Source organism: Spiroplasma melliferum KC3, from assembly GCF_000236085.2.
Classification (GTDB): Bacteria; Bacillota_I; Bacilli_A; order Mycoplasmatales; family Mycoplasmataceae; genus Spiroplasma; species Spiroplasma melliferum.
Window position 1 is genome coordinate 1 of record NZ_AGBZ02000001.1, and the last position, 741,187, is coordinate 741,187.

Genomic DNA, 741,187 nt, shown 5'->3' on the forward strand with positions numbered 1-741,187 from the left:
ATAAAAGAAAAAATTCAACAATTACGGAAAGAATTAGCAAATAATCAGCCTGTTGATTCACTGTCAGAATCATCAAAAACAGCAACAGCGCCGACAGCTGAAGCAAATAATTTGGCGATTATGCAAGATTTAGAACATGAAATTGATTTATTGTTAAAAGACAATTTACGATTGCGAGAAGAAAAATTATTAGCTTTAGCTGATGGTGAAAATTTAAAGAAAAGAATTCATGAAGAAGTTGCTGATATTAAACGTTATCGGGCAGCAGGAATAATCCACCATTATTAATTTCTTGTCAGTTATAGATTCCAAAATTAAAATCATAATAACGATACATATCATTTTCTTTTTGAGCTTGTAATTCAAAAACATTATAACCAATTTTTTGTTCTTCAATTTTTTTATATTTTAAACCATATTTGTCTTTTAAAGCACCTTCAAAAACATAACCCTCATTTTGATTAATATTATAATCATTTGCAACGGAAAAATCATAATTAAATACATTACCATAATTAGTACTATAAAAACGATTTTTATAAGCAGAATACAACTTGATATCTAATTGATTATATTTATCTGAAAAATAAAAGTAACGTGGATAAATTTTAAAACCATTATTCGCTAATAAACCATATTTTTTATTATAACCTTGAACATAAGTATTATTTTCTAAGTCAAAAATGGTTCGTAAATAATCCTTATAAAAATTTTGCGAAACTGTAAACATACTATTTAATAACTTTTCAAATTGATTTTTATTGGCATTATTTTTATCAATTAAAACATCTCTAAAATTAACTAATTTTAAACCAAAAAAGTTAATTAAAATCGTATCATATTGTAAATTATTAACATATCCACTTTCAATAAAATTACTACGATTTTGAAATACTGGAACTAAAGCATGAGCAAAAAAAGCTTTTAAAAATTTATTAATATCAATTTGTCCTTTCATATGTTCAAAAACAACTTTACCAGTATTAGGAGAATTACCCTGATAATAATTATATGTTTCAGCACTAAAATTAAATGTATTTTCTTTATCTTTCATAAAAGAAAATAAAAAACCTAAATCATCAGTATACCGATAATTATTATAATCATATCCATTTCAATATTGTTTAAAATGTGTTAACTCTAAACTCCCAGCAATAATATTTTTTCGTTCATCAATCGTTAAAATCATTCGATAAATTGACTTTTTAGTTAAAATTGTACCAGTACTAGTTTTATCTAAATTATTAATAATTTCAAAATCAAAAATAATTCTTTGACTACCTAAATTTGGATCATCATAATCAGGGTTACCACCTTGTTGAACTCGAATATTTTCTTGCACAATAACATTAATATATTTTAATAAAAAAGAACGAGTATTTTGATATTGATTATCAGTTCAAAAAATAGGATTGCCATTATTGTCAACTGTTGGTATTTGGGGTTCACTGTTTCCATCTCAACGGTATAATCAATTAAATCAATATCATTCACCTTTTAAAGAAATATTAAAACTACCTTCATCACCAAGACTTCATGGTTTATTAATATCATCATTTTTAAATTTAATAAAATTAAAATTATTAGTATTTCGTTTTTTGGCAAACATTATATATCATTTATTTTTATTATTACGAAATTCATTATTAGATATTCAATCAGAACTATGTATATCAATTAACTTTCAATCTTGAAATTTTAAATTAACTATCTGTAAATTATCAACACCCTTTTCTAATTTATTAATAACTTCAATAGTATTAAAATATTTTGCAAAAGAATAAGAAAAATTAGTTAATTCTTTTAAAAATTGTTTTTTATCAACATCATAAAATTTATCAATGTTATATTGTTTAGCATAAGTATCTCAATTTTTATATAAATCCATAAACTCATCACTAGGCTTGTCGAATGAAATTCCAGTTGAATAACTATCTTTTAAAAAATCTAAGTATCATTTATCATTATAAATTAATTATTGTGATGTTTTTAATGTTGGGTTAATAAAATAATTTGTTTCTGACCAGTTTTCAAAAAAAAGTACTACGTAAAAACATTGTATTAATAAAATCTGTTTCATTCATTCCTGTTGCTTGCTGTTTAACAGTATAATTTTGCTGATTTAATGGTTTAAAAGCAGTTAAAGTAATCAAAGGAATAATTAAACCTAAAATTCCTAAAATACCAACTGCAAATAAAGATAAAGATTTTTTCATATAAAATACTCCTAACTATCAATTACTTTTGCTGTTAACTGGCCATATTAAATACCATATCACCTCCACAACAAAATACAACATTGTTTATTACACTTTAATTTTTAAAAATATGGCCAGTTAACAACAAAAGTAACTTAAAAAATATTATTTATCACATAAAATTAAAATTTCTATATTCCCGATAACGTCTTGGCAATTTAAATTTTCTAACAGCATTATAAACAATTATAACATTGGGTAAATTTAATTTTTCAATAATTTCACTAATTTTAAATCCTTTTAAATACATTTCTTTAATCTCATCATAAGGATATTTACTTCGATATTTAGGAATAGTAATAATTTTATCCAGCTGATCACAAATTCCATTTTCACAATCAAAACGATAACCTTTACGAAATTTAAAAGAAGAATTTCATAAATAAACCATACGAATTGGAACATTATATTTCTTACTAATTTCAGAACATGACAACAAATTAAGAAAAAAATCTTTCAAACAACTAATAACTAACTCATCAGAATACTTTTGATTTCAATTCTTTTTTCTAAGTCCTGTTGCATCATAATATAAAGACCCATATGTTCCAAATAATGAATTATTAATTTTATTTAACATAATTAAAAACTCCTTACTGTAATAAACATTGGTATACTAATGTAACTTAATTCTTGTTAAATAAACATTGGTAATAACAATGTTAAATATATAAAATCAAAAATTAAGGCACACTGAAAATAACTACTTAGTTTTAACTAATAGCTATTAAAATATAAAATTATATGTTTATAATTAAGTTGATATTTTTACACTATATACTGCCTACAAGTTTTTGAAAAAAGAAATACTTTTTACAACATTATTTCTATTAAATCCTACTAAAAAATATTTCATAATAGACTCAATATTATGAACAATAAACAATATAAATGTAACTACTATTGGCGATATAGTCATATTTATTTCCACAACAGGATTTTTCATCTTGTTAACATTATCAATAATAACCAAAATAATTAAATTTATTTAAAAATAAATTTGTAGACAGTGTATAGTGCAAAAATAAACAACAAAATTATTTATTCAATTCACATAAAAGCTAGTGTGCCATAGCTAAAATATATGATCAGTTGTAATAAATATTAAAATCCTTTAACCATAACACGGAAAAAGTTTAAAATCTTAATAATTACAAAAATTCCAAATGGAATCAAAATAATTCACGCATCACCTAAAAAGGTCATTAATTGTGGTAACACAGCATAAACAGCGTCTTTAACTTTTGTCATAGCTTGTCCTAAACCACTTCAAATAGAATCCATTCCACCTGAAATAGTAGGAGTATCTGCAGCTAGAAAATTAACAGCTGTTGTTAAATACATACCTAACATTATTTATTTTCCTCCTTATTTTTAATCTCTTTCTTATCTTTTTTCTTTCCTCGAATTTGGCGAATTTTTTGATAAATTGATAAACCAATTCAAGCAAAAATACCTAATATAATAACAACACTAAATATTGTCGTTAATCAAACTGGCATAACTTAATTCCTCCTAAAAATTTAACTTGCGCGGCACGCTCCGCGTGTTCGCTACGCTCAAAATAAACAATATTGAATAAATTACCGCTAATAAATTACGCGGATAATTTATTCATTTTCTTTTACATTATTAGTTACTATCTTATTAACAGTAATAATAACATTATCTTTTCCATACTTAGTTACTAAGGACCGCAAAATAAAATAATGTTTTCTTTCCATTAAAAAAATCAACTCCTTTCAAAGTTGATTTTTTTCTGCTTCATATTACAATTTACAAAATAAAATAAAATATGATTTTATTTTTAATATAGATATATTTGAATATTTATTTTTTCCTATTGTTTCCAATCAAAGTTATAGACATTTTGATTTGAATTATTTAATTTTTAATTCTAATTATAAAAATTTAATTAATATGGATATTATTAAAAATTCTAATTCTCAATATTTTATTAATGATGTTAAGCAAGATAATTTTTCTTTGGAAAGTTTTTTTCAAATTTTAGATTATTTTTATTCTAATATTTTAAGAGTTATATTTGATATTTCTAATTTTAAAGAATTTATTTATTTTAATTCTTCTAACGAGAATACTGGTTTTGCTTTTTTTGTAAAAAATGGTTTTTTATTATATCCAAAATCAATGCTTTTTAATATTTTAAGATTCCCTGATTTATCAGCAACTTATTTAAACCCAATAGTTAATTTATATAATGCTTATAATATAAATGTTAATCAAAATTATTATTCTTTTTTTTCAAATTGACAATATCAAACTGATATTTTGCCTTCTAATAATGATAAGTATACTCAATCAATAAAATTATTAGATATGACAGATAAATCAAAATATCAAGGTTTTAATTTGATTACTTTTAATGCTATTAATATTGGTAAAGATAGTTCTATTTCAGTTAATGGTTTTAATTTTAGCCTTTATAATGCTACTGATTGAAATAATGAAATTAATAATGGTAATATTTGACGAATACCATATAAAAGTTGTAGTTGATATAATTTAGCGTGTCATATACAAAATGCGGCGATTTGATTGGTAAATAATTTGCCTGGTATGAAAGATGTATATAATTTTATTAATGGGATAGTACATGTATTTAGCAATGTGTCTGAGTTGTTTAATAATATTGGTAATTTATTTGCCTTTGATATTACATTTAAGATTATGTTAAGTTCTATTTTAGTGTTAGCGATGGTTAATGGACTTTTACGCTATTTTTAGTAGTAAAAATAATGTTGTTAAGAAAAAAAGTAAGGTGGTGCGATGGTTTATCACGCACCACCTTACTTAAAGGGGTAAAAGTCGCGGAGCGACTTAGGGGCAACGCCCCTTTACTTGATAAGGCCATTCGTATAAAAACCCCATTTGCCATTTGTTCAAATATTTTTGCTTGTTGACATTCAACAACATCATCATCAATTTCAATACCACGATTAAAAGGTGCTGGATGCATAATAATTGCTGTTGGTTTCATTGTTGCAACTAATTCAGATGTTAACTTATAATTTCGTAAATAATCTAAATGATATTTTTCATCAGCATGAAATCGTTCAAACTGATAGCGTAATAACATTACAACATCCATTTTCGGCAAAGTTGCTTTAAAATCAACAGGTGTTACACCAGGTAATTGTAATTCATTAATTCATGTTGTATAAACATTCATTCCTAATTTTTGCATAATTTGAATATTAGTTTTTGCAACTCGTGAATATTTAATATCTCCAACAATTATAATATTTAATCCTTTAAATTCACCAAAATGTTCTTTAATTGTTAACAAATCTAATAAACTTTGGGTTGGATGATTTCCTGACCCATCACCACCATTTAAGATTGGGATTTTAATTTTATTAGCAAGTTGATGATAATAATTATTTTCTGGATGACGAATAACTAAAGCATCAACCCCTAACGCTTCAAATGTTTTAACTGTATCATATAAAGTTTCTCCTTTTTTTGTTGCACTAAATAATTCATTAAAATTTAATGTTTTACAACCTAATTTATGTGCTGCAACATCAAACGAATAATGTGTTCTTGTTGATGGTTCGAAAAAAAGATTTGCCACAATTTTTGTTTGTTGATAGTTTACTTTTTTTTCATTATTTTTAAATTGTAATGCTGTCGTCAATATTCCATGAACATCATATTCAGTTCAATTTTCTAAATTAAATAAACTTTTATTTTTCATTAAAAATAACCTCACTTTCCTGATTTCTAATAAACATAAAAAAAACTTACTTAATTAATAAGATAATTTCCAATTAATTAAGTAAGTTTTAAAATTATGGGGAGAGAATAAAATTAAGCACAAATAAGAAATAAAAACAATGGCTTTTTGTAACAAAAGTCTAATGTTATTTTTCACATAATTGTTCTGATTTGTCATTTGCATTTATTATCACCTTAATAATACATATTACCATAATTATTATATTTGTAAAGATAAAAACAAAAAAAATATTAGAATTTTAAGATTAAAATTCTGATTGTGTCATTGAATTAATGCCCCCACCACCAATAATTATTTCGCGTGCATAAATAGGAATTACTTTCCGCTTTGGAAAACATTTTCGTAATACCATAATTGCTTTTTGATCATACACTGGGTCACCAAAAATTGGACAAATTAACGCTTTATTGACAAAATGAAAATTAAGATAACTAGCGGGAAGGCGGAAACCTGGCATTCGGTGTTTAAAACGTAAACTACATTCACGATCAATTGCTTCTCGTTGTGTTAAAAATAATGGAATTGGTTGATAAATTTTAGTAATTTTTAGTTTTCGTCCTTTGGCATCAGTTGTTGATTCTAACAATGACAAAGCTTCTACACTTCGTTCATACTGTGGATCATCTTTATTGTCTGTTCATGCTAATAATACATGTCCTGGCTCAACAATTTGAAGTAAATTGTTAATATGACCACACGCTTCATCATTATATAGTCCGCGCGGAATTCAAATAATTTTTTTAACATTTAAATATTGCTTTAAATATTGTTCAATTTCAAGTTTTGTTAAAGTCGGATTTCGATTAGGGTTTAATAAACATTCTTCTGTTGTATATAATGTTCCTTCTCCATCAACATTAATACTCCCACTTTCCAACACCAATGGACAAACATAATAATCAACACCACTAGTATTGGCCATTGTAATAGCCACTTTATTGTCCACATTATAGTCTCATTTAAAATTTTTTGCTTTTAACATTAAACTATTTTGCATTCCTCAGCCATTGAATTCAAAACTAACCGCACGGTGTTCTCCATTTTCATTTACTAAATAAAGTGCTCCTATATCACGCGCCCAACTATCATAATAATGTGTTTTTATTAAGTTAATATTACTATTTGCTAGCATTTTTTTAACTCGTAAGTAATTCTGTTCATTAACAATCATTTGGACTGGTTCATAATTACTAATAATTTTAGCAACTAATGCAAAAATTTTTTGCGCGGGAAAAGCGTCTTTCTGTCAATTGTCCTTCATATGCGGTCATATCATTCAAGTTTGGATGTGATTGCTTGTTTCTCCTGGTAAATAAAACCCATCTTCTTGCGGAGTTGTTGTTAATAATTTACTCATTTATAGTTCCTCCGTTCTAAATAGCACCGACTATTTTATTAATAAAGAAAAATATAATTAAAAATATTATTTGTTATTTAAAACAAATAATATATAAATGATTATTATTAAAAATCATTTTTAAGCAAAAATTTTCAATATAGATATTTTTTTAATACGTTTGATTTAAAATATTAATTTCAAAAGAAACTGGCGAAGATGGCACAATTTGACTAATACTTGCAATACAACGGATAATCATTTTTCCCTGAGGTTTTAATTTACAAAGAACCTTAATTTTGTTTGTTAGAGCAAAATTTAATTTTAAACAAGTATTAAAAACTTCTGTTGCCACAGTTGGATTAACAATTTTAAGCTTAAATGAATCTCATTCTTTTTCTAAATGCCTTTGATGATAATTAACTCGTAATTTATCAACTTGGATTTCATTTTGATATAAAATAATATCTGTCATTTCTGATTGTTTAATATAATTTGAACCTAAATCAGAAAAACATAATTGTAAATAATCAATTTCAAAAAGATTAACTGCCATTTCTTCACCAATTTTCCTCATATTATTCTAACCTTACCATAAATACAATAAACTAGCAAATATCTTGTGTTAAAAATAAAGTTAAAGCTGTGATGTCAAAGAGAGGGTAATTGTTTTTCTTAAAATTAATTAATACGACAAAATACTTGTTTTTGATTAATTGTAAATTTATAACAATTTTAGTTGTTGATGCAGACAGCAACTAAAGTAACAATCCTTTTCAGTTAAACGATTTAACATTATAATTCTAGTTTTGCTTTATAATATTTATTATAAAAACTAAATATAAATATTAGCAAATATTTATCCATTAAAAAGTTTTTTCCACTTTTAGTTTATCATAATTTTGGGGTGCGAAAAAAAAAAAAAAAAAGGAAATAAAATTTTCCTGAAAAAAATATTTTTTTTAAATTTTATTAATAATTTGCTCATTAATTAAAATAATAAATTTATCAAAAGTAGTAGTAATTTGATCTTCTTGCCCGTAAATTCGATAAGTAATCATTTTTTTATCCCGTTCTTGATCACCAATAACGATTTGATATGGAATTTTAGCAACTTGTGCTTCTCGGATTTTATAACTTAAACGTTCATCACGATCATCAATTGTTGTACGTAATTTTAACTTTTTAAATTGCCGGTGTAATTCATTAACATATTCCAAATGATGCTCATTATTAACTGGAATTATGACAATTTGTTTTGGAGCTAATCAAAATGGTAAAACTCCTTTTGTTTGTTCTAATAAAATTGCTATAAAACGCTCATAAGTCCCAATTAAACCACGATGTAACATTACTGGCATTGCTTTTGCCCCTGTTGCATCAATATAACTTAAATTAAATTTTTTTGGTAATAAAAAATCAAATTGTAAGGTTGAAACAGTAATTTCATGGTTTAATGCTGTCTTAATTTGAATATCCAACTTTGGTCCATAAAATGCTGCTTCTCCAATCATTGGCACATATGGAATTTTTAAATCATCTAATGCTTCTTGCAACATTTGTTCAGCATGATTTCACATTTGATTATCATCATAATATTTTTCCTTATTTGCTGGATCACGTAATGACAATGAGTAATAATCAACAGTAATTTTTAAATCTGTTAAAACTTCATTAATTAATTTAAAACAACGTTTAAACTCTTCTTTCAACTGGTCATGACGTAAAAAGATATGCGAATCAGTTAATTGCATCATTCGTACTCGTTCTAGACCTGTTAAACTTCCTGATGTCTCATATCGATGTAAAATAGCATGCTCAGCAATTCGTAATGGTAACTCACGATAACTACGTTGTTTATAATTATAAACAGCAATATGATGAGGGCAAGCCATTGGGCGTAAAACACTAATTTCATTATCTTGTGCCATCGGGGCAAACATATTTTCTTGGTAATGATCCCAGTGACCAGAAATTTTATACATTTCACTAGTTCCAATAACTGGTGTATCAACCTCAATAAAATCATATTCTCATTCTTTTTCTCGGATATATTCTTGGAGCACTTTTTTTAATGCCATCCCATTTGGTAACCAAATCGGTAAACCGGGTCCAACTAATTTATCAAAAGTAAAAATTTCTAAATCCTTCCCAATTTTACGATGATCACGCTCTCTTCGTTCTTCATATGCGAATAATACTTGTTCAAATAATTCACGTGAAAAATGTGAACTTCCAGTTAATCGTTGCAACATTTTATTTTTAGCATCATCTTGTCAATATGCTCCTGCTAAGCTTCAAAGTTTCAGGACTTTAATATGTTTCAAACTTGTAACTGGATAAGTATTTGGCAAATACAATTCATTCCCAAGTAAATATCCACCTTGTTCTGCCCCTGTTTCTGCACAAAAAGTTAATAAATAGGGATTGTTATTATATCATTTTTTTGCATCGGCTAGTGCCCCTAAAACAGGCTTAATAGCAAGATTATTATTAATTAACTTTGTTACTTCCTGTTCTAAAGCACTAAGATCAGTTTCTTTTAAATGTGGTTCCACATCAAAGTCAACTAAAAAGGTATCATCTTGTACGGCAATTTTAGCAATTTTAGCGGTTGGATGTAAATTAGTAATTGCCTTTGCTGTTATTAATGCTGTTGTATAATGCAAAATTGCTAAAGCTAGCGGTGATTTATCAGTAATAATTTCTAATGTTCCATCAGTTGTTACTAAATAGTCTAAACCACGAACTTGACCAGCAAAAACTCCACCAAAGGCAGCTTTTCCTAAACTTGATGCAATACTACTTGCTATAGCATGAATTGTTTGTGGTGTCTTAAATTCACGAACTTGACCATCCGGTAATGTAATTTTAATCATTTGTCATCTTCCTTTCCAAAAAGTAAAACTCGCTCCCAATATTACTTAAAGCAATAATACTAGGAGCGAGTTCTTCGCGGTACCATCCTAATTAAATTAGGATTTAACCTAATTTATCTTTCACACTTAATAACGAAAAGTGCTTAAACGTAAACTAATTGCTGTTACTAGTAATCTAATCATTCTTTTATTAAGCTTCCATCACCCTTAACTTGCTGAGAAAAGAGGAAGATTAGACCATGGGTAACTAGTTTAATTATTTAATTGTAATTTCTTTAATTTCTTCATTGCGAGCAAATAGAATTGTTGAACCAATTTTTGCCCCTCATTTTTTTGCCACTTCACAAATTGCTTTTTCATCTGTTTTAAATGCTTCATAATTATCAACTTTATTCATAAAAATTGAATGTCATGATCCAAAGGCAGTATATAATTCTGGTAATGGACTAACTCCTAAAATTACCACATTTGGGCGGAATTTTGAAATTGTTTTTAATAATTCCCCTGTATTTGAGACAACAACGGCATACTCATATTTTCCATCTTTACATTTATTTGCTAATTTTTTAGCAATATCAGCGCGTGGGCCTGTTGTTGAATTCATAGCGTCTTCTAATTGCTTTTCATAGTACAATTTTGAATAAAATTCATGCTCTGCTCGTTTGTTAATCATTGCCATTGTATGAACAGCAATAAACGGATAATCACCATTTGCTGATTCACCTGATAACATCGTTGCATCAGAACCTAATTCTGTTGCAAAATAAACATCAGTTACTTCTGCTCGCGTTGGCGATGGATTTTCTGTCATTGTTTCTAACATTTGTGTTGCAACAATAACAATTTTCCCTGCTTCACGACATTTACTAATAATAATTTTTTCTCAATATGGAACATCATAATAAGGAATTTCTAAACCTAAATCTCCCCGTGCAACCATAATTCCATCAGCAGCGGCAATAATTTCATCAATATTATTAATTCCAATTTGTGATTCAATTTTGGCAATAATTTGAACATGTTCAGCTTTACACTCTTTTAATAATTTGCGAATTTCTTTGATATTACCAGCTGTGTTAACAAATGATGCTGCAATATAGTCAATCCCTTGTTCAACTCCAAATTTAATATCATTAATATCTTTTTCAGCTAAAAATGGTAATGTAAAGTCAACCCCTGGTAAATTAATTCGTTTGTTTGTTTTAACAATATGATGGTTGAAAGCTTTTGTTTCAATAATGCCTGGTTTAATACCAGTAACATTTAACTGTAATTTTCCATCATCAACTAGCACCACATCACCAACTTTTAAATCTTGTGACATATCATATGAAACAGTGATTTCTGTTCCAGTTCCTTCACGGTTTTGATATTCCGTTGGTAATGAATAAATCGTAACTGTTGCTCCAGCAACAATTTCTTGTTTCCCACCTTTCATTATTCCAACACGAATTTCTGGTCCTTTCGTATCTAATAACACTGAAATTGGTTTTCCAATTTTAGCACTAACTTCTCGTGCTCATACAATTCGTGCTCCTTGTTCAGCATGATCTCCATGTGAAAAGTTTAAGCGAATTGTTGTCATTCCTGTTTTAAACAATTCTTCAATGGCTCCCGCTGAATGTGTACTTGGCCCAATTGTTGTAATAATTTTCGTTCTTTTCATTTTCTCGTTAATATTAAATTTATCCATTCTTTTGACAATCTCCTTCTAAAAATATCTTACCACCTTATTTTATCGCAAAATTATGATTTTTGATAAATATTCTGATTTAATTGATCAAATTTAGCTCAAATTTCTTTCCGTGATGAACGCGGAATACTTAATGCTTCCATAATTGGACGAGCAATAATTTGATCACCTTGATTGCCAATTGCTAAACCACCTACGCCTGCAATAATTTGTTCAACAGCAAATTGTGCCATTTGAAAAGCACGATAACGGTCCATGGCCGTTGGATTACCACCCCGTTGAGTGTGTCCTAAAACTGTTGCACGAGTAATGTAACCACTTTTACTTTCAACTAATTTTGCTAATTTATGCACATCGGGATAAATCATTTCACTAACAACAACAATGACACTTCGCTTTTGTGCTTGATGTAACATCGCAACCCGATTAGCAATTTCTGTTTCAGATAAAGCAGCTTCATTAATTGAAATAATATCTGCTCCACCAGCAATCCCAGCGTATAAAGCAATATCACCGCAAGCATGACCCATTACTTCAACAATTGAACAACGATTATGTGATTGCATTGTATCACGCAAGCGGTCAATTGCTTCAACAACAATATTAATTGCAGTATCAAACCCAATCGTATAATCTGATGAAGTGATATCATTATCAATTGTTCCCGGTAAAGCAATACAATTAATTCCCAACTCTGTTAACCGTTGAGCACCTTGATAACTACCATCACCACCAATAACTACTAATGCCGCAATTTCTTGCTTTTTTAAAATATCAACAGCTTTTTTTTGTACTTCTGGGTCTTTAAATTCCGGTAAGCGTGCACTTCCAATCACAGTTCCCCCTAAACGCATAATACTATCCGCAAAATTATTATCAACAACTTCCATTCAATTATTAATTAATCCTAAATAACCATCACGAATAATATATGTTTCTAGTCCTTTTGCATGTGCTGTTTTAATAACTCCCGCAATTGCAGCATTCATTCCTTGTGAATCACCACCAGATGTTAAAATTCCAATTTTTTTAAGCATGCTTTTTCTCCTTCTCTTTTGCTTGTTTCATCTTGTTTATATTAATTTTAGTTGATATTCTAAGATTGTAAAGATTTTTTTAACTAAAAAACAGAAAAAACACTTATTAAAGTGTTTTTTATTTTGTTCTAAATAAGAAAAAGTTAATTCTTATTCTGTTGGTGCTGTAGCTGTTACTTTTGCTTTAAATTTAAATTGACCAGAAATGTTTGCTGAATCATTTTTTGCTTTAACTGTTACTTCAACTTCTTTTGCAGCTTCATAGTCTCCCTCAGCACCATTATTTGTAATTTCAAAATCACTTGCTCCTGCATTTGGTGCTATCTTTTGTATAGCATCTAAAACAGCTTTTGCAAGAGTTGTATCAGTATTAACTGCATTTAACTCATCTTTTTTAACTGCTTTTGGGGTTGATGCTTTAATTCCTACAGTTTGCTCAGTTACTGTTACATCTTTAATATCTACTTTTGTTACTTCTCCATGTTTTGGTAAAGTTACTTTAATGTATCCTGATTTACCAATAACAACAGTTTTATCTTTTGCTGGAGTAATTTGAACATAAACATCAACTTTACCTGCTTCTAAATCAATTGTTTCTAATGCTGTACCTTTGCTGTTTTTATAAACGTCAAATTGAAAATCAGCTGCTGTTGCTGTTTTTACAACTCCTTGCACTGCTTTTAAAACATTAGCTTCTAACGCTGTTTTAATTTCAGGCTTTGTAACTGCTTTTGGGGTTGATGCTGCTACAGTTGCAGGTGCTGCAATTGTTTTAACTCTTGATAAATTATTACTTTCAGTTTTATTACATGCAACCACTGATGTTGTTCCGACAGCTGATACACCAAAAACTGCTAAAATCGATAAAAGTTTCTTCATTTCTTATATTTCCTTTCTCTATTAAGTAGTGTTTTTATTAAAAGCAAATGTAATTAAAATTACATTGAATATATAAGAGAAAAATAACATTAATAATAATTATTAATTGCTTCTAACCCTACTTTATACAATTTATATCTTTCTTTTTTTCTTTCCCTTATAGGAGCAATTGTACAATAATTTTTTTAAAAAAACAATAAATATTTCTTAAAAAAAAAAAAAAAAAAGATTTTCCAAATAAAATGCTTAATCTTTTTTTGTTTTTTCGTCTTCTTTTGGTTCAGAAACTGGTGCGTCACTGTTTTCTTGTTCACTAACTTTTAATTCTGGCTCGGCTTGACCAGCAACAAATGGCATAATTTCTTGATTTAATAAATCAACATTATTAACCATAAATTGTCCCGCTTGACTTGCTAAAGAAAAACGACATTTCTTTTTACTACGGCTTCCTTCAGTATGATAAATTACTAATTGATTTGTTTTATCATTGCGTTCAACACGAGTAATTTTTCGAATTAAAATGCGTTCTCCTAAAAAAGCAATTTCTTTTTCATCAATTCCAACGGCAATTAGTTGTAAAAATAAGAAAATATAAATTCCTACCCCAACTGTTAAACCAAAAGCCAATACAATCATAATAATTAACGGTGCAGTTGATGATAAATTAATAACAAATTGGAATAAAAATCCAAGAATAACAATTGGTAAATTAATTCCTAACACTGTAAATAAAATAATTAAAATTTTTTTATTAATAAAACGTGCTTTAAATTCTCGTTTTGTAAAACTAATTAAATAACCAATAATTGATAAACTAACTGCAACAAATAAGAATGCTGCCATTGAGATTGCAATTATTGTTCCTTTTTCAGTATTTTCCACTTTTAGGCTTTCCTTTCTATCACAATTATTCTTACTTGCGAACTTGTGCCATTACTTCTGAAGCAAAATCAACTTCTTCTTTTTCAATTCCTTCGCCAACTTCATAACGAATCATATCAACGACATTAACATTATTTGCTTTTATAACATCACTAATTTTTTGATCAGGATTAACAACAAAAACCTGGTCTAAAAATGATATTTCTGCTAATTGTTTATTTAAACGCCCTTCAACCATTTTTTCTAAAATATTATCTGGTTTTCCAGCATTTTTTGGATCATTTTTTGCTTCAGCAGTTAAAATTGCTTTTTCACTATTTAAAAAATCTACTGAAATGTCATCTCGTGAAATAAATTGTGGTCGCATTGCAGAAACATGCATTGCTAGTTGTTTTCCAATTGTTTCGTCAATCTTACCACTAAAAATTAAAACAGTTGCAATACGATTATTAGAATGTAAATAAACTCCTAGTGATTGATCTGCTTTTAAATGCACTGTTTTAAAACGGCGTAAAGTAATCTTTTCACCAATTGTTGCAATAGCATGAACAATAACAGTTTCTAATGGTTCACCATTAACTGACACTTTTAATGCATCTTCCACAGTTTTTGGGTCATTATTAATTAAGGTTTCTCCTACGGTTGCCATTAAATCTAAAAATTGTTTATTTTTTGCAACAAAATCAGTTTCTGAATTAACTTCAAAAATAACTGTTTTATCACCTTTAGTTACTAAACCTACTAATCCTTCTGCAGCAACTCGATCAGATTTTTTCGCCGCTTTGGTAATGCCTTTTTCACGTAACCATGTAATTGCTTCTTCAATATTCCCGTCAGTAGCTTCTAATGCTTTTTTGCAATCTAGCATTCCGGCCCCTGTTCTATCTCTTAATTCTTTTACTAATTGTGCAGTAACTGCCATACTAATTCTCCTTTCAAATTTAAGGTGCTTGTATTGAAACTAACCAGTTAATACAATCTAATTTTTATGTTATTTTTTTACTATTTTATTATCAACAATTGTTAAATGCTTGCTTAATTCACTAACCATTTCAGCTTTTTTTGCTTTTGGTAAAGCAAATCCTTCACTAAGAATTTCTAACTCATCAACTTTTAATTTTGATAATGTTTTCTCTAAATCATTATCAACTACATTAATTGTATCGAAATTAAAACTTGGTGCTGGTGTTGTTGTAACAGGTTCTGCTTTGGTTGCAACAGGTTCTGCTCCAACAGGTGCCTCTTCTTTTCCTGAAGTTGGTGCTTTATGTGAATAATGTGTGTCTCTTCCACGTTCATTTCTTCCGCTCATTCTTCGATTATCGTATTGTCCACCACGTGAATTACGATTCTCATCACCATCACGGCGAGTAAATTCACTTGGTTTAAATTGAGGTTCTGGCATTTTAATTCCCATTGCATCACCATATAAATCAGCAATATGATGAGTAATAATTGCAATTGAACGTGAAGTATCATCATTTGCTGGAATAATATAGTCAATTGGGTCTGGGTCAACATTTGTATCACAAATAGCAATGACTGGAATTCGTAATTTGCGTGCTTCTCGAACAGCAATATGTTCTTCTTTTGGATCAACCACAAATAATGCTTGTGGTAATTCCTTCATCCCTTTAATTCCACCTAAGAATTTTTCTAATTTATCTTTTTCTTTTTTAATTAACATTTGCTCTTTTTTTGGTAACAATTTTAATTCACCATTTTTTTCTTGGCGTTCAATATTTCATAATCGTTTAACACGTAAATGAATTGTTTTTAAGTTTGTTAATGTTCCTCCTAATCAACGTTGATTAACATAAAAACATTCGCAACGTTCTGCTGCATCCTTAACAATTCATTTTGCTTGTTTTTTTGTTCCAACAAATAAGATTTTTCCTTTGCGGGCAGCAATATTTGCCATTAATTTTTTAACATCTTCTAATCTTCATAATGTTTGTTGTAAATCAATAATGTGAATCTTATTCTTTTCACCATAAATATATGGTTTCATTTTTGGATTTCATCGTTTTTTTTGATGCCCAAACTGAGCACCAGCTTCTCATAACATTTCTCTTGTTAATTCTTTTGCCATATTTCTATTTAATTCTCCTTTTCGTTAAAACATCCATTTATTTCTAACATTTACCACTATCTTATTAAAACAAATAGCACTGGGCAAATGAATCCATAAATGTGTATTGTATATCATTAATTTTATTGAATACAAGCAATAAAATTATAACATATTTTGTTTTAAACAAACAAATAAAAATGTTATTTATCAAAGATAAATAACATTTTTGGCTGTTCATTTGGTTTCTGTTCATTTTTTTATTATTGTGTTTTAATTAAAAATTGTTTGTTTTTCAAGGTTTTATAATTTTTAAATAAATAAAAATAAGTAAATCAAAAAATAACAAATATTTTTAATTCAACATTTTTAATGTCCAATCATTAGGATTAATTTCTTCCTTTGAAAAATTAATTAATGGCAAATTCGGATTAAGCTGCTGCAATGTTAAAATTTTAATTGAATCTAAATTTTCAAGTTGATAAATCTCATTTTTTGAACGAGTTAACAACTGCTGCAAATACAATACTAAAATAAATAAAGCAAATAAATCCACAATTAATGTTGCAATAGAATAAATTTGTTGGAACAATTGACGCAATTTAATATTTTCTTCTAACATCATTGGAATTGATAATTTTGAAGTATTATTAATAATATTAAAAAGAATTAAAATAATAACAAAACGAATAACATTGCTTTTTTCATCTTGGCGAGTTAAAAGACCACATAATTGTAAACTAGCAATAAAAATAGTTATTACTAAAATGGTTAATAAAATAAATAATTCTTTATCATAGCGAAGATTCACATCATTAAAATTATTAAGAATAACTGGGCCAATAATAACAAACGGTGAAGCATAAACAATATATAACAAAAGCGAAACTAAACGCCGACTATTGAAAATCATAGCCATGGTAATCGTTAATTGTACATATGAATATCCTGTTAATAATATTCGATAATAACTTGGATCAATTGAATAGTCTGGTACTAACACTAAATTTCAAATTAATTTACTAAAGAAAAAAGTACTAATTCCACCAATAATTGAAACAAAATTTAGTAAACTACGCGAAGCACTAATTTTTTTACTTTTATAATGTAAAAAAGTTCATGATGAAAGAATTGTAAATAAAAAAAAGGCAGCAAAAATAAAGATTCATAAAAAGAACTTCAAGACACCATCACTGATATATCTATTTTCAAGAATTCATTGACGAATAAAAGGGTTGCTACAAAAGTCTTTAAATAATATATCATCAAATGAATAATTCATTAATGTTTTCTCCCCCTTTTTGTAAATTTCTCCACTATCATTATACTCTACTTTTGCCAAAAAAAACAAAAAAAACAATTATTAAAAATTGTTAAAAAGTTGAAAAAATTGCAAAGCCAACACTATAATCTCGCTCATGGCTAAGGGAAACATGAACAAGTTCATTTTGTTTTAACGAAAGACCTTCAACATGAAGATTATTATCATCTTTTAAACAAATTGTTACTTCGTTTAAAATTACCTTAGTTTCTAAGGCTTTAATTAAAGCTTCTTTTACTGCTCATCGGCCTGCTAAAAATTGTCGTTGAGCATTTTTATTAAAAAAAGCTGCATATTGTTTTATTTCAACTGGACTTAATACTTTTTGAATGAATGCTGTCGATAGTTTAATTCGTTTATTTTGAATAATATCAATACCAACATTTTTAATCATAATTTTTTCCTCCGTTTGATAACTTATTAATATTTTAACAAAAAAGGATGAAAAACGATATAATAATTTTATAAAAGAAAACAATGAGGGCCATCATATGAATAATATCAGTTTTAAAAAAGTTGATTCTACAATTATTAAAGCGATTAGTACTGCTTATCAACCTTATGCAATTAATAATACAGATCCCAATAAAGTTAGTGTTTTTAATAAAAATGGAATTATTATTACAATTTATAAAACAAAAAGTGTTTTGTTCCAAGGCTATCAAGCTGAAAAAGAAGCACAGCGTTTTTTTCCAGCCTTAACCAGTTCTTTACCAAATAAAAATGTCTCTGCTCCAGTTACATATTTTCAAAAAGATGTTATTGGTAATGACGAAGTTGGTGTTGGCGATATTTTTGGTCCGCTAGTTGTTACCGCTTCTTATCTTCCTATTGCAACTTTTAATGAATTAGCAAAGTTACCAATCAAAGATAGTAAAAAGATGACAAAACAACAAATTTTAAGTTTAGCCCCAAAAATTAAAAAAATGGTCAAAAGTATCACTATTATTATTAATAATGAACTTTATAATAAATGATATACTAAATACCAAAACGCCCATATTATTAAAACCTTAGCCCATAATCAAGCTTTAGTCCAATTATTAGCAAAACATCAGTTAACTAATAAAACAATTTTTATTGACCAATTTGTTAATGAAACAAAATATTTTGAATATTTACAACAAACTAAAATGAGTTCAATTATAAAAGATAACCTTGTTTTTATCACTAAAGGAGAAGAAAAATCATTAGCCATTGCTTGTAGCGCTATTTTAAGTCGTGCAGTCTTTCTAATTAAAATTAATGAACTTGAAACAAAATATCATTTATCATTCCCCTTAGGAGCCAGTGAAGATGTTAAAGCACTAGCCCGTAAATATAAAGAAATAATGCCAACAACTACTTATACTCAATTTTTAAAAGAGCATTTTAATTTAACAAAAAAATAATCTTCTAGAAAGATTATTTTTCATCTTCATCAAAAGAAATTATTTCATTAGGAATTATTTTTGCTTTATATTTTAATGGTTGTTGATGTGTTGCTAAATAAGCATCTAAATCTGCTTTTGAATATTTGTGATTATTTAACCAAGAATTCAAATTCAATTAAAACATACTAACGCAATTGAACAAAAACCAACAACAATTCGAGCTCAATAAAAATTTTTTAATCCTAAAATGGCAAAAACTAATGTAATAATGCTAAAAATGCTAATAATACTGAAAGCTAAAACAAGTTCTTTTTGATAAGGATAATTTAAGATTTTTGACCACATATCACGATAAACATAATATAGAACCGAAAAAATAATGTTAAAAATAGCAACTAAAATTGCTAGAATCATGGCAATTTTACCTTTTTGATCTAATTGGCGATGTTGTTTAATATTTATCATAATTTTAATTTGGTCAACTTTTGTAATATTATTTTCTTTAATTTGCTTACGAAAATAAAATAAGTTATTAATTCAAATATAAAAATATTGAAATGAAGTACATAGCGTAAAAATTAACACTGATCCAACAGCTAACAAAGCAAAGCCATTTGTTGCATAAAAATTTAAGAAAAAATAAGGAAATAAAGTATTGTCTGGTTGGTGATCACTGTGCCGAATATAACCACGAATTAAAATACAAATTAAATATAGGGTTGGATATAAACAAATTAATCAATAATTTGTTTTATGATGGATTTCAAATTTGTAAAATGTATCACCAGCTGTGACAATGTAACTTAAAATCATCGCAATTGGAATAATGGTATGCAAAATAAATGTTGAAATTCATTCATAAACACTCATGTTTGTTACTATATCACCTTGAACTGCTAACCCTAATCAAAATACTAGCATTGTCATTGTAATATAAACTGTTACCATTAATCGAATAATAAAATCTGGTTTTGTATTTTTAAATTTTTTTTGAAATAAATAAAAAACAAAATAAACAAAAACTAAATAATTTGTTTGCGGCGTAAAATATGAATAATAATGGCTTAAGCGCTCCCCATAAGTTGGTAACTGCCCATAAATGCCACTGTTTGTTTTTAAAGCTAAAATAAAATCACAAACTAAAAAAACAAAAATTAACATAATACCAATAATCCGATAAATTAATAATTTCCGATCCGTAAAAAAATGCTTCATCTAAAAAAACCTTTCTGCCTCTAATATTTGATAAATATTTGATAAATAAAATAAGTTACTAAAGTATTTTGTTAATATTTGATAATTGATAGTTTTATTTGTAAATTAATTATTTTTCCTTTTGTCGTTCTACTATAACATTAATAATTGGTAAACAACGATAACGAACTTGTGCTTGGTCAAACATCCGTTTTGCTGCTTGATTATCATCGCTACCTTCGTATTTGTCATCATCATAAATAACTTCTTTAATTCCAGCTTGAATAATAATTTTTGTACATTCTGCACAAGGAAATAAAGTTGTATAAATCCGACAGTTTTCTAAATTTGTTCGTGCACTTAAAATGGCATTCAATTCAGCATGCGCAACATAAGGATATTTTGTTTCTAAATATTTCCCTTCTCGCGCTCATGGAAAATCATCATCATTTAAGCCACGGGGTAAACCATTATAACCTGTCGCAATAATTTGTCCAATTTGATTAACAACACAACTGCCAACTTGGGTATGGGGGTCTTTGCTTCGCATTGCACAAACATGCGCAACGCTTAAGAAGAAATCATCTCATGATAAATAATCATTACGTTTTTTCTCTGCTACTGTTGTCATAAATTAGATATTCCTTCCTTCAAGTTAGAAAAAATATCATTAAGATTAGCTTGACTTTGTAACAAAAAGATTGGTCAATTTGCTTTTGGATAAAAATAATAATTATTTAACATTTCTTCAATTGCGCTCCGTTCCAATAAGCCTGCGCGGTAATAACTCAATAATGCATTAATAACAGCGCTATTAAAAGGTGGAACATAACGGATTCATAATAATGCAATTGTACTAACCACTATCATTGTTACAATAATAAAAACCGGATATAATATTGTTCAATTAACACGATGTGAACGGTTAAATTCTAAGGCATAACCAAGAGCACTACCAACAAAAAAGCCAACAAAATTAATTAAATAAAATGAATAACCTAAAAAGATTGGCATTATTAATAACCAAAGCATAATAATTAAAGTTCGTTGGTTTGCAATTAGAGCCCCTAAATCTTCTTTACCATAATTATAGCTAAATAAACTTCCTCATAAAATTGCTAATAAAATTGTTGACCCACCAAAAATTCAATTTGGTAATACGGCTGCTAAAAAGACTCCCGCTAACGGAATTCCAACCACTAAAATGATTGATAAGCGTCAACGTCCTAAAAGAGCTTCCGCATAACGAGCAACACTAAAAATCATAAATAAATTTAAAACTACTAACAATGGATTGCTTGAAAATAAAACATATGTTCATAATCGTCATCATTGATTATTTCAAATTAATAAATCACGCGTAACCCCACCATAAACAAGTTGGGTCGCTCCTTCACTTAAACCTTGGGTATTAAAAATTTGAGCACCAAAAAAGATTCCAACAATTGGAATAATTAATAACAAAGCAATTAAAACTCAAGTAACACCAAGGTTATTGACACTTAATTTATCACTTAGTTGTTTTAAATTTTTTGTTAATTTACTATTAGGATCTTTAATCCCATCTAAAATTTCCTCAGTTGTCATTCCAGCCATTGAAGTATCATTTTCGTTATTTTCTTGCAACATTGTAATGTTAGGATAATAAGTACTTAAACGATCAAGATAATTATTTTTATCAACAAATAATGTTACATCGCCATTATCATCTTTATAAATTTGCGAACGATTTTCAATTAAAACAATTGATAAAATAGTAAGTTTTGCGCGTTGAAATTTCTTATTTAAAAAAGTCCTTAACGTTTGCACAACTTCATCATTAATGATGAAGTCATTAAATTCACCACTAAAATCATCAATAATTTTAATAATTTGAAATTCTTTACTATCAACTTTATATAAATAAACATTATTATTATTGCGTGGTTTATTTTTATAAACATTGTATTTTTCTTGTTTTAAAAAATAATCAACTAGAGATAACTTATCTTTATCAAAACTCATTGTTTTCTATCCTTTCGCGCGTAATATTGCTAATCTTTGTTCAAACTCTTGTGGTAAGGCTGCTGTAATGGTCAGAGATTCTTTAGTAACTGGATGAATAAACCTTAATTGATATGCATGCAGATATTGTCCAAAGCTTTCTTTTTTATCAGCGACTGTGCCATATAACGGATCACCAACAATAGGATGATTAATGTATTTTAGATGGGCTCGAATTTGATGAGTTCGTCCGCTTTCTAATTCACACTCTATATAAGTATAATCATTAAAGCGTTCAATTACAACAATATTAGTTACTGCTTTTTTAGAATTTTTTGCTGTAACTAGCATTTTCTTACGGTTATTAGGGTCACGCCCAATCGGCGCGTCAATTTTTGCCCGATTTTCAATGATTTGACCATGAACAAGAGCTAAATAGCGGCGTTGTAACTGCTTTGTTTGAATTTGTTGCTGTAGTTGATGATGAACAACATCATTTTTAGCAATAATTAAAGTTCCCGTTGTTTGGCGATCAATCCGGTGCACAATTCCAGGCCGTTGTTCACCACTAGCAGTTGACCACTGCACCCCTCGTGCTAATAAAGCATTAACTAAAGTATCATTCTGGTGCCCTGGGGCTGGATGAACAACTAAATTATTTGGTTTATCAATAACCATTAAATAACTATCTTCATACAAAATTGTTAATGGGATTGCCAAGGGTGTTAATTCACTTGCTTTAGCACTTGGAAATTCAATGATAACATGGTCTCCAATTTGACTAACATAATTTGCCCGTACAACTTGCCCATTAACTTGAACTTTCTCTTGCTTAATTAATTCTTGTATTTTAGTTCGTGAAAAAGGAGTGGTATTTGTTTTAAAATAATCAGTTAAAATTTTATCAATTCGAGCTGATGATGAAACAATTAACGTAAACTTAGCCATTTGAATTCGAATGCTCCTCACGTTTGTTTCGTGCTCGTTCACGATAAAACTGAATAATTTCAATAATAATAGCAAGAATTAAGACAATAACACCAAATGTTACTCAATTATCAGCTAAATTAAACACACTATAAGGTGGAAATAAAATTCATGCTAGAAAATCAACAACACCACCATGATTTCACATTCGGTCAATTAAATTCCCAAAGCCACCCGTCGTAATCATAATTAAACCAACGGCGGCAATTTTATTATTAATATATAAAAAAATACTAAATGCAAGCAAAGTAATGAAAACTGCACCAACAATGACAAGTGGAAGATTATCAGCGTTTGTCCCAAAAGCAATTCCTTTATTAACCATAAATTTAAAATTAATAAATCCATCAAGAAATTTAACTTCGGGAGCCGCTGGGTCATGTGACAATAAATGAAAAGCTAATTGCTTCGTAATAATATCTAAAATTAATAACGAAATAAAAATTGGTAGGCAAACTTGGAGTTTATATTTTCAAATATAATTCCGATTTTTAAAATGGTCTTTAAAATCATATCAAAATTGTTTTGTTCGTTCTTTCATTTGCTTTTGACTCCTTTTTCGTTTTATACATTATCGCACATTTTTTGCCGATAAAACATTAAAACAACGATTACAAATTTCATTATTTTGTCCATTTAACTGATTATAAATCATTCAACAACGTTGGCATTTTAGACCATCTTTTTCTTGAACTTTTAAATAACTAGTTTCATATTCCGTTAAGTTCTGATGGTCAGTAGTAAAAATAATTTCACTAACAATAAAAATTTGATATAAATCTTTAATTGTTGCTAAACTTGCATAGGCTGGTTTTAAAGCAATCGTTACTTGACACTCTAATGATTTTTTAATTTCTTTTTGTTCACGACGACGTTCTAATTCTTTGTTAACATCATCTCGTAACTTTAATACTTGGTCTCATTTTGCAACTAACTTATCATTAATCGACATTGTTAAAACAAAATTTTCTTCTAAATGAACCGAGCTTTGTTGGTGGGGATATGTAATAAAGCGGTGGCTTTCTTCAACGGTATGCGGAATAATTGGTTTTAAAACATCAACTAAAATCCGATATAAATAATATAATGTTGTTTGGACCGCACGACGACGTGGTGATTTCATTTCCTCAATATATAAAATATCTTTTGTAAAATCCAAATAAAATTTTGATAATGTTGTTGTAACAAAATTATTAATTAAAGTATAAACATTATTAAAATTAAATTCTTCATAATTTTTATTTACTTTTTGTTGAAATTCACGAGCTAAATGTAAGACATAATAATCAACTTCCGCTAATTTTGGTTGTAAATCTGTTAGTGGATTAAAATCATTTAAATTTGCTAACAAAAACCGCAATGTATTACGAATTTTTCGATAAGCTTCAGCAATTTGTTTTAAAATTTCTGAACCAATTTTAACATCATCACGATAATCAACCGAAGCTACTAACATTCGCAAAATATCAGCCCCATACTGGTCAGTAATCGATAATGGGGAGATAACATTGCCCAATGATTTACTCATTTTTCGCCCTTTTTCATCATTAGCAAACCCATGTGATAAAACAACTTGATACGGAGCATGTCCTGTTGCCACAACTGAAGTAATTAGCGATGAATTGAATCACCCTCGAAATTGATCAATTCCTTCCAAATAAACATTAACGGGATGGGGCAAATGATATTCTTTGGTTACTGCTAAATTACTAACTCCACTATCAAATCAAACATCCATAATATCTTGTTCTTTTCGTCAATTGCGATTTTGATAAGCTGGTGGTAACAGTTGATCAGCACTTCATTCAAATCAAATGTCCGTTGTTTTTGCTTTTGCAAATAAATTAATAACATGTTCAATTAATTCTGGTGTAAATTGTGGTTGATTGTTTTCATCATAAAAGGCAATAATTGGCACACCCCATAATCTTTGTCGAGAAATACATCAATCCTGACGATTTTCAATCATTGTTTCCATTCTTTTTGCTGCTCATTGTGGATTCCATTGTACTTGTTTAATTTCACTTAATAATTCTGGTTTAATTTTTTCAATTGAAACAAATCATTGTGCTGTTGCTCGGTAAATAACTGGTTTTTTTGTTCGTCAATCAATTGGATAACGATGCTTTGTAAACTTTAATTTTAACAAAGCGCCATTTTGTTCTAATCGTTGTCCAATCATTTTATTAGCATCTTCATAATAAACACCAACTAAACTATTATCTGCTACTTCAGCGGTATATTTTCCAGCATCATCTAACGGGGCAAAGATTGGAATATTATTAGCCCGCGCAATTAAATAATCATCTTCACCAAATCCGGATGCTGTATGAACAATTCCTGTTCCAGCTTCAACAGTAACATGGTGGCCAAGCACAACAAGACTATCACGTTCATATAAAGGATGTTTTGTAATAATGCCAACTAATTTGGCACCAACCACTTCTTGCACAATTTTAACTTTTTTTCAATTTAATAATGTTTGCAGTTGGTCTAATAAAGCCTTAGCAAATAAATATTTTTCACCCTCAACAAGTACTTCAACATAAACAATATCTTTGCCGACCGCTAATAATTGATTCATTGGAATTGTTCACGGTGTTGTTGTTCAAATCAAAAATTTTGTTCCTGGGTTAATTGTCTTATTCCCTGTTGTCACCGTAAAAGTTACATAAATTGATGGTGATGTTAAATCAGCATATTCAATTTCTGCCTCTGCTAAAGCTGACTCACTTGAAGGTGATCAATAAATTGGTTTTAATTGCCGATAAACTAATTTTTTTTGGACCATTGTTTGAAATAAACGTAATTGTTCTAATTCATATGCCAAATCTAATGTCACATATTTTTGCTGAAAATCACTAAATAATCCTAACCGACTAAATTGCGTAATTTGTTTTTTAATTTGGTCTAAAGCATATTGGCGACAAATTTGGCGAAATGCGACTGGTGGGGTTGTTTTCCGATCAACTCCACTTTTAACAACAGCAGTTTCAATTGGCAAACCATGCGTATCTCAGCCACAAATTCACGGACTATAAAATCCTTTTTGGTTATAATAACGAACAATAAAATCTTTTAAGATTTTATTTAAGGCGTGACCAACATGTAAATCTCCGTTTGCATACGGAGGCCCATCATGTAAAATAAAGGCTTGGTTGCTAACATTATGTTGGTAGCGTGCTGAAACAACATTTGTTTTAAGTCATTCTAACTGAATTTGTGGTTCTTTTTCCGCCAAGTTAGCTTTCATTTCAAATAAAGTATTGGGAGTTAATAATGTATCTTTATAATTCATTCGTGTTTTTTCCTTTCTGTCATAAAAAAAGTAAGACTATAAGAGCGCCAATGCGCGGTACCATCTTACTTTATAAATATTGCAATAATATTTACCTTTTTTTCTTAATTTTAAATTGTAAAAACAAGAGATAATTATTTGTCTTTTATGATTAGCTCACATCATCCTAATCTTGCTGTAATAAAACGAGCAAATAACCGTGGTTTGTTTTCCTATAAGTAAATCTTACACTATTTATTTAATTTTGTTAATAATTTCTTTTTTAATCAATTCTGTAATTCGTTCACCATCGTTAATGGAAAAGGCATAAATTCGTTTATTTCGTTCTAAAAAATCATCAATTACTTTTAACACATTTTGGGGATTATGCCGATTATGATCAATGTCATCAAGTAATACCGCAATTTCTTCTTTAAAAGCATAAGAAAAATCAACTGCTTTCATAATAATGCGTCCTGCATTATTACTTGCAACTTCAAATGCTTCGCGTGACTTTTCAATATTATAACGTGAAATATGCTCTAAATGTTGCAATTCTTGTAAACGCAACATTAATTGTCGATTATCGTATGTTAATTTTTCAATAATTTCATTTTGTTCATAAATAACTGTCCGTAAATCTTTCTCTTGTTCTGCCATATTTTCCCCTACTTTTATGCAAATTTTGCAATTGTAATTCGATAATGTTGATTTTTTGATGGTAAAATTGCATTAATTTTAAAACGACCATACCGTTTTATTGATATTATAATATCACAAGCAACTTGAAAAGTCTTATTATTTACCACGGAAAAATTAACATAAACATAATTTTGATCAACATATTTTTGTGCTTGTTGTCGTGAAACATTGCAAAGTGCACTTACTACCGCATCTAGTCGTAAACTTTTTACTGTCTTTGTAAAAATAGTAAATTGGTATTCAATAACAACCGGGGCAGGATTAATCGTTCAAATTAATAAATTCTTTTGAACAATTAATGGGGCATCAACAAACACGGGAGTAATTTTCTTTAAAACACTTAAATATAAATCATTTGCTGTGATATATAAATCGCCAATGACTCGTAATTCTAATTGTAATTGGTTTAAAATAAAACCAAGCACCTGCTGATGTTGAAAAAAATGCGATGTTGGTTGTTTCGCATGTAAAATAACCGTATTATCGTGGCTAGTATTAAAGCTAACTGTTGCACGAAAACCATTTGTTAATGGTTTATGAATAACATAATTAGAAATGTTTTCTTGTGCCAAGATTGCTTGTAAAATTGCAATTTTCCGTAAATCAAGAAAATCTGTGTGAATAACTTGACCGCGGCGTGCTTGTTCACATCACCCTTTAATCTTATTAATTAATTCATAATCTTGCTGATAATGTTGCAATAATTGGGTTTTATTAAGCATCTTTTTGAATTGTAAATTGGTAGGTTTTATACTCAATTTTTTGAACATCACCATCAAAAGCATACATAACACCACTAATAAAGTCCAATAACCGTATTCGTTCTGCCTTTGGTAATTTTTCTAAATGAACAATTAATTGCCCTTTTGTCAATAATAAATCCGCCATTTTTGGAGCATCATTATAACTATCAGCAATGAAGCCAGTTGTCAAGACACTTGTATCACTACTAGTCTCCGAAGAATTTTGAATTTCGTTTTCACGCTCAAAATTCACCTTTTGAAAGGGTGTTTCTGGAGCAAGAACAGGTTTTGCTAATGGTTGATCACTATGGACGATTGGTTCGGTTGGGCTATCATTAAAATCAATTCGTGGTTGAGCGTCGTAAATACTTCGTTGTTTTTTCTTAAAAATGCTCATTATTATCAACTACGACGAACAAATGGTGGTAAATCATCATCTTCATCGTCATGTTCAACTACTTGATTATTATTAACATGCTCTCGTCACGCATTAATTCGACGGTTTGCATTTGCTGTTTCACGTTCAGAATTTTCTGATAAATTAGTGAAATAACTTGGTCGTTTACGAGCAATATCTTGATCATTGTTGTCATCATTAATCTCAGCGTCACGAGTTGGACGCGGTGCTGGTGCTTCATATTCTTCCATTGAAGCACGATAAGTATTATCCGGATTAGTAAAATTTTGTTCTTCATCAAACCCAGTCGCAATTACAGTTACAATCATTTCATCATCTAAATGCTCATTAACTGCTGTTCCAAAAATAATATTAACTTCGCCGCCAATTGCTTGTTTAACAATATCAACAGCGTCATTAGCATCATTTAAGGTTAAGGTATTTCCACCAGTAACATTAATAATAGCATCACGTGCACCACGGATCGACGCTTCTAATAATGGAGAAATAATTGCTTTATTAGCAGCTTCAATTGCTTTATCTTTACCTGAACCAATACCGATCCCAAATAAAGCGTTCCCTTTATTTTTCATAACAGTCTTAATATCTGCAAAGTCTAAATTAATTAAGGATGGTACTGCAATTAAATCAGTAATGGTTTGAACTCCTTGGCGTAAAATATTATCGGCTTCTTTGAACGAATCTTTTAATGGGACACCCCCAATGACTTCTAATAAGCGATCATTTGAAATAATAATTAATGAATCAACATGCTTACGTAGTTCTTCCGTTCCTTGGATGGCATAACTATTGCGCGCACGACCTTCAAATGAAAATGGCGTTGTAATAATTCCAACGGTTAAAGCGCCTTGTTCTCTAGCAAGTTTGGCAATAATAGGAGCAGCCCCAGTTCCAGTTCCACCACCCATTCCAGCGGCAACAAAAACCATATCTGCCCCTTTTAAAGCATCTTTAATTTCTTCTGCTGATTCAATTGCTGCTTGGCGACCAACATCAGGATTAGCACCTGCTCCTAGCCCCTTCGATGTTTCTTTACCCAATACAATTTTATTTTTTGACTTTGAAACACTAATAATCTGGGCATCAGTATTAGCAACAATAAATTCAACCCCTTGCACGCCTGCTTCAATCATACGATTAACTGCATTATTACCAGCACCACCAATACCGATCACTTTTATTGACGCGACTTGTTCATAATTATCAAAATTGTCCATAACCTTAATTCCTCCATTTTTTATATATTATACTATTTATTTAATATTTTGGTAGTATTTTTGTTGATATTGTTGTGAACCATTTAAATGCTGTTTACTTAGCGGCATAACCCCTTGTGCTGGATTAACATTGCCGCCTGGTTGGTAATGCTCACCATTTTTGTCACTTCGTGGTCCTTTTTTATCACCATTATTATTTAAGTAACGAATATAACGATGATCAACCGATTGAATATTTGTTGCACTAACTTTATTTGCTAAATGTTGATAATAAATATTTCCCAATAAGCCAGTACATCATGTTTCTTTTGCTCCTAATGTTGAAGCAATATAAACAGTAACATTTTTATCTTTATTTAACGCCAACAGATTTTCTTTAAACCCACTAATTCGTAAAATTTCACCAACAACAACCGCTGGATAGTTATAGCGCCCTAAGCTATTAGCTAACTTTTCACTTAATGTTTCCATTTCTTCTGTTAAAACATGATTAACAATTCGTTTTAAATCATAATGGGTAAAATTTAATTGTGTTTGGTGTTGATGATCATATTTGCTGTAAATAATTAAATTATCTTTACTATTATTATTTAAATTAATAATTTTGTATAAATATTTTAGTGCTTGCTTATTATCACAACTTAAGACATTACGTAACCGCGTAATTATTTTTTTAATCCCACCCGGAATAATAATTTGATCGCATAAAGTTTCACGAACAAAGACATAAGCGGTAATATTATCATAATCTCAATTAATAATTGTAATCCCATTTTGCAAATCAACTGGTGATGCAATATTTCACGCAAGACTAAACCCTTCTGGAAGGATACCCATAACTTCAATTTTGGCATATTTAAGGGTAGCAAAAATACTTTGAATAATTCGTTTTTTTGTTACATAAACAATTGCCTTAATACTTACTTTGTGCGCCGCCTGCCCTATTGGTGGCGCTGATAATGCTTTTTGTTCATTCAGAATGTAACGATATGGTCTAATAAAAAAAGTAGTTTCATCATCTAATAAAGGAACTTCTTTTGCTAATGTAATTAATGAATCAATATCATTTTTTGTAATTAGACGATCATGTGTTAAATTTAGCATTTTGGTTGAAGTTTTAATTGTCATATTATTAGCTGGAATACTAATTGCCACTCGTTCAATCACAATTCCTAATTGTCGATTTGCATCTTTAATTAAATTAACTAATTCTTTAGCCACATTTTTTTCATCAATAATGATACCATTATCACAAAAATGATATTCAAGATGTCTTTTATAAAGCACTTTAATTTGTGATTCAGTATAAACACCAACCATAAAACTAAAACTATAATTTTTAATTTCTAACACAGCATATACTTCTTTTAACTTATAATCCACTTCGTTCACCTCCTCCTTTTAAAATTTTAGAATATTATTTCACCCGTTCTAATATTCTTAATTTAGCACTTGTACTCCGATGATTTCTTGCTTGTTCAGTTCCCGAAGGTACGATTGCTTTTTTGGTAATAATCTGATAATCACTTTCAAAATGTGATATTACTGGTAATTGTTGATTTATTTCATAATTAGGATCTTTTGTTAAACTCTGAAAATATTTTTTAACAATACGATCTTCTAATGAATGAAATGAAATAACAACTAAGCGACCATGCACTGCTAATAAAGTTGTTGCTTGTCGTAATGATTCTTGTAAAACAAATAACTCTTGATTTACTTCAATCCGTAATGCTTGAAAAACTCGTTTTGCCGGATGTTTCGCTTTTTTTAAAATCTTTTGTGGCAAGCTTTTTTTAATGATTTCAACAAGATGGAAAGTAGTAACAATTTCTTGTGTATTACGATCAATAACAATGTTTTTTGCAATTACTTTTGCAAATGGTTCTTCACCATAATCCTGAAAAAGTTTTGCTAAAGCTTCTTGTGAATAAGTATTAACAATGATTTTTGCGGTTAATTCTTGCTTTTGATTCATCCGCATGTCTAATAGACTATCATAACGATAACTAAAACCACGGTTATCATCATCTAATTGTGGTGATGATACTCCGAGGTCATATAAAATCCCATTAACTGCTTTAACTTGTCGTACTTGTAATTCAGCAGCTAAATTAACAAAATTATTTTTAATAATTTCATAATTATGATATTTACTTTCCTGCAAAATTTGTTTAGAAGCAATAATTGCTGCTTCATCTTGTTCAAAACAATATAGCTTTCCATTTGGAAGATGTTTTAAAATTTCAAGACTATGTCCAGCTCGCCCTAAGGTACAATCAACATAAATCCCATTGTTTAGAATATTTAAACCGGCAATTGCTTCTTGTAATAAGACTGTTTGATGTTTAAATTCCATACATTAAATTTTTTCCTCAAAATTTTTTGCCGCTTCTTCGATTCCTGGTGCTTGTTCAATATATACTTCTCAAACTTTTGGATCTCATAATTCTAAGTGGTCATTGTTTCCAATAATAACAACATCTTTTACAATATTTGTTTTATTTTGTAAAATGGACGAGATTTTAATTCGTCCAGCATTATCGAAAGTAGTTTCATCCGACATTGACATAATTTTTCGTGTCAAAGCCCGTCCTTCGGCTGTGGCTTGTCCAGTTGAAGCAACTTTTTCTGTTCACTTTAACCATTCAGCTTCATTACGAACATCAATACAACCATCAAAACCAAGAGAAATAAAGACTTTATCATCTTTAAACTGTTCTCTCATTTTAGAAGGAATTGTTAATCGTCCTTTATCATCTAATGTATGATTGTAAGTTCCTAATAATGCCATTTTGCCCCATTCTCCCCCACTTTCATACATATTGTATTATACTATTTCCCATATTGCAACACTTTTCCTAAAAAATTTTTTACAAAAAAAATAATCCTACTAATAAGTCAATAATTAAAGGATTTTTTAAAATGTAAATTGTAAAGAGAACAAAAATAATGGTCCACAACTAAGATATATAATCAAAAAAAAAAAAAAAAAAAGAATCTCCTGATCCCTTCCCATAATTAGTTATTATAACCTAATCAACTCTAATAACTTCTTTATCCTTATAATATCCACATTCACGACAAACTCTATGTGGCTTAATTAATGCTCCACAATTTTTACATGCTATCAAAGTTGCTCCAACTAATTTAAAATGTGTTCGGCGTTTTCTTTTTGCCTGCTTGGATGTTTTTCGAAATGGTACCGCCATTATTTCTCCTCCTTTGTTGTTTTAACTAATTTTTCGTGTAACTGTTCTCATCGTGAATCCGCTTGAGCTGCTTGATACGCTGCAAATTCTTCTTCCGAAAAAACTTGCCAAGTTGAATCACCACTAATTATTTTATCACTATTTTTAGATAAATTAATAGGAATATTCATAATTATTTCATCTCACGCATACTTTATTATATCAAAATTTTGCTCATTTAAGTAATTAATATCACTTTTTTTAAAAAATTTAAAACTATATTCATCATTTCATTCTAAATTAACTGGAACAGAAAAATGTTCTAATGTCTGAGCATCCTCAACAACAATTTCACCAATAATTGTTGCAATAATATTAATCGCATTAAGATCTGGATGATAATTAATAATTCCCTTAATGGTAATATCTTTGATTCCTCTAATATTAACCGAATAATCTAGTAATTCTGGACTAATATGTAATGGTATATCAACGATAACTTGCGGTTGTTTAATAAAATCTGTTTCTGTATAAATCATTTTGTTCCCTCATTATTGACTTTTTCTGTCAAATTTGAATAATCTTGCCATAATAAAACTTTTGTTAAATTATTCATTAATATAATATAATATGATTATACATTTATTTTTATAAAATATAAATGTGCTGTAAAAATGAGGAGCCAAAATGAAAATTATAACATATGACAAAGAAAACCAATTAACTGATTTACAGATTCAATTAATTGAAAAATTAAATAATGACATTCAGAGTGTTCTAGAATTAACTATTAACGAATTAGCAGATAGCCTTTTCATCAATACTTCTACCTTAAGTCGGTTAATTAAAAAATTGGGGTTTGAAAATTATAGTAAATTTAAAGTATGAGTTGCTGGAAAGTATAATAATATCAAAGAATTCGATATTCAAGAAAATGAGACAACTCTCCATAATATTATTGATAATATTTATAAACTGCATACTTATGCCTTAGATGAAACTTACCGAAATTTAAAAGTTAATCAATTAGAAAAAATCATTGATACAATTCATAATAGTGAACGAATTGTTATTTGGGGAATTAGTCGCCACACTTTAATTTGCGAAAATTTAAATTTACACTTAAATGTTTTAAAATATAATTCAACTTATCTTGTTAATTATTATGCCACAATTCAATTAATTGAAACTCTTAGTGAAAATGATTTATTAATTTTAATTTCAAAAAGTTTACAAGATGCTGAATATCATTTTCTAATTGAAATTGCAACAAAACGAAATGTTAAAATTATTTTATTAACTATTAACAAAGAATATAAAGGACCACCTAATTTGCAAAAACTAACCTTAGAAAATACTGAAATTTTAAATTTTTATGTTGATAATCCCCGTTATGTTTCGCGGTTAATGCTAATTAATATTGTCTTTGGGATGTTAATTGCAAAATATCATCCTACTCATAATGAAGAATACCAAGATTATTATACAGCCATTGATGAATGACATGAATATGTTAAAAAACTAAAATAACTAGTGAACATCTACTTCAAAAGATGTTCTTTTTTATATGATAAATAAAATGCTACCTAATTAAAAGGATTAAGCTTGTTTACGATAAATTATTAACTTAATCCTCAATAAATGTTCTTTTCTAACGAATTTGTAATTGTAATTTCTTCAAATTCATTTTAATTTGTTCAAATTGTTGGTTAATATCTGCTTCAGTTAACTGTTTTGTCATATCATTAAACGTAAAACTAATTGTTAAAGCAACATAGTTAGGCATTTCGTTATGATCAAAATACTGGTCAATAACTTCTATCGCAACAACATTTTTTACACCAGTTAAAATCTTTTTCTTAATTTGCTCATAGGTTACTGTGGCGGGTACCCAAATTGAGATGTCACGATTACTTGCGCTAAATTTAGAAAGCGGTGTAAAAAATGTTTGTTTTTTCTGCGGATAATTAAAAATTACCTCAAAATTAATTTCGCCAAAATAAGTTGCACTTTTTAGATTAACTTCTTTCTGATATGCAGGATGAATCAGACCAATAATTGCTAATAATTGTTTTCCTAAAAAAACATGACTAGTTTGATAAGGATGGTAAACTTTATTTTTTGGTGCTTGTTGATATGATAATTCATTAATATCAATTTGTTCACTTTGTACATAAGCTTCCAATAAGCTTTTAATATAATAATATGAATTAGAAAGATTATCTCCTGTTATTTTATTTTGAACAATTTCGATTTGGCTTACAAAGGCCCCATGATAATAACTTTTCTCATTTGCATAAATTTTTTCAACAGTAAATAATTTAACATTTTTTTGATTTCGAGCATTATTATATCCGACACTATTTAATAAACTATTTGTTAAACTTAAGCGCATTACCGCATGTTCTTCTGATAAGGGAGATAATAATTGATATGGTTTTTGATAATTAAAAAAATTAAAATTAGTAATTTCCTCTTGTTTAACTAATGCATATGTTTTTGCCTGATAAAAACCATTATTTAAAAAGAAAGTTTCAAAATTTTTAATTGTTTTTTCAGCGGGACGTTTAGCTTTAACTAGATTTGGTAAAACTGGCGGTTTAGCAATAATGTTATTATAACCAAATAACCGCACAATTTCTTCAATTAAATCAACTTTTTGGAAAATATCAGTACGGGTTACTGGTGGTGTCACAAACAATTGTTCGCCTTCTTCTTTAAATTGGAAAGCTAATGGTTCTAATAAAGCTTTAATTTCTAATAAGGTAAAAGAATGACCAATAAATTGATTAATCTCAAGTAAGGTAAGGCTAATTGGTTCAACTGTTTTCTTATATTCTTTAATAAAATTTAAAACTGATAACTCTGCCAAAAAACCATTAATTTTTAATAAGTACAAATAACGTGATAATCCTAACCCAACAGTAGCATAACTAAGTGGTTTAATATAACGTTGCAAATTAATATTACTAGTGCCAACTTTTCGTTGTTGTTGACGCATTACAATATGATTTAAATGGAGTGCTAACACTGTTATTTCCGTTGTTGTAGCACTAATAGCATAAGCCGGATTAACACGAATCCCAATTAATTCAACAAATTCATTCCCATCAACAACAACTAAATCACCTTTTTTAATATTAAAAGTTTTATTTTCATAATCATCAGTAATTTTTAAAGGGTTTTTAATTTTATTAAAATCATAAAGCAATAATGGTTGGCCTGTCTCAAGCGTTGCTTTAATTGCTAAATCGCCAAATGGATCTGCTACATTTGATTGATATTCATTAATTTTTAACCAAATTCGATCTGATAATTTTAACGGACTTTTTTCTGGTGTTAATTTAACATTAACGCTAATTGCTGATTCAACTGCTGATGTTGCAATTACTACTTTTAATGGATTTTGATATTCTTTTAAATTTTCTGTTGATTCTAACTCTAACGGAAATAATTCTCGTTTAAAATAGCGAGCTAATTCACGAGCTAACTCGTAAGCACTTAAACAATCACTTCGATTTAATGTTAAATCAATCTCAAATAAATAATCAGTTAAACCAATTTTAGTTAAAATATCCTCAGCACCAATCATATCATATGAAACTTCTTTTTCATTAAAAGTTAAAATAATTTCATCTTGTTCGGCTGCTGTTAAATATTTTTCACCAATTCCTAATTCACTTAATGAACACATCATTCCTTCCGAAGCATATCCTTTAATTTCGCGTTTTGCAATTTTTGTTCCATTTGCTAAGACTGCTCCTGGACGAGCAACAACAACATATCCGTTTTCAGCTGGGTTACTAGCTCCGCAAACAATTGGGTCAACTAATTCTTGGCCTGTATCAACGAGACAAAACTTTAAATGCGTATCAGGAATTTCATTAACCACTTGAATTCGGCCACAAACAATATTGCTATTACAATCAAAATTATGCGTACGTTCTACTTCAAAACCTAAACTATTTAAAGCAGCAGCAATATCAGCATTACTAATATCAGTAAAATCAATATATTTATTTAATCATCTTCTTGTAATAATCATTTTAAACCTCCTAATCAAATTTCTTAAATTGTTCTAAAAAGCGGATGTCATTCGTATAAAAACGACGAATATCATCAATTCCATATTTTAACATCGCAATTCGTTCAATTCCAATCCCAAAAGCAAAGCCAGTTAATGTTGGATCTTGACCACATGCTTCATAAACAAGCGGATTAATCATCCCAGACCCCATAATCTCAATTCATCCAGTTTGCTTGCAAATTGAACAACCTTTACCTTGACAATTAACACAAGTAACATCAACTTCAACTGACGGTTCTGTAAATGGAAAAAAACTTGGCCGTAAACGGATTTGCGTTGCTTCACCAAACATTCTTTGACAAAAGTATTGAATTGTTCATTTTAAATTAGCAAAAGTAATATTTGGAGCAACTAAAAATCCATCAATTTGCATAAATTGGTGTGAATGCGTAGCATCATCATCATCCCGACGATAAGTATTTCCGGCTGAAATCATCGCAATAATTTCGTTTTTACTTTTCATCTGCGAAATTGCACGGGCTGTCATGTTGGTACAATGTGTTCGTAATAATGTATTTTTAGACAAATAAAATGTATCTTGCATATCACGAGCGGGATGCCCTAATGGTAAATTTAAGCGTTGAAAATTATATTCATCATCATCAACTTCAGTTCCAAACACAATATCATATCCTAATTCTTGGAATAATTGAGAAATTTCATCAATAACTTGGTTTAAAGGATGCTTTGTTGCTAACACTAAATTATATCCTGGTAACGACAAATCAATTTTTTCTTGTTCAATTGTTGCTAATAATAAAGCATTTTCTAATTCTGTCTTTTTAGTTTGACATAATACGGTTAATTCCCCTTTAATTTGATTTGCTTTTTGTCCAATTGTTAAACGTTCTTGATGCGTTAAATCTTTCATTTTTTTCAATAAATCATTCAACATTGCTTTTTTTCCCAAATATTTTAATTGAAGCGTATTAACTTCCGCTACTGTTTTTGCTGCTTTAATTTTTTTTGTTGCTTGATTAAATAATAATTCTAATTCTTTTTCCATTGCTTGATCCTTTCTTGTTGAAGTCTAATTAAGTTAGAAAAATCCTTGTCTATATTAAAAAATATAAACAAGGAGCAATTTCTTACGGTACCATCCTTTTTTTACTAATAAATAGTCTTAATTACAGTTAACGAATCATTAATATCAATAATCCGGCTGGGATTAGCAGCTCTCATTAGGTGAATTCCTTAATATCTCACCAGTTATTTGCACCATCCATAACCTCTCTGACGATAAGCGTATTAATTACTATTCCTAAATCAACGATTTAATCTGAAATTTTATAATTTTATTATAACCTATTTTACTCAGTTAATTCATTTAGTTTCTGTTTTTTTACTAAATGCATAGATAATAGTCATGCTAAAACTAAAATAATCCCAATAATAGTTCCAACTTTTAATGGTGTTTGTCAATTTAATGGCAAATTAATAACAAATCTAAACTGTTCTAAAATAATATTAACAGCAAAATGCCAAATTAGTAAGGAAATAACATATGCAAAAAAGAAGGTAAATAAAACACCAAGAACATAATTACCAATCACAATAAAGTTTACTTGCCGTGGTTTATATCCTAAGGCTCGCATTGTTAAAATAACTTGGCTAGCTTCATCAATTACTGAAGAAGTAATAACTGATAAAATAATGAAAATAATAATTCCATTTAATATTTGTAAAATCAACAATGAATCATTTAACATCCCTAAGCCTGCTGATGCTAATAATTTTTGCAAGGTAATTAATTCAACATTATTTGGACCAGTAAAAATACTAATATCACTACCATCACTAGTTATTGTCGTCATAATTTTTCCTAAATTATCGGTAATATTATGATTAAAAATGTTAATTGTTAAGTTTTGCAACGAAATTTTATAATCCTGTTTCCCCATTAGTAAATCTTTTGGATTAATCTTATCATAAATTATTTTTTCCTTCGAAATTACACCATCATAAAAATCACCTGGTACTGGTTTTCCGTTAAAATCATAAAATAAAAATCGAATAGTATTAGCATTAATAAAAACATTACTTCGTGTTGTATCATTTTTATTAATTCCTTTAACAACAATTGATAAATTATAAGTAGATCTTACATTTTTAACTGTAAATTCAAACGTGTCATTAATTTTTAAATTATTTAATTTAGCTATTTTTTCTGAAATAATTGCAGGAATTTGTGTTCTTGTTAATGGTGCCGCAAACAATTCAGTCATGACGGTCTCACTAACACCTTTCATTTGGTAAAACTCTGCTCAAGTATCTGGTTCAATCCCTTTTAAATTAAGATCACTAATGACTGCTGCTTCACGATTACTTGGAGTTACAGCTAAATTAAGAACTGGCAATTCTGTTTGAGGATTGTAATACAATGTATTAAAACTAACAACTGTCTTAACATGGGTTTGGTCAATTAGATTACTTAAATTAATAATGTTTTTCCCTCAATCTGGTAAATTTTTTCCTGTAATATTTTTTATATCTTTAACAACTTGAATTAAATCAGTTAAATAAACTGATTGATAAATTGGCTGATAAAGGAGGAGTTTTCTTCATAATTCTATATCCATCGGATTTTGATGAATAGCCGTTGCTAATTCATTAAATTTTGCTAATGAAACCGCTTGTGTTTGTTCAACATCACTTGTTGGTAACACTTGAAAATGATTATTATTTATTAATTTTAATTTTTCTTCTCCTGTTGGAGTTCTATAACTTGTTGCCATTGTTAATAAACTTGGAAATTGGAATCGATGGTCAACATCTTTTTGATAAACATTACTAAACGAATAAACAATTTGACTAAAAATATCAGATGCATTAAATTGAATGATAAAGAGTAATGAAGAAATAAAGAAAATAAACATTACAATTATTCATTTTCAAAATCCTTTTAAAGTAAATGCCAATTTAATTCGAAACAAGAAACTTGTTTTACTAAAAATTTTTTTAATGCCAATTATTAAACCATAAAAATGCATTTTTCCTGCACCATTAATTAATACTAAACTTGGTTTTTTTAAATAACTCATTGTAAATAAAAATGATAAAGTAGTAAAAAAGACTGGAATAACTAAAAACAAAATTAGCATAAATCATCAAGAAACATAAATTAGTTTAAATGGAATTAATAATCCTGTTGTATATAATGTATTAACATATAACTGAATAGGAATACTGACACAATATCCTAATATAATACCAAATAGCATCGTAACAAAAAACTTTGTTGAAAAAATTCATGATAATTCAGTTGTTTGATAACCAAAAGCTTTAAAAATTCCAATTTGCCGACGAGTTTTATTCATCTCTTTTTTCATTGTATAATTAATAAAAATAAAACCTAAAAATAAAAGCACAAAACCAATGGCACTATATAAAATAATTTGAATGTTAATATTTTGCGTTTGCATTGCAATATAATTATTTTCATATGGAATTAAAGTTGCTGTTGGATTAATATATCCTTGCGCTAAATTTTCTTTTAAAGTTAAAATTGCATTTGATGAATTTAACTTAATTAAAATTTTTTGACTTGGTTTTAAAGTAATAGTTCCTAACTCACCACGGACATTTGCATCCTGAAATTGAGTGTAAAATCGCTCAGTTGTAAATAAAACACCATATTTCCGAATATCATTACTATTATTAATTTTTAAATTTGTCTGCTTAATAAAATTATCTAAATTATTTCCAATTCCAACAATTTTTAAATTAAATTTTGGGTTATTTGGAATGACTGAAAAAATATCTCCAATCTTTAACTTATTTTGCTCCGCAAATAAACTACTAACAACTGCTTCATCATCTGTTATTGGTAACCGTCCTTGATATAACTTCAATTGGTTAAAATTAACTGGTGCTGTTTGTTCTAAATTTTGTACTACTGCAGGAGTAATCTTTAAAGTATAATTTGAACTAGTTTCTTGTTTAAATGAAATCGCTTCAAAAACACCAACAGAATATTCTGGCAAAGTTTTTTGTGCTAATAACCGTGTCACCATTTCTTTTGGTTGATTTCAATTATATTTTTGAAAATAAAGATAGGCAATTGGATTAACACCATCAATGTTTTGATACATTCCTCGGTATTGAGCAACTTCAAATAACTTAGCCATAATTTGACTTGTTGAGCAAATTTGTTGTAATGCTGGACTTGCAAGACTATCACAAACACTTTTTGTTGTTGTTCACCAACTACTGTTTTCATTTAAAATTGCTTGATCAATAAACTTATTATGCAAATAATAATCTTCCATAAAATTAGGTTTATAATCTTCAACACTAAAACCATAATCTCATTGCTCAGAGGTATAAATTAAATCATTATATTTTATTTTATATTGTAACGCCCCTGATAAAATTCCGGCAATTGTTGCAATAATAATGATAATAAAAAGAATTAAGCCTCCTGCTTCAATTCAATTTTTAAAATATGCTTTTAAATAACTTTTTAAAATTTGGCGCATTCTTATTCTCCATCTTTCATTTTAAACAATTATATCAAATTCAAAAGTTATAAAAATAACCAAAAGAACTACTTTTTAAAATTAATAGAATCTTCATTTCCAATAAGTTCTGCTAAAACAAAACCAATTTGGTCAATAATGTCTGTTGGCAAAACTGGTTTTTTGTATTGTGAAATTTCATCCCCAGCTAGCCCATGTAAATATGTTCCAACGATTGCTGCTTCAAATAATTCATAACCCTGACCAACTAAACTGGCAATTAAACCAGTTAAAGTATCACCCATTCCAGCAACTGCCATATAGGGATTACCTGTCCCATTAATATACACGCGATTACCATCAGTAATAATTGATTGATATCCTTTTAAAACAACAATAATTTTATACTTGTTCGCAAATTCTTTTGCAATATTAATTCGACTATTTAAAATTTCTGGCACACTTTTATTAATCAAGCGTGATAATTCTAAGGCATGGGGTGTTAAAATTGCCCGTCCACGTAGTTTTCGTAATAAAGGGGCATCTAGGACATTAATTCCATCAGCATCAACAACAATTGATCCTTTATAATTATCTAAAATATAATTTAAAGTATTATATGTCCGTTCTGTTTTTTCTTTTCCCATTCCATAGGCTACCACATTAACTTTGTTTGTTAATAAATCTAAAATTCGGGCTCGGTCAGAAGCATCACAGAATGTGATTTCTGGAGCGGTATTATTTGTTTTTCCTAATAATTCTGGTGATAAAGCTCAAATTACTAATCCAATTCCAGCATTTAATGCCATATTAGCAACTAAGGTTCCAGCATTTAAATATTCTAAACTTGAAGCAAAAATAAGTAAATTGCCATAGATGCCTTTGTGTGAAATTAGCGAACGAGAATGTAATTGGACACTATCCGTATAAAATAAGTTGTTATCAATTAATTTTGCACAAATACTATTAATCTCTTGCTGATGAAAACCCAATTGTCATACAACAACTTTTCCTAAGTAAGGAATAATATCATAATTAATAAAAGCTGATTTGTAAGTAAAAAAAGTGACAGTTTTATTTGCTTTAATTGCAATTGTTGGAATTGTTGCACTATCATTTTCAATTCCGCTTGGAATATCACATGCTAAAACATATTTTTGACTTTCATTAACTTTTTTAATAATTTCAGCAATAGCCGGTGGCATTTTTCCATGATAACTAATACCAAAAATGCAATCAATAATAATATCAGTTCATAAAATTACTGCTTCAATATTATCATCAAGAAAAGTCATTGTTACATTCCGCAACTTTTTAACTAATGAATAATAATATGCAACTTCTGGGGTTTTAGCATTATCAAAGGTTTTTTTATCCGTGCAAATATGAATATGAATCTTTTTTGTTCCATCATAATCATTAATTAATTTCGCTAAACAAAAGCCATCCCCACCATTATTACCAACATTAGTTAAAATTAAAAAACTATGAACTGCTAAATTCAAATGATGAAATAAGCCTTCTGCTGCTTTTGCCATTAATTTAACTGGAGGAATATCAAATTGATTAAAAATAAAATTTTCAAGATTTTTTGTGTCTTGTTGATTACTAATATAAAGCATATTTCTTAACTCCTTACTTGATTATATTAAATTAAAAAGAAAACCATTTTAAATTCCTGGTTTTTTTAAAATTTCAACTTTTTCACGATAATTTGGCATATATTTTTCAACATAATATCAAAACAACTTAGAATGATTATGATGAACTAAATGTGATAATTCATGAATAATTACATATTCCAATACTGTTGGATCAAAATGAATTAATTTTGTATTTAAAACAATTTTTTCCGTTTGAGGATAACAAACACCTCATTTGCGAACCATTGCTTTAATTGTTAAATTTTTATAAGATAAATTCATTATTGTTGCTCATTTATTTAATAATTGCTCAAATTTATAACTAAATTTTTGCTTTAAAAAATGATGTAACTTCTTAACATTTTCATCATAACTACCAGCATCTTTTAATAAAAAATATTGTCGATTAACAATTTTAGTATGAATATTCTCATTCGTTAGTTGCAATGGATATTTTTCATTAAAAACATAAACATAACCTGTTCCATTTGGATTAATAACAATCTTTCGATAATTATCGTGAACATCAATTACAGTAATAATTTTCTTAATATTTTTATAAATTAGAGCTTCAATTTCTCAATCATGGGCATAACTAGGGGCTGATACTTTAATTTTGCCATTATTAACATTTAACACAATATTCTTTTGTTCTTTAATAATTAAATCATATTTAATTAAATTACCCTGATATGGTAGCACTTTTTCCAATGCCATGCTGTTCCTCCCCCTATCATAAATATGGATTAATTAATGATTATCATCTATTTTATCATCATTTTCATTTTCATTCTCAAAATTATGGTGTAACTCTGATGATTGCAAAGAATTATTAGTTGCTGGTTTTTTTGTAATATCTTCACGGTATTTTTTCCCAGCTGTTCAAATTTTATCAATATCACCTAAAAAAACTTTACCATCATAAGAACTATCAACGCGAGCATTGGGATTAATGCGTTGTTTACCACTTGGTTTTGGCACTGAACCAATTCGTTCAGCTAATTCTGTTTTATCTAATGACATATGTTGTTTTGATTTTGGAATAATAATTGAATCATATGAATTTAATTTTCCTTTTGAAGGCGAACTTTCCGTACTAAAAATAGGTGCTGAATAATCACGATGTTTAATAATATCACCTTTTTGTACAAAGTCACCTTCTTGTTCAATAAGTAGTCCTACGGGTGATTCATCAACAATTCCTTCGTTCTCTTTAATTGTACGTAAATATTGCCCTTCTGCACCAACACGAATTGTTGGCTTTGAATTAGTAGCATTATTATCTTCTTCTGCTGGGAGAAGATGTGCTTCACCTTGTTCATGTAAAAGAGCATTCCGAGCCATCTTCGCTTTCAATAAGGCCATCTTCGCTTTTAAATCATTTGTTGTTGAAACTGATTTGTTGTTAATAGGATTTTTTGTTTCTTCAAGAGGAGTAAGTTCACTTTGACTTACCATTTCTTTTTGGGGTGTTAAACCACGAGCACCAATTTTACCAGTTTCAAAATTAATCGCTGTTAAACGATTTTTTTGATCTTGTGTTAATGATTTTGTTTTTCGTGTTTTACTATAATAAGTTATTGCAAATCAACTACCAAAGAAAGTTAATCCTGGACCAATAAATAACAAAATAAATCCTGAATTAATCGGTAAATTTAATTTAAAAATATTTAAACCAGCATTAAGACTTCTTGGTTGACTAGCAAGCGCAACAGCCATTGTTAATAAAATGCAAGATATTAATCCAATAATAAAAGCTCAACTTATTCCAAAGACTTTATAACGATTATTTTTTGATAAATAATTTGGAATTAAATACATTAATACTAAAAAACTAGAAATTCCAATTAAAATACCACCAACTAATTCTGGTTTTGTAATTATATTATTATATACTGTCATATTTGAGAACTGTAAAACCAAAAGGGCAATATCTTGTAATAGCATGTATGCAGCATTATAAAGGAACATTTGACTATTAATTTTATTTGCTACCATAATTAATATCCCGAACAGTAACGCACTAAAAATTCCGCCAATTGTTAAGAAAGTTAATGACACTCCACGTAATTTCTCCATTTTTTTCACCTATCTTTTAACCATAACAAACCATACATATTATTTAAGTATATATCGTAATTATACCCTATTTCTATAAAAACCAATAATAAAATGTAAAAATCGTTTGTTATTTACCATTTTAATTAAACCAAAATTTAAAATAAAAAACAATTTAAAAATTTAAAATAAAAAAGATACTAGTTTTAAATTTAAAACTAGTATCACTTCACATAATCGTAACATAACTTTGACTCAGGGTAATGCTTATTATGTTGATAATTATATTTTTTCAGCAATAATTAAATAATTCAGGGTATATATATTATGTTTATTAAAAATCGATTTGCTACTTAGTTTAAAGGATTAAAAAGAATGGACATATTTGTATAACAAATCATTTTACAGACCAGTTTGTTTTTTTTTTTTTTTTTTATAAAATAGACAAGGGAATTATTTTTAATTATTATTCTGAAACAACTAAAAGTTAATATGTTTTGCTAATTGATATTTGATATTTGATATTTGATATTTAATACATTAAAAAATATCTATATCCTTTCGCTTAACATCCCAACCACCCTACCAGATTCAAGAAGATTGATAAATTTAAAAATAAAATGAATTAGCCGCTAATTGCTAACTAACCATTAAATGAATGTTAAACTTTATAATCCTGCATCATAATAACGTATATCCAAATACATTATATAATATATTATTTTATTTTCAACAAGATAATGCACTTTAAAAATTAAAAAATAACTTTTTTGAACTTGTAAAAAACTATGTTTATTTAAGCAATAAAAAACTAGTTTTATTTAAAACTAGTTTTACTCTAACATTTTTTCAATCATAATTACTTCATTTTATTTTTTATTGTAATGTTGCAATAATTTGATAAAATGGCTGTTTTGTTAAAATTGATGCCATTTTATCAGAAGATGCCAAAATTTTTGAACCTGGTTTTGCGCGAAAAACAGTTGTTTAACACTAAAAGCTCATCATATCAAAGGTCTTTATACTGTTCTGCAAAAGATTGTCCCAACAATTTCTTTTTTATCTGGATTATATGGTTTGTCAAACAGCATAGCGAATGTCATTTAAATTATTTCCAGTATATGTTTCATTTAGTGTAACTTTAATTTGTGCCATATTTTTTGGTTTTTCATTGTTATAATTTAAATATTTACGGTGATCTAAAATAACATGAAATTTAAAAGTAACATTAGAATCATTAAAAATATTAGGTACACTACCACTTAAGTAAAAAGTACCATTTAATTGATCATCAATATTAATATCTAAAATCCCACCTTGCATAAAGGCTTGCATAATAGCTTGACTATAAAAAGCAGAAAAACGATTACGATCACCACTAAATTCCATTAGAGCTGCCGCTATAATTAATGTACTTCCTGTTGGGTCTTTCTTTCAATTATTATAAATATCACTAGCTAAATAAACATTCCCTAAATTAACAACTGGATACACTTGGTCAAACGTAACAGCTTCTGAGATAATTTCTAATTCACCAGTAAAATTACCTCCTTCTTTCGCAATAATTTTATAATTATTATCTTCCACAATAACTTCAACATCATCACTTGTAAAATTTGTGCCATTTAAAACATTCATCACTGCTAAAACACGAGCAGGATCTGCTGGTTTACCAACTGCTTCTTCTGAATATGGTAATGAAGTCAAAGTAATAATTTTTGTTAAATCATTTGTTGCTCAATCCAAATTAATTTTTTTTTGCTAAAAATGGTTGATTCGAAACATCTGGCATTGAGCGAATTGTTGCTGTTTTCATTCCTGAATCAAGATCAACAGCAAAGTTATCTGGATTATGATTTAACTTTTGAATAGCTGCTTTGATACTAGCAACATTTGGAATGACATGATAATTGGTTTTCTTTGCAATATCAGCAACATTAGTGCAACTAACAACTGAAGTAATAGAAGCCGAAGTAAATGTTAGTGATGCTAAAATCATCATTAATTTTTTCATACTTAAAAACTCCTTTATCACAAAAATAAATTATTCATAAATATTATTTTTAAAAATATTTATTATAAACCAAATAAGGGTGGACAATTTTCCTTTTTAAACTGAATTAATAATTTTGTTTTTCGTAATTGTGCTTTTAAAAATGTTCGACAAATTAGTGATTTAATAATCACTACAATATTCATTTGTTGGAGAAATCGAATCATTGCAGCAAATAGATCAACTGTAAAGTTATTTATAAATAATTCATTATAAATTTCCGTATTAGTTCAAATAACAAAACAAGTAATTTTTTTAAGATAAAACCCATAAATAATAACTAAAGCAATTGTTAATAGCAATGATAAACCAATAATAAGATAAAAAATATAAAATAAATTTAATAAAATTAAATATGGAATTCGTGCTAAATGTTGATTTTGAACTAAAACAATATAGCGTTGAAAATTATAAGCTAATGTTATTGTTAATAAAATTAAATTTAATAGTCATGTTAAAAGAACAAATCAATTAGTTTTAAGCAATAATTTATAATGGTCAAATGATTGTTGATAAAAACGAAAATTAATTAAAATTTGCGTTAAAATTCCTACCACAAAAATAGAAGCAAAGGAAATTAACACTACATAAGCTAAATTAAAAAGAACATTATCAAAAACAAAATTATTTACTGGATAAATAATTCCAATTCCTCAAAAGAAAAAAACATAAAATAATAATGCTAATAAAAAGAAACTAAGAAACTTATGATAAAAATTATTATATTTTAGATTCATTGTTATCACCTTTTATTAATTATATCACTTTTTATTAATAAAAAATTGCTAACAATAGCAATTAATCATCTAACTTTAAAACAGCCATAAAAGCTTCTTGAGGTACTTCAACAGAACCAATTGCTTTCATTCGTTTTTTTCCTTCTTTTTGTTTTTCTAACAATTTCTTTTTCCGGGTAATATCGCCACCATAACATTTTGCTAATACATTTTTCCGCATAGCTTTAATATCTTCTCGCGCAATAACTTTATGATTAATGGCTGCTTGAATTGGAACTTCAAAATTTTGACGGGGAATAATTTCTTTTAACTTTGCACAGAGAGCTTTACCACGGCCATAAGCAAAATCACGGTGAACAATAATTGATAATGCATCAATAATTTCATTGTTTAGTAAAATATCCATTTTAACTAATTTATTAGGACGATAACCAATAAACTCATAATCTAACGAAGCATAACCTTTACTAATTGATTTTAACCGATCAAAAAAATCAAAAACAATTTCATTTAATGGCATCTCATAAGTCAAAATTCGTCGCGTATCATCAATATACTCTAAATTAACATATGTCCCACGTTTATTTTGACATAATTCCATTAATGAACCAATATATTGTTCGGGAGTCATAATTGTTGCTTTGACAAATGGTTCTTCGATGCGATCAATTTTTTGCACAGCGGGTAATTCACTTGGATTATCAATGCTAATCATTTCCTTATTTGTTAAATAAACATGATAAATTACCGATGGTGCAGTTGCAATTAACTCTAAATTATATTCTCGTTCTAATCGTTCTTGGATTACATCCATATGTAATAATCCTAAAAAGCCACAACGAAAACCAAAACCTAATGCTTGCGATGTCTCTGGCTCATAAACAAGGGAAGCATCCGATAACTGAATTTTTTCCAAGGCTTCTTTTAAATCTTTATATTTAGCAGAATCAATTGGGTATAGGCCACAAAACACCATTGGGTTCATTTTTTTATATCCTGGCAATGGCTGTTGCGCTGGATTAGCAACAGTTGTAATCGTATCACCAACCCGAACATCACGCACCATTTTAATACTTGCTGCTAATCACCCTACTTCACCGGCTCCTAATTGGTTTTTTTTAACTTCTTTTGGGGTTTTAACTCCTAATTCGGTAACTTCATAAACAGCACCGGTATTCATTAATTTAATTTTTTCACCAACGCGAACAATTCCTTGCTTAACTCGAATTGAGACCATTACGCCTCGGTATTTATCATAATATGAATCAAAAATTAATGCTTGCAACGGATTATTATCATCGCCGTCTAATGGGGCAGGAATATCCTTGACAATTGCTTCTAATACCTGTTCAATATTTAATCCTGTTTTAGCACTAATTAATGGTGCATTTGTTGTTGGAATTCCAATTAAATTTTCAATTTCTTCTTTAACGCGGTCTGGATCGGCTGATGGTAAATCAATTTTATTAATAACGGGAATAATTGCTAAATTATTATCAATTGCTAAATAAACATTAGCTAATGTTTGAGCTTCAATTCCTTGTGCTGCATCAACAACTAAAATTGCTCCTTCACAAGCTGCTAAACTACGTGATACTTCATAAGTAAAATCAACATGTCCTGGAGTATCAATTAAATGAAAAATATACTCTTGTTGATCTTGAGCCCGATACTTTAACTGAACAGAATTTAATTTAATTGTTATTCCTCGTTCACGTTCTAAATCCATTGAATCCAATAATTGTTCTTGCATTTCTCGTTTTTCAACTGTTCCTGTTAACTCTAAAATCCGGTCTGCTAAGGTTGACTTTCCATGGTCAATATGAGCAATAATTGAAAAATTACGAATTAATTTTTTATCCATTTAAAATTGAAACCCTTTCTATTAGCAGTTATATCTCTGATATTATTATACATAATTTTAGTAAAATAACCTGAAATAGCTGGTTTTAATAATAAATAATTACAACCACATTGAATTTTTAAAATAAATACGATATAATATAAAGTACAATTTAAAAAATGAAACTATGGAACAATTATTTTAAAAATTTTATTAGCATTTTTTTATATCACGGAATGGGGAATACTTGTGAATACTAACTTTACAGAATATTATAATCAGTTAATGGCTGAAGTAACTTTAATTACGAATGTTGAAAAAATTTCTGATACAAAAAAAGATTGGTTGTATACATTATTAAAAAATTTAAAAACTTTTAACACGAAACAAATTAACTTGCAACAACATGAAGGGTTAATTTATCAAATTATGCGTGTTATTAATCAAAGCACTGAATTTATTCATAACCGCATTAGTAATGCTCTTAACGAATATCGCAAATTATATCGACAACATTTTAAAGTCAATTTAAACATGCGGCAAGAAAATTTACGAATTTTTGATTATTGTGAAAAACAACTACAATCTAATTATGACAAAAAACTTAAAATTTTACGAGAATCAATCATTAACTATTATTACTTAAATTATTTAAAAGATAAAATTGAAGAAACATTAAAAATTATTAGTTTGTCAGCACGAACATTATAATAAAAAGAGTAATTATGGCCTAATTACTCTTTTTATAATGTCAAAATTGTTCATCATCTCAAATTTTATTTGTACTATGCTCATTAATTCGAACAAAAACAATTGATAAACTAATTCCCATTATTGTTGCAACAGCAATTTGAATTGCATCAGTAGTTAATTCAACAATTGCAACATCAGGTTCAAACATAATATAACTATATAAAACATATAATAATAACATTAAGCTACTAACAAAAATAGCACCATAACGACTTAAAATCCGAGCCCCATAATAAGTAATAAAAAACATTAAAATTCTAATCAAAATTGAAATTGGAATAAAAATAAAACCCCCTGTAATAAGGTCAATAATTGTTACATACAAAATACCACTAATTAATAACATTGGTCCTTTGATTAAAGTTATTAAAGCTAAAAATAAACCATCTGCTAACTGAATAATCCCTTTACCAACGCCAAAATCAATCCGAATAAATTGTGAAATATAGGCAATAGCTACTAACAAGGCTGTAATTAACCCTGTTGTTGCTAAATATTTTAATGATTTTAAACGATACATTTTAAATAAAAATATTTCCAACTATGATTTCTGACGATGCATTATGATAATAATTTTTAGCATCAGTTGCTTTTTTACCTTCGCGTTGTAAACGCGTAATTAATAAATAACCATCTTCAACTTTAACTTTAATCCCTAATTTTGAAATATCAATAATTGTTCCATTTACAAAATCAGCGTCTTTTTCAGCTAATGGTTCTAAGGTAATCACTGCTTGATGCAATTTATAATGAATATTATTAACAGTTGTGTAAGCAATTGGTCATGCATATAAACCACGAATTTGATCAACAATTTTTTGTTTTGGTAAAAATCAATTCACTTTTTCTTCATCGCGGGTAATGTTATAAGCAAATGTTGCTTGACTATCATCTTGTGGTGTTCCCTTAATTTTGCCAGTAATAATATCTAATAAATGCTTTTCAATCATTGTTCCTGCTAAAACCATTAAACGGTCATGCAAAGATGAAGCTGTTTCCGTTGGACTAATTGGAATTGCTGTTTGAACATACATTTCGCCCGCATCCATTTTTTTAATCATTTGCATTAGCGTAATCCCAGTTTCTTGTTCACCATAAATAATAGCTTTATGAATGGGAGCACCACCACGTAATTTTGGTAATAACGAAGCATGAACATTAATACAATTAATCCGGGCTAATTTTAAAATTCGCTCTGGAATAAACTGCCCATAAGCACATGTCACAATAACATCTGGTTGCAAAGTGACTAACTCTGCATAAAGATCATTAATTTTTTCTGGTTGAAAAACAGGAATTTGATTTGTTAAAGCAAATTCTTTTACTGGGGAAAATTGAACAAGTTGTTGCCGTCCAATTTTTCGATCAGGTTGGGTAACAATCCCAATTATTTCAATTGTTGGACTTAACTTTTGCAAAGCCTTTAAAACAGCTGTCGCAAAGATTGGTGTTCCCATAAAAATCACTCTATATTTTTGCATCTTTTTTCCCTCCCTTAATTGGTGTCAAAGGTGCCATTAAACGAACAATGTGTTGATAAATTACGACCATTGCTAATGTATCCCGATTACAATACTTTAACATTTCTGCTCGAAATGATTTTTGTCAAATGGTGATTGGAATATTATTTTCCGCGCGACGACGAAAGATTTCACTCGCCATATCACCTTTTTGCACCTTTAATGCTTGATAAGTAAATTGATTATCAAATGCTGGTTGCGTTTTTTTAATTGAAGCTGAACCATAAAATTCTTTTTTATAAATCATAAAATCCTGAAAAAAATCCATTAAATCAATTGTTTTATTTCGAATAATACTTAATTTTTTTTGTCAATCTTGATAAGTTGTAATACGTTCCTCATTTCGGCTTTGATTAATTAAGATTGTTAAATAACTAATTAATTCCGCTAAAACCTTACATTCAAAACTCTTATAATAAGCAACATAAACTCCTCCACCATGACTAAATAAATCAGTAACTAAATGTTCAATTAGGGCTAAGCGTGGATCACCATCACCATCTGCTAAAAAAGCATGATGTTCCATTGTTGTTTCATCTTGATAATCAAAGTGATTATCTTTAATAATATGGACTGAATATTGAAATGGAATTTGTTGATAAGAATATGAATAATCAAAACGAGGAACCGCTGCTTTCATTGTTTCAAAATCATACATATATAATGGATACTGATAATGCTCTAAAATTTGTTTAATGATAGCAACCTTTTTTGGGTCAACAACTGGGGCATTATCTTGAACAGCAAGAATTTGACGTTGTTGTTTTTCTGAAAATAAAATTGGTTTTTTTTGTCGAGTTAATTGTTTAAAGGTAAATGGTAACACAATATCTTTTAATAAATCAATGTGTTCTTGATATTTTAATAATGTCTTTTTTTCCCTTCCCCGGGTTAATTCAAAGACACTATGATGCGGTGGTAAATAACTAGTAACATGCTGACAATAACCATAACGATCACCTTTTCCATTTAAACATTGTTCCTTACTAAATAACGGAAAAATTGTTTCAACTGATTGCATAAAGTAATGTTTAATTAAAGCTAAATCATCAGTAATAATACGATTCTTTGCAACGCGTTTGGCAAACTGTCCAGTCATCATTTGCTGACAAAATTCTAATAAACTAACAGCCGGTAAGGTTTTTGTTGGCAATTTATAAAGATCTTGAAACATAAACAACTGGTCATCATCAATATCACCAACACGCTGATACTCCGAATTTAACAACATCAAAGAAATTCGACTAATTGTTAACCCTGCCCCAGTTAAAACATAATACTGATAGGCAACGTCATAACCATATTCATCCTTGACATCCTTATTAACATACATTTGTGCCTCTTTGTCATATTTCCGACCAGTTGAGGCTTTAACCTCAATTAAATGATAAGTTCCATCTGGAAGTTTTTTTAAAATATCACACTTTGTAATACAATTGTTATAAACAAAAGATGGTTCAAAATAAACATCATAGTTTGAATTTGCTAATACTTCCGTTGTTTTTGCAAAAGCAATTTTCTTACTGTAATGTTCTAAATTAAAATAATTATGATCACGCATAAAATATTCCCGCGCACGTTGACCAACTTCATTTCCATCAGCAATTGTTTCACCAGGATAAAAATCAATTTTAACATCTGCCATTGTTGTTTGGACATCATCTGGTAAAGTTCGTACATCATTATTATCGGCGCCTTCATCTGCTGGTCAATAAGTTTCTAGCGCTAAATCATATAAATGCGGTTGAAATAAACCTTTTCCTCCTTCATTTTCATCATCAAGAAAAATGGCTTCATCAATTTTGGCACTGTTAATATTATCTTGCAAATCAAAAAAGACCGAAATTTTTTGAGCTGTCACTCATTCTTGAACTGTTTTTAAATTACTTCGCGAGGCTAATGTTCAAGCAATTTTAAAACATTTTTTAAATCGTTTAAAATCTTCTTTTTTTAAAGTGATTCCTAAATCCATTGTTGCACTTCACTTTCGTTATTTGGAATTTGCTTTATAAAGACAAAGAAAATAAGATAGCACTTATTTTCTAGGGACAAATTTCTCTGGTTTTGGTTTTGGGCGTTCATCAACAGGAAGTTGTCCAGCTTTGCGCAATTTCCGTTCTTCTTCACGCTTTTTAAGCATTTCAGCACGATGTGCCTCATATTCTTTTTTTGCAGCAATTTTCGCTGCTTTCTTTTCCTCTTTTGTTAACTTAACTTTTTTTTCACTAATTTCAATGCGGTGTTTTGTTTCTTCTAAATCAATTTCTTGGTTAACAATTCAAGTTGTTTCATATTGTTTTTTACTAATTTTTTTTGAAATACCTTCAATTTCAAACGCTTTTTGTTCTAAAAAAGTATTTGTCTTTGCTTCATAAATATCAACAATAACATCAAAAATATCGCGATACTTAAATTCTTTTCCTTTTCGAGCAATAACTTTTTCATATTCTAATCTTAAATTTTTCCGATTATCAGTATCTTTAATATATTGTTTAATTTTATCTTTAACTTGTTTTTTTCGTTTTTCCCGTTCAATGCGCTGTGCTTTTCGTCCCATAATTGAAGAAACAATTGCAAAAATAATAACTGCAACTACAATTACGACTAAAATCACATTCATTGTCATACTACCACCCAAAAAATTTGACATTGTTATCTAAACTCCTTTTTTACTTTACTATTATTATGCACTATTAACGATAATTTTTCAATTGTTTCTAGTTTTCCAAACTATTTTCCTACTTTTCATTCCTATCTAAGCAAGCAAAACATTATGATAAACATCTTGCACATCATCAATGTCATCTAACATATTTAACATTTTTTCAAATTGTTCAGCGTCATCTCCTTGCAAAGTAATGCGGTCATGGGGTAACATTGTAATTTCTGCCATTTGAAATGTGGTAATCCCTGCTTGGTCTAATGCGGTTTTAACATTATTAAATGCTGTTACTGGGGCATAAACAACAATTTGTCCATCTTCAGCAACAACATCATTAATATCACAATCTGCTAGTAATAATAATTCTAATACTGCTTCAACAGTTTTATCGGTAAAAGCAAAAACTGCTAAATGATCAAATAAATGCACTACAGCTCCGTTAACTCCTAGTTTCCCTCCCGTTTTAGTAAAACAATTACGTACTTCTGCAACGGCACGGTTAACATTATCTGTTAATGTATCAACAATAATTGCACTACCCCCTGGTCCATAACCTTCATAACGAATTGCTTGATAATTTTTATTATCATTTCCGCTTGCTTTTTTAATTGCACGTTCAATAACATCTCGTGGAACTTGTTTTGCTTTTGCTTTATCAATTGCATTCCGTAATGCTAAGTTAGCATTGGGGTCAACACTTCCTTCACGCGCTGCTAAATAAATTTCCCGAGCAACACGATTATATAATACTGCTTTTTTAGCAGCTGTTGCTGCCATTGATTGCTTACGAACTTCAAATGCTCTTCCCATCTTTTCTCTCCTTTACCACCTAATTTTTTCTTATATATTATACCGTAAAATTAAATAAAGTTATTTATGATAAACCATTAAGTACCCATTTTCTGCATCATAATATTGGGAAATTGTTCGAATAATCTTAAATCCATGCTTTAAATATAATTGTTGAGCAGCAAGATTATGTTCATTTACTTCTAAAAAAATTTGTTGATACGAAAAATGTGTTAAAATATAGTTTAGCATTTGACAACCATATCCTTGATGATGATAACGTTTTTTAACTGTTAACCGAATTAATTCAAAATCATCACCACTATGCATTAAAATAAAATAACCATAGAGATTATTTTTGACAATTAATTTATAAACAAGATAATTTGTGTTATTAATCATTTGAATTAAATTACGATATTTATAACAATGGCGCGAATAATTTTCTTGTTCTAATAAAAATAATAATAAAGCATCACTATTATTTACTGGTTTTAAAACAACCATTTAACTTCAATCCTTTTTTAAATATTGTGGTTCTAAAGCAAAAATATCTGCAACTAATTTAAAATGATCTTTTAAAACAAGATAATTTTGAACAAAATCAATTTCTTGTAAATTATAACGAAACTCATAACCTGGAAATTGCTTTGTAATTTCAATACAAGTTTCATAATCAAGAACTTGTCCGGGAATCACTTCTGTGCCATTACTAATTACCGCAAAATATCGTTTTCCGCCCCGCGCATCAAGCATTGAAACAACATTATCTAACCCAGCTTGGTAAAGCAATGTGTTAATTGTATAAACATTAATCGCCGGATTAATTACCTTAATTGTTTTCACAATCGTCATTGGAATGCGAACACCAGTATAACTACCTGGACCAGTTGTTAAATAAAAATTATTAATATCTTTTAATTTTAATTGATACGCACTTAGTAATTGTTTAATCACTGGCAATGTTGCTTCAGTATGACGGCGAGTATGGTTTTCGTGAACTTGCCCAATGATTTTTTGCTTTTGTTCTAAAATTAAAATTAAAAAATCAGTACTAGTATCAATAAATAGATTTAACATCTTATCCCTCTTTTCCTAATGCGCTTTGTAAATGCTTATTGGTAGTTTTAATAGTAAAAATTCGTTCGTGTTCATTAATTATTTTAATGGTAATTTTAATTACCTCATATTTTGAACTTAACTGGTTGCTAATCCCTGCTGGTCATTCAATAATATTAATACTATCCGGAAAATGTTCAAAATACATTTCTCACTCTTCTTCTTGTTCTAATCCTAACAATCGATAGCAGTCCATATGGTTAACAATAATTTGTTGATTTGTCGTATATTGTTGCATAATTAAAAAAGTTGGTGAAGTAACTGGAACAGTTACCCCTAACGCTTTTAATAAATATTTTGTAAAAGTTGTTTTTCCAGCGGCTAACGGTCCTTCTAATAATAAACATAAATTAGGATGTAAAAACGGAGCAATTTTTTCAGCTAAAAGTTTTGTTGCTATCTCATTTTTAACAATTATTTTCATCAATATCCCACTCTCTTTTATAATTATATCTAGGAATTAATTATTGTGCTAGACTTTTAGAAAAATATGTAATAATTAAAGTGCAGAAAAATTAGAAAGGTTGTTATAAATAAATGAAAGATATTTTAATTATTGGGGCTGGTCCGGTTGGTTTATATGCCTGAAGTTGTGCTGGTATGTTAGGGTTAAGCGGTTATATAATTGAAGGAAATGATACCCCTGGTGGACAACCATGAGAATTATATCCAGAAAAACCATTATATGATATGCCCGGGTTTGAAGAAATTAAAACTAAAACATTTATTGAAAATTTAATTAAACAAGCTGAAAAAAATACAGGACAAATAACATATATTGGGAAAACGAACATTAGTAATGTTCTTGAAACAACGGATGGATTTACTATTACTTTAACAACTAACGAAACACTTACGGTTAAAACAATTTTAATTACGAGTGGCAATGGTGTTTTTACTCCTATTCGTTTAGAACATCTTGATCCTCATCAAGAATATGAAAACTTATGATATGCTGTTAAAAATCCAACCCTTTTAACACACAAGAAAATTGTTATTCTTGGTGGTGGTGATAGTGCTGTTGATTGGGCAAATCATTTAATTGAAGATAACATTAGCAAAGATGTTACAATTATCCATCGTCGTAGTTTGTACCGAGCTAAAGAAAGTAATGTCCAAAAATTACAGCAAAATAAAGTCACGGAATTAAAACCTTATCATGTTAAAGCAGTTGATACGATTAATAATAAAATTACCGCTTTAACATTAGTGCACGAAACAACGCATGCAACATTAACCATTCCAGCTGATCATTTTATTGTTCAATATGGTGCAAAAGTTGCACCAACAATCTTACAACAATTAACTTTAACAACAACCCCAATGCGAAAAATAATTATTGAACCAACTGGTCAAACAAATCATCCCCATATCTTTGCCGCTGGAAATAGTGCTTATTATGCAGGAAAATATTATAATATGGTAACTGGGTTTGGAGAAGCTATTAATGCGCTTTATAATATTACAAAAATTATTCATGGTCAAAAATACCACCCTGGTTATTTAAGTGACATTAAAAAATAAGTTATTGCTAACTTATTTTTTTAACCTGTTAGTTTATAAATTTCTTTATTTGGTTCATCTTTGTCTATTTTCTTCGTATTTTTACGTAAGGTTTCTTCTCGTTCTCACATTTTTTGATATGGCATTTCTGGTTCAGTTAAGGTAATAAAATCATCTTCATATTTTTTACGACGCAGAATTCGCATTTTATCTTGGCGTTTGGTTCAAATTTTGTACACAAGTGGTAAACGTAAGAAGAGTCCACGCACTGAACTAGGAGTTCAAAAGATTGAATTAGCAAAAATAACGAACAAGGAAGCGAAGATTAAACCAAAGAAGAAATTTAATAATTTTTGTCATCCTCAAACTGGCTGTAAATCAATATTATAAATTTGACTAGCATTGTATGTTTTTGATAAAAATAAATAATTAACTAAAATAGCAATAATCATTGGCACTAACAAAATCATCCAATTTCGGAAAACACCTTTAAAGTTACTATTATAAGTTAAAAATATTCAGTTATAACATCATAAGTATAAAAACCGCAAAAAACTCATCAAACAAGTAATAATTAAAATACTATATAATGCGGCTGCTAAATTGTTAAAACCAAAACGTCAAAGTAAAGCACTGAAAAAACAAAAGACAATATTAAGACAACCAATAATAAAAGTTGGGATTGCTGTTTGTTTATAATTTGCTTTGGCATATACCAAGACATTTGCTGGCTCAGCTAAAACAATAAAAACAGAACTTAAAGCAACTAACAAGGAAAAGGTTGGCTGATAAAAGATACTTTTAAAAATTTCACGTTCTTGTGATGTTCATGGATTTAATGTTGAATCACTAGTTCGAATTTGCTCAATAATTTGTGGCGCATACAATGTTGTCACAAAATATGGTGATAAAATAAACTGGTTAACAAACAAGAAACCAGCTATCATAAAAGCGTATGTTTCAAATTTCATATAACTTTTTCAATCAACACGACCATTTTTCGCCGTTCATGCTGCAAAAAATTCACGGAAGGAATTAATTAAAATCATCATAATGCTACGAACTCCAACCGTAATTGTCATATATAATGACAAGGTTGATGATATTCGTAAGCCTAATAATAACGCCGTAATAATAACATCACCATTAATTAATAATGTTTCACCAATATTTTTAAACACAACAATGTTACTTGATTTAACTAGTTGCATATTATCACGTTGACGAACAATGCGCATTCAAGGATAATGTAACTTAATAAATAAATAAATTAAACTTCCTTTCATTATCGAATAAAGTAAGAAAATTAAAAAAACAAAAATAGGGTCAATTGCAATTGAAATTAAGTAGAAAACAATTGAATATGAGATTAAATCACAAATTATTAAAATTAAGCGCCGTAAATGATTATTTTGATCAGCTTGCATTAAATTCTCATACGCTGCTGTTCAAAATAACGCAATTAAGTTTTTTGATCCAATAGTAAATACAATTAAAATTATTTTTCATAACGGATAATTAATTGTTTTATTATTTTGTAAAATATTAAAATTATTTTCAAATAAATAAATATAGGCACTATAACCAACAGCAATGGCAATTAATAAAATAATACCAATGTAACCTGATATTTTATATTGATGTTTTGCCGTATTAACCATTTCATTTGCTTTAATTCAATCTTTTTGTAATAGTGGTTTTACTAAAAAAATAACAGTAATGGTCCCTAAACCACCTTCCACTGTTCCTAAAAAAGCAACAATCGCAACGCTGTTCTTGACAAACCCGTTAAATTGGGAACCATAACTACGAATTAATAAATACATTAACGTAAATTGAAAACATGTACCAATTAACGAAGTAAAAGCCCCGATTAAAATACTGAAAATTCCTCTTCTTGTTGACAATTACTCCACCTCGTTCCTAATATTTTTATTTTATAATATTTTCTGGAATTTTAATAATCTTTTCATTTAAATAACTTAAATGGTCTGGCAATTGATGAAAAATTAAGGTTGTCGCATATAAAGCAATCATATACTCCTTTGTTTCTTGTTTAGCTCCATATTTAATATCATTAACAATGGGATGATGTAAATAACTTAATGAGGCACGAATCTGATGCTTACGGCCAGTTATTAGTGTCACTTCCAATCATGTTGCATTTGTTAACTGGTGCTGAACTCTAAAATGTGTTTTAACTACTTTAGCATGTGGTTGCACTGTTTTAGTAAAAACCATTTTTTGTTTATCTTCATTTTTATATAAATAACCCGTAAGGGTAAAATCAGTTTCTTTAATAATTCCTTCACACTTTGCTAAATATTTTTTTTCGATAGATTCTTTTTGGTTAATTTTAGCTAATAATAAATCTAAGGTAATTTTATTTTTAGCATATAAAACTAATCCTCGCGTTAATTTATCTAATCGATGAACATGGGAAATAACAAATGACTGTTCATCCTCGGGATGATATTCATGCTTTTGAATTAAATAATGTTGCACCATCGCATCTAATGAAGTATGAAACTTTGAGTGCATTTCTACCCCATGTGGTTTATCAACAACAAGAATATTGTCATCTTCATAAACAACTTGTAATGGTAATGTTTCAACATTATTATAAGTTACTGCCTGGTTTCGTTCTGTTACAACTAAATTTTTATCAAAAATAATAATTTGATCTCCTAATTGAAGTTTATAATTTCGTTCTTTCATTACTTTGTTATTTACTTTAATTTTTTTATTGCGAAATAACTTATAAATAACTGATAACGGAGTTGTTTGAAACATCTTTTTAATAAAATTAAAAATTGTTTGATTAACATCATTTGCTTTAACTGTTAAAGTAACAACTGTTTTTGGTTCCATACTTCCCCCGTTTTCCTAGTATTAATTATATAATGAAAGTTAACCATTATCCGAAGAAAAAACATTCTAAGCTATTATTTTAGAATGTTTATCATTTTTTGCTTTCTGTTTTTCCTCAACTTTTAAGATATTTGCTTTAATTTCTGCAATTTCAGCCGCATCTGTAATTTGATTAAATAAATGATATAACATATAATTTTTTTCTTTTTCTTTCAAAAGATGCTTATCAAAGAAAGCCACTGTCTCATCAATTGTTTTCATTAACTCATAAGCTTGCTCACGAGTAATACTATTATTTGATAATGGTTTTTTTACCAAGGTTGGTAATTGGGTTACAAAAGCATAATCTTCCAATGCTTTTTCTTTTTCGGTATAATAGAAAATTCGAAAAGCACTCACTTTTTCACTAATTTTCTTAATAGCATTACGAACAGCAGTAACTTTTGTTGATAACATATTTTTAATAAAGACAGCAATAATAACAGTAATTGTCCCAATTGGAATAATAATTGAAACGATTAAGTCTAAATCAACACCAAATTTTGTTGCAAACATTGCTTTAATTAATGTATAACCATTTTGAATTAGTAAAACAGTAATAAAGAAACTAAAGTTAGTTGCTTTTCATCATTTATGTGGAACTAAAATTTCTGTCTGACGATTTAACACATATCAGAAGAAATATGACACTAATACTAATAAAATGCCATATACTAAAGTAATTAAGGTTGTTAAAAAGTTAAAAAAACTAAAAATTACTGTTAAATTTGTTAAAAAGTTTAAATACATGCGAGGATTAAAAATAACATAATCATTTGGAAAAGTTGTTGATAATCCATAACGAACTTCAAAACGATGACGTTGTGCTATTTTAATAATAATTACAATATAATAGCATAATGCAATCAAGGCAATCATCCCCGTAATAAATAAATATGAATAAGCCATATTAATATTTGTTGCACGTTGATTTCATGCTGCACTTCAATCTGTTACATTATTGTTTTCTCCAAAAAAATTAAATGATAATAATGAGAAATCAATTAATGGATATGTAATACTCATTAAATTTTTATATGTTTCTTGCACTTGTTCGGCTGATTTTTTCCCAGCTGCAATTTCTGCTAAAGTCTTTGAAACATCGTTTTCACTATTAATCCGATCACGTTCATTAATAAATAAAATTAAAAATGTAATAATTACGGCAGTATAAATAATTCAAAAAAGCAAAGTCCTTGTAAAATTACCATTTTATTTAATTATTACTTATATAAGGTTAATAAATCACTAATAGTAAAAACAACCCCAGGGTATTCAATCACTTGTTTATTTGCTAAAATAACATCAAAACTAACCTGAATAAAAAATTGGCGTTTAGTTGGATCAAACGTTTTATTGGTTTGCTCAGCAATACTATTATAAAAATTTAAATTACCCATTCCAATCCCTAAAAAGAGATTATCTTTGTTAACAATTGCTTTTTTCCGCACTGAACAATTAATGCCCAAACCATTTAACCGTTTTTCAATAATATTAAATATTTCATTAAAATAACCGCGATTATGACTAAACAATGATTGCATTTTAATAAAATTAGAACCATTTGGTCCTGAAACATTTCAGGTCGGAATAACATTATATTCTGGTCATGCCCCAATAACAGTTATTTCTTCTCCTCATCATCCAGCAAAAAAACAACTTCAATAATTTGTGGCAATTGCTTCTATGGCAATTTTAACTGGTAAATATTCTTCGGCTAGTAATCATGGTAATGGTATAACTTGCATTGTATCCTGCCCAACTTTACTAAATGTTGTCTCGCTATCAATTAATATGTCATATTTCCCAGTTGCATGACTATTTCATAATCCATCAGGAATCGCTGGGCGTAATGTATCATTTAATAATTTTAATTGCATTTTTTCATCATATTGATATTCTACTTGAAACTCAAAGGTGAGAATTGCTTTTACTGTCTTATTTTCAAAAATTTCAACTTCAACCTTTAAATCCTGCCCCTCTAATAAATCAGTATCTTTTAAATTATTAATCTTAATACGACAATCTCTTTCAAAATTAATGTTAGAATTAGGAAAATGATTGTCTATTTGTTCAACAATTAAATCACGTAAAGTGTTATTAATAAAATCTTTAACAAGAATAATTTCATCTTGTTTGAATATTAAATTATTTAATTGCTCCAATTTTTCCTTATGACTTTCTAATTCAGTTTTCTCATCTCGTAACGCTTTTTCTTTCCGTTCTAATTCCACTAATTTTTCTTTCGTACCTTCTAATTCTGTCTCCTTATCTTGTAACACCTTTTTATTATGCTCCAGCTCTTTCACTTTCGCCTTAGTACTTTCTAATTCAGTTTCCTTATCTCGCAATGCTTTTTCCTTCCGTTCTAATTCTTTTTTAGTTTGTTCTAAGGTTTCTTGAAATTTAATATGATGATTTAAATTATTTAAAGAATCACTAATTTTTTGAAATTCTAATGTTAAGTTATCTTCAAAAGTATTACGAGTTTCTTCTAATTTTGCTAAAATAGCACTTATTTTAATTAATTTATCTTCATTAGTTTTTAAATTATTTGCTGTAACAGCTAATGTTGTTTTAAAGTCAATTAAATTAAAACTTTCATTTAAATTATTTAAGGTTTCTTGAATTTGTTTTAATTCTAAATTATCTTTATTATTTTCTAAATTTTCTAAGATTTGTATAATATAGATTAATTTAACTTCATTTGTTTTTAAATTACTTGTTGCAACTTTTAATTCATTGGTAATGACCGAGAAATCAATATTATTTAAATTATTATTGTTAGCATTATTAGACGAATTAATTATTTCTGCTTTAATATTTTGTAAAAGAGTGAGAATTTCTTGATTTAAAATAGTCTCTTGTTTAACTTGAAAGGTGTCAATTTTGCCTTCTTGTAATGCGGCTACTAAAAGATTTAATTGCTCTATTAATATTTCATTCTCTTGTTTTTCCTTTAACAATTTTAAAATATCACTTATTACCTCTTTACTTTTGTCTCTTACATCAGTATCTTTAATATCCATTCAATCGGCATGATTAAAATCAAAATTTTTAATCTTATTATTAATAATTTTATATAATAATTCTATCAGTTTTTCTCAATCCCCTATTCCATCCAATAAGTTATTAATTCTTTTTTCTGATTCCTCAAGTTCCTTATTTGAATCAGCAGGTAATTTTGTAGCATTTATTTTTTCTTTATTCATATCTTTTTCCTCCAAAATATTTAATTTTAATTATATAACATTAATAAATCACTAATCACAAAAACAACACCTGGATACTCAATAACTTTTTTATCCGCTAAAATAACATCAAAATTAACTTGTATAAAAAATTGACGTTTTGTTGGATCAAATGTTTTCTTCCTTTCACCATCAATTGTATTATTATAAAAGTGTAAGTTTCCTACCCCATAACCAAAGGTTATCGCATTTCTATCTAAAATTGTTTTTTTCTTAACAGAACAAATAATCCCTTAATCATTTAAATATCGTTCAATAATCTTAAATATTTCATTAAAATAAGTTTCATTAACTTGAAATATCTTTGCTACATTAAAAATATTTTTCGTATTCTTAATTGTTTTTCAATTATTTCAATTTGGAATAACATTATAATTTTCTCATACGCCATTATCGTGTCCTGCTCAAAGGCCAAATCATTTTGTATGAAAACTAGTTCAATAACTTGTGGCAAATAATTCAACAACAATTTTAACTAATAAATCCTTTTCCGATAATAACCATGATAAAGGGATAACTTTTTCTATATCTTCTTCACTTAATTCTCTTAAAGTTTTATTAACCATCACTCCTAAAGATTCACAATTTAACATTAAAACATTATTACTTTTTTTATTTTTATTTAAAATTCAAATACAAGCTGAAATTCCAGTTGTGTAAAATAATTTATCGGGTAAAGCAATAATACATTCAACTAAATTATTTTTTAAAAAGTTTTTTCTAATTTCTAACTCATTTTTTAATGAAGATGATAATGAACCATTTGCTAAAATAACAGCTGCTTTCCCAATTTTATTTAATTTATCAATGATTAGTGAGAGTCATGCATAATTTGCGTTTCCTTTTGGGGGAATTCCTCATTGTCAACGACTATCATCTAATAAGTTTTCTTGATTTCATTTTTTTATATTAAATGGTGGATTTGCTAAGATGTAATCAAATGTTCCACTTTTATCTTTAAACAAATCTTCAGTAAAGGTATCCGCTGATTTATGACCTAAATGAATTTCTAATTCATTAAACCCATGAATTAATAAATTAATTTTTGCTAACTGTCAAGTTTTTGCTTGGGATTCTTGGCCATAAATAACTAGACTATTAGCATCTTTATTATCTTGTTCTAGTTTTTTCCTCGCTTGAACAAACATCCCACCTGTTCCACAACAAGGATCATATAGGGTTCCATTTGTGGGATTTAAAATATTAACCATTAATTCAACAACAGATTTTGGAGTGTAAAATTCTCCCCCTTTTTGACCTTGTTTTTTAAAAAAGTGACCTAAAAAATATTCATAAGTCCGGCCAATAATGTCTTCACCAAATTCTTTTAAATCAATGTTTGAAAAAATTGAAACAACTTTTCCTAATTTAATTTGATCTAATTCAGAACGATTATAGTTTTTATTAAAAAGACCTTTTAATGATGGATTAACATTTTCAATTTCCGATAAGGCATTATCAATTACTTCACCAATTGTTGGTTTTGAAGCAAATTCTTCAATATAATTTCAATTAGCTTTTTCGGGAATAATAAAAGAAACATTATATTCTGTAATTAAAAAATCTTTATCTTTTATTCAATCTTCAAAATGCTCTGGAAATGCTTTTTTAATTTGCTTAATTGCAATATTAAACTTATCAGACATATGTTTTAAAAACATAATGCCAATAATTACATGCATATATTCTTCTGAAGATACACGCCCTCTTAATTCATCACAAGCTTCTCATAATTTATTTTCAAACTCTACATTCATATTTTTTAACATTTATAATTCTCCTATTCAAATTTGAAATCATTTTCTACTAGTTCTTCAATTTGCCGAGTTAATTGACTTCTTAAACTATTTTCATCTTCAGAGTAACTTTCTTTGGGAAACTTATGACGAATTAAAATTTTTTTAATTTCAGTTCTAACTTTACTTTTTTCCACCGGTCTAATTCGTCATAATTCAGTTACAGTCCCTTTAACCTTGTCATATATTTCATGTGTTATTTCCAGTAGTTCTTGATTATTAACATATTGTTTTGTATAAACTTCTTGTGAAATTAATTCATAAAATGAATATTCACCCTCAGTTAAATTTAATTTTTCAGCTTCGGAATTATCCATTATTTCTTGTGATATATTAATTAACATTTCTTTAAATTCTTGTAATGAAATATGCCCCTCTTTTAATTGGTCAATTAATTGGTCAATCTTATCTGATAATTTTTTTGCTCTAATAAAACTATGTTTCTTAAGTTCTTCAACCATTTTTTCTGCTGTCATTTTAATCAATTCAGTCGTATATTCTGGATTAACAGTTTTTTCTTTCAAATGAATAAGATAATTCATTAAAGTTTGTAAGGATACTGGTTTATAGTCTCTTTGCTCAATATTACCTTGACATATAATTGCGTTATTAATTTTAGTAGAAAGTTTCGTAACATCTGTTTCAATATCCAATCGGCCTAATTCAAAATTTATAATTTCTTTTCGTAGCACAATTAAAATGGCACTAACATTGATTTCTAGTTCATTTAAAATCCCAATTGAAATTGCTAACATTTTTGCTAGACCTTTTGTGTCATCAATAAATGATTTAAGCATATTATTTTTAATTAACAAATTATGTAATTCTTCAACTAACCTATAAACTTTAATTTGCTGTTTTTCTTTCTTTCATAAGGTTTTTTTATATTCTTTAAAATATTTATCTAATATTTCATCAATTGTTGTTAACAATCGTTCTTTTACTTCTTCACTAGTTTTCCCCGTAATTGATACTTTATCACCATTATCATTATAAAAATCTAGGGCCTTATTTAGGTTTTTCCAAATTCCAATGTAATCAACTATTAAACCCGATAATTTAACCTTACTTGTTTTTTCATCTTCATATACTCGATTAACTCTTGCAATTGCTTGCATTAAATTATGCATTTTTAATCACTTATCAAGATAAATTACATCCAAACAAGGAACATCAAAGCCAGTTAATCACATATCCACTACTATCGCAATTTTAAAATTTGATTCTGAATCTTTAAATTCTTTTGCAAAAATTTTTTTATCTTCATCTCGACCAATTAATTTTAATGTTTCATCTGAGTCAACTTGTTTATTAGAAGTCATAATAACTCTAATATTTTCTTTTAATTCTGGTGCTTGGTTAATAATTTCATGATAATACTTAATTGCACATTTGCGATTAAAAGCAACAAATAGTGCTTTGCCTTTTAAAATATTAATTCTAGTCTTATAATGTTCAATAAAATCAGCACTAATCGCTGCAATTCGATCATCATTTTCAATTAATTTTTCAAAAGTATTTAATTTAAACCCTAATGTTTTAATTGCCTCATCAAACATAAATGTTTCATTTTTATATCTTTCTTTAATAATTTCATATTCTTGATCAATTTTTTCAAATTCATCAACATTCCGATGTAATTCTTTTTTTCGCGGCTCATAAAAAATATCAACAATGGTCCCATCATTTATAGCATCGCCCATTAAATACTTTGAAACATAATCACCAAAAATATTTTTAGTACTTCGATCTTCTCGTTCAATTGGCGTTCCAGTAAAACCAATAAAAGTTGCATTTGCAAAAGCTTTTCTTAATCGGCATCGTGTAAGTGAAGTGCAACAAATCAACTCAGAAAGGGGTTGATTTTTTATTGAAAAGAAACATTATTTTATTTTGCGGTCCTTAGTAATTAAGTATGGAAAAGATAATGTTATTAATACGGTAAATAATATTGTAATTAATAATGAAAAAGAAGATGAATAAATTATCCGTGTAATTTATTAGCGGTAATTTATTCAATATAGTTTATTTTGAGCGTAGCGAACACGCGAAGCGTGCCGCGAAAATTAGATTTTTAGGAGGAATAAGTTATGCCAGTTTGATTAACGACAATATTTAGTGTTGTTATTATATTAGGTATTTTTGCTTGAATTGGTTTGTTAATTTATCAAAAAATTCGCCAAATTCGAGGTAAGAAAAAAGATAAAAAAGAAATTGAAAACAAGGAGGATAAAAAATAATGTTAGGGATGTATTTAACAACAGCGATTAATTTTTTAGCAGTAGATACACCTACTATTTCAGATGGGATGGGTTCGATTTGAAGTGGTTTAGGACAAGCAATGATGAAAGTTAAAGAAGCAATTTATGCTGTATTACCACAATTAATGACCTTTTTAGGTGATGCGTGAATTATTTTAATTCCATTTGGTATTTTTGTTATTGTTAAGATATTAAACTTTTTCCGTGTTATGGTTAAAGGATTTTAATAGAATATAACATTATATTCTAAGTTATTTTAAACAAAACTAAGGCACACTAGTTTATTTATTTTTTATTAATTTATTTTATATAACTATTACTTTAAAACTTAATAGTATTTTTCAGTGTGCCAATTTTTTAATATTTTATATATTTAACAATGTTTATTAACAGTGTTTATTTAGCAATATATAAACAATATTTTAACAATATTTATAACATTGTTAATTAGAAACAATGTTTATTAAGGAGTTGATAAAATTGAGTAATTTTGTTAAGAAAAATCAAAATGTAGAAAATTATTTTATTCGTAAAGAGTTGATAGTTTTTGAAACAAATAAAGCAAGTTTTATAAATTTACCTAATCATAATCGCTATATTGGTTTTTGATTGAGTAATAAGTTTATTTATCTTAGTAAAAAACATTCTGATCAAGTAGCTATTGGTTTAATTTATGATAATTCTTATCCTATTGTAAAATATGATGAAAATTTGAAACGCCATATTTGAAAATATTTAACTGGAACAGAATTAATTAATTTGTATAATCAATATAAACAAAATTATTTTAAAAGTATGCACAAAGCATTATTTTCAAATGAGCCTAAAAAAGTAAAAACAAATAACAACAATAATTTAATAAATTGAAATGACGAAAAAGTAGAACAATTAATTAATGACTTAGAAAGTTTAAATTAAATGAGTTTATACGATTATTGAGTTCAATTTGTAAGTTATATTATTGGTTCAAATGCCCCTGAATTTTTATATGTGATATCGTTTGTATTATTTATCGTTTTATTTTTTGGAATTTTTTTTAAACTTATTCAAAAAATGTGGAGTTTTTAAAGATGCAAAATGATTGAGAAAAATTAAAAGAGTTTTTTATTCATGTCTTTTTGTTTATAAATAAAACAAATGTTGAAGCTATTACAACTTGAAATTTAACGCAAAATGAATATTTAACTCTGATGGTCGGTGTTTGGATTGTTATTTTATTTTTAACTTGGTTTTTATTATGAATGGTTTTTAAAATAGTTGGGTATTTTAAGTAATGAAAAAGTTTATATTTTTGTTAAAAAATTATTGTTATATTAGTGGTTCAATGATTTTGTTTAGTTTAATTGATTTATTATTTTGGATAATTTCATTAAATTATACTGGTTTAGTATTCTGATTATTGTTTGCTTTGCAATGTGTTTATTTTGTATGATGAGTTTGAAAAAACATATTTTATCAGTTAAATGCGTTTAGGTTAGTAAATTTTGTTTGAGATAATCCATTATCAGTTATTATTGGTAAATTAGGAACTGGAAAAACTTTACTTTTAACTTATTTATCACAAACTATGAAATTATTAACAGATAAAATTTATAGTAATTATCCGTTAGAAGATGAAAAAGTTAAAGTTTTAACATTTAAAAATTTAGATTTTACCGATAGAACAAAACCAGTTCCCCCTGATGATAGTTTAATTTTGTTTGATGAAAGTTATTTATATATTGACGGAACTAGTCCGCACGATGAGAAAAAGGTTCATAGTGGTAAAATTCCGTGAATTGTTTTAGCAAGACATTTTGGTAATCGTGCTTTGTTTACAGCTCAACGTGAGGGTATGATTTGAAATAATATCCGACAATTAGCAAGTGGTATTATTATTCCAATTTCACTGAAAAAACCTATTGCTAAAAAAGGATTTAATTTTTTTAATCGATTCTTTATTATGCGAATTGGTATTTTTCAAGATATTACGGATTATGAAATTTGAAAAACAAAATTAGTAGAACGAACAGCAGAAGGTAAACGAGCAAAACATAAATCGGATGTTGGGTTAGGAATTCGGTTTTTTAAAATAATTATTCCGTTAGAATTTGCACAGAAATATGATAGTCAATGATTAAAGTTTGTGCGTGATTTAAAAAATGATGAAATAGTTAATTATAAAGAATATTATTGGTCAGAAATTATTAAATTGAGTGTTAAAGAGCGTTTAGAATTGTTTGATATTGATATTTTGAAAAAGAATTTAAAACTTAAAAAAGAAAAAGGAAGTGGTAAAAATGATTAATTTATTATCAGAAAATAGTAATTGAGATAAGATTTTTAGTTTTATTTTTGATGTATTTTTGTTTATTTTTGATGTGATTTGAAATACTAAATTGCCAATGACAAATACGACAATTGCTTATTTTATTATCTTTTTTATGGTTGTTAAGTTATCTATTTATGCAATTCACGGTACAAGAACTCAATACAACGAATTAGGTTCAACAGTACAAACAGGTGTATCAAATATTTATTCTGCAACTGTTCGTGGAGTTTCAGATACTAAACAAGGTATGCAAAAACATATTAAAGAGCGTAAACAGTTTAAAATTAATCGTAATAAACAACAATTATCAAGTTTAGCAAAACAAGCAAAAACAAGAGAACAAGGATATCGGAGAGTGCATAAATAATGATTAGATTAGTTTTATTAGTTGCGGCAATCGCTATTTTTGGAACAGGATTTATTACAGTCATTATAAATCAATTAACATCAGCAAAAAATATTATTATGGATTTATATAATTCAGATACTTTTTTACTTTCTTTATTTGGTAAGATGGCAATTTTGTTTAGTCATCCGTTAATGTTAACGATATCAAGTTTATATATAGTTGGGTTTATTGTTTCAAAAACATTGTATAGTTAGGAGTTGAATTTATGAAAAGTAATGTAGAAAATAAAAAACAAAAGAAACAAAATGGTTTATTTATTTCTTGGGTTGATTTAATTTTGTATTTTATTATAAGTTTTTCATTAACACTTGTATGTATTTTAGATACAGTTTCAACTATTGATGAATTAAAAGAAAAATATGCTGGTATAAATGGTTATATAATTTATGGTTTATGATTTGATATATTATGATATATCTTAGTAATTCATTATTTTTATGGTTATTTATTTAATCAAATTATTAAATTAATAAAAGAAAATAAAAAAGATAAGGTGGTAAAGAATAATGCGTAAGTCATTATCTTTATTTGCGATATCTATTTTAGGAATTTTAGGTTTAATTATTCCATTTATTACTTTAACAGCATTTAAACCATTACATCAGCAGAATTATACTGTTAATCAACAAACAACGGGAATGGATGAAACCGATTTTATTAATACAATGTTTTTACGTAGTAGTTTTTTTGAAAATTGATCAGAAACAAATTACTTTATTAACCCTACTTTAAAAACATCACAATCATTAATTTATAATGATAAATGATATTTAGATTTTTTAAAGGATAGTTATTCAACGGGAATTTCATTTGATAAGTCGAGTGATGAATTTATGGATTTATATAAAAATTGAGATACTTATATTAAACAATATAACATTGATAAATTTTATGATGTTGATAGAAAACAATTTTTAAAAGAACTAACAAATTTTTCTTATTCATTTGCTAATTATTTTAATACTGTTGAAGTTATTAATAAATTAGAAAAAGGTGTTGATAATTTACAATTAGTTAATTTATATACATAATCTGTCATATCTTTGTTATTTTCTTCTCAATTCTTATCATCTTGTTTTCAGCCATTAAAAGAAATTGGAAGTACATGTTCAACTTCAATTTGATTTAATGATTCATCTTCAATTTGATTTTCTGCATAGTTAATAGTAAAAATATTATATAAAAATCATTTAACTACTTCATTTGCTTCATAATCTTTATTTGCAATCTTAGTATAATTTATATTATTAAAATAATTATCTATTTCATTTTGAATCTGTATAATTTCTTGATACAACTCTTCAGAAGAAAAATTATTATTTTTATTTTGATTTAAGAAATCTAACTTGTATTTTAAAGAACCAACCATAATTTTCTTAAGGTTATTTTCAAGAAAATTTGCTTGTTTTTCTTCTACATTTAATTGTAACAAATAATATTTATATAATTTATCAATAAAATTAGCTATATTATTTTCATTTCTATTATTATTTTTTTTATCAATTAATAACATAGAAACTAAAATAGGTTTTATTGTTTTATAATTTAAAATATTTAATCCATAAACTATTTTTTTGATTTTATTGTTTTGAAAATTATTTGTTTTAAATAACTCATGATACAAATCTAAATATTCTTTGGACAAATCAATAAATTCCTTTGTCTTATTATAGTTATTAATAGAATTATCGGATTTAAAAATTTCATCAAAATTACTTATTAAATTTGTTTTTTTTAATTTTTCGTAGTTTTCAATTTTATCAAAATAACATGCTTTAAAAAAATCAAAAATAAAAGAATCAGCATGCTTCAAATCTATATAACATGATTTTATTCTATCTTCAATATGCTCAAAATTATTTTCAAAAATTTCTAAATTATCCTTATCAAAATTTTTATATAAGTTGTTTTTTATGATATCAAAGGCAGAAAGTTGCATTCCCCCAGCATTAATAGTTTCAAAAATTTCTGGAGCACTTTTTTCATCATCTAATTCAAAAATAGAAAATCTAAATCCTGAAAAAGTAATAAAAATTAAAAAATATAAAGTAATAAATACATAATGACTATCCATGTCATATTCTTCTGCTTCTTTTTTACCCATATATGTATAATGTTTATTTACAACTTCCTGGCTTTTTGCTTTTTCTATAGTTTTATAAATATAGTTTTCTATTTCCTCATAATTTTTAAAAATACTTGACTTAAACACTTCTCTTAAAAAACTTATTCCACTTCTTCCTTTTTTTTCAATCAAAATTTTCTTCATTCTTTCTGTAGTTGTTAAATCTAAAAAATTTTTGTTTTCAAACAACAAACTAAATAACTCTTCAAAATACTTCTTATCATCTTTTTGAGTTGTGTGAAGTTTAAAATTTTTATACTTAGGTTGAAAACTCGTAGTTGTTGAAGATTTAATAAATAACCATTTTTCTAATGTATCAAAAAATAGACTATAACATAAATGCATCTTTTTTTTAGTATTTTTATAATCTGTAGCATACTTTCTAGCAATTACATATGATGCAAGTAAAAATAAAAACCAAGTTGTAATTCGTTGTTGGCCATCTATTATATCTATTATCTTATTTTGATGTTTATTATTACTTAAATAAATTACACCAAAAAATTTTTGATAACTAATAGGTCTTGAATAAACAAATTGACTATCTTTACATTCTGGCATATTTAAATCTTTAATTAAGAAAAAATTTTTATTTATACCTTCATCTATTTCTGATAAAAAATCATTTAATTTATCTATTGTCCATGAATATTTTCTTTGATATATTGGAATACGAAAAGAAGCATTATATGCTGCATTCAAATCATTAAAAGAAAATAATTTGTCCTCAATTGGAACCTCTAAACATATTTCATTTACTCTATCTAATTCTGTTTTTACTGTAATTTTACTCATTATTTAAAACTCCATTTACTTCATTTTATATTTAAATCATATATTAAAATCTTTTTAGGTATTAAAAAACTAATTTTTTTCTTAGATCATTATTTTATTTAAATTTATTTTGTTAAATAATATTGAGAAAGAAATTTATTTTCTTAATTATTGATTCTTTAAAATAAATAGCATTCATATTTTTTGCATGACATAGTTTTTGTATAATAATTATAACATTCTAAAATATAATGTTAATAGATATTTAAAAAGTTAATGAAAAGGTGTTATTTTATAACACCTTTTCATTAACTTAAATAATAATATATTTGTTATTCCTTAATGATTCCACATATCATGATAATTCTTGTGAGTAATTCGTGGTAAAATCGTTTCTCTTCGGCCAATAAAAGGATAATCAAAATAAATAATTGCTTTCCAAAAGATTGGGGTCATAATAACAAATCAAATCATAGTAAAGATTGGTACTCAGAAGAAATTAGTTCCTTTGGCCACCGGAATAACTCCTTTGTAAATAAAATCAACTAAACCATCGGTAAAGGATACTCAAATATGAACATCAAGCATTGACATAAATAAACCATTTAAGCCAGCAAGAGGAGTATAAACACAAAAGTATAATAATGGTGAAACAAAGAAGGTAAATAAATTAATAATTACATTGTTTCCCGTTAAAATGGTAACCGCCACAATCATTGTCATTAAAATTGCTGTTGGCACACGATTTTCTTTTTTACTAGTTAAAATAATAGCTGTACTAATTGCTAATGAACCACCAAAGGTAAAAGCATATTTTGGTGGTAATTTTAGTTGTAATAAATGACCAAAATTACTAGATAAAAATCAATCATAAACTTGGGCTGAAAAACCATTTGCTTGTGGTAAACGGTTGATTGGCAGCGAATTAATTCATCCTAAAATACTGATCTGCTGGTCTCGGAACAATGGTTGTCTTATAAAATTCCAGGCAACTTGAATCGTACTATTATCTCAAGTATCATCAAAAATATTATGCTCTCAGCCATAATGAAGAGCAATATTTCTAAATAAAGCTTCAAACTCTGTTTGGCTTAGTGTCTCAACAGTTGTTGGAATAAATAAATTAGCAACAATATCCTTAAAACCAAGTGGAATTAATAAAATATTTAATAATTCATAAACAAAAGCTGCTCCTAAGAAATTATTTGCACTTTGTTGTCACATTCAATTATAAATATGATTTAAAACAATTGCCAACACAATCCATAAAAGTAAGAAAATAATTGCTAAAAACATATTTGCTAAAACAACAATTAAAGTAACAAACGGAAAACCATTTAATAATCCGAAGGATTTTGGTAAACGCAAATCAATACATTTATAATAAATGTATGATGAAACAATTCCAACGATTACTCCCCCTAAAATTGAAGTATTTAAAGTAACAAGACCAAAAGTTGTTCCTAAAACCATTGATAAATTATTCCCATGGTAAAAGAAAAGAATGCTAGTAACATAAGTCGTTCCTTCAGGAGTGACTTTATACTGAATTAAGGCATATTGCATCACAACAAAAACTAAAAAGCCAGTAACAGCAATTGCTACGGCTTTCACATTATTAGTAATACTAATAACTGTTACTAAACAAATGATAAGTGATAAATTATCAAAAACTGTTTTTCCGATTTTAGTACAAACATCCCCGATTGTTACTATCACAAGATTATTAGCATATTCTTTTAAAATCATTCCAATTCCATAAATTAAAACAATTAATAATAATGGAATAATTATTAAAGTAATAATTTTAATAAAACGTTCATAAATATTTCTAATCTTAATTTTATTACTACGATTATTACTATAGCTTTTTCCGTTTTTCCTGATTTGATATAACCTATCAATTTTCAAAATTATTTTCCTTTCTTCAAAAACAATTTAATTTCTTTAATCTGCAAAAAATTGAATTGTTTCAGCTTCTGAACTATAAAATGGATAAGGTGAACCATATTGTTGTGAAATATTTAAATCATATTGCACATAAAACTTAATTTGACCCAATGCTTCTTTTAGCAACCCAACGACTGTTAAGCGAACAAAATCAGTTTGATTTTTAGCTATAGTTCTCTTAATAATAAACTGACCATTTTTCATTTGCAATTTAAAATCAGCAGTTTTAAAAGGGATATTTGATAAATCAAATCCATCTTGATTACCCGCAATATAAGTTTTAATCATTAATTTAGTAAACTTAAACTTTGGATATTTATTCACAAAACTATCTCAAGTATTTGCATGTTCCGAATAGTTAAAATCAATTGGCTGGTGATTATTTACAACACCATAATCAGTTGTTCGAACAGGGAATTCCTTCTTTCCACTCATACCGCTAATGTTATACTCTACAACATTATTATTTTTTGCTAGTTCAACAAGTCGTGCTGTTGAAATAGAATTAAATGTTGGAGCAGCTATTGATGAAGTTACTGCCATACTAGCTGATGATACTAAAAATAAATTTTTCATTCTTAAAAACTCCTTTTAATATATTTAATTAATATTGTTGATAATTGATACACGATTAATACATGTTTGATATAAAAAATAGGTAAATCCTATGTGATAATGATATCACATTTTTCTTCCAAAAAATAAAAAATATTAGAAATTTAACCAAAAAAAAAAAAAAAAAAGACTTAAAAAGTCCTCTTAAATATTACTTATTTTAGCGCTGCAAGAGCAACATTTAAAGCTTCATGTAATTGTGTCGCTGATTTTTCAAATTGAACTTGCTCTTCTTTTGCTAATTTTCATTCAATAATTTCTTCAATTCCATTCGCCCCAATAACGGCTGGGACACCAATGTATGTTCCCTTAACATTATATTCGCCTTCACATTTTGCACCAACTAAGAACGTTGATCTTTCATCATTTAAAATTGCTTTTGCAATTGATGATAAACATACCCCAATTCCATAAAAAGTTGCTTTCTTTAAATCAATGATTGTATAAGCCATTTTCATCATTTGTTGATGCATATCTTCTAAATCTTTTTCTGTTAATTTTCCTTCTGCAACAAAATCAGCAATTGATTTTTGCATAATTGAAGCTTTTGATCAAGCAGAAACTGATGAATCACCATGTTCACCCAAAACATAGGCATTAACACTAGCTGGAGCAATATTTAATTTATTACCAACTAAGCGTCTTAAACGTGCTGAATCTAAAGTTGTTCCTGAAGAAATAACTTTATTTTTTGCATAACCAGTCACTTTTTGATAAACTGACGCCAAAACATCGACCGGATTTGAAGCAATTAGAGTAACCCCTTTAAAACCTGACGCTTTAATTTTTAAAGCAATATCTTGCATAATTCTTGCATTATCAGCAACCATATCTAAACGTGTTTCACCATCTCGTTGTGGTCTGCCAGCTGTAACAACAATTAAATCAGCATCTTTACATTCACTATAATCACCAGCTTTAATTGTACTAAAACGATTTTCTAAAACAGCAACAGCATCTGATAAATCAATAGCGTTCCCTTCTGCTGCTTGTCGAAAGGCATCAATTAACACATAATGTTGTGCAATCCCTCTATTCATCGCTGAATATAAAAAGCTGTTTCCAACCATTCCACATCCAACTAAAACTACTTTTCTCGTTGAATTTTCCATATTTCTTCTCCTTTTAAAAATCTCTTATTTTATTATAGCAAAAAATAAAAAAATTTTTTTAAAAGACTCAAAATATATGGGTTTTTTACAATTAAAATTGTAAAAAATGATAAGTTTATTACTCAAATGTATTCTACAATAAAATGACAGCGGACTAAAACGTGGCAGTGGTGGTCGTTATGATAACCAGTGGTTTGATATCAACATTAGTAAAAGAATACATTACACTATCATCCAAAGCGCAAGTTTATATTAAAATTAATCAAAAAACTAAACATTTAAACCAACTTTAAAAATATGGCAAATGTTTAGACTTTATTTTAATTTATTTCCTTAAGTTGCAATAATCATTCAAATAAATCATGAATGCAGAAATAGTTTAATCCTCTTGCTTTCTAATGTGTCAATAAGATATAATTATGTATGTGTAAAAATTACACACAATAGAAAAAACTTTAAAAACTTTTGTCAAAGGCAACAGATAAAACTTTTAAAGCTTTGGATCCCAAAAACTTAAAATTAATAAATAATATCTCAGTATGTTAATTTTAAGTTTTGGTAATAGTTTTAATTATTACAACACCTTTCTGTCAAAGGTGTTTTTTATTTGTTTAACCTAAATTTTAAAATTTTAAATTACACTTAAGCGAACGACAATGTTTTTTCTCAATATGCTTGTTGATTAGCAATTAAGGCTCCGGTATGAGATGCTTTTTGAACAAGAAAAATTTCACTTTTCGGATTCCTATTCTGTTGTAAATAATACATTACAACAGAATTATGATATTTTACAAAATTATCTTTTGTTCCATGAATAAATAAAATTGGTAAATCTTGTAACCGGTTATTTTCTTTTAATAAATTCATTTGTTTTAAATTTGTTTTTGAATGTCGACGAAAATTTTTATTAATTCCTAATGACATTAATCACCACGGTAATTTCATATATTTATGTAAAAAAGCTCGAATTTGTTGTACTGGTTGTGAAAACGGACAATCAACAATTAATCAATCAATTTTATTTTCTAAATAAAACTGATGGGCATATCATAATGCTGTTGATGCTCCCATACTAATGCCAAAGACACCAATAGTAGTTGGCGCTTTATGCTTTTTTAACCATATAATTAAAAAATTTAAAATAATTGCATTAGTAACACCTAAATCTGATTTTTGACCATAAGTAGCTCCGTGGGCATAGGCATCAAAAGTTAAAATATTATAACCAGCTTGATAAAAATGATATATGTTTCGTAACCCCAAATATTTATTTCGTTTAAAACCATGTAAACCAACAACTCATTTTGTTGCGTGTGGGTGTTCTAACATTAAGGTACTAATCTTATTATTATTAAATTCAATAAAAGTTTCTTGGCAATCATCTGGTTTAATTGTAAAATTATTTAATTTTTTTGCCTTAACATCTGCTTCTAATTGCTGTAATGAATTTAATTCAATATTATTTTCATCAAGTCCACTTCGTTTATATTTAAACAAATATGGAATAAAAACTTTTGAACAAATAAAAGATAATAATAAAACAACTGGAAAAAAAATAATGACCAAAAAAATCCGTCAAAAATTATAATTATATTTTTTTAATTTTCGTAAACTTTTTTTATAATTTGTTATCATCATCTCACCACCAATAGGTTATTAATATGTAATTTATAATATATCTATCCCATAATTCTATTATAATTTTATTATAAAAAACATTTTTTACTATCCTTTAACCAAGTATACCACTTTTTTAACATATTCTTTGGATTATTTAATAATTTATAAATTAATCTTATTCGTTTATAATACTTTTACCAACATTTATCAAAAATAACGCATAATTTGTCAATTTGCTAAAGAACATTAGCAAATTATTACCCTAATATTTTATTTAATGTTTGTATAGGAAGAAGGGATTTATCAATGCTAGTCGCACACCGTGGATTTCGTAGCCCTGCTGGTGAAAACCGTATGGTTGATTTTATTAATGCTTTACAAATTTGTCGTGGAGTTGAATTTGATATTCGTATGACAAAAGATCAAAAAATTATTATTTTTCATGACCATAATTTTAAACGAATTGGAAATGTTAACAAAACAGTTCGTAGTTTTACTTATCAAGAAATTAAAACAATTGATTTTTTTGTAAAAAATCCAGCAATGTTACCTCCATTATTTATTGAAGATTTTGGAAATAAAATTGCTGAACAATATCAATTAATTAATGTTGAAATCAAACCTGACCGTTATACGCCTGAAGAATTTGAAATGTTAAAAAATGCCCTATTAACTCTAAGAACAAAAACAACAGCAGAAATTATTGTTTCTTCATTTGGGCATTCTGCTTTAACATTTATTACAACCCTTGATAAGGAATTTAAAAAAGGTTATTTAGTTGAAAGTTTAAAAGATATTGATGAAGATTTAATTCAGCATTTTGATTATTTACATCCTTCAATTGATACTGCAAAACAAAAAAAGAATGTACCAGTTATTAAAAAACTTAATCTTCCCTTAAATCTTTGAACTTTTAAAAATAATAAAGATGTCAAAGCAATTAATAATTTATATGATAAAACTTTTATTCATGGTTATATTAGCGACATTGCTACTTTAAATCCTAATTTAAGATAACATTTGTTATTTTAGAAAGGAAACAAAAAAATGAAAAATAGCAGTCAAAAAAAGGTTTAGTCGTAAAACAATTAATATTATTGCTATCTTAGCTTTAGCTGATGTTTTAGTGATGGCTGTACCATTTTATTTAAAAAATGTTATTTCTTCGGTTAAAATTGCTGATGGATTAGGAATCACTGCTTCTGAATTTTCACAAGCAAATGCCATTTATGGCTATGTTGCTTTACTAAGTTATTTTGTTGGTGGTTATTTTGCTGATCGGTTTAATTTAAAAAAATTAACATTGCTTGGATTAAGTGGAATTGAAATTGTTAGTATTTGATACGGATTAATCCCCTTTATTAATAGTGGAAAAATCATTCAAGTATATATTATATTTTCTTTATGAAGTTTTATTACCTGCTTTATTTTTTGAAGCGCCTTATGAAAACTACTTTCAGAACAAGGAACACCAGCTGAAAATGGCAAATTAAATGGTATTCATGGGAGTTTAAACGGGCTAATCGGAACAATTTTAATTGCTTTTGCTTATTTAGTCTTTTGATTATTTGAAAATATTTGAACAGCATCATTAGGTAATTGAGCGTTTAGTACATTAGTTTTTATTTTTACAGGTTTAATTTTTATTAATTGTTTATTATTATGAAAATTTGTTCCTGATTTAAATCACAATTCTAATCAAACTAATACTTTTGATATTAAAGATCTTGGTAAAACACTAAAGAATTTTAAATTGTGAATTGTAACTTTATTAATTATGGGTGTGTATATGTATCAATCCGGATTAAGTGTTTTTGTTACTTTTATGCAAGATGCTTTAAAAATTATTCCAATTATTGTTGTTGTTGTTGGAATTTTACGAACATATTTTTTCCGCTTTTTATTTAGTGCTCCCGCTGGTAAACTAGCTGATCGGACTCAAAAATACATTTTATTTATTGTCATTGGTTTAACACTTGCTTCAATTATTACAATCACTGCGATTAGTTTACCTGGATATACCGAAACTTCTTTTGCAACATTAAGTAAGACCTGAAAAATAGTTATTCAAAGTATTATTATTATTCTATACTTAATGCTAGGAATTATTTGTTGAGCCTTAGTTACTAATCGATGAGCAACAATTTATGAAATTAATATTAGTCAAAAAGAATATGCTGCCTCAGTTGGTTTAATCTCATTTATTGCTTTTTCTCCTGATGCTTGATTTTGACAAATTGATTCTCTCTTGTTAAAAAATTATGGAACCGAAGCTGGCTATCTTTCTAATAAACTAGCTAACCAAATTAGTTTAGCAATTATTACTGTCATTGGTTTATTAGCAGCAATTAGTGGTTTTGTTTTATTACTAGTTTTACAAAAAGAAAAAAAAGTAATGAATTATAGTGTTGCTTAATTCTTAAATTAAAAATGGTGTTGTGAGTAACAACACCATTTTTAATTTAACTTATTTATTAGTTTTCTTTTGCGCTCTCGCTGCTTTTTTTAGTTGACGGAGATTATGAGCTTCAACTAGAGTAATATCGGTTACTTTTTCACGACCATTAAATAAGATTAAGCCAACAGTTAAACAAAAGACCGGACCAATAATTCAAATTCAAGTAAAGAACATTAAAGTAATCATTAATAAAGCACCCGCTAATCGCGCTCCAATTTTACCTTTTAAAGCAAAAACAAAACAAAAAATAAAACCAATTAAAGCAAAAACTGCAATACAAATAAAAGCAATTAAAACACGACTATCAATTTTATATTGGACAATAAAATCATATCCTATCATAGAATCAATATTAGAACTTTGTTCAGTAATACCAGTACTAACAATAAGCGCCATATTAAGAACAATAATATCAATGATAATATTCAAGACTAAAACAATGATTCCAATAACAAACCCAGTGATTGTAACCTTATTCGTTTTCATTACATATTGGATTGGAACAATTTTAACATTTTTGTTACGATAATAACGGAAATACAATAAATTATTAATGAAAATATAAAAATATTGTAACGAAACTGCAACAACACAAATTACGACTAATGCTGTAGCAACCATAAATTCACCACCAGGTTCAAAATAATTTAAGAAAAAGTATGGAAAAAGTGTTCTAGGATCTTTACCATCTAAATGACGATAAGTCCCTCGCACTAAAATAACTGTTAAATATGCCACCATATATAACATAATTAATCATAAATATTTTTTATGATGATCTTCATAATGATAATAACGATCACCAGCTGTTAAAACATAACTTGTAATCATTATAACTGGCATCACTAAATGTAAAATAACTGTTGCTACCCAGTGATAAGGACGATATTGTGCCGCTTGGTCTTTTTGACCAACAATACCAACTCAAAAAACTAACATTGTAATTGTAATGTATGTTGTAACTGCTAATTGAATAATATAATGTGGCTTTGTATTTTTAAATTTTGATTCAAACAAATATAAGAAAAAATATAGAGCAACAATATAATTAGTTTGCGTTGTAAAAAAAGAATAATAGTTAGAAATTCTTTCACAATAACCTAAATGCGCAAACTTTGGTTGCGGATAATAAATTGCCATAATTAAATCAAGCAATAAAAATAAACTTAAAATAATTAAAGCCCCCAAACGTAAATAAAAATGGACGCGAGGATTTCATCTAAACATTGCATAACTCCTTTAACATCAAATCATATAATACATATTCTAGTCATTTTTTAAATAAAGTACAAGTAGGTATTATTATTTTACTAAATTTAAAGCTATTTTTTAAATTTTTTTTCTTCTAACACCAAAAAGTGATAAAATTATAACTAATAAAAGGAGGATTCAAAATGTTTAATTTTAATAGTGAAAAATTAAACCAGTTGGTTGTAAATTATATTAACTATAGTGTTGACCCAAAGCATGATAATGAGCAACAAAAAAATAAACTTGATAGTAGCAATTTCTTTTATCAAATTGATACTCGTCAATTAAAGAATAGTATTAACGGTGTCATTAGTTCCCATCTAGCAACATCAGAGCAATTTGCAAAAGCTGGTGAAATTATTGATGAATATTATTCAGAAAAAACACCATTTATTTGATGTACAATCACAGTTGATAATAACCAAGCGGAACGATCATTTTTTGAAAAAAATGGTTTAGCATATTTACAAACTGGAATTGGGATGATGATTGATTTAAAAAAATTTACCACAAAAAGTGAATTATTAAAAAACGAAAAATTTAATCCGATAACTGATCTAACAATGTTTTGCGAAGAAAAAAAACCAAAATTAGTAACTACAGCAAATCTTAAAATTATTAGTGATGCTGATTTACCATTAAAAGATTTACCAACTTCACAACCTAATCCTACATTAGAGCAAGTTACCAATCTTTGCTATGCTGTAACCTTAACTAAAGATGAAACGCCAATTACAACTGGGATTCTCTTTTTTGAAGCAACAATTGCTGTAATTAGAATTACTGACACGGACGATAATTCGGAAAATAAACAGAAAATGTTAATTCATTTATTAAACCAAGCAAAAAAAGCAAATTATCAAACTGTTGGTATTGTGGTACCAGATAACCAAGTTGCTTGGTATCAAAAACTAGGTTTTGAACCACAAGATTTATATTTTAACACTTATGTAATGCATTACTCGCAAGAATAATGCCTTCTTAATAAATAAAGGGGAAAAAGAAAAAGTAGAATTATTCTACTTTTTCTTTTCCCCCTTTTATGCATCTTCTTCTAATGTAATTACTTTTTCAGCAAGAGCGTGTGCCATTCGAAATGGTTTATTATGCCCAGGTAATACATGTCATTTTGCATCTAAATTAGTAATACGACGTAATTCAGTAATAAAATAATTATCATTACACATAGCTCCTGTATAACCAGGACTTGTTTTATCAGGCATTAAACTAGCACCAGTTGTTACTAAATTTAGAGCTTTAATTCGTAACATTTGGGTTCCCGCTGTATGACCGGGAATATGAAAAATTTCAATATGATAACCTATTTCTTCAACAACAGTATCACCGTTTAAAGCAACAATATTTGTTAATGGATAATTAATTCCTGGACCTAAAATTTCGCCTGTTTCATCATCAACTTTATGTTGTGACAATAATCGTAAATCAATTTTTTGAATATAAATTTTTAAATCTGGATATTCTTTTAAAACATTATCAAGACCATCGTAATGGTCAATATGTCCATGTGTAATAAATAATGCTTTTAAAGTTAATTTTTTTTGTTTAATATATTCAATTGCTCTTTTTGTTGCATTTGATGCATCAATCATAATGGCCTCATTTTGATTATTAATAATTAAATAAACATTTTGGTTATCATATGTTGCATCTACAAAGTTTTTCATTTTTGCCATAAGTTTTTCTCCCTTGTGAAACAATTCTATTTATCTGCTTCGGTAAACTCTTCAATAAAATAAGAGTTTTTTTCAATATAATTTAATAAATCTTCAATTAAAAATAAAATGTCATTAATATTATCATGGTCAAATCCCTTAATTTTATCAATATTCATCATATATAATTTTTGAATTAATTCATGTCCATCATCTTGATGAAGAATTCGATAGCCAAATCAACGAGCAATTCCCAATGCTGCCCCTCCTAAAATATGACTTAAAAAAGGATTAATATTAGAATTAGCAATATGTTCATCATGGAAAGTTGTTCGAATATAATTGGTTTTAGTTACTTCTGAAATAATTGTTAATAATAAATTAGCATAATCAGTAATAGCAATAATATTTTCCCCATAAGTTTGGATTTCATCATCAATTTTAACAAAAACATTCATAATTCCTTTATATAAAGCTTTGAAAGAAACAACATCTTTTAACGCAATATTAGGAATTAAATCTTGATAACGTTCAAAAGCAATTTTTGTTCCTCATACAGCAGTGGAATAAATACTTTCAAAAACTTCTTGCGATGGGCGATATCATTTAAAACGCAAAATAATTTTAGGATCATCAACCCCAGTTTCATCTGCTAAAACCTTTTGGGTTAAAGCCATTGCTGCTTTATAATTTAAAGTTGCATCCTTTTTCGCTAATATTTTAATTAAATATGTTTTCTCCATAAATTTTATATCATCCTTTTGCTTTCAATTAATATTATTATAACATTTTTCCCTAAAAAAGTCTTATTAACTAAATAAATCACAACTTAAATTCCTTTAATATTAGACTTTTTATTAATAACGGCAAAGAAAAAACCCTTTAAAAAGGGTTTTTATTGTTTTACTTTAAAATCAAAGAATGAATTAATTAGTAAAAGCAAAATCACGAACACTATAACGAGTTTTACCAGTAAAATCATTAAAATTCTTTTTATAAGTAATAGTAATTGCTGTAAAGTTTTCAAGATTAAATTCAGCAATTAATTTTTGTGCTAAATCATTTCATACTACACATTGCACTTCTTCACCATTATCTAAAACTCAAAATTCACATAAATCTCTTATTTGTCCATCTTTACTAGTCACTGTTTTTAATTGTGGTTGTTTTGACGCTAATAAAAACTTTTCATCGTTAATAAATTGTTCATTTTTTTTATTAAATCTGTGTTGTGGTTTATTATTATACATTCCTACTGCCCTCCTTTCTTATTCAAATGAATATCTAAAATCATACTTTAAATTTTAAAAAGAAAAAAAAGGAAGATTTATTATATTGTCATATGAACAACAATATTATATCATTAAATTTTTTTTAAAGAGATTATTTTGTAAAAGATTCTCCATTTTCTTTGTTATTAATACCAACATTATTTTTTTGTTTTCTAGTATTAAATGTTTGAACACATCATTTTTTTGCATAATAAAGTGGATAACCACTTAACATTCCGCTTAATACAATTAAACAATTCCATAATTCTCACATATTACCGGTATTTTTTGCATAATAATACATTGCTAAGATTGAACCAATAAAAGTAATGAAACAAGAACTTAATGCTAAAATAACTAAGATAATAAAAAGTGGTTTTCGATATAATGGCTCATACTTTGGGTCATTAATCCGTAAATAAATTAAACTAAGCATTGTAATAAATTTTAAAACACTAACTGCTAAAATAAAATAATTTGTAACATTAAATAATGATGTTCATAAAATATAAATAACTGCTAACAGAACTAAAAATAACATTGCTAAATATGGCATATTAGTTCGTTTTGTTGTTTTTTGAAAAAAAGCAAAAAAATCTTTTTCTTCACTCATTTTAAAAATTAATCGTGAATGATACACTAAAAATGAATTTAATGAACCCATAAAAATAAAGATTGCTAAAATAGAAAACAAATAATTTAAGACTGGTGGAATTGCCGGATTATTCATAATAGCATAATATCAAACATTATTAAATCCATTTGGTCCTATTCATGCTTGTGGTTTATTAATTGTTAATAAACCAATTGCTAAAATGATATAAAGAATTACAATCATAATTGTCGCAATAATCATTGCCCAAGGAATATTTTTACGTGGATTAATAACTTCGCCACTAACATAGGTAATTGCTTCCATTCCAGAATAAGCAAACATTGTCATAGCTGTTGCTGGTAGCAATAAAAACGAAGACAAATAAATTTGACTTAAATTTTGGTTAATTGTATCATCAGTGAAACTACCTGTATTACCATACATCATTGCAATAATTAATACGAATACAATTGGTAAGCCTTTTAGTAAGGCAAAAATAATTTGTGAATAACCACTACTTTTTTTAATTAATACTTGCATTAAAACTAAAGCAAATAAAATCAAAATCCCAAACATTTTTCCATATCATTGATTTTCTAATTTTAGTAATGTCATAACAATATTACCAAAAGCTAAGCAAGCAGTAGCAACTGCTGTTGCACTAACAAACAAAACCATAATTCATCCAAATCAAAATGAACAGGCATTTCATTTTGCTCGTTTAATTCAATAATAACTTGTTCCATTTTCAGGATAAGACGTCGCACCTTCTGATAATAACATTTCTGGTAAAACTAATAAACCACCTAAAATTCAAGCAATAATAATTAAAATTGGATTAAATTGTGCTTGAAAAGCAACTTGTCCAAACGAAACTAAAATTGAAGAACCTAATGTGGCTGAAATAGCCAAAGCTAGAATTTGCCAAAATCCATATTTTTTTTGTAATTTCATTATTGTTTCCTTTCTTGTTGTGCTAAAAATGTTTTAATTGCCGCTAAATAACTTTTATGACCTTTTGAAATTGCTTCAACATGTCCTAAATTTAATAACGAGACCAACTGACTTTGCCCCAATGGTTCTGATGTAATTTTTTGAAGATAAAATTCTTTGCTCATAAAGTAAGGAACAAAATCATCATTAGTACCATGAAAAATTAACATTGGTAAATTTTTTAATCGTTTTGGATGTTTTAATAAATTATAATGGCGAAGATTAAAACCAAGTTCTTGCTTAAATTTCTTTCTTAAACCAAAACTAATTAATCATCAACACCGTTGATAACGATATTCCATCACATACCGAAATTGAACTAATAAGTTACTAAACCCACAATCACTAATCGCTCATTTAACTAAAGGATTTTGGTATCCTTGATCTAGTAAATATTTGGTTAAACAAGCTGCACCCATACTATTTCCAATTAACCCAATTGCATTGACTGTAAAATTATTTATTAATCATGCAATAACAGCACTTAAATTTTGCACGTTTAAATAACCAATACCACTATATTTTCCAGCACTTAAACCATGTGCAATACTATCAAAAGTTAAAACATTATAACCTTGTTGATAAAAATAATAAACTTGTCGTAAAGCTAAATACTTGTTTTCTGTTCACCCATGTAAACCAATTACTCACTTTTGAGAATGTGGATATTGCAAATAAAGGGCACTAATGGATTCTTGTTGCTGGTTTAAAATCGTTATTGTTTGCATTTGTGTTTCTTCTATTGTATTAAAACAAAAATTTAATTGCTTTAATTCTTTTGCAATAAGATCTTGATGATATGCCTCAAAACTATTAAAATCAAAATTTTTTGAATTCATTGTCATCATACCAGTTCGTTGATAAGTTTGAGTAAAATTAAAAAAATCCCGCACATATTTTTTTGAGCAAAAAATAATAATTGGAAATAATAAAACGGTTAATAATGTTCGTCATCAATTAAAACAAAATTGCCGATAACCATCAATAATAATTTTTTTACTTGGTTTTTTTGTAACTACCTTCATTTTTTCCTTTCATTAATGAAACAAGATAATTTATTTAATATATGCTTTTTAATTAAAATTTGTTATTGTATTAATAATCTTAATATTTGAGGCATTACGATAAGAACATTTGTTCAATTACATTAGCAATTCCATCATGGTCATTATCATCAGTCACTAAATCAGCAATTGTTTTAACATCAGCAGGAGCATTTCCCATTGCGACACCAAGGCCTGCTCATTGTAACATTGCAACTAGTAATTTCTAATGATGAACGATCCCCGCGGATTTCTTGGGAAATTTCAATCTTTCCTTGTCATTTTGTTACAAACCGATTAACATCGGGGGTATAACTGCTAATATAAATCTTATTAACATTAATATTAAAATCAGTAGAATATAAACATGCCGTTACTTCATCTTTAACTGTAGAGAAACTTGCTAAATAACCTTTTGTTATTTTATCTTCAAATCCTTTACAATGTAAAAGCATTTTATTAAACGAAGAATGATCAGCATCAAACATAATTAATGTTTCTAAATCAAGTTCAATAACATCTAAATAAATATCTCGTAATAATTGGTGATTTAAAAAATCACAAAACAAAATTTCTTTCGTGACATTATTTGTTACAACAGACCCATTTAAACTAACAATAAAATCATTGCTATCAGTTAAACCTAACTTTGCGGCAATATCCTTACATTGATATAATGGGCGACCAGTTGCAATTACTAATTTAATATCTTTGCTAGCTAATCCTTTTAAAACTTGCAAAGTACGCGGGGACATTTCTCCGTTGGAATTTAAAGCTGTTCCATCTAAATCAACAGCAATTAACTTAATATCTGACATAATCTTTTCTCTCCTATATAACATAATTCTAATATATTTTATAAAAGTTCCAACATTTATTTTTAAAATTGATAAAGATTAAAAAAATAAATACCTTAAAAAATAAATTTTTATAATATTTTAGTTTATAATTACTAGGTAAAGCATCCTGCTTTCATTTGAATTAATGGTAAACATTAAAAATGTTTTGAAAAGGGAATTGAGTGTAAATCTTGAGCTGTCCCAGCAACTGTAATGATGATGAACATTGTATTTACTCACTGAAAAAATTTTTTTGGGAAGAGACAATTAGTAAAACGATTCTAAGCCAGTAGACCTGCCGTTAACTCCTGACGAAATAAATATCCCTGGGATTGTGATATTTGTGAGTAAATAATTTATTATTCTTAAATAATAGTTTACCCTCATAAATAAAATAATTTTTCCGCTAGAATGGGTTTTTATTGCAGTTATTTTTGAAAGGAATTATCGCAATGAAAAATTTCTCATGAAAAAAATATTTATATTATCTTTTGCCAGCTTTAATTCTATTAACAGCAATTGTTTTAAATATCTATTATATTCCTAAGTATTATGAGGTACAACGCCAAAATCGTTATGAAGGAACTTATACTGTAACAATTCTTGGTCAAGATGAAAACTATAATGTTTTTTTTACTAAAGGGTTAAATGTTAAACATGCTAATAATCTCGGTGCTGTTTTAAGTAAATACCCGGATGATTTTGGTTTAAATAACAGTACTTGAGGAAATTTCCTTAGCCGTGTTGGAAATATCACCTTATCCAATCCAAAAGAAGCATATTTTAGTATTCAAAGTGGTGACAATAATCAAAAAAATGCTGCTCATATTCATCCTGAGTGTCGTGAATATGAAAATAATGCATGTTCATCGGGGATTGATTATCTTAAATTAATGCCTAATGTTGACAATGTTTTTCGTTTTGTCATTACTAAAATTAATCAATAAGAATTAATTAAGAATAAAATTTTTCTAATGAAAAAAATAAGAAAAGAAGATATCTGACCCGCAACTTTAAAAATAACCCTAAAAATGACCGTTATTGCTCTTTTTAGCAGTTTAGCATTAGCACTTAAAATTGCTTTTGCATTCTTACCAAACTTTGAATTTGTCACCTTTATTTTAATGTTTAGTATTGTTTTTTTTACAATTACAGTAGGTTTTGGCATTATTAATGTTTATTGTACTTTAAACATGGTGTACTTTGGCATTGCCGATTGAAGCATTATGTATTTTATTATTTTTAACTTATATGGAGTTATTATGTTACTCTGTAAGCAAATAATATACTGATGATGATGAATGATGATTATTATCTGTGCCCTAATGGGCTATATCTTTGGTTCGCTATATGCTATTCAAACTGCTATTTTATATGGCCCTAATGTTGGTTTAACATATTGAATTAAAGGTTTAGTTTTTGATGCTATTCACGGCACAGGAAATGCTGTTATTTGTGCAGTTTTATATCCAATTATTTATAAATTAATGCAAGTGTTATATCCAAATTGACCATATTTATTTAATAATAAATTTATTAAATATTTACAAAAAATTATTAACAAGAAAAATGAGTTACTAACATTAAGTAATGAGCAAAATGAAAATGAAAAAATACCAGGTAAATAACTGGTATTTTTTCATATCAGATAGTTTCTATGTAAAATTTTAAATTAGGATACTTTATTTTACCTATTTAAAAATATATTTAAATAAATGCGCAAGCCAAGAATAAGAAGTTTATTAATTAATAAAAAATCACGATAAATTACCGTGATTTTTTAAATGAATACAAATTCTATAACCCACATTTTAATTGTACATTACAATTATTACATGTAACACAGCCACCAGCATCAACCATTGTTCCCTCTTTGCAAATTGGACAAACATCTCCAACTTCAGCACCAATGTTTCGATCTTGATTAATTCCACGGAATTGCCCAATTGCTTTCGCATTTTCTGTTACATTTTTATTTGGGCGATTATCAACTTCAATTCCCAATGTATCTAAATTTAATTGTTCTAATGCAGGATGATTTTCATCAGTTGTTAGCGATAACACTTGTGAATCACGTGAACCATCAACATAAACAGTTCCACCTTTAGCCCCACCTTTATACAATCGTGTATAAATTTTTTCAACATCTTTGACTGAATAACCACGTGGAGCATTAACAGTTTTTGAAATTGATGAATCAACTCAACGTTGAATAACACATTGTGTATCAGCATGATCTTCTGGGGCTAAATCCATTGCCGCAACAAAAATATCTGGTAATGTTTCTGGCGTATAAGCAGGATTATATTTTAATCATTCATCAACAATCTTAGCATTAACTTCAATATTTTTTCCTAATCGGCCAGAACGATAAAATTTAAACCCAAAGTATGGTTCTAATCCTGTTGAAACACCAACCATTGTTCCAGTTGAACCAGTTGGAGCAATTGTTAATAAGTGTGAATTACGGATTCCATTTTTTAAAATTGCTTGGCGAATATCTTCTGGCATTTTTTTCATATATCCTGTCTCAATAAACTTTTCTCGTGATTTTAAAAATGGAAATGATCCCTTTTCTTTTCCTAATGCAATTGAAGCACGATATGCTTCTGTTGCAATTACCTCAAAGATTTTATCAACAACTTTGTTTCCTTCTTTGCTTCCATAACGAACACCATGAAAAATTAATAAATCATGCAGACCCATAACGCCTAACCCAACTCGGCGTTCTCCTAATGCTTGTTTTTGGTTAGCTTCTAAAAAATATGGTGTTGTATCAATCACATCATCTTGCATTCGAACACAAGTATGAACAGTTGTTTTTAATTTATCATATAAAATTTCTTTGCTAGTTTTATCAACAAAATTAGCTAAATTAATTGCAGCTAAGTTACATACAGAATAAGGTGCTAATGGTTGTTCCCCACAAGGATTTGTCGCAACTACTTTCATTCCATATGCTTTTGCATTTGTCATATCATTTGCTGTATCTAAAAAGAAAATACCCGGTTCTGCTGAATAATTAGCACAAAAATTAATTAAATCTCATAAATCACGAGCACGCATTGTATAATATGTTTTAACTTTATAACCCATTGCTTGTCATTCATTAATATCACCAATTTCTGCTCATTTTTCATCATAAAAAGCTTTTTCCGCTTTTGTATAATTATCTAAATCAGGGAATTGTAGTTTTCATTCATTATCTTGTTCAACTGCTTGCATAAATTTATGTGTCAACGTAACTGAAATATTTGCCCCTGATAAAAATGACGGATTATTTACTTCTCAACTACCTCCTTCTTCTAACTTTATTCGTGCTTCATTGATAACACGATTATTATCAATTTGATTTTCATTATTTAAAGCATATTCATAAAGATTACGATCTAATTCTGATAATGGCACAAATTTAATTTTGCGACTTGCTTCATCACGAATTAATTTATCTTTTGAATTTTCTTTTAATCATCGTAAAATTTTAGAATTCTGCATTTTTGAAATAATAAATTCAATTATGTCCGGATGTCAATCAGCCATCATAATCATCTGAGCGCCACGACGTGAACCACCTTGCTCAACTAAATGAGTTAAAGTTGATAAATCATTTAACCATGATACTGCGCCGGATGAACGTCCCCCAACACTTTTTGCTACTGTTCCTCGTGGACGTAAAGTTGAACCGTTTGTACCAACACCACCACCATGCGACATAATTTCCATGACTTCTTTTCGATGAATTGAAATTCCCTCTCGTGAATCTTGAATGAATGGCATGACAAAACAATTAAAGAAAGTTACATCACTATTACTACCAGCACCATATAATACTCGTCCAGCAGGAATAATATTTAAAGCTTTTAATTCATTAAAAAAATGCTCACGATAAAGTGTCTGTTCTTTTTCATTTTTACTAAGAGCATTACCAACTCTTCATGCAATTTGTTCATAAAAGATTTCTAATGGTTTTTCAACCATATGAAGATTTTTACGAATTATATTATTTGAATTATTAATTAATAAGGCTTGATCAATACTATGAGTATAATCATCTTCAATTTGAATATCAACTAAATCATTTTTACGATCAACAGCAACAACATAACCAATTCCCCGTGTTGGGAATCACCCATCATCTTTAATTACTGTTAATACCAAATCATTAACTTTTAATGTTTTTAATTCATTATCTTTTTGTGCATAGCGATCAAGCACAACCATTCGTGAAACTCCATCAAAAACCATCTTATAATTTTCTTCAATTTCTTTTAAATGGGGAAAATGTTCTCTAATATCTTTATTTAAATTATTAATTAATTCTTTCGAGTACATTTTGTTTTTTCTCCTTATGTATTCATTTTTGTTCACAGCTTAAAAATAAATATACTAATTTTTTAAAATACATTAATATTTCCTAACTTTTTAATAATTAAAAACAATTAATTTTTTATTTTTAAAAAAAAAAAAAAAAGACGCCAACAACATTGTGTTTTGTCTTCTTATACCATCTTTAAATTTAATTACTTTTAAAAGTACTAATATTTTAATTTATTTATTAGTACCCCCTGCATTTTAAAATTATAATTAAATTTATTCTTTGCAACTAAAAACTATCCTTTTGGTAAATAATGTATTATCGCCACAATATAATTATTTTATTTTTTTTAATTACAAAACAGTATTATTATTTTTAAATTTTAACTTAATAAAAAATCATAAAATGTTATATTAATAACATTTTAAATATGCTAGACATTATCTTTCAATAAAGTAATAATTTATTTCCTAAATTATTGTAGTCTAAGCTTATGCTCAATTCTGGACTATTATCAATTTCTACTAAAAACTTTAAGTCAGAATCATTAATCATTGTATCATTAAAAATACATTTTTCAAGTCCTAATAAAAATATAAGTAGAAACCATAGACATTTAAGAATTTACCTTATACCGTTAATAAAATTAAAACATAATAAAAAATTAAAGTTAAAAACTAACTTTAATTTTAAAATATTGCTGGTTTATCTACATAAGTTACTTTTATTAAAAAGTAATTTTTGTTTTCATCCTTATATTTTCTTTATATTTTTCTTAATATATGCTTTAACTAATCAACATAATATCATAAAAACTTAAGTTCACTGTTCATATTGATAAATTTTACTAATAACACTTTCAACATCATTGTCGTAAAAAACAAAGGGAACAAGTTCTTTTGATTGTGTTGTATAACTATATAAATATACTGATTTTTCTAATTTATTAACCATATAATTAAGTCTTGCTGTTGTTTTAATAGCTGCTAATGCTAAGTCTTGTGCTGGAAAGTAAATAAATTTTCCGGTTTGATTTGGATCTACAATCCGATAGACAACATAACGACCATCAGAAATTATTAAATCTCATGACCGTTTTACCTTCGCATTTCAAGTTTTGATTTCATTTTTATGAACAAATTTTGATGTTAATTGGATTTTATTTGTTAACTGTTGAATTGCTTCTTCCGCACTACTTGTTGTTACTTCTTTATTACCAAACACATCATAAGCAAGGTATTGTTTTCGTAATGTCCGGTCTTTATTAATTAATTCTTTTTCCTTTGCTCCTTCTAATGTTGATGCTAACATACGACCATTACGATCAGAAATATCAGGGTCTGGGGAATATGAATACATTAATTTTGTTTGAAAGTTTCCTTCTAAATATAAGAATTTATCTAATTGTTCTGCAGTTGCTAAAAAATCTGGTCGTAATTGGTAGTATTGTTGACCATCACGAACAACTGGCTTCTCTAATAACTTTGCTTTAATTGGCATTCAATTTAAATAACTTCGAATTAATGATTGACTATATCCCTTGCTATTATTAACATCATAAGCTTTATCTTTATAGATAAATCCCTTACCTTTCGTATTATTAAAAATCGGATTTGTAATATAATTACCATTCTTAATATCATGGTATGTTACTTGGCGGTTATTATTTGAACCAAAGTTAGTTAAAACACTATTAAAATAATGGTCATATCAAATGTCATAAAATTGGTTTTTTTCTGTTGTTGTAATATTGCTATTTGAAAAAACACCTTTTTTCTCGTGTGTAACATCTAAAAACTGGGCATGATTTTGTTGCGGATTAGCATATAACTTAATTTTTCCTACTGATTGATCAATAATATTGTATTCATTGATACTTGGTGCTTGGGTTTTTCCACCACCATAACTTCATCGTGGCACTAAATTAAGGCGAATTTTTACATTTTGACCTTTATAACTTCCGGTAAAATCACGTGTTTTATAATAACGCCCAATTGAAGGCGGACCTTCCCATTCTTCGTTTCAAGTATCATTTTTAAAATAGTCAATTAATTCTTGTCCACTTTTAACGTTCAGACCAGTTAATTCAATTGTTAAACTACTACCAGCATTATAATCAATAGCCTTTATTAACTTATTATTTTGATCATAATATTGGGCAGTTATTCGATTAGTCCCCGTTGCCGCAAGGGCTAGCTGATATTTTGTTTCTGTTTTAGTAACAGCATTATAATAATCACCATTAAAATCCTTTTGTAAATCTTTTTTTAATAAATCATAAATTAACTTACTATTTCCTTGGTGAATGATTGGATTTACTAATGGTTTTCCTAATAATGATTGGTTAAGATTAGTATAATAACCTTCTTCCATTAACGAAACAAGCGTATTAATATCTTGGTCATTAAAAGCATTATAATATTGATTATTATAAATATAATATAATGACTTATTAATTTTCATCTTATATTTTTCATTAATTTTTGCTTCTTCAGGAGTATCAAATCAATAAAAGCCATCATAACTATATTGTGCTTTTACTAATCCGGCATTAGTATACGTATTTAAAGCATCTTGGCGACTATATGCTACATTGCCAAAAGCATCACGATATAATTGTTGAAAATTATTTAAATCAACATCATAAATTTTCTTGCTATCCAAGGTCATATGTTCATAGTTCTTAATAATTTGATTTGGATTTGATGATGTTAAAACAGTTGTTACTTTATTATTTTTTAATAAATATTCATTTAATGCTTCATCAGAATGAAAAGTTTGGCCATCATATTCATGATAATTAATTTGCCCACCATAAACTCGTTTTGCTAAAATATCTTGGCGAAGAACATCACGAGGAATTATATAATTATTTGTTGGTTCAACCACAGTATAATAAATACTGGTGATTACCATTGGATTTATTGTTAAAAACGATGTTGATAATAAGAAAACTTTTAGCATGTTAATCCACAACCTTTCGATCATCTTTTTTACCTTTAACAGAAATAATCTTTGCATTAACTCATGTTATAAAATCATTTTTGCTGAAAAAGGTTTGTGTCCCAAATTTAAAACTTTGCATTGTTGAATCAAAATTTAGTGTTTGATAATTAATGTGCGTTCACAAATAATTTCAAGTTTGTTCTTCTGACATAAAGTATTTTTGATCACCATAATAATCAATCATATAAACATTAAAATCAACTCCTAGATAATCAGATAAAGTATTATTCAAGAATTGGTAATTTAAAGGTTGGAGTAACATAGTATATTGAAGTACTATTATCAATTTTATATTCCATTGTTTTTAATGAAATAAAACTAAAAGTTTTACTTAATTCTCATATTCCACTAAAAATATTCATAATTGGTAGTGATTTGATAGTTAACTTTAATTTACTTAAAATTTTACCTGTTGAACTACTAATTGCTCTTTTTAAGTTCTCGTTTAGTTGATTACGACCACTTTGAATTTGTTTATCAGTAGTGTTATTACTCTGATACAAACTTTGAAATCCATCAGCAATTTTATTTGCTCCATCAACAACACTCATTAGGTTATCAACAGATGATTGAATTTTTTGGACAATGTTTCACATTTTTTGATTACTACCACCATCTTCGAAAAAGGCACCTTGGTTTAAAAACATATTATAAACATCATCAAAATAAATACCATTGTCAAGAAGCGCATTGGCTCCATCATCAGAATTCATTAAAACACTCATTGTATCTTTATTATTGTTTAAAATCTCCACAATAATTTCCTTAAAAGCATCACCTAATTTTGTTGCAGCATTATCAACGGTTGAAGCATATACTTTAGTATAAGTTATCATTCGTTTCATTCCTACTAATAACTTATGAAAATCAGTAAAACTGTCATCATTAATATCATTTAAATTAATTGTTGCATCCTTTAAAGTATCTTTTGAAATATTTAGAATTTTAATTATATTTTTTATATTATCAACTTTTTCTTCTAACACAATATTTTTCTCATTTAAATTTTCTAAATACTCTATAATGTTAAACTTCTCTCAATTAAATTTTTCAACTTTTTCTTCAAAGAGAATAGTATTAATACTATCAATTGTTCTAAATGCTAATGGAGCAAAGAAAATGGATGGTGTAAAAGAACTAACTTCTTTAAATTTTAAACTTCCTGGTAAGGTTTGACTTGTTTCAACATATTTTGGACCAATAAAATAACTATTTAAAGTATTATTCCCCTTATCTTGGGAAATTCAATAAGAGTTTTTATCTGGATTAATAACTTCTTTTACATATTTATTAACAGTATATTCATCAATATTATTCATTACTGTTAAAAATTCTGAAAAGTTATAATCAGAAAAATATTGACCACGATATTCAAACCCATTTTTAAGATTACTACGTAATCAATTTTTAATTTCTTGTTCTGTTTGACAAATTGTTCCTTGTAAATAACAAGTTGTTTTCCCAACTGACGAATCTTCTAGTTTTTTCTTAATAGAATTTTCATATAATTCTCTGGCTTCATATTCATTATAGCGAATTTGCCCTTCGATATTATATACTTTTTGATAATTATGAAATGTCCTTAATGCTTCATCTTTTGTTAAATATGCACTACCATCTTTCCCACGATAAACAGTAGTTGGGGTTTCATATGAGGCACTTAAAACGTCACGTGATAATTCACCGCTACTATTAATTGTATATTCGCCTGGATTACGAATTGTTTTAACTTTTCTAATTGGAAAGCGTTGTTGAATATAATCATGTAATTTTGATTGGGTACTAAAAACTTGTCCTTCAAAAAGATAATTATTAGTGTTATAACCAAAACTTCGTTTTTGGGCACTACTCATTGCATACGCAACAGCTGCTTCTTTGGTACTAAAATACTTATCATCAAATTGATAATAATTTTGTACATTGTTATTTTGGAATCCTAAAAAACATCCTATTATAATTCCAGTTGTACTTAATAATATAACACTAGAAATTAAACTGATAAAACGTTTCGTTTTTCAAAGTGAATTTTGTCCTACACCAAAAATTTTATCAACAATTTCTGGTGCCGATAATTTCTTTTTTGCCATAATACATTTTTTTCCTTTTCTTACTCAACGTATTTAATTTTTAAAACTAATTGTTCATCAATTGTCATATCTGAAGTAATATTTCCCATTTTTAATGTTGTTTTAACATTAATAATCAACATATCCTTGTCATATGTTCGATCTAACCCATAAACATAATTCATCGCTGTATTATCTTGTATTTCCGAAGTTAAAACCGCTTTAACTAATAATATATCAATATCAAGGTCATCAAAAACTGTTGGCATCGATTTAAAAAGATGTTGAATTTTATAATCTTCTAAAATATTTTTCTTTAAGTTTTTTAATATTTTATCTTTATTTAAATTAAAAATATTAGAATTATCACGAATTTCTTTTACTAAATTTTCCGACGGAAAATCTAATTTACTAAAGTCAACATAAGGAAGTCATTGAGACATAATTAAAAACTTACGATAGTCGGCATCAAAAACTTTGATTACAGAAGGATCATTTAACATTTTTGATAAATAATTTAACCTTCTCTTATCATATTGAATAAAGTTTTTTTGATTAAATGACAGTTGATTCTGACTATTGTTTCCCAAAATTTTATATTGGCCAAATATGTCTCTACCATAAAACCTAATCATTCCCGTCCTATTATAAGGAAGTAAAATATTGTTATCAAATAAATCTTGAAATGGAATATCTTGTAACTGCTGTAAATTATAACTCACATCATAATTAAATATTACATTTTGTTGACTTCTAATAGCTTTTCTAATATTCATTGAATCCTCTAAAATAAAAGATGCAAAAAGTGAGAAATTAGGATAATGTTTCATTAAATTAGGAATATCCTTTAATAATTGTTGAAATACTAAATAAGTAATTAATTTATTTAAAAAATTTCAAGTAGAATACATAAAAGTTTTAGTTCATGTTTCAATATTTTCCTTTGACTGCGAATAATCCGTAATTCAACCATTATCAAAAATAATTCTATTCTGTAATGATTTTTTAATTTCATCATGAATTGTTAATTCCTTTTGTTTTGGTATGACACAACTAATAACTGGCAATGCACTTGTACTTGTTAACATTACCATCCCTAAAATCCGTAAGAATTTCTTCATTAATTAATATATCCTTTCATATAATTATTAATTATTTAATTGACATTATTTAACTTTAAATTTTAATACGTTAATATTACAATAAAAATATTTTTAATACAGATTGATATTTTGATATTTTATTTAAATCTAATCTTTATTTTTTTATTTTCCATTAAAGATTATTTTTTAAAAGTATCAAATGGACCAATGCCATTATAACATAGTTTTTAAAATTGTAAAAAATATTTAAGTAATAATCAACCAAAAAAATTTTAAAACTCACTTTATTTTTTCATACATTTTAAGCATACTTATAATTTCCTCACAAACAAATATAACTATTTTTTACTAATTACCATCAGTTTACATATTTCCATAATTAGCACATTTTGCTAACTTATGTTATGCACCACTATTATCTTTGATAAAAAACATAGCATGTATTTTTAATAATCTACAATAAAATATTACACTAATGAATAATTCATCAATATCTAATAAGTAATTATTAGCGAAAAATTATTCTTTTTCAATTGCAAAATAACTACCAATTGTATTTGTTATTATTGTTCATCCATGACTATAATTATCTTCAAAATGACTATTTATACTTCAAAAATTATTAAAGACAGTTTTAATTAATACATTAATATCTTCATCTGTAATTGCTCCCCTTCAACCACTATGGTCTTCTTTATGAAAATTAGCAATTTTAATTTTTACTTGTCTTTGAAATTCTTTATAGTTATTTGAATTTGCTTTATAAATTTGTTTAATTTTATTTCATTTATAATAACTAATGTCTAATTTTAATTGATCATGTGCTAAAAATTTATAGTATTTTTCAATTTCATCATATTGATTATGTGATTCATGCTTAGTTGGTGCTGTATTATTAGGACTTAATCATCAAACTAAAAATGATGTTCCAGCCATTATTAAGCCACCAATAACAATTGAAAGTCCTAATGTTTCTGGTGCTAAACTAGCACTAACTGCTGCTTCTGTCCCTAGTATTGTTCCTTCTCCAAGTGCAGTTGCTGCTGCTTCTGTCCCCAGTATTGTTCCTTCTCCAAGTGCAGTTGCTGCTGCTTCTGTCCCCAGTATTGTTCCTTCTCCAAGTGCAGTCGCTCCTCCCTCTGTTTCTATTTCTGCTGTTAAAGTTTCAACAGCTGTTAATTCACCTGTTGATGATGACAATAATGATGTTAACTCCATTGAATCAGCAGTTTCGGTTATAGTACTAATTTGTCTTGAGAAAATATTACTAAAACCATTGCTAAGAAAAGATTGGATATTTTTAATAGCACTTCCGAAAGCATTCATTGGTGATACTCCAACCATTTTGGAAATTCCTAACATTCCAGCACCAGATATTCCACTAGAAGTAAGACCTAACCCAATATTTTTTAATTTATTTTTAAAATTGGCTTTATCATTTTCAGATAATGTTTGATAATAATCATTTATCTCATCTAACTTATTTTGCTTAGATTGTTTTGAAAGATTATTAAACTTGTTAATCATATCTTTAACTTTACGATTAGCATTTGCATTGGAATCATTATCTGGTTCATTTTCATCAGTCTTATTAGAATTTTGTTTATCTTTAGCATTTAAAGTAAATGTTACTTGTAAACTCCCAGTATATCTTGAATTTTGATTAGATGTTATCATTGCTGAACTTAATGTTATATCTGTAATAGAAATTTGATTCAAATCTAATGTTGGATTTAATTCACGTAAATGATTTGAAATTGTTGTTGGTAAATTATCTGGTAATTCTCCTAAAACTGTCTGTACCAAAAAATTACTTAAATTTCGCGGTTTTTGAACTGGCGATAAAAGTTTATTTTGTTTCCTTCTTTCACTTTTAGGTAAAACTGTTGCATAAATTGGTTCTTTAGATTGGTTTTTACTATTTTCTTTTTCATTATTTGATCTTATTGTTGAATTTGGAATTTCATTTGATGTAATTTCTCCACCAGGAATCTCATTTGATGTAATTTCTATTGTTGGAATTGTTGGAGCAGGTCGATGAGGTTCTAATCTTGTATGAGAATTATAAAAGATTGAATTACCAATTCTTCCTTCTGAAGAAATATTAAAACTTACAACAACAAAATTATTATTAGTAGTATTATCGGGAGCATCTGCAAAAATAATTCGAGCTCATCTATTATTATAGACTTGTGCAACTCTTAGTTCATTGACTCTTAATCCCGGATTTAAAGCAACAATTGCATGCAAAATGTCATCTTCAGCACTACTAATAATATTACCTAAATCAACAACTTTGATTAAATCACTTAAATTTTTTGTTTTTTGTGATTGATATGGATTAACAGCAAGGACATTTGGAAAACTTATACCACTAATTGTTAATACAGTTAATAAACTAAATAATTTTTTCATATTGTTTCTCCTTTTTTATATAAAATTTTAATCAAAATTTTTTACTCAATTAACGTAATACCTCATAATTTGAGTATAAAATACTTAAATTATTTTAAAAGCAAAAAAATAAAAGAAGTGATTTTATCAAATTATTTGTAAATTACTAAAAATAATTTACAAATAATTTGATAATAAAAAAAAAAACTTCAAATAAATATTTTATTTGAAGTTTTTTTAAAAATTATTTAATAACTTTTATTATTCATTAATTATTTTACTAACTAAATTATCATATTTAGTTAGTAATGTCTGACTTTCAACATAAGAAACATTTTTTAAAATCATTACAATTGCATTTTTACAAGCATAATTCGCTGCTGTTAATGCCTGCGCAATAACCTCATCACTAGCATTTGTAACAGCTTTAACAATTTCTGCTGTTCGTACTTTTAATTTTTCATTAGTTGCAACTAAATCAACCATTAAATTTTGATATACTTTTCCTAATTTAACCATTAATGTTGTTGAAATCATATTGCATACTAATTTTGTTGCTGTTCCCGCTTTCATTCTAGTACTGCCAGTAATAACTTCTGGTCCTGTTTCAATTGCAATTACTTCATCAGCAATTGCTATCATTTCCGAGTTTTTTGTCATACACAAACCAACTGATAATGCACCAATTGTTTTAGCATATTTTAATCCTGCTAAAACATAGGGTGTTCGCCCAGAAGCACCAATCCCAATTACAGTATCTAATAACGGTTGTAAATTTAATTTCTTTAAGTCATTTACCGCTAAATCTTGGTCATCTTCCGCACCTTCCGCTGGTGTGCGAATAGCACTATCACCACCGGCAATAATCCCAACAATACGGTCAGCATCAAGTCCATACGTTGGTAACATCTCTGATGCATCAAGAATCCCAATTCGTCCCGATGATCCTGCTCCCATATAAATTAATCGACCCCCTTGGTTAAAACGCGGAAAAATTAAATCAATTACTTTAGTAATAACGGGTATTTTTGCTTGCACTGCTTGCGCAATTTTTGCATCTTCATTATTAATAATTGTTAAAATACCCTTTGTATCTGTTTGATCAATATGAGTACTATTTGGATTACGTTGTTCTGTGTCTATTTTTGACAAATTAATTTTATTCATAACATCCTTCTTTCTTTTAAAATAATTTTATTCAACTTTAACATGGGCAATTTTTTGCCGTTTGGCTTTTGGTAATTTATAATATGCAACTGTTCAATAAATAAAAATACCAATGATTGTAAGAAATGCCAATGTTCATAAGATTTTTTGATATAGTTTATATTTACCATTTTTTTGGTATAACTCTTTCATATCATTTCCACCCGCTTTAACAATTCGCGAGTATCCAAACATTGTAACAAGTCATCCTGCTAAAACTGCAATGACACATCCTATAAGATAAATCCCCACTGCTAATGGAACATTACCAGTATCAGTTGTCATCATAAAGGTTGCTAAAATCCCTGAAGGACCAAACATTGCATTTAAACCAAAAGTAACATGTCCTCACATGTACACTGCGCCAATAAATAAGCCACCAAAACCTGCTCCAATTGAACTAGTAACAAATGGACGAATTCGTGGTAAAGTTACCCCATAAATCATTGGTTCTCCAATGCCAAAAATTGCTGGAATTAAGGCCCCTTGAATTTGCCGACGCAATAAGCTGCCTTTTGCTGCCATAATTCATAAAGCAATCCCAGTACCAACTTGTGCCATTCCTGCCATTCCTAAAATTGGGAATAAACCATTAACTCCTGTTTGTTCAATTAAAATTCCGTAAATTGGAACAAATCCTTGGTGAATTCCAAAAGCAACTGCCATTAAGAAAATTGCGGCTAAAACAAAGGCACCAAAAGGATTAGTGTATAAATGAGCAAAGAATCATGCTACCGCTTGATATAAATAACCTGAAATAGGAATTAATAAAAAGATATTTAATAATAATAGGCCAAATAATACTAATGTTGGAGTGCCAATTGTATCTAACACTCCTGGCATAAATTTACGAACACCACGTTCCATTCATAAAGCAGCTGTTGCCGTTAATAAGGCCCCTAAAATATTTCCTGACGGATATCCAAATACTAATTTACCACTTGCATCTAATGCTGGACGAAAACCAACTGTTAACCAATTTGTTAGTGGATTAGTAATATTAATCCCTAAATAATTAACATGATTAGCATCACCAACAACTAGCATTGGAATTACACTACTTACAAAAACTGGAGAATAAATTGCTGCAGTCATTGCCCCTAAGACACCACTGCCTCCTCAAACTTCACAAGTTCGTCATCCAACAATAATGATAAAAGCATTTTTTCAAATTTCTAGAATTAAATTTAATGCCTTAAATCAAGATACGGCAGCAGCTGGAGCATGACTAGTGTCCATTGTTCCACCATATGCAGATTGCATAATCCCAGCAATCCCGGATAAAATCCCCGCCCCAATGAAACCAATAATCATTGGTGAAAAGATTTTTGAGAATTTAGTAAAAAAAGTTTGTACTCTATTTTGCTTTCCTTTCATTTCGCCTTTTACAGCTTGGGCTGCTTGTGCAGCACTAACAAATTCATCCGTACCACCATTTTCATTATACGCAGTTTTATCAACATTAACTAATTTTCCAAAAGCTTGTGTGACATTTGCAACAAAGCCTGGTCCCAACACAATTTGTAATTCTGTTGGTGATGGTCTTAAAACACCCATTACATTTGGTGTTGCTTTTAATTTTTCCAAATCTATCTCTGCTGTTGGTTTTAAATTAAGACGCAGTCTCGTTAAACAATTGGTATATGATACAACATTATCCGCTTTGACAATTTCAACAATATCTTTTGCTGTCTGTTTCGGATCTTTTGCCATTTCATTTTCCTCACTTTCAATAAACATATATCTATTTTTTTGCTACCTATGTATATGATAAAAGAAAGTGCAATAATTACAAGGTAAAATACTTAATCTGTAATTTCATCTCAAAATTTGGAAATTTTAAAATTTTGGTACTAATGTTTTTTCTAACATAACACGATAATACTCTAAATCAGTTGCTAACAAAGAAAAATAAATCATATCTAACGCAAATAATAATGCAAAGCGACTAGTTGTTGAAATTAAACGTTCAATTGATTCATTACTACTAATTGTAATTTCATAATCTGCTAGATTAGATAAAGTATTATTTGATTGTCGACAAACAATTGCAATTGGAGTATGATTTTGATGACAAATTTTTGCTAATTTAATTAAATCTAATGTTTCACCTGAATACGAAACAAAAAAGGCTAAATCACCTTCATTTAATTGTTGCGCTAAAAAATACCCGTTATGAAAATCATTAATTGCAATAATATTAAACCCAATTCGTAATAATTTTTCTTGAAAATCCTTCGCAACATTATAAGTTCCTACAATTGCAAAAACAACAATCCGACGTGCTGCTTTAAAATGTTTAATAACATTAGCAATAATACCCTTCTGATTTAATGTTAACCGAAATGTATCATGTAAACTACGAATAATATTATTATATGTATTGAACATTAAACTATTATTAGTTTCACCAACCATAATACTTTCTTCACCAGCAAGGTTATGGTTAAAATATTTAATAATATGAATTAATTCTTTATATCCGTCTAAATTTAAATATTTAGTAAAACGATTAATAGTAGCAATTGATGTATAAGTACATTCAGCCATTTCTTTAATAGTAATTTCAGGAACAATCATTAAATTTTGTAAAATATATTTTGCAATAAAAGAAAAGCGGTGGTCAGGATCTATACTAATCTCTTTAATTTTACGAATAATTTCATTTTCAGTCATATTACATCAACTCCTTATTTTTTTTCTTATTATGTCGTTCCATAACAAGTCACATAATCATTATCACAAAAAAGCCCAGACCAGCAATTTATAATAAAACAATGGCTGGAATTAACAATTTTAAAAAATAACATAATAAACCAATTAAAGCTAATAAAGTCATTCCTAATAAACTACCATTAATTATTCACTTTTGTTTTGTTGTAAAATTAAACATTTCAAACCCTCGTTAAAAAGAAAACATCTTATTTAAAATAAGTTCTTTCTATTAACTATACGCTATTTTTACTGTTTTTAAAACCTATTAATGGATTAAAATAAAACTATGGTTTTAAACCATAGTTTTTTAAATAATGTTAACTTTCCATCATAACAATTTCTTGAATATTTAATTGATTAATTTTTTTCATTTAAATAAAGTATGAGATAACATATAAAATAATAATTCCTCCCAAGATAATTGGTAATGTAATTAGTCCCGTTCCAATTGGAACATAGAAATTAAAGAACATTAAAATTTTTTGAGTAATTGTTCATGCCAAACCTCAAGTGATAAAATATCCAAGTAATCAACCAACAACGGCAAAGGGAATAAAAATTCCTAAAGTTAAATTATTAATTTCTCAGCGACTATAACCTTGTACTTTCATTGTTGCAATAATTTTAATAAATTTTTTAATAAAGAGGTCAATTGCAAAATATATTGTAATAACTGAAACCATAATGATAATAACAATAAAAATTAAAGCAACTGATAAAGCAACGATAATAACCCGACTCATAATTTTGGCTTTAATCCCAACATAATCAGCTGTTAAAACAGATGAACTATAAGAAGTCGTAAAATTATTTAATGATAAATCACCATTTGTTGATGATAACGCATAACGATTAATTTGATCAGATGGTTGGAATTCTGTTGTATATTTTCCATTGTATCATTGCATTATATTTAAGTTACCATCAATGTTATTTGTTGGAAATGAACTAATTTGATTAGCATTATTGATACTAATAAAAAGGCGCGGTGTATCATAAGTTGCAACACTTTTAGCAATTTTAACTTTAACTGGTTTTTGGGTTAAAGATGGCGCAGCTTTAATAAAGTTGTTATCAACAGCAGCTTGATATCACGTTGTTGGAATTCCATCAACAAAATCACCACTATATGCTCCACCAAAACTAAAATCATATGGTTTAATAACTCAGTATTCTTTATCATCAATTTGTTCTTTTCGAATAATTTTATTTTTTCCAACTGTTAATTCTTTTAATAAAGTCCGTTGGACACCATTACTCAATGTAATTGTTTTTTTACTTCAAATTGCTTCCATCGCCGAATTCCTTGGAATTCATAATTCAACATTATTTAAATTATGATATTCACTCTTTCGATCAGCAGTAACATAATATTTCGTTTGTGAACTTGTATTATAAGTAAAATAACTTTTATCTAATGAATACAAACTTTGATAATTATTTAGATCTCATCCAGCAGAATTACCATTTAAATTATATTTTCAGTTTTGATATTTTAAATCTGTATTATTGTTAGTAAATTCTGTTCATTCATTCTGACCAGTATTGTATTGTAATGTTGTTACTTTAGGGGTTAATTCAATTTCTTGCCCAACATTAAGATTTAATTGATGTAATGCGGTAACATTAGCAATTGCGTTAATTACTTTGCTATCATTATTTGCTAAAATAGCACGCTCTGCGGATGATAATTTTAGCATTTTTGTATTTGGATTAATTCCATAAACAGGAAATTGATTATCATTATACTTCCCATCAAAACTAGTAAAAACATCATCAGTTACTGGATTATAACTCATTGTTCCAATTCCCAATGCAAAATGATTTGCTCGATCAGGATTTTTATTTCAATCTTCTTTAACTGCAGCTGGGATAATACCATTTGTTGCTTTACTAAAACATGTTCTTCATAATGAAGGATAATCTTCCTGGTCAGTAAATGGTGGATATGGAATTGCTCCAATTCCCAATGCTTTTGGTAATACGGTACATAAAATTTCTGATACTAAAGCTCGAACACTATCACCAGTCGGAGAATTTTTTACTAAGTTATTTAAATAATTAAAAATTCCCAATGATAAATTAGTTCCTGATAAAGTAACAAAATTATAAGATAACATATCTTTTAAGATGCCAGCTACAGTTGGTTCTTGTTTTACCGCTTTTAATGGTTTAATTGTTGCTCCCCCATCAATACTATAGTAATTTGCTAATGGCGTCATACCACCAATTGGATATAAATCTTGTTCAATCGGATCAGCTGTCTTAGGTACATTATCAATTCCATTTCATGCATAAGTTTTATAATAAGAAAATGGATTATTACTTATGACATTACTATATTTAACTTCACTACCATATTTAATGTTTTTATAATAATTTGTATTAAAATTTTTTGCATAGACTGGCGCTAATAATGAGACAGTCAAAGTAAATGTAACTAAGGCAAAAATTCCTAAATAAGTAAATGCTTGTTTTAATGACGTTGATAAAACAACCATCCGGAAACGTCCAACAAAGGTTTTAAAATGAAAACTACGGACAGTGCGGGCTAAACTATTATCAACTTTTAACTCACGCATTGGATGAATTAAGCTTAAAACTTCTGTTTTATTAATTGAAAAATAACAAGTAATAAAAGTAATAAATGATAAGAAAATAACGAAGAATCCAATTAAGAAAAGCAAAATCATTCAGTTTCAAGTAAAACTTCAATTTATTATAAAAAACATATTAAATAATTTCACTACAAATAATTGGACGGTAATTCCAACTAATCAACCGGTTGGTACAGCAATTAAAATACTAACCATTAAAATGCTTCAATATGAGAGAGCAATTTCACGTAGATAATAACCAGCAGCTTTTAACATTCCAATTTGTGGTGACTCACGTTTAATCATTTCTTTAATAATAATATATGAAACAGCAAATAGTGTTATGGCAAAAATAATAATGAAGAATAAACCAATATAAATATAAACATTAATTGTTTTCGCTAGTAAATCATAGCGCCGTGTTAATGAACTTGTTGCTTCTTTTGGCTCAAAAACACCAATTGAAGGATCATTTCCATGGGCCTTTGAACTTTTGGTTAACATTTGAGTATAAAAATCTAATTGATTGGGATTATTTGCATAATATTTTTTAAAAATTGCTAAATTTGCGGCTGGGTTATTTGTTAAACTTTTTAAAAATACTCGTGAATTATCCTTTAAACTAATTAAACCTTTATTATTATCTTCTGCTAATAAAGACATTCCATAAGACGATAGATAAATAAGAACATCCGTTTTAAAATCAGGAATAAAATCAGTTTCATAAATAGTTGGATAAATATTTAAGGTATCACCACCAGTTGCTCCAATTGTAAATGTTCGTTCACCAATTTGGATGTTATCATGCAAATTTTTATGATGTGCTTTTAGATAATTAGGGCTAACAACAGCATAATAATTACTAATTGTTGATTCATTCAATGATGGTCCTGCCCACTCATTAACCTTATCAAAAAGATTTAATTGTTTTTCTTTTAATAAATCATGCCATCCAATTACTTTATATTTTAAATTATTAGTAATATCCCAAGTTGTAACTTCTTGTCGCATTGCAACATCAAAATTGCTAACAACTCCTAACATTGTGTAATAAGTTTGAACAAAATTAAGAAAAGAACTTCGTTCACTATAATTACCAAAAAAAGGAACTTTATTGAATAAATTACCAATAACCATTCGTGCTTCATTAATTCCAGTTTGATTTAATTTATCAATATATTGCCATGGTGATTGTGCTAAATATTGAATTCGTGTTTCCTTGTTTCCGCTTGCATCAGTTACATTAAAACGAGTAGCAACCCCAAAACTACCTCGAAGTCCTTCTTCAAATAAAGTATTTTGTGAAATATTGGTTACCACTGTTTTATTGTCTTGTTTCCCCAATGTTAAACTAATATCCGGAATATTAAATTTAGTAAAATCATTATCAACTGTTTTTAAATTTCAATCTCAGCGTTCAATTGCTTGCTGGTCGGCATCTGCTTTACCATTAATAAAATTAGCAATTTTTGCTTTAATTTCTTCAATCGTTGCATTAGTCTGTTTTTTTAAAAAACTAGTATTAATATAGTCAGTAACAATTCCTAAAAAGTTTTTATATATTTGCGTTGTATAAAATAGTTTAAAATATTGGTCAGCTAAAGCATTATAACCCATTGCTCGTAATTTTGCTATTAATGAGTTTTGATAATTTGGAGCAGTTGTTCGTAATGTTAAATTTAATGTTAAATTAGTAATTGTACCATCAGTTAATTCAAAATTAATATCAGATGGTGATAATGCAGTAAAAACATCTGTTGCTGCTGCACCAATTGTAATTTTTGGATATGTCAATTTATTATCATTGTTTTCTACTAAAACATATTCTGTATCAAAAGCAAAACTCGGAGTAATTGTTTGCATATTTGAATTTTCAAAATCCATCGCTGAATAATGAAATGAATAATCATAATCAAAGCTACCATAACCCATTTGTCGATTTGCTGATTGTAAACTAGTGACCGTTGTAAATAGACAAGAAGTAATAATTGAACAAATGAAAATCAAAAGGAGCAATGAAATAAATTGCCCTTTTGCTCTAATTATTCCTAAAATTCCTTGCTTCATTAACAATGTTTTTTTCATGTTTAGCCCTTATATTCTCATTTTAATCATTTTCAATTGCATCATAATAACGTTTTCATTGCCCGCTACTATCTTTTGCAAATCATTGAATATTAGAAATTACTCAATATTGATGACTATCATCACCAGGATTAATGTTCATTCAAGTTACTTTATATTTATAGTGCACTTTTTGATAATTATTTCCTAGACCATCATATTTCATAAATCAATCCAAATCCCGATTACCTAATGCTTTTAAATAAGCTGCATTTAAATCTTGATAAGTCTTAATTTCTGATTTTGGAATATATCAGTTTTGATGTAAATATAAATTAGCAGCAACATCAGCATCACCTGTACCTTTATATTCAATGTCATAAGATAATTTATTTTCTTCTAATTGACCATTGCTAATATTTCAATTTGCTCCTAATAATAAATTATTTGAATATTCATATAAAGCATTATTAATTGCTAATAAATCTTTCCGTGTTTCTGAATCTGGATCAAAATATAATTTGTTTAATAATGCTCTTACTGGTTGCGTACTATCATTAAACCATGTGAATGCTAAATCCATAAATGAATCTTTTGCTGGTGTAGATGGATCATCACTACCTGTTAATAATTGTGTAATTTTTGTTTGATTTTGTTCTTGGTCAGTTGCTTCTGATCATGGTAACTTACTAACTTCTGTTAATGCATTGGCACTTTGTAAAATTCCTTTTGATAAGGCAACAACAAAACGATTAATATCATTAACATTTAAGGTTCCTAAACCACCTTCTGATTTTGATAACATCATTTTTGACATTGACTGTAATACTACTTTAAACCCAGGAGTAACTACATTAGCAGCAAGTTTTAAAAAACTACTAATTGAATTATTTGCTTCTTCTTGGCGTTCGACATCTGCTTTAGTATATAAATCATCAAGATATTCACCAAAATCAGTAAATAATTCAGCTAACGATTTTGTTGAAGCATCTTTTTTAAACAATAAGTCAACTAATCGTAAGTTTGGTGTTTTACCATTTCACATTGCATCACGATTTTTATATTGACCTTCTGGTTTATTTAAGTCCAATCCCGGTTGCATTGGTCTTACTGCCAATAAATCACTAAAGACTTGTGATTGCGCATCAAAAAAAACATCAATTTTTTGCTTAATTGCTTGTCTTTCGGTACTATCTTTCCCTAAAAGTTGCAACGCCTTTGTCACTCCAAATTTTGCAAAAGTATAATTTGCATTTTCTTTCGTTGGATCATTTGGTAATTTAGGAGAAGCAAAAATCTGATAATAAATAGCTCCTAAAATACTTCCCATAAAAGTTCCATCACTATCTCCTGATAATGCTAAAAATTTATTCAACTGATTAATATATGCTTTTGATTGTGAACGGTCTGTAAACATATCAGCCATTGAAATTAACTGTAAAATTATCGCTAATTTATCTTGTTCTTCTGATTTTTGTGCTGTTTTAAATGGTCCTCCCGCCGCAAATTTTTGATTATTAATAATGAAGTTTTGATTTGTGTCAGTATCAAATTTAATATCTTTTGTCGCCATTGGATTATAATCCATATTAAAATTATAAAAATATGTTGTTCGTGGCATCTCAAATATTGCTTTATTACATGCATCAACAATGTTTTGATTAATTCTTTTATCATCACACTTAGTTGGTAAAATTTCCTTTACAATTGAATAATTTGACAATGGTCCTCCATCATATCAATAGTTTAACATATTACTATTTTTTGCTAAATTAGGAATTGATGGTAAAGGATCTTTATCAGAATAGTCAGAAATTTTTTTCTTAGTTTGTTTTTCCGTATTATATAATTCATTATCCAATAAATTCATATAATCATAATTTGATGATAAGGTTGTTAATGGCATCCCATCGTTTTTATTTAAATATTTGTCACGATAATAATCAATATCAACAATATTACCATCTTTATCTTTATATGAATCAGGTAGGCGCATTAACATTTGTAACATTGAAGGTGTATATGTATTTAAGTTTTCATGTCGATTTGCAATTGTTGCTTTTGTAAATAAAGTTGTTTGTAAAATTTTTGATTTTAATGGGCCATTAGGTAAATTTTCAACTGATGAATCTTTATATTTATCTTCCGCTGATTTTGCTTTAGTTTTACAACTAGCAGTAAGAGCTGGTGTTGCTACTAAAGTTGCCGCTGCTAAAATATTAAGTAACTTTCGCATTATTATTCTCTCTTTTCTTTTTAATTAATAAATAATTTTAAATCATTGAATTAGTGAAATAAATTAATTCTTATTTTATTCTTGAAGAATCCCTCTTCAACCATTAATTTCATTTCTTAAGAATTTATTTGGTAAATTTTCTAAACCATTTTTTTCACTAATATTAAAAAAGCGAATATTATTTAACAATAATAAAAGTGCAACAAGATCAATTGAATTATCATCATTAATTTGTCATAAATTTTTCATTGTTTTTTTAACAGTTTTTATTAAGAAAAATAAATCTAATAAACATAAAACTTTAATTATTTTTAAAATAATTTTAAAAAACAATGAACGATCTAAAATTTTTAAATCGGCAGACCCATTTTCAAAATTACTAATTAAAATTAAAAAAGTTAAAATTCGGAAAGCAAAATCATGTAAAAATGTTGTTTTTAAATCAAATAAATAAAAAAATGTGATAATAAAAATAATTGAAATATTTTTTATTAACCATAATACTAAAATATGATTATTATTAACATAATAAATTCAGTTTCATAATTGTTTTGTTATTAAAAATGAAAACAACAATGAAAACAAAACTGACATAACTAATTTTAAAATATAGTTTAAAAATTGTTTGTTTATTAAAATAATAATTGTAATAAAAAATTGTAAAACTAAAACAATGCTAAGATAAATACTAGTATCTGTTTTACTTGCATAAATTTGTAAAAGAATAATTTGTAAAATTAAAAGCACAATAAACTCACTAACAGCAAAAGTCGCCATAAAGAAATATCTTGTTGCTAAAGATTTTGTTTCATTCTTTCTAGTGTGAATAGCAAAAAAATATTTTACAATCTTTAAAACAAGATAGCATAAAACAAAATTAGTAAGAAAAATTATTGCAATACATTCCAATAACGGATTAAAGAAAAATGAAGTTGAATTTACGATCTTAAAATTTGATCATTCGTGTAATAAATTCATTTTTCTCTCCTCACAAATTTCAATATAATCCGATATTGCTTATTAATTATATTAAAGCAAAAAGATAGAAAAAACAAGATACTAACTCTTGTTTTTAAAAAAATAAGTTGCTGTTATTTAAACAAAAAGACTCTTATTATAAAAATTTAAAATATCTTGATAAATCTCTTTTTTAATTGGTTCATTCAAAATCTCATGACGAGCATTTGGATATAATTTAACTTTAACTTTTTTTCCTGCCTTTTTATATAAATCAACAGTTTTCATAACCATCTTCCCATATTTTCCAACTGGATCATCAGCACCCGCAATAAATAGTAATGGCAAGTTATCTGGTGTATTTTTAATATTTTTCTTATTTGTAATAAACAACAATCCTGTAAACATATCTTTAAAAGCACTTGTTGAAAAAACTTGTCCTGTTAACGGGTCATTTGCAAAAGCTTCTTGAACTGTTTTATCTGTTGATAATCACTCAGTTCCTAAATTACCTTCCTTTTTATAGCGAGAATTTAATGGTGCATAAGAAAATTTATAAATAAAATTATCCTTTGATTTTGGTCCTTTCATTTTTTGCCCAATTTTAGCCATTTTAACTGAAAATTTTAATAATCGTTTTGAGTAATGAACTGTTCCACAAATAACTAATGCTGCAATATTTGTGCCATATTTTATTGCATAATGACGGACCATAAAAGACCCCATTGAATGACCAAACATTACAATTGGTTGGTTCGGATAACTTTTTTTAATATAAGTTGTTACTTCATATAAGTCATCAATAATTTTTTCTCAACCTTCTTCTTCAGCAAAAAATCCAAGATCCTCTGAAGACAGCGCTGTTTTCCCATGTCCGCGATGATCGTCTGCAATTACAACATAATTGTTTGCTACTAAAAATTTGGCAAAATTATCATAACGAAAAGCATGTTCTGCACTACCATGAACTAGTTGAACGATCCCCTTAATATTTTTATCATCATCAGGTTTTCATTCATACATATGTAATTCAATGCCATCCCGTAAGGTATGTTTTCATTCTCTAAATTTCATTTTCATCATCCCATCAATTTAATGTAAAAGCAATTTTTTACCCTTACAATATTATCCTTCCTAATTAATGTATAGATAAATTATACAATAAATTTCCATAAACATTAGAATAACTCAATTCTCATCCTAAAAATATAAGTTAAATTTATTATTTGCAAATAAAAAAGTGTTAAAATAAACACTTTTTTATTTGCCCTGGTTACCAGCACGATGAAGGTCACGGAATGGACCATCAATCGCAATTAACTCATCGTACTTACCATTTTGAATAATTCCTTGCCCTTTTCCTAAGACAAAAATTTGATCAACATTTTTAATTGTACTTAATCTGTGCGCAATTGAAATCGTTGTTTTACCAACCATAATTTTTTCTAATTCAGCTTGAATTTCTTTTTCCACAATATTATCTAAAGCACTTGTTGCTTCATCTAAAATTAAAACTTGTGGATTTTTTAAAATCATTCGGGCAATAACTAGCCGTTGTTTTTGACCACCTGATAGCATAAACCCTCGTTCTCCTAAAATAGTATTATAACCATCTTTTCAACCCATTACTAAATCATGTAAGTTCGCTTTTTTACAAGCTTCAACTACTTCTTCATCTGTTGCATTAAACATTCCATATTTTACATTATAAATAACATCCCCAAATAAAATTTTTGGTTCTTGCTCAACATAACCAACATGTGTTAAATAACTTGCTAAGTTTAATTTTTTTAAATTAGTGTTATTAACAATAACTTCCCCACTAGTTGGATCATAGAAACGTAATAATAATTTTGAAATTGTTGATTTACCACTTCCAGTTTCTCCAACAAAGGCATAACTTTTTCCTTTTTCAAAAGTCACTGTTGTTTTAGGTAAAATAATAACACCTGGTTTTTCAGGATATTCAAAAACAATATCTTTTAAAATAATATCTCCTTTAACTTCTTTTACCTCTGGAGCATTACGGTTTGGTTCAATTGTTGTATCAACACGAATTAATTGAATAATTCGTTTTGTTGAAGCTGTTGCACGTGCTAATCCTGGCACTAATCCAGTTAATGTTCAAATTGGAAATGCCAAAGTATTAACACCTGTAATAAAGGCTGGTAAAATTTTCATAATACGATTAGTATGTTCTGCGCCTTTATTACCATATAAAATGATACTTGCTAAGACAACAATCACTGTTAAACTTAATGCACATAAAATAATAATTGTTGTCATTCGTGCTTGAATACGATTTAAACGACGATTAACACGGTAATATTCTTTGTGAATTTGTTCAAAACGAACACGTTCATATTCTTCTGTTCCGGTTGCTTTAATTAGGGCGATTGATGCAATTCGATCGGTCACATCTCCATTAACATCTGTAATTTTTGCACGAACATTTTCTGTTTCTGATGCTTGTGAACGGAAAGTTACTGCAACAGCAACCATAAATAATGATGTTGAGCCTAAACAAATCAATGCTAATTTTCAATCAATATTTAATAATGAAACTGCACTACCAATAAATATAATTGGAATACTAATTAAGTTAGCTGGGGTTAACTGTGATTCATCCCCAATAACTTGTGTATCATTAATTAATTTAGTCATTGTTTCTCCAATTTTTTTATCAGAATAATAACCTATGTTTAAATTAACTAAGTTATTTAATACCGCATTACGGACATCGATTTCAATATTCCGTCCTAGCATGCCTCCTACTCGTTCACGAATATTTGTTGTAATTACGGCAATTAATAAGTCCACACCAATGATAATTAATCATATATATCATCGTAATCCTGTTGTTACTGAAGTTGGATCATCACCAAATTCATATAAAATTTCACTCATTAATTGGTTAATTAAAAAAGTCATTATGACAATTGAAGTCGAACTTAATACTAACGCTCATAAAATTGTAAACGAACGTAATAAATAACGACGGTAATAAATTGCAACTAACTTAAAAAAACCAATTCGAGGTGCCTTGATTCTTTTCATCATTTCTAATGGCGTTTCTTGCTTACGAGCTTGATTTTTTTCATGTAATTCATTGTAATCTAAATTCTTTTCAATTTTATTAATATCAATTAATTCTTTAATTTTCCCCATAACCTCACCTCATTTCTTAAAAAATGCGAGCCTAATATTTGCTCTCTTATCAATGTATTATATCAAAAAAATAAAACTTTTTTAAAATTTTAAAAAAGTTTTTTATACATATATTCCATATCGATCAACTAATTGTCTTGTCCGTTGCTCTAGTAACAAAAATAAAGTCGCATTTACAATATACTTAGCCGTAAAAATTCCAAAGAAAATTCCGATAAAAATTAAAGTATGTTGTCATGACTCAAAAATAGATGCCATACCACTATTATCGTGGTCATGATCATGCCCAGCATGCGCAACAGTAATTTGGTTAGATCAATCAATTTGATTACTTGTTATATTCCCTGTCGGAACTAGCACATTCAAACTATCGTGTAGAACATGCGCATGGTCAACATCCGGATGCGTATGACCCATATTTACTAAAATTTTTGCAACAATTAAAAATGAAATTGCTTCAATTAAAGCACATATTGGTACTATAATAACAAATGCCAAGATTTTTTTTCCTCATTTAATATTAGCAATTTTATGATGATGATCATGTGCTTTTTTAACATGATGATATTCATGAATAGTATGGTCTTCGACATTTTCTGGAACCGTAATTTTATGACAAGCATTAAATAAAATATAATAAACAAATCAAGTTACAAACACAACTAAGATATTAGAAATCATAAAGAATGCCATTTCAAGTCAAGTATGATGCCCATCAATTAAATTATGAATTCAGGGTAATGCAATTCCTTCTAATAAAGCAAATCCTAATCCAACAATTGCAATTGAATAAATAATTACTAAAGTATCAAAAAATCGTAAACCAAACGTTGCCCCTCAAGGAGTCGGAACACTAAAAACCTCTAGTAAACTTAATCCAACAGCCATAGCTAAAAAAATCGCAGAAGCAGCAATTTTAAACGTAATTGATCTTTGATTATATAATTCCTTATGAAAAACTGATTTTTTAATCCTAGTTCAAATCTTATCATTTTGTACTGTTAAAACATCGGTAGTATTTTTTTTCATTATCTTTTTCCTTTCTTATTTATAAAAATTATAATTTATTTTTATAAAAAGTCAAGTTTAAATTATGAGTTTTTATAAAAAAAAATTATAACTATCTAAACAAAAATAAAAATAGATTAATATCTATTTTTATTAGTAAAGTTACAACATCATAACCCACGTTCTGTTTTTATTTCTTAAAATAAAATACTAGTTATTTATCTATCAATTATTAAATTGATCCCCTTGTTTTTTCTGCTTCAAAACAAGAAGTTCCCTTACCAAAATTTAGGTTTCTCGCTTGTGGGGTTTACCCGTTCCATTTTTTAAATTTCTTTAAAAACTCGTTTCTGTGGCACTTTTATAGAAAAAACTCCATATTATTTAATAATAACGTAGGATTTTTTTCAGCCGTCATAAGTAACCTTATGCCTAATTTTATGAATTAAATTAGCACAAACACTACAATCATCACAGATTGTGCGAGCGTGGAGTTTCCTCTATTAACAAGATGTTAATAGCAACTAGTTCTGTTATAACTCATATCTATTATACTATATCTTAGAGATTAATTAAATAAATCTAATCGTTATTTATTTTTCCTTCTAAGTTATGAATCCGTTTTATTAAATCCGCTTTTGAAAATCCTTCTTCTTCTAAACGAGCTTTTTGGGCTTTTGTTTCATCAAGTTGAGCTCTTAAAACATCATTTTTATCTTGCAAATCATTTAATTGTTGACGCAAATACTTAATTTCTTTATTAAAGTCATTCGTAATTCCTTCAAAAACGCGATAATCTGTCGCAACCATATCTAAGAATGTATCAACTTCATTTGGATCATAACCTTGATAATCAACTTGGAATTCCTTATTAATAATATCCGTTGCTCGTAATTTAATTGTTTTCATTTTTTACACCTCATTTACAAGGAACAAAGTTCCTTTTTTGATAATTAATTATTAAAGGAGGAAACAAAATGTATCTACCCAATAATCGTGGCATGTTTCTAGAATCTTTACTTAATTATACTATTCAAAAATATTTTGATAATAATACTAGTCTTTTTTTTAAACGGCCAGTAAATATTATTCCACTTGAAAAATACCAGCATTTAATCACAAAAAGTTATTTTAAAACAAAAACTGGATGTGATTATTATGGACTTTATCAAGGTCATTATATTGAATTTGAAGCAAAAGAAACCAATCAACAAAAATTTAATTTAAACAATATTAAGACACATCAATTACAACAATTAGCATTAGTTCATAATCATCATGGCATTAGTTTTATTATTATTTACTTTCATTCCTATGACCGTTATTTTATTTTATCATATCAAAAATTAACAGAATGAATAAAATTAATGCCAACAAAACAAATACCACTTTCATATTTTATTGAAAATGGCCATGAGCTTTTTTTAGTTTTTCCTAATTTCCTTGATTTTGAACCAATTCTTAATCAATTAATCAATTATATTTAGTTAATGATTTTGGTTTATTTTTAAGATAATTATCAATAAACTTCAGCAATTCTTTAAAAGTTAGTTTTGCATTTTGATGATTATTAATAATTAAGGTTAATTGAAAATCAGAAATTTTATTTTCTAAATAAGTATTTAAAGTTGCTTTTTCGTGTTCATTTAAAGGTTGATGTAAAATTTGATTCACTTGTTCAAATAAAATCTTTTTTTCAACATTTAATTCTAAGTTTTCAATTGCAATAATAATCTTATTAAAAATTGGTGATAAATCCATTTTTAAAACATCTTTTTTCATTTTAATATCAATAAAGCCAGCTTGCTTCAAATGATCTAACATCTTTTTTGCTTGGGCTTCACTAAAGTTAGAATGATTTGCAATTTCTAATGGCGTGATAAACCTTTTATCAGAAGAAGAACAGTTCATAATCAACATAATTAATACTAACTGTTCTTCTGACAAATTTATTAATTTATAATGACTTAACAAAAAACGCCACTTATTAATACTTCCTTTGTTAAATAAACTATTTAACATAACAATTAAATCTTTCGTAATTGTTAATTATTGTTTAAATCAGTTTTTAATTGTTTACCTGCTTTAAATTTAGCTGATTTAGAAGCTGGAATTTTAATTGTTTCTCCTGTTGACGGATTTCTTCCATCTCTTGCTGCTCTTTCGGTTACAGCAAATTTCCCAAATCCTGCAATTGAGACTTCTTTTCCAGCAACTAAAGCTTTTTTAATATGATCAAAAACAAAATTTGTAATTTCTTCTGCATGTGTTTTTGATAACACATCAGTAAATTTTTCGGCAATTTGCGCTGCTAGTTCTTTTTTTGACATAATTACACCTCTTCTAATAAACCTTGTATAAATTTAGGTTTATATTATCTTACCCAATTTTTATAAAAATGTATACCTTTTTAAACAAAAACATTACTTTCATAAAGTTTTCTGCTTTGATAAATCACTTTTAAAATAATCAATGCTACAATATTATAGTAGTAATGCAGGATATTAAATTACTACAAAAACTAAAAAACAAGGAGAAATAATTATCAATGATTTTAAAAATAAAATTAGCTTGAAAGCAAATTTATAAACTATTTTTTGCAATAGTTGTCCTTGTTATTTTAGGATGAGCATTTATTAATGGGATTTTAAATCAAAATGATATTATAAACCATTATAATGGCGATTACACCGTATACACATTAGATTTTTTTACAACTTTTACATGCTTATCAAATCTAGGAATCTTATTCTGATTCTTAATTAGTGGAATTCGCCATCATCAAGAAAATAAAAATAAAATTCAATCATACCCAGTTGCATTAGCAGCAGCTTGTTATATTACAATTACTTTTATTATTTACAATTGTTTATTATTGCCAACACAACCTTTACCAGGCAGTCCAATAGGATGGATTACAACAGTTATTGACCATATGACAAATCCGATTGCATTTGTTATTTACATCTTATTTTTTATGGAAAATAAACAAGAAATTAACTTAAAACAATTTTTTAGAAAAAACTTTTGAAAATATTTACTTGTCCTATTAGGATATTGCGCATATGCAATGATTAGAGGAGAATTACGTCGTCTTTCTGGTAATCATTTTACTTGACCAGGGAATGAACCAGGAATTATTGAAAATCGATGATATCCTTATTTCTTTTTAAATATCCATACTCCTTTTTTAGGAATTCCAGGATATGTTTGATTCTTCATTGCTTTTTTTGCCATTTTAGGAATCCTAATTGGTAGTATGTATTTATATAATTATTGTAATAATAAAATTATTAAAACAAAATTTTACCAAACATTGCAAGAAATAACTATTAATAAAAACTATCATAATAAAAATTATTATGATGATGAACTATAAACTATGTTTATAGTTTTTTCTTTGTATTTTATTTTGTAACATTTTTTAAATCGTTAATTATTTTTTATTTATAATTGATTTTCAGAAACTATAATCTTAAAATAAAATGTTGCTTGAGTTTTAACTCAACAAAAAAGATCTGGATTTGTTACAATAGCTTTAGCTGTAAATTTTGCTTTAATAGTATTATTAGAATATGTTAAATTTAAAATTAACTTTAAATTTGCTACTTCAGATTCAGCTATAATGTAACCATACTCATAATAAGTTTCTGCTATTTTAGTTTCAGATTGAGTATTATTTATTAATAAAATATTGGTTTTGTCTTTTATTAAAGGTGAATTAATATGATAATATTTAGAACTATTGTGTCCTTCAACTCAGCTTTGACGACGGTTTTTAAACTCTATAATACTAAAATATTTATAATTTGTTTCTATTGGTAATGTTTTTGTTCAAGTAAATGTATTTTCATCAGAATTTCATCAATAAAAAGCTGTTACTTTAGTAATTGGTGTTTTTAATTCAAATTCTTCTGTAATATTATTTAATTTTGCAGCAATTGTTAATGGTGCACTAGCAACGACAAAATTAATAATTCCTAAAAATCCTAAAATTTTTTTCATCTTTGGCCTTTTTTCCTTTCCTTAAGATTCGTTAATATATGGATTTTTCATAGTTAATTCTTGGTTATAATATATCATATTTTAAAGTATAGTATAAATTAATAAATGGTTATCTTTCTGTTTAGAACTTACCTAAAACAGACAAAAAAAAAAAAAAAAAAGAAAATCATTTGTCAAATTTTTACGAGATAATATTTTTGGTGTTCACAGCATTATTATTTAAACTACTTGTGAAATAACTTTTTATGAAAAACAAAAATCTGCTGTGTTTTTGTTTACCATATGTTACCATAATACAAACCTTAAATTATTCAAAACTATAAAATACTTGTTAAATAATAATGTGGCACCTATTCATTTTTATGATGCTAAGGAATGAAGAAAAAATGGTTAGTACTTTAGTTAACAAAATTAATACTGCTGAAATTATAAAACTAATACATAAGAATGAAAAACCTCTTACAATAAGAATCTAAGATTATATGGAACAGCTTAATATCCTCTTTAGACACCAAGCAAATCCCCCTGCTAACTTATTGTATTTTTTACATAATATTCATTTTTGATGAAAACCTCTTACTTGTTAAGAGGTTTTATTTTTTAAATTCTACTTCTAAACAATATATTTTTGTTTGTTGTGATTGTAACTTATTAATTCATGGTTTTTGGTCAAATGGAATTGTTTGATAATTAATGTCATCTTGATGACCATCTCATGGTTCAACACAAATATATTTTGCATCATTTTGACATTTTCAAATTAATACATTTGGATAACCTTTTGTCGTTAAACTAATTTCTCGGGATGAATCAACAATTAAAACTTTGTTTGTTGTTTGTTTTAGTAATGCATAGCATTGGCCAGTTGTAAAATCATATTGATTTATTAAAAACTGTGAATTTGTTTCTGTTTTCATTTCTGAACCCAAAAAAGCACCGCCAGGAATATGCGTAATTACTTGTGGGCGATCAAAAATAACTCTGCCGGAATAATCATCACAAATAAAGGCTGGATGTCAGCCAAAATTATATGGTAATGGTTTTTGGTCAAGATTAATAATTTTAATCTTATTAACTAATTTTTTTGCTACTAATTGATATGTTATTTCTAATTTAAATAAGAATGGATACTGATTATAAAAATCTTTTGTTGCTATATATTCAACGACCAATGTATCTGTTGTATAAGTAAGAACTTTTCAAGCAGTAATTGCACGAAAAAATCCGTGTCCCATCATCATATAAGTCTTATCTGCTAATTGATATTGATTATTAATTAACTTTCCTGTGATTGGAAAACAAATTGGTCATGATTTTTTTCATGTACTATCTTGTTGATAAATATATTCTTTGCCCGCGTTTTTTAACGAAATTAATTCAAATGGATGAGAACTAAGAGTTGCTTCTAAATTTTCATTTTTTAAAAAATACATTATTTTTTATTTTCCTTTGTTATTTTATGATAATTAATAACCTGTTCGATGTGGTTTATTTTCCATAATATTAACCCCACCACTTGTTCCAATCCGCGTTGCCCCTGCTGTAATCATTGCTAAAACATCAGCTTTAGTACGAACTCCCCCAGCTGCCTTAACTTGCATATCCTTACCAACTGTTGTTTTCATTAGTTTAACATTGGCAATAGTTGCACCTGCTTTACTAAAACCTGTTGAAGTTTTAACAAAATCAAGGCCTGCTGCTTTTGCTAACTGACACGCTTTAATAATTTCTGTTTCAGATAATAAGCATGTTTCTAAAATTACTTTTACAATATTCTGTCCAGCTGCTTTTTTACATGCTGCCATATCTGCACGCACTAAATCATAATTATTTGATTTAAATTGACTAATATTCATTACCATATCAATTTCTGTTGCCCCATCAGCTAATGCTGTTGTAATTTCTGTCACTTTTGTTATAGTAGCATTTGCACCTAATGGAAAACCAACCACCACACAAACATTAACTGTACTATCTTGTAATAAATTATGAGCTAATTGAACATAAGTTGGATTAATACAAACCGATGCAAAATCATATTCTTTTGCTTCAGCACATAATTTTTTAATCTCTATTATAGTTGCATCTGGTTTCAATAAAGTATGATCAATATATTTATTTAATTTCATTTAATAATTCTCCCTGTTGTTCTTGATTAATTTGAACTGCTTCTAAAACACGAATCGCCGCAATTGAGTAATCTAATAACCGCTTCATTTCCGAATAGTTCTCAGTATTTATTATATTAATAAAATACTGTAATTCATAGTACATTTTATTATTATGTTCTGACCTTAATGGTAGAACTATTGTTTGGTTTGTAAGACGATTATATTTTGTAATTGCTTCTAATTTTGTTAAATTAGTAACATTAATTGTTGTATCATAACTTAAAATTTCACTAGGACTAATGCCTGTCGATGCTTTTGAACAAACAATACTAGTTAAAATATTATTACTATGTTGTAAAAGAACAACATTATTAATATCAACGCCATTCTTTAACTTATGACTCATTGCTTTAACATCTTTGACTGGTCCAAATAAAGCAACTGCTAATTCAACGGGATAAATTAACATATCATATAAAGAACCTTTCCCTAAGGTTTCATCAAAAACAGAATTATATTGGTCTAATAAGACTTCTTTCATTCGGCTTGAATATTGATTACAATGAAAACAAGCTAAAAAAGGTTTAATTTTATTCACATTTGTTTGCAAAATTTGATAAGCTGGCAAATGTAAGGGCTTGAAAGCTTCCATCAAAAAAAACATTATTAATTTCTGCTATTTGTTTTAATTCAATTAATTCACGCGCAAAAAAAGTTGCCGGTTTTTCAACTAAAACATGCTTCTGTTGTTGCAAAAAATACTTTGCTTGTTGATAATGTAAACCATTTGGTGAAGCAATATAAATAATATCGATATAATCTAACATATCTTCAAAATTATCTACAATATGGACTAATAAATTATTTTTTGAAGCAAAAAATTTAGCTTTTTCTAAACTACGTGAATAAAGGGAAGTAATTTTAACTCCTTGTACATCACGACAAGCATCAATAAATTCACTAACAATATTGCCTGTACCAATGGTTCCAATCTTTAACATAAAAGCACCTCACTATGTACCTTTCATTTTTGTTAATTGTTGGTAAATTAGTTATTCATATCAACATTAAAAATAATTTCACTTGCTTGAAAAAAGTTACTTTTACCGCTTATAACTGAAACTGTATAACGTTTTTGTTGTGCATCATATGTTCCTTCTAAGCCAAGGCCATTCAAATTAGTTTGTTTAAAAGCAGGACCACCTAAAACATTAGTAGCCGCAGCGTCTAATTCATTTTGATCTTTAACGGTTAATTTGGGGGATGTTGATGATAATCAATTTTTTAAAGTTGGTCGAAGATCAACATAAGATTTTGTTTCTAAATTACCTCACATTACTGAACCTTTTACTGATTTTGCATTTGGTTTCGCTTCCATTTTCACATAAACTTGATTAAAAGTAAGTGTGTCATTTAAACATTTAACCGTAATATTAACTTCATCCCAAGGTAAATATACTGAGGATAAATTTTGAATGCCTTTTGTAATTGCTGAAGTTAAATTAACTTCATCATTAACAATTGCATTAACTTTTTTTAAACTAAATAATTTTTCAATTTTATCATAAGAAAATAAATTTAAGTCTAATTTGTCTCCAATAATATTATTGTTTCCATCATTTTTGGGGGGCATACATGCAACAACATTTGTTGCAACAGTTCCTACAATTAACATTGCACCTAATCAACTTAACATTTTTTTCATTTTTTCATCCTCCGTTATTAATTACTCTTTTTTTAATTATAAACTAATTATTATTTTTATCATCATCAAAGAAAGGATTTCCGCTCTTTTTTGTTTGTTGCTCATTTGTTAAAACAGCATTATTTCTTTCCTGTTCTTTTGCTCATTGTTCTGAATCTTGTCAATTTTTTTTAACAATAAAAATTCGTTCTTCAACGCGAACAATTGATTCTAATACTGAACAAGCAATTGTTCCAACAAAGACCATTGGAAATCATACATATCAAAAAATACAAATTTGGGCTGGATCTAAAACCTTAGTATTAGCTAAAATTAAAAAAAATAAACTAATTGCAAAAATTAAATATTGACCGATATAAAAAAACTGCATAAAAATAATATGTTTTCGCAATAATTGAAATGGTGTCTTTTTTAACTCATGAATACGAACTAAATGATAAATAATAAAAATAATAATAGCAAAGCCAATTAAAACATAGCCAATTTTGTACCCTGTTACTGCTGCAATGTCTCATTTTTGTAATCCTAAAATTAAAAAAATTAATACTAAAGCTGTATATAATATTATATTTGCAACACTAACTAGTGCTTTAATCGATACTACTTTTGTCATCTTTGCCTTCTCCTATAATTCCTTTTCATACATAATCATTGCTAAAAGTGCAACTGGTGCGGTTTCGGCCCGTAAAATTCGTTGTCCTAATGAAACAGGATGATAATGATATGAAGATAAAACCGCAATTTCATTTGGAGTAAATCCACCTTCAGGGCCAATTACAATTGTAATTGTTTTAAAATCTTGTTGTAAAAACTGTTTTATTGATAATGTTTCTACAACTTTTTCATAACAAACAAGATTAACATCACTTTGATATTTTTGTAAAACTTTTAAATCACTTTCAACATCATGCACCAATGGTACTTGATTACGATAAGATTGTTCCGTTGCTTCCTTACAAATTTTTGTTCAACGTTCAATCTTTTTAAAATTATTTTCACCTTTTAATTGTACCACACAACGACTAAACTGAAAGGGAATGATTTCATTAACTCCTAATTCTGTTGCTTTTTGTAATAAATAGTCTCATTTTGTATTTCGAATTAGTCCTGCAATTAATCGTACTGTAATTGGACTTTCATGATTTTGTTCTAATTTTTTAATTAATTTAAATGCGTACTTTTGTGGTGATTGTACTTCTAATGTTGTTAAATAATGTTCACCATTATAAATACAAATAATTTGGGTTTGATTTCTTAACCGTAAAACTTGTTTAATTTGTTTAACATCATCTTCAGCTAAAATAAAGTAATTCTCTTCTAATTGGTTGGCAACAAAACGATGCATTATTGATCATCTCCTAATATTTCTTCCATTATTTTATCTAATTTTTGATATAGTTCTGGCAGTGATTTGTTAGTAATTATTTTATAATCAGGTTTTATCTGTTTAAAAAAAGTTTCTTGAATTTTTAAAAGCTGTTCTGTTTGGTCTGATGGTTGTTGATCACGAGCATTAATTTGTGCAATAATGTTTTCTTTACTAGCAGTAATAAATATTTTTGCAGTAAAAGAAAGCGCTAATGTGCTTAAACCAATTGCTTCAATTAAAAAATTTTGGTTTGGGTTATTATTAATAATTGTGATAATTTGTTGATTAACTTTTGGCCATAAATAATTATTCAACTTATTATTAGCAACAGGATTAGTAAAAATAATTGTTCGCAAACAATCACGGTTAAGAACACCATCAATAATTATCCTCGGAAAAGTTTGCTCTAAAAAACACAAAACAGTTGGATCTTGCATAATTTCTTTTGCAATTTTATCTGCGTTTAAATAAGTGAAATGATATTTATTTTGTAAGTATTCACAGGCACTTGTTTTTCCTGCTCCAATATAACCATAAACACCAATTATCATTTATGTTTGATTCCTTTCTAACAATTGCTTGTTACTAAAATTAATTTAAGTTTAATAAATTTTCTGCAACAATAACATCAAAAATAGCTTGTGCAACAGCCATTGTTTCCATTGATGTATAGTGAATACCATCATATTTACTTTGATCTTCAGGATGTGGATTTGCTGCTAATTGTAAATTAACAACAGGAATATTTAACTTTGCAAAATATTTTTGATAAGCATCTGGTAATGATGTCAACAACTCACCATCATGTAAAGTTAATACTTTTGGTGGACACACCACTAAAACTTGATAATTAACTTTTTCCTTATTATCTTTATGCAACGATTCCATTTTATTAACCAATTCCCCTAATGAATCAACAATCTTTGTTTCAATTGGATAATCTGGAATTTCTTTTAATTTTGCATAAGCATCATAACCAAAATAATCATTTGTTCCTAAAAAAATCATAAACAAATCAATTGGATGTGCTTTTTGATATAAAACTGATAAATTATCCATTCCATTATCTTGGGGAAAACCAAAATCAATTAATGGTTTAATAATTGTTCGTCCTGGCTGAGCATCAGTTTGAATTTCAATTTCTCTTGTTTGGTAATATTTTGTTAATAAATTTTCTAATTTTACTGGTCAATTATCTGCATCTGTCATTTTGCCAGTTCCCATAGGTAAGTAACCAAAAGTTAGTGAATCTCCTAAAATTGCAATGTTCTTTTTCATCCATCTCATCCTCTCTGTTATACCATTATTTTATCTTACTTCATTATAATTAAGATTTAATTTTTAAAACTTTCTGGAAAAATAAAATGATTCATGCTAACCCAAATAAACCACGTAATGCATTAGGCAATGTTTGATAAACACGTAAGTATTGTGCTAAAGAATAAAATAAAAATAAAAATGCAATAATAAATGAACAAAAAATTCATAACAAAATAATTACAATAATATTTAGTCATTCATTATCATTATTTTGCAATTGCGCGGTAAATTCAGTTGATGAACGAAAGCGAGTAAAAAAATAAGCTAATGGTCACAATAATAAATATCAAAAATATAAAATTGGAGATAATAACAAAAATAAAATAACTTTTATAAAAATAAGGCCCGTTGATTGTTTCACTGTTTTTTCGCTTCTTTCTTTTTTAATTTTATAATTTTCTATTAAATAATGCAATTCAAATTGAATGTGCAATCAATATATTAATTATTATTATAAAGTTTTTTTAATGCATATGCAACAGGGGGAAAAATAGCAACAGCTAGCAACATTTCTGGTAAATAATTAGTTGCTAAAATAATTCAAGTAAAAGTGTGAAAAAAACGTTGTTGATCTGGATTAGTATAAATTAAAGGACCAATAAAATACATAAAAACTAAAACAAAAATAGTATTTAAAGTAGCTGCAGTAAAAGCAATGATAATATTATAAATTTTTAAATAATGTCGTTGGTATCAAGTCAATTCTATAATTTGATTAGTATAAATTTTTGCTTCAATTTTAACAGAAGTTTTTGTTAAAAAATAAGCTAAAATACCAACACAAAGTCCCATTAAAACACGTGGCACAACAGAAAACAATGGATTAAGAAAAATAAAACTAGTTGGACCTGGTGAAATTAGTGTTTGAATTAATGAAGATAAACCAAAAATAAGACCATAAATTAAACCCGCTCAAATTAAATTTAAATTCATTGTAATATATAAAGCATACATTCCAATTAAAAACAAAATATGCATTAAGGTTAAACTAACTGGGCCAACAGTAATATATCCTAATGATGGAACTAACGCAAACAATAAAAAAATTGCAATAATAATACTATTAATTGTAATCATTCTTGTCGTTACTTTTTTCATTTATTCCTCCAATGATAACTAAAATCATTTAATTGTGTATTACTTCTTTATATCTCATTTTCATGTTGCTAATTTTTCCTGATCAGCAATCGCAATATATGGCAAATTGCGTAAACGTTCTTGATAATCTAAACCAAAGCCAATTAAAAAAGCAGGTGGAACATCAAATCCATATCAATCAGCAACTAAATCGACTTTACGACCAGCTTTTTTATCTAATAAAGTAACAACTTTCACACTACGTGCTCCTTTTAGATATAAATAGTCTTTAATCATTTTAATTGTTTTACCACTATCAATAATATCTTCGACTAATAAAATATCTCGATTTGTTATTGGCATTGGTAAATCAAGTAAAATTTGTGGAGTATCTTTACTCTTAACACCACCAAAATAAGATGAAACAACCATATATTCAGTTTCACATTCAACACCAACTAAATGAGCAATAAATTTTGCCATAAAAGGAATACATCCTTTTAATAATCCTAAGCATAAAATTGTATTATCTTTTGCTGGATATTCATTAAGATAATAATGACTAATTTGTTGTCCTAATTCAAAACATTTTTCATCAATTTCTTCAGTAGTAATTAAAATTTCTTTTACAAGGGGATGTATCTTCATTTTTCTGCCTCACTAAATATTAATAATTTATTTTAATAATATAATTATAGTATATTATAATATAATTAATGTTTAATTAAAAGATACTTAATCTTAAAAAATAATGCGAAAATCTAAAATTAAATATAACTTATTTTATTAACTTTGGTAAATATAATGTTAAAAATTCATGTCATAATTCCCATGCTTTTATTTTCAGAGCATCACTTGCTAAAAACCAATATACAAATCCTTCTGCAACAAAATCACCAAGATTATTAAAAGAGTAACTACTTAAATGAAATAAATTTAAAATTTGTTCTGGGGTTAAATCTTGTCCATTTTCAATTTTATTTGCTAAAAACACTTTAATTTCTTCAATAACATTAACTTGGCGACTAAAATTAATATCAATGGTATGCCCTAATTCATGAAAAATAACATTAAAAATTTCCCCAGAACTTCACCAACCATTTCGTCAAGAGTTAAATCCGTTTATTTTATGACTACAAAGCAAAATGTTTCGTTCAAGAGCAATAACTTGTTTAAATCCTTCACGATATGTAGAACCAACAACCGGACCACCATTATTATTAATTCTTAATATTCTAACAAATTCTTTAACAATATCTTTTGATCAAATATTACTAATAAAATTATAAAATTTTACTAATAGTGTTTTTAATTCTGCTTGATAATCTGGGCAAAAAGTATTAATAACTTGTTGTCATCCTTGTTTTGTTTCAGCATATCAAAAATTTGATAATTCTTCATACGAATTAAAAACTTCTTGCTCATAAAATGGCAAATCAACATCTTGTGCTTGCATCAAAAATGCATTTGTTAGATTTTTTTCAAGATATGTTGCTTGATGCTTATTAATTCATAATCCATTATAATCACGTTGATAAAATCAAGTTGAATTTGGAGCATAGTTATATTCTAAATTAATGTTGTTTTTCCCTGGCTTAGGTGGAACTTTTGGAATTACTTTAACTGGTGGTTTTGGTATTAATTGTATAAATTAGTTTTTTTCATTTTTTCATTAATAATAATTCCTTAAATTTAATATTTTTAATACTTTAACCTTATTCTTTACATACTATAAATAAAAATAAAAACATCACAAATAAATTTTGAATTTATCAAATTATTTGTAAAATTATAATAATAATTTACAAATAATTTGATAAAAAAAGTTTTTTAGCAATACTCTTGCTTTATTTACATATATGCTTTATTTTTGCTTTACCACTTGAATTAATAATTATTTTTTATCTTAAAATCACATCTTTACTATTTTTAAAAATTTTTTACAAAAAAAAAAAAAAAAAACTTGGTTAAAATAATTATATATTAAACTTATAGGAGAATTAAAATATGAAAACTGAAATTTATCACAGCATTGTTAATTGCTTAGAAAATATTAGAATCCATTTAAAATTAAGTCAATTAAAATTTGCAGCTTTTTTTGCTCTTACTCGTGAAGGCTATAGGTTAGCTATTGCTAAAGATACTAATAAAAATAAAAACTATGTTAAAATTGATTTATTAACTAACACAACTGCACATCATTAAAATAAATATTGCAAAATTTAAAATAATATATTACAATCAAATTAACTTTCAAATATAAACACTTAATTATATTGAAAGTTTCAAACTATTTATAGTTTCCTTGGACGGAACTTTTAAATGTAATTTAGTGTTTTTTTATTTGGAAGGAGTTTATAAAAATGAATAATGTTTTTATTCAAGATAATTTAACAAATAAACGTCATAATGTATTTATGAATGCTTTAAATTATGTTAAAAAAGAATATTATTTAAAAAAAGTGTTTTATGGTAATTATGTTAAAAATATTGTTTTACCACTAGAATTAGTTAATAATAATCCTCGTAATAAAATGGGAGTTAAAAATACTGGAAAAAATGATAAAAAATTGTGGAATAGTCGTATTCGCTCGCAAGGAAATTGTATTCGGAAAGCATATGAAAATTTTTGAAATTGTAAAAATTTAAGTTTTTTGACTTTAACTTATGCCGTTAATGAGAAAGATGTTAAAAAATGTAAAAATGATTTAAAGTTATTTTTTAATAATATAAATCGTTGATGAAACAATCCTATTCGTTCTAAAAATCATAAAGGAATTTTAAAATATATGTATACTTATGAGTATCAAAAACGCGGAGCAGTTCACTTTCATATCATATTAAACCAAAAAATACCTAACAGTGTTGTACAACAATACTGAAAACACGGTATTAATAAAAATATTAAAGTTCGTGCAGGTTCTAATGAAGATGTTGTTAAATATCTTGCTAAATATATTGTTAAAACTGCTAATAATGATAAGTCCCAAAATCATTATGATTTAAACATTAAAGCGTATCAATTTAGTAAAAATTGTAAAAATCCAAAGGTTAAAGTCGGTGTTATTGAATTATCTGAACAAGATTTAATTTATTCAGTTAAAGATAACTTAAATTATTTTTCTTTTTGTGATAAAAATGGTTATAAAATTGGTTTTAGTTGTGATAGTTATTATGGTTTAGATAAATTTAGAGAATTTAAAAAATATGTTTCTGCTGATAGAAAAATATTTAGAAATTTAGTTAAAAATACTAATTTTACTGTTAATAAAAATACCAATTTAAGGTGTTAAAAATAGTTTATTCGTTCAATTTCGAAATTGAATGTACAAACTTGTTAATTCAAATACGTATTTGAAGGGAGATTAATTTTATGGCAGATAGAGATGTTAAATGTAAAGAATGTGGCAAAATTTGAACTTTTACTACTAAAAATACAACTTATAATAGTTTTAGGGGTTTAGCAAAAGATACTATGATATCTTATGGTCATTATTATTTTTGCCCTGATAATAATTGTTTAGGTATGTATAAACATCGAAGACAGGATAATTGTTGTATTCATAAAAAATAAAAAAATGAGTTAAAAACTCATTAAAAAATGTGGCAATTGCCTTGGACAACAATTACCACAAATTAATTAAAACAAAAAAAACAAGTTTAGATTTATATTTTATTTGACAATTTCAATTTTTGTTGTATTATTGAATTAACTTAAACATTTAATTATGTTTGAGTTTCAAATCTTAAAAGGTTTCCTTGGACGGAACTTAAATATAATTAAATGTTTTTTTATGCTTATTTATAAACTTTATTTAAACAAAAAACACTAATTTTTTATTATAATTTTTAATTAATCATTTTTTATATTTAAGTTTCAAACCTGAAATCTTTTAAGAATCTATATAGATTTTTAAAAGAAAGGAGAAATCTTATGAATGGATTTCTAGTACAGTTGATAGATATTGCAACGGGTAAAATTATTAAAGATGACAAAGGTAATGAAAGTAAATGAGATAGTTATACATTTACACCAGTTTATTAAATTAGAAAATGGTACTGTTAAAGGTACAAAAGATTTGTCAAAATCAAAATGATTTAAAATAACTGATGAAAATTATTTAGAATTAAAACCTTATTTAATTGATGGTAATTTATTTTATGTTTCGCTTAAATGGGATGGAAAAATTAATATTGTTGAACCATATACAGAAAATTATAACGAGCAAGATTACATTAACAAATATTCTAATAATTCATCAATAACAGAAAGCAATAGTTAATATGAAACAACAATTATGTATTGTTTGTATTAATGATACTGTTTGAGAAAATGGATCTCGTTATTGTTGAAATTGTGTTAATGAAAATGTTATTTTAATTAATCAATATTATTCTAGGTTAGAAAATGACTAAGAAAAAAACAGATTGTTAAGGTTATAAATGGCAAAGAATAAAGATAAATTGATTATTAAATTAGAAAAATTAATGTTAAGGTCATATCCAGTTTCAGCAGATGAAATTACTAATGAACATTGAGCAATAGTAAAGAAAAATTAGAATGAAAAAGCAAACTAAGTTATATAAACAACGATTAAAATATTTGGTTAATGTTATACATCAATGTTTACCTACTAAAATACCATTATTTATGTTAAGAAAAGTAATTAAGTTATATCTTAATCATAATGTTATTGATATTGGTGTTATGGAAGAACAACATTTTAAGTTATTAGTAGAACAAGTAAAAAATTATATGTTAAAAATAGAAAGTGAGAATCAAAAATAATGGATATAGTTGCTATGATTTTATTAGTTTCCATAATTATTTTATTGGATATTTATGTTATTTCCTCTATGTTTTTTGATAAAAGAAAAATTAAAAAAGATAAATTACAAAATGAAAAATTAGAACTTGAAAATGAGAAATTAAAGTTAGAAATTAAAGATTTAAAAAATAAGGAGAGTGATAATTAATGACTGTTTTTGCAACAATTATTTTAATACTATCAATGTTTATGTTATTAATATTTTTAACAGTAAGTACAGTATTTAAGATTAAAAATAAATATTTAATTTGTCCGCATTGTTCTAAAAAAGTAGAATTTAAAGAATGGGGAAAACGAAAAATTAAAAAAGCAGATAAATCTGTTGAATAAGTTAATATCAATAAAATACCTTGGCAAGTATAAAAATTGATTTTAGTTTTTAGTGTTAATTACTAAAATCAAGGTTAGAGATTGCCAAGGTTTTATTATTAATAGAAAGTATTTTAAGTGAGGTGTTGTTAATGAATGCAAATTTTTTAGCAGAAGGTACTAGTCCTGACGCAAGTGTTATTAAGCAAATAGCAGATTTTGCTGGTGTTCTTGCTGATTGGGCGATTGCTTTTACTAACTGATTTATCGGTTTTTTAGGGTCACATATGTTATTAATTATTCCGTTAGTTTTAATGTTTGTGGTTTTAGGAATTGAAACAATCAGAAAGTTAATTCACGGATATTAATATTTAATAATAAACTCTAACCTTGATTTTAGTAGTTAACATTTAGGAAAGGAATAAGAAAAATGCAAAGTGTATGAGATTTATATTATGAATTTATGACTATTATTTTTGGAGTTAATCACCCTATTATTTTAGATATTGTTATATTTGTTGTATTTTTAATACTTGTTTTTGGTTTATTATTTTTAATTTTAAGCTGTATTTTTAGGTGGATAAAATAATGGACTGAAATATTTTTTTGCAACGAGTATATCGAGGTCTTTTACAAATTTTTTATTTTATTCCAAAAACTGAAATTGATAATTTTGTCGGTAGTTCTATTGATAATATTACTTATTCAGTAATTATGATAGGTATTTGATTAGTTGTTTTTTTCCTAATTTGGTTATCAATATTTATTTTATATAAAACAATTAGATTGGTGGTGTAGACATGTTTAAAATTTATTTTAATTTATTTAGAAGACAAAAGAATATTAAATTTTCTTATTGATTTGTAAATTGATTTATAGCAAATATTTTATTTTATCTTTTTATTGTTTGTTTTAATTTACAGTTTATATATTTTAGTTCTACATCAGTTACTGATATTATCCTTTTTATTTTTTTAGTAATTTTTGATATTATCTTTTTTTGGTCTTTTTTTAGTAATCTTTTTCAAACACGAAAATTGATTAAAATTATTAAAAGTAGTCCAATATCAATTATTAATGGTGCTTTGGGTACTGGTAAAACTTTATTGATGACTTATTTATCGCAAATTGCTAAGTTTGACAATGTTTATTCTAATTATTTTATTAATGATGAAAAAATAGGAGTTTTAGGTTTAAATCATTTAGATTTTAAAAATAAAAATTATAAAATACCGCCAAATGATAGTTTAATTTTGTTTGATGAAATATTTTTGTATATGAATGGTGCTAAACCGGAAGAAAATAATAAAAAGTTTAGCGGTTTAATTCCATATTTTTTGTTATGTCGTCAGTTTGATAATAATATTGTTTTTGCTGGACAACGAATTAATCAAAATTGAGTGGAATATAGAGAGATTGCTAATATGATTATTGTTCCTATGCAGTGTATTAAACCTAGTATATTTTTTCCTTATTTTAAAATGAAAATAGGTTTTTTTGATGACTTAGATGATTATTTAGTATGAAAAACAGAAACAGTTAAACGAACAGCAAACGGTAAAAGAGTTCGTAAAAAGTCTAATAAAGATATTGGTATTAATTTTGTTAAGATAACAATTCCTTTGTCTATTGCTATGCAATATGATAGTAAATATTTAAAATTTGTGCGTGATTTAAAAAATGATAAAGTACCAAGTTATATTAAACAAAATTGACCTAGTATTGTTAAAAAAGATATTACAATTAATGAATTACGAGAAATGGGTATGGAACATTTATTAAAGAATTTGGGGGAATTAGAAAATGATTAATTTACTTGCTAATGATGTATGAAATGGTGCCATTAATGTTGTAGTCGATATTTTTATGAAAATTATGGATTGAATGTGAGCATTAAAATTGCCTGGTACAAATATTCCTTTATTTGTAATTTGAGTAATTGGTGGTGTTATAAATGTTATTTTGTTATTAGTTAATAGTTCTCGTGGTTTAAGTTCAGTTTCTCGTTCATCTTTACAAGCAAGTAAGCAAATATCTAAGGGGGTTAAAAATATAAGTAATGATTCTAAAAGTGATAATAAGGAGAGTAATAAATAATGATTAAGTTAATATTTTTCTTTGTTATTGGTTTAACTGTTGGTTTTGGTTTTATTGCTAATATTGTTATGGCAACAGATTTAGGTTTTTCAACTGTTAAACATTATTTAGAATCTGCTAACGATTTTTATAAATTGGTAGCACATTTATTTATTATTGCGACACATCCTATTTTTCAGTTATATATTGCGTTTGGAATTATCATTATGGGAATTAGACTTATTTTTATTGCATAGGAGGTTAAAACAATGCGAAAACGATTATTAGATGTATTTATTGTTTTTTATTTAATATTTGGTTGAATATTTCTTTTTTGTGGTACTGTAACAACTAATAATTTTAGCAATACCTATAAATTGTATTTAAAAAATAATGATACTTTTAAAGAATTAACTTATGACAAAGCAAATGAATATGATTTTCAGTCTACTTTAATGCTACGACAAGACTATTTTATGCAAGGTTTAGATCCTAGTAATTATGCATTTAGTTTTGGTATTAAATTGGGTGGTTGAGATGGTTTAAGTGCTGATAAAAATGATAATAATTATTGATTTAAACTTTTTACAACAAATTATAGGAGTTATGAAATTACTTGAAATTCACAAGATATTTCAAAGGGATGACAAGGAAAATTAATTTTAGATAATGATAGTACTGGTAGATTTTTAAAAATTATTGTTTATAAAAATAAAATAAAATATGATTTTATTTTTAATATAGATATATTTGAATATTTATTTTTTCCTATTGTTTCCAATCAAAGTTATAGACATTTTGATTTGAATTATTTAATTTTTAATTCTAATTATAAAAATTTAATTAATATGGATATTATTAAAAATTCTAATTCTCAATATTTTATTAATGATGTTAAGCAAGATACTTTTTCTTTGGAAAGTTTTTTTCAAATTTTAGATTATTTTTATTCTAATATTTTAAGAGTTATATTTGATATTTCTAATTTTAAAGAATTTATTTATTTTAATTCTTCTAACGAGAATACTGGTTTTGCTTTTTTTGTAAAAAATGGTTTTTTATTATATCCAAAATCAATGCTTTTTAATATTTTAAGATTCCCTGATTTATCAGCAACTTATTTAAACCCAATAGTTAATTTATATAATGCTTATAATATAAATGTTAATCAAAATTATTATTCTTTTTTTTCAAATTGACAATATCAAACTGATATTTTGCCTTCTAATAATGATAAGTATACTCAATCAATAAAATTATTAGATATGACAGATAAATCAAAATATCAAGGTTTTAATTTGATTACTTTTAATGCTATTAATATTGGTAAAGATAGTTCTATTTCAGTTAATGGTTTTAATTTTAGCCTTTATAATGCTACTGATTGAAATAATGAAATTAATAATGGTAATATTTGACGAATACCATATAAAAGTTGTAGTTGATATAATTTAGCGTGTCATATACAAAATGCGGCGATTTGATTGGTAAATAATTTGCCTGGTATGAAAGATGTATATAATTTTATTAATGGGATAGTACATGTATTTAGCAATGTGTCTGAGTTGTTTAATAATATTGGTAATTTATTTGCCTTTGATATTACATTTAAGATTATGTTAAGTTCTATTTTAGTGTTAGCGATGGTTAATGGACTTTTACGCTATTTTTAGTAGTAAAAATAATGTTGTTAAGAAAAAAAGTAAGGTGGTGCGATGGTTTATCACGCACCACCTTACTTAAAGGGGTAAAAGTCGCGGAGCGACTTAGGGGCAACGCCCCTTTACTTGATTCATATTTTATCAACAATTTTATACAACTTAGAAAATTATGATTTATGAAAAAAAAAATCAACTTTAATTATTGAGGAAATTAATTCCTGTTTTACCAAATATTACCAAAAATTAATTTCTTTCCAGTAGTTTGCTAAAAATATTTAGCAAATTTTTAGTTAAACTTTTTATTAAATTACTACAGAAAGGAGAAATTTATCATTAATTACAAAAATAATAGAAACTTGTTAAAGAAAAACAATAGAAAGGAGGTTCATTATGACAAATACCCAATTATTTTTTCAACACTTTGGTCTAGAATTATTTGGTACAATGATATTAATAATTTTAGGTAATGGTGTTGTTGCCAATATTTTGTTAAAAAAGACTAAAGGAAATGGCCAAGGGTTTTTTGCAATTACGGCTGGTTGAGGATTTGCTGTTTTAATTGGAGCAATGATTAGTAGTGCTTTGCATGGCGTTGCTCATTTAAACCCAGCTGTTACTATCGCCATGGTTGTTCAACGAACTTTTTTTGTTGACAATGGTTGATTTTTATTGCCTGCCTTATTACTAGGGCAAATTGTTGGAGCAGTTATTGGTCAAATTATTGTTGATGTATTTTATTGAAAACACATTAAAGATACAGTAACTGATAATCCTGACTTTATTCTTGCAATGCATGCGACAGGGCCAACTCATCGTAACCCATTTTTTAACTTTTTTGCAGAATTTATTGGAACTTTTGTCTTAATTGCCGCAATATTAGCAATTGGAAAATATAGTAGTGGCAACTTAGGACCATTTGCACCATTTTTTGTTGGTCTAACAGTCTTTGGAATTGGTTTATCATTAGGGGGAACAACCGGCTATGCAATTAATCCAGTGCGTGATTTAATTCCAAGAATTGTTCATTTTGTATTACCGCTTAAAAACAAAGGGACATCAGATTGAAGTTATAGTTGAATTCCAGTTATCGCTCCAATCACAGCAGGAGTTGTAACTAGCGGAATCTTTTTATTATTTTAGTATTATTCAATGGAAAGGATACCTCTTATTATGGGAAATAAACCAACTTATGATGTTTGTATCATTGGTGGTGGTGTCATTGGAGCTGCGATTAGTCGCGAATTAAGTCGTTATCAATTAAAAACCATTACCATTGAAAAAAATAAAAAGGTAGCAATGGAAACATCAGCTGGAAATTCTGGAGTTATTCACGGTGGATTTGATCCAACTCCGGGAAAATTAACAGCAAAATTAAATATTGAAGGACACAAACTTTATCAAACTATTTTTAAGGAATTAAATATTCCCCACCAACAAGTTAATTCATTAGTAATTGCTTTTACTGCGGAGGAACAAGAACACTTACAAATGCTATATGAACGAGGAATAACGAATCATGTTAATCCAAAAGATTTACGCTTAATCGACCAAGCAGAAGTTAAAACATTAGAACCAAATATTAGTAATCAGGTTCTTAGTGCTTTACTATGTACTTCATCTTGGGTTGTTGATCCAGTTATTTTAACAAAAAGTTTTTTTTCAAATAGTATTAAAAATCATCAAGAATTAGTGTTGGACCATCTTGTTACAAATATTAAATATCATCCAGAACAAAGTCACTTTGAAATTACAAGTTTACATCATAATCAAACAATAACTTATTTTGCAAAATACTTAATTAATGCTGCTGGTCACTATTGTGATATTTTAGCAGCCCAAGCAGGTTATCCTGATTATGAATTAGTAACAAAGCGAGGAGAATACCGTGTTTTGGAAAAAAGTGAAGGAAATTTAGTTAATAATATTATCTTTATGGTTCCAACTATTCACGGAAAAGGTGTCATTGTCGCACCAATGTTAGATGGCCATCTGCTAGTCGGACCAACAGCAGAAGATAATGTTCCAAAAGCAGAAACACGCTTAGTAACAACAGCAATGTATGAAAAAATTGGACAAATTGGAGTTAAAATTATTCCTAACCTTAAAATGGAAAAAACTTGTCAAACCTTTGCTGGATCGCGTCCAATTGAACCACTTTCAAAAGATTTTTATTTAAAACCAGCACATGATAATCCAAAATTTATTAATGTTGCTGGAACAAAATCACCTGGTTTAAGCAGTGCTCCAGCCATTGCTAAATATATTTGTCATTTACTATCTGATGCTGGTTGTCAATTAGTAAAAAACCCGGATTTTGATCCAATTCAATTAGAAATTATTCCAACAATTTAAAAAAGGAGCAAACTATAATGTCAAAATATATTATCAGTCTTGATGAAGGAACCACAAGCTGTCGTACTCTTGTTATTAATCAACAAGGTGAAATCATTTCTAGTGATGCCTTAGAATTTAGCCAAATTTTTCCTAGAGCTGGTTGAGTTGAACATGATGCTGTTGAAATTTGAAACTCGCAACGAACAACTCTTGTTCAATCGTTAAATAAAGCAAAAATAAAACCAAGTGAAATTGCCGGAATTGGTATTACCAATCAACGTGAAACAGTAGTTATGTGAGATAAACGCTCAGGATTACCAATTTATAATGCTATTGTCTGACAAGATCGTAGAACAGCCGCTTATTGTGATGAATTAATTGCGGAAGGAAAAAGTGATCTTATTCAAGCAAAAACTGGTTTAGTAATTAACCCATATTTTTCAGCAACAAAAATCAAATGAATTTTAGACAATGTTGAAGGTGCACGCCAATTAGCAAAAGAAAATAATCTTTTATTTGGGACAATTGATACTTGACTAATTTATCGTCTAACAGGAGGTAAAATTCATATCACTGACTCAACTAATGCTAGTCGGACAATGCTATTCAATATTCATACTAAACAATGAGATGATGAACTATTAACTTTACTAGATATTCCAAAAAATATTTTACCAATGGTAAAATCATCATCAGAAATTTATGGTTATACTTTCCCCGGTTTATTAAGTAAAGAAACTGATATCCAAATTCCAATTGCAAGTGCTATTGGTGACCAACAAGCTGCTTTATTTGGTCAATTATGTTTAGAACCAGGGGAAGTTAAAAACACTTATGGAACGGGATGTTTTATTTTAATGAATACTGGTGAAAAACCAGTTACATCAAAAAATGGTTTATTAACAACCATTGCGCTAGATTATCAAAACAAAATTACTTATGCCTTAGAAGGGTCAGTCTTTGTTGCTGGCGCTGCTATTCAATGACTTCGTGATCAAATTAAAATTGTTTATCATGCTAGTGAAACAGATTGATATACTAATCTTGTTCAAGATGACCAGCAAGTTTATGTGGTTCCTTCCTTTACCGGGTTAGGATCACCTTACTGAGATTCTTATTCACGGGGAGCAATTTTTGGATTAGAACGAGGAACAAAGCGCGAACATTTAGTTAAAGCAACATTAGAATCACTAGCTTACCAATCATATGATGTTATTACTGCAATGGCTGAAGATTTACAACAACCAATTAAACGAATTAAAGTTGATGGTGGCGCTAGTCGGAATGAATATTTAATGCAATTCCAAGCTGATATTTCACAAGTAGAAGTAATTCGACCTCAAAATATTGAAACAACAGCTATGGGAGCTGCTTTTCTAGCCGGATTAGCTGTTGGATTCTGAACATCACCAACAGAAATTAAAAAAATATTAGTAGTTGGAAAAAAATATCATGCTAAATTAAAACAAGAAATTGTTACAAAATTATTAAAAGGGTGAAAAGTTGCTGTTAAGCGTACTTTAAACTGATTAAAAGATATTGAATAAATTAATACATTTATTTATTGTAAGTAAGTTAAAATATTTTTAATCTTAAATTAAACACATATGATATAAAATTTTATAGAACATTTACAAGTCTAAGGTAAATAATTCTTTAAAAATAGGGTTGTTTTTAACTTCATTTATGAATACAACAACTTTATCATAATTAATTTCCAAATTTTTCTTTTCATTATTTAAATTAATATCCATAATTTTAATTTTACTATTAATTTGTTTTTTTAAATTATTATTCTCCAGTTTCATTTTTATTACCCCTTTTCAATAAAAATTGTGTTTGTGATAATCGTGTTAAAACATCAGTAGCCATACCAATTAAATCTATGTTTTTTATATTTTCATATCACTTATAATAAACTAAACTATGTATAACTGACTCAATTTTTTTAGGTAATATTTTTGGCCAAGTCTTTCTATTAAGTTCATATCCATACCTATTTTTAAATAGTGAGTAAATAATCGTAAATTCTTTTTTGAAAAAAAACAAAAATAATGTCTTCTCAAATTTTAGTTTATTCATAGACCATTCCTTTCATTTTTTTGTAAAGCGATTATATCATCTTTTTCCTAACCAAAAGATTAATTATTTACAATTTACATATTTAATTAAATTTTTCCTAAAAACTTAAATAAGTTTAAATTCTATTTTTTTTAATAAAAATCATTTGCCATCACTGTCATAACCACTGTTTTTCTCATTATCCTTGGGGAAAAATCAGAAACTATACCCTAAACCATAATAACCAAATTTCAAAACATTGTTATATATGCTGTCATAATATTTTATTTCCATCATTAAAGATTTTTGATTTTTAATTCAATTAATGCTGTACTTCGAACTATTGGATGATATATAATTGTATCAAGGTGTTGGATTTTGTAATGACCTTTGATAACGATTAAAAATATAATTTTCGAACATTGGACCATAATGGAAATATTTGCTTGATTTACTATAATAATTTGACAGTATTGAATTAAATATATCTTGGTCTATCTTAAAAACAAGTTTACTATTATATTTTTCTAATTGATAATAATGTCAAAAATCCATTGTTACTTTCACAAATTCTTCCAATTGTTGATCAAATTGCGTTTTTAATATCGTGAAATAACTTTTTTCTTTCAAGTTTATGTAAGAGAAATTATTTTTAAATAGTAAATTTTCAATCATAAAATTTTTTGGAATAAACCATCCTATTTCGTTTAAAACATAATAACCATCTTCAATTTGAATATTTTCAAAATCAATCATTTTCTCTTTATAAAATGAAAGAAAATTTTGTCACGTTAATTGCTGTGGGTCATAACCCTCACCGGCCCACGTTAAAACAGAATTATGCTTATAAAAATATGAATATTTGTGCAAGGCAGAAGCATTATCTCTTATCCTTGGTAAAGTGAAACTAATATGATGCTGAAACAAAATATTCCTGTCCTTTAATTCTTTGCTAATTATTGATCAAACAATATCCTTGTTTATACTAGATTGCTCAGATATAATTCGATAGTTTTTGACTTTAAAAATAGTATCAAGAAAATTAACAAAATAATTTTCAACTTTATCCTGAATATTATTTAGAACTTCAGAATCATTTGTTGTAGTTATTGAAACTTGAATGTTATCCTGCGATGATATTCCTTTAAAACGCACTTCATAAGGAATATTAACCTGGACTGTAATTCCTAATACTGCTTGGGGAGTATCTGCTAATAGTTTTGCTATCTTATCAAAATTGATATTATATAAATCAAATGAAATGTCATTTTCTCCTAAGAATAATGGCATTGTATCAACGTAATAATTTGAATATCGATCTCGTAAATGTTGATTCAAATTATTAAACTCTGCTTTAAAACCAACAAGCAACTGATTTAAAAAACCATATTCACTAATTGCTGTGCTCGTTAAAGTTAAGAAGCCATCATTTTTTGCTTTTACCTCTGCGACTAGTTCTTCAAATGATGATATTTGCTCTGGATAATCCTTAATAATATCAATCATTGCCTTTGTTTGCCATCATGGTAATAAAGTTTCCTTTGTTTCCTTTTTTATTTGATTTAAAATTTCAAGATCTTGATTGCGATCTAACTCATCGTTATCATCAAGCTCATGTTTTGCTCGCGCTGTACAACTAACAACACCTAAACTACTACCGAAACCTAAAACAAAAACACTAAAAAGTGTTAATAACCGTTTCATCTAATTGTCACCTTCCTTTTGTGTGATACTCATAATTATACTTAAAAAAAAAGTACCCTAGTACCTTTGAGCAAATCAAGTTGCACTTGCATTTACAATTTACAAATAAAAAGAATTATATAGTCTATAATTCCTAATTAATTTTTAACTAATTTATTTGATATTTATTTATTATTTCATTTGTAAAAAATCTATTTAATATTTTTCAATTATCTGTTTGTTTTTCTTCTTGTGTCGCTAAAATTCAATAAGCAAAAGCTTCGGCAAAAAATTCACAATTATCATTTCCTTTATCACGATAATAAGGAGTTTTAAATAAAACATCAAATGTATTATTTATTAATTCACTCAATAAATTTGGTTCTTCTATTTCACCATTAAATTGGGCATATTGCGATTTTAGAAAAGAATAAGCAAGTTCTTTTTTATTTTCTCAAGATTCATCTTTTTTGTTCTTTTCTTTTGCTAAATATGTAATTAAATAATCACTTGGTCAAATATCATAATACATTTTATCTTCATTTAAAAATAAAGTGCTTCAACTAATACCATTTTTAATTAAATTTCGTTGTTCATTTTTAAACGAAATATAAAATTCAAGTGCATGTCCAAATTCATGGACAATCATATGTATATTATCATTACTTGAAAACATATTCATTGGTTTTATTTGTTCTATAATTTTATCATCAAGATAAATTACATCTTTTAAAAAACACATTGAATTATAATATAAAATATCATTTCCTGTCCAAACAAAATGTTTATAATTAGATCCAGAAGCACCATTAAAATCAAGTGTTCTAATTATACTTTTAATTAAATTAAATATACTTTGTGAAAATAAATTTTCATAAATAAAATAATTATCTGTTTCACCATCAACAACATTTATTCGATCAAATAAACTATTTAAAGTATTTAAGTGATAAATATTAACAAATTTATTAATAAAATTAACAAATTTAGCTTCAAACTTTTCTTTTTTATCCTTATCTAAATTTAATACTGCTGCTTTAAATTCCGAAATCTTTACTTGATTTTTTTCAAAAATTTCAAAAATTTCTTCTATATTTTTAAAACCATTGTTCTGTAAAATATTTTTATCATTATTAATAAGTTCTTGTTTATGATATATACTAGCGGCACTAACAGTTGGTATTGCACTACCTGCAATTGTTACTATTCCAATTAAACTTAAAATTTTTTTCATTTTATAATTTCCTTTCATTCATTTTCATAGTTAATTCTAAAAATAATTGTAGCAAATTTTTATTTTATGTTATTATTAAATTAATAGATTTGTTGCACTTGCATTTACAGTTTACATTTATAATAAAAAAATAACCTTGTAAGGTTATTTTTTTAAATCCGCAACATGTTTTTTTAAATTATAAAATGTTTTAATTCCATCATATTCAGCTACTTTTCCCAGTTCATCTTCAATTGCTAATAAACGATTATATTTTGCAATTCTATCACTTCGTGACATACTTCCTGTTTTAATTTGACCAGTATTTAAAGCGACTGCTAAATCAGCAATTGTTGAATCTTCGGTTTCTCCTGAACGATGTGAAACAACTGCCGTTCAACCTGCTTTTTGTGCTAATTGAATTGTATCAATTGTTTCAGTTACTGTTCCAATTTGGTTTAATTTAATTAAAACAGAATTTGCGGCATTACGAGCAATTCCTTCTGCTGTAATTTTTGGATTTGTAACAAATAAGTCATCACCAACAATTTGAATTTTATGCCCCATTGTTTTTACTTGCAATTCAAAACCAGCTCAATCACCTTCTGCTAAACCATCTTCAATTGAAATAATTGGGTATTTATCAACTAACTTGTCTAAATATTTAATTAATTCTTCTGTTGTCATTGCATATTCTTTACCTGTAACTTTTTCAATTTTCTTAAAGTGATATTTTTTATCATCAAAATATAATTCTGATGAAGCACAATCCATTGCAATCATAACACCATCTTTGCCTGGTTTATATCCTGCTGCTTCAATTGCTTCAACAATTAAATCTAATGCAACTTCGGCTGGTGTTTTTGCTTGAAATGAAGTTAAAGTTTGATCTTTATATGCTCAATTAAAATGCGGAGCAAAACCACCTTCATCACCAACAGCTGTAATATCACCTTTATCGTGTAAGATTTTCTTTAAAGTATGGAAAATTTCTGATGACCATCTTAAAGCTTCTTTAAAAGTTTCAGCCCCAACTGGCATAATCATAAATTCTTGGAAATCAATTGCACTATCAGCATGCTCTCCTCCATTAATAATATTTAACATTGGAACTGGCAGTTTTTTCCCATTAACACCACCCAAATATTTATATAATGGCATTTCTAATTCAGAAGCTGCTGCTTTGGCAACAGCCATTGACACTCCTAACATTGCATTAGCACCTAAATTCTTTTTAAAATCAGTTCCATCTAACGCAATCATGGCATGATCAATTTCAACTTGGTTTGTTACTTCCATTCCAACAAGTTGTTCTGCAATTTTTGTATTAACATTCCCAACTGCTTTTAAAACACCTTTCCCTTGGTAACGTCCTTTATCACCATCTCTTAATTCTAATGCTTCACGACTTCCAGTTGAAGCTCCTGATGGTACCATTGCTGAACCATATCCGCCAAATTCTGTTCAAACTTCAACTTGAACAGTTGGATTTCCTCGTGAATCAATTACTTCACGAGCATTAATTTTCTCAATTCTCGACATAATTTTGTACTCTCCTTCTAAGTATATAATGTTATTATATTATTTGTTCAAAAAATAGTAAACAAAATCGGTTGAAAATCCATGAAAAAATACTACTTTTATTGTTTTTCTTTTGGAAAAACTAAAATATTTGCTATGATATTACTAAATACATTATCAAATTTGAACAAGAAAGGAAAACATATGGAACAAAAAAAACCAACAATTGTTTCAGGCATTACTGCCACAGGGCAATTAACATTAGGGAATTATATTGGAGCGATAAAAAATTTTATTGAATTACAAGAAGATAATAATTTAATTATTTTTGTGGCAAACTTACATGCAATTACAATTCCAATTAGTAAAGAAGAATTACGAAATAACATTAAAAATATGATTGCATTATATTATGCATGTGGTTTAGACCCACAAAAAGCAATTATTTTTGTTCAATCAGATGTCTTAGAAGTTACCTTATTGGCACATATTTTATTGTGTAACACAACTGTCGGGGAATTATCACGAATGACACAATTTAAAGACAAATCAAGCAAAATGAAAGCAGAAAATGGAACCGAATTTATTCCAACTGGATTATTAACTTATCCGACTTTAATGGCCGCAGATATTTTATTATATGATGCTGATTTAGTTCCAGTTGGAAAGGACCAAAAACAACACATTGAATTAACACGAAATATTGCCGAACGAATGAATAATCGTTATCAACAAAATTTATTTAAAATTCCAACCGACTTCATTCCACCAATTGGTGGCAAAATTATGGATTTACAAAATCCAACCAAAAAAATGAGTAAGTCTTCAAACGACCCCAAGTCCTTTATCAGTTTATTAGATTCACCTGAATTAATTCGAAAAAAAATCCGTAGTGCAGTAACTGATTCAGAAGGAAAAATTGCTTATAATCCTGACCAAAAACCAGGGGTGAGTAATCTTTTAACAATCTATGCTGTTTTAAAAAAAATAACAATTGAAGCAGCTGTTAAGGAATTTGTTCAACAAGATTATGGGCAATTAAAAGAACAAGTTGCCAATGCAATTATTGAAACTTTAGAACCAATTCAAAAAAAATACCACAAATTAATGCAGGACCAAACAATTGATGAATTAATTAATTTGGGAGCAACAAAAGCACGAGTAATTGCTAATAAAAAAATAACAAAAGTTAAAAATGTTGTTGGATTAAATTATCAAAAGAAGTAGCATTTAAATAAAAATAGACACATAAAGTATAAAACTTATGTGTCTATTTTTTGTCATATTTAATTCTGAATTTGATATTTTAATTCATTTAATTCTCAAATATAATTCCCATTTTGGTCAGTGACTTTAAAATTAAATTTTCCACTTTGATTAACTTTACTAGTATCTAACTGATCAAAATGAAAAGCAATTTTATTTTTTAAATAAGAATATAACTTATCAATATTTTCAATTGTTTTAATATTACTAATTTTAAAATTATTTGAATCACTATAAACATTTGTTAACCATAATTTAATAATTTCTTCTGTTGTCATATTTTGTTTAAAAGTAAAAGTTGGATGATTCTGAATATAATTAATTAAGTATTCTTGCAAGTCTTTGTTAAGTTCATAACTTCAAAAAACATTTGAATTTAAATTAATTGTTAAATAATAAATTGTTGTTAAAAAATGGTTACCATCTAAAGTATATTCTTCCATTGTTGTTTGCCCCGTAGTATAAGTATACTCGGTTGTATCATGAATTAACGAAAACAAAATAAAATCACGATATAACTGGTCAGGTGTTGGTAAATATGTTGGCATAGCTGCAATATATGTTTTAAATAAAACATTAGCCGTTGGTAACTCAAATGCTGGAACATTTGAAGGATTATTAAAATTATAATTAATAATTGGTCATAAAGTATGAGCTTCTCTTTCTTTTGTAAAAGTTGTAAAAATTGTATCATCATCTTGATGTTTTACCAAATACTCGCCTTCGTCATTAATGGGTTGCAACATAAAATTTGCTAAAAACTTACTAACTGCTGGTTGCAATGTTGAATCTTGTGATGGAATATAATATTGTTTTGGATAAGTACAACTAATAGTTAAGAGACTTGGAGTTATAAACATTATTATAGTTCCAAGAAGACTAAGTATTTTTTTCATCGAATCATTCCTTTTGATAAACTTTCTTTTAAATTATAACAAAAAATAGCAATTAAAAATTAAAATTATTTGGATCAGCTCCTAGTCTTACCTGTGGTAAAGCAAATAATGCTGTCATATCTTCATCATCTAACATAAAATCATCTAGCTCAGTATTAGCAATAATACGTTCCTTATGTGTTGATTTTGGAATAACAACAATATTTTGTTGAATTGCTCATTTTAAACAGATTTGGGCAGGATTTTTCTGGTGTTTTTCTGCAATTTTAAGAACAGTTGAATTTGTCATACATTGTCCTTGCATTAAAGTTGCTCATGATTCAATAATAATGTTGTTTTCTTGACAAAACTTAACAACATCGGTGTTATTTAAACCAGGATGAAGTTCAACTTGATTAACCATTGGTTTTATTTCACTAATTGCCATTAACTCTTGTAAATGAGAAACTTCAAAGTTGCTAACCCCAATTGCTCGAATTTTTTTTGCTCCATAAGCTGTTTCTAACGCACGGAAACATTCATTTCGATCGGCAGTTGGTCAATGAACTAAACATAAATCTAAATAATCAGTATCTAACCGTTTTAGTATGTTATCGATTTCTTGTAATGCCGCATCATACTTATGATTAGCATTTCAAATTTTACTTGTTAAAAAGATTTCTTTTCGTGGAACACCACTATCTTTGATTGCCTTGCTAATTAATTCTTCATTTCCATAGATTTGAGCGGTATCAATATGACGATAACCATTTTGTAATGCTGTAATAATAGCTTGATAAACTTCATGCTCATCAGTCATTTTATACGTTCCTAAACCAATTAATGGGATTTCAACACCATTGAAAAGTTTTAATTTTGTTGTCAGTGCTTTCATTTTTATACTTCCTTTCCTTTTGTTGGCCTTTGTATAATTATAACTTTAATTAAAATCAATAACAAGAAAAACAAACCTAAAGTGCTTTCAATGGTTAATTCAAAATTTATTAAAAATATCTTATTTCTAAGATATTTTTCTTTCATAGTTATTTGTTTTAATCTACTGGTTGTTCTAATTGTTGTTCATTTAAAATTTTTTGATATTGAATATGAATCTTATTATGTGTGGTATTTAATTGTTCAATACTAGTATTAAATTTTACAAAATTTTTCGTAAACTCTTGTCAACGTTCAACCCAACGCTCAAATTCGCCTTTTATTTTTAATAAATTAGTTTTAATAGCCTCAATATTTTGGTTAAAAGCAACTTCCCGCATATGTTTTTCTAAAACAAATAAAATTGCTGATAATGTTGTTGGTGAAGTAACTCATACACGTTTTTTAAATGCAAAAGTAATAATATCGTCTGGAAATTGGCCATAAATAAATGCAAATAAATCTTCGGAAGGAACAAACATAATTGCACTTGAAATTTCATTTTCAAGATTAATATATTTAGCAACTTCATTAATTCGGTCTTTTAAATCTTGTTTAAAAAGATTTAAATATTTATTTTTAATTGTTGTATCACTTACTTCTAAGTATTTGTTATAGTTTGATAATGGAAATTTTGCATCAATAGCAATATTTTCTTTTGCTCCCCCAGTTTTAACTAATGCATCAACAACAGTTCCTGTTGGCAATTTATATTGGCGCTCTCATCCTTGATGTCCTTCTCCATACATATCACTTAAAACTTTTTCTAATAAATATTCACCTAAATTACCACGTTTCTTATTATTTAAGAAGATATCATTTAAAGTCTTAACTTTTGTTTCAACTTCTTTTAATGTTGTCGTTGATTCTTTTAAAACTTTTAAATTTGATAAAACATCAGTAAAAGACTTTGAAATAATTTCACCTTGATGGCTTAAATTATTTTTTAAATCCGTATCTTGCTTTGACAAGTTATTTTTAAAATTATTTAATCCTTCGTTTAAAATCGCTAAGTTTCGATTAAATTCAGTATCATTTTTAACTGAATTTGTTTGAAATTCACTAATTAAAGTTAATAATTCCCTTTTTTGTTCAGAAAGTTGATTTTGCAATCCTAATCCTTGTTTCTCTAATAATTCTTTTGATGCTTGAATGTCTTTCTGTAATAATGCTGAATCATTATTTACAAGTGGTTTTTTATGTGTTTTTACTAAATAAATTATTAGAAAACTAACTAAAATAACTAAGATAATTCCTAGTAAAACATATGAAATTGTTGTCATTGTATTCCCCCTAAATATTTTAATGTTCTATTTTATTCCGCAATAATTTTAATTATAGCCTGTTCAAACAAAAAAATAAACTCATTAATCTTATGAGTTTATTTTCTTTTATTCAAATGTAACATCTAATTTATAAGCTGGGATTTTTGTCATTATAGAAGCTAACATATCAGAAGCAGCTAGAATTTTTGACCCTGGTTTAGCTTCAACAATTGCTCCTTTGCCATCTTCATTAAAAGTTACTCAAAGTTCATTATATCAAATTTCATTATACTGATCAGCAAATTCTTTTCCTAACAACTTGGCAACAAGATCATAACGAAGTTTGTTTTCAGTTTCTTTTGTATAAGTTTCATTTAATTTAACCGGGATTAGATTTTTCGTTGGTTTAATATTATCTTGCGTTAAAAACTTCCGTGGTGTTGTTGTATTAACTTTAAAGTTGGCAGTTAGTGTTGAACGATTAATAACATGCTCAACCTTAGTTGTAATTTTTAAAGTACCTTCCCCATTTTCTTGATTAATTGATAAGTCAATGCCACCGTCTAATGCTCCCATCATCGCTTTTAACATTGCATCTTTATATAAACTTGCAAACCGATTACGATCTCCAACAAACTCCATAATGGCTGCTGTCATATTCATAGTTGTACCTTCAGGATTTTTCTTATAATCTGCTCAGACTGCAGCATCAATATAAATATCACCAATATTTTCCAATGGAAATGCCTGCGAAAATGTAATTGGTTCATTAATAATTTCAACTGGTGAACCAGTAAAATTACCACCTGGTTTTGGTGCAATTACTCATTGACTAATTTCTTGATCAAAGTTTACTTCAACATCTGAAAAAGTAAAATTTGTTCCATTTAAACTATTAATAACAGTTAATACTTCATCTACGGTTAATTTTTTCCCAGAACCATTATCATATGGCAATGAAGTAACAGTAATCATTTTATTAATATCATTTGTTGTTCATTTTAAATCAACTTTTTTTGTTAAAAATGGGCGATTTGGAGCATCTGGCATAAAACGAATAGTTGCTGTTTTCATCCCTGGTGCTAAATCAACATCTAAGTTATCAACATCATAACCTGCTTTTTTTAAATTTGCCTTAATACTACCAACAGTTGGTACTCCTGTCGTATCAATTTCACCCCCAGTTTGAGGACTACGACATGCAACTGCCGTACCAATAATTGGGGTTGATACTGATATTGATGCTAAAATCATCATTAATTTTTTCATTATTTTCTTCTCCTTTATTTTTTTCAATAATTTTTATTACATAGTTAATATTAATTAATTTTAAAAAGATCACTTTATTAAAATTTTAACAATAATAAATTTTTTGCTTGTGGTGGTGTCGTTTCCTTTTTGAAAAGTATTAACCGATATGTTTTAATAATATTTGCAATAATAAATGAAATAATAATTAGTTTTTTTAATAAAAAAATAACTAAAATATTAATTCGATACCGCATAAAAAGATACGGTTCTAAAATATTTAAAAATAACGTTAAATTAAGAAACGGATTAAAATAAATTAAATCATTAATCTTATACCAATAAATTAAATAAATCCGCAATGTAACTAAAGCAACAAAAAAGGTAATAATAAATAATCCATAAAAGAAATAAAACGAAATTAAAATTGCTTGATAAAGTTGAAAATAAAATTGTGTAAAACGACTAAGTAACCCTGTTATCGCAATATTTCAATAAATAGTATATGATAATCAAAAAATATTTGCTAATCATAATAAAATTACAATAACATTAACTTTTCAAATACTATCTCATTGCAAGATGATCCGTTTATAATGCTTAAAATCACTTAAAATTTGGATTAAAACAGCTAAGAAAAATAAAAAAGCTCCCGTTATTAAAACAATATAAGTTAAATTTAATGAGATACTAACAAATGCCCAATTTGTATAATGTGAAACAAAATAAGGTAAAAATAACGAGATTCCGAAATATAAAATAAACAAAATAAAATATATATTAAAAAATACTTGAAAATACTTTTTGAAATCTGTTCTCATTTTAATCACCCACATATATTTGCTTTTTATTTTGATTATATCCCTCGCTATATTTAATTAAAAACCCTATTGTGAACCAATAATTAAAGCAATTATAATTATCATCTTAATTATTAATAACATGTTCTGAATAATTATACCGTGAAAAGTTTTAAAATTAAAATTAAAATTTTATTTTTTAATGTAAACTGTAATATGAAGTGCAACAAATCAACTCAGAAAGGAGTTGATTTTTTAATGGAAAGAAAACATTATTTTATTTTGCGGTCCTTAGTAACTAAGTATGGAAAAGATAATGTTATTAATACTGTTAATAAGATAGTAACTAATAATGTAAAAGAAGATGAATAAATTATCCGCGTAATTTATTAGCGGTAATTTATTCAATATTGTTTATTTTGAGCGTAGCGAACACGCGAAGCGTGTCGCGCGAGCTAAATTTCTAGGAGGAATTAAGTTATGCCAGTATGGTTAACATGAATATTTAGTATTGTTATTATTTTAGGAATTCTTGCTTGAATTGGTTTATCAATTTATCAAAAAATTCGTCAAATTCAAGGAAAGAAAAAAGATAAAAAACAAATTAAAAATAAGGAGGATAAAGAATAATGTTAGGTATGTATTTAACAACAGCTATTAATTTTCTAGCTGCAGATACTCCTACTATTTCAGGTGGAATGGATTCTATTTGAACTGGATTGGGTAATGCGATGATGAAAGTTAAAGACGCTGTTTATGCTGTGTTACCACAATTAATGACCTTTTTAGGTGATGCGTGAATTATTTTGATTCCGTTTGGAATTTGAGTAATTATTAAAATATTAAACTTTTTCCGTGTTATGGTTAAAGGATTTTAATATTTATTATAATCGATCATATATCTTAGCTATGGCACACTAGCTTTTATGTGAATTGAATAAATAATTTTGTTGTTTATTTTTGCACTATACACTGTCTACAAATTTATTTTTAAATAAATTTAATTATTTTGGTTATTATTGATAATGTTAACAAGATGAAAAATCCTGTTGTGGAAATAAATATGACTATATCGCCAATAGTAGTTACATTTATATTGTTTATTGTTCATAATATTGAGTCTATTATGAAAAATATTTTTTTAGTAGGATTTAATAGAAATAAGAATATTTCTATTAAAGGTCATAATAATAACAGTTTTGAACCAAAAATTTTTATAATATTTTTTATAAATACACCTATTTTCTTTTAAAAACTTGTAGGCAGTATATAGTGTAAAAATATCAACTTAATTATAAACATATAATTTTATATTTTAATAGCTATTAGTTAAAACTAAGTAGTATTTTTCAGTGTGCCAATTTGTATTTTTGTTTTTTATTACATTGTTTATTAACATTGTTTATTTAACAATACTAAGTTACATTAATACAACATTGGTTATTACAGTAAATGTTAAGGAGTATTTATATGAAAAAAATTATAGATAGTATCGAACAAGTAATTTCATTTTGTGGTCAAGATTTTGCAAAGTGGCCTAATAATATGGCACCTGATGTTTTAAAAGCAACTTATGAAATGTTAAAAGAATATCAAGAACGATTAAATCATCATGAAGTGGATGAAATATTTTCTGAAAGTGATCGTGAACAAATTTTAGAAAAAGTAAAAAGTTTTTATGAAAATAAACTTGATGAAAAAGATAATCATATAACTTTTTTAGAAAATACTATATCAAGTGAAATTGTATTAAGAGATGAATTAATTGAAAAATTAAAACAAAATCAATTAAAGAAAAGTGATTTTGTATATATTCAAGGGAAATCATTAATTATTGGAACAGAAGGTGCTTATGTTATAAAATCTGAATTCAAAGAAAAAATAGAAAGTTTAGAGGATTAAACATGGATAAAATAAATGATATTGAAAAATGTATGACACCAGGTGGAAATGTAAAAGAAATTGAAATTAATTCCAAATGTTTACATCATACACGAATTATTACAAAGGATTATCAAAAGAAACAAATTTTAGATCGATGTGCTAATTGCAATCATCGTAATGGAATATGAACACCTAGTTCAGTAGGATGAGAATCACTTTGTCAATTAATGATGTGGCAACCGGAGGAATAATTATGCAAGATTTATTAGATGTAATTAAAATGAAGATTAAGACAATGCAAGCTACTTTAGTTCAGTTGAATGAATATGAAATTCATCATGAATCAATAAATATTATTCGAAAAGAAATGAGTTTTTATCAGCATGTTGCAGAACAGTTAGAAAGTAATATTACGCAATAGTTTATGCAATTTTTAAGCCCTTTATCATGAGTGGGCGGAAAAACTAAAGCCGATAAATTTATATCTTCTTTTTTTCCCAATAAAATAAAAAGATATGTAGAATTATTTGCTGGTTCAGCTGCGATTGGTTTACGTTTAATGTTTAATGACAAAGTAGATGAAGTAATATTAAATGATATTAATTCTGATTTAATGACTTTTTGAAATGATGTAAAAACGAATAATATTGTTAATAAATATCCTAAATTTAATTCTGTTGAAGAAGCTAAAAATATTTATAATTTACTACCTAAATTTGGTAAAAAAGGTTGAGAAACTTTGTTTCAAAATCGTTTAGGTTGAAGTGGTCGTGAAAATACTACTTTTTCAATTACACGTTATGAATTAAAATATTATGATTGTTTAGAACGTGTTAAATTATGTGAATATTTACTAAATAAATATAATGCAATTTTAGAAAATAAAAATTATTTTGAAATTATTAAAATTTATGATGATAAGAATACTGTTTTTTATTTAGATCCGCCTTATTATATTGCAAATATTTCTGCCATGTATAAACATTATAAATTTGATTATGAAGAATTATTATATTGTTTGAAAAATATAAAAGGAAAATTTATTTTAAGTTTAAATAATTGTGAATATATTAAAAATTTGTTTAGTAATTTTTTTCAAATTGAATGAGAAAAAATTTATGATATGAAACATAAAAATAAATTAATTGAATTAGGCCAAGAATTATTAATTATGAATTTTAAACCAAATATTTCTGAACAACTTAAACTTTTTAAGGAGTGTGATTAATTATGTTAGGAATTTGAATATTTTTTATTAAACGTAAATGTCAAATTTGTCATTCTATTTTGAATAAAAAATTTGTTGGTAGTTTGTATTTTAAGTTAAATGTTTGTTCTATGCAGTGTAACCGAAAGCGAGTTGATTTGAATAATGTATCAGAAACCAAGTTATAAAAGTGGTCCTAATCCGCCATTGTGTAAATATAATACTATAAAAGTTATTGATATAGAATGATTTATTGGTTATAACGGTTTTCAATCTTTTCGTAGAATAATTGAAAGTAAATGGTTTGCTGGTATTGATACTAGTAAAAATGAGTTATATATGTGAAAGTAAGGTGTTTTTATGAGTTTTTATAAGAAGAATATTAACGTAAAAAATTATTTTATTCGAAGAGAATTTATAGTTTTTCAGACTGATAAAGCTTCATTTATAAATTTGCCTAATCACAATAAACATATTGGTTTTTGATTGAATAATAAATTTATTTATTTTAGTGAAAAACATTCTGATCAAGTAGCTATTGGTTTAATTTATGATAATTCTTATCCTATTGTGAAATATAATAAAAATTTAAAACGTCATGTATGAAAATATTTAACCGGAACAGAATTAATCAATTTGTATAATCAATATAAACAAAATTATTTTATACAAATGAAAAAAGCATTATTCCCTGGTGAACCTCAAAAAGTAAAAACAAATAACAATAATAATTTAACAAATTGAAGCACTGAAAAAGAACAAGAATTAATTAATGATTTGAAAGATTTAAATTAAATGAGTTTATATGATTATTGAGTTCAATTTGTTAGTTATATTTTTGGTTCAAATGCTCCCGAAGTTTTATATGTTATATCGTTTGTATTATTTATAGTCTTATTTTTTGGTATGTTTTTTAAAATCATTCAAAAAATGTGAAGCTTTTAAATTATGGCAAAAGATTGAGAAAAATTAAAAGAGTTTTTTATTCATGTATTTTTATTTATTGATAAATCTAACGTTGAAAGTATTACAACTTGGAATTTAACTCAAAATGAATATTTAACTCTTATGATTGGCATTTGAATTGTTATTTTATTTTTAACTTGGTTTTTATTGTGGATGGTTTTCAAAATAGTTAGTTGTTTTAAATAATGAAAAAGTTTATATTTTTTCTAAAAAATTATTGTTATATTAGCGGTTCAATGCTTTTGTTTAGTTTAGTTGATTTATTATTTTGAATTATTTCGTTAAATTATACCGGCTTAGTTTTTTGATTATTATTTGCTTTGCAATGTGTTTATTTTCTTTGGTGATTATGAAAAAATATTTTTTATCAGTTAAATGCTTTTCGTTTAGTAAATTTTGTTTGAGATAACCCTTTGTCAGTTATTATTGGTAAATTAGGAACAGGGAAAACATTACTTTTAACTTATTTGTCAGAAACAATAAAATTATTAACAGATAAGATTTATAGTAATTATCCATTAGAAGATGATAAAGTTAAAGTTTTAACATTTAAAAATTTAGACTTTACTGATCGAACAAAACCAGTTCCTCCAGATGACAGTTTAATTTTGTTTGATGAAAGTTTTTTATATATTGACGGAACTAGTCCGCATGACGAAAAAGTAACTCATCGTGGTAAAATTCCTTGAATAGTCTTGGCAAGACATTTTGGGCATCGTGCTTTGTTTACGGCTCAGCGTGAAGGAATGCTTTGAAACAATATTCGTCAATTAGCTAGTGGAATTATTATTCCTATTTCATTAAAAAAACCAATTGTTAAAAAAGGATTTAATTTTTTTAATAGATTCTTTATTATGCGAATTGGTATTTTTCAAGATATTACTGATTATGAAATTTGAAAAACCGAGTCTGTCAAACGTACAGCCGAAGGTAAACGTGCAAAACATAGATCTGATGTTGGATTAGGAATTCGGTTTTTTAAAATAATTATCCCATTAGAAATCGCCCAAAAGTATGAAAGTAAATGATTATCATTTGTTCGTGAACTAAAAAATGATGATGTGCCTGTTACTAAAGAGTACTATTGAACACAACTTAAAGATTTAACAATAAAAGAACGTTTAGAATTATTATACATTGATATTTTAAAGAAAAATTTAAAACCTAAAAAAGAAAAAGGAAGTGGTAAAGATGATTAATTTATTTGCTGAGAATAATAGTAATTGAGACAAAATTTTTAGTTTTATTTTTGATGTATTTTTGTTTATTTTTGATGTGATTTGAAATACTAAATTGCCAATGACAAATACAACGATTGCATATTTTATAATCTTTTTTATGGTTATTAAATTATCAATTTATGCTATTCATGGTACATCAACACAATATAATGAATTAGGTTCAACTGTTCAAAATAGTACATCAAAATTATATTCTGCAACAGCTCGTGGAGTTTCAGATACCAAACAAGGTATACAAAAACATGTTAAAGAACGTAAACAATTTAAAATTAATCGTAATAAACAACAATTATCAAGTTTAGCTAAACAAGCAAAAACGAGAGAACAAGCATATAGAAGGATACATAAATAATGATTAGATTAGTTTTATTAGTTGCAGCAATCGCTATTTTTGGTACAGGTTTTATAACAGTTATTATAAATCAATTAACATCAGCAAAAAATATTATTATGGATTTATACAATTCAGATACCTGGTTACTTTCGCTGTTTGGCAAAATGGCAATTTTATTTTCTCACCCGTTAATGCTTACGATTTCAAGTTTATATATTCTTGCCTTTATTTGTTTCAAAAACATTGTATAGTTAGGAGTTGTATTTATGAAAAATAAAATTTTAAAATTTTTAAAAGACAAATGATGAAAAATATTATTATATTTTTTAATATTTAGTTTGGGAATGTTTGTACCTTTTCTTTATATTGATATTAAAGAATTTCAATTGTTTTTAAATAAATTTGGTTTAGTTTCTTCAATTATGTGTATTGGATATATAATTTTTTGAATTTTAACAGCTGCGGGAATTATTGACTTAATATTATGAATTAAGAAAAAAATTAATAAAAATATAACTAAAGTAGGTAAAGAATAATGCGTAAGTCATTTTCTTTATTTGCAGTTGGTATTTTAGGCATTTTAAGTTTAGTAATTCCTTTTATTACTTTAACCGCGTTTAAACCTTTAAATCAACAAAGCTATAATGTGAAGCAACAAGCGACAGGTATTAATGAAACAGATTTTATTAATACAATGTTTTTACGAAGTAGTTTTTTTGAGAACTGGTCGGAAACAAATTATTTTATTAACCCAACATTAAAAACATCGCAGTTATTAACTTACAATGATAAATGATATTTAGATTTTTTAAAAGATAGTTATTCTACCGGAATTTCATTTGATAAGCCTAGTGATGAGTTCATGGATTTATATAAAAATTGAGATACTTATGCTAAACAATATAACATTGATAAGTTTTATGATGTTGATAAAAAGCAATTTTTAAAAGAATTAACTAATTTTTCTTATTCTTTTGCAAAATATTTTAATACTGTGGAAGTTATTAATAAATTAGAAAAAAGTGTTGATAATTTACAATTAGTTAATTTAAAGTTTCAAAATTGAAAATTAGTTGATGTTAATTCTAAAGAAAAGTTAAAAAATGAATTATCAAATCTTAGTGATAAATGATATACAGTAATTTGAAAACCAAAAAATACTTATTTTATTGCAAAATTTAATTCAAAATGAGATGTTTTAACCCCAGGTGGTAATATATCTTTTCAAAATTATTATATTAATTTTGAATATATTAAATCTCTTTATCGTTTTGATAATAATACTAATGAACCTGAATTACCTGAAATTGATAATAGCGGTAATCCTATTTTTTGAACTAATAATGAATATCAAAATACTCGTTCTTTTTTATTAAAATATATTAATGCTATTGTTCAAGAAAATATTCGAATACAACAAGGGGGTAACCCAGACTATAATGATCCAAATTTGGGAAGTCAAAGAATAATTTTTGATTTTGAAATTATTAATAATTTAGATAGGTCTAATATTAGTACTATTTTAACTAAAAAATCAATTTACAGAATGATTTTAACGATTGATGAAAATAAAAATATTATTGCTGGTAGTTTAGAACTCACACATCTTAAGCAATATTGAAATGGTAGTGATTATAATAATTATAGGTATACTGATGATTTAGGTTTTTTGTTTTCTTTTATAAAAGAAAAAGAAAATATATTTAATTTTAATGCTGAAACTTATAATTATTACCAGGGTAATACTCCTAATACTGGTAAAGAGGTTTTTGAACAGATGAAAGGTCAAATTGATATTAATAGATTTTTAAAAGCATTTTTTGCACACGCTTTGGTGCCTGTATTTCAAAATCGTAGTAATTTTATTGAAAGTGGTTATATTGATAATTTACAATATAATACTGTTTTAATTAACTTTTTTGGTTTAAAATTAATTAATTTTAAAGATGTTTTAATTGATGAAAATAATACTAATAAAAGTCAATTTGACAAATTACTAAATAGTATGTTTACGGTTTCTCAAAATTTTTATAAAGATTATTTACGAACAATTTTTGATTTAGAAAATAATACTTATGTGCAGGGATATAATAAAAAATATGGTTTATTAGCTAATAATGGTTTTAAAATTTATCCACGTTACTTTTATTTTTCTGATAATTATAAACAGTTAGATATTAAATTGTATTCAGCATTTAAAAATCGTTTTTATAATACAAATTATGGTAATGTATTTAACTATGATTTTTCAGTTGCAAATGATTATAATATTAATCAAAATGAAGGCTATGTTTTTGAAGGTGCATTAAAAGATAAATATGGTTTAAAATATAAAAAAATTGAAGAACAAAAAATCGGTTATAATGTATTTGAATTACAAGCCCAAAAAGAAAATGATATGTATCGATATTATGATTTTAATTTTGGTATTTATAATTGACAAGAAATAAATAATGGTGGATTATTCCCCGATGGTCAATGGTGACAAGCACAATATGAAAGTTGTAGTTGATATAATTTAGCATGTCATATTCGTAATGCAGCAATTTGAATTGTTAATAATATTCCTGGTGTGAAACAAGTTAATGAATTAGCAAGTGGAGTTGGAAAAATTTTTCAAACAATATATAGTTTTTTTAGTCAAACATTTGAGGTATGAAAATTTAGTCCAGCATTATATAACACAATAACAAATATATTCCTATTAATTATATTTATGAAATTTGTTCGATTAATATAAAAAGGACTTGTTAGTCCTTTTATGCTTTTCAATCAATAATTTTACCTGTTTTATTATCAATTTCAGGTAATTCAGGTTCATTAGTATTATTATCAAAACGATAAAGAGATTTAATATATTCAAAATTAATATAATAATTTTGAAAAGATATATTACCACCTGGGGTTAAAACATCTCATTTTGAATTAAATTTTGCAATAAAATAAGTATTTTTTGGTTTTCAAATTACTGTATATCATTTATCACTAAGATTTGATAATTCATTTTTTAACTTTTCTTTAGAATTAACATCAACTAATTTTCATTTACTATTTTCTGGTGGTTGTTGTGGAATTCAAGGTTCATCAGGTTTATTATTCCCTACATTTTTATTATTTGGGTTTTCACAGCTAATTAAACTTGCTGCACTTGTTGTTGTTAATCCAATTACTCCTAAAATACTTAGTAATTTTTTAATTTTCAACTTATTCCTTCCTTTATTAAAATATGTAATAATTATAACAAAAAAATTTAGAAAGGTATTTAATAATGAATTATAAGCATTTCAGTGTTGATGAACGTGTTATATTAAGTCAGTTATTAGTATCAAAATTGTTTCAAAAGAAAAATGGTAAACCAAATTTAGCTAAAATAGCAAAAGTAATGAATAAACATCGAAGTACTATTTCACGGGAAATTAGTCGGTTTTGTAGTGTGAAATATTATAATGCTATTGAAGAACATAAAAAGTATCTTAAAAAACGTAAAAAGTGCATTAAACATATTATATTTTCATTTAACGCTTTGAATTTTTTAAATGAAAAATATAATTATAAACATTGATCGCCTCAACAGATTTGTTATGAGTATAAAAAAATATATAAAATTAAATTTCCTATTTGCTTTAAAACGTTATATAAATATATTTATAATGGTATTTTTAGTTTGTGTAAAACGAAATTATATTTTAAAGGTAAAAAATATAAAACTAAAAATAACATAGATAAGCGTGGTCAATTAAATAATTTTAAAACATTTTTAGAATCTAAGCATGATAAGAATGAATTTGGTTGATTTGAAATGGACACGATTGTTGGTAAAGATTTTAAATCAGCTTGTTTGGTATTAACTGAACAATTAACTAAATTTTCAATTTGTAAAAAACTTAGATCAAAAACAGCAGGTGAAGTTTTAAAAACAGTTAAAAATATATTTAAAACAGATATTTTAAAAAAGTTAGTTAAAGGGATTATTACGGATAATGGCAAAGAATTTAGTGAATGAAAAGAAATAGAAAAAATAATTAAATCAAACGTGTATTTTTGTGATCCAGGAACACCAACTCAAAAACCATTGGTAGAACGAATTAACCGGGATTTAAGGCATTGATTTCCTAAAGGTGTTGATTTAGATGCTTATTCTCAGCAATATTACGATGAAATAGTTAATATAATTAATGAACGTCCAAGACAGTGTTTAAATTGGAATTCAGCTAAAAGTTTGTTTGTAAATATTATTCAAAAAAACTTAGAATATATTTAAATTAAAATTTTTTTAATTTCTTTATTTAAATATTCATAATAAATAGGTTGCATATGAGGAGAAGTTAAACATTTAATTAATATTTGTTTTCTATAAACTGTATTTATTTTTGAACAAATTATTATTTTATATTGTGAAATTCTATCTTTTTTTAATTTAATAATTTCATTTTCTTTTCTATCTAATCTAGCATAACATTTTTTATTTAATTCAGTTTCTGGTTTTGATGGGATTTCAATGTAATTTTTTTCATCTTTGTTAGGAATTTGTGTAGTTAATCTTATAAGGTGGTAATAATAACCATCAAAAAATAAAGGTATATATAAAGATTTTTTAGGTTCATTTGTAATATAATCAACAGATGTGTCATAATTATCAATAAAAACAGAAACTAAATTACCATTATAATCCATTTTTTTGTTTTCCTGATATTTTATATATTTTTTGTATATGATCATATTCTTCATCTGTTTTTGAAATTCCTATTTCATAACTAAAATCAAAAAATTCATTTTTTTTATTTTCTGAAACAGCTTTATTTCAAGCTAGTTCTCATGATTTCATTTTTTTATGCGAATCGTTACTTAATTCTTTAGTTGTTTTAAAACTTAATATTCATTCTGTTGCTTTATATAATAATTTTTTTTCTTTGTCAGAAAAATATTTTCAGTTAAAATAATCTTTAAAATAAGTAGGCGATGTACTTTTAAAACTAAATAGTGTTTTTAATGGATCATTTTCATTTTCTTTGTTTAATTTTTTATATGTAAAATAAGAAAAAGTTCCATTATTTTCGTCAATATATTTCATAAAACTATAAGGAACTGGTCCATTTTCTCATGCTGTAAAATCTAATAAAAAAAAGTGATTTGAAAATTCTTTAGCTGCTGTTCATTCTAAAAATGAAAGAAATTTGAAAATATGCATTTTATAAATTTGTTTATTTTTTTCAAATGCAGCATTTAATAAAAATAAAATTGCCATTTCAATTTTATTAGCTTCTATTGGTGAAATTTCTAAATATTTAGAAAATTTTGTTGAATTCATATATTTATCACCTCACTAATTTGTTTAATTATATCATATTTAATAACAAAAAAATCTTGTGGATTTAGAAGTTTTTTATTATTTAAGATTTTGGTTTTATTTGTAATTTTATTTTTTTAGTTATTATTTTATGTTATTATTTAATTAATAGATTTGTTGCACTTGCATTTACAATTTACATTTTTAAATTATATATTTTATTATTTTTTCTTGTTTTCTTGCAATCTCCAAAATGTGTGTGGTATACTACACAATCCATAAATTTTTTATTCCTTTCTAATTAAAATTCATTTTAATTATATATTTTTATATAAAATATGCTATCATTTAATTAATAGATTTGTTGCACTTGCATTTACAATTTACATAACATATAATTAAAAAGAAAATAGTCTATATTTTTTACTAACCTCTTACTTAATTAACAACGATGAAAGAAAAAAGGAGGAAACTATATGCACCAAAAAAATAACATCTTTTTTATTAAAAAAAAATGAAATATTTATTTTTTTGCAATTCCGTTATTCGTAATTTCTCTTATTAGTTTAGGAGTTCTAATTGCAACAGGATGATATCAAATTGATTACCAAATTGCTGCTGAACTTGCAAAACCTTTATCAAATGAATTTGTTAAATATTGAGTACGTTTTTATGATCAATTAGGAAATACTGAAATATTCATTGTAATTATCATTTATTTAGCAATTTTGTTAGAAACATGGTTTTTACTTAAAATAAAACAAAAAAAGCAAAAATTTGTAAAAAATTATTGGCTTACTCTAGGTTATTATTTTCTAGCCATAGGAGCATGGCTTATTGGTAATATTGTTAATTTATCTTTAATTCCAAGTCTTGACGAGGGATTTGGTCCTGGAATTGACTATCTTTTATTTGATAATTATAAGTATAAGTTAACAAGTTCTATTTTAGTTTTTCTTTATCAATCAATCTTATTAGGAATTGGCCTTTATTATGTTCGCTATCGGTTAGTTAAAACCAACCGTTTGTTAACAGAACAAACATGGTTAAAAGCAACTAAAGGATTAAGTTTTTTAATTAGTACATATATTATTATTGTGATTTTAAAAGGAGCAACACATCGAATTTATTATTATAATGCTATTTTTGGTGATTTAATTAATGCTCATCCTGAATTCTTAGATGCCTATCTTAAATCAGGTTTTCATTTTGGATATAACTTAAATAATGGTTATCTTAATAATATTCCCTGAGAATGGCAATATCCTTGGTGAAAACCACCAATTGGTTTATTTAGTAATGTTAATATGCCAACATTTAAAACCCCATGAGAGTATGCTTTTCCAAGTGGTCATATTAATGCTACATATTGTACTGGTTCAATTATTCTTTTATTTTTAAAAAACAAACAAAACACTAAAATTAACTGAAAAATAAAACTTTGTTTTATTATTTGATTAATTCATGTTTTAACAATGAATTTTGCTCTTGTAATTGAACGCTTTCACTGAATTTCTGACACTGCATTTACCTTTATTTTTTCAAGTGCCATGATTTTAGTTGTTCATTTTAGTGTTAATAAAATTTTTGCAAAACGCTTAATTTAAAGATATTTTAATATGAAAAGGTTTAGGTGTTATCAAACACCTAAACCTTTTTTATCGTGAATAATTAAATTTTAAGTAGTAATAAAATTATCTTATGAATTAATTAAATGATAAGTATCTTCACAAATCATTACTTCTTCATTTGTTCGCATCGCATAAATAAGAACATCTGATTTTGATGTTGAAATTAGATTTTCTGTGTCATATGAACTTTGATTTGCTGAAGGAGATAATTCTAAGTTCAATAAAGTAACTTCATTAACGACTAATTGGCGCATTTCATCAGAATTTTCACCAATCCCAGCGGTAAAAACAATTGCATCTGGTTTTATTTTTAAATCATTAGCATAACTAACAATATATTTTGCAATTCTTTTTGCACTCATTAGCAACGCTAATTTACTACGTTGATTATCCTTGCTACTTTTAAAAACATCACGTAAATCAGATGATACTCCCGAAATTCCTAATAAACCAGATTCTTTATTTAAAGTATTAGTTATTTCATCTAATGTTGTTCCAATTTGATTTGCAATAAATTGGTGAATTGAGGGGTCAATATCACCACTTCGTGTTCCCATAATTAATCCTTCTAATGGCGTTAAGCCCATTGAAGTATTAAAACTTTTTCCATTTTTAACTGCACAAATTGAAGCACCATTGCCTAAATGACAAATAATTGCATTAAGTTCAGTTGCTGGTTTTTGTAAAACTTCAGCTAATCGTTTTGTAATATAACGATAAGAAATGCCATGAAAACCATAACGGCGAACTTGATAATTACTATATCATTCATAAGGAACTGAATATAAATAATTTTCCTCAGGAATTGTTGTATGGAATGAAGTATCAAATACTGCAACATTTGGTACATCAACAATCTTACGAAAAGCTTCAATTGCGGCAATTGAAGGCGGATTATGCAGCGGAGCTAATGTTACCATTCGTTTAATTTCGGCAAATACTTCATCGTTAATAACTATTGATTGTGTAAACTTTTCACCACCATGCACAATTCGATGGCCAATTCCTTGAATATCAGCAAAATCTTGAATAATATGATGTTCTTTTAATTTAGCGATTAAAACCTTTGCTGCTGCTTTATGATCTGGAAAATCTTCTTTTGTTTGAAACTCCTGACCATTAAATTTAAGGGTAAAAATTCCATCAATGTTAATTCGTTCAGCAAGTCCTTTACAAATTACTTCATAATTTTTTGCTGAATTAACTTTATATAATTGAAATTTCATCGAGCTACTACCAGCATTTATTACTAAAATCATTTTTCTTTTTTTCCTTTCTAATCATTTGATTTATGTATACATAAATACGCTGTTACTAAAACAGTATTGTAAATATCATTAATAGTGGCACCACGTGATAAATCATTAACTGGGCGGTCTAATCCAATCACAATTGGACCAATTGCTTCAAATCCTCCCAATCGTTGTGCAATTTTATATCCGATGTTTCCCGCATCTAAATTTGGAAAAACAAAAATATCAACAGGAGCTTTTAAAGATGATGATGGTGCTTTTTTATTACGAATAGTATCATCTCATGCGGCATCAAATTGAAATTCACCATCAACATAACAATTTTTTAAATTCTTTGCTCGTACAAGGTCATAAGCAGTACGAACTTTATCAACAGAAGCCCCACGTCCTGAACCTTTTGTTGAAAATGATAATAAAGCCATGTTTGGATTTTGAAAGGCAAAAACTTGACTAGCCTCATATCCTAAATAAGCAATATCTGCTAATTCCTCGGCCGTTGGATCAATATTTAAAGCACAATCAGTAAAAATATAGCGCTCAGTATTACGAACCATTAAAAAAAATGATGAAACTAATTTTACATTTGGTTTTGCTTTAATAATTCGTAACGCTGGACCAATGATATCTTTTGTATCATAAGTAATCCCCCCAACCATTCCATCAGCTAATCCTTTTTTAACTCATAAAATTGCCAAATAATTGCATTCACGAACTAACTGTTTAGCTTCTGATAATGAAACTTTTCCTTTACGTAATTCAACTAAATATTCTGCTAATTCTATTTCATTTTGTTCTTCTGCAACAAGGACTTCACTTTGTAATTCGTCAATTGTTGAAGGAACTTCTGCTCGTGTTGCAAAAACAAGAATTGGCGTAATATTTGTGCCAATTAATTGTTTAGCTACTGTTTGAATTCGTTCAGAATTTCCTTCTGGAAAAATAATTTTTATTTTTTGAGAAAAGGTATTAATTTTTTCAAGTATGTTTTCTAATATGTTCATTTTTTATTCCTTTCTGCTATTAATCATTACCAAATAATTATATTACTTTTTTTAAAGTTTTTAGAAAAAGTAATAAATTAATTATAATTAATTAAAAATTTTCCTATTTTAATTGTTGAAGTTTTGTCACATCAAGTTCAGTGTTTCATGTTCCATCATAGTGAACAGCACTGCCAAGATGAATTGCATCACAATAATGACTAACTTCCTGATAATTAGTCAAATTAATACCACTACCCCCTTGAATTTGAACGCCATAATTTCGAAGGTTTTGTAAAGTTACTAAATTTTCCATAATTGGAGTTATCCCACCTTGTGTTAAAATTGTGCTAACTCCTAACTGTGCTAATTGTTGAATAGCAGTAACTTTATCTTTAATCAAATCAAAAGCCCGGTGAAAAGTAACTGCTAGTGGATATGCTAAGGTAATTAATTCTTGCATCCGTAATAAATCAATTTGGTGATTAGGTGTTAAAATGCCAACAACAATTCCTTCTGCCTTTGTTGTTTTAATATAAGCAATATCTTTTTTAAGTTGAAAATATTCATCAGAAGGACAATAAAAATCAGTGTCACGATGACGAACCATTACCCGAATGGGAACTTTAATTTGCTCAGTACATTCCCTAATAACTGCATAGGGTGGTGTAAACCCTCCCTGTGATAAGTTAGTACATAATTCAATTCGGTCAATATTCCCAGCTTGTTCAATAATTTGGCATTCTTGATAGTTTCTTGCAATAACTTCAATAAACATTTATTCTTGCTCCCCACTAATAAACTTAATACGGTTAATAATCCCATTAATTTTATTATTATATGTTCCTAACTTAATATTTAATAATAATACATTATTAACTTTTAATAAATTAGCATAATCCTTATAGATACCAGCAAAAGCAGTAATACTAATTTCGCCACTTTCATCATAACAATCTAAAAATGCCATTTTATTATTGTTTTTATCAGTAATTATTTTTAATCGCTTCACTAGAATTAAAACATTTGTTGATCCTAAACTTAAACGTAAATTACTAATTAATGTTGTTTTATCTTGATATCCTGCTTTTTCACGAATATATTTTAACGGATGATTTGATAAATAAAACCCTAAAAATTCATATTCTTTTTCTAAACAAATAACTTCATCGTTTGGTTCAATTACTAATTCTGGTTTTTCAGCTAATGAAAAATCAACAACTAAATTTTCATTCTCTTCTTGAGTTTTAATTAACTCAATGTAAGTAAGAATCCGTTGATAATTATTAAACAAAGTAATCCGGTTCAACTTAAAAACATCTAATGCTCCGGAAAAACATAATGCTTCATAAGTTTTTCGATTTAAACCTTTTTTATACAGGCGAATAAACAAATCGTATAAATCCGTAAACATTCCATTAGTTTGATACTCTTGGGCAATTTTATTAAAAAAAGCGAAACCAATTTGTTTAATAATTAATAATGGAACACAAATTTGATTATCAATAGTATGATATTGTCGATATGGAGCATTAATATTTGGTGGGACAATTGTTAAATGATTCTTTTTTGCTAAAGCAATATAATCATTTGTTTTATGTTCATCACCAATAACATGTGTTAATAAACTAGCTAAAAACTGGGAAGGATAATTTGCTTTTAAATAGGCCATTTGATAACCTAATAATGAATATGCAACTGCATGGCTCCGATTAAACCCATAGGCAGCAAATTTATAAATTAATTCTCAAATTTCTTGTGCTATTTTTTCAACATAATGATTTTTAACTGCTTCTTCAATAAATTCAGTTTTCATTTGACTCATAATTGATGCATCTTTTTTTCCCATTGCACGACGAAGCACATCAGCTTTAGCTAATGAAAAATTAGCAACTTTTTGAGCAATTAACATAACTTGCTCTTGATAAACAATAATGCCATAAGTTGGTGCTAAAATTTCAGCTAACCGTTCATCAATATAAGTAACTTTTGCTAAATTTTTTTTCCGTTTAATAAACAAGGGAATGTTATCTTGGGGACCAGGACGATATAACGAAGAAGTTGCAACAATATCCTCTAATTGGTCCGGAACCATATCAACTAAAACTTTCGTCATCCCTGGTGATTCTAATTGAAAAATCCCTTTTGTATCTCCTTGAGCTAATAATTGATAAGTTTTTTGATCATTTAATGGTAAAGTGTTAACATCTAATTTTACTTTTGTTTCTTGGTAAATATTATCAATCACATCATGTAAAATTGTTAAATTTCGTAATCCTAATAAATCCATTTTTAAAATTCCCAATTCTTCTAAATAATTCATTGAATATTGCGTTTGATAAATTCCATTATAGCCTTCTTTAACTGGGATAATTGTTTGTAACCGTTGTTGCGTTAAAACAACACCAGCCGCATGGGTTCCTGTTTGGCGTGGTAAACCAATAATTTTTTTTAAATGTAAAAATACTTGGGGGTATTTTTTTTGATAAATTTCAAAAAGAGGATTTGAATTAATTGCTTCTTCATAATGATAATTATATTCTAATGGAACTGCTTTGCTCATCTTGTCTGCTTCTTCAATTGCAATATCAAAAATTCGGCAAATATCTCGAATTGCCATTTTCATTCCAATCGTTTGAAAAGTGATAATATGTGCAACATGTTCACTCCCATATTTTTCAAATAAATATTCAACAACCATTTCTCGTTTATCATCTTCAAAATCAATATCAATATCTGGTAAACTTTTTCGCTCTGGATTTAAAAAGCGTTCAAACAGTAAATTATAGGTAATTGGATCAATTGTCGTAATATCTAATAAGTAACTAACTAAACTACCAGCAGCACTGCCTCGACCAGGCCCAACAAAAATATTTTGTTGTTTTGCATAACGAACATAATCTCATACAATTAAAAAATAATCATTAAAACCCATTTTATTAATCACTGTTAATTCATAATTTAACCGCTCAAGATATGTTGTTTTAGAACTACTAATTCTTTTTTGTTTTAAAGCTGTTTGACAAATTTCTTGTAAAAACTGTTGTGCTGTTTGACCTTCTGGGGTTGGATAACGTAATAAATTATCAAAAATAGTCCCTTTGTGTAAAGGAAAAACATTAATTCCAGTAATAAATGTTTTAATATTGTCAAAATATTGTTGATAATGGGGTGGTGGTGATACTCAACCATATAAATCTTTCATTTTACTTTCTTTAAATAAAGTTTGTGTTTTAATTGTATCAACAACTTTATAAGCAATAAAATCTTCACTTGTAAAATATTGTACTTTATTATTTCAAATAATTTGTTCACTTGCAAGTAATGTTTGCAGTGACTCTAACAATGATAGATTGCCATTATTAATACCTAGATATAAATCTGTTTCAACTTTTAAAAGGTTCTTTAGCGTTTGATATAATTCAGGCTGATAATCATCTGTTGTATAATTAATAATAATCTTAACATCTGTTGTTAAAAACTTGCTAATTTCATCTAATGTTACATTTTTTTTATGTTCAGTATTAATCATTACTAAAGATGAAATTTCAACTAAATTAAAATAACCCTTTTGATTACGGGCAAATAAATTCATATTATAAGGAATATCATTAAATCAAATAATAACATTTAAGCCAATAATTGGTTTAATTTTATTTTTTTGACAAAGTTGGTGAAATTCATAAACCCCAAACATATTATTATCACAAATTGCCAATGATGATAAACCCGTTGTCATAGCATAAGTAAAATATTTATCAAAAGTAATTAAAGATGATAATAAACTATAACTTGTTCGAACATTTAAATGGGGAATTGTCATTGTTGCTACCTCACTCTCCTTTCATTTTAACGAAAAAGAAAATAAAAACCACACTTGTGGCCTAATTTTATAATTTAATTGCAATAATAATAATCATAATAACAATTAAAAGTGCTAAGATCCCAAAAACTAAATAACGTCATAAACGGGCTTTTTTCTTTGGAACCATTTCTTTTAATAATTCTTTTTCTAAATCAATTGCATTTTCATTATAAAAAGAATTTTGTTCTTTGTTCATATTTATTACTTTAATATCTTCATCTTTAACATCACGAATAATTGAAAATTCTTCATCAATTAAAATTGTTTCTTCTAATAAATTTGTTCGTGATTGTTCTGCTTTTTGTAATTCAGATTCATTAACTAATTGTTTTGTTACTTCTTTCTTTTTTTGAAAAAAACTAGTTTTCTTCTTCATAAATCACATCCTTACCAACGACATATGTTTTTATATTTTTTTTAATTATAACATCAATAATTTCTGCTCACATTAAATTTTTTTCTTGAAATTCTGCTTGTTTTATCCGTGGTTTTGTAACCGGATTCTTTGGAACAAATAAACTACAACAATCTTCAAATGGTAAAATTGATGTCTGATAAGTATCAATTTGTTTTGCAATATCAATGATTTCATTTTTATCAAAACATAATACTGGTCGCAAAATTGGCAATGTAGAAACAGCATTGATCGTATTAATACTTTCAATTGTTTGCGAAGCAACTTGCCCCAATGATTCTCCAGTAATAATTGCCTGACATTTTAATTCTTTGGCTAATAAATTAGCGATCCGATAAAACATTCGTCGCATAATAATAATTCGATAACTAGCATCAGGAATATGCATTAATTCATGTTGTAACATTGAAAAATTAACCACATGCAAGCGCTGCTGATTTTGACCAGCATAATAATTTAATTTTTGAACTAAAGTTTTAACCTTTTGTAATGCTTCTTCAGTCGTATGTGGTGGTGTTGCAAAATGTAAATATTCAACATTCATGCCCCGTTTCATTGTTAAAAAAGACGCAACTGGTGAATCAATTCCCCCCGATAGCATTACTAATCCTTGACCAGATATTCCAACTGGTAAACCACCAATTGTTTTAATTTTATTAACAAAAACATATGTAAATGTTCGTCGTACTTCAACATCAATTTGTAAAACTGGTTGATGAACATCAACCTTAACCTTTGTTTGTTGTAATATTTTTGGTGCTAATTGTTGTTTAATTTCTGTCGATGTAAGTGGAAAAGTCTTATCATTTCGGCGCACTTCTAATTTAAAAGTTGCTGGTTGATAATAATTTACAATATTAATTGCACAATTAGCAATTTCTGATAAATCACAACTAACCTTTTTGGCTAATGATAAAGATGATGAACCAAAAACATTTTTAACAATGTTAACAATTTCTATACTAACTGTTGCATCTAATAATTCAATAAATAAACGATCAAATTCTTTTTTAAGTTGATATTGATTTTCATAGGCTACTAATTTTGTTTTAATATTATTAACTAAAACTCTTGTAAAATTATTACGGTTTTTCCCTTTTGTTGTTAATTCCCCATAACGAATTAATATTACATCAAAATTCATTTTATACTCCATTTCCTATATTTTTCCTTGTTCTTCATGAATAATTTTTAACGCTAAAAATAATGAGCCATCATAATCGCCATCGCGATAAGCAATCTGAGCATTACGTAATTGGTCATCAACATCATCATTTGTTAAAATAAATTTTTGTGCATAAACTAATGTTTCTTGTGATAATAAATCTAATAAAATATTATTTTTAATTTTCTCAAACAATTTTAAAACTTCTGTTTTTAACCGATTTAGTTTACCTGTTACTTCATCAACTTCACTAGGATTATTAACATCAAATGATATTCGTTTAATTTTTTCTAATGATTGGCGATAATCACTAATTGCTTTTTCATATTTTGTTAATAATTTTTTATATTGTAATTGATTTAAGCGAACTTCAGCTTGTAATAAAACAACTTCTAATAAATGAATTGTTTTACGAATTTCAGTTTCTGCAAAATTACGTTTTTCAATAATCTTAACAACATTTTCTAATGCTTCTTGAGTTACAACAGCATTTTCTAATAAACGCACTAATTCTTGATTAAAATTAACATAATCACGACCATTACGATTAATTTCTAATACTAAGCGGTTAGTATCATGCGTTAAATCCTTTGTTTTTCCCATTGCTTCACGATAAATACCTTCTTCATGCGCCGTTAATGTTGATGAACTACGCAATGCTTCAATTTGTCGAGAAATCGCATTAAAACTCCGTTCAATTTTATTAATATAATCCATCATAACTTGATAATACTTTTTAAAGCATGAAATAATTGCTTTTTGGTGCTCAATACTTTGATCAAAATCACTAATTTGATTAATAATCTCAATTGTTTTCTTAGTTGCTTTTTTATATTGCAAGTTATCAATATATTTAGAAATTAAAATTTTAGTTTCATCAATATTTTGAGTTAATTCATCAAAACTATACTTTAATAAATCACGGCTACTTTCATCTTTATTAAAAAGAACATATTTATCTTTTAATAAAGAAAGCTTGTTTGGAACTACTTTCGTTAATAAAGTTTTAATTTGTGGAATGTTATCTAAAATCTCAACAAAAATAGTTAACGAAGTAGTAATATTTGATAAAATTTGTTCTGTTTTAACAAAATCACCCGCTGTTAAATAATCCTCAAATTCATCAAACATACTTTCAATATTTCGTTCAAAATCACTAATCTTTTTAGAATCTAAGGATACATTCATTTGTAATTTTACGGCATCTTCTAATAATGAATTAAACATTTTCTTATGTGCTAAAATATAATCTCGTTGCATAATTCAATTCGTAATTGACTGTTAATTTCATCTAATAATCGACGAGCTTCTTCTTCCATAAAGTTAATTCTTTTAACAACGGAATAATTTTTTGTACTGATACTTTTGGCATTTTCTTTGATGCTGTTTTATTAATTTGATATAACTTACGAAATACTTCTAAACAACTTATTAATTTTTTTTCATAAATAATTTCATACTTTGTTCGTCATATAATCAAGTCTTTTGCATAGCGATTATTATAACGAGCAATTTCAGAAATCCGAAAAATTTTATGTTTTAATGGTAATCGTTTTAAAATATCAAATTTTTGTAAAACTTTAATTTCAATTGTTTTTAAATAACGCTTTTGCCCTCAGAACACTAGTGTTACTATTAATAGTAATAGGCAAGCAAAAAATAAAATCAATAACGTTAATTTAATTGGATTATTAATAATATTATTAATAATATTTCCCATTTTGCCTAACCCCCAATCATTACTATATATCAATTGAATTATAGCACTTGCAAAAGATATTACATTAAAAATTAGAAAAAAATATTGAATTATCCTTGATTTTATTATACAATATTCCCTAGACAACACAGAGAAGCAGCAGAATTGCATAGTAATGTTCTTAGTTTTTTATTAATTAGGATTTAATATTAAAGTAACCCTAGCTGTTAGGGCGAAGCAAAAAACTTCCTTTATTAGAGCAATTCAATGAATCTTTTTGTATGTCATAATGATATATAGGAGGTTTTTTTAATGGCACGTTATCGTGGAAGTATATTTAAAAAAGCAAGAAGATATGGTTTTAGTATCTTAGAAAACGACAAAGAGTTTTCAAAAGGGAAAAAAAGAACAACACCACCTGGTCAACATGGACAACGTCGTTCAAAATTATCAAACTATGGATTACAATTACATGAAAAACAAAAAGTTTGTTATATGTATGGTTTAACAGAACGTCAATTTCGTAACACTTACAGTAAATCAAAAAAAATGAAAGGAATTGCCGGAACAAACTTCTTAATTATGTTAGAATCACGTTTAGATAATATTGTGCATCGTATGGGACTATCACAAACAAGAGCAGGAGCTCGTCAATTAGTGAATCATGCTCATATTTTTGTTAATGGAAAAAAAGTTGATATTCCATCATACAATTGTAAACCTGGCGATGTGATTAGTGTAAAAGAAAGTTCACAAAAGAATGTTAAGATTTTAGAAAGTTTAGATAGTCAAGTTAGTACATTAGAATTTGTTAAATTTGATAAAACTAAAATGACAGGAACATATGTTCGTTTCCCTCTTCGTGAAGAACTAAATAGTAATATTAATGAAGCATTAATTGTTGAATGATACAACCGTTTAGTTTAAAAAACATCTCAAAAGAGATGTTTTTTTATTTGTTAAAGTTTTACATATTATCTTGTTACTCCTAGTTTTTTCAATCTTTTATAAATTTGTTTATTTTTATCATTGCTTCACAAATCATATTTAGTATTAAAAGATTTTAGTAAAGCATAATCAAAATTAAGGTTTACTAGTTGTTTGATGCATTTAAAATAATCATTTTTAAGTGGCAAAATAATTTCTGTCACTTTTTGTTTTCAAGCCTGTTTATAAACAATTCCACTATAAATATCATTTAATTCAGGAACAATATAATTATAGATTCCACCCACCCCACAGGTTTCACCAGAATTTTGGGCTGGATTTGGATATTCAACAATTTTAATATGTAAAACTAAATGTTCTAATAAATTACAATAGACTAAATGATCAGCTTTTTGATAATCAAATGGATTTTTCTTTGCATATGCTGGAGTTGACAAAATAATTGCTTTATCTTCATCAATATGATGAATATATAAGCCTTCGTTTCCCCGCGTAATTCCACTTGTTTTTTTGATACAATCATGATCAGAAAAGTAATCTTTTGCAACTGGCCCATATTTTTTTAATAAATAATTAACGCATTCAGCATATGACTGTGATAATAATTGTTCAATTTCAGTCATTGAGCATACCCCCAATCTTAAAATTAAGAGCGTGTTTTAATTATTATTCAGTTAGTAAATAGTACTTAAATTATATCAAAAAAAGTTTTTATAAAAATCACTTTTAAAAATTATATAACCTAAATATGGAGGATATTAATCACCCTAAAGCAAATAACAAAATTTATAATTTTATAACATAATATTATCTTTTTTTATTTAATACACATACTTAAAATATCTAGAGAATGTCTTGTTCTAAATTATTTTAATTATCTTATCACAAAAACCTTGCAATTCAACTGTTCACTTAATATAAAAAATAGTATTTACTAATACTATTTATCTGCTAATTTTTTAAACTTGTTACTAGTGAAGGGTTTTCCATAATATCATTTTTTCACTCAGAAAACTTTTGCGATGCTGTATTATAATTTATTTTATTTTCCATTATCGCACCCACTTTTACTATTCAATCTATCTAGTATATGACAAAGTTATGAATTTATCAATAGTTTTATTTATTCGTTTTATATAGTCGATTTTCTTCTTCTTTTTCAATTGTAAAAGTTTCAACTATATTTAGCATTAATTCTTCCCAATATTCCATATAGTCTTTTTCAATTATATTAGTATGCATAAAAACAAACCCCATTTATTATGTTAATTTTGTCACAATAAAAACCTTTTTATCTCAATTATACTCCTGCTAAAAAAGTAATTTCTTTGGACAAAAAAGGTTTTTATTAATATTCCTAAATTTTGTCTTAATTCATTCTTAACCAAGATTAATCCCTCTTGTTTGCAGTAATCCAGCAGCTGCTTTATCAACCACAACAGTAACATCTTGATGCATTTGTAAAGCCGTACAAGGTCATAAGTTGCTAATTTCACCTTCAACTAGTTGTTTAACCGCGTGTGCTTTATTTGGACCATTGGCAATTAAAATAATTTTTTTTGCATTTAAAATTGATTTAATTCCCATTGAAACTGCTTGGTGAGGAACATCACCTGCTGAAGCAAAAAAACGAGCATTAGTTTCAATTGTTGAAGGAACTAAATCAACAACACCTGTTAAAGAATTAAAATCTGCTGGTGGTTCATTAAAGCCAATATGTCCATTAGTACCAAGTCCTAATAATTGTAAGTCAATTCCTCCCGCTTTTGCAATCAAACTATCATATTCTTTCGCATAGTCAATATAATTACCTGTACCTAATGGGACATAAGTATGTTTTTTATCAATATTTAAGTGATTAAATAATTTTTCATTCATGAAATAACGATAACTTTGTGGATGGTTTGGTTCTAAACCAATGTATTCATCTAAGTTAAAAGTCGTTACTTTACTTCAGTCTGTCTTATTTTTTTTATAATCTTCAATAATATATTGATAAGTTGTTTCTGGTGATGAACCAGTTGCTAAACCAAAAACAACTTTTGGATTTTGTTGCACATAATTCACAAAGATTTGCCCAACAACTTTTCCAATTGCATTTTTATCTTCAACAATAATTAATTTCATTTTTTATTCCTCCTATTGTTTTATAATTTATTAAAACAAAACTTTATTTTTGTGTTAAATTATGTTGTGAATAAGCAATCTCACCTTCACATAAAGTCATTAAAACTTTTAAATCAACATCTAACACAACTAAATCTGCTAATTTACCAACCGCAATTGAGCCAGTCGTTGAATAAATTCCTAATTGTTTGGCAATATTAGTACTAGCAACTAATGCCAAATCTTGTAATGAACAATTAGTGAACTGATGAAAATTACGAACACAATAATCATATGTTGCAACTGACCCCGCAATCGTAGTTGTTCCTTTAATGACAACTTGCTGTCCAGTTTTAACAACTGGCAATGGTCCAAACTGATATTCACCATCAGGCAATCCTTTTGCAAGCATTGCATCAGTAACTAAACAAATTCCTTTTGCTCCTTTAATTTTATAAGTTAAATTAATAATATTTGGATCAATATGAATTCCATCACTAATTAGTTCACATAAAATTTCATCAAAATTTAATGCTGCCGGAACAACTCCTGGCTGATGATGATCATATTTACTCATAGCATTATACAAGTGCGTCACATGGTGTACTCCCATTGCTACTCGTTTTGCTACTAAATCATATGTCGCATTTGAATGCCCAATTGATGGTAAAATTTGATGTTCTAATAAAAACTGTGTAAAAGTACCATTTTCTTCTTCGGGTGCATATGTAACAATCCGAATGTTATTATTTGAAACTTTCATTCATTTTTCTAACAGATGAAGATTTGGTGCTTGCAATAATGTTTCATCATGAGCACCTTTAAAATTATGAGAAATGAAAGGTCCTTCTAAATGAGCACCAATTTGTCGCGCTTGGGGACCATTATTATAATTTTTCATATAATCTTGATATACCGTTAAAATTTTCGTTAAAGTCTCATCACTACCAGTAATCATTGCTTGACAATATTTGGTAATTCCTTCTTGCGGTACTACTTGAGCAAATTTTTGAAAACTAGCAATTGTTCCTTTTTCAGTATCTTCACCATACCCACCATGAACATGACAGTCAATAAAACCAGGCATAATAATTGCTTGTTGCAAATCATAACCCACTTGGTCAGTTTGACCAGCTGTAATTTTAACAATTTTATCATCTTTAATTTCAATTCAACCATTTGAAATTATTTGTTCTTCACAAACTATTTTTGCATTTTTTAAAATCATTTTGTTTCTCTCATCTTTCTATCTTAAAACTTAAAATTTATTGGTAGTTTTTTAAGATCAAAGGTAACTTTCTTATGCCCCAAGCAACGATAAAGCAATGCTAAAATTAACATATGATTATTTTCCCGAACCAAATAAGTTTGCTTTCCAACCGTAATTTTGACCCCAATATCAATAAATTCAACATTTGAAATATCTGTTAAATTAAACTGTACTACTTTCTTATTATTATTCTTATCTAACCCATCAATAATAAACCGCTTATTAGTAATTAATAAAACACCCTTACAAAAAAACTTGATATCTTTATGTGCTGTAAAAAGATGAATATTAACAGCATTATTTTTAAAATGACACTTTTCCTTCGGCTGTAAATCAAATGCTACTGGCAAAACTTTTAAAGGTCGTCATAATGTAAAATTAACCTCTTCAACATTATAAATAAACTCTTGTTCACGGCCAGTTAACACTAAATTTAGTTTCCGTTGATATTTGTAAAATCGGTGAATAAAATCTTGAGTATAAGCAAAATTTTTTAAAATTCAACGTTTAAAAATTCAATATTTAAAATTACGGAAATTCTCCGTTCCCATCTTTTTTTGATAACGGTCTAAAACAAAGCGCGGTTTATATTTAAAATTATCTTCATTTAACGTAAACTTTCACTCTTCACGTTTTAAATAAAAGGTTATATCTTTTGTTAATCTTGAAAACATTACCATCACCTTTATTAATTATATAACAAAATTAAAAAACTCTAAATTAATCTATGATTAATTTAGAGTCTAGGGTTATTTTTAACTAAATTCAATGGTGGTTCAGGACAGAATTGAACTGCCGACACTTTGAGCTTCAATCAAATGCTCTACCAACTGAGCTACTGAACCACGATTGGCGGTCTTGACGGGACTTGAACCCGCGATCTCCTCTGTGACAGAGAGGCATGATAACCACTTCACTACAAGACCATTGGTTGCGGGGGCAGGACTTGAACCTGCGACCTTTGGGTTATGAGCCCAACGAGCTACCACTGCTCCACCCCACAATTTTAATACTATCACAACTTAACTTTTAATTGCAAGTTTTTTTCTGAAAAATGGCGGAAGATGAGGGATTCGAACCCCCGCGCGGCTTTCACCGCCTGTCGGTTTTCAAGACCGATCCCTTCAACCAGACTTGGGTAATCTTCCAAAAATGCTCGTAAAGCAACTAAATAAATAATAAATGGTGGACCCTACTGGACTTGAACCAGTGACCATCCGGTTATGAGCCGGATGCTCTAACCAACTGAGCTAAGGGTCCATGGTAGCGAGAAAGAGACTTGAACTCTTGACCTCCCGGGTATGAGCCGAGCGCTCTAACCAGCTGAGCTATCCCGCCATATCAAGTTTAATTGCTTTATTAATTGTTAATGGTGGACCCGAACGGGATCGAACCGTCGACCCCCTGCGTGCAAGGCAGGTGCTCTCCCAGCTGAGCTACGGGCCCAAAATAGTATAAAAAATGGTCGGAAAGACAGGATTCGAACCTGCGACCCCTCGGTCCCAAACCGAGTGCTCTACCAAGCTAAGCTACTTTCCGAAAAAAAATAACATTTAAATAAATGGCGCGCCCAGAAGGATTCGAACCCTCAACCTTTTGATCCGTAGTCAAACGATCTATCCAATTGATCTATGGGCGCATAAGAAATAAAGCAATATTTAAATGTTGAGCAGATTTAAATGGAGGCACTAGTCGGATTCGAACCGACGATCGGGGAGTTGCAGTCCCATGCCTTAGCCACCTTGGCTATAGTGCCATAAAATCTAAACCCCTACTATATTATCATATTCATAATTCATTTCAAGATAAATAAATAAAAAACTTAAATTCATTTTATTATTTTTATTTACTCAACAGCAATTAAAAATGGGTATAATGTTTGATCACCATCAATAAATTCATATTCAACATCAAAACTTTCATCGAGATATTTTCGAATTGCATTAATATCTCGTGTTTCTGCTTCTTCACCAGTAAAAATTGTAACAATTTCTGTTGATTTTGTAATTGCTCGGTCAAACAAGTATTTCATTGTTCGTGATAAGGTTGGAAATGAACAAATAATTTTTTTATTCATAATCCCCATATACTCCCCTTTGTTAATTTTAACACCATCAATTGAAGTTGTTTTTGCTGAAACAGTAATTGATAAACTTGTCACATTTTTAAGACTTGCTTTTAATGTTGAATAAATCTTTTTCGGTGCTTCTCCTGGTTCAAATGATAAAGCTGCTACCATTCCTTCTTGAATTGATGTTGTTGGCACAATATATACATTTGACTTACGTTCAACTTTGGCTGCTTGTTGTGCTGCTAAAATTGCATTACTATTGTTTGGCAAAATAAACACATCAACCGCATCAACTGCTTCAATTGCATTTAAATAATCATCAGTTGATGGATTCATTGATGCTCCACCATTAACAGTAAATTGAATATTTAAATCAGTTTTGAAAAAATTGGCAATTCCATTTGATGGTGTAACGGCAATAATAGCCGCAGGATTTTTTAATTGCCGGTCAACTTTAATTGTCTTAACATGTTTGGCTGCTTGTAAATTCATATTTTCAATTTTAATATTCTTAAACTCACCATGTTGTTGTAAAAAAGTTAAAATATAACCCGGAAGTAAAGTATGAACATGAACTTTTAAAATATCATTATCAACAACTGCAACAATTGATTTTCCACCTTGATCTTCTAATGTTTGGCGAATTTGCATTATATTAATTTTATTAATATGCTTATTATCTAACATTACAATTGCCTCAGTACAATAACCAAATTCTTCATTTTGCAAATCCATAACAACATTATCACCAGTATTTTCAACTTGTTTTTTTCGTTGTGGCACAATTTTTCCTGTTTTTCAATATTCTGTAATGCCTTCAAATATTTTTACTAACCCAAAACCACCTGAATCAACAACACCAACTTCTTTCAAAACTGGTAGTAACTCCGGAGTATGATTCAATGACTCAGTTGCAAAATCAACAATTTTTTGGAATAACTCTGGAACAGGGATTTCTTTTTCTAATGTTGAAACATGTTCCGCAGTTTCACGGATTACAGTTAAAATTGTTCCTTCAACCGGTTTCATCACCGCTTTATAAGCAACTTCATTAGCTTGTGAAATTCCTGCTTTAACTGAATCAAAATTTAATTCATCAAATTCTTTTAAACCATTGGCAAAACCACGAAAGATCTGCGATAAAATAACACCTGAATTGCCACGTGCCCCCATAATTAAGCCACGCGCAAAAACATCAGCAACCTTACTAATTGATTCCGAATTGAGTTCATTAATTTCCTTAACAGCATTAGTCATCGTTAAATTCATATTTGTTCCTGTATCTCCATCAGGAACTGGAAAAACATTTAATTTATCAATTTCTGGATAAAAATTATATAAATTATTATAACCGCTGATCAGTGAATCTTTAAAAGATTTTGCATTAAATTCCATTTCTATCACCTTTACATTTTTCATCAATTAATTTCCCTTTTTTAGTTCTCCTAAGTGATATAATTGTAAATCTTGCATCATTCAAATATCTCATTTTAATAAAATTTCCTACCTAAATTAATAAGTCTTGAATATTTACATTCACATAAATCATAATATCATTTGAATAAATATCCAGTTTTTCTAATTCATATTTAATCCTAATTTGTATTTCTTGGGCAATATCTTTAATATTTACTCCTTCTAGCAAAATAATAAAGATTTCTATATAAAAATTACGACCATCTTGTCTCAATTTAATTGACTGTGAGTAATCTTTAAGTAGCATTATCACATTGTCTTCATTATTTTCAGTATCATCAACCTTTGCGAATCCAGCGACCCCAGGGACTGTAATTACTGCTGCATGAACTAAATCTGCAATTTTAGCTACATTAATTTTCTCAATCATAAAAATCACCACTAAACTAAATTAACATTATTAATTATAACGAGAAAATACAATAAAGCAATAAATTTATTATATTTTCTTAATTAAATTGTTAACTCTTTGTTGTCTTTCCCCCTTATTATTTAAAAAAATCATCAATGTTCGTTAGCATATGACTAGGACTAACAAGTTTTTCTAATGTTTTCTCTTCCGCTAATATTAATTCTTGATACTTTAAAACAAAGTCTTTTGTATTAATTTCTTTTTTTTCTGAAACATTTTTAATTTTAATACATTCATTAATATCCTCTCAAGAAAATCCATGTTGTACTCTTAAAGAAGCTATTGCATGAGCAATACTATGGTTTAACGATTCTTGATTACGTTTGCCACCAATTGTATTATCAAATGATAAAGTTTGAGTAAAAGAATAATGATTATTCCCTTGTTCACTTGTTTTTCGTACTGTCATTTCAATCATAACATTTTCCTCCTAGATGTAATTCTACTATAAATTAAGGATAATTACTACCTTTTAAAGTTTAATCATTAAGCAAATTATTTACTGAATACTAGGCAAATTAAATAAGCATTAATTATATAATAACTGCGATGTTATAAATATATTATTTTTCAATAAAATAAGTTACTATATAATTAGTGTATGACTATTTTAATTAGTAAATAACATTACTTTTCAATAAAAAGGTGTAAACATATGAATAAAATAGAATTTTTAATTAATTTAGATAAGGTGAACAGTGATTTTAAAAAATTATTAAAAGATTTTGATAAGTTAGAAAATAAATATCTTAAAATAATAAAAAAAGATAAAAATCTAAAAGAAACAATAAATTTAGAAGAATTATCAGATATTAAAAATGTTTCAAATGAATTATATACAGAAGTAATTTTCCCCCATTTTCAACATAAAAATGAAGAAATCATTCCAAATGGCCGAGAAATTATTGAAACAGTTACGGGTACTTACCAAAATTTAAAAACTAAAGTTAATAATTTTGTCTTAAACACAGACAAAGCAATAACTGATGCTCAAAAAAATACCCAATGATATTTACCTAAGTCAAAGATAAATCCAATTGCAAAACCACCACGCGTAAAATTATCTGATCAAGAATTATTAAATTTAGAATCACAGCCAGGACCAAGTGGGGTTCAAGCACAAGCCAATAAAAAAAGCCCACCATCTGTTCCTTCCAAACCACATTTAACAGAGTTACAAAAAAAGAACATTATTGCAATTAACAAACAAGTAAAAAATATGACCCAACAAGAAAATCAACAGGAACAAACAACACAAGTTGAAGAAAATTCAAGGTAAGGTGAAGATGAATAACACTTTTAATAATGGTTTTATCCATTTTTTAACTTAAATTTAGCAAAAAAACTGATGGTTTTCATAAAAATTAGATTTATACTTGCTTTTAATTTAAAAATTAGTTATTATTTTATAGTATGCAGATATAAAGGAGTGAAATTATGGCAAGAAAATGTGAAATTACTGGTAAAAGTGCTTTATCAGGAAACAAACGTTCACACGCGTTAAATGCAACCCGTCGTAAATGAAATGTTAATTTACAAAAAGTAAGAATTGTTGTTGACGGTGAAGTTAAAACATTACGTGTTGCAACAAGAACTTTAAAAACATTAAAGCGTAAAGGACAAATTGCGCAATAAATAAAGTTTAAAGAAACATTGATAAAATAATAAAAAAGGAAGCATAAATTTTAAAATTTATGCTTCCTTTTTCTCTAAAATACGATAAAATTAAAAAGGTACAAATGCCCATGTGGCGGAATTGGCAGACGCAGTAGACTCAAAATCTACCGAAGAAATTCGTATCGGTTCGAGCCCGATCATGGGTACCAAATTTTAAAGCAAAAAATAATCGGTTTAAAAAACCGATTTTTATTTACTATAAATTGCGACAACTTGACCTGCTAAAACATCAATATTTCCTACTGACGCAAGAAATTCATTGCTAACTGCATTAGGCGATAATTCTACTAATTTTAATTGTTTAGCATTATATTTTAAATTACTAATCGTCACAGTTGCTGATTGTAAACTAAATAATGAAAAATAACGATAACCTGACTTTTGATAAACTTCATTCATTCCTGGTTTTAGTAAATAAGCATAAGTATTATCATTCATAAAAATGATATTGTAACGACAAATAAAATTAAAACAACTCAACTCCATATCAAATCGATTGCCTTGGGCAATAAAAATAATTTCTTGTGGGTTTAATTTTAAAGCTTCTTGTAATGCTAATTCACCATCAATATGATCTTTAATTTGGGAAACTATTAGTAACTCTTTTGCTTTATTAGCAATCAGTTTTGCTTCTGTTGTTGTCAAACTATCTTGGTCACAGCAAAAAAGATCAAAAGTAGCAAAAGTTTTAATTAAATCTAAGGCACCCCGTTCAACACCAATTTTATAATAATCTTGATACTGCTGTAAATCTAAGTTTGTTTCTGAACAAACAATTAAAACTTTATTTGTTTTCATTTGCTAATAATCCTTTCAACCGGGTTGCTAAATCTGCATGACCAAATAAATAACTACCCGCTACTAATACATCAACCCCATATTGTTTACAAAGAGTTGCAGTCTCAGCATTAATTCCTCCGTCAACTTCAATTAATGTTTTGCCATTATTTTGATCAAGATAGTCTCGTAAGGCTTTAATCTTTGTTGCTGCAGCTGAAATAAAAGTTTGACCGCCAAAACCAGGTTCTACTGTCATTACTAAGACTAAATCAAGATGTTTTAAATAAGGGAAAATAACTTTAACTGGGGTTGCTGGTTTAATTGCTAACCCAATTTTTATGTTTAATTTTATTCGTAAATTTAAAAATTCAGTTAATTGTGGTGGGGTTAATGCTTCATAATGCAAAGTAATTGCTGATGCACCCGCTTTAATAAAAGGCAGCAAATAATTTTCAACACTACTATTTTTAATTTTAACCATTAAGTGACAATCAAGATACAAATCACTATAACTAGTAATATCAGCTAAAATCTTTGGACCAAAAGTTAAATTTGGTACAAAATCACCATCCATTACATCAAAATGAATTCATTGTGCGCCAGCTTCCTTAATTGCTGCTAATTCTTCTTGTAAGATTAAATAATTTGCACTTAAAACACTTGGTGCAACAAGATATTTTTTCATCATTACCTCTTTCTATTGCTCTTGCATAATGCGAACATAATCATTATAAAAAAATTGTGGAATAATATTTGCTTGAACTAATGCTTTTATTTTGCAATGCGGTTCGTGTAAATGTAAACAAGTTCGAAACTTACATTCATTAGCATATTGATTAAAAAAATGATAAGAGCGTGCTAATTCTCCTTTTTCATAATCTCTTAAATCAAATGTTGAAAAACCTGGCGTATCAGCAACCATTCCATTTAATAACTCATATAATGCGCTAGTTGTGGTTGTATGTTTTCCTCGCCCTAATGCTTTAGAAATTTCTTGCGTCTTAATTATTTCCGCTTGTAATAATGTATTTAAAGTTGACGACTTACCACTACCAGTTTGCCCAGTTAACACTGAGATTTTATTTTGAAAAAGTTGTTCAAATTGTTGTCATATTTTTTTTTCATCTTTTTTATTACTAATAAAATAAACTTCATAACCTAACTTTGGATACCAGTTAAAATATTTTTGATAAAGTTCATCTGTTTTCAATAAGTCTTTTTTAGTAAAAACAATAACTGGTTTTAAGTTTTTATATTCAATAAATGCTAAATATTTATTTAATAAATATGAATTAAAAGTCGGTTCTGCCATTGCTGTAATAATAACAACTTGATCAACATTAGCAATTCGTGGACGGTATAATTCATTTTTACGAGGTTCAATTTGATAAATAATTCCTTGCTTGTCATTTTGAATTTCAAATTGAACATAATCACCAACAACTGGCTTAATTTCTTGATGGCGAAATAATCCTTTTGCTTTGCAAGCATAAATTTGATGATCAGTATCATTTTTAACATAACAAAACTCGCTAACAATGCGAATAATCATTCCTGTTTGGTGCATATTATTCTATCCTGGTAAAAACAAGCAAAGACAAACTAAGGCACTAATAAAACTAACTAGTAAGAAACTAAATCACCAAGCAACCTTAATTCTTAAAAATCATGGATAAGAATAATACCGATCATAAAGTTTGCGCTGTTTGCCTTTTACTTCAAACAAATTTGATAACTTTAAAGGTTTTTCAGATTGATGCTCTGGTGCTTCAATTGCTTGTAAACTATTATTAAAATCTGCTACTGTCTGAAACCGCTCACTTGGATCTTTTGCGATTGCCTTTAAAATAATATTTTCTAAACTTTGTGGTATCAACGGATTTACTAACCGTGGTCGTAATGGTAATTCTTTAACATGTTTAACCGCAACAAATGTTGGGTTTTTCCCAACAAAAGGAGCCATACCAACTGCTAACTCATACAACATAATGCCTAAAGCATAAATATCACTACGTTTTGTTGCTGGTTTTGATTGAACAATTTCTGGTGCCATGTATTTTGATGTTCCAATGATTTTACCACATTCTAAATCTTCACTATTTTCTAAAATTGCAACACCAAAATCAGCAACCTTAATTTTACCATCATATGAAATTAAAATATTTTCTGGTTTAATATCACGATGAATAATATCATTATGATGAGCTTCGGTAATAGCTAAATTAATTTCATCAAAAAAATATAATAATTCTTTAACAGTACAAGGACCTAATGTTAGTAAGCGGTCTTTTAAAGTATAACCTTTAACTAATTCCAAAACTAGACAATGACGATCATACGCTTGAAATGAGCCATAAACTTTAACCACATTATTATGGGAAAACTGCGCAATTGAATTATATTCTTTATTAAAACGTTCCACTGCTTCTTTATTTTTTGATAATGTCAATGTCATAATTTTAATTGCAACATGTCGTTTTAATAACATATCATATCCTTCAAAAACTTCAGCCATACCACCATCGGCAATTTTGGCTAAAATCTGATAACGATTATGTAACATAGTTCCAATTGTGATTTGTTCCATCTTCTGCACCCTTTTACCTTATTATTTTAACTTGTAAACATCATAACACAAAAAAACTAAGAAGAAAAAACAACAAATAAAAATAACAGCGCTTTAATCTGTTATTTCAAAAACAATTCCGGTTAAATTATCAGTTGATAGGTTTTCTAATGCCCGATCAATTAAAATTTTAACTTTATCGTTTAATTTATTTGCCGATTTTAATGTTTCAATTAAATCAATTTCATCAATATAATCATGAATTCCATCGGTGGTTAATAAATACTGGCCTTTAATATCCTCAATAACATAAGTATCAATTTTTAAATTCTTTGTTGGTCCCAAAGCACTTGTTAATACTTTTCAAAAAGTATGCATATTATATTGTTTTTTATATTGACCTTGAAATTCTAATTCTTGTTTTTCTCGATACTCTGTTGAATTTTCCATATTTTGGTCAGTAGTAATTTGATAAATTTTATCATGATGTAATTTATATAACCGTGAATCACCAATATTAATAACATATACTTTTCCGTTAGCAATTAATGCAGCAACAACTGTTGTTCCCATATCACTTGTATCAGGATAAATTTGAGCATAAGTAACCATTTCTTGTTGAATTGTTAAAATTGTTTGACGAAACCATTTATTAATTTCTTCATCGGACAAATGGTTAAAATTTGTCCGTTTAAAATGTTCCACCAAACTATCAACAGCCATTTTACTGGCAACTTCGCCATGTTGATGACCACCCATCCCATCACAAACAATGGCAATATAATTGTTAAAACTATTATTGGCAAAATCAAAGTAATCTTGATTACTACTACGATAAGCACCAATATCAGTTTTGTATCCAAACCGTATTTGCATAATTATTTTCTAATAATCCCTTCATTTTTAGCTCGTAATTGACCGCAAGCAGCATCAATATCGTGACCAAATTCACGACGAACAATACAATTAATTTTTTGTTGTTGTAAAGTTTCAAAGAATTGATTAATTTTAGTACTACGTTGATACCCATTTTCTGCAACTGTGTTATAAGGAATTAAATTAACATACGCATTTAATCCTCGAATTAATTTTGCTAATTCTAATGCTGTTTCACGACTATCATTAACATTCTCAATTAAAATATACTCAAAAGTAACACGTCGATTAGTTAACTCAATATAATAACGAACTGCATCCATTAATTTTTCTACTGGGTAAGCTTTATTAATTGGCATTAATTGATTCCGAATCGTATTGTTTGGAGCATGTAATGAAATCGCTAAATTAACTTGCGTCTTTAACTCTGCAAATTGTTTAATTTTTGGAACTAACCCACAAGTAGAAATTGTAATATGGCGCGCACCAATTTGATAACCTTTTGGGTCATTAATAATGTTGACAAACTTAAGCGTATTATCAAAATTATCAAATGGTTCACCAATTCCCATTACTACAATATGACTCACACGTTCATTTGTTGTTGCTAGATAACGATTAACCATCATAACTTGTTGAACAATTTCTGCCGTTGATAAATTCCGTGTTTTTTTTAATAATCCTGAGGCACAAAAAGTACATGCCATATTACAACCAACTTGTGTTGTAACACAAACAGAATTACCATAACTTTGGGGCATTAAAACTGTTTCAATTTTATAGCCATCGGCTAATTGAAACAAAAACTTTACTGTTCCATCTTTCGACTGTTGTTGAACAACAATTTTTAATGGCTCAATCGTATAATATTCTTGTAATTTATTACGATCAGTTTTAGAAATATTTGTCATTTCATCAAAAGAATATATGTTTTTGACATATATTCAATCAAAAATTTGCTCTGCTAAATATTTCTTAAAACCATGCGCAACTAAATCTAACTGTAATTCTTCTTTTGGATATCCAAAAATTGATGTCATTATTTTCCACTCCATTTTTATATATTATAATTTTATCACAAAATAGCATTTGTTAAAATAGACAAAAAAAACATTAATTAAAAAATTAATGTTTTTTCATATTTATTTAATTTTAACCTTGTTTTGAATTTAATTTTGGTGCTTCTTTATTATTACGCATTTCAGCTAATAATTCACGCATATATGGTTTAATTACTTCTTGTTCTCCACCATAAATAATTTGGACTGATTGACCACGAATAAGCATTCCGGTGCTGCCACCTAATGCTTGAATTTCATCTTGATTGACAAGTTTACTATCAACAACTGTAATTCGTAAACGTGACGCACATGAGTCAACTGCCGTAATATTATCAGCCCCACCTAAAAATTCAATAATTTTACGGGCTTTTTCCCGTTTTGCCGCATCACCTTTTGCTGGTCCTGATGAAGTTGTTTCATTAGTACCTTTTTTTGCTTTAAAATCAGCTTTAGTATATAGTTTTGTGCCGCCATCACGACCGGGAATTTGAACTTTTCCATATTTAATTGCGAAGTAGAAAGCTGCAAAATAAATTCCAATATATGGAATTCCAACTGCAAGAATTCAATAGAAGTTTGTTCCTTTTCCACCAACAAATGGAATAATACCAAAGACAATAAAGTCAATAAATCCACCCGATACGGTCATTGATGTATGTACATGTAATAATCCCATTAACATAAATGAAATTGCACACAATGGCATATGAACACCATAAAATAACCATGGTGCTACAAATAAGAAAGTAAATTCAATTGGTTCAGTAATTCCTGTTAAGAAACAAGTAAAGGCTGCTGAAAAATAAATTCCCATTACTGGTTTTCGATTTTCTTTTGGAACACTAAAGTACATTCCTGCTGCTGCTGCTGGTAATCCAAACATCATAAATGGAAACTTCCCAGTTTGGAATCGTCCTAAATTTAACCCCATATGTTGAACCATTGTGAAGGTAATTTTTGGATCAGCAATAACTTTATACATAATTGTTTGATCACCAACTGCTGCTATTGTTGAAGCATTTAGTTCTGATACTCAGCTAGTAATTGCTGCCTGTGCTGCTCCAACTGTAATTGTATTTAAATCAATATTAGCATCAATATAATTTAGCTCTTGTAAATCCTTAAGAAAAGCCATATAACTTAAAGGATCTTTTGAAACATTAGCGATTAAATCTGCCATACTTCCTCCCGCTTGTGTTCATCATAATGGTGAATAAAAGACATGATGCAAGCCAAATGGCACTAATGATCGTTCAAAAATCTCAAAAATTAAAGAATCTAACCCTATTGGTAATTTTCCTGAGTTATTTCCGAATCATGCTAACCCAGTACCAATTAATGGTCAAATAATCATAAAAATAAAAGCTAATGGAATTACTGCCATAAACATAATAATTGGAACTAATTTTGTTCCACTAAAAAAACTTAACGCTGAAGGTAATTGTGTTTTATGAAAACGATTATAAGCGAAAGCTGCAATTGCTCCAACAAAAATCCCTCCAAAAACACCAGTATTTAATGAATTAATTCCTAAATTAGAAGTCAATAATTTATTTTGAACTGCTCATGTTTGGCCAGTATAAAATAACAAATTAAATTGATCAGTTACTCGTACTGAACTAACAATTGTGACAGTAACATTCCCTTTAACTAATTCTTTATAAATATCACTGGTTCTCATTCATGCTAATAATTCATCACCCGTTAGTAAAGTTGGGTTGGCTGATGTGACACCATCAACAGTTAATCCCATAATTGGTGAAGCACCCCCTTCAATATTAACAACATATTGAATATGAGCATATGCCTCATTTAATAATGACAACTGAATTGCATTAAAAACTAAAAACCCAACTACGGAAGTTAATGCTGCTACTCCAGCATCTTCCGTATAGGCCATTGCAACAGAAATACAAAATAATACTGGTAAATTACCAAAAGCAATATCTCCCATTTTATTTAAAAAATTTCCAAAGTATCAAGCTGCTGAAGCAGGATCAACTTTTGATGAAATAGTTGCACCAACTCCTAAAAAGATTCCAGCAATTGGTAACAACGCAATTGGTAATAGAAATGCTTTACTTAATTTACTTAAAGTCCCCATTGTCCTTTGATTTGATTGTTTCCATCAAGCCTTTGACATAAAAGGTTTAAGCTTGGCTTTCTCATTCATTTTTAATTTCTCCTTTTAAATTAATAGTTACTAATATAATTATAGAATTTAACTAACTAAAAGTTAAGTTAATTACTACAAAGTAAAAAGTTTTTTTCATTTTTTTAAAATAATGACAATTTTATAAAACCAATAGAAAAAGAGCGGAAAGACTAATAACATAACAAAAAAAAGCACTATATAACGCAATATTACGTTTAATATAATTCCATAAATCTAAATTTTTATTATTTTTAGCATAATAATCTCCGCTATTAACTAATCGTTTCTTTTGGAAAATTCAAATAATTAACAATATTGTCCCCACAATAATTCCAAAAATTAAAATTGATAAATAGGTAATATGTTGTGGCGATAAACTTAACATCATTGTATTTTTTACTCTTTCTATTAAAATAACTTGCTTATATTTGGATTTTTATATAAATTTTCATTATTTTATAATTATATTATAGAATAATTTTATTTAAAAATATGCAAATTATGCATATTTTAATAAATTAACAAATTATTTTCTACTTTATTATTCGCATAATATGTTGTAAAATAGAATTAGTTGATATTATGAAAATAATTTTCATGGTGAAGTTGATGAAAGGAGTTTCTATGTTGTCTCTGTTAACATATGATAAAAATACTTTGACTGATACTGAAATATCAGTTATTGAACAAATTTTTCAAAATCCTTTGCTATTTACTAGTAAAACAATAACTGAATTGGCAAAAGCTTATTATGTCAGTGAATCAACTATTACCCGAATGGCAAAACACTTAGGATTTAAAAATATTAAAGAATTACAAATGCATATTTATGAACGATTAAATTTTCTAAACAAAAATTACGAAACTAATGAAACCATGAATTTAAAAGATATCGCTAACAATATGCGTGTCTATTATTCTTATAGTATCCATGAAACAATTGACAATATTGATTTAGAAGTCTTAGACCGACTAATTAATGATATTGTTCTTAAAAAACGAATTTTCGCCTTTGGCATTGGTGCATCATTTCTTGCTTGCCGCGTGTTACATAGTAACCTAAATATGATTGGTTATAACTGTTATACAACAGAAAATATTCATTCATTAATGTTTACTCTCTCAAATGCCGAAGCCGATGATTTAATTATTATTTTTAGTAAATCAGGAAAGACAAATGAGGTCGTTAATATCATTAATTTAGCAAATAAACTCAACATTGATGTTGCTTTAGTTACTAATAATCCTAACATTGATGAATTATATAAAATTAAACATAAAATTTTATTTGAAGTTCATACAAAAGAAAATGAGCGTTTTCCAGCATTATCTTCTAAAATTGTTCAAATTTTAATATCTGATATTATTTTTCGAAGTTTATTAAAAATTCATCCAAATTTAGAAAATAAAATTAAAGCGGCTAATGCAATTACCGAAGATTACAATCAAAGTGGTAATAAAAATAAAGACTCTTAATTAGAAGAGTCTTTATTTTTATTCATTTTCAAACATCTGCTTTGTATAATTAAGCACACTACCATATTCTTGAAGAACATTAGCTATTGCTACATCCGATTTAATTTTTCCGGCTGATAAATATATAATCCGATCACAGAAACGTTCAATTTCTTCCATATTATGTGATACGAGCAACATTGCTCGTTGATTAATAATAATATTTTGTTCTAAAAATTGAAAAATAGTTTCTTTAACTGCAATATCTAAGCCCGTTGAAACTTCATCCAAAATTACTAATTGTGGTTGATGGATAACTGATAATAAGATATTTACTCGCTGTTGCTGACCTCCTGATAATTTAACAATCTTTTTTTTAGCAACTTCTGTTAATTGATAAGTAATAATTAATTGTTTAATTTCATCCCTCGTTAATGGCAACTGAAAAGCTTTACAATAATATTTAATCATATCCATCAATGTTAAACCCGGTGGATATTGTGAATTTTGAAACTGCATTCCAATGGTTAAATTTGGTTGATAAATAACTTCACCATTACTAGCTTTTCGCACACCGGCAAGAATCTCACTTAATGTTGTTTTACCACTTCCATTAGCACCAATTAAACCAATTTTTTCATGCTGATGTATTGCTAAACTAACATCTTTTAAAACATATTTTTGTTGGTATTTTTTACTAATAGCTTTGGCTTCTAAGATAATTGCCATAAAATCCTCCTATTTTAAAATAAATTCTTCCTTATTTTACCATTAAATGATAAAGTACATTATTGGAAAAAATTTAGAAAAAACTTTTATTTTAACTTTATAGTAAATAAAGTCTAATTTACCAAATTTTACTAGTTTTAAGAAAACAGATTCCATTTTATATTTGTACAATGTAAATTGTAATATGAATTGCAAAAAATCAACTTTTTTCCGAGTTGATTTTTTAATGGAAAGAAAACATTATTTTATTTTGTGGTCTTATAAATTAATAGATTTATTGCACTTGTATTTACAATTTACATATTTAATTAAATCTTTCCTAAAAACTTAAATAACTTTAAATTCTATTTTTTGTCCTGTGTTTTCTAAAACAGATACGGAGCGTCAGAAACTATATGCTAAACCAAAACAACCAAAAATGAAACTACTATTGTCATTTTTTTCATCATTTTTTATTTCCATTATCAAAGATTTTTGATTTTTAATAAAATTAATAGGTGAAATTTTTAAATATCCTGCCCCTCATTTTAAATGTTTTGAATTTTGTAATGAGCTTTGATAAGTACTAAGAAGAAAATCAAATATATCTATATAACGGACATATTTATTCTTATCTATATATGACAATAGGTTATTAAATACGTTTTGTTTCAATTTAAAAACAAGATTAAAGTTTTTATATGTTTCTAATTGATAATAATGTCACAAACCCATTGTTACTTTCGCAAATTCTTCCAATTGTTGGTCAAATTGCGTTTTTAATATCGTGAAATAGCTTTTTTCTTTTAAATTTATCTTAAATAAATTATTTTTAAATGGTAAATTTTCAATCATAAAATTTTGTGGAATAAACCATTTTAGTTCTTTTAAAATATAATAGCCATCTTCAACTTGAATATTTCAATTATCAATTATTTGTTTTTTATAAAATGAAAGAAAATTTTGCCATGTTAATTGCTCTGGATCATAACCCTCACCTGCCCAATTTAAAACAGTCTGAACAGTCGGCATGGATATATTTGTATAATAATTTAAAGCACTCTCTATTCCCGGTATAACGAATTTAATATGATGTTTAAACGAAATATTCCTGTCATTTAATTCTTTTTCAATTATTGGTCAAACAATATCCTTGTTCATATTAAATTGCTCCGATATAATGCGATAGTTTTTGGCTTTAAAAATAGTATCAAGAAAATTAACAAAATAGTTTTCAATTTTATCTTGAATATTATTTAGAACTTCGGAATCATTCGTTGTAGTTATTAAACCTTGAATGTTATCCTGCGATGGTATTCCTTTAAAGCGGACTTCATAAGGAATATTAACTTGAACTGTAATTCCTAATACTGCTTGCGGAGTATCTTCTAATAGTTTTGCTATCTTATCAAAATTAATATTATATAAATTAAATGAAATGTCATTTTCTCCTAAGAATAATGGCATTATATCAACATAATAATTTGAATATCGATCTTGTAAATGCTGATTCAAATTATTAAACTCTGCTTTAAAACCAACAAGCAACTGATTTAAAAAACGATATTTACTAATTGCTGTGCTCGTTAAAGTTAATAAACCATCATTTTTTGTTTTTAACTCTGCGACTAGTTCTTCAAATAATGATATTTGATCTGGATAATCCTTAATAATATCAATCATTGTTTTTGTTTGTCATCATGTTGACAAAGTTTGCTTTGCTTCCTTTTTTATTTGATTTAAAATTTCAAGATCTTGATTGTGCTCTAACTCATCGTTGTCATCAGGCTCATGTTTTGCTCGCACTGTACAACTAACAACACCTAAACTACTACCAAAACCTAAAACAAAAACACTAAAAAGTGTTAATAACCATTTCATCTAATTGTCACCTTCCTTTTGTGTGATACTCATAATTATACTTAAAAAAAAAAAAAAAGTCCCCTAGTATCTTTAGGCAAATTAGGATTAGATGGAAAATAATAATTGAACCTAAAACTAATTTTATAGGACAATAACCAATAGAATGGGTGGAATGAATTAAATTTAAATAATAAGAAGCGGTTTGTTCCATTTAACTGACAGCAATGATGAAATAGCACTAATTTCAGATGCAACTTTAGACATGAACCATTAACAATGAACAATATCTTAAAAGATGCAAAAATAAATCTTGATGCAAGTAAGGAAGCGACAACAAGGATAAAGCATATTAAAAGGATTGAGTTATTCTGTATTCAACAGGACTCAATCCTAAATAAATTTTATTTTGTAGTCTTATAAATTAATAGATTTGTTGCACTTGCATTTACAATATCATTTTTTTATTTAAAAGTCCGAATTTTAATCTGTTGTTTTAAACTTTCCACTAACAATTTATCAGCGATCCCTTGACTAAATGCTGTTGCTGATCCAGCACAAATGCTAATTAACATCGCTTCTTGATAATCATTTGTTGCTAAATAAGTTCCAACAAATCCAGCAACCATTGAATCACCAGCTCCGACCGAATTAATTAATTGCCCTGTTGCAGTATTACCAACATAAACATTTGTTGGAGTAATTAAAATGCTGCCATCTTTACCACTACTAATTAAAACATTCTGTGCCCCTTGTTCCTGTAATTTTTTTACTAAAGTAACAATTTCTGTTTTTTGATTAAATTGGTAATTTGTTTCAAATAGTTCATTTAATTCAGCTAAATTTGGTTTAATTAAAAATGGTTTAGCTGATAAAGTTGATAATAAAACATCCTTTGTTGCATCAACAACAAATAAGATTTCGTTTTCATCACAATAGGTACTAATTGTTTGATATAAATCAGATGGACAATCACGTGGTAATGAACCAGAAATAATTAAACAATCATTTTTAGTTAATTCTGTTTTAAGAATTGTTAACAACGCCATAACATCATCATCACTAGTAGAAAACGCAAGGCCATTTAATTCTGTTTCTTGTTTTATTTCTAAACTTTTAATTTTTATATTAGTTCGGTTCTTGCCATTAACTTCATGAAAACAAGCAGCAACCTTTTGATTTGCTAAATAATGTTCAAACATTTCTTTATTATCACGCCCCAAAAAACCTAATGCTGTAGTTGGATATCCTAAATGTTGCAACATTACTGCAACATTAATTCCTTTTCCACCAATCACCTCATACTCACTAATAGCTTTATTAGTTTCTCCTAATTGGAAATTCGGCACTTCAATAACTTGGTCAATAGCAGGATTTAATGTTAATGTATAAATCATTTTTTCTTACTCCTTCCCTTCTTATTTTAATATTATAAAAACCCAATTAGTTGGGTTTTTACTTTTTAAACTAAATTGCTATAGTAATTTTATTTTTTTTAACATCATTCATTCTTCAAAATCCAAGAATTAAGGCGCTAACAAAACTTCCAATAATTAAAGCAATAAGTGAAATTAAGACTGCTACACCAATTGAAGCACCGTGATTAGCAATACTAAACCAATTTTTACCATTATCTTGAATTTGCAATAACGGAAAGACAAAGATACCACCATGAGGTGCTGCTAATGTTACACCAAAACCACTAACAATTGCGCCAGTAATAGCACTTCCCGCCATAATTGACGGAATTGTTCGTTTTGGATCAGCAGCAGCAAATGGAATTGCCCCTTCGGTAATAAAACATGCTGCTAAGAAATAATTCGTATTTCCTTGCTCAACATCTTTTTTTGTTCAATATTTTTTAAACATTCTTGTACATAATGCTAATGCTAATGGTGGTACCATTCCAGCTAACATTGCACAAGCCATAAAGACTGTCCCCCCATTAGTTGATCGAATTCCAGCATAAGCTGTTTGTGTAGCATCAATTGTTAAGGTTCCAAAGACATAGGCAGCTTTATTAATTGGACCACCCATATCAGCCGCCATCATTAAACCAATAATAATTCCAATTAAAGCATTTAAATTATAATCGGCAATTGCTTTTAAACCTTGGCTTAAACCATAGTTTAAATATCCTAATGGAATATTTAATCCAAACATTAAAACTCCTGCTGCTAAAGCTGTTAAAACAGGAATTAAAACAATATCACGAACTCCTCGTAGTGATGGATGGAACCGAGCAAATCCTTTTTGACAACCATAGACAGCAAAGGCAACAAGATAACCACCAATTAAGGCTCCAAAAAACCCTGAGTTAAAGTTTGAGATTGAATCAGGGAATAATCGCCCCCATGTATTTGCTCATCCTGTTTTATTTTCTGCATCATATAACATTCCAGGAGCATTAGCAATTAATCCTGCTGTCATTCCTGGTAATAATCCTTGTGGTCCAACAATAGAGTAACATACATAAGCACCTAAAATAGGAACCATCATACCAAAGATTACTTTTCCTAATCCTGAAAATCATGCCGCAACATCACGAGTTACCCCAAAATCTTTTCCTGTTTTACCTGAATCTAATAAGAAACCAATTCCTAAAATAATTCCTCCAGCAACAACAAATGGTAACATTCGGGAAACCCCTCCTAAGAGGTTTTTTGTTACATCTTTAAAGTTTTTTAAACTTAATTCACCAACTTCATCGTTGCCACCTTTACCACCTTTGCCAATTGTTAAACGTTTTCCATTCAAGGCATCTTCAATAACATTTGTGCCATGGTAAATTACATCTTTTGTACTTGTTTCTAAATATGAAACACCCTTAAAACGATCCATTCCCGTAATTTTTTTATCAATTCCAAGAATAATTGCTTTTGCATTAGCAATGTCAGTTGCTGTTAATACATTTTCATTACCGCTACGCCCTTGCGTTTCAACTTTAATTGTTAAGCCCATTGCTTTTGCTGCTTCTTCCATTTTTTCTTTTGCCATATAAGTATGGGCAATTCCAGTTGGGCAAGCTGTAATACCAATAACATCATAATGACCATCTGTTTTCGTTTTATCATGGTCAGTAACTGGCTCAACAAATGCTTTAAGAATATCAGCAAAAGTTTTTGCCGCACGAATTTGTGCTACAACTTCACTTTTTCCTAAAAAACCAGCTAATTTTGCTAGTGCTTGTAAATGTTGTTCTCCTCCTTGTTTTGGCGTAGTAATCATAAAAATGATATCAACTGGTTTATTATCTAAACTTTGTCAATCAACTGCCTTTTCTAATGTCATAATTGCAATTGATGGTTTCGTAACACTACCACTTGAACAGTGGGGAATTGCTAAACCATCACCAACCCCAGTTGGACCTTCTGTTTCACGTTTCTCTAAATCTTTAATTAAGTTTGCTGAATCAGTAACTGTTTCATTGTTAACTAATGCTGCTGCTAATGTTGCAAAGACTTCAGTTTTATCTGTCGCAGAAGTTTTTAAAAAGGTTGTTGTTTCATTAAAATAATCAATTATTTTCATAATGATTTATCCTTTTATCCTTTCTATGAACTTGTAATAATTTCAACTTCCGAACGAGAAGCGAATTTTACTAATGATTTAATGTTAAATTTTGATGAATCAGCAAGAATATAACTTTTTGTTGCTCGCTTAATAACTTCCGCTTTAATCATTGCTTCGTCTGGGTCGGTCGTATACAAATCCTGACCATTAATCCCATTAACTCCTAAAAAAGCACAATCAATTTGATATTTTTGTAAAGTTGTAACGGCTTCTCAACCAATTAATGCTCCTGTTTGATGCTTATATTTTCCTCCCAAAACATAAACATTATTAAAACCCGCTAAAGCTAATAGCTCTACGTGGAAGATTGAATTAGTAATAATTACTAAATCATCTGCTGGTTGTAATAATTTAATTAGTGCTAAGGTTGACGAACCAGCATCCAAATAAAGACACATTTTTGGTTTAATTTTCTTAACGGCTTGACGAGCAATTAAATATTTCTCTTCAGCATGCTGTTGGATTTTCTCATTTAGTTGCTCTTCTATTCGAACTTCATAACTCTTTTGTAATTTAACACCACCATGCACTCGTTTTAATAAACCTTGTTGCTCCATTTCCGTTAAATCACGGCGTAATGTTGTTGGTGATAATTGCAATTGCGTAATTAAGTCGTTAACTAATACCAATTGTTGATCATCTAAACAAGCTAAAATTTTTTCTCATCGTAGTTCTTTTAACATCTTCTCACCAATTGTAATTATATCTTATTTTTAACCAAAAACAACCAAAAATAACATAAAATAACCAAAAAAAAAAAAAAAAAAACCATTACTTTGTAACGGCTTTCTCAGTATAAGCTTCAATAACATCTTGCTCTTTTAAATCATTATAGTTTTTAATTGTTAGGCCACATTCAACTCCTGTTTTAGCTTCTTTAATATCATCTTTAATATGTTTCAATGATGCTAATTCACCACTATAGACAATAACCCCATCGCGTAAAACGCGAACTCGTGATTTTCGTGGAATAATACCATCAGTAACATAACAACCAGCAATCGTTCCAATATCAGAATGGCGGAAAATTTGACGTACTTCCGCTTGCCCTAACACTTCTTCAACCATTTCTGGATCTAACATTCCTTCTGCTGCTGCAACTATTTCTTCCGTTAATTTATAAATAATGGTATGCAAACGAATTGCAACTCCTTCATCTTCGGCTTTTTTTCGAACATGCGCAGTTGGACGAACATTAAAACCAACAATAAATGCTTGACTAGCTAATCCTAATGTTACATCACTTTCGGAAATTCCCCCAACAGTTGCTCGTAAAACATTAATTTTTACGCCTGCAATATTAATTTTTAATAAACTTGCTTTTACCGCTTCAACTGTTCCTTGAGTATCAGCTTTTAAAATAATATTAATTTGCTTTAACTGCCCATCTTTAATTTGTGCTGATAGACTTTCTAATGAAAAATTTTGATTTTTATAACGTTTATTCATTGTATCAATTGTTTTTCGTTTTAAGGCAATTTCACGTGCTAATTTTTCATCCCGGAAAACCATAAAACGATCACCAGCATTTGGTACTTCATTTAAACCATGAATCATAACTGGAGTTGATGGTCCTGCTGATTTAATTTTTTTACCACTTTCATCAGACAAATCACGAACATAACCAAAAGTATAACCAACAACTAAGGCATCTTTAATATTCAATGTTCCTGATTGCACCAATAATGTTGCAACTGGTCCTAAACCACGATTTAAGTGTGATTCAAGCACTGTACCTAACGCAAAGCGATTTGGATTTGCTTTTAATTCCATCAAATCAGCCATTAATAAGATTGTATCTAATAATTCATCAATTCCTTGCTTTTGTTTAGCACTTCCTTTAACATAAGGGGTTGTGCCTCCTCATTCTTCTGGAGTTAATTCTTCTTGTGATAATTGCATTAAAATATTATCTAAATTTATCCCAACTTTATCCATTTTATTAACAAAAACAATAATTGGTACGCCAGCTGCTTTGGCATGATCAATTGCTTCTTTAGTTTGCAACATTACCCCATCGTCAGCTGCAACAACTAGGACAACAATATCTGTTACCGCACTCCCTCGTGCTCGCATTTGTGTAAAAGCTTCATGTCCAGGAGTATCAACAAATGTAATCTTTTCATTATTTTTAGTTTTAATTTGATAAGCTCCAATATGTTGTGTAATTCCCCCATGTTCTGTACTTACAACATTAGTATTTCGAATGGTATCTAATAATGTTGTTTTGCCATGATCAACATGGCCCATAATTGTAACAATTGGCGGACGCTTTTCCAACGAAGCAGGGTCATCATTAACTTCAAAACTTTCAATTAAGTTTTCATGCGTTACTGATTTTTCTCGTTTAAAATCTAACCCAAATTCTAAACATAACTCTCCCAATTGATCTTCAGTTAAAAAAGTATTTTGATTTAACATTATTCCCTTACTAAAAAAATATTTAATAATTTCACTAACGGGTTTATTAATTTTTTGTGCAAATTCAGCAATGGTTAATGCCTCATCATAAACAAAAACTCCCTCCGTAACATGTGCTTCAATCGTTTTTAATTGCGATTGAATTCGATTTCGTTGTTTTTTAGCTAGTGTTTTTTTATTTTGTTTGTTATTTTGACTACTCATCTGTCCCTCCTCCTTTTTGAATTTTAAGAATTATTTAATAATGTCAGCAACCGTTGGGCAAGATGTTGGTCACTAATACCAATCATTTTAACATTATTTGTTCCTAAAGCTTGTTGGGTTAAATTGAAATCAAGGCAACTAAAATAAGGGATATTATAATAAAAACATTTTTGTTGATATTTTTTTGCTTGCGCAGAACCAACATCATTACTAGTTAATACTAAATAAACTGTTTTTTGTTGAATGGCAGTTAATAAACAAGCCCCTGTGATTAGTTTACCCCCTCGTTTGGCTAGGCCAAGATAACTATATCCTTTTTGACCTAGCATCATTAATCTCAACCTTCGCTAATTTCACAATATAACATTTCGTAAAATTGATCGGTTAATTTTGTTTTTAAAGCACGTTCTAAAGCGTGACTTTTTTTTGCTTTTTCATAAATCTCTAATGTTGGTCGTAAATAAGCACCGCGACCATTGGCCTTTCCGGTTGAATCAATAATAATTTCCCCGTTTGGTGTCTTAACAATTCGTACCAGTTCTTTTTTTGGTAACATTTGTTGTGAAACAACACATTTTCGTAAGGGAACTTTTTTATGATTTGTCATCGTTATCCCTCCTAATTAATTATTTATCTTGATCATAATAATCATCATAGTCATCATAATTAATTTCATCGTCATCATCATCTTGATTTTCAAATTGTTCATTCTCAAAATAAGAAATATTATCTTCAATTTCTTGAATTTCATTTTCTAACCCGCTAGGTGTTGTTTCTGTTAAATCATCAACATGATAATTTTCTTCATCCAAAATCATTGTTTCTTCAGCCATTTGTTCTTCAATAATTTCAAATTCTTCAACTGGTAAATCTACTGCTCCATCAACAGTATTTGTTTCAACAGTCGTTTTTGGTTTAATTTTATCTTTTAATTTAACTTGTAATGCACTAAGTTCATCAGTTGTTAAATTTCCATTTCATAAAATTTCAACTTGTTTTGTTAACGCTTCACTATAACTCATAATGTTTAATTTTCATTTTGTTAACTTTGCAACTAATTTTGCGGCACTTCCGCCTTTTCCAATTGCTAATGATAATTGTTCATCAGGAACAATAACATCAGCTTCTTTTCCTTCATCATTAGTTGTAATTGAAATTACTTTTACTGGTGATAATGAGTTAATAATAAATTGTTGACTATTATCATTATAAATACAAATATCAATTTTTTCATCTTGTAATTCAGCTGTTACTTTATTAATTCGACTTCCCTTGCTACCAACACAAGCACCAATTGGATCAATATTTTCATTTGTACTATAAACAGCAATCTTACTACGACGCCCGGGATCACGAGCAATTGCTTTTACTTCAATTACTTGTTCAAAAATTTCTGGAATTTCACGCTCTAATAAACGATATAAAAAATCATTGCTTGTTCGTGAACCAGTAATTTGTCCTGCATTTTTTGATTTAATAACATCTTCTGCCAAAAAGGTAATTGGTTGCCCAACTTCAAAATGATCAGAAAAGATTAAATTTTTTCGAGGAATATAAGCAAATGTTCGTTCTACTTCAACTAATAAGTATTTTTCTTCAGCAGCAATAACAACACCTGTCATTAAATGCCCTTTTTGTATAATATATTCATCAAAGATTGAATCCTTTTCTGCTTCTTTAATTTGTTGTTTAATAATTTGCCCAACTTGGAAAATTGCTAATCGTGAAAATTCTTCTGAATTAACTGGTTCATAAACTTTATCATCAATTGTAATTTGTTCACCATATTTTTCTTTTGCTTCATTTAAACCAATTTCTAATAAATCATCTTCTACTTTTTTAACAACAGTTAATTCTTTTTCAACTTTAATTTGTCCTGTTTTTTGATCAATATCAACAATAACTGTTGCTTCTGGATCAAAATGCTTTTCATAAGCCTTTTTAATTCCTTCTTTAATTGAATCTAAAATTAAATCACGGCTAATTTGTTTTTCACTAACAATTTCATCAATTGTTGTCAATAATTTTGCACCATCAATCATGCTATATAACATTCCTTTCCTAAAATTTAACCGCACAACGCGCAAATTTAATATTTTGATAATTTGTTTGTAAGGTTTTGCGAGCACCTTTAACAAAATAAGTAATAGTAAGATTTTGTTGCTGATCAACCATTGATAATTCACCAGTAACTTCAACTAAATTATTGACCTTTTCGTTAAATTCTAAATAAACATATTCCTTAACATGTTGTTGTAGTTCATTTCAATTTCGTAATGGTCGCTCAGCACCTGGTGTTGAAACTTCTAACAAGTATTCTTCTGAAAATAAATCAAGGTTATCAACAAGTTGATTAATTTCTTCACTAATAACTGTTAAACGATCCAAATCAAACACAGTTGTTTTATCTTCAATTAACACTTGTACAACATTTGTGTCAAACTCTTGGAAATAATTAATTGCAAACAATGTTAAATTTTGTTTTGTTAAATAATTTTCCAAAGTTTCTTTTAATTGTGTCTCTTGTTGTATAAAATGTTCCATCCAACACCACCCTTTCTTAATCAAACATAACTAAAATTTATGGCATTAAAGAAAGAGCACAGTTGTGCTCTTTCTTGACCTTTTTTAATTACTTTATTATTATAATACCTTAATAATAAAAATGCAAGAAAATTAAGAAGATAAATTAGGAAAGTTGGAATAAAATAGAGTGAAGTGCTACATCATATTTCAACTCTTTTCCCAAATAAACTATTTAAATTTATTATTATAAACTTAACAGAAAGTTATGATTTCCACTTTATTTACTAACATAATAATTTTTAAAAATATGAATATATGTAGTCTTAACTAAAAAAGACTGAATTTCAGTTTTTTTAGTGTTTGTTACAAAACTAGTTTTAGTTTAAATTATTTTATTCCAATTATCTTCAATATTTATTAAACAACCTTAAATTCAATTATCTGTAAAAATGAATAACGTTTTAAAGTCTTATTCGAACTCTTAATGGATTGTTCTTCAACACTAGGGAAAATAAAAAAACTATAAAGTTCACTCCATCATCATCCATAGAGTATCTTTGGTCAATATCTCTCAAAAATTTTACAGTAAAGGATTTTTCAGTTTTATTAATTAAATTAACTGTAGAAAATAAACTGTATCCATCGAAACTATTTCAAGCAAACTTTTTGTCTTTTGAGTTTAATGTGGTTTGAAAAAAACTAAAAATAGGTTCAAAAATAAATGGAATAGTTTTTCGTTTTCACCTGAAAGGGTCTTCTAACTCTAAAAACCTAGCATTTTTAAGTACCTTATCAAAAATCTCTTGGTTCAACTTAAAAACAAGACGATAATCCTCATAATATGTTTCTAACTTAAAACAATGTCAAAAATCCATTATCATTTTTGTAAACTCATTAAACTGAGAATCAAATGTATTTTTTGCTACTAATATATTAATTGGTTCTATATTTAGAGTAGTCTGATGTTTTTTAAATCGTAAATTTTCAATGCCAAAGTTTCATAGGGTAATATATGTAACCTTCTGAACAAGATAATAATCTTTATACTCTTTTATATGATTTGAAATATATGTTTCTTTATAAAATTTTGAAAAGTTTTCTTGTGTTAATTTAGATGGATGATATCCCTCACCCGCTCATTTCAACACAGATTCATGTTTTTGAAACTGATGACCATCGGAAAAACCAAAACCGTTCTTCAAACGAGCGCCAAGAGACCCATTAAACAAAATATTTTTATTCTTTAAAGCCTCTTTAATAATGTCCGTAATCAAGTCCTCTTTTCAAAAATAACGGTATTGTGGTAGTATAATTTGATAATTTTGTTTTTTAAAAACATGGTTAACAAAATCAGTAAAATACTTCTCAATATTATCTTGTATATTACTTAAGTAATCGAAATTATTAGAGATAATTCCTACATAATCAGTTACATCTGAGGATGGCAATTTTTTAAATCTAATTTCATAAGCAATCTTAAGATTCATTCTAATACCCATTATTTCTTGCGGCGTATCTTCCACTAACTTTGCTATCTTATCAAAATTAATATTATACAAAGTAAATGAAATATTATTCTTGGCTAAAAGCAATGGCATTGAATCAAAATAATAATTTGAATATCGTTCTAGTAAACTTTGGTTCAAATTATCAAACTCTGCTTTAAAACCAACAAGCAACTGATTTAAAAAACGATATTTACTAATTATTTCGCTCGTTAAAATTAACCCATCATTATTTGTAGATTTTAACTTTGCCACTATTTCTTTAAATGATAATATTAAGTCCGGATAATCATTAATATCAATCCTTGCCTTTGTTTCAAATCATCTTGACAAAGTTTGCTTTGCTTTCTTTTTTATTTGATTTAAAATTTCAAGATCTTGATTGCGATCTAATTCATCTTCTTCAAGGTCATGCTTTGTTCGCGTTGTACAACTAACCACCCCAAAGCTACTACCACTGCCTAACACAAACGCACTAAAAAGTGTTAATAACCGTTTCATTTATATGCCGCCTTCCTTTTATAAGCTGTTTTTAATTATACTAAAAAAAAAAAAAAGCACGGGGTATATTTAGCAACTAAATTGTTTAATATAAATATTTTTAAAAATTATTTGTTTTATTGTGTTAACCAATCTTAAATTCAATTATCTGTAAAAAATATTCACCATTATCAAATCCAAAAAACCTATTAATTATATGAACTTTTCATTAATAAATTAATTAAATCGAACAAAATCCATTATTTTATTATATATTTATGATTTGATGAAATATGAAAATTGTTATTTTTATATGTAATAGTAATTAAATCTTGTTGAAGCATAAAACTTACTTTATAATCAGGTTTTAATTTACCATACACATCTAATTCAAAAGTAACTTGCTCTAATTTGTCAAAACAATAACTATCATTTTGAATCAAAGGAATAACAGTGTTTGCTTTGACAAAAATTAATATTTCATCAATTGCACATACAAATTGATAAGAACGTTGTCCTTTAAACTTTTTATTTTTTTGGCCTAATAAAAACCAGTCACCTCTTGGTAAATAAACTTGGCGTTGTTTTGTCTTTGGTGTTAAAATTGGAGCAATTAATAAGTTACTACCAAGATAAAATTGATCATCAATTAGTTCAGCAATATGATCGTCTTCATTTTCTAAAACCATTGCTCGTAAAATTGGTATACCCGTGGTAATTGCTTCTAATTCGCACATTTTAAAATATGGTAATAATTTACGTTTTAATTTTGCATATTTTATCGCATTAGTTAAAACAGCTGGTGAAAAATTTCATGGTTCTCGCGGTCCAATGCCATGAAATCGTGACAAAGGTAATAACATCCCAAGTTGAGTCCAACGCATATATAAATCTTCATTAAAAGGTTCTGCGCTATAAAATCCACCAATATCAATCCCCCATGCCATTTCACCTGCCATTGCTAACGATAGTCCCGCATTTAAATGAATTTTTAATTCCGTAAAATTTGAATAACTATCTCCTGATCATTTACCAGAAAATTGTTGTGTTCCAATGTACCCTGGGCGGCAAAAGACCAATGTTTCGTTTGGCCCAAAGTATTCTTTACTAGCATTATAAGCTGCTTGACAATAAAGAAATGCATAATATTGGCGAAATTGTTCACCAGTTAAACCATTACTAAAGGAAGCATTGGGGGGTACTCCATCACCATAATCTGGTTTCACAAATCGTAATCCTAATTTAAATAACTTTTTAAGCTCACCTTGATATCATTTTGTCGCTTTAGAGCTAGTGAAATCAACGATTCCACAATTTGTTTGATACGTTTCTGTTCCGGTTAATGGGTGGGCATAAGCATCAGAATTAATTGTTTTTACTAAATAACCATTTTGATACGCTGTTTGCCAATTATAATTATCATCAGCTTGCAGATATGGATTAATTCAAAAACACACTGCAATATTTTTTTGTTTTAATTCTGTAAATAAAGTTTTAAAATTACCAAACGCATTTTCATTATATTTAAAATTACAACTTTTTGTATAACGATTTTCTAACCATTTTGGATCTAAGCAAATAATATCTAATGGAAACTGAGCTGTTTCACATTTTTTAATTTCTGCTCATAATTCCGTTTGATTATGATAATACAACCGATTACATCAAATACCATAACTTAAATCTGGAATTGCTGTTGGTTTTCCTGTTAAATCAGTATACTGAATAATTAAATCTTTCATATTTTGTCCTGTAAAAAAGAAATAAATCTAGCAATGGTTCAAAAGATAATAAACTAATTGCATCTGTTACTGGTGAACCAATTTCAAAACTAGTTTGTTCACCAGTATTAACTAATAAACCTCACTTTTTTGTAGAATAAAATAATGGTAAACCATTATAAGCTAAGTCATGGTTAGCAACACAAGAATTATCACTATTTCAAATAGTTGTTTCAATACCATTTTTAACTAATGGTCGAAACTTTTCTCCTAAACCATATATTTTTTCATCGTTCATTAATCAAAATGAAATAAATGGTTGTCAATAATCATCCCTAATAAGCTTTCATCCTAATGGTGGAGTTGAATAATTTTCAAATACTTGGTATCCTTTTCGTGTATTAGTGCTAAATTTAATTTTATTATTAGCATCAAGTAACATTATTTGAAATGGTTCTTTATAAATTATCAATTGTTCCTCGTGTAATAAGTTAATTTTAAAATAAGAACTATTTTCAATTGCAATAAACTGTTTTTTTGTTAAATGTTTTAAGTGTTCAGCGAAACGGTTATTAGGTTTTTTTTGATAATATTGCAAATTAATAATACCATTTTCAAATAATTTTATTTGTAAAGTTGATTTTTGTAAATTACTTAATGTAAGTTCTAAGTACAAACTATCATCTTGATATCAAAAATCACTAATTTTTAATGCAACGGTATAATCATAATTAATATCAAAAATTCGTTGTTTTTGGGGAAAAGAATATCCGAGCAATTTTTTATCTTTAATCACTATAGTTTATGTCCTTCCTCAATTTGATTATCTAAATATTCATCAATCTTTTCCTTATAAATACTTACTTTTGGTCCATAAACAATTTGATAATAATTCCCTTGTTTTATAACACCAAGTGCCTTTGTTTCCTCTTTAAACTTATTAGAAACTTTTTTATCATCTTTTACAACAACACGTAACCTAGTCATACAACAATCAACTTCTTCAATATTTTCTGCTGTTCCTAATAAACTAACAATTTTGTGAATAACTTCATCTGAAATATTTCCTTCTGGAACTTTTTCCGTTAATGAATAACCATCTAATGGAATTTGTTCACCAACTCCAGGAATATTTGGTTTTAGTTTTTTAGTTAACCCATAAAAAAGAATAAAATAAATCGTACAGAAAAGTGCACTTACTAATAAAAATCAACAACCATCTAATCATAAATTAGTTTTAATACTATCTGTAATTAATGTTGTTGGACCTAATACTAGAAAATATTTCATTATAATTTCAATTGCACCAAAAGCATGAATTCGCATTGGAATTAAATCGGCCATTCCAAAGGCTAATCCAGTCATAATCGCATGAACTAAATATAGTAACGGAGCTGTATACATAAAAATAAATTCAATTGGTTCAGTTACTCCTGTCAATAAACAAGCAAGTCCTCCCGAAATATAAATTGACTTGTATTTAATTCGGTTAGTTTTACTAATAGCATACATCATCCCAATTCCAGCACCAATTAATGATCCAGTTGAAGTAATCATTTGCCCAACTTTAAAGCGAACCGGTTCAAAAGCATTCATTGTAATTTGATAAACATTATTAACCCCAACTTGACTATTAATGACATTACTAGCATAATTTGTTCAATGATTTCTAACAACATTTAATGCACTAACCCATGTATATCACATTTGTTCCTGCCCTTCTGATACTAAGCTTTTTGCATCAACTAAATTATTCTCCGTAACATAAGTAAAAAAAGCAACTAATTCTTCTTTCGTAATTTGTTGATTAATAAATAAATTATCAGCATAAGTATTAACACTCATATAATTTAAAACTCCTCCTAATGAAGTATAATTCATTGGAATTGTAATCATATGGTGTAAACCAAATGGTAACAATAGTCGTTCTAAAAAACCATAACCAAAGGGAATAATAAATGGAATCTTATTATTTAGAGCGATATTTTTCCCAATAACATTAATTCCAGTTTGAATTAATGGCCAAAGCAACGATAAACCTAACGCGATTGGTAAAGTAATCACAATAACCATTAATGGAACAAACCTAGGACCATTAAAAAATGCCAAAGCATTTGGTAACCGATTAAAAGCAAAAAATTTATTATAAACCCCAGCCCCAATAAAACCAGTTATAATTCCCCCCAAAGCATCAAAACGTAACGAATATACTCCTTCTTGGTTACTAAAATAATCTTTTTGATTAGTTCATTTTGCCCCTAAAATGTAGTTCATAAACTCCGAACCATCAGGGCCATTCCGTGTAATAAAAAAAGTTGCACCGACACTTAATAAAGTTAAATAAGCAACAGCTCCGGCAAAACAACCACCAGCTTTATTTTTTGCTCATGAACCACCAATTGCAATTGCAAATAATAAACCAATATGCCGAAACGGCATTCAACCAATGGTTTCAATAATTGTTCCAATATGATTTGCTACCTTTGCAATTGCAGTAATTTGGCCAAGTCCTAATGGACCAATAATTTTACCAACAACAATAAATAATCCAGCAACAGGTAGAATAGCAATCATTGTTAAAATTGCTTTTGCAAATTTATTAATTCCAATCTTAAAACGAGAATTTTTTCCTCCTTCAAAAGGCGCTTTTATTTTATTTTTTAATTTCATAAAGTAATTTTCTTTCACTTTTAATTTTTCAGACTTTTGCATTTTTTCACCTCTTTTTTTCATTTTAATTACTCTAAATTTAAAAAAGAACTTGTTATAACAAGTTCTTTTTTAAAAATAATTTTTTCGATAAAATTCAAATTTTTCTGGTTGGTATGTTTCCTTACTACATTCAATTACTTCAGAATATTCAGAAAAAGAAAGTGAATATTTTCTGGGCAGATAAGTTTTAAAATTTAATCTTAAATATTTTTTATCTAATATATTTGGTAATTCTAAGCACAAATAGTTAAAATTATTAATTAATTTAATTTTACGAGATGAAATATATTCTAATAAGCTATCTTCACAAGCTTTATAATTAAGATTTTTTAAAATTGTTTTATTAACTCATATAATAGAATATTTTTTTATTTCATTATCATGATAACGAACTTTAATTAAGGATTGAAAATCTTCTACTAACAATTGATAATTTTCAATAAAGTAATCATCAAGGGGGATATCAACAACATATAGTTTATTATGGTTTTGTTTATTCTTTTCTTTAAAAGAATAAACTTTATTTCAAAAACACTTATTTAAAATAAAATATCCCTTTCCTTGCAGCACATAAACCATATTTTTTGTAATTAGTTTTTTAAAAACATCACGAACTGTGCTTCGACTAACGCGATATTTTTGCATTAGTCTTGCTTCTGAGGGCAATTTTGAATCTGGTTTACCATTAATTACTATTGATTCTAAATAACTTTCTAACTCTTTACTTAATAACATAATTCTCCTTTAACTGCAATATCATTAATTTTAGTTTAATTAGGCTTCTATAATTATCTTGTTAATTTAATAGTTAAATAGTTTTTTATATAAGCATTGTATCAAATAAATTTATTCTATTTAAAAATAATAGTCAGCATTTTTTAAATATATCAAAATAAAATTTTATTATATTTAGATATATTTATTGATTCATTTTTTACTACCAATGCATATTTGGAATATTTATATGATCAAATATAAGCAAATGCAAAAAAAATCAAAAGAACATTAATTACTGTAAAAATTAATAAAATTATAAGTTTTCTCTTATTTATCTCATAAATAAAAAAACTATTATTTAAAATACTTAAATAATTATTATTCCGTTTTTTTTATTATTTTTTTAAATAAAATAAATCCAAATATATTTAGACTTAATATATTATAGAAACTAAACAAATATTTATTTTTTCATAAAAAAATATAAGACGAAAACATTAATATATGTAAACTTGTTCATCATTGCACAAACAAAAATGAAATTACAAAAAATATTATAGCAAGTACTATGATATTAATCTTAGGATCAACAATTGACAAAATAATAAAAAGAGTTGTTGAACATATACTACTACAAAAAAGAAACCAAAAAATTCATTTTAGAATTAATATTTTTTTCATATTATCCTCCTATATTTTACATTATAGTTCCTTTTCTATTTCAATTATCAATTAAAATAACATTTTTTTGTAATTCCTTATAACTTTCTGGATTTTTCTCTATTAACATTGTTATTAAAATATTAGTTATGATTAATTGCGAAACATTGCTAGAAATAGTTGAAAAATAAGTTGAGTCTAAATAAGAATAATATAAAATCTTATAATCTGATTGAAGTAAATTAATATTTTGCTGTTTAGTTGTAATTAAAACCGTTTTTATATTGTTTTTTCTACTTAATTTAAGTAATTCAAGAATTTCACGCGTGCAACCAGATTTTGAAAAAAGAATCATTAAATCATTATCATTAAATAAATTTAAAAATAATAATTGACCATGAAAATCTTGTGATGTATAAGAATTAAATCCTAATTTAATTAAACTATTATTTAATTCAGAACAAATAACAGAAGATGAACCAACACCAAAAATAAAAATGCGCTTAGAAATAAAAATACAATTAATAATATTTTCTAATTCTAATAAATCTAAATTATTAATCGTTTCAAAAACAGAATATAAATTAATGTTTTTAATTTTTTGAATTAAATTAGGTAAATTATCATTATATTGAAAATTAAAACTACTTTTAATCTGTTTAATTTTTTCATAAATAAACATTTTAAACTCTTTAAAATTTCTATATCCTACTTTTTTTGATAATCTAGATATCGTTGATGTTGCTATTCCCAACTTTTTACTAATTATTGTGATTGAATTATTTAAGAAATATTCTGGTTTTTTATTAATTTCAACTGCAATATATTTTTCTAAAGATGTTAAATTATATAAATCCAAAGCAACTATTGGAATCATTTATGTCCTCCTTTATTAAAAATTATAATGCATTAAATTTTCAAAAAATTTGCATTTTAATAAAAAAATTACAAAAATAATTAATTTTATTGTACTTTATAATCTTCTTTTTATAATAGAAATAATAAAAAAATAGAAAGGTTTATAAAAAATGAAAATATTTAATGAAAAATTATTACAATATATTGAAAAACCAATTAGCAAATGAGAACAAGCAATTGAATTAGCATCTGAACTATTAATTACAAATAATTATGTTAAAACTGATTTTCCTACTAAAATTATTGAGATAACAAATGATTTAGGTCCTTATTATGTTGTAGCACCGAAATTAGCACTATTACATATTATGCCTGATTCGACAATTTTAAAAACTGGAATAAGTTTTACATATTTTAAAAATCCAGTTAAATTTCAAAAAGAAGACAAATACCATATTAAATATTGCTTGGCTCTTGCGGCAGAAGATAATTTTTCACATATAGAATTACTTCAATCAATCGCTAAACTATTTGCAAAAAAAGAATTTTTAACTAGCATAAAAAATTGCTCATCAACAATGGAATTAATTAAAATTATCAAACAGTATGATAATTAGAAAATATTAAATTTACTTTCTTCTAACTAAGTTTAAACTTTATATATAAAATTTAATAAAAAAGACTAAAAGTTTTAGTCTTGTATACATGCATTAAATTAAATCTATTTTATTTGCTTTATATTATCAAAGGTATAATTATTTATTTTCCTACTTAATTATACAAAAATAAAGAAAATTAATAATCAATTTTTGAAAAAAATAAATTGTTATTTTGAATTTCAAATTCTATTAATTTAATAGGAGAGCAAATCCCTTCATTTTTTTTATTAAAATCCGTAATTTTCTGAGTTATTTTTTCAAATTTTTCAATTTCTTGTTTAGAATTACTTTTTCGCTTTTGATATACTAATACTGGTGATATATCACATTGTCTATTAGATTTATAATATTGTGCTATTCAATCTATATATCTTTGTATTTGATTAGTTATATAAAAAGGAATTTCATTACATTTTAATTCTATAGGAGATACAACTTTTTGATTATTTTCAATATAATCAATCATTATATCAATTGATTGCATACCCATTCCGCATCCAAACTCATTGCCTATTCATTGAATTTTTGCATTAGGTGGTAGTAAGGAATCATCCAAACTTTTATTATAGTTTTTGCCTATATAATTTATAATATATGATTGTAAATGAATTTCAAAAGCTAAATTATTTTTATATTTTTCTAATAATCTAGGTAAAATATTTAATGGTTCTTTTCTATTTCCTTTATATAAAATTAAATCTTTTTCTAATTCAATTATTTTTTGCATATCTTCGTCAAAGGATAATTGTTTTAAATTACTTAGCATTTGTCTTTCATTTTTATCTCTTATTAATTGATGTAATCTTTCTGCTTCATATAAAGTAATCATAGTGTTTCCACGTTTTCCACGTAATTTTCTATAAATCATACTTCATAACATTTGGTGAGGAGAAAGAATACTTTTAATCTCATCTAATGCTTCTCACTCGGTTACACCAAGTGGATAAACATTATCAGGTTCAATTTCTACACGAAATGTTAAAGATTTATTTAATTCAGTTTTTAAAAACTGATTTTCATCATTATTATCTAAAAATGCTCAATCATTCTTTGCTTTAAAAATACCAAAAAATTTACCCTCTTTTGGTTCGTTTGTATATCTGGTTTTTGTCTGTTGCAAATAAAAAATTATTTTATCATCTTTTCTAATTCTACAAGCATCTGCAGTCATTCCTACTAAAAGTCTTTCAGCAGTAGGCTTTAAACTAGATTCTTTATTATTATTAAAATCAATAACATAATCTTTAGCTCCTGTTCCAGCAAACATATTTTCTAAATGTATTTTAAATGTATTTGAATCTACTATAAAAACATGGGTAGTCATTTATTTTATTCCTTTCAATCTATCTATCATTTTTTTAAAATATATTTTATCTAATTCGCAACCCAAAGGAATTCTTTCAAGATTTAATGATGCTAAAGCAGTTGTACCGCTACCTAAAAAAACATCTAAAACCTTGTCACCTTTATTAGAGTGTTTTTTAATTAAATCTTCAAACAATTTTAACGATTTTTGAGTTGGATGAAATCTACTTTTATTATGTTCAATAGGATATTCATAAATTCCTTTATCATACTCACTATTAAAAGTAGGTTTTCCATCTTTAACAGCAAGAATAGCTATTTCACGAGCATTAGTTAAATAATTTATTTGTGAATTTATTGGTACAGGATTTGTTTTTATTCATTCTATAAAACGTAACTGTTTAAAGCCTGATAGCATTAACATATTTGCTAAGTCCTGCAGTTTTCATAAATCTCAAAAAATTATTACACTACCCCCTTTTTTACATACTCTATAAAATTCATCACACAAACTAATAAAATTAATTCCGTTAGTTTCTTTTTTATCTCAATGACCAAAATCCATAACCACACGAAATCTGTCAGTATAATTGCCTTTTAATGAACCCGTTGTAAAATTTGTTTTTTTTGAAATTTGATATGGAGGATCAGTTAAAATTAAATCAATAAAATTATCTGGTATCTTTTTTAAATATTCAAAACAATCAAGACATTCAATATTTAAATCATCATTTTGTAACGTAATATAATTTTTTTTTTCTTTGTTCACTTTTATTATCTCCTAACTTTTTTTAATTTTTCCAAAATACTTATGATTTTATAGTAAATTATCATATTTATTATATTCTAAAATTTATAAAAATATAACATAAAAATTGGAGAACTCTGTTTTCAACAATAAAATTAATTTATTAAATATTATTTTTTAATTTTACTTTCTTTCATTAGTTTTCTGATCTAAACTTGGTTCTAAATCTTCTTCTAACTTATTTTCTAATGCTAATTTTTGATCAACTTCTAATGTATGCTGACTGCGTTGTCAATCTTTGTAAATAAAAAAACCAAAAGCAACTGCTAATAACGCTGCTAAACCTAATAAAACAACAATGGCAATGGTAACTAACATAGTTTCTGTCCTCCTTTTTCTCGTTTTATGCCATAATAACTATTCAAACTTGCAACTAGGACTGGCACAAAAATACCTAGTACGAAAGCTAATACTGAGATGTATCAAACATTTTTTGTACAACTAATAATAAAATCATAAACTGAAAAGCCAACAATAATAGCTAATATAATTGGAATTAAATAGTACATCATAATTTTATATAACTTATTTAATTTAATTCATGATACTTGGTTATTATAATTAATTACAATATGTAGTTTTTTTGCATATCAAACAAAGAAAATAACTTGTGCTAAGGATACTAAAATTAAATCTAATCCTGCTGCCAATAATTGAAATGAATTAATTACTTGATATGTGCTCTCAAAAACTAGTGATAAACCAACAAGAATAATTGTTAAACAAATCCCACAGATTACTTTTTGATTACTAATTTCATATTGTGTTTCAATAGCATCTACAATAACTTCAACATTACCTACCGTTGTACTTAATCCGGCAATAAATAAAGCTAAAAAGAATAAAACTCCTAAGAAATTTCCAACTCCTACAACAGTATTCTGATTAATAATATGGAAAGTTTCTGGTAAAACATTAAAAACAAAAACCATTGAATCATCACCAAACTTAGTGGTAATTTGTTGTTGAAATAATAAAATATTATTTTTATCAGGAACTAAATTATTAACAATTGCCCCTGATGCACCAAAAATAAAGATTAAATTAGTAATTGATAAAAATAAAATTCCAATTACTAATAAGTAAGCTTTTGAAGCATTATCTTGGTTGTGCGGCCCTACGCCAGCAAAGCGCATCATCATTCCCATTCCTAATGATGTTGTAAAAAAGGCTAAGGAAAAAACACTACATCATGTTTGACTTTGCTTTAATTTTTCTAAATTATTTGTTAAAAATAATGTTGCTAACCCTTGATGACTCCCTGGAACTGTTAAAATATAAATTGCTAAAATTAAAATAATTAAAAATAATAAGGGCATAAAAAACTTATTAACTTTTTCAATTCCCTTAATTCCAAATAATAATACAAGACCAACTAACAAAACAACAAATAAGAATGCCAAGAATACAATTCATTGAAAACCACCATTGTTAGTTACACCAAAACCGCCATGTTGTAAAATCTGATGATTAAAAATATTTCCATCAACATTACTAATCAAGTTAGGACTAAATTCAATTCCAATTGAAATAATAGTATAACCAACTAAAACAGCATAATAAATTGGAATAATAATCATTAAAGTTGATTGAAATCAACCCATAAAGCGACTAAAACGAACACTTTCTTTATCAAAAATGTTAATTACACTTTTACGCCGAAGATTTCCTAAGTTAAATTCAAAAATCAATAACGGTACTCCTACAATTAGTAACGCAAAAATATATATTAAGAAAAAATAAAATCCACCATATTTATTAATATAACCAGGTAATCCTCAAATTACCCCTAATCCGATTGCTGCACCTAATGATGAAACAATAAATCCAAATTTTGTCATTTGTTTTTTACTACTCATTTTTTTCCTCCTTTATTTTAAATAAAAAATGCAATATTGTTGCATTTTTATCATTCCTATTTTTTTTGAGTTCTAATCTTGCGACTAATACCCCAAGCAATGGTAATAATAATACTTGTACAAAAAGCACCAAACATAATAATTAAAACAATTTTAATAATGTTAACTTTTTGATTATAACTTTCAATATCATCATAGCCAAAAATGTTACCCCTATATTTGTCCTTAATTCCTAAACTATTTAGATAACTCTGAAAATATTTTGGCGCAACATTTCGTGCTTCTTTAAGCATTCCATAGTAAGCATCAACAGCATGCCCCATCTCATGATTTAAAGAACAAAAAATATTTGGTGAACTTCACCACCCAATTAGATATTTAGAAATAGTTTTATCCAACAAAGCATCAGCAAATTCCTTTGCAGAAATAATAATATAAGCCGATCTTGCTGAAGTAATGCGTTTTGTCCCCGGCAGTAATTCAAGAAAATAACTTGTATAAGCTGTTGTTTCTCCAGATCTTTTTAGCAATGGAGCATCCGGAGAAAATAGAAACCCAGTTAAAAAATATTTAAAATTATCACCAGTTATTGCATAAGTCATATTAAATAAATTTAAAATTTGATTTTTAAGAAATTCAATAATCTTATCATTTCAATGATAATATTTTTGCATTGCTTGCACACTATCTTTTAAGAAAATGGCACTTCCCTTTTCATAATAATAATTATTTTCATACTCTGTTATCTTTTTTAAATCTTCATCTAACTTATCAAATGATGAATAATATTGTTGTTTACTAGTATTCATAAAATTTTCAAATTTTGTCCGCGATGATTGTGATGCTCTAGTATATGAATCATTCATCATATCTCCTAATCCCTCTGTTAAATCCTGGCCATTATTAATAATGGTATCTCGTAGAATATTTCCATTAAAACTAAAATTGCTAGTTTTAATATCTTTCATTCCACTTGATTGCCACATAATTAAACTTGTTTTAAGAGCATTAAAAGTATAACTACGTTCTCAGAAATTACTATCTTGGGGAATTAATTGTTGTAAACCAAACTCAAAAGGTGGAAAATTATATTTTAAATCAACAGCATCAATCGGTTTTTTTGTTAAATTAGTATTATAACTAAGATTTGATTTTGCAACATACTGGTCAATTTTATCAAGTTGATATTGTAAAGAAGTAATACGTGAACCAAGATTTTCTTTTTGAAGTGGAGTATAAATATCAATAAAAAAATTATTTAAAATCTCTCAACTTTTATTTTTCATTTCATCTGGCATTGTCATTCATTTTGAATATGCTTCGGCAAAAAATTCTTTTCAAGTTGTCATTCCATAAATACTAGTATTAATAATCGATGCCATTAATGACATTTCAAATAATTCTTTAGTATCCATTTTCACATTCCCAATATTAGTTACAACATTATAAATTTTATTTTTATTATTAACAATATTCTTTTCCATCATTTCTACCGTTTTATTTTTATCAATATTAGAAGACTTATAAATAAAATAGCGCAATAAATAACCTGAATAAATAAAATCATCTTCGTCAGGTGATGAAACTGTCGTTGATAATAGTTCTATAATATGTTCTTTTTGGTTAATAAAACTAGAAGTAGGCACAAATGTCATATTAATAGTTCCAAACACTAATAAACTACTTGTTATTGTATGAAACTTTCCCATAATTTTTTCTCCTTTTAATATATTAAAAATTTATTGATGATAAACAATATGTTTGTTAAAAATAAAATTAATTGTAATAAAAATTACTTTTAACAAAGCATAAACTCAAAATAATAAAAATAATTATTAATAAAACCTAATTATCAAATATTTTCTAATTGTAATAATGATGCTTTCATTTCTAATCCACCACGATAGCCACATAAAGCATTATTTTTGCCTAAAACACGATGACACGGAACAAGAATTGTTATGGCATTATTACCAATTGCTGTTCCCACAGCTCGCATTGCTTGCGGATGTCCAATTTTTTGTGCAATATCAGCATAACAAGTTGTTGTTCCATATGGAATTTTAGCAACTTCTGCTCAAACCTTTTTCTGAAACAAAGTACCAGTAAAATCAAACGATAAAGTAAAAAATGTTCGTTTTCCCATTAAATATTCCGTTAATTGCTCCATAACAAGGCTCGTTTTTCCTTCTTGATCAGCAATTAATAAAATATTTGGTCCCTTTTTCATCAACCAAGATTCTAATTCATTAAACCCTTTGTTATTAGAACCAATAAAAGTTACGCCTTGCTCAGAAACAGCAACATATAAATTTCAATTGTTAACCTTTAAATTGTTATAATATCATTTAGTTAACTTTTGTTTGGTCATATTTTAACCTCCTAGTTATTGCTGTTTTTGATTAAAATAAATTTTTTTGTGCTTTAAGGTATTTAAATTATACTATTAATTTATGAAAAACTATTTATAATTAGCAAATTTTTTTCATTTTTTATTTTTTTATTGGTAAATAAAAAAATAAAACTGGGATTCAACTTACATTAAATCCCAATGAAAAGTTAATTATATTAAAATAATGCTCCATTTTTAAATTAACCGAATAGATCAAGTTCATTTATTAATGGGAAAGTTTCACTATGTTTATCTCTATATTGTAAACCTACTTTAAAGTCAGAATTAACATACTGAATATTAATTTTTAATTCATCAAGAAAATGTTCAGGAATATCACTACTATTTTCTTTAATTATTTTTTTAATATAATTTGATACTGCAACTATTCTCTTATCTTTTCTTAGAAAATTTGTAAGTGAAAAAAAGCGAACTTTTTGTTCAATAATTGAACGAATTTCTGTAAAAAATCTATTAACCATAGTGTCTTTGTCATTATTTTCTTTAAAAATAATTTTCATTCCTTGAATTAATCTAATATTAAAAATATTTTTCAAATCATATTTTTTAATTTGTTTTTTTAGTAAAGCTAAAGTTCTTTCATCTAAAATAATATCAATATTACCTTGTAATATAAACTTAGTATTGTTATAAGTTAAAACATCATCATTGACTTTGGCATTATTAAAAGCAATTTGAAATGCTTCACCTAATGTTAATTCTGGTTGCAATTGGTCATCGTAGTTATCTTCTTTCCGAGCAGAAACCCGTCTTTCTTGAATATCACCATTTTCAAAAATTAAGGTTAAACAAGCAGTACGATTATAAATATCAACCATAATATGTTCTCATTTTTGATATTCATTCACCATTGGTAACATATCAGCAGTATATGTTTTATATAACCCTGATGTTTGAATTGTTTGAATCTGTAATGGCACACCAGTTTGCAATGCTTCAACTTGTTCATAATTCAATTTAATTGGTTGTGAATTAAAATCATCAATTGTATTTCAAGCAATTGAATTTTGAACTTTATCAGGAAAAATTGCCCCTGGCAAAATAACATTTGCTGTCGTATTACTTTTTGCAATAATTGTTGCAATTGTATTTGATAATTCACCAATTCCTAACACAAAATTAAGTGTTGGACGAACTTCATAAATTGGCGCTGTTCCCACATTTAAATACTTAACATTTCCATTTAAATATGCCACTTCAGAAGTATTAATTCCTAGTGAATGGGTTCATGTTTGGCCTTGTTCTTCAGATGATGTATTAGAACTAGAATGCTCAGAAGATACCGTACTAGATCATTCATGTGAAATATTAGCACTAACAGAAAGACTCGGAAAAAGGGAAATTTCTGCCGAAACCGATGCCCCAACAGTTGTTGCTTCAGTATTACTACTAGAAGTTGAAACACTAATAGTATTACTTTTTTGTTGTCCAACTGATCTTCCTTCCTCATTTGTAACATTAAAATTATTGGATAAAATCATTTTATTCATCATTACCCCAATTTTAGGATAAGCAGCAACAAGTGGATGATGTGCTTCTGGTAAAACCCCTTGATCAATTTTTCCTAATACTTTTTCAGCATCAGAATAAGGATCCCCTGTTGTATGACTATTGTATGGGTCTGATTTATATTTAATAAATTTTCCTGGTTTGTGTTTTTTATCATCTCAAGGAACAATTAATCCCTTTTCAACCGTATAACCATTGATTTCTCAACAATCAGGAATGCCATCATCATCACTATCTAACGCATGATCACAATCATTATCAAGACAAGAACTTTGTTGTTTAATATTTTTAATCTCTGTGTTTTTTTCCATAATATTTACTCCTCCTTTTCATTCTTTGCTTAATTATTTAAAATTTTTTATCTTCTCGTGCTAAAGAAATCTCCACTTTAATACTTTCTTGACCTGTGGTTTTATCTTTAACAATAAGAAAGTTATGATAGCGAAAGGTATAACCACGATTTAGTAATAATTCATTTTGACCAGGATACTTACTAATTTCATCAACATAAATTGCTTTTGTTCCTTTTGGTAAACTAATTCTTAATAAAATTGGATAACGACCCCCTGAATATGATTTATGCGGGTCTTTTGATAAAGATGTACTTAAAAAACTATGTTGCGTAAATTTTTCGCCAGTATAGTCTTGCCGAATTTGAGCAAATAAATCACGGTTAATTTTATTATTTGCATCACGTAAATTAAGATCATGGTCTGAAAATTGATAACCACTAACGCGACGAAAAACAACTAATTTTTCATTTGTTTTTGCTTTTTGAAATGATTTATCTAATTTTAAAATTTTATCATTAACTTTTTTTAAATCATTTTTTGTAAATTCAAGGTCTGTTGGAACAGCTTCAATATCATGATATATTTTTCCATTTGTTTTACGTAAATATTCATTAATTGCTCCGTAATGACTCCCAGTATATTGTTCTAAATACTCCTTGAATTCCTTTTTTTCATTTTTTGTTAATTTATTTTCTCAATCATTATATAGTTGCCTTCCTCCATTACTTGCTTCTTCATGCCTATCTTTATAGTGGCGTCGATTTTTATTAAATTTTTTATTGAAAGGTTGCTTTAATCGTCCTCACGCTGGTACATAAAAAATAAACTCTTCAAATATCATCACAATTCTTCCTCCACTTTATAATTAAATTATCTCTTAAAAATAACAAAAAAAAGCACTTTAGTGCTTTTAACAAATTATTTGCAGAAAAAAAATAAACGACAATAAAAAATGTAATAATTTTTACGTTGTAATAATTTTATTCATTTCATCTTTTATGGCTAAACTCACATTCCCAAATGGCAAAATAACAGTTTGTAAGACAATACCAATATCTTTTAATTTAAATTTAGTTTTTAACAAAACAAAATCAACTTCATCTAAATCTTTTACTGTTACTCGCAAGCGGGTTAAGGTTGCTTTAACCATTGTGATATTTGTTTTTGTTCCTAAAATACTAATTAAGTCATTAATAGAAAAAGAAAGCATTTGTTTTGGAACAAGAATTTTTTGAAAATTAAAAATCTTTTTACGAAAAATCATCATTAAAATAAATAGCACCATTAAAATCATTGCCACAACAATGATAATAATATATTCAACTCGCATTATTAATCATCTCCTCTGTTATCATTGCAATGTGCAAATAATAACTTCATCTTCGCAATTAGACTTAAATCATTTTCCTCATCATAGCATAAGTTTAATGTTTTTTGACTAATTTTTAATTCAATATCAGAACTTAAAATTTCTGATTCATAAGTATCAATTACTAAACTTTTTCCTTTTAAGTCACCAGTTAACCTTATTATTTGGTCTTGATCTAAAATAATTGAAGCGTTAATTGTGGAAAAAGTTGAATTTGCCACTGGGGCAATTTCTTTTAATTGCCATAGGGTTGAAATATTAGCTGCAATAATTGATCCATTAATTGCTCGCATATAACCAGTTGAACCAGTTTTCGTTGCAAAAACAAGACCACTTCCCCGGAAATGCTCCAATAAATCATTATTAACATAAATGTCAGTGCGAATTGTTTTAACATGATCAACAACTTTTGCTTCATTTAATGCATAGCGAATAAGATTACCATTATATTTAATTTCTAATAATGGCATTTGTCGAATATGAATTTTATTATTAATAACTGCATTAATTGCTTTGGCATAGGTATTTTCATCATAGTTAGCATAAAACCCTAATGAACCAGATTTAATTACAATAAAAGAAACTTTATCAATGATATCTTGAAATTTATTAACTGCTCTTAATAAAGTTCCATCTCCACCAATTATAAAAACATACTGTGGGTTACCAAGATCTTCTTTTAATTGATTTTCTTGTAAAAGTTTACTAATTTTATTAACTAACTGTGTTGATTCTTGATAATCATTTGCAATAATTGCATATTTAAACATTGTTATCGCCACCTTTTCTTTCATTTACTTACATTATACCTTTATTTTAAATTGAAAACTTAATTAAATAAATAATAGTTAGCTTTGCTAACTATTATTATTGCGAATTGTTAATAATTCAATATCAGTAAACTGTAATAAATTAGTTTGATTTAGATGATAATGAATTTTATTATCTGGCCAAAAAATATATTTAAAAGTAAAACTAATATAAGTTAATCCTTGTTTAGTATGAAATTTATTACATACTCCGCGAGGAACAGATTCTAATTTTTTTGTTTTTTTATCATATAAAAAACTTTGTGGTATATAAAATAATAAAATATGTGTTAATGAAACAATTACAATTCCTAATAAAAACATTGGTAATCAAGCAAATGGTCACATATATTTTGCTCCAATAAAGTTTGTATTTCAACCGCCAACATTAAAACCACCATTGTTTCATGGTTCCCCACTATTTGGCCCCACAAATAATTGGTTTGTTTTAAAAATTCAGTCTCAAATTACTGCGATAATAGAAAATAACGTTAATCATAATAACTGTCATTTAAAGGAATTATGTAAAATGAAGTGCAACAAATCTTATTAATTAAATAATAAAACAAAAATTATAAAAAATCAATTATAAATTTTCAAAAATTAAAATATTTATAATTTTTATTTTATTTTAAACACAACTTAACCATACTAAAAAAATAATTTATTAAGTTAAGTAATAAATTTATTTAAAAATTCTGTAAAAATACTTCTTTTGCACTTATTCAATTTAAACAAGGCCTTAATTTATCATTTATAACATTAACTACTCAATTTATTTTTTGTTGACTAACATTATTAAAATCAGTTCCCTTAGGATATCATTCTCTAAGTTCAGAATTCATATATTCAATTAGTGGTTTTTGTTGAGGTTTACCAGGGTCGCAAAAATAAACTTGTGTTTCAGCAAATATTTCTAATTCTCTTCATTTACTAAATTCTTTTCCTCTATCGGTTATTATTCCTTTAATTTTTCCAATTAAATTATTACTTATAACAATATCTTTAAACTTTTCCACAACTTCATTAGCAGTATGATTTTTTAATTTCATTACAAAGTAATTTCTACTTAATTTTTCAACCAAAACCAAACAACTAGATTGATGATTTTTACCAACTACAGTGTCTATTTCAAATCAACCAGCATCAGATTTTTTATTTTCAATATCTCATATTGATTTAAAATTATTTAATTTACCACGATTATCAAATTTTTCTTTTGTTTTATATTTTTTACCACGATGACGTAAATTCTGTTTTAAAAAACCATAAAAACCCAAACAAATTCATTTATACAATGTTTTAACACAAACAGGAAATTTAATACCAAACTTTATAAAATAACGATGAATAAGTTGTGATGGAGAATCACGATAAACATTAAATCTTATATTAATAAAATTTAATTGTTCTTCTGTAAACTTATATCTTTTATTATTCTTTTTTCTTTTTTCATAATACATTTTATCTGACTTATAAGCACTATATTCATCAATAGTTTTAAAACGCTTAATTTCTCGCAAAATAGTACTACGATGTCTGTTCAAATATTTAGCAATTTGTGAAATATTTATTTCACCATTCTTTTTTAAAAATAAATTTGATAATAATAATTCTTCTAATTTAACCTTATCAATAAAACTTAAATGACTATACATAACATTTATATACCTTTCATTAATTTATAAATTTAATATTAAAATTATTTAATAAATTATTGATATATGATAAGATCAATTATAGCATTCAATTAATTTTAATAAAGGAGAAGTAAAATATGAAAAAATGACTTAGCATTTTAGGAGTAATCGGATTAACAGCAATAAGTACAACATCATTAATTAGTTGTGAAAAACCAAATAATAATAAAAACAGGGGGGGTAATAAACCAGAACCTTGAAATCCACAACAACCACCAGAAAATAGTAGTTGAAAGTTAATTGATAGTTCTTTAAATAATATACAAAAAGAATTTGAAAAACATAATGATAAATGATATTTTATTATTTGAAAAAGAGGAAATAGTTCAAATTGAATATGACAATCAATGTTTTTTAAATATGATGAGTCTGCTCCTAGAATGACGGGTGCTTGACTTTCTTTTATAAAATCAATTTATCGTTGAGATAATACAAATAAACCTAAAAAACTAGAATTTAATGAAAGTACTGGTGAAATTACAGATTGAAAAGAATAAAAGGAACTACAAAGTTCCTTTTTAAATTAATCGTACAAATTTCATAAAAATAATTAATAGGAATATATTTGTTATTGTGTTATATAATGCTGGACTAAATTTTCACATCTCAAACGTTTGATTAAAAAAACTATATATTGTTTGAAAAATTTTACCAACACCACTTGCTAACTCATTCACTTGCTTAACACCAGGAATATTATTAACAATTCATATTGCTGCATTTCGAATATGACATGCTAAATTATACCAACTACAACTTTCATATTGTGCTTGTCATCATTGTCCATCAGGAAATAATCCACCATTATTGATCTCTTGTCAGTTATAAATTCCAAAATTAAAATCATAATAACGGTACATATCATTTTCTTTTTGGGCTTGTAATTCAAAAACATTATAACCGATTTTTTGTTCTTCAATTTTCTTATATTTTAAACCATATTTATCTTTTAAAGCACCTTCAAAAATATAACCCTCATTTTGATTAATATTATAATTATTTGAGACTGAAAAATCATAGTTAAATACATTACCGTAATTAGTGTTATAAAATCGATTTTTAAATGCTGAATACAATTTAATATCTAATTGATTATATTTATCAGAAAAATAAAAATAACGCGGATAAATTTTAAAACCATTATTAGCCAATAAACCATATTTTTTATTATATCCTTTCACATAAGTATTATTTTCTAAATCAAAAATTGTTCGTAAATAATCTTTATAAAAATTTTGCGAAACTGTAAACATACTATTTAATAATCTTTCAAATTGACTTTTACTAGTATTATTTTCATCAATTAAAACATCTCTAAAATTAACTAATTTTAAACCAAAAAAGTTAATTAAAACCGTATCATATTGTAAATTATCAATATAACCACTTTCAATAAAATTACTACGATTTTGAAATACAGGCACCAAAGCGTGTGCAAAAAATGCTTTTAAAAACTTATTAATATCAATTTGACCTTTCATCTGTTCAAAAACCTTTTTACCAATATTAGGTGAATTACCCTGATAATAATTATAAGTTTCAGCACTAAAATTAAAGATACTATCTTTTTCTTTCATAAAAGTAAACAAAAAACCTAAATAATCAGTATATCGATAACTATTTGCATTATTACCATCCCAATATTGTTTAAGATGTGTTAATTCTAAACTACCAGCAACAATATTTTTATGTTCATCAATCGTTAAAATCATTCGATAAATTGATTTTCTAGTTAAAATAATACTGGGCTTTCAATCTAATTTTTCCATATTATTAATAATTTCAAAATCAAAAATTATTCTTTGACTACCTAAATTTAGATCATCATAATTAGGGTTGCCACCTTGCTGAACTCGAATATTTTCTTGTACAATTAAATTAATATATTTTAATAAAAAAGAACGAGTATTTTGATATTCATTATCAGTTCAAAAAATAACATCACCAGTACTTTCATTAAATTCTAGTTTTTTAGGTTTATTTGTATTATCTCAACGATAAATTGATTTTATAAAAGAAAGTCAAGCACCCGTCATTCTAGGAGCAGACTCATCATATTTAAAAAACATTGATTGTCATATTCAATTTGAACTATTTCCTCTTTTTCAAATAATAAAATATCATTTATCATTATGCTTTTTTAATTCTTTTTGTATATTATTTAAAGAACTATCAATTAACTTTCAATTTTGATTAACCAAATTAACTAATTGTAAATTATCAACACTTTTTTTTAATTTATTAATAACTTCCACAGTATTAAAATACTTTGCAAAAGAATAAGAAAAATTAGTTAATTCTTTTAAAAATTGTTTTTTATCAACATCATAAAATTTATCAATGTTATATTGTTTAGTATAAGTATTTCAATTTTTATATAAGTCCATAAAATCATTACTAGGTTTATCAAATGAAATTCCCGTTGAATAACTATCCTTTAAAAAATCTAAATATCATTTATCATTATAAGTTAATGATTGTGATGTTTTTAAAGTCGGATTAATAAAATAATTTGTTTCCGACCAATTTTCAAAGAAACTACTGCGTAAAAACATTGTATTAATAAAATCAGTTTCATTCATTCCCGTTGTTTGTTGATTAACAGTATAATTCTGCTGATTTAAGGGTTTAAATGCTGTTAAAGTAATAAAAGGAATAATTAAACCTAAAATACCTAAAATAGATATTGCAAATAAAGATAATGACTTACGCATTATTCTTTACTACCTTTAACTATATCTTTATTAATTTTTTTCTTAATTCATAATATTAAATCAATAATTCCCGCAGCAGTTAAAATTCAAAAAATTATATATCCAATACACATAATTGAAGAAACTGAACCAAATTTACTCAAAAACAATTGAAATTCTTTAATATCAATATAAAGAAAAGGTACGAACATTCCTAAACTAATTACCAAAAAATATAATAATATTTTTCATCATTTTTCTTTTAAAAATTTTAAAATTTTACTTTTCATAAATTTAACTCCTAACTATAAAGTGTTTTTGAAACAATAAACCCAACAATATATAAACTTGATATTGTTAACATTAACGGATGACTAAACAAAATTGCCATTTTACCAAACAACGAAAGTAAAAAAGTATCAGAATTATATAAATCCATAATGATATTTTTTGCTGATGTCAACTGATTAATAATAACTGTAATAAATCCTGTTCCAAAAATAGCAATTGCCGCAACTAATAAAACTAATCTAATCATTATTTATTCACTCTCCGATATCCTTGTTCTCTTGTTTTTGCTTGTTTTGCTAAATTTGATAATTGTTGTTTATTACGATTAATTTTAAATTGTTTACGATCTTTAATATGTTTTTGCATACCTTGTTTAGTATCTGAAACTCCACGAGCAGTTGCAGAATAAATATTTGATACACCACTTTGTACTGTTGAACCTAATTCGTTGTATTGAGTTCTTGTACCGTGAATTGCATAAATAGATAACTTAACAACCATAAAAAAGATAATAAAATAAGCAATTGTCGTATTTGTCATTGGTAATTTTGTATTTCAAATTACATCAAAAATAAACAAAAATACATCAAAAATAAAACTAAAAATCTTATCTCAATTACTACTTTCTGATAATAAATTAATCATTTTTACCACTTCCTTTTTCTTTTTTAGATTTTAAATTCTTTTTCAAAATATCAATATCAAACAATTCTAAACGCTCTTTAACACTCAATTTAGTAATTTCTGACCAGTAATATTCTTTATAATTAACTATTTCATCATTTTTTAAATCACGAACAAACTTTAATCATTGACTATCATATTTCTGTGCAAATTCTAACGGAATAATTATTTTAAAAAACCGGATTCCTAACCCAACATCCGACTTATGTTTTGCTCGTTTACCTTCTGCTGTTCGTTCTACTGATTTTGTTTTTCAAATTTCATAATCAGTAATATCTTGAAAAATGCCAATTCGCATAATAAAGAACCGATTAAAAAAATTAAATCCTTTTTTAGCAATAGGTTTTTTCAGTGAAATTGGAATAATAATACCACTTGCTAATTGCCTAATATTGTTTCAAATCATACCCTCACGCTGAGCTGTAAACAAAGCACGATTACCAAAATGTCTTGCTAAAACAATTCACGGAATTTTACCACTATGAACCTTTTTCTCATCGTGCGGACTAGTTCCGTCAATATATAAATAACTTTCATCAAATAAAATAACACTATCATCTGGGGGAACTGGTTTTGTTCGATCTGTAAAATCTAAATTTTTAAATGTTAAAACTTTAACTTTATCATCTTCTAACGGATAATTACTATAAATCTTATCTGTTAATAGTTTCATAGTTTGTGATAAATAAGTTAAAAGTAATGTTTTTCCCGTTCCTAATTTACCAATAATTACCGATAACGGATTATCTCAAACAAAATTTACTAACCGAAAAGCATTTAACTGATAAAATATGTTTTTTCAAATTCATCATACAAAATAAACACATTGCAAAGCAAACAATAATCAAAATACTAAACCAGTATAATTTAATGAAATTATTCAAAGTAATAAATCAATTAAACTAAACAAAATCATTGAACCGCTAATATAACAATAATTTTTTAAGAAAAATATAAACTTTTTCATTACTTAAAATACCCAATTATTTTAAAAATCATTCATAACAAAAACCAAGTTAAAAACAAAATAACAATTCAAACACCAACCATCAGAGTTAAATATTCATTTTGAGTCAAAGTCCAAGTTGTAATACTTTCAACATTTATTTTATCTATAAACAAAAATATATGAATAAAAAACTCTTTTAATTTTTCTCAATCATTTTGCATTTTTAAAAACTCCACATTTTTTGAATAAGTTTAAAAAACATCCCAAAAAATAAAACGATAAATAATACAAACGATATAACATATAAAAATTCAGGGGCATTTGAACCAATAATATAACTAACAAATTGAACTCAATAGTCATATAAACTCATTTAATTTAAACTTTCTAAATCATTAATTAATTCTTGCTCTTTTTCAACACTTCAATTTGTTAAATTATTATTGTTATTTGTTTTTACTTTTTGAGGTTCACCAGAGAATAATGCTTTTTTCATTTGTGTAAAATAATTTTGTTTATATTGATTGTATAAATTTATTAATTCTGTTCCAGTTAAATATTTTCAAATATGGCGTTTTAAATTTTCATCATATTTTACAATAGGATAAGAATTATCATAAATCAAACCAATAGCTACTTGATCAGAATGTTTTTCACTCGGATAAATAAACTTATTACTTAATCAAAAACCAATATGTTTATTATGATTAGGCAAATTTATAAAACTTGCTTTATCTGTTTCAAAAACTATCAATTCCTTACTAATAAAATAATTTGCTATATTCTGATTTTTCTTATAAAAATTACTCAATTTTTTTCAACTCCTTACTAGGTAATTTGTCATATTTTGAATTATTATTTCTTTTTAAAACAATTTCATAATAATCTATATGTTTATTAGTTTTATAACATTCATAAGGTTCTTCACAATGACTACCATTAATTCATTCACCACTACTTCAAAAACAAACAATTTCAAAATCTTCTTTAAATAATTGTTGTCGATTAGGACAATTCTTACAATCGTGATTCCCGGGTCTATTTTCTAAAAATTTTATATATTCATTTTTTTCAGTAAGTTTATTTTCATAAAAAATTTTTACTTTTTCTAAAATTTGCTCACGTTCTTGTTGAAAATATATTTCATCATCCCCAAGATTTATAATTTTTTCCATAATTAAATACTCCTAACTAAATATTTGAAAACATTGATTATTAACAATTTTATACATAATGCTAATATATTGTTTATTTAATGTTTAATAAACAATGTTATTAACAATGTTAAATATATAAAATAGTAAAAATTGGCACACTGAAAAATACTATTTAATTTATAACTAATAGTTATTAAAATATAAAATTATACTCTTATAATTAAGTTGATATTTTTACACTATATACTGCCTACAAGTTTTTAGAAAAAGAAATATTTTTTACAACATTATTTATATTAAATCATACTAATAAACTCAATATTATGAACAATAAACAATATAAATATAACTACTATTGGCGATATAATCATATTTATTTCCACAATAGGATTTTTCATCTTGTTAACATTATCAATAATAACCAAAATAATTAAATTTATTTAAAAATAAATTTGTAGACAGTGTATAGTGCAAAAATAAACAACAAAATTATTTATTCAATTCACATAAAAGCTAGTGTGCCATAGCTAAAATATATGATCAGTTATACTAAATATTAAAATCCTTTAACCATAACACGGAAAAAGTTTAATATCTTAACAATAACAAAAATACCAAATGGAATTAAAATAATTCACGCATCACCTAAAAAAGTCATTAATTGTGGTAATACAGCATAAATTGCTTCTTTAACTTTCATCATTGCATTACCCAATCCAGTTCAAATAGAACCCATTCCATCTGAAATAGTAGGCGTATCTGCTGCTAAAAAATTAATTGCTGTTGTTAAATACATACCTAACATTATTTTTTATCCTCCTTGTTTTCAATTTCTTTTTTATCTTTTTTCTTACCTCGAATTTGGCGAATTTTTTGATAAATTGATAAACCAATTCAAGCAAAAATACCTAATATAATAACAACACTAAATATTGTCGTTAATCAAACTGGCATAACTTAATTCCTCCTAAAATCTAATTTTCGCGACACGCTCCGCGTGTTCGCTACGCTCAAAATAAACTCTATATTGAATAAATTACCGCTAATAAATTGCGCGGATAATTTATTCATCTTCTTTTACATTATTAATTACAATATTATTAACAGTATTAATAACATTATCTTTTCCATACTTAATTACTAAGGACCGCAAAATAAAATAATGTTTCTTTTCAATAAAAAATCAACCCCTTTCTGAGTTGATTTGTTGCGCTTCACTTACACAATGCCAAATAATAAACCACTATAAGGTTTTCCAACTAAACCATATTTATAAACATATAAATAAGCAAAAATAATTAATGTATGAAGAATAAAGTAATTATAATAAAAGAAATTGTCTAAACTTCAGTAACCATTAACTGGCGTTATAATTGCTAAAATTGGCAAAACAATCGCTGATGGAGCAACAACTTCAAAAAATTTTCGACTAGGAAAAATTAAGATACAGCCCGATAATAACTGGTGTAAACTGCATAAATGTAATGGCATAACTTCACTTAAACCACGAATTTGAGAAGGTCCCACCGGTCCTCAAATTCATTCTGTTTTTAAAACAATTGCTAAATAAGTTACTCAAATTGCATATGTTAAAAAATAAGTTACAATTTGATACAGCCCTATTGAAATCCGAAACCATTTTCAATTAACAGTTTTTGCATAATATTTTCTACAAACAAATAATGATCCAATAATTAAAACAAAAATACTAATGCCCACCAATTGAAAGACATAATTATGACCTTTAAAAAATCACTGATTAGTTCAATCAGCACCCGGTATATACGAACCAGCTGGGTCAAAAAATCCTCATGGTCCATTACTAGAACGAACAAATTTCATTACTTTTCTCCTTTGATTAAATAATTAATATTTTCTCTATCTATTTTATAACAAAATTAACAATTTTATTTTTAATAATAATTTCTTTAATAATCTCATGCTTACCTAAAAAGGCTTGAACATTACTATTAGCTTTAGCTAAAACTGATAATTCTTCTTCTGATGTATCAAGTGGTACTTCTAATTTAGCACGTAATTTACCATTAACTTGAACTGCAATTATAACCTCATTTTTTTGTAAATATTTTTCATCATATGTCGGTCATGTTGATAATGCAACCGATGATTGTTGGTTTAATTTTGCTCAAATTTCTTCTGCTAAATGGGGGGCAAATAAACTTAACATTTTAGTAAACCCTTCAAAATACGGTTGGTAAATCGGTCCTTTTGTTTTATAACAAGCATTAATAAAAACCATTAATTGTGAAATTACTGTATTAAAACTTAATTTTTCTAACATTTCTGTTCCTTTTTTAACCATACTATGATAAACAAAATCTAACTCATGATTATTATCTTGCGAAAAATTATTATTTTTAATAAGACGATAAACGCGATCTAATCATTTTCGTGCTGAATCTAACCCATTTGGATTCCATGGCAATGATGCTTCAATTGGTCCCATAAACATTTCATATAAACGTAATGTATCAGCTCCATGTGATTTAATAATGTCATCAGGATTAATCACATTTCCTTTTGATTTACTCATTTTTGAACCATCAGTGCCTAAAATCATACCTTGATTAACTAATTTATAAAATGGTTCAGAAGTTGGAACTAATTTTTGGTCATATAAAAATTTATGTCAAAAACGTGAATATAATAAATGCAAAACAGCATGTTCTTGCCCACCAACATATAAATCAACTGGTAATCATTTTTTTAACAAAGCTTGTGCTTTTGTACTACGTAAATCTAACATTTGCTTATCTTCCATTAAAATATAGGCTAAATAATATCAACAACTACCTGCTCATTGTGGCATCGTATTAGTTTCTCGGCGTCCTTTTTTCCCTGTCCTATCAACAACAGTTAACCATTCTGTTGCATTAGCTAATGGTGATTCTCCCGTTTGTGATGGTTTAATATTTGTCATTTTTGGTAATTCCAATGGCAATTCTGTTTCATCAACTAAACTAATTGAACCATCTTCTCAATGTATAATTGGGAAAGGCTCTCCTCAATATCGTTGACGAGAAAATAACCAATCACGAAGCTTATAAGTAGTTTTAACTTTTGCATTCCCAGCCGCTGTTAAAACATCAATTGCTTTTTTTGTTGCTTCGTCTGTCATTAAACCATTCAAAAAATCAGAATTAATATGTTTTCCATCTTTATTATGTAATTTATTATGATGTTCTCCTTCAATAACATAACTAATTGGTAATTGATATTTTAAAGCAAATAAATAATCCCGCTCATCATGACCAGGCACAGCCATTACAGCTCCAGTAGCATAAAATGGTAATACATAATCGGCAATTCAAATTGGAATAACTTTTTGATTGATTGGATTAATAGCATAACTACCAATAAACATTCCATTTTTTTCTTTACTAATATCTTGACGATCTAAATCACTTTTTGCTTTTGTTGCTGCCAAAAATTTTGTAACAGTTGCTGCATATTCAGGTGTTGTTAATTTTAACACTAACGGATGTTCAGGCGCTAAAACAAGATACTCAACACCAAAAATTGTATCAGCACGAGTTGTAAAAACATTAATGCTTTCTGTATTATTTTGTACCGCAAACTTAATTTCAACACCAACTGATTTTCCAATTCAATTTCGTTGTAACTCTTTAACGGATTCTGGTCAATCAACCTCATCTAACCCTGCTAATAATTTTTCTGCATATGCAGTAATTTTTAACACTCATTGTCGCATTGGTTTTTTTAAAACTGGAAAATGTCCACGTTCAGAAACCATTTTCCCATTAATATTCAAAACTTCTTCATTAGCTAAGACTGTCCCTAATTCAGGACATCAATTAACATCAACATCACGCATCTCAGCTAATCCATTTTGATATAACAATTCAAAAATTAATTGTGTTGTTTTAAAAAACTCTGGTGAAGAAGTATTAACTTCTTTTTCATAGTCATAACTAAACCCAAGTGCTTTTAATTGGTTACGAAAATTAGCAATGTTTTGCAAAGTAAATTCCGCTGGATCATTCCCTGTTTGTAAAGCATATTGTTCAGCTGGTAAACCAAATGCATCCCAACCAATCGGATGCAAAACGTCATAACCTTGCAATTTTCGCATACGACTAATTACATCAGTTGCGACATATCCTTTTGGATGTCCAACATGTAAACCCGCTCCTGATGGATATGGAAACATATCTAAAATATAAGCTTTTTGCTCTGAATTATTTGTTGTTTTAAAAGTTTGATGTTCTTCTCAATATTGTTGTCATTTTTGTTCAATTGCTTTATGCGAAAATTCCATCTTTATTACCCTCTCTAAATTTTTATCCTTTTAATTATAACATTGTTCCGAAATTTGTTAGTAATTTAAGCACTATTAATTACATTTTATTAGCGTATAATAAATTTATAAACAAATTACAGAATGGGGGAAAATCATGAGCGTTCAAGAAGCAGCAAAATTTCGAAAAGCAATTAAAATCTATGATAAATCAAAGGCAGTTAGTGAAAGTGATTTAAAAACAATTTTAGCAACTGGAGCTTTAGCACCAAGTTCTAATGGCTTAGAACCAGTAAAAGTTATTATTATCAAAGACCAAAAATTAAAAGAGCAAGCAGCATTAAGCTGTTTTATGCCTGGTAATCAACAAAAAGTAAAAGATGCTCCAATTTTAGCGTTACTACTAGGAGCAAATGGTGGTTATTTGACATCTGAAGAATTTTTAACAAATCGCTTAGGGCGAATTTTTAGTGGTGAAACATTAAAAACAAATGTACGAGGAATGAGTAATTACTTAAAAAGTTATCCAAGTCCAGATATGTTTTCTGATGAACAAACACATCTTGTTGCTAGTTTTATGGCATTACAAGCTGCTGATTTAAAAATTGGATCAAGCATTATGGGGGGAATTACGCCGCTGCAAGCAGCCTCATTCTTTACAGAACATAATATTGTTGATCCAACAAAATGACATTTATCGCTAGGAATGCTATTTGGATATTATGATGATAATATTAAAGGAACAAGTTTCCCTCGCTTACGAATTGCTGAGGATGAATTTGTTAGCATTTTTTAAACTTAATTAATAAAAATTTTACTAAAAATAAATTTAATTATCTAATGAAAACATCTCTTAAAAATTTTTGAATTATTAGTTTAATTACTAATATTATTTTTTTATTAATCCAAGTTAGCATCATGATTCCACTAATATTATGTCAAAAACAATTACAATTAAGCAATAGTGACTTATCCCAAATTTTCTTTGGTATTTTAATTGCTATTATTTTAGTAATGTTCATTACTAACTGAATTCTAGTTAAAAATCCACTGCGAAAACTAAATGTAACAAAAGAATTAGCGCCCTGACAAGCAGACCTTGGTTTTCATATTATTACAAAATATTCACATTTAAAAACTGAATATAATGGTTATGTCTGATATTTAAAGAAAAAAGGTTTTATTCTACTTGCTACACTTGGAATTAATTTTGGTTATGCTTTAATTTGTGCTGTTGTGTTTTCTATTTTAGGATAAAATAAAAGATATTTTTTGCTATTTTATAAACTACTTTTAAATAAAAAAACACTTAAATTATATTTAAAAAATTTAATATAATTTAAGTGTTTTATTTAAAATTTTTTTTATTGTAAAATGTCTTTTTTAATTTTATAAGAAGCACTATTTAGATATGTTAGATTATAGTTATTGATTTAATAAATCTTTTATTTAAAAAAGGTCATTAATATATCTTCATTAAATTAAACATTATACATTAAAGATTAAATATTCTATTTTGAAATTTTTGTTTCTTCTTTTTGTTTTTTTGTAGCTTCTTTACGAGCTAAGATTTTAGCCGCTTTTTTTTCTGCCATTAAACGACGGCGTTTTTTCATTGACATTGCCATTTTGTATTCACCTTCTCCTTTTTAAATTATTAGTAAAAACTTTGTTAACTTAATAAATCTTGTTCAATTTCGTTAGCAGTTACAAATCCTGTTTTACGTTTTAATTCTTTTCCGTTTTGAAAGGTAATTAATGTCGGAATTGATAAAATTCCATAATTTTGAGCAAGATCTTGTAAAACATCAACATTAACTTTAATAAAATTAACATCACTACGCGTTTTTGCTAATTCATTAATTATTGGAGCAATCATTTTACATGGTCCACATCAATCAGCATAAAAATCAACGCAAGTTAATTTTTCATCACCAATTGTTTTTTCGAATTCATCAATACTTTTTATTTCATTTACAGCCATTTTAATTCTCTCCTTTACTGAATTCTCTTGCTTTTTTATCATATCATAAAAGTACTATTTTTTTAAGAAAAACTGTTGCAAATATTTTGCTGGTCCATTTTCACGATTTGATAATGTTACTTCATTTGCCATTGTTTTTAACTCATTAATCGCATTGCCAACCGCAATTCCAACGCCAGCTTGGCGAATTAATTCAAGGTCATTATAAGAATCACCAAATGAATAAGTTTGACTAATATCAATTCCAATATGATGTGATAAAAATTGCAAGGCACTGCCTTTTGAAATCCCCTTACAAGCAATCTCAAAAACACGATTATTATATTGGGTAATATCTAATTGCGGTAATAATTGTCGTAACTTTGTCATTAATTCATTAGCAGCTTTATCATCTAAGGAGTGATGGGCAATAACACTAGCATGCGTAATGTCTTCTGTAATATCAGTCACCTTGGTAATAATTTTATATTTTGTTCGCATTATTTTTGATCAATAATAAGAATTCTCACCATATTCGTAAACATAAGTACTATTATTACTAAAAAAATGAACTTTATATTTTCGATAAGTAAATTCAAAAATGGTTTTAATTTCTGCTGTTGTAAAAATCATCATCCATAAAAAACTATTAGTTTTAAAAGAGTAAGCACTAGCCCCGTTGTTTGCCAAAACATAACCATCATATTTATGAACTTTTAGTTTTCGCGCTTGGCGAATTGCATCGTTTGCTAGGCGTCCTGTTGTAACAACAAAAGGGATTCCTTTTTTTTGAATTGAATTAACTGTTTTTTTTGTTAACCGACTAAACCGATGATTATCGTTTAATAAAGTTCCATCCAAATCAGAAAAAACTGCTTTTTTCATCTAATTATGCTCCTTTCTTTTTCCTCAAAACTTGTATGATTACATTATTTAAAAATATTGATCAAACATTAATTTTATAGTTTTAATAATTATAGTAGAAAATGTTTAAATTTAAAAATTTTTTATAAATTATAAACTTTAATTTTATCTAATTAAAAATATGTTAATAAAAAACTGTACGTTATCAAAAAGTTTTTCAATTACTTTTTGAAGTACAGTTTTTAATGTACTTTTTTATATACTATTTTTTAATACACTTTAACTTGATTAATTTTTAAATTTGTTCAAACATGATAAATAGCACAAAAAGAAGAAGTATATGAAACTAAATTCATTTTTAAATACTCGCTTTCAACTCATAAACTTTTAATATATAACACTGCTTTTTGTTCTACATAAACAAAAGGAACAAACAGATAATAGTCATACTTTAAAAGCGATATATGATTTTGATTAGAATCTCAATTTTCCTTGATATTTTCTGTATTAAATTTAATATTTGCTTTAGTATTAGATATTGTTGTACCTTGACAACCTGCAGAAGAATTAATCTTATTAATTTCAATATATTTGTATCTTTCTTTAAACTCTTGTCAACTATTAGCATAGTCTGACCATTTAATTAAATTTATTGTTTTTTCCCATACTTTTGTATCATCGGTTATTGGCCCAGTTATTTTTCAATTGAAATTTATATTGTTTACTATTTTTTTTGGCACTTGTTGATGCCCTCAACCATATAAATCTAAATGATAAATTTTACCAGTATTATTTAAAACATAAGCACTTCCCTTATTATCTAATTCAATTGCAATTATAGGAAAATTCAAACCATCAAACTTATCAATTTGACCATGACCATGTTGCAAATAAATACCATTGTTTGTCCCAAGATATGTATCTCCTGCATGTAAACGACCACCACGAGTATTTTCCGTTAAAACTTTTTTAGGATTTAAATTATTAATTTCATTATTTGAACATAATTTATTAAATTTATTAATTAATTTATTAACACTATCATTATTATCAGCATTTGGATCTTGCTTATTTTTATCTTCTTTGATTGTTTTTACTTCTTTATTATTTAAAGTAAAATGAACTATAACTCTACCATAATATCTACTACTATTTGGATTACTACTAATTATTGCTAAATTATGTGTAATGTCATGAATAACAACTTCATCTAAATCAATATCAGTATTTAAAAGTATTACTCTTTCAAAAATTGTTGCTGGTAAAGAATCAGGTAACTCACCTAATTCTGTATTTGGTAAAAGATTATTTAACTTTCTAGGTGGCAGTGGTGGTGCAACAGTATTTTGTTTACTTCTTTGCCTTTTTGGTAAAACTGTTGCATATATTGATTCTTCAATTTGATTTTCATTATTTTCTTCACTTGAAGTAACTGATAAAGACTCACAAGTTCCTAACCTTGAATTGTCATTATAAAATAATGAATTGCTTGAATTATAAATTGTAAAATAAACATCAATAAAATTTGTTGTACTATCAACATCTTCATCTCAAATTATTCTAGCTATGTTTTCCCTAACATTAATTATTCTTAAACTATTTTCTTTAATTTTTTTATTTAATTTATATATTCGTTTTAAAATTGTTTCTGGTAAATTATCAAGTAACTCACCTAATATTCAATTTTTAAGTTCTTTATTTAATGCTTTAAAATTTCCTTGCCGTTTATTTCGCTTTAATATTTGTGCTTGTAATGTATAACTACTATTGGCATTAACCAATGGTACACTACTTCCTATTAAACTAATACCACTTAATAAATTCACTATTTTTTTCATATTTAGATATTTCCTTCCACTAAAATTATTATTATTTAATAAAATAGTAATTGTTAAAAAAGGTTGTAATTCTTATATGTGTTTAAATTATCATAATGGTCTAGATTGTTTTTTCAGTATTGCACTTACATTATAATTTTGCAAATAAAAAACACTCTTAAAGTGTTAATTTGTTTTTTTAATTATGGTCCGGGTGAAGGGACTTGAACCCCCACGAGTTACCCCGCCAGATCCTAAGTCTGGTGCGTCTGCCAGTTCCGCCACACCCGGATACTCGGTTTTAAAAATGGTCTCCTGTAAAGGACTTGAACCTTTGACCCACTGGTTAAAAGCCAGTTGCTCTACCGACTGAGCTAACAGGAGACAGGCAATGGTGCTGGCTAGAAGAATTGAACTCCCAACCTACTGATTACAAGTCAGTTGCTCTACCTATTGAGCTAAGCCAGCTTATTAATATAAAAAATGGTCGGGTGTAACGGACTTGAACCGCTGACCACCTGCTTGTAAGGCAGGCACTCTCCCAACTGAGCTAACACCCGAAAATGGTGACCTGTACGGGGTTTGAACCCGTGAATGCATGCGTGAAAGGCATGTGTGTTAACCGCTTCACCAACAGGCCGTTAAAAATTGATAAAAATTGTCAAAAAAAATAATGGCGCCTAGTGCAGGACTCGAACCTGCGACCGATCGGTTAACAGCCGAGTGCTCTACCGACTGAGCTAACTAGGCATGGCATTTCTTTTTAGCCTTATTCATTATATACTAAAAATAAAAAAACAAGCAACTATTTTTAGGATTTTTTTATTTTTTATGAATTATATCAAAAAGATATAATTTAAAAGAATAAAAAATATTATTTTTTGTTAAGATATAATTATAGGCTTAATAAATAGATGATGAAAGAAAGAATCAAGATACTCATACAAAAAAATGAAAAATGAACAGCAAAAATGATTTATTATTACAAAACCAATTAACTTCTTAGGAATCAGAACAATTGGTAAAGATATTAAAGAGTTACCAAAAACTTTTAAAATTCTTTTAATTTGCATTGGAATTATTGTTACTTTTTTATCTTTTTTTGATTTTAATCATTTTATTGATTCTAGCCATAATCCTTCTTTTTTTAGTATTGTTAATATTTTAAATACTCCCAAACCTTATTTAGGGAATATTCCTAAATGAATTGATGCCACACTTTATTCATTAAGCGGTTTAGTTAGTTTTACAAGTATTTTAAATGTTGTTTTAATTAGTTTTGGTAAAATGAGCAATTATTTTTGAGGTTTAATTAGTGTCACAACATTTGGTCTCTTTTCATTTGGTTTTGGTTATACTGGTTATGCTCAATTAAATTTATTTTTTTATTTACCATTTCAATTTATTGGTTGGTATATATGACAGAAAACTTTTATTTTTGAACAAAATTCCTCATTAAACATCCGAAACTCAAAATGATGAATAATTTTGCCAATCTCTTTAGGGATTTGTGTTGTTTTTGCAATTGCTTGATATTATGAAATTCCAGCTTTTCATTATGCATTAGTAAAAACTGATTATGCTTATTTAAACCAACCTATTGCTCATATTTTTGACAGTACAATTAATAGCATCGCAATTATTGCTTCAATTTTAATGTTTTTACGGCTAAAAGAACAATGAATTTTATGATTAATTTCAAATATTTTACAATTTGCAATGTTTGCGGGAGTTAATAGCATTGGAGCTAATTACCCGATAACAATTAATATTAACATGTTAATTCAAACAAGTTTTTTTATTGCAAATACTATCATTGGTTTTTTAATTTGAGGTGATTATTTAAACAAAATAAAATCAGGATAAGGTTCCTGATTTATTACTATCTTTTTACTTATTAATCATAATAAAATTATAAAACATTTTTATTTATAAAAAATTAATTAGAAAAATCCATCCATATTAAATAATTATTTTTATTATTTTAATTTTAACCTGTTTGAACAAAAGCAAAAGCAATAAAATAAGCAATAAAACAAAGATTTAAAATATAAATTGGAATTGCTACTGTTTTAGCTTTCTTAGTGATTAAACAAATTAAGGCATAAGCAATAAATCCAATTGCTAATCCATTTGTAATTGAAAATGTAACAATCATAATGATAATAGTAAAGAATGCCGAAATTCCAAATTCTGGTTTAACTCACTCAATATTTTTGATTTGACTAACCATTAATGTCCCAACAAAAATAACGGCAGCTCCGGCAATTGCTGGAGTAATTAATTTAAAAATTGGAAAAAGTGGAATTGCAACTAAAAACATTAATCCCGTAATAATAGCAGAAAAACCACTTCTAGCTCCTTGCGAAACTCCTGTTGTTGACTCAACAAAACTAGTAACTGGAGAACAACCTAAAAGACTACCAGTTAAAGTTCCTATTGAATCTGCCATTAAAGCACGTGGTTTCAACTCATATTTTTCACCAGTTGTTAATGAAATTTGAGTTGAAACAGAATATAGCGTTCCTGTTGTATCAAAGAAATCAACAAATAGGAAAACAAAAATTGAAATATACATAGTTGGTGATGTTCAAATTTTGGGATTAGCAAAAGCTGCAAATGTTGATTTTAAAGTAGTATTAAAACCATTAAAATCACTATAACTTCATCCTTTTCAATGTGCAAAATTGTGCCGAATGAAATCACTATCAACAACATTTCCGACAATTAAAGAAACCCCCTAATCCACCCAAAATTGCGATGGCAATAGCCCCTGGAATTTTTTTAAAATGTAAAACTAAAATTAAAATTAAGACACCAAATCCCATTAAAATCATTGGTCAATTAGTTTTTAAATTTCCTAATGTTGCAACTGGAATTCCACCATTAACAACAACCCCTCCTGGGGTAACACCATTATCGCTAACAAATCCAATATTGTGTAAACCAATATAAGCAATAAAAAATCCAATTCCAACCCCAATTGCTAATTTTAATGACTCTGGAATGGCATTAATAATAATTGTTCGTAACTTAGTCATTGAAATAAGACAGAAAAATATTCCTGAAATCATAACAGCAATTAAAGCCCCTTGGTATCCCAAACCATTATTAGCAACATTAAAGGTAAAAATAGCATTTAGTCCCATCCCAGGTGCTAATCCAACTGGCATATTGGCTGATAAACCCATAATTAAAGTGGCAATAAAAGCACCAATTGCTGTTGCAATAAAAATCCCTCCAAAAGCCATATTTTGATTTGAATCAGTTGGATGATTAATATCTGGTGCAGAAGATAACATATTAGGTTGCACTGACAAAATATATAACATTGCTAAAAATGTTGTTAGACCCCCAATAATTTCTTTTTTAAATGTTGTTTTTAGATCGCCAAATCTAAAAAAAGTTTCAATCTTTTTTTTAAACATATAATTTATTTCTCCGTTTAGCTCTATTGTAAAAATAAAAAACATTAACCTTGTTTAATTAACATAAGTTAATGCAAAAATAAAGCATTAACCTATAGAGTCTTTTTATAAATGGTAAGACGTAGAAACACTAGACCATATTACTAGCATATATAGGAATTGTTTAATACATTTACTTCTTAAATATACCGAATTTAATAAAAAAATACAATCCCTTTAATAAAAACAGATGACATTTTCAGAAAAAGGGAAAAAAGCTTTAAAACTAGTATAAGTTTTAAAAGACTTTATAAATTCTGTTGGTAAATAGTCTGTGGCTAATGCTATTAAATCTTGGCGATAGTTTTCTACTAAATTTGCTCAACAAAATCATCCCAAAATCAAATAAATAATACCCATAATAGATATAATTTGAACTGTAATGTCCATTGCATTAATAACAGCATTTTCTTTTAAAAACTGTATTAAAATAACTAAAATTGTCGCTATAATAAATAAAAATATTGTAAACATCAAAAATCATGACAAAAATTTTAATCAAAAAAAGCATTTTGATTGTTTTGTTTTTTGATTATAAACATAATAAAAATGAAAAATCATATCATAAATTTTAACAATACTTTGATCTTTATCATCAGCACGGCGAATAATGACAGCATTACTTATTTTTGAAAAATTTTGTGCTTTAACAATATGCCTTTGTTCTCCAATATTAACATCTTGTAAATCATTGTCATCTAACATTTTTCGCAATAACATACGTGGTTTTAATGTTGTTTTTTTCTTTTTAAAAATTAATAAAATAAGTCTAAATATTAATCATCCTACAAGAAGCAATGCAATTACAATAATAAAAATAAAATAAACTAATCCTGTTATTTGTGTTAAATTAAACATTTTTCAATCACGTTCCTCTCCGTTATATCAATCATACCGTATTTTAAAAAAATAAAAAAACAACATTTCAAAATATTGTTTTTTTATATCAGTTTATTAATTTATAATTATTTTACAGTACCTTTTGGTAAAATAACATATGTATTAAAACTGCCCTTTGTATTATTCTTCCCCAAACAGGTAATTTCTATTTTTCTTGGAATTGTTAAATCAAAAGGAAGAGTATCAATTAGATTATCTTTGATATAAAACTCTTTTGGAATTATCAGAGTTACATCATAATCAGCTTTTGTTAATTTAGTACTTAATTCTTCATGCAATGTTTCTAAAATTGCATCTCGAATTGGTTCTGACCATTCAGAGAACTGAACATCTTTAATATTCTTAACATTAACTTTTTTAATTGCCTTAATTTTAGTAATACCACTAATATCAATCGGAAATTGTAATGTTTTTTTCTCTTTTTTTATATTATCATTTGTTAATAACGAAGAATTTACATCTGAATCTTTTTTTTCCTTTTCTTCTTCTAATTTGTGTTGTTTTGGATAACTACAACCACAAGAAACAATTGTTGTCGCACTTATGCTCATTATTCCTAAGGCCATTAAATATGTAAATAGTTTTTTCATTAATAAAATATAAGTTCCTTTCTAAAATTTAATAGCATAAATAATTTAAACTATCATTTAAAATTATATAAAAAAGTTAAACAGAAAAAACTAGAATTTATTTTTATCAAATTATTTGCAAAATAAAATGAAAATTTAAATAATAATTTGTAATTAGATTATAAATTAGTTAATGAATGTATTTTAAAAAATAAAAAAAGAGAAAATTTGATTTTCTCTTTTTTAAGACATAGTTTTTTAGTTTTCCTCTCTTAAACATCCGATTGCTTCAATTTCAACTAAAGCATTTTTAGGCAAATTTGCAACAGCAACAGCAGAACGGGCTGGAAAATTTTCTGTAAAATATTTTTGATAAACTTCATTCATTGCCGGAAAATCATTAATATCTTTTAAGAAAATATTAACTTTAATTACATCTGTTAAACTATAACCTGCTGATTGTACAATTGCTTTTAAATTTTCTAAGGCACATTTTGCTTGTTCTGTAATTGTTGTTCCTTCAATCATCATTGTTGTTGGATCTAATGGTAATTGACCTGAAACATATAGAAAGTTTCCTATTTTAACCGCTTGTGAATATGGCCCAATTGCTTTTGGTGCTAAATGTGTTGAAATAATTTTTTTACTCATAATTACTAATCATTCCTTTCTGATTTTGTAAAAATCATTGTTAAAATATTGATGATATTTGTTACCATCGCAAATGAAGTACCAATATTAATTCGAAAACAAGTTATTGGTGCCTCAACAAAATCATCATTTTTACTAACGATTAATTTATATTTTAATAATAATTTGTTAACTTCCTGCGGTGACATTTTAGTTTCTTCATAATTAATCCAAACCAAATATGAGGCTTCTAACTGCATTATTTTTAATCCCGGAATTTGTTCTAAGGTTGTTTTTACAAAAATATAATTTTTAACAATATATTTTAACATAGTTGTTTTTCAAATTAATATTTCTGGATTAGTATATGCCGCTAAATAAGCTGGAATTGTAAAAACATTTGGTGATGTAATCGAAGCAGATTCATATTGGTCATCAATTTTCTTTCGTAATTTGTCATTAAATGTAATTAAATATGATGATTTTAATCCGCCAAGATTAAAAGCCTTGTTTGGAGAATTGCAAACAATTACCTCATTATTTGGAATTGAAAATGATAGTAACGAATGAAATTTAACATTTGGTAATGCTAAATCACCGTGTACTTCATCTGATATTATTAAAACACGATATTGTTGACAAATCTCAATTATTTTTTGTAATTCTGTTCTTGTTCAAACACGACCACCAGGATTATGCGGATTACATAAAATAAATATTTTTGGTCGATATTTTTTTATTATGTTTGTAAAATTAACAAAATCTATTTGATAACGATTGTCCTCTCATCTTAATTGATTTGCTAATAATTGGCGTTGATTATTTAAAATTGCTCGGCCAAAGGGGCCATAAACTGGCGTTTGAATCAAAACATAATCATTAATATCAGTTAAACATTGAATTAACTGATGAAGAGCATTGACTGTTCCATGTACAAGTTTGATTTTATCTTTTGGAACTGTAAGTTGATGCTGATAATAATACCAAGTACTTACCGCCTCATAAAACTCATTACTAATATAAGTATAACTGTATACTCCTTTTTCTGCACGATTTAAAATAGCATTTGTAATTGGCTGTGGTGTAAGAAAATCTAAATCAGCAATCGATGAATTAATGATATTATCACCCGTTAAATGATAATTATCTGCAATATATGTTTGGTCTCATTTTCGTTCTGAATTTTTGGTTCGATCAATGATAATGTCAAAATTATATTTCATGACAAATTCACCTTTATCTTTCTACTCTAATCTTTGTTTTTTTCTGCTTTTGATTCAAATATTTTTCTTGTTCACTTGATGATAATTTATTAAATTTTTTTAATTGCTGTTTTTTAATGGTTGGAACAATTCCCAACGATAGAACATTAATTGTTCAAGTATGAACTTTTTGTTCTAAAATTGGTTTTGTTTTAATATATTTTAATCCTAATAATAATGTTGTTGAAATTGCACAACCAATAATTGCAAAAATTAATCATAGTAGAATGGCAACACCAATTGAAACAGCACCTGTTGTTGATTGGATTCCTGCCATTGTAATAAAACCACCTCCCGTAATGGTTGAACCTAAATTAAAAGCTGCGCATAAACCACCAGAAACAGCACCTCCTATCATAAAAGAAGGAATAACACGGAATGGATCAGATAAGGCAAATGGAATCGCTCCTTCGGTAATCCCTAATGAAGATAAGATTCATGACATTTTGCCAGCTTCTTTTTCATATTGATTTGAAAACCGACGACCAATTCAAGTTACTAAAGTAGTCGTTCACCCAGTTCCAATTCCAGCAGCTCAAAAGCATGCATATGGAACCAACAAACTTGGATTAGTTAATTGCCCGCTTGTAAAAGCTTGTGAGAATGATGCAAATGAGAAAGCTCATGCCACTTTATTAAAAGGACCACCTAAATCAAAAACACACATCATTCCAATAATAATTCCTAATATTGCTGCTAAATTTGAGGTTTGTAAAGTTGTCAACCCACTAAAAATAACATTAATTAATAGGGCAATTGGTTGACCAATAACAAAGAGAATTAAACAAATACTGATTAATGATCCTAAAACAGGATAAACAAATCAAGTCAAGACACCTTGCATTTTTTTACTCACAAGATATTTTTTAAATCCTTTCATCATATAACCAACAACAATTCCAATAATTAAACCACCTAAAAAACCTAATCCATCAATGATTACAGTGCCATCATTTGCAGTCTTTGTTACATAAACACAAGCTAATCCACCTAAAAAACCTGGGGTTAAACCTGGTTTATCTGCCATTGCATATGCAATATAGGCCGCTAACACCGGAGCTAATAAAATACTTAAACTTTTACCAGCAACATCACTTAAAGTATTTAATCAATTAGCATGTTCCTTAATATAATCAACACCCGCAATTTGAGCAATAATTGTAATTAAAGCTTGAATTGCTGTTCCGGCAACAATTACTGGCACTGCATAGGAAATTCCAGTTAAAACAGCATTTTTTAAACTAACAGCACCAGCTTTAAAATGTAATTTGAATCATCCTTTTTCTTTTTTCTCTTTTTTAAATTCCTTAGTTGGAATTTGTTGATTAGATAATGGTCGCATAATTTGCGTAGCTTTTTGAAAAACCCCTTCAACATCATGCAATGGTTCACTAACTGCTACTTTTAAAATAGGAATATCAACAAATCGTTCTTGTTCACCAATGGCAACATCAGCAGCAATAATTAAAACATTAGCATTTGAAATATCTTCTAGTGTTAATTTATCTTCATATCCATTAGCACCTTGTTTTTCAACTTTTACTGCATACCCTAATTTTTTCGCTTCATCTTCAATTTTTTTTGCAGCCATATAAGTGTGTGCTACTCCAGCTGGACAAGCTGTGATTCCTAAAACATAACCTTGATAACTCTCATTGTTAACTTCCGTCTCATTATCAACTGCCGATAATAATTCCAAAATCTCGGTTTTATTAGTCGATGTTTTTAAAATTTGACGCAGATTTGAATTTAATAATTTTTTAGCAACATTACTTAAAACTTCTAAGTGAATGTCATTTTTTTTATTAGTCGGAATAATTAGTGCAATGGCAACTTGAACCTTTGTATTATCAAAAGTTGACCATTCTAATCCAGTTTGATAGCGAACAAAAATAACGGCTGGTTTTTTAATATCTTTAATTCGAGCATGTGGAATTGCAAAACCATCTTCTAAACCAGTTGATGTTTCATATTCACGAGCTCATAATGCTTTTACTAATTTTTTGGAATTATCAATGCACCCTGCTTGATACGCTACTGTTGCTAATTCATGAAATGCTTCATCTTGATTCTTTGCGGATGAATTTAAAATAATTTGTTCTAATGAAAAAAGATTATTTTTATTTTTAATACTCATGTTAGTCCTCCTAAAATTAAAATATTAAACTGTTTTTGTTCTACTTTTATTAAAACAAAAACAATATTTTTAACAAGAAAAAAACTATATTTTGAAATATAGTTCTAAAAAATGTAATTAATTTTATTAAATTGTTTTCCGGATAATTTTTGCATATAAATAATCTAAAAACTGCATAACAGTTTGTGAACGAATTGAAAAAACATCTCAAATATCATTTTCCCGAGAATTAATAACAAAATAATCAGTTAAATTAGTAATTAATTCATTTTTTTTCCCAATAATACCAAATGAATACACAATTGATTTAACTTGTTTAGCAATTGTTGCAATAAAATTTGATTGTCCACTTAATGTTATATAAAGAACCATATCATTTTCATTAATCATTGGCAAATATGATTCAATTGAATTTAAATCGTTTTGATGAATAACATTTTTATTAATTCACCGTAGTCTCTGAACAAAATTACGTGAAATATTATATGCTAAATTAAAAGCAAAAATGAAAACTGTTTTTGCAGTAATAATTTTTTCAATTAAAACTGACAAATCACTTTTAAAAAAATTAGCATGTAAATCTTGGGCAGATTCAATCTTAATTTTCAAATATTCATCAAAAAAAGATGTTTCATTTTGTACTAACTGCTTATTTACACTAAATTGTTGTGAACTTAATGTAACATTTTCTGTTAAGTATTTTAACTTAAATTTTAATTCATTAATTCCTTCTAATCCCAATTTTTGACAAAACCGAATAATGCCCGCTGTTGAAGTAAAACAATGATTAGCTAATTCACTCGTAGTTAATTTGCTAATTGTTGTAATATTAGCTAAAATATAGCGAGCAATTGTTTGATTTGTTAAATTCTTTTCATCTACTGCTAAAGCCTGCAATTGTTTTAATAAATATGTATCCATTAAATTCTCCTTTTTAACATTAATTACGAAATATTAATAATATCTCCATTAATTTCAATTCATTGTTTTTAAAATTGGATAACGATGGTCCATAAATTTTTTATTTAAAACAAAAGCAATAATAAACATTACAAGTAATCCTAAAAAACTAATCAAATAATCACCAATATTAACAGTTCCTGATACATATGACAACATATTAAAAATAATTTGATAACGAATTAAACCAATAATGGTTGCCCCAATTGGAATTGAAATTACTCAACTAATTAAAATAATTGGTAAATAAATTAAGAACATCCGATTAAAAATTCATAAATCAGAATACCCTAGCGCTTTAAAACTATTTAAAACTTTTAAATTATCTTTTAAAATAATATTTGTAATAATAAAAATTTGGAAAATACATGCAACAATTGAAGCAACTAAAATTAATAAATAAATTAAGAATAAAATAATTTGTAAATTGACTGTTTGCTGTAATAACATTTTTAAATTTTGTGTTCCATTATAAATTGGTGCTGGTTCATATTCTGTTTCAAATGAAGCATCATAATTATTATTTTTATCATAAACACCAATATAATGATATGTTTCATTATCGCGTAATGCTGAATATAGATTTGCTAAGCGTTTTGGTGTTAAGCGTTGATTATTATACTTATTAATTAAAAACATATTTTTCATTCCATTATCAAATTGATCAACAACAATGTAAAATATTGCACTTCGATCATTAAAATTATCTAATAAAATGTCACCAATGTTAATATTATTTAAATAACGATAAGCACGATTAATAATAAGTGGATATAATTGAATCCGATAATTTTTTGGATCTCAATTAGGATTTTTACTATGAAATCATTTTTCACTTTGAATTAATTTTTTCATTTCATTAACTTGTAAAATCGCATAATTAACAACCGGACTAAAACGATTAGTTTGTGCTGGTCGTAATAAACTATCATTATCATTAGGCTGATCAAAGCTCTTAATTTTATTAAAGAATCAATTAATATCTGTTTTCTTCTCAACATTTGGATAAAATAGTGTTGTATTATTTTTATAATCATAAAATTCAATTGCATTACCATATAAACTTTTTAAATTTTTATGACTAATAAAATTCCGATAAAATGTTGGGATTGATAAATCAATTTTTGAATTTTTATTAGCACTTTGATATTCATTTAAAAACTGTTCTAATAAACTATAATTTATTGCTTCTTGTGCATATAAATTTTCGGTATTTGCAAAAATTTCTGATTGATATGGACCATAAATAATTGGTTGATAACCTATCGTAATAATGCCATCTTCGTGACTTAATTCATTAATAAAATATTCATAAACTGTTCCCTTAATAAATTTTGTAATTTGTTCATAATATTGAGTATCTTTACAATTTTCAACATATCATTCATAAGATCTTGCTTTAAACCATTTATATTTAAACGATTTAATGATATTACTGTCACCAATAAATGGTCCACATACTGGATCACTAAATCCAAAAGTATTATATTTTTTTAACACTAATTCTTCTGTAAATTGCCGTTTTTCTGGTTGTAATAAATAATATCCAGAAACATCTGGTTTTTTAACTGCTTCGGGATTTTCATAAACTAAATAATCATATGGTGGAATTCCACTAGCACTATAATTATAATTATTATCATACCGATAAACATATTTTCAATTTGCATTTGCTTTTAAATTAAGATTAATTTGACTAAAATTAATAATTGTTGTTAATCCTGTAAATAACATTGCTCCGGTTAATGTTGTTACAACAACTGTTAATAATAATTTTCACTTAGCGTCTAAAGCAAATTTAAGACTAATTTTATATTTAAAGTTTAAGTGTAGTAAATGATGACCTTTTGGAATCCGTGTTTTGACTACTTTTGGTTTTAGTAAAACTAGTGTTGGTCGTGATACCTCAATAATAATGAATAAAAAAGCATAGAAGCAAACAGCAAAACTAGGTAACAAATATGTTCCAACAATTAATCATCAAGGAGGAACTGAAATATAAGTAGTAAATTCTAAAAAACCTTGATAAGTAATATTTAAGATAAAGGAAAAGATTCAACTTGTTATTAATGCTAATGAACAAATAATAAACATCAATAATAAAAAGCAAGAAAGGAGTAAAAATGCAATTGTTCCCGTTCCATATCCTTGTGCTTTTAAATTACCAATAATTCCCCGGTTTAAAAATAATAATTTATTAACAATCATACTAATCATAATAAAAGATGAAATTATTAATAATAATGAAATTGCAATTAAAATTGACCAAATGATATCTTCTTTATTATTAATAAGTTCTTTCATATGATGTAATGGCGTATAAGCAGAAGTAAAACGTGAAAAAGTAGCATTATCATAAACATTGGCAATATCACGTCAACTATTTTGTGCTTGCAAAAAACCAGGATTTAGTTCTTTTGCTGCAAAAGCAGCATGGATGCTAATTATACTATTAATAAGTTGTGGTGCATCATTAGTTATTTTTGTTAACAAATTTCTATATTCTTCACCACGAAGTCATAAATATGGGTTATAAATAAAAGATGACGCATTTGCCGCACTATTGACATAAGCATTTGTCGCAAAACCAATAACACGATATTGATAACCATAAATACTAAAAAGGTCATAAAGCTTGATTTTATTATGTGAAGCATAAGAATTATTAAGAATAATTGGCGGGTAATCATCGGCTGCCTTATAATTTAAAAATTCTTGATAACTTCCTTTTACCATAATTGGTGTTGTTCAATAATATGGTTGCACACTTTGAATATAAAAGTTTTCTGCTTTAAAAATATCGTAAAGGCGCATTGTTTCACTCATTAAAGCACGGTCAGCAACTGAACCAATAATAACGGAATTTAAAAGGCGCGTTTGTAAATCATAAATTCGTTTCTGATTTGTACTAAAATCCTTATAAGCATTAGTAAAAATGAATGTATCTGTTACTAAATGAGGATTATCTGGTGAACTTACAAATGGAATTAAGTTTGCTGGGTCTTGTAAATAACTAAGCAATTCACGATAATCAGCATTACTAAAAAAGTACGCACTATCAGGGACAATATTACTACTAAAGTTTAATATTACTTCACCTTTTGCCTTTAATTGTTCTATAAAATATGAATTTGAACTGTTTGAAGCAAGCCATTTTCCTGGCTGGTTACTTTCTGAATCCAATATAATTTGATAAATATCTTTGCCATTGGGTTTTAACTGAAAATAAGAACTTTCTACCTTATTAGTATCTAGTTTCCCATCATCGTTAATATAATTAATATTATTTAAACCATATGATAAATTTTGATTATTTAAAACAATTTTTAAATTATGATTAAATTGAAGTGAAATATTAGTATTATACAAGTTGTTTCCAATCAATGCTAATTGATCCGTACTTAAACTACTTGACATAATCATTCCGCCAAACAAGGTAATAATAATTCCTAACATTAAAAATAGCCCTAAAACTTGTAAACTATTTCTAGTAAAACTTAATCAAAAATTCTTAAATAAATGTCTTATCCGCATCACTTTTCATCTCCATATACTTAAATTAGTTTAATCATATTACATTGTTGTTTATTTTTCGAAATGATATTTTGATTTTGTTGCTAATTTTTGTAATGCATCACGAGCTGCTAATTGCTCAGCTTCTTTATGAGTATAACCGCATCCTTCACCATACCGAATCCCCCCAATTTCTGCAACCACAGTATATAAAACTCGATTTCCTTCTAATGGTGGTGATTCTTTAATCAATTTATATTCTAATGTTCGAGCATCACCAGCCTGTAAAAATTCTTGTAATTCAGTTTTGTAATCTCGAATTTGGTCAAAAAAACCAGGATTAGAAACCATTCTAATAAGAGTATTATTAATAAAAGTACGAACGACCTCTTCACCTAAATCAAGATATAATGCAGCAATCATTGATTCATAAATATCAGCTAAAATACGATTTTTTTCATATCCTTTTGTTTTAATTTCTCCTTTTCCTAATAATAAGAAAGGTGCTCAATTCATTCGACGAACTAATTCTGCTAATGTTCCTTCACGAACAATTTTACTACGTAAATTAGTAATTTCACCTTCATTTTTATCAGGAAAAATTAAAAATAAGTACAAGGAAATTTCTTTTGCTAAAATTGCATCGCCCAAAAATTCCATTCGTTGATAAGTATAACTTAAATTATGCTCATTTGCATAAGAATTATGGGTTAATGCTTCTAAATAATATTGTCGTTCTTTAATAAAAACATGATATTGTTTAAAAAAAGCTTTTAATTCAATAAAAAGTTGTTCCGGCTGTTTATTTATAAACTGCATCGTATAATTAATCCCCCTTTAACAATTTTACTGTCATTTTTTGAACAAAGTCATTGACAACTGCCGTACGAGTTAATTCTAAAGTACTAATTCATGATTTTGCATCACTACTGCCATGAGTTTTAACAGCAATTGCTTTTAATCCTAAGACTAATGCTGCTGCATTATTTCGATAATCAAAGGTTTCACGAACTCCCCGAAAAGCTTTTCGCAAAGAAAAAGCTTTTAATTTTCGATAAAAATTCTTTGTTAATTCGTGTTTAATAACACCCATTAAATTCTTTGCCATTCCTTCCAATGTTTTTAGCGCAATATTCCCAGTAAAACCATCTGTTACAACAATGTCAACAACATCACTAGTAATATCACGTGGTTCAATATTTCCTTTAAAAAAAATTTTTTTATTATTTGCTAATAATTTATAAGCTTCTTTATGATAATCTTTTCCTTTTGATGCTTCTTCACCAATATTTAAGATTGCTACGCTTGGTTTTGGATTATGCATAATTTCTTGCGCATAAACACTAGCCATAATTGCAAAATTAACAAGATCTTGGGCATCATTTTCTAAATTAGCACCAACATCCAACATTAAAACAGACTTCCCTTTATTAACTGTTGGAATAAAAGGCATAAAAGCTGGCCGTGAAACTCCCGAAATTTCCCCCACAATAAAATGACACGCCGCTAAAAACGCCGCTGTTGAACCACCGGATACCAAGGCATCTACTTTTTGATCACGCAATAATTCAGTTCCACGAACCATTGAACTATTTGGCTTACGACGAACTTCCATCATACCTTCCATCATTGCAATTACTTCTGTTGTAGCAAAAATTTCATATTTTGTATTATCTAATTTTGCTGCTGCTGTGGCAGATTTCAGTTCCTTCTCATCTCCGATTAAGACAAAAGTAACATCGTCATATTTCTTCATAAAAACTTTCAAAGCGTCAATAATTGGTTTAATGCCTAAATCAGTACCCATCATATCAATTGCAATTTTACTCATAATTAAATCTCCTAACTCCTTATTTAATTATAACAAATATTTTAGTTATTTATTTAAGAACCAATATTAAAAAATTAAGTTACTTTTTAGGTAATATTTCAATTAATTGTAACTTAATTTTTCCTTTCCCATCAATTTCTATCACTTTAACTTTAACAATATCATTCAATTGAACAATATCTTCTGCTTTTTCAACATGTTGTTTAGCTAATTTAGAAATATGAATTAAACCATCAAGATTTTCTTTTAAATGAACAAAGACACCAAATTTTTCAATTTTAACAACTGGTCCAATTATTTCTTCTCCAACAACAACTGGCATTGCAATTGCTTTAATTAACTGATATGCTTTTTCAATCGCCGTTGTTTCTTTATGATAAATTGTCACTTGACCATCATCCTCAATATCAATTTTAACATCATCTGATTTTTCAATAATAGCCGTAATCATCTTCCCACCTGGACCAATAACTTCACGAATCTTATCAACAGGAATCATAAATGTTTTCATTTTTGGTGCTGTTGGTGCTAAATGTGCTCGTGGTGCAGAAATAGTTGCCAAAACATTATCTAAAATTGTTAACCGTGCTTTTTTTGCTGCTTTTAAAGCTTCTTGGAGAATTGCTTTGTTAATTCCAGCAATTTTAATATCCATTTGTAAAGCACAAATTCCCGTTGCCGTTCCGGCTACTTTAAAGTCCATATCACCGAGATGATCTTCCATACCTTGAATATCAGTTAAAATAGTATAGTTATTTTTTTCTTTAATTAAACCCATTGCAATCCCAACTACTGGAGCTGTAATTGGCACCCCAGCAGCCATTAGCGCTAATGTGGCAGCACAAATTGATGCTTGTGAAGTACTACCATTTGATTCTAAAACTTCAGAAACAATGCGAATTGTATATGGAAACACTTTTTCACTAGGAATAATTTGTAATAATGCTTTTTCACCTAATGCCCCATGCCCAATTTCTCGCCGTGAAGGAGGACCCATCCGCCCAGTTTCACCAACTGAAAATGCTGGAAAGTTATAATGATGCATAAAACGTTTACCTTCTTCATCGGTAATTCCATCAATAATTTGGTTTTCACCTAATGCCCCTAATGTTACAACTGATAAAACTTGCGTTTCACCCCTAGTAAACAAAGCACTCCCATGAACAACTGGTAAAATATCAATTTCACTACTTAATGGTCGAATTTGATCTAATTTTCGTCCATCTAAACGCGTTTTATCAATTAAAATTTGACGGCGCACTTCTTGGCGAATAATATTATGTAAGGCTGTTTTTAATTCTACTGTCAATTGTTTCTGTTCTTTTTCTGAAAGTGAAACTGGCATAGGATAATTATTAATTGCTTGTTCAATTAAATGTTCAATTGTTTCATAACGTTTTGTTTTTTCTTTAATTCGAGCAGCTGTAATTAAATCTTTCGCATAATTATTATTAACATAAGTAATAATTTCAGGTCGGACCTGAAACAACTCAACTTCCATTTTAGGAACTCCAACTTTAGCAATAATTTCATGCTGAAAAGCAATTAATTGCTGAATAACATCATGGCCTGCTAAAATTGCTTGTAACATTAAATTTTCTGAAACTTCTTTTGCCCCCGCTTCAACCATATTAATTGCTTCAGCAGTTCCTGCAACAATTAATTCCATTTGACCATCATTAATTTGTTCTAATGTTGGATTAATAATAATATTATTTTTTTGGTCAACAGTTACTAATGCACCCGCTACTGGACCAGCAAATGGAATTTTAGAAATGCTAAGTGCTAATGATGCCGCAAATAAACTAACCATTCGTACATCATTGTCATTATCAACAGCAAGAACATTAATAACAATTTGAACTTCATTCCGAAAATTTTCTGAAAATAATGGTCGTAAAGCACGATCAATTACTCGTGCTGATAAGGTCCCATATTCAGATGGTTTCCCTTCTCGTTTTAAAAATCCCCCCGGGATTTTTCCCACTGAATATAATTTTTCTTGAAAAACAACAGTTAAAGGAAAAAAATCAACTTCACTAAGTTTGTTATTAACTGTTGCTGTTACTAAAACAACCGTGTCACCATAACGGACTAAAACTGAACCACTTGCTTGTTTTGCTAATTGACCATGTTCAACAATTAGTTCCTGATTATTTATTATTTTTTTAAATACTTGTTTTGCCATCAAAACTCTTAATCCTCTCTGTTATACTTAATCTTCTTAATTTTATCACACATTATTTTGATATTTACGATATGATATAAATATACAAAAAAATAAGGAGTGTAAGATGAACCAAAAAGCAGTCTATATGGATAATGAAACCTTTGAAACACAAAAAGATCATGCTTTATTATTAGATGTCCGCACTAGTGTTGAATTTAAAGCGTTACGACAAATTCCAAATTCAATCAATGTTTATATTTTTGATTTGCTCCAAGATCCACCTCGTTATTTATCAGACAAAAACCAATTAATTATTACATTATGCAATGGTGGTAATCGTAGTAGTGAAACAGCCTTAGAGCTACGACAATTAGGATATCATAATGCTTATGTTTTAACAACCGGAATTTATGGTTATTATCGTTGAAAAGAACAAAAAACAAAAAAATAAAAAAGTTTTAATTATGCTTAATATCATAATTAAAACTTTTTTTAATAATTATAAATCTTCATAAAAATCATCAGTAATTTTAAACGAACTATTATTTCTTAACTTTTGTAAAATTGTTTTTTCTTCTGGCGATAATTTTGTTGGAATTGTTACAATCACATTAACAATTAAGTCTCCCCGTTTGGTTGATGTTGGTGACTTGAAAAACCCATGATTTGGAATATTAAAAATACTATTTGTTTTTGTATTTGGTGGTAATTTCAAATGAACATCCCCATCAAAAGTTGGAACTTTAACTTCAGCTCCTAGTAAAGCATCTAAATAAGATACTGGTAAATTTAAATGAAGGTTATCATTAACTCGTTTAAAATATTTATTTGGTTTTACTGAAATTTCTAAATAAATATCCCCTCGTGGACCATTATTTAAACCGTAGTTTCCTTTTTCTCGAATTCGTAATTGTTGATTTTCATAAATTGATTTTGGTAAATCAATTTCTACTGTTTCTTTACCTCGATAATTTCCTTGCCCTTTACATTTTGAACATTTATTGGTAATTACTTTTCCTCGCCCTTTACAGTCAGGACATGGTTGTTGTGATTGAATCACACCAAAAAGACTACGTTGTTCTAGGTTAATATAACCATACCCATCACAAGTTGTACAAGTATGAATGTCTTTTTTAGGATCTTTTGCCCCAGTTCCATCACACATTTCACATTTTTTATCAATATTTAAATCTAAGTTTATTTTTTTCCCAAACATTTGTTCTTTTAACGTTAATGTAACACGGGCAGCAATATTTTCCCCTTTAATTGGCTGATTACTAAAACCACGGCGTTTTTTACCACCACCAAAAAAGTTTTCAAAAATATCACCAAAACCACCAAAACCACCAGAGAAAATATCTTCAAAATCTCCAGTACTACTAAAACCATGACTAAAGCCACCAAAGCCGTTAGGGTCAGTTCCAGCATGACCAAACTGATCATAATTACGGCGTTTATTTGGATCAGATAAAACTTCATAAGCTTCATTAATTTCCTTAAACTTTGCTTCGGCATCTTTTTCTTTTGAAACATCAGGGTGATATTTTTTTGCTAATTGTCGAAAAGCACGTTTAATTTCATCATCAGTGGCATTACGATTAACGCCCAATACTTCATAATAGTCTCGTTTTCCCATTACCATCTTCCTACTTTCTCTTTTAAAGAAAAGATAACTAAAAGAATTTTAGTCATCATTATTGTCTTATTTATCTTTTTTGTCATCATCATTCGTAACTTCTGGCTCAGATTGTTCACCTTGTTGATCATTCATAAATTTTGAAGCTTCAGCCATTGCTTGTTCTAATACTGCCATTTTTGCTTCTAAACCAGCATAGTCTTCTTTTTCTAACAATTCTTTGATTTCTTTGGCCATTTCTTCAGAAGTTTTTAACTGTTCAGGATTCATTTTATCCTTATGTCCTTCTAAAGCTTGTGTAATTGTTGAAAGATATGACTCTGCCTTATTACGCAATTCAATGTTTTTTAATTTTTGTTCATCTTTATCTTTATTTTGTTCTGCTTCATCAATCATTCGTTGAATTTCTTCCTCTGTTAATCCTCCACCATTAGTAATGGTAACTGATTGTTCTTTGCTTGTTTTTAAATCTTTTGCTGTAACTGATACAATTCCGTTTGCATCAATTGAAAATTTAACTTCAATTTGGGGAACTCCTTTTGGTGCTGGATCAATGCCAGATAATTGGAAACGTCCTAATGACTTATTATCCGCTGCCATTTTGCGTTCCCCTTGTAAAACATGAATATCAACGGCTGGTTGATTATCAGCAGCGGTTGAAAACACTTGTGATTTTGATGTTGGAATTGTTGTATTACGAGGAATTAAAACAGTTGAAACTCCTCCTAATGTTTCAATTCCTAATGATAATGGTGTAACATCTAATAATAAGACGTCTTTTACATCACCAGCTAAAACTCCTCCTTGAATTGCTGCACCGATTGCAACAACTTCATCGGGGTTAATTGTGCGGTTTGGTTCTTTTCCCAATTCACGTTTAATAACTTCTTGTACCGCTGGAATTCTAGTACTTCCACCAACTAGTAAAACTTGATCTAAATCACTAGGTTTTAATTTCGCGTCAGCTAATGCTTTCCGAACTGGTTCAATTGTTCGTTGAACAAGGCTTTTTGTCATTTCATCAAATTTTGCTCTTGTTAATGTTAAGTTTAAATGTAATGGATTTCCATCACGAGCAGTAATAAATGGTGCTGCAATTTCAGTTTGTAACTGTGAAGAAAGATTTTTTTTCGCTTTTTCTGCTTCTTCTTTCAATCGTTGCATTGCCATTTTATCTGTTTTTAAATTAATACCATTATCCTTTTTAAATTCATCAACCATTCATTGAATAATAACTTCATCAAAGTCATCTCCCCCTAAATGATTATCCCCAGCAGTTGCTAAAACCTCAAATGTTCCATCTGCTAAATCTAAGATTGAAACATCAAAAGTTCCTCCTCCTAAGTCAAATACTAAAACTTTTTGTTCTTTATCAACTTTATCAATTCCATAAGCTAATGCTGCCGCAGTTGGTTCATTAATAATTCTTTCAACTTCTAATCCAGCAATTTTTCCAGCATCTTTTGTTGATTGTCGCTGTGCATCATTAAAATAGGCTGGAACAGTAATAACTGCTTTTGAAATTTTTTGTCCTAATTTTTTTTCAGCATAGTTTTTTAAATAACGTAAAATTTCAGCAGAAATTTGTTCCGGAGTATAATCTTTATTGTTAACAGTAACTTTTTCTGATGTTCCCATTTTACGTTTAATTGAACTAATTGTATTTGGGTTTGTTACTGCTTGTCGTTTTGCTGCATCTCCCACAATAATTTCTTCATTTTTAAATGAAACAACTGATGGTGTTGTTCGTTGACCTTCGGGATTTTCTAAAACTTTAAAATCTTTTCCTTCCATCACAGCAACACATGAATTTGTTGTTCCTAAATCAATACCAATAATTTTTGCCATATTATCATACCTTCCTCTCTCAAATTAGTTATTTTGCCACTTGAACTGATGCATGCCGTAAAACACGATCATGAATCATATATCCTTTTTGTAAAATTTTAACAATACATCCTGATGAAACATCAGTTGTTTCAATAATTTCAATTGCCGAATGGAAATTAGAATTGAAGTGTTCTCCTACTTTTGTTTCCATTGCGGTAATACCTTCTTCTTCAAAAACCGTTTTAAACATACGATAAATCATTTCAAAACCTGTTAAAAAGTTTTTCACTTCTGGTGTTACATTAGTAACTTGCAAAGCACGTTCAAAGTTATCTAATGTTGGCAATAATTTTTCTGCCATTCCTGCTGCCCGATAACGTTTAATATCAGCAACTTCTTCATGAATTCTTTTCTTTAAATTTTCACCATCAGCTAAAGCTAATAATTTTTCTTCTCGCAATCGTAAATTGTCTTTTAACAATAAATCAATTTCATGTTCTAAATCTTCAATAATCGCCAAATTATTTGCTTCAGCTGTCGGCGCTGTTGCTGTTTTTGATGATTCTGACAGTGAATCAACAGGTTGATTATTTGCTAATTCTTTCCGTAATTGTTGAATTTTTTCTTTTAATTGGTTTGGCGAAGATTTATCATTTTTTTCATTACTCATTAATCTCACCCTCTCTATCTTCTTTTTGATATGCTTCTCTAATCCGATAGGCTAATCATTCTAGAACTTCATAAAGCTTATCATATTCTAACCGCTTTGGTCCTACCAAAGCAATTCCTCCTTCTTGCATATCATCAACCTTATAAGTTGTTGTCAATAAAGCCATATCATCATTGTTAAAACCTGTTTCATTCCCAATTTGAATTGAAACAAGATTTTCGTTTGGGTTATTCTGTTGTTTTTTAAAATAATCAAACGGTGAAATTGTTTCAATTAAGCGAATAACTTGTTTAATTCGTTCTGGGTTATTATACTCCGGATTTTGGAGCATATATTGAATCCCATGTGTTGAATAACTTGGTTTAACAATACTTGTTAAGGCGTTAACAAATTGTTTTAAAATATATTCATAATGTTTTACTTGTTGTTCTAAAATTGGACGAATTACCTCAAATTTTGTTGGAATATCAGTTATTTTAGTATTTTCTAACCGTGTGTTAAATAATTCAACAGAAATTTTTAAATCATTCATTGAACTATTTTTATCAATTGTAAACATTTTATTCTCAACATGCCCATTTGTTAAAACAAAGACAACAACTGCTTGTGTTTCAGAAATTGGCAATAACTCAATTTTTTTTAATAATTCTTCTTGAAAGTTTGGACCAACAACAACTGTTGTTAAATTTGTCATTTCACTTAAAATTTGGCCTGTTTGATCAAGAATATCATTAATTGACATATTACGATTAACAAATAAGGCTTCAATCCGGTTTTTAATATCATCAATATTTTTCTCAACCATCAAATTATCAACATAATAACGATAACCTTTTGTTGATGGAATTCTTCCTGATGAAGCATGTTCTTTTTCTAAAAAACCTTCTTTTTCTAAAATTGCACATTCATTACGAATTGTTGCAGAAGAAGAATCTATTAAGGACGAAGCCATAATAGCTTTACTTCCAACAGGTTGTGCTGTTTTTGTGTATTCTTCTACGATTACTTTTAAAATGTTTTCTTGTCGTTGGGTTAACACTGCCAGCACCTCCATTCTACAATTCTTATAAATATTTGGCAATTAACACTAAATAGTGCTAACACTTAATATTATAAATTTATCATTTAAAGAATGCAAGTGCTAATTTAATTTTGTGCTATTCTTAATAACCATTTCGTTTTTAACAACATCAATTGTATAAGATTTACCCTCTTGAACTTCTTCTGAAATAATGGCATGAGCAATTAAAGATTCAAGATTTTGTTGAATATATCGTTTAATTGGCCGTGCTCCAAATTCACGATCATATCCTTCGTTTAAAATTTTTTCTAATACTTTTTCAGAATAACTAATACGAATGTTTTTACTATTTTCAATTCGTTGTGTTAATTCAGATAATTCTTTTTCAATAATTTCTTTAATAACATCTTTTGACAAAGCATTAAAGGTTACAACATTATCAATGCGATTTAAAAACTCTGGTTTAAATTTTCTAGCTAATTCTTTTTGAATTAATAAACCAACTCCTTCATTATTTTCATTTAATAAATATTCTGATCCAATATTAGAAGTCATAATAATAATTGTATTTTTAAAATCAACGGTTTTACCTAGTGAATCAGTTAAACGACCATCTTCTAAAATTTGTAATAAAATATTCAAAATATCAGGATGTGCTTTTTCAATTTCGTCAAATAAAACAATTGAATATGGACTTCGGCGAACAGCCTCTGTTAATTGCCCACCCTGTTCATGACCAACATAGCCTGGCGGCGCCCCAATTAATTTACTTACTGAATGTTTTTCCATATATTCAGACATATCTAATCGTACCATTTGTTTTTCTGAATTGAAAAGAACATATGCTAAACTACGGGCAACTTCTGTTTTTCCAACTCCAGTTGGCCCTAAAAATAAGAAACTACCAATTGGTTTATTTGGATCTTTAATTCCACTTCGACTACGAATAATTGCATCGGCAACTACTTGAATTGCCTCATTTTGCCCTCGAACACGGCGACGTAAAATCTTACTTAAATTCAATAATTTTGCTTTTTCTGTTTCTACTAAACGATCAACTGGAATACCAGTTCATTTTCCAACAATTGCTGCAATGTCACGTTCAGTTACATCTTCTTTCAAAAGGTGTGAACCTGAAGCTTGTTTTTCTTGTTCATTTAATTGTTTTTCTAGTTTTGGTAATAAAGCATATTGAATTTCACCAGCACGATTAAAATCACCACTTAATTGAGCTTGATCTAATTCTTTTTTTAACTGTTCAACTTGTGACTTTAGGTTTTTTAATTTAGTAATACTTTCTTTTTCCGAATTTCATTGAATATCTAATTTTTGTTGTTTTGTTTTTAATGGTTTTAATTCATTTTCAATATCAACTAACCGTTCATTAGATGCCTTATCAGTTTCTTTTTGTAAAGCTGCTTTTTCAATTTCTAACTGAACAATCCGACGATTTAAATTATCTAATTCTGTTGGAACTGACGCAATTTCTGTCTTAATTGTTGCTGAAGCTTCGTCAATTAAGTCAATTGCTTTATCTGGTAAAAATCGATCAGTAATATATCGTGATGATAAATTAACTGATGCAACTAAAGCATTATCATGAATTTTAACACCATGAAAGGTTTCAAATCGTTCTTTTAAACCACGTAAAATTGAAATACTTTCATCAATGGTTGATTCACTAACAACGACTTTTTGGAAGCGACGCTCTAAGGCAGCATCTTTTTCAATATATAAACGATGTTCATCTAAAGTTGTTGCACCGATACAATGCAACTCACCACGTGCTAACATTGGTTTTAACAAGTTACTAGCATCCATACTGCCTTGTGTCTTCCCAGCTCCCACAATTAAATGTAATTCATCAATAAATAAAATAATATCACCATTTGATTCTTTAACCTTATTTAAGACAGCTTTTAAACGTTCTTCAAATTCACCTTGAAATTTAGCACCAGCAATTAAGGCTCCCATATCTAATTCATAAATTGTTTTATTTTTCAAATTACTAGGAATATCACCTTTAACAATTCGCTGTGCTAGCCCTTCAACAATCGCTGTTTTCCCAACCCCGGGTTCACCAATTAAAACAGGATTATTTTTTGTTCTTCGTGACAAAATTCGAATTACTCGATTAATTTCATCTTCACGTCCAATAATTGGATCTAATTTTCCAGCAAGAGCTTCTTTATTAAGATTTTTGGCAAATTTTTCAAGAACTTTTGGATCTTTACCTGGTTCATATTGTTGTGTTAAATCCATACTTTTGCCTCCTTTAATTTTTAGCACTCTATGTGCTTGTTTGCTAATTTTACAATTATATATTATCATACTAATTAGCAAAGTCAATTAAATACTGCTAAATTTTTAAAAATAATATAAATATAAAAATATTAGATATAATAAGAGATACAGGGATTAGAAACATAATTATTTTTTTAGAAAGGAGTCCCATGAAATTACAACACCTAAATAAAAAACGTTTAATTCTAATTGATTTAGATGGTACAACATTAATGAATGATGGCAAAACAATCCATCCAAAAACACAAGATGTTATCAAAGAAACTGTTAAAGCTGGGCATAAAGTATGTATTACAACTGGTCGTCCTCATCGAGCAAGTATTCGCTTTTATCGTGAATTAGGGCTAGACACCTTGTTAACAAACTTTGATGGTGGCCATATTCATGACCCATTGAAACGAGAGTTTAAGCGTTTAGTTTTTTCAATTTCTTATGATGTTATTATGAGTATTATCAACCATCCTGATGTTAAAAATATTGTTGCAAATGTCTTAATTGAACATTATGATAAAGCAATTTGCTGAAAAAAAGATGAAGCAATTGAAAATTACTTTCATCTTGATGATGTTGCTGATGATGAATATTTTATTGCCAATCCTTACACTGCTTGAAAAGGTCCAGCTAGTAATATGGCCTTATATTTAAACAATGCTAATGAAAAAGACCAAATTTTACGAATTTTTGAAAACTTTAAAAACTCTGTCCAAGTTAACATCGGTCATTATAGCAGCGGTCAAACTCAAACAATGATTAATATCACAAATAAACTTGTTTCAAAAGGATTTGCAGCTAATATCTTAGCACAATATTATAATGTTGATATTCGTGATGTTATCGCCTTTGGTGATGAAATGAACGATTTAGAACTATTACAAAATGTTGGTTATGGAATCGCAATGAAAAATGGCAATGATAATTTAAAAACTAACGCTCGGGGAATTACGCACTTGACTAATGATGAAGGCGGCGTTGGGGATTATTTACAAAAATTATTAAATGGAGAAAATGTTTAAAAACATTTCTTTTTTTATTTTTAAAACAATTAAAAAATATGTTAATATAAAAATATAAGATTTTTTTCTACTTGCATTTACAATTTTCAATGCTAAAATACAATTACTAAATCAAAAAATGATTTAGGCTGTTATATTAATTAAATTAAAATTGGAAGTATTGAATACTATAAAAATAATAAATATTTCCATAATAAAATTTTATAATAACACCTATATCATTTTTGTTTCTATGGAAATAATTCATTATCTTTACTTTTTTAAAAATAATTTTAATTAATATAGCAAAAGAAGGGAGCAGAAAAATTATATGAAAAAATTATTAAGTGTCTTAACAATGTCAACAGCTATTTTTAATGGAATAAGTGCAATTACTGCCGTTAGGTTTAATAATGAAGTTTCGACAAACTTTATTAATAATGAAAATAAATATGCTAAATTAATAAAAATCAATAAAGAAACAGTCCAATTTATTGCTTTTGATGATAAAGGTAATAGTTTTATGGGTACTAAAAATGAACTTTATCATTTAAAATATAAGAAAACAAAAAAACAAAAAATTAATGGAATTAATGAATTAACTAAAACAATTACTTTTTATAAAAATATTACTTACATTGGAACTAAAAAAGGTGCTTATATCTTAAACAATGGTGAAACAACTGTTACCAAGATAAATAACATTAATAATATAAAAATTAATACAATTAATGTTATTAACAATAATGTTTATTTTGGAACTGATGATGGTGCTTATATCTTAAAAAATGGTGAAACAACCGCCACTAAAATAAATAATTTTAATTTTTTTACTAATCATGAACTAAAAATTGATAATAATAAAATTTATGCTTGCAGTTATATTGGCAATTATAAGTTTATAGATGGTGAAACAACCGCCATTAAAATAAGTGGTCTTGATCTTGTAAGCGTTCATTTATTAGAAATTGCTGAAAATCATAATGTATATTTTGCCACAAATCGTGGTCTCTATGTTTTAAAACATGGTGAAACAACCGCCGTTAAAATAAATAACGTTAATGAAAATGTTTGAACAATTAAAATCATTAACAATGATGTTTATTTTGGAACTGATTTTGGTGCTTATGTATTAAAAGATGGCGCAACAAATCCAAAGCAGATAAATGAAGTACGAGGAAAAATCTCATTAATAGCAACTGCAAATAATGAACTTTATCTTGCCGGCGAAAATGATATGATTTATCATTTAAAAAATAAAGAAATAAATACTATAGAATTAAATACAATTACAGAAAAAGGTATCAGAAAAATTTATTTTGATAAAATGAATGATAATATTTATATTCAACAATATTTTAATGATATTTATTTATTAATAGATAAAAACAAAATAATGAAAGATGAAATTTTTGAAAAATGATATAAATTTTTAGCACCCGATATTTTAAAAGTTAAATTAAGTTTTTATCAAGTTGAAGAAATAGTAAATAAATTTGAAAAGAAACAGAAACCAGACTTTATGGCATGATTAAATACAACTATTAAAAATATCCCCGAAGCAGATCATTCTGGTGCAGGAGGCTCAATTACAAACGATAATATTAAAATTATTTCTAATTTAATATATGAACACTATTCTGATTTTCATACAAAATATCAACAAATGAGAGAAAATGATGAATTAGTTTTATCAACAACAACTAACGGTTATTGAGACGAAAGTGACCTATATATTATTAGAAACCTTTAGTCACGAATTAAATTATTTTGTAACCTTTGTAAATAAAAATCAACTTTTGCTAAACATCTAAAATAACATCGACATCAAAAATAAAAATTTAGTTAGGATTGAGTTATTCTATATTCAATAGGACTCAATCCTTTTAATTTCCTTTGTAGTTTAATTTCATTATAAAATTTAATATTAGAATCATTTGATATACATATTCTTTGTTTCTAAAAAGACATTTTAATGTTTCAAAAATTTAACTTTAAAAATTCCAAATCAAAACCCTGTATAATCATTATCGGGTGAAAAACTTCTTTGTGACATTGAAATTGTTATTCCTATTTTTCCACAAGTTTATCCAATGAAATCCTTAGTCAATTTGTAGAATTTATGTTTTACATTTTCTAGAACCTTTAAATACTTTGTACAATAATACAATTGTATAAATATTAAATAACTCATAAATTTTTTATACTTATTCTTTATGTTTAGGGATAAGTACTTTAACAATTTTTTAAATTGTTTTGCATATTTATATAATTCTTTTTTTCTTAACTCTAATAATTTATTGGTAACAAAACGCTTCCTCCTATTTACATTTTTGTCTTGTGTTTCGTGACCTTATTCTAACTTTCTTTACTTTTTAATTATATGTTTTAATTCATAAATAAATGGGATCTTGTCAAACATTATATTCTCTTAAAAGGAATTTTACTAGTTTTCCACTTTTGGATAAATTAATAATATTTAGTTTCAATTCTTTGTTGTTTTGTTTTTCCATATAAAAAGAACATCTTTTTAATAAAGTTTTAACATAATTTTTTTTTTTTTTTTTTATGTTGACGTTATTTTAGATGTTCAACAAAAGTTGATTTTTAATTTAAACAATAATAATTTTTAAAATAAGTAGTATAAAATTCATTTAAAATCTCTCAATTAAGTCCTTTTTGTTCATCTGGTGTTAACATTCACTGAGCAAATCCTTCAGCAAATAATTCATCATTATCACTAGTTCGTCCATAACCAGATTGAATAAATGCTCAAGCTGCTAATTGTTGCTGAAACGGAGCATTATTGCTAATTCCAACTTGGTGCCCCAAATATTGAACTAATAAATCACCCGGATTAGTAATAAATGCACGAATGTTTAATCTATCACTACTAGATTCACAAATACATTGACCAGTATCAGCATTAATATTATGATTAAAATAAATTCGATCAGTGGGTCAAACTAATGCATAATTTGCGATGGCATGTCCTATTTCATGAATAATTGTTGAAATATTATCTGATGTTGAATGAAAACCAATTTCATATTGTTTTTTATTTACATGCTCTTGTAATGTTCGGTGACTAATAATCATACATTGGGCTAAATAATGACCATTCTTTTTCAGTTTTGTTACTGCTAAAGGCTTATTATCATTACTTTCATTACTTTTAATAATATCATTATTAAATTCAATACTATATCATAATTTTTGAAAAATTGAAAAACTATAAATATTAACCAATAAATTAGCAAAAGTAATTAAACTATTAATAAATAATTTTTGTTTATCAGCAGCAGCAGCAGCAACCATCTCTGCAAATTGATAAGAATAAAACTTATTATTTGTTACTCCATGCACAATATCAGCAATTGTTTGAAAATAGTTAAATTTTCTCTTTTCATTAAAATTATTAATTGCCATTTGGCTTGCTCGATAAGTCATATTATTTTCACAACGATGAATAAATGCAAAATCTTCATCAGTTAACAATATCTTTTTTTTAAATTTATGATTAAAAGATTGGAATGTTCCTTCCATTAATTGGTTATTATTTGAATTAGATAAATTTATTTTTTCTTTACTATGATTACGATATAATAAGCAATCACTATGTTTAGCATAGTCAATGTGATTATCGCCTTTTAAAACACATCAGAATAAACCTACAATAGAACATATGATTATTAAAATAGTTACTAAAATAATAATTATTGTAATATTTTGATTTTTTTTCATAACCTTTCTCCTTAAATAAAATTAATTTTGATAGGTATAAAAATATTTTTTCATAATTTAAAGTTAATAAAATATTACATCGCACTAGAGCATTATAGCAAAATATTATTTAAATTAAAAATTAAATTCATTTAATTCTAAAGAGAAAAACATCCGTGGGGTACGGATGTTAAAATATTAATACTAACAAGATGATTATGGCTATTAGGATCTCTCTAATAACCAACTTGATAATAGCATTACCTTATTAGAAACTATTTTTTAGTTTAATAAAATTTTATTAATTATTATCATCTTCAGTTAAATCTTTTATTTTCTTTTTATCAATTTTAATTCAATTAGACGCTTGTTTTTCCTGATTTAATTGTAGTCAAATCTTATAATTTGGATCTTTCGGGTTATTAGCCGCTTGTCGTAATTTTAACTTTTGTTCAAGGGTTAAATGTCTAAAATCAAAAGTTTTTTCTTTACTTAAAGATTGGGGAGAATCAATTGATGCCTTAACTTTTTTAGCTGTAGCTAGAATCTCAGCCATTGTTTTTTCTGCCATTTTTTACCTCCATTTTGGAACTATTTATCTATGTTTATATTATTATAACATTTTTTAAGTCTTGATTACCATTGTGAATTTTAGCATAGAAATTTAAAAATAGTATATTTTTAAAAATCTATCAAATTATTTTTATAATTATAAATTTAATTTACAAATAATTTTATAAAAACAAAAATTACTTTTGATTTTATTATTTTTTTATAAGATATTACTAATAGTTTAATTTTTAATTAAACTATTATTTTTAGAAAGGAGGGCCCATTTTAAATCTATGAAAAAATTATTTAGTATTTTAGGTGCAATTGGAATATTTAGCACATCAGCAGCAAGTTTAACGGCTTGTAAAAAACCAGAGCAAACTCAAAATACTGCAAAAGATGAAAAAGAAGATAAAACAAATACAAATGACAAAAATTAAATCCTTCACTAAGGAAAAATGTTACAATCCTTTAAAATAACAAACTTTTTAATAAAAAACGAAAAAAACACTAATAATTACAAATAATAATTTATTTAAAAATTCTTTCAATTTTTTGCACGAAGAAAGAATATAATAAATTTATAACAAAAAACAATAATTTATATTATTGTTTTTTATTAGTTTATAAAAACAATAATATTTTGTATTAAAACCTATCAAATGTTTCAGGATAAATATTATCATACATATTAAGACTCTGCAAGATTTGAATTGTTTTTTTAGTTAATCTAATCTTTTCACTCTGCTTGTTTTCTTGAATATGACGCAATAGTTCTGCTTTAACAATTGGTTGAATACTAAAGTATTGGATTCAAGCTAAAATCAATTGGGCAACAGTACAATTATATTTTTTAGCTTCTGTAACCAAAGTTTGATTTTCCAATGTATTAGCAATCGGAGAATATGCTTGCACCAAAATGTTTTTATTTTGACAATATTGCACACGATCTCATCGTTGATTAAAAGGATTAAATTCAATTTGGTTTAAATTTGGATAGACACCCGTTTCTTCAAACAATATTTCAATCATATCCTTATCAAAATTACTTACACCAACAACATTAATTAACCCTTTTGCCTTGCATTGCAGTAATTCAACATAGGCTTTAATGGTTTTATAAAAATTTAAATTTGGACGATGAATTAAAACAATATCTAAATAAGTAACATTTAATCGTTTTAAAGATTCTAGAACAGCATTAGTAGTATTCCCTGCTTCAACATCATCACATCAAATTTTTGTTTCAATAATAATATCTTCTCGTCTTTGATTATTAGAATTTAAATATTTTTTAATTGCTCGCCCAACAATTTCTTCGTTTTGATAAACCTTAGCAGTATCAATAATTTTATAACCATTTTGTAAAGCATTAATAATCGCTTCTTCTTTTTTTAAAAATAAAGTTCCAAATGCAATTTTCTCTAAGCGAAATGGCATTGCTCTAACCTCCTCTAAATTATTTACTATATTGTTTTAATAACTCTTCAACATTATCTATTATTGGATATTTTGATATAATTTGATGATAAATATTATTATAGCCAATAAAAGAATGAACCACATATTCTTTGTCAACGATTTGTAATGGTTTTAAAACTGTTCCACCTGTTAAACTAGCGGCAAAAAACATTGCTTGTTTATCAGCAACTAAATCTTGTTCAGAAAAAATTGTGTTGTAACTAATTTTTTTCTGTTCTAAACCTTGCTGTTCAATTTTCATTCGTAATGCTGTTTCTTTTTCATTTGGTCAAATTTGCTCATAACGAATTAAACGCGCAAACATTTTATAATTAGTTGCAATTGCTAATGCACTCATTAGAACTCCTTCTGGGGCACCCCCAATTCCATACAAAAAATCAGCCTTTTTTAAAACAACATCAATTGCTCCTAATACATCTCCTTCATTAATTAATTCAACTTTAATGCCTAATTGCCGCATTGTTTTTATTATTTTCTGATGACGGGGTTTATTTAAAATAATACATGACAAATTTTGTTTAATCTTTAATAAAGCTAATAAAATTGCTTCAATTGGTTGATTAAAATCAACTGTTACAGCTAAGTTTTGTGATAAAAACAATTTTTCCATATACATTTCTGGAATTTGTAACATTGTATTATTTTTAGCAATAGCAATACATGAAATTGAACCCGGTTCATTTTTACTAGCCGGTATTGTCCCTTCAATTGAGTCAACTGCAATATCAATTGTAATTGCTTGTTGATGTGAAAAAGTTTGCCCTTGATATAACATTGGTGCTGCATCAAGTTCACCTTCACCAATTGCAATTTTTGCCTTAACATCATTACTTGTTAATATTTTATTAATAATATCAACTGCTTTTTGGTCTAACATATTTTTATCATTTTTACCAACCAATTCATATGAAGCAATCACAGCTAACTGGACCGCACGTAAAAATAAAAGACTATTTGTTTCCATTGTTCATTCCTTTGCTTGCTAATAATATTTAATCATATAATTTCCAAAATAAAAATGTAAAATAACTTACATTTTTATTTTTTATTAACATTATTTTGTACTTTGTTTCGGAATCTTGCCAAATAATTCATGAAAGGCCCGCTTTCATCCAACTTTACTAGCATGAACTAAAAACTCATTGCTAGAAATAATAAAAGTACAAAAGACAATTGGAATAACATAAACCCAATAATATCATGTTGGTTCTGAAATCTTATTTGGAACATGTGCGGCAATAAAAATATATTGGAAAATTGGTGTTCAAAAAAACATTAATAATTGGGTTGAAGTTGTATAAGTTGGCCCAGACATTACTAAACATGCATAATATAACATTCGAGAACTACCCATAATAATTCCTCCAGCAAGTATAATTAATGCATAATCATAATATTGAAAATTAGCAAAAATTTTATAACCATCTCAAAAACTTTGATGGGAAAAAACTGCAGCAATTGGTGTTCCTAATAATAACATTAATATCGCTGAAGAACTTGTTTTAATTGAAACTGTTTCATGATTTGTAAATTTAATTTTTGAAGAACTCATTAAATGTGACATTCCTAATGCTTCCATTGCATAAAAACCAGCTGTCACTAGCGCTAAACACATTCCTCCAATGGATGACCAAGCTAATCCTTCTTCAATTGCAAAATGAATTGACATTCCTAAAATTAAACATGTAGAAATTGCTAAAGCAGTCCATGTGTATTTACTTTGACGAGCACGAAAGAAAATAGTACTTCCAACTGCCGCTAAAATAACATTTAAATTTAACAATAATCCTGGAACAGTTCCATCTGTGCCACCTTGGTGATTAATTGTTAATAAAACTGATAATTGAAAAAATACCATTGCAACTGGGCCACCTAAAAAACCATATAAAACAATTAATCAAGTTTCTTTGTGACGAAGTAATTTTAAAAAATTAATAAAATTTTTTGGTTTATAAAAAATAAACATCACAAAAGTTGCCATTATTTCTTGAACTGTCACATAAAAAGTGGCATTAATTGGCGCCGCTAAATTACCGTATGGTCCTTTTTCTGGAATAATATATAGCATTAATGGGACAATAGAGTACCCAACTGCAGAAATTAATCCATACATAATTCCCAAAATAATGCGGCGTTTTGTACGAATAGTATCTAATTCATTTTTTACATTTTTTTCCTTTTGTAGTAGTTGATCTGTGTTAACCTGATCTGCCATATTTATATTTCCCTAATCCATTCTTTTTTGCTATAATTTATTTTTCTTTAAAAACTATTAATTATATCTTACACTAAACATAAAAAAAGTTAAACTTTTTTAACCTTTTTTATATAACTTTGTAAATTGTAAATGCAAGTGCAACAAATCTATTAATTTATAAGACCACAAAATAAAATTTATTTAGGATTGAGTCCTGTTGAATATAGAATAACTCAATCCTTTTGATATGCTTTATGGTTTAATTTCGCTACACAGATTCTTTATTTTTAAAAATACGCTTTCTCCTTACTGTTTTTTTCTTACTTGCATCAAGATTTATTTTTGTATCTTTTAAGATATTGTTCATTGTTAATGGTTCATGTCTAAAGTTGCATCTAAAATTAGTGCTATTTCATCATTGCTGTCAGTTAAATGGAACAAACCGCTTCTTATTATTTGAATTTAACTCATTCCATTCCTTTTATTGGTTGAAATTCAGAATAATTCATTTATTGTATTATAAAATTAGTTTTAGTTTCAATTATTGTTTCCCATCTAACCCTAATTTGCTTAAAAATACTAGGGGACTTTTTTTTTTTTTTTAAGTATAATTATGAGTATCACACAAAAGGAAGGTGACAATTAGATGAAACGGTTATTAACACTTTTTAGTGTTTTTGTTTTAGGTTTTGGTAGTAGTTTAGGTGTTGTTAGTTGTACAGTGCGAGCAAAACATGAGCCTGATGACAACGATGAGTTAGATCGCAATCAAGATCTTGAAATTTTAAATCAAATAAAAAAAGAAGCAAAGCAAACTTTGTCAACATGATGACAATCAAAAACAATGATTGACATTATTAAAGATTATCCAGAGCAAATATCATCATATGAAGAACTAGTCGCAGAGTTAAAAACAAAAAATGATGGTTTATTAACTTTAACGAGCACAGCAATTAGTAAATATCGTTTTTTAAATCAGTTGCTTATTGGTTTTAAAGCAGAGTTTGATAATTTGAATCAGCATTTACAAGATCGATATTCAAATTATTATGTTGATATAATGCCATTATTCTTAGGAGAAAATGACATTTCATTTGATTTATATAATATCAATTTTGATAAGATAGCAAAACTATTAGCAGATACTCCCCAAGCAGTATTAGGAATTACAGTCCAAGTTAATATTGCTTATGAAGTGCGTTTTAAAGGAATACCATCGCGGGATAACATTCAAGTTTCAATAACTACAACGAATGATTCTGAAGTTCTAAATAATATTCAAGATAAAGTTGAAAACTATTTTGTTAATTTTCTTGATACTATTTTTAAACCCAAAAACTATTGAATTATATCGGATCAATTTTATATGAACAAGGATATTGTTTGACCAATAATTAGCAAAGAATTAAGCGACAGAAATATTTCGTTTCAACATCATATTAAATTCCCTATACTACAGAAAACAAATAAGTCTAATGTTTATCTAAGACAGACTTTGTTTCCGTCTGACTCTGTTTTGGCGTGGGCCGGTGAGGGTTATGACCCACAGCAATTAACATGGCAAAATTTTCTTTCATTTTATAAAAAAAATTTATTGATTTTGAAAATCTTCAAGTTGAAGAGGGCTATTATATTTTAAAAGAACTAACATGGTTTATTCCACAAAATTTTATGATTGAAAATCTACCATTTAAAAATAATTTATATCGCATAAACTTGAAAGAAAAAAGTTATTTTACGATATTAAAAACGCAATTTGATCAACAATTGGAAGAATTTACGAAAGTAATAGTGGGTTTTTGACATTATTATCAATTAGAAACATACAATGAAAATCATAATCTTGTTTTTAAGATAAACCAAGACGTATTTAATAACCTATTATCATATATTAATAGGTGGAAATCTACTAGTTATTTAGAAGTATTTAAATTTCTTCTTAATACTTATCAAAGCGCATTACAAAATCCAACACCTTGGTATGTTTATAATACAACACATGGTTTTATATCAAATACTAATTTTATTAAAAATCAAAAATCTTTGATAGTAAAAATAAAATATTTTAGAAAAAACCAAGAAAGTTGAAGCACTTTTGGTTACCATAGTTTAGCGTATGGTTTCTGAATTTACCCCGAACCCAATGAAGAGAACAGTGGTTATGACAGTGACGGCAGATGATTTTTATTACAAAAAATAGAATTTAAAGTTATTTAAGTTTTTAGGAAAGATTTAATTAAATATGTAAATTGTAAATAACATTAATCTAAGCAAATTATTATAATCAATTTTCCCTAAATAAAAAATGCATCTTAAAAGAGATGCATTTTTTATCATTATTTTAAATTATTTTTTAAAGCAAATTTAAATCTTTTAATGTTCTAGTACCTAATATATCACTAATTATAGCTAATATTATAAATTTTAAAATAAAATTATCTCTTACTGGTAATAATGGCGTTATGTCATCTTCAATTTCAATATCTTCATGTTGACGAAAATATTCTTGACTACAACTCATTGGTTCATATTCTTGACTTACTCTTGAAATTAGCTCTTTTATAGTTTTAAATGGTTTTTTCATATTTTTATACATTTTTTTCCAAACACTTTTATTTGCTATTTCCTTACTACTAAAATATTGATTAATTGTATCTCGCAATGAAGTTGAAACACTTTGTCTATTATGAAAGTAGTTATTAATTTCATTTTTTAATCCTGCCTCAATTCTTTCTCTTCTATTAAAATTTTTTTCAATTTCATTTTTTAATAATGCCCATTCACCCTCGGGACTCTCAAGATATTTATCAATCTCACTTATTATTGAAGGAAGGATAGACTCTTCAAATTCATTTGAGTTTTTATCTTGTTGTGCTCCTTTCTCATCTAAATAATTATCAATTTTATTTAAAACTGAAGAAGTTCCACTTGTTGAAGGTTTTGATTCTGTAGCTAATGCCTTATTTACTGCTATTGTTAACAATTTTGGTAATTCTTCATTTAAATTGGATTGTGTCATACCACTTGTTGAAGGAGTAGTCATATCAGGATTTTCTGTTGTTTGTCTTTTTTTCCGAAATTCATCATGTATTTTTGCTATTATTTTAACTTGACTATTTTGTATCTTTCTTCCATTAATTTTTTTTCATTCAACAATATCATTATTACTATCCACGATTTCATTGTAAGATTCAAAATAATCACGTTGTCAATAACCATCTTCATATCCAATATACGAAGTTATTCGAATTGATTCATTATTTTTTAATCTTAACGAACTATTATAATAATAACTAAAATTTTCTCAAATTAAATAAGCAAAAGAATTTAACTCTTTTAAATTAAGTTTATATTTAACATCATTATATGAAGGAGGAAAGACTGAAAATATGGTTGTTAATTTATTAATAAAATCATATTTATCATTAATAAAGAAAAGTGTATTTATTCTTTCTCAAATAATCTTGTTAATTTTAATTTTAATTTTTGTTCTTGTTGATCATTCAACAACATTGTCTTTTCCAATACATTGGTCATTATCATATCGATATTTTTCTTGGAGACCTGTATTCAATTCTTGCTGTAAGGTAAAGTTATCTTCATTATTTTTTAGCTCTGTTGCTTCACCAAGAATCTGATTATATTTTCAAGGGTTTTGTTGATCTCAATAATAATATGTATATCCAGAATACGAATTAATTTTTACAGCTTGATGATTAAACTCTAAATTAAGAAATAAGTTATAATAATAAGGAAAATTTTCTCAAATTAAATAAGCAAAAGAATTTATGTCATTATCTGTAATTGAGCTTCATCATGCACTATAATCTTCTTTATGAAAACTAGCAATTCCATTTTTTAATTTAATTATAAAATCTTCTTTTAAATTTAGCATAAATAAAAGAACTATTTCCATTCAAGTATTAGTTGTTATTGTTAACTTTAATAAATCTGGTGCTAAAAATTTATAATATTTTTCAAGAACATTTTTTTGAAAAGAAGGCTGGTCTACAGTTAATAATTTAGGCATTACTTTTGGTACTAACACCGCCAATTCTTTATCTAATTCTAACTGCATAATAGCGCGTGCTGAAGAAGGCACTATTTCAAATTTTTCTATTGTTTTTTCTGGTTTTGTTAATTTTTGATCATCATATTCATTTAAACCAATAATTTGATTTATTTTTGTTTTTTCTAATTGTTTGTTATTAGTTATATGTTCATATGAGTTGTTAGCAACTGCAAGAGACATCCCATTCATTGCAATTGTTGTTGTACTTATTAAACATAATATTTTTTTCATTTATGTTTTCCTTTCATTTTTTTATTATAGATTTAATATTTTCATAGTTAATTCCTTGGTTATAATATCATAGACCAAGAAAAAAACTAAACTTTAAAATACTTTTATAAAGTATCTCAAATGTTTAGTCCTTATTTTGTTTTATTAACACATTGTAATTTAATTGATAAGTTGCTTTTAAATAATATAATTAAGAAATTATAATTTTAAAGTAAAATTTTGTTTGTGTCTTAGTTCACCCCAAGAAGGTTGAATTAGCAGCAGTGGCTTTAGCTGTTAGTTTAACATTAATAGTATTATTAACATATTCAAAATCTAAAAATAATTCACCATATGCTATAGCATATGTCTCTTTATCAGCAGTTGTATATCAAATATTACCAATATTTTTTCTTTTTAACTTTGTCTTGTTTACTAAAGGTATTCCTGATACTATTTTACCCGAAGAATCAAATGAAAATAAATTTATTCAACCATTACTATTTTGTGAGTCAAAACTAGTTCCTTCTGCTCATCCTTCATAACTATTTGATAATCCTTTTATTTGAAATAATGAGTATTTATTTTTAGGCAATAATTTTTTGGTTCAAAATAATACATTTTCATTAGAATTTATTCTTGCAAAACCTTCAACTTTAGTTACAGGTGTTTTTAATTCAATTTTTTCACAAATAATATGTTCTTTACTTATATTATTTTTTCTTTTTCTTAAATTTATTTTTTTTCTATTTTTTCTTATCGTACAAAATGAATTAGTATTTAATAAAAAAAATCTAGGTAATAATAATTCTAAATTCTTTTTCATAATTTATTGTCCTTTCTTACTTAAAAGATTAATTAAAATATCATTTTTTAAATTTATCTATCTATAACAATAAATTATTCTCGATATATTTTTTAATTATTTATTTCATTACTGGATATATTAGAAATGAAACACAATTACTTGGTAATTTATCTTTCCCAACCCCAGCAAAAGAATAATATAAACCACTATTTAAACTTTCACCAAAACTAAATAAAGCAGCTCAACTTTCATTTTCAAAATATTTTCATGCTAAAACTGAACCTCCTTGATTATTAGTATCAACTATTTTTTCTCCTTTTGTTCTTTCAAATAATGGATGTGATATTAAATTAAATAATTCAATATCTTCTAAGTCAATTGTTTCTTCAGAGGTTTTAAAATCATCTACTAATACCTTCAAAACTCCTTTTAAACCATCTCTTTGATTTTATCTGCTAACTTTTTAAATAGTAAATTAGAAACTTTAAGTTCAACTGCCTGAGTTGTAATTTTTAAATTATTGATATACTTTCAGAAAGCAATAATAATTTTTGCTCAATTATTTAATTTCTTATCAATTGCCCCTTTTGACAATTGCAAAGTTATCATTAAATCTTCTCCATCACTACCTTTGACATTTCCTGACAAACCCATACCATAAATATTAATATAAGTTAAATTAATTTTAAAAGTACCTAAACTTAAATAAGTTGTTTCATTAATATTGAAAGCGGGACCAATTTTATTCTTATAAAAATTAACAAAATCACCTTCTGTAACATTTTCAATAGTCTTCGCTGTTTCATCGCCTTTAAATCAATTAGCTAAGGTTAAACTATTAATATTTCGATCATCTTTCAAACTATCAAAACCCTTGTTTTTAGCAGATAAATCTCCCTTCATAGCTTGTTCTATTATTTCAACAGCATTATAAGTTATTTCTATATTTTTAAACTCTTTTTTACTATTAATATATTCTTTAAATGAAAATTTTAATCTTTCATCTAAAGCAGTAGTTTTTTCCGAAAAATCTCATTGAACCTGATCATATAAGGGTTTAAAAATATCATTCGTACTAAAATCAGCATTTTCTAATTTATTAAAATACTCTTGAATATTTTTAACTAAAAAAGTTGTTGCTTTATCAGAAAGGACTTTTAATGCTGTCGTATTTTCAGTGACATTATAAATTGTAGAAATTTCAAAACTTGAAAATAATGTTTTAAAATTAATACTTACCACAGCTTTAAAATCAATCCGAACAGCACCAAACGGTTCTGGATTAATATCAACGGGAAATTTATTTTTTATCGCTTCAACATTTACAAAATTAACATTAATAACACTACGGTCTTCATCAAAAGTCAATGGCATACTATTAGGAAAATAATTTGAATATTCATTCTGTAAATTATAATTTACTGTTTCAAAAATCTTCGTAAAATCATTAATAAAATAATTTGCTAATTTCTTATCTTCAGCATTGCTTAAATTCAATTGATACATTGAATTTCCACTATCAACTTTCTAATAAATTTTTGCTAAATTATTTTTTCCACTATCAACATACATTTTTTCTTTTATTTTCTCAGTAATTGCAGTAACCGCTTTTGTTTGAATCTCAGATAATACTTCAAGATCACGCGCAGTTGTATCTTCCTTTTTCACCGTAGTTTTTTTATGACATGCTGTAATATTTGAAACACTAGTTCCAACTAAGGTTACAACGCCTAAAACACTTAATAATTTTTTCATAGTTTTTTTCTCCTATTTGTTGTATTGTAATTTTTTATTTTAAAACAAAATTAAAATATCATCGGAGGAGGATTATTTTCTTTAATAAATAGATAAATTCATTTCGTAGCAAAAAAATTAATAATTATATCATATAAGTATCTAAAAATATAGACAGTAAACATTGACAAGTCCTTCTCTTTCTATTAAATAACATTATTGATACTTATTTAATTAAAACTATATTTATAATTTTCAAAATTAATCTATTGCCTTATTTTTTATTATAAAAAAAAAAAAAAAAAAAGCAAGGATATTACTTATCTAAATAAAAAAAGAGTTTTAGTTTAAAACTCTTTAATGCTTATTTAATTTTATAACCTAAACTTATTACCTTTTATTTAAGGACAAATATTTAAGTTAACTAAATTTTTTAATTATAAATACTTATTCTGCCATTATTTTCTAAACTAAAAAGATTAGAAATTTCTGATTGTTTTACTTGCACTTTTCCAAGAGTTGGATCTAAAATTAAGTATTGATAATTTTCAAAAGTTGCTGCTAATTCAATACCATAGATAACAACATAATGTCTCATATTCCCTGTTCAAGGATAGCGACCATAAATTGCTAAAGCCACAGGGAAGTTGTGCGATAAACTATTTTTAATATCATAATAAAACATTTTTTGTTCATCATTAGTAACTCCAAAGTTTTGGTGTAATCTTTTATTAATATAGCGGCGTTTATTTGGTGTTGCTAATGCATTTAAACTTTTAAGCATATCTTCAGGAATGGTACCATGATAAGTCTCAGTATTCATTTGATATGATAATTCTTGCTGTGAAATTTTTTTCCCAGTAAAGTAATGGACTATCATTTGCAATGTTGCTGGACCACATCAATAGTTTGTTTCTTGATAAAACAAATTTAGTTGTAACGAAATAGAATCATCAGTTGTTGTTTTATCAAGTGTATATTTAATACCCATTTCCCCAATATAACTGCTTTCATCTCGTGCTGTAATTTTTGCATTTCATTGTGTAATGTTTGATATATTAATATCATTAATATTTAAATTATGATATTTAGTTTTTAATTTATTTTTAATGTCACTTTGGGTTGGAATATGAATCCCATTCGTATTAATTGTTCCTAAATCATCTTCGTTAATCATTGAACTTAATAAAACTGGATGTTTTACTGAATCAATTGTTAATTTTGAATTTCCACAAGCACAATGTAATATATATAAAATAAAACTTAAAAGTAAAACAACTAGAAAAATTAAATTAATATTTAATACTCATCATTTTTTTGTACTTTTTTTCATGTTTTTTTAGAGAATAAATTTTATACTTTAAAATTAAAAATATTAGATTTATTCTTAAAATAATTAACTAACAAATTTCAATTTAATAAATAATCTTTTTAATACCAATCTTAAAGTAAATACTACTATTAGGCATCTTATTATTTGAAGAAGAAGCAAAACAATAATATAATCCATGTTCAAAATTTAGTCCAAATGTAAACAATACTGCTCACGGATCAGAATTTAAAGAATTTCATATTAAAAATGAACTATCGCTATTATTGTCGTTCTTTTGTCCCATTGTCTTGGCAAAACGTGGATGTGCAATAAAATTAAATAAGGTAAGATCTTGTAAATCTTTTGCTTCATTTGATTTTTTAAAGTTAGTTACCAAAGTTTTAATTACTCCTTTCAAACCCTCTTTTTTATTTTTTTCTGAAAGATTTCTAAATAAATCCTTTGGTACTGTAATTTCAAGCCCTTCTTTTCTAGCAAAAGGACCAGTATTAATATATTTTCAAAAAGCAATAATAATTTCTCCTCAGTTATTTAATTTTTGGTCAATTGCAGCACGTGATAAATTTAAAGTCATTATTACATCTTCGCCTGCATTATCATCTTCAATATTTTTTGCATAACCTGAAAGACCCATTCCATTAATATTTAAATAGCCTAAATGAATTTTAAAATTTCCTAAATTTAATGAATCATTATCATTAATATTTAAACCCTGGCCAACATTAGTTTTATAGAAATTAACAAAGTCATTTGCTGTTACATTATTAATACTTTTTGGTTCATTAGGTTCTTTAAACCAATTTGATAATGCTATTTCTTGCGCATTTTGCGTATCCATCAAATTATCAATTCCTTTATTATTATTAGTTAACTCTCCTGTTGATGTTTTTTCAAGCAAAGCGACATTATTATAACTTATATCCATATCTTTAAACTTGTCATCATTACTAGTAAATTTTTTTAATGATTTTTTTAAAGTATCATCTAAAACTTTAATGTTTTCTGAAAAATCTCACTGCACCTCTTCATATAATGTTTTAAAAATATCACTTGTACTAAAATCGACATTTTCTAAATTATGAAAATATTCTTTAAGTTTTTGTAATAAAGACTTTGTCGCTTTACTTGAAAGTTCTTTTAAAACTGATGGGTTTTCTGTTACATTATAAACTACTGATATTTCAAATGATGAAAAGATTTTTTTATATTCAGTACTTACAACCGCCTTTAAATTAACTCGCACCCCCTTAAAAGATTCAGTATTAATCTCAACCGGGAATTTATTTTTTAATCCTTCAACATTAATAAAATTAACTTCAACCTTACTTTTATCTTTTTCAAATGTTAAAGGACTTTTATTATTAAAATAATTCATATATGTACTACTTAGATTATGATTTACCCTTTCAAAAATAGTATTGAAATCATTAATAAAATAATTTGCTAATGCTTTATCTTTTGAATTCTTTAAATCTAATTTATAATTAATTTCCTCACTGTCTACTTTTTCATAAAGACCAGCTAAATTATTTTTATTACTATCAACATACATTCTTGATTTAACGTAATTACTGATTTCACTACTTGCACTTGTTTTAAGCTCATTTACCATTTCAAGATCTGTTGTTGAAGTATCTTCTTCAAGTTCCCCAGTATTTTGATTATTACAACTTATCACATTTGGATTAGTTGCACCGATTAGTGTCATCGCACTAAAAATACTAAATAATTTTTTCATTTTATTAATTAACTCCTCCTAAAATTTTAATAGTATAATTAAAAATTAAACTATCGGTAATATCTTATAAAAGAAATAAAAAAATAAAAAACAGATTTAACATTTATCAAATTAATTGCAAAATGTTAAAAATGCTTTGCAATTAATTTGATAAAATTATTTTTTAATTAATTTAAGAGAGACAAACACAAACTAAAACATTTTTAGTACAATAACTATACATAAGGAGGAAAATATGCAAAAAAAAGGTTATTGTCATATTTATTATGGAGATGGAAAAGGTAAAACATCAATTTTAAATGGAATGACAATTCGTGCGCTAGGATATCAATGAAACATCAAATATCTCCGTTTTTTAAAAAACCGAGTTTCTGGTGAAATGTTATTTTTTCAAAATTTAACTAATCCAAATCTAGAAATAATTAATTATTATTCATCAAGTACAAAATTTTTTTGAGAAATGAATGCTCAAGAAAAAGCAATTTTACAAAAAGAAATTCAAATTGGTTTTAATGAATTAAAAAAATTAAGTCAAGACCCAACAGTTGACTTAATTATTGTTGATGAATTATTAGGGTGTATTTATAATGGATTAATTTCTGAAGCAGAATTAATTGAAGTTATTCAAAAAAAACTCCAAATATCGAAATGGCTTTTTCCGGCCATCATATTACTGATAATTTAATTAATGCTGTTGACTTAGTTAGCCATGTTCAAGCAACAAAACATTATTTCTATCAAAAAGTTCCTGCTCGGAAAGGAATTGAATATTAAATTAACTTTTTTAAAAAGATAAATTAATAATTTTATTATAAAAGTATTATATTTTAGAATAATTTATTAATATTAATTGTCTGTCATAAGTAAATGCTTAAAATTTTATGCTATTCAAAAATTTTAGATATAACTACATTTTGTTTTAAAATTTGCTTTATGAATTATTATCAACATTATTGTCAAGTCAATAACAATAAATAAAATTATTAGCAATTGTTTTGTAACGGTTGTCTTTAACTGGAAACTCCCCAATTTTTTTACATCAAGTACAGGTATACTTAATTGGTAACTTTCCCATATAAAGACTATTATCCCTTGCTGTAATTGTTGCATTTCATTGCGTAATGTTTGTTACACTGATATCATCAATATTTAAATCATGATATTTTGTTTTTAATTTATCTTTTATATGGTTTTCTGTTGGAATAGGAAAGCCATTTGTATTAATTGTTCCTAAATCATCTTCGTTAATCATTGAACTTAATAAAACTGGATGGTTTTCTTGACCAAGTACTAATCTTGAGTTTCCATAAGCACAATATAGTACATATAAAATAAAACTTAAAAGTAAAATAACCAGAAAAATTAAATTGAAATTTAGTATTCACCATTTTTTTGATTTCTTTTTCATATTTTTTTCCTTCTATAAAATAAATCTTATATTTTAAAATGAAAAAATATTATTAAATTAAGAAAATAAATTCACATATCTATAAGTTAAAATTTAATTTGAAAACTAAAATATTATTTTTTTAAATCCAATGTTTTATTTAATTTTAAAATTATTTATATCTTATTTTTGTTATTATTAAGATACATTTTTTATTAAATATAATAAATTATTAATATCATAAATCATAGTTTTAATTTTATTTCCTACTTCGATATTCTTAAATAAATGTTTTCTCCATTTTTTTCAGTATTTTAATTATTACAAGATACAATTTCATTAAACAAGCGGGAACTATTAATGTTATTACACTTAAAATACTAAATAACTTTTTTCATTTTATTAATTAACTTCTCCTAAAATTTTAATAGTATAATTAAAAATTAAACTATCGGTAATATCTTATAAAAAAAATTCAAAAAATTAAAACAGATTTAATATTTATCAAATTAATTGTAAAATTCTAAAAATCTTTTGCAATTAATTTGATAAAAATATAATGATTAAATTAAAACTTGGAGAAACATAGTTAAATAAAATAAATATTGTATATCTCAATAATTATAAATTATATAAGTTTAAATTCTATTTTTTGTATTATGTTTTTTAAATTACCTAAGTATATTAAGAAACTATATCCTAAACCATGATAACCAAAATGCAAAGTATTATAGTCATTTTTTTCATTAAATTTTACTTCCATTATCAAAGATTTTTGATTTTTAATTCAATTAATATTGTGGTTTGTGTTTACAATTCCCTGATAAATGTACCAAGGTGTTGGATTTTGTAATGAGCTTCGATAAGAGTCAAAAATAAAATTATAGAATATACTAGTAAAGGAAAAAGTATATTTTGATTTAGACAATAGGTTATTAAATAGGTCTTGTTTTATCTTAAAAACAAGATTACCATTATTATATGTTTCTAATTGATAATAATGTCAAAAATCCATTGTTACTTTCGCAAATTCTTCCAATTGTTGGTCAAATTGCGTTTTTAATATCGTAAAATAACTTTTTTCTTTTAAATTTATCTTAGATAAATTATTTTTAAATAATAAATTTTCAATCATAAAATTTTGTGGAGTAAACGATTTTAGTTCGCCTGAAACATAATATTCATCTTCAACTTGAATTTATTTAAAATTAATAAAACTTTTTTTATAAAATGAAAGAAAATTTTGCCATGTTAATTGCTGTGGGTCATAACCCTCACCGGCCCACGCTAAAACAGACGAGTTAAGGTTAAAATATAATTTCTCGTATGCATTAATACCTGCAATGAAATCCTGTGCTAAATGAAATTGAATATCATGTTTAAACGAAATATTCCTGTCGTTTAATTCTTTGCTAATTATTGGTCAAACAATATCCGTCTTAATATAAAATTGATCCGATATAATTCAATAGTTTTTAGCTTTAAAAATAGTATCAAGAAAATTAACAAAATAGTTTTCAACTTTATCTTGAATATTATTTAGAACTTCAGAATCATTCGTTGTAGTTATTGAAACTTGAATGTTATCCCGCGATGGTATTCCTTTAAAACGCACTTCATAAGCAATATTAACTTGGACTGTAATTCCTAATACTGCTTGGGGAGTATCTGCTAATAGTTTTGCTATCTTATCAAAATTGATATTATATAAATCAAATGAAATGTCATTTTCTCCTAAGAATAATGGCATTGTATCAACATAATAATTTGAATATCGATTTTGTAAATGTTGATTCAAATTATTAAACTCTGCTTTAAAACCAATAAGCAACTGATTTAAAAAACGATATTTACTAATTACTGTGCTCGTTAAAGTTAATGAGCCATCATTTTTTGTTTTTAGTTGTGTGACTAGTTCTTTAAATGATGATATTTGCTCTGGATAATCCTTAATAATGTCAATCATTGTTTTTGTTTGCCATCATGTTGATAAAGTTTGCTTTGCTTCCTTTTTTATTTGATTTAAAATTTCAAGATCTTGATTGTGATCTAACTCATCGTTGTCATCAGGCTCATGTTTTGCTCGCACTGTACAACTAACAACACCTAAACTACTACCAAAACCTAAAACAAAAACACTAAAAAGTGTTAATAACCATTTCATCTAATTGTCACCTTCCTTTTGTGTGATACTCATAATTATACTTAAAAAAAAAAAAAAGTCCCCTAGTATTTTTAAGCAAATTAGGGTTAGATGGGAAGCAATAATTGGAACTAAGACTAATTTTATAATACAATAAATGAATTATTCTGAATTTCAACCAATAAAAGGAATGGAATGAGTTAAATTTAAATAATAAGAAGCGGTTTGTTCCATTTAACTGACAGCAATGATGAAATAGCACTAATTTTAGATGCAACTTTAGACATGAACCATTAACAATGAACAATATCTTAAAAGATGCAAAAATAAATCTTGATGCAAGTAAGAAAAAACAGTAAGGAGAAAGCGTATTTTTAAAAATAAAGAATCTGTGTAGCGAAATTAAACCATAAAGCATATTAAAAGGATTGAGTTATTCTGTATTCAACAGGACTCAATCCTAAATAAATTTTATTTTGTGGTCTTATAAATTAATAGATTTATTGCACTTGCATTTACAATTTACAAGATAATAAAAAATACTATTATCTTTCTTAATTGTTATTTATGTTTTACAATCTCCTGAATCGTCAGTATTTGTACATTGAGATTGAAACATTATAAAAATCATATGCTCAACAAGCTTATTTTCTTCATGATAAATGGCAAATGCCCCATCTTGTCAAATTCCGTTTTCAGATTTAAATCTGGTATCATTACCTTGGTTCATATGAATGTCATGTATACCTTTGGTTCCATCGTTATTACCATATGACATTCCTCAAACTCCAATTTTGTATTTTGAATTATTTAATGCTGGAGTTACTATTTTGTTAAAAATTGTTTCAAGTTCTGATACTTGATCATCCTTAACAAATGGTAACACAGTTTTATAATTGTAGTCAAAAAAATTACCCCGTAGATAATCAATACAATATCCGTCAATACCTGTTTCTAAATCTACATACATTTGATTTGCAAGTTTGAAACAACGGTTAACAATTGGATGATTGATATTTTCTTTAATAAAATATTCAACATCATAAGGTGCTATCCTTGAACGCACATTAATATTTATTTGATAGTTTTCGCCATTTTGATCTGTAATTGTCAGATTATAATGCGGATTTGTAGAATTTCTAGTTCCGTTGTTAGTAAGATTCCCTTTTAAGAAACTATACTTTGAATTTTTTATCATTTTAATCAGTCCTTTTTTATTTAATAAACAAATTTGTATGTGAATAAGATGATACTTACTCTATATAATTTTATACTCCTTTTAAATTATTTTCTAATTTTCATATTTAATTAAAAATAAGCATTCAAAAAAATATTAAATAATTTAAAAATAGTTGAATGATTATCATTTTAAATTTTTTAAAGTCTTTTTGTGTAGAAAGTTTTTTATATAATTTTCTAATTCTGTTTCATTTATTAACATAATTCTTCTATTTTATAAAAATCTATTAAATTAATTGTTGTTGTAAATTTACCTTTAGCATTTTTTTGCCCAATTATAGTAATATCAAATTTCTTATTTTTAGAAGCATCATTAATAAAAACTTTTTTTAAATTAGACATTTGACTCTTATAAGGTTCAGCATCAAAAACAATAATAAAATCATTTTCATTTAAATTAGGGTCAATTTTTTGAATTTGTTTTAAAAATTGTGTTGTAATTTTGTCTTTTAAAAGTCACGCTGTAAAATAATCATTTGGATATTTTGGTAATCTATCCTCAAGAGTTGGAATTTCAATTTTTGTAAAATTTGCAAAATCAATAATTTTATATACTGCCTGTGGAAATAATATTTCTAATTTAATACTATTCTTAGCATTATTATGACCTACAATATTAATAACATAATTATTAACTGTGTTTGCTAAATTAATTGTTCGCGGTTGATTTTGATTAAAATAATCATTGAAATTAAAAGAAAAATCATTCTCTGTTATTGCATCATTTAGTTGCTGTTTTATTGCTGTTAAAATTCCTGTTTGTAAATGTGGCCTAATTTCTGATTCTCTTACTTTTTCAATATCAGTAACCTTAATTTTTAAATCTAACAAATTAATTTCCTTGATATTTCTAAGATCAGCTCGGTTTAATGTTTCTTCAAGTTTTTTAATTTTTGCTTTTAATTGCAAAATATTATTTTGCAATTTTTTTGTTTTTTTTATGTTTATTTTTTGATTTAATACATTAATCTTGTCGTTTAATAACTGAATTGTTGTTTCAACATCATTTATATTATCTTCCTGCTTTTGGTTTGTATTTTCCAAAATTGTCTCTTTTGAATATTGCTGTTTTTTATTACCACTACAAGAAACTAAACTTCCTCCAAGTGTACTAATTAAACTACATATGCCTAAGATATTTAATAGTTTTTTCATTTTTTAATATTATTTTTCCTTTCTAAAATTTAATAATCAATTTAATACTTAAAGTATTGATAATATTTTATAAAAAAAATATTAAAAACAAAATAAAATTAATTTTTATCAAATTATTTGTAGGTTAAACAAATAATTTTAAAAATAATTTGACAAAATATTTTTTATTTTTAAGTATGTAAATTGTAAATCCAAGTGCAATAAATCTATTAATTTATACGGCCACAAAATAAAATAATGTTTCCTTTCCATTAAAAAATCAACTCCTTTCTGAGTTGATTTTTTGCACTTCATATTACAATTTACAATATAAAAAATTTTCTTTTAATTAATGTTAATTTAATAATTGAGTAAGATTATCAATCATTTCTGTTAATTTTGTAATTAAGCCATTATAAACATTAGCATCAGTATAATCAATTCCAATATCTTTTAAAATTGCTAATGGTTCTTTACGACCACCTTGTTTTAAAAAGTTTAATAAATATTCTGGATGGCCATTAATGACATCATTATAAAGTTTGAAAGATGCTACAATACATGTTGCATATTTATAAACATAATATGGTGAATGAAAGAAATGTAAAATTCGCGGTCAACTATATGATTTTTGTTGTAACTCATGTTTATCAAAAACAGTATAACCAAATTCATTAGATTTTTGTTCAAAAAGATTTGCTAACTTATCAGCATCTAAGGGCTCATTATTTTCAACCATTTTATGTGCAGCTCATTCAAAATCAGCAAAATGAATTTGACGAAAGAAAGTTGCCATAATTTCATCAATTCGATTTTGTAATAAATAAATTTTTTCTTCTTTACTCTCAGCATGTTTATATAAATAATCAAATAATAAGTGCTCATTAACTGTTGAAGCAACCTCTGCTAAAATAATTGGATAACTATTTAATGGATATTTATTGTTTAAATCTGCTAATAATGTGTGAACAGAATGACCAGCTTCATGTGCTAATGTGTTAACTGAACCAATTGTATCATCTCAATTCATTAAAATAATTGGTTCAACTCCTGAACCACCAGATGAATAAGCACCACTACGTTTATTAGTATCTTCAAAGTAATCAATACGGTGATCACTTCAAGCCAATTCTAATTGTGTTAAATATTCATTCCCTAATGGTTGTAAAGATTCACGTATCATTTTTTTTGCATCTTCAACAGTATATTTCTTATCTAATGATGCAATGTTTGTAACTAATTTCAAACTGCGATCAGTTGGATAAAACTTTTTAAATTTAAAATGTTTTTTTAATAACTCATTATATTGAACAAATAAATGACTATTTTCACGACCATATTTAATTAAACTTGCATAAATTTCTTCAGATACATCGTCATTATTTAATGATGCTTGTAAAGTATTTTTATAACCACGTAAACGAACAGACTCAACACTATGTTGAATAATTCCCTCATAAATTCGTGCAAAAGAATGTTTTTTATCAACTAAATGTTCAGAAAACAATTGTGCTGTTTTAATTCGAAATTCTTGCTCCCCCAATGGATCAGATTTTTCCATAATTTCACTATATACACTATTTGTTAATTCTGTTTTTGTTCCTTGATAATCAATAAAAGTTGGCTTTTTATCAGCATATGCTAATAAATCGTATAATTCATAAGCTACGCCTCGTGACCGTGTTACTAAAGCTAAAATTTCTTCATCACGTTCTGATAAAACATACTTTGCATTTTTAAAAAACTTACGATAACTATATTCATATGCACTTAGGGCAGAATCTTCTTTAATTCATGTCATAATTGTTTTTTCACCAATTTCTTTTAATTCTGGATCAACAAAAGCTAATTGACTTGAAATTTGACTTAAAGTGTTTGAATAAATTCCCGCTAATTCTTGATATGATAAATCAGTTGCGTCAATATCACCCATATGCAGATATTGTCCCATTTTATTTGCAATTAAATCAATTTCTTCATCTAAAAAAATATATTTTTTAAAAACAGTTATTTGATTTAATTTTCCTTTAAAAGTAATAATTTCTTCTAATTTTTTTACAATTTTTGCTAAATCTTTTTTTCATGCCGCATGATTAGGATATAAATGACTAAAATCTCATTTATATTGTGATGGTGCTTCATTTCGTTTCATTATTTTCTCCTCTTTCTTCTAAATTTACCTTTTTATATTATAACGGAAAACAAAATATTTTTATTGTTATTCTAGATAATGTTATAATATTGTGTATATAATTATCTATATAGAAAGAAGGAATTTTACAATGGTATTATTAAATGATAAAAAACAAGATTTAACACTAAAAGCAGTTTTTAAAGGCGACGAAATTAATCCATTAGTTGTCCAAGAAAACGGTGCAACAACTTTAATTTCAGAGCAAAAAACAATCTATGCTTATTTTGAAAAAGCATTAACTTTTAAAAATGCTGAAGATTTTATAAAAAATTTTATGCAAACAATTAAATATAGTTTAAACATTGATGTTAACACTTTCAAAAAAGGTGCTGAAGCAAATAGTCATATTTTTAAAGCTCTAGCTGAAGGAACATTATATGCTTTAAATGATAATTATAATTTAAAAACAAATAAAAAAGAAAAACCAGTTTATACAATTAATTTAATTCATGAGTGTGAAAAAGCGCCTGCTATTTTTAAAGAAATTCAAATTAAAATGGAATTTGTTAATTTTGCTCGTATGTTACAAGATACACCACCAAATTTAATGTATCCAGAAATTTTTGCTGAAAAAATTACAGCAATGGCAAAAGGAATCCCAAATTTAAAAGTAACAGTTTTAGATAAAAAAGAAATTGAAAAAGAAAAAATGGGTTTACTTTTAGCTGTTAATGCTGGAAGCTATTTAGAACCACGAGTTGTTGTCTTAGAATATTTAGGCGATAGTAATAAAAAAGAAAAAGTTGGTTTAATAGGAAAAGGAATTACCTTCGATAGTGGTGGATATAATTTGAAACCATCAAACGCATTAACTGGAATGAAATTCGATATGTCAGGAGCAGCTATTGTTTGTTCAACAGTATTAGCTTTAGCAAAAGCTCAAGTTAAAACAAATATTGCTGCCGTGGCTTGTTTAACAGAAAATCGAATTGGAGGAAAAGCAACTTTAACTGAGTCAGTTATTACTTCAATGAACGGAAAAACTGTTCAAATTGATAATACTGATGCTGAAGGAAGATTAGTTCTAGCTGATGGTATTACTTATGCTATTCGTAAATTAAATGTGGATAAATTAATTGAAGCTTCAACATTAACTGGTGCCATTCTAGTAGCATTAGGAAAATGATTAACTGGTGTTTTTGCTAATAATGATGCTTGATATGATCAATTTGCACAAGCAGCTACTAATGCCCATGAAGGAATTTGAAGAATGCCAATTTTAGAAGAACATACTGCTGTAATGCGTAAAACACCAATTGCTGATCTAACAAATGCTGAAAGTTCACGCTTTGCTGGTAGTTCAACTGCTGCTGCATTTTTATGTGAATTTGTAGAAGAAAAACCATATATTCATTTAGATATCGCTGGAACAGCCGATACTAAAGATGGGCGTGGAACTGGAGTAATGATTAAAACATTATTTGAATTGTTTAAAAAATAATTTTAAACATCTTGCAAAAGCAAGATGTTTTTTTATTTTGTATTAAAAATAGATTTACTAAAAGTAAATCTATAGTCATCGCTTAAAAATTTTAATATATAAATCTTTGACTCCTTGACTCATTAAACAATATCCAATCACTAATGCCGTAAAGAAAGCAAAGTACATTGCAGGTAATGGTGCTAAACTTAGTTTTGGTCCTAATAATGTAAATGGCAAGGTAATTCCAATCAAAATAACGACAATGCTGGATACCAATAATTGTCATGATGGCATTGATTGAAAGAACGGAATTTTTCTTGTTCGATACATTTGTACAATTAAAGTTTGTGTCACTAATCCTTCAACAAATCAACCTGTTTGAAATAAAGTAATTTGTTCAGCAGTAATATGCTGCGGATTGGCAAGAACCCCAAAATAATACCCCATAACAACAAAAGTTAAAACATCAAAAATTGAGGAGACAGGTCCATTAACAAAAACAAACGGTAAAATATCCTTTGTTGTTCAAGTTTGTGGTTTTGATAAAAAGTCCACATCAACCTTATCAAATGCTACTGCCAATTGGGATACATCATATAATAAATTTTGAAATAAAATTTGAATTGGCATCATTGGATGAAATGGTAATCATGCTGAAGCAATTAAAATACTCAAAACATTTCCAAAGTTCGAAGCAATTGTAATCTTAATATATTTTAAAATATTTCCAAAAATTTGTCGTCCTTGAATAATTCCCTTTTCCATAACTAGTAAGGACTTTTCTAATAAAATAATATCTGATGCTTCTTTTGCAATATCAGTTGCATTATCAACAGATATTGCAACATCACTTTGGCGCAGAACAGGTGCATCATTAATTCCATCACCCATAAAACCAACAACATGTTGGTTTTGTTTTAAAGCTGTAATAATTTTTGCTTTTTGTAACGGGTTTAATTTAACAAAAATATTATTTTGCTCAACAACATCACGGAGTTCAAATTCACTTAATTTTTCAATATAATCGCCAGTTATAACACCACGAATTTTTAAATGAACTCGATCACAAATTGCTCGTGTTACTTGCTCATTATCCCCCGTTAAAATTTTTAACTGTACTCCGTTTTTTCGCAATAATTGAATCATTTTTGCTGCAGAAGGTTTTGGTTTATCAAGAAAAGAAACAAAACCATAAAAAATTAAATTTTTCTCATCTTTTGTTGAATAATAAGTATCGGCATCATGGCCATGGTTATATGCTAATCCAATAACTCTTAGTCCTTAACTGTTCATTCGCTCTGCTGTTGCAGAAATCATTCGTAAATGTTCTTCTGTTATCTTTTCAACTTTTCCTTTATATTCAATTCTTGTACAATTTTTAATAATTTCTTCGATTGCCCCTTTGCAAATTAAAGTATGATGCTTGTCTTTCCCTGAAACAACAACTGTTAATTTCCGTCGATTAAAATCAAACGGAATTTCATCAATTTTTTGATAATCATCCTTAAAACTAGATAAATGATGATTATCAATATAATGAATGATTGCTTTATCTAAAGGATTTTTTAATCCTGTTTGAAAATAACTATTTAAATATAAATATGTTAATAAACGATCATCTTTTTTATTATCTAAAAACTGATAATCAACCAATTCGATCTTATCATTTGTTAATGTTCCTGTTTTATCCGTACATAAAATATCAATTGCTCCTAAATTTTGAATTGCTTCTAATTTTTTAACAACAACTTTGGCTTTACTAATTCGACTTGCACCACGTGCAAGATTAGAAGTCACAATCATTGGCAGCATTTCAGGCGTTAAACCAACTGCAACTGAAATAGCAAATAATAAGGCAGATAACCAATCATTTTTTGTAATTCCATTAATAACAAAAACAATTGGTACCATTACAAACATAAACGACAATAATAGTCAGGTTGTTCTTTTAATTCCACGATTAAAACTATTTTCTGGTGGTTTAGCTTGTAATGTTTTTGAAATTGTCGCATAATATGTTTCTGGTCCTACACCAATAACAACTGCAATTGCACTCCCTGAAACAACACTTGTCCCCGTATAACAAATATTTTCTAATTCTAATAAACTTGCTTTATGGCGATTATAACTAGCATGTTTTTCAACAGGTAATGATTCACCAGTTAAACTTGATTGATTAATAAAAAGTTCATTACTTCATAATATTCGAACATCAGCAGGAACCATATCTCCACTTGATAAATAAATTAAATCACCTGGCACTAATTCATGAATTTCTAATTCTTTTGCTTCTCGAATTAAACTAGTATTATTTTTAACTGACACTTCCGAAACTTTTTCATCATCTTCTAATCGAATTACTGTAATTGTGTTACTAACTAAATCTGTTAGTTTTTTCGTCACGAAAAAACTACGTATATCTTGAACATATGCAATTGTAGTACTAATAATAATCATAATAGCAATAATAATAACTCCAATAACTTCAAAACTATCACCACCTAAAGCAAAATAACTAATTATATTATAGGTCGCAATTAAAGCCAAAACAATGTTAAAAGGATTTAACAATACTTTTAAAAAATGTTTAAATCAATGAAATTTCATTTTTTCTTGCGAATTATCGCCATATTTTTTACCCATTTCTTCTGCTTCATCATAAGTTAAACCAAAATTCTTAAGTTCAAAATGTTCCAAAATTTCGCTTTGAGAAAACTGGGAAATTTGTTTAATCTCATCAGTTTTTAAAAAACCAATTTCTTTTTTTCGTCCCTTAAATTCTTTATTATTTCCCTTAAATTTAGTTATTATTTTTGCCATCCCAAGACCCCTTTCTTAAAAAATATTTTTACCTAAATTATAAATTTAGGACTTTTAACACATATATTAGCATTTTATAAATCAAATAAGACTTAAAGTAATAAAATTCCTAAATCAATAATATTTTTTATCCTTTTTAAATAATTTCACCTCAGCCTCTCATAATTTTATCCTTATGTTAATTATAGCGAAAATAATTTAAATAAAACATAATTAATAATAAATAAAAAAAATAAGAATACATTAAAATTTTTAGTACTCTTATTTTTAATAAACTAATTATAAAAATTTGCATTAAACTTGCTAAATTATCATCCGAACTTACAGGACCTATTATTTTTCCTTAAAAAGTTAGTTTTTTTATTAAATAAATATTCTTTCTTTTTTAATATAACTTTAAATTAATACTACTTTATATAATAGTAAAATCATATAATAGTAAAATCTAAAATTAATAAACTATCCTCATCATTTAATAAAATTATGTTTTATCCTTCTCTTTTGTTTCTGAACTTTCTACTAAATTTTTTGTAAAATCTTGCTTAGAGTCTTGCTCATTAAATTGCATTGGCATAGTTAATTTTTTATTAATTGTATCATTATCTTTCATTCATATTCCAAATCATGGCAAAACTAAAATTAACAGTAATAATACAATTGCTAAAATAGGGCCAGTTTTTTCTGGCATTACAATAGCATTTAAAAAATATGAATAAATGTTATAACCAATAATAGCAATAATACAAATAACACTAATAATTGCAGCTGGAAGAAAATATCAATTTTTAATTGTTGTAATCCGTTGATGATAGCGATTTCATATTCCCAAGCCAATAATTGTCCCATACATCAGAAATGCCATCACAACACCAGCATTGCTAATAAAATCATAAAAATTATAAGTTTCTTTTGCAAAAATAGTTGGAATTCCCATAATTAATCCTCACACTAGTGTAATCATAACTGATGCTAAAAAAATTGCAAAATTAATACTATATTTTTTCATAATTTTATTTCATAACTTTGCACCAATAATAAAATTATCTTCAATTGAGGAATGGCTTAGTTTAACTAAAGAAAAACTATATCCATTTAAAGTTCCAAAAGCACTAATTAAAATAAAGAAGAAAATAATTCGTTCAAAAATTTTATTAACAACAGGATTATTAAAAATTTTTCCAGCCGCAGCAGCAACACTTCCTCGAGCATCTAAATTTAAAGTTCCAATTGAAACAAGTAAATAAAGAATTGTTACTGATGCTAATCCTAATACTAAAGCTAATGGAATATTTCGTTCTGGTTTTTTAACATCCTTTTGAATATATGTTGTTGATAAAAAACCATCAAATGAAAACAAAATCCCTGGTAAAGCCATTAAAATCATTTCAAATCCAGTTTTATTAAGAACTAATTTATATTTATCAGGATCACCTAAACCACTTTTGCTTAATGCATTAGGGTCATTGTTAAAAAAGAACATTCCAATTAACCCAACTAAAATTAATGGAATTAATTTTAAAACAACGGTTACCATTTGAATATATTTCCCTGTTTTTTCTAAATAAGTACAAATATAAATTAACAGGACAGTATAAATAACTGAAAAACTAGTTAAAATTAATTGATAATTCGCATAACCACCAACTTTTTCACTAAATGCAATTTCTGCCATTAAACCACCACCAAAGGCTCAGATTGAAGCTTTTGTTGTATAATACGCAACAGTGAAAGTTGTTAACGGAATATAAATATGGTTCATAGCGTTCCTCACTACGCGGCCAAACCATTTGCCCCCGAACATTTTTGCATACAAAGCAATACCTGAATTTGAATCTTGTTTTGCTGAAGAAATTTCCATAAATGATAATCCAAACGAAAGAGCCATTAGACCACCAATTATCCAAGCAATTAAACCTAGAATTCCATTCCCATTAGTTAAACCATACACCCCTTCGTTTTTAAAAAAGATTCCTGTTCCAATAACTGTCCCAACAACCATACAAAAGCACATAAAAAATCCATATTTTTGTGCTGTTTTTTTCTGCATAACTTCACCTCATCATTCTTATTAATTTTTATTGTTTTTTAAAACTATGAAAATTTAAATAATACTTAGTATATTATTTCATAATCAAAATTTTAACATAAATCTAATTATTATTTTAACATTAAAATAATAATTATTAAAATTAAAAGGAATGTTTATTTTTCACAACCATTCCTTTTACCTCTTTTTAAAATTATTTTATAATCAACTTTTTGTCACTTTAATATAAGCAACTTTTGATAATTGAGCAGTGATACAATACGCCCCAATAACTCCCAAGACGATTGGAATATATACTAATGGTGGCGCTGTCATTGGAAAGACATTGTTCAATGCATATGGAATTAAGAATCCTAATAGTACAACAATTCCTGTCGCAACATTAACTGGTCAAGTTGGTTTTGATTGAATAAATGGAATTTGTTTTGTTCTAAACATTAACATTACAACTGTTTGAGTAATTAATCCTTCAATAAATCAACCCGATTGAAAAATTGCAACATGATAAGCAGCATCTGCTGAAGTTGGATCAGCATTATATGCATTAAAAACACCAAAGCCATACCCTAAAATAATAAAGGTTATTACATCAAAAACACTGCTAATTGGGCCGTTAACAAAAGTAAATGATAACATGCCTTTTGTACGTCAACGCTGTGGTTGCAATAAGAAATCTTTATCAACGCGATCAAATACGACTGCAAATTGTGAAAAATCATAAATTAAATTTTGAAATAGCATTTGAACTGGTAACATTGGCGTGAATGGAATTCATCAGGCTACAATAATTAAAGTAAAAACATTTCCAAATTGTGATGCCATTGTTATTTTAATATACTTTAAAATATTTCCAAATGTTAAACGCCCTTGTTCAATTCCTTGTTCAATTACATCTAATGATTTTTCTAATAAAATAATATCTGATGCTTCCTTAGCAACATCAGTTGCATTATTAACTGAAATTGCAATATCACTTTGTCTTAATACTGGTACATCATTAATACCATCACCCATAAAACCAACAACATGATTATTAGCTTTTAACAAACTAATAATTCGTGATTTTTCGGTTGGATTTAATTTGACGAAAACATTATTAATTTCAACTGCACGTTTTAATTCATAATCCGTTAATTTATCTAACTCTTCACCAGAAATAATTCCTTTAATTTTCATTCCTACGCGATCACAAATTGAACGCGTTACAGCAGCATTATCTCCTGTTAAAATTTTTAGTTCAACACCACGAGTAGCCAATACCTTAACCATTTTTGATGCTGATGGTTTTGGAATATCTAAAAATGTTGCATAACCATAAAAAATTAAATCTTTTTCATCATTAATGTTATAAACTTTTTGACTTTCATTAACAATTTTATAACCAATTCCTAACACACGATATCCCTGATCATTTAACCGAGTTACTGTCTTAATGATTTGTTTTTTCATTTCATTATCTAAATCAACAATTTTATTTTGATAATAAATCTTATTTGAAACATTAATAATTTCTTCAATTGCTCCTTTTGAAATTAATTTTGTGTCTGCTGCATTTTTAACAATAATTGTTAAACGACGGCGTTCAAAATCAAATGGAATTTCATCAACTTTTTGATATTTATCAGGGGCAAAATGATGCGAACTTTCTTTAACATAATCAATAATTGCTGAATCTAGTGGATTTTTAATTCCAGTTTGAAAATAGCTATTTAAGTATAATAATTTTAATAAATCTGGTTCTTTTTTATTATCAAAACTAGCATAATTAATTAACTCAATTTTATCATTTGTTAATGTTCCTGTTTTATCTGTACATAAAACATCAATTGCTCCTAAATTTTGAATTGCTCCTAAATTTTTAAATACTAATTTACTACGGCTCATTTTACGAGCTCCTCGTGCTAAATTACTTGTCACAATCATTGGTAACATTTCAGGTACAATTCCAACAATTGCTGCCGCTGTTCATGTTATTCCTCCTAATCAATCACTTTTTGTTCCTGAGTAAATTAAGTAAATAATTGGTGCCATAATCAACACAAACATAATTAATAAAAATGTTACTCGTTGCACTCCTGTTTGAAAATTAGTTAAAGGGCGTTTTTCTTGTAATGCACTTGAAATTGACGAAAAATATGTTTTAACTCCCGTTTGAATAACCACTGCAATTGCACTCCCTGAAACAACACTTGTACCCATTAAGCAAATGTTTTCTAATTCTAATAAATTAACATTATCTGTTGTTGCATGCTTCTCAACTGGCATTGATTCTCCAGTTAATGAAGCATGATTAATAAATAAATCACGACTAACTAAAATACGAACATCAGCAGGAACCATATCCCCACTTGATAAGTAAATCAAATCTCCTGGCACTAAATCACGAACATCAATATCTTCTGATTTTTTAATCAATTCAAACATATTTTCGTAACTAATGTCAGTATATCCCATAACATCTCGAATCACTGTTGCTTTATTACTAACAATATTAATTAATTTTTTCGTCACAAAATGTGCTTTTATTGTTTGAATATAAACAACTGTTCCACTTGCAAAAATCATAACTGCTACAATAATTGCTGGTAAAATATCAGCAATTCCCCGGTCAGCAATAGGGGTTGAAAAATACTCATAAAAATTATAAATACTAATTGCGATTAGTACTAAATTAAAAGGTCCAAAAAATGATTTAAAAAAATTTAGAACTCAATTAAATTTAGTAGTATCTACTTTATTGTGTCCATATTCTTTTTGTAAATCTTCGACATCAGTTGCCTTTATCCCAAACTGATTACTTTTAAATTCGTTTAATAATTCAGGTTGGTTAAGTTTTGAACATGCTTTTAATTTTTTATCATTAAAACTTAGCTTTTTTAATAAAGCTTCTTTTGTTCTATCTCTTCCAAACATGATTTGTTTCCTCTCTTACTTTGTTTCATGACACAACAAAATAAGATAAATTAACACAACTAAAAATATTAGCAATTATAAATAACTGCGGTGATTATCTTATTGATGGTCAGAAACAATATTAAATAATGTATTACTTTTGTAAAAATTAATACCCTTAATAATCCGGCTTAATTGTAACATGAGTCCGGACTGTTCCTGTTGTACAAGCATAGAAATCACCACTCTTTCTTTTATAAAAATAATACCCATATATTTTAGCATAAAAAATAAGGCAAATACACCTTATTTGAAAAAAATTATTTTAAAATTAAATAAAGTAAAAAATTTTTATTAAAAAATTTAAACTTATAATGTATTAACAAAATCAATAATCCCTTTTGAATCATTATTAATATATAATTCTGATGGTAACACAGCAACTTTACTATTGATTGCAATAGCAGCTACTTTTGCTGATAAATACTCAACTTGGGGAGCTAATAAAATAATATTATAATTATTCTCTAATTGCTCTGGTGTTATTACAAAAAATTGCATATCATAATTATTTTTAACAATAACATCATTAATTTTATCTAAAATTCGATTAGCACTAATTCCTGCCGAACAAATTAAAGCAATTTTTATCATTTAGACCTCCATTTACTACTTAATAATCTTTTTAAATTATACTGATTATAATTTAAAATGCAATCATAACAATAAAATGTTCCTATAGTAAATTAAGTTAATAATTTTTTAAAATAAAAAATGCTTTAATTATTTAATAAAAGCATTCTTTTTTTATCTTAATTTTTAAAAATAACTATTTTCCTAAAATTTTAGAATTAATATCTAGAATAAAAATTAGATGTAAATCCGGATTAGTTGTTTCAAGCAAAATCATCGTGTCATTATTCGATTTAACTTTAAACTTAATATTATTAATATTAATTCGCATTTCTAGTGCTGATTTTAAATCAGTTATTTCAGCAGCTGTTTTTCATACTCCATCTTTTTCATCTTGATATTCAATTTGAACTACGCCACTAACTAGTTCTATGGAAGTATTATCAATTGCATCACTACTATGTCCACTAATTTTCAATATTGAAGGTATAAGTTTTTTAATTTCTTCACTAAGCGGAATTGAAAAATTAAAATCTCACCTAACAAGTTTTACTTTTATTGATAAATCAGTTGTTAAATCATAATTAAATATTTGATTAATAAATGCTTTAATTTTATCAATAGAAAGAATGTCAATAAGTCCTTCTGTCCCTGATGTTATTTGAAACCAACCTGGTGGAATTTTTTCATATTTAATATTAACAGTTGTAGTTGATAATAATCAATCAACTTTTACTACAATTGAAATTGGAGTTCTGCTATCTGACCATTCACCGCTTTTGCTTTTTCATCCTTCTAATAAATTATGTAAAATATGTTCTAAATTAGTGCTAAATTGAAGGGTTCTTTTTTTATTTTTAGTACTTGGAATATTTTGATTAACATCTAAAAACCCATCATTATTAATTTCTCGTGGTTTCTCAAATAAATATTGTAATAGTAATAAAATTAAATTTTGTGATTTTTGTTGCTCACGTTTTTCGAGAACAAAATTACGAAAATGAATAATATCTGGTGCTAAACTATTTAAAATATTAAGGTATTTTGCTATAATTTTTATTTCTAGAGTATTGCCCAGCACAAGATCTTTTTTTATCGTTTCATTAATTTCACCATTTTTAAGCATTTCATCAGCAAGTGGTAAATTCATTAATTCATTAACAAATCCCTGTCATTCTTTTCAATTTTGATCATCCGCATTAAATGACGTTGGAATAACTTTTGGCAAACTATCAAAAAGATGAAATGATGTAATTAACGATAAAATATTCCCAATTGCTAAGTTAGCACCTTGAAATGAAAGATTCATTTTAGACAAAATCATTGTTATACTTTCATTTAATTTTTGAACTGTATCATTTGCTCATTTTAAATTATTAGTAGCAACATGAATTAAAAAATTTGAATCATTTGTTTTTGGATTAGTTAATTCTTTATCTTTATAATCAGCAACGACAGTTAATTCACCATAATGGGTAGTCCCATCTTCTGCAATTTCAATAGGCGTAAAATTTGTTTGTGTTAGCATTAAATCATCACTAAATTCTTTAAATTTACTTTTTAAAATGCTAAAAGCATCATCACTATTAACAGTTTGGTATTCATTACTATCAACAACAAGAGGTGATAATTCACTAAAACTAGTTAATCGTTTAATAATTCGATTTTTTTCATAATCACCACTAGTTCCCCCATTGTTATCATCGTCTCCCCCACTCGTTGTATCAATATCACGATGTCCAGCAGGGGTAGGCGCACATCCATTCAAACCAAAAACAGGTGAACTTATTAAAATAACACTACTTAAAATAACTAAAATTTTTTTCATTATTTGTATCTCCTTTTTCATTTTTTAACTTTTAAAATTTTATTTATTTAAAAATAACATTTAGAAAACTATTCTAATTCAAGCACTCTCGTTGATAACCATTTACAATAATTTTTAATTCTTTTTCACTACGTTTATTTACTAACATATGCATTTGTAAAGACTTAATAGCATTATCTAATTCACATACATTAATGAAACTAAAATTTTCCTGAATATTTTGTTTTTTTAAAATTAATGAAAGTTTTTTAAACATAACTGTACTATTGACAGAAAAAGCAAGGGAAATTAAAACAAAAACATTTTGTGAAAATAATACAAGAGAAATATTATTTTCATTTAAAGCATAATGAAATGGTTTAAATGTATTAATATAAGCTAAAATTTTGTTAATTAAGACAATTTTTAAATATTTTGTTCAATATTGTTTAAAAAAATATATTGTTGCAATAAATGAAATAAGACCTAGAAAAATAACAATAATCATATTGTCTGAGTCTTTGATCGTAGCTTTATGAATTGCAAATATTGTTATTAAACTAACTTTAAATACAATGGAAAAAAGACAAATAATTGAATCATTATAATAATTAGGAAGCAATTGTTTACCAATTAAGATTCATAAACTAATTAAGCAAACTGTTAAAGTAAGGAGATTACGAAGAACCAATAAATTCGTTGTATCCATTAGTAAAAAATAAAAACTAATTTGAATTCCAACTAAGAAAATAATTGTTAAACTTTGTTTTATTTTTTTCTTCAAAACAGTAAGATTTGTAAGATATGAAGCAAAATAAACAACAGCAAAAAAGACTAATATTTTAGCAATAAATAATATTAATGGTCAATCAATATAATTAATTTCAAAAAATAGCCTGTTCACTTTTTACACCTTACCTTTTAAGAAATATTTTACCTTATTTGGAAATATTATATAGATTTATTGTTAAAAATGCAAAAATGTTTTTTAAAAATAAATGTTATAATTAAAGTGAGTTTGATAATATTAATAATTAAAAATTATTAATATTATCAAAAAATAGTATAGTAGGAGGTAAAAACAGCGATGTTGCCAGAAAAAATTGATCTTTTTATCGATGAACATGTTGATAAACCCTTATCAGAATATATTAAAGAAAATCCAAGATTTATTTTAGAATTTGTTAATAACTTATCATGAGAAGAAAAATTTGAATTAATTAATGATTTTGTTACAGAAAATGATGAAATTAACCACGCAGTTAATACTTTAAATAAATATCTTTCTTTATTTATTGAAGAAGAAATTAAAGAACGCCTTATTCAAAATATTTCAGAAGAAGAATATTTACGTCATAAAGCAATTGTTGAAATTTATGAAAAAGCTAAAAATGAAGGAGAATTAAATAAAAAAGATTCTTCTAATTAAAAAAATAATACATTTAATCAAATGTATTATTTTTTTAATTAATTACTTTTTATTAAAGAGAATTTAAAATTGTATTTTTAGAATATTTTTTATCAATAATCTGTCCATTTTTATCTAAATAAATAGTAATTGTCACTTCAGTATTGTTAATTTTTTCTAATTGACTAGTTGTTAAACCATTATATGGTTTTCCTGTCATACTAATTTCTTGACAACCACTTTCTTTTAATTGATCAACAATATTTCCATCTGGAAATTTGTGGCTTGCCGCTCCCATAAAATTACGTCATGATGTATTTTCTTCATCATATGTACCTGGAATATAACAATTTTTTGGATTTAATTTTTCAAAAAACGATTTGCTAAGAGAATTCCTACTTCCATGATGTGGTACTTGATAAATATCAATATTTTTGAAAATATCAGGTTTTTGGCTAGCAATAGCTTCGCCAAGTTCTTTTTCAGCATCACCAGTAAATAAAAAATCTGTTGGACCAATTTTAAAATATAATACATTTGATAAATTATTGCGATTTACTTGTTTTTTATGGCTTTCTTTATCAAGGAAATCTTTTGCAGAATAACTTCAATTATGAAACTTAATACCATCAAAGGTATAAAATTCTTCTAACTTGTCATAAATTTTTGTATTAGGACTAATTGAATCACCAAATTTTTTCATAAATTCATTTGCTTCATAATTAAAAATAATATTATCAACTTGGAAGTTATTTAAAATACTTCTGAAATTTGAATAGTGGTCAGTATGAAAGTGACTGAAAAAAATAGCAGAAATCTTATTAATTCCCTTTTCTTTTAAAAACTTAGTTGGTCAAATATTACCATTATATAATTTAGTATTTCATACACGGGGTGAACCACCAATACCAGTATCATAAACAATTGCTGTCTCACCTTTTTTTATAAATTGAAATAAACCACTACCAGTTGATAACATTGTATATTCATAAAATGGTTTTGTTTCATTATCCTTTGTCTCATCATCTATTGATACTTTCACATCTTGAGAATCCTCATTAAGTTTAGCATCAATATTTTCATTTGGTAAATTTGCTTCTTCTGAACCATTTGAACAAAATGTACAACTCACAATAGAAGTAACAAATATATTATTTATTGATAAACCAGTTAATAAGGCTAATATTTTTTTCATTTAATATTTACCTCGCTTTCTTTATTAATAAATAATAATTTGTTAATTTAAAATACAAGCAAAAACAAACAAAACTTTTTCATAGTATGACCTGATTGTAGCATTTCTTAAATGAAAATGTTTTGCTATTTTTTCATATGTTTATGTTGCATTAAATTTTAAAAACTAAAATAATTATTTTATATAACTTATTTTTATCAAATTATTTGTAAATTATTATTATAATTTTACAAATAATTTGATAAATGTTAAATTTATTTTTATTTATATTAATTTATATCATGATAAATATATAATGAATTTTGAAAAATATTAAATAGTAAAGGTAATAATATTAATGAAAAAACAAAAAAAATTAATTTATACAATTAATATAGTATTAATTTTTATCGTAGGGTTTTTATTAACTATTATTTTATATATGTTATATCATGCTTATTTAAGCCAAAAAACAATTTTACTAAATTCAATTATTAGTAATCCAAATTTACAAACAATTAAAACTAATGGGTACCATCTTCCGACAGAAACTCAAATTAAAGCTACCTTAAAACAAAAGTTTCCAGAATTAAATATTAATAAAATTCAAATTAAAAATAACATTACGGCTACTACTGCTACAATTATTTCTAATGATTTTAATGTTTACCGAGGTTCAGTTACTCTTAATTATTTTCTCGATAAATCAGTGTTAAATCAAATTAATTTAAATCAACAATATGTTCCAAATCAAACTTGAATGCAACAACGTGGTTATAATGGTTTATGAATTAGTAAACATCCAGCAACAGACCTTGAAAAAAATTTAACAAATGCTTTTTTAAGTCATGCTAAATATCCTGACTTGCCATTTTATGAAAAACCAGAATTTAATTCATATGAAGAATTATCAAATTTTTTGAATCCAAAAACTAGAACATCCCTAACAAACTTCATTGATAACTATTGTCCAGCATATATTAATACATTAAAACAATTAATGGTAAGATTTTATAATTACGTAGCTAGTAGTTGAGGAAAAAATAATGTTAATAATGTACTAAAATGAATTGATATTGCTCAAGTTCTTGATGCAGACGGATATGGTCATTTCGACCATCATATTCAAATCCATGCGCGAACATTACAATGTTATTATAATTCTAAGGGAAATCAAGAATTTCATAGTGGTTATTCTTCTGTTCTTGATCCATTTAGAGTTTTTTTCCATGAGTTAGGACATATGTTAGACCATTTTTTAAAAAGCAATATGCATATAAATATAAGTAATAAACTAAAAGATTTTTTAATAAGTAAAATTATTAATTTTAAGAATTGGCAAAGTTTAGATAAAGAAAAAATTTTTAAATTATTCCATCTTAGTTCATATTCTTTTTCTAGTTTATATGAAGTTATTGGCGAAGGATTTGTACACTGGTTTTTAATACCAAATGAATTAAAAACAAGAGCGTGAGAATTTTGACATGAATTTTTGACATTATATTTACCAAAATTAAATGAATTTTAAAATGTTTATTTTTATATTGTATCTAACTATTTAATTAGGTAGAATTACTTTATTAACTAACACAACTCAACATAATATAACTTTATTAACTAACACAACTCAACATAATATAACTTTCAATTATATTGGAAGTTTCAAATCTTAAAAGGTTTCCTAGCACGAAACTTAAATATAGTTGAAAGGAGAATTTATATAATTATGAATAATGTTTTTGTTTATGATAATTTAAAAAAAGGTAATAATAATTATATGAATTCTTTAAATTATATTAAAAAGGAGTATTATATTAAAAAGGTTTATTATGGTAATTATGTTAAAAATGTAGTTCTTCCTTTGGAATTAATAAATAGTAATCCTCGTAATGAGTTAGGTGTTAAAAATACTGGTAAAAATGATAGAAAGTTATTAAATAGTCGTATTCGCTCTCAGGGTAGTTGTATTCGAAAAGCATATCATAATTTTTCAAATGTTAAAAATTTGAGTTTTCTTACATTGACTTATTCTTTAAATGAGACAGATGTTAAAAAGTGTAAGTATGATTTAATGAAGTTTTTTCAAAATTTAAATCGTTGATGAAATAATCCTATTAGAGCAAAAAATCATAAAGGACTTTTGAAATATATGTATACTTATGAGTATCAAAAAAGAGGCGCTGTTCATTTTCATATAATTTTAAATCAAAGAATACCTAATAGTGTTATATTGAATTATTGAAAATATGGTATTAATAAAAATATTAAAGTTCGTGCTGGTTCTAATGAAGATGTAGTAAAATATTTGGCAAAGTATATTGTTAAGACTGCAAATGATAATAAAAGTCAAAATCATTATGATTTAAATATCAAGGCATATCAATTTAGTAAAAATTGTAAAAACCCAAAAGTAAAAGTTGGAGTTGTTGAATTATCTGAACAAGATTTAATTTATTCCATTAAGGATAATTTAAATTATTTTGCTTTTGCTGATAAAAATGGTTTTCAAATTGGTTTTAGTTGTGATACTTATAAAGGTTTAGATAAGTTTAAGGATTATAAAAAATATGTTTCTGTTGATAGTAGAATATTTAGAAATTATATTAAAAATATTGATTATAGTAAAAATGAAAATGTGCGGTGTTAAAAATAGCTTCTACGTTCAATTTCGAAATTGAATGTACAAACTTGTTAATTCAAATACGTATTTGAAGGGAGATTAATTTTATGGCAGATAGAGATGTTAAATGTAAAGAATGTGGCAAAATTTGAACTTTTACTACTAAAAATACAACTTATAATAGTTTTAGGGGTTTAGCAAAAGATACTATGATATCTTATGGTCATTATTATTATTGCCCTGATAATAATTGTTTAGGTATGTATAAACATCGAAGACAAGATAATTGTTGTATTCATAAAAAAGTTTTAAAATAAAATAAAAAAAAGTGATAACTGCCTAGCACAACAATTATCACATATTAATTAAAACAAAAAAAAAAAAAAACAATGTAGAAATTTATTTTTTTCTTGTATTATTATATTAACTTAAACATTTATTATGTTTGAGTTTCAAATCTTAAAAGGTTTCCTAGCACGAAACTTAAATATAATTTAATGTATTTTAATTGTAAATTGTAATATGAAGCAGAAAAAAATCAACTTTGAAAGGAGTTGATTTTTTTAATGGAAAGAAAACATTATTTTATTTTGCGGTCCTTAGTAACTAAGTATGGAAAAGATAATGTTATTAATACTGTTAATAAGATAGTAACTAATAATGTAAAAGAAAATGAATAAATTATCCGCGTAATTTATTAGCGGTGATTTATTCAATATTGTTTATTTTGAGCGTAGCGAACACGCGAAGCGTGCCGCGCAAGCTAAATTTCTAGGAGGAATTAAGTTATGCCAGTATGGTTAACATGAATATTTAGTATTGTTATTATTTTAGGAATTCTTGCTTGAATTGGTTTATCGATTTATCAAAAAATTCGTCAAATTCAAGGAAAGAAAAAAGATAAAAAAGAAATTAAAAATAAGGAGGATAAAGAATAATGTTAGGTATGTATTTAACAACAGCTGTTAATTTTCTAGCTGCAGATACTCCTACTATTTCAGGAGGAATGGATTCTATTTGAACTGGATTGGGTAATGCGATGATGAAAGTTAAAGATGCTGTTTATGCTGTGTTACCACAATTAATGACTTTTTTAGGTGATGCTTGAATTATTTTAATTCCATTTGGAATTTGAGTAATTATTAAAATATTAAACTTTTTCCGTGTTATGGTTAAAGGATTTTAATATTTATTATAATCGATCATATATCTTAGCTATGGCACACTAGCTTTTATGTGAATTGAATAAATAATTTTGTTGTTTATTTTTGCACTATACACTGTCTACAAATTTATTTTTAAATAAATTTAATTATTTTGGTTATTATTGATAATGTTAACAAGATGAAAAATCCTGTTGTGGAAATAAATATGACTATATCGCCAATAGTAGTTACATTTATATTGTTTATTGTTCATAATATTGAGTCTATTATGAAATATTTTTTTAGTAGTATTTAATAGAAATAATGTTGTAAAAAGTATTTCTTTTTTCAAAAACTTGTAGGCAGTATATAGTGTAAAAATATCAACTTAATTATAAACGTATAATTTTATATTTTAATAGCTATTAGTTAAAACTAAGTAGTTATTTTCAGTGTGCCTTAATTTTTTGATTTTTATATATTTAACAATGTTATTAACAGTGTTTATTACAATACATATACATTATTTAAGCATTAGATATAACAATGTTTGTTACAGTAAATGTTAAGGAGTATTTATATGAAAAAAATTATAGATAGTATCGAACAAGTAATTTCGATTTGTGGTCAAGATTTTGCAAAGTGGCCTAATAAAATGGCACCAGATGTTTTAAAAGCAACTTATGAAATGTTAAAAGAATATCAAGAACGATTAAATCATCATGAAGTGGATGAAATATTTTCTGAAAGTGATCGTGAACAAATTTTAGAAAAAGTAAAAAGTTTTTATGAAAATAAACTTGTTGAAAAAGATAATCATATAACTTTTTTAGAAAATACTATATCAAGTGAAATTGTATTAAGAGATGAATTAATTGAAAAATTAAAACAAAATCAATTAAAGAAAAGTGATTTTGTATATATTCAAGGGAAATCATTAATTATTGGAACAGAAGGTGCTTATGTTATAAAATCTGAATTCAAAGAAAAAATAGAAAGTTTAGAGGAGTAAAATATGCAAGATTTATTAGATGAAATTAAAATGAAAATTAAAACTATGCAAGCTACTTTAATTCAATTAAATGAATATGAAATTCATCATGAATCCGTTAATATTATTCGAAAAGAAATGAGTTTTTATCAACATATCGCAGAACATTTAGAAAGTGAAATGAATAAAAATGGCAAATTATAAAAGGAATATTGTGATAATTGTCATTGAATTTTTCATCAAAAATTAAGAGAAAGGAAAAAATTATGTTAGGAATTTGAATATTTTTTATTAAACGTAAATGTCAAATTTGTCATTCTATTTTGAATAAAAAATTTGTTGGGGAGGTTGTATTTTAAGTTAAATGTTTGCTCAATGCAGTGCAATAGAAAGCGAGTTGATTTGAGTAATGTATCAGAAACCAAGTTATAAAAGTGGTTCTAATCCGCCATTGTGTAAATATAATACTATAAAAGTTATTGATATAGAATGATTTATTGGTTATAACGGTTTCCAATCTTTTCGCAGAATAATTGAAAGTAAATGATTTGCCGGTATTAATACTAGTAAAAACGAGTTATATGTGTGAAAGTAAGGTGTTTTTATGAGTTTTTATAAGAAGAATATTAACGTAGAAAATTATTTTATTCGAAGAGAATTTATAGTTTTTAGAACAGATAAAGCTTCATTTATAAATTTACCTAATCACAATAAACATATTGGTTTTTGATTAAGTAATAGATTTATTTATTTTAGTGAAAAACATTCTGATCAAGTTGCTATTGGTTTGATTTATGATAATTCTTATCCTATTGTAAAATATAATGAAAATTTAAAACGTCATGTATGAAAATATTTAACTGGAACAGAATTAATTAATTTATATAATCAATATAAACAAAATTATTTTACACAAATGAAAAAAGCATTATTTCCGGGTGAACCTCAAAAAGTAAAAACAAATAACCATAATAATTTAACAAGTTGAAGTGTTGAAAAAGAACAAGAATTAATTAATGATTTGAAAGATTTAAATTAAATGAGTTTATATGATTACTGAGTTCAATTTGTTAGTTATATTATTGGTTCAAATGCCCCCGAATTTCTATATATATTATCTTTTGTATTATTTATAGTCTTATTTTTTGGAATGTTTTTTAAAATCATTCAAAAAATGTGAAGCTTTTAAATTATGATAAAAGATTGAGAAAAATTAAAAGAGTTTTTTATTCATGTATTTTTATTTATAGATAAATCTAATGTTGAAAGTATTACAACATGAAATTTAACTCAAAATGAATATTTAACTTTTATGATTGGTATTTGAATTGTTATTTTATTTTTAACTTGGTTTTTGTTGTGAATGGTTTTTAAAATAGTTAGTTGTTTTAAATAATTAAATTTTGTTATTATTATGGTTTTCTCTCCCCACAAATTTTTATATAAATATTGATATTATTCTTTTGATTATTATTATTCCTGCTCCTATTAAAACTGAAATAATGATAAATCAAATAAATGATAGGTTATTAATTTCTATTGTATTGAATAATCATATTATTTTATCTAATATGAATAATTCTTTTCCAAAAGGATTAAAACCTAAAAATAATAATATATAGGGCATTATTGGTGTGAATGTCCGTAGTATTGATAAAAAAATACTAAGTATTTTTATCACTCTCCTTTTTGATTTGTGGGGAGAGAAAACCATAATAATACTAGTTTAATTATAAATAACTATTGGAGGTAAAATGAAAAAGTTTATATTTTTTCTAAAAAATTATTGTTATATTAGCGGTTCAATGCTTTTGTTTAGTTTAGTTGATTTATTATTTTGAATTATTTCTTTAAATTATACCGGCTTAGTTTTTTGATTATTATTTGCTTTGCAATGTATTTATTTTCTTTGGTGATTATGAAAAAATATTTTTTATCAGTTAAATGCGTTTAGGTTAGTTAATTTTGTTTGAGATAATCCTTTATCAGTTATTATCGGTAAATTAGGAACAGGGAAAACATTACTTTTAACTTATTTGTCAGAAACAATGAAATTATTAACAGATAAAATTTATAGTAATTATCCATTAGAAGATGACAAAGTTAAAGTTTTAACATTTAAAAATTTAGACTTTACAGATAGAACAAAACCAGTTCCCCCAGATGATAGTTTAATTTTGTTTGATGAAAGTTTTTTATATATCGATGGGACAAGCCCGCACGATGAAAAAGTAACTCACCGTGGCAAAATTCCTTGAATTGTGTTGGCAAGACATTTTGGACATCGTGCTTTATTTACTGCACAACGCGAAGGTATGCTTTGAAATAATATTCGCCAATTAGCTAGTGGTATTATTATTCCTATTTCTTTGAAAAAACCAATTGTTAAAAAAGGATTTAACTTTTTTAATAGATTCTTTATTATGCGAATTGGTATTTTTCAAGATATTACTGATTATGAAATTTGAAAAACCGAGTCTGTCAAACGTACAGCCGAAGGTAAACATGCAAAACATAGATCTGATGTTGGATTAGGAATTCGGTTTTTTAAAATAATTATCCCATTAGAAATCGCCCAAAAGTATGAAAGTAAATGATTGTCATTTGTTCGTGAACTAAAAAATGATGATGTTCCTGTTACTAAAGAGTACTATTGAACACAACTTAAAGATTTAACAATAAAAGAACGTTTAGAATTGTTAGACATTGATATTTTAAAGAAAAATTTAAAACCTAAAAAAGAAAAAGGAAGTGGTAAAGATGATTAATTTATTTGCTGAGAATAATAGTAATTGAGACAAAATTTTTAGTTTTATTTTTGATGTATTTTTGTTTATTTTTGATGTGATTTGAAATACTAAATTGCCAATGACAAATACAACGATTGCTTATTTTATAATCTTTTTTATGGTTATTAAATTATCAATTTATGCTATTCATGGTACATCAACACAATATAATGAATTAGGTTCAACTGTTCAAAATAGTACATCAAAATTATATTCTGCAACAGCTCGTGGTGCTCGTGGCGCTGTTAACACTGGCAAAGGTGTAAAAGCACATTTTAAAGAACGTAAACAATTTAAAATTAATCGTAATAAACAACAATTATCAAGTTTAGCTAAACAAGCAAAAACAAGAGAACAAGCATATAGAAGGATACATAAATAATGATTAGATTAGTTTTATTAGTTGCGGCAATCGCTATTTTTGGGACAGGTTTTATAACAGTTATTATAAATCAACTTACATCAGCAAAAAATATTATTATGGATTTATATAACTCAGATACCTGGTTACTTTCTTTGTTTGGCAAAATGGCAATTTTGTTTAGTCATCCATTAATGTTAACAATATCAAGTTTATATATTGTTGGGTTTATTGTTTCAAAAACATTGTATAGTTAGGAGTTGAATTTATGAAAAGTAAAATTTTAAAGTTTTTAAAAGAAAAATGATGAAAAATATTATTATATTTTTTGGTAATTAGTTTGGGAATGTTTGTACCTTTTCTTTATATTGATATTAAAGAATTTCAATTATTTTTGAGTAAATTTGGTTCAGTTTCTTCAATTATGTGTATCGGATATATAATTTTTTGAATTTTAACTGCTGCGGGAATTATTGATTTAATATTATGAATTAAGAAAAAAATTAATAAAGATATAGTTAAAGGTGGTAAAGAATAATGCGTAAGTCATTATCTTTATTTGCCATATCTATTTTAGGGATTTTAGGGTTAATTATTCCTTTTATTACTTTAACAGCATTCAAACCTTTAAATCAGCAAAATTATAATGTTAAGCAACAAGCAATCGGTATCAATGAAACTGATTTTATTAATACGATGTTTTTACGCAGTAGTTTCTTTGAAAATTGGTCTGAAACAAATTACTTTATTAACCCTACTTTAAAAACATCACAATCATTAACTTATAATTATAAGTTATAACTAGATCATTAAAGGATAATATTCAACAGGTATTTCATTTGATAAACCTAGTAATGATGTTATAGACTTATCAAAAATTGAGAAAGGAAGGATTAACAATAAAACGAAAATAAATTTTATGACGTTGATAACAATCAATTTTTACAAGAACAAGCTAATCTTCCTTATTTTTTTGCGAAATATCTTAATACAGTGGAAGCTGGGGGGGAATTAGAACAAAGTGTTGATAGTTTACAACACAACCACCAAAAAATCGAAATTGAAAAGTAGTTAATAATTCTAAGGAAAAATTAGAAAAAGAATTTAACTCAAAAAATAATAACTGATATATTTTCATTGCTAAAAGAGGAAAATACTATTCTATTTTACAAGGAAAAAATGATGGTATTAATATAAAATATGATAGTTTAGGAAACATTAAAGTACGATTTGAAACTATTGGAAGTGAAAATACAAATATTTATCGTTGAGATGGTTTAAATGAACCTCAAACACCTAAAATTGATACAAATACAGGTAAAATAATTTTTTATAATGATAATCAATATCAAAATGTTCGTTCTTTTTTATTAAAATATATTGATGTTATTGTGCAAGAAAATATTAGAGTTCAGCAAGGCGGAAATCCAAACTATGATGATCCAAATTTAAGTAGTCAAAGAATTATTTTTGATTTTGAAATTATTAATAATTTAGATAAAACTAGTACTGGTATAATTTTAACTAAAAAGTCAATTTATCGAATGATTTTAACGATTGATGAACGAAAAAATATTATTGCTGGTAGTTTAGAGTTAACACACCTTAAGCAATATTGGAATGGATATGATTATAATAGTTATCGGTATACTGATGATTTAGGGTTTTTATTTTCTTTTATGAAAGATAAAGAAAATACATTTAATTTTAGTGCTGAAACATATAATTATTATCAAGGTAATACTCCTAATACTGGTAAATATATTTTTGAACAGATGAAAGGACAAATTGATATTAATAAATTTTTAAAAGCATTTTTTGCGCATGCATTGGTGCCAGTATTTCAAAATCGTAGTAATTTTATTGAAAGTGGTTATATTGATAATTTACAATATGATACGATTTTAATTAACTTTTTTGGTTTAAAGTTAGTTAATTTTAGAGATGTATTAATTGCAGAAAGTAATACTAATAAAACTCAATTTGAAAAGTTATTAAATAGTATGTTTAAGGTTTCGCAAAATTTTTATAAGGATTATTTACGAACCATTTTTGATTTAGAAAATAATACTTATGTGCAAGGTTATAACAAGAAATATGGTTTATTAGCGAATAATGGTTTTAAAATTTATCCACGATATTTTTATTTTTCTGATAAATATAAGCAATTAGATATTAAATTGTATTCAGCGTTTAAAAATCGATTTTATAGTACTAATTATGGTAATGTATTTAATTATGATTTTTCCGTTGCAAATGATTATAATATTAATCAAAATGAAGGTTATGTTTTTGAAGGTGCTTTAAAAAACAAATATGGTTTAAAATATAAAAAAATTGAAGAACAAAAAATTGGTTATAATGTTTTTGAATTACAAGCGCAAAAAGAAAATGATATGTATCGTTATTATGATTTTAATTTTGGTATTTATAATTGACAAGAAATAAATAATGGTGGATTATTCCCTGATGGACAATGATGACAAGCACAATATGAAAGTTGTAGTTGATATAATTTAGCGTGTCATATAAAAAATGCTGCAATTTGAGTTGTAAATAATATTCCCGGTGTTAAACAAGTGAATGAATTAGCAAGTGGGGTTGGTAAAATTTTTCAAACAATATATAGTTTTTTTAATCAAACATTTGAGGTATGAAAATTTAGTCCAGCACTATATAATACAATAACAAATATATTCCTATTAATTATTTTTATGAAATTTGTGAGATTAATATAAAAAAGGACTATTAAGTCCTTTTATTCTTTTCAATCTGTAATTTTACCTGTATTTGTATCAATTTCGGGTGTTTGAGGTTCATTTAAACCATCTCAACGATAAATATTTGTATTTTCACTTCCAATAGTTTCAAATCCTACTTTAATGTTTCCTAAACTATCATATTTTATATTAATACCATCATTTTTTCCTTGTAAAATAGAATAGTATTTTCCTCTTTTAGCAATGAAAATATATCAGTTATTATTTTTTGAGTTAAATTCTTTTTCTAATTTTTCCTTAGAATTATTAACTACTTTTCAATTACTATTTTCTGGTGGTTGTTGTGGTTCGGGTTTAGGTTCTGGTTTATTACCCCCCCCGTTTTCATTGTTATTTGGTTTTTCACAACTAATTAATGATGTTGTGCTTGTTGCTGTTAATCCGATTGCTCCCAAAATACTTAATAACTTTTTCATTTTTAACTTATTCCTTCCTTTATTAAAAATATGTAATAATTATAACAAAAAATTTTAGAAAAGGTATTTAATAATGAATTATAAGCATTTCAGTATTGATGAACGTGTTATATTAAGTCAGTTATTAGTATCAAAACTATTTCAAAAGAAAAATGGCAAACCAAATTTATTTAAAATTTCTAAATATATGGAAAGAAGTGTCTCTACAATTTGAAATGAAGTTAAACGTTTTCAAAAGTTAAAAGAATATAATCCTATTAAAGCTCATAAAAAGTATCTTAAAAATCGTAAAAAATCAGTTAAACATATAAAATTTTCATATCAACAATTAATGTGATTAGATGAAAAATTTAATAAATTTCATTGATCCCCAGAAATTATTTGCTATGCATATAAACGTGAATTTGGTATCAAATTTCCGGTGTGTTTTAAAACTTTATATAAGTATGTTTTTCTTGGTTTATTTGGTTTAAATAAACGTAATTTGTATTTTCACGGTCGAAAAAATAAAAGTAAACAAAATATTGATAATCGTGGTAAATTAACTAGTTTTAGAACTATTGCAGAAGCTAAACATAATAAAAATGAATTTGGTTGATTTGAAATGGATACAATAGTTGGCAAAGATTTGAAATCTGTATGTTTGGTTTTAACTGAACAATTAACTAAATTTGAAATTGTAAAAAAATTAAAAGATAGAACACCAAACGAAGTAATTAGAGTTATTAAAAGTATTTTTAAAACTAATATCTTAAAGAAAATAGTTAAAGGTATTATAACTGATCAAGGTAAAGAGTTTTCAGAATGAAAACAAATTGAAGCTTATATTGGTACTAAAGTTTATTTTTGTGATAAAGGTAAACCTACTCAAAAACCTATTGTAGAACGAATTAACCGGGATTTAAGGCATTGATTTCCTAAAGGTATTGATTTAGATATTTATTCATAACAATATTATGATGAAATAGTTAATATTATTAATGAAAGACCACGACAGTGTTTAGGTTGGAATTCAGCTAAAAAATTGTTTGTTAATAAAATTCAAAATTTTATTTAAATTTATTTATTTCTATTTGTATTAATGGATGAAAAATTCGTGGTATAAATTTTGAATTTAAGCAAGCTTGTAAAATTTTTTTTCTATATTTATCATGAATATTTTGACAATAAATACTTTTATAATTGAGGCAATTATTTTCTTTAATTATATGAAAGTTACTTTTACTTCCGTCTAATCTAACATAACAATCTTTATATAATTTTGTATCTGGTCTACCATTAATTTTAATTACAAGCTTTTCATATTCTTTTGGTTTTTGTGTAGTAAGTCTTATTACATGAATATCTTTGTCATCTTTAAAAATTGGTATACAAATTGAAGGATGAGGTGCTCCTGTTTCGGTTGTTGTCATATCTGCATTATCAATAAGGAATGAAACTATAATATTATTAATTTCCATTTTTTTTGTATCCTAGTTCTTTATACAATTTAATAATTTCATATGTTTCATCATCTTCATTTTTTGATATGTCTAATGCAAAATCAAAAATTATTGATTTCTTTCCTTCTTGTTGAGCTTTAGTTCATGCTTGTTTTCATGATTTCATTTTTAAGTGAGTATCTTCACTTAATTCTCCAACTTTATTAAAGGAAAAAATTCAATTAACTGCTTCTTTTAATAAAGGTTTTTCAACGTCTGAAAAGTAATCTAAATTTATGAATTTTTCAGAATTCAAATCTTTTAAATAAAAAATTTTAGTTTTTGAATTATTATTATTTATATTTATATTTTTGCACATAAAATAATTGAATTTACAATTTGGATTATTATCAATATAGTCCATAAAACTTCCTGGAACTGGTCCATTTTCTAAAGCTATAAAATCAGTTCTAAAAAAATGTTCTCCATATTTTTGCGCCATTTTTCATTCTAAAAATGACATAAATTTTAAAACATAAGTTTTATAAATTGTACGATTAATTTTATTTGCTTCAACTAGTAAAAATAAAATAGACATCTCAATTTTTGTTGCTTGTATTTTAGAAATATCTAAATATTCTGCTAATTTTTTATTTATCATATTATGCTCCTCCAATTTAATATTAATTAATATAATTATACATCGTTTATGTCTTTTTATGTTATTTTAATATATCAATTATAAGCAAATAAGTTATTATTAAATTAATAGATTTGTTGAACTTCATATTACAGTTTACATTATTTTGTCAATTTTATTAAAAAATATGTTAATATAAAAGTATAAGATTTTTTTCTACTTGCATTTACAATTTTCAAATAAAAAAATTTTGTTTTTATATAAGTAATAATATATAGGGTATTATTGGTGTTATTTTTAGTTTAATAGTATTAATTATATTTAAGTTTTAAATTTTTAAGATGTTTAGGAATCTTTTAAGTAATTTAATTAAATTATTTAAAGGAGAATTATGTTATGAATGAATTTTTAGTGCAGTTGATAGAAGTTGTAACGGGCAAAATTATTAAAGCAGATAATGGTACTGAAAGTGTATGAGATAGTTATACTTTTCGTCCTGTTGTTAGATTAGAAAATGGTACTGTTAAAGGTACGAAAGATTTATCTAAGTCAAAATGGTTTAAGGTAACAGATGAGAATTATTTAAAATTAAAATCTTTTTTAATTGATGGTAATTTGTTTTTAGTTTCTCTTAAGTGAGATGGAAAAATTGATTTAGTAAAACCTTATGAGGTTTTTGATAATGGTCTCTAAATTATATTTTGAACGGTTTGATAAGTTAGTTACTACAGTTGATAGTTGTTTGTCTGTTAAATTACCTTTGATTGTTTTAAGGAAAACTTTAAAGTTTTATCTTAAAAAGCAAAATGTTAAAATTGATTCTTTAACTGATGATAGTTTTGAGTTGTTATTACAACGTTGTAAAGATTATATGTTGAAGGTGGAAAGAGAGAATTAAAATGTTTCAGATTATAGCATGTATATTTTTATTAATTCCGTTTATTTTTATTGCTATTTATTACTTGATTGGTCTTATTAATATTTTTAAAGTAAAAAAACCTAGTACTGAGGTTAGGTTAGATAAAAAAATACTTAAGTTACGTAGAGAAATAGATAAGGTAGGTAATAAATAATGTTAATTTTTACTTATACTTTTATGATTATTACTATGTTTGTAGTTTTAATGTTTTATATAATTGATACTATATATAGATTTATTGATAAATCGGTTAATAAAAGAATTAAAGAAAAAAAAGAATTATTGAAAAGTTTAAAAAAAGAATTAAAAGATAAAAGATAATAGTTCTTTTGAGGTATTTAGTAATACCTTTTTTAGTAGGTAAGATTTTAGGTTATTGTTATGGGAGGATTAGATTTATGTTATTTTTGGCAAATACAGACCAAGGTACTGGTAATATAATGCAAGCCATAGAGGCATGAGCAGAAAAGTTAGCGCAATGGATGACAGCATTTACAACTTGATTTTTAAATTTTTTAGGTTCAAATGCTATTTTAATTATTCCAATTGTATTGATGTTTGTGGTTCTTGGAGTTGAAACTATTCGCAAGTTAATTCACGGATATTAAAATTTTCTTACCTACTAAAAAAGGTATTACGTAGAGAGGTGTGTTTTATGTATTTCTTAACAGATATTCCAGATAAAACTGTTTGAGATATGTATTATGAGTTTTTAACTATTATTTTTGGTGTTGATTTTCCACCAGTTATTGCTTATATTTGTTTTGTTTCATTTTTATTGTTTATATTTGGAATTTTAATTTGAATATTTAGAGTTATTTTTAGGGGGTTTTATTAATGCCTTGAAGTTATTTTTTAGATCAAGTTTATAAAGGTATTTTTCAAATTTTTGCGTTTATTCCACCTGATAAATTGGATATGAATTATGGTGTTGAATATTATGTTGTTATGATTGGAATTTGACTTGTTATATTTTTCTCAATTTGATTAGTGTTATTTTTAGTTTATAAAATTTGTAGTATTATTGGAAATTAGTAAATTTTTTCCACGGTAACTGGTAAAGCTATTGTGGAATTTGGTAATATTTTTCCATTTGGGAGGTTTTAGAATGTTGAATTTTCATAAGTGAATTAAAAATTGGTTTATTAATAATTGATTTAATACTTTGGTTTATTTTGTTTGTAATTTTTTACTTTTATATAAACCATTAGGTAGTAATTGGTTACGTATAGTTTTTTATATTGTAGTTTTTGTTGTTGATATTATTTATATTTTTGTTATGCTAAAAGATTTAAGAAATCAGTTACGGTTTTTTAAAACTATGAAACAATCGCCTTTAACTTATGTTATTGGGGCGTTAGGTACTGGTAAAACAATGTTAATGTCTCATTATATTATTAATTCTAAATATGAGGATAAATTTAGTAATTATCCTGTTTTGGATAATAATGTTGCTGTTGGTGGAATGGATATGTTGGATTTTAAAAATTTTAAAATTCCTCTTCCTTATTCTGATTCTAATTTAGTTGTGTTGGATGAAATGGGTTTATATATTGATGCTAATAATTATAAAGGTAACATTGCTAAAAGTTGGGGTGGAACTATTCCAACATTTATCCTTGCTCGGCAGATGTCTATTAATTTAGTTTTTGTTGCTCAACGAGAGGGACATCATTGAGTAGAATATAGAGAGTTAGCAACTGGTATGTTGGTTCCTTTAAATTTAAAGAGACCTTTAGTTTTAAAAGGTATATTTAGATGTTTAGTTTGAATATTTCCAAAGTTTAAAATACAAGTTGGTTTTTTTGATGACCAAGATAATTACACAATTTGAAAACAAGAGAGTGTTAAGCGTTCTGCAAACGGAAAAAAGGTTAAGTTAAAAAATGCAGCTGCTATTGGTATGCAACATTTTAAGTTTCAAATATCTTTACTCGATGTTATGCAGTATGATACTAAGTTTTTGTCTTTTGTTAAAAATTTAAAAAATGATTTTGTTGTTGATAAAAGTTTAACTTATTGAGATATGTTAGATTTAAATGATGTTAAGAATATAGAAAAAATGGGATTGCGTAGATTGCAAAAAGAGTTAGGAGTTGATAAATAGTTATGGGAAGACCATTAAAATCTTTCAATATTGAATATAGTGATAGTGGTTATATTGTTAGAACTGATTGTTTGTGTTGTGGTAAAAAAGATTTGGATGTATTTCAATTTATAGATTTTATTTATGAGTGAGGCGATGGTGAATATGGTGGTGAATATCAATCTTATCCATTTTGTAATGATTGTATAGATAGATTTCATAAAAAAATGAAAGTTGGTGATTATGAATGTTAGCGGAAGTTTGAGATGAAGCATTTTTGGTTGTTGTTAATTATTTTATGAAAATAATGGATTGAATGTGGACTTTGACTTTACCAGCAACTCAAATTCCGCTTTATGTTTTATGGATAATTGGTGGAATTTTAGGAGTTGTGTTTAGAGTTTTGGGTTCAAGTCCTCAATTATCTACTATGTCAAAAAATACCACATCTGCTATGTCTACTGGTTTAGGTTCATTGCGTTTAAAAGAAAGTAAGCAATTTGAGCGTACTAAGGCAAATTCAAAAGGGGATTCTGAATAATGTTAAAGTTAATTGTTTTTGGTGTTCTTGGTATTATATTAGGTTTTACTTTTGTAGCTAATATATTTGCTGCTAGTCAATCTGCAATTGAAATTATTAAGACTTGGTCAGAGAGTAATAATGCTTTTTATAATCTTGTTTCTCAATTGTTTATTTTGGCAACTCATCCGATAATGCAATTGTTTTTGGCTTTTGGTATGTTGTTTATTATTATTCGGGTTGTTTTTGGGTTTATGTAATATGATAACTTGATTTTGATTTGTTCCTACTGTTTTAGTTTATATTTTATTGTTATCTGTAATTCAGTTGATTAATTTTATTTTGAGAAAGAGGTTTTAGTTATGCGTTTTAGAATTTTTATTTTTAGTTTTATAGGAGTGTTAACTTTTGCTTTAACTATGCCTTTTGTTTATGTTGTTTCTAATGTTGCAGTTTTAAGTAATCAAGTTAAATTATATGATCGTGTTTTTCCTTCTGATAAATATGTTACTTATGATAAAGTTAGCGATTATGAAACAGAAAAAACTTTAATGTTGCGACAAGATTATTTTATGCAAGATATTAATTATGTTGATTTTGCTGTTGGTTTTGGTATTTTTTTTGATGGTACTAGATTAAATATTAAAAATTGGGTATCAAGTTTTTTATCTATTGCTTTTTTTTATAAATTAAATTTTAAGATATTTTCTTTAATGGGTAATGCAAAAAATTATATTAATTTAGATTTTAGTTCTGATAATCATAAAGTTAAATTTGATATTGTTGTTCAGTATCCTAATGAAAATATTTATTATAAATTTTTATTTAATTATTCTCAATATGATGATGTTTTAGTTAAATTATTTGGTGCTTTGTTTGAGCCAGTTGTTATTAATCAAAGTATAGAATTATTTAATGGTTTAAGGTTATCTATTAGAAATGATTTTGTAATGCAAGATTATTCTTTTATTACTGATGAAAATAATAAAGTTAATGAATATTTGCTAGAAAGTAATGTTTTTGTTAAATCTTATACTTTAGAACAAGTTAAAAGTAAATTTTTAAATACTTTATTTAATTCTTTTGTATCTTCTGTTTTTGATTTAAACCAAAATACAAAAATAGGGTTTGAATTATTTTATGAAAAAGTTGAAGGTATTAAATTTAATAATTTTGGAATGTTTTGATATGTTAAAAATGGTTTTTATTTGTATCCAAATTCTTTGTATTTAGATTTAGAGGGTGGAATTAAAGATTTGGAGTTTCGTTTTTATAAGTTATCTTTATTTAAGCGAAATGTTTATCCTAATACTAATGTGGCTTATTTATATGGTACTGGTACAGAAGAAAATAAATCAAAATGAACTTGAGACCATCATATAAATGGTAGTTTGTTATCATTGCCTATAAAAGAAAATTTTGGAAATGGTTTTTCTTTTAATTATGTTGATGTTGTTGCTTGAAATACTGATAATGCTGATTATCGTATGTATTTAGATACTTTTAATTTTAGTTTGTTTAATTGAGATAGTTGAAATAATATTGTTAATGGCGGGGATATTTGAAAAGCAAAATATAATTCTTGTGCTTGATATAATGTTTTTTGTCATTTAACTAATGGTATAATTTGAGCATTTAATAATGTTTATGGTATTAAGGAGGTTGGTAAATATGTTAATGCTTTAATTAATACTATGCAAAATGTTATTTCGCTTTGGGATAATGTGTCTCAGTATTATGCGTTTAATGCGGCATTTCAGGCGCTTATTGGTGCTGTAATTACTTTGGCGTTGTTTAATGGTGTTTTGAGGTATTTATAGTTTTTTATTTAGTTTTTTTGTTTTGTGTATATATATTCCGAGGTTTATCCTCGGAATATATATACATGGGGGAATGTCGCGTAGCGACAGGGGGCGGAGTCCCTTACTTGTTATAGTTTTATTAAAAGTATAAGATTATTTTCTCCTTACATTTACAATCTATAATTTTAAAAAAAAAAAAAAAATCTAATATTTTTAGGCTAAAATAATATTAAGTGTAATTTTACACATATTGAATATGAAAAAATTCAAAGAAAGGTCACAAGTATGAAAAAAGGTCAAAAAAGAAAACTAAAATTATGACATAAAATTACAATTTGGGGAATCTTAAATGCTTATGCGTTATCATTATTAATTGCTGTGTTTGCTTTACCACAAACACCTTGACATTGTCGTTTATTCGCGTTTATTAATATTTTTGTTATATTATTAGCACAAGTAATTTATTATACTCGTCTTTATTTTAAAAATAAAAAGAAAGCAACTAAAAATAAACCTATTAAATTACAATAATTTAAAAAAAATAAAAAGAACACATTATTCCTAACAATAGCATTATTTAAATGGAAAAGTGTTCTTTTTTTATTTTTTGTTAGTTGTAAGATAAATTAAATGATATTTTCGTTTTCCACGACGAATAATTAAATATTTATTAAATAAAAACTTATCTTTTGCTACAGTTCAAGTTTCTTCTTTAATAATTTGACCATTAATAGTAATTGCACCTTGTTCTAAAAACTCACGACCTTCACGTTTAGAAGTAACAATTTCTGCTTGTATTAATAAATCAAGAAGTGGTAAATTAAAGTTTGTTAAATGAAAATTAGGTAAACTGTTATGAAGTTGCTCTAACTGTTGTTCTGATAATTCATGTAAACTGCCTTTAAATAAGGCTTCACTAACAATTTGTGCTGTTTTTAGTCCTGCTGCTTGATGAACAAATAAAGTTACTTCTTCTGCTAATTTTTTTTGTACAATGCGTTGTGCTGGTTCATTTTGGTGCGCTGTTTCAAGGGCTATAATTTCTTTTTCAGATAACATTGTTAAATAACGCAACAATTTTGCTGTTTCTTGGTCATCTTGATTATAAAAGAATTGATAAAATTCATAGGGTGATGTTTTTTTTGAATCTAATCAAACTGCCCCTGATTCTGTTTTTCCAAATTTTGAACCATCAGCTTTTGTTAATAAATTCATTGTCAAACCACAAGCTAAATTATCTTCTCCAATTTGTTTATAAATATAATCTGTTCCGGAAGTAATATTGCCTCATTGGTCACTACCACCAGTCTGAACAGCACAATCATAATTAATATATAATTGATAAAAGTCATAAGCCTGTAATAAAGTGTAAGCAAATTCAGTATATGATAAACCAACTTCAATTCTAGTTGCAATATTTTCTTTTGCTAATAAATAACTAATATTAAAATCTTTGCCAACATTTCGCAAAAAATCAATCAAGGTCATTTTTTGTAATCATTCAGCATTATTAACCATTTTAATTTTTACACCAATTAATTGGTTCATTTGTTGACTAATAGTTTCAACATTATGTTTAATTGTTTTATCATCTAACAATACTCGTTCTGCTTTTTTCCCACTAGGATCACCAATCATTCCTGTTCCACCACCAATAATAGCAATTGGTTGAAATCCAAACATTTCAAAACGTTTTAATAACATAATTTGAATTAAATGACCAACATGTAACGAATCACCGGTTGGATCAAAACCACAATAAACTCCTTTTTTTAATTCTTGCGCTTTTAATAATTTTGTTTCATTAGTTACTTGCTTTAATAGTCCTCTTCATCTTAATTCTTCTAAAATATTTTTTACCATCATTTATCTCCTTTGCTATTTAAAAAACTCTAAATTATTAGAGTTATTTCTTATCCACTTTTGAATCTTTTTTAATTGGGGCTGGCTTTCCTTCTTCAATAATTTTTTCAGAAATTGATGCTGATGTTTTTTTCAAATCTTCAGTTACCTTAATTCCAGCATCAATTGCCGAAACTGTTATTTTCGCTAAATCTTTTGCTACTGCACGCACATTTGGTGATTTTGCTGCTGCTTTAATTAATTTAACTGCACCACTATCAATTTTCTTTAATGTCTTATAAGCCATTTCTTTTGTTGAAGCAGAATCTAAAATTTCCACTGCACCTTTGACATTTTTAATGTGTAATTCAATATCAGCTGCAACTTCATCTGATTCTATTCCTTGCGATTTTTCTCATACAATCTCAATTTTATTAACCATTTTTTTAAGTTGTGGATTATATTTTTTAACTAAATTAATGAAATCTTGTCGTAATTCTGAGCCTTTTTTCGGAGCAATTAACATTCCTACTACCATCACTGCCAATGTTTTAACAAATTTAAATGCCATAATTACTCCTTCTCATCAGAATTAGCAAAATCTTTTAATTTATCAACAATTCGATAGGCAATATCTTTATTACGAGCAATAATTTTCACTCATGCTTTAACATTTCGTTTTGCAAACGCTTCAAAAACATCAATATAATTTGAAACTTTAACAACGGTATCAACAGTAGAATTTAACATTTCTGATTTATAAGTTAAGTCTTCAACAAAATAATCAAATTTCTTAGCAGCAATTGCAACTTTTCGTGCAGCAATAATACCATAACAGCAAAAAACAATTGCTAAACATAATAAAACAATGATTAAAATTGTCTGTGAAATTAATAAATTATCATTTGTTGCTAACATATATATCATTCTTTTCCACCCTTTTTCTAATCGTATTAAATATTACTTTTATATTATAACTTATTTTATAATTTATTTTAAATAATATTAGAATAATTACTTAACTTAATAAAAAAGATTTAACAAGTTAATGCTAAATCTCTAATTTGCACAAAAATTTTTAATTCGCTGACTTGGAGGTGTTTTAAAGGCACCAACCACATTACAAATAAGATCATTTTTTCAATCTCGTTCTGACAATGACATTTCAAATAAAATTTCACGAAAAGGATGATCTTTTTTAGGGTCAAGGCCAAGGCCATTTGTACTAAAATTAGCACTTCCTGATCAAAAAGCTAATATTTCATTATGCGCATTGTATCACACATATAATTTAGTATGCGTTTTAGGTTTAGTGTACTTAATAAAATCAAAATCAGAAACATTAGGTTTCGGATGTTCACGAATAATATTTAGTCGATTAATATTTTTTTCATCTTTTAATAAAATTCTTTCATCGTTTGGATTATATCCAGCACTAGTATTACCAATAAAAAGATCTAAACTAATATTATCCTCTGCAGTTTCATCTAAATATCGTTTAATAACATTAGTATCACCATCACCAGTCAACACTAATAATCCTGTTGCTGTTTTCATTTTTGCATTTGCTCTATGCGCTTTTACAATCTCATTAAATTGGCTTTTTTCTTTCAGCACATTCACTTCTGACTGATAGGTTGCTTTATCATTAACATCAAAACCAGTACAATTTTGTTGATACAAGGCATTAATTCGTATGGTATTAATTTGTTCTGTTGCAGAAATCCCTCCACAAAAGATATCACGCCCAAGTCCTTTATAATTTGTAATATTATATAGAACTTCTTTATAAGATGGAACTTTTAATAAGGCAGATTCTGAAAAATTACCACTACCCGTAAAAGAACGAATAATTTCTTTTTTATCATTAAACCAAAAATACGATTTCATATGTGATAACCTATTAGGTTTATCAATAAAATTAGCTTGTTTATTTAAATTATTGTGTGAAAATTCTTGGTTATATTTTGCGACACGTTCTTGTTCATTTTTTGTACGACCTGCAGCCATATAACTACGAATAATATCAACTGAAAATTTACCTTGAACACTTTCAAATAGATACTTTTCGACAAGAGATGTTCCAACAAATCCATTAATAAAAACAACATGTGCAGTATCATTTGGTGTTTCTTTAATCATTTCTCATATTTGGCTTTTTTCTGTTTCAAAATCACCATTCATATTTTTAATGCCAAAAATAATACCTGCAATAACTCCTGTTGTTGCTAAAACACCAAAAATTGTTCCTCCAATTATCATTGTTTGTTTTTTTACTTTTGTATTCATTCAATTAATTCCTATCTTTTTGTTAAATTATTTAAGCAAATGTTGCTTCATAATTTGATTCATATTGATATTTTTTAATATTTATTATCCTTTTTTATAATAAAAGTTTTAACAAAAAAATAGCAACAGTGAAATTGTCTGATTCCCCTATTCATTCTTTTAACTGCCCTATTAGTTTTTTACAGTCTCTTTACCTATTCATTATTATTTTTATTATCAGTTTGAATATCATTAATCTGTGTTTTAATTCGTTCACGACGTTTTGCCTCTGCTTCTTTTGCTGTTTGTTCTTCAATTTCTAACATTCGTGATAAATAAGGATTACGATTAGTATGATATTCTTTAACATGCTCCATCTCTGGTTCAGAATCACTATTTCGTAAATCATGCAATTTCTTATGATATCCTGATGTATTTTGTGATAATGGTTTTGGACGGCGAAGAAACTGATTATTTAAATTATTTTCTTGTAAATTAAGTAACGTTTTAAATCTGACCGCTCCCGCTTTTGTTGAATTATGTTGAATTAATCGACAGCGTTGTTCTAATGGCATATCTTCAGAAAAATTATCATCAATATGATAAGCTTCAGCAACTGCTTTTCGAATTTGCTCATTAATTTCTCTTTGCTCTTCAATTCCTTCAAACATTGCAGTTTGCTCATAAGCATCGGCATTTTGTTCTGGCATTGGATTACGAATTTTTTCTTTAATTTGTTCTAATTCTACTTTTAACTCAGCTGTTCTGTCGCCAAAGATATTTGTTCCACTTTTTCGTGGCTTTAATAAAAATGATACCGTTTGTGCTGTTGGTTCAGATAATTTATTTTTCGTTTTTAAAGTTGACGGAATAATTTCTTTGTTTGTAACGGGGTCATATTTTCGAAAATATGGTTCAATTTTAGTTTTATCTAAAGATGGAATTTTTTCTTCAGTAATATGAATTTTTGCTAACTCCGCCTTCTTCTCACTCACCTGCTGATCAATAACATCCTTAATCGACGTTGACTCTAAATGCACAGGATGTTCTTCAACAACATACATCTTTGCTAACTCCGCCTTCTTCTCACTCACCTGCTGATCAATAACATCCTTAATCGACGTTGACTCTAAATGCACAGGATGTTCTTCAACAACATACATCTTTGCTAACTCCGCCTTCTTCTCACTCACCTGCTGATCAATAACATCCTTAATCGACGTTATGGGTTTATTTTCTTTTTGTTGTTTAGATGAATGCGACATATTAGTTTTAAATTCATCAGCTCCATCTAATTTTTTTCCATATAAAGGTGAAATAACTTCACACAATGACGTTAAAGGAGATTTATTCTTATTATTCTTATTATTATTCTCAAATATAATTTTTTCGTTTTCTTTTTGATGTTGTTTTCGTTCATGTTTTAAATGAGGATAAGCATCATCATGATTATAATAAGACTCTATTTTATGGTTTTTATTTTCACTCATCATGAAAACCCCCTTTATTTACATATATTATAAAACATTTCTTATTTTTTAACTAGTCGCTTTGAAGCAATATTACTTCGTCCAACTTTCGCTTGATCAACACCATTTAATTGAACAGCATCACCAGTAAAACCAATATTAATTTTTGCCAACGATTCACCAACTCCATAAATATCAACAGGAACACCTTCTTTTTCAAAATCTTGGATTTTTTGCGTATTAAATCCTGATGAAACAATAATTTTAATATGTCGATATCCTGCTTTATTTAGGGCTTGACGCAAAGCACGAATTAAGTGTTTATTAACACCATTAATTTCACTAATTGGATACTTATCTTCTTTTCCAAGAAAATATTTATCAATTAATGATTGAGAAGTATCAACACGAACTGCATATAAATTTGAAAATGCATCTGCTACTTGCAAGGTATCAGTAATAACATCATTATTATAATCAACTAAGGCCACTAATTTATCAGTTGGATAAAACTTTTGATAAGCTTTCAAAGCTGCAATTAAATCACCATTAAAAGCTTGGATTAAAGCATGTGGAACAGTCCCAATAGGTTCATAATTACCAACTAATTTTGTTACTTGTGCCGTTGTAACAAAATTAGTTATTCCACCGATTTTAGCAGCATAACCATCATTTTCTTGATTATAATAATAATCACTGCGATCATTCATATATATCACTGGCTTATTATTAGCTGCTTGTAATACTCGATAACAATTTGTTGCAATACTTGTTTGTCGGGCCAAAATTCCATCAATAATACCCTCTAAATGACCAAACTGATAATAATGCCCAGTTACTTTTAAAACTGGTTCATTAGCTTGAATTAAATCGCCATCTGTTAATGCAGTAATTTCTAAACTTTCTGCATTAAAAGCTTCCGTTTTTAATAATTCAACACACTCGTTAACGCCTGCTAAAATAACATTTTCTTCGCGTTGAAAAAACTGCATTGTTATTCAATCATTTGGTTTCTCATTTTTTAAAATATTCGCTGTTTTTAAAAAATAAATTGCACTATAATACCCTGCCTTAATTTTGCCCATTATAATATTCCTTTCAAAAACTATTTCCAAGGTGATATTGCTGATTTGATAATAACATAATTTTTTTACCAATAATAGTAACTGGCAATCCTAATTCTCGTTCAGAACAAAGCATTCCATTTGAAATAACTCCTCGTAATTCACTAGGAACAATTTTTAAACCTGATGGCATAATCGCCCCAACACGTGCAACAACAACTAATTGGTCAATATCACAATTATCAGCTCCACAAATAATTTGTTCAGTTGACAAACCAATATCTACTTGGCAAATATTTAATTTATCAGAATTAGGATGTTTTTTGCGTTCAAGAATTTTACCAACGATAAATTGTGGTTGTTGATTAATATTATTAAAAGAATAATCTTCTTGTTTAAAAATAGTTCCTAACTCTGCTAATAAATCATAATTATCATTATTAATACCTAACTTTAAAGGTACTGTTAAATGCTTACTAGCATTTAGCAAATTAAACCCGCAACATTGGTGATCTTGATTATAAAATAAAACATAATCATTATTAATAACATACTCAACCTTATCAGGTGTTGATTCATATCCAATCAAAACATCAAAGCCTTGATTATAAAATAAACCAATTGTTTTTGTTCCCATTTTTACTCCTTACTACTTCAATTAAATTCTTTAATTTTTGCTGCATCTAAATCTTCAATAATTGTTGTTACTAACTTAATTGTTTCATTAAAGTCATCTAAATCTATAATACCACTAATTGTATGCAAATTACGAGCAATTAAACACGCTTGAATAGTTGGAATACCAACTGTTGTCAAATGAACCGCTCCAGCATCAGTTCCTCCTGGCGAAATATAAAATTGATATTTTATTTCATGTTCTTTCATCAATTTAAGTTGATATTGAATTAAATCATAACGTGTAATATAGCCATTATCCATCCCACGTAACATGACACCTTGCCCCAATTGACCAAAAGTTGTTGTTGATTCATAATCTTGTCCTGGTGAAACATCAGTTACAATTGCAAAATCAGGATTAATTAATGTTGTTGCTGTTTTAGCACCTCGGATTCCAACTTCTTCTTGTACACTAAAACCAACGTATAAATCATAATCTAATTGTTTATTTTTAACTTGTTCTAAAACTTCTAATCCTAAAATAACACCCATTCGGTTATCAATTGCTTTAGATAATAATCGTTTATCATTTAAGAAAACCGTTGGTCCTTCACAAATGACAAAATTTCCTTCTCGAATTCCGGCACTATAGGCTTCTGCTTGTGAAGAAAAACCAAAATCAACTAACATATTAGCAATTGGGGTTGGTTTTAGCCGAGCTTCTGGTGACAGTAAATGCGGCGCAATTGCTGAAATTGCACCAGTCAAAAATGTCCCATCATCTTTTAGCAACTTTACCCGCTTGGCTAATAATGTTTGCTCCCAAATGCCTCCTAACGGATTAATCCGGACGAGACCTTTACTATTAATTTGACTAACCATAAAACCAACTTCATCACCATGTGCCATTAACATTACCTTTTTCGGATTTGTGATTCCTTTTTGATTTCGAATTACAGCAAAGCAACTTCCTAAATTATCTTGAATTATTTCTGAAGTATATTTTTGATAATATTGTTTTAATAGTTTAACAACTTGATGCTCACATCCAGATGGCCCAAATGCTTGTAAAATAGTCTCATACATTTTTTTCTGTTCAGTAGTAATTTTCATTGTTATCTTCCTTTCATCCTTGAAATTATTATATCAAAGTTTATAATTAATATATTGTTAAGACTTTAACAATACCTTAACTTAGATTCAATGATACTTAAAAGAGAGAAAATAAATGGAGGAAAAATATGCGCAAAGTTGCATTAATAATCGACTCATCGTCTGGAATTAAGAAAGACGATTTAAAAAAATACGAAGATACTTATTTATTACCATTATTACTAAATTTCCCAGATGGTATTGAAGTGGAAGATGACGAAGATGTCATTTCATTTAATGAATTTTATGATATTTTAGAACATCAAGTTATTAAAACTAGCCAAATTCCAATGGGGAAAATGTTAAGTACTTGAAACGAATTGTTAAAAAAATATGATGGCATTGTTTTTATGGGCTTATCAAAGGGGTTATCCGGTCAACATGAAAATATTTCAATGTTAGCTCAAGGCGATGAATATAAAAACAAAGTCTTTGTTATTGATAATGACGGGGTAAGTCAACTGCTAGTATATATGATTGATCTAGTATATCAATGAATTGGAGAAGGAATTGAATTAGCAGAAATTCAACCAAAACTTAATTTAATTAAAACAAAAGTTAGTGCCTTTATTATCCCAAAAAGTTTGGAAACTTTAAAACGCGGGGGGCGAATTACAGCTGCAGCTGCAGCTTTAGCATCACTTTTAAAAATAACGCCTATTTTGAGATATGATGGTCGCATTGATAAATTTGATAAAACTAGAACATTTAAAAAAGCTGTTGAAACAGCTTTAGGACAAATAAAAAAAGAACGGCAAAATTGAAAAAACATTATTTTATTGCATTCAAGAACAGATGATGAAACATTAAAAGAAGTTTACAATATTATTGAAGACGCGGGTGCTAAAATTACTTCAACATACATTTTGCCAAATGTTATTGCCGCTCATACAGGAGCAAATACGGTTGTGCTAGTATGTTGAGACCAATAAAAGGAGGTACAACCAATGAGTAAAAAAATTGCAATCTTAACTGATTCATCAGCAGGTTTCACAACAGCAGAAATTAAACAATTGGGTATTCATGTTATACCCTTGCACATTATTTTAAATAATGAAATTGATATCTTAGATACAGAAGAAGAGACAACAAAACATAATTTTTATGAAGTTGTTCAAACAGGAACAACAAAAACAAGTCAAGCATCAACCGGTGAATTAATGGTTAAATATGACGAAATTTTAAAAACATACGATGAAATTATTCATTATCCAATTGCTGAGAAACTTTCAAGTCAATATGCAACTGCTTATGTCTTAAGTCAAGATGAAAAATACCGTGGAAAAGTTCATGTTGTTCGTAATCATACAGCAGCTTTTGCCTTAAAAACATTAATAATTTATGCTAATGAATTAACAAAGCAAAATCTTAGTGTCGAAGAAATTATTACTAAAACAAATGAACTTGAACAAAAAACATATATGGCAATGATCCCTGGTAGTTTAGATCGTTTGTCAAAAGGTGGGCGTGTTGGAAAAGTTTTATTATCATTAATTAACTTATTTAAAATTAAAATTTTAATTCAATGAGGAGAATATCCTAAAAAAATTGGCTCATCACGAACTTTAAATAATTTAATTGAAACATTAGTTGAAACATGAGAAAAATTTAAAAAAACAGTTAAAATAAACTTTCAATTATTTGTTTTAAAAACAAGTGAATGTGCTAGCAAAGTTTGAGATAATGTTACTCAAAAATTAAATGAGTTAAAAGTTAATTATCATACTGAAAATTTAGCTAATATCTTTGTTGCACATGCAGGTTTAAACACAATTGCTTTCGTTGCTGTTCCACAAATCACATAGTAATAAAAAATCATTTCTAATATTAGAAATGATTTTTTATTTTTTCTTCATTAAATGGCGGAAGTAAAGAGATTCGAACTCTTGCATGGATTACTCCATCTAACGGTTTTCGAGACCGCCCCCTTCAACCAGACTTGGGTATACTTCCACTGTTTAAACTGGCAGGGGTGACAGGACTTGAACCCACAACGTACGGTGTTGGAGACCGCTGTTCTACCATTAAACTACACCCCTAAATCCTTTTTAAATCATAACATAATAACATAAAGATGGCAAAATAAAAAAGTATTTCCATACTTTCATCTTTTTATGTTATGGCAGGGGTAGCAGGACTTGAACCCACAACACCCGGATTTGAAGTCCGGTGTTCTACCGATTGAACTATACCCCTAACAAGATAAATTAAGCACCAAAATTGGCACTTAACTATTTTAACAAAATAATAGAAAATAGCAAATAATTTTATTTATTTTCTTCATTGGAATGCTCTTCAAATTGAAGTGGTTCATATTTTTTATTATGACACTGGTCACATATTCCATGCCCTTCAATTTTAAAATGCACTGGTTCTCAATTAATATTTGTCATTACTTCTTTCAAGTTATCTAACTTAATTTCTTGTAAAATATTCGTATCTTTGATATGAACAACATTTTTGCAAATGTCACAAACCATATGAAAGGATGGGTTTTCTGCTAAATCATATCAAATTTGTTTACCATCAAAAGAATTTGTAAAAACAATATGCTCACTAATTAATAAATCAATTGTGTTGTAAACTGACATTAAATTAACATTTTTAAATTCTTTCTCTAATAATGTTACAATTTCAGTTAATGTTAAATGTTGTTTTTCTGATAAAATTTTAATAATTGCTAACCTAATTTCAGTAATTCGATAATTTTTACTTTTTAATAACTGTACAATCCCGTCATATGATAATGCCATTGTCACCAGCTCCTTTATTTTTTAATTTCTTTAATAACTTCAACTAAATCTGCAACTGTTTTAATATCCATTAATTTATCATCTGGAATTTGAATTTCACATTTTTTTTCAGCTTCAATAACTAAATCCATTAAATCTAATGAATCTAATCCTAATGATTTAAACTCCGTATTTAAATCAATTGGTTTAGAAATTCCACGTTCTTTTAAAACTTTTTTAACTTCATCTAGCACATTCATTTAAAATCCCTCACATTCTCTTAATAATTAATATAATTATAACAAGTTTAACAATAAAATAATAGCGTTCACTAGTGTAACCTTCCTAAGGTAAGTTTCCAAACTTGATATAATTGTTGTTCATTATGGTAATGATAAACGAATATTGCTTTTGAATAACTAATTTTTTCATTACTATAATAGAAACTAAGATAACTTATTGGATTATGAAAAAACATCATTTGCGGAATTCAACATTTTAAAAAATAATAATGAAAACGAATATTATCAAAATAATATTGACCATATACATAATTAATTTTTGTTCGTAATTTTCTAGGATCTAAAACAAATTTTTGTTCTGGTTGTAATTCAATATTTTCATCGTCTTTATTAAAAACATGCAAATTAACTTCAGGTTTATTATTACTAATTAAAATATTTTTATAAACATAAATAAAAATAACACTTAAAAAAACTAATATTGACAACAAAAAACCAAGAATAATAACCAATCTTTTATTAAAAATTTTTTTCATCTATAACTAATTTTTGTTCAACAAAAAAATCAAATTCAAATTGTGCTAATAAATCTTGGTTAAATTCTTTATTATAATAATTCGGTAATTGTTGCGTAATGATTCGGTAAGTAGTTGTTAAACATTTAAACCAATTTGAGTTAACAAAAAAATTATTATTAATATTTACCTTAGGAATAATTGGTTTAAAAATAAAATTTTGAACAAGATTAAAATTAAATTGTTCTATTGTTGTAATGAAGTTTATTTCACTTTGTGCAAGAAAGGGATTAACAAGAAAATTATTTACTGCTAAATTATTATTTGCTTCAATTTCAATTTGATCTTTATTTTGATTATAAACTGTATTCTCAGCAAAAAAATGTTCATAAACCTTCTGGTTTAAATTATATTTTAAATAACCTTGTAAAATCTTAAAATTATATTTTGTTTGTTTGCTAATTACTGTCGTTGTTGTTGGAATTAAAAGATGTTGATTATTAAAAAATGTTCATAATTTTGCGATTTTAGTATTCAAATCAATTGGAAAATCAGTTATATCTAAAGAATTAAAAACACTTAAACTACGCAAAGCAAATAAACTAGGTAATTTTGTTTCAACTATTTTTGGGGGAATTAATTGAAAATAATTAGCAAAAATATCATAAAAAGTCTTAAATTTTTTTTGTTTTTCATCGTAATTTTTATATTGAATAATTCCGAACAATTTTTTTGTTTGTTCAAGAAAGTCTTTTTTATAATTAAAATTTAAATAAAATTCTTGATAAGAATTTTTTGTTACTAAATCATTGTCTCCAAGATTAGGGGCATTAATAACTAAACTAATTTTATTTGCTTTATTCGTATCAAGACACTGGGCTGGAATAATAACTTTCCCTCACTTTGAATATTCTACTTGTGTTTGTGATATTTTTAAAATTGTTGAACTAGATGCTGCTTGCAATTCAGTTGTAATTTGACAGTGTTTTTTATTGTTAATATTTCAATATACTTTTAACATTGAAAAATTAAAATTAAATTGAGAAAAACGTTTTTTAAAAACATCAAGTAATTTTGTGTTTGGTTCATGGTCAATTTTATATGCTGTTGTTAATTCACCAGTCGGAGTAAACCATGGTTTTAAATTACCAATATTAGGACGAATATAAAAAGCATATGCTTTACTATTATCGCCATTATCAAAAGCAAATAGCGGAATTGTTAAATCTAATGCTAAATTAATTTTATTATTATAAGCAAACTGAAAAGAATTATAAACTGCTAATGGTTCTTCAACAAAATTTTGATTAAACAAATAAAAACCTCCTTTACAATTGAAATTTATCAAAAATAAAAGAGATTTCCTTGTTATTAGTAAGCACGAGCAAAATAAACTAAATTAGTTGATGGTTGCCCACAATGAAAACAAGTTGTTTTTTTGGTTGGAGCATCAAATGGAATACAACGTGATGTTGTTTGTGTTTCAGCTTTAATTGTATCTTCGCACTCAATGCGACCACAAAATGGCACTAAAAACAAGCCATTCATCTTTGCTAAAGTTTTTTTATACTCTGAATAATTATCAATTTCTTTTGTTCGTTGATGGCGATTATTCAAAGCTTTTTGATATAAATTTGTAGCAATTTGAACTAATAAATCAGAAACTACTTTTTCAACTTCTGCTAATGAAACAGTAATTTTTTCAAAAGTATCACGACGAGCAATTGTAACTTGTTGTTGTGCTAAATCACGAGGTCCAATTTCAATTCGCAATGGAATTCCCTTAATTTCTGCGTTAGCTGCACGGAATCCAAAGCCTTTATCTGATTGATCAATTTCGCAACGATATTTCTGTAATTTTTTTTGGAGTTGCTGTGCTGCAGATAATTGCTCGTTACTATCATTATTAATTGGTAAAATCATAATTTGAATGGGCGCAATTTGCGGTGGTAACACTAGGCCATTATCATCACTATGTGTCATAATAATCCCCCCTATCAAACGTGTTGAAACCCCTCACGATGTTGAATAAGCATATTCTAAAGTATTTTTTTGATTTGCAAATTTAATGTCAAATGCTTTAGAAAAATTTTGGCCAAAATAATGACTAGTACCACATTGTAAAGCTTGACCATCATACATTAATGATTCAATCGTATACGTTTCCTCTGCACCAGCAAATTTTTCACGTTCTGTTTTTTGCCCTTTAATAACTGGCAATAATAAAGTTTTTTCTGCAAAAGTAGCATAAATATCTAAAATTTTTAAAGTAAATTGCTGTGCTTCTTGTTTTGAACTATGAATTGTATGTCCTTCTTGTCATAAAAATTCACTTGTTCGTAAAAAAGGACGAGTTGTTTTTTCTCAACGTAAAACATTAACTCATTGATTATATAACAATGGTAAATCACGATAACCCTGGATTTCTTTACTAAAAAAGGTTCCAAAAAGAACTTCTGATGTTGGTCGAATGTATAATTCTTCATCTAAAACTTTATCTCCAACCTTTGTTACCGTTGCAATTTCTGGTGAAAATCCTTCAATATGTTCTTTTTCTTTATTAAAAAGAGTTTTTGGAATTAATAAAGGAAAATAAACATTTTTGACACCATTTTTTTTAAATTCAGCATCTAAAATTTTTTGAATGTTTTCTCAAATTGCATATCCATAAGGTTTAAAAATAGTTGTTCCCTTGATCGGCCCATAGGCAATTAAATCAGCATTTAAAACAATATCAGTATATCATTGCGCAAAATCAACTTCACGCAGAGTAATTTTCTCTAACTTTCTTTTCATTATTTACTTCTTTCTACCTTCTGTTAAAACATTAGAAATATTTCCTTTTTCACCTTGAAAAATTTTAAGTTTTAAATTATTACTTTTAACATACATTTGAATTCGATTTAAATACTGATTATTTTTCATTAATACTCATCGAATTGCACCTGGTTTCACATCTTCAAAAACTTTTACGCGTCGGGTTACATCATCATATTCTCAATCTTTTTTTGTTAAATGAAATAAATTTTGAATATCAATTGCAATCACAGCAATTTGACTTGGATCAACTTTTTGCTCTGCAATTCAACTCCAAAAATAATGTCGCGTTGAATTATCTAACTCAAACTCTAAATGATCAGGTTTTTCTAAATATGTTCAAACAATATATTCACTTTCTTTTGCTAGATGAATATTTTTAACTGGTTGTAGTCCAAATTCCAATTGTCGCAAAACATTACTAATATCAGTGTAAAATAATAATGATTTAATTCGTTGGCGATTTAATTCTTTAATAATTTTGTGTGTTTTACGCCGTTTAAAACTAAAACCAGTTTTAATTTTATTATTATCATCGTCGTCTTCAAACAAACTACTTTCTAAATTTTCTGATGATGACGATGATTTTTCTTGTAATAAGTTATGCTTTTTTTCCTTCTGATGGTCCTTTTTTTTGTCATCTTTATTTTTTAATTTATTAAATAGCATGATGCCCCCTCCTTCACATATTAATTATACAAAAAATTATTCTTGATATTAGCATTAACTTATAAAATTGGTGCTACTAATTTTAAACATGTTAACAACAACCGATAACTTAACGGTTTATATTTAATTGGTCATTCATGTCATAAAATTGAATGTTCATAATCTCATTCCCAACGTGGAATAAAGCTTGCCACTACTTCTGGATCATAAATAACTGCTGTTGTTTGATGATCAGAAAAGAAACTACGATAATCCAAATTGCAAGTCCCAATCACAGCAATATCATCATCAAAAATAGCAATTTTATTATGACTAAAAGTATTATTCATTTCATAAATTTTAACACCACTGGCAAGTAAAGGTTTACAATAACTTTTTGTTATATCTAAAACAAAAATTTTATCCGTCAAACCTGGAATTGTTAAACGAACATCAACTCCAGCGCGTGCTGCAAGAACCAAAGCTTGAATAAGATCATCTGGTGGAATAAAATAAGGCGTTGATAATCAAACTCGTTTTCGAGCTTTGTTAATTAATGAAATATATAAATCTTTCGTAATTGAATGATCAATACTAGGACTATGATTAACAATTTGTAAATGTGACTTACCCTTAACATTATATTGTTTTGGTGCTAAAATAGCTGGCTCTAAATCTGTGATTATTTCATGTCGTTTAGTTGCAAAAAATCAGTCATCAGCAAAAATCACTTCTAAACCTCGAACCGCTTCACCTTCAATTCGCACTTGTGTATCATGAAAAATTCCAAATTTTCATGATTTATCAGCATATAAATCGGCTAGATTAATTCCACCAGTATAACCAATCAAACCATCAATAATAACATCTTTACGATGATTACGATAATTAGCATTCCCACTAATAAAAGGTGTAATAATTGGCAAATATTTATGAACCCGAACACCAGCTTTAACTAATTTTTTAATACTCTTTTTACTAATTTTAAAATAACTACCAACATGGTCATAAATCATATAAACTCGGACACCAGCAGCAATTCGCTCTTTTAAAACTGCTAAAAAAGATTCAAATAGTTCACCATCAGCAATAATAAAATAAGTTAATAAAATATATTCTTGTGCTTGTTGTAAATCTGTTAATAATGATTTAAAAACACGTGTCCCATTTGTGATTATTTTAATTTTATTATTTTGATATAATGGTTTATTTGCATGCCGCATTAATAATTCAACAACATTCCCAAATTTTTGATTAGGAGCAGTATATTTTATTAAACATGTTTTATTTTTTTTATAATAAGTATCATATTCTAACTTATTTAAATGATTGTACAATAATGATTTTTTATTTGAATAGTGATATTTTCGTCCAAAAAAAACATATGAACATAAACCAATAAATGGCACAAAATTAATAAAAATAATTCAAGAAAATTTAACTTCATAACGTCGTTTGGAAAAAAAGAAAAAGAATGAGAAAATTAAATCAATAATAACAATTCCTAAAAAAATATATAAGAATTTAACATTGAAAATAACAACGACAACAAGTAATCCCATAATCGCCATACCAAATAAAAAAATCATTGATAAAATAATTTTTAATCAATTTTTCATTATGTTTCCCCTTTATTGCACAATAGTAATACTTTTATTATACCAATAATTTAAAAAGAGTTATAAAAATTATTATAACTCTTTGTTACTTTTTCTCGTTAAATGTAATTTAATGGCGGAACAGGAGAGACTCGAACTCTCGCGCCGGTTACCCGACCTAACACCTTAGCAGGGTGCCCTCTTCACCAACTTGAGTACTGTTCCGTAGTGATACCTTATATATTATACAAAAGATATCATTTTAAACAAGAGAAAAAGATTATTTTTTTCAACCTATCCAATTAAAATATTTTCTTCAACATAGCTATACTCTTTTTCACCACTTCCACGAATTGAAACTAATAATGTTGAAGAAACTCCCAATTGCCCAATAAACATTAATAAAATCAATATTAAAGTACTTAAAATACCAATGTTATATAGTTCGGTAAAATTTAAAGTACTTAATCCTGTTGTCCCAAATGCACTACAAATTGTAAAGAAAGTATTTAAAACATCAAGATGAGGATTTTCAGCACTAATACAAATAATAGCAATTGCAATTAAAGCTCCTGAAATAACAGTAACTCCCAAAGCCCGCTTTACTGTTTCATTTGGAATTTTCCGTTTAAAAGCATTAACACTATTATTATTTCGAATAATAGACCAAATTGTAATGATAATAACAGCTAAGGTTGTTGTCCGAATCCCCCCCGCGGTAGAAGATGGTGCTGATCCAATAAACATCATAATTGACATTACAATTCGTGAGCCTGGTAAAAAGTTACTCATTTCAACTGTTGAATAACCTGCATTTCTGGTTGACATTGTATTAAAGAAAATATTCATAAATCCATTTCAATTTGATTTTGAATTTCGTAAAATACTTTCCACATACTGTCCAGTTTCAGGCATAATTGTATTAATATTAGTAAATTCAATTAATCAAACACTAAAAACACCAACAATTGATAAACCAATATAAGTAATTAAATTAATTTTGGTAAATAAGGTAAATTTAACATGTTCTTTTCGTCGTCATGCCACAAATTTTCGTTTTAAATCGTAAAAAGTTGGAAAACCTAAACCACCAATAATAAATTGAAATAAAAACACAAATTGAATAAAATAATTAGTATTATAAGGCATTAATGATGAATTACCAATAATATCAAAACCAGCATTATTGATTGATGAAATTGAGTGGAAAACACCGCTTCATAAACTTCGTCAAAAATTATGATAAGTAACATTATCAATCATGAATTTTCCTTCTACTGATAATTCCGAAAAATAAAAATTACAAAATAATAAAATTGCCCCAAAACATTCCAAAATAATTAAAAAAATAAAACTATTTTTAATTAAATCCATTGTATGCCCAAAGTTACTACTTCCTCGTTCACCTTGAACTAGCATTTTATCTTTAATTGAAATTCGGCGCCCTAATCATACAAAAATCATAATTTTAAAAGTAACAATTCCAAAACCACCTGTTTGGATTAAAATTAAAATTACTAATTGACCCCAAAAAGTATAATCCGCTGCTGGATTACTAATGGTAATCCCAGTATCAGAAAAAGCACTAGAAGCAGTAAATAAACCAATTAAATAATTTCATGCAAAAGTAACTGAATGGTCTAAAATTTTACCTTTTCCATCAAGAACCATTCGTTCTCCACTATGAACAAAACCGGGAATTGATAATAATAGTCCTCCTAAAAGAACAATTAAAATATAAACTAAAAATAATCTTCCCGATATTTTTGAGAAGGGTAACCAATGACGACGACGTGTTAATGGTGCAGTTGGATCATTATTACGTTGTCGTTTATTATCATTTTTTCTTTTAAAAATATTTTTGAAATATAATTGAAAAAAAACCATTTGTGTCCCTCTTTCATTAATATTATTATATACTACAAGTTAGGAATTATTGCTAATAATAAAAAAAATAGTATAATTAAAGATGCAATAAGGGGGAAACGGAATGGCACGAAGAAAAAGTTTTGCAATTATTGGACTAAATAATTTTGGACGTTCAATAATTGAAACACTAATTGCGCGAAAACAACATATTATGGTCTTTGATATTGACCAAACTAAGGTTAATAATATGATTGCTAGTTATGATCAAGTTGATGGAGTAGCATTAGATGCAACAGTTAAAACAAATCTAATTGAACAAGGACTAGACGAATATGATACTGTCATTATCACAATCGCAAGTAATATTGAAGCTAGTATTTTAACAATTATTGGGTTGCAAGACCTTGGAATTACTAATATTATTGCGAAAGTAAAAGATATTCGTCATGCGCGAATTCTAAAAGCATTAGGAATTAATAATATTATCCAACCCGATACAATGGCCGGAAGCATTACTGCAACTAAAGCAATGTTTGATATTGACATTGAAATGCAAACTGTTGATGAAAATTATGCATCATTAATTATTCAAGTGACTGATCCAAATATTGAAGGACAAACATTATCAGAATTACGTTTTATTAATAATAAAGATTATAATATTGTTTATGTTAAACGTAAAGGCCGCGTTATTTTACCCGGAGATGTTGAAACAATTAAATTAGATGATGAATTATTATTTATTGCTAAAATTAGTGCAATTAATGATTTAACAATTAAATTACAAAAAATTGACCAAGAATATGAAAAAGATGGTAAATAACCATCTTTTTTTATTTTCCTTCTTTTGCCATAATTAATTCAATAACTACTTGTTGACCAATTTCTGGTGCAACCTGTCCTTTTGTTAATTTCATTAATTCACCCATAAAAAACTTAATTACTCGTTCTGGTCGTTGTTCATATTGTTCTAACATTGCTATATTAGCATTAAAAACTGGCTCAATAATTGCTTTAATCTCAACTGGATCACTAATTTGTTTTAATCCTAATTCAGTAACAATTTTAGTTGGAGGACAATCTTCATTTAAAATTCGTTGGAGCACTGTTTTAGCCTGCTTATTTGAAATTACATTTTGATTAATTAACATAATCATTTCAACTAAATTTTGTGGTGTTAATGCTGTTTCAGTTATTGTTAATCCCTTTTGGTTTAAATAAGCACTAATATCACCAATTAAATAATGCGCAATCATTTCATAATGTGGTGATAACTTAATTGCTGCTTCAAAAAAATTCATTAAAGTATAATCTTGTAAAATAATTTCAATATCGTCTGGCTTTAACTTTAATTTTGATAAATAACGTTCCCGCTTGACAGCTGGTAATTCTGGCATATTTTTAAGAACTTTTGCCATTCAATTTGGATCTAATTTAATTGGAAAAATATTTGGCTCAGAAAAATACTTATAATCAATTGCATCAGTTTTATGACGCATTAAAACTGTTGTTTTTGTTTTTTCATCAAATCGTCGTGTTTCTTGTTCAATTCTTTTTCCTATTAAAAAAAGTTCACTTTGTCTTTTAATTTCATATTCAATTGCCTTTTCAACATTTGCAATTGAATTAAGGTTTTTTAATTCAACCTTATCACCAAATGTTTTCGCACCAACTGGCCGTAACGAAATATTAACATCACATCGTAATGAACCCTCATTCATTTTAGCATCACTAACTTTGGTATAAACTAAAATCTCACGTAAAGTTTCTAAATATTGACGAACTTGAAATGCTGACCGTAACACGGGACGGGTTACGATTTCAATTAAACCAATTCCAGCGCGATTATAATCTAATAATGTTCAATCTTCCTCATGTAACTGTTTGGCAGTATCTTCTTCGATATGTAATCGTTCAATTTCTACTTTAAAAGGTTTACCATTTTCATCAATAATGGTTAAATAGCCATTTTTACCAATTGGATAATATTGCTGCGTAATTTGAAAACCCTTGGCTAAATCAGGATAATAATAATTTTTACGATCAAATTGAACAATTGGATCAATTGTTAAATTAAGTGCTTGGCAAGCAATTAATGCTAACTCAACCCCTTTTTTATTAACTGTTGGCATTACTCCCGGATATCCAGCATCCATCGGATTAACCATACTATTGGGCTGAGCTCCATAACTAACTGCTCCAGAAGAAAACATTTTTGTCTTTGTTTTTAATTCAACATGATTTTCAATCCCAATTACTACTTCAAAATTAACCATGATTGTTTCCTCCTTCTGGTGCCACTTTATTTTTAATTCCAGCAATCTCCTCAATTAATAAACTAGCATTAAAGACTTTCTGATCAGCAAAAGGCGCAGCATTAACATTTATTCCAATTGGCATTTTATCAACAAAAGCAAGTGGAACAGTTAATGATGGATTACCCATTAAATTACCCAATACTAATAAATCATCAACATAATTTTCTAATTCTGCCTCTGTTAAAATTTGACCCTTAATAGTGGTAATTTTTGGAGCAACTGTTGATGCAGCTGGTAATAATAAAATGTCATATTTTGTAAAAACATTATTTAAAGCATTGACAATTAAACGTCTTACTCTTTTTGCTTTTAAAAATAATAATGTTTGGTTATTTTTTGTTAAAGTATAAGAACCAATAACATAACGACGTTTAACAACATGGCCAAAACCATTAGTTCGTGAGTTCATCATTACTTCTTGATAAGTATCCCCATTAACTCTTGTCCCATAATTAATTCCATCCAACATTGAATGACTACTTACTGCTTCAGCAAAAGAAATCACCATATAAACTGGCATTAATGCTTTTAATAAATCTTCTGGAAAATCAATTGCTGTAACACTAATGCCGCGTGCTGTTAATTGTTCATATAAATGATCAAAATGAGTTCTAATCTCTTCTGGAAGAATTGAATGCGCATTTTTTAAATAAGCAAATTTTTGTTTTTTGACTTTTTCTAATGATAAATTTTTAAAATAATCTTGATCTTTGCTTTTTAATGAGGTTGCATCCTTACGATCTTCTTGTGCTAAATAATCAAAAACAATTGCACTGTCTTCAACAGTTCGGGTAAAATATCCAACAGTATCTAATGATGGTGCATAAGGGAAAACACCATATCGTGAAATTAAACCATAAGTTGGTTTAAAACCAACAACACCACAGTAACCAGCTGGTTTTCGGACTGAATCACCTGTATCTGTTCCTAACGCAAATGGAACAACTCCCGCTGCAACCAAAGCTACTGAACCAGATGATGAACCACCAGTAATCCGGGTTAAATCCCAAGGATTTAAAACATCTCCTGTTAAGGCATATAAACCATGCCCTCCCATTCCTAATTCATCTAAAGCTGTTTTTCCTAATAAAATACTATTGTTTTCTTTTAAAATATTAGTTACCGTTGATTCATAATTTGGAATAAAGTTTTCTAAAATTTTTGAACTCGCCGTTGTTTTAATTCCCTTTGTTGCAAAATTATCTTTTGCAAAATATGGTAATGCAAATAAATAATTATTTTTAGGAACAACAAGGTGGTCTAACTTTGCTGCCAAAGCTGTGGCTTCTGCTTCTAATTCTGTTACAGTTGCATTTAAAACCTGATATTTAGCTAAATTAGTAAAAGCATCTTTGACTATTTGCGATGGAGTAATTTTTTTACTAACTAAAAGATGATGCAATTCTTTGATTGAATAATATGTCATTTTATTTAACCACCTTATTAATTACAATATAATCATCTATTTTTTTTGGTGCTGCCGCTAAAATTTCAGCTTGTGGAGCAACATCAATTTCATCATCCTCACGCAAATAGTCAACTGTTAAGTCAAATGGAAAATGCATTGAATGAACATTAGTTGTATTAATTTTTTGTACTAAATCCATTTGCTTTAAAATAACATCAAATTCTTGACTTAAATTAGTTAGTTCCTCATCTTGTAAATCTAGCATAATATCATGTGCTAACATCTGTAGCACTTCTTTTGTAATTCGTGCCATCTTAGTCCTCCTTATTTAATAATTGTTGAAATTCTTCTTCATTAATAATTTTAACATTTAATTTTTGTGCTTTTACTAATTTATTACCAGCATCAGTTCCCGCCAGTAAATAAGTGGTTTTTGCACTAACACTTTCAGAAACTTGTCCACCATAACTTTCAATTAATTCTTTAAAGTATTCTCGTGATTTTGATAAGACTCCAGTAATCACAAACCGATAATTTTCAAACTTCTGTGCTAAATGCTGATTAGTAGCAAAATACTCCATTTTAACCCCATTTTGGCGTAATAAAGCCAGTTCTTGTTGGTTAGCTGGAATTGCAAAATAATCCACAACACTAGCTGCTACAATTGGACCAATATCATTAATAATTGATAATTGTTCAATATTCATAGCAGCTAAATTATCAATTGTTTTAAATTGTCGTGCTAATAATTTTGCTGTTTTTTGACCAACATGACGAATTCCTAACGCAAATAATAGTCGTTCTAAGGAATTATTTTTTGAATTATTAATTGAAGTAATCATATTTTCAAACGATTTTTCACCAAAATTTTCTAATTCAATAATTTCAGCGCGGTATTGTTCTAATTGATATAAATCACTAAAACTTTTTAAATATTCTAATTTAAATAATCGTTCAATAATTTTTTCACTAATTCCTTCAATATTCATCGCATTTCGTGAACAATAATGTTCTAATCCACGTGTAATTTTTTTGGGACAAACAGAATTAATGCAATACTGGTCAACCTCCCCTTCAACACGTTCTAATAAAGAATTACATTCTGGGCAATGCGTTGCTTCTTGTCACTTCTGAGCATTTTTTTGGCGACGAGCTGCAACATAATTAATTACTTCTGGAATAATATCTCCCGCTTTTTTAACTTGGACATTATCACCAATCCGAATATCACGTTCAGTAATAAAATCAGCATTATGTAATGTTGCAGCTCGTACGATTGTTCCTGCAATACGAATTGGTTCAAGAACAGCATTATAAGTAATGCGCCCCGTTCTCCCAACGGAAGGAAAAATATTAAGCAATTTAGTAACCACAACTTCCGCTGGAAATTTATAAGCGATTGCTCATTTTGGATTTTTAGCAGTATAACCAATACGATTATATAAATTTAAGTTATTAACTTTAATCACAATTCCATCAATTTCATAACCTAACTGATGACGTTTTGGCTCATATTCTTGAATATATGCTCACACTGCCGCAATATTTGAGCAATAACGATATTCAGGATTTGTTTTAAATTTCAATTGTTCTAATCTTTGTAATGCTTCGTATTGTGATTGAATCCCATCCTGTAAAGCATTAACATAATAATATAAAAATGCATTTAACTTTCGTTTTGCAACAATTGTTGAATCTAATTGACGTAAAGTGCCTGCTGCTGCATTTCGAGGATTAGCAAATTCAGATTCACCATTTTTAACACGTTCTTCATTAATCTTATTAAACTCTTCAACTGATAAATAAACTTCTCCCCGAACAATTAAAGTTGGTTGGTCAATTCGAAGGGGAATTGATTTAATTTGTTTAATATTAATAGTAACATCTTCACCGGTAAGACCATCGCCCCGAGTTGCCCCCATCACTAAAAGATGATTATCATAAACTAATGAAATTGATAATCCATCAATTTTTAATTCACAAGTATATTCAATTTCTGGCAAACCAGTTAATTCTTTAATTTGCTCATCAAAATGAATTAAATCATCATAATTAAACGCGTTTCCTAAACTTAGCATTGGACTTGTATGAACATATTTATTAAACTTTTCACTAATTTGGCCAGAAACACGTTGCGTTGGTGAATCAATTGTAATTAATTCACTATATTGCTGTTCAATTGCAATTAATTCTTGCATTGCTCGATCATATTCTTGGTCACTAACACTAGGGTTATCATTAACATAATATTCATAATTTCATTTTTCTAATTGTTCTTTTAACACTAAACTACGTTTTTTTGCTTGCTCAAAAGTCATAATATCCTCCTTTATTTTATTATTTTTAGATTCTTGTTGTAATGTGGGGGGATTGTTGGTTTTTTGAAATGCCATTTTTTAAATGGCTTAATTTTCAATGCATAAACACTAATATTTAAGGCAACTAATAAAGCAACAATAAAAACCGTAGCATTGTTTAATAAAGCCTGTTCATTAAAAATTAAAATTAAAAAACGCCCAACTAACGGATTAAAGAAAGTCACTGTTAAAATTGATAGCATATTAATTGGGGTTTTTGCAACAAAATTAGGAATTCGTTCAAAAAACAATAATCAAATTAAAGCTAACCCTAAAAAGACAAAGGAAATAATTAAAAAGACAATATTTATTCATGGTTCTCAACGTCCCAATTCTAACTGTACATATAAGGCTGATGCAATTGTTTCTAATGTTCAGAAATTTAAATTATTTTCCCCCGTTGCTAAAACAATGACCAATGAAATTAGGGTAAAAATAATTGGTACAACAAATAATAATTTTTTTTGCCCAAGATACATCATTATTTCAATATCATGTACTCGTGAATAATTACGATATAACAAAAATGATAAAATTATCATTAACAAAAATAATCCTAAAAAAATAAAAATTAATAAAATATTTTTTATTTGCGCATTGTAGAAAATAAAACATAACGTTGAAAATAAGGTAAACTTCACCATATCTTTTAAGAAATTAGTTTTATATTTTAACATACTAATTCATGTTGAAACATAAATAATAAATAACATAATATATGATGCATCTCATTCAAAGGTAATATAACTTGCAAAAATAATACCAATAATTCATGGCATATTACGGCTACGATATTCTTCATTTGTGTAAATTGTCATTAAAATAAAAGTGACAAAAAATAGACCAGTTAACATATTTTGCTGATGCCATGAATCATATCCAAAATAGTAAATTAACAATTTTGAAGCAGATAAAACAAGGAGCGATAAAGAACCAATTAAAAAACGATTACTTTTTTTATTAGCAAAATTACTCAATAATGTTACAAAAATTGAAGCAAATAACATTGCATCTAAAATATTTAGTAAATTTCAAATAATATCATTTGGATCAATCCCAGTCATCACAAACCAAACTGAAACATTCGTAAATCAAGATAATGTTGCTAAAGCTTGAGCTTTAGCAACCGTAACATTTGGATTTAATTTAAAAATAATATTATTATCAACTGAATCAAAAAAGTAAAAACTTAAAATATAACTATTAGTAATGTTTGAACCTGAAGGAGCAATAAAATAATTTTTAGCATAGTATAATGCCATAAAAACACCAAACGCAACAAAAAAAATGGCGTGATTTCAATCCCATAAATTAATATTAAATCAATAACGAATAAATAATAACAAAAATAATGAATATAAAATATTAATTGACAATAATGAATAAACTAAAATAATATAACGTAAATTAGGAATAAATTCTAATGGAATTAGCAAAAAGGAAATAACAGCAAAATAAAAGAAAAAACCCATAATCATTCCAAAATAAATATTTTTAGTTCGAATTTTTAAAAATTCGGCTAAAATTGCTCCTGTTGAAGAAAAGACTCAGTAATAATATAAGAAAAAAACAATCGCAATTAAAACTATTTTTACCATTTGACCTTCTTCCTTTCTTAACAATTATAGCAAAAACACTCCAGAATATGCCTTATAAAGCAAAAATAAAAGTGATTTCTACTTTATAAATCACTTATTAGTTTAAAATTATTTCCTATTTAATAACAGCAATAATTTCTCCTTGTTTAACATTTCCTGTTTTAACAATATTAATTGTTTTACCGCTCATTGTTTCTGGTGTAAAAACAATTGGCGTATCTAAACTTGGTACATTTTCAGCTTTTAAAACAGTTAAATCAACATTACATAATAAATCCCCTTGTTTAATATTATCATCTTGTTTTACTTGAATATCAAATCCTTTTCCATTTAATGAAACTGTATCCATTCCAATATGTAATAACATTTCAACACCATTATTACTTTTAATTCCATAAGCATGACCTGTCGGAAAAACGGTAATTAATTTTCCAGCAATTGGAGCAATAAAATTACCAGCACTTGGTTTAATTGCTAAACCCTCACCTAACATTTTTTGTGAAAATACTTCATCTTCAACTTTATCTAAAGCAATAACTTCACCATCTACAGGGGCAATTATTTCAAGTTCTTTTGGTTTTTTACTAAATAATCCCATCTTTTCTTCTCCTTTTTTTATTAAGCAGATAACTTTGTCATCTATATTTAGTATACTATAAAATTATTAAATTTATGTGCTATTTTTAAAACAACGGGAAACCAACTACTTGTTTAATTAAGACCAGAACAGAACCAATTAAGCAAAAGAAACATAATAAAAATAAAATTAAATACTTATTTTTTTGAAAAGCAGCTCGAATTGTTAACTTCTGTTTAACTGTAAAATTATCATTTTTAGAATTACGCCGTGTTTTACGCCATTGTCTTCAATATCAAACCCCACTAATAATTGATAATACCGCAAAAGCAACAACTAAAGTAATTAAAACTGGTAACGGAAGATCAATTATTGCATGAGTATTTAGATTTATCATTTAAACCACCTATTTTAATAAAAAATAACACTATATAGTGTTATTTTATCAAAAATTTAGGCCTTTAAAGCATTTTTTGTACTTTTTTCAACTAAAGCTAAAACTTCATCAGCTGTTTGGCATTCTAATGCTTCTGTCACTAATTGTTCCATTGCCGAAACTTCTAATTTGCTAATAATTCGACGAGCATTTAAAATACTTGTTGCAGACATTGAAAAGTAATCTAATTTCATTCCCATTAAAAGCGGAATTGCTTGCTCTTCTCCAGCCATTTCGCCACACATTCCAACCCATTTTCCTTCTTTATGGGCACCGTCAATAATTGTTTTAATTAAGCGTAAAACAGATGGATTATATGGTTGGTATAAATACGCCACAAATTGGCTCATTCGATCAGCTGCCATTGTATATTGAATTAAATCATTGGTTCCAATTGAAAAGAAATCAGCGTGTTTTGCAAACTGATCAACTAACATTGCTGCTGCTGGAATTTCCATCATCATTCCAATTTCAATATTATCTGCAACTTTATGTCCTTCTTTAATTAAAGTTGCTTTTTCTTCTAAGGTAATTTTTTTTGCAGCTTTAAATTCATCAATTGTTGCAATCATTGGAAACATAATTCCGATTTTGCCATGAACACTTGCACGTAATAAAGCACGTAATTGTGTTCGGAAAACATCTGTTTTATCTAAACAAAGACGAATTGCACGATATCCTAAAAATGGGTTCATTTCTTCTGGAAATTTAAAATACGATAATTTTTTATCGCCACCAATATCTAATGTTCGAATAATAACTGGGCGTCCTTGCATTCCTTCTAAGACACCTTTATAAGCTTCATATTGCTCATCTTCAGTTGGGAAATGGTCATTATCCATATATAAGAACTCGCTTCTAAATAAACCAATTCCTTGACCACCATTATCCAAAACACCTTGAACATCTTTTGGCGCTCCAATATTTCCTTCTAAAACAAATTTTTGATATCCATCTTTTGAAACCGTTGGCTTATTTTTAAATGCCAATAATTCTTGTTGTAATTGTAAAAATTTTTCTTTTTCTGCTGTCCAAGTTTTAACCTCTGTTGACATTGGATTTAAGATAACTTCTCCTGTTGTCCCATTAATCATAACTAATTCATGATGATTTGCTTGTTTCGTAATATCTTTTAATCCTAATACGGCTGGAATTTCTAAACTACGGGCCATAATTGCAGCATGGCTAGTACGCCCTCCCATATCACAACTAAATCCTTTAACAAATTTAGGATTTAACTGTGCTGTTTGTGAAGGTGTTAAATCTTCAGCAACAATAATAACTTCTTCATGAATAGTTGCTAAATCTAATACCGGAACATTTAAAATATACTTAATTAAACGATCAGTTACATCTTTAACATCTGCTGCACGTTCTTTAAAATATGGATCATCCATACTTGCAAACATTGTAATAAACTTTTGAGCAACAGTATGAATTGCATATGCTGCATTATTGTTATTACTCTTAACAATATTTTTTGCTTCATCAATCATTGCTGGGTCACGCAAAATTTCCTTATGTGCTTCAAAAATTGCTGCTTTTTCTGCCCCTAATTTTTCTAAGGCAATCTTTTGTAGTTTTTCAATATCTGTGTTTGCCTTTTGCATTGCTGCTTCTAGTATTTTAATTTCTTTTGCTGAATCAGAAACCGTATTATTCGAAATTTCATATTTTGGTTCTTCTAACTTAAAAACTTTGGCAATCGCAATTCCATTACTAGCACCTATCCCATGCAGTTTTTTTGACATAATAAAAAATCCTCACTTCTCTTTCTACTAAAACTATTTTTATTATATACCGAAAACTGAAAAATTGTTGCATTTTAACTAGACTTTTTGTTATAAAACATTATTTTCTATAAATAAGCAACAAACTTAAGTAATTATTTTATCTTTGTTCATTTTATAAAATTGTAAACTGTAAATGCAAGTGCAGCAAATCAATTCAGAAATGAACATCTAAAATAAAGTAGAGATAAAAAATTATGTTAAAATTCTATTAAGAAATTTTCTTTTTATTTTAGTTATTTCAAATTTCATAATTGTTTGCAGAACGAATATTATTTGAGCCATAATAAATTGAATTTGAACGGGGACTAATTTTTCATGATTGACTGCCATCTTGATTGTCACTAACAAAAGTGACTATGATTTCTTTTATATCTACATTCGGATTACGTTCCCTTAATCTAGCCAGAATTGTTTCGCGGTTATCATTAGGTAGTTCCCCCAAGTCAGGATTTGTAATTACAGTTTATATAGGTTTTTTTTGAAGAATAGAAAAATTAACAATTTCTCAGCCAAAGTATTGTGAATTTGGTTTTGCAGAAATATGAAAATAAAAATAAGTATTATCATAATGACCATACAATACTTTTATATCTTCTATGTTTACATTCGGATTACGTTCCCTTAATCTAGCCAGAATTGTTTTGGAATTATTATTGGGTAATTCTCCTAAGTCAGGGTTTGTAATTACAGTTGATAGCGAAATTCGCGATGGGCTAGGCTGTGGGTTTTCAGTTTGCCTTTTATTTCTAATATTTTGTGATTGATAGAAACTTTCAGCAATTACCAATGGCATGAACATTACACTAATTGTTATTGTACTTAACAAACTTAGTAATTTATTCATATCTATATTCATTCCTTTCATTTATGTTCATAGTTAACTCCCTAAAATGTTATATCATTTTTAAAGTATCTGTTATTACTAACTCAATAGATTTATTGCACTTGCATTTACAGTTTACAAATTAAAAAACATCTCATATTATACTCGTGGAAGATTATATCAACGAGTTTGCATAATTCCGTTAATAAAAATCCGATATCAATAAAATCCAATTAATAAAGTACCTTGTTTGAAATTTAAATTTCTTATTGTATTGGTTCTCATTCGTTGAATTTTTTTAATACTATAAAGAGCAAACCAAGTTGAATTACAAACAAAAGCATAGTCTGGAATTAATTCACTCAAATCAACATTTTTACTTAATGTTTGATACTTTTTTTGTACACGAAAAATAAATAACTTATTGTTATTATTATTTAATTTTCATTGTCTATAAAAAGATTTAAATTTAAACTGACATTCATCACAAATTATTTGCTGTCCATTTTCTTGCATGACAAAACATACCTCGCCTTTCTTTTTTTGTCACCCCACAAGTTTTATTAGTTAATATAAAATAAAAAAAAATAAATAGAAATCATAGTTTTTTACCAAGTAAAGGGGCTTCGCCCCTCGTAGTTCGCTACGCTCACTACTCACCCCAGCAAACAACACACGGGCAAAAATAAATTTTTTGCACCGTGGTGTTTGCTATCTGTTTTTCTTGGTCTATGTATGTATTTGTATCTTTTTGTTTTTATAAAAATCGCAAAATACCATTAAACATCGCAAGAGTAATAATTGCCCCAAGCAATAATTTAAAAGCAATATCAAAAGCAAAAAAATTACTAATATTATCTCAAAGCAAATTAACATTTTGCATTGTATTTACTAATGCATTAGCATACTTTCCAACCTCTTTAATACCCGGCAAAGTATTAAATGCTAAAATAAAACCATTTTTTATATGACAAAATACATTAAATCAAGCACAAGAACTATAAGGTAATTTCCATATATCACCAGCATTAATCTCATCATTTCAAGCATCAGAATTATAAATGCTAAAATTAAAACCAAAAATAGAAAATTGATTCTGTTTTATATCTAATGCACCAGAATAAAAAGTAAAAACATTAAAACCTTTATATTTACTAGTATCATCCATATCTAACATTTTTATACTTTTAGAAAAATTGTTATTTAAAGGCAAAATATCAGTTTTATATTCTCAATTTGAGTAAAATGAATAATAATCACTAGTACTATTAATTTTATAAGCATTATACATAATAACATAAGGGTTTGCTTTTTCAGAACTAACATCTCTTAAATTAAATAACATTGACTTAGGATATAATAAAAAACCATTTTTTACAAAAAAAGTAAAATTAGTAAAACCATTATTTGAATAATAAACAATTTTAGTTCCAATATTAGTAATATCAAAAATACTCATTAATGTTTGAGAAAAAAATTATCAAACATTTTATAAAAATCATTAATATTTATTTCTTCTTGTTTTATATTATTAATAAAAAAATCAACATTTAATTCATTTAAAATTTGTAAATTAATTAAACTTTTATAATTAAAATTAAACATTAAAAAATCTAAATCAAAATGTCGATAACTTTGATTAGAAAAATACGGAATAAAAAAATATTTTAATATTTTAATATTTTTTGCTAAAAATTTATAATTAATATCTCCATATCTAAAATTCAAATTAAAGTTAAAACCAGAATTATCATTTATAATTTTTAAAGAACTAATTTCATCTTTATTATATAAAGATAAGTTAAAATCAATATTTTTCACACTAACAACATTAAATCAATAATTACTATCATTTTTATCAGCACTAACAGAGGTCAAAGGACTAAAATATTGAAAACCAAAACTAAACGCATAATTACTAGGATCTAAACCTTGCATAAAATAGTCTTGTCGCAACATTAAAGTAGATTGAAAATCATATTTATTTGTTTCTTTATAACTTAAATCTTTAAAAATATCATTACTTTTTAAATTTTCTAAATATAAAAAATTGGAATTAATTTTATTAAAATTATCTAAATTAGATGTTATAAAAACAAAAGGAGATATTAAAGAAAATAATAGAAAAATAACATAAAAATAAATAATAAAAATCTTTTTCATTTTTTTTGTTTCCTTTCTATCTAACTGCAAATATAACTCTTATAATCATTAACATAATTCCAAAAGCAATAAATAATCTAAAAATAGGATGAGTTGCTATAATAAATAAATGAGCGATTAATTTATAAAAATCATTTGAACTATTAAATCACTGTTTAATTGTCGCCATTGCTGTCTCTGATGCTAAAAAAATATTTGCAACAAATGTTATACCAATAATACTTGCCACGAAAAAAAACCATAATAATTTAACCATTATTTTTCGCCTTTATTTGCTTTAGTATGTTGAATTTGTTTGCTTTCTTTTAAACGAATAGCACCTAAACCCGTAGACATGGCAGAAGCGGTATTTTGAGACATTGTACTTAATTGTGGTGCTGAACCAACCAAACGCATAGCAATTCCTAAAATACCCCCTATAATTCAAAGAACATATAAAGGTATATCTGTTGCTGGCAATTTTAAAGTTCACATTCAATCCATAATCTTCATAAATATATCAATAACAACATTAAAAGCATCATCCCAACTCGTTAATAAATTCATAATTATTTACCTCCTTTTTGTAAATTTTCAACTAATCTTGTTGCTCCCATTTTTTCTAAATCTTCTAAACTATCAAAATTAACATAATCTCAATAAGTCAATGACTTATCTTTAACAATATCATTTTTAACATCTCTAACAAATTGCAAATATTTAGTATCATATTTCATTGCATCTAACAAAGAAATAGAAATTTTAAAATTACGCATACCGATAGAACTAGCATTTTTTAATTTAACTTTTTTACCATTAGCAGAACGCTTAACACTTTCAGATTTTCAAATATCATAATTATCCTTATCATCAAAAATACCAATATGAAACTTAAACTTAGGAAAAAATCAAATAAAATATTTTAATATTCCTTTAAATTGAAAAGGTGGTTTTTTACAACTTAAAGGCAACATTAACCCTGTCGCTAATTCTCTATATTCTACTCAATGGTGTTTTTCTCGTTGCCCGATAAATACAACATTTATATTATATTGCCGCATAAGAACTAAACTAGGAATAACACCACTATATTTTTTCATTGCACCATCTTTAACCTCATTAGCAGGAACATATAACGCCATTTCATCTAAAACAACCAAATTACTTTCACTATAAGGTATTGGGTTTTTTAAATTATTATTATCAAACATATCAAAAGTTGCTAATGCTATATCTTCATTTTTAATAGGATAATTAGAATATTTAGTATCATATTTAGAATTAACTAATAAATGAGTTGCTAATAATGTTTTACCGCTTCCCAAACTACCAATTACCATTGTTATAGGACTTTGTTTAATAGTTTTAAAAAATGCAAGTTGATTTCGTAAATCTTTAAAAAATAAAAATAATACAAATATACTAAATAAATAAGTAAAAATTAAAAAAACAATATTTAATCAACCTTTAAACATATTAGGTTTAAATATAATTAAACAATTTAAAACAATCATAATTAAAGTAAAAAACCAATTCATTAAATATCAATTTATAATTCATTTTCTAATATTTAACATTTTAAAACACCACCTTACATATTTTAGAAACCATATAAATAACAAATCATATAGTAAAGAAAATAAATAATCATATAACTATCATACAAACATAATATTCAACCGTTTTATCAACCAAGCCTAATTTATTTGCTGGAATAAAAAAAGCAAACTGATATAAACCTTGATAAACTTTATCTAAAAACTGATTTCAAGTCATTAACTAAACCCCCTAAATATCAATCTAAATATTCAAAAAATAACAGCAATAATAAAAGTTAAAAATAAAACAAAACATATATACGCTAATGCTGGGGGCATATCTGCACCAAATATAATCTGCATAAATTCAATATAAATATCAAAAACACTTTTTTCTAACATTTTATTTATTCCTTTCCATTTAGTAATATAAATTTTACTTTTTAACTTTTTAGGGGTTTAAAATTATTAATATTAATATCCGTGAATTAATTTTCTTAATGTTTCAATTCCAAGCACTAAAAACATTAAAACAATAGGAATAATTAAAATTGCATTTGCACCTAAAAATGTTAAAAATCAAGTCGTAAATTCTTTCGCTCAATTTGCAATAACACCAACTCAGGCTTCAATCGCTTTAATAATTCCATCTGTTCCGCTATCCATTGTCATTAAATTCATATAGTAAATTCCTTTCTAATTAAAAATAATATTTTTTTAAACCCCTAAAAAGTTAAAAAGTAATATAAAAATATTACTAATAATTAACTTGTTAAATTTTATTAATAACTTGTTGCTGTTTAATTTGTTCTTTAAGAGACTTAATAATTGAACGATTATTTTGAATTTCTTTTCTATGTTTAAACGCTATAATGCTATCAGCAAGATAAAAACATAAAACAAAAAACATTGTAATAAATACCATTACATATAAAAATATAATCATATTATTTAACCTCCTTGTTTTTTCTTTTTTCCAGTTCAATTTGTAATTTTCTTATTTTCTTCTGTTGTCTTAAAATTATTGAACTTTCTTTTTTTCTAATAACATTTATTATTCCTGCAATAAAATAAGCAGTAATAGGCAACATAATAATTAATAAAATAATTTCAGATAAAATCGCCAAATTAATCACTCTCCTTATTTTTTAATTCTAAAATCTCTAACTTTAATTTCTCATTTTCAAGTTGTAATTTTTCAAGTTCTAATTTTGACTTTTTAATTTCTTTTTTATTAAAAACAGAAAAAATAACATAGGCATATAATAAAATAACTAACAAAAATACAATAATCATTGAAAATATTTCATTACTCAAATTAATCACACTCACTTTCTATTTTTAAAAATTTATCTTTTAATTTTTCATTTAAAATTAAAAAATCTTTTTCTGTCATAATTTGTAAATTAATATTTTCTTTTATTAATAATTGTTTTAATGCTTTTCTTAATATAAATAATGGTATTTTTATTGATAAACATTGATGTATAACATTAACCAAATATTCTAATCGTTGATTATATAATTTAGTTTGTTTTTTCATTAAAAAACTCCAACATAAACAAAAAACAATATAAATCAAATAATAAGTTGAAAACAAGAAATTATTAAAATAATTCAATCTCAATTAATTTTTAATTTATTTTTATTCTTTGTCATTATGTAACCTAGAATAATATTGATTAATTAAAATAACATTTTCATTAACACAATTCCAACAATAACGAGACCCATTTTCTCAAACAGTATCATTAACACAAACCATACATAACTGTTGTTTCATATTAATTATTGCTTTCTGTTATTACTGAATTATTAGAATATTTGTTAATAAATTCTTGCTCGTTATAATTTTCTATATATGGTTCAACAATATTAATTTTTCCATCCCATTTAAGCGAAACATAAAATAAATTACCATCAATTAAATAAGGTTTTAATTTTAAATAATTTTCATCAGTTATTTTAAATCATTTTGATTTTGACAAATCTTTTGTACCTTTAAAAGTACCATTTTCTAATTTAATAACTGGCGTAAATGTATAACTATCTCATTTACTTTCATTACCTTTATCATCTTTAATAATTTTACCCGTTGCAATATCTATCAACTGTACTAGAAATCTATTCATAAGATTTCTCCTTTCTTTTAAAAAACTATATAGTTTCTTAAAAGATTTCTTAAAAAATTGAAACTTAAAATAACTATTATAATTAAATCAAAAACAACCACGTTAATTTTTTAATTATTAAAAAGGAGTTTTATTATGCATAAAATTGCTATTTAAATACTAGAATTTTTATAGTGTTTTTTATTTGAATAAGTTTATAAATAAGCATAAAAAAACATTTAATTATATTTAAGTTTCGTGTGAGGAAACCTTTTAAGATTTGAAACTCAAACATAATAAAATGTTTAAGTTAAATTAATAATACAATAAAATATTAAAAAGTCAAATTTTCAACATAAAAAATAAAGATATTGTAAAATATACATCCTCATCTTGTTTTTTTTTTTTTTTTTGTTTTAATTAATTTGTGGTAATTGTTGTGTGAGGCGATTACCACATTTTTTAATGAGTTTTTAACTCATTTTTTATTTTTTATGAATACAACAATTATCTTGCATTCGATGTTTTCATAAAACCAAACAGTTAGTATCAGGACAAAAATAATAACGTGCATAAGATAACATAGTATCTTTTGCTAAACCCCTAAAACTATTATAAGTTGTATTTTTAGTAGTAAAATTTCAAATTTTACCACATTCTTTACATTTAACATCTCTATCTGCCATAAAATTAATCTCCCTTCAAATACGTATTTGAATTAACAAGCCTGTACATTCAATTTCGAAATTAAACGAATAAACTATTTTTAACACCTTAAATTAGTATTTTTATTAACAGTAAAATTATTATTTTTAACTAAATTTCTAAATATTTTTCTATCAGCAGAAACATATTTTTTATATTCTTTGAACTTATCTAAACCATAATAACTATCACAACTAAAACCGATTTTATAACCGTTTTCATCACCAAAAGCAAAATAATTTAAATTATCTTTAACTGAATAAATTAAATCTTGTTCAGATAATTCAACAACTCCAACTTTTACTTTTGGGTTTTTACAATTTTTACTAAATTGATATGCCTTGATATTTAAATCATAATGATTTTGACTTTTATTATCATTTGCAGTCTTAACAATATACTTTGCCAAATATTTTACTACATCTTCATTAGAACCAGCACGAACTTTAATATTTTTATTAATACCATATTTTCAATACTGTAAAACAATACTATTAGGTATTTTTTGATTTAATATGATGTGAAAATGGACTGCTCCGCGATTTTGATACTCATAAGTATACATATATTTTAAAATTCCTTTATGATGTTTAGAACGAATAGGATTATTTCATCAACGATTTATATTATTAAAAAATAACTTTAAATCATTTTTACATTTTTTAACATCTTTCTCATTAACGGCATAAGTTAAAGTTAGAAAACTTAAATTTTTACAATTTCAAAAATTTTCATACGCTTTTCGAATACAATTTCCTTGGGAACGAATACGACTATTCCACAATTTTTTATCATTTTTTCCAGTATTTTTAACTCCCGTTTTATTACGAGGATTATTATTAACTAATTCTAGTGGTAAAACAACATTTTTAACATAATTACCATAGAATACTTTTTTTAAATAATATTCTTTTTTAACATAATTTAAAGCATTCATAATTACATTATGACCTTTATTTGTTAAATTATCTTGAATAAAAACATTATTCATTTTTATAAACTCCTTTCAAATAAAAAAACACTAAATTACATTTAAAAGTTTCGTGTGAGGAAACTATAAATAGTTTGAAACTTTCAATATAATTAAGTGTTTATATTTGAAAGTTATTTTTATTGTAATATATTATTTTTAATTTTGCAATATTTATTTTAATTATGTGCAGTTGTGTTACTTAATACAATAATTTTATTTATTTTGTTATTTTTTTATTAAAAGTTATTTTAAATAATAAAAAGTAGAGTTTTCTCTACTTTTTAAAAATTTATTTTATATTTTATTTTTTGATTCACCATTTGCTAAAATTTCTTTTAAATTTTCATATGTTGTTTCAATCATATTTTTGACAGCTTCATCAGTATAAGATCCTATATGCGGTGTAATAATTACTCGTGGATATAAGGTAAGTAATTTATTTGTAATATTATCTGGTGTTATATTTTCATTAAAATCTTGAAAAAAAACATCACCTTCATTTTCTAATACATCTAACCCAACACCTTTTAAGTGATTTGACTTAATAGCTTCATAAACTGCCTCACTATCCATTAGTTGTCCACGCGCTGCATTAATTAACACTGACCCTGGTTTCATTTGTGCTAGAAATTCTTTATTAACAAAATGATGATTTTGTTCTTTAATATATGGACAATGTAATGAAACTAAGTCTGATTCTTTAAGCAAAGTATTTAAATCAGTATATGTTAAAACTGTTCGAACACTATCGTTTTCATAAATATCGTATCCTAATACTTTAGCTCCCATTCCGTGTCAAGCTTTTGCTGCTTCAAAACCAATTCGACCAGTTCCAATAATTCCAATTGTAGAATTACGAATTTCTTTTGCAAACATAAAATCATCAACTTTAAAATTTGTTTTACGTTCATTATTAGCCATATAAAATAAATTACGTAAAAAAGCATTTCCCATTGCTACCGCTAATTCGCTAACTGCATTAGGCGAATATCCTGGAACATAAGCCATTTTAAACCCTAATTCATGTGCTTTTGTTAAGTCAATATGATTATAACCAACTGTTCTTGTTAATAAATATTTAACGCCATATTCTTGCATTTTTAATAAGTTTTCTTCATAACAGTCACAATTTGCACGAACCATTACTGCTTGATGTCCTTTAACTGTTTCAATATTATCTTTTGTTAAATATTCTTCAATTAAAGTTAAATCATAACCATATTTTTCATTTAGTTTTTCAAAAAATGGTCGTTCGGTTTTCCGAACGCCATAACAAACCATTTTAATTTTTATATTCATTCTTATTTTCTCCTAATATGTAATAATAAAGTTTATGTAAATAATGAAGTTGCTCCAATTGCTGTAGTAATAATTACTCAGAATGGTAACGAAATAATTGAAAATAAAGTTGAAACTAATGTTAAATTACTTGCTAACATTGGTTGTTTTTTATATCCTATTGAATATGCCACAATAACAGATGCTGGCGGTGCTGCTAACATAATGACAATAACAGTTAAGCCAACTGAATTTAATTTTCATACTCCTGTTTCTTTTCCAATTACAGCAAAAATAATTGCTAAAACTAATCCAATAATTGGTGCTAGAATAACTTTCATAATCATTCCATATCAGACTTTTTTATCTTGCATTGCTTCACGCAATTTTCCTTTTGCTAAAGTCATCCCAATTGCTAATCATGCTAATGGGGTACATAATCCTTCTAATGTTTTTGTTATTTTAAATAATGGTGGAAAAGTATTATCTAATCGTAATGGTGAGAATAACCGACCACTACCAATTTTATTTTGATCAGGAACAATTTCAATTCCTGGAATTAATTGTGTTACTCAAAAGATAAATCCAATAATTGTTGCAATTAAGATTGGATTAACAAAAATTTGTTTTAAATTTGCCTTAACGGTTGCCATTTTTTTAGCTCGTATTTCAGTTTTTACTTGAGCATATCCAGTTGGATCTATTTTTGCATCAACAATTGTTTCTGTTTTTGTTTCGGCTATAGTTGCTAATTGTCCTTGCGTTGGTTTGCTCATAACAATAAATCCTAGTAAATATAAAAATACTCGATAAGGAATATTAAAGATATTAGCTGGTAATGTTGCTTGTCCGGCTTCAAATAAAGCAGTAACAACTGGAATTCCAAAGAAAGTAGTTGATGCAAAAACCGTACACATTGCTAACGTATCACGAACATCTTGCTCATATTTAATATAAAAATATTTTGCTACAATTCCTAAAATAATATAGAATAAAAATCCGACTAATAAAATCGCTGCTTGTGTTTTAACTTGTTCAACTGTTGTATCAGCCATAAAACCATCAAATGCTAAACATGGTAATCCAACAACCATTACAATTTTAATTAGAACAGTTTCTCAATCTTTTTTAAAGGTTCCACGTTTTGTTAAAAACCAACCTAAAAAAATTACAAACATTGTTGCAATAATTGCACTTCAAAAACCCCACGCTTTTAAAGTATCAACGACTGCTGTACCAACATTGGCTTGTAAATATAAATGCATTGTATTTTTTCCTTTCATAGTTTTTTAAATAATGCCTAGTGTACTTTTTGTACTATTAATATTATAATCAATTACTAAAAATAATAACATAAAAAATGAAAAATTTTGGTAAATTCAAGAATTAAACTTTTAAGAAGAAACTATTTTAAAATTAGAAATATAAAATATTTAATTTTTGTTTTACATAGTAGTTTAATCTGTAATTATGATATAATGCTAGAATAAGTTATATAAAATCTAATATATAAAGAGGCGCAAATGTATAAATTATCAAAGTATAGTAAAAATTTAAAAATAATAATTATAACTTTAATAGCTTTCTTAATTATTGTCCCTATCTCTGGTGTTATCATAGATTTATGTGATAGAATGCTTAATTATGATTATTTTAAACCAAATAAAAATGGACATAGTGAAAACACAATTGATCAATTAATTGCATGATTATTTGTTGCTTTTACAAATTGGTATGCCTTATATTGCGTAATTTATGCCATAGTTTTTCTTGCAAGGTTAGGATATAAAAATGAACCTTCAGAGTTTAAAAAATTTATTTTTAATTGTGTTTTTTTAGCAACATATTCAATTGTTATTGTTCTTGTCTTTTGACCAGATGTTATTAAACAATTATTTCTTGGAAAAGGATTTATTTTTACAAATTCACTTTTAAAAAACATTATTACAATTAACATTCACTTTATAACACCAATCATTGCATTTATTTTATTTGGTATTTTTTCATATTATGAGCAACAAGATTTTAAATATTTTATTAAAAGAATTAATTACTTTAGTTTAATATTACCAATTTTATATATTGTATTTTCATGAACTAGACTAGTGATATATGTTGAATACCATGGTTATGCTCCAACAGATGGAAGAATAATGTGATGAAATAGTTATAAAATTTTAAACCCCTATCTTCATCCAGTTTTAGCACCGTTATTAGTAATCTTTTCAGGCATTGGGATTTATGGTATTTCAACTTTAGTTAGTTATTTAGCATTATTTTCATTAAGAACTAAAAAGAAACAAAAAAAGGAAAAGATTAACAACTATTAATCTTTTCCTTTTTTATATTAATTATAATTCAATTAAAACTTTAATTCCTGGTCCCATTGTTGTTGTTATAGCAATATTTTTAATATATGATCCTTTAACAGCTGCTGGTTTTGCCTTACGAATTGTTTCATAAATTACATCATAATTAGCTTTTAAAGCTTCAACTTTGAATGATGCTTTACCGATAATTGAATGAATGTTTCCATTTTTATCAACACGGTATTCAATTTTTCCTTTTTTAACATCACCAATTGCTTTAGCAACATCTGGAGTAACTGTTCCTGTTTTAGGGTTTGGCATTAATCCTTTTGGCCCTAATAATTTCCCAATTTTTCCTAATTCTGCCATAATATCTGGTGTTGCGATAATAACATCATAATCAAATCAATTTTCTTTTTGAATTTTTTCAATTAAATCTTTACCACCAACAAAATCAGCACCCGCTGCTTTAGCATCAGCTTCCTTGCTATTTGTTAAAACTAAGATTCGTTGTGTTTTTCCTGTTCCTTTTGTTAACACAACAGCTCCACGAATTTGTTGGTCAGCATGACGTGGATCAACATTTAGATTAAAGGCAACTTCAACGGTTGAATCAAACTTTGTTGTTGCAGTTTGTTTTGCTAATTCAATTGCTTCTACAATTGGGTATACCTTATTTTTGTCAACTAATTCAGCAGCTTTGTTATATTTTTTACCAAATTTTGCCATCCTTAGTTTTTCTCCTTCTTACTTGGCATACCTTCAACAACTATCCCCATATTACGAGCAGTTCCCTCAATAATATTCATTGCTGCTTCAACATCATTTGCGTTTAAATCAATAAGTTTATATTCCGCAATTTTACGAACTTCATCAACTGAAATCGTTGCTACTTTCTCATCTTTTGCCTTTGCTGACCCCTTTTGGATTTTTGCTGCTTTTTTTAATAAAATTGCGGCTGGTGTTGTTTTTAATTCAAATTTAAATGTCTTATCATCAAAAGCAGTAATAACAACTGGAACGACATCACCCATTCGTTCTTTTGTTGCATCATTGAACTGTGTACAAAATTGAGGCATATTAATTCCTAATGAAGCTAATTCTGGCCCTGGTTTTGCTTGTCCTGCTTGAAATTCTAATTTTGCAATTCTTGTAATTCTTGCCACGAGCAATTTCCTCCTTTTAATTAAATTCTCGCTGTGGTCCAAACGTAATGTTAACATTACTACCACATTTAAGCATACTCTATATAATAGAATAAATGCCTAGTTAATTATAACAATAAAAAAATAAAAAACAACTTTATTTTAAAACAAAAAATAACAAATAAAAAATTAAATAAAAACAATTATTAATTAAAAAATATTGTTAATTTTAAATAAATATGATAAGGTAAATATTGTAAATGATTTTAAAAATATTATATTTTTAAAATAAATGGCTTAATTAATAATTAAAATAATAAGGAAATTTTAATATGGAATTTACATCAGAAATGAAAAATCAGCTGAAAAAAATATATAAATCATTTAAAAAAAGTCTTAATTCTTTTTTTACAACACTTGGTTTTAATAAAAAAGAATCTGAAAAAATAGCAGCTTCTACTTGTAAAAATGTAACAAAAAATTGAAAACAAATGGGAATTAATGAAAATGTAGTAAATGAGTGAAGTTCAATTGCTACAGACGCTTCAAGAGAAGGGAAAAAACACCAAATTTCTTCACCACAAACAGGACAAGCAGAATTACAAAAAATGATTGATAAAAATGGTAGACTTGTTCCAATCCAACCACGCATGTCAACAAACAGCATTAATAATCCTGCAGCAAAAATTAATCCAATTGCAAAACCACAAAGAATAAAAGATATTCAAAAAATTTATACAGAATTTAATCAAACAGAACAAAATCAAGAACTTGAACAAGAAAAATAAAAAGACGATTTTGTTCTTTTTAATTTATTACTACAAAATCCACTATTTAATAAATTAATTATTGAGACTAAAGTATTATTTGATTTGCTTCCACAATTTACATCTTAAATAAAAAATGATATTAAAATAATTTTAATATCATTTCTTAATAGCATTAAATTTTTACTCGTGAACAAAAATCCATCCTAATGCTCCAACTCCAATAAAAAGATTAGGAATGGCCCCTAAATAGGTTCAGGGTGATTGATAATCTGCTTTTACAAAAAATCCAACTAAGAAAATTACTGCTAAACTAGCAATGGCAAGTGCTCATAATAATGATCAAAAGCCTGGTTTAACTGATAGCGGAACCAAAATATACAAAATTCCTAAAATCAAAAGAACTGGTCAACTTGTGTCTCATCCGTAAATTGAAGTTTTTGTTGGAACGCCAGCAGCGAATAAAATGCCAATAATAATAATTCAAGCTGCGCCAATAAACATTAAAATTTTTGGTCATGTTAATGTCTTAATAATTTCATCTCCTTCCAAGATAATTACAACAATAATTATACAATAAAATTATGAAATTATTTTGGCATTTTTATAACCTTTATCATTAAAAGAATTTCAATTTCGCGATGTTAAATATGTCAAAACATCAGTCACACGAAAAGTATTATTAATTGCAGGAATTAGTTGTGGTGAAATATATTGGGCCTTATTTTCACCAATGATTTTAAAATAAAAACCTCAGTGGGGTAATCGGTATTTTATTTTATTAAAACTATTATTTATTCAATCTTCTTGATAATTTAGATCTATTCGAAATACATTTTGAGCCTTAGTTTTTGACACTCTAATTGAACCTTTACTAACAAGGCTTAATGGAATATTCATTCCCACTTGAATTTTATTTTCAGCGCTACTTCAAACTCCATATATTGCCTTTTGGATTTCCGTCTGCAATAAAACATCCCAACGGTTAGAATTTCATCAAACAAATTGTTTTCCATCCACTTCTTGAACTGGATGAGAATCACGAATTGTTCCTCATTGTTTAAATTCTTTTTGAAATCGGTCATTTAGTTGCTTCATATTCTTACTATTTTTAAGGTCTTCTCACTTATCTTGTGCCATTATTGTATAACCATTAACGGGGGTATTTTGCGTCAAAAAGGAATTAGAAATATAAACATTACCATCATCAGTTTTTGTAAATGTTATTGGCTCATACAGATGAGTTACATCTTGCATATGAGCAGTATCACCAAACTGTAATTTTTGTATTACTTCATCAAGACTTACAACATTTTTAAAATAAAGATAAATATGTGCTTCTTGATTAAGATCTAATCAATCTTTTTGTTGGAAGGTACTTGATGCAGTTGACAAATAATAATTATTATAGCCAACCACAAATTCTTCATTTTCCTCCGTTTTCATTTGATAGATTCAATCTGGATCACAATAGGAAAGCGATTCATCAACATTTTTACAAGAAATTGTTGTTAATGTTGGTGAAAAAATAAATGTAGAACTTAGGAATAGTAATAATATTTTTTTCATTTTCTTATTTTTTTCTAGCAAATTAACAATGGACAATTTAATTCTAGTTCCAGTAAATTAAAAAGCATTCCCCAACATGCTTTTTATATAACAATCACTAAATTATTTATTTACAAAATAATTACATGACTCACACCCAGGAGTTATATAATAAGACTAATTAAATTTAGAAAGGTCTACTGGCTTAATTTCATCCTACTAACCGCCTTCCCAAAAGTTTTCCTTTCAGTGGCTAATGTGGCTTTCGTCAATATCACAGTTGCTGGGACAGCTCAAGATTTACACTCAATTCCCTAACTCTAAATAACTATTTATTAAATTGTCTAAAATTATCATACCACATTTTTTAGTTATCTTTATAATAATTAATAACAAAAATTAAAATAAAAAAAACAAAACTTCAACTTAAACTAACTAGCGAAGGAACTCAAATATTATGTAAATCAGTAAAATATGTTAGATTAGGATATAAATTAGAGTCTAAAATTCATGCTGGAACATTTCAAAAACAAGCGCTTCCTATAATTGACGATGGATAACTTAGGGGTAACAAATAACTAATAATATTTAAAAATTTGTCACTACGAACAACACCAATTGGAAAAAATAATCCAGATAAAAAAGCAAATAGTAAAAAAAATAAAATTGCTATTACTAAAATAATCTTCAAGTCATTTGGACAAAGCACAATTAAAATACCAATTAAAGATGATAAAAATGAGGCTAATATAATTGCTCAAAATAAAGCAAGTCAATTAATTCATTCAATATGAATTCCTTCACCATAACTAAAAAAAGCAATTAAAAATAATCAAATTGAACCAATTAAATTAGTAATTAAACTAATTATAATTAAAACTAAAATTAATTGATAAATTGAAGCTTTTAACAAATGCAATTGCCGTGCAAAAGTAGTTTTTCGAAATTCATAAAAAGCAATTGCTAAGTCAAGAATACCGTTAAGAACCCCCACTAATAAAATTGACCCTGGCAATGATAAATAACTAGCATTACTATTAAACATATTAGTAACACGAATGCTAATAAAATATAAAATAATTGGTAAAAATAATGTTACTAAATAAGTATGTCATGATGTAAATCAATATTTGCTAACAACACGTAATAATGGTAAGTTCATCCTTGCTCCTTAATTTTTAAGCACTAATAATAATTTCTATTTTAACATCGTGTTCTTCAACCGGTAATGGGGTCGGCACTAATTGTTCAATAAATGCTAACCCAATAACAAGATGATGATAATTTTTTAAAAACCGATCATAATAACCTTTCCCATATCCTAACCGAAAATTATTTTGATCAAAAGCAACAATTGGAACAACAAGAACATCAATTTTTTCTGCATTAATTATTGGCAATGAATTTAATGGTTCATAAAGGTTAAAGCGTAAATTAAATTCTAAATCAGTTGTTAAATTGGTAATATGATAAAATTTTAAATTATTCCCATCCATTCGTGGCAATAAAACATTAACTTTTAAGGCGAATAATCGCTTAATAATAAGAAGAGTATTAACTTCCTTTTTAATTGAATAATAAAGAGCAATCGTTTTACTATTTTGCACACCTGGATGTTGAAAAAAAGTATCAAAAATCTTAGTTTCTTTTTGCTCTCGTAATTCAGATGAAATCTTACTTCTTGCAAGTAATTTTTCTTGTCGAATTTCTTGTTTACCACGAGTTATCACTAACCAACACTACCTTCCATATCCATTTTAATTAACTGATTTAATTCAACTGCATATTCCATTGGTAATTCTCTTGTAAATGGTTCTAAAAATCCCATAATAATCATTTCCAAAGCTTCTTGTTCTGATAAGCCACGACTTTGTAAATAAAACAATTGTTCTTCAGAAACTTTACTTACTGTTGCTTCATGTTCAATTTGTGATTCATTATTATAAACTTTATTCTGGGGAATTGTATCAGAATGTGATTTTCCATCTAAAATTAGAGTATCACATTCAACCCTGGCTTTTGAATACTGTGCCTTTGGTCCAATATGAACTAATCCACGATAGTTTGCTGTCCCTCCGTTAAAAGTCATTGATTTAGAAATAATTTTAGAAGAAGTATTTTTTCCCAAATGAATCATTTTTGAACCAGCATCTTGAATAACATTTTCTTTTGCTACCGCAATTGAAATACATTGCCCTTTACTATTATTTCCTTTTAAAATAACACTTGGATACTTCATATTAATTTTTGAGCCAATATTGCCATCAATTCATTCCATTTGACCGTTTTCATCAACAATGCTACGCTTTGTTACTAAATTTAAAACATTATCACTCCAGTTTTGAACAGTTGTATAACGCATTTTTGCATTTTTTCCCACAAAAATTTCAACAATAGCAGCATGCAAAGAATCACGAGCATAAATTGGTGCTGTACATCCTTCAATATAATGTAATTCTGCATCATCATCAACAATAATTAATGTACGTTCAAACTGGCCACTATTCTGATAATTAATCCGGAAATAAGCTTGCAATGGTTTTTCTAATTTAACTCCTTTTGGAACATAAATAAATGACCCACCTGATCAAACAGCACCATTTAAAGCAGCATATTTATTATCTGTATTTGGTACTAATGTACCAAAATATTTTTTAAATAACTCCGGATGCTCACGTAATGCCGTATCACAATCTAAAAAAATAATTCCTTTTTCTTCAACTTCTTTTAGCATACTGCCATAAACTGGTTCACTATCATATTGAGCCTTAATTCCAGCTAAATATTCACGTTCTGCTTCTGGTAAACCTAACCGGTCAAAAGTTTTTTTAATTTTTTCAGGAACCTCATCTCATTTTGTTGCAATATGTTCTGTTGGTTTAATATAATAAATATATTCATCAAAATCCATAAACTCTAGATTTGGTCCTCAACTTGGGTTTTTTATTTTTAAAAAATTAAAATATGACTGTAGCCGATATTCTCGCATTCAATCTGGTTCATTTTTATGATCTGAAATTTCATTAATAATTGTTTCATTAAGGCCTTTCCCCGTATTATAGTAGGAAATATCTCCATCATTAAAACCATATTTATAACTAGAAATTTCTTTAATTTCTTTTTCTTGCTTTAATTTTGGCATTAAAGAATCCCCCTCCTTTGGCATTAATTATCATTTGCTTTTAATAAATCTAATAATAATGTTTGAAAACCAGTAACACCAATTGTCGCACATTTAATTCGATTAGGTTGTTTTGCAATATTAATAAAAGCAATTAAATCATTTAACTTGTTTTCATCATATGGCTGGTCAAAAACCATCGCTAAATAATTTTCAATAATTGCTAAACCATCCTTAATTGCTTTTCCTTCCAGTTCTTGTGCCATAATATCACTTGATGCTGTTGAAATTGCACAACCAACGCCATCAAACCGAGCACTTATAATTTTATTCCTTTCAATCATTAATTCTAAATAAATATCATCAATACATGATTCAGAAGCTTGATGGATTGAATAAACTGTTGGTTTTTTTGTTAATCCTTTGTATTGTGGTTCTGAATAATGGTCCATAATAATTTGTCGTAAAAACATTGGATCATTTTTATTAAATTCCATTTAAACCAACCTTCCTAAAAAATCTTTTTCATTTGCAAGTGCCGACACTAACAAATCAATATCTTCATAACTATTGTAAATTGAAAAACTAACTCTAATTGTATTTTTCTCTAGAATAACAGTACCAATTAACCGGGCACAATGATCACCACTACGAACAGTAATATTATTCCGACTTCCTAAATGCATTGTAACATCCTGACAGAAAACATTTTTAATGTTAAAAACTAATGTTGGTCCTTTGCTATCAGCATTATAAATTATTGCTTTATCTTTTAATTTTTTATTAAACTGTTGAATTGCATATTGTTTTAACTGATGATTATATTTAATAATTTCTGTTAAAGTAAGACTATTAACAAAATCAATTGCTGCTCCAAAACCAAAAATATCAGCAATATTAGCTGAACCTGCTTCCAGCCGGTCTGGTAATTTTTTTAAACTATAATATAAACTATTACTATCAATTTGAGCATTCATACCGCCACCAACAATTAAAGGTTGTAATTGTAATAATAATTCTTCTTTTCCTCATAAAATCCCAATTCCAGTTGGGCCAAAAATTTTATGTGCTGAAAAAGTAATAAAATCAGCATTTCACTTTTGAACATCAGTTGGCATATGAATAACACCTTGTGCACAATCAATTACAACAATTATTGCTGGATTAATTTTTTTAATCATTGCAACAATTGACGTTGGATCATTTTCATATCCTAAAATATTTGGCACATTAGCAAAAGAAACAATCTTTGTTTTAGCAGTAATAACTGTTGCTAATTGTTTTAAATCAATTTGAAAATTTATTTCTGGTAAAAACTTAACAATTGCTTTTTTTTCTTGTGCCAATCGATATCACGGTAAAATATTTGCGCCATGTTCTTGTTTTGTAATTAGGATTTCATCACCTGTCGTAATCTTTGAACTTAAACCATATGCAATTTGGTTTAATCCATATGTTGCTCCGGGAACAAAAATAATCTCCGAGGTTTTTTTGGCATTAATAAAATGCTGAAGTTTCTGACGAACAAGTTCATATTGAACATTTGTTTTATATCCTAAATCACTATCAGTATTATGCGGATTAGTTCCATAGTTCGTATAGTAATCATTAATAGCATTAATAACAACTTGTGGTTTCAAAGTAGTAGCAGCACTATCAAGATAAATTTGCTCAGAATTATTTTTAAAAAAAGGAAATTGTTTTTTAATTTCTCTATAATCAATCATCGTTATTCTCCAATTTCTTTATCGATTTCATCAATAATATTTTTTTGTAATTCTTCATCCTCAATTGCATCAATTACATTTTTAAAATAACCCATACAAATTAATTTTCGAGCCTGAGTTATTGTCAAGCCTCTTGTTCGTAAATAAAAGATTTGTTCTGGGTCAAGCATCCCAACCGCATTAGCATGGCTTGCTTTAATATCATTTTCATCAATTAACAAAATCGGATCAGAAATTGCTTTTGAAGTTTTATCAAAAACTAGTAATCGTAATTCTTGATGTGCTTCTGATTTACTCATTGTTTTTTCAATATGACTAGTACACTTAACAGTTTGTAATGAATTATCTTTTGCAATTGAGTAAGTTTTAATTTCGCTTTCCGTTGTTGGGGCTAAATGATGAGCATAAATAATTGCATTTTTATGATAATCATGCGTTGATAAACTTGCCAAATAATATTTAATAGCACTACGTTTACCCTGCAAATTGAAGGTAACATTTTCACTAATACTACTATTAACAATATTTAAGTGATAAGTATTAACTTGCGCTTTTTCTAATAAGTTATAAAAAAGATTAGCTATTTGTTCACATTCACGATTTTTGTAAATATTAATAATATTAATTTGACTATTAGCTGGAATATTATAGTTAATTGTTACTTCTGAAGTTAAATTTAAAAAAAACAAAAAAGTTTTATTAACAAGATTAGTAGTAAAATTAATATTAATAACTTCACCAACTTTATTATTCGTAAAGGTTAATTCGGGTGTTGTTGCATCAATAGTAAAATTATCACCAATAAGTTCTCGTTCTTTCATTCAAACTTGCATTTTTACTTCCCTTTTTGTGCAGCGCACCCAATTCCCGCTAAAGGTTTGATACCACTTTGTTTATTTTCTACTGTTAAATCTAATTCTTGTAATAATCATTCGTATCCTTCTTCATTAATTTTTTTAACTAAATTATAATCTCCACTTTTAACAATTTTACCCTTAACAATAACATGAGCATGCGTTGGTTGCACTAAATTAAAAAAGCGATCATAATGTGACACAATAATTGCAGCAAAATTTTTATTTCGCATTTTATTTAATTCAGTACTAACAACATTTAAAGCATCAACATCTAAGCCTGAATCAATTTCATCAATTAAACCTAAAGATGGTTTTAATAAATTTAATTGTAAAATCTCATTTTTTTTCTTTTCGCCCCCCGAAAAACCAGTATTTAAATAACGGCGAATCATACTATCATCAATTTTTAAGTTCTTAATATTGCGATTAATATCCTGATATAATTCTGGTAATTTGATTGGCGAATCACGGTGAGCGTTAATAATTGCTTTTAAAAAATCTAAATTTAAAACTCCAGAAATTTCAACTGGTGATTGCATTGCAAAAAAAATTCCCATTTTACTTCGTTCATCAACTGTTTTGTCTAAAATACTTTCACCATCAATTAAAATATCCCCACTTTCAACGGTATAACTAGGATGTCCCATAATTGTTGATAATAAAGTTGATTTTCCATTTCCATTAGGTCCCATTAAAGCATGAATTTCATTAATATTAACAGTTAAATTTAAACCATTTAAAATAATGTCATTATCGGCAGAAACAAATAGATCTTTAATTTCAATTTTTTTCACTTTGACCCCTCCTTTGAAATATGTATTATACTAATCCAGAAGTAAAATTATCTTTATTTTTTAATAATAAAGTCTACTTTTATTGTACAATAAAAGTAGACTTTATTATATTTTTTTAATAGAATGTAGTTAGTATTTTTTATCAAAAAGTACAAAAATAAAAGTCAAAAGGAAGGATGAACTAAAATGAAAAAACTTTTATCATCACTGAGCAGTATGATATTAGTGGGTGCAACCGCATTTGGAACGGCGGCTTGTAGTACTAAAGAAAAAAATAATCAACATAAAGATGAAAATGGTGACAGCATCTGAGCATGAATTCCAGGAATTTTTGGTGGGAAAAAAATCACTTCTCCTGACATTTGAAGTGTCTTAGAAAATCCATTTGTAAATGCCGGAAATGGAAAATGAACAAATGATCCAACCCAATGAGATGGCGCAACAAGAATTAAGATGTCAGTTCAATTAATGCAAATTTTAAGCGTTGCAATTTTAGCGAACCCTGATAAATTTTTTGTAACAGATAAAACTACAATTGGTGATATTGCCGATTATAAAAATTTAAAAGACATTTTAAAAAAACAATGACAATTATTAGTCACAAACACAGATAATACTGTTGAGAAAAAGAAACAAAGTTTTAAAGATAGTGATAAAAAAAATTGAGAAAAAAAATATCATGATTTTTTAGATGCAAACTATAAAGATATCAGTGGTGCAAGTGGCAGCAAAAAATATGAAATTGAAGAACAAAATTATAAAGCTGCTATTATGACAACTGGTGCTGATGGTGGAATTAGTGCATCACAAATGTTAACTAATGTTTTATTAAATAATAATATGCGTGTGTATAGACAAAATAATACTGAAAGTGCAGTTAAGATTTTAGAAAATTTTGCTAGTTTCCTTAAAAACGGAAATAAAGCAGAAGATTGAAATATTAACAATCAAAATTTACGTACTCAATTAGCACTAGCTTTTAGTTGAGATCAAAACAATAAACAATTTATTGATAATTTATCAAGCTTAACAATTGAGGAAATTAATACTCGTATTACGACAATCGCAACAGATTTAAAAACTTTTAATTATGACATTAATAAATATATGAGTAATAATCATCCACCAGTTGCAACACCTATTTTTGAAAATTCATCTAAGACATCAGTTGGTACACCTCAATTAAGTGAAACATATGATGTTGGGCAACTATCATTATTTCAAAAATATATGATTGAAAAATGATTCCAAAATGAAAAACCTTTAGCAATTTCAACAATAACTTATGCCTTTAAATCAGGAGCAACACCAACTGATACTGGTTTCACAGCAGATAGTTTTGATGAAACAACAAAGACACAAATTAAGAAAGATTTAGGAACTTTAGCCTCAGCTAAAAATTGAGAAGAATTTACTACTAACAGTGAAGGCACAGTTACTCCATCAACAGATTTATTAACTTTAAGTACACAAGCTGATTCTGTTAAATCAAATATTTTAAAATCAAGTGTTTATAATAGCATTAATGCACCTGGTGAAGCTGCACCTACTGATATAAATGATGTCGTAAATAAAATTAGTCGTAAAAATCCAACCGATCCAATTAGTGCTAACTGAAAAATTGGTACTACTAATGATATTGTTATTAGTTTCTTTGATACAAATGGTTTAAATTTAGTCCATATTGATGGCCACGAATATTTACAGGATGCTGACCCATCATCATACAATAGTTATGATACTAATTGACAATTTAAAAGTTTAAATTATTCAAGTAATTTTTATAGTTCATTGGAAGATAAATCAGAGATCATGACAGTTGACAAATCAAAACAAAAGATGAATACACAATTTAGTAATGCTCAATACTTATGATATTTAGTAAATCGTAGTTTAGTAAATAGTAGTAATAACAGTAAACTAAAATTTAATGTTTTAAATGAAGTTAAAAAATATGCTACATTAAGTTCAAGTTCTGGCTCAGCTGATGATAAAACATGATGATTCTGAATTTATGACTTTTTCAGTAATTTTAATAATAAAATCTTAACAAATGGTGCCGGACCTCAAGAATGATTAAAAAACTTTCTTACTTTTAAAGATTCAGAAGGACACGCCACAAATCATGATTGATTTATTTCAATTATTAATGCAATGTCAACTAATTTAGCAGGAGGCGCTGTCCAACGTTTATACAGTAGTTTTGAAACAGAAAATAAAACAATTGAAAAGTATAAAATGGGAGGGCCAGCGGCTAAAATTGACCCAAAAACTATTGTTGAAAAAATTAGTACCGCAAAAATATGGCATGAAGAAATTGGTCTAAATTACGCAGGATCAATTATTTCAATAAAAACTCCATTCTGAGTACATCAATTTCCTCCTGTAACAACAAATCCAACAAAATATTATTATAAATCAGGAGGTAAATGATAATGAAAAAAATACTAAGTATTTTAGGGGCAATGTCTATTCTTTCTTCAACTGGCACAAGTCTTTATGCCTGTGCAAAAAAAGATTTTGAAAGATTTACTGATCCTGCTATTGCTGATGAAGTTAAACGTTGAATTATTGCTCAAATTAATTCAGAAAATGAATCAAATGTTGTCAAATATTCATTTAATGACATTTTCACTAAAGCAGCACTAAAAGAAATGGCTACAAGATTATTGGATACTAATATTTCAAAGTTTTTCTATGCATCAGAAGAAGCAACAAGAGCACGATATACTGGAGTAACAATTGATGTTAACCAACCTGATTCATTATTAATAAAACAATTTATTAATTTTGTTGAGCAAGTTGCACTTGATAATTTAAGTACAAAATATTCTACTGGAATTTCTAATTCAACACCATTAGAAACAACAATTGCAGGACAAGGATATGCACCTGATTATCAATCAGAAGGTTGGTATGTTGGTGGTACTCAATCATATTTCTGAAAAGGAACAGGTAAACCAAATTATATGCAATCAAGAAAAGAGCAAGGAGAATCTAATTTCGAAATTAAAAGTAAAAGTGCTGGAGCTAATTATACGGACTTTAATGCAATGTCAGAAGATGATAAAAAAGCTGCATTAAAAACTCGCTTTAAAGATTATTATACGCATGTTGAAGTACCAGCAGTGATTGATAAAATTATTACTGCAACATACTTACATCAAAATGAGATTAAGCGCTATGGTAGTGGCGATAATAGTTCAATTTATTTAAATCGAAATAGTGCACTATTTAATGCCCTTCAATCATGAGATACAATTAGTGGAGCACGATGAAAATCATATATTAAAATGGTTTGAGAATTAAAACTAGATAAGGAAGGATTAGACAAATTATTTGCGGATAAAGGACCATTAGCAAATGTTGAAAAATTAAATTCTGATTTAACTAATAATCAAGACATTTTAATGAAAATACTTAAAGAGATGTTTAATGCGAAAAAAGATAATATCTTTAATAATATGATTAAAGACGGAATTGACCCAATCTTTGGAATTAGTGGTTTTAAAGGATTTGTTGGAATTGATAAAAATAAAAACCCAAATGATATTTTTACAACTTTAAACAATGCTGATGCATATAAACAAAAAGTTATTGACACAGCAACACCAGGTATTATAAAATCAGGTGAAGGAACAGACCCTTCAAGTTATCAATTCTTAGACACCAATAAAAGATATGGGTCAGTTGTCTTAACATTACCAATTTATGCCGTTGATTTAATGAAAAATATGAACATTAATTATAAAAATGATAATAAAAATAATAAAGAATTATCATTAACTTGATATGGGTCAGGAGGAACACCAACTGATTTAGATCAAGCCTGATTAGCACAGCAAGGTGGAATTAAGCGTTCATTATCATGATTATATAATAAAAAAGGTTATTTAGGAACATACGATGAAAATGGTCAACCTCTTTATAATGACAATGGAACACCAGTTGATATTACAAAAAACATTAAAGGTCAAATCCTAAAATGAATTGAATATACTTTTGCACAACAACAAAATTTACAAACAGCAGCAAAAACAAGATTATATTCTTTAGCCTTTGCTAATAATCCAGAAAATGTTTATTCACAAACTTTATATGATGCAATTGGATCATATATTATTAAAGAAGATTAAAAATCTTCTTTTTTTATCTTAAAAATGGTTTAATTAATAAACCATAGTAGTTATTTGTTATAATTAATTACATAAGGAGCTGAAATTAATATGAACGAAAACAATTGCATTTTTTGTAAAATTATTGCACAGAATATACCAAGTAAAAAAATTTATGAAAATAACTTAGTTTATGCTTTTTTAGATGCCTTCCCTAACAGTGATGGTCATACCTTGGTTATTCCAAAAAAACATTTTGAATATTATAGTGTTACTGATGATGAATATTTAGCAGAAGTTGCTAAAGTTGGAAAAATAATTGCACAAAAAATGTATCAAACATTAAGCCCTGTCGGAATTAATTATGTTAGCAATGAAAAAAGTGAAGCTTTTCAAAAAGTTTTTCATTATCATCTTCATATTATTCCAAAATATCAAAAAGATGAAGGCTATAACTTTAAGATTAATGTTGATAAAGAAAAATTACGTGATTTAGCAGAAATTCAACAAATATTAACCTTAAAATAAAAAAAGTATTTATAAACAAAATACTTTTTTTATTTTCTACTATCTAAAAAGTCATAAATCGCTTGATAATTTGGTTCATTTCCAACTGGATTAACAATCTCAAGATATTCTACAATATTATCTTGGTTTAAAATAAGAACTGCACGTGGCAAAATTTGCAAAGCAGTAAAAACTAATCCTGTCTTTGTACCAAAATCACGATAATTATAATCTGACACTAAAAAATGTGCTTCATCTCTAAAAGATTCACAACATCTTTCTTGTGCAAATGGTAAATCACGTGAAACTGTAATTAATCGTGCATTAGGATAATCTTTCATATTTTTGTTAAATTTAACAGTTTGCGTATAACAAACACTTGTATCAATGCTTGGAATTACTGATATAACTTTATATTGTGTTTTAATATCACTAAGATGAAAATCAGTCATATCAGCATTAGTTCCTTTAAAATCTAATTTATCGCCAACTTTAATAATATCTTGGGGCAAATGCGAAAATACATCCCCATTTAATTTAAATGCTCCCATTTTTATGGCCTCCTCTTTTTTCATTTTTTCTTCATTATCAATGAGATGAGCTCCATCTCCGTTAATAATCATACTATTATTTTTAGTTACAGTAAATTCTGCTTCAATAATATTTTGTTCAAAATAATCATTATTTTGATAAACATCACTTAGTTTAATCACACGTTGGTTTGTAGAACCAATTAATCGTCGTTTTTTATCTAATTTTTCAATAATAAATGGTCCATCAATTAAAATATCAATTTTAGATAAAATTGCTGGATGCTTTTCTTGCAATAGTTCATATAAAAAACCAGAAAAAACAATTACTGTTAAATTATTTGCTTGACATAAAGTGACTAGTTCTAATAGTGCTCGTGGCTGAATAAATGGTTCTCCCCCTAAAATAGTAATCCCTTCAATTTGAAACCGCTCTTTGGCATCTCTAATTGCCTGAAAAAGGGCATTCACTTCCATTACATTCCGATTAATGAGGGGAATCATTTCCTGATTACTACATCCTTTGCAATTAATAATACATCCTTGCATTCATAATGCGAATCGTTTGCCAGGTCCTTCAATGGTTGTAAAAGAAACAAACCGATTAAAATTAATTAAATTACTCATTTTTTATTTAAAACAATATTCAATTTGATGACCATTTACTTGCGCCAATATTGTTTCTCCAGCTTTAAATTTAGTTTGATTTGCGAAAATAAAAGAACTCAATCCATCAACAACATGCTTTTCAATACTATTTAATAAATCACGACCGCCTTTTTTATCATCAGCATCCTGAATAATAATTGGTAAAATTTGTGGTAAATCAATAAATTCTAATTTAATCTTATATTTTTCTCAAACAGCTGTTTGAATTGGCTGTAATTTTTGCATAATTAATTTTGCTTTGAAATTAATATCCTTAATAAAATTAAATGGAATAATATTGTTTCCAATTCGCCCTAATAATTCTGGTCGTTTTAATTCAGTTCGAAAATGATCCGATACTTTTTGAATAAATTGCTTTTCAACTTCTAAAAATGATAAATTATCATCAACTTCACTTGCACCAATATTTGAAGTAAAAATAATAAACGAATCAGAAAAAGCAACAGTTTGACCTTTGTTGTCAGTTAAACGACCATCTTCTAAAATTTGTAAAAATTTATCTAAAATTCGTGGATGAGCTTTTTCAATTTCATCAAATAAGAGAACACTAAACGGTTTTTCTTTAATTGCATTTGTTAATTGTCCACCTTCTTCATATCCAACATAGCCTGGCGGTGCACCAATTAATTTTTGATCGCTTGCTTCTTGGTTATATTCTGACATATCAAACCGAATACAATTTTTTTCATCACCAAATAAAAATTTGGCCAATGCTTTTGCTAATTCGGTTTTTCCTACTCCAGTTGGCCCAACAAAAAACAACGTACCTTTTGGCTTTGTTCGCTTTGATGAATATTGCACACCTGATAATCCAGTAAAAGCTTTATAAACAACATTTTTTACTTTTTCAATGGCATGATCTTGACCAATAACTCGTTTTTTTAATTCTTTTTCAATAGTTGCTAATTTTTCATAATTCATTTCTTCTCATGGTGAAACTTTATCCCCATATTGATAAGAATTTAGTAACTTTTCAAATGGTAACCGTTCTGAAATATTATTTGAAAATTTAATTAATTGATAAACTTCTTTCAAAGTTCATCCTTCCATCGTATCATAAATATCTTGTAATTTTAAAATATCAGTATTTAAATCTTCGGTAATTTTAAAAAAATTCTTATTAGTTAAAATAAACTTTTCTCGTTCTTCACGATTTGGTTTTGTTAAAGTAATTGTTATTACATCTGGATTATGCAAATAAAATGATGTTGGCAATTTTCCAACACTATTAGTAATAAAAATAATAGCTGTATCAAAATCAATTATTTCTGATTGATCAAATTTTTTATCGCGAAAAGCTTTACTTAATGAAATTAAATTAACACGTTCTTCTTCGCTCAAAGTTTGTTCATTAGAAAATAAATAATCAGAAAAATCAGCAATAAAAGCAACTTTTTTAGAACTTGCAACTAACATATTACGACGAACAATAGCAAAAAATTCTGCTAAGGTTGGAAACTGCCCCGTTGGACCACTTTTTTGTTCATTTGCATTTTTAATTACTTCTTGGCCAAAATCATATGCTTCCCCTTCTTTACTTTTCTGTTGTGTTTCTGTCGTTAATGTTAAATTTTTCAGATTTCCTCCGCTTAAACCATCAATCCGGTCTCACATAAAAATATCATTAAAACCCTTTTCTCTTAATAACCCAAATAATCGGTCTTTTAAACCAACATAGCAATTATTTGCTTGATAAATATCATTAACATTCCCTTCAAGAATAACACATCGTTTAATTCCAATTTGGTTTTTTAACTTATCTAAATTACTTTTTACACTCATTTATAGCCACCTCTAACTATTTCTTTAATTATAATGTTTTTTAACCTAAAAATGTTAATTATTTCTTTTTTGATTTACTATCAATTTGAGCCTTTGCCTGATTCATAATTTTATCAGGATTTAAATAAGATTTTTTCATTTCTTTTGATAAAGAAACATCATACATTGATAAATCATTAATAAACGGTTGTTCATCAGTATCATGCGCATGACCTTCATAACCTTCAAATTTATATGTAAATCGCCCATCTAAATATACTTTAAAAATTGCTTCTTCTCCTGTTACTTTCTTTGCATAAACAATAACTAAACTATCTTCATTTTCTTTCGTAATACGAATATCATTACTATCAACAATAAAACCACGTTTTTGAATCGCTTGTAAAATTGATGTAATAGCATGTTTCCGCGCTGATTCATCTAATTGTTTATTAATAATTTTATTTTGTAATGCTAAAGCTTTTTCATTTAAAACAGTGATATCAGTTGTCGAAATTTGATCAAATTCTTCTAATGCTGGAGTTAATTCTGTATTAACAAATTTATCATCACTAATTTGTTTTTTAAAACTACTAAGATATTGTTTTTTCAAAAAATCAGGTGAAGTATGATAATTTTTAACTTCTGTTTGAACAAGTTCAGAAATAGTCTCTGGTTTTAAATTACTGAAGTGATTCTTATTTGTTTTAAAAAAATTCATAATAAAAGCTTTTGATTCATTATCATCAAACATTGCTATTAATTCATGTTCTAATTGTTGATAATTTAAATTAATCCGGTTTTTTAAATTAACTAACCGTTGTTTTGTTTCATCTTCAATTACTTTTATTTTCAAGACTTCAATTTTTTGTTGAATTTCTGCTAAACGAAGGCTTTTTTGTTCTAAGAAAAAATTAACCCTCTTTGCTAATTCTAATTCAACATGTTCAACTTTAGTAAATTCTTTCACCAACGGATTATTTTCTAAATCAACTAAAATTTGATCTAACTCAACTAAATATTGTTCAATTTGTTGACAATTTAATCCACTAGCATCAATTCCTTGTAATTGTTGTAGTAATAATTTTAAATTATTTTTAACAAAATTAATATTTAAATTTAATCGCTCAATCTTTTTTTGGTAATTATACATTACTTGTTCAACACTCATACTCATTATATTAACACCTCTTCTAATTCAAGTTTTAATTTTTTTAAAGCATCGCGATTTTTATTATCATTGTGTTCATTTCGTGCTTTTTCACAATATAAATATAATGTTAATTCTTGATAAAGTTGCATAATTTGTTTATATTTATTTTTATCAAAAACATCTTTTAAAACAAATAATTTTTCGTTAATATGTTGTATAAATTGATGTTTTGTTTTTAAAAGCGGAGTAATTTTTTCTTCCATTAAATTTATTAAATATAATGCTGCCTTATCAAAAGAACATAAATTAAGATATTCTTGAAATTTGCTTTCGGAATTAAACATATTTTTAAATTTAATTGCCTTATATTTTATTTCTAATTGTGATAAAGAATAAAGTAATTGGATTATTAATTCATTACTATTGTTAATATTTTTGCAACGTTCTATAATAACCTCAACTTTATCTCATATTTCTTGCCAATGTCGTTGTAAACCACTTGTTTCTCGCTTTTTCATTTCTTTACAATATTTAATATATTCTTCAGCATAACTATACAAATTAATTAATAAAGTGTTACTTTTCCCCAATGTTGCTGTTGTTACTGCTTCAAATAATTCACGGTGTAAATCATTATTATTAATTGCAAAAAGAAATTTATCTAAAATTGCAAACAGATTTTGATTTCAAATTTTTTCAATAATTGATGAGTTTGCAATATTAGTCAATGTTAATAATTGGTTTAAAGAAACATCATTTTTGTCATAAAGTTCTTGTAACATATTTAAAACTTCTTTATTTGATAATAAATTATTATTAGTTAATACTTGATAAGCTTTGATAATATTTTTTTGCAATTTTGCTTGTTGTTTCATTAACATAATTAAAGTTTTATGCATTTTATTAAAATAATTTGGTTTTAAGTTTAAATTACTTAAAATTTGTTCAGATTGATATAAAACATTAACTTTATTATGAAAATCACTTATGGACATACTTTTTAATATATTATCAAAAGCTTCTTCACTATTATTTAAAATATCAATTAAATAGCAATAAATAAAAAGATTTTCAATTTGGTTATTATGAATTATTTCATAAATATTTGCTTGTTCATTATTTATTAAACTTTTTAATCCATCTAAAATTTTTTTAAATAACATCTGACTATATTTCGGAAGAAATTTTTGTGCTGTTATAATATTACGATTTAGCATAATAAGTTCTGTTGGCTGTAATACATAAAGCTCCGTGTCATTTTTATCATTAATGAATAAAGCTAAAAAATTATCATTAATTGATAAAACCTCACTAGTTAAATAAAAAATTGGCATTGGACCATTTAAATTAGGCATTGTAGTTGCCTGATCAGCATTAACAAAAATAATACAACTAATATTATTATCATAATAATATTTATTAGCTAAGACTGCCTTTGGTTTAACACTTGCTGCATTAATAATTACAATTTTTGGATTTACTAGCGTAGAAGTAATATAACGCGGATCTTGCTGATAATCACTTTCTAATATATTTGTTGCTACTTTTTGAAGATTTAAATTAAAATTATCTGTTAAAGTTTTGGTCATCTCAGTTAAAAAATAATCAACAATTTTTGTTTTTAAATTAACATTGTCTTCAATAATTTGTTGCAATTGTTGGTCATTACCAATTTGAATTTTAATATCTTTAAAAGTAGTTAAGGATAGTATAACTTCTTTTTCTTCATAAACATCAATTAATAAATTGTTAATTTGATTACTATTATAGTAGATTTCTTGTTTTTTAGTGCGAATTGAAGTAAATGTTGTATCATCATTAAAAATATTATTTTTATTAATATTTAGCTTATACTTTTCTAACAAATGAAATAAATCTTCACCAGTAATAATTGGCTCTTGTTCTGGGATAATAATTAAATCGTTGTTATTTTTTTCTAATAAAGATAATTGTTCGTTATTTATGTATTTTTCACCCGAAAAAATATTAAAATCAAAATTAATAACTGCTTCACGATTACTATTTTTACTTAATAAGTAACCCTGTTCTAATGCCATTAAAACTTCTTTTGAAATGTAAAAAATGCCAATTGGCCGATCAATTCAATCTTGTTCAGCAGAACTATTTGCTAAATAATTTAATGATGTTTGCTTATTAATTTCAATAATATTTTCTTTTTCAATTAAGTCCTTTAAACATTCTGCATAAATTTTAAAATTAAAAATTTGTAATTCATTATGTAAAATATCAGCTAATGATTTTTCTTTATTAGGGTAATTAGTAATAGCATTTAAAATTACATATTGAAAAAAAGCTAGTTTTTTTGGCGTTTGATAACTAACTATTGCTTTTAATTTTTTCCAGTTTTTATAAACTTTTACCATTCCTAATTTCATGTTTTTACCTCTAATTCTTATTATAATAAATCTTTTGCTCTCCAAACAAGACCATAACTGTCAATAATTCGTAAAATTTCATAATATGCTTTGATTGTTTTTGTAATATTTGGGTTAGCAATTGTTGGAATTTCAACATCAATATTAGTAAAAAAACTAACTGCGCCAATAATAATTAACATATTTTTTGCTCTTGAAAATGCAACATTTAATCGTTCATATTTTTTAATAAATTCTTTATTAGCACTTAATTGCTTATGCGGATTTCGGACTGTATTAACAATAACAATTTCTGTTTCTCGCCCTTGATAATCATCAACTGTTGAAACTTCTACTTTAATATTTTTAAATTTTAAACTATTAATCGCTTTTCGTAATTTTTTGACATGGAGACTATAAAAACTAATAACTGCAACTTTAGGCTGTTTTTTTAATTTAACAGTTAAATTATTATATCCTGCTTCAATTAATTCCAATGCTTTTATTGTTAAGTCAATTTCTAATCAATTAAAAAGACTCGTACTGCCACTTTCACCTTGTTCATAAACAAAATTCATATTAGTTTTATCTTTTGATGAATCAATTCAATAAATTGCTTTATTACTATCAAAAATTTTTAATCCCTCTTTATTTTCAACAGTAATATAATGTTGTTTTTCATTATTTTGATTAGTCTTATCACCTAATTGTAGTTGATTTTCATAAAAAACATTTACAATTCGCATAATATCTTCATGACTACGATATTGATTAACTAAAATTTCTTTTACTGAATCATCACATTTTGAGATAATTTTTTTAAATAATGAATTAGTTACTAATTCTAAAAAATTATGGTAACTATAATTTTCCTCATAAATTTCATTAATTAATGCAACATCTTCTTCTTGATATGGCATAATTGGTGGCAATTGCCGATAATCACCAACTAAAATAACAGTTTTACCATATACTAATGGCATAAAAATTTCCATTGGTGTCAACTTACTTACCTCATCAATAACGACAACATCAAAAGCAAATTTTTTAATATCAATATCAGAAATATTATAATCTCGTAAAATTTTATTTTTACTTTGTGCATATGATTGATTTGAAGTTGCAGTCATTGCAACAACATTAACACTATCTTGTAAAAATTGATTAGCATAACTAATTGTATCTCGTTCCATAGCCGACGTGAAATGATTAGTTTCAATATTCTCTTGTGTTAAAAAATCTGATATTTTATAATTTTTATTTAAAAAGGTAATCATATTATTTACAAAATTAAACTTTGTTGCTTTTTCTTGAAGCATAAAATTAAGGTTGTGTTCAATTTTATTAATTTCTTTATCAATTTCATTAATTGTTCCACTAATATCTTTTACTACTAAATTTAAATTAAAAATTGTATTAATACTATTAACAATATTTTCAACTTCAACTTTTAAAGCATTAATTTTATAATTTAATGTTCCCGTTTCAATTTCTAAATAAGAAATTTCTTGTTCATATTTATTTTCATTAATTTCACTAATTTTGTTTTGAACAATAGCACTTTGTTCTTCATATTGCTGTAATAATTGCTCAAGATCATTTTTAAATGCTTCTTGTTCTTTTTGAAAAACAATGTTTTCTTGCTTCAATGTAAATTGATTCTTTAATTCTAAAATTTCACTTTGAACAACAGTTAACCTTTCCATTCAATCATCATCGCGTAATTCTTGACTAACTTGTTTTAACTCTGCTAATTCTATCTCTTTATCCTTTAGTGCCTTATTATCAGTAGTAATTGTTAATAGCTTTTTGTATGTTTCTATTAATGAATATGACTCATCAATTTGAAATCCAAATTTCGCTTGCAATAATTTTCCAAAATGTTTGTTAAATAGTTGTACAAGATCAGGTGTTGAAGTGACAATTCCATCTCAATTAATATTACCTAAGAAATCTAATAGATTGCGAATATTATTAATATTAATTGTTAATTTTCGATTATCAGTTTGATATTGTAATTTTTGATTAATGATTATTTCTCGCTCAGCAACTAATGTATTTAACTTTTGAGTATAATGATTGTAATCATTAATTTCTTTTTCTAACATTTTCGCATTTGCTTTTAATTTTTGTAATTCATATTTTTGATTTTCATAATCATTTCCAATTCCAGTTCATTTTGTTAAATATTGCCGTAATAAATGAGCATAAATAAAACGATAATTATTAAAAATTAATTTATCCGGATTAAAATCATTAAAACGATTTTTTTTACGAACTTCTTCTCCTGTTAAGCGTAAAGGAACCAACAAAGGTGTTTTAGCTAGTCTTGTTAAAACATTGTCAATTGCAACATGATTTTGTGAAGAAATTAAAACTTTTTTTCCTAATTTAGCATATTGATAAACTAATTCCGCAATAAATTCGGTTTTCCCTGTCCCTGGTGGTCCTTGCAATAGAAAAATATCTTGTGAGTTTAAAGCTTTTGCTATTGCTTTTTGTTGATTTCCATTTAAATTATTTGAAGCAAAAGTTAATTGTTTTTCCGTAATTAAGTTAGATTGTGTCTTTAACTTAATATCTTCAATATTGAAGATATAATTAATTAAGTAGGGATTTGCAACATCATTTTTACTAATCTTATCTAAAATAACATTACTACGTCGAAGTAAAGTTGAGTCTCCTTTGCCAATATAAGTTAAATAACCATAAGGAGGTATTATTTTATTTAATTCATTAAATGATATTTCATCCTCATTTTTTATTTCATAAAAACAATTAACAATTTGATACTGTTCTAATTGATTAATAGTTACTTTAATCGTTTCATGGTCAATGTCACTTTCTTGCTTAATATCATTTTCAAGCATATATATTTTGATTAGCTCTTTTTTAAAATCATAGTTATCTTTCTGTTGCATTTTTGTTTCAGGAATATTAACCGCTAAATCATAAATATCTGCTCCATCTTGAACATAATTTTCACTAAAATTAAAAGAAAATAGCGTTAATGGCACATCTTTTTGATATGTACGATTAATTTGTAAATTAGCGAGACTTAAATTATTTAATTTTTTTAAGATTGAATATTTATTTAAATTATCTAATAATAGTTCTAATTCTACAATAATTATTTCTTCAAATAAATTACCAATTGTTAAATTCTTATTAGTAAAATTTTTCTTATCAACATATCAAAAATTATGAGCTAAAAATCTTGTGTCATGCATCTTTTCCCCGATTGGAACTGTTTTTGGAATTTTAATATATTCTGTTAATTTCCGTTTTAAATATAAACAAGAATTATTACGCTTGTATTCTAAGTTTTGTTCTTGAAAGCGTAAGTATTGTAACCACCGTTCTTTTTCTTCAGCAAAAGATGAAGTTAAAAATTTCATATTTGCCATAACATTTGAATCAAAAATAGTTCGTAATTTTGCTTCATCAAGACGAAAATTATCAGCAACTTCAAGCACTACTCCTGTTGCTAATGTTTCAAATTCTTGCTTTTCCTTTTCCATTGCTGTTAAAAAAATATTTTTAACATTAACAATGCCAATTTCTGGGTCAATATCGCCTAGTATTGTTAATGATAAGTTTGAATCTAACATTTGATCCAGTAAAGTAATTGATTTAAAACGAATTAAAATATCATAAAGTTTTTTCTCTGACCCTTTTTTATCTTTCTTAATTTTTGCCTGATCATTAATTAAAGAAACAAAAAAATCAGAAATACAAATATTATGCTTTAAAAAAGTGTCTAATCCTTGAACTGTTGTAATATCTTTTAACCGAAGGTTTTTAACATCATCATCAGTAAATTTACTTTTTGGATTTGTTAAAAAATACAAATTTAATAATAAATTTTTATTATTAAATTTATCGCCCTGAATTGTAAATTCCATCAATGTCATTTGTTCACCCTCTTATCTACATAATAATTATACTAAACTTATATTAGATAACAAATTAAACCTACCAAATTAAAAAAAAGTACATTGCAAAGCAAAATGTACTTTTTTTGAAATCTATCTTTTTGAATATTGCGGTGCTCTTCTAGCCCCATGTAACCCATATTTTTTACGTTCTTTAATACGAGCATCACGAGTTAGCATGCCAGCATGTCTCAATAAAGTTTTATAATCTTGTGACGCTTCGACTAGGGCTCTTGCAATTCCTAATCTTGTTGCGCCAGCTTGTCCGGTAAAACCACCACCAGACACTTTAACACGAATATCAAATTCTGATTTTGAACCAGTAATCTCTAAAGGTTGTTCCAAATCTTGCACTAATGTTGCGTATGGGAAAAACTCTAATGCTGGTTTCCCATTAACAACAACATTTCCTTTACCAGGAGTCAATACAACTTGGGCAATAGAAGATTTTCTTCTTCCTGTACCGCGATATATAACTTCTTGTTTTTTTGCCATATTTTCTCCTTTTATTTATTAGTTAATTCTAATTTAATTGGTTGTTGTGCTTCATGTGGATGTTCATTACCAGCATAAACAAATAAATTACGGAATAATTTACTTCCTAATTTATTTTTTGGTAACATTCCTTTAATTGCGTGTTCAACTGGATAAATTGGTTTTTTTACTAACATATCCTTTGCTGTTGTTCTTTTTAATCCCCCTGGATGTTGTGAATGATGATAATACATTTTACCCTTTAATTTATTTCCTGACAAATTAATTTTATCTGCATTAAGAATAATAACATTATCACCACAATCAACATGTGGAGTATAAGATGGTTTATTTTTTCCTCTTAAGATCATTGCAACTTTACTTGCTAAACGTCCTAAAACTAGACCTTGAGCATCAATCACATATCATTTTTTTTCAACTTTAGTTGAATTTAAGATAGTTGTTTGTCTCATGTCACTGCCTCCTCACATCATTCCGTACCAGGGTCTAATGTATAAAGCAATAATATTATAACTAAAAATAATAGGATAATCAATATTTTAATTTGATATTTCCAAATTTAATTACTCTTGTAATTTTCAAGTTGAGTAAATTGGGAAATCATTTAATAAGGTTTTTACTTCTTTTTGATATTTAACAATATTATTTTCAGTTGGCTCTTTTAAAACATTATAAATTATTTCTCCGATGTGTTTAAATTCTTTGTTTCCAAAACCACGTGTTGTCATAGCTGCTGTTCCTAATCGAATTCCGCTAGTAACCATTGATGATTCTTTATCAAATGGAATCATATTCTTGTTACAAATAATACCAATTTTTTGCAAAATCTCTTCCGCCATTTGCCCCGAAATCCCTAAACTACTTTTAACATCAACCATTAATAAATGGTTATCTGTGCCATCAGCTACTAAACGCAGATTATTTGCTTTTAATGTTGCTGCTAATGCTTTCGCATTATTAATAATTTCTGCTTGATATGCTTTAAAATCTGGTTGCAAAGCCTCTAAAAAACATTGTGCCTTTGCAGCAATAACATGCTCTAATGGTCCCCCTTGATTGCCTGGAAAAACAGCACTATTAATTTTTTTTGCTCATTTTTGCTTTGATAAAATTAAGCCCCCACGAGGTCCACGCAATGTTTTATGTGTTGTTGAAGTAACAACATCTGCATAGGGGATTGGAGACTGATGTAAACCAGCCGCAATTAATCCTGCAATATGGGCCATATCTACCATTAATAAAGCTCCAACTTTATCAGCAATTGCGCGGAACTTTTTAAAATCAATCTCACGTGAATAAGCACTAGCCCCAGCAACAATTAATTTTGGTTTTACTTCAATTGCAATTTTTTCAATTGCATCATAATCTAACATTTCGGTTGTAGGATCAACTTGATAACTATGAAAATCATATAATCGACCAGAAAAATTAACATTATGACCATGAGTTAAGTGACCACCTGCTGCTAAATCCATTGCTAAAATGGTATCACGTGGTTGTAGCAAAGCATAATAAGCAGCAGCATTTGCTTGGCTACCCGAATGTGGTTGAACATTAGCATGTTCAGCTTGGAATAACTCCTTTACCTTATCAATTGCTAATTGTTCAACTTGATCAACATATTCACATCCTCCATAATATCGGTGAAACGGATACCCTTCAGCATATTTATTAGTCAAAATTGAGCCTGTAATAGCTAAAATTGCCTCACTAACATAATTTTCTGACGCAATTAACTCAACATGATCTTGCTGTCGTTTTAATTCCAAATCAATTAATTTTTTAATTTGTGAATTTACTTTCATTATTTTCATCTCCATTCTATAATTTCTAATATCATTATATAGAGATAAATAAAAAATAACTTGAATAAAAGTTATTTTTTCAGGATTTTAATATTGTAAATTTGCATTAGTATCTTTATGAATTAATGGGGAAACAGCTCGATATGTAATATAAATAATTGCTGAATTAAATAAGACTTTAATTGGTGCCATTGCTAACCGCGTAATCATAGTTACTCCATAACCATCTGTTCCAACATTTTTATTTTGTGAAACCGTTAAAAAGGCGATATCACCCCAGGCGGATATCAAGGTGGTGACTCAATATTCATTAACAACGGCAAGCATAATAATAGCAACTAAATCTCAATAACGTTTTTTTGTTTTATCAAAATGGCGATAAACAAACATAATAATTCATATAATAATAATGGTTCCGCCAGTACCAAAACCAATAATGTAAATTAAAACAATTTTGCTAACTTCCAATCCAGCAAATAATGTAATGGTTTCTAATGGTGAATATCATGTCATTACTCCGGCAAAAGTTCCAAAAATTAAAATAAAAATATTTGTTAACATAAATAAAACTCATTTATGCTTACCAACGGCACGATTAATTGAAGATGCACAACCCGATAAAAATCCATATGAAGCAATCACAATAATATATGCAACATGAAGATAAGAAGGAACAAATAACATTACAATTAAATCAGTAACAACACCTGATAAAAGTCCTACAATTGGTCCAAAAATAAAGCCACTAATTTTAACCATTAAACCTTCAAAAGCAATCCTAACAGGAGGAAAGACTGTAATTGGTACTGTTATTGAAATAATAATAGTAACTGTTGCAGAAACTGCTGACAACATTGTAATATAAGCAATATTTTTTGTTGTAAAACGAATACCATGATAACGTTTAGGATTAATTAAATAATATAAACCATTATAAATACAATAAATAATAAAAAGAGCGCCAATAACACCACTAGCAATATATGCCATTTTATTACTATATAAGATTTTTGATATATCACTAAATGATGTTAGTAGACCCATAATATCCCCACAATCTATATTAATAAAATAAATCCTTTGTCCTGTCAATATTTTACATATATCAATTATACATTACATTTTTCAATCAATTATGTTTTTTTTATTTTTTAAAAGTAAATTATTAATTTTTACAAAAAATTGTTGATCTTTAAATAAATTGTAACTAAAAGGTGATGGATGTGCTCCCTTAATAATATTACTTTTATTCAAAATATATTCACTATACTGCTTTGCATAATTACCTCATAAAACATAGACAATATCATCCCGAATTTCATTTAAATAAATAATTAAATTTTGACTAAAATTAGTTCAACCAATATCCTTATGACTTAAAGGGGTTTTAGCAACAACACTTCCAATTGTATTATATAAAAAAACACCTTCTTTAGCTCAATGGTCTAAATTACCACTAGCATGATGATCAATTCCTAAGTCCTTTTTTAATTCATGAAAAATATTAACTAAACTTGGTGGATTTTTAATACCATCATTAACACTAAAAGCTAAACCATTTGCTTGACCAGGGCCATGATATGGATCTTGCCCAATAATAACAACTTTAATATCATTTGGCTCAATTAATGTAAACAAACGAAAAATATCTGTTTTTGTGGGATAGCAAAGTTTATTTTGATACTCATTATCAATATTTTTTAACAATTGTTTAAAATACGGCTTTTTAATTTCATTATCAAAGAATTCTCCTCAACCAACTGCGTACTTTATTCACATTGCCATTTCTCCTGTTACTTTCTTTATTATAGTAAATTTATTAATTTCCGTTTTTTGTAAAATAATTATATCAAAAAAAGAAAAAAAAGATAATATAATGAAAATAAAATAAAGATGAAAAGGAAGGTGAAAGAGTTGCAACAGTTAAAAGAAAATAAATTAATTACAAATGAAATAAATATTAAAAAATCACGCTTTCTTTGTCTCTTACAAAAAGTTACTTCCGAGCATGAAGCACTTGAATTTATTAAAACAAATCAACAAGTAAACGCTACGCACAACTGTTACGCTTATATTATTGGAAAAAATCAAAATATTATTCGAAAAAGTGATGATGGTGAACCAACTAATACTGCTGGAAAACCAATTTTAGACATTTTACTTCATCATAATTTAACTAATGTTGTATGCTTAGTTATTCGTTATTTTGGAGGAATTAAATTAGGTGCTGGCGGATTAATTCGTGCTTATGCTAATAGTGTTAAAACAAATTTAAAAAAAGCCGAATTAATTCCTTTTTTTGAAACAAAAGATATTATTATTAAATTTCCAATTAATAAAATTAAATTAGTTGATGAATATTTAACATATCATTATCAAAATTTAGCAATTAATAAAAATTTTACCGAACCTATTAGTTATCAATTTTCGCTGCCTAGTGAACAAATTTATCTTTTTACTTTATGAGCCAACAATAATAAAATTAATGTAATTATTTCCGAACATATAAATAATTAATATTTTTCCCAAGTTTAACAAAACGTTGTTCATATTCAGTTGGAATATTATTTTTCAAATACTGACTTTGATATAGATTTGTTGTATAATCAACAATTTTTCAATTATTTTCTTTAAATGATTCTAATGAATAGTTAAATAATTGATCATTATCTGTTTTAAAATGAATTTCACCATTATCCTGTAAAATAATTTGATAAAAATTTAAAAATATTTTATTTGTTAACCGACGTTTTTCATGACGGGCTTTAGGCCAAGGATCAGAGAAATTTAAATATATTTTATTAATTTCTTTAGATGCAAAAATTTCTGGCAAAAAAATAGCATCAAAAACAATTATTTTTAAATTAGGTAAATTTTCGGCAATAATTTTTTTTAAAGCTAACACTAAAACTGAAGGATACCGTTCAATTGCTAAAAAATTTTGATTTGGATATTTCTTTGCTAATGCTATAATAAAATCCCCTTTTCCCGAACCAATTTCAATATTTAAGGGATTATTATTTTTGAAGATCTTTTTCCCCCATTGCCCCCTATAATATTCTGGATTTTGAATTGCAAAGGTAGAATTTTCCATAATATATTTTGTTGCTCAAGGTTTATTTCTTAGTCTCATCTTTAAATCCTTTCCGACTGTTTTTTAATAAAGCTAATTTTATCTCATTACCAATTTCATTTTGTGGTTCATCATAAGTTCCAAATAATGAACCAAACATATAATTGATTTTTAGTTCTTTTAATTTACTATATCCTAAATAACTATTAACTTGTGGTGCAATTAAAATAATATCAAGTTTTTCTGCCAAAATAATATATTCTTTAATTAAATTTTGATAATGAGAATGAATAAACATTTCTCGAATACTCGTCGATGAAAAAACAGCATAATTAGGTTCATAATAATACAAACTATTTAATTCTGTGTCAATTGCCCCAAAATTTTTAACAGCAACTTCAATACCAATATTTTTAATTGTATTTAAATTTTTTTTAAATTTTTCAGGATCAAATCCAGTTTCCATTAAATCAAAGGTTAAAATTAAATTACCCGGTTTTACTTTTAATTCAATTAATTTTGTTGCAAATTTTTTTAAATTAAACTGCTCACTAGCAATAAAACTAGCTGGATAAGTAATAAATAATTTTTGTTCTAAATAATTATCTAATTTACGAAAATTTTTAATATTTAGTGCAGCATTAAAACGAACTAGCATTGTTTCATGCGCAATTCCACCAAAAACATTACTATCTTTTGCAAATATTAAATCACTATCAACCCCATCAACTAAATTACTACTATAATGATACGCTAATTTAAGACCATTATTCACATTTATAATTGGAGAATATAAACTAACAATTTTTTCTAGCTGAATATGCTCATTTAAAGCTAAAATACTACGTTTTTGGTTTGATAATTCTTTAATATTTTCAGGGTCAATAAAAATAATTTGATTTGAATATTCAAGATTTAACCGATTATCTGCTGTTGCAATATTATATTCCTTTAACTTATTTAAATTATTTGATTGTAAGCCATATAATGAAGCATATCCTTGCAATTTAACAATTATTTTATAATTTTTTAAAATAAAAGTAGTATTAACTTGTCGCAATAAAATTTCAAATTGTTTTAATAAATCAGTTTCTGGCCGTAACTTACTTTTATTATGCACTAAGATACTACTAATATCAGGTTTCTCATTTTGATCAAGTGGAAGAAAAATGCCAAAATGATTTAAACTTGCTTTAAAAAATAAAACATTTTGTTCTTTTCATAATGTAAAAACTTGATGAGAAATAAGATCAATAATTTTATTTTTAACATTACTATTTAGAAATTTATCTAGTTTTTCAATATTATTAATCATAAAAGTAAAATAAATTCCACGACGGATTTTATTTTTATGAATTAAATTATAAATAGCATCATGTGCTAAAGCTTCACGAACATAACTATTACGATCGTATTCAATAATATTTTGTAATTTTATCGCATGAACATAAATTAATTCAACAATCCCACAAATACTATAAGCAAAATAAGTCATTGCAATTCAAACTAAAACATATAGTTCACTTACAAAGTTTTCTGACATAGCCATTCTTTTTGATTGTGCTAAAACAATAATTGAGGCCGTAATAAACCCTGTTAATGTCAATAAAGACCATCTAGTTCATTTTGTTCATTTAAAATGCCAACTCACAAAAACAATTAGAAGGGTTAAAGCATAAAGCACTGAAATCATAATAATATTAGGAGTACCTGTTAAAGGCAAAAAATAGTTATTATTTAAAAATGGTAAAATTCCAAAAAGAAAAGTAAAAATAATAATCGTATATAGAATTGTGGCAAAACAAGAAATAAAAACACCTATCATTCAACAAACTATTATTGGTAAAAAAATATTAATAGCAATCATTGTATTGGTTTCCCCAGTTTTTGGCGGTACAAAAACTGGGATTAATCCTTGTGCAATAATAACCAAAATTGCAAAAACACCATCAATAACAACTTGATAATAAATTGAAAAACGAGCAAAATAATTACGAACTAGACCTCATGTAAAAATATAAATGACAGAAAAAATAATTATAAATAATAGATATACAAAAATAATATTTAAAATATTACTCACTTATTTTCACCTCATTTAACAAACCTTATACTTTTTTTATTATATCATTCCTTTTAAAAATATTTTTTAATTAAAAAAAGAAACTAAAATTCTCATAAATAATTTCTTAAACCGAGTAATTTATTTATGACAAGACAAGTTTCTTTTAATTTCTGACTTATTTTTATAAAAATAAAAAATGGTGGAGATGGCGGGAATTGAACCCGCGTCCACAAATAATGTTCTAATACCTTCTACAGTTTAGTCTAATCATCTTTCTTTCATTATTTAATAATAGGACTAGACAACTAATTAAATAACTAGATAATAAGATTTTCAAAATTCTAACATTATCAATTAGAATTTCTATTAGATTAAGACTTGAGATACGATAATAGTTAATAATCTATAATTAACTATTATTACGGCTAGCAATCCTCTAACAACGAGGAATTAAGCTGCTAACATTGAACCTGGTAGTTGATTGTTCATCAACGAAACTGGAATTTCAATTTTGTCTTCTTTTTGTTTTTTGTTTGCGTTTCTTCAAACCTAGTAGCATTATAGTCTGCCAAACTACTGCCAATATTAGTAGATCATTCCTGTCGAAACCGGAACATCCCCATAGGTTCATTATACTCTTAAATTATTAAATAGTAAATAAGGACTATTTCTTACATTTTTTTTGAAATAACTGCTTAAAATGATATTAATAACTAATTTCTTTTCCAATTTTTAAACCTAAAGTAATTCGAATTAAAGCATAATAATCCATCATTAAACTAAAATTACTAAAAAATAAGGTAAATAGTAAGAAAAGCCCCATACCTAGAATATAATCCTTTTGTAGTCAAAATAATAATCGTTCAACAATTAAACTAGGTTTTGTAATTAAATTATTATTTTTTAAATTTAAATATTCAACATAATGACTTAAACTACTAAAAAAATAACTAAATAACCCAAGACTAGTAATTAGCATTATAAGTTTTAAAAAATTTATTGCAATTACACTATCATTTTTATTAATTCAATTTACCAAGTATATAATACTTTGCAATAATATTTCAATTATCAAACAGATAATAGTAAGAATACTTAAAATATAAATAATGTTATTAGAATCTAAAGAATAATTTGTTCCATTATAATAATAAACTATTCAATCATTGGGGTTTCATTGAAAAATACCTGATAAAAAAATATAAAAAGTTAAAAGAATTTGAATAGTTTTAAAAACAATTAAAGTAATATTAATATTTTTTTCAAACACTAACCATGTTCAAAATTTTTGAAAATCATATTTTTTTGTTAAGAAAAAATTAATTTTTTTGGGTGAATAATATTTCAATCGTAATATTCTCATTTGTAAAATTTGTAAATTATTATTATCGTGAATTTTACAATTAAAGAAAGTCGTAATTTCATTATAAAATTTACTATTTGTTTTACAAATTAAATACTTATCTAGAAACTGAAACAAACTAATGTTATTAAAAATAGATACTTTAACTTGATTATCATCCAAGTCATATTCACTAAAAATACTTTTTAATGTTTGGTGATTAAAATAAATAATTGTTTTTCACTGATATGAGTAAGTTATTATAAAAAATAAAATAAAAGTAAAAATACTAGCAGCTGTTGTAATAGCGTAAAAAATCTTTCGTGACAATAACCTTCATTCTGGTAAATAATTATTGCTAAAAGTGAAATCTGATGTTAAAAATAATAAGAATAATTGTAATACATTTAGAATTAAACCAATATTAATAATAACTAATAAAAAATAAAATAATTTATTAGCACTTCAACTTTCACTATTTTTTTTATTTTTAAAATGTTTTAATAAATAAATTCCTTCCCAACTACTACCAAAAAGAAAAACCAAAACATTTAAAACAATAAAATATTTTAAAGAAACTAAATCTGTCATATTTTTTCTCCTTCCTTAAGCAATTTTAAAAGAAACATGTGTACCAACAGTTCCGGCTGCATGATTAATTTTAAGATAATTTTTATTACTGCTTTTAAATCAAGCAAAAACATATGGTAATCCCCCATGGTCAGCACTCTTTCATAAATTTTTTAACTGAGTTGTTGGTGGTCATAAATCTAAGTCATTTGGCTGTGCTCCCTTTTTTAAAACAACATTTACATCAGTTGCTTGCATAAAATGTGAATTATGAACATGCGCTGATCATTTAATTAAATAATCAGTTACATCGTTAATGACTTCTGCAATGGTAGTTGTTCCATCATATGTTTTGTTAGCAATAGGTTTTCAATCAATATTTCGTCAGTCCTTAGCATTAAAATCATTACTTTCAATTGCAACATTTCAAACTGACAAGAATTCTGGTTTTTCATAAAAACCAAATCCTTTACTTTCTAGCATTACTTTATAATTACTTTCAATAACTGTGGGATTAAATATTAGCATTGCTTTTGGAGCATCAAATTTAATAAAGTTACTATTGTCTTTTTTGGCATTAATTTCCAAATTAAAGAAACCAACTGGTAATGGGTTATTGTCATTTCACATTTCTTTTTTCCTATAGTAGGTTACAATTTCCTCATATCCTTCTTCAGTTTGTAAAATATTATTAACATTTTGTATAAATCCCGCCATTAATTTAGCATTATCCATTGGGACTGGATTATTAGAATAAAATAGTACACTATTTTTTAAAATATTTAATTCAGTTAAATCAACATTAGTATTAATTGTAATTCATTTTTCCTTTTGATAATGACCATAATTATTTGGCGTAATATGAATTGAAAAATAAGTAATTGGTAATAAGTTTCGAACAACACTAAAGTCAATTAAATAATCTGGATTAGGCGTTGTATGGTAACCATAATAAATATCAACATTAATTTTAAAAAGATCGATTTCCTTAAAATTAATTTGAATAATTTTGAGAACAGTACTTCGTAAAGTTTGAAACCCACCAAGTTCACTACCCAACATTTGATCAACTGTTCACTGATAATTTTGAAATACTGTCTCATTAATTTGTGTTAAGTCAAAATTAAGACTCTTTTCTTGTGCAGTTTTACAAGCAATAAGCGGGCTAATATTTCCAAATAAAATAGTTCCTGCTAATAATGATCCTAATAACTTTTTCATAATCCTCCTTTATAAGGAATTAACATACATAAATAATTCATAAACTTGTTCTCCTATTGTTTTTCCATAATTTAAACTTGGTTGTTCAAACACAACATCATTTAATGTAAATTGTTTTGGATATCACTTATATTTATTATCTCTTGTTGTTGAAGCAGGAAAACCAATTGCATTTAGAGCGCGATTTAAATCATATTTTTTATCTGGATATATTTCCATTAACATCATCATTTTATGAACCATTTCTATTCCATCAATATAATTTTTAAAACGGACACTATAACGTGGACCATTAATATTTCCAACATAAACTAAATTATCATCTCCTGATTCAAATTGACCATCCATTTCTTTTTTAGCATAATAATCATCACGATATAAATCATATGACCATCTTACATAACCATTTGCACCTAATTTATAAGCCATTAAAGGTCCTCAAATTTGTTCACTATTATCAGATTGAATATACGCTGCTGGAAAATTATTTCAAGAAGTATAAATCATGGTTGCATTACCAAATGTTTGACGACGAAGGATATTACTTCGTAACTTATAAATATTAATATTATTAAATTTTTCTACTATTTCACGGTATTGCAAAATCATTTGGTCATATTTATTAACAAAAATATTTTGAATATCATCTTCATCAAATGGATTATAACGGAAACGTCAGCCAGCAAAAATACTAGATTTAATAACATTATACGGGTCATTTTCAACTACATTTTTCATTGTTAATTCATTAGTTTTATCTGCTAATTCATCAAATGATTCATATAAAGTAATTTGTTTACCATTTGGTGTTAAGTACTCTGGCTTGTTTCGAATTGAATTTCAATGGTTTGATAATGCTTTAATAAATTTACTATGAATTGTTTTTAAATAAGCATCAAAGTTTTTCCCAGGCATACCATTACTTGACTTTACTAATTCAGCATTAAATGTTCGTTGAGGACCCTTTTTAGCACCATTTTTAAGGTAAAAAAAGGTAAAGTCTCCTGGTTCCATTGCTGAAAACATAAACTCCGTAAATCCTAATTTCGCAACAACTTTTAAGTATTCATCAAATGCATTAAAATCAAATTCTCATTCTCAATCTGGATCATTAAAAACAGCATTTAAATCACTACTTTTAATATAATTTTCATATTCTTCATCACTTCATCCTTCTGATGATTTATTTAATTTTCCTGCTCATTGAATTAATTGGTAGTTTCATCCTGGCCCATATAAATAAAATGTATTAGATTTTTTTAATGCTTCTAAATGGGCTAATAAATATGGCCGCATTTTTGGGGATAAATAACTTGGTAAATTGTTATCAAAAGGACCAATTTTGTCATCAAGTTCCTTTACATTTGCTCTTTTCTGTCTTAAATTATCACCAGTATCAATATATTTCATACCATTTGAAGGAAATGATGTTGCACTAAACCCAAAGCGTTCATGCATTGGTTTATTTGAATCATCAGTTTTTAAAAGATAATTTTTAACTTCAACACTAAACTTGCGTTCAATACTAGTTTTAACTTGGCTATTAAAATGAAAACTTAATTTTATCGTAAAATTTTGAATTCCTAGTTTTGCTTGTGGACCAATGAAAAGACTAACTCAAAGCGGTTGAACATCATATGTTAACTCAGACAATGTGTTTTCTCCTAGCGCATCAGGCATATATTGTACTCCTGGGTAAATATAACGATCAGAACTTGCTGCATTTGGAAAAGCTTTAATATAAGTTAAAAAAACAATATCACTAATAATAGCGGCGTCCTTATTATCATTTACAATTGATATTTGTAAATCATGATATTTAGTAATGTCTTCCTTATTTAATAAAATTAACTGTGTATTAAGATGTTGATTTCTTCATGCTGTTAACCGTGGGCGATCATTTGTACATTTTAATAAATCTTTGCGATTTCCATAAAAAAATGGATTGCCATTTTCATCTTCATTATAAGCACTATAAGTAAATTTTGAATCACCAAAAAAAGTATGGAAATATGAATTATCATCTGATTGCGGATTTTTATTATTGCCACAACCATATTGAAAATTAAACTGGTTATCATAACGACCACCACTGCCACCACCAGGATAATTCCCTTCAAAACGACTACAACTAACAACCATCATCACAAAAGGAGGAATTAAAACAATAACTAATAAAATTTGAATCATATTTTTAAACGATATTTTTTTCATTTGTTTACTCCTCACTTAAACCATAAATCCTAAATGCACACCTGGCAAGGTGCTTAAATCTAGTGAAGTATCCTTTGCATTAATTAATTCTAATCATACCCAATGTTTTTTCTTTCCGCCTGAAGAAAAAGTATATAATTTATCTAATGTTGTTTCCTCCTCAAGTAAATTAGGATCAGAATATCCATTCTTACGAAATTGTAATTCAAAAACACTCATCGCCAAATTATAATGGTATATTGTATCAATTGCCTTAATAACAAATAATTTTATATCATCATATAAACTAGCTAAGGTACTATTTAAAGTGACATTTTTATCTAAAATTGCATAATCAAAATTATGACTTTTAAAATCCTTACTTGTAATTTTAATAGTTGCTGCCGTATTCATTGTAAAATTTTCCTCAGGAAGTTTAAATAATGATGCTTGCAATCGTTCTGGAATATATTTAAATAAATCATCGGTAATTGTTAACATATTATCTTTCTCAGGAATAAATTTATTACTTAATTTTATAAAAAAACTAATATCCTTATTTAAGGTCATTTGTCCTGGTTGTAATTCCATCCCCGCGGTAATATCTAATCCCATTTTTTGAAATTGATTATTAAAATTATTAAGAATTATTTGATTACTTAATAATTTATTTCAACTATCCACAAGTTTATCTTCACTATTAATTTGTCCCTTTGAATTATCAAATTTAATAAATTGATTATTAATAAAATTTCAAGTTGGGCGATAATCAAATTGTAAAAAACTATGTCCATAAAATTCACTTTTTTCTGTTGCAAAAATTCCAACAGTAAACCAAAAAATATAATTAGTATTAGTAAAATCAGCAAAATTAATTGCTTTGGCATTATAAAAGTTACTATCATCAACATGACCATAATAAATATCAACTCTTAAATTTTTGACAATATTTAATCCTAAGTTATTTTGTAAACCCAGCATAACATTACTACGAATGGATGGCATTAATCCATCATCGTAACCTCGAAGGCTATTTAAACCTCATTTGTTATTAGTCATAATTGATTGTGGTTTTAATAAAAGACCTAAATTTTTTGTTTCTTTTCATCATAGATTAGTTGAAATTAAACTAAAACTTGTAGCAATAGGAAAAATAAATATCATTAAATAAAATAATTTTCGCAATTTTATTTTCTCCATTTTATTTTTTGGTTTATAGTTTCAGATTTAATTATATTGTAAATTGTAATATGAAGCAGAAAAAAATCAACTTTGAAAGGAGTTGATTTTTTAATGGAAAGAAAACATTATTTTATTTTGCGGTCCTTAGTAACTAAGTATGGAAAAGATAATGTTATTAATACTGTTAATAAGATAGTAACTAATAATGTAAAAGAAGATGAATAAATTATCCGCGTAATTTATTAGCGGTAATTTATTCAATAGTGTTTATTTTGAGCGTAGCGAACACGCGGAGCGTGTCGCGCAAGCTAAATTTTTAGGAGGAATTAAGTTATGCCAGTTTGATTAACGACAATATTTAGTGTTGTTATTATATTAGGTATTTTTGCTTGAATTGGTTTATCGATTTATCAAAAAATTCGCCAAATTCGAGGGAAGAAAAAAGATAAGAAAGAGATTAAAAATAAGGAGGAAAATAAATAATGTTAGGTATGTATTTAACAACAGCTGTTAATTTTCTAGCTGCAGATACTCCTACTATTTCAGGTGGAATGGATTCTATTTGAAGTGGTTTAGGACAAGCTATGACAAAAGTTAAAGATGCTGTTTATGCTGTGTTACCACAATTAATGACCTTTTTAGGTGATGCGTGAATTATTTTAATTCCATTTGGAATTTTTGTAATTATTAAGATTTTAAACTTTTTCCGTGTCATGGTTAAAGGATTTTAATATTTATTATAATCGATTATATATTTTAGCTGTGGCACACTAGCTTTTATGTGAGTTGATTAAATAATTTTGTTGTTTATTTTTGCACTATATACTGTCTACAATTAATAAATTTAGTTATATCGCTAATTTATTGTTTATAATATTGAGTCTATTATGAAACATATTTTTTTAGTAGGATTTAATAGAAATAAGAATATTTCTATTAAAGGTCATAATAATAACAGTTTTAAACCAAAAATTTTTATAATATTTTTTATAAATATACCTACTTTCTTTTAAAAACTTGTAGGCAGTATATAGTGTAAAAATATCAACTTAATTATAAACATATAATTTTATATTTTAATAGCTATTAGTTAAAACTAAGTAGTTATTTTCAGTGTGCCTTAATTTTTGATTTTATATATTTAACATTGTTATTACCAATGTTTATTTAACAAGAATTAAGTTACATTAGTATACCAATGTTTATTACAGTAAGGAGTTTTTAATTATGTTAAATAAAATTAATAATGCGTCATTTGGAACATATGAATATTTATATTATGATGCAAGAGGATTTAGAAAAAAGAATTGAAATCAAAAGTATTCTGATGAATTTATTGTTTGTTGTATAAAAGATGTTTATTTTAATAGGTTAACTTCTTTTGAAGTTGGTAAAAAATATAATATTTCATCGGGTAGAGTTCGTTTATGAATTCATTATTTTAAATATCGAAAAGGTTATCGTTTTTATTGTGAAGGTGGAATTTCTGATCAATTAGATAAAATTATTAAAGTGTCTGAATATAATTTGAAATCCAAGAATTTTTTAAAATGAGAAAAAATGAAAGAAATGTATTTAAAAGGTTGCTCGTATTTACAAATAAAAAAAGAGTTAAATGTTAGTGACGCAAATATTGCATATTGTGTTAATAAATTTAATTTGCCAAGAAGACGACCAGTTATAATTTCTAAAAATCATATGTGATAAATATTTTTTAAGTTACTTTTGTTGTTAACTGGTCATATTTTAAAAATAAAATAATTTGTAATAACTTGTTGTAGCTAATGTAACCATGTTGTGGAGGTGATATGTTATTTAATATGGCCAGTTAACAACAAAAGTAATTGTTAGTTAGGAGAATTTATATGAAAAAATCTTTATCTTTATTTGCAGTTGTTATTTTAGGTATTTTAAGTTTAGTTATTCCTTTGATTACATTAACTGCATTTAAACCCTTAAATCAGCAAAATTATACTGTTAAGCAACAAGCAACCGGTATCAATGAAACAGATTTTATTAATACAATGTTTTTACGTAGTACTTTTTTTGAAAACTGGTCAGAAACAAATTATTTTATTAATCCAACTTTAAAAACATCACAAACATTAACTTACAATGATAAATGATATTTAGATTTTTTAAAGGATAGTTATTCTACCGGAATTTCATTCGATAAGCCCAGTGATGAGTTCATGGACTTATATAAAAATTGAGATACTTATGCTAAACAATATAACATTGATAAATTTTATGATGTTGATAAAAAACAATTTTTAAAAGAATTAACTAATTTTTCTTATTCTTTTGCAAAATATTTTAATACTGTTGAAGTTATTAATAAATTTGAAAAAAGTGTTGATAATTTACAAATTGTTGATATTACTTCAAATTTTGGAAATTGGAAACAAGTTTATTGATATGATAAACCATTTGCTGATATTGATAATAAATATTATATTGTTATTTGAAAAGGCTTAAATTTAGAAAAATGAAATATTGTTAAATTTAATAATAACAATGAAAAAATAGAAATTCAGATAGATAGTGGCCAAGAATTATGAAAATTTGATAAACAATTAATGCTTGATGTTGGTAAAGGAATTATTTTATGAAATAATGATTCGACAGGAAAAATTTTTAAATCAGTTTATCGTTGGAATGGAGATACTGAACCACAAATACCCGAAATAGACAAAAACGGTAATTTAAAATATTTTTCAGAATATTGAGAAAGTGTTCGTAATTTTTTATTAAAATATATTGATATTATTATTCAAGAAAATATTCGAGTTCAGCAAGGTGGTAACCCTGATTATGATGATCCAAATTTAGGTAGTCAAAGAATAATTTTTGATTTTGAAATTATTAATAATTTAGATAAAGTTAATACTAGTACAATTTTAACTAAGAAGTCAATTTATCGAATGATTTTAACGATTGATGAACGAAAAAATATTATTGCTGGGAGTTTAGAGTTAACACACCTTAAGCAATATTGGAATGGATATGATTATAATAATTATCGGTATACTGATGATTTGGGTTTTTTATTTTCTTTTATGAAGGATAAAGAAAATACATTTAATTTTAGTGCTGAAACATATAATTATTATCAAGGTAATACTCCTAATACTGGTAAAGAGATTTTTGAACAGATGAAAGGACAAATTGATATTAATAAATTTTTAAAAGCCTTTTTTGCGCATGCGTTGGTGCCAGTGTTTCAAAATCGTAGTAATTTTATTGAAAGTGGTTATATTGATAATTTACAATATGATACAGTTTTAATTAACTTTTTTGGTTTAAAATTAGTTAATTTTAGAGATGTTTTAATTGATGAAAATAATACTAATAAAACTCAATTTGAAAAGTTATTAAATAGTATGTTTACGGTTTCTCAAAATTTTTATAAAGATTATTTACGAACCATTTTTGATTTAGAAAATAACACTTATGTGCAAGGATATAACAAGAAATATGGTTTATTAGCGAACAATGGTTTTAAAATTTATCCACGTTACTTTTATTTTTCTGATAAATATAAGCAATTAGATATCAAGTTGTATTCTGCTTATAAAAATCGTTTTTATAGTACTAATTATGGTAATGTATTTAATTATGATTTTTCAGTTTCAAATGATTATAATATTAATCAAAATGAGGGTTATGTTTTTGAAGGTGCTTTAAAAGACAAATATGGTTTAAAATATAAAAAAATTGAAGAACAAAAAATTGGTTATAATGTTTTTGAATTACAAGCTCAAAAAGAAAATGATATGTATCGTTATTATGATTTTAATTTTGGTATTTATAATTGACAAGAAATTAATAATGGTGGGTTGTTTCCTGACGGTCAATGATGACAAGCACAATATGAAAGTTGCAGTTGATATAATTTAGCATGTCATATTAGAAATGCAGCAATATGAATTGTTAATAATATTCCTGGTGTTAAGCAAGTAAATGAATTAGCAAGCGGAGTTGGTAAAATATTTCAAACAATATATAGTTTTTTTAATCAAACATTTGAAGTATGAAAATTTAGTCCAGCATTATATAATACAATAACAAATATATTCCTATTAATTATATTTATGAAATTTGTACGATTAATATAAAAAAGGAACTATTAAGTTCCTTTTATTCTTTTCAATCAGTAATTTTACCAGTATTTTTGTCTATTTCGGGTATTTGTGGTTCAGTATCTCCATTCCAACGATAAACTGATTTAAAAATTTTTCCTGTCGAATCATTATTTCATAAAATAATTCCTTTACCAACATCAAGCATTAATTGTTTATCAAATTTTCATAATTCTTGGCCACTATCTATCTGAATTTCTATTTTTTCATTGTTATTATTAAATTTAACAATATTTCATTTTTCTAAATTTAAGCCTTTTCAAATAACAATATAATATTTATTATCAATATCATTAAATGATGAATCGTTGTAACATTGTTGTTTTCAATTTCCGTGGTCTTGTTTTTCACAAGGAATATTTTTATTATTTGGTTTATCACAACTAATTAATGTGGTTGTACTTGTTGCTGTTAATCCTATTGTTCCTAAAATACTTAGTAATTTTTTCATTTGGCTAATTGTTCCTTCCTTTATTAAACTATGTAATAATTATAACAAAAAATTTTAGAAAGGTATTTAATAATGAATTATAAGCATTTCAATATTGATGAACGTGTTATATTAAGTCAGTTATTAGTATCAAAACTATTTCAAAAGAAAAATGGCAAACCAAATTTATTTAAAATTTCTAAATATATGGAAAGAAGTGTCTCTACAATTTGAAATGAAGTTAAACGTTTTCAAAAGTTAAAAGAATATAATCCTATTAAAGCTCATAAAAAGTATCTTAAAAATCGTAAAAAATCAGTTAAGCATATTAAATTTTCATATCAACAATTAATGTGATTAGATGAAAAATTTAATAAGTTTCATTGGTCGCCCGAGATTATTTGTTATGCATATAAACGTGAATTTGGTATTAAATTTCCGGTATGTTTTAAAACTTTATATAAGTATGTTTTTCTTGGTTTATTTGGTTTAAATAAACGTAATTTGTATTTTCACGGTAGAAAAAATAAGAGTAAACAAAATATTGATAATCGTGGTAAATTAAGTAATTTTAGAACTATTGCAGAGTCTAAACATAATAAAAATGAATTTGGTTGATTTGAAATGGATACAATAGTTGGCAAAGATTTTAAATCTGTTTGTTTGGTTTTAACTGAACAATTAACTAAATTTGAAATTGTAAAAAAATTAAAAGATAGGACACCAAATGAAGTAATCAGTGTTATTAAAAATATTTTTAAAACTAGTGTTTTAAAGAAAATAGTTAAAGGTATTATAACTGATCAAGGTAAAGAGTTTTCAGAATGAAAACAAATTGAAGCTTATATTGATACTAAAGTTTATTTTTGTGATAAAGGTAAACCTACTCAAAAACCTATTGTTGAACGAATTAACCGGGATTTAAGGCATTGATTTCCTAAAGGAATAGATTTAGATGTTTATTCACAAGAATATTACGATGAAATAGTTAATATTATTAATGAAAGACCACGACAGTGTTTAGGTTGAAATTCAGCAAAAAATTATTTTGTCAATTTTATTAAAAAATATGTTAATATAAAAATATAAGATTTTTTTCTACTTGCATTTACAATTTACATATTAAAAAAAAAAAAAAAAACAAGTGACAACCAAAATTTCAAAAATAACTTAAAAATAAAAATCTAAGCTTTGCTTAGATTTTTATTTTTTTAGTTTTATACTTCGTTTGCAGTAACTTGTTCTTGAATACTCATATGATTAATTTTATAAGTTGAAATTCAATATGTTATTAAATAGATTCCTGCCATTAAAATAAAAGTAATTGGAATTGTAATTCATGGGAATCCAAATGGAATAATTACTTTAGCAATTGCAATAAACCCATAAACACCTAGTCATAATGTTAATCACATTATACCAACACCTAAAATTCATGCTAGAAAAGCAAACGGAGTAAATATCCCTAATGTTAAACTATTAATTTCACGATTTGAATATCCTAAAGCTTTCATTACAGCCATAAATTTTAGGAAAGAATTAACAAAGGATTCTGTCATAATATATACAATAATAATAGCGGTTATAATCGTAATAATAACAAAGATAATCGATAAGATACTTGAAATTCAAGCAAGTTTTTCAATAACTTGCGATTTAATAATTAAATAATCTGTTCCCCCAACTCCACTAGTTAATTGGCCATTCATAAAATCATTCATTGAATACGAACCATCTGGGGAAGAAAGATTAAATCGTGTTGTTTGATCAACTTGATCATTATATTTACTAAACTTACCATTAAATCATAACATCGGATTATCATCTTTGTCATCATATAGTTCACTAGAACTTGTATTAAAACCAAGAATTTTATTAGCAATAACTTGATTTACATATGCCCTCGGAACATCATATGAATTTTGAATTCCAACAACTTTATATTTAATATTTTTAGTAATTTTGCCAATTTTTAATAATCCTTGCCGTAATGCTTCTCGATATCAATTAGTTGGAAAGCCCGTTAAATCACCAATACCATTAATTTCTTTGTCAAATTTATTATCAAAAGGATGAATAACATAATAATCACCTTCTGCAGTTACTTCTTTAGTGACTACTCTCTGATCAGGGGGGCTATTAAGGTCTAGCAACCCTGGTAAACGGCGTCCTGTTGTTGCAGAAATTGTTGAATTTTGAAATTCCCCTGGTTTAAAAGCAGAAACTGGTAATTTTAAAACAAAATTTTTAATATTATAATAATCTTGAACTTTACCATTTTTATTTTCAAAACCAACACGTGTTTTGTTTCCAATTGTTAATTTCGTTAAATCAAGGGTAAAAGGATTAAGATTATCATCAGTAAAACCACTTGGTAACTCATATGACCATGCGGCTTGGTCCACAGCACAATGCAGTGCATCATCACAATACTGTAATTGTTGAACATTAGTAGTAGTTTCAACTATTTTATTTAACAATAAATTATATTTACTTTCTGCGGCTTTATTTACAACCATTGGAATTTCATCTGCCCCAATATTTAAATTTTTACTATCATCTAAGATTTTTTTAACCGTATGATTTGGAAAAATAATTGTTTTATTATTTGCATTAATTCCATATGTTGGAAGAATAAAACTTGAATTTGATATATTTGTTGTATATCCGGTATAAACATCTTCATTTTTTGAATTATAAGTTGAAGTTCCAAAAGTAAAATTAAATTGTAATTTCGCCAAATCATCTTTTAACCACATTGCTCGAATTTTACCTGGCATAATATCACTTGTTGCATATTGTGCACAATAAGTCCAACGATCAATAATATTTGGGTCTGTTGGGTGGACTGGTGGTTTTCCAAATGCACGTGGCATTGTTGAACATAATAAAGTATCAATTTGATTTCGAATATCAACATTTTCACCATAATGTTTATACATATCATAAAAAGTACCAATTGATAAACTTGCTCCTTTTCCAACCATAAAATTAAAAATAATCATATTATTTAATTGTTGTGCGTATAAATGAGCATTTTTAGCACTAATATCAGTTTTTGTTGATAACCATTTTCCATTATATAAATAATCACTTACTAAAGAATTTTTAGTTAATGGATATGCTGCCTCAGTCGAAAAACTAGGACCATTTCAGTCATACATTTCATAGCGACTAAATGGAATATTACCAATAACATTCGTATATTCGTATTCATTATTATAATTTAAATTGGCATAATAATCTTTACTAAACTTATTGATTGCTGTTGGAATTAAAGTTGCTAACGTTAAAGATAAACTAGCAACAAAAAATGTTAAGAAAAATCAACCAATTTTTTTCATTGAAACGGCCATCATCACAAAACGAAATTTTGTTGTAAACTTTTTAAAACGAAAAACATTGCTAATAGAATATACTAATTTTGAGGTTTTAATATTTTTATTCGGATTTAATAAATCTAACGGACTAATTATTAATTGTCGAATTGCTGTTACTAAAATTGACAAACTACTAACAAGACCAATAATCCCAAAACAAATTGCAAATGGAATCAATGAAAATGAAAAGTTAACTGGAATAACAAAGTAACTATTAAAAACACTCATAATAGGGAGTTGCAAACAGACACCAATAATTCATCCAAGTGGAACTCCAATTCCAGTTACTACAATTGCATGCGCTAAATAAGAACTAGCAATTGTTAATCCACTATAGCCGTTTGCTTTTAAAATTCCATTTTCAATTTTTTGTTGATTAATAATTTTTTTAATTAAAATTATTAATGTGAAAATTAAAATTATTAAGAAAATAATGCATAAAACGATTGTAATCGTACGATAAAATCTAATTGTAGTTCCCAATAAAGAATAACGTAAGTAAACCAACTTTGTTTCATCGCGACTTTGTAGTGGAGCATTTTTATCACTTGGATTATTTAAACTTCAAAAATCAGCTGCTAAATATTTTTTAAAATTTTCAAAGTCTGTTCCTTTATTTTCAGATAAACCAACATGATTAATATATAATGTGGAATTTTCTTCAATATCAGTGTTGGCAGCAATAGACTCACTACGATAAACTTTTTCAGAAACATAAATAATACCATCTGTTTTTGGATCTGGAAAAACATCAGTATCATAAATTGTTGGATAAATATTAGCCGGATCTCCACCAATAGCACCAACAAAGAAATTTGAATTTTCACCAATTGTAAGTTGATCTCCTACTTTTAATTTTTGACTCCGTGCAAATTGTGGTGTAATAACAACATATACATCATTAATTGGATTAGTTGGGTCAAAAGAATCATATTTTTTAATAAGTTTTAATTTATTATCTTGTAATAATTGTTGTCAATTAATAATTTTATATTTTAAATTTGATGTTAAGTCTCAATATGCATATTGTTCACGTAACTGAACTGAAAAATTTGAAGCTTTAGCAACTAAAGTATAATAGGATTTTGTCAATCCATAAGGTCCATAAGGTTGATTCCTAAAACTACTATTCTTATTATTTTGATTATAAAAATCATTAACACTAAAAACGGCATTTTCAATATTATTATTATAACCAACATCAAGATTATTATTAACAGTTGGTGAATAATAAAGACTAATTTTTGTTAAAGGCTGTGATGTATCTTTTACTAAAAAACTTAAATCACCATTTAATTTTTCCTCAAATAATCTATTTTCAATGCTAGCTTTAGTAGGAATTTCATCTACGCTCCCTCGTAAATCAACATCTTTTTTTCATTTTGTTATACCATTATTAACAAAATCAATAACTGCATCCTTTAATTTTTTTCTATCTGTTATCCCAGGATATTTTTTATTTAAATATGCAATAATTAAATTTACTGTATTCTGTGAAATATCACTATGCGTAAAATTATTCATAAATTCTTCAATTAAAGGTAAATTATCTTGATTAAAAAGATAACCTTTCTGATCATATAATTGTCCAATTACAGAAGTTTGAAAAGCTTTGCTATTAAAGTTAAAACGATATAAACCATTATTTAAAAAAATTGGAGCAGTTTTATCAAGATCAGTAAAAATAATATTACTTACTTTATTTGTTCTAGAATCAAAAGTAAATTCTATTTCAACATTATTATCCAATGCTTTTAATGCTCCATCTTCACCTAAATGAGCATAAGGTAATGTTCACTGTTCACCATTAACATCAGTAATTAAATGATAATCATTGCTAAAAGCATATCAGGGGGTAATTGTTTCTACATTTTGTCCTGTTTTCTTTTTACTATCAAATCTTAATAAATAATCATAAGCAAAAGTTCCTTCCCCCATAAATGAATATGCATTAGTTAAACGTGTATTAACAATTCACGAAGAAGTTGTTAATAATGTTAAAAGCGCAGCTAATATTATAAAAATAATTAACTGTGCTTTTTGCTTAAACATACTTTTTAATGTTTGTAAAAACAGCAACATTTTTAGATCTCCTCTTTTTCAATTAACTATTAATAATAACGAGTATTGTTATAGTATCAAACAAAGTCACTTAATAAATATGAATTTTTTGTTAAATCATCTTTAATCCCTGGATTATATAAAAAACGAGCTTGATTATTAAATTCAACAACATAACTATATTTAATTTTATCACTATTTGTTAAATATTCATTGCCCTGTCCATCATAATCAACTCAGTCTTGACTATTTCATGTTTCGCCCTCTGGTGCAATATTATGACGTTGTTTTGGGTCTTTTTCTTGTTCAACATATGAAGGAGAATTTCCTGAAGCAGGATCAGTATATCCTAATGGTTTTTTATGACGTTCTAATTTAGTTGAAGCATCTTTGGGACCATAATAATCTAATTGGTAACGAACACCAGTTACAGAACCATCAGTTACAATTGCACCTAATTTTGAACCATCTACGCCAGTTCCTGAGGCTGTAATATATCATTTTCGATCTAAAAAGATATTATCAAATCAATCCTCGGCCATTACTTTATTAACTTGATTTGTTAATTCACCAATATAACCATTTTCTGAATCTAATATTTGTGTAATAAATTTATGCATTGATTCATAATCAGGATACGTATTATTACCTCCATGCGCTCAAATATTAATGACATCAAATAATGATCCTTGTTTATATTGACCTGTTTCATCAACAAAACCATAACTATTTAAAATAAACTTAGCATATTCGCTATTAGGATCAACTGCCATTAAGTCCTCTTTAAAACCGTTTTTTTTCGGTCCTTCATTATAAACATTATCAATTGTTTTAACATTATTAGTATTTAATTTATAATGTCCTTCACTATCACTAGTGTAAAATCAATTTGCTAACCCCGCAATTCCTTTTAATAAATTAAACAAATCAAAGTTTGGTCCGTTCAAAATTTGCAATAATGTTCGAATTAAAGCAACAACACTATCTTCAGCAAAATTCCCAATTAAGCCTTGGAATTTTAAAAGACCTTCATAAACTGTCTTTGACATTATACGGTTAAATTTTTGGACATCAAAGTTTGAACCTTCTTTTGCTAAAGCTTCTGTAAATCAGTTTCCTAAAACAGAATACCATTTTAAAAAGGCATTTTTATGTTCTTTATTATCACTTGTTAAATCTAAATATTGCTTCTCCTCTTGCAAAATTACGCTCAGAGATTTTGCCACAACTGGACTGCTAAAAATATCATAAAGTTTCATATTTTTAATTGTTTTATCAGGTTCAGCCACTTCACCATCACTTTGATGTTCAACTTTAAGAACCGTATTTTCAATCGTATCACGACTAAATATTTCTAATAATGGACTGTCCAATTTAACATTACCTGAACTGTCAAAAAACTGATTTTTTATTTGCATTAAAATAAAAAATGGTGCTGCTAAGAAAATTCCTGCAGTTTTTTCGCCATAACGATTATTTTGAATAAATGGTAATAACTGTGCTAATGAATATAAAACTGGTAATTCTAATCCCGGTCCAAATTGACCTAACATGGTAATTGCTTCATCAAAATATTTTAAACCAAATAAATCATATAATGAACTTGATTGGTTCGCCACACTCTTTCCAAATTTAATTTCTTCACCACCATCGTTATAAGACAATGTTGACTTTGTTGGCGGTGTTGAAAGTGAATTATGATATAAAATATTTGATACATAAGGACCTGATGATGAATCATAATAATTACTTCAACCGGCAGTTCTCTTAATATAATTAAGAACTGATTCTGATTTTTGTGATAATGTATTTGCTAAAGCTCCAGTATCATATTGAGCTCATGCTAAATTTGGATTTGCAACAAAATCTGTATAACGCCCTGATGCATCTGTTTTATTGCTAGGATGTCCTTGGTTAGCTTCTGTATTTCATTTTGAAAAATCACTCATTGCAACAATTGATGACATTAAATTATAAATATTTCGTTCTGGTTGATAAGTACTATCCGTTGCTCTTCAAGGATTATAATAAAGATTATTTAATTTTTTATATTCTTCAACATAATCTTTAATTTTAATTTCTTTTCCACTTTTAGTAGTAAAAACTCCTTTTAAGTTTCTTCCAACATTATTTAAGAAATATTGTAATGTCGGAAACCCATAAGTATTCATATTTTCATGACGACTAGCAATTAAAATTTTAGCAATTGTACTAGTATATTTAACTAAATTTCGAATTGTCGGGTCGATCTTATTAAGTTCACTATCAAAATAATCGTCATTTTGACTATTTTTTCCTTTTGCACAAGAAACTACTCCCAGCATACTTGCTGACATTAAAGTTGTAGATCCTAGTATAGAAAGTAATTTTTTCATTTCCTTCACTCCTTTTATATTTATTAAATTTTTATAAAAATCATTAATTTAAAAGTCAGCAGATAACATTAAATTTTCATTACCCGCTTATAACCATTAATAAAAATTGTTGTATATTTAATTGGTTTATCCATAATCAAACAATTATTTTTAATTACTAAAACAAACAAATTTAAATCCTCATTGTTCTTTTTTTTATTCTGTGTTTTAGTATTGTTTTTATTTATCAAAACAACATTTCAAACATAAATTCAAAGTAAAATAATCATAAAAATATTTTTAAAAATTGTTGATAATTTAATATCATTTGTATTTTCAATAAAATATAAATTTAAAATTAAACACAATAATAACAAAATAAAACCAAAAGATAATTTCCGAAAAATTTGCTTTACTTCCATTACATTATTGTTAATTACAATAGTGCTAATTAAACTTCCATAACCAATCACTCATAAAATTAAATGAAATAAGTTGTTTTCTGTTTTTAAAAATGCATCAAAAATAACTGGAGCAAAAATAATTAAAAAGAAAATAACAATTAATTTATTAAATAAGACAATAAAATTAAAATATTTTGTTTTTGTTGCACTAAAAAAAATAACGAATAGTAAAAAAATAAAATTTAATAAATTAATTGTCGATCTTTCTATTCATTCAAAAGAAAATTGAATAAAGATATTAAGAACAAGTAAAATTGATAAATTGCTAATAAAAGTAAAAATAAAGCTGATAATTGCAAGTTTAGTAAAATTGTTACTAATATTTTTAATAGATTTTGTTTTTAAAAAACTAATGCGGATTAAAATACTAATAATGAAAAAAATAAAAATTCAAATAAAAATTGATGAAAAGATATTATTTATAAAGTTAATAAATCTATTAAAAGTGATATTAGATAAAGAATTTATTAACATTTTTTTCCGCTCCTATATTTTTACATAGTAATATTTTACAAAAAAAAAAAAAAAAAGCAAAGGTCTATTTTTGCTTTTTTTAAGAAAATTAAATTATTTAAGATCAACTGAAGCTCCAGCTGCTACTAATTGTCCTTTAATTTCTTCTGCTTCTTCTACTTTTACTTTTTCTTTAATTACTGCTGGTAATTTATCAACAATCGCTTTTGCTGCCATTAATTCTTTTCCAGTAATTTCTTTAACTAATTTAATAATTGCAACTTTACTTGGTCCTGTATCTGTTAACACAATATTAACCTCTGAAGGCCCCGCTGCTGCTGATCCTTCTGCTGGAGCTGCGGCAACTGCTGCGGCAGCTACAACACCAAAATGATCTTCAATTGCTTTTACTAATTCATTTAAATCTGATAATTTCATTTCTTCTAATGCTTTAATAATATCATCTTTTGATAATGCCATAATATTTTCCTCCTCATTAAGATTTTTTTATAAAATGTTTGAATAAACTAACTAATTATTCACTTCTTGTTTTAGCAATTTCTTTAACTGCTATTGCAAACATACGTAATGGGTATAATAAACTTGCTCCAAACATTGATAGTAACTCGTCTTTTGTTGGTAACGCTGCAATTTCAACAATCGCTTTTGTGTCTAAGACTTTACCCTCATAAATTCCAGCTTTTAATTTTATTGCTGGATGTATTTTTGCAAATTTTGCTAAAGTTTTTGCGGCAGCCATCTGTTCACCTGTACCAAACGCAAAAGCATTAGGACCTGTTAAAAATTGGTCTAATTCAGCAAATCCTGCTTCTTTAGCAGCCAAACTTACTAAGTTATTTTTATATACTTTAATGTTTACATCTTGTTTTGTAAGCATTCTTCTTAGTTCTGTAAATTCAGCAACCGTTAATTTTTGATATTCGACAATAACTGCTGAATTAGCAGTTTTAAAGTTATTAACAATTTCATTAACAACTGCTGTTTTAATTTTCATTGCTGGCTTCATTCTTCGCCTCCCTATAATAATTTTAAAAGCAAAGGCAATTAATCCATTTGGTTAATTGCCTAAAACATTATTTAAATAATATAAAAACATGTCATTGTTCTATATCTCAATAATGCCTCGGCAACATAATTAAGATTTAATAAAATCCGTTGCTGTCTATGGTATTTTGATGACTATGGTACAATACCAAGTAATATAGTATTATAATTTTTGTTAAAAGTCAAATAAAAACTTTATTTTATTTAATTTTGATGGGATGAAATAATTGGAACTTTTAAAAATAAATTTTATAGGGAATAATAAAAATTATCCATACAACAAAAGACTAAAAAAATTTTTCTTATTTACCTATTTTTTATTTTACCCATTTTATGACTTTATACAACAACAAAATAATAATATTTTGTAAAAACCATAGACATTTTAGACCACTTAAGTTTTTAAAATAAATTTAGGAAAAATAAAATGACAAGAAGCATCATCTCAGAAAATGAATTATATAAACTTCAACGAGAGTTTAAAAAAATGATATGTTAAATTAGTTGATTAAATTATTTTATAAAGCAAAGCAAACATTTTATGTATGATCAAAGAAAGATTAGAAAATTCATTAATAATTCTTATGATTTTGAATGGTTTAACAAAAATCTATATGTCCAAAAACAATTCATTATGTTTACGAGAAAACATATAAAATTAAAGTAGCAAAAATGATTAAGCAATATCGCCAATTATATGATACCGATGTTCATGAATTTTATAATTTAACATTAACTGAACTTTAAAAAATATGTTATCTATTTCTTCCTAAAGTTGTTAGACAATTCATCCACTTCCTTTAATCTTTTTTCTCATTTGTTCTTTTAATTTTATAAAAGTAAATTATTCATTGACTACAAACTAAAAATAAAATTAAAAGAAGAACTATAATTTTAATTACATTATATGACAATCACATAAAAAATGGAGTAAAACTTGTTAAAAAAATAAAACAGATTAAAAATATTACTAAACCATAACTAAAAATATTTAATGAAAATAAACTATATTTTTTTCATTTAATGCTTTTAATTTCTTCGTTTTTTAATAAAACATATTGAAAATAAATACTATTAATTAAACTAAAAAGAATTATCGTACTTATTATAACAACATCAATAATTTCATATGTACTTCACATTTTAATTCACCAAATTTCCATAATTTCCATAATAACTAGCATTATTTTGATTAAATGATGCAAATTGATATCCCTGTTGTTTTAATCAAACAATTAAATCTTTTAACCAGCTTTGGGCATATGCACGTGTATGTGCAACAAAAATGATTCCTGGTTTCAAATGACTTTTATATTGTTTTAGAATAAGATCTTTGCCAGCTTTTTCTTCATCATAATCTGTCCCAAGATATCCACGAATTCAATATGGAATATTTAGTTTCTTTTGAACATAATCTAATCCTCGATAATATTGCAAATATGGCATTCGAATGGGAATATTGATATCCGAAATTGAAATATTATTTGCTTTATAAACTTTTTTTATTAAATTATTTGTTGCTTGCAATTCGTTTATTAAGGTTTTTTGTTTTGTCATATATTTTTGATGAAAATATGAATGATTACCAATGGCATGCCCTTCGTTAATAATACGATCCAACACATGTTTAATTGTTGGCTCACTATCATAACGAGCAATGTTTTTACCTGTCTGGAAAAAAGTAGCTTTAATATTTTCTTGTTTTAAAATATCCAAGATTTTTTCATCAGCAACTGTTGGGCCATCATCAAAAGTTAGCATAACGATTTTTTGTTTAGTATTAATTCGATTTACTTCATAGTTGCTTGTTGTCATAAAAATATTTAAAATTATTGTAGCTAATAACAACAAACATCAAGTAATCATATTTCCAATTATAATTTTTTTTCTTAACATTTTTATCTCCTTATAAACTTTAAATCTAATTATGCTAATCATAAGTTAATTAATTTAATAGTATCATTTTTTTAAAATACTAACTAGTCATAAATGTGTACGGTACCTTACAAAAAACTTTATTTTAAAGTGTAAATTGTAAATGCAAGTGCAACAAATCTATTAATTTAATAATATTCTTTTAGTTTCGGCCTATTTTCTTATAACGGTATTTATTCCATAATCAAGTGCCCAAGCAAGATAGCCCAACTGCACCAGAAGAACTTAAAAAAACATATCCTAAAACTTCAATAGCTAAAGTATCTTTTTGTTTTCCTATAGGAGGAACAACAGGTGCTTCGTAAACTTGAAAAATAAAAGGACCTTCATTATTATTAATAAAAATATTATCATTTTGATCAATAGTAATGGCATGGACAGAAGTTCCAAAAACATTAGTTTTTTCAAGCTGTTTTGTTCTATTTTTTAAAAAATACATTCCCGCAAGTACTGTTGAATAATAAACATTATTATTTGTATCAATAGCAATAGACAACGTTGTTTTATCTAATAAACCAACGTCGTTTCTTAATTCTTTTTTAATACTTGAATACACATGGTTACCAAAATAAATATTATTCTCTTGATCAACAGCAAAGGCATAAATTAATTCATTTAGTTGATGTTCATCAACTAAAATAGGAATTTTTAAATTTTGAATTGAAAAAAATTTAGCTTCATTAGTAGTAAAATATAAATTATCGTTATGGTCAATAACTAAAGCAAAAACTTTTCCATCAAGTTTATTATTAGTACCTTCTTCATCATTAACATTAAATTTTTCAACTCTAGTTGAGCCTGATAATAAATAATAAATTCCAGCAAAAGTTCCTAAATACAAAGTATCATTGCTATCTAAGGCCAGAGCAGTAATATGATTATCATCTAATTCATCATTTAAACCCTCAATTTTAACAATTGAACCATTATTATAATAAATATATGCTTGATAATCTTCGGTTGCATAATAAATATTATTTTCTTTGTCAACTGTTAAAGCAATAACATTATCATCAATCCCATTAATTTTTTTTACTTTTGTTGCATCATTAGGTAAAAAATAAATTCCTTGTGAAGTTCCAAAATAAACTATATTATTATTAGAAATTTTAATTGCATTACGAGAAATATTACCAAGTCCTTCAATTCTTGTTTTAATATATTGCTTTTCATTAAAACTGAATGGAATATTACGACTATAATAATTAGTAACTTGACTAAAGGCTAGATTTTGAGCAAAAATAGAACTTGCAATAATACAGAAAGTATATATCTTTTTCATTGTTACCTTTTCCCACTTCCCTAGCAATTAATTTTACTTATCATAAATTAGGCTAACATAATAACTATATATTTAGTTTAACAAAAAAGTTAATAAGAAATTAATAAATTTTTAAAAAAATGTTGTTTAGTTAAACAACATTTTTTATTCCATAGTAATATTTATTAATTTATTCTTTTTAATTTTTCAAATCCCTACTCCAATTACTGAAATCAAAATAAAGCCAATTGCTAATGTTGCTATTGAAACAACATACGATGAGAAGGAAGGAATTAATAACATTCCGGTACTTTTAAAGACAATATTAGCAATAACATTCCATAACAATTGGGCAATAACATAACTTAAGACATAACCTAGGATAATTGCAAATAAATAAAATCCTAAGACAATTGTAATAATTTTTCATGTTGGATACCCAAGCACTTTTAAAGTTAAGATTGTACGGCGATTTTCATCAAGCACCATAGCAATTAAGACTGATAAAATTAAAGCAACAATAACAATTGTTAAACCCTCTAAAACATTAAGAACATCACGAACAGTTCGCATTCCTTGTGAATAATTTTCTCGTAAAGTATCAAATGGTCATATCTTATTAAGGCCATTTAACAATTTTAAATTTGTTCTTAAATCTAACGCATTTTTAAGATCTAGCTTTTTATTATTATCAAACATTGTAAAATCATAATTATCAGTTAAAGAAAACGATGAGATAATACGATAAGGTTGTAATGTTACTCCTAATGGACTAGCTCGCGATGCAACAACATTATAATAAGAATTTGGTAAAAATTGTTCTCCTTTTTTAGTTAAATTAACCAATTGGTTCATAACTGTAACTAATGAATCTTGATTCATATAAATATTTCCCGAACTAATATCAGCATCATTTGAACCAATCACTTTAAAAGCAACTGGAACATACCCAATAGCATTTGTAATTCGAACATTTAATTTAAAAATATCACCTGAAACTAAATTCATAGATTGATAAACCCGTTTTGCTAAGAGAACTGGTATTGGTTCATTAATTGGAGCATTTGGAGCATTACCAGTAGGCTCTTCACTAATTTTATAACCAAAGACTTCTTTTTGTGCAATATCACTTGGTGTTGTTTTCGAACGATAATTCAATAATTGATTTCGCTCTGTTTCATCACTTGTTAATCCAACAACATTTAATTGTGAAACCGGATTTTTTGAATTTTTAGTATCATCTGAACTTCAACCCGCTGCTAAAAGATAATATGGAAAATCATAATTTTTATCATAGACCATATATGGTCATAAATAAATATCTGGATATTGGCCATTAGTTATCGTACTTAAACTATTAACTAAATTAATTTCACTAATAATTGTTTGAATATCAGCTTCACTTATTATCCCTTTTTCAATTAAAACTGGTTTCATAAGATTAATAATTTTTACTAAATTATTTCATCCATTAATTTCATCTCCAGACTCATTATCCTCAACTTTATAATTAACAATTGCCTTAACTGTTGCTGAACTTATATATGGGTATGTGTTTGTTTTGTCATCATAATTAATCTTACTTCGAACAAGAGTTGGGCCGCTTGGATCCCCAATAATATTTGATAAATCACCACAATTTTTTTTCATATTTTTTGAATCTGAACCAGATAAACTTAAAAGACATTTTAATGGATTTGGAAAGTTAAATGTTTTATTATCATCAAGAATTTTTACCTCATGGTAATAGTCCTTGCGCTTATCAGCAGTAATCCACAGATAAGGTTTACCATTGCTAGCTTCTTGAGCAATATCTTGTTGATCATAACTAGCAATTAAATATGATTTAATATCATTCTTAAAATAGCGGAAAGAGTCTTCAACAATTCCTTGTGCCATTACCCCTGCATCCAACTGGAAAATTAATAAAAAGGATGAAAAAGCTAAAACAACTAATACCATAATTCATTTTCCTAAAGATTTTAGAGCAAAGGTAAATGATAAATGAACATTAAATGTTAATCCAAAATGAGCATATTTACGACCTTTTTTTATTTTTTTAGGACGAAAACTTAAATTAGAACCTTTTAAATCATAAATCAAATCTAACGCTGTCCGACTCAAAAGAACAAAGGAGATTAAGAAAGACATCCCAATGAAAATAAGTGGAATAAAAATTGTTGCTGAAACAAAAATTAGTGGATTAAAATAAAATGATGATAATGGTAATCCTATCGAATATAAATTTGAGCCAGTGAAATACATTTGGAGAGGAATACTTAAAACTCATCCTAATAAACAGCCAATTAAAGTTGTAAAAATAATGCTAAAAGTAAAAATAAATGATAATTCAAAACGATGATATCCTAATGATTTTAAAACTCCAATTTGTCGTTTTGAATTAGTGATATCTTTTTTAATGAAAAAAGCAATAATAAATAAAATAATAATTGAACAAGCAACAGCAATTGAAGTATTAATAATAAAAACAGTATTTGTTAACATCACTACTTGTTCCGGCAATGATGCTTCAAAAGCAACAATTGCATTATCAGGCGCTACAAAATAATTGCTTAAAACTTTTCGTAACAAGGTTATTTTTTGTGGTTCAGTTAAATTACCAGTAACATTAATAAAACCAGTAATTTTTTCAGTTCCATTTGAAAAATTTTGTTTGATAGCATTAAAATTAATATCATTCATAAACAATACTGAACCATTTTTTAAATCAATAATTTTATGACCCGTAGCAAGAGTTGATAAACTTACTAAATCTGGATAAATATTACTATACTTAGCCCCATAACCAATAATATTAAATTGTAAATTTTGGCTGTTTCCTAAATTAAAGTGTCCACCAAGTTTTAAATGATTATAATCAGCATATTGTTTATTTAAAATAATATTATTTTCTGTTAAATCACTAATATGTTTTCATTTCGTTACTTCAAAAAGACGATTAAACGGAGTATAAAAAATATTATTACCTCGTCAACTATCGCCGTTATATAATAAATTTTTGTTTTTGTTAATAGCAGTAGCATTAAAATATTGAGTATCTTTTGCTAAATTATTTGCAGTAAATTGATAACCAACATTAAAACTAAGTTCTAATCCAGCCTTGTCACCATTAATTAAATCATTTAAACGACTTTCACTAGGATTATTAATAATATAACTTAAAAAAGTTGCAGTAAGACTGTTATTAAAGTTTTTAACTAAGGCAGTAAAAGAAGCTGTCCCAGTTTTTGGATTTAAATATGATGGTTCTTTTGTTCATTTACAAATTTCATTATTAGTTAAATCACAATTTAACCCTAAAGCATCAGCACGAATATTATTAAATGTTAAATGCTCAGCATCAATTTTTGATTCATCATAAAACTGAGCTAAGAAGGCACGATTATTTTCATTTATTTTTCAATCAGAATTTCTTTTTCACACATTATTATCAATATTTAAACTATCTATTCGGATTTCATATTGATAAGGAAGGCTATTTTTCTTAATATCATTTAAGCCATTTTTAACTTGAAAAACAGTTGAAAAAAGAGCTGTAAAGGTTAAAACTGCTCCAACAATAAACAAAATTAACCCAATAAATTGAGTTATTTTTTTTGTAAACCCTCGCGTAGCCTCTTTTGCAAGATTTCACATAGTATTTTCACCCACTTCAAGAATTATTAAGTTAATTATATAAGAAAAATAATGAATTTTAAAAAAATATTCAAAAACTTTAATTGCTTAATAAACAAATTAAAAGTTTTTGAATTTACTTAATCCTTGGATTCATTACCTTTTATTCTTTTCTTGAACAAACTTAATAAAATAATTTTCAATTTTTATTTTTTTTACCGTCTAATTAATTTACGAAATGCATCATATCCTAATAACATTAATAATGGAAGCACCATCATTCCTAATGATACTACCGTCATTTGCCAAGATAACAGTGGTGATGTATCAAATTTATGCTCTTTCGTTGTTGTTAAAAAAATTAAGTTTAAGCCCGGCGTATACACCATCAAGAAATTTAATATTAAGGCAATTAATGAAGCACCTAATAAATAATAATTAGTTGGAGCCACATTATACTGTGTTTTAATTCGATAATTTGGTAATTGAATTGCAAAAGCAAAAATTACTGGTGAACAAGCCATCACTAAAATTGTCGCAATTTTAGCATCTTCAATATTGTGGAAAATATCTTTACCAATGAAAAATGTACCAATGACAGTAGCAGCTGTCACAAAAGCTAAATATAGAATTGTAACTAAACTATTGGTAAAAAAAGTTTCTTTCTTACTTCGTGGTTTTTCCAACATTAATCCATTATCATTATTTCCTAACCCGATTGGAATTGACATTAATGTTTCAATAACTAAGTTAAATCATAAAATGTTAACAGAATCAAATGGTTTAATTTTAGTTATAACCGAAATAATAATAAAGGCTAACACATTTGCTAATTGTGCAATACAAACAAAAGCAATCACACGTTTAATTTTATGATACACATTTCGTCCCTCTTCAACACCGCGAATAATTGTTGAAAAATTATCATCTTGTAAAATAATATTTGCAGCTTCTTTTGAAACATCTGTTCCTGTTATTCCCATTGCAACACCAATGTCAGCTTTACTTAAACTTGGAGCATCATTAACCCCATCACCTGTCATTGAAACAACATAGTTCATTGATTGCAAACACTCAACAATTCTTGTTTTGTGATCAGGATTAACTCGTGCAAAAACTGATACATCACGCAGTTTTTCTTGTAATTTATGATTATCCATTTTGTCAATTTGATGACCAGATAAAACATTTGCTTCTGAAACTGCTAATCGCAATTCTTTAGCAATAGCTAAAGCAGTTGCTTTATGATCTCCAGTAATCATAATTACTCTAATCCCTGCTTCATGCGCCTTTCTAACCGCTTCAACAGCCTCTGGACGGGGTGGGTCAATCATGCCAACCGCACCTAAGAAAATTAAATTAGTCTCAATTTCTTGCTGATCTTTTTTCTTAAAAGCAAAGGCTAAAACGCGTAATGCTTGACTTGATAAATCTAATGCTTCTTCTTGAATTTCTTCCTTCATTGCTTCAGTTAATGGGACAATTTCATTATTTAAATAAATTCAATTACACTGCATTAATAATTGGTCAAGAGCACCTTTTGTATAAACAAATTCTTGCTTATCAACATGATTAACAGTTGACATTAATTTTCGGTCAGAATCAAAGGGAACTTCTAAAACACGAAGATATTTTTCACGATATTCTATTTCACTAATTGTAAATCTTCTTGTAAAATCAATTAAAGCAATTTCGGTTGGATCACCAATTCGTTCATTTTTTTGATTAATAGCATCATTACATAAAGTTAGACAATTAATAAAATGAAAAGCTGCCTTATTATTTTGTTGATAATTAAAATCATTTTCTTTAAAAATTTCATTATTGAAAATAATCTCTTTAACGGTCATTTTATTTTGCGTCAAAGTTCCTGTTTTATCTGAACAAATAACATTAACTGAGCCTAATGTTTCAACGGCATCTAACTTTTTAACAATAACATTAACTTTTGTCATTCGCTTTACTGATAATGATAAAATAACTGACACAATGACAATTAAGGACTCTGGGATAACAGCAATTGCAATTGTAACCGCTGTCATCAAATTAATTGGTCAACTATTTTCATCAGTTAATAAAAAGAAAACAAAAACAAAAATTGCTAATAAAACCGCAAAAATACTGACAACTTTTGTTAATTTTGTTAAGCGTAACTGCAATGGTGTTTTTTCTTGTTTTGTTTTAACAATAGCAGCAGCAATTTTGCCAATTTCACTATCAACAGCATTTGCAACAATAATCCCAACTGCTCGACCATTTGTAATAAAAGTTGACATAAAAGCCATATTAGTCTGTTCTGCTAACACTAATTTTTCTTTTAAAATTATTTCACTATTTTTTTCAACAGGAACTGATTCACCAGTTAAGGCAGCTTCATCAATTAATAAATTATTTGCTTCTAAAATGCGAATATCCGCTGGAATATATTTTCCTGCTTCTAAAATAACAATATCCCCAATGACTAATTCATCGACTGGGATTTCAAAAATTGCACCATCTCGTTTAACAATCGTTACTGGAATTGTCATTTTTTTTAAAGAATCAAGGGATTTCCTTGCTTTAATTTGTTCAAGTGTTTGAATGAAGGCATTTAATAAAACAATACATAGAATCACAATGAAATCTATCACATAAATTCGATTATTAACAACTTTTTCAATAATAACCGAAGTAACTCCTGCAATAATTAAAATAAGAGATAATGGATCTAATAATGAAACTAAAAAAATTAAAATTCAATGTTTGTTTTTAGGTTTTGGTAATTCATTTTTTCCATTTTTAATTAGTCTTTCTTTAGCCTGCTTTGAAGATAAGCCAACATTTAAATTGCTTCTAAATTCTTGTTCTAATTCTTTATCTGATTTATTAAATCACATCTTTTTATAATGCCCTCACTTTCTAAATTTATTATTTATTATTTAAAAATTTAATTTCATAGTTTTTAATTTACTTTACATATTAATTTTATAATATAAATAGCTTAAATTACTAAATTTATTTTAAAAATATAAATTATTAAAATATAATTTTGAAAATTGTAAATGCAAGTAGAAAAAAATCTTATACTTTTATATTAACATATTTTTTAATAAAATTGACAAAATAATGTAAACTGTAATATGAAGTTCAACAAATCTATTAATTTAATAATAACTTATTTGCTTATAATTGATATATTAAAATAACATAAAAAGACATAAACGATGTATAATTATATTAATTAATATTAAATTGGAGGAGCATAATATGATAAATAAAAAATTAGCAGAATATTTAGATATTTCTAAAATACAAGCAACAAAAATTGAGATGTCTATTTTATTTTTACTAGTTGAAGCAAATAAAATTAATCGTACAATTTATAAAACTTATGTTTTAAAATTTATGTCATTTTTAGAATGAAAAATGGCGCAAAAATATGGAGAACATTTTTTTAGAACTGATTTTATAGCTTTAGAAAATGGACCAGTTCCAGGAAGTTTTATGGACTATATTGATAATAATCCAAATTGTAAATTCAATTATTTTATGTGCAAAAATATAAATATAAATAATAATAATTCAAAAACTAAAATTTTTTATTTAAAAGATTTGAATTCTGAAAAATTCATAAATTTAGATTACTTTTCAGATGTTGAAAAACCTTTATTAAAAGAAGCAGTTAATTGAATTTTTTCCTTTAATAAAGTTGGAGAATTAAGTGAAGATACTCACTTAAAAATGAAATCATGAAAACAAGCATGAACTAAAGCTCAACAAGAAGGAAAGAAATCAATAATTTTTGATTTTGCATTAGACATATCAAAAAATGAAGATGATGAAACATATGAAATTATTAAATTGTATAAAGAACTAGGATACAAAAAAAATGGAAATTAATAATATTATAGTTTCATTCCTTATTGATAATGCAGATATGACAACAACCGAAACAGGAGCACCTCATCCTTCAATTTGTATACCAATTTTTAAAGATGACAAAGATATTCATGTAATAAGACTTACTACACAAAAACCAAAAGAATATGAAAAGCTTGTAATTAAAATTAATGGTAGACCAGATACAAAATTATATAAAGATTGTTATGTTAGATTAGACGGAAGTAAAAGTAACTTTCATATAATTAAAGAAAATAATTGCCTCAATTATAAAAGTATTTATTGTCAAAATATTCATGATAAATATAGAAAAAAAATTTTACAAGCTTGCTTAAATTCAAAATTTATACCACGAATTTTTCATCCATTAATACAAATAGAAATAAATAAATTTAAATAAAATTTTGAATTTTATTAACAAACAATTTTTTAGCTGAATTCCAACCTAAACACTGTCGTGGTCTTTCATTAATAATATTAACTATTTCATCATAATATTGTTGTGAATAAATATCTAAATCAATACCTTTAGGAAATCAATGCCTTAAATCCCGGTTAATTCGTTCTACAATAGGTTTTTGAGTAGGTTTACCTTTATCACAAAAATAAACTTTAGTACCAATATAAGCTTCAATTTGTTTTCATTCTGAAAACTCTTTACCTTGATCAGTTATAATACCTTTAACTATTTTCTTTAAGATATTAGTTTTAAAAATACTTTTAATAACTCTAATTACTTCGTTTGGTGTTCTATCTTTTAATTTTTTTACAATTTCAAATTTAGTTAATTGTTCAGTTAAAACCAAACATACAGATTTCAAATCTTTGCCAACTATTGTATCCATTTCAAATCAACCAAATTCATTTTTATTATGTTTAGCTTCTGCAATAGTTCTAAAACTAGTTAATTTACCACGATTATCAATATTTTGTTTACTTTTATTTTTTCGACCGTGAAAATACAAATTACGTTTATTTAAACCAAATAAACCAAGAAAAACATACTTATATAAAGTTTTAAAACACACCGGAAATTTGATACCAAATTCACGTTTATATGCATAGCAAATAATTTCTGGGGATCAATGAAATTTATTAAATTTTTCATCTAATCACATTAATTGTTGATATGAAAATTTTATATGTTTAACTGATTTTTTACGATTTTTAAGATACTTTTTATGAGCTTTAATAGGATTATATTCTTTTAACTTTTGAAAACGTTTAACTTCATTTCAAATTGTAGAGACACTTCTTTCCATATATTTAGAAATTTTAAATAAATTTGGTTTGCCATTTTTCTTTTGAAATAGTTTTGATACTAATAACTGACTTAATATAACACGTTCATCAATACTGAAATGCTTATAATTCATTATTAAATACCTTTCTAAAATTTTTTGTTATAATTATTACATATTTTTAATAAAGGAAGGAATAAGTTAAAAATGAAAAAGTTATTAAGTATTTTGGGAGCAATCGGATTAACAGCAACAAGCACAACATCATTAATTAGTTGTGAAAAACCAAATAACAATGAAAACGGGGGGGGTAATAAACCAGAACCTTGAAATCCACAACAACCGCCAATTGGAAGTAATTGAAAGTTAATCCCATTAGACAAATTGAATAGGAATCCAGATAATAAATGATATATTGGAATTGTAAAAAAGAAACAAAATGATAATTTTTCTATTATAAAATTTAATTTTTCAAATAAATCAATTTGAGATAATAGTGGTGTACCTTATCATATTATTAATGATGTATGATATCTTTTTAAATCATATTACTGTTGATATGGCAATAATGAACCGGAAATACCAACAATTGATAATAAAACAGGAAAAATTACAGATTGAAAAGAATAAAAGGACTAACAAGTCCTTTTTATATTAATCGCACAAATTTCATAAAGATAATTAATAAAAATATATTTGTTATTGTGTTATATAACGCCGGACTAAATTTTCACACCTCAAACGTTTGATTAAAAAAACTATATATTGTTTGAAATATTTTACCAACACCACTTGCTAACTCATTCACTTGTTTTACACCAGGAATATTATTTACAACTCAAATTGCAGCATTTCGAATATGACATGCTAAATTATATCAACTACAACTTTCATATTGTGCTTGTCATCATTGTCCGTCAGGAAATAATCCGCCATTATTTATTTCTTGTCCATTATAAATACCAAAATTAAAATCATAATAACGATACATATCATTTTCTTTTTGCGCTTGTAATTCAAAAACATTATAACCAATTTTTTGTTCTTCAATTTTTTTATATTTTAAACCATATTTGTTTTTTAAAGCACCTTCAAAAACATAACCTTCATTTTGATTAATATTATAATCATTTGCAACGGAAAAATCATAATTAAATACATTACCATAATTAGTACTATAAAATCGATTTTTAAACGCTGAATACAATTTAATATCTAATTGCTTATATTTATCAGAAAAATAAAAATATCGTGGATAAATTTTAAAACCATTATTCGCTAATAAACCATATTTCTTGTTATAACCTTGCACATAAGTATTATTTTCTAAATCAAAAATGGTTCGTAAATAATCCTTATAAAAATTTTGCGAAACCTTAAACATACTATTTAATAACTTTTCAAATTGAGTTTTATTAGTATTACTTTCTGCAATTAATACATCTCTAAAATTAACTAACTTTAAACCAAAAAAGTTAATTAAAATCGTATCATATTGTAAATTATCAATATAACCACTTTCAATAAAATTACTACGATTTTGAAATACTGGCACCAATGCATGCGCAAAAAATGCTTTTAAAAATTTATTAATATCAATTTGTCCTTTCATCTGCTCAAAAACCCGCTTACCAGTATTAGGAGTATTACCTTGATAATAATTATATGTTTCAGCACTAAAATTAAATGTATTTTCTTTATCTTTCATAAAAGAAAATAAAAACCCTAAATCATCAGTATACCGATAACTATTATAATCATATCCATTCCAATATTGCTTAAGGTGTGTTAACTCTAAACTACCAGCAATAATATTTTTTCGTTCATCAATCGTTAAAATCATTCGATAAATTGACTTTTTAGTTAAAATTATACCAGTACTAGTTTTATCTAAATTATTAATAATTTCAAAATCAAAAATAATTCTTGGACTACTTAAATTTGGATCATCATAATCAGGGTTACCACCTTGTTGAACTCGAATATTTTCTTGCACAATAGCATTAATATACTTTAGCAAAAAAGAGCGAGTATTTTGATATTCATTATCAGTATAAAAAATTATTTCACCTGTATCTTTAACTTCTGGTGTTTGAGGTTCATCATTACCATTTCAACAGTAATATGATTTAAAAAGATATCATACACCATTAATAATATGATAAGGTACACCACTATTATCTCAAATTGATTTATTTGAAAAATTAAATTTTATAATAGAAAAATTATCATTTTGTTTCTTTTTTACAATTCCAATATATCATTTATTATCTGGATTCCTATTCAATTTGTCTAATGGGATTAACTTTCAATTTTGAAATTTTAAATTAACTTGTTGTAAATTATCAACACTTTTTTCTAATTTATTAATAATTTCAACAGTATTAAAATACTTAGCAAAAGAATAAGAAAAATTAGTTAATTCTTTTAAAAATTGTTTTTTGTCAACATCATAGAACTTATCAATATTATACTGTTTAGCATAAGTATCTCAATTTTTATATAAATCCATAAATTCATCACTAGGTTTATCAAATGAAATTCCGGTAGAATAACTATCTTTTAAAAAGTCTAAATATCACTTATCATTATAAGTTAATGATTGTGATGTTTTTAAAGTCGGATTAATAAAATAATTTGTTTCCGACCAATTTTCAAAGAAACTACTGCGTAAAAACATTGTATTAATAAAATCCGTTTCATTAATTCCCGTTGTTTGTTGATTAACAGTATAATTTTGCTGATTTAAGGGTTTAAATGCTGTTAAAGTAATAAAAGGAATAATTAAACCTAAAATACCTAAAATAGATATTGCAAATAAAGATAATGACTTACGCATTATTCTTTACTACCTTTAACTATATCTTTATTAATTTTTTTCTTAATTCATAATATTAAATCAATAATTCCCGCAGCAGTTAAAATTCAAAAAATTATATATCCAATACACATAATTGAAGAAACTGAACCAAATTTACTCAAAAACAATTGAAATTCTTTAATATCAATATAAAGAAAAGGTACGAACATTCCTAAACTAATTACCAAAAAATATAATAATATTTTTCATCATTTTTCTTTTAAAAATTTTAAAATTTTACTTTTCATAAATTCAACTCCTAACTATACAGTGTTTTTGAAACAATAAACCCAACAATATATAAACTTGATATTGTTAACATTAACGGATGACTAAACAAAATTGCCATTTTACCAAACAACGAAAGTAAAAAAGTATCAGAATTATATAAATCCATAATGATATTTTTTGCTGATGTCAACTGATTAATAATAACTGTAATAAATCCTGTTCCAAAAATAGCAATTGCCGCAACTAATAAAACTAATCTAATCATTATTTATGCACTCTCCGATATCCTTGTTCTCTTGTTTTTGCTTGTTTTGCTAAACTTGATAATTGTTGTTTATTACGATTAATTTTAAATTGTTTACGTTCTTTAAAATGTGCTTTTACACCTTTGCCTAGTGTTAACAGCGCCACGAGCGCCACGAGCTGTTGCTAGAATATAATTTTGATGTACTATTTTGAACAGTTGAACCTAATTCATTATATTGTGTTGATGTACCATGAATAGCCATAAATTGATAATTTAAATAACCATAAAAAAAGATTATAAAATAAGCAATCGTTGTATTTGTCATTGGCAATTTAGTATTTCAAATCACATCAAAAATAAACAAAAATACATCAAAAATAAAACTAAAAATTTTGTCTCAATTACTATTATTCTCAGCAAATAAATTAATCATCTTTACCACTTCCTTTTTCTTTTTTAGGTTTTAAATTTTTCTTTAAAATATCAATGTCTAACAATTCTAAACGTTCTTTTATTGTTAAATCTTTAAGTTGTGTTCAATAGTACTCTTTAGTAACAGGAACATCATCATTTTTTAGTTCACGAACAAATGACAATCATTTACTTTCATACTTTTGGGCGATTTCTAATGGGATAATTATTTTAAAAAACCGAATTCCTAATCCAACATCAGATCTATGTTTTGCATGTTTACCTTCGGCTGTACGTTTGACAGACTCGGTTTTTCAAATTTCATAATCAGTAATATCTTGAAAAATACCAATTCGCATAATAAAGAATCTATTAAAAAAGTTAAATCCTTTTTTAACAATTGGTTTTTTCAAAGAAATAGGAATAATAATACCACTAGCTAATTGGCGAATATTATTTCAAAGCATACCTTCGCGTTGTGCAGTAAATAAAGCACGATGTCCAAAATGTCTTGCCAACACAATTCAAGGAATTTTGCCACGGTGAGTTACTTTTTCATCGTGCGGGCTTGTCCCATCGATATATAAAAAACTTTCATCAAACAAAATTAAACTATCATCTGGGGGAACTGGTTTTGTTCTATCTGTAAAGTCTAAATTTTTAAATGTTAAAACTTTAACTTTGTCATCTTCTAATGGATAATTACTATAAATTTTATCTGTTAATAATTTCATTGTTTCTGACAAATAAGTTAAAAGTAATGTTTTCCCTGTTCCTAATTTACCGATAATAACTGATAAAGGATTATCTCAAACAAAATTAACTAACCTAAACGCATTTAACTGATAAAAAATATTTTTTCATAATCACCAAAGAAAATAAATACATTGCAAAGCAAATAATAATCAAAAAACTAAGCCGGTATAATTTAAAGAAATAATTCAAAATAATAAATCAACTAAACTAAACAAAAGCATTGAACCGCTAATATAACAATAATTTTTTAGAAAAAATATAAACTTTTTCATTTTACCTCCAATAGTTATTTATAATTAAACTAGTATTATTATGGTTTTCTCTCCCCACAAATCAAAAAGGAGAGTGATAAAAATACTTAGTATTTTTTTATCAATACTACGGACATTCACACCAATAATGCCCTATATATTATTATTTTTAGGTTTTAATCCTTTTGGAAAAGAATTATTCATATTAGATAAAATAATATGATTATTCAATACAATAGAAATTAATAACCCATCATTTATTTGATTTATCATTATTTCAGTTTTAATAGGAGCAGGAATAATAATAATCAAAAGAATAATATCAATATTTATATAAAAATTTGTGGGGAGAGAAAACCATAATAATAACAAAATTTAATTATTTAAAACAACTAACTATTTTAAAAACCATTCACAACAAAAACCAAGTTAAAAATAAAATAACAATTCAAATACCAATCATAAAAGTTAAATATTCATTTTGAGTTAAATTTCATGTTGTAATACTTTCAACATTAGATTTATCTATAAATAAAAATACATGAATAAAAAACTCTTTTAATTTTTCTCAATCTTTTATCATAATTTAAAAGCTTCACATTTTTTGAATGATTTTAAAAAACATTCCAAAAAATAAGACTATAAATAATACAAAAGATAATATATATAGAAATTCGGGGGCATTTGAACCAATAATATAACTAACAAATTGAACTCAGTAATCATATAAACTCATTTAATTTAAATCTTTCAAATCATTAATTAATTCTTGTTCTTTTTCAACACTTCAACTTGTTAAATTATTATGGTTATTTGTTTTTACTTTTTGAGGTTCACCCGGAAATAATGCTTTTTTCATTTGTGTAAAATAATTTTGTTTATATTGATTATACAAATTGATTAGTTCTGTTCCAGTTAAATATTTTCACACATGACGTTTTAAATTTTCATTATATTTTACAATAGGGTAAGAATTATCATAAATTAAACCAATAGCAACTTGATCAGAATGTTTTTCACTAAAATAAATAAATCTATTGCTTAATCAAAAACCAATATGTTTATTGTGATTAGGCAAATTTATAAATGAAGCTTTATCTGTTCTAAAAACTATAAATTCTCTTCGAATAAAGTAATTTTCTACGTTAATATTCTTCTTATAACTTGGTTTCTGATACATTATTCAAATCAACTCGCTTTCTATTGCACTGCATTGAACAAACATTTAACTTAAAATACAAACTACCAACAAATTTTTTATTCAAAATAGAATGACAAATTTGACATTTACGTTTAATAAAAAATATTCAAATTCCTAACATAATTTTTTCCTTTCTCTTAATTTTTGATGAAAAATTCAATGACAATTATCACAATATTCCTTTTATAATTTGCCATTTTTATTCATTTCACTTTCTAAATGTTCTGCGATATGTTGATAAAAACTCATTTCTTTTCGAATAATATTAACGGATTCATGATGAATTTCATATTCATTTAATTGAATTAAAGTAGCTTGCATAGTTTTAATTTTCATTTTAATTTCATCTAATAAATCTTGCATATTTTACTCCTCTAAACTTTCTATTTTTTCTTTGAATTCAGATTTTATAACATAAGCACCTTCTGTTCCAATAATTAATGATTTCCCTTGAATATATACGAAAATCACTTTTCTTTAATTGATTTTGTTTTAATTTTTCGAATTAATTCATCTCTTAATACGAATTTCACTTGATATAGTATTTTCTAAAAAAGTTATATGATTATCTTTTTCAACAAGTTTATTTTCATAAAAACTTTTTACTTTTTCTAAAATTTGTTCACGATCACTTTCAGAAAATATTTCATCCACTTCATGATGATTTAATCGTTCTTGATATTCTTTTAACATTTCATAAGTTGCTTTTAAAACATCTGGTGCCATTTTATTAGGCCACTTTGCAAAATCTTGACCACAAATCGAAATTACTTGTTCGATACTATCTATAATTTTTTTCATATAAATACTCCTTAACATTTACTGTAACAAACATTGTTATATCTAATGCTTAAATAATGTATATGTATTGTAATAAACACTGTTAATAACATTGTTAAATATATAAAATCAAAAATTAAGGCACACTGAAAATAACTACTTAGTTTTAACTAATAGCTATTAAAATATAAAATTATACGTTTATAATTAAGTTGATATTTTTACACTATATACTGCCTACAAGTTTTTGAAAAAAGAAATACTTTTTACAACATTATTTCTATTAAATACTACTAAAAAAATATTTCATAATAGACTCAATATTATGAACAATAAACAATATAAATGTAACTACTATTGGCGATATAGTCATATTTATTTCCACAACAGGATTTTTCATCTTGTTAACATTATCAATAATAACCAAAATAATTAAATTTATTTAAAAATAAATTTGTAGACAGTGTATAGTGCAAAAATAAACAACAAAATTATTTATTCAATTCACATAAAAGCTAGTGTGCCATAGCTAAGATATATGATCGATTATAATAAATATTAAAATCCTTTAACCATAACACGGAAAAAGTTTAATATTTTAATAATTACTCAAATTCCAAATGGAATTAAAATAATTCAAGCATCACCTAAAAAAGTCATTAATTGTGGTAACACAGCATAAACAGCATCTTTAACTTTCATCATCGCATTACCCAATCCAGTTCAAATAGAATCCATTCCTCCTGAAATAGTAGGAGTATCTGCAGCTAGAAAATTAACAGCTGTTGTTAAATACATACCTAACATTATTCTTTATCCTCCTTATTTTTAATTTCTTTTTTATCTTTTTTCTTTCCTTGAATTTGACGAATTTTTTGATAAATCGATAAACCAATTCAAGCAAGAATTCCTAAAATAATAACAATACTAAATATTCATGTTAACCATACTGGCATAACTTAATTCCTCCTAGAAATTTAGCTTGCGCGGCACGCTTCGCGTGTTCGCTACGCTCAAAATAAACAATATTGAATAAATCACCGCTAATAAATTACGCGGATAATTTATTCATTTTCTTTTACATTATTAGTTACTATCTTATTAACAGTATTAATAACATTATCTTTTCCATACTTAGTTACTAAGGACCGCAAAATAAAATAATGTTTTCTTTCCATTAAAAAAATCAACTCCTTTCAAAGTTGATTTTTTTCTGCTTCATATTACAATTTACATTTTAAATAAAAAATCTTAAAGTTCTTAATTAAGAACTTTAAGATTTAAGATAATTCTATTTTTTGGCATTTTCTGCTAATTCAATTTCCTTTTGTAATTCAAAAGCCCGTAAATTTTTTTCCAAATATTCTTTATTTGTGGGTAATTCTAAGTTAATTTTTGAAAAATAGCATATCTCAACAGTACCTGAATCTAATTGGAAATCAAAAACATGACCCCCAGTATTTTTTTCAATATTAATAAAATGACAATGGAAACCATTAACTCCCAATGTATTGGCAAAAGATGGGGTTCAAAAACCAACAATATCACCATTAATATTTTTAACATTAAGAATTACTTGCTGTTCTGATGCTTTTACTAAGGTTGGATATGGTTTTTCTTGTCACGAAACAGTTCTTGTTTTTATTTCTGAAAATAAACCATTAATTTTAATCCCATAAAATAAATTTAAACTTGGTAAATTTTCAACAATAATTTTTTGAATTTCTTCATAACTAGTTGGTTGTGAGATATTAATTTTTTGATGTTCTTCAAAAAATGCCATAACAGCAAATGGACTTGTCATATTCGCCGTAACTTTATTAACTGTTCCATCTGATTTTAATTGATACCCCTCACCATCTAGAACAATTAATTCACCATCCAAATGGTCAAAAGTTCCTAATCCAAAATTACCTTGCTTTAATAACGCTTCAAACTTAATCATACCGTCAAAATTTCCAGCGGCTAAACTTGTTATTGTTGAAAATTGATAAACATTACTAAATTTTTGAACCATAACTAATAAAACTCCTTCTTCTAATAAACTTTATATTTAAATTGTTTATTAACATTATTTAAACATAAAGTTAAAGAAAAAAACATTTCATTCTTGAAATGTTTTTTATGCCTTACCTTTGCATCCAAATCATGATGTTAATTCATCAAATGTTGTTTTAATTGCTTCATATCCAGGTTTTAATAATTTTCGTGGGTCAAACCCTTTTCCATTTTCTGGTTTGTCTTTTCCCTCTTCAATATATTTTCTTGTGGCAACAGCAAAAGCAATTTGTAATTCAGTATTAACATTTATTTTACTAATTCCTAATGAAATCGCCTTTTTAACTTGTTCTTGTGGAATTCCACTACCACCGTGTAAAACCATTCCAATTTTTGCAGCAGCTTGAATATCTTCTAAAGCTTGAAAATTTAAACCTGGTCATCCTGTTGGATAAGGACCATGAATATTTCCAATTCCTGCAGCAAGGAAATCAATTCCTGTTGCTACCATTTCTGCAGCTTCTTTTGGATCACCAATTTCACCAGCACCAACTACACCATCTTCTTCTCCACCAATTGTGCCAATTTCAACTTCAACTGATACAGCATTTGTTTTTGCATATGCTACTACTTCTTTTGTATTTTTTAAATTTTCAGCAAATGGATGGTGACTACCATCATACATTACTGAGGAAAAACCAGCATCAATTGCCATTTTACAACTTTCTACTGATTGACCATGATCTAAATGTAATGCTACTGGAACCGTAATGTCTAATGAGTCTAATAACGCATTAACCATTGCAACAACTAAATTATAACCTCCCATATATTTAATTGCTCCTTCTGAAGCTCCTAAAATAATTGGTGTTTTTGTTGCTTGTGCAGCTTCTAATAAAGCTTTTGTTCATTCTAGGTTATTAATATTAAAATGACCAACAGCATATTTATTTTGATGTGCTTTTTTAATTAGTTCACTAGCATTAACTAATCTAGCATGATATTTTTGTCCCATAATTCTTTTTCCCTTCTAATATAAAATATTACGTTAATATTATAAACTTTTTATTTTAAAAAATAGTATAAAACAAAGGAATTTATTAATATTTGTCTAATTTACCAAAATTTACCAAAAAGAAAGAAAAAAAATAGAATTTTTAGAATTCTTGTTCCCTTTTTTAAAAATCCCGTGTTATAAATAAAGTACTATATGGCAACATATAGTAAACAAACAGAGCTTATCATTACCTGATGGATGGGCCTCCTAAAAGGTAATACCCAAAGATAGGTATCCGTTAGTAAATAGTTTTTTCATAGTTTTTTCTAAAGGGCATTTCTACTCAAGAGATGCCTTTTTATTTTAATTTTTGGCAATAATTACAAAAATAAGTTCCACGTCCATTAATAAAAATTTTATCAATTAATTGATGGCAATTAAGGCATTCCATTTTATTTCGCCCATGTACTTTTAATTGTTGTAAAAATTTACCATCCATCCCTGGTTCAGGATGGTAAGTTGCAATTGTTGTCCCTCCTTCATCAATAGCTTTTTGCAAAACTAGTTTTGTATTCTCAATAATATTTTGATAATCTTGATCAACTAAATTTTTTGTTCTTTCACCAGGATGAATTTTAGAGGCAAATAAAATTTCATTGGCATAAATATTCCCAATTCCAACAATAACATTTTGTTCCAATAATGTTGTTTTAATTGGCTGCGATTTATTTTGTCAAGCATTCTTCAAATATGAAACTGTAATCTTTTCATCAAATGGTTCATATCCTAACTTATTCAATGGTGCTTGTTGTAAATAATCATTTTTACTATATAAATGCATTGTTCCAAATTTCCTTGTATCATGATATCGCAATTGAAATTGATGATCAAGTTCAAATAAAACCATAATATGTTGTCATTCGCCAGGTTCATCTTTTGATGTAAAATAATATTTGCCTTCCATTCGTAAATGACTAATTAAAACATAATCATCCAATATAAATAATAAATGTTTTCCCATTCGATCAATTCGATTAATTTTTTGTTTAACAATCTCTTTTATAAATTCCTTTGAATCAAGAGGATATTTTATTATTTTATTTCAAAAAATTTGACAATCAGTAATTGTTTTTCCAACAACATGTTTTGTTAAAATACAACGAACCGTTTCAACTTCTGGTAATTCTGGCATATTGTTCCTTCTTTCTTAATTAATAATTTAATTTTATTTTTATATCTAATAAAAATCAAGATGCTAATAAGTAATCAAAATTATAAAAAATAATATAATTTAATCTTATTTTAAATCATATCAGCTTAAACCAGTTTTCATATCAACTATTAACTTTACATCTAATTTAGTAGAATCTTCCATTAATGTTTTAACAATTTTTTGCACTTGAATTAATTCAACTTGCGGAATTTCAAAAATTAATTCATCATGAATTTGTGCAATAATTTTTGCTTTTAAATTTAATTTTAAAAACTCTTGGTCAATATTTTTTAAAGCAATTTTAATAATATCTGCCGCACTACCTTGAATTGGCATATTCATTGCAATTCGCTTTCCAAATTCACGTTGCATATAATTCCGATCATTAATTTCTGGAACATAACGTTTTCGATTAAAAATTGTTGTAACATAGCCATTTTGTTTACAAAACTCAACTTGTTTATCAATAAAAGCCTTAATTGTTGGAAATTGCTGATAATAATTATTGATTATTGCTTTTGCTTTTGCAACAGAAATATTTAAATCAGTTGCTAAACCAAAGTCACTAATTCCATAAATAATACCAAAATTAACAGCTTTTGCACTACGACGAATATTTGGAGTAATTTCATCTTTTGATAAATTAAAAATTTTCATTGCAGTATTAGTATGAATATCTTCATTATTATTAAAAGCAGCAATTAAATCTTGGTCTTTTGACATATGTGCCAAAATTCGTAATTCAATTTGTGAATAATCACAAGATAATAAAATATTATCTGGTGATGAAACAACAAAAATTTTTCGTACCTCTTTTTGGATATCATCACGAATACTAATATTTTGCATATTAGGTTCCACAGATGAAAGTCTGCCAGTATTTGTTAAGGTTTGTTTATAAATTGTATGAACTTTCCCATCAGCAAAAATATATTTTTCCATCCCTTTTAAATAAGTTGAATATAATTTTTGATATTTTCGATAATCTAAGATCTTTGGAATAATTACATGGTTATTTTTTATTTCTTCTAAAGTTTCTTGTGCTGTTGATCCTTTTTTCCGATCAGGTAAGGAAAAATCTTGAAATAATAATTCTGAAATTTGTTTTGGAGAATTAGGATTAATTTCTTTTTGTGCAATATCATTAATTTCATTATTTAATTCTTGAACAATTTTTTCAATTCGTAAGGTTTGTGTTGTTAATTCATATTGGTCAACTTTAACACCATTAATTTCCATTCGTGCTAATGCAAAAGCAGTTGGTAACTCAATATTATGATACAAATCATATTGTTGATTAGTTTTTAATAACTCAATAATTTTTGGTCTTAATTTATGAATATATGCTGCTTTTTCGCCAATAAAGTGACCTAATTTAATTACATCAGCAGGAATTTGTTTTTTAACCCCTTTTCCATAAAATAATTCATCAGTTAAAATTTGTTTTTTCTCAAATAAATTAATATAAGTATCTAAACTATTTTTTGCATTTGAATTATAAACATAACCAGCCAACATCATATCATACTCAATATTTTGAACAAAAATATTATCACGAGCTAGAGCAACAATTAAACTTTTTGCATGATAAGTTAACTTTTGATATTTATTATCATTTAAAAATTGATGTCATAGTTTATCATGCTTTGCATGAATATAATCAAAATAAAAAACGCCTTTGGAATTAACAATTCCAAATCCAATAATTTCCGAAGTATGATAATTTTCATCTAATAGTTCTAAATACACAGTAGTATTGTTTTCATTAAATTCAGAACGTCATTCTTCAATAATTTTTACTTTTATATTTGAGTTTTGGATATCATTATCTTGATTATTAAATAGTTTTGTTACAAATGAATTCATATTATATTTTAAATAAAATTGCATTAATGTTTCCTGATTTGGTGAAAATGGAGTGAAAGTAAAATGCTCTAAATTAATATCACAAAAAATAGTAGCTATTTTTTTGCACAATAATGCACTTTCTTTATGATTCAATAAATTTTGTTGTAAAGCACCCTTAATATGTTCAATATTATCATATAAATTTTCAATTGAATGATATTCCTTAATTAATTTTATTGCTGTTTTTTCGCCAACTTTTGGAACACCCTTTAAATTATCGGAAGGGTCACCCATTAGCCCTTTTAAATCAGGAACTTGTAATGGTTTAATTCCCCATTTTGCTATTAAAGCAGCTTCATCAATAACATCAGCACTATCGCCTTGACGTGGCACTAAAATATTTGTTTTATTAGTAATTAGTTGGTATAAATCCTTATCACTGGAAAAAATATCAACATAAAAATCTTCTTTTTCAGCCAACATTGCTAAACATCCTAATAGATCATCAGCCTCATATCCTTCTTGCTCTAAATATGGAATTTGATAACTATCTAAAAATTCCTTTACAATTGGAAATTGTACAATTAATTCATTTGGTGTTTTGCTCCGACCATCTTTGTAGTCAACTAATAAATCATGACGAAAATTCTTTTTTCCTTTATCAAAAGCAACAACAACACTATAGTAGTTATTTGCTTTTAATATTTTATTTAACATATTGGCAAATGCATAAACAGCATTTGTTGGTGTTCCATCCAAACTTTTTAACATCTCGCCATTATAAGCTGTGGCATAAAATGCTCTAAAAAGCAAAGAATTTCCATCAATTAACAATACTTTTTTCATTTTACAATCTCCTCATTTATGTCCAATTATAGCCTAATTTAATTTTAAAATATACTTTAAAACTTAAATTATCAAACCAAAAAAGCACCACCACTACCAGAAAGCATTACATTTGAATACTCTTTCTTTAATGTAAGATAAAATTGCTTTAATTTTGGATTAATTTTGAAAGCGGGCTGTTGTAACATATTAAAATAAAGATTATTAATTATTTTTTTTGTTTTATAGTATTGATAATTATGGTCAAATTCTTGATAAACATCTTTTGTAATTGATGAAATTTTTGAATCAATAATTTTAAGATTTGAAATTTGATAGTTATTAATTTGATGGGTTGTTAAATACTTAATTTTATGGCCATAACCTGAGACTATTGCTGGCTTTTCTAAATAAAAAAATAAGGCATCAGAACTAAGATTTTGAATTAACTTTTTAATTTTTCAAGAATAATAATTAATATTAAAAAATTGACAAATAAGTTTAATCATTGCAACAGCATTACTAGCAGAATAACCAAGACCTGAACCAATAGTTGTATTTTTAATTAAATTAATATGAACTGGAATTGATTTAAACTTCGGGAACATAACAATAAATTTATGATAAGCTTCCAAAATAGTATTATTATTTGAATCTAGTTCTTTTTTATTGCAAGTAAAAATTGTTTGTTGACCTTGATAAGGCAATAACTCAACAAAATCATATTCTTCCTTATAAGGAAAAATAATACTTTTAATACGGTGCATTTTTTTAAATTTATGTTTATGAAAAACTTCTAAGGTTAAATTAAACTTACCATATGATCTAATTTTCATTCTTATAGTTCTCCCTTAATTTGTTTAATTTCATTATATAAAAGATAAAAATCATTTAAACTTAAATTTTCTGAACGTAAATTTAATGCATAATTTAATTTTAATAAGATATCTTCTGCTAAAGTTTTATTATTAACAATAATTGCTAAGTTATTTAAAATTGTTTTTCGCTTTGTTGCAAACATCATTCGAATAAACTTAATAAATTCTTTATCATTTATTAGCGCAGGATATTTTTTATTTAATTTAAATTTTAAAACAATACTATCAACTTTTGGTACTGGAACAAAATTATTACGGCCAACTAAAGAAACTTTTTCAATATCACTATAAAATTGACAAACAACAGAAAGACTATTATAATTTTTTGAATTTGGCTGCGCCATAATTCGTTCACCAACCTCTTTTTGCATCATTAAAATAATTTCTTTTACTTTTGGGTTCTTTATTTTTAATAATTTAAAGATAATCGGTGAAGTAATATAATAAGGAATATTGGAAATAATACTAATTGGATTATTATCTAAAAATTCTGTTAAAAATAATTTTTCTAAATCAAGGGTTAAAATATCTGCTTGAATAATAGTTAAATTCTGATCTTTAAATTTTAATGTTAAGTATTCCACTAAAGTTGAATCAATTTCAACACAAACAAGTTTATTTGCTTTTAATAAAATAGAACTTGTCAAAGCCCCCATTCCTGGACCAATTTCTAAAATATTTGTGTTTGGTAAATCAAATGCGCTATCAACAATTAAATTAATAAAATGAGTATTTGTTAAAAAGTTTTGTCCTTTGCTTTTTTTAGCAACTATCCCTTCGGTGCGCATTTCTTGGTTTTGTTTCTTCATTATTTCTCCTTTAAAATATCAATTAAATCTTGCTTTTTAACATTCATATAATTTAGTCATTTAAATGTTGTTTTATTATTAGTTGGCATTAAGTTATAATACTTAATAATTTTTTCACGCTTTAATTTTGAATCAACTAAATTAATATAATCACTTCATAATAAATTATCAACTGGCTGGTTTGAAAAACTAATTAAATTATTAATACTGTTTTTAATCGCAATTTCAGATGCTTCAGCGACGCCAACTTTTTTACCCTTAATTGCATCATTCTTACTTATAAAAGCATGAAGGCAGTTATTTTCCAAATAATCACTAATAATTTGGCGTAATTTTTGCCCAGGATAATCAGGATCAGTAAAAATAATTATTTTATTGTTTAAACTAATTTTTTTAATCAATGCTAACTTTTCTTTTGTAATTCCACTACCACTGGTTTCAATTGTTTTAATGTCAGGAAAAATACTTTTTAACTTTGTTGAATCGGTCTTACCTTCAACAATAATAAATACTCCCATTTTATCCTTCACTCCCCGATAAACACCTTTTTCATTTACTTATCATGATTTTATAGTATAATTATACTAGACTGTTATATTAAAATAATCATAAATTTTAAATATAGGAGTAGGAGGCAAAAAGAAATATGGCTAATTATAAATTTGGAAAAGACTACTCGTTTTTAGCATTAGACTTAGGTACAGCTAATACGGTAGCCTATGTATCAGGTCAGGGAATTGTTTACAATGAACCTTCAATGATGGCATATGACACTTTAAGCAACTCATTAATTGCCTTAGGAAATGAAGCATACAAAATGGTTGGAAAAACGCATGATCATATCAGAATGGTAACACCTCTTGTTGATGGAGTTATCTCAGATATGGAAGCAGCCCAAGATTTACTAAAGCACATTTTTAGTAGATTAAAATTATCAGGAATTTGAAAAAATTCACTAGTAATATTAGCATGCCCAAGCGGAGTTACCGAATTAGAACGTGGTGCTTTAAAAGCTATTGCAAAAGATATGGGAGCAAGTCACGTTTTAGTAGAAGAAGAAGTTAAACTAGCAGCATTAGGAGCTGGCATTAACATTGGTCTAGCTCAAGGAAATTTAGTAATTGATATTGGTGGAGGAACAACAGATATTGCAATTATTTCAGCTGGTGATATCGTAATTTCAAAATCAGTTAAAGTTGCTGGAAAACAGTTAGATCAAGAAATTCAAAAATATATTCGTGCTGAATACAATGTGCTAGTTGGAATTAGAACTGCTGAACAAATTAAAAAAGAAATTGGTGCATTAGTTAAAATAATTAATGAAAAACCAGTTCGTGCCTTTGGCCGTGATATTATTACAGGATTACCACGAGAAGTATTAATTAAACCTGAAGAAATTAAAAACGTTTTATTAGCCCCTTTTTCAAGAATTACAGACTTATTGGTAGAAGTGTTAGAACAAACACCACCAGAATTAGCTGGTGATGTTATTAGAAATGGAATTACCATCTGTGGTGGAGGCGCTTTAATTCGTGGAATTGTAAAATATTTTGAGTCAATTTTCCAATTAAAAGTAAAAGCTGCAAATGATCCATTAATGTGTGTAATTGATGGTGCTAAAACTTACGAAAAAAATTTAGGTGCTGTAATTGAAAGAATTCAGTTACTTGATGCAAATGAATACAAAATTTCATAAAAAAGTATATTTTTAAAATATACTTTTTTATTTTTTAAGACATTAATACCATAAAAAATAATTAAAATTTTAAAAAAAGAAAAAAGAAACTTGAAATCATCATTTTTAATTGCAAATTATACCAGATTTTATATAATAAAATTACTTGATATTGAATGTTTTATAACAAATAAAGGGTTTAATATTAAAGAAAATTATTATGTTATTATTATTGCTATGTTTTTTAACGAAGCAATAAACGGAAGGAGACATTTTAAAGATGGCAATATCAGACGTATTGAAAAATTCATTTAACATTTCGCCAAAAGCACCCCGGAAATTCATTGCTATCGATTTAGGAACTACTAATTCGATTGCTTATGTTGCTGGGAGAGGCATTATTTTTAATGAAGCATCAGTAATGGCATATGAAATCGGAACTAAGAAACTAATAGCATTAGGTAATGATGCTAAAAAGTTAATTGGAAAAACACACGATAAAATTGAAATTTACTCACCATTACGTAATGGAGCAGTTACAAACTTAACTATTGCAGAAGAATTTATTCAACAAATAGGAAAAAAAGCAAAGGTAGCTGATTTATGAAAAAATGCTATTGTTTTAATTGCATGTCCCAAAAATGTTACAGACTTAGAAAAACAAGCAATAATCAAAATGTGTAAAAATATCGGTGCTGACTTTGTAAAAATTGAGGAAGATTCATTAATGGCTGCCTTGGGAGCCGGTGAAAATATTTTTGCACCAAAAGGAACTTTTATTTTAGACATTGGTGGTGGAAAATCAAGTTGTGCTATTATCTCAGCTGGTGGAATTGTTGAAAGTAAATCAATTAAAACTGCTGGAAATTATATTGATGAAGAAATCTTAAAATATATTCGGGCAAAACATACCATTTCAATTGGTGTTGTTACTGCTGAACAAATTAAAAAACAAATTGGTTCATTATACAAAACAAAAGAAAATAAAAAAATGATTATTTTCGGCCGTGATGTTGTAACAGGAATGCCAAAAGAAGCAGAGATTTTAGATTCAGAGATTAGAAAATTATTAATAAGTATTTTTTCATCAATTACACAATTGATAACCGAAGTTTTAGAAAAAACTCCGGCTGAATTAGCTGGTGATGCTGTTGCTAATGGAATTTTAGTTACTGGAGGATGTGGCCAAATTGCAGGAATTAAAGAATTTTTATCAGATTATTTCCAAATTCCCGTTCGTGTAGCTAAAAACGCTGAAACATCTGTTATTGATGGATGTATTGCTTACGAGAAAAAAATTAGAACCGACTTAATTGAAGAAAACAAAAAAAATAGATAAGTTTAAAACTACTTATCTATTTTTTTATTATTAATTTTTAGAAAAATGATAAAATTATATTATATAAGGTGAGGCAATAATGAAAAAAGTATTATCATTTTTAACAGCACTAACTTTTATAACACCAGTAGTTAATTCAGTTGTGAGTTGTTCAACAATTGATGTACGAATTCGCCAAGCTTTGGCAAATTGAACTTATACATCAAAAACTGATCAACCAATTTTTGGGACAGTTTTTAGTTCTGACAAAACAATTAATGAGCCATATTTTTCATATTGATTTATTCAGCAAATTTTAACTTCGTCTGGTTACATTAATATTGATAAACCATGAAATCAATTACTAAACAATAGCGGTATTGCCTGGCCTTATCCCAGTTCAACAAATATTGAAGAAATTTATAGTGATTGATTTAATTCTACCATTACCAGTATTGAAGAAGGTAAAATTAATATTTCTGATTTAAAAACTTTCTTTGTTTATATGACAATTTATAATCCAATTATAATTTTATCTGATACACAAATTTTTAAATATGAATATAAGCGTGACCAATCAGCAATTGAAATTAAATACCAATATAAAACGCCAACTGATATTAGTACTTATATCACAAAGTTAGTTAAAAAATATCTAACTTTTTTGAAAGAAACAGTTGAAGTTAAATATTTAAAATTAACTAAATATTTTTTAACAATTGATGAAGCAAAACAACGAATCGAAAATTTAGTCAATAGTTTAATTAGGATTTTAACAATTATGTCACCCACTTTTGTAATTCCTTTAAGCATTAATACAAACCGGTACTAAACTTAATTATGGAATAATTTTTAGGAAAGATTAGGATTTATGTTATAATTATTTTGTATTGTATTCTCTATTTGAAAATAAATATAGAGACTTGCAATTCATTTTATTGATTAATCAAATATATTAATCTAACTAATTAATTTAACAAGAAACAGGAGGACAAAATTACATGGCTTTATTTAATAGTGCAAAAAAACCGGCTTTCGTTTCTATGGATTTAGGAACTGCTAATACATTAGTATATGTTTCAGGTTCAGGAATCGTTTATAATGAGCCTTCAATTGTTGCTTACAGAATTAAAGAAAACAGAATTATTGCTGTAGGAGCCGAAGCTTACAAAATGATTGGAAAAGGAAATAAGTCAATTCGTATTGTTAGACCAATGGTTGACGGAGTTATTACAGATATTCGTGCAACAGAAGCACAATTAAGATATATCTTTACAAAATTACGTATTACAAAACAATTAAAACATTCAATTATGTTATTGGCTTGTCCATCAGTAATTACTGAATTAGAAAAAGCTGCTTTGAAAAAAATTGCTATGAACTTAGGAGCATCGAAAGTTTTTGTAGAAGAAGAAGTTAAAATGGCTGCATTAGGTGGTGGGGTTGATATTTACAAACCTGCTGGAAACCTAGTCATTGATATGGGGGGAGGAACAACAGATATTGCTGTTATGGCCTCAGGAGATATCGTATTATCAAAATCAGTTAAAGTTGCTGGAAACTACTTAAATGATGAAGCACAAAAATTCATTCGTTCACAATACGGTCTAGAAATTGGATCAAAAACTGCTGAACAAATTAAAATTGAAATTGGGTCATTATCAAAATACCCTGATGAAAGAAGAATGAAAGTTTATGGACGTGATGTTGTTTCAGGGTTACCAAGAGAAATTGAAGTAACACCTGAAGAAATCAGAGAAGTATTAAAAGTACCAGTGTCAAGAATTATTGACCTAACAGTTCAAGTGTTAGAAGAAACACCACCAGAATTAGCTGGTGATATCTTCAGAAATGGAATTACCATCTGTGGGGGAGGAGCTTTAATCAAAGGAATTGATCGTTACTTTACAGATACATTACAATTACCATCAAAAATTGGAGAACAACCATTATTAGCTGTTATTAATGGAACTAAAAAATTCGAATCAGACATCTTTGATATCTTAAGATTAGAATCAATGCATGTAAAAGAATTAAATTACTAGAATAATCATTAATTGATTATAATAGTTATTAAATTGTTAAGGAGGACAAAAACGTGAGACCAGAAACTAGACCATTTATTTCTCTTGACTTAGGAACTGCTAATGTTTTAGCATATGTTTCAGGACAAGGTGTAGTCTACAATGAACCATCATTAATGGCTTATAACAATAAAACTAATAGTTTAATTGCTTTAGGGAAAGCTGCCTATGATATGGTAGGAAAAACACACGGAGATATTAGAATGGTAACACCATTAGTAGATGGAGTTATCGCAGATATGGAAGCTGCACAAGATTTATTAAAACATATCTTTTCAAGAATGAAAATGATGAACATTTGAAAGAATGCTATTGTATTATTAGCATGTCCAAGTGGAGTTACTGAACTTGAAAGAGAAGCATTAAAAAATGTTGCTAAAGAAATGGGTGCTGAATTAGTTATCATTGAAGAAGAGGCTAAAATGGCCGCTTTAGGAGCAGGAATTAATATTGAATTACCTCAAGGTCATTTAATCATTGATATCGGTGGAGGAACAACTGATTTAGCTATTATTTCATCAAGTGATATTGTTGTTTCAAGATCAATTAAAGTTGCCGGAAATCACTTTGATGATGATATTCGTAAATACATTCGTTCAGAATATAACATTGCAATTGGGCAAAAAACAGCCGAAGATGTTAAAAAATTCATTGGTTCATTAGTTAAATACCATAACGAAAGATCAATGCAAATCTACGGACGTGATATTGTTTCAGGATTACCAAAAGAAGCAAAAATCTCTTCAGAAGAAATTAGAAATGTTTTACTAAATGCCTTTTCTAAAATTACAGATTTAGTAATTGAATTATTAGAAAATACACCACCAGAATTAGCTGGTGATATTATGAGAAATGGAATTACAGTTTGTGGGGGAGGAGCTTTAATTAGAAATATTGACAAATATTTCTTTGATATTTTCCAATTACCAACTAAAATAGCTTCAGATCCATTAAATTGTGTTATCGAAGGAACAAAAATCTTTGAAAAAACAATTAAGAAAAACATTGAAAATGGTTTGTATAATTTTCAAGAAAAAGGATTATTATCAACATTAGGTAAAAAAAGAAAATAAATTGAAGCAAAAAAAATATTAGGTTAACCTAATATTTTTTTATTGTAATTTTCAAACTTGAAATTAAAAATTAATCAAGATTAAATAATTTGCGTGCATTTTTATTAGTAATACGAATCATTTCTTCAACCGGCATATTCTTTAATTCTGCTAATTTTTTAACTGTATACATAATAAATTTAGGATAATTCTTTTTTCCACGGTATGGATCAGGAGTTAAATATGGTGCATCAGTTTCCACTAAAATCTTATTTAATGGTACCATTTTAGCAACTTCACGTAATTGTTCGGCACTTTTAAAAGTAATATTACCAGCAAATGAAAGATAAAATCCTAAATCTAAAAATTTTTGAGCCATTTCAATTGTCCCATTATAACAATGCATTAAACCTTGTGTTACTTTTTGTTGTTTTAATATTTCATAACAATCTTCATAAGCATCACGGCAATGAATCGCAAGTGGAAGATTATGTTGTTTTGCTAATTCAATTTGTTTAATAAATCAATGCTTTTGTAAATCTGGAGAAACAGTTTTATGAAAATAATCTAATCCAATTTCACCAACAGCAATTACTTTATCACTATTTAATAATTGATCTAATTTCTCTAAATCTGAAAAACCATACTTAGCAACATCAGTTGGATGAAAGCCAATTGTTGCAAAAACATTATCATACTGCATTGCATGACGAACTGCTGCTTGGCTAGAAGCTAAATCATAACCAACATTATTAAGCCAAGACACGCCACTAATTTTGGCATCAGCAATAATGGCTGATGTTTCTTCATTTTCATATTCATGTGACATTAAATGACAATGTGTGTCAAAAATTCCTTGCATATTTTCCTCCTATTTTCCTAGGCAATACTTACTAAAAATTGTTGTTAATAAGTCTTCTTCATAGTTTTCACCTAGAATATCACCCAATATTTCTCAAGCCTCATGTAAGTCGACATTAATAATATCAACCGGAAATCCACTCGTACTATTATTATATGCATTTTTTATTGAATTTGCTACCTTCTCTAATAAAGAAATTTGTTTTATATTTGATAAAACTAGTTGATCATCTTTTGTAATTTGTGCCGTTTTATATAAATTTAAAATTTTATCAATAAGAGACTTGATATCTCGCTTTAATGCTGAAATCAAAAGAATATTTTGCTGTAAATTTTTCTTTTGTGTTTGCATATTAAGTAAATCGGTTTTATTTAACACTAACAAATATTCTTTATTTTTAATCAGTTCTTTAAGCTCCGGATTTAAATTAATTAAATCAGCATAATTATCAGCGACAATTAAAATTAAATCAGCATTAATAACTTGTTGACGTGCTTTATCAATTCCAATTTGCTCAATTTTATCAACTGTCTCACGTAAACCAGCTGTATCAATAATATTTAGGGTTAATGGTCCTAAATTAATCTTCCCTTCAACAATATCTCTTGTTGTTCCTGGCAAGTCAGAAACAATAGCTTTATCTTCGTTCATTAATGCATTTAATAATGATGACTTTCCAACATTTGGTTTTCCTAAAATTAAGACATTAATACCATCATCGATCATTTTCCCAACTTTACTAATTTTAACTAAATCATTAATTTTTTGTTCTAAAATTAATAAACGCTGATTTAATTCTTGTGTAGTTAAATCACCAACACCATCATATTCAGGGTAATCAATATTTACTTCAATATTTGCAATAATATCTAACAGTTCATCACGATAAGTACTAATTAAATAAGTATTTTTATTTTGTAAATTATTTAAAGCTATTTTTGCACTAGTGTCATTTGTTGCATTAACTAAGTTATTAATAGCATCTGTTTGAATTAAATTAAGTTTTCCATTTAAAAATGCTCGTTGCGAAAATTCACCTTTATTTGCTAAACGTGCACCATTTTTTAGTAATAACTTAATAATATTATTTGTAACTAATACACCACCATGACAATTAATTTCAATAATGTCTTCTCCCGTAAAAGAATTAGGTTTTTGAAAACAAACTAAAATAACTTGGTCAATAATCTCTTTACCATCTCGTAAATAACCATAGTAAATTTGATTCCCCTCTTGAATAATTTTTTTTGAAAAAACTTTATTAATAATTTTATAACTATCTACCCCAGACATGCGAATAATTGCAATTGCTTGTTTTACCATTGCAGTTGCTGGGGCAATTATTGTATCTTCAATCATTTTATAAAACTCCTCTTTTATTAATTCATTATATTATATCAAACTATAAATTATAAATTCAAGTGTTACAATTAATTTATTTATAAAAGCCACTTTTTAATAGCTTAACTTATATTTAAATCATTAATAATATCATAGATAATTATCTTGATTTTAGTGCTAATTTAACATAAAAAATACCCTAATATAAAAATGTGAATATTTAATCAAATTTAAATAATAATGAATGACTATCTATTTTATTTCCAATACTTTAGTATTATTCTCTTTTAAATCTAATTTAGTTACTATTGTATTTAACAAAATTTATAATTTTAATTTTTTTATTTCCACAATGTTTATTGATTTTTGAAAAATTAAAAGGGAATTATTTTGTAATTCCCCTAACTTTAAGTAAATTATTACACTACCGAATTCTTTTCTTAAAGCGAAAATAGAATCAAATTATTCCAATTATTATTCCAATAATTGGAATAATAATAACTGGTAACAATCATCTTAAATATTTTTTATCTCCCCATGTTGGTATTTCTGGATTTGTCGGATTAGTTGGATTAGGGTTTGGTTCAATCGGATCAACAGGGTTGGTCGGATTCGTTGGGTCAGGATCAGGTTTGTCCCCATTAATATAATTTTCAAGAACAAATTCGGTTTTTCCTTCCGCTAAATCGCTTGCATCATTAGCATATACTACTATGGTTATTTTTTTAGACCTTTCTAAATTATTTAAGAAATCTGAAAATATTTCATCATTAAAATAACCAGGAACATTATTATGATTTTCATCAGTTGGCGGAATATCGTTAATTGAAATTCCATAGTCTTTATTAAAAACTAAATCTGTATAACCAGATTTTTTTAATCCAAGATTAATATATTTTATAATTCAATTTTTCATTTCCTCAATTGAAAAACCAGCAAAGTTAAATTTTTGATTATTAAATTTAATTTTTGACAAATCTTTTACTTTTTCTGGATCATAATTTCGTGAATTCTTAATACTTCCATTAGCTTCACCAATTAGTATAGAGGAAAATTGCTTTGTTTTAATTATAATATCAAGATATTTTGGTTCTGTTAGATTATCTAACAATGGTTTTAAAGCATCAGCATTACTACTAATATCAATTCCCTCTTTTGTTACCACATAATAATCAATACCTAATTTTGCCCCGCTTGCTTTTTGATTAATATAATTTTGAGCATAAGCTAAAACTAAGGAACGGATTTTATTTACATCAATTTCGTTCATTTTAATTGCGGGAAAATTACCAGAAATATCAACAAAATCAGCTGGATTTGGATCTGGCGGAATACGCTGAGCAATTATATCAGAAGTATATTCTTTTCAATAACTAGCAACTTGTTCAAAATTTAATTTACTAATCTTAGTTAAATCAAGTTTTTTATAATCAATTAAATAATTTTTTAAATGAATACCATGAATAGTTGTTCAAAAATCAACCGCAATGTTATTATTACCTAAAATATCTAAAAAACGAGGATATTTATCTTGGTATTTTGCACCAATTAATACATATTTTTCATATGCTAAATTATCATTGGTTTTTGTAATATAATGTCAAAAACCTTCTCAAGATCAATACTTATTAACTGAATCAGGTTTTATTTTAGTTAATTGCTCACGTTCTGTTGGATTAGAAGGACTAATTAAATTACTGTTAACCCCTTCTCGTCAAACCTCACTAACTTCTGCTGGGTTAAATAGCTGCTGAACTCCCATTCCAACAACTGAACCTTCTGCTAAAAATCCTAAGTCATAATCTCCAGGATTTCTTTTAGGGTCAATAACTTCTCCATATTTATTTAAAGGATCTAACGGAAAAGGATATTTAGATTTTTTCTTTACTCATAATATTTGAGTTTTTGTACCAGTCTCTGGATTAACTTCTGGATCATATTTTGGATTAGGTTTACCATCAATTGAAGGTACAATTAAATCATTTTGATTAGGATTTTTAGCTGGATCTCAGGCATATCATTTAGGTAATAAAGTTGGAACTAAATTAGAAATTTTATATTTTATTCGATATTTTGCTTTATTTGTTTCATCATCATGATTAACAACAATATCATAAATATTTGTGGCCTCTTTGCCTTCCATAACGCGTTGGTCCTTCATATTATAAACAAATTTGTTATTAATAACCTCAACAGGTTGACCATTTACTGTCATTCATTCAGATGAATCATTAAGTCCATCAAATTGTAAATGTGCAGTTGTATGAAATTCTAAAGTACCACCATAAGTATCACTTACTTTATCAGGTTCTAATTGTATTGGTTTATCAGGAACCATACCTTGGGTAGAATCATTTGGATTAACAATTTGTCCAGGGAAAATATTTAATCTGCCTCTTAGTGACTTCCCTCAATAATTTTCTGATAATTTTATATTAACCGGCGTTTCAAAAGTTCATATTTCTTGATTTCCAGTAGTAGAATTCCTGAATTTAAAAACAGTTGTTGCTTTACGTGTACTATTATTAAATGAAAATGGTTGAATATATGGTTTTCATTTCGAATATTCATTTCCTAATACATTTTTTATAGTTGTAGTTAATAATGTTGTTAAATCATTTCCTTTTCCAGTTGGATCATTTATATTTTTTTTGTCTTCCAAACTACCTGAATAATCAGATGTTAAACTAATTTCTTTATTTAGAGCATAATTTAAATTATTTTTTACATTTTGCAAAGAAAATGATGAATGGAATGTAATTCCTTTATAATTAAGCGAGGCTTCAGCTCCTCGAGTTTCGCCGATACCTCCCTTTTGTGTTTGTGCAACTAAAGATAAAAATACATATATATACGTTGAATCATGCCACAAATAGTAACCAGCATAAGCTGAATTACTACCATAATTTTCATAATGTGCATTAGCATTTGATAAAAACTTATTATAATTATATCTCCCAATACCACTATCCATTCGGTTTGATGAAATCACTGATGTATTAAATGTTCTATCTGTTAAAGTACTCGAATTATATCTTGAATTAGCTGAAGCATATATGCCAATCGTAAAACTAGAATAATTTTTTTTAAAAGTATTTCAATCATCAGCATATTGTCTTCAATTAAATGAAATTGTTTTTGAGCTAGGATGTGGCTCACAAGTCCCTCCATCTCAACAAACCCGTTGTGAATCATATCAAGTTTGTTTATCTTTAAAAGTTGGATATGTTGGATCAATATTATTATTGTATTGACTATTAGAAATATTGTTTAAATAATTTTTGTTTAAATTTATTGCCTTTGATGAAAAAATAGTTGAACCTAAAATTGATAACAACAATATATTTATTCAAGTCTTCATTTTTAATTATTCCTAATTTTTAATACTAGTATCTACTAAGTAAAAGTCATACACTATGTTAATAATAATATAATAACTTAACTAATAAGTCAAATTTTTTTATAAATTTCACTAATATTTTAGATTTGGTTTAAACACCCATCTAAATTCTCCATTATTATGTAAATAAAATGAGTGATTACTTGTTTTATTTACTATATTCTTCTGCATCATAATATATTTCGCCATTAATTTCTTCATAATTTAAATGTTCTTGAAAAAATATGCTAGTATCACTAAGGATTCTTTGGTATTCACTATTATTTTAACATATCTATTAAACCATAAAAAATAATTATTTTTTATAATTATACTTAAGTATAATTTGGCGAGTATTTTCCGAGCCAATTGACTTTGAAATTACTTCTGGAAATTTTAAAACATTACTATGAACTAATTTTCGTTGTTCTTTATTCATAACAGGTAACAATTGCTCTTTTTTTGATGATAAAACTCTATTAACAACACTTTGCACAGCTTCCATTAACATTAATTTATCATAATTAAAAATAATAATAAATTTAAAATCATTTTGAAATTTACGACTAACATATGTATGCAATAATGTTTCTAGAATAAAAACAAAATCAAAAATATTAATATTTATTTTGAAACCTTTAATATTTAATGTAATTAAAAATTGTTTATTAGAATATGAAAAAGACATCTCATAATCTTTCGTTAATAAGATATCGTTGATAATACTGTCTAAATGTTCTTTACAAAAAGAAATAATATCATTAATTTCAAAAAAGGTCACTTCTAGTCGCTGAAAAAATCATTTTGTTGATAATTCAGTTTTATAAAAAAAGTTTTTACTTGAATTATTTAAAAATTCTCTAAATTTTTTTTGCGACTTAAATTTTTTTATGAAAATCATTAATCTTTATTTTTTTTCTTATTATGTAAAGAAAATTTAGATTTTTTAGGTTTTGATTTAACCGGATTATAAGAAATTTTATCGGCATTATTTGTTTTTATTTGTTTTGTTTTTGTAATCTCAATATTTTCAACATTATTATTAGTTGTTTTTAAATGTGGCTTTCGAACAAATAAATGCTTAATTTTTTGTCCAAATGGTTCTCTGTTTTTATTTTTTTTACTTCGTTTCTTAACTCGTAAAAAATGAAATCCTAATGTTTGTAAAATTTGAATAAAGGCTGAGAAAATCCAATAAATAGCAACCCCAGACGCGATTGAAATTGTAACTACGAAGAAGACAACAATCATTACTCCTTGCATAATAAATTGCCGTTTACGTGCTTTTTTCTGTTCCTTTGTAATAACTCTTGTTTTACGAAGGTTTAAAATAGTTGGTAAAATCATTGAAAGAATTTGAATTGGCAAATATACAAATAATAAAGCTAAATAAACATAATTTCCACTAGTAATCATATCTCATGGCTTTTCAATTAAAGAAATTTGCCCAATTGTGGCCATTTTTAATTCTCGTGTTGCTCTAACAACAGTATACATCGCAATTAAAAACGGAATTGATAAAAAGGAAGAACCAATTGTTGATAATGGTGAAACTCCTTCTTTTCGATACAACTGCATCATTTCCATTTGTTGTTTTTGTTTTGCCGCCGGATCTTTTGAACCTTTATACTTGGCCTGAATTTCTGCTTGTTTAATTTGCATTAATTGCATTTTGTCTTGATTTAGTTGTGCTTTTCAACTAAACATTAAAGTAATTAAACGCACAATTAATGAAGTTAATAACAGTGCACCAATAATTCCTGCACCATTGTCTAATCCACCAAAACCATAAATTAAATTAACTAAAATTCAAGCAACAGGGAACACAAAACAACCATAAAACGGTGAAGATGTTTTAACAAAAGCATCAGATCATGTTCTAATTGCTAAATATGGATATTCATATAATTGTCCATTTTCAAAATGAAAAAAGTGTTCTTTCCCAACATTAGCGTATCCTAAAATAATTTCAAAGAAAACTCCTGGTTTATATACTTTTTGACCAGAAACATCTAAAATTTGGGCAGTTCCATATTTTGGAACCATCATTTGCCCACAACCTCATAACATTGATATAATTAAAAAAAGATACAAGACTAATTTTGTTCATTTCCAGGCAATTGAATATCAAGGTTTTCGTGTTTTTTTCCCATCTGAGAAAATATAATCACGATAGTTCACTATTTCGCCTCCTTTTTACATTTTGATTTGCTTTAATAAAATTTCTTTATTAATTAAATAACTATTGCTAAAATATGATTTTCGAACAATGATGATTTGATCATAACCTTCTGTTGCTGAAAAATCAAAATTTAACATACTTCGAATTTGTCTTTTTACTTTATTTCTAACAACGGCATTTCCTAATTTTTTACCGACAGATATTCCAAAACGATGATAATTAAGATCATTTCTTTTAAAATAAATAAAATAAGGGTTAGTTTTAATAAAAGAACGGTTATTTATTATTTTTTGAAATTCATAATTTTTTTTAACAATAAATTTTTTTTTCACATTTCGACACAAATAGAAAAATAAAGTATTTTATCAACCTTCTTAAGCTGATAATACTTTTCTTCCTTTCGCTCTTCTTTTACTTAAAACTTTACGGCCTGAAGCTGATTCCATTCTTGCTCGAAAACCATGTGTTCTTTTATGTTTAATTTTACTTGGTTGTCACGTTCTTTTCATTACTAGCACCTCCTTATGATATAAATTATTAAGACATCATATAAATAATATATTAATTAATAAAAAATATCAATTAAAAAAATATTTTTTTAAAAATAAAAAAATAGAGATGCTATGTTTCTTATCCCTATTTATCTTTCTACTTAAAATAATATTATTTTGTGTAATTTGGTGGTTCTTTGGTAATTGCAATATCATGGGGATGTGATTCTTTTAAACCATTATTTGAAATTTCCACAAACTGAGCTGTTTTTTGTAACATTAAAATATTTTTTGCACCACAATAACCAAAACCGCTTCGTACACCACCAATAAATTGAAATAAAATATCACTTAATTTACCTTTTAATAAAACTCGTCCTTCAACTCCTTCTGGAACTAATTTACGATTCTTATCTTGAAAATAACGATCAGCACTACCTTTTTTCATAGCAGCTAATGAACCCATTCCCATATATGTTTTATATTTTTTACCTTCAACAATCATTTCTTCACCGGGTGCTTCAAATGTTGAAGCAAAAACTGAACCCATCATTACAGCATTAGCACCAGCTGCAAGTGCTTTAACAACATCACCAGAATATTTAATTCCACCATCAGCAATGACTGGAATTTCTTTTCCTTTGCAAGCCTCATAGACATCATTAATAGCTGTCATTTGAGGAACTCCAACTCCAGCAACAACTCTTGTTGTACAAATACTTCCTGGCCCGACACCAACTTTAATTGCATTAGCACCAGCTGCAATTAAATCTAACGCTCCTTGAGCAGTAACAACATTCCCAACGATTAAATCAATGGTTGGAAAAGCTTTTCTAATTTTTTGAACCATATTAATAATACCTTGACTATGACCGTGTGCTGAATCAACAACAATTACATCAACTCCAACTGCAACAAGTTTTTCAACACGTAATAATGTACTTTCATCAATTCCAACTGCTGCACCAACTCGTAATCGCCCTTGTTCATCTTTACAAGCATTAGGATATTCATCACGATTATTAATATCTTTAATGGTAATTAACCCAGTTAAAATATTTTTTTCATTAACAATTGGCAGTTTTTCAATACGATTATTTAACAAAATATCTTTTGCTTGCTCTAAATCAATATTTTCATGAGTTGTAATCAAGTTTTTTACAGTCATAAATTTATCAACCGAAGCAGTTAAATCATGACATGCTCTAATATCACGATTTGTAATTATTCCTAATAATTTGTTTTCTTCATCAACAATTGGCAGACCCGAAATACGATACTGAGCCATAATATTTTCAGCATCCTGAACAGTCATTGTTGGTTTTAATGTTATTGGATTAATAATAAAACCGGATTCATTACGTTTAACTTTTTCAACTTCTGCCGCTTGTTTATCAATTGATAAATTTTTATGAATAATTCCAATACCACCTTCGCGAGCAATTGCAATTGCCAATTTTGATTCAGTAACAGTATCCATTGCTGAAGATATAAAAGGAATATTTAACTCAATATTTTTTGTTAATTTAGTTCTTAAATCAATCTGATATGGCAAAATATCTGATTTTTGTGGAACTAATAGTAGATCATCAAAGGTATAAGATTTTTTAATTTGCATGTTTCTTCCTCCAAAATATTTAATACAAAAAATTTAATAAAAGAAACATGACCATTAAAACCAATTAATAAAAGGTCTTAACAAATTAAAAATAAATTAAGACCTATAGTATTTAATTTAAGGTTAATTGTAGAGACACTAGACCATATTTCTAGTATATATAGGATTATTGTAAGTATTAAATTATATTAATTATAACAAAAAAAATAAAATAAACCAATAAAATTCCCATTTAAATTAGATTCTATTATTGTTTGTACTTACTCATATAACTTCACTTTTCTAAAATTTTTAAAGTTTAACTTATTGCTCATAAATTTCAAACATTTATTAAAAACATTCGATATTTTACAAAAAATTTGCTTATTATGAAATTTTATTACTTTCCACAATAAAAAATGATTTACACCATAAAATGTTAATAATGTGGAAAACAATAAAAATATTCAATAAAAACAATGCTTTTAAAGAAAATATAAAAAATATTTAATGTGGAAAACTATTAATTTTTATTAATTTTACTCATTTTTTAGTACTTTTCCACATCTTTTATTTATAATTAATAACGATAAAAACTATTGGAGATGAAATTAATGAACACAAAAGAATTATGGATTGAAGTTAAAGAAATATTATCTCGTGATGAATCAGTTTCCCCAGAAATTTATAACTACTATATTAGTGACACAAACTTATATACTGTATCTGATAATAACTGCTTAATTACAACAAAATCAGAAATTGCAATTGGTGTTTTTGAAGCAGGATTAAATGAAAAAATTAAAAATATCTTAAAAAAACTAACTGGAATCCAATATAATATTTCATTTGAATTAGAAAAAAATATCAATAAGCAAGCATCTGTAATTAGTAAAATTGACACATTAACAGAAAACAATAACCTTGCTTACTATGAAAATTATACTTTTGAAAATTTTGTTCGTGGTGATTCTAATCACGAAGCAATGCAAGCAGCTTTAGCAGTTGCTTTAGATCTTGGAAAAAAATGAAATCCATTATTCATATATGGAGACTCTGGACTAGGAAAAACACATCTATTACATGCAATTGAAAATAAGGTAAATGAAATTTATAAAACAAATAACCGAGTAAAATATTTAAAAGCTGATGAGTTTGGAAAAATTGCTATGGATATTTTAAACCAAGGCCATGAAATTATTGAAGCTTTTAAAACATCTTATGACATTTACGATTGTTTATTAATTGATGATATACAATTATTAGCAAAACGAAATAAAACAAATGAATTATTTTTTCATATTTTTAACTCATATATTGAAAAAAATAAACAAATTGTAATCACTTCTGATAAATATCCTGATGATCTAGGCGGTTTTGAAGCTAGAATTATTTCTCGTTTTTCATATGGTTTAAGTATTGGCTTAGATTCACCAGATTTTGAAACAGCACTTAAAATATTAGAACAAAAACTAAAACATCAAAATAACTTAGGATTATTTTCAGAAGAATCACTAGAATTTATTGCTTTAAATTTTAACAGTGATGTTAGAAAGTTAGAAGGAGCAATTAAACGATTATTATTTTTAGCTGTTATGAACAAAAAACCAAATGAAATTATTACATTAGCTGATGTTGAAAAGGCATTTAAAAATGCCCCCCTGCAAAATAATGAAAAAATTACCCCTAAAAAAATTAAACAAATTGTTGCTGACAATTACAATATTACTATCAAAGCAATGATGAGTAAATCACGAGTTAGTAATGTTATGCAAGCACGACAATTAGCAATGTATTTTTGTAGAACATTACTAGATGAACCATTTACAAGAATTGGAACAGAGTTCGGTGGCAAAGACCACACAACTGTGATGAATAGTGTTAAAAAAGTTGAAGCACACATTAGTACAAACAAAGAATTTAAACATTTAGTAAATGCAATTCGTAGAAAAATTGAAGGAAAATAGCACATTATTTTCCACGATTGTTTTTTAATAAAAAATAATATTATTCAAAACTTTATCAAGTTTTCCACATTTTCTACAATATAATACTAATAAATAAAAAACAATATTTTAACAATGGTATATAATTATTTATATATTACAGAATATACTAAAGTAAGGAGTAACAAAATGATTGTAAACATTAAAAGAGATAAGATATTAGATGAATTATTGAAAGTAAGTCGGATAATTTCTCAAAAGACTTTAATTCCTTCATTATTGGGAATTTTAATTGAAGTTAAAAAAGACAAAATTACTTTTACTACTTCTGATGGTGATACATCAATTAAATCAGAAATTATGGGCAATGATTTAAACATTACTCGAATTGGAAGTGTCTTAATTAAAAATAAATTTATTGTTGAAGTTATTCGTAAAATTGAAGATGAATTTATTACATTAGAAGTAGTTGAGGGCAATTTAATTAAAATTAAAGCAAATAATTTTGATTCAGTTTTAAATACATTAAACTCAGCAGATTATCCACATTTATCATTTGAGACAGAGGGTAAAGAAATAATTTTTACAAGTACAGTATTAAAAGAAATTATTTCACAAACAAGTTTTGCAATTGGAGAAAAAGAAAAGAGAATAGTTTTTAATGGTTTAAATATTAAAACAGATCAAAATAATAAAGAATTAATAATTACTGCAACTGATTCATTTCGATTATCATGTAAAAAGATTGACTATAGTAATAATTATAATTTTGATGTTATTATTCCTGGAAAATTTATTAATGAAATTGGGCGTTTAATTTCAGAAAATGATCAAGAAATTAAAATGAAAATTACTGATAAGTCAGTTAGCGTTATTATTAATAATACAATTGTTCAAACAAAAATTATTGAAGGAAAATATCCTGATACAAGTAAAGTTATTCCAACTTCCTTTAATACTTCATTAACAATCAATAATCGTGAACTAATTAAAATTATTGAGCGAGCTAGTGTTTTATCAAATGAGGCGATGACAACAATTGTTACATTAAAAATAAAAGAACAAAAAGTTTTAGTTACTTCATTTACACAAGAAATTGGTAACACGGAAGAAGAAATTAGAGACTTTAAAGTTGAAGGAGCAGACCAAATAATTGCTTTTAATTCAAAATATATTTTGGATGCTTTAAAAGCCTTTAAAACAAAAGAAATTACAATTAAAATGATTGATGAAACAAAACCATTAATTATTACTGCTAATGATGATCCAACATTACAACAATTAGTTTTACCAATTCGGTCATATTAAAAACTCAGTAATGAGTTTTTTTATTTTATAACTTTTTTATAGGGTTAAATTAGACACTAAAAATATAAAAATATTTTTTAGAATATTTAAAAATATATTTGATAATTTAGCCCTAAAATTAGGTAATAATGGTAAAATAAAAGAAAGCGGAAATGGAGAGAATTATTTATGGGTGATAATTATAATTCAGAATCAATTCAAATTTTAGAAGGTTTAGAAGCAGTTCGAAAACGACCAGGGATGTATATTGGTGCGACAAATGCAAGAGGTTTACATCATTTAGTTTGAGAAATTGTTGATAACTCAATTGATGAAGTTTTAGCTAATTTTGCTAATAAAATTAAAATTATTCTTAATAAGGATGAATCAATTACAGTTATTGATAATGGACGTGGAATTCCAATTGAAATTCACCCAAAAACAAAAGTTTCAACATTAGAAACTGTTTTTACTATTTTACATGCAGGAGGAAAATTTGATTCAAATACATATAAAATTTCTGGAGGTTTACATGGTGTAGGAGCTAGTGTTGTTAATGCTTTAAGTAAATATTTAAAAGTTGAAGTTAGAAAAAATAATAAAAAATATGTAATGGAATTTCATAATGGTGGTCAAATTTTGACACCAATTAAAGAAGTTGGTTCAACTTCAGAAACTGGAACAACAGTAACTTTTTTACCAGATGAAAAGATTTTTAAAGAAACAACAATTTTTAGTTTTTCAACAATTCAAAATCGAATTAAGCAATTAGCTTTTTTAAATAAAGGCTTAGAAATATCATTAGTTGATTTACGAGAAGAAGATGAAGAAAAAACTGTTCTTTATCAATTTAATAATGGAATTAAAGATTATGTTTTAGAACTAAATAAAACAATTGGGACACCATTAAACGATGTTTTTTATGTGGAAGGAATAGAAGATAATATTGTTGTTGAATTTGGTTTACAATATAATGATAATTATTCAGAAAATATTTTCTCTTTTTGTAATAACATTAATACCCATGAAGGTGGAACTCACGAAGAAGGTGCTAGATTAGCCATTGTTCGTGAAATAAATAATTATTTTAAAAATATTAATAAAAATAATAAAGGTAATGAAGATAAATTTACTTGAGATGATATTAAAGAAGGAATGACAATAATAATTTCTATTCGTCATCCTGATCCACAATATGAAGGTCAAACTAAAACAAAATTAGGAAATAGTGAAGTTAAAAAAATTGTTTCCAATATTGTTGGAAAAGGATTAAGTAGTTATTTGTTAGAAAATCCAGAAGATGCAAAAAAAATTATTGAAAAAATAAGTTTATCGTTAAAAGCAAGAATTGCTGCACAACGTGCAAAAGAAACAACACGTCGTAAGACAGTTATGGATAGTTTTTCATTACCAGGCAAATTAGCAGATTGTGAAACAAAAGATGCTAAGATAGCTGAACTTTATATTGTCGAAGGAGATTCTGCTGGTGGAAGTGCTAAATCGGGACGAAATCGAAAATTTCAAGCAATTTTACCGTTACGAGGAAAAATTTTAAATGTGGAAAAAGCAAAACAAATAAAAATATTTGAAAATAATGAAATTAATTCAATTATTACCGCATTAGGAGCAGGTATTAAAGATAATTTTAATGATAAAAAATTACGTTATCAAAAGGTAATCATTATGACTGATGCTGATGTTGATGGCGCACATATACGAATTTTACTATTAACATTTTTTTATCGTTATATGAAAGATTTAATTGAAAATGGCAATATTTATATTGCTCAACCACCATTATATAAAATACAAAATGGTAATCAGATTCGATATGCTTATAGTGATAATGAATTAGAACTTTATAAAGAAGAATTATTAAAACAAAATAAAAATTATACAATTCAACGTTATAAAGGTTTAGGAGAAATGAATCCAGAACAATTATGAGAAACAACAATGAATCCAGAACGGCGTTTATTACTGAAAGTTTCTGTTAATAATGCATTTGAAGCAAATTTAATTTGTAATGAATTAATGGGTGAAAATGTTGAACCACGGAAAAAATTTATTCGTGAAAATGCAAAATATGTTAAAAATTTAGATGTCTAGAAGGGAGGTATAATGATGAAATCAGAAAATGATGGATATGATTATGATGGTAAAATTCGTGATATTGATATTGCTGATGAAATGAAAAATGGTTTTTTAGATTATGCAATGTCAGTTATTGTTTCACGTGCAATTCCTGATGTTCGTGATGGATTAAAACCAGTTCATCGACGCATTATTTATGCAATGTGAGATTTAAAAATGACTTACGAAAAACAACACAAGAAATCAGCACGAATTGTTGGTGAAGTAATTGGGAAATATCATCCCCATGGTGATACTGCTGTTTATGAAGCAATGGTTCGGATGGCACAAGATTTTTCTTATCGTTATCCTTTAATTGATGGTCATGGAAATTTTGGTTCAATGGATGGTGACGCTCCAGCGGCAATGCGATACACGGAAGCAAAAATGAGTAAAATTGCTGGTGAACTAATCAAAGATATTGAAAAAGAAACAACAATTTTTATTGATAATTATGATGGTAGTGAAGAAGAACCGACTTTTTTACCAGGATATTTTCCAAATTTATTAGTTAATGGTGCTAGTGGAATTGCTGTTGGAATGGCAACTAATATTCCACCCCATAATTTGAATGAAGTAATTGATGGAGTTATTGCGGTAACAAAAAATCCTGAAATAACGACCGTTGAATTAATGAAAATTATTAAAGGACCTGATTTTCCAACTGGGGCATTAATTACGGCTGGAAACGGTTTAATTAAAGCTTATGAAACAGGTAATGGAGCAATTACAATTCGTTCAAAGATTGATATTGAAGAAAATAATAATAAAAGACGAATTATTGTGTCAGAGATTCCATATCAAATTAATAAAGCAAAATTGTTGGAACGAATTGCAGAATTAGTTCGCGATAAAATTATTAATGGAATTAGTGACCTTCGTGATGAATCAAACATGGAGGGGGTTCGTGTTGTTTTAGAATTAAAACGTGATGCTCAAGAAAATGTTATTTTAAATAAATTATATAAATTAACGCCACTCCAAACTAATTTTTCGTTAAATATTTTAGCATTGTACAAAAACCAACCAAGAGTAATGGGATTAAAACAAATTTTAAAATATTTTATTGAACATCAAATTGATATTATTATTAAACGTAGTCAATTTGAATTAAAGAAAAATCGTAATCGTTTAATCATTTTAGAAGGATTAAAAATTGCTCTTGATAATATTGATGAAGTAATTGCAATTATTAAACAATCACAAACAACACAAATTGCATCAGATGCCTTGATTAATAAATTTAATTTAGTAGGTGAACAAGCACGGGCAATTTTAGAAATGCGCTTACAAAGATTAACCGGATTAGAAATTGAAAAAATTAACAATGAAATTAAGGATATTAAAGTGGCAATAACCGAATTAGAAGAAATTATTAATAATAGTGAAAAACAAATTGACATTATGATTACGGAATTAACAGAAATTAAGAAAAAATATGGTGATGAGCGTCGAAGTCAAATTATTAAAGAAGAGCTAACAGAAATTGATCCAGAAGAATTAATTCGCCGGGAAGACATTTTAATTATGTTAACACAAGATGGTTATGTTAAACGAGTATCTGATGATACTTTTAAATTACAAAATCGTGGTGGGAAAGGGATTATTGGTTTAGCAAATATTGAAGATAGTTTAAAAAAAATTATTAGTGCTAATAGTATTGACTCATTATTAATTTTTTCAAATTTTGGGAAAGTGTATAAATTACGAGCTTATAATATTGAAACATATTCACGGCATGCACGGGGATTACCAATTATTAATTTAATTGCAATTGATAAAACAGAAAGTATTCAAACAATTATTGCTGTAGATGAATCAATTTCAACAGAGGATAATTTATTTTTCGTAACAAAAAAAGGTCTTATTAAAAAAACAAAAATAAGTGAATTTAATCAAATTCGCCAAACAGGGAAAGTAGCAATTGAATTAAAAGATAATGATGAATTAGTAAGTGTGATTATTACAAAAGGATATGATGATGTTATTATTGGAAATAATATTGGAAAAGTAATTCGATTTAATGAAAAGGAAATTAGACCAATGACGCGACAATCAGTTGGGGTTAAAGGAATTGCTAATGATGCTACTGGAGAAACAATTGGGGTGAGTTCAGGGCGGTCTGCGAAATATGTTTTATCAGTAACTGAAAATGGTTATGCAAAAAAAACACTAATTAAAGATTATCGTTTAACAGGACGAAATACTAAGGGTGTTAAGTCAATGAACTTAACAGATAAAACAGGGTATTTAAAATTTGTCCAAACTGTAGATGGTGATGAAGACATTTTAGTAGGAACAAAAAAAGGAAATATTATTCGTGTTTCGCTAGAGCAAATTCCATTATTTGGACGAACAACATCAGGTGTTAAAATTATGCGATTAGAACAAGATGATAAATTAGAAGTTATTGAAATTTTAAAAAAGAAAATTAACATTGAAGGAGAAAGATAAAAATGTTAGATCAAAAAGGAATTGTTGAAAATTTTGACGAAGTAATAAAAAAATTAAACCGCCGTCATGATGATTTTTCATATTTACAAGATATTAAAAAATTATCAGTTCAACGTCGCGAATTAATTGGTAAATCAGAAAAATTAAAAGAAAAACGAAATCTTGAATCAAAAAAAGTTGGGACCTTAATAGCAGAAAAAAAAGACCAAGAAGTACAAAAAATTAAAAAATTAATTAATACAATTAAACAAGAAATAGAAATAATTGATGGACAACTAGATGAAGTTGAAGAAAAAATTAAAGCAATTTTAGAAGTTACGCCTAATATTCCAGATGATTCAGTTCCTAGTGGGGAAGATGAAAATGATAATGTTGAGATTCGTAAATGAGGTAAAATCTCAAATCATCAGAAAGTAAAAGAACATTGAGAAGTAGCAACAAAATTAGACTTAATTGATTTTGATCGGGGAACTAAAATATCAGGTTCACGTTTTGTAGTATATAAGGGAATGGGAGCCAAATTGGAACGTGCTTTAATGAACTTTATGTTAGATGAACATGCAAAACGAGGATATATTGAGATTGAACCACCAATTTTAGTACAACCACAAATTATGTATGGTACGGGAAACTTGCCAAAATTTAAAGAGGATTTATATTATATTGAAAAAGATAATTTATATTTAATTCCAACTGCAGAAGTACCAGTAACTAACTTATACCGTGAAGAAATTTTGGAAAAAGATCAGTTGCCAATTTACCATACTGCTTATACACCATGTTTTCGTCAAGAAGCTGGTTCTGCTGGGCGTGATACAAAAGGAATTATTCGTTTGCACCAATTTAAGAAGGTTGAAATGGTTAAATTTACTACAGAAGAAGCTTCATTTGAGGAATTAGAAAAAATGGTATTAGATGCAGAAAATATTCTCCAATTATTGGAAATTCCATACCGTGTAATCTTATTATGCTCAGGTGATATGGGATTTTCTTCAACAAAAACATATGATGTCGAAGTATGAATGCCTGGTCAAAATAAATATCGTGAAATTTCATCTTGTTCAAATTGTCTTGATTTTCAAGCACGCCGGATGAAATTACGTTATCGTGATGATAATGAAATCAAATATGTTCATACTTTAAATGGTTCAGGTTTAGCAATTGATCGTTTAATTGCTGCCATTTTAGAAAATTATCAAAATGAAGATGGAACTATTACAATTCCAAAAAAATTACAACCTTATTTTCAAAACCAAACTGTTATTGTCTAAAATGTTTCACGTGAAACATTTTAAATAAACAAGGAAGAGAGAAACCAAAAATCCGCAATGTTTCACGTGAAACATTGCGGATTTTAATAAAAAGGATATGCAAAATAAAATTCTATGCTATAATTATTTATGTCATTACAATAGTTACATTTGAAATTGGTCAGGACCGGAAGGTAGCAGCCATAAGACTAAGGACTATGTGTAATGACATTTTTTATGATAAGGGTGAATTTATGAAAGATACTACATTAATTTTCAATAAATTATATAAGTTATCACAACGAGCATATAAGAAAAAACATGTTCCAATTTCTGCATTAGTTGTTGACCGAAATGGTAAAATTATTGCCATTGGATATAATAAAACAACAAAAAATTCAGTAACAACGCACGCTGAGATTTATGCTTTAAATCAAGCATGTCGAAAAAAAAGAACAAATAAAATTAGTGATTGTTCAATATGAGTTACTGTTGAACCATGTATGATGTGCCTAGGAGCAATAATTAATTCAGGAATTAAAGTTATTAATTATTATTTATCAAATGAAAAATATGGTTTTTTAAAGTCTAATCATACTTTTGATGTCTCAAAATTAAAAGTTCAACATGTTAGAAAATATGAAGAAAATATGATTTTAAAAGATTTAATGAAGAAATTTTTTGAACAATTAAGATAGAATATTTGTAATTAAAAGAGTAAAATAAGATTATTATAATAACAATATTGGACGGAGGCATAAAAATGGATTATATTTCTTTATATCGTAAATATCGACCAAATAATTTTGATAAAATTGTTGGGCAAATTGAAATTAGAAAAGCTTTGAAAAATGCAATTATAAATAATACATTTTCACATGCTTATTTATTTTCAGGACCACGAGGGACAGGGAAAACTTCGATTGCAAAAATATTTGCAAAAGCAATTAATTGTATTAATTTAGATAATGGAAATCCGTGTAATGAATGTGCCAGTTGTAAGGAAATAAACCGTGCCGGAGCAGTTGATGTGTTTGAAATTGATGCTGCTTCAAACAATGGTGTTGATGAAATTAGAGAAATTAGAAATAATGTCCAATTACTTCCTACAATGACAAAATATAAAGTTTATATTATTGATGAAATTCATATGTTAACTAATTCGGCTTTTAATGCGTTATTAAAAACATTAGAAGAACCACCACAACATGTTGTTTTTATTTTAGCAACAACCGAAAGTCATAAGATTCCCGCAACAATTATTTCACGTTGTCAACAATATAATTTTCGTAAAATATCAAAAGTTGAATTAGAAAATAATATTATTAATATTTTACAAAAAGAAGAAATTAAATATGATTTGGCTGCAATTAAAGAAATTGCCCTTTTAGCTGATGGTAGTGCTCGCGATTCGCTAAGTATTCTAGAACAAGTAATTATGTTTTCTGATCGTAATGTTACCTTGGAAAATGTGAATATTATTTTTGCAACAGTTTCAAAAACCATTAAATTAAAATTGTTAAAAGATATTTTAGAGTATAAAACAACTGAAGTTTTAATCGCTAGTAAAAAAATTTACCAAGCGGGTTCTGATTTTGAAGTTTTAACATTAAATTTGTTAGATATTTTAAAAGAAATTTTTGAGTTTAAACAAACTAATAATTTAATTTTTTTAAGTTTATTATCAGAAGAGCAAGCAAAAGGATTTGCTGAACAATTAAGTTCAAAAGAATTAATTATGTTACTTGATTTATTTACTGAAGCAGCAAGTAAAATGCGAAATAGTAAAACACAAGAAATGTATTTTGAATTAATTTTATTAAAAGCTTTAGCAATCTTTGAAAATAATATTAAAAATTTAGAAGCTTTAAAATTAAGTGATTTAATGATTTTAACGCATGAAGAGGGAAAAGAAATTAATCAGCATAAAACAGAACAAATTTCTATAAATAAAAAAATAATAGAAAATAATTCTGAAAAAAGTCAAGTCCAAATTTTAAAAGATGATCTTATTCCAGAGAAAGAATTAAAAACCAATGATGAAGTAATTCATTTAAAAGAGCCAAAATTACCTAATAACCAACCATTATTTCATAATTTTTCATTATTTGATGATGAAGAACCTAATATTACTTCTTTTAATAACATAGAATCACAGCAAGATAAAATCATAGTAGATGAAAATGATATTCAAACTAATTTTAAACAAACAAAGGAAAAAGAAAGTTTTGAAACAATTGGACCAGAACAAGTTTCTTATGGAAAAGAATTAGAAGGAATAACTGACTTGCAAAAATATCGTGATGATATGAAAAATAAAATTAATATTTATGAATTTTCTAATATTAATTATTCTAATAATCAAATTTTTAATATTTTAATTAAAGCTAGTAAAGAAGAACGAGAAAAATTTGAAAGTAAATTTATGGAATTAATTAACGAAAAAAGTAAAGTAGTTCAATTAGATAAACTAATTAGTTTCTATGATGTTAAATATGCGGCTGCATCAGAACAAGGGCTGATTATTGTAACTAATACAAAACCAGAAGCAAATTGAATTAGTTTTGAAATGTGTGATTGAGAATTTCGTAATAAGATTTTCCAAGCATTTGATTTTGATTTTATTATTATTGCTTTAAGTGAAAATGAGTGAAATAATGTTCGCAATGATTATGTTAAAATTAGACAAGCAAATAAATTACCGCAACCAACATTAATTGATGTTGAAGAGTTTTACCAAAATTTATTAGTTAAACAAATTGATAACTATGAGGAACATAAAGATGTTCTTGAAACTGGTAAACAAATTTTTGATAACATTAAGATAGTTGAATAATTGATTGGAGATTTAAAATGAATTATGAAGAATTAATTATGGAATTAAAAACTATTTTAGGTGTTGGTAAAAAAACTGCTGAAAGAATTTTTAATAAATTAATTATTAAACCATCATTATTACAAACATTAGAACATGTTTTTAATGAAATAAAAAATAATTATCATCAATGTCCAATTTGTTCAACATTAATGCAAAACAATGTTTGTTTGTTTTGCCATAATGATTTACGTGATCAAACAAAGCTTTGTGTTGTTAGCAATTTCTTTGATATTATAAAAATTGAAGCAACAAAAGTTTTTAATGGAGTTTATCATGTTTTAAATGGTGAAATTAATGTAAAAAATGGTATTACACCAGATAAATTGACTTTTCCTGCGTTAGAATCCCGAATGAATGATAAAATTATAAAAGAAGTTATTATTGCTGTTGGTGCTACTTTTGAAGGAGAAGTAACAGCTCAATACTTAAAAACATTTTTGCAACCTTTTGATATAAAAATATCACGTTTAGCACAAGGGATACCAATTGGTGGTTCTTTAGATTATATTGATGAGGTAACGTTAAAACAAGCTTTAGAGGGGCGTAAAGATGTTTAGGAACAGGGAGTGTAATGATGCTATTTATAACATTAGAAGGAATTGATGGTTCCGGGAAAACAACGATTTCAAAATTATTAAAAGAAAAATTACGGTCAGAGGGATACCAGGTTGTTTTAACAAGAGAACCAGGGGGCAATGAAATTGCTGAACAAATTAGAAATGTTATTTTAAGTAAACATAATTTGGGAATGGACCCATGAACAGAAGCTTTATTATATATTGCTGCTCGTAGGCAACATGTCGTTGAAGATATTTTGCCTGCATTAAAACGAGGAGAAATTGTAATTTGTGATCGTTTTATGGATTCCACTTCAGCATATCAGGGATATGCTCGTGGGTTAGGAATTCGAACATTAGATGAAGTACAATCAATTGTTTTAGGTACAACAAAACCAGATTTAACTCTTTTTTTTGATATTGAACCAACAATGGCGAGTGAAAGAATGAAAGTTCGAAATGAGGTTGAAATGAACCGTCTTGATTTAGAAAAAAATTCGTTTCACAAAAAAGTATACGAAGGATATCAAGTTTTAATTAGTGAGAATGCAGAGCGCATTAAAGTTATTGATGCTAGCAAGCCAGTTAATGAAGTATTAGAGCAAGTATATTATTATGTTGATGAAATTATTCAAAAAATAAAGGACAAAGAAAATGGATAATTTATTTACAAAACATGATGTTGAGAAAATGACATTATTTAAAAATTTAATTTTAAAAAATAATTTATCAAATCAACTTTTGATTTCTTGCAATAATAAAGTTAAGTTAGAAACATTTGCAACAGAAATTATTAAATTTTTATTATGTTTAAAAAAACAAGAAGCAGATTGTGAATGCGATATTTGTCAACGCGTTAATAATAAAACTTATTATGATTTAAAAATTAAAGGTGATTTTGAAACAACAATCAAAAAAGAAGCAATTCAAGAAATTATTCAAACCTTTAATTATTCTGCGTTAGAACAAACAGGAATAAAAGTATATGTTATTAATGGTATTGATTTATTAACGTTAGAAGCTGCTAATTCATTATTAAAATTTTTAGAAGAACCTAGTCAAAATACATATGCTTTTTTATTAACAACTAATAAAACAAATGTCATTGATACTATTAAATCACGTTGTTTAAATATTATTTTAGAAAATACAACTGATTTATTAGAAATTGATGATTTTAAAAATGAATTTATTTGTACTTTTTTTAGCAATTTTATAAGTAACTCAACAAATAACTTTATTCATATTCGCCAGTTAAACAATTATGATAGCGTTGAATGCCGCCAATTTTTTTTAGCAATTGCTAATGTTTTAAAAAACAAAGAATGAGAAAAATATCAAATTACAGATCAAAATTTAATTCAAAAATTAAATCATAAAAATAGTAGGTTAATTGAAATTTGTTATACTATTGCAAATTTATTACTAGAAAATTTAAATAAAGAATTAATTTTAGAAAAGGGATTAATTGATTGGTATAACGAGGTGTAAAGTGAAAGTTTTAAATGATTTATTAGATTATGAAGGAATTAAAATTAACCAACGAACTGATATGTTTAATTTTTCATTGGATACAGTGTTATTGGCTCGTTTTGCAACATTAAATACAAGAATAAAAAATATTTTAGATATTGGTACTAATAACGCAGCAATTCCGTTAATTTTATCAACTTTAACTTCAGCAATAATTACTGGAATTGAATTGCAAAAAGAAGCCGTGCAATTAGCAGAAGAAAATATTTTATTAAATAATAAAACTGAGCAAATTAAAATTATCCATGATGATATTAATGAGTATGTTAAAACTAATGCTGATTTTAAATATGATTTAATTATATGTAATCCGCCTTTTTTTAAAGTTGATGGAGCAAAATTAAATGAAAAAAATAAATTATTAATTCCAGCACGTCATGAAACAAATGTTACATTAGAAGAGATTATTTTTGCTGCTAAGAAATTAGTTGCAAATCGTGGTTATTTTGCGATTATTCATCGTACAACAAGATTATTAGAAATTACTTCATTGTTAATTAAATATGGTTTTAATATTAAGCGACTACAATTTATTCATCCTTTTTTAGAAAGTGAAGCAAATAATGTTTTAATTGAAGCTCGATTTCAAAGTGGTGAAGGTCTTATTATTGAAAAACCAATTATTGTTCATAATAAGAATTATCATTATACAGAAGAGGTTTTAAAATTATTTCGAAAATAGGTGATTAAAATGGAAACTAAACTTTTAAAACAGAATGCAAAATATGTTATTGGTGTGTCTGGTGGTCCGGATAGTATGTTTTTACTTGATAATATTTATAATTCAGAATTAGATATTAATAATTTTATTGTGTGCTTGGTAAATTATCAGAAGCGAAAAGATAGTGACTATGATGAAGAAATTGTTGTTGAATATTGTCAAAAACGAAATATTAAAATATGTGTAAAAAAAGTAACCGCAAGTGACTATGAACAATATCAGGTTAATTCCCATAATTTTCAAGCAGTTGCTCGTGAGTTACGATATGATTTTTTTTTACAAATTAGTGAAAAATATCATTGCCAGGAAGTTTTAATTGCCCATAATTTAACTGATCATATTGAAACATATATTTTGCAAAAGCAACGAAATGGAATTGTTGAATATTATGGTCTAAATAAAACTAGTTATTATTATTCTCAATTGTTGGACAAAAAACTAAAAATATTGCGAATTATGTTAAAAATATCAAGAGAAGAAATTATTGAATATTTATTTCATCAGCAAATTAATTATGCGATTGATTCAACTAATATTTTAGCAATTTATAATCGAAATATTATTCGTAATGAAATTCAGCATATTAATTTACAAGATATGTTATTAGAAATTGAACAAAGAAATAAAGAAAATGAACAATTAAAATTAATTGCAAAAAATTATTTGATTGAAAATTTTGGACAAATTAATGTTACTAGTTTTAATGCTCTTAATAATATTCAGTTGCAAAAAATTATTATTTTTAATTATTTTAAAACTAATAAAGTTGTTCATTTAATTAGTAATAAAAAAAGAAAGTTTTTAGATGAAATAATTAAGGAATTAAGAAGTTTAAAACCAAATATTATTCTTAAAATTAATTCAAGATATTCTTTAATTAAATCATATGATAATGTTGACATTGTTAATAACGAGCTTTTAGAATTAACAACAATTCAAATTACACCAACAACTGTGTTACCAATAAGATGAAAAGAAAATATTATTAATTGGGGAACTAAAAATAAGTACGATTTTAAAATAACAGCAGCACAATGACCAATCATAATTACTAATGATTTATCTTTGTTAAGAAATGTAATGGTTAATAAGGTACGTTTAAATCGTTGATTTATTAAAAATAAAGTACCACTTTTAGCACGAAAAAGTTATTTTGTGTTAGATAAAAATAATAATCTTATTTATGGAAACAATTTAGTTGATTTAAAAATTAATAAATTTATTAATAATACTTTAGCGGAAAAATACAATTTATTTTTTTTTATGATAAAATAGTCTAGAATTGGGTCATTGTTTTAAATGACCGAAAAAGATTAATTTTAAAAGTCTTAATAGAGAGGAAATAGTTATGAATAAAAAAAGAATGTGATTTGCAATTATAAGTTCGTTAATTTTTATTGGTTTGATTATTTTAACAATTGTACTATGAACAAAATCAGATATTACAAAAATTAGCGAAGGAGATATGCAAAAAATTGGTAATACTCAAAAGTATAACGAAAAAAATATTGATGAAATTACTATTAAGGCTAATGTTGGTAAAAATACTGTAGTTATGGAAGGAATCATTAGATATTCTGAAGATGGTGTTATCAAAACTGTTCGTTATAGTTCGGAATGAAACCGTGAAGGGTTTAGAGCTTATACTTATAAGGATGGAATAGTAACTAATACATGAGATGAAAATTTCAAAAATAAATTAAAAGGTGGTCTTGTTTCACTTGACCGTGAATTTATTCCAATGTGACAAGCAATGTTAATACAATTAGTACCATGATTATTAATAATGGGAATTGCTGTCTTTATGATTGCTCGATTATCAAAAATGTCTGGTGGAATGTCGGGGGCTAATCCCTTTTCAATGGGGAAAAATAAAGCACGTCAAATTCAATCAACCGTTAAATTTTCTGATGTTGCAGGAATCAATGAGGAAAAAACAGAGTTAGTTGAGTTAGTTGATTATTTAAAAAATCCACAGAAATATTCAAGTATGGGTGCTCGTGCTCCAAAAGGAGTCCTAATGGAAGGACCACCAGGGACAGGAAAAACTTTATTAGCAAAAGCTGTTGCTGGAGAAGCTGGTGTACCATTCTTCTCAATTTCAGGTTCTGAATTTGAAGAAATGTTTGTTGGAGTTGGTGCTTCAAGAATTCGTGAAATGTTTATTGCTGCTAAAAAAGCGGCACCATGTATCATTTTTATTGATGAAATTGATGCTGTTGGTCGAAAAAGAACTGTTTCAATTGGAAGTGGTGCTAATGAACAAACATTGAACCAATTATTAGTTGAAATGGATGGTTTTGGAACTAATACGGGAGTTATTGTTATGGCAGCAACAAACCGAGTTGATGTATTAGACTCTGCTCTATTAAGACCAGGACGTTTTGACCGTCAAATTCAAATTTCATTACCAGATATTAATGAACGAGAAGCAATTTTAAAATTACATGCCCGAAATAAAGCAGTTTCAACAGAAGTTGATTTTAGACGAATCGCAGAAAGAACGCCAGGATTTTCTGGAGCCCAATTAGAGAATGTTTTAAATGAAGCAGCAATTTTATGTGTTCGTAAGAATTTAAAAATTATTACTGTTAATATTATTGATGAAGCGATTGATCGTGTTGTTGGTGGACCAGCAAAAGAATCACGCAAATATTCAGTAATGGATAAAGATATTGTTTCTTATCATGAAGCTGGTCATGCTTTAATTGGTTTACGTTTAGAGGCAGCGAGCAAAGTTCAAAAAGTTACTATTATTCCGCGAGGACAAGCAGGGGGTTATACAATTATGACTCCAAAAGAAGAAACAATGTTTCATAGTAAAGAAAACTTATATGCGACAATTACTGGTTATTTAGGTGGCCGTGCATCAGAAGAAATTATTTTTGGAAAAACAAAAATAACAACAGGAGCACATGATGATTTAGAAAAAGCAACTAATATTGCTCGTCATATGGTTACTGAATATGGAATGAGTTCTTTAGGATTAGTACAATTTGAATCACCAAAAGATGAATATACTGGAACAAGAAAACGCTATTCAGAGGATATTGCAGCTAAAATTGATACTGAAGTTCGCAAAATTTTAGATGATTGTTATGTAACAGCAAAAGCATTAATTGCTGAAAATCGTAGTTTATTAGATTTAATTGCTGAAAGTTTAAAAATATTAGAAACAATTACCGCAGAACAAATTGAATATATTGATAAATATCATAAATTACCTGATGAAGTGATTCGTGAAAAAGAACGTGCAGCAAAGCATAAAGAAAAAGAAGCAAAAGGTGAAATTTTAGAAGTTAAACCAAAAGAACGAAAAAAAGATCACCCAGAAGATGAAAAAAATAATGATCCAAATAAGAAGTAGACTAATTAAGTCTACTTTTTGTTTTACTTTTAACGATGATTATACTATAATTGCAAAGGAAAGAAATTTATAAAGGAGTTTAAAGGAATGGATAAAGTAACGAAAGCAATTAGTAATGTTCATAATGTTAAAATGACAGTTGTTGATGCAACTAAATCATTAAATGATATTATTAAATTACATGCGACTAATCCGCTTGCAACAATTGTGTTATCAAGAGTTGTTTTAGCTACTATTTTAATTGGTAGTGATATGAAAAATGCAACTGATAAAATGACAAGTATTATTAATGGAAATGGTCCAATTGGAACTATTATGGCAGAATATAGTGGTCATAAAGTACGGGGTTTTTGTGCTAATCCACAATTTGATGTTGACCAAATTAATCGTGAACATAATGTTATTTCACAAGTAGTTGGTACAAATGGTTATTTACGAGTGATGAAAGATTTAGGAATGAAAGAAAGTTTCTCAGGTCAAATTGAGTTAATTTCTGGTGAAATCAATTTAGATTTTACTTATTATTTAGCACAAAGTGAACAAATTAAATCAGTTATTGCATGTTCAATTAAAATGAATGAAGATAATACAATTGCAAAAGCAGTTGGTTTTTTCGCTCAATTGTTACCAGAACATAAAGAGGAAGATATTGACTATTTAGAAGAAAAAATTGAAAATTTAGAAAATATTAGTCATAAATTAATTGCTGAAGATAACTTAATTAATATTTTTAAACTCATTGATCAAAATGCTAAAGTGTTAGAAGCTGATGAAGTTAAATTTGAATGTAGTTGCTCATATGAAAAGGCTTTAGAATCAACAAAATTATTAGGCGATGAGCAGCTTAATGAAATTTTAACAAATAATGGTGAAATTGAAATTGCATGTGATTTTTGTCGCAAAAAATATCATATTAGAGCGAGTGATTTAAAAAGTTTACTTAAAGAATAAGCACAAGATATCTTAAATAAGTTGATAAAATTATAATAATTTTGTTATGATATTATTATGATAAAAAATAATTGTAAAATGTATTTTAATATTCAAAGGGGAGGCACAACACAAGATGGCTGAAATTAAAGATGTACCTAATACAGACCAAACAAAACCACATGGGAAAGAAGCTAAAGCAAAAAAACCAAATGACAAGGAAGCAAAAGAAAAAGTTGATTATACTGCCGTTAAAGAATTTAAACAAAAGTTAAAAGAACAAAAGAAACAAACTAAGTTATATTCAAAACGAATTTTAAAAGGGGAAATTATCTCGACAACAAACAGTAAACCAGATACAAGTAAATATGTAATTGAATTAGTTAATGTTAAAAAATCTTATATTACCGGGGAAGTTGAAACACCAGTTTTAAAAGGAATTGATTTAAAGTTAGAAAAAGGAGACTTTATTGTTATTTTAGGTCCTTCTGGATCAGGAAAAACAACGTTACTAAACATTATTTCAGGTTTAGATAAAGTTTCAAGTGGGGATGTTTTTGTTATTGGTTATAACTTATCGTTATTAAAAGATGTTGATTTAACAAAATTTAGACGAGATAATGTTGGCTTTATCTTCCAACAATATAATTTATTAACTAATTTAACTGCTAAAGAAAATGCTGAAGTTGGGGAAAATTTAAGTAAAAATAAAAATAAAGATATGACAATTAAGGACATTTTTGAAACAATTGGAATGGAAGAACAAATGAACAAATATCCTCACCAAATGTCAGGGGGACAGCAACAACGGGTTTCAATTGCTAGAGCATTAGCAAAAAATCCAGACATCTTATTTGGTGATGAACCAACAGGAGCTTTAGATGAAGAAATGGGTCGAAAAGTACTTGAAATTTTAGTTGATGTTAATAAGAAATATAAAACAACGGTTATTATTGTTACGCATAACCCAAATATTGCCGATATTGCTAATACAGTTATTCATGTTCGTAATGGATTAATTGACCAAATTAAGAAAAATGCACATCCAAAGAAACCAAGTGAAATTGATTGATCTTAATCTGTAAAACACATATTAGTGTTTTACATTTTTTTCTACTTGCATTTACAATTTTCAAGATTAAAAATATTTTTAAAAATAATAAAATAATTTTAGAATACTTTAATGAATTATTAAAATTTGTTACAATTAAATAGAAGCTAGTATTCAACTATTTACTTACAAGTAATAATTTATTAAGGAATATTTTTTGTAAGGAGGAAATTGAAATGCCAGATTGTGATTTTTCTTGCCATGCATGCCAATGCTCATGTGCAGGTACAAACAGTGATCACAAATGTTTTGAATGTGATTGTAACCCACCGCATGGTCGAAAATAATATTTTGTTTCTCGTTCTCGAGAAACTTTTTATTTTTCAAAATATATTATATTGACTATAAAAAAGAGGAATTAAACTTAAAAATAGTTTTTTTATTGAATTTATTGTTATTTTTGATTAAGATTTATCTAATGACTGTTAATTAAAGAAGGAATTAGAAAAATGAGAATTGGAAATATTGAAATCAAAGGGCAAGTTTTTTTAGCACCAATGGCGGGAATTACGAATGAAGCATTCCGAATTATTTGCCATGAATTAGGAGCAGGATTAGTTTATGCTGAAATGGTTAGTGATAAAGCAATTTTGCAAAAAAATGAACGAACTTTACAAATGATTAAAGTAAATAAATTAGAACATCCAATTTCAATGCAAATTTTTGGAACGGATATTGAAACCTTTGTTGCAGCGGCAAAATATGTTGACCAACATAGTGATTGTGATATTATTGATATTAATATGGGTTGTCCTGCACCAAAAATTGCAATTAAGTCACAAGCGGGGTCATATTTATTAAAACATCCCCAACGCGTTTATGAAGTTGTTAAAGCAGTTGTTGAAAATGTTACTAAACCGGTAACTGTTAAAATTCGAATTGGTTGAGATGAAGAAAATATTAATTGTGTTGAAATTGCAAAATATTGTGAGCAAGCAGGCGCACAAGCAATTGCAGTTCACGCTCGAACACGAAATCAATTTTATTCTGGAAAAGCTGATTGAAATTGAATTAGTAAAGTAAAAGAAAATGTTGCAATTCCAGTAATTGGAAATGGTGATGTTTTTACTTGCGAAGATGCAGAACGAATGTTAAAAGAGACTGGTTGTGATGCAATTATGTTAGCACGAGGAGCACAAGGTAATCCATGAGTATTTAAACAAATTCAACATTTTTTAGATACTGGTGAAAAAATTGAGCAACCACCATTAGATGAATGACAGAATATTATTTTCCGTCATGCAGAATTATTATTAAATTTAAAGGGAGAACGAATTGCAGCTAGTGAAATGCGGAAAAATTTAGCATTTTATTTTAAAGGAAAACCAGAAGCTACTAGTTATAAAATTCGGGCAACGCAAATAAATACAATATTTGAGTTAAAAACGCTTGTTAATGAATATATTGCCTATTATAATAGTAATATTAGTGTTGCTAAATAGTAAAAAGGAGAATTAAAATGGAGAAACGTAATTTTACAGAGCAAGAGCAAATTAGACGTGATAAGTTAAAAAAGTTGGTTAGTGATGGACATAATCCTTTTATAATTGCCAAGTTTGACCGAACACATACGAGTAAAGAACTTAATGAACAATTTAATCATTTATCAAAAGAGACATTAGCCACAAGTAGTGATAATATGACAGTTAAAATTGCGGGTCGAATTAAAACATTTCGAGAAGCAGGAAAAGCTAGTTTTGCAACATTACAAGATCAAAATGGAATTTTTCAAATTTATGTTCGAAATGATGAAGTTGGTGATGAAAAATATCAAGAATTTATTAATTTTGATTTGGGAGATATTATTGGGGTTACTGGAATAATGATGAAAACAAACACTGGAGAGTTAACAGTGCGAGTTAAAGAATTTGTTTTATTAGCAAAAGCATTACGTGCATTGCCTGATAAATATCATGGAATGACTGATATTGAAGAAAAATATCGTCGTCGTTATGTTGATTTAATTACATCAACAGAAACAAAAGATATTTTTATTAAGCGTAGTAAGATTATTGCTTTAATGCGAGATTTTTTTAATAGTAAAGGATATTTAGAAGTTGAGACACCTGTTTTACAGCCTATTCATGGTGGCGCAGCGGCAAAACCATTTGTAACTCATCATAATACATTAGATATGGATTTTTATTTACGAGTAGCAACAGAATTACCCCTAAAACGGTTAATTGTTGGTGGTTTTGAAGGAGTTTATGAAATAGGACGATTATTTAGAAATGAAGGAATGGACACACGCCATAATCCAGAGTTTACAACAGTTGAAATTTATGTTGCATATCAAGATATGAATTTTATGATGCAATTAACAGAGGATACTATTTGCTACATTGCGAAAAACATTTTAAATAAAAATGAAACAGAATATGATGGAGTAATGATTTCATTTCAACAGCCATGAAAACGTTGACATATGGTTGATGCAATTAAAGAGTTAGTAGGAATTGATTTTTGAAAACCAATGACTTTTGCTGAAGCAAAGAAAATTGCAAAAGAAAAAAAAGTACCAATTGAAAAATTTCATACTTCTGTTGGACATATTATTAATTTATTTTTTGAAGAATTTGTGGAAGATAAATTAATTCAACCAACATTTATTTATGGTCATCCTGTTGAAGTTTCTCCCTTGGCAAAAACAAATGCAGAAGACCCAAGATTTACTGATCGATTTGAATTATTTATTAAAGGGCGCGAATATGCAAATGCTTATTCAGAATTAAATAATCCAGTTGAACAATATGATCGTTTTGTTAGTCAATTAGCAGAACGGGATAATGGGAATGATGAAGCACAAGAATTAGATATTGATTTTATTGAAGCATTGGAATATGGAATGCCACCAACAGGTGGATTAGGAATTGGAATTGATCGCTTAGTTATGTTATTAACAGGACAAGATTCGATTAAAGATGTATTATTATTCCCCCACATGCGGCCAAGAGGAAAATAGGTGATTGTATGGCATTTGGTATTGAAATTGGTTATAGTTCAATTTTAACATTACGTGAAACAGTAGAAGCAATTAGTCTAATTAAACGTGAATTAGTTCGTCGTTTTATTATTCAATTTAATTTATTAAAAGTTGATGCACCTTTAATTACTACAGAAGAAAAAGGACTTAACGATGATTTTCAAATGACAGAACGACCAATTGATTTTGATATTTCACCAACTAATTTAACTGGTGAAATATTTCAGTCACATAATAAATGACGACGAAATGCAATTAAACAATATGAATTGTTAGAAAACGAAGGAATTTTAACAACAGCAATGGTTTTACGTCGTGACATTAAGCAATCAAATAGCCAAGCAGTAAGTTTTAGCGAAATTGGATTTGATTTATTATTGGAAGAAAAAGACATTACATTATTAAAAATTAAAGAAACAATTGATAGAGCAACGAATATTATTAGTGATGTAGAAGATATTTTATTATTAAAATTTCCGCAATTAAATAAAAAATTTAAGAAAAAATTAAATTGAACAAGTCAAATTGAATTGCAAAAAGCAATGCGATTATTAAGTTATCAGGAACGTTTGAATCGATATACAAGAGAAAATGGTGCTACAATTTTATATGGTTTAAAAAATAGTATTACTAATAATACAATTGAAATTAGTGAATCGCAAGATGTTTTTAATTGGGAACTCTATGCGAAAATTTTTGTTTATGATTTTGTGTTAGAAAAAGCTATTTGTATTGGTTATTGTGCTGCTACTGTTAATCGTGATGTTTTAAAAAACCAATTAGCAGTAACAAAAGAAACAAGTAAATTAAGAACAGAATATGATGCAAAAGTAGCAACAAATGACTTGCCAGTTACACTTTCGTTTGGACTTTTTAAGTCACAATTAGATTTATTCTTGTTAGAAAAACAACATATTGGTGAAGTTATTGCTTCGGTTTGAAGTGATGATTTTTTAGAATATGTTAAGAAAAATGGAATTGAAATTTTATAAATGAAAAATTATACGGTAATTATTGTTGCAGCGGGAAAGTCATCACGTTTTAATCAAAAGGACAATAAGTTGTTATATCAACTTAATAATAAACAAACTATTATTGAGCAAACATTAATGTTATTTTTAAACGATCCACTTTGTACTGAAATTATTGTTGGTGTTAGCGAAGAAACTTTAACTTTTTTATTGAAAAAAAATTATCAAGCAAAGAATGTGCAATTTATTATGGGCGGAGCAGAACGAGTTGATACAATTTATCAATGTTTAATTAATCATAAAATTAGTAATGATATTATAATGATTCATGATGGTGTCCGTTGTTTTACGAGCTTAACTTTTATTAATCAATTAAATCAAGTTTTTCAGTCACAAAATTATGAAGTGTTAGTTCCAATTTTGCCAATTACAGAAACCCTTAAAAAGGTTAAAAATAATTTTGTTGAAAAAACATTACCACGAGAAGAATATTTTACAACTCAAACTCCACAAATTTTTAAGGCAGAATTATTATATCAAGTTTATGAAGCATATTTCCAGACGAAAAATAAAACAATAATTTATGATGATAGTTATTTAGTAGAGTTGTTTTCACCAAAAACAAAAATTCATACAATTTATGGTGAAAAACAAAACATTAAATTAACTTATGCTGATGATTTAAAATTATTAAAATTAATAAAATAACTCTTACAATTGAAGGAAATATAAGGTATAATAATTGGAGAGTTAATAATGCTTGAATTATAATTATTAGCTCCTTGTCCGAATAGGACCTAGACCAAAAGGAGGAAAATAAAATGCGTAAATATGAAATTATGTATATATTAAATCCCGAAGCAACTAATTTAGATGAATTAGAAAGTAAATTACACCAAATTTTAGAAGCTAATGGGGGAAAAATAGAAGAACACGGTAAATGAGGAATTAAGGACTTAGTATATCCAATTAAAAAGAAAACAAAAGGATATTATGGAGTATTAATTGTTAATACAACATCAGTAAATATTGATGAATTTGTTCGAATTAGTCATATTGAACAAGATGTATTACGAATTCTAGTAATTAATACAGAAAAAGAAAAAGGATATATTCAATCAACTGTTTATGCAAAAACAGAAGTTAAGAATGATAAACCAGACCGTGATCGTAAACCAGGGAATAGAAAACCTGATTATAAACGTCATGAACAACGTTCAGAAGGTGAAGAAACAAAACCAGAAAATGAACCAACTGAAACAAAAGAATAAGAAAAATTAGGATCGTGCAAGAGTTATGTTAAATCGAGTTTCATTAGTAGGAAGACTAACCCGTGATTTAGAATTAAAAAATTCTGTTAATAGTAAACCATTTGTTGCTTTCACATTAGCAGTAAATAATAATTTTAATAACCAAGCTTCGTTTATTCCATGTTTTGCTTGGAATAAAACGGCAGAAAATATGGCCCGTTATTTAAAAAAAGGATCATTAATTGCATTAGATGGACGTTTGCAAACGAGAACTGATAATGTTAATGGTCAAGTTACAACAATTGTTCAAGTAATTGCTGATATAGTTTCTTTTTTAGATTCAAAAGGGGCTGGTGCTAACATTGGTAGTCCATCAATGCCAATTGCTAATGATTTTAATAACACAACTTTTGAACAATCAGAACCACAAGATGATAATAATATTACTTTTGATGGCGATGATGCAATTTTATGAGATTAAAAAGAAAGGAAAGTAAAAATGAATCCAAAATTTAAACGTTTTAAAAAACAATGTTATTTTACAAAAAATAAAATAACATACATTGATTATAAAGATGTTGAATTATTAAAAAAATTTATTTCTGGTAATGGTCAAATTTTACCAAAACGAGTGACGGGAACAACTGCTAAAAACCAAAGAATGTTAGCAACAGCAATTAAAAGAGCTCGTCAAATGGCTTTATTACCATTTGTTATTGATTAAAAAAATACTTACTTTTGTGAGTATTTTTTCTTTTTTCGTGTAGAATTAATATGATATATATCTAGGCACTAAAAAAAGTTAAGGGATGACATTATGAAACAAAGTCCAAGATTTATTAATGTTTTCAGAACAGAGGCAAAAGAAAAAATAGCAAAAAATCGACTACAAATAATTAAGTATATGCTAATTTGCTTTGTGCCTTTTTTGTATGGTTTTATTTGTTGCTGGGCTTTTTGAAATCCATTAACAAAAATTGGTAATATCCCGATGGCAATTGTTGATAATGATAGACCACCTTGTATTGCCTATGTTGTTCAGAAAAAAGGAACTGATGAAAATAACTTATTAACTTCACCAGCTGTTGAATATTTTAATTCTAGTACATTAGCAGTTTGTCAAGAAAAAGCCCAAGAATGATTTGAAAATAATAAAAAAATTGATAAAGCTCTTTATAAACTGCAATATCGTTATGATAGTATGGTGAATTTATCTGTTACAAATAATAAGTTTTATAATGCTAATACAAAAGCATTAGAATTAGAACAAAACGGTATGACTATTAAATTAAACTATTTGCATGGTAATGAAACTACTTTTAAACCAGTTGACAAATATTGAGCTCAATTACAAGTTAATAGTGGTTTTACAGAGAATATTTTTAAATTAATGCGTGCAATTGGTAATCATAGTCCAACAGAAGTTATTAAAAGTTTAGAATATTTAATGGAAAATATTCCTCAGTTTTGATCAACATATAAACAAAATTTTTTAGCTGGACAAGTGTTATATACTTTTACTCAAATTAAAACTGCTTTGGTTCATTCTGCCTTGCCAGAAACATTAGGCACTTCAATGTTTTGAGCTTTTGCGCAATGAGATGAATCAACGAATACATATTATTTAACTGGCCGTGATTTTAGCAATTATTTAGAAAAAATTTTATTAATTATTGGTCCTAATACTCCGATTGGAAAAATAATCTTAGACTATGTTGAGAAAAATCATTCACAATATTATGAAATTATTAAAAAAACATTAGAATGAATTGAAAGCGAAGGAAAACAATTTATTGATGGTTTTGTTCGTGAGATTTTTCCTAATTTGGATGAACATGTAACTTGACCAAGATATAGTGCAAAAGCTCAGCAAGTAATTCGTGATTGAGCAAATTTAAATTCATCAATTTTTCAAATTCCAGTTCATATTCAAGGTTATCAATATGGTGAATATGGAATTGGCTTAGGTGAATTTTTTATGGCAATTGCAATGTGAGTTGGAGTTTTAATGCAAACATTTATTTTTGACCGTACTTGTCGAACAAAACGAGCCCGTTGATATCAGCACTATTTTTCAAAATTATTATTAATGTTAATTACAACAGTACTTCAAACCACAATTCTTGCGCTTTCATTAGCGGCATTAGGTTATAGTCGTTTGGGAATTAGTTTTGGTTTATTGTATGTTTGATTATTATTTTGTAGTATTATTTTTACTATCATTGAACATGCAATATGATTTGCTCCTGCTGATGGGGATGTTGGAAAATATTTAATTGTTATTTATTTAATTTTAAATTTAACAGCAGGTTGAGGGACTTTCCCAGCCTTTATGCAAGCAACGTTCTTCCATTTTATTTCATTTATTACACCGTTTAAATATGCAATTCATGGAATGGGTAATATTATTTATGGAATTGGAACAGGTGAAGGCTCTTTAGCACAATATCAAACTGAAATTTTACAAAATACTGGCATTTTATTAATTTGGATTCCAATACTATTAATAATTAGTTTAGGGTTAACTTATTTATGACGACAAAAAGAATTATACGGAACTTTCAAACTAAAAGCTTTACAAACTGTTTTATTAGAAAAAAATATTCCAATTCAGAGAAATATTAATCAAACTTTAAGAAAATTATCAGATCAAGAAGTTGAAGGAATAAAAAAACAGATTTTAATTGACCAACAAAATATTTTTGAAAAGCAGCAACTTAAAAAGATTGACAAAATGCAAACAAAATTTGAAGCAACAAAAGATCCAAAATATTTATATCGAATTAAAAAAATTAAAGCAAAAACCTTTACTGTTGAAATAGAATAAACAGATCGAGATAGTATTATGTAAAGATAATTAAGGAGAACAGTTATGGATACCAAAAAAAAATTACCAACTTTTAAAGAAATTTTTAAAAAAGAATGGCATCAACAAACAGCTAAAGATAAAACTCGCATTATAAAATTTATTGCAATTTGTATTGTGCCATTTTTGTATGGTTTCTTTTGTGTTTGGGCTTTTTGAAATCCATTTCTTAAAACTGACCAAATTCCAATGGCAATTGTTAATCGTGATGCTAATTTATGTGTGATTTATAAACCTAAAAATGATAAGGATCAATCAATTGCTAATGCAACAGAAGTTCGTTATTTAACAACAAAAGATGAGGCGACTTGTTTAGCAACGGTTAAAGAAAATGAGATTGCCCGTTATACAAGTATTAGTGATAATGCGATTGTGGGACCACATTATTATGATAAGGAAAATAATAATGTTCAAATTAACATTAGTAGTATTACTTTAAAATTAAATTATTTGAAAAATGAAGCAACTGATTTTAATCCGATTGATAAATATTGAGTACAATTACAAATTCCAGAACATTATTCAAGTCATTTAATTAGTATTTTACGCAACATTGGTAGCGGTGTTTTAGATGCTGATCAGTTTTTGACAGATATTACTTGAATAATAAATAATCCAATTAACCTTTGGGCTACTTATAAACAAAATTTTTTAATTGGTTATTTTGCAACAACATTTACAAATTTGCGAGAAAGTTTTGTTCGCGAAGCAGTTCCGCAATTAATTTTACCGATGCTTTATACAATTTTAGCTAACCCGGATGGTTCAGTTGATCGTTCTGTTTATCAAGAATATATTCAAAAAATTAATACAAAAAATTTAATAGATGAAACAAATAAATTAGTAACAGAAGGGAAACTAACTACAGAACAAGGAAAAATTATTAATTCCTTATTAAAGGTTTATGGAATTGTAAAGGGGAAAATGCTTTCATTTATTTTTGGTGCAGAAAATGTTGTTAGCAAAGAAAAATATTTTGCGAATAGTGATGAGTTAGGGAAACATTTAAAAGATATTGGTAGCATAATTGATATTCCATATAATGTGCAAGGTCATGAATATAACCAGTATGGAATTGGTTTGGGTGAATTATTTATGTTAATTGGTATTTGAGTTGGTTCTTTAACACAAACATTTGTGTATGACCGTAAAGGAAGAACTAAAAATACTTTGTTTTATCAACACTATTTTAGTAAATTGTTATTAATGTTATTAACATCTTGGATTCAAGTGACATTAATGATGCTTTCCTTATTAATCTTAGGGTTCGGTCAAATTGGACCAGTTTATGCTTGACTATGGTTATGACTCTTATTTTTAGGCTCAATTTTCAATATTATTATTTGTTCAATTTGATTAGCAGTTCCTGATGAAATGTTGGCGCGTTTTATTGCTGTTGTTTATTTAATTATTAATTTATCAGCAGGTTGAGGGACTTTCCCATCCTTTATGCAAGGAAAATTCTTTGATATTTTATCCTATATAACACCATTCCGTTATGGATTACATAATATTGGTACAATAATATATGGTTTATCATCTCCAACAATTGTAGGAATTAGTGAATATCAAACTGAAATTATTAAAAATATGGCAATTTTATTTATTTGAGTTATTATTTTTGCTATACTAGGATTAGTAGGAACCTATTATCGTTTTTTAAAAATAAAATATGGAACATTCAAGATAAAAGTAATTTATCAAGCAATGAATCAAATTGATAGTATTAAAGATTATAAAAAAAAATACTAGTACATTAAATTACTTGACAAAAGAAGAACAAACTTTAATAAAAACAGAGGTTTTTGCACAATTAGCAACAAAACAACAGAAGAAGAAAATAAAAAAACAACATAAATAATTAATTTTATTTTTAAAATATTAAATATTGTATTTTTTCTTATTGATGATAGTTTTAAATGTATTCTTAAACTATCAATTTCTTCTAAGAAAGGATATTCCAAATGTATTTCAATTTATTATTTAGTTCAGGCAATAATAATCCATTGCATGATTTTTTATCAATTTCAACTTGACAATCACTTGTTAGCATCCTTATTTTCTTTGGAATAATGGTTTTATTATGATTTTGAATTAAAAAAACAAAAATGCGATTTATTTTTCGCGTTTTATTAGGATTAGCAATTGGTTTAATTTTTGGAATTACTATTCAAGCAATTAATGGTTTCCCATATAATACAACTGAACCATCAGGATCAATGATTAATCCAGTGATTCCAGATCCAAATGATTCGGGAAAAACTATTCCAAATAATATTTATGTTTTATGAGTACATGAGTTTTCAATTTGAGTTAATTTATTTAGAATGATTTTCTTAAATGCAATTTTATTGATGACTGTTCCTGTTGTATTTTTAGCAATTGCAAGAGCTGTTTCAAAACCAGGAAAAGATGTATCTTCGCGAAGAGGAACTATTATTACAATTACTATTTTATTATTAAATGTTGCAGCAATGTTTATTATTTCATTATTTATTGGGATTGCATTTAATATTGGTAATGGCTTTACAATTTCAGGAAGCGGAAGTTATGATAAGGATGCATCAAAGCCATTGCCAGAAATTATTTGGAATTATGTGCCTTCTAATTTTGTCCAGCCATTTCTTTTAGGAACAATTCTTCCTGTAATGGTAATTGCTGGTTTAATTGGGTTAGCTGTTAAGAAATCAACTAAGCGACATCCAGAAGATATGCAAAAGATTCGTGATGGTTTTGACCGTTGATGAACAATTATTATGTCATGTTTAATGTTTATTATTAAATTAATGCCATATGCTGTAATGTCAATGATTACTTATGCTATTATTTCGCGACCAATTGGATACTTAGCACAGATTGGAATTGTTGTTGGAGTTGGGTACTTATGTTTAATAATTGCTTTAATTTGGCATTCATTGTTATTAACATTGTCAGGAGTAAATCCATTTAAATGATGGAAGTTTGCTATCAAGCCGGTAATTCAAGGGTTTACAACTCAATCTTCTAATGCAACATTACCCTTAACAATGGAAGTTTTAAAAGATGATATGAAAGTAAAAGAAAATCTTGTCGGGATATCCGCTCCTTTAACCACAACGATGGGTTTAACTGGTTGTGCAGGTGTACAAGCAGGGATTATTGTTTCTTTTATTTCAACAGCTGGTTTATATGATTTAACTGTTGCTAATTTCTTTATTGTTTTATTGGTAGTAGTTGTAGCTTCGTTAGGAATTGCTGGTGTGCCAGGAACAGCTAGTGTTGTTACTGCTGGTGTTTTAGGAGGAATTGGTTTAGGAACTTTATATGTGCCAGTTTATGCAATTATTGGGGCCCTAGATGGCCTATTTGATATGGGACGAACAAGCGTCAATGTTGCTGGGGGGCTACAAGCAACAACAATTGCGGCTCGGTTAACTAATTCATTAGAAAATGAAGACTTAATTCTTTTTAAATGATCAAGATTGCGAAGAAAACGAAATCGGGAAAAAAAGAAAAAACAAGAATAAAGGCGGAGTCCTTTATTTTTATTTTAGTAATCTAAGGTTATAATATTACTATAGAAGAAAGTGAGTTGAAAAATATGAAAGTAATAGTAATAGGTGGTTCAACAGCTGGAATGACAGCAGCAAGTAAATTAAAACGGATGTTAAAAAATGATGTTGAAATTATTGCTTACCAAAAGTTTCAATACCCATCATTAGGAGCTTGTGGAATCCCTTATTATGTTGGAAAACATTTTGACAATGCTGAAAGAATGATTGCACGAACTGTTGAAGAATTTCAAAATAATGGGATTCTTGTTAAAACTAGTTGCGAAGTAACACGCGTTGATTTTAAAACAAAAACTATTTATGGAATTAACTATAATACAAACCAAGAATTTATTGATAATTATGACAAATTAATTATTAGTGTTGGAGCAACACCACGTCGTCTAAATTTAGCAGGAGAAAATGCTACAAATGTTTTTACAGGAACAACATTAGAAGCAGCAGTTGAATTACGTTCGCGTTTAAAAAAAGTAAAAAATGTTACTATTATTGGTGGAGGATTTATTGGACTAGAATTTTGTGAAAGTTTTGGCTTGGCAAGAAAAAGAATTACATTAATTGAAGCTGATAAATGAATTTCACGAAAGTTACTTGATGAAGATATGGCACAATTATTAGTCAATGATTTAGAAAAAAAAGGAATTAAAGTTAAAACAAATACCAAAGTAACGGAGTTTGTTGTTGAAAATAATAAGGTAACAAAAATTAAATTATCACCACAAGAAGAAATTGCAACAGATTTAGTATTAGTTGCAATTGGAGTTGTGCCGGCAACTAAGTTTTTGAAAACAACAGATTTAAAAATGAATGAATTTGGAGCAATTTTAGTGAACAGCCAATTTGAAACAAATATTAAAGATGTTTATGCTGTAGGTGATTGTGTGATGACAAAAAATATTATTGATAATAAATTAAGTTATATGTCATTAGCAACAATTGCAGCCAAAAATGGCAAGGTTCTCGGTAATATTTTAGCAGGAAAGAAGGACCATTTTCCTGGAGCAATTGGAACAAGTATTATGCAGGTTTTTGAAAGTGAAATTGCTCGAACAGGATATACAAAAGAACAGGCAATTTTAAATGGTTTTAATGCCAAAGAGATTGTTGTAAATGGGACAGATCACACACACTATGTTGCTGATGCTAAGCCAGTAACAATTAAAATAATTTATGACCAAAAAAATAGGATTATTGTTGGAGCACAAATTTTTGGTTATAATAAGGCTAGTTTAAGAATCAATGCTTTAATTCCAATTATTTGGACAAAAACTAAAATTGGTGAAATTGAATATTTAGATTTACCATATTCACCTCCTTTTGCAAAAAGTGTTGATGTATTAAACGTTGCTTTAGCAAAAATTAATGAGTAATAAAAATTAAAGGAGATAATAATATTAAATGACAGTAAAAAATGCAATTAATTGACGGAAAACTGTTAAAAAATATAATAGTGAAAAAGTAATTAATTATGAAGATTTAACAGTAATACTTGAAGCAGGGCGCTTAGCACCTTGTTCATTAGGAATTGAAGTGACTAATGTTGTTAGTATTACAAATCAAGAATTAAAAAACAAATTTGCTGATGAAGCAATGCTCGGATGAAATCAAGAAAAAGTGAAAAATGCTAGTTGTATAATGCTTATTACGGGTATTAATCCATCTTATTTAGTTTCAACTGAATTTTTAACAAAACGACTAAAACGGGTTATTAATCAAGCAGATGAGTTAGAAAAGACAATTAAAAAATATCAAACTTTTTTACAACAAAAAGAACATCTTTTTGCATTTGTTTCAGAACAAGCCCATATTGTAACTAGTTTTATTACAATTCAAGCTGCTGATTTAAAAATAGGAACTACTATCATGGGTGGCTTTAATGCAAAAAAATGTGATGAATTATTAGCAAAACATTGTTCGTTTGATCAAGAAAAGCATCATACAGTTTTAGTTTTAGCCTTAGGATACTATGATGAAGATGATGATAAAGCAACAATGCCACGTGTTAGAATTGATTTTAATGAATTTGCAAAGATTATTAAATAATCTTTGTTTTTATTTAAATATGTGTTATCATTATTTACGTGCAAATAATATGCAGTCATATTATTAAAAGTGAGGTGAGTTATATGGCAAGAGAAGGAATCCATCCAAAATATTTTGATACTAAAATTATGTGTACAACTTGTGGAACAGAATACATGAGTGGTTCTACTAAAGGAGAAGAATTAAAAGTTGATACTTGTTCTTCATGCCATCCCTTCTATACAGGTAGTCAACAGTTTGCTAATGCAGCTGGACGTGTTGAACGATTTAAATCTAAATTTAATAAAAAAGAAGAGTTAGTAAAACAAGCAGAAAAAGCATCAAAAGCACAAAAAGAACTTAACAAAAAAACAGTTAAACCAAAATCTGATGACCAAAAAGCAGAATAATTGGTAAACCTTTATCTTTTCAAGATAAAGGTTTTTTTGATATTTTGTAATGTAATTTTATTAAATTAGAATAAATGTAAGTTTAACTTAACAATAACTATTTTTTATTATTTTTATTTGGGTATAATAAAATTAATTGGGAGCGTGATATTTTAATGGGATTGAAAATTAATAATTTAAAGTATAAACGATATAAAAAAGTTATTTTTAATGATTTAAATTTTAGTGTTAATAGTCAAGAAGTTTTGGGGGCTCATTTTGAAAATAAGTTTTCACAACTATATTTTTTAAAATTGTTATTGGGAAAGAAAAAACCACGTAGTGGAAAGATTTATTTAAACAATAGGAATATTACAACTTTACTACCAAAAGAACGAAAAATTGGTTATGTGTCACCAGGACCATTAAGATTAGCTTTTTTACCAACAAAATTACGTCTTGCTTATCATATTTTAAAAACTCCAAAGTTTTTACATGATAGTTCATTAAAATATAACAAAAATAAATATTTTTATAAAAATTTAGTTTTTATCGGTAATGATTTGAATAAACAAGATTTAATATTAAAAACAGATAAAATTATTAATGAATATTTTACTAATTCAATTCATATTAAAGAAGAATGAATAGAGACTTATTTAACTCAAATTAGTGAATTCCATAAAAAAGAAATTAGTAAAATTTTAGATGATGATAAAGATTCAATTTTAATTCAAAGTTTACATACTTATACATACAAAAGAGAAGAAATTCGTGTATATGAAGGTTATCTTGCATTTTTACAAGCTTTATGAGATAAAATCTATTATATTTCTGACTTAGATTATTTGTGTGATTGCTATGATATTGCTAAAAAAAGAAAACGTAAAGATAAAAGTTTTGGTTTTATTGGGGCAAAATTAGTTTGTGAAAAGTATTTAAAAATATTGCAGACTGAAATTACATATGAACGGTATCTATTAATTAAAGCACGAAAAGCATTAAAAAAATATCGTCTTAATGTTATAAAAAAGGATGGCAAACATAAGAGTGTTATTAAAGGAATTTTAAATAAAAGTAATTCTACAAATATAATTACTTGAACAAAATTATCAGAAGATCAATGATTTAACTATAATCAAAAACAAGAACAATTAATTGCAAATTTATTACCAGATGAAGCAACAATTATCAAAGGAAAAGTTTTAGAATATTTTCATAAATATCATTTAGAATTATTAAATAATACATTACAAACTCAAGAAAAAGATAATTCACTTGCCATTGAAGAAGCAAATGAAAAAGTTGTGACAGTTTATAATCAAGCTTTTGAAGAAGTTAAAAAATTAATGAGTAGTTTAAATATTAAAATGAATTGATTTAAACTTACTAAAAACTTAAGTAGTTTTGATCATACTAAAATCAGATTAATTAATGCCATTTTAAGTAAGAAAGAATTAATTATTTTACATAATACTTTTGACAATTTAACTCATAATGAAGCAAATGAATTAAATGAAATTTTACTTAGTTTAAAAAACTATAATCCGCAGTTAACTTTTTTAGTTTTAACAAAGAATATTGAAAATATTAAAAATTATGTTACAAAATTATTATTTTTTGATAAGGATAATAATTACAAATTAATGTCAAAAAATCATGCTGAATTTTTACCTAACACAATTAATTTATATCAAATAATGTATAATAGTTCAGAAAACATTTTTAGTATGAAATATTCTGCAGCAGAAAATGTTTTAGAAAATGAGCAAATTAAAATTAAATTACCTAAAGGAACTAAATTAATTGATCAAAAAGAATATTTTTTAGCAATTAATCCAAATTTAATTTCATTTCAGAAGACAAAAGAATTTAACAAAGACTTACATTTAGCATATAAAGGACATGTTAAGTCGATTAAAAAAGTTGTTAAATCAATTGTTTGTTTTTTTGAAGTTAATAATGATGTTATTTTTAAAATTTTAGTATCAGAAAAAGAACTAAATTTAAAAAAAACAACGACAATATATTTTGAAAAGAATGCATTATTAGTTTATGATAAAGTTAACAGTAACTTAGTTGCTAACATATAAGTGAGGAAAACAAATGCAAGATTTAAAAGGGCTTATTTTACAAAAAATTAAAGATTATAAAACAATTATTTGTTTACGCCATATTTCACCAGATGGTGATGCATATGGTTCAGCATTTGGATTAGCACAATTCATTAAAGATAATTTTCCAAATAAGAGAGTATTAGTTGATGGTGCAACAAATGATTTTTTAGCTTTCTTAGCAACACCTGATCTTGTGCAAGTAGAAGATTATCAAGATGCATTAGTAATCGTAACTGATACAGCGAACATTGAACGAATTGATAGTAAATATTGGCAGCAAGCAAAAGAAATTATTAAAATTGATCATCATCCTAATGTTACACCATTTGGTGATATACAATGAATTGATGAAACTAAAATTGCGGTTTCAGAAATGATTGCTGAATTGGTTTTAACATCAAAATTAACGGTAACGCCAGAAGCAGCTAGATTAATTTTTACTGGAATTGTAACAGATTCAAATCGTTTTATGTATAGTAAAACTTGCCAAAATACTTTTATGTTAGCAGGGCAATTAGTTGCTACAGGTTTTGATTTGCAATCAATTTATCAGAATTTATATGAAGAATCATGAGTCAATGTGCGCTTTAAAAATTATTTGTTATCGCAAGTAGTTATTTATAATAAAGAAATTAGTTATGTTAAGATAACTGATGAAATGTTAAAAGAGCATAAAATGAGTTATGAAACTGTTAAACCATGAGTCAATATTATGAGTAATATTAAAGAATTTAAAATTTGAATGTGAGCAATTGAAAATAAAGCAGAGGGTTATATAAATCTTAGCATTCGTAGTAATACTTATATTGTTAATAAGGTAGCAGAAAAGTATTGTGGTGGTGGTCATCAGTTAGCAAGCGGGGCGAAAATTTATCAGTGAGAAGATTTAGAACAAGTTTTAAAAGACTTAAGTTTTGTAATTAAAAATAACATTAAATATATGGGAGGTTAAGAATGTATTTTTTAAATAGTAAAGCTCAAATAGGATGAATAGAAGTTATCACTGGTTGTATGTTTGCTGGAAAAACTGAGGAGTTTATTCGTCGTTTAGTTCGCCTAAGTTATGCTAAATTTGAAATTCAAGTTTTTAAACCAACAATTGATAATCGTTATAGTGAAAACCAAGTTGTTAGTCATAGTAAAAAAGCAGTTGAAGCAATATCAGTTAAGGATTCTGATGAGTTATTAGCAAACCTTAAAACAACAACAAATGTTGTTGGGATTGATGAAGTACAATTTTTTGATAATAATATTGTTAAAATTGCTGATTCTTTGGCAGATAAAGGAATTATTGTTATTGTTAATGGTTTAGATAAAGATTTTCGAGGCGAAGCTTTTACTAATATTGAGCAATTAATGACACGAGCAGAAGAGGTTAAAAAATTACATGCAATTTGTGTTAAATGTGGAAATTTAGCAAATAGAACACAACGTTTAATTAATGGGAAACCAGCTAATTATTATGATCCAATTGTTTTAATTGGTGAAAAGGATAAATATGAAGCTCGTTGTCGTCATTGTCATGAAGTAACATATTAATTTAGGAGGAAAAAAATGTTAACAAAAAATGGATTAAATGCTGAAGCTTATTTTGTTATAAATAATAAGCCAAAAAATGTAAAAAAAATTAAAGGTCATTTTGTTGAAAACTTGCCAATTAATTCTAAGATTATTATTTTAGAAGATTTATTAATTAAAGAAAATGACAATGTGATTGTTAATGGTAATGTTTTTAAAATTAGTCAAAAAATTATTAATAAACATCCCATTAAGAAAACATTTGAAAGTTGTGAATATCGATTAACTTTAGTTGACCAATTAAAAAATTTGCCAAAATTTCAAACATTAATTTCAAATCAATAAAAAATCATTAATTATTATGATTTTTTTTATTATAATGAATTAAATTAATCATTATTATTTAAAATATATTATAATTGTTAAGTGTCTAAAAAAGAGGTGAAGCAAATGAATCAAAAAACAATTGAACGATTAGAAACGATGTTAAAGCGGTGAAATTTAATTAATGAAGAATTAACGAAACCAGAAATAGTTAATGATGTAAAAAAATTAACTAGTTTAGCAAAAGAACAAGCACAATTAGAGGAAACCGTTGCTTTATACTTAAATTATAAAAATGTTTTAAATAATATTAATGAAGCAAAATTAATTTTAGAGACAGAAAAAGATTATGAATTAATTGAATTAGCAAAAGAAGAATTAAAAACTTCGGAAATAAGAAAAGAACAACTTGCAGCAGAATTAAAGGTAATATTATTACCAAAAGATCCTAATGATGATAAAAATGTTATTTTTGAAATTCGTGGAGCAGCGGGTGGTGATGAAGGAAATATTTTTGCTGGTGATTTATATCGAATGTATATAAAATATGCAGAGCAACAACATTGAAAAGTAGAATTAATTGAAGCAAATGAATCAGAAGCAGGAGGTTTTTCTACAATTTCGTTTATGGTTAAAGGAGATCGTGTTTATTCAAAAATGAAATTTGAATCAGGGGCACATCGTGTTCAACGAATTCCAAAAACAGAAAGTAAAGGTCGAGTACATACATCAACTGCAACCGTTGCTGTTTTACCAGAAATTGAAGAAGTTGATTTTGAAATTAAAACTGCTGATTTAAAAATTGATACTTACCGTGCTTCAGGAGCAGGGGGACAACATGTTAATACAACTGATTCAGCTGTTCGAATTACGCATTTACCAACGGGGGTTGTTGTAACTTCCCAAGATGGTCGTAGTCAACATGATAATAAAGCATTAGCAATGCAACATTTACGAAGTAAGTTATATGAAGAACAACAACGTAAAATTAATGAAGAACGTGGAACATTAAGAAAAGATGCAGTAGGAACAGGTGACCGGAGCGAAAAGATTCGAACATATAATTATCCTCAGAATCGGGTTACCGATCATCTTATTAATTTAACACTACAAAAATTAGACCAAATTATGGAAGGTAATTTAGACGAAATTGTAGTAGCATTAATTAATGAAGAACAGAGATTGAAAATGGAAGGAAACTAATGACAGTTAATGAATTAATTCAAAAGTCAGAAGATTATTTGAAAGACTCAAATAATGCTAATTATCTTGCCGATATTAAAATTTTAATAGCATTTTTTATGAAAACTTCGTTAGCAAAATTATATGCAATTCAAAATGATAAAATTAACTTTAAGATTGATGATTATTGACAACAGTTGATTGCGTATCGTAATGGAAAACCAATTCAGCATATTACTAATTTACAAAATTTTTATGGATATGATTTTTATGTTGATTATAATGTTTTAATTCCCCGTTATGAAACAGAAGAATTAGTTGATAATATTAATATTATAATTGATGAAATGTTTCTTAATAATTGTAATAAACGATTAACTTTAATTGACATTGGAACTGGGAGTGGAGCAATTGCAACTAGTTTAGGCTTAGAAAATCCAAATCTAACAATTTATGCTAGTGATATTTCAATTGAAGCATTAAAAGTAGCAAAAAGAAATATTAAGCAGTTAAATTGCAAAAATGTTAAATTATTGGAAGGTGATATGCTAGAACCATTTATTAAAAATAAGATTAAAGCTGATCTTCTAGTTTGTAATCCACCTTATATTCCAAATAATCAAAAGATTAGTCATCGTGTTAAAAATTATGAACCGCATGTTGCTTTATTTGGTGATGCTGATGGCCTGTATTTTTATCGAGAAATTTTTCAAAATTGACAGAAAGTTGTTAAAAAAAATGGTATTTTATGTTTTGAACATGGTTATGACCAAAAAAAAGATTTAGAAAAATTAGTAAAGGAATATTTTCCGAATCAGAAATATTATTTTCAAAAAGATATAAATAAAAAATGACGAATGTTATTTATTAATATTTTGTAGTAAAATAAAAGAAACTTAAGTGTGAGGTGCAGATATGGAAGATAAACTTAAAAATATTAAAAGAACTCGCATTATTAGTATTGCTTTTTTACTAGTTTTATTTATCATGGTCCCATATTTTACTTTTATGTATGTATCACATAGTGATCAACTTTTAAAAAAATACTTTCATTTTATTGCAACAGTACCTAAGGATGTTTTAGCAACATTTACAACACCTGATTTACCAAATGAGTTTTTAATCTTTGGTTTGCCATATATTGCGTTAGGAACATTAGCAGGTGCCATTATTAGTAGTGTTTTTTACATGCATCACCAAAAACGAACAATTAATTTTAATAATAGAATGTTGCTAATTGGAACAGTTTTTATTATCTCTTTTTTATTTAGTGCTTGTTTATTATTTTCACTTGCAGAATATTATTATGATTTATTTACAGAGTGATGTCGTTCTTTAAGAGGCGGTTATACTGGGCCTGAGTTTGTTAAAAATATTCAAGATATGATTCATCCAGATATTCCAAATCGAGAAGCAATTGTTAACGCATTAATTAACTTAGCTACGGGACCTGGAACAAACAATAAGTATCCATTAACTTGAATTGGTCTTAATGCTATTTGATGAATTACAGGATTACAGATGATTTTTATTATTTTTATTATGTTAAAAGTTGGTTTTAAATTAGAATGATTATTAAATGATAATATTAATCTAACTAAAAAAGAAGAATTATTTGTTTTAAAAGATACATTTAATCAAAGCCGTCTTAAAAAGTTTATTAGTTTATATTTAATTCCAAATGAATTTAATATTTCACTATGAGTCGTTTTTTTTTCAAGTATAGTTTTTATTCCACAATTTGTTTATACAATTATTATTGGCAGTAGTTTTACTGATGCAAACCGATTTTTTTTATTTTCTTATTTCTATCCGCAATTAACAATTAACGCTATTATTCCAGATACAAGTAGTATTTTGGATAAGCCAAATATTGATTATTTTAATATGACAATGAATATGCCAGGGTCAGGAATTTTTATTAGTGTTGTGCCAATTATTTCTTCTGCTTTAATTATTTCAATGTTATTTGCTTTTACTTTTGTGATGTTGAAAAAACCAAATTTAACTAAAAAGGGTTTTATTAGTTTTTATGTTAGTTTTTTAATTGTAACTGGAACTTCACTAGTAATGTTTCTGGTTTCTCAATATGAATTAACAAAAGCAGTTGATTATTGAAACAGTCAAAGCGAGAATTTTAAAGAAACGGTAATGAAACCACTTTTTAAAACAACACATTTGGATTACTTTTGATTACAAGGAAATGAATTATTAGCAAGTGGTATTTTATTATCTGCTTTCATTACTGTTTTATCAATTATTGCTCTTTCACATATTTCAAAAATTAAAAGTAATCATATTAGCAATGAACAAATTAAATCAAATTCAAAAGGTTAATAAGAAAGGAGGCTAATTATATATGAAAGTATATACTGTAAAAGATCGCAAAGAAATTATTGCTAGTTATTTAGCAGAAAAAGTGATTATTGTTCCAACAGATACTATTTATGGAATGACATGTATTATTAGTTCACCAGTAGCAAAAGCAAGAATTTTTAAAGTTAAAGGTCGATCAGAAAAAATGTATTTATCAGTTATTGTTAGTTCAGTTCGAATGGCAAAGAATTTTATTGACTTGCCGCGTGAAGATTTAAAACTTTTTAAAAAGAATGAAACTATTACTATAATAGGTAACATAAAAGATGATATTAATAAGCTTTATAACATTACAGAAGATAATACAATTGGGATTAGAATTACAAAGTCAAAATGATTAAAAAAAATTATTAATAAGGTTGGACCAATTTATGGGACAAGTGTAAATATTAGCGGTCAGAATTATGCTAAAGAATTTAATGATCTTCAAAAATTTAATGTTGATATTATTGTTGACGCTGGTTATTTAGATAATCGTCCTTCAAAGATTTATAATTCTTTAACGAAAGAATTTATTAGATAAGGAGATAAAAAATGGCAAAAAAAATAAATAAAAAAAAATGATCATGATATCGAATTGTTAATCTTGTTGTTTTATGTATTTTAATCTTGTTAACATGTATTTTTACTGTTTTATTTGTTATCAATCATGAAAAGTATACGGTTGCTTTTTTAATTACAATTTTATTTTTAGGTGTTTGAGTTATTGGCTACTTTATGGGGCATTTCCTTTTTATGAATAAAGATAATCTTTGAATTGGGGCAAGAAAACTAATGAGGGACTATCGTAAAAAAGATGATGATGGTAGCAATCCACCATCAGAAAGCAAAGAAGAAAGAATTAAACGATTAGAACAAGAACTTGCTGATTTAAAGAAAGAACGCAATGGTTAATTTTAGAAAAGGATAATATCATACCAAATTGCATTTCATAATGCAATTTTTTTTATAAGTTTTTTTTGGAAATATGATATAATTTAACTATAAAGAAATGAGGCAGGAGGACTACACGATGTACATCAATCCATTCGAAAGAATGAAAAATTTAAAATTAAATACTGATGAAACAAATACAATAAATATGAAAAGCAATGATCGAAACATAAATTTATTACAAGGCAACAATGAAGATGGGGAACTAACAGGAGATTCTCTAAAGAATAATAATCATAATATTAAAACTAATGAACTTAAGATTGATGGAATTACATTATCAAGTTTTGAAATTATTCGTGATTTAATGAAAATATTTAAAGAAAAAAATAACGAAATGCAGTTTTTCTTAGCAGTTATGGACAAAGGAAATTGTGATTCAATGTCTGAAATTGCTACTTCATTTTTTTCAATGCCGCTTGTTAATATTGATTTATTACGTATTGAGTTATATGCTTCACCATTTTTATTTCTACTTAAAAAAATTATTAAAGGACTACCGAAAGTTAATTTAGAAGATAAAAAAGTTTTATGAGATCGTGTTAAACTATTTGCACGAACTTTAAAACAAAGTGAATCGTTAGAACAAGTTAATGATTCGAATTCAATTGTAATTGTTAATGAGTTAGAATTTGATGATCCATTAGAATATATTAGAAGAGAATTTGAAGAAATTCTACGTGCTTATGACATTACAGAAAATATTGTAGTAATTTTTAATAATATTGATTTAGTGGGATATGTCAAATTTAAACAAATATTTAGTCTAGTACAAGCTATTTTTAAAGGAATTTTACAGTTTAAATTTATTGCTGGATTAAATCCACTTTTAATTGAAACTTATGTTAAACAAATGTATGGCAATTATGCAACAGACCAATTGGTTGCGCATGAAGTTAGTGTTTATAACAAACGATATATTATTAAAAATGAGGATGATAATGTCGTTACTAAAGAACCAACAAAAGAAGCAGTTGATTCTTATCATCCAATGTCAGATTTTGCTTCTGTTTCTGTTGAAACAGAAGATGAGGATGATGAAACGATTGGCTTTGATTATTGAGCTATGCGCGGTGGAAAGTAAATAGAGGAGGATAATTAAAATGTTTGTGTTTTTAGTAACATTAGGGTGAAGCCTAATGATAATTGGAGCGATAGTTCAAATTTTTATTGCTATTTTAAACCTTTTGGTAATTCAATCTGTTGCGCTTCCATCAATTTTAAATTCAATGAATGATATTTTCCAAAAATCAATTTTTAAACAAGAACAAATTTTAAGTTATTTAACAGGAGATATTTGAGGATATACAATTATTGCTTTAACAATTTTTGTTGCATTATTGGTTATTACATTAGTATCAGTTCAACTGCATCGTGTTAAAAAAGGGCAATTAATTGCAAAACCATATATTAAAATGATCTTTGTTACATTAATTATTGCAGCACTAATTTATGGGAAAGTAGCAGTATTAATATTAGCAGCATTAATGTTTATTGGTTTATTATTCATTGAATCATCATTATTTGATGTTGAGTCTTTACAAAATTTTGTTGAAGAACGAAATATGATTGTTATTTACCACCAAGATAAAAAACTTGAAAGAGAGGTAAATAAAGAGGGAAAGTATCATGGAAGCGCAACTTTGGGAGTTGACGCGACTATCGCAGGGATCGGAGAAACCGAAAGAAATTTCAAAAACAATGATTACGTAAGAGAGGATGATAGTAAAAAATTATCTCATCAAAAATCAAATTCATTTTTTTCATCAAATGAATTAAATAATTTATTTAATTCTGATAAAAATGATGTTGATGAACATGAATTAGCAAATTTAATTAATGATATGACACAAACTATGACAAATCCACCAAAACCAGCGGTTTTTGAAACAAAATTAAATACAACGGAAACTAATTTAAAGCAAAACGAATCTAAAGAATTATCAAAACCACCAGTTGTTAATGAAGTTGAGCAACAGGAAACATCAAAATTGGAATTAGAACAATTAGAAGAGCAAAATTCATCAAATGATGATGACTCGCAAGGTGAAACAGTTGCGGAAATCCCTCTTCCATTCTTGGATACCAAATCAAATGATGATTATAAGTTCAATGCTGATATTAAAGGTTTTGTTGATAAAACGGCTGTAAACGAAAATAATGATTTTAATGAATCAGAAGATGAAAAACTAAATTTTTCTTTTTTAGATGATGAATTTTTAAATTCATCATGAGCAGCAGACAAAACAATGACAAGAAAAGAAAAGAGACTTTATAATAAATGAAGTGAAATGCAGCAACAGGCTCTTAATATCAAACAAATGGTAGAAGAAGAAGTAGAAATAGCAGAAGTAAAACCTAAATTTATTAAAAAGAAAGCTAAAATTTATAATGTCCTTGCTAAACAAGCAAATGGATTAGTAAAAAAATTGAAGTTAGGACCAGAGCATGAATTAAAATTAATGCGTATTGCTGAAATATTTAGTAATAATTCACAAGCCACAGTTGATTTTCTTAATGACCAAATTTTAGCAACAGATAGTAATGTAATTGATAATGTCTTGAATGACAACATTAATATTGATGAGAAGTTTAATGAATCATCAGAAAATATTAGTTTAGAAATTAATACTTTTAATAATGTTGTAGATAATGATAAAACAAAAAAAGAGATAGAAATTATGAACAACAATATTAAACTAGAAAACCAAGAAATACAACGTACAGGAATTATTTTTATTCCATCTGACCATAATATTGATAAATTAAAAGGAGAATTATTACCTGATATTAAAACATCAGATGATGAAGAATCAAAGACAGATAATGTTTCAGATAATTATGATTATCCTTTTGCTGAACTAGTAGGGTTAGATGATTCACAAGTCGAGCATAATGATGAAATTAATTCAGTTGTAAATGAAAATAATTATGATGATGAAATAAAACCTTCTGAAAACAATGACCTTTCAGAACTATCAGCTGAGCAACAGACAGAAGAACAACTAGAAAACAATTTGGCAGAGTTAGTTGAAGATGAAATAAAACCAGAACATGAGTTAAAAACTGATGCAATTAATTTAGAATTAACTCCTGATCCACTAGATACAGCAGAAGCAAACAATATGGCAACAGATATATTTAATATTCCAATGAATGAAAAAGAAAATACTATTTTAACAAAAACAGAAGATAGTACACTTGCAGAAATACTTACAACAAATGCTGAAGCAACAAATCAATTAGAAGTTAAGACAGATGAATCAAATGAAAATAAAGAAGAAACTCATCAAAGTCAATTATTGCATGATGTTGTCTCAAGTGAAATAAATGAAACGCTACAATTAGAAATTAAACCAATTTTAAAAGAAGAAGTGTCATATAGTTTAGATGAATTAGATGATAAAATTATGAATGGTGATTTTTCAAATTTGGATGATGAAGTAATTGAATACTTTAATCAGCAAAAACCAGAACCTATTAAAGAAACAGTGTTTGCAGAAGAACCAGCATTAAAGGAACAAGCACCACCATTACAACAAGTTATGCCAAATGATTTTGAATGTCGTTTTGAAAAAATTGAAGAATTAATTAAAGATTCAATTAACTTGCATACAGCACACACAAAAACATTAGGAGAAGTACAAGAGCACTTAAAAACTTTAACTTTAAAAGTAGAATCATTAGAAACAAAATCAGCTGATTTTGCAAAAAAAATTAAAGATGTTGAAACTAAAAAACATATTAAACATCATGATGTTGTACCGATTGATCAATTTTATCCTCAAATTAGTGATATTAATTTAGTATCAACACGTTATAATTTATATAATAAAAAAGGATATTCTAACACATATGGAGTTGCTAATTCTAGTGAAAGTTCATATGGCTTAGGTAATTATTATCGAACTAAAAATGGTAGTTCATCTCAAGAAGAAATAAGTGTAAATAATAATCAATTTGCTGACTATAATCACCTTAATTTACATAATATTTCCAAATATACTAAACAAGATATTCCTTTTGAAACAAATTGTCCATTTTGTAAAAAAAATAACAAATAAAAATTATTATTTTGTTGATTAACATTGTAAATAATTTTATTAAAAAAGTTAAATTTAGGTTAATTAAATTTAACTTTTTTTATTTAGAAAGTAGTTTTTCTTTTCATTCGTTTAAAAATATGTTAAAAATAAATTAGCAATGAGATATTGCATTGTTAGGGCATTAAACATAATAATTTAAGTATGAAAGGAAATATTCAATTGCCGAATAATAATTAATTAAAAAATATAATTTATTAATAATTAATAGTAAATGGGAGGAAATAAACAATGAGAAAATTGCTCAGTGTTTTTGTAGCAGCAACTTTGCTAAATGGTTCGAGTCTTTTTCTTGTTGCATGTGCCAAAAAATATTATTTCGATAGTAATATTTGAGTTATTACCGATGCTGGTATTGTGACCGATGCATCGTTTAATGAATCAGCATGAGATGGAGCAAGTAAATATGTTGTTTCACAAAAAGATAAAGAAATTTTACCATCAAAGTGAAAAACAAGTCGTTATCGAGCTAGTTATTATGAACCAGCAAGTCAAACACCATCTGACTTTAAAACAGCTTATTTAACAGCATATATTGCCGGAGCAAAAACATTAATTTTACCAGGTTTTGTTCATGGTAATACAATTGGATGAGGCGCTGAATTAGCTGATAATTTAATTTATATTGATGGAAGTAGTCAAAATATTCATTTAGGAATGGACCCCAAAAAACCCTTAGCAACAAATGTTGTTGGAATAAGTTATGAAGCTGAATCCTCTGGTTTTTTTGCGGGAATTGCAGCAGCATTATGATTAAATGCTAATCAAAGTAAATATCCTTCGGGTTTAAAAATATCTACATATGGTGGAATGGATAATCCTGGTGCTGTTTCAAATTATATGTGAGGTTTTTTAGTAGCTGCTGATGTTTTTAATACAATCATTAGTAACAACAATTTTCCAAACTTATTTAAAATTAGAGCAGATATTTTAGCACAAGTTCAAAAAATGAATCCAGCAATAACTGCTTTACAAAAAATTGAAAAAGTACAAAATGTTATAAAAAATAATGAATCATGATTTTCACAATCATTTGAAGTTGGACATGGGAAAGATATTTCAGATGAATTACTTTCTCGCAGAGCAAGCATTATTTTCCCTGTTGCAGGTCCACAAACCCAAGATACTATTGGCCGAATTAAATATAATAAATCACCAGCTAAAGTTATTGGTGTGGATACAGAACAATCTAAAATTTATGGAGAAGACATAATTGTAACAAGTGCTTTAAAAGAAATTGTAACTTCAACCCAAGAAGCTCTACAAAATATTTATTCGGATAAATGTGGTTATCAATCTAATAGTAATACTTGAGATAATAATAAAGTAACATCGGAATGTTGAATTAATACTGACCAATCATCAGTACAACATCCAACTTGAACAGGGATTGAAACAACAAAGTCAATTAATGAAAATACTGTTAACTTTATTCATAATAAAACTGATGATTTAACAAAGGATACAGCATTTGATAAGATCATTAAAGTATTACAAGATGTTTATTCACGAGGAATTGGTGATATCCCTCCTGTTGCAGCGAAAGTATTTACAACAACATTATTAAATACATATCAAAATAGTGATACATTGAAAGCTTATATTTTAGATGCAATTGAGGCTGCTTTGCAATAGAAGGAAAGGACATAATATATGAAAAATAATAATGAATATGTAATTGAAATGAATAATATTACTAAGGTTTTTGGTGATTTAATTGCAAATGATGATATTACCTTAAAAGTTAAAAAAGGTGAAATTCATGCTTTAATTGGAGAAAATGGAGCAGGAAAATCAACATTAATGAGTATTTTATTTGGTTTGTATGAACCAACAAAAGGAGAAATCCTTATTAATGGAAAACCAGAATATATTAATAATCCTATTAAAGCAAATCAATTAGGGATTGGTATGGTTCATCAACATTTTAAATTAGTTGATATTTTTACTGTACTTGATAACATTACGTTAGGATATGAACAGCTAAAAGGGAAAGTATTTTTAGATCGTTCAAAAGAAGCCCGTGATATTGCTCAAATTGCAATTAAATATAATTTGCAAGTTGATTTTGGTTCAAAAATTGCAAACATTTCAGTTGGAATGCAACAACGGGTTGAAATTTTAAAAATTTTGTACCGTGGAGCAGATATTTTAGTTTTTGATGAACCAACAGCTGTGCTAACCCCACAAGAAATTGAAGGTTTATTGAATATTATGCTAGATTTAAAAAAAGATGGGAAAACGATTATTTTTATCTCCCATAAATTAGATGAGGTGAAAAAAATTGCTGATCGAGCAACGGTTATTCGGCGTGGAAAAGTTGTTGAAACTTTTAATGTGCAAGATAAAAATGAAAAAGAAATTGCTGAAGCAATGGTTGGACGTAATTTAGTTGAAATTAAAAATTCAGGGCAAGCACCACAAGAAGATGTTTTATTAAGAATTGAAAACTTATCAGTGAAGAAAAAAGGTCTAACGCGTTTGATGGCTTTAGATGATTTTAATTTAACCGTTCATGCGGGAGAAATTGTTGCAATTGCTGGAGTAGAAGGAAATGGACAGACCGAATTAGTGAATGTCTTAACCGGATTAGAAAAAGGAACCTCGGGGGAAATAATTTTTAATGATATTAATGTAACCAAAAAAAGTATTTATGAGCGCTATCAAAATGGAATGTCCCATATTCCTGAGGATCGTCATAAATATGGCTTAATCTTAGAATTTAATGCAATTGATAATGTTGTTTTACAAAATATTAATCAAAAGCCATTTTCAAATTGTGGTTTATTAGATAAAGGAGCAATTCAGTTATATGCTCAACAAATTGTTAATAAATATGACGTGCGAGGTGCAAATTCTGGATTTGCTGTTACACGTAGTTTATCAGGAGGTAATCAGCAAAAATTAATTATTGGGCGAGAGTTATCACGGCAACATAATATTTTAGTTGTTGTCCAACCAACAAGAGGCTTAGATGTTGGGGCAATTGAATATATTCATAATAAAATTTTAGAAGAAAAAGCACAGGGGAAAGCAGTCTTATTAGTTTCATATGAATTAGAAGAAATTATGAGTTTAGCAGATCGCATTGTTGTTTTACATAATGGACGCATTACTGGTGAAGTTGCTGGCAATAAAGTTAAACGTGAGGAAATTGGTTTAATGATGGCAGGAAGATATCAAAAGAAAGGAATAAAAATTAATGCAAACACAAATTAAAAATTATGGGTGATTATTAAAACAAAAAACAAGAATTTTCTTTCGCTCAAATGAATTTAAAACTAAAATGAATTATTTTAAAGCATCTATTTGTGCAATTATTGCAGGAGTTCTTCTTAGTTTTATTATTATCGGTGCAAATGCATCAGATCCATTATTATTTTTTAGTTATGTTTTTCGGTTAGCTTTTCACCCATTATTAAAAGATTCAACATTAACTTATTGAGCAATTTATATTGTTGCAGGATTAGCTGTTGCGGTTGGTTTTAAAGCCGGACTATTTAATATCGGTGTTCCTGGTCAAATGTTATTAGCGGGTAGTATGACGATTGTTTTAGGTTTAAAAAACCCAGCAATTAGTCAAGGTGCTGGTGTAATTGGAGCATTATTTATTTCAATTATTGCTGGTGCAGCGTTAGCAACAATTGCAGGAGCATTAAAAGCTTATTTTAATATTCATGAAGTTGTTTCAACAATTATGCTAAATTGAATTGTTTGATATGTTATGAAATGAATGTTTATGAATCCAGCGCATGGGATGTGAAATTCAAATCAAAATTCAACAATTGATATTGTGACAACAGCCCCAAATTTTAATTTAGTATTGAATGGACAACTGTGAATTATTCCGTTTATTATTGCAATGTTACTATTAGGAATAATTGTTTTTATTATGAATTATACTGTTTTAGGGTTTCGAATTAAAGCAGTTGGAAAATCAAAAAATGCTTCTTTATATGCTGGAACAAATGTCAAAGCATATACTATTGTTTCAATGGCACTATCAGGTGCTTTAGCGGGCGTTTTAGGAATGTTATATTATATGACGCAATCAACAGTATTACAATTTACAACAGATGCATTACCAGTTGTTGGATTTGATGCAATTGCTGTTGCATTAGTTGCTTTTACAAATGGGTTTGCTATTTTACCAATTGCTTTACTATGAGGAATTATTAAAACAGCTGCTTTGCAAGCAACGCAATTACCTGATTTTCAAATGTCAAAACAGATGGGTCAATTGATTTTTGGAATTATTATTTATATGACTGCAATTTCTACTTTATTTATTTATTTTAAACCAATCTTTTGATTGCGTCGTTGATGAAATATTCAACACAATGGAGAATGAAAGCAAGAATATAATAAATATCAAGCACAAATAAAGGATTATCAAAAACAAATTAAGAATACAAATAAAATGTATCGAATTAAAATGCAAGAATTAAAAAAACAAGGAACTAAAGAAGAAATTAAAGCATATCGGAATGAAATTAATGATCAATTGACTTTATATGCTGGAAAAATTACCACTTTAAAAACAGAAATTCGTTTTTTTGAAAATTTAAAATATAAAGAAGCAACAAAAATTGGACAACGTGGTCTTAAAACAAAATATAAATTAGCAACATTTATTGCCCTTGGCTCGGCATTAGATCATTTTGTACAAGTAAAAAATGAATATTTATTAAAAAAACAAGAAATTAGTTTTTTAAAAAATAATTATTATCAAGCAGTATGGAAAGTAAAAGGACAAGCAAAACAAGAATTATCACAGTTTTATAATTTGCCAAAAAAAGAATTGTATGCTAAATTAGCACATTTACAGTCACAATATGCTGACTTAGTGCTAAAGCAAGAGGAAGCTATTAAAAAATTGCGTGAAAGTTATTATCCTGTTTTTAATCAAATTCAACAAAAATATTTAAATGATTTTAAAACATTGCAAAAAAAAGAAGCAATGATTACTAAAAAATTAAATCAAGAAATTAAAGCATTAAAGCGTCAACAACGTCATGAAATGTATCAATTTAGAATAACAAATTATCAAAGCAAGAAAAAAATTAAACGGGAATTAAGAGTGATTAATCGTCAAATAAAAGGAGATGTTAAGGTTCAACAAGAAGTGGCACTGTTAAAACAAAATTTAAAACTGCAATTAAAAGAGATGAAACAACAATTTAATATTGAATATCAAGTTATGCGTAAAAAACATAAAACAAAGATGCCACAGTGAAAAAATGAATTAAATCAAAAATTAAAACATATTAGAAAAGTTGTTTCAGAAGATAATAAAATTTTAAAAGCAGAATATCATCGTCAAAATGCCACTTATCAAGTGCAAAAAGGAGGAAAAAAATAATGGAAGCAGTTTCACAATTATTTGCTAATGGGTCAGTTCTTTTTGCCGTATTATTAATTGCCGCAATGGCGGGTTTGTATTCAGAACGAGCAGGAGTTGTTAATATTGCTATTGACGGAATGATGATCGTTGGTGCGTTAGTCTATGCGTTGCTTGGAAAAGTATTATCACAATATGGTAATGGAATGCAGATTATTGCTTTATTAATTGCCGCAATTTGTGGTGGAACCTTTGCCTTATTACATGGTTTTGCTTCAATTACTTTAAAAGCACAACAAGTAATTTCTGGAACGGCGTTAAATTTATTAGCAACTGGAATTGGATTATTTTTTGTTAGTATTCCATCCTTAGCAGCTGGAAATATGATTAAAACAGGCTTTAGTACAATTGGGATTGATTCATATCAAATTATTAATATTTTCTTAATTATTGCAATTGCTTTAGCAGTTTTTACCTTTGTTTTCTTTAGATTTACAAAAACAGGTTTACGTTATGTTGGATGTGGTGAGAATCCTAATGCAGTTGATGCAGCGGGAATTAATGTAATTAAAACAAGATATAAGGCAGTTATTATTTCTGGATGTTTAGCAGGACTAGCAGGGGCAATGTTTACCCATTATGTTTCTGGACAATTTCGTGGTGATGTTCAAGGACAAGGATATATTGCTTTGGCAATTATGATTTTTGGACAATGAAGAATTCAATATATTACATTGGGAGCAGTTTTATTTAGTTTTTTAATTGCTTTAGCAGGAACATTATGACGTTTTGCTGGTTGAAATATTGCGGATCCATCAAATCAATTATTAAAAATTTTACCATTTGTCTTTGCATTAGTAACAATGGTCATTTTCTCGAAATATTCGAAAGTACCAAAAGCATCCGGAATCCCATTTGATAAATCATTACGATAAAAACAACCGATATTGGTTGTTTTTATTTACATTTTCTTATTTTTTTTTATAATTAATGTATTCTGAGGATATATTCTGTAAAAAATAAGGGGAAAAACTATTTATGAAAAAACTATTCATTATTTTTAGTGTTGTCGGATTATTTATCACTGGAATAACTAGCAAAATTACAAGTTGTCGAATGATCAAATATCGTGATGCTAATTATAGTAATTCAAATTTACAAAATGATATGTTAATTTGGATGAAAATTGCCAGTGATATTAGTAATGAGATAACAAATTATGATAACAATGGAAATATTAAAAATTCAAACGAATTTCCAGAATTAAATCAGTTTTATAATTTAGTTAATCAACATAATCAGTCACTTGTTCTTGACCGTTCAAATGCTCAGATTAATTTAGGATTAAGAAAGTTTCAAAATGAATTTAAGGAAATATTTCAAAAATTAAATGTTAAAATTAGTGAAACATATCAAAATTATTTTAATACTTTAGAGAAAAAACCATTATATCATCTTGAAGAAGAAGATAAATTTACTTTAACTTATGTTGATTTAGATAAAATTAATAAATTAACTAATACTGCAACAACTGGAGTTCGGGCAGTTCAAATTCAGTATGAGTTTATGTTAGATTTAAGTTTTAAATCTTTAAGACAAATGCGGCCATTTACAGTTACTTATGTAGTTACAAATGAACCAAATGAAATTAAAAAAATTTTAGAAAAATCAATTGAAAAAATCAAAAAATATTTAATTAACTTTTTTAATAATTATGAAGATGTTATAGTTGATCAAAATAATGAATTCAAATCAATTTATGATGATTTTGAAATTAATTATAATAATAATGTTAAACCATTAGATAAAATTTTTATTAAACAATTTAATGAAAAAATTAAGAAAAATAATGCAATTAACCAAGAAATTCGAGAGGCAATTGCTTTTGATAAAACTGGTAATAAATATTTAATGCGACTAATTTTAGGAACCGTAACTGCTGAAAATTCAGGACAGTTACCTGAAACAGCTGACATTGGTAATTATCAACCAGCCTTATGAGCAGGAGAAGGAATAACCCCGCCCGGTTTAACTGCTGAAAATTTTGTTACAGCTTATAAAAAAAGTTTACCTATTTTTAATGTCAATGATGACCATATGATATTAGCTAGATTATCTGTTAATTTAAATTTTATTTCACTGTATGGTTTACCATTAGCTGGAACATTAAAAATAGATGGTAAAAATTTTGAAAGTAATATTTTAATTAGTCGCCAAGGTTTAGATAATAAATTAATGAATTTTGGGAAAATAATTGTTGCTTTTCATAAATATTATCAAGTTGAAATTAAAAAACGAGTTTCAACCTTTAAAGATGAAATTAATTTTAAGCATACGAGTGTATTTCATGTTGGTGAAGAATTGTTTAAGAAATTTAAAAATAACATTAGTAGTGCTAATGCAATTTTTAAAGAACTATTAAATAATTTTAAACAAAGTTCAATTGCACATAATTTACCTGACCTTAAGTTATTTAATCTTTATAATTTAGTTAAAGATAAAGCAGTTTGAATTGGAAATAATAATTATGAAGTCATTCAGAATCGAATTGTGTTCAATTACTATCGAGGTTCATTTTGTTTAGCATTTACATTTGGTTTAAATCGAACAAATTCAATTTTCTATGCAGCTTATGGTTCAAATGGTGGCGATATTGATGTTAAATATGGATGATGAGCATGAATCTTAATTGATAAATAATTTAGTTTTACAACTTAATTATTTTTTAGTAAAATTAAAATAATATATAAGGAGGTCTAGAAAATGGCGGATTTTAATCCAAAATGTTTTAAATGTGTTGCAGAACAAGAAAAACAAGGTGTTAGTGGCGGAGCTGCCGGAGTTTTATTTGGGAAAATGAAAGAAGCAATGGTTGGCACTGTTGATGATGAAATTTTTATTTGTGATCGTCATAAGTAATAATTAATAGAAGAAAAAAGCAATTTATGCTTTTTTTAATTTTTAATAAAAAGAATTGACTTTTGTCTCAAACCAATATAAAATTTATAAGCGTATATTGTGAAAAGTGAGGTTAATAATTAATGGCATTAAAAGAAAAAGAATTTGGGCATTACGCTAAAAGAATTGATTACACAAAAGTAAGTGGGAATTTAGATTTACCAAACTTAATTGAAATTCAAACTGAAACATATGATTGATTCAAAAAAACAGGGATTAGCGAAGTGTTCGGGGAGGTATTTCCGATTGTTGGGCATGAAGGAAATATCGTTTTAGAGATGTTAGATTGAGAATTTAGAGAGCCACGAAGAACAATTTCTCAAGCAAAAGATGAGTCAAAAATTTTTGAAGCACCAATTTATTCAAATTTAAAATTAACAATTAATTCAAAAGATGTAGAAGTTGAAAAAGCAATTGTTAAGGGAGAACCCGAATTAATTAAAGCGTGAATTGAAGAACGTGTTGGGCATATGATTACAATTTTAAAAAAAACTACTGATGTTATTTATTATGATATTCATTCTGGCGATGAAATAGCAACATGTACAGTAACAATTAAAGAAAGATTAGATGATAAACTAATTGTTGATATTACAATTGAAAAAGAAGGTGAAGTCTTTTTTGGTGATTTTCCACTAATGACAGGAAAAGGAACTTTTATTGTTAATGGTTCAGAAAAAGTTGTTGTTTCACAATTAGTTCGCTCACCCGGAGCATATTATAAAATTGATTTAAATCGTAAAAATGGAGAAAATGTTTATTATGTTGATTTAATTCCGTCACGAGGAACATGGTTAGAATTTGAATCAGATCATAAAAAAATTAAAGTTGGAAAAGAAGAAAAATTTGAGAATGTTTTTTATGTAAAAATAGATAAATCTAGAAAAGTATCGGTTGCTAATTTCTTAACAGCGTTAGGAATTATTAAAGAAGATGCCCTAGATATTTTTGGCGATAATAAATTAGTAAAAAGTACTTACGAATTAGATCCTTATACAGGTGATATTTTATATGACCAAAGTATTGCTGTTCAAGAAATTTATAAAAAAATTCGTTCAGGAGAAACGGCAACACCAGATGGTGCGACAAAATATTTATATGGATTATTATTTGATAAACGTAAATATGATTTAACAAAAGCAGGACGTTTTAAATTAATTCAAAAATTATCAGTTGAAAACCGAATTTATAACAAAATATTAGCTGAAGACATTAAAGATGTAAATGGTAAAGTTGTTTTTACCGAAGGAACTTTAATGGATAAAGAAGCTATTAACAAGTTAAAAGGAATTTTAAAAGCAGGTGCTTGTTTACAAGAAGTTAAATTTAGTGATGAAATTATTTGTTCTAATAAAATCCAAAAAATTAAAGTATATGTTGATAATGAAGTTCGTTCTCGTGTGGCAAATATTATTGGAATTGATCCTAATGCAACTGATGAATATGTAACAGTTCCTGATGTCTTGGCAACATTTTCATATTTATTAAATTTAACAGATGGAATTGGGGAAGTTGATGATATTGACCATTTAGGAAATCGTCGTGTCCGAACAATTGGGGAATTATTACAAAATCAATTTCGAATTGGATTACTAAGAATTGAAAAAAATGTTAAAGAAAAAATGTCAACTTCAAATTTATTTAAAATGAAACCTTCAAATATTATTAATAATAAACCATTATCAGCGATTATTGGGGAATTTTTCAATTTATCACAGTTATCACAATTTATGGATCAAACAAATCCTTTAGCTGAATTAACAAATAAACGTCGATTAACAGCCCTAGGGCCAGGAGGACTATCAAGAGAACGTGCTGGATTAGAAGTCCGAGATGTTCACTACTCACATTATGGCCGTATTTGTCCAATTGAAACACCAGAAGGACCAAATATTGGATTAATTAATAACTTAGCAACATATGCCAAAATTAATTCATATGGATTTATTGAAACACCATATCGTCGTGTTATTGGTTGCAAAGTTACCATGGAAAATGATTATTTAACAGCGGATGAAGAAAAAAATTATGTTGTTGCACAAGCTAATATTCGTTTAAGTGATAAGGGTGAAATTTTAGATGAACAAGTGGTTGCACGTTTCCAAGGAGAAAATATTATTGCCGGACGAAATGATGTTGACTATGTTGATGTTTCACCAAAACAAATTGTTTCAATTGCAACAAGTTGTATTCCATTTTTAGAAAATGATGATGCCAATCGTGCTTTGATGGGAGCCAATATGCAACGACAAGCAATTCCTTTAATTGCGCCAAATTCACCATATGTAGGAACAGGAGTTGAATATGCTGCTGCTCGTGACTCGGGATTAGCAATTGTTTCACAATATGATGGAATTGTTGATTTTGTTGATGCAACAAGAATTGTTTTAAAAACAAAAGAAGGGTTAAAAAATTATAATTTAGACACTTTTGTTCGTAGTAACCAAGGGACATCATTAACCCATGTGCCATTAGTGCGTCAAGGACAAAAAGTTGAAAAAGGACAGGTTTTAGCTGATGGGCCATCAATTGATAAAGGGGAACTAGCCTTAGGACAAAATGTGGTAGTTGCTTTTACAACATGAAATGGTTACAACTATGAAGATGCTATTATTGTTTCAGAACGCTTAGTATCAGAAGATGTTTTTACATCAATTCATATTGAAGAATATACAATTGAACGTCGTCAAACAAAACAAGGACCAGAAGAAATTACGCGTGAGATTCCTAATATTTCTGAAAATGCACGCAAATTTTTAGATGATGATGGATTAGTTATTATTGGGACAGAAGTTAAACCAGGTGATATTTTAGTTGGAAAAGTAACACCAAAAGGACAAACCCAATTATCACCAGAAGATAAATTATTGCAAGCAATTTTTGGTGAGAAATCAAAAAATGTTAAAGATAATTCATTACGAGTTCCAAATGGTGGTGAAGGAATTATTCAAGCAATTAAACGCTTTCCACGAGAAAAATATGAATTATCAGCTGATGTTTTAGAAGTTATTAAGATTTATATTGTTCAAAAACGAAAAATCCAAGAAGGAGATAAAATGGCTGGTCGTCATGGAAACAAAGGGGTTATTTCGAAAATTTTACCATTGGAAGATATGCCACATATGGAAGATGGAACACCAGTTGATATTATGTTAAATCCATTGGGGGTACCATCACGGATGAATATTGGACAGGTGTTAGAAATTCACTTAGGAATGGCAGCGAAAAAGTTGGGACAAAAAATTTCAACGCCTGTTTTTGATGGAATGACAAATGAAGAATTAATTGAAATTATGGATAAAGCAGGAATGAAAAACTTTGGGAAAGAAGTTTTAATTGATGGTCGAACAGGTGAAAAATTTGATAATCCAGTTTCGGTAGGAGTAATGTATATGTTGAAATTATCACACATGGTTGATGATAAATTACATGCGCGAAATGTCGGATCATATTCATTAATTACGCAACAACCATTAGGAGGAAAAGCTCAAAATGGGGGACAGCGTTTTGGAGAAATGGAAGTATGAGCATTAGAAGCATATGGTGCAGCCCATACATTGCGTGAAATTTTAACAATTAAGTCTGATGATATTAAAGGAAGAACACGTGCATATGAATCAATTGTTAAAGATAAAAAGATTCCAGAACCAGGGATTCCAGAATCATTTAATGTGCTAACTCGTGAAATCCAAGGGTTAGGATTTAATATTCATATGATTGATGAAAAAGGAAATATTAAAAATATTAAGAGTTATGATGAAGCAGATTATGTTGATGAAGATTTATTAACAGATTGTGATGAATTTGAAGATGAATTTGATATTGATAATTTTATTTTAAGTACTAATCGTGAACCACAAAAAAAAGAACATTTAGAGGACTTTGTTAAAGTTGAAGATAGTTTTGATTTGGTAGATAACTTAGATGATAATGAACTTGATGACATTGACAATGAGATTGATGAAATTAATGATCAAGATGAATTAGATTAAGGGGGAAGAAAAAAATGATTGAAAATAATGAAAAAAATAATCGTATGATTAAAATCGGCTTAGCAAACCCCGATGATATTCGCAGTTGGTCATTTGGGGAAGTAAAAAAACCAGAAACAATTAATTATAAAACATTAAAACCAGAACGTGATGGATTATTTGATGAAAAGATTTTTGGCCCAACCAAGAATTTTGAGTGTGCTTGTGGGAAGTACAAAAAATCAAAAAATAAGGGAAAAATTTGTGAACGTTGTGGTGTAGAAATTACTGAAGCGATTGTTCGTCGTGAAAGAATGGGACATATTGAATTAGAAGAACCAGTGACACATATTTGAATGTTAAAAGCAGCACCAAGTCGGATTGCTTTAATTTTAGATATGAAGACAAAAGAACTTGAAGAAGTTGTTTACTTTGTTTCATATATTGTGTTAGATGCTGGTGATGCAAAATCATTAAAACAAAAAATGGTATTAGATTTAGGAAATGCTAAAACATCAGCCCAAACACGTCAACGATTAACAAAAACATTATGTGAAATTTTGGATACACTAGAACCTGACACAATTGCTTATGAAGTGGGAGAAACAATGATCGAATATTTAAAAAATACTTCGTTACCATTTTCAATGGATGAATGTGCCCAATTCATTAATCGTCATACTAATGCACGCTTTGGAATTGGCGCAGAAGCGGTGGAAGTATTATTAAAAAACTTAAACATTGATGATGAAATTGAAAAAATTAAGCAAGATTTAAAAGATAAAAAAACACAATTGGATCAAAATAAATTAATGAAACGTTTAGAAGTTTTAGATTCGTTAAAAAAATCAGGTTCACGACCAGAATGAATGATCTTACGAGCAGTACCAGTAATTCCGCCTGATATTCGCCCAATTATTCAATTAGATGGTGGTCGTTTTACAACATCAGAGATTAATGATTTATATCGTCGAATTATTATTCGAAATGAACGATTAAAAAAAGTTAAAGCAATGGGGGCACCAAGTGTTATTGTTAATAATGAAAAAAGGATGCTACAAGAAGCCGTTGATGCTTTATTAGATAATGAACGCAAAGCGCGACCAGTAACTGGAAAAGATAAACGCCCATTAAAATCATTAACAAGTATTTTAAAAGGGAAACAAGGTCGTTTCCGTCAAAATTTATTAGGGAAACGAGTTGACTATTCAGGACGTTCAGTTATTGCAATTGGTCCTGACTTAAAAATGTATCAATGTGGATTACCACGTGATATGGCCATTACATTATTTAAACCATTTGTTATTAGCAAATTAGTTAAAGATGGTTTAGCAGCAAATATTAAAGTTGCGGAAAAACTAATTTTAAATCAAGACGATAAAGTATGAGAAGTTTTAGAAGAAGTTATTAAAAGTCGGCCAGTGTTATTAAACCGTGCACCAACTTTACACCGATTAGGAATTCAAGCATTTGAGCCAAAATTAGTAAAGGGGAAAGCAATTAGATTACATCCATTAGTAACAACTGCTTTTAATGCTGACTTTGATGGTGACCAAATGGCGGTTCATGTACCAATTACAGAAGAAGCAGTTGCTGAAGCACGAAGTTTAATGTTAGGAAGTCGAAATATTTTAGGTCCAAAAGATGGTAAGCCAATTGTTACACCAACCCAAGATATGGTGTTAGGGAATTACTATTTAACCTATGAAGAAAAAGGACAATTAGGAGAAGGAACAATCTTTAAAGATTTAAATGAAGCTGTTATTGCATATGAAACTGGAGCTGTCGCTTTGCATGCTTTAGTTGCCATCCCTGTTGCTGGTTTTGTAAATAAAAAATTCAATTCAGAACAAATGAAAGATTATATTATTACAACACCAGGAAAAATTATTTTTAATCAAATTTTTAAAGAAGAGTTTCCATACTTAAATGAACCTAATATTGAAAATTTAACAGCATTACCAGCGCGCTCATTAATTAAAGACAATGTTAACTTGGTTGAATACTTAGCTACTTGAAAAGTTAATCCACCGTTTAAGAAAAAAGATTTATCAAATATTATTGATCGCTACTTTAAACAATATGGAGCTAATAAGACGGCTGAAATGTTAGATAACATGAAAAACCTTGGTTTCAAATATTCAGGGAAATCGGGTGTAACAGTATCAGCAGGCGATGTTAAAGTATACGACAAAAAACACGAAGAATTTAAAGCGGCAGATCAAAAAGTAAAAGAAATTAATGATTACTTTAAAATGGGAATGTTAACAAGTCGTGAAAAACAACACCGTATTATTAGCGTTTGATCAAAAGTTAAAGATAACATTCAAACTGAACTAGAACATGTTTTACGTGAAGACCCAAAAAATCCAATCTTTATGATGGCGGATTCAGGTGCACGGGGAAATGTCTCAAACTTTACCCAATTAGTTGGGATGCGGGGATTAATGAATAATCCAAAAGGAGATATTATTGAATTACCAATTAAGTCTTCTTTCCGTGAAGGCTTAACAGTGTCAGAATTCTTTATTTCAACCCATGGGGCGCGAAAAGGAATGGCGGATGTTGCTTTAAAAACAGCTGACTCGGGATATTTAACAAGACGATTAGTTGATGTTTCGCAAGAAATTATTATTACAATGAAGGACTGTAATGCTCGTCGTGGTTTTGTTGTATCAGATATTATTGAACAAAAACATGCTAATATTATTGTGCCATTATTTGACCGTTTAGTTGGTCGCTATAATTTAAAAGATATTAAATTAAAAAATGGTGAAGTTATTCTTGCTAATACATTATTGAGCGAAGAAGATAGTAGAAAAATTGTTGATAATGATATTAAGGAAGTTATTATTCGTTCTGTTTTAACTTGTGAAGCAGAAAAAGGTGTTTGTCAACGTTGTTATGGAAAAAACCTTGCAACAGGAATGGAAGTTGAAATTGGTGAAGCAGTTGGTACAATCGCTGCGCAATCAATTGGTGAACCAGGGACACAGTTAACAATGCGAACATTCCATACTGGTGGTGTGGCTGGGGGAGCTGATATTACCCAAGGGTTACCACGGATTAAAGAATTATTAGATGTAACCACACCAAAAGGATCAATTGCTGTTATTTCTGAAATTGATGGAAAAATTAGTGACATTCGTGATGAAGGTGGAATTCATACAATTTATGTTAAATCAGATAGTGATGAACGAAAATATAAAACACAATATAATGCTGTTTTAAGAATCAAAATTGGTGATAAAGTTGTTCGTGGTCAAAAATTGACTGAAGGTTCAATTAACATTAAAGAATTATTAGAAGTTGCCAAAATTGAAGATGTTCATAATTATATTTTAAAAGAAGTGCAACGAGTTTACCGTTTACAAGGAATTGAAATTTCTGATAAATATATTGAAATTATTATTAAACAAATGTTGAATAAAGTTAAAATTATTGATGCTGGTGATACTGAATTATTACCAGGGGAAATTGTAACGGTTAAACGTTATCGCAATGAAACAATTAACGCTGTTCGTTCAATGAAAAAACCGCCAACGGCAAAACATGTTATTTTTGGAATTAAAAAAGCGCCATTAGAATCTGAATCATTCTTATCATCAGCGTCATTCCAAGATACAACACGAGTATTGGTTAAAGCAATTATTAAAGGCAAAGTTGATTGTTTAGAAGGATTAAAAGAAAACATTATGTTAGGACATTTAATTCCAGCTGGAACAGGGTTAAAAAATCCAAAAGATATTATTACGGCCGGAATTGCAGCGAAAGCTGAAGAATATTAAAAAGACCATATGGTCTTTTTTTTCTTGGGAATATTGCGGATAAATATTGACTTAATTTTTTGTTTTATGTAATATTATATATGGATTGTATTCTTTGATACACTCGGGTATGTGAAACAGAAAGGAGAAAGTTTAATGCCAACAATTAATCAATTAGTGCGTAAACCACGTAAAGATAAAGTGTGAAAAACAAAAGCTCCTGCTTTAAACAGAGGGCTAAACTCTTTACAAAAAAAACCTACTAATGTTACGGCACCACAAAAAAGAGGTGTTTGTACAAGGGTTGCAACAATGACCCCAAAAAAACCGAACTCAGCGTTACGAAAATATGCTCGTGTTCGTTTAACAAACGGAATGGAAGTAACAGCATATATTCCTGGTGAAGGACATAACTTACAAGAACATAGTGTTGTATTAATCCGTGGGGGAAGGGTTAAAGACTTACCAGGGGTTCGTTACCATATTATTCGTGGTACTTTAGATACTGCTGGGGTTAATAAACGCCAACAAGGAAGATCACTATACGGAACAAAAAGACCAAAAGCTACAAAAGCTTAATTAAACAGAAAGGAGGATTATTACGATGCGTAAACACCAAGCAGAGAAAAGAGATGTTTTACCAGATCCAATTTATAGTTCAAAATTAGTAACGCGTGCAATTAATAAAATTATGATTGATGGAAAAAGAGGAGTTGCTCAAACAATTTTATATGGAGCATTTGATATTGTTAAAGAAAAAACAAAGACTGAACCGTTAGAAATTTTTAATAAAGCAATTGAAAATATTACTCCACATTTAGAATTAAAAGTTCGCCGAATTGGAGGAGCTAATTACCAAGTTCCAATCGAAGTAAATGAAGATCGGAAAGTTACATTAGGATTAAGATGATTAATTAATTATGCAAGATTACGTAATGAAAAAAGTATGATTGATCGTTTAGCAAATGAAATTATTGATGCTTCAAATGGAATTGGGGGAGCAGTTAAGAAAAAAGATGATACTCATAAAATGGCGGAAGCTAATAAGGCTTTTGCTCATTATCGTTGATAAAAAATAGAAAGGAAAAGAAAAATGGCAAGAGAATATTCTCTAGAAAATACGAGAAATATTGGAATTATGGCACATATTGATGCTGGAAAAACCACAACAACAGAACGCATCTTGTTCCATACTGGTAAAATTCATAAAATTGGTGAAACCCATGATGGAGCTAGTCAAATGGATTGAATGGCTCAAGAACAAGAACGTGGAATTACAATTACTTCTGCAGCAACAACGGCGTTTTGAAAAAATATGCGTTTAAATATTATTGATACTCCAGGACACGTTGATTTTACTGTTGAAGTAGAAAGATCATTACGAGTATTAGATGGGGCAGTTGCTGTCCTTGATGGGCAATCAGGAGTTGAACCCCAAACAGAAACGGTTTGACGTCAAGCAACAACTTATGGTGTACCACGGATTGTCTTTGTTAATAAAATGGATAAAATTGGAGCTGACTTTTTATACTCAGTAAAAACAATTCATGACCGTTTACAAGCTAATGCCCATCCAGTTCAAATTCCAATTGGAGCTGAAGATCAGTTTACAGGAATTATTGATATCGTTGAACGAAAAGCTTATCATTATGATGGCGCAGCAAACGAAGAAGCAAAAGAAATTCCAATTCCAGATGATTTAAAAGACTTAGTTGAAGAATACCGTATGAAATTAATTGAAGCAGCGGTTAACTTTAATGAAGAGTTAATGTTAAAATACTTGGATGGGAATGATATTTCGATTCCAGAAATTAAAAGTGCAATTCGTGCTGCAACATTAACTGGTGATTTTTTCCCAGTCTTTTGTGGAAGTGCTTTTAAAAACAAAGGAGTTAAATTAATGCTGGATGGGGTAATTGATTATTTACCTTCACCACTTGATATTCCATCAATTAAAGGTGTTCTAGAAGATGGAACCGAAGTTGAACGTCATGCTGACGATAGTGAACCATTTTCAGCGTTAGCATTTAAAATTATGACAGACCCATTTGTTGGAAAATTAACATTCTTTCGTGTTTACTCAGGAGTGTTAAAAAAAGGAAGTTCTGTTTTAAACTCAACAAAAGATAAAACAGAGCGCATTGGTCGTTTGTTAAAAATGCATGCTAATAATCGTGAAGAAATTGAAGCAGTGTATGCTGGTGATATTGCAGCAGCAGTTGGTTTAAAATTAACAACAACGGGAGATACACTTTGTGATGAGAAAAACGAAGTCATCTTAGAATCAATGGTTTTCCCAGAACCAGTTATTAACTTAGCTTTAGAACCAAAAACAAAAGCTGACCAAGAAAAAATGAGTTTAGCATTACAAAAATTAGCAGAAGAAGATCCAACTTTCCGAACATGAACAGATGAAGAAACAGGACAGACAATTATTGCTGGAATGGGTGAGTTACACTTGGATATTTTAGTTGACCGAATGAAACGTGAATTTAAAGTGGAAACCAATGTTGGAGCACCGCAAGTCTCATATCGTGAAACATTTAAAGATAGTGCTGAAGTGGAAGGAAAATACATTAAACAATCAGGAGGACGTGGACAATATGGACACGTATGAATCAAGTTTGAACCAAATCATGATAAAGGATTTGAGTTTGTTGATGCAATTGTTGGTGGAAAAATTCCAAAAGAATTCATTGGTTCAGTTAAAAAAGGATTAGAAGAATCAATGCAAACAGGAAAATTAGCAGGATATCCAATGATTGATATTAAAGCAACATTATATGATGGGTCATACCATGATGTCGATTCATCACAAATGGCTTATGAGTTTGCTGCTAGTTTAGCATTAAAAGAAGCAGCTAAAAAATGTAAACCAGTTATTTTAGAACCAATTATGGCTGTTGAAGTTACTGTTCCAGAAGAATACTATGGGGATGTAATGGGAAACTTATCTTCACGTCGTGGTCAAATCGAAGGAAATGATCAACGTGGAAATGCCCAAGTTGTAAAGGCAAAAGTTCCATTATCAGAAATGTTTGGATATGCAACTGACTTACGAAGTTTTACGCAAGGACGTGGAACTTATACAATGTTGTTTTCACATTACCAAGAAGCGCCAAAGTCAATTACTGAAGAAATTATTAAAAAAGTAGGAAAATCAACAGACTAATTATTACAAAATGGTTTAATCTACCATTACTAAAAAAAGATTGCAAAGTAAAAAGAATTAATTTACAATAGTTATGACATTTGTCTATTAATTAAAAATATAGGAGGAAAAGATTAAAATGGCAAAACAAAAATTTGATAGAAGTTTACCACACGTAAATGTTGGAACAATTGGCCACGTTGACCATGGTAAAACTACTTTAACAGCAGCTATTACAACTGTATTAGCTAAAAAAGGATTTGCAGAAGCCCAAAAATATGACAATATTGATAAAGCTCCTGAAGAAAAAGAACGTGGAATTACAATTAATACTTCACACGTTGAATATCGTACTGATAAAAGACACTATGCGCATGTGGACTGTCCAGGACATGCCGATTATGTTAAAAACATGATTACTGGTGCTGCGCAAATGGATGGTGCAATTTTAGTTGTTGCGGCAACAGATGGTCCAATGCCTCAAACAAGAGAGCATATCTTATTATCAAGACAAGTTGGTGTACCAAAAATGGTTGTTTTCTTAAACAAATGTGATATGATGGATGGCGATACTGAAATGATGGATTTAATCGAAATGGAAGTTAGAGATCTATTAAGTGAATATGGTTTTGATGGAGAAAAAACACCAGTTATTAGAGGTTCAGCCTTAAAAGCTCTTGAAGGTGATGCTCAATGAGAAGAAAAAATTATGGAATTAATGGATGCAATTGATGAATGAATTCCTGAACCAGAAAGAGATACTGCAAAACCATTTATGATGCCAGTTGAAGATGTTTTCACAATTACAGGTCGTGGAACAGTGGCAACAGGTCGTGTTGAACGTGGAATTGTTAAAGTTAATGAAGAAGTTGAAATTGTTGGATTAAAAAGCGAAACTAAAAAAGTTGTTGCAACAGGTTTAGAAATGTTTAGAAAATTATTAGATGATGCTAAAGCTGGAGATAATGTTGGGGTTTTATTACGTGGAGTTGATCGTAGTGATGTTGAACGTGGACAAGTTATTGCTAAACCAGGTTCAGTTAAACCACATAAAGAATTTAAAGCACAAGTTTATGTTTTAACAAAAGAAGAAGGTGGACGTCATACACCATTCTTCGGAAACTACCGTCCACAATTTTACTTCCGTACAACTGATGTTACAGGTTCAATTAAATTACCAAGTGGTGTTGAAATGGTTATGCCAGGGGATAATGTTGAGATGACAGTTGAATTAATTGCCCCAGTTGCAATTGAAGAAGGAACAAAATTCTCAATTCGTGAAGGTGGACGTACAATTGGTGCCGGAACAGTTGTTTCAATTAGTAAATAATAACATTAAAAAATAACTCGCTTTGAGTTATTTTTTAATTAATAGAATTAATCTTGTTTTTATATTTTTTTCTTATATAATATTAAGTAAGTTCTGAAAGGAGTAGTAACAATGGGATATAATCCAACAGTTAATAATGCAGAAGTTCCAGCAACAAGTAGTTTTTGAGGAAAATTCTTTGTATACATTTCATTTCTTTTAATTATCCCAATTTTCTTATTTATTTTATCAAGAAATAATTTAATTAGAAATAAAGAAAAAATTGAAGAAACAGCTTCTGATATTGATGTTCAATTAAAACGAAGAGTTGATATGTTAACAAAATTAATTGATAGCACAAAACAATATATGAAATATGAAAAAGATACTTTATCAGCAGTTGTAGAATTGCGTAGTCAAGCAAATAAAAACTTAAATGTTAAGGAATTAGATCAAATTAATAATGCTGTTACAAGCCAAGCAGGTAAAATTAATGTATTATTAGAAAATTATCCAGATTTAAAAGCTAATAACAGTGTAATTGAATTACAAGCAGGAATTAGAGATTGTGAAGATAATATTGCAGCTGCACGACGTTTTTATAATTCAGCAGTTCGTGACTTTAATGCTAGTTTAAAAACATGGCCATCAAATGTTGCGGCAAGTTCATTAAAATTAAGTACATTCTTATACTTTGAAGCTAATGTTGCTGACCGCCAAGATGTTAAAATAGATTTAGGCCAATAATTATTTTGGTTTAATTCTATTTTTTAATTAATTAAAAAAATATAAAAGGATAAAATAAAAATGATTAAATCAGATTTAGAAACAATTGTTGAACATGATTTTCAATTATTAATGCAAAAACATAAATTAAAAAATCTTAATTTTAAATATTTTAAAAAACGATATATTTTTTTAAATTTTATATTAGTTGTTATTACTTTTTTCTTATGATTTTTACTATTAGCAATAATTATGCAAATGCCACTTAGTTTTTTAAAAGGATTATTAGGAATAGGTATTGCTGGTAAAATTATTTTAATTCTTAGTAGTTTAGTTACTTTAAGTTTAGGAATTTGGTTATTTACAAAGTATTATCAAGCAGCAAAATTACAAAAAATTATTATGCAGGAATTACCATTTGAGAAATTTTATCAAATTGGACTTAATGCTTTGACAAAAAAACAGTATCAAATTGCTACTATTACTCAAAAATTTAATCTTTTTCCACATATGGGAGTGCCCAATACGAAAGATATTAAAGAAGACTATGTCATTAATTTTTATGAAAATAATATTAATTACTCATTTGGAACATTAACACGGCGCGAAGTAATTGGTTGAGGGAAAGATGAAGAAATTATTTATACGCGATATCCATATTTAACACTTGATGTTAAAGAAATGCCAGGATTAGTTGCTACAATTAAAGCAATGCAAACCTTCTTAAAAATTTTTAAAACAAGAGATAATACAACATTAGAGTCAACAGAATTTGAAAAGATGTTTGCTGTTAACGCAAATGACCAAATTTTAATACGAAAATTATTAACTCCAAAAGTAATAGTTAATTTAATTGAATTAGCAAAAGAAGAAAGAAAAATTCCAACGATGCACTTTGATGATGGATATTTAACAATTGTTTTTGATAATTATTTTGTTAATAGTTTTGATGATCCCAAAGGACGATTACTTGGATTTTATTTTATTGGAACTTATCAAGACATTTTGACAAATATTATTGAGGTTATTCAACAAGATGTTGAATGATTATTGACTGTTTTGCAATGAGTTTTAGTGTATGATTTTAAGCAGTAGATTTTTGTGGTGGAATTGGTTTATTTAAAATAATTAAATTAATGGTATTAAATCCACCAATAATTGCACAACTTCAGAGAGCATATCCTAAGCCAACATATCACAATTGCTTAATTACAAGACTAAAAGTTGTTTTTAAAATTAGTTGGATAGAAATTAAAGTTAAAAAGAAAAAAACAATTGTAATTATTAAAACAAAAAAATAAAAGTATAAACTCAAACGTAATCGATTTTTTTCATTGTCATAATAATAAATTTTTGAAAAAATAAAGGGGTTTTTAATAATTAAATAATTAATAAATAATATAATTAAATTAACAACAAGAAAAATTGAACAATAAATTAACTTATCTTGTGATGAAATGTTTTTTAATGCTAAGAAAATAATTATAAAAATAATTGTTACAAGACCTAATGCAGCAAAAAGCCATAATAAATGTCACTTAATTTTTTTAAGATAACTTCGAATACGAATAATTTCCATTGTTGTCTCCAATCATTTTATTAGTTGAATATATCTTACTATAAATTTTAATGATAATATTATTTTTTCATTTTTTATGGTTTAATATAATAGAAAAACTGAGGAGGACATTTATGTATAAAGTAATTAAAGTGACACCATATTTTTCAGAACGTTTATGAGGAGGACGGAAATTAGCCGACTTTGGTTTTCAATTACCAACAGATGACTTGTATGGTGAAGCGTGAGTGATTAGTGCATTAGACAATGGAATGAGTTATATTGCAAATGGTTCAGAAGCAGGAGTATCATTAAAAACATTTTTTGCAAATCATCCGGAATATTTTGGTACGACAGATAAAGAATTTCCTTTATTATCAAAAATTATTACAGCAAATGATTATTTATCCGTTCAAGTTCATCCTGATGATGAATATAGTTTAAAACATAATAAAATGTTAGGTAAACCCGAATGTTGATATATTCTTGATTGTCCGACTGATGCTAAAATGATTTATGGACATTATGCGCAAACAAAAGTTGAATTAATTCAATTGGTTGAAAAAAAGGCCTGGGCACAATTATTTACAGAAGTAAAAGTGCAAAAAGGTGATTTTTTATATGTTCCTCCTGGCAAAGTTCATGCCATTACCCCAGGCGTAACAGTTTTTGAGTTACAACGTTCATCAGATATAACTTATCGTTTTTATGACTTTGATCGTGCTGATAAAGATGGAAACTTTCGTCCCCTTCATTTACAAGAATGTTTTGATGTAACAACAGTTCCTGATACAACTGACCAAGTTATTCATCGAAATGAAGGAATTTTAATTGATAATGAATATTTTACATTACATTTATTAACAAAAACACAAGAACTTGATTTAACTAGTATAAAATGAGGGCAAATAACAGTTGTTGAAGGAAAAATAGCAATTGGAACAACAGAACTTTTGGCAGGAGAATCAGCAATAATTGTAGAATTAGCACAAAAGATAACAATAAATGTTGCTGGTAAAGCATTATTAAGTTATAAAAGATAAATTTAAAAAAGGACAAAAATTTTAATTTTTGTCCTTTTTTAAATTGAGATTAGAAAGACAACTGTTATTAAGTGGTAATTTTATAGAAAAAAAATTCCATTTTATATTTAAAAATAGATTTTTTTTAATAAAATTATTGAGTTTTAATTTTAAAATAGTAAACTATATATGGAAGGAGAAAAAACTATATGTATAATAACATTTTTAATGAAAAACATATTATTTTAGATTCAACAGCTAAAACTAAAGAAGAAGCTTTTTTAGAACTTGCTTCATTAGCTGAAGAGCTTGGATATGTTTCTGACCGCAATGAACTTGTTAAAGGTTTTGAGGCCCGAGAAAAAGAATCTTCAACAGGTTTTGAAGATGGTTTTGCGATTCCTCATGCACGAATTAGCGCCGTTACAAAAGCAGCGGTTTTATTTATTCGTTTTAAAAATGATGTTGACTGAAATGCAATGGATGGAAAACCAACAAAAGTTGCAATTGCTTTAATTATTCCTGAAGCTAAATCAGGAGAAATTCATTTAGGAATTTTAAGTGAAGTAGCACGAAAATTAATGGATGAAGATTTTAAAAAAGCAATGAAAGTTGAGACAGACAAAGCAAAAATTCAAGCAGCATTATTAACTGGGATTGAAAAAGAAGAATGTGCCAACCAAACTGCTCCAAGTGGTAAAAAACCGTTGCTTTTAGCAATGACAGCTTGTGCAACAGGAGTAGCTCATACCTTTTTAGCTGCTGATAAGCTAAACCAAACTGCTCCTAAAATGGGATACGACATTAAAGTTGAAACTCATGGAGCTGAAGGAGTTCGCAATGATTTTACGGAGGGAGAAATTAAAGAAGCCGAAGTAATCATTGCTGCAACGGATATTGGGCTTGATATGGCAAGATTTAGTGGAAAAAAAGTTTATAACTGTCCAGTTGCAAAAGCAATTAAAGACCCAGAGGGGATAATTAATGCCGCTCTAAAAGAAGGAAAAGTACAATCAACTGGAGAATTCATTACGAAGGGTTCTAATGGTAATAACCAAAAAGTTGGAGTAATGAAACACTTAATGGCTGGTGTTTCATATATGGCTCCAATTGTTATTTTGGGAGGAATTTTTATTGCTATTTCATTAGGATTAGCAAAAGCAATTTATGGTCCTAACTATGAGAATTTTCACGGTTCATTAAAAGGAATGGGCTGAATTCCTGATGCTGGTGGAAAAACAGCACATTGAGGAGAAATATTTTATACTGACCCATTAACTGACCCAAAAAACTTTTTCTATTATCTTAATGTTATAGGTGTATCAGCCTTTACATTAATGATTCCAATTTTAGGAGCATTTATTGCTAATTCAATTGCTGGTCGCTCAGCAATTGCCCCAGCTTTAGTTGTTTCATTTATTGGAAATAATGCTGCTAACTTTTATCCTTTACCAGGAATTGAAGCAGTTAATACACCAACTGGATTCGTTGGGGCAATTGCAGCTGGATTAGCGGTTGGATATACTGTTAAATGAATTAATACTTGAAATGTTCCAAAAGGGTTAAAACCAGTAATGCCAATCTTCTTTATTCCAATTGTTGTTGGCTTTATTTATGGAATGATTATGATGTTTGTGATTGGTTCAACTGTTGGTTGAGTAATGGGTAAATTCCAAGATTGAATTTCACGAACATGAGGTAATACTTCAAATGCTGCTAATGTAGCAATTGGATTAGGTTTCGGACTATTGATCGGAGCAATGGCTGGCTTTGATATGGGTGGTCCAATTAATAAAGTTGCATTCTTAGCATGTACAGGTTTAATTGGTTCAAAAATTTATACACCAATGGGAATGGGAATTGCAACATGAATCTTTAAACCATTCTATAATGAAGAACAACGCACAATGGGTTCAACAGCATTCTTTATGGGATGTATTGGAATCTCAGAAGGAGCAATTCCATTTGCAGTTAATGATCCAAAACGTGTTATTCCAAGTAACATTGTTGGTTCAGCAATTGCCGGTGCTTTAGCTGGTGCAGTAGGAATTGCTGATTTAGCTGGTCACGGTGGTCCAATTGTTGGATTCTTATCAGCATTAGGTCGTGGTAATGGTGATGCTGGAGTTTATGGATGAGCTGGTGCTTGAGGATGAACATTATTAGCATTCTTATTTATGCTTATTGGGGCTTTAATTACCGCCTTTATGTATGGTTTTTGACAAATTGTAGATAAAAAACGTACTGGTGAAACAATTTCAATGAAACAATTTGTACTAAAAAAACATACTGATAAAGTAGTTGCTAACAAAAATCCTAAAAAAGTAAAAAAAGAACAGCAACACCAACATATAACAAAAAAATAATCATCAAACCCAAATTAAAAAAGATTAATAATAACAATTATTAATCTTTTTATTTTTTGTGTATAATGAAAAATATTAATATAAAAGGAGGACAAGGCAATGAATTTGCTAGTAAAATCATTATTTGATGTTCTTCCATGATGAGCTGCTTTATTAATTTCAATAGTAATTTTAATGCTTATAATTGGATTAGTCCTTTTTTTTAAACGAAGAACTGACCAAATTGCAAATCATAGTGAAAATAAAAAGTTGGAAAGTTTGTGGCAAAAAATTGGTAAATCAAGGAAAAAACATAAAAAACAAAAAGTAGTAAAAAAGAATAAAAATAAAAACCAAGATAAGGATAATAATTAATGTTCGATTGTAATTTTATAAAAAAAATAAGTTAAAATAAAAATCATATTTTTTTATATTATAATATTTCCAGGATATTTTGACTTATTATACAAAAGGGGGATACAATGATAAAAGCACAAGGCAGAAAACATCCAAAATTTTTTGCCTCAAAAAAATGATATGCAACTGCATTAGTATTAATTTTATTAGCAACATTACAAGAAATTATTATGGAATCAACAGACTTAGTTGATAATTTTTTTGCCAGTTCAATTCAAAAAAATATCCGTGGTTATCAAGAATTATTTGACGAGATTAAATATATTTTTGGAGCAGATAATGTTTATCATGTAAAAGCAGTTTGAGACAGTTGGGGTTTAGGAAATTATGTTGGGTATCATTATACAGCAGGACAATTAGCAATTAACGGAGTTGCTGCTTCAAATCAACTCTATTTCATTATGTTTGCAATTTTAAGTGGGATTTGTTATGGTTTTGGTGTTTTTAATGCACAATATTATGGTGCTGAAAAGTATAAAGAATTACAACAAGTGACATTATTAAAAATTTATGTTTGTTTAATCGTTTGTTTTATTGTCTTAATTTTATCCCAGGTTTGCGGTTATGAAATGATTAGTTTTACTACAACACCAAAATATGCTCCTCGTCCTGAAATAGTTGCACAATTAAAACCTGAAGATAAAGATTTAGCAATGCAGTGATTTAAATATTTTGAATATAGAGCAGCATCAATTTCAACATTAGAAGGTGCAGAGTATTTTAAAATAGTTGCGTTATCGTATCCCTTGCTAGCAATTAACATTGCATTTATTACAACTTTACGTGAAACTGGCCGAGCAGGTTTAGCAGTATGAATTTCAGTTATTGCTTTAAGTACAAATTGTTTTATGAATCCATTTTTAATTGAACCAAATTTTATTCCAAATTTTAATGGAATTGGTGTACAAGGAGCAGCAATTGCTACTTCAGCCTCACGTGTTTTGCAACTTACTTTTATAATAGTTTTATTTTCATATAAACGGTACAAATTTATTCCTCGAAATTGATGATACTTTGATGGTTATGTTGCAAAACGAGCATTTCAAAAAGCTTGACCAATTGTTTTAAATGAAATTTTTTGATCGGTCGGAATGGTAGTACAAGTTAAATTACGAGCATATTATAGTTTAGATGCTTTAACAGCAAATGCGATTTTTTCAACAATTATTGCTGCGTTGTATACGCCATTGTATCATGGATTTGCTGCTGGAACTTCAGTTTTAGTTGGCAGTCGGTTAGGCGCTAATAATTTAGAAGAAGCAGAATATAATGGTAAACATTTAGTTATTTTGTCTTTTCTAGTTGGAATTATTGCGGGATTAATTTTAATTGCAGGGAGATGATTTTTACCAGAGTTATTGTTTGCAAATAATACGCCAGAAACCTTTAGAATTACTCACTGAATGCTTTTTGCGTATGGATTATGATATCCTTGTTTAATGATTGCTGCGACAAGTTATGCCATTATTAGAACGGGTGGTGCTGTGATGAATGCCTTTGCTTTAGATGCTTTATTTACATGATTAGTGCCAGTGCCATTATTAGCAATTTTAATTTTTACTTCAAATTTAGATATCATTTATATTGTATTAATTATGCAATCAGTGGACAGTTTAAAAGCAATTTGAGCATTAATTATTTTAAAACGAAAAAAATGGGTAAAAAATTTAACAGAAACTAAGCATATTACAGAATTTGATAATAAAGTAAAAAAAATAAAAAGAAATGTGAAAGAAATGTAAAACTTTTGCATTTTTTTATTTTTTGTGTATAATGTTATTTTTTATTTTGATACTAAAAAACAGGGAATGTATGATATAATTATTTTGTAATAAAACGGGTATAAAAGTGGCTAAACTAAATTTAATAAAACATATTAAGTTTTTTTGAATGGGGTAATCAGAAACAATGGAAAAAATTAGAGTATTAACGCTAGAAAAAAAAGGAATTTTAAAAAAATTCTTGTATCAGAATGAAGAGGTTAAATTAGGTGATGAAATTGCTTTAATTGAAAATGAAAATGGTGAATCTATCATTACAGCCCCAATGGATGGAATTATTGTTAAGCCAATTAAAGAAGGGACTAAAATTAAACCCAATACTGTTATTGCTCATTTGTTAACAACTGAAGATGAAATTGAAAAGTATTATTTTAAACGTCTCGAAGATAACGAATTTACTCGCTTAAATAAAAAAGGGATAAAATTTTCGACAACAAAAAATGGTCAATTTGGAACAAAATGAAAAGATGTTGAAGAAGATGATTATTCAGGAATTAGCATTGCGAGCGAAGATACTTTACATCCAACTTTTACGCCACCTTTATTGAATCAACATCAAGTTTACAATAATGAAAACATTATTAATTCAAGTGCTGTATTAATTAATGATCAGCAACCATATGATAATTCAATATTATCGCAAAACTTTAGTCAAAATAGTGGAGAACCTTTATTTGAAGAGAACACTATTAATAATATTCCTTATTTTTCAACAAATATTGAACAAAATCAGCCTATTAATTTTCAACAACAAAATAATATATCATCACAAGAACAACTTTTTGAAGAACCCACTAAAATAAAACAAGAAGAACACAAACGATGAGATGAAACAAAATTATCTTTTGGTCCTAAGAAAACACGCAGATTATCATTTAAAAATTTAAAAATTGATGATAATGATATTATTAATAATCGGGAAAAAATCCCTTCAATTGATACAATTAAAAATCCAATGAATCAAGAAAGAAAAAGTGAGGCGAAGTCAACAATGGTTAATATTCCTAATTTAAATAGTAATATGTTTCAAGAAAATAACTTTGAATCACAAACAAATAGTTTAAATCAGCCGCCATCGCTTCCTAACCAGAATATTGTAACAAATGCTGTTCCAATTGGCCAAGCAGAATTAATTGAAGAAAATCAAGCAAAAGAATATGCAAAATATTTAGTTAACACAACAAAACAACAAGATGAAGCACCAATTAACGCAGCAGCATTTTTAGGAGGCCAAAATGAAAATACTAGTTTTCGTAATCTTGTAAATCAACGTCGTGAACAATTACATAATAATAATGATTTTCATGAGTTATCATTAGAAAGTGATAATTCTAAAAATTCAATGGATTTTTTAGCTGAAGATGGTCGTCCTAAAATTTTACGTAATATTGTCCAAGGAAGAATGAATGATTTAATTAAAAGAAATGTATCACCAGAAGTACAAACTGGGTATAGTAGTTCTGCTTCTAATTATAATGATAATGTTAATACTTTTAAAACAAGTGAAAAAAAATTATCTGATGAAATTTATATTTCAGCTGATGGTTATACAATTGATCCAAATGAATCAAAAGAAGCGAAAGAAAAAAAACCAGGGTATTTTTCACCATTAAAATCTTATCGTGATCGTTTATATGAAAAATTAAATGATAATGGGCAACGAGAAAAAATTTTAAAAACAAGAAATCAACGAGAGTTAATTAAGAAAAGAATGGAACAAATTGCAAAAGGAAATGTTGAAGTTGATTCTGTTTTAGGAGAAATTAGTAATTATCAACGTCCTTCTTTTGAGGAAATTGAATCACAATATGAAATGTTAGATAATGAATATTATGATAATAATAATTCGCAACAGAAAAAACCAAATGATGATATAGTTAAACCATCTTCACTAAACGAAAAACAACAATCATCTAAACAGTTAATTCAGCCTGAAAACCATGATGAAAGTAATCACGGTTCAAGAACAACATTATCATTACAACAAGGTGTAAATGATAATAATGTAATGATTGAATTGACAATTTTAAAAGAGCGTTTAGCTAATCAAGAACAAAATAATCGTCAAAATGAATTATTACGAGAAATTCAAAGTTTACGTCAAGTAAATAATAATAATAATAATAATAATAATAATAATACAGATGGAACAAGCATTGAAAAAATGATGCAATATATGTTAATGCAACAAATGTTAAAAACAATGAATGAATCAGATCCTGTTTTAAAAGAAATGTTAAAAGAATTTAAATTTAATAATAAGCAGGGGAATGAACTAAAAACTGAACATAATTGTGAAACACATAATTTACAAGTTAAAAAATTTAATTCCGAAGAAACTACTATTCCTAATACTTATGGAAACTTGGTACAACCATTAAATAACAATTTGAATATTATTAATACTAATAGTCAAATTGAACCACAGGGATTAGAAACAAGAGAAGAAATTAAATCGACAAGATATCCTGCGATTCAATCAATGATTATGTCTCAAGCACATGTGCCACCATTAACAATTAATAGTGAAATTGATATGTCAGCAATTATTGATCAACAACGAAAATTAAAAAATGCTAATGCTGACCATGGTGTTCGTTTTTCAACAATGAGTTTTTTAGTAAAAGCAGTTTCGTTAGTTCTAAGTGAATATCCAAAATTAAATTCATATTATGATTCTAAAACGAATCAAATTGTAATTAAAAATTCGCAACACATTGGTTTAGCAACAGAAACTAGCGAGGGATTAGTCATTCCAGTTATTAAATTTGCTGAACGAATGAGTTTAAAACAAATTGCAATTAACATTCAAGAAACAATTGAACGTTTACGTCAAGGTGAATTATATGATTATGAATTAAAAGGAAGTACTATTACTATTGCCAACTATGGAATGGTTGGAGCAGTTAATGCAACACCAACAATTTTTTATCCTAATTCAGCAGTAATTGGTGTTGGACGTATCGTTCGTAAACCAATTGTTATAAAAGGCGATAAACTAGTAATTCGTTCAATAATGAATCTTGCTTTAACAATTGATCAACGAATTATTGATGCTGCAGAAGCAGGGATTTTCTTAACACGATTAAAAGAAATTTTAGAGTCACCAGAATTAATTACATTATCATAAAAAAATCTTATTAATTTTTAATTAATAAGATTTTTTAATTTTTGCAGATTGTAATAGCAATTAGGACTTCCGACCCTTATTAATAAAATAATAACATTTAAAAATAAGAATGCAACTCTTTTTTTAGTTGTTTTTTTAATTTGATTCAATTTTAGCACAATGAAGCATACTAAAAAGTAATTTATTACAAATTTTAATAATAAATTTTTTTATTTAAGATATTTGAAAAATAATTCATGTGGAGTTTTTCAATTTAAACAACGCCTTATTTTAGAATTAATAGTTTGAATAATTCAATTAATCCTATTTTGATTAATTTTATTAAAATCAGTACCTTTTGGTAATCAATGTCTAATATCTCTATTCATTCTTTCAACAATAGGTTTTTGTGTAGGACTTGCTGGATCACAAAAATATACATCAGCCGTAGTTATTTTTTCAATTTTCTTCCATTCAATAAATTCTTTACCTTGATCAGTTATAATACCTTTTGTACATTATATTAAAAAACCTATTTTTATATTTGCTAGTATGAAAATGAATAAAGATGTAAGAAGTAGTATTTTTCAAAATATTGTTAATACTCTTGATAAGAGTAATATTAATTATAATGTTAATTTAAGTAATCATGAATTATCATTATCGAATGGAACTACAATTATTTGTCGTGGCTTGCATACTCAAACAAAAAGAGAAAAATTAAAAGCTTTTGCTGATTTAGAAAAATATGCTTTAGTAATTGATTGAAGAGAAGAATCAGACCAATATGATAAAAATGATTTTTCAGAAATTAGATTTGCATTGCGTGGTGCTAAAAAGAAAATAGAAATTAATACATGTAATCCTGAATCTCTTCGAAGATATTTAATTGATTATTGTAATAATTTAATGCCATTTAATGAACAAATAATGAAATCAAAATATGAGCAAATTGGTAAATTTAATCGATTTAATCGTAAAATAATAAATCATTATAGTTCTTGAAGAATGAATAATATGTTATCTGCTGATGTTAAAAATACATTATTAGAATTAGAACATTTAGATCCAGCAAGAGCAAGAGTATGAAGTTGAGGATTACCTGGACAAGTTCAAGGTGCTGTATTTGATAGATATTTAAAATTTACTAAATTAACATGGTCCTTTGATAAAATACTTGCTGGTGTTGATTTTGCTCAAGCAGATAGTCCTAATGGGCATAAAACAAGTGCTAGTTTATGAGTATATAATTCAATTTTAAAAAAAGTACATAAAATAGGTAAATATACTCATTCAAATGCAACAATGGAATATAAAGATGTTTTTGAACAAGCAAATGATATTATTAAATTTTATTTATCTAGTTTAAAAAATAGTACTATATTTATTGAAAGTGGTTTAACTATTAATGTTGATTGAGGTGCAGGTGGAAGAGCATTTATTGATGTTTTAAATCGTGAAAAATTAAAATATAGGTATGGTAGATTATTAAGATTTGAAGAAGTAGATAAATCAATATGAATAGTTGTTGATAGAGTTAATGCATTTATTGGTGCTATGATTAGTGGGAAAATGACACATGATATTATATTAGAAGCAAGTAATACTGAATATCCAATGATTCAGTGAAAAGAAAAACCAAATGGTGGTAAAGAAGAAATAATTGATTTATATGATGATGAATTTGATTCTGATTATTATGCTTTAAGCGAATATATTAGAGATATTGTTAAATCAGTAAATAATCAATTAATAAAGGAGTATATTTAAAATGTATATATATTTAATTGAATTAGATAAAATAATTGGAAAATATAAAAGAAGAATTCCTAAAAATAAGATTTTTGTTTATAAATATAAAAATGAATATAAAGTATTAAAAGTTGATAAAACAGAAAAAGAAAGTAATTTATTAATATGTCATGTTGCTAGACTTGAGGTAAATAAAAATGAATAAACATATTGATAAATGATTAGAATTTAATAATCGTAATTGAAAATTACATGTTCCATTAATTGTTGCTCAAAGAAAAGTAAGAATGGAAATTGGTCGTGGATTATTATGCGATAGTGAAAATGAACAAGCATTAATACATTGACAACATTGATATCATAAAAGAAAAGTATATGAAAAATTAATTAAAATGTCATGAACTAAATCATTATTAGGTGTGGCTGTTATGTTTATATATGAAACACGAGATGGTGATTTAGATATTATGTTAGGAACAGCATTATTTACTAATTTTGTATCTAAAATTAATGAAGAAGAACAAGCTGCAGATATTTGAATATTACCTAATCAAGATGATACTGGTTATATATTTCATGTAATTATTAATGATAAATATATTCAAATTGATTCATATCCTAATGATGAAAATACTCAAGCAGGAGCAGTTAGTGGTAAAATAGATAAAAGTTTAAGAATTGAAAAAAGAACATATATTAATAAATTAGGTCGTTTTCCATTAATACAAATTCCTAATTTTATTCGTGTTAATCAACAAGGACAAGCAAGTAGTACTATGTTAAATGCTTACCCTGATATATATCCTACAATGTGATTAATTGAAGATTTACAAGATAATTTATTTATTAAAAAGAAAACAAGAAGATTTTCAAGGGCAAGAGGTTATATTCAGGCTACAAGTGAAGAAGCTGATAATGTAAAAAATAAAAAAAATGCTTGAGATGATTATGAAAGTGATTTTGTTATTCAAACTGTTCAAAATAATTATGATGCCAAAGGTGGTGGATCTACTGTTAATTATACGCAGGGACAATATAATTCTATTGATTATAATTTAGATACTGACCATATTTTAAAATTAGTATTTCGTGGAATTGGATTATCATGGCAAGCAGATGAACAAGGAACTTATACTAATCAAAATCAAACATTAATAATGCAAGCAGAAGATATTGAATCACAAGCAGTATGACAAGAATTTTTATTAGATTATTTATATCGTTTATTTGATTGTTGATGAATATTTCATAAATATTGAAAAGTTGATAATAATAATTGATTTAAAAGTGAAAGACCATACTCATTAAAATTTAAACAAGCAGGAATTATTGACCAAATGCGTTTAGTTGATACAAATAATACACGATTAGAAAATGCCACAATGTCTCGTGCAAAATATATTCATATTGTTGATAGTATTCCAATGACATTTGCTATTAAAGAAGTTGAAAGAATTGATAAAGAACAATTAGAAACTAATGCTAAATTTGATATTGATAATGAAAATGATAAAGATAATGAAAATAATAATACTGGAGGTATAAAAGATGAATTTAAACAAAAATAATTCAAAAGAAGCAATACAAATTAATAACCAAGTATTATATACAGCAATGCGAATGGCTTCAACTGATAGTAAAGTTATTAAAAGAAAAATACAAGAATTAGATAAATGATTTATATTTCCCTTTGTTATTACAAACGGAGTTATTCCTATGACTACTAGTGGATATAAACCAATTAATAGTATTCCCCAAGATTATTCAGATTTTACATTAGCAATTACTGGTAATGCAACTATTATTGCTCAATGAAAAAATGCATTTAAATTAGAACAAGTTAATAAAGGAACAAAAGAAAATAATTTTAAAGATGCTGATAATTTTTATACTAAAATTATTAATCCAATGAATTATCCTACTAATCGTGGTGATATGTATGAAGCATATTTACAAAATAGTACAAGTGATGCATATTTTAGTAATCAAGGTACACCTGATCCAGTATTTCAAGGTATTTCAACTCAACGACAATATACATTATTATCAACTGAAAAACAATTTGGTCAAAATGATGAATTAAGTTTATATATTGTATTAAATAATAATAATGAAAATATTGGTGGAGAAACTATTAATACTTATGAATATAATCAAAGTATTCAATGATTATATATTAGTAATATTACAGACTACTATGACCCATTTGATAATAAAAAGTTTTTATTCCAAGAAATAACATTTAGTAGTGTTAATGACCAATTAAGTAAATCTGGTATGGCAATATGACAAAAAATACAACACGGAGCAATTGGTGAAGGTTATTTTTTTCCAAGAATTATTAATGGTGTTGTTGATTATGACCCTGCATTAGCAAAAGATATTGGTGTTAAATGAATTGATTTAAAAGTATTAGGTTTAACAGCATTTACATCTTTAACAATGATAGGAAGACCTGTAAAAGCAGGACAAATTAATACAAGAGTATATCAGCCACGAGATTTATTATTTTCAGATGAATTAAGTGGAATGCCTGATACTTTATTAACTAATTCAAACCCTGCTAATGTTTTATATAATCTACAAGGATTAAAACCCGTTAATCAAACAACATATGGTGAATGAACTAATATTTTTAATGCGTTAGCAGACCCATTAGCAAAGAAAAATGCTGAGGGAGTATTAAAAAGTGAACTAGAATCTACTAGAAAAACAAATCCTAATAAAATACCTTTTTGAGATAGTGGATTACAATTTAAACCATCAGGTGTATATGATACTAGACAAATTCGTAAATTTATCTATCAAGACCCTGAATATAAAAAGGCTCCATTTGGTGTTGCTTCATTTGATTATTCATCTTTAAAATCATCATCATTTCATGATATTTTAAATGCTAATCGTTATACGCATTCTTCAATTTCATTATTACCATGAGATGTTAATGAATTTACTAAATTTAGTATTAATAATTTACCTATTGTTGGTAAAATAATCTCATTTTTTGATTTAGGTTTACCAGTTAAATTAATGAGTCAAAAAAATACTAGTTTAATACCAAAAATAGCACAATTAAATGCTTTTATTGATTATTTAAGTTATGAAATTATACAAGAAAGTTTATGAGGTGATAGAAGAGGAAAATTTGATATTGCTGGTCAAGGTTATATTCCATATGATATGTTTCGAAATGAAACAGAAGACCAAGTAGGGGCGTTATTAGGAAGTAATTCATTAACTTTTGGTTGTATGTTAAAACTAACAGATAAAATTAGAACCCATTATTATTCTTCAACAGGTGATGATTTAGGAACAAAAATATATTCTACAATTGATTTAGGTCAAAATAGAATAGATATTAATGGTGGAAATGATGAAATAGTTATATTATCACAAGATTTTCAAGCATTAGATAAAGATACTAAATTAACTAATTTAGATAATAAATTAGAATTTAATCCAACTGTTGATGGAACATTAGAAAGTTATGTTATTGATTTAATTAATTTACAAACAATTGGTAAAACTAATTTTAAGATTACAACTTATAGTGAAAATCCATTTACTTTAAATGATAATATTACTGCTTTTCAAAACTTTCAAGGTGAATGACAAACAATGGCTAAGTTTATTAAACCAAATGGAAATGTCCAAGCATGAAATAGTATTATTAAAACAAGTGCCTTAGACTATGACTTATCAGAAGAAACAACATTTTTTTATCCAAAAGCAGTATTACCACCAGATCCATTTACATATAAAGAAATAATAATTGATTTAATAAAACCACAAGGAATATTAAAAGGTGCCCCAAATGATACAATAGCAACAAATACATTTAAATGTCAGCAATTAGGAATTATAATTCCTTCAAGTAAAACATTGGATTATATGAATATTGATTTTAATATAGATATTGATTTAGCAAATATGGTTGATCCAACAATAAAAACAGTAAATCAGTTTAAAAGAGCGTATAGTACTATCCTTTTTCCAAACCAATTATCATTACAATTTACAATGATACCACCAACATTATTAAAATATACTAGTTCATCAGGAGAAATATATAATGGTTTTGATGATAATTCAATAAATAATTTATTACTAGGAACAGGATCAACTAACTGTAATGGTTCACAGGATAAAATTTTAAATGCAAAAGAATATAGAATAGGTAATTCTCAATCATCTTCAATTACATGAAATATTAAAAGTGTATCTATCGCTAATATCACAGATACAGGATATACTCAATCGTTTACATGTGCTAATTCTACTACAGATAATAAAGTAATTTCTTCGAGTTGAACATTAGCAAATAATGATATGACAGTAGAAGTTTATAGTTTATTAACATCTCCACAACAAAATAGTCAAAATGCTACAATTACATTTTATTTATATGATAATCCATTAAGAATGAAAATAATATTTTCTAAAAAAGTAATGCAAGAAGTAGTAATAAATGGTCAATTATGGAAAGGTGCAATATATAATGGAAAATCAAAAACATATAGTTATATTGGAGGAATTGATTTAAAAAATAATAGTCAAAGTACAAATTTTAATATTAAATTAGTTCCGTCTAATTAATGTATTGTGTTATAATTCATTGGAGTTATTAAATTATTAAGGAGTTCAAATATGAAAAAGATTTTAAGTATTTTAGGTGCAATATCATTAGTAGGAACAAGCACAACAAGTTTAATAAGTTGTACACATGATAAATGTGAAAATAAAATAATTGGAAATTGAAAAGAATTATGCAAAAAAGATAAACCATTTAATGAAAATAAACCAACTGATAAATGATATTTATTAATACATCGCACTAATGATAATAAATATCATATAAATCGTAAACTTTGAGATGGAACAGAAGGAGATAATAAATGAAGACCTGATTTATTGGGTTGATCAAGTAATTGAAAAGAAGTTTATATTTGAACAAAAAATTCAGTTCCAACAGATAATGATGTTCCAAACATTGATGATCAAGGAAATATTGTTTTAGAATAAGGAAATATTATGGCAGTTATTCAAAAATGGTTAGATTGTGAAATGCCTGATTGTAAAAGTAAGGTATTAGCGAGATTTAAAAAAGATAAAAATGGTGATTTAGTAAGACAAATGCAAGGTGATTGACCTGTGCAATTATGTATTACACATTTTAAAGAGTTTCAAATTAAAATGAAAGAAACAATGTTATATATGCAACAAAAAAATAAAGAATTAAAAGATTGTTTATATACAATGATTGTTAAGAAAAATTAAACTTTAATAGTTTAATTTTTTATTTTAATACAAATACCATTATTAGACATTTTAAGGTATAAATTAGAAATAAAATATATTGTATTTATAAAATATGAGTATATAATAATTTTAAAGGTTAATCTTCCTTAAAAAGAGTCTTAAATCTTAATTTGTTAGAAAGTGTTAATCCAACACTTAAATAAGGAGTAAATAATATGGCAAATTTAGAAAAAATTAAAGAAATTTTAGAACTTGATGATGAAAAAGCACAAGCAGTTAATGAATTATTAGATGCTCAAGCTAAACAAATTCGTGAATCAGTTAAAAAAAGAGAAAATGTAGTTGATAAAACAGAATTAGAAAATGTTACTAATCAATTACAAGAATTAAAAAATAAAAGTGATTCGTTAGAAAATGAATTATATTTAAAAAATTTTACAGATAAAGATAAAAAGATTATTTCTTCGTTAATTAATAATGATGAATATAAAGATTTATCAAAACAAGAAAGAATAAACAAAATAGCAGAAGAATATAATATTGATCAAGTAGATGGTACTGTTGATGGTGGGTCAGTTATTGACCAAATGCTTAAAAGAAGTGAAGAGATTAAAACTAATAGATTAGAAGAAATTAAGAAAAATGGTGCTAAAACTGACCAAGATATTATTGATTATGCTAAAAGTTTAACATGACAATAATAAGGAGGATAAGAACCTATGGCAAAAGTAGGTGGAAAATCAAGTATTGCATTACCAACAGTTTTTCAAGTTGGTGGTAATACTGCAACAGAAAAAGCAATTGGTGATATTGCTGTTTTACAAATTAAAAGAATTTTAGAAGCAGATAGTGAATATATTGATGCTACTGAAATGATGATGTTAACTGCTCAACAAGTAACTATGGCAGAAGGTTGAGAGCAAGGACAATATGTATTTCCAGAACGTATGGTTTGAGGTACTGATTATGATATGGATTCTGGAATGGAACAACAATCTGTAGCAGTACGAAGAGCAACTGTTATGATGGACCAAATGTTAACATTTAAATATGATGTTCCTACATTTGATGTTGTTCGTTTTATGGAATCACCAGTTGAAGTACGAACTACTACAATTGGAGAATGAATGAGAACAATTACTCGTAATTGATATTCAAATATGAATGCAATTTATTTACAAGGAGTAGTTGATTCATGTATTGCAACAGGTCAATTTGTTAAATTACCAATACCAACTGATACTGATACAGCACAAGATACATTTTATAAAATTAATGATATTTCAATTAATTTAGTTCAAAAAGTTAGTGCATTAATGTTTGGTACTAAAAAAGATGATTTAATGGTTCATGTATCAATGCCAGCTTTTGCTCAATTTTCAAAAGCATATATTAAAATTTTAGAACAAATAGCTGCAGATACTTTAGCTACTGGTCAATTATGAAAAAAAATGATTCTAGGAGTAGATGTATTTGAAAGTTGATATTTAGGACGTGAATTTAAAAAAGGTAAAGATACTGGAATTAATAAAGATTTAGATTTTACTTTAAATTATAATAAAACAGTAGGAGCTTGAGGATTTACTGGTCATACACAAGATTGTGCAATGCCTCAAGGTTGAAGAAGTATACAACAAGTAATTAATCAAAATACTGGAAATGTTCGTTATATGGGTCGTGGATTATATTCATTACCAACTTTTATGCGTGGATTACATACTTTATATGTAACAGGAGACCCAAGTAATGATGATATTACTAAAGCACAAGCAAATCGTGGAATAACATTTGAATTAGCACCATGAATGGAGTTGACACCACCTGCAAAAAAGCAATCGGAGATTTAATCAAAACTACTGATTTAAGTGGTGAAAATGTTCCTGTAGCAAATAATGATGATAAGCCAGTTGGTGGTCAAATTGCTAATGCTGTAATTGCTAAAAACTCTGATGCAACTATTAATGATTTTAATATTGCAGATGATAGTGTAGTAGTTACTAAAAAACCTGAAGATGGACCACCATATGTATATGGTACTTATACAGCAACATTAACAGGTGCTGGTGAATATGAAGGAACATTAGAAATTAAAGGAACATTTGGAAGATTAAATCCATAGGAGGTAATAATGGCACAAACAGTTATAGCAGATTTATCTGATAACAAAATTGAAGAACAAGTTGAAAATAAAAAATCAAAAAAAGTTAATAATTCTAATATACAATGAAGTTCAATTAAAAGTAATAAAACAGTTGAAGAACAGATGGAATATACTTTAGTTAAAGATAATGGTAAATTAAAAGGTGTTATTCAATCTAAAAATCCAACAAATATTTATTAGGAGGTAGGTAGGTAACTACCTTTTCTTATTTATGATAAAACTAATTAGATTATTAACTGGTGCTTTACAAGATACTGCAGTTGGTGAATTATTAAAAAAAGGTTTAGAACAATATGGATTAATTAAAAAAGAAGCTTCACAATTTAAAAAATTATATAATTGAACAGATCCACGAAAAATTTTACAATATTTAAAAGTTGCATCAAAAAAAGAAATTAATTCTTTATTAGATAAAATAGAAAAAAGAAGTTTACAGCAAGGTAAAGATTTATTTAATGAACAATATAAAGATTCAAAAGAATGAGTTCAATTACAATCAAGTTGAATGAAATATGGTAAATTTGAATTAACTAATAAAATTACTAATACTGGAAGTGCAACATTTTTGTTTCAACCAAAAGCAAAAGTATATGGTCCTTATACTTATCCATCAATGCCGGCAGATGTTTGATTAGCTTTAAAAAATGCTAATTCAAATGCTGGAACTTTATTTTGAAGAATTTGATTAAGAGTATGATTGCCAAGTATGATTAGAAGACATATTAAATTAGGATTAATTACTGATAAAAATATACGTCATGGTAAAAAATCAGATACTTTTATTCAAGCATTAGTAGTTTCACCAAAAGAAGTTAATGATGTAAGAAAATATATTAGAAAACTTGAACAAGGTTTTTATCATAATATTGGTCATGATAAAAGAAGAAGTGTTAAACAAATTGGTACTTATAAATGAAAAAGAAATCAGGCTCAACAATTTAGAAATAAAAGAAGAGATTTTATAAATAAATATTCTAAAATTAATGAACCAATTCAATTTGCTAAAACAATAAGAAATACTCAATCTTTATTAAAACAATTTGTTAAAACAACTAAAAAAATACAAAAAGAAATTAAATTTGTAAGGAGAACAAGATAATGGCAATTGAATTAAAAGATATTACTTTAAAATGAATGTATATATCGATTAAAGAATTAAAAGAATCAGGTTTTTGAACAAAAGATTTTGAAGATAATCCACAAACTTATAGTGATGAATGAATTAATAAAGCTATTAATTTAAGTTCGGTTAAAATTAATGATTGAACTGGTGGTTATATTGGGTATGCTGATAATATTGATAATTTAACAGAAGAACAACAAATTGGTGTTAAATGAGCAACAGCAATATATACCTTACATTGATTATCAAAAGGTACTGAATATCTTTTACAAGCAACAACATTTTCACAAGGTAGTCAATCTTATAGTATTCAACAACCTGATGATATGCAATTTGTACCTGATGAAGTACAAAAAATATTAATTAATGCTGGTTTGTATGAAAATATTCGCTTTGGTAATTTAAAAGAAAAAAATAGATCATGATTTGGTAATGGATGAAGATTTGAATTTGATGAAGGTGCAGGTTATGCACAATATGATTGAGTTAGAAATAATTATATTGCTAATAATAATATTACTTCAAGTGATAATTCAATTTTAATTAGTTTTTTAAATCAATCTGATGCAATTCCAAAAAAATTAGATTTAAAAGTTAATCCTAATAATAAATCTAAAGTTGATAATAAATCAATAATATATAATTCTAATAATGAGTTATCAGTTCCATTTGATAATGATACTATTTATGAAGAAAATGGTGTATGAAAAGCAAAACAAAGTGAAGAATCTAAAATTGATAATAAATTTATTATAAAAAATGAAAATAATGAACTTACAGTATCAAATTTAAAACAAAATAAAATAACTTTATTACCTAATTCTAGTGGTCGTAATAATGCTGATTTTAATTCTGAAACAGGTGAATTAAGAGTTTGAGACCCTAGTTTTGGTGGAGGTAAAAATACAGCTGATTATGATATAATTGATAGTACCGTGGCAGGTATTGAAAGCACAGATGATACTTTTGGGACTACAAAATATATTGATAAATTTTATTTACAAAAAAAGATTTACCTACTTGAGAAATTGTTGATACTAGTGATTTAATTATAAATTCAAATGAATATCAAATTAAAAATTGAGATAAAAGTAAGTATATTTATAAAGTTTGAGTTGATAATGAATATTTAAATAGTTTTTATTTATCAACATGTGAAAATTTTACAGGTAATGTTTCAAATGGTATTACTACAACTGATAATAATAATCAATATGCCCAATTAAGAGCAAGTGGAAAAATTGTATTAATTACAAAAAATGCATCTGGTAAAATTACTAAATTAGTTGTTAAAAGAAAAATGGTGAATTAATATGATTGATAAAAATATTACAATTAAAAATGATAATGGAACATATTGACAGCGTGTAGGTTTTGAACAAAGAAATCCAAGTCAAAGTTTTAAGGCTTGAAAGAATCGTAAGTTTTTAAAATATGATAAATATCCATTTCATATCAAAAAAGCGTATATTATGCGATATAATGCAATGTCAATTTTATATCATACTCCATTTTTAAGTTTATATGGTTTATTTTTTACTAGTTTACATTTTAATTGAATTCCCTCATTAGAACCAGTTAAAGAGTTTATGTTTGGACAGCATAATATAACTGATGGTGGCTTTTTTGGATATACTGGTATTGTTATATCTTATCCAATTTTACATGGTACTGCTTGATTAACAACAAAAATACCTAAAATACCAGCAATTAAATTACCTGTTGGTAAATGTTTAGAACAAATTTATAAGACACCAAGTTATGCATTATATTTAATATTATTTGGTTGATTAATATTTCGGAATTATCTTAAAAAACATAATGTTAATATTTGTCATAATTGTAAACAAACTGAAGAACAAGTAGAAAGTTGAAATCAATATTGTATTAAAAAAAGATGGAATAATGTATAATAATGATAGTCATGTGTGGTTAATTAAAAGATAGAAAGGTGGCAATTTATGCTTACATCAACAACAATGTTTATAATTATAATTGTTGGTTCAGTAGTAGGTGGGATTGTTGCTAGTTTATTAGTTGGTTATCTTTCAAAATTAATCAAAAATAAAGCAATCTCATTAAAAGCTGAACGAATTACGGATGATTTTAGAGAAAAAACAGAAGAAAAAATCTTTGAAGAAATTGAAGATGCTTTTGAATCTATTGGATTAGTACTACAAGATCTAAAAAATCATTTTGGTGGTGTTGGTACTCAAAATATTGCTCGTGTTGAAGCAGATATTAATGATTTAAAATTAGCAATTTCTGATTTAGAAAAATACGATAATGAAGAATTAATTGAAGCAACTTTACAACATAAAGCAGCAAAACGAGACATTACTCATAAAGCACATAAAGTATCTGGAATTAAATTTAAAAAATAGGGTTTTAGCCCTATTTTTTTATTAATTATTGACAATTATATTGCCATCTTTATCAACTTCTAAATTTTCTAAATTAGGTTCTTGTGTATCTAAATTTCAACGATAAACTGATTTAAATCTTGGAGCAGGTCAATCACTTATAACGCTATAAGAACGAATAACAATTGTAACCATCGGTGATTTTCATTCTAAATTTAAAGTATAATTTTCATCTTCATTCTTTTTATCAATTTCAATACTTGGATGAGTTCTATCTATTAGATTATTATTTTTAAACTTAGTAATATTTCAATTTTGACCTTTTCATACTACATAATAATATTTATTATCAACAGTAATAAATGGTTTTTCTTGTGGTGTTATTCATTCTAAAATACCATCTTTTGTAGTTATGTTATTTTTTTCTTTTAGTTCTTTTAATTCTTCGGGTGTATATAATATTGGTGTATTACAAGCAATTAAACTTGTTGTACTTGTTCCTACTAATGAAATTGCTCCTAAAATACTTAAAATCTTTTTCATTCCAATTAACCCTCTTTCTATTAATTTCTTACATTATATATATATACAAGGTTAAGTTAGTTAATTTTATTATTCTTTATCAATTTTATTGTGTTTTATATAAAAATTGATAAGATATTCTATTTTTTGTGAATAAGTAAAGTCATTAAATTTATTTCAAACTTGTTCTTCGTTTTCATTTAAGTAAATATTAACATTACGAATTAATTTAGAATAATATTTTCCTGTTTTTTGATTAAATGAATGTTTCATAATATTATCTTTCATAATTAGCAATAATAATAGCATCGCGTAAATGATTACTTATTTTTTCATTATTATATTTTCAACCTTTACCATATTCATAAGTTAAATTAGTATCTTTATCAAATTCTCATAAACAACTATCATTATATTTACTCAAATTTTCCATATTTTTAAGAACTGATTTAGTATGGCGTGGTGATACTCAATTAATATATATTTCTCATTCAGTAAAATATCATTCTGCTACTCCTAATAACCTTAATAAATCATCGCGGTCTTTTGAACCATTTGCATTTGTATATAAGCAATTTTCAATATTCACAATTGCTGTGCAACTTTCAAGAATTAAATAGTGATTTTCATCATCAGCATAATAATATTTATCTACTAAATCATAAATAAATTCATAATGTTTTTTTCAATCTTTATTTATAATTTCTTTTTTGTCTAATAAAATATTATCTTGATATATAACAATAGCAGTAGTACCAGTTCCTGATGGGTCAATACCTATTTTTATCATGAGTAAATATCCTCATCGTTATTAACTGTTGGTACTACATTTGAAATATCATCTTCTACTACTACATTATTAATTTGATTATTATAACTATCTTGGTCAATTATAATAGGTTGTTCAACTTTTTTATTTTTATTGCTAATTTGGGGTTTATTTTCAACGACAGTATTATTATCATTATCAATATAGATTTTTTCATCATTAGTAGTAATAACTGCTTGATCTGATTTATATGCTTGTTGTAATTCAACAGACATAATACCTCATTTTCTTAATAAAGATGTTAATACTGTTTTTAATGCCATTTCATCAAAACTAGCAATGTAAAATGATTTATTTTTAGCATAAGTTTTCGAATATTTCATAAAATGATTTTCCATTTGTTCTTTTGTCATATATAATGTTTTTTCAAAACCATTAACCATTTTAAAATATGCTACATAACCTATAATTGGTAATTTTTCTCGTTCATCTTCATTTTGTATTCAATTAAAAGTAGTACCTTTTAAACGATCATAAATTACTAATTCACCAGTTCTCACATCTGATACTGACATATCTAAATATTGACCGCTTCTTTGTGCTAATTGAATATAACCTTTATAACCCATTTGAAATTGAGCTTGATTAATTCAATCATATAAAGGTTTTCCATCTTTACCAAAAATAGTTTTACCATAATCATCTTTTCGTTCTATTTTTGTATTATATGGCACAACATAAGCATACCCAAATTGTTTTTCCATCGGTAAATTTAATAAAACACCCTGATAACAAGCAGTCATAATTGTTCTTGGATCTGCTTTTTGTAATAAATCATTACTATTTGATATTGCTACTAAATTACTTTTAAATCGTGCGATTTCATTTTCATTTGAAAATTTATTTTTAATTCAATCAGTAGCTTTATCTGTTTTTAAAAATTCCACTATATTTGACATATTATTTTTGCACCTCAATTTCTATACCACTTATTCCTAAAAAATTATTTTCTTCATATTGTTTCTTAACAATATTTTTAATTTCTTTTTCATTCAATAAAATTAAATCTTTTTCTAATAATGCAAATAAATCAAAAGCACTAATTTCTTTTTTAAAGCCTTTAATAATAATTTGGTCATTTTTTAATTTATCTTTTCTAAATTTACTTACTACTTTTTCCATTTTTTTATCAATTTCAGCAACATCTTCCATTGCTCGAACTTGTTCATCCTGGATTTGATCCATATCTAAACCAATATCTTCTTTTAAATTATTAGCAAATTCAATTCGTTCATTTTTAATTTCTTCTTGTTCTTTAATAAATTGTTTTTGCTTATATTTTTGAGCTTGAATCATATCATTTTTAATTTCTATTTTATTATTTTCAAGCACTTTTTCTAAAGATATAATATTATTTCTAATTTTATTTAAATCATCTTTAAAAGCTTTTATTTTTTCTAATGGTTCTCTAAAAACAATATCTACTTTTGAAATAGTTCTTGGCATATCATTTAAATGTACTTCTTGATAATTATTTAAAGCATAATGGTTACGATGTCTAAAAATAAAATCTTTTAATTCTTGACCATTTTTAATAATTCATTCTTTAATATCTTTTGCTTTAATACTTAATTCTTTAAAATCATTACCCTTTATGTAAAAAGGGTAAACTATATTTTGAACTGTATTTTTAACAATATCACTCATTATTTCACTTCCTTAGTTTCTAATATTCGTGGTTCAATTCAAAATTTTCATCTTCCAAATTTATTTTGTTCGTTACATTCTTTTTCTGATTCTGATTTTTGATCTAAATTATAAATTTTATGTTCTTTAAAACCATTGCTATAAGTTCTCATTACTACAAAATGAGTGGGTTTAAATGTACCATTTATTTTAGCTTCAAGTTCTTCGACTGTTTCTACAATACTAATTGGATTATTTCCAAATGTTTTTAAAAAAACTAATGTTTCATCATAACCATTTCAATTTGGAAAATATGTAATTATTAAATCTGTGTCTAATTCAAAATTTGGGATAGGTCTTTCCGTACCTCTCATAATTCGTGTTACTTTAATTTTCATTTTATTTTTTCCTTTCTATTTATTTTTTTAAAATTAAAATGGGGAATATCATATGCTCATTCAACAGCATATTCATGTAATTTTTTAAATTCTTTTAATTGTTGTATTTTTTTTCATATTTTTTTCATAATAATTAACTCAATTCTATTTTTTAATAATATTTGAGTGAACTTTTTGTAAATTCGCAAATTGTTCTGGTGTTAATTTTTTATTTAACACTTCAACTTCATATCTATCCATAATATCCATTTCATAATCTTGTGCCGCTTCCGGATAATTATCAAATAACTCTTTTAATAATGCTAATAAATCCATATTATTTACACCTCCAATTTAATTAATTCTGATTGTAAAATCATTAAAATATCAACTAATGCATTAAAATATCCAATTTTTTTACCAAAATCCAATTTATTAATTGTTTTATCATTTTGAACATCATCATTAGCTTTATTTCTCATTTCACTAAATTTATCAATTAATTTAATTAATGTTTCTTTATTCATAATTAATTCTCCTTATCATCAATTCCAAATAATGCTTTTTTCATTATTGATCCATAATTATTTTTATTTGATTCATATAATTTAATTAACTCTTCACCATCCATTTTTAAATATTGATGTTTTTGCAGCTGTAAATCATATTTTCAAATTATAAAAGTATTATTTTTTTTAATCCCAATCGCTGTATAATCAATATATTTTTTACTTGGATAAACAAAAACTTTATTAAGTCATCATCCAATATGATTAGCATGATTTGGTAAATTTATAAAAATAGCATTATTTGTCCGTAATTTTATTAACTTATTGTTAATAAAAATATTTGCTATAGGTTTATTTAAATTATTCATTCTTCTAATATTTTCTTTTGTTTAGTTACATAAGAAGAATTGATTGATAAATCATTGATTTTTTTCAATGTTTTTTTCTTAATTTTTCTATACATATAAAAACCTCCATTAAAAACATTGATTATTAAAAAAAGTACAATTTTGACACACTTAAAACACTATTTAATTTTTAATAGTTTATTTTACAAAAATATGAAATTAAATAATTTAACATGTTAAGTGAGTCATTTTTTAATTAAAAAAACAACTCCTTTCTTTTAATAAGAGTTGTTTTGTCCTAATTCGTTTTACAATTTACATTATTAAAAAGTTAAAAATCATTTGCTATTTTAAAAATTTTGTTAAATTTTTTAAATTATCAAAAATTATCATTTTAAACAATTACGAACAATTATTATTCATTAGTTTAGAGAATAAAATATGATAAAATAAAACGAGAAAGGAACGAAAATCATGGTAAATAAAGTATTAGTAATTTATGGAACGGTTAGTCCTAATGAAAAATCATATTCAAAAGCTTTAGCAGCTCGTTTTCTTAAATATTATCAAGCAGCAAACGCAAATGATGAAATTATTCATTTAGATTTAAACGAAACCCCAATGGCGCTTAAAACACTTACTCGTGATAACTTTGGTACTTATTTTAATGCCGAGGATACTGATGTTTATGTTAATCAATTAAAAGAAGTACAAAAAGTTATTGTTGTATGTCCAATGAATAACTTTAATGTTTCTGGATTAATGAAAAATTACTTAGATCATGTTTTAGTTGCAGATAAAACATTTTCATATAAATATTCAAAAAAAGGTGATGCAATAGGGTTATTACCGCATTTAAAAGTACAAATTTTAACAACCCAAGGAGCTCCTTTTGGTTGATATCCATGGGGAAATCATACCGAATATTTAAAAGGAACATGAGAATTTGTTGGTGCTACTGTTAATAAACCAATTCTTGTTGCAGGAACAAAAGTTGCTCCAACCAATGCCCTAACTCCAGATGAGTTAATTGATCAATATGATGAAGAAATTCAAAAAGTTGTTAAAACATTTTAATTAATAAAAATAATAAATGCTCAACAAATGTTGAGTTTTTATTTGCTTATTAATGTTTGGACTAATAAATTATGATAAACTTAATAAGTATATGATTTTAAAATTAGTTTTAAAATAGATTACTTTAATTATTGTTTGATAAATAATAATTAAAAAACAAGAAAGAAAATCACAATGAAAAGAATAGAATTTATTAATAATTTAAAGGTTATTGCTAATGAATATGCAGATTTTAAACTAGAATTAGATGAAAAATATAAAATATACCAAGAAGTTATCGCAAGTGATAATAATTTAAAAGAAACAATAAATTTAGAAGAACTATCAGACATTAAAAATTTCTATAATGACTTATTTAATGGGGTAGTTTTACAATATTTTCACAATGATAAAGATAAAGAAAATATTGTAGATGGAGCAGATATTCTTAATGTAGCACAAAAAACTTTAAGCAATTTAAAAAGTAAACTGAATACTTTTGAATTAAAGGCAAATCCAGCACCAGAAGCAGGCAAAATTTCATCCAAGAATGAAAAAGTATTAGAAACAGGTAATTCAATGTTTTATACAGGTGGAATAAAAAATGTTCCAAATGTTGTTCCTAAACCAGCAAGATTAGAAAAATTAACTAAAGAACAAACTATAAAAATTTATAAAGAAAATATAACAACACAGCAAGAACAAAATCAAGAAATTGAAAATGAAAGGTAAAAAAACAAAAAAGACTGCACCTCAAAAAGTAAGTAAAATAGAAAAGATTTTGCTAAACTTTTATAAAAGGTGCATTTTTATATGGCAAAAAAGGTCAAAATTTAAATCATATATGCCAAATTTAAAACTATAAAAGGAGCAAAAGAACCATTTGGCAAAAGAAATTTAAGCTACTATAAAACAAGATAGGAATTATTAAAAAAGCTCCATAACTTTTACAATTATTTGCTAATTGAAAATCATTTTTTTATTTAACAAGTTATAATAAAGGGGAATAATTTATTATTAGGAATAAGATGGAGTAACGATGAAAATTAGACCAATTCATGCTAATGAAATCACTATGACAAGACAACTAATTTATGAAACTTTTAAAACAGTTGATAATCACGAAGTAATCGAACATTTACTCGTTGATAATTTACGGTTATTACCAGAATATGACCCAGCCTTTGATGTTGTCGCAATTGTTAATAATAAAGTTGTTGGCCATGCCTTTCTTAGTATTGTTACTATTAGTCATCATCAATTGCTTTGTTTAGCACCGCTCACGGTCCAAACGGAAATGCAAAGGCAAGGAATTGGCACAAACCTCATTAAACATTTAGAAACAACGGCAATAGCTAAGGGATATCCAGCAATTTTCATTTTAGGTGATCCCAATTATTATACAAGATTTAATTATACTCCTGCCGCTAATTATTATATTCATGCTCCCTTTGCTATTGAATCAAAATATTTTATGGTTAAAGAATTATATCCCAATAGTTTACAAAATATTACCGGTGTTGTGCAATATCCGCCGCCCTTTGGAATTGGGGAAAGGAAGAATTAATTTTAGTAATGGAACAGAAAAATATTAGAGGCAAAATATTAAGAACAATTAACAAAATGGTTTGCTATTTTTATAATTAGGAAATATAATATTATTGTGAATGTCACATATAAGAATTTTAAATTAATGATATTTAAATTTTTCACTTAATTTTTATTCACTTTGCAAAAACTATGAAAAGTAAAAGGAAGAATTACAATGGGAGGAAACTGTAATTTATCTTGTTATGCTTGCAATTGTACTTGTGAGCAAAGTGGTGGTTATCTCAATTGTTCAAATTGTCACAATTGTGAGTCAAATGATAATCATAAGAGAAAAACAGACTAGAAAATAATTTTTACTTAGGATTAAAGTTATCTTTGATAGACTTTAATCCTTTTTAAATTATTTTTCTTAATTAGAATATGATAATTTAAGAAGGGATAAAATGTTGAATGGAAATAACTAATAAAACAATTGTTGTGATGATTGATTTTGATAATTTTAATAATGAGGAGGATTTAAATATTTTATTTGATGAATTAGAACAAATGGGAAATGTGATCTATAAAGGAGCCTTTTATTCCAATTCAAATGATACAAAAATGAATGAAAAAGGAAAGAAATATGGTTTTAATGATTTTATTGTTGAAACAACGTATTCAACTCAGAAAAATGCGGTTGATATTAGAATTGCTTTAGATGTAATGGAATGATTAAGAAAAGATTATGTTGATTGTTTCTGTCTAGCTACAAGTGATTTAGATTTTGCTCCCATTGTTAGAAGAATTAAACAAAAGAATAAAACGGTGATTGGAGCCGGTGTAATTCGTAATGCAGAAGATTATAAAAAACTTTATCATCGATTTATAAGCGTTGATAAAATTTTAAAGGCGAAAACCTCTAATGATAAAAAAGAATTGGTAAAAAATAATAGCACAAAAAGTAATGAAACAAAAAAGGTTTTGTACAATTTTCGGTCATAATTGAAAATTTATATAAAAAAGTTCCAGATTTTAATCCTAAAAATTATGGGGCTAAAAATAGTAAGCCTTCATTATTTTTTATAAATAATCTTAAAACACATTATGATTTTAAACAAAAAGTAAAAACTTTATACATCAAAATAAAATAATTGGTAACTTATTGTTAATGTGGAAAATGTTAAAGAAAAGTTCTCAGAATTAAGTTTCAACAATAATTATTGATTTTGGTTTTAAACTAAGAATGTTTATTTTAAAAAATTGTATTAAATTGTTTTTTTGCTTCTTTAATAGTAACTTAATTAATTTTTTAATCTTTCCCAAGAATTGTTTATGCTTTTTAATTTTCAAATTTAAAATAATTATGTTTTAAGTCACTAAATTACAAAAAATAAAAAAACACAAGTAAAATCTTTTTAAAAAACATATAAAAACTGCTAGCAACAGCTAGCAGTAGTGTAAATAATAAATCTGGGCCTTGTCTGTTTTGATAATAAACTAATAACTTACTGTGCTCAAACAGAAGTTATGAGTTGAGGAACTACTCCAATTAAGTTAATACCAACGCCATTACCCTGATCATATGATGGAATATTTCAGACATATCATTGTGCAATTAATAATGCAGCAACAATTCCAGCGACAGTTGCAATTTCTGGGATTGTGCTTAATAATGCTGCAATAACTCCTCCAACTGATCCTAAATCATTTTGAACTTTGGTTAATAAAGCATGATTTAAGTATAAGTGTGAATAAACAAAATAATAATCTCATTCATTAATCCCATCTTTTAAATTTTTAATATTTGTTAGATTAATATTTGATTTATTATTTTGATAAAATTGTTGATATGTTATTCCTAGTTTTTCCTCGGTTTTTTATTATTATGTGCAGTTTTATTGTATGTATTATTGATAAATGCTGTATTCGATAATAATAATGCCGGGGTAGTTGCCAACGCAATTGCTCCAACACCAACTAAGATATTCTTATAACCAAACATTATTAATCATCTCCTGTAAAAATATCTATATTGACGCCATAAATATTATTTACACTTTCATTATATTCTTCTCATTTTAGGGTACAATTAATTTAGTTATAATTATTAAAATATCAATTTTTTTCCCACTTTTGAGTTAAGAACTGTAAATAATTTGCCTTTTAAAAATATTTTTTTTATTTAAAAAAGTCATTTATTTTTTTTAAAAATAAGATATAATTAATTGTTAAATTTAATTAAAAATAAAATTATTATTTAAATTCTTTTTTGTTCTTGTTAAATTTGGTATAATTACTTTAGTCAAATGGGTGATGAGATGCAAAATAACAAGTTTAATTATTATAATTGAGCAAATAACAAATGAGCAAAAAAGTGACAAATATCACAAGATACTAAGCAACGCTTATTAACTTTATCGGGAAAAATCCACTATGTTCCATTATGAAAACCAGTTGATATTTCAATTGATTTAGATACTCAACAATTAATTATTCCAAAAAATCTTGCTTTTTTAGCACAAAAATATCAATTACCACAAACAACATATTACCTTTTTAAATATAATAATATTAATAACATTATGCTAGAATGTAATTACATTATTAGTAATTATTCAAAAATTATTGAAGCTAAAATTGATCAAAATTTTATTTCGTTAGAATGGTCATTATCATATGGGGCTTACTTTTTTAAAGAAATTACTAATTACATTTTAGCACAAGATACAATCTTAGAAACTTATCGTGAAACAAAAACTCGAAAACAACGGTTATTATTTCGTTATCAGAACCAACGTGCATTTAATAAAAGTCGATGAAAAGGAGAATAAATTTTAATGAAAATTCGGTTGGACCAATTAATGGTTAATAATAATTTAGCTCCTTCGCGTGAAAAAGCTAAGGCAATGATTTTAGCAAATAATGTTTTAGTTGATAATGTACCGGCCTTAAAACCAGGTGAACTGGTAAAATTAGATAGTATTATTAAATTACGTGGTGAACCATTAAAATATGTTTCCCGCGCAGGTGAAAAGTTAGCCAAAGGTTTAACTGCTTTTAATTTAACAGTTAATAATCTCGTTTGTCTTGATATTGGTGCTTCAACTGGTGGTTTTACTGATTGCTTATTACAAAATGATGCTAAAAAAGTTTATGCTGTTGATGTTGGTACAAATCAATTAGCTTGAAAATTACGAAATAATCCGCATGTTGTTTCATTAGAGAAAACTAATTTTCGGTATGTTACTAAAGCATTATTTGCTCCTGATGAAATTGAATTTGCTTGTTGTGATGTTTCTTTTATTTCATTAGATAAAATTATTCCACCCTTAAAAGATATTATATTATTAAATCATTATGCTTTTTTCTTAATTAAACCACAGTTTGAGAGTACAAAAGAAGCTGTTAAGAGAGGAAAAATTAGTCATAAAGCAATACACTATGATGTTATTAAAAAAATCTTTGCTTTAGCCCTTAATAATGGTTTTAGTGTTAGCAATTGCGACTATTCTCCAATTTTAGGAAATAAAAAGAAAAACATTGAATTTATTTGTTTACTACAACGAACAACAAATCCGATTAACTATATAACTGACGAAGCCATCGCAACAATAATTGAAAATGCTTGAAATACTTTATTATCATAACAATATTTTAGGATATAATATTCTTATAAAAGAAGGGAGGAAACAACTTTTATGGCAGTAGGAACAATGAGTGGCGATGTTAAAAATTTGCTTGCAAAAGATCATCTTCAAGTTGGTCACAAGGTATCATTTAAAGCTGATATGGTTGATTGACAAGATTTTGAATTAGAAACCATAACAAAAGAATATAAAGTTATTTCCGCAGTACCTAGTATAGATACTAGTGTTTGTTTAACACAAACAAAACAATTTAATGAAACAATTATTAGCAAGTATCCTAATGTTCAATTAATAACAATTTCACGTGATTTGCCATTTGCTTTGAAGCGAGCATGTGAAGGTTTTGTTAATGCAAACCATATTTTATTATCTGATACTAATTATCGTGAATTTGGCACACAAACAAAATTATATTTTCCATTTAATAATTTATTAGCACGAAGCGTAATGATTTTAGATCAAGATAATAAAATTATTTATTTACAAATTGTTTCACCAATTTCTTCCGAACCAAATTATGAGGAAGTTTACCAGTTTTTAGATACTTTTCAAAAATAAAAACTTGTAATAAAATAAAACAATGTTTCTTTTAACTGGATATTACCAGTTAAAAGAAACATTTTTAATATTTCGGAAATAATATTTATTTAACTTAATTTATTAATTTGCTCTTCTAAGAAAGATATTGCTGACTTTAATAAATCAATCTCTGTTCTTGGCATTGATTTAATTTCATCTGAAGTTAATCCTTTTAACCCATTTTCAAGTTCTATTAATGCAAACTTTAGTTGTTCTTTTTGCTCTTCGCTAACATTTTTTAAGTTATTAATTTTTCCTTTTAAAGTTGATAGTCGATTTTGAAGACTTTTAATTTCATTTTCATGTATTGAATTACAAGCAATAACATTACTTGCTCCAACTGTAGAAAAACTAATTGCTCCTAGAATTGTTAAATTTTTTTTCATTTTTTATATGTTCCTTTCTATTCGATTAAAGTTATCGATAATTTTATTGTATTTTTTTTTTTTTTTTTTCAAGTTTAAATTTACAATAAATTCTATTTTATAAACTAATAATTAAATTAAATTGAATATGTATAAATTATTTCAAATAAAATAACTTATTTTCTTTAATTTTTTCCATAAATTACCAAATTATTTCATCAAAGCCTTAATAATCAACATTATTGGCAGGAATAACATTGTTAATTTTTATTAAAAAATATATACTAAAATTTGTATTAACCCTTAAAGATAAGTTTTATCATTCATCGGCATTAATGTTTTACCATTAGCGTCGATAATTTTTTGATAAGAGAGGTGTTTATTACAAGTATTTTATGAAAGGAGAACACAAAAACTATGGCTTTCGAAAATAACAATTCAACTGAAACAAAAAAAAGATTAGCAATGCCAGATAGTGTCTTCATTGGCTGCGAACAACATGCTGAAGAATGTAAAAAATGTGCTGCAATGCAAGAATCACAAAAATCAATTTTATCATGCCAAATGTGTGAACAACCGGTGTTTTTCTGTCGCTCAAAACCTTGTGAGTATAAATTGCATTGTATCAATCCAGATTGTGTTAAATCAAAACATAACTTTGTTTTTGTTGGCAAAAACAATATTAATAAAACAAAAAAATATTATGATCAACAATTACAAAAATAATTTAGGGAAAACTAATATTTAAACCTTCTTGAAAAAGAAGGTTTTTAATTACTTAAAATCTAATATAAATTTTTTTATAGGAATTTTTTTTTTTTTTTAGAAAACAAAAGTGTTATAATACAAATATAAGTATGACTACTTATACTTAGAAAAAATGAAAAAAGATTATAGATATTTAAAATATAACTGTTTAATTCATATAAAAAAATAAAATGAATAATGAAAAATGATACTAGTTATATTAATTAAATTATTATAAAACAAAGAATATTTAAAATATTTATTTTTTATTATAAATTTTTACAATGTTTTCATTAATGTTACATCAATTAATGAAATAACATTATTTTTTAAATAGTATTCAAAAAGATAATAAAACGTATAGTTAAAAAGTAGAAAAGGATATTTAAAATGAACAATAAATTACTGGATCAAACCTTACTTGCTAATACCAATAATTTGCTAGAACTAGATAAGCATACCCAAACATTAGTTTGAGCTGGTGTAATTGGGATTAGTATTATTTTCATCATCATTTTATTATTAATTCACTTTTTATACTGACGAAATAAAAATGCTAAGTTCAAAGAACAACGATTAGGAGTTCAACGTGAACGAAGTTTTTTGTTTGAAATTAAACAAAATATTTTTTTGATTTTATCATCATTATTTGCAATCTCATTAATAGTTGGTCTAGTTACAATTATTAAACTTAATATATAATCTTTTAATCATTTAGTTATAACATGTCAACTTATGTAAACTAAAAAAAATAAAAAGAAAAGGAACAAATAAAATGCAATATTTACAAAAATTAGGAAAAGCATTACAATTTCCAATTGTTGTGCTACCAATTGCTGCTTTGTTGCTACGATTGGGGGGTTATGAATGATGCCTCAATCAATCCAGAGTTAAATCAAACTGGATCATTGTCAGCAATTTGATATATTGGTTCAATTTTTCAAGCGGTTGGTAATGCTGCGATTGGTAATTTAGCACCATTATTTGCAATCGGATTAGGTTTCGGAATGGCAAAAGACTTCCGTGGAGAAGCAGCACTAGTTGCTTTCTTTGGATGAGCTGTTTTAGAAGGACTAATGGGAATTGTCCCACAATGATATTACAATAATGTTTTATTAGGAAATACACCAATTGGTAATTTTTTAGATAATCAATTTTGAGCAAAACCACATTCACAAATTCTATATGTTTTTGATTTTAATGTTGGTAATGCTATTAAAGGTTATGGTGCAAAATATAACATAAGTATGGGTGTTTTTGGTGGAATTTTAGCTGGTTGTCTTGTTGCACTAATTTATAATAAATATTCTGGTATTAAGTTACCAGCAGCCTTAGGATTTTTTTCAGGTCGTCGTTTTGTGCCAATGATAACAGCAGTTTATTTTCTCTTAGGTTCTTTTGCATTAGCAGCAATTTGACCATGATTTCAATTAGGATTACAATACTTAGGTTATGGTTTAGGAGCGATTCCACCATTAGGAGCTTTCTTCTATGCTATTTTTAACCGGTTATTATTACCATTTGGCTTACACCAAGTGTTAAACACTTATTTATGGTTCCAACAACCAATTATTGGCCATTTGATGAATTATCAAGGAACAAACTTATGACAAATTGTTGATGGAACGCTACAATGGGCTGTATATAGTATTGATAGTAACGGTGTATTACGAATTAGTGATTGAAATACAACTGGAATTATTACTACAGTCAATGGTGATATTAACGCCTTTTTAGGAAAATTATATGCTGATGCTAAATTTGGTTTAGCAGGAGGAAGTGGAATTTTCCAATCAGGATTCTTCCCAATGATGATGTTTGGATTACCTGCAGCTTGTGCAGCAATGATTTTATCAATTAAAGATAAAATGCGTCGTGCTGAATATGCTGGAATTTTAGGGTCAGCTGCAGGAGTTAGTTTTTTAACAGGAATTACAGAACCAATTGAATTTTCTTTTGTTTTCTTAGCCCCTGTTTTATTAGGATTACATGCTGTTTTAGCTGGTTTATTTTCAGCATTAACTATTGGCTTTGGAATTCGCGTTGGATTTGGTTTCTCAGCTGGTTTTATTGATTGAGTTGTATCAATTAAAACCTCATGAGATATGTCAACAATATCATCAAACTTACAAGCTGGGGTTTATAAAGTATTAGGTAATCCCATAATGATTATTCCAATTGGATTAGTCCAGGGAGCAGCTTATTTCTTTAGTTTTAAATATCTTATTAAAAAAATGAATTTAGGAACACCTGGTCGTGAAGAAGAAGTAATAGCATTAGCAAAATCATTTGAAAAAACAGTTAAAAACAATGCAAAGAAAAAAGCAAACCAAGAACAACAAACAGCAAATATCAATATTGTTGGAAGTGGTCAAGCGGGTAGTGAAAATATTTTAACTTCACAAAATAGTGTTAATCAACGAATTGACATTCAAAAAGATCCTAATGGGCCATTAAAACTAGCACAAGTAATTTATGATGCAATTGGTCATGATAATCTAGTTAAAGTTGATAACTGTATGACTAGATTACGTTTAACAGTTGAAGACAACACGAAAATTGATCAAGCAGCAATCAAAGCAACCGGAGTCGCTGGTTTAGTGTTAGTTTCTAAAACAAAGGGCATTCAAATTATTATTGGTTTAAATGTTGAAGCTGTTGCAACTAAATTATCTGAAATTTCTGGAAAATAATATTAAAATAAAAAATAAAAACGTTACTAAAGTAAACGTTTTTATTTTTTATTACTTTGATACAATTGATAATTACAAATGAATATGATAAAGTGATTTTGTATATGATTTTAAAAATATAATTAATATTTTCTAAAATAAATTACTTTAATTAATTATTTTAGCAAGATAGATAATTAATTAAAAAATTATAGAAAGAAAGTTAACGTGAAAATTACTTTAAAAACTAAAAATACGTTAAAATCAACTTATAAAGCAGTTAAAAAATCAATTAATTCATTTTTAAAAAAACTTGGTTTAAAACATAATGATACTATTAAATTAGAAAAAAATATTGAAAAGAAAATAAAAGAAGAAATATTACGGTTTGAACGAGAACATCAAAAGTTAAAAGAACTATTAGACGTAATTATTCCGGAAAATAAAGCAAATGAAAACTCGTTGCGTGATGAAACATTCGATGATTTATCACCAGAAACAATCAAATTTTTAACTGCAAAAAATAATCAATCAAAACAATTAGTAAATCATGAGATAAATAATGTGCAAGCTCAAAAACAAGACCAGGCCCAAAAACTTAATAAACTTAATTTAGGGTTAAATGAAGCATTACAAAAAATCGATAAAAAAGAACAAACATTAGTTACAAAAATTAAAAAGAAAGTCCGTTTTAGTCCAACTAATACTACAATTTTTTTTGATAAGAAAAAAGGAACAATTGCAAAGTTAGAAACAATAGCCCCAAATGAAAAAGATGATGAATCATATGAACGTTAAAAAGTAAAAGCAACAATTAATTGTTGCTTTTACTTTTTAAGATTAATTTTGTCAAATTATTTGTAAATTATTTTTTCTGACAACTAATTTGATGAATTCTAGTTTTAAAAGATTAAACAAATTATTTTTAGAAAATTAAAAATTTTAGATGATAATTTTAATTAAATATGATAATCTATAAAATGTATATGGTTTTAAAAATATTAATTATATTTTTAAATAAATGACTTTAATTAATTATTTTATTAAATTAATTAAACATAGAAAAAGAATAAATTTAATATGAAAATTACATCAAAAATTAAAGGAACTTTAAAAGAATCTTATCGATCAATTAAAAAATCAATTAAGACAATGTTAGCAAAACTTGGTCTTAATAAAAGTCAAGTTCAAGAAGCAACAGCACGAACTTTGAATGCAGTAGAAGTAGAAATAACTCAATTTTTAAATGAAGAAATGCAAAAAGTTGATTTGTTATCTACACCAAATCCATCGATTAAAGGTTTAGCAGAACCATTAAAACCACAAGTTGATTTGTTATCTACACCAAATCCATCGATTAAAGGTTTAGCAGAACCATTAAAACCACAAGTAAATAAAACATATGGTAATGGTCAAACAGAAGCTAATAAATATAAAGAAATGTTGACCGAATTAAATAGTTTTTTAGCAAATGAAAAACAATTATCATCAAAAACCGTAGCAAAAGCACCAGTACCATTACCACGAACAAAATTTAATCATAATTTAACAACAGAAACGAAAGATGACGAATCATATGGTCGATAATAAAAAGACAAGATTTCTTTTTTCTTAAAAAAATCAATTTTTTAATTGATTTTTTTCTTTTGCAATAATGTATTGCGAGAAATAGTTAAATATTGTATTATTTATTTAGTATATGACTTTTATTATAAGTAAATAACTTAAAAATTATAGAAAGTAATGCAAGAAATATGGCAAATAAAGATGAAAAAAAATTTTATAAAACTTCTTTTTTCATTTGTTCTTCATTTATATTTGGTCCGTTAGGTGCTTTAATTTCATGATTAATTTTAAAATTTCAAAAAAATAAAAAACTTAAAAATCAACAAAATGAAGAGCAATTATTAGAAAAATTAGCACTTTTAAAAAATAAAGATGTTGAAAATGATGATAGTAAAAATGAAATTGATAACGAAAAACTTGTAGCATTTTATAAAAATATTCTTGCTGAATTTGATACTTTATTTTCAAAACAAAGTAAAGATGTAGCAGAAATTAAAAATCAAAATACAAAGGCAACAATTAGAGCAGATCAAATTTTAGAACAAACAAAAACTACTAAAAATAATGGTTTATTAGTAGAACCACAACCAAATAGTGTTATGAAAACTACTAAAAATAATGGTTTATTAGAAGAAATTATGAAAGTAAAAAATAACTTGAGAAGAGTAGAACCACAACCAAGAAGTTTTACAAATATAATAATACCAAATCCTACTATTAAACCAAATTTATCAAATTGACAAAAAGAGCAAATTAAATCGGTTAATAAACAATTAAATTCAATAAAACAAGAAAATGAAAGTAATAAAAATATTGATGAAAACACAAGATAAAATAAAAATATAATTTGATATTTTTTGTATCATTAAATATAATATTTACAAAAAATATGATATAATGAATGTATTGTATATGGTTTTAAAATATTATTTAATATTTTAAAATAAATGACTTTTTATTAAAAGAAAATTTTAATATAAAAGTAAAAAACAAACTACAAAAAGTAAGTTGAAAAGTGATTGGAGAGCTATCGCAAGTTTTTAAAATAGCGCGATAAGTTAATTAATCACTTTTTAATTAAAATGGGTTTTGATAAAGTTGAAACTATTAAGAGTTTAGGAGATTTTATCTATCTCTTAAAAGAAGAAATAACAGAATATAAAAAACATATTGAAGACTATAACGAATTAGTCAATAAATTAAAAACAATTAATGCCGAATTAGAAAAACAATAGCATTAAACCCTTAATAAAATAGCAAACTTAAAAAAAGTAAGCCAACAATTATCAGATAAAGAATATAAAAGATAAAAAAATAAAAACAACATTGTTGTTTTTATTTTCGTTTTCTTTGATAATTGTAAACCGATGTTAATACTCAACTTTGGGGACTTCATTTTGTTAATTTTTTTACAATTTTATTAACACTTCCCGTTATGATATAATTTTTTCTTTTTACTTTTAATCCTTTTAATAAACTTTTTCGAGCATAAGTAGATGTTTTCATAACTTTAACAGTTGAATGGTATTTTGCATCTTTCTGGTTACTACTTCGATTTCAGAAATCAGTTTTTAATGGTCCTGGACATAAGGTAATAACTCGAACTGGTGATTTTGTTTTTTTCAATTCTGTATTAATAGCCACGCCTAAACTTCAAACATAAGCTTTTGAAGCATAATAACTAGCAAAAACTGGAGCTGGCGTAAATGCCGCTAAACTACCAATGTTTAAAACACGTCCTTGTTGTTGTGCTATAAAACGTTGCACAAATAATTTTGTTAAAATATGAACTGCTTTAATATTTAAATCAATCATGTTCATTTCTTGTTCTAAACTAGACTCACTAAAATAACCTCATACACCATATCCAGCATTATTAATTAAGATTGTTACATTATCTTTTGCAACATCATTAAATAATTTTTCACAATTCTCTAAATTACTTAAATCATAATTAATCATTTTAATTGTTTGTGCTGAATATTTTTGTTGTAAAGTTGTAATAGGGCTTGTATCACGAGCAATGGCAATAACATTATAACCAAGTTTTAATAATTCTTCGCAATAACAATATCCTAATCCTTTACTAGCACCAGTAACAACAGCTCATCCTAAATTATTATTTGTTTTTTTCATTGTTGTCTTGTCCATTTTCTAATTTTGGTTTTTTAATAACTGTCATATCAAATAATGTTTTACGATTTAAGAAAATATAATTTCCTGCTGCTGCTAATGATAATACCGTAGCTAAATACATTGGAATCATAATAATTTGGTTCACTCAACCAAATTCATCTCATTGTCCTGTTTGTAAAGAATGGCCATTAAACATACGAAAACCAATAAAAAACAAAACTGTCATTCCAAACATTTCCATTGCTGCTCGCACTCGTCCTAATTGATTAGCAGCCATTACTACTTTTTGTGTTGCTAAAATTTGGCGAACAACATCAATTACAAAATCACGGGCAATTAACAACACTACCATTCAAACTGGAATAATGTTTGCACAAGCAAACACAATTAAAACAGTATTTGTTAATAATTTATCTGCAATTGAATCAAAAAATTTCCCAAATGTTGTCACTTGATTATAACGACGAGCAATAAAACCATCTAATAAGTCAGTTAAACTAGCAATAATAAATAAAATCCCAGCAATTAAATAACTAATTGGCAATGAATAAGTAACATTATCTCCTTTAATTGTTAATCATTGATCTCATCCATTATATAAGGAACTATTTTCAAATGGAAAAATTACCATTAAAGCAATAATAACTGGGATTAAAAAAATCCGAATTAATGTAATACGATTAGCTCAATTCATTTTAAGTCCTCTTTTCTAAAGATATCTTATCTTGATATGTTAATATTACTTACATATTATATTATATAAATGTATAATATTAAAGAAAGTTTATGAGGTGAGGGGAAAAATGGTTAAAGAACTAGTACAATTACTTCAACAAAAACAAATGACAATTGCAGCATATGAATCAATAACAGGCGGCCTGTTTAGTCATTATATAACTAATGTTCCAAATGCTAGTCAAGTTTTTTTAGGCAGTATTGTCACTTATACCAATGAAATTAAAATTAAAGTTGGCCATGTTTCTCAATCAATAATTACAAAATATGGTGTTGTTTCAAAAGAAACAGCCGAAGCAATGGCTTTTGCTTGTCAAAAACAATTTAATAGTGATCTTGCCGTAAGTTTTACGGGTAATGCTGGTCCAGGTCAATTAGACAATTTACCAATTGGAACGGGATTTGCAACTATTCTTTTTCAAAACGAAGCAACAACATTCGCATTAACATTTAATCCAAATTGATCACGAGAACAAATTAAAGTTGCAACTGTTACAACAATAATTAAACATTTACAACAAATTTTAGAAAAAGAACAAGGAATTAATAGTAAAAAAGGAGAAAAATAAACAGAAAGGAGAATAAAAGAATGGAAGATAATAAACCAGTTCCTCCTCAAACGAAACCTCTTGACCAAGATGAAATTTTAAAAACTGTAATGAAAGAAATTGAAAAAACATATGGTAAAGGAGCTATTATGAAATTAGGGGATAAGAGTAATCTCACAATTGAAGCTGTCTCAACTGGAAGTTTATTACTTGATGAAGCAATTGGAGTCGGTGGGTATCCCAAAGGAAGAATTATTGAAATTTTTGGGCCATAATCATCAGGCAAAACAACCCTATCATTACATGCTATTGCTGAAGTACAAAAAGATGGTGGGCGAGGGGCTTTTATTGATGCTGAACACGCTTTAGACCCAAATTATGCCAAAAAACTTGGTGTTAATATTGCTGAATTAATTATTGCTCAACCTGATTCAGGTGAACAAGCACTAGATATTTTAGAAACACTTGTTAAATCAAATGCAATTGATTTAGTTGTAATTGATTCTGTTGCAGCCTTAGTACCCAAAGTAGAATTAGACGGAGAAATGAGTGATGTAACAATTGGAGCACAAGCACGTTTAATGAGTAAAGCTTTACGAAAATTAAATGGCGTAATTAATAAAACAAATTCAATCGTCATTTTCATTAATCAGATTCGAGAAAAAGTTGGTGTTTTATTTGGCAATCCTGAAACAACAGCGGGAGGACGTGCTCTTCGGTTCTATGCTTCTGTTCGATTAGATGTCCGTCGTACTGAAACATTAACAACAGCGGGAGTAGCAACCGCCAATAAAGTAAAAATTAAAGTGGTTAAAAATAAGGTTTCACCACCGTTTAAAACAGCTCTTGTTGATATTAATTACAATGAAGGAATTGATAAATATTATGAATTAATTGATTTAGCAGTAAAATATGATATTTTAGCAAAATCTGGGGTATGATATGCTTATCAAAATAATAAAATTGGTCAAGGACGAGAACGTGTAAAAGAATATTTAAAAATGAATCCATCAGTTTTTTTGGAAATTCAACAACAAATTATTAATAATTTTAAAACAAGTCAACAAGATTAGTTAAATGAAACATAAGAAAAGGAAAAGTTATTTAAAGAATAACTTTTCCTTTTCTTTTTTTGTCTTCTATTTAGTCTTTTTTTGTTTTTTTAAAATGACATTTTTCTAATAAAATGCGAAATTCATTCGGGTCTTTTTTCCGAATAATATTAATTAGTTTAATTATAAAGATAATACTAGCAAAAAAAGCTTGTAAAATATTTGTGACAGCTATTTGATAATTAATTTCTGGACTAATAACAGCATAACAAATTCAAAATAATGAAGCAGTTATTAGTAATAAATACATTAATAATGAAATTCCTTTTGTATTTCGCTTAATAATTGTTTTAATACTCTGCGGAATAAGATAAATGCTTGTTAAACTAGTCCCAACTCAACCAATAATTTCATAAGTTGCCATTTAAAACTACTAAAATTCTATTTTAGTTTTAATGACATATTTCATAAATTGTAAAGCGTTGGTTTAAATATTGTGGCTTAGTAATTTCCGCTGCTAGTGCTTTGGCCCCACTGGCATAACTAGCAAAAATAATGTTAATTTCGTTGTATAAAGCATCATCACTAATTTTAGTTTGATATCATCCTAGTGGTTCAATATCCTCGAATTCTAATGCTGGTGACATATATGATCAAGTAATTGAACTATTTTGTAATAATTTTAATACTTCATAATGACCATAAATAGCTGGTTTTCAACTTTCTAAATTCGTAGGAAATTGATCAATTGGAATATCAACTAATCTTGTGCGATCTCATGTTCATAATGACCCCGCACCACCACTTCAAACAATTCGTTGATTATTTTCGGCTGCAATTTTAATCATATTATTTGCAATTTTTACGAGTTCTTCAATACTACGAGCACTAACTGTTGAAACTAAAACATCATGTCCAATTGCTTGGGCTTTAAGTTGTTCAAAATCGCTGGCATTGCCCGCAAATTTAGTAATGGTAAGGTTGTTATAATTGATAAGTTCATTAATAAGTTTCTGACCCAATTTACCTTGAGCCCCAATCAATAAAATTCTCATATTTTCCTCCCTTACTAATATCTTAACATATTTATTTTTTTCTAGAATGAATAATTGATAACTAAATATCTTTTCAAAAGCTCTACTTTATGGGTATATTTTTTAAAAAAAGAAAAAATTATTTTTTTTAGTCTTTTTTATAAAATAATTTGTTAAATTAAAAAATACTTGCAAAAATTTTGCAAATAAAATATAATAACAATGTAGTTGAAACAGGTTACATAAAGACTAATTAGTTATTAATATGGTCCAATCTTAATAATTAATTGTGTTTTTAATTATATGTTTCCTTTGTAAAAAACTACAAAATGAAACTAACATTGCAAGTAAGTACTCTTTATAATTGTATAATCATTTAACGGTCCAAAATATTACTTTTAAAGTAATTGTTTATAAAATTATTTAATAATAACTAATTGCAATGTTGGTGAAAAAAATCTATATGTTGCCTTTGAGCGTTTTACTTTTAGTAAAACGCTTTTTTTATAGCAAAATTAACTAGATAAGTTTATAATTATATGAGAGTATAAACAACAGAGGGGAATTATTTTATATGCAAAATGGGTTAGAAAAGCAGTTGGAATCTACATTTAAAAGTTCTGAACAAGCAATGTTTGATGCTTTATTAAAAAGCTATTATTTAGATGATGATCAATTAGATTATTTGCATAAACATTACCGACCAATTTTTACTTTTGATGATAATGAAGCATGTATTTGTTTAAGTAAAGAACAGTACGCAAATTGTTGTAAAACAAAGGTATTAAATTCAACTAAAAATCGCGCCAAATATATTTCAATTTTACAAGCAGTAGGAAACTTAGTTTTAAAAGAACAATATATTCAACAAGAAACAAAGCATTATCAACAAGTTTTAAAAAATTGTACTAAACAAAAATGTATTTTACAAGAATGTAATAATAAAGTGGCTCAGCATAATCTTTATTCGCTTGATATTACTAAAAATCATTATTATTTAAATCGTTATCATTCTAAACATTTTTTTAAAAATATTAAGACATCTTTTTTAGATTTATCAATTGCAGAGCAAGCACCTTATTTTTTTAATGTTTTTTGTCAAAAACATTTAACTGAATATGTTAAATCAAACAAAACACTTGTCCCACAGTTAGAAGCATTATTAATGAATATTAACGATAATTTAGTTGATCATCAAGAACTTTATGAAACTTATGTTAATTATTATTATAGTTTAAGTGTTGCTGAACAAGTCATTTTAACAATTAAACTTCGTCGAATTATGAAATTAGCATTAGTTTATCAATTAGAATTGTCTCGTTTACTAAATGATTTAGATAATCAACAACATAGTTATGTTGTTAAAAAAATAACTTTGCCAAAAGAAATTCATTCAATTGTTTGCAATGACATTTTATTAGCTCAATTAACTCCAATTACTTTTCAAGCAATTAATTCACCAAATAATCCATTTTTACCAAATAAAATTTTATACACAAGATTAGTTAATAATGTGAAAAAAGGGGAAGTTCATTTTATTTATCATAAAAATAATCGTATTTTTAATACTTACTTTACTGAATGAGAAGAAAAAAATAAAAATGACAAACAATGACAAAACTATCTATCAAGTATTATTCTTAATCAAGGTACCCATTTTTTAATTGATAAAAAATATTATGATAAACTAAATCAAAAAACAAAAGATTTAATTAATATTTATTATTATAACCGGTTTGAACAACCACGAAATTCAGCAGAAGAATTAATGCTTCAAACCTTTATTAATAATTTTAATAATGGTATTAATATTTTAAAATAGGAAGTTGATGAAAATGACAATCTTAGGGTGAATTATAATTGGATTTTTTCTTAGTTTATTATTTATTTTTGTTGGTTTTTTAGGATGATTTTATCAAAAAAAACAACAACTTTTTTTCCAAATTTACAAACAACTAGAAGTTGAAAATCAAGAATATATTAATAATAATTTATCAAAATTAACTTTGCAAGAAATTAACGTTAAATTCAAATTAGAACCAGGTGAAAAAGTATTTAGTAATATTCCTGTTACTATTTACCTTCAGAATAAATTAAAAAGCAGTCAAACTCATTCTAAATATACAATCCCATTTGAAAATGGGATTAGTGTTGGTTATGGTGAAGGCAAAAGAATTAAAGAAATGTATCAAATTCCATTTCAAAATGGTCATATGTTTATTACAAATCGAAGAATTTTAATTATAAATGAAGAAATTACTACGATCTGACCATTAAGGGAAATTAATAATCTTGAATTAAGTATTTTTCGGATTAATAATATTCTATGCCAAGGCTTTTATTTATATACGGAACAAAAACGTTTTATAATCATTGTAAAAGGCTTAGAAACGCCATATCTAATTTATAAGGTGTGAAAACATGAATCATAGTTATTTAATTGGAATTATTTTATTTAGTACTATTTTAGGTGGTGCAATAATTATTGTTGCTATTTTAGCTTTATTCCAGCAACAAAAAATAAAAGATTTCAAACAAAAAAAGAACGAACTTCAAACAATGATTGATAATCATCAACAATTTTTAAATGCTACCTTGGTGGCAATTCAAATAAAATATGAATTACCAAAAAATGAAATTTGTTATTATCAAGCACCAATTAGTGGTTATGAAATAACAAAGCAAAAAGAACTTAAACAAAATGTTTACTATTTAACTCAACAAATGAAAGAACAATATTATGTTGAATACTTGACTGGTTATTTAAATCTTACTACTAGTAATAGTAAGGAAACAATTAATGGGATCATTTATGTTACAAATTACCGCTTAGTTTTTCAAATCAAAGATGAAAATCTTCTCATTTGATTAAAAGATATTAATTTTGTTTTACCAAGTGTTTTTAACCTTAATGGTTTTTATCAAATCGGTTTTTTTATTAGTACTACTGAAAAAATTTATCGCTTTATTACAAATGATGTTAAAATATCAATGACAATTTTTAAAACATGACAGCAAAATAGGGGAGGATAATTTAACAATGAAAATGCACATTATTTTAGTTTTTTCACTAATTCTAATGTTAGCTTTATATACTTTTCATACTTTATTTTTTATTCATTATCAAAAGCAAAAAGAAAATAATAAAGCAAATAAAGAATATAAATGAAAAGCAATGCTAATTTTTATCTTTATTACCATCTATCTGTTTTTAACTCCACTTAATATTTTCATTATTATTGATTATATTTTATTAATGACTTTATCAAGTATCCCAAATACTTTTGCTTATTTATTTGTAATTATTGCAATTTGTAATTATGGCTTAATTTTAAGTTATTTAATTATTCAAACATTAGTTAATAATAGTTTATGAATTAAAGTAAATGATGAAACTATTTTCTTTCTAGATGAAGAAATTATGCTATCACAAGTAATTGGCATTGATATCAATGGTTTGTTTAATAAAGTTATTTACAAAGTTGATGGTGAAATTGAAAAAAAAGTTATTGTTGGGAAAAAAACATTTCAATTTTTAGAGCAAATTAAATTAACAAATTAAAAAACAATCAACGTGTTGGGAAAAACCAGTTGATTGCTCTTTTTCTGTTTGGGTAACAAAAATAATTATGTTGGCGAAATAAGGATTTATGTAAATTATTTTTTTATGGTAACTTATAATAAAAAGAAAAGATAAGAGATAACCTAAAGGGGAGAGATAGTAGTGTAATTATAAATCCTTTATATAATTATTCTGTTTACTTTAGAGATTTAGGAAAAATACTTTTCCTTACCCATAGTATACTATTAATATTAAAATAATACAATATTTTTTTATTTTTTAATAAAATAAAATATTTTTCCAAAATTAAAATATTAGTATTATTAACATTTTACAAAAGAATTATATTTTTTGTCATATTACTCACCTTTATAAATATCTAACGCTTTTTTAACTGATATTTTATAATCAACAATTTTATTAATTGTGGGGCGGCTTTTTAAAAATTTATTACAATAACTTGATGTTGGGTCATATTTTTTTTGTTGTAACTCAGGATTAAAAATTCGAAAAAATGGTTGGGCATCAAACCCCGTCCCTGCTACTCATTGTCATGAACATTGATTTATAATAGGATCATAATCAATTAACTGTTGAGCAAAATATTGTTCACCTTTATGTCAATTAATTTGTAAATTTTTAACTAAAAAAGAAGCACAAACCATTCTTGCTCGATTATGCAATAAACCTGTTTCTTTTAATTCTTTCATTCCGGCATCAATAAAATCATACCCAGTTTCACCATTTTGTCATTTTTGAAATCATTCTAGATTATTTGTTCAGTTAATTGTTATTTTTTTATTTCAATTTTCACTAAAACATCATTGTTGATGTAATTGAGCATTATAAGTTACTTGATAATAAAAATCTCGTCATGCCAATTGTCGTGCAAAAGCGTTATCAAAAGTACCAAATTTTTCAATACTTCAAAGGTAACATTGGCGAATTGAAACAACACCAAATTTTAAAGCAGTACTAATTTTTGCTGTCCCATTTTCTAAATCAACCAAATCACGAGTTTGTTGATAGTTTTGATTTAACTGAAACATTGCTGTTTTAACTTTTTCAAATTCTAATGGTAAATTAAAATCACTAGATTTAACATTTGTAATGTCTTGTAAAATCTCAAGATCTTTTAAATGTTGGGGCAAAAAGGGGTTAACCTTATAAGTAATAATATGATTATCGTTAAAATGTCCTTTTAATTTATTTCAAAATGGTGTAAAAACAGTGTAATATCCATTTTGAGTAGTTTTTATTGTTCACGGTTCTAGTAATACATAATCATCAAATTCACGATAAATAAAATTATATTCTTTTGATAATTGGCGCATTGCTTTACTCCGGTTAAGAGCAAATGGGGTATAATCGCGGTTAGTATATATCTTATTAATTTTATAACCCTGTTCTAACAAAAATTTAATTCCAGCTTGTTCATTTTCACTTTTTAAAAAATTAACATGAACTTTTTTAGTTAACTGTTTTAAACAATGGACCATTGCTTGAAAACTACGGGGTGAAAAATAATTATTCGCTTTTATTTGCTCTTTTGTAAAAATAAATAATAAATAAATTTTGTTTTCCTCATTAGCCAACTGCGCAAGACCAAGATTATCTTCAATTCTAAAATCACGATGAAAAATAAAAATGTTCATTAGTTACAGCCACTTTCTAATTTATTTTTTATCATTATACTATAAATTCATAATAATATTATTTTATTACATAAAAAAGGATTAAATTTATTCTAATACACATTTATGCCAATTTAAGTTATAATTATACAAGGATATTAAAAAGAAGCGGGGAGTTACAATGGGAGTACCAACATTTTGTCCAATTCATTTAAAAATTCATGAGTGTCCAGAAAATAGTAATAAAGCTATTTCAAGAGCAACTGAAAATAAAATTAAAGCAAAAATGAGTCGAATGCTAAATCCAACTACGACTAGTAGCGCACCTGTTAAACCGGCAGTAGTTGAAAAGGGAACAATTCAATATATATTAACAAATGCTAAAAAAAACAATGAAAACATTAAACACAAATTAGGAATTGAAAATGAAGATGAAAAGACTATTGGTGTTGATGAAAATGATATTAAAGCAAAAATGGCACGCTTACGTGCTGCAGTTACTGGCCACCAAGGAGTAGGGGAAGAAGATAATAATAATTTATCTTCTTCCCCTACTCGTGTTAGCAAAAAAGATCCTGGATTACAAGAAATAATTGATCATGCTTATCAAGTTAATCGTGGCATTGAACGCATTAAAAATCCATCTGAAGCAGAACCACATGAAACAATTATTAATTTTGATAATAATGACTTAGATCAATTAAATGTTGAAATGCAAACCAACCAGGTAAAAAAAACCGCTTTAAACGCATTAAAACAAAAAAAGTCAACCAATAGTAAACCTAATTCAACACAAACAAGAAAACAAAACGTTACTAATAAAGTTACTACTAAGGAAAAAAATAAACCACTTGAGCCAACGATTATCTTAACTGCGACAGAAATTGAAGCTTTAATTGAAAAAGCTGTTGTTAAAGCAATCGCAAAAGAAAAAAATAATAAAAAGAAAAGGGGAGAATAATACTATTTACTTCCCCTTTTCTTTTAATTTTGTTTCATCTAAAATCCGCTGATCTGATTGAATATATTTTGTTTGACTATGTAATAAGTATTTTATTTCTTCTAATTTTTGGCCAGTTAATAACACATCTTGGCAGTATTTTTTATTAATTTCCTTAATTAATTTATTTGTTACAGTATCTGGTTGCAATGTTCCTAATGATTCAAATGAAAGTTGTTCTTTTAAATCATATTTACTAATAATTCCTCGTAAACCAACACCAATTAATCGAATTGGTTGACCCGATCAAAATTGCTCAAATAATATAATTGCCACTGAATAAATATCATCTAGCAAGTTAGTATATTTTTTAATTGTTTGCTGTTTCGTAAAACGTTTTCGATTAGCATTTTTAAATGTAACATAAATTACATTTCCAACCATTGTTCGTTTTGTTGCTCGTTGGCTAACATGTTTTGCTAATAAATAAATTTTATTCTTAATATCTTCATAATCAATTAAGTCATATTCAAATGTTGTTTCATTCCCAATTTGTTTTAGTTGATTATGTTCAAAACTTAATTGTTGTTCACCACCACCATTAGCTCGTTCAACAAAACCATACGCTTGTTTGCCTAAAATGATTTCTAATGTTGTAATATCAGCAAACTCTGCTAAATCTTTAATCGTATGAATCCCAATTTCATTTAAGCGATGAGTTGCTTGTTTACCAATACCAAATATTTTATTGACCGGTAATGGTTGAACTAGCTGAGCAACATCTTCTGGTCGAATTAAGGTAATTCCCATTGGTTTTTTCATATCGATAGCAATTTTTGCTAATGATTTATTATATGAAATACCAATACTATTTGGTAATCCAATTTGTTGAAAAACATTTTGTTGCATATCAAGCGCTAATCGCATTGCCGAACCATATTTTAAATAAATATCAGTTACATCAATATAACATTCATCAATTGAAGCAACTTCAATTTTATTCGTATAATGCATACTAATAAAATCAAATAATTTTTGAGCAAAATCAACATACAAGCCAAAATCTTACTTAACAACTTCAAGATGATGACAAATTTCTTTTGCTTTATATAAAGGCATTGGACTATTAATACCTAATTGCCGTGCTTCATAATTTGCTGTTGTTACAACTGCTCGACGTGATGAATTGGCAACAACGAGTGGTTTTCCTTGTAAGTGGGGATTAGCAACTTGATGACAACTAGCAAAAAAACTATTCATATCAATATGAAAAATAACTTTCATTCTTTCTCTCCCCTACTCTGTTAAAGGCCAAAGGGTCCGGTATACTTATAAATCTTTTTAAAAATAAAATTATAACCAAAAATATATGTAAACTGAATACTCCGCGAATAACTACGGGCAATAATTCAATCATCATATAATTCCGGGAATTCTTTTTTAACAAATGGTCGCATTTCTGTTTCATATCAATTTTCTAAATTTTGTTTAAAATAGCCATTAAAGCTTAATAAAATTAAATATGTTGCAATAATAAAAATTAATAATAAGTTTAAGACTCCATAACGATTAATAAAATAAAAGAAATTATTATGGTCTAACAAGGCGGGGTTAGTTTTTAGTATGGCAATAAAAATAATTGTAAATAATGAAACAATAAGAAAGAAAAGTAGTAATAATGGTGGAGCTAAATACAATAAGAAATGCATTGTTTGAACATGTTTATTTTTTAAATATAGTTGGGTGACAAAAAATGTTCGTCCTAAAACATAATCTAATCCCATTCCTGATAAAAAATAGGACTGATTAAATAATTGTAAATCATTAATATAAAATGTTTTCTTTTTATAAGAATGTGTAATTAACACTTGGCCTGGTTTACGAACAACTTTTAACCCAGTAATTTTCTTTTTCGTTAAATAGCGATCAATAACTTCTAATGAAATCATTGATTGACTTGGAGCATTATTTAAATTTGGAATTGGGACTAAAATATTTCGGTAAGACATAATTAAAAAAATTAATATAATAATATTAATCGCAATAAAAAATCCAATTAAAATAAAGGCTATTTCACTATTTCCTAATATCATCGTAATCATCCTCTACTATTATAAATAATAAAATAAACTGATACTTCTCATATTATAACTTGAAAGTGTTAACATTAATAGGTTATTGTACTAAAAAATATTTTTTCTTTTCCTTGTAAATTGTAAATGGTTCTAATTATGATCTTTCGTAAGGGATGTTTCCTCAACTAATTCAATTTCTCCAGTTTGAACTTTTTGTAATCGTTCTTTAACAATTGCGGATAAGGAACGTAAACTACCATTATTTAATTTCATTTGTAACAATTTTTTTCGTTCTTCATTATTGGGGTCAGCTGCTAATTTTAATAAACGTAAACGTTGTTCATAATTTAAATTATCGGGATCTAGTACATCTTCATCATTAATAAAGATTGCTTCTTTCTTACTTGCATCAAGATTTATTTTTGCATTTTTTAAGATGTTGTTCATTGTTAACGGTTCATTGTCTAAAGGTTCATCTGAAATTAATGCTATTTCATCATTGCTGTCAGATAATGATAAATTATCATTATTTTTACCCTGCACTTTTGAAAGTAACGCTGGATTATTAAAATATTTTTGGTCAGGATAAACCTCGTCACCCCCAACACAAGGAGTTGCATCTAAGACAACTTGGGCTGGTTTATTTAATAATTCTTCTAATGATTTAGGAGCATAAAAACTATATTTTCGACGTCCTTCAATGCGAGGTTCTTGAACTCGGTTCCGCAGTACATCTAATTTACGCGTAATTAAATTAGCTTTTGATTTTTGTCAACGATCATAAATTTTATTAACATCAAGCGATGGAGCAACCATATCATTTTCATTAAATGGAACAAACCGATTCTTATTATTTAAATTTAACTCATCTAAATCAGTTAATTCTGTTGCCTGGTCAATTTCTGCCCCTTCGATTGGTTGAAAATCAGAATAATCTAATTCATCATAATTATCATTATGGTCAAAAACATCATTTTGAACATTATTTTGTTTAACATTAAACTTGTCATTATAGTATGAATATGTTTCAAAATCATTCGTTAACCTAGTAATTTTATTAGCATAATTTTGATTATTATCACTTAATGTTGTTTTATCTTGCATAATTGAAGTTGGTCGTTTTGCTGGATCAAAATCATTTGGGTCATAATCATCTCAGTAATCAATTACTTTTTTATTATTCTCCATTATTAAAGCCCCCATACTTTTTTACCTATTTATTATACTATAAAATTAAGATGAAAAAAAGGGTTCGGATGCTTCTGGTTGGAATAAGTTGGAATAAAGTATGTGCTTGTTATTCAAAACTTTATAAATGCTTAATTTAAATAATTATTGATTAGTGCTATACTACACATAAATATATAAATTATTAATTTTAAATCAAATTATCAAAATCATATTAACAACTATATTAAATAGAAATACGAGTGTGAAATATTTATGTAGTATACCACACACATTTTGTAGATTGCAAGAAAACAAGAAAAAATAATAAAATATATAATTTAAAATGGAATTATGTAAAATGAAGTGCAACAAATCTATTAATTTATAAGACCGCAAAATAAAATAATGTTTTCTTTTCATTAAAAAATCAACTCTTTTTTGAATATGTAAAGAAAAGTGTACATAAAAAATAAAACTTAGTTAGGATTGAGTTATTCCATATTCAATAGGACTCAATCCTTTTAATATACTTTATACTTTTTGAACCCCATATTGATCTTCAGGTATTACTTCATTATTTGTTCCAAAAAACTTTTGAAATGGTGTATAGTAAAATATTGATGGTGATCTTCCAAAATAAAATGTTGCATCAAATCCACCTGGATCAGGAGTAGAAAAAATAAGATGATTTGAACCATTAAAACCAAAATTGGCCCCACCAGGATAGCCATTTGCCTGCGTAAAATTAAATAAATTAATATCAACCAAATTTTGTCCCACATTTGATGATTTAAAAATTTTAAATAATGTTTTTAAAATTGTTTTATTTTCTAATCCATTTTTAACAATTTGATCAAAATCAATGGCATTAACTTGAAAGTTAAAACGGATCCCATCATAAGTGATATTATAAAATTTTAAAAAAGTAATAATTAAATTCCCAAAATTACTTAACTTTGTATTAAGAGCATCGGCTGATAACCTAACATTTGATTCAAAGATAACATTTTGTGAATCTTTCATATATCCTTTTAATGTCATTCCATAAATATTAATATAATCTAATTTTAAAGCAAGTGTTGCTAAATTTAACATGTTATTTGTTATTTGATCTAATTTTGGAACTAATTGTTTATATTGCTTTACAAAAGATTCCGCTTTAGCTGTAGAAGGTTCATTACCGCCTCAATGTTTTAACCGATTTCTTGATAAATAGTCAAAATCAAGGCCTTTATCCGATGGACGATGATGTTCAATAAGAGAATTTTTTATTCATGTAAATGAGCTTTCTTCATTATATGAAATATCAAGTTTTGCTAATTGTTGATTACTTTTAATAAACTCTTTTAATGTCATTTTATACTTGGAATCTAAATTCGAATCATCCATCCCAAAATCAAGATAAAAGTCATCATATAAGGATTTAAAATAACCTTCATTTAATTTAACAGTTTTAATACTTGATAATCATTGTAATAAATTATTTTGAAAGTAAATAAAACTACCATCATATAATTTACTAAATATTTCAACATTATTTGTCATATTGAAGTTTGTTTGGCATTCTTGTGTTGAAATTAATGATTTAAATTTAACATCATATTTAATATTAAAATCAATGCGAACAGCTTTAACCTTTTCAATTCCTTCAATCTTTAAGTCTAAACTTTCATTCATTTGTTTTAAATCAATAAAATTAAGACTAATAACATAATCATCATCATTAAAACTTAATGGATCAGAATTTAAATAATAATTTGGATATTCATTAATAATTTGTTGATTAACAATATTATAAACATCACGAAACATTGCTAAAAAATAATTAATTAAAGCTTGATGTTCAGAATTATTACCTTGTAACGTTATCCGTGGTTCCTTCTTACTAACTCATTCATATCCTTTTAACAAGTCACTAGTATTCCCTAATACTACTTCCTTAAATAATAGGTCTTGAAAACCAGTCTTTGCCATTCTAATAATGTTATTAAAAGTTTCAAGGTCCTGATTTTCTTTATCTTTATTGTCGTCTTTACCATTGTTTTTATCATCATCTTTACTGTCAGAATAATCAGTTCGTTGCTTTTGACAAGCAAGAACACTTGTTGTGCCAGTTGTTGTTAATAATCCAATACCTAATAAACTTAATAGTTTTTTCATTAAAACATTCCTTTAATTTGAATTAAAGTAATTTATTTTAAAAATATTATTAATATCTTAAAATCATGTACAGTAGTTACTTTATATAATATTTTGTTGTAATTAGCAACATGTTTTGTAACAATCCTTTTACGAATGATGGATGCTTTTTTTATGTTGTTGATAATAATTGTAAAACATCATCCCGGCAGTATATCAAATTACTACAATAATAATTCAATTTAAAACATTAATAAAATTAGCTTTATCTAACCCTAATCCATTTTGAATGCCAACAAAAACTATTAGATAAGAAACAATAACTCCAAAACTACCTCCTAAGGTAAAACTAGTAGCAATTTTAATATCATAATTTTGATCTTTAATAAAGCGAAAGGCACCAACTGGCATTAAAAAACTGCTGACCCCATCATAATTGGAAAAGCACAAAGCGAACTTAATCCCATTAAATAAGTTACCGCCATTGCTGGGGCATAAATCCCGATTCCTAATGATTGTAAAATCCCTAACCCAAAAAAGATAATTGCTCCTAAAAGATATTTTCATCATACTTCTAATGAATCACTTGTTCCAGCTCTTGGCATCACACTAACTTCCTTTTGCCCTAACAAAATAATAATTGAAATAATAATTAGGGCAACTCCCAATAAGATTTGTGCTCAACCTAATTTAATTTTATTAGCAATTAACGCACCAATATAAGCTCCTATTGCGGCTGCTGTAATTAATAATACTAACGTTAATCATTCCACTTTCACTAACGAAATAAAAATAATAGCTTGTAAACAAGTTGGAATTGCATGACCAACATTTAAGGTTCCTAATAATTGTTTATCATTTTTAACTTGTTTTGTTAACTTTAAAAGAACAATACTAATTGCAAATGAACCAATCCCAATCGTATCACAAAAATCAGCAATAAACCCAATAAGCCCTAATTTTCAAAACTTTTGTTTAATATTATATTGAAATTCCCCAGAATTATCTTTTTCAAAATTAAGATAACTATTACGGAAATAAAAGTACGCAAAAATCCCAACAATAATTAATAAAATACTACTAACTATAATTGCAACTACTGTTGGTTTTCAAAGATTGGTAAAATATAAGGATAATAATAAAATTATCATCGCAATTGGAATACTAATAAAACTTCAAAAAAATATTTTTTTCATAAATAACTAAGTGTGCTCCTTTAATTAATTGTTTATATTTTAACAAATTTATTTTAAAAACAATTAAAAAGTTTACATTAAGTAAACTTTTTATAAATAAATTAAAGCAATTTTTTGCTTTACAATTAAATTCCCAAATTAATAAAAAGACAAAGAAAGATGACCTTCTTTGTCCTATTTCTTTTAAAGTATGAATGTTGCCTTTCATATTTTTATATTATTATTTTTGATTTTTATAGTAATTAAATATTCTAAACCGTTCCTATGCGTTGTTAATCGTTAATAACTTGCTTCCTATGCTAAACTAATAATTTATAATACAATTATTTAATATTTCATAATTAGATAAGTGACTGTTATGTTTTAATTTATGTTTAATATCAAATTTTTTACCCATTATTGTTTTTTCAAAGTAATTTCAACGTATAAGTATGCATCCTTATATCTTTATCATAACATAAAAATCAAAAAAATAATATTAATGTTAAAATTAATATTATTTTTTGTTAATTGTTATAAAATTAGTATTTCTTTGTTTTGTTAATGTTATCAATCACTTTTTGATAATCTTGTTCTTGAAATAACAATGATCCAACAACAATCAAATCTAACTCGCTTGTTATTAATTGTTGAATATTATTTCATCTAACTCCACCATCAATTTGAAATAAAAGATGCGGAAATTGTTGCTTTCAAACACTGATTGTTTTAATTTTCTTTCAAACAAGTGGCTCAAATTGTTGGCCAGTAAAGCCTGGTTTAATAGCCATTAAAGTTACTAAATTAATTGATGCTAAGAGAGGAGCAATTTCATTAATATCATTATCAAGGTCCAAAGCAATGCCAACCTTAAAGTGATATTGTTTTATTGCAAGAATTATGTTCTCCCCTTCTCCCCTATTTTTAATACTATTTCAATGAAAAGTTAAATAATCCGCTTTTATAAATAATGGGAGAAGATTCATAATATTCATGGCCATAATGTGAACATCAATGGTTAAATTTGGATAATGGTTTTTTAAATCATTTAGTTCTTTTGGTCCCAACCCATAATTTGAAACAAAATGACCATCCATCACATCAAAATGAATTCAATTAATACCAACTGCTTGTAATTTTCTTACTTCATCACTTAAATTAGCAGTATCACCACAATAAATTGACGGGGTCAACAAAACTGTTTTATTCATACTCTTGTAAAAATCGTACTAGTTTTTCTTTTAACTCTGTTTCGTCTAATAAATTATCTAACATAATTTTGTCTTGATATGGAATGGAATCTGCTAAATCCGTTCCACAAATAACTGCTAAAATTTGTTGGTCAGTAGCATCAAAGGCATTAACATTAGTATGGCTTACTTCTAAGTGTGGTAAGTTTAATTCTTGCACAAGCTTTTTAATATTCATTTCAATTAGTAATGATGAACCTAATCCTTGTCCGCAAACAGCAACAAGTTTTTTACGATCATAGGTTTTAAGAGACAAATTTGGAACTGTTATAGGTTGATTGGATGGTAAAGTCAGATTTGTTTTAATTGGAAGTGGTTTTGATTGGTAATGTTTTTTCTTCGCAAAAAAAGTTATTAAATTAAGAAGTGGTAATATTAGTCATAGTGTAATAGCAAGAACTGGCAACAATCATAAACTAACTTTCCGTCCAACTAACTGTCCTAATCCAGCAATTGGTAAACCTAAGAGAAAATCACTATCCCCTCATGTTAAACCGTTTAAACTCCCATTAGTATTTGTTAATGTGTGCATATATTTTAACCCAAAAAATAAGAATGGAATAAAAGTCATTAAAATTCCATTTAGGAATGGACCAAAAATTGCTCCTCAAATCCCACCATACGCATTTCCAAAAACTCCAGCGGTTGCTCCGACAAAGAAATGCGGAACAATACTTGGAATCACAATTGCTCAACCAATAAAACTATGATCTTGCCAGCCAATTTGATGAACAATAATAATTGTAATCGCCATCCCAATAATCCCGCCCAGAAATGAAGCAATAAAACCAATTAAAACGGCATTTTGAGCATAAGGAAACATTGTTGGACAATCTAATGCTGCTTTTGCATTTGGCACTAGCTTTTGAGAAATCCCTTTAAAGGAAGGAACAATTTCGGCAATAAACATTCGTACCCCGATTAGGAGCACTTCAACTCCAGCAGCAAATGTAAATGATTGTAATAATCCTTGAACAAAGACATCTTGGCCAGTATTCAGAATGTTAGCATTAACTAAAGCATCATAACCGTTAACACCCCAAGCGGTAAAGTAAATAATTAAGTATAAGAAAAACATTGTTATTGCAATTGCAATATTATTATTGCGTAAGAAACTTAGTCCTTTTGGAAATTTAATTTCTTCTGTTGATTTAAGTGGTTTACGACTTATTTTTGTAATTAAAATTCCGATTCAAGCAGAAAAGAGGTATGATAATGAGCCGGTATGACCAACTGCTAAGGTATCGGATTTCGTAATTTTAATGACATATTTATTTAACAACGCAGGAGAAATAATCATTCATAGCGATACCAATAATGCACCAGTGATAACAATAATTGGTAAATCTTCCGCTAAATTTAAGCCCGCTAAATTTAAAACACTAGCAAACATTACTGATAAGTAAAATAAAACATGGCCAGTTAAATAAATATATTTATAAGATGTAATGCACGCTAATACAATATTTAATAACATCGCACAAATCATAATTAATGCTCCAGCTAAGACAATTTTTGGTAAACTATTTAAAAATAATCCTGGAATAACATCATTATTAGCAATAATGCCATTAATTCCAAATAATAAATTAAAAGCATTTCCTAATTTACCAACAGCACCAGCTAAAATCCCAGCTCCCCCACCAATAATTAAAAACCCAATGGTTGTTTTAATCGTTGCGGAAATTGTTTCGGTAAATTTCTTGCGTTGTAATAAACAACCAACAAGGGCAAATAAACCAATCAAGATTGCTGGTGTGCCAATAAATTCTTTAAAAAAATTTAGAACATAATCCCCAGTTGTTAAAGATAAAAAAATCGACATTTTTATCCCTCCTTACTAATTATCATCTTTGTAGTATTAAGATAACGAAGGCTTCTTCTAACACCTTAAATCAACATAACATATGTAACATATGTCTATTCTGATTTTATTTTTTTCTTTCTTCTTTGCAATTTGTTTTCTTTCTTTTGGTAATAACGGGTGGAATTGTAAATTTTTTGCAAATTTATGCAAAAGTATTCGTAATGGTAATAATTTGATAAAACAAAAACACATGTTAGATTAATAATCTAACATGTGTTTCATTATTGGCAAAAGATATTAAATACAACCTTATTTTGCACGTTTCATTGAATTCATAACCTTTTTAATATCTGCTTCTGATGGTTTACGTCCCATTTGCATATACATTGCCCGAATTTGTTTTTCAGTAATTGGGGGATTATCACGTAATTGTTTTTGCACAATTTTTTTGGTAATTAAAAATCCTAAAACCCCACCAATAACTAAACAACCAATCCCAATAATAAGTCCTGCTCATCAAGGCATTCTTGTTGTCCTCCTTTTTTCAATATGTAATAAATAATTATTAGCATAATTCCTATAATATTTTAACATATTTTTTAAAATAAGTCTTATTTTCCTGGTTTTTAAGAATCTGCTTTTCTTCTATTACATTTAGTATGGATAGCAATGATATTATCATTTGAATTTGTTCCATCTTGTGATTTAATTGTAATATCTATTTGTGCATATTGTTATTTTGTTATTTTATCAATATAAAAATAAAATAAACTCATATAAGTTTACTTTTTTAAAAATTAATATATTTTTTAGTAATATATTTTTCCTTTAATTATTTTTTTTACTTTGTTTCGTTTGATTCCACCATGACCTGAACAAGTTCCTTTTCCTGAAGAATTTGACCAAGTTCCATCTTTGCACTGTGTAGTATGACCTGAACATGAACATTGAGTAAATGATATTGATGAAAATGAAATCATTGTTATAAATGATGCTATAAGAAAATATTTTTTCACTTTATTATCACCTATTTTCTATTATTTCTTTAAACAAATTATTTACAATATCTTGAAATATTTTTTCAACCTGTTTTATGAATTTCACTAATAATATTACCAAATTGTTTATTATTTAATGTAAAAATTAATACTAAATTAATTGTGTATACTTTTTTAACATTTAGAAAAATTATATTATTTCTTTAAATTCTTATTCATTATTTATTTCCTCCAGTTTTATTATATCCATTTTCAAATGAATTATATAATTCAATATATTTTTTTTCTAATAAATCTAATTCATCTTTTGTATCACAAAAATAATACTTATAATAAAATTCATCGTCATTATATCAGTCTTTTGCAAAAATAATATTATTAACATCACCATTTTTAAAATGATTGTTTAATCGTTTTTTCATATTTTTTGATTGGCCAACATAATAAATATTTTTAGTTTTATTTCAAATAATGTATACACCTTTTTTATTTTCTAAATTATCATATGTAAAATTAGAAGCTTGTCGTAAATTAATTCAATCATCTTTAATAACTTCTACTAAATTAATTTCTTCATTTTTAACTTTCAAATATTTTTCATATAATAAATTATTTTTTATATTTATTTTTTCATTATCTCTATTAATATTTTTCTTTGCAAATGATCGTTATATAAATCAATTTCTTTTATGATTAAAATTATATTCTTGATGTTTTTTATTAGTCATAATATTTAATTGTGCATTATTTTTACTTAAAAAACCTCAAAAACTAAAAAATAATGTAATTGGAGCAAAAGTAACCTTAATCAAAAATTACTTGGTTTTTCTGGATAATCAATTTTTTTAAAATTATATTGCTTTTTTTCTAATTCATAATTTCTTAATTTATCATTATTTTGTGCTATTTCATTCGTAATAATTTCTAATTTTATTTCTTTTTCTCTTCATTTAGGTATTATTCCAATTTCATCAATTATTTTTAAAATAAATTCTTTTTCTAAATTTAACTCTAAAATATCTTGAGAAACAAATTTAAGTGGATTAATTATTTTATTAAAATTTTTAATAACTGCTGTTCTAACAGAAACATCACCATAAATTGGTGTTCTAACATAATTTCTTGTAACATATTGTGTTATTTTTGGTTTAGTTGTTTTTTTAATTGTTTTAAATTGTAAAAAATTAGTTTCTTTATTAAATAATAAATTATCAATATAAACTTCAATTTTTTCTTCAAATTCATTGCTGTTGTTTAAAAGATACTTCTGTTTTTCTATTCTTCTTCATCTTTGATTATTTGCTTGTATTTGCCTAATCAATGTTCTTCATCCACTCATAATTATTAATTATTTATTTCCTTTTCTTAAATCAATAATTTAATATCTTTTTCTAGTTATTTTCTTAGTTTAATTATACATAAAAATATACATAATCAAAAACAAAATAAATCTCTTCACTCAAAATAAAAAAGGTAATAAAGAATATTACCTTTGCTATAGTTTTAATATTTCATAAAAAGCATTATTGCTAGTTACTTTTATATATTTATTATTTTAACTTAATCCCTAATTCATCCAATTGTTTACCATCAACTGGACTTGGTGAAGCTGTCATTGGGTCAATTCCTGTTGCATTCTTCGGAAAAGCAATCACATCACGAATTGACTCACTATTCGTTAAAATCATCGCTAATCGATCAAGACCAAAAGCAATTCCCCCATGGGGTGGGACACCATAATTAAAAGCATTTAAAAATCAACCAAATTTATTCGCAATTTCTTGGTTTGATAATTGTAACGATTTAAACATTCGTGTTTGAACCTCGTTTTGATGAATACGAATGCTCCCGCCCCCAATTTCATAACCATTTAAAACTAAATCATAAGCATCAGCCCGCGCAGTTGCCATGTTCTGTTCAAAATTATCAATAAATTCACTAGTTGGTGCAGTAAACGGATGATGAGCTGCTTCATAACGTTTATTCTCATCTGATCATTCATATAATGGTCAATTAACAATTCATAAGAAGTGATATTCATTCGATGGGATTAAATCAAACATTTTAGCTAATGCTACACGTACTGCTCCTAAAGCTTGACAAGTAATTGCTTTTTCATCACTAACAAAAAAGAATGTTCCTGCCTGTTTATTACATACTTGTAATAATTTTGTTTTTTCATTATCACTAAGTGCTTTAGCAAGTGGTCCTTCTCAATTATTCTTTTCGTGTTTAACTCATGCCAACCCTTTGGCTTTGTTTTGTTGGGCAATCCGCGTTAATTCTTCAACTTGTTTTTTACTTACTAATTGTGGAATAAAAATTCCTTTTAAACTTAACTCTTTTTTTAACGCTGTTGCAAAGATACTAAATTCAGTTTTAGCAAAAATATCTTTTGCATCAAATAACTGTAAATCATAACGCGTATCAGGTTTATCAGTGCCATATTTTTCAATTGCTTCATCATAATCCATCCGAAGAAATGGCGTTTTAATTTTAACCTTCATCACATCTTGCATAATTGTGTGAAATAGTGTTTCAACAAAATCCATAATATCATCTCGAGTAACAAAACTCATTTCTAAATCTAATTGTGTAAATTCTGGTTGACGATCACTACGTAAGTCTTCATCACGAAAACACTTTGCAATTTGAAAATATTTATCAAATCCGGCTAACATTAATAACTGTTTAAATAATTGTGGGGATTGTGGTAAAGCATAAAAATGATGAGGATTTAAACGCGATGGAACTAAAAAATCACGGGCACCTTCTGGCGTTGATTTGTTTAAAATTGGTGTTTCAATATCAATAAATTGATGAACTTGACAAAATTGGCGAATTGTTTGTACTACTTGATTTCGTAACATAATTTTTTGTTGCATTATCGGACGACGTAAATCTAAATAACGATATTTCATCCGAACATCTTCTAAGGCATCCGTTATATCATTAATAATTAATGGTGGCGTTTGGGCTTTTGATAAAATTGTGATTTGTTCAGCGGCAATTTCAATTTCCCCGGTTGGTAATTCTAAATTCTTATTTTTTCGTTCAATTACAACCCCTTCAACACTAATTACAAATTCATTCCGAATTGTATTAATCATCGCATATTGGGGATGATCTGGTTGCACGACAATTTGGATAATTCCTGTTCGATCTCGTAAATCTAAGAAAATAATCCCCCCTAATCGACGATTTTTTGCTACTCAACCACTTAAAACAACTTTTGCCTTAACATTTTTTAATGTTAATTCCCCACAAGGATGTGTTCTCTTCATTATTTCTTCTCCTTACTTAAAACTGCAATAATCTTTTCAAACTTAACTTCTTGTTCTTTTCCCGTTTGTTGGTTTTTAATTTTCACAACATTTTTTTTCAATTCTTCATCACCAATAATAATAGCATTTTTCGCTTTTAATCGTTCTAATGATTTAAATTGGGCTTTAACACTCCGTGTTAAATAATCACAATCAGCACGAAAACCACTTGCTCGTAGTAATAACAACAACGAAGCAGCAAAATGGCGAGCATGATCGGATAAACAAATTAAATAAGCATCAAGATAAGGCTCATCAGCTAGTACAATATCATTCGTAGCTAAAGTTAATAACAATCGTTCTAACCCTAAGGCAAATCCTACCGCTGGATAATCTAAACTTGGTTCAAAGGTATGAACTAATTGATCATAACGTCCTCCCCCTAATAAGGTTAATTCTCGGTCTTGATCCTCAATCACAATTTCAAAAACAATGCCAGTGTAATAATCTAATCCACGTACTAATTGGGCATCTAAGGTAAAAGGAATTCCTAATTTAGTTAGCAACTTTTGAATTGCCACAAATTCTTCATTTTCTGTTGGGGTTAAATAATCATAAATTTTTGGAGCATTACCAAATTTATCATGATCAATTTTACAATCTAATACTCGTAATGGATTTTTTTGTACCCGAATTTTACAATCAGCACATAATGTTTGGTCTTGGAAGAAAGCTGTTAACACGCCAAGATACTTTGTGCGTGCTTCACCAACCATTAAATAATTTAGTTTTAATGTTAAGTTTGTTAATCCAAGAGTTTTTAATAAATTATACCCAAGTAAAATTACTTCAACATCTAATAAATAATTCTTAGCTCCGACCACTTCAACTCCAAACTGATTAAACTGACGTAAACGACCATGTTGAGGTCGTTCATAACGAAACATATTCCCAAGGTAAAACAACTTTAACGGTAATTCATATTTCCCATATAGTTTATCTTCAATAATGCTGCGAATAACAGGTGCTGTTCCTTCTGGGCGTAAAACAAATGCTCGTTCTTTTTTATCTAATAATTCAAACATTTCTTTGCTAACAATATCGGTTTCTGCTCCTACTGAACGGACAAATAAATCCTTTGCTTCAAAAATTGGCGTTCTAATTTCATGATAGTTATATTGCATCGCAAGACTACGCAACATTAATTCTAGGGCACTTAATTCACTTGCTTTTTCATAATAAATATCTTCAGTTCCTCGTGGTTTTTGTATATTCATAACTAACTTCCCTTCTAAATAAAAAACTAAAAGATTGCTTAGGAACGAAAAATCGCGGTGCCATCCTATTTCATTATCTTTTAGTTAATGCGCTTACTTATCAAAATTTATTAAATTTTATCTTCATGTTGTCATCACGCTTTAAAATTCCAATAGTTTCCACCAGCCACTATTTCTCTGTTAAATTATTGTCAACAATAATCTCTTTCAATTAAAATTATACCTATTTTTTAAGAAAAGTAAAATAAATTACCAAATTAAATTAAATAATACAAAAAGGGTTAAGTTCCTCCTTAACCCTTTTTACCATTAATAAAATATTAAACATCTTCTTTATAATATTTATTTCATGCTGCAATATCATCATTTTCATTCTTATTAACTGGTTCTAATGATGGTCGTTTTTCTAATTCAATTTCATCTTCAACATTATTATTTTTTTTCCGCGAATCAATGATAAATTCTTTATCCGGTGGTGTTCGATTTTGTAACGCTTGAATTTGCATTCTAATTCGTGACATCGTTAATTTTTTATCTTTAAATTCAATCATTCATTGAATTGGTAATATTAATGGATCAAGTTTTTCCGCATTACGAATAATCATTAATAGCATATTAATAAATTTGCCAAATCCTTCTTCACCTTTTCAATGTTCCATTTCTAATGGATCATACATTAATTGATTTTTAACTAAATCATAATTTGAAGCATGTGCTTCGGTAATTTTTTCTGCTCATTCTGTTTCAGGAATTAAATAAAAATTAGTTGATAAACTACAATTAAATAAATGTTGTTGATTTTTAAATAATGAGAAATTAAACTTATCAACAATAATGGCACTAATACTAATTGTTAAGCCAGTTAAATCAGTTACTTCTTTCATTCACTGAAAGATTGCTTGAACATAACGAAGAATAAATTTTAATTTTCCTGACGAGTAAAGAATTGTTTTTCAACTTTCATAATCAAACTGATATTCTGCATCATGTCGTACTTCACGAATATTTTCATCAGGTTCTAATGCTAAGAAATCTTCAACTGATAAAATAATCATATCTTTTTTCATATGGTTTTTTTCTCCTAGATGGCCTATCTCATTGACACATTTTCTATTTAATTATATCACAAAACTAGGGAGAAAACTAGTTTATCACCAGCTCAGTTTTGCTCCGATGGGATGAAATAATCCTTATGAAAATCAATATAAAACTTCCCTTATCTCAGTTTTATATTGTTTTAAATAAATCTATTAATATATATGTTAGTATTAAAGTATTAGAGTTTAACTAAATAGAAAGAGGAAAAAATGCAAAATAAAACATACAAATATATTAGATTAAATACTTTAGATGATATTAATGATTTTCTTAATCAAGTTCAACCCGAAGATTTTCGTATTGTAACAATTGATTCAACCCGAAAGGTTTGAGGTATTTTTCAAAAAGGATATGCTGTTTTTTATTGAAATGAGCAAAACCCAATTCCTAATGAAGAATCTAATTCTGAATTAAAAAATTTAGAATATGAATATAATAAATAATTAAGAAAAATAGTATGTAAGAAAAGGGAAAATTTAAATTTTCCCTTTTCTTACATTAAATTGTTAAAAATAAGCATATTTTTTATTATTAACTTAAAAATATTGCTAATTCAAAATAATTATGATAGAGTGAGTATTGTAAATGATTTTAAAAATATCAATACTATTTTTAAAATAAATGACTTTAATTAATCTAATTAAATAATAGGAAAGAAAATTTTGATATGGGTTTTACATTAGAAATGAAAGAAAGTTTGAAAAAAACTTATAAATCAATTAAAAAAGGAGTTAATTCATTTTTAAAAAAACTTGGTTTTAATAAAAAAGATGCAGCTGAATTTACAGATAAATTGCTTAAAGATGGCGGAAAAGAAATAGCAAAACGCCAAGCAATGACAAAAAAACAAGCCCAAATTCATAACCAAGTTAAAGCACAATCTCCAGAAATTAATCAAGAAGTTTTCAGAAACTTTATGGATGTTATGAATGAATTACATGAAAAAACACAAGAAAAAACTGAAGAACAATCATACGATAGATAATTTAAAAAATTATCCATTGTTTACTATAAAGTTGCCTTAATAATCTAGATTATATCTAGATTTTTTTTAATTTTTAAACGATAGCATAACAACATAGATAGCATTCCTATTTTTGGGAGTGTTGCAAATAAACGGGTATTATTTAATTTATTTAAAAACAAGAAACTTTTTTTCTTTTATAAAAACATAATAACACAAAAAAATAAAAATACAAAAAATAATTTTATATTTTAGCACACTAAAAAATAGTTTCAAAACTAAAACTAAATTATTTTAAATTAACTAAAATTAAATTTCATAATTTTTAAATCCAAAATATTTTTAAATGTTGAAAATGAAAATGTTTTATTTCCATATCCTAAACAAGATTTTACAACTCTTGAAACATCGCTTTCAGCAGATACACCAATATTTCACTCTTTATTTTGATTTAAAATACCATTTTTTAAATTAATAAAATATCTTAATTTAATTTTTTCATTCTGTAATGATTTTAAAAAAGTTATAAGTTCATCATATTTTCCTTGTAAAAATATTTTTTTTGCGTGTAAATAATTTTTAAATGATTCTTTACTACGATTACCACAATATATATTATTTTTTAATTCTCTTATTACATGAAATCTATCAGATATAAACATACCATCTAAAATTTTAGCACTTTTTTTAATTCATTTAGCACTATCTCCACCAATAATTAATTTAATTTTTTCATAATTTTTAAAAAATTTTTGAATTTGTTTTTTAATAAAGAAAGCATTAAATTCTGCACCGCGAGTTTTCTTGTTAAGAAAAAAATAACAATATTTTTTATTTAAAGATTTATTATTTTCTTTTCCAGTATTAAATGAAATTATTCTAACAGTTTGCAAATAAGATTTATTATTTTTATTTTTTAAAGTTACATGTGCATCATCTAAATTAATATATAAATTTTTACAATTTTTTAAATCTATTTTTTTATCTTTTCTTTTTATTAATGCTTTTCGTAAAATACGCGAAACAGATGAACAATGTAATTTGCAATTAAACATATCCAATATATCACTATATCTTTTATTTTTTACTATTTCAGCAGTTATTTTTAGTTTTAAATCATTAATTATTCTTTGCCATTTTTTAACTCCAAATTGTTTGTCAACAAGAGGAACATATTTTCACTTACCCCTATAAAGATATTTATAAATTCTTCTCTTATAAATTAATATTCCAAATTCTGTTTTAATTTTTCTAGTTTTTATTTCTTTTACAAAATATTTTGTTTTATCTCGTTTTATAAAAATTATATCATCAGTTCCTTCTATCTTTTCTTTTAACTGATTTAAAGCATTTTCATAAATATTTACACTAAATTTATTAAAATTAAACATTTTATTATTTCCTTTCTTTATTAAATTAAAATTATTAGTTAATATATTTCATAAATTTACATCTACATTAAAAAATGTATAGTATAATTAAGCTAATTATAACAATTAACAGAAAGGAATAAATATATGAAAAAATTACTAAGTATTTTAGGGGCAATCGGATTAACAGCAACAAGTACAACAAACTTAATTTCTTGTTATGATGATAAATTAGCAGAAAAACCACCAGAAAATAATAATTGAAAATTAGTATCAAGTATTTTGGGAGAAGGAAATACTAAAAAATGATATATAGGTATCTTTAAAAAAGATAATAAATGAAATATTATAAAATGAAATGGTAATAAAGAATTTTATTCATATTATTATGATAAAGTTTATTTTTGAAATGGTAGTGCTGAACCTACTGAAACACAAATTCCAACAATTAACCCTAAAACAGGTAAAATTACAGATTGAAAAGATTAAAAAGGAACTTAAAAATAGTTCCTTTTTAAATTAATCGTACAAATTTCATAAATATAATTAATAAAAATAAATTAGTTATTGTACTGTACAATGCAGGACTAAATTTTCATACTTCGAATGTTTGACTGAAAAAACTATATATTGTTTGAAAAATTTTACCAATACCACTCGCTAATTCGTTTACTTGTTTTATACCAGGTATATTATTAACTATTCAAATTGCCGCATTTCTTATATGACACGCTAAATTATATCAACTACAACTTTCATATTGTGCTTGTCATCATTGACTATCAGGGAATAATCCACCGTTATTAATTTCTTGTCAGTTATAAATTCCAAAATTAAAATCATAATAACGATACATATCATTTTCTTTTTGGGCTTGTAATTCAAAAACATTATAACCTATTTTTTGTTCTTCCATTTTTTTATATTTTAAGCCATATTTATCTTTTAAAGTTCCTTCAAAAACATAACTCTCATTTTGATTAATATTATAATCATTTGAGACAGAAAAATCATAATTAAATACATCTCCATAATTTGTGTTATAAAACCGATTTTTATAAGCAGAATACATCTTAAAATCTAATAATTTATACTTATCAGAAAAATAAAAATATCTTGGATAAATTTTAAAACCATTATTTGCTAATAAACCGTATTTTTTGTTATATCCTTGTGTATAAGTATTACTTTCTAAATCAAAAATTGTTCGTAAATAATCCTTATAAAAATTTTGTGAAACTGTAAAAATACTATTTAATAACTTTTCAAATTGACTTTTATTAGTATTATTTTCATCAATTAAAACATCTCTAAAATTAACTAATTTTAAACCAAAAAAGTTAATTAAAACAGTATCATATTGTAAATTATCAATATATCCACTTTCAATAAAATTACTACGATTTTGAAATACAGGTACCAAAGCGTGTGCAAAAAATGCTTTTAAAAATTTATTAATATCAATTTGACCTTTCATCTGTTCAAAAACTTCTTTACCAGTATTGGGAGAATTGACCTGATAATAATTATAAGTTTCAGCACTAAAATTAAATGTATTTTCTTCATCTTTCATAAAAGAAAATAAAAAACCTAAATCATCAGTATACCGATAACTATTATAATCATATCCATTTCAATATTGTTTAAGATGTGTTAACTCTAAACTGCCTGCAACAATATTTTTATGCTCATCAATCGTTAAAATCATTCGATAAATTGATTTTTTAGTTAAAATAATACCAGTACTAGATTTATCTAAATTATTAATAATTTCAAAATCAAATATTATTCTTTGACTACCTAAATTTGAGTCATCATAGTTTGGATTACCACCTTGCTGAACTCGGATATTTTCTTGGATAATAACATCTAAATAATTATTTAAAAAATCTTTAACTTTTTGTTTATAAATATCTATTTCAAACTTAACATTACCATTGCTATCAATTTGGGGTGTTTGTGGTTGACCTTCACCATCTCAACGATAAACTTTATCATAATAATATGAATAAAATTCTTTATTACCATTTCATTTTATAATATTTCATTTATTATCTTTTTTAAAGATACCTATATATCATTTTTTAGTATTTCCTTCTCCCAAAATACTTGATACTAATTTTCAATTATCAAAATCATAATTTAAATTAACTTGTTGCAAATCATATATATATTTTTTTAATTTATTTAACATTTGTGTTAAATTATACTTATTTGTAAAAGAATAAACAAAATTAGTTAATTCTTTTAAAAATTGTTTTTTATCAACATCATAAAATTTATCAATGTTATACTGTTTAGCATAAGTATTTCAATTTTTATATAAATCCATAAATTTATCACTAGGTTTATCATAAGAAATACCAGTTGAATAACTATCTTTTAAAAAATCTAAATATCATTTATCGTTATAAGTTAATGATTTTGATGTTTTTAAAGTAGGATTAATAAAATAATTGGTATCACTTCAATTTTCAAAAAAAGTGCTGCGTAAAAACATCGTATTAATAAAATCAGTTTCATTAATACCAGTTTCTGTACTTCGCTTTGTTCTTACTTTTTCTGTTGTTTGTTGTGATTGATGGTTTTGCTGTAATGTCATTGCCTCTAATGAGAAAAAAGAAATTAATAATATTGGTACAAAAGAAAATAACACTAAAAACTTACGCATTATTCTCTACCAACTTATTTTTACGATGTTCTTTTATTAATTTGATAATTTCATTAAATAAATAACCATAAAAATAATGAATTATTAAAATATCTCATAATATAATAAATCATAAACCATAAATTATATAACCATTTATACCAGCATATTTTTCTTTTAATTCGCCAATCGTTGAAACTGTATCTAATACACATACAAGCGTTAATGAAAAACTTATAATAAGATACAAAATTAAATCAACCCAAGAAATAAATAAACCATTTTGTTTCTTTTCTTTTTTATTTTCTACATTACTTTTCATAAATTTAACTCCTAACTATATAATGTTTTTGAAATAATAAAACCAATAATATATAAACTTGATATTGTTAACATTAACGGATGACTAAATAAAATTGCCATTTTACCAAAAATAAATAATAACCAAGTATCAGAATTATATAAATCCATAATAATATTTTTTGCTGATGTCAACTGATTAATAATAATTGTAATAAAACCAGTACCAAATATAGCGATTGCCGCTACCAATAAAACTAACTTAATCATATAAAATCAACTCCTTACTTATTTTTTTATTCTTTTAGTGCTATGAATTCTTTTAAAGCCTTGTTCTCTTGTTTTTGCTTGTCTTACTAAACTTGATAATTGTTGTTTATTACGACTAACTTTAAATTGTTTTCGTTCTTTGATGTGTTTTTGTAAACCTTTTTTAGTACTAGAAACACCCCTAACAGTAGCACCGTATAATTTAGAACTATTAATAACACCACTTTTAACCGTTGAACCTAAATCGTTATAATTAGTTGATGTTCCGTGAATAGCATAAATTGATAATTTAATAACCATAAAAAAGATTAAAAAATAAGCAATCGTTATATTTGTCATTGGTAATTTAGTATTTCAAATAACATCAAAAACAAATAAAAAAGTATCAAAAATAAAACTAAAAATCTTATTTCAATTATCGTTATTAATGCTTTCACTTAATAAATTACTCATTTTTTATCTTTCCTTTCCTTTTTTTGCTTTTAAATTTTCTTTCAAAATATCAATATCAAATAATTCTAAGCGTTGTTTATTATTTAATTTTGATATATCTTTTCAAAAGTATTCTTTTTTATTAATAACTTCATCATTTTTTAAATCACGAACAAAACTTAATCAATGACTATCATATTTATTGGCAAATTCAAGCGGAATAATTATCTTAAAAAACCGAATTCCTAAACCAACATCGGACTTATGTTTTGCTTTTTTACCTTCTGCTGTTCGTTCTACTGATTTTGTTTTTCAAATTTCATAATCTGTAATATCTTGAAAAATACCAATTCGCATAACAAAACTACGATTAAAAATATTACCTAATTTTGACTTAACGGGTTTTTTCAATGAAATAGGAATAATAATACCACTCGCTAAATGACGAATATTATTTCACATCATACCCTCACGCTGTACGGTAAAAATTGCTCTATTTTTAAAATGTCTTGCTAAAACAATCCACACACTTTTACCACCGTGAACTTTTTTAACTTCGTGGGGACTAGTTCCATCAATATATAAAAAACTCTCATCAAACAGAATTAAACTATCATCAGGTGGTACTAATTTGGTTCTATCAGTAAAATCTAAATTATTAAAAGTTAAAAGTTTTATTGCATCATCTTCGATTGGATAATTACTATAAATTTTCTTTGTTAAAAGTTTCATAACTTGTGATAAAAAAGTTAAAAGTAATGTTTTACCAGTTCCTAATTTACCAATAATTACTGATAACGGATTATCTCAAATAAAGTAAACTAAACGAAAGATATTTAACTGATAAAAAACATTTTTTCAAACTCACCAAACAAAATATACACATTGTAAAGCAAATAATAGTCAAAATACTAAACCAGTAAAATTTAAGGAAATTATCCAAAATAATAAATCAATTAAACTAAACAAAACCATTGAACCACTAATATAACAAAAGTTTATTAGAAAAAATGCAAACTTTTTCATTACTTAAAATACCCAACTATTTTAAAAATCATTCACAATAAGAATCAAGTTAAAAACAAAATTACAATTCAAATGCCAATCATAAGAGTTAAATATTCATTTTGAGTTAAATTTCAAGTTGTAATAGTTTCAACATTCGTTTTATCTATAAACAAAAAGACATGAATAAAAAACTCTTTTAATTTTTCTCAATCATTTTGCATTTTTAAAAACTCCACATTTTCTGAATAAGTTTAAAAAACATTCCAAAAAATAAAATTATAAATAACACAAACGATATAACATATAAAAATTCAGGGGCATTTGAACCAATAATATAACTAACAAATTGAACTCAATAATTATATAAACTCATTATCTAATTCTTCTAAATCGCGAATTAATTGTTCTACTTTTTCATCATTTCAATTTATTAAATTATTATTGTTATTTGTTTTTACTTTTTTAGGTTCATTTAAAAATAATGCTTTATGCATACGCGTAAAATAGTTTTGTTTATGTTGATTATACAAATCAATTATTTCTGTTCCAGTTAAAAATTTTCAATCATGTTGTTTTAAATTTTCATCATATTTTACAATACGATAAGAATTATCATAAATTAAACCGATTGCTACTTGTTCTGAATGTTTTTGACTAGGATAAATAAACTTATTACTCAACCAAAAACCAATATGACGATTGTGATTAGGTAAATTTATAAAACTTGCTTTATCTGTTTCAAAAGGGATAAGTTCCTTAGAAATAAAATAATTTGCTATATTTTGATTTTTCTTAACAAAATTACTCAATTTTATCAACTCCTAACTAATATAAATATTTGTTTAATTAAACAATGTTATATTTAATGTTTATATACTGCTTATTTACTGATAAAAACAATGTTATACATAATGCTAATATATTGCTTATTTAATGTTTAATAAACAATGTTATTAACAATGTTAAAAATATAAAATAATAAAAATTGGCACACTGAAAAATACTATTAAGTTTTAAAGTAATAGTTATATAAAATAAATTAATAAAAAATAAATAAACTAGTGTGCCTTAGTTTTTGTTAAAATACTTTGAATATAGAGTAATATACTCTTAAAATCCTTTAACCATATGACGGAAAAAGTTTAATATCTTAATAATAATAAATAATCCAAATGGAATTAAAATAATTCACGCATCACCTAAAAAGGTCATTAATTGCGGTAAAATACCATATACAGCATCTTTTACTTTACCCATTGCATTACCTAAACCAGTTCAAATAGAATCCATTCCAGTCCCAAAAGTAACTGCATCTGCTAAAAAATTCATTATTTTCTATCCTCCTTTTTTTCAAGTTCTTTTTTTTCTTTTTTCTTACCTTGAATTTGACGAATTTTTTGATAAATTGATAAACCAATTCACGCAAAAATTCCTAACAAAATCAAAATACTAAATATTCATGTTAATCATACTGGCATGATATAACTCCTTTCAATAAATTAAAAAATTGAAATTTGCAAACTCGCTCCGCTCGTTGTCGCTTTGCTCCATTAAAAACATTATTGAATAAATTATCCGCTAATAAATTACGCAGAATAATTTATTCTTTTACTTTTTAATTTCAATATCTTTTGCAATCTTATTGACAATATTAATAACAATATCTTTACCATACTTTTTCACTAACGACCGCAAAATAAAATATTGCTTTGTTTGCATAATTTCAACTCCTTAAAATTTTTTAAAAATAATAACTTTAATATTAATAATTTCTATATATAAAAGAAAAAACAAAATTATATCTTGTTTTTAACTAAAACCCGTATCTTTGCAACACTCCCCTATTTTTTGTAAATAATATTATCACGATGTCAATATTTATATTTTTTAGATTTATCAATTTTAGCAGTTCTAACTTTCGCTACAATTCATAAAACTCCATCAATATCAATAAACAAAGTTGTTTTTTTACCATTATTTAATTCAAACATATGATATTTTTTGTTTTGTTTGTTTCAAATTATTGATAAAACTTTATAAATAACATGATCAGTTGCATAAGCGACTCCTTTAAAGAATGTTAATAAAACTATTAAAGTAAACATTAAATCTGTTAAATAATGTGTTCTTGAAAGAATTTGCATAAATCCCATCATTGCAATATTTGCGATAAAAAATCCAAATATTAATCATTTTCAATAAGTAATCTTTTGTTTACGTTTTTCATTCATGAAATATAACAAAAAACCATAGACAGGCATTGATGATGAATTCATATGACCAGATGGAAAAGCCTTATCACTTCAATGATGCGTTCCTTCGCCCGCTTTCCCTAATAAGAAATCTCAATATTCAGCTTTAAAACCTTGAATTTGTCATCAATCTAAATATTCGGCATTAACAATATTAGTTGGTTTGTTTGACCAATTATCTGGTAAATGGTCAATAACATATTGATAATCAACATGAACTCAATATGGTCGCCCAAAGAAAGTTTTTAAAAGCGGATCAAAAATAATCCCAAAAAGCGCAAATACTACAAATATTTTTAACGCATCAATTCAATAATTATTAGTTAATAAATCATCTCTTTTTGAAAATTTAACTCTTAAAAACCAAGCAATCCCACCCATTAAGATAACTTCAATACTAAGTTGAATTGTCATTGCGGCAATTGTACTTGTTCCATCAAGTCCAAATCAATAATCTCTTCCTTTACCACCAAAAGCGGGAAATGTTGATTGCTGATAAATCATTCTACTAATAATTAAAGTAAATAAAATTATAAATAAAGCATAAACGGTAATAATGATAATTTCTAAAAATTTAAATTTCGATTTATATTTAATATTTAAACTTTCTAATAAAATCCCAACTCCTGCAAACATAAATGGAACTGTCATCGTATAAGCTAGTTTATCTCAAAATAAACTTAGCCAACTGACAATGCCATTATCATTTAAATCACCAATCGCTTTTGCAATTTGTTGATCTCAAATACTTCCTACGATAAAAAGTGTTATAACAACAGTTAAGGCAATAATTTTCAATATTTTAAAAACAAATTTATCCTTACTATTTTTATTAATAAATGCAGAACTGTCGACATAGAACTTTTGATTTGTATTTCTTTTAAAATTTAGCATCTTCATAGAGCCATTATATCATAATAAAAAAAGCAGCACCTTATCTTTTCCAATTATTTGCCTAATTTTTAATCTTAAGTCGATAATTTGTTAAATGGAACTCCACCAAAATGATTGATTTACAATTTACAAAATAAAAAAATGTTTTATTTAAAAACATTTTTAACTTGGGGCAGAAATTCTGCTAGTTGTTCTTTTGATAAAACTTCGGTAAAAAGATGTTCACGAACCCCATTATCAGTAACTGTCATTGTTGTTGTATTAGCAATTTTTTTTAATTCTAAGACACTATTCCCCATCGCAACAGTATAACCAACAATTTTAGCAAGTTCTAGATCATTATAATTATCACCATAAAAAATAAACTGTTGTGGATCATACCCTTTTAAAGCACATAATTTTTTAAAAGCATTACCCTTATTAATATTTAATGCTTGGATATCAAATAAATCTTTTTGAGAGAAAACACCATCAACCGCGTTTTTAAATGGCTGATAAATAGCTTGCACTTGTTCTAATTCAGCGGATGAATTAAAAGGGAATAAAATTTTTAAAACTTCAATTTCATTATTTTTTAATAATGATACATAATCAGTTTCAGTATCAATTGGAATGCGATAATTATCATTATCTAATTGCGCATTATATTTTAACATAAAAGCAATCCGACTTGATCCAGGATGACCATAAACCATGTTAGCAGTATAAACAATATGATCAACATTTCCTTCAATAGCATTTGTTAACACCGCAAGAGCTAATGCTTGTGGTAACGGTTGCTGATATAATATTTCATTTGTTAAACTATCACGAATTAAAGCACCATTACATGAAATGATTGGTGTTTTAATTTTTAACTTTGCAAAATATTCTTTTGCCATTAAGTCTAATCGCCCTGAAGCTAAAAACAAGTGATAATTACTAGCCAATTGATATGTTTGTAATGCTTCATATGTTTCAGGATTAATTAAATAACCTTTCCCCGCAATTTTGCCATCTAAATCCGTAATTACATAAGGATATTTTTTAACAAGATTCATAATAAGCTATTTCCTTTCTACTTATCTACTGTTAATTATAAAACTAAATAAACTGTTTTCGTAGTGTAATTTTAATGTTTTGATGAGTTCCAACCATTATTTTTTGACCACTTTGGCCTTTAAAACTAATTCATCCTAACCCAGCAATAAATAACGAATAATTACCTGGTTCATTAATTTCAATCACTCGCTCAGTTCATTCTTGATAATTTTTTAATTTAACGGCAGTGGTTGATAAATGATGGGTAAAATAATAATCCTTATTGCTTAATTTAGTCCGGTGTAATTTCAAATTGTTATTTTTATAAAAATGAAAACTTGTTTTTAAACCTGTAAGATATGAAAAACTCGCTAATCCTTCATAAAAAATTGTTTGTTCTGAATTTAATTGAAATGTAATTGGTTTTAGTAATTGTTTAGTAATCATATTTTTATTATTTTCGGCAAGATACGAAAGCAAACTATGCTTATTCATAATTCCAGGCGTATCATAAACTTTATGTCTAGTTCCCAAATTAACAACAATTTTATCTAATGTTGTTGCAAGATTATTTGAAACAGTAATTTTTTGTTGTTGGTTAGTTAACTTAATTAAACTATTTAATAATGTACTTTTCCCAGTATTCGAACTACCAACAAAAACAATATCATTAGTTTGTCGTTTAATATATCGTCATAATTCATCTAACCCATAATTCTTTAATCCACTAACTAAAATAATATCTTCTAGCTTCGAAAAAAGCACTGAGGTTCTAAAAAGTTCACTAATATAAGTAATAATTTTATGAGGATTAATTAATTTATTTACTAAATCAATTTTATTAATAATCAAAGTTACTTTATTATTTTGTAATAGTTGTTCTAATGCCAACTCTCGTGTTCCATCCAAATCATAAACATCTAAAACATAAAAATAATGTCAATTCAAGTGATAATCTTGGCGTAATTTGGCAAGAAAATCAATTGCTGGGACATTATAAGTAACTAATTCATTATAATGTGTTAATCGAAAACAACGATAACAATAATCTTGCGTTAATGTTTCAACATACCCAAGGTCGTTTGGTCTTGTGTCTTGCAAAACAACCCCACAACCAGAACATTTTTTATAAGATATCATAGTCTAATCCATATTCTCCTTCATCAAAGAAACCCTTATGTAAAATATTTTTTTGAGCTAACCGTTTATAAAGTAAATTTTCTAATAAACGCATTAAACGATTTGATTCATTAACACCTGTTACTGGTACAACCAAAATGCTTTCCATATGTGCCCGATTAGCAAATAAAACATCGGTAATTAATTGATCACCAACCATAATCATTTCATGCGGATTAGCATTAAATTGCCGTGAAATAACGCGAAAATATTTTAATAATGGTTTTTTAGCATTTCAATAATAATGTTCAATTCCTGCTTTTTGTGCAAACCGTTCAACTCGTTTTCGAGCATTATTTGATACTAACACAAAAATCATTCCTAATTCTTTTACCTTTTGAATTAAATTTAAATTATCCGCATTTGGAATACCACGATAAAATGGGGTTAAAGTATTATCTAAATCACAAATAAAAACTTTAATTCCATGTTTTTTTAATGATTCAAGATTAATTTTATTAACATTTTTAACATAAATTGATGGTTTAAAATAATTTAATAATAAATTACGATTCTTTTTTTTCCCAAAAATATTCTTTGCCATCCTTTAAAACCCTCATTTCTTGCTATTATTATATCAATTTTCAATAAAAAAGGTTATTCTTTTCTACAAATCATAACCTTTTTAACATCTTTAATTCATTATAATTTCACTAATAAAATATTTATTATTGTGGAATGCAACCGTAATTGTAATAATTTTATCATTAATTTGATATTCAAAAACATTATCGTTTGGTTGTGCTAGGACAGTAACATTTATTTTAGCAACAGTTTTTTTCATTTCTTGCAAAATGACATTTTGGCTTTTATCAAAATCAGCAAGATATTTAGTTAAAGTTGTAAAAACACCATTAATCCCTTTTATGTTTTCTAAAATATTATTTAAATAAAATAAGGGACTGTTTTCAATAATTGCCTGATCTTTAAATCCTAATGTTTCCAAAAAAGTATCTGAATTTAATAAAGCATCACGTAAAAGTCATGAGTGATTAGCAGTTGGCGTTAAAAAACGGTCAAACAAATGATAAACATCTTTTGCAGCAATAAATGCTGGTTGTGTTATGGCAGCTGTTACTTCTTTTAGAACTTCAACAATACTTTTATTTTTAATAAAATTAGTTAGTTCATTATTTGGTAATCAATTTTGTAATGGTTCTGTCAAAAGCATTTTTAAATTTTTAATTTTTGCAAGGGATGAATTTGGTAATAACATTGTAAAAATATCACCTAAAATATCACCCTGATATAATTCTAAAAATAAATCGTTAACAGCGTTTGGATTAGTAACAATTTTTGTGACAATTGGTTTTAAATTTGCTGGTAAGTTCTTTTCAACTAATGAATTTGTTAAAAAACTAACCATATCATTTAATGATTCACCAGCAGCCATTGTATTAATCAAATCTCAGACTAAATTTCCGGTATAACCTTTTGTCACAATTAAATCAAGTGGTTGATAAATATTAATGATAACTTTACCAAAAGCTGATAACCCAGCTGGTGCTAAATCTTCTTTTGCTAAAAAGGCAATATTTTCTCAAAGCGTTGAACTAATTTGATGATGTTCAGAACTTTGCAATAAAATGGCAATTAAATTTCGTAAGCCATTTCCTGTTGGTTCTCCTAATCATTGTGATAAATTACCCATAATTTGTTGTAAATCTATTTTTGAATTAAGTTGATAAGAAGCAGTACGAACTTTGACAATATCATTTCATGTTGCAATTTCATTTGCATTAAATTGTTGCAAATAATTTAAAACAATGCGACTAAATCGAATTATTTCACTAATTGCGGTTAAATTATTAATTAGATTAAATTTAAAATCAATTTTCTGATTCATTATTTTAACAATTGTTGTTCCAAATGTTTTTAAGGCAGTTGTATAGTTTACTGCTGTTGCTTCTAAATTTGCTTTATTTTTATAGTCAAACCGTTCTGGTTGCCCTGTTAATTCATTTACAGCATTAACAAGACCAATCATTCCCGATGTTAATGATTCTTGATAAGTCATCCCTTGATAAATTGAATCATCAAAAGCATCGCGGAAAGAACTTAACGTTTCTTGATCAAGAAGATCACTTGCAAATTTTAAAATCGTTGGTGATAAGAAATTATTTAATAAATGACCATTTGCAATTAATGTTAATAAACCAGGTAGTCCTTCTTTTGCAAGGATAGTAAAAATTTGTGAACCTAATTGAGCCACATTTGAAATCATTTTGTTTGCTGCTGCTGGTTTAAAATTATTCGTTAAGTTTAAGTTTGTTTTTAAATCACTTTTTAAATAAGAATTTCCATAATATCGATTAAATAATTCAGCATAACGATTATACTCTTGTAAGTTTTCCCGCTGATCTGGTTGGCTTGGTAAATCTTTTAAATACATTGGTTGAGCAAACTGGGACATTAAATAATTAAAATCATATTTATGGTCATTACTAATGTAAGCCATTTTTGCAACTTGACTATTTAATGCTGCTAAACTTGTTTGATAATGTTGTAATTTTGGAAGATTAGTTTCAGGATTAACACACCCAATAGTTGGTACAACTGAAGTCGTTACTAATGTCAGACTTCCTAAAAACGCTAATAATCTTTTCATTTTAAGTTCACTCCTTTATAGTTTGATAATAATGTTCCATTGCTAACTGATGAACCTCTCTTGTTGGATGAACAATATCAAAAAAGAAATAATCATCAATGTTAGCATTTGCTGGCAGGGCCGGATTACGTTGTGCATTTAACATTTTTTCTTCAATAATTTTCATAAAATCTAAATTTAAATTATTAAAATTAACTGTTATATCTCCCTTTGGATGGCGTGCTTTAAATTCAGTCATTAACACAGATAAATTATCATATAATCCTCAGTTACGAATAGCATTCTTGTAATATGTATTTGCTAATTCAATCATTTTTGCTACTCGCGTATGAAACTCTGTTGATATATTATTTGCTCGTTTTTTTAAAGTATCATCTGTATTTTGGTTATTATAACGTGGGATTGCACTAACATTTGGTGCATCAGAAAATAATATTTTTCGAATCCCATTATTTAATAAGGTAAATAATGCGATTTTAATGCGTTCAACACTTTGTTGCATCAGGGCTAACTCTGTTTGTGGATCTGTTGTATCAATAATTTGAAACAAATCATTACCGCCAATTTCAAATAAAACTAAGTCTGTTGAACGTAATTTATGTTGACTAACTAATGCTTGGGCTTGTTTTTCAATTGTAACACGGTTTAATAACATCCCGGCTGTTCCCACCACATCAGCAGCGGTTGCCCCCGCAATTGCATAATTACGGCTAAAATCACCAGCATAATCATTTGGAATGCCTGGCCGAATTTTGTCAAAACCAAGCTTAGCATTTAATAATACAGCAGCTGTGTTTCCATTTGACAAACTGCCATTTTGATAATTTTCTAAATTGCTAGGATCATTAGTGCCAATTTTAATATCTAATTTAAAACTATTTTTGACTAGTTTTTCAATCCCATGCGAATCACTTAAACTATCCCCTAAAATATAATAATTTGTAAATTGTAAATTACTTTTTGCATCATCAATTGCTTTTGATGTATCAATGTCTTTCCCAATTAATAATAACGAATCAACAGGGTTAAGATGTGCTCCTTGGGCAATGGTACAACTCGCGACCATAACAGTACTCCCAGTTGCTACATTTAAAACAGCAAGTAAAGTAAAAAATCTTTTCATAATTTTTTCTCCTTTGTTAATTCTTTTTTCTAATAATGATAATAATAAGCGGTCCAATGCTAATTAATAAAAATGGTCACATTAAGATAAAAACAGTTCCTGCTCTTGTGGTATTTAATGCACTAACAAAATTTGGGTGATATAAATCATCCACAGTAATTGGCGCAATAATATCTTGTGGTGTTAAAGCCGGATTAACAAAAATACTTTCACCAGCCATCGCTGTCATTCCATAAGCAAGGTTTTTTAATTGCATATTTAAAAATCAAACTTTATTATTAACAAGATATGTTCCAATTGATTTGTTTACAACTAACCCATTGATGTCAGGTCCAACACTATCAATCATTTGATTATAATCTTCTTGATTATTAATTGTTTGCTGAATTAATGCATGTTCTTTTAAACCTGAACTAAACATTTGGTTAATTCCACCACTTGTAAACATTCATTCCATTCCAGTATGAACATAACCATACGAATGAAATTTAGTCGCAACACTTTTATCAAATTCGATTAAATCAAGCCCAATATCATATAAATCAATATTTTCTCGCTTTGCAATTGTTGCCCCCCAACGATTATAAAATCATGTTGCAGCAAACTGTAAATATTCCTGTTTTATTGCTTCGTTTTCTTCTGGTTTTTCGTAAAAATTTAAGGCTGATAAAATATCAGCTTCATACGATGATTTTAAAACAGTATTAGCAAGCGTTTCATAAATTTTAATCTTACCATTTATTACAAACTTTCCTTGCGGAAATGCTCGTTGAATTTGGGTTTTTAAACTATTAATAAATTTTAAAGATTCTAAGCCCATCCCAGGAACAGTTAAGCCAATTCCTAGAATTAAAAAAATACTAAGAACTCCGCTTAAAATTCCTAGTCAAATAAACTTCATTTTCTTTGAAAGGTTGTTTAACATTATATTTTTTCCTTCTAATTGATAAATTATTTCAAAACTATTAAATCATTTCCATTGAACCTAGTTAATTATATTATAACGAAATAATTGTCAAAAAAGGAAAAAACTTTAAAATTTCTATTTTGTTAATTTAATTCCTTTATTAAAATAATTCATAGCAACACCAACTAAAGCACATGATACGGCATCAAAACAAACGGAAGTTATTGTTGCTCATCATGAGGTATACTCATTAAAGAAAGTCGGAAACAATGTTACAAAACTAATAATTCCAAAAATTAAACCAATAATCCCAAAGATAAAACTTCAAAAATCACAATAAAATGAATAACGTTCACATTTTAAAACTTCTGGTTTATCATTTCGTGTTTCATTTTTTGTTCTATTATATAATTTTAATCCTAAATAATAAGCAACCATTGCGCTTAAAACACTTAAGCTATCACAGCAAATGGTTGTTGCTGTTAAAGCAAAAGATTGGTCATCACGAATATTCGCATAAACACTTCAAAATGGTTCTAAGGCTAAAACACTTAGGATTCCAAAAGTAACTCCTAAGAAGCCAAAAATAAAACTTAAAATATCTGCTCATATAATTGAATTTTTTAACCGATATAACATCATAATCCTCACATATTTTATGTCTAATTTGTTAACACTAAGATTAATTTTACGCTTTTTTTAAAAAAAGCAACATTATTAAATTATTGTTAGAATAAAGTTTTAAGTACTTAGGTTACCCATAAAAATATGATTTTTGGATAAATTCCTAATATTATTTAGTTAAATCGTCTACAAAATTAAGTTTCTTTAATTTCCTAATTAAATTTAACCTTAAAAATAGTTTTTTTGCAACATAAAAATCAATTATTTTTAAATAATTTTTATTAGAACTAATATGTTAGGATACCACGAACAGCTTTACCATAAGCATTTGAACCTGAATATATAATTGGTGTACTTCCTTGATGAATTTTATATTCAACAATATTATTAGTATCAATTCAACGAGTAATTTTATTAAATTCATCTACCTGTTTTAATTCAATTAATTCTTCCTGGATTAATTTTTCAATTGGTTTAAATCCATTTAATTTTGCAAGTCTTAAATCTAACATATTATGTAAAGTTTCTTCGTTTAAGATTTTGGCACCATAACCTAATGTTTGTTTATAATTATGTGAAATTTGCCCTTCAGCACAAACTCCTAAACATCAAGAATATTGATATGATTCAATTCCCTTTCTGTTACATTTAATATAGTTGTAAACTTTTTGAATTTTATCTTGTTTAGGAATTAGCAAATCCCCTTTATAACCTTCAATTAATTGTAATAAATCATCTACTTTACCTTTTGAAAAAAATTCTTGTGCTTTTTTAAAATTATTTTTATGATATTCAGAAGTTCTAATTGAAAGTAAACTTTTTATCAAACGTAGTGCATGAAATTTATCTAAAACATATTCAGCAGCTAAAATATTAGCAACTTCAGATATTCATCTAGCACCATCACCACCAACAATAAACTTTGTATCTGAATTAATAATATAATATTTGTTAATATGATTTAATATTTCATCAACATAATCAACAGTTTTTATAGCTTGTCCAATTTTAACCATTTTATAATCTGACTTTTTATTTTCAAGAATCTTACGATAATTAAAACTTTCTTTTTTATCATGCCCTGTATAAGTTGTTAACGATCTAATTCTAAATTTTGATTTCTTTTTCCTCTTAGTAAATGCTTTCAAAAAAGTATCATCCAATGCAATATGTATTTTATTCTCAGCTAATGCTGTTACATCAATCTTTTTAATTTCTGAATTATCAATATAATCTGCAACTTTAATTCCTTTAATAATATTGCTAATAGTTTGAGTAGTTAATAAATATTTTGGAAAAGCTAATAAAATATCTTTATGTCTTAGACCATCACCAATCATATTCAAAATTTTTAATCTTAAATCATGTGTCAGTCGTTGATATTTTTTTAGTTTAATATGTTGCAAAAATAGAACTGTGTATCTTCATTTACCACATTCTTTTGTATTTGAATTATATTTCTCATTATCTCAATATTTATAACGATGAAGTTTTAATTTAATTTCACCAAAAGAAGATATTAACTTTCTTTTTCGATATCCCTTTGGTTTATAGGTTGGATTCGCTTTTCTAATATATTGAAAAAGTTCCTCATCAATCTTCTGAAATTCATCTGTTAATGTTTTCTTATATTTTTCAACAGCAGTTCTATTAAATTCAGTAAAAAATCATAAGGATTAAAATCATATATCATACTACTATTGCCCTATCTAATAGTTTATATTACCCTTTGTTAATCTTGTTTATAATTTTCTATATTAATTATAGCATAAAAAATAAAGGCTCAAATAGTTTTTACTTTTTAGATAATAGTCACTATTTTCCTTATTAATTTTATCTACTTTTTCTTTTTCTTTTGACATTTGACCGGTGTCAATAAAATAAGTATAGAATCTCTCTAAAATAAAGATGTTTGGTTTCTAGAAGAATTTTATAAAATTTTTATTTCATAAATCTTCAATATTATATTTAGAAAAAATATCTGAATTAAAAATAAAATTTAAACATTTATCCATTATATATTTTTCATAGTTTTTATTTCTAGAAAAATAATCTAAATTTAGTTCATGTCTTCCCTTTCTAGTTTGTTCTATTTTTCTATGTTTAGGTGCTTCTTCAATAGACACATAAAAGCCACCAATACTAGTAATAGCTATAAATCAATTAGGACTCGTATAATTTACAGTTATTGTAGAAAAATCTAATTTAAATACAATCATAAATAACTGTGCTATCATTGCATCAGGTTGTGAAATATCATATCCAAAGCTATTACCCTGAACTAAATTTTTAAATAATATTTTTTGATTATCTTTAAAAAAATCATTTATCATTTCTCCAATTCAAAATACCTTATGTGTTCATTTAGTGTTTTCTTTATGTATGTTTGATCATTTACCATCTGAATAATATTTTCAATTAATAATAATTTCTTTTTTGCCATTTTTATTTATTTTAATTTTTTTCTCTATTTCTAAATCAAATTTTTTGAATGATGCATCTTGTATTGTATTTATTACAGAAAAATCAATAACAATATATTTTTCATTTCAATCATCAATACCAGAATCGCTAATTTTATTTTCTAAATTATAATTTTTTTGAACCATCATATCAATTATATTTATTGAAAAAGGAATTAAACTAGGTGATATACCCAATAATAAATAATAAATTTTTTTCATTTTTCCACCTCAATGTTATTTTAAATAAAATCAAATACTATTTAAATTTATTTTTTCTTTTAATATATTTTACTCAAGTAAAGGGGCGTTGCCCCTAAGTCGCTCCGCGACTTTTACCCCTTTAAGTAAGGTGGTGCGTGATAAACCATCGCACCACCTTACTTTTTTTCTTAACAACATTATTTTTACTACTAAAAATAGCGTAAAAGTCCATTAACCATCGCTAACACTAAAATAGAACTTAACATAATCTTAAATGTAATATCAAAGGCAAATAAATTACCAATATTATTAAACAACTCAGACACATTGCTAAATACATGTACTATCCCATTAATAAAATTATATACATCTTTCATACCAGGCAAATTATTTACCAATCAAATCGCCGCATTTTGTATATGACACGCTAAATTATATCAACTACAACTTTTATATGGTATTCGTCAAATATTACCATTATTAATTTCATTATTTCAATCAGTAGCATTATAAAGGCTAAAATTAAAACCATTAACTGAAATAGAACTATCTTTACCAATATTAATAGCATTAAAAGTAATCAAATTAAAACCTTGATATTTTGATTTATCTGTCATATCTAATAATTTTATTGATTGAGTATACTTATCATTATTAGAAGGCAAAATATCAGTTTGATATTGTCAATTTGAAAAAAAAGAATAATAATTTTGATTAACATTTATATTATAAGCATTATATAAATTAACTATTGGGTTTAAATAAGTTGCTGATAAATCAGGGAATCTTAAAATATTAAAAAGCATTGATTTTGGATATAATAAAAAACCATTTTTTACAAAAAAAGCAAAACCAGTATTCTCGTTAGAAGAATTAAAATAAATAAATTCTTTAAAATTAGAAATATCAAATATAACTCTTAAAATATTAGAATAAAAATAATCTAAAATTTGAAAAAAACTTTCCAAAGAAAAAGTATCTTGCTTAACATCATTAATAAAATATTGAGAATTAGAATTTTTAATAATATCCATATTAATTAAATTTTTATAATTAGAATTAAAAATTAAATAATTCAAATCAAAATGTCTATAACTTTGATTGGAAACAATAGGAAAAAATAAATATTCAAATATATCTATATTAAAAATAAAATCATATTTTATTTTATTTTTATAAACAATAATTTTTAAAAATCTACCAGTACTATCATTATCTAAAATTAATTTTCCTTGTCATCCCTTTGAAATATCTTGTGAATTTCAAGTAATTTCATAACTCCTATAATTTGTTGTAAAAAGTTTAAATCAATAATTATTATCATTTTTATCAGCACTTAAACCATCTCAACCACCCAATTTAATACCAAAACTAAATGCATAATTACTAGGATCTAAACCTTGCATAAAATAGTCTTGTCGTAGCATTAAAGTAGACTGAAAATCATATTCATTTGCTTTGTCATAAGTTAATTCTTTAAAAGTATCATTATTTTTTAAATACAATTTATAGGTATTGCTAAAATTATTAGTTGTTACAGTACCACAAAAAAGAAATATTCAACCAAATATTAAATAAAAAACAATAAATACATCTAATAATCGTTTTCGCATTGTTTTAACCTCCTATGCAATAAAAATAAGTCTAATTCCCATAATGATAATTCCAAACGCAATATATAACTGAAAAATAGGATGTGTCGCAATAATAAATAAATGTGCTACCAATTTATAAAAATCGTTAGCAGATTCTAAATAATGTTTAACAGTTGAAAAACCTAAATCTGTTGCCATAACAATATTAGCAATAAAACCAAAACCAACAGTTAAACCAATAACAAAGAAAAATATTAACTTAATCATTATTTATTACTCTCCTTATTATCACTTTTAGAATCATTACTTATATTTTTAACCCCCTTAGATATTTGCTTACTTGCTTGTAAAGATGAACGAGAAACTGAACTTAAACCACGAGAACTATTAACTAATAACAAAATAACATTTATAACACCACCAATTACTCAAATTACAAATAAAGGAATATTTGTACCAGGCAATTTTAATGCTCACATTCAATCCATAATTTTCATAAAAATATCGACTACAACATTAATGGCACCATTTCATACATCATTAGCAAGTAAATTAATCATTTTCTAATTCCCCCAAATTCTTTAATAAATGTTCCATACCCATTTCTCGTAATTCATTAATTGTAATATCTTTTTTAACAATACTAGGTCAATTTTGTTTAATATAACTTGGTACTTTATCATTTTTTAAATCACGCACAAATTTTAAATATTTACTATCATATTGCATAGCAATAGACAAAGGAATTGTTATCTTAACAAAATTAATACCAATATCTTTATTAGACTTTTTACGAACTCTTTTACCGTTTGCTGTTCGTTTAACTGTTTCTGTTTTTCATACTAAATAATCATCTAAGTCATCAAAAAAACCTATTTTCATTTTAAAATAAGGAAAAAATATACTAGGTTTAATACACTGCATAGGAACAATAATCATATTAGCAATCTCTCTATATTCCACTCAATTTTGATTAATTCGTTGTCCAGCAAAAACAATATTATTATCAAACTGACGACATAACAAAAAATATGGAATTAAACCGCTAAACTTTTTATTATTTTCTTCCGGTTTAGCACCATTCATATACAAAAATATTTCATCAAACAAAATTAAACTATCATTTGGCGGTATTTTATAATTTTTATTTTTAAAATCTAAATGATTTAAACCTAAAACTCCTATTTTTTCATCATTAATAAAATAATTAGAATAAACATTGTCAAACTTAGCAATTTGCGATAAATAAGTCATCAATAAAGTTTTACCAGTACCCAAAGCACCATTAATAATTGATATTGGACTACTTTTAATAATTTTAATCAATTTTCGTGTTTGAAAAAGATTACTAAAAAAAGACCAAAAAAAGATAATATCAAAAATTACTAAAAAAATAAAAAGGATAATATCAGTAACTGATGTAGAACTAAAATATATAAACTGTAAATTAAAACAAACAATAAAAAGATAAAATAAAATATTTGCTATAAATCAATTTACAAATCAATAAGAAAATTTAATATTCTTTTGTCTTCTAAATAAATTAAAATAAATTTTAAACATGTCTACACCACCAATCTAATTGTTTTATATAAAATAAATATTGATAACCAAATTAGGAAAAAAACAACTAATCAAATACCTATCATAATTACTGAATAAGTAATATTATCAATAGAACTACCGACAAAATTATCAATTTCAGTTTTTGGAATAAAATAAAAAATTTGTAAAAGACCTCGATATACTCGTTGCAAAAAAATATTTCAGTCCATTATTTTATCCACCTAAAAATACAGCTTAAAATTAAAAATAATAAACCAAAAACAAGTATTAAAAATACAACAAATATAACAATATCTAAAATAATAGGGTGATTAACTCCAAAAATAATAGTCATAAATTCATAATATAAATCTCATACACTTTGCATTTTTCTTATTCCTTTCCTAAATGTTAACTACTAAAATCAAGGTTAGAGTTTATTATTAAATATTAATATCCGTGAATTAACTTTCTGATTGTTTCAATTCCTAAAACCACAAACATTAAAACTAACGGAATAATTAATAACATATGTGACCCTAAAAAACCGATAAATCAGTTAGTAAAAGCAATCGCCCAATCAGCAAGAACACCAGCAAAATCTGCTATTTGCTTAATAACACTTGCGTCAGGACTAGTACCTTCTGCTAAAAAATTTGCATTCATTAACAACACCTCACTTAAAATACTTTCTATTAATAATAAAACCTTGGCAATCTCTAACCTTGATTTTAGTAATTAACACTAAAAACTAAAATCAATTTTTATACTTGCCAAGGTATTTTATTGATATTAACTTATTCAACAGATTTATCTGCTTTTTTAATTTTTCGTTTTCCCCATTCTTTAAATTCTACTTTTTTAGAACAATGCGGACAAATTAAATATTTATTTTTAATCTTAAATACTGTACTTACTGTTAAAAATATTAATAACATAAACATTGATAGTATTAAAATAATTGTTGCAAAAACAGTCATTAATTATCACTCTCCTTATTTTTTAAATCTTTAATTTCTAACTTTAATTTCTCATTTTCAAGTTCTAATTTTTCATTTTGTAATTTATCTTTTTTAATTTTTCTTTTATCAAAAAACATAGAAGAAATAACATAAATATACAATAAAATAATTATTGAAACTAATAAAATCATAGCAACTATATCCATTATTTTTGATTCTCACTTTCTATTTTTAACATATAATTTTTTACTTGTTCTACTAATAACTTAAAATGTTGTTCTTCCATAACACCAATATCAATAACATTATGATTAAGATATAACTTAATTACTTTTCTTAACATAAATAATGGTATTTTAGTAGGTAAACATTGATGTATAACATTAACCAAATATTTTAATCGTTGTTTATATAACTTAGTTTGCTTTTTCATTCTAATTTTTCTTTACTATTGCTCAATGTTCATTAGTAATTTCATCTGCTGAAACTGGATATGACCTTAACATTAATTTTTCTAATTTAATAATCAATTTATCTTTATTCTTTGCCATTTATAACCTTAACAATCTGTTTTTTTCTTAGTCATTTTCTAACCTAGAATAATATTGATTAATTAAAATAACATTTTCATTAACACAATTTCAACAATAACGAGATCCATTTTCTCAAACAGTATCATTAATACAAACAATACATAATTGTTGTTTCATATTAACTATTGCTTTCTGTTATTGATGAATTATTAGAATATTTGTTAATGAATTCTTGCTCGTTATAATTTTCTGTATATGGTTCAACAATATTAATTTTTCCATCCCATTTAAGCGAAACATAAAATAAATTACCATCAATTAAATAAGGTTTTAATTCTAAATAATTTTCATCAGTTATTTTAAATCATTTTGATTTTGACAAATCTTTTGTACCTTTAACAGTACCATTTTCTAATTTAATAACTGGTGTAAATGTATAACTATCTCATTTACTTTCATTACCTTTGTCATCTTTAATAATTTTACCCGTTGCAATATCTATCAACTGTACTAGAAATCCATTCATAAGATTTCTCCTTTCTTTTAAAAATCTATATAGATTCTTAAAAGATTTCAGGTTTGAAACTTAAATATAAAAAATGATTAATTAAAAATTATAATAAAAAATTAGTGTTTTTTGTTTAAATAAAGTTTATAAATAAGCATAAAAAAACATTTAATTATATTTAAGTTCCGTCCAAGGAAACCTTTTAAGATTTGAAACTCAAACATAATTAAATGTTTAAGTTAATTCAATAATACAACAAAAATTGAAATTGTCAAATAAAATATAAATCTAAACTTGTTTTTTTTGTTTTAATTAATTTGTGGTAATTGTTGTCCAAGGCAATTGCCACATTTTTTAATGAGTTTTTAACTCATTTTTTTATTTTTTATGAATACAACAATTATCCTGTCTTCGATGTTTATACATACCTAAACAATTATTATCAGGGCAAAAATAATAATGACCATAAGATATCATAGTATCTTTTGCTAAACCCCTAAAACTATTATAAGTTGTATTTTTAGTAGTAAAAGTTCAAATTTTGCCACATTCTTTACATTTAACATCTCTATCTGCCATAAAATTAATCTCCCTTCAAATACGTATTTGAATTAACAAGTTTGTACATTCAATTTCGAAATTGAACGAATAAACTATTTTTAACACCTTAAATTGGTATTTTTATTAACAGTAAAATTAGTATTTTTAACTAAATTTCTAAATATTTTTCTATCAGCAGAAACATATTTTTTAAATTCTCTAAATTTATCTAAACCATAATAACTATCACAACTAAAACCAATTTTATAACCATTTTTATCACAAAAAGAAAAATAATTTAAGTTATCTTTAACTGAATAAATTAAATCTTGTTCAGATAATTCAATAACACCGACTTTAACCTTTGGATTTTTACAATTTTTACTAAATTGATACGCTTTAATGTTTAAATCATAATGATTTTGGGACTTATCATTATTAGCAGTTTTAACAATATATTTAGCAAGATATTTAACAACATCTTCATTAGAACCTGCACGAACTTTAATATTTTTATTAATACCGTGTTTTCAGTATTGTTGTACAACACTGTTAGGTATTTTTTGGTTTAATATGATATGAAAGTGAACTGCTCCGCGTTTTTGATACTCATAAGTATACATATATTTTAAAATTCCTTTATGATTTTTAGAACGAATAGGATTGTTTCATCAACGATTTATATTATTAAAAAATAACTTTAAATCATTTTTACATTTTTTAACATCTTTCTCATTAACGGCATAAGTTAAAGTCAAAAAACTTAAATTTTTACAATTTCAAAAATTTTCATATGCTTTCCGAATACAATTTCCTTGCGAGCGAATACGACTATTCCACAATTTTTTATCATTTTTTCCAGTATTTTTAACTCCCATTTTATTACGAGGATTATTATTAACTAATTCTAGCGGTAAAACAATATTTTTAACATAATTACCATAAAACACTTTTTTTAAATAATATTCTTTTTTAACATAATTTAAAGCATTCATAAATACATTATGACGTTTATTTGTTAAATTATCTTGAATAAAAACATTATTCATTTTTATAAACTCCTTCCAAATAAAAAAACACTAAATTACATTTAAAAGTTCCGTCCAAGGAAACTATAAATAGTTTGAAACTTTCAATATAATTAAGTGTTTATATTTGAAAGTTAATTTGATTGTAATATATTATTTTAAATTTTGCAATATTTATTTTAATGATGTGCAGTTGTGTTAGTTAATTGAAAGTTAATTTGATTGTAATATATTATTTTAAATTTTGCAATATTTATTTTAATGATGTGCAGTTGTGTTAGTTAATAAATAATATTTTAGCAGATAATTAAGATGATTTATACTTTTACTAACGCCAACGTTTATTTACCAACTGGTTTCAAACAAACAAATATTACGATTAAAGGAAATAAAATTATGCGCATTGGTCCAACTATTTTGGGAACAGAAATTAAGTTGTCAGCAAATTGTCTCATTGTTCCTAGTTTTATTGATTTACATGCTCATTTTCGTGAACCTGGTCAAACAACAAAAGAAGATTTAATAACAGGAGCAAATAGTGGTTTATATGGTGGTTATCAGACAGTATGTGTGATGGCGAATACAAAGCCAGCAATTGATAATATTGCTGTTTTAGCACCATTATTAGTTAAAGCAGCGAAATTACCAATTAATGTTCAATTTTTTGGGGCAATTACAAAACAATTAGCTGGTCAAGAATTGGTTGATTTTGCAAAAATCAAGGATGATGTTATTGGTTTTAGCGATGATGGGGTTTATTTAGCAAATCAATCTTTATTAATTAAGGCTTTAGAATATGGTCAAGCAAACCAAAAACTTATTTCATTGCACGTTGATAATCGTCAAAATATAAATGAACAAACAGTTGTTTTGCAGCACCAAATTGCCCAAAAGTTTGGATTAATTGGTGTTGATGATAATTATGAAGCCGAACCATTACACAATGATCTAAAACTTGTTAATAAACAGCAATTACCTTATCATGTATGTCATGTTTCAACAGCTAAAAGTATTGCTTTAATTCGCAAAGGTAAAAAAATTAATCCATTTTTAACTTGTGAAGTCACTCCGCATCATTTAACATTATCAGTTGATGATATTACAACAAATGATGGGAATTATTTAATGAATCCACCCTTAAATAGGATAAATGATCAATTAAGTTTAATAAAAGCTTTAAATGAGGGCATAATTGATGTTATTGCAACTGATCATGCTCCACACCAAACAAGGGAGAAAGGTGAGTTTGCAAATAGTGCTATGGGAATTATAGGTTTACAATTAACATTTCCATTATTATATACAAAGTTAGTGCTTCCACAACAAGTGTCATTATCAACTATTATTAATGCTTTAACAGTTAATCCACAGCAATTAATTAAACATCATAATGTTCAATTAGAGGTTAATAATTATGCTAATTTTACAGTGATTGATTTATCGTTAAGCAAAGTTGTGACCCCAGAGTTATTACAATCAAAATCAATAAATACTCCATTTTTAGGAGAAAAATTAACGGGATGACCCATTATTAATGTTTATCAAGGTCAAATATATCATTTAAAGGAGGAATAACTATGACAAAACAAATTATTGAATCAACTATTTTATTGTCAAATCAACAATTGGGTCCTGATTTATGATTAGCAACATTTAAAGCACCACATCTTAGTAAAATTGCTCGCTCAGGTCAGTTTGTTCTTGTTGAACCACAACAACAATTTTTCTTAAAACGACCATTTAGTTTTTTTGACATTAATCCAGTTGCTGAAACAATTAGCATTTATTATCAGTGTAAAGGATTAGGAACATGGTATATGGCTAATCAATGAAAAGTTGGCCAAGTTGTTCAAATCCAAGGCCCACATGGTCAAGGTTTTCAAATTACTCCAACAATAGATGACATTTTAATTGTTGCAGGTGGAATTGGAATTGCACCAATGAAAGCATTAATTGATGATTTAATTAAAAAAGAAAAAAAATACCATGTTATTTTTGGGGGGCGAACAAAAGATGCTTTAAATGTAGTAACTTTATTTCAAGATAATAATAATTTCTTTTTAAACACTGATGATGGTTCAATTGGTCAACAACAAAATATTGTAACAGCCTTAGAAAATTATTTAACAAAATCAAAACCCAAACTAATTATTGCTTGTGGACCAGATATTGTTTTAACAAAAATTAATGAATTAGCAAAAGCGCAACAAATTGCTACCCAAATTTCATATGAAAGTCATATGGCTTGTGGTGTTGGTGCATGTATGGGATGCACAAAAACAATTGATGGAGTTAATAAAAAAATTTGTACAGATGGACCAATCATTGTTGTTGAATATTAAAAGTAGGAAGGATGAAAATTACTATGTTAAAAACAAAATTTTTAGGATATACCTTAAATTGCCCTTTAACAACAGCAAGTGGAACTTTTGGCTATGGTGAATGTTACCAGGACTTCTTTGCTGTTAATGAATTAGGAATGTTAACAACAAAAGGAATTACATTAGAACCACGATTAGGCAATAGTTCACCGCGATTAGCAGAAGTTACAGGAGGATTAATTAATTCTATTGGTTTAGAAAACCCAGGGTTAGATTATTTTAAAGCAAAGATTGTTCCAACCTTTACCGCATTTCAGATTCCAATTATTGTTAATTTAAATGGAAAAACAATTGAAGAATACGAAATATTAGCAACTGCTATTAATGAAATTGCTGCAATTGCTTTTGTTGAACTAAATATTTCTTGTCCAAATGTTAAAGAAGGGGGTATTTTGTTTGGAACCGATCCAACAGTAACACGACAAGTAGTTAAAAAAGTTCGTCGTGTTTTAACAAAAAAGAAATTAATTGTGAAATTGTCCCCATCAGTTAGTGACATTAAGCAATTTGCGATTATTTGTCAAGAAGAAGGAGCAGATGCAATTAGTTTAATTAATACGATTCCTGCAATGCAGATTAATCTTAAAACTAAAAGACCAGTGCTAGGTAATATTATAGGAGGATTAAGTGGACCTTGCATTAAACCAATTGCGATTCGGATGGTTTATGAAGTTGCTAGTGTGGTTACGATTCCAGTTATTGGGATGGGGGGTGTTAGTTCTGCCAATGATGTTCTAGAATTTTTAATGGCGGGAGCGAGTATTGTTGCGATTGGTACTAGTTTATTTACAAATCCAAACCTTGTTTTAGAAATTAAAAGAGATTTAGTAACATATTGTGCAGAACAAAATTTACAGCATTTAAGTGATATTGTGGGAATCGCTCACCAGAAGGAGAAATAATTATGCCAAAAATATTTATTGCGTGTGATTTTAATACGGAAGAACAATTATGAACTTTTTTAAACAAGTTTCCGTCCCAACGATTATTTTTAAAAATTGGAATGGAATTGATTTATGCAGTTGGTTTTGAAATTATTAATAAATTAAAACAGCAAGGACATATTATTTTTCTTGATTTAAAATTAAATGATATTCCAATTACAGTTGAGAAGGCTTTAAAAGCATTAAAGCAATATCAAGTTGACTTTGTGACAATTCATTTAACAAGTGGTGAAAAAACATTAGAATTAGCACATAAAGTTGTTCAAAATACTTCAATTAAATTATTAGGTGTAACAGTGTTAACTAGTCTAGATAATGCTGACCTTCAAACCTTATTTTTATCTTCAACATTAACAACAGAGCAATTAGTACAAAATTTAGCAAAATTAGCAGTAGTTAATAATTTTTACGGTGTGATTTGTTCGCCATGAGAAGCAAAGATGATTAAAACACAGTTTCCATCGTTGAAAACAATTACACCTGGAATTCAATTAATAGCTCAACAAACTGATCAAAAACGGGTGGCGACACCAATTCTTGCGAAAGAATTAGGAGCGGATTATTTAGTAATTGGACGGGCAATTACAATGGCTGCTGAGCCGGCGATAGTTTATCAACAGATTATAGCAACATTAACAACGTAGAAGGGACTAATGAACATGAAAAACATTATTACGGAATTAATTAAAATTAAAGCAATTAGTATTAATATTACAGAATTATATACTTGAGCATCAGGGATTAAAGCACCAATTTATATTGATAATCGATTAACGATGGGTTATCCTCATTTACGGTGAGCAATTGCTGAAAGTTTTGCTGAACTTATTAGGACTAATTTAGGACAAGATAGAATTGATAATATTTTTGGAACAGCCACAGCAGGAATCCCCCATGCTGCGCTATTGGGACATTTATTACAATTACCATTTGGTTATGTTCGCAGTAGTAAAAAAGACCATGGGAAACAAAATCAAATTGAAGGAGTCTATGAAAAGGGACAAAAGGTTGTTGTCATTGAAGACTTAATTTCTACAGGAGGGTCGGTTATTGAAGTTGTTAAAACTTTACAAGCGGCCGGAATGGAAGTTATTGCGGTATTAGCAATTTTTAGTTATCAATTAAAAAAGGCATGCGATGCATTTAATACGTTAGAAATTCCTTTCTATTCTTTAACTAATTTTAATAGTTTAGTAACAACTGAAGGTTTATTATCAAAAGCAGAACAACAAATTTTAAAAGAGTTTCATCACCAATTAGAGTAGGGAAAAAACAATTATTTGTGTTATTAAGTTAATTTAAAAGCTGGGATGAAATAATTGGTGTCAAAACTAATTTTATAATAATCAACAAAAAGACTGAAAAAGCAGTCTTTTTTACTCATTTAAAATTTACTGTTAAAAACTCCAATTATTTCATCCCATCTGATTTCTATTAATCAATTCAATAAGAATTATTTTTTATGCTACAATAAAATTAAGAGAAATTATGATAATTGTTTATTAATTCTTCAAGTATTTAACACATAATATGAAACTTAATTAGAAGGAAAGTTTAATAATGAAAAAGTTATTAATGATTTTTAGTATCATTTTATTAGCAACTCTAACAATTAATATAACAAATGATAGTTTACAAAAACGAAAAATAAAACCAGAACAACGGATGAGTTTACCAACAAGTATAATAACTTCTGATCAACAAATAATACAGGATGATAATTTAATTAGTGTTAAACAACAAAATAATTTATTAGCTGCAATTAGAAAAATAGAAAATAAAATTAAAATTGACCATCAGCGATTAGATCAAACATTATGAAGTACAACAGATTATCAATTTTTAACAAGTAATGAGTATCTTGTTTATTTAAAGTTAATGGACCAGTTAGGTATCCTTAAGTTTAATATTGATAAACCATTTTTTGTTAATAACATTGCATATGGTTGACATAATGGTTTTATGCAAGAAGCAAAATGATACTGATTTGGATATTGAAAATTGCACATTGCGAAATGAAGATGTGACCAAATCTATAACTTATTAACAAATGGTGGTAATGCTACTGGTATTTTTGCTGATGGGTTATCACAAACATCATATGGAACAATTCTCACGATTGCTAGTGGAATATTAAGTTTAATTGGAAATGATTGAAACACTAATGATGGAATGATAGTTCATTTTTATTTGGTGACTCCAGTTTGGTTTTCACATCGTTAATAGGAAGGAAATGTCATAGTGAAAAATCGTAAATTATTTTTATGAGGTATGTGAATAATAGGAATTTATCAAGTTAGTGTTTTGACAGTTTTGCCATTCTTTTTATTTTATCAAATCGTAGCAACAAATGGTGGTGAAGTAACAAGCTATTATTTTAATTATTTATTAGTGTGAGCATATTGTATGATTTTAGTTAGTTTTACTTTCTTTGGTTTTATTTGTAACATTGTTATTTTTTGTATTAAAACTAAAAAAGTTAAATTTATTCGGCCAATTTTGATTTTAATTAGTGTGCTTCCTTCAATTATAATGTTTTTTCCTAGCATGTTATTATATCTTGATCCTAGTTGTCAAGAAAGTTATGCTTTTGATTTTCAAAATTATAATAATAAATATAACAAAGTGGGAAAACACGGGATTTGAATTTTTAATTTGGTAATGGTGGTGTGATTGCTTTATGTTATTTTGTTCCCAACAGGACTTAATTTCTTTATCACAGGGAAAGTAGACTTAACGGTAATAGAAATGTCATTTGAAACATTTTTAACAATTGTAATACTTTTTATTGCAAGTTTAATTTCCTTTTTGTTAGGATTAATTGTTTCTAACTCAAAAAATAACAAAATGCAATTATATATTAGTATTATTTCTTATTTCTTAGCTTTATCATTTCTTTTGGGTGTTATTTTTCCAGTGCTATTATTGACTTCACTACGCAGTGAAGTGCAAAAATGATTTAATCCTTAACTTCATAACAATCTCTTTCTTACAATAGGTTCCATCGCACTAACTTTTTAATTTAAAAAAAGTAGTATTTTTAAAACTAGAATACTACTTTTTATTTTTAACATTCTACAACTATATATGAAATTTACTTTATTAAAGACAAAAATCGGTGGCACATTTAAAACAAAAACAATAAAATTAAAAAAATAAATAAGTTAAATATGATAAACGATTTTAAGTGTTGTTTTTAGTTATTTTAAATTTAAATTATTTAAAAATTAGATTTTGTCAAAAAATTAGTTTTATAAATAAATGTCTGCTTTCCTTTATAAAATAATTTAATTAATTGATTCAATGAATGAATCTTAAGATAGTATTTATGACATAAATTAAAATAGTTAAATAAATTATGATAAATATAATTTGTCTCCTTGGTTGCTTCTACTTGTCTATATCATTTTTTAAAACTACAATATATTTATATAGTTCATTTTTTGTAATAATACTTGTTATTATTTTAATCCTTCTAAATTTATTTTAGATTAATCTTGAAATATGTCCAAAATTTTTGTGCACAATCATCTAGTCAAGCAAATAATTTGTTAAAGGTACAGGGGTACTTTTTTTTTTTTTTTTTTAATAAGTATAATTAAAAGTGTCTTACAAAAGGAAGGTGACAATTAGATGAAACGGTTATTAACACTTTTTAGTGTTCTTGTTTTAGGTATTGGTAGTAGTTTTGAGGTGGCTAGTTGTACAGCGCGAGCAAAACATGAGTATGATGATAACGATGACCAAGATGTTAATAAAGATCTTCTGATTTTAAATAATATTAAGAACGAAGCAAAGCAGTATTTTATCAATTGATGACAAGATAAATCAACAATTGATATTAAGATGTATCCTGACCAAATGGAATCATTGGCCGCGTTAATTACAAAACTAAAAATAACCGATGGATTAACTTTAACTGGCGTAGCGATTAGAGCATATCGTTTTTTAGAACAGTTGCTTGTTGGTTTTCAAGCAGAATTTGATAATTTTAATCAGCAATTAGCGAATAAATATTCAAATTATTATGTTAATACAATGCCATTATTCTTAGGAGAAAATGACATTTCATTTGATTTATATAATATTAATTTTGAGAACATAGCAAAACTATTAGCAGATACTCCCCAAGCAGTGTTAGGAATTACAGTCCAGGTTAATATTACTTATGAAGTTAGGTTTAAAGAATTGCAACAGTTTAACTACATTAATAGGTTAGTTATTATTTGCAATGATGTTGAAGCTTTAAGTGGTATTCAAAATAATCTTGAAAATTATTTTATTACTTTTATTAATGATCTTTTTAAAAAAGAAAACTATCAAATTATTATAGAAAACCGTAGTTATAATAAGGTTTATACATCAGTAATTTGACCAATGATTACAGAAGAATTAACAACAAGAGGGATTTTATTTAGGGGGTCTGCTAACTGAAATTCTTTTGATTCATCTTTTACATTAAGCAGAATAGTTGAGAAAAGCGATTCGGTTTTAGCATGGGCTGGTGAAGGCTATCGTCCAGATAAATTAACATCAGAAAAGTTCTTACAATTTTATAAAAAGAATTATTTTTCCACAGATACTTTATCAGATTATTATGTAAAATATAATGTTGATTCTTTTACTCCTGATAATTTAACAATTGAAAATTTACCGTTTAAAGATAAAACTCCGCAGCGAAGAAATTTAAAGACACCAATTAAAGTCTTAGTACCAAAAGATAAAGTTGACCAACAATTGGAAGAATTTGCGAAAGTAACAATGGATTTTTGACATTATTATCAGATTGAAACATATAACGATAAACTTGTTTTTAAAGTAAACCAAGATGATTTTAATAATTTAATAAAAAAACTTACTTCTTTTTCGGAAAATAAATTTATTAGAGATATTTTTGTTGACATAATTCAGGAGGTTTTTGATATATTTCAAACTACATTAGATTCAACAACAACCTGAAATAGCTATATAAATCTTGGTGACACAGTCGAGACAATCAATTTAATAAAAAAACAAAAATCATTTATGTTTCAATATCTTTGAAAAAGGAAAGGTTATTATTCATGAAGCCATCTTAACTTTGGTTATAATACTTTTTTTTATAGTTTTTTCTTTCAACCAAATTATGACGAAACAAATACTAAGGAAAACAAATTTTTACAAACAATAGAATTTAAAGTTGTTTAATTATTTATAAAAAACAAGAACTTCTTGTTTTTTTATTTTCTTTAAAATAATTATTTTTTTTCAAATATTTAATGGGTAAAAACTAATTTGTAAATAAGTTTCTTTGTTTGAAGAATAATTGTTGTTATTCCAAATAAAATTTATCGTTAAAAGTTCCAACTATTTCTTACCATCTTCATTAAATTTCTTATTAATATTATTGACTAAATTTGAAAAACATCGTATAATTAATATTGAAAAATGTTAAAGTAGCTAATGCTCACCTATGCCCTTTAGTGTGGTTAATAGGTTTTACAAGATAAAATTAAAATTTTAATGATTATTTTAATCATTTAAGAAGATAATTCTTGTTAATGAAAGCGCTACTTTTAAGCGTTTTTTTAATTAATTAAAATGGAGGTATTGGATGAATCAACCCACTAAAAACAATAAAAATATCGAGCAAGTAAATTATGATATTAGAGCACGTGAAGTTTTAATTATTTTAGATGATGGTAACAAAGTTGGTCCTTTAGGGAGAAATGAAGCAATTCGTTTTGCTGAAGAAAAAGGTTTAGATTTATTGTTGGTATCAGCTGCTTCAAATCCACCGGTAGCAAAATTGGTTGATTATGGAAAATATAAATACGAACAAAAGAAAAAAGAAAAAGAAAATAAGAAAAATCAACATATAACTGAAAATAAAGAGATGCGTTTACGAACAGGAATTGGTGAACATGATTTGGAATTTAAAGCAAAAAAAGTGCGTGAATTTCTAACTGATGGGAATCGTGTTAAAATTTCTTTAAAGTTTCGTGGTCGAGAAGTTGCTAGACCTGAATATGGAAAAGAAACATTAGATAAGTTTTTTAGTTATATTGAAGATTTGGCAAAGATTGAAAAAGAACCACAATTAAATGGCTTGTTTTTAGATATGTATGTTGTACCAAAAAAATAATTAATTAAATTAACTTTTAAAAGAAAGGACAAGGAGGAAAATTTATGCCAAAAATGAAAACAAAAAAATCTTTAGCAAAAAGAGTCAAAGTAACAGGAACAGGAAAATGAAAGATTGCGCATGCATATACTTCACATTTAGCCCAAAATAAAACAACAAAACAAAAGCGTCATTTACGTAAAGCTGGTTTAATGGATCAAACTGATCAAAGTCGATTAAAACAATTATTACAAGGATAAAGAAAAGAAAAGAAGGGAGTATTAACAAATGGCAAGAGTTAAAGGCGGATCAACAACAAGAAAACGTCGTAAAAAAATTATTAAAGAAGCAAAAGGATATTTTGGAACAAAATCAACGCATTACAAAAAAGCAAAAGAACAAGTAATGAAATCATGAGCATATGCCTTTCGTGATCGTAAACAACGTAAAAGAGATTTTCGTTCATTATGAATTCAAAGAATTAATGCTGCAGTACGTGAACATGATATGTCATATTCACAATTTATGAATGGTTTAAATAAAACTAACATTGAAGTAAATCGTAAAATGTTATCAGAATTAGCAATTCATAATCCAAGTGAATTTAAAGTATTAGTAGAAAAATCAAAACAAGCGTTAAAAAATTAACAAAACTACTTTTCAGAAAAGTAGTTTTTTATTTTCTTAAATAGATTCTTACTTTGTATTTTTTATGATAAGTTGCTAATTGTTTTAATTAAGCATAAAATATTAACAAACATAAGGGGAAGAATAAAAAATGTCAGAAAAATTATCGTTAAAAGAACAAGTTGAAATTTTACCAGCTAAACCAGGGTGTTATTTATTTTACAATAATTATCATCAAGTATTATATGTTGGAAAAGCAAAAAACTTACGAAGTCGGGTTAGTTCTTATTTTAACAAAGTTTATAATTATAAAACAACTCGTTTAGTTCAGGAAATTGTTCGTTTAGAAACAATTATTACAAAAACTGAAAAAGAAGCATTAATTTTAGAACATAACTTAATTAAACAGTATAAACCAAAGTATAATATTTTGTTAAATGATGATAAACATTATCCTTATATTGTAATTACAAAAGAAAAAGATCCTCAATACTTATATGTTCGTAATGTTCACCAAAAGTATGCCCGTTATTATGGACCATTCCCTGAGGGAAGTCATGCGCGGGAAATTATTAAAGTTTTAGAACGATTATATCCGTTACGTCGTTGTAAAGGAAATCTTGGAAAACCTTGCCTTTATTATCATATTAATCAATGTTCAGGTGCTTGTTTTAAAACAGTATCTCCGGACTATTACATAAAAATGATTAAAAAAGTTCATAGTTTTTTTAAAGGTAATTTTACTGAAACAAAAAAACTGTTAGAAAAACGAATGTTGCAAGCAGCAGATAATTTTCAATTTGAAGAAGCACATAAATTAAAACTTTTAATTCGAAATTTAGATTGAACTTTGTCATCACAAACAGTTGAAATGTTAAATCAAAATGATGATTTAGACGTGATTAGTTTGTATCAAACTGCTGAACATTTAGTTTTAACAACTTTATTTTATCGTGCTGGAAAATTAAGTTATAAAGATTATGAATATTACCATCTTGATTTTGCCGAAGATTGCCAAGAATTATATCGCTTATACTTACAAAATATTTATCAAAAAAATATTTTGCCAACAAAAATAATTGTTAATGAGATAATTGCATTGCCAGAATTAAATTTGTTATTTGATAATCGTGTTTTTCATCCTAAAACACCAATTGAAAAAACAATTATGAAATTGGCGACTGAAAATAGTTATGAATCTTATGTACAATATCAGACAACTGCTCAACGAGAATTAAATAATGCTGAAGTTTTAAAAGAATTACAAATGCTTTTAGATTTATCCGAATTGCCATATTTAATTGAGATGATTGATATTGCTAATATTAATAATGAATTTGTGACTGGTGGTGTTATTGTTTATAAAAATGGTCGACCATCACGAAATGATTATCGTAAATATAATTTAGAAATTCCGGATCAAGATGATACGCATCGTATTGCAGCTGTTGTTACGCGTCGTTATCAAAAAGTTATTCAAGAAGAACAAGCCCTTCCTAATTTAATTATTATGGATGGTGGGATTCAACAAGTAAATGCTTGTTTAAAAGAACTAGCAAAATTAGATTTAGCAATTCCCGTGATTGGGTTAGTTAAAAATAATCAACATAAAACTGATCATTTGCTTAATTTGAAAAAAGAAAAAATATATTTGGATAAAAGTAGTCGTTTATTTTTATTTTTAACAAGAATGCAAGATGATGTTCATCATTTTGCAATTACTAGTTTTCGTCGTCGGCAAACAAAAGCTTTGACAACAAGTATTTTAGAAACAATCCCAGGATTTGGTAAACAACGAATTAAATTATTAAATCACCATTTTGAAAGTATTGGTGCGATTAAAAAAGCAAGTGATGCTGAATTATATCAAGTATTGCATAGTAAAAAACTTATTGAAAATTTAAGAAAATTTTTGGAACATTTTGGTAAATAACTTTTTTTGGGTATAATAATTAAGAACAGAATTAAACAATGAAAGGAGTAGAGAATCATCCATCGAGTCCAACGAAAAGATTTATTATTAGCATATTTGTGTCAAAAACTTTTTCACGAAATGAATCATGTTCTTGAATATGTTCAAAAATATAATATTTCAGCAACAACTGCGCGCCGTGATTTAAAAGAACTTGAAAATGAAGGGATTATTACGATGTCTTATGGCGGTATTAATTTTTTGGGAGTTCATAATAAAACATGTAACATTAATGTTCGAGCAAGTGGTATTAATTTTGATAAAAAAATGATTATCGGAAAAAAGTTAACAAATTTGTTAGAAAAAAATGATGTTATTTTTGTCGGAGCAGGATCAACTTGTGAAATTTTTGTTACTTTAATTGATAAACCCATAAAAATTGTCACTAATTCATTTCGAATTTTACAATTGGCAAAAGATAATCCTAATGTTCAATATAATGTCTTATTTGGAGGCAAATTACGAGAAAAATCACAAGCTTTTTATGGTTCGTTTTGTGAAGAAAGTTTATCATTAATTCAATTTTCAAAAGTTATTTTTTCAGCAAATACAATTGATAAAACTGGAAGTGTGTTCAAAAGTAATGAGGAAGAAGCACGGGTTGAATTAGCAGCCTTAGCCCGGGTTCAAGTTAAAATTTTGTTAGCTGATAGTACGAAATTTGATAAAATTGGATTTTTTAAATTTTATGACGTTAAAGATGTTTCATATTTAGTAACTGACAGACCGGAAGTTATTAAACAATATGATTTTAATGTTAAAGTAATATAAAACTTTGTTATTAAACAAAGTTTTTTATTTGCAAGGAAAAGTCAACTTAAGATGGTAATTTTTGCTTGAAAGGAGGTTAAAATGGATTTAAATAATGTCCAACATATATGTAACCAAATTGAAAAGTTTGAATTTGAAGAATTATTTACTGTGCTAGCAAAAATTGAGGAAGTAGTAAAAGACCGTACCGATGAGGTAGATTAGGAAAATATTTTCATTGAACTCTCAAATTTTTTTCATTCCATTGTTATCCAAATTTTATTAAAATCTAATTGAAATCTGAGGGATTAAACCATGGAATGAATAGGTGGGTAATATGCAATTAAAAACTAATATTCTTGAGAAGTTAGAAGAAATTATTAATCGTAATGATGATACTGTTAATGGTATTATTGCACAAACTATTTTAAATTTTGCTAAAGTATCAAATGAGAATTTTATCATTAATGATGTTGCAGAAACATCACATACAAGTGTTTCATCGGTGACAAAGTTTTGTAAAAGTTTAGGTTTTACAGGCTGAAAAGAATTTTATATTTTTTTTCGTTATGAATTAGATAATTTAAAAAAACTTAATCAGTTTTATCGTCTTAATCCATCAAAAAATACCGTTACTGACTTAGTATCAAACCATAGTGCAATGATGACAAAATTATTAAATGAAAATTTATCATCAATTTTAGAATTAAAAACAATGCTAAAAACAACAAAAAAAATTTATTTAATTGGTGAACATACACATTTGGATTTATTAACTAATTTTTATCATCAATTGTTGGGAATTGGTTTTGATGTAAGTGTAACAACACACGAATTTATTGCTAAGAAATTTTTAGAACGATTAACAGATGAAAATATTGTAATTTGAATTATTATTGATACAGATCAAACTTATTTATTTAATGTTTTAAAACATACTGATAAAACCTTGCCATTAAATAATATTAAATTTATTTTAAAAGAGAATTCACCGATTATAGAAACTAATTTAACAACAAAAGCACCAATTATTATTAATGATCGGCGCAAAATGTATACCCACCAAATTATTTACAATCATTTATTTATTATTTTTAATGCAATTTTAACAATGATTAATTAAAAAAATACCCACCAAATTGTCTGAGTATTTTTTTTATTCTGATTTATTATGATCAGTATCTCAATCTTCTAAAACCATATGTTTAATAAAACGATTCATTCATAAGTCAGAATTGGCCCCTGTTTCTAAGTTTCCAACTTCACCAGTTTCAAACCCAACATAATTTCCATTTTTAATATAAACATAAGTTGGTGTTCCAGTTAAACCTAATGAATCAGCAGTAATTGTTTTATCAATTTCCCCATTAATTTTATGAGCATTTCGTTCTTGTGTTACAATTCAATCAGCAATATTTTTTGCTCATTTTTCTTTTCAAATACCATTATAATCTTTAATGTTGTCAGTAACAATTAAACGCGTGTTTTTAATTTTTTCTTGTTCATCAGAACTAATAGGATATGTATTTAAAGCATATTGTGTACCAAAACCACCTGCTAAATACTTATCATATTTATCATTACCATAGCCATTTTTATTATATAAATCTGGAATTGTTGTATCCGTTGTGTTTTGACAATGAATGCAATTTTTTGCTGAAACCATAAAAATAAAGCTTTCTTTATTGTTTATACCATTCATAAATTGGTTATAATAAGCCATATTTTTGTCTGAACAAGCTATCGTGGTTGTTGCTGTTGTTGCTGTGAGTATCATTGCTGCCATTGTACTTAGCAGTTTTTTCATTTCTATTCCTCCCCAAGAATTATTTTATATAATTGTCTATTTATAACTATACATTATTTTTTATATTTTTAAAGTTAAATCTAAATATTTTTATGTTATTATTTAGTAGATAATTAAGGGAGAAAAGTATATAATGATAGAAAATAATACAATTTTTAAAGGAGAGTAAATGATGATGGATATGACCACCGCGTTGGCTGTGTTACTTCCAATAATGATTATTTTATTAATTTTTTCAAGTTTTTTTTCAGCTTCAGAAACAGCTATTACCTCAATTAATGTTATTCGTTTAAAACAAATGGCAAAAAAGAATGTTAGCAAACGGAAAAAAAGAGCAACAAATAAAACAATTCGTCGTGCGAAACAAGTTTATAAATTGGTAAAAGATTATGACCGTACTTTAGCAACGATTTTAATTGCGAATACTTTAATTAATACGGCCTTAGCAACAATTGGAACTTTATTTTTTGCATCTTTAATTGTTAATGCCGAAACAGCAACATGAGTAGCGACAGGAGTTATTGGTTTAACTGTTTTAATTTTTGGTGAATTATTACCAAAAACAATTGCTAAAGCTTTTCCGGAAAAGTTTTCAATTTTTTCAGCCTATATCTTATGAATTTGAAAAATTTTGTTTTATCCTTTTACTTGATTACTAACCCTTCATAAACAAAAAAATGGTGTTTTAACCACAGAAAATGAATTATTAGAATTAATTTCAACAATTGAATCCGAAGGTGTTTTAGAAAAAAATGAAAAAGAACTAATTGAATCAGCAATCACTTTTGATGAAAAAACAATTGGTTCAATTATGACAGCAAAAGAAAAAGTTAAAACAATTTATAGTAATATATCATGGCGAGAATTACAGCGGTTTTATAAACAAGAACGTTTTACTCGCATTCCAGTCTTAGCTCCGGAAACTGAAAAAGTAATTGGAATTTTAAACATTAAAGATGTTTTTATTGCCGTTATTGATCATCAAGAAGTTGATATCAAAAGTTTAGTTTCTGAACCAATTTTTTTCTCCCGCTATTTAAAATTAGATGATGCCTTAGAATTATTTCAACAAGAGCAAGTCCATATAGCAGTTGTTAGTACCAATGAAGACAGTAATAATTTTCTTGGAATTGTTACAATGGAAGATATTTTAGAAGAATTAGTTGGTGAAATTTATGATGAAGATGATGAAACTGGTCAAGTAAAAGAAATTGGTCACCATATGCTTTGAATTCATGGTAGTACTTCGATTAAAAAAGTATTTCAAAAATATCTGCATTTAGCAGCACCACCAGAAAGCACTGGCAAAACGTTATACCAATGATTTGTCAAGGAAACAGGATATGATTTAACAAAACCAGAAAATAAAATTAAAGAATTTGTTTATCAAAACTATGCTTTTCGGGTAAACGATGAGAAAAAAAGCAAATTAACTGCCAAAAATATTATTTTTGAAATTGAATTTTTAACTAATAATAATCCAATTCATGATTTAGAACGTTAAAAGGAAAAGAGTGTATTTAAAAATAAATACATTTTTTTATTTATCTTTGTTAAATACTTAACATTAATTTATTCTATGTTAAGATAAAAAAGATAATACATATATAAAAAGTAATTAGAAGGAGGAGGATTACTCTGGAAAAAATGCAATCAGAAAATGAAACATGTGGTGGATTGCTTTTTCGTTATTTGGGTTTTATTAATAAAGCATTTTCACAACAAATTGAAAATGAACTACAAAAACAAGGTTATTATGATTTTCAAATTTCTAATATTTGGTTATTAATTTTAATTGAACGGTTTCCTGATTATACAATGAATGAATTAGCACAAGTTGTTAATCAATCACGGGCAAATATTACGATTGTTTCAAAAAAATTAGTTCAAAAGGGTTATGTTGTGAAAAATCGTCCGGAAAATAATAAAAAAATTATTTATTTAACCTTAACTGAAAAATGATGACAATTAAAACCAATTGTTTTTAATTTAGTAAATCAATTAGACCAACGCATTATGCAAATTTTATCAAAACCTCGATATGAAACTTTACTAGCTGATTTAGGAAGTATAGTTGAGTTGTTAAAAAAAGAAATGACTACATCAGTTAAATAAAATGTTAAATATTTAACAAATATTAATAAAATAACTTGTAATATTTTTTAGAATTCGTATAATTATTTTGTTAAATACTTAACAAAATGCACAAAAAGGAGTTCATGATGAAAGAAAAAAATGATGGATTAAATTTAACTGGCAATCAAACAAAAAAAGAACAGCTTGCAGTTAAAAAACCAAAAGCCACACCGATGGGTTTTTTTAAATTATTATCAATTTATTATAAACAATTTTGATTCCGTTGATTATGTTTAATCTTATTTATTATTATTACTTGTGGGATTACAGTTGCCTTACCCAAATTAACAAATATTGTTATGATGGAATTGACAACAGGAATGTCAAAACGTTCAAGTATTAATGACCCTGCGATGCCATGAGGAACATTACTATATTGAGCAATTGGGTTTGCCGGAACTTTTATTGTTTCGGGAATATTTTTATATTTACAAAGTTTAGTTGGTGGTTCAATTTCACGAAAAATTGAAATTGATATTCGAATTAAAGTCTTAAATAAATTAGTTGATTTAGATATGAATTATTATCATGATAAAAAAATGGGTGATATTTTAACTAAACTAATTTCTGATACCCAAATTTTAGGTGACCAAGCATTTCAAGTCCCCCAAAATTTTTTAAATGCTTTCTTTACCTTCATTGGAAGTATAGGTATTATGTTTACTTTAGATAACCGTGTTTTACAATACCAAGATGGACCACACGGAATTGAACCAGTTATTGATAAAGATGGTAATTTTGTTTATCTTGATGGAAGTGCAACTGTTGCGGAATTAGCCGGAATTATTTTAGGAGTATCATTTGGAATTTTATTATTAACTTCATTTGGTTTTACTTTTATTCGTCGGTTAATGTATAAACAACGACAAGTGGTATCTGATGTTAATGGTGATGTTAATGATCGGATTAATGCAATTAGATTAATTAAAGCAACAGGAACAAATGAATATGAAAAAGAACGCTTTAATAAAGTTCATAAAGAATATTATAAAGTAAGTATGCGTGCTATTAAAGTTCAATCGATTATAATTGCTTTTGTTATAACAACCTTAACTAGTATGAACACAATTGCATTAATTGTTGGAATTATTTTTGTTAACAACAATCGATTAGACCCGACTGTGATGTTATCAATTACAATGAGTATTAATTCCTTAATTTTTCCAATTATTCAAGTTGTCCGATTACTAGCTAATTTAGCAGCGGCATCAACATCAGCAACTCGTGTTGCCGAAATTTTTAACCAAGTTCCTAACATTAATATTAATCCAACCACACCACCATTAAAAGAGATTAGTGGGGATATTATCTTTGACAAAGTTTGATTTAAATATGATTCAGCGGATGAAGATGAACCATATATTTTAGAAAACTTTAATTTTCATTTTCAACAAGGAAAAAGTTATGCTTTTGTTGGAGAAACAGGTGTTGGAAAATCAACGATTTCAAAATTGTTATTACGATATTATGACCCAACAAAAGGGAATATTTATGTTAATAATGATAAAAATTTAAAAACAATTAATTTAAAATCATATTTAGACCACGTTGGTTATGTTGAACAAGAACCACAAATTATTTATGGAACTTTTTATGATAATATTCGCTATGGAACTTTTATGGCAACAGATGCTGAATGTGAAGCAGCGGCAAAAAAAGCAGAGTTATATAATTTTATTATTGATTTACCAGAAGGGTTTAATACCTTACTAGGAGAGCGTGGTTTTATTTTATCAGGAGGGCAAAAGCAACGATTAGTAATTGCGCGAATGTTTTTACGAAATCCTGAAATTTTAATTCTTGATGAAGCAACAAGTGCATTAGATAATATTGTTGAAAAAGAAATTCAAGCGGAATTAGATAAACTAATGAAAGGCAGAACAACAATTATTATTGCGCACCGTTTAAGTACAATTAAAAATGTTGATCAAATTTTAGTTTTAGAAAAAGGAAATGGTGTTGTTCAAAGCGGAACTTTTGATGAATTAAAAAAAGTTGAAGGACGTTTTAAACGATTATACGAGGCCGGTTTAATGACATAAAATAAGAAAACACAAAACAATTGTTTTGTGTTTTTATTAACAAATTTGTTTTTTTAAATTATGGTATTATTAAAACATAATATGGAGGTTTGGTAGTATGAAAAAAAAGAACCAACAATTTGATGAAGCTAAAATTTTTAATGATTATCAATCAATTGCCCAAGCAACCATTCCTGAAATTGTTCCAAATTTACCTAATCAAAAAATTGGGTATCATAATGATGAAGTTAAGCAATACTTAGCCCAAGCAGGTCAAACTGCAATTAAACCACAACAATTTAATTGAATTAAAAATATTTTTTTAACAATTGTTAATCCCTTTAATTTATTATTAATTGTTATTTTTGGCTTTCAATTAGGAACTTTTTTTGTTAAAGATTTTCATGATACGTTAGCTTTAGCCAGCGCAATTATTATTGCGATTATGATGACCTTAAGTGCAACAATTTCATTAGTGCAAGATTATAAAGCATTTCGGACAACAAAAGAATTACAACAATTAGTAAAAAAAACTTCAATGGTAATTCGAGCGGGTGAATGTCAGGCTGCAACAGTTAATGAAGCAATGTTACCAAACTTAGTAGCAAAAGCAGTTAAAGTAGAATCAAAAACATTAATCCCTGGTGATCTAATTTATCTTTCAACGGGTGATATTGTACCTTGTGATGTACGAATTATTTATACTAAAAATTTGTCAGTTAACCAAGCTGTTTTAACTGGAGAGGCAACACCTGTTTTTAAAACAATTGTAGCGAATGCTGCACCACACCAAATTTTTGATTTATCAAATCTTTGTTTTATGGGAAGTAGTATTGTTGCTGGAAGTGCTGTTGCAGTTGTTTTAAAAACAAGCGTTAATACTTATTTAGGGATGCTGAATGAACAATTAGCAGCAGTACCAACGGAAAATAGTTTTAATTTAGGAATTAAAAAAATTACCCGATTAATTATTCTAATTATTTTAATTATGGTACCAATTGTGCTAGTGTTGAATGGAATTCGCACAGGACAGTGATTAGAAGCTTTAATTTTAGCGTTGTCCGTAGCAGTTGGTTTAACCCCTGAATCGTTACCAGTAATTGTCGCTGCTAATTTGACTAGGGGAAGTAAAAATTTAGCAAAAGAAAAAGTTGTAATTAAACAACTTGATGCAGTTCAAAATTTAGGAGCAATTGATGTTTTATGTACAGATAAAACAGGAACATTAACTGAGGATAAAATTGAGTTGCAAAGTTATCATAACATTAATCAAGTTAACGATCCAAAAGTTTTAAAATATGGTTATTTAAATAGTTATTTTCAGTTAGGGATGAAAAATCAAATTGATAATGCAATTATTAGTTATCCAAAAGTTAATTATACAAAAAGTTTAAGAACAAGTTATCAATTATTAGATGAAATACCATTTGATTTTATTCGCCGCAGAGTTTCAGTATTAGTAACTCCAAAAGAACATGAGCAACAAATAATTGTCACCAAAGGAGCAGCAGAAGAAATGCTTAATCTTTGTCAGTCCTATGAGATTGAGGAACAAGTTTTTCCACTTGATAAAACAGCAAAATTAAAACTTATTGAAAATTTATTATTATTAAATCAGCAAGGTGTTCGCTTAATTGCGGTGGCTTATAAACCAATAACCAAAAAACAAATAACTTTGACAGATGAGGAAGATTTAATTTTTCTTGGTTTTTTATCATTTACTGATGTTATTAAAAAAGATGTTGAAGGAACATTAAAATTACTAAATAAATATGGTGTAACTATGAAAATTTTAACTGGTGATGCTCCTCAAACAACTATGGCAGTTTGTAATAAAATTAATTTAAAAGTTCAGGGAGTTTTAGTTGGCGAAGAGATTGAAAATATGACAGCAGAGGAATTATCAATTGCGGTTGAAAAGCATGATATTTTTGCAAAATTAACCCCACTACAAAAAGCTCAAATTATTACTGTTTTACAAAGTAATAAGCATAAGGTTGGTTATATGGGGGATGGGATTAATGATGCATTAGCATTACGGAAAAGTGATGTTGCTATTTCAGTGAATAATGCTACTGATATTGCAAAAGAAGCTTCGGATATTATTTTATTAGAAAAATCACTATTAGTATTAGAACAAGGAATTATTGAAGGACGGAGTATTTTCGCCAATATTATTAAATATCTTAAAGTTCCAATTGTTGCTAATTTTGGTTTAATGTTAAGTTTATTAATTGCTTCAGCGTGGTTATCATTTGCCCCAATGGCTTCAATTCAAATTTTATTTCAAAATTTATTATTTGATTTTTCGCAAGTAGCAGTTGTTTTTGATACGGTTAATCCGGAATATATTCAAAAACCACGGAGTTGAGATACAAAAGGAATTTTATCATTTACATTATGAAATGGACCTTCTGTAACTTTAATGAGCGTTTTAAATTTTATTGTTATGGGTATTATCCTAACATCATTAGCATTAATATGAAGTGTTGACCCAAATCAAGGTAATAATGCAAGATTAATTTCACAATTTCAAACAACAATGTTTACAGAAGGTGCGTTATTGCATATGTTAATGATTTTCTTTATGCGAACAAATAAATTAGCATTTTGAAAAGATCAACCACCATTACGGCTAGTATTCCCAATTTTATTAATTTTAATAATTGTTTTTGCTTTACCTTATATTCCAAACATTGGTCCTTGGTTACAATTAAGTCCGCCCCCTCCAATTTGATATGCATTTTTAGCGGGGGGTGTGCTTATTTTTGGATTAATGAGTGTTGGATTAAAAGCTGGCTATCAGAAAATTTATCATAGTTGATTATAACTTTATCTAGGAAATATTCTCTTTTTTTGGTTAACAATAACTAGAAAAAGAGGTGTTTTTATGTGATATCCTTTTATTAAACAAGAGCAAAATGATGATTGTGGTTATGCTTGTTTAGCAATGCTAATTGAATATTATCATCACCAAAAATTGACAATTAATGAATTAAAAAATCATCTGCCTGCATATCAAGGGGCATTAAGTGTTTATAGTTTAAGTCAAATTGCTAGTAAATACAATATAGGTTTAAATGCTTTTGAAATTAGTAAACAAGAATTAGCAACATTAACATTTCAACAACCCTTAATTGCTTATGTCTTAAACGCAATGGGTTATTATCATTATGTTGTTATTTATCAACGGCGTGGAAAATACTTTTTTGTTGCAGACCCTAGTGCGAATAAAAGCAGTTGAATTTTAATTAATACATTTATGGAAAAATTTCAAGCAGTAATTATTTTTACAAAAAAAGTGAAACATTTTGTTTATAAAACAAAATCATTTTATTTAACATTATTTTTTTAAAAGAACATAAGGGTTTTTTATTGTGAACAATGTTATTAAGTATAGTGGTTAACTTTTTGGCTATTTTTGGGAAAAGTTTTATTAAGGTTTATTTTGATCGTTTAACAACTGGTTTTCACCAAGAAGTTGTTATTTTTTTTCTTATATTTATAATTGTTTATGGCTTTCGTCTTTTTTTTAATTATTTTTTTCAAAAAATGATGGTTCAATTACAACGACGAGTTAGTAAGACAATGCTAACAACATTTGTGATTAATTTAAAAAATCTTTCTACCTTTGAATTTGAACGATTTAATACTGGTGAATGGTTAAAACGCCAAGCTGATGTTTTAATTTTGGCTACTTTTTTAGGTTCAACTTTACCACAACTATTATTTAGTTTTTTAATGCTAATTATTAGCATTGTTTTTTTACTTAATTTAAACGGATTAATTTAGCAATTGTTCTATTAGAGAATGTGTTTATTTTTTTCTTATCATTTTTATTTTCACAAATTAATAAAAATTGATATAATCGCTGGTATCAAGAAGGATTAGAATTTGAAAATATAACATTAGAGTTATATCATAGTTTTAAATTTCAAAAAAGTCGGAATTTAGAAAGTTATTTTAATTATCAATGAACGAAAAAATTTCAAGCATTTTTAAATGAAACATATTACTTTGAAAAAAATAATATTATTCAAAAACTAATTTTAAATTTAATTTCCCAATTAGCGTTATTTTTATTTTTTTATTTAGCACTACATTTTATTAGTCAACAAACATTAACAATTGGTAACTTAATGTTTTATAGCGCTTTAACTAGTTTTATCAATGATTTTACTAGCCAATTATCTGCATTTATTGTTTCAAAAGGAAAATTAGAAAAAGCTTTTCAGCAAACAGCAACATTATTATTTCCTAAGCAAAAAAATATTTCACAATCACAATCTTTACTTGTTCCAATTACAAGTTTAACAATAACAAATTTGAATTATCTTATTAATGATAATTTTATTTTAAAAAACTTAACATTAACGTTTCAAAACCATTGTTTTTTAAAGGGGCGAAGTGGCTCTGGAAAAACAACATTACTAGAAATTATTGCTAAATTACGATTAGGTGCAACAGGCAGAATAATGATTAACGAACAGTTTGATTTATCGATTCTTACTGAACAAAGTATTCGTAGTAAAATTTTATTGTTTCATCAAGATGACTTTTTATTTGCGGGCAGTGTTTATGATAATATTATTAATTTTAATCAACAATGTGATTATCAACTTTTAAGATTACCGGAAATAAAGCAATTATTAGCGCAAAATCATTTATCATTTGCGCAAATGGTTTGTAACAATGGTGAAAATTTATCAAAAGGACAGCGACAAATTATTTTGTTTTTAAATTTATTGTTACAACGCTGTGAGGTTTATTTCCTTGATGAAGTGTTAAGTAATGTTGATTATGATAGTAAAATTATTTTATTAAAATTATTATTTCAATTAAAATCATCACAACTAATTGTATATGCTGGACATGATCAAATTGTTGAACAATATTTCCCAACCGTGATTGATTTAACAAAGTTAAATATGATTAATGAATAAAAAAAACTTAATTTTAATGGGAATATGATGCTTAATGTTAATTGGGTTTGTTATGTTACTTGGTTATTTTCCAATTAGTTTGTATTATGATGGTTATTTGACGATTCTTAAAACTAATGATGATGAGTTAACCTATATTTTTGTTCCTCATCAGACACCTGGAGTTATTAAACCAGGACAACAAGTAAAAATAAAATATTTTGTGGAGAAACAATGGCAAATAATTATAACGCAAGTTAAAAGAGAGAATGATTATTATCTTATTTTAAATCAGCCAGAATTTATTATTAGTGTTTGATATTTATCAGCTAAAATGGAATTTGGCTCTCAAACAACATTAGATTATTTACTGAAGATAATGATTTAATTTGTTATAATAAAAAAAGAGAAGGGTCTGGTGAGGTAATGAAAGACGATTTTGTGATTTACAATGAAACAGATTTTGATATTAAACCATATCAAGATGATTTTAATGCAATTTTTCAAAAAATTAAAACTTTGTTAGCAATAACTGAACCATTAGAATTATCATTAATTATTGTTGATGCACAAGAACAACTAGAACTTAATCAAAAATATCGTCACAAAGATTATGTAGCTGATGTTATTACCTTTGCTTTAGAAGAAGAAAATAAGATTGATTTATTTGAGCTAACTGGATTACGCAGTCTAGGTGATATTTTTATTTGTTATGAAAAAGCACTTGCTCAAGCTGCTGAATATAATCATTCTCCTCGGCGTGAATTTGCTTTTTTATTTACCCATGGGATGTTACATATTTTAGGTTATGATCATCAAACTCCAGCTGATGAAGAGAAAATGTTTAATTTACAACGAAAAGTATTAAATGATTTACAAATTAACCGAATTCCAATAAAATAAAAACAGAAAGAAGAAAGGGATACATAATGGCAAAAGAATCACCAGTCAAGAAAAAAATATTTTTTAAATTACGGAATAAATTTTCAAATGCTTTTCGTGGAATTTATACAGCAATTAAAGAAGAATCAAGTTTAATTATTCATTTTATTGTGTCATTGGTTGTTATTGGGTTAGGAATTTGGTTACAAAAAATGGTTCCTAACCAGTTTGGTTATGTTCAATGAGCAATTTTATTATTAACCATTGGAATTGTAATTGGTTTTGAGTTAATTAATACAATGGTTGAAAATTTTGTTGATTTATTATCATTTGAATATAATATTAAAGCAAAAAAAATTAAAGATATCTGTGCCGCAGCAACATTAATTAATTCTATTTTGGCAATTGCAATTGGATTATTAATAATGTTACCACCGTTGGTCGATGTTATTAAATTATATTTACACATTAGTTAAAAAAAGGGGAGTTACTGAAATGCCAACTTATTTTGAAAAGCTAAAATTATTAAGCAAAAGAGCTTATGCACCATATTCGAATTTTCGCGTTAGTGCAATTTGTTTATTTAAAGATGGAGTAGAAGTTATCGGTGTTAATGTTGAAAATGCAGCATATGCTGCTACAATTTGTGCAGAACGGACAGCTTTGGCCCAGGTTTATGCATTAGGTTATCGTAAAACAGATATTGTGAAATTTTACTTATACACGGATAGTAAACAGGCAGGTTCTCCTTGTGGAATATGTCGGCAATTTTTATGAGAATTAGTTGATCATCGCATTCCAATTGAAATTTATAATCAAAAAGGTGAATCATATGTTTTAACAATTAAAGATTTACTACCATATGGTTTTACGAAGGAGGATTTACAATAATATGGTCAAAAAACATAGAGATGAGGAAAGTTTTGAGCAAGATTTAGTTACTGACCATAGTTATCGGATTGTTCCTGATGAACATTTGCGGGAATATATGCATAATAATGCTCTTTATATTAAAATCTTTTATGCTTTTCATGACAAACGGTTTTTATTAACTCATCATACTTGGTGAAAAAAAACTGATAATGATTTAGAAGCATATTGTAAAAAGTATATTCTAGATTTAACCAAACATTTGCATCTTGATACAATGGCCTTAACTTCCGATGAATTAGCCCAAAAATGGGATATTCAAGAGCACGACATTCCTGGTTATGAAGATGTAATGTTAAAGGGCGTTTCAATTCGGTCATGGGTAAAAAACGACAACAATAAAAAATGAGTTGTTGTTGTTCATGGGTTAAATTCACATAAATTCCGGGCAATCTTTTTTGGTTTAATTTATCTTCGGTTAGGTTATAATATTCTTGTTTTTGACCAACGAAATCATGGCGAATCAACTACTAAAATGACAACAATGGGTTATTATGAAAAATATGATTTAGCAGCAGCAGTTGATTTTTTACAAACTAAAATTGACCCAAAATTAAAGGAACTTAATTTCCATGGTTGGTCAATGGGAACCTTTATCATTATGGAATATTTAAAATTTGCATTTAATAAAAATAAATTAATTAATAGTGCTGTCTTAGATTCAACAATTAGTAATTTAAATGTTTTATATCGTTATTATATGTTAAAAACAAAAGTTAATTATTATGAACATTATTATGCAATTCGTCGTTACGCAATTGAAACACGTGGTTATGATCCAGAACAAATTAATCCTGGTGAAAACTTGGAAATATTAGCAAAATTACCAGTATTATATATTTTAAATAAAAAAGATCATGCAACACCATATATAATGGGGCGGGTGGCTTATCAAAATAAACGTAAGTATGAAAAACAAAAAATTAGTCGCCGTATTGTTTTTGATTGTGATCATGTTCGTGGAATATACCATAATCCAACTGAATATGTAACAGCAATAATAAATTTTATTACAACCGCAAAACGAAAATAGTGATAAATAACTTTATTTATCACTATTTTATTTCTTTTTGTTTTTAGCTTGATTTTTATTAAAAACACGGTACATGCCATTATTAAGGCTATGTAAACTAATGTGAAAAATAGTAAAAACAACAATAAAGATAAAAGCAATAAAACATGCTGCTTGTGCTCTTGACAAGCCTGAAATAATTGGATGATCAATGTCTAAAAATGGATAAGGATATGCTCAAGTAATATTTCCATCGCGGTTTCAAGCAGCAGCTCGCACAATAACATACATTAGATAAAAAAATGGATAACTTAAACTAATTCATCAATCTTTTTGCAAAAATTCTTTTTTTCAACTAAGGCGATGATCACCAAATGACAAGAAGGTATAACCAAAAAAGAGAATTGGCATAATAAAATGAGTAACAACAGTACAACTAATTTGTGCTTTACTATATTCAGCAATTGTTACTTGTCCATTTTTATAACCAATAATAATTCCAATTCAAAAAATAAAAAACATTAATAAATTTCAGTTTAAAATACTTAATTTAGCATTAGTTGAAAAAAACCAACTTTTTTGTTCACGATGATGATTAAAAATTGCTAATATTAACCAAGTAATAGTTATGATATTAACTTGAACAGAATAAAAACTCAATAAGATATCATAATTTTGCAAACTAGTAAACTTTGTTCCTTTTACATATCAAAATTCTTTAAAAATATCCATGTAAAATCCATAAGTTAAAAAGCCAAAAGCTAAACTGGCAATTATTACTTTATAATATCAGAGATAATCTTTGTATCAAATCCGATAATTTCAGCGTTTCATAGTACCTCCTTGGTATATTTTACATACTATCATAAAAATTGTTTTTTTAATTACATCTAACCTTTTTTTCATTTCTTTTTTAAAAATAATTTTGTTTATTAATAAAATTATTCGTTTTTATCCAATGCTTTGTTATAATATTAGTAAGTTAGAAAAAGGTGAGATAATGGCAAATAAAATTAAAGTTGAAAGAATGCAATCTTTGATTGCTCGTGATTTAACAATTATTATGCAACGAGAGATTCGTGATGAAATTTTAAATACCTTATCAATTCATGCTGTTAAATTATCAAATGATTTAAGTCATGCAAAAGTTTATTATTCATCATTATTAAATAAACCAGAAGCAGAACTTCATAATATTGTTCAAAATTATAAAAATGAAATTCGTAGCAAATTAGCACATAAACTAGAAATTTATCGTTGCCCGGACTTAGAATTTATTTTTGACCGTTCATTAGATAATGCTAATAATATTGAAGCAATCTTGCAAAATTTAAAATAAGAAAACTTATTAAGGTGTAAATAGATAAACATTAAATAATGTTTATTAGTTAGTAAAAAAATATTATGAATGTTTCTTTTAATTAAAATATCCATTAAAATCTTTTTAACGGTTTTTAGTGATATAAAAGTTAAAAGAAACATTTTTTATATTTCTTGATTCAATTGATAAAGATATAAGATATTTTCTAATAATGCGGCAATTGTCATTGGGCCAACTCCGCCAGGAACAGGGGTAATCATTTTTACTTTTGAGAAAACATTATGAAAATCAATGTCACCACATAAGTTATTATCTTCATCACGATTAATTCCAACATCAATCACAATAGCATTTTCTTTAATCATTTCTGCTGTAACAAATTTAGCTTTTCCCACAGCAGAAATTAAAATATCAGCTTGGTTTGTAAAAGCAGATAAATTTTTTGTTTGTGAATGGCAAACTGTAACAGTTGCTGAGGCATTTATTAAAAGATTAGCAAGTGGTTTACCAACAATGTTACTACGACCAATAATTACAACATGCTGTCCAGCTAATTGAATTTGATAGTGCTTTAAAAGTGCTATGATTCCTTTTGGAGTACCTGGTAATAAGTTATAATGCCCAAGCATTAAATTGCCTAATATTTCTGGAGTAAAGCCATCAACATCTTTTTTGGTTATTATTGTGTTAATAACTTTTTCACTATCAATATGACTTGGCAACGGAAGTTGAACAAGAATTGCATCGATCTTAGAATTATTATTTAAGTCATTAATAATTTTTATTAAAGCTGATTCAGTAATACTATCTGGATAATTTAAAACATTGCAAGTAACACCAACTTTTTCACAAGCAATTTTTTTATTTTTAATATAAGTAGTACTTGCTTTATTATTACCAATTTGAATAATTGTTAAGGCTGGTACTCGTTGCTTTTTTGCTTTAATTTTTAAAATTTGTTCAGTTATTTTTGCTTTAATTAATTCACTAACCATTTTTCCATCAATTATTTTTGTTTTATCCATTAAATTTTCGCTCTTTTCTATGCTAAAATACCTGTATATAAATTATTGTATCTGAAAGAGTTAAATAATTAAATACAAAATCTTAGCATTTTTAAAATAGCATCGTGTTTAAAAATTATTGACACTCCCCAAAAATAGGACATTTTTAATTAAAAGGAGTAGAAGAAAATGGAAAAAATTATAACAATTGGAACAAAAATTAATTTAAAAGATGATGATTTAATTAAATATGGTGATTATATGGCAAAAGTAAAAGCTTTTAATTTTATTAATTTACCTAAAAAAGCAAAGTTTATTTTAGTAACAGCAATTAATCCAACAAAAGCAGGAGAGGGAAAAACAACTTGTTCAATTGGCATTGCTGATATGTTAAATCATTTAGGATATCAAACAACTTTAGCATTACGAGAACCATCGTTAGGACCAGTGTTTGGATTAAAAGGTTCAGCAACCGGCGGCGGAGAATGTATTATGGAACCAGAAAATGAAATTAATTTACATTATACTGGTGATTTTCATGCCATTACAACAGCAAATAATATGGTTAGTGCTATGATTGATAACCTGCTTTATTGAGGCAATCCGCTGCAAATTGATCCTAAGCAAATTGTTTGACAACGTTGTTTGGATGTCAATGATCGTGCTTTACGAAATATTGAAATAAAAATTAGTGATAAATTACATCGTTTAGAACATTTCCAAATTACTGCTGCTAGTGAAGTTATGGCAATTTTAGGTTTAAGTAAAGATTTTAGTGATTTACGTCGTCGTTTAGATCAAGCAATAGTTGCTTATAATTTCAATAATGAACCAGTTTATCTCCACGAATTAAAAATTACTGGTTCATTATTAGCTTTGTTAAAAAATGCTTTATTACCAAATTTAGCACAAACAAAACATGGAACACCATTATTAGTACATTGTGGTCCATTTGCAAATATTTCTCATGGGACAAATTCTTTAATTGCAACAAATTTAGCATTAAAATTAAGTGATTATGTTGTTAGCGAAGTTGGATTCGGAAGTGACTTAGGATTTGAAAAATTTAATGATATTATTAATTTAAACGAGGAATATACACCAGATTGTACAGTGTTAGTAGCAACGATTAGAGCATTAAAATTACATGGTGGTGCTGTTGAAACAACATTAGCAACAGCTGACCTTGTTACTTTAAAAAAAGGATTGACGCATTTGCAACATCATATTAAAATTATTCAAAATTATCACTTAAATTTTGTTGTTTGTTTAAATCAATTTGCAACTGATACTCTTGAAGAAATTGCTATGGTAACTGAATGATTAAAAGAACAGAAAATTCCGTTTGGAATTAATAATACTTATCATTTAGGAATTAAAGATGATCCAACTTTAGTTAAAACTATTATTAAAGAAATTGAAAAACCACAACAATATCAATTATTATTTAATCCAACAGCAACATCGCTTACTGAAAAAATTAAAATAATTTGTACAAAAATTTATCAAACAACAAAAATTGTTTTTAGTCCATTGGCTCAAACAAAAATTAATTTTTATCAACAAAATCCAAAATATAAGCATTGACCAGTTTGTATGGCTAAAAATCATCAAACAATTTTTGGCAATAAAAATCCTTATGATGACCAAATTATTATTCGTGACTTAAAAATTAATTCAGGAGCGGAATATTTTATTGCTTATTTAGCAGATATTATTACGATGCCTGGTTTAAATAAAATTCCTAATGCTGTTAGTATTGATGTGGTTAATGATGAGATTATAAATATTAAGTAATTTTTGTTATAATGTTTTTAAGTAGAAAATAGGGGCGAACTTAATGCAGAAAAAAGCAAAGTTTTTAGAATTAAATAGTATTGTTAGTAAACAACTTAATTTAGCAACTAATATTCGAAAAAAAATGCAGGAAATTTTTAAAATTTATAAAAATAGTTTTCAAAAATTAGGTTATCAAACAATTGCACTTGGTGAATATGGTTTTAAAACATTAACAAAATATGATAAGTTAGAACTAGAATTAGCAGTTATTAAATATCATCCTAAAAATAAAACAGGCTTACGTGAACAAATGTTCCAAGTAGTTTTAAATGAAATGCGAAAAAATATTAGCAAAGGAACAATTATTAAAGATAGTCAAAATGATGGTTATTTAGAATATCAAGTGAACGATGAAATTAATTTTATTGTGCGAATTATTCCTTTTTGTTACAAAAAAAATTCGGAAGGAGAATTAACATATATTTTTTGGCGCAATGGAATTGAAAAAAATGATAATGTTATTCAAGTTGTCCAAGGTTTTAATAAAGCTAATAAGATTTCTAATAACTTATTACGAACATTAATAAAATTAATTAAGTATGTTCTTAAAACTGATTTTCCATATTATTATATTTTATATACTTTAACCTTGCGATGATTTTATGAATATTTTACAAAAAGATATGATAATTATTTGCAAAAAATTGATGCAAGCAAACGAATTGAAAAACAAGATTTAATGAAGTACCGTAATATTAATTTTCAAAAAAATTGATTTTTAAATAATATTGATGGTGAAGAGTTAATTTTTTATATTTTAGAACGTTTTTGAAAAACAGAAACATATTATTTTCGTGAATTTGAATTTATTGAAGAAGAAATTTTTGAATCAATTTCACGATACAGTTGATATACCAATAATTGTTTTTTAACACCATATGATTATTATGTTGATTTTAAAATTTATAATATTAAAGAATTTAATGATTTAAATTATGTTCAATCAGAGTTTAAAAATACTAACTTTTCGCGAATTCAGTATGATTATTGTCGTAACCATGATTTAGGAATTTATGTTACACCAGTTAAAATTTCAGGAGTAGTTGGATTTATTGACTATGCAATTAATTTTAAACAAAAAGCAACAAGTTTATTTAAAAAACTAGATCCGGCAAAGCGGAAAGATGCAATAAGTGTTAATCAACGAGAAATTATGGAAGAACTAAATTTAATTGCGCATAAATGATTAACAACTTATCGTAAAAAGTTAACATATATTAAAGTTTATTTTGATAAAAAATATCCAATTATTTCATCATCAAATTATTATATGCGGTTGCAAGCTATTATGACTTCTGTTGATAACTTAAAAAATGATGATTATATTATTGGCAATGATAATTAAAAGATAAAAACTATGTATTAGAACGTTTCCTAGTTAAGTTTTTAATTAAAAATGATAAATATACGGTATAATATTACTATGAGAAAGGTACTTGATAAAAACTATTTATAAGGATTTAAAAACTATTTATTATGTGGGGTGAAAAAGTGTCAACTTTAGGAGGGAACAATTGTAGCCAATTTTATGATAATGTTATTCGTGAATTATCAATGATTGTGAATAATGAAAAAATTATATCACATAATAATCCTGTCTTAGCATTAGAAATAAAATTGTATTATGTTATGAAAAGTTCAAAGTATAATTCAACACAAAAAGATGAAATTTTGAAACGAATGATTACTGAACGAACAAAAGCCTTAGAATATAAGGCAACGGAGTTAATTAAAGAATATGCACAGGTTTATCGAAAAATTTATCAAAAACCATTAGATTTACAATATGCCTATATCTCAATCTTAAAAAAGGTAAAATATTTTGCCCAAGAACGTTATGGTGAACGATTAAATATTATTCGTAGCTTTTATTGCCGTTATTTAGAGCAACAGCATTGACAAGAATTAGTGGAAGGAATTATTGCCGAATCGCAACGAAGAATGCAAGCTGTTTTTTTGCAAAGAAAACAACAGGGTAATAATTAAAAATCGATATATTAACATAAATATATCGATTTTTATTTATATAATTATAAAGATGAGTGAGGTGTTAAGATGGCAAAAATTATTTTAGTTATTACAGGAAGCATTGCTGCATATAAGGGACTTCATTTATATGAAGCATTGAAAAAAGAATATGATGTTGAATTACTGTTAACACAAGATGCTTTAAAATTTTTAAAGGATCGACCAGCAACAGCAAAAACTGAAATTTTTATGAAACAATATTATGATAAAAAAGACTTATCAGAACATATTACAATTGCTGAGCAAGCTGATTTATTTGTTGTTTATCCAGCAACACAAAACTTTATTGCTCAAATTGCTCATGGTTTTACAAATACTTTAGCAAGTTTAGTATATAGTGTTACTCAAAGTTATAAAATGATTTTTCCTGCAATGAATAGTAAGATGTATTTATCACCAGCTAATTTACGTAATTTAGCACAATTAATAGCGGATGGGAATCAAGTTTATGAGCCTCGTTCGGGAATGCTTGCTTGCAATATGGTTGGTATTGGCCGTGCTTGAGAATGAGAAGATGTTTTAATGGAAATAAAGCAATTTTTAGATTGAAAAAACTTGTGAAAAGATAAAAAAGTTATGCTTAATTTTGGGCGAACAAAAACATATTTAGATGATATTCGTTATTTCACAAATAATTCTAGTGGCAAAATGGGAGATGCATTGCATACTGTATTAAGATGAACAAACTGTTCATTAACAACAATTGTTGGTGATTGTGATTTTCCAATTTATTATGAGCATGTTAAAGCAACTACAAACGAAGAAATGTTAGCAGCAATGTTAAAAGCATATAAAGAACAAGATATTATTATTGCATGTGCTGCTTTAAATGATTATCAAGTTGCGGTTCCTATGAAAGGAAAAATTAGTAAACGAAAAAATCCACAACTTGTTGTATCATTACTTGCTAATATTGATGTTTTATCTGAATTAGGTAAGTTAAAACAGCAACAAATTTTAGTTGGTTTTAGTGCCCAAAATGATTTTGATTTAGATTATGCGCATCAAAAATTAATTGAAAAAAATTTAGATTTAATTATTATTAATCAAATTAATGCTATGGGTGCTGACCAAAACGAAATCATTTTATTAACAAAAAAAGGACATCAACAAATTCCTAGTCAAAACAAAATTATTATTGCAAAAGAAATTTTAGCAGCAATTAGTGAATTAATAAAGGAGAAAACACAATAATGAAATTATTAGTTGATATTGGTAATACAGCAATTAAATTTGCAATTCTTAATCCTCAAAAAAAGATTATTGTTTTTTTAACAATGGCTAGTCGCGAATTAGTTGCTGAAAAAAATTTTCGACAAAAAATAATAGCTGGTTTAAGTACAATAAAATTAGTTCTAACAGATCTTACATTATTAGCTTTATCTTCAGTTCGACCAATGTGAGATGATTTATTTTATCAGTTGGCTGTCGATTTAAAAATTCCTTTTTATCAAGTTAAAAAAAATTTGGCCACTGATCGACTAAAAACAGAGATTCCTAATCCTCGTAATCTTGGTGCTGATTTAATTGTTGGTTCATATGCAACATTAGCTTTATTCCCTAAACAAGATGTTATTTTAGTTAATATGGGGACGGCAACAACAATTTCATTATTAAAACAAGACACCCTCTTAGGAACAATTATTATGCCAGGTTTAGAAACAGCAGCAGAAGCCTTATTTGAACGAGCACAATTATTACAAAAATTTGATTTTTCTTATGACAATGCTATTTTAGGAAAAAATACTAAGCAAGCAATCAATATTGGATTAGTTAATGGTCATTTATTAGCAATTACTGCTTTTGTTAATCAACTCGCAACTGAAGTAATAAACCCACAAGTAATTTTAACGGGAGGTAATGCTACTTACATTAAAAAATTAGTTAATTACCATTATGATAAAGATTTACTTTTTAAAGGGTTAGTTACCATTTTACAAGATAATAAATTAATATAAAAAATAGGACTTCAGTCCTATTTTTTAATTTTTTGAGATATTTTATTAATTTTAAAGGCCATTTAGGTATTTAATGCATTTATTTTGTTCGTTGCTTTATTTTATTAAAAATAAAGATTACCTAACATGTCCAATTTTCTTATTTTGATTTACTTATTTGTCTACTTAAGACATTTTTAATAATAACATACATTTTTGAAATTGCAAGATTTTAAAAGTATTTTTTTGTTTTAAGCAAATGTAAATTGTAATATGAAGTACAACAAATCAACTCAGAAAGAAGTTGATTTGTTAATGGCAAGAAAACATTATTTTATTTTATGGTTTTATAAATTAATAGATTTATTACACTTGTATTTACAATTTACAAAATAAAAAAATTAATTGAAGAAAAATGAACAGCCTATAAGAAACTTCAATTAATTTTTAAAAACGTATGAAAAACAAACTTTAAGATTATTTTAGATTTAAATATTGCCACAAAATACAAATTTTAGCACAAAAGGAAAGGCTAGAATAATTTAAGAAAGATATAAATGTAACAATACTTATTTTTAATACATAAATATCATAAACTATATTTTCTTAATAATCAATTAATTTTGTAAAAAATACGGCAAAAATAGAGGTACTTTTTTAATCAATGTTAGGAATATAGTAAAAAATGATATAATATTTCAGAAAGTCGGGGTGGTTATTATGCATGATGGTATTTTTTTAATCAATAAACCAACAGGAAAAACAAGTAATCAAGTTATTCAAGAAATTAAACAAAAATTAGAGATTAATAAAATTGGTCACGCAGGAACATTAGACCCATTAGCAACAGGATTGTTAGTTGTTTTAATAAATAATGCTACTAAAATGAGTGAATATTTGTTAACAGCAGATAAAGCGTATGATGTTGAAATGCGCTTATTTATTGAAACAGATACTGGTGATATTACTGGAAATGTTCTTAATGAAACGGCTCCATTTAAGATTCAGAAGAAGGTATTAAAAAAAATTTTTAATGAATTTAATGGATTTATGTATGAACAATATCCACCCAAATATTCTGCTATTAAAGTTAATGGTAAAAAACTTTACGAATATGCTCGCCAAGATAAAGAAGTAAAAATTAAACCAAGAACTGTTACAATTAAGGCGATTAAATTAAAAAAATATGATGCTCATAATCATACAATTAAATTTAGCGTGTTATGTACTAAGGGAACATATATTAGAAGTTTAGTGACTGATATTGCGGCAAAATTAAATACTATTGCTACTGTTACAGCTTTATGCCGCACGCAATCAGGAAATTTTTTGTTATCTAAAGCAATTAGCCCTGAAACAGTAAATTTTAATGAGTTAATATCGATGTATGATGCTTTATTTACTAATAACCAACAATTATTACTTTATCATCATGATGAAGAAATTCGACAAGGAAAACCGATTGTTATTATTAAACATACTGACCCAATTATTTTTATTATTGATAAAAATAAAAATGTTTTAGCAATTTATAAACATATTGGAAAACACGTATATGCTTGTCAACGTGGATTATGATCACATATTGAGCCTAAAAAACAAGATGATAGAGAGAAGGACGATCATTATTAATGAAAACTTTAGTATGAAATAAGCCAAGTTATAAGGAAGCAAAAGTTGCTTGTTTAGGTTTATTTGATGGGTTTCATCAAGGTCATTTAAAATTAATTACACGTTTAATGGAAATTAAAAAACAACATAACCTTGCAACATTATTTTTTACGATGTCACAAAGTGTTAGTGATTTTTTACAACAAAGAAATACAAAACTAGTAGATAATCATTCAAAACAACAAATTGTTGAAAAATTAGGATTTGATTATTATTTAGAAGTGCCTATTACTACTGCATTTATAAATTTATCGGCAAAACAATTTTTAACAATTTTAAAAAAACAATTTAATGTTACAAAAATTGTCATTGGCTCTGATTTTCGGTTTGGAAAAAATCGTGAAGGAGATTTTAATGATATTATTGCTTTTTTTGGTCAAGAAAATGTTTATTTAATTACTCGCCAAGATAATTTGTTTTCCTCAACAACAATTCGAAATTTTTTATTACAATATGATTTATCATCCGCTAATAAATTATTATATGAAGATTATAATCTACGTGGTGAAGTAAAACCAGGAAAACAATTAGGACGAACAATTAATTTTCCAACGGCAAATATTTATTTGCCACAAAAAGTAATTTTGCCCCATGGTGTCTATATAACAGAAACATTAGCACAAGGAAAACTTTATCCCTCAATGACATCTTATCGGTTATTTGAAGGGAAAGAAGTTGTTGAAACATATTTACTAAATGTTAATTTAGATTTATATGGGCAGGAAATCATTGTTTATTTTAAAAAATACCTTCGAGAAAATATTAAAATTAATAATTTAGCAGAATTGGTCACGCTTTTAAAGCAAGATTTCGTTAATACCCTTGCTTTTTTTGCTAAAAAAGCATAATATTAATAAGGTTGTTATTTCGTTGATTTAAGATAACCCTTTCTTAAATTCTTTGTTTTAACATAATAAGCCACTAAATGAAGGGAGAAAATAGTAATGGTTTCAAAAGAAAAAAAAGCAGAATTAGTTACAAAGTTTGGTCAAAATGCCAAAGATACTGGTTCAACAAAAGTTCAAATTGCAATTTTAACAGAAGATATTAATAATTTGACAGAACACTTGAAAATACATCGAAAAGATATTGTTTCAAGAAGAAGTTTATTGCAAAAAGTAGCGCAAAGAAAACACTTGCTTGCATATTTAATTAAGACTAATTTTAATGAATATAAAGCAATCATTGAAACATTGGGAATTAGAAAATAAGGTTTAAATTTTTTAACCTTTTTTTTTTTTTTTGTAAAGTTTAATATGACGTGGAATAAAATAAATCAACTTATTTTTGATAGTTAATTCTAAAAATAATTATAACAATTACTATTTTATGTTATTATTGAGTTAATAAATTTGTTACTGTGCATTTAATTTACATTTTGCATTTAATTTACATTTTAAAAAATATTATTTTATTTAATATTAAAATTAAAGAAATGAAAGGAATGATATATAATGGAAAAAGAATTTGCTGTAGTAACAGGAGCATCATCAGGGATTGGATATGGTTATTGTCAGTGATTATTAAAGCAAGGTTATCATATTATTGGAGTATCTAGCCATACAGAATGAGCAAAAGAATTACAACAACAATTTCCTGAACAAACAATTATTGCTTTATCATATGATTTGTCTATTTCTGAAAATTGTTATGCTTTCTTTGAAGAAATAAAACAGTATCATATTGTTTTATTTATTAATAATGCTGGTTTTGGGAAAAAAGGTCTTTTTGAAACAATTCCTCTAGCAGATGAATTAAAAATTATTAATTTAAATATTCAAGCGGTCCATATTTTAACAAAACTTTTTACGCAATATTTTATTGCAAAGAAAAAAGGACGAATTATTAATATTTCTTCTCTAGCTGCTTTTTTCCCTGGACCAGGAATGGCAACTTATTATGCAACAAAAGCGTATGTTTTAAGTTTATCTGTTGCTATTAATACTGAATTAAAGAAAACAAAATTACCTGTTCGTGTAATTACAGTTTGCCCTGGGGCAACACAAACTGCTTTTTTTAAAAATGCTGATTTTAAAAACAACAAAACATTACCAGGTTTAATGTCATTAGAACAGTTTATTAAAAAATCCTTACCAAAAGCGTTAAAAGTAAAAAGAAAAAATTATTTAATTATTGGTTGAAAAAATCGTTTCTTAAAACGATTATTTCGTATTATTCCACAAAAATCTTCATTAAATTATACATATTTAATTCAAACTAAAGATTAAAATTTCTTATATATGTGTTAATTCACACCATAAATTAGAAATTCTTTCGAGCTAAAAAAGACATACTTTAAAATAATTATTAGCCCCTTGATTTTTTTTTTTTTTTTAATAACATAAAAGATATTTCGAATATGTAGGATATTCAAAGTATATATAAAATATTTGAAATATATCTATTTTAAAAAAAGGAAGGGTTTAAAAAACTATGAAAAAACTATTAGCAATGTTAGGGGTTGCAAATTTTAGTGTTGTTAGTGTTAGTTCTGTTATTAGTTGTAAAAATGCTTGAAACAATAATCAACATAACAATGAAAATGACATTGATTATAATGGAGATTTAAAAATTTTAAATGACATAACAAAAGCAGCATCAAATGCAATTCAAAAATACACAGCAGAAAAAACTTTAATTGATACTAATTTTTATCCAAGTATTGATTTTGAAAACTTATTTACAATGGTAAGAAATGACCACCAAAAGGAAGTATTAAAGGAAAAAGATAGCAAGGTTGCGCCAGTGTTAGCAACTCTTAAGACTGGTTTTATGGCAGTTTTTGATAATATTAATCGAGAAATTGCTAATAAATATTCAAACTATTATCCAAATAGTTTTCCATTGAATATTGAACCAGATAGTGTGAAATTTATTTTAAATTTTATTGATGTTGAAAAATTAGGTAAACTGGCATATATTAATCCAGAAGGTTTAAAAGCAGTTCGTTTAGACTTTAAATTTGATGTTAGCATTAAATTTAAAAAATTAGTAACAGTTGTACCATTTTTAATTCAATATACTATTACTAATGATATTGATAAAATGCAAAAAATTTTAAAAGCAGTAGTAGAACAAATATCAAATTCAATTATTAAATTTTTTAATGAAAAAATGTCAGGTGATATTATTGTTGATAAACATGAAGATTTCAAAAGTATTTATGATAATTTTGATTTAAATTATGCGTATGATCATAGTATGTTAGATGCCATTGTTCAAAAAGCCTTAGAAAAAGGTTTAAAAGATGACAAGACATTGGGAGAACTTGGTGAAAATATCACTTATGCTAGTGACGAAAAAATCTTAATTTTATTAAATTCAATTATTAATCCAGATACAAACGGTGTAACGCCAGTTTTACCATATGATGAAAAATATGCTTGAGTTAATACTGGTTATGCGCCAGACAAGTTAACACCCGAAAATTTCTTAGAATTTTATGGTGAAAAATTAAATATTTTAACTGCTTCTACGGGTGAAAAATTACAATTAGGACAGTTTAAAGTTAATTTAGCAAAAATTTTAGTAGCGGGAATGCCTTTATCAGGTATTGCATTAAATGACAATAAACCAATTTATATTAATGTCGGAATAACACGAGCAGGGATGATTAAAAAGATTGAAAACTTTGGACGAATTATTGCTGCATTTTATAAATATTTTCAAATTACGTGAGATATTCGTGTTCATACCGAAGGTGTTATTTTCTTACCAATTAAAAAATGAGAAAAATTAAATAACCAATTTGCAAAAAATCCTGCTTTATCGCTTCAAACAATTTGAAACGATTATTTAAGAGAATTTAAGGAACAACCTGAAATCAAAATTTTACCTGATATTGGGAAGTTCTGAGTGACAGCACATAACAAATTTAATGTTGACATTGGTAAAGACCGTGCATTTACTTGACATTATGGGTGATATGATGAACTTAAATTCCGTTTTGGTGTTAACCAAACAACGAACAATATTTATTATACACCTTGGCCAATTGATAAATATCGAATTTCGTTTAAACCAGAAGACTATGTTTATCCACCATCATAAGATATTAATTATGATAAGTTAAGAACAATAAAGTTTACTTTATTGTTTTTTTATTTGTAATAAATATGAATTATTGCAATTGTAGTTTTTATTACATTATGTTTTTTTTTTTTTTTTTAAAATGTTCTTGTTTTTTTTCTTAAAAAAAGTTATAAATAGACTAAGCAGTTGTATTGTTATAAAAATTTATTTTACCAAAATTTTATCAAAAAGATGGGTATATCAATTATCAAAATAATATTATAAATTTTGTTTATTAAATAATATAGTTAAAAGAATCAGGTAATTAACTAAAAGTTTAACGATAGTTAGAAGTTTATTATTTCGTATTTTCAAATTTTCTTATTCTGAATATAACATATAATTTTACTTCCTGATTTAAAAAAAATATTATTTTTAAATATTTAAAAAAGAAGATAAAACTATGAAAAAATTATTTCTTAAATCTATTAATTATTACTAGTTAGTAATATCTTTTATATTATCTATTTTTCCAAAACTATGAAAAAGAATTTTCAAGTAAACAAAATAATATAATAATTAGTTAGCACTAATAAAATGTTAATTAAGAACATATGATATTTTAAAAATTATTAAAAGTTAATTTAAATGTTAGAACAAATAGTTTTAACATGAATTAAAAGAAAGTCATTTAAGTTTTTAACATTTGTGTAATTAGATTATCTCTTAATCATTTTTGTTGCTAATTCAGTAGGTAAGTAAATTTTTAGCAATTGCGGTATTAAAACCATCTTAGTTTTATTACTAAGTTATTACAAAATAAAATTATAAATTAGTAATGAAATAAAATTAAATTTACTAACAAAAAAGTATCACTTCCCTTGTTATTGGGCTTAAATAATATTTCAAACTTTTAAAAATAATAATAAATTTAAAAACTTCCTTTAAAAAATAGAAAAAATATTAATTATCCATTCCTTTTATATATATAACTTCAAATAAGAAAGAAATAATATTTAAGTCCTTATTTTAATATTAATTTAATTTTTAAGAAAGGATATAAAGCAAATGAAAGTCACAACAATTATTTTAGGAACGTTAGGAACTATTGGCAGTGTAATACCTGCAATTAATACATTTAGTACAAATATAAATCCAACTACGGTTGATAATATGAAAAATGAACTTGATAATATGGATAGTTCACTGATTAATTCAAGCAAGATGTTAGAAGAACTTAAAGAATCATCAAGCAGTTTAATGGATGATTTCCAAGAAATTTTTAATGCAATAATGGGTGAAGATGATAGCGAAGATACTATTGTAGAAACAGTTGAGGGTGGTATTACAGAAGCGGGTCTTGAAAGTAACATTGCAGAGACAGCTCTTGAAAGTAACATTGCAGAGACAGCTCTTGAAAGTAACATTGCAGAGACAGCTCTTGAAAGTAACATTATTGGAAAAACAGTTGAAAGTGGTCTTCTAACTAGTTCATTAGGGACAGCAGCTACAACGATAGGAGTAACGGTAGCCATTGCTTTAGCAATATATGGTGGATATTATACTTATACACATTGAGATGATGTTAAAACTTTTTCAAATAAAGCTGTTAATGATGTTAAACATTATATTTCAACAACAACAGATTATTTAAAAAACTGACTATTTTTTTAATATAACAATTTTTAGTACAAGATAATTTTATATAAGAAAGGATAAGTCAATATGAAAAAACTAATAGTTATTTTTGGGGCATTAGGACTTAGTAGCAGTAGTTTAAGCGGAACATTAATGAAAACTCCTGCTTTAAATTATTCAAATCGAACTGTAGCACAAGAATTTATTATGAGAGATATTATTGGCGATATATCAAATAATGAATTAGTACCATCAAATGTTTACTCGTTATTAAATTCAAAAGCTGAACCAACGTTAACATTAACTAATAAACCAGTTAAGGTTAAAACTAATTCTGGTTTTAAAATCTTTAAAAAAATTAAGAATTTCACTAAAAAAGCATATAAAGAAGTTAAAGAAGATGCTAAAGATTTCGGTAAAAAAATTGGTAGAAAAATTAAGAAAACTAAAAAAGCTGTTGTAAACAAAAATGTTGCAACAGAAAAAAGTCTTGGTAAAAAAATTATCCCTCCTAAAGGTATTGAAACAGACCTAAGTAAAGTTGAAAAAATATCAGAAACTGGTATTAAAGATATAGCAAAATCAAACAATGGGATTAAAAACTTTTTTACAAGAAAAACTAATAAAGTAAAAAAAGTGATTAAGCGTGGATTCCAGAGTATAAAAAATATTGGTAATACTGCTGAAACATTTTTGAAAGAAGAAGGTAAACATTTAAGAACAATTATGAAAGGCCAAGGTAAACATTTAAGAACAATTATGAAAGGCCAAGGTAAAAATATTGAGAAAATAGGTAAAAATACTTTTCAAGGGATGAAAACTGCAGGAAAAGCTGTTAAAGCCCTTGTCAAAGAAGAAAGTAAAAATCTTAAAATTTTTATAAAAACTCAAGGTAAAAATCTTAAGATAGGAATTAAAAAAGGAGCAGTTTTAGCTTATAAAGGGTTAAAAAAAACACCACGAATAGTAGGACAAGTGATAGGTGAATTTACTAATGGTTTAGTATGTGCCTTATTTGGAATTGTACCAGGATCGGCAGGAATAGTACTAGGATCAGCAGCCGTTGGAGCAATTGGCTATTATGCTTATAATCATTCTGATGAAGTGAAAAATTTTGCTAATTCAGTTGCTAATACAACAAAAGATGTAGCATCATCAACAACTCATTTTTTAACAAATTGGTGACCATTTTAAGAGTTTTATCAAAAAATAAATAAAAAAAGCAATTTTTATTGCTTTTTTTATTTATTTTTAATAGAATTCATTCTAATTTCTAAGAAAAATCCTTTATTTTCTTATTTTTTTAAGGTATACTTAGTAAGTTGTTAAACTTTAATTTATTCTGTTATCTAAAATAATATTAATATGTAAATTCAACAGCTGTAATGTTAAAAAAACAACTAAACTATTTATACTAAATTTTAAAGGAGACTAAATGAATTTTAATACATTAAATTTATACCCAGCATTACAGCGAATGATTGCTAAAATGGGTTATACTAACCTAACTGAAATCCAAGAAAAAGCTATCCCAGTTGCTCTTAATAATCAAGATATTATTGGTAAAAGTCATACGGGTACTGGTAAAACTGTAGCTTTTATTTTGCCAATTTTGCAAAACTTAAATACACACTTAAAACAACCACAAGCGATTATTTTATGTCCAACCCATGAATTAGCAAGTCAAATAATTGAACAGGTTCGAAAATTTGCAACTTATTTAGAAGGAGTAAATGCAACCTTAATTTGTGGTGGTTCACATATTCAACGTCAAATTTATGCTTTACGAAAAAGCAATATTATTGTGGGAACTCCGGGGCGAATTGCTGATCATATTAATCGTAAAACATTGCGATTAGATAAAATTAAAACAATTGTTTTAGATGAAGCTGATGAAATGTTAAAAATGGGATTTAAAACTGACCTTGATAAAGTATTTCAAAATGCTCCTAATAAATATCAAACATTATTATTTTCCGCAACAATGCCAAAACAAGTATTAGAAATTGCTAATAACTATCAAACTAATCCCGTTGAAATTGTTGTTACAAAAAATGTTATTGAACAAAATAATATTAGCCAGCATTATGTTAACGCAATATCTTATCATAAGGAAGATGTTTTAATAGCATTATATAAACATTTGCAACCAAAACGAAGCATTATATTTTCAAATACAAAAGTTTTTACTAATAAAATTGCTGAAATGTTAACAAATAATGGTATTCCTTGTTGCATCATTAATGGTGATAAAAGTCGTTATGAACGAGGACAGGCAATGCGTTTATTTCGTGATGGTAAAGTACGAGTTATGGTTGCCACTGATGTTGCAGCACGAGGAATTGATATTGATAATATTGATTATGTTATTAATTATGATATTCCAACAGAACGAGAAAGTTATATTCATCGAATTGGTAGAACAGCACGTGCTGGTGCTACTGGTGTAGCGATATCAATTGTTTCAAATCGTAATGATTTAAGAGAAATTCAGCATTTAGGTGCATACCAAAAGAAAAAGATCGAGTTATTAGATATTACAACATATGATTTAAAACAAAAACCTCAAGAAAGAAAAAGTTTTAGTACTAATCATAAAAAATCAGCTTTTAACCAAAAAAACAATAGTTTTAAATATGAGGATTCATATTTAGATAATAAAAAGAACCAAAATACAAAAAAGAAATTTAATACTCAAGGTAATAAAAAATGAAAGCAAAAAAAGCAAAAATTTGATAAATCTAATTTTACTTTTAATAGAATTTAAACTTGCTTAATTTTTTCAAAAAGTAAAAATAATAAAACAACTTCTCTATAAGTTGTTTTTTATTATTGTTTTATATAAAACAATAACTTAAATTATTCACTAATATGATAAATTTAAATTCTATTGCTAATTTAAAATAAATGTTATAGAATAAAAACCGTATATGATTTTAAAAGATAAATATTATGTTTTAAAATAAATTGCCTTAATTGAATAAGAAAGAAAAACAAAATGGAAATTACTGCAGAAATTAAAAGAGCATTAAAAAAAACTTATAAATCAATTAAAAAAAGCATTAATAAATTTTTTAAAAAACTTGGGTTTAATAAAATTGAAACTAATAAAATATCAAATAAGATTTCTAATGATGTAAATGAATTAATAAATACATGCATAAATAGCAAATACTTTGAACAAATAGACTTACTTTATCAAACACCTAGTTTTTGAACAAATTCAGAAAATAAAAAAAATGTTAATGAATCAGTAGCACCAACATTAGCATGTTCGCAAGAAACACCAATTTATGAAAATGTTCCCTTCGTTAATAAAGACCAAGGAAATAAATACAAAGAATTACTTAATGATGCTAATAGTATTTTATTGCACAAAAAAGAAGATCCAGTAAATAAACCAGTAGGGCAAATTGAAGTTGAAGTTACCGATGATATTGGGATGGAAAAATAAGATTATCCTGGACAATCTAAGATTTGAGAGACATTTTTTATTGTAAAAATATTTGATTTAAAAAAGATAATAAAATATTATCTTTTTTATTTTTAACAAGAAGGATAATGTTCTGGCTGCTTAAGAGATTGAAAATCACATAAAATAGTGTATAATTACTTCTGTTAGTTAAAAAATACTAATTTAAAAAGGGGATTACTTATGAAAAAACAATATCTTTCAAAATTATCAGAGCCAGAAATTCGTGCAATTTGAGATAATACTGCTCGTGGTGGTGGTCGTAATAATTTACTTTATCGTCGTGATATTGCAGGAGCTTTTATTAAAATGGGAGAATTAAATCAAGAAACAGAATTTGGATGAGTTATTGAACCATTAATGCCACTAGAGAAAGGCGGTAAATTAGAAGTTAATAATTGCTTAGCAATGCATTGAAAAAATGCAAAAGCTCGGCGAGGAACATTAAATGATTGAAAAGCAGCAGTCCAAGGGGTTACCAAAACAGACAATAAAAAAGAGTTTCAAAAACCAATGAATATTAAAAGTGATAAAATTATTAAGACAGCAATGATGAAAGTTCACGAAGTTCATCCAATTTGAGAAAAAAGATAATTTAATCTTGTTTTTTTAATAAAAATAATATATTATTATTTGTAATTACACAATACCAAACGTGAAATTCTTGGTAAAGGAGATAAATAGGAATGAAAAAATTGTTCAGTGTCTTTGCTGCAATTAGCATCTTAGCTGCTCCGGTAACATACACAATTGGATGTAATCCAATCCCTGATTTACCTTATATTTCAGATAATCAAATTTCAGAAAATACTAAAAAAACTATTAATAAGCTTGTTTTGGGTGAAAATAGTAAGGTTGCTACATTATTCGATTATAATCTTGATACATGAGTAAAACCAACCTTTTTTCCAAAAGAAAATATTATGAATATTAATATTGAGAACAAAGATATTTTAAAACAAATGCAACGAACTATGTCGCAATTACAAAAAATTCATAGCGAAGAAAATTTATCAAAAGATAGTTTAGAATATATGAAAAAAAGTTTACTATCATCACAAGATTTAAGAAGTCAGCCTTGACCAACCGTTGTTGAGAAATATAATTGATATTTAGATCAAAAAAGTAAAAATAAAACAGTAACGGATTTAGAAACTTTAGTATCTTATTATGATAATCCAATTTCAGAAAAATCAGATTTATATAACAAAAAACGTTGATTATATGTTGACCAACTTCGCAGTGAAAATGTAAAAGATTGATTTAAAGATGCGCATTCATGAACCTTAAATCCTAATAGTAAGAATTATGATGAGGAGACAAAATTTGATCAAGGAATTTTTTATCATGTTTTACTTAATGCTTACTTACAAAAAGTGCAAACAAATTATGATGTTCAATTAAAAAATATTTGAAAGGAATATAGCACTGAAGATGATAAGGAAAATATTCAAAATATTATTAGTCCTGATATTGCAGGAATTACTTTAACTTTTACGGTCTGAGATCCTGAAAAATGAACTAAACATTTTGTTGATGCGCATCCTGTTGTTAATAGTAATGAGAATCTTTTTGAAAATTTACCAATTTTACCAATTGAACAAAAAATTGGAGTTAAATTAGTTGTTGCAAATATTTATGGAACAGTTTCTAGTTATTTAATTGGAAGTTTTGTAATTTCTAATTTATTAGGAATTGAATAAACTAGATTTGTTATTTTTGCTAAAAAGAAATAAAATGTGATAAAATGTAATTGTCCGCAAGGACAGTTTTCTACGTTTATTATAACGTTAAGGTGTGTTTGGGGTTATTAACCGCTATATAAATCAGTAACTCTACACCCAAGCACTTAAAGCGGTTCAGGGTTATCTTAAAAATAAATGAAAGGCTAACAGTTGAATGTTAGTTTTTTAATTTGAAAAAAATAAATTATCCGATAAAATTTATAAAGAGATGAGTGAGGTTTTGATGGTGGCGAAAAAAGTTATTTTAATTGTTGGACCAACAGGAAGTGGTAAAACTGCTTTATCAATTAAAATCGCTCAGCGTTTTAATGGCGAATGTATTAATGCTGATGCAACCCAAATTTTTAATGGGTTAAATCTTGCAACAAATAAAGTAACACCATCTGAACAAGCTGGAATTCCACACCATTTATTATCAACAATTGATTTAAATGATAATTATTCCATTAAGATGTACCAACAGCAGGGACGAAAAATATTAGCCCAATTATGAAGTAAAAATAAAATTCCAATTGTTGTTGGTGGTAGTGGGTTATATATTAATGCACTATTAAAGAATTACCAATTTTCTGATCAGGGTCGTGATTTATTAAAAACAAAGGAATATGAACATGTTTCAAATTATGCTTTATGAGAAAAATTAGCAACAATTGATCCACAAGAGAGTACTAAAATTCATCCTAATAACCGAAAACGAGTTTGGCGGGCATTAGAATATTATTTACAAACAGGAACATTAAAATCAAGTAATGATCATCACCGAAATGAATGATATATTGAACCATATATTATTGGGTTATTACCAGATAAAGCAGAACTGCATCAATATTTATTTGATCGGGTGTTACGGTTAACAGAGCAAGGTTTATTTGCTGAAGTTGAAGCAGCATATAAATATTGTAATTATGATTTAACAAAGCAAAGTATGAAAATTATTGGTTGTTCAGAAATTATTCGTTATTTAAAAGGTGAGCTTTCATATGAAGCAACATTAGCAGCAATGGTGCAAGCTAATAAAGTTTATGCTAAAAAACAAATCACATGGTTTAAACACCAATTAACAAATGTGCATTGATATTCATTTTCCTATTCACAGTTTGATAATCTTTGCCAGAAAATTATTGTTGAATTAAAAAATAGTAACTATTTAAAATTATAATTTATTTTTAAAAACATTCCTTAAAAAACAATATTAATTGTTTTTTTCTTTTTTAAGGATTAAATAACTCCTAAAATATTTAAATTTTGTTATAATATAATATGTCCAAATATAAAAACTATTTAAGAATTAAAGAAAAAAATTTAAAGTAAGTTTCTTTACTTATCAAAATAAATTTATATAACTTAATTAATAAATTTTTTAAATATAAGGAGAATTAGTGCAAAAAATTATTATAAGATACTAAAAGTATCTTCTACTACTAATTTTGAAAAAATAAAAAATACAGAAACTAAATTTTATGAAATTCCAGTAGCATATAACATTTTATCAAATCCAACCAAAAGAAAAGAATATGATAAAAAGTTATTTTTATCTCCTGTTGATGCTCCACCATTTACTGATTTTACAATTTTTAATAATAAGTTATAAAGAATTAGAGGTTATTAAGTTAAGAAACGCAAAGATAACATTTTAGGTTTAAATTATTTTGTTCAAAATGCAATGGGTTCAGATGGTATGAAATTTCAAAAACAATTGTTCTGTTGGTTTTAACAGTGTTGAACAGGGGGATGTCAAATTAATTCTTAAATAGTTTATTAAGTGCACTGAATGATGATGATACAACGAGAAAAGGGTATATAATGAAATTTATTGATGTCGCAACAATTAAATTATTTGCAGGAAAAGGCGGTGATGGTGCCGTTGCTTTTCATCGTGAGTTATATGTTCCAAAAGGAGGCCCTTCGGGTGGTGATGGTGGTAATGGTGGAAGCATTATTTTTGTTGGCGATGAAGGAATGAATACATTACTTGATTTAAAATATCAAAGAGAAATTAAAGCAGTTGATGGTGAAAATGGAAGCATTAAAAATATGCATGGTAAAAATGCTGCTAATAAGTATATTAAAGTTCCGTTAGGTACTTTAATTTATAATAATAAAACAAATGAAATTATTGGCGATATTACTACTCATCAGCAAGAAATTGTCTTAGCAAAAGGTGGCCAAGGTGGTCGTGGCAATGCTCGTTTTGCTAATTCTAAAAATAAAGCGCCAACTATCTTTGAAGCTGGTGATTTAGGCGAAACATTAGAGATTCGTTGTGAATTAAAAGTTTTAGCTGATGTTGGTTTAGTTGGTTTACCTAATGCTGGTAAATCAACTTTATTAGCAAAAATTTCAAAAGCTAAACCGCAAATAGCTGATTATCCATTTACAACATTAACTCCGCAATTAGGAGTTGTCCAAGATCAAAACCATCATAGTTTTGTTGTGGCGGATTTACCAGGATTAATTGCTGGCGCAGCAGCAGGTAAGGGGCTAGGCCATGATTTCTTACGGCATATTGAACGTTGTAAATTGATTGTCCATGTCTTAGATATGTCAGGAAATTATGGAACAGAAGATGTTTATCAAAATTATTTAAATGTTAAAACAGAATTAAAAAAATATAATTATAAATTGGAACTACGACCAGAAATTATTGTAGCAAATAAAATGGATCTTGACATTGCAGCAAAAAATTTAATTAAATTTAAAACCCAAATTCCAACTGCCGAAATTATTGGAGTTAGTGGTTTAATGAATCAAAATTTATCATTGTTAATAAATCACATTGGAACAGTTCTGACAAAAATTAAGGATAATAAAGCATTATGGCAATTAGACGAACCAGTATCAACGGAAGAAGATTATAAAGTATATAAATATACCACGCCAATTGAAGAAGAGGTGGAAGTTGTTAATCTTGGCAATGGTGTTTGAAAAGTATCGGGAGCAGCGGTTTATCAAGCTTATCATAAAACACCAATTACAACTTATGATAATTTATTATTATTTAATAAAAAATTACAAGATTTAAAAGTTTTTGAAAAGTTACGAGCAAAAGGAGCAAAAGCAGGAGATATTGTTCGCATTTTTGATTACGAATTAGAATGGGATGGATAATAATGAAAGAATTAAACCAATATTTAAGTTATTTAGTAAAATGAATTAAATCAGAAGTGACAAAAGCCCACTGCCAAGGGGTTATTGTCGGTTTATCAGGTGGAATTGATTCGGCTGTTGTTAGTTTATTAGCAAAACAAGCTTTTCCTGAGCAACATTTAACAGTTATAATGCCTTGTCATTCTGACTATTTTGATCAAGAATGTGCACAGTTGTTAGTTAATAATCATCAATTAAAAAATCATCTTGTTGATTTAACAGGAACATATGATAATTTAATTGCAACATTAGCTTTGCCACCTCATCAATTAGCATTCGCTAATATAAAGCCACGGTTACGAATGACAACCTTATATGCTTTAGCACAAAGTCACAATTATATGGTTTTAGGAACGGATAATGCTGATGAATGACATGTCGGATATTTTACTAAATATGGTGATGGTGCTGCTGATTTAGTCCCTATTATTCATTTACTAAAATCGGAAGTTCAGCAAGCAGCACAATTATTAGGTGTGCCATCAGCAATTATTTCACGTCCACCAACAGCGGGATTATGAGCTAGTCAAACTGATGAAAAAGAATTAGGGTTTACTTATCAACAATTAGATTATTATTTACAAGGAAAATCAGTTCCAACAGCGATTGCACAACGAATTAAACAATTAAATCAAAGTTCTGAACATAAACGACATTTACCTAAAGCACCACCAAATATTTTTAGTTCGTTAATTTCTGTTAGTAAAGATTAAAATTGTTTTGCAATTAGTTTTGTAAAACTTTTTTTAACTAGGATTAATGTGTTTATATTTTAAAGGAGAATTAAAATAGTGTTGCGTTGAATTAAAAAGATTTTAAGGAGAAAAAATAATATTCAAAATAGTAACATTAATTTGATCAATTCGTCATTACGTTTTAATATTTACTGGAATTTAATATATTATTTATATATTATATTTTAGGAGTCAGAAACAGCCTATGCTTTTAAAATGCGACTATTAATTATTATTTTTTCAGCAAAATTAAGTAAACTAAAACAATTAATTTTAAGTAAGATTGTGCATAAAATCAAGGATACTAAATTTTTCCAAAAAGTACGGGCACCACCTTTATAATAAAATTTATATATTTTTGTTTAAAGTGTCTTGTTTACTTATTTTTGTTATATAATAAAAATAATAATATTGATATATATCTGATGTAATTATCGTTTATATCAATTTAAATCGATTATATTAATTAATATTGATTTAAATCGATTTAAAAGTAGAAATATAATTTAAATAATGTAACTTTAACAATTAATGTTGTTTTACCTTAATTGTTACTTTAATTATGTTAAACTTAAAAAATGCAATTAAAATACTATCATAGATTTATAAAAATTTATATTTAAAGAAGCATGTTTCCGTATTTCTTTGAAGAAACTTATTAAGTAATAAAAAATTAGTAACATTTTTTATAAAAAAAGAATTATGGAGGTTTTTATGAAACATACAAATCATAAATGAGGAAGATATGAAAGAAATTCAATTTGAAAATCATATGCAATGAATAAAGTCCAAAAATATTTTGAACATAAAGATTATAGTAAGTATGATCTTTTTCAAGAAGCACCGTGCAAATATTGTGGCCAATTAATGCTAAAAGCTCAATATCAAGATATTCAACCTGATAAAGATTATTCTTGAACTATTGACTATATTGATGGGAATCTTTCCAATAACGCTTTAGAAAATTTACAACCAGCGCATCCTTGATGCTATAATAATAAATAATTTTAATTTTTAATAATGTAATAATATAATGCTACTTTATCTAGTTAACTTAGTTGGTAAAAATTAATCAGATAAAGTGGTTTTTATTTTAAAAAAAATTGCTTTTTATTATTTTTACTATATAATGAAATTAATAAGAGTTAGATTGATATATATCTGATGTAATTATCGTTTATATCAATTTGGATTGATTATGTTAATTTAATTTAATTAAATTAATATGAATCAATTTACGATTAAAAACATAATTTAAATATAATTGAATAAATTAACAAATAAAATTTAGATGTTTTTTTGTGTTAAATAGTTTCCAAAATATAATAATAAATTTTTATAAATAATTTAAATTTAACAAGACCCAAACCCAAAGTCCTCTGCATAATATGTGCAACATTAAATAAATTTATAAAAATTAGATTTGTTAATAACATAAATTTATATTTAATTATGTTTTTCATTTTTATTATTTTCTATTTAAAAAATGGAAGAAAGGAAAAATAAAATTATGGAATGACCATGAAGTAATAATGATGCAGAAGCAAAGTTAAAAGAATTAGAAGACAAGACTGATAAAAAAATTAAAGCTTCAGAAGAAAAATGTATCAATGAAATTAACAATCAATTAAATAATTTTAAAAATGAAACTGATAAAAAAATTAGTGCTGCAGTTAATGAGTCAGAAATAAAAGTTGATGAGAAAATTGCTAATGCAGTTAAGGATTCAACAGCGAATGTTGATGAGAAAATTAGTGCTGCAGTTAATGAGTCAGAAATAAAAGTTGATCAAAAAATTATTGCTTTAGGAGAAAAAGAACGTGAAGAAAATAGCAAAAATTTAATTGAAATAACAAATATCATTGATGAAAAAATAAAAAGTTTAGAAGAAAAACAAAATCAAATTATTAATAATTTAGAAGATAAATTAAATAAGGAAAAATGAATTATTGGTGAATATAAATGAATGCCAGTTGGTTCTAAAATGCCTTCGGGTTGAGTTAAAGTAAATATGACTGAAGGACATACATTAATAGCAGGTCGTACAGCCGGAGTAACATCAGGAAGTGTTGGAAAACATGCACATGATTCAGCAAATAATAATTCTGTATGAGCCTTAAGAAATCCTAACCGCGGATTCTCATTTATTAATGATCGTGATGGTGGACGAATTGGTCAAAAATACATGCCATTTTTACACGACTATAATGATTTAATTTTGATTAAACCAAATGCTAGTGATACAGGAAAAGGAATTTCTAAAACTAATGATAATATGGCAGCCGGTTTAATCGCTGAACTTTGACAGTATAAAGGTTAAAAGACAAAGAAAATTTAATAATAATTAATAAGGTTAATTATTAATGTTATAGGAAAGATTTAAAGTCGTATTTTAAAATATCACCTTTAAATCTTTTTAATTTTATGAACCTTAGTAATACTTGTTTTATAAGGCATTTTAAAGTATAATTATACTTAGTGGAAATAGTAATAATAATTTAAGGAGCAAGTAACATGGATGATAAACTGATTGAAGATAATACTGATTTTCTAATAAAGTTCACCCTTGAAAACTTAGAACTTTTAAAAAAATTAAAAATTCAGCTTGATCAAGAAATTAGTCATTTATATGAATTAGCAAAACAAAAAAAGCAGTCGATACAGCATTTACAAGAAAAGTCAAAACATAATTATAGTAAAATTAAAAATAGGAATGATTTTAAAAATTTAATTCAACATGCTTTATTGGAAAAATATATTGATGAAATTTTAAATCGATTTATGTTTCGAATTGATACAATGATTTTACAATATAATTTATCAGAAAAATATAGTAAGATTATTAATCCAGTTGAAATAAATGCACGAAGTGTATATTTAACAATTAAAGAACAAAAAAATTATTCAACTAAAGAAATGTTAGAATTACAAGAATTACTAAAAGAAGTTAATGCGCCATTAGTTGAACTAGTTAAACAATATAATGAAAAAATTAGTCAAATTAATGCTAGCAAAGTTTTAATTGAAAAAATAACATTAGAAGAAGTAACAAATGAGTATATTGATTTTTTCTTATTGGATGATAAAGGTTAAAAATTTTATTAATTTTACCTTTTTTTTCTTTTTTTTGTTTAAATATAGAATTATCTTTTGTTTTGTTATAATAATGATATAGAAATGAGGCGAATATTTATGGAATACAAAATTCGTAGTAAAAATATTATTATTACTGATGCAATGGACCAACATTTAGTTGATACTTTTAATAAATTATTAAAATATCAACAAGTTAATGAAAATGACCTTGTTCATGTTGATATTGAATTTACGAAAGAAAATAATATTGTAATTCATACTGCAATTGATATTAGAGGGCGAAATAATTTTTTAAAAGCAGAAGTTCGCAATAGTGATTTTTATAAGGCAGTTGATCAAAGTTTATATAAAGTTGAAGAACAATTACGAAAAATTAAAGGAAAACAAGAAGACCGTCATAATAAAAATCAGTCATTAGGGAAATTTTATAGTGAAGTGATTGATGCAGAAGAGGAAGACCTTGATCTTGAATAATGCTTATAAATAAAAAATGTTTAACTAAATTTAGTTAAACATTTTTTATTTTTATAATGATTACTTGTTGCTACTTGTTGTACTTACTGCGTTTGCTTTATTAACACGAATTGCTCCAATTCCTTCTAATAATCATATTAACGCACCAATTAGAGCAATTAATTCACCAACAACAATTACTCATGTTGAAACTTCTTTTGTTGAAGTAATAATTGCGCCAATCATTCCAATAATTGCAATAGTAATAAAAATAATTCCGGCAACTAATTTAGCAATTTTATGACGAATAAAGGTTGCAACACAAATAAATAAGAAAGCGGTAATCAAAATAATTGCACCATTATCACCATTATTATTGTGAACAAAAAGTTTTGTGTTAACATTAACGTTTGGAAAAGAATTTAAGATTGCTAAGATAAATAATCATAACCCAGAAATTCAAATCATTACTTTTTGGAATGTCACAGTAATTTTAATTGTTGCATATTTCATTTTTGCCATTGTTTTTCCTCCTTAACCATAACATTATTTATATTATAACTTAGTTTTAAAAATATTAATGATAAATTAAATAATTCGTAAAATATCGTTTGGTTTAATATTTAAAAAATTAATCATCCCAGGAGCAAGACAATAGACAAAATAACATTGTGGAAAATAATGACTCATTTTTTGTGGCCCAAAATTTTGAATTGTGTGAATAACTTCAAAGTTTTTATTACAAAAAATGACATCAAGTTGATAAAAAATTCCAAAACTATTAAAACCACGTACTTTACGTAATAAATATCCATCTTTCATTGTAATATCATTTGGTTGAATTAAACTTGTGAATTTTTCCCGAAAAGTTTTAATTACATGAATATTAATGTCTTGTGGAATACTATTAACAATTAATGATTTACGATTTTTTAACAAATAATATTTTTTATTTCGTTTATGTTTTGTTCGATGAAATTTATAAATTACTTTTGAGAAAAATCCCATGCATAACACCTTTTCCTTTTTTTCTTAACAATTATATAAAATTATATTATAATTACCAAGAGAAAAGAGGTGTTATTTATGAAATTTGCATTGTTTTTAGCAACAGGCTTTGAAGAAGGTGAAGCAATTATTACAACTGATGTGTTACGACGAGGAGGCATTAAGTTAGAATTAATTAGTATTACCAAAGCATTAGAAGTTGTCTCATCGCATGATGTTACGATTAAAGCTGATAAATTAATTGAAGATGTTAAATATGAAGATTATGATGGTTTTATTTTACCAGGTGGTCGAATTGGTGTTGATAATCTTGCAAAAAATGAGATGTTAAAAGATTGATTATTAAAAGCTAATAATGCTCAGAAAACAATTGCTGCAGTTTGTGCAGCGCCCCAAATTTTAGGGCATTTAGGAATTTTAGACAATAAAGAAGCAACAAGTTATCCTGGATGTACAGAAGGAATGGACAAGGCAATTTATAATAATGAAATGGCTGCTATTACTGATGGTCATATTATTACTGGTGCTTCAGTTGGTTCAACAATGAATTTTGCTTTAGCAATTGCTGATCGAGTTTTGGGAGCAGAAAAAGTAATGAAACTTCAAAATGAATTAGTAATTCGTGATTAATTTAGTTCTATTAAACATTTGCATAATAAATTGTAAAAGAGTAAAATTAATATACCTCAAATGAGCACATTAATTTTGTATAAATTATTTAGCAACTCTTAAAAGTAATTCTGATAAATTTTCTTAATCCTTTGTTCAGATAAAAAAGAGTTTAAAATTTTAGTTGAGGTAGATATGTTCGTTTGTTATATTTAAATAACAATACGGTTTTTTAACTATAATTTAAATGAATATTAAATTTATATTTTATTTTATTCAAAACTGAACTACAATAAGGAGGAAAGAAAATGAAAAAGTTACTAGCCTTTTTAGGAGCTATTTCATTAGTTGGGTCAAATGCTGCTTTGATTACAGCATGTACTACTAAAAAAGAAGATGCAAATCTTGAAAATATTAAGCGAGAGTTGTCACAATATGTTGAAACACCATTTTTTGCTTCATCATCAAATGTAACAAGCGAACAGTTAACAGCAGAGTTAAGTAGTAGTGTTACTTTAGGAAGTTATAAATTAACTGTTACAAATGATGCAACATTTGTGCAACCAAAAATTATTGATAATAATCATTCAGATGAAAAAATAGCACAAGTTAATACTTTAAATATTTTACAAGAGCAAGATACTAAAAAAGGTTTAGATGTTGTTAATGGAACTGCTAGTGTTAGTATTTTCAAAAAAGACAAAGAACAATTCAATGTTAAAATTCAATGAGTTACAAATGAGTTAATTCTTTTAAAAAATACTGTCAATAAAATTGACAATACAAGTGGGAAATTACAAAATATTAATTTACCATTACCACCATTAATACAAGGGGTAAATATAACTTTTGCTGATTTATATACTTTTATTAGTTTGTTACCTTTACCAGAGCAAGAAATTATGGACATTGATTTAGCTAAAATTAATGAACCAGATTTTCTTAAAAAATTTGATACAGTATTAAATCGTATTGTTGAGAATGTTAAGAATACTCTAAAATTTGATATTAGTGGTTATCTTAATAAAGATATTTCTTTTGACCAAACACTTGTTGGAAAAGGAACAGTTAAAGACCTTTTACATAATATGGCTCCTGATTTAATTGCTTTATTGCAATGATTTATTAGAGAAGGAAAAGAAAAAATTGAATCAACGCATAATACAGTCTTACCATTAATACAATATTTATTCTCACCAGTTAATGAACAATTAAAAGAAAATATTAAAGGTACTTTTGGTGAAACAGAATATTTTTATCAAAATACTAATACAAATTTAGATAGTTTAGCATTTCATGCTTTAACCGGTTATCGAAATGATTACAAAGAAACGGATAGTAAATATCGATTCTCATTAGATGTGCCTTTGTTTGGCGGTGAAATTAACCAAAGCAAAATTAAAACTTGACTTAAGCTAAAACCAACGTTATTAATTGGAAGCATTTTAGATATTTTTGCTTCAAAAGGTGATGAAGGAATTGATGCTGTTAACACGAATCTTGTTCAACCAAGTACATGAGAAGGAATTAATACTTTTCTTGCTGGTTTTCTTCCTAAAATTAATTTTTTCTTAGGTCCACAATTGATGATTTATGCTGGTTCTAATATTTTACGTGATTTTGGAGTAAGTAATACGGAATTAAGAAGTAATGATGTTACAATGAGCGCTGGAACGGTTAAATTACAATTTAAAAAAGATGGTAAGTGAGAAAATTTCAGAGCAATTATTGGGAAAGATAAGACTTCTAACTTAACCCAAAATTTTAACTGCTGTAGACTTTAAATTGAGTTTTACTAATGTTAAGTTTAAAGTTACAGCAAAAACTAATGCCAAAATTGCTTATGAAACGAATGGTCAATCTCGTTTTGACTTGTGATTCTCAGATGAGCATGAGTAATAATTGGATAATCTTATAATGAAAAAGTTTTCAATTTTTAATTGAAAACTTTTTTAATTCTTTTTTTTGTTTATAATTAACTTAGAATAATGTGTAAAAAACAAAAGGAGTTAGATTATTAATGAAAAAAATATTATTAATGTTAACTAGTTTGGGAATTATAATGCCAACTAGTTTTAATTTAATTGCTTGTAATCCGCCACAACAATATGAAAAAAATATTTTACAAACATTTCAAATTAATACTAATCAGACAGGACCTGAAATTCTTAATAATCTTCATACTTTTATGCAAATTCGATATAATCTAAAACAAGATCCAAGCGCAGTTAAAATTGCTAAATATGAAATTTGATATAATAATAAAAATATTAATAATGACAAGACAACAACTGTTACTCGTGATAAAATTATTAATATTATTATTAAATTAGCGCCCCCTGATAAAACAATTCAATTTGATCAACAAAATTTAGTACAAGAAAGTTTTATTTTAGGTGGTACTTACAAAGTTAATATTAAAGTAACCGATGTTAATAAACAGGATATTAAAACAGTAGTTCTTAATGATTTAAAATTAGCAGCACATGAAGAAAAAACATATGCCGCTTTAAACAATGAGGTGGAAATTGTAGAAGCAGTTCGGGATGCTATTAATCAGCGCTTGTCAATTACTGCTTCGAATAATGACTTTATTTTAACAAATGACCAAGTTCCTCAAGACAAACAAGTTCCTAATATGGTTGTTACTTTTACCGTCACTGCTACAGCAAGTAGTAGTTTAATTCAAGGCTCATTTACTTTTAGTAATACTTTATTAGCACGCGAAGATATTTCTAGTGTGGAAATTAACAAAATGTCAATTATTCCAAATCCAAGATTAACATATCAAGCGTTAAACCAAAATCCAGAAATATTAGATGCTATTATTGGCACAATTAATAATAAATTACAAATTACAATTACAACAAACGATTTTGTTGTTACAAATGATCAAGAAGTTAAGAAAAAACAGGCGCCAAGTCAAAAAGTACATTTTACAGTTAAAGCAACAGAAAGTAGTAATTTAATTAAAGGAAGTTCTAATTTTATTGTTGATTTACAAAAATTAGATATAAGTTTAGTTACGATAACAAAAATTGGTTTGATTGCAAATCCGGATGCTAATTATCAAGAATTAAACAAAAATGCTAATTTAATAAGCGAAGTAATAAAAGCAATTCAAACAATATTTTCAATTATTGTGACAAATGATGATTTTAAAATTACTAATAATCATGACAAAAGTACTGATAAACAAAAACCGGGAGAAATTGTTGAATTTACGGTGCTGGCTAATGAAAATAGTTCATTAATTACTAGCAAGTTTACTTTTAAAATAACTTTACTATCAAAAGAAATTTCATATTAAAAATTATTGCAATAGAAGAGGAAACTAAAATGATTGAAAAGTTAAGAAATAATGATTGAAAAATAGTAAGTCGAAAAATTATTAATGATCAATTGCAAGAATATTACCATAATAATATTTCCTTTCAACCTCCAAGGAAACGGTTACAATTAATTATTCGTTGAATGATGTTTTTAGGACCCTTTTTTAGTATTATGGGAATTTTTATTATGATTTTATTTGTAGTAAAAAATATTAAAATAACTTTAATATGAATTCCTATTTTAATGTTCTTAATTGGAATTGTGCTAATTATCATAGTTTGTTATTATATTGTTAAATGAACACGATTATTAAAATTATCCGATAAAATTATGGATAAAATTGATTTAGTAACAATTTATAATTTAGCATTAGGCGAATATTTTACTTCTGAATTAACATTATTAGGGATTACTAAAATATTTAAACCATTACCAACAGACTTAATTAATTTTAATAATAACACTAAAATTGATTTTGTTTTTAATTTAACTTATTCTAGTGGCAATATTTCTTTTGGAACAATTACTCATAAGGTTCCAACTAAAATTAACAATAAGATTGATAAGGAAGAATTTTATCGTATTCCAATTTTGACAGTCCAGCCATATCACAAATTAACAGCGCAATTTACAATCCAACCGCGAGGGGTAACAACCAAGTTTTTTAATCCATTAAATTATATTAATTTACAAGATAATTTATTTGAAGAAAAATTTTTAGTTGGTGGTACATCTGAACGGGCAATTAAAGCAATTTTAACGCCACAAGTTCGAAAAAATTTATTTATTTTAGCAGGAAAAGCACCAACCATTCCAGCAATTGATGCTGATGAAGGGGTTTTAACATTATTATTTCAATCTTATTTAGTTAAAAGTTGAAATGATAAAACAATGGCCTTAACAACAGTAGAATTTTCCGGAAAGTTTGATAATATTATTCAAGATATTCTTTCAAAAATTGAAACTGATATTATTTAATTAAAATAATGTTTTACATGATTAAATCAATTTGACATTATAACTATTCAGTAAATAATTTTATAATTACTTATTTTGTTAATAATTACCAGAAGAGAGATGAAAATAAATGGGAGAAAAGTTTTTTACAAATCAAAATCAGCAAAAATTATTAGTTGAATTAAATAATGAAATGTGTACTGCTGATGAAGTGTGCTTTGTCTTTCCTTTTATTTCAAAGGCAATCATTAATAAAATTGAAACATCAATTAAGCATTGTTAAACCAAAACCAATTCCAATTCGAATTATTACGACAACTTTTGATGATTTAGCAGAATACAATAATTTATTAGAATTGACCCGGTTAGTGACAACTTATGATAATATCCAAATCAAAGTTGAAGATAATCTAGAAAAACGAAGTGAACGAATTCATATTAAAGCTTCGCTTTTTAAACGATTCCATGGTATTTCAACTGTCATTCTTGGTTCTTCAAATTTAACTTATAAAGGAATGGTTACTGGGCGAGAATGAAACATTAAATTAACAGCAAAAAATAATCCTAATTTAGTTACGGAAATAATTGCTGAATTTGAACATTTATGAAATGAAGTTTTAGTTGATTTTAATGATGAAATAGCACGTAATTATTTATTAGAACGAATTAGTCAAAATCAATCACTGCGAATTGCAACAATGTTTAATCATACTGCAACTGAAATTTTAACCATTCGGAAATATTTATATGATTTTCAAAAAGTAATTGTGGCAAAATTACAATATCGTCGGCGCTGTGGCAAGAAAGCACATTTAGTAATTATGGCAACGGGAACTGGAAAAACTGTTGTTGCTGCGTTTGATTATTTACACCAATTACAAGAAAATAATCATCAAACTTTGAAGTTGTTATTTTTGGCTCATCAAAAAGAAATTTTAGACCAAGCATTGCAAACTTTTCGTAATGTCCTAATGGATCAAACTTTTGGGGAAGTAATGTATGAGGGCAAAGTAACACAGAATCAAACGCATGTCTTTGCAACAATTCAAACTATGGCAACTCGCTTGCCACAGTTTGCTGTAGATCATTTTGATGTGGTCATTTTTGATGAAGCACATCATATTGCTGCTGCTACCTTTGACCAAGTTTTTAATTATTTTCAACCACAACAAATACTTGGATTAACGGCAACACCAGAACGAGAAGATGGTAAGTCAATCAAAAAATATTTTCTTGATGAATATGCGGAAGAATTACGACTATGAGATGCAGTTAATCAATGTTTATTATGCCCATTTGATTATTATTGTATTGATGACAATACTGTTGATTTAACTGGGGTTGATTTAAACGCTGATAATGAACTTTTTAAAAAGTTAAATACTAAGGCTCGAAATGAATTATTATTAAAAATGATTGATAAGTATATTGGTTTATATGCAAAACCAGTTGCATTAATTTTTTGTGTTACGACTGAACATGCTAAATTAGTAGCAACATTTTTACGAACAAAACATTTACGTGCAGATTACTTAACTTCTGAAAATCGTGATCACCGAACACGGATTTTACATGAATTTAAAACAGGACGAATTAATTATTTATGTGTTGTTAATATGTTTAATGAAGGAATTGATGTTCCTGAAATTAATACTATTATTTTATTACGACCAACAAATTCAAAGACAGTTTATTTACAACAACTTGGGCGAGGTCTTCGTAAAACAGAATTAAAAAGTCGATTAGAAGTTTATGATTTAATTAGTAATATTGATAGTAAATATGATATTACTGTTGATATTAAAAACTTATATGATCCAAAATTAACGTCAATAAAGGGATTATTAGCTAATGAAGGTTTGCCCTATAATTGTACAATTACTTTAGAACAACGTTCACAAAAAATTATTTTAAATAACTTACGAAAATGATATGATAATCGGGCACGAATTAAAACCCATATTCGTGAATATTATCAAAAATATCATGAAGCAGGATTAAAACATTTACTATATGATTATGATTTATCCTTATATCAATTTTATAATTATGTTAATGATTTTTATGTTAAAATTGGCCGAAATATCACACATTATCATCAAAATGAAAATAATACTAATCGAAATAAAAATATTTTAAAACAATTTTTATTTTTAGATAGTTATCCAATTATTAATTATTTTATTTTACGTTTAAGTCAAACGCTTGCTGCTGATGCTATTAACCTTGAATACGATAATTTATTAATAACATCATTATTATATGAAGTAACAAGTATGAATGTTTTTACGCAATTATTTCCAAATTATTTAACCATTCCTGATTTAGTAACTTATTTTATTGAACAACATCAAGTTATTGTGGCTGAATTATTGTTGCTTTTACAATATAAATTAGAACATGAAACATTAAAAATGTATTCTGTTACCACAACACCATTGTTACAAGGGTCTACTTATACTGTAAAACAAGTCTTATCAGTTATTGGCCGAACTAATTTTTTATTATCACGAGGTGAGTTACGAATTATTGCTTTTCAGGCCGGATATTTAACATTTGATCAAACAAAACAAGTTATTTTAGCGGATGAGGATGGGACTGGTTATGGGAAATTAACAAAATATTTACCTGATCAAGAGATATTTTATTGGTCAATTCCAGAAGTAATGACAATGGCTAATAAATTAGTGCGAGATATGCAAAATAGTACAATTACAAAATACTTGTTTTTACAAAATAAAATTAATTTAAAATGACCAAATTTAGGATTAAAATTATATTCCTTTGTTGGTTTTGGGCAGTATAACACAATGCTAACAGACAAATATCTTACTGCAAAATTTTTTGTTCAAGATGAACAAGAATAGGTCTTCATTGAACCCTATTATTTATAATTGAAGGTAAAAAAGATTAATCCATCTTACTAGTTAGGCAAAAATGTATTATAATTAAAGAATAATATTATTTTTATTAAAGGAGCCTATATAAAATGGAAAGTTTTAGTCTTCGAATACATTCGGAGTTTAACGAGGTTAGCAACATTTAATAATGCGGAACAGTTATATCAAACGAAAAAAATAACGTTATTAAAAATTGATGAACAGCAAACTTCCGATGATGAAAAAGAATTAATGATTTATTGTCAAGTAGCAACAAAACATAGTGGGGATTATTATGATGTTAATGTTGTTTTTGCTTTAAGTAATAATTTAACTTTTTTAACACGGCAAAATTGTAGCTGTATTGACTATAATTTTCAACATCAAATTTGTCAGCATATTATTGCTGTTTTGCTTTTTGCTTTTTATGAATCAAACAATAATTTACTTACATGACGATTATTTTTTACAGCAACTGATCAACTATTAACAACATTTATTAATAAAAATAAACAAACCTATGCCTTAAAAGAACGAATTATTACTTGTGAATGTAATTTAATTATTGATTCTACTTTGCAACAACCACCAGCCGTACAACTAAAGTTAGGATATGAAGGTGAGCAATTATTTGTTATTAAAAATATTTATCATTTTTTGAGTTTTTTAACAAAACATGCCCTTGACCCAGATTATATAAAAGGTTACGAAATTTCACAAAAATTTACTTTTTATCCCAATAAAAGTACGCTTTCACCATTTGCTGAAAAAGTAATTAAGTTTTTGCAACAAGAGTTTATTAATGTTAGTAGTTTTTTACAAACACAGAAAATGGATTTTTATGGGGTATCAATTACAAGAAGTTTTGGGTTTTCAGCATCACAAACTGATCAATTTTTAAGTCACATTAAAGGTGAAACAATTAAGCTAATAATTGATGGTGAAGAATATTCTGATGTTAAAATTAGCGTTGAGCAATATCAACCATCCTTATCTATTCAACAAAAAGATAATGTTATTCAAATTATTAATAAAAAAGAAAATCCAATTATTTTAACATCATCTCAACAAAGTCTATTTGATGCTAAGCAAATTTTTTTATTAAATCATAAAGATACTTTTTTATTAGGTCCAATTTATCAAACAATGGTACTAACAAAACACAATAAAATTACATTTACTCCCCAACAAACTAATGATGTTATTAAAGAAATTGTTGCATTATTAGATTATCCATATAATACGATTCAAATTGACCCTATAATTTTAAACTCATTAGAAAAAACACCATTAGTTATTGAAAGCTATTTTGATTTTAAAAACAAAGAAATTATGTTACGCCCTCTTTTTCGCTATGGAGCAATAACATTTGATTTACTAAATAAATCAAATAATGCCAATAAAATTGTTTTACGAAATGTTTATCATGAGCAAGAATATTTAACATTTTGTAAGCAACTTGGTTTTGTTCAAAAAGGGCATTATTTTATATTAAATGAATTAGAACATGTTTTAAAATTACTATCAAAAGATATTTTAACATTAGAAAAACTTTCACAAATTTTTTATACTGATAATTTTAAAAATGTTCGTTTAATTGATTTTAAAGTAACAAGTAGTACAATTAATGTTAATCAAAATAACGACTGGTTAGAATTTGATTTTAAACTTTCAAAACTTGATTATTCGGATTTAGGTGAAATTTTAAATGCGATTAATCATAATCAAAAATATTATCAGTTAACAAATGGTAGCATTATTGATTTGCAAGAACAAACATTGCAAAAATTTGCAACCTTAATTAATCAGTTTAATTTTAAGCAAGAACAATTTGCACAAGGAAAATTGCAAGTTCCAAAATATCATGCATTAACAGTTTACAATAACTTAGATTTATGAGCTGAGTTCAATTGTCATTTTAACCTTGATTTTGATCATTTAATTACAAAAATTAAACATTTAGAACAAAATGAATTTAGTGTTCCAACATCTTTAACATCAATGATGTGTGATTTTCAAAAAAAAGGTTATTTTTGATTAAAAACTTTAGCTTCGTTAGGCTTTGGTGGTATTTTAGCAGATGAAATGGGATTAGGAAAAACATTACAAACAATTAGTTTTATTTTAAAAGAATATGAATTAAATCAGCAAATGGCACCAGTTTTAATTATTGTTCCAGCAGCATTAATTTATAATTGAAAAACGGAAATTGACCGGTTTGCACCTATGTTACAAACACTAGTTATTGCTGGTGAACGAAAAACACGTGAAATGTTATTTACCAAAATTACGCAAGGGCAAGTGGTGATTACCTCTTATCCATTATTACGACGTGATATTCATTATTATCAACAAATTTTCTTTCAATATTGTTTTTTAGATGAAGCACAACATATTAAAAACCCACATTCAATTAATGCAAAACTAGTTAATACTTTAAAAACAGGAATTCGGTTTGCTTTGACAGGCACACCAATTGAAAATAATCTAACTGAATTATGATCAATTTTTAATTTTATTTTACCTGGTTTTTTATTACAACATCAACAATTCCAAAAGAGATATGAAATTCCAATTATTCGTGACCAAAATGAAGCAGTTAAAAAAGAATTATTACAAAAAATTGCACCGTTTATTTTGCGTCGTTTAAAACGAGGGGTAATGAGTGAATTACCACCAAAGATTGAAAATAAAATTTTAGTGGAAATGACAGCACGGCAAAAGAAAATTTATGCTGCATATGCTAATGCTGCGCGAGAAGAAATTAATAAAATTTTAACGGCAGGGCAATATCAACAAAATCGTTTAAAAATTTTTGCTACCTTAACTAAATTACGTCAAATTTGTTGTGACCCGAGTATTTTAGATAAAAAATATCAAAATGAAAGTGCTAAATTAGATGCATTACGAGATATTTTTGATGATCTTGCTGGTAGTGGTCATAAAATATTAATTTTTTCACAATTTACTACTGTTTTAAAACGAATTAAAGCAATTGTGGAAGAAATAGGTTTACAATACTTTTATTTAGACGGAAAAACTCGCTCGGAAAGTCGAGTGCTAATGACACAAAAGTTTAATGAAGATAAAACAATTAATATTTTTTTAATTTCATTAAAAGCTGGGGGAGTTGGTTTAAATTTAACAGCAGCAGATGTTGTTATTCATTTTGATCCATGATGAAATCCTTCGGTAGAGAATCAAGCAACAGACCGTGCTCATCGTTTTGGGCAACAAAATACTGTTCAGGTAATAAAGTTGATTGCAAAAGGGACCATTGAAGAAAAAATTTTAACAATTCAAAATAATAAGCAAGAGGTAATCAATGCCGTTTTAAATAATAATTCGGAAAATGCTAATTTTACAAAATTCTCAGAAGCAGAATTACGAAATATTCTTGAATTATAAAAAACAAAGAGGATGACAAAAAATATAATAATTTTTAAAAATATTTTTATATAGCAAATAATTTGTTAAAGGTACAGGGGTACTTTTTTTTTTTTTTTTTAAATAAGTATAATTAAAAGTGTCTTACAAAAGGAAGGTGACAATTAGATGAAACGGTTATTAACACTTTTTAGTGTTTTTGTTTTAGGTTTCGGTAGTAGTTTAGGTGTTGTTAGTTGTACAACGCGAGCAAAACATGAGCCTGATGACAACATCAAGATCTTGAAATTTTAAATCAAATAAAAAAGGAAGCAAAGCAAACTTTGTCAACATGATGGCAAACAAAAACAATGATTGATATTATTAAGGAATATCCAGAGCAAATATCATCATTTGAAGAACTAGTCGCAGAATTAAAAACAAAAAATGATGGCTTATTAACTTTGACGAGTACAGCAATTAGTAAATATTGTTTTTTAAATCAGTTGCTTGTTGGTTTTCAAGCAGAGTTTAATAATTTGAATCAACATTTACAAGATCGATATTCAAATTATTATGTTGATACAATGCCATTATTCTTAGGAGAAAATGACATTTCATTTGATTTATATAGTATTAATTTTGATAAGATAGCAAAACTATTTAGGAACTTTAAAATAATGAGGCCTTAGTAAAAAAAAAATACTCTCCTTATTTGACTTTTCTAAGATAACAAATAAAGAATGTTTAAAAATGTGATATAATAATAGATGATTTATAACATAATACAATATGATTGGGCTAAAGGAAGTATAAACAATGCAAAATGATATGCGTGCTATATATGAAGAAATGTGTGATACTTGTAAAAAAACCTTTAAAAAAATTATTTTAGCAATTCGCAATGACCGGACAAAAGATGTTAATAATTTACTTCTTTTTGTTTGTGAAATTAATCCGATATCTACTCTTAAAGATGATGCAGGAATAATGCCAATTGCATTAATTAATTGTAAGGATAATAAGTATACCTTTTTTTGAAAAACTAATTTTTTAGATGCATCAGGTAATCCAAAAGTTCCTGTTGTTAACCAAACAATTCAATTATCGCAAGAAACAATTGATAAAATCCCAACTCATCATCGTTCGTTACCAGTTAATAAACCGATTGAAAGAGTTCCCGTGGTTCAGCAAAAAGAAAATGAAGTATTAGAATCAGTTCATGAGTCAACAAGTAAATTGGAATTTGATTTACCAAGTAAAAATGAAATAGAAGTTAATGATGAAAGTAAAGATAATAATGATACTAAAGAAAAACCTATTGATTTACCAAGTGAATTAGTGGCAACATCACCGTTAATTGAAGATGAAACTATTGCTTTAACTCAAAAAATGGAACAAAATTCTATGACGTCAATGCGTAAAGTTTTACATACTATTAACCGCAAAATGCAATGAAAAATTTGAAGTTTAGTTGTTATTTTAGTAATGTCAATTGTTGGTTTTGGAATTGGTGGTTGACAATTATATCGTTACTTTTCAAACACTGTACATGATGAAAGCGGAGGAGGGGGTGTTAGTGAACGCACTAACATTACTTTACTAGGTGGAGATTTAGGTAAACAAGTTATTGAAATTGAAGATGCGAATAATTGATTGGATTTATATAGTGCATTATTAACATTAGAAGTTGGTTCCAAAAATGAGGGTAAATTAGAGCCGCAACTATTAGAAGCAATTAAAGATCCCGGTACTACTTTAACTTTTAGTAGTGAAAATTTTCACGAAGATAAAATAGCATATGCAGCTACAATTATTATTAATGCAGATAAGGCAACTAATTTTTATGGTATTACTAATATTGCAATACAAGCGAAATCAAAACGAATTAATATTATTAATTTGGGAACAAATTTAACAGACAATTCTGTTGATATTAAAAGTGATATCCCAAATGATATTTTAGAAGCTGTTTTAGCAAATTCAGCAATTCAAGGTAAGTTATCACCAAATCAATTAGCCTTGTTAGAAGCGGTTAACACTGATAGAAATTTAATTTTAAGAATCAATGATACTGTTAATAAAACACCAGGTGAAACCTCTAATATACAATTAGTTATTTTAGCGGATAAATCAAGCCTTTATAAAGGAACAACCCAATTTTCTTTAAAAGTAAAATGAACAGTATAACAACGCTTAATTTTTAAACTCATTATTATTTATGAGTTTTTTTTATTTTTAAAAAGGATTTCCTGCAATTTGCAAGTTAATTTAAGATAGGAGGAAGGTAAGATGTATGCTTCAATTTGTGGAACAGTTCAGGATATTAATGCAAATTTAATTTATTTAGAACATAATAATTATGGTTATGAAATTAATTTAGTTACAAATAAATTATTTGAGTTTAAAAAAGCAATGCAGATTAAATTATATACTTTTTTAATAGTAGAAGATTATTTTCAATGATATGGTTTTTTAGATTTAGCAACAAAAAAAATTTTTTGTGATTTATTAGCAATACCAACAATTGGAGTTAAAACTGCTGTTAAATTATTACAACAAATTAGTGTAGAAGATTTGTTAACTTTAGTGCAACAAAATAATTTGCATAAAATTGAACAATTACGGGGATTAAAAGTTCATAGTGGTCGAATTTTATTTAATGCATTACAAAAAATTTATTTCACAAAAAAATATAATAATTTACAAAACAAAGTTATTAATTGTTTAAAAACATTAGGTTATTCTTTAACAACTATTTATCAAACAATTAATGCAATTAAGCAACCACCAACGCAACTTGACCAATATTTAAAAATAGTTTTAACAGCAATAAGCAAAAATGCAGTCACTTAATTTTCGCCCCGATAATTTTGAAACATATATTGGTCAAGAAAGCATTAAAATAAATTTAAAAATTATGATAGCAGCTAGTCAAAAACAACAATTACCTTTAAAACATATGCTCTTTATTGGCGGCAGTGGAATGGGAAAAACAAGTTTAGGATATTTAATTGCAAATTTGTTAAAACAAAAATTACATCTTTTACATGGCCCAAATTTGCAAAAACCAAGTGATTTAATTACTTGTTTAATGCAAATTAAAACTTTTGATTTAGTTTTTATTGATGAAATTCATGCAATTAGTCAAGAAGTGAGTGAAACTTTATATCCAGTTCTAGAAGATAATTGTTTAAACTTAATTTTAGGAAAAGATTATAATACTAAAAATGTGACATTATCATTACCACCGTTTACTTTTTTAGCGGCGACAACTTTGTTATATCAAATTCCGCAACCATTATTAAATCGTTTTACAACTGTTTTTTATTTTGAAGAATATAGTAATTTAGAAATTCAGCAAATTTTAAATAACTTATTTTTGCAAGTTGGACTATCTTTAACAGTTAATGAATTAGAATTATTAACAAGTTATACTCGTAATAATCCCCGAACCACTTTGCGGTTATTTTATCGGATATATGACTATTTAGTTATTAGTTCTCGTTCAATTGATCTTGCCTTTTTAACTGAAATTTTAACTAATTTAAAAGTATTTCAAGATGGATTAGAATGAAATGAAGTTAATTATTTAAAACATATATATTATCTTTTTCAACAAAAACCAGTTGGTTTAGGGACATTAGGTCAAATTTTAAACGAACCTCTTTTAACAATTACTAATAATTTGGAACCATTTTTATTAAAAAAAGGTTATTTATTGAAAACTCCACGAGGACGGATGTTGACGTCTAAAGCAATTCAATTTTTAAAAAATTTAATATAAATTGCTTAATTTTTTAAATAACTTAGTTATAATAATAGTTAGAACTAAGGTAAGGTGTAAATCTAATGCAAAATTATCAAAAAGAACAACAGCAAATTGCTAATTATGTTTTAAAAATGATTAGTTTAAAAACAGTTGATTTAAAGTTATTAAATCGGAATATTACTGAACAGGATGTTATTAATTATTTATTAAAAATAATTTTAGTTGATAAAAAAATTATTGATGTTAGTGATGCTGCTTATTATATTTTTAATATTAAACTTAACCGGATAATTGAATTTATGAATAATCAAAAAATTACTGATCCAGATTTATCATTAGATGATTTTAAAGATATGTTTATTAAATAATAGTAATATTAGATAATAAATAGTGTACAATATATAAAGAAAAGTTGAAAAGTAGAATAGTGGTGTCAAGCGTGGGAAAGAAAGAACAAGTTAAAATAATTAAAGAGCCAAAAAATAAAAAAGCAATAAGTCGGTTAATTATTCGAATAGGAACATTAATTGTTTTGATTATTGCTATGATTGTTGGTGCGTTTTTTTCCGCGGATAGTTTTCGTTATTCATATCGAACAGGAATTGCTTATTCAGGAGGATACCAAGCTCAAATTGATGTTTTTGACAAAAGAGACCCTAATTATTCACCTGATACCCCAAATGGAGATAGCAAAAAAGGTTTAGAATTATTACGAAATAAATTAGATCCTTTATCAAACCAAAATTTATATTTACAAACATTAGGGCGTAATTCGGTTGAAGTTATTGTTGGAAAAGATATGTTTAAATCTTACAGTGAATTAAGTAAAACAATTCAACGATTAGGAGCACTTTACTTAACTGATAGTAAGGGAAAAGATTTATTAATTAGTGATAATAATGGCACAAAAGAACGAACACCATTAAGCGATGTTATTTCTGGTTCAGTAACAGGAGTTGACCAAGCACGTCGACCAATTATTACATTAGAAATTAAAAATCAACAAAAGTGAGATAGCATTATTAATAGTTTAAAGCCATCAGAAGGTGGAGGGCAAGCACAACCACTATATATTTGAACTGATATTGGTCAAATGATTGATGATTTACGACATGATACTGATAATCTGCAAGCAATTGCAAATTTGTTTAGTGTTGATATTCCTAGAAAAGTTTCTTCAACTGATTGAACAAATATTTATCATATTTTTGATATGGAATATTATGACAATGGTACAGCACAAATTCAACCTGGGAATTTGTTAGACTTAGCATTAAGGTATCCAATTTCGCAAGTTAAAGAATGAATGGAAGATAGTCGTTTTCGGTTTACAACAGTGCCGACAAATCGTTTATTAATTGATCCAAACGATAAAGCTGCAACAACAAATGCGTATATTGATCCATTACGACCATATTTACAAACAATTATTGAATATAATAGTGCTTTGACAGAAGCATATAAAAAATATGTTATTAATTGAAATTCAATTAAAATTGGAACTGGTGCTGCCGAAAATTCAAATCAAATTACAACATCAACAGAGACTGAAGCTCGTCAAATTAGTAACTTGATTAATGGGGGATTAAGTGGTTTAGAATTTACTATTCGTGGTTATCGTGAAATCCCACCTGTTGTTTCAGCAAATGTGTTTAAAATATCAATGATTATTTTAGGTGTTCTAGTTTTAGCCATTTTTATTGTATTATTAGTTTATTATCGTTTATTTGGTTTAATTGCCATATTAACCTTATTGTTTACAATTATTTCAACTTTGTATTTTTCATCTTTATTAAAGGTTGAAATTTCACCAGAAAGTATTGCAGCATTAATTATTGCTTTTGGATTATCGTTAGAAGGAAACTTGCTTTTCTTTTCACGGTACAAACGTGAGCGGTATGAAAATAACATCCCATTTGAGCCAGCAATGAAGATTGCCAATAAACAAACAATTGCTGTTTTTGTGGATGCTTTAGTTGTTTTAATCATATTAGGGTTATCACTATTTTGAACAGGAACTAATAATATTAAATCATTTGCCACAATTTTATTAGTTGGTTTAATTATTGCAATTATTATGGTTTTTGCCGTAGCGCGGTTAATGTATTGAATTGTCATTAAGTTACATTGACAAGAAAAATATCATTGATTAGATGTTTCACGATTTTCATTATGAACTTGATTGGTTAAAAAACAATCAAGAACCCTAACTATGGATGTTAAGAAAGTGGATTCTTCAGCGACTGATCCTCCACCTAAGACCGAATTAAACGTTACTGCTAATGGTGAAACAGAATTTGCTGCTTCAACCCCAGCAGAAAATAAAAAACCTAAACAAATAAAACATGGAAAATGAACCTTTTATAATATTACAAAATGAACCCCAATTGTAGGAATAATTTTATTAATAATTGCTTTAGCAATCGGTTTTGCTGGAAAAGCAAATATTGCTAATTCAATTAAACCGGGAATTAATATTACAATTAATGAAGATTTATGAGGAACAGATGGGTCTAAGCAAGTTCCAGATGAAGTTGCAATTGCCAAGTTAAAAACTCAAATTGAAGAGTATCAACAAATAACACATCATAATTTTAGTTTCAATATTTATGTTATTAAACGACAAGATAGTGGAAACAGTAATCGTATTTTAGTTGTTAGTACGAATATTACCAAGGGAACTTTTGAACGTGATTTGTTATCAAGCATTGCTTCATACTATGGTGCTAGCCCGAGTGATGCATCATTATCATTACAACAAACTGACCCAGTTATGGAAGGCTATATCTTAAAAATTGCGGCCATTAGCCTTGCGATTGGTTTAGCATGTATTTTTGTTTATACATTATTCCGATTAGATTGAGCACAGTTTGTTGGAATGGTGTTAGCTGCGATCTTTACGTTGGTTGTTACTATTGCTATTGCAATTATTACGCAGTTGTTAATTACCTTTGAAATGTCCATTGCTTTCTTAACAATTTTTGGTTTTGCAATTGCTTTTGGAACAATGGTGATGGTGCGAGCAAAACAAAATAAAAAAACAATTAATATCCGTGAGTATGAAACATTCTTTGCCTATATGTCAGAACATCGTGTTCAAATTAAACGTTTACGTCGTGCACATAAGGTTTATTATCAAGAGGAATTAAAAAAATTAGCAATAAAAAATCCAGATTTAAAATTAAAAGCGCTGAAAAAACAATACCGGGAACAATTACATCGGGTAGAATTAGCAGCAAAAGATATTAAAAGTAAAAACCATAAAATAATTCGAGAAATTCGAAAAGAGTTTCGAGTTTATAATTATGAACATAACTTTTTACAAAAAGTTGCTAATGTTACAATTAAACAAATGTTACAACATTGTTTAACATTAGGAATTATGTTTGCAATTTTATTAATTACTTTGGCAGCTTTTTCAGGAGCATGATTTGGCTTTAATGTTGTTATTTTAATTGGTTTAATTATTGGTATGTTTGCAACATTATTTGTTGCAATCCCAATTTGAGTAGCATTAGAAAAATATCGTGCCTTAAATAAAATCCGTGTTAAAAATTACTTAGATTCACAACGTGTTGAAGTTGATGAACAAGTTGTTGTTGGGATTAATGATTAATTAATCAAGAAAGGGATTTTTAAAAATGGATCTAAAAAAATTTATTGTTGATATTCCTAATTATCCAGAGCGAGGTGTTATTTTTCGTGATATTACTCCGTTGTTAAATAATGCCTTAGCTTTTACAACAGTGATTAATCAATTAGCAGCTTATGCTGTTGCCCAAAAAGCAACCGTAATTATTGCTCCTGAAGCACGTGGCTTTTTGTTTGGGCCAGCTGTTAGTTATGCTACCAATTTACGGTTTATTCCTGTGCGAAAAGTAGGAAAATTACCACGACCAGTTATTAATGTAAAGTATAGTTACGAATATGCGGAAAATCAATTAGAAATTCATGCTGGAGATTTACAGCCAAGTGATCGTGTGTTAATTGTTGATGATGTTTTAGCATCGGGAGGAACAGCTCGGGCAATGTGTCAATTAGTTAACCAAGAGCAAGCAACAGTTGCTGGATTGGCATTTGTGATTGATTTAACATATTTAAATGGTAAAAAAGATTTAGATTCATATCCAATTAAAACCCTGATTGAATATTAATGCTAAACGCGATATAATTATAATTATTATAAGAAAAAGGGGTTGTTTATAATGGATCGAGATATTAAATACGAAGAAGTCTTAGCCCAAATTAAGTTGTATATTAAAGATGAAGCAACATTAAAGGAAATTCAAAAAGCATACGAGTATGCTGAAGAAAAACACCATGGGCAAGTTCGCAATAGCGGCGCAGCGTATATTATTCATCCATTATGAACAACCTTTTTTTTGGCACAGTGACGAATGGGACCAAAAACTTTAATTGCTGGGTTATTACATGATGTTTTAGAGGATACTCCAGCCACATTTGAAGAATTGCAAGAATTGTTTGGGATTGAAATTGCTAATTTAGTTGAAGGGGTGACCAAAGTTAGTTATTTTGCGAAAGAAAATCGGACACAAATAAAAGCACAATACTTACGAAAGTTATATTTATCAATGGCGAAAGATATTCGGGTAATTATTGTTAAATTAGCTGATCGTTTACATAATTTAAAAACAATTGGTTATTTAAAACCAGAACGTCAACAAATTATTGCGCGAGAAAGTTTAGAAATTTATTCAGCAATTGCTCATCGTTTAGGAATGAAAGCTGTTAAACAAGAAATTGAAGATATTAGTTTTAAAATTATTAACCCCGTGCAATATAATAAAATTGTTTCATTATTAGAATCAAGTAATAAAGAACGAGAAAATACTATTAATCAAAAAATTGAAGAATTAAAACAAATTTTAATTACTGAAAAAAAGATGTCACTAAAAGTGTATGGACGGAGTAAATCAATTTATTCAATTTATCGTAAAATGAATCAGTTTGGGAAAAACTTTGATGATATTCACGATATTTTAGCTGTCCGCATTATTACAAATAGTGTTGATGATTGTTACAAGGTATTAGGTTTTGTCCATCAGCATTATACTCCATTAAATAATCGGTTTAAAGATTATATTGCTACACCAAAACATAATTTATATCAATCTTTACATACGACAATTGTGGCTGATGATGGTCTTATTTTTGAAGTTCAAATTCGAACTGAAGAAATGGATGAATTAGCAGAACAAGGGGTGGCTGCTCATTGACGTTATAAAGAGGGCGAAAATTATGATATTGCGAAAAAACAAAAAGATATTGATGAGCGGTTAGATATTTTTAAACGTATTTTAGATTTAGAAAATATTTCAGTACAAGAACGAGATGAAATTCAACAAGAAGTTTATAAACCGGATCATTTAATGGAACAAATTATTCAAAATGATATTTTTTCTTCTTTAATTTATGTTTTAACGCCAAATGGGAAGGTTGTAACATTACCTTTTGGTTCGACTGTTCTTGACTTTGCTTATAAAATTCATTCTGAAATTGGTGAAAAAACAATTGGGGCAAAAATTAATGGTTTATTTTCACCAATTTCAACTGTTTTAAAATCAGGTGATGTGGTTGATATTAAAACAGCAGCAACTCAAAAGCCAAATCACTCATGACTAGTTGTGGCAAAAACATCATCTGCTTTACAAAAAATTAAGAAATATTTGAAAAAAGAATTAGTTGAAGTGACTAGTGATGCAAAATCAGTTAATTTAGAAAAAATTAAACAAACTAAGGCACAAATTGAAGAATATATTGCAAAAAAAGATTTAAAATGAAAGTTAGTTGATTCAGAAACACAATTAGAACGATTGCATGCGATTAATTTTAATAATATTGAAGATTTTTTGTTAGATGTTGCTAATGATGAATATACTTTAGAAGAAGCAATTAATTTAGTTTATTTAGATCATGAAACAAGTCAAAATGAAAAAATTTTAAAAAAATTACAAGATAAACAATATAAAAAAGCACAATTAAAAGATGATATTATTGTCCAAGGAATTTCAAGTATCAAAGTTGTTATTTCCCAATGTTGTTTGCCAATTCCATATGAAGACATTACCGGTTATGTTTCTAAAGCCGAAGGAATTAAAGTTCATTTAAAAACATGTCGTAATATTCAAAGTGGTGATAAGCAAGACCGACAAGTTGAAGTTAGTTGAAATGAAGCAGTTTGTAAAAATAAGCAATATGATTGTGCCATTCGGATTGAGGCAATTGACCGACCAGCCTTGCTAGTTGATGTAACAAAAGTATTAAGTCATTTAAATGCATCGGTTCAAATGATGAGCGCCAATGTTTCTGGTGATTTAATGAATTTAACAATTAAAACAATTATTAAGGTTAGTAATGCTGATCGCTTGCAACAAATTCGGTCATCATTATTGGCAATTCCGGACATTAAAGTGGTAGAACGAGTTATGATGTAATGTCTTAATCCCTTCAGAACAAATAAAAAATATCATCTTCCTTGTTTTCTTGGTATAATGTATTTATAATTATTTAGAAACATGGAGGAGACTATGACATTAAAGTCTTGACTAAAATTTAGTACTATATGATTTTTAGCAGGGATTGTAATTATTATTGCTGGGGCAGTTGTTCCAACATTAAATCAACAAGTAACAGCATTAAAACAAGAAATTATTAATTCATTAAGTGTTAAAGGATTAAACCCTAATCCATTAGAAACTTTACAGGGAGATAGTGCTTATAATATTTTAAATTTTTTATTATCAAATGGTTCTTTTCAAGCAATTTTTAGTTTAAATGGATTTGCGCTTTTTAAATTTTGAGTAATTGATTTATATATTTTTGTTCCTATTTTTACATTAATTGCAGTTGGAACAGCAATTTTTGTAATTGTTTTATTAACAAATATAACAGCGGCACATTGAAAATGAAATGTTCGTTTATTAGTTGGGAAATGAATGACAAGAATTGGTAGTTTGACCTTGTATCTATCTTTATTTTTAGGATTATTTTTCATTGCCATTGCTGATGGTTTCGCTTTTGTTCTGCGTGAAAAACTTTACTGATATAATTTAACTAATGGTCAAGGATTGGTAACTTGAATAAACAATGGACAATATCAACCAAATGTTTTTTCGATTTTCGGTTTAATAATTAATCAAGATGGCTTAGGAGCGTTTTTTGCTCAAGCACCAACGATTATGCAAGCAGGAGCCGTATTAATTATTTTTATGATGCCTCTTGCTGTTGCTAGTGTTGTGATTGGATTATCAATTCGTATTGCAATTGAATTATTATTACCATCATCAGTAGGTCATCGTGGTGGGTTTGTGACTACCTTTATGCAATGATTAGGATACATTAATATTTCTTCGCGCCGTGAACTTCGCCAACGCTTAGGAAGCAATATTGGCATGATTTTATTAATGATTGGTTTTATTGTTATTATGATTTTCCCTGCTTTCACATCAACAACGGGATATGTGACAGCTAACTGAATTATTTTACTAGTTGCAATAGTATTAATGATAATTAGTTTTATTCCACTTTATTTTATGTTATTTTGTTTAGCACGTTTACAAGAATTTTCATATAATTTATTAATGTTTGTTCAAATGCTAACATGGTTGGTAATTGGTTTACTTTGACAAACTTTAATGTGAACAATATTTAGACAATATTTTCAATATCCAGCCGTTGTGCCTGTAATTACGACTTTCTTTTTTGTTAATATTTTGTTAGTTTCGTTTTATTTATTGGTTCGAGGATATCGAAAATAGGTTTTTGGTAAGAACTTCTTTGAAATAAAAAAGTTTTTTTTCATTTGGTATGCTATAATCCTATTAATTAATTATGAAAGAGAAGGGAATATTAAAATGACAAAATTTACAGCAAATGCAATTCGCAAAATGTGGTTAGATTTTTTTCGTAGTAAGGATCATTATGAATTACCTTCAGTATCATTGATTCCCGTTGATGATCCGTCATTATTATGAATTAATTCTGGAGTGGCAACATTAAAACCATATTTTGATGGGCGAAAAACGCCACCATCACCACGCTTAACAAATTCACAAAAATCAATTCGAACGAATGATATTGAAAATGTTGGTTATACAGCACGTCATCATACTTTATTTGAAATGCTTGGTAATTTTTCAATTGGTGATTACTTTAAAAAAGAAGCAATTATGTATGCTTGAGAATTTTTAACTGATAAAAAATGAATTGGATTTGATCCTGCCAAATTATATGTCACAATTTATAAAGATGACCAAGAAGCTTATGAAATTTGACGCAATGTAATTGGTTTAAGTGATGAACGAATTATTAAAGGTGATAAAGATACTAATTTTTGAGAAATTGGGGCAGGGCCATGTGGACCTAATACCGAAATTTTTTATGACCGTGGGGAAAAATATGATCCTGAGCAGATAGGTTTAAAGTTATTACAAGATGATTTAGAAAATGACCGTTATTTGGAAGTTTGAAATATTGTTTTTTCACAATATAATAATAATGGCGATGGCACATATACTGACTTACCACGAAAAAACATTGATACTGGTGCTGGATTAGAGCGAATTGCTTCAATTATTCAAGAAACACCAACTAATTTTGAAACTGATTTATTTATGCCAATTATTAAAACTGTTGAAAAATTAGTAAATGGAAAATATCATTATGATGAAACGGCATTGTTTAGCAATAATTCAGAACAATTAAAAATTAATACTGCATTTAAAGTGATTGCTGATCATATTCGGGCAGTTACTTTTGCAATTGCTGATGGAGCTTTTCCCGGGAATAAAGATCGTGGTTATGTTATTCGACGTTTAATTCGTCGTGCTAGTTTATACGGGAAAAAAATTGATTTAACAGAACCATTTTTATTCAAATTAGTGGGAACAGTAGTTAAAATTATGCAAGAATATTATTCTTATTTAGTTGAAAAACAACCAATTGTTGAACAAGCTGTGTTAGATGAAGAAAACAAATTTTTAAAAACATTAGAACAGGGAAGTAAACTTTTCAATGAAGTTAAAACAAAATATGGAACGATTTCAAAAGAACATGCTTTTCGTTTATTTGAAAGTTATGGTTTTCCAATTGAATTAATTGAAGAAGAAGCACATGAAGTAGGTATTAATGTTGATCGTGCTGGTTTTGATGAATTATTAGAAAATGCAAAAACAATTTCACGTACTAATCGAAAAGATATTAAAGCAATTCATTTACAAAGCGAACTTTTTACAAAATTGGATGTTGCTAGTCAATTTGTTGGTTATGAATATGAACAAGTTAATAATACAGAAATTGTCTTTATGTTTGCTGATGATAAGCCAGTCACAAAATTAACTAATACAACAGGATATATAATTTTAAAAGAAACGCCATTTTATGCTGAAAAAGGTGGACAAGCAGCTGATCACGGTTTAATTTTAAAAGATAACACGACAGCTTATGTTCTAGATGTGCAACAAGGACCAAATAAACAACATTTACATTTTGTTAAAGTTGAAGGGACACTTGCGATTGGTGATTTGGTCAATGCTTCAATTGATAGTGATCGTCGTTTTTATACTCGGAAAAATCATTCAGGGACACATTTAATTCATGCTGCTTTACGAGAAGTGTTGGGAAACCATGTTATGCAAACTGGTTCTTATAACGATGATGAACATTTACGTATTGATATTACTCATAATCAAGCAATTACACCAGCAGAAATTACAGCTGTGGAAGGTTCTGTTGCAAAGGCAATTAAGACAGCAATCCCTTGCGAAATAATTTATACTGATATGCAAACAGCATTAGATGTTCATCATGCGCTAGCTTTTTTTACAGAAAAATATGATGCTGAAGTTCGAATTGTTAAATTTGGTACTTATTCTTGTGAACTTTGTGGAGGAACCCATGTTGCTAATTCACAAGATGTTGAAGACTTACTAGTAACTGGTCTTGAATCAAAAGGAGCTGGAACATTTCGAATTCATGCGATTACTTCAAATAAAACAATTGCTAGTTATTTAAATGAGCAATTTTTAAAAGAAAAAACTGAGGCAATTAATTATTTTGATAAGTATAATCAAGGTAAGGCTGCATTACTTGATCAAAGTTTAGAGCAAACTTGAGAACAAATTAGTAATCTAACTGTTTCAAAACCAAATTGAAAACAGTTAAAAGAATTAGTAGCACAATTTAAAGAAGATTTTAAACGTTGACAAAAACAATATGATAATATTTTAATTCAACAATTTGTGAAACAATATAACACCTTTTTACCACAAGATAAAAATGGAATTAATGTTTTAACTCATCAATTTACAACAAAAGTTGATATTAATGCTTTAAAAGTGTTAATTGATGATTATAAAGCTCGATATAGAAACTTACTAATTTTCTTAGTTGATGTTAGTGATGAAACGCAAGCGACATTAATTGTTGGTGTTAGTGACGATTTACATGATCGTTATCAAGCTGGTAAAATTATTCAACAATTAAATCCACTACTGAATGGTAAAGGTGGCGGCAATAACAGTGTTGCTCAAAGTGGTTTTAAAAATAAAGATAAGACTGTTCTTGTTAAATTATTAACTGACCCTCTGGAATTTTTAAAACATCATGGCTAAGTATTATTTAGGAGTTGATGTTGGTAGTAAAACACTAGGCTTAGCGACCAGCCGGGGTTTGATTGCAACTGGTTATGGTGTTTATCGCTTTCCAGAAAATGATTTTTTACAAGCAGCACAATATTTGGCGGGGTTAATTAGAACTGAACAATTTAGTGATATTATTGTTGGCTATCCAAAAAATATGAATAATACAATTGGACCCCGTGCTTTAATGGTTAGTGATTTTGTTAATTTATTAAAACCATTATTAGATGCAACGATAACAATTCACTTGGTTGATGAACGATTAACAACACATCAAGTTCATCAAATAATGTTAGAAGCAAATCTTTCCCGCCAGAAACGAAAACAAAAAAAAGATAGTTTAGCCGCACAATTAATTTTAGAAACATATTTACATCAAAAATAAAAGAGTTCTCTGCTTTTATTTTTTTAATGCTTTGTAAATTGTAAATGCCAAACCATAAAAAGTTAACTATCAATTTAGTTAACTTTTTTAAGTTAGTTTTAAGGAGTTGAAATTATGCAAACAAAGCAATATTTTATTTTGCGGTCGTTAGTAAAAAAGTATGGTAAAGATAATGTTATTAATACTGTCAATAAGATTGCAAATGATATTGAAATTAAAAAGTAAAAGAATAAATTATTCCGCGTAATTTATTAGCGGATAATTTATTCAATAATGTTTTTTAAGTGGAGCAAAGCGACAACGAGCGGAGCGAGTTTGCAAATTTCAATTTTTTAATTTATTGAAAGGAGATATATTATGCCAGTTTGATTAACGACAATATTTAGTGTTGTTATTATATTAGGGATTTTTGCTTGAATTGGTTTATCAATTTATCAGAAAATTCGCCAAATTCGAGGTAAGAAAAAAGATAAAAAAGAAATTGAAAACAAGGAGGATAAAAAATAATGTTAGGGATGTATTTAACAACAGCGGTTAATTTTTTAGCTGTAGATACGCCTACTATTTCAGATGGAATGGGTTCTATTTGAAGTGGTTTAGGACAAGCTATGATGAAAGTTAAAGATGCTGTTTATGCAGTGTTACCCCAATTAATGACCTTTCTTGGTGATGCTTGAATTATTTTAATTCCATTTGGTATTTTTGTTATTGTTAAGATATTAAACTTTTTCCGTGTTATGGTTAAAGGATTTTAGTATTTATTATAACTAATTATTTGTATTAGTTAAGGCACACTAGTTTATTTATTTTTATTAATTTATTTTATATAACTATTATTTTAAAACTTAATAGTATTTTTCAGTGTGCCAATTTTTATTATTTTATATATTTAACATTGTTAATAACATTGTTTATTAAACATTAAATAAGCAATATATTAACATTATGTATAACATTGTTAATAATCAATGTTTTTATCAATAAATTAGCAATACATAAACATTAAATATAACATTGTTTATTAAATAAACATTTAGTTAGGAGATGATAGGTAATGATTAATTATTTTGAATATAAATGTGAAACTTGTTTTGATGATATGAAAAGATTACGATTTGATGAATTTTATTGTTTAAATTGTTATGAAGGAGTTGAAAAAATTGAGTAGTTTTGTTAAGAAAAATCAGAATATAGCAAATTATTTTATTTCTAAGGAACTTATACCTTTTGAAACAGATAAAGCAAGTTTTATAAATTTACCTAATCATAATCGTCATATTGGTTTTTGATTGAGTAATAAGTTTATTTATCTTAGTAAAAAACATTCTGATCAAGTAGCTATTGGTTTGATTTATGATAATTCTTATCCTATTGTAAAATATGATGAAAATTTAAAACGACATATTTGAAAATATTTAACTGGAACAGAATTAATTAATTTGTATAATCAATATAAACAAAATTATTTTAACAGTATGCACAAAGCATTATTTTCAAATGAACCTAAAAAAGTAAAAGCAAATAATAACAATAATAATTTAACAAATTGAAGTGTTGAAAAAGAGCAAGAATTAATTAATGATTTAGAAAGTTTAAATTAAATGAGTTTATATGATTATTGAGTTCAATTTGTTAGTTATATTATTGGTTCAAATGCCCCTGAATTTTTATATGTTTTATCGTTTGTATTATTTATCGTTTTATTTTTTGGAATGTTTTTTAAACTTATTCAAAAAATGTGGAGTTTTTAAAGATGCAAAATGATTGAGAAAAATTAAAAGAGTTTTTTATTCATGTATTTTTATTTATTGATAAATCTAATGTTGAAAGTATTACAACTTGAACTTTGACTCAAAATGAATATTTAATTCTTATGATTGGTATTTGAATTGTTATTTTATTTTTAACTTGGTTTTTGTTGTGAATGGTTTTCAAAATAGTTAGTTATTTTAAATAATTAAATTTTGTTATTATTATGGTTTTCTCTCTCCACAAAATTTTAAAATCTTTTTTTGAATATAATATATATTTTCATTATGAATGCAGTAATTATTAATATAAATAATGTTATAAAAAATATTTCTTTTGCATTTATTTGACTAATATTCTTAAATATTCATTCTATAAAATTAATTGTAGTAATTATTTTTCCGATAGGATTGATTAAAAAGTTTATAATTCCAATGATAGGCAATAATATTGAAATTATTTTTAAAATTTTCTTAATTTTTATTACTCTCTTTTTGATTTGTGGGGAGAGAAAACCATAATAATACTAGTTTAATTATAAATAACTATTGGAGGTAAAATGAAAAAGTTTATATTTTTCTTAAAAAATTATTGTTATATTAGCGGTTCAATGATTTTGTTTAGTTTAATTGATTTATTACTTTGAATAATTTCATTAAATTATACTGGTTTAGTATTCTGATTATTGTTTGCTTTGCAATGTGTTTATTTTGTATGATGAGTTTGAAAAAACATATTTTATCAGTTAAATGCTTTTCGGTTAGTAAATTTTGTTTGAGATAATCCGTTATCGGTAATTATTGGTAAATTAGGAACTGGAAAAACTTTACTTTTAACTTATTTATCACAAACTATGAAACTATTAACAGATAAGATTTATAGTAATTATCCGTTAGAAGATGATAAAGTTAAAGTTTTAACATTTAAAAATTTAGATTTTACCGATAGAACAAAACCAGTTCCCCCAGATGATAGTGTTATTTTATTTGATGAAAGTTATTTATATATTGATGGAACTAGTCCTCACGATGAGAAAAAAATTCATAGTGGTAAAATTCCGTGAATTGTTTTAGCAAGACATTTTGGTAATCGTGCTTTGTTTACAGCTCAACGTGAGGGTATGATTTGAAATAATATCCGACAATTAGCAAGTGGTATTATTATTCCAATTTCACTGAAAAAACCTATTGCTAAAAAAGGATTTAATTTTTTTAATCGGTTTTTTATTATGCGAATTGGCATTTTCCAAGATATTACTGATTATGAAATTTGAAAAACAAAATCAGTAGAACGAACAGCAGAAGGTAAACGAGCAAAACATAAGTCAGATGTTGGGTTAGGAATTCGGTTTTTTAAGATAATTATTCCGTTAGAATTTGCACAGAAATATGATAGTCAATGATTAAAGTTTGTGCGTGATTTAAAAAATGATGAAATAGTTAATTATAAAGAATATTACTGGTCAGAAATTACTAAATTGAGTGTTAAAGAGCGCTTAGAATTGTTTGATATTGATATTTTGAAAAAGAATTTAAAACCTAAAAAAGAAAAAGGAAGTGGTAAAGATGATTAATTTATTATCAGAAAGTAGTAATTGAGATAAGATTTTTAGTTTTATTTTTGATGTATTTTTGTTTATTTTTGATGTAATTTGAAATACAAGATTACCAATGACAAATACGACAATTGCTTATTTTATTATCTTTTTTATGGTTGTTAAGTTATCTATTTATGCAATTCACGGTACAAGAACTCAATACAACGAATTAGGTTCAACAGTACAAACAGGTGTATCAAATATTTATTCTGCAACTGTTCGTGGAGTTTCAGATACTAAACAAGGTATGCAAAAACATATTAAAGAGCGTAAACAGTTTAAAATTAATCGTAATAAACAACAATTATCAAATTTAGCAAAACCAGCAAAAACAAGAGAACAAGGATATCGGAGAGTGAATAAATAATGATTAGATTAGTTTTATTGGTTGCAGCAATCGCTATTTTTGGTACAGGTTTTATAACAGTTATTATTAATCAACTTACATCAGCAAAAAATATCATTATGGATTTATATAATTCAGATACTTTTTTACTTTCTTTATTTGGTAAAATGGCAATTTTGTTTAGTCATCCGTTGATGTTAACAATATCAAGTTTATATATAGTTGGGTTTATTGTTTCAAAAACATTGTATAGTTAGGAGTTGAATTATAAATATGAAAAAATCATTATCTTTATTTGCCATATCTATTTTAGGTATTTTAGGTTTAATTATTCCTTTTATTACTTTAACAGCATTCAAACCATTAAATCAGAAAAATTATACTGTTAATCAACAAACAACGGGAATGAATGAAACTGATTTTATTAATACAATGTTTTTACGCAGTAGTTTTTTTGAAAATTGGTCAGAAACAAATTACTTTATTAACCCCACTTTAAAAACATCACAATCATTAACTTATAATGATAAGTGATATTTAGATTTTTTAAAGGATAGTTATTCAACGGGAATTTCATTTGATAAACCTAGTGATGAGTTTATGGATTTATATAAAAATTGAGATATTTATGCTAAACAGTATAATATTGATAAGTTCTATGATGTTGATAAAAAACAATTTTTAAAAGAATTAACTAATTTTTTTTATTCTTTTGCGAAATATTTTAATACTGTTGAAATTATTAATAAATTAGAAAAAAGTGTTGATAATTTACAAATAGTTAATTTGGTTCATCAAAATTGAAAATTAGTTGATGATTGTTTTACTTCTTCTCAAACATCATCAACTAATTTTCATTTGCTTTCAACTGGCGGTTGTTGTGGTTTTTGTGGATTATATGGTGGTTCTGGCTTATTACCCCCCCCGTTTTCATTGTTATTTGGTTTTTGACAACTAATTAATGATGTTGTACTTATTGCTGTTAATCCGATTGCTCCTAAAATGCTAAGTCATTTTTTCATATTTTTATCTCCTTATTTAGAATGTTATAATTGCTTTGTATACATCATAACATATTTTATTGTTTTAGGAGGTAGAGTGTGAAAAAATATGAAAGATTAGATATTAATGAAAGAGTAAATTTAGAAAAATTAAAAGATAATGAATTATTTAAAAAGAAAAATGGAACAATTAATATTCGAAAAATTGCTAAGCAAATGAATAGAAATTATAAAACTATTTGAGAAGAATTAAATATGTTTGATAATATTAATGATTATAATGCTACAAAATCACAAAAAATACACGATAAAAATAAAAAACAATGTCGTAAATATTCAATTATAAATTCACAAGAATTAAGTTATTTTTCTAATGAGTATAATAATTTTGGTCGTTCTCCACAAAATATTATTATGTCGTATGAATTACAATATAATATAAAATTTGGTGTTTGTTTTAAAACAATGTACAAATATATTAGATTAAGTTATTTTAATTTATCAAAAAATAATTTGTATTTTAAAAATAAAAAGCGAAAAACAAAAAACGGTGAAAAAAATGATAATCGTGGTGTATTGCTTAATATTAGAAATTATAAGCAATTTTTAAATGATTATGGTGATGATTTAAGTTTTAGTGGAATTTGAGAAATGGATACTATTGATTGTGGTAATTTTTATTTGTTAGTTTTGGTAAATCGGAAATCTAAAATAGTTTTTTATGATATTCTATTTACTAAAAAATCAAGTATTGTGTTAATGATTTTAATGAAAATGATTAGACAAATTGGTAGTAATAAATTTAGTTGTATTTTGACAGATAGAGGAAAGGAATTTTATAAATGAAAATCAATAGAAAAATGTTTTAAAATAAGAGTTTATTTTTGTGATCCTGGTAAACCAAAACAAAAAGCATTAGTTGAACGGATAAATAGAGATTTAAGGCGTTGATTTAACCAAAATGAACCGTTAATTAATATTCGTAGTAAATTAAAATCTGTTTTAGATATATTAAATACTACAATTAGACCGTGTTTGGGATATTTTACATCAAAACAATATTTTAAAAAAATATTTGTAAATTAAATTAATATTTAATGTATAAGATTAATAAAGTTTATTTTTTGTTGTGCTTATTTTCATAATTTTGAAAATAATTACAAAAAATAATATTTATTTTATTATTTTTTGTAATTATTGATTTTTATTTTTAATTTGTTATAATTTTATTAACTTTTTATGGCTTAGTTTTACAATTTACACTTAATTATACAAGTATTAATATCAAAAGCAAGAAAAAAATGATATAATTTTAAAGAAAGAATTTATTGACGGTTATAATTTAAAATTTGAGGTAAAATGATGGCTAGTAAGAAATTGAATGAAACAAAACAATTACAAGAAGTTAATAATAATTTAAAAATAAATGTTAATGAAACAATGCTTGTTAAAATGCTAACTAAGTCTTGAAAAAAATCAGAACCATATTTAAAGTTAATGGAAGAATATCAAAATTTAAATTCAAATAGTTCAATTGATTGAAATGAACGTTATGAAAAAGAATATGAAAAATTTGTTAAATTATTATTAGGAGAAAATGCACAATTTAAAAAAATCCCAGGTAAGAAGTCATCATTATTTAAAAAAGAATTGACAAAAAATGCAAGCAGTAACAAGAAAACTATGGGATTAAATCCTAGTCAGTTAAAATTATTGGCAAAACGAAAATTATCGCGAGTTGAAGATTTATTTCCATCGCGAGTTGTCCGTGGTTATCAAGCATCACAAGCAGCAATTGAATCAGAGTTAAAAGAACCACGTCAAACTTTTTTAAATAATAATGAATCTGTCTTAGCAAATTTGACAACTGAGCAAGTTGCTAAGAATGAAAAACTAGCATTAGATGAAAATATAAATCCTGTGAAAGTGTCTTCTTCATCAGAAGAATATGAAAATATTATTAGTAAGTTAAATCCAAATCAACAGCGATTAATTCGACAACGGAACGAACATTATGGCCGATTTCAAAGTCAAACGCAAGGTTCAAAAAATAATAGTTTAAACGAAGAAACGATTGAATCATTAAAAGGATTTAATGCACAAGTTAAGGAACATGCAAATAATTGAGGATTAAATCAAAATCAATTACAGTTGTTATCACGTCGAGATAATACTAAGCATGATGTCCATCCATATCTGAACCGAGCACGCGAAGGCTATCATCCAGAAGAAGATTATTCTTTATCACGGGATCTTAAACCACGGTCATTAGATGAAATTAAAGACCAAATGAATTTAAGCAAAAATCAATTAGAATTATTATCACGTCGGAATTCACATCCTTCAGAGTGAAAACAGCATATGCATCAAATAACACACAAAAAAGAGAAAGATGAAACAACGATTGAGATTAATCCGGAACATGTTATTAAAAAACGTGATCAAATGGTCAAAGAATCATTATCCCGTAGTTTAGGAAAAACTAAGAAACAAATTGGTGGCAAATATATTCGTAATTTTATAAAAGAAGAACCAAAACGAAAACCAATTTTTAAAACTGATCTTTATTTAGATACTGATATTACTAGACAGATTAATCCATTAATGGTGAAACCATCAAAGAAAATTAAACCAAAGTTATTAACAGGAAAAAATGAAGCAATTATCCCAAATTTAACTTTTCCAAATATAATCAGTAGCAAGCAAGAACAACCACTCTTGAATGGAGCTAGTCAAAATAGTGTGCCAACTAAAATAACAGTTGTCAAAAATAATAATAAACCATTAACTGAACAAAAGCGAAAAATTAACGATGAATATATTTCAACTGTTGATCCTAAAAAGCGTCCTAATTTAAAAAAGTTAAAATATGGTAATGATTATGAAAAGAATAATACTAACGTTTCTAATTTGAAAACGGTAAAAAAACAATCTAATTTGGTATCAGAAAGAAATGATCAAACATTTATTTCTAGTAAAAGAAAAGAACCAAACTTAACTTTGTATACACGGAAAGAATTAAAAGATTATCAAATTAATTACGCTGATCCGACAAAAAAACCTGATTTAACAGTTGATTCAGCAGAAAATCAATATACTTATGCAGGATATCATCCTCGCGAAATTCGTGAAATTCATCGTCGCCAATTAGAAAAACTCCATCAGCGTTTATTAAAAGAAAAATTAATACAAAAAAATATGCGGAAAGAACGGCGTTACCAAAAAAAACTTAATAATAAAAAAGTAAAACCCAAACCATTACCACAAATTTTAATTGAAAAATATCGTACTGAAGGAAAAAAGGTTGTTGACGGCTTTTTAGTTGAAAGAACTAATAATGAAGAGAATGAAACAACAAATAGTAACGATAAAGTGGTGAGGAATTAACAATGGGTAATAAAAAAATATCAACAGCCGACTTAATTCGTAAATATTTTGATGAAGTGGTTACCTCAAGTGGAATTGACCCTCAGAAAAGACCTGATGTTGCTTTACAATGAGCACGAGAGAAAGAATTATGAGCGCAAGAAGTAGATGCTATTGTTCAAAAACAATTATTACAAGCATTAGCAAATAATAATAAAAACCAATTGCAACAAGCACAGCGTCAACAAGAGTTAGCACTTCGTGATTTACAACAAATTAGATTAAATGAATTAAAAAAACGAGAAGAATATTTAGCAACATTATCAAAACCAGTTAAATTACCAAAGATAAATAAAAAAATATTAAATAGTGAGGTTGTTGGGTTAGAATTACAAGTAAAACCAATTTTTAAAAATAGAAATGACATTAATAATATTTCATCAACAGAAGATAACTACGGTACTATTTTTATGCGAGAAATTGGTCGAGCATTGTTAGATGAATATAATATGTATCATCAACCACCAGAACAAGAATCTTTGCCGCTATCAACCGAAAAATCAATAAAAAGTAAAAGACAGCGTTATTTTCATAAAAAAGGCCCAAAATCACGCTGATAATCCTTAAATTAAATAAAAAAGGCATATTATTATAAATAATTTATTATAAAAAGCAAGGTTTTTAGCAAAAAAACTTTAAAAAAGTGCAAAAATTTTATATAATATAGATAGGTATCAAAAAAAGAGAAAATAGATAAAAGAGGAATAGAAAATGGCAAAAGAAAAAGACTCAGAATCTGTCGTAACTTCTCGTGTCAATTATGGAAACATTATTGATTCTGATCGAGATACAACAGAACTAATGGATAAAAAATTAACGCCAGCAACAATTAAGGTTTTATTAGGGCAATTAGATGAAAATAGTCCCGAATACCAAATGTTAAAACAAAAATATGTTAATGAAGTTGTTGGAACCAAAAAAACAGGTGTCATTCGTTTAAAGGATAAAAAAAGAAATACTTGAGAAGAGCAAAGAGCTAAAAGTAAATTTATTGATTATAGTTATCGAGTTGAAAAAGAAATTCCTGTTTTGCAAAGATTAAAAAATCATAAAGCAAAACAAGCAGCTAGTAAGAAAGTAGGGGCAAAATCAAAACCTTTCTTACCACAATCTTCACCAATAATGTCATTATCAGAAGAAATAACAACTATTACTAAGCAAACGAGTATGCCAAAGAAAATGTCTGTTAAAAATGCCAATTCTAAAACAGAAAATTTAATGAAACCACCATCAAAAGATAGTGAGCACATTAATGACCAGTTTACTACTTTCTCAACCTGAAATCATTTTGATGCTAATCAGGTTAAAAATAAATTAGAATTATCAAATTCTTTCGAAGATGAACCAAAAACAATTATTCGTCGAAAAGAAACAGAAGAAGTAACAACAATTCGTCGTGATTTACGACCAATCTTGGCGCAACAAATTTCTCAAATTAAACGAAATGGTTTATCAATTGTTGACTTTGTTGTTGACCCAAATGATAAAATTGAAATTGAAAAAGGAGATGAAGAAATTCTTGTTCGTTTAATTAAACAATCACCAGTTGAAATTAGTTTAAATGAATTTGCTGAAAGAGATATTGCTCCACCAAAACCAAAACCAGTTAAAATAATTCGAACAGCAGAAGATCCATTATCAATTGAAGAACGATTAATTTTACGGTTAGAAAATAAAAGTCGCTTTCATAAATTAACTGATGCCGAGCAAACCCAATTAGAACAGTTAAAAACAACTTTTGCAGCAAAACTAAACTATAAACAAATAAAAAAAGATCGGGAAACTGCAAAAGCAAAGAAAGCTATTAATAATCAGTCAAACCAAGTAACCATTGATGAGCAAGAATTATTGTTTGATGAAGACCTTTATAAAAAAACAAATTATAATCATCGTTATGATGAAACAAAACGACCAAATATTGAAGAACGATTAGTTTATGAGCAAAAAATGACGGAATATTTATTTGAAGTTCGCCGCCAATATGAACAAGGATATAACCGGCAAATTTCTCAAGAATTAGCTGATTTTAATCGGGCTATTAATTTATCACGAGGAATTAAAGCTAATGATGAAGAATTAAACGATGCAATTTTAAAAAACCGTAGTGAATCAATTTCTCTTTTACGCAAGCATGTTATGCTATTAAACCAAAAGCAATATGCTGAAATTAAATTGCTAAATAAACAAGTTATTAAATATAAAAATACAAAAGGAAACCTTGAAGAGTTTATTAAACGACAAAAGGAATTCCGACGGTTATTAAGAATTCGTGATGAAGTTAAAGAAAATCGACAAGCTTTAATTGAATCGTTACGAGTGCAAGCAAAACTAATGCAAGACGCACGTAGTAGAAAATAGTGTATTAATTATTAATTATCACCTCGTTAAATATCAACCAAATATTTATAAACCTTAAGGAGATAGGAGGTAGCGAGAAATGATAAGAGATATAAAAACAGGACATCTTTATTTTTTACGAAATGGAAAAATCATTTGTATTGATCGGATGGATCCTAATGAAATGTTTTTTGCAGGTAATCCACAAGATAAGAATCATTTTCTTAGCTATAATGTTTATACTGAAGATAATGTTACAGAAGCATGTAATAAAAAGGAATATATTTTATTAAGAAATGCTAAATTACATGGAAAATTGCTTTATTTACATGCAAAAGAAATTAGATTTTTGAAGTTGGCAGAAATTAAAGCCCCATTATTAGTAGATGGGATTCATGTTCGGGTACAAGAAAAAATCTTTGATTATCAAGAAGCTTTAGCACGTCGATATAATGAAGAATTAGTTGAAAAATTAACACCAGAAGATGAAATTCAATATCGATATGCGCATCAAAAACGAACTAATCATTTTTGACATCGTAAGAAACCCTAGGTTTCTTTTTTACTTACTTAATTAAAGAAAGGAAAAATAAAATGTTAACATTTAAAAAGCGACGTTATTTAACTAAAATTCGATATGAACTTGGTTTGCCACCATTGCATTGAAAACAAGAGTTACGTCCTGAACAATATCAGTTATTTGACAAAATTATTGAACGATATGTTCGTACCGTTAATTATATGTGATATTTTAAAAATGTTGCTTTTTATGATGATTTTATTCGCATTACATATTATTTTCCGCGCTTAATTTTAACGCGAAAAAATCTTTACTTTTTAAAAATCAGAACATTATCTGAACCAGTAACAACAACATTAACAACTCCCGTTTGGGAACAAAGTAAAGGTTTAATTACTTCGCCAATTGTAACGCAACAATTTATGATTAATCGAATGATTAAATTACTTGATGCAAAACAATTTTTACGTACTGCCACAATTAATTTAGTTGTTATTAATAGCAAAGAACCATTTAGTGTTACTGATTTAGTGCCTTATAATAATATTCAAATAATTAACCAACAAGAAATGCATTGAAGTGATATAATAAAACATATTGAAAAAAACGATGATTTAACAGTTGATCTTTTTGCCGATGAAACAATTTTAATGTTACATCATTTATTAAGTGAACATAGTCATCGGCATAATTACCGGTTACAAAAGAGTAGTTTATTTTGTTTATATCATTATATTTAAAGGAGTATGTCACGTGTCAAAACGCCAAGAACGCATTAATATTATTAATTTGTTATATCGTCACTTTGTTTTACAGCATGATGTTTTAACAACAAAACAAGAAGCATATGATTTTTCACAAATGGTAACAACTTCTGTGGAAACAAATCAAGTTGAGGAAATATTAGCAAATCTGTCAGATATTATTGCAAAGATTAATCAACATTTAAAACCAGGATGAGACTTTGTTCGTTTAAGCAATTATCATAAAGCCGTTTTAGTATATGGAGTTTATGAAATTTGTTATCAGCACTTAGCAAAAGCAATTGTCATTAATGAAAGTTTAGAAATTTTAAAATTATATGGCGAAGATGTTGATTTTAGTTATATTAATTCAGTTTTAGATCAAGTTTAATTGCTGAAATGCAAGAATTAAGAAGAAGTAGTTCTTACAAATAAAATGGATAATTATATCCTTTTTTTATTTTTTTTGGTAAAATATTCTAAGCGTATTTATTAATTAAAACTGAATAAATATAGCTAGGAAAGGGGTAATCTATGAAACAAGTAGTTATAAAGGAACGCAAAGCAATTGATGCAACGAAACCATTAGTGGAAGTAGTTGATATTACAAAAAAATATAAAAATAAAATTGCTTTGAATAACGTTAATTTAGTGATTAATCCAGGTGATCGGATTGGAGTAATTGGAGCCAACGGAAGTGGTAAATCAACGTTAAGTGAAATTATTGGTGGAATTCGACAACCAACAACTGGTAAAGTTCATCGGCAAGAAAATTTAACAATAGGGTTACAGTTCCAAGAATCAAAATATCCAATTGGGATTTCAGTAATGGATATGATTAAATACTATTTAAATACATTTAATATTCCAATGAAAGATGGGCATTTGCGGGAATTGTTACGAACATATCAATTAATTGGAATGGAAAATAAATTTGTTGAAGGTCTTTCTGGTGGTCAACAACAACGATTAAATATTTTATTATCAGTAATCCATGACCCAGACTTAGTTATTTTAGATGAAATTTCGACTGGATTAGATATTGAAGTCCGATCAGAAATTTTTCATTTTTTACAAGAAAACATTGTTGATAAAGGGAAAGCGATGTTTTTAGTAACCCATATGATGAGTGAAGTTGAAGAGTTTTGTGAAAAATATATTTATGTTCACAATGGTCAAATTAAAGAAGCTGGTCAAGTCAAAGACATTGTTGCAAAATATGGTTCAGTTCATAATTTTACGTGACAAATGTTTGAAAAAAATAAAAAAGCTGATTTAGAACAACAATATCAAGCTGCTGTTAAAAAAGCAAAAACAAATCCACGGGTTAATAAAGTTGATAAATGGATTTGTGATGGTCGTTTACGTGGTAAAAATAAACCATTAATTGATTTAATGTTAAAATACTATTACAAAGGATTTTTTGTTCCATTCTTTTTAATTGTTTATCCGATTTTATTATTATTTTTAAATGGATTTGCTTTTAAACAATTAAATAACAATCCAGGGCAAAATATTCATACCTTAGTCGGTTCAATAGCAATGGTCCAAGCAATGTCAGTTGGAATCTTTATTATTCCACAAACGATTTTAGAATTTAAGAATAGTGTTTTAATGAAACGAATTGGAGCCACAAATATTAAACCAGTCTTTTTTGTTTTTTCAGTAATGATTGTTGGAATGATTTTTATTGTGTTATCGTTCTTATGAACATTATTATGAGCAGGCATTTTATTTGGACCAACATTTGGTTGAAAAGAAATTGCTGCACCAAATAATTTTGTTGCTGCAATTCCGTTTGTTATCTTGGTGTTTATTTCAACAATTGCATTAGGATTAATGTTAGCATCAATTTTTAAATCAACAACATCATTTATTGCAGGGTCAAATGTTATTTTCATGCCAATTGCTTTTCTAAGTGGGGCTTTTATTCCAGCCGAGTTAATTAATAGTAGCGACGTGTTAAAATATGTTACTTATATTAATCCGTTTAAATATACAATGGATCCATTTTTAAAAGCATGAAGTGGACAAAACTTTGTTTTTACACCAACATATGGTATATATCTAGGGGTTTCTCTTGCTTTAATTGGAACATATGTTAGTGTTGCCGGATGAAAATTACGTTGACAAGCATAAAACTTTTTTAAATAAAAATCTTTCAATTTTGAAAGATTTTTATTTTTTAATTTACATATTTAATTAAATTTTTCCTAAAAACTTAAATAAGTTTAAATTCTATTTTTTGTAAGAAAAATCATTTGCCGTCACTGTCATAACCACTGTTCTCCTTAGTAGGGTTGGGGTGAATTCAGAAATTATACGCTCAACCGTGGTAACCAAAGTTTATTTTACTATCTGGGTATGTCTGAAAATATTTTATTTCCATTATCAAAGATTTTTGATTTTTAATAAAATTAGTAGTTGAAGTAGGATTATAACTTTGTAGGTTATAATCCCAAGGTGTTGGATTTTGTAATGAGCTTCGATAAGTATTAATAAGAATTTTGAATATGTCTCAATAATTAATATATTTTTGTTTATCAATATATGACAATAGGTCATTAAATATGTCTTGGTTTAGTTTAAAAACAAGATTACCATTATTATATGTTTCTAATTGATAATAATGTCAAAAATCCATTGTTACTTTTGCAAATTCTTCCAATTGTTGGTCAAGTTGCGTTTTTAATATCGTGAAATAACTTTTTTCTTTTAAATTTATCTTAGATAAATTATTTTTAAATAATAGATTTTCAATCATAAAATTTTGTGGAATAAACCATGTTAGTTTGTTTATAACATAATAATCATCTTTAACCTGAATATTTTCAATATGAATCAGTTTTTCTTTATAAAATGAAAGAAAATTTTGCCATGTTAATTGCTCTGGCTCATAACCCTCACCGGCCCACGCCAAAACAGAATACGAATGATAAAAATTTTGAAGCAGATAAATATTAGAAAAATTATTTGTCCCCAAGATTCAATGGAATTGAATATTATGTTGAAACGAAATATTCCTGTCGTTTAATTCTTTGCTAATTATTGGTCAAACAATATCCTTGTTCATATTAAATTGCTCCAATATAATTTGATAGTTTTTGGCTTTAAAAATAGTATCAAGAAAATTAACAAAATAGTTTTCAACTTTATCTTGAATATTATTTAGAACTTCGGAATCATTTGTTGTAGTTATTAAACCTTGAATGTTATCCGACACTGATAATCCTTTAAAGCGCACTTCATAAGCAATATTAACCTGGACTGTAATGCCTAATACTGCTTGCGGAGTATCTGCTAATAGTTTTGCTATGTTCTCAAAATTGATATTATATAAATCAAATGAAATGTTATTTTCTTCTAAGAATAATGGCATTGTATCAACATAATAATTTGAATATCGATTTTGTAAATGTTAATTCAAATTATTAAACTCTGCTTTAAAACCAACAAGCAACTGATGTAAAAAACGATATTTACTAATTGTTGTGCTCGTTAAAGTTAATAAACCATTATTTTTTGTTTTTACCTCTGCGACTAGTTCCTCAAATAATGATATTTGATCTGGATAATTCTTAATAATATCAATCATTGTCTTTGCTTGCCATCATGTTGACAAAGTTTGCTTTGTTTCCTGTTTTATTTGATTTAAAATTTCAAGATCTTGATTGTGGTCTAACTCATCTTCTTCAAGGTCATGTTTTGCTCGCACTGTACAACTAACAACACCTAAACTACTACCGAAACCTAAAACAAAAATACTAAAAAGTGTTAATAACCGTTTCATCTAATTGTCACCTTCCTTTTGTGTGATACTCATAATTATACTTAAAAAAAAAAAAAAAAAAGTACCCCAGTACCTTTAAACAAATCAAGTTGCACTTGCATTTACAATTTACAAAATTAATTAATACGATAAGATTTAAATATATCAATTAAAAAAAATAAACAGAAAGGATAATTTTAATGAAAAAAATGCATTGATGTTAATTGCTATTATTAATGTTGGCTCATTTTTAATAAATGCCTATTTTATTAGTCAAGATAACCAAGAGAATGTAACAAACAATGTTAAACAAGAAGGTAGGGTCAAAAGAAGTTTTAATGATAATCAAGATGAAATTGAAACTTCATCAGAAAGTATTTTTACAAGTACTAAATTCTTATATGCTTCATTTCGACCAGCATTATGAACTCAAATCATTATTTATCGTACTATTGTACAAACAAAAGAAGAATTTATTAATTTTTTTGTCGCAGAAATGTTTTCTAAAACAAGAAATGTTTGTATTGATTGAGGAATTAAAAGATTAAAATATATGGAATCATTTGCTAATTTGGTATGAAATAATTGAAACAAAATTGATGCTGTTTGAAATAATAGTAACAAAAAACAACGTATCCGAATTGTTGCTAAAGTATCACCAGACATTATAGTTGGAGAAGTTTATAATAAAAAAATTGAAAAAAGAATATTATCTGAGTATATTTCAACTAATATTAGAGATGATGAAGATGAAATGAATCGTTAAAATAAGATTATCAAAAAGTACTTTATATTGTTCTAAAAATACTTGCATTTTTTAATAAAATTTGTTAAATATATTATTGGCAGTTACATATGCCATTTGCTAATAGTCATATTAATAAGGAGGAATGTTATATGATTAAACCACTAGGAAAAAATATTGTCTTAGAAAAAGAAGAAAAAAAAGAAACATTTATTAATGGAATTTATTTACCAGAAGATGAAAAAAGCAAAAGTCATATTGGAAAAATAATTGCAATTAGTACCGAAGTTAGTAAAGATGAGGCCTTTGAAGGAAAAATAAATAATAAAGTTCTTTATCGCGAATATGCTGGAACTGAAATTGAATTTAATAATAAAAAATTAGTTTTAATTTCGAATGAAGATATCTTAGGTGTAATTGAAGAATAAAATTAAAGGGGGAATAGAAATTATGTCAAAATCAATTAAATTTGCTGAAGAAGCAAGAATGAAGTTACTTAATGGAATTAATAAATTAACTGATGCAGTAAAAGTTACTTTAGGACCAAAAGGAAAATATGTTTTATTAGAAAAAACTTATGGTTCACCATTAATTACTAATGATGGTGTTACAATTTCAAAGGAAATTGAATTAAGTAATCATTTTGAAAATATGGGAGCAAAATTAGTTGCTGAAGTTGCTAATAAAACAAATGATGTTGCTGGTGATGGAACAACAACTGCGATTGTTTTAACTCAGGCAATTGTTAAAGAGGGATTAAAAAATATTACCGCTGGTGCAAATGCTGTAGCTATTCGTAATGGAATTGAAAAAACAGTTAAAGCGATTGTGGATTTACTAAAACAATCAGCAAAGGAAATTAAGTCAAAAGAAGAAATTGCACAAGTTGCAAGTGTCAGTTCAAAAGACCCTGAAATTGGTGCTTTAATTGCTGAAATTATGGCCAAAGTTGGTAATGATGGTGTTATTACGATTGAAGAATCAAAAACAATTAATACTGAAACAAGTGTTACTGAAGGATTACAATTTGATAAAGGATATTTATCACAATACATGGTCACTGATAGTGAAAAAATGTTAACAGAATTTGAAAATCCATATATTTTAATTACGGATAAAAAAATTAGTAATATGAAAGAAATTCTACCAATTTTAGAAAAAATTGTTGAAGAAGGACGTCCATTATTAATTATTGCTGATGATGTTGATGGTGATGTTTTACCAACATTATTATTGAACAAAATGCGTGGTGCTTTTAATATTTGTGTTGTTAAAGCGCCTGAATTTGGAAACAACCGTAAGGATTTATTAGAAGATATTGCTATGTTAGTAAAAGGTAAATTTGTTAATGGTGATTTAGGAATGGATTTAAAAACCTTAACTTTAGATGATTTAGGAACTGCAAAAAAAGTAATTGTTTCAAAAGATACAACAACAATTATTGAAGGAAAAGCGACACGTGCAGAAATTGAAGCTCGCAAAGATTTTATTCGTCATCAAATTGAAAATGAAAAATCAACATTTGAACAAGATAAATTGAAAAAAAGATTAGCTAAACTTGCTAATGGTGTTGGAATTATTAAAGTTGGTGCACCAACTGAAACAGAAATGAAAGAGAAGAAATTACGAATTGAAGATGCCTTAAATTCAACTAAAGCTGCTGTTGAAGAAGGTATTGTTGCTGGTGGTGGAACAGCATTAGTACAAGTGGGGAAAAAATTAGGAAATTTAAAATTAAATGATGAAGAAAGATTAGGATTAAATATTGTATTACGAGCAATTGAAGAACCAGTTCGTCAAATTGCTGCTAATGCTGGTGTTGATGGTTCAATTATTGTTAATAAATTAAAAGAACAAAGTGAAAATATTGGTTATAATGCTGCAACAAATACATGAGAAAATATGATTGAGGCAGGAATTGTTGACCCAGTTAAAGTAACTCGTTATGCTTTACAACATGCTGGTAGTGTCAGTGCCTTGTTATTAACAACTGAAGCTGTTGTAGTAAATAATGATGAAGACAAACAGCCAAAAGCACCAAGTTATCCTGATTTAGGAATTTAATCAACGAAACATAATACTCAAAAGACTGATTTAAAATCAGTCTTTTTATATATTTATTTTTACTTTATGTAAACTGTAATGAATTAACTTTACTATCTTTTAAATTAACCGTTTTTAATGCACTACCATTGTTATTTTTAAAAACATCATAGGTAAAATCAGCAACTTTTGTAGCCGCTTTAATAATTCCTTGCACAGTTCTTAAAATAGGATCTAATACTATTTACATTATTAGATTTATAATGTTTTTATCTTATCAATTTTAATATATTCTGAGACAATTCCTAAGATATTGTCTTTAAAATATCAAATTGCAATACAAATTAGAGCAATAATGATTAATAAAATAATTGTATAAATAATTCGTTTAATTTTAAGATATTTAATAATTAAGCATAATAAAATAATCACGATAACCGCAATTGTTGATGGCATTCCAATTGAAATAATTTTATTTCAAATTTCTTGTGATTTTGTTATATTTGTTAAAAATAACATAGTTTTTTCTATCCTTCCTAAGTTATAAAATTTATTATTTATTAATTGCCTTAACAGATAAATTATATCAATTTTATTTATTTATTTATTGTATTAATAAAACAAACTGCTATAATCAAATTGTAAAACCTTTGACTCAGGTTAATAAAATAAACACGATTTGCAAGAAAACGAGGAGTATTTATGTTATTAACCTTTTACTTTATTGAACTCTTATATTTTAAAAGAACAATAATCTTAACTAATTTTTTACTTACAATTTGAATTTCTTTATTTGTAAAAGAATTCAAACCACCTGATGTTTTAAATTTATGTTAAAAAAACAAAAAACAAAAATTTAAAATATTAAGGGGAAAACTAACTATGAAAAAATTATTAGCTTATTTGGGAACAGTAGCTATAGTTGGAAGTGGGATTCCAAGTGTCGTTGCTGTAAGTTCATATCATAAAAACATTAATGTAAAATCAATTAAAAATAATATTCAAAATTTTGGGATTGTTACAGCAGGAGAAGCAAGATTTAGAGAAAATCGATGATTTGATCATTCTGAATTAAAACCAACGGGCTATTTTTTGCGAGCAGGTTTTAGTTATAAAATTACTGTAAATACTAATAACATTCCAGTCGCTTTTGTAATTGGGCAATGAGGAACATATGCTGATTTAGGGATTAATGATGAATATTCGCAATTTACCAAATATGGCATTACTGGCGAGATAACTTTAATTACTCCTCATAAATCAGGAATGCTTTATATTGCTGACAATAATCAAACTTCTTTAAAAATATTAAATATAACATCTAATAATCCATGAGGTATTATTAAAGTTCCAACTTTTAAAATAAACGAAACAAATGAAAATGAATTTATTCGTTTAGTTCAAACAACTGATTCACCTTTTGTTGAATTTATATCAAAACATTACTTTGCGACAATGCAAACAAAAATGATAAGAAATCAAGTATTACCAATGCTGAACCGTTCTTTTAATGATACATTATTGCATTGAGATAATGTTTGACATTGAAGCAATGAAATATATGGTTTAAATGAAAGTTATTCTGGTTTAAATAAAAAATATCCGCAGTACATTCATATTGCTAATGCAGACAAGAGTGGTGGTTATGCAAATGCTAGTTATGGTCGAATTATGTTTCACAATAGTTCTAATGCGGGAAAAGATTTATTTTTAAATCCTCTTAATGATCAATGAGGATTATGACATGAAACGGGGCATACTTATCAAACCGAACAATATAAATGAACGGACTTAACTGAAGTTACAGTTAATATAAGTGCCTTATTTATTCAAGAAAAATCAAATTATCAGTTAAGAATTTTTAAAGAAGCAGAAAAACAACAGTGAATAAAAGCATATTTATCGAGACCTATTAATGAAAAAGATTTTAATAATATACCCGGTGATGAAGGTTTATGAACTAAATTAGGAATGTTTTGACAATTACATATGGCATTTGGGAAAAATTTTTATCCATTATTAAGTCAAAAATATCGTGAAATTAATCAAGACCCTAATTCATTTATTCGTTTTAATACGAATGATAAACAACAACAAGAATTTATTAAAATAACTTCGGAAGTAACTGGCTATAATTTAGCACCTTTTTTCAAACAATGAGGATTATGGCCAACTTATGAAATTGAAAATATTATTAGTCGTTATAAAGTATTAACTAAACCAATTTGAAATAACATTGCTGATATAAATACAGAACATAATCCAATTGTTCAAGAAGAAATTAAAGAGTCAGATAATAATATTAATGATATTACTGCAAAAGATGTACATTTAAATTTTGCCGAGGACTATCAAAATCCTAGTTTTATTGCAAAATTATTTAATATTCCAAAAACAATTGATATTAATGATTTAAAAATAGACTTAGATTTTGAACCAATTAAAATCAATGGAGAATATTTTATTAATGTAAAATTAATCTTAAATGAAAAAAATGGTAGAAAAAGTTTTAAAATATTTAAATTCAAAATGAGTCCTAATGGTTTAAACAATACAATTATGTTTAAAAATTATGCAAGTAATTATTTAGGAATGTTTGGATTAGATTTAAAAAATAACTATCTTAGATTTTATGGCAATAATAACAAATTTTTAAATATGTCAACGAATGATTTAGTTTATAATATTAAAATTGGAACAGATTATGGGTATTTAATTAAAGACATTGATATTCATTACTGAGATTCATTTAATAGTCTTATTGAAAAATATCAATTAACAGATGGCATTAAGTATTTTAATAATTATACAATAACTATTACTGAGAAAATTCCTGTTGCTGCTTGATATTTGTATGATAAAAACGATTATCGACAAATATATGGCATTAAAAAATTTGTTATTTGAAATAATAACCTAGTTGAATTATTTTAAAATAAATATAAAAATACTGGTTATTAATTATTTTAAACCTAGATTATATCTAGGTTTTTATTTTTTATGATAGAATAATAAAGTACTATTTATAGAGAAATAAGATGTGAAAAAGAGGAGAAAAAATGAGTGACGAAATTAAAAAAGAAGAAAAAGTAGATAATTCAGATAGTTATAGTAATGAGGATAGTTTTGTAAATATTTATAAGTATGCGTTAAAAAAAGGAAATAGTCCATTTTATAAAACATTTTTAATGGGTTTAGCTGCTGGTTTATTTATTGGGTTTGGTTATATTGCTGCAATTACGGCAACAAAGGGAAACTGAGATAATATCCCAATTGGATTAAAAAGTTTAGTTTTTGGCCTAGTCTTTACTGTTGCGATTACAATGATTGTTTTTCTTGGGGGAGAGATGTTTACGTCGAATTCTTTAGCATTAATTGTTGTTTTTAAAAAACAATTAAATGTGGGAAGATTTGTTAGTAATTTGTTTATTGTTTTAAGTGGTAATTTCCTTGGTTGTTTAGTAATGGCTGGTTTAACGGCGTGAGGTGGTTTTTTAAATCATACGCCTGATTCTGTAACTGATTTTTATAATAATGCTGCAATTTTAATTGATGGAAAATTAGAACACACATGATGAGAAAACTTTGGGAGCGCGATTTTATGTAACTTTTTAGTTGCTGGATCTATTTATGCTGCACATACGACTAAATCAGCAATTGCCAAATTTTTTGTTGTAAATTTAATTATTATGGCTTTTGCAATTTCTGGATTTTCGCATGTAGTTGCTAATTCATATTTATGATTTTTACAACCATTTTTAAAAATATTTGGTACAAGTGGTGGTTGAGCAGATTTTGGGAAATTTGCTTACAATGTTCAATTGCCAACTTTATTTGGAAATTTCTTAAGTGGAGGAATTTTCTTACCATTTTTATATTATTTTATTTATCGAAAAGATGTAAAAGAGCAATTAGTACTTTAATTTATTTTTTTAAAAAGAAGAAGAAATGTTATTCCTTTAATAACATTTCTTTTTTTATTATTTTATTGTTTCAATGATATTATTAATTGGAAGATATTGATAATGGAGGGGGCAAATGAGTAAAAATATTTATACGGTTAGTGAAATTAATTATTATTTAAAAACAATGATTGAGCAAGAACCAAATTTAATTAATATTTCTTTACAAGGAGAAATTTCTAATATTACAAATCATTCATCAGGACATGTTTATTTTACAATTAAAGATGAAAAAGCACAAATTCGGGCAATTATGTTTGCATTTAATGCAAAAAACTTGCAATTTAAATTAAAAGAAGGCTTAAAAATTATTGCGACAGGTTCTATTAAGGTATATGAACCGCAAGGAACATATAGTTTACAAGTAGTTGCTTTATCTTTACAAGGGGTTGGTACTTTATTTTTAAAATATGAAGCATTAAAGCAAGAATTAAGTAAAAAAGGTTGGTTTGATCAATCTTTAAAAAAACCAATTCCACGTTTTCCAAATAATATTGGGGTAATAACAGCTCCAACTGGTGCTGCGATTCGTGATATTATTACTACCATTCATCGCCGTTTTCCACAAGCAAACATTTATTTATTTCCAAGTTTAGTGCAAGGAAGTGAAGCAAAACATGATATTCGAGCAAAAATTAAGGCAGCACAGTCCTTTACTCCACACCTTGATACATTAATTGTTGGCCGTGGTGGTGGTAGTATTGAAGATTTATGAGCTTTTAATGAACTGGAAGTTGTTGAGGCAATTTATCAAGCAACTATCCCAGTTATTTCAGCTGTTGGGCATGAAATTGATTTTACCTTAGCTGATTTTGTTAGTGATTTACGAGCACCAACACCAACGGCGGCGGCTGAATTAGCAACACCTGATCAAAAAGAATTAATTAATTATTTGCAACAACAACGACGTAATTTAATTAATTTTGTTAAAGGCAGAATTGACAAGATAGGAGATAAACTAAGCGAATTAAAAAATAGTTATGTTCTAACAAGACCACAAGCATTATATACACAATATGAGCATTCTTATCAATTATTATTAAAGCAGTTTAATGTTTTACAAGAAACATTCTTTATAGCAAATAAAAATATGATTCAAAATTATTATCAAACATTGGTAAGAACAATTCAACAACAAATTTTAACAATTGAACATGAAAAAAATAATTTAGTAAGCAAATTAGACTTGTTAAGTCCTTTAAAAACATTAACTCGTGGTTATAGTATTACTTATAATGATAATAAAAATGTAATATCAACAACACATGATATTAAGAATAATGATATAATAATAACACGTGTGCAAGATGGAATTATTCATTCAATCGTACAAGCAATTAATAAGGATGGTGAAAAAAATGACAAATAATAAATCATTTGAACAAATTTTAGAACAATTAAAGCAAATTGTTAATGATTTAGAAAATAATCAATTGCCATTAGATCAAGCAATTGATGCTTTTGAAACTGGCATTAAATTAACAAAATTAGCAGAAACTAAATTACAAGATATTAAAGATAAAGTCACTAAAATTGTTAAGGATAATAATCCAACTGATTTTAAAGTTAATGAAGAATAATTTATGGCAGGACAAATTTTTGAACGTAGTGGCTGAGTTAAAAAAAATAATATTAAAATTTGAAAAAAATTGCATGAATTAAAATTAAGTCGTGTAATTTTAAAAGATTTTAAAACTTTTGATGAAAAAGATATTTTAATTAAAAATTTTGTTTATTTATTACGATTAAATAATTTAGATGAACAAGAATATTTTGATAGTATTATTTTAATTAAATTAGTTTTAATTTATTATCATATGCAATATATTCGTCATAGTGGGGTAAAACGTGAACAAGAACAAATTTTAAAAGTAATTAAGGAATTAAAAAATAAAATTTTTGTTAATTACCTTGGTAATAATTATGAGGAAGCAATTTTTGCCGATATTGATATTACTAATTCAAAAATTAAGATGTATTATAATTTTAATTTACTTTATAACTTTATTGCTAATGTTTTTTATCAACCTTTTATTAACCTGCCAAATCATGAATTATATTTTAATTATGGTTACTATCTTGTGTTTTTAATTAATTTAACAGTAATGAGAAAGTTATTAAAAGATAGCAGTAATGTGGAAATTTATAAAATAAAATTAGATGTAACAGCCCATTGCCATTATTTGATTGGAAAAATTACACCATTATATTTCAATAATTTTGTTCAACAAATTAATTATTTTTTACAAAAATATTAAGTGGGGTTAAAAAATGAAATTACAAGATTATCAGAATCATACTGATTTAAAAAATTTAAAAACAAAAGCTTTAATTGAATTAGCAGCGGATGTTCGTCGTCTTATTATTGAAACAGTTACTAAAAATGGGGGGCATTTAGCTAGCAATTTAGGAACAGTTGAATTAACAATTAGTTTATTAAAAACTTTTGACATTGACAATAATGATTTGATTATTTTTGATACTGGTCATCAAACTTATGCATATAAAATTTTAACTGATCGTAAAACACATTTTTCAACAATTCGCTTAGCGGATGGTTTAACTGCTTTTCAGCATATTAACGAAAGTAAATATGATCATCTTTCTAACGGTCATGCGGGAACGGGGTTATCAACCGCAATTGCTTATAGTTATAATCAAAAATATAATAATATTATTTGTGTCATTGGTGATGCAGCATTTACTAATGGTTTAACTTTAGAGGCTTTAACTTATTTAGGAACAATTTCTAATAAAATTATTGTTATTTTAAATGATAATGGCATGAGTATTTCCAAAAATGTTAATGTTTTACATACAGCAGTTAGTAAAGTCCGAACTGGATGACTATATCGTAGTGCTAGTAAAGTTGCAAAAGTTTTACGATATATTCCACCATTAACATTATTATGGTTGGGGCATTTATTAATTGAGAAAATTATTCGTAGTTTTGCAATTCCAGGGTTATTTGCTGGTTTTAATTTAGATTATATTGGGGCAGTTGATGGTCATAATTTTCGTAAGTTAGCAAAAAGCCTTCGCCAAGCAAAAAAACGAAATGCAAGTGTAGTTCTTCATCTTAAAACAAAAAAAGGCTATGGTTATGGATTAAGCCAAGCAGAACAAGAGAAATATCATTCGTATAGTTTAACTGATAATAAACATAATGAATGAAGTTATTATGTTGCAAAAACTATTGAAAAAATATTTCAAACAGCAACAGAAAAATTTTATTTTATTTCTGCTGCAATGCAAGCATCAGTTCATTTAGAAGAATTTATGTTGCAAAATCCGCAATATTGTTTTGATGTTGGGTTAGCGGAAGAACATGCTGTTACATTAGCTGCTGGGTTTGCCTTAGACCATCAAAAAGTAATTGTGAATATGTATGCTAGTTTTTTACAGCGAACTTATGATCAAATTTTACATGATGTTGTTCGTAACCATTTACCAGTTGTTTTTTTAATTGACCGAGCTAGTTTAGCACTTGCGGATGGCGATAGTCACCATGGAATTTATGATATTGGTTTTTTAAATAGTATGGGTGATTTACCAATTATTAGCCAACCCGCAACTAGTAGTGAGTTTGATCAGTTATTAAAGTTAGCTTTAATAAATAAAAAAAATCCCTTCTTTATTCGGTATCCAAAAGGTGGCATTACGCAACAAGTTTTGTCAGTACCGTTTTCAGTTGGACAGTGAGAATATGTTATTAAAAATCCTAAAGCACGAATTTTATTAATAACATATGGCAATAATGTAATTAAAGCAAAAACAGTTATTACAAAATTAGATACAAAAAAAATTAATGTTATTAATGCTCGTTTTATTAATCCAGTTGATAAAGAAATGTTAAAACAAATTAACACGGAAAAATACCAACAAATTATTATTTTTGAAGAAGTTATTAAAGAAACTGGTTTATATGCAAAGATTATTGATTTTTTAATTAATCATAATGCAACAATTTCACATTATGGTTATGAAAATGGTTTAATTAAAAAAGATGTAAATAATCTTGAAGAAATTTTAAGAAACTTAATTAATTAAGAAATATCCTTGTATTATCAAACAATAAGAGTTAAATTTATAGAGAGGAAAAGGAGAATAATACTAATGGAATATGTTAAAGTAAAATTAGATAAAAAAGTAAAATTAGAGCAGTATTTAGAAAAATATCAAGTTGATGGAATTTTATTTCATTCAACCGTTAATCGGTTTTGATTATCTGAATTTGCTTCTTCCGAAGGATATTTGTTATTTACAAAAACTGAATCAATCTTGTATTTAGATGGACGTTATATTACTGCTGGTAAAAAGCAAGCAAGAAATGTTACACGTGTCGTTGAAATGGCAACGAATCATCCGGGTGGTTTTTTTGGAATGTTACAAAGTGATTTGCTTAAAAACAATGTCAAAACTTTAGCTTTTGAAAGTGATTACTTAACATATTTGACTTATCAAACTTTAACAACGAATATATCATCAGTCGCTTTAAAACCAGTTGATTTTTCAGAATTACGAGCAATTAAAACAAATGCTGAAATTGAGGCTTTAAAACAAGCGTGTGCAATTGGTGATATTGCCATTAATAATGTTATTAACAAAATTAAAGTTGGAATGACAGAACGTCAAGTTGAACAAATTATTATTAATAGTTTTATTGAGGCTGGGGCTGATAAACCTAGTTTTGATACAATTGTTGCTTCTGGGTGACGAGGAGCATTACCACACGGACGTGCAACTGATAAAATAATTGCGAATAATGAATTAATTACAATTGACTTTGGTTGTATTTATAATGGGTATTGTTCTGATACAACACGAACAATTGGGTTAGGAACGCCATCATCTAAAATGTTAGAAATTTATGATATTGTTTATGAAGCACAAAGTTTAGGAATGCAAGCAATTAAACCAGGCGTTACGACAGCAATGATTGATAAAATTTGTCGTGATTATATTATAAGTAAAGGTTATGGCGAATATTTCACACATTCAACAGGTCATGGAGTTGGCATTGAAATACATGAATTTCCTCGCGTGTCACCATTTTGTGATGTTTTATTAGAACCAGGAATGGTTATTACTGTTGAACCAGGGATTTATATTCCTGATTTAGGCGGTGTTCGAATTGAAGATGATATTTTAGTCACCGAAAATGGGTTTCATCTTTTAACAGAAGCAAAACGTGAATTAATTTTAATTTAAGCTAATGAAAACAAAATTAACAAAAACACAAATTTTTATTCTTATCTTTTTTATTTTCATGCTTTTGTTTCTATTCTTATCATTATTACTAATTATTATTGCTGGTAAAGAAATTTATTATATTCTTTCTAATAATCATCAATTAGGCTTAGTTGGTACTAGTGGTTTTGGTGTTGAGAAAGGTGTTCAAAATTTTCCATATGTGTTTTTTATCATAGAATATGGCTTTAATTTTATTTTTACAATGCAAATTAAAAATGCTGCTGGTGAAGTTTTTGCCTCAAATGTTATTCTTTTATATCAAATTGGTTATTTTTTCTTAGTAATAATGATTCCAATTTGTGCCTTAGGTTTTTTTATTAGTATTTTAGTTTTTTTATTAAAACAAAAAAAACCAACATTAAAATCAGAAAATTCATCAGATAATAATGATGGACAGTTATTGGATGATTTAAAAACAAATATGAATCAAATTCAAGAATATTTAATTAAATTGCATAAAGATGTTAAAACATTAAAAAAAATTACTGGAATAATTACTCCAAAATCAGTTATACCAAATTCAACTCAAGTTAATGACAACCCAGTTGATTATCAAAGCCAAGATTTGGATCTTATTCAAGCAAAGCAAACATCACGGCAACAAAATTCAAAAATTATTAATCAAGATGAATTAGAACAAACAAATAGTGGAATTGAACGTCCGAAAAGTTTAGTTAATCCAACAGAATATATTATGCCAAAACGTGATGAAAATTTTGTTAATAATTTTCCAACGCAACAATTTTTATCAACAGAAATGTTATCTGAGTCAAAAAATGAAAAGAAACTTTCATTAAGTGCAATTTTTGATCGAAAAAAAATTCAAACCGAATTAGAACAAGATAAAATTGAAGTTGAAGAGCAAATTAATAATGAAGAAATTAATACTTTTTCGTTACAATTTAATGATCCAACGATAATAGAAAATCAAACATTTCATGAAAAGGTTGGATTTAATTTAAATAATTTTGATTATACAGCTGATGAACACAATAATTCCCTTGAAATTAAATCTATTTATCAAGTTGGCGATCGAATTATTGATAATGCAATTGAGTATGAAATTATCTTAGTTGTTCCTCATCAACAAAATGATACTGTAATGTATGAATTAACTTTAAAATCAACAGAAGATGGAACAATTAAATCTCTTATGAGAGAATAATTTAAAAATATTTTTACTAAGCAATTAAGATGTTAAAAACAAACAATATTTAACAATTATTTACGATCCGATAAAATAAATTAAAAACAATTCGAGATGAATTGTTTTTAATAAATTAGATTATATGTTACTATTTTTATTAAATGTTAAACTTGTAATTGTACAGTTGGTCTCATTTTTAATTTGTGTCAAATTATTAAATTTTATAACAAGAAATAAGAATTAAATTTATGTTATAATTCCAACAATAAATTATGATGTAAAAACTTAAGATTTTTATATTTTTTAGATAAATATAAAAAACTATTCTTTTTTAGTATGTAAACTGTAATATGAAGTGCAACAAATCAACTCAGAAAGGAGTTGATTTTTTAATGGAAAGAAAACATTATTTTATTTTGCGGTCCTTAGTAACTAAGTATGGAAAAGATAATGTTATTAGTACTGTTAATAAAATAGTAACTAATAATGTAGAAGAAAATGAATAAATTATCCGCGTAATTTATTAGCGGTAATTTATTCAATATTGTTTATTTTGAGCGTAGCGAACACGCGAAGCGTGCCGCGCAAGCTAAATTTCTAGGAGGAATTAAGTTATGCCAGTATGGTTAACATGAATATTTAGTATTGTTATTATTTTAGGAATTCTTGCTTGAATTGGTTTATCGATTTATCAAAAAATTCGTCAAATTCAAGGAAAGAAAAAAGATAAAAAAGAAATTAAAAATAAGGAGGTTAAAGAATAATGTTAGGTATGTATTTAACAACAGCTGTTAATTTTCTAGCTGCAGATACTCCTACTATTTCAGGTGGAATGGATTCTATTTGAAGTGGTTTAGGACAAGCTATGATGAAAGTTAAAGATGCTGTTTATGCTGTGTTACCACAATTAATGACATTTCTTGGTGATGCTTGAATTATTTTAATTCCATTTGGAATTTGAGTAATTATTAAAATATTAAACTTTTTCCGTGTTATGGTTAAAGGATTTTAATATTTATTATAATCGATCATATATCTTAGCTGTGGCACACTAGCTTTTATGTGAATTGAATAAATAATTTTGTTGTTTATTTTTGCACTATACACTGTCTACAAATTTATTTTTAAATAAATTTAATTATTTTGGTTATTGTGGAAATAAATATGACTATATCGCCAATAGTAGTTACATTTATATTGTTTATTGTTCATAATATTGAGTCTATTATGAAAAATATTTTTTAGTAGGATTTAATAGAAATAATGTTGTAAAAAATATTTCTTTTTCTAAAAACTTGTAGGCAGTATATAGCGTAAAAATATCAACTTAATTATAAACATATAATTTTATATTTTAATAGCTATTAGTTAAAACTAAGTAGTTATTTTCAGTGTGCCTTAATTTTTGATTTTATATATTTTTAACAATGTTAATAACATTGTTTATTACAATACATATACATTATTTAAGCATTAGATATAACAATGTTTGTTACAGTAAATGTTAAGGAGTATTTATATGAAAAAAATTATAGATAGTATCGAACAAGTAATTTCGATTTGTGGTAAAGATTTTGCAAAGTGGCCTAATAAAATGGCACCAGATGTTTTGAAAGCAACTTATGAAATGTTAAAAGAATATCAAGAACAATTAAATTGTCATGAATCAGTTGAAATATATTCTCAACAAGAACGTGAGCAAATTTTAGAAAAAGTAAAAAGTTTTTATGAAAATAAACTTGCTGAAAAAGAAAAAGGAAGTGGTAAAGATGATTAATTTATTTGCTGGTTCAGCTGCGATTGGTTTACGTTTAATGTTTAATGACAAAGTAGATGAAGTAATATTAAATGATATTAATTCTGATTTAATGACTTTTTGAAATGATGTAAAAACCAATAATATTATTAATAAATATCCCAAATTTAATTCTGTTGAAGAAGCTAAAAATATTTATAATTCATTACCTAAATTTGGCAAAAAAGGTTGAGAAACTTTATTTCAAAATCGTTTAGGTTGAAGTGGTCGTGAAAATACTACTTTTTCAATTACACGTTATGAATTAAAATATTATGATTGTTTAGAACGTGTTAAATAAAATTTATGATGATAAGAATACTGTTTTTTATTTAGATCCGCCTTATTATATTGCAAATATTTCTGCTATGTATAAGCATTATAAATTTGATTATAAAGAATTATTGTATTATTTGAAAAATATAAAAGGAAAATTTATTTTAAGTTTAAATAATTGTGAATATATTAAAAATTTGTTTAGTAACTTTTTTCAAATTGAATGAGAAAAAATTTATGATATGAAACATAAAAATAAATTAATTGAATTAGGCCAAGAATTATTAATTATGAATTTTAAACCAAATATTTCTGAACAACTTAAACTTTTTAAGGAGTGTGATTAATTATGTTAGGAATTTGAATATTTTTTATTAAACGTAAATGTCAAATTTGTCATTCTATTTTGAATAAAAAATTTGTTGGTAGTTTGTATTTTAAGTTAAATGTTTGCTCAATGCAGTGCAATAGAAAGCGAGTTGATTTGAATAATGTATCAGAAACCAAATTATAAAAGTGGTCCTAATCTGCCATTGTGTAAATATAATACTATAAAAGTTATTGATATAGAATGATTTATTGGTTATAACGGTTTTCAATCTTTTCGCAGAATAATTGAAAGTAAATGGTTTGCTGGTATTGATACTAGTAAAAATGAGTTATATGTGTGAAAGTAAGGTGTTTTTATGAGTTTTTATAAGAAGAATATTAATGTAGAAAATTATTTTATTCGAAGAGAATTTATAGTTTTTCAGACTGATAAAGCTTCATTTATAAATTTACCTAATCACAATAAACATATTGGTTTTTGATTAAGCAACAAATTTATTTATCTGAGCGAAAAACATTCTGATCAAGTAGCTATTGGTTTGATTTATGATAATTCTTACCCTATTGTAAAATATAATGAAAATTTAAAACGTCATGTGTGAAAATATTTAACCGGGACAGAATTAATTAATTTATATAATCAATATAAACAAAATTATTTTACACAAATGAAAAAAGCATTATTCCCTGGTGAACCTCAAAAAGTAAAAACAAATAATAATAATTTAACAAATTGAACTGTTGAAAAAGAACAAGAATTGATTAATGATTTGAAAGATTTAAATTAAATGAGTTTATATGATTATTGAGTTCAATTTGTAAGTTATATTATTGGTTCAAATGCTCCTGAATTTTTGTATGTTCTCTCGTTTGTATTATTTATAGTCTTATTTTTTGGTATGTTTTTTAAAATCATTCAAAAAATGTGAAGCTTTTAAATTATGGCAAAAGATTGAGAAAAATTAAAAGAGTTTTTTATTCATGTATTTTTATTTATTGATAAATCTAATGTTGAAAGTATTACAACTTGGAATTTAACTCAAAATGAATATTTAACTCTTATGATTGGCATTTGAATTGTTATTTTATTTTTAACTTGGTTCTTGTTGTGAATGGTTTTCAAAATAGTTAGTTGTTTTAAATAATTAAATTTTGTTATTATTATGGTTTTCTCTCCCCACAAAATTTTAAATCTATAAAATTAATTGTAGTAATTAATTTTCCGATAGGATTAATTAAAAAATTTATAATTCCAATGATAGGCAATAATATTGAAATTATTTTTAAAATTTTCTTAATTTTTTCACTCTCCTTTTTGATTTGTGGGGAGAGAAAACCATAATAATACTAGTTTAATTATAAATAACTATTGGAGGTAAAATGAAAAAGTTTATATTTTTCTTAAAAAATTATTGTTATATTAGTGGTTCAATGTTTTTATTTAGTTTGATTGATTTATTAATTTGAATTATTTCATTAAATTATATAGGATTAGTTTTTTGATTATTATTTGTTTTGCAGTGTGTTTATTTTGTTTGGTGACTATGAAAAAATATTTTTTATCAGTTAAATGCTTTTCGTTTAGTTAATTTTGTTTGAGATAATCCGTTATCGGTAATTATTGGTAAATTAGGGACAGGTAAAACATTACTTTTGACTTATTTGTCAGAAACTATGAAATTATTAACAGATAAAATTTATAGTAATTATCCATTAGAAGATGATAAAGTTAAAGTTTTAACATTTAAAAATTTAGACTTTACAGATAGAACAAAACCAGTTCCTCCAGATGATAGTTTAATTTTGTTGATGAAAGTTTTTTATATATGACGGAACTAGTCCTCATGATGAAAAAGTAACTCATGTGGTAAAATTCCTGAATGTATTAGCTAGACAT

At 26.7% G+C, this 741,187-nt stretch carries 724 protein-coding genes, 21 tRNA genes, 3 other RNA genes, 17 pseudogenes, 4 riboswitches and 1 other annotated feature; of the genes and pseudogenes, 329 read left to right on the forward strand and 436 right to left on the reverse strand.

Annotated features, from left to right (window positions below; genetic code table 4):
- Positions 1 to 288 (forward strand): annotated as a pseudogene (locus SPM_RS00005) (nucleotide exchange factor GrpE); the annotation flags it as partial.
- On the opposite strand, the pseudogene SPM_RS00010 reads toward SPM_RS00005, so the two are convergent.
- The 4 genes and pseudogenes from SPM_RS00010 to SPM_RS06340 form a co-directional block, all read right to left on the reverse strand.
- Positions 269 to 2,216, reverse strand: a pseudogene (locus SPM_RS00010) (spiroplasma phage ORF1-like family protein); the annotation flags it as partial. The pseudogenes SPM_RS00005 and SPM_RS00010 sit on opposite strands and share 20 nt — an antisense overlap.
- 151 nt (positions 2,217 to 2,367) lie before the next feature.
- Positions 2,368 to 2,838 (reverse strand): hypothetical protein, encoded by a 471-nt coding sequence (locus tag SPM_RS00020; protein ID WP_004027549.1) that lies wholly within the window; start codon positions 2,836 to 2,838, stop codon positions 2,368 to 2,370.
- Between the two features lie 524 nt (positions 2,839 to 3,362).
- The gene (locus tag SPM_RS00025; protein WP_004027550.1) at positions 3,363 to 3,611 is read right to left on the reverse strand and encodes a hypothetical protein; all 249 of its coding nucleotides are present in this window, start codon (positions 3,609 to 3,611) and stop codon (positions 3,363 to 3,365) included.
- Positions 3,611 to 3,760 carry a hypothetical protein gene (locus SPM_RS06340; protein WP_004027551.1) on the reverse strand — a complete coding sequence of 50 codons (150 nt, stop codon included), beginning with the start codon at positions 3,758 to 3,760 and terminating at the stop codon, positions 3,611 to 3,613. The genes SPM_RS00025 and SPM_RS06340 overlap by 1 nt, the downstream gene beginning before the upstream one ends.
- A 373-nt stretch (positions 3,761 to 4,133) precedes the next feature.
- Here SPM_RS06340 and SPM_RS00030 point away from each other — a divergent pair, with 373 nt between their 5' ends.
- Positions 4,134 to 5,003: a spiroplasma phage ORF1-like family protein gene (locus SPM_RS00030; protein WP_004027553.1), complete on the forward strand. Its 870-nt coding sequence runs from the start codon at positions 4,134 to 4,136 to the stop codon at positions 5,001 to 5,003.
- Here SPM_RS00030 and SPM_RS00035 read toward each other — a convergent pair.
- From SPM_RS00035 to SPM_RS00090, 12 genes are all read right to left on the reverse strand, one after another.
- Positions 4,978 to 5,976: an aspartate carbamoyltransferase catalytic subunit gene (locus SPM_RS00035; protein ID WP_004027554.1), complete on the reverse strand. Its 999-nt coding sequence runs from the start codon at positions 5,974 to 5,976 to the stop codon at positions 4,978 to 4,980. The genes SPM_RS00030 and SPM_RS00035 overlap by 26 nt on opposite strands.
- Before the next feature lie 286 nt (positions 5,977 to 6,262).
- On the reverse strand, positions 6,263 to 7,375 hold the full coding sequence (gene aguA, locus SPM_RS00040; protein WP_004027555.1) for an agmatine deiminase: 1,113 nt from the start codon (positions 7,373 to 7,375) through the stop codon (positions 6,263 to 6,265).
- A gap of 151 nt (positions 7,376 to 7,526) precedes the next feature.
- Positions 7,527 to 7,931: a hypothetical protein gene (locus SPM_RS00045; protein ID WP_004027556.1), complete on the reverse strand. Its 405-nt coding sequence runs from the start codon at positions 7,929 to 7,931 to the stop codon at positions 7,527 to 7,529.
- 385 nt (positions 7,932 to 8,316) lie between these two features.
- A complete protein-coding gene (thrS, locus tag SPM_RS00050) occupies positions 8,317 to 10,233 on the reverse strand; it encodes a threonine--tRNA ligase (protein ID WP_004027557.1) in 1,917 nt (638 codons plus the stop codon).
- A gap of 256 nt (positions 10,234 to 10,489) precedes the next feature.
- Positions 10,490 to 11,926 carry a pyruvate kinase gene (pyk, locus tag SPM_RS00055; protein ID WP_004027558.1) on the reverse strand — a complete coding sequence of 479 codons (1,437 nt, stop codon included), beginning with the start codon at positions 11,924 to 11,926 and terminating at the stop codon, positions 10,490 to 10,492.
- A gap of 53 nt (positions 11,927 to 11,979) precedes the next feature.
- Entirely contained in the window at positions 11,980 to 12,963 is a 984-nt protein-coding gene (pfkA, locus tag SPM_RS00060; RefSeq protein WP_004027559.1) for a 6-phosphofructokinase, read from the reverse strand.
- A gap of 150 nt (positions 12,964 to 13,113) precedes the next feature.
- The gene (locus SPM_RS00065; protein ID WP_004027560.1) at positions 13,114 to 13,842 is read right to left on the reverse strand and encodes a spiralin lipoprotein; all 729 of its coding nucleotides are present in this window, start codon (positions 13,840 to 13,842) and stop codon (positions 13,114 to 13,116) included.
- A 246-nt stretch (positions 13,843 to 14,088) separates the two neighbouring features.
- Positions 14,089 to 14,724, reverse strand: a complete 636-nt coding sequence (locus SPM_RS00070; protein WP_004027561.1) for a hypothetical protein — start codon at positions 14,722 to 14,724, stop codon at positions 14,089 to 14,091.
- Between the two features lie 31 nt (positions 14,725 to 14,755).
- Entirely contained in the window at positions 14,756 to 15,646 is an 891-nt protein-coding gene (tsf, locus tag SPM_RS00075; protein ID WP_004027562.1) for a translation elongation factor Ts, read from the reverse strand.
- Between the two features lie 69 nt (positions 15,647 to 15,715).
- Positions 15,716 to 16,816, reverse strand: coding sequence for a 30S ribosomal protein S2 (gene rpsB, locus SPM_RS00080; RefSeq protein ID WP_004027563.1), 1,101 nt, complete (start codon positions 16,814 to 16,816; stop codon positions 15,716 to 15,718).
- A 334-nt stretch (positions 16,817 to 17,150) separates the two neighbouring features.
- Positions 17,151 to 18,077: a hypothetical protein gene (locus SPM_RS00085; protein WP_004027565.1), complete on the reverse strand. Its 927-nt coding sequence runs from the start codon at positions 18,075 to 18,077 to the stop codon at positions 17,151 to 17,153.
- A 91-nt stretch (positions 18,078 to 18,168) separates the two neighbouring features.
- Positions 18,169 to 18,510: a holo-ACP synthase gene (locus SPM_RS00090; protein ID WP_004027566.1), complete on the reverse strand. Its 342-nt coding sequence runs from the start codon at positions 18,508 to 18,510 to the stop codon at positions 18,169 to 18,171.
- Positions 18,511 to 18,607: 97 nt separating this feature from the next.
- Between SPM_RS00090 and rnhC the strand changes: the two genes are divergently transcribed.
- Positions 18,608 to 19,507 carry a ribonuclease HIII gene (gene rnhC / locus SPM_RS00095; protein ID WP_004027567.1) on the forward strand — a complete coding sequence of 300 codons (900 nt, stop codon included), beginning with the start codon at positions 18,608 to 18,610 and terminating at the stop codon, positions 19,505 to 19,507.
- 13 nt (positions 19,508 to 19,520) lie between these two features.
- Here the strand turns inward: rnhC and SPM_RS06470 are convergent, their stop codons facing one another.
- The 16 genes from SPM_RS06470 to SPM_RS00170 form a co-directional block, all read right to left on the reverse strand.
- Entirely contained in the window at positions 19,521 to 19,658 is a 138-nt protein-coding gene (locus SPM_RS06470; RefSeq protein WP_004027568.1) for a hypothetical protein, read from the reverse strand.
- Positions 19,643 to 20,704 (reverse strand): hypothetical protein, encoded by a 1,062-nt coding sequence (locus SPM_RS00100; RefSeq protein ID WP_004027569.1) that lies wholly within the window; start codon positions 20,702 to 20,704, stop codon positions 19,643 to 19,645. Before SPM_RS00100 ends, SPM_RS06470 begins: the two co-directional genes overlap by 16 nt.
- A 109-nt stretch (positions 20,705 to 20,813) precedes the next feature.
- Entirely contained in the window at positions 20,814 to 21,314 is a 501-nt protein-coding gene (locus tag SPM_RS00105; RefSeq protein ID WP_004027570.1) for a deoxycytidylate deaminase, read from the reverse strand.
- Positions 21,302 to 22,687 (reverse strand): rhomboid family intramembrane serine protease, encoded by a 1,386-nt coding sequence (locus SPM_RS00110; protein WP_004027571.1) that lies wholly within the window; start codon positions 22,685 to 22,687, stop codon positions 21,302 to 21,304. The genes SPM_RS00105 and SPM_RS00110 overlap by 13 nt, the downstream gene beginning before the upstream one ends.
- 6 nt (positions 22,688 to 22,693) lie before the next feature.
- Positions 22,694 to 23,614 carry an RluA family pseudouridine synthase gene (locus tag SPM_RS00115; RefSeq protein ID WP_004027572.1) on the reverse strand — a complete coding sequence of 307 codons (921 nt, stop codon included), beginning with the start codon at positions 23,612 to 23,614 and terminating at the stop codon, positions 22,694 to 22,696.
- Complete coding sequence (lspA, locus tag SPM_RS00120; RefSeq protein ID WP_004027573.1) at positions 23,607 to 24,194, reverse strand: signal peptidase II; 588 nt, start codon at positions 24,192 to 24,194, stop codon at positions 23,607 to 23,609. The genes SPM_RS00115 and lspA overlap by 8 nt, the downstream gene beginning before the upstream one ends.
- A 30-nt stretch (positions 24,195 to 24,224) precedes the next feature.
- Positions 24,225 to 26,951 carry an isoleucine--tRNA ligase gene (ileS, locus tag SPM_RS00125; RefSeq protein WP_004027574.1) on the reverse strand — a complete coding sequence of 909 codons (2,727 nt, stop codon included), beginning with the start codon at positions 26,949 to 26,951 and terminating at the stop codon, positions 24,225 to 24,227.
- A 234-nt stretch (positions 26,952 to 27,185) separates the two neighbouring features.
- Positions 27,186 to 27,590 (reverse strand): hypothetical protein, encoded by a 405-nt coding sequence (locus tag SPM_RS00130; RefSeq protein ID WP_004027575.1) that lies wholly within the window; start codon positions 27,588 to 27,590, stop codon positions 27,186 to 27,188.
- 14 nt (positions 27,591 to 27,604) lie between these two features.
- Positions 27,605 to 28,354: a S4 domain-containing protein gene (locus SPM_RS00135; RefSeq protein WP_004027576.1), complete on the reverse strand. Its 750-nt coding sequence runs from the start codon at positions 28,352 to 28,354 to the stop codon at positions 27,605 to 27,607.
- Entirely contained in the window at positions 28,347 to 28,772 is a 426-nt protein-coding gene (locus tag SPM_RS00140; RefSeq protein ID WP_004027577.1) for a cell division protein SepF, read from the reverse strand. The genes SPM_RS00135 and SPM_RS00140 overlap by 8 nt, the downstream gene beginning before the upstream one ends.
- Before the next feature lie 2 nt (positions 28,773 to 28,774).
- Complete coding sequence (gene ftsZ, locus SPM_RS00145; protein ID WP_004027578.1) at positions 28,775 to 30,010, reverse strand: cell division protein FtsZ; 1,236 nt, start codon at positions 30,008 to 30,010, stop codon at positions 28,775 to 28,777.
- 36 nt (positions 30,011 to 30,046) lie between these two features.
- Complete coding sequence (locus SPM_RS00150; protein ID WP_004027579.1) at positions 30,047 to 31,393, reverse strand: cell division protein FtsA; 1,347 nt, start codon at positions 31,391 to 31,393, stop codon at positions 30,047 to 30,049.
- Between the two features lie 34 nt (positions 31,394 to 31,427).
- Positions 31,428 to 32,369: a 16S rRNA (cytosine(1402)-N(4))-methyltransferase RsmH gene (gene rsmH / locus SPM_RS00155; RefSeq protein ID WP_004027580.1), complete on the reverse strand. Its 942-nt coding sequence runs from the start codon at positions 32,367 to 32,369 to the stop codon at positions 31,428 to 31,430.
- Positions 32,370 to 32,372: 3 nt separating this feature from the next.
- On the reverse strand, positions 32,373 to 32,804 hold the full coding sequence (gene mraZ / locus SPM_RS00160; protein WP_004027581.1) for a division/cell wall cluster transcriptional repressor MraZ: 432 nt from the start codon (positions 32,802 to 32,804) through the stop codon (positions 32,373 to 32,375).
- 241 nt (positions 32,805 to 33,045) lie between these two features.
- Positions 33,046 to 33,222, reverse strand: a complete 177-nt coding sequence (rpmF, locus tag SPM_RS00165) for a 50S ribosomal protein L32 (protein WP_004027582.1) — start codon at positions 33,220 to 33,222, stop codon at positions 33,046 to 33,048.
- Positions 33,222 to 33,740: a DUF177 domain-containing protein gene (locus SPM_RS00170; protein ID WP_004027583.1), complete on the reverse strand. Its 519-nt coding sequence runs from the start codon at positions 33,738 to 33,740 to the stop codon at positions 33,222 to 33,224. Before SPM_RS00170 ends, rpmF begins: the two co-directional genes overlap by 1 nt.
- Before the next feature lie 148 nt (positions 33,741 to 33,888).
- Between SPM_RS00170 and SPM_RS00175 the strand changes: the two genes are divergently transcribed.
- Positions 33,889 to 34,731 carry a MurR/RpiR family transcriptional regulator gene (locus SPM_RS00175; RefSeq protein WP_004027584.1) on the forward strand — a complete coding sequence of 281 codons (843 nt, stop codon included), beginning with the start codon at positions 33,889 to 33,891 and terminating at the stop codon, positions 34,729 to 34,731.
- A gap of 121 nt (positions 34,732 to 34,852) precedes the next feature.
- Here SPM_RS00175 and pheT read toward each other — a convergent pair whose 3' ends face one another.
- The 10 genes from pheT to lepA form a co-directional block, all read right to left on the reverse strand.
- The gene (pheT, locus tag SPM_RS00180; RefSeq protein ID WP_004027585.1) at positions 34,853 to 37,246 is read right to left on the reverse strand and encodes a phenylalanine--tRNA ligase subunit beta; all 2,394 of its coding nucleotides are present in this window, start codon (positions 37,244 to 37,246) and stop codon (positions 34,853 to 34,855) included.
- Positions 37,247 to 37,256: 10 nt separating this feature from the next.
- Positions 37,257 to 38,294 carry a phenylalanine--tRNA ligase subunit alpha gene (gene pheS / locus SPM_RS00185; protein WP_004027586.1) on the reverse strand — a complete coding sequence of 346 codons (1,038 nt, stop codon included), beginning with the start codon at positions 38,292 to 38,294 and terminating at the stop codon, positions 37,257 to 37,259.
- Between the two features lie 304 nt (positions 38,295 to 38,598).
- Entirely contained in the window at positions 38,599 to 41,766 is a 3,168-nt protein-coding gene (locus tag SPM_RS00190) for an ABC transporter permease (protein ID WP_004027587.1), read from the reverse strand.
- A gap of 68 nt (positions 41,767 to 41,834) precedes the next feature.
- Complete coding sequence (locus SPM_RS00195; protein ID WP_004027588.1) at positions 41,835 to 43,367, reverse strand: bifunctional ADP-dependent NAD(P)H-hydrate dehydratase/NAD(P)H-hydrate epimerase; 1,533 nt, start codon at positions 43,365 to 43,367, stop codon at positions 41,835 to 41,837.
- A gap of 48 nt (positions 43,368 to 43,415) precedes the next feature.
- Complete coding sequence (locus SPM_RS00200) at positions 43,416 to 44,105, reverse strand: M48 family metallopeptidase (protein WP_004027589.1); 690 nt, start codon at positions 44,103 to 44,105, stop codon at positions 43,416 to 43,418.
- 33 nt (positions 44,106 to 44,138) lie between these two features.
- Positions 44,139 to 45,467 (reverse strand): MFS transporter, encoded by a 1,329-nt coding sequence (locus tag SPM_RS00205; RefSeq protein ID WP_004027590.1) that lies wholly within the window; start codon positions 45,465 to 45,467, stop codon positions 44,139 to 44,141.
- A 1,047-nt stretch (positions 45,468 to 46,514) separates the two neighbouring features.
- The gene (locus tag SPM_RS00210) at positions 46,515 to 47,192 is read right to left on the reverse strand and encodes a hypothetical protein (RefSeq protein WP_040584396.1); all 678 of its coding nucleotides are present in this window, start codon (positions 47,190 to 47,192) and stop codon (positions 46,515 to 46,517) included.
- A gap of 1 nt (position 47,193) precedes the next feature.
- A complete protein-coding gene (locus SPM_RS00215) occupies positions 47,194 to 47,460 on the reverse strand; it encodes a Vmc-like lipoprotein signal peptide domain-containing protein (protein WP_040584397.1) in 267 nt (88 codons plus the stop codon).
- Between the two features lie 62 nt (positions 47,461 to 47,522).
- Positions 47,523 to 48,236: a hypothetical protein gene (locus SPM_RS00220; RefSeq protein ID WP_004027591.1), complete on the reverse strand. Its 714-nt coding sequence runs from the start codon at positions 48,234 to 48,236 to the stop codon at positions 47,523 to 47,525.
- A 61-nt stretch (positions 48,237 to 48,297) separates the two neighbouring features.
- Positions 48,298 to 50,100 (reverse strand): translation elongation factor 4, encoded by a 1,803-nt coding sequence (gene lepA, locus SPM_RS00225; protein WP_004027592.1) that lies wholly within the window; start codon positions 50,098 to 50,100, stop codon positions 48,298 to 48,300.
- Positions 50,101 to 50,328: 228 nt separating this feature from the next.
- On the opposite strand from lepA, the gene SPM_RS00230 reads away from it, so the two are divergent.
- Complete coding sequence (locus SPM_RS00230) at positions 50,329 to 50,790, forward strand: hypothetical protein (protein ID WP_004027593.1); 462 nt, start codon at positions 50,329 to 50,331, stop codon at positions 50,788 to 50,790.
- A gap of 19 nt (positions 50,791 to 50,809) precedes the next feature.
- Here the strand turns inward: SPM_RS00230 and SPM_RS00235 are convergent, their stop codons facing one another.
- The 8 genes from SPM_RS00235 to tsaE form a co-directional block, all read right to left on the reverse strand.
- A complete protein-coding gene (locus SPM_RS00235; protein ID WP_004027594.1) occupies positions 50,810 to 51,373 on the reverse strand; it encodes an ECF transporter S component family protein in 564 nt (187 codons plus the stop codon).
- Positions 51,354 to 52,313: a methionyl-tRNA formyltransferase gene (gene fmt, locus SPM_RS00240; RefSeq protein WP_004027595.1), complete on the reverse strand. Its 960-nt coding sequence runs from the start codon at positions 52,311 to 52,313 to the stop codon at positions 51,354 to 51,356. The genes SPM_RS00235 and fmt overlap by 20 nt, the downstream gene beginning before the upstream one ends.
- Positions 52,300 to 54,324, reverse strand: coding sequence for a DUF2779 domain-containing protein (locus SPM_RS00245; protein WP_004027596.1), 2,025 nt, complete (start codon positions 54,322 to 54,324; stop codon positions 52,300 to 52,302). The genes fmt and SPM_RS00245 overlap by 14 nt, the downstream gene beginning before the upstream one ends.
- A 63-nt stretch (positions 54,325 to 54,387) precedes the next feature.
- Positions 54,388 to 55,002, reverse strand: a complete 615-nt coding sequence (locus tag SPM_RS00250) for a hypothetical protein (RefSeq protein ID WP_004027597.1) — start codon at positions 55,000 to 55,002, stop codon at positions 54,388 to 54,390.
- A 105-nt stretch (positions 55,003 to 55,107) separates the two neighbouring features.
- Positions 55,108 to 55,824, reverse strand: coding sequence for a YebC/PmpR family DNA-binding transcriptional regulator (locus tag SPM_RS00255; protein ID WP_004027598.1), 717 nt, complete (start codon positions 55,822 to 55,824; stop codon positions 55,108 to 55,110).
- A gap of 60 nt (positions 55,825 to 55,884) precedes the next feature.
- Positions 55,885 to 56,310, reverse strand: coding sequence for a GNAT family N-acetyltransferase (locus SPM_RS00260; RefSeq protein WP_004027599.1), 426 nt, complete (start codon positions 56,308 to 56,310; stop codon positions 55,885 to 55,887).
- Complete coding sequence (tsaB, locus tag SPM_RS00265) at positions 56,311 to 56,883, reverse strand: tRNA (adenosine(37)-N6)-threonylcarbamoyltransferase complex dimerization subunit type 1 TsaB (protein WP_004027600.1); 573 nt, start codon at positions 56,881 to 56,883, stop codon at positions 56,311 to 56,313.
- A gap of 1 nt (position 56,884) precedes the next feature.
- Positions 56,885 to 57,346 carry a tRNA (adenosine(37)-N6)-threonylcarbamoyltransferase complex ATPase subunit type 1 TsaE gene (gene tsaE / locus SPM_RS00270; protein WP_004027601.1) on the reverse strand — a complete coding sequence of 154 codons (462 nt, stop codon included), beginning with the start codon at positions 57,344 to 57,346 and terminating at the stop codon, positions 56,885 to 56,887.
- 113 nt (positions 57,347 to 57,459) lie between these two features.
- Here tsaE and SPM_RS00275 point away from each other — a divergent pair, with 113 nt between their 5' ends.
- Positions 57,460 to 58,446, forward strand: a complete 987-nt coding sequence (locus SPM_RS00275) for an NAD(P)/FAD-dependent oxidoreductase (protein WP_004027602.1) — start codon at positions 57,460 to 57,462, stop codon at positions 58,444 to 58,446.
- 20 nt (positions 58,447 to 58,466) lie between these two features.
- On the opposite strand, the gene SPM_RS00280 is transcribed toward SPM_RS00275, so the two are convergent.
- The 6 genes from SPM_RS00280 to SPM_RS00305 form a co-directional block, all read right to left on the reverse strand.
- Complete coding sequence (locus SPM_RS00280) at positions 58,467 to 60,332, reverse strand: transporter (protein ID WP_004027603.1); 1,866 nt, start codon at positions 60,330 to 60,332, stop codon at positions 58,467 to 58,469.
- A gap of 25 nt (positions 60,333 to 60,357) precedes the next feature.
- Positions 60,358 to 61,296, reverse strand: coding sequence for a pseudouridine synthase (locus tag SPM_RS00285; RefSeq protein ID WP_004027604.1), 939 nt, complete (start codon positions 61,294 to 61,296; stop codon positions 60,358 to 60,360).
- Between the two features lie 66 nt (positions 61,297 to 61,362).
- Positions 61,363 to 62,526, reverse strand: coding sequence for a hypothetical protein (locus SPM_RS00290; RefSeq protein WP_004027605.1), 1,164 nt, complete (start codon positions 62,524 to 62,526; stop codon positions 61,363 to 61,365).
- A gap of 32 nt (positions 62,527 to 62,558) precedes the next feature.
- Entirely contained in the window at positions 62,559 to 64,547 is a 1,989-nt protein-coding gene (locus tag SPM_RS00295; protein WP_004027606.1) for a hypothetical protein, read from the reverse strand.
- A gap of 272 nt (positions 64,548 to 64,819) precedes the next feature.
- Positions 64,820 to 66,355: a type I restriction-modification system subunit M gene (locus SPM_RS00300; protein ID WP_004027607.1), complete on the reverse strand. Its 1,536-nt coding sequence runs from the start codon at positions 66,353 to 66,355 to the stop codon at positions 64,820 to 64,822.
- A gap of 11 nt (positions 66,356 to 66,366) precedes the next feature.
- Entirely contained in the window at positions 66,367 to 68,229 is a 1,863-nt protein-coding gene (locus SPM_RS00305; RefSeq protein ID WP_004027608.1) for a type I restriction enzyme subunit R domain-containing protein, read from the reverse strand.
- Here SPM_RS00305 and SPM_RS06475 point away from each other — a divergent pair.
- The 10 genes and pseudogenes from SPM_RS06475 to SPM_RS00345 all read left to right on the forward strand — a co-directional run.
- Positions 68,216 to 68,365 carry a hypothetical protein gene (locus SPM_RS06475; RefSeq protein ID WP_155999916.1) on the forward strand — a complete coding sequence of 50 codons (150 nt, stop codon included), beginning with the start codon at positions 68,216 to 68,218 and terminating at the stop codon, positions 68,363 to 68,365. The two genes, SPM_RS00305 and SPM_RS06475, sit on opposite strands and share 14 nt — an antisense overlap.
- 107 nt (positions 68,366 to 68,472) lie before the next feature.
- The gene (locus SPM_RS06345) at positions 68,473 to 68,622 is read left to right on the forward strand and encodes a hypothetical protein (protein ID WP_004027609.1); all 150 of its coding nucleotides are present in this window, start codon (positions 68,473 to 68,475) and stop codon (positions 68,620 to 68,622) included.
- Positions 68,622 to 68,870, forward strand: a complete 249-nt coding sequence (locus SPM_RS00310; protein WP_004027610.1) for a hypothetical protein — start codon at positions 68,622 to 68,624, stop codon at positions 68,868 to 68,870. Before SPM_RS06345 ends, SPM_RS00310 begins: the two co-directional genes overlap by 1 nt.
- A gap of 253 nt (positions 68,871 to 69,123) precedes the next feature.
- Positions 69,124 to 69,561 (forward strand): DUF3627 domain-containing protein, encoded by a 438-nt coding sequence (locus tag SPM_RS00315; protein WP_004027611.1) that lies wholly within the window; start codon positions 69,124 to 69,126, stop codon positions 69,559 to 69,561.
- A 152-nt stretch (positions 69,562 to 69,713) separates the two neighbouring features.
- Positions 69,714 to 69,917, forward strand: a complete 204-nt coding sequence (locus SPM_RS00320; protein ID WP_004027613.1) for a DUF2649 family protein — start codon at positions 69,714 to 69,716, stop codon at positions 69,915 to 69,917.
- On the forward strand, positions 69,917 to 70,930 hold the full coding sequence (locus tag SPM_RS00325) for a hypothetical protein (protein WP_004027614.1): 1,014 nt from the start codon (positions 69,917 to 69,919) through the stop codon (positions 70,928 to 70,930). Before SPM_RS00320 ends, SPM_RS00325 begins: the two co-directional genes overlap by 1 nt.
- Entirely contained in the window at positions 70,923 to 71,321 is a 399-nt protein-coding gene (locus SPM_RS00330) for a hypothetical protein (RefSeq protein ID WP_004027615.1), read from the forward strand. Before SPM_RS00325 ends, SPM_RS00330 begins: the two co-directional genes overlap by 8 nt.
- Positions 71,321 to 71,557: a hypothetical protein gene (locus SPM_RS00335; protein WP_004027616.1), complete on the forward strand. Its 237-nt coding sequence runs from the start codon at positions 71,321 to 71,323 to the stop codon at positions 71,555 to 71,557. The genes SPM_RS00330 and SPM_RS00335 overlap by 1 nt, the downstream gene beginning before the upstream one ends.
- Positions 71,558 to 71,568: 11 nt before the next feature.
- Entirely contained in the window at positions 71,569 to 71,877 is a 309-nt protein-coding gene (locus SPM_RS00340; protein ID WP_004027617.1) for a hypothetical protein, read from the forward strand.
- A pseudogene (locus tag SPM_RS00345) lies at positions 71,870 to 72,385 on the forward strand (spiroplasma phage ORF1-like family protein); the annotation flags it as partial. The gene SPM_RS00340 and the pseudogene SPM_RS00345, both read left to right, overlap by 8 nt.
- Here SPM_RS00345 and SPM_RS00350 read toward each other — a convergent pair.
- The 5 genes from SPM_RS00350 to SPM_RS00370 all read right to left on the reverse strand — a co-directional run bounded on the left by SPM_RS00350 (position 72,316) and on the right by SPM_RS00370 (position 79,574).
- Positions 72,316 to 74,283 carry a DUF262 domain-containing protein gene (locus tag SPM_RS00350; protein WP_004027619.1) on the reverse strand — a complete coding sequence of 656 codons (1,968 nt, stop codon included), beginning with the start codon at positions 74,281 to 74,283 and terminating at the stop codon, positions 72,316 to 72,318. The pseudogene SPM_RS00345 and the gene SPM_RS00350 overlap by 70 nt on opposite strands.
- Before the next feature lie 318 nt (positions 74,284 to 74,601).
- Positions 74,602 to 76,173, reverse strand: a complete 1,572-nt coding sequence (locus SPM_RS00355) for a PTS transporter subunit EIIC (protein ID WP_004027620.1) — start codon at positions 76,171 to 76,173, stop codon at positions 74,602 to 74,604.
- A gap of 36 nt (positions 76,174 to 76,209) precedes the next feature.
- Positions 76,210 to 76,788, reverse strand: coding sequence for a hypothetical protein (locus SPM_RS00360; protein WP_004027621.1), 579 nt, complete (start codon positions 76,786 to 76,788; stop codon positions 76,210 to 76,212).
- Between the two features lie 194 nt (positions 76,789 to 76,982).
- A complete protein-coding gene (locus SPM_RS00365) occupies positions 76,983 to 77,939 on the reverse strand; it encodes an L-lactate dehydrogenase (protein ID WP_004027622.1) in 957 nt (318 codons plus the stop codon).
- A 642-nt stretch (positions 77,940 to 78,581) separates the two neighbouring features.
- On the reverse strand, positions 78,582 to 79,574 hold the full coding sequence (locus SPM_RS00370) for an alpha/beta hydrolase (RefSeq protein ID WP_004027623.1): 993 nt from the start codon (positions 79,572 to 79,574) through the stop codon (positions 78,582 to 78,584).
- A 291-nt stretch (positions 79,575 to 79,865) separates the two neighbouring features.
- Here SPM_RS00370 and SPM_RS00375 point away from each other — a divergent pair, with 291 nt between their 5' ends.
- Positions 79,866 to 80,576 (forward strand): glycerophosphodiester phosphodiesterase, encoded by a 711-nt coding sequence (locus tag SPM_RS00375; RefSeq protein ID WP_004027624.1) that lies wholly within the window; start codon positions 79,866 to 79,868, stop codon positions 80,574 to 80,576.
- 112 nt (positions 80,577 to 80,688) lie between these two features.
- Positions 80,689 to 81,975, forward strand: coding sequence for an MFS transporter (locus SPM_RS00380; protein WP_004027625.1), 1,287 nt, complete (start codon positions 80,689 to 80,691; stop codon positions 81,973 to 81,975).
- A gap of 51 nt (positions 81,976 to 82,026) precedes the next feature.
- Here SPM_RS00380 and SPM_RS00385 read toward each other — a convergent pair whose 3' ends face one another.
- Positions 82,027 to 83,244 (reverse strand): hypothetical protein, encoded by a 1,218-nt coding sequence (locus SPM_RS00385; RefSeq protein WP_004027626.1) that lies wholly within the window; start codon positions 83,242 to 83,244, stop codon positions 82,027 to 82,029.
- Positions 83,245 to 83,411: 167 nt separating this feature from the next.
- Between SPM_RS00385 and SPM_RS00390 the strand changes: the two genes are divergently transcribed.
- Entirely contained in the window at positions 83,412 to 84,242 is an 831-nt protein-coding gene (locus SPM_RS00390; RefSeq protein ID WP_004027627.1) for a GNAT family N-acetyltransferase, read from the forward strand.
- Positions 84,243 to 84,308: 66 nt separating this feature from the next.
- Here the strand turns inward: SPM_RS00390 and SPM_RS00395 are convergent, their stop codons facing one another.
- The 7 genes and pseudogenes from SPM_RS00395 to SPM_RS00420 all read right to left on the reverse strand — a co-directional run bounded on the left by SPM_RS00395 (position 84,309) and on the right by SPM_RS00420 (position 89,661).
- A complete protein-coding gene (locus SPM_RS00395) occupies positions 84,309 to 84,962 on the reverse strand; it encodes an MBL fold metallo-hydrolase (RefSeq protein WP_004027628.1) in 654 nt (217 codons plus the stop codon).
- 26 nt (positions 84,963 to 84,988) lie between these two features.
- Positions 84,989 to 85,684 (reverse strand): hypothetical protein, encoded by a 696-nt coding sequence (locus SPM_RS00400; RefSeq protein ID WP_004027629.1) that lies wholly within the window; start codon positions 85,682 to 85,684, stop codon positions 84,989 to 84,991.
- A 183-nt stretch (positions 85,685 to 85,867) separates the two neighbouring features.
- On the reverse strand, positions 85,868 to 86,191 hold the full coding sequence (locus SPM_RS00405) for a hypothetical protein (protein WP_004027630.1): 324 nt from the start codon (positions 86,189 to 86,191) through the stop codon (positions 85,868 to 85,870).
- A gap of 133 nt (positions 86,192 to 86,324) precedes the next feature.
- Positions 86,325 to 87,761 carry an APC family permease gene (locus SPM_RS00410; RefSeq protein ID WP_004027631.1) on the reverse strand — a complete coding sequence of 479 codons (1,437 nt, stop codon included), beginning with the start codon at positions 87,759 to 87,761 and terminating at the stop codon, positions 86,325 to 86,327.
- Entirely contained in the window at positions 87,761 to 88,825 is a 1,065-nt protein-coding gene (locus tag SPM_RS00415; RefSeq protein WP_004027632.1) for an alpha/beta hydrolase, read from the reverse strand. Before SPM_RS00415 ends, SPM_RS00410 begins: the two co-directional genes overlap by 1 nt.
- Positions 88,826 to 88,919: 94 nt before the next feature.
- Positions 88,920 to 89,057, reverse strand: a pseudogene (locus SPM_RS06350) (HAD hydrolase family protein); the annotation flags it as partial.
- Entirely contained in the window at positions 88,999 to 89,661 is a 663-nt protein-coding gene (locus SPM_RS00420) for an HAD family hydrolase (protein WP_004027634.1), read from the reverse strand. The pseudogene SPM_RS06350 and the gene SPM_RS00420, both read right to left, overlap by 59 nt.
- 150 nt (positions 89,662 to 89,811) lie before the next feature.
- A riboswitch (cobalamin riboswitch) is annotated at positions 89,812 to 89,999 on the forward strand.
- Between the two features lie 135 nt (positions 90,000 to 90,134).
- On the opposite strand from SPM_RS00420, the gene SPM_RS00425 reads away from it, so the two are divergent.
- Positions 90,135 to 90,629 carry a hypothetical protein gene (locus SPM_RS00425; protein ID WP_004027635.1) on the forward strand — a complete coding sequence of 165 codons (495 nt, stop codon included), beginning with the start codon at positions 90,135 to 90,137 and terminating at the stop codon, positions 90,627 to 90,629.
- 27 nt (positions 90,630 to 90,656) lie between these two features.
- A complete protein-coding gene (locus SPM_RS00430; protein WP_004028825.1) occupies positions 90,657 to 91,310 on the forward strand; it encodes a hypothetical protein in 654 nt (217 codons plus the stop codon).
- 169 nt (positions 91,311 to 91,479) lie between these two features.
- Here SPM_RS00430 and SPM_RS00435 read toward each other — a convergent pair whose 3' ends face one another.
- The 18 genes from SPM_RS00435 to SPM_RS00505 all read right to left on the reverse strand — a co-directional run bounded on the left by SPM_RS00435 (position 91,480) and on the right by SPM_RS00505 (position 119,426).
- The gene (locus SPM_RS00435; protein ID WP_004027637.1) at positions 91,480 to 94,014 is read right to left on the reverse strand and encodes a vitamin B12-dependent ribonucleotide reductase; all 2,535 of its coding nucleotides are present in this window, start codon (positions 94,012 to 94,014) and stop codon (positions 91,480 to 91,482) included.
- 799 nt (positions 94,015 to 94,813) lie between these two features.
- Complete coding sequence (locus tag SPM_RS00440; protein ID WP_004027638.1) at positions 94,814 to 96,961, reverse strand: hypothetical protein; 2,148 nt, start codon at positions 96,959 to 96,961, stop codon at positions 94,814 to 94,816.
- A gap of 1 nt (position 96,962) precedes the next feature.
- Positions 96,963 to 97,235: a hypothetical protein gene (locus SPM_RS06730; RefSeq protein WP_239643281.1), complete on the reverse strand. Its 273-nt coding sequence runs from the start codon at positions 97,233 to 97,235 to the stop codon at positions 96,963 to 96,965.
- Positions 97,228 to 99,090 carry a hypothetical protein gene (locus tag SPM_RS00445; RefSeq protein WP_004027640.1) on the reverse strand — a complete coding sequence of 621 codons (1,863 nt, stop codon included), beginning with the start codon at positions 99,088 to 99,090 and terminating at the stop codon, positions 97,228 to 97,230. The genes SPM_RS06730 and SPM_RS00445 overlap by 8 nt, the downstream gene beginning before the upstream one ends.
- A gap of 20 nt (positions 99,091 to 99,110) precedes the next feature.
- Complete coding sequence (locus tag SPM_RS00450) at positions 99,111 to 100,190, reverse strand: hypothetical protein (RefSeq protein WP_004027641.1); 1,080 nt, start codon at positions 100,188 to 100,190, stop codon at positions 99,111 to 99,113.
- 501 nt (positions 100,191 to 100,691) lie between these two features.
- Positions 100,692 to 102,587: a hypothetical protein gene (locus SPM_RS00455; protein ID WP_004027642.1), complete on the reverse strand. Its 1,896-nt coding sequence runs from the start codon at positions 102,585 to 102,587 to the stop codon at positions 100,692 to 100,694.
- A 240-nt stretch (positions 102,588 to 102,827) separates the two neighbouring features.
- Positions 102,828 to 103,733, reverse strand: coding sequence for an N-acetylmuramic acid 6-phosphate etherase (gene murQ / locus SPM_RS00460; RefSeq protein WP_004027643.1), 906 nt, complete (start codon positions 103,731 to 103,733; stop codon positions 102,828 to 102,830).
- 27 nt (positions 103,734 to 103,760) lie between these two features.
- A complete protein-coding gene (locus tag SPM_RS00465; protein ID WP_004027644.1) occupies positions 103,761 to 105,485 on the reverse strand; it encodes a PTS transporter subunit EIIC in 1,725 nt (574 codons plus the stop codon).
- 126 nt (positions 105,486 to 105,611) lie between these two features.
- Positions 105,612 to 106,448 carry a MurR/RpiR family transcriptional regulator gene (locus SPM_RS00470; protein ID WP_004027645.1) on the reverse strand — a complete coding sequence of 279 codons (837 nt, stop codon included), beginning with the start codon at positions 106,446 to 106,448 and terminating at the stop codon, positions 105,612 to 105,614.
- A gap of 88 nt (positions 106,449 to 106,536) precedes the next feature.
- On the reverse strand, positions 106,537 to 106,665 hold the full coding sequence (locus tag SPM_RS06905) for a hypothetical protein (RefSeq protein WP_004027646.1): 129 nt from the start codon (positions 106,663 to 106,665) through the stop codon (positions 106,537 to 106,539).
- 193 nt (positions 106,666 to 106,858) lie between these two features.
- On the reverse strand, positions 106,859 to 111,169 hold the full coding sequence (locus SPM_RS00475) for an ABC transporter permease (RefSeq protein ID WP_004027647.1): 4,311 nt from the start codon (positions 111,167 to 111,169) through the stop codon (positions 106,859 to 106,861).
- 22 nt (positions 111,170 to 111,191) lie between these two features.
- Positions 111,192 to 113,384 (reverse strand): hypothetical protein, encoded by a 2,193-nt coding sequence (locus SPM_RS00480; RefSeq protein ID WP_004027648.1) that lies wholly within the window; start codon positions 113,382 to 113,384, stop codon positions 111,192 to 111,194.
- Positions 113,385 to 113,459: 75 nt separating this feature from the next.
- On the reverse strand, positions 113,460 to 114,362 hold the full coding sequence (locus SPM_RS00485) for a hypothetical protein (protein WP_004027649.1): 903 nt from the start codon (positions 114,360 to 114,362) through the stop codon (positions 113,460 to 113,462).
- A 117-nt stretch (positions 114,363 to 114,479) separates the two neighbouring features.
- Complete coding sequence (locus tag SPM_RS00490) at positions 114,480 to 115,415, reverse strand: alpha/beta fold hydrolase (protein WP_004027650.1); 936 nt, start codon at positions 115,413 to 115,415, stop codon at positions 114,480 to 114,482.
- A 186-nt stretch (positions 115,416 to 115,601) separates the two neighbouring features.
- Entirely contained in the window at positions 115,602 to 117,509 is a 1,908-nt protein-coding gene (locus SPM_RS00495; RefSeq protein ID WP_004027651.1) for an ABC transporter ATP-binding protein, read from the reverse strand.
- 102 nt (positions 117,510 to 117,611) lie between these two features.
- The gene (locus SPM_RS00500; protein WP_004027652.1) at positions 117,612 to 118,538 is read right to left on the reverse strand and encodes a hypothetical protein; all 927 of its coding nucleotides are present in this window, start codon (positions 118,536 to 118,538) and stop codon (positions 117,612 to 117,614) included.
- Between the two features lie 147 nt (positions 118,539 to 118,685).
- Positions 118,686 to 119,053, reverse strand: an RNA gene (gene rnpB / locus SPM_RS06355) — RNase P RNA component class B.
- Positions 119,054 to 119,099: 46 nt separating this feature from the next.
- Positions 119,100 to 119,426 carry a DivIVA domain-containing protein gene (locus SPM_RS00505; protein WP_004027654.1) on the reverse strand — a complete coding sequence of 109 codons (327 nt, stop codon included), beginning with the start codon at positions 119,424 to 119,426 and terminating at the stop codon, positions 119,100 to 119,102.
- A gap of 68 nt (positions 119,427 to 119,494) precedes the next feature.
- On the opposite strand from SPM_RS00505, the gene SPM_RS00510 reads away from it, so the two are divergent.
- The gene (locus tag SPM_RS00510; protein ID WP_004027655.1) at positions 119,495 to 120,004 is read left to right on the forward strand and encodes a Holliday junction resolvase RecU; all 510 of its coding nucleotides are present in this window, start codon (positions 119,495 to 119,497) and stop codon (positions 120,002 to 120,004) included.
- On the opposite strand, the gene SPM_RS00515 is transcribed toward SPM_RS00510, so the two are convergent.
- Together SPM_RS00515 and SPM_RS00520 are read right to left on the reverse strand one after the other, a co-directional pair.
- Positions 119,979 to 120,539 (reverse strand): DnaD family protein, encoded by a 561-nt coding sequence (locus SPM_RS00515; RefSeq protein ID WP_004027656.1) that lies wholly within the window; start codon positions 120,537 to 120,539, stop codon positions 119,979 to 119,981. The two genes, SPM_RS00510 and SPM_RS00515, sit on opposite strands and share 26 nt — an antisense overlap.
- Positions 120,540 to 120,562: 23 nt before the next feature.
- Complete coding sequence (locus SPM_RS00520) at positions 120,563 to 120,847, reverse strand: HU family DNA-binding protein (RefSeq protein ID WP_004027657.1); 285 nt, start codon at positions 120,845 to 120,847, stop codon at positions 120,563 to 120,565.
- 218 nt (positions 120,848 to 121,065) lie between these two features.
- Here SPM_RS00520 and SPM_RS00525 point away from each other — a divergent pair, with 218 nt between their 5' ends.
- Positions 121,066 to 121,896, forward strand: coding sequence for a Pr6Pr family membrane protein (locus tag SPM_RS00525; RefSeq protein ID WP_004027658.1), 831 nt, complete (start codon positions 121,066 to 121,068; stop codon positions 121,894 to 121,896).
- Between the two features lie 68 nt (positions 121,897 to 121,964).
- Here the strand turns inward: SPM_RS00525 and SPM_RS00530 are convergent, their stop codons facing one another.
- From SPM_RS00530 to SPM_RS00590, 14 genes are all read right to left on the reverse strand, one after another.
- Entirely contained in the window at positions 121,965 to 122,522 is a 558-nt protein-coding gene (locus tag SPM_RS00530) for a hypothetical protein (protein ID WP_004027659.1), read from the reverse strand.
- Between the two features lie 593 nt (positions 122,523 to 123,115).
- Positions 123,116 to 123,955, reverse strand: a complete 840-nt coding sequence (locus SPM_RS00535) for an aldose epimerase family protein (RefSeq protein WP_004027660.1) — start codon at positions 123,953 to 123,955, stop codon at positions 123,116 to 123,118.
- 33 nt (positions 123,956 to 123,988) lie between these two features.
- Complete coding sequence (gene deoC / locus SPM_RS00540; protein ID WP_004027661.1) at positions 123,989 to 124,651, reverse strand: deoxyribose-phosphate aldolase; 663 nt, start codon at positions 124,649 to 124,651, stop codon at positions 123,989 to 123,991.
- Entirely contained in the window at positions 124,638 to 125,285 is a 648-nt protein-coding gene (locus tag SPM_RS06735; RefSeq protein ID WP_239643282.1) for a Gfo/Idh/MocA family protein, read from the reverse strand. The genes deoC and SPM_RS06735 overlap by 14 nt, the downstream gene beginning before the upstream one ends.
- Complete coding sequence (locus SPM_RS06740; RefSeq protein ID WP_004027663.1) at positions 125,224 to 125,634, reverse strand: Gfo/Idh/MocA family protein; 411 nt, start codon at positions 125,632 to 125,634, stop codon at positions 125,224 to 125,226. The genes SPM_RS06735 and SPM_RS06740 overlap by 62 nt, the downstream gene beginning before the upstream one ends.
- Before the next feature lie 47 nt (positions 125,635 to 125,681).
- Complete coding sequence (locus SPM_RS00550) at positions 125,682 to 126,338, reverse strand: lipoprotein (protein ID WP_004027664.1); 657 nt, start codon at positions 126,336 to 126,338, stop codon at positions 125,682 to 125,684.
- Between the two features lie 43 nt (positions 126,339 to 126,381).
- Entirely contained in the window at positions 126,382 to 126,951 is a 570-nt protein-coding gene (locus SPM_RS00555; protein ID WP_004027665.1) for a hypothetical protein, read from the reverse strand.
- Between the two features lie 12 nt (positions 126,952 to 126,963).
- A complete protein-coding gene (locus tag SPM_RS00560; protein WP_004027666.1) occupies positions 126,964 to 127,683 on the reverse strand; it encodes an RsmE family RNA methyltransferase in 720 nt (239 codons plus the stop codon).
- On the reverse strand, positions 127,683 to 128,258 hold the full coding sequence (gene coaE, locus SPM_RS00565) for a dephospho-CoA kinase (RefSeq protein WP_004027667.1): 576 nt from the start codon (positions 128,256 to 128,258) through the stop codon (positions 127,683 to 127,685). Before coaE ends, SPM_RS00560 begins: the two co-directional genes overlap by 1 nt.
- 40 nt (positions 128,259 to 128,298) lie before the next feature.
- Positions 128,299 to 128,985 carry a GDSL-type esterase/lipase family protein gene (locus SPM_RS00570; RefSeq protein ID WP_004027668.1) on the reverse strand — a complete coding sequence of 229 codons (687 nt, stop codon included), beginning with the start codon at positions 128,983 to 128,985 and terminating at the stop codon, positions 128,299 to 128,301.
- A gap of 49 nt (positions 128,986 to 129,034) precedes the next feature.
- The gene (locus tag SPM_RS00575; protein WP_004027669.1) at positions 129,035 to 129,388 is read right to left on the reverse strand and encodes a hypothetical protein; all 354 of its coding nucleotides are present in this window, start codon (positions 129,386 to 129,388) and stop codon (positions 129,035 to 129,037) included.
- A gap of 80 nt (positions 129,389 to 129,468) precedes the next feature.
- Complete coding sequence (locus SPM_RS00580; protein WP_004027670.1) at positions 129,469 to 130,125, reverse strand: ECF transporter S component; 657 nt, start codon at positions 130,123 to 130,125, stop codon at positions 129,469 to 129,471.
- A gap of 39 nt (positions 130,126 to 130,164) precedes the next feature.
- A complete protein-coding gene (gene hpt / locus SPM_RS00585) occupies positions 130,165 to 130,752 on the reverse strand; it encodes a hypoxanthine phosphoribosyltransferase (RefSeq protein WP_004027671.1) in 588 nt (195 codons plus the stop codon).
- Positions 130,753 to 130,882: 130 nt separating this feature from the next.
- Positions 130,883 to 131,560, reverse strand: coding sequence for a hypothetical protein (locus SPM_RS00590; RefSeq protein WP_004027672.1), 678 nt, complete (start codon positions 131,558 to 131,560; stop codon positions 130,883 to 130,885).
- Positions 131,561 to 132,111: 551 nt separating this feature from the next.
- Between SPM_RS00590 and SPM_RS00595 the strand changes: the two genes are divergently transcribed.
- The 17 genes from SPM_RS00595 to glpK all read left to right on the forward strand — a co-directional run bounded on the left by SPM_RS00595 (position 132,112) and on the right by glpK (position 142,860).
- Complete coding sequence (locus tag SPM_RS00595) at positions 132,112 to 132,309, forward strand: hypothetical protein (protein WP_004027673.1); 198 nt, start codon at positions 132,112 to 132,114, stop codon at positions 132,307 to 132,309.
- Between the two features lie 158 nt (positions 132,310 to 132,467).
- The gene (locus SPM_RS00600) at positions 132,468 to 133,397 is read left to right on the forward strand and encodes a rolling circle replication-associated protein (protein WP_004027674.1); all 930 of its coding nucleotides are present in this window, start codon (positions 132,468 to 132,470) and stop codon (positions 133,395 to 133,397) included.
- An 80-nt stretch (positions 133,398 to 133,477) separates the two neighbouring features.
- Positions 133,478 to 133,678: a hypothetical protein gene (locus SPM_RS00605; protein WP_004027675.1), complete on the forward strand. Its 201-nt coding sequence runs from the start codon at positions 133,478 to 133,480 to the stop codon at positions 133,676 to 133,678.
- A 427-nt stretch (positions 133,679 to 134,105) separates the two neighbouring features.
- On the forward strand, positions 134,106 to 134,387 hold the full coding sequence (locus SPM_RS00610) for a hypothetical protein (RefSeq protein ID WP_004027676.1): 282 nt from the start codon (positions 134,106 to 134,108) through the stop codon (positions 134,385 to 134,387).
- 1 nt (position 134,388) lies between these two features.
- Positions 134,389 to 134,520 carry a hypothetical protein gene (locus SPM_RS06910; protein ID WP_004027677.1) on the forward strand — a complete coding sequence of 44 codons (132 nt, stop codon included), beginning with the start codon at positions 134,389 to 134,391 and terminating at the stop codon, positions 134,518 to 134,520.
- A 145-nt stretch (positions 134,521 to 134,665) separates the two neighbouring features.
- Positions 134,666 to 134,893 carry a hypothetical protein gene (locus SPM_RS00615; RefSeq protein WP_004027679.1) on the forward strand — a complete coding sequence of 76 codons (228 nt, stop codon included), beginning with the start codon at positions 134,666 to 134,668 and terminating at the stop codon, positions 134,891 to 134,893.
- Positions 134,893 to 135,081 carry a hypothetical protein gene (locus SPM_RS00620; protein WP_004027680.1) on the forward strand — a complete coding sequence of 63 codons (189 nt, stop codon included), beginning with the start codon at positions 134,893 to 134,895 and terminating at the stop codon, positions 135,079 to 135,081. Before SPM_RS00615 ends, SPM_RS00620 begins: the two co-directional genes overlap by 1 nt.
- The gene (locus SPM_RS00625) at positions 135,081 to 135,263 is read left to right on the forward strand and encodes a hypothetical protein (RefSeq protein WP_004027681.1); all 183 of its coding nucleotides are present in this window, start codon (positions 135,081 to 135,083) and stop codon (positions 135,261 to 135,263) included. The genes SPM_RS00620 and SPM_RS00625 overlap by 1 nt, the downstream gene beginning before the upstream one ends.
- Positions 135,264 to 135,394: 131 nt before the next feature.
- On the forward strand, positions 135,395 to 135,610 hold the full coding sequence (locus SPM_RS00630; protein WP_004027682.1) for a hypothetical protein: 216 nt from the start codon (positions 135,395 to 135,397) through the stop codon (positions 135,608 to 135,610).
- Positions 135,611 to 135,830: 220 nt separating this feature from the next.
- Positions 135,831 to 136,040 carry a DUF2649 family protein gene (locus tag SPM_RS00640; RefSeq protein WP_004027684.1) on the forward strand — a complete coding sequence of 70 codons (210 nt, stop codon included), beginning with the start codon at positions 135,831 to 135,833 and terminating at the stop codon, positions 136,038 to 136,040.
- 2 nt (positions 136,041 to 136,042) lie between these two features.
- A complete protein-coding gene (locus SPM_RS00645) occupies positions 136,043 to 137,053 on the forward strand; it encodes a membrane protein (protein WP_004027685.1) in 1,011 nt (336 codons plus the stop codon).
- Positions 137,046 to 137,339, forward strand: coding sequence for a membrane protein (locus SPM_RS00650; protein WP_004027686.1), 294 nt, complete (start codon positions 137,046 to 137,048; stop codon positions 137,337 to 137,339). Before SPM_RS00645 ends, SPM_RS00650 begins: the two co-directional genes overlap by 8 nt.
- Positions 137,339 to 137,575: a hypothetical protein gene (locus SPM_RS00655; RefSeq protein WP_004027687.1), complete on the forward strand. Its 237-nt coding sequence runs from the start codon at positions 137,339 to 137,341 to the stop codon at positions 137,573 to 137,575. Before SPM_RS00650 ends, SPM_RS00655 begins: the two co-directional genes overlap by 1 nt.
- 12 nt (positions 137,576 to 137,587) lie before the next feature.
- A complete protein-coding gene (locus tag SPM_RS06625; protein WP_004027688.1) occupies positions 137,588 to 138,991 on the forward strand; it encodes a spiroplasma phage ORF1-like family protein in 1,404 nt (467 codons plus the stop codon).
- Positions 138,992 to 139,369: 378 nt separating this feature from the next.
- Positions 139,370 to 140,119 carry an MIP/aquaporin family protein gene (locus SPM_RS00665; protein WP_004027689.1) on the forward strand — a complete coding sequence of 250 codons (750 nt, stop codon included), beginning with the start codon at positions 139,370 to 139,372 and terminating at the stop codon, positions 140,117 to 140,119.
- Between the two features lie 30 nt (positions 140,120 to 140,149).
- The gene (glpO, locus tag SPM_RS00670; RefSeq protein WP_004027690.1) at positions 140,150 to 141,331 is read left to right on the forward strand and encodes a type 2 glycerol-3-phosphate oxidase; all 1,182 of its coding nucleotides are present in this window, start codon (positions 140,150 to 140,152) and stop codon (positions 141,329 to 141,331) included.
- Positions 141,332 to 141,348: 17 nt separating this feature from the next.
- Positions 141,349 to 142,860: a glycerol kinase GlpK gene (gene glpK / locus SPM_RS00675; protein WP_004027691.1), complete on the forward strand. Its 1,512-nt coding sequence runs from the start codon at positions 141,349 to 141,351 to the stop codon at positions 142,858 to 142,860.
- A gap of 84 nt (positions 142,861 to 142,944) precedes the next feature.
- Here the strand turns inward: glpK and SPM_RS06485 are convergent, their stop codons facing one another.
- The 5 genes from SPM_RS06485 to eno all read right to left on the reverse strand — a co-directional run bounded on the left by SPM_RS06485 (position 142,945) and on the right by eno (position 147,812).
- Positions 142,945 to 143,121: a hypothetical protein gene (locus SPM_RS06485; RefSeq protein WP_004027692.1), complete on the reverse strand. Its 177-nt coding sequence runs from the start codon at positions 143,119 to 143,121 to the stop codon at positions 142,945 to 142,947.
- Complete coding sequence (locus SPM_RS00680) at positions 143,105 to 143,395, reverse strand: hypothetical protein (RefSeq protein ID WP_004027693.1); 291 nt, start codon at positions 143,393 to 143,395, stop codon at positions 143,105 to 143,107. Before SPM_RS00680 ends, SPM_RS06485 begins: the two co-directional genes overlap by 17 nt.
- 105 nt (positions 143,396 to 143,500) lie before the next feature.
- Positions 143,501 to 145,078 carry a hypothetical protein gene (locus tag SPM_RS00685; RefSeq protein WP_004027694.1) on the reverse strand — a complete coding sequence of 526 codons (1,578 nt, stop codon included), beginning with the start codon at positions 145,076 to 145,078 and terminating at the stop codon, positions 143,501 to 143,503.
- A 148-nt stretch (positions 145,079 to 145,226) separates the two neighbouring features.
- Entirely contained in the window at positions 145,227 to 146,291 is a 1,065-nt protein-coding gene (locus SPM_RS00690; RefSeq protein WP_004027695.1) for a hypothetical protein, read from the reverse strand.
- Positions 146,292 to 146,435: 144 nt separating this feature from the next.
- The gene (gene eno / locus SPM_RS00695) at positions 146,436 to 147,812 is read right to left on the reverse strand and encodes a phosphopyruvate hydratase (protein WP_004027696.1); all 1,377 of its coding nucleotides are present in this window, start codon (positions 147,810 to 147,812) and stop codon (positions 146,436 to 146,438) included.
- 183 nt (positions 147,813 to 147,995) lie between these two features.
- Here eno and trpS point away from each other — a divergent pair, with 183 nt between their 5' ends.
- Positions 147,996 to 149,018 (forward strand): tryptophan--tRNA ligase, encoded by a 1,023-nt coding sequence (gene trpS, locus SPM_RS00700; protein ID WP_004027697.1) that lies wholly within the window; start codon positions 147,996 to 147,998, stop codon positions 149,016 to 149,018.
- Between the two features lie 59 nt (positions 149,019 to 149,077).
- Here the strand turns inward: trpS and SPM_RS00705 are convergent, their stop codons facing one another.
- The 5 genes from SPM_RS00705 to SPM_RS00725 all read right to left on the reverse strand — a co-directional run bounded on the left by SPM_RS00705 (position 149,078) and on the right by SPM_RS00725 (position 154,199).
- Entirely contained in the window at positions 149,078 to 149,953 is an 876-nt protein-coding gene (locus tag SPM_RS00705; protein WP_004027698.1) for a hypothetical protein, read from the reverse strand.
- A gap of 52 nt (positions 149,954 to 150,005) precedes the next feature.
- A complete protein-coding gene (locus tag SPM_RS00710) occupies positions 150,006 to 150,827 on the reverse strand; it encodes an aldo/keto reductase (protein WP_004027699.1) in 822 nt (273 codons plus the stop codon).
- A gap of 157 nt (positions 150,828 to 150,984) precedes the next feature.
- On the reverse strand, positions 150,985 to 152,148 hold the full coding sequence (rmuC, locus tag SPM_RS00715; protein WP_004027700.1) for a DNA recombination protein RmuC: 1,164 nt from the start codon (positions 152,146 to 152,148) through the stop codon (positions 150,985 to 150,987).
- A gap of 108 nt (positions 152,149 to 152,256) precedes the next feature.
- Positions 152,257 to 153,399 carry a Vmc-like lipoprotein signal peptide domain-containing protein gene (locus tag SPM_RS00720; protein ID WP_004027701.1) on the reverse strand — a complete coding sequence of 381 codons (1,143 nt, stop codon included), beginning with the start codon at positions 153,397 to 153,399 and terminating at the stop codon, positions 152,257 to 152,259.
- Between the two features lie 77 nt (positions 153,400 to 153,476).
- Positions 153,477 to 154,199, reverse strand: a complete 723-nt coding sequence (locus SPM_RS00725) for a hypothetical protein (RefSeq protein ID WP_004027702.1) — start codon at positions 154,197 to 154,199, stop codon at positions 153,477 to 153,479.
- Between the two features lie 459 nt (positions 154,200 to 154,658).
- Here SPM_RS00725 and SPM_RS06360 point away from each other — a divergent pair, with 459 nt between their 5' ends.
- The 14 genes from SPM_RS06360 (at position 154,659) to SPM_RS00790 (ending at position 162,550) form a co-directional block, all read left to right on the forward strand.
- Positions 154,659 to 154,808, forward strand: coding sequence for a hypothetical protein (locus tag SPM_RS06360; protein WP_004027704.1), 150 nt, complete (start codon positions 154,659 to 154,661; stop codon positions 154,806 to 154,808).
- Positions 154,808 to 155,056, forward strand: a complete 249-nt coding sequence (locus SPM_RS00730) for a hypothetical protein (RefSeq protein ID WP_004027705.1) — start codon at positions 154,808 to 154,810, stop codon at positions 155,054 to 155,056. The genes SPM_RS06360 and SPM_RS00730 overlap by 1 nt, the downstream gene beginning before the upstream one ends.
- Positions 155,057 to 155,648: 592 nt before the next feature.
- A complete protein-coding gene (locus tag SPM_RS00740) occupies positions 155,649 to 156,080 on the forward strand; it encodes a hypothetical protein (protein ID WP_004027707.1) in 432 nt (143 codons plus the stop codon).
- 2 nt (positions 156,081 to 156,082) lie between these two features.
- On the forward strand, positions 156,083 to 156,313 hold the full coding sequence (locus SPM_RS00745; protein WP_004027708.1) for a hypothetical protein: 231 nt from the start codon (positions 156,083 to 156,085) through the stop codon (positions 156,311 to 156,313).
- Between the two features lie 2 nt (positions 156,314 to 156,315).
- Positions 156,316 to 156,483, forward strand: a complete 168-nt coding sequence (locus tag SPM_RS06630; protein ID WP_004027709.1) for a hypothetical protein — start codon at positions 156,316 to 156,318, stop codon at positions 156,481 to 156,483.
- A gap of 3 nt (positions 156,484 to 156,486) precedes the next feature.
- Positions 156,487 to 157,290, forward strand: a complete 804-nt coding sequence (locus SPM_RS00750; RefSeq protein ID WP_004027710.1) for a DNA adenine methylase — start codon at positions 156,487 to 156,489, stop codon at positions 157,288 to 157,290.
- Between the two features lie 144 nt (positions 157,291 to 157,434).
- Positions 157,435 to 157,620, forward strand: a complete 186-nt coding sequence (locus tag SPM_RS00755) for a hypothetical protein (protein ID WP_004027712.1) — start codon at positions 157,435 to 157,437, stop codon at positions 157,618 to 157,620.
- 9 nt (positions 157,621 to 157,629) lie between these two features.
- Entirely contained in the window at positions 157,630 to 158,064 is a 435-nt protein-coding gene (locus SPM_RS00760; protein WP_004027713.1) for a DUF3627 domain-containing protein, read from the forward strand.
- Between the two features lie 153 nt (positions 158,065 to 158,217).
- A complete protein-coding gene (locus SPM_RS00765; protein WP_004027715.1) occupies positions 158,218 to 158,421 on the forward strand; it encodes a DUF2649 family protein in 204 nt (67 codons plus the stop codon).
- Positions 158,421 to 159,434 carry a hypothetical protein gene (locus tag SPM_RS00770; protein ID WP_004027716.1) on the forward strand — a complete coding sequence of 338 codons (1,014 nt, stop codon included), beginning with the start codon at positions 158,421 to 158,423 and terminating at the stop codon, positions 159,432 to 159,434. Before SPM_RS00765 ends, SPM_RS00770 begins: the two co-directional genes overlap by 1 nt.
- Positions 159,427 to 159,828 carry a hypothetical protein gene (locus SPM_RS00775; protein ID WP_004027717.1) on the forward strand — a complete coding sequence of 134 codons (402 nt, stop codon included), beginning with the start codon at positions 159,427 to 159,429 and terminating at the stop codon, positions 159,826 to 159,828. The genes SPM_RS00770 and SPM_RS00775 overlap by 8 nt, the downstream gene beginning before the upstream one ends.
- On the forward strand, positions 159,828 to 160,061 hold the full coding sequence (locus tag SPM_RS00780) for a hypothetical protein (protein WP_004027718.1): 234 nt from the start codon (positions 159,828 to 159,830) through the stop codon (positions 160,059 to 160,061). Before SPM_RS00775 ends, SPM_RS00780 begins: the two co-directional genes overlap by 1 nt.
- A 15-nt stretch (positions 160,062 to 160,076) precedes the next feature.
- Positions 160,077 to 160,346: a hypothetical protein gene (locus SPM_RS00785; RefSeq protein WP_004027719.1), complete on the forward strand. Its 270-nt coding sequence runs from the start codon at positions 160,077 to 160,079 to the stop codon at positions 160,344 to 160,346.
- Positions 160,346 to 162,550, forward strand: coding sequence for a spiroplasma phage ORF1-like family protein (locus tag SPM_RS00790; protein WP_004027720.1), 2,205 nt, complete (start codon positions 160,346 to 160,348; stop codon positions 162,548 to 162,550). Before SPM_RS00785 ends, SPM_RS00790 begins: the two co-directional genes overlap by 1 nt.
- Before the next feature lie 19 nt (positions 162,551 to 162,569).
- Here SPM_RS00790 and SPM_RS06590 read toward each other — a convergent pair whose 3' ends face one another.
- Entirely contained in the window at positions 162,570 to 163,013 is a 444-nt protein-coding gene (locus SPM_RS06590; protein WP_004027721.1) for a spiroplasma phage ORF1-like family protein, read from the reverse strand.
- A gap of 65 nt (positions 163,014 to 163,078) precedes the next feature.
- Between SPM_RS06590 and SPM_RS00800 the strand changes: the two genes are divergently transcribed.
- Positions 163,079 to 164,071, forward strand: coding sequence for an IS30 family transposase (locus SPM_RS00800; protein ID WP_004027722.1), 993 nt, complete (start codon positions 163,079 to 163,081; stop codon positions 164,069 to 164,071).
- Here the strand turns inward: SPM_RS00800 and SPM_RS00805 are convergent.
- Both SPM_RS00805 and SPM_RS00810 read right to left on the reverse strand, forming a co-directional pair.
- On the reverse strand, positions 164,068 to 164,484 hold the full coding sequence (locus SPM_RS00805) for a hypothetical protein (protein WP_004027723.1): 417 nt from the start codon (positions 164,482 to 164,484) through the stop codon (positions 164,068 to 164,070). The two genes, SPM_RS00800 and SPM_RS00805, sit on opposite strands and share 4 nt — an antisense overlap.
- Positions 164,474 to 165,118 carry a type II toxin-antitoxin system antitoxin SocA domain-containing protein gene (locus tag SPM_RS00810; RefSeq protein WP_004027724.1) on the reverse strand — a complete coding sequence of 215 codons (645 nt, stop codon included), beginning with the start codon at positions 165,116 to 165,118 and terminating at the stop codon, positions 164,474 to 164,476. The genes SPM_RS00805 and SPM_RS00810 overlap by 11 nt, the downstream gene beginning before the upstream one ends.
- 455 nt (positions 165,119 to 165,573) lie before the next feature.
- Here SPM_RS00810 and SPM_RS00815 point away from each other — a divergent pair, with 455 nt between their 5' ends.
- Complete coding sequence (locus SPM_RS00815; protein ID WP_004027725.1) at positions 165,574 to 166,704, forward strand: phosphatase PAP2 family protein; 1,131 nt, start codon at positions 165,574 to 165,576, stop codon at positions 166,702 to 166,704.
- 92 nt (positions 166,705 to 166,796) lie between these two features.
- Here SPM_RS00815 and SPM_RS00820 read toward each other — a convergent pair whose 3' ends face one another.
- The 8 genes from SPM_RS00820 to SPM_RS06745 form a co-directional block, all read right to left on the reverse strand.
- Positions 166,797 to 167,987, reverse strand: a complete 1,191-nt coding sequence (locus tag SPM_RS00820) for an acetate kinase (RefSeq protein WP_004027726.1) — start codon at positions 167,985 to 167,987, stop codon at positions 166,797 to 166,799.
- 17 nt (positions 167,988 to 168,004) lie between these two features.
- Positions 168,005 to 168,982, reverse strand: a complete 978-nt coding sequence (gene pta / locus SPM_RS00825; protein ID WP_004027727.1) for a phosphate acetyltransferase — start codon at positions 168,980 to 168,982, stop codon at positions 168,005 to 168,007.
- A gap of 103 nt (positions 168,983 to 169,085) precedes the next feature.
- The gene (locus tag SPM_RS00830) at positions 169,086 to 169,739 is read right to left on the reverse strand and encodes a copper homeostasis protein CutC (protein ID WP_004027728.1); all 654 of its coding nucleotides are present in this window, start codon (positions 169,737 to 169,739) and stop codon (positions 169,086 to 169,088) included.
- Positions 169,740 to 172,784 (reverse strand): DNA polymerase III subunit alpha, encoded by a 3,045-nt coding sequence (locus SPM_RS00835; RefSeq protein WP_040584399.1) that lies wholly within the window; start codon positions 172,782 to 172,784, stop codon positions 169,740 to 169,742.
- 67 nt (positions 172,785 to 172,851) lie between these two features.
- Positions 172,852 to 173,202, reverse strand: coding sequence for a hypothetical protein (locus SPM_RS00840; RefSeq protein ID WP_004027730.1), 351 nt, complete (start codon positions 173,200 to 173,202; stop codon positions 172,852 to 172,854).
- Positions 173,186 to 174,385: a tRNA uracil 4-sulfurtransferase ThiI gene (thiI, locus tag SPM_RS00845; protein ID WP_004027731.1), complete on the reverse strand. Its 1,200-nt coding sequence runs from the start codon at positions 174,383 to 174,385 to the stop codon at positions 173,186 to 173,188. The genes SPM_RS00840 and thiI overlap by 17 nt, the downstream gene beginning before the upstream one ends.
- Before the next feature lie 15 nt (positions 174,386 to 174,400).
- A complete protein-coding gene (locus SPM_RS00850) occupies positions 174,401 to 175,666 on the reverse strand; it encodes a septation ring formation regulator EzrA (RefSeq protein ID WP_004027732.1) in 1,266 nt (421 codons plus the stop codon).
- 31 nt (positions 175,667 to 175,697) lie between these two features.
- The gene (locus tag SPM_RS06745) at positions 175,698 to 176,126 is read right to left on the reverse strand and encodes a hypothetical protein (protein ID WP_004027733.1); all 429 of its coding nucleotides are present in this window, start codon (positions 176,124 to 176,126) and stop codon (positions 175,698 to 175,700) included.
- 291 nt (positions 176,127 to 176,417) lie between these two features.
- On the opposite strand from SPM_RS06745, the gene rpsD reads away from it, so the two are divergent.
- The gene (rpsD, locus tag SPM_RS00855) at positions 176,418 to 177,032 is read left to right on the forward strand and encodes a 30S ribosomal protein S4 (protein ID WP_004027734.1); all 615 of its coding nucleotides are present in this window, start codon (positions 176,418 to 176,420) and stop codon (positions 177,030 to 177,032) included.
- A 47-nt stretch (positions 177,033 to 177,079) separates the two neighbouring features.
- Here rpsD and SPM_RS00860 read toward each other — a convergent pair whose 3' ends face one another.
- The 18 genes from SPM_RS00860 to SPM_RS00940 form a co-directional block, all read right to left on the reverse strand.
- Complete coding sequence (locus tag SPM_RS00860; RefSeq protein WP_004027735.1) at positions 177,080 to 177,676, reverse strand: hypothetical protein; 597 nt, start codon at positions 177,674 to 177,676, stop codon at positions 177,080 to 177,082.
- 496 nt (positions 177,677 to 178,172) lie between these two features.
- Positions 178,173 to 178,295 carry a hypothetical protein gene (locus SPM_RS06915; protein ID WP_004027737.1) on the reverse strand — a complete coding sequence of 41 codons (123 nt, stop codon included), beginning with the start codon at positions 178,293 to 178,295 and terminating at the stop codon, positions 178,173 to 178,175.
- 138 nt (positions 178,296 to 178,433) lie between these two features.
- On the reverse strand, positions 178,434 to 179,180 hold the full coding sequence (nagB, locus tag SPM_RS00865) for a glucosamine-6-phosphate deaminase (protein ID WP_004027738.1): 747 nt from the start codon (positions 179,178 to 179,180) through the stop codon (positions 178,434 to 178,436).
- A 43-nt stretch (positions 179,181 to 179,223) separates the two neighbouring features.
- On the reverse strand, positions 179,224 to 180,387 hold the full coding sequence (gene nagA, locus SPM_RS00870; RefSeq protein WP_004027739.1) for an N-acetylglucosamine-6-phosphate deacetylase: 1,164 nt from the start codon (positions 180,385 to 180,387) through the stop codon (positions 179,224 to 179,226).
- A 23-nt stretch (positions 180,388 to 180,410) separates the two neighbouring features.
- Complete coding sequence (locus tag SPM_RS00875) at positions 180,411 to 181,103, reverse strand: hypothetical protein (protein ID WP_004027740.1); 693 nt, start codon at positions 181,101 to 181,103, stop codon at positions 180,411 to 180,413.
- A gap of 95 nt (positions 181,104 to 181,198) precedes the next feature.
- Positions 181,199 to 181,274: transfer RNA gene (locus SPM_RS00880), tRNA-Phe, on the reverse strand.
- A gap of 5 nt (positions 181,275 to 181,279) precedes the next feature.
- Positions 181,280 to 181,355 (reverse strand) — tRNA-Asp (locus SPM_RS00885).
- Between the two features lie 2 nt (positions 181,356 to 181,357).
- Positions 181,358 to 181,432: transfer RNA gene (locus SPM_RS00890), tRNA-Met, on the reverse strand.
- 52 nt (positions 181,433 to 181,484) lie between these two features.
- Positions 181,485 to 181,577: transfer RNA gene (locus tag SPM_RS00895), tRNA-Ser, on the reverse strand.
- A gap of 35 nt (positions 181,578 to 181,612) precedes the next feature.
- Positions 181,613 to 181,689: transfer RNA gene (locus tag SPM_RS00900), tRNA-Ile, on the reverse strand.
- Position 181,690: 1 nt separating this feature from the next.
- Positions 181,691 to 181,767 (reverse strand) — tRNA-Met (locus SPM_RS00905).
- A gap of 32 nt (positions 181,768 to 181,799) precedes the next feature.
- Positions 181,800 to 181,875: transfer RNA gene (locus SPM_RS00910), tRNA-Ala, on the reverse strand.
- A 16-nt stretch (positions 181,876 to 181,891) separates the two neighbouring features.
- Positions 181,892 to 181,968, reverse strand: a tRNA-Pro gene (locus tag SPM_RS00915).
- A 23-nt stretch (positions 181,969 to 181,991) separates the two neighbouring features.
- Positions 181,992 to 182,068: transfer RNA gene (locus SPM_RS00920), tRNA-Arg, on the reverse strand.
- A gap of 41 nt (positions 182,069 to 182,109) precedes the next feature.
- Positions 182,110 to 182,185 (reverse strand) — tRNA-Cys (locus tag SPM_RS00925).
- Between the two features lie 90 nt (positions 182,186 to 182,275).
- The gene (locus tag SPM_RS00930) at positions 182,276 to 183,895 is read right to left on the reverse strand and encodes a DAK2 domain-containing protein (RefSeq protein WP_004027741.1); all 1,620 of its coding nucleotides are present in this window, start codon (positions 183,893 to 183,895) and stop codon (positions 182,276 to 182,278) included.
- Positions 183,896 to 184,007: 112 nt separating this feature from the next.
- Positions 184,008 to 184,346, reverse strand: a complete 339-nt coding sequence (locus tag SPM_RS00935; RefSeq protein WP_004027743.1) for an Asp23/Gls24 family envelope stress response protein — start codon at positions 184,344 to 184,346, stop codon at positions 184,008 to 184,010.
- A gap of 118 nt (positions 184,347 to 184,464) precedes the next feature.
- The gene (locus SPM_RS00940) at positions 184,465 to 184,806 is read right to left on the reverse strand and encodes a hypothetical protein (protein WP_004027744.1); all 342 of its coding nucleotides are present in this window, start codon (positions 184,804 to 184,806) and stop codon (positions 184,465 to 184,467) included.
- 237 nt (positions 184,807 to 185,043) lie between these two features.
- On the opposite strand from SPM_RS00940, the gene SPM_RS00945 reads away from it, so the two are divergent.
- The 3 genes from SPM_RS00945 to SPM_RS00955 all read left to right on the forward strand — a co-directional run bounded on the left by SPM_RS00945 (position 185,044) and on the right by SPM_RS00955 (position 186,214).
- Positions 185,044 to 185,667 (forward strand): hypothetical protein, encoded by a 624-nt coding sequence (locus SPM_RS00945; protein ID WP_004027745.1) that lies wholly within the window; start codon positions 185,044 to 185,046, stop codon positions 185,665 to 185,667.
- Positions 185,668 to 185,825: 158 nt separating this feature from the next.
- Positions 185,826 to 186,023 (forward strand): 50S ribosomal protein L28, encoded by a 198-nt coding sequence (gene rpmB / locus SPM_RS00950; protein ID WP_004027746.1) that lies wholly within the window; start codon positions 185,826 to 185,828, stop codon positions 186,021 to 186,023.
- A 106-nt stretch (positions 186,024 to 186,129) separates the two neighbouring features.
- Positions 186,130 to 186,214: transfer RNA gene (locus SPM_RS00955), tRNA-Leu, on the forward strand.
- A 40-nt stretch (positions 186,215 to 186,254) separates the two neighbouring features.
- Here SPM_RS00955 and SPM_RS00960 read toward each other — a convergent pair.
- From SPM_RS00960 to SPM_RS00995, 8 genes are all read right to left on the reverse strand, one after another.
- A complete protein-coding gene (locus SPM_RS00960) occupies positions 186,255 to 186,863 on the reverse strand; it encodes a thiamine diphosphokinase (protein WP_004027747.1) in 609 nt (202 codons plus the stop codon).
- Positions 186,850 to 187,530 (reverse strand): ribulose-phosphate 3-epimerase, encoded by a 681-nt coding sequence (gene rpe / locus SPM_RS00965; protein WP_004027748.1) that lies wholly within the window; start codon positions 187,528 to 187,530, stop codon positions 186,850 to 186,852. Before rpe ends, SPM_RS00960 begins: the two co-directional genes overlap by 14 nt.
- Positions 187,531 to 187,542: 12 nt before the next feature.
- Positions 187,543 to 188,412 carry a ribosome small subunit-dependent GTPase A gene (gene rsgA / locus SPM_RS00970; protein WP_004027749.1) on the reverse strand — a complete coding sequence of 290 codons (870 nt, stop codon included), beginning with the start codon at positions 188,410 to 188,412 and terminating at the stop codon, positions 187,543 to 187,545.
- Positions 188,413 to 188,418: 6 nt separating this feature from the next.
- Positions 188,419 to 189,432, reverse strand: coding sequence for a protein kinase domain-containing protein (locus SPM_RS00975; protein ID WP_004027750.1), 1,014 nt, complete (start codon positions 189,430 to 189,432; stop codon positions 188,419 to 188,421).
- 93 nt (positions 189,433 to 189,525) lie between these two features.
- Complete coding sequence (locus SPM_RS00980; protein WP_004027751.1) at positions 189,526 to 190,287, reverse strand: PP2C family protein-serine/threonine phosphatase; 762 nt, start codon at positions 190,285 to 190,287, stop codon at positions 189,526 to 189,528.
- 2 nt (positions 190,288 to 190,289) lie between these two features.
- The gene (gene rlmN / locus SPM_RS00985; protein WP_004027752.1) at positions 190,290 to 191,327 is read right to left on the reverse strand and encodes a 23S rRNA (adenine(2503)-C(2))-methyltransferase RlmN; all 1,038 of its coding nucleotides are present in this window, start codon (positions 191,325 to 191,327) and stop codon (positions 190,290 to 190,292) included.
- 112 nt (positions 191,328 to 191,439) lie between these two features.
- Complete coding sequence (locus tag SPM_RS00990) at positions 191,440 to 193,521, reverse strand: PTS transporter subunit EIIC (RefSeq protein WP_004027753.1); 2,082 nt, start codon at positions 193,519 to 193,521, stop codon at positions 191,440 to 191,442.
- A 121-nt stretch (positions 193,522 to 193,642) separates the two neighbouring features.
- The gene (locus tag SPM_RS00995) at positions 193,643 to 193,891 is read right to left on the reverse strand and encodes a hypothetical protein (RefSeq protein ID WP_004027754.1); all 249 of its coding nucleotides are present in this window, start codon (positions 193,889 to 193,891) and stop codon (positions 193,643 to 193,645) included.
- Positions 193,892 to 194,127: 236 nt separating this feature from the next.
- On the opposite strand from SPM_RS00995, the gene SPM_RS01000 reads away from it, so the two are divergent.
- A complete protein-coding gene (locus tag SPM_RS01000) occupies positions 194,128 to 194,979 on the forward strand; it encodes a MurR/RpiR family transcriptional regulator (protein ID WP_004027755.1) in 852 nt (283 codons plus the stop codon).
- An 18-nt stretch (positions 194,980 to 194,997) separates the two neighbouring features.
- On the opposite strand, the gene SPM_RS01005 is transcribed toward SPM_RS01000, so the two are convergent.
- The 16 genes from SPM_RS01005 to SPM_RS01075 all read right to left on the reverse strand — a co-directional run bounded on the left by SPM_RS01005 (position 194,998) and on the right by SPM_RS01075 (position 214,922).
- Positions 194,998 to 195,687 (reverse strand): ABC transporter ATP-binding protein, encoded by a 690-nt coding sequence (locus tag SPM_RS01005; RefSeq protein ID WP_004027756.1) that lies wholly within the window; start codon positions 195,685 to 195,687, stop codon positions 194,998 to 195,000.
- 327 nt (positions 195,688 to 196,014) lie between these two features.
- The gene (locus SPM_RS01010; protein WP_004027757.1) at positions 196,015 to 197,547 is read right to left on the reverse strand and encodes a hypothetical protein; all 1,533 of its coding nucleotides are present in this window, start codon (positions 197,545 to 197,547) and stop codon (positions 196,015 to 196,017) included.
- Between the two features lie 443 nt (positions 197,548 to 197,990).
- The gene (pfkB, locus tag SPM_RS01015; protein ID WP_004027758.1) at positions 197,991 to 198,923 is read right to left on the reverse strand and encodes a 1-phosphofructokinase; all 933 of its coding nucleotides are present in this window, start codon (positions 198,921 to 198,923) and stop codon (positions 197,991 to 197,993) included.
- A gap of 70 nt (positions 198,924 to 198,993) precedes the next feature.
- A complete protein-coding gene (locus SPM_RS01020; RefSeq protein WP_004027759.1) occupies positions 198,994 to 201,057 on the reverse strand; it encodes a fructose-specific PTS transporter subunit EIIC in 2,064 nt (687 codons plus the stop codon).
- Between the two features lie 23 nt (positions 201,058 to 201,080).
- Positions 201,081 to 201,782: a DeoR/GlpR family DNA-binding transcription regulator gene (locus SPM_RS01025; protein WP_004027760.1), complete on the reverse strand. Its 702-nt coding sequence runs from the start codon at positions 201,780 to 201,782 to the stop codon at positions 201,081 to 201,083.
- A gap of 88 nt (positions 201,783 to 201,870) precedes the next feature.
- Positions 201,871 to 203,724 carry a translation initiation factor IF-2 gene (infB, locus tag SPM_RS01030; protein ID WP_004027761.1) on the reverse strand — a complete coding sequence of 618 codons (1,854 nt, stop codon included), beginning with the start codon at positions 203,722 to 203,724 and terminating at the stop codon, positions 201,871 to 201,873.
- Between the two features lie 23 nt (positions 203,725 to 203,747).
- Positions 203,748 to 204,056, reverse strand: a complete 309-nt coding sequence (locus SPM_RS01035) for a L7Ae/L30e/S12e/Gadd45 family ribosomal protein (protein WP_004027762.1) — start codon at positions 204,054 to 204,056, stop codon at positions 203,748 to 203,750.
- On the reverse strand, positions 204,056 to 204,331 hold the full coding sequence (rnpM, locus tag SPM_RS01040) for an RNase P modulator RnpM (RefSeq protein ID WP_004027763.1): 276 nt from the start codon (positions 204,329 to 204,331) through the stop codon (positions 204,056 to 204,058). Before rnpM ends, SPM_RS01035 begins: the two co-directional genes overlap by 1 nt.
- A 19-nt stretch (positions 204,332 to 204,350) precedes the next feature.
- The gene (nusA, locus tag SPM_RS01045) at positions 204,351 to 205,766 is read right to left on the reverse strand and encodes a transcription termination factor NusA (RefSeq protein WP_004027764.1); all 1,416 of its coding nucleotides are present in this window, start codon (positions 205,764 to 205,766) and stop codon (positions 204,351 to 204,353) included.
- A 19-nt stretch (positions 205,767 to 205,785) separates the two neighbouring features.
- The gene (locus tag SPM_RS01050) at positions 205,786 to 206,268 is read right to left on the reverse strand and encodes a ribosome maturation factor (protein ID WP_004027765.1); all 483 of its coding nucleotides are present in this window, start codon (positions 206,266 to 206,268) and stop codon (positions 205,786 to 205,788) included.
- Between the two features lie 443 nt (positions 206,269 to 206,711).
- Positions 206,712 to 208,256 carry a hypothetical protein gene (locus SPM_RS06595; RefSeq protein ID WP_004027766.1) on the reverse strand — a complete coding sequence of 515 codons (1,545 nt, stop codon included), beginning with the start codon at positions 208,254 to 208,256 and terminating at the stop codon, positions 206,712 to 206,714.
- A gap of 239 nt (positions 208,257 to 208,495) precedes the next feature.
- Entirely contained in the window at positions 208,496 to 209,977 is a 1,482-nt protein-coding gene (locus SPM_RS01060) for a TIM-barrel domain-containing protein (RefSeq protein ID WP_196792623.1), read from the reverse strand.
- Positions 209,895 to 210,752 (reverse strand): hypothetical protein, encoded by an 858-nt coding sequence (locus SPM_RS06710; protein ID WP_204366588.1) that lies wholly within the window; start codon positions 210,750 to 210,752, stop codon positions 209,895 to 209,897. Before SPM_RS06710 ends, SPM_RS01060 begins: the two co-directional genes overlap by 83 nt.
- Positions 210,752 to 212,668: a PTS transporter subunit EIIC gene (locus SPM_RS01065; RefSeq protein WP_004027767.1), complete on the reverse strand. Its 1,917-nt coding sequence runs from the start codon at positions 212,666 to 212,668 to the stop codon at positions 210,752 to 210,754. Before SPM_RS01065 ends, SPM_RS06710 begins: the two co-directional genes overlap by 1 nt.
- 69 nt (positions 212,669 to 212,737) lie before the next feature.
- Positions 212,738 to 213,403 carry a GntR family transcriptional regulator gene (locus tag SPM_RS01070; protein ID WP_004027768.1) on the reverse strand — a complete coding sequence of 222 codons (666 nt, stop codon included), beginning with the start codon at positions 213,401 to 213,403 and terminating at the stop codon, positions 212,738 to 212,740.
- 679 nt (positions 213,404 to 214,082) lie between these two features.
- Positions 214,083 to 214,922, reverse strand: a complete 840-nt coding sequence (locus SPM_RS01075; protein WP_004027769.1) for a MurR/RpiR family transcriptional regulator — start codon at positions 214,920 to 214,922, stop codon at positions 214,083 to 214,085.
- A 151-nt stretch (positions 214,923 to 215,073) separates the two neighbouring features.
- On the opposite strand from SPM_RS01075, the gene SPM_RS01080 reads away from it, so the two are divergent.
- Positions 215,074 to 215,520 carry a PTS sugar transporter subunit IIA gene (locus tag SPM_RS01080; RefSeq protein WP_004027770.1) on the forward strand — a complete coding sequence of 149 codons (447 nt, stop codon included), beginning with the start codon at positions 215,074 to 215,076 and terminating at the stop codon, positions 215,518 to 215,520.
- A 178-nt stretch (positions 215,521 to 215,698) separates the two neighbouring features.
- Here the strand turns inward: SPM_RS01080 and SPM_RS01085 are convergent, their stop codons facing one another.
- The 12 genes from SPM_RS01085 to SPM_RS01140 all read right to left on the reverse strand — a co-directional run bounded on the left by SPM_RS01085 (position 215,699) and on the right by SPM_RS01140 (position 227,585).
- Entirely contained in the window at positions 215,699 to 216,886 is a 1,188-nt protein-coding gene (locus tag SPM_RS01085) for a hypothetical protein (protein ID WP_004027771.1), read from the reverse strand.
- Entirely contained in the window at positions 216,887 to 217,636 is a 750-nt protein-coding gene (locus SPM_RS01090) for a DNA-methyltransferase (protein ID WP_004027772.1), read from the reverse strand.
- 162 nt (positions 217,637 to 217,798) lie between these two features.
- Positions 217,799 to 217,993 (reverse strand): hypothetical protein, encoded by a 195-nt coding sequence (locus SPM_RS01095; protein ID WP_004027773.1) that lies wholly within the window; start codon positions 217,991 to 217,993, stop codon positions 217,799 to 217,801.
- Entirely contained in the window at positions 217,987 to 219,534 is a 1,548-nt protein-coding gene (locus tag SPM_RS01100) for an SLC5/6 family protein (RefSeq protein WP_004027774.1), read from the reverse strand. Before SPM_RS01100 ends, SPM_RS01095 begins: the two co-directional genes overlap by 7 nt.
- Positions 219,535 to 219,590: 56 nt before the next feature.
- The gene (locus SPM_RS01105) at positions 219,591 to 221,243 is read right to left on the reverse strand and encodes a hypothetical protein (protein WP_004027775.1); all 1,653 of its coding nucleotides are present in this window, start codon (positions 221,241 to 221,243) and stop codon (positions 219,591 to 219,593) included.
- Positions 221,244 to 221,383: 140 nt separating this feature from the next.
- Positions 221,384 to 221,905, reverse strand: a complete 522-nt coding sequence (locus SPM_RS01110; protein ID WP_004027776.1) for a methylated-DNA--[protein]-cysteine S-methyltransferase — start codon at positions 221,903 to 221,905, stop codon at positions 221,384 to 221,386.
- 221 nt (positions 221,906 to 222,126) lie between these two features.
- Positions 222,127 to 223,767: a binary toxin-like calcium binding domain-containing protein gene (locus SPM_RS01115; protein WP_004027777.1), complete on the reverse strand. Its 1,641-nt coding sequence runs from the start codon at positions 223,765 to 223,767 to the stop codon at positions 222,127 to 222,129.
- A gap of 37 nt (positions 223,768 to 223,804) precedes the next feature.
- Positions 223,805 to 224,590 carry an ADP-ribosyltransferase gene (locus tag SPM_RS01120; protein ID WP_004027778.1) on the reverse strand — a complete coding sequence of 262 codons (786 nt, stop codon included), beginning with the start codon at positions 224,588 to 224,590 and terminating at the stop codon, positions 223,805 to 223,807.
- 123 nt (positions 224,591 to 224,713) lie between these two features.
- Entirely contained in the window at positions 224,714 to 225,079 is a 366-nt protein-coding gene (locus SPM_RS01125; protein WP_004027779.1) for a PTS transporter subunit EIIB, read from the reverse strand.
- A gap of 2 nt (positions 225,080 to 225,081) precedes the next feature.
- A complete protein-coding gene (locus SPM_RS01130) occupies positions 225,082 to 225,888 on the reverse strand; it encodes an NAD(+)/NADH kinase (RefSeq protein ID WP_004027780.1) in 807 nt (268 codons plus the stop codon).
- A gap of 87 nt (positions 225,889 to 225,975) precedes the next feature.
- Positions 225,976 to 226,359: a hypothetical protein gene (locus SPM_RS01135; protein WP_004027781.1), complete on the reverse strand. Its 384-nt coding sequence runs from the start codon at positions 226,357 to 226,359 to the stop codon at positions 225,976 to 225,978.
- A gap of 257 nt (positions 226,360 to 226,616) precedes the next feature.
- The gene (locus SPM_RS01140; protein WP_004027782.1) at positions 226,617 to 227,585 is read right to left on the reverse strand and encodes an IS30 family transposase; all 969 of its coding nucleotides are present in this window, start codon (positions 227,583 to 227,585) and stop codon (positions 226,617 to 226,619) included.
- A 119-nt stretch (positions 227,586 to 227,704) separates the two neighbouring features.
- Here SPM_RS01140 and SPM_RS06635 point away from each other — a divergent pair, with 119 nt between their 5' ends.
- Entirely contained in the window at positions 227,705 to 228,124 is a 420-nt protein-coding gene (locus tag SPM_RS06635; protein ID WP_004027783.1) for a lipoprotein, read from the forward strand.
- A gap of 21 nt (positions 228,125 to 228,145) precedes the next feature.
- On the opposite strand, the gene SPM_RS01150 is transcribed toward SPM_RS06635, so the two are convergent.
- The 12 genes from SPM_RS01150 to leuS all read right to left on the reverse strand — a co-directional run bounded on the left by SPM_RS01150 (position 228,146) and on the right by leuS (position 237,701).
- Positions 228,146 to 230,341: a spiroplasma phage ORF1-like family protein gene (locus SPM_RS01150; protein WP_004027784.1), complete on the reverse strand. Its 2,196-nt coding sequence runs from the start codon at positions 230,339 to 230,341 to the stop codon at positions 228,146 to 228,148.
- Positions 230,341 to 230,610 (reverse strand): hypothetical protein, encoded by a 270-nt coding sequence (locus SPM_RS01155; protein ID WP_004027785.1) that lies wholly within the window; start codon positions 230,608 to 230,610, stop codon positions 230,341 to 230,343. The genes SPM_RS01150 and SPM_RS01155 overlap by 1 nt, the downstream gene beginning before the upstream one ends.
- Positions 230,611 to 230,621: 11 nt before the next feature.
- On the reverse strand, positions 230,622 to 230,858 hold the full coding sequence (locus tag SPM_RS01160) for a hypothetical protein (RefSeq protein ID WP_004027616.1): 237 nt from the start codon (positions 230,856 to 230,858) through the stop codon (positions 230,622 to 230,624).
- Positions 230,858 to 231,256, reverse strand: a complete 399-nt coding sequence (locus SPM_RS01165) for a hypothetical protein (RefSeq protein WP_004027786.1) — start codon at positions 231,254 to 231,256, stop codon at positions 230,858 to 230,860. Before SPM_RS01165 ends, SPM_RS01160 begins: the two co-directional genes overlap by 1 nt.
- Positions 231,249 to 232,262: a hypothetical protein gene (locus SPM_RS01170; protein ID WP_004027787.1), complete on the reverse strand. Its 1,014-nt coding sequence runs from the start codon at positions 232,260 to 232,262 to the stop codon at positions 231,249 to 231,251. Before SPM_RS01170 ends, SPM_RS01165 begins: the two co-directional genes overlap by 8 nt.
- Positions 232,262 to 232,465: a DUF2649 family protein gene (locus SPM_RS01175; protein WP_004027788.1), complete on the reverse strand. Its 204-nt coding sequence runs from the start codon at positions 232,463 to 232,465 to the stop codon at positions 232,262 to 232,264. Before SPM_RS01175 ends, SPM_RS01170 begins: the two co-directional genes overlap by 1 nt.
- 152 nt (positions 232,466 to 232,617) lie before the next feature.
- Positions 232,618 to 233,055, reverse strand: coding sequence for a DUF3627 domain-containing protein (locus tag SPM_RS01180; RefSeq protein ID WP_004027790.1), 438 nt, complete (start codon positions 233,053 to 233,055; stop codon positions 232,618 to 232,620).
- Positions 233,048 to 233,419 (reverse strand): hypothetical protein, encoded by a 372-nt coding sequence (locus tag SPM_RS01185; RefSeq protein WP_004027791.1) that lies wholly within the window; start codon positions 233,417 to 233,419, stop codon positions 233,048 to 233,050. The genes SPM_RS01180 and SPM_RS01185 overlap by 8 nt, the downstream gene beginning before the upstream one ends.
- 538 nt (positions 233,420 to 233,957) lie before the next feature.
- Positions 233,958 to 234,206: a hypothetical protein gene (locus SPM_RS01190; RefSeq protein ID WP_004027792.1), complete on the reverse strand. Its 249-nt coding sequence runs from the start codon at positions 234,204 to 234,206 to the stop codon at positions 233,958 to 233,960.
- Positions 234,206 to 234,355: a hypothetical protein gene (locus SPM_RS06365; protein WP_004027793.1), complete on the reverse strand. Its 150-nt coding sequence runs from the start codon at positions 234,353 to 234,355 to the stop codon at positions 234,206 to 234,208. Before SPM_RS06365 ends, SPM_RS01190 begins: the two co-directional genes overlap by 1 nt.
- A gap of 264 nt (positions 234,356 to 234,619) precedes the next feature.
- Positions 234,620 to 235,243, reverse strand: coding sequence for a TMEM164 family acyltransferase (locus SPM_RS01195; protein ID WP_004027794.1), 624 nt, complete (start codon positions 235,241 to 235,243; stop codon positions 234,620 to 234,622).
- A gap of 40 nt (positions 235,244 to 235,283) precedes the next feature.
- Positions 235,284 to 237,701, reverse strand: coding sequence for a leucine--tRNA ligase (leuS, locus tag SPM_RS01200; RefSeq protein ID WP_004027795.1), 2,418 nt, complete (start codon positions 237,699 to 237,701; stop codon positions 235,284 to 235,286).
- 136 nt (positions 237,702 to 237,837) lie between these two features.
- Here leuS and SPM_RS01205 point away from each other — a divergent pair, with 136 nt between their 5' ends.
- Entirely contained in the window at positions 237,838 to 238,476 is a 639-nt protein-coding gene (locus SPM_RS01205) for a nitroreductase family protein (protein WP_004027796.1), read from the forward strand.
- 122 nt (positions 238,477 to 238,598) lie between these two features.
- The gene (locus tag SPM_RS01210) at positions 238,599 to 238,937 is read left to right on the forward strand and encodes a hypothetical protein (RefSeq protein WP_239643284.1); all 339 of its coding nucleotides are present in this window, start codon (positions 238,599 to 238,601) and stop codon (positions 238,935 to 238,937) included.
- Positions 238,938 to 239,352: 415 nt separating this feature from the next.
- Here SPM_RS01210 and trxA read toward each other — a convergent pair whose 3' ends face one another.
- The 9 genes from trxA to SPM_RS01255 form a co-directional block, all read right to left on the reverse strand.
- Positions 239,353 to 239,664, reverse strand: coding sequence for a thioredoxin (gene trxA / locus SPM_RS01215; protein WP_004027799.1), 312 nt, complete (start codon positions 239,662 to 239,664; stop codon positions 239,353 to 239,355).
- A 54-nt stretch (positions 239,665 to 239,718) separates the two neighbouring features.
- Positions 239,719 to 240,528: a Cof-type HAD-IIB family hydrolase gene (locus tag SPM_RS01220; RefSeq protein ID WP_004027800.1), complete on the reverse strand. Its 810-nt coding sequence runs from the start codon at positions 240,526 to 240,528 to the stop codon at positions 239,719 to 239,721.
- Positions 240,529 to 240,776: 248 nt separating this feature from the next.
- On the reverse strand, positions 240,777 to 242,345 hold the full coding sequence (locus SPM_RS01225; RefSeq protein ID WP_004027801.1) for a hypothetical protein: 1,569 nt from the start codon (positions 242,343 to 242,345) through the stop codon (positions 240,777 to 240,779).
- A gap of 185 nt (positions 242,346 to 242,530) precedes the next feature.
- Positions 242,531 to 242,615 (reverse strand) — tRNA-Leu (locus SPM_RS01230).
- Positions 242,616 to 242,632: 17 nt separating this feature from the next.
- Positions 242,633 to 242,708, reverse strand: a tRNA-Lys gene (locus SPM_RS01235).
- An 8-nt stretch (positions 242,709 to 242,716) separates the two neighbouring features.
- Positions 242,717 to 242,792 (reverse strand) — tRNA-Thr (locus tag SPM_RS01240).
- A gap of 16 nt (positions 242,793 to 242,808) precedes the next feature.
- A tRNA-Val gene (locus tag SPM_RS01245) sits at positions 242,809 to 242,884 on the reverse strand.
- A 4-nt stretch (positions 242,885 to 242,888) separates the two neighbouring features.
- Positions 242,889 to 242,964, reverse strand: a tRNA-Glu gene (locus SPM_RS01250).
- 34 nt (positions 242,965 to 242,998) lie between these two features.
- Positions 242,999 to 243,074, reverse strand: a tRNA-Asn gene (locus tag SPM_RS01255).
- Positions 243,075 to 243,275: 201 nt separating this feature from the next.
- Between SPM_RS01255 and pnuC the strand changes: the two genes are divergently transcribed.
- A complete protein-coding gene (pnuC, locus tag SPM_RS01260; protein WP_004027802.1) occupies positions 243,276 to 244,190 on the forward strand; it encodes a nicotinamide riboside transporter PnuC in 915 nt (304 codons plus the stop codon).
- A 124-nt stretch (positions 244,191 to 244,314) separates the two neighbouring features.
- Here pnuC and SPM_RS06750 read toward each other — a convergent pair whose 3' ends face one another.
- The 12 genes from SPM_RS06750 to SPM_RS01315 form a co-directional block, all read right to left on the reverse strand.
- Positions 244,315 to 244,902 carry a solute carrier family 23 protein gene (locus SPM_RS06750; RefSeq protein WP_004027803.1) on the reverse strand — a complete coding sequence of 196 codons (588 nt, stop codon included), beginning with the start codon at positions 244,900 to 244,902 and terminating at the stop codon, positions 244,315 to 244,317.
- A gap of 127 nt (positions 244,903 to 245,029) precedes the next feature.
- Complete coding sequence (locus tag SPM_RS06755; protein WP_004027804.1) at positions 245,030 to 245,752, reverse strand: NCS2 family permease; 723 nt, start codon at positions 245,750 to 245,752, stop codon at positions 245,030 to 245,032.
- A gap of 75 nt (positions 245,753 to 245,827) precedes the next feature.
- Positions 245,828 to 245,928: riboswitch (purine riboswitch) on the reverse strand.
- A gap of 40 nt (positions 245,929 to 245,968) precedes the next feature.
- Positions 245,969 to 246,649 carry a hypothetical protein gene (locus SPM_RS01270; protein WP_004027805.1) on the reverse strand — a complete coding sequence of 227 codons (681 nt, stop codon included), beginning with the start codon at positions 246,647 to 246,649 and terminating at the stop codon, positions 245,969 to 245,971.
- A gap of 107 nt (positions 246,650 to 246,756) precedes the next feature.
- Positions 246,757 to 247,281, reverse strand: a complete 525-nt coding sequence (locus SPM_RS01275; RefSeq protein WP_004027806.1) for a hypothetical protein — start codon at positions 247,279 to 247,281, stop codon at positions 246,757 to 246,759.
- 237 nt (positions 247,282 to 247,518) lie between these two features.
- Positions 247,519 to 247,911: a RidA family protein gene (locus tag SPM_RS01280; protein ID WP_004027807.1), complete on the reverse strand. Its 393-nt coding sequence runs from the start codon at positions 247,909 to 247,911 to the stop codon at positions 247,519 to 247,521.
- Between the two features lie 5 nt (positions 247,912 to 247,916).
- The gene (locus SPM_RS01285; protein WP_004027808.1) at positions 247,917 to 249,113 is read right to left on the reverse strand and encodes a MalY/PatB family protein; all 1,197 of its coding nucleotides are present in this window, start codon (positions 249,111 to 249,113) and stop codon (positions 247,917 to 247,919) included.
- Positions 249,114 to 249,126: 13 nt separating this feature from the next.
- The gene (locus SPM_RS01290; RefSeq protein ID WP_004027809.1) at positions 249,127 to 251,289 is read right to left on the reverse strand and encodes a fructose-specific PTS transporter subunit EIIC; all 2,163 of its coding nucleotides are present in this window, start codon (positions 251,287 to 251,289) and stop codon (positions 249,127 to 249,129) included.
- 126 nt (positions 251,290 to 251,415) lie between these two features.
- On the reverse strand, positions 251,416 to 252,210 hold the full coding sequence (locus SPM_RS01295) for a MurR/RpiR family transcriptional regulator (RefSeq protein ID WP_004027810.1): 795 nt from the start codon (positions 252,208 to 252,210) through the stop codon (positions 251,416 to 251,418).
- A gap of 48 nt (positions 252,211 to 252,258) precedes the next feature.
- Positions 252,259 to 255,783, reverse strand: coding sequence for an ABC transporter permease (locus tag SPM_RS01300; protein WP_004027811.1), 3,525 nt, complete (start codon positions 255,781 to 255,783; stop codon positions 252,259 to 252,261).
- 51 nt (positions 255,784 to 255,834) lie between these two features.
- A complete protein-coding gene (gene rnc, locus SPM_RS01305; protein WP_004027812.1) occupies positions 255,835 to 256,581 on the reverse strand; it encodes a ribonuclease III in 747 nt (248 codons plus the stop codon).
- Between the two features lie 7 nt (positions 256,582 to 256,588).
- On the reverse strand, positions 256,589 to 257,593 hold the full coding sequence (gene plsX / locus SPM_RS01310) for a phosphate acyltransferase PlsX (RefSeq protein ID WP_004027813.1): 1,005 nt from the start codon (positions 257,591 to 257,593) through the stop codon (positions 256,589 to 256,591).
- Between the two features lie 79 nt (positions 257,594 to 257,672).
- Positions 257,673 to 259,781 carry a polyribonucleotide nucleotidyltransferase gene (locus tag SPM_RS01315; RefSeq protein WP_004027814.1) on the reverse strand — a complete coding sequence of 703 codons (2,109 nt, stop codon included), beginning with the start codon at positions 259,779 to 259,781 and terminating at the stop codon, positions 257,673 to 257,675.
- A 106-nt stretch (positions 259,782 to 259,887) separates the two neighbouring features.
- Between SPM_RS01315 and SPM_RS01320 the strand changes: the two genes are divergently transcribed.
- Positions 259,888 to 260,214, forward strand: coding sequence for a rhodanese-like domain-containing protein (locus SPM_RS01320; protein ID WP_004027815.1), 327 nt, complete (start codon positions 259,888 to 259,890; stop codon positions 260,212 to 260,214).
- 48 nt (positions 260,215 to 260,262) lie between these two features.
- Here the strand turns inward: SPM_RS01320 and dnaJ are convergent, their stop codons facing one another.
- The 5 genes from dnaJ to SPM_RS01345 form a co-directional block, all read right to left on the reverse strand.
- Positions 260,263 to 261,399: a molecular chaperone DnaJ gene (gene dnaJ / locus SPM_RS01325; protein WP_004027816.1), complete on the reverse strand. Its 1,137-nt coding sequence runs from the start codon at positions 261,397 to 261,399 to the stop codon at positions 260,263 to 260,265.
- Positions 261,400 to 261,465: 66 nt separating this feature from the next.
- On the reverse strand, positions 261,466 to 263,247 hold the full coding sequence (dnaK, locus tag SPM_RS01330; protein WP_004027817.1) for a molecular chaperone DnaK: 1,782 nt from the start codon (positions 263,245 to 263,247) through the stop codon (positions 261,466 to 261,468).
- A gap of 28 nt (positions 263,248 to 263,275) precedes the next feature.
- Positions 263,276 to 263,899, reverse strand: coding sequence for a nucleotide exchange factor GrpE (locus tag SPM_RS01335; protein WP_004027818.1), 624 nt, complete (start codon positions 263,897 to 263,899; stop codon positions 263,276 to 263,278).
- Positions 263,892 to 264,938 carry a heat-inducible transcriptional repressor HrcA gene (hrcA, locus tag SPM_RS01340; RefSeq protein ID WP_004027819.1) on the reverse strand — a complete coding sequence of 349 codons (1,047 nt, stop codon included), beginning with the start codon at positions 264,936 to 264,938 and terminating at the stop codon, positions 263,892 to 263,894. Before hrcA ends, SPM_RS01335 begins: the two co-directional genes overlap by 8 nt.
- A gap of 102 nt (positions 264,939 to 265,040) precedes the next feature.
- Positions 265,041 to 267,182 carry an ATP-dependent Clp protease ATP-binding subunit gene (locus tag SPM_RS01345; RefSeq protein WP_004027820.1) on the reverse strand — a complete coding sequence of 714 codons (2,142 nt, stop codon included), beginning with the start codon at positions 267,180 to 267,182 and terminating at the stop codon, positions 265,041 to 265,043.
- Between the two features lie 191 nt (positions 267,183 to 267,373).
- Here SPM_RS01345 and SPM_RS01350 point away from each other — a divergent pair, with 191 nt between their 5' ends.
- Together SPM_RS01350 and SPM_RS01355 are read left to right on the forward strand one after the other, a co-directional pair.
- Complete coding sequence (locus SPM_RS01350) at positions 267,374 to 268,237, forward strand: Cof-type HAD-IIB family hydrolase (protein WP_004027821.1); 864 nt, start codon at positions 267,374 to 267,376, stop codon at positions 268,235 to 268,237.
- A 310-nt stretch (positions 268,238 to 268,547) separates the two neighbouring features.
- Positions 268,548 to 269,969, forward strand: a complete 1,422-nt coding sequence (locus SPM_RS01355; RefSeq protein WP_004027822.1) for a beta propeller repeat protein — start codon at positions 268,548 to 268,550, stop codon at positions 269,967 to 269,969.
- Positions 269,970 to 270,061: 92 nt separating this feature from the next.
- Here the strand turns inward: SPM_RS01355 and SPM_RS06960 are convergent, their stop codons facing one another.
- From SPM_RS06960 to SPM_RS01365, 3 genes are all read right to left on the reverse strand, one after another.
- Positions 270,062 to 270,166, reverse strand: coding sequence for an IS3 family transposase (locus SPM_RS06960; RefSeq protein ID WP_408640679.1), 105 nt, complete (start codon positions 270,164 to 270,166; stop codon positions 270,062 to 270,064).
- Between the two features lie 657 nt (positions 270,167 to 270,823).
- Positions 270,824 to 271,960 (reverse strand): hypothetical protein, encoded by a 1,137-nt coding sequence (locus SPM_RS01360; protein WP_004027824.1) that lies wholly within the window; start codon positions 271,958 to 271,960, stop codon positions 270,824 to 270,826.
- A 280-nt stretch (positions 271,961 to 272,240) separates the two neighbouring features.
- A complete protein-coding gene (locus SPM_RS01365) occupies positions 272,241 to 272,510 on the reverse strand; it encodes a hypothetical protein (RefSeq protein ID WP_004027825.1) in 270 nt (89 codons plus the stop codon).
- Positions 272,511 to 272,784: 274 nt separating this feature from the next.
- Between SPM_RS01365 and SPM_RS06505 the strand changes: the two genes are divergently transcribed.
- Entirely contained in the window at positions 272,785 to 272,931 is a 147-nt protein-coding gene (locus tag SPM_RS06505) for a lipoprotein (protein WP_004027826.1), read from the forward strand.
- A 208-nt stretch (positions 272,932 to 273,139) separates the two neighbouring features.
- Here the strand turns inward: SPM_RS06505 and SPM_RS01370 are convergent, their stop codons facing one another.
- The 3 genes from SPM_RS01370 to SPM_RS01380 form a co-directional block, all read right to left on the reverse strand.
- Positions 273,140 to 273,931, reverse strand: a complete 792-nt coding sequence (locus tag SPM_RS01370; protein WP_004027827.1) for an aldo/keto reductase family protein — start codon at positions 273,929 to 273,931, stop codon at positions 273,140 to 273,142.
- Between the two features lie 19 nt (positions 273,932 to 273,950).
- Complete coding sequence (locus SPM_RS01375; RefSeq protein ID WP_004027829.1) at positions 273,951 to 274,937, reverse strand: fructose-bisphosphatase class II; 987 nt, start codon at positions 274,935 to 274,937, stop codon at positions 273,951 to 273,953.
- A gap of 90 nt (positions 274,938 to 275,027) precedes the next feature.
- Entirely contained in the window at positions 275,028 to 276,188 is a 1,161-nt protein-coding gene (locus SPM_RS01380) for a hypothetical protein (RefSeq protein WP_004027830.1), read from the reverse strand.
- 628 nt (positions 276,189 to 276,816) lie between these two features.
- Here SPM_RS01380 and SPM_RS01385 point away from each other — a divergent pair.
- Complete coding sequence (locus SPM_RS01385) at positions 276,817 to 277,809, forward strand: hypothetical protein (RefSeq protein WP_004027831.1); 993 nt, start codon at positions 276,817 to 276,819, stop codon at positions 277,807 to 277,809.
- Between the two features lie 32 nt (positions 277,810 to 277,841).
- Positions 277,842 to 278,387, forward strand: a complete 546-nt coding sequence (locus SPM_RS01390) for a hypothetical protein (protein WP_004027832.1) — start codon at positions 277,842 to 277,844, stop codon at positions 278,385 to 278,387.
- Between the two features lie 136 nt (positions 278,388 to 278,523).
- Here SPM_RS01390 and SPM_RS01395 read toward each other — a convergent pair whose 3' ends face one another.
- From SPM_RS01395 to SPM_RS01415, 7 genes are all read right to left on the reverse strand, one after another.
- Positions 278,524 to 280,473, reverse strand: a complete 1,950-nt coding sequence (locus SPM_RS01395; protein ID WP_004027833.1) for a hypothetical protein — start codon at positions 280,471 to 280,473, stop codon at positions 278,524 to 278,526.
- A gap of 190 nt (positions 280,474 to 280,663) precedes the next feature.
- The gene (locus SPM_RS01400; RefSeq protein ID WP_004027834.1) at positions 280,664 to 281,278 is read right to left on the reverse strand and encodes a hypothetical protein; all 615 of its coding nucleotides are present in this window, start codon (positions 281,276 to 281,278) and stop codon (positions 280,664 to 280,666) included.
- 100 nt (positions 281,279 to 281,378) lie between these two features.
- Positions 281,379 to 281,681 carry a hypothetical protein gene (locus tag SPM_RS06760; protein WP_004027835.1) on the reverse strand — a complete coding sequence of 101 codons (303 nt, stop codon included), beginning with the start codon at positions 281,679 to 281,681 and terminating at the stop codon, positions 281,379 to 281,381.
- An 8-nt stretch (positions 281,682 to 281,689) separates the two neighbouring features.
- A complete protein-coding gene (locus SPM_RS01405) occupies positions 281,690 to 282,766 on the reverse strand; it encodes a hypothetical protein (RefSeq protein WP_004027836.1) in 1,077 nt (358 codons plus the stop codon).
- A gap of 21 nt (positions 282,767 to 282,787) precedes the next feature.
- The gene (locus SPM_RS06765) at positions 282,788 to 283,015 is read right to left on the reverse strand and encodes a lipoprotein (protein ID WP_004027837.1); all 228 of its coding nucleotides are present in this window, start codon (positions 283,013 to 283,015) and stop codon (positions 282,788 to 282,790) included.
- Between the two features lie 412 nt (positions 283,016 to 283,427).
- The gene (locus SPM_RS01410) at positions 283,428 to 284,327 is read right to left on the reverse strand and encodes a C39 family peptidase (RefSeq protein ID WP_004027839.1); all 900 of its coding nucleotides are present in this window, start codon (positions 284,325 to 284,327) and stop codon (positions 283,428 to 283,430) included.
- A gap of 82 nt (positions 284,328 to 284,409) precedes the next feature.
- Positions 284,410 to 286,065, reverse strand: a complete 1,656-nt coding sequence (locus SPM_RS01415) for a lipoprotein (protein ID WP_004027840.1) — start codon at positions 286,063 to 286,065, stop codon at positions 284,410 to 284,412.
- Positions 286,066 to 286,300: 235 nt separating this feature from the next.
- Here SPM_RS01415 and SPM_RS01420 point away from each other — a divergent pair.
- Positions 286,301 to 286,839: pseudogene (locus SPM_RS01420) on the forward strand (cob(I)yrinic acid a,c-diamide adenosyltransferase).
- 157 nt (positions 286,840 to 286,996) lie between these two features.
- On the opposite strand, the gene SPM_RS01425 reads toward SPM_RS01420, so the two are convergent.
- From SPM_RS01425 to pepF, 5 genes and pseudogenes are all read right to left on the reverse strand, one after another.
- The gene (locus SPM_RS01425) at positions 286,997 to 287,473 is read right to left on the reverse strand and encodes a hypothetical protein (RefSeq protein WP_004027844.1); all 477 of its coding nucleotides are present in this window, start codon (positions 287,471 to 287,473) and stop codon (positions 286,997 to 286,999) included.
- Between the two features lie 607 nt (positions 287,474 to 288,080).
- Positions 288,081 to 289,616: pseudogene (locus SPM_RS06965) on the reverse strand (hypothetical protein).
- Between the two features lie 544 nt (positions 289,617 to 290,160).
- Positions 290,161 to 290,793, reverse strand: a complete 633-nt coding sequence (locus SPM_RS01440; RefSeq protein ID WP_004027847.1) for a DUF2278 family protein — start codon at positions 290,791 to 290,793, stop codon at positions 290,161 to 290,163.
- A gap of 236 nt (positions 290,794 to 291,029) precedes the next feature.
- Positions 291,030 to 291,989, reverse strand: a complete 960-nt coding sequence (locus SPM_RS01445; RefSeq protein WP_004027848.1) for a hypothetical protein — start codon at positions 291,987 to 291,989, stop codon at positions 291,030 to 291,032.
- A 334-nt stretch (positions 291,990 to 292,323) separates the two neighbouring features.
- Positions 292,324 to 294,120, reverse strand: coding sequence for an oligoendopeptidase F (gene pepF / locus SPM_RS01450; RefSeq protein WP_004027850.1), 1,797 nt, complete (start codon positions 294,118 to 294,120; stop codon positions 292,324 to 292,326).
- A 130-nt stretch (positions 294,121 to 294,250) separates the two neighbouring features.
- Between pepF and SPM_RS01455 the strand changes: the two genes are divergently transcribed.
- Positions 294,251 to 295,603, forward strand: a complete 1,353-nt coding sequence (locus SPM_RS01455) for a M17 family metallopeptidase (protein WP_004027851.1) — start codon at positions 294,251 to 294,253, stop codon at positions 295,601 to 295,603.
- Between the two features lie 69 nt (positions 295,604 to 295,672).
- Here SPM_RS01455 and mgtA (SPM_RS06970) read toward each other — a convergent pair.
- The 6 genes and pseudogenes from mgtA (SPM_RS06970) to SPM_RS01485 form a co-directional block, all read right to left on the reverse strand.
- Positions 295,673 to 298,405, reverse strand: a pseudogene (gene mgtA, locus SPM_RS06970) (magnesium-translocating P-type ATPase).
- 481 nt (positions 298,406 to 298,886) lie between these two features.
- Positions 298,887 to 300,452 carry an APC family permease gene (locus SPM_RS01465; protein WP_004027852.1) on the reverse strand — a complete coding sequence of 522 codons (1,566 nt, stop codon included), beginning with the start codon at positions 300,450 to 300,452 and terminating at the stop codon, positions 298,887 to 298,889.
- A gap of 198 nt (positions 300,453 to 300,650) precedes the next feature.
- On the reverse strand, positions 300,651 to 303,365 hold the full coding sequence (gene mgtA, locus SPM_RS01470; RefSeq protein WP_004027855.1) for a magnesium-translocating P-type ATPase: 2,715 nt from the start codon (positions 303,363 to 303,365) through the stop codon (positions 300,651 to 300,653).
- Positions 303,366 to 303,713: 348 nt separating this feature from the next.
- The gene (locus tag SPM_RS01475; RefSeq protein ID WP_004027856.1) at positions 303,714 to 303,998 is read right to left on the reverse strand and encodes a PTS sugar transporter subunit IIB; all 285 of its coding nucleotides are present in this window, start codon (positions 303,996 to 303,998) and stop codon (positions 303,714 to 303,716) included.
- A gap of 175 nt (positions 303,999 to 304,173) precedes the next feature.
- Entirely contained in the window at positions 304,174 to 305,805 is a 1,632-nt protein-coding gene (locus SPM_RS01480; protein ID WP_004027857.1) for a hypothetical protein, read from the reverse strand.
- Positions 305,806 to 305,878: 73 nt separating this feature from the next.
- A complete protein-coding gene (locus SPM_RS01485; RefSeq protein WP_004027858.1) occupies positions 305,879 to 306,688 on the reverse strand; it encodes a hypothetical protein in 810 nt (269 codons plus the stop codon).
- Positions 306,689 to 306,871: 183 nt separating this feature from the next.
- Between SPM_RS01485 and SPM_RS01490 the strand changes: the two genes are divergently transcribed.
- On the forward strand, positions 306,872 to 307,213 hold the full coding sequence (locus tag SPM_RS01490) for a hypothetical protein (RefSeq protein ID WP_004027859.1): 342 nt from the start codon (positions 306,872 to 306,874) through the stop codon (positions 307,211 to 307,213).
- 52 nt (positions 307,214 to 307,265) lie between these two features.
- Here SPM_RS01490 and SPM_RS01495 read toward each other — a convergent pair whose 3' ends face one another.
- On the reverse strand, positions 307,266 to 308,387 hold the full coding sequence (locus SPM_RS01495; RefSeq protein WP_004027860.1) for a ComEC/Rec2 family competence protein: 1,122 nt from the start codon (positions 308,385 to 308,387) through the stop codon (positions 307,266 to 307,268).
- A 337-nt stretch (positions 308,388 to 308,724) separates the two neighbouring features.
- On the opposite strand from SPM_RS01495, the gene SPM_RS01500 reads away from it, so the two are divergent.
- From SPM_RS01500 to SPM_RS01565, 16 genes and pseudogenes are all read left to right on the forward strand, one after another.
- Positions 308,725 to 309,894 carry a hypothetical protein gene (locus SPM_RS01500; protein ID WP_004027862.1) on the forward strand — a complete coding sequence of 390 codons (1,170 nt, stop codon included), beginning with the start codon at positions 308,725 to 308,727 and terminating at the stop codon, positions 309,892 to 309,894.
- Between the two features lie 198 nt (positions 309,895 to 310,092).
- Entirely contained in the window at positions 310,093 to 311,013 is a 921-nt protein-coding gene (locus SPM_RS01505) for a rolling circle replication-associated protein (RefSeq protein WP_004027863.1), read from the forward strand.
- An 80-nt stretch (positions 311,014 to 311,093) separates the two neighbouring features.
- Positions 311,094 to 311,303, forward strand: a complete 210-nt coding sequence (locus SPM_RS01510; RefSeq protein WP_004027864.1) for a hypothetical protein — start codon at positions 311,094 to 311,096, stop codon at positions 311,301 to 311,303.
- A 471-nt stretch (positions 311,304 to 311,774) separates the two neighbouring features.
- The gene (locus tag SPM_RS06370; protein WP_004027866.1) at positions 311,775 to 311,924 is read left to right on the forward strand and encodes a hypothetical protein; all 150 of its coding nucleotides are present in this window, start codon (positions 311,775 to 311,777) and stop codon (positions 311,922 to 311,924) included.
- Entirely contained in the window at positions 311,924 to 312,172 is a 249-nt protein-coding gene (locus SPM_RS01515; RefSeq protein WP_004027867.1) for a hypothetical protein, read from the forward strand. Before SPM_RS06370 ends, SPM_RS01515 begins: the two co-directional genes overlap by 1 nt.
- 539 nt (positions 312,173 to 312,711) lie before the next feature.
- Positions 312,712 to 313,143: a hypothetical protein gene (locus SPM_RS01520; protein ID WP_004027868.1), complete on the forward strand. Its 432-nt coding sequence runs from the start codon at positions 312,712 to 312,714 to the stop codon at positions 313,141 to 313,143.
- Positions 313,144 to 313,146: 3 nt separating this feature from the next.
- Entirely contained in the window at positions 313,147 to 313,326 is a 180-nt protein-coding gene (locus tag SPM_RS01525; protein ID WP_004027869.1) for a hypothetical protein, read from the forward strand.
- 205 nt (positions 313,327 to 313,531) lie between these two features.
- Complete coding sequence (locus SPM_RS01530; protein ID WP_081799508.1) at positions 313,532 to 313,717, forward strand: hypothetical protein; 186 nt, start codon at positions 313,532 to 313,534, stop codon at positions 313,715 to 313,717.
- 9 nt (positions 313,718 to 313,726) lie between these two features.
- On the forward strand, positions 313,727 to 314,161 hold the full coding sequence (locus tag SPM_RS01535) for a DUF3627 domain-containing protein (RefSeq protein ID WP_004027872.1): 435 nt from the start codon (positions 313,727 to 313,729) through the stop codon (positions 314,159 to 314,161).
- A gap of 153 nt (positions 314,162 to 314,314) precedes the next feature.
- Entirely contained in the window at positions 314,315 to 314,518 is a 204-nt protein-coding gene (locus tag SPM_RS01540; protein ID WP_004027873.1) for a DUF2649 family protein, read from the forward strand.
- A gap of 358 nt (positions 314,519 to 314,876) precedes the next feature.
- Positions 314,877 to 315,890, forward strand: a complete 1,014-nt coding sequence (locus tag SPM_RS01545; RefSeq protein WP_004027874.1) for a hypothetical protein — start codon at positions 314,877 to 314,879, stop codon at positions 315,888 to 315,890.
- A complete protein-coding gene (locus SPM_RS01550) occupies positions 315,883 to 316,293 on the forward strand; it encodes a hypothetical protein (protein ID WP_004027875.1) in 411 nt (136 codons plus the stop codon). Before SPM_RS01545 ends, SPM_RS01550 begins: the two co-directional genes overlap by 8 nt.
- Positions 316,293 to 316,529, forward strand: a complete 237-nt coding sequence (locus tag SPM_RS01555; protein ID WP_004027876.1) for a hypothetical protein — start codon at positions 316,293 to 316,295, stop codon at positions 316,527 to 316,529. The genes SPM_RS01550 and SPM_RS01555 overlap by 1 nt, the downstream gene beginning before the upstream one ends.
- An 11-nt stretch (positions 316,530 to 316,540) precedes the next feature.
- Positions 316,541 to 316,810: a hypothetical protein gene (locus SPM_RS01560; protein ID WP_004027877.1), complete on the forward strand. Its 270-nt coding sequence runs from the start codon at positions 316,541 to 316,543 to the stop codon at positions 316,808 to 316,810.
- Positions 316,810 to 317,343: pseudogene (locus tag SPM_RS06975) on the forward strand (spiroplasma phage ORF1-like family protein). The gene SPM_RS01560 and the pseudogene SPM_RS06975 overlap by 1 nt, the downstream one beginning before the upstream one ends.
- A 122-nt stretch (positions 317,344 to 317,465) precedes the next feature.
- Positions 317,466 to 319,010, forward strand: a complete 1,545-nt coding sequence (locus SPM_RS01565; RefSeq protein ID WP_408640680.1) for a spiroplasma phage ORF1-like family protein — start codon at positions 317,466 to 317,468, stop codon at positions 319,008 to 319,010.
- 20 nt (positions 319,011 to 319,030) lie between these two features.
- Here the strand turns inward: SPM_RS01565 and SPM_RS01570 are convergent, their stop codons facing one another.
- Positions 319,031 to 319,468 carry a lipoprotein gene (locus SPM_RS01570; protein WP_004027880.1) on the reverse strand — a complete coding sequence of 146 codons (438 nt, stop codon included), beginning with the start codon at positions 319,466 to 319,468 and terminating at the stop codon, positions 319,031 to 319,033.
- Positions 319,469 to 319,541: 73 nt separating this feature from the next.
- Here SPM_RS01570 and SPM_RS01575 point away from each other — a divergent pair.
- Positions 319,542 to 320,525, forward strand: a pseudogene (locus tag SPM_RS01575) (IS30 family transposase).
- Here the strand turns inward: SPM_RS01575 and SPM_RS01580 are convergent.
- Positions 320,518 to 320,928, reverse strand: a complete 411-nt coding sequence (locus SPM_RS01580; protein WP_004027882.1) for a hypothetical protein — start codon at positions 320,926 to 320,928, stop codon at positions 320,518 to 320,520. The pseudogene SPM_RS01575 and the gene SPM_RS01580 sit on opposite strands and share 8 nt — an antisense overlap.
- Positions 320,918 to 321,550, reverse strand: a complete 633-nt coding sequence (locus tag SPM_RS01585) for a type II toxin-antitoxin system antitoxin SocA domain-containing protein (protein ID WP_004027883.1) — start codon at positions 321,548 to 321,550, stop codon at positions 320,918 to 320,920. The genes SPM_RS01580 and SPM_RS01585 overlap by 11 nt, the downstream gene beginning before the upstream one ends.
- Before the next feature lie 375 nt (positions 321,551 to 321,925).
- Here SPM_RS01585 and SPM_RS01590 point away from each other — a divergent pair, with 375 nt between their 5' ends.
- The 12 genes from SPM_RS01590 to SPM_RS01640 all read left to right on the forward strand — a co-directional run bounded on the left by SPM_RS01590 (position 321,926) and on the right by SPM_RS01640 (position 327,387).
- The gene (locus tag SPM_RS01590; RefSeq protein WP_004027884.1) at positions 321,926 to 322,222 is read left to right on the forward strand and encodes a hypothetical protein; all 297 of its coding nucleotides are present in this window, start codon (positions 321,926 to 321,928) and stop codon (positions 322,220 to 322,222) included.
- Entirely contained in the window at positions 322,212 to 322,427 is a 216-nt protein-coding gene (locus SPM_RS01595) for a hypothetical protein (protein WP_004027885.1), read from the forward strand. Before SPM_RS01590 ends, SPM_RS01595 begins: the two co-directional genes overlap by 11 nt.
- A 174-nt stretch (positions 322,428 to 322,601) precedes the next feature.
- A complete protein-coding gene (locus SPM_RS06640; RefSeq protein WP_004027887.1) occupies positions 322,602 to 322,769 on the forward strand; it encodes a hypothetical protein in 168 nt (55 codons plus the stop codon).
- A gap of 77 nt (positions 322,770 to 322,846) precedes the next feature.
- Positions 322,847 to 323,056 (forward strand): hypothetical protein, encoded by a 210-nt coding sequence (locus SPM_RS01600; protein ID WP_004027888.1) that lies wholly within the window; start codon positions 322,847 to 322,849, stop codon positions 323,054 to 323,056.
- A 47-nt stretch (positions 323,057 to 323,103) separates the two neighbouring features.
- Entirely contained in the window at positions 323,104 to 323,286 is a 183-nt protein-coding gene (locus SPM_RS01605) for a hypothetical protein (RefSeq protein ID WP_004027889.1), read from the forward strand.
- Complete coding sequence (locus tag SPM_RS01610) at positions 323,286 to 323,483, forward strand: hypothetical protein (protein WP_004027890.1); 198 nt, start codon at positions 323,286 to 323,288, stop codon at positions 323,481 to 323,483. The genes SPM_RS01605 and SPM_RS01610 overlap by 1 nt, the downstream gene beginning before the upstream one ends.
- 73 nt (positions 323,484 to 323,556) lie before the next feature.
- On the forward strand, positions 323,557 to 324,555 hold the full coding sequence (locus tag SPM_RS01615; RefSeq protein WP_004027891.1) for a hypothetical protein: 999 nt from the start codon (positions 323,557 to 323,559) through the stop codon (positions 324,553 to 324,555).
- A 2-nt stretch (positions 324,556 to 324,557) separates the two neighbouring features.
- A complete protein-coding gene (locus SPM_RS01620) occupies positions 324,558 to 324,788 on the forward strand; it encodes a hypothetical protein (protein ID WP_004027892.1) in 231 nt (76 codons plus the stop codon).
- The gene (locus SPM_RS01625) at positions 324,782 to 325,075 is read left to right on the forward strand and encodes a hypothetical protein (protein WP_004027893.1); all 294 of its coding nucleotides are present in this window, start codon (positions 324,782 to 324,784) and stop codon (positions 325,073 to 325,075) included. The genes SPM_RS01620 and SPM_RS01625 overlap by 7 nt, the downstream gene beginning before the upstream one ends.
- On the forward strand, positions 325,075 to 325,314 hold the full coding sequence (locus SPM_RS01630) for a hypothetical protein (RefSeq protein ID WP_004027894.1): 240 nt from the start codon (positions 325,075 to 325,077) through the stop codon (positions 325,312 to 325,314). The genes SPM_RS01625 and SPM_RS01630 overlap by 1 nt, the downstream gene beginning before the upstream one ends.
- A 102-nt stretch (positions 325,315 to 325,416) precedes the next feature.
- Positions 325,417 to 326,874 carry a spiroplasma phage ORF1-like family protein gene (locus tag SPM_RS01635; RefSeq protein ID WP_004027895.1) on the forward strand — a complete coding sequence of 486 codons (1,458 nt, stop codon included), beginning with the start codon at positions 325,417 to 325,419 and terminating at the stop codon, positions 326,872 to 326,874.
- Positions 326,875 to 327,141: 267 nt separating this feature from the next.
- Positions 327,142 to 327,387, forward strand: a complete 246-nt coding sequence (locus SPM_RS01640; protein WP_004027896.1) for a hypothetical protein — start codon at positions 327,142 to 327,144, stop codon at positions 327,385 to 327,387.
- 69 nt (positions 327,388 to 327,456) lie between these two features.
- On the opposite strand, the gene tyrS is transcribed toward SPM_RS01640, so the two are convergent.
- The 8 genes from tyrS to SPM_RS01680 form a co-directional block, all read right to left on the reverse strand.
- Positions 327,457 to 328,719: a tyrosine--tRNA ligase gene (gene tyrS, locus SPM_RS01645; protein WP_004027897.1), complete on the reverse strand. Its 1,263-nt coding sequence runs from the start codon at positions 328,717 to 328,719 to the stop codon at positions 327,457 to 327,459.
- Positions 328,720 to 328,762: 43 nt separating this feature from the next.
- The gene (locus tag SPM_RS01650; protein WP_004027898.1) at positions 328,763 to 329,269 is read right to left on the reverse strand and encodes a hypothetical protein; all 507 of its coding nucleotides are present in this window, start codon (positions 329,267 to 329,269) and stop codon (positions 328,763 to 328,765) included.
- 2 nt (positions 329,270 to 329,271) lie between these two features.
- On the reverse strand, positions 329,272 to 329,625 hold the full coding sequence (locus tag SPM_RS01655; protein ID WP_004572327.1) for a hypothetical protein: 354 nt from the start codon (positions 329,623 to 329,625) through the stop codon (positions 329,272 to 329,274).
- Positions 329,626 to 329,757: 132 nt separating this feature from the next.
- A complete protein-coding gene (locus tag SPM_RS01660; protein WP_004027900.1) occupies positions 329,758 to 330,987 on the reverse strand; it encodes a restriction endonuclease PLD domain-containing protein in 1,230 nt (409 codons plus the stop codon).
- Between the two features lie 194 nt (positions 330,988 to 331,181).
- On the reverse strand, positions 331,182 to 332,456 hold the full coding sequence (locus tag SPM_RS01665; RefSeq protein WP_004027901.1) for a hypothetical protein: 1,275 nt from the start codon (positions 332,454 to 332,456) through the stop codon (positions 331,182 to 331,184).
- A 41-nt stretch (positions 332,457 to 332,497) separates the two neighbouring features.
- Complete coding sequence (locus tag SPM_RS01670) at positions 332,498 to 333,520, reverse strand: nicotinate phosphoribosyltransferase (protein WP_004027902.1); 1,023 nt, start codon at positions 333,518 to 333,520, stop codon at positions 332,498 to 332,500.
- Positions 333,507 to 334,136, reverse strand: a complete 630-nt coding sequence (ytpR, locus tag SPM_RS01675; RefSeq protein WP_004027903.1) for a YtpR family tRNA-binding protein — start codon at positions 334,134 to 334,136, stop codon at positions 333,507 to 333,509. Before ytpR ends, SPM_RS01670 begins: the two co-directional genes overlap by 14 nt.
- A gap of 2 nt (positions 334,137 to 334,138) precedes the next feature.
- A complete protein-coding gene (locus tag SPM_RS01680) occupies positions 334,139 to 335,230 on the reverse strand; it encodes a M42 family metallopeptidase (RefSeq protein ID WP_004027904.1) in 1,092 nt (363 codons plus the stop codon).
- A gap of 128 nt (positions 335,231 to 335,358) precedes the next feature.
- Between SPM_RS01680 and SPM_RS01685 the strand changes: the two genes are divergently transcribed.
- Both SPM_RS01685 and SPM_RS01690 read left to right on the forward strand, forming a co-directional pair.
- Positions 335,359 to 336,201 (forward strand): DegV family protein, encoded by an 843-nt coding sequence (locus SPM_RS01685; protein WP_004027905.1) that lies wholly within the window; start codon positions 335,359 to 335,361, stop codon positions 336,199 to 336,201.
- A gap of 15 nt (positions 336,202 to 336,216) precedes the next feature.
- The gene (locus SPM_RS01690) at positions 336,217 to 337,074 is read left to right on the forward strand and encodes a DegV family protein (protein WP_004027906.1); all 858 of its coding nucleotides are present in this window, start codon (positions 336,217 to 336,219) and stop codon (positions 337,072 to 337,074) included.
- Between the two features lie 55 nt (positions 337,075 to 337,129).
- Here the strand turns inward: SPM_RS01690 and SPM_RS01695 are convergent.
- The 12 genes from SPM_RS01695 to SPM_RS01750 form a co-directional block, all read right to left on the reverse strand.
- A tRNA-Ser gene (locus SPM_RS01695) sits at positions 337,130 to 337,222 on the reverse strand.
- Between the two features lie 11 nt (positions 337,223 to 337,233).
- Positions 337,234 to 337,308 (reverse strand) — tRNA-Trp (locus SPM_RS01700).
- Between the two features lie 81 nt (positions 337,309 to 337,389).
- Positions 337,390 to 337,465, reverse strand: a tRNA-Trp gene (locus SPM_RS01705).
- A 71-nt stretch (positions 337,466 to 337,536) separates the two neighbouring features.
- Positions 337,537 to 338,022 carry a Fur family transcriptional regulator gene (locus tag SPM_RS01710; RefSeq protein ID WP_004027907.1) on the reverse strand — a complete coding sequence of 162 codons (486 nt, stop codon included), beginning with the start codon at positions 338,020 to 338,022 and terminating at the stop codon, positions 337,537 to 337,539.
- Positions 338,023 to 338,036: 14 nt separating this feature from the next.
- Positions 338,037 to 338,261: an acyl carrier protein gene (locus tag SPM_RS01715; RefSeq protein ID WP_004027908.1), complete on the reverse strand. Its 225-nt coding sequence runs from the start codon at positions 338,259 to 338,261 to the stop codon at positions 338,037 to 338,039.
- Positions 338,262 to 338,332: 71 nt separating this feature from the next.
- Positions 338,333 to 338,779, reverse strand: a complete 447-nt coding sequence (locus SPM_RS01720) for a hypothetical protein (protein WP_004027909.1) — start codon at positions 338,777 to 338,779, stop codon at positions 338,333 to 338,335.
- Complete coding sequence (locus SPM_RS01725; protein ID WP_004027910.1) at positions 338,763 to 340,073, reverse strand: hypothetical protein; 1,311 nt, start codon at positions 340,071 to 340,073, stop codon at positions 338,763 to 338,765. The genes SPM_RS01720 and SPM_RS01725 overlap by 17 nt, the downstream gene beginning before the upstream one ends.
- 56 nt (positions 340,074 to 340,129) lie before the next feature.
- Entirely contained in the window at positions 340,130 to 341,554 is a 1,425-nt protein-coding gene (gene proS, locus SPM_RS01730; RefSeq protein ID WP_004027911.1) for a proline--tRNA ligase, read from the reverse strand.
- Positions 341,555 to 341,557: 3 nt separating this feature from the next.
- Positions 341,558 to 342,244, reverse strand: coding sequence for a hypothetical protein (locus tag SPM_RS01735; protein WP_004027912.1), 687 nt, complete (start codon positions 342,242 to 342,244; stop codon positions 341,558 to 341,560).
- 59 nt (positions 342,245 to 342,303) lie between these two features.
- Positions 342,304 to 343,842, reverse strand: coding sequence for a cardiolipin synthase (gene cls / locus SPM_RS01740; protein WP_004027913.1), 1,539 nt, complete (start codon positions 343,840 to 343,842; stop codon positions 342,304 to 342,306).
- Between the two features lie 113 nt (positions 343,843 to 343,955).
- Positions 343,956 to 344,046, reverse strand: a tRNA-Ser gene (locus tag SPM_RS01745).
- Positions 344,047 to 344,115: 69 nt separating this feature from the next.
- Entirely contained in the window at positions 344,116 to 345,708 is a 1,593-nt protein-coding gene (locus SPM_RS01750) for a potassium transporter TrkG (protein ID WP_004027914.1), read from the reverse strand.
- Positions 345,709 to 345,811: 103 nt separating this feature from the next.
- On the opposite strand from SPM_RS01750, the gene SPM_RS01755 reads away from it, so the two are divergent.
- Complete coding sequence (locus tag SPM_RS01755) at positions 345,812 to 346,513, forward strand: potassium channel family protein (protein WP_004027915.1); 702 nt, start codon at positions 345,812 to 345,814, stop codon at positions 346,511 to 346,513.
- Between the two features lie 10 nt (positions 346,514 to 346,523).
- Here SPM_RS01755 and gatB read toward each other — a convergent pair whose 3' ends face one another.
- From gatB to SPM_RS01885, 28 genes are all read right to left on the reverse strand, one after another.
- Positions 346,524 to 347,966 carry an Asp-tRNA(Asn)/Glu-tRNA(Gln) amidotransferase subunit GatB gene (gene gatB, locus SPM_RS01760; protein WP_004027916.1) on the reverse strand — a complete coding sequence of 481 codons (1,443 nt, stop codon included), beginning with the start codon at positions 347,964 to 347,966 and terminating at the stop codon, positions 346,524 to 346,526.
- Entirely contained in the window at positions 347,959 to 349,434 is a 1,476-nt protein-coding gene (locus SPM_RS01765; RefSeq protein ID WP_004027917.1) for an amidase family protein, read from the reverse strand. The genes gatB and SPM_RS01765 overlap by 8 nt, the downstream gene beginning before the upstream one ends.
- Position 349,435: 1 nt before the next feature.
- Entirely contained in the window at positions 349,436 to 349,729 is a 294-nt protein-coding gene (gene gatC, locus SPM_RS01770) for an Asp-tRNA(Asn)/Glu-tRNA(Gln) amidotransferase subunit GatC (protein ID WP_004027918.1), read from the reverse strand.
- A gap of 1 nt (position 349,730) precedes the next feature.
- Positions 349,731 to 351,734: an NAD-dependent DNA ligase LigA gene (gene ligA / locus SPM_RS01775; RefSeq protein WP_004027919.1), complete on the reverse strand. Its 2,004-nt coding sequence runs from the start codon at positions 351,732 to 351,734 to the stop codon at positions 349,731 to 349,733.
- 11 nt (positions 351,735 to 351,745) lie between these two features.
- Positions 351,746 to 353,371 (reverse strand): hypothetical protein, encoded by a 1,626-nt coding sequence (locus SPM_RS01780; RefSeq protein ID WP_004027920.1) that lies wholly within the window; start codon positions 353,369 to 353,371, stop codon positions 351,746 to 351,748.
- 115 nt (positions 353,372 to 353,486) lie between these two features.
- Positions 353,487 to 353,969 carry a PTS sugar transporter subunit IIA gene (locus SPM_RS01785; protein ID WP_004027921.1) on the reverse strand — a complete coding sequence of 161 codons (483 nt, stop codon included), beginning with the start codon at positions 353,967 to 353,969 and terminating at the stop codon, positions 353,487 to 353,489.
- Positions 353,970 to 354,054: 85 nt separating this feature from the next.
- Positions 354,055 to 354,345 carry a hypothetical protein gene (locus tag SPM_RS01790; RefSeq protein ID WP_004027922.1) on the reverse strand — a complete coding sequence of 97 codons (291 nt, stop codon included), beginning with the start codon at positions 354,343 to 354,345 and terminating at the stop codon, positions 354,055 to 354,057.
- A 56-nt stretch (positions 354,346 to 354,401) separates the two neighbouring features.
- A complete protein-coding gene (gene ptsP / locus SPM_RS01795) occupies positions 354,402 to 356,135 on the reverse strand; it encodes a phosphoenolpyruvate--protein phosphotransferase (RefSeq protein WP_004027923.1) in 1,734 nt (577 codons plus the stop codon).
- Positions 356,136 to 356,640: 505 nt separating this feature from the next.
- Positions 356,641 to 357,021, reverse strand: a complete 381-nt coding sequence (locus SPM_RS01800; protein ID WP_137165074.1) for a hypothetical protein — start codon at positions 357,019 to 357,021, stop codon at positions 356,641 to 356,643.
- 138 nt (positions 357,022 to 357,159) lie between these two features.
- Positions 357,160 to 357,516 carry a hypothetical protein gene (locus tag SPM_RS01805; protein ID WP_004027926.1) on the reverse strand — a complete coding sequence of 119 codons (357 nt, stop codon included), beginning with the start codon at positions 357,514 to 357,516 and terminating at the stop codon, positions 357,160 to 357,162.
- Between the two features lie 241 nt (positions 357,517 to 357,757).
- Positions 357,758 to 358,459 carry a spiroplasma phage ORF1-like family protein gene (locus tag SPM_RS06715; RefSeq protein WP_004027927.1) on the reverse strand — a complete coding sequence of 234 codons (702 nt, stop codon included), beginning with the start codon at positions 358,457 to 358,459 and terminating at the stop codon, positions 357,758 to 357,760.
- Positions 358,459 to 359,163, reverse strand: coding sequence for a hypothetical protein (locus tag SPM_RS06720; RefSeq protein ID WP_004027928.1), 705 nt, complete (start codon positions 359,161 to 359,163; stop codon positions 358,459 to 358,461). Before SPM_RS06720 ends, SPM_RS06715 begins: the two co-directional genes overlap by 1 nt.
- A gap of 16 nt (positions 359,164 to 359,179) precedes the next feature.
- Positions 359,180 to 359,419 carry a hypothetical protein gene (locus tag SPM_RS01820; RefSeq protein WP_004027929.1) on the reverse strand — a complete coding sequence of 80 codons (240 nt, stop codon included), beginning with the start codon at positions 359,417 to 359,419 and terminating at the stop codon, positions 359,180 to 359,182.
- Entirely contained in the window at positions 359,419 to 359,709 is a 291-nt protein-coding gene (locus SPM_RS01825) for a hypothetical protein (protein ID WP_004027930.1), read from the reverse strand. Before SPM_RS01825 ends, SPM_RS01820 begins: the two co-directional genes overlap by 1 nt.
- Before the next feature lie 2 nt (positions 359,710 to 359,711).
- A complete protein-coding gene (locus SPM_RS01830; protein ID WP_004027931.1) occupies positions 359,712 to 360,719 on the reverse strand; it encodes a hypothetical protein in 1,008 nt (335 codons plus the stop codon).
- A gap of 1 nt (position 360,720) precedes the next feature.
- On the reverse strand, positions 360,721 to 360,918 hold the full coding sequence (locus SPM_RS01835; protein WP_004027932.1) for a hypothetical protein: 198 nt from the start codon (positions 360,916 to 360,918) through the stop codon (positions 360,721 to 360,723).
- Complete coding sequence (locus SPM_RS06650) at positions 360,918 to 361,082, reverse strand: hypothetical protein (RefSeq protein WP_004027933.1); 165 nt, start codon at positions 361,080 to 361,082, stop codon at positions 360,918 to 360,920. Before SPM_RS06650 ends, SPM_RS01835 begins: the two co-directional genes overlap by 1 nt.
- A gap of 72 nt (positions 361,083 to 361,154) precedes the next feature.
- The gene (locus SPM_RS01845) at positions 361,155 to 361,361 is read right to left on the reverse strand and encodes a hypothetical protein (RefSeq protein WP_004027934.1); all 207 of its coding nucleotides are present in this window, start codon (positions 361,359 to 361,361) and stop codon (positions 361,155 to 361,157) included.
- Between the two features lie 91 nt (positions 361,362 to 361,452).
- Positions 361,453 to 361,626, reverse strand: a complete 174-nt coding sequence (locus tag SPM_RS06515) for a hypothetical protein (protein WP_004027935.1) — start codon at positions 361,624 to 361,626, stop codon at positions 361,453 to 361,455.
- Position 361,627: 1 nt separating this feature from the next.
- Positions 361,628 to 361,807 carry a hypothetical protein gene (locus SPM_RS01850; protein WP_004027936.1) on the reverse strand — a complete coding sequence of 60 codons (180 nt, stop codon included), beginning with the start codon at positions 361,805 to 361,807 and terminating at the stop codon, positions 361,628 to 361,630.
- Between the two features lies 1 nt (position 361,808).
- Positions 361,809 to 362,006, reverse strand: a complete 198-nt coding sequence (locus SPM_RS01855; protein WP_004027937.1) for a hypothetical protein — start codon at positions 362,004 to 362,006, stop codon at positions 361,809 to 361,811.
- Positions 361,999 to 362,223 (reverse strand): hypothetical protein, encoded by a 225-nt coding sequence (locus SPM_RS01860; protein ID WP_004027938.1) that lies wholly within the window; start codon positions 362,221 to 362,223, stop codon positions 361,999 to 362,001. Before SPM_RS01860 ends, SPM_RS01855 begins: the two co-directional genes overlap by 8 nt.
- A gap of 102 nt (positions 362,224 to 362,325) precedes the next feature.
- Positions 362,326 to 362,463 carry a hypothetical protein gene (locus SPM_RS06655; RefSeq protein WP_004027939.1) on the reverse strand — a complete coding sequence of 46 codons (138 nt, stop codon included), beginning with the start codon at positions 362,461 to 362,463 and terminating at the stop codon, positions 362,326 to 362,328.
- 1 nt (position 362,464) lies between these two features.
- A complete protein-coding gene (locus tag SPM_RS01865; protein WP_004027940.1) occupies positions 362,465 to 362,812 on the reverse strand; it encodes a hypothetical protein in 348 nt (115 codons plus the stop codon).
- Between the two features lie 464 nt (positions 362,813 to 363,276).
- Positions 363,277 to 363,477: a hypothetical protein gene (locus SPM_RS01870; protein WP_004027941.1), complete on the reverse strand. Its 201-nt coding sequence runs from the start codon at positions 363,475 to 363,477 to the stop codon at positions 363,277 to 363,279.
- Positions 363,478 to 363,557: 80 nt separating this feature from the next.
- Positions 363,558 to 364,487 carry a rolling circle replication-associated protein gene (locus tag SPM_RS01875; RefSeq protein ID WP_004027942.1) on the reverse strand — a complete coding sequence of 310 codons (930 nt, stop codon included), beginning with the start codon at positions 364,485 to 364,487 and terminating at the stop codon, positions 363,558 to 363,560.
- A 276-nt stretch (positions 364,488 to 364,763) separates the two neighbouring features.
- Entirely contained in the window at positions 364,764 to 365,768 is a 1,005-nt protein-coding gene (locus SPM_RS01880) for an NAD(P)-dependent oxidoreductase (protein WP_004027943.1), read from the reverse strand.
- A gap of 32 nt (positions 365,769 to 365,800) precedes the next feature.
- Entirely contained in the window at positions 365,801 to 367,012 is a 1,212-nt protein-coding gene (locus SPM_RS01885; protein ID WP_004027944.1) for an AEC family transporter, read from the reverse strand.
- A 258-nt stretch (positions 367,013 to 367,270) separates the two neighbouring features.
- Here SPM_RS01885 and SPM_RS01890 point away from each other — a divergent pair, with 258 nt between their 5' ends.
- Positions 367,271 to 368,077, forward strand: a complete 807-nt coding sequence (locus SPM_RS01890; protein WP_004027945.1) for a hypothetical protein — start codon at positions 367,271 to 367,273, stop codon at positions 368,075 to 368,077.
- 21 nt (positions 368,078 to 368,098) lie between these two features.
- Here the strand turns inward: SPM_RS01890 and rplA are convergent, their stop codons facing one another.
- Positions 368,099 to 368,785, reverse strand: a complete 687-nt coding sequence (gene rplA / locus SPM_RS01895) for a 50S ribosomal protein L1 (RefSeq protein WP_004027946.1) — start codon at positions 368,783 to 368,785, stop codon at positions 368,099 to 368,101.
- A gap of 2 nt (positions 368,786 to 368,787) precedes the next feature.
- Positions 368,788 to 369,279: a 50S ribosomal protein L11 gene (gene rplK / locus SPM_RS01900; RefSeq protein ID WP_180951645.1), complete on the reverse strand. Its 492-nt coding sequence runs from the start codon at positions 369,277 to 369,279 to the stop codon at positions 368,788 to 368,790.
- Between the two features lie 254 nt (positions 369,280 to 369,533).
- Between rplK and SPM_RS01905 the strand changes: the two genes are divergently transcribed.
- Entirely contained in the window at positions 369,534 to 369,989 is a 456-nt protein-coding gene (locus tag SPM_RS01905) for a hypothetical protein (protein WP_004027948.1), read from the forward strand.
- Positions 369,990 to 370,151: 162 nt separating this feature from the next.
- Here the strand turns inward: SPM_RS01905 and SPM_RS01910 are convergent, their stop codons facing one another.
- The 9 genes from SPM_RS01910 to sufC all read right to left on the reverse strand — a co-directional run bounded on the left by SPM_RS01910 (position 370,152) and on the right by sufC (position 378,015).
- Positions 370,152 to 370,520, reverse strand: a complete 369-nt coding sequence (locus SPM_RS01910; RefSeq protein WP_004027949.1) for a hypothetical protein — start codon at positions 370,518 to 370,520, stop codon at positions 370,152 to 370,154.
- Positions 370,521 to 370,550: 30 nt separating this feature from the next.
- Positions 370,551 to 371,537, reverse strand: a complete 987-nt coding sequence (locus SPM_RS01915) for a hypothetical protein (RefSeq protein ID WP_004027950.1) — start codon at positions 371,535 to 371,537, stop codon at positions 370,551 to 370,553.
- Between the two features lie 152 nt (positions 371,538 to 371,689).
- Positions 371,690 to 371,879: riboswitch (cobalamin riboswitch) on the reverse strand.
- Positions 371,880 to 371,883: 4 nt separating this feature from the next.
- On the reverse strand, positions 371,884 to 372,678 hold the full coding sequence (locus tag SPM_RS01920) for an ABC transporter permease (protein WP_004027951.1): 795 nt from the start codon (positions 372,676 to 372,678) through the stop codon (positions 371,884 to 371,886).
- A 16-nt stretch (positions 372,679 to 372,694) separates the two neighbouring features.
- Positions 372,695 to 373,246 carry a 5-formyltetrahydrofolate cyclo-ligase gene (locus tag SPM_RS01925; protein ID WP_004027952.1) on the reverse strand — a complete coding sequence of 184 codons (552 nt, stop codon included), beginning with the start codon at positions 373,244 to 373,246 and terminating at the stop codon, positions 372,695 to 372,697.
- Entirely contained in the window at positions 373,246 to 374,658 is a 1,413-nt protein-coding gene (gene sufB, locus SPM_RS01930) for a Fe-S cluster assembly protein SufB (protein ID WP_004027953.1), read from the reverse strand. The genes SPM_RS01925 and sufB overlap by 1 nt, the downstream gene beginning before the upstream one ends.
- 23 nt (positions 374,659 to 374,681) lie before the next feature.
- On the reverse strand, positions 374,682 to 375,134 hold the full coding sequence (gene sufU / locus SPM_RS01935) for a Fe-S cluster assembly sulfur transfer protein SufU (RefSeq protein ID WP_004027954.1): 453 nt from the start codon (positions 375,132 to 375,134) through the stop codon (positions 374,682 to 374,684).
- Entirely contained in the window at positions 375,135 to 376,364 is a 1,230-nt protein-coding gene (locus SPM_RS01940) for an aminotransferase class V-fold PLP-dependent enzyme (protein WP_004027955.1), read from the reverse strand.
- 2 nt (positions 376,365 to 376,366) lie between these two features.
- Complete coding sequence (locus SPM_RS01945) at positions 376,367 to 377,197, reverse strand: SufB/SufD family protein (protein ID WP_004027956.1); 831 nt, start codon at positions 377,195 to 377,197, stop codon at positions 376,367 to 376,369.
- A gap of 2 nt (positions 377,198 to 377,199) precedes the next feature.
- Complete coding sequence (gene sufC, locus SPM_RS01950; RefSeq protein ID WP_004027957.1) at positions 377,200 to 378,015, reverse strand: Fe-S cluster assembly ATPase SufC; 816 nt, start codon at positions 378,013 to 378,015, stop codon at positions 377,200 to 377,202.
- Positions 378,016 to 378,201: 186 nt separating this feature from the next.
- On the opposite strand from sufC, the gene SPM_RS01955 reads away from it, so the two are divergent.
- The 3 genes from SPM_RS01955 to SPM_RS01965 all read left to right on the forward strand — a co-directional run bounded on the left by SPM_RS01955 (position 378,202) and on the right by SPM_RS01965 (position 382,658).
- Positions 378,202 to 380,451, forward strand: a complete 2,250-nt coding sequence (locus tag SPM_RS01955) for a hypothetical protein (protein ID WP_004027958.1) — start codon at positions 378,202 to 378,204, stop codon at positions 380,449 to 380,451.
- Positions 380,451 to 382,151: a lipoprotein gene (locus SPM_RS01960; RefSeq protein WP_004027959.1), complete on the forward strand. Its 1,701-nt coding sequence runs from the start codon at positions 380,451 to 380,453 to the stop codon at positions 382,149 to 382,151. Before SPM_RS01955 ends, SPM_RS01960 begins: the two co-directional genes overlap by 1 nt.
- Before the next feature lie 90 nt (positions 382,152 to 382,241).
- Entirely contained in the window at positions 382,242 to 382,658 is a 417-nt protein-coding gene (locus SPM_RS01965) for an HIT family protein (protein WP_004027960.1), read from the forward strand.
- A 29-nt stretch (positions 382,659 to 382,687) separates the two neighbouring features.
- Here the strand turns inward: SPM_RS01965 and SPM_RS01970 are convergent, their stop codons facing one another.
- From SPM_RS01970 to SPM_RS02015, 10 genes are all read right to left on the reverse strand, one after another.
- Complete coding sequence (locus tag SPM_RS01970; RefSeq protein ID WP_004027961.1) at positions 382,688 to 383,794, reverse strand: 4Fe-4S cluster-binding domain-containing protein; 1,107 nt, start codon at positions 383,792 to 383,794, stop codon at positions 382,688 to 382,690.
- 3 nt (positions 383,795 to 383,797) lie between these two features.
- Positions 383,798 to 385,618: an AAA family ATPase gene (locus SPM_RS01975; RefSeq protein WP_004027962.1), complete on the reverse strand. Its 1,821-nt coding sequence runs from the start codon at positions 385,616 to 385,618 to the stop codon at positions 383,798 to 383,800.
- A gap of 58 nt (positions 385,619 to 385,676) precedes the next feature.
- Positions 385,677 to 386,774, reverse strand: a complete 1,098-nt coding sequence (locus SPM_RS01980; RefSeq protein ID WP_004027963.1) for a hypothetical protein — start codon at positions 386,772 to 386,774, stop codon at positions 385,677 to 385,679.
- On the reverse strand, positions 386,774 to 389,146 hold the full coding sequence (locus SPM_RS01985; protein ID WP_004027964.1) for a hypothetical protein: 2,373 nt from the start codon (positions 389,144 to 389,146) through the stop codon (positions 386,774 to 386,776). The genes SPM_RS01980 and SPM_RS01985 overlap by 1 nt, the downstream gene beginning before the upstream one ends.
- A gap of 20 nt (positions 389,147 to 389,166) precedes the next feature.
- Positions 389,167 to 393,039, reverse strand: a complete 3,873-nt coding sequence (locus SPM_RS01990) for an AAA domain-containing protein (protein ID WP_004027965.1) — start codon at positions 393,037 to 393,039, stop codon at positions 389,167 to 389,169.
- 114 nt (positions 393,040 to 393,153) lie between these two features.
- Positions 393,154 to 393,555: a 30S ribosomal protein S9 gene (rpsI, locus tag SPM_RS01995; RefSeq protein WP_004027966.1), complete on the reverse strand. Its 402-nt coding sequence runs from the start codon at positions 393,553 to 393,555 to the stop codon at positions 393,154 to 393,156.
- Positions 393,556 to 393,566: 11 nt separating this feature from the next.
- A complete protein-coding gene (gene rplM, locus SPM_RS02000) occupies positions 393,567 to 394,007 on the reverse strand; it encodes a 50S ribosomal protein L13 (protein WP_004027967.1) in 441 nt (146 codons plus the stop codon).
- Between the two features lie 111 nt (positions 394,008 to 394,118).
- The gene (locus tag SPM_RS02005) at positions 394,119 to 395,360 is read right to left on the reverse strand and encodes a serine hydroxymethyltransferase (RefSeq protein ID WP_004027968.1); all 1,242 of its coding nucleotides are present in this window, start codon (positions 395,358 to 395,360) and stop codon (positions 394,119 to 394,121) included.
- Between the two features lie 87 nt (positions 395,361 to 395,447).
- A complete protein-coding gene (locus SPM_RS02010; RefSeq protein ID WP_004027969.1) occupies positions 395,448 to 396,404 on the reverse strand; it encodes a hypothetical protein in 957 nt (318 codons plus the stop codon).
- 72 nt (positions 396,405 to 396,476) lie between these two features.
- Complete coding sequence (locus SPM_RS02015) at positions 396,477 to 397,139, reverse strand: uracil-DNA glycosylase (protein WP_004027970.1); 663 nt, start codon at positions 397,137 to 397,139, stop codon at positions 396,477 to 396,479.
- A 126-nt stretch (positions 397,140 to 397,265) separates the two neighbouring features.
- Between SPM_RS02015 and SPM_RS02020 the strand changes: the two genes are divergently transcribed.
- Positions 397,266 to 397,877, forward strand: a complete 612-nt coding sequence (locus SPM_RS02020) for an IMPACT family protein (RefSeq protein ID WP_239643287.1) — start codon at positions 397,266 to 397,268, stop codon at positions 397,875 to 397,877.
- On the opposite strand, the gene trmB is transcribed toward SPM_RS02020, so the two are convergent.
- The 7 genes from trmB to SPM_RS02050 form a co-directional block, all read right to left on the reverse strand.
- Positions 397,852 to 398,493, reverse strand: coding sequence for a tRNA (guanosine(46)-N7)-methyltransferase TrmB (gene trmB, locus SPM_RS02025; RefSeq protein WP_004027972.1), 642 nt, complete (start codon positions 398,491 to 398,493; stop codon positions 397,852 to 397,854). The genes SPM_RS02020 and trmB overlap by 26 nt on opposite strands.
- A complete protein-coding gene (locus SPM_RS02030; protein WP_004027973.1) occupies positions 398,477 to 400,516 on the reverse strand; it encodes an EAL domain-containing protein in 2,040 nt (679 codons plus the stop codon). Before SPM_RS02030 ends, trmB begins: the two co-directional genes overlap by 17 nt.
- Before the next feature lie 179 nt (positions 400,517 to 400,695).
- Positions 400,696 to 401,119, reverse strand: a transfer-messenger RNA (tmRNA) gene (gene ssrA / locus SPM_RS06375).
- Between the two features lie 85 nt (positions 401,120 to 401,204).
- On the reverse strand, positions 401,205 to 402,431 hold the full coding sequence (locus SPM_RS02035) for a hypothetical protein (protein WP_004027974.1): 1,227 nt from the start codon (positions 402,429 to 402,431) through the stop codon (positions 401,205 to 401,207).
- A gap of 15 nt (positions 402,432 to 402,446) precedes the next feature.
- On the reverse strand, positions 402,447 to 403,631 hold the full coding sequence (locus SPM_RS02040; RefSeq protein ID WP_004027975.1) for a hypothetical protein: 1,185 nt from the start codon (positions 403,629 to 403,631) through the stop codon (positions 402,447 to 402,449).
- Positions 403,632 to 403,640: 9 nt separating this feature from the next.
- Positions 403,641 to 405,845 carry a DUF4091 domain-containing protein gene (locus SPM_RS02045; RefSeq protein ID WP_004027976.1) on the reverse strand — a complete coding sequence of 735 codons (2,205 nt, stop codon included), beginning with the start codon at positions 405,843 to 405,845 and terminating at the stop codon, positions 403,641 to 403,643.
- 15 nt (positions 405,846 to 405,860) lie between these two features.
- Complete coding sequence (locus SPM_RS02050; protein ID WP_004027977.1) at positions 405,861 to 407,009, reverse strand: hypothetical protein; 1,149 nt, start codon at positions 407,007 to 407,009, stop codon at positions 405,861 to 405,863.
- A gap of 330 nt (positions 407,010 to 407,339) precedes the next feature.
- On the opposite strand from SPM_RS02050, the gene SPM_RS06380 reads away from it, so the two are divergent.
- The 4 genes from SPM_RS06380 to SPM_RS02065 all read left to right on the forward strand — a co-directional run bounded on the left by SPM_RS06380 (position 407,340) and on the right by SPM_RS02065 (position 411,124).
- Positions 407,340 to 407,489, forward strand: a complete 150-nt coding sequence (locus SPM_RS06380) for a hypothetical protein (protein WP_004027551.1) — start codon at positions 407,340 to 407,342, stop codon at positions 407,487 to 407,489.
- Positions 407,489 to 407,737 (forward strand): hypothetical protein, encoded by a 249-nt coding sequence (locus SPM_RS02055; protein ID WP_004027550.1) that lies wholly within the window; start codon positions 407,489 to 407,491, stop codon positions 407,735 to 407,737. Before SPM_RS06380 ends, SPM_RS02055 begins: the two co-directional genes overlap by 1 nt.
- Positions 407,738 to 408,233: 496 nt before the next feature.
- Positions 408,234 to 408,713 carry a hypothetical protein gene (locus tag SPM_RS02060; protein WP_004027978.1) on the forward strand — a complete coding sequence of 160 codons (480 nt, stop codon included), beginning with the start codon at positions 408,234 to 408,236 and terminating at the stop codon, positions 408,711 to 408,713.
- 158 nt (positions 408,714 to 408,871) lie between these two features.
- Positions 408,872 to 411,124 carry a spiroplasma phage ORF1-like family protein gene (locus tag SPM_RS02065; protein WP_004027979.1) on the forward strand — a complete coding sequence of 751 codons (2,253 nt, stop codon included), beginning with the start codon at positions 408,872 to 408,874 and terminating at the stop codon, positions 411,122 to 411,124.
- A gap of 22 nt (positions 411,125 to 411,146) precedes the next feature.
- Here SPM_RS02065 and SPM_RS06790 read toward each other — a convergent pair whose 3' ends face one another.
- On the reverse strand, positions 411,147 to 411,599 hold the full coding sequence (locus tag SPM_RS06790) for a lipoprotein (RefSeq protein WP_004027980.1): 453 nt from the start codon (positions 411,597 to 411,599) through the stop codon (positions 411,147 to 411,149).
- A 72-nt stretch (positions 411,600 to 411,671) separates the two neighbouring features.
- On the opposite strand from SPM_RS06790, the gene SPM_RS02075 reads away from it, so the two are divergent.
- Positions 411,672 to 412,667, forward strand: a complete 996-nt coding sequence (locus SPM_RS02075) for an IS30 family transposase (protein ID WP_004027981.1) — start codon at positions 411,672 to 411,674, stop codon at positions 412,665 to 412,667.
- Positions 412,668 to 412,795: 128 nt separating this feature from the next.
- Here the strand turns inward: SPM_RS02075 and SPM_RS02080 are convergent, their stop codons facing one another.
- From SPM_RS02080 to SPM_RS02125, 10 genes are all read right to left on the reverse strand, one after another.
- Complete coding sequence (locus SPM_RS02080; RefSeq protein WP_004027982.1) at positions 412,796 to 417,040, reverse strand: ABC transporter permease; 4,245 nt, start codon at positions 417,038 to 417,040, stop codon at positions 412,796 to 412,798.
- Positions 417,041 to 417,069: 29 nt separating this feature from the next.
- A complete protein-coding gene (locus tag SPM_RS02085) occupies positions 417,070 to 419,394 on the reverse strand; it encodes a hypothetical protein (RefSeq protein WP_004027983.1) in 2,325 nt (774 codons plus the stop codon).
- 68 nt (positions 419,395 to 419,462) lie between these two features.
- A complete protein-coding gene (locus SPM_RS02090) occupies positions 419,463 to 420,311 on the reverse strand; it encodes a hypothetical protein (protein ID WP_004027984.1) in 849 nt (282 codons plus the stop codon).
- 93 nt (positions 420,312 to 420,404) lie between these two features.
- The gene (gene rplL / locus SPM_RS02095) at positions 420,405 to 420,770 is read right to left on the reverse strand and encodes a 50S ribosomal protein L7/L12 (RefSeq protein WP_004027985.1); all 366 of its coding nucleotides are present in this window, start codon (positions 420,768 to 420,770) and stop codon (positions 420,405 to 420,407) included.
- 55 nt (positions 420,771 to 420,825) lie between these two features.
- Positions 420,826 to 421,317, reverse strand: a complete 492-nt coding sequence (gene rplJ / locus SPM_RS02100; RefSeq protein ID WP_004027986.1) for a 50S ribosomal protein L10 — start codon at positions 421,315 to 421,317, stop codon at positions 420,826 to 420,828.
- A 72-nt stretch (positions 421,318 to 421,389) separates the two neighbouring features.
- Positions 421,390 to 421,497, reverse strand: a sequence feature (ribosomal protein L10 leader region).
- A gap of 658 nt (positions 421,498 to 422,155) precedes the next feature.
- On the reverse strand, positions 422,156 to 422,497 hold the full coding sequence (locus tag SPM_RS02105) for a hypothetical protein (RefSeq protein ID WP_004028909.1): 342 nt from the start codon (positions 422,495 to 422,497) through the stop codon (positions 422,156 to 422,158).
- A 1-nt stretch (position 422,498) separates the two neighbouring features.
- The gene (locus tag SPM_RS02110; RefSeq protein ID WP_004027988.1) at positions 422,499 to 423,251 is read right to left on the reverse strand and encodes a polysaccharide deacetylase family protein; all 753 of its coding nucleotides are present in this window, start codon (positions 423,249 to 423,251) and stop codon (positions 422,499 to 422,501) included.
- Between the two features lie 181 nt (positions 423,252 to 423,432).
- A complete protein-coding gene (locus SPM_RS02115) occupies positions 423,433 to 424,572 on the reverse strand; it encodes a ligand-binding sensor domain-containing protein (protein ID WP_004027989.1) in 1,140 nt (379 codons plus the stop codon).
- Positions 424,573 to 424,716: 144 nt separating this feature from the next.
- Positions 424,717 to 428,208, reverse strand: coding sequence for an ABC transporter permease (locus SPM_RS02120; RefSeq protein WP_004027990.1), 3,492 nt, complete (start codon positions 428,206 to 428,208; stop codon positions 424,717 to 424,719).
- 194 nt (positions 428,209 to 428,402) lie between these two features.
- Positions 428,403 to 431,063, reverse strand: coding sequence for a cation-translocating P-type ATPase (locus SPM_RS02125; protein WP_004027991.1), 2,661 nt, complete (start codon positions 431,061 to 431,063; stop codon positions 428,403 to 428,405).
- Positions 431,064 to 431,433: 370 nt separating this feature from the next.
- Between SPM_RS02125 and SPM_RS02130 the strand changes: the two genes are divergently transcribed.
- Positions 431,434 to 432,066 (forward strand): type II toxin-antitoxin system antitoxin SocA domain-containing protein, encoded by a 633-nt coding sequence (locus SPM_RS02130; protein WP_004027883.1) that lies wholly within the window; start codon positions 431,434 to 431,436, stop codon positions 432,064 to 432,066.
- Complete coding sequence (locus SPM_RS02135) at positions 432,056 to 432,466, forward strand: hypothetical protein (RefSeq protein WP_004027882.1); 411 nt, start codon at positions 432,056 to 432,058, stop codon at positions 432,464 to 432,466. Before SPM_RS02130 ends, SPM_RS02135 begins: the two co-directional genes overlap by 11 nt.
- On the opposite strand, the gene SPM_RS02140 is transcribed toward SPM_RS02135, so the two are convergent.
- Positions 432,459 to 433,442, reverse strand: coding sequence for an IS30 family transposase (locus tag SPM_RS02140; RefSeq protein ID WP_004027992.1), 984 nt, complete (start codon positions 433,440 to 433,442; stop codon positions 432,459 to 432,461). The genes SPM_RS02135 and SPM_RS02140 overlap by 8 nt on opposite strands.
- A 72-nt stretch (positions 433,443 to 433,514) precedes the next feature.
- Here SPM_RS02140 and SPM_RS06795 point away from each other — a divergent pair, with 72 nt between their 5' ends.
- Complete coding sequence (locus SPM_RS06795; RefSeq protein WP_004027993.1) at positions 433,515 to 433,937, forward strand: lipoprotein; 423 nt, start codon at positions 433,515 to 433,517, stop codon at positions 433,935 to 433,937.
- A 19-nt stretch (positions 433,938 to 433,956) separates the two neighbouring features.
- Here the strand turns inward: SPM_RS06795 and SPM_RS02150 are convergent, their stop codons facing one another.
- The 19 genes and pseudogenes from SPM_RS02150 to rnmV form a co-directional block, all read right to left on the reverse strand.
- Positions 433,957 to 436,146, reverse strand: coding sequence for a spiroplasma phage ORF1-like family protein (locus SPM_RS02150; RefSeq protein ID WP_004027994.1), 2,190 nt, complete (start codon positions 436,144 to 436,146; stop codon positions 433,957 to 433,959).
- Positions 436,146 to 436,415, reverse strand: coding sequence for a hypothetical protein (locus SPM_RS02155; protein WP_004027785.1), 270 nt, complete (start codon positions 436,413 to 436,415; stop codon positions 436,146 to 436,148). Before SPM_RS02155 ends, SPM_RS02150 begins: the two co-directional genes overlap by 1 nt.
- Before the next feature lie 11 nt (positions 436,416 to 436,426).
- Complete coding sequence (locus SPM_RS02160; RefSeq protein WP_004027616.1) at positions 436,427 to 436,663, reverse strand: hypothetical protein; 237 nt, start codon at positions 436,661 to 436,663, stop codon at positions 436,427 to 436,429.
- Positions 436,663 to 437,078 (reverse strand): annotated as a pseudogene (locus tag SPM_RS06300) (hypothetical protein). The gene SPM_RS02160 and the pseudogene SPM_RS06300 overlap by 1 nt, the downstream one beginning before the upstream one ends.
- Positions 437,071 to 438,084 (reverse strand): hypothetical protein, encoded by a 1,014-nt coding sequence (locus SPM_RS02170; RefSeq protein WP_004027874.1) that lies wholly within the window; start codon positions 438,082 to 438,084, stop codon positions 437,071 to 437,073. Before SPM_RS02170 ends, SPM_RS06300 begins: the two are co-directional and overlap by 8 nt.
- A gap of 358 nt (positions 438,085 to 438,442) precedes the next feature.
- Entirely contained in the window at positions 438,443 to 438,646 is a 204-nt protein-coding gene (locus SPM_RS02175; protein ID WP_004027873.1) for a DUF2649 family protein, read from the reverse strand.
- A gap of 153 nt (positions 438,647 to 438,799) precedes the next feature.
- Positions 438,800 to 439,243, reverse strand: a complete 444-nt coding sequence (locus SPM_RS02180; protein ID WP_004027998.1) for a DUF3627 domain-containing protein — start codon at positions 439,241 to 439,243, stop codon at positions 438,800 to 438,802.
- Complete coding sequence (locus tag SPM_RS06600) at positions 439,221 to 439,385, reverse strand: hypothetical protein (protein ID WP_004027711.1); 165 nt, start codon at positions 439,383 to 439,385, stop codon at positions 439,221 to 439,223. The genes SPM_RS02180 and SPM_RS06600 overlap by 23 nt, the downstream gene beginning before the upstream one ends.
- Before the next feature lie 62 nt (positions 439,386 to 439,447).
- A complete protein-coding gene (locus SPM_RS02185) occupies positions 439,448 to 439,627 on the reverse strand; it encodes a hypothetical protein (RefSeq protein ID WP_004027869.1) in 180 nt (59 codons plus the stop codon).
- A gap of 129 nt (positions 439,628 to 439,756) precedes the next feature.
- Entirely contained in the window at positions 439,757 to 440,065 is a 309-nt protein-coding gene (locus tag SPM_RS02190; protein WP_004028000.1) for a hypothetical protein, read from the reverse strand.
- 537 nt (positions 440,066 to 440,602) lie between these two features.
- Entirely contained in the window at positions 440,603 to 440,851 is a 249-nt protein-coding gene (locus SPM_RS02195; protein WP_004027867.1) for a hypothetical protein, read from the reverse strand.
- Positions 440,851 to 441,000, reverse strand: coding sequence for a hypothetical protein (locus SPM_RS06385; protein WP_004027866.1), 150 nt, complete (start codon positions 440,998 to 441,000; stop codon positions 440,851 to 440,853). The genes SPM_RS02195 and SPM_RS06385 overlap by 1 nt, the downstream gene beginning before the upstream one ends.
- A 335-nt stretch (positions 441,001 to 441,335) precedes the next feature.
- Positions 441,336 to 442,061, reverse strand: coding sequence for an acetolactate decarboxylase (budA, locus tag SPM_RS02200; RefSeq protein WP_004028001.1), 726 nt, complete (start codon positions 442,059 to 442,061; stop codon positions 441,336 to 441,338).
- A 105-nt stretch (positions 442,062 to 442,166) separates the two neighbouring features.
- On the reverse strand, positions 442,167 to 443,057 hold the full coding sequence (gene fba / locus SPM_RS02205; RefSeq protein WP_004028002.1) for a class II fructose-1,6-bisphosphate aldolase: 891 nt from the start codon (positions 443,055 to 443,057) through the stop codon (positions 442,167 to 442,169).
- A 340-nt stretch (positions 443,058 to 443,397) separates the two neighbouring features.
- Positions 443,398 to 444,231, reverse strand: a complete 834-nt coding sequence (mutM, locus tag SPM_RS02210) for a DNA-formamidopyrimidine glycosylase (protein WP_004028003.1) — start codon at positions 444,229 to 444,231, stop codon at positions 443,398 to 443,400.
- 105 nt (positions 444,232 to 444,336) lie between these two features.
- Positions 444,337 to 446,946, reverse strand: coding sequence for a DNA polymerase I (gene polA, locus SPM_RS02215; protein ID WP_004028004.1), 2,610 nt, complete (start codon positions 446,944 to 446,946; stop codon positions 444,337 to 444,339).
- Between the two features lie 68 nt (positions 446,947 to 447,014).
- Positions 447,015 to 447,761, reverse strand: a complete 747-nt coding sequence (locus SPM_RS02220) for a GHMP family kinase ATP-binding protein (RefSeq protein WP_004028005.1) — start codon at positions 447,759 to 447,761, stop codon at positions 447,015 to 447,017.
- A 2-nt stretch (positions 447,762 to 447,763) separates the two neighbouring features.
- Positions 447,764 to 448,612 (reverse strand): 16S rRNA (adenine(1518)-N(6)/adenine(1519)-N(6))-dimethyltransferase RsmA, encoded by an 849-nt coding sequence (gene rsmA, locus SPM_RS02225; RefSeq protein ID WP_004028006.1) that lies wholly within the window; start codon positions 448,610 to 448,612, stop codon positions 447,764 to 447,766.
- Complete coding sequence (gene rnmV, locus SPM_RS02230) at positions 448,612 to 449,130, reverse strand: ribonuclease M5 (RefSeq protein ID WP_004028007.1); 519 nt, start codon at positions 449,128 to 449,130, stop codon at positions 448,612 to 448,614. The genes rsmA and rnmV overlap by 1 nt, the downstream gene beginning before the upstream one ends.
- Positions 449,131 to 449,258: 128 nt before the next feature.
- On the opposite strand from rnmV, the gene mreB (SPM_RS02235) reads away from it, so the two are divergent.
- From mreB (SPM_RS02235) to mreB (SPM_RS02255), 5 genes are all read left to right on the forward strand, one after another.
- Positions 449,259 to 450,308 (forward strand): rod shape-determining protein, encoded by a 1,050-nt coding sequence (gene mreB / locus SPM_RS02235; RefSeq protein ID WP_004028008.1) that lies wholly within the window; start codon positions 449,259 to 449,261, stop codon positions 450,306 to 450,308.
- A 259-nt stretch (positions 450,309 to 450,567) separates the two neighbouring features.
- Positions 450,568 to 451,626 (forward strand): rod shape-determining protein, encoded by a 1,059-nt coding sequence (locus SPM_RS02240; protein ID WP_004028009.1) that lies wholly within the window; start codon positions 450,568 to 450,570, stop codon positions 451,624 to 451,626.
- A gap of 79 nt (positions 451,627 to 451,705) precedes the next feature.
- Positions 451,706 to 452,437, forward strand: coding sequence for a lipoprotein (locus SPM_RS02245; RefSeq protein WP_004028010.1), 732 nt, complete (start codon positions 451,706 to 451,708; stop codon positions 452,435 to 452,437).
- 169 nt (positions 452,438 to 452,606) lie between these two features.
- Positions 452,607 to 453,650, forward strand: coding sequence for a rod shape-determining protein (mreB, locus tag SPM_RS02250; RefSeq protein ID WP_004028011.1), 1,044 nt, complete (start codon positions 452,607 to 452,609; stop codon positions 453,648 to 453,650).
- Positions 453,651 to 453,703: 53 nt separating this feature from the next.
- On the forward strand, positions 453,704 to 454,762 hold the full coding sequence (gene mreB / locus SPM_RS02255; RefSeq protein WP_004028012.1) for a rod shape-determining protein: 1,059 nt from the start codon (positions 453,704 to 453,706) through the stop codon (positions 454,760 to 454,762).
- Between the two features lie 70 nt (positions 454,763 to 454,832).
- Here the strand turns inward: mreB (SPM_RS02255) and SPM_RS02260 are convergent, their stop codons facing one another.
- The 8 genes from SPM_RS02260 to guaB all read right to left on the reverse strand — a co-directional run bounded on the left by SPM_RS02260 (position 454,833) and on the right by guaB (position 464,614).
- A complete protein-coding gene (locus SPM_RS02260) occupies positions 454,833 to 455,603 on the reverse strand; it encodes a TatD family hydrolase (protein WP_004028013.1) in 771 nt (256 codons plus the stop codon).
- 9 nt (positions 455,604 to 455,612) lie between these two features.
- Positions 455,613 to 456,962, reverse strand: a complete 1,350-nt coding sequence (mnmE, locus tag SPM_RS02265) for a tRNA uridine-5-carboxymethylaminomethyl(34) synthesis GTPase MnmE (RefSeq protein ID WP_004028014.1) — start codon at positions 456,960 to 456,962, stop codon at positions 455,613 to 455,615.
- 406 nt (positions 456,963 to 457,368) lie between these two features.
- Positions 457,369 to 460,305 (reverse strand): Mbov_0399 family ICE element protein, encoded by a 2,937-nt coding sequence (locus tag SPM_RS02270; RefSeq protein ID WP_004028015.1) that lies wholly within the window; start codon positions 460,303 to 460,305, stop codon positions 457,369 to 457,371.
- 334 nt (positions 460,306 to 460,639) lie between these two features.
- A complete protein-coding gene (locus SPM_RS02275; RefSeq protein WP_004028016.1) occupies positions 460,640 to 461,224 on the reverse strand; it encodes a R3H domain-containing nucleic acid-binding protein in 585 nt (194 codons plus the stop codon).
- On the reverse strand, positions 461,224 to 462,504 hold the full coding sequence (yidC, locus tag SPM_RS02280) for a membrane protein insertase YidC (protein WP_004028017.1): 1,281 nt from the start codon (positions 462,502 to 462,504) through the stop codon (positions 461,224 to 461,226). Before yidC ends, SPM_RS02275 begins: the two co-directional genes overlap by 1 nt.
- Positions 462,505 to 462,519: 15 nt before the next feature.
- Positions 462,520 to 462,837 carry a ribonuclease P protein component gene (gene rnpA, locus SPM_RS02285; RefSeq protein WP_004028018.1) on the reverse strand — a complete coding sequence of 106 codons (318 nt, stop codon included), beginning with the start codon at positions 462,835 to 462,837 and terminating at the stop codon, positions 462,520 to 462,522.
- A 42-nt stretch (positions 462,838 to 462,879) separates the two neighbouring features.
- Positions 462,880 to 463,014, reverse strand: coding sequence for a 50S ribosomal protein L34 (gene rpmH, locus SPM_RS02290; protein WP_004028019.1), 135 nt, complete (start codon positions 463,012 to 463,014; stop codon positions 462,880 to 462,882).
- A gap of 154 nt (positions 463,015 to 463,168) precedes the next feature.
- The gene (guaB, locus tag SPM_RS02295) at positions 463,169 to 464,614 is read right to left on the reverse strand and encodes an IMP dehydrogenase (protein WP_004028020.1); all 1,446 of its coding nucleotides are present in this window, start codon (positions 464,612 to 464,614) and stop codon (positions 463,169 to 463,171) included.
- 86 nt (positions 464,615 to 464,700) lie between these two features.
- Positions 464,701 to 464,798, reverse strand: a riboswitch (purine riboswitch).
- 409 nt (positions 464,799 to 465,207) lie between these two features.
- Here guaB and dnaA point away from each other — a divergent pair.
- The 54 genes and pseudogenes from dnaA to SPM_RS02555 all read left to right on the forward strand — a co-directional run bounded on the left by dnaA (position 465,208) and on the right by SPM_RS02555 (position 533,663).
- Positions 465,208 to 466,560: a chromosomal replication initiator protein DnaA gene (gene dnaA, locus SPM_RS02300; protein ID WP_004028021.1), complete on the forward strand. Its 1,353-nt coding sequence runs from the start codon at positions 465,208 to 465,210 to the stop codon at positions 466,558 to 466,560.
- A 168-nt stretch (positions 466,561 to 466,728) separates the two neighbouring features.
- Complete coding sequence (gene dnaN / locus SPM_RS02305) at positions 466,729 to 467,847, forward strand: DNA polymerase III subunit beta (protein ID WP_004028022.1); 1,119 nt, start codon at positions 466,729 to 466,731, stop codon at positions 467,845 to 467,847.
- Positions 467,848 to 468,015: 168 nt separating this feature from the next.
- Complete coding sequence (gyrB, locus tag SPM_RS02310; protein WP_004028023.1) at positions 468,016 to 469,935, forward strand: DNA topoisomerase (ATP-hydrolyzing) subunit B; 1,920 nt, start codon at positions 468,016 to 468,018, stop codon at positions 469,933 to 469,935.
- 15 nt (positions 469,936 to 469,950) lie between these two features.
- Positions 469,951 to 472,413, forward strand: coding sequence for a DNA gyrase subunit A (gyrA, locus tag SPM_RS02315; protein ID WP_004028024.1), 2,463 nt, complete (start codon positions 469,951 to 469,953; stop codon positions 472,411 to 472,413).
- A gap of 2 nt (positions 472,414 to 472,415) precedes the next feature.
- Entirely contained in the window at positions 472,416 to 473,684 is a 1,269-nt protein-coding gene (gene serS / locus SPM_RS02320) for a serine--tRNA ligase (protein ID WP_004028025.1), read from the forward strand.
- 126 nt (positions 473,685 to 473,810) lie between these two features.
- Positions 473,811 to 473,901, forward strand: an RNA gene (ffs, locus tag SPM_RS06390) — signal recognition particle sRNA small type.
- A 16-nt stretch (positions 473,902 to 473,917) separates the two neighbouring features.
- A complete protein-coding gene (locus tag SPM_RS02325) occupies positions 473,918 to 474,361 on the forward strand; it encodes a deaminase (RefSeq protein ID WP_004028922.1) in 444 nt (147 codons plus the stop codon).
- Between the two features lie 65 nt (positions 474,362 to 474,426).
- Positions 474,427 to 476,499: a DNA polymerase III subunit gamma/tau gene (gene dnaX, locus SPM_RS02330; RefSeq protein ID WP_004028027.1), complete on the forward strand. Its 2,073-nt coding sequence runs from the start codon at positions 474,427 to 474,429 to the stop codon at positions 476,497 to 476,499.
- Positions 476,500 to 476,516: 17 nt separating this feature from the next.
- Complete coding sequence (recR, locus tag SPM_RS02335) at positions 476,517 to 477,098, forward strand: recombination mediator RecR (protein WP_004028028.1); 582 nt, start codon at positions 476,517 to 476,519, stop codon at positions 477,096 to 477,098.
- 17 nt (positions 477,099 to 477,115) lie between these two features.
- Complete coding sequence (gene tmk / locus SPM_RS02340; protein ID WP_004028029.1) at positions 477,116 to 477,760, forward strand: dTMP kinase; 645 nt, start codon at positions 477,116 to 477,118, stop codon at positions 477,758 to 477,760.
- A 1-nt stretch (position 477,761) separates the two neighbouring features.
- Positions 477,762 to 478,589 (forward strand): annotated as a pseudogene (locus SPM_RS02345) (DNA polymerase III subunit delta'); the annotation flags it as partial.
- Position 478,590: 1 nt separating this feature from the next.
- Positions 478,591 to 479,313, forward strand: a complete 723-nt coding sequence (locus SPM_RS02350) for a tRNA1(Val) (adenine(37)-N6)-methyltransferase (protein WP_004028031.1) — start codon at positions 478,591 to 478,593, stop codon at positions 479,311 to 479,313.
- Between the two features lie 9 nt (positions 479,314 to 479,322).
- Positions 479,323 to 480,627, forward strand: a complete 1,305-nt coding sequence (gene tilS / locus SPM_RS02355) for a tRNA lysidine(34) synthetase TilS (RefSeq protein ID WP_004028032.1) — start codon at positions 479,323 to 479,325, stop codon at positions 480,625 to 480,627.
- Positions 480,628 to 480,700: 73 nt separating this feature from the next.
- Positions 480,701 to 482,719: an ATP-dependent zinc metalloprotease FtsH gene (ftsH, locus tag SPM_RS02360; RefSeq protein WP_004028033.1), complete on the forward strand. Its 2,019-nt coding sequence runs from the start codon at positions 480,701 to 480,703 to the stop codon at positions 482,717 to 482,719.
- An 87-nt stretch (positions 482,720 to 482,806) separates the two neighbouring features.
- Positions 482,807 to 483,670 (forward strand): Hsp33 family molecular chaperone HslO, encoded by an 864-nt coding sequence (locus SPM_RS02365; RefSeq protein ID WP_004028034.1) that lies wholly within the window; start codon positions 482,807 to 482,809, stop codon positions 483,668 to 483,670.
- A 115-nt stretch (positions 483,671 to 483,785) separates the two neighbouring features.
- Positions 483,786 to 484,727 carry an ABC transporter ATP-binding protein gene (locus SPM_RS02370; protein ID WP_004028035.1) on the forward strand — a complete coding sequence of 314 codons (942 nt, stop codon included), beginning with the start codon at positions 483,786 to 483,788 and terminating at the stop codon, positions 484,725 to 484,727.
- A gap of 482 nt (positions 484,728 to 485,209) precedes the next feature.
- The gene (gene dusB / locus SPM_RS02375) at positions 485,210 to 486,202 is read left to right on the forward strand and encodes a tRNA dihydrouridine synthase DusB (RefSeq protein ID WP_004028036.1); all 993 of its coding nucleotides are present in this window, start codon (positions 485,210 to 485,212) and stop codon (positions 486,200 to 486,202) included.
- Between the two features lie 17 nt (positions 486,203 to 486,219).
- Entirely contained in the window at positions 486,220 to 487,722 is a 1,503-nt protein-coding gene (gene lysS / locus SPM_RS02380; RefSeq protein WP_004028037.1) for a lysine--tRNA ligase, read from the forward strand.
- Between the two features lie 8 nt (positions 487,723 to 487,730).
- A complete protein-coding gene (locus SPM_RS02385; protein WP_004028038.1) occupies positions 487,731 to 488,735 on the forward strand; it encodes a class-II aminoacyl-tRNA synthetase family protein in 1,005 nt (334 codons plus the stop codon).
- The gene (locus tag SPM_RS02390) at positions 488,736 to 489,422 is read left to right on the forward strand and encodes an IspD/TarI family cytidylyltransferase (protein WP_004028039.1); all 687 of its coding nucleotides are present in this window, start codon (positions 488,736 to 488,738) and stop codon (positions 489,420 to 489,422) included.
- Between the two features lie 113 nt (positions 489,423 to 489,535).
- Entirely contained in the window at positions 489,536 to 489,985 is a 450-nt protein-coding gene (gene rpsF, locus SPM_RS02395; RefSeq protein WP_004028040.1) for a 30S ribosomal protein S6, read from the forward strand.
- Positions 489,986 to 490,010: 25 nt separating this feature from the next.
- On the forward strand, positions 490,011 to 490,445 hold the full coding sequence (locus SPM_RS02400; protein ID WP_004028041.1) for a single-stranded DNA-binding protein: 435 nt from the start codon (positions 490,011 to 490,013) through the stop codon (positions 490,443 to 490,445).
- An 18-nt stretch (positions 490,446 to 490,463) separates the two neighbouring features.
- The gene (gene rpsR, locus SPM_RS02405) at positions 490,464 to 490,688 is read left to right on the forward strand and encodes a 30S ribosomal protein S18 (RefSeq protein WP_004028042.1); all 225 of its coding nucleotides are present in this window, start codon (positions 490,464 to 490,466) and stop codon (positions 490,686 to 490,688) included.
- A 93-nt stretch (positions 490,689 to 490,781) separates the two neighbouring features.
- Positions 490,782 to 492,791 (forward strand): ABC transporter permease, encoded by a 2,010-nt coding sequence (locus SPM_RS02410; protein ID WP_004028043.1) that lies wholly within the window; start codon positions 490,782 to 490,784, stop codon positions 492,789 to 492,791.
- A 45-nt stretch (positions 492,792 to 492,836) separates the two neighbouring features.
- Positions 492,837 to 494,582: a hypothetical protein gene (locus tag SPM_RS02415; RefSeq protein WP_004028044.1), complete on the forward strand. Its 1,746-nt coding sequence runs from the start codon at positions 492,837 to 492,839 to the stop codon at positions 494,580 to 494,582.
- 212 nt (positions 494,583 to 494,794) lie between these two features.
- On the forward strand, positions 494,795 to 496,336 hold the full coding sequence (locus tag SPM_RS02420; protein ID WP_004028045.1) for a dicarboxylate/amino acid:cation symporter: 1,542 nt from the start codon (positions 494,795 to 494,797) through the stop codon (positions 496,334 to 496,336).
- A 74-nt stretch (positions 496,337 to 496,410) separates the two neighbouring features.
- The gene (locus SPM_RS02425; protein WP_004028046.1) at positions 496,411 to 497,751 is read left to right on the forward strand and encodes an FAD-dependent oxidoreductase; all 1,341 of its coding nucleotides are present in this window, start codon (positions 496,411 to 496,413) and stop codon (positions 497,749 to 497,751) included.
- A 28-nt stretch (positions 497,752 to 497,779) separates the two neighbouring features.
- A complete protein-coding gene (locus SPM_RS02430) occupies positions 497,780 to 498,424 on the forward strand; it encodes a nitroreductase family protein (protein WP_004028047.1) in 645 nt (214 codons plus the stop codon).
- A gap of 83 nt (positions 498,425 to 498,507) precedes the next feature.
- A complete protein-coding gene (gene rpmE / locus SPM_RS06800; RefSeq protein WP_004028048.1) occupies positions 498,508 to 498,813 on the forward strand; it encodes a 50S ribosomal protein L31 in 306 nt (101 codons plus the stop codon).
- A 155-nt stretch (positions 498,814 to 498,968) separates the two neighbouring features.
- Entirely contained in the window at positions 498,969 to 500,885 is a 1,917-nt protein-coding gene (locus tag SPM_RS02440) for a hypothetical protein (RefSeq protein ID WP_004028049.1), read from the forward strand.
- Between the two features lie 13 nt (positions 500,886 to 500,898).
- Positions 500,899 to 501,861, forward strand: coding sequence for a DHH family phosphoesterase (locus SPM_RS02445; RefSeq protein ID WP_004028050.1), 963 nt, complete (start codon positions 500,899 to 500,901; stop codon positions 501,859 to 501,861).
- Between the two features lie 2 nt (positions 501,862 to 501,863).
- Complete coding sequence (locus tag SPM_RS02450) at positions 501,864 to 502,448, forward strand: thymidine kinase (RefSeq protein ID WP_004028051.1); 585 nt, start codon at positions 501,864 to 501,866, stop codon at positions 502,446 to 502,448.
- Between the two features lie 15 nt (positions 502,449 to 502,463).
- Positions 502,464 to 502,772 carry a hypothetical protein gene (locus tag SPM_RS02455; protein WP_004028052.1) on the forward strand — a complete coding sequence of 103 codons (309 nt, stop codon included), beginning with the start codon at positions 502,464 to 502,466 and terminating at the stop codon, positions 502,770 to 502,772.
- A 105-nt stretch (positions 502,773 to 502,877) separates the two neighbouring features.
- Positions 502,878 to 503,954, forward strand: coding sequence for a peptide chain release factor 1 (gene prfA, locus SPM_RS02460; RefSeq protein WP_004028053.1), 1,077 nt, complete (start codon positions 502,878 to 502,880; stop codon positions 503,952 to 503,954).
- Positions 503,954 to 504,814, forward strand: coding sequence for a peptide chain release factor N(5)-glutamine methyltransferase (gene prmC / locus SPM_RS02465; protein ID WP_004028054.1), 861 nt, complete (start codon positions 503,954 to 503,956; stop codon positions 504,812 to 504,814). Before prfA ends, prmC begins: the two co-directional genes overlap by 1 nt.
- Before the next feature lie 34 nt (positions 504,815 to 504,848).
- A complete protein-coding gene (locus SPM_RS02470; RefSeq protein WP_004028055.1) occupies positions 504,849 to 506,270 on the forward strand; it encodes a hypothetical protein in 1,422 nt (473 codons plus the stop codon).
- Between the two features lie 22 nt (positions 506,271 to 506,292).
- On the forward strand, positions 506,293 to 506,832 hold the full coding sequence (locus tag SPM_RS02475) for an L-threonylcarbamoyladenylate synthase (RefSeq protein ID WP_004028056.1): 540 nt from the start codon (positions 506,293 to 506,295) through the stop codon (positions 506,830 to 506,832).
- Positions 506,833 to 506,843: 11 nt separating this feature from the next.
- Positions 506,844 to 507,203: a hypothetical protein gene (locus tag SPM_RS02480; RefSeq protein ID WP_004028057.1), complete on the forward strand. Its 360-nt coding sequence runs from the start codon at positions 506,844 to 506,846 to the stop codon at positions 507,201 to 507,203.
- Between the two features lie 118 nt (positions 507,204 to 507,321).
- Entirely contained in the window at positions 507,322 to 508,326 is a 1,005-nt protein-coding gene (locus tag SPM_RS02485) for a hypothetical protein (protein WP_004028058.1), read from the forward strand.
- 19 nt (positions 508,327 to 508,345) lie between these two features.
- Complete coding sequence (locus SPM_RS02490) at positions 508,346 to 511,306, forward strand: ABC transporter permease (RefSeq protein ID WP_004028059.1); 2,961 nt, start codon at positions 508,346 to 508,348, stop codon at positions 511,304 to 511,306.
- A 270-nt stretch (positions 511,307 to 511,576) separates the two neighbouring features.
- Entirely contained in the window at positions 511,577 to 512,980 is a 1,404-nt protein-coding gene (locus SPM_RS02495; RefSeq protein ID WP_004028060.1) for a type 1 periplasmic-binding domain-containing protein, read from the forward strand.
- Between the two features lie 18 nt (positions 512,981 to 512,998).
- Entirely contained in the window at positions 512,999 to 514,564 is a 1,566-nt protein-coding gene (locus tag SPM_RS02500; protein WP_004028061.1) for an ABC transporter ATP-binding protein, read from the forward strand.
- A complete protein-coding gene (locus SPM_RS02505) occupies positions 514,548 to 516,707 on the forward strand; it encodes an ABC transporter permease subunit (protein WP_004028062.1) in 2,160 nt (719 codons plus the stop codon). Before SPM_RS02500 ends, SPM_RS02505 begins: the two co-directional genes overlap by 17 nt.
- Positions 516,707 to 517,621: an ABC transporter permease gene (locus SPM_RS02510; RefSeq protein WP_004028063.1), complete on the forward strand. Its 915-nt coding sequence runs from the start codon at positions 516,707 to 516,709 to the stop codon at positions 517,619 to 517,621. Before SPM_RS02505 ends, SPM_RS02510 begins: the two co-directional genes overlap by 1 nt.
- Positions 517,622 to 517,724: 103 nt before the next feature.
- The gene (locus SPM_RS02515; protein ID WP_004028064.1) at positions 517,725 to 519,386 is read left to right on the forward strand and encodes a hypothetical protein; all 1,662 of its coding nucleotides are present in this window, start codon (positions 517,725 to 517,727) and stop codon (positions 519,384 to 519,386) included.
- Positions 519,387 to 519,449: 63 nt separating this feature from the next.
- Positions 519,450 to 519,605, forward strand: coding sequence for a hypothetical protein (locus tag SPM_RS06670; RefSeq protein WP_004028065.1), 156 nt, complete (start codon positions 519,450 to 519,452; stop codon positions 519,603 to 519,605).
- 122 nt (positions 519,606 to 519,727) lie between these two features.
- A complete protein-coding gene (gene rpoB, locus SPM_RS02520) occupies positions 519,728 to 523,636 on the forward strand; it encodes a DNA-directed RNA polymerase subunit beta (protein ID WP_004028066.1) in 3,909 nt (1,302 codons plus the stop codon).
- A 14-nt stretch (positions 523,637 to 523,650) separates the two neighbouring features.
- On the forward strand, positions 523,651 to 527,403 hold the full coding sequence (gene rpoC, locus SPM_RS02525; RefSeq protein WP_004028067.1) for a DNA-directed RNA polymerase subunit beta': 3,753 nt from the start codon (positions 523,651 to 523,653) through the stop codon (positions 527,401 to 527,403).
- Positions 527,404 to 527,538: 135 nt separating this feature from the next.
- Positions 527,539 to 527,961, forward strand: coding sequence for a 30S ribosomal protein S12 (gene rpsL, locus SPM_RS02530; RefSeq protein WP_004028068.1), 423 nt, complete (start codon positions 527,539 to 527,541; stop codon positions 527,959 to 527,961).
- Positions 527,962 to 527,986: 25 nt separating this feature from the next.
- Positions 527,987 to 528,454, forward strand: a complete 468-nt coding sequence (gene rpsG, locus SPM_RS02535; RefSeq protein WP_004028069.1) for a 30S ribosomal protein S7 — start codon at positions 527,987 to 527,989, stop codon at positions 528,452 to 528,454.
- A gap of 21 nt (positions 528,455 to 528,475) precedes the next feature.
- Positions 528,476 to 530,554 carry an elongation factor G gene (gene fusA, locus SPM_RS02540; protein ID WP_004028070.1) on the forward strand — a complete coding sequence of 693 codons (2,079 nt, stop codon included), beginning with the start codon at positions 528,476 to 528,478 and terminating at the stop codon, positions 530,552 to 530,554.
- A 118-nt stretch (positions 530,555 to 530,672) separates the two neighbouring features.
- Positions 530,673 to 531,863, forward strand: a complete 1,191-nt coding sequence (gene tuf / locus SPM_RS02545; protein ID WP_004028071.1) for an elongation factor Tu — start codon at positions 530,673 to 530,675, stop codon at positions 531,861 to 531,863.
- Between the two features lie 111 nt (positions 531,864 to 531,974).
- The gene (locus tag SPM_RS02550) at positions 531,975 to 532,589 is read left to right on the forward strand and encodes a LemA family protein (RefSeq protein WP_004028072.1); all 615 of its coding nucleotides are present in this window, start codon (positions 531,975 to 531,977) and stop codon (positions 532,587 to 532,589) included.
- A 60-nt stretch (positions 532,590 to 532,649) separates the two neighbouring features.
- Complete coding sequence (locus SPM_RS02555) at positions 532,650 to 533,663, forward strand: DUF3137 domain-containing protein (RefSeq protein ID WP_004028073.1); 1,014 nt, start codon at positions 532,650 to 532,652, stop codon at positions 533,661 to 533,663.
- On the opposite strand, the gene SPM_RS02560 is transcribed toward SPM_RS02555, so the two are convergent.
- A complete protein-coding gene (locus tag SPM_RS02560; protein WP_004028074.1) occupies positions 533,653 to 534,147 on the reverse strand; it encodes a hypothetical protein in 495 nt (164 codons plus the stop codon). The two genes, SPM_RS02555 and SPM_RS02560, sit on opposite strands and share 11 nt — an antisense overlap.
- A gap of 113 nt (positions 534,148 to 534,260) precedes the next feature.
- On the opposite strand from SPM_RS02560, the gene SPM_RS02565 reads away from it, so the two are divergent.
- The 5 genes from SPM_RS02565 (at position 534,261) to SPM_RS02585 (ending at position 542,821) form a co-directional block, all read left to right on the forward strand.
- Positions 534,261 to 535,169 carry a type I phosphomannose isomerase catalytic subunit gene (locus SPM_RS02565; protein WP_004028075.1) on the forward strand — a complete coding sequence of 303 codons (909 nt, stop codon included), beginning with the start codon at positions 534,261 to 534,263 and terminating at the stop codon, positions 535,167 to 535,169.
- A 188-nt stretch (positions 535,170 to 535,357) separates the two neighbouring features.
- On the forward strand, positions 535,358 to 537,514 hold the full coding sequence (locus SPM_RS02570) for a PTS fructose transporter subunit IIABC (protein ID WP_004028076.1): 2,157 nt from the start codon (positions 535,358 to 535,360) through the stop codon (positions 537,512 to 537,514).
- Positions 537,515 to 537,613: 99 nt separating this feature from the next.
- On the forward strand, positions 537,614 to 537,868 hold the full coding sequence (locus SPM_RS02575; RefSeq protein ID WP_004028077.1) for a hypothetical protein: 255 nt from the start codon (positions 537,614 to 537,616) through the stop codon (positions 537,866 to 537,868).
- Positions 537,869 to 537,975: 107 nt separating this feature from the next.
- Positions 537,976 to 539,652, forward strand: coding sequence for an MATE family efflux transporter (locus SPM_RS02580; protein ID WP_004028078.1), 1,677 nt, complete (start codon positions 537,976 to 537,978; stop codon positions 539,650 to 539,652).
- 166 nt (positions 539,653 to 539,818) lie between these two features.
- On the forward strand, positions 539,819 to 542,821 hold the full coding sequence (locus tag SPM_RS02585; protein WP_004028079.1) for a 2-oxo acid dehydrogenase subunit E2: 3,003 nt from the start codon (positions 539,819 to 539,821) through the stop codon (positions 542,819 to 542,821).
- 209 nt (positions 542,822 to 543,030) lie between these two features.
- Here SPM_RS02585 and SPM_RS07005 read toward each other — a convergent pair.
- Positions 543,031 to 543,312, reverse strand: a pseudogene (locus tag SPM_RS07005) (IS30 family transposase); the annotation flags it as partial.
- A 46-nt stretch (positions 543,313 to 543,358) separates the two neighbouring features.
- Here SPM_RS07005 and SPM_RS02590 point away from each other — a divergent pair.
- The 14 genes from SPM_RS02590 (at position 543,359) to SPM_RS02655 (ending at position 555,479) form a co-directional block, all read left to right on the forward strand.
- Positions 543,359 to 544,570 carry a PBSX family phage terminase large subunit gene (locus tag SPM_RS02590; protein ID WP_004028080.1) on the forward strand — a complete coding sequence of 404 codons (1,212 nt, stop codon included), beginning with the start codon at positions 543,359 to 543,361 and terminating at the stop codon, positions 544,568 to 544,570.
- Between the two features lies 1 nt (position 544,571).
- Complete coding sequence (locus SPM_RS02595; protein ID WP_004028081.1) at positions 544,572 to 544,757, forward strand: hypothetical protein; 186 nt, start codon at positions 544,572 to 544,574, stop codon at positions 544,755 to 544,757.
- On the forward strand, positions 544,750 to 546,120 hold the full coding sequence (locus SPM_RS02600) for a hypothetical protein (RefSeq protein WP_004028082.1): 1,371 nt from the start codon (positions 544,750 to 544,752) through the stop codon (positions 546,118 to 546,120). The genes SPM_RS02595 and SPM_RS02600 overlap by 8 nt, the downstream gene beginning before the upstream one ends.
- Positions 546,101 to 549,148, forward strand: a complete 3,048-nt coding sequence (locus SPM_RS02605) for a hypothetical protein (RefSeq protein WP_004028083.1) — start codon at positions 546,101 to 546,103, stop codon at positions 549,146 to 549,148. The genes SPM_RS02600 and SPM_RS02605 overlap by 20 nt, the downstream gene beginning before the upstream one ends.
- A gap of 51 nt (positions 549,149 to 549,199) precedes the next feature.
- The gene (locus tag SPM_RS02610) at positions 549,200 to 549,574 is read left to right on the forward strand and encodes a lipoprotein (RefSeq protein WP_004028084.1); all 375 of its coding nucleotides are present in this window, start codon (positions 549,200 to 549,202) and stop codon (positions 549,572 to 549,574) included.
- A gap of 9 nt (positions 549,575 to 549,583) precedes the next feature.
- Positions 549,584 to 549,829: a hypothetical protein gene (locus tag SPM_RS02615; RefSeq protein ID WP_004028085.1), complete on the forward strand. Its 246-nt coding sequence runs from the start codon at positions 549,584 to 549,586 to the stop codon at positions 549,827 to 549,829.
- A gap of 197 nt (positions 549,830 to 550,026) precedes the next feature.
- Complete coding sequence (locus SPM_RS02620) at positions 550,027 to 550,512, forward strand: hypothetical protein (protein ID WP_004028086.1); 486 nt, start codon at positions 550,027 to 550,029, stop codon at positions 550,510 to 550,512.
- An 18-nt stretch (positions 550,513 to 550,530) separates the two neighbouring features.
- Positions 550,531 to 551,658, forward strand: a complete 1,128-nt coding sequence (locus SPM_RS02625) for a hypothetical protein (protein ID WP_004028087.1) — start codon at positions 550,531 to 550,533, stop codon at positions 551,656 to 551,658.
- Positions 551,613 to 551,930 (forward strand): hypothetical protein, encoded by a 318-nt coding sequence (locus tag SPM_RS02630; protein WP_004028088.1) that lies wholly within the window; start codon positions 551,613 to 551,615, stop codon positions 551,928 to 551,930. Before SPM_RS02625 ends, SPM_RS02630 begins: the two co-directional genes overlap by 46 nt.
- A gap of 9 nt (positions 551,931 to 551,939) precedes the next feature.
- Positions 551,940 to 552,152: a hypothetical protein gene (locus SPM_RS02635; RefSeq protein WP_004028089.1), complete on the forward strand. Its 213-nt coding sequence runs from the start codon at positions 551,940 to 551,942 to the stop codon at positions 552,150 to 552,152.
- A gap of 31 nt (positions 552,153 to 552,183) precedes the next feature.
- Positions 552,184 to 553,071, forward strand: coding sequence for a hypothetical protein (locus SPM_RS02640; protein ID WP_004028090.1), 888 nt, complete (start codon positions 552,184 to 552,186; stop codon positions 553,069 to 553,071).
- Positions 553,071 to 554,144, forward strand: coding sequence for a hypothetical protein (locus SPM_RS02645; protein WP_004028091.1), 1,074 nt, complete (start codon positions 553,071 to 553,073; stop codon positions 554,142 to 554,144). The genes SPM_RS02640 and SPM_RS02645 overlap by 1 nt, the downstream gene beginning before the upstream one ends.
- 264 nt (positions 554,145 to 554,408) lie before the next feature.
- Complete coding sequence (locus SPM_RS02650) at positions 554,409 to 555,008, forward strand: hypothetical protein (protein WP_004028092.1); 600 nt, start codon at positions 554,409 to 554,411, stop codon at positions 555,006 to 555,008.
- A 48-nt stretch (positions 555,009 to 555,056) separates the two neighbouring features.
- Positions 555,057 to 555,479, forward strand: a complete 423-nt coding sequence (locus tag SPM_RS02655; RefSeq protein ID WP_004028093.1) for a hypothetical protein — start codon at positions 555,057 to 555,059, stop codon at positions 555,477 to 555,479.
- A 21-nt stretch (positions 555,480 to 555,500) separates the two neighbouring features.
- Here SPM_RS02655 and SPM_RS06305 read toward each other — a convergent pair whose 3' ends face one another.
- From SPM_RS06305 to SPM_RS02695, 10 genes are all read right to left on the reverse strand, one after another.
- Positions 555,501 to 556,001, reverse strand: coding sequence for a lipoprotein (locus tag SPM_RS06305; protein WP_004028094.1), 501 nt, complete (start codon positions 555,999 to 556,001; stop codon positions 555,501 to 555,503).
- 69 nt (positions 556,002 to 556,070) lie between these two features.
- Complete coding sequence (locus SPM_RS02665) at positions 556,071 to 556,253, reverse strand: hypothetical protein (RefSeq protein ID WP_040584401.1); 183 nt, start codon at positions 556,251 to 556,253, stop codon at positions 556,071 to 556,073.
- A 4-nt stretch (positions 556,254 to 556,257) separates the two neighbouring features.
- Complete coding sequence (locus SPM_RS02670) at positions 556,258 to 556,770, reverse strand: hypothetical protein (RefSeq protein WP_004028096.1); 513 nt, start codon at positions 556,768 to 556,770, stop codon at positions 556,258 to 556,260.
- Complete coding sequence (locus SPM_RS02675; RefSeq protein WP_004028097.1) at positions 556,764 to 557,708, reverse strand: recombinase RecT; 945 nt, start codon at positions 557,706 to 557,708, stop codon at positions 556,764 to 556,766. The genes SPM_RS02670 and SPM_RS02675 overlap by 7 nt, the downstream gene beginning before the upstream one ends.
- Position 557,709: 1 nt before the next feature.
- On the reverse strand, positions 557,710 to 558,456 hold the full coding sequence (locus SPM_RS02680; RefSeq protein ID WP_004028098.1) for a hypothetical protein: 747 nt from the start codon (positions 558,454 to 558,456) through the stop codon (positions 557,710 to 557,712).
- Positions 558,456 to 558,833, reverse strand: a complete 378-nt coding sequence (locus SPM_RS02685) for a hypothetical protein (RefSeq protein ID WP_004028099.1) — start codon at positions 558,831 to 558,833, stop codon at positions 558,456 to 558,458. The genes SPM_RS02680 and SPM_RS02685 overlap by 1 nt, the downstream gene beginning before the upstream one ends.
- Positions 558,818 to 558,961 (reverse strand): hypothetical protein, encoded by a 144-nt coding sequence (locus SPM_RS06535; RefSeq protein ID WP_004028100.1) that lies wholly within the window; start codon positions 558,959 to 558,961, stop codon positions 558,818 to 558,820. The genes SPM_RS02685 and SPM_RS06535 overlap by 16 nt, the downstream gene beginning before the upstream one ends.
- A 16-nt stretch (positions 558,962 to 558,977) precedes the next feature.
- Positions 558,978 to 559,148 carry a hypothetical protein gene (locus SPM_RS06675; protein ID WP_004028101.1) on the reverse strand — a complete coding sequence of 57 codons (171 nt, stop codon included), beginning with the start codon at positions 559,146 to 559,148 and terminating at the stop codon, positions 558,978 to 558,980.
- Positions 559,149 to 559,153: 5 nt separating this feature from the next.
- Positions 559,154 to 559,339 (reverse strand): hypothetical protein, encoded by a 186-nt coding sequence (locus SPM_RS02690; protein WP_004028102.1) that lies wholly within the window; start codon positions 559,337 to 559,339, stop codon positions 559,154 to 559,156.
- 2 nt (positions 559,340 to 559,341) lie between these two features.
- Entirely contained in the window at positions 559,342 to 559,689 is a 348-nt protein-coding gene (locus SPM_RS02695) for a hypothetical protein (protein ID WP_004028103.1), read from the reverse strand.
- Between the two features lie 453 nt (positions 559,690 to 560,142).
- Here SPM_RS02695 and SPM_RS02700 point away from each other — a divergent pair, with 453 nt between their 5' ends.
- The 5 genes from SPM_RS02700 to SPM_RS02720 all read left to right on the forward strand — a co-directional run bounded on the left by SPM_RS02700 (position 560,143) and on the right by SPM_RS02720 (position 564,009).
- Positions 560,143 to 560,745, forward strand: coding sequence for an FMN-dependent NADH-azoreductase (locus SPM_RS02700; RefSeq protein WP_004028105.1), 603 nt, complete (start codon positions 560,143 to 560,145; stop codon positions 560,743 to 560,745).
- Positions 560,746 to 560,919: 174 nt separating this feature from the next.
- On the forward strand, positions 560,920 to 561,456 hold the full coding sequence (locus tag SPM_RS02705; RefSeq protein ID WP_004028106.1) for a hypothetical protein: 537 nt from the start codon (positions 560,920 to 560,922) through the stop codon (positions 561,454 to 561,456).
- A gap of 307 nt (positions 561,457 to 561,763) precedes the next feature.
- Complete coding sequence (locus tag SPM_RS02710) at positions 561,764 to 562,291, forward strand: GNAT family N-acetyltransferase (protein ID WP_004028107.1); 528 nt, start codon at positions 561,764 to 561,766, stop codon at positions 562,289 to 562,291.
- A gap of 434 nt (positions 562,292 to 562,725) precedes the next feature.
- The gene (locus SPM_RS02715) at positions 562,726 to 563,256 is read left to right on the forward strand and encodes an NYN domain-containing protein (RefSeq protein WP_004028109.1); all 531 of its coding nucleotides are present in this window, start codon (positions 562,726 to 562,728) and stop codon (positions 563,254 to 563,256) included.
- 525 nt (positions 563,257 to 563,781) lie between these two features.
- Positions 563,782 to 564,009 (forward strand): hypothetical protein, encoded by a 228-nt coding sequence (locus SPM_RS02720; protein WP_004028110.1) that lies wholly within the window; start codon positions 563,782 to 563,784, stop codon positions 564,007 to 564,009.
- 103 nt (positions 564,010 to 564,112) lie between these two features.
- Here the strand turns inward: SPM_RS02720 and SPM_RS06540 are convergent, their stop codons facing one another.
- Positions 564,113 to 564,256: a hypothetical protein gene (locus SPM_RS06540; protein WP_004028111.1), complete on the reverse strand. Its 144-nt coding sequence runs from the start codon at positions 564,254 to 564,256 to the stop codon at positions 564,113 to 564,115.
- Between the two features lie 316 nt (positions 564,257 to 564,572).
- On the opposite strand from SPM_RS06540, the gene SPM_RS02725 reads away from it, so the two are divergent.
- Genes SPM_RS02725 through SPM_RS02735 form a run of 3 tightly spaced genes read left to right on the forward strand, consistent with a single transcriptional unit; the run spans position 564,573 to position 566,459 of the window.
- A complete protein-coding gene (locus SPM_RS02725; RefSeq protein WP_004028112.1) occupies positions 564,573 to 565,085 on the forward strand; it encodes a hypothetical protein in 513 nt (170 codons plus the stop codon).
- Positions 565,086 to 565,091: 6 nt separating this feature from the next.
- Positions 565,092 to 565,901, forward strand: a complete 810-nt coding sequence (locus tag SPM_RS02730; RefSeq protein ID WP_004028113.1) for a TlyA family RNA methyltransferase — start codon at positions 565,092 to 565,094, stop codon at positions 565,899 to 565,901.
- Between the two features lie 51 nt (positions 565,902 to 565,952).
- A complete protein-coding gene (locus SPM_RS02735) occupies positions 565,953 to 566,459 on the forward strand; it encodes a thiol peroxidase (RefSeq protein ID WP_004028114.1) in 507 nt (168 codons plus the stop codon).
- An 89-nt stretch (positions 566,460 to 566,548) separates the two neighbouring features.
- On the opposite strand, the gene SPM_RS02740 is transcribed toward SPM_RS02735, so the two are convergent.
- The gene (locus SPM_RS02740) at positions 566,549 to 566,866 is read right to left on the reverse strand and encodes a lipoprotein (RefSeq protein ID WP_004028115.1); all 318 of its coding nucleotides are present in this window, start codon (positions 566,864 to 566,866) and stop codon (positions 566,549 to 566,551) included.
- A gap of 396 nt (positions 566,867 to 567,262) precedes the next feature.
- Between SPM_RS02740 and SPM_RS02745 the strand changes: the two genes are divergently transcribed.
- The 6 genes from SPM_RS02745 to SPM_RS02770 all read left to right on the forward strand — a co-directional run bounded on the left by SPM_RS02745 (position 567,263) and on the right by SPM_RS02770 (position 572,663).
- A complete protein-coding gene (locus SPM_RS02745; protein ID WP_004028116.1) occupies positions 567,263 to 567,571 on the forward strand; it encodes a hypothetical protein in 309 nt (102 codons plus the stop codon).
- Positions 567,572 to 567,982: 411 nt separating this feature from the next.
- Positions 567,983 to 568,294: a hypothetical protein gene (locus SPM_RS02750; RefSeq protein WP_004028117.1), complete on the forward strand. Its 312-nt coding sequence runs from the start codon at positions 567,983 to 567,985 to the stop codon at positions 568,292 to 568,294.
- A gap of 161 nt (positions 568,295 to 568,455) precedes the next feature.
- Positions 568,456 to 570,285, forward strand: coding sequence for a PTS transporter subunit EIIC (locus SPM_RS02755; protein WP_004028118.1), 1,830 nt, complete (start codon positions 568,456 to 568,458; stop codon positions 570,283 to 570,285).
- Between the two features lie 207 nt (positions 570,286 to 570,492).
- A complete protein-coding gene (locus SPM_RS02760; RefSeq protein WP_004028119.1) occupies positions 570,493 to 571,062 on the forward strand; it encodes a hypothetical protein in 570 nt (189 codons plus the stop codon).
- 282 nt (positions 571,063 to 571,344) lie between these two features.
- Positions 571,345 to 571,851: a hypothetical protein gene (locus tag SPM_RS02765; RefSeq protein WP_004028120.1), complete on the forward strand. Its 507-nt coding sequence runs from the start codon at positions 571,345 to 571,347 to the stop codon at positions 571,849 to 571,851.
- Positions 571,852 to 572,018: 167 nt separating this feature from the next.
- Complete coding sequence (locus SPM_RS02770) at positions 572,019 to 572,663, forward strand: hypothetical protein (protein WP_004028121.1); 645 nt, start codon at positions 572,019 to 572,021, stop codon at positions 572,661 to 572,663.
- Between the two features lie 502 nt (positions 572,664 to 573,165).
- Here SPM_RS02770 and SPM_RS02775 read toward each other — a convergent pair.
- Together SPM_RS02775 and pgsA are read right to left on the reverse strand one after the other, a co-directional pair.
- Positions 573,166 to 573,966 (reverse strand): SDR family NAD(P)-dependent oxidoreductase, encoded by an 801-nt coding sequence (locus SPM_RS02775; RefSeq protein WP_004028123.1) that lies wholly within the window; start codon positions 573,964 to 573,966, stop codon positions 573,166 to 573,168.
- On the reverse strand, positions 573,950 to 574,660 hold the full coding sequence (gene pgsA, locus SPM_RS02780) for a CDP-diacylglycerol--glycerol-3-phosphate 3-phosphatidyltransferase (RefSeq protein WP_004028124.1): 711 nt from the start codon (positions 574,658 to 574,660) through the stop codon (positions 573,950 to 573,952). Before pgsA ends, SPM_RS02775 begins: the two co-directional genes overlap by 17 nt.
- 109 nt (positions 574,661 to 574,769) lie before the next feature.
- Here pgsA and SPM_RS02785 point away from each other — a divergent pair, with 109 nt between their 5' ends.
- Together SPM_RS02785 and recA are read left to right on the forward strand one after the other, a co-directional pair.
- Positions 574,770 to 575,270 carry a CinA family protein gene (locus tag SPM_RS02785; protein WP_004028125.1) on the forward strand — a complete coding sequence of 167 codons (501 nt, stop codon included), beginning with the start codon at positions 574,770 to 574,772 and terminating at the stop codon, positions 575,268 to 575,270.
- A gap of 20 nt (positions 575,271 to 575,290) precedes the next feature.
- A pseudogene (recA, locus tag SPM_RS02790) lies at positions 575,291 to 576,322 on the forward strand (recombinase RecA).
- Between the two features lie 70 nt (positions 576,323 to 576,392).
- Here recA and SPM_RS02795 read toward each other — a convergent pair.
- Both SPM_RS02795 and SPM_RS02800 read right to left on the reverse strand, forming a co-directional pair.
- Positions 576,393 to 576,725: a SemiSWEET family sugar transporter gene (locus tag SPM_RS02795; protein ID WP_004028128.1), complete on the reverse strand. Its 333-nt coding sequence runs from the start codon at positions 576,723 to 576,725 to the stop codon at positions 576,393 to 576,395.
- A 28-nt stretch (positions 576,726 to 576,753) separates the two neighbouring features.
- A complete protein-coding gene (locus SPM_RS02800; RefSeq protein WP_004028129.1) occupies positions 576,754 to 577,356 on the reverse strand; it encodes an NAD(P)-dependent oxidoreductase in 603 nt (200 codons plus the stop codon).
- Between the two features lie 553 nt (positions 577,357 to 577,909).
- On the opposite strand from SPM_RS02800, the gene SPM_RS02805 reads away from it, so the two are divergent.
- The 4 genes from SPM_RS02805 to SPM_RS02820 are packed head-to-tail and all read left to right on the forward strand — an operon-like array spanning position 577,910 to position 580,897.
- Positions 577,910 to 579,157, forward strand: coding sequence for a hypothetical protein (locus tag SPM_RS02805; protein WP_004028130.1), 1,248 nt, complete (start codon positions 577,910 to 577,912; stop codon positions 579,155 to 579,157).
- Positions 579,158 to 579,164: 7 nt separating this feature from the next.
- Positions 579,165 to 579,767, forward strand: coding sequence for a hypothetical protein (locus SPM_RS02810; RefSeq protein WP_004028951.1), 603 nt, complete (start codon positions 579,165 to 579,167; stop codon positions 579,765 to 579,767).
- Positions 579,757 to 580,368, forward strand: a complete 612-nt coding sequence (locus SPM_RS02815) for a hypothetical protein (protein WP_004028132.1) — start codon at positions 579,757 to 579,759, stop codon at positions 580,366 to 580,368. The genes SPM_RS02810 and SPM_RS02815 overlap by 11 nt, the downstream gene beginning before the upstream one ends.
- A 7-nt stretch (positions 580,369 to 580,375) precedes the next feature.
- On the forward strand, positions 580,376 to 580,897 hold the full coding sequence (locus tag SPM_RS02820; protein WP_004028133.1) for a hypothetical protein: 522 nt from the start codon (positions 580,376 to 580,378) through the stop codon (positions 580,895 to 580,897).
- 359 nt (positions 580,898 to 581,256) lie between these two features.
- Here the strand turns inward: SPM_RS02820 and SPM_RS02825 are convergent, their stop codons facing one another.
- Positions 581,257 to 582,552, reverse strand: a complete 1,296-nt coding sequence (locus SPM_RS02825; protein WP_004028134.1) for a cryptochrome/photolyase family protein — start codon at positions 582,550 to 582,552, stop codon at positions 581,257 to 581,259.
- Positions 582,553 to 582,712: 160 nt separating this feature from the next.
- Here SPM_RS02825 and SPM_RS02830 point away from each other — a divergent pair, with 160 nt between their 5' ends.
- Positions 582,713 to 583,492: a hypothetical protein gene (locus SPM_RS02830; RefSeq protein WP_004028135.1), complete on the forward strand. Its 780-nt coding sequence runs from the start codon at positions 582,713 to 582,715 to the stop codon at positions 583,490 to 583,492.
- A 6-nt stretch (positions 583,493 to 583,498) separates the two neighbouring features.
- Here the strand turns inward: SPM_RS02830 and SPM_RS06805 are convergent, their stop codons facing one another.
- The 16 genes and pseudogenes from SPM_RS06805 to SPM_RS02900 form a co-directional block, all read right to left on the reverse strand.
- Positions 583,499 to 584,293, reverse strand: coding sequence for a DinB/UmuC family translesion DNA polymerase (locus tag SPM_RS06805; RefSeq protein WP_334198936.1), 795 nt, complete (start codon positions 584,291 to 584,293; stop codon positions 583,499 to 583,501).
- 15 nt (positions 584,294 to 584,308) lie between these two features.
- A pseudogene (locus tag SPM_RS06810) lies at positions 584,309 to 584,755 on the reverse strand (DNA polymerase Y family protein); the annotation flags it as partial.
- A gap of 20 nt (positions 584,756 to 584,775) precedes the next feature.
- Positions 584,776 to 585,564, reverse strand: coding sequence for a hypothetical protein (locus SPM_RS02840; RefSeq protein WP_004028138.1), 789 nt, complete (start codon positions 585,562 to 585,564; stop codon positions 584,776 to 584,778).
- A 132-nt stretch (positions 585,565 to 585,696) separates the two neighbouring features.
- Complete coding sequence (locus SPM_RS02845; protein WP_004028139.1) at positions 585,697 to 586,734, reverse strand: hypothetical protein; 1,038 nt, start codon at positions 586,732 to 586,734, stop codon at positions 585,697 to 585,699.
- 513 nt (positions 586,735 to 587,247) lie between these two features.
- A complete protein-coding gene (locus SPM_RS02850; protein ID WP_004028140.1) occupies positions 587,248 to 588,876 on the reverse strand; it encodes a hypothetical protein in 1,629 nt (542 codons plus the stop codon).
- Between the two features lie 129 nt (positions 588,877 to 589,005).
- The gene (locus SPM_RS06310; RefSeq protein WP_004028141.1) at positions 589,006 to 589,266 is read right to left on the reverse strand and encodes a hypothetical protein; all 261 of its coding nucleotides are present in this window, start codon (positions 589,264 to 589,266) and stop codon (positions 589,006 to 589,008) included.
- Positions 589,266 to 590,051, reverse strand: a complete 786-nt coding sequence (locus SPM_RS02855) for a TSUP family transporter (RefSeq protein WP_004028142.1) — start codon at positions 590,049 to 590,051, stop codon at positions 589,266 to 589,268. Before SPM_RS02855 ends, SPM_RS06310 begins: the two co-directional genes overlap by 1 nt.
- A 521-nt stretch (positions 590,052 to 590,572) precedes the next feature.
- Complete coding sequence (locus SPM_RS02865) at positions 590,573 to 591,241, reverse strand: ribulose-phosphate 3-epimerase (RefSeq protein WP_004028144.1); 669 nt, start codon at positions 591,239 to 591,241, stop codon at positions 590,573 to 590,575.
- On the reverse strand, positions 591,234 to 593,105 hold the full coding sequence (locus SPM_RS02870) for a PTS sugar transporter subunit IIC (RefSeq protein WP_004028145.1): 1,872 nt from the start codon (positions 593,103 to 593,105) through the stop codon (positions 591,234 to 591,236). The genes SPM_RS02865 and SPM_RS02870 overlap by 8 nt, the downstream gene beginning before the upstream one ends.
- A 291-nt stretch (positions 593,106 to 593,396) precedes the next feature.
- A complete protein-coding gene (locus tag SPM_RS02875) occupies positions 593,397 to 593,612 on the reverse strand; it encodes a YneF family protein (RefSeq protein ID WP_004028146.1) in 216 nt (71 codons plus the stop codon).
- A gap of 101 nt (positions 593,613 to 593,713) precedes the next feature.
- Positions 593,714 to 593,809, reverse strand: a complete 96-nt coding sequence (locus tag SPM_RS06980; RefSeq protein ID WP_137165081.1) for an HNH endonuclease — start codon at positions 593,807 to 593,809, stop codon at positions 593,714 to 593,716.
- Positions 593,810 to 594,303: 494 nt separating this feature from the next.
- Positions 594,304 to 594,675: a GIY-YIG nuclease family protein gene (locus SPM_RS02880; RefSeq protein WP_004028147.1), complete on the reverse strand. Its 372-nt coding sequence runs from the start codon at positions 594,673 to 594,675 to the stop codon at positions 594,304 to 594,306.
- A gap of 164 nt (positions 594,676 to 594,839) precedes the next feature.
- Positions 594,840 to 595,406, reverse strand: coding sequence for a hypothetical protein (locus SPM_RS02885; RefSeq protein ID WP_239643289.1), 567 nt, complete (start codon positions 595,404 to 595,406; stop codon positions 594,840 to 594,842).
- 229 nt (positions 595,407 to 595,635) lie between these two features.
- Positions 595,636 to 597,369 carry an aspartate--tRNA ligase gene (gene aspS, locus SPM_RS02890; RefSeq protein ID WP_004028149.1) on the reverse strand — a complete coding sequence of 578 codons (1,734 nt, stop codon included), beginning with the start codon at positions 597,367 to 597,369 and terminating at the stop codon, positions 595,636 to 595,638.
- Entirely contained in the window at positions 597,369 to 598,625 is a 1,257-nt protein-coding gene (hisS, locus tag SPM_RS02895; protein WP_004028150.1) for a histidine--tRNA ligase, read from the reverse strand. Before hisS ends, aspS begins: the two co-directional genes overlap by 1 nt.
- 320 nt (positions 598,626 to 598,945) lie before the next feature.
- Positions 598,946 to 599,692: a hypothetical protein gene (locus tag SPM_RS02900; protein ID WP_004028151.1), complete on the reverse strand. Its 747-nt coding sequence runs from the start codon at positions 599,690 to 599,692 to the stop codon at positions 598,946 to 598,948.
- Between the two features lie 240 nt (positions 599,693 to 599,932).
- Between SPM_RS02900 and SPM_RS02905 the strand changes: the two genes are divergently transcribed.
- Both SPM_RS02905 and SPM_RS02910 read left to right on the forward strand, forming a co-directional pair.
- Complete coding sequence (locus SPM_RS02905; RefSeq protein ID WP_004028152.1) at positions 599,933 to 600,166, forward strand: hypothetical protein; 234 nt, start codon at positions 599,933 to 599,935, stop codon at positions 600,164 to 600,166.
- A gap of 224 nt (positions 600,167 to 600,390) precedes the next feature.
- Positions 600,391 to 600,708 carry a hypothetical protein gene (locus SPM_RS02910; RefSeq protein WP_004028153.1) on the forward strand — a complete coding sequence of 106 codons (318 nt, stop codon included), beginning with the start codon at positions 600,391 to 600,393 and terminating at the stop codon, positions 600,706 to 600,708.
- Between the two features lie 278 nt (positions 600,709 to 600,986).
- Here SPM_RS02910 and SPM_RS02915 read toward each other — a convergent pair whose 3' ends face one another.
- On the reverse strand, positions 600,987 to 602,078 hold the full coding sequence (locus SPM_RS02915; RefSeq protein ID WP_004028154.1) for an Mbov_0401 family ICE element transposase-like protein: 1,092 nt from the start codon (positions 602,076 to 602,078) through the stop codon (positions 600,987 to 600,989).
- Between the two features lie 126 nt (positions 602,079 to 602,204).
- Here SPM_RS02915 and SPM_RS02920 point away from each other — a divergent pair, with 126 nt between their 5' ends.
- Entirely contained in the window at positions 602,205 to 602,546 is a 342-nt protein-coding gene (locus tag SPM_RS02920) for a lipoprotein (RefSeq protein WP_004028155.1), read from the forward strand.
- Between the two features lie 25 nt (positions 602,547 to 602,571).
- Here the strand turns inward: SPM_RS02920 and SPM_RS02925 are convergent, their stop codons facing one another.
- From SPM_RS02925 to SPM_RS03080, 32 genes are all read right to left on the reverse strand, one after another.
- Positions 602,572 to 604,728 carry a spiroplasma phage ORF1-like family protein gene (locus SPM_RS02925; protein ID WP_004028156.1) on the reverse strand — a complete coding sequence of 719 codons (2,157 nt, stop codon included), beginning with the start codon at positions 604,726 to 604,728 and terminating at the stop codon, positions 602,572 to 602,574.
- Complete coding sequence (locus tag SPM_RS02930; protein ID WP_004028157.1) at positions 604,721 to 605,029, reverse strand: hypothetical protein; 309 nt, start codon at positions 605,027 to 605,029, stop codon at positions 604,721 to 604,723. The genes SPM_RS02925 and SPM_RS02930 overlap by 8 nt, the downstream gene beginning before the upstream one ends.
- Before the next feature lie 11 nt (positions 605,030 to 605,040).
- Positions 605,041 to 605,277: a hypothetical protein gene (locus SPM_RS02935; protein WP_004028158.1), complete on the reverse strand. Its 237-nt coding sequence runs from the start codon at positions 605,275 to 605,277 to the stop codon at positions 605,041 to 605,043.
- Positions 605,278 to 605,295: 18 nt separating this feature from the next.
- A complete protein-coding gene (locus SPM_RS02940) occupies positions 605,296 to 605,730 on the reverse strand; it encodes a hypothetical protein (protein ID WP_004028159.1) in 435 nt (144 codons plus the stop codon).
- Between the two features lie 3 nt (positions 605,731 to 605,733).
- Positions 605,734 to 606,735, reverse strand: a complete 1,002-nt coding sequence (locus tag SPM_RS02945) for a hypothetical protein (protein WP_004028160.1) — start codon at positions 606,733 to 606,735, stop codon at positions 605,734 to 605,736.
- Positions 606,735 to 606,938: a DUF2649 family protein gene (locus SPM_RS02950; protein ID WP_004028161.1), complete on the reverse strand. Its 204-nt coding sequence runs from the start codon at positions 606,936 to 606,938 to the stop codon at positions 606,735 to 606,737. The genes SPM_RS02945 and SPM_RS02950 overlap by 1 nt, the downstream gene beginning before the upstream one ends.
- A gap of 138 nt (positions 606,939 to 607,076) precedes the next feature.
- Positions 607,077 to 607,526, reverse strand: coding sequence for a DUF3627 domain-containing protein (locus SPM_RS02960; protein ID WP_004028163.1), 450 nt, complete (start codon positions 607,524 to 607,526; stop codon positions 607,077 to 607,079).
- A gap of 301 nt (positions 607,527 to 607,827) precedes the next feature.
- Positions 607,828 to 608,046, reverse strand: a complete 219-nt coding sequence (locus SPM_RS02965; RefSeq protein ID WP_004028164.1) for a hypothetical protein — start codon at positions 608,044 to 608,046, stop codon at positions 607,828 to 607,830.
- Entirely contained in the window at positions 608,046 to 608,195 is a 150-nt protein-coding gene (locus tag SPM_RS06395; RefSeq protein ID WP_004028165.1) for a hypothetical protein, read from the reverse strand. The genes SPM_RS02965 and SPM_RS06395 overlap by 1 nt, the downstream gene beginning before the upstream one ends.
- 363 nt (positions 608,196 to 608,558) lie before the next feature.
- On the reverse strand, positions 608,559 to 609,869 hold the full coding sequence (locus SPM_RS02970) for a phosphatase PAP2 family protein (protein WP_137165048.1): 1,311 nt from the start codon (positions 609,867 to 609,869) through the stop codon (positions 608,559 to 608,561).
- A 140-nt stretch (positions 609,870 to 610,009) separates the two neighbouring features.
- Complete coding sequence (locus SPM_RS02975) at positions 610,010 to 610,903, reverse strand: Cof-type HAD-IIB family hydrolase (protein WP_004028168.1); 894 nt, start codon at positions 610,901 to 610,903, stop codon at positions 610,010 to 610,012.
- A gap of 43 nt (positions 610,904 to 610,946) precedes the next feature.
- On the reverse strand, positions 610,947 to 612,023 hold the full coding sequence (gene yqeH / locus SPM_RS02980; RefSeq protein ID WP_004028169.1) for a ribosome biogenesis GTPase YqeH: 1,077 nt from the start codon (positions 612,021 to 612,023) through the stop codon (positions 610,947 to 610,949).
- Entirely contained in the window at positions 612,010 to 612,606 is a 597-nt protein-coding gene (locus SPM_RS02985) for a YqeG family HAD IIIA-type phosphatase (protein WP_004028170.1), read from the reverse strand. The genes yqeH and SPM_RS02985 overlap by 14 nt, the downstream gene beginning before the upstream one ends.
- A gap of 90 nt (positions 612,607 to 612,696) precedes the next feature.
- Positions 612,697 to 614,670: an MOLPALP family lipoprotein gene (locus SPM_RS02990; protein WP_004028171.1), complete on the reverse strand. Its 1,974-nt coding sequence runs from the start codon at positions 614,668 to 614,670 to the stop codon at positions 612,697 to 612,699.
- A gap of 1 nt (position 614,671) precedes the next feature.
- Complete coding sequence (locus SPM_RS02995; RefSeq protein WP_004028172.1) at positions 614,672 to 615,793, reverse strand: SGNH/GDSL hydrolase family protein; 1,122 nt, start codon at positions 615,791 to 615,793, stop codon at positions 614,672 to 614,674.
- Between the two features lie 16 nt (positions 615,794 to 615,809).
- The gene (locus tag SPM_RS03000) at positions 615,810 to 616,718 is read right to left on the reverse strand and encodes a hypothetical protein (RefSeq protein WP_004028173.1); all 909 of its coding nucleotides are present in this window, start codon (positions 616,716 to 616,718) and stop codon (positions 615,810 to 615,812) included.
- Between the two features lie 117 nt (positions 616,719 to 616,835).
- Positions 616,836 to 617,339, reverse strand: a complete 504-nt coding sequence (locus tag SPM_RS03005; protein ID WP_004028174.1) for a hypothetical protein — start codon at positions 617,337 to 617,339, stop codon at positions 616,836 to 616,838.
- 272 nt (positions 617,340 to 617,611) lie between these two features.
- On the reverse strand, positions 617,612 to 618,997 hold the full coding sequence (locus SPM_RS03010; RefSeq protein WP_408640681.1) for an Mbov_0401 family ICE element transposase-like protein: 1,386 nt from the start codon (positions 618,995 to 618,997) through the stop codon (positions 617,612 to 617,614).
- Positions 618,998 to 619,243: 246 nt separating this feature from the next.
- Entirely contained in the window at positions 619,244 to 620,008 is a 765-nt protein-coding gene (locus SPM_RS03015; RefSeq protein ID WP_004028176.1) for a hypothetical protein, read from the reverse strand.
- A gap of 191 nt (positions 620,009 to 620,199) precedes the next feature.
- Complete coding sequence (locus tag SPM_RS06680) at positions 620,200 to 621,603, reverse strand: spiroplasma phage ORF1-like family protein (RefSeq protein WP_004027688.1); 1,404 nt, start codon at positions 621,601 to 621,603, stop codon at positions 620,200 to 620,202.
- 12 nt (positions 621,604 to 621,615) lie between these two features.
- Positions 621,616 to 621,852: a hypothetical protein gene (locus SPM_RS03025; protein ID WP_004027687.1), complete on the reverse strand. Its 237-nt coding sequence runs from the start codon at positions 621,850 to 621,852 to the stop codon at positions 621,616 to 621,618.
- Positions 621,852 to 622,145 carry a membrane protein gene (locus SPM_RS03030; protein ID WP_004027686.1) on the reverse strand — a complete coding sequence of 98 codons (294 nt, stop codon included), beginning with the start codon at positions 622,143 to 622,145 and terminating at the stop codon, positions 621,852 to 621,854. Before SPM_RS03030 ends, SPM_RS03025 begins: the two co-directional genes overlap by 1 nt.
- Positions 622,138 to 623,148, reverse strand: coding sequence for a membrane protein (locus tag SPM_RS03035; protein ID WP_004027685.1), 1,011 nt, complete (start codon positions 623,146 to 623,148; stop codon positions 622,138 to 622,140). The genes SPM_RS03030 and SPM_RS03035 overlap by 8 nt, the downstream gene beginning before the upstream one ends.
- Before the next feature lie 2 nt (positions 623,149 to 623,150).
- The gene (locus SPM_RS03040) at positions 623,151 to 623,360 is read right to left on the reverse strand and encodes a DUF2649 family protein (RefSeq protein ID WP_004027684.1); all 210 of its coding nucleotides are present in this window, start codon (positions 623,358 to 623,360) and stop codon (positions 623,151 to 623,153) included.
- A gap of 220 nt (positions 623,361 to 623,580) precedes the next feature.
- Positions 623,581 to 623,796, reverse strand: a complete 216-nt coding sequence (locus tag SPM_RS03050; protein ID WP_004027682.1) for a hypothetical protein — start codon at positions 623,794 to 623,796, stop codon at positions 623,581 to 623,583.
- A gap of 131 nt (positions 623,797 to 623,927) precedes the next feature.
- A complete protein-coding gene (locus SPM_RS03055; protein ID WP_004027681.1) occupies positions 623,928 to 624,110 on the reverse strand; it encodes a hypothetical protein in 183 nt (60 codons plus the stop codon).
- Entirely contained in the window at positions 624,110 to 624,298 is a 189-nt protein-coding gene (locus tag SPM_RS03060) for a hypothetical protein (protein ID WP_004028178.1), read from the reverse strand. The genes SPM_RS03055 and SPM_RS03060 overlap by 1 nt, the downstream gene beginning before the upstream one ends.
- The gene (locus tag SPM_RS03065) at positions 624,298 to 624,525 is read right to left on the reverse strand and encodes a hypothetical protein (protein ID WP_004027679.1); all 228 of its coding nucleotides are present in this window, start codon (positions 624,523 to 624,525) and stop codon (positions 624,298 to 624,300) included. The genes SPM_RS03060 and SPM_RS03065 overlap by 1 nt, the downstream gene beginning before the upstream one ends.
- Positions 624,526 to 624,670: 145 nt before the next feature.
- Positions 624,671 to 624,802 (reverse strand): hypothetical protein, encoded by a 132-nt coding sequence (locus SPM_RS06920; RefSeq protein WP_004027677.1) that lies wholly within the window; start codon positions 624,800 to 624,802, stop codon positions 624,671 to 624,673.
- A gap of 1 nt (position 624,803) precedes the next feature.
- Complete coding sequence (locus SPM_RS03070; protein ID WP_004028179.1) at positions 624,804 to 625,151, reverse strand: hypothetical protein; 348 nt, start codon at positions 625,149 to 625,151, stop codon at positions 624,804 to 624,806.
- Positions 625,152 to 625,511: 360 nt separating this feature from the next.
- Positions 625,512 to 625,712 carry a hypothetical protein gene (locus tag SPM_RS03075; protein WP_004027675.1) on the reverse strand — a complete coding sequence of 67 codons (201 nt, stop codon included), beginning with the start codon at positions 625,710 to 625,712 and terminating at the stop codon, positions 625,512 to 625,514.
- Positions 625,713 to 625,792: 80 nt separating this feature from the next.
- Entirely contained in the window at positions 625,793 to 626,722 is a 930-nt protein-coding gene (locus SPM_RS03080; protein WP_004027674.1) for a rolling circle replication-associated protein, read from the reverse strand.
- A 291-nt stretch (positions 626,723 to 627,013) separates the two neighbouring features.
- On the opposite strand from SPM_RS03080, the gene SPM_RS03085 reads away from it, so the two are divergent.
- From SPM_RS03085 to SPM_RS03150, 15 genes are all read left to right on the forward strand, one after another.
- A complete protein-coding gene (locus tag SPM_RS03085; protein ID WP_004028180.1) occupies positions 627,014 to 628,276 on the forward strand; it encodes a dihydroorotase in 1,263 nt (420 codons plus the stop codon).
- Between the two features lie 2 nt (positions 628,277 to 628,278).
- Complete coding sequence (locus SPM_RS03090; protein WP_004028181.1) at positions 628,279 to 629,043, forward strand: iron-sulfur cluster-binding protein; 765 nt, start codon at positions 628,279 to 628,281, stop codon at positions 629,041 to 629,043.
- A 17-nt stretch (positions 629,044 to 629,060) separates the two neighbouring features.
- On the forward strand, positions 629,061 to 629,984 hold the full coding sequence (locus tag SPM_RS03095) for a dihydroorotate dehydrogenase (protein ID WP_408640682.1): 924 nt from the start codon (positions 629,061 to 629,063) through the stop codon (positions 629,982 to 629,984).
- Positions 629,985 to 629,986: 2 nt separating this feature from the next.
- A complete protein-coding gene (gene pyrF / locus SPM_RS03100) occupies positions 629,987 to 630,670 on the forward strand; it encodes an orotidine-5'-phosphate decarboxylase (RefSeq protein WP_004028183.1) in 684 nt (227 codons plus the stop codon).
- A gap of 15 nt (positions 630,671 to 630,685) precedes the next feature.
- Positions 630,686 to 631,291 (forward strand): orotate phosphoribosyltransferase, encoded by a 606-nt coding sequence (gene pyrE, locus SPM_RS03105; protein WP_004028184.1) that lies wholly within the window; start codon positions 630,686 to 630,688, stop codon positions 631,289 to 631,291.
- A 295-nt stretch (positions 631,292 to 631,586) separates the two neighbouring features.
- Positions 631,587 to 632,249: a hypothetical protein gene (locus SPM_RS03110; protein WP_004028185.1), complete on the forward strand. Its 663-nt coding sequence runs from the start codon at positions 631,587 to 631,589 to the stop codon at positions 632,247 to 632,249.
- Positions 632,250 to 632,267: 18 nt separating this feature from the next.
- Positions 632,268 to 632,996 (forward strand): hypothetical protein, encoded by a 729-nt coding sequence (locus tag SPM_RS03115; protein ID WP_004028186.1) that lies wholly within the window; start codon positions 632,268 to 632,270, stop codon positions 632,994 to 632,996.
- 663 nt (positions 632,997 to 633,659) lie between these two features.
- Entirely contained in the window at positions 633,660 to 635,213 is a 1,554-nt protein-coding gene (locus tag SPM_RS03120; protein ID WP_004028187.1) for a hypothetical protein, read from the forward strand.
- A 406-nt stretch (positions 635,214 to 635,619) separates the two neighbouring features.
- On the forward strand, positions 635,620 to 636,150 hold the full coding sequence (infC, locus tag SPM_RS03125; RefSeq protein ID WP_004028189.1) for a translation initiation factor IF-3: 531 nt from the start codon (positions 635,620 to 635,622) through the stop codon (positions 636,148 to 636,150).
- Positions 636,151 to 636,194: 44 nt separating this feature from the next.
- Positions 636,195 to 636,389 carry a 50S ribosomal protein L35 gene (gene rpmI, locus SPM_RS03130; protein ID WP_004028190.1) on the forward strand — a complete coding sequence of 65 codons (195 nt, stop codon included), beginning with the start codon at positions 636,195 to 636,197 and terminating at the stop codon, positions 636,387 to 636,389.
- 28 nt (positions 636,390 to 636,417) lie between these two features.
- Positions 636,418 to 636,777 (forward strand): 50S ribosomal protein L20, encoded by a 360-nt coding sequence (gene rplT, locus SPM_RS03135; RefSeq protein WP_004028191.1) that lies wholly within the window; start codon positions 636,418 to 636,420, stop codon positions 636,775 to 636,777.
- 130 nt (positions 636,778 to 636,907) lie between these two features.
- Positions 636,908 to 638,689, forward strand: a complete 1,782-nt coding sequence (gene uvrC, locus SPM_RS03140; RefSeq protein WP_004028192.1) for an excinuclease ABC subunit UvrC — start codon at positions 636,908 to 636,910, stop codon at positions 638,687 to 638,689.
- 87 nt (positions 638,690 to 638,776) lie between these two features.
- Entirely contained in the window at positions 638,777 to 639,499 is a 723-nt protein-coding gene (locus SPM_RS03145) for a DeoR/GlpR family DNA-binding transcription regulator (RefSeq protein ID WP_408640683.1), read from the forward strand.
- 51 nt (positions 639,500 to 639,550) lie between these two features.
- Positions 639,551 to 639,703 (forward strand): hypothetical protein, encoded by a 153-nt coding sequence (locus SPM_RS06605; protein WP_004028975.1) that lies wholly within the window; start codon positions 639,551 to 639,553, stop codon positions 639,701 to 639,703.
- A 112-nt stretch (positions 639,704 to 639,815) separates the two neighbouring features.
- Positions 639,816 to 640,601 (forward strand): MurR/RpiR family transcriptional regulator, encoded by a 786-nt coding sequence (locus tag SPM_RS03150; RefSeq protein ID WP_004028197.1) that lies wholly within the window; start codon positions 639,816 to 639,818, stop codon positions 640,599 to 640,601.
- A 33-nt stretch (positions 640,602 to 640,634) separates the two neighbouring features.
- Here SPM_RS03150 and SPM_RS03155 read toward each other — a convergent pair whose 3' ends face one another.
- On the reverse strand, positions 640,635 to 641,285 hold the full coding sequence (locus tag SPM_RS03155) for a hypothetical protein (protein ID WP_004028198.1): 651 nt from the start codon (positions 641,283 to 641,285) through the stop codon (positions 640,635 to 640,637).
- 169 nt (positions 641,286 to 641,454) lie between these two features.
- Here SPM_RS03155 and SPM_RS03160 point away from each other — a divergent pair, with 169 nt between their 5' ends.
- From SPM_RS03160 to SPM_RS03210, 12 genes are all read left to right on the forward strand, one after another.
- Positions 641,455 to 642,789: a hemolysin family protein gene (locus tag SPM_RS03160; protein ID WP_004028977.1), complete on the forward strand. Its 1,335-nt coding sequence runs from the start codon at positions 641,455 to 641,457 to the stop codon at positions 642,787 to 642,789.
- Positions 642,790 to 642,932: 143 nt separating this feature from the next.
- The gene (locus tag SPM_RS03165; RefSeq protein WP_004028200.1) at positions 642,933 to 643,400 is read left to right on the forward strand and encodes a MarR family winged helix-turn-helix transcriptional regulator; all 468 of its coding nucleotides are present in this window, start codon (positions 642,933 to 642,935) and stop codon (positions 643,398 to 643,400) included.
- A gap of 107 nt (positions 643,401 to 643,507) precedes the next feature.
- The gene (locus SPM_RS03170; protein WP_004028201.1) at positions 643,508 to 645,463 is read left to right on the forward strand and encodes an ABC transporter ATP-binding protein; all 1,956 of its coding nucleotides are present in this window, start codon (positions 643,508 to 643,510) and stop codon (positions 645,461 to 645,463) included.
- A 97-nt stretch (positions 645,464 to 645,560) separates the two neighbouring features.
- A complete protein-coding gene (mgtA, locus tag SPM_RS03175; RefSeq protein WP_004028202.1) occupies positions 645,561 to 648,272 on the forward strand; it encodes a magnesium-translocating P-type ATPase in 2,712 nt (903 codons plus the stop codon).
- A gap of 60 nt (positions 648,273 to 648,332) precedes the next feature.
- Positions 648,333 to 648,797 (forward strand): cysteine peptidase family C39 domain-containing protein, encoded by a 465-nt coding sequence (locus SPM_RS03180; RefSeq protein WP_004028203.1) that lies wholly within the window; start codon positions 648,333 to 648,335, stop codon positions 648,795 to 648,797.
- Between the two features lie 29 nt (positions 648,798 to 648,826).
- Positions 648,827 to 649,234, forward strand: a complete 408-nt coding sequence (locus SPM_RS06400) for an ABC transporter transmembrane domain-containing protein (protein WP_004028204.1) — start codon at positions 648,827 to 648,829, stop codon at positions 649,232 to 649,234.
- A 20-nt stretch (positions 649,235 to 649,254) separates the two neighbouring features.
- Complete coding sequence (locus SPM_RS03185) at positions 649,255 to 650,385, forward strand: ATP-binding cassette domain-containing protein (protein ID WP_004028205.1); 1,131 nt, start codon at positions 649,255 to 649,257, stop codon at positions 650,383 to 650,385.
- A gap of 34 nt (positions 650,386 to 650,419) precedes the next feature.
- Complete coding sequence (locus SPM_RS03190) at positions 650,420 to 650,752, forward strand: hypothetical protein (RefSeq protein ID WP_004028980.1); 333 nt, start codon at positions 650,420 to 650,422, stop codon at positions 650,750 to 650,752.
- Positions 650,753 to 650,790: 38 nt separating this feature from the next.
- On the forward strand, positions 650,791 to 651,267 hold the full coding sequence (gene ybeY / locus SPM_RS03195) for an rRNA maturation RNase YbeY (protein ID WP_004028207.1): 477 nt from the start codon (positions 650,791 to 650,793) through the stop codon (positions 651,265 to 651,267).
- Between the two features lie 26 nt (positions 651,268 to 651,293).
- The gene (locus tag SPM_RS03200; protein WP_004028208.1) at positions 651,294 to 651,722 is read left to right on the forward strand and encodes a diacylglycerol kinase family protein; all 429 of its coding nucleotides are present in this window, start codon (positions 651,294 to 651,296) and stop codon (positions 651,720 to 651,722) included.
- 19 nt (positions 651,723 to 651,741) lie between these two features.
- Positions 651,742 to 652,137 carry a cytidine deaminase gene (gene cdd / locus SPM_RS03205; protein WP_040584437.1) on the forward strand — a complete coding sequence of 132 codons (396 nt, stop codon included), beginning with the start codon at positions 651,742 to 651,744 and terminating at the stop codon, positions 652,135 to 652,137.
- Position 652,138: 1 nt separating this feature from the next.
- The gene (locus tag SPM_RS03210; RefSeq protein WP_004028210.1) at positions 652,139 to 653,209 is read left to right on the forward strand and encodes an alpha/beta hydrolase; all 1,071 of its coding nucleotides are present in this window, start codon (positions 652,139 to 652,141) and stop codon (positions 653,207 to 653,209) included.
- Between the two features lie 27 nt (positions 653,210 to 653,236).
- On the opposite strand, the gene SPM_RS03215 is transcribed toward SPM_RS03210, so the two are convergent.
- A complete protein-coding gene (locus tag SPM_RS03215) occupies positions 653,237 to 654,022 on the reverse strand; it encodes a hypothetical protein (protein ID WP_004028211.1) in 786 nt (261 codons plus the stop codon).
- A 166-nt stretch (positions 654,023 to 654,188) separates the two neighbouring features.
- On the opposite strand from SPM_RS03215, the gene rbfA reads away from it, so the two are divergent.
- A complete protein-coding gene (gene rbfA / locus SPM_RS03220; protein WP_004028212.1) occupies positions 654,189 to 654,527 on the forward strand; it encodes a 30S ribosome-binding factor RbfA in 339 nt (112 codons plus the stop codon).
- A 146-nt stretch (positions 654,528 to 654,673) separates the two neighbouring features.
- Here rbfA and SPM_RS03225 read toward each other — a convergent pair whose 3' ends face one another.
- Complete coding sequence (locus tag SPM_RS03225; protein ID WP_004028213.1) at positions 654,674 to 655,534, reverse strand: bifunctional 5,10-methylenetetrahydrofolate dehydrogenase/5,10-methenyltetrahydrofolate cyclohydrolase; 861 nt, start codon at positions 655,532 to 655,534, stop codon at positions 654,674 to 654,676.
- A gap of 168 nt (positions 655,535 to 655,702) precedes the next feature.
- Here SPM_RS03225 and SPM_RS03230 point away from each other — a divergent pair, with 168 nt between their 5' ends.
- From SPM_RS03230 to hpf, 23 genes are all read left to right on the forward strand, one after another.
- Positions 655,703 to 657,310: a formate--tetrahydrofolate ligase gene (locus tag SPM_RS03230; protein WP_004028214.1), complete on the forward strand. Its 1,608-nt coding sequence runs from the start codon at positions 655,703 to 655,705 to the stop codon at positions 657,308 to 657,310.
- Positions 657,311 to 657,353: 43 nt separating this feature from the next.
- The gene (locus tag SPM_RS03235; protein WP_004028215.1) at positions 657,354 to 658,697 is read left to right on the forward strand and encodes a hypothetical protein; all 1,344 of its coding nucleotides are present in this window, start codon (positions 657,354 to 657,356) and stop codon (positions 658,695 to 658,697) included.
- Between the two features lie 146 nt (positions 658,698 to 658,843).
- The gene (locus tag SPM_RS03240; protein WP_239643290.1) at positions 658,844 to 659,338 is read left to right on the forward strand and encodes a hypothetical protein; all 495 of its coding nucleotides are present in this window, start codon (positions 658,844 to 658,846) and stop codon (positions 659,336 to 659,338) included.
- 69 nt (positions 659,339 to 659,407) lie between these two features.
- Positions 659,408 to 660,574, forward strand: a complete 1,167-nt coding sequence (gene coaBC, locus SPM_RS03245; protein WP_004028217.1) for a bifunctional phosphopantothenoylcysteine decarboxylase/phosphopantothenate--cysteine ligase CoaBC — start codon at positions 659,408 to 659,410, stop codon at positions 660,572 to 660,574.
- A complete protein-coding gene (locus SPM_RS03250) occupies positions 660,574 to 661,338 on the forward strand; it encodes a type III pantothenate kinase (RefSeq protein ID WP_004028218.1) in 765 nt (254 codons plus the stop codon). The genes coaBC and SPM_RS03250 overlap by 1 nt, the downstream gene beginning before the upstream one ends.
- A gap of 699 nt (positions 661,339 to 662,037) precedes the next feature.
- Positions 662,038 to 662,949 carry a tRNA pseudouridine(55) synthase TruB gene (gene truB / locus SPM_RS03255; RefSeq protein ID WP_004028219.1) on the forward strand — a complete coding sequence of 304 codons (912 nt, stop codon included), beginning with the start codon at positions 662,038 to 662,040 and terminating at the stop codon, positions 662,947 to 662,949.
- A complete protein-coding gene (ribF, locus tag SPM_RS03260) occupies positions 662,949 to 663,836 on the forward strand; it encodes a riboflavin biosynthesis protein RibF (protein WP_004028220.1) in 888 nt (295 codons plus the stop codon). Before truB ends, ribF begins: the two co-directional genes overlap by 1 nt.
- 96 nt (positions 663,837 to 663,932) lie before the next feature.
- Complete coding sequence (gene rpsO / locus SPM_RS03265) at positions 663,933 to 664,199, forward strand: 30S ribosomal protein S15 (protein WP_004028221.1); 267 nt, start codon at positions 663,933 to 663,935, stop codon at positions 664,197 to 664,199.
- Positions 664,200 to 664,442: 243 nt separating this feature from the next.
- Complete coding sequence (locus SPM_RS03270) at positions 664,443 to 665,216, forward strand: SDR family NAD(P)-dependent oxidoreductase (protein WP_004028222.1); 774 nt, start codon at positions 664,443 to 664,445, stop codon at positions 665,214 to 665,216.
- A 205-nt stretch (positions 665,217 to 665,421) separates the two neighbouring features.
- The gene (locus SPM_RS03275; protein ID WP_004028223.1) at positions 665,422 to 667,038 is read left to right on the forward strand and encodes a hypothetical protein; all 1,617 of its coding nucleotides are present in this window, start codon (positions 665,422 to 665,424) and stop codon (positions 667,036 to 667,038) included.
- Between the two features lie 1,029 nt (positions 667,039 to 668,067).
- A complete protein-coding gene (locus SPM_RS03280) occupies positions 668,068 to 668,673 on the forward strand; it encodes a hypothetical protein (protein WP_004028224.1) in 606 nt (201 codons plus the stop codon).
- Positions 668,674 to 668,724: 51 nt separating this feature from the next.
- Positions 668,725 to 669,831 carry a hypothetical protein gene (locus SPM_RS03285; protein ID WP_004028225.1) on the forward strand — a complete coding sequence of 369 codons (1,107 nt, stop codon included), beginning with the start codon at positions 668,725 to 668,727 and terminating at the stop codon, positions 669,829 to 669,831.
- A 241-nt stretch (positions 669,832 to 670,072) separates the two neighbouring features.
- Positions 670,073 to 671,404, forward strand: a complete 1,332-nt coding sequence (locus tag SPM_RS03290; RefSeq protein WP_004028226.1) for a DEAD/DEAH box helicase — start codon at positions 670,073 to 670,075, stop codon at positions 671,402 to 671,404.
- A 231-nt stretch (positions 671,405 to 671,635) separates the two neighbouring features.
- Complete coding sequence (locus SPM_RS03295; RefSeq protein ID WP_004028230.1) at positions 671,636 to 672,091, forward strand: hypothetical protein; 456 nt, start codon at positions 671,636 to 671,638, stop codon at positions 672,089 to 672,091.
- Positions 672,092 to 672,292: 201 nt separating this feature from the next.
- Positions 672,293 to 672,703, forward strand: coding sequence for a hypothetical protein (locus tag SPM_RS03300; RefSeq protein ID WP_004028231.1), 411 nt, complete (start codon positions 672,293 to 672,295; stop codon positions 672,701 to 672,703).
- A 92-nt stretch (positions 672,704 to 672,795) separates the two neighbouring features.
- On the forward strand, positions 672,796 to 673,812 hold the full coding sequence (locus SPM_RS03305) for a hypothetical protein (protein WP_004028232.1): 1,017 nt from the start codon (positions 672,796 to 672,798) through the stop codon (positions 673,810 to 673,812).
- A 265-nt stretch (positions 673,813 to 674,077) separates the two neighbouring features.
- Positions 674,078 to 675,013 (forward strand): tRNA (adenosine(37)-N6)-dimethylallyltransferase MiaA, encoded by a 936-nt coding sequence (gene miaA, locus SPM_RS03310; protein ID WP_004028988.1) that lies wholly within the window; start codon positions 674,078 to 674,080, stop codon positions 675,011 to 675,013.
- A 644-nt stretch (positions 675,014 to 675,657) separates the two neighbouring features.
- Positions 675,658 to 676,962 carry a GTPase ObgE gene (obgE, locus tag SPM_RS03315; protein ID WP_040584402.1) on the forward strand — a complete coding sequence of 435 codons (1,305 nt, stop codon included), beginning with the start codon at positions 675,658 to 675,660 and terminating at the stop codon, positions 676,960 to 676,962.
- Between the two features lie 2 nt (positions 676,963 to 676,964).
- A complete protein-coding gene (gene nadE / locus SPM_RS03320; protein WP_004028990.1) occupies positions 676,965 to 677,714 on the forward strand; it encodes an NAD(+) synthase in 750 nt (249 codons plus the stop codon).
- A 735-nt stretch (positions 677,715 to 678,449) separates the two neighbouring features.
- The gene (locus SPM_RS03325) at positions 678,450 to 678,740 is read left to right on the forward strand and encodes a hypothetical protein (RefSeq protein WP_040584403.1); all 291 of its coding nucleotides are present in this window, start codon (positions 678,450 to 678,452) and stop codon (positions 678,738 to 678,740) included.
- A 505-nt stretch (positions 678,741 to 679,245) separates the two neighbouring features.
- Positions 679,246 to 680,055, forward strand: coding sequence for a hypothetical protein (locus SPM_RS03330; protein WP_040584404.1), 810 nt, complete (start codon positions 679,246 to 679,248; stop codon positions 680,053 to 680,055).
- Between the two features lie 194 nt (positions 680,056 to 680,249).
- Positions 680,250 to 680,828, forward strand: coding sequence for a hypothetical protein (locus SPM_RS03335; protein WP_004028993.1), 579 nt, complete (start codon positions 680,250 to 680,252; stop codon positions 680,826 to 680,828).
- Positions 680,829 to 680,927: 99 nt separating this feature from the next.
- The gene (gene hpf / locus SPM_RS03340; protein ID WP_004028994.1) at positions 680,928 to 681,305 is read left to right on the forward strand and encodes a ribosome hibernation-promoting factor, HPF/YfiA family; all 378 of its coding nucleotides are present in this window, start codon (positions 680,928 to 680,930) and stop codon (positions 681,303 to 681,305) included.
- A 60-nt stretch (positions 681,306 to 681,365) separates the two neighbouring features.
- Here hpf and SPM_RS03345 read toward each other — a convergent pair whose 3' ends face one another.
- Both SPM_RS03345 and SPM_RS03350 read right to left on the reverse strand, forming a co-directional pair.
- Positions 681,366 to 681,806 (reverse strand): hypothetical protein, encoded by a 441-nt coding sequence (locus tag SPM_RS03345; RefSeq protein WP_004028995.1) that lies wholly within the window; start codon positions 681,804 to 681,806, stop codon positions 681,366 to 681,368.
- A 66-nt stretch (positions 681,807 to 681,872) separates the two neighbouring features.
- Positions 681,873 to 682,292 carry a DUF192 domain-containing protein gene (locus SPM_RS03350; RefSeq protein WP_004028996.1) on the reverse strand — a complete coding sequence of 140 codons (420 nt, stop codon included), beginning with the start codon at positions 682,290 to 682,292 and terminating at the stop codon, positions 681,873 to 681,875.
- A gap of 78 nt (positions 682,293 to 682,370) precedes the next feature.
- Between SPM_RS03350 and SPM_RS03355 the strand changes: the two genes are divergently transcribed.
- The 34 genes and pseudogenes from SPM_RS03355 to SPM_RS06610 all read left to right on the forward strand — a co-directional run bounded on the left by SPM_RS03355 (position 682,371) and on the right by SPM_RS06610 (position 722,109).
- Positions 682,371 to 682,922 carry a DJ-1 family glyoxalase III gene (locus tag SPM_RS03355; protein ID WP_004028997.1) on the forward strand — a complete coding sequence of 184 codons (552 nt, stop codon included), beginning with the start codon at positions 682,371 to 682,373 and terminating at the stop codon, positions 682,920 to 682,922.
- 287 nt (positions 682,923 to 683,209) lie between these two features.
- Positions 683,210 to 684,685, forward strand: coding sequence for a lipoprotein (locus SPM_RS03360; RefSeq protein ID WP_040584405.1), 1,476 nt, complete (start codon positions 683,210 to 683,212; stop codon positions 684,683 to 684,685).
- 236 nt (positions 684,686 to 684,921) lie between these two features.
- Positions 684,922 to 686,211 carry a spiralin repeat-containing protein gene (locus SPM_RS03365; RefSeq protein WP_051600827.1) on the forward strand — a complete coding sequence of 430 codons (1,290 nt, stop codon included), beginning with the start codon at positions 684,922 to 684,924 and terminating at the stop codon, positions 686,209 to 686,211.
- A gap of 29 nt (positions 686,212 to 686,240) precedes the next feature.
- The gene (locus tag SPM_RS03370; protein WP_040584406.1) at positions 686,241 to 687,212 is read left to right on the forward strand and encodes a hypothetical protein; all 972 of its coding nucleotides are present in this window, start codon (positions 686,241 to 686,243) and stop codon (positions 687,210 to 687,212) included.
- Between the two features lie 109 nt (positions 687,213 to 687,321).
- Complete coding sequence (locus SPM_RS06555) at positions 687,322 to 687,474, forward strand: phospholipase D-like domain-containing protein (RefSeq protein WP_156031182.1); 153 nt, start codon at positions 687,322 to 687,324, stop codon at positions 687,472 to 687,474.
- Entirely contained in the window at positions 687,449 to 690,058 is a 2,610-nt protein-coding gene (locus SPM_RS03375; protein WP_081799505.1) for a DEAD/DEAH box helicase family protein, read from the forward strand. Before SPM_RS06555 ends, SPM_RS03375 begins: the two co-directional genes overlap by 26 nt.
- A 264-nt stretch (positions 690,059 to 690,322) precedes the next feature.
- Positions 690,323 to 693,478, forward strand: a complete 3,156-nt coding sequence (locus tag SPM_RS03380; RefSeq protein WP_051600833.1) for a DEAD/DEAH box helicase — start codon at positions 690,323 to 690,325, stop codon at positions 693,476 to 693,478.
- A gap of 147 nt (positions 693,479 to 693,625) precedes the next feature.
- Positions 693,626 to 694,107: pseudogene (locus SPM_RS03385) on the forward strand (hypothetical protein); the annotation flags it as partial.
- Positions 694,108 to 694,255: 148 nt separating this feature from the next.
- On the forward strand, positions 694,256 to 695,626 hold the full coding sequence (locus tag SPM_RS03390) for a hypothetical protein (RefSeq protein WP_040584407.1): 1,371 nt from the start codon (positions 694,256 to 694,258) through the stop codon (positions 695,624 to 695,626).
- Between the two features lie 102 nt (positions 695,627 to 695,728).
- A complete protein-coding gene (ruvA, locus tag SPM_RS03395; protein WP_004029004.1) occupies positions 695,729 to 696,292 on the forward strand; it encodes a Holliday junction branch migration protein RuvA in 564 nt (187 codons plus the stop codon).
- Positions 696,279 to 697,223 carry a Holliday junction branch migration DNA helicase RuvB gene (gene ruvB / locus SPM_RS03400; RefSeq protein ID WP_004029005.1) on the forward strand — a complete coding sequence of 315 codons (945 nt, stop codon included), beginning with the start codon at positions 696,279 to 696,281 and terminating at the stop codon, positions 697,221 to 697,223. Before ruvA ends, ruvB begins: the two co-directional genes overlap by 14 nt.
- A 65-nt stretch (positions 697,224 to 697,288) precedes the next feature.
- Entirely contained in the window at positions 697,289 to 697,576 is a 288-nt protein-coding gene (locus SPM_RS03405) for a hypothetical protein (RefSeq protein ID WP_004029006.1), read from the forward strand.
- Between the two features lie 71 nt (positions 697,577 to 697,647).
- The gene (locus SPM_RS03410) at positions 697,648 to 700,824 is read left to right on the forward strand and encodes a protein translocase SecDF, variant type (RefSeq protein ID WP_239643291.1); all 3,177 of its coding nucleotides are present in this window, start codon (positions 697,648 to 697,650) and stop codon (positions 700,822 to 700,824) included.
- A 25-nt stretch (positions 700,825 to 700,849) separates the two neighbouring features.
- A complete protein-coding gene (locus SPM_RS03415) occupies positions 700,850 to 701,362 on the forward strand; it encodes an adenine phosphoribosyltransferase (RefSeq protein ID WP_004029008.1) in 513 nt (170 codons plus the stop codon).
- A 51-nt stretch (positions 701,363 to 701,413) separates the two neighbouring features.
- Complete coding sequence (locus tag SPM_RS03420; protein ID WP_040584409.1) at positions 701,414 to 703,663, forward strand: RelA/SpoT family protein; 2,250 nt, start codon at positions 701,414 to 701,416, stop codon at positions 703,661 to 703,663.
- A 93-nt stretch (positions 703,664 to 703,756) separates the two neighbouring features.
- Positions 703,757 to 704,986: a motility-associated protein Scm1 gene (gene scm1, locus SPM_RS03425; RefSeq protein WP_004029010.1), complete on the forward strand. Its 1,230-nt coding sequence runs from the start codon at positions 703,757 to 703,759 to the stop codon at positions 704,984 to 704,986.
- 96 nt (positions 704,987 to 705,082) lie between these two features.
- The gene (gene alaS / locus SPM_RS03430) at positions 705,083 to 707,839 is read left to right on the forward strand and encodes an alanine--tRNA ligase (protein WP_040584410.1); all 2,757 of its coding nucleotides are present in this window, start codon (positions 705,083 to 705,085) and stop codon (positions 707,837 to 707,839) included.
- On the forward strand, positions 707,832 to 708,251 hold the full coding sequence (gene ruvX, locus SPM_RS03435; protein WP_040584411.1) for a Holliday junction resolvase RuvX: 420 nt from the start codon (positions 707,832 to 707,834) through the stop codon (positions 708,249 to 708,251). The genes alaS and ruvX overlap by 8 nt, the downstream gene beginning before the upstream one ends.
- 357 nt (positions 708,252 to 708,608) lie before the next feature.
- Positions 708,609 to 708,758: a hypothetical protein gene (locus SPM_RS06405; protein ID WP_004027793.1), complete on the forward strand. Its 150-nt coding sequence runs from the start codon at positions 708,609 to 708,611 to the stop codon at positions 708,756 to 708,758.
- Positions 708,758 to 709,006: a hypothetical protein gene (locus SPM_RS03440; protein WP_040584412.1), complete on the forward strand. Its 249-nt coding sequence runs from the start codon at positions 708,758 to 708,760 to the stop codon at positions 709,004 to 709,006. Before SPM_RS06405 ends, SPM_RS03440 begins: the two co-directional genes overlap by 1 nt.
- Positions 709,007 to 709,411: 405 nt before the next feature.
- Positions 709,412 to 709,852, forward strand: a complete 441-nt coding sequence (locus tag SPM_RS03445; protein ID WP_040584413.1) for a DUF3627 domain-containing protein — start codon at positions 709,412 to 709,414, stop codon at positions 709,850 to 709,852.
- Positions 709,853 to 710,004: 152 nt separating this feature from the next.
- The gene (locus SPM_RS03450; RefSeq protein ID WP_040584414.1) at positions 710,005 to 710,208 is read left to right on the forward strand and encodes a DUF2649 family protein; all 204 of its coding nucleotides are present in this window, start codon (positions 710,005 to 710,007) and stop codon (positions 710,206 to 710,208) included.
- A gap of 351 nt (positions 710,209 to 710,559) precedes the next feature.
- Positions 710,560 to 711,573, forward strand: a complete 1,014-nt coding sequence (locus SPM_RS03455) for a hypothetical protein (RefSeq protein WP_040584415.1) — start codon at positions 710,560 to 710,562, stop codon at positions 711,571 to 711,573.
- Entirely contained in the window at positions 711,566 to 711,964 is a 399-nt protein-coding gene (locus SPM_RS03460; protein ID WP_040584416.1) for a hypothetical protein, read from the forward strand. The genes SPM_RS03455 and SPM_RS03460 overlap by 8 nt, the downstream gene beginning before the upstream one ends.
- On the forward strand, positions 711,964 to 712,200 hold the full coding sequence (locus tag SPM_RS03465; protein ID WP_004027616.1) for a hypothetical protein: 237 nt from the start codon (positions 711,964 to 711,966) through the stop codon (positions 712,198 to 712,200). The genes SPM_RS03460 and SPM_RS03465 overlap by 1 nt, the downstream gene beginning before the upstream one ends.
- A gap of 16 nt (positions 712,201 to 712,216) precedes the next feature.
- Positions 712,217 to 712,759 (forward strand): annotated as a pseudogene (locus SPM_RS06410) (spiroplasma phage ORF1-like family protein); the annotation flags it as partial.
- Positions 712,760 to 713,043: 284 nt separating this feature from the next.
- Positions 713,044 to 714,030: an IS30 family transposase gene (locus SPM_RS03475; protein WP_040584418.1), complete on the forward strand. Its 987-nt coding sequence runs from the start codon at positions 713,044 to 713,046 to the stop codon at positions 714,028 to 714,030.
- Positions 714,031 to 714,306: 276 nt separating this feature from the next.
- On the forward strand, positions 714,307 to 716,331 hold the full coding sequence (locus SPM_RS03480) for a hypothetical protein (protein WP_004029013.1): 2,025 nt from the start codon (positions 714,307 to 714,309) through the stop codon (positions 716,329 to 716,331).
- Positions 716,332 to 716,333: 2 nt separating this feature from the next.
- Positions 716,334 to 716,930: a hypothetical protein gene (locus tag SPM_RS03485; protein ID WP_004029014.1), complete on the forward strand. Its 597-nt coding sequence runs from the start codon at positions 716,334 to 716,336 to the stop codon at positions 716,928 to 716,930.
- Between the two features lie 151 nt (positions 716,931 to 717,081).
- A complete protein-coding gene (locus SPM_RS03490) occupies positions 717,082 to 718,728 on the forward strand; it encodes a hypothetical protein (protein ID WP_040584419.1) in 1,647 nt (548 codons plus the stop codon).
- A 79-nt stretch (positions 718,729 to 718,807) separates the two neighbouring features.
- Positions 718,808 to 719,260: a hypothetical protein gene (locus SPM_RS03495; RefSeq protein WP_004029016.1), complete on the forward strand. Its 453-nt coding sequence runs from the start codon at positions 718,808 to 718,810 to the stop codon at positions 719,258 to 719,260.
- Between the two features lie 41 nt (positions 719,261 to 719,301).
- Positions 719,302 to 719,967 carry a hypothetical protein gene (locus SPM_RS03500; protein ID WP_040584420.1) on the forward strand — a complete coding sequence of 222 codons (666 nt, stop codon included), beginning with the start codon at positions 719,302 to 719,304 and terminating at the stop codon, positions 719,965 to 719,967.
- A 13-nt stretch (positions 719,968 to 719,980) separates the two neighbouring features.
- Entirely contained in the window at positions 719,981 to 720,361 is a 381-nt protein-coding gene (locus SPM_RS03505; RefSeq protein WP_004029018.1) for a transcription antitermination factor NusB, read from the forward strand.
- 143 nt (positions 720,362 to 720,504) lie between these two features.
- Positions 720,505 to 722,109 (forward strand): ABC transporter ATP-binding protein/permease, encoded by a 1,605-nt coding sequence (locus tag SPM_RS06610; protein ID WP_004029019.1) that lies wholly within the window; start codon positions 720,505 to 720,507, stop codon positions 722,107 to 722,109.
- An 82-nt stretch (positions 722,110 to 722,191) separates the two neighbouring features.
- On the opposite strand, the gene SPM_RS06815 is transcribed toward SPM_RS06610, so the two are convergent.
- Together SPM_RS06815 and SPM_RS06820 are read right to left on the reverse strand one after the other, a co-directional pair.
- On the reverse strand, positions 722,192 to 723,349 hold the full coding sequence (locus tag SPM_RS06815) for a hypothetical protein (RefSeq protein WP_004029020.1): 1,158 nt from the start codon (positions 723,347 to 723,349) through the stop codon (positions 722,192 to 722,194).
- 39 nt (positions 723,350 to 723,388) lie between these two features.
- Positions 723,389 to 723,760, reverse strand: a complete 372-nt coding sequence (locus tag SPM_RS06820; RefSeq protein ID WP_040584421.1) for a hypothetical protein — start codon at positions 723,758 to 723,760, stop codon at positions 723,389 to 723,391.
- A gap of 196 nt (positions 723,761 to 723,956) precedes the next feature.
- Between SPM_RS06820 and SPM_RS03525 the strand changes: the two genes are divergently transcribed.
- The 3 genes from SPM_RS03525 (at position 723,957) to groL (ending at position 726,548) form a co-directional block, all read left to right on the forward strand.
- Positions 723,957 to 724,505 (forward strand): hypothetical protein, encoded by a 549-nt coding sequence (locus SPM_RS03525; protein ID WP_004029021.1) that lies wholly within the window; start codon positions 723,957 to 723,959, stop codon positions 724,503 to 724,505.
- Positions 724,506 to 724,636: 131 nt separating this feature from the next.
- Positions 724,637 to 724,912 carry a molecular chaperone GroES gene (locus tag SPM_RS03530; protein ID WP_004029022.1) on the forward strand — a complete coding sequence of 92 codons (276 nt, stop codon included), beginning with the start codon at positions 724,637 to 724,639 and terminating at the stop codon, positions 724,910 to 724,912.
- 22 nt (positions 724,913 to 724,934) lie between these two features.
- Positions 724,935 to 726,548: a chaperonin GroEL gene (groL, locus tag SPM_RS03535; RefSeq protein WP_004029023.1), complete on the forward strand. Its 1,614-nt coding sequence runs from the start codon at positions 724,935 to 724,937 to the stop codon at positions 726,546 to 726,548.
- Positions 726,549 to 726,612: 64 nt separating this feature from the next.
- Here the strand turns inward: groL and SPM_RS06925 are convergent, their stop codons facing one another.
- Positions 726,613 to 726,744: a hypothetical protein gene (locus tag SPM_RS06925; protein WP_257986856.1), complete on the reverse strand. Its 132-nt coding sequence runs from the start codon at positions 726,742 to 726,744 to the stop codon at positions 726,613 to 726,615.
- A 41-nt stretch (positions 726,745 to 726,785) separates the two neighbouring features.
- Positions 726,786 to 727,046, reverse strand: coding sequence for a hypothetical protein (locus SPM_RS03540; RefSeq protein ID WP_004029024.1), 261 nt, complete (start codon positions 727,044 to 727,046; stop codon positions 726,786 to 726,788).
- Between the two features lie 363 nt (positions 727,047 to 727,409).
- Between SPM_RS03540 and SPM_RS03545 the strand changes: the two genes are divergently transcribed.
- The 17 genes and pseudogenes from SPM_RS03545 to SPM_RS03615 all read left to right on the forward strand — a co-directional run.
- Positions 727,410 to 729,461 carry a M60 family metallopeptidase gene (locus SPM_RS03545; RefSeq protein ID WP_004029025.1) on the forward strand — a complete coding sequence of 684 codons (2,052 nt, stop codon included), beginning with the start codon at positions 727,410 to 727,412 and terminating at the stop codon, positions 729,459 to 729,461.
- A gap of 125 nt (positions 729,462 to 729,586) precedes the next feature.
- The gene (locus tag SPM_RS03550; protein WP_180951648.1) at positions 729,587 to 730,450 is read left to right on the forward strand and encodes a formate/nitrite transporter family protein; all 864 of its coding nucleotides are present in this window, start codon (positions 729,587 to 729,589) and stop codon (positions 730,448 to 730,450) included.
- 115 nt (positions 730,451 to 730,565) lie between these two features.
- Positions 730,566 to 731,858 (forward strand): exodeoxyribonuclease VII large subunit, encoded by a 1,293-nt coding sequence (gene xseA / locus SPM_RS03555; RefSeq protein WP_004029027.1) that lies wholly within the window; start codon positions 730,566 to 730,568, stop codon positions 731,856 to 731,858.
- Positions 731,848 to 732,069 carry an exodeoxyribonuclease VII small subunit gene (gene xseB / locus SPM_RS03560; protein ID WP_004029028.1) on the forward strand — a complete coding sequence of 74 codons (222 nt, stop codon included), beginning with the start codon at positions 731,848 to 731,850 and terminating at the stop codon, positions 732,067 to 732,069. Before xseA ends, xseB begins: the two co-directional genes overlap by 11 nt.
- 3 nt (positions 732,070 to 732,072) lie before the next feature.
- A complete protein-coding gene (locus SPM_RS03565) occupies positions 732,073 to 732,747 on the forward strand; it encodes a hypothetical protein (RefSeq protein WP_004029029.1) in 675 nt (224 codons plus the stop codon).
- Positions 732,748 to 732,760: 13 nt separating this feature from the next.
- Positions 732,761 to 734,539, forward strand: a complete 1,779-nt coding sequence (locus SPM_RS03570) for a 1-deoxy-D-xylulose-5-phosphate synthase (protein WP_004029030.1) — start codon at positions 732,761 to 732,763, stop codon at positions 734,537 to 734,539.
- 66 nt (positions 734,540 to 734,605) lie between these two features.
- Positions 734,606 to 735,700 carry an aminopeptidase P family protein gene (locus SPM_RS03575; protein WP_004029031.1) on the forward strand — a complete coding sequence of 365 codons (1,095 nt, stop codon included), beginning with the start codon at positions 734,606 to 734,608 and terminating at the stop codon, positions 735,698 to 735,700.
- A 4-nt stretch (positions 735,701 to 735,704) separates the two neighbouring features.
- A complete protein-coding gene (locus tag SPM_RS03580; protein WP_004029032.1) occupies positions 735,705 to 736,907 on the forward strand; it encodes a hypothetical protein in 1,203 nt (400 codons plus the stop codon).
- Positions 736,908 to 737,503: 596 nt separating this feature from the next.
- Complete coding sequence (locus SPM_RS06425) at positions 737,504 to 737,653, forward strand: hypothetical protein (protein ID WP_081799507.1); 150 nt, start codon at positions 737,504 to 737,506, stop codon at positions 737,651 to 737,653.
- Entirely contained in the window at positions 737,653 to 737,901 is a 249-nt protein-coding gene (locus SPM_RS03585) for a hypothetical protein (RefSeq protein ID WP_004028750.1), read from the forward strand. The genes SPM_RS06425 and SPM_RS03585 overlap by 1 nt, the downstream gene beginning before the upstream one ends.
- A gap of 507 nt (positions 737,902 to 738,408) precedes the next feature.
- The gene (locus SPM_RS03590) at positions 738,409 to 738,666 is read left to right on the forward strand and encodes a hypothetical protein (RefSeq protein ID WP_040584423.1); all 258 of its coding nucleotides are present in this window, start codon (positions 738,409 to 738,411) and stop codon (positions 738,664 to 738,666) included.
- Complete coding sequence (locus SPM_RS06825) at positions 738,659 to 738,985, forward strand: DNA adenine methylase (RefSeq protein WP_051600836.1); 327 nt, start codon at positions 738,659 to 738,661, stop codon at positions 738,983 to 738,985. The genes SPM_RS03590 and SPM_RS06825 overlap by 8 nt, the downstream gene beginning before the upstream one ends.
- Positions 738,975 to 739,307, forward strand: a complete 333-nt coding sequence (locus tag SPM_RS06830; protein ID WP_137165062.1) for a DNA adenine methylase — start codon at positions 738,975 to 738,977, stop codon at positions 739,305 to 739,307. The genes SPM_RS06825 and SPM_RS06830 overlap by 11 nt, the downstream gene beginning before the upstream one ends.
- A 144-nt stretch (positions 739,308 to 739,451) precedes the next feature.
- Positions 739,452 to 739,637 carry a hypothetical protein gene (locus SPM_RS03600; protein ID WP_040584424.1) on the forward strand — a complete coding sequence of 62 codons (186 nt, stop codon included), beginning with the start codon at positions 739,452 to 739,454 and terminating at the stop codon, positions 739,635 to 739,637.
- Between the two features lie 9 nt (positions 739,638 to 739,646).
- A complete protein-coding gene (locus SPM_RS03605; protein ID WP_040584425.1) occupies positions 739,647 to 740,078 on the forward strand; it encodes a DUF3627 domain-containing protein in 432 nt (143 codons plus the stop codon).
- A gap of 153 nt (positions 740,079 to 740,231) precedes the next feature.
- Complete coding sequence (locus tag SPM_RS03610; RefSeq protein WP_004027715.1) at positions 740,232 to 740,435, forward strand: DUF2649 family protein; 204 nt, start codon at positions 740,232 to 740,234, stop codon at positions 740,433 to 740,435.
- A 235-nt stretch (positions 740,436 to 740,670) separates the two neighbouring features.
- Positions 740,671 to 741,187 (forward strand): annotated as a pseudogene (locus SPM_RS03615) (hypothetical protein); the annotation flags it as partial.